The sequence below is a fragment of the Brevibacterium casei CIP 102111 genome (assembly GCF_900169275.1).
Lineage (GTDB): Bacteria > Actinomycetota > Actinomycetes > Actinomycetales > Brevibacteriaceae > Brevibacterium > Brevibacterium casei.
The window spans coordinates 114,843-840,401 of sequence record NZ_FXZC01000001.1 but is presented as its reverse complement, the minus strand read 5'-3'; the positions used below and the strand labels follow the sequence as shown (position 1 = coordinate 840,401).

Annotated in this window: 623 protein-coding genes, 6 tRNA genes, 3 pseudogenes and 1 riboswitch (1 of these 633 cut by a window edge); of the genes and pseudogenes, 258 read left to right on the top strand and 374 right to left on the bottom strand. The window is 68.7% G+C overall.

Annotation, left to right across the window (positions count from 1 at the left end):
* Positions 1-1,397, top strand: a pseudogene (locus tag BC102111_RS03675) (hypothetical protein); the annotation flags it as partial.
* Between the two features lie 65 nt (positions 1,398-1,462).
* Here the strand turns inward: BC102111_RS03675 and BC102111_RS03670 are convergent.
* On the bottom strand, positions 1,463-2,179 hold the full coding sequence (locus tag BC102111_RS03670) for an alpha/beta fold hydrolase (protein ID WP_180960565.1): 717 nt from the start codon (positions 2,177-2,179) through the stop codon (positions 1,463-1,465).
* Between the two features lie 168 nt (positions 2,180-2,347).
* Here BC102111_RS03670 and BC102111_RS03665 point away from each other — a divergent pair, with 168 nt between their 5' ends.
* Complete coding sequence (locus BC102111_RS03665) at positions 2,348-2,530, top strand: hypothetical protein (protein ID WP_063250689.1); 183 nt, start codon at positions 2,348-2,350, stop codon at positions 2,528-2,530.
* 6 nt (positions 2,531-2,536) lie between these two features.
* On the opposite strand, the gene BC102111_RS03660 is transcribed toward BC102111_RS03665, so the two are convergent.
* Positions 2,537-3,241, bottom strand: coding sequence for an aminoacyl-tRNA hydrolase (locus BC102111_RS03660; RefSeq protein ID WP_101623607.1), 705 nt, complete (start codon positions 3,239-3,241; stop codon positions 2,537-2,539).
* Positions 3,242-3,497: 256 nt separating this feature from the next.
* Here BC102111_RS03660 and BC102111_RS03655 point away from each other — a divergent pair, with 256 nt between their 5' ends.
* Positions 3,498-4,613: an alpha/beta hydrolase fold domain-containing protein gene (locus BC102111_RS03655; protein WP_101623606.1), complete on the top strand. Its 1,116-nt coding sequence runs from the start codon at positions 3,498-3,500 to the stop codon at positions 4,611-4,613.
* Positions 4,614-4,841: 228 nt separating this feature from the next.
* Positions 4,842-6,461: a DEAD/DEAH box helicase gene (locus tag BC102111_RS03650; RefSeq protein ID WP_101623605.1), complete on the top strand. Its 1,620-nt coding sequence runs from the start codon at positions 4,842-4,844 to the stop codon at positions 6,459-6,461.
* A gap of 64 nt (positions 6,462-6,525) precedes the next feature.
* Here the strand turns inward: BC102111_RS03650 and BC102111_RS03645 are convergent, their stop codons facing one another.
* Genes BC102111_RS03645 through BC102111_RS03625 form a run of 5 tightly spaced genes read right to left on the bottom strand, consistent with a single transcriptional unit; the run spans position 6,526 to position 12,721 of the window.
* The gene (locus BC102111_RS03645; RefSeq protein WP_101623604.1) at positions 6,526-8,238 is read right to left on the bottom strand and encodes an ABC transporter ATP-binding protein; all 1,713 of its coding nucleotides are present in this window, start codon (positions 8,236-8,238) and stop codon (positions 6,526-6,528) included.
* The gene (locus BC102111_RS03640; protein ID WP_197464205.1) at positions 8,238-9,146 is read right to left on the bottom strand and encodes an ABC transporter permease; all 909 of its coding nucleotides are present in this window, start codon (positions 9,144-9,146) and stop codon (positions 8,238-8,240) included. Before BC102111_RS03640 ends, BC102111_RS03645 begins: the two co-directional genes overlap by 1 nt.
* Positions 9,143-10,096 (bottom strand): ABC transporter permease, encoded by a 954-nt coding sequence (locus BC102111_RS03635; protein ID WP_101623603.1) that lies wholly within the window; start codon positions 10,094-10,096, stop codon positions 9,143-9,145. Before BC102111_RS03635 ends, BC102111_RS03640 begins: the two co-directional genes overlap by 4 nt.
* A gap of 1 nt (position 10,097) precedes the next feature.
* The gene (locus BC102111_RS03630; protein ID WP_101623602.1) at positions 10,098-11,645 is read right to left on the bottom strand and encodes an ABC transporter substrate-binding protein; all 1,548 of its coding nucleotides are present in this window, start codon (positions 11,643-11,645) and stop codon (positions 10,098-10,100) included.
* The gene (locus BC102111_RS03625; RefSeq protein WP_232252496.1) at positions 11,642-12,721 is read right to left on the bottom strand and encodes a TetR family transcriptional regulator; all 1,080 of its coding nucleotides are present in this window, start codon (positions 12,719-12,721) and stop codon (positions 11,642-11,644) included. Before BC102111_RS03625 ends, BC102111_RS03630 begins: the two co-directional genes overlap by 4 nt.
* 296 nt (positions 12,722-13,017) lie before the next feature.
* On the opposite strand from BC102111_RS03625, the gene BC102111_RS03620 reads away from it, so the two are divergent.
* Positions 13,018-14,202, top strand: coding sequence for a CDP-glycerol glycerophosphotransferase family protein (locus tag BC102111_RS03620; RefSeq protein ID WP_223289930.1), 1,185 nt, complete (start codon positions 13,018-13,020; stop codon positions 14,200-14,202).
* A 48-nt stretch (positions 14,203-14,250) separates the two neighbouring features.
* Here BC102111_RS03620 and BC102111_RS03615 read toward each other — a convergent pair whose 3' ends face one another.
* The 7 genes from BC102111_RS03615 to BC102111_RS03585 all read right to left on the bottom strand — a co-directional run bounded on the left by BC102111_RS03615 (position 14,251) and on the right by BC102111_RS03585 (position 24,152).
* Complete coding sequence (locus tag BC102111_RS03615) at positions 14,251-15,174, bottom strand: glycosyltransferase family 2 protein (protein WP_063248915.1); 924 nt, start codon at positions 15,172-15,174, stop codon at positions 14,251-14,253.
* Positions 15,171-16,001, bottom strand: coding sequence for a CDP-alcohol phosphatidyltransferase family protein (locus BC102111_RS03610; protein WP_232252497.1), 831 nt, complete (start codon positions 15,999-16,001; stop codon positions 15,171-15,173). Before BC102111_RS03610 ends, BC102111_RS03615 begins: the two co-directional genes overlap by 4 nt.
* Positions 16,002-16,144: 143 nt before the next feature.
* Positions 16,145-17,905, bottom strand: a complete 1,761-nt coding sequence (locus BC102111_RS03605; RefSeq protein ID WP_180960564.1) for a glycosyltransferase — start codon at positions 17,903-17,905, stop codon at positions 16,145-16,147.
* 111 nt (positions 17,906-18,016) lie between these two features.
* The gene (locus BC102111_RS03600) at positions 18,017-19,462 is read right to left on the bottom strand and encodes a glycosyltransferase family 2 protein (protein ID WP_101623598.1); all 1,446 of its coding nucleotides are present in this window, start codon (positions 19,460-19,462) and stop codon (positions 18,017-18,019) included.
* A gap of 121 nt (positions 19,463-19,583) precedes the next feature.
* A complete protein-coding gene (tagD, locus tag BC102111_RS03595) occupies positions 19,584-19,973 on the bottom strand; it encodes a glycerol-3-phosphate cytidylyltransferase (RefSeq protein ID WP_063248911.1) in 390 nt (129 codons plus the stop codon).
* A gap of 89 nt (positions 19,974-20,062) precedes the next feature.
* The gene (locus BC102111_RS03590; protein WP_146001390.1) at positions 20,063-22,705 is read right to left on the bottom strand and encodes a glycosyltransferase; all 2,643 of its coding nucleotides are present in this window, start codon (positions 22,703-22,705) and stop codon (positions 20,063-20,065) included.
* 202 nt (positions 22,706-22,907) lie between these two features.
* Positions 22,908-24,152 carry a CDP-glycerol glycerophosphotransferase family protein gene (locus tag BC102111_RS03585; protein WP_232252498.1) on the bottom strand — a complete coding sequence of 415 codons (1,245 nt, stop codon included), beginning with the start codon at positions 24,150-24,152 and terminating at the stop codon, positions 22,908-22,910.
* 139 nt (positions 24,153-24,291) lie between these two features.
* Between BC102111_RS03585 and BC102111_RS03580 the strand changes: the two genes are divergently transcribed.
* From BC102111_RS03580 to BC102111_RS03560, 5 genes are all read left to right on the top strand, one after another.
* Positions 24,292-25,296, top strand: a complete 1,005-nt coding sequence (locus tag BC102111_RS03580; protein WP_101623595.1) for a glycosyltransferase family 2 protein — start codon at positions 24,292-24,294, stop codon at positions 25,294-25,296.
* Between the two features lie 56 nt (positions 25,297-25,352).
* The gene (locus tag BC102111_RS03575) at positions 25,353-26,480 is read left to right on the top strand and encodes a magnesium and cobalt transport protein CorA (RefSeq protein WP_232252499.1); all 1,128 of its coding nucleotides are present in this window, start codon (positions 25,353-25,355) and stop codon (positions 26,478-26,480) included.
* 150 nt (positions 26,481-26,630) lie between these two features.
* Positions 26,631-27,299 carry an HdeD family acid-resistance protein gene (locus BC102111_RS03570; protein ID WP_101623594.1) on the top strand — a complete coding sequence of 223 codons (669 nt, stop codon included), beginning with the start codon at positions 26,631-26,633 and terminating at the stop codon, positions 27,297-27,299.
* A 13-nt stretch (positions 27,300-27,312) separates the two neighbouring features.
* On the top strand, positions 27,313-28,167 hold the full coding sequence (locus BC102111_RS03565; protein WP_101623593.1) for a glycerophosphodiester phosphodiesterase: 855 nt from the start codon (positions 27,313-27,315) through the stop codon (positions 28,165-28,167).
* Positions 28,168-28,252: 85 nt separating this feature from the next.
* A complete protein-coding gene (locus BC102111_RS03560) occupies positions 28,253-29,428 on the top strand; it encodes an MFS transporter (RefSeq protein ID WP_101623592.1) in 1,176 nt (391 codons plus the stop codon).
* Between the two features lie 24 nt (positions 29,429-29,452).
* Here BC102111_RS03560 and BC102111_RS03555 read toward each other — a convergent pair whose 3' ends face one another.
* Both BC102111_RS03555 and BC102111_RS03550 read right to left on the bottom strand, forming a co-directional pair.
* On the bottom strand, positions 29,453-29,812 hold the full coding sequence (locus BC102111_RS03555; protein ID WP_101623591.1) for a hypothetical protein: 360 nt from the start codon (positions 29,810-29,812) through the stop codon (positions 29,453-29,455).
* A 44-nt stretch (positions 29,813-29,856) separates the two neighbouring features.
* Positions 29,857-31,215 (bottom strand): DUF2252 domain-containing protein, encoded by a 1,359-nt coding sequence (locus BC102111_RS03550; protein ID WP_101623590.1) that lies wholly within the window; start codon positions 31,213-31,215, stop codon positions 29,857-29,859.
* Between the two features lie 381 nt (positions 31,216-31,596).
* Here BC102111_RS03550 and BC102111_RS03545 point away from each other — a divergent pair, with 381 nt between their 5' ends.
* Positions 31,597-32,649 (top strand): alcohol dehydrogenase catalytic domain-containing protein, encoded by a 1,053-nt coding sequence (locus tag BC102111_RS03545; RefSeq protein ID WP_101623589.1) that lies wholly within the window; start codon positions 31,597-31,599, stop codon positions 32,647-32,649.
* A gap of 116 nt (positions 32,650-32,765) precedes the next feature.
* On the opposite strand, the gene BC102111_RS03540 is transcribed toward BC102111_RS03545, so the two are convergent.
* Genes BC102111_RS03540 through BC102111_RS03530 form a run of 3 tightly spaced genes read right to left on the bottom strand, consistent with a single transcriptional unit; the run spans position 32,766 to position 35,489 of the window.
* Complete coding sequence (locus BC102111_RS03540) at positions 32,766-33,923, bottom strand: aminotransferase class V-fold PLP-dependent enzyme (protein WP_197907817.1); 1,158 nt, start codon at positions 33,921-33,923, stop codon at positions 32,766-32,768.
* A gap of 59 nt (positions 33,924-33,982) precedes the next feature.
* Positions 33,983-34,948, bottom strand: a complete 966-nt coding sequence (locus BC102111_RS03535; RefSeq protein ID WP_101623588.1) for a formate dehydrogenase accessory sulfurtransferase FdhD — start codon at positions 34,946-34,948, stop codon at positions 33,983-33,985.
* A 1-nt stretch (position 34,949) separates the two neighbouring features.
* Positions 34,950-35,489, bottom strand: a complete 540-nt coding sequence (locus BC102111_RS03530; RefSeq protein ID WP_101623587.1) for a MogA/MoaB family molybdenum cofactor biosynthesis protein — start codon at positions 35,487-35,489, stop codon at positions 34,950-34,952.
* Positions 35,490-35,691: 202 nt separating this feature from the next.
* On the opposite strand from BC102111_RS03530, the gene BC102111_RS03525 reads away from it, so the two are divergent.
* The 6 genes from BC102111_RS03525 (at position 35,692) to BC102111_RS03500 (ending at position 41,023) form a co-directional block, all read left to right on the top strand.
* Positions 35,692-36,186: a MarR family winged helix-turn-helix transcriptional regulator gene (locus BC102111_RS03525; RefSeq protein WP_146001389.1), complete on the top strand. Its 495-nt coding sequence runs from the start codon at positions 35,692-35,694 to the stop codon at positions 36,184-36,186.
* A 112-nt stretch (positions 36,187-36,298) separates the two neighbouring features.
* Entirely contained in the window at positions 36,299-37,486 is a 1,188-nt protein-coding gene (locus BC102111_RS03520; RefSeq protein WP_101623585.1) for an LLM class flavin-dependent oxidoreductase, read from the top strand.
* Positions 37,483-38,049, top strand: coding sequence for an NADPH-dependent FMN reductase (locus tag BC102111_RS03515; protein WP_101623584.1), 567 nt, complete (start codon positions 37,483-37,485; stop codon positions 38,047-38,049). The genes BC102111_RS03520 and BC102111_RS03515 overlap by 4 nt, the downstream gene beginning before the upstream one ends.
* Before the next feature lie 186 nt (positions 38,050-38,235).
* On the top strand, positions 38,236-38,709 hold the full coding sequence (locus tag BC102111_RS03510; RefSeq protein ID WP_009376360.1) for a DoxX family protein: 474 nt from the start codon (positions 38,236-38,238) through the stop codon (positions 38,707-38,709).
* 140 nt (positions 38,710-38,849) lie between these two features.
* The gene (locus tag BC102111_RS03505; protein WP_180960569.1) at positions 38,850-40,154 is read left to right on the top strand and encodes a calcium:cation antiporter; all 1,305 of its coding nucleotides are present in this window, start codon (positions 38,850-38,852) and stop codon (positions 40,152-40,154) included.
* 158 nt (positions 40,155-40,312) lie between these two features.
* Positions 40,313-41,023: a hypothetical protein gene (locus BC102111_RS03500; protein WP_101623583.1), complete on the top strand. Its 711-nt coding sequence runs from the start codon at positions 40,313-40,315 to the stop codon at positions 41,021-41,023.
* A gap of 71 nt (positions 41,024-41,094) precedes the next feature.
* Here the strand turns inward: BC102111_RS03500 and BC102111_RS03495 are convergent, their stop codons facing one another.
* The gene (locus BC102111_RS03495) at positions 41,095-41,886 is read right to left on the bottom strand and encodes a sulfite exporter TauE/SafE family protein (protein WP_101623582.1); all 792 of its coding nucleotides are present in this window, start codon (positions 41,884-41,886) and stop codon (positions 41,095-41,097) included.
* Between the two features lie 188 nt (positions 41,887-42,074).
* On the opposite strand from BC102111_RS03495, the gene BC102111_RS03490 reads away from it, so the two are divergent.
* Positions 42,075-43,079, top strand: coding sequence for an aldo/keto reductase family protein (locus tag BC102111_RS03490; protein ID WP_101623581.1), 1,005 nt, complete (start codon positions 42,075-42,077; stop codon positions 43,077-43,079).
* A gap of 204 nt (positions 43,080-43,283) precedes the next feature.
* On the opposite strand, the gene BC102111_RS03485 is transcribed toward BC102111_RS03490, so the two are convergent.
* A complete protein-coding gene (locus BC102111_RS03485; protein WP_146001388.1) occupies positions 43,284-43,757 on the bottom strand; it encodes a hypothetical protein in 474 nt (157 codons plus the stop codon).
* 218 nt (positions 43,758-43,975) lie between these two features.
* Positions 43,976-44,464, bottom strand: a complete 489-nt coding sequence (locus tag BC102111_RS03480; RefSeq protein WP_095376282.1) for an SRPBCC domain-containing protein — start codon at positions 44,462-44,464, stop codon at positions 43,976-43,978.
* A gap of 16 nt (positions 44,465-44,480) precedes the next feature.
* Here BC102111_RS03480 and BC102111_RS03475 point away from each other — a divergent pair, with 16 nt between their 5' ends.
* Positions 44,481-44,861: an ArsR/SmtB family transcription factor gene (locus BC102111_RS03475; RefSeq protein WP_009376377.1), complete on the top strand. Its 381-nt coding sequence runs from the start codon at positions 44,481-44,483 to the stop codon at positions 44,859-44,861.
* Between the two features lie 102 nt (positions 44,862-44,963).
* On the opposite strand, the gene BC102111_RS03470 is transcribed toward BC102111_RS03475, so the two are convergent.
* Positions 44,964-46,421 carry an MFS transporter gene (locus BC102111_RS03470; RefSeq protein ID WP_101623579.1) on the bottom strand — a complete coding sequence of 486 codons (1,458 nt, stop codon included), beginning with the start codon at positions 46,419-46,421 and terminating at the stop codon, positions 44,964-44,966.
* A gap of 182 nt (positions 46,422-46,603) precedes the next feature.
* Between BC102111_RS03470 and BC102111_RS03465 the strand changes: the two genes are divergently transcribed.
* Positions 46,604-47,155: a hypothetical protein gene (locus BC102111_RS03465; RefSeq protein ID WP_101623578.1), complete on the top strand. Its 552-nt coding sequence runs from the start codon at positions 46,604-46,606 to the stop codon at positions 47,153-47,155.
* Between the two features lie 102 nt (positions 47,156-47,257).
* Here BC102111_RS03465 and BC102111_RS03460 read toward each other — a convergent pair whose 3' ends face one another.
* The 5 genes from BC102111_RS03460 to BC102111_RS03440 all read right to left on the bottom strand — a co-directional run bounded on the left by BC102111_RS03460 (position 47,258) and on the right by BC102111_RS03440 (position 53,681).
* A complete protein-coding gene (locus BC102111_RS03460; protein WP_101623577.1) occupies positions 47,258-47,695 on the bottom strand; it encodes an NUDIX hydrolase in 438 nt (145 codons plus the stop codon).
* A gap of 132 nt (positions 47,696-47,827) precedes the next feature.
* Positions 47,828-48,439 (bottom strand): DNA-3-methyladenine glycosylase I, encoded by a 612-nt coding sequence (locus BC102111_RS03455; protein WP_009376382.1) that lies wholly within the window; start codon positions 48,437-48,439, stop codon positions 47,828-47,830.
* Positions 48,440-48,536: 97 nt separating this feature from the next.
* Positions 48,537-50,597, bottom strand: a complete 2,061-nt coding sequence (gene betT / locus BC102111_RS03450; protein ID WP_232252502.1) for a choline BCCT transporter BetT — start codon at positions 50,595-50,597, stop codon at positions 48,537-48,539.
* Positions 50,598-50,803: 206 nt separating this feature from the next.
* Positions 50,804-52,183 (bottom strand): short-chain fatty acid transporter, encoded by a 1,380-nt coding sequence (locus tag BC102111_RS03445; RefSeq protein WP_101623574.1) that lies wholly within the window; start codon positions 52,181-52,183, stop codon positions 50,804-50,806.
* 115 nt (positions 52,184-52,298) lie between these two features.
* Positions 52,299-53,681: an NAD-dependent succinate-semialdehyde dehydrogenase gene (locus BC102111_RS03440; RefSeq protein WP_101623573.1), complete on the bottom strand. Its 1,383-nt coding sequence runs from the start codon at positions 53,679-53,681 to the stop codon at positions 52,299-52,301.
* Positions 53,682-53,818: 137 nt separating this feature from the next.
* Between BC102111_RS03440 and BC102111_RS03435 the strand changes: the two genes are divergently transcribed.
* Positions 53,819-54,172: a nuclear transport factor 2 family protein gene (locus tag BC102111_RS03435; protein WP_101623572.1), complete on the top strand. Its 354-nt coding sequence runs from the start codon at positions 53,819-53,821 to the stop codon at positions 54,170-54,172.
* A 3-nt stretch (positions 54,173-54,175) separates the two neighbouring features.
* On the opposite strand, the gene BC102111_RS03430 is transcribed toward BC102111_RS03435, so the two are convergent.
* Positions 54,176-55,153: a 3-hydroxyacyl-CoA dehydrogenase NAD-binding domain-containing protein gene (locus tag BC102111_RS03430; RefSeq protein WP_101623571.1), complete on the bottom strand. Its 978-nt coding sequence runs from the start codon at positions 55,151-55,153 to the stop codon at positions 54,176-54,178.
* A 95-nt stretch (positions 55,154-55,248) separates the two neighbouring features.
* Between BC102111_RS03430 and BC102111_RS03425 the strand changes: the two genes are divergently transcribed.
* The gene (locus BC102111_RS03425) at positions 55,249-56,112 is read left to right on the top strand and encodes an oxygenase MpaB family protein (RefSeq protein WP_101623570.1); all 864 of its coding nucleotides are present in this window, start codon (positions 55,249-55,251) and stop codon (positions 56,110-56,112) included.
* 164 nt (positions 56,113-56,276) lie between these two features.
* Positions 56,277-57,572, top strand: a complete 1,296-nt coding sequence (chrA, locus tag BC102111_RS03420) for a chromate efflux transporter (RefSeq protein ID WP_101623569.1) — start codon at positions 56,277-56,279, stop codon at positions 57,570-57,572.
* A 54-nt stretch (positions 57,573-57,626) separates the two neighbouring features.
* On the opposite strand, the gene BC102111_RS03415 is transcribed toward chrA, so the two are convergent.
* From BC102111_RS03415 to BC102111_RS03390, 6 genes are all read right to left on the bottom strand, one after another.
* The gene (locus BC102111_RS03415) at positions 57,627-58,340 is read right to left on the bottom strand and encodes a YceI family protein (protein WP_095376272.1); all 714 of its coding nucleotides are present in this window, start codon (positions 58,338-58,340) and stop codon (positions 57,627-57,629) included.
* A 132-nt stretch (positions 58,341-58,472) separates the two neighbouring features.
* Complete coding sequence (locus BC102111_RS03410) at positions 58,473-60,110, bottom strand: long-chain-fatty-acid--CoA ligase (protein WP_101623568.1); 1,638 nt, start codon at positions 60,108-60,110, stop codon at positions 58,473-58,475.
* 62 nt (positions 60,111-60,172) lie between these two features.
* Positions 60,173-60,931 carry an enoyl-CoA hydratase-related protein gene (locus tag BC102111_RS03405; RefSeq protein ID WP_101623567.1) on the bottom strand — a complete coding sequence of 253 codons (759 nt, stop codon included), beginning with the start codon at positions 60,929-60,931 and terminating at the stop codon, positions 60,173-60,175.
* A 139-nt stretch (positions 60,932-61,070) separates the two neighbouring features.
* On the bottom strand, positions 61,071-61,643 hold the full coding sequence (locus BC102111_RS03400; protein WP_101623566.1) for a GNAT family N-acetyltransferase: 573 nt from the start codon (positions 61,641-61,643) through the stop codon (positions 61,071-61,073).
* Positions 61,636-62,889, bottom strand: a complete 1,254-nt coding sequence (locus BC102111_RS03395; protein ID WP_101623565.1) for a trans-sulfuration enzyme family protein — start codon at positions 62,887-62,889, stop codon at positions 61,636-61,638. The genes BC102111_RS03400 and BC102111_RS03395 overlap by 8 nt, the downstream gene beginning before the upstream one ends.
* A gap of 89 nt (positions 62,890-62,978) precedes the next feature.
* Positions 62,979-63,899 (bottom strand): LysR substrate-binding domain-containing protein, encoded by a 921-nt coding sequence (locus tag BC102111_RS03390; RefSeq protein WP_101623626.1) that lies wholly within the window; start codon positions 63,897-63,899, stop codon positions 62,979-62,981.
* Positions 63,900-63,985: 86 nt separating this feature from the next.
* Between BC102111_RS03390 and BC102111_RS03385 the strand changes: the two genes are divergently transcribed.
* Both BC102111_RS03385 and BC102111_RS03380 read left to right on the top strand, forming a co-directional pair.
* Positions 63,986-65,017 carry a YeiH family protein gene (locus tag BC102111_RS03385; RefSeq protein ID WP_101623564.1) on the top strand — a complete coding sequence of 344 codons (1,032 nt, stop codon included), beginning with the start codon at positions 63,986-63,988 and terminating at the stop codon, positions 65,015-65,017.
* A 137-nt stretch (positions 65,018-65,154) separates the two neighbouring features.
* Entirely contained in the window at positions 65,155-66,561 is a 1,407-nt protein-coding gene (locus BC102111_RS03380) for an SLC13 family permease (RefSeq protein ID WP_095376268.1), read from the top strand.
* 11 nt (positions 66,562-66,572) lie between these two features.
* On the opposite strand, the gene BC102111_RS03375 is transcribed toward BC102111_RS03380, so the two are convergent.
* Complete coding sequence (locus BC102111_RS03375; protein ID WP_009376398.1) at positions 66,573-67,160, bottom strand: GNAT family N-acetyltransferase; 588 nt, start codon at positions 67,158-67,160, stop codon at positions 66,573-66,575.
* A 123-nt stretch (positions 67,161-67,283) separates the two neighbouring features.
* Between BC102111_RS03375 and BC102111_RS03370 the strand changes: the two genes are divergently transcribed.
* Together BC102111_RS03370 and BC102111_RS03365 are read left to right on the top strand one after the other, a co-directional pair.
* Positions 67,284-67,604, top strand: coding sequence for a GNAT family N-acetyltransferase (locus BC102111_RS03370; protein WP_009376399.1), 321 nt, complete (start codon positions 67,284-67,286; stop codon positions 67,602-67,604).
* Positions 67,605-67,829: 225 nt separating this feature from the next.
* On the top strand, positions 67,830-69,287 hold the full coding sequence (locus BC102111_RS03365) for an NAD-dependent succinate-semialdehyde dehydrogenase (RefSeq protein WP_063248875.1): 1,458 nt from the start codon (positions 67,830-67,832) through the stop codon (positions 69,285-69,287).
* Between the two features lie 20 nt (positions 69,288-69,307).
* Here BC102111_RS03365 and BC102111_RS17705 read toward each other — a convergent pair whose 3' ends face one another.
* Positions 69,308-69,460 (bottom strand): hypothetical protein, encoded by a 153-nt coding sequence (locus tag BC102111_RS17705; protein ID WP_176472482.1) that lies wholly within the window; start codon positions 69,458-69,460, stop codon positions 69,308-69,310.
* Between the two features lie 24 nt (positions 69,461-69,484).
* Here BC102111_RS17705 and BC102111_RS03360 point away from each other — a divergent pair, with 24 nt between their 5' ends.
* Both BC102111_RS03360 and BC102111_RS03355 read left to right on the top strand, forming a co-directional pair.
* Complete coding sequence (locus BC102111_RS03360) at positions 69,485-70,099, top strand: putative immunity protein (protein WP_223289919.1); 615 nt, start codon at positions 69,485-69,487, stop codon at positions 70,097-70,099.
* Complete coding sequence (locus tag BC102111_RS03355; RefSeq protein WP_095376267.1) at positions 70,096-70,605, top strand: putative immunity protein; 510 nt, start codon at positions 70,096-70,098, stop codon at positions 70,603-70,605. Before BC102111_RS03360 ends, BC102111_RS03355 begins: the two co-directional genes overlap by 4 nt.
* A 6-nt stretch (positions 70,606-70,611) precedes the next feature.
* Here BC102111_RS03355 and BC102111_RS17515 read toward each other — a convergent pair whose 3' ends face one another.
* The 3 genes from BC102111_RS17515 to galU all read right to left on the bottom strand — a co-directional run bounded on the left by BC102111_RS17515 (position 70,612) and on the right by galU (position 74,241).
* Entirely contained in the window at positions 70,612-72,576 is a 1,965-nt protein-coding gene (locus BC102111_RS17515) for a hypothetical protein (RefSeq protein ID WP_146001387.1), read from the bottom strand.
* A gap of 74 nt (positions 72,577-72,650) precedes the next feature.
* Positions 72,651-73,289, bottom strand: a complete 639-nt coding sequence (locus BC102111_RS03345) for a GNAT family N-acetyltransferase (protein WP_176472487.1) — start codon at positions 73,287-73,289, stop codon at positions 72,651-72,653.
* 49 nt (positions 73,290-73,338) lie between these two features.
* The gene (gene galU, locus BC102111_RS03340; RefSeq protein ID WP_009376407.1) at positions 73,339-74,241 is read right to left on the bottom strand and encodes a UTP--glucose-1-phosphate uridylyltransferase GalU; all 903 of its coding nucleotides are present in this window, start codon (positions 74,239-74,241) and stop codon (positions 73,339-73,341) included.
* Here galU and BC102111_RS03335 point away from each other — a divergent pair.
* From BC102111_RS03335 to mscL, 4 genes are all read left to right on the top strand, one after another.
* Complete coding sequence (locus tag BC102111_RS03335) at positions 74,240-75,013, top strand: 5-formyltetrahydrofolate cyclo-ligase (protein WP_101623563.1); 774 nt, start codon at positions 74,240-74,242, stop codon at positions 75,011-75,013. The genes galU and BC102111_RS03335 overlap by 2 nt on opposite strands.
* 258 nt (positions 75,014-75,271) lie before the next feature.
* A complete protein-coding gene (locus BC102111_RS03330; protein ID WP_009376409.1) occupies positions 75,272-75,592 on the top strand; it encodes an FmdB family zinc ribbon protein in 321 nt (106 codons plus the stop codon).
* Positions 75,593-75,736: 144 nt separating this feature from the next.
* Complete coding sequence (locus BC102111_RS03325; protein WP_095376263.1) at positions 75,737-76,375, top strand: SAF domain-containing protein; 639 nt, start codon at positions 75,737-75,739, stop codon at positions 76,373-76,375.
* Positions 76,376-76,546: 171 nt separating this feature from the next.
* A complete protein-coding gene (gene mscL / locus BC102111_RS03320; RefSeq protein ID WP_009376411.1) occupies positions 76,547-77,011 on the top strand; it encodes a large conductance mechanosensitive channel protein MscL in 465 nt (154 codons plus the stop codon).
* Between the two features lie 111 nt (positions 77,012-77,122).
* Here mscL and BC102111_RS03315 read toward each other — a convergent pair whose 3' ends face one another.
* Complete coding sequence (locus BC102111_RS03315; RefSeq protein WP_101623562.1) at positions 77,123-77,455, bottom strand: hypothetical protein; 333 nt, start codon at positions 77,453-77,455, stop codon at positions 77,123-77,125.
* Between the two features lies 1 nt (position 77,456).
* Positions 77,457-82,655: a PDDEXK-like endonuclease domain-containing protein gene (locus BC102111_RS03310; protein ID WP_101623561.1), complete on the bottom strand. Its 5,199-nt coding sequence runs from the start codon at positions 82,653-82,655 to the stop codon at positions 77,457-77,459.
* Positions 82,656-82,762: 107 nt separating this feature from the next.
* Here BC102111_RS03310 and BC102111_RS03305 point away from each other — a divergent pair.
* Positions 82,763-82,838: transfer RNA gene (locus BC102111_RS03305), tRNA-Arg, on the top strand.
* 44 nt (positions 82,839-82,882) lie between these two features.
* Here the strand turns inward: BC102111_RS03305 and BC102111_RS03300 are convergent.
* The 7 genes from BC102111_RS03300 to pdxH all read right to left on the bottom strand — a co-directional run bounded on the left by BC102111_RS03300 (position 82,883) and on the right by pdxH (position 90,566).
* Complete coding sequence (locus BC102111_RS03300; protein WP_101623560.1) at positions 82,883-83,959, bottom strand: permease; 1,077 nt, start codon at positions 83,957-83,959, stop codon at positions 82,883-82,885.
* Positions 83,960-83,963: 4 nt separating this feature from the next.
* Complete coding sequence (locus tag BC102111_RS03295) at positions 83,964-85,028, bottom strand: universal stress protein (RefSeq protein ID WP_063248864.1); 1,065 nt, start codon at positions 85,026-85,028, stop codon at positions 83,964-83,966.
* Between the two features lie 178 nt (positions 85,029-85,206).
* Positions 85,207-85,707, bottom strand: a complete 501-nt coding sequence (locus BC102111_RS03290) for an HNH endonuclease (protein ID WP_009376416.1) — start codon at positions 85,705-85,707, stop codon at positions 85,207-85,209.
* A 481-nt stretch (positions 85,708-86,188) separates the two neighbouring features.
* Entirely contained in the window at positions 86,189-87,022 is an 834-nt protein-coding gene (locus tag BC102111_RS03285) for a C40 family peptidase (RefSeq protein WP_063248863.1), read from the bottom strand.
* A 368-nt stretch (positions 87,023-87,390) separates the two neighbouring features.
* Positions 87,391-88,077 (bottom strand): iron-dependent transcriptional repressor DtxR, encoded by a 687-nt coding sequence (locus tag BC102111_RS03280; protein WP_009376418.1) that lies wholly within the window; start codon positions 88,075-88,077, stop codon positions 87,391-87,393.
* Positions 88,078-88,222: 145 nt separating this feature from the next.
* A complete protein-coding gene (locus BC102111_RS03275; RefSeq protein WP_197907818.1) occupies positions 88,223-89,704 on the bottom strand; it encodes an aldehyde dehydrogenase family protein in 1,482 nt (493 codons plus the stop codon).
* Positions 89,705-89,894: 190 nt separating this feature from the next.
* Positions 89,895-90,566 carry a pyridoxamine 5'-phosphate oxidase gene (gene pdxH, locus BC102111_RS03270; protein ID WP_063248862.1) on the bottom strand — a complete coding sequence of 224 codons (672 nt, stop codon included), beginning with the start codon at positions 90,564-90,566 and terminating at the stop codon, positions 89,895-89,897.
* 197 nt (positions 90,567-90,763) lie between these two features.
* On the opposite strand from pdxH, the gene serC reads away from it, so the two are divergent.
* A complete protein-coding gene (serC, locus tag BC102111_RS03265; RefSeq protein ID WP_197464158.1) occupies positions 90,764-91,924 on the top strand; it encodes a phosphoserine transaminase in 1,161 nt (386 codons plus the stop codon).
* A 454-nt stretch (positions 91,925-92,378) separates the two neighbouring features.
* Here the strand turns inward: serC and BC102111_RS03260 are convergent, their stop codons facing one another.
* The 5 genes from BC102111_RS03260 to BC102111_RS03240 all read right to left on the bottom strand — a co-directional run bounded on the left by BC102111_RS03260 (position 92,379) and on the right by BC102111_RS03240 (position 96,391).
* Positions 92,379-92,876: a DUF456 domain-containing protein gene (locus tag BC102111_RS03260; protein ID WP_009376422.1), complete on the bottom strand. Its 498-nt coding sequence runs from the start codon at positions 92,874-92,876 to the stop codon at positions 92,379-92,381.
* 288 nt (positions 92,877-93,164) lie between these two features.
* On the bottom strand, positions 93,165-94,424 hold the full coding sequence (locus BC102111_RS03255; protein ID WP_095376259.1) for an MFS transporter: 1,260 nt from the start codon (positions 94,422-94,424) through the stop codon (positions 93,165-93,167).
* Positions 94,425-94,432: 8 nt separating this feature from the next.
* On the bottom strand, positions 94,433-95,356 hold the full coding sequence (locus BC102111_RS03250) for a DUF3027 domain-containing protein (protein ID WP_308297879.1): 924 nt from the start codon (positions 95,354-95,356) through the stop codon (positions 94,433-94,435).
* Complete coding sequence (locus BC102111_RS03245) at positions 95,356-95,736, bottom strand: cold-shock protein (protein ID WP_009376425.1); 381 nt, start codon at positions 95,734-95,736, stop codon at positions 95,356-95,358. The genes BC102111_RS03250 and BC102111_RS03245 overlap by 1 nt, the downstream gene beginning before the upstream one ends.
* A gap of 424 nt (positions 95,737-96,160) precedes the next feature.
* On the bottom strand, positions 96,161-96,391 hold the full coding sequence (locus BC102111_RS03240) for a hypothetical protein (protein WP_009376426.1): 231 nt from the start codon (positions 96,389-96,391) through the stop codon (positions 96,161-96,163).
* Between the two features lie 71 nt (positions 96,392-96,462).
* On the opposite strand from BC102111_RS03240, the gene BC102111_RS03235 reads away from it, so the two are divergent.
* On the top strand, positions 96,463-98,655 hold the full coding sequence (locus BC102111_RS03235; protein ID WP_101623558.1) for a helicase-associated domain-containing protein: 2,193 nt from the start codon (positions 96,463-96,465) through the stop codon (positions 98,653-98,655).
* A 32-nt stretch (positions 98,656-98,687) separates the two neighbouring features.
* Entirely contained in the window at positions 98,688-100,322 is a 1,635-nt protein-coding gene (locus BC102111_RS03230) for a DNA repair helicase XPB (protein ID WP_095376255.1), read from the top strand.
* A 57-nt stretch (positions 100,323-100,379) separates the two neighbouring features.
* Here the strand turns inward: BC102111_RS03230 and BC102111_RS03225 are convergent, their stop codons facing one another.
* Positions 100,380-102,059: an ABC-F family ATP-binding cassette domain-containing protein gene (locus BC102111_RS03225; protein ID WP_101623557.1), complete on the bottom strand. Its 1,680-nt coding sequence runs from the start codon at positions 102,057-102,059 to the stop codon at positions 100,380-100,382.
* Positions 102,060-102,123: 64 nt separating this feature from the next.
* Positions 102,124-103,083 carry an EamA family transporter gene (locus BC102111_RS03220; protein WP_205772101.1) on the bottom strand — a complete coding sequence of 320 codons (960 nt, stop codon included), beginning with the start codon at positions 103,081-103,083 and terminating at the stop codon, positions 102,124-102,126.
* 237 nt (positions 103,084-103,320) lie between these two features.
* Between BC102111_RS03220 and BC102111_RS03215 the strand changes: the two genes are divergently transcribed.
* The 9 genes from BC102111_RS03215 to pspAB all read left to right on the top strand — a co-directional run bounded on the left by BC102111_RS03215 (position 103,321) and on the right by pspAB (position 112,579).
* Complete coding sequence (locus tag BC102111_RS03215; protein ID WP_040341326.1) at positions 103,321-103,923, top strand: CGNR zinc finger domain-containing protein; 603 nt, start codon at positions 103,321-103,323, stop codon at positions 103,921-103,923.
* Between the two features lie 247 nt (positions 103,924-104,170).
* Positions 104,171-104,926 (top strand): response regulator transcription factor, encoded by a 756-nt coding sequence (locus BC102111_RS03210; RefSeq protein WP_101623555.1) that lies wholly within the window; start codon positions 104,171-104,173, stop codon positions 104,924-104,926.
* Between the two features lie 30 nt (positions 104,927-104,956).
* Positions 104,957-106,744, top strand: a complete 1,788-nt coding sequence (locus tag BC102111_RS03205) for a sensor histidine kinase (RefSeq protein ID WP_009376433.1) — start codon at positions 104,957-104,959, stop codon at positions 106,742-106,744.
* Positions 106,741-108,939, top strand: coding sequence for a trypsin-like peptidase domain-containing protein (locus BC102111_RS03200; RefSeq protein ID WP_101623554.1), 2,199 nt, complete (start codon positions 106,741-106,743; stop codon positions 108,937-108,939). Before BC102111_RS03205 ends, BC102111_RS03200 begins: the two co-directional genes overlap by 4 nt.
* Positions 108,940-109,229: 290 nt before the next feature.
* Positions 109,230-109,517 carry a WXG100 family type VII secretion target gene (locus tag BC102111_RS03195; protein WP_009376435.1) on the top strand — a complete coding sequence of 96 codons (288 nt, stop codon included), beginning with the start codon at positions 109,230-109,232 and terminating at the stop codon, positions 109,515-109,517.
* Between the two features lie 314 nt (positions 109,518-109,831).
* A complete protein-coding gene (locus tag BC102111_RS03190; protein ID WP_009376436.1) occupies positions 109,832-110,575 on the top strand; it encodes a PspA/IM30 family protein in 744 nt (247 codons plus the stop codon).
* A complete protein-coding gene (gene pspAA / locus BC102111_RS03185; protein WP_009376437.1) occupies positions 110,575-110,859 on the top strand; it encodes a PspA-associated protein PspAA in 285 nt (94 codons plus the stop codon). The genes BC102111_RS03190 and pspAA overlap by 1 nt, the downstream gene beginning before the upstream one ends.
* Positions 110,860-111,004: 145 nt before the next feature.
* On the top strand, positions 111,005-111,916 hold the full coding sequence (gene htpX / locus BC102111_RS03180) for a zinc metalloprotease HtpX (protein WP_101623553.1): 912 nt from the start codon (positions 111,005-111,007) through the stop codon (positions 111,914-111,916).
* Between the two features lie 66 nt (positions 111,917-111,982).
* On the top strand, positions 111,983-112,579 hold the full coding sequence (gene pspAB / locus BC102111_RS03175) for a PspA-associated protein PspAB (RefSeq protein WP_101623552.1): 597 nt from the start codon (positions 111,983-111,985) through the stop codon (positions 112,577-112,579).
* Positions 112,580-112,585: 6 nt separating this feature from the next.
* Here the strand turns inward: pspAB and BC102111_RS03170 are convergent, their stop codons facing one another.
* The 4 genes from BC102111_RS03170 to BC102111_RS03155 all read right to left on the bottom strand — a co-directional run bounded on the left by BC102111_RS03170 (position 112,586) and on the right by BC102111_RS03155 (position 115,225).
* Positions 112,586-113,224, bottom strand: coding sequence for a M23 family metallopeptidase (locus BC102111_RS03170; RefSeq protein WP_101623551.1), 639 nt, complete (start codon positions 113,222-113,224; stop codon positions 112,586-112,588).
* Between the two features lie 49 nt (positions 113,225-113,273).
* Positions 113,274-113,492 carry an RNA-binding S4 domain-containing protein gene (locus BC102111_RS03165; protein WP_009376441.1) on the bottom strand — a complete coding sequence of 73 codons (219 nt, stop codon included), beginning with the start codon at positions 113,490-113,492 and terminating at the stop codon, positions 113,274-113,276.
* The gene (locus BC102111_RS17700; protein WP_101623550.1) at positions 113,492-114,334 is read right to left on the bottom strand and encodes an OadG family protein; all 843 of its coding nucleotides are present in this window, start codon (positions 114,332-114,334) and stop codon (positions 113,492-113,494) included. Before BC102111_RS17700 ends, BC102111_RS03165 begins: the two co-directional genes overlap by 1 nt.
* A gap of 141 nt (positions 114,335-114,475) precedes the next feature.
* The gene (locus tag BC102111_RS03155) at positions 114,476-115,225 is read right to left on the bottom strand and encodes a sulfite exporter TauE/SafE family protein (RefSeq protein ID WP_101623549.1); all 750 of its coding nucleotides are present in this window, start codon (positions 115,223-115,225) and stop codon (positions 114,476-114,478) included.
* A gap of 112 nt (positions 115,226-115,337) precedes the next feature.
* On the opposite strand from BC102111_RS03155, the gene BC102111_RS03150 reads away from it, so the two are divergent.
* The gene (locus BC102111_RS03150) at positions 115,338-116,108 is read left to right on the top strand and encodes a DUF1707 SHOCT-like domain-containing protein (protein WP_009376444.1); all 771 of its coding nucleotides are present in this window, start codon (positions 115,338-115,340) and stop codon (positions 116,106-116,108) included.
* Positions 116,109-116,278: 170 nt separating this feature from the next.
* Here BC102111_RS03150 and groL read toward each other — a convergent pair whose 3' ends face one another.
* From groL to BC102111_RS03125, 5 genes are all read right to left on the bottom strand, one after another.
* Positions 116,279-117,916 carry a chaperonin GroEL gene (groL, locus tag BC102111_RS03145; RefSeq protein WP_009376445.1) on the bottom strand — a complete coding sequence of 546 codons (1,638 nt, stop codon included), beginning with the start codon at positions 117,914-117,916 and terminating at the stop codon, positions 116,279-116,281.
* Positions 117,917-118,519: 603 nt separating this feature from the next.
* Entirely contained in the window at positions 118,520-118,723 is a 204-nt protein-coding gene (locus BC102111_RS03140) for a cold-shock protein (RefSeq protein ID WP_009376446.1), read from the bottom strand.
* 278 nt (positions 118,724-119,001) lie between these two features.
* Positions 119,002-119,655 carry a LytR C-terminal domain-containing protein gene (locus tag BC102111_RS03135; protein ID WP_009376447.1) on the bottom strand — a complete coding sequence of 218 codons (654 nt, stop codon included), beginning with the start codon at positions 119,653-119,655 and terminating at the stop codon, positions 119,002-119,004.
* A gap of 2 nt (positions 119,656-119,657) precedes the next feature.
* Positions 119,658-119,924, bottom strand: coding sequence for a DUF3263 domain-containing protein (locus BC102111_RS03130; RefSeq protein ID WP_009376448.1), 267 nt, complete (start codon positions 119,922-119,924; stop codon positions 119,658-119,660).
* 349 nt (positions 119,925-120,273) lie between these two features.
* On the bottom strand, positions 120,274-121,740 hold the full coding sequence (locus tag BC102111_RS03125) for an aldehyde dehydrogenase family protein (RefSeq protein WP_009376449.1): 1,467 nt from the start codon (positions 121,738-121,740) through the stop codon (positions 120,274-120,276).
* A gap of 159 nt (positions 121,741-121,899) precedes the next feature.
* On the opposite strand from BC102111_RS03125, the gene BC102111_RS03120 reads away from it, so the two are divergent.
* On the top strand, positions 121,900-122,601 hold the full coding sequence (locus BC102111_RS03120) for a uracil-DNA glycosylase (RefSeq protein WP_095376308.1): 702 nt from the start codon (positions 121,900-121,902) through the stop codon (positions 122,599-122,601).
* 9 nt (positions 122,602-122,610) lie between these two features.
* Here the strand turns inward: BC102111_RS03120 and BC102111_RS03115 are convergent, their stop codons facing one another.
* Together BC102111_RS03115 and BC102111_RS03110 are read right to left on the bottom strand one after the other, a co-directional pair.
* Positions 122,611-124,407, bottom strand: a complete 1,797-nt coding sequence (locus BC102111_RS03115; RefSeq protein WP_223289915.1) for a threonine/serine exporter family protein — start codon at positions 124,405-124,407, stop codon at positions 122,611-122,613.
* Positions 124,404-125,675: an amidohydrolase gene (locus tag BC102111_RS03110; RefSeq protein ID WP_063248846.1), complete on the bottom strand. Its 1,272-nt coding sequence runs from the start codon at positions 125,673-125,675 to the stop codon at positions 124,404-124,406. Before BC102111_RS03110 ends, BC102111_RS03115 begins: the two co-directional genes overlap by 4 nt.
* Before the next feature lie 256 nt (positions 125,676-125,931).
* Between BC102111_RS03110 and BC102111_RS03105 the strand changes: the two genes are divergently transcribed.
* Both BC102111_RS03105 and BC102111_RS03100 read left to right on the top strand, forming a co-directional pair.
* On the top strand, positions 125,932-126,930 hold the full coding sequence (locus BC102111_RS03105; protein WP_063248845.1) for an SGNH/GDSL hydrolase family protein: 999 nt from the start codon (positions 125,932-125,934) through the stop codon (positions 126,928-126,930).
* Positions 126,923-127,717 (top strand): alpha/beta hydrolase, encoded by a 795-nt coding sequence (locus BC102111_RS03100; protein WP_063248844.1) that lies wholly within the window; start codon positions 126,923-126,925, stop codon positions 127,715-127,717. The genes BC102111_RS03105 and BC102111_RS03100 overlap by 8 nt, the downstream gene beginning before the upstream one ends.
* A gap of 81 nt (positions 127,718-127,798) precedes the next feature.
* Here the strand turns inward: BC102111_RS03100 and BC102111_RS03095 are convergent, their stop codons facing one another.
* The 3 genes from BC102111_RS03095 to BC102111_RS03085 form a co-directional block, all read right to left on the bottom strand.
* Positions 127,799-128,698 carry a tryptophan 2,3-dioxygenase gene (locus BC102111_RS03095; RefSeq protein ID WP_063248843.1) on the bottom strand — a complete coding sequence of 300 codons (900 nt, stop codon included), beginning with the start codon at positions 128,696-128,698 and terminating at the stop codon, positions 127,799-127,801.
* Between the two features lie 104 nt (positions 128,699-128,802).
* Positions 128,803-129,189 (bottom strand): hypothetical protein, encoded by a 387-nt coding sequence (locus BC102111_RS03090; protein WP_063248842.1) that lies wholly within the window; start codon positions 129,187-129,189, stop codon positions 128,803-128,805.
* The gene (locus BC102111_RS03085) at positions 129,186-130,298 is read right to left on the bottom strand and encodes a M4 family metallopeptidase (RefSeq protein WP_063248841.1); all 1,113 of its coding nucleotides are present in this window, start codon (positions 130,296-130,298) and stop codon (positions 129,186-129,188) included. The genes BC102111_RS03090 and BC102111_RS03085 overlap by 4 nt, the downstream gene beginning before the upstream one ends.
* A 127-nt stretch (positions 130,299-130,425) precedes the next feature.
* Between BC102111_RS03085 and BC102111_RS03080 the strand changes: the two genes are divergently transcribed.
* Entirely contained in the window at positions 130,426-131,937 is a 1,512-nt protein-coding gene (locus tag BC102111_RS03080; RefSeq protein WP_063248840.1) for an MFS transporter, read from the top strand.
* A gap of 38 nt (positions 131,938-131,975) precedes the next feature.
* On the opposite strand, the gene BC102111_RS03075 is transcribed toward BC102111_RS03080, so the two are convergent.
* The 3 genes from BC102111_RS03075 to BC102111_RS03065 form a co-directional block, all read right to left on the bottom strand.
* Positions 131,976-132,051 (bottom strand) — tRNA-Thr (locus BC102111_RS03075).
* Between the two features lie 340 nt (positions 132,052-132,391).
* A complete protein-coding gene (locus BC102111_RS03070) occupies positions 132,392-133,252 on the bottom strand; it encodes a DsbA family protein (RefSeq protein ID WP_063248839.1) in 861 nt (286 codons plus the stop codon).
* Between the two features lie 330 nt (positions 133,253-133,582).
* The gene (locus BC102111_RS03065; RefSeq protein WP_063248838.1) at positions 133,583-135,736 is read right to left on the bottom strand and encodes a serine/threonine-protein kinase; all 2,154 of its coding nucleotides are present in this window, start codon (positions 135,734-135,736) and stop codon (positions 133,583-133,585) included.
* Positions 135,737-135,801: 65 nt separating this feature from the next.
* Here BC102111_RS03065 and BC102111_RS03060 point away from each other — a divergent pair, with 65 nt between their 5' ends.
* Complete coding sequence (locus BC102111_RS03060; RefSeq protein WP_101623548.1) at positions 135,802-137,532, top strand: trehalose-6-phosphate synthase; 1,731 nt, start codon at positions 135,802-135,804, stop codon at positions 137,530-137,532.
* 83 nt (positions 137,533-137,615) lie between these two features.
* Positions 137,616-138,476 carry a trehalose-phosphatase gene (locus tag BC102111_RS03055; protein WP_180960563.1) on the top strand — a complete coding sequence of 287 codons (861 nt, stop codon included), beginning with the start codon at positions 137,616-137,618 and terminating at the stop codon, positions 138,474-138,476.
* 224 nt (positions 138,477-138,700) lie between these two features.
* On the opposite strand, the gene BC102111_RS03050 is transcribed toward BC102111_RS03055, so the two are convergent.
* Both BC102111_RS03050 and BC102111_RS03045 read right to left on the bottom strand, forming a co-directional pair.
* A complete protein-coding gene (locus BC102111_RS03050) occupies positions 138,701-139,750 on the bottom strand; it encodes a LacI family DNA-binding transcriptional regulator (protein WP_101623546.1) in 1,050 nt (349 codons plus the stop codon).
* On the bottom strand, positions 139,750-140,730 hold the full coding sequence (locus BC102111_RS03045; RefSeq protein ID WP_101623545.1) for a LacI family DNA-binding transcriptional regulator: 981 nt from the start codon (positions 140,728-140,730) through the stop codon (positions 139,750-139,752). The genes BC102111_RS03050 and BC102111_RS03045 overlap by 1 nt, the downstream gene beginning before the upstream one ends.
* A 301-nt stretch (positions 140,731-141,031) precedes the next feature.
* Here BC102111_RS03045 and BC102111_RS03040 point away from each other — a divergent pair, with 301 nt between their 5' ends.
* The 4 genes from BC102111_RS03040 to BC102111_RS03025 all read left to right on the top strand — a co-directional run bounded on the left by BC102111_RS03040 (position 141,032) and on the right by BC102111_RS03025 (position 145,818).
* Complete coding sequence (locus tag BC102111_RS03040) at positions 141,032-141,739, top strand: ABC transporter ATP-binding protein (RefSeq protein ID WP_223289914.1); 708 nt, start codon at positions 141,032-141,034, stop codon at positions 141,737-141,739.
* A 3-nt stretch (positions 141,740-141,742) separates the two neighbouring features.
* Entirely contained in the window at positions 141,743-143,032 is a 1,290-nt protein-coding gene (locus BC102111_RS03035; RefSeq protein WP_009376470.1) for a DUF4032 domain-containing protein, read from the top strand.
* A gap of 243 nt (positions 143,033-143,275) precedes the next feature.
* Positions 143,276-144,271: an SDR family NAD(P)-dependent oxidoreductase gene (locus tag BC102111_RS03030; RefSeq protein ID WP_373270472.1), complete on the top strand. Its 996-nt coding sequence runs from the start codon at positions 143,276-143,278 to the stop codon at positions 144,269-144,271.
* A 56-nt stretch (positions 144,272-144,327) separates the two neighbouring features.
* Complete coding sequence (locus BC102111_RS03025; RefSeq protein ID WP_101623543.1) at positions 144,328-145,818, top strand: amino acid permease; 1,491 nt, start codon at positions 144,328-144,330, stop codon at positions 145,816-145,818.
* Positions 145,819-145,920: 102 nt separating this feature from the next.
* Here the strand turns inward: BC102111_RS03025 and rlmB are convergent, their stop codons facing one another.
* A complete protein-coding gene (gene rlmB, locus BC102111_RS03020; protein ID WP_009376476.1) occupies positions 145,921-146,862 on the bottom strand; it encodes a 23S rRNA (guanosine(2251)-2'-O)-methyltransferase RlmB in 942 nt (313 codons plus the stop codon).
* Between the two features lie 62 nt (positions 146,863-146,924).
* Entirely contained in the window at positions 146,925-148,376 is a 1,452-nt protein-coding gene (gene cysS, locus BC102111_RS03015) for a cysteine--tRNA ligase (RefSeq protein WP_101623542.1), read from the bottom strand.
* 285 nt (positions 148,377-148,661) lie between these two features.
* Here cysS and BC102111_RS03010 point away from each other — a divergent pair, with 285 nt between their 5' ends.
* From BC102111_RS03010 to BC102111_RS02975, 8 genes are all read left to right on the top strand, one after another.
* Positions 148,662-150,248 carry a sodium-dependent transporter gene (locus tag BC102111_RS03010; RefSeq protein ID WP_063248830.1) on the top strand — a complete coding sequence of 529 codons (1,587 nt, stop codon included), beginning with the start codon at positions 148,662-148,664 and terminating at the stop codon, positions 150,246-150,248.
* Positions 150,248-150,358 carry a methionine/alanine import family NSS transporter small subunit gene (locus BC102111_RS03005; RefSeq protein WP_009376483.1) on the top strand — a complete coding sequence of 37 codons (111 nt, stop codon included), beginning with the start codon at positions 150,248-150,250 and terminating at the stop codon, positions 150,356-150,358. The genes BC102111_RS03010 and BC102111_RS03005 overlap by 1 nt, the downstream gene beginning before the upstream one ends.
* Positions 150,359-150,675: 317 nt before the next feature.
* Positions 150,676-151,767, top strand: a complete 1,092-nt coding sequence (locus BC102111_RS03000) for an S-(hydroxymethyl)mycothiol dehydrogenase (protein WP_063248829.1) — start codon at positions 150,676-150,678, stop codon at positions 151,765-151,767.
* A complete protein-coding gene (locus tag BC102111_RS02995; RefSeq protein ID WP_063248828.1) occupies positions 151,767-152,438 on the top strand; it encodes an MBL fold metallo-hydrolase in 672 nt (223 codons plus the stop codon). The genes BC102111_RS03000 and BC102111_RS02995 overlap by 1 nt, the downstream gene beginning before the upstream one ends.
* 140 nt (positions 152,439-152,578) lie before the next feature.
* Entirely contained in the window at positions 152,579-152,944 is a 366-nt protein-coding gene (locus BC102111_RS02990) for a VOC family protein (RefSeq protein WP_009380501.1), read from the top strand.
* Positions 152,945-153,136: 192 nt separating this feature from the next.
* Positions 153,137-154,534, top strand: a complete 1,398-nt coding sequence (locus tag BC102111_RS02985; RefSeq protein ID WP_009380500.1) for an amino acid permease — start codon at positions 153,137-153,139, stop codon at positions 154,532-154,534.
* Between the two features lie 108 nt (positions 154,535-154,642).
* Positions 154,643-155,134: a hypothetical protein gene (locus tag BC102111_RS02980; RefSeq protein ID WP_101623541.1), complete on the top strand. Its 492-nt coding sequence runs from the start codon at positions 154,643-154,645 to the stop codon at positions 155,132-155,134.
* The gene (locus BC102111_RS02975; protein ID WP_101623540.1) at positions 155,115-155,420 is read left to right on the top strand and encodes a transcriptional regulator; all 306 of its coding nucleotides are present in this window, start codon (positions 155,115-155,117) and stop codon (positions 155,418-155,420) included. The genes BC102111_RS02980 and BC102111_RS02975 overlap by 20 nt, the downstream gene beginning before the upstream one ends.
* Before the next feature lies 1 nt (position 155,421).
* On the opposite strand, the gene BC102111_RS02970 is transcribed toward BC102111_RS02975, so the two are convergent.
* From BC102111_RS02970 to BC102111_RS02955, 4 genes are all read right to left on the bottom strand, one after another.
* Positions 155,422-156,540, bottom strand: coding sequence for a hypothetical protein (locus BC102111_RS02970; RefSeq protein ID WP_101623539.1), 1,119 nt, complete (start codon positions 156,538-156,540; stop codon positions 155,422-155,424).
* Positions 156,537-157,016, bottom strand: a complete 480-nt coding sequence (ispF, locus tag BC102111_RS02965) for a 2-C-methyl-D-erythritol 2,4-cyclodiphosphate synthase (protein WP_101623538.1) — start codon at positions 157,014-157,016, stop codon at positions 156,537-156,539. The genes BC102111_RS02970 and ispF overlap by 4 nt, the downstream gene beginning before the upstream one ends.
* Positions 157,017-157,099: 83 nt before the next feature.
* Positions 157,100-157,858 (bottom strand): IspD/TarI family cytidylyltransferase, encoded by a 759-nt coding sequence (locus BC102111_RS02960; protein WP_257957699.1) that lies wholly within the window; start codon positions 157,856-157,858, stop codon positions 157,100-157,102.
* Between the two features lie 11 nt (positions 157,859-157,869).
* Positions 157,870-158,352: a CarD family transcriptional regulator gene (locus BC102111_RS02955; protein ID WP_009380496.1), complete on the bottom strand. Its 483-nt coding sequence runs from the start codon at positions 158,350-158,352 to the stop codon at positions 157,870-157,872.
* 227 nt (positions 158,353-158,579) lie between these two features.
* Between BC102111_RS02955 and BC102111_RS02950 the strand changes: the two genes are divergently transcribed.
* Positions 158,580-159,203 carry a hypothetical protein gene (locus BC102111_RS02950; RefSeq protein WP_101623537.1) on the top strand — a complete coding sequence of 208 codons (624 nt, stop codon included), beginning with the start codon at positions 158,580-158,582 and terminating at the stop codon, positions 159,201-159,203.
* 59 nt (positions 159,204-159,262) lie between these two features.
* Here the strand turns inward: BC102111_RS02950 and BC102111_RS02945 are convergent, their stop codons facing one another.
* Entirely contained in the window at positions 159,263-159,943 is a 681-nt protein-coding gene (locus BC102111_RS02945) for a response regulator (protein ID WP_009380494.1), read from the bottom strand.
* Positions 159,940-161,271 (bottom strand): sensor histidine kinase, encoded by a 1,332-nt coding sequence (locus BC102111_RS02940; protein ID WP_223289913.1) that lies wholly within the window; start codon positions 161,269-161,271, stop codon positions 159,940-159,942. Before BC102111_RS02940 ends, BC102111_RS02945 begins: the two co-directional genes overlap by 4 nt.
* Positions 161,272-161,511: 240 nt before the next feature.
* Between BC102111_RS02940 and phoU the strand changes: the two genes are divergently transcribed.
* Positions 161,512-162,174 carry a phosphate signaling complex protein PhoU gene (gene phoU / locus BC102111_RS02935; RefSeq protein ID WP_009380492.1) on the top strand — a complete coding sequence of 221 codons (663 nt, stop codon included), beginning with the start codon at positions 161,512-161,514 and terminating at the stop codon, positions 162,172-162,174.
* Between the two features lie 196 nt (positions 162,175-162,370).
* On the opposite strand, the gene BC102111_RS02930 is transcribed toward phoU, so the two are convergent.
* The gene (locus BC102111_RS02930; RefSeq protein ID WP_101623535.1) at positions 162,371-163,387 is read right to left on the bottom strand and encodes an EamA family transporter; all 1,017 of its coding nucleotides are present in this window, start codon (positions 163,385-163,387) and stop codon (positions 162,371-162,373) included.
* Positions 163,388-163,458: 71 nt separating this feature from the next.
* Here BC102111_RS02930 and BC102111_RS02925 point away from each other — a divergent pair, with 71 nt between their 5' ends.
* Positions 163,459-164,376, top strand: coding sequence for a LysR family transcriptional regulator (locus BC102111_RS02925; protein ID WP_101623534.1), 918 nt, complete (start codon positions 163,459-163,461; stop codon positions 164,374-164,376).
* 12 nt (positions 164,377-164,388) lie between these two features.
* Here BC102111_RS02925 and BC102111_RS02920 read toward each other — a convergent pair whose 3' ends face one another.
* The gene (locus BC102111_RS02920; RefSeq protein ID WP_009380489.1) at positions 164,389-165,132 is read right to left on the bottom strand and encodes a phosphoglyceromutase; all 744 of its coding nucleotides are present in this window, start codon (positions 165,130-165,132) and stop codon (positions 164,389-164,391) included.
* 166 nt (positions 165,133-165,298) lie between these two features.
* On the opposite strand from BC102111_RS02920, the gene BC102111_RS02915 reads away from it, so the two are divergent.
* Complete coding sequence (locus tag BC102111_RS02915; protein WP_063250052.1) at positions 165,299-166,324, top strand: bile acid:sodium symporter family protein; 1,026 nt, start codon at positions 165,299-165,301, stop codon at positions 166,322-166,324.
* Positions 166,325-166,572: 248 nt separating this feature from the next.
* On the opposite strand, the gene BC102111_RS02905 is transcribed toward BC102111_RS02915, so the two are convergent.
* From BC102111_RS02905 to BC102111_RS02875, 7 genes are read right to left on the bottom strand one after another with little or no spacing between them, the layout of a single operon-like run.
* Positions 166,573-166,959: an iron chaperone gene (locus BC102111_RS02905; RefSeq protein WP_223289912.1), complete on the bottom strand. Its 387-nt coding sequence runs from the start codon at positions 166,957-166,959 to the stop codon at positions 166,573-166,575.
* Positions 166,956-167,561, bottom strand: a complete 606-nt coding sequence (locus tag BC102111_RS02900; RefSeq protein ID WP_101623533.1) for a YbjN domain-containing protein — start codon at positions 167,559-167,561, stop codon at positions 166,956-166,958. The genes BC102111_RS02905 and BC102111_RS02900 overlap by 4 nt, the downstream gene beginning before the upstream one ends.
* Positions 167,561-168,988 (bottom strand): glycosyltransferase, encoded by a 1,428-nt coding sequence (locus BC102111_RS02895; RefSeq protein ID WP_232252504.1) that lies wholly within the window; start codon positions 168,986-168,988, stop codon positions 167,561-167,563. Before BC102111_RS02895 ends, BC102111_RS02900 begins: the two co-directional genes overlap by 1 nt.
* Before the next feature lie 9 nt (positions 168,989-168,997).
* On the bottom strand, positions 168,998-169,825 hold the full coding sequence (locus tag BC102111_RS02890; RefSeq protein WP_101623532.1) for an alpha/beta fold hydrolase: 828 nt from the start codon (positions 169,823-169,825) through the stop codon (positions 168,998-169,000).
* A 7-nt stretch (positions 169,826-169,832) separates the two neighbouring features.
* Positions 169,833-170,144 (bottom strand): DUF2516 family protein, encoded by a 312-nt coding sequence (locus BC102111_RS02885; RefSeq protein ID WP_009380482.1) that lies wholly within the window; start codon positions 170,142-170,144, stop codon positions 169,833-169,835.
* A gap of 45 nt (positions 170,145-170,189) precedes the next feature.
* Entirely contained in the window at positions 170,190-170,597 is a 408-nt protein-coding gene (locus BC102111_RS02880; protein ID WP_101623531.1) for an AzlD domain-containing protein, read from the bottom strand.
* Complete coding sequence (locus tag BC102111_RS02875; protein ID WP_101623624.1) at positions 170,594-171,505, bottom strand: AzlC family ABC transporter permease; 912 nt, start codon at positions 171,503-171,505, stop codon at positions 170,594-170,596. Before BC102111_RS02875 ends, BC102111_RS02880 begins: the two co-directional genes overlap by 4 nt.
* A gap of 99 nt (positions 171,506-171,604) precedes the next feature.
* On the opposite strand from BC102111_RS02875, the gene BC102111_RS02870 reads away from it, so the two are divergent.
* Entirely contained in the window at positions 171,605-172,321 is a 717-nt protein-coding gene (locus BC102111_RS02870) for a helix-turn-helix domain-containing protein (protein ID WP_101623530.1), read from the top strand.
* Between the two features lie 92 nt (positions 172,322-172,413).
* Here the strand turns inward: BC102111_RS02870 and BC102111_RS02865 are convergent, their stop codons facing one another.
* Entirely contained in the window at positions 172,414-173,556 is a 1,143-nt protein-coding gene (locus tag BC102111_RS02865) for an FUSC family protein (protein WP_009380477.1), read from the bottom strand.
* Between the two features lie 85 nt (positions 173,557-173,641).
* Between BC102111_RS02865 and pepN the strand changes: the two genes are divergently transcribed.
* Both pepN and BC102111_RS02855 read left to right on the top strand, forming a co-directional pair.
* Positions 173,642-176,560 (top strand): aminopeptidase N, encoded by a 2,919-nt coding sequence (pepN, locus tag BC102111_RS02860; protein WP_101623529.1) that lies wholly within the window; start codon positions 173,642-173,644, stop codon positions 176,558-176,560.
* A 147-nt stretch (positions 176,561-176,707) separates the two neighbouring features.
* Positions 176,708-177,511 (top strand): aminoglycoside 6-adenylyltransferase, encoded by an 804-nt coding sequence (locus tag BC102111_RS02855; RefSeq protein ID WP_063250044.1) that lies wholly within the window; start codon positions 176,708-176,710, stop codon positions 177,509-177,511.
* A gap of 352 nt (positions 177,512-177,863) precedes the next feature.
* Here the strand turns inward: BC102111_RS02855 and BC102111_RS02850 are convergent, their stop codons facing one another.
* The 24 genes from BC102111_RS02850 to BC102111_RS02735 all read right to left on the bottom strand — a co-directional run bounded on the left by BC102111_RS02850 (position 177,864) and on the right by BC102111_RS02735 (position 207,280).
* The gene (locus BC102111_RS02850) at positions 177,864-178,880 is read right to left on the bottom strand and encodes a C40 family peptidase (protein WP_063250043.1); all 1,017 of its coding nucleotides are present in this window, start codon (positions 178,878-178,880) and stop codon (positions 177,864-177,866) included.
* Between the two features lie 256 nt (positions 178,881-179,136).
* A complete protein-coding gene (locus BC102111_RS02845) occupies positions 179,137-180,210 on the bottom strand; it encodes an LLM class flavin-dependent oxidoreductase (protein WP_101623528.1) in 1,074 nt (357 codons plus the stop codon).
* Positions 180,211-180,314: 104 nt separating this feature from the next.
* Positions 180,315-182,855: an HNH endonuclease signature motif containing protein gene (locus tag BC102111_RS02840; RefSeq protein WP_180960562.1), complete on the bottom strand. Its 2,541-nt coding sequence runs from the start codon at positions 182,853-182,855 to the stop codon at positions 180,315-180,317.
* A 1,200-nt stretch (positions 182,856-184,055) separates the two neighbouring features.
* Positions 184,056-184,445, bottom strand: a complete 390-nt coding sequence (locus BC102111_RS02835; RefSeq protein ID WP_063250040.1) for a universal stress protein — start codon at positions 184,443-184,445, stop codon at positions 184,056-184,058.
* 193 nt (positions 184,446-184,638) lie between these two features.
* Positions 184,639-186,069 (bottom strand): APC family permease, encoded by a 1,431-nt coding sequence (locus tag BC102111_RS02830; RefSeq protein WP_095376223.1) that lies wholly within the window; start codon positions 186,067-186,069, stop codon positions 184,639-184,641.
* 383 nt (positions 186,070-186,452) lie between these two features.
* Entirely contained in the window at positions 186,453-187,514 is a 1,062-nt protein-coding gene (locus BC102111_RS02825) for a dipeptidase (RefSeq protein WP_101623526.1), read from the bottom strand.
* A 177-nt stretch (positions 187,515-187,691) separates the two neighbouring features.
* Positions 187,692-188,603, bottom strand: coding sequence for a serine hydrolase (locus tag BC102111_RS02820; RefSeq protein WP_101623623.1), 912 nt, complete (start codon positions 188,601-188,603; stop codon positions 187,692-187,694).
* A gap of 118 nt (positions 188,604-188,721) precedes the next feature.
* Positions 188,722-189,837 (bottom strand): S66 peptidase family protein, encoded by a 1,116-nt coding sequence (locus BC102111_RS02815; protein WP_101623525.1) that lies wholly within the window; start codon positions 189,835-189,837, stop codon positions 188,722-188,724.
* Complete coding sequence (locus BC102111_RS17865) at positions 189,834-190,106, bottom strand: hypothetical protein (protein ID WP_101623524.1); 273 nt, start codon at positions 190,104-190,106, stop codon at positions 189,834-189,836. The genes BC102111_RS02815 and BC102111_RS17865 overlap by 4 nt, the downstream gene beginning before the upstream one ends.
* 174 nt (positions 190,107-190,280) lie before the next feature.
* Positions 190,281-191,351 (bottom strand): ABC transporter ATP-binding protein, encoded by a 1,071-nt coding sequence (locus tag BC102111_RS02805; protein WP_101623523.1) that lies wholly within the window; start codon positions 191,349-191,351, stop codon positions 190,281-190,283.
* A gap of 12 nt (positions 191,352-191,363) precedes the next feature.
* Positions 191,364-193,091: a glycoside hydrolase family 13 protein gene (locus tag BC102111_RS02800; RefSeq protein ID WP_101623522.1), complete on the bottom strand. Its 1,728-nt coding sequence runs from the start codon at positions 193,089-193,091 to the stop codon at positions 191,364-191,366.
* A gap of 129 nt (positions 193,092-193,220) precedes the next feature.
* Positions 193,221-194,132: a carbohydrate ABC transporter permease gene (locus BC102111_RS02795; protein ID WP_101623521.1), complete on the bottom strand. Its 912-nt coding sequence runs from the start codon at positions 194,130-194,132 to the stop codon at positions 193,221-193,223.
* On the bottom strand, positions 194,132-195,037 hold the full coding sequence (locus tag BC102111_RS02790) for a carbohydrate ABC transporter permease (protein ID WP_101623520.1): 906 nt from the start codon (positions 195,035-195,037) through the stop codon (positions 194,132-194,134). Before BC102111_RS02790 ends, BC102111_RS02795 begins: the two co-directional genes overlap by 1 nt.
* 25 nt (positions 195,038-195,062) lie before the next feature.
* Entirely contained in the window at positions 195,063-196,313 is a 1,251-nt protein-coding gene (locus BC102111_RS02785) for an ABC transporter substrate-binding protein (protein ID WP_232252505.1), read from the bottom strand.
* 195 nt (positions 196,314-196,508) lie between these two features.
* On the bottom strand, positions 196,509-197,717 hold the full coding sequence (locus BC102111_RS02780) for an ROK family transcriptional regulator (protein WP_101623518.1): 1,209 nt from the start codon (positions 197,715-197,717) through the stop codon (positions 196,509-196,511).
* 100 nt (positions 197,718-197,817) lie between these two features.
* On the bottom strand, positions 197,818-199,281 hold the full coding sequence (locus BC102111_RS02775) for a type III PLP-dependent enzyme domain-containing protein (protein ID WP_101623517.1): 1,464 nt from the start codon (positions 199,279-199,281) through the stop codon (positions 197,818-197,820).
* Positions 199,282-199,364: 83 nt separating this feature from the next.
* The gene (locus BC102111_RS02770; RefSeq protein ID WP_146001384.1) at positions 199,365-199,754 is read right to left on the bottom strand and encodes a hypothetical protein; all 390 of its coding nucleotides are present in this window, start codon (positions 199,752-199,754) and stop codon (positions 199,365-199,367) included.
* Positions 199,738-200,001, bottom strand: coding sequence for a hypothetical protein (locus tag BC102111_RS02765; RefSeq protein ID WP_101623515.1), 264 nt, complete (start codon positions 199,999-200,001; stop codon positions 199,738-199,740). Before BC102111_RS02765 ends, BC102111_RS02770 begins: the two co-directional genes overlap by 17 nt.
* 226 nt (positions 200,002-200,227) lie before the next feature.
* A complete protein-coding gene (locus tag BC102111_RS02760) occupies positions 200,228-200,932 on the bottom strand; it encodes a response regulator transcription factor (RefSeq protein WP_101623514.1) in 705 nt (234 codons plus the stop codon).
* Entirely contained in the window at positions 200,929-202,383 is a 1,455-nt protein-coding gene (locus tag BC102111_RS02755; RefSeq protein ID WP_101623513.1) for a sensor histidine kinase, read from the bottom strand. Before BC102111_RS02755 ends, BC102111_RS02760 begins: the two co-directional genes overlap by 4 nt.
* Positions 202,384-202,784: 401 nt before the next feature.
* On the bottom strand, positions 202,785-204,149 hold the full coding sequence (gabT, locus tag BC102111_RS02750) for a 4-aminobutyrate--2-oxoglutarate transaminase (protein ID WP_180960561.1): 1,365 nt from the start codon (positions 204,147-204,149) through the stop codon (positions 202,785-202,787).
* Positions 204,150-204,380: 231 nt separating this feature from the next.
* Positions 204,381-205,628 (bottom strand): CAF17-like 4Fe-4S cluster assembly/insertion protein YgfZ, encoded by a 1,248-nt coding sequence (gene ygfZ / locus BC102111_RS02745; protein ID WP_101623511.1) that lies wholly within the window; start codon positions 205,626-205,628, stop codon positions 204,381-204,383.
* Position 205,629: 1 nt separating this feature from the next.
* Entirely contained in the window at positions 205,630-206,229 is a 600-nt protein-coding gene (locus tag BC102111_RS02740) for a nitrobindin family protein (protein WP_063250714.1), read from the bottom strand.
* Positions 206,230-206,476: 247 nt separating this feature from the next.
* Positions 206,477-207,280, bottom strand: a complete 804-nt coding sequence (locus BC102111_RS02735; protein WP_063250716.1) for a hypothetical protein — start codon at positions 207,278-207,280, stop codon at positions 206,477-206,479.
* Positions 207,281-207,439: 159 nt separating this feature from the next.
* Here BC102111_RS02735 and BC102111_RS02730 point away from each other — a divergent pair, with 159 nt between their 5' ends.
* The 9 genes from BC102111_RS02730 to BC102111_RS02690 all read left to right on the top strand — a co-directional run bounded on the left by BC102111_RS02730 (position 207,440) and on the right by BC102111_RS02690 (position 217,715).
* Positions 207,440-208,336, top strand: coding sequence for a winged helix-turn-helix domain-containing protein (locus BC102111_RS02730; RefSeq protein ID WP_308297878.1), 897 nt, complete (start codon positions 207,440-207,442; stop codon positions 208,334-208,336).
* Positions 208,333-209,346: a mycothiol synthase gene (gene mshD / locus BC102111_RS02725; protein ID WP_101623510.1), complete on the top strand. Its 1,014-nt coding sequence runs from the start codon at positions 208,333-208,335 to the stop codon at positions 209,344-209,346. Before BC102111_RS02730 ends, mshD begins: the two co-directional genes overlap by 4 nt.
* A gap of 3 nt (positions 209,347-209,349) precedes the next feature.
* Positions 209,350-211,494 (top strand): RNA degradosome polyphosphate kinase, encoded by a 2,145-nt coding sequence (locus BC102111_RS02720; RefSeq protein ID WP_095376210.1) that lies wholly within the window; start codon positions 209,350-209,352, stop codon positions 211,492-211,494.
* Positions 211,491-212,465 (top strand): NUDIX hydrolase, encoded by a 975-nt coding sequence (locus tag BC102111_RS02715; RefSeq protein WP_063250721.1) that lies wholly within the window; start codon positions 211,491-211,493, stop codon positions 212,463-212,465. The genes BC102111_RS02720 and BC102111_RS02715 overlap by 4 nt, the downstream gene beginning before the upstream one ends.
* Before the next feature lie 198 nt (positions 212,466-212,663).
* A complete protein-coding gene (gene pstS, locus BC102111_RS02710) occupies positions 212,664-213,767 on the top strand; it encodes a phosphate ABC transporter substrate-binding protein PstS (RefSeq protein WP_095376302.1) in 1,104 nt (367 codons plus the stop codon).
* A gap of 230 nt (positions 213,768-213,997) precedes the next feature.
* Positions 213,998-214,888 carry a phosphate ABC transporter permease subunit PstC gene (pstC, locus tag BC102111_RS02705; protein WP_063250738.1) on the top strand — a complete coding sequence of 297 codons (891 nt, stop codon included), beginning with the start codon at positions 213,998-214,000 and terminating at the stop codon, positions 214,886-214,888.
* 2 nt (positions 214,889-214,890) lie between these two features.
* Complete coding sequence (gene pstA / locus BC102111_RS02700; protein WP_373270473.1) at positions 214,891-216,030, top strand: phosphate ABC transporter permease PstA; 1,140 nt, start codon at positions 214,891-214,893, stop codon at positions 216,028-216,030.
* Between the two features lie 81 nt (positions 216,031-216,111).
* Entirely contained in the window at positions 216,112-216,891 is a 780-nt protein-coding gene (pstB, locus tag BC102111_RS02695) for a phosphate ABC transporter ATP-binding protein PstB (protein WP_063250724.1), read from the top strand.
* Positions 216,892-217,262: 371 nt separating this feature from the next.
* Complete coding sequence (locus BC102111_RS02690; RefSeq protein ID WP_095376208.1) at positions 217,263-217,715, top strand: DUF4383 domain-containing protein; 453 nt, start codon at positions 217,263-217,265, stop codon at positions 217,713-217,715.
* 200 nt (positions 217,716-217,915) lie between these two features.
* Here BC102111_RS02690 and BC102111_RS02685 read toward each other — a convergent pair whose 3' ends face one another.
* From BC102111_RS02685 to BC102111_RS02640, 10 genes are all read right to left on the bottom strand, one after another.
* On the bottom strand, positions 217,916-218,929 hold the full coding sequence (locus BC102111_RS02685; protein ID WP_095376207.1) for an inorganic phosphate transporter: 1,014 nt from the start codon (positions 218,927-218,929) through the stop codon (positions 217,916-217,918).
* A 3-nt stretch (positions 218,930-218,932) separates the two neighbouring features.
* A complete protein-coding gene (locus tag BC102111_RS02680; protein WP_095376206.1) occupies positions 218,933-219,553 on the bottom strand; it encodes a DUF47 family protein in 621 nt (206 codons plus the stop codon).
* 390 nt (positions 219,554-219,943) lie between these two features.
* Positions 219,944-220,531 (bottom strand): hypothetical protein, encoded by a 588-nt coding sequence (locus BC102111_RS02675; protein ID WP_095376205.1) that lies wholly within the window; start codon positions 220,529-220,531, stop codon positions 219,944-219,946.
* An 80-nt stretch (positions 220,532-220,611) separates the two neighbouring features.
* Positions 220,612-221,634: an Ldh family oxidoreductase gene (locus BC102111_RS02670; RefSeq protein WP_180960560.1), complete on the bottom strand. Its 1,023-nt coding sequence runs from the start codon at positions 221,632-221,634 to the stop codon at positions 220,612-220,614.
* Between the two features lie 2 nt (positions 221,635-221,636).
* Positions 221,637-222,407, bottom strand: coding sequence for a GntR family transcriptional regulator (locus tag BC102111_RS02665; RefSeq protein WP_101623509.1), 771 nt, complete (start codon positions 222,405-222,407; stop codon positions 221,637-221,639).
* Positions 222,408-222,480: 73 nt separating this feature from the next.
* The gene (locus BC102111_RS02660; RefSeq protein ID WP_101623508.1) at positions 222,481-223,635 is read right to left on the bottom strand and encodes a fumarylacetoacetate hydrolase family protein; all 1,155 of its coding nucleotides are present in this window, start codon (positions 223,633-223,635) and stop codon (positions 222,481-222,483) included.
* Positions 223,632-225,002, bottom strand: a complete 1,371-nt coding sequence (locus BC102111_RS02655; RefSeq protein ID WP_101623507.1) for an enolase C-terminal domain-like protein — start codon at positions 225,000-225,002, stop codon at positions 223,632-223,634. Before BC102111_RS02655 ends, BC102111_RS02660 begins: the two co-directional genes overlap by 4 nt.
* A 34-nt stretch (positions 225,003-225,036) precedes the next feature.
* Positions 225,037-226,320: a TRAP transporter large permease gene (locus BC102111_RS02650; RefSeq protein WP_101623506.1), complete on the bottom strand. Its 1,284-nt coding sequence runs from the start codon at positions 226,318-226,320 to the stop codon at positions 225,037-225,039.
* Between the two features lies 1 nt (position 226,321).
* On the bottom strand, positions 226,322-226,915 hold the full coding sequence (locus BC102111_RS02645; protein WP_101623505.1) for a TRAP transporter small permease: 594 nt from the start codon (positions 226,913-226,915) through the stop codon (positions 226,322-226,324).
* Positions 226,915-227,964, bottom strand: coding sequence for a DctP family TRAP transporter solute-binding subunit (locus tag BC102111_RS02640; RefSeq protein ID WP_101623504.1), 1,050 nt, complete (start codon positions 227,962-227,964; stop codon positions 226,915-226,917). Before BC102111_RS02640 ends, BC102111_RS02645 begins: the two co-directional genes overlap by 1 nt.
* Before the next feature lie 263 nt (positions 227,965-228,227).
* Between BC102111_RS02640 and BC102111_RS02635 the strand changes: the two genes are divergently transcribed.
* The gene (locus BC102111_RS02635; RefSeq protein WP_232252506.1) at positions 228,228-229,163 is read left to right on the top strand and encodes a hypothetical protein; all 936 of its coding nucleotides are present in this window, start codon (positions 228,228-228,230) and stop codon (positions 229,161-229,163) included.
* A gap of 189 nt (positions 229,164-229,352) precedes the next feature.
* A tRNA-Lys gene (locus tag BC102111_RS02630) sits at positions 229,353-229,428 on the top strand.
* Between the two features lie 14 nt (positions 229,429-229,442).
* On the opposite strand, the gene BC102111_RS02625 is transcribed toward BC102111_RS02630, so the two are convergent.
* The gene (locus BC102111_RS02625; protein WP_101623502.1) at positions 229,443-230,495 is read right to left on the bottom strand and encodes a GmrSD restriction endonuclease domain-containing protein; all 1,053 of its coding nucleotides are present in this window, start codon (positions 230,493-230,495) and stop codon (positions 229,443-229,445) included.
* Between the two features lie 78 nt (positions 230,496-230,573).
* Complete coding sequence (locus tag BC102111_RS02620) at positions 230,574-231,371, bottom strand: PaaX family transcriptional regulator (protein WP_101623501.1); 798 nt, start codon at positions 231,369-231,371, stop codon at positions 230,574-230,576.
* 183 nt (positions 231,372-231,554) lie between these two features.
* Here BC102111_RS02620 and BC102111_RS02615 point away from each other — a divergent pair, with 183 nt between their 5' ends.
* From BC102111_RS02615 to BC102111_RS02590, 6 genes are all read left to right on the top strand, one after another.
* A complete protein-coding gene (locus BC102111_RS02615; RefSeq protein ID WP_232252507.1) occupies positions 231,555-232,982 on the top strand; it encodes an MFS transporter in 1,428 nt (475 codons plus the stop codon).
* Positions 232,979-234,547 (top strand): acyl-CoA synthetase, encoded by a 1,569-nt coding sequence (locus BC102111_RS02610; protein ID WP_197907819.1) that lies wholly within the window; start codon positions 232,979-232,981, stop codon positions 234,545-234,547. Before BC102111_RS02615 ends, BC102111_RS02610 begins: the two co-directional genes overlap by 4 nt.
* Positions 234,544-235,356: a crotonase/enoyl-CoA hydratase family protein gene (locus BC102111_RS02605; RefSeq protein ID WP_095376318.1), complete on the top strand. Its 813-nt coding sequence runs from the start codon at positions 234,544-234,546 to the stop codon at positions 235,354-235,356. Before BC102111_RS02610 ends, BC102111_RS02605 begins: the two co-directional genes overlap by 4 nt.
* An 11-nt stretch (positions 235,357-235,367) precedes the next feature.
* Positions 235,368-237,392: an acetoacetate--CoA ligase gene (locus BC102111_RS02600; protein WP_095376319.1), complete on the top strand. Its 2,025-nt coding sequence runs from the start codon at positions 235,368-235,370 to the stop codon at positions 237,390-237,392.
* A complete protein-coding gene (locus BC102111_RS02595; protein ID WP_095376320.1) occupies positions 237,389-238,375 on the top strand; it encodes a 3-hydroxyacyl-CoA dehydrogenase NAD-binding domain-containing protein in 987 nt (328 codons plus the stop codon). The genes BC102111_RS02600 and BC102111_RS02595 overlap by 4 nt, the downstream gene beginning before the upstream one ends.
* An 85-nt stretch (positions 238,376-238,460) precedes the next feature.
* Positions 238,461-239,348 carry an amidohydrolase family protein gene (locus BC102111_RS02590; protein WP_095376321.1) on the top strand — a complete coding sequence of 296 codons (888 nt, stop codon included), beginning with the start codon at positions 238,461-238,463 and terminating at the stop codon, positions 239,346-239,348.
* Here the strand turns inward: BC102111_RS02590 and BC102111_RS02585 are convergent.
* The 4 genes from BC102111_RS02585 to BC102111_RS02570 form a co-directional block, all read right to left on the bottom strand.
* A complete protein-coding gene (locus BC102111_RS02585; protein ID WP_095376322.1) occupies positions 239,341-239,958 on the bottom strand; it encodes a PadR family transcriptional regulator in 618 nt (205 codons plus the stop codon). The two genes, BC102111_RS02590 and BC102111_RS02585, sit on opposite strands and share 8 nt — an antisense overlap.
* A 139-nt stretch (positions 239,959-240,097) precedes the next feature.
* Positions 240,098-241,501 carry a vanillate/3-O-methylgallate O-demethylase gene (gene ligM / locus BC102111_RS02580; RefSeq protein ID WP_095376323.1) on the bottom strand — a complete coding sequence of 468 codons (1,404 nt, stop codon included), beginning with the start codon at positions 241,499-241,501 and terminating at the stop codon, positions 240,098-240,100.
* A gap of 104 nt (positions 241,502-241,605) precedes the next feature.
* Complete coding sequence (gene purU, locus BC102111_RS02575; protein WP_095376324.1) at positions 241,606-242,481, bottom strand: formyltetrahydrofolate deformylase; 876 nt, start codon at positions 242,479-242,481, stop codon at positions 241,606-241,608.
* A gap of 2 nt (positions 242,482-242,483) precedes the next feature.
* Entirely contained in the window at positions 242,484-243,335 is an 852-nt protein-coding gene (locus tag BC102111_RS02570) for a methylenetetrahydrofolate reductase (protein ID WP_095376325.1), read from the bottom strand.
* Positions 243,336-243,583: 248 nt separating this feature from the next.
* On the opposite strand from BC102111_RS02570, the gene BC102111_RS02565 reads away from it, so the two are divergent.
* Positions 243,584-244,885 (top strand): MFS transporter, encoded by a 1,302-nt coding sequence (locus BC102111_RS02565; RefSeq protein ID WP_232252508.1) that lies wholly within the window; start codon positions 243,584-243,586, stop codon positions 244,883-244,885.
* Between the two features lie 34 nt (positions 244,886-244,919).
* On the opposite strand, the gene ptsP is transcribed toward BC102111_RS02565, so the two are convergent.
* From ptsP to BC102111_RS02505, 12 genes are all read right to left on the bottom strand, one after another.
* A complete protein-coding gene (gene ptsP / locus BC102111_RS02560) occupies positions 244,920-246,641 on the bottom strand; it encodes a phosphoenolpyruvate--protein phosphotransferase (RefSeq protein WP_101623499.1) in 1,722 nt (573 codons plus the stop codon).
* Entirely contained in the window at positions 246,638-246,907 is a 270-nt protein-coding gene (locus tag BC102111_RS02555; RefSeq protein WP_095376328.1) for an HPr family phosphocarrier protein, read from the bottom strand. Before BC102111_RS02555 ends, ptsP begins: the two co-directional genes overlap by 4 nt.
* A 68-nt stretch (positions 246,908-246,975) precedes the next feature.
* The gene (locus BC102111_RS02550) at positions 246,976-249,183 is read right to left on the bottom strand and encodes a PTS fructose transporter subunit IIABC (protein ID WP_101623498.1); all 2,208 of its coding nucleotides are present in this window, start codon (positions 249,181-249,183) and stop codon (positions 246,976-246,978) included.
* Positions 249,184-249,213: 30 nt separating this feature from the next.
* Positions 249,214-250,161, bottom strand: a complete 948-nt coding sequence (gene pfkB / locus BC102111_RS02545; RefSeq protein WP_101623497.1) for a 1-phosphofructokinase — start codon at positions 250,159-250,161, stop codon at positions 249,214-249,216.
* Positions 250,158-250,919 (bottom strand): DeoR/GlpR family DNA-binding transcription regulator, encoded by a 762-nt coding sequence (locus BC102111_RS02540; RefSeq protein ID WP_009380978.1) that lies wholly within the window; start codon positions 250,917-250,919, stop codon positions 250,158-250,160. The genes pfkB and BC102111_RS02540 overlap by 4 nt, the downstream gene beginning before the upstream one ends.
* Positions 250,920-251,151: 232 nt before the next feature.
* Positions 251,152-251,406: a PspC domain-containing protein gene (locus tag BC102111_RS02535; protein ID WP_101623496.1), complete on the bottom strand. Its 255-nt coding sequence runs from the start codon at positions 251,404-251,406 to the stop codon at positions 251,152-251,154.
* Positions 251,407-251,605: 199 nt separating this feature from the next.
* Entirely contained in the window at positions 251,606-253,363 is a 1,758-nt protein-coding gene (locus BC102111_RS02530; RefSeq protein ID WP_101623495.1) for a glycosyltransferase family protein, read from the bottom strand.
* 142 nt (positions 253,364-253,505) lie between these two features.
* Positions 253,506-254,582, bottom strand: a complete 1,077-nt coding sequence (locus BC102111_RS02525; protein WP_101623494.1) for an N-acetylglucosamine kinase — start codon at positions 254,580-254,582, stop codon at positions 253,506-253,508.
* A complete protein-coding gene (gene murQ / locus BC102111_RS02520; protein ID WP_101623493.1) occupies positions 254,582-255,601 on the bottom strand; it encodes an N-acetylmuramic acid 6-phosphate etherase in 1,020 nt (339 codons plus the stop codon). Before murQ ends, BC102111_RS02525 begins: the two co-directional genes overlap by 1 nt.
* Complete coding sequence (locus BC102111_RS02515; RefSeq protein WP_101623492.1) at positions 255,598-257,103, bottom strand: sodium:solute symporter; 1,506 nt, start codon at positions 257,101-257,103, stop codon at positions 255,598-255,600. Before BC102111_RS02515 ends, murQ begins: the two co-directional genes overlap by 4 nt.
* Positions 257,104-257,146: 43 nt before the next feature.
* Complete coding sequence (locus tag BC102111_RS02510; protein WP_232252509.1) at positions 257,147-258,349, bottom strand: anhydro-N-acetylmuramic acid kinase; 1,203 nt, start codon at positions 258,347-258,349, stop codon at positions 257,147-257,149.
* A gap of 14 nt (positions 258,350-258,363) precedes the next feature.
* Entirely contained in the window at positions 258,364-259,173 is an 810-nt protein-coding gene (locus tag BC102111_RS02505) for a GntR family transcriptional regulator (RefSeq protein ID WP_101623490.1), read from the bottom strand.
* Between the two features lie 412 nt (positions 259,174-259,585).
* Here BC102111_RS02505 and BC102111_RS02495 point away from each other — a divergent pair, with 412 nt between their 5' ends.
* The 3 genes from BC102111_RS02495 (at position 259,586) to mgrA (ending at position 261,715) form a co-directional block, all read left to right on the top strand.
* On the top strand, positions 259,586-260,131 hold the full coding sequence (locus BC102111_RS02495) for a CGNR zinc finger domain-containing protein (RefSeq protein WP_101623488.1): 546 nt from the start codon (positions 259,586-259,588) through the stop codon (positions 260,129-260,131).
* Positions 260,132-260,311: 180 nt separating this feature from the next.
* The gene (locus BC102111_RS02490; protein WP_063251030.1) at positions 260,312-260,629 is read left to right on the top strand and encodes a 4a-hydroxytetrahydrobiopterin dehydratase; all 318 of its coding nucleotides are present in this window, start codon (positions 260,312-260,314) and stop codon (positions 260,627-260,629) included.
* Between the two features lie 45 nt (positions 260,630-260,674).
* Positions 260,675-261,715 carry an L-glyceraldehyde 3-phosphate reductase gene (mgrA, locus tag BC102111_RS02485; RefSeq protein ID WP_101623487.1) on the top strand — a complete coding sequence of 347 codons (1,041 nt, stop codon included), beginning with the start codon at positions 260,675-260,677 and terminating at the stop codon, positions 261,713-261,715.
* A 21-nt stretch (positions 261,716-261,736) separates the two neighbouring features.
* On the opposite strand, the gene BC102111_RS17695 is transcribed toward mgrA, so the two are convergent.
* The 8 genes from BC102111_RS17695 to BC102111_RS02445 form a co-directional block, all read right to left on the bottom strand.
* The gene (locus BC102111_RS17695; protein WP_180960559.1) at positions 261,737-264,265 is read right to left on the bottom strand and encodes a protein kinase family protein; all 2,529 of its coding nucleotides are present in this window, start codon (positions 264,263-264,265) and stop codon (positions 261,737-261,739) included.
* Complete coding sequence (locus BC102111_RS02475) at positions 264,262-266,184, bottom strand: ABC transporter ATP-binding protein (RefSeq protein WP_101623486.1); 1,923 nt, start codon at positions 266,182-266,184, stop codon at positions 264,262-264,264. The genes BC102111_RS17695 and BC102111_RS02475 overlap by 4 nt, the downstream gene beginning before the upstream one ends.
* Positions 266,181-267,335, bottom strand: coding sequence for a glycosyltransferase family 4 protein (locus BC102111_RS02470; RefSeq protein WP_101623485.1), 1,155 nt, complete (start codon positions 267,333-267,335; stop codon positions 266,181-266,183). The genes BC102111_RS02475 and BC102111_RS02470 overlap by 4 nt, the downstream gene beginning before the upstream one ends.
* Positions 267,332-268,621, bottom strand: a complete 1,290-nt coding sequence (locus BC102111_RS02465; RefSeq protein WP_101623484.1) for a glycosyltransferase family 4 protein — start codon at positions 268,619-268,621, stop codon at positions 267,332-267,334. Before BC102111_RS02465 ends, BC102111_RS02470 begins: the two co-directional genes overlap by 4 nt.
* A complete protein-coding gene (locus tag BC102111_RS02460) occupies positions 268,611-269,846 on the bottom strand; it encodes a glycosyltransferase family protein (RefSeq protein ID WP_101623483.1) in 1,236 nt (411 codons plus the stop codon). The genes BC102111_RS02465 and BC102111_RS02460 overlap by 11 nt, the downstream gene beginning before the upstream one ends.
* A gap of 177 nt (positions 269,847-270,023) precedes the next feature.
* Complete coding sequence (locus tag BC102111_RS02455) at positions 270,024-270,683, bottom strand: response regulator transcription factor (RefSeq protein WP_101623482.1); 660 nt, start codon at positions 270,681-270,683, stop codon at positions 270,024-270,026.
* Complete coding sequence (locus BC102111_RS02450; RefSeq protein ID WP_232252510.1) at positions 270,680-272,236, bottom strand: sensor histidine kinase; 1,557 nt, start codon at positions 272,234-272,236, stop codon at positions 270,680-270,682. The genes BC102111_RS02455 and BC102111_RS02450 overlap by 4 nt, the downstream gene beginning before the upstream one ends.
* Entirely contained in the window at positions 272,163-272,600 is a 438-nt protein-coding gene (locus BC102111_RS02445) for a hypothetical protein (protein ID WP_146001383.1), read from the bottom strand. The genes BC102111_RS02450 and BC102111_RS02445 overlap by 74 nt, the downstream gene beginning before the upstream one ends.
* Positions 272,601-272,732: 132 nt before the next feature.
* On the opposite strand from BC102111_RS02445, the gene BC102111_RS02440 reads away from it, so the two are divergent.
* On the top strand, positions 272,733-273,506 hold the full coding sequence (locus tag BC102111_RS02440) for a DedA family protein (RefSeq protein WP_101623479.1): 774 nt from the start codon (positions 272,733-272,735) through the stop codon (positions 273,504-273,506).
* Between the two features lie 12 nt (positions 273,507-273,518).
* Here the strand turns inward: BC102111_RS02440 and BC102111_RS02435 are convergent, their stop codons facing one another.
* Positions 273,519-274,373, bottom strand: coding sequence for a DUF8548 family protein (locus tag BC102111_RS02435; protein WP_101623478.1), 855 nt, complete (start codon positions 274,371-274,373; stop codon positions 273,519-273,521).
* Between the two features lie 221 nt (positions 274,374-274,594).
* Here BC102111_RS02435 and BC102111_RS02430 point away from each other — a divergent pair, with 221 nt between their 5' ends.
* Positions 274,595-274,912 (top strand): hypothetical protein, encoded by a 318-nt coding sequence (locus BC102111_RS02430; RefSeq protein ID WP_009381012.1) that lies wholly within the window; start codon positions 274,595-274,597, stop codon positions 274,910-274,912.
* Positions 274,913-275,076: 164 nt separating this feature from the next.
* On the opposite strand, the gene gap is transcribed toward BC102111_RS02430, so the two are convergent.
* The 4 genes from gap to BC102111_RS02410 all read right to left on the bottom strand — a co-directional run bounded on the left by gap (position 275,077) and on the right by BC102111_RS02410 (position 280,710).
* On the bottom strand, positions 275,077-276,072 hold the full coding sequence (gap, locus tag BC102111_RS02425; RefSeq protein ID WP_095376344.1) for a type I glyceraldehyde-3-phosphate dehydrogenase: 996 nt from the start codon (positions 276,070-276,072) through the stop codon (positions 275,077-275,079).
* 165 nt (positions 276,073-276,237) lie between these two features.
* Positions 276,238-277,266, bottom strand: a complete 1,029-nt coding sequence (locus BC102111_RS02420) for a GlxA family transcriptional regulator (protein ID WP_095376345.1) — start codon at positions 277,264-277,266, stop codon at positions 276,238-276,240.
* Between the two features lie 170 nt (positions 277,267-277,436).
* Entirely contained in the window at positions 277,437-279,272 is a 1,836-nt protein-coding gene (locus BC102111_RS02415) for a serine hydrolase domain-containing protein (protein WP_232252511.1), read from the bottom strand.
* 226 nt (positions 279,273-279,498) lie between these two features.
* Positions 279,499-280,710, bottom strand: a complete 1,212-nt coding sequence (locus tag BC102111_RS02410; RefSeq protein ID WP_095376347.1) for a cation:proton antiporter — start codon at positions 280,708-280,710, stop codon at positions 279,499-279,501.
* Between the two features lie 184 nt (positions 280,711-280,894).
* Here BC102111_RS02410 and BC102111_RS02405 point away from each other — a divergent pair, with 184 nt between their 5' ends.
* Positions 280,895-281,491, top strand: a complete 597-nt coding sequence (locus BC102111_RS02405) for an SRPBCC family protein (protein WP_095376348.1) — start codon at positions 280,895-280,897, stop codon at positions 281,489-281,491.
* Between the two features lie 88 nt (positions 281,492-281,579).
* A complete protein-coding gene (locus BC102111_RS02400) occupies positions 281,580-282,215 on the top strand; it encodes a DJ-1/PfpI family protein (protein ID WP_095376349.1) in 636 nt (211 codons plus the stop codon).
* A gap of 124 nt (positions 282,216-282,339) precedes the next feature.
* Here the strand turns inward: BC102111_RS02400 and BC102111_RS02395 are convergent, their stop codons facing one another.
* The 8 genes from BC102111_RS02395 to BC102111_RS02360 form a co-directional block, all read right to left on the bottom strand.
* Complete coding sequence (locus BC102111_RS02395; RefSeq protein ID WP_095376350.1) at positions 282,340-282,960, bottom strand: response regulator; 621 nt, start codon at positions 282,958-282,960, stop codon at positions 282,340-282,342.
* Positions 282,957-284,150 carry a sensor histidine kinase gene (locus BC102111_RS02390; protein ID WP_232252512.1) on the bottom strand — a complete coding sequence of 398 codons (1,194 nt, stop codon included), beginning with the start codon at positions 284,148-284,150 and terminating at the stop codon, positions 282,957-282,959. Before BC102111_RS02390 ends, BC102111_RS02395 begins: the two co-directional genes overlap by 4 nt.
* A 128-nt stretch (positions 284,151-284,278) precedes the next feature.
* Positions 284,279-286,570 carry an MMPL family transporter gene (locus tag BC102111_RS02385; RefSeq protein WP_095376352.1) on the bottom strand — a complete coding sequence of 764 codons (2,292 nt, stop codon included), beginning with the start codon at positions 286,568-286,570 and terminating at the stop codon, positions 284,279-284,281.
* A 160-nt stretch (positions 286,571-286,730) separates the two neighbouring features.
* On the bottom strand, positions 286,731-287,297 hold the full coding sequence (locus BC102111_RS02380) for an isochorismatase family protein (RefSeq protein WP_095376353.1): 567 nt from the start codon (positions 287,295-287,297) through the stop codon (positions 286,731-286,733).
* A 190-nt stretch (positions 287,298-287,487) separates the two neighbouring features.
* Positions 287,488-288,123, bottom strand: coding sequence for a GrpB family protein (locus BC102111_RS02375; protein ID WP_095376354.1), 636 nt, complete (start codon positions 288,121-288,123; stop codon positions 287,488-287,490).
* A complete protein-coding gene (locus BC102111_RS02370) occupies positions 288,120-288,989 on the bottom strand; it encodes a siderophore-interacting protein (RefSeq protein WP_095376355.1) in 870 nt (289 codons plus the stop codon). The genes BC102111_RS02375 and BC102111_RS02370 overlap by 4 nt, the downstream gene beginning before the upstream one ends.
* 200 nt (positions 288,990-289,189) lie before the next feature.
* Positions 289,190-289,696 carry a DoxX family protein gene (locus tag BC102111_RS02365; protein ID WP_009381036.1) on the bottom strand — a complete coding sequence of 169 codons (507 nt, stop codon included), beginning with the start codon at positions 289,694-289,696 and terminating at the stop codon, positions 289,190-289,192.
* Between the two features lie 152 nt (positions 289,697-289,848).
* Entirely contained in the window at positions 289,849-290,916 is a 1,068-nt protein-coding gene (locus BC102111_RS02360) for a CPBP family intramembrane glutamic endopeptidase (protein ID WP_095376356.1), read from the bottom strand.
* A gap of 185 nt (positions 290,917-291,101) precedes the next feature.
* Here BC102111_RS02360 and BC102111_RS02355 point away from each other — a divergent pair, with 185 nt between their 5' ends.
* Together BC102111_RS02355 and argG are read left to right on the top strand one after the other, a co-directional pair.
* Positions 291,102-292,631: an APC family permease gene (locus tag BC102111_RS02355; RefSeq protein WP_095376357.1), complete on the top strand. Its 1,530-nt coding sequence runs from the start codon at positions 291,102-291,104 to the stop codon at positions 292,629-292,631.
* 353 nt (positions 292,632-292,984) lie between these two features.
* The gene (argG, locus tag BC102111_RS02350; RefSeq protein ID WP_009381039.1) at positions 292,985-294,406 is read left to right on the top strand and encodes an argininosuccinate synthase; all 1,422 of its coding nucleotides are present in this window, start codon (positions 292,985-292,987) and stop codon (positions 294,404-294,406) included.
* Positions 294,407-294,723: 317 nt separating this feature from the next.
* Here argG and BC102111_RS02345 read toward each other — a convergent pair whose 3' ends face one another.
* The 3 genes from BC102111_RS02345 to BC102111_RS02335 form a co-directional block, all read right to left on the bottom strand.
* The gene (locus tag BC102111_RS02345) at positions 294,724-295,059 is read right to left on the bottom strand and encodes a HepT-like ribonuclease domain-containing protein (RefSeq protein ID WP_095376358.1); all 336 of its coding nucleotides are present in this window, start codon (positions 295,057-295,059) and stop codon (positions 294,724-294,726) included.
* Positions 295,056-295,385, bottom strand: coding sequence for a nucleotidyltransferase family protein (locus BC102111_RS02340; RefSeq protein WP_197907820.1), 330 nt, complete (start codon positions 295,383-295,385; stop codon positions 295,056-295,058). The genes BC102111_RS02345 and BC102111_RS02340 overlap by 4 nt, the downstream gene beginning before the upstream one ends.
* 398 nt (positions 295,386-295,783) lie before the next feature.
* Entirely contained in the window at positions 295,784-296,479 is a 696-nt protein-coding gene (locus tag BC102111_RS02335) for an alpha/beta hydrolase (RefSeq protein WP_095376360.1), read from the bottom strand.
* A 259-nt stretch (positions 296,480-296,738) separates the two neighbouring features.
* Here BC102111_RS02335 and BC102111_RS02330 point away from each other — a divergent pair, with 259 nt between their 5' ends.
* The 12 genes from BC102111_RS02330 to BC102111_RS02275 all read left to right on the top strand — a co-directional run bounded on the left by BC102111_RS02330 (position 296,739) and on the right by BC102111_RS02275 (position 309,952).
* Entirely contained in the window at positions 296,739-297,923 is a 1,185-nt protein-coding gene (locus BC102111_RS02330) for a Gfo/Idh/MocA family protein (RefSeq protein ID WP_095376361.1), read from the top strand.
* Positions 297,920-298,912: a sugar phosphate isomerase/epimerase family protein gene (locus tag BC102111_RS02325; protein ID WP_095376362.1), complete on the top strand. Its 993-nt coding sequence runs from the start codon at positions 297,920-297,922 to the stop codon at positions 298,910-298,912. Before BC102111_RS02330 ends, BC102111_RS02325 begins: the two co-directional genes overlap by 4 nt.
* Before the next feature lie 40 nt (positions 298,913-298,952).
* Entirely contained in the window at positions 298,953-299,720 is a 768-nt protein-coding gene (locus BC102111_RS02320) for a GntR family transcriptional regulator (protein WP_009381048.1), read from the top strand.
* Between the two features lie 323 nt (positions 299,721-300,043).
* Positions 300,044-301,192 (top strand): 5-dehydro-2-deoxygluconokinase, encoded by a 1,149-nt coding sequence (gene iolC / locus BC102111_RS02315; protein ID WP_095376363.1) that lies wholly within the window; start codon positions 300,044-300,046, stop codon positions 301,190-301,192.
* Positions 301,192-302,103 carry a Cgl0159 family (beta/alpha)8-fold protein gene (locus BC102111_RS02310; protein ID WP_095376364.1) on the top strand — a complete coding sequence of 304 codons (912 nt, stop codon included), beginning with the start codon at positions 301,192-301,194 and terminating at the stop codon, positions 302,101-302,103. Before iolC ends, BC102111_RS02310 begins: the two co-directional genes overlap by 1 nt.
* Positions 302,100-303,077 carry a 5-deoxy-glucuronate isomerase gene (gene iolB / locus BC102111_RS02305; protein WP_232252513.1) on the top strand — a complete coding sequence of 326 codons (978 nt, stop codon included), beginning with the start codon at positions 302,100-302,102 and terminating at the stop codon, positions 303,075-303,077. Before BC102111_RS02310 ends, iolB begins: the two co-directional genes overlap by 4 nt.
* Positions 303,074-304,975, top strand: a complete 1,902-nt coding sequence (iolD, locus tag BC102111_RS02300) for a 3D-(3,5/4)-trihydroxycyclohexane-1,2-dione acylhydrolase (decyclizing) (protein ID WP_101623477.1) — start codon at positions 303,074-303,076, stop codon at positions 304,973-304,975. Before iolB ends, iolD begins: the two co-directional genes overlap by 4 nt.
* A gap of 62 nt (positions 304,976-305,037) precedes the next feature.
* On the top strand, positions 305,038-305,967 hold the full coding sequence (locus BC102111_RS02295; RefSeq protein ID WP_009381064.1) for a sugar phosphate isomerase/epimerase family protein: 930 nt from the start codon (positions 305,038-305,040) through the stop codon (positions 305,965-305,967).
* A 61-nt stretch (positions 305,968-306,028) separates the two neighbouring features.
* The gene (locus tag BC102111_RS02290) at positions 306,029-307,045 is read left to right on the top strand and encodes a Gfo/Idh/MocA family protein (RefSeq protein WP_095376366.1); all 1,017 of its coding nucleotides are present in this window, start codon (positions 306,029-306,031) and stop codon (positions 307,043-307,045) included.
* 10 nt (positions 307,046-307,055) lie between these two features.
* Entirely contained in the window at positions 307,056-307,940 is an 885-nt protein-coding gene (locus tag BC102111_RS02285) for a sugar phosphate isomerase/epimerase family protein (RefSeq protein ID WP_095376367.1), read from the top strand.
* A 179-nt stretch (positions 307,941-308,119) separates the two neighbouring features.
* Positions 308,120-309,535, top strand: coding sequence for a sugar porter family MFS transporter (locus BC102111_RS02280; RefSeq protein ID WP_009381069.1), 1,416 nt, complete (start codon positions 308,120-308,122; stop codon positions 309,533-309,535).
* A 57-nt stretch (positions 309,536-309,592) separates the two neighbouring features.
* Complete coding sequence (locus tag BC102111_RS02275) at positions 309,593-309,952, top strand: universal stress protein (protein ID WP_095376368.1); 360 nt, start codon at positions 309,593-309,595, stop codon at positions 309,950-309,952.
* A gap of 132 nt (positions 309,953-310,084) precedes the next feature.
* Here the strand turns inward: BC102111_RS02275 and BC102111_RS02270 are convergent.
* Positions 310,085-310,157, bottom strand: a tRNA-Arg gene (locus tag BC102111_RS02270).
* Positions 310,158-310,273: 116 nt separating this feature from the next.
* The gene (locus BC102111_RS17690; RefSeq protein ID WP_180960558.1) at positions 310,274-310,420 is read right to left on the bottom strand and encodes a hypothetical protein; all 147 of its coding nucleotides are present in this window, start codon (positions 310,418-310,420) and stop codon (positions 310,274-310,276) included.
* Positions 310,421-310,585: 165 nt separating this feature from the next.
* Here BC102111_RS17690 and BC102111_RS02265 point away from each other — a divergent pair, with 165 nt between their 5' ends.
* Positions 310,586-312,418, top strand: a complete 1,833-nt coding sequence (locus BC102111_RS02265) for a phosphoenolpyruvate carboxykinase (GTP) (protein ID WP_095376369.1) — start codon at positions 310,586-310,588, stop codon at positions 312,416-312,418.
* A 638-nt stretch (positions 312,419-313,056) separates the two neighbouring features.
* Here the strand turns inward: BC102111_RS02265 and BC102111_RS02260 are convergent.
* From BC102111_RS02260 to BC102111_RS02245, 4 genes are all read right to left on the bottom strand, one after another.
* Positions 313,057-313,290: a hypothetical protein gene (locus BC102111_RS02260; RefSeq protein WP_009381072.1), complete on the bottom strand. Its 234-nt coding sequence runs from the start codon at positions 313,288-313,290 to the stop codon at positions 313,057-313,059.
* A complete protein-coding gene (locus BC102111_RS02255; RefSeq protein ID WP_095376370.1) occupies positions 313,287-314,732 on the bottom strand; it encodes an inorganic phosphate transporter in 1,446 nt (481 codons plus the stop codon). Before BC102111_RS02255 ends, BC102111_RS02260 begins: the two co-directional genes overlap by 4 nt.
* Positions 314,733-314,970: 238 nt before the next feature.
* A complete protein-coding gene (locus BC102111_RS02250) occupies positions 314,971-316,419 on the bottom strand; it encodes an aspartate aminotransferase family protein (protein WP_197907821.1) in 1,449 nt (482 codons plus the stop codon).
* 78 nt (positions 316,420-316,497) lie between these two features.
* Positions 316,498-317,982 (bottom strand): CoA-acylating methylmalonate-semialdehyde dehydrogenase, encoded by a 1,485-nt coding sequence (locus tag BC102111_RS02245; protein ID WP_095376371.1) that lies wholly within the window; start codon positions 317,980-317,982, stop codon positions 316,498-316,500.
* Positions 317,983-318,097: 115 nt separating this feature from the next.
* Here BC102111_RS02245 and BC102111_RS02240 point away from each other — a divergent pair, with 115 nt between their 5' ends.
* Positions 318,098-319,705: a PucR family transcriptional regulator gene (locus BC102111_RS02240; RefSeq protein WP_101623476.1), complete on the top strand. Its 1,608-nt coding sequence runs from the start codon at positions 318,098-318,100 to the stop codon at positions 319,703-319,705.
* Between the two features lie 41 nt (positions 319,706-319,746).
* Here the strand turns inward: BC102111_RS02240 and BC102111_RS02235 are convergent, their stop codons facing one another.
* Together BC102111_RS02235 and BC102111_RS02230 are read right to left on the bottom strand one after the other, a co-directional pair.
* Positions 319,747-320,340, bottom strand: coding sequence for a short chain dehydrogenase (locus tag BC102111_RS02235; protein WP_095376373.1), 594 nt, complete (start codon positions 320,338-320,340; stop codon positions 319,747-319,749).
* A 321-nt stretch (positions 320,341-320,661) separates the two neighbouring features.
* Positions 320,662-320,750: transfer RNA gene (locus tag BC102111_RS02230), tRNA-Ser, on the bottom strand.
* 736 nt (positions 320,751-321,486) lie between these two features.
* Here BC102111_RS02230 and BC102111_RS02225 point away from each other — a divergent pair.
* Both BC102111_RS02225 and BC102111_RS02220 read left to right on the top strand, forming a co-directional pair.
* Entirely contained in the window at positions 321,487-323,451 is a 1,965-nt protein-coding gene (locus tag BC102111_RS02225) for an LCP family glycopolymer transferase (RefSeq protein ID WP_101623475.1), read from the top strand.
* Positions 323,448-325,802, top strand: coding sequence for an FAD/NAD(P)-binding protein (locus BC102111_RS02220; RefSeq protein ID WP_101623474.1), 2,355 nt, complete (start codon positions 323,448-323,450; stop codon positions 325,800-325,802). Before BC102111_RS02225 ends, BC102111_RS02220 begins: the two co-directional genes overlap by 4 nt.
* 147 nt (positions 325,803-325,949) lie before the next feature.
* On the opposite strand, the gene BC102111_RS02215 is transcribed toward BC102111_RS02220, so the two are convergent.
* Positions 325,950-328,436 carry a YhgE/Pip family protein gene (locus BC102111_RS02215; protein ID WP_101623473.1) on the bottom strand — a complete coding sequence of 829 codons (2,487 nt, stop codon included), beginning with the start codon at positions 328,434-328,436 and terminating at the stop codon, positions 325,950-325,952.
* The gene (locus BC102111_RS02210; protein WP_101623472.1) at positions 328,433-331,372 is read right to left on the bottom strand and encodes an MMPL family transporter; all 2,940 of its coding nucleotides are present in this window, start codon (positions 331,370-331,372) and stop codon (positions 328,433-328,435) included. The genes BC102111_RS02215 and BC102111_RS02210 overlap by 4 nt, the downstream gene beginning before the upstream one ends.
* Positions 331,373-331,543: 171 nt before the next feature.
* Here BC102111_RS02210 and BC102111_RS02205 point away from each other — a divergent pair, with 171 nt between their 5' ends.
* Both BC102111_RS02205 and BC102111_RS02200 read left to right on the top strand, forming a co-directional pair.
* On the top strand, positions 331,544-332,203 hold the full coding sequence (locus BC102111_RS02205) for a TetR/AcrR family transcriptional regulator (RefSeq protein ID WP_101623471.1): 660 nt from the start codon (positions 331,544-331,546) through the stop codon (positions 332,201-332,203).
* 24 nt (positions 332,204-332,227) lie between these two features.
* The gene (locus BC102111_RS02200) at positions 332,228-333,262 is read left to right on the top strand and encodes a hypothetical protein (protein WP_101623470.1); all 1,035 of its coding nucleotides are present in this window, start codon (positions 332,228-332,230) and stop codon (positions 333,260-333,262) included.
* Here BC102111_RS02200 and BC102111_RS02195 read toward each other — a convergent pair.
* Complete coding sequence (locus tag BC102111_RS02195) at positions 333,259-334,395, bottom strand: C45 family autoproteolytic acyltransferase/hydrolase (protein WP_101623469.1); 1,137 nt, start codon at positions 334,393-334,395, stop codon at positions 333,259-333,261. The two genes, BC102111_RS02200 and BC102111_RS02195, sit on opposite strands and share 4 nt — an antisense overlap.
* Positions 334,392-335,519 (bottom strand): MBL fold metallo-hydrolase, encoded by a 1,128-nt coding sequence (locus BC102111_RS02190; protein WP_101623468.1) that lies wholly within the window; start codon positions 335,517-335,519, stop codon positions 334,392-334,394. The genes BC102111_RS02195 and BC102111_RS02190 overlap by 4 nt, the downstream gene beginning before the upstream one ends.
* Positions 335,520-335,809: 290 nt before the next feature.
* Here BC102111_RS02190 and BC102111_RS02185 point away from each other — a divergent pair, with 290 nt between their 5' ends.
* On the top strand, positions 335,810-337,213 hold the full coding sequence (locus BC102111_RS02185) for an APC family permease (RefSeq protein ID WP_101623467.1): 1,404 nt from the start codon (positions 335,810-335,812) through the stop codon (positions 337,211-337,213).
* 534 nt (positions 337,214-337,747) lie between these two features.
* Here the strand turns inward: BC102111_RS02185 and BC102111_RS02180 are convergent.
* Positions 337,748-337,835, bottom strand: a tRNA-Ser gene (locus BC102111_RS02180).
* 103 nt (positions 337,836-337,938) lie between these two features.
* A complete protein-coding gene (locus tag BC102111_RS02175) occupies positions 337,939-341,436 on the bottom strand; it encodes a maltokinase N-terminal cap-like domain-containing protein (protein ID WP_101623466.1) in 3,498 nt (1,165 codons plus the stop codon).
* A 285-nt stretch (positions 341,437-341,721) separates the two neighbouring features.
* On the opposite strand from BC102111_RS02175, the gene ilvA reads away from it, so the two are divergent.
* A complete protein-coding gene (gene ilvA / locus BC102111_RS02170) occupies positions 341,722-343,008 on the top strand; it encodes a threonine ammonia-lyase IlvA (RefSeq protein ID WP_223289898.1) in 1,287 nt (428 codons plus the stop codon).
* Positions 343,009-343,079: 71 nt separating this feature from the next.
* On the opposite strand, the gene BC102111_RS02165 is transcribed toward ilvA, so the two are convergent.
* Positions 343,080-344,273: an epoxide hydrolase family protein gene (locus BC102111_RS02165; RefSeq protein ID WP_101623465.1), complete on the bottom strand. Its 1,194-nt coding sequence runs from the start codon at positions 344,271-344,273 to the stop codon at positions 343,080-343,082.
* Between the two features lie 145 nt (positions 344,274-344,418).
* Here BC102111_RS02165 and BC102111_RS02160 point away from each other — a divergent pair, with 145 nt between their 5' ends.
* From BC102111_RS02160 to BC102111_RS02140, 5 genes are all read left to right on the top strand, one after another.
* The gene (locus BC102111_RS02160; RefSeq protein WP_101623464.1) at positions 344,419-345,030 is read left to right on the top strand and encodes a CGNR zinc finger domain-containing protein; all 612 of its coding nucleotides are present in this window, start codon (positions 344,419-344,421) and stop codon (positions 345,028-345,030) included.
* A gap of 79 nt (positions 345,031-345,109) precedes the next feature.
* Entirely contained in the window at positions 345,110-346,186 is a 1,077-nt protein-coding gene (locus BC102111_RS02155; protein WP_101623463.1) for an NAD(P)H-quinone oxidoreductase, read from the top strand.
* Positions 346,183-346,947, top strand: a complete 765-nt coding sequence (locus BC102111_RS02150) for a proteasome activator (protein ID WP_101623462.1) — start codon at positions 346,183-346,185, stop codon at positions 346,945-346,947. The genes BC102111_RS02155 and BC102111_RS02150 overlap by 4 nt, the downstream gene beginning before the upstream one ends.
* On the top strand, positions 346,944-347,519 hold the full coding sequence (locus BC102111_RS02145; RefSeq protein WP_101623461.1) for a hypothetical protein: 576 nt from the start codon (positions 346,944-346,946) through the stop codon (positions 347,517-347,519). The genes BC102111_RS02150 and BC102111_RS02145 overlap by 4 nt, the downstream gene beginning before the upstream one ends.
* Positions 347,516-348,349, top strand: a complete 834-nt coding sequence (locus BC102111_RS02140; RefSeq protein WP_009381115.1) for a Cof-type HAD-IIB family hydrolase — start codon at positions 347,516-347,518, stop codon at positions 348,347-348,349. Before BC102111_RS02145 ends, BC102111_RS02140 begins: the two co-directional genes overlap by 4 nt.
* 18 nt (positions 348,350-348,367) lie before the next feature.
* Here the strand turns inward: BC102111_RS02140 and BC102111_RS02135 are convergent, their stop codons facing one another.
* Complete coding sequence (locus BC102111_RS02135) at positions 348,368-349,216, bottom strand: HAD family hydrolase (protein WP_101623460.1); 849 nt, start codon at positions 349,214-349,216, stop codon at positions 348,368-348,370.
* 32 nt (positions 349,217-349,248) lie between these two features.
* Positions 349,249-350,529, bottom strand: a complete 1,281-nt coding sequence (gene serS, locus BC102111_RS02130) for a serine--tRNA ligase (protein ID WP_040342538.1) — start codon at positions 350,527-350,529, stop codon at positions 349,249-349,251.
* Positions 350,530-350,612: 83 nt separating this feature from the next.
* On the opposite strand from serS, the gene BC102111_RS02125 reads away from it, so the two are divergent.
* The 3 genes from BC102111_RS02125 to BC102111_RS02115 all read left to right on the top strand — a co-directional run bounded on the left by BC102111_RS02125 (position 350,613) and on the right by BC102111_RS02115 (position 355,516).
* Positions 350,613-351,728, top strand: coding sequence for a diacylglycerol/lipid kinase family protein (locus BC102111_RS02125; RefSeq protein WP_101623459.1), 1,116 nt, complete (start codon positions 350,613-350,615; stop codon positions 351,726-351,728).
* 235 nt (positions 351,729-351,963) lie between these two features.
* Complete coding sequence (locus BC102111_RS17685) at positions 351,964-353,850, top strand: hypothetical protein (RefSeq protein WP_009381294.1); 1,887 nt, start codon at positions 351,964-351,966, stop codon at positions 353,848-353,850.
* A gap of 211 nt (positions 353,851-354,061) precedes the next feature.
* On the top strand, positions 354,062-355,516 hold the full coding sequence (locus BC102111_RS02115; RefSeq protein WP_101623458.1) for a hypothetical protein: 1,455 nt from the start codon (positions 354,062-354,064) through the stop codon (positions 355,514-355,516).
* A 132-nt stretch (positions 355,517-355,648) separates the two neighbouring features.
* Here the strand turns inward: BC102111_RS02115 and BC102111_RS02110 are convergent, their stop codons facing one another.
* Together BC102111_RS02110 and BC102111_RS02105 are read right to left on the bottom strand one after the other, a co-directional pair.
* Positions 355,649-356,581, bottom strand: a complete 933-nt coding sequence (locus BC102111_RS02110) for a diacylglycerol/lipid kinase family protein (protein WP_009381297.1) — start codon at positions 356,579-356,581, stop codon at positions 355,649-355,651.
* Positions 356,582-356,685: 104 nt separating this feature from the next.
* A complete protein-coding gene (locus tag BC102111_RS02105) occupies positions 356,686-357,558 on the bottom strand; it encodes a DUF1206 domain-containing protein (RefSeq protein WP_009381298.1) in 873 nt (290 codons plus the stop codon).
* A 423-nt stretch (positions 357,559-357,981) separates the two neighbouring features.
* Between BC102111_RS02105 and BC102111_RS02100 the strand changes: the two genes are divergently transcribed.
* Positions 357,982-359,139, top strand: coding sequence for a hypothetical protein (locus BC102111_RS02100; RefSeq protein ID WP_146001382.1), 1,158 nt, complete (start codon positions 357,982-357,984; stop codon positions 359,137-359,139).
* A gap of 397 nt (positions 359,140-359,536) precedes the next feature.
* On the opposite strand, the gene BC102111_RS02095 is transcribed toward BC102111_RS02100, so the two are convergent.
* The 12 genes from BC102111_RS02095 to dnaK form a co-directional block, all read right to left on the bottom strand.
* Positions 359,537-360,574 (bottom strand): HoxN/HupN/NixA family nickel/cobalt transporter, encoded by a 1,038-nt coding sequence (locus tag BC102111_RS02095; RefSeq protein WP_101623456.1) that lies wholly within the window; start codon positions 360,572-360,574, stop codon positions 359,537-359,539.
* Positions 360,571-361,416 (bottom strand): urease accessory protein UreD, encoded by an 846-nt coding sequence (locus BC102111_RS02090; RefSeq protein ID WP_101623455.1) that lies wholly within the window; start codon positions 361,414-361,416, stop codon positions 360,571-360,573. Before BC102111_RS02090 ends, BC102111_RS02095 begins: the two co-directional genes overlap by 4 nt.
* On the bottom strand, positions 361,413-362,270 hold the full coding sequence (gene ureG / locus BC102111_RS02085; protein ID WP_101623454.1) for an urease accessory protein UreG: 858 nt from the start codon (positions 362,268-362,270) through the stop codon (positions 361,413-361,415). Before ureG ends, BC102111_RS02090 begins: the two co-directional genes overlap by 4 nt.
* Positions 362,263-363,000 carry an urease accessory UreF family protein gene (locus tag BC102111_RS02080; RefSeq protein ID WP_227007364.1) on the bottom strand — a complete coding sequence of 246 codons (738 nt, stop codon included), beginning with the start codon at positions 362,998-363,000 and terminating at the stop codon, positions 362,263-362,265. Before BC102111_RS02080 ends, ureG begins: the two co-directional genes overlap by 8 nt.
* A gap of 11 nt (positions 363,001-363,011) precedes the next feature.
* Positions 363,012-364,715 carry an urease subunit alpha gene (locus BC102111_RS02075; RefSeq protein ID WP_063250861.1) on the bottom strand — a complete coding sequence of 568 codons (1,704 nt, stop codon included), beginning with the start codon at positions 364,713-364,715 and terminating at the stop codon, positions 363,012-363,014.
* Positions 364,715-365,116 (bottom strand): urease subunit beta, encoded by a 402-nt coding sequence (ureB, locus tag BC102111_RS02070; RefSeq protein WP_063250860.1) that lies wholly within the window; start codon positions 365,114-365,116, stop codon positions 364,715-364,717. The genes BC102111_RS02075 and ureB overlap by 1 nt, the downstream gene beginning before the upstream one ends.
* An 11-nt stretch (positions 365,117-365,127) precedes the next feature.
* On the bottom strand, positions 365,128-365,430 hold the full coding sequence (locus BC102111_RS02065; RefSeq protein WP_009381307.1) for an urease subunit gamma: 303 nt from the start codon (positions 365,428-365,430) through the stop codon (positions 365,128-365,130).
* Positions 365,430-367,100 (bottom strand): purine-cytosine permease family protein, encoded by a 1,671-nt coding sequence (locus BC102111_RS02060; RefSeq protein WP_101623452.1) that lies wholly within the window; start codon positions 367,098-367,100, stop codon positions 365,430-365,432. The genes BC102111_RS02065 and BC102111_RS02060 overlap by 1 nt, the downstream gene beginning before the upstream one ends.
* 481 nt (positions 367,101-367,581) lie before the next feature.
* Positions 367,582-368,031: a heat shock protein transcriptional repressor HspR gene (locus tag BC102111_RS02055; RefSeq protein ID WP_009381310.1), complete on the bottom strand. Its 450-nt coding sequence runs from the start codon at positions 368,029-368,031 to the stop codon at positions 367,582-367,584.
* A gap of 14 nt (positions 368,032-368,045) precedes the next feature.
* A complete protein-coding gene (locus BC102111_RS02050) occupies positions 368,046-369,095 on the bottom strand; it encodes a DnaJ C-terminal domain-containing protein (protein ID WP_009381311.1) in 1,050 nt (349 codons plus the stop codon).
* Positions 369,096-369,309: 214 nt separating this feature from the next.
* On the bottom strand, positions 369,310-369,981 hold the full coding sequence (locus BC102111_RS02045) for a nucleotide exchange factor GrpE (protein ID WP_009381312.1): 672 nt from the start codon (positions 369,979-369,981) through the stop codon (positions 369,310-369,312).
* The gene (dnaK, locus tag BC102111_RS02040) at positions 369,981-371,855 is read right to left on the bottom strand and encodes a molecular chaperone DnaK (protein ID WP_101623451.1); all 1,875 of its coding nucleotides are present in this window, start codon (positions 371,853-371,855) and stop codon (positions 369,981-369,983) included. Before dnaK ends, BC102111_RS02045 begins: the two co-directional genes overlap by 1 nt.
* An 832-nt stretch (positions 371,856-372,687) precedes the next feature.
* Here dnaK and BC102111_RS02035 point away from each other — a divergent pair.
* Positions 372,688-373,683: an HNH endonuclease gene (locus BC102111_RS02035; protein WP_009381314.1), complete on the top strand. Its 996-nt coding sequence runs from the start codon at positions 372,688-372,690 to the stop codon at positions 373,681-373,683.
* Positions 373,684-373,831: 148 nt separating this feature from the next.
* Here BC102111_RS02035 and BC102111_RS02030 read toward each other — a convergent pair whose 3' ends face one another.
* Complete coding sequence (locus BC102111_RS02030; protein WP_009378930.1) at positions 373,832-374,293, bottom strand: universal stress protein; 462 nt, start codon at positions 374,291-374,293, stop codon at positions 373,832-373,834.
* Positions 374,294-374,302: 9 nt separating this feature from the next.
* A pseudogene (locus BC102111_RS18180) lies at positions 374,303-375,725 on the bottom strand (CitMHS family transporter).
* Between BC102111_RS18180 and BC102111_RS18175 the strand changes: the two are divergent.
* The 3 genes from BC102111_RS18175 to BC102111_RS02015 all read left to right on the top strand — a co-directional run bounded on the left by BC102111_RS18175 (position 375,607) and on the right by BC102111_RS02015 (position 378,497).
* The gene (locus tag BC102111_RS18175; protein ID WP_373270474.1) at positions 375,607-375,882 is read left to right on the top strand and encodes a hypothetical protein; all 276 of its coding nucleotides are present in this window, start codon (positions 375,607-375,609) and stop codon (positions 375,880-375,882) included. The pseudogene BC102111_RS18180 and the gene BC102111_RS18175 sit on opposite strands and share 119 nt — an antisense overlap.
* Positions 375,883-375,952: 70 nt before the next feature.
* Complete coding sequence (locus tag BC102111_RS02020) at positions 375,953-377,836, top strand: ATP-binding protein (protein WP_095375471.1); 1,884 nt, start codon at positions 375,953-375,955, stop codon at positions 377,834-377,836.
* A 4-nt stretch (positions 377,837-377,840) separates the two neighbouring features.
* Positions 377,841-378,497, top strand: coding sequence for a response regulator (locus BC102111_RS02015; RefSeq protein ID WP_009378928.1), 657 nt, complete (start codon positions 377,841-377,843; stop codon positions 378,495-378,497).
* Between the two features lie 148 nt (positions 378,498-378,645).
* On the opposite strand, the gene BC102111_RS02010 is transcribed toward BC102111_RS02015, so the two are convergent.
* Complete coding sequence (locus BC102111_RS02010) at positions 378,646-379,914, bottom strand: alpha-hydroxy acid oxidase (protein ID WP_009378927.1); 1,269 nt, start codon at positions 379,912-379,914, stop codon at positions 378,646-378,648.
* Between the two features lie 248 nt (positions 379,915-380,162).
* On the opposite strand from BC102111_RS02010, the gene BC102111_RS02005 reads away from it, so the two are divergent.
* On the top strand, positions 380,163-380,951 hold the full coding sequence (locus tag BC102111_RS02005) for a FadR/GntR family transcriptional regulator (RefSeq protein WP_009378926.1): 789 nt from the start codon (positions 380,163-380,165) through the stop codon (positions 380,949-380,951).
* Between the two features lie 54 nt (positions 380,952-381,005).
* On the opposite strand, the gene BC102111_RS02000 is transcribed toward BC102111_RS02005, so the two are convergent.
* A complete protein-coding gene (locus BC102111_RS02000; RefSeq protein ID WP_009378925.1) occupies positions 381,006-384,665 on the bottom strand; it encodes an efflux RND transporter permease subunit in 3,660 nt (1,219 codons plus the stop codon).
* Positions 384,666-385,072: 407 nt separating this feature from the next.
* Positions 385,073-385,672, bottom strand: a complete 600-nt coding sequence (gene mobA, locus BC102111_RS01995) for a molybdenum cofactor guanylyltransferase (RefSeq protein ID WP_009378921.1) — start codon at positions 385,670-385,672, stop codon at positions 385,073-385,075.
* A 280-nt stretch (positions 385,673-385,952) separates the two neighbouring features.
* On the opposite strand from mobA, the gene BC102111_RS01990 reads away from it, so the two are divergent.
* From BC102111_RS01990 to BC102111_RS01980, 3 genes are all read left to right on the top strand, one after another.
* The gene (locus tag BC102111_RS01990; protein WP_009378920.1) at positions 385,953-387,677 is read left to right on the top strand and encodes an amidase; all 1,725 of its coding nucleotides are present in this window, start codon (positions 385,953-385,955) and stop codon (positions 387,675-387,677) included.
* A gap of 268 nt (positions 387,678-387,945) precedes the next feature.
* Complete coding sequence (locus BC102111_RS01985; protein ID WP_009378919.1) at positions 387,946-388,719, top strand: isocitrate lyase/PEP mutase family protein; 774 nt, start codon at positions 387,946-387,948, stop codon at positions 388,717-388,719.
* Between the two features lie 86 nt (positions 388,720-388,805).
* Positions 388,806-389,573: a VOC family protein gene (locus tag BC102111_RS01980; protein WP_009378918.1), complete on the top strand. Its 768-nt coding sequence runs from the start codon at positions 388,806-388,808 to the stop codon at positions 389,571-389,573.
* Between the two features lie 64 nt (positions 389,574-389,637).
* On the opposite strand, the gene BC102111_RS01975 is transcribed toward BC102111_RS01980, so the two are convergent.
* Both BC102111_RS01975 and BC102111_RS01970 read right to left on the bottom strand, forming a co-directional pair.
* Positions 389,638-391,743: a RecQ family ATP-dependent DNA helicase gene (locus BC102111_RS01975; protein WP_009378915.1), complete on the bottom strand. Its 2,106-nt coding sequence runs from the start codon at positions 391,741-391,743 to the stop codon at positions 389,638-389,640.
* An 88-nt stretch (positions 391,744-391,831) separates the two neighbouring features.
* Complete coding sequence (locus tag BC102111_RS01970; RefSeq protein WP_095375484.1) at positions 391,832-392,305, bottom strand: hypothetical protein; 474 nt, start codon at positions 392,303-392,305, stop codon at positions 391,832-391,834.
* 129 nt (positions 392,306-392,434) lie between these two features.
* Here BC102111_RS01970 and BC102111_RS01965 point away from each other — a divergent pair, with 129 nt between their 5' ends.
* Entirely contained in the window at positions 392,435-393,016 is a 582-nt protein-coding gene (locus tag BC102111_RS01965; RefSeq protein ID WP_101623450.1) for a TetR/AcrR family transcriptional regulator, read from the top strand.
* A gap of 117 nt (positions 393,017-393,133) precedes the next feature.
* Here the strand turns inward: BC102111_RS01965 and BC102111_RS01960 are convergent, their stop codons facing one another.
* Complete coding sequence (locus tag BC102111_RS01960; protein ID WP_009378909.1) at positions 393,134-394,054, bottom strand: ArgP/LysG family DNA-binding transcriptional regulator; 921 nt, start codon at positions 394,052-394,054, stop codon at positions 393,134-393,136.
* Positions 394,055-394,123: 69 nt separating this feature from the next.
* Here BC102111_RS01960 and BC102111_RS01955 point away from each other — a divergent pair, with 69 nt between their 5' ends.
* Entirely contained in the window at positions 394,124-394,723 is a 600-nt protein-coding gene (locus BC102111_RS01955) for a LysE/ArgO family amino acid transporter (protein WP_063249677.1), read from the top strand.
* Positions 394,724-394,904: 181 nt separating this feature from the next.
* Positions 394,905-395,627, top strand: a complete 723-nt coding sequence (locus tag BC102111_RS01950) for an AAA family ATPase (RefSeq protein WP_232252514.1) — start codon at positions 394,905-394,907, stop codon at positions 395,625-395,627.
* Positions 395,628-395,683: 56 nt separating this feature from the next.
* Here the strand turns inward: BC102111_RS01950 and BC102111_RS01945 are convergent, their stop codons facing one another.
* The 5 genes from BC102111_RS01945 to BC102111_RS01925 form a co-directional block, all read right to left on the bottom strand.
* On the bottom strand, positions 395,684-397,861 hold the full coding sequence (locus BC102111_RS01945; protein WP_095375467.1) for a YhgE/Pip domain-containing protein: 2,178 nt from the start codon (positions 397,859-397,861) through the stop codon (positions 395,684-395,686).
* 72 nt (positions 397,862-397,933) lie between these two features.
* Positions 397,934-398,764 (bottom strand): ATP-binding cassette domain-containing protein, encoded by an 831-nt coding sequence (locus tag BC102111_RS01940; RefSeq protein ID WP_095375466.1) that lies wholly within the window; start codon positions 398,762-398,764, stop codon positions 397,934-397,936.
* Between the two features lie 818 nt (positions 398,765-399,582).
* On the bottom strand, positions 399,583-400,119 hold the full coding sequence (locus tag BC102111_RS01935; RefSeq protein WP_081591021.1) for a DUF805 domain-containing protein: 537 nt from the start codon (positions 400,117-400,119) through the stop codon (positions 399,583-399,585).
* Positions 400,120-400,359: 240 nt separating this feature from the next.
* Positions 400,360-401,658 (bottom strand): MFS transporter, encoded by a 1,299-nt coding sequence (locus BC102111_RS01930; protein ID WP_095375465.1) that lies wholly within the window; start codon positions 401,656-401,658, stop codon positions 400,360-400,362.
* Positions 401,659-401,753: 95 nt separating this feature from the next.
* On the bottom strand, positions 401,754-402,347 hold the full coding sequence (locus BC102111_RS01925) for a MarR family winged helix-turn-helix transcriptional regulator (RefSeq protein WP_009378895.1): 594 nt from the start codon (positions 402,345-402,347) through the stop codon (positions 401,754-401,756).
* Positions 402,348-402,533: 186 nt separating this feature from the next.
* Positions 402,534-402,662, top strand: a riboswitch (FMN riboswitch).
* A gap of 100 nt (positions 402,663-402,762) precedes the next feature.
* Between BC102111_RS01925 and ribD the strand changes: the two genes are divergently transcribed.
* The 4 genes from ribD (at position 402,763) to ribH (ending at position 406,512) form a co-directional block, all read left to right on the top strand.
* The gene (gene ribD, locus BC102111_RS01920) at positions 402,763-403,794 is read left to right on the top strand and encodes a bifunctional diaminohydroxyphosphoribosylaminopyrimidine deaminase/5-amino-6-(5-phosphoribosylamino)uracil reductase RibD (RefSeq protein ID WP_227007139.1); all 1,032 of its coding nucleotides are present in this window, start codon (positions 402,763-402,765) and stop codon (positions 403,792-403,794) included.
* Positions 403,791-404,513, top strand: coding sequence for a riboflavin synthase (locus BC102111_RS01915; protein ID WP_164672054.1), 723 nt, complete (start codon positions 403,791-403,793; stop codon positions 404,511-404,513). Before ribD ends, BC102111_RS01915 begins: the two co-directional genes overlap by 4 nt.
* A complete protein-coding gene (ribA, locus tag BC102111_RS01910; RefSeq protein ID WP_095375463.1) occupies positions 404,506-405,903 on the top strand; it encodes a GTP cyclohydrolase II in 1,398 nt (465 codons plus the stop codon). The genes BC102111_RS01915 and ribA overlap by 8 nt, the downstream gene beginning before the upstream one ends.
* A gap of 138 nt (positions 405,904-406,041) precedes the next feature.
* Entirely contained in the window at positions 406,042-406,512 is a 471-nt protein-coding gene (gene ribH / locus BC102111_RS01905) for a 6,7-dimethyl-8-ribityllumazine synthase (RefSeq protein ID WP_095375462.1), read from the top strand.
* Between the two features lie 335 nt (positions 406,513-406,847).
* On the opposite strand, the gene poxB is transcribed toward ribH, so the two are convergent.
* The 13 genes from poxB to BC102111_RS01840 all read right to left on the bottom strand — a co-directional run bounded on the left by poxB (position 406,848) and on the right by BC102111_RS01840 (position 424,639).
* The gene (poxB, locus tag BC102111_RS01900; protein WP_095375461.1) at positions 406,848-408,563 is read right to left on the bottom strand and encodes a ubiquinone-dependent pyruvate dehydrogenase; all 1,716 of its coding nucleotides are present in this window, start codon (positions 408,561-408,563) and stop codon (positions 406,848-406,850) included.
* A 272-nt stretch (positions 408,564-408,835) separates the two neighbouring features.
* Positions 408,836-410,227 carry an MFS transporter gene (locus BC102111_RS01895; RefSeq protein ID WP_040341892.1) on the bottom strand — a complete coding sequence of 464 codons (1,392 nt, stop codon included), beginning with the start codon at positions 410,225-410,227 and terminating at the stop codon, positions 408,836-408,838.
* A gap of 95 nt (positions 410,228-410,322) precedes the next feature.
* On the bottom strand, positions 410,323-411,492 hold the full coding sequence (locus tag BC102111_RS01890) for a Gfo/Idh/MocA family protein (protein WP_232252515.1): 1,170 nt from the start codon (positions 411,490-411,492) through the stop codon (positions 410,323-410,325).
* Positions 411,489-412,745 carry an ABC transporter ATP-binding protein gene (locus tag BC102111_RS01885; RefSeq protein ID WP_223289895.1) on the bottom strand — a complete coding sequence of 419 codons (1,257 nt, stop codon included), beginning with the start codon at positions 412,743-412,745 and terminating at the stop codon, positions 411,489-411,491. Before BC102111_RS01885 ends, BC102111_RS01890 begins: the two co-directional genes overlap by 4 nt.
* Positions 412,742-413,731 (bottom strand): ABC transporter ATP-binding protein, encoded by a 990-nt coding sequence (locus BC102111_RS01880; RefSeq protein WP_009378876.1) that lies wholly within the window; start codon positions 413,729-413,731, stop codon positions 412,742-412,744. The genes BC102111_RS01885 and BC102111_RS01880 overlap by 4 nt, the downstream gene beginning before the upstream one ends.
* Positions 413,728-414,624 (bottom strand): ABC transporter permease, encoded by an 897-nt coding sequence (locus BC102111_RS01875; protein ID WP_095375459.1) that lies wholly within the window; start codon positions 414,622-414,624, stop codon positions 413,728-413,730. Before BC102111_RS01875 ends, BC102111_RS01880 begins: the two co-directional genes overlap by 4 nt.
* Positions 414,621-415,547, bottom strand: a complete 927-nt coding sequence (locus tag BC102111_RS01870; protein ID WP_197907822.1) for an ABC transporter permease — start codon at positions 415,545-415,547, stop codon at positions 414,621-414,623. Before BC102111_RS01870 ends, BC102111_RS01875 begins: the two co-directional genes overlap by 4 nt.
* The gene (locus BC102111_RS01865; protein ID WP_257957698.1) at positions 415,544-416,677 is read right to left on the bottom strand and encodes an ROK family transcriptional regulator; all 1,134 of its coding nucleotides are present in this window, start codon (positions 416,675-416,677) and stop codon (positions 415,544-415,546) included. Before BC102111_RS01865 ends, BC102111_RS01870 begins: the two co-directional genes overlap by 4 nt.
* A gap of 55 nt (positions 416,678-416,732) precedes the next feature.
* Positions 416,733-418,319 carry a peptide ABC transporter substrate-binding protein gene (locus BC102111_RS01860; RefSeq protein ID WP_101623447.1) on the bottom strand — a complete coding sequence of 529 codons (1,587 nt, stop codon included), beginning with the start codon at positions 418,317-418,319 and terminating at the stop codon, positions 416,733-416,735.
* Positions 418,320-418,535: 216 nt separating this feature from the next.
* Positions 418,536-421,937 (bottom strand): ATP-binding protein, encoded by a 3,402-nt coding sequence (locus tag BC102111_RS01855; protein ID WP_009378871.1) that lies wholly within the window; start codon positions 421,935-421,937, stop codon positions 418,536-418,538.
* Positions 421,934-422,674: a DUF4194 domain-containing protein gene (locus tag BC102111_RS01850; protein WP_009378870.1), complete on the bottom strand. Its 741-nt coding sequence runs from the start codon at positions 422,672-422,674 to the stop codon at positions 421,934-421,936. Before BC102111_RS01850 ends, BC102111_RS01855 begins: the two co-directional genes overlap by 4 nt.
* Complete coding sequence (locus tag BC102111_RS01845) at positions 422,671-424,134, bottom strand: DUF3375 domain-containing protein (protein WP_009378868.1); 1,464 nt, start codon at positions 424,132-424,134, stop codon at positions 422,671-422,673. The genes BC102111_RS01850 and BC102111_RS01845 overlap by 4 nt, the downstream gene beginning before the upstream one ends.
* 67 nt (positions 424,135-424,201) lie before the next feature.
* Positions 424,202-424,639, bottom strand: a complete 438-nt coding sequence (locus BC102111_RS01840; RefSeq protein WP_009378865.1) for an MmcQ/YjbR family DNA-binding protein — start codon at positions 424,637-424,639, stop codon at positions 424,202-424,204.
* Between the two features lie 70 nt (positions 424,640-424,709).
* Between BC102111_RS01840 and BC102111_RS01835 the strand changes: the two genes are divergently transcribed.
* On the top strand, positions 424,710-425,705 hold the full coding sequence (locus BC102111_RS01835; protein WP_009378864.1) for an asparaginase domain-containing protein: 996 nt from the start codon (positions 424,710-424,712) through the stop codon (positions 425,703-425,705).
* Between the two features lie 6 nt (positions 425,706-425,711).
* Here the strand turns inward: BC102111_RS01835 and BC102111_RS01830 are convergent, their stop codons facing one another.
* The 4 genes from BC102111_RS01830 to BC102111_RS01815 all read right to left on the bottom strand — a co-directional run bounded on the left by BC102111_RS01830 (position 425,712) and on the right by BC102111_RS01815 (position 428,427).
* Positions 425,712-426,050 carry a HepT-like ribonuclease domain-containing protein gene (locus BC102111_RS01830; protein WP_009378863.1) on the bottom strand — a complete coding sequence of 113 codons (339 nt, stop codon included), beginning with the start codon at positions 426,048-426,050 and terminating at the stop codon, positions 425,712-425,714.
* Entirely contained in the window at positions 426,040-426,345 is a 306-nt protein-coding gene (locus tag BC102111_RS01825) for a nucleotidyltransferase family protein (RefSeq protein WP_040341888.1), read from the bottom strand. The genes BC102111_RS01830 and BC102111_RS01825 overlap by 11 nt, the downstream gene beginning before the upstream one ends.
* 156 nt (positions 426,346-426,501) lie before the next feature.
* Positions 426,502-427,530 carry an NADPH-dependent curcumin/dihydrocurcumin reductase gene (gene curA / locus BC102111_RS01820; RefSeq protein WP_101623446.1) on the bottom strand — a complete coding sequence of 343 codons (1,029 nt, stop codon included), beginning with the start codon at positions 427,528-427,530 and terminating at the stop codon, positions 426,502-426,504.
* Between the two features lie 12 nt (positions 427,531-427,542).
* Positions 427,543-428,427, bottom strand: a complete 885-nt coding sequence (locus BC102111_RS01815; protein WP_063249665.1) for a ribonuclease FAU-1 family protein — start codon at positions 428,425-428,427, stop codon at positions 427,543-427,545.
* A gap of 93 nt (positions 428,428-428,520) precedes the next feature.
* On the opposite strand from BC102111_RS01815, the gene BC102111_RS01810 reads away from it, so the two are divergent.
* Positions 428,521-429,453 carry an amidohydrolase family protein gene (locus BC102111_RS01810; protein WP_063249664.1) on the top strand — a complete coding sequence of 311 codons (933 nt, stop codon included), beginning with the start codon at positions 428,521-428,523 and terminating at the stop codon, positions 429,451-429,453.
* A 29-nt stretch (positions 429,454-429,482) separates the two neighbouring features.
* On the opposite strand, the gene BC102111_RS01805 is transcribed toward BC102111_RS01810, so the two are convergent.
* Positions 429,483-430,028 carry a DUF421 domain-containing protein gene (locus BC102111_RS01805; protein ID WP_063249663.1) on the bottom strand — a complete coding sequence of 182 codons (546 nt, stop codon included), beginning with the start codon at positions 430,026-430,028 and terminating at the stop codon, positions 429,483-429,485.
* Between the two features lie 163 nt (positions 430,029-430,191).
* On the opposite strand from BC102111_RS01805, the gene BC102111_RS01800 reads away from it, so the two are divergent.
* Positions 430,192-431,133, top strand: a complete 942-nt coding sequence (locus tag BC102111_RS01800) for a capsular polysaccharide synthesis protein (protein ID WP_063249661.1) — start codon at positions 430,192-430,194, stop codon at positions 431,131-431,133.
* Positions 431,134-431,139: 6 nt separating this feature from the next.
* Here the strand turns inward: BC102111_RS01800 and BC102111_RS01795 are convergent, their stop codons facing one another.
* The 5 genes from BC102111_RS01795 to BC102111_RS01775 all read right to left on the bottom strand — a co-directional run bounded on the left by BC102111_RS01795 (position 431,140) and on the right by BC102111_RS01775 (position 437,483).
* Entirely contained in the window at positions 431,140-431,928 is a 789-nt protein-coding gene (locus BC102111_RS01795; RefSeq protein WP_101623445.1) for an SDR family oxidoreductase, read from the bottom strand.
* A gap of 98 nt (positions 431,929-432,026) precedes the next feature.
* The gene (locus BC102111_RS01790; RefSeq protein ID WP_101623444.1) at positions 432,027-433,022 is read right to left on the bottom strand and encodes a DUF4097 family beta strand repeat-containing protein; all 996 of its coding nucleotides are present in this window, start codon (positions 433,020-433,022) and stop codon (positions 432,027-432,029) included.
* A gap of 1 nt (position 433,023) precedes the next feature.
* A complete protein-coding gene (locus BC102111_RS01785) occupies positions 433,024-433,668 on the bottom strand; it encodes a response regulator transcription factor (protein ID WP_009378844.1) in 645 nt (214 codons plus the stop codon).
* The gene (locus tag BC102111_RS01780) at positions 433,656-435,755 is read right to left on the bottom strand and encodes a sensor histidine kinase (protein ID WP_101623443.1); all 2,100 of its coding nucleotides are present in this window, start codon (positions 435,753-435,755) and stop codon (positions 433,656-433,658) included. Before BC102111_RS01780 ends, BC102111_RS01785 begins: the two co-directional genes overlap by 13 nt.
* A gap of 450 nt (positions 435,756-436,205) precedes the next feature.
* Positions 436,206-437,483, bottom strand: coding sequence for a trans-sulfuration enzyme family protein (locus BC102111_RS01775; RefSeq protein WP_101623442.1), 1,278 nt, complete (start codon positions 437,481-437,483; stop codon positions 436,206-436,208).
* Between the two features lie 280 nt (positions 437,484-437,763).
* Here BC102111_RS01775 and BC102111_RS01770 point away from each other — a divergent pair, with 280 nt between their 5' ends.
* Positions 437,764-438,141 (top strand): ArsR/SmtB family transcription factor, encoded by a 378-nt coding sequence (locus BC102111_RS01770; protein WP_101623441.1) that lies wholly within the window; start codon positions 437,764-437,766, stop codon positions 438,139-438,141.
* The gene (locus BC102111_RS17680; protein WP_180960568.1) at positions 438,138-438,656 is read left to right on the top strand and encodes an SRPBCC domain-containing protein; all 519 of its coding nucleotides are present in this window, start codon (positions 438,138-438,140) and stop codon (positions 438,654-438,656) included. Before BC102111_RS01770 ends, BC102111_RS17680 begins: the two co-directional genes overlap by 4 nt.
* Positions 438,657-438,932: 276 nt before the next feature.
* On the opposite strand, the pseudogene BC102111_RS17955 reads toward BC102111_RS17680, so the two are convergent.
* Positions 438,933-440,042: pseudogene (locus tag BC102111_RS17955) on the bottom strand (acyltransferase family protein); the annotation flags it as partial.
* A gap of 246 nt (positions 440,043-440,288) precedes the next feature.
* On the opposite strand from BC102111_RS17955, the gene BC102111_RS01760 reads away from it, so the two are divergent.
* Positions 440,289-441,320, top strand: a complete 1,032-nt coding sequence (locus tag BC102111_RS01760; protein ID WP_095375443.1) for a nitronate monooxygenase — start codon at positions 440,289-440,291, stop codon at positions 441,318-441,320.
* Positions 441,321-441,437: 117 nt separating this feature from the next.
* On the opposite strand, the gene BC102111_RS01755 is transcribed toward BC102111_RS01760, so the two are convergent.
* Positions 441,438-442,115 carry a response regulator gene (locus BC102111_RS01755; RefSeq protein WP_095375442.1) on the bottom strand — a complete coding sequence of 226 codons (678 nt, stop codon included), beginning with the start codon at positions 442,113-442,115 and terminating at the stop codon, positions 441,438-441,440.
* A gap of 193 nt (positions 442,116-442,308) precedes the next feature.
* On the opposite strand from BC102111_RS01755, the gene BC102111_RS01750 reads away from it, so the two are divergent.
* From BC102111_RS01750 to BC102111_RS01730, 5 genes are all read left to right on the top strand, one after another.
* Positions 442,309-443,184 carry a sensor domain-containing protein gene (locus tag BC102111_RS01750; RefSeq protein ID WP_101623439.1) on the top strand — a complete coding sequence of 292 codons (876 nt, stop codon included), beginning with the start codon at positions 442,309-442,311 and terminating at the stop codon, positions 443,182-443,184.
* A complete protein-coding gene (locus tag BC102111_RS01745; protein WP_095375440.1) occupies positions 443,184-444,545 on the top strand; it encodes a sensor histidine kinase in 1,362 nt (453 codons plus the stop codon). Before BC102111_RS01750 ends, BC102111_RS01745 begins: the two co-directional genes overlap by 1 nt.
* Before the next feature lie 177 nt (positions 444,546-444,722).
* Positions 444,723-446,099: a serine hydroxymethyltransferase gene (gene glyA, locus BC102111_RS01740; RefSeq protein ID WP_095375439.1), complete on the top strand. Its 1,377-nt coding sequence runs from the start codon at positions 444,723-444,725 to the stop codon at positions 446,097-446,099.
* Positions 446,100-446,219: 120 nt separating this feature from the next.
* Positions 446,220-447,677 carry a sensor histidine kinase gene (locus BC102111_RS01735; protein WP_095375438.1) on the top strand — a complete coding sequence of 486 codons (1,458 nt, stop codon included), beginning with the start codon at positions 446,220-446,222 and terminating at the stop codon, positions 447,675-447,677.
* The gene (locus tag BC102111_RS01730) at positions 447,674-448,339 is read left to right on the top strand and encodes a response regulator (RefSeq protein ID WP_095375437.1); all 666 of its coding nucleotides are present in this window, start codon (positions 447,674-447,676) and stop codon (positions 448,337-448,339) included. Before BC102111_RS01735 ends, BC102111_RS01730 begins: the two co-directional genes overlap by 4 nt.
* A gap of 78 nt (positions 448,340-448,417) precedes the next feature.
* On the opposite strand, the gene BC102111_RS01725 is transcribed toward BC102111_RS01730, so the two are convergent.
* Both BC102111_RS01725 and BC102111_RS01720 read right to left on the bottom strand, forming a co-directional pair.
* On the bottom strand, positions 448,418-449,179 hold the full coding sequence (locus tag BC102111_RS01725; protein WP_095375436.1) for a 3-hydroxyacyl-CoA dehydrogenase: 762 nt from the start codon (positions 449,177-449,179) through the stop codon (positions 448,418-448,420).
* Between the two features lie 258 nt (positions 449,180-449,437).
* The gene (locus BC102111_RS01720; RefSeq protein ID WP_095375435.1) at positions 449,438-450,013 is read right to left on the bottom strand and encodes an NADPH-dependent FMN reductase; all 576 of its coding nucleotides are present in this window, start codon (positions 450,011-450,013) and stop codon (positions 449,438-449,440) included.
* Positions 450,014-450,381: 368 nt separating this feature from the next.
* Between BC102111_RS01720 and BC102111_RS01715 the strand changes: the two genes are divergently transcribed.
* Positions 450,382-451,041, top strand: coding sequence for a TetR/AcrR family transcriptional regulator (locus BC102111_RS01715; protein WP_009378823.1), 660 nt, complete (start codon positions 450,382-450,384; stop codon positions 451,039-451,041).
* A 105-nt stretch (positions 451,042-451,146) separates the two neighbouring features.
* Here the strand turns inward: BC102111_RS01715 and BC102111_RS01710 are convergent, their stop codons facing one another.
* From BC102111_RS01710 to BC102111_RS01695, 4 genes are all read right to left on the bottom strand, one after another.
* Positions 451,147-453,021, bottom strand: a complete 1,875-nt coding sequence (locus BC102111_RS01710) for a dipeptide ABC transporter ATP-binding protein (RefSeq protein WP_095375434.1) — start codon at positions 453,019-453,021, stop codon at positions 451,147-451,149.
* On the bottom strand, positions 453,018-454,064 hold the full coding sequence (locus BC102111_RS01705) for an ABC transporter permease (RefSeq protein WP_009378819.1): 1,047 nt from the start codon (positions 454,062-454,064) through the stop codon (positions 453,018-453,020). The genes BC102111_RS01710 and BC102111_RS01705 overlap by 4 nt, the downstream gene beginning before the upstream one ends.
* Positions 454,064-455,149 (bottom strand): ABC transporter permease, encoded by a 1,086-nt coding sequence (locus BC102111_RS01700; RefSeq protein WP_095375433.1) that lies wholly within the window; start codon positions 455,147-455,149, stop codon positions 454,064-454,066. Before BC102111_RS01700 ends, BC102111_RS01705 begins: the two co-directional genes overlap by 1 nt.
* A 147-nt stretch (positions 455,150-455,296) precedes the next feature.
* Positions 455,297-456,931, bottom strand: a complete 1,635-nt coding sequence (locus BC102111_RS01695) for an ABC transporter substrate-binding protein (protein ID WP_063249646.1) — start codon at positions 456,929-456,931, stop codon at positions 455,297-455,299.
* 309 nt (positions 456,932-457,240) lie between these two features.
* On the opposite strand from BC102111_RS01695, the gene BC102111_RS01690 reads away from it, so the two are divergent.
* The gene (locus tag BC102111_RS01690; RefSeq protein ID WP_009378813.1) at positions 457,241-458,779 is read left to right on the top strand and encodes an alanine/glycine:cation symporter family protein; all 1,539 of its coding nucleotides are present in this window, start codon (positions 457,241-457,243) and stop codon (positions 458,777-458,779) included.
* A gap of 425 nt (positions 458,780-459,204) precedes the next feature.
* Here the strand turns inward: BC102111_RS01690 and fbaA are convergent, their stop codons facing one another.
* Positions 459,205-460,227, bottom strand: a complete 1,023-nt coding sequence (gene fbaA, locus BC102111_RS01685) for a class II fructose-bisphosphate aldolase (RefSeq protein WP_009378811.1) — start codon at positions 460,225-460,227, stop codon at positions 459,205-459,207.
* Positions 460,228-460,593: 366 nt separating this feature from the next.
* A complete protein-coding gene (locus tag BC102111_RS01680) occupies positions 460,594-462,588 on the bottom strand; it encodes a BCCT family transporter (protein ID WP_095375426.1) in 1,995 nt (664 codons plus the stop codon).
* Positions 462,589-462,799: 211 nt separating this feature from the next.
* Here BC102111_RS01680 and BC102111_RS01675 point away from each other — a divergent pair, with 211 nt between their 5' ends.
* Positions 462,800-464,029 (top strand): MFS transporter, encoded by a 1,230-nt coding sequence (locus tag BC102111_RS01675; RefSeq protein WP_009378808.1) that lies wholly within the window; start codon positions 462,800-462,802, stop codon positions 464,027-464,029.
* A 98-nt stretch (positions 464,030-464,127) separates the two neighbouring features.
* On the opposite strand, the gene BC102111_RS01670 is transcribed toward BC102111_RS01675, so the two are convergent.
* Entirely contained in the window at positions 464,128-464,616 is a 489-nt protein-coding gene (locus BC102111_RS01670; RefSeq protein WP_095375425.1) for an SRPBCC family protein, read from the bottom strand.
* Between the two features lie 77 nt (positions 464,617-464,693).
* Entirely contained in the window at positions 464,694-465,035 is a 342-nt protein-coding gene (locus BC102111_RS01665) for an ArsR/SmtB family transcription factor (protein ID WP_095375424.1), read from the bottom strand.
* Positions 465,036-465,159: 124 nt separating this feature from the next.
* Between BC102111_RS01665 and BC102111_RS01660 the strand changes: the two genes are divergently transcribed.
* The 3 genes from BC102111_RS01660 to BC102111_RS01650 are packed head-to-tail and all read left to right on the top strand — an operon-like array spanning position 465,160 to position 468,451.
* The gene (locus tag BC102111_RS01660; protein ID WP_095375423.1) at positions 465,160-465,816 is read left to right on the top strand and encodes a TetR/AcrR family transcriptional regulator; all 657 of its coding nucleotides are present in this window, start codon (positions 465,160-465,162) and stop codon (positions 465,814-465,816) included.
* Positions 465,813-466,748 carry an ABC transporter ATP-binding protein gene (locus BC102111_RS01655; RefSeq protein WP_095375422.1) on the top strand — a complete coding sequence of 312 codons (936 nt, stop codon included), beginning with the start codon at positions 465,813-465,815 and terminating at the stop codon, positions 466,746-466,748. The genes BC102111_RS01660 and BC102111_RS01655 overlap by 4 nt, the downstream gene beginning before the upstream one ends.
* Entirely contained in the window at positions 466,745-468,451 is a 1,707-nt protein-coding gene (locus BC102111_RS01650; RefSeq protein WP_101623438.1) for an ABC transporter permease, read from the top strand. The genes BC102111_RS01655 and BC102111_RS01650 overlap by 4 nt, the downstream gene beginning before the upstream one ends.
* A 1-nt stretch (position 468,452) precedes the next feature.
* Here BC102111_RS01650 and BC102111_RS01645 read toward each other — a convergent pair whose 3' ends face one another.
* Positions 468,453-470,720: a helix-turn-helix domain-containing protein gene (locus BC102111_RS01645; protein ID WP_146001381.1), complete on the bottom strand. Its 2,268-nt coding sequence runs from the start codon at positions 470,718-470,720 to the stop codon at positions 468,453-468,455.
* 288 nt (positions 470,721-471,008) lie between these two features.
* On the opposite strand from BC102111_RS01645, the gene BC102111_RS01640 reads away from it, so the two are divergent.
* Together BC102111_RS01640 and BC102111_RS01635 are read left to right on the top strand one after the other, a co-directional pair.
* Complete coding sequence (locus BC102111_RS01640) at positions 471,009-472,211, top strand: lipid II:glycine glycyltransferase FemX (RefSeq protein WP_101623436.1); 1,203 nt, start codon at positions 471,009-471,011, stop codon at positions 472,209-472,211.
* 26 nt (positions 472,212-472,237) lie between these two features.
* Positions 472,238-473,542: a lipopolysaccharide biosynthesis protein gene (locus BC102111_RS01635; RefSeq protein ID WP_101623435.1), complete on the top strand. Its 1,305-nt coding sequence runs from the start codon at positions 472,238-472,240 to the stop codon at positions 473,540-473,542.
* 18 nt (positions 473,543-473,560) lie between these two features.
* Here BC102111_RS01635 and BC102111_RS01630 read toward each other — a convergent pair whose 3' ends face one another.
* The 12 genes from BC102111_RS01630 to BC102111_RS01575 form a co-directional block, all read right to left on the bottom strand.
* Positions 473,561-474,655 (bottom strand): EpsG family protein, encoded by a 1,095-nt coding sequence (locus BC102111_RS01630; protein WP_101623434.1) that lies wholly within the window; start codon positions 474,653-474,655, stop codon positions 473,561-473,563.
* A 3-nt stretch (positions 474,656-474,658) separates the two neighbouring features.
* Positions 474,659-475,261 (bottom strand): arsenate reductase/protein-tyrosine-phosphatase family protein, encoded by a 603-nt coding sequence (locus BC102111_RS01625; protein ID WP_180960557.1) that lies wholly within the window; start codon positions 475,259-475,261, stop codon positions 474,659-474,661.
* Positions 475,258-476,265 (bottom strand): glycosyltransferase family 2 protein, encoded by a 1,008-nt coding sequence (locus tag BC102111_RS01620; protein ID WP_101623433.1) that lies wholly within the window; start codon positions 476,263-476,265, stop codon positions 475,258-475,260. The genes BC102111_RS01625 and BC102111_RS01620 overlap by 4 nt, the downstream gene beginning before the upstream one ends.
* Complete coding sequence (locus BC102111_RS01615) at positions 476,262-477,329, bottom strand: glycosyltransferase (protein WP_101623432.1); 1,068 nt, start codon at positions 477,327-477,329, stop codon at positions 476,262-476,264. The genes BC102111_RS01620 and BC102111_RS01615 overlap by 4 nt, the downstream gene beginning before the upstream one ends.
* A complete protein-coding gene (locus tag BC102111_RS01610) occupies positions 477,326-478,915 on the bottom strand; it encodes a polysaccharide biosynthesis tyrosine autokinase (RefSeq protein ID WP_101623431.1) in 1,590 nt (529 codons plus the stop codon). The genes BC102111_RS01615 and BC102111_RS01610 overlap by 4 nt, the downstream gene beginning before the upstream one ends.
* A gap of 136 nt (positions 478,916-479,051) precedes the next feature.
* Positions 479,052-480,236: a DegT/DnrJ/EryC1/StrS family aminotransferase gene (locus BC102111_RS01605; protein WP_101623430.1), complete on the bottom strand. Its 1,185-nt coding sequence runs from the start codon at positions 480,234-480,236 to the stop codon at positions 479,052-479,054.
* Entirely contained in the window at positions 480,233-481,270 is a 1,038-nt protein-coding gene (locus BC102111_RS18125; protein ID WP_095375411.1) for a sugar transferase, read from the bottom strand. The genes BC102111_RS01605 and BC102111_RS18125 overlap by 4 nt, the downstream gene beginning before the upstream one ends.
* Before the next feature lies 1 nt (position 481,271).
* Positions 481,272-482,420, bottom strand: coding sequence for a GNAT family N-acetyltransferase (locus BC102111_RS01595; RefSeq protein WP_095375410.1), 1,149 nt, complete (start codon positions 482,418-482,420; stop codon positions 481,272-481,274).
* 69 nt (positions 482,421-482,489) lie between these two features.
* The gene (locus BC102111_RS01590) at positions 482,490-484,484 is read right to left on the bottom strand and encodes a nucleoside-diphosphate sugar epimerase/dehydratase (RefSeq protein ID WP_101623429.1); all 1,995 of its coding nucleotides are present in this window, start codon (positions 484,482-484,484) and stop codon (positions 482,490-482,492) included.
* Positions 484,485-484,699: 215 nt separating this feature from the next.
* A complete protein-coding gene (locus BC102111_RS01585; RefSeq protein ID WP_146001380.1) occupies positions 484,700-487,450 on the bottom strand; it encodes a helix-turn-helix domain-containing protein in 2,751 nt (916 codons plus the stop codon).
* 235 nt (positions 487,451-487,685) lie between these two features.
* Positions 487,686-490,244, bottom strand: a complete 2,559-nt coding sequence (locus tag BC102111_RS01580; protein ID WP_101623427.1) for a helix-turn-helix transcriptional regulator — start codon at positions 490,242-490,244, stop codon at positions 487,686-487,688.
* Entirely contained in the window at positions 490,237-492,762 is a 2,526-nt protein-coding gene (locus BC102111_RS01575; protein WP_095375406.1) for a LuxR C-terminal-related transcriptional regulator, read from the bottom strand. Before BC102111_RS01575 ends, BC102111_RS01580 begins: the two co-directional genes overlap by 8 nt.
* 305 nt (positions 492,763-493,067) lie before the next feature.
* Here BC102111_RS01575 and BC102111_RS01570 point away from each other — a divergent pair, with 305 nt between their 5' ends.
* Entirely contained in the window at positions 493,068-494,261 is a 1,194-nt protein-coding gene (locus BC102111_RS01570) for an acyl-CoA dehydrogenase family protein (protein ID WP_095375405.1), read from the top strand.
* A 24-nt stretch (positions 494,262-494,285) separates the two neighbouring features.
* Positions 494,286-495,431: an acyl-CoA dehydrogenase family protein gene (locus BC102111_RS01565; RefSeq protein ID WP_101623426.1), complete on the top strand. Its 1,146-nt coding sequence runs from the start codon at positions 494,286-494,288 to the stop codon at positions 495,429-495,431.
* Between the two features lie 366 nt (positions 495,432-495,797).
* Here BC102111_RS01565 and BC102111_RS01560 read toward each other — a convergent pair whose 3' ends face one another.
* The 7 genes from BC102111_RS01560 to BC102111_RS01530 all read right to left on the bottom strand — a co-directional run bounded on the left by BC102111_RS01560 (position 495,798) and on the right by BC102111_RS01530 (position 501,635).
* Positions 495,798-496,433: a TrmH family RNA methyltransferase gene (locus BC102111_RS01560; protein WP_101623425.1), complete on the bottom strand. Its 636-nt coding sequence runs from the start codon at positions 496,431-496,433 to the stop codon at positions 495,798-495,800.
* Entirely contained in the window at positions 496,430-498,202 is a 1,773-nt protein-coding gene (locus BC102111_RS01555; RefSeq protein WP_101623424.1) for an ABC transporter permease, read from the bottom strand. Before BC102111_RS01555 ends, BC102111_RS01560 begins: the two co-directional genes overlap by 4 nt.
* Positions 498,202-499,074: an ABC transporter ATP-binding protein gene (locus tag BC102111_RS01550; protein WP_101623423.1), complete on the bottom strand. Its 873-nt coding sequence runs from the start codon at positions 499,072-499,074 to the stop codon at positions 498,202-498,204. The genes BC102111_RS01555 and BC102111_RS01550 overlap by 1 nt, the downstream gene beginning before the upstream one ends.
* A gap of 153 nt (positions 499,075-499,227) precedes the next feature.
* The gene (gene pyrE / locus BC102111_RS01545) at positions 499,228-499,797 is read right to left on the bottom strand and encodes an orotate phosphoribosyltransferase (RefSeq protein WP_095375400.1); all 570 of its coding nucleotides are present in this window, start codon (positions 499,795-499,797) and stop codon (positions 499,228-499,230) included.
* Between the two features lie 89 nt (positions 499,798-499,886).
* The gene (locus BC102111_RS01540) at positions 499,887-500,606 is read right to left on the bottom strand and encodes a hypothetical protein (RefSeq protein WP_063249606.1); all 720 of its coding nucleotides are present in this window, start codon (positions 500,604-500,606) and stop codon (positions 499,887-499,889) included.
* Positions 500,596-501,075, bottom strand: coding sequence for an Asp23/Gls24 family envelope stress response protein (locus BC102111_RS01535; protein WP_232252516.1), 480 nt, complete (start codon positions 501,073-501,075; stop codon positions 500,596-500,598). Before BC102111_RS01535 ends, BC102111_RS01540 begins: the two co-directional genes overlap by 11 nt.
* The gene (locus tag BC102111_RS01530; RefSeq protein ID WP_009378766.1) at positions 501,072-501,635 is read right to left on the bottom strand and encodes an RNA polymerase sigma factor; all 564 of its coding nucleotides are present in this window, start codon (positions 501,633-501,635) and stop codon (positions 501,072-501,074) included. Before BC102111_RS01530 ends, BC102111_RS01535 begins: the two co-directional genes overlap by 4 nt.
* Before the next feature lie 209 nt (positions 501,636-501,844).
* On the opposite strand from BC102111_RS01530, the gene BC102111_RS01525 reads away from it, so the two are divergent.
* The 5 genes from BC102111_RS01525 to BC102111_RS01505 all read left to right on the top strand — a co-directional run bounded on the left by BC102111_RS01525 (position 501,845) and on the right by BC102111_RS01505 (position 504,120).
* Positions 501,845-502,327 (top strand): Asp23/Gls24 family envelope stress response protein, encoded by a 483-nt coding sequence (locus BC102111_RS01525; protein WP_009378764.1) that lies wholly within the window; start codon positions 501,845-501,847, stop codon positions 502,325-502,327.
* A 77-nt stretch (positions 502,328-502,404) separates the two neighbouring features.
* A complete protein-coding gene (locus BC102111_RS01520; RefSeq protein WP_009378762.1) occupies positions 502,405-502,587 on the top strand; it encodes a DUF2273 domain-containing protein in 183 nt (60 codons plus the stop codon).
* A gap of 5 nt (positions 502,588-502,592) precedes the next feature.
* Positions 502,593-502,961, top strand: coding sequence for an Asp23/Gls24 family envelope stress response protein (locus tag BC102111_RS01515; protein ID WP_100227478.1), 369 nt, complete (start codon positions 502,593-502,595; stop codon positions 502,959-502,961).
* Positions 502,958-503,524, top strand: a complete 567-nt coding sequence (locus tag BC102111_RS01510; RefSeq protein WP_063249604.1) for a DUF6286 domain-containing protein — start codon at positions 502,958-502,960, stop codon at positions 503,522-503,524. Before BC102111_RS01515 ends, BC102111_RS01510 begins: the two co-directional genes overlap by 4 nt.
* On the top strand, positions 503,524-504,120 hold the full coding sequence (locus BC102111_RS01505) for an alkaline shock response membrane anchor protein AmaP (RefSeq protein WP_009378756.1): 597 nt from the start codon (positions 503,524-503,526) through the stop codon (positions 504,118-504,120). Before BC102111_RS01510 ends, BC102111_RS01505 begins: the two co-directional genes overlap by 1 nt.
* A 199-nt stretch (positions 504,121-504,319) precedes the next feature.
* On the opposite strand, the gene BC102111_RS01500 is transcribed toward BC102111_RS01505, so the two are convergent.
* The 3 genes from BC102111_RS01500 to BC102111_RS01490 form a co-directional block, all read right to left on the bottom strand.
* Complete coding sequence (locus BC102111_RS01500; protein ID WP_063249603.1) at positions 504,320-505,270, bottom strand: alpha/beta fold hydrolase; 951 nt, start codon at positions 505,268-505,270, stop codon at positions 504,320-504,322.
* Between the two features lie 629 nt (positions 505,271-505,899).
* Positions 505,900-506,775, bottom strand: coding sequence for an SDR family NAD(P)-dependent oxidoreductase (locus BC102111_RS01495; RefSeq protein WP_009378752.1), 876 nt, complete (start codon positions 506,773-506,775; stop codon positions 505,900-505,902).
* Positions 506,772-507,596, bottom strand: a complete 825-nt coding sequence (locus BC102111_RS01490; RefSeq protein ID WP_063249602.1) for a thioesterase family protein — start codon at positions 507,594-507,596, stop codon at positions 506,772-506,774. The genes BC102111_RS01495 and BC102111_RS01490 overlap by 4 nt, the downstream gene beginning before the upstream one ends.
* A gap of 51 nt (positions 507,597-507,647) precedes the next feature.
* On the opposite strand from BC102111_RS01490, the gene BC102111_RS01485 reads away from it, so the two are divergent.
* The 6 genes from BC102111_RS01485 to BC102111_RS01460 all read left to right on the top strand — a co-directional run bounded on the left by BC102111_RS01485 (position 507,648) and on the right by BC102111_RS01460 (position 513,856).
* Positions 507,648-508,433, top strand: a complete 786-nt coding sequence (locus tag BC102111_RS01485; protein WP_009378748.1) for an exodeoxyribonuclease III — start codon at positions 507,648-507,650, stop codon at positions 508,431-508,433.
* Positions 508,434-508,525: 92 nt separating this feature from the next.
* The gene (locus tag BC102111_RS01480) at positions 508,526-509,437 is read left to right on the top strand and encodes a GTP pyrophosphokinase (protein ID WP_063249692.1); all 912 of its coding nucleotides are present in this window, start codon (positions 508,526-508,528) and stop codon (positions 509,435-509,437) included.
* Between the two features lie 93 nt (positions 509,438-509,530).
* Positions 509,531-510,403 (top strand): DUF5926 family protein, encoded by an 873-nt coding sequence (locus tag BC102111_RS01475; protein ID WP_063249600.1) that lies wholly within the window; start codon positions 509,531-509,533, stop codon positions 510,401-510,403.
* A gap of 63 nt (positions 510,404-510,466) precedes the next feature.
* Positions 510,467-511,207 carry a glycosyltransferase family 2 protein gene (locus BC102111_RS01470; protein WP_063249599.1) on the top strand — a complete coding sequence of 247 codons (741 nt, stop codon included), beginning with the start codon at positions 510,467-510,469 and terminating at the stop codon, positions 511,205-511,207.
* Positions 511,204-512,139, top strand: coding sequence for a prephenate dehydratase (gene pheA / locus BC102111_RS01465; protein ID WP_063249598.1), 936 nt, complete (start codon positions 511,204-511,206; stop codon positions 512,137-512,139). The genes BC102111_RS01470 and pheA overlap by 4 nt, the downstream gene beginning before the upstream one ends.
* A gap of 28 nt (positions 512,140-512,167) precedes the next feature.
* A complete protein-coding gene (locus BC102111_RS01460; protein ID WP_063249596.1) occupies positions 512,168-513,856 on the top strand; it encodes an FAD-binding dehydrogenase in 1,689 nt (562 codons plus the stop codon).
* Positions 513,857-513,921: 65 nt separating this feature from the next.
* Here BC102111_RS01460 and BC102111_RS01455 read toward each other — a convergent pair whose 3' ends face one another.
* The gene (locus BC102111_RS01455) at positions 513,922-514,923 is read right to left on the bottom strand and encodes an NAD-dependent epimerase/dehydratase family protein (protein WP_231882208.1); all 1,002 of its coding nucleotides are present in this window, start codon (positions 514,921-514,923) and stop codon (positions 513,922-513,924) included.
* A 614-nt stretch (positions 514,924-515,537) separates the two neighbouring features.
* Here BC102111_RS01455 and clpB point away from each other — a divergent pair.
* A complete protein-coding gene (clpB, locus tag BC102111_RS01445) occupies positions 515,538-518,144 on the top strand; it encodes an ATP-dependent chaperone ClpB (RefSeq protein WP_009378729.1) in 2,607 nt (868 codons plus the stop codon).
* Between the two features lie 293 nt (positions 518,145-518,437).
* Here the strand turns inward: clpB and BC102111_RS01440 are convergent, their stop codons facing one another.
* The 3 genes from BC102111_RS01440 to BC102111_RS01430 form a co-directional block, all read right to left on the bottom strand.
* Entirely contained in the window at positions 518,438-519,655 is a 1,218-nt protein-coding gene (locus tag BC102111_RS01440) for an HTTM domain-containing protein (RefSeq protein ID WP_231882206.1), read from the bottom strand.
* Positions 519,645-520,418 (bottom strand): DUF5819 family protein, encoded by a 774-nt coding sequence (locus tag BC102111_RS01435; RefSeq protein WP_063249591.1) that lies wholly within the window; start codon positions 520,416-520,418, stop codon positions 519,645-519,647. The genes BC102111_RS01440 and BC102111_RS01435 overlap by 11 nt, the downstream gene beginning before the upstream one ends.
* A 145-nt stretch (positions 520,419-520,563) precedes the next feature.
* Positions 520,564-521,751, bottom strand: a complete 1,188-nt coding sequence (locus tag BC102111_RS01430) for a CaiB/BaiF CoA transferase family protein (protein ID WP_009378725.1) — start codon at positions 521,749-521,751, stop codon at positions 520,564-520,566.
* Positions 521,752-521,985: 234 nt separating this feature from the next.
* On the opposite strand from BC102111_RS01430, the gene BC102111_RS01425 reads away from it, so the two are divergent.
* Both BC102111_RS01425 and BC102111_RS17675 read left to right on the top strand, forming a co-directional pair.
* Positions 521,986-523,005 (top strand): agmatine deiminase family protein, encoded by a 1,020-nt coding sequence (locus BC102111_RS01425; RefSeq protein WP_009378724.1) that lies wholly within the window; start codon positions 521,986-521,988, stop codon positions 523,003-523,005.
* A gap of 254 nt (positions 523,006-523,259) precedes the next feature.
* Positions 523,260-523,949, top strand: coding sequence for a hypothetical protein (locus BC102111_RS17675; protein WP_009378722.1), 690 nt, complete (start codon positions 523,260-523,262; stop codon positions 523,947-523,949).
* Positions 523,950-524,082: 133 nt separating this feature from the next.
* On the opposite strand, the gene cls is transcribed toward BC102111_RS17675, so the two are convergent.
* Positions 524,083-525,570 carry a cardiolipin synthase gene (gene cls / locus BC102111_RS01415; protein WP_009378721.1) on the bottom strand — a complete coding sequence of 496 codons (1,488 nt, stop codon included), beginning with the start codon at positions 525,568-525,570 and terminating at the stop codon, positions 524,083-524,085.
* 254 nt (positions 525,571-525,824) lie between these two features.
* Here cls and BC102111_RS01410 point away from each other — a divergent pair, with 254 nt between their 5' ends.
* Complete coding sequence (locus tag BC102111_RS01410) at positions 525,825-526,451, top strand: NUDIX hydrolase (RefSeq protein ID WP_101623422.1); 627 nt, start codon at positions 525,825-525,827, stop codon at positions 526,449-526,451.
* Positions 526,452-526,460: 9 nt separating this feature from the next.
* Here the strand turns inward: BC102111_RS01410 and BC102111_RS01405 are convergent, their stop codons facing one another.
* From BC102111_RS01405 to BC102111_RS01395, 3 genes are all read right to left on the bottom strand, one after another.
* Positions 526,461-527,264 carry an enoyl-CoA hydratase-related protein gene (locus BC102111_RS01405; protein WP_101623421.1) on the bottom strand — a complete coding sequence of 268 codons (804 nt, stop codon included), beginning with the start codon at positions 527,262-527,264 and terminating at the stop codon, positions 526,461-526,463.
* A 15-nt stretch (positions 527,265-527,279) separates the two neighbouring features.
* Positions 527,280-528,497 carry an MFS transporter gene (locus tag BC102111_RS01400; protein ID WP_101623420.1) on the bottom strand — a complete coding sequence of 406 codons (1,218 nt, stop codon included), beginning with the start codon at positions 528,495-528,497 and terminating at the stop codon, positions 527,280-527,282.
* Between the two features lie 233 nt (positions 528,498-528,730).
* Complete coding sequence (locus BC102111_RS01395) at positions 528,731-530,794, bottom strand: HNH endonuclease signature motif containing protein (protein ID WP_101623419.1); 2,064 nt, start codon at positions 530,792-530,794, stop codon at positions 528,731-528,733.
* A 467-nt stretch (positions 530,795-531,261) separates the two neighbouring features.
* Here BC102111_RS01395 and BC102111_RS01390 point away from each other — a divergent pair, with 467 nt between their 5' ends.
* Positions 531,262-532,848, top strand: a complete 1,587-nt coding sequence (locus BC102111_RS01390; protein WP_009378712.1) for an FMN-binding glutamate synthase family protein — start codon at positions 531,262-531,264, stop codon at positions 532,846-532,848.
* Positions 532,849-533,759: 911 nt separating this feature from the next.
* Here the strand turns inward: BC102111_RS01390 and BC102111_RS01385 are convergent.
* Together BC102111_RS01385 and BC102111_RS01380 are read right to left on the bottom strand one after the other, a co-directional pair.
* Entirely contained in the window at positions 533,760-534,692 is a 933-nt protein-coding gene (locus tag BC102111_RS01385; RefSeq protein ID WP_009378709.1) for a MurR/RpiR family transcriptional regulator, read from the bottom strand.
* A gap of 126 nt (positions 534,693-534,818) precedes the next feature.
* Entirely contained in the window at positions 534,819-535,622 is an 804-nt protein-coding gene (locus tag BC102111_RS01380) for a 3-oxoacyl-ACP reductase (protein WP_197907823.1), read from the bottom strand.
* A 144-nt stretch (positions 535,623-535,766) separates the two neighbouring features.
* On the opposite strand from BC102111_RS01380, the gene BC102111_RS01375 reads away from it, so the two are divergent.
* From BC102111_RS01375 to BC102111_RS01355, 5 genes are all read left to right on the top strand, one after another.
* The gene (locus BC102111_RS01375; protein ID WP_101623418.1) at positions 535,767-536,768 is read left to right on the top strand and encodes a hypothetical protein; all 1,002 of its coding nucleotides are present in this window, start codon (positions 535,767-535,769) and stop codon (positions 536,766-536,768) included.
* 246 nt (positions 536,769-537,014) lie between these two features.
* The gene (locus BC102111_RS01370) at positions 537,015-538,043 is read left to right on the top strand and encodes a 3-oxoacyl-ACP synthase III (protein WP_063249582.1); all 1,029 of its coding nucleotides are present in this window, start codon (positions 537,015-537,017) and stop codon (positions 538,041-538,043) included.
* An 8-nt stretch (positions 538,044-538,051) separates the two neighbouring features.
* Entirely contained in the window at positions 538,052-540,790 is a 2,739-nt protein-coding gene (locus tag BC102111_RS01365) for an alpha/beta fold hydrolase (protein WP_101623417.1), read from the top strand.
* A gap of 70 nt (positions 540,791-540,860) precedes the next feature.
* The gene (locus BC102111_RS01360) at positions 540,861-541,829 is read left to right on the top strand and encodes an NAD-dependent epimerase/dehydratase family protein (protein WP_101623619.1); all 969 of its coding nucleotides are present in this window, start codon (positions 540,861-540,863) and stop codon (positions 541,827-541,829) included.
* Between the two features lie 93 nt (positions 541,830-541,922).
* Positions 541,923-542,483, top strand: coding sequence for a P-loop nucleotide/nucleoside kinase family protein (locus BC102111_RS01355; RefSeq protein WP_101623416.1), 561 nt, complete (start codon positions 541,923-541,925; stop codon positions 542,481-542,483).
* 184 nt (positions 542,484-542,667) lie between these two features.
* Here BC102111_RS01355 and BC102111_RS01350 read toward each other — a convergent pair whose 3' ends face one another.
* The gene (locus BC102111_RS01350) at positions 542,668-543,588 is read right to left on the bottom strand and encodes a pro-sigmaK processing inhibitor BofA family protein (RefSeq protein WP_101623415.1); all 921 of its coding nucleotides are present in this window, start codon (positions 543,586-543,588) and stop codon (positions 542,668-542,670) included.
* Between the two features lie 103 nt (positions 543,589-543,691).
* On the opposite strand from BC102111_RS01350, the gene BC102111_RS01345 reads away from it, so the two are divergent.
* A complete protein-coding gene (locus tag BC102111_RS01345) occupies positions 543,692-545,614 on the top strand; it encodes an acetate--CoA ligase (RefSeq protein WP_101623414.1) in 1,923 nt (640 codons plus the stop codon).
* Positions 545,615-545,756: 142 nt separating this feature from the next.
* Here BC102111_RS01345 and BC102111_RS01340 read toward each other — a convergent pair whose 3' ends face one another.
* Entirely contained in the window at positions 545,757-546,869 is a 1,113-nt protein-coding gene (locus tag BC102111_RS01340; protein WP_101623413.1) for a hypothetical protein, read from the bottom strand.
* Positions 546,870-546,954: 85 nt separating this feature from the next.
* On the opposite strand from BC102111_RS01340, the gene BC102111_RS17945 reads away from it, so the two are divergent.
* Complete coding sequence (locus BC102111_RS17945; RefSeq protein ID WP_232252517.1) at positions 546,955-547,593, top strand: MarR family winged helix-turn-helix transcriptional regulator; 639 nt, start codon at positions 546,955-546,957, stop codon at positions 547,591-547,593.
* Between the two features lie 31 nt (positions 547,594-547,624).
* On the opposite strand, the gene BC102111_RS01330 is transcribed toward BC102111_RS17945, so the two are convergent.
* From BC102111_RS01330 to BC102111_RS01315, 4 genes are all read right to left on the bottom strand, one after another.
* Positions 547,625-548,116: an SRPBCC family protein gene (locus BC102111_RS01330; protein ID WP_101623412.1), complete on the bottom strand. Its 492-nt coding sequence runs from the start codon at positions 548,114-548,116 to the stop codon at positions 547,625-547,627.
* A 95-nt stretch (positions 548,117-548,211) separates the two neighbouring features.
* On the bottom strand, positions 548,212-549,681 hold the full coding sequence (locus BC102111_RS01325; RefSeq protein WP_101623411.1) for an LssY C-terminal domain-containing protein: 1,470 nt from the start codon (positions 549,679-549,681) through the stop codon (positions 548,212-548,214).
* 9 nt (positions 549,682-549,690) lie between these two features.
* Positions 549,691-550,872: a MerR family transcriptional regulator gene (locus BC102111_RS01320; RefSeq protein WP_232252518.1), complete on the bottom strand. Its 1,182-nt coding sequence runs from the start codon at positions 550,870-550,872 to the stop codon at positions 549,691-549,693.
* A 260-nt stretch (positions 550,873-551,132) separates the two neighbouring features.
* Positions 551,133-551,840, bottom strand: coding sequence for a HEAT repeat domain-containing protein (locus tag BC102111_RS01315; RefSeq protein ID WP_051995552.1), 708 nt, complete (start codon positions 551,838-551,840; stop codon positions 551,133-551,135).
* Between the two features lie 220 nt (positions 551,841-552,060).
* On the opposite strand from BC102111_RS01315, the gene BC102111_RS01310 reads away from it, so the two are divergent.
* Complete coding sequence (locus BC102111_RS01310; protein ID WP_101623409.1) at positions 552,061-552,687, top strand: GyrI-like domain-containing protein; 627 nt, start codon at positions 552,061-552,063, stop codon at positions 552,685-552,687.
* A 9-nt stretch (positions 552,688-552,696) separates the two neighbouring features.
* On the opposite strand, the gene BC102111_RS01305 is transcribed toward BC102111_RS01310, so the two are convergent.
* On the bottom strand, positions 552,697-552,912 hold the full coding sequence (locus BC102111_RS01305; RefSeq protein ID WP_101623408.1) for a hypothetical protein: 216 nt from the start codon (positions 552,910-552,912) through the stop codon (positions 552,697-552,699).
* Positions 552,913-553,080: 168 nt separating this feature from the next.
* Between BC102111_RS01305 and BC102111_RS01300 the strand changes: the two genes are divergently transcribed.
* The 3 genes from BC102111_RS01300 (at position 553,081) to BC102111_RS01290 (ending at position 555,089) form a co-directional block, all read left to right on the top strand.
* On the top strand, positions 553,081-553,668 hold the full coding sequence (locus tag BC102111_RS01300; RefSeq protein ID WP_205772259.1) for a transglycosylase SLT domain-containing protein: 588 nt from the start codon (positions 553,081-553,083) through the stop codon (positions 553,666-553,668).
* 19 nt (positions 553,669-553,687) lie between these two features.
* Complete coding sequence (locus tag BC102111_RS01295) at positions 553,688-554,668, top strand: ABC transporter substrate-binding protein (protein WP_167560636.1); 981 nt, start codon at positions 553,688-553,690, stop codon at positions 554,666-554,668.
* Positions 554,669-554,729: 61 nt separating this feature from the next.
* The gene (locus BC102111_RS01290) at positions 554,730-555,089 is read left to right on the top strand and encodes an ArsR/SmtB family transcription factor (protein WP_009378672.1); all 360 of its coding nucleotides are present in this window, start codon (positions 554,730-554,732) and stop codon (positions 555,087-555,089) included.
* 122 nt (positions 555,090-555,211) lie between these two features.
* On the opposite strand, the gene BC102111_RS01285 is transcribed toward BC102111_RS01290, so the two are convergent.
* Complete coding sequence (locus BC102111_RS01285; protein WP_101623406.1) at positions 555,212-556,420, bottom strand: pyridoxal phosphate-dependent aminotransferase; 1,209 nt, start codon at positions 556,418-556,420, stop codon at positions 555,212-555,214.
* Between the two features lie 177 nt (positions 556,421-556,597).
* Between BC102111_RS01285 and BC102111_RS17940 the strand changes: the two genes are divergently transcribed.
* Positions 556,598-557,023 carry a cupin domain-containing protein gene (locus BC102111_RS17940; RefSeq protein WP_101623617.1) on the top strand — a complete coding sequence of 142 codons (426 nt, stop codon included), beginning with the start codon at positions 556,598-556,600 and terminating at the stop codon, positions 557,021-557,023.
* A gap of 156 nt (positions 557,024-557,179) precedes the next feature.
* Here BC102111_RS17940 and BC102111_RS01275 read toward each other — a convergent pair whose 3' ends face one another.
* Positions 557,180-558,658, bottom strand: a complete 1,479-nt coding sequence (locus BC102111_RS01275) for a glutamate-cysteine ligase family protein (RefSeq protein WP_040341873.1) — start codon at positions 558,656-558,658, stop codon at positions 557,180-557,182.
* Between the two features lie 137 nt (positions 558,659-558,795).
* On the opposite strand from BC102111_RS01275, the gene BC102111_RS01270 reads away from it, so the two are divergent.
* Entirely contained in the window at positions 558,796-559,968 is a 1,173-nt protein-coding gene (locus tag BC102111_RS01270) for a M20 family metallopeptidase (RefSeq protein ID WP_179952592.1), read from the top strand.
* Positions 559,969-560,022: 54 nt separating this feature from the next.
* Here BC102111_RS01270 and BC102111_RS01265 read toward each other — a convergent pair whose 3' ends face one another.
* The gene (locus tag BC102111_RS01265) at positions 560,023-560,967 is read right to left on the bottom strand and encodes an FkbM family methyltransferase (RefSeq protein WP_101623405.1); all 945 of its coding nucleotides are present in this window, start codon (positions 560,965-560,967) and stop codon (positions 560,023-560,025) included.
* Positions 560,968-561,102: 135 nt separating this feature from the next.
* Between BC102111_RS01265 and menC the strand changes: the two genes are divergently transcribed.
* Complete coding sequence (gene menC / locus BC102111_RS01260; protein WP_101623404.1) at positions 561,103-562,227, top strand: o-succinylbenzoate synthase; 1,125 nt, start codon at positions 561,103-561,105, stop codon at positions 562,225-562,227.
* 28 nt (positions 562,228-562,255) lie between these two features.
* Here the strand turns inward: menC and BC102111_RS01255 are convergent, their stop codons facing one another.
* Positions 562,256-563,836: an SLC13 family permease gene (locus BC102111_RS01255; RefSeq protein WP_197464178.1), complete on the bottom strand. Its 1,581-nt coding sequence runs from the start codon at positions 563,834-563,836 to the stop codon at positions 562,256-562,258.
* Positions 563,837-563,975: 139 nt separating this feature from the next.
* On the opposite strand from BC102111_RS01255, the gene BC102111_RS01250 reads away from it, so the two are divergent.
* The gene (locus BC102111_RS01250) at positions 563,976-564,878 is read left to right on the top strand and encodes a LysR family transcriptional regulator (RefSeq protein WP_101623403.1); all 903 of its coding nucleotides are present in this window, start codon (positions 563,976-563,978) and stop codon (positions 564,876-564,878) included.
* Between the two features lie 223 nt (positions 564,879-565,101).
* Positions 565,102-566,220, top strand: a complete 1,119-nt coding sequence (locus BC102111_RS01245) for a tartrate dehydrogenase (protein WP_101623402.1) — start codon at positions 565,102-565,104, stop codon at positions 566,218-566,220.
* A 93-nt stretch (positions 566,221-566,313) separates the two neighbouring features.
* On the opposite strand, the gene BC102111_RS01240 is transcribed toward BC102111_RS01245, so the two are convergent.
* The 4 genes from BC102111_RS01240 to BC102111_RS18120 form a co-directional block, all read right to left on the bottom strand.
* Positions 566,314-567,222, bottom strand: a complete 909-nt coding sequence (locus BC102111_RS01240; RefSeq protein ID WP_101623401.1) for a cation diffusion facilitator family transporter — start codon at positions 567,220-567,222, stop codon at positions 566,314-566,316.
* Positions 567,223-567,485: 263 nt separating this feature from the next.
* A complete protein-coding gene (locus BC102111_RS01235; RefSeq protein ID WP_101623400.1) occupies positions 567,486-569,396 on the bottom strand; it encodes a flotillin family protein in 1,911 nt (636 codons plus the stop codon).
* A gap of 186 nt (positions 569,397-569,582) precedes the next feature.
* A complete protein-coding gene (locus BC102111_RS01230) occupies positions 569,583-570,035 on the bottom strand; it encodes a DUF3817 domain-containing protein (protein ID WP_009378643.1) in 453 nt (150 codons plus the stop codon).
* Between the two features lie 144 nt (positions 570,036-570,179).
* The gene (locus BC102111_RS18120) at positions 570,180-572,201 is read right to left on the bottom strand and encodes a M28 family peptidase (RefSeq protein ID WP_101623399.1); all 2,022 of its coding nucleotides are present in this window, start codon (positions 572,199-572,201) and stop codon (positions 570,180-570,182) included.
* Positions 572,202-572,548: 347 nt separating this feature from the next.
* Here BC102111_RS18120 and BC102111_RS01220 point away from each other — a divergent pair, with 347 nt between their 5' ends.
* Entirely contained in the window at positions 572,549-573,655 is a 1,107-nt protein-coding gene (locus BC102111_RS01220; protein ID WP_009378641.1) for a VIT1/CCC1 transporter family protein, read from the top strand.
* A gap of 61 nt (positions 573,656-573,716) precedes the next feature.
* Entirely contained in the window at positions 573,717-574,592 is an 876-nt protein-coding gene (locus tag BC102111_RS01215; protein WP_009378639.1) for an aminodeoxychorismate lyase, read from the top strand.
* Here BC102111_RS01215 and BC102111_RS01210 read toward each other — a convergent pair.
* Positions 574,576-574,827, bottom strand: coding sequence for a hypothetical protein (locus BC102111_RS01210; protein WP_009378637.1), 252 nt, complete (start codon positions 574,825-574,827; stop codon positions 574,576-574,578). The two genes, BC102111_RS01215 and BC102111_RS01210, sit on opposite strands and share 17 nt — an antisense overlap.
* 158 nt (positions 574,828-574,985) lie before the next feature.
* Between BC102111_RS01210 and BC102111_RS01205 the strand changes: the two genes are divergently transcribed.
* Positions 574,986-575,285 (top strand): DUF4235 domain-containing protein, encoded by a 300-nt coding sequence (locus tag BC102111_RS01205; RefSeq protein ID WP_009378635.1) that lies wholly within the window; start codon positions 574,986-574,988, stop codon positions 575,283-575,285.
* Positions 575,286-575,414: 129 nt separating this feature from the next.
* Here the strand turns inward: BC102111_RS01205 and aroD are convergent, their stop codons facing one another.
* Positions 575,415-576,239, bottom strand: coding sequence for a type I 3-dehydroquinate dehydratase (gene aroD, locus BC102111_RS01200; RefSeq protein ID WP_009378629.1), 825 nt, complete (start codon positions 576,237-576,239; stop codon positions 575,415-575,417).
* Positions 576,240-576,609: 370 nt separating this feature from the next.
* Between aroD and BC102111_RS01195 the strand changes: the two genes are divergently transcribed.
* The 4 genes from BC102111_RS01195 (at position 576,610) to BC102111_RS01180 (ending at position 580,461) form a co-directional block, all read left to right on the top strand.
* Complete coding sequence (locus tag BC102111_RS01195) at positions 576,610-577,902, top strand: quaternary amine ABC transporter ATP-binding protein (RefSeq protein ID WP_101623398.1); 1,293 nt, start codon at positions 576,610-576,612, stop codon at positions 577,900-577,902.
* Positions 577,902-578,846, top strand: coding sequence for an ABC transporter permease (locus BC102111_RS01190; RefSeq protein WP_009376513.1), 945 nt, complete (start codon positions 577,902-577,904; stop codon positions 578,844-578,846). Before BC102111_RS01195 ends, BC102111_RS01190 begins: the two co-directional genes overlap by 1 nt.
* Positions 578,847-578,886: 40 nt before the next feature.
* Entirely contained in the window at positions 578,887-579,792 is a 906-nt protein-coding gene (locus tag BC102111_RS01185) for a glycine betaine ABC transporter substrate-binding protein (protein ID WP_009376515.1), read from the top strand.
* A gap of 114 nt (positions 579,793-579,906) precedes the next feature.
* Entirely contained in the window at positions 579,907-580,461 is a 555-nt protein-coding gene (locus BC102111_RS01180; protein ID WP_009376517.1) for a methylated-DNA--[protein]-cysteine S-methyltransferase, read from the top strand.
* A 17-nt stretch (positions 580,462-580,478) separates the two neighbouring features.
* Here the strand turns inward: BC102111_RS01180 and BC102111_RS01175 are convergent, their stop codons facing one another.
* The 3 genes from BC102111_RS01175 to BC102111_RS01160 all read right to left on the bottom strand — a co-directional run bounded on the left by BC102111_RS01175 (position 580,479) and on the right by BC102111_RS01160 (position 583,407).
* The gene (locus BC102111_RS01175; protein WP_009376519.1) at positions 580,479-581,828 is read right to left on the bottom strand and encodes a Dyp-type peroxidase; all 1,350 of its coding nucleotides are present in this window, start codon (positions 581,826-581,828) and stop codon (positions 580,479-580,481) included.
* 28 nt (positions 581,829-581,856) lie between these two features.
* A complete protein-coding gene (locus BC102111_RS01170; protein WP_009376521.1) occupies positions 581,857-582,465 on the bottom strand; it encodes a copper chaperone PCu(A)C in 609 nt (202 codons plus the stop codon).
* Between the two features lie 288 nt (positions 582,466-582,753).
* Complete coding sequence (locus BC102111_RS01160) at positions 582,754-583,407, bottom strand: hypothetical protein (protein ID WP_009376523.1); 654 nt, start codon at positions 583,405-583,407, stop codon at positions 582,754-582,756.
* Positions 583,408-583,907: 500 nt separating this feature from the next.
* On the opposite strand from BC102111_RS01160, the gene BC102111_RS01155 reads away from it, so the two are divergent.
* A complete protein-coding gene (locus BC102111_RS01155) occupies positions 583,908-584,840 on the top strand; it encodes a putative endonuclease domain-containing protein (RefSeq protein WP_131248270.1) in 933 nt (310 codons plus the stop codon).
* 116 nt (positions 584,841-584,956) lie between these two features.
* Here the strand turns inward: BC102111_RS01155 and BC102111_RS01150 are convergent, their stop codons facing one another.
* From BC102111_RS01150 to BC102111_RS01120, 7 genes are read right to left on the bottom strand one after another with little or no spacing between them, the layout of a single operon-like run.
* Positions 584,957-585,427, bottom strand: a complete 471-nt coding sequence (locus BC102111_RS01150) for a cysteine hydrolase family protein (protein ID WP_063249556.1) — start codon at positions 585,425-585,427, stop codon at positions 584,957-584,959.
* Between the two features lie 52 nt (positions 585,428-585,479).
* Positions 585,480-586,682, bottom strand: a complete 1,203-nt coding sequence (locus BC102111_RS01145; RefSeq protein WP_095375350.1) for an N-acetylglucosamine-6-phosphate deacetylase — start codon at positions 586,680-586,682, stop codon at positions 585,480-585,482.
* A complete protein-coding gene (locus tag BC102111_RS01140; protein ID WP_063249554.1) occupies positions 586,679-587,479 on the bottom strand; it encodes a DeoR/GlpR family DNA-binding transcription regulator in 801 nt (266 codons plus the stop codon). Before BC102111_RS01140 ends, BC102111_RS01145 begins: the two co-directional genes overlap by 4 nt.
* A gap of 46 nt (positions 587,480-587,525) precedes the next feature.
* The gene (locus BC102111_RS01135) at positions 587,526-588,491 is read right to left on the bottom strand and encodes a class II fructose-bisphosphate aldolase (protein WP_095375349.1); all 966 of its coding nucleotides are present in this window, start codon (positions 588,489-588,491) and stop codon (positions 587,526-587,528) included.
* Positions 588,488-589,624, bottom strand: coding sequence for a 1-phosphofructokinase family hexose kinase (locus tag BC102111_RS01130; protein ID WP_095375348.1), 1,137 nt, complete (start codon positions 589,622-589,624; stop codon positions 588,488-588,490). Before BC102111_RS01130 ends, BC102111_RS01135 begins: the two co-directional genes overlap by 4 nt.
* Entirely contained in the window at positions 589,621-590,565 is a 945-nt protein-coding gene (locus BC102111_RS01125; RefSeq protein WP_095375347.1) for an ROK family protein, read from the bottom strand. The genes BC102111_RS01130 and BC102111_RS01125 overlap by 4 nt, the downstream gene beginning before the upstream one ends.
* Complete coding sequence (locus BC102111_RS01120; RefSeq protein ID WP_095375346.1) at positions 590,562-591,491, bottom strand: SIS domain-containing protein; 930 nt, start codon at positions 591,489-591,491, stop codon at positions 590,562-590,564. Before BC102111_RS01120 ends, BC102111_RS01125 begins: the two co-directional genes overlap by 4 nt.
* Positions 591,492-591,541: 50 nt before the next feature.
* On the opposite strand from BC102111_RS01120, the gene BC102111_RS01115 reads away from it, so the two are divergent.
* Positions 591,542-593,008, top strand: a complete 1,467-nt coding sequence (locus BC102111_RS01115; RefSeq protein WP_306460264.1) for a sugar porter family MFS transporter — start codon at positions 591,542-591,544, stop codon at positions 593,006-593,008.
* A 329-nt stretch (positions 593,009-593,337) separates the two neighbouring features.
* Here the strand turns inward: BC102111_RS01115 and BC102111_RS01110 are convergent, their stop codons facing one another.
* The 11 genes from BC102111_RS01110 to dcd form a co-directional block, all read right to left on the bottom strand.
* Positions 593,338-594,021, bottom strand: a complete 684-nt coding sequence (locus tag BC102111_RS01110; RefSeq protein WP_009376542.1) for a hypothetical protein — start codon at positions 594,019-594,021, stop codon at positions 593,338-593,340.
* A 5-nt stretch (positions 594,022-594,026) separates the two neighbouring features.
* The gene (locus tag BC102111_RS01105) at positions 594,027-595,802 is read right to left on the bottom strand and encodes an ATP-binding protein (protein WP_009376544.1); all 1,776 of its coding nucleotides are present in this window, start codon (positions 595,800-595,802) and stop codon (positions 594,027-594,029) included.
* Complete coding sequence (locus BC102111_RS01100; RefSeq protein ID WP_101623397.1) at positions 595,799-596,551, bottom strand: response regulator transcription factor; 753 nt, start codon at positions 596,549-596,551, stop codon at positions 595,799-595,801. The genes BC102111_RS01105 and BC102111_RS01100 overlap by 4 nt, the downstream gene beginning before the upstream one ends.
* On the bottom strand, positions 596,541-596,936 hold the full coding sequence (mnhG, locus tag BC102111_RS01095) for a monovalent cation/H(+) antiporter subunit G (RefSeq protein WP_009376548.1): 396 nt from the start codon (positions 596,934-596,936) through the stop codon (positions 596,541-596,543). Before mnhG ends, BC102111_RS01100 begins: the two co-directional genes overlap by 11 nt.
* Complete coding sequence (locus BC102111_RS01090) at positions 596,926-597,513, bottom strand: MrpF/PhaF family protein (protein ID WP_009376550.1); 588 nt, start codon at positions 597,511-597,513, stop codon at positions 596,926-596,928. Before BC102111_RS01090 ends, mnhG begins: the two co-directional genes overlap by 11 nt.
* Complete coding sequence (locus tag BC102111_RS01085) at positions 597,510-598,112, bottom strand: Na+/H+ antiporter subunit E (RefSeq protein ID WP_009376552.1); 603 nt, start codon at positions 598,110-598,112, stop codon at positions 597,510-597,512. Before BC102111_RS01085 ends, BC102111_RS01090 begins: the two co-directional genes overlap by 4 nt.
* Positions 598,112-599,692, bottom strand: coding sequence for a Na+/H+ antiporter subunit D (locus BC102111_RS01080; protein WP_063249545.1), 1,581 nt, complete (start codon positions 599,690-599,692; stop codon positions 598,112-598,114). Before BC102111_RS01080 ends, BC102111_RS01085 begins: the two co-directional genes overlap by 1 nt.
* Positions 599,689-600,288: a Na(+)/H(+) antiporter subunit C gene (locus tag BC102111_RS01075; protein ID WP_095375342.1), complete on the bottom strand. Its 600-nt coding sequence runs from the start codon at positions 600,286-600,288 to the stop codon at positions 599,689-599,691. The genes BC102111_RS01080 and BC102111_RS01075 overlap by 4 nt, the downstream gene beginning before the upstream one ends.
* Entirely contained in the window at positions 600,285-603,344 is a 3,060-nt protein-coding gene (locus tag BC102111_RS01070) for a Na+/H+ antiporter subunit A (protein WP_095375341.1), read from the bottom strand. The genes BC102111_RS01075 and BC102111_RS01070 overlap by 4 nt, the downstream gene beginning before the upstream one ends.
* Positions 603,345-603,504: 160 nt before the next feature.
* Entirely contained in the window at positions 603,505-604,512 is a 1,008-nt protein-coding gene (locus BC102111_RS01065) for a hypothetical protein (protein ID WP_009376564.1), read from the bottom strand.
* Positions 604,509-605,087 (bottom strand): dCTP deaminase, encoded by a 579-nt coding sequence (gene dcd, locus BC102111_RS01060; RefSeq protein ID WP_095375340.1) that lies wholly within the window; start codon positions 605,085-605,087, stop codon positions 604,509-604,511. Before dcd ends, BC102111_RS01065 begins: the two co-directional genes overlap by 4 nt.
* 299 nt (positions 605,088-605,386) lie before the next feature.
* On the opposite strand from dcd, the gene BC102111_RS01055 reads away from it, so the two are divergent.
* From BC102111_RS01055 to BC102111_RS01045, 3 genes are all read left to right on the top strand, one after another.
* Complete coding sequence (locus BC102111_RS01055) at positions 605,387-606,862, top strand: LPXTG cell wall anchor domain-containing protein (RefSeq protein WP_146001379.1); 1,476 nt, start codon at positions 605,387-605,389, stop codon at positions 606,860-606,862.
* Between the two features lie 7 nt (positions 606,863-606,869).
* Positions 606,870-607,925 carry an ABC transporter gene (locus BC102111_RS01050; RefSeq protein WP_095375338.1) on the top strand — a complete coding sequence of 352 codons (1,056 nt, stop codon included), beginning with the start codon at positions 606,870-606,872 and terminating at the stop codon, positions 607,923-607,925.
* A 179-nt stretch (positions 607,926-608,104) separates the two neighbouring features.
* Positions 608,105-609,064 (top strand): hypothetical protein, encoded by a 960-nt coding sequence (locus BC102111_RS01045; protein WP_063249537.1) that lies wholly within the window; start codon positions 608,105-608,107, stop codon positions 609,062-609,064.
* Between the two features lie 363 nt (positions 609,065-609,427).
* Here BC102111_RS01045 and BC102111_RS01040 read toward each other — a convergent pair whose 3' ends face one another.
* From BC102111_RS01040 to mmsB, 3 genes are all read right to left on the bottom strand, one after another.
* Positions 609,428-611,428, bottom strand: a complete 2,001-nt coding sequence (locus BC102111_RS01040; protein WP_095375337.1) for an NHL domain-containing thioredoxin family protein — start codon at positions 611,426-611,428, stop codon at positions 609,428-609,430.
* Positions 611,429-611,489: 61 nt separating this feature from the next.
* Positions 611,490-612,221, bottom strand: a complete 732-nt coding sequence (locus BC102111_RS01035) for a YggS family pyridoxal phosphate-dependent enzyme (protein WP_095375476.1) — start codon at positions 612,219-612,221, stop codon at positions 611,490-611,492.
* 140 nt (positions 612,222-612,361) lie between these two features.
* Positions 612,362-613,417 carry a 3-hydroxyisobutyrate dehydrogenase gene (mmsB, locus tag BC102111_RS01030; protein ID WP_494337611.1) on the bottom strand — a complete coding sequence of 352 codons (1,056 nt, stop codon included), beginning with the start codon at positions 613,415-613,417 and terminating at the stop codon, positions 612,362-612,364.
* On the opposite strand from mmsB, the gene BC102111_RS01025 reads away from it, so the two are divergent.
* Positions 613,406-614,269, top strand: coding sequence for a LysR family transcriptional regulator (locus tag BC102111_RS01025; RefSeq protein WP_095375335.1), 864 nt, complete (start codon positions 613,406-613,408; stop codon positions 614,267-614,269). The genes mmsB and BC102111_RS01025 overlap by 12 nt on opposite strands.
* A gap of 30 nt (positions 614,270-614,299) precedes the next feature.
* Here BC102111_RS01025 and BC102111_RS01020 read toward each other — a convergent pair whose 3' ends face one another.
* From BC102111_RS01020 to rpmB, 7 genes are all read right to left on the bottom strand, one after another.
* On the bottom strand, positions 614,300-615,049 hold the full coding sequence (locus BC102111_RS01020; protein WP_101623394.1) for a 3-hydroxybutyrate dehydrogenase: 750 nt from the start codon (positions 615,047-615,049) through the stop codon (positions 614,300-614,302).
* 83 nt (positions 615,050-615,132) lie between these two features.
* Positions 615,133-616,488, bottom strand: a complete 1,356-nt coding sequence (locus BC102111_RS01015; protein WP_009376586.1) for an MFS transporter — start codon at positions 616,486-616,488, stop codon at positions 615,133-615,135.
* Between the two features lie 306 nt (positions 616,489-616,794).
* Entirely contained in the window at positions 616,795-618,852 is a 2,058-nt protein-coding gene (locus BC102111_RS01010) for a bifunctional copper resistance protein CopD/cytochrome c oxidase assembly protein (RefSeq protein ID WP_101623393.1), read from the bottom strand.
* A gap of 218 nt (positions 618,853-619,070) precedes the next feature.
* Entirely contained in the window at positions 619,071-619,358 is a 288-nt protein-coding gene (locus BC102111_RS01005) for an HU family DNA-binding protein (RefSeq protein WP_009376591.1), read from the bottom strand.
* A gap of 68 nt (positions 619,359-619,426) precedes the next feature.
* The gene (rpsN, locus tag BC102111_RS01000; RefSeq protein WP_009376593.1) at positions 619,427-619,732 is read right to left on the bottom strand and encodes a 30S ribosomal protein S14; all 306 of its coding nucleotides are present in this window, start codon (positions 619,730-619,732) and stop codon (positions 619,427-619,429) included.
* Positions 619,733-619,738: 6 nt separating this feature from the next.
* The gene (gene rpmG / locus BC102111_RS00995; RefSeq protein ID WP_009376595.1) at positions 619,739-619,906 is read right to left on the bottom strand and encodes a 50S ribosomal protein L33; all 168 of its coding nucleotides are present in this window, start codon (positions 619,904-619,906) and stop codon (positions 619,739-619,741) included.
* On the bottom strand, positions 619,906-620,142 hold the full coding sequence (rpmB, locus tag BC102111_RS00990) for a 50S ribosomal protein L28 (RefSeq protein ID WP_063249531.1): 237 nt from the start codon (positions 620,140-620,142) through the stop codon (positions 619,906-619,908). Before rpmB ends, rpmG begins: the two co-directional genes overlap by 1 nt.
* 673 nt (positions 620,143-620,815) lie before the next feature.
* On the opposite strand from rpmB, the gene BC102111_RS00985 reads away from it, so the two are divergent.
* Positions 620,816-621,844 (top strand): protein kinase, encoded by a 1,029-nt coding sequence (locus BC102111_RS00985; RefSeq protein ID WP_101623392.1) that lies wholly within the window; start codon positions 620,816-620,818, stop codon positions 621,842-621,844.
* A gap of 275 nt (positions 621,845-622,119) precedes the next feature.
* Positions 622,120-622,500, top strand: coding sequence for a hypothetical protein (locus tag BC102111_RS00980; protein WP_146001378.1), 381 nt, complete (start codon positions 622,120-622,122; stop codon positions 622,498-622,500).
* Between the two features lie 310 nt (positions 622,501-622,810).
* Here the strand turns inward: BC102111_RS00980 and BC102111_RS00975 are convergent, their stop codons facing one another.
* From BC102111_RS00975 to BC102111_RS00950, 6 genes are all read right to left on the bottom strand, one after another.
* Entirely contained in the window at positions 622,811-624,250 is a 1,440-nt protein-coding gene (locus BC102111_RS00975; RefSeq protein ID WP_095375334.1) for a dihydrolipoamide acetyltransferase family protein, read from the bottom strand.
* A 17-nt stretch (positions 624,251-624,267) separates the two neighbouring features.
* Complete coding sequence (locus BC102111_RS00970; protein WP_009376603.1) at positions 624,268-625,242, bottom strand: alpha-ketoacid dehydrogenase subunit beta; 975 nt, start codon at positions 625,240-625,242, stop codon at positions 624,268-624,270.
* The gene (gene pdhA, locus BC102111_RS00965; protein ID WP_223290001.1) at positions 625,242-626,336 is read right to left on the bottom strand and encodes a pyruvate dehydrogenase (acetyl-transferring) E1 component subunit alpha; all 1,095 of its coding nucleotides are present in this window, start codon (positions 626,334-626,336) and stop codon (positions 625,242-625,244) included. The genes BC102111_RS00970 and pdhA overlap by 1 nt, the downstream gene beginning before the upstream one ends.
* Before the next feature lie 401 nt (positions 626,337-626,737).
* Positions 626,738-628,255 carry an alpha/beta hydrolase gene (locus BC102111_RS00960; RefSeq protein ID WP_101623390.1) on the bottom strand — a complete coding sequence of 506 codons (1,518 nt, stop codon included), beginning with the start codon at positions 628,253-628,255 and terminating at the stop codon, positions 626,738-626,740.
* Positions 628,252-629,073, bottom strand: coding sequence for a hypothetical protein (locus BC102111_RS00955; protein ID WP_101623389.1), 822 nt, complete (start codon positions 629,071-629,073; stop codon positions 628,252-628,254). Before BC102111_RS00955 ends, BC102111_RS00960 begins: the two co-directional genes overlap by 4 nt.
* Entirely contained in the window at positions 629,070-629,315 is a 246-nt protein-coding gene (locus BC102111_RS00950) for a hypothetical protein (RefSeq protein WP_009376610.1), read from the bottom strand. The genes BC102111_RS00955 and BC102111_RS00950 overlap by 4 nt, the downstream gene beginning before the upstream one ends.
* Positions 629,316-629,497: 182 nt before the next feature.
* On the opposite strand from BC102111_RS00950, the gene purB reads away from it, so the two are divergent.
* Positions 629,498-630,931 carry an adenylosuccinate lyase gene (gene purB, locus BC102111_RS00945; protein WP_101623388.1) on the top strand — a complete coding sequence of 478 codons (1,434 nt, stop codon included), beginning with the start codon at positions 629,498-629,500 and terminating at the stop codon, positions 630,929-630,931.
* Between the two features lie 73 nt (positions 630,932-631,004).
* Here the strand turns inward: purB and BC102111_RS00940 are convergent, their stop codons facing one another.
* From BC102111_RS00940 to BC102111_RS00925, 4 genes are all read right to left on the bottom strand, one after another.
* Positions 631,005-631,772, bottom strand: a complete 768-nt coding sequence (locus tag BC102111_RS00940; protein WP_063249515.1) for a maleylpyruvate isomerase family mycothiol-dependent enzyme — start codon at positions 631,770-631,772, stop codon at positions 631,005-631,007.
* A gap of 3 nt (positions 631,773-631,775) precedes the next feature.
* Positions 631,776-632,612: a fumarylacetoacetate hydrolase family protein gene (locus BC102111_RS00935; protein ID WP_063249513.1), complete on the bottom strand. Its 837-nt coding sequence runs from the start codon at positions 632,610-632,612 to the stop codon at positions 631,776-631,778.
* Positions 632,609-633,712: a cupin domain-containing protein gene (locus tag BC102111_RS00930; RefSeq protein ID WP_009376614.1), complete on the bottom strand. Its 1,104-nt coding sequence runs from the start codon at positions 633,710-633,712 to the stop codon at positions 632,609-632,611. The genes BC102111_RS00935 and BC102111_RS00930 overlap by 4 nt, the downstream gene beginning before the upstream one ends.
* 219 nt (positions 633,713-633,931) lie before the next feature.
* Positions 633,932-634,735 (bottom strand): IclR family transcriptional regulator, encoded by an 804-nt coding sequence (locus BC102111_RS00925; protein WP_063249511.1) that lies wholly within the window; start codon positions 634,733-634,735, stop codon positions 633,932-633,934.
* Between the two features lie 84 nt (positions 634,736-634,819).
* On the opposite strand from BC102111_RS00925, the gene BC102111_RS00920 reads away from it, so the two are divergent.
* A complete protein-coding gene (locus tag BC102111_RS00920; protein WP_009376616.1) occupies positions 634,820-636,130 on the top strand; it encodes an MFS transporter in 1,311 nt (436 codons plus the stop codon).
* A 107-nt stretch (positions 636,131-636,237) separates the two neighbouring features.
* On the opposite strand, the gene BC102111_RS00915 is transcribed toward BC102111_RS00920, so the two are convergent.
* The 5 genes from BC102111_RS00915 to BC102111_RS00890 all read right to left on the bottom strand — a co-directional run bounded on the left by BC102111_RS00915 (position 636,238) and on the right by BC102111_RS00890 (position 643,584).
* Positions 636,238-637,605 (bottom strand): MFS transporter, encoded by a 1,368-nt coding sequence (locus BC102111_RS00915; protein WP_009376617.1) that lies wholly within the window; start codon positions 637,603-637,605, stop codon positions 636,238-636,240.
* Positions 637,606-637,963: 358 nt separating this feature from the next.
* Positions 637,964-638,938: a class A beta-lactamase gene (gene bla / locus BC102111_RS00905; protein WP_009376618.1), complete on the bottom strand. Its 975-nt coding sequence runs from the start codon at positions 638,936-638,938 to the stop codon at positions 637,964-637,966.
* A gap of 118 nt (positions 638,939-639,056) precedes the next feature.
* On the bottom strand, positions 639,057-639,395 hold the full coding sequence (locus BC102111_RS00900; RefSeq protein ID WP_009376619.1) for a hypothetical protein: 339 nt from the start codon (positions 639,393-639,395) through the stop codon (positions 639,057-639,059).
* Positions 639,392-641,668 carry a transglycosylase domain-containing protein gene (locus BC102111_RS00895; protein WP_009376620.1) on the bottom strand — a complete coding sequence of 759 codons (2,277 nt, stop codon included), beginning with the start codon at positions 641,666-641,668 and terminating at the stop codon, positions 639,392-639,394. The genes BC102111_RS00900 and BC102111_RS00895 overlap by 4 nt, the downstream gene beginning before the upstream one ends.
* Positions 641,665-643,584: a penicillin-binding transpeptidase domain-containing protein gene (locus tag BC102111_RS00890; protein ID WP_063249507.1), complete on the bottom strand. Its 1,920-nt coding sequence runs from the start codon at positions 643,582-643,584 to the stop codon at positions 641,665-641,667. The genes BC102111_RS00895 and BC102111_RS00890 overlap by 4 nt, the downstream gene beginning before the upstream one ends.
* Before the next feature lie 94 nt (positions 643,585-643,678).
* Between BC102111_RS00890 and BC102111_RS00885 the strand changes: the two genes are divergently transcribed.
* Both BC102111_RS00885 and BC102111_RS00880 read left to right on the top strand, forming a co-directional pair.
* On the top strand, positions 643,679-644,665 hold the full coding sequence (locus BC102111_RS00885) for a LysR family transcriptional regulator (protein ID WP_009376622.1): 987 nt from the start codon (positions 643,679-643,681) through the stop codon (positions 644,663-644,665).
* A complete protein-coding gene (locus tag BC102111_RS00880; protein ID WP_009376623.1) occupies positions 644,662-645,549 on the top strand; it encodes a serine hydrolase in 888 nt (295 codons plus the stop codon). Before BC102111_RS00885 ends, BC102111_RS00880 begins: the two co-directional genes overlap by 4 nt.
* 37 nt (positions 645,550-645,586) lie before the next feature.
* Here BC102111_RS00880 and BC102111_RS00875 read toward each other — a convergent pair whose 3' ends face one another.
* From BC102111_RS00875 to BC102111_RS17925, 3 genes are all read right to left on the bottom strand, one after another.
* On the bottom strand, positions 645,587-646,318 hold the full coding sequence (locus tag BC102111_RS00875; RefSeq protein WP_009376624.1) for a response regulator: 732 nt from the start codon (positions 646,316-646,318) through the stop codon (positions 645,587-645,589).
* Positions 646,319-646,403: 85 nt separating this feature from the next.
* A complete protein-coding gene (locus BC102111_RS17930; protein ID WP_009376625.1) occupies positions 646,404-648,431 on the bottom strand; it encodes a sensor histidine kinase in 2,028 nt (675 codons plus the stop codon).
* 146 nt (positions 648,432-648,577) lie between these two features.
* Positions 648,578-650,437, bottom strand: a complete 1,860-nt coding sequence (locus BC102111_RS17925; RefSeq protein ID WP_009376626.1) for an MOSC domain-containing protein — start codon at positions 650,435-650,437, stop codon at positions 648,578-648,580.
* A 105-nt stretch (positions 650,438-650,542) separates the two neighbouring features.
* Between BC102111_RS17925 and BC102111_RS00855 the strand changes: the two genes are divergently transcribed.
* From BC102111_RS00855 to BC102111_RS00845, 3 genes are all read left to right on the top strand, one after another.
* Entirely contained in the window at positions 650,543-650,833 is a 291-nt protein-coding gene (locus BC102111_RS00855) for a metal-sensitive transcriptional regulator (protein WP_009376627.1), read from the top strand.
* Between the two features lie 124 nt (positions 650,834-650,957).
* Entirely contained in the window at positions 650,958-651,170 is a 213-nt protein-coding gene (locus BC102111_RS00850; protein WP_009376628.1) for a heavy-metal-associated domain-containing protein, read from the top strand.
* Positions 651,170-653,512 (top strand): heavy metal translocating P-type ATPase, encoded by a 2,343-nt coding sequence (locus tag BC102111_RS00845; RefSeq protein WP_009376629.1) that lies wholly within the window; start codon positions 651,170-651,172, stop codon positions 653,510-653,512. Before BC102111_RS00850 ends, BC102111_RS00845 begins: the two co-directional genes overlap by 1 nt.
* 237 nt (positions 653,513-653,749) lie before the next feature.
* Here the strand turns inward: BC102111_RS00845 and BC102111_RS00840 are convergent, their stop codons facing one another.
* The gene (locus tag BC102111_RS00840; protein ID WP_009376630.1) at positions 653,750-654,400 is read right to left on the bottom strand and encodes a MerR family transcriptional regulator; all 651 of its coding nucleotides are present in this window, start codon (positions 654,398-654,400) and stop codon (positions 653,750-653,752) included.
* Positions 654,401-654,569: 169 nt separating this feature from the next.
* Here BC102111_RS00840 and BC102111_RS00835 point away from each other — a divergent pair, with 169 nt between their 5' ends.
* Positions 654,570-655,622 carry a hypothetical protein gene (locus BC102111_RS00835; RefSeq protein WP_009376631.1) on the top strand — a complete coding sequence of 351 codons (1,053 nt, stop codon included), beginning with the start codon at positions 654,570-654,572 and terminating at the stop codon, positions 655,620-655,622.
* A 50-nt stretch (positions 655,623-655,672) separates the two neighbouring features.
* Here the strand turns inward: BC102111_RS00835 and BC102111_RS00830 are convergent, their stop codons facing one another.
* On the bottom strand, positions 655,673-655,936 hold the full coding sequence (locus tag BC102111_RS00830; RefSeq protein ID WP_009376632.1) for a hypothetical protein: 264 nt from the start codon (positions 655,934-655,936) through the stop codon (positions 655,673-655,675).
* A gap of 148 nt (positions 655,937-656,084) precedes the next feature.
* On the opposite strand from BC102111_RS00830, the gene BC102111_RS00825 reads away from it, so the two are divergent.
* From BC102111_RS00825 to BC102111_RS00810, 4 genes are all read left to right on the top strand, one after another.
* Complete coding sequence (locus tag BC102111_RS00825; protein WP_223290002.1) at positions 656,085-656,732, top strand: hypothetical protein; 648 nt, start codon at positions 656,085-656,087, stop codon at positions 656,730-656,732.
* Entirely contained in the window at positions 656,732-657,673 is a 942-nt protein-coding gene (locus BC102111_RS00820) for a response regulator transcription factor (RefSeq protein ID WP_009376634.1), read from the top strand. The genes BC102111_RS00825 and BC102111_RS00820 overlap by 1 nt, the downstream gene beginning before the upstream one ends.
* A gap of 3 nt (positions 657,674-657,676) precedes the next feature.
* Positions 657,677-658,954 carry a sensor histidine kinase gene (locus BC102111_RS00815; RefSeq protein ID WP_009376635.1) on the top strand — a complete coding sequence of 426 codons (1,278 nt, stop codon included), beginning with the start codon at positions 657,677-657,679 and terminating at the stop codon, positions 658,952-658,954.
* 239 nt (positions 658,955-659,193) lie between these two features.
* The gene (locus tag BC102111_RS00810; RefSeq protein WP_231882199.1) at positions 659,194-660,090 is read left to right on the top strand and encodes a M15 family metallopeptidase; all 897 of its coding nucleotides are present in this window, start codon (positions 659,194-659,196) and stop codon (positions 660,088-660,090) included.
* Here BC102111_RS00810 and BC102111_RS00805 read toward each other — a convergent pair.
* Entirely contained in the window at positions 660,077-660,739 is a 663-nt protein-coding gene (locus BC102111_RS00805; protein ID WP_009376637.1) for a DUF1990 domain-containing protein, read from the bottom strand. The genes BC102111_RS00810 and BC102111_RS00805 overlap by 14 nt on opposite strands.
* Positions 660,740-660,913: 174 nt before the next feature.
* Between BC102111_RS00805 and BC102111_RS00800 the strand changes: the two genes are divergently transcribed.
* Entirely contained in the window at positions 660,914-661,366 is a 453-nt protein-coding gene (locus tag BC102111_RS00800) for a MaoC family dehydratase (RefSeq protein ID WP_009376638.1), read from the top strand.
* 4 nt (positions 661,367-661,370) lie between these two features.
* Here BC102111_RS00800 and BC102111_RS00795 read toward each other — a convergent pair whose 3' ends face one another.
* Positions 661,371-662,339: an alpha/beta hydrolase gene (locus BC102111_RS00795; protein ID WP_009376639.1), complete on the bottom strand. Its 969-nt coding sequence runs from the start codon at positions 662,337-662,339 to the stop codon at positions 661,371-661,373.
* A 149-nt stretch (positions 662,340-662,488) separates the two neighbouring features.
* Between BC102111_RS00795 and BC102111_RS00790 the strand changes: the two genes are divergently transcribed.
* Positions 662,489-663,322 (top strand): helix-turn-helix domain-containing protein, encoded by an 834-nt coding sequence (locus BC102111_RS00790; protein WP_009376640.1) that lies wholly within the window; start codon positions 662,489-662,491, stop codon positions 663,320-663,322.
* A gap of 12 nt (positions 663,323-663,334) precedes the next feature.
* Here the strand turns inward: BC102111_RS00790 and otsB are convergent, their stop codons facing one another.
* Together otsB and BC102111_RS00780 are read right to left on the bottom strand one after the other, a co-directional pair.
* Positions 663,335-665,974: a trehalose-phosphatase gene (otsB, locus tag BC102111_RS00785; protein WP_101623387.1), complete on the bottom strand. Its 2,640-nt coding sequence runs from the start codon at positions 665,972-665,974 to the stop codon at positions 663,335-663,337.
* A gap of 60 nt (positions 665,975-666,034) precedes the next feature.
* Positions 666,035-666,700, bottom strand: a complete 666-nt coding sequence (locus BC102111_RS00780; protein WP_101623386.1) for a hypothetical protein — start codon at positions 666,698-666,700, stop codon at positions 666,035-666,037.
* 93 nt (positions 666,701-666,793) lie between these two features.
* On the opposite strand from BC102111_RS00780, the gene BC102111_RS00775 reads away from it, so the two are divergent.
* Together BC102111_RS00775 and BC102111_RS00770 are read left to right on the top strand one after the other, a co-directional pair.
* Positions 666,794-667,438, top strand: coding sequence for an ArsR/SmtB family transcription factor (locus tag BC102111_RS00775; protein WP_223290003.1), 645 nt, complete (start codon positions 666,794-666,796; stop codon positions 667,436-667,438).
* A 25-nt stretch (positions 667,439-667,463) separates the two neighbouring features.
* Positions 667,464-668,312, top strand: coding sequence for a M23 family metallopeptidase (locus BC102111_RS00770; RefSeq protein ID WP_101623385.1), 849 nt, complete (start codon positions 667,464-667,466; stop codon positions 668,310-668,312).
* Positions 668,313-668,344: 32 nt separating this feature from the next.
* Here the strand turns inward: BC102111_RS00770 and BC102111_RS00765 are convergent, their stop codons facing one another.
* Complete coding sequence (locus BC102111_RS00765) at positions 668,345-668,770, bottom strand: Rieske (2Fe-2S) protein (RefSeq protein ID WP_101623384.1); 426 nt, start codon at positions 668,768-668,770, stop codon at positions 668,345-668,347.
* Positions 668,771-668,872: 102 nt separating this feature from the next.
* Here BC102111_RS00765 and recQ point away from each other — a divergent pair, with 102 nt between their 5' ends.
* Positions 668,873-670,705 (top strand): DNA helicase RecQ, encoded by a 1,833-nt coding sequence (gene recQ / locus BC102111_RS00760; protein ID WP_101623383.1) that lies wholly within the window; start codon positions 668,873-668,875, stop codon positions 670,703-670,705.
* A 57-nt stretch (positions 670,706-670,762) separates the two neighbouring features.
* On the opposite strand, the gene BC102111_RS00755 is transcribed toward recQ, so the two are convergent.
* Entirely contained in the window at positions 670,763-671,194 is a 432-nt protein-coding gene (locus BC102111_RS00755) for a VOC family protein (RefSeq protein ID WP_095375323.1), read from the bottom strand.
* 178 nt (positions 671,195-671,372) lie between these two features.
* Entirely contained in the window at positions 671,373-671,858 is a 486-nt protein-coding gene (locus BC102111_RS00750) for an Lrp/AsnC family transcriptional regulator (protein ID WP_101623382.1), read from the bottom strand.
* A gap of 70 nt (positions 671,859-671,928) precedes the next feature.
* On the opposite strand from BC102111_RS00750, the gene kynU reads away from it, so the two are divergent.
* Positions 671,929-673,203, top strand: coding sequence for a kynureninase (gene kynU, locus BC102111_RS00745; protein WP_101623381.1), 1,275 nt, complete (start codon positions 671,929-671,931; stop codon positions 673,201-673,203).
* 149 nt (positions 673,204-673,352) lie between these two features.
* Here kynU and BC102111_RS00740 read toward each other — a convergent pair whose 3' ends face one another.
* A complete protein-coding gene (locus BC102111_RS00740; RefSeq protein ID WP_232252519.1) occupies positions 673,353-674,090 on the bottom strand; it encodes an MOSC N-terminal beta barrel domain-containing protein in 738 nt (245 codons plus the stop codon).
* A 125-nt stretch (positions 674,091-674,215) separates the two neighbouring features.
* Here BC102111_RS00740 and BC102111_RS00735 point away from each other — a divergent pair, with 125 nt between their 5' ends.
* The 3 genes from BC102111_RS00735 (at position 674,216) to BC102111_RS00725 (ending at position 676,028) form a co-directional block, all read left to right on the top strand.
* Complete coding sequence (locus BC102111_RS00735; RefSeq protein ID WP_009376654.1) at positions 674,216-674,581, top strand: hypothetical protein; 366 nt, start codon at positions 674,216-674,218, stop codon at positions 674,579-674,581.
* Between the two features lie 209 nt (positions 674,582-674,790).
* Positions 674,791-675,396: a cysteine hydrolase family protein gene (locus tag BC102111_RS00730; protein ID WP_095375475.1), complete on the top strand. Its 606-nt coding sequence runs from the start codon at positions 674,791-674,793 to the stop codon at positions 675,394-675,396.
* A 209-nt stretch (positions 675,397-675,605) separates the two neighbouring features.
* A complete protein-coding gene (locus BC102111_RS00725) occupies positions 675,606-676,028 on the top strand; it encodes an OsmC family protein (protein WP_095375319.1) in 423 nt (140 codons plus the stop codon).
* A gap of 98 nt (positions 676,029-676,126) precedes the next feature.
* Here BC102111_RS00725 and BC102111_RS00720 read toward each other — a convergent pair whose 3' ends face one another.
* Positions 676,127-676,978 (bottom strand): polyphosphate kinase 2 family protein, encoded by an 852-nt coding sequence (locus BC102111_RS00720; RefSeq protein ID WP_095375318.1) that lies wholly within the window; start codon positions 676,976-676,978, stop codon positions 676,127-676,129.
* 148 nt (positions 676,979-677,126) lie between these two features.
* Between BC102111_RS00720 and BC102111_RS00715 the strand changes: the two genes are divergently transcribed.
* On the top strand, positions 677,127-677,819 hold the full coding sequence (locus BC102111_RS00715; RefSeq protein WP_101623379.1) for a GOLPH3/VPS74 family protein: 693 nt from the start codon (positions 677,127-677,129) through the stop codon (positions 677,817-677,819).
* Between the two features lie 13 nt (positions 677,820-677,832).
* Here BC102111_RS00715 and BC102111_RS00710 read toward each other — a convergent pair whose 3' ends face one another.
* Positions 677,833-678,522 (bottom strand): trimeric intracellular cation channel family protein, encoded by a 690-nt coding sequence (locus BC102111_RS00710; RefSeq protein ID WP_009376659.1) that lies wholly within the window; start codon positions 678,520-678,522, stop codon positions 677,833-677,835.
* 137 nt (positions 678,523-678,659) lie between these two features.
* Between BC102111_RS00710 and BC102111_RS00705 the strand changes: the two genes are divergently transcribed.
* Positions 678,660-679,544 (top strand): alpha/beta hydrolase, encoded by an 885-nt coding sequence (locus BC102111_RS00705; RefSeq protein WP_095375316.1) that lies wholly within the window; start codon positions 678,660-678,662, stop codon positions 679,542-679,544.
* A 66-nt stretch (positions 679,545-679,610) separates the two neighbouring features.
* On the opposite strand, the gene BC102111_RS00700 is transcribed toward BC102111_RS00705, so the two are convergent.
* The gene (locus BC102111_RS00700) at positions 679,611-680,114 is read right to left on the bottom strand and encodes an OsmC family protein (protein ID WP_095375315.1); all 504 of its coding nucleotides are present in this window, start codon (positions 680,112-680,114) and stop codon (positions 679,611-679,613) included.
* 164 nt (positions 680,115-680,278) lie between these two features.
* Here BC102111_RS00700 and BC102111_RS00695 point away from each other — a divergent pair, with 164 nt between their 5' ends.
* The 4 genes from BC102111_RS00695 to BC102111_RS00680 all read left to right on the top strand — a co-directional run bounded on the left by BC102111_RS00695 (position 680,279) and on the right by BC102111_RS00680 (position 684,530).
* Entirely contained in the window at positions 680,279-681,925 is a 1,647-nt protein-coding gene (locus tag BC102111_RS00695) for a molybdopterin-dependent oxidoreductase (protein WP_095375314.1), read from the top strand.
* Positions 681,926-682,065: 140 nt separating this feature from the next.
* Positions 682,066-682,731: a fasciclin domain-containing protein gene (locus tag BC102111_RS00690; RefSeq protein WP_063249477.1), complete on the top strand. Its 666-nt coding sequence runs from the start codon at positions 682,066-682,068 to the stop codon at positions 682,729-682,731.
* A gap of 240 nt (positions 682,732-682,971) precedes the next feature.
* Positions 682,972-683,586, top strand: coding sequence for a sigma-70 family RNA polymerase sigma factor (locus BC102111_RS00685; RefSeq protein ID WP_095375313.1), 615 nt, complete (start codon positions 682,972-682,974; stop codon positions 683,584-683,586).
* Complete coding sequence (locus BC102111_RS00680) at positions 683,583-684,530, top strand: anti-sigma factor (RefSeq protein WP_095375312.1); 948 nt, start codon at positions 683,583-683,585, stop codon at positions 684,528-684,530. Before BC102111_RS00685 ends, BC102111_RS00680 begins: the two co-directional genes overlap by 4 nt.
* On the opposite strand, the gene BC102111_RS00675 is transcribed toward BC102111_RS00680, so the two are convergent.
* On the bottom strand, positions 684,531-685,298 hold the full coding sequence (locus tag BC102111_RS00675) for a hypothetical protein (protein ID WP_101623377.1): 768 nt from the start codon (positions 685,296-685,298) through the stop codon (positions 684,531-684,533).
* Positions 685,299-685,392: 94 nt separating this feature from the next.
* Between BC102111_RS00675 and BC102111_RS00670 the strand changes: the two genes are divergently transcribed.
* The 7 genes from BC102111_RS00670 to BC102111_RS00640 all read left to right on the top strand — a co-directional run bounded on the left by BC102111_RS00670 (position 685,393) and on the right by BC102111_RS00640 (position 691,599).
* On the top strand, positions 685,393-685,827 hold the full coding sequence (locus BC102111_RS00670) for a hypothetical protein (RefSeq protein WP_101623376.1): 435 nt from the start codon (positions 685,393-685,395) through the stop codon (positions 685,825-685,827).
* A 143-nt stretch (positions 685,828-685,970) separates the two neighbouring features.
* Positions 685,971-687,398: a sensor histidine kinase gene (locus BC102111_RS00665; protein ID WP_101623375.1), complete on the top strand. Its 1,428-nt coding sequence runs from the start codon at positions 685,971-685,973 to the stop codon at positions 687,396-687,398.
* Positions 687,395-688,057: a response regulator gene (locus BC102111_RS00660; RefSeq protein WP_101623374.1), complete on the top strand. Its 663-nt coding sequence runs from the start codon at positions 687,395-687,397 to the stop codon at positions 688,055-688,057. The genes BC102111_RS00665 and BC102111_RS00660 overlap by 4 nt, the downstream gene beginning before the upstream one ends.
* 201 nt (positions 688,058-688,258) lie before the next feature.
* Positions 688,259-688,936, top strand: coding sequence for a TetR/AcrR family transcriptional regulator (locus tag BC102111_RS00655; RefSeq protein ID WP_146001377.1), 678 nt, complete (start codon positions 688,259-688,261; stop codon positions 688,934-688,936).
* Between the two features lie 34 nt (positions 688,937-688,970).
* Entirely contained in the window at positions 688,971-689,858 is an 888-nt protein-coding gene (locus BC102111_RS00650; protein ID WP_101623372.1) for an ABC transporter ATP-binding protein, read from the top strand.
* Entirely contained in the window at positions 689,855-690,979 is a 1,125-nt protein-coding gene (locus BC102111_RS00645) for an ABC transporter permease (RefSeq protein ID WP_101623371.1), read from the top strand. The genes BC102111_RS00650 and BC102111_RS00645 overlap by 4 nt, the downstream gene beginning before the upstream one ends.
* 44 nt (positions 690,980-691,023) lie before the next feature.
* A complete protein-coding gene (locus tag BC102111_RS00640) occupies positions 691,024-691,599 on the top strand; it encodes a GNAT family N-acetyltransferase (RefSeq protein ID WP_009376670.1) in 576 nt (191 codons plus the stop codon).
* A 73-nt stretch (positions 691,600-691,672) separates the two neighbouring features.
* On the opposite strand, the gene BC102111_RS00635 is transcribed toward BC102111_RS00640, so the two are convergent.
* From BC102111_RS00635 to BC102111_RS00625, 3 genes are read right to left on the bottom strand one after another with little or no spacing between them, the layout of a single operon-like run.
* Entirely contained in the window at positions 691,673-692,407 is a 735-nt protein-coding gene (locus BC102111_RS00635; RefSeq protein WP_101623370.1) for an ABC transporter permease, read from the bottom strand.
* Positions 692,404-693,189 (bottom strand): ABC transporter ATP-binding protein, encoded by a 786-nt coding sequence (locus BC102111_RS00630; protein ID WP_101623369.1) that lies wholly within the window; start codon positions 693,187-693,189, stop codon positions 692,404-692,406. Before BC102111_RS00630 ends, BC102111_RS00635 begins: the two co-directional genes overlap by 4 nt.
* Positions 693,190-693,232: 43 nt before the next feature.
* Positions 693,233-693,853 carry a TetR/AcrR family transcriptional regulator gene (locus BC102111_RS00625; protein WP_180960555.1) on the bottom strand — a complete coding sequence of 207 codons (621 nt, stop codon included), beginning with the start codon at positions 693,851-693,853 and terminating at the stop codon, positions 693,233-693,235.
* 226 nt (positions 693,854-694,079) lie between these two features.
* Here BC102111_RS00625 and BC102111_RS00620 point away from each other — a divergent pair, with 226 nt between their 5' ends.
* The 4 genes from BC102111_RS00620 to BC102111_RS00605 all read left to right on the top strand — a co-directional run bounded on the left by BC102111_RS00620 (position 694,080) and on the right by BC102111_RS00605 (position 698,051).
* Positions 694,080-695,345 carry a pyridoxal phosphate-dependent aminotransferase gene (locus tag BC102111_RS00620; RefSeq protein WP_009376685.1) on the top strand — a complete coding sequence of 422 codons (1,266 nt, stop codon included), beginning with the start codon at positions 694,080-694,082 and terminating at the stop codon, positions 695,343-695,345.
* 125 nt (positions 695,346-695,470) lie between these two features.
* Positions 695,471-696,208 carry a GH25 family lysozyme gene (locus BC102111_RS00615; protein ID WP_101623367.1) on the top strand — a complete coding sequence of 246 codons (738 nt, stop codon included), beginning with the start codon at positions 695,471-695,473 and terminating at the stop codon, positions 696,206-696,208.
* Between the two features lie 342 nt (positions 696,209-696,550).
* Positions 696,551-697,447, top strand: a complete 897-nt coding sequence (locus tag BC102111_RS00610; RefSeq protein WP_009376689.1) for a sulfite exporter TauE/SafE family protein — start codon at positions 696,551-696,553, stop codon at positions 697,445-697,447.
* A 145-nt stretch (positions 697,448-697,592) separates the two neighbouring features.
* Positions 697,593-698,051: an RrF2 family transcriptional regulator gene (locus BC102111_RS00605; protein ID WP_040341421.1), complete on the top strand. Its 459-nt coding sequence runs from the start codon at positions 697,593-697,595 to the stop codon at positions 698,049-698,051.
* Positions 698,052-698,146: 95 nt separating this feature from the next.
* Here the strand turns inward: BC102111_RS00605 and BC102111_RS00600 are convergent, their stop codons facing one another.
* Entirely contained in the window at positions 698,147-699,136 is a 990-nt protein-coding gene (locus BC102111_RS00600) for a LysR family transcriptional regulator (RefSeq protein WP_101623366.1), read from the bottom strand.
* A gap of 90 nt (positions 699,137-699,226) precedes the next feature.
* Here BC102111_RS00600 and BC102111_RS00595 point away from each other — a divergent pair, with 90 nt between their 5' ends.
* Both BC102111_RS00595 and BC102111_RS00590 read left to right on the top strand, forming a co-directional pair.
* Complete coding sequence (locus tag BC102111_RS00595; protein WP_101623365.1) at positions 699,227-700,813, top strand: aminotransferase class I/II-fold pyridoxal phosphate-dependent enzyme; 1,587 nt, start codon at positions 699,227-699,229, stop codon at positions 700,811-700,813.
* A gap of 405 nt (positions 700,814-701,218) precedes the next feature.
* Complete coding sequence (locus BC102111_RS00590) at positions 701,219-702,727, top strand: MFS transporter (protein ID WP_081590970.1); 1,509 nt, start codon at positions 701,219-701,221, stop codon at positions 702,725-702,727.
* Positions 702,728-702,807: 80 nt separating this feature from the next.
* On the opposite strand, the gene BC102111_RS17920 is transcribed toward BC102111_RS00590, so the two are convergent.
* The gene (locus BC102111_RS17920) at positions 702,808-703,638 is read right to left on the bottom strand and encodes a GntR family transcriptional regulator (RefSeq protein WP_232252520.1); all 831 of its coding nucleotides are present in this window, start codon (positions 703,636-703,638) and stop codon (positions 702,808-702,810) included.
* Positions 703,639-703,873: 235 nt separating this feature from the next.
* Here BC102111_RS17920 and BC102111_RS00575 point away from each other — a divergent pair, with 235 nt between their 5' ends.
* Together BC102111_RS00575 and BC102111_RS00570 are read left to right on the top strand one after the other, a co-directional pair.
* Positions 703,874-705,997, top strand: a complete 2,124-nt coding sequence (locus BC102111_RS00575; protein ID WP_101623364.1) for an oxidoreductase — start codon at positions 703,874-703,876, stop codon at positions 705,995-705,997.
* Positions 705,998-706,028: 31 nt separating this feature from the next.
* Complete coding sequence (locus BC102111_RS00570; protein ID WP_101623363.1) at positions 706,029-707,021, top strand: proline racemase family protein; 993 nt, start codon at positions 706,029-706,031, stop codon at positions 707,019-707,021.
* Between the two features lie 9 nt (positions 707,022-707,030).
* Here BC102111_RS00570 and BC102111_RS00565 read toward each other — a convergent pair whose 3' ends face one another.
* Positions 707,031-708,263 carry an FAD-binding oxidoreductase gene (locus BC102111_RS00565; protein ID WP_232252521.1) on the bottom strand — a complete coding sequence of 411 codons (1,233 nt, stop codon included), beginning with the start codon at positions 708,261-708,263 and terminating at the stop codon, positions 707,031-707,033.
* Between the two features lie 80 nt (positions 708,264-708,343).
* Complete coding sequence (locus BC102111_RS00560; protein WP_180960554.1) at positions 708,344-709,678, bottom strand: aromatic ring-hydroxylating oxygenase subunit alpha; 1,335 nt, start codon at positions 709,676-709,678, stop codon at positions 708,344-708,346.
* A gap of 191 nt (positions 709,679-709,869) precedes the next feature.
* On the opposite strand from BC102111_RS00560, the gene BC102111_RS00555 reads away from it, so the two are divergent.
* Entirely contained in the window at positions 709,870-710,790 is a 921-nt protein-coding gene (locus BC102111_RS00555) for a LysR family transcriptional regulator (protein ID WP_101623362.1), read from the top strand.
* A 173-nt stretch (positions 710,791-710,963) separates the two neighbouring features.
* On the top strand, positions 710,964-711,905 hold the full coding sequence (locus BC102111_RS00550) for an ornithine cyclodeaminase family protein (RefSeq protein ID WP_101623361.1): 942 nt from the start codon (positions 710,964-710,966) through the stop codon (positions 711,903-711,905).
* Positions 711,906-711,912: 7 nt separating this feature from the next.
* Here BC102111_RS00550 and BC102111_RS00545 read toward each other — a convergent pair whose 3' ends face one another.
* The 3 genes from BC102111_RS00545 to BC102111_RS00535 all read right to left on the bottom strand — a co-directional run bounded on the left by BC102111_RS00545 (position 711,913) and on the right by BC102111_RS00535 (position 714,674).
* Positions 711,913-712,587 (bottom strand): DUF6226 family protein, encoded by a 675-nt coding sequence (locus tag BC102111_RS00545; protein WP_009376710.1) that lies wholly within the window; start codon positions 712,585-712,587, stop codon positions 711,913-711,915.
* A 303-nt stretch (positions 712,588-712,890) separates the two neighbouring features.
* Complete coding sequence (locus tag BC102111_RS00540) at positions 712,891-713,580, bottom strand: hypothetical protein (RefSeq protein ID WP_101623360.1); 690 nt, start codon at positions 713,578-713,580, stop codon at positions 712,891-712,893.
* Between the two features lie 629 nt (positions 713,581-714,209).
* The gene (locus BC102111_RS00535; protein WP_146001376.1) at positions 714,210-714,674 is read right to left on the bottom strand and encodes a hypothetical protein; all 465 of its coding nucleotides are present in this window, start codon (positions 714,672-714,674) and stop codon (positions 714,210-714,212) included.
* Between the two features lie 646 nt (positions 714,675-715,320).
* On the opposite strand from BC102111_RS00535, the gene BC102111_RS00530 reads away from it, so the two are divergent.
* Both BC102111_RS00530 and BC102111_RS00525 read left to right on the top strand, forming a co-directional pair.
* Positions 715,321-718,134: a hypothetical protein gene (locus BC102111_RS00530; RefSeq protein ID WP_101623358.1), complete on the top strand. Its 2,814-nt coding sequence runs from the start codon at positions 715,321-715,323 to the stop codon at positions 718,132-718,134.
* A gap of 254 nt (positions 718,135-718,388) precedes the next feature.
* The gene (locus BC102111_RS00525; protein ID WP_101623357.1) at positions 718,389-719,375 is read left to right on the top strand and encodes a siderophore-interacting protein; all 987 of its coding nucleotides are present in this window, start codon (positions 718,389-718,391) and stop codon (positions 719,373-719,375) included.
* Positions 719,376-719,566: 191 nt separating this feature from the next.
* Here the strand turns inward: BC102111_RS00525 and BC102111_RS00520 are convergent, their stop codons facing one another.
* Positions 719,567-721,966, bottom strand: coding sequence for an HNH endonuclease signature motif containing protein (locus BC102111_RS00520; RefSeq protein ID WP_101623356.1), 2,400 nt, complete (start codon positions 721,964-721,966; stop codon positions 719,567-719,569).
* A 503-nt stretch (positions 721,967-722,469) separates the two neighbouring features.
* Between BC102111_RS00520 and BC102111_RS00515 the strand changes: the two genes are divergently transcribed.
* Entirely contained in the window at positions 722,470-723,630 is a 1,161-nt protein-coding gene (locus tag BC102111_RS00515) for a DUF2332 domain-containing protein (RefSeq protein ID WP_232252523.1), read from the top strand.
* Positions 723,631-723,882: 252 nt separating this feature from the next.
* On the opposite strand, the gene BC102111_RS00510 is transcribed toward BC102111_RS00515, so the two are convergent.
* Complete coding sequence (locus tag BC102111_RS00510; RefSeq protein WP_009376740.1) at positions 723,883-724,302, bottom strand: VOC family protein; 420 nt, start codon at positions 724,300-724,302, stop codon at positions 723,883-723,885.
* A gap of 167 nt (positions 724,303-724,469) precedes the next feature.
* A protein-coding gene (locus tag BC102111_RS00505) for a PucR family transcriptional regulator (RefSeq protein WP_101623354.1) crosses the window boundary here: on the bottom strand, positions 724,470-725,559 show its 3' portion. Its footprint extends 68 nt past the window's final position; the window shows 1,090 of its 1,158 coding nt (coding positions 69-1,158); the start codon falls outside the window, past its right edge — the gene reads right to left on this strand; it ends in the stop codon at positions 724,470-724,472.

Below are 725,559 nucleotides of genomic sequence, written 5' to 3'. Positions count from 1 at the left end.
CCGCCTCAACCGCCGACTCATCCACCCAGGCCTCCGTGGAAGCAGCAGCCAACGCCGACGCCTCCACGGATCCCGACGCAGCGGCGGACCCGGACGCGGCAGCCGACCCTGACTCAGCCGCGGACCCGGATGCTTCGACAGACCCGGATGCCTCCACCGATCCCGACGCCTCGGCGGACCCGGACGCGGCAACCGACCCTGACTCAGCCGCGGACCCGGATGCCTCGACAGACCCGGATGCCTCCACCGATCCCGATGGCGCAGTCAACGTCAACGCCGCCGCTTCCGCCTCGGCATCGGCCACCGCCGATGACAACGGCGACCCCGCCGCACAAGCCGCGGCACAAGCCGCAGCCGACGAAGACGCGAACACCACCGCCTCGGCGGCAGCCAACGAGAACGCCGAAGCAGCAGCCGAGTCCGCAGCGACGGAAGACGCCACCACCGACACCACCGCCGATGCGACAACGGATGCGAACTCAGCGGCCAAGGGAGCAGCCAAGGCAGCAGCCAACGCCGACGGCACGGACTCGACGAACGCCGATCAATCAGCAGCAGCGAACGCCGACGCCTCCTCAGCAGCCGAAGCCGCCTCAACCGCCGACTCATCCACCCAGGCCTCCGTGGAAGCAGCAGCCAACGCCGACGCCTCCACGGATCCCGACGCAGCGGCGGACCCGGACGCGGCAGCCGACCCTGACTCAGCCGCGGACCCCGACGCCGCAACGGATCCCGATGCGACGGCAGACCCCGATGCGGCAGCAGGAGACGACGTGAATGCCGCTGCAACCGCCTCCGCCTCGGCGAGCGCAGACGACGACGGCGATCCTGCAGCCCAGGCAGCCGCTCAGGCTGCCGCCGAAGAGGACGCAACGACCACAGCGTCCGCCGCGGCTGACGAGAATGCCGAAGCAGCAGCGGAGTCCGCGGCGAGCGAGGACGCCTCCTCGGAGGCCTCTGCCGACGCCGCTTCGGGTCCCAACGCCTCATCGCAGGCAGCTGCCCAGTCGGCGACGAAGGCTGACAGCAACGACGACACGAACGCCTCGGCAACGGCGGCCGCTGATGCCGACCCGGCAGCCGCCGCCTCGGTGACGGCAACGGCCGACTCCGCGACGAAGGCATCGGCAGAAGCCGCCTCGGACTCTGACGGGTCGTCACGCATCGGAGGGGCGTCCAGTGCCGCCGCCGACGGCTCGTCGAGTGCAGGCGGATCGACCTCCGCATCGTCCACCTCTACGAATGCGAGCTCGACCGCCTCGGGCGGTGGAGATCTGCCACGGACCGGTGCTGACGGGACACTCGCGCTGACCGGACTTGCCGGGCTGCTCGTCGCCGCCGGCACCGCGATCACTCTGAGTGTGAGACGCCGGCGGCTCTCAGCGCACCAAGGCTGAGTGCGGCTCGACACCGAACAGCACCGTCGCCGGCAAGGGCACATTCCTCCCCGGCGACGGCGCTGTCATGCTCGTGCGAAAGCGTCGGCCAGTTCGTCCGGTCGGGTGAATAGAGACTCATGACTGCCCGGCACCGGAACCGGCTCGACCCCGAGCCGCTCGGCGAAACGGGGCCAGCCGTACTCTCCTTCCGGCAGTCCGATGTCCTCGGCGCCGAGCAGATAGGACACATCGATTCCGAGTTTGGTCGGCATCACAGAGTCAACGGGAGTCGTGAAGTACTGCATCGGCTGGGAAACCAGCAGACTGTGGATCATCGTCTGAACGGACTCGTCGGCGTCCTGCATGAACGCGGCCTTCCATACCTCGAGCGGGAGCATCACGGAGTTGTCACCCGATTGGGCAGCCAGCCCCTCGAACAGCTCACGATAGTGCGGCGGAACCTCGTCCATGAGCGACCGGCCGGCGGCCGGAACGAAAGCACTCCAGTAGACGAGCCTGTGGAGCCGCTCGGCGATCCGCGGTGCCGCACCGGTGATGACATACCCGCCCCAGCTGTGACCGATGAGCGTGACATCGCGGAGGTCGTTCTCCTCGATCACCGTGACAATATGGTCGATCACATCATCGAGCCCGTATCTCTGCGGCTCATCCCCGTCATGCAGCCCGGGCAGCGTCGGCGCATAGACCGTATGCCCGGCTTGCCGCAGATGCTGTGCGACCGGCCGCCAAGCCCATCCTCCGTGCCAAGCACCGGATACGAGAACGAATGTCTTCAGCATGGCAAACTCCCTTGGTTGCACTTGCAGATGGTGACTCGATGTTACCGTACAGTCATATTCGTAAACAAGAAGCCGCGCAGCGCAGAAGCCCCGACCACCTCGGCCGATGATCCTTGAGAGTCACGTCACACAGAGGTACCGTCGGACTAACCCAGAGGAGGCAGCGCCATGAGCGGAGTCAACGAGGACCACTACCAGCCGTCGACCCACCCGGGCGACATCATCGAAGTCATGGACGAGGAGACCGGCGAGATGGTCAAACGCCGGATCATTCTCGACGAGTTCGGGAACGGCACGAAGACGAGGCCGCTCGAAGAGGGCGAAGAGGACGAGCTCCCCGAGAGCACCTGATCTCCGTCACCACCAGGCGCGGACGGTCTCCGTCGGTCCGTCCACCTCGGTGAAGCCTGCGTCGATGACGCTCACGGTCCTGCTTGCCGTGCGCCAATCGGCCTCACTCGGAGTGACGACGCGGAGACTGAAGTCGGCGTCTCGCCATCGGTCTCGCTGCTCCGGCGACATCTGCTCGAAGGCGAGTTGGGCCCCGTGGGCGACCTGAGCGGCGGCCTTGCCCGTCGTCAGAGTGACCAGCGGGGAGAGTTCGATCGTCACGACAGCCTCGGCGGCGGGCACGGATGTCTCTCCCTCATCGGGGAACTCCGTGCCCCCGACCTGCAGCTTCGACAGCTGCGGCGGCAGCGGGGAGACCGGCCCGGGCGGAAAGACCGACGCCTCTGCCGGCGCATAGTCTTCGGTCCCACCGAAGCTCACGGTCACGCTGCCAAGGGCACGCGCATCCTCGAGCTTCTTCCCGTCGCCGCGGCGCACGACCTTGCGGATCGCCCCGTCGCGCCAGTATGCGACGGCGTCGCTCCACTCCCCGCCTGGCTGTGAGCGCGGATCGTCGAGGAACGTGACCACAGCCCTTGCCGTGGCCTCAAGCACGTCGATGTGGCGAGACAGACCCGTCTTCGACTTGCGGACCACGATCGGCAACGACCACGGGACTTCATGATCGGTCTCGTGTCGGCGCATCTGTTCGATCCGCGTCTGCTCTGACATCTGCGTCCTCCGTCCCCCGCCGGCTCCCCGGCCTTGGCACATTCGTCGACGCGAGCGCGTGTGCCTTCGCGTGCCCTTGTCGATCACTCACTTCGACTATGACAACGTCGCCGGCCACCGCTTATTCCCACCGAGACCGGTTGCGGGCGCGGGCCGCCGGGGAGATCGCCCGGACCGCGCACTCGGGGGGTCCGCAACCCCGCGAGTAGGCTGGACGGTGCACGTCCGCGCGTTCAGAGATCCGGGGAGGGACACGATGACTCACGATGCGACCTCCCCTTCTCCGCAGGGGTCGACCATGCCGCGGGACATCCGCGAGGCGCTGTCGACGCAGATGCGGGAAGTGCTCCGGGTCCAGGATGCTCGCGCCGCCGAATGCCGGAAGGCCGCCGACGACGTCGTCACCGCCCGCATGGGACGGGAGGCTGTCCCCGACGATTCCAGGGATGCCCTGGCGCCGACGGAGTTCGCCGCTGCCCGAGCCGAGTACCGCGCCGAACGCGCCTTCTGGAATGAGGACGGACCGACGATGGCGCAGACCCTCGACGCGAACATCAGGGTCGGCGACGTCGAGGTACGCGTGCGCATCCACCGACCCTCAGACGACTCGACGCTCCCGGGCGTCGTCTTCCTCCACGGAGGAGGTTTCTCCCTCGGCGACCTCGATACCCACGACCGGATCGCACGGGTGATCGCCGTCGCCTCGGGAGCCGCCGTCATCGCCGTCGACTACTCGCTCTCTCCGGAGGCGATCTTCCCGCAGGCGCTGCTCGAATGCGCCGCCGTCATCGACCGCCTCGTCGCCCATGGCGGCACGTGGGGCATCGACGGCAGCCGGTTGGCCGTCGCCGGCGATTCCGCCGGGGCGATGCTCGCCCTCGGAGCGGCCCTCCTCCTGCGCGACGAACCCGAACGCATCCAGCACACACCCGAACGCGTCGGCGTCGAGAAGGCGTTCACCTCCATCAGGGCGCTCCTCCTCTTCTACGGCGGTCACGGTCTCACCGACTCCGAGAGCAGGCGACTCTTCGGCGGCGCATGGGACGGGATGACCCCGGAGGCTCTCGCGTCGATCGCCACTCTGCACTACTCGTCCCCCGCAGACGCAGAGAGCCCCTACGTCAACCACCTCGGCGCTGATCTCCGCGGCCTTCCCCCGACCTTCATCGCCGCCGCCGGACTCGACCCTCTGCGCGACGACAGTCGCGCCCTCGCGGCTCTCCTGCGGCGGGCGGGCACCGAGGTCGAATACATCGAGTACCCGCAGGTCCTCCACTCCTTCCTCCACTTCGGCAGGATGCTCGACGAGGCGAACGCCGCTCTCGAGGCGGCCTCGACGTTCGCTGCATCACACCTCGGTCGGGTGGACTGACGCCGACAGGCTCAGGGGTGTATCGTTGGAGGCCTTGCGATCTCCGCTCTGCGGAATCCCTGCGTCGACAGGACCTCTCGACTCTGCACACGCTCTCACCGGCTGCGGCACACGACATTCCTCTCGGCGAACCAGAACGCGGTCCCGCGTTCGGACACCCTGCCGGGAAGTTCCGCTCCCTCCGCACACGCGGATGCCGAATGCCCCGGCGCGTCGAAAGGCCACGCCATCACTGCGTCCACGACCACTTCCGCCCGTTCGTTCTCCGACCTCGGCGTCCCCACCGTTCTCGTCGATCAGCTCTCGGCCGACGGCAAGACCGCAGCGTTCCCCATCCAGCAGGACACGCTCGGTGACACCCTCGCCGGACGCGATGTGCTCGGCCGCGGGAAGACAGGCTCGGGCAAGACCCTCGCCTTCTCCATCCCCATGGTCGCCAGGCTCGCCGAGACGCAGCCGTCACGACCAGCCAGGGGCCGCGCCCCGCGCGGTCTGATCCTCGCTCCTACCCGTGAGCTCGCCACGCAGATCGCAGCGGTACTCGATCCGCTCGCCAAGGCGTGCGGGCTGACGACCACGACGATATTCGGCGGGGTCAAGCAGAAGCGGCAGGAGACCGCGCTGGCGGCCGGAGTCGACATCGTCGTCGCCTGCCCCGGGCGGCTCGAAGATCTCCTCCAGCAGGGCATCGTCTCCCTCGACTGCATTGAGGTCACCGTTCTCGATGAGGCCGACCACATGGCCGACATGGGCTTCCTGCCCGGCGTCACCCGACTGCTCGCGAAGACCCCGGTCGAGGGTCAGCGGATGTTCTTCTCCGCGACCCTCGACAACGACGTGGACAAGCTCGTACGACGGTTCCTCCACAACCAGGTGCTCCATTCGGTCGACGATCCGACCTCACACGTCGACGCGATGACCCACCATCTGTTCGAAGTCACCGCCGAGGACAAGAGCGAGCTCGTCCACCGGCTGGCCTCTGGATCCGGTCGCCGGATCCTCTTCACCCGCACCAAGCATCGCGCCAAGAGGCTGGCCCGGCTGCTGACGAAGCAGGGTATTCCGGCCGTCGACATGCACGGCAACCTGTCCCAGTCGGCCCGGGAACGCAACCTCGCCGCGTTCGCCGAGGGCGACGTCAAGGTCCTCGTCGCAACCGACGTGGCCGCCCGCGGGGTCCACGTCGATGCCGTCGAACTCGTCGTCCACGTCGACCCGCCCACCGAGCACAAGGCCTACCTCCACCGCTCGGGTCGCACCGCGCGCGCCGGCAGCGCCGGTGATGTCGTCACCATCATGACGCCCGAGGAGCGCAAGGACACCCTGGCGTTGCTGCGCAAGGCGAAGATCTCGGTCAAGCCACAGAAGGTCACCGCCGACTCCGCTCAGGTGAGCCCGCTCGTCGGCGAGGTCGCCCCGTTCGTCGAGCCCCAGGAGGGCCAGCCGGAGAAGGTGCGGGGAACGGAGGCCGCACCTGCCGGCCAGGCTCCATCGCACAAGCGCTCCGCGCGTCGCCGCCGCGGTCGCCGCGGTACCGGCGGACAGACTGGTCCGAAGTCCGGCGCGCCGACTTCAGAGAACACCGCGTCGACGACGCGCAGCTCCCGATCCGGTGAGTCCCGTACCGGACGCGCCCACAACGGCACGAAGGGTCAGGGACGCACCTCTGACAGGTCCCGGTCCCGGTCTCGCGCGGACCAGACGCGAGGGAGTCAGTCCCGCGCCGCGGCCTCGTCCCAGGGCGGGACGCAGCGGAGTTCGGATGCGCGTGGGACCACCGCGGAGACCCGTCGCCGCAACCGCTCACGCGCCGGCGGCTCCCAGCAGGTCTACTCGACGAGCAGCTGAGGCGGCACGGCCGGATCCTCGGCCCTACCGCCTGACCCCGCGGCCACCGGTGAGCCGCCCGTCCTCAGAACGTCGGCACGTCGGCGATGAGGGACTTCGTGTACTCGTGCTGCGGGTTCTCGAGCACGGCGTCCGCGGACCCGTAGTCGACGATGACGCCCTTGTTGAGGACGGCGAGGTTGTCGGCGATGTGACGCGAGAGCGCGATGTTGTGCGTGACGAAGAGCATCGCGAGCTGCCGTTCGGCCCGCAGGGTGCGCAGCAGCCCGATGATCGACGCTTGGACACTGACATCGAGCGCCGAGGTGATCTCATCGCAGACGAGCACCGACGGTGCGTTGACGAGCGCTCTGGCGATCGCCGCCCTCTGCCGTTCCCCACCGGAGAGATCACCAGGACGCCGGTGGTAGAACGACCGCCCCAGGCGCACCGAGTCGAGCGCCTCCTCGACGATGGCCTTCCTGCTCGCAGCCGTGCCCTCGCCGCTCATCTCGAGGGGAACGGTGAGCGACTGTCCGATCGACCGCCGCGGGTTGAGTGAGGAGAACGGGGACTGGAAGACGTACTGGATGCCGATGCGCTGATCGTTCGTCCGCTTCCTCGTCGACTTCGCCAGTTCGACGCCGCGCAGCCGCACGGCCCCCGAGTAGTCGTCGTTGAGTCCGGCCACACATCGGGACAGCGTCGTCTTGCCCGACCCCGACTCCCCGAGCAGCATCGTGCACTCCCCCGGTTCGAGGACGAGGTTGATGCCGTCGAGGATCTGCGCCTTCCCGTAGGCAAGCGCCACGTCCGAGACCTCGAGCAGGGGTGCCTCCGTGAGGAGAGTCGTCGCGTCTTCGGGCCGCGAAGCCGTGGAATCGGAAGTCGCGACAGTCTCCTCGGACTCCGACACCGCGGTCCCAGACGGCTCTCCGATCGTCTTGTCACCGGCGAGGTCGGGCACGGCGGCGATGAGCATCTTCGTGTAGTCGTGCTGCGGCCGGGAGAGCACCTGTGCCGCCGGTCCCTCTTCGACGAGGTCGCCGCGGAGCATGACGGCCACCCGATCGGAGATGTCCTTGATGACAGCGAGGTCGTGGGTGATGTAGAGGCCGGCGACGTCGTTGGCCACAGTCATCTGGCGGATGGTGTCGAGGACGACGGCCTGGGTGGAGACGTCGAGACCGGTCGTCGGCTCGTCGAGGATGAGGACATCGGGGTACATGGCGAAGGCCATGGCGATGCCGATGCGCTGCTGCTGACCGCCGGAGAGCTGGTGCGGCCACCGGCTCTGGTAGGCCTTGTCGCCGGGCAGTCCCACATCGACGAGGACCTGGGAGATCCGGGCCTCCCGCTCGGCGGCGGAGGAGCCGAAGCCGTGGATGTCGAGGACCTCGCGGATCTGGTCCCCCACGCGCATCGCCGGATTGAGCGAGAGGGCAGGGTCCTGCGGGATGTAGGCGATCCGGGACCCGCGCAGGGAGCGCACGGCCACCTCGTCGAGGTCGAGGACCTCCACGGCGGTGTCGTCACCGCGCGGCCACAGACTCACCGACCCCGAACCGTACTTGAGTCCTGAACGGAAGTGACCCATGCAGGCGAGACCGGCCGTCGTCTTCCCCGAACCTGACTCCCCGACGAGGCCGAGGATCTCTCCCCGGGCGAGGGCGAAGCTCACCCCGTGGAGGATCTCCTCCCCGGCGACCGTGTCGATCCTGAGGTCGGAGACCCGCAGGACGATGTTCTCGTTCGGCAATGATTCGTCGGGGGCGACTACGTCATTGGTCGTCGTCATCATTCCTCCACTGTGGTCGAGGCGGTGGCTCGGGCGAAGGAGTCCGCGAGCAGGTTGGTGCCGATGGTCAGCAGCGCGATCGCGATGACCGGCAGGAGCACGCCCCACGGCTGGATGCTCAGGGCGATGCGGTTCTCGTTGATCATCAGACCCCAGTCGGCAGCGGGCGGCTGGAGGCCGAGTCCGAGGAAGGACAGCGAGGCGATCGCACCGATCGAATAGGTCAGTCGCAGTCCGGCTTCGACGCTCAGCGGTCCGGTGATGTTCGGCAGCAGCTCGCGGACAAGGAGCTTCGTTCGCGGCATCGCGTACATCTCCGCGGCGAGGATGTAGTCCTCGTTGATGACGCCCAGGGTGGCCGATCGCGCCACGCGCGCGATGCGCGGGGCGTGGGTGATGCCGATGACGGTGATGAGCACCCACCCCTGCGGACCGAGCACCGTGATCGCCAGCAGCGCGAACACGAGCTGCGGGATGGCGAGGAGCACGTCGTTGAGGCGCATGATGATCGCATCGAAGCGCCCGCCGACGTACGCGGCGAGCATCCCCACGGCAGCGCCGAGGACCATGCCCAGCGCGGTGGCGAGGACGGAGTAGATGATGAGCGTGAAGCCGCCGGCGAGGAACCGGGAGAGCACGCTGCGGCCGAGGTTGTCGGTGCCGAAGATCCCGTAGGCAGAGAACGGCTTGCCGACGAACTCGGTGGCCGTCGACCCGGTCGCCCACGGCAGGAGCAGGGGGCCGCAGAAGGCGAAGAGGACGACGATCGCGGTGAGCGTCAGCCCGATCCGTCCCTGCTTCTGCGCGAGCACGCGGCGGAAGAACGGGACGTAGGTCGTCTGTGATTCCTTGGGGACCTCCGCGGCTTCGATGGCCGAGGACTTCATGTCGTCGAGGCTGCTGCTCATGCTGCGCTCCTCAGTTTCGGGTTGGTGAGGATGCCGACGATGTCGGCAGCCAGGTTGACCACGACGTAGACGGCGGCGACGAGCATCGAGATCGCCTGGACGACCTGGACGTCGCGGTAGGTGACGGCGTCGATGAGCGCCTGGCCGATGCCGGGGTAGCGGAAGAGGAACTCGACGACCACGACGCCTCCGGCCAGCCACGCGAGTTGGATCGCGATGACCTGGGCGACGGGACCGAGCGCGTGCGGCAGGGCGTGGCGGAGGATGACGCGGCGCTCGGGGACGCCTTTGAGGCGGGCCATCTCGACGAAGCCGGAATCGAGGACTTCGATCATCGTCGCCCGCATCATCCTCACGATGTAGGGAGTGACGACGAGGACGAGGGTGGCCGTGGGGAGGACGAGCTGAGCCGGGATCGTCCACACCGGTTGGCCCGGCGGGGCCAGGGTGACGGCGGGAAGGATCTGGAACACCGAGGTGGCGAAGATCGCGATGAGGCCGATGCCGATGACGAACTCCGGCATCGCCGCGAGCACGAGGCTGATCCCGGTCAGGGCCTGGTCACGGCGGGTGCCGCGATGCAGCGCCGAGTAGACGCCGAGTCCGATGCCCAGCGGCACGGAGATGATGGCGGCCAGGGCCATGAGGATGAAGGAGTTGCCGATGCGCTCCCCGAGGAGTTCGGACACCGGACCGCCCGTAGCGGTCGAGGTGCCGAAGTCGCCGACGAAGAGCCCGCCGAGCCATTCGAGGTAGCGCTGCCAGGGCGGCAGGTTGAGTCCGAGCTGTTCGTTGAGCGCTGCGATGCGTTCGGGGGTGGCCTGCTGGCCGAGGATGGCCCGGGCGGCGTCTCCGGGCAGCAGGAGGGTCGCGCCGAAGACGATGAGGGAGACGGCGAGGAGGATGAAGGCGGAGAAGATCAGCCTGCGGATGATGACTTGGGCGAACATGTCACACCTTTCCGATCCAGACGCGGTCGAAGCGCCACCCGCCCAGCGGCCGGCCGGTCGCGTTGGGTCGCAGGCCGCCGACGTACTTCTGGTATGCGTCGACCTGGTTGGCGAAGCCCCAGATGATGTAGCCGCCGTCGTCGTAGAGCATCTTCTGGAGTTCGTGTTCGAGGTCCCTCCGGTCGGCGGCCTTGGGGATGACACGGGCCCGGTCGAAGACCTCGTTGAACTTGGGGTCGTTCCAATGCGTCTCGTTGAAGGGGGACTCCTCGAGAGCGCTGGCGATGACCTGCGGCATGAAGTCACGGGTGTACCAGAAGTCCTGTGCGAAATCCCATTGGAGGTACTCGTCGCCGAAGAACGTCGTCGAATCAACCCGGCGGATGTCGACCCTGATTCCGGCGGCGGCGGCCTGCTGCGCGAAGACCTGGGCGGATTCGACAGCACCGGACTGGATCGGGGCGGTGACGAGTTCGACGTCGAGGCCGTCGGGGAATCCGGCTTCGGCGAGGAGCTGCTTGGCTTTCGGGATGTCCTGGGTCCGCTGCGGGAAGTCGGGGTAGTTCTCGCTCAGCGGACCGAACATGTCGTTGCCCAGCGTCCCGTACCCGGAGAGGACCTGTTCGATCATCTGCTCGCGATCGACGGCCAGGCGGAATGCCTGCCGCACCTTGGGGTCGTCGAACGGCGGACGGTCGACGCGCATCGTGAACGGCAGCCACATGCCGGTCTCGGAGTTGAGGATGCTCATCCGCTCATCGGCGTTGATCACCTCGACGAGTGCGAGCGGGATCTGGGCGATGGCGTCGACCTGGCTGGAGAGCAGCGCGTTGATGAGCGCATCGGTGTCGTTGAAGTTGAGCAGTTCGACACGCTCGAGGTAGGTGTCGTCGTAGCCGTACCAGTATTCGTTGGCGACGAGCACCGACGAGAGCCCCGGGGTGAACGTTTCGAGTTTGAAGGGTCCCGAGCATACCGGGTTCGCCGGGTCGTAGCCGCGCGGGACGATGGCAGCGGTGTACTCGGCGACGGCGTCGTTGAAGAGCCCGTTGGGCTCGGAGAGTCGGAACTCCACTGTGCGGTCTCCGGTGGGGACGACCTCGTCGAGCATCGTGAAGTTCGCTGCCGCTGTCTTGGGATCGTCGGGGTCGGTGATCCGTTCGAACGAGAACTTCACATCGTCACCGGTGATGTCGCTGCCGTCGGAGAACTTCAGCCCCTCCCTGAGGGTGCAGGTCCAGACCGTGGCATCGGCGTTGGAGGTGAAGGACTCGGCGAGAAGCGGGACCACCTGTGCCTCGTCGTCCCAGCCGTAGAGGGCGTTGTAGAGATTGACGGCACGCGCGACGTCGCCGCTGTTGACCGGGATGTGTCCGTCCACGGTATCGGCGGCATTGCCCCCGGTCACGCCCACCCGCAGGGTGCCTCCGCGGACGGGGTCACCGGCGCTGATCGCGCCGACGGCTCCCCCGCCGCACGCACTGAGCCCCGCGAGCGCTGTCAGGGACAGGCCGGCGCCGAGTGCTTGTCTTCGGTTCGGTGTGCTCATGTGCCTTCTTCCTGTGACGCTGCGTCCCGGGACGGACGACTTGGGGGCTGAGGCGCGGTGGCCTCGGGGGATGGGGGTGACTCGGGGGCGAGGATGTGTGCTGCGAGGAACGATTCGATCATGAGCCGGGCATCGTCGTCGCTGATCGTCATCTGCCGGGCGCTGCGGGCGATGCCTAGACCGTCGATGAACGTGCTCAGGCTCTTGACCATGAGATCCGTGTTGCCGGCTCGCATCTGCCCGGTCCGCTGACCGGCGACGATGACGCCGGTGACGAGCTCGAGCCATTCGCCGTAGACGGCGGTGAGATTGAGGCGAGAGCGCTCGTCGACGACCGCGCGGGCCCAGCTCTGGATCCAGATCGACCAGACGCGACGCACCGTGGGGTCGACACCGGCATGGACGCGGGCGAAGCGACGGAGCACCTCGACGGGATCATCGGGCTCGAGAAGGTCCCGGGCGGTGGCGATGATCTCGAGGGAGTACCGCAGCGCCGCCTCGAGCAACTGGGTCTTCGTGCGGAAGTGGTAGTTGATGGCGGAGACGGAGAGGCCGCTCGCCTCTGCGATGTCGTGGACCCGCACGGATTCGATGCCGCGGTCGGCGTAGAGCTCCCACGCGACCTCAACGATGCGCCGCCGGTTGCGTGTCCCTTTCGACATCCACGTCTCGTCGGCGTCGTCGCCAACCGCTGTGGGTCCGATGCCGACATTCGCCGGCGACGCATGATCGCGTGCCCCTGCCGACAAGGTCGGCTCGGATCCGCTCCCGACCGGGGTGACCGAATCGGCGGGCACCGAGGTGATCGTTCGCCGAGGCGGTCCCTCCCCCTGTCCGCGGGTGAGCCAGTCGGTGGTGACGTCGGTGATCTCGGCGATCCGTGTGATCTCCTCGACGCGGAACTTCCGTGTGCCTGCCAGCGATTTCGAGAGCTTGCTCGGTTCGAGTCCGATGCTGCGGGCGACTTCGCTGTGGTTGATCCCCGCCCGGCGGATCGCAGCGCGCACACGTGTTCCGAGTCCGGCCTGATCGCCGTCCGCTGCCTCTTTGCCGCCGAGCATTCCCCCAGTCTGCACGCGTGTTGCGATTTTGGCAAGAGTTACTAGGACACAATACAGTTTCGGTCTGTGTCGATCGGATCTCTGTCCCTCCGCACTCTTGCCGTACGCCATTCGGCAGATCTTCACAGCACATTGGTTTTGACTGGGCGTGATTCGGTGACACGATTTAGACCGTCAGTTCCGAAAACCGATCTTGTCGCTGAAAGTGGTTCCCTACAGTGTTCAACCCCCTCCGTACCGCAGCGTTGGCCACAGTTCGATCATCTGCCTGGAAGAAGACCAGCCAATGGATCCGAGGAACCGAGCGCTGGGTGCGGCTCGAGGAGGAGTACAACGGCGACTACGTCAAAGCTGAGGTCGTCGTCTACTTCGGTGACGCGAAGTCGAAGTTCTATCAGCTGAGTCAGTGGATCCCTGTCCTCGAAGAGCTCCATCGCACGCACAGGGTCGTCATCGTGCTCAGACGCCCATCGACCCTGCTCGCCGCGCGAGAGGTGACGCGACTTCCGCTCGTGCTCAAGCGCCGCTTCGACCCTCTGCACACCTTCTATCACGCCAACAGCTTCAAGCTCGCCCTCTACGTGAACAATGGAATGACGAACTTCCAGTCCTTGGGATTCGCGCCGATGGTCCATGTCCATGTCAACCACGGCGAGTCGGACAAGCTGAGCATGGTGTCGAACCAGGCTAAGTCCTACGACCGAGTGTTCGTCGCCGGAGACGCAGCCGTCGAACGACACCGGAGGGCGCTTCTGGACTTCGACGAGAAGGCGTTGGTCAAAGTCGGTCGTCCTCAGCTCGACATCGCCCGAGAGGCGGAACTCGAGCGGTCGTCGGCGCGCACGATCATGTACGCCCCCACGTGGGAAGGTGAGAACGACTCGAACAACTACACGTCGGTCGATCTCTACGGCCCTTCCATCGTCGAGGCCGCCTTGGCCCTGCCCGACACACGCGTCATCTACAAGCCCCACCCGCGAGTCGAGACGTCGAAGGATCCGAACATGCAGGCGGCGGACTCACGCATCAGAGAGCTGCTGGACTCAGCCAACGAGTCGATCCACGACCACTCGCTCCAGCACCAGATCCTCATGCAAGGGGACATCCTCGGGATGTTCGACGCGGTCGACCTGCTGGTCACGGACATCTCAAGCGTGGGATTGGATTTCCTCTATATGCATCCCGAGAAGCCCTTGGTCCTCACCGACCGGCGGGACGACCGAGAGCAGCTGCATGACGACGCGCCGATCAGTCGGGCAACACCGATCATCGACGGCGACTCCGTCAAGGACGCCCAGAACATCTTCGGTCAGGCGATGAACCAGGATGAGGCGGCCGGTGCTCGGACGGATCTCCGCACCTTCTACTTCGGGGCAGGCGAGAGGGGCACATCGACGAAGCTGTTCACCGCGGCAGTGTCCGAACTCATCGCACAGCGGTCGGCGGATCTTACGGGCTTCAGAGACTCAGGCTCGAACGCCGAATCAAGCGAGTGAGAGCGGCCCCGGAGTCCCTGCCCGGGCCACTGAAATCCGGCGAGCGGATCAGACGACCGGGGGGCGCCCGTGACGCGCCATTCTCAGCACGCCGCGACCCGAAAGCTTCTTGTGCCGTTCGTTCTCACTCCACGGATCGAGCTTCCACCCGTCACGCCACCCTTCGAACCACGGTCGCAGCTGATCGGGCTTGCTCGCCCACTTCAGGCACTGCATGAGCGTCCACGACCCGACGTACATCCAGTTGAACGGCCACGGCAGATTGCGTCTGGCCAACCAGACGCGGTTGCGGGCATTCATGTAGAAGTACTCGTCGTGGCGGCTAGGATCCATCACAGGGTGGGCGACAGCGAGGTCGCCCATGTACCACACCGAATATCCGGCGTCCCAGACGCGCCACGCAAGCTCGATGCCTTCGTGGGCGTACCAGAACGTCGACGGCCACCCTCCGCACTCGTCGAATGCCTTGCGCTGCATGCACACGGCGCCTTCCCACACGGAGAAGACGTTCGAGGAATGGTCGGCCTCGCCCTTCTTCAGGCGGGGAATCCACCGCTTGGGAGAGGCCGGGCCGCCTGGCTCCTCGACACGCGGCTGAACGAGGCCGATCTTCGGTTTCGTGCGCATGAGCTGTGCCATGCGCATGAGGGTCGTGTCGTCGGGCAGCCACGCGTCGTCGTCGAGGAAGAAGAGGAACTCACCCTTGACATGCGGCACACCGGCGTTGCGTCCGGCGGGAATGCCGAGGTTCTCCGGCAGTCCCAAGCGCTTGACTGCCGGAGGTATGCCTTCGGGATCCCAGCCGTTTCCCACGCAGACGATGTCGAGTTCGACTCCCTTCTGTGCGAGGAGCGAGTCGAAGCCGCGGTTGAGCTCTTCGAGCCGCTTGCCCTGAGTGAGCACGACGACGCCGAAGGTGTACTTCCGGTTCGCTTCGAACCGCTGTACGAGGATGCGATTGGGCTCGGTCATGACAGCCTCTTCGACGCCATGATCGACATGAAGTGACCGATGACTGAGAGCAGGCAAAGGGGGACGAGGACGAGGACGAGCCACCGTTCGCCGCTCAACGGTGCCGCGCCGAGCGGGACGATGATCGCCGTGACGATGCTCGAGACGAGGGCCAGCAGTGAGAGTTCGACCGAATGGTAGATGCGGTGGAACGGGACGAATCGTGCCGCGCGCTTGAGCTTGGCGGTGAAACCGGGGTTGAGTGCGGTCGCCGCCTGCGAATCTGCGAGCTTGTCCAATCCGCTGAAGGCGCGGGAGACGTGGACCATGTCGTTGAGGGCTTTGTTGAGCAGGACGAGGGAGGCGAGCATCGATCCGGCGAGCAGGTACGGGTACGTGCCGCCGGGATCGGTCTGGAGGTTCGACCATTCGCCGACGGCCCGCGCGCCGAGTGCGAACGCGACGAGGCCCTCAGTCGTGTAGTGGCCGACCTTGTCGAGGAAGACGCCCTTGGCGCCGCTCGTTCCCCGCCACCGGGCGACCTCGCCGTCGCAGCAGTCGATGTACATCTGCACCTGGGAGAAGAAGACCGCGAGCACCGCACCCCATACCCCGGGGATGAGCAGGGAGGCAGCGATGCACCATCCCGCGAGGATCATCATCCCGGTGACCCCGTTGGCGCTGATCCGGGTCCTCACCAGGAGCATCGTGAAGTAGATGGAGAAGTGGCGGAGGTAGAGCTGAGCGGTCCAATGCTCGGCGTTCTTCCGTGTCCGGACCTCGACAGGCTGGGCTTTCGCCCGCAATTCGGACAGCGTCGGGTACCGAGTCTGCTTCTCCGCGCTCACGCCCGACCTACCTTTTGACTGCATCCGTCCACGACAATTCACGTCAAGTTTACCGACTGTCCAACCGGCTCGCTACTTACGTGGCAGGAGCCGGAGCCCGCATTCTCTCGCGAGGACGCCGAGGTGAGCCGACCGGCAATCGTTCAATCGACCTTGAGGCTGAGATTGCCCTTCACCGTGCGATACGAAATCAGTCTTCCGAGCGCGGCCTCGTCCTTGTCACCGGCCCATGCGATGCGGTGACGCTCGATTCCGTGCCGTCCCGTCGTCTGCAGCCACACGTCGAGAATGGCATCCGATGGGAGAACGGCGAGCTCCTCGCCCGTGAAGGTCGCCGTTCCTGCCCCATCGACGGCCGAGGCGAAAGCGTAGTATCCGTCTCGAGTGCGCATCGCGATCACATCCTCGTTGCTCGCGCGTTCCCTCCGCCCGGACACGGTGATCGCGATTCCGCCGTCCGGCAGCGGGAGTGCAGTTCCACGTTCGGGAGTCGTCCTGCGCGGCGGATGGATCTTCGTGGTGGTCGAAAGCGTCGAGAAGAGCTGCGACCAGCGTTCGGTGACGCGTTCGTCGCTGAAGGTTCGGGCTTTCTCGACGGCCGCTTCGCGCAGGCGCCCCATCGCCTCGGCATCGCAACCGAGGAGCTCGGTGATCGCCGCGGTCATCTCCCGCGGGTCGCGGACGAGGAAGCCGTTCTCGCCGGAATCGATGATGTCGGATGGGCCGTATCTGATGTCGTAGGCGATGGGGACGCATCCTCGTGCCATGGCCTCGATGAGCACGACACCCATGCCCTCGAAGGAACTGGTGAGCAGGATGAACGAATAGTCGTTGAGCTGGTCGGCGGCACCATCGACGTGGCCTCGGAACGACACTCTTCTTGCCAGGACTTCACTCGCGTCGACCAGGCGTTCGAGTTCGGTGCGCTTCTCCCCATCGCCGAGGATGTCAAGGGTCAGTTCGGGACCGACTTCCCTCACCGCGCTCAGGGCATGATCGACCTGCTTCTGGCCGGTGAGTCGGGCGACGACAGCCCCGCGGTTCTGCTCCCGGCCGTCTCGGACGTCTGCGTCACCAGCGCTGACTGCCGTCGAGTTCGGGATGACGACAAGAGTCGGCGAATCACCGAAGGCCCGGACGAAATCCGCCTTCTGCTTCTCCGTGAGGAAGATGATGAAGTCGTAGTCGAACCAGTGGTTGAGGATCCCCAGACGGGATTTGGTGAAAGGTCCGTTAGGGGATGCTGACCGCGCGTTGAGGTGCGAGTTGTGGAGCACCTGGCCGATGCGGATGTGATCGCGACGGTAGTGAAAGAGGAAGGTCGCGATGTACTTCGACTCGTTGATGAGCACGGCGTCGTCGGATCCGATCGCGGCGTCGAGCCATGCGAAGTAGAAGTCCCGGGCCCGGGAGAACTCTGAGACGTAGCGCCCGTCGGGATCGATGATCACGAGTCGCCGCTTCTCGCCTGTACGGTCATCGATGACGCAGACGGACCCGTCGGCGCGCAGGTGATCGACTCGCACGACCTGACCGCTCGAGTCGAGGTATTCGACGTAGCGCGGGCATGACCGTGTCTCCAAGGATTCCATTGCTGCGGGTACGCCCGCGCCTGTGGCGGTGCCGCCGAAGGTCTGCAACTGCCGGTGATCGAAGGCGGCCACCTCCGACCAAGCGTTGCGCAGTTCCATGCCATCGATGAGTTCACCTGACTCGCGCAGGCGCGCACGAGCCTCGTTGACGTCGAGGCGATAGTCGAGGGTGAGCACGTCGACTGACATCCCCAGTCGAGTGACGAAGTTCCTCGAACGACGCAGCATGACCTTCGTCAATCCGCCGAACTCGTCGGGAATCGACCACGTGAGGTCGTATACGCGATCGACGCTCCCGCGGCCCTGCGTCACGGACGGTCGGATTCTCCTGAGCAGTCGGTCGAAGATCATGAGTGGAGTTCCTTGCTTGGTGTTGTCGAGGTTCGGTTCGAAGAGCGGTGGGGCGAGCTCGTCGGTGTCACTTCATCGTCTGCGACCGAGGACCTGTCCGACCAGAGCTTTCGCTCCCGTTCGCACGTGGAGGTTCATTCCGCCGTATTTCGTCGGTGAAGACTCGATCGATACACCCCAATGCCGGCGTCGGACCCGAGCGGATTCAGCGAGTCCGATACGGATGAACCCAGTTGTCCTTCCCTCATCGTCTGTTGCGCGAGCGTAGAGCTTCACCGTCCCCTGCGAGAGAAGCGCCTTGACCGGGATGGTCACCCGGAATCCGGTGACGGCGTTGGCTGCTCGATCGACGTCCCCACCTCCAGCCCGCTCATCGGTGAGCTCTGCGCCGAAGAGAGCGAGTTCCTCGCCGTCCTTGCGCACCTGGATGTCGAGCCCGGTGATCTCACGTGTCGCCAGCACTGCGGCCGCCGTGCCCTCGACCACCACTGCGAAACCTCTGACCTGTACTCGATCGACCACATTCAGAACCGCCCTTGAACGGTTGCCTCTGCGGGCGACTGCTTCCACGAGCGCAGGAATGCCTGAGGCCAGGCTCCACACACGCGCCCGATTGAGCGGGCTGTAGAACTCGAAGAGCCTCTCGGGAAGACAGAATTCCCTCACCAGACGGGTTGATTCGGCGATCCACGCGAGACGGACTTCAACACGTCGCGTATGGAAGGTGTCGTTGAATCGGTTGAGGGTCACTCTGCGGAAGAAGTCCGCCACCGCTTCCCGCCGAAGCGCGTCCTCCCAGGGACCCGATTCCAGGGGTCTGAGGCTTTCGCGGATGCCTTCGGCGTGCAGCCGCGGTTCGGTTCTCGATTGGCTGATGTGACCGCCGCCGTGGTCGCAGACGAAGTAATACGTCCGGTCGGAGAGAATGGAGACTTTGCCAGCCAGCGCATAGGCGCGGAAGCAGAATTGAGCATCTTCGAGCCTGATCCTCTCCGCAGGGAACGTCAGGTCGTTCGCGACGAGGAAGGAACGGCGGAAGAGCTTGAAGCAGAAGTTTGAGCGAACGAGTCGGCGGATATCGCCAACCTCCTGCGTATCGGCGAAGACATCGTCATGCGTGTGGCGTCCTCCTCGTCCTTCGAGTCTGACGAGTACGACATCGCTGAGCTTCTCGTCGGCGTAGGCCACAGCGTTGCCCAGACAGTCGCCGTTGAGCCGGTCGTCGACATCGTGGAAGAACACATAGTCGCCGCGTGCCGCGGCCAATCCGGTATTCCGCGGTGCACCGGCCCAGCCGGAGTTCTCCTGACGGATGACGCGGACGCCGCGGTACTCTGCAGCCAGTTCGTCCAACACGGTCGGGGTCTCGTCGGTCGAACCGTCGTCGACGACGATGACCTCGACATCGCCGTCTTCACACGTCTGCGCTGCGGCTGATGCGACCGCAGTCCGAACGTGCTGCGGGCTGTTGAAGACAGGGATGACGATGGATAGACGCACCGGGCTCTTCTCTGTCATCGTGTGGCTCACTCAGCCGTCCCTCTTTCTTCTCCACGGGGACATGCCCGCAGTTGGTGGTGGAAGTTCAGCCGTAGGCGGCTGGGCGCAGGTGATCTGTGCGATCCTGCAGATCGCAGCGTCAGGACTTGCCGAGTTCGGATTTGATCCGCGTGGTCGAGATCTCGGGGGTGCGCGGAAGGTAGACGACGTCGACCTTGTCCTTGAGGAAGTCGAACTCCCCTTCCCAGTCGTCGCCCATGACGAAGGTGTCGATGTGATACTTCTCGACATCGGTGACCTTCTGCTCCCAGTTGTCTTCGGGGATGACGAGGTCGACGTAGCGGATGGCCTCGAGCATGCGCTTGCGCTCTTCGAAGGTGAAGTAGGACTTCTTACCCTTGCCCTCGTTGAACTCGTCGCTCGAGAGGGCGACGACGAGGTAGTCGCCTTGCTCCTTGCACCGCTGCAGCAGCCGGATGTGACCATAATGGAGCAGGTCGAACGTGCCATAGGTGATGACTCGGCGCATACGGAAACGGTCCCTACTGATCGGAGGGGGCTCGGACAGTCCGTCGAGCCCTGGAAGCTTCAAGAGTTCACCGGTATTTTACCAGCCGGTTACCCGGCCATAGAATCGGCAGACTCCTTGCCCTTCTCGCCTTCAGACGGACCCATGGCGAAGACGGCCGCCTCGAATTCGCCGATCACTTCCGCGTTGTAGACATCGGGGTCGAATGCCGTCGGTGTGATCTCTCCCGCAAGGAATTTCTTCATGCCCTCGGCCAGCGCCGTCTCATCGCAGTCGACGATCAGTCCGCCGCTGCCGTCCATCGCACTTGCCGCAGAACCGAAACGCGTAGTGACGATGGGCAGCCCAAGCACTCGGGCTTCGAGGATGACGATCGGCTGACCTTCGTAGTCGCTTGAGAGGACGAAGCAGTCGCATCCGGACATCAGGGCGTAGGGGTTGCGCAGTCGACCGGTGAATTCGACGGAGCCGGCGACGCCGAGCGAGACGGCGAGTTCTCGGAGTTCGTCGCTCAGCGGCCCGTCTCCGATGATGACGAGGCGGGCGTCCGGCTCTTCAGCGCTGACTTCAGCGAATGCTCGGAGCAGCCGGGCCTGGTTCTTCTCCGGAGACAGGCGTCCGACAGTGACGAAGGTCTTGCCCTTCTGCGCTCCGAGGAGACCTCCGACAAGTGCTTGGCGGGAGGCCTCCGAGATCAGCTCGTCGAATGAGTAGTGTTTGCCGATCTCGGCGACGGCATCTGAGAGCGTACGCACGTCAATGGACAGTGCGTGGGGGTTCGTCGCGGTCGAGCGTCCTGCGCCATTGCGAACACGGTCGACATCGATGACATTGCGGGCGCTGATGAACCGCTCGGGTTCGGCGTACCTGCTGAGACTCTCCGCATTGATCTCGCGCAGGTCGGGCGATACCGAGACGAGTGCGTCATAGTCGTGGTAGAGCTTGAAGACACCGGTGAGGTTGTTGAAGTGGGGCCTGGCACCATCGACCTCACGCATCGCATCGGCTTCGAGGTCGTTGTGCAGCCAGACGGCTTTGCGGTCGGCTTCGGCGTGCGCCATGATCCTCGCCCAGTAGGACGAGTATCCGCTGAAGTCGACAGCCGCATCGAACCTCGCGTGGCCGAACAGGCGTCGCCATTCCCAACTCCACAGCGCGGTGTCGCGGTCGGCGGCGGCGAGATCTCCGACGGGCGTGGCATCGAACTCCTGCATGCTCCCCAGCAGGGGAAGCTGCAGGCTTCCCTGGTCGCGGATGACCTGGCGCACGTGGGGCGGAATCAGGGCCGCGTTGTCCAGGCGATCCTGTTGGCCGGACCGGTAGTAGAGCGCCGTGACATCGACTTTCTCGGGGTCGATCCGATTGAGCAGGTTGAGCACGGATGAGGTGATTCCGTTGGTGATCAGCCCGCCGAGGTAGAGCACGAGGGTGCGTCGCCCGTCCGCGAATCCCCGAATCACTCGGCCCTCAGATTCTCTGCCTCTGAACACGACGTCGAGGACGCGCGCGCTGGCGCTGCCGTCATCGCGGGGAGTCAGCTGCGCTGCGAGCTCGTCGAAGCGCGCGGCCTCCTCGGGAAATGCACTCGACAGGTCCACATCATCCTCGGCGAGACGGATCGCCTGGTCGAGGAGTTCGTCAATGCTCTCGGAGACCGGTCCCGGAAGCTCATCGGGTCGCAGGTAGGTGCCGCGTTCGGCGGCATACTTCCCCGCGTCGGGGAGGTGGAAGAGGACCGGCCGCCCGGTACCGAGGAAGTCGATGAAGATGCTCGAGTAGTCCGAGACGAGGATGTCGGTGATCGCGAGGACGTCGTTGGCGGGAACATCGTTGGGAACGAGGAAGTCTGCGAGCTCCGGATCATCGACGAGCTGATCGACGATCACCTGGTGGGCTTTGAGCAGAACGATCCATCTCTCGTCCTCGAGTGCGCTGCGCAGGGCCATGACCGTGGCTTTGAGACGCCCTGCATCGGACTGCGGATTGTAGAAGGAGCCGCCTCGCCATGTCGGCGCATAGCAGATCACCTTCTTGCCGTGGGTGGAGATTCCGCGGTCGCCCAGCACTGCCCGGGCTCGATCGCCCGCGCCCGGGCCGATCATCTTGTCGGTGCGCGGATAGCCTTCCTCGATGATCGCCCCGCGGAACACATTGTTGAGCTTGTATGCGCCGAGGTACATCGTCTCGGTCATGAAGGAGTTCTGCGACAGAAGATAGTCAGCGGACATGAAGTTGCGCAGGACGTTGCGGGCCCCGTCTGCACCGTTCTCGATGTCGTAGCCCATCTTCTTCAGCGGGGTCCCGTGCCACACGTTGAGATAGATCTGTTCGGGGCGCTTGATGAACTCAGCAGGGAACGTCGCATTGTTGACGAGATACTGGCTCGTCTCGAGTGCGGTGAAGTAGTCCCGGGACCGGTGTCGGACGAAAGACACCCGTGGATGTGCGGAGAACTCCGAGCGGAAGGGCGATTCCCATGCGGTGTCGTTGAGAACCCAGATGTGCTGGTAATCCTCGTAGTCGGCTGTTGCGATCATCGTGCGGAACAGCGCTTCGGGATTGCAGAGCGCACCGTTGCCGGAGAACGACTCCCACACCACCGTCTTCTCGTGCACCTTGCTGGTGAGCGCCTTGGTGAACGATCGAGAGCTGATGGCTGCGGCCAGTGATCGTCTGTTGCGTCTGTACTGCTTCGACCACGACACCCGTTCCTTGCGAAGATAGGCTGCCATCGCCGGTGGCAGTGCATCGAGCAGGAGTCGCTTGCCGGTCGAACGGACATTCACGCGTGTGGACCTTCTTCGCTCTCGAGCTGCCGCCGCTTCCGCAACACAGCACCGCGCCCAGCTCCGCACCGAGCGCACATCTCGTCATCCCGACGATCCTATCCGAGGTTCGCAGGGTGCTGCACCGCAGCGCGCACCCGCCGATCGCTCAGCCGATACCGAGCACGTCGCGACGCGACTCGATCACCTGTCGGGCCGCCCCGATGAACCGCTCGATCTGAGTTCCGGGGCTCGTATCGCCGAGGTAGTGAGCGCTCAACGTTCTCGAATCCCGATCAGTGGCCTCGGCAAGCCGGTCGACGAGAGGAACACCGCCTCCCGAAGCCCAATTCACTGTCCTGTCGATGAGACCGTTGTCCAGCACCTCGGCCCGCGGGTCGGTCGGAGCGATCATCACCAGCGGCTTCTCGGTGGCGAGCCAGTCGAACGCCACAGACGACATCTCGGCGACGGCGACGTCGGCAACGTCGAGCTGCCACGAGACGTCGGAACTCGTATCGACGAACCCACGGGGGTGGGCATCGACCCGCCCGCGCACTGACTCAAGGGCACGGGCGAATTCACTGCGGAGCAGACCGGTGCGCGGATGTGTCCGAAGGATCACTCGGTAGCCCGCGTCGAGGAGCTCGGAGACCACCTGAACCCCGGTCGTCGCCATAGTTCCGTAGCTCATGCTCGGCGAATCACCCTCCCACGTCGGGGCGTAGAGGACCGTCAATCCGGCAGGCGCCTCGGCGGCGAACCTCTGCCACGCCACCGGGACGCTGAATGCACGGTCGAGCTGGGGGCGACCGACATCGATGAGAGCGTCGGAGTCGATCCCGTGCAGGGTCGAGGTGATGCGATCGCGCGCTGCCTGACCTGCGGTGAAGACATAGTCATAGGCTTTGAGCTGGTTGGAGATCATCGAGATCTTCTCGCTCTCTCCATGGCTGAGATGCACGTGCGCCGGGGAAGGGAACCGCAGTGCCTGGAAGTTCGTCGTCGCCTGATTGACGTAGAACACTGCGCGCAGGCTCGGTGGGGAGAAGAATGCTTCGAGACCCGCAGTGAGGCGGGAGAAGCGAACAGGCAGGTCGGTGCGCGAGGCGATGTGCTTGGCGACGCGGGCATCCCGGGTGAGGATCCCGAAAGGGGCATCGCCAGCTCCCTGACGCACGAGAGAATCACGCAGCTGCTCGAAGGGCCACAGCCATTGTTCGAGTTGGTACATCGAATGGACATCCGAGGAGAAGTATGCGGCAGCGACGAAGGCGTCGTCGGCATTCGGCCGGAACCCGACGGGAAGCCGGGACTCCTCGTACCGGCTGCTGATGAGATCGCGTCCGATCCGTGCAGTTCTGGAGACGACCTGCCACTTGCGCCGCATCGAAGGTGTGGAGAGCGAAGGCATGAAGCCCATTGTGCCTGGACAACCCGAGAATGGTGATCAGGCAGGTCGGAGATGATGGGCACCGGGCTCGCCGCCGGTATAGTTGTCCATCAGCTCCTCGCCACCAGATACGCGAACTCAGAACTCGGAGTGATTGCCCATGACGTTGTTCTCACGCACTCCCGACGTCACAATCGGCATCCCCGCTTACAACGCAGAGAAGTATCTCCCGACGTGCCTGCAGAGCATCGCGGACCAGACTGCCGACCGCAGGCGGATTGAGACCATCGTCGTCGACGACGGGTCCACGGACGGCACCGCTGAAATGGCCGAACGTCTCCTCAAGGACCTTCGACTCCGCGGCAGCGTGGTGACGAGACCCAATTCGGGCACTCCTGCAGAACCCCGCAATGCAGTCCTCGATCAGGCCAAGGGGAAGTGGACGTACTTCGTCGACGTCGACGACTTCCTTGGCCCCGAGGCGATCGAGTCGATGACCGAGCTCGGCAGGGAGGGGCGAGCCGATGTCGTCGTCGGAAAGTACGTCGGCGTCAACCGGGGCGTGCCCAAGGTGATGTTCCGCGAGACGCTGAGTCAGACGGACGCGCGCAGAACGCCGCTCATCGACTCACTCAACGTCCTCAAGATGTACCGCACTGAGTTCGCCCGCGACCTCGGCTACCGGTTCAATCCGAGGCTGCGCATGGCCGAGGATCATCCGTTCGCTCTGTCCGCCTATGCGCGTACCGAGCGCGTTGCCGTGCAGGCCGATGTCGACTGCTATCACTGGGTCAGGCACAAGACGGAAGCCGGTTCTCAGGCACATCTGACAGGCCATGTGCTGCCGGTCGACGATTTCTATGCCTACATGTTCGAGTCCTTCGCCGTGCTTGCCCGCGCCATGGACGAGGGACTCCCCCTTGCGGGCTATCTGCGTGATCGGTACTGGCACCGACTGCTGTCGTTCGATCTTCCGACGGAGATGCGGCGCAACCGCGGACCGGAGGACAGAGATCGGTCGATCGCCACCGCCCGTCGTCTCATGCTCGCTGAACGGGTGCGGGACTCGTCGGCGGAACTCAATCTCAAATCGAAGGCGATGCTCAGGGCCTTGGAACTCGGCGACCGCGAGATGGTGGAGAACGTCGGTCAGCTCCTGAAATGACGGGCAGCGCGCGGCGTCAAGTAGTTTGGGGTGTGAGCCCAACCAAGGAGATCCCGATGGCACCGTCGCGCCGCCTTCCCACTTCCCCGATCAGTCGCCTGCCCCGCCCCGCCGCAAAGCAGCGACCGACTCCGGCCTCACCGGCACCGGTTCTGCTCAGCCGTCAGATCGTCGACAGCGAGCCGCAGACGGTGACAGTGTCCTCGACCTTCGCCGAGGCGCTTGCGAGCTGTGCGGCCGAGGGCTCGTCCCAGCCCGGGACGATCACGCAGGTCATCGTCCCGCATTCGACTCCCGAACTGCTGGCGGAGATCGCCACCACCTGGGAACTTCACCCCCTCCTCGTCGAGGACCTCTTCCACGCCGACCAACGACCGAAGGTCGAACGCTACGGTGATGTGCTCTTCGTCGTCCTCAAGTCCGCCCTCTACCTCGACGCCGAGGAGGAAGTGGACTTCAGCGAGTTCCACCTCCTCATGAAGGGCGAGGACCTCGTCATCATCTGCCAGGACGGTCGCTTCATCGACGGCCAGCCCATCCCCGCAGACACCGATGAGCTCGTCGCTCACTTCTCCAAGGTCGACTTCATCGGGAAATCCGATCGCAGACTGCTCTCGCTCGGCCCCGAAGCTCTCGTCTACCGCCTCCTCGACAGCGTCGTCGACGGCTACTTCCCCGTCATCGACGGTCTCCAGAACGACAAGGACGGCATCGAACGGCAGGTCTTCAGCGGAGACCCGGCAGCGGCCGAGCGCATCTATCGACTCAGCCAGGAGGTCATCGACGTCCTCCACGCGACGACACATCTCAACAGGCTCACACAGGCGCTGAGCAACGGGGCGACGAAGTACGACATCCCCGAGGAGCTGCGGGCGTACCTCAACGACGTCACCGACCACCTCACCAGGGTCCTCGCCGAGGCGGGTGAACTGCGCGAGTCCCTGTCCCAGATCCTCAACGTCAATGCGACGCTGGTCGCGCAGAGGCAGAACGAGGACATGAAGAAGATCTCCGGGTGGGCCGCGATCCTCTTCGCCCCCTCGCTCATCGGTGCGGTCTACGGGATGAACTTCGACAACATGCCCGAACTCCATTGGGCCTTCGGCTATCCGATGGCACTCCTCCTCATGATCGGCTTGAGCGTCACCCTCTACACCGTCTTCCGCAAGAAGAAATGGATGTGACCACGCCCCCGCGACCGTGACGTTCTGCTGAATCATCCGCTTGGAAAGCTGACGCTTCCGGTGCAGAACACCTCAATGATCCTTGCAATGGGCTCCTGCAGGGATGACAATGGACTCCCCTCAGCACTTCCCCGACCCCTAGGAGCGGTGATGACCACCTCCCCGAACAGCCCCGAATCCTCCGATTACCCGAGTTCGGACTCGACACCCGGTACCGGTCCGGCCACCAGCAGACCTGATCCGACGGACTCCGCCCGTTCGCTCCTCACCGATCTCGGGCGCGGAGTGTTCTGGGTCGTGCTCCTGCGCGGCATCCTCGCGATCCTCTTCGGACTCCTCATCTTCCTCGCCCCCGAGGCGGTCGCCGTCGTCGTCGGCATCTGGATCGGAGCGTGGCTCGTCGTCGACGGCATCCTCACGATCGTCAACGCGAACACGGCCCGCAAGCGGGGTCTGTCGTGGGGGTGGGAGCTCGTCGCCGGAATCGTCTACATCATCGCCGGCATCGCGATCTTCATCGCCCCGCTCACGTTCGCCATAGCCTCCGGGATCGTCATCCTCTGGCTGATGGCCTTCGGCATGCTCGTGCGCGGCATCTTCACGCTCGCGTCCAAGGCGTTCCGAGGCTGGTCGAAGCTCCTCGGGGTGCTCGACATCATCTTCGCCATCATCGTCATGATCGTCGTCTTCACCTCACCCGCTTCGGCGGTCACCGCCCTGCTGTGGATCATCGGCGTCTACGTCATCGTCTTCGGCATCTTCCTCATCGTCATGGCGTTCACGGCCCGTTCGCAGGCCAAGCGCGCAATGAACGGCTGAGGCGCACCATCGCATGACAGGAATCGTGAGTCCGAAAGACCTCCGTCGCACGCAGAGAACCTTTGCCGCAGCAGCCGTTTGCCTGATCGGTGCCATCGCCACCGGATGCGCTCCCTCACCGGCATCGTCATCCGACTCGTCGCCGACGGGTGAATTCGCGGTGCCATCGAGTGTCTCGTCTCTGTCATATCCGGTGACGATCTCTCACCGAGGCGGGGCGCTCGTCTACCCGGAAGAATCCATGGAAGGGTTCACCGCCTCGGCGAGGGATGGCTTCCTTCCCGAGATGGACATCCAGTTCCTGCGCGACGGCACCCCCGTCCTCATCCACGACGACACCGCCGACCGCACATTGGACGGTGCGACCGGAGACATCCGCGACCTCTCCCGCGAGGAGTGGGATTCCGTAACGATCACCAGTCCGACCGGTGGGCCGCCAGCGCAGACCGTGACGCTCGAGGAGCTCCTCGACGAGCTCGGAGGAGAGGTCGTCCTCGTTCCCGAGATCAAACCGGGTGCAACCTCGGCGGAAGTCGACGATGTCCTCGACCAATTCGATGAGCGCGAGCTTCAGGATTCGCTCATCGTCCAATCCTTCGACTTCGAAGCGGCCGCGACGGTGGCCGAGCGCGGCTACACTTCGCTCTTCCTCTTCGGAGGCGAACTTCCTGAGGAGTCTCCCGCCCAGATCGTCGAGGCCGGCATCGACTGGGTCGGGCCCAACCGTGATCTGCCTGCTGAGGACGTTGCAGCCCTGACCCGAGTCGGACTCAAAGTGGCACCGTACGGCTTGAAGACCGCCGAGGATGTCGCGGTCTTGCCCGATGGAGTCTCCGGATGGTTCACCGACGACCCATGGGACGACTGAGCTCAAGTTGGGTCTGACTGTGCACGTACCTGAGCCGAACGACGACCTGACGTCCTAGCGTCGCTCGCGAGTACAGTGAGGACTCGTGAGCGACGCCGACACCCCCACTGCCCCGACCCGCCCACCGTTGGCGGTCTCCCTCGCAGCGTTCGTCAGCAGCTTCGATCGGTTCGCAGTCAGTCCGCTCCTCGTGCTCGTGGCCACCGACCTGGATGTTCCGCTCGCCCAGGCTCTGGGCATCGCCAGCGCCTATTTCCTCGCCTACGGGGTGAGCCAACCCCTGTGGGGCATGATCTCCGACCGGGTGGGCCGGATTCGACTCATGCGCTGGGCGCTCATCGCCGCAGCGATCGTCGGCGTCGTCGCGGCGCTGGCCCCGACGCTGACTGTCCTCATCGTCGCCCGCACCCTCGGCGGCGCGTTCTACGGGGCCATCGTCCCGACCTCGCTCACCTACGTCGGCGACACCGTCGATGAGGAGCATCGACAGCCGGCGCTTGCCGACCTCATGGCCGCCATCGCCGTCGGCACCGCCCTGGCCACGGCGCTGGCGGGCATCATCGCCGACGTCATCGACTGGCGGGCCGTCTTCGCGATCCCCTCAGCACTCGCGGTGCTCTCGGTCATCGGCCTCACCCGTGTGCCCGAATCCCACCGCGAGGAGCGCACCGGCGTCATCCAGACCATCCGCACTGCTCTCGGCGACCGCTGGGTGCTCGTCGTCATCGCGCTCGTCTTCGTCGAAGGGGCGGCCGTCCTCGGCGTCCTCACGGTGCTCGCGCCCGCACTGCAATCGCTCGGCGTCGGCGCCGCCGTCGCGGGGCTGGCCACCGCCGCCTACGGCGTCGGAGTCATCGTCACCTCCCGCTTGGTCGGACCCCTGTCGCGGCGACTGCCGATGCCCGGTCTCATGGCCATCGGCGGGTCGGCCACCGTCATCGCGTTCGCACTGCTCACCCTCCAGCTCTCGATCGCCACGGTGATCATCGCCGCTTTCCTCCTCGGCGCGACGTGGTCCTTCCTCCACTCCTCGCTGCAGACATGGTCGACCTCGGTGCGTCCGCAGGTGCGCGGCACCGTCGTTTCGCTCTTCGCCGGCTTCCTCTTCGCCGGCAGTGCGCTCGGCGCGTGGGCGGGAGGGGTCCTCGGCGATCACGGCGAATGGACTCTCCTCTTCGCGATCACCGCGGTTCTCGCCTTCGTCCTCACCGTCGCAGTCGTCCTCAGCCGCTGTGCCTACGAATGGCCCCGTCGGGTCTGACGGGCACCGAGCCGCAATCCTCCCTCACCACGGATTGGCCAGCTGCCACTGTCGACGCCAATAGCTGTCACCGGCGTAATGCGACCTGTTCGGCCGGCACCCGCGGAGGCTGGCGTTGGCCGCCAGCCACGCCCGCACGGACGCTGAGACCTCATCCATCCGCCCGATCCACTCGTCGAGTTCGAGAAGAAGAGTCGCCCCGTCCTCAGCGGTGAGCAGGCACGAATAGCGGGGCAGACCGCGCGTGTTCTGCGAATGCGTGTACGTCACCGCATCGCACCCGGTCGTGAGGTAGAAGCGGATGTACTCCCCCGACACCGCCGAGCACAGGGTCTTGAAGTCCTGATACGTCGTCAGCCACTTCGGCGCCCGATATTCGTTCATACGTTCTATTATGCGCCGAGGCGGCCGGAAGTCCCAGCGCCGGATCAGCCGTCGAGTGCCCCAGGATCCCCAAGGAGGGGGTACTCCCCGCTCTTCGCCGCCTCGACGAGGAGTCCGTGGTCCGCGGTGACCACCTCGGCGTACTTCTCCGCCCACACAGCCACGGCGGTCGCGAAGGTGTCCGACGTCCCGAGATACTCGGCGATGAGCCGAGCTCCCGGTGACTGCGAATGCGCCCGGGCAAGGACCTCGCCGCACAGTCGGGAGTATGCCTCGAGCTGCGGGGCAGTGAGCGCGGCCAGATCGTAGCTGCCCTTCATATCGCGGAACTGGCGCCAGTAGTAGCCGCTGCCCCGGAATGTCGTCCACCCGAGGAACGGGTCGGAGACCGACTGGAGGACGAGCTGGGCTCGGACGACCCGTTCGCCCTCCGAGGTGATCCTCTGCCCCTCGGGGTGATCGGAGAACTTCGGCTGACCGCCGAACGCCGAGACGACCGACTCCTGCGCCTCCTTGACCTGGAGCAGCAGCGGTTCACCGTCGGGCCCGGTGACGAGGACGAGGAAGCAGCGCGTGCCGACGCTGCCGACCCCGACGACGCGCAGCACCGAATCCGCCACCTCGAACTGCTCGAGGAGCACCGCGACGTCGGTGCGCGCGGTCCTCCGATACTCGGCGAAGAGCTTCTCGACATCGATCGACGGGTCATCGAGATGACGGGTCAGCGGCGGCTGGTCGACGATGCGCAGCCCCAAATCCGAGGACTCCGTGGCGAATTTCTTCAGCGCCTTCTCACCCGTGCGGCTGCGCGCCTTCTTCATCGCCTTCTTCGTCGCTGTGTGGTGATGCTCGCCGCTGATCGCCGCCAGCAGCGTGTCCGAGTCGACGATCGAATAGAAGCGATCGAGCGCAGTCACGGCCATCTGGGCACCCATTCGATACTGGTAGCCCTTGACTGCGGCGAATGCCGCTGTGCGCCCCGCCTCCTCACCGAGGCCGTGGACCTGCGCACTGAGGAACGCCGAGGCGGCCAGTCGCTTGACATCCCATTCGAACGGCGCGAACTCGGCTTCGTCGAAGTCGTTGAGGTCGAAGATGAGGGAGCGCTCCTTCGAGGCGAAGAAGCCGAAGTTGCCCACGTGCGCGTCCCCGCTGGAGAGGACGACGGGGCCGGTCGTCATCCCGGCGGCGAGGTCGACGGCCATCTGCGCGGCCGCACCTCGGTAGTAGCTGAACGGCGATTCGGCGAGCCGCTGGGTTCTGATGCCGAGCAGGTCAGGCAGCCGCGACTCGTTCTGCCGGCAGATCACCCCGACCGGATCACGATCGGGCGGCAGATCGAGTTCGGCGTGACTCGAGCGCGGTGTCGCTTCCCGCAGAGACCGGCCATCGGCCACGTCCATCTCATCCACCTCGTTCGCTCGGCGCGGAGTTCGTCGCCCCATCGTAATGCCCGTCACCGTCCCCTGGATCGTCCCGTAGGCAACGATTTCGCCGAGGCGGTCGGACCCGACAGCGCTGCGTGACCGACCCCACGGTGCTGCGTGACCGACCCGACAAGCCCGCCCGGCAACGCCTTCGGCCGATCGCGGCACAGCCGCCTTTCGCCGTGCAGCCCGCGCAGACGGCGGGCCGTGGGGAACGATTCCGCCGCATTCGGCGGTTGTCGCAGCACGCCTCCGACGAGGATCGTTGAAGACAGCACACCCCGGGATTCCGCACCATACCCGGAGAGACTCCCCGCACACCCCAGAGACCGCACACCCAGAGAAAGAGGAACACCCATGAAGGCAGTCCGACTCCACGGCAGAGAGGACCTGCGCATCGACGACGTCGCCGAGCCGACGGTCGGTCCCGGTGAGATCATGCTCAAGAACGCGTATGTCGGCATCTGCGGCAGCGATGTCCACCTGTACTTCGCGCCCGAAGCCCTTCCCATCGACGTCTTCAGTCCGCATCCCGTCACCGGTGCGCACCTGCCCCAGACCCTCGGCCATGAGTTCTCCGGGACGGTCGTCGAGGTCGGAGAGGGCGTCACCGGCGTCGAGGTCGGTGACCGCGGGGCGGTCTTCCCCATCGCCTACAGCTGCGGTGAGTGCGTCGCGTGCCGCAAGGGCCGTCCGACGAGCTGCCGTCTCATGGCTTCGACCGGGGCGAACGCCGACGGCGGCGGGATGGCGGAGTTCGTGACGGTGGGCGCCTCCCAGTTCCACCGGGTGCCCGAGACCGTCGATCTGAGGACCGCCTCCCTCGTCGAACCGATGACGGTGGCCTGGCACGGCGTCGACCGCAGCCGCGCCCAGGCCGGCGAGACCGCGCTCATCGCCGGCGCAGGACCGATCGGCATCGGCGCCTGGTACGCCTTCCGCGCCCACGGCGTCACCGACATCCTCGTGTCCGAGCCGAGTGCGGACCGCAGGGCGAAGATCGCAGCGCTCGGAGCCGAGGTCATCGACCCGACGACCGAGGACCTCGGAGCCGCGATCGCGGAGCGCACCGACGGCGACGGCGTCGACATCGTCTACGACGCGGCCGGTGTGCCGGCGGCCCTGTCCTCGGGCCTGGACAACCTTGCGCCCGGCGGGCGCGTGGTCCTCCAGTCCCCGCACGAGCGAGGGTTCGAGATCCAGCCCTCGGCGATGATGATGGGTGAGTTCGAACTCATCGGCTCAGTCGGCTACACGCCTGCGGACTTCGACGGAGTCATCGCCCGGATGGCAGCCGGTGAGTACGACACGACCGGCTGGACCGAGGAGATGGACCTCGATGACGCCGTCGAGGCGATCCACCGCCTCCATGCGGGCAGCGGAACGAAGATCGCCCTCCGCGTGAGCTGAGCCTTCCGCACGAGCTGAGTGTTCCGCATCGGCTGATCACCCACGGTGCGAGCCGCCTCCCGCCTCACTCGTGCACGGCCCTCACCCGTTCACGGCCCTCATCCGCGCATGGTCCTTCACCCCCTCACGGCCTCCACCGCGGTCGCGACGTCGGCCTCGGTGGTGTAGAGGTGGAAGGCGAAGCGCGCCCGAGAGGCCACGATCGAGAACCGGACCCCGGCCGCCCGTAGCCGCGCGAGCGCATCATCCGGCAGATCGACGGCGACGATGGCCGAGTCCGACTCGACCATGCCGATCCCCGTGCGGAAGGCGTTCGCGAGCCCCACGTCGTGCTCGTGGATGGTCTCGACCCCGACCGCGAGAAGCGTCTCGAGAGCGGGAGCCGTCCCCACCCAGCTGTGCCAGGCCGGAGAGATGTCGAAGGCGCGGGCATCCTCGGCCAGTCGCAGCGGCATCCCGTACACCGCGTCGCCCTCTCCGGCGAACCACCCGGCAGCGAGCGGCTTGAGCCGCGCCGCATACTCCTCATGCCTGGCCCGCAGCTCGGGGTGAACGGCGAGGAACGCCGTGCCCCGCGGTGCGCACAGCCACTTGTAGGCGGCGGCGACGAGGACGTCGGCCCCGGAGGCGTCGAGGGGCAGCCAGCCTGCGGCCTGCGTCGCATCGACGATGACGATCGCCCCGACTTCCCGGGCCCGGCGCGTGATCGCGGCGAGGTCGGCGACCTCACCCGTCGACGACTGGGCTGCCGAGACGCTGATGAGATCTGTGTCCGCGGTGATCGCCTCGGCGAGGCGGGACAACGGAGCCGTGCGCACCTCGACCCCGCGGTCGGCGTGGACGGCGAAGGGGAAGATCCCCGAGGTGAACTCGATGTCGGGGACGAGGACCTGCGCCCCGTCGGGAAGCGCCTGAGCGACGGGAGCGAGCAGCTGCGAGACGGCGGCACCCGTCGCGACCTCGCCGGGTCGAGCGTGGACGAGGGCGGCGAAGAGCTCCCGCGACCGCTCGACCGTGGCGATCCAGGTGCGCCACGGCGTCGTCCCCCGCCGCCACGCGTCGAGGGAGTCCTGGAGATCATCCCAGGCTCGCCGAGGCGGGGGTCCGTAGGAGGTCGTGTCGAGGTAACCGGGGTCGACGTCCCACAGCCGCTGCGCCTCGGCGAGGGTCAGCGTTCCCGCCTTCGGCAGCTGCCCGGGTGCCGTCTCCGGCGGCTGCCCGGCTCGCTCCTCCCGAGGCGAGGCGGCCGCCGCGTCATCGTCCACGATGCCCATGTCTGCGAACCTAGCACCCGGCACGGACGCCGGACCAGACCCGCAGGCGCCGCCCCTGCTCAGGCGATGCGTTCGGGGTGGGAGTAGACGTTGAAGCGGCCGCCGCGGTTGAAGCCGATGACGGTGACGCCGCTCGTGCGCCCGTAGTCGACGGCGAGCGCCGAGGGGGCGCTGACGGCCGACATCATCGGGATGCCGGCCATCGCCGACTTCTGGACGAGTTCGAACGACGCCCGGGCCGAGACCTGGAGGACGGTGCGGGCAAGCGGCAGCCCCCGCTCGGCCATCGCCCAGCCGATGACCTTGTCGACGGCGTTGTGGCGTCCGACGTCCTCACGGGTGACGAGGAGCTCGGGTTCGGCGTCGGGATCGTCGCCGACGGCGAAGAGGGCGGCGGCGTGGACTCCCCCGGTCTTCTCGAACACGGCCTGCCCCTCGCGGAGGCGGTCGGGCAGTTCTCCCACGCGCGCCGGGGTGAGCAGTGGTGGGAAGACGATGTCGCCGTCCTCATCGAGGTGCGGGGAGTCGCTCGGGACCGCGATGCCGCCACCGCGTTCCGCAGGGTCCGCGCCGGTTCCGTCCGCCGGCTCCGCTCCCCCGGCGCCGAGGAGCGGGATGAGCGGGTACGCCGAGGGCTTCGTCACCGCGTCGATGGCCGCGGTCCCGCAGATCCCGCACGATGATGAGGTGTAGACGGAACGGGCGGGAGCGGCCGCCGCGTTCCACACCCCGGGTCGAAGCCGGACACCGGCGACGTTGTAATTCCGCGAACCGTCGGGGGCGAGGCCGGTCGAGAAGTCGATCTCCGCGATGTCGGCCATCGAGGTGATCACCCCCTCGGAGAGGAGGTAACCGGAGACGAGTTCGACGTCGTTGCCGGGGGTGCGCATCGTCACGGAGAACTGCTCACCGTCGAGGTTGACCTCGAGCGGCTCCTCCCCGGCCAGCGAATCAGGTCCGACCTTGATCTCACCGGTCGCGTCGAAGCGGTGGACGCGGGCCCGGACGGCCTTGCGCTGCTGCATCTCAGACCCTCGGCCCGTGGTCGGTCGTGTCCTCGACCGAGGTCTGGATGTGCTCGAGGAGATCGTCGATGACGGTGATCCCGTCACGCACCCCGCCCTTGGACCCGGGGAAGTTGATGACGAAGGACCGTCCTCTCACCCCGGCGACACCTCTGCTCATCACCGCCGACGACGTCGATTCGAGCCCCTTGCGCCACATCGCGTAGATGAGTCCCGGCGACTGCCGCTCGAGGAGTTCGGCGGTGAACTCCGGGGTCCGATCGTCGGGCGCCAGCCCGGTGCCCCCGGAGGTGACGACGATGCGGGGGCGGGCCGCCTCGGCGGGGGTGAGAAGAAGCTCCCGCAGCGCCTCACCGACGGGTTCGCCGTCACGGACGACGATCGGGTCGGGGCAGTCGTATCCGCGCCCCCGCAGCCAGTCGACGAGGATCGGGCCGGTCGTGTCCGCCGCCTCACCGCGCGCCGCCGAGGTGGACGCGATGATCACGGCCGCCGATCGGCCTTCGCCGAGGCGGTCGACGGTCGGCTCTGTGGTGGTCATCCTCGCACTCCCTGCTCCCGACGCTCATGGATTCCGCGCCCATTGTCCCATGTCGGGCGGACATCGACAGGGTGGGCGCCGACGGCGCTGCCGGCGCCCTGTCGGGATGATGAGTGCGGCGCCCCGTCAGTACAGTGGCTGATCAGTACAGTGAGAGGCAGCGCTGGGGCAGAAGGGCCCGACGCGAGGACCGGGAGGGATGATGGACGATCTGACGCTGAGCACGCTCACCTGGCTGCGCATGGTGAGATTCGTCCAGAACAGCAACCAGATCTCGAACGACCACCTGCGCGGCTACGGGCTGACGATCGCCCAGTTCGAGGCACTGGCGAACATCCGCGCCTACCAGCCCATCACGCAGTCCGACCTCGCCGAGCGCCTCACGGTCAGCGGCGGCGGGATCTCGCGGATGCTCTCCCGGCTCGAGCGCGAGGGACTGATCTCGCGCCGACAGGACTGGAAGACGAAGTACATCTCGCTCACCGACACGGGTCGCGCAGTCCTCGAAGAGGCCTTCCCGAGCCAGCTCGCGCTCCAGTCGTCGATGTTCGACGACGTCCTCAGCGAGGACGAGCGGATCGACCTCCACGCGCTGATGAAGAAGCTCTACGAACGCAGCGTCGAGCGCCGCAGTCGTTCTGCCGACGGGACGTCGGCCGGTGACGACGGGAACGGGGACTCCGCCGACAGGGGTTGATTCCGCGGGGACTGCTCGACATCCGACGGGGACCGGCACCATCGGGAATATTTTCCCTCGGTTATCAGTTGCCATGACAAACGAGAATGTCATCGGCACCCAAGGAGACACCGTGACCGAGTCCAGGAACCTCATGAACGAGCTGAACTTCGACCCCAGCCATGGCCTGCAGTTCGGCATGTACACCCTCGGCGACCATCTGCCGAACCCCACCGACGGCTCTCGCATCAGCGCAGGCGAGCGCATCCGCGAATTCGTCGCGTATGCCAAGGCCGCAGAGGAGGCCGGCTTCGACTTCTTCAGCGTCGGCGAGAGCCACCAGCGGTACTTCGCCTCCCAGGCCCACGCTGTCATCCTCGGAGCCATCGCCGAGGCGACGGAGTCCATCCGGATCGGCAGCACCTCGACGATCCTCTCCACCTCCGATCCCGTCCGCGTCTTCGAGAACTTCGCAACGATCGACCATCTCTCCCAGGGCCGGGCCGAACTCGTCGCCGGTCGCGCCTCGCGCGTGGGTCTCTTCGAGCTGCTCGGCTACGACCTGCGCGACTACGAGGAGCTCTTCGAGGAGAAGTTCGACCTGCTCCTCCAGATCGCCCGGGAGGAGCAGGTGACGTGGAACGGGCAGTTCCGCGCCCCGCTTGCCGACGCCGAGGTGATCCCCCGTCCCGCCCAGGAGACCTTCCCGATCTGGCGGGCCGTCGGCGGCGCGCCGACGAGCGCGATCAAAGCCGGCCTCGCTGGCGTGCCCATGGTCATGGCCCACCTCGGCGGAACCGCCTCGGTGTTCAGGACGACAGTCGACGCCTACCGGGATGCCGCCCGACATGCCGGTCACGACCCAGCCACCCTGCCGATCGCCACCGCCGGGTTCCTCTACACCGCGCCGACGACGCAGGACGCGCTGCGGGAGCTCTACCCGCACATCAACGAGGGAATGAAGCGTGTCAACGGGCAGGGCATGCCCAAGCAGCTCTTCGCCCAGGCCGCCGACCCGCACAGCATCGTCAACATCGGCAGCCCGCAGGAGATCGTCGAGAAGATCCTCCACCAGCACGAGGTCTTCGGCCATCAGCGCTACCTCGGCCAGATCGACTTCGGCGGCATCCCGTTCGACCGCGTGATGCGGCAGATCGAGACGATCGGCTCGGAGATCATCCCCGCCGTGAAGAAGTACACCGCGGAACCCGCCTCCGCCCGCACTGCCGATTCCTCGGCGTTCGACCAGATCGGCGCCGAAACCGATGAGACGGGCCATGACCGCGACTCGGCCGACACGGACGGGGAGCTCGTGCGATGAGGATCGTCGTCCTCTCCGGCTCGAACGTCGGGACGAAGACCCGTACGGTCATGGAGTACGTCACCCAGGCCGTTATGGCGCAGGATCCGGATGCGGAGACCACGCTCATCGACCTCGCCGAGGCGGACATGGACTTCGCCGACGGCCGGAACTTCACCGAGTACACCGGTGACACCGGCCGCATCGCGCGGACGATCATGGACGCCGACGCGATCCTCATCGGCACCCCGATCTTCCAGGCCTCGATCCCGGCGTCGCTGAAGAACGTCTTCGACCTCCTCCCGGTGAACGCGTTCCGCGACAAGGTGACAGGCATGGTCGCGACCGCGGGCTCGCCGAAGCACTTCCTCATCCCCCAGCAGCAGCTCGTGCCGATCCTCTCGTACATGAAGGCGCAGGTCGTCCAGCCCTACGTGTTCGTCGAGGAGCGGGACCTCCACCGGAACCAGATCGTCAGCGACGATGTGCTCCAGCGCCTCGACCGCCTCGTCGAGGACACCCTCACCCTCACGCGCACGTACACGGCGATGCGCGAGGAGCGGGAGGCCGCGTACGGGTTCTGATGCTCGGGGCCGACACCGCTGACGGCGTCGGCCCCGGCCAGGTCCATAGGCTGCCGTGTCAAGGATTTCCGGGGTGCGGAATCCGGGGCAGAACTCACAATCTGCTGCCGAGTTCCGCACAGGCCTCTGCCAAAAACGATGAATAGGGTTCTGATTGTCATTTCAATCAAACCTGGAGGTCACCCCGTGTACGCCACGACCGGACTCCCGACCATCGCCCGCGACGTCATTGCTCTCATTGCCCGCATCGGACTCGGAACAATCCTCATCGCCCACGGCTGGCAGAAGTTCAACGAGTGGACCATCGCCGGCACCGCCGATTCGTTCGCGCAGATGGGCGTTCCCCTGCCCGAACTCGCCGCCCCGTTCGCAACCTTCGTCGAGCTCATCGGCGGTGCCCTGCTCATCCTCGGCGCCTTCACCCCGATCGTCGGAGCGCTCATCGCCGTCAACCTCCTCGGGGCGCTCGTCATCGTCCACTTCGTGCCGGTGCCCTTCGTCGACCAGGGCGGCTGGGAGCTCGTCGCCGCCCTCTCGGCCGGCGCCCTGCTCATCGCGGCCATGGGGCCGGGTCGCTTCAGCGTCGACCGCTTCGTCTTCCGCTCGAAGTCAGCCCGCGGCAAGCGCGCCGACCGGGTCGGTTCGCCCGCCGCGGCGTAGGAGTTCTCGGACCTGAGGCCCTGAGCGGCGGCACTGCCGCTGCTCAGGGCCTTTGCTATATTGGATGTGCCGTGGCGAGCGGGACGACCCGATCGCTGACCGCCGTGATGAGGACGACCTCGCAGAACTGGATGACCATCATGTCCGCGACGCTGCGCAGCATCGTCACTCCCACCGCTATCGTCCGTCTCGTCCTCGGCTGGGGCACCGTCGCCGCCCTCCCGTTCCTCGCCGAGGCGCTCGCCCCGCCAGCCCCGGCCCCCGTACTCGTCTCCGCCCTCGTCGTCATCGTCGGCGTGATCCTCACCTGCGCCTTCGGCGTCGTCCACGAGGCCGAGCACCTCGCCCGCCGCCTCGGCGACCCCTACGGTTCCCTCGTCCTCACGCTCTCGATCGTCCTCATCGAGGTCATCCTCATCGCAGCCGTCCTGCTCGGTCCCGGCGATCATGCGACGATCGCGCGCGATTCCGTCATGGCCGTGTCGATGATCATCCTCGGGGCCGTCGTCGGGCTCTGCCTCCTCATCGGCGGCCTGCGCCACGGGGACCTCGCGCACAACCGGACGGGGACATCGACGTACCTCGGACTCATCGTCGTCCTCTCCGCGCTTGCGTTCGCGCTGCCGACGGTCATCGGGGAGAACGGCAGCTACCTGCCGTGGCAGGAGATCCCGATCATCGTCCTCACCCTCGGCCTCTACGCGTTCTTCCTCACCCGGCAGATGGGGGCACAGGCCGACGACTTCCGTGAGGTCGATCCCCGCCTCGCCGAGGCGGCCGCCCGTTCGACCGAACTCACCGATGCCATCGCTCCCGCGCACTCCGTCGTGGGGGGTGCCGGCGCCGTGGAATCCGACGCGACACCATCCGACGACATCGTCGCAGCCGAGCCGGCGGCCACCCCTGCAGCTCATCCGAACGGCGTCGCCCCACCGCTTCCAGCCGACACTCCAACGGTCCGCCCGGGCATCGTCGCGACCCTCTCGTCCCACCGGGTCGAGATCCTCGCGCGCCTCGGCCTCCTCGTCGTCACGGTGCTGCCGATCGTCCTCCTCTCCCATGACATGGCGTCGCTGCTCGATGACGGGCTCGGCCGCCTCGGCGCCCCGACGGCACTGTCGGGCATCGTCATCGCGATGATCGTCTTCCTCCCCGAGACGATCACCGCGATCCGCGCCGCCTGGCAGGGCGAGGTCCAGCGGGTGAGCAACCTCTGCCACGGGGCCCTCGTCTCCACGGTGGGGCTGACGATCCCCGTCGTCCTCGTCATCGGGATGCTCACCGGTCAGCAGATCGTCCTCGCCGAGACTCCGACCAACCTTCTGCTCCTGTCCGTCATCATCGTGCTCTCGGTGACGACGTTCGCCGCGAAGAGGGTCACCGCCGTCCACGGCGCAGCCCTCCTCGTCGTCTTCGCCGTCTACGGGATCACGGTGTTCGCGTAGACGAGGCTTTAGCAGGCAAGGTCCGCGTCAACGAGGCTTGCGCAAGCGAGGTCCGCCTCGTCGGCAGCCCGCTCGTGTCAGGAGCCGAACCGGTCTGCGCGTGTCAGGGGTTCGTGGCATGGTGGATTGACATCTGTCGCCGCGAGAGGAGGTCGTCGATGCGCCACGATGCCGAACGGGAGCGCACCCATGCGCTCCTCGACTCCGCTCCCGTGCCCGGACACTGGGACGAGGTGCTCGCCGACCTGCGCGCCTCTCCCCTGACCTCCTTGTCGGATGCCGACATCCTCGCCGAGGCGACCGGCCTCCTCATCGTCGCCCCCACCGCCGAGGTGGTCGAGGCCTGCTTCGGAGACGTCCTCGCCGCTTTCGAGGAGCCCGTAGGCACTACCGATGGCGGTGACGGTTCTGGCGACGCGGCCGCGGGCCCGTCGGCCTTCACCCGCGTCGTCACTCCCGACTCATTTGTTCCCTCAGACGTCCCCGCGGGGACGTGGGTCTTCCTTCCTCACCGCAGCGACGGATGGGAGGAAATCGAAGCCGCCTCGGCGAAGGTGCACCGTGCGCTCGTCGAGGAGAACGCCGGCCGCGACCGGGAGGCGACGATCACCGTCATCGAGTACGGGGTCAACCTGTGGCTGTGGGCCGAGCCGCCGTCTCACGGCGGGGACCCGGTCTGCCACGCCGGCGAGCTCATCAGCTGGGAGAGCGCGTGGGCGCTCGACGAGCGCAACCCTGTGCACCCGCCGCAGAACACAGCCCCACCCTCGGCGAGCAGTGCCGCCGGGAGGTCCGACCGAGCCTACGCGCGGCCTCCGATCTTCTTCGGCCTGCCCCGGGTGCTCCACGATCGGCGCAGGGCCGGCTGAGGACCTCTCGAAGCTCCGCGCGGCTCGAGAATGCGCTGACCGTGCCACCCGCGATCGCACCCTCCGCCCCCTCACGCGATCGCGACGACCGTCCCGGCGACGACGAGGAGGATGAGGTAGCCCCACGCGTGGACGAGGTCGGGGATCCGTGGCACACGCCTGCGCAGAAGCACGATGATCGGAATCGCCCCGAGGAGGAGAGCGGCCGCCGATCGCACGTCGACGGACCCGAGGAAGCCGGGCGCCTCGACCTGCCCGTGCGCGGTGAGCGTGATGATCACCGCCGGGGTCATGATGATGAGCGTGAGCGGGTTCGCCAGGGTCGTCGCCACCGTCATCGTCGCTCCCGAGCGCCGCATCACCGGCACGGTCATCACACTGCCTCCCACCCCGAGGAACGAGGCGAGCCCGCCGATCGGCACACCCCACACCGGTGAGATGCCGCGACCGCCCTCACCCGCCTCGGCGTCGGTCCCGGGTCTCCTCCGGAAGAATCCCGGGCGCAGCACGATGTCGACGGCCGTGACGGCGACGTAGACGACGAAGCCCCACTTAAGGAGTATCTCGGGGGCGTACCGCGCTGCGAGTGCGCCGAGTCCCCCACCGAGCGCGAGGAGACCGAAGAGACACCCCCTGCCGGTCAGGTGCGCCAGCGTCTCCCGCCTCGTCGAGACGGTGGCGACGAGGGCGCCGACGAGCATGACGAGCGCCGAGGTGGCCGCGGCCACGCGCGCGGTGTCGGCACCGAGGTCGGCGTCGACGACGGTGATGATCGGCACGGTGACGAACCCGCCGCCGAAGCCGAAGAGCACGGTCGTCAGGCCGACGAGCACCCCGACGAGCACGAGCACCGCGAAGTCCATCACCCCATCACACCGCACGCGCGCCCGGCGGACAAGGCCTGTGCCACGACCGTCGCTCTCGAGGGGACCTCTCCCCGGCGAGCGGACCAGCCCGGAGCGGTCCCCTCACACCGGAGCGGTCCCCTCGAGGTGCTGCCGAAGTCGACCGGACCACAGGGGGTCTTGACTCCCGGTCGTAGGCTGAGGGTATGGAGTTCAGATATCTCGGCAACAGCGGTTTCAAGATCTCGGAGATCACCTACGGCAACTGGCTCACCCATGGTTCCCAGGTCGAGAACGACATCGCGACCAAGTGCGTCCACGCCGCGCTCGACGCCGGCATCTCGACCTTCGACACCGCCGACGTCTACGCGAACACGGCGGCCGAGCAGGTCCTCGGCGACGCGCTGGCCGGCCAGCGTCGCGAGTCGCTCGAGATCTTCACGAAGGTCTACTTCCCCACCGGCCCTAAGGGCCACAACGACACCGGCCTGTCCCGCAAGCACATCATGGAGTCGATCGACGGATCGCTCACCAGGCTCGGCACCGACTATGTCGACCTCTACCAGGCCCACCGGTACGACTACGAGACGCCGCTCGAGGAGACGATGCAGGCCTTCGCCGACATCGTCCGGGCGGGCAAGGCGCTCTACATCGGAGTGAGCGAATGGAACGCCGATCAGCTGCGGGCCGCGCACTATCTGGCCCGCGACCTGGGGATCCAGCTCATCTCGAACCAGCCGCAGTACAACATGCTCTGGCGGGTCATCGAGGAGCGGGTGGTGCCGACGTCGAAGGAGCTCGGCATCTCCCAGATCGTGTGGTCGCCGATCGCGCAGGGCGTGCTCACCGGCAAGTACAAGGTCGGGCAGCCGGCCCCGGCGGGCTCTAGGGCGACCGATGAGAAGGGCGGGGCCGACATGATCTCCCGCTACATGAACGACGAGACGCTCACCGCGGTCGCGAAGCTCGAGCCGATCGCCGCGGATCTCGGACTGACGATGGGGCAGCTCGCGATCGCGTGGGTGCTCGCCAACGACAACGTCGCCACGGCGCTGGTCGGGGCGTCACGTCCCGAGCAGGTGGAGTCGAATGCGGCCGCCGCCGGGGTCAGGCTTGACGCCGAGGTGCTCGCCCGCATCGACGAGGCGCTCGGCGATCTTCCCGAGACCGATCCCGCGAAGACCCAGTCCCCGCCCACCCGCATCGTCTGAGGACGGTCCGTTCCCCGCCGAGGCTGCTCTGCCGGGCCGTCGGGCCGTCGGCGATCGGGTGCGGTCGGCGCAGACAGGGCGGCTGTGCGGGGCACCGTGTGCTCCCTCGAGAGTGTCCTCGCGGTGGATCCGAGTCGAAGAACGGCCGTTTCTCGAACCGGATCCTCCTCGCTGAGGTGCGTCAGCCGGTCGTGGGGTGAGCAGTCAGAGCGGCAAGCCCGTGAGCAGGTCGACCTCCGGCTGCTTCGGCGTCACCGGTTCGACGATGAGCGACGTCGCACACGCGGTGAGGATACCGGCTGGCAGGCCGATCGCGAGCGCGAAGAGCAGGGTCGCCCACTCATACGCGCCGATGTAGTCACCGGGACCCTGGATGATCATTCCGAGGATGTTCAGGGCGACGAGCACGGAGACGAGACCGAGGCCGAAGCAGAAGAGCACCGCGCCGACTCGACTGCGCAGCCGAGGGGCCGCCAGACGCACTGCGAACTCCGCCGGGACGCCCATGACGAGACCGAGCACTCCCCCGAATGCGGTCACCGCGGCGATCATGACGATCTGACCCGGGTCGAACCCGAGGAGGACGAGCGCGACGATGAGACCGGTCGCGGCACCGATGCCCACCGTGAGAAGGATGAACCTCCAGAACGGGAGCCGCTTACGGAATACCGAAGTCATACCGACACTCTCTCACGGCCACAGCCGGGCTCCCGAGCCCTCGAGTCAGCGCCCCGAGGTGGATCCGGTTCGAAGAACGGCCAGATCTCGAATCGTATCCTCCTCGCGGAGCCGCGCCCCACGCACTACAGGCTCGCGGAGCCGCGCCACCGGCACTGCAGGCTCGCCGACTGTGCGCACCCGCGCCCTGGGCAGGCACATCGCCTGAGCCGACCGGCCTACTTGTAGAAGCCCTCGCGAAGGTTGATGCCGTACTCGACCCACGCCTTGAGCGCGGCGAGCATGCCGGTCCAGCCCATCGAGTTGCCGAAGGCGCCCTCGGCTCCCCCGACGGTCGTCTTCCACGCCTGCTCGGTGATCGTCACCAGGGTCCGGGTCCCGTCGTCGACGGGAGTGAACTCGAAGGTCGTCTCCGTCTTCGGCGCGGTCGTGTGCCCGTTGCCCTCCCACACAATGACGATCCGCTCATCGGGCACGGCCTCGATGACGTCGACGGGGAAGCGGCCCGGAAAGTCCGCGAAGTCCCAGCTCACCTCGGCTCCCGTCTCGAGGCGCCCGCGGGCGCCGCCCGTCGTGAAGTACTTCGAGAGCTGCTCGGGATCGGCGACGGCCTCATAGGTCTCGTGCGGCGTCTTCGAGATGTACCCGGTGACGGTGAAGGAGAGCTCCTCCAGCTGCGCGCTCTTGTCGTTCTGCTCATCGTTCATGTGATATTTTTATCACATGTCGGGTGAGAAGGGAACAGGTGCGCAGTCGGAAGGTTACGGCTCGGACGCCGATGCCCGCGACGACGCCGTGTTCAAGGCGCTCGCGAACGCCACCCGCCGCCGCATCCTCGACCTCCTCCGAGCAGAGCCGATGACGACAGGCGCCGTCGCCGAGGCCTTCCCCGAACTCGACCGCACCACCGTGCTCCAGCACATCCGCGTCCTCGAACGCGCCGAACTGCTCACCGGCCGCAGGGTCGGCAAGACGCGCGTGCTCGCGCTCGCGCCGCTGCCGATCAAGCGCATCCACGATCGGTGGATCGGCGACTACGCACGGGCGGCCGTCGACATGCTCGCGATGCTCGACGACGAGGGGACCGCGACCAGCCCCGACTGAGACTGCCCGGCTCGGTCGAGCACGGCGGTCATGCTCGGGGTCGCTCAACTGATCGGTCGGGCATCGCCGTCCTCGCACGCTGGCCGATCGCAGCACCCGCGGTCAGCGGCTCGTTCGACGGTTCGCCGCGAGCCACGAGACGAGACCGGCGAGGACGAGCACTCCCGTGCACAGCAGGAACGTCGCCGTGTCCCCGAGGTAGGTGAACCCGAGTCCCCCGGTGACGCCGGCGATGCCGAGGCCGATGTCGAAGCTCATGTTCCATGCGACGCTCGCCCGCCCCGGTGTCCGGGCGGTGATGAAGGCCATGACGAGGCTCGCCGACTGCAGGGTGCCGAGCCCGAGGCCGACGATCGCCATCGCGATCCCGAGCACGACTCCCGCCCCGCTGACCGCGGTGACGGTGAGCCCGATGGCGGCCATCCCGACGCCGAGGAGGCTCAGGCCCAGCGGTGAGCGCGCATCGGCGACGGCGCCGGCGGCGAACCTGCCGATGACCGAGCACACCTGCATGATGAGGATGTAGATCGCAGGATGGGCGACGTCGCGGCCGGGCCCGAACCCGACGATGAGGCCGAAGGTGATCATGCCGACGAGGAACGGGGCGAGCATGATGAGGAGACGCAGCGCCCCGCGCTCGCGCGACGACGTCGACGAGCCGACGGCCTCCGCGCTGCCGACGGCCTCCGCGCTGCCGACGGCCTCCGCGCTGCCGGTTGCCTCCGCGCTGCCGGTTGCCTCCGCGCTGCCGGTTGCCTCCGCGCTGCCGGTTGCCTCCGCGCTGCCGGTTGCCTCGGCGTCCCGGGCCGCCTCCGCAAGCGCGGCCGCGTCGGGCTCGGTGCCCTCGGCGCGCGGCACCGCCCCGGGGCCCGACGAACTGCCACCGCGGCGACGATCATCGTGCGGTTCGTCGCCGCCCGGACCCTCTCCGCCCCGATCGACCTCGTCACCGGGCACCGCCTCGGCGGGTGGGGAGGGGTGAGTGCGCCCGGGCAGGAACCGCACGAGCGTCGGCACCGCAAGCAGAAGCGTCCCGCACGCGATGAGCCGGAACGACCACTCGGGGACGACGCCGATGAGCCACAGCCCGACCGGTGCCCCGATGGCCGCGGCGAGCGAGGTCACCCCGCCGAAGATCCCCAGCGCCCGACCGAGCCTGTCCGCCGACACGGTCCCCGGCACCGCGGCATTGGCGAGGACGACGAAGAGCCCGAAGCCCATGCCCCCGCTGATCCCGGCGAGGACGAGACTGAGCAGAGGAGGACCGACGACGAGCCCGAGCACCTGACCGAGCAGCTGCAGACCGAGGGCGACGAGGAGGGCCGCCCGCATCCCGAGGCGCTCCCCCAGCCTCGGGGCGAACGGCTGGACGGCGATGACGCCGACCATCATCGTTGTCAGCACCGCCCCGCCGGTGACGGTCGAGAGGCCGTCGGCAACGCCGATCGAGACCATCGTCGAATAGCTGAGGAAGAACCCGGAGAATCCGAACATCGCCGACCACACCAACCCCAGCAGCGCGGGGGTCAGGGTGCGAGCGTCATCGGATCGGAGTGCCATAGTCGGACCTTACCGCCCATCCTCGCCGAAGCGGCCCCACGTCTCACATCGCCCGAGGTCAAGTGCCCTTCCGCGCATGCTCAGAGGCCTCCCGCCCGTGGTCAGGAGCGCTCCCGTTCGGGGCCGATCCCGGATCCGCTGCCGTTCACCGAGGGGCCCTCGACTTTCTGTAGAATCGCGGCATGACCTCGTCGCAGCATCCCGAGAACGCGCCCTCCGGCCTCATCGACACAGGTTTCGTCCTCCGCTTCGAACCGCTCTACGAACTCTCCGACCTCGAAGCCGAGATCTTCGACGACATCGCCCCGAAGGTCGTGCGCAGGGAGGGCTACAAGCGCAAGAACTTCCTCAAGGTCGTCGAATGGAAGGCCGTGGCCGTGCTGCCGACCGCCCAAGAGCTCTCCGGCGACGACATCGACTATGTCACCGGGGTCGCCCTCGACGACGACACCCCGAACCATCTGCGCCTGCCCTTCCTCAAGGTCCTGCCCGGGGTCGGCAATCCCCTCGCCAGCGCCCTGCTCACGGTCTTCGACCCGAAGAAGTACTCGATCCTCGACTCCCGCGCCGTCGGGGTCCTCCACGACCACGGTCTCCTCGAGACCCCCAACCCGAGCAGGGTCGACTACACGGCTTACCGGAAGCTCATGAAGTCCCTCGCCAAGGGGGCGAACTGTGCCCCGCTCGACCTCTACCGGGCTCTCATCGCCTACTCCCGCCAGCCGCAGGGCTGATACGAGCGCAGGACTGACACGGCTGGCCGACGGCACGGGCCAGCGCACGATTCGAGGCGCGGCCGGTCGGCGGCACGGAACACTGCAGGGCCCGAGGCGCGCTCAGAGGACGCCCTGCTCGGCCAGCGCCGGGACGACGCGATCACGAGTGAGCGGGGCGAACTGCCGCTCGGCGGTGTCGGCGGGCATCGGGTCGTAGGGGAACCAGCCTGCCGCGGCGATCTCCGCCTGATGGCTGATCTCGTCGATGCTCAGCCCAACCGGAAGACCCTCGTAGCGGAACACATCGCCGATGACCCGGTGATCGGCTTCGTTCGCAGCCGCTGCGGTGAACGTGCCCACGGGGATGAGCCTCTCCGGGTCGAGCTCGAGTCCGAGTTCTTCGGCGATCTCCCGGATGATCGTCGCCTCAGGGCTCTCGCCGGTCTCGGGCTTGCCGCCGGGCAGCATGAACGACGTGGTACCGGTCTTGCGCACCATGAGGATCTCGGGTCGTTCAGGGTGGGTGAGAACGAGGGCGCTGACGCGGATGTCCTTCATCGGTTCCTTTCGGGCTCAGGTGGTGCGGGCTTCGTCGCGGGGTTCGGCACGGTCGCGGGCGGGCGGGGTTTCGGCACGGCCGCGAGCTGGCCGGGTTCGGGCAGGGTCGCGGGCGACCCGAGCGCAGGATTGTCAGTTCGGCCAGACCCCGGAGGCACCTCGGCGGTGGGAGCCGATGAGGTGCGTGTCCACCATACCGATGGCCTCCATGAGGGCGTACATCGTCGTCGGTCCGACGAAGCGGAATCCCCGCTTCTTCAGCGCCTTCGACAGGGCCACGGACTCCGGTGCGGTGGTCGGCACCTCGGCGATCGTCGCCGGCCGGGGAGTGTCCTCGGGCTGGAAGCCCCAGATGAAGTCGACGATCCCGCCGTCGGCGCGCAGGTCGACGATCGCCCGCGCATTGCCGATGCACGCCTCGATCTTCCCGCGGTGGCGGATGATGCCGGGGTCAGCGAGCAATGCCTCAACCTCGGTCTCGCCGAAGCCGGCGACCGCCTCGGCGTCGAAGCCTGCGAACACCTCACGGAAACGCTCACGTTTGCGCAGAATCGTCAGCCATGAGAGCCCCGCCTGGAAGCCCTCGAGGCTGAGCCGTTCGAAGAGCCCGGACTCGTCGCGCACCGGCAGACCCCATTCGGTGTCGTAGTACGTCAGCAGCAGCGGATCGCCGTAGGCCCACGGGGTGCGGGCGAGGCCGTCCTCGCCGACGACGGGACCGCCACGAGTCGCAGTGCCGTCCACAGCAGTGTCATCCACAGTCGCGCCTCCGCCGGAGGCCGCGCCTTCGCCGTCAGTCGTCGGGGTCGCCGAACGCTCCGCCATCCTCAGTCCAGTCCCCTCAGTCCGTTCCGCCGGTGATGTTCTCCTGCATCTGGAGGAACTCGACATGGCGTTCGTACTTGTCGAGGACGTCGTCGATGAGCTGGTCCTTCGTGTAGCCCATGATGTCGTAGCCCTGACCGGCACCGCCGTCGAGGTAGACCTCCATCCGGTAGTAGTCCTCGGTTCCGCGGGGCACCCGACCGCCGAACGAAGGCACGCTGACCTTGTGCGGCCACACCTGGTAGCGGAACGGGTACTGCCCCTCACCGTCGACTTCGAGTTCGACGAGGTCGCCCTCGTCGTCGAAGCGTCCCTCGTTGTCGACGCGACCGCAGCGGGCGGAGATTCCCCGCTCCCGCATCTCGGCCGCGATCTCGCCGAGGGTGGGGATGAGCACGGTCTGCTCGTAGTCGCGGACCTTGCTGCCGCTGGGGAACGCGAGGACGCGGGAGAGCTGCTTCTTCCACGTCTCGTGTCCGCGGGTCGACCGGCGGGCGAGCGAACCGGAGAGGCTCTGCTCGACGCTGTCGACGCGGTTGCCCTCGACCCGCAGCGCCTTGTAGAGGCCGATCATGACGAGGATGATGACGAAGGCGAACGGCAGGCCCATGATCACCGTCGCGCTCTGCAGGGCGCCGATGCCGCCGACGATGAGCATCGCGACGGTGAGCGCGCCGGTGAGCACGGCCCAGAAGATCCGCAGACTCGCCCGCCCGTCGTCCTGCGGGGTGGGCAGGAACGAGGAAAGGTTGGCCATGACGAGGGCAGCGGAGTCCGCCGAGGTGACGTAGAAGAGCAGCGCCGTCATCGTCGCGAGCGCAGCGATGACGATGAACGCCGGATACTGGGCGAGGAGTTCGTAGAAGCCGCCCTCCGGGTTGAGCATCGTCTGCTCCCCGAACTCGCGGTTGCCGCCGCGGATGATGTCGAGAGCAGAGTTCCCGTAGATCGAGATCCACATGAAGATGTAGATGAACGGGATCGTCAGGGTGCCGATGACGAACTGACGGATCGTGCGTCCGCGCGAGATGCGGGCGAGGAAGAGGCCGACGAACGATGCCCAGGCGATCCACCAGGCCCAGAAGAACAGGGTCCAGTCGGTCATCCATGTTCCCGTGTCCTCGAAGGCGAAGGTCTGCCCGACCATGTTCGGGAAGAGGCGGACGAAGTCGGCGACATTGAGGACGAAGGCATTGAGGAGGAACTTCGTATTCCCGGCCACGAGCACCCAGATGCTCAGCGCGATCGCGGCGAAGACGTTGAGCAGCGAGAGGAACTTGATGCCCTTGTCGACGCCGGAGACCGCCGAGAGTGTCGCGACGCCGACACCGACGACGACGATGGCGACCTGCGCGGCGGTGCTCACGGGCAGACCGAAGATGACGTTCAGGCCGACGTTGACCATGACGACGCCGATGCCGAGCGAGGTCGCCACGCCGAAGATCGTCCCGAGGAGGGCGGCGAAGTCGACGGTGTCGCCGAGGGCGCCCTGGACGCGCTTGCCGAAGATCGGGGCGAGCGCCGAGCGGATCGCCAGGGGCATGTTCATCCGGTAGGCGAAGTACGCGAGGGCGATGCCCATGAGTGCGTAGAGCCCCCAACCGCTGAGCCCGTAGTGGAAGAGCGTCCACACCGTGGCCTCACGGGCCGCATCGACGGTCTCGGGTTCCGTGCTCGGCGGCTGGAGGTACTGGGTGACGGGTTCGGCGACGGCGAAGAACATGAGGTCGGTGCTGATGCCGGCGGCGAAGAGCATCGCCGCCCACGGCAGCAGGCCGAACTCCGGCTTCGAGTGTTCGGGGCCGAGCTTCGTCGAGCCGTAGCGGGAGGCGGCGAGGTAGATGACGAAGACGAGGACGACGGCGACGAGGAGGACGTAGAACCAGCCGAACCAGTCCGAGGTCCACCCGACGACGGCACCGAGGACCGCCTGCGCGTTGGCCGGGGCGAAGAACGCCCAGACGGTGATGGCCAGGGTGCCGACCGCCGCCGAGATGAAGACGCGCTTGTTCACGGGCGGCAGCCGCTTCGCCCTGCCCTTCGCGTCGTCCGTGGATTGCTGCGTCTGTGCTGACATCTGCTCGCTCCCTCGTCCGGCGCTGGAGCGCCCCGACATGTCGTTGATCTCAGTGCTCTGGCCCATCGAAGCACCCTGACCGGGCGCTGGGGTGGGAACCGCCTGCGTCTTCGTGGGCAACCAACGATGCAGGCTACCATATCGTAGTTTTCAGTAGCCCTCCCTGCCGTGACGCGCCTGAGTCCGCTCGGAGCCGCAGCGGAGTCTCAGAGAGAGACGAGGAGGAGGGCGAGCGCCATGACGACTCCCGACCCGAGGAACGTGATGAATGTGTAGCCGAGGATGTCGCGCATCTTCAGCCCGGCGATCGCGAGCACCGGCAGCGCCCAGAACGGCTGGAGCATGTTCGTCCACTGGTCGCCGTAGGACACGGCCATGATCGCGATCGACGGATCGACGCCGAGCTGGTTGGCCGCGTCGAGCATGATCGGGCCCTGGACGGCGAACTGCCCCCCGCCGGAGGGGACGAAGAAGTTGACGAGCCCGGCCGAGAGCAGGGCGAGGACGCCGAAGGAGACGGGGGTGGCGATCGAGACGAATGCATCGGAGAAGACGGCGATGAGTCCGGTTCCGCTCATGATGCCGAGGATGCCGGCGTAGAGCGGGAACTGGAGGAGGATCTCTCCGACGTTCGAGGCCGCGTTCTTCGTCAGGTGGATGAGTTCGAAGGGGTTCTTCACCAGCAGGAGGATGAGCGCGAGGAACGACCAGTTGACGATGTCGAGAGTGAGTCCGCCGCCCTGGGCGAAGTGGACGACGAGATAGGCGACGAGGGCGAGTCCGAGGACGAGGGTGAGGATCCGGGAGGCATCGATCCGGTCGGCGGGTGTGACCACCTCCTCGGCGAAGGAGGTTCGGGTCGTCGGATCGACGGCCTCGGGCATCTCGTAGACCGTGGCCCCGCCCTTGGGGGCGATGAGGTAGAAGAGGATGCTGCAGACGATGAGGACGCCGAGGATGGCGAGCAGGTTCCACGTGGAGAAGATCGTCTCGGTCACCGGCACGATCTGCCCGCCGAGGGATTCGGCGAGGAACGAGTCGGGGGTGGCTGCGGTGAGCGGACCCGACCCGGAGTAGCCCATGTGCCAGACGACCATTCCCGAGTAGCCGGCGGCGACGAGGAGGGGGAAGTGGACTCTGATCCCGCGCTGCCGAGCCTGCACGGCGACCTCGCGGGCGAGCAGCGCACCGACGACGAGTCCGAGGCCCCACGTGATGAGGCTGGCGATCGCGGCGACGAGGAAGACGAAGACGTAGGCGAACGCCGGACTGCCGGGCACCTGGGCGAGACGGGCGAGGATCGCCTGGACGGGTCCGGTGTTCGCGAGGATGTGGCCGAGGAGGAGGATGAGGCACATCTGGGTCATGAACTCGAGCAGACCGGACAGACCCACACCCCAGCTGGTGACGACCTCGAGCGGGCTCGCCCCAGTGAGGACGAAGGCGAGGACGGCGACGATGAGGGTGAGGACGATGGCGAAGGTGAGAGCCGAGGGGATCCACCGTTCGAGGAACCGGTTGATCGGGCGCATCACCCCGGAGGAGGCTTCGGCGTTGATCTGCGATGACGGAGTGGGGGCCGGCATGGGAACCTCCTGCTGGGAAAGTGCTGTGCGTCACATCAGGATACAGTGAGGGCGCCGTCCGCGGTTGCGGACGACGCCCCCTTGTGGCCGGGTCTGAGTGGCCGGATGCCGCTGGTCAGCTGTCCTTCTGGAAGACGAGCTGCTTGTTGACGAACTCGTCCATCGCCAGGGGGCCGAGCTCACGGCCGACGCCGGAGCGCTTGACGCCGCCGAAGGGCAGGTATTCGCGGGATCCCTCGGGCGAGTTGATGAAGACCATGCCGGAGTCGATCTGCGCCCCGACCCGCTCGGCGCGCTCGACGTCGCCGGAGAAGACCGCGGCGCCGAGGCCGAACGGGGTGTCGTTGGCGAGCTCGACCGCCTCCTCCTCGCTGCCGACCCGGTAGACGATGACGGCGGGACCGAAGAGCTCCTCGTAGTAGCCGCGCATGCCCTTCTCGACGTCGGCGAGGACGACGGGTTCGACGTAGGCTCCACCCCCGTCGTACTTCTTCCCGCCGGCGAGCAGGGTCGCGCCCTGGCTGACGGTGTCCTGGACCTGCTCGATGAATCTGTCGGCGGCGGCGACCGAGGACAGCGGGGACAGGCGCGAGCCCTCCTCCCCGGGCACCTCCGGGGTGGCCTTCTTCGCCGCCTCGGTGATCGAGGTGAGGAACTCGTCGTAGACGTCGTCCATGACGATCATCCGCTTCGGCGAGTTGCAGGCCTGGCCCGTGTTGCCCATGCGCGTGTTGAAGAACGTCTTCGCGCTCTTCGCGACATCGGCGGTGTCGAGGAGGATGTAGGGGTCGGAGCCGCCGAGTTCGAGGACGACCTTCTTGAGGTTCTTCCCCGCCTCGGCGGCCACCGCGGCACCGGCCCTCTCCGACCCGGTCAGGGACACACCTTGGTTGCGGGGGTCGGGGAGGATGATGTCGGCGACCTGCTCGTTGCTCGCGTAGATGTTGATGTACGCGCCCTCGGGCAGACCCGCCTCACGGAAGATCTCCTCCATGATCTGCGCCGAGCGCGGACACTGCGGGGCGTGCTTGAGGAGGATCGTGTTCCCGAGCGCGAGGTTCGGGGCGGCGAAGCGGGCGACCTGGTAGTAGGGGAAGTTCCACGGCATGATGCCGAGCAGGGAGCCCACGGGCTTGCGCCGGATCCACGCGGTTCCATCCTCGGGTCCGCGCAGCGGTTCGTCGGCCATGAACGCCTCGGCGTTGTCGGCGAAGTACCGGTAGATGTTCGAGCTCAGGGCCACCTCGCCCTTGCCCTCGGGCACCGCCTTGCCCATCTCGAGCTTGATCACCTCGGCGAGCTCCTCGGCCCGTTCGGCGTAGATGTCGGCGACCCGGGTGAGCAGTGCGGCACGCTCGGCGACCGGGGTCCGGCTCCACTCCGCGAACGCCGTCGACGACCGGTCGAGGGCGGCGAGGATCTCCGCATCGGAGGCGGTGGGGAACTCTTCGACGACCTCACCGGTCGCCGGGTCGGTCACACGGTAGATGGTGGACATGACTCTCCTCGTCTCTGCTGTCAGCCTGTTCTCCTCTCACGCTATGGCCGATCCCCTGCCGCGGCAATTCCCGCACCCTCCCAATTCCCTGACCCTTCCGCTCTTCCCACCCGGCGCGCGACTGCTAGGTTGTGGTCATGACTGCAGTGAGAGAACTCGTCGAGCGCTACTACACGACTGTCGACGCCGGCGATCCCGTCGCCACCGCGGCGCTCTTCGCCGCCGATGCCAGCTACGACCGCCCCGGCTATCCGACGATGGTCGGCCAGGCGATCACGGACTTCTACCTCGGGGAGCGGGTCATCGAATCCGGGGCCCACGAGCTCGGCGAGATCCTCGTCGAAGGCGCGCATGCCGCCAGTCGCGGGGTCTTCGCCGGGCGCCTCAAGGACGGATCGGAGACCCGGGTCGGGTTCGCCGACTTCTTCCGCTTCGACGAGCAGGGGCTCATCAGCGAACGGACGACGTACTTCTACCAGGCCGCCGTCTGAGGCTCACTCCTCCTGGCCGCGCGCAGTGAGCACGGCGCGTTGGATGCGGTCGCGTTCGGCCGCGTCCTCTGTGCTCGGGCTCGTCCCGTAGGCGTCCTCGACCTGCCCGAACACCTCCTCCAGCGCCTCGTCCCCGAGCTCGAGCGGCAACGGGTCGAGACCGGTGAGGGAGGGACCGATGTGGGCCATGAATCCGCGGATCCCCGCCTCTCCCCCGCCGAGGTGCATGCCAGCGAACTGCCCCACCGCCGCCCACCGCAGCCCGAGTGAGTTTCGCATCACCGCATCGAGTTCGCCCGCCGTGACGACCCCGTTCTCGACGAGGGCGATCGCCTCCTTCATCAGCGCAGCCTGCAGACGGTTGCCGACGAAGCCCGGCACCTCGCGGCGCAGCACCACCGGCTCCCGCCCGCAGCTGCGGTAGAACCCGACGGTACGGGCGACCGTGTCCGCGCTCGTGGTCGGCGCGGGAACGACCTCGACGAGCGGCATGAGGTGGGGCGGGTTGAAGGGGTGGCCGACGATGACCCGGGCGGCCGCCTCGGCGGGGAGATCCGCTGCGAGGTGCGAGGCGGGGATCGTCGACGACGAGGTCGCGAGCACCGTCGTCGACGGTGCCGCCTCGGCGAGGCGGGCGAAGAGCCGGGGCTTCTCCTCCGGGTCCTCGGGTCCGGACTCCTGGACGAATCCCGCCGAGGCGACCGCCGCCTCGAGCGAATCCGCGGCCTCGACGGAGCCGGTCCGTCGCCGCTCGGCGGCGATGCCCGACCCGACGAGGTCGGGGTCATCGGGGCCGGCGTCGGCGGCTTCGGCGCGGGCATCGGTCGCGACCTCGGCACGGACGCCGGCCACCACCTCGGCGAGGTCGCCCCGCGGATCCCACACGGTGACGTCGTACCCGGAGACAGCGAAGAGGCGGGCGAAGGAGCGGCCGATGGTGCCGGCCCCGATGACGGCGACGGAGGGCTGAGGATCAGTCATGGGATCAGGCTATACCTGCCCACGGGCCTGCGGCGGGGACGAAAAATCGCCTCGCCGGCGGCTGTGACCGGGACGTTCGGTGGCACAATGTCACCATGACAGCGCGCGCAGGACTGAGAACGGTCGACTCGGAGATCATCGCCCTCGCCGAGGACGAGTCCACGGCCGCCGCCGAGGCCGCAGGCGTCGTCGTCCGGGAGCTGCACACAGCGGCCGAAGCCGCCGAGGCCTCCCTCCTCCTCGACGAGGTGTGGAACGTCGACAAGACGGGCACGAACATCCTCGAACCCGGCCTCATCGTCGCCTTCGCCCACGCCGGCAACTACGTCTCCGCCGCGTACAGCGCCGATGACCCCGACGAGATGATCGGGGTGACGATCGGGTTCTTCGGACAGCCGTTGGGCACGGTCATGCACTCCCACATCGCCGGGGTCCGCCACGAGCACGTCGGCCACGGCGCGGGGTCGGCGATGAAGCTCCACCAGCGCCTGTGGTGCCTGCGCCTGGGCATCACGGAGATGACGTGGACCTTCGATCCGCTCATCGCCCGCAACGCCTACTTCAACTTCCAGCGCCTCGGTGTGAGCATGGTCGAATACCTCGAGGACTTCTACGGGCAGATGCGCGACGGCCTCAACGAAGGTCAGGCGAGCGACCGGATGATGGTCTCATGGCCGCTCGACCGCCCCGCGAGGGTGCCCGCCGTCGCCGCCGACACCGCGTTCGCGTGCCTGCGCGCCGGCGAGTCCGGCGAACCGCTCGTCTCCGAGGTCCCGCGGGAGGCCGCCGTCGTCTCCCTCGACTTCCCCTCGGACATCGAGAGCCTCCGCCGCCATGACGCCGAGCTCGCCGCCCGCTGGCGTCTTGCCCTGCGCGAATCGCTCACCGCGCTCATCGCCGACGGCTGGGTCGTCGACACGTGCCTCAAAGGCGGGACGTACCTCCTCCACCACCCGTGAGAGCCGGGGCGTCGGTGCGGCAGCACCGCCCGTGACGTCGCAGCGTCCGTGACGCCGCACCCGTGAGCCCGACGTCCGTGACGCCCGCCTGCGCGTTCACCTCCGCGACACCTTCGCGCACTTGACTGGGGCGCAGTCAGTTCACCGGAGGACGAGGAGCGTGGATGAGCGACCGAGAGGCGAGCAGGCGTCACCCGGGCACCGTCGGCGAGGTCTTCCGTGTCTTCCTCCGCCTCGGGCTGACCTCCTTCGGCGGGCCCGTCGCCCACCTCGGGTACTTCCGTGAGGCGTTCGTCGCCCGCCGGAAATGGCTCGACGACGATGCCTACGCCGATCTCGTCGCCCTCTGCCAGTTCCTCCCCGGACCCGCCTCGAGCCAGGTGGGCATGGCCATCGGTCTGCAGCGCGCCGGCTACGGGGGTCTGCTCGCCGCCTGGTTCGCCTTCACCATGCCCTCGGCCGTGCTCCTCGTCGCCTTCGCCTACGGCTTCGACGCGCTCGGGGATGCGCTCGGCACCGGCTGGCTCGCCGGGGTCAAGGCTGCCGCCGTCGCCATCGTCGCCGGCGCAGTGCTCGGCATGGCGAAGTCGCTCACCCCCGATGCCCGGCGCGCGACGATCGCCGGGCTGGCAGCGATCATCGTCCTCCTCATCCCGTCACCGGCGATCCAGCTCCTCGCGATCGCCGTCGGCGCAGCGCTCGGGCTCGCATGGGTGCGCACCCCGGACACTGCGGGTCCGGCGTCGCAGCCCTCCCCCGCCGAGGCGGACGCTGCCGGGGCCTCGTCTGCCGACTCCTCGTCCTCCGCTGCCACCGCCGACGCCGCCCCCACCGGGTTCCGGGTCCCGGTCTCCCGCCGCGCCGGGGCTGCGGCGCTCACCGTCTGCGCCGCGCTCCTTCTCGTCCTTCCCGCACTCTCCGCCCTCACCGGTGATCCGGCAGTGCGCTTGGCCGAGATCTTCTCGCGGGCGGGAGCGCTCGTCTTCGGCGGCGGGCACGTCGTCCTCCCCCTCCTCGAGACCGAGACGGTGCGGACCGGACTCGTCGACCACGACACGTTCCTCGCCGGCTACGGTGCCGCTCAGGCCGTTCCCGGCCCGCTCTTCACCTTCGCCGCGTTCCTCGGAGCCTCGACGACCTCGGGTCCCTCGGGCATCCTCGGGGCGAGCATCGCCCTCATCGCGATCTTCCTGCCTGCGGCGCTGCTGACGATCGGTGCACTCCCCTTCTGGCAGCGTCTCCACTCCTCGGTCCACGCCAGGCGGGCCCTCCTCGGGGTCAACGCCGCCGTCGTCGGTCTCCTCGGGGCCGCACTCTTCGATCCCGTCTTCATCGAGGGCGTGACCTCACCGGCGACCCTGGCGATCGCGATCGCCGCGTTCATCGCGCTCACCCGCTGGAACGTGCCCGCATGGGCGGTCGTCCTCACCGCCGCCCTCATCGGGTGGATCGCCCTGTGAGCCCCAGCCTCTGCAGTGCGGTTCCCGGCCGCCTCACCGCCGCACCCGGGCTGCTCAGACTCGGCTGAGGTCGAGGGCGAACTCGACGACGCCTGCATCCTCGACGGAGACGAATCCGAGGTCGGGAGCGGTGACACCGTGGTCCTGCCAGGTGACGTCGATCGCCCCGACCACGCGCAGGCCGGCATCAGTGCGGGTCACGGTGCCCTGGGCGGTCGTCTCCCGGCTCTGTCCATTGATGTCGAGGGTTCCGGGGATCTCGATCTCCGCAGTTCCGGAGTCGGCGAGCGCGGTGAGGTCGACCGCCTCGGCGACGGTGAAGGTCGCCTCCGGATTCGCCGAGGTGTCGATCGCCCGGGAGGTGAAGTAGCCGTCCCGGCGGGAGCTGTCGGTGGTCACGGTGCGCAGGTCGACGGTGACCGTGCCCGCAGTGAGCTCGGAGCCGTCGATCGTCACCTCTCCGGTGACGTCGTCGGTGCGCCCGACGACGGTGACGTCCTCACCGTTGAGGACCTCGTCGACGCGGTAGCCGGCCTCCGAGCCCTCGCCGATCGACCACTGTCCGGCGATCGCGTCGGCCGAGCCCGAGGACTGCCCGGGGGTGGTCGCCTCGGCGACGTCCTCGCTGAGGAACTCCTCGGGTGCGGCGGCATTCTGCGAGGAGACGTACATCCGTGTGGCGACGATCGCGGCGACGGTCGCGAGGACGGCGGCGATCGCGATGATCCACACGAGCGGGCGGGCGAAGAACGGGCGGGAATTCGTCATGAGTCGATGGTACAAAGTTCAACTACACCTGCGGAACCCTTTCCGTCCTGCCGAATCCCTGGACAGTCCCCGTCCGAATGCGGAGAATCCCTGAGGATGACTCCTCAGGGATTCTCCGCCTGCGGAGCGCGCCTACGCCTCGGCGCCCTCCCATTCCTTCCGGAGCAGCTTCTTGTCCAGCTTGCCCACCGAGGTGCGCGGGAGCTCGTCGGTGACGATGATCTCGTCGGGCAGCTGCCACTTCGCGAACCGGTCGCCGAGGACCTCGACGATCTTCTCCCGGGTCACCTCGGCGCCGTCTTCGGCGACGACGTAGGCGACGGGGCGCTCCTGCCACTTCTCGTCGGGGACGCCGATGACGGCGGCCTCCTTGACGCTCGTGCAGTCGAGGATCGCGTTCTCCATGTCGATCGAGGAGATCCACTCGCCGCCGGACTTGATGACGTCCTTGAGGCGGTCGGTGAGCTTGAGGTAGCCGTTGGGGTAGATGACCCCGACGTCGCCCGAACGCCACCAGCCGTCGAGGAACCGCTCGGAGTTGTCCGGCAGCTGGAAGTAGGACTCGGTGACCCACGGCCCGCGCATGAGGACCTCGCCCATCGACTTCCCGTCACGCGGCAGCTCCTCTCCGGTGGGGTCGACGACCTTGACCTCGACGCCGATGATCGGCAGCCCCTGGAAGCGCTTGAAGTCCCAGCGCTCCTCTTCGTCCATGTCGAGTCCCGGTTTGATGTGCCAGTTCGTCGTCGCAAGCGGCGTCGTCTCGGTGGCGCCGTAGCCGTGGATGACATCGGCCCCGGTGATCTCCTTGAACCCGCGCATCATCGACAGCGGCGGCTCGGAGGAGCCGGAGACGAGGCGGACGCCTGAGAGGTCCGGCGGCTGCGGCATGTCCTTCATCATCGCGAGCATCGGGGCGAAGATCGCCGGCGCGCCGTTGGCCAGCGTCACCTTCTCCTCGATGAAGGCCCGCGCGATCGCCCCGAACTCCTCGGCGGCGAACTTGCCCGGCAGGACGAGCTTCGCCCCAGCGGCGACGGCGTTCTGCGGGAAGCCCCACGAGAGGACGTGGAACATCGGGGTGATCGGCATGACCGTGTCGGAGAACGTCGCTCCCAGGGCCGCGAGGCCGCCGATCGTGTGGAGGTAGATCGACCGGTGCGAGTAGTACACGCCCTTGGGTCGCCCGGTCGTGCCGGTCGTGTAGCCGGCGTACGCGGCGGTCTTCTCATCGACGACGGGCCAGTCGTAGGTCTCGGGCTTGTCCTTGATGAGGTCCTCGTAGAAGACGACGTTGTCCAGACTCGTCTCGATCTCGCTCGCGGGCTTGTCGGTCATGACGACCCAGCCCTTGACGTCGAGCTTCGGGGCGAGCTTCTCCGCCACGGGCAGGAGGGTCTCGTCGACGAAGATCCAATCGGACTTCGAGTGGCTGACGACGTAGGCGAGGTCCTCGGGTGCGAGGCGGAGGTTGAGCTGGAGCATCGTCGCGGCCAGGCCGGGGACGGCGAAGTAGAGTTCGAAGTGGCGGCGGGAGTTCCAGTCGAGGACGCCGACCATGGAGCCGGCACCGACGCCGAGTTCGCTCAGGCCGTGGGCGAGTTGGGCCATGCGCCGGAATTCCTCGGCGTAGTCCGACCGTCCCCACGAGCCGTCGGAACGGCGGTAGACGACTTCCTGTTCGCCGAAGACCGTGGCGGCATGGCGGATCATCGAAGTGGTGTTGAGCTGGTAGCTGTCGCCGAGGGTCGACGGGATGCCAGTGAGCATGAGACTCCTTTGTTCGTTCACTCGTGGGTCGATTCGGGTAGGGGCGGTGGGGGTCGAGCGGGCTATTCGCCGACGAACCTCGGGGTGCGTTTCTCGATGAAGGCCGACACCCCCTCGGCGAAGTCGCGGGTGCCGCGCAGGTAGGTCTGGTCGGCGGATTCGCGGGCGAAGGCGTCGTCGAGGGCGGTCAGACTCGCCTGGTTGATCGCCGCCTTCGAGCGGGAGAAGGCGAGCGGCGCACCCTGCGCCCACTGGCCGGCGAGCTCCTGGGCGCGGTCGAGCTGGGTGCCTGCGGGGACGACCTCGCTCGCCAGTCCCCAGTCGAGGGCCTCAGGCGCCCACACCTTCTGCGCGGTCAGCGCCATCTTCATCGCCCGATGCCGGCCCGCCGAGGCGGCGACGAGGGCCGTCGCCCCACCGTCGGGCATGAGGCCGATCTTCGCGAAGGCGAGCATGAGGTAGGACTCCTCGCTCATGATGACGTAGTCGCACGCGAGCGCGAGCGAGCAGCCGATTCCGGCGGCCGGGCCCGAGACCGCGGCGATCGTGGGGACGCTGACGTCGATGAGCGAGCGGATGATCGCGTTCGCATCGTCGAGGTCGAGGCTGACGTCGTCCGTGCCGGACTGGAGGTCCGCGCCCGAGCTGAACGCCCGGTCGCTGCCGGTGAGCACGATGGCCCTGGCCGATCCCGCCGCCTCGGCGACGGCGTCGCGCAGGGCGAGGAACGTCTCGCCGGTGAGCGCGTTGAGGGATTCGGGACGGTTGAACGCGATGGTCGCGACACCCTCGCTGTGATCGACGAGGACACTCGGAGGCACGGCGGCTCCTTCTGCTGCAGACGACGGATTCCCTGCTCTCAGCTTAACGCACGTTAAGTTGATCTGGGTCACACTCCGATCACTCCTGCTCCGTCGGCCGGGCAGTTCGGGTGAAGTCGTGCGGGAAACGGTGTCCGCGCTACCGCAGGGTCGCCGCCAGCTGCGCGGGCGTGAGCTCCCGATCGGCGAAGACGAGTCGCACGGCCGCGGGATCGGGGTTGCCGGCGTCCGGAGCGCGGTGTCGGAGCCGCAGGCCGACCTTCTCGGCGACCCTGGCCGAGGCCATGTTGTGCTCGAGGAGGTAGGCAACGACCGGAAGCTCGGGGTCGACCTCCCGCGCGCGGTCGATGGCCAGCAGCGAGACGGCTGTGGCCAGCCCCCTCCCCTGCACGTCGGGGGAGAACCGGTAGCCGAGGTTCCAGAAGGAGTCGGGTCCTGTCGGCTCCGCCTCTGTGCCCCCGCGCAGGCTGCACCCGCAGAAGCCGACGATCGGACCCGACGCCCTCTCACGGACCATCCACATCTCGAGGCCGTCGCGCTCCCACCGACGGATGCGCCGCCCCAGGGTCGCCGCGGCGTCCGCGCGTCGGGTCACCCGTCCGGACGGGAAGTGCGTCCACACCCGCGGGTCACGCTCGATCGCGAAGATCTCGTCGACGTCGGCGAGGGTCGGCCGGTCGAGCACGAAGTCCGCGGTGATGATCTCAGGCATTGGCCTGTGCATCCCGGTGGGACGACGATTCCGCCCCGGTCCCAGGGCTCGCGACCTTGGTGCCGGTCGCCGCTGTGATCGCGGCATCGAGGTCGGCCCAGAGGTCGTCGACATGCTCGATGCCGACGCTGAGCCGGAGCAGGCCCTCGGGCACCGTCTCCGGCTCCGAGGCGTGCCGACGCCTGCGTTCGATGAGCGATTCGACGCCGCCCAGGGAGGTCGCGGGCGTCCACAGGCGCACCGCCTCGGCGATGGCGGTCGCGGTCTGCGCGGAGTCGACGGTGAAGGCGACGATCGCCCCGAACCCGGACATCTGCGCGGCCGCGCGGGCATGGCCGGGATCGGTCGGCAGCCCGGGGTAGCGGACCTCGAGGACACCAACGCGCTCGCTCAGCCGCTCGGCGATGGTCTGCGCGTTGGCCTGCGCGCGGTCGAGTCGGACGGAGAGCGTGCGCATTCCGCGCAGGGCGAGCCACACCTCGAAGGGACCCGCGATCGCTCCGCGCATCGCCCGCTCGGCAAGCAGCGTCTCCCGCAGGCCAGGGTCGCCCACGAGCACCGCGCCGAGGACGACATCCGAATGCCCGGCGAGGTACTTCGTCACCGAATGGACGACGATGTCGGCGCCGAGGTCGAGCGGGGTCTGCAGGAGGGGTGTCGCGAAGGTGTTGTCGCAGGCCGTCAGGACACCCCGCTGCCGCGCTGCGGCGATGAGCGCGGGAACGTCGGCGACTTCGAGCATCGGGTTCGTCGGCGATTCGATCCACAGCATCGCCGAGGCGGCCGCCGGGTCGGTCGCGGTCGTGGGGTCGGTCGCGGTTGCTGTGTCGAGGGCGGCGATGACGGCCTCGGTGTCGGCGATGTCGACGCTGAGGACGGTGAACCCGCAGCGTGCGGCGAGTTCGTCGGCGGACTGGAGGGAGCCCTGGTAGGCGTGGCGGGGGATGATGAGCGTGCCGCCTGCCGGGACGAGGCTGAGGACGGCGGCGATCGCCGCCAGTCCCGAGCCGAAGACGAGTCCCGGCACCGGGGCGTGCTCGAGTTCGGCCAGCGCCTCCTCGAACGGGGTCCATGCCGGGGTGTCGAGGCGCCCGTATCCGAAGGGGGCCTCGCCCATCCCCGTGGTGCCGATGAACGTCGAGGAGAGTTCGACGGGCGGGTTGACCGAAGCGCCGGGCACCCGCGGCGGGCGCGCGGCTTCGACGAGGACGGTCTCCGGGGAGTAGGCGGGCTCACGAGTCGTCATGTGCCCAATATAGGACGTGGAGCGCTCGGTGAGTCTGCACGTCTCGGACTGTCGGCAACGGCGCTCGACCCGAAGCGGCGGCGGGCCCGTCACCTCACCTGCGCGCTCGTCATGTGGTCGAGCAGGGCCCGCGCCCCGTGTGAGAGCCGGCGTTTCGGCGACCACAGGGCGTGGAGCCTGCGATCGAGGTCGATCGACTCGGCGACCGGCAGCGGCACGAGCCGTGCGGAGCGGAAGTCGTCGCGCAGGGCGAGTTCGGAGAGGACGACCGGGGCGACACCGGTGGCGGCGGCGACCCGCAGCGCCGAGTTCGACCCGTACTCCCCCGCGACCGAGACGCCCCCGAACTCCGCGAGTGCGGTGTCGACGGCCTCCCGAGTCCCCGACCCCACCTCACGGACGAGCAGCGGCGTCGCGGCGAGCGCCTCGGCGGTGATCGGCTCCGTCCACGAGGCGGCGAACGACGGGGCGGCGGCGATCATCAGCCGGTCCCGGCCGATGACTGCGGTGGGGAATCCGCTCGGCAGGGACACCGATTCGACGAGTCCGAGATCGCAGCGCTGTGCCCGGACCTCGGCGACGACGGTCGAGGAGTTCTCGACGCCGAGCCCGACGTCGACGTCCGGATGCGCCGAGGTGAAGGTCGCGAGGTACCCCGGCAGCAGGTATTCGGCGACCGTGAGGGAGGCGCACACGCGCACCGTGCCCGCCCTGGCGTCCCGGATCGCCTGGGTGCCCGCCGTGAGGGCACGGTAGGCGTCGACGACCTGGGCTGCCCACTCCGCGACGGCCTGCCCCTCAGCGGTGAGGGAGGTCCCGCGCGGAGAACGTCGCAGCAGCGGGACGCCGAGATCGCGTTCGAGGTTGCGCAGGCTCCGGGAGGCGTTGGGCTGGGCGAGTCCGACCGCCTCGGCGGCCTGCCCGATCGACCCCGCTCCCCCGCTCAGGGCGACGAGGAGGCCGAGGGCCCGCAGCTCCGGCCACCGGTGCATGTCCGAGACATCGCGCATGAGCACATCATGTCATATCAGACTCATATGGACTGCGCGGTTTTCGCCGACTACCGCGGCCCTCGCCGAGGCGGAAGACTGGAGGCATGCACCGCATCCTCCCCCTCCTGCCCGGTCTCGGACTTGCCGCGCTCGCCGCCGCGATCGCCTGGCCCCTCTCAGCCCTCGCCCCCGTCGTCTCCCCGCTGCTCGTCGCGATCGTGCTCGGCATCGTCCTCGGCAATGCCGTTCCGACCCTTCCGGCGGCGTTCCGGCCGGGACTCGACTTCGCCGCGAAGCCGCTCCTGCGTCTGGGCATCGTCGCCCTCGGCGCGCAGGTCGTCCTCGGCGACATCCTCGACCTTGGCTGGCCGGTCCTCGTCCTCGCCGCCGTGGTCGTCGCCGTCGGCATCGCCACGAGCGTGCTCCTGGCACGCGTCACCCGGGTCGACGGCGACCTCGCCCTCCTCATCGGGTGCGGGTTCGGCATCTGCGGGGCCGCGGCCGTGGCCGGGATCGAATCGACGATGCGGGCGAAGAAGGAGGACGTCGCCGCCGCGATCGGCCTCGTCGTCCTCTTCGGCACAGCGATGATCGCTGTGGTCCCGCTGATCAGCGGCGGTCTCGGCCTCGACGAGGCGACCGCAGGCATGTGGGCGGGCGCCTCGACCCACGAGGTCGCCCAGGTCGTCGCGATCGGCGGCATCATCGGACCGGCCGCGCTCGAGGTCGCGGTCCTCGTCAAGCTCGCCCGCGTCATCATGCTCGCCCCGACCGTCGCGATCCTCGAACTCGTGATGCGCCGTTCCGAGGCGAGGGTGCGCACTGCCTCCGCCGAGGCTGGGGATGAGAGCGCCGTTCCCGCGCCGGCCGGACAGCGTCCCCCGATCGTCCCCCTCTTCGTCATCGGGTTCCTCCTCATGGCCGGGCTGCGCACGGTCGGGCTCCTGCCCGAGATGGCCGTGACCGAGCTGGGCATCGTCCAGACCGTGTGCCTGTCGATGGCGATGTTCGCGCTCGGTCGGGGTGTGCAGTGGCGCGCGCTGCGGAGCCTCGGCGGTGGGCCGATCGCCTTGGCGACGATGACGACGATCGTCGTCGCCCTCGTCTCCCTCGGCGGTGCCCTGCTCCTGACGTGAGCGGGTCATCGCACGGTGCGGTGCCGACAATCGGGAAGTCGCCCTCCCCCGCCATGGTGCTCCCGGGCCATGTCCGCACCGGCTGGTAGTCTCTCACCGATCGCACTCAGAGTCTGCTCAGCTACCTCAAGGACGACATGCTTGCCCAGCTCATCGCATTAGGTGTCTTCATCGCCCTCTTCGCCGTCGGGGCCGTCCGCGGGGTGCACATCGGCGTGCTCATGCTCGTCGGCGCGGCCGGGACCGGTCTCCTGCTCACCGACATGACCGTCGAGGACATCATCGCCGGGTTCCCGCTGTCGATCATGGTCCTCCTCGCCGGTGTCACCTACTTCTTCGCCATTGCGCAGGAGAACGGCACTGTCGACAGGATCATCGATTGGGCGCTCGAGAAGGTCGGTTCCTCCGCGGTGCTTCTGCCGCTCGTCTTCTTCGTCATCACCGCGGGCATCGCCTCGATGGGTGCGCCGCTGGCCGGTCTCGTGATGATGCCCGTGGGCATGCAGGTCGCCCGGAAGTACGGGGTCGACTTTGCGCTCATGGGTCTGGCGATCTGCTTCGCGATCGGTGCCGGCGGCTTCGCCCCGACCAGCCTCTACGGCATCGTCACCTACAGCACCGCCGACGACGCCGGCATCGGCCTCTCCCCGTTCCTCCTCTTCGGCATCGCCGTCATCGTCTATCTGCTCATGCTCACCGTCGCCTACCTCATGTTCGGCAGGCGGCTGTTCGCCGGGCGGAAGACGGCCGCGGTCTCCTCCCGCGGGGGCGGCGCGGCGGACTCGAGCAGCACCGCCGCCTCGGCAGCGGCTGAGCCGAGGATCTCCCGCGGCGGCGCCTCGGCGACGAAGGTCGCCTTCGGAGAGGACGACGAGGACGAGGCCCTCTTCAATGCCGGCGCTGCCTCGGCGGACTCCGGTACGAGGCCGTTCACCGGGGTGCAGATCCTCACCGTCGTGCTCATGGTCGGCCTCATCGGCTCCGTCGTCGTGCTTGCCGCCCTCGGTCAGGAGCCCGACATCGGCCTGCTCTGCTTCCTCTTCGGAGCGATCCTCGCTCTCGTCGATCCCGCGACGGGCAAGGCCGCGCTCCCGAAGATCGACTGGTCGACGGTCCTCCTCGTCGGCGGCATCATCACCTTCGTCGGCGTGCTCCAGGAGATGGGGGCCGTCGACCTCCTCGGGGACGGAGCGAAGGCGATCGGGTCCCCGCTTCTCGCTGCCTTCGTCCTCTGCGTCGTCGGGGGTCTCGTCTCGGCGTTCGCCTCGACGACGGGCATCCTCGCCGCGCTCGTCCCCCTCGCCCTGCCGCTCATCGAGGCCGGCGGCGTTCCCGGGTGGGCGCTCATCGCCGCGCTCGGCATCTGCTCGGCCGTCGTCGACGTCTCCCCGTTCTCGACACTCGGTGCCACTGTCGTCGCGACTGCCCCAGGTGAGGAGAAGCCGCGGCTCACCCGCATCCTCGTCAAGTTCGGGATGTCGATGGTCATCATCGGACCGATCGTCCTCGTCGGCGGGCTCGTTCTCCCGGCGATGCTCTTCTGAGCGTCCGGCCCTCAGGCGAGCTGTTTGACGAGGGTGACGAACTCGAGGTCGTCGACCATCGGCACGCCGAAGCGCTCGTCGCCGTAGGGGAAGGGCTCGGTCTCCCCGGTGCGTTCGTAGCCGCGCCGTTCGTAGTAGGCGATGAGCTCGGAGCGCTTGCTGATCACACTCATCGACAGCGCGCGGGCACCCCAGCGTTCGACCACCCACGCCTCGGCGAGGTTGATGAGCGCCGAGCCCACCCCCTGCCCCTGGCCGAGGGGCGAGACGGCGAGGACGCCGAGGTAGGCGACGGAGTCAACGGGTTCACGCAGGTAGACGCTTGCGACGGCGGGACCGTCGACGGAGCGGACGAGGATCATCGTCGACTCCGCCTCGGCGAGCATCTCCCTGGCCATCGCCGCATCGAGACGCTGCCCGCTGAGCAGGTCCGCCTCGGTCGTCCACCCCTTCTTCGAGTCCTCCCCGCGGTACGCGGAGGCGACGAGTGCGACGTAGTCGTCGATGTCGGTCTCGGTGAGCACGCTGACGACGTAGCCGGATTCCTGGAGGATGAGCTCGTGGGCGTCGACGAGCGTGGCCGGGGGCTGCGAGGTCATATGGGCGGCTCCTAGGGACGGCGGCAGGATCGGTGCCTGCCGCAGACTTCAACACTCCTTCCAAGATTAGTGGGTAGGCTCGGACTCGAGCACAGCGACCTCACCCTGCGGACAGGAGCAGCCATGGACATCGACATCGACGGTCAGACCTACACCCTCGCCGAGGATCCCGAGCAGAACCGCTTCACCGTCTCCCACGACGGGAGGGTCATCGGGCTCATCGATTACGTCGACACCGCTGACGGCGCCGGCGACGTCCCCACCGCGCGGACCTTCACCCACACCGAGGTCTCCCCCGAGTACGGCGGCCGGGGGATCGCCGCGAAGCTCGTGCGCTTCGCCCTCGAGACCACCACCGAGGCGGGTCTGCGGTTCCGCACGACCTGCTCGTACGTCATGGGATTCCTCGAGAAGAACCACGAATTCGACGAGTACGTCGCCTGAGGTCAGCGTTCTCACCGCCTCACCCGCCGCACCGCCGGCCGGGCGGGCTCACACCTAAGCCCTCTTCGTACGGATACCGTCCGCTCGGACGGTTCGGACGACGATGACCACTCGGAAGGGCGCTCTCACAGTGCGAAATCCGCATCGTCTGCGGCCGCACGGCCCCTTACACTGAACCTGGCGCTAGCTCAGCCGCCTCGACACGACAACCAAGGAGGATCAGCCGTGGACATCACGCCGATCATCGACAAGCTCAACACCGGACTGTTCATCAACGGGCAGTGGCGTGATGCCGAGGGCGGGAAGACCATCGATGTCATCAACCCCGCGACCGGTGACGTCATCACCACCGTCGCCGACGGCTCCGCCGCCGATGCGGAAGCCGCGATCAAGGCCGCCGGCGACGCGCAGGCCGATTGGGCGGCCACCGCCCCGCGCGACCGCGCCGAGATCCTGCGCCGCGCCTTCGAGCTCCTCATCGAACGCTCCGACGACATCGCGGCCGTGATGACCGCTGAGATGGGCAAGCCCTTCGCCGAGTCCAAGGGAGAGGTCGCCTACGGCGCCGAGTTCTTCCGCTGGTTCTCCGAGGAGGCCGTGCGCATCAGCGGCGACTACACCCTGTCCACCGACGGCAAGAACCGCCTGATGATCTCGCGTGAGCCCGTCGGCCCGTGTGTGCTCATCACCCCGTGGAACTTCCCGCTGGCGATGGGCACCCGCAAGATCGGCCCGGCGATCGCCGCCGGCTGCACGATGGTCTTCAAGCCCGCGAAGCTCACCCCGCTCACCTCGCTCATGCTCGTCGACGTCCTCAAGGAGGCCGGTCTGCCCGACGGCGTCCTCAACGTCGTCACCTCGGAGTCGGCGCGTCGGGTCGTCACCCCGTGGATGGAGTCGGGCATCGCCCGCAAGGTCACCTTCACCGGGTCGACCGAGGTCGGCGTCAACCTCCTCAAGCAGGCCGCCGACAACGTCATGAAGTCCTCGATGGAGCTCGGCGGCAACGCCCCGTTCGTCGTCTGCGAGGACGCCGACATCGACAAGGCCGTCGAGGGCGCGGTGCTCGCGAAGATGCGCAACGGCGGCGAGGCGTGCACCGCCGCGAACCGGCTCTTCGTCCACTCTTCGATCGCCGATGAGTTCTCCCAGAAGCTCGCCGAGCGCATCGGCTCGATGAAGGTCGGCAACGGCCTCCACGACGGCACCGAGGTCGGCCCGCTCGTCGACCAGGAGTCGCTCGACAAGGTCGCAGCCCTCGTCGACGATGCCGTGTCGGGTGGTGCCACCGTGCTCACCGGCGGCGGGAAGATCGACGGCCCCGGGTTCTTCTTCGACCCGACCGTCATCACGAACGTCCCCGCCGGATCCGAGATCCGCACCACGGAGATCTTCGGTCCCGTCGCCCCGATCGTCACCTTCGACACCGACGAGGAGGCCATTGCGCTGGCGAACGAGACCGAGTACGGCCTTGCCGGCTACCTCTTCAGCGAGAACATCAACCGGGCGCTCAGCCTCGCCGAGAAGCTCGAAGTCGGGATGATCGGCCTCAACACCGGTCTCGTCTCGAACCCGGCCGCTCCCTTCGGCGGCGTGAAGATGTCGGGTCTCGGCCGTGAGGGCGGACGCGTCGGCATCGACGAGTACCTCGAGCTCAAGTACGTGGCCACGCCCCGCAGCTGAGGCCGTGAGCTCGGTCGACATCAGCCGGTCGCTCCCACCTGATCGATCCGGCTGAGCGAGACCTCGCCGAGGCGGTCGGCACCCGTGAGGGTGTCGGCCGCCTTTCGCGTCCCCGGGGTGCCGTCCTCGGGTGCTGCTGCGCCCGCCGAGGTGGTGGGCCGTTGACCTCCCACGGGGAGCGCCTAGACTCAAGAACTGTGAGCACTGCGAGGACCCGCGACGTCGACCTCTCGATGGACGAGATCCGAGCGGTCACGGCGTTCGCCGCTGCTTCCGCCGACGAGGTGCTGCCCCTGTTCGAGTCCGAGCGCCCGACCGATTCCCGTCCCCGTGACGCCCTGGCTGCAGCACACGAGTTCGCCCGGGGACTCCCCCGCTCGCGGCTCCAGCGCATCAGCGCACCGGCCGCCCACCGCGCGGCGAAGGAGGCCGACAGCGCCGTGGCCTTCCACGCGGCGATGGCCGCGGGCGATGCCGCCGCTTCGGCCTACCTCCATCCGCTGGCCGACGCGGTCCAGGTCAAGCACATCCTCCGCGCGAGCGCCCACACGATCCGTGCGCTCGAACTCTCCGCGTCCGGGCCGGCCGCATCCGGACCCACCGCGAATACGGCGGCGCATGGCCGCCGCGCGCACGACCGGCTCATCGAGGAAATCGCGGCAAGCGCCCCGCCCACCGTGGTCGCCGTGCTCTGCCGCTACCCCCGACTCGAGGCGGGCGGCAATCCGCTGGCCCAAACCCTTGCCGAGGTGGACGCGGTCCTGCGTGACGAAGCAGGCACAGCGCCCGACGCCGCCGAGGGGCGACGATGATCCTCTCGACCGACCGCGATCCCCGGATGATCACGATCCGCCGAGGCGGCACCCTCACCGACGAGCACCACCAGCTTCTCGCGCTGTGGGCCGCCGAGTGCGCCGAACACGTGCTGCCCCTCTTCACCGCCGTCGCACCGGACGACCCGCGACCGGCTGAGGCCGTCGCTGCCGCGCGGGCATGGGCGCGCGGCGAGATGCCGATGATGGCCGCGCGCGCCCTCGGCGGTCATGCGATGGGAGCGGCGCGGCCCCTGACCGGTGCCCCGCGCTTCGCGGCTTACGCAGCGGGACAGGCCGCATGCGTCGGGCACGTCGCCGAACACGACCTCGGTGCCGCAGCCTATGCGATCAAGGCGGCGGCCGCCGCCCGACCCGACGACTCCGACGCCGGGCGCAGGGAACGCGCATGGCAGCGGAAGCTGCTGCCCGATCCGGTGCGTGCCCTCGTCCTCGACGATCAGCGGCGACGCAGCAGCATCTGCTGGAACGTCTTCTCCGACTGAGGCCGCTCAGGCGCGGCGGCGGGCGAGGACGTCGTTGACGGCGTCGAGTGCCGGGGCCCGATCGGCGCGGATCGCCTTGCGGCCGTGCTCGAGCGGGCTGTCGTCGCGGGCGGAGTCGGAGAGTTCGGCCCGGTAGCCGAGCTCCTCGGCGAACTGCGCAGCGATGTCCTCACGGCTGCGGGCCTCGGTCTCGTACGAGCTCGCGTCGGCGGCCTTCGGTGTCGGGACGGCGTGGTCGGCTTCGGCGGCGTCGACGTAGCTCGGGACCGGCAGCGGGGTCGGCGACCAGCCGTCGCGGGTCCGCAGCCGCTGCTGGAAGGGGTCGCTGACGCGGGGGGCACCCGTCGTCGAGGAGTCCTCGGTGCGCGACGCGGCCTGCGGAACGGTGTCGGCGAGGTCGGCGGCGACCGCGTTCGCCGAGGTGTCAGCAGAGGTGGCGGACTCGACGTCCGCATCGGTCGTCGCAGGGGACGTCGACTTCGTCGCCTCGGACGTCGCCGTCTGTGCGGTCGACTGAGCCTCCGCGGTCGCCGGAGCGGTCTCCGCGGTCGTCTTCTCGTCGATGACGGGGATCGGCCCGGTGAGGAGGACCTGCCGGGTCGTGTGGCCGGCGGCCGCCTCGTTGCGGATGCGTACGACGGGGATCTCGCCGGTCACGGCTTCCTCGCGGGCGTACTTCGCCGTCGCGCTGCGCTGCTGGAGAGCCCGCTCCCGAGCCGCCTTTGCGGCTGCAGTCGAGTTCGCTTCAGCCGACCGCCCAGCGTCAGGCTTCTCGGTGGCAGGCCTTGCGGCGTCAGGCCGCGCAGCGGCGGTCGACTTCGCGGCGGTTCTCGTCGCAGTGCGCTGGGCGTGGGAGGCGGCCTTCGACGCCGCAGACTTCGGTGCCGCGGAGCTCCGCTCGGTCGCCGACTCCTGTGTCGTCGCCGTCGGGGCCGACGGACGGGCGAGCGACTTCGCAGCGCCCGCCCCCGAGTCGGAGAGGTCCTGCGACCCTCTCGTGGGAACAGGCTCTGCGGTCACAGCACCGTGGTCCGCGATCCGGCGGAGGCGCTTCTTCAGCTCGCGCTTGCGGAGGTTGAGCGTGCGGACGATGAAGAGGGAGACCACGGCGAGCCCGGCGAAGACGCCGATGAGAGCGGGGTGGACGACGGAGAGGAGCGCGAGCACCCCGGTGACGAGGACGCCGAGCACCGACCCGAGGAACGTGAGCGCGAACCCGCGGACCAGGGTTCCGATCGAACGCAGGGACTCACGCAACGGGGCGGCACTCTCGGTCATCGTCGGATCCTCATCGGGTCGGGAAGTGGGGGCGGTTGTCGGGGAGTGCACCTCGCCGAGGCGGTCGCGGGGCGCGCTCGGATGTGCGGGTCGGCCGGTGGACACCGCCTGCTGCCGACCGGCTCCGAGGCGGCCCGCCGCATCGACCCCGGCAGGGGACGATCCGCGCTGGGCGGAGGGATCACCGGTCTGCGCGAACACGGCGTGCACGGCCGGGTGGAGGGCTCGGACGTTGCCGCCGACCACCTCGGCGGGAGCGTGAACGCCTCCACCGGCGGGATCATGGTCGCCGACGAGGAAAGCCGCGCGGGTCTCTCCCACGGCCACGGGCAGCGGGGCGACGGCGGACTCGGGCTGGGACTCCGCGGTCGCCTCGGCGGTTTCGTCGGCCTCCCCGTCGATGACGGAGAGCTCAGGGCTGACTGCGGAGAGGCGGAGGCTCGGGGCCTGACCGGAGGCGGTCCGGTCGGCGCTCGGCACGGTGGGCTCAGTTCCCTCGGTGCGGAAGACGGTGACCCGCTCGCCGAGGTCACGGCAGGGGTTCTGGGATTCGGACCGGACGACCTCGGCGTCGGCGGGGAGCCGGTCGAGGTCGGCGCGGGAGAGTTCGGTGGCGGACCGGCGGATCATCGAGGGCACGACGACGACGAAGGCCACGACGATGGCGATGACGACGATGATGCTGGTGTCCACACTCCAGAGCCTAGAGGTCACGATTGGACAACAGCGTGAACGGCAGTGGTGTGTCGGTCAATCCGACATGAAGTTCACACGGTGGGGTGACGGTCCCCGTCGAAGCCGCCGATCCCCGGCCGTCCCCCGAGGCTGTGACGGTAGGCGGAGAGGATGCCGTGGGGAACGTCCTCGACGGTGAGCGCGAACGTCCGGTGATCGCTCCACCGGCCGTCGATGTGCATGTAGTTCCTCCGCAGGCCTTCATCGCGGAAGCCGAGCTTCTCGACCACGCGCAGGCTCGCGGTGTTCTCGGGACGGATGTTGATCTCGATCCGGTGGAGTCCGAGGGTGAAGAGGCAGTGGTCGGTCGCCATCGCCACCGCCAGCGGCGTGATGCCGCGCCCGGCCACCCGGGCGTCGATCCAGTACCCGATCTGCCCGCTGAGGATCGACCCCCAGGTGATGCCGGAGACCGTGAGCTGACCACGGAACTCACCGTCGACCTCGATCGCGAAGGGCACTGTCTGTCCGCGTCTGGCCTGTTTGTCGTACATCCGCACCATGGCGCGGAAGCTCGGGGTCGCCTGCTCGGGCATCGGCAGGGTCGCGTCCCACGGTCGCAGCCAGTCCCGGTTGCGACCCCGGACCTCCCGCCACGCGGATTCGTCGCCGCGTCGCAGGGGTCGCAGGGTCACTCCCGCGGTGGCGTCGCGCAGTTCGATCGGCCACATCGGCCCGCTGCCGATCACCGGCACCTCCCCAGGTCAGGAACCCCGGAGGTCAGTCGAGTTCGGACACGTACTCTTTGAGCCATCCCTTGAGATCCTCGCCGAGGTCGTCGCGCGAGCACGCGATCTGCACGACGGCCTTGAGATAGTCGAGCTTGTCGCCCGTGTCGTAGCGGTCGCCGCTGAAGACGACGCCGTAGACGCCGTGGCTGGACTCGTCCTCGGCGAGCGTCTGGAGAGCGTCGGTGAGCTGGATCTCGTTGCCGCGGCCGGGTGCGGTCGTCTCGAGGACGTCGAAGATCTCCGGTGCGAGCACATACCGTCCGATGATCGCGAGGTTCGACGGCGCCTCCTCCTGGGAGGGCTTCTCGACGAGTCCGGTGATCCTCACGACGCCGTCCTCACTCGTCTCCTCGACCGCTGCGCAGCCGTAGAGGTGGATGGACTCGGGCGGGACCTCCATGAGCGCCACGACGCTGCCGCCGGTGGCCTCGGTGACGTCGATCATCTTCGGCAGGATCGGGCTGCGTTCGTCGATGAGGTCATCGCCGAGGAGGACGGCGAAGGGTTCGTCGCCGACGTGCTGGCGGCCCTTGAGCACCGCATGGCCGAGCCCCTTCGGGTCGCCCTGGCGGACGTAGTGGATGTCGGCGAGCTCCGAGGAATGGCGCACTGCAGCGAGCTTCTTGTCGTCGCCCTTCTTCGCCAGCGCCGCCTCGAGGCCGTCGACGCGGTCGAAGTGGTCCTCGAGCGGGCGCTTGTTGCGTCCGGTGATCATGAGGATGTCCTGCAGGCCCGCCGACACGGCCTCTTCGACGACGTACTGGATGGCGGGTTTGTCGACGACCGGAAGCATCTCCTTCGGCGTCGCCTTGGTCGCGGGGAGGAATCGAGTTCCCAGGCCGGCTACGGGGATCACGGCCTTGCGAACTGTGCTGCGAGATTGATCGTTCATGACCTTCATCATAGTCATGACCGTGTCACCGGCTACGCTGAAGGGCGTGGATCGAGAGTCGTCGAAGGCGCAGCTGCGTGCCCGCATCCGGGCACAGCGGTCGGCCCGCTCACGCGTCGGCGCCGTCTCGCCCCCTCCCGCCGAGGCGACCGCGGCCTCCCGCACCCCGGCCCGTGCCGCACTCGCCTGGCTGGCCGAGATCTGGCCGAGCCACGACCTCACCGGGCGCGTCGTCGTCGCCTACGCAGCGCTTCCCGGCGAACCGGACGTCGATGCGGTCGTCGACGGGATCCGGGCCCGCGGAGCCCGTGTCTTCCTCCCCGTCGTCACGCGCGTCGGCCGTGCCCTCGAGTTCGGTGAGGTGACCGGGCCGATGTCCGACCTCACCCCGCACGGCAGGTGGGGCATCCGCGAACCGCAGGCCTCACTGTCCGCGAGCGCACTCATCGCCGAGGCGGCCCCCGACCTCCTCCTCGTCCCCGCCCTCGGGTTCGGTGCCGGTGGGGCCAGGCTGGGCAACGGCGGCGGCTTCTACGACCGCACCTTCGGCCCGTTCGGAGAGGTGCCGCTGGGACGCCGCTGCGACGCCGCGGTCCCGTCTGCGGCGGGCAAACCGGCAACAGGCGGCCGGGACCCGGACGATCAGGGAGCGGGTCCGCGCGTGGTCGGGGTGTGCTTCGCCGAGGAGGTCGACCTGTCCGGGCTCGCTGTCGAACCCTGGGATCTGCGCATCCCCGAGGCGATCACCGAAGACGGTCTGCGTCGGCTCTGAGACCACCCGCACAGGTGACTGTGCCGGCTCCTGCACGTGACCGGCCCGGGCTCCTGCACGGACTTCTGCACGCGGCCCGTGCGGAGAAATAAAGACCCACTCATCCGTGTTCACCTGTGGAAGAACAGTGCAAGACCCTCGGGACCCCGGCAGCACCGCTTGCGCACCGCAGGTCCATCTCGGCGCCGGCAGCACCGCGAGACCGCGGGGCGGTGCGGGCCTGTGCACTATACTCTTCACGTTGAGGAAAGGTTCTCTATGCCCGTCTATTCGTACGCATGCAAGAGCTGCGGCCACAAGTTCGACGTCCACCAGGACTTCAGCGACGACTCGCTGACGGTCTGCCCGGAGTGCCAGGGCCAGCTGAAGAAGGTCTTCGGCACCGTCGGCATCAGCTTCAAGGGGTCGGGCTTCTATGCCACCGACTCCCGCAAGAGCACCTCGAGCTCAGTGGCACCCGCATCGTCGAAGGACTCCTCCTCGTCCGACTCGTCGCAGTCGAAGGATTCTTCGTCGTCGAGCCCCTCGGCGACGAGTTCGTCATCGACGGCCAAAGCCGGAGCGTCGACCGCGAGCTGACTCCCGAGCGCACTCGACTCGTGCGCACCGGCCTGGGGAGGCAAGCCCCACTTGTGCTCGACTCCCCTGTGGACGCGCAGACGCTGTCCACAGGGGATCTCCCATCTCTGGCCGACCGCGGTCTCCCACGCGCATCCTGAGGGCATGAAGCTCATCGACCGTCTTTCGGCCGGAATCGCAGGAAGCCGACTCGCTGCACGCACCTCCCGGGTGAGTCCGTGCCGGATCCTCGCCGCGGTGTGCATCGCCCTCGCCTGCGCGCTCCTGGCATGGCTGCTCACCCCGGACCAGGGGGACACACCGATCGTCGTCGCCGCTGACGATCTCGCCCCCGGAGCCGAGATCACGCGCGGCGACCTCACCGTCGTCGACTATCCCCGACAGTTCGTTCCGGAGAAGACGTTCAGCGCCGTCGACGAGGCCCTCGGCCGGCGCACATCGGCGGGGATCTCGAAGGGCACGCCGGTCACCCGCGCCGCCGTGCTCGACGAGCAGGCCTTGCCGGAGGGAAGCACCGATCTCATCATGCCCGTGCGCCTCGCCGACGACGCGTCGGCGGGCCTGCTCGCTCCCGGACAGAGGATCAGGCTCTTCAGCTCGCTGCCGGAAGGTGGATCCGAGGTCGTCGTCGAGGAGGTGACCATCGCACGAATCATCGAGAAAGGCGACAGCATCACAAATGAATCAGGGCAACTTGTCTCAGTAATGCTCTCCTCCGACGATGCTGGAAGGATAGCGGAATTCGCGGGACTGCCGATCAGCTTCGCGATCCTGCCGCAATGATCGCGCATTCGCCGTGATCACCGCGATCTTTCCAGCCCCCTTGTCGCGAAAGCACGCCCTGCGGATTTCGCATGTCAATGGTGTTGAGATGTGAAGATGGTGTGTACTATGTAACCGTCATTGCACAATCAGAATCGCATTACTGCTCACACCACTAAAAGGGTGCCGCTAATGCTCAAGGGTTTCAGGGACTTCATTCTCCAGGGGAATGTCGTCGAATTGGCGACCGCTGTGATCATCGGCAGCGCGTTCACTGCCATCGTCACGGCGTTCTCGGACAAGATCATCAACCCCCTCATCGCTGCCGTCGGCGGCGCCGAAGGCCCCGCTCTCGCGTTCCGCATCAAGCCGAACGTGCCGGAGACGACCATCGACATCGGTGCGGTCATCACCGCAGCGATCAACTTCCTCATCGTCGCAGCGATCGTCTACTTCATCATCATCGTCCCGATGAACAAGCTCAACGAGCTGCGCAAGCGCGGAGTGCCCGAGTCCGAGGTGCCCCCGACCGCTGAGGACCTCCTCGGCGACATCCGCGAGATCCTGCGCAACCAGGCCGCGGCCAACGCCGGTCCCGCCGGCGGCAACCCGGGCCAGGGCGGCTACATCGACCCGAACGAGCCCCCGCGCCACTGATCAGCCTGTGCCGGGCAGCCACCGCGCTGCTTCGCACTTGAAGGCCCGCTCCCCCGTCAGGGGAAGCGGGCCTTCGTCGTGTGGTCCCCGGTCACCGCGGACTGCACACAGTCACCAGTGGGGAGGCTTCTGCGAGCGGTAGTGCTCGGCGCTGAAGCCCGACGCATCCGACTCGGCCTCATTGCGCAGGGTGGCGCGGTACCGACGCAGCGCCCGTTCGAGGCGCTCCTGCTTCTCACGGTCATCGGCAGCGGTCGCCCGTCGGCGGGTCTCGCTCGGCTCGTTCGTTGCGGCGGACGTCGTCGGGCCGTCAGTGGGCGACGGTGACTCGGCTGCCGGAGACTCGGACGACGGACCCGTCCTCGGCGAATCGTGTGCGGAGGACTCGTCTGAGTCGGGTTCGCCGGCCCCGTCGCTGTGCGACCCTGATCCTCGAGCACTCATCTCAGGACTGTTCGTCGGTGTTCTCCGCCGACTCTGAGCGCTTCCCCTCGGTGCGCTCATCCGTCTGTGCGCGACTCCCGTCGGCGCCCTCTGTCGACCGTGAGCGCGTTTCGTCCGCTGCCGAGCGCGTCTGCCCGGCGTCCGCGCGGCGCTCGGCAGTCTCGGTTCGCGTCTCACGCTCGCTCGAACCCGGCCGTGCACCGGATTCGCCGGTGACCGACTTCGACGCCGACGAGGACTCGGCCTCACCGTTTCCCGGGGAATCGCCCTGACCGCGTCCTTCGGCATCGTCGATGAGGCCGGCGTCGCGCAGCGACTCGGCGCGGATCTGATCGGTGTCGAAGGTCGGGATGACCTCGCCCTCGACGGGACCGCGCGCATCGGCGGCAGGGATGAACACCTCGGCGCCGGTGACCTTCTTCGCCTGCGCATGGCGCTGGCGGTACCGGTCGACGGCGGCCTGGAGCTGAGTCTCCCCTCGCGGGGTGCTGCTCTTCTGCGCGAGCGCGGTGCGCAGGAGCTCCTTGATCTCCCCGTCGCCGCGGACGACGGCATCGGACTGGATCCAGTCGATCATCGCGTCGAGGCCCTCATCGGAGTACTTGTGCATCGGCAGTCCCGGCACCAGCTTGGGACGGCTGCCGGTGCGTCCGACGACGACTGAGGCGGCCCGGGCGGCATTGAGGATGGCCTGCGGGCTCATCGTCTCGACGGTGGACTTCCACGCGTCGAAGATCTTCTCCGTCTCGGCCTGCGGGTCGACGAAGGCGTCGGTCGACCACACGCGCATGAACTTCCACCCTCGGCGTTCGAGCTGCTCGGGAACGACGCGGTCACGCTGGCGCAGGCTGCGGATCGACGCGTAGTCGGGGCCGTCGCCGGAGACGGCGATGATCATCCCGTGCTCGTCCTCGGCGGAGTTCGCCACCGCGAGGTCGATGCCGTTGTAGTGCTCATGGGCGACGACGCCGAGCTGGAGGAGACGGTCGCCGATGTCGTTGAACAGCGGGTCGTAGACCTCACCGTGCGGGCCCGGCTGCCGGACGCCGCCGCCTGCGATCTCCTCGAACAGGCGCGGCAGCAGCTGTGCTCCCCCGCTGAGCTTCGCCCGGTCGAAGTCCTCGGACTCGATGCTCGAGACCACGGTGAGGCGCTTGCGGGCGCGGGTGACGACGGCTGCGAGGATGCGGTCGCCCTCGGGTCCCGACAGCGGCCCGAAGTCGTTGATGACCCGGCCGTGGACGGTGCGGCCGTAGCCGAGGGAGAAGATCACGGCGTCCCGCGACATCCCCTGCACGCGTTCGGCGTCGGTGACGACGAAGGGCTCCTTCGCGGGATCGTTGAAGAACGCCGCGACATAGGGCAGGTCCTTCATCGCCCGCGAGATCGCCGTGGCGATGCGCTGAGCGTGGTGCGGGGTGAGTGCGACGACGGCCAGGGACTCCCGCGACCGGGTCCGCGCGTGCTTGAGCACGAGTTCGACGACCCGCTTGACCTCGGCGTCAGGGCTCTCCACCCGACCGGTGCCGATGTCGGTGGGCCCGCGGCCCTCGGCGACGTAGGAGAACTCGAGTCCCGTCCCCTCGCCGGTGTGCGCGGTCGGCAGCGTCGAGATCGTCGAATCGTAGAAGTGCCGGTTGGCGAGGTCGATGAGTCCGACCGGGGAGAGCCGGTACGAGTTCGACAGGCGCATCCGCGGGAGGAACTCGCCGAGGCGGTCCTGCACCGAGTCCGGATGCTCACCCTCATCGGGCCCCCACCGGTCGACGGCGACCGAGAACGGCCGCGGGCCGAGCAGTCGGGAGTCGCCGAGCGAGATGACCTGACGGGCACGGGTGATGCCGGGCACGACGTCGGCGATCGAGAGCCGCCCGCCGTCGGCGATGACGACGGCGTCGAAGAGCGGAAGCGCGGCGAACAGCTCCGGCACCGTGTACGGACTGGCCATCCACACCGGCGCGAGCGTCGTGAGCAGGTCGGGAGCCTTCGTCGACATCCGCTGGACGGAGGTGTGCGGTGAGAGCAGCTCCTGCTTGATGACGCCGGCGGCGATCGGGTCGGCGTCGATGCCGCGCTTCCACGCCTGCGCATGGTTGTAGCGCAGTCGTCCGGCACCGGCGGCGACGAACGCGCGGTCGTTCTCGCGGAAGCCCTCGGCCACCGCGTGGAGGGCGGCGCCGTCATGGCGGCCGATCTTCGGATCCTCACCGGCCATCGACTGGAGCACCGACGCCCAGTAGGCGAGGTCGAACTCCGGTCCGACGAGGTGGTTCTCGACCTTGCGGCGGCGCAGGTCGGTCATGAGGTCGGAGAGTCCTTCGGCGGCGAGCTCGCGCTGGAGACGGGACCGCTCGGGCAGGTCGGCGAGGTTCTCCGAATCCCCGCCCATCGCCTCGGTCCTCGCCTGGAGCTCCTCGATGAGCATCGCTCCGAGGTCGCCGCCGTCGGGCGTCGACTCGAGGACCGGGGAGAGCTTGGCGACGTCGGCCTCGACGCTCTGGAGGATCTCGTCGGCCTCGAGGACGCCTCGCGGGATCTGGGGACGCCCGTCGTGTCCGGCGAGGTCGCGGAGGATGACGCGCTGGGAACGGACGTCGATGAGCGCGGAGTGGAGGTCGGCGACGTCGGCTCCGGGCCGGAGGAACTCCTGCGCCGACTTCTTCAGCCGCTTGCGCTGGAGCATGCCCATCTCCACGCCGAGCTCGGCCCGGTACTCGGAGCTGCCGGTCGCCGCGATGAGGTCATCGAGGCGGTGGTCGTAGACGTCGGGGGCGAAGCTGTCGAGCGTGGTGCGCACACGCAGGAGCACCTTGATCGCCCGCGACCAGTCGTCGAGGTTGCGCCGGGGGTTGAGCTTCGCCTTCGCGAGCACCGGCTCGACGGCGGTGACGAGGTCGGGCAGGGTGCGGCCGAGGCGTTCGGCGACGGTGCGCGCGGCTTCGGCCTCGTCGACGGATTTGAGGTCGGCGCCGAACCACACGGTGTCCTCGACGTCGAGGGTGAAGGCCCCGAGGGCTGCGAGTTCGCCGAGCTTGCCGCGCAGGGCGCGGCGGCGGTCGTCGCTGGCCTCGAGGATGTCGCCGCCGAAGCGCACTCCGGTCTGTGGGGAGTCATCGCCGGAGGTGAGCTCCGCGAGGTGCTGCATCGTCTCGTAGACGGAGACGTCCCACGGCTGGCGTCGGCGGTGGAGCGAGGAGACGTGGTCGGCCAGCATCGCCCGCTGGTCGTTGAGCTCGCCGAGCAGCCCGGCGAGGTCCGGGCGTTCGGCCCGTTCGGCTGATCCGATGAGATCGATGAGCTGGCGTTTGATGTGCTCGGAACCATCGCGGGTGTCGACGGCGAAGTCGGCCAGCCCCACCTCGGCGAGGCGAGCGGAGAAGTCATCGAGCGCGTCCGAGGTCTGGGCGAGGAAGAGCACGCTCTTGCCGGTGTGCGCAAGCGTCGTCGCGACGGCGACGGCGACCTGGGTGGCGCCGGTCCCCGGTGGGGTGTCGACGACGACCGAGCGTCCGGACACGGCGGCATCGACGACGGCCTGCTGGTCGCCGTCGACGTCGATGACGAGGAACTCCTCCTGCGGCTTGCGGTCCGGAAGCGGCGTCACCGGTTCCTTGAGTGCCGCCGGGACGAAGTCCTCGTCGGCAGCGGCCTCGCGTGCCTGCGTCACCGCTGGATCCTCGGTGCGCTCGGCCCCGGTGCCCGACTTCGCCGAGGCAGTCCCACCGTCAACCGGGTGTGCCGTATCCGCTGTCGTGCCGTCGGCTGTGCGCGCCGTGTCCGCTCTCGTGCCGTCGACCGGGCGAGTCCGGTCTGCCGCAGCCGCGCCTTCAGTCGCCGTGCCGTCAGTCGCCGCGCTGTCGGCCGGTGCATCGTCCGAGACCGGGCCGCTGGCCGCCGCGTCGACGTTCGTCGAGCTGCTGGCCGCCGCGTCGACCTTCGTCGAGCTGCTCGCTGCTGTGCCGTCGGTCGCGGAGGCGGACCCAGTCGCTGAATCGGTCCCCGTCGCTGAATCGGACCCAGTCGCTGAGTCGGTCCCCGTCGCCGGGGCACCGTCGGTTGCCGATGCGTCATCGTCTGCCGAGGTGATCGGCACCGTCGGCTCGCTGAGTTCGTCCTCGTCGGTGGCAGCGCTCGCGCTCTCGGAGCCGGTGGTCCTGCGGGCATCCGGCGGTGCCGTCGTCTCACCGGAGCTGGTCTTCTCACCAGCTTCATCCTTCGCGCCAGCGTCGGACTTGGTGCCCGTCGTGGTCTGAGCGCCGGTCTTCTCACGAGAATCGGCTTTCGTCCCGGAGCCCTCATCCTGGCCGGACTTCTCCGTCGGTTCCACGACGCCAGTGGGCTTCTCCGCGGAAGCGGGCTGCTTCACGCCGTCGCGTGATTCGCGGCGCGTCGCCTCATCCCCGTCGCGGGCACTCTCAGCCTTCTCCCCTGAGGCACGAGGCGTGCGGCAGGGCACGGTCGATCCGCCGCCGAACTGCCGGCCGACACCGTCGTCGCCGGCGAGCGCACGGAGGATCGGATGCTGGGTGGGCAGGTAGTCCCCGGTGAACGAGCTCGCGATGTTCGCGAACGTCGAGACGATGAAACGGTGGTTGATGCGCAGTCCCGGCACGGCCTGCGCGAGGTCGCGGAGACGGTCGAGGGCGGGTCCCGGGTCGAAGCCGTGGGGGCCGCCGGTGGCGTCGACCCATTCGTCGACGGGCACCTCGAGGTCGTACGCCTCGGCGAGGTGCCGGACGAGGGCCGGGTTGATGGTGATCTCGTTGCCGAGGACGATCTCGTAGTCCTCGACGCGCGAACCGCGTGGAACGAGGGTGATGTGGCGCAGGACGACGGGAGCGTTGAACTTGAACTTCGAGTCCTTCTCCGTCCACGACGCGAAGCCGATCGCGAGGTGGGCGGTGCGGATGCCGCGTTCGTTGTCGAGCTGCTCGGCCTTCGACCGGATCGAGCGCGCACGGCGACGCGCGTCGGCGAGGATCTCGTGGTCGCGGATCAGGCTCGACAGGCGCGTGGGGCGACCGGCGAGCAGTTGGGCGAGCCCGGACGGGTGGGCTCCGGAGAGGTCGATGCTGCCATCGCGAGAGTCCCGGAAATGGAGCATGGTGTCGCGACCGCCGAGGTGGGCGGCCTGCTCTTTCCACTCGGCGAACGCGCCCCCGAGCTCTGGGTACTGATCGTCAACAACGGAATCTGGCACAGTTCGACCCTAACGAGAAACTTCCCATAACAGGTGCTGGCACACCGTGGAACGTCGAGGTTTCTTCTACGCTACACTGGGTGATCGTGGTTGACGACAGCCACATCGCCCCCGTAGCTCAGGGGATAGAGCACCGCTCTCCTAAAGCGGGTGTCGCGCGTTCGAATCGCGCCGGGGGCGCCACCATCCGACAGCCGTACGGGACCCCTCCCCGCTCGAGCAGACGCTCACGTCAGCGCAAGGACGATGAGCCCGGCGAGCACCGATCCGATGATCACTGCGATCCCCATCGCCGCGGTCGCCTTCCAGCCCATCGCTTTACCGACCATGACCATCGACGGGATCGACAGCGCGGGCAGGGCGATGAGCAGAGCACCGGTCGTGCCCGCTCCGACACCGGCGGCGAGGAGCGTGACGATGATGGGGATCTCTCCCCCGGTCGGGATGACGAGGAGGGCACCCACGCAGGCTGCGACGACGATCGCCAGCGCCCCGAGCTGCGCGTCGAGGCCGTAGAGGCCGGTCAGCCAAGGACTGACGAGTCCGATGACGAAGACGAGTGCGAGGTGCTCGGGGACGAGGATGAGCGCGAACCGTGGCAGCGACCTAAGGTAGCGCCGAGGCAGATCCCCGAGTCGCACCGGTCCGTCCGGTTCCGGTGCGGGAGCGTCCGTGACGCGCCCTGAGAGCCATGCCCCGATGAGCGCACTCGCCCCGACGGTGATAAGCAGGCCGACGACGATGCGGGTGCCGAGGTACTGCCACGGCAGAACGAGTGCGAGGAAGATGAGCACCGCCGGGTTGAGCAGCGGGTTGCCGACCCAGTACGCCAGAGCCGCGCTGCGGGTGACCCCGCTGCCGCGAAGGCCGGCGGCGACCGGTGCCGCACAGCACGTGCACATCATCGACGGCAGCGACAGGGTCGCCCCGACGAGGGACTGCGTGGTCGGATGTCGCCGGTTCATCACCCGCAGCAGCCAGTCGCGCGGCACGAGCGCGTCGACGGCAGCGGCGACGAGGAGGGCGACGAGAAGCGCCTTCCACACGGCGAGGACGTACGCGAGCGTGAAGTCCCATGCCCCGGACAGCGACATCGTATCCCCGGCGACGGCGAAGAGCGGTGCCCCGTCCCAGATCGACGTCTCCGTCAGCGTCTGCGTCTTGTCCCAGTAGGGCAGCCATTTCGACCAGGTGAGGCCGACGCCGAGGAGGAGGATGAGGATGCCGAGTCCGACCCAGTCGCTCGGGCCCAGGCGTCGTGTCCGCGGAGCCCGAGCCGGCGCCCGCTGTGTCGTCGATGCCACCGATTCAGAGTCCCGGTTCGGGGATCTCTCCGTCCTCACGGCGCTTGTCGGGGTCGCGGGAGACGCGGACGACCATCGTCGGGCACTGCGAGTACGGCAGGACGGACTGCGAGGTCGAGCCGAGGAGGAGTCCGGCGAAGCCGCCGCGGCCCCGGGACCCGATGACGAGGACCTCAGCGGTGTCCGAGGCGCGCACGAGCACCTCGGCGGGCTGGCCGTCGAAGAGCGTCCACGTGACGTCGAGGTCGGGGAACTCGGTCTGTACCCGCTGTTTGGCGACGACGAGCTTGTCCGCGCCCTCGTTGATGAGGCGTTCGAGATCAGCGGTGCTCGGCAGCCATTCGGGGCCGATCACCGTCGTCGTGATGACTGCGACGATGTGCAGCGGCGAGCCGCGGCGCACCGCGAGCCGTGCCGCCTTCCACAGCGCCGGGGACTCGGCGCCGAGGGAGTCGACTCCGACGACGACCTTGCCGTCGAAGCGCAGGCCTTCGATGGCCTCGGCTTCGGGATCGGTCTGCTCGACCTCGAAGCCGTCCTGCCGGATCGGCCGCGAGGACGTGGGGTGGGCGGGTTTCTCCGTCTCCGCCTGCCACGACGCGGGGACGACGACCGTCGGGCAGGCCGAGTGGGCGGGCAGGGCGCTCGAGACGGTGCCGAGGAGGCGTCCGGCGAAGCCGCCGCGACCGCGGGAGCCGACGACGGCGAGGCACGACGTCTTCGACTCCTCGATGAGGACGCCGGCGGCATCGCCGACCTCGATGACGGCCTCGACAGGCACACCGGCGGCTTTGACCTCGGCGGCGGCCTCCTTGAGGATCGTCGTCACCGAGGCACGGATCGCCGAGTCGTCGATGGGGACATAGGAGACGTCGATCGCGGCAGCGGCGACGCTGGGAATGGTGTACGCCCCGACGAGTCGGATCGGCATGCCCAGCGAACGCGCTTCCTGGATGGCCCAGTGGAGCGCATTCCTGCTCGGGGGTGACCCGTCGATGCCGACGACCACCGCTTCGGGCTCACCGGCAGGCGACGACGCGGCATCGTGACTGCGGTCCTGCTCTGACATCGCACGCTCCTCATGTCGCAGCGAATTTCTCTGAGTCCACCCTAGATCACAAAGCCGTGCGAACGACGCCCGATGTCACATCGTTATCCGATTCCGGCCACACTGCGGACAGCATCCTCACCGGTGAGACGCCTACAGGCCCGAGCGCCGCAACCACCATACGGGGTCGCTGCAGGCCTCAGGCGGCGTGGTTCATCTCGAGGAAGGGCCGCCACTGCTCGACGGGCTTGTCGATCCCGCGCATCCAGAACTGTCCCAGCCGAGGCTCCTGAGGTCGGAACCCGAGCTTCCAGCCGATCTCGGACAGGGTGCGGTCGCCCTTGCGGTTGTTGCAGTCACGGCAGCACGCCACGAGGTTCTCCCACGTGTTGCCGCCGCCGCGGGAGCGGGGGACGACGTGGTCGACGGTGCTCGCGGGCCGGGTGCAGTACGCGCAGCGGTGGTTGTCACGGCGCAGGACGCCGCGCCGGGACAGGGACACCCTGCGGTCACGCGGGGGTCTGACGTAGCGGGTGAGGAGGATGACCGAAGGCTGGTCGAGGCTCACGTGCTGCGATCTCACCGGCGCGTCCTCCGCTGCCAGCACTGTGGCCTTGCCCGTGAGCACGAGCACGACCGCTCTCGTGAACGGCACGACCGACAGCGGTTCGTATCCGGCGTTGAGCACGAGAGTCTTCATATCCCGCCCCCTCTTCTGCTCGGCGATGGGAACCCGAGGAGTGTGTCTGACCCGCCCGCTGTGGCCTGTGCCGGGAGGGCACCGCGCCCAGGGAACGCAAAAGGCGTCGTGCACCAGCACAACGCCTTGGAATCGGACACAGACACAGATATGTACTCCGCACCAGAACCTGGAGCGGTCGTCCGGAATATTCGACTATGTCCCATCGGATTTCCCATCGCTTACGGAACTCAATCTTCTCAAGGGTAACCCCGATTGCCGCTGTGACCGAATTCATACCACGCACGACACGAAGACTTCCTCGGCCGTTCACCTCGCGACCCGAGATCAGCGCTCCGTCACAGTCTCTCCCGCTCGCACCGGCCACCGTGAGCGGCGCACCGCCCACCCCGTCCACCGATTACCGCGCCCGGGAATGCAAGAACTCCCCGCCGCACTCGAGGACCGTCGAGTGCAGCGGGGAGTTCTCCTGCAGAGGTGATCAGAGGACGCGGATGAACTTCGCGCCGCCGTCGATCATCCAGTCGATGCTGCGGTAGCTGGTGTCGACGCGGGGGTTGCCGGCGTCGTACATCATGCCGTTGCCGGCGTAGATGCCGATGTGTCCCGGCTTCCAGATGAGGTCGCCCGGCTTGGCCTCGGACTTGGAGACCGTGGTGCCGGCCTGACCCTGCGCACCCGAGGTGCGGGGCAGGTTGACGCCGACCTTGGCGTAGACGAAGGAGGTGTAGCCGGAGCAGTCCCAGCCGCTGGGCGAGGTGCCGCCGGAGACGTAGGGGGTGCCGACGTACTGCTTGGCGATGGCGAGGACCTGCTCGGCCTTCGAGCCGTCGGGGATCTTGACGTCGCTCGAACCGGAGTCCTTCGACTCACCCTTGTCGCTCTTCGACTTCGACTTGGAATCAGACGAGTCCGAGGACGACGCGGAGGAGGAGTTGTCGTTCGAGGGGGCGGCGGAGCGCTCGGGCTTCGGCTCCGGCTTGGGGGCCGGCTTCGCGGTGACGGTCTGGACGTCGACGCTGAACGACGAGTCGTCCTTCTTGTCCTTGGACTGGCCGTCGGCGACGACGGTGGCGGCCTGGTTCTCGAACTCGGCGACCTGGGTCTTCGACTCGGCGGAGACAGCGACGTTGTCGTCTCCTGCCTGACCGGCTGCCGGGAGGACGGCTGCGGTGAGCAGTCCACCGCTGGCGGCGACGACGGCCGCGCGGCGTCCGAAGACGGCGGAGTTCTGGTTGAGGAGTTCGGTCAGTTCGGTCAGCGGAGTCTTGACCTTGGTCTCTGCGGCGCGGCGGCCATGGTGCTTACTTGCCACGTTTTCCTCTCGTCACCTATCGGATCGCTCCGACCGCCACTCTCGGTCCTTGGGTGCCTTTCGCATCGGGCGTGGCGTGCGGTTCCCGCTGCGAAGCCGCCGCTTTCGCGGACGACCTCAACAACTGTAACCAATCGGTGATCAATTGTCACGTTTCTGTCACAACCAGGGTGGGGAAACCCCGCGGTTTTCCATAGACGCCCAGGTGAGAGAGGTGAATGAGATTCATGTCTCCGTAACCTTCGCTGTTACGAAACCGGGTTCGGAGAGTCGGTCAGGACTCTCCGAACCCGGTTCGGTCAAGGTTTCGTTACACAGCTTCCGTCGCCCGGCTGACGGAACCCGTCGCGCTCAGCCGCGGGCCCTGGTCACCGCTTGTGGGCGAAGACGTGCGAGGCCGTCTCGACGGGCAGGTCGAGGACATCCTCGGCGCCGGGGACCTGGACGGTGATGTACTCGCCGTTGCGGGTGATCTCGACGTCGGTGCCGGGCATGACGCCGGCGACCTGGAACTGCTGGAGGAGGTGGATGTCGACCTGCAGGGGTTCGGCCAGCCAGGCGATCGTCAGGCTCGTCGCTCCGTCCCGGGCGACGGCGGTGGCGAGGTCGACGACCTCGGTGCCGGGGTTCGCCTCCGCCCCGATGACGTCGAGGCCGGGGATCGGGTTGCCGTACGGGCCGGAGCTCGTGTCGGGCAGCAGGGCGACGAGCTTGCGCTCGACCTGCTCGCTCATCACGTGCTCCCACCGGCAGGCCTCGTCGTGGACGAGCTCCCATTCGAGGCCGACGACGTCGGCGAGCAGACGCTCGGCCAGGCGGTGCTTGCGCATCACCTCGGTGGCGATGCGGCGGCCCTCGGGGGTGAGTTCGAGGTGGCGGTCGTTGCTCACGTGGAGCAGACCGTCGCGCTCCATCCGGGCCACGGTCTGGGAGACGGTCGGACCGGAGTGGTCCAGGCGCTCAGCGATCCGGGCGCGCAACGGGACGATCGACTGCTCTTCGAGCTCGATGATCGATTTGAGGTACATTTCGGTTGTATCGACGAGGTCGTTCACTTAAGACCAGCCACTCCACTCTTCGTCTTCAGGTCACGTAGGCGTTCTCACACTTCAGAGGTCTTGCGACCCTGCGTCGGCCGCGACAGCCCGCGGCCTCTGCGATCCTGACCGATTCTATCCCGGCAGGCCGCACCGGCGCGTCTCAGCCCGCGTTGACGTACGCCGTCTTCTGCACGGTGTAGAACTCACGCGCCGCCCGCGCCTGTTCCCGGGGTCCGTAACTCGAGCCCTTCCTGCCCCCGAACGAGACGTGGTAGTCGACTCCTGCGGTCGGTGCGTTGACCATCACCATGCCGGCTTGGGCGTAACGCTTGAAGTGCGTCGAATATTTCAGCGAGGTCGTGTAGATGCCTGCGGAGAGGCCGAACGCGGTGTCGTTGGCCACGGCGAGGGCTTCGTCGTAGTCGGCGACCCGGATCACCGAGGCGACCGGACCGAAGACCTCCTCGACGTTGATCGTGTCGGCCGGCTTCGTGCCGGTCACGAGCGCCGGGGCGAGGAAGTAGCCGTCGGTCGCAGCCTCGACGCGGTCGCCGCCGGTGACCTCGCCGCCTTCGTCGCGGGCGATCCCGATGTAGCGCAGGTCCTGCTCGAGCTGCGTCTCGGAGACGACGGGTCCGATGTCGGTGCCCTCGGCGCGGGCGTCGCCGACGGTGAGGGCCGCCATCCGCTCCTTGAGGAGCGCGACGAACTCGTCGTGGACGTCGTCGGTGACGATGAGCCGGGATGAGGCTGTGCAGCGCTGGCCGGTGGAGAAGAACGCACCGTTGATCGCGGCGTCGGCGGCGGCTTCGAGGTCGGCGTCGCCGAGGACGACGAGGGGGTTCTTCCCGCCCATCTCCGCCTGCACGCGGATGCCGTGCTCGGAGGCCGCGGCGATGACTCCGCGCCCGACGGGCACGGATCCGGTGAAGGTGATGGCATCGACGTCCGCCGAGGTGGTGAGGACTTCGCCGACGACGCGGCCGGGTCCCATGACGAGGTTGATCACACCATCGGGCAGTCCCGCCTCGACGAGGATGTCGACGAGGGCCGCGGCGGACCCGGGGACGAGCTCGGCAGGCTTGAAGACGACGGTGTTGCCGTAGGCGAGAGCCGGCGCGATCTTCCACGCGGGGATCGCGATGGGGAAGTTCCACGGCGTGATGATTCCGACGACGCCGATGGGCTCATGGGTCATCTCCGCGGTGAGCCCCGGACGCACCGAGTCGATGATCTCTCCGGTGTTGCGGATCGTCTCTCCGGCGAAGAACTTGAAGATCTGTGAGGCGCGGAGGACCTCACCGCGGGATTCGCCGAGCTGTTTGCCCTCTTCGCGGGCGAGGAGGTCGGCGAGTTCGTCGGCGCGCTCGGCGATGAGGGAACCCGCCCGGTCGAGGATGCCGAAGCGCTGCTGGGCGGGGAAGTCGGCCCATTCGGGGGCCGCGGCGTTCGCTGCGGCTATCGCGTCGCGGACCGTCTGCTCGTCGGCGCGGGCGAAGCTGCCGATGACATCGGCCGGATCGGAGGGGTTGCGGTTGAGCGTGCGGTCGTCCGATCCGCGGCGCTTCCCGCCGATGAGATTGTCGACGAGGCTGTCCTCACCGCTGTCGGCGGCGGTTGCGCTCTGCTGTGGCTGGGTCATCGGGGCTCCTTCGCTGTGATGGGGCGGGTCCCGGGCGGAGCGCTCACGACGGTGCGAGCAGACCCTCGCCACTGCGGATCCTCTCCCTTCGACTCTAACCGGAGGGACCGACCCGAGGACAGGCGGGTCCGCCAGGCGGCTGGTGCCCCCACGCAAGGGCAGCCGGGCCGGTGGTCAGCGGAGGCGACAGTCAGGGGTAGAGGCGGACGAGGTCCCACGCCTCGACGGCAGCGAGGTCGGCAGGGTCGTGGCTGCCGTCGGCGGGTCGGAAGACCCACCGGTCGTGGAAGCGGTTGGGCTGTCCCTGCCAGAACTCGATCTCGAAGGGACGGATGCGGAACCCGCCCCAATGATCGGGCCTCGGGACATCACGGCCGGCCAGCTCCGCCTCGGCGCGGGAGTACTCGTCCTCCATCTGCTCCCGGCCGCTGACCGGCTGGGACTGCTTCGACACGCTCGCGGCGATCTGCGAGCCACGGGGGCGGACGGCGAAGTAGGCATCCGATTCGGCGGGGGCGACCTCCTCGGCGAGGCCCCGGATCCGGATCTGACGGTGCATGTCCTGCCAGGGGAAGCTCGCCGCGATCCGCGGATCGGTCCGCAGCTGTCGGCCCTTCGCGGAGTCGTAGTCGGTGAAGAAGACGAAGCCTCCGGCATCGATGCCTTTGAGGAGGACGATGCGCGCGACCGGACCCCACTCGTCGAGGGTGGACACGGTCATCGCATTGGGTTCGCGGACCTGGCCGGCAGCCTCGTCGTACCAGGTGCGGAACAGCTCGAGCGGGGAGACCTCCGGGCGGTCGAAGGTGGGCGAGAGGTACGAGGCCCTGGTCTGGGCCAGACGATCGACAGGCTCACTCATACCTCCACTCTACGGGGCGCGGCGAGCGGCTCTGCGGGGCACCGCAGGTCGGACATCGGGGCACCGCAGGTCGGACGGCGGGGCACGGCGTCGACGGGTGGAGGACCACCGCCATCGCCCGGCGACGTCGCAGGGCGCTCTCACGCATGGTGAGACGGCCGGCAGCTGCGCGGGGGCCTGCCCATAGAATGGCGAGCGTGACTGCTGCGAACCTGACGATCCCAGACGAACTCCTGCCCGCCGACGGCCGCTTCGGATCGGGCCCTGCCCGCATCCGCGCCGCCCAGATCGAGGCGCTCGACGCGGCCGCGGCGACTGTGCTCGGCACGAGCCACCGGCAGCCGCCGGTCAAGAGCCTCGTGGGACGCATCCGCACCGGGCTCGCCGAGCTCTTCGACCTCCCGGCCGGCTACGAGGTCGTCCTCGGCAACGGCGGGTCGACGACCTTCTGGGACGTCGCCGCCTTCGGTCTCGTGCGTGAGCGCGCGGCCCACGGCACCTTCGGCGAGTTCGGTCAGAAGTTCGCGAAGGCCACCGACACCGCTCCGCACCTGGACCGCTCGCTCATCCTCGCAGCGGAACCGGGCACCTCGGCGATCCCCTCCCCCGCCGCGCTTGAGGCGGCCGGTCTCGGCGACGGCGACGTCAGCGCCGATGTCTACGCCTGGCCGCACAATGAGACGTCGACCGGCGTGGCGACGACGATCGCCCGTCCCGAGGGCATCGACGAGGATGCGCTCGTCGTCATCGACGCGACCTCGGGCGCCGGCGGGATGCCCGTCGACATCGCCGAGACCGACGTCTACTACTTCGCTCCGCAGAAGAACATGGGCTCCGACGGCGGACTGTGGGTGGCGATCCTCTCCCCGAGGGCCGTCGCCCGGGCGCAGGAGATCAAGGACTCCGGCAGGTGGATCCCCGCCTCGCTCGACCTCGTCACCGCGATCGAGAACTCCCGCAAGGACCAGACGTACAACACCCCCGCGGTGGCGACGCTGCTCCTCCTCGCGGAGCAGATCGAGTGGATCAACGGCAACGGCGGCCTGGCGTGGGCGAGCGAACGCACCCGTGAGACCTCGGGATTCGTCTACGACTGGGCCGATGCCGCCGAGGTGGCCCGCCCGTTTGTCGCCGACCCCGCGGATCGCTCGTCCGTCGTCGCCACCGTCGACTTCGACGATTCGGTCGATGCCGCCCGTGTGGCCTCGGTGCTGCGTGCCAACGGCATCGTCGACGTCGAACCCTATCGGAAGCTCGGACGCAACCAGCTGCGGATCGCGACCTTCGTCTCCGTCGACCCGGCCGACGTCAAAGCGCTGCTGCGCTGCCTCGACTTCGTCATCGACGCCCTCGCCTGAGCCGTGGTGCTCTCACGGCGAGCCGGCGAGGCAGCACCGCGTTCGCCCCGCACCCTTACCCGCAGAACCACCCCATGCACCGCTCGGATTCGGCGCTGAGGGTATGACGTGCGGAGCCCGCTGGAGGATTCAGCGCTCAGGGTAGGACGCAGCGCTGGGGGTTCGACGCGACTCTGCGGGTGTGAGATCCGGCGGTCACGCGTGCGCCATTGCTCACCCCTCACCCATACCCACAAAACCTCCACGTGCACCGCTCGGATTCGGCGCTGAGGGTATGACGTGCGAAGCGCACTGGATGATTCAGCGCTAGGGGTATGACGTGATGCTCCGGGTAGGACGTGCTGTCCCGGGTATGACGTGATGCTCCGGGTGGGACGCATCGGTTCCGGTGGGCGTGCCTCAGCGTTTCAGGCGCTCGTGTGGACGGCTGTCAGACGAAGAAGCAGTCGGGCTGTCAGACGAAGAAGTGGAGGAGCACCCCGACGCCGAAGGCGATCGCGGCGAGCAGAGCGAGGATGAACTCGATCGCGGTGCCGATGCCGATCGCCTTGATCGACCCCCAGCTCGACGCCCACGCCGTCTTCGCATCATGGAGACGCCCGAGCTCGGAGAGGAAGAGCCCGAGGACGAAGCCGATCGGCAGCCCGAGCACGGGGATGACGAAGAAGCCGACGATGCCGAGCACCCCGCCGAGGACGACCGACCGATTCGGCACCTCCATCGCCTTGAGCTGACGGCCGGTGAGGACGAACGAGGCGCTCATACCGGCGATCACGAGCAGCGCGACGATCGCGAAGACGATCCACGCCGTCGGAGTGCCGATGACGAACGCCCAGATGAGAACGCCGATGCCGATGAGGATCGAGCCGGGCAGCACGGGCACGACGATGCCGATGCAGCCGACGAGGATGCCGAGGGCGACGAGCACCGAGGTGACGATCTCCGCATTCACCGGATGGTCCTTCCCTTCACGTGGTTCCGCACGATCTCAACTCACTCGAATTGTTGCGACTCGCCGGAGCTGTCTCAACTCAATCGAACCGTCTCAACACACTCGAACGGTCTCAGGGGACCGGTCTCATCTCCGATCCTATGCGACCGCACCCGCTCACCGCCGCGACCCGCATGGCACTCGCTCACTGCCGCGACCGGCATGGCGCCGCTCTCTGCCCCGACGCGCATGGCACCCGCTCGCCCCGCGGGGCCCCGGGCTGCCGTGAGACGACCGGGACCCCGATGCTCACGGATGCCCGTGGTAGCTGACGTGGAGCCGGATGCGGGACGTCGGGTCGAAGCTGAGCCGCAGGTTCTTCGCGACGACCATCCACACCAGCCCCACGGCGAACGCGAGCACCCCTGAGGCCGCACCGACGCCCATCGCCATCCGCGGACCGAAGGTGTCGGCGACCCAGCCGGCCAGCGGCGCTCCGATCGGGGTGCCGCCCATGACGACGGCGGCGTAGATCGCCATCACACGACCGCGGTAGGACGCCGGTGTCGTCGTCTGCACGTACGCGTTCGCCGAGGTCATCATCGTCAGCGAGGAGAAGCCGACGAGGATGAGGGCGAATGCGAAGAGGAAGTAGTCCGTGATCAGTGACGCGAGTCCGACCGAGAGGCCGAACCCGCCGGCGGCCCCGAAGATGAAGCGCAGCCGCGGCTTCTCCCGCTTCGCCGAGGCGAGGGCACCCGCCACCGAGCCGATCGCCATGACGGAGTTGAGGAGTCCGAAGCCGCTCGCATCCTTGTCGAATTCGATCCGCGCCATCGTCGCCGTGTAGATGTTGAAGTTGAAGCCGAAGGTCGCGACGATGAAGAGGACGACGAGGACGATCGTCACATCCGGCCGCGTGCGCAGATAGCGGAACCCGCCGAGGACTCCCCCACCGCCTCGGCGACCTGCCGGGTGCAGCCTGGCGCGGTCGAGGCGGATGAGCACGGTGAGGGTCGCGGCGAAGCCGAGCCCGCTGATGAGGAAGACGGGACCGGCGCCGACGAGGGCGGTGATGACACCGGCGACGGCCGGTCCGATCATCCGGGCACCGTTGAACGACGCCGAGTTGAGGCTCACCGCGTTCGGCAGCAGCCGCTCCCCGACGAGCTCGGAGACGAACGCCTGCCGGGCCGGGGTGTCGAGCGTGGCGAGGAGGCCGAGGACGAGCGCGAGCACGTAGACGTGCCAGAGCTCGATCGTGTCGGTGACGACGAGAACGAAGAGGAGCAGCCCCACGGCACCGAGCGCCGCCTGCGTGACCATGAGGAGCATCCGCTTCGAGAACCGGTCGGCGAGAGCGCCCGCGAACGGGAACATGATGAGCTGCGGGCCCATCTGCAGGGCCATCGTGATGCCGAGGGCGGAGGCGTTGTTGTTCGTGAGATACGTGAGGACGAGCCAGTCCTGCGCTGTCCTCTGCATCCACGTTCCGGTGTTAGAGATGAGCGCGCCGGCGAACCAGTGTCGGTAGTTCGGTTCGGCCAGAGACCGGAACGTGTGCGCCATCGAGTGCTTCAGCCCTCCTGGAGCTCGAGTTCGCCGCGGGCGTAGTCGTCGACGACCGCCTCGGCGGGGCTCGTGTCGGGACGTCTCACGTCCGTCTCCGAATGCGCCCCGCACCCGGAGTCGAGTTGGACCACGCGACCGTCGAAGGGCGACCATGCGTTCGCACAGACCCCGAAGCTCTCCCGCATCGAACCGGCGATCGGCATGAGGTAGCCGCAGCTGCCGCAGTGCGCAGAGGCGCGGGCGGCGAATTCGCCGTCGGCCCCCGCCTCGGAGTCCGCCCACCGCTGCGCAGCGGCGTTGAGTCCCTCGGGTGAGAGGACCCGTTCACGGCCGATGCCGAACTCGTAGTTGGCGATCTGGTCGATGTTCTCCGCCGAGTTGTCCTCGGTCTGCTGGTAGCCGGGCTGCAGGTTGGGGTCGTTGTCGAGCTTCGGCAGGGTGTCCCGGGGCGTGAGGTCCCCGGGTTCGAGCCGCTGATCCCACGGCACCCATTCGGGGGCGACGAGAGCGTCGGGACCCGGCAGCAGCGCCGTCTCGCAGACGGTGACCTTCTTCGACCGCGGAGCCCGGGCGAGGACGGCGACCCAGCGCCAGCCCCGGTAGCTCGGGTCCGTGCACACGAAGTGGTGGGTGACGAGCCTGGTGCCCTCGGCAGTGGCGCCGAGGTGCTCACCGATGACGGCACTGCCGGCCACCTCGGCGATGGCCGAGCGGGCGACGTCGATCGCCGCGGCCAGCTGTGCGTCGAGGACGACCGTGCGCGCAGGCTTCTGCGCAGGAGCGCTCGGCGCTCCGGCCCCAGAGGGTGCCGCGACCTCGGCCTCAGCCGTGCCCGAGCCAGCTGCCTCGGCGACATCCGACGCCGGCGCCGGCTCGGCGGCCGACTGCGACCGCAGATCGGTCAGCCACGTCGTGAAGAGAGAGGACATCATGACTCCAAATCGTCGGCGATCGCCCGCAGCAGCGAGGCGACCTTGTTCCCGTGGTCACGGTCGGGGTAGCGGCCGTGCTGCAGACCGTTGCCCAGGTCATCGAGGACCTTGATGACGTCTTCCACCATAACCGCCATGTCCTCGGTCGAGCGCCGCCGAGCCTTCGGGACCTTCGCCGGTGCCGTGAGCACCCGGGCCTTGAGGACCTGCGCACCGCGGCGGGAGTCGACGACGTCGTACTCGAGGCGGGTGCCCTTGGTGACGTCCGTGCCCTCGGGCAGGACGGAGGAGTGGAGGAAGGCCTGGGAGCCGTCTTCGGCGACGACGAAGCCGTAGCCCTTGTCGGCGTCGAACCATTTCACGCGTCCGGTTGGCATGGTGTCCTTTCGTACTGGTGCAGTCTGTCTGTCGTGCAGTGTGTCTGTCGTGCTCTGTGTCTGTGGTCTCCGGTTCCGGAGTCCTGTTCTCGTGCCGGGCGGACCCGACGATGGTCGTCGTGTGATCGTGTGTCGAGAGGGTTCCCATCTCGCCGAGGCGGTTCCCCGTCTTCCCGCCGATCCGGTCCTCGATCCGCGTCGTCCCCGTGGATCCTCGCCGAGGAGGTGCCGCCTTCTCCCCGCATCCCGGCCGGACGTCCGGCCCGGGATCGGATCCCTCCGACGTTCCGCGGTTCCCAGCGGCCCGCGTGCGGGCCCGGCGCCGGTTCCTGTGGGGCGCACTCAGTCGGCCCCGCGCGGGGGTCCGGCCGGCAGGGCGGGCGTCACCGAGAGTCGGTGCGGCCCCGGTCTCGGCGCGGTCCGCTCAGCTCGGACCCGCCGCGGTCTGCCGGCGTCGCAGCACCGCGCGGATCACAGCCGCGGCGGCGAGGGCGAAGGCGACCGGGAGGAGGATCATCGGCAGGTATGTCAGCAGATGCGAGGGGGTGTACCCCATCCACGCCTGACCCAGAACGCCGAGGAGTGCGGCGGCTCCGATGACGGCTGCTGCGACGGCCACGACGACGATGGCCGTGTCGACACGCTTGGCTGACAATGCTCGTCCCTCCCGAGGGAATGTGCTTTCCTGACCCCACCATCATACCCCTGGGGATACACTGAACGGCGATGTCAACGACCTTCAGCGCCTGGCTCGCCCACAGCTCCGATGCGGACTTCGAGTCCTTCGCCCGGAGCCGCCGGGACCTGCTCCAGCCCGAGTCGCCGACGATCGGGGCGCTGGCCGCGGCCGCGTCCTCGCGCATCGGGGTCTCCCGCGGCATCGAGGCGCTCACCGCGTCCGAGCTCGACCTCCTCATCGACCTCGCCACCGCGGCCCGCACGAGTCCCGACATCGACATCGGCTCCCTGACGCCCACCCCCGCCGAGGCGGAACTCACCCGCCTGCGCGACCTCGGTCTCGCGTGGCCGACGTCGACGCCGGGCACCTGGAGGATCCAGTCCGAGGCGATCACCCTGCTGCCGACGTCGGCGGCCGAAGCCGCCCGGCCCCGCCCGTGGCAGACCTCCACCGAGGCGGCGATCGATGAGTCTGAGACCGTGATCCCGCAGGCGCTCATCCACAACAGCGAACAGGCCGCCGTCGCCGAGGTGATCTCCTCCCTGCGCGGGCTCGTCGACGATCTCGACTCCGCACCGGTGTCCCGGCTGACCAGCGGCGGCATATCGAAGCGCGACGTCGGTCGGCTCGCCCGCAGCCTCGAGCTCGAGAGCACCCACACGATCACCCTGCTGCTCGCGGCGAAGGCGCTCGGACTCATCGGCGTCCTCGACGACCCGCTCGACCCGCAGTGGACGGCGAGCGACACCGCACGCGAGGTCCTCTCCGGCGACCGCGCCGATACGTGGGCGGCACTCGTCACCGCCTGGCTGCGCGAATCCCAGGAGGTCACCCAGCTCGTCGCCGGGGCGAGTGCGAACGAACGCCTCACCGTGCTCGCGACGCCGAAGAGGTCCCTGTTCAAGGGCTTCGCCCAATCCGTGCCGGCGATGCCGCTGCTGCGGTCCACGGTGCTCTCCGTCCTCCACGGCATCGGCCTCGGCTCCTCACGCTCGGCGGCCTGGATCCACCGGGAGGTGCTCCGCACCCATCCCCTCCTGCCCGCCCACGAGGCGGCGATCACCGAGGAGGTCCTGCGGACGACGGTCATGCTCGGTCTCGCGACGACCCCGCTCCAGCAGCCGAACCACTTCGGACCGAGCCGGTTCGGGTCGATGCTCGCCGCCGGCCTCGAGCAGGCGATGGCCGCTGAGGCCCGCCGTGACCCCTCCATCGCTCCCCTGGGTCTGAGCGTGGCCGCACTGGCGGTGCCCGCCGAGGTCACCGCCGAAGTCCGAGACGGTCTCGTCCCCGAGGTCGAGACCGTGCTCATCCAATCCGATCTCACGGCCGTGGCGACGGGACCCATCGACCCGCGAGTCCACCACATCCTCCGCCGCTTCGCCGTCGTCGAGGCCCGCGGTCAGGGCACCGTCTACCGGATCGATGCGGACACGGTCGAGGCGAGCATGCAGACGGGCATCGACTCAGCCGAGGTGCTCGCCCAGCTGCGGGAGATCAGCGCCGAGGAGCTGCCCTCGACGCTCGAGTTCCTTGTCACCAACACGGCGGCGAAGCTGCGCCGGGTCCGCGTCGCAGGCGCCCGCGCCGTCCTCGTCGTCGACGACCCCGTCGACCTCGACGTCATCCTCGCCGACCAGATCATGGTGCCCGCGAACCTCGAACGGCTGGCCCCGACCGTGGCGATCAGCCAGCTCGGTCCCGAACGCACCATGCACCTCCTCGAATCCGGGGACCACCATGCGCTCCTCCACTCCCCCACCGGTCCCGTGCGACGCCGCTCGGTGATCACGCAGACCGAACCCGAGGTGACGACGAGGAGGCGGGCCCGGGTGAGCGACGACCGCCTCGGCGAGTATCTGCGGATCCTCCGCTCTCCGGCGGGTGCCGCGAGCACACGCAGCGCCAGCGACGAACCGCTCGGACACCTCGACCGACTGCGGGAGGCTGCGGAGACGAAATCGCTCGTGACGATCCGGCTCGCCGATTCCCACGGGAACGAACAGGTGGTGCGGATGCAGCCGACGACGGTCAACGGCGGCAGGGTGCGCGGGACCGTGGTCACGACCGGCGCCGAGGCGTCCCTGTCGATCGCGCGCATCGTCAGCGTCGACCCGGTGCCGGACCCGGCAGCGCAGGCATCGGCGGACGGAGCCGACGGCACAGCCGGTACCGACGACACGGGCGGCCCCGACGACGCGGACGGGGCCGGGGAACAATCGGGACCGCGCGGGCGTTGACCACCTCGTTGTCACCTCGGCGAAGGAAGTGAATGAACGGACCCCTCATCGTCCAATCCGACCGGACCGTGCTCCTCGAATCTGGCCATCCCCTGGCCGTCGAGGCGGCCGTGGCGATCGCCCCGTTCGCGCAGCTCGCGCGCACCCCGGAGTACATCCACACGTACACGATCACCCCGCTGGGACTGTGGAACGCGCGCGCGAGCGGGCATGACGCGGAGTCGGTCGTCGACGTCCTCCTCGAGTTCGCGAAGTATCCGGTGCCCCACGAGCTGCTCGTCGACATCGTCGACATCATGGACCGGTTCGGGGTGCTCACGCTCATCGACCATCCCCTCCACGGGCTCACCCTGACGTCGACGGAGACCGAGCTGCTCGACCGGCTCGTCGGCCAGCCCGACCTCGTCGGCAAGTTCGGCAGGCGCCTCGATGCCGAATCCGTCCTCGTCCACCCCTCCGAGCGCGGGGAGCTCAAGCATGCGCTCCTCCAGCTCGGGCACCCGGTCTCCGACCATGCCGGCTACATCGACGGCGAAGCCCACGACATCGCGCTCAGCGACGACGCCCACGGCGGGCAGTGGCATCTGCGCGACTACCAGCGCGAGGCGATCGACCAGTCACTGGCCGGGGAGTCCGGGGTCGTCGTCCTCCCCTGCGGGGCGGGCAAGACCGTCGTCGGGGTCGCGACGATGTCGCGGGTGCAGACGACGACGCTCATCCTCGTGACGAACTCGGTCTCGGCGAAGCAGTGGAAGGATGAGATCCTCGCGCGCACCACCCTGACCGAGGACGAGATCGGCGAGTACTCGGGCTCGGTCAAGGAGATCCGGCCGATCACGATCGCCACCTATCAGGTGCTCACGACGCGGCGGAAGGGCTCGTATCTCCATCTCGAACTCCTAGACGCGAAAGACTGGGGGCTCGTCATCTATGACGAGGTCCACCTCCTGCCGGCCCCCATCTTCCGGCTCACCGCGTCCCTGCAGGCGAGGCGGAGGCTGGGACTGACGGCGACCCTCGTGCGCGAGGACGGCCGGGAGGACGAGGTGTTCTCCCTCATCGGGCCGAAGCAGTACGAGGTGCCGTGGAAGGAGCTCGAACGTCTCGGGTTCATCGCCACCGCCGCCTGCCATGAGGTCCGTGTGCGCCTCGACGGGGGCACCCGGACCGCGTACGCGCGCGCCGACGGGGAGGACCGGTACCGGTTGGCCGCGACCTCGGATGCGAAGCTGCCGATCGTCCGCAGCCTCGTCGCCGAGCACCCGGACGCGCAGATCCTCGTCATCGGCCAGTACCTCGACCAGCTCGAGGAGATCGGTGCGGAGCTCGACGCGCCCGTGCTCACCGGCCAGACCCCGGAGTCGCAGCGTCAGCAGCTCTTCCGCGACTTCCGCTCCGGCGCCATCCGCGTCCTCGTCGTCTCCAAGGTCGCGAACTTCTCCGTCGACCTGCCCGCCGCCTCGGTGGCGATCCAGGTCTCCGGGGCGTTCGGGTCACGGCAGGAGGAGGCGCAGAGGCTCGGCCGCATCCTCCGCCCGAAGGAGGATGCCGGCTCGGCGACGTTCTACACCGTCGTCGCCGCCGACACCGTCGACGAGCACTTCGCCGCCCAACGCCGCCGGTTCCTCACCGAGCAGGGCTACAGCTACGACATCGAAGTCCGCTAGCCCTCGCGCTGCGGTTTCACCCGGTGACGCGGGGATCTCACCCGCGGGCATGGGACCTCACCCGCGGGCGCGGACGACGCAGCCCTCATCCCAGACCGGCTCGCTCGACTCGTAGACCTCGCCGTCGGAGCCGAAGACGAGGAACCGGTCGAAGTCCCGAGCGAACCAGCGGTCGTGGGTGACGGCGAGCACCGTCCCGTCGAAGGCGGCGAGTGCATCCTGGAGCGCCTCGGCGGAGACGAGGTCGAGGTTGTCCGTCGGCTCGTCGAGGAGGAGCAGGGTGGCCCCGGCGAGTTCGAGGAGGAGGATCTGGAACCTCGCCTGCTGCCCGCCGGAGAGCGAGTCGAAGGTCTGCTCGGCCGCCCCGGCGAGCTCGTAGCGGGCGAGCGCCCGCGACGCGGGTTCACGCGGCAGACCGCTGCGGTGCTCATCGCCGCGGTGAAGGATCTCAAGCAGGCTGCGCCCACTCAGGTCGGGCCGGCCGTGCGTCTGCGCGAACCACCCCGGGCGCACCCTCGCACCGAGCCGCACCCGCCCCTCGTGGTCGACGGCGGGGATGTCGATGTCGCTGACCGGCCGGTGCTCGGCCTCGGGGTCGGTGCCGCCGGCGGCGAGAAGGCGGAGGAAGTGGGACTTCCCCGACCCGTTCGACCCGAGCACCGCGACCCGGTCCCCGTAGTGGACCTCGAGGTCGAAGGGCAGCATGAGGCCGGTGAGCTCAAGACCGTCGGCGACGATCGCGATCTTGCCGGTCCGTCCCCCGCCGAGGCGGATGCCGAGGTTCTGCTCGCGCGGGATCGCCTCGGGCGGCCCCGCGGTTTCGAAGCGCTCGAGCCGTGTCTGCGCGGCCCGGTACCGTGAGGTCATGTCCGAGTTGTAGGCGGCTTTCTGCTTGTACATCTGGACGAGGGCGCGCAGCTTCGCGTGCTCTTCGTCCCAGCGTCTGCGCAGCTCCTCGAGCCGTTCGAAGCGGGCGGCGCGCGCCTCGTGGTAGGTGCCGAACCCGCCGGGATGGATCCATGCGGAATTCCCTGCCGCGGAGAGTTCGAGCGTGATGATCTCCGTTGCCGCCTGTGCGAGCAGCTCCCTATCGTGGGAGACGAAGAGGACGCTCTTGTCGGTCTCCCGCAGCTGGGCCTCGAGCCACCGTTTGCCCGGCACGTCGAGGAAGTTGTCGGGCTCATCGAGGATGAGGACCTCGTCGGTTCCGCGCAGCAGCGCCTCGAGGACGAGCTTCTTCTGCTCCCCGCCCGACAGTGTCGAGACGGCGCGGTCGCGGCACTTCTCGAACGGGACCCCGAGCGCCGAGGTGGTGCACGTGTCCCAGAGGACCTCGGCGTCGTAGCCGCCGGCGTCCGCCCATTCGCTCAGGGCGTTCGCGTAGGCCATCTGCACCTCGGTGGTCTCTCCGTCGGGTCCGAGCAGCCGCTGCTCGGCCCGGCGGACGACGGCCGCCGCTGTGCGGATCCGCTTCGGCGCCAACTCCTCGAGCGCCTCGGCGACGGTGTCAGCGGTGATGAACTGGCGCATGAGACCGACGGATCCGGTCCGGGAGACCGACCCGGACTCCGGGACGAGCTCACCGGTGAGGATCCGCAGCAGCGTCGTCTTCCCCGCGCCGTTGGCACCGATGAGAGCGGCCTTCGCCCCGTCGCCGAGGCGGAAGTTCACTCCCGAGAGCAGGGGACGGCCGTCGGCCAGGGTGAACGAGACGTCGCTGACTTCGATGTGGCCCATGCCCTCAAGCTATCAGCTGCGGTCTCAGCCACCTTCCGGGCGCTGAGGTCGACGCGGAATCGCCTCACACCTCGGCGAAGGCCTCCGAGCGGGCGACGACCTCACGGCTGCGGACCCGGCGGGCCAGCCGGGATTCGCCCCATTTGATGAAGACGACGCCGCCGAGGATGAACACGCCGCCGAAGAGCTGGATCGGGGCGGGCATCTCGGCGAGGAGGAGCCACGCGACTGCGACGGAGAACGGGACCTCGATGAGGTTGACGAAGGCCCCGACGGTCGCGCCGATGTAGCGCAGGCCGAGGATGCCGGTGATGTAGGCCCCGGCGGTGAAGAGGACGATGAGCGCCATCGGCAGCACCCACGAGGCCTGGACGCCGCCGAAGTCGACGTCGTGGACCGTCGCACCCCAGGGCATGACGCCGATGAGGACGACGACGCCCATGACGAGGGCACCCACGCCCATACCGAGCCCGGTCAGCGCAACCGGCGGCACGGTGATCGTGTCCTTGGCCGAGACGAGGAAGTACGAGGCGAGGCAGACCGCGGCGGCGAGCGCCATGACGACTCCGAGGATGCTGATCGAGGCGCCGCGGAGGTTGAGGACGAGGAGGAGGCCGATCATCGAGATGACGACTCCGATGAACGTCACGGTCGCCGGGCGGGTGCGGGTGCGCGCCCAGATCCAGAAGACGATGAGCATCGGCGCGGTCATCTCGAGCAGCAGGGCGACGGCGACGGTGAGGTGCTCGACGGCGACGAAGTAGAAGCCCTGCACCCCGGCCATCGAGACGAGTCCGTAAATGAGGACGGTGCGCCAGCTGCTGCGCACCTCCGCCCAGCGTCCGCGCAGCGCGATGAGGCTGGGGACGAGGAGGAGCAGGGCGGCGCCGACGAGGCGGATGAGCACGACGGCTCCGGGCGTCCACCCGACCGCGTACATCGTCTTCGCGATCGGTCCCGAGACCGCGAAGAAGAACGCCGAGGCGAGAGTGAGGACGAACCCCAGAATCACTGTGCGACTCATTCCTGACCTCCTGAAGTGTGTGTTCGCCGAGGCGGCTGACCGTTCCGTCGCAACGGATCGTCAACTGCGACTGACCGTTCCGACGTGCCGGACTGTCCCGCCGTGACGGGCGTCACTGCGGGTCAGGGGCGCATTCAGCGGTGAGTGCGAGCCCCTGTGCTGCCAGTATTCCGCAGCCGAATGAAATGAGTCAAGTGCATTTTGCTCCTTACAGGCTGTGGCACAATGGTCACCATCATGACTTTTGCCTACGACATCCGCTCGAACCTCACGATGCTCGTCGACCTCCTCAACACAGCAGGGACCATCGCCGAGGCGGGCGATGAGCTGACGACGACGGCGAACCTCCACGACTTCGCCTCCCGACACGACTTCTCGGGACCGCTGCGGGCGACGAAGAGCGACGTCGAGGAGACCCGGCGACTGCGCGACCGGTTCGATGCCGCCTTTGCGGCCGGACTCGACCCAGAGGTCGACAGCGACCGCGAGGCGCTCGAAGAGCGCATCGTCGCCGAGGTCAACCTCACCCTGCGCGAGACCGACGCCCTGCCGCAGCTCGTCCGCCACGACGACTGGGACTGGCACCTCCACGCGGTCGGCTCGAGTGCGAGCCTCGCCGATCGGGTCGCCGCCGACGTCGCGCTCGTCCTCATCGACCTCATCCGCTCCGGCGACCTCGACCGGCTCGGCCGCTGCGCGGCCGAAGACTGCCGGGCCTACCTCGCCGACCTCAGCCGCAACCGCTCGAAGCGCTTCTGCGACACCGGCAACTGCGCGAACCGCACCCACGTCGCGGCCTTCCGTGCCAGGCAGAGCGACGCCGAGCACGCGAACGGCTGAGAACCCCGCCCGCCGGGATCTCACAGCAGGACTCGACGCGGGTGCGGAAGCGACGCTCGCGCGCCTCTTTCTGTGTCCGACTTGCGCGGAGGCTGAGATTCCCCGCAATTCAACCTCCCGTTCCTGAGAGCCTGAGAGCCGAATCGGACCCGAATCGACTTTCCTGGGAATTTTTCAGTGATCGAGGTCACATTCGCGTTCAGCTGACGTTCACTCGACTCTCAGGGTGGCTCTCCACACTGGACGCATGAGCACACAGAATGACACCGACATCGAAGCGACCCTCCTCGTTGTCGACGATGAGCCCAACATCCGCGAACTCCTCTCGACGAGCCTGCGCTTCGCCGGCTTCGACGTCGTCTCCGCCGCCAACGGAGCCGAGGCCCTGCGACTGGCCGAGCAGACCAACCCCGACCTCCTCGTCCTCGACGTCATGCTGCCCGACATGGACGGCTTCACCGTCACCCGGCGCCTGCGCCAGATCGGCATGAACGCTCCCGTCGTCTTCCTCACCGCCCGCGACGACACCTCGGACAAGATCACGGGGCTGACCGTCGGCGGTGACGACTACGTGACGAAGCCGTTCAGCCTCGAAGAGGTCGTCGCCCGCATCCGCGCGGTGCTCCGCCGCACCCGCAGCCTCGAGGAGGAGGAGAACGCCGTCATCGTGGCTGGCGATCTCGAACTCGACGACGACACCCATGAGGTGCGCCGTTCGGGAATCCTCATCGACCTCTCCCCCACCGAGTTCAAACTGCTGCGCTACCTCATGCTCAACGCCAACCGCGTGCTCTCGAAGTCGCAGATCCTCGATCACGTCTGGGAGTACGACTTCGGCGGCGACACGGGCATCGTCGAGTCCTACATCTCCTACCTCCGACGCAAGATCGATGTCACCCCGGAGACCGACGCCGCAGGACACCCTGTGGAAATGGAGTGGACGCCGATGATTCAGACCAAGCGCGGTGTCGGTTACATGCTGCGCACACCGGAATCCAAGTAGTCCCCCAAGCGCGGGCGCTAGATTACTCACGTGGCACAACAATCCCGTCCCTCCCGACCGAGCTTCTGGGAGGAGTGGTCTCTGACCACCAAACTCCTCGGCATCATGATGCTCCTCATGCTCCTCGTCCTCTCCGGGACGAGCGCGTGGGTGCTGGAGAACCTCCGCGACAGTCTCATCGAACGCACTGATGAACGTCTCATCAGCGCCTCGGAGACGCTGGCGAAGCAGGCGTACCAGGACGTGTTCCAGCCGGCGCAGCTGCAGTCGACGGAGGACGGCAAGGGCGGGACCTCGGCGCCGACGACGATCGACTCGGATTCGTGGCGCCAGCTCAAGGATCTGCTCCCGGGCGGGTTCTACGTCCAGTTCTTCGACACCAAGGGCAACCCGATCAGCGACCCGGTCGCCCCGTCGCCGAAGAACCACCCGATCCTTCCCAAGGTCACCGAGGCCGACGTCTACGAGAAGGCCGGTGAGCCGTTCACGGTCGCCGGAACGAACTCGCAGTGGCGGGCACGGGCGATGAAGGTGCAGAACACTCAGGTACTCGTGACGATCGCGGTCCCCTTCGATCGCGAGATCGACAACATCAACGAGCGCGCCCGGAACACGATGATCGGCATCGGCCTGCTCGCGCTCGCGATGGTCGCCGGCATCGGGTACTGGGCGATCAACAACACCTTCCGCCCGCTGCGTGACATCGAGAAGACCGCGTCCCGGATCGCCGGCGGCGATCTCAGCCAGCGCGTGCCGACCTTCCCCCGCAACACGGAGCTCGGCCGGCTCTCGGCAGCGCTCAACACCATGCTCGGACGGATCGAGGATTCGTTCGACGGCCAGACCCGCTCGGAGAAGCGGATCCGGCAGTTCGTCTCCGACGCCTCGCACGAGCTGCGCACCCCGCTCGTGACGATCCGCGGGTACGCCGAGCTCTACCGGCAGGGCGCGATCACGAAGCCTGAGGACATCGGCCAGGCCATGGAGCGGATGGAGTCGGAGGCGAAGCGGATGGGCGTGCTCGTCGACGACCTCGTCGTCCTTGCCCGCCTCGACGAGCAGCGACCGGCGGAGATCGGACCGATCGACCTGTTCAAGGTCGTCCGCGACGCCGCCGCCGACGCCGCAGCCCAGGCCCCGGACCGGGACATCAGCTTCATCGGACTCGACGGATCCGATGCGCAGCCGGTGCCGCTTATCCGCGGCTCGGAGTCGAAGATTCGCCAGGTCATCGTCAACCTCGCCGGCAACGCCGTGCGGCACACGCCCGAGCAGGCGGCGATCGAATTCGCCGTCGGCGTCGTCGGTCTGCCGGATGACGCTGAGCGCAGGTCCAACGGCGGCGGGGACGACTCGGGCAAGCCGGGGGCGAAGGAGAAGTCCCGTGAGCGCGGTTTCGTCACCGGTGGAGTCCGCATCTTCCGCCGAGGCGACTCGAGCGGTGCCGATGCGGCCGACGCGCAGGAACCGGCGGGGATCGTCCCCAACGTCACGGCCGCAGGAACCCTGGCCGTCGACGATTCCCTGCGGGGGTTCCCCAACGGTCGGGTCCGCTTCGAGGTCCGCGACCACGGCGAGGGCATCGATCCGGAGATGGTCCCGCGGATCTTCGAGCGGTTCTACCGCCTCGACGTCTCCCGCACCCGGGACACCGGCGGATCGGGGCTCGGTCTCTCGATCGTCAAGGCGATCGTCGAGAACCATCACGGAGTCATCTCCGTCCACGAAACGCCAGGGGGCGGCGCGACCTTCCGCGTCGACCTGCCGATACCAGAGAACGAAGACAGTGCTCCAGACGCGCGAAAGGACGAGCGATGAGCAGCAACGACGGTAACACTCCCCGGAACCGGGGCAGGCACGGAGACGACGACTACCGCACGTTCCCTCGTCGCTCCTCCGAGGTCCCCCGCACCTTCCCCAGCGATTCGGTTGCCGACCGGTCGGACTCGACCTCGCCGAGGCGGGACTCCTATCCGTCGGGACCCGACACGTCCCAGCCGGGCCAGGGCTCAGGCCAGCCGACCCAGGGCCAGTCGGGTCAGGGGTCGGGGTCGTCGAGCTCCGGCTACGGCCAGGGTTCCGGACAGGCGGGCCCTCGATCCGATGAGTCGACCCGCAGCTACCCGGCGACGACCGGTTTCGGCGCCTCGGGTGGAGACGACCGGACCCGCGTCCAGCCGACCTATGTTCAGAACCCTGTGGACGGCAACGGCCGGGGCAGCGGTGCCTCCACCGGTCAGGGCGGCACGTACGGATCGAATCAGGGTGGCACGCACAACCCGTCCAGCGGCTACGGTCAGACCGGCGGCCACGGTCAGTCGGGCAACACCAGCCAGTCGGGCTACGGTCAATCGCGCGGCTACGACTCGAGCGCGCAGGGCAGCGCCACCGGCGGACACCCCTCCCCCGGCACCCCGTCGGACTCCCAGGGCCGGTCGTCGAACGCACCGGGTCAGTCATCGATCGCCCCGGGTCAGTCGTCGAATGTTTCGGGCGGCGCAGCAGCTGCGGGCTTCGGTGCCGCCGCCGGCTACGCGGCCGGACACCAGGGCTCCGGCGCCACCGGTCAGCAGGACTCAGCCGCATACGGAGCGCCTGGTCCCCACGGCTCCCAGCCGGGATCGTCCAGCGGCTACCCCGGTGCCGGAGCCTCCGGTCAGCCGGGCGCCGCAGCCGGTCAGTACGGATCCACCGGCTCAGCCCAGTACGGATCCGCCGGCTCCGGTCAGTACGGATCATCGACCGGGTCCTACGGCTCGGGCGGCCAGTACGACACGAGTGGTCAGGGCCAGTACGGCGCCTCCGGGCAGAGCCAGTATGCCTCGGCGGGCGCCAGCCCCTACGCCACCGACTCCTACGGCTCCGGAGGTCAGGGTCCGTACGGAGGCGGTCAGCAGCCTCGGCGGGAGAAGCGCGGACCGGGGTGGGGCGCGACGATCGCCATCGCCCTCATCGCCGCCCTCCTCGGCGGGGGTGCGGCGTTCGGCGGCAGCTATGCGGTGAGCGCGATGCAGGAAGGCACCGAGTCGAGGAAGGTCGCCGAGCAGACGATCGAGACGCCGGACTGGACCGAGGTCGCGAAGTCCGCATCCGAAAGCGTCGTCTCGATCCAAGCCGCCGCGAACGGTCGCGTCGTCGCCCTCGGATCGGGCTCCCTCTACGACGATCAGGGCCACGTCATCACGAACAACCACGTCGTCGCCCCCTCGGACACTCCGGGCGGCGAGCTCACGGTGACGATGAAGAACGGTGCGACGATGAAGGCCGAGATCGTCGGCCGGGATCCCTCGACCGACATCGCGATCATCAAGCTCGACCAGGTTCCCGAAGGCGTCAAGCCGCTGCCGATCGGCGATTCGAAGGCGCTGAGCGTCGGCGATCCGGTGATGGCGCTCGGCAATCCGCTGGGACTCGCCGACTCGGTGACGACCGGCATCGTCTCGGCCCTCGACCGACCCGTGACCACGGAGAACATCGGCGATGACGCGTCCTCGCAGCAGAAGGAGCTGACGATCACCAACGCGATCCAGACGGACGCGGCGATCAATCCCGGCAACTCGGGCGGCCCGCTCGTCGACGGCAACGGCAACTTCATCGGCGTCAACTCCGCTGCGGCGTCGCTCGGCCAGGGTGAGGAAGGTCAGCAGTCGGGGTCGATCGGCATCGGCTTCGCCATCCCCGCCTCGCAGGCGGTGATGATCGCCGATCAGCTCATCGCCACCGGCAAGGCTCAGCACCCGTTCCTCGGCGTCCGGCTCACCGACGGACAGATCAACACCGGTGGGATCACCCGCGCCAGCGCCAAGGTGCAGGCCGTCGAGCCGGGTTCTCCTGCCGCCAAGGCAGGGTTCCAGGACGGTGACGACGTCATCGCAGTGGGCGACACGAAGGTGACGAGCGCGATCTCGCTCCAGGCCCTCGTCCGCGCACAGCCGGTGAACACCCCGGTCGAGTTCACCATCGTCCGCGGAGGTCAGGAGCAGAAGCTCTCGGTCTCGCTCATCCTCCAGTGAGGGCTCATCCTCCAGGGAGTGCTCATCCTCCCCTGAGGAGAGCGGCCAGGGTGTGAGTCGGGTGCTCGGGTGAGGCCGGGTACCGGGTGAGGCGGACGGGTGCGATCACCTGTGTGCCAGCGCCTGGGGACAGATCCGGCACTCATGTGCTGGAAGGGTGTGGACGGTCAGGGACCGTCCACACCCTTCGTCGTCCGCCTTGCCCGCGGTCGTGGATCAGGCAACGCTGGACCCTGCCCCCACGACCATCGCCTCTCGCGGTGGCGACCATCGCAGGAGAAGGAGAAGCCATGAGTTTCGAAGTCGACGCCGAGCGCGTCTCGTCCGCAGCCACCGCCACCGCCGCCTCGTCGCAGGCCCTCGTAACGGAGTCGAACACGATGCTGCGCAACCTGCTCACGCTGCAGGAGTGCTGGAAGGGCAGCGCGGCACAGAACTTCCAGGCGGTCATCAACCAGTGGGAGGGCGCGCAGAAGCAGCTCTTCGAGTCGCTCAACTCCATCCACGGTGCCCTCGGCACCGCGGCGGCCCAGTACTCGGAGGTGGAGGCGGCGAACTCGCGGCTCTTCGCTCCGTGAGTCAGCCCACCGATCGGTGCCGGCCCCGCCGAGCGACCCCGGCCGGATGCTCCTCGGCGCACCCGGTTGCGGTCGTCCCGGGGCCCGCCCGCCCACGCTTCCTGCGCACTCTCGAGCACCGTGGCCGGGGGCTGCGCCGGGCGCGACACGCGGACCGATCTGTCCCTGTTTCCTCGTCTGCATCTGGGAAACTATCAGCCTTTATGAGTAGGCTGAAGGCGATAAGTTCACGGCGATCGAGGCCGGGAGACTCCTGGATGGGAGGTTTCCGTTCCGCGCTCGCCGGATCAGGACCAGAGCAGGAGTCGACAACGGTGAGCATCTTCCAACGAATCGCGACGATCTTCGGAGCGAAGGCGAACAAGGCCCTCGACAAGGCCGAGAACCCCAACGAAACCCTCGACTACTCGTACCAGAAGCAGCTCGAACTGCTGCAGAAGGTGCGCCGCGGCGTTGCCGACGTCGCGACCAGCCGCAAGCGCCTCGAACTGCAGATCAACCAGCTCGAGCAGCAGCAGAACAAGCTCTCCGGCCAGGCGCAGAAGGCGATGGAGATCGGACGCGAGGACCTTGCGCGCGAAGCGCTCACCCGCAAGTCCGGGCTGAGCCAGCAGATCACCGATCTCCAGACCCAGCATGAGGGTCTCCAGGGCGAGGAGCAGAAGCTCACGCTGGCCTCCCAGCGCCTCCAGGCGAAGGTCGATGCGTTCCGCACGCGCAAGGAGACCATCAAGGCGACGTACACCGCCGCCGAGGCGCAGTCGAAGATCGGCGAGGCGTTCTCCGGCATCTCCGAAGAGCTCGGCGATGTCGGCCTCGCCGTGCAGCGCGCGGAGGACAAGACCGCGGCCCTGCAGGCCCGGGCCGGTGCCGTCGACGAGCTCATCGCCTCCGGCGCCCTCGATGACGTCACCGGGACGCGGAAGGACGACATCAGCGCCCAGCTCGATGCGCTCTCGAGCGAGAACGACGTCGAGATGGAGCTCGCCCGCATGCGCGAGTCTCTTCCGGCCGGCGAGAAGAAGGACCAGAAGTCGCTCGAAGGCGAGGGCCAGTGATGATCATCCGGATCATGGGCGAGGGTCAGTTCGACGTCGCCGACGTCGATCAGGCGCTTCTGCAGAAGTACGACAACCAGGTCGAGCACGCTGTCGAATCCGGTGACACGGAGGAGGCCCGCACCGCACTGCAGGAGCTCCACGACTACGTCGTCAGCCACGGCAAGCCCGTCTCCGACGACTTCCTCGGCACGAGCGACGTCGTCGTCCCCTTCGTCGACGCCACCCTCGAGGAGATCTCCGAGCTGCTCACCGGCGAGGGGTTCATCCCCGACCCTGCCTGAGTCCGGTCCGCCCGACCGCCGAGGCTGCAGTCCGGCTCTCCGCCCCGCAGCCGCCCGGTCCATCCGACCTCGACTCCACGATTTCCGGCCCGTCGCCTGATGCCAGGTGATGGGCCGGATGCGCACAACCCAGAGAGGACCCACGATGTCGAACCGCTTCGTCAAGGACAACGGACTCACCATGCGGATGGGGTGGACGATCTTCCTCAACGGGCTCATCTACGTCGTGCTCATCCTCGCTGTCTGGTGGATGCTCGGCGGAAGCACGACCGGTGTCATCATCGCCGTGCTCGTGAGCATCGGGGCGTTCTTCTTCCAGTGGTACTTCTCCGACTCGATCGCGATGAAGGCGATGGGCGCCAGAGAGGTCTCCCCCGAGGAGGCACCCGAGCTCCACACGATGATCGACCGGCTCACGCAGCTCTCGGATTCGACGAAGCCGCGGGTGGCCGTGTCCAACTCGGCCGTGCCCAACGCCTTCGCCACCGGGCGCTCCCCCAAACGCTCGGTCGTCTGCGTGACCCGAGGCCTGCTCGAGAAGCTCGACCGAGAGGAGGTCGAGGTCGTCCTCGCCCACGAGCTCTCCCACGTCGCCCACCGTGACGTCACCGTGATGACGGTCGCCGGGGTCACCGGCGTCGTCGCCGCCCTGATGATGCGCGCCGGGTACTACATGACCCTCGGCGGACGCCGCGACAACAACGGCGGCATCCCCATCCAGTTGCTCTTCATCCTCGTCGGCGCCGTCGTCTACGGTCTCTCGTTCCTCCTCATCCGCAGCCTCTCCCGCTACCGCGAGCTCGCGGCCGATCGGGCCGCGGCCCTCCTCACGGGTCGACCCTCGGTGCTGGCCTCGGCGCTGACGAAGCTGAGCGGGGACATGAACAGGATCCCGGAAAAGGACCTGCGCGAGACCGCCTCGGCGAACCATCTCGCCCTCATCCCCGCCGCACATGGCAGCTCCGGATTCGGGGAGCTCTTCTCCACCCACCCCTCGCTCGACAAGCGGCTCGCCCAGCTGGCGAAGATCTCCGCGCAGCTCTCGAAGCCGGAATGACCGACCGCGCCCGGCTCGGGCCGCTGTCGGCTCCGGGCACCACCACCGACACCCATTAGGAGACCCATGGGCTTCTTCGACGCCATCCTCGGCCGCTCCAAGCCGAAGCGCGCCAACCTCGACGACCTCTTCGCTCTGCCGCCTGCGGCACTCACCCTGCAGGCGGCCACCGGTTTCGTCCCCACCGGTGTCGGTGCGGTCGTGTTCCGCCAGGTCGAAGGTGCGGCCTTCGATTCCGCCGAGGCAGAGAGCGTCGCGCTCATCAGCTCCGACCCGGCCGCGAGCGTGCGGCAAACGAACGACGGCTTCGGCTACACCTGGCAGGTCGTCACCGATTCCGACGCCGAGGTGGTCAACCTCGTGACGAACCTCCACGCCGTCAACGCGGCGCTGGTCAACCAGGGCTTCGACACGATGCTCCTGTGCTCGACCGTGTACTTCGCGCACTCGGACGGCAGGCGGCTGGCGCTCGTCTACCAGTACAAGCGCGGCACGTTCTACCCCTTCGCGCCGACCGGTCCCCGGCAGCGGGACAACGCGCTCGAGATCCAGGTCAAGGGCATCCTCTCCGGTGAGCTGCCCTTCGAGGACGACATGTCGCGCTGGTCCCCGCTCTGGGACGCGCCCGGACTCGACGAGACTCCCCGCGCCCTCGAGGGCTGAGCATACTCACACGGAGATGATCTCGCCGCTTCGCGGCATTCCCCCGGCGAAGCTCATCGGCACCGGTTGCGCGTTGTCGAAGTCGAGCCGATCGACAGCCTGCACGTGCACATGGGGTTCGGTGCTGTTTCCGGAGTTGCCGACCCTGGCCACCGGCTCACCGGGGGTCACGGACTGCCTGGGCACCACCATGGCGCTGTGCTGCTGCAGGTGGCAGAGGACGACGAAGGCCGAGCCGAGGGCGATGACGATGTGATTGCCTGCCAGTTCCCGCCACCCGCCGGCCAACCTGGTGCGCTGGGAGGCTGCGTAGAGCAGCGAGGGGAATCCGCGATGGGTCCGGTGATCGGCGAGGCTGTCCTCGACGACGATGATCGCCCCGTGCGCCGGTGAGCAGAGCCTGCGACCGAAGCCGGGGAAGTGCTCAGGAACCTCCGTGCGCAACAGCGCGGCGACGGTGAAGGGAGCGGATCGCCCGCCCGCATCGACGGGGACGAAGTCGATCGCATGTGCGCTGCCGAAGAGCGTGGTGCCGTGGCTGGGCACACGGTCGGCAGGGCTGTTCTGGACCAGCCACCGACCCTGGAACGGGTAGACGCAGTCGATCGCCGCACCCGACCGGTCCGACGAGGACTCAGCAGGCACGGCGATCGACTCGCTGTGCTCAGTTCGGTGCGGACGGGACCGACATTCCTCAGTCCGTCTCTGCTCGGACCTCGAAGACCTCGCCGAGCGCCTCGACACGGTCACCGGGACGGATGGTCGCTCCTCGGCGGGTCTCGACCTCGCCGTTGACGAAGACGTCACCGGCGGCGATGAGATCCTTGGCCATCGCGCCGTGTTCGGCGACGCCGTGGAGTTTGAGGAGCTGGCCGAGCCTGATCGACTCGTCACGGATCGGAACGACGTCCATCAGAAGTCGAAGCCTCCGAAGTCGCCGAAGAGTCCTCCGCCGTCACCACCGTCGCCTCCGCCGAAGAATCCGCCGCCGTCACCACCGCCGACATCGCCGCCGCCGGCGTCTTCGCCGTCGGCACCCATGCCGTCCTGGTAGCCCTCGGCGTACGAGCCGTCCCAGCCGCCGCCCATGCCGCCGAAGAGCATGGCGCCCATGAGGACACCTGGCAGCAGGCCGGAGCCGGCGTAGGAGTTGAAGTAGCCGCGGTTGTACTCGGCGTAGGCCGGGCCGGCCTCCCAGTAGGCGCGACGCGTGTGACCGTCACCGGTGACGACCTTGCGGACCGCGGGTTCGGCGCCGACGGCGACGCGCTCGGCATCGGCGGCGCACACGGGGACCGGGCGCAGCTGACCGCCGGCGGGAGCCCAGTCGATGTCCTCGACCGAAGGTCCGTGCTGCGGGTTGAAGAAGCACGGCGGGCGCCTCACGGGAAGCGGCTTGCCCTCGACGCGGGCACGCACGCACTTCGCGGCGTAGCGGCCGTCTTCGAGCGCCTCGGTGACGTGACGGATGTCAGTGGGCTCCTCGACCTTCTCGAGGGTCTCCTTCGCCACATCGTAGGAATCGAGCGCCTGCTTGTAGTCCTGCGATCCGCCGGTGTCGAGTTCGACCCCGGACGTGAGGATGTCGAGTTCGGCGACCTCTTCGCCGAATTCGGTGACGTCCTCTTCCGCAGCTTTCTTCACCTGCGCGAGCTCCGCGGCGTGGAGCTCCTTCTGACGTTTCTTCTCCTTGCGGTGGCCGATGAAGAAGATGGCCCCGAGGACGATGAGTATGAACAGGAAAACTGTTCCCACGATCTCTGCCTCCCAGATGGACGGAACACTGCCCAGTATGCCCGATGAAACTGGCAAGCGACTGAGCCGCGCCCCTATGCGCCCTCAGTCCCAGCCGCCCTTTGCCTGCGCGTGCCCGTTCCGATTCCCCGCCGAGGCGGTTCACCCGAACAACCCCAGCCCCTTGGCCAGAGTCGCCGCTCCCCCACCGAAGGCGAGGACGATCATCGCGATCCTCGCCGTCGTCGGCGGCAGCCTCCGCGCCAGCAGATCCCCGCCGAGGAGGCCGGCGACGAGCACGATTCCGATCCCCACCCAGATCGTCGGGTCGAGCCGCGGCCAGGCCCCTTCGTCGAGGAGGGCCTTCGCGAGGATCGCCGACCCGGTGCCGACGACGAGGAACGGCTGCAGGGTCGCGGCGAACGGCCGCTGCTCCCACCGGGTGAGCACCGCATAGGCGCTCACCGCAGGTCCGCCGGCACCGGCGGCCGCCGACATCGTCCCGGAGACGAACCCCGAGGTGAACTGCGTCCCGAAGTTCGCAGGGATCGTCGCGCCGAAGCGGCCGATGATGAGGGAGACGGCGAGCGAGGTGATGATGAGCGCTCCGATGAGGATCTGCAGCGGCGCCGTCGGCAGTGCGGTCGTCAGGAGCGCTCCGGGCACGGTCCCGGCCACGGTGCCCACGGCCAGCTTCCAGAACACCGGCCACTCGACCTCGCGCCACGTCCGCGCGAAGACCGTGCCGCTGGCGATGATCCCGCAGAGGTTGACGAGGATGACGCCGGAGACCGGGTCGAGAAGGAGGACGAGGAACGGTCCGCTGACCAGCCCGAACCCCATCCCCGTCACCCGCTGTGAGAGTGCTCCGACGAAGACTGCGGCGAGGATGAGCACGACGACGGGTTCCACCAGAGAGAGTCTAGTGGCCGTTCAGGCCCCGTTCAGGGATGTCCGGGAGCGCGTCGGATTCGGCGCGAGATCCCAGGAACCGGGCCGCTCGTGCGGGGTTACAGTAAGAGGCATGGAAAGTCGTCCCCTCTGGTCCCGCTTCAGCGCAGACCCGCGCGCCTACGGCCAGGTCAGGGCTTCCGACGCCGATCGGGCCGTCGTCACCGACGTGCTCTCCGAGGCCTACGCCCTCGGGCAGATCGACGCCGGCGAGTTCGACGAGCGGATGGAGACGGCAGGACGCGTCAAGACTCTCGGCGAGATCCCCGACCTCGTCTCGGACCTCGTCGTCGCCGACGCTGAGGAGATCGACCCCGACCACCTCGACGAGGCTTCCCGCAAGCGAGCTCTCGCACAGCTCGACGACGAGCGGATCCCCATCACTCCGACCCAGATCCAAGCCGCCGCCGAGAAGTACTACCGTGACCGCGTCCGCCGCGCCCTGCTCGGCATGGTCGCCGGTCCTGTCGGTTTCACGCTCCTCATCTGGGCGGTCTCCTCGATCGCGACAGGCGCCTTCATCTTCTTCTGGCCGATCTTCATCATCCTTCCGACGTTCTTCGGCGCGGTCTCCCAGATCACCGGCAAAGACGAGATCATCCGTCGGCGGAAGAAGGAGCTGACGAAACGGGCCAGGGCTCACCTCGGCGATGAGGAGGCCAAACGTCAGCTCGAGGCGCCGCAGCGCGACGTCGAGGACGACGACGTGGCCTTCGGCCACGGACTCCAGCCCCCGCACCCTCCGATGCCGCCGTACGGGCCGGGCCAGATCGATCCCCGCGACGACGAGTTGCGCAGGCGGCGCGAGGAGCGCCGTCACCGCCGCGAGAACCCCTGGGACTGAGTTGCCCGCGGTCGGCACCCCACCGTCCGGCCACCTCGGCGAGAGTTCGTGAGACAGCCTCGGCGGGGGCCAGTGAGACCGCCTCGCGGAGACAGCGTCGCGGTGACAACGAGAAGAGCCGTGCCGGCGTCCCTGCGGACACCGGCACGGCTCGTCGAGCGCTGGGCTGATCAGAAGCCCATGCCGCCCATTCCGTCCATACCGGCAGCGGCTGCGTCAGCACCCGGTGCGGCCTTCTCGGGCTTGTCGGCGACGACCGACTCGGTGGTGAGGAACAGACCGGCGATCGACGCGGCGTTCTGCAGAGCCGAACGGGTCACCTTGACCGGGTCGTTGATGCCTGCGGCGAGCAGGTCCTCGTACTCACCGGTGGCGGCGTTGAGGCCCCAGCCCGGCTCGAGGTTCGCGACCTTGTCGGCGACGACACCGGCTTCGAGACCGGCGTTCGTGGCGATCTGCTTGAGCGGAGCCTCGATGCCGACCTTGACGATGTTGGCACCCGTGGCCTCGTCGCCGGTGAGCGAGAGGTCGTCGAAGGCGGCCTTGCCGGCCTGGATGAGGGCGACGCCGCCGCCGGCGACGATTCCCTCTTCCACAGCGGCCTTGGCGTTGCGCACGGCGTCTTCGATGCGGTGCTTCGTCTCCTTGAGCTCGACCTCGGTCGCGGCTCCGGCCTTGATGACGGCAACACCGCCGGCCAGCTTGGCCAGGCGCTCCTGCAGCTTCTCACGGTCGTAGTCGGAGTCCGAGTTCTCGATCTCGGCGCGGATCTGGGCCACGCGACCGGCGATCTCGTCGGCGTCTCCAGCACCTTCGATGATCGTCGTCTCGTCCTTCGTGACGACGACCTTGCGGGCGGTGCCGAGCAGGTCGAGGGTGACGTTGTCGAGCTTGAGCCCGACTTCCTCGGACACGACCTGGCCACCGGTGAGGATGGCGATGTCGGCGAGCTGGGCCTTGCGACGGTCACCGAAGCCCGGAGCCTTGACGGCCACGGACTTGAAGGTGCCGCGGATCTTGTTGAGCACGAGGACGGCGAGTGCTTCGCCCTCGACGTCTTCGGCGATGATCAGGAGCGGCTTGTTGGTCTGCTGGACCTTCTCGAGGACGGGCAGCAGATCCTTGACGTTCGAGATCTTCGAGTTGACGATGAGGATGTAGGGATCCTCGAGGACGGCTTCCTGGCGGTCGGTGTCGGTGACGAAGTAACCGGAGATGTAGCCCTTGTCGAAGCGCATGCCCTCGGTCAGTTCGAGCTCGAGTCCGAAGGTGTTGGACTCCTCGACGGTGACGACGCCTTCCTTGCCGACCTTGTCGATCGCCTCGGCGATGAGCTCACCGATCGCAGGGTCACCGGCGGAGATTCCGGCGGTGGCAGCGATCTGCTCCTTCGTCTCGATCTCGATGGCGTTGTCGAGCAGGACCTCGGTCACTGCGGCGACAGCCTTCTCGATTCCGCGCTTGAGGCTGAGCGGGTCAGCACCGGCCGCGACGTTGCGCAGACCCTCGCGGACGAGCGCCTGAGCGAGCACGGTGGCGGTGGTGGTGCCGTCGCCGGCGACGTCGTCAGTCTTCTTGGCGACTTCCTTGACGAGTTCGGCACCGATCTTCTCGTAGGGATCCTCGAGCTCGATCTCCTTGGCGATGGACACGCCGTCGTTGGTGATCGTGGGTGCGCCCCACTGCTTTTCGAGCACGACGTTGCGGCCGCGCGGTCCAAGCGTCACCTTGACCGCGTCCGCAAGCTGGTTGAGACCGGCTTCAAGTCCCCGACGAGCTTCTTCGTCGAATGCAATCATCTTTGCCATAGTGGCTTAGATCCTCCCTGATGGAGTGGACTGGGATCCCAGAGCAGTCGTCAGCGCCCGCGACGGCAGAGAGTGTGTCCGCATGTTCCATTCCACACGGGGACCACGCTCTCGAGACGACTGATGCGATCCCGTGGTTTTCACCACCACTAGATTTAGCACTCTCAGGGGGAGAGTGCAAACGAAATCCTCGCGAAACCAGGAATTCCGGGGAGTCTCTGAGGAACGATGACGAGAAGCGACCGACGGCAGGTCGACGCGAACGGTCAGGCCTGGGGCGGCGACCGTAGGCGACGGACGAGTCGCACCACCAGGGGGCGCGGTGAACGTCCGCCAGCAGTGCCCCACCGAACGACAGCGCGCGACCGGAGGACGGCGCCCCACCGACCGGCGTCGCCGCGACACCGCGGGGTGAGCCCCGCGCAAAATGCAGAGGCGCCGAGTCGTCATCGACTCGGCGCCTCGTGGCTCGATGTCCGCAGAGCCGACCGTCAGACGGCCATCGCAGCGGACCGATGACGCCGGCAGCGAAAACCGCGGCCCCGGGATCTGCGGAGATCGCGGGGCACGGTCGCGCACGGCTTCACGCCGGCGACATCAGACTCAGAGGAGGGTGACGGATTCCGCCTGGGGACCCTTCTGACCTTCTCCGACCTCGAACTCAACCTGCTGGCCCTCTTCGAGGGAGCGGTAGCCGTCCATCTGGATCGCGCTCCAGTGGACGAACACGTCCTGGCCGTCGCCTTCGAGGGTGATGAATCCGTAGCCCTTTTCGGCGTTGAACCACTTGACGGTGCCTTGTGCCATTACTTCTCCATAGAATGCAGTGTCATTTGAAATCCGCTTCCGACACAACGCAGTGCCGGAATCCGAACGCTAGTAAACCTCAACAGACCCCGCGATTTCTCTCATTGACCTCTGGAGATTGATCTCGGTGAAGCACGATCAGAACACAAGGTGCAGTGCTTGCCTAGCTGGTAAAACTCTACCCCAGGGCCGGGCGGGCCAGAGGTTCGCTCAACACTGTTATCAATTCGTTACATTTGATTTCAGCCGGCATTCATCCTGTGAATTCGCGTGAACTCTCAGCCCTCACCGAGGCCGGTGCCCTCAGACTGTCCGCCTTCGGATCCAGCACTGCCGGCGCCCGAGCCGGTCCCTTCGGATTCAGCACTTCCCGAACCCGAATCCGTGCCGCTCGACGACGGTCCGCGCTGGGCGATGTCCGAGCACACGACGACGGTGAGGTCGGCGGTGAAGTCGTCCGACTGCTCCGTGGCCTCGATGCCGAGGGCGTCGGCGACGAGCTTCGCCTGCGCGGCCGAACCCTTGTCCTTGTAGTAGACGACCGAGTCGCTGCGGGCAGTCGAGTAGTTGCCGACCTTGCCGATGGTCCAGCCCTTCTCCTCGACCGCGTCGGAGAACCTCTTCGCGACGCCGGAGACTCCCGAGCCATTGAGCACGTCGACCGTGAGCGAGGAGTCGACGACGCTGACTTCGCTCTCCGAGGGGCTCGGCGTCGCCGGCGCCGAGGTCTCCGGGGCGGGTTCGCCGACGGTCGTCTCGGGGTCGCGCATGGAGGAGGTGATGATGTTGATCGCCGCGACGACGAGGAGGACCGCGACGAGCGCGAGGACGATGACCAGCGTGATCGCCCCGAGGTTCGACGAGGCCGCGGAGTCCTGCCGATGGGCTCCACTGCGGCGGCCTGGCTCGATGGAGTCGAATTCGTCAGTCATGGCTACCTCGAGACGCGGGCCTGCGCACGTTCGCTCTGTCGCGTCGTGCGGATCCGGCGCAGCCGCTTGACGAGCATCGGATCGCTCGCGAGGGCCGCCGGATTGTCGAGCAGGGAGTTGAGTATCTGGAAGTAGCTCGTCGCCGACATGTCGAAGCGCTCGCGGATCGCGTGGTCCTTCGCACCGCCGTACTTCCACCAGCGCCGCTCGAATTCCAGAACGGACACCTCGAGCTCACTCAGTTCAGGGGTGCCCTCGTTCTGCGGCATAGACGGTGTGCTCCTTCGGGTGTGTACTCTGAAGCTTATGCTATCGCCAGAATGACACGGCTGTCATTCCCGCCGCGCCAGCTCGCCCCTCCGAGACCCGCAGGGGCGGCGGACTCGGCTCTGCACCGGGGATTCCCCCTCGCCGAGGCGACCGCCGGGTCCCGCCGGGCGTGACTGTCACCGTTGCGGAAGTCACAGTCGGTCCCGGCCTATGGATCCTGCACGGTCCGAGCGGGGCAGAGCACGACCCGCGCATAGCGGGGCTGTGCACGACCGGGGGCAGAGGCCGATGCCCCTGCCCCCAGTCGGGAGACCGTCGACCCGCAGCGGGTGCGCTGCGGCTCCTCCCTCAGCGGATGCGGATGTTGACCTGTTTGATCTGGGTGAAGCCCTCGAGCATGCCCTCGAGTGAGGCCTCACGTCCGAAGCCCGAGTTCTTCATGCCGCCGTAGGCCTGTCCTGCCAGCTGACCGCCGCCCTGGTTGACCTGGATCCACCCGGACTCGATCCGGTCGGCCATCGTCAGCGCCGAGTCGAGATCCTTCGTGAACACGTAGGCGGCGAGTCCGTACTCGTTCGTGTTCGCCATGCCGATGACCTCGTCGACGGTCTTCCAGGGGATGACCGAGAGGACGGGACCGAAGATCTCCTCCTGGCTCGTCTGCCAGTCGTTCTGGGCCTTCGAGAAGATCACCGGAGCATGGTAGAAGCCGGGTTCGCCGACATTGAGCTCACCGTGGCCGTCGTAGGCGATCTCGACGCCGTCCATCGACTTGCCCATCTCGATGTAGTCAGCGACCTGGTCGTACTGCTTCTCGTTGATGATCGCGCCGATGTCCGTCTCCTCGTCACGCGGATCGCCGACCTTCATCTTCTTCACCGCGGCGACGAGCTTGGCGAGGAACGAGTCGTAGATGTCCTCATGGAGGAAGAGGCGCGAGCCCATCGTGCACGACTGCCCCTGGCGGGCGAAGCGCGTCGAGAGGAGGACCTGCTCGACCGTGTCCTCATCGTCGGAGTCGGGGAAGATGATGTTCGGGCTCTTGCCCCCGAGCTCCATCGACGAGTGCGCCAGACGCCTGCCGGCCACCTCGGCGACGTGCCGACCGACGTTCGTCGACCCGGTGAACGAGAGCTTGTCGACATCGGGATGGACGTTGAGGGCCTCGCCGATGACCGAGCCCTTGCCGGTGACGACGTTGAGGACGCCCGGCGGAAGGATCCCGTCGAGGAGCTCGGCCATCTTGAGGATCGTCAGCGGAGCGTCCTCGGCCGACTTGAGGACGATCGTGTTGCCGGCGGCGAGCGCGGCAGGGGTCTTGAACGCCGCGATCATCAGCGGCGAGTTCCACGGGAGGATGCCGGCGACGACGCCCAGCGGCACCCGCTTCGTGTACTGGAGCTGCCTGTCTCCGGCCGGCAGGGTCGTGCCCTTGACCTCACCGGCGACGCCGCCCATGTAGCGGAAGAGATCGGCGAGGATGACGGTCTCGGGCCTCGCCTGCGTGCGGATCGCGTTGCCGGTGTCGAGCGCGGTGAGCTCTGCGAGCTCCTCCGAACCGGCTTCGAGCGCGTCGGCGCACTTGATGAGCAGCTTCTGCCGCTCCTTGAACGGCAGTCCTGCCCATTCGGGGAAGGCGGCGCGAGCGGCCTTGACCGCCCGGTCCGCGTCGGCCTCCTTGCCCTCGGGCACCGTGGCGATGACGACGTTGCGGTCGATCGGGGTGATGACGTCATGAGTCTCTCCGTCGAGGGCGTCGACCCATTCTCCGCCGATGTACATCTTCCAGGGTGTGGCGTCGGGAAATTCCGTCATTGGGGTGCTCTCACCTTCCAGGTTCTCCGATGAACTCGTTCTCCCGAGCATAGCCCCTGGCCCCTGCCGATCTGAACGCCGGAGGGCTGGGCGATCATGCACACCTCGTCTGCGCTCGGAGCACACGGCGGCCGACGCGTGCTCGATAGAATCACCGGCATGACCTCGAATGCGCAGCTGAGCACGATCATGTCCCCCGACTGGGCCGAGGCGCTCGCCGACTCCGAAGCCGACATCCACCTCATGGGCGACTTCCTCCGAGCGGAGAACGCCGCCGGACGCTCCTACCTGCCGGCGGGCGAGGCGGTCTTCCGCGCCTTCGCCGAGCCCCTGTCCGAGGTCAGGGTCCTCATCGTCGGCCAGGACCCCTACCCGACCCCGGGTCATCCGATCGGCCTCTCCTTCGCCGTCGACCCCGAGGTCAGGCCGCTGCCGCGGTCCCTGACGAACATCTACAAGGAGCTCGCCGACGACCTCGGGATCCCTCCCGCCGCCCACGGCGACCTGCGCGCGTGGTCCCGGCAGGGAGTCATGCTCCTCAACCGCGTCCTCACCGTCAGCCCCGGCTCCCCGGCCTCCCACCGCGGCAAGGGCTGGGAGGCGATCACCGAGCGGGCCATCCGGGCGCTGATCAGCCGTGACCGTCCCCTCGTCGCGATCCTCTGGGGTCGGGATGCGCGGAACCTCGCCCCGCTGCTCACCTCCGGCCCCGCCGAGGTGGCCATCATCGAATCCGCGCACCCCTCCCCGCTGTCCGCGTCGCGGGGCTTCTTCGGCTCGCGGCCGTTCTCACGGACGAACGAGCTGCTCGCGCAGAAGGGCATCGCCCCGATCGACTGGCAGCTGCCCGCCCAGGAGTGAACGCAGACCTCAGCCCTGCACGTCCTTCGGCGGTGCCTCCCCTGAGCGCACGGAATCGGCGACGGATTCCGCCTTGCGGCCCTTGAGCGGGCGGGCGAGGTAGCTGCCGAGGACCGCGCCGACGGCGAGTGCGGCATTGGCGAGGATCGCGGTGAAGAGCGCAGAGAGGCCCTCGGCGAAGGTCGTCGTCTCCGTCTCCGCGACGATCCGGTAGACCGCGGTGAAGATCGAGAGTCCCTGGAGCAGGGTGTAGATCGCAGGGATCGTCAGCACGATCGCCGGTGCTCCCAGCCGCAGTGCCAGGGGCCGGGCGAGGAAGCCTGCGACGGTGGCCGAGAGAAGGCTCGCGAGCACGTTGTCCATCCCGAGCAGGGACAGCGACATCATCGTGATGAATGAGGCGAGGCCGACGACCGCGGCGGGGAGGATGAACCGCCTCGAGGCCTGCATGCCCACGGCACCGGCCATCGCGACGACCGCTGCCGCACCGAGCGAGACGATCATCGCAACGACGTGGACACCGGAGCGGGGCACGAGGATCTCGATGGGATCCATGCCGAGCGCCTGCCCGCACGCGACGCCGAATGCCAGTCCGGAGACGATGCCCGCGAAGGAGAGGAACACCCCGACGAGCCGCCCGGCTGCGGTGAGCGGGAAGTTCGTCAGCGCATCCTGGACGGAGGAGTAGAGCGACTGCGTGGGCAGCAGAAGGACGATGGCCGCGGCGACGAGGTACTGCGGGGAGTCGATGAGCCCGAAGTTGCCCGCCGCCATCGCCACGAGAGTGCCGATCGCCGCCTGGAGCGCGGTGATGAAGAACGACGGCAGGCTCGTGCGGCCGATGAGCTTGCCGAGCTGGAAGATGAACACGGCCATCGCGATGCCGAGGACGATCGCGATCGGACCGCCGCCGAGGAGGAGGACGAGGGAGCCGACCATGAGCCCCCACGCACCGGTGACGAACCACTCTTTGAAGGGCCGACGCTGCGAGCGGATCGCATCGAGACGGCTCCGGGCGTCCATGAACCCGATGCGGCCGTCGACGAGGTCGGAGACGAGCTTGTGGACGGAGGCGAGCTTCGCGTAGTGGGTCGACTCCCCGCGGTTGACGCGCATCACCGTCATCAGCCGCCCGTCCGAGGTCGAGTAGTGGACGACGAGCGTGCTCGAGGTGAGGTCGACCTCGGCGGTGGAGAGTCCGCACGCCGTGCACGCGGCGATGACGGAGACCTCGATGTCGTTCGTGCCCGCACCCGCGCGCATCATGATCGCGGCGATATCGGCGGCGAGGTCGAGGATCATCCGCGCCTCGTCCTCGCTCGGTTCGCTCGCCTGCACGGGCGCCTGGTACGGGGTGCCCTTGAGGACGGTGATGATCGGCACCGGCTGGGTGTTCACCGAGGTGCCGGTGACGAGCCTGCCGACGGTGCGGCGGGCCACGCGCTGGGCGACCCGCTGGGAGGCGCCGAGGTGGTCGGTGCGCGGCTTGGCCTGCTTCTGCGTCCGGGCTCTGCCGTTGCCGGTGCGCTGGGGCTGGGACTGGAGTTCGGCCAGGCGCTGCGCTCGGGTGCGTTCGAGCAGTTCGCGCAGGGCCTGCGACCCGGCCTCGGACCTCTCCCGGCCCCGCACGGGACCGGTCTCAGCATCCTGGTCGCGGACCACCTCGGCGGGGGCCCGGTCGACGGGGATGTCAGCGGTCGTCGCATCCTCGGTCACCGCACCGTCGAGGGGGATGTCGGCGGTGGTCGCCTCGTCGGAGTCGATCCCGGCTCCGGTCACGGCGTCGTCTGGGGGCCTCTGGGTCACGGCTCGCTGATGAGAGTCGGACCGTACGGGTCGGCCACCTCGGCGGTGCCGGTCTCCTGGTCGAAGGAGTAGACCAGGCGTCCGTCGACGAAGACCTCCTCGGCGCGGGAGTCGAGGTCGAGCGGATCGCCGGACCAGATCGCGAGGTCGGCGTCCTTGCCGGGGGCGAGCGAGCCGAGCCGGTCGTCGAGGCCGAAGATCGCCGCCGGATTGATCGTCAGCGCCTCGAGCGCGACGACGGGATCGAGGCCCTCCTTGACGGCGAGCGAGGCCTCGTGGATGAGGAAGTTGATGGGGATGACCGGATGGTCGGTGGTCAGCGCGATCCGCACCCCCGCCTCGGCGAGCGCTGCGGCGGTGGCAAGGGTCCGGTCACGGAGTTCGACCTTCGACCGGCTCGTCATCAGGGGGCCGAGGATGACGTCGATGCCCTTCTCGGCGATGAAGTCGGCGATCTTGTGGCCTTCGGTGCCGTGGTTGATGACCAGCCGGTACCCGAACTCCTCGGACAGCCGGATCGCGGTGGCGATGTCGTCGGCCCGGTGGCAGTGCTGGTCCCATGCGAGGGTCCCGTCGAGCACCTCGGCGAGCGTCTCCTTGACGAGGTCGCGTTCGAAGGGGGTGCCCTCAGCCTCGGCGTGGTCGCGCTTGGCCCGGTAGTTCTGTGCCTCGACGAAGGCGTCGCGGATGATCTTCGCGGTGCCCATCCGGGTCGAAGGCGTGACCTTCTTGTCCCCGTAGACCCGCTTCGGGTTCTCCCCGAGCGCGGACTTGACCGAGAGGTCCTGCGTCACGAGCATCTCGTCGACGACCCGGCCCCAGGTCTTGACGAAGGCGGTGCGCCCGCCGATGGGGTTGCCCGATCCGGGTTTGATGAGCGCCGAGGTGACGCCTCCGCGCAGGGCATCCTTGAATCCCAGCTCGGCCGGGTCGATCCCGTCGAGGGCGCGCAGGCCCGCCCCGTTGGGGTCGGTCATCTCGTTCGTGTCGTCGCCCGACCAGCCTTCTCCGTCCTCATGCACGCCGAGGTGGCCGTGGGCTTCGATGAAGCCGGGGACCACCCAGCGGCCCGCGGCGTCGATGACCTCGGTGCCCTCGGGCACCTCGGTCTCCGGTCCGCCGACGGCGGCGATGCGGCCGTCGGCGAGGACGATCGTGCCCGACTCGATGGGTTCGGCACGCTCACCCTGCGCATCGGCGATCGGCAGGATCCTCGCATTGACAATGGCGACGTCGTGGCGTGCGGGGACGGGGACCGATCGATACATCGTGCTCCTTCAGATGCGTGTGCCGGGTGCTCTTCGCTCAAGGTGCGCGGCTGCTGTGCCGCGGTGTCGAGTCTACGCCACGGGGGTGCCCGTTCAAGGCTCTCACCACGCGGTCGAGGCACCTCTGGGGCATCTCCCGCCGACGACTCAGCGGGTGTGGCGCGCATGCACAGATCAGGCGGTCGGGCATGGGAGCGGCATGGGGACTGTGGGTATAGGTTGGAGAGAGCGGACGAACGATCAGAAGGAGCTGAGGATGCTCGAAACCATCACTTCCTACGTCGCGATCGGCGACTCCTTCAGCGAGGGCCTCATGGACCCCGACCCCGACGGCACCCCCGACCGATTCCGGGGGTGGACCGACCGGCTGGCCGAACTCCTTGTCGACTCTCCGGCCGGTGGACCCGAGCTCCTCTACGCGAACTTCGCGATCCGCGGCCGCCTCCTCCAGGGTGTCATCGACGAGCAGGTGCCGAAGGTCCTCGACCTCAAACCGGACCTCGTGAGCTTCTGTGCCGGCGGCAACGACTGCCTGCGCCCGCGCACCGACATCGACGGGCTGGCGAACCAGTTCGAGCGCGCCGTCATCGCGATGCGCGACGAGGGCATCGAGGTCGTCATGGCCAACGGCTTCGACACGGAGACGATGTCGCCGCTGCTGCGCGCGGTGCGTCCGCGCGTCGGCGTCTACAACGCGCACCTGTGGACGATCGCGCAGCGCCACGGTTGCCACATGGTCGACGTCTGGGGTCTGCGCCCCCTCTACGCCGAGGACATGTGGGCCGAGGACAAGATCCACCTCTCCCCTGACGGCCACGACCTCGTCGCCCGGCAGGCGCTCGCGACCCTCGAATCCGGTCATTCGCTGCCGACGACGGGCTTCGGGATGCCGCCGCGCACGACCCGGGCGATCCGCGACGTCGTCGTCGAGGAGTCGAAGTGGGCGCGCGAGCATCTCGCGCCGTGGGTGGGCAGGCGGCTGCGCGGCCAGTCCTCCGGCGACCTGCTCAGCCCCAAGGTCCCCGACCTCTCCCCGGTGCGGAAGATCGCGGTCGACGACGAGGTCGACGTCACCGCCGCCGCTCACGAGCCCGGGTTCTCCGGCGGGGACCCCTCTGACGGCGAGGGCTCCGGGTCCGCCGAGGCCGCCGGCGAACGGACAGGGGTCGACGTCGAGACCGCACAGCTGATCAGCGACGACGGCCGGTTGGCAGTCGACGGCAGGCGAATCGTCAAGGAGGACGAAGATGAGTGAGACACACGGATCGACCGAGGATGCGCGCAGCGAGGCACTCGACGCGCTCGGGCAGCGGCTCGGTGCTGAGCCGAACATCGTCCGCCACCCCTACGGGGACGATCCCGACCAGTTCGTCGAGGTCCACGGGGACCCGGCGACCGCCTCGGCGGTGGTGGTCTTCGTCCACGGCGGATACTTCCGCCCGAGCATCGACTTCGTCCACGCCAGGCCGCTCGCCCAGGCGCTCGCCGAGACCGGGGTGCTCTGCGTCCTCGTCGAGTACGGACGCATCGGCGGGCAGCCGCGCTGCCTCGACGACGTCACCGCGGCGATCAGCTTCGCCCTCGATTCGCTCGAGGCGTGGGGTGTGGCCGCCGAGGCGCGGGACCGGCCCGTCGTCGCGGGGCATTCCGCGGGAGGGTGCCTCGTGCTCGCATGGGCGAGCCACCTCGATGCGGACGGTCCTGACTTCCGGCTGCGTCCGCTCGCTCCGATCTCGGATCTGCTCCGGGAGGTCAATGACGGACTCGCCGACGGTGCCGTGCTCGACTACATGGGCGCGCCTCCGCAGGAGGACCTCGCCGCGTACCTGTGGGAGGACCCGCGGTCGCGGGCGGTGCTCATCCCCGAGCGCGCCGATGCCCACATCATCCACGGCGACGCCGACGGGATCGTCGACGTGTCGTTCTCGCAGAACTTCCCGGCACAGCTGACTGTTCTGCCCGGCGCCGATCACATGGACCTCGTCGAGCCGTCCTCGCCGTACTTCCCGCAGGTCGTCGAGCTCCTCTTCGCCGACCGCTGAGCACACGCCGCCGGACGATCCCAGCAACCCTCCGGGCGCTGAGCAACCCTGCACCGGGTTGCCGAGCGCCCGGACGGGTGCTCAGTGCTTCGGGGCCGTCCGCGTCCCGGGGCCGTTCTCGATGCCGGTGCGGATATCGAAGAGCTCAGGGAAGAACGTGAGGTCGAGGGCCTTCTGGAGGAATCCGACGCCGCTCGAGCCGCCGGTGCCGCGCTTCATGCCGATGATCCGCAGGACCGTGCGCATGTGGCGGTAGCGCCAGAACTGGAAGTTCTCCTCGAGGTCGACGAGCTCCTCACAGCTCTCGTACTCGAGCCAGTACTCCTCGGGGTTCTCGTAGATGATGCGGAAGGTCTCGAGCAGCTCCTCATCAAAGGTGTGCGAGACGGAGACGTCGCGGTCGAGGATGCGCTGCGGGACGGGCAGACCGCGGCGGGAGAGGAACCGGAGGAACTCGTCGTAGACGCTCGGCTCCTCGAGGTAGCGCCGCAGCTGCGCCTGTGCTTCGGGTTCGGCGTCGAAGACGGCGAGCATGCCCTTGTTCTTGTTGCCGAGGAGGAACTCGACGGCCCGATACTGCCAGGACTGGAAGCCGGAGGACTGACCGAGTTCGTCGCGGAAGCCGACGTACTCGCTCGGGGTGAGCGTCGCGAGCACCGACCACTGTTCGGTGAGGGTCTTCTGGATGTGCTTGACGCGGGCGATGCGCTTGAGCGCGAGCTGCAGCTGATCGGCGGCGATGAGGCGGCGGGCGTCGAGGAGTTCGTGGATGACGAGCTTGAACCACAGCTCGGTCGTCTGGTGCTGGATGATGAAGAGCAGCTCGTCATGGTGCTCGGGATCGCTCACCGGATGCTGCGAGGTGAGGAGCCGATCGAGGTCGAGGTACGACCCGTAGGTCATCTGCTCCCGCAGGTCGGTGTGGATCTCGTCTTCGAGGGCGCGCTCGTTCTTCTCGGCTGTCGACGTGTCATGAGTCATGGGACAAGGATGTCATGGCCGGTGCCCACCCCCTCGCCGAGGCGGTCGATCGCCGCCGAGGCGGGCGCTCGGTCTGAGCCTCCACCCCAGCCGGTACGGTCGGCTCAGTCGGCGCCGGGGCGGCGGCGTTCGGGTTCGGCGACGTCGCGGACGTGGTCGACGAGCTCCTTCCACTCCCCCGTGAGCTCCTTCTCCCCGAACCGGGCGTGCCCGAAGCGGCTCTCGATGAGGTAGACGTAGCGATCGGCCGAAGACACCGACCCGCCCGGAGCGGCGCCGGTTGCCGCCGCCTGCCCACCGGCACCCGATGCTCCAGCGTGCCCGTCGCCTCGGCTCGGCCACGGGAGGTCGGCGACGCGTTCGCCGAGCTCCTCACGGTGTTTGCTCGTGTCGATGTCGAGATCCCACACGAGGAGGAATCCGCCGATCCCTCCGCTGCGCTCGACGAGGAGGTGACCGAACTCCCGGTCACCGGATCCTGCGGTGCTCACCAGCTGCTCCCTCGGTTTCCCCGGGCTGCGGGCCCGGTGACGACGCCGACGGTCGTCCATCCTTCGACGACCGCGTCGTGGACGTCAGATCCCTCTCCGAACTGGTCGGCCGCCTCGGCGATGGTGAGATCTGCGAACTGCGCGAAGTCGGTCGTCGTCGTGATCTCGGATCCGGTGAGGACGCCGTACCAGACCTGCCCGACGGTCTCCCACGCGGGACCGCCGACGGTCGTCGCCGCGACCGCGAACGCGCGGTTGGGGATGCCGGAGTTGAGGTGGACGCCGCCGTTGTCGGATTCGGTGCGGACGAAGCCGTCCATGTGGTCCGGCTGCGGGTCCTTGCCGAGGACGTCGTCGTCGTACGCGGTGCCCGGGGCGATCATCGAGCGCAGGGCCTTGCCGGTGACCGCCTCGGTGAAGATTCCGGCGCCGATGAGCCAGGTCGCGTCCTCGGCGTTCTGCCCGGCGGAATGCTGTTCGGTCAGCGCCCCGAAGACGTCGGCGCAGTGCTCGTTGAGGGCGCCGGACTGGTCGAAGTACTCGAGGTCGGCGGTGTGGGTGATGACGCCGTGGCTGAGTTCGTGGCCGATGATCGACAGGGAGCCGGTGAAGCCTGTGAACACCTCACCGTCGCCGTCGCCGAAGACGAGGAGGCGACCGTCCCAGAAGGCGTTGTCGTAGTCCTGACCGTAGTGGACGCTCGCGAGCAGGGGTCCGCCCTGACCGTCGAGGGAGTTCCGGTCGAAGGCCTCGGCGAAGAGGGCATACGAGGCGCCGAGGCCGTCGTAGGCTTCGTTGACCGCGTCGTCGGCGACGGGTCCCTCGCCCTCGCTGCGGACGAGGACGCCGGGCAGGTCCTCCTTGTTCTGCGCGTCGTGGATCTGGCGGTTCGGACCCGTCGCCTCACCGGCCTGGGCGCTGCGGGTCCGGGCAGTCGCCGAGGAGTCGTCGGGTGCTGCGCGCAGGCCTTCGGCGCGCAGCTGACGCACTCGGGCGTCGGCTCTCAGGCCCGTGCGGGCGGCGTCGGCGGCGCGGGGGAACCTCTCGCCGCCGTTGTCGGCGAGGTTGCTGAGCAGGTACGGCGGGACCACTGTGTTCGCTGTTCTCATGTGACCACGCTCTCATCTTCGCCCGAGTGTTCGATGGGAGCGGCGTCACAGCGGTCGGAGAAGACGCCCGCACACCGCCCTGCGGACGCCTCGGTCGGCCCATGGGCACCCTCCATAGACTGGTGATGTGCTCAAACCCATCCTGTGGCCGGTGCTCATCCCCTCGCTGCTCTTCGCGGCGGGACTGGGAGCGATCCTGCCCGTCCTCGTCCTCGGTGCGCTCTCGCTCGGGGCGAGTTCGGCGTTCGCGGCCGCGACCGTCGGCATCATGGGCGCGGTCTCACTGCTCGCGACGGTGCCGGCGGGGATCCTCATCGACCGCCTCGGCGATCTTCGCGCCATGGTCGTCGCGACGGTCACCGCGATCGTCGTCCTCGCAGCGATCGTGGTCGCGTTCCTCTGGGACTCGGCGGGATCGATCGTCGTCTACACGATCGCACTCATGCTCTTCGCGCCGGTGTCCGATGTGTGGAACCTCGCCCGGCAGGCCGTCGTCGCCGAGGTGATGCCCTCTGCCCATCTGGCCAAGGCGATGACGGCGCTCGGCGGGAGCATGCGGGTGGGCAACCTCGTCGGGCCGATCATCGGTGCCGGACTCATGCTCGTCTTCCCGATATGGTCGGTCTTCGTCTTCGCCGGTGTCGCCGGGCTGCTCGCGATCCTCGTCCTCGCCCTGCCGATCGCACGGATCCCCGACTACGGTCAGACCTCGGGAGACGCGGCGACGGGAACGGCGTCGGCGCATTCGGACCACCGTGAGACTGCCCGAGGTCGAGCCGACGCGGCCGACGCCACCACCGTGACGACGGTCCCACGCGATTCCCAAGCCGCCTCCGACTCAGCGCAGCATCCGATCTCAGGTGACACTCACGCTCAGGGGGCGTCTGCAACTGCCGCACCACCTCGGCGAGCCCGCCTCGATGTGCGCTGGAACGCCGTCATCCTCGTCGGGATCTCGATCATCACGCTCACCGTGGCGCGGTCGGCACAGCCGGTCGTCATCCAGCTGTGGGGTGTCTCGATCGGACTGCACGAGTCGCAGATCTCGCTGCTCATCGCCTTCGGGGCGGGGCTCGAACTCGTCTTCATGTTCCTCGGTGCCTACATCAAGGACCATCTGGGCCGGGTCGCCACGCTCGTCGCCTGCCTGACGATCTTCGGGGCCGGGTTCATCGCGATGGTGACGATGCCCACCCTCGTGGGCATGATCGTCGCGGTCGGGATCATGGCCGTGGGCAACGGCCTCGGCGCGGGGGTCAACATGACGATCGGCGCGGACCTCTCGCCTGCCATCGGGCGGGCCCGGTTCCTCGGAATCTGGGCGATCTTCAACAACGGCGGCAAGCTCGCGGGCCCCTCGGTCATCGCCCTCGTCATCGCGATCGCCTCGCTGCAGTTCGGCGTCCTCTTCACCGGCCTCTTCGCGATCGCCGGTGCCGTCTGGGTGCTCGTGTGGGCGAAGAGGATCGGCCTCCCGGGGCGGAACGCGGGACAGGAGCGCCCGCCAGCCGGGGCGGAGCCTCAGGCCGCCGGGCGCGCCGGCCGGTCGAACGAGGCAGGGAGCCGACCCACCGACGAGGATCAGACCGGACAGTCCCCCTCCGAGTGGTCATCGGCCGACCACCCGAGCCGGAGATGACGATCGGGCCCGGCAGCAGACTGCCGGACCCGATTCGGTGGAGCCCCCTGTCAGACTCGAACTGACGACCTTCGCTTTACAAGAGCGGTGCTCTACCAACTGAGCTAAGGAGGCGCGGGCGCGGTTCTCCCGCGCTCAATGCCTACACGATAGTAGTCCATCGGGCACTCGGGCGACAAAAGCCGGAGCTCTGAGAGCGTCGGGCAACTCGGCCGCTTCGGCGGATGATGGCCAGGGCTCATTCGGGGTGATCCTGCGGATTCTCCGGTCACTGCCCCGAGGTCCGGAGGATTGACTGGTCACTCCGCCGAGGCGACCGGGCCGGGATTCACCCGCCGACCACGCCCCAGTGACCACCAAATCGCCCGTTGCGGTCGAAAAACCGAGGGGAATCAGCCAGATCGGCCAATTTCCCTCGGTTTTTCGACCGCAAACGGTGGGAGGGCTCAGAACCTCAGTTCTGAACCTCGCCGGTGGCCTTGAGGATCTCGATGGCCAGCGACTGCGGGTCACCGGTCTGCTCGGTCTGCTTGCCGTTGATGAGGACCCACGGGGTGGCGTCGACACCCGAATCGAGAGCCTCCTGGGTGGAGTTCGTGACGTACTTCTTGAAGGACTGGTCGGTCACGCAGCTCTCGACGGTCTGCTCCGGATCGGAGTTGAGCGCCTTCGACGTGTCGACGCCGGCGTCCGAGGCGACCTTGAGCAGCTCCTCGTCGGTGCGTCCGCTGGTGCCCTCCTCGGGCTGCTGAGCGAAGAGCGCCTCGAAGAGCGCTCCGGCCTTCTCCGGCTGGGAGTCGACGACGCATGCGGCGAGGTTGGCGGCGCGCGTCGAGTACTCGTTGCCGTTGGAGAAGCGGTCAAGGATGGCAATCGGCTTGTATTCGAGGACGATCGTGCCCTCTTCGACGAGCTTATTCAGCGTCGACGCGTTGGTCTCCTCGAACGCCCGGCACGCGGGGCACTGGAAGTCGATGAAGACGGTGACGGTGGCGGCATTCTCCTTGACACCGGCCTCGGCCGGCGTCGGCAGCGACGACTCCTCGCCCTCGGGCATGTTCATCGGCTGGACCACGGTTCCGCCCTTGGCGAGGCTGACGCCCCCGGCGACGTAGTTCGCCGGCGGGTTCGCGGGCCTGGCCGACTGGACGACGAGGAGGGTGACGATGACGGCCACCGCGACGACGACCACGCCGATCCCCGAGTAGAGGATGATCTTGGCGGTCTTCTCCTTCTTCGCCTGAGCTGCTGCGATCTGACGGGCATTCTCGCGTGCCCGATTCCGCTTCTCCGCCGCGGAGTTGTCTTTCGCCATGGTTCCTCACGTTGTCGATCGTCCGACTGGGGGGCGGTCCCGGTCGGCGCGAACCGACATCAGACCCGTCGGGCGGTGCTCCGCCCCGACGCTCCCACTGTACCGAAATCGCCTGTCACGCGACTCCCAGTGAAATTCAAGGTTCAATCATCGCAATCGTCGCCCATGCGCGGGGCTCGACCCCTTCCCCTGCGCGGGGCTCGACCCCCTCCCGTGCGCAGTGCTCAACCGCCTTCCACGGCCGGGTCCTCCGGTGCGATCATCCCCGCCGAGGCCACCCCTCGTTCCGTACGGCCCATGCCCTCCGTCCCGCAAACGCCGGGGAGACTCTCAGACAGGTCCCGGCAGCCACGCAAACGGGCTTTCGGGCAGAGGCCACCAGTTCATCGCGGCACCGGAGGTGATGACCATGATCGCGAGCACAATGAGTACGGCGATGACGCCGAGGGCGATGAGCCTGCCCAGGCCATTGCGGGTCGCCCCGGAGACGATGAGCCGCGAACCGTAGCGCAGGCTCGCAGCCCCCGGACCGACCCAGAGGACGAGGCCGCCGGCAGCCGCTGCCGCCCATACCGACCACTGCTCGGAGAGCTCGCCGGGGACGATGCCTGCGACGTCGAGCCTGGTGAGCACGAGCATCGCTACCCCCGCGATCGCGGGAAGGAGGAACGTCGCCACCGAGGTGAGCACGGATGCCAGCAGCGCTCCCGGCGCCGAGGCGACCGACCGCAGCGTTCCGCCGCCGTCCTCGCCACGCTCATAGCGGTAGCGCTGGACCTTGCGGTCGAGACGGGTGGCCGTGCGCGCGAGCACCGACCAGGCGAAGGAGAACGCGGTGATGACGAGCGGACTGAGCGGCATGATCACCGCCGCGAAGACGACGAGGGCGAAGACGACCCATCCGCCCGTGCGGATGGAGCGGTAGGTCAGCGGCGCCCACTGCTCGCCGGGCTGGATTCCTGGACCGCCGCCCTCATGCCCGACGGGGCCGATGCCGACGGGACCACGACCGGCATGTCCGCCCTGGCCCGACCACCCGCCTGCCGTGACATCGCCTGGCCCGTAGCCGCGGCTGCCGAGGTCGGCACCGGCGAGCGCCGAGCCCGGCGCGGCCTGGATGGCGCCGTTGGGATTGCGCACGGGACCCGCCGTGGCCTGGCGCATCGTCCCGCCGCGGGGGTCGAAGCCCGACTGGCCGGCCCCCGGATGGAGGGAGGTCGGGCGCATCGGCGCCTGCCCGGCGGACGGGCCCTGGGCGAAGCGCTGGCCCTGGGACGACTCCCCCGGGAACGGACGCTGCCCCGGATGCTGCTGTCCCGGCGCCGAGGAACCCGGCTGACCTGCGAAGTTCGTCGTCCCGGGAGACTGCGCCGGAGCGTACCCGCGGCCCGGCATCATGTCCTGACCGCCTCGCGGACCCGCAGCGGCATGGCCAGCAGCGGCCTGACCCGCAGCGGCATTCCCGCCGCCGGACATCCCCGCAGCCATCGCACCGCCGACGGCAGCCCCGCCCATGGCAGCTCCCCCGACCACGGCGCCCCCGTGCGGATCCTGTCCCGGATATCCCCCGCGCAGCACTCCCCGGCCATCGGCCGAGTCTCCGCCGCCGGGCGCCCCGGACCGCGATTCGTCGACGGCCGGCATGACGGCGGTGCGCTGGACCCCGGGGCCCGATCCGGAGCCGAGCTGCGGCATGCGCCCCGATTCGATGTCGACGAGCGCATCGAGGATCATCTGCCCGCTCGGGCGCCTCTCCGGCTTCGGGTCGAGGCAGGCCTTGAGCAGGGGGACGAAGTTGCGTGGGGTATCAGCGAGGTCGAACTTGCCGAGCGCCACTCGGCCGAGCACCGCTTCGAGCGGTCCCGCGCCGTAGGGGTTGCGGCCGGTCGCCGCGAACGCCATCGTCGCAGCCCAGCCCCACCAGTCGGTCTTCTCCGACGACGACTTGCCGTCGGCGATCTCCGGGGAGAGGTAGCCGGGCGTGCCCATGACCAGCCCCGTCGCGGTCACCCGCACCTCGTCGGCGACCTGGGCGATGCCGAAGTCGATGACCATCGGCTCCCCGTCCATGATCATGACGTTCGCCGGTTTGAGGTCGCGGTGGATGACACCGGAGTCATGGACGGCACCGAGAGCGTCGAGGAGGGCATGACCGAAATGGACGAGCTCGTCCTCGGCGAAGGGACCGTTGTCCCGGACGTCGTCGGAGAGCGTCTGACCGTCGACGAACTCGGTGATGATGAAGGGCTGCGCGGAGTCGAGCTCGGCGTCGAGCACCTCGGCGATGCGGGGATGGCGGATCCGCCGCAGCGTCCTCACCTCCCTGGCCAGACGCTTGCGCGCGGTCTCGTCGCTGGCGATGTGCGGGTGGAGGACCTTGACGGCGACAGGATTGTTGCCGCCGTCGACACCGAGGTAGACGACACCCATGCCGCCCGAGCCGAGCTCCTCGATGAGGCGGTAGCCTCCCAGATCCTGAACCATCACGGTCACAAGGGTAGTCGAGCGAGTAGAGTTCGTTCCAAGCAACGAGACTTGAGGAGGCGCAGATGAGCACCGTCGACGCCGCTGGATCCGAGACTGCGGAACCGTTCGGCGAGAGTGATTTCGTCGTCGTCGCGAACCGACTCCCCGTCGATCGCGACGCATCCGATCCCGATCGCGAATGGCGTACCTCACCTGGGGGTTTGGTCACCGCAGTCGCCCCGGTCATGAAAGCGCAGGAGGGGGCGTGGATCGGCTGGACGGGTGTCGCCGACGTCGACCTCGACCCCTTCACCATCGATGGGATGCATCTCATCCCGGTGACCCTGACAAATGAGGATGTCCTCAGGTACTACGAAGGGTTCTCCAACGCCACCCTGTGGCCGCTCTACCACGACGTCATCGCCCCGCCCGAGTACCACCGGACGTGGTGGGACGCGTATGTACGGGTGAATGAGCGCTTCGCGCAGAAGGTCGCCGAGGTGGCCGCCGAGTCCGCGACCGTGTGGGTCCACGACTACCAGCTCCAGCTCGTCCCGCAGCTCGTCCGCCGGATGCGCCCGGATCTGCGGATCGGCTTCTTCAACCACATCCCCTTCCCGCCGTTCGAACTCTTCGCGCAGCTGCCGTGGCGCGACGAGATCCTCCGCGGCCTCCTCGGCGCCGACCTCATCGGCTTCCAGCGCCCCGCGGACGCCGCGAACTTCCGTCGGGCCGTGCGCGGTCGGCTCGGCTTCACGACGAAGGGCTCGACGGTCACCGTCCCCGCCGACGGCGACCTTCCCGGTCACCTCGTGCGCGCCGAGGCGTTCCCCATCTCCATCGACACCCCCTACCTCGAAGAGCTCGCCGCCGACCCGAAGATCATCGAACGGGCCGCGCAGATCCGCGAGGAGGTCGGCAATCCCAAGGTGATCATGCTCGGCGTCGACCGGATGGACTACACGAAGGGCATCCGGCACCGGCTCAAGGCGTTCGGCGAGCTCCTCGCCGAAGGCAGACTCGACGTCGAGGACATCGTCCTCATCCAGATCGCCACCCCGTCCAGGGAGCGGCTCGAGCAGTACAAGCTCATCCGCCACGACGTCGAGCTCGCAGTGGGACGGATCAACGGCGAGCAGGCCGACATCGGCTCGATCGCCGTCCACTACCTCCACCACTCGTACCCGCGCGATGAGATGACGGCGTTCTTCATCGCCGCCGACGTCATGCTCGTCACCGCCCTGCGCGACGGGATGAACCTCGTGGCCAAGGAGTACGTCGCCTGCCGCCTCCACGACGACGGTGCGCTCGTCCTCTCGGAGTTCGCCGGAGCCGCCGAGCAGCTGGCCGGCGCGGTGCTCGTCAACCCGCACGACATCGGCAACCTCAAGGCCGGCATCCTCGAGGCCGTGAACATGGATCCGAAGACGCGCAGCCGGCGGATGCGGCAGATGCGCAAGAAAGTGCGGACCGACACCGTGAGCGCGTGGTCGAAGAAGTTCCTCGCCGAGCTCGATGCGATCCGCGACACCCCCGAGGCCGTCGTCCCCGACCGTCCCGCCCCGCAGGGCCGTCCCGCTGCCCAGCCGGCCGCCCCCGAACAGGCACCGTCGACTCCAGCCCAGGAGACGGCTCCAGCCCAGGACACGACTCCCGGCCAGGAGACGACTCCAGCGCCCGAATCGGCTCCGGTGCCCGAGCGCTCGCCGGTCGCCCCGGTGCCGTCTGCGACGCCCGCGGCCGCACCCTCGTCCTCCACGCCTGCGTCGACCGACGGCGCGCAGTCCACTCCCGACACCCGTTCAGCGACCTAGGAGCCGCCGTGACCTCGGACTCGACCTCGATGCCGCCTGCCGTTTCCGATTCCCTCACTCCTCCGCTCAGCGACCCCGCTGACGTGGATCTGCACCCCCTCGCCGAGGCGGACGACCTCCTCGTCGCCCTCGACTTCGACGGCGTGCTCGCCCCCTTGCAGGACGACCCCTCCCTCAGTCGGGTCCTGCCCGCCTCGGCGGAGGCGATCGCGAGGATCGCGACCCTGCCGAACACGCAGCTCGCGCTCGTCTCCGGACGGGACGTCGCGACCCTGCGCGGGCTCGCCGATCCTCCGGCCTCGGCGATGATCGTCGGCTCCCACGGGGCGGAGATCGACCTCGGCCCGGGGCAGGACGCCTCGGGGACGGAGTCCGCAGCGACCGCCTCGGGGACGGAGTCCGCGGCGACCGCCTCGGCGCCGGACCCGACCGAGGCGAACGCCGTGACGAACGACGAGGAAGAACTGCTCGCGGCGATCGATGACCACCTCGCCGAGCTGACGACGCTCAGCGACCGCGAGGGCTTCGACCTGCGGATCGAACGCAAACCCTACTCCCGCACCGTGCACACGCGAGGAATGGCACCCGGACTCGCCGCGTCCCTGCGCGAGCACGTCGTCTCGGTCCAGGCCGAACACGGCGGCATCCGCGTCATCGAGGGACACGACATCACCGAACTCGCCGTGAGCCAGGCGACGAAGGGCACCGGCATCCGGGCGCTGGTCGCCGAGGTGCACCCGACAGCGGCCCTCTACCTCGGCGACGACATCACCGACGAGGACGCCTTCGCCGAACTCGCGGAGATGCGGCCCGAGGTCACCGGGGTCGGCATCAAGGTCGGATCGGCACCGACGCAGGCCGAGCTGCGCATCGCCGACCCCGACGCCGTCGCGACCCTCCTCACCCGCCTCGCCGACGAGCGCGCGGAGTTCACTGCCTCCTGACGCGGACGCCGCCTGGGCAGGATTTGCTGGTCGCTCCGCCGAGGCCTGCAGGATTTGCTGGTCGCTCCGCCGAGGCCTGCAGGATTTGCTGGTCACTCCGCCGAGGTCGATCAGCTCGATTCGGCCCGCCAGCCTCGGCGCAGTGACCAGCAAATCGCAGGCGCACGGGCGACGACACCATGTGCGGGCAACTCCGCAGGGCATCGAGGTCCAGGCCCCGCGCCCTACCTCCGCTGCGGGGGCACGGCGCTGGCGCGGAGGACGAGGTCGGGAGTGACCGAGTAGTCGACCCGTCTCGCTCGCGTCGGGGCGGCGATCATCGCCTCCACTTCGTCGAGCGCGGAGGCCGCGACCGTCTCCCAGTCGTAGCTGACCTGGGAGAGCGGTGGGGCGATGACATCGGCGTCAGGCATATCGCCGACCGTGAGCAGCGAGAGGTCCCGGGGGACGTCGAGGCGAGCGCGCGCCGCGGCCTCGAGGATGCCGAAGGAGAGCGAGGGGGCGCACGCGATGACCGCGGTGCACCCGAGGTCGAGGAGCTCCTCGGCAGCCGCGACCCCTGCCATCGGTCCGCCCGCGGCCTCGACGACGGGGGCCTGATCGCGGGTCGCGGGAATGTGGAGGACGCTTGCCATCGACCGGCGGAACCCGGCGATCCGGGCGGCCGCGGCCGTGTCTCTGAGCACGGCGAGACCGATGCGCCGGTGCCCCAGGTGGACGAGATGCTGGACGGCGGTGGCGATGCCGTCGGAGGCGTCGAGGACGATGCGGGAGATCCCGTCGTCGTGGCGGGCGTTCGAGACGCGGATGAGCGGCAGCCCGCGCTCGGAGAGTCTGGCCGCGAGCGCCCCGGCCGCTCCCCCGCCGAGGACGATCGCTCCGGCGATCCGCGGACCCGAGGATTCGCCTCCGTGCTCGGCGACCGGGCCGAGCAGGGAATCGGCGATCGCCTCGGTGCGCTCGAGTTCGGCTTCGACGTGGACGACGGCGATGCCCTGGGCGAACATCCGGTTGGTGAGGATCTCGAAGAGGTTCGTGTACGGGTCGACGTTGCCGGCGGGGGCGGACGGGCGGACGAGGGCGATGAGGGGGATGCCGGACGGGTTCACCGCCGGGGTCTCGATGCCGAGGACGGAGAGCGCCTGGCGCACCTTCTCCGCCGAGGCGGCCGAGACCGCTCCCGGGTCCCGCAGCGCACGGGAGACCGTGGCCGTCGAGACCCCGGCGAGGTCGGCGATCTCGGCCAGGCGCACCTGCTTCGAGGAGGCGCCCATCACTGCCTCGCCGCCGCGGTCGAGCCCCTCGCGAAGAGGCGCGGGCGGAAGACCGGCGGGACGGTGGCAGGACCCCCGGGGGTGATCCGCAGGGTGCTCAGCGTGGCCTCGATGAGCGCCTGGGAGAGACCGTTGACGTCGATGCCGAGCACGGTCGCCGGCGGCCCGGTGAAGCGCATCGTCGGCGAGTCGCCGAAGCCGACGAGCGACATGTCCCGCGGCACCTGGAGGCGGCGGTTCCGCAGTCCGTGCAGCGCCCCGTGGAGCTGGAGCGCGGACTGGACGATGACGGCCGTGCACGTCGCGTCCTTGAGTTCGAGGATCGCCCGGGAGCCGCCCGAGAAGGACTTCGGGACCGGGGCGATCCAGTCCTCAAGCGGCAGTCCGTAGGACCGTGCGGGATGCTCGGCGAGGAAGCGCTGGATCAGCTGGGTCGCGAGCTCCCCGGTGTCGTTGCAGATGAGACCGATGCGACGGTGTCCGATCGCGCGCAGATGCTCGAACGCCGTCGTCATCCCCCCGCCGAGGTCGAGGCGGGCGGCGATGATGTCGCCGGTCCCGCCCTCGGCCAGGCTCGCCGACTGCTCGTCGACGCGGATGCACGGGATGGAGGTGTGCAGGGAGGTCAGAGTCGGGGTGACGAGCGCGACGGCACCCGCGGCGATCGCGATGTCGAGCGGCGCGGAGTCGGTCTCGACGGGCGGGCGGGTGATGAGCAGCCCCTGGTCCTGGAGGGCGGTGGCCACGCGGGTGCACACCTGCGTCTGCCAGTACTCGGGATTGCCGGGGGCTCCGACGGCGACGAGGCGGCGCGGAGACTCGGGCAGCAGGGTCGAGCGGGTGTAGCCGAGTTCGTCCATCGCGGTGAGCACGGCGGCCCGCGTCGTCTCGGCGACGGCTCCGCGGCGTCCGATCACCCGGGACACGGTCGCCAGGGACACACCTGCGCGTGCGGCGACCTCCTCGAGCGTGACCCTCATGGTCCCGAGTCTACTGATCGGCTCTGCTGGTCGGCTCTGTCGATCGGCTCCGCTGGTCGGCTCTGCTGGTCGGCCTCACTGGTCGGCCACCGTCGACGGATCCCGTCGACCGCCTCGGCGAGGTTCGACTCAGCCCGCGTTCAGGCCCGTGCACATGCGCTGTCACAGTGCTGAGAATCACTCTACGCTGTGTCGAAGTCCCTATCTCCGGGCGGCGGCGACCGCATAGGATGAAGGGGACTGAGCATCCCTGCAGGTCACCGACGACCTGCTGCTCACGGCCGACGGAGAAGGAGCTGACATGTCAACAGTGTCGTTGAATGGCCTCAGCCACGCGTACGAGAACACGGTGTCCCCTTCGGTCCATCCGTTCAATCTCTTCATCGACGACGGCGAGTTCCTCGTCCTCTACGGCCCCTCAGGATCGGGCAAGTCGACGATCCTGCGCATGCTCCACGGACTTGAGGCTCCGAGGTCGGGGACGATCCTCATCGACGGCGTCGACGTCACCCACGCCGCCGTCAACGACCGCGACGTCACGCTCGCGCTCGAGTCCTACGCCCTCTACCCGCACATGAGCGTGCGCGACAACCTCGGCTTCGCGCTGCGCATCGACGGTCTGCCCGCCGAGGAGATCGCCTCCCGAGTCGAGTCCGTGGCCGAGAAGATCGGACTGAGCTCGATCCTCGACTCCGTGCCCGGGGACCTCTCTCCCCTGCAGCGACAGACGATCGCGCTGGCCCGGGCGATCGTGCGCGAGCCCAAGGTCCTCATCATGGACGAACCCGTCGTCAACCTCGTGCCCGAGCACCAGGCCGACACCGTCCGCCTCATCAAGGACCTCCAGCAGGACTTCGGGCTCACCACCCTCTATGCGACGTCGAACCTCGAGGATGCGAAGATCCTCGCCGACCGCATCGCCTTCCTCGACCACGGCCGGCTCATCGGAGTCGAGGAGCCGGAGGTCGCCGAGGCGCTCGTCGCCTCGATCGCCGACACGGACAGCTGACCAGTGCCCGGCTCCGCAGGGGCCGAGACCACGACCTCGGGCCCCACGATCCACACCGTCGACCCCGCCGACCGGGCGATGTTGGCGCAGCTGCCGTGGGATCTTCCGCTCGCCGACTGGCCGACAGACCTCATGGGCGGACTCCCCCGCGGCATCTCCCGCCACATCGTGCGGTTCATCGAGAACGGCGACGAACTGCTCGCGATCAAGGAGACCGAGGACCGGCAGGCGCTGCGGGAGTTCGACATCCTCGGCGTGCTCGAGAACCTCGATGTCCCCTCCGTCGAACCCCGGGCCTACATCACGGGACGGCGCACCGCCGACGGGCAGGAGCTGCCGGGAGCGCTCGTGACCACGCACCTCGACTTCTCCCTGCCCTACCGAGCGCTCTTCTCGCGGGCACTGGCCGAGGACACGGCCGGCCGCCTCGTCGACGCCCTCGCCGTCCTGCTCGCCCGCCTCCACCTCGTCGGCTTCTACTGGGGGGACGTGTCCCTGTCGAACACGCTCTTCCGCCGTGACGCCGACGCCTATGCCGCCTACGTCGTCGATGCGGAGACCGGGGAGCTCCACGACTCCCTGTCGGACGGGCAGCGGGAGATGGACCTGCGGATCGCACGGACGAACATCGCCGGGGACTTCCTCGACCTCCAGGCCGCCGGCCTCGTCGAACCCGACGTCGACCCGCTCGCCGCCGGGGACCGCCTCTTCGAGGCCTACAACGGGCTGTGGGCCGAGCTCACCCGGGTCGAGGAGTTCTCCGTCAACGAACGCTGGCGCATCGACGAGCGCATCCGCCGGCTCAACGATCTCGGCTTCGACCTCGGCGAACTCACGGTCACGACCGACCTCGACGGGGTCAGCCTCCTCGTCGAGCCGAAGGTCGTCGAACCCAACCACCATTCGAGGCGCCTGCTGCGCCTGACGGGAATCGGGGCGAACGAGAACCAGGCCCGCGCGATGCTCAACGACCTCGACTCCTACCGGACGGCGCCCGGGTTCACCGGCGGCGCGCACGGCTCCGGTGAGATGCCGGTCGAGCTGAGCGAGGAGGAGGCAGCGAGGATCTGGCTCGACGAGGTCTACAAGCCGCTCATCGGCGGGATCCCCGAAAGCCTGATGAACAAGCTCGAACCCGGGCAGATCTTCTACGAGTTCGTCGAGCACCGCCGGGTCATGGCCCAGGCCAGGCAGCGCGACATCCCCCTGCGCGAGGCGATCGCCTACTTCATCATGGACGACCTCGCGAAGCTGCCCGACGAATCCCGGTACGTCCAGCCCCCGCCGAGGTGACGGCCGGGTCGCAGCGGTCCCGCCGGGTCGCGATGGACTGGCGTCCGCCCCTCGCCGAGGAGACGGCCGGGTCGGCGCGGGTGACAGCCGGGTCGCAGCGTCCACGACGTGGACATCGGTGGCCGGGGCCGCCTCGGCGGGCATAGCTTGGGCTCAACGCCCCACTTCCGGTGCTCGGATCTGCAACGATGCAGCGCGCACCCCGTTCTGCCCGGCCGCGTAAGCCGGGAGGAAGGACCTCCGATGACGCAGGACCCGACTGAGCCCACTCCGACGGCTGCCCCTGCGCCGCCCCCACCTCCCGCATCCGCTGCGACGACCGCGCCATCGGCCCCCTCTGCGCAGGCGGTGCCGACGAACGAGGGCAGCCTCTCGATCCCCTCCCTCTTCGATCTCACGGGGCGCACGGCCGTCGTCGTCGGTGCCGGGTCGGGGCTCGGGCAGGCCTCGGCGATCGGGCTCGCCGATGCCGGTGCCCACGTCATCGCAGCCGACCTCAATGCCGCCGGCGCTGAGGAGACCGTGCGCATCATCACCGAGCGCGCGCGGGGCGGAACGGGGTCGCATGCGGAACCGGAAGCGGGGGCCGAGTCGCGCTCGGGACAGGGGCCGGACTCGGACGTCGTCTCGAGCCCGGGCCCGGCGACGGCCGCGGTCGTCGACATCACCGACACGGACTCCGTCACCGCCCTCGTCAGCGCGTTCCCCGACGCGGAGATCCTCGTCGTCACGCCCGGGGCCAACGTCCGCAAGCGCCTGACCACGACGACCGACGACGAGTTCGACCGTGTCATCGACATCAACCTCAAGGGCACGTACCGGCTGATGCGCGGCTTCGGCGCCGAGATGGCCGAGCGCGGACGCGGATCGATCGTCACCTTCGCCTCGTTCCGGGCGATCACCGTCGAACCCGGACAGGGCATCTACGCCGCGGCCAAGGCCGGGGTCGTCCAACTGACGAAGACGCTCGCGAGCGAACTCGGCCCCGACGGGGTGCGCGTCAACGCGATCCTCCCCGGGCCCTTCGACACCCCGCTCACCCAGCAGATCAAGGCCGACGAGCAGTGGTGGGACGCGTACGCGGACAAGACCGCGCTCGGCCGTTGGGGCCGACTCCACGAGATCGCCGGACCGGTGCTCTTCCTCGCCTCCGACGCCTCGTCGTACGTGACGGGGACGTCGCAGCTCGTCGACGGCGGGTGGATGGCCCACGACGGACGGTTCACTCCGCGGGTCTGAGGCGGTACCGGGACCTCCGTGACGGAGGTCTCCCGGGCACATGTGACAATGGCTCAATGAGTTCTCCGCAGAGCACGCCTGCACCACCGTCGGGGCAGCGCCCAGGAATCGTCCGTCAGCTCGGACGCCGCAAGTCGATCACCAGCATGATCAAGGACACCGAGGACGCGAATTCGCAGGAGCTGCGGCGCACATTCGGAGTCTTCCAGCTCACCATGATCAGCGTCGGTGCGACCCTGGGAACGGGAATCCTCGTCATCCTCGGCGAGGCGGTGCCGATCGCCGGTCCCGGTGTGTGGATCGCGTTCATCCTCGCCGGCATCACGGCTCTGCTCTCGGCGGTGAGCTATGCGGAGATGGCGGGCATGGTGCCGGTGTCCGGGTCGAGCTACTCGTACACGTATGCGACCCTCGGTGAGGGTGTGGCCTGGGTCTGCGGCTGGTGCCTTGTCCTCGAGTACGCGGTCTCGGTCGCCGCTGTCGCCGTCGGTGCCGCGGACTACGTCAACGAGACGCTGCGGATCTTCGGCGTCGAACTGCCGCCGGCGCTCGCATCGGGTCCCGAGCAGCCGGGCGGGGTCATCAACCTCTCGGCTCTCATCGTCGTCGCTCTCGCGACGATCCTCCTCATGCGCGGGGCGAAGGAGTCCGGCGTCGTCAACACGATCATCGTCTTCGTCAAGATCGGCATCCTCGTCTTCTTCTCGATCGTCGCGTTCACCGCGTTCAAGGCCGGCAACTTCGAACCGCTCCTGCCGATGGGTGCCGCCGGAGTCACCGCGGCCGCCTCGATCGTCTTCTTCTCCTACATCGGCTTCGATGCCGCCTCGACCGCCGGCGAGGAGGCGAAGAACCCCAAGCGCGATCTGCCGCGGGCGATCATCCTCTCAATGGTCATCGTCACCTCGATGTACGTCCTCGTCGCCGTCACTGCGATCGGCGCTCGGGAGTGGGAGTGGTTCGGCCTCGAGACGACGACAGCCCCGCTCGTGCAGATCGTCCACGAGATCACGCAGTCGAACTTCGCGGTCTTCCTCTTCGCAGCGTCCTCGGTGCTCGCGATCTTCTCCGTCGTCATCACCGTCCTCTACGGCCAGTCGCGCATCCTGCTGACGATGTCGCGCGACGGCATGGTCCCGCGCTTCTTCGGCATCGTCTCCCCGCGCACGGGAACGCCGCTCATCGGCACGCTCGTGACCGGCACGCTCGTGGCGATCACTGCGGCCCTCATCCCCCTCGGCGAGCTCGCGAACGCGACGAGCATCGGCACGCTCTTCGCGTTCTGCCTCGTCAACGTCGCCGTCATCTACCTGCGGGTGACGAAGCCGGAACTCGAACGCTCCTTCAAGGCCCCTCTCGGGTACACGATCCCCGTCCTCGGGGCGCTCGCATGCGCATTCCTCATGCTCAACCTCGGCGGGGTCACCTGGGCGGTCTTCGGGATCTGGATGTTCGTCGGGTTCCTCATCTACTTCGGCTACAGCCGCCGCCACTCACGCGTGGGCACGATGAGTGACGCCGCCTACCGGGAGAGCCTCGACGCCTGAGCGCGCGGGCTCCCCTCCTCAGAGCCACCATCCCAGCCACCCTCCGGGCGCTGGGCAACCCCGCGCCGGGTTGCTCAGCGCCCGGACGGTGGCTGAGACCGCTCAGTCGCGGCGGGCGCGGGCGACCTCGTAGAGGCTGACGGCGGCGGCGATGCCGGCGTTGAGCGACTCGGTGGTCGCGGCGATCGGGATCGAGACGATCTGGTCGCACTTGTCGGCGATGAGGCGGGAGAGCCCTTTGCCCTCGGAGCCGACGACGATGCACAGCGGATCCCGGCTGAACGTGAGCTCGGGCAGGTCGACCTCGCCGTCCATGTCGAGTCCGACGACGAAGACGCCCTGCTTCTTGAGCTCGTCGATCGCGCGGGCGAGGTTGACGACCTGGGCGACCTTGATCCGCGAGGCGGCACCGGCCGAGGTCTTCCATGCGGCAGCCGTCATCGAGGCGGCACGGCGTTCGGGGATGATGACCCCGTGACCGCCGAAGGCCGCGACGGAGCGGACGATCGCGCCGAGGTTGCGCGGATCGGTCACCCCGTCGAGGGCGACGATGAGCGGGGTCTCGGCCCGTTCGGCGGCGAACTCGAGGAGGTCGCGGGGGTCGGCGTACTCGTACGGCGGGATCTGCAGAGCGATGCCCTGGTGGATCGCATCATCGGTGAGCCGGTCGAGATCGGCGCGACTGGCCTCGAGCATCGAGATGCCCCGCCCGGCAGCGAGCGAGATCGCCTCCTTGACCCGGTCGTCGGAGTCGATGCGGCTGGCGACGTAGAGCGCGGTTGCCGGCACGTCCTCGCGCAGGGCCTCGAGCACGGAGTTGCGCCCGGCGACCATGTTCGGCCCGAGCTCCTTCTTCTTCCGCTTCGCCTGCGCCGAGGCGTTCGCAGCCCGCTTGGCCTGCGCGGCCTTGTGCGCCTTGTGGTAGACCCGGTCCTCGGCCTTGGGGGTCGGGCCCTTGCCCTGGAGTCCGCGTCGGTTCTTGCCGCCGGATCCCTTCGGCGGCCCCTTCTTCTTCGACCCGCCGGAGCGTGGGTTCGATGCCATGTCAGTCCTCTTGGTTCGTCGGTGCCGTCCTGCCCGTCCCGGTCCGACCGGGACGAGCGTGATCAGCTGTTCTTGAGATGGTAGCGGTAGCCGTCGGCGGTGTCCTCGATCGCGATGCCCGCAGCGGAGAGTTCGTCGCGGATCGCATCGGCGGTCGCGAAGTCCTTCTCGGCCTTCGCCTCGATCCTCTTCTGCGCGAGTTCGGCCACGAGGGAATCGAGGGCGGCCGCGGCCGGGGCGTTCGCGTTCGCACCGCCCCACACCTCGGCGCTGGGGTTGACGCCGAGGATGTCGAGCATGAGCTCCACCTCGGCGACGATCCGGGCCAGACCCGGCTTGTCCGCACCGGAGTCGAGGAGCTTCGCCCCTTCTGTGACCCGGGCGAAGACGACGGAGAGCGCACGGGGCACGCCGAGGTCGTCGTCGAGGGCGAGCGCGAAATCCTCAGGCACGTCGACGCTCCGGTCGGCGTAGGCGGCCTCGACGTTCGGCAGCGCGGGAGCCTCGTCGCCGAGGGCCTGCCGGGCCCGGTCGAGGAAGTTCGAGAGCCGCTCGAGCGAGGCGGTCTGGCGCTCCATCGCCTCGGGTGAGTACTCGAGGACGGAGCGGTAGCTTGCGCTCGTGAGGAAGTACCGGACGGCGATGGGGCTGAACTGGGCGAAGAGGTCGGAGGCGAAGATCGAGTTGCCTAGTGACTTCGACATCTTGTCGCCGCCCACATTGAGCAGCCCGGAGTGCATCCACACGTTCGTGAACGCATCGCCGGCCGCACGGGACTGGGCGAGTTCGTTCTCGTGATGCGGGAAGCGCAGGTCGAGTCCGCCGCCGTGGATGTCGAAGTGGGGGCCCAAGTATTTCGTCGACATCGCCGAGCACTCGATGTGCCAGCCGGGTCGGCCGCGACCCCACGGGGACGGCCACGAGGCCGTCTCGGGTTCGCCGGGCTTGTGGGCCTTCCACAGCGCGAAGTCCCGGGGATCCTTCTTCCCTCGCATGTCCGAGTCCTCGGCCGGCTCCATGTCCTCGAGACGCTGGTTCGTCAGCTCCCCGTAGTCCGGCCATGAGGTCGTCGAGAAGTAGACGTCACCGCTGTCGTCGAGCGCAGGGTATGCGTGGCCGGCGTCGATGAGGCGCGCGATGAGCTCGTGCATCTCCGTGATGTGGCCGGTCGCGCGCGGCTCGTAGCTCGGCGGCATGATGTCGAGTGCATCGTAGGCGGCGGTGAAGGCCCGTTCATAGAGGAAGGCGTGGGCGAACCACGGCCTGCCCTCCTCAACGGACTTCGAGAGGATCTTGTCGTCGATGTCGGTGACGTTGCGGATGAGCGTGACACTGTAGCCGCGGTAGAGCAGCCAGCGGCGGAGCACGTCGAAGACCGACGCCGAACGCAGGTGCCCGATGTGCGGTTCGCCCTGCACGGTCGCCCCACAGACGTAGATCCCCACGTGGCCGTCGATGACGGGCCGCAGTTCGGAGGTCCGGCGGGTGGCGGTGTTGTACAGAGCGATAGTCACCCGCCCAAGTCTACCGGCCATCTCCGCCGAGGTGATCCTGGTCAGACGCCGGATTCCGCCGAGGTGGTGCCGCCGTCTCCCGCCGTCGTCACCGGGGTCGTCACCCCCGCGTCCGAGAGACATCGTCCTTGTCTCGACGACGGAGTTCGGATCGGTGCCGAATTGTGACCCACGACACGTGATGTGGGGCACTGTTCTCAAGCAACTCCCAGTAAGCTGGTGGGCAATCATCCGCGTGCATGCGGCACCGATGCCCATGAGGCGGCGTGAAAACGAAAGGTCATCATGTCAACCACCACATCCCAGAGGGAGGTCTTCGCCACCCGCGGCGCGTTCATCTTCGCAGCCATCGGTTCGGCAGTCGGCCTCGGCAACATCTGGCGCTTCCCGTATGTCACGTATGAGAACGGCGGCGGCGCCTTCATCATCCCCTACCTCGTCGCGCTGCTGACGGCGGGCATCCCGCTGCTCTTCTTCGACTACGCGATGGGCCATCGTGCGCGCGGATCCGCTCCGCTCTCCTTCCGCATGGCGACGAAGGTGGCCGAACCGATCGGCTGGTTCCAGACCGGTGTCGCCATCGTCATCGGCATCTACTACGCCGCGATCATCGGCTGGGCGGGCGCCTACATGATCTTCTCGCTCAACCAGGCGTGGGGCGACGATGCGGAGACCTACTTCTTCGGCAGCTTCCTCAAGATGGGCGACCCCGGGGTCTCCATGGAGTTCGTGCCGAGCATCCTCATCCTCGTCATCATCGTCTGGGTGATCACGCTCGGAGTGCTCCTCGGCGGCGTCCAGGCCGGCATCGCCCGCTTCTCGAAGATCTTCATCCCGCTGCTCATCATCCTCTTCCTCATCCTCGTCATCCGCGCGCTGTTCCTGCCCGGTGCGGCCGCGGGTCTCGATGCGCTCTTCACCCCGGACTTCGCGGCCCTGGCGGATCCGAAGGTGTGGATCGCGGCCTACGGTCAGATCTTCTTCTCGCTCTCGATCGCGTTCGGCATCATGATCACCTACGCGTCGTACCTCAAGCGGAAGACGAACCTCACCGGTTCGGGCCTCGTCGTCGCCTTCTCGAACTCCGGTTTCGAGATCCTCGCCGGCATCGGCGTCTTCGCCGCTCTCGGCTTCATGGCCTCGGCGTCGGGAGCAGCGGTCTCCGATGTCGCGACCAGCGGCATCGGCCTGGCGTTCGTCGCCTTCCCGACGCTCATCTCCGAGATGCCGGGAGGCAATCTCTTCGGCTTCGCGTTCTTCGCGTGCCTCGTCTTCGCGGGCCTGACCTCGCTCATCTCGATCGTCCAAGTGCCGATCCAGGCGCTTCGCGAGAAGTTCGGGGTCGGCAACAAGGCCTCGATCCTCCTCGTCGGCGGCGGCATGGCGATCATCTCGATCCTGCTCATGTCGACGGTCACCGCGCTCTACGTGCTCGACACGATGGACGCCTTCGCCAACAACATCGGAATCGTCGGTGCGGCCGTCGTCGGCCTCATCGTCGTCGGCTGGTTCGCGCGCAAGCTGCCCGCGCTCCGGGATCACCTCAACGCGATCTCGAGCTTCAAGGTGGGCTGGTTCTGGATGATCATCCTCGGCGGAGTCACCACCCTGGTGCTTCTCTACATGCTCATCACGCAGATCATCACCTATGCGACCGAAGGCTACGGCGAGTACCCGGCGCTGCTCATCGGCGTCTTCGGCTGGGGCATGATCGGACTGCTCATCGTCGCGGCGATCGTGCTCTCGCTCATCAAGTGGCCGAGGCGCACGATCGAGGAAGCCGATGAGGCGATCGCCGATTCCGTGGCCGAGGAGATCAAGCGTCCCGCCGGACGCCACTCGGCCGACGACACCATCCGAGGAGGGAACTGATGGGCACTTCAGCCATCGTCATGATGATCATCGCCATGGTCACCGTGTGGGGCGGGCTGGCAGCTGCGATCGTGCATCTGCGCAAGCACCCGGACACGGACGTCGACTGACCCTCGCGGTCACACGAGTCGAGCGGGGCGTCTCCTTCGGGAGGCGCCCCGCTTCGCTGTTCCCGGTGCCAACCCCGCCGAGGTGGTGGTGCGTCCGGAACCCCACCCCAACCTCGGCGAGGGCATCCAGGAACCCCATCCCCGCCTCGGCGAGGACATACCGGAACCGCGCCCCCGCCTCGGCGGGACGATCCGTGACAGATGCCGGACACGCTGGCTGAGGACTCGTCGCCTGGTTAGGGTGGACGTGTCCGAACTCTCTGTCGGCGCAGCGGAGCGACCCAGCTGACCTGCGCCGATCATCCCTAGGAGGCGCAATGCCACAGACCGTCAAGGGCGTCATCGCCCGGAGCAAGGGTGCGCCGGTCGAGCTCACCGACATCGTCATCCCCGACCCGGGACCGGGCGAGGTCGTCGTCGACGTCAAGTCCTGCGGCGTCTGCCACACGGACTTCCACTACCGCGAGGGCGGGATCTCCGATGACTTCCCGTTCCTCCTCGGCCACGAGTCGGCCGGCGTCGTCGCCGAGGTGGGCGAGGGCGTGACGAACGTCGAGGTCGGCGATTTCGTCATCCTCAACTGGCGCGCGGTCTGCGGCGAATGCCGGGCATGCAAGCGCGGCGAGCCGTGGTACTGCTTCAACACGCACAACGCCGAGCAGAAGATGACGCTCACCGACGGCACCGAGCTCACACCGGCGCTCGGCATCGGATCGTTCGCGGAGAAGACGCTCGTCGCCGCGGGACAGTGCACGAAGGTCGACGAGTCGGATCCGGCTGTCGTCGGACTCCTCGGCTGCGGGATCATGGCCGGCATCGGCTCGGCCATCAACACCGGTGAGGTCACGCGCGGGAAGTCCGTGGCCGTCATCGGCTGCGGCGGTGTGGGCTGTGCGGCCATCGCCGGGTCGCGCCTGGCCGGGGCCGGGACGATCATCGCCCTCGACATCGACGATGCGAAGCTCGAGTGGGCGAAGGACCTCGGCGCCACCGACACGATCAACACCCGCGGCATGAGCGAGGACGAGGTCGTCGCCGCGATCCAGGAGCGAACGAACGGCTTCGGCGCCGACGTCGTCATCGACGCGGTCGGCCGCCCGGAGACGTGGCGGCAGGCCTTCTACGGCCGCGACCTCGCCGGCACCGTCGTCCTCGTCGGCGTGCCGACTCCGGAGATGGAGCTGAGCGTGCCGCTGCTCGACGTCTTCGGTCGCGGTGGGAAGCTCAAGTCGTCGTGGTACGGCGACTGTCTGCCCGAGCGCGACTTCCCGATGCTCGTCGACCTCTACGAGCAGGGTCGCCTGCCGCTGGAGAAGTTCGTCACCGAGCGCATCGGCATCGGCGACGTCGAGGAGGCGTTTGAGAAGATGGGCGAAGGCAAGGTCCTGCGATCGGTGGTGGTGCTCTGATGGCTGCGATCGAGCATGTCGTCACGTCAGGAACGTTCTCCCTCGACGGCGGGACGTGGGACGTCGACAACAACGTGTGGATCGTCGGGGACGGCACCGAGGTCATCGTCATCGACCCCGCCCATGATGTCGATGCCATCGCCGAGGCGGTCGGATCGAGAGAGGTCAAGGCCGTTCTCCTCACCCATGGTCATGACGACCACGTCGGCGTCGTGCGCGAGTTCGCGCAACGGGTTGGCAATCCGCCCGTCTACCTCAATCCCGAGGACTACGTCCTCTGGGACATGACGTACGAGGACTACCGTCCCGAGGGGCAGATCGCCGACGGTGACACGTGGACCGTCGGAGGGGTGACCCTGCGGGCGCTGCACACCCCGGGCCACTCCCCCGGGTCGACGAGCTTCTTCATCGAGACCGGGCTGCCCATCCCCGCCTCGGCGGGCGCGGGCCATGCGGTCGGTCCCGTGCTCTTCTCCGGGGACACGCTCTTCAACGGCGGCCCCGGCGCCACGGGTCGTTCGCACTCGAGCTTCGAGACGATCATCGAATCGATCAGGGACCGACTCTTCACCCTGCCCGATCCCACCGTCGTCCTCACCGGCCACGGCGACTCGACATCGATCGAGGCGGAGAAGCCGTCGCTCGAGGAATGGATCAAGCGCGGGCACTGAGACGCAGCGATCGAGCGCCGAAGCCCGACGAGCGCCGCGATGCCGGAGACCCGGCGTCGCGGCGCTTCGTCGTCGATGCCGTCGACCGGATCGACCGCGCACCCCTGTACACCCGACGCCGATACGCGCACACTGAACCTATGGCCAAGACGAACAGAATCATCAGCGTCTCCGTCCCCGTCAGCGACCTCGACGAGGCAACCCGCTTCTACACCGAGGTCCTCGGGTGCTCGGTCAGCTACGACGGCGAGCCGATGCCCGGCAACCGCATCGTCGAGGTGGCCCCGCCCGGATCGGACGTCGCGATCGTCCTCATCCCCAAGGGCAGTGAGATCCCCGTCGCCGTCCGCCTCGAGACCTCGGACGCCGAGGAGGCGCACGAACGGATCTCGGCCGCCGGCGTGACGATCCACAACGACGAGGTGCTGCGGTGGCCCGGGGTGCCCCCGATGTTCTCATTCACCGACCCCGACGGCAACGGGCTCGTCTACCTCCAGGACGACTGACGGCCCCACCTCCGGTCGACCGTGGACGAACTGCCGCCTCGGAGGGGGTCAAACGGACGAATATCCTCCTCGACGGGGACCGACGGGACGACCATCCCATCCTCATGTTGAACCGACCACCCACTGAGATCGAGGTCACCCCATGGGCGTTAGACTGCTCTGGTGCCTGAACCACGAACATCGCAGTCGCCAGTGACCGCCGACTCCGCGAACGCCAGCCCCCAGCCCACTCCCGACGGCTCCGGCCTCAAGGCCGGGATGAAGCCGCGCCACCTCGTGATGATGAGCCTCGGCTCAGCGATCGGCGCCGGACTCTTCGTCGGATCGGGTGCCGGAGTGCAGGCCGCCGGGCCGGCCGTGCTCATCTCCTATGTCGTCGCCGGTCTCATCGTCATCTTCGTCATGCGGGCGCTCGGCGAACTCGTCGCCGCAGACCCCAACCCCGGCGCGTTCTCCCACTACGCCGGCAAGGCGATGGGACCGGCCGCGGCCTTCGCGGTCGGTGCCCTGTGGTGGGTGCAGCTGTGCCTCGTCGTCGCCGCCGAGGCGACCGCAGCCGCGCAGATCGCCGCGAGCTACATCCCTTCGGTCCCCCAGTGGGTGCTCGCGCTCATCATCATGATCGTCTTCACCGCGATCAACCTCACGACCTCGGGCAGCTTCGGTGAATTCGAGTTCTGGTTCTCGCTCATCAAGGTCGCCTTCGTCGCCCTCTTCGTCATCCTCGGCGTCGCGTACCTCGCCGGCTGGACCCCGGCGACCCCGCCCGCGGAGATCTTCACCGACGGCTTCATGCCGACCGGCATCCCCGGCGTCGCCGCCGGCCTCCTCGTCGTCGCCTTCGCCTTCGGCGGCATCGAGATCGTCGCCGTCGCCGCCGCTGAGACCTCCGACCCCAGCCGCTCGGTGAGCAAGGCGATCAAGACGATCGTCTGGCGCATCCTCTTCCTCTACATCGGCTCGGTGGCGATCATCGTCCTCGTCCTCGACTGGACCGACCCGCGCCTGGCCGAATCGCCGTTCGTCGCCGTCCTCGAAACCGCCGGCCTGCCGTTCATCGCCTCCCTGCTCGCCGGCGTCATCGTCATCGCCCTGCTCTCGTCGATGAACGCGAACATCTACGGCGCCTCCCGCATGGCGTTCTCGATGTCGCGCCGCTCGATGCTCCCTGCCGGCCTCGGCACGACGAACCGACGCGGCGTGCCCGTGGCCGCCGTCCTCGCGACCTCGGTCTTCGGCTTCATCGCCGTGGCACTCAACTACTTCTGGGCCGCCGAGGTGCTCGGAGTCCTCCTCAACATCGTCGGCTCGACGCTCATCGTCACCTGGGTCGTCACCCTGGTCTCTCAGCTCATCCTCCGCCGCCGCGCCGAGGCCGCCGGCACTCCCCTGCCGCTGAAGATGTGGCTGTTCCCGGGCCTGACCTACCTCACGCTCGCCGGCATCGCCGCCATCATCATCCTCGGCCTCACCGTCGAATCCGTGCGCTTCCAGATCATCGGCACCCTGATCTTCTCCGTCGCGCTCTACTTCATCGGCATGGCCGTCACCCGCCGTCAGAAGGCGAAGGGGATCGTCGCCGAGGTGTGACCCGCCGAGGTGGTCCCTGCCGGCCCCTGTCCCGCGCACTCCGCGCGGGGCGGGGGCTTCGCCTTTCTTCTGTTTCCATATCGGAAACTCTGAGGTAGAGTTTCCGATATGGAAACACGGAATGGAAGCGCCGCTCCCGATGCGGCCGAGGCACGGCTCGCACTGCAGGCAGCCGACCGCGAAATGCGCAGCACCCAGAAGCTGCGGATCCCCATGTGGCTGTTCGGAGCAAGCGGTGTCATCAACATCGGACTCGGGACCCTGACCCTGCTCAATCCGCACAACCCCACCGTCGAAATCATCGCCATGAGCGTCCTCACTGCACTCTCTTTGACAGTCTCCGTCCTCCTCCTCCGATACCTCTTCTTCCCGCCGGGGTACCGGAAGGTCACGGTCCGCTGGAAAGCCCTCGGGACTGCGTCAGCCATAGCGATCCTCGCGGTGGCAGTCGTCATCGTCCTGACAGTGACAACGGGCGAGGCAGGATTGCACATCTCTGCTGCTTGGCAGTTCGGAGCCGGCCTCTTCTGCCTTCTCCCCGTGCTCTTGGACGTCGCCGAGAAGCGCTGGCCGAAGCGCAATGGACGCCACGGTGCCTGACGCCGAGTTCAGTCCGCTCATTCATGCGCCGATCCGGCTCCGCATCTGCGCGATGCTGTCGAAAGCCGATGGGATCGAGTTCAGCGAGATCCAGTCGCGCCTAGGAGTCTCGAAGTCTGCGTTGAGCAAACATCTCACGCAGCTGCATGATGCCGGCTTCGTCGACGAGGAGTCCGTCGTCCGTCTCGGCCGCGCCAGACAGTGGCTGTCCCTCACACCCTCGGGCAGACAGGCGTACGAATCTCACCTGGCGGCACTGCAGGACATCATCGGCTCAGAGGGATAGTTCAGTACCTGTCCGCTTTCGTCCGCAGCTGCTCCACGATCTCAGTCAGCGCCGCATGCTCCGTGGCCCGTGCGATCCAGCCGTCGAGCATCGCAAGCGTCTGCCCCCCGTGCCGGGCGAAGTGCCGTCCCGCGTACTCGCGCATCGGAATCGGCGACGCCCGCTCGGCGAGCTCGAGGACGGCCCGCGCCACTGCGGGCAGAATCGGCACCGGCACACCGGTGACCGCGCGGACCGCCTCGGCGGCGGCGTCGCTCGGACGACGGAGATGAGTGAGGAGCTCATCCCATTCCCCGCCGTCGATGCTCAGTTCGGCGACGAAGGGCATGAAGACCGCGGGCGGCACGAGCAGCGCCTCGAGCGGCACAGGGAGGACGAGTGACCCGAGCGCACGGGTGAGACGACGCACGGTCTCGGCTGAGCCGGCGACGAAGAAGGCCGTTGCGCCCAGCGGCGTCCAGTACCGCACGGTGTGCGAGGTCGTGCGTTCGGAGAGGAATGCGGGACCGAAGACGACGACCTCGGCGCCGGGGAAGAGTGACCGGGCGACTTCGAGGTCCCCGTCGACCTGGCTCGTGATCGCCACCCACCGAGGAGCGACCGCACGGATCGCCGCCGCGACATCCTCATCGAGGTCGCCCGGCCGCGTCGTGAGCACGACGAGATCCCACGAGTCCTGGATGCGCCTGTCACGGGCCCTGCGGCTCCTGCCGCGCTGCCAGTGCCGTCGCGCCTCTGTGATGGAGACTCCCGCACCGCGGCGGGCCGTCGCCTCGCTGTCGGGATCGCCATCGTCGATCCTGCTGCCGCCGGGCCCCCGCCCTGCGCCGCCGTTGGCGACCCCATCGTTTCTCCCGGGCTTGAGCCGGAACCCTCCGGCCTCCTCGATGCCGGCCCAATCGGTGATCGTCACCCGTCGCGTCGATGCGGCGTCTAGGGCAGCGTCGACTCCCGACGCGCCATCGTGGGCGAGTTCGTCGAACCATCCGACGCGCAGCGGGTACACCGCCTGCGGTCGTTCCAGCGGCGTGCGCGTGACGACGACGGTCTCATGCCGGTCGCCGAACAGCGCGGCACCGGCGATACCGATCGCCCCGGCGCCCTGGAAGAGGATCCTCATGGCCGGTGAACCAGCGCATTCGCGATCGCCGCGACCCCGTCGCCGCGACCGGTCAGCCCGAGCCCGTCGGTCGTCGTCCCCGACACGGACACCTCCGCACCGACGGCCCGCGACAGCGCCTCCTGCGCCTCGGCCCGGCGGGTGCCGATCTTCGGCCGGTTTCCGATGACCTGGACGGAGATGTTGCCGATCGCGAATCCGGCTTCGCGGACGAGTCGGCCCGCCTCGGTGAGGAGTCTGACCCCGGACGCCCCGGCGAACTCCGGACGGTCGACGCCGAAATGCTCCCCGAGATCCCCGATCCCCGCCGCCGAAAAGAGCGCATCGCAGCACGCGTGCGCGGCGACGTCGGAATCCGAGTGCCCCTCGAGGCCTCGTTCGCCGGGCCAGAGCAGTCCAGCGACCCAGAGCTCGCGTGACGGGTCGTCGGAGAACGCGTGGACATCGACGCCGATCCCCGTGCGCGGAATGGTCATCGCCTCACCCTTCGTCTTCGCTTGGTCTGATTCGACGACGGAGCCCTGTCCGGACAGCTGTCGTCTACTGCCAGGGTAGTGGTTCAGCGGCCGCGTGTGCGGGCGATGTGCTCGGCGAGGACGAGGTCGAGGGGGTAGGTGATCTTCAGGGACTCCTCATCACCGGCGACGGCCACGACATCGACGCCGAGGCGCTCGACGAGCCCCGCATCGTCGGTGGCCTCACGAGCGTCCGCACCCTGAGTGCGCACCTCCTCACGGTAGGCATCGTGGGCCCTGCGGAGGATCTCGGCGGCGAACCCCTGCGGCGTCTGGACCCGCCGCAGACTCCCCCGGTCGAGGTCACCGCGCAGGACCTCGAAGTCGGCGTCTGCGGGGGCACCGTGGACCGCCTCCGCCCGCCGGACGGTGTCGATCATGGGCAGGACGGGGACGACCGCCTCGGCGCCGGAGGACACCGCATCGGCAACCCGACGGAAGACATCAGGCGGGGTGAGCGCCCGGGCGGCGTCGTGGACGAGGACGACGTCGTGCTCACCGGCGGCACGCAGTCCGGCGTCGACGGACTCGACGCGGTCGGCACCGCCGACGACGGCGACGATCTCGACGTCGGCTGCGCTGTCCGCCGCGTCGTCCGCATCAAGCCGCCCGCGGACCTCGTCGATCTCGGCGCGGGCGAGAAGCAGAAACTCCTCGGGAGCCGCGACCACGATGGTGGTGGCGACTCCCGAGGAGATGATGGCCTCAAGACTGTGGGCGAGCAGCGTGCGCCCGTCCACGGAGACGAAAGCCTTCGGTTCGGGATGACCCAAGCGCGTTCCCGACCCTGCGGCCGGGACGATGACGCAGGTGCTCAGGACGCGAGCACTTCGTCGAGGAGGGCTTCGGCTTCGGACTCCTCTTTCTTCTCGGCGAGGGCGAGCTCGGAGACGAGGATCTGCCGCGCCTTGGACAGCATGCGCTTCTCACCGGTGGAGAGTCCGCGGTCCTGCTCACGGCGCCAGAGGTCACGGACGACCTCGGCGACCTTGATGACGTCACCGGACTGGAGCTTCTCGAGGTTCGCCTTGTACCGGCGGGACCAGTTGGTCGGCTCTTCGACGAATTCCGCGCGGAGGACGGTGAAGACCTTCTCGACACCCTCTTCTCCGACGACGTCGCGGACACCCACGAGGTCGCAGTTCTCAGCGGGGACCTCGATCACGAGATCGCCGTGCGCGACCTGGAGCTTGAGATACAGTTTCTCCTCACCCTTGATGGTTCGTTGCCTGATTTCTTGGATTGTCGCTGCACCGTGATGTGGATAGACAACAGTGTCGCCGACCTGGAAACTCATATTCTCTTCAAACCCCTTTCGCGGAATCCCAGTTTACCATGAGGCGCGCCACAGAAATCGCCCAGGCAGCCGATTCTCCGTGCTAAGCTCAGCCTTTTTGCCCACTGTCCGCAGCGTGCTCGTCCGACAAGTGATCCTCCTCTCCGGGATCTCCCAGCCGGTTCTACGGAAGGTCAAAAACCGGGTAGTATACAGACGGATCTTGTATTGCCACTTCAAGGAGCACAATGAAACGGCACAACCGCGCGGCTCTCGCAGTTGCCGCAATCGCGCTCGTCCTCCCGGTCAGCGGGTGCGCCAGCCTGCTGTCGCCTCACCAGACCGCCGAGTACCAGTACAACGGCGGCGACGGAGCCTGGGGAACGGTCGGCGACGTCGAGGTGCGCGGTCTCCTGCTCATCATGGATGAGAGCGGCAAGGGCCCGGCCCAGCTGTTCTTCACGCTCGTCAACAAGGGCGATGCTCCTGCCGAGGTCTCCGTCGAGGTCTCCGGGAAGACCATCACCGAGACCGTCCCGGCCGGCGAGACCTTCGTCCAGGATCCGAAGAGCCCGGCGTCGTCGACGGACGAACCGGTCATCGTCGACAGCCTTCAGGCCAAGCCCGGCGACCTCGTCGACATCACCGTGGCCACCGGCGGCCAGGAGAAGACGATCCAGACCCAGGTCCTCTCCGATGTGCTCCCCTACTACGAGGAGTACGTCCCGACGCCGTCGCCGTCGGACATGCCGACCGACGAGCCCACCGGCAGCAGCGCCGGCGAGGAGACTTCCACGGGAAGCACGAGCACCGAGGGCGCGACCACCGAGAGCACCGCTCCTGCAGAGGGCACCGCGTCCGCCGACGGCTGACGCGCGCACAGCGAAGGGGCCGCTCACCACATGGTGAGCGGCCCCTTCGCTGTCTGCCCTCAGGCCTCGAACTTGTACCCGAGTCCGCGGACGGTCGTGAGCAGCTGCGGCTCCGAGGGGTTCTCCTCGACCTTCGCGCGCAGGCGCTTGACGTGGACGTCGAGGGTCTTCGTGTCCCCGACGTAGTCCTCGCCCCAGATCCGGTCGATGAGCTGACCGCGGGTCATCACGCGCCCGGAGTTGCGGACGAGGATCTCGAGGAGCTCGAACTCCTTGAGCGGCATCGACAGCTCTTCGCCGCGCACGGACACGACGTGGCGTTCGACGTCGATCCGGACCCCGCCGGCTTCGAGGATCGACTCGTCGAAGCTCTCGGCCTCGACGTTGCGGCGCAGCACCGCCCGGACCCGGGCAAGGAGCTCGCGCGAGGAGTACGGCTTCGTCACATAGTCGTCGGCGCCGAGCTCAAGCCCCACAACCTTGTCGATCTCCGAATCCTTGGCGGTGAGCATGATGATCGGCACGTTCGACTTCGCGCGCAGCTCACGGCACACCTCGGTGCCCGAGGCACCGGGGAGCATGAGGTCGAGGAGCACCAGGTCGGCACCATTGCGATCGAACTCCGCGAGAGCCTTGAGTCCGTCATCGGCAACAGTCACCTCGTACCCCTCCTTGCCGAGCAGGTACGACAGCGGATCCGAGAACGAATCCTCGTCCTCAACAAGCAGAATTCGAGTCACGTCGTGAGCTTCCTTTGTTCGCTTCCAGTGGGCAAAACCTGGGCAGTCCCATTCTCCTCCGCGCCCTCGGCGTTGTCATGCGCCGAGGCTGCCGCCGGGTCGGCGGCGACCCGGTCGTCCGCAGTCCCGGAGTCGTCCCCGGCCTGCGCGGAGTGTTCGAGGAGGACTCCCGCCGGCGCGGACGAGGTCGCCTCGGCGACGGTCTGCGTCCCGGCGAGCGGGAGGACGATCGTGAACGTCGAGCCCTTCCCGAGTCGGCTCCACACGCGCACCTCCCCGCCGTGGGTGGCGACGATGTGCTTGACGATGCTCAGGCCCAGGCCGGTGCCACCGGTGATCCGGGAGCGGGCGGGGTCGACGCGGTAGAAGCGCTCGAAGACCCGCTCCGTGTCCTGCCGGGAGAGCCCGATGCCCTGATCGGTCACCGAGATCTCGACGCGCTCGTCGACGAGCTCGACCCCGACGCCCACGCGCGTGCCGTCGGGAGAGTAGTTGATCGCGTTGTCAATGAGGTTGCGCACCGCGTTGACGAGGAGTTCGTAGTTGCCCTCGACGAGGAGGGACGACGGTGGGGCGACCTCGATGTGGATCCGCTTCGCCTCGGCTCGGGTGTGGGCACGGTCGGCGGCGTCCTCGACCACCTCGGCGGCGGAGATCTTCTCCGTCGTCGACGGAGCCGCATGGTCCTGGACCCGGGAGAGGTCGATGATCTCCTGGACGAGCTGGGTCAGGCGCTTCGACTCCCGCTGCATGCGTCCGCCGAAGCGCTCGACGGCGGCCGGGTCGTCGGAGAAGTCGGTGACCGCCTCGGCGAGGAGGGCCATCGCCCCGATCGGGGTCTTGAGCTCATGGGAGACGTTGGCGACGAAGTCCCGGCGCACGGCGTCGACGCGTTTGGACTCGGTCTGGTCGTCGCAGAGGACGAGGATGAACGCGGTGCCCAGCGGAGCGATGCGCGCGTGGAGGTAGCGGAGGACGGAGTCGGAGAGCTCGCGCTTCTGCTCGAGGTCGATCTCCTCGATGAGCCCGCGTGCGCGCACTCGTTCGACGACCTCGAGCATCTCCGGCGACGACAGGGAATGACCTCTGACCAGGCCGAACGTGTAGGCGGCGGGGGAGGCTTTGACGACGTCGTCACCGGCGTCGAGGACGATCGCAGCGGACGGGAGGACGGCGAGCACCTCGGCGATGCCCTCGGGCAGATCGTCTTCGGAATGCAGATCGGCAGCATCGCGGGAGCGTTCGCTGAAACGGAACGCGAGTATGCCCGCTATGCCGAGTCCCAGGCCGACGATGCCGGTCAGGACCGCTACAATCAAGAGATCCACGTGACCAAGCTTAGGCGCAGTCTGCTCGGCGGTCGCACCGGATTCACCCGCTGACAGGCCTTTTGGCGAGGAATTCACCGAACCGACAAGTCTCGTTCACACGGCGCTGGAAAGCTGGGGTCAGTGTGCCTGCCCGGATCCCCGAGCACGCGGCGATTCCGCCCGGGCCGCGGGCACGGCCGATCGACGAGAACTGCGCCACGCACTCTCACCTCGCACGAGATTAAGGAAACGCACTCAATGCGCGAAGTCTTCAGGAATGAGCTCGACGAACTGGCCACCCAGCTCGTCGACATGTCCACCAAGGTCCTCGACTCCATCCGCCTGGCCAACCAGGCCGTGCAGAACAACGATCTCGATCTCGCCGAACGGGTCATCGAGGCCGACGCGGACATCGACGCCATGCAGCACACTCTCGATCAGCAGGCCGCGGAGATCCTCGCCCTGCAGGCCCCCGTCGCCGCCGATCTGCGCGCCGTCATCGGCGCCCTGCGGATGAGCGCCTCGCTCGAGCGGATGGGCGACCTCGCCCGCCACATCGCCCAGCAGGTCCGCATCCGCTACCCCGAGTCCGCGATCCCGCAGCACTTCTCCGGCACCTTCGCACGCATGGGCGATGCGGCGGAGAAGATCGCCGAGGCGACCGTCAACCTCCTGTCGAACCCGGGACTGTCGATGGTGCCGACGATCAACGCGATCGACGAGGAGCTCGACGAGCTCCACCTCTCCGTCTTCGCAAAGCTCGCCGACGCTCCCGCGGAGGACCTCGCGCCGCGCCACATCGCCGACGTCACGCTCCTCTCCCGCTACTACGAGCGCTTCGGCGACCACGCCGTCTCCGTCTCGCAGAAGGTCGAGTACCTGCTCACCGGCAACTGGGAGCCCTACCTCTCCCGCAAGTGAGCGCAGGCTCGCAGTCGTGCACACCGTCCCGGTCAGGGGCGTGAGCGTCGGACTGCACCGCTGACAACGACGATCGCCGAGGTGGTTCATCCACCTCGGCGATCGTCATTCACCTCCCGGACGATCCCGACCGGAGTGACCCATTCCCGGGTGCGGCTGTCCAGGTCCGCCCGAGTCGAGGTCACTCCGGTCAGATTCACCGCGCGATCTCCTGCCCGTTCCGTCCTGAGGCCCCTGCTCCGAGTTCGCTCTCGGCGCCGGCACCTGCGGTCTCAGGGTGCTCGCGGGCCACGACCGTGCGATGCCGCGGCCGCTCGCCTCGGCGCAGGACCATACGCCCGATGCCCCGCGCGACCGTCCGCAGCGCCCCCGTGGTCACGGCGACTCCGAGGATGAGGAGGCCGCCGCCGATGAGCTCGGGCACCGTGGGACGATCCCCGAGGACGAGCCACGCGGCACCGACTCCCACGGGCGGGACGAGGAGCGTGAACGGGGCGACCTGCGAGGCGGGGAAGCGCGCGAGCAGGGAGTTCCAGATGGCATACCCGATGAGCGAGGCGACGCCAGCGGTGTAGACGACGGACGCGAGCACACCCCAGGTCGGGTGCAGGACGGCGCGAGCCACCTCGGCGGGCCCGTCGATGAGGAGGGAGAGCCCGAGCATCGGCACGGGGACGACGAGACCCGACCACACGGTCATCTGCAGTCCGCTGATCCCCGGCTTGACTCCGCGGGCGATGACATTGCCGATCGCCCACGACAGGGCGGCGGCGAGGCAGACGACGAAGGCGGCGACGGGTGTCGAGGCCTCGAGGCTGAGCCCGATGACCGCGAGCCCGGTGAGGCCGATGAGGATGCCGATGACCTGTCGGCGGGTCGGGGTCTCGCGCAGCGCGAGGGCGGCGACGACGACGGTGAAGGCGGCCTGGATCTGGAGGATGATCGAGGACAGGCCCACCGGCAGGCCGAGGAAGAGCGAGGTGTAGAGGAGGCCGAACTGTCCGGCGGACATGAAGACGCCGATGAGGAGGATGCGCCCGAGGCTGCCGCGGGGGAAGCGCACGAAGAGGATCGCCGGGATGACGACCATGGTGAACCGCGCGGCGACGAGGAGCAGGGGCGGCCAATCGCGGAGTCCGAAGTCGATGAAGACGAAGTTGACGCCCCAGAGGACGACGACGAGAAGCGCGAGGAGCTGGTGGACGGGTCGCATGACCTCAGGATCCCAGCGTGCTGATCAAATTTCCATTGAAAGTCCTTACGCGGACTCATTACAGTAATTTGATGATCGACATCGTCGCCCTGCGCACCCTCGTCGCCCTCGACGCGCTCGGCTCCGTCACGGCCACGGCCGACTCCCTCGGCTACACCCCGGCCGCGGTGAGCCATCAGCTCCAGAAGCTCTCGCGCTACCTCGGCGCCCCGGTCACCGAGCGCTCCGGACGCGGCATCTCCCTCACCCCCATGGGCCGTGAGCTCAGCAGCCGGGGTGCGCAGATCCTCCACGACCTCGAGGGCATCGAGGCCGAGGCGCGGGCGCGGTCGGGCGAACCGCGCGGGCGCATCACGGTCGGCGGGTTCTCCACCGGCATCCGCGGTCTCCTCGTGCCGGCGCTGCCGAGACTGCGGGAGGCGGCGCCCGAACTCACGGTGACGAACGTCGAGTCCGATCCCGATGAGCTCGTCGAGATGGTCTCAGCGGGGCGGATCGACGCCGCGCTCATCTTCGACTGGAACAGCTCGGTCCTCCGCCTGCCCTCGACCCTGGCCTCGGAGGTCATCGCCGTCGACCGGGCCGACATCGTCATGCACCGCGGCCACCATCTCGCCTCGCGCGCCGAGGTGACCCGCACCGACCTCGTCGGCGAGGTCTTCGTCTCCGCCCCGCGCGGGGCGGTGTGCCATCGGTGGCTCGTTGCGCTCTTCGAGGATCTCAGCTCGGAGCCGCGCGTCGAGTACTGGGCCGTCGAGTACGACACCCAGGTCGAGTTCTGCCGGTCGATGCGGGCGCTGGCTCTCGTCCCCCGACTCGGGAGGCCGCACCTGCCGACCGACGTCACCGCAGTGCCGCTCGACGATCCGACGATCGCCCGGTCGATCCACGTCGTGTGGCGCCGGTCGATGACGAACTCCCCGGCGATCGCCCTGCTCCGGGAGGAGCTCCAGGCGATCGCCGGGGAGTTCGAGACGGCGTGCGGCTGAAGCTGCCTGGCCTCAGCGGCCCTGGTTGGCGACCTTGCCGATCGCTTCCTTCGCGGCCTCGGGGTCGAGGTAGGTGCCGCCGGGGGTGACAGGCGTGAAGTCCTCGGTGAGCTCGTAGTGGAGCGGGATGCCGGTGGGGATGTTCAGCCCGGTGATGTCGGCGTCGGAGATCCCGTCGAGGTGCTTGACGAGCGCCCGCAGGGAGTTGCCGTGGGCGACGACGAGGACGGTGCGACCGTCGGCGAGCTCGGGCACGAGGACGTCGTACCAGTACGGCAGGAGACGGTCGATGACATCGGCAAGGCATTCGGTGCGCGGCACCGAGTCGCCGAGGTTGGCGTACCGCGGATCGTGGGCCTGCGAGAATTCGGAGGCATCGGAGAGCGCAGGGGGCGGGGTGTCGAAGGACCGACGCCACGTCATGAACTGCTCTTCGCCGAACTCGTCGCGGATCTCCTTCTTGTCCTTGCCCTGCAGCGCTCCGTAGTGGCGCTCGTTGAGGCGCCAGCTGCGGTGGGTGTCGAGCCAGGAGAGGTCGGCGGCCTCGAGTGCGAGGTTCGCCGTGAGGATCGCCCGCTTGAGGCGCGAGGTGTGGACGACGTCGGGGATGAGGTCGGCTTCGCGCAGCAGCTCGCCGGCGCGCTTGCCCTCGGCACGGCCCTTCTCGGTGAGGGTGACATCGACCCAGCCGGTGAAGAGGTTCTTCTGGTTCCATTCGCTTTCGCCGTGGCGCAGCAGGATGAGGTTATGCGTCATGGCCCCTATCTTCGCACGAGACCTCGCGCGGGTGCCCGCCGGTCCGCGGCCGGCTCCGCGCCCTCGACTTCCCGCCGGCGGTGGGACTCGCGACGGCCCGACTTGAGAGCGCTCAGAGTGCGGACATGGGTCTTGCATGACGGAACGCTGGGAGTAGTCTTCGAATATGTCCGATCGCACGCCAGCCCCCGACCCCCGTCCGTCCGCGAAGCCGCAGTCGACGGCCGAGCGCAGTTCGATCATCGCGGTGACCGCGCTGCCCGTCCTCGTCATCCTCGCCGGCATCGCGGGATTCCTCTCCCCGGACACGTTCACTCCGCTGGCCCCGACGATCACGTGGAGCCTCGGCGTGGTGATGTTCTTCATGGGACTCACCCTCACCCTCCCGGACTTCGCGAGGATCGCGAAGCGCCCGTGGGTCGTCGTCCTCGGCGTCGTCACCCAATACGTGGCGATGCCGCTGCTCGGCCTCCTCGTCGTCACCGTCTACAGTCTGCCGCCTGAGATCGCCGTCGGCGTCATCCTCGTCGGCTGCGCCCCCGGCGGCACCGCGTCGAACGTCGTCACGTACCTCGCGAAGGGCGACACCGCGCTGTCGGTGTCGATCACGACGCTCTCGACGCTGCTCGCTCCTGTCCTCACTCCCCTGCTCACGCTGTGGCTGGCCGGGTCGTACATGGACGTGCCGTTCTGGTCGATGTTCGTCTCGATCTGTCAGACGGTGCTCGTTCCGGTCATCGTCGGCGTCCTCGTCCGTCTCGTCGCCTCACGTCTCGTCGATCGGATCGCGCCCGTGCTGCCGTGGCTCGCCTCGATCGCGATCGCCTACATCGTCGCGATCGTCGTCGCCGGGTCGGCCGGATCGATCGCCTCGGCGGGCATCCTCGTCCTCCTCGCCGTGATCACGCACAACCTCCTCGGGCTCGGCGTCGGCTACGGTGTGGCCACGGCCTGCCGCCTCGACACCCCGACCCGCCGAGCGCTCGCGTTCGAGGTCGGACTGCAGAACTCGGGCCTGGCCTCGACGCTGGCGACGACGTACTTCTCCCCGCTGGCGGCGCTGCCCGGCGCGGTCTTCAGCGTGTGGCACAACGTCTCCGGTGCCGTCCTCGCCTCGATCTTCGCCCGCCTGCCCTACGGCAAGCCGCCCGCCGAGGCGACCGAGCAGTCCCGCACGCCCCAGTCGGCGTGAGCCGCCGTCCACGTCGACGCGCGGACTCCGAGCGCGACGAAGCACCCCGGTCGAGATTCGGCGAAATCGCCCCGCACACGATCGATATCGCCGGCCGGCGCTTCACGGTCAGGCGGGCGGTGCGCGCCGACCTCCCGGCGCTCGGTTGGCTCAGCTGACGACGGACAGGTCCCGGGCCGATGCGCACCGCTTCTACGAACGCCTCGGATACACCGCGAGTCATGAGGGACTCAAACTCGACCTCGGACTCACATCCACTTGACGCCGTCGACCTCGAATTCCCGAATGCGGTAGGCGATCATCTCCGCGAGGAGGGAGTCGGGGATCTCCTCGTCGTACGGCAGTCTGATCGACCCTTTGCCGGTGTCGAAGTCGGTGAGCCTGTCGGCGAAGGCGTCCTTCGTGCTCGGCGTGAAGACGACGTTCGCGTGCCGCTGGTACCCGGCGAACGCGAAGAGGATGGTGTCGAGGAAGTACGCCGGATTGCCCCACTTGAGGCCCTCGCCCGCGGTCGGGGCGTGTTCCCGGCTGAGGTCGCGCAGGTGACGGAGGAAGTCCTGCTGCTCGACCGAGTCGAAGGTCGCGATGTATTCGTCGACATTGCCCGGCCTGCTCAGATCCACTCGCTTGATCATCGTCGGTCCCCGTCGGTCGTCGGGTGCCCGGTCGGCGCAGCCTCTCCCCCGGGACCGTCGGGACTCGGCTCAGGCCGCTCGGGCCCGATCGCGCCGAGGAACTCATTGTCCGGGCTGTCGAGGACGTGTTCGAACGCCGCGAGGTTCCGGGTCGACTCACCGCGGCTCACCCGCCACGCCCACTCCTTCTTCATGCCCGTGAGGAATCCGAGAAGGAGGAGTTCGTTGAACGACTCGTCGGCGACGGTGAGGATCTCACCGAGGAGGGCGTCGAGGTCGTCGAGGAGGCGATCGACCGGAACCGTGGCCCGCAGATAGACGTCGCCGAGGTGGTCGATCCCGAACGCCGCCGCTCCGAGCTTCATGTTCTTCCGCAGCAGCCACCGGTTGAAGGCCTCGGCGTTCTCGTCCGGGTGCCGGATGACGAAGGCCGCGAGCTCCGCCGTCCGCGCGGAGACGACGATCGACACGGTCGTCTTGAGCTTCCGCTCTCCCGGCAGGACGACGGCGATCGACGTGTCGTCGAGGCTGTCGACGGCGACGTCGTTGGCCTCGGCCCAGTCCGTGATGCCCTGCATGAGCACGGCCGGCTCGACGCTCATCAGCGCCATCCTCCGCACACGCCCGGGGCCGTGAGGTCGCTCGCGTCGCGGGCGCCGCGGTCTCCGGCCATGCCCCGCGAAGCGGCTCCGATTCCCGAGCGGATCCGGGCAGAGTCCTCGCGTTCCCCGGCGACGGCGTCGAGGACGGCGGCGACGGTCCGGTTCCAGTCGAAACGCTGCGACCGGGCCGCCGCGTGGTCGGCGAGTTCGACCCGCAGCTCCGCGTCGCCGAGGAGCCTCTCCAGGGTGAGCGCCCAGTGCCGCGGGTTGTGGTCGGCGATGAGCAGTCCCGAATATCCGTTCTCGACGATCTCCGGCAGTCCGCCGACGGCCGCGGCGATCGACGGCAGACCGGAAGCGGCCGCCTCGGCGGCGACGAGCCCGAAGGACTCGCTGCGCGAGGGCACTAGGAGGACGTCCGCGGCACGGTAGTAGGTGACGAGTTCGGCCGCAGGCACGGGCGGCCTGACCTCGACGTTCGGTTCCGCGGCGATCGCCGCCGACAGCGTGGCGTGGAAGTCGGAGGGCGTGCTCCACTCGCGATCCGGAGCGGTCCGCCCGCGTCCGTCCGCACCGGCACGACCAGCGCCGCGGGTGCCCGGTCGCGCAGAGGGTTCGACCCATCCGGAGGCCGCGCCGAGGAGGATGCCCCGTGTCCGCGCGGAGAGCTCGGGGTTGTTCTCGTGAAGGCAGGCCAGGGCATCGACGACGACGTCGGTGCCCTTGATGAACTGCATCCGTCCGACGTAGAGGACGAGGTTCTCATCGGCCGCGAGTCCCAGTTCGGCGCGAGCGGCCCGCCGCGATCCGGGTGAGAAGAGGGCATGGTCGACGCCGGGCCGGGCGACGACGACGGAGGCAGGATCAGCACCGAGCTCGCCGATGAGGTCACGGCGCTCAGCCGGGGTGTTCGCAACGAGGAGGTCGACGCCGGCGGCGATGCGCTCCTCGGTGCGGAGTCGGCGCGGGGATTCCTCGGCGGTATCGGAGTCCCGGTTCTTCACGGCACCGATCGTGTGCATGCTCGCGATGATCGTCGGCCGCGGCCCACCCCGGGTGCGCACGGCACGCAGGGCCGCCTCGGCGGAGATCCAGTAGTGGGCCCACACGAGGTCTGCGGCGGTGAAGACGGGGTGGGCTGTGAGCAGGCGGGCGAAGTCGTCGAGCCTGCCCGCGAGCGCGTCCTTGCTGTCGGCGTCGACGTCGAGACGGTGGAGGCGGAGGTTGGGTGCGAGGGTGACCGAGCGCGCCTGCTCGTCGCCGGCGACGCCGAGGCCGTGCGGGTCGGCGGTGAAGACGTCGACCTCGTGTCCTGATGCGGCAAGGGCCCTGACCGTATGGGCGACGTAGACATTCATCCCGCCCGCATCGCCCTGCCCGGGCTGAGCCGCAGGCGAGGTGTGAAGTGAGAGGACGGAGATGCGCACGGAGTCAGTCTAGCCAAAGAAGTCGCCGAGGATCCGGCGGACCTCATGGCGACCCCGCCATAGGATCGATCCGGCCGGCAGCACCTCGAGGCGCGAATCGGGAATCGCGGCGGCGATCTCCTCGGCGATGAAGACGGGGTGGGCGGGGTCGTCCTCGTGGGTGAGGACGAGGACCTCGGCGGCGAAATCGCGCAGCCGCTCCGCCGCGGCGTCGAGGCCGCCGCCGAGGTACTGCCCGTCGACGGCGATCTCGAGCGCGAGCCCGAGCCCGTCGGACATGTCCGTGGTGATGAGGTTCTCGGCCTTCGTCCGGGTCCACGCTCGGGCGGGGAGGAGGTCGGCCACCTCGGCGGGTTCACGGGAGAGCATGAGGTCGGTGATGCCCTCGACGTCACCGGCGGCGACGAGCCCGCGGAGGGACTCGAGGTAGGCGGTGTGGGAACGGACCACCTCGGCGGGGAAACCGGCGAACGAGGCGGGGAGGACGAGGGCGACCTTCTCGAGGCCCTCGATCACGGGATGGCCGTCGCTGAGCAGGCGCAGGAGTCCGCCGGCGGACATCGAGACCCCGAGCGCCCGGGTCGCCGAGGTGGCGGTGAGGGCCTCGGCGAGCGCCTCGGCGATGAGGGCGTAGTCCCAGCCTGGGCCCGGTGAGGGGCGACCGCCGTGGCCGAAGAGGTGGAGGAAGTGCTTGGTGCCGGAGATGCCGGTGCCGAAGGGCCGGGTGTCGCGGATCGCGCCGGCGAAGCCGTGGCTGAAGAGGGTGTGCGGGTCGCCGGAGCCGAACGTCGCGATGTACCCGGTGTCAGCACCGGGGAAGTTGAGATCTTCGCTCATCCCCGGGTCAGCGGTTCCGATTCCTGGGGTCGATGGCCTTGATCTTCGGGCGCACGTCGGTGAGGTAGACGATCGCGCCGACGAGGGCGAGGAGGTTGAGGAAGATCATGCTCATGCCCAGCGGCGGGAGTGCGATGAGAGCGAGGGCGAGGCCGACAGCCAGCAGGATGACCCAGAACTTCTTCGACTGCTTGTCCACCGCGCGGTAGTTCTCATCCTTGTACCGCAGCGAGTCGATGAACGCCCAGAGTTGGACGATGAACGCCGCAACCGTGAGGGCGAGAAAGACCAGGCGCTGAAAGTCAGCAATGAGTTCCATGCCCTTAAGCCTAGCAATCGGGCCTGACACCGGCACCTGGGCAACTCACAGGATGCCCGTCCACCGGATCCCGGCGCACACCGCCATCGCGAGGATGACGCAGACGAGCATCGGCACACGCAGCACCGCGGCGAGAACGCCCGCCCCGACGCCGATGAGGCGCGCCGGATCGGCGAGCGCCTGACCGTCGAAGACCGCCGTCGTCGCGAAGACCGCCCCGATGAGCACGACGGTGGCCCTGTCCATCCAGGCCGAGACCCGCGAGGTCGGTTCGTCGGGATCGCTCGCCGAGGCGGCCGGGGCTTCGGTGCTCACCTCAGATCCCGTCGTCACCTGCGCTCCCCGTCGTCCGCGGACGGCGAGCGCGGCGCCCACCTTCACTCCGGCGAAGCGCATGACGTAGGTGCCGATGCTCAGCGCGGCGAGCGCGATGAGAAAGGTCGTCGGGTTCACTGCGCGTCCTCGCTCTCGTTCGGGGCAGTGCCGGGAGTGCGGGCCTCGCCGGGCACGGTCGCCGCACGGTCGGTCGTCCCCTGGGCGGCCGACACCCTACCCGCAGGTCCGTGGTCCGACACCGTGTTTTCCTGCTCCGACACCGAATGGTCCTGCTCCGACACCGCATGGCCCTGTGTCGAACGACCCGTCGCCGCCGAGCGCGCCCTCCTCTCGCGCACCACTCGCCGGATCAGCCAGCCGAGGGCGACGAAGGCGAAGACGGACAGCGAGGTCACGGCCCCGAGGCCGAGCGGGAGGATCGGCGTGAGGCAGACTGCGACAAGGATGCCGGCGAGTGTAAGGCAGAGCGTCGAACGGTTCCGCAGATCGCCGCGGATAAGGCAGAAGAGGATGATCGGAAACGCCGCGTCGAGACCGAGCATGTCGGCGTCGATGACGCTGCCGAGCCACTGCCCAACGACCGCACCCGAGGGCCACATGATCGCGATCGCCACTCCCATGAGGAGGAACGCGCGCCACCGCTGGCGGTCGTTCTCTCCCGTGCGGGCCACTGCCGTCGATTCGTCATTGATCCAGTGCGCGGCGATGAGGGCCCGCCAGTCCTGCGGGAAGAACGGACCGACGGCCATGCCGAACGCGAAGTTGCGGGAGTTGACGAGCAGCCCGGCGAGAACCGCGAGGATCGGCGCTCCACCGGCGGCGATGACTCCGACGAAGGTGAACTCGGCGGCACCGCCGAGGGCGAAGGCCGCGAGCATGAGCGTCTGCCACCACGCGAAGCCTGACACCTGCGAGATCGCACCGTACGAGAGCGCGACGGCGACGATCGTCACCGTGATGATGGCGACTGCCCGGTAGGTCGACGACGGCAGAATGCGCTCGATCGTGCGGAATGATGAACTCATGTTCACCATAGTGCACACCGCGAGAGAGGTTCGTCAACCGGAACGGCAGTGCGGAATAATGAACGACAGCTAAGATGATCGTATGAGCGGAGCAACGGCATGAGCGCGGCGGCAGACGACTCCCCCAGTCCCGAGACGAGAGACCCATCCGTCAAGGGCAACGTCGAGGACAGCAGCGTCGACCAGGGCAGCGTCGACCATCGCAGCGTCGACCAAGTCAGCGGAGATCACGAGAACCGCGTCCACGACAACAGCACCGCGACCGACTCGTCGACCCCGCGAGCCCAGGTCGCGGCCGCGGTCAAGCGCGAACGGCAGCGGGCCGGACTCTCCCTCTCCGAGGTCGCCCGCCGAGCCGGCATCGGCAAGTCGACGATGTCCGGACTCGAGGCGGGAACGGCCAACCCGAGCCTCGGGACGATGTGGGCCCTCGCCGCTGCTCTCGACATCCCGCTCTCACGGTTGCTCGATCCCCCACAGCTGGAGATCGCCCTCCACCACGTTCGCGACATGCCGAGCCTGCCCTCGACAACGGCGAACTATGTCGCCACCCTGCTCTCGGCGTCCCCGCCCACCGCACGCCGCGACATCTACTTCATCCAGGCCGAACCCGGTGAATCACGCAATTCCCATCCGCATCCGGCGGGCACGATCGAGCACGTCATCGTCGGTCGCGGGGCGGCACGGATCGAAGCGCTCGGCCAGTCGTTCGAGCTGGTCGCCGGTGACTACCTCGTCCACCCGGGCGATCAGCCGCATTCGTTCACAGCCCTCGAGCCCGGTACGAACTGCATCTTCGTCGTCGAGAGCCGCTGACCAGGCCCGCCGCCTGCCGCTGACCGGCCCCGCCGCTCGCCGCTGACCAGGACCGCCGCCTGCCGCTCGGCAGCCGCAGCCCAGCCGCAGCCCTATTCGACCGGCGGACCGTCGGCCTTGTCTTCAGCGAGCGAGGGCAGGCGTTCGTGCGCGGCGTCGTTCGTCAGGCCGGCCGCCTGGAGCAGGTCGGCGGCGACGGGCCGGAGGAGGAGGACGAGGGATTCGTCGTGGATGTCCCAGCTCTTCTCCGCCCTGGGATCGAGTTCGCCGGCGGCTTCGGACAGGGCCACCTCGGCGAGCGATCTGTCGGTTCCCCGGCGCAGCGCGATCTCGAGCTTCTTCGCTCCGTCGGCGAGGGATTCGACGTAGTCGGCGATGATCGGCTTCTCGACGCCGAGCTCGGTGATGCCGACGACGCGGCGGGCGATGACGCGGATCGTGCGCATCGCCCGATCGGAGTAGGTGTGGGCACGGGAGAGCCGGGTCACCTCGGCGGCATGACGGCGACCGCGCGCATTGATCTTCGCCGCCTCCTTCGACACCTGCAGCGACGAGCCCCACGAGTCGATGATGTCCTGGGTCTCGCGGGCTCGGGTGAGGGCGCGCATCGCGAGTTCGGTGTCGGCGTCGCGCAGGGCCTTCGACATCATCGTGAGCACAGCACTGACCTCGTCGAGGAGGTTCGCAGCGAGTGCGCGCGGAACCTTGCGGGCGTCGCGGGGAATGATGAGCGCGAGGACGATCGCGAAGAGCGAGCCGACGAGGGCGTCGAGCGTGCGCGGGAACGGCAGGGTCGTCGCGGTGGCGGGCACGACGACGACGTAGACGGACTGGACGGCGATCTGGGTGATGAAAATGCCGCCGGAGTTGAGCACCGTGCCGATGACGAGGCCGATGATGAGGGTGAGCGCGAGCTGCCAGATGCCGCTGCCATAGATGTTGACGAGCACCTCGCCGACGAGCACCCCGAAGGTCGCACCGATGCCGATCTCAAGCGAGCGGCGCAGGCGGCGATCGGCGACGGGTCCGATGCCGACGGCGGCGGCGACGGCGGCGAGGAACGGGTAGGGGTGGCCGAGGATGTAGACGCAGAACGCGTAGGCGGCGGTGGCCGCGATGGGGATCTGGATGAGCTGTCCGGAGTTCGCCCACACGCGCCTGAAGCCGAGGCGGAGGCGGTGGGCAACGATGTTGAACCCTCGCTTGATCAACCCGCTGACCTGGGTCTTCGCCATCCGATCCGGCCCCCTCTCGCGCTCGTTGTACTCAGATTACCGGAATTGTGACATGCTAAAGTCTGTGCGCCGAGGAGGCTGAAGAATGACGACGAACCTGACCCGAGACGAAGCGCAGAGCCGATCGCATCTGCTCAAGGTCAAGACTTACACCGTCCATATCGATGTGAGCAACGCCGAGTCCGATGCCGACACCTTCACCTCCCGCACCGTCGTCGAGTTCAAGGCTCGCTCCGATTCGCAGACCTTCATCGACATCATCGCCGACTCTGTCTCGCTCGTGCAGATCAACGGGGAGGACCTCTCCCCCGCCGAGGTGTTCGACGGTGCCCGTGTCACGTTCCCCGTCCGTGAGGGGAAGAACGCCCTGACGATCGAAGCCCAGACCCGGTATTCCACCTCGGGTGAGGGACTCCACCGGTTCACCGATCCCGCCGATGGCAAGGTCTACCTCTACTCGCAGTTCGAACCCACCGATGCCCGGCGGGTCTTCGCGAACTTCGACCAGCCCGACCTCAAGGCGAAGTTCGTCTTCAGCGTCACCGCCCCACAGTCGTTCCAGGTGCTGTCGAACCAGGTCGAGACGAGCCGGGAGACGGTGAGCGAGGACGGCAGCGCGGCCGTCACCCACTTCTTCGCACCGACGCTCAAGCAGTCGAGCTACATCACGTGCATCACCGCCGGCCCCTACGAGGGTGCGACGGACACGTGGACGGATCCGGTCACAGGCGAGACGGTCGACCTCGGCGTGTGGACGCGGGCGAGTCTCGTCGACCATCTCGACTCGGCCGACATCCTCGGGATCACGAAGGCGGGCCTCGACTTCTTCAGCGCCGAATTCGACTACCCCTACCCCTGGGGCAAGTACGATCAGATCTTCGTTCCCGAGTACAACCTCGGCGCGATGGAGAATCCGGGACTCGTCACCTTCACCGATTCCCTCATCTTCCGGGACAAGGTCACCGACGCGATGTACGAGTCGCGGGCCAACGTCATTCTTCACGAGATGGCTCACATGTGGTTCGGCGATCTGGTGACGATGAAGTGGTGGGACGATCTCTGGCTCAAGGAGTCCTTCGCCGACTACATGGGCGGCCTCGCGCTCGCCGAGGCGACGCGTTTCACCGACGGATGGGTGACGTTCGCGCTGCGCCGCAAGGCGTGGGCGTACATGCAGGACCTCTACCCGACCACGCACCCGATCGTCGCCGACATCCCTGACGTCGAGGCCGCGAAGCTCAACTTCGACGGCATCACGTACGCGAAGGGCGCCTCGGTGCTCAAGCAGCTCGTCGCGTACGTCGGTCGGGAGGCGTTCTTTGCGGGCTCCCGGCTCTACTTCAAGCGCTTCGCCTTCGGCAACACGGAACTCGCCGATTTCCTCGACTGCCTCGCCGAGGCGGCCCCCGACCGTGACATCGCCGGCTGGGCGGACGCGTGGCTGGGGACCTCGGGCGTCTCCGAGCTCTCGCTCGCGCTGACGACGAGCGCCGAGGACGACACCACCTCGGCGGGGACCGGGTCCCGGAACGAGTCGACTGCGAACACTGCCGGTCGGGCCGGGTCAGGTCCGCAGCACGACCCCCGGGCGAGCATCACCGGTGCGACGATCACCCAGTCGGATTCGGCTGAGGGCGCGCGTCTGCTGCGCCCGCACACTCTGGAGATCGCCACGCTCGGGCGGTCGGGGCGCGACATCGTTCCCATCGACAGCGTGAAGTTCGACTTCGACGGGGAGTCCGCCGAGGTGGAGCAGCTCGTCGGGCGCACGCGTGGTGAGATCGCGCTGCTCAACTACGCCGATCACGACTATGCACGGGTGCGTCTCGATGAGGCTTCGACGGAGGCGGCGATCACCTCGGTCTCGAGGATCGCCGACCCGCTCTCACGGGCCCTCGTGTGGTCGGCGCTCGACAATGCGGTGCGCGACGGGCTGCTGCCCGTGCAGCGGTACCTTACTGCTTATGCCCGCAGCCTCGGCAAGGAGAGCCATGCGGGGATCATGGCCGGCCTGAGCCAGACGGCGCTTCTCTGTCTCGATCAGTGGGTGGCGGAGCGGAACTTCGAGACCGCGATCTCGGGCCTCCTCGGTGCCGCGCTCGATGCGCTCGCGACGGCGAAGTCAGGGTCGGATGCGCAGCTGCATCTGGCCAATCTCGTGCTCTCGCTGACGTCGCGGACGGCGCGATGCATCGAGGACAGTCCGTCGATCGCGATGGGTCGAGCGTTTGCGACTCAGGTCCTCGCCGTGCCGATCGGCGAGGAGATCGAGAGCATGAGCCCCGAGATCGTCGACGAAGCGACTGCGGGCACGGGTGGTCGCAGCGGTCAGAACGACGGATCAGCGGCAGGCAGCGGGGGCGCTCCGGGAGACCGTAGCGCTTCGGGAGACGGGTCGACCGGGTCCGGATCGGGCGGGACTGCGTCCCATCCTGATCGGGACGGTGTCGCCGAGCATGCAGCGGCTTCCCTGCCGTTCCGTGGTCTCATCAATGACCATGCCCTGCGATGGAACGCGATGACCGCGCTCGTGTGCCTCGGGTGGGCGGATCAGACGGACATCGCGCGCGAGACCCACCTCGATCAGAGCTCCTCGGGACGACTGCGTGCCGAGACCGCCAATGCCGCCCTGCCTCTGCCGATCGTCAAGATGCGCGCATGGGAGACCGTCGTCACCGGGTCGCTGAGCAACGATGTGCTCTCGGCGATCATCTCCGGCTTCGTCGCTCCTTCGGCGCTGCCGATCACGGAGATGTACGTCGATGAGTACTTCGAGCGGCTTGCCGGGTTCTGGGCGGACACCTCGATCGAGATCGCCCGCCGTCTGGTGCTCGGCCTCTATCCGCGGTGGTCGGTCGACGAGGAGCGCGTCGTCGAGAAGACCGATGCGTGGCTCGCCGACCATCCTGATGCCCCTGCGGCGCTGCGGCGCCTGCTCATCGAGCGTCGTGACGATCTCGCTCGGGCGATCTACCTCAAGGCCCGCCAGACCTCGCGGCACTGAGTTCGCAGTCGGGCGGCCAGACCGACCCGAGGCGGTGATGCGCACCTCTCCTGCTCCGCGACGGCCGACGAGGGCCGCGACTCCGCCATCGATGGTTCCCCACGATGAAGAGGACTGCCCCTTAAACGGGAATGAGAGAATCGGGGGATGGATTACTCTCGTGCACGTGAATCCTTGGTCCGGTGGGCGCAGGGTCGCACCGACGTTCGGGCACTCGTACTGACGGGATCAGCCGCCGCTCAAGACGCCCACCCTCTCTCCGACCGGGATATCGAGGTGTTCACGACAGACATTGATGCGCTCTTGACAGACGAGTCATGGTGGAGCGACCTCGGCGATGTGCTCGTCGTCGAAAGGCTCAACGACGGTGACGGCAACCCCACACGCCTGATCTACTACGCGGGCGGCAAGATCGACTTCACCGTGCTTCCCGCAGATCGCCTAGCAGGTCGAAGCTACACTCGACCGTTCTGTGTACTCCTCGACAAGGACGACAGCGCTGCAACCGCCTCACTGGATGCGACCTCCACTGCGCCACCCACGCCCGCGGAGTTCGAGGAGTCGATGAACTGGGCGTGGGCGGCGGCTCTGATGCAGGCCAAAGCCATCGTGCGCGACGAGCCGTGGTCAGCGAAACTGCGCGACCAGGACCTGAAAGGCGAACTGCTGCGGATGATCGAATGGGATCACCTCGCCCGGCACGGTCCGGGACTCGACACCCGATACCTGGGCACACGGATGCGGCAGTGGATGGACACCGATGTCCAGCACGCGCTCGAACGCTGCTGGGGCAGTCTTGACGGTGACGACGCGACACGCGCACTTCTTGCGTCCACCGAGCTGTACCGCACCCTCGCCGAACGCACCGCGTCGTCGCTCGACCTCCCACACTTCGATCACGAGCGAGTCGACGATGAATTACACGCTATCCTCGGGCTCCGCACTCTTTGAACTGCGCGAGCTGAACAGCACGAGCACCCTCGTACCCCGCCGCACGTCGGACGACTGAGGGTCGCCGAAACCGACCACTAAGGATGCGACGGGCCGTGCGGTCGTGCGTCTGTGGAAGTGACCGGTCCTCTACCGGGAATGTCAGTGAGCCAGGCCTTCGCGCGGAGCGAAGGCCAGGTCCTTTCTCACTGCCGTAGCACCTCTCCGCGGGGAACCCACCGTGGCGATTTCGGTCAGCGGAGAACGTTCACGGTGGACCACCTCGGCGGCGGACAATCACCCCCCTCGAATGCCGGAAGCCGGCCGCAGGACGACTGCGACCGGCTTCAGCGTGGGAACGAACGGATAAGCATCACAGGATGCGGCGCGCTCCGGAGAACTCGTTGCCCTTGTCCCAGTCCTTCCAGTCGACCACGTAGACCGTCTTCGAGGCGTTCGGCGAGTGGATCATCTTCCCATCGCCGATGTACATACCCACGTGGTGGACGGTGCCCGAACTCGTCGAGAAGAAGAGCAGGTCGCCGGCTTTGAGGTCCTTCGCCGACACCTTCTTGCCGACCTTGGCCTGGTCGCCGGAGTCGCGCGGGATGTCGATGCCGTGCGCCCGGTAGACGGAGTAGGTGAAGCCGGAGCAGTCGAAGCCGTAGGCGGAGACGCCGGCCCACAGGTAGCGGAGGCCGTCGAACTGCTTGGCGGTCTTGACGAGGTCGTCGCCGGAGGGCTTCTTCGGCTTCTCACCGATGTCGAAGACGTTGACGTCGTCGACGTCGATCCACGCGGCTCCGCCGCCGGGCAGTGCGACACGGACGTCCTCGACGTCTTGGGCGATGAGGGGCAGTTCGACGTTGAAGCTCGGATCCGCGCCGACGTCCTTGGTGAACTCGATGCCCTCGAACTTGGCCTTCTCAGCGGTGACGACCGCGCGCGGCTGGTCCTTCTTCAGCTTGCCGAACCGGTCGTTCTCGACGAGCTGCTTGGTCGGCAGCCAGCCCGGGTAGCCCTTCTTGTTCTTCGGTGTGGACTGGTCGGTGACGGCGACCTTGGCCCAGTTGCCCTTGGTCTCGAGGACGGTGACCTCGGAACCGTAGACGGCCTGGGTCTCGGCCTTGCCGGTGAGGCCACGACGCACCTCGGTGCTCTTGAGGTTCTCGTTCCACTTGTCGAGGTCGACGGGCTTGCCCAGAGCGGGCTTGTCGACCTTGCGGGGCGCCTTCGAGTCCTTCCACAGCGTGGCGACGGTGACGTCGACGTAGGCCGTCTCGCCCTTCTCGATCTTTCCGTCTCTGATCGGCTCGAGTTCCTGGCCGGGAACGACCGCCGCAGCCAGGTTGGTCGACGCGTTGGCAGGAGCAGACTGGTTGCTCGACATGGCAGGAGCGCCGGCTCCGAACACAAGTCCGAGCCCGAGCGCCGCCGAAACAGCAATTCTCGTACGCATAGATTCTCTTTCGGTCTGCGAGCGAGACCAAGGGTCGCACCCGCGCGGGGGAAGCCGCCGAATGAGTTTCGCGACCCACGGAACCGACCGATGGCGATCGATCGCGTGAGCATCGAAACGATGTACGCGAACAATCCTACTGTCTGATCCGGACATTGTCTCGGGTCAGCGGGGATCGCCTCGGACGTCAGCGGAGGAACTCGTCGGCCAACAGGTCGATGGTCTGGATCCGCGCGGCATCGTGACGCAGCTCTTCGCCTTCCATCGCACCGGCGACCGGTTGGATCATCACCTCGTCGACTCCGAATCGGTCGGCGAGTTCCTCGAGCTGGCCCTTGGCCTGCTGAGGGTCCCCGATGATCCAGTTCTTCGAGAGCTCTTCGGCGACCATGCGCTCCTGGTCGGTCATGATCGAGCGGACGTCGTCACCGGCCAAGCGCAGCGGGCCCATCTGTCCGCCCGTGCGCAGCCGTGCCATCTGCAGCATGAAGGGCTCGGAGCGCAGTCGCGCCTCCTCCTCGGTGGGAGAGACGACGGCATTGACGGTGACGAAGGTGCGCGGTTCGTCCCCGTAGGCGCCGGGCGTGAAGTTGTCGCGGTAGATCTTCATCCCCGTCGTCGCACCGGCGGCGAAGTGATTGGCGAACACGTAAGGCATGCCGAGCTCAGCTGCCAGCCGAGCCGAATATCCCGACGAACCGAGCAGCCACGGCAGTGGCTGGGTCCCTTCGGTCGGGGCCGGAGTGGCCCGCAGCGTGTGCTCGCGTCCACCCTGAAGAGGAATGCGGACGCCTTCCGGTGCCATCAGGGAGAGGGTGTCGATGACGTGCTGAGGGAACTGTTCGACCGGGTCGATGGTCTGCCCCTGACGGTCGACCATCCGCCCCTCGCCGAGGTGGCCCCGCATGGCCGCCGATGTGATCGGATCCGTGCCCGGCGCGCGTCCGATTCCCAGATCGATCCGATCACCGTAGATCGCGGAGAGGAGGGCGAAGAGCTCGGCGACGGCGAGAGGCGCATGGTTGGGCAGCATCACTCCGCCCGAGCCGAGGCGGATGTTTTCGGTGCCCTGGCCGAGGTACATGAGTTCGGCACCGGGCATCGTCGAGGCGATCGACGGCATGTTGTGATGTTCCGCGACCCAGTAGCGGGTGTAGCCGAGTTCGTCAGCCCGGCGGACAAGTTCGTGAGACGCCGCGAAGGCATCGGACGTGGTCTGGCCGACGCGCACGGGGACCAGGTCGAGAAGAGAAAGCTCCATGCTCAAGGCAACAGGGTTCCGGGAGGGTTCATTCCATGAGCTGCGTCACTGCCGGGCGGATTCGACCTCGGGACGCACCTGTCCCCTCGACGTCCGGATCGGTCTCAACGGAAGAGCGTGTCGGCGATCTCGCCGGCGATGAACCTCGAATGGAGGATCGGTCTGCGTTCGGGATCGATGGTTGCAGGAGGCACCCAGGCCGGTCGCCCGTCTCTGAGCATGATCGTGTGCCAGTCGGATTTGTCGATGAGATGGTGGTGCGCACTGCAGGCCAGAGTGAGGTTGTTGATCTCGGTTCTGCCCTTCTCGGACCAGGGCACGATGTGGTGGGCGTCGCACCAGCCGGGCGGTGTCTCGCATCCGGGGAAGGTGCACCCTTGGTCTCTCGCGGCGAGGATCGTCAGTTGGTTCCGATTGGCGTACCGGTTCTCTGTCTGGACGCTCACCGTCCGACCCTTCTCGCTCATGAGGTGGAAGAACACTGCGCCGTTGAGGCCGTCGCGAACCGCCGCTGAAATAGGGAAGCTCTCAGCCGCTCCGGTCGTCGCCTGCCCGCATCCGGTGGCGATGTCCTCGGCCTTGGCCGTGACGACGAGAGCGAACGGAGCGCCCGCACCGACACGGCCCATTTCGATGCGTCCGATGATCGTCGAGAACCTCTCATAGATCCGGTTGCGCACGCTGGGCTGCTCAGAGGCCATGGGTACCGGCGTACCGTCCTCGCGGACGCCGTATCCGGCAGGAATCTCGTTGCCGTCAGCGTCGGTCGGCGCGGAACCGACCGGCGCAAGTTCGGGCGTCGGGTCGATCGCATCGTAGCGGTCACCGCGGAGCACGTCTTCGAAGAGACGGACGGCTTCGTCCACGACAGCATCGTCCTGCTGCCCCGCACCTGCCGTCAGGACATCATCAGTCTGCCCCGCTGCGCCGTGCACCAAGGCATCATCAGCATGCTTCGCCTGATCACATGCCGATGCGTCATCGCTCTGTGACGCGTCATCGCTCGCCGGCGAGTCTCCTGCCTCTGATGCGTCGTATCCAGTTCGCGATCCATCTTCGGTCTGCATCGCCTCGTCGGTCTGCATCGCTTCATCGGTCTGCATCGCTTCATCGGTCTGCATGCGGGAGGTGAGCAGGCCGTGCATGATGCCACCGGTCACCGAATCCAGGCGTCCCCTGAGGTCCCAAGTCCCATCCTTGCGCGCGCGGAGGTTGACACAGAAGTCCTCTCTCGGCGTCGACTCGTCGGGGAGCTCACCATCGGGGTCAAGCCATTTGAGGATCTCGTTGAAGAGGATTCGGATATCCCTGACGTGGACCAACGGAGCCTTCTCCACGAGGATCCGTTCCGCTTCGAGCTGCTGGTCATCGGTGGCCTTTCGCTTGAGCTCACCGAGGAAGCGGATGATGACCTCTGCCTGCACGGACGAGAGAGTCCCCGTGCGCAGCGCGTCGGCAACGATCGGATGCACGGGTTCGAGTGACTCACCGGCGACCGTGACTCTCCTGCCGAGCTGCTCGGCGAGATCGACCCGTCGAGACGCTTCTCGGGCGGAGACGCCGAGGCGATTCTTCACGAGATCACGGGTCGACTTCGCACCGTAGTCGCGCGGGGTGCCGACGCGTTCGAAGACTGAGAGCGTGACGACGGAGAGCGCCTCGGTGAGGCGGTTGAGCGTTTCGATTCCGTCAAGCATGGTGACAGCCTCGTCCGGGCCCATCGGCCGTTCGAAGGACTCGAGATCATTGACCAGGGTTCGGAGACTCTCGATGCTTCCCGTCATCTCCGGAGCCATTGCTGTCAGGTCTGACCACGCCGTCGCTGGGAGAAGCGGAGAGGCGTCTGCGGCGTCGCAGTCGGAATCGACGGGAATGTCGCTCGCCTCGGCGGTCACGGGCTCGGGACTCCCAGCGTCTCCACCCTCCCCGAGCGAAGCTGGCCCCGATGCCCTCTCAGGCGCCGAGGTCCCCTCGACATCCGAGGTCCCCTCCAGTCCCGCAGCGGCATCGGATGCTTCGTCATCCGTCGAGCGATCATGTCCGTATACGTTGGCTTCGCCGGGCCACCCCGCCTCGACCGGGTCGACGCCGCCCCACCCCTGCGTCCCGTATCCTCTGCTCGCCTGCTCGCGCGGGGTGAACCACGGTGGCTCGCTGGCGAACCCCATGCCCACCTCACCATCCGACGGGCCGGAGCCCAGACCTCCGAGGACACCGCGCTGCCGTTCGATGAGATCGTTCTGCTTGTGAGCGATGAACTCGCTCGACTTCCGGTTCTCCTCGGCAAACCACGCGCGATCCTCGTCGGTGATCCTGTAGTCGGGTTCGGAGGCCGGATCACCATCGTCTGCGACGTCACGCGCGGAGCACTCGTCATCGTCTCGTGTGGTGCACTTGCCGATGCCTCGCGAGGAGCTGTCGTCCGGGTCCGCAGGAGCGGACGGCGTCTCAACCAGGCCCGCCCATTCCGGGTCGGCGGCTGCCGCCGCGGCCCGTTTGGCCTGCTCTGCGCGTTCTCGTTCCTCGCGCTTCTGCCGCATCCATGCTTCCTGTTCGGCGTCGATCTCGGCCGCGCGTCGCCTCAACGCCTCCTGCGCCTCCTCATCGTCGGGCGCAGCCCTCCAGTTGAGCTTGGGTGTCGACACAGGTGCTGAATCGAGAGAAGCCGTCGGAGCCACAGGTGTCGAGCCGTCGGATGCGGAACCGTCTGACATGGGGCCGCTCGACATCGCGGGATCCTTCGCCGAGGCGATCTCCCCCTGACCGTCTCCCGCACCGGCAACCGGATGTTCCGACGGATCGAGACCCGAGTTCTCGAGCGCAGTCGGGCCGAGAGCTGATCCTGCGGGCGCCTCGGACTCGCCACCCGCAGCCTGGGACACGCACGGAGAAGCGGGCCGTGTGCGCCGGTCCTTCCGCTTGTCGCGTCTGCGATCTGGGGTGAGAGTCATGACCTCCGTGTCCGATCCCCGAGTACGTCCTTGTGTGATCCACACTACACCCGCACAGCAAATCTGTACAGATATTTGTTCGACTTTTTTAGAAATCTTTCTCTCGTTTGAATTCATTACATGAGCGATCAACGAAGGTCGACGCGGCAGGAGATATTCGGCTCCACAGACCGGAAGTGGGTTGTCGCTCGACGGCGGCGATACTGCCACCTGTGCACACACCTGTGCGCCGGGCCGAGCGGACCCCCGCCCGGTGGTGGCCCGGACATTCGGACATCGCCTCACGTCCTCTCTGCGCACTCATCGCAGTTGTGGCGACTCATCGTGTTGCCGGCTGGGATGACCCGCAAGCTCCACCGGGACGCAGGCACCGGCGAGCCGAGGGCCTTCGACCTCTCTGGGCGCGCAATGGTATGCGGTTACGTGGACAGCGATCCGCTCGATGGGTCGCGCGAGAGCGGACGCGCACGGAGTTGCGACCAATGACGATTTCATGAACCATGACGGCGCGCCTGGCCGGCCACGATCCCCGCCGAGGCCCCGGACCGTCCCGAACAGCCCGCTACGGCGATCGCTACGCCCCCGACCGTCCCACCGAGACCTCCGCGACATCCCGAAACGACCCACCACCGCAGCCGCGACACCCCGGACCATCCCGCCGAGGCGACAGCACCGCCCGGTCGAATACGGACCTCGAACTCGTTCAGGCCTGCGGCAATGGCCGATCGCCCCAACCGCTCACCGTCGGCGCGGCGCGCCCGCCTCGACGACGAATTGCCGGGACCGACTGGACCCACGGCACCGTCGGCGCGGCGCCAGCCCCGTCGCCGGTCCGCACCGCCGCCGACACACACTGCCTCAGCCGGCGCCCGGTCAGCGCCGCCTCAACCGATGTCAGTGTGCGGCTTTGACGCAGAGCACCGGGCTCTCCGCGTCGAGGATGACCTTCTGGATCGTCGACCCGAGGAGGAACTTGCCCACCGGGGTCCGCTTCCGGGTGCCGAGCACGATGAGGTCGGCCCCCACCTCGGCGGCGGTATCGAGGATCTGCTCAGCGGGATCGAGCTCACTCCCGGGAGTGAGCACCTCCCCCTTGACCCCCGCACGGGACAGCTGTTCGCGCACGGAACGGACCTCAGCCTCGGCGAGGCGGTGGGAATCCCTCCGCGGATGCGAGGCGTTGACGACGACGATGTCGCTGTCGCTCTTCTGCGCCTCCCTGATCCCGGTGTCGAGGGCCGCGTGGCCGGCCGGGGTGTTGACGTAGCCCACGATGATGGTCATCTGTTCACCTTCGCATTCTCATCTCGGTCGCCCGTTTCGTATGGGCGGGACTCTCTCACTCTCTGCACCTGGCTCGTGCGGGTGCGTTCGTCACCGGCCGGCCATACGGTGTCACCGGCCGGCCATACGGTGTCGCCGGCCGGCCATTCAGTGTCACCGGCCGGCCACGCGGTGTCACCGGCCGACCTTGCGGTCACGAGAGTTCCTCGGGGTGGCGGAAGCGGGTGCTCGACCCGCGCACCGACCGGTTCCACAGCCACGTCACGGCCCAGAGCACCACGCCGATGCCGATGAGCGCGATCGCGATCTGGTACTGGATGAGGTCGTCGAGGCGGGCCCACGGACCGACGAGGAACGCACACGTGAACACGCCGATCCACGGCAGCACGGTCGGCGTGCGGAAGTGCTTGTGGTCGACCGTCTGCCGGCGGAGGATGAGCACCGCGACGTTGACGACGGCGAAGACCGCGAGCAGCAGCAGCGAGGTGGTTCCGCCCAGGGACGCCGTGACGGATTCGGGCAGGATCGTCGTCACCGCGATGATGAGCGCGAACGCGATGAGCGTGGTGAAGATGATCGAGACCCAAGGGGAACGCCGGTTCCTCAGCACCTTCGCGAAGACCGGCGGCAGCACGTTCTGCTTCGCCATGCCGTAGAGGAGGCGGCTGGCCATGAGCATGTTGATGAGCGCGGAGTTCGCGACGGCGAACATCGTCATGAACGGGAAGATCGCATCGATCGGGACCCCCGGCGCACCGGCGCGGACGACGTCGAGCAGGGGCGTCTCACTCTCGGCGAGCTGGCCGATCGGCACCGCGGCGACCGCAACGATCGAGACGAGCACATAGATGATGCCGGTGATCGAGAGACCCGTGAGCATGATCTTCGGGAAGATCTGCGGATCCTTGGTCTCCTCGACCATGTTCACCGAGTCCTCGAAGCCGACCATCGAGAAGAAGGCGAGCGCCGTGGCACCCGTGATCGCGAGGAACACGCTCTTGTCATCGGCGGTCTCGAAGATGACGACGCGGGAGAAGTCCGCACTGCCCGAGCCGAGGGCGAAGAACCCGACGAGGATGACGAGGAGGAGACCGGTGAGCTCGACGAGGGTGAGGACGACGTTGAACCACACGCTCTCGGCGACCCCGCGGAGGTTGATCGCCGCGACGATGGCGAGGAATCCCAACGCGATCCACATGACCCCGCTGCCGGGAAGATCCCAGCCGAAGCCGGCGACCATGTTCGCGGCGAAGACGTTTGACGCCGTCGACGCCGAGGTGATGCCCGAGCTGAGCACGGCGAACGCGACGAGGAAGGTGATGAAGTGGATCCCGAACGCCTTGTGCGCGTAGAGCGCGGCCCCAGCCGCCCGCGGATACTTCGTCACGAGCTCCATGTACGAGCACGCGGTGATCATCGCGACCGCGAACGCAAGGATGACCGGTGCCCATCCGGCACCGCCGACCTGACCGGCGACCTTGCCCGTCAGCGCATAGACGCCGGTGCCGAGGATGTCGCCGACGATGAAGAGCAGGAGCAGCTTCGGGCCCATGACCCGTTTGAGGGTCTCCGGCTGCCCCTGACCTGTGGATCCCTCCACTGTCGTGTTCTCACTCTGACTCACGATTCCTCCGTACTCGATTCGACGACATTGTCCCAACCGCGGCCGTCCGCTCGGCGAACGGCTGCGCGATCGATCGCGCGGCCAGCATCATATCCCACCGTTCGACTCCTCGTCGGGCCATCGGTCGGCGCCTCCCGCCGAGGTGGTCCTCCGTCGGCGTGTGCGTCTCCCGCAGGGGCATGTCCCCATTCAACCCCAGATCAGTAAGGTTGTCGGCGTTCGGGGGCGATATATTCTCCGCCGTCTCGGCTAGGTTCGCCGACGCCACCTCGGGGAGGGCGGGGTCCGATGAGGGACTGCGACGGCCGGAGCCTCTGCGGTCAGTGGTCGGTCGTCGGTTCGGCGTGGTCTGAGGCCCGTCCTCGACGGGCAGGCCCAAGGGGTCAGCCCTCGCCGAGGAAGTCCACGTACGCGTCCTCGTGCGCCTCGAGCACCCGCATGACGTTGTCGAAACCGAGCTTGCGCAGATCGGACTCCGACCAGCCTCGGCGGGAGAGCTCGGCGAAGAGGTTCGGGTACTGGCCGGCGTCGCCGAGCCCGATCGGCAGCTCGTCGACGCCGCAGATGTCACCGCCGAGGCCGACGTGGTCGATGCCGATCCGCTCGCGCACGTAGTCGCAGTGGTCGGCGACGTCAGTCACGGTCACCTCGGGGGCGGTGCCCTTCTCCCCCGACTCCGACCAGTCCCAGCGGTCGCGGGAGAGGAACGAGGGCACGAACGTCATCATCGCCACTCCGCCGTTCGCGGGCAGCCGGTCGAGGACGTCGTCGGGGATGTTGCGCGGGTGCGGGTTGAGGGCATGGGCGCACGAATGGCTGAAGATCACGGGCAGGGTGGTCAGCTCGAGGGACTGGTGCATGACGCTCGGCGCGACGTGGGAGAGGTCGACGATCATGCCGATCCGGTTCATCTCGGCCACGACCTCACGCCCGAACGCACTCAGTCCGTCGTGCTGGGGCGCGTCGGTCGCCGAGTCCGCCCACGAATGCGTCGTCGACCAGGTCAGCGTCATATACCGGGCTCCGGCGCGGGCGTACGAGCGCAGCATGGCGAGGGACTCGTCGATCTGTTGGCCGCCCTCGACTCCCATGAGCGAGGCGACGCGTCCGGCGTCCCGGGCCGCGACCACCTCGGCGGCGGTGCGGGTGAACATCAGGCGTTCCGGGTAGGCGGCGACGAAGCGGCGGACCGCGTCGATCTGCTCCCAGGTCGCGACGACCGCCTCGGCGCCGGTGATGGACGAGTGGACGTACACCGACCAGAACTGAGCGGCGACATGTCCGTCGCGGAGCTGGTCCATCGTCGTGAACGGCGAGACCTGCGGGTCGTTGAGCCCCTCGACGCTGTAGTCGCGCTCCTCGCGCAGCCACCACGCGAGGTCGTTGTGGCCGTCGAAGACGTCGATGGCTGGTGGGGTTGTGTCGGGGGAGGTCGTGTCGGTCATGGGAGTCCTTTCGTGGGGTAGGAGTGTGTGGAAGTGTGTCGGGGCGGTCAACGGTCGATTCGGCGCTCGATCCACGCGGAGCCGGATTTCCGCGTCGCCCCGGACGCGGAAATCTTGCTGCGCGTGGATCGGCGCTGCGTGGAGGCCCGACGACTCCGGCGTCGCGTGGAGCGGGAGTCACAGGAATCGGTGGATCGCCTCCCCGGCCTCGCGCATGAGCGGCACGACCTCGACGACGCGGTCCGTGCCCTGCTCCCAGTTCGCGAACACCGCATAGGCGACCCGGCGCCGAGGTGTCATGACGATCCCCGCATCCGCGCGGATCGAGCTGTCCGTCCCTGTCTTGTTCCACACCCAGACGTCACGCTGATAGTTGTAGTGGGCGAGCGGATCGAGGTCGAACGCCGAGGCGACCATCGACGTGTCCGCGCCGGCTCCCAGCCAGCGGCGGAAGATCTCGTTCGTCGACTCGTCCCAGAACTCGTCACGCGCGTGTCGGGCCATGAAGTCACTGAGCTCGGAGGCCGTGCCCGTCGACAGCGTCCGCGGCGCCTTCGCCGGACGCGGCCAGCGGAGGAAATCGTGCAGCCCGGAACTCCGGTAGCCGAGCTTCTCGACCTGCGCAGCGACTCTGTCGAGACCGACCCTGCGGATGAGGACGTTCGTCGCGAAGTTATCGCTGAACGCGCCGATGAGGACGGCGACGTCGTAGACGCTCAGGCTGTCCTGCTCCATGAGGTACCAGATCCCGGATTCGTCGACGCGTTCCGAGGGACGACGCTGCAGCTGCTCACCGAGGTCGAGGGTCCCGTCGACCATCATCTGCAGGGTCGTGTGGAGGAGGAAGACCTTGCCCATGCTTGCGGTGTCGAACTCGTCGTCGGCGTTGTGCTCGAAGACCCGTTCGCCGGTGTCGACATCGAAGGCGAGGGCGCTGAAGCGCACCCCGGCCAGGCGGGTGAAGTCGATGGGTTCGGCAGTCGACCGGTCTGAGAGAACCGCGGTCTCGGAAGTGCTGCGTTCGATCGGAGCACCGCCGACAGGGGTGGTGCTTGCGTCATCGGCCTGTGCCCGGCGGTCGTTCGTCATCGTCGGCTCCTCGCTCTGTCTGTCTCCGCGGTCGTGTTCTCTTCCCTTCGCGTCCATGCCTGCTCTTCCCAGTGTGTCTGGGTGCTCACTGCCCTCGACCGGCACGGGTTCGTACTCCTCACCCGCACACCCACAGCCGGGGTCGCTCTCCGGCAGGCGCCTCAAGGCGCACGTCGACGCCGAGAGGAGTGCTCGGGGCATCGGGATCGTGCCCGAAGCCCAGTTCCGAGACGATCGGGATCCCGGCACCTCGGAGGAAGTCGAGCACGAGGTCCTCCAGCTCGGCGACCGGGGCACAGTCAATCCACGATCCGAGGACGACGGCATCCGCCGCGGCGAACCATCCCGCGCGCACGAGTTGGAGGAGGAGGTTGTCGAGCCGGTACAGCTCCTCGTCGACATCCTCGAGCATCGCGATCTGCGGCCCGCGCTCTGCGCGCCGCTCCCGCAGCTCTGAGAACTCGGGACTGCCGAGGCCCGCGGCGACGAGGCTGAGGTTGCCGCCGACGAGTCGCCCGATCGCGGTGCCCGGCACGAGCGTTCGCGCCCGGCTCACCGGGGGCGCAGGGTCCCGGGGCTCCGAGCGGCGTTCCTTCGTGTGGCGTCGGCGCTTTGAGGACGCGGAGTGTCGATCTCTGGGCTCCGAATCGACACTCAGCGTCCTGGATCTCCAACGTGAGTCGTCACTGGAGCGATCACCGTCCGGGAACCCGAGTTCGCGACCGCCCCAGGGCTCGAAGAGCCACGAGGCCACCTCGTCGGCGACGACGGCGGAGTCGCGGAACGGACTGTTCCCGGGCATGGGGCAGAAGAGGGTCGCGAGGCCGAGGTGGTGATCCCACGCCTGGTGGAGCGCGGTGACGTCGGAGGACCCGGCGAGCAGCTTCGGACGCCCGTCTGCGCGGAGCCTGTGCCTGCGCAGAAGATCGAAGTCGAGCCCGTCGATGAGCCGCATCGCTCCGTACCCGCCGCGCAGGGCGATGACCGCATCCGTGTTCGGGTCGCACCACGCGTCGACGAGGTCGGCACGGCGCTGAGCGTCGGTTCCGGCGAGGTAGCTCACCCGCGGGTGGCGGGCTCGGACATGCTCACCGGGGACGACGTTGAGACCCCAGGCTTCGAGTCGGGAGATCGCGCGCTGCAGCGAGTCCTCGTCCGCTGGTCCCGACGGTGCGATGAGACGCACGTTGTCGCCCGGGACCAGCGGCGCAGTGTCGAGGTACGGACTCCTCATGCGGCCTCGGCTCCCGCATGATCGGAAGGGCGCTGCCTAGCGACCTCAGGAGCGGCGACTCTCTGTACTGCGACGTGCGGCGCGGCGACCTCCGGCGCGGCGAGGAGCTCGCACATCCAGGCGGGGACTTCACGGGCGTAGACGAGGACTCCGTCCGCGGAGGCGGGGAGCTCTCGCGCAAAGACGACGAGTTTTCGCTCGGACGCATGCTGAGGGCCGGAGCGGACCAAATCGACGGGTCCGCGTTCGACGTTCTCTCCCTGCTCCATCACCGCCACCGTATCAGCGATGCTCCTAGCCAGCCCCGCGTCGTGGGCGAGAATGCACGCTCAACCGGAGCTTCCTATCGAGCGGCAGACAGCGAAGTGGCACCCCAGCGAAGACGGGCACCCCAGCGAAGACGGGCATCCAGCGAAGACACGCTCCTAGAGGAGGATGCGCTCCTAGAGTCTGATCCCCGTTTCCGCATCGAAGAGGTGGATCCTCTCGGGGTCCGGATGGGCACGGACGGTCTCGCCTTTACTGGGAGCACTCTCCGTGGGCACGCGGACGACGACCAACTCCGCCTCCGGCGCATCGACGAGCCGACCGTGGACGAACGTGTCCGCACCGAGCACCTCCACGAGTTCCACCCGCAGCCGCACGCCGTGCTCGCCCAGCCGAAGGTCCTCCGGCCGGATCCCCACCGTGATCGTGTTCCCGGAAGACGCTCTGAGCGCTGTCCTGGGAACCGGGATGATCGCATCACCGAAGACGGCCCCGGACTCCATCTTCTCCGCTTCCACGAGATTCATCGCAGGTGAGCCGATGAACCCTGCGACGAAGACATTCGCCGGTCGCGAGTACATCACGGACGGCGAGTCGACCTGCTGCAGGTGACCGTCCTTGAGGACCGCGATCCTGTCGCCCATCGTCAGCGCCTCCGTCTGGTCATGGGTGACGTAGACAGTGGTGACGCCGAGGCGCGACTGCAGCGACGCGATCTGCGAGCGCATCTGCACGCGCAGTTTCGCATCGAGGTTCGACAGCGGCTCATCCATGAGGAACACCCGCGGCTCTCGCACGATAGCCCGTCCCATCGCCACCCTCTGCCGCTGTCCGCCCGAGAGCGCCTTGGGCTTCCGGTCGAGGTACTCGCCGAGGTCGAGCAGCTCCGCGGCATCGCGGACGCGGGCTCGGCGCTGGGCCGCGGGGACACCGGCGATCTTCAGCGCGAAGCCCATGTTGTCGCCGACGCTCATGTGGGGATAGAGCGCGTAGTTCTGGAACACCATGGCGATGTCCCTCTCGTTGGGCGGGACGTCGGTGATGTCCCGGTCGCCGATGAGGATCCGCCCGTCGCTGACCTCTTCGAGGCCCGCGAGCATCCGCAGACTCGTCGACTTCCCACAGCCGGAGGGACCGACCAGGACGACGAACTCGCCGTCCTCGACGTGGAGGTCGAGTCCGTCGACCGCCGGCTTCCTGCCGGGCTGATAGACCCGGCTCGCACTGTCATAGGTCACTGTCGCCATGGTGATCGCCCTTCAAGCTCTCGTGTTCTTGCCGGTGTCCGAGGTCCGCAGCTCCTCGCCGGTTTCCGGTGTCCGCAGCCACACGGTGACAGCTCCGGGGAGCGTGCCGTCGCCGGGCAGCGCTTCGCTCGAGAGCAGAACCTCGCCGTCCGGGAGCGGCACCGGCTGCGCTCCGAAGTTCGTCACGCTGACCCAGCCGCCCGGCCGACGGAATCCGACGACCTGGTCACCGAGTTCGAGCCAGTCGAGCTGCTCGCTGCCCGTCAGCTCCCTGCGCAGTCGCAGCGCATGGCGGTAGAGCCACAGAGTCGAGGACGGATCGCTCTCCTCGCGTTCGACGGAATGATCGGCGAACCACCCCGGCTGGGGCAGATGCGGCGAGACGGATCCAAAGCCGAAGGCGGGGCCCTCGGACGTCCACGGCAGCGGCACTCTGCACCCGTCGCGACCGAGCTCGACTCCGCGGCTGCGGAAGAAGGTCGGGTCCTGTCGTGCGTCGTCGGCGATATCGGGCACCTCGTGCAGTCCCAGCTCCTCGCCCTGATAGAGGTAGGCCGAACCCGGAAGGGCGAGCTGCAGCAGCGTGGCCGCACGTGCCCTGCGCAGACCCAGAACGGCGTCGAGCTCGGGGGCGGTTCCTCCGGAGAGCAACCACTCCTTCCCCATGCGCTCGCTGTCCCCGGAGACCGGCAGACCGTAGCGAGTGGCATGGCGGACGACGTCGTGGTTGGAAAACACCCAGGTGGTCGACGATCCCGAAGCGGCCGCCAGTTCGAGGTTCGACGTGATCACGCTCCGGAACACCTGCGGGTCGAAATCCGCGCGCAGCAGATCGAAGCTGAACGCCTGACCCAGGCCGTCCTCACCGGCATAGCGAGCCCTCCTGCCGGGGTCCACCCACGCCTCGGCGACTCCGATCAGAGGCGGATCGTAGCTGCGGAAGAGCCGCCGCCATTCCGCATAGATGTCGTGGACGTCGTCTCGGTCCCAGAGCGGATGCTGTCCGTCGTGGGGCAGGGCGTCGAGTTCGGCCTGAGTCGGCAGAGGCGTCCCTTCCGGCGGGAGGTCCTTGGCCAGACCATGGGCGACGTCCACGCGGAAGCCGTCGACTCCGCGGTCCGCCCAGAATCGCAGGGTGTCGAGGAAGTCCGCGCGCACGTCCGGACTGTTCCAGTCGAGGTCGGGCTGCTCGGGGGCGAAGTTGTGAAGATACCACTGGCCGTCGCCCACAGGCTCCCACGCGGATCCCCCGAAGATCGACGTCCAGTCGGACGGGGGCAGCTCACCGTTCTCTCCGCGCCCGTCCCTGAAGAGGTAGCGGTCGCGCTCCGGGGAGCCTTTGCCTGCGGCGAGCGCCGCCCTGAACCATTCGTGCCTGTCGGAGGTGTGGTTGGGCACGATGTCGACGATGATGCGGATTCCTGCCTCATGCAGGGCCGCGGTGAGGGCATCGAAGTCGGCGAGCGTGCCGAGTCGCGGGTCGACATCGCGATAGTCATCGACGTCGTATCCGCCGTCTGCGAGCGCAGAGGGGTAGAACGGGCTGAGCCAGACCGCGTCGATGCCCAGGGCGCTGAGGTAGGGCACCTTCTCGATGATCCCGACGAGATCGCCGATGCCGTTCGCGTCGGAGTCGGCGAAGCTGCGCGGGTAGATCTGGTAGACGGCGGCCTGCCGCCACCAGTCGTTATCGGCGAGGAGCGCGGTCGGTCGCGCGTGCGATTCTGATGTCTGGAGCATGGTGGGATTCGTGTCCTTTTCGTACCGGAGACGGGGTCTGGGGTCAGGCTGCGATCGTGGAGGGCTCCTCGCTGGAGCATCCGGACGGGCCGCGCTCGGCAGGCGGCGGCCGGGGGCGACGAGTTCTGATCACTTCACAGCTCCCTGCGTCACCCCGGACATCACCCAGCGCTGGGTGAAGAGGTAGACGATGACCGCCGGTGCCATCGCCATGAGGTAGGAGGAGAAGGCGACGTGGTAGTTGTTGCTGAACTGGGTCTGGAAGATCGACTGCACGACCGGAAGGGTCTGCAGACTCGGGTCGGCGATGATGAGGGAGGGCATCATGAAGTCGTTCCACGATGCGAGGAACGAGAAGATGCCGACGGTCGCGCTCATCGGCGCCAGGAGCGGGAAGACGATCCGCCAGAAGACCTGAGCCGTCGACGCCCCGTCGAGGCGGGCACTCTCCTCGAGCTCCTCCGGCAGACCCCGCAGGAACGCCGTGTAGAGCATGACGGAGAACGACAGCTGGAACAGGATGTGGAGGATGGCCACTCCGAAGGGGTTCGCGAGGCCGACCATGCCGCTCAGCTTCACCTGGGACAGCGCGAGGACCGGGAAGGGCAGGAACATCGCGGCCAGCAGGTAGAAGAACGACCAGCGGAAGACTCGGCGGTGCCAGTTCCGCGAGATCGCATACGCCGCCATGGAACTCAGAAGGATGGTTCCCACCACGGTGACTGTCGTGACGAACACGGAGATGGCGAAGGCCCGCGGGAAGTTCGTCAGCGACCAGGCCTCGATGATGCCTTCGAGACTCGGCGGAGCCGGCAGCGCGAAGGCCTCTCCGTCGACCGCCTGGGATCCCGACTTCAGCGCCATGGAGACGGTGACATAGAGGGGCACCAGCACCGTCAGCGAACACGCAGCGAGCAGCAGGGTGAGACCGAACCCCCGACGACGCCGGCGTCGCGTTCCCGCCTTGGTGCGGTTCACGTCGAGGCTGAGCGGTCGGGTCGGAGCGCTGGACCCGGGGATCACAGTGGGGGTTGCGGACATCAGGAGCCGGCCTTTCCGCGGGTGAGCCGCAGTTGGATGAGGGCGATGCCGACGGCGATGAGGAAGAAGACCACCGAGTTCGCCATCTGGTAGGCGTAGTCGCCGTTGTCGAAGCCGCGGAAGATCATCATCGCCACAGACCGGGTGGAGGTGCCCGGCCCACCGTCGGTGAGGCCGACGATGACGTCGTAGGAGTTGAGGAAGTTCTTGAACCCGATGACCACGTTGATGGCGATGTATCCGGCCATCAGCGGAAGCGTGATCGAGCGCAGTCGCGACCACGATGTCGCGCCGTCCAGCGCCGCCGCCTCGTAGATCTCCGCGGGGATGGAGACGAGCCCGGCGATGTAGATGAGCATGGCTGAGGGCACCGCCTGCCAGGCCGTGACGATGACGATCGAGACCCATGCGAGGTCCGGGTCGGTGAGGATGCTCTCCTCGAGGAACCCGATCCCCCAGGCCGACGCTGCGGCCGGAACGGTGCGGGAGAAGAGGAAGTTGAACACGAATGCGATGATGATCCCCGACAGCACCATCGGCAGGACGAACACCGCCCGCAGCGCATTCTTGGCACGGATCCGCGAGGTCAGGCCGATCGCCAGGAGCAGGGCGATGACGTTGACGAGGACCACGCTGACCACTGCGATGCCGATCGTGAAGCCGTACGCACCGAGGATGGCGGGATCGCTGAAGAGCACGGCGTAGTTGGTGAAGCCGACGAAGTTCCACTCCCCGAAGCCGATCGAGTCGGTGAAGCTGAAGAAGATGCCCATCACCGCGGGAACGGTGAGCGCCAGGCTGAAGGCGACCACCGCGGGCAGCAGGAAGAGGAGGTGGACGGCATCGGGGCCGCGTCTGCGACGGCGCGCTGGGCGTCGGTCTTCGGTCCGGGTGTCTGTGGTCATCGTGGTCCTCATCGTTGGGATCGGTTCATGACCGGCGGGCCAGTCTGGCCCAGTCGTTGTCGAGGGTCGTGAGAACTCCTTCGAGATCAGCGCCGAGCACGAGGCCCTGCATGTAGTTCTCGAACGGGATCGTGCGGGGAATGGCTGTGGACACCCCCTGGTAGAAGTCACCGCGGTCGACGAACGGCTGCATCTCCACTAGCCGCTCATCGGTGACCGGCGGTGCATCGTCGCGCACGCCGAAGCCGAGGTTCTCCGCGTTGTACGCGTCCTGAACCGCGGGGTCGAGCAGGTAGGAGGCGAGCTCCCGTGCCCCGACCGGGTTCTGTGCGGCTTCGGGGATCCAGAGCGCGAGGTCGATGTTGACGCGCACCCTGAGGTCGTCCCTGTCTTCGGTCATCGGCAGCGGGAAGGTCCCGATGTCGAGGTCGGGATCGGTCTTGGCGATCTCGCCGAGCGCCCACGGACCGTGCAGATACATGGCACCCTCCCCTCGGGCGAAGGCGAGGTTGCCGTCGCCGTATCCCAGACTCGCCGCGTTCGGATTCGAGTAGGAAGCGAGCTCGAGCATCTTCGACAGCGGTTCGTAGAAGTCCTTGCTGAAGGACACCGGGGCGGTCGGGCCGAGGTCGTCGCCCTGTTCCCGCAGCTGTGCGAAGAACTCGGCGACGTTGAGCCCGCCGCCGAGGCTGTAGTCGGCGAGTCCCTGCGACACGGTCCACGCATCGGCGTAGGTGCTGATGAGCGGCGTTACGCCGGCGTCCTGGAACGTTCCGCACGCGTCGAGCAGCTCGCTCCACGTGCCAGGGACCTCGACGTCATGCCGGTCGAACAGTTCACGGTTGTAGAGGACTGAGGCCGCCATGAGGGAATAGGGGATGACGCTGGTTCGCCCGGGGTAGACGGGGTACTGATCGACGAGGTCCTGGACTCTCGGCGCCACGGCTGCCGCCTCGGGAAGGTCGGAGAGGTCCGAGAGCGCTCCGCGCTCCTGGAAGCGCGCCATCTCGAAGTTGTAGTTAAGACATCCGAGGTCGGGCGGCGCCCCGCGGGCGAAGCCCCCAGAGAGGTTGGACGCGGTGTCGTGGACGGCACGGGGACCGGTGCCATCGGCGTTGAAGACGCGGACGAGTTCGCGGAAATAGGGGATGGCCTCGGGCTTCGACTGGTAGAGCGTGACGTCCGACCGGATGGTCGAACCGTCGGAGCATCCACTCAGCGACAGCAGGGTGCCTGCTGCGGCGGTGGCGAGAAAGCCGCGTCGCGTTGCGCTCACACGCTGAGGATCGGCCGGTGATCGGGACACGTCGTTGTCTCCTGATGGTCAGATGCTTAGTGCTGTTTCTATAGCGCTTAAATATACCGCCTCAATTAATTAAATCAAGGGGTCTCACTTAACAATCAGGAGAACTCGGAACACGCAGCGGACGCTGAAAAGCAGGAGGTTCCCGAAGCAAGGGCCGTCCGGCACTCAGTCGGCGAGTCGTGCGCGCAGGGTCTCGCGGACGGCTTCGAGCGCGACGACGATGGCTCCCTCCACCACGGCGTCGGTGCCCAGCGCTGAGGGGATGATCCGCACCGGCATCGGCGCGTAGTCCCCCACCCGCTCCTCTGCCCGCCGCAGCAGGACCTCGTCTTCGAGCGCCGTGGCCCCACTGATGACCACCACCTGCGGGTTGAGCAGGCTCGACAGTGTCGCGACGACCCGTGCCAGTCGGTCGGACAGATCATCGACGAGGCGCAGCGCCGCCGGTCGGCCTTCCGCGGCCTGCGCGATGAGTTCGTGGGGGTCCAGGGGCAGCGGTGCGTCGTCGGACAGTTCGACATTCGCCTGCTCGGCCCATGTCCGGGCGAGCCGACCCAGCCCTTCGGTCGAGCGCACGCCCTCGACGTGCTCGAGGTAGACCATCTCGCCGGCTCCGCCGCGGGCGCCGGTGAGCAGGTGCCCTCCGTCGACGATGCCTGCGCCGAACCGCTCTCCGGCCAGGAGCACGACGAAGTCGCCGGCGGGATGGACAGTGCCGGCGTCGCGTTCGGCGATCGCCGCGAGGTTGGCGTCGTTGTGGACCGCGACCGCCCAATCGAGGTCGCGCAGCACTTCCTTGAGGTCGACTTCGACTTCACGCCAGAACGGGTCCTCCATCGCCATCGACCCCTCGGCGGCGATCGGCGCGGCGAATCCGAAGCAGACAGTCCGCACCTGCTCGTGGTCCGCCTCCGCCGCGGCAAGCGCCTCATCGATAGCGGCGCGCACCTGCACCGCGCGACTCCGGGACAAGTCGTCGGCGAAGCGGATGCGGGCTCCGCCCAGGCGGCGGCCGGTCACATCGGCCACGGCCACAGTCGCCGAATTCAGACCCGCGTCGACCCCGACGCAGAGGGCGTCGCGCGACCGCGGGAAGAATCGCTTGCCGGGACGGCCGGCGCCGCTTTGCCTGTCGGGCGGTCCCTGAACGATGAGGCCGCGCCGCTGCAGGTCGTCGCACTGGGCGAGCACCGTGGCTCGCGTGAGTCCGGTCTGGGAGATGAGCTCGTTCGTCGACAGTCCTTCGAGCGGGTCGCCGGCCCAGAGTCGGTCGAGCACGAGGCGTTCGTTCCACTCGCGCACGGTGTGCCGCGGCCCTTCTTCCGCCGCGGCGAACCGATGTCCGAGCGGCTGCCCTCTCTCCGTCGTCACCATCACCTCAGAGTAACCGGTCGCGAGACGATGGACGGCCGGGCGCCCGCCGATGTCGACCTCCGCCCGGCTGGGATCGCGCGGTGAAGGGGTGCCGAGCGGATCAGAGCGGCTCGATCTTCGGTTCTCCCGCCTCGGCGAGGATCTCCGCAATCGTCTGTCCGCGCCGGATGAGGAAGAAGTCGACCCTCTCGCCGAGGTTGTCCGACCCGAGGCCGCTCGCATCGGTCTCGGACGACGTCCGATACCCGTACACGGGCACCCGCGGAAGGAGGTTGTAGGAGAACGGATTCGAGAAGTAGTACGCCCCGGTGTCGGGGACGACGATGAGGTCGCCGGCGTCGAGCCGCGGCAGGAGGCGATCCTCGGCGAGGAGGTCGCCGGCGAAGCACGCCGGTCCGGCGACATCGGTGTGGACGAGTTCGGGCCCTTCGGCGTGACCGACGGACGTGGGCTTCGGCGTGCCGTCGGGCGCGAACGGGAGGATGCGCACGGGCCAGTCGGCGGGGGCATACGCGGTGCGGGTGGCCACCTGGACGCCCGCATGCGTGATGGCGATGCGCCGACCACCGGTCGTCTTCGCGTACTCGACGCGGGTGAGGATGCTGCCGGCCTTCGCCAGCAGCGAGCGACCGAACTCGGTGACGATGTCGAAGTCGAAGAGCTCGGGCACTCTCGCCTCGATCGCCGCACGGTAGTCCGCGAAGGTCGGGGTCACCTCGTCGCCGAAGAAATTCACCGGCAGACCGCCGCCGATGTCGATGCGCGTGACCTGTCGGGGGTCGGTGTCTCCGTGACGATCGCCCTCCCCGACGCTCTCGCCGGCATCCGCCGCGCGGGCATCCGCCGTGCCCGCGTTGATCTCGCGGGCGAGGTCGACGACCGCGGCGATCCCCTCAGCGGCCTGGTCGAGACCGATGCCCTGCGATCCCGAGTGGACATGGATCTGCGTCAGCCATGGACGGGCACGGTAGGCGTCGACGATCGCCTGACGTGCGCCGGGATCGGCGAGACCGATGCCGAACTTCGACGTCGATGTCGCCGTGCTCATCGCGCCGATCTCACCGATCCCCGACTGCGGATTGATGCGGATGCCGATGACCGACTCGGTGTCCGCGTCGACGAGACGGTCGAGGCGCTCGAGCTCCTCCCAGCTGTCGACGTTGATGGACACGCCCAGGCTGAGTGCGCGTCGAAGCTCGCTCTCCGTCTTCGCCGGCGAATCGAAGACGATCCGGTTCGGCGCGAACCCGGCGGTGAGCGCCGATTCGAGTTCTCCGGGGCTCGCCACCTCGCAGCCGGCACCGCTCTCGCCGTAGTACCGGAGCAGGGGGAGCAGGGGCACCGCCTTGCACGCCACCGCGTGGAGAACCTCCGTGTCGGTGTCGTACGCGGCCCTGAGCTCAGCGAACGCCTCGGCGACGTGGTCGAGGTCGATGAGTCCGAGCACCGGCTCACTGTCGGTGAGTGCGGGTACGGCGGCGGACTCGTGTGCGGCTGCGATGGCGGCGACTGCTCGTTCCCGACTCGCGGTGAGCTTCGTGCCTCTGCCTCGTCTCTCGTGCATTCCGTCCTTCGCGCTCGTACTGTCGTCGTTCGAGGAACCCGGTCCCGACAGGGTGCCGCTCCCCTCTCATCATGGCAGTTCCCTCACACATTGCGCAGTTGGACGGGCACGGACTTCCACCACCAGCCCGATCCGCGATGCCAGGTGCCGGTCTTCTGCAGGAAGCCCTCGACCTCGGTCCGCACGGCGTGACTCGGGTACTGGATCTCGAGGACGGCGCCCTGACAGCGTTCGACAACGAGGACCTCCGCGTCAGCGATCTCGGGAAACTCCGCGCGGACCTGCTCGACCGTCCGGACAGACGGCACGTCGGCGCAGCGGACCTTCGAGGGGACATTGTCGTAGACGACGTCCTGGAACTCGAACGACGACAGCACCCGACCGCACGCGAACGTGCCGATGACGACCGTGGCAGCCGCACCGGCGACGACGATGCCGATCCGCCTCAACACGGTCCTACGCGTGATGGTCACCCGCCTTCATCGATCGTTCCGCGGACATGCCGCTGTCAGTGCCGGGCGAAGCAGCAGGGTCCGTGACCGGCGGTTCGCCGGCGACCGGCACAGCTGTCGTCTCCCTCAGCCGGACGGTGAGCAGACGATTGACCTTGACGAGGACAATGAGTCCGACCACAAGGATCCCCAGCCCGAGCACCGTGACAGCGACATAGACCAGGGAGATGAGCAGACCCACGATTCCCATCGACACATCCAGGTTCATTCTCGCGACTCCTCGCCTCGGGCGGCCGTGCCGCTCGCTTCCGGGCACGCTCGGATCGCGGCCCGAGCATCCACTCTGCCGTGCACATGGGGTCCGTGTCATCGCACGAAAGGATGAGATCGCCGAGGTTTCCCCGCGCTTCCGTCTTCGGCTCGGACTCCCGCAGGGTCCTCCCGGTCACGATCCGGTGTGACCCCGGCTCAGGCCAGGAAGCAGGAACTCCGGCTCATTCCGGGGAGTGGAACTTGAACTGCACAGCGCGGATGACGACCTGCGCGAGGTTCTTCGCCCCGAGTTTGATCCGCAGGTTCCGGGCATGACTCTTGACCGTGTGGACGGTGACGAACTGTCGCGCCGCGATCTCCGAGTAGTCGAGTCCTTCGCAGATCTGGCGCAGGAGGGTGAGCTCCGCCTCGGTGAGTGCCGGAGCGTTGGCCGGGACGTCGGGAACGCTGTCGCCGCTGACGAGGATGTCCTCGGCGAGCGTTCGGAGCAGCTCGGGCGAGTCCCCCTCGAGGGCCGCCTCGGCGACGCGGATGAGCTCCGCATCGGAGGCGGACTTGCTCACGGCCGCGAGCGCACCGGCCTCGAGCGCTCGGGCGAGGCCGGGCCCGGGCGCCACCGTGGTGAGGAGGACGATCGTTGCCGAGGGGTCGAGCCCGATGATCTCCTGCGTCGCATCCACCCCGCTCATCCCCGGAGGCATGTTGACGTCCATGAGCACGAGGTCGGGCCGGTGCGCAGTGTAGGCCGCGACCGCCGCCTCACCGGAATGCTGCGGGTCGAGGACGTCGAACGACCCGGAGTCCCGGAGCGCAGCCGCAACCGCCCGCGTCGTCCATTTGTCGTCATCGACGATGAGCACCGAGGCGGCCGGTCGTTCCGTGGACGCCGCAGTCTGTGCGGCTCCGTTCCCGGCGGAGGCGTTCACGCCCTGCGGCCTTCGAGGCGACGGTGGGAGTGCCCGGCGTGCACCGTGGTTCCGGAGCCCGCCGGCCCGGCGGCACCGACCGGCCCCGCGTCACCGACCGTCACGGCATCGGCGGCAGTGCCTGCATGGCCGGCAGTCCCGGGAAGCGCCGCACCGGCCACAGAGGCGCTGTCGCCCTGCGCGGTCGGACTCAGCTCGCCGGGGGTCGCCTGCGACGCCGCGGCGAAGTCGTCCCTGACCGGCACCGCCTCGGTCGCGATCTCGGAGTCGATCTCCGTGGCGACGAGTTCGAGCGGGTGGGTGACGGTGACGACGACCCGGCCCTGCGGGTCCGCGCTCACGGTGCAGGATCCACCGACCGCCTCGGCGCGGGTGCTCAGGGACCGCGGCACCTCGGTGAGCGGGGCGTCGGCGGAGTTGACGCTCGTGTAGCGGACCACGACCCGTGTCGGCGTCGCCTGTTCGGCGGCGACGGCGATCGTCGAGGCTGTTCCCGGGGTCGCGTAGCGGATGACATTGGTGGCGAGTTCGAGGATGAAGCCGGTGAAGTGCGTGCCAACCGCGGGAGAGGCATGTTCGGGCAGGGCACCGACGGTCGTCGACAGCCGCACTCCCCCGGCGGCCGTGCCGTCCTCGATCGCGGAGACGAGCAGTCGGGCCTCGGCGCGGAGCCCAACGTGAGCGCTCTCGGGAGCGTCCGCGCGCAGGCGTGCGACGAGCTGCCGCAGGCGCTTCGTCGCCTCGGCGTTGACCAGAGCGAGTTCGGTGATCATCCGATCCGCGCCCGGCGCGTGGGGTGCCCGACCGAGGGTCCTGATGATCGCCGCCTCGGTGCACAGGGAGTGGGAGATCGTGTCGTGGGTGTCGCTCGTGAAGCGCATCCGCATCGTCTCGAGCGCTCGCGCGTTCTCGCGGGCCGCCTGCTCGCGGCGGGTGATCTCGCGCTGGATCCGGCGCTCGACGAACCCTGCGGCGACGCCGACGAGGCAGGTCGTCAGCCATCCGTAGCCGAGGTCGATGAGGCCGGGCACACCACCGTCGAGACCGTTCTGCGCCGTCGCCGCGACCTGGTACGCGAGGAGCGCGAGCGTCCCTGCACCGGCCGCCCACCAGCGCATATAGCTGAAGAGCACGGCCGTGGCGAGGATGAGCGCCTCGGTGGACATGTTCTCGAAGTCAGGGTACTGCCAGAGGAAGACCCCGCTGAGGGCCGCCGAGGCGACGACGACGCTCAAGGGAAGGAACGGCGCGACGACGATGAGCACGTAGGCGGCCGCGGTGAGAGCGACGTAGAGCGGTTCGTCGAGCTCGAAGGCGCCCGGCACGAAGGCCGTCAGCCCCATGACGAGAGCGAATGCGCGCAGCGGCAGGTCGACGAAGCGCGGACCGCGGAGGAACCGCCACACGGCGGAGCCTCGGCCCTCGGGTCTGTCCACGGTGGTCGCACGCATGACTACCGTTGTCCTCCATCCGCGCCGATTTCGCGCAGGGTTCAGCGATTCCGGGCCCCTGGTCCCGCCGACGGCCGTCCGGATCCGACGTCCCTGACCTTCCGGAATGCAGTGAGGAGGACTCCCGTCGCCGCGTCGGACCCGCCCGATCGCCGCCTTCGCGGGCAGCGCCCGTTCGTCGCCGCGTCGCATCCGCCCGACCGCCACCTTCGCGGGCAGCGCCCGTTCGTCGCCGCGTCGGACCCGCCCGATCGCCGCCTCCGCGGCCTCCGCGGGCAACTCCCGCCGAGGCAGATGACCCCACATGCGAACGCGAACGACCCTGCCCGCCCCGACCCGGAATCCGGGTGCGGTGGCGAACAGGGTCGTCGGTGGTGCGGGGTACGGCTGTGCCGGAGACCTCAGCCGAGGATCTCGGCGAGTCCCGCCTCGATGACGTCGAAGGCGTCGCCCAGCAGCTCATCGGAGATCGTCAGCGGCGGGAGGAAGCGGAGCACATTGCCGAAGGTGCCCGTCGTGAGGACGAGGACGCCGTTCTTCGCGCAGTACGCCGCGAGCTCCTTGACGAGCTCGGGGTTGGGCTCGATCGAGTCGCGCTTGACGAATTCAGCGGCCACCATGGCACCGCGGCCGCGGATGTCCCCGATCTCCGGGTAGGTGCTCTGGAGCTTGACGAGGCGATCGGTGATGAGCTCGCCGATCTCGGTCGCCCGCTCGAGCAGTCCGTCGTTCTCGTACGCTTCGATCGCGCCGAGGGCCGCCGCACACGCGGTCGGGTTGCCGCCGTAGGTGCCGCCGAGGCGACCCGGGCCGACCGAATCCATGATCTCCGCGCGACCGGTGACAGCCGAGAGGGGCAGACCGCCGGCGATGCCCTTCGCGGTGGTGATGAGATCGGGGACGATCTCCTCCCACTCCGAGGCGAACATCTTGCCGGTGCGGGCGAAGCCGGCCTGGACCTCGTCGGCGACGAAGACGATGCCGTTCTCGCGGGCGAAGTCGACAAGCGTGGGCAGGAAGCCCTCGGCGGGGACGATGAAGCCGCCCTCACCCTGGATCGGCTCGATGACGATCGCGGCGACGTTCTCGGCCCCGATCTGCTTCTCGATCATCGTGATGACGCGCGTGGCAGCGTCCTCACCGCTGACCTTCGTGCCCGCCGCGTCGTTGTCGCGGAAGGGGTAGGACATCGGTGCACGGTAGACCTCGCCGGCGAAGGGGCCGAAGCCCGCCTTGTACGGGTGGGCCTTCGCCGTCATCGCCATCGTCAGGTTCGTCCGGCCGTGGTACGCGTGGTCGAAGACGACGACGGCGTCCCGGCCGGTGTGGGCACGGGCGATCTTCACGGCGTTCTCGACCGCCTCGGCGCCCGAGTTGAGCAGGACGGTCCGCTTCTCGTGGTCACCGGGGGTGAGCCGGTTGAGCGCCTCGGCGACCTCGACGTAGCTCTCGTACGGATTGACCATGAAGCACGTGTGGGTGAAGGCCTCGAGCTGCTCGGTCGCGGCCTTGACGACGCGGGGGTTCGAGTTGCCTGCGGTGGTCACGGCGATGCCGGAGCCGAGGTCGACGAGCTGGTTGCCATCGACATCCTTGACGATGCCCCCGCCTGCGGCCACGATGTAGGCCGGCAGGCTCGATCCGACGCCGGTCGCGACGGCACTTGAGCGTCGCGCCTCGATCTCACGGGACTTCGGTCCCGGGATCTCGGTGACGATCTTGCGTTCCTGCGGCAGAGCTTCGCCGCCAATCTCCAAAGCTGTCATAACGGGAAGAATAGAGTGTGACGACGGTTCTTGTCATTCTCAGTCCGTCAGGTGGGCAGAACGCGCATTCAGGGCCGCCCAGAAGTACTGATTCCGTCGTCACTACGACGTCATTCTCAGCGTCATCCGGGAGTCCCGCCAGGTCCCCTGAGCACGCAGGACTCCCTTCGCCGAGGTGGCCGACCGTCCGATCGGGACGTTTCCCGCCGCGGACGCCCGGTCAGGCGGGTCTCAGCGGTGCTGATTCCGCATGTCGACGTCCCGGTTCCGTCCGGGCAGGGTCCGGTCGTGTCCGCGCTCGGGGGCGACGATGATCTCCTGCGCCCCCGCCACGGTTCCGCCCTCGCCGAGGTCGACGCTCAGCGGAGCGTCGGCGGCGACGGTGCGCTTGATGACGGCGAGCCCGATCGGGCCGAGTTCGAAGTGCTGAGCGACCGAGGTGAGGACGCCGACGGGACGGTCGGATCCGCGGACCGTGGAGAGCACCTCGGCGCCGGGATCGGGATGGATGTGCCCGGACCCGTCGAGGTGGACGAAGACGAGGCGCCGAGGCGGCTGACCGAGGTTGTGGACGCGGGCGACCGCCTCCTGACCGCGGTAGCAGCCCTTCGCGAGGTGGACCGAAGTGCGCAGCAGGTCGAGCTCGCCGACGAGGGACTTGTGGTCGATCTCATTGCGCCCCGGCCTCCACGCCGCGACCCGCAGGGCCTCCCACGCGTCGAAGCCGGCCATCCGGAAGTCGTTCGCCGAGGCTGCCCTCAGGTCCTCGCGGGAGACGATGCCGATGACGAACGGGGTCTCGAGGCCGGGGTGGTCGGTGCCGGCGACGCCCTGACCGAGGTCGACCTCGGCGTACGAGGCGGAGCCTGAGCCGATGTGCGGCCACGGATCGGACCAGAGCTGGGTGACGGGCAGGGATTCGGGCAGGACGCGGATCGCACCGATGGCCTGGAAGTCCTCGCTGACGTCGGCGATCTCGACGCGCATCATGAAGACCATACGGCGGAGGAAATCGAGGGTCTCGTCGGTGCGGAGGTCGCTGAGCGCCCAGAGCGCCTCACCGTCGTCGATGAGGCGCAGCCAGCCCTCGATGCGTCCGTTGGGGTCGAGGACGAGCGTCTCCGTCGAGACGCCGGGGGCCAGGGTGTCGATCTTCTGCGTCGTGATCGAGTTCAGCCACGTCAGCCGGTCCGCCCCGGTGAGGCGGAGCACGCGGACGTGGGGCAGGTCGACGATCGCCCCGCGTTCAGCGAGCGCGCGCTGCTCGCGCAGCGGTTCGCCATAGTGCATCGGGGTCTGCGCGAGGTCACCCGTCCCGAAGACCGCGGACGAACTCAGCGGTCGGGACAGGGACGACGGTCGCGGCGGGGCCGCCTCGGCGGGCGAGGATCCAGGGGTCCCCGGCGCACCCGCGGGAGAGCCCGGGGTCGCCTCGGCGCCGGTCGGGGCATCGGGGTCCGGTGCGGTGGTCCCGGTCATCTCAGCTGAGCTTCTTCAGCCTCGCCGAGGAGTGGGTGGCGAGTTCGTGGCCGAGGGCGGCCATGTCCCAAGCCCACATCAGCTCGCCGCCGACGAGCCCGTACATGCGGGTCGACGCCGTGTACTCCTTGGCGGTCTTCGTGCGGGCGACGACGTCGGTCGAGAGGTCGATGCGCGGTCCCTTGACGTAGCCGGCGTAGAGCTCCATGACGCCGTGGGGGTGGACGATCTCGGCTTCGATCTCGAAGGCGTCGTCGTTCGTCCGCAGGGTCTCGACCGCGGCGGCCGACCGGAAGCTGGGCTCCTCGGTGGGGATGAGCATGCCGGGGCCGACGTCACCGTCGTCTCGCTGGCGCACGAGCTGCCAGATGCCGGTCTCGAGGGTGAGCGTCTCGTCGAGTTCGCCGTCCTCGGTGAGCAGCCACGCGTGCGCGGTGTACTGGAGGTACGGGGTCCCGGGATGCGCGACGAAGTCGATGCGCTGGCCGAACTGCTTCTCCGGGGTGTCGGCGTACCCGACGACGCCCACACCCTCCCATGACCCGATGAGCCAGGAGAGGGGGACGAGTTCGGGATTGACCGATGCGTCGATCTCGATCATGGGAATCAGCGATTGACCACGATGAGGGACTTGACGACCTTGTACGCCACACCCAGGGCACCGAGTGCGGCCACGCCGACGAGGCCGGAGAAGACGATTTCGAGCAGAACGAGGTTTTCTTCCATGCCGTTCAGTCTACAGTCCGCGTCCGGACCTGCGGCAACCGCGCGGGAGGGTTGCTGAGAGAGACGGGTTGCTCAGAGAGCAGGTGCGCGCCCGCGCGGCTGCCGAGCGCCCGGAGGGTTGCTCAGAGGGCGATGCGCTCGAGGGCGTAGACGACGACGCCGCCGAGGGCGATGGGGGTTGCGCCGAGGGCGAGCTGGACCGCGAAGCTGCGGGCCTTCTCGACATTGCGCTTGAGTTCGATGTTCTGGGAGAGCTCGAGGTTCGCCGCCTGGTACTGGGCGTAGGCGATGAGACCGAGCATCCGGTCGACTCCGGCGACGAGGAGTCCCATGACCGCGCCGAGGATGAGCGCGATCGGCCACGTGAACCGCGAGTCGAGGATGAGCACCGACATGATGCCCGCGACGGCCGTCGCCATCGCGACCGCGAGCGGGGAGGTGTAGATCGCCGGCCACGGCAGTGCCGTCATGCACTGGGCGGCGATGATCGCGGCGAGGCCGACGACGATCGCCTCCTTGTCCCCGGGCACCGTCGCCGCCGCCACCCACGTGCTCGCCGAGAGCACGATGACGACACCGGCGACCTGCGCGGAGACGTTGGCCACGGCGTCCGAGGCACCGATGCCGCGGGTGAGGTTCTGGACGAAGGTCCACAGCAGGCCGAGCCCCGCGAGCACGGGCAGCCAGTCGAGGTAGGGTGCCGAATCGTCACGCCATGCGGCGAAGAGGCCGGCCAGGCCGAAGAGGGCGAGCATGATCGAGGTCGCCCGCGGCTGCGGGGAGTCGGTGAGGCGCGGCCACCCGTATGAGACGCCCAGGACGATGAGTCCGGTCGCGATCACGAAGAGCGTGTAGCCCCAGTACACCGACCCGCTCAGGGCGACGGCGAGGGCCAGCGCGACTGCTACTCGTATCCATCTGATCACCCATCTATCGTGCCTCATCGCCCCTGCCGGCGACGATTCGCGAAACGCCGCCCGGACATCCGCGATGCGCCCGGCCGTCGATTCGCCGAACACCGCCGATCCTGAGTCCCCGGCCTCGATATACTTTCCCTCAGGCCGCACACACGTCGATGAGGGGGCATGCAGAGCATGAGGATCCTGCACATCTGCCCCGCCGCCGCTCGGACCGCCCCGCTCGCCCCGCAGTCCCTCGAATACCTCGGCCACCAGGTCGAACGCATCACCGCCGAGGAGATTCCCGGTGCCGACGGGTCCGCCGACGTCGCCGTCGTCGACGCGTGCCTCGACCTCTCGCTCGCCCCGAGGGTCGGCACCGTCATCGCCGCCGCCGGCCTCAGCCTGCCGATCATCGTCGTGCTCAGCGAAGGCGGCCTGGCGACCGCCTCGGCGAAGTGGGACGTCACCGACATCATCCTCAGCTCAGCCGGCCCCGCCGAGGTGGAGGCGAGGCTCCGCGTCGCCCGTGACCGCTTCCGCGCCGCCGGCGACCCCGCCGGTGCTGCGCGCAGTCGAGGCGCGGCCCCGGCCACCCCTGGGCTGCTCCCGAGCGGTCGGAACGAGCACGGCGAGCCGATGGTCGTCGTCACCGGCGCCCTGCGCATCGACGAGACCTCGTTCACCGCCGACCTCGGCGGGCGTCCCCTCGACCTCACCTACCGCGAGTTCTCGCTGCTCAAGTTCTTCGCGATGCACCCGGAGCGGGTCTTCACCCGCGACGAGATCCTCCTCGGCGTGTGGGGCGATGACTACTACGGAGGCACCCGAACCGTCGACGTCCACGTCAGGCGCCTGCGGGCGAAGCTCGGCAAGGACCTCGAGAACGCGATCCACACGGTCCGCAACGTCGGCTACCGGTTCAGCCCCGACACCGCCGGTGAGGACGACGACGAGGAGAGCGACCCCGGCTCCTCCGCCGGCTCGAGCGACGCCGGCTCCCCCGCCGCCGGGTCGAGCGATGCCGCCCCGACCACAGGCACCCCATCCCGCCATCCCGACAGCGAGGAGATCAGCGCATGAGAATCGCCGCGTCCGGGGCCGTGACCGGCACCCCGATCGACACCCTCACCGAGGCGGAGCTGGACTTCCTCGACCGAGTGGCCGATGTCGACGGGGCGCCCGAGATCTCGGGAGGACTGCTCGCGATCGCCCGCGGTGAGGATGAGAGCCACGACGCCCAGACGGCTTCGAGCGTGTGGCGCGTCTACGCCGACGACGACTCGACTGACAGCCCGACCCTCATCGGCTTCGGCATCCGCGCCCTCCAGGGCGAGAGGCACGCCGCCGAGTTCCTCATCGACCCCGACCACCGCGGACACGGCTTCGGCGAGACGCTGCTGAAGACGATCCTCACCGAGCAGCCCGAGGCATGGTGCTGGTCGCACGGCGACTCCCCCGCCGCCCGCCGTCTCGCGCAGAAGCACGGCCTGGGCCGCGACCGCGTCCTCTATCAGATGCGCACCGACTCAGGCCTCACCCTCGCCGACCTCCCCGAGGCGACCGCGCCCAAGGGCGTGTCCCTGCGCTCGTTCGCCCCCGGTGACGAAGCGGGGTGGCTGCGGGTGAACAATGCCGCCTTCGACTGGCACCCCGAGCAGGGCAGCCAGACCCTGGACGACATCGACGCCATCGTCGGCGCCGACGGCTTCGACCCGGACAGCGTCATCCTCGCCGTCCGCGACGGCGAGACCCAGCAGCCGAACAGTGACGGCGAGAGCCTACAGCCGAACGGCGCCGGCGAGATCATCGGCTTCCACGAGACGAAGCTCACGGACCAGGGTGCCGGCGGCCGCCTCGGCGAGGTCTACGTCGTCGGAGTCGATCCCAGCGCCCACGCAGGGGGCGTGGGCAGGGCACTGACCGTCGAGGGGATGCGGCGGATGGTCGCGGCGGGCGCGACGGCGATCGAACTCTACGTCGAGTCGGACAACGCCGCGGCGCTAGGCTTGTACGAGCGACTGGGCTTCCACGTCGCGGTGGCGCACGTGTCCTACGCGCCGGCTTCCCCGACCCACAGCACTCAGGAGTGATCGATGTACGACGTCATCGCAGTCGGGCGTGAGCTCGACCTGCCCGATCCCGCCGACCGATTCCTCGACCGCGAGCTCAGCTGGCTCGCGTTCAACGAGCGCGTCCTCGACCTCGCCTCCGACCCGGAGATGCCGCTGCTCGAGCGGGTCCGCTTCCTCTCGATCTTCGCCTCCAACCTCGACGAGTTCTTCATGGTCCGCGTCGCCGGCCTCAAGCGCCGCATCAACACCGGTCTCGCCGTGCCGACCGTGACCGGCCGGATGCCGCTGCAGGTCATGCACGCCATCAGCGTCCGCGCGCACGAGCTCATGTCCCGCCACGCGGAGCTGCTCAAGACCGTCATCGGTCCCCAGCTCGACGCCGAGGCGATCACGAAGGTCTCGATGGACGACCTCACGAGCGGGGAGCGCGCCCGCGTCGACGAGTTCTTCACCGACCACGTCTTCCCCGTGCTCACCCCGCTCGCCGTCGACCCGGCCCACCCGTTCCCCTACATCTCCGGGCTCTCGCTCAACCTCGGCGTGCTCCTGCGCTACCCCGACTCGGGCAAGGAGCTCTTCGCCCGGGTCAAGGTGCCCCCGCGCCTGCCCCGGTTCTTCAACGTCGCCGAGGCGACCGACCGTCCCGCCGGTCGCGACGTCCCCGCCCGCTTCGTCGCACTCGAGGACATCATCGCCGCCCACCTCGACGCCCTCTTCGACGGCATGGAGGTCATCCACCACTCGACGTTCCGCGTCACCCGCAACGAAGACCTCGAAGTCGAGGAGGACGACGCGGAGAACCTCCTCAAAGCGCTCGAGAAGGAGCTGCTGCGCCGGCGCTTCGGCCCGGCCGTGCGCGTCGAGATCACCGAGGACATCCACCCCCGGGTCCGCGAGATGCTCAAGGACGAACTCGGCATCGACGAGTCCGAGATCTACCAGCTGCCGACGCCGCTCGACCTCTCCGGCATGGCCGACATCGCCGACGTGCCCCGCGACGACCTCCATTTCCCGAAGATGGTCCCGCAGATGAACAAGGACCTCTCGCTGCGGGAGTCGAGCGACCAGGTCGACGTGTTCGCCGCCGTCTCCAGCCGCGACATCCTCCTCCACCACCCCTACGACTCGTTCTCCACGAGCGTCCAGGCCTTCCTCGAGCAGGCGGCGAACGACAAGAACGTGCTCGCGATCAAGCAGACGCTCTACCGCACATCCGGGGACTCCCCGATCATCGACGCCCTCGTCGACGCCGCGCAGTCGGGCATCCAGGTCCTCGCCGTCGTCGAGATCAAGGCCCGCTTCGACGAGGAGGCCAACATCACGTGGGCGCGCAAGCTCGAACGCGCCGGCGTCCACGTCGTCTACGGCATCGTCGGGCTGAAAACCCATGCCAAACTCTCCCTCGTCGTTCGTCAGGAGGCCGAGGGACTCGCCCGCTACTGCCACGTCGGCACCGGCAACTACCACCCGAAGACCGCTCGCCTCTACGAGGACTTCGGGCTGCTGACGAAGGACAAGGCCGTCGCCGACGACCTCACGAAGCTGTTCAACCAGCTCTCCGGCTATGCCCCACGCGCCGAGTACTCGCGCCTTCTCGTCGCCCCCACCCGGGTGCGCGCGGGCCTCATCGAACTCATCGACAAGGAGATCGCGATCGCCGAGGCGGGCGGTGAGGGCTGCGTGCGGATCAAGGTCAACTCGATCGTCGACGAGGGCATCATCGACGCCCTCTACCGGGCCTCGCGCGCCGGGGTGAAGGTCGAGGTCTTCGTCCGCGGCATCTGCGCCCTGCGGCCGGGCATCCCCGGGCTGAGCGAGAACATCAAGGTCCGCTCGGTGCTCGGGCGCTTCCTCGAGCACTCGCGCGCGTTCGTCTTCGGCAACGCCGGCGACCCGATCGTCTACATCGGCTCGGCCGATATGATGCACCGCAACCTCGACCGCCGCGTCGAGACCCTCATCGAGCTCTCAGCGCCCAACCACAAGGCCGAGATCATCGAACTCTTCGACCTCGCGTTCGCCGACACCACCTCGGCGTTCGAGCTCTCCGGGGACGGAACGTGGACGCGGATGCTCCACGGACCCGACGGCGAGGATCTCACCGACTACCAGTCCGAGCTCATCCGCCGGCATCGGAAGCGGCGTCTGATCGGAGAGGACGCGTGAGTCCCTCGACGGTCGCATCCGCACAGGCGTCATCGCGGGTCACCGCCGACATCCTCGCCGCCGGCGCCGTGTGCTGGCGCAACGGGGCCGAGGGCATCGAAGTCGCCCTCATCCACCGTCCCCGCTACAACGACTGGTCGTGGCCCAAGGGCAAGGTCGAACCCGGGGAGACGCTGCCGGAGGCGGCGATCCGCGAGGTCAGGGAGGAGACGGGGTTCGACGTCCACCTCGGCGTGCCCCTGCCGACGGCCGAGTACATGGTCGGCGGCAAGAACCTCAAGAAGGTCTTCTACTGGTCCGCCGAGGTCAGGGGCGAGGCGACGTTCGCCCCGCACAACCCGCGGGAGGTCGACGAAGCCGTGTGGCTGCCGATCGCCGAGGCGCGGACGAAGCTGACCTCCTACGCCGACCGGGACCAGCTCGACGCGCTCGAGAAGTACGACGAGACCGATGCCCTGCGGGCGTGGCCGCTCATCCTCGTCCGCCACGGCAAGGCGTTCCCGCGGGCGAAGTGGTACGAGACGGAGCATGTGCGCCCGCTGCTGGCGCTGGGCACACGGCAGGCGATGGCACTCACCGGTCTGCTCGCGGCGTGGGAGGTCAAGAAGCTCGTCTCGAGCCCGTGGAAGCGGTGCGTGGCGACGCTGGCCCCGTTCTCCGCGGCCACCGGCAAGTCGATCAAGAAGGTCGCGGCACTGAGTGAGAAGGCGACGGCGGCAAACCCCGACAAGACCGCCCGCTGCATCGAGAAGCTCCTCGACAAGGGCAAGCCCACAGCGTTCTGCACGCACCGACCGGTCGTGCCGACCGTGCTCAAGGTCTTCGCCGCCCACGCCCCGAAGCGCATCGCCGAGAAGCTGCCGACCGAGGACCCCTACCTCAAACCCGGGGAGATCCTCGTCGCCTACGTGCGTCCGGGAACGATCGCCCGCATCGTCGAGGTCGAACGGTTCCGCCCCATCGACGCGTAGGCACACCCGCCTCGGCGTCGATCGTCTCACGGAACCCCCACCCCCTGTGATGGAGCACTCAGCGGTCTCCCAATCCTTCAGCATCCATTCACCTTCCATTCACTGAGCGAGACCCCAGCCTTTACACATCCTCCTTAGCGTGGAGGACGAACGATCGAGATCGCTCGAAAACGTGTGCTCAATCAGAAAGGCAACTTCGTGAAGCTGAAGCATCTTGCCCCCTCCGCTGCTCTCCTCGCAGTCGGCGCGCTCACCCTGTCGGCCTGCGGCGGAGCCTCCGCCACCGGCGAGGACGTCAGCGGCGGCGGTGAAAGCGACCTGCAGGGCACCCTCACCGGCATCGGCGCCTCCTCGCAGAAGGCCGCCATGGACGCCTGGACCGCGGACTTCACCTCGGCGAACTCCGGCGTGACCGTCAACTACTCGCCTGACGGTTCGGGTGCGGGACGCGAGCAGTTCCTCGCCGGCAACGCGCAGTTCGCCGGCTCGGACGCCTACCTCGACGACGAAGAGGCTGCGAAGGCCAAGGAGGTCTGCGGACCCGACGGCGCCTACGAGTTCCCCGTCTACATCTCCCCGATCGCCGTCGCGTTCAACGTCGAAGGCGTCGACTCGCTCAACCTCTCCCCGCAGACGATCGCCGGGATCTTCAAGGGCGAGATCACGAACTGGAACGACGAGAAGATCGCGGCCGACAACCCCGACGCCAAGCTTCCCGATCTCAAGATCACCGCCGTCCACCGCGCCGACGACTCGGGCACGACCGAGAACTTCACCGAGTACCTCAAGGCGACCGCTGGCGACGTCTGGGACGAGGAGCCGGACGGCAACTTCCCGAAGAACTACGGCGGCGAGGCCGCACAGGGCACCGACGGCGTCGTCCAGACCGTGACCGACACCAACGGTGCGATCGGCTACGCCGACGCCTCGGCCGTCGGCTCGCTCGGCACCGCCAAGGTCAAGGTCGGCGACGAGTTCGTCGAGCTCTCGCCTGAGGCCGCGACGAAGGTCCTCGACGCCTCGACCACGGTCGAGGGACGCGGCGAAGGCGACCTCGCCTTCGACCTCGCCCGCGACACCACCGAGTCGGGCGCCTACCCGATCGTCCTCGTCTCCTACCACATCGTGTGCTCGTCGTACTCCGACCAGAACACGGTCGACATGGTCAAGGCCTGGGAGAAGTACGTCGTCTCGGAGGAGGGCCAGGCCTCGGCTGCCGAATCGGCCGGTTCCGCCCCGATCTCCGAGGACCTGCGCTCGCAGATCAACACCGTCATCGATTCCATCAAGGTCTCCGGCTGAAGCTGACGCTTTGATCTGGAACACTGTACAGTCGAAGAGCGGCGTAGCTCGCGCTACGCCGCTCTTCGGTGCCCAGGATCCCCGCACCACGATCCCCACTCGTCACTTGAGGAGCACCAGTGCCGACCAGCACGCAAACCACTGAGACCGGCCCCGCCGGCGCACCTCAGCCGAGCGCTGAGGCCGCCCCGAGTCGGGCGCCGAAGGCGGTCGTCCGGCCCGGCGACCGGATCTTCTCCACCGCGACCCTTCTCGCAGGGATCCTCATCCTGCTCACGCTGGCCGGTGTCGCCCTCTTCCTCCTCGCCCAGTCGAGCGACACCATCGAGGCGCAGATCTCCGATCCGAGCTCGATCACCGGCGGCCGCGGCTTCTTCGCCTACGTCTGGCCGCTCATCATCGGCACGCTCGTCTCCTCGGCGATCGCCCTCGTCGTCGCCACCCCGTTCGCCCTCGGCATCGCCCTGTTCACGACGCACATGGCGCCGCGCAGGCTCGCCCCTGCGCTCGGATACGTCATCGACCTCCTCGCCGCGATCCCCTCCGTCGTCTACGGCCTCTGGGGCCTGACGCTGGCCGGCAACCTCACCGGCTTCTACCTGTGGCTCTCGAAGTGGTTCGGGTGGATCCCCATCTTCGCCCCGGACCCCGACGGCGGTGTCTCGAACACCGGCCGCACGCTGCTCACCGCTTCCCTCGTCCTCTCGATCATGATCCTGCCGATCATCACCTCGCTCACCCGCGAGGTCTTCCTCCAGACCCCGCGTCTGCAGGAAGAAGCGGCGCTCGCGCTCGGCGCGACCCGCTGGGAGATGATCCGCACCGCCGTCCTTCCCTTCGGCAAGTCGGGCATCGCCTCGGCGACCATGCTCGGCCTCGGCCGCGCCCTCGGTGAGACGATGGCGGTGGCCATGATCCTCTCCCCCGGTCTGCTCACCGCGTCCCTCGTCGTCAGCGGCAACCAGACCATCGCCTCTGAGATCGCGCAGAACTTCCCAGAGGCGGCCGGACTCCGGCTCTCCGAGCTCATCTCGATCGGCCTCGTCCTCTTCGTCATCACCCTGCTGGTGAACATGGCGGCGCGCGCAATTGTTGCCAAGACCTCGGTGAAGGGCAGTTGATGATGTTGACGACCTCTGACAATGCGACCACCAAGACCCGTACGCTGACCTCGAAGCAGCTGCCCAAGGCGACTCCGTGGATCATCGCCGTGGCCTCGATCCTCGTCGCCTTCGGCCTCACCTTCGTCTTCACCGGCGGCTTCTCGCTGGCGATCACCGCGATCCTCGCGGGCATCATCAACCTCGTCGCGGTGCTCGTCATCTCCGGCGCCTACGAGGGCCGACGCAAGGCCGTCGACCGGATCGCGACGACGATCGTCACCTCGACCTTCGTCCTCGCCTGCGTCCCGCTCATCTCGCTGCTGTGGCTGACCGTGTCCAAGGGCGGTGCGGCGATCAACATCGATCTCCTCACCCGCACGATGCTCGGCATGAAGGGCGTCCTCGACCAGCAGTACGTCGCGGGTGAGGCCTCCCTGGCCGGCGGCTTCTACCACGCGATCGTCGGCACCGTGCTCATCACGTTCGCCGCGTGTGCCATCTCGATCCCGATCGGCGTGCTCGCAGCGATCTACCTCGTCGAGTACGCCGGCAACAACAAGCTCGGCAAGGCGATCACCTTCCTCGTCGACGTCATGACGGGCATCCCGTCGATCGTCGCCGGTCTCTTCGCCTTCGCCCTGTTCTCGACGATCCTCGGGCTCGTCATGCCCGACGCGGTCGGCAGCGCGAAGACCGGCTTCACCGCGGCGGTCGCGCTCTCGGTGCTCATGATCCCCATCGTCGTGCGCAACACCGAGGAGATCCTCCGCCTCGTCCCGATGGATCTGCGCGAAGCCTCCTACGCCCTCGGCGTGCCGAAGTGGAAGACGATCGTCAAGATCGTCCTCCCGACCGCGATCTCCGGCATCCTCTCGGGTGTGACGATCGCGATCGCCCGCGTCATCGGCGAGACGGCGCCGATCATGGTCACCGCCGGCTTCGCGAAGACGCTCAACTGGAACCTCTTCTCCGGCTGGATGTCGACCCTGCCGACCTACATCTACGATTCGCAGCTGCGGCCGGTCTCTCCCGGTGAGGCAGCGCTGGCGAGCTCCGAGCGTGCGTGGGCCGCGGCCCTCGTCCTCGTCATCCTCGTCATGCTGCTCAACCTCCTGGCCCGCATCATCGCGAAGGTCCTCGCACCCAAGGCCGGACGATGATCCCCGCCTCCACCGCCTCGGCGGGGATCGCAGCCCCCTCCCAGCTACCGCACCTCTGACTCCGAAGGACAAGGACACACCATGTCAAAGCAGATCGACATCAAGGATCTCGACATCTTCTACGGCGACTTCCAGGCCGTCGACGGCGTCAACATGCACATCAAGCCGCGGTCGGTCACCGCGTTCATCGGTCCCTCCGGCTGCGGCAAGTCGACCGTGCTGCGCACGCTCAACCGCATGCACGAGGTCATCCCGGGCGCGAGCGTCCAGGGTGAGGTCCTCATGGACGGAGACAACATCTACGGCGCGGGCGTCGACCCGGTCAACGTCCGCCGCGACGTGGGCATGGTCTTCCAGCGGGCAAACCCGTTCCCGACCATGAGCATCAAGGAGAACGTGCTCGCCGGCGTGCGTCTGAACAACCGCCGCCTCCCGAAGTCCGAGGCCGACGACCTCGCCGAGCGCGCGCTCAAGGGCGCGAACCTCTGGAACGAGGTCAAGGACCGTCTCAACCTGCCCGGTTCGGGGCTCTCCGGCGGTCAGCAGCAGCGTCTGTGCATCGCCCGCGCGATCGCTGTCGAGCCCGAGGTCATCCTTATGGACGAGCCGTGTTCGGCACTCGACCCGATCTCGACGCTGGCGATCGAGGACCTCATCAACGACCTCAAGGACAAGTACACGGTCGTCATCGTCACGCACAACATGCAGCAGGCCGCCCGTGTGTCCGACAAGACCGCGTTCTTCAACATCGCCGGCACCGGCAAGCCGGGCAAGCTCATCGAGTTCGACGACACCTCGACGATCTTCTCCAACCCGACGAAGGAAGAGACCGAGAACTACATCTCCGGTCGCTTCGGGTGATCACCGGGCACACAGCGTAGGGGCGGTCCGCCGTCCCGAGCTGCGGCTCCACGTCTCGCGCAACGCCGGATCGGGCTTCGTGCCCGGTCCGGCGTTGCGCTTGCCTGCGTTCCTGCGAGCGCGCACCACGCACCCAGCGCTGCCCGTGCGCGCACCTGCGCCTCGAACTCCGTGCGCCTCGGGTCCCGGAGGAGGATCCGGTCCGAAATCCGGCCCAGGATCGAACCCGATCTTCCTCGGAAAGGCGACCGGCACCACCGGCGTGCACACTTCATCGGAAGTCCGACCCATCCGAACGGAGCCCGGCTCCGAATCCCCTCTGACAGACGAACCACGACAGACGAACCACGCCGAAGCAGAAAGGGATCGTCATGACCGCCTCCCACGCACACGCGACTGCACGCTCGACCCGCAGCGCCGTCCAGATCGTCGCCGGGATCTTCGGGGCCGTCTTCCTCCTCGTCGGGATCCTCGGGTTCGTTCCGGGAATCACGCAGAACTACGACACGCTGATGTTCGCCGGACACCACTCCGAGGCCGCTCTGCTCGGAATCTTCCAGGTCTCGGTGCTCCACAACATCGTCCACCTGCTCTTCGGCATCGTCGGACTCCTCGCCCTGCGCTCCCGTGCCCTCGCGAAGGGGTACCTCATCGTCGGCGGCATCGTCTACGCCGTGCTGTGGATCTACGGGCTCGTCATCCCCATGGACTCGATGGGCAACTTCGTCCCCCTCAACACCGCGGACAACTGGCTCCACTTCGTCCTGTCCGTGGCCATGATCGGTGCCGGCGTCGTCCTCGGCCGCAGAGCCAAGGTCGACTGACAGTCCCCTTCCCCGGCATCCCCAGCCTCGCCGAGGCGGCTCCCGGTTCCCCACAGAACGCCGGGTTCAGCCTCGGCGAGGTGGTGCTCGCAGAGAGCGCCGCTGCGCCGAGGGGACTCCTCCGGGGCGAGCGGACCAGCTAGAAATCGTCCCCTCGCCGCGCAGTGGTCCCCTCGAGGTTGAGGGGGCTCGCAGCTGCCTCAGGCCGCGACGGCGCGGACGACGAGGCCGATGCCCACGGCGAGCAGCGCCGCGGCGGGGATCGTCAGCAGCCAGCCGGCGACCATCGGGACGATGTACCGGGCCCGCGGGTAGCCCTTCCGGCCCGCGTACTGCGTGCCGAGGATCGCCGACCCGAGGACGAAGGTGAGCGACACGGGCACCCGCATGACGAGGGCGGCTGCGTACATGAGCACCGAGGCGGTGGCGTCGGCGATCGCGGTCTTGACCGGGTCGAGGCGTGCCATCCGCACCGACAGCGTGCGCACGACCCGCCATCCGCTCAGCCCGGTCCCGGCGGCCAGCGCCAGGGCGATGAGGATGCGCACCGGCCAGGAGATCTCGACGACGGCGAGTTCGCTGTGCTTGACCGTATCGACGGCGAGGATGGCGACCATGACGAGCGCCGCGGTCTTCTGCGCATCCTGGATGCCGTGGACGAGGGAGAGCGAGGCGGTGAGGACCGCGTCGACCATCCGCGCCCCGCGGAAGAGCGGCTTCGGCGGGGTCGAGGCGAAGAGCTTCGAGAAGAGGAGCGTCAGACCCCAGGCCAGGAGGAATCCGAGCACCGGCGAGATGAGCAGCGGCAGGATGACGGAGTCGAAGAACTCGGCGCTGTCGAGGGTGAACCCGAGGGTGAGGCCCGCCCCGAGGAGGCCGCCGATGAGGCAGTGCGTCGACGACACCGGCAGCGCGAGCCAGTACGTGAACAGGCTCCATGCCGTCGCGGAGACGAAGGCGATGATGATGCATGTGAGGATGACGTCTGTCGGCATGCCTGCGAACCTGATGATCTGGTTGGCCACGACGATCGCGATGCCCTCGCCGAGCAGGGCACCGATGAAGTTGAAGACGACGGCGAGTCCGAGCGCCCACTTCGGGCTGAGCGCGCGCCCGACCACGGCGTTGCCGATGGTCAGCGCCGCGTCATGGAACCCGTTCGATCCGGCGAAGAGCACCGCGGCGACGATGACTCCCGCCATGAGCAGCTCCACGGATCAGGATTCCTTGATCGCGATCGAGGCAACGACCTTGCCGAGTTCGGTGAAGCTGTGGGCGGCACGGACGAAGGCCTGGCCGAGCTGGGAGACCGCGGCCATGTACGTCAGTCCGCGCTTCGAGTTGGGCACCGCGTCGGACATCCGCCACTGGAGGGTCTCGACCTGGTGGGTGAGCCGGTTGATCGTGTCGACGTAGTCCCACTGGTCGACCTTGCCCGGCAGCTTCGAGACCATCCGCGCCGTGTGGTCGGTCTGGTTGGACAGGACCGCGAGCGTCTCGAGGACGCCGGAGGGCAGGGGGTCGAAGGCTTCGGAGGCGAGGACGTAGCCGACGCCGTGGAGGCGATGGCAGATGTCGCGCATGTGATGGCAGAGGAGGTAGAGGTCGTAGCGGTCGAAGGGGGTGATGTAGTTCTCCCGCAGGGCCCGCAGCACGGCTCCCATGTCCGCATCGGCGTGGTCGCCGATCTCACGCAGCCGGTCGGCGACCTGCCGGCGTTCGGTGAGTTCGATGCCCGAGAGTTCGGCGAGCACGAGATTGCACTGCCGCATCTGTCCGACGAGATCGGACATCCGCTCGTAGAACACGGTGTCCTGCGGTACCCGTCTGAGCCGCATGCGTTTCCTCCTGCCCGGGGCCCGGACACCGCCGGACGCATGTGCAATTCGCGCCGATATTCCTCTGTCGAGTGTGTGAACCGGACGCTGAACCGAGAGCGCCTCTCGGCGATAGGCCGCTCGAAGCGGCTGAGGTTGGAGCCCGGGGCTTCAGCGATCCAACGTCCGGTGGCCACGAGGGCCGTCTTCCACGATACCGCTTCCACACTGTGCGTCTACCCCGGTACGGCGAACTCCGGCTTGAAAAATCTCACAGCCGACGATCGTCCGCCCCGTGCGTCCACCCAACCCGGATCGGGGCCGGTGCCTTCGCCGAGGCGGGCGTGCGGTTCCTTGTCCTCCCTCGCCGAGGCGGGGTTCAGTGCCCGTGTTCCGCAGCGGTCGCGCGGGTCAGCTCAGACCTTCGTTGCGGTGGACCATCGCGGCGTCGCCGAGGTCCTTCGAGAGCTGCTGCAGGCGGGTGCGCGTGTCCTCGCTGTCGGCCCCGGCAGCGCAGATGCCGACGAAGGCGGCAGCCCGGAGCAGGGCGATGATGACGTCGCCGCGGAAGGCGCCGGCGAGGATCTCGTCGATCGCACGGGCCACCTCGTCGGGTCCGACCGGATTCTCGACCCCGGCCAGGATCTCGGTCACGCCGATGCCCTCGGTCGTGCGCCGTCGTCCGAGGTCGAAGAGGTCAGCGACCTCACGGGGTGAGGTGACGATCCACTCGCGCAGGGCGTAGAGGCGCCAGAGCGCGCCGGGCGCGGAGACGGCAGGGGCAGCCGACCACATCTCGGCGATGACCTCGAGGCCGATGTCGTCGGCGAGTTCGACGAAGCGCCTGGTCGCGGCTTCGTCACGGTTGCCGCGGGCGTCGCCGAGGAGGAGGGCCGCCGTGGCGTGCGAGGTCTCCGACCGGGTGACGGGGTCGGTCAGGCTGCTCACCGATTCGAGGTCGGCGAGCGGGACGGGGCGGTGGAACGGGCGCTCATTCATCGTGTGTGCAGTGTAGTCCTCGTGTCTGAACGCCGGTCAAGGGGTGCGCACTCCTCTCACCGAGTTTCACGCCCGGAGGCTCACTGCGGCCGAGGAAGCCCGAGGTCGTCGGCCACCCTCAGCAGCGCCTCGGCGGTCGAATCCTCGAGGTCGAGCGCGTCGGCGCTGCGCTCCTCGTTCGCGTACTCGATCTCCCCGGGCAGCCGCACCCCGTCCCCGGAGGCACCGATCGCGGTTCCCAGGGCGCTCACCTTCGCCTCGGCGGTGGTGCGGCCGTTGAAGGCGGCGGAGTCGAGGGCGATGAGCAGGTGCCCGTTGTTCATCTCCGAGGCGGGGTTGTCCCAGATGTCCTGGGTCTCGTACGCGAAGGTCGCCGAGCTCAGGCCCCCGGCGAAGGCTTCGAGGAGGACCGCGAGCCCGGAGCCCTTGTGCCCGCCGAAGGCGAGCAGCGACCCGGCGGCCGCGGCGTCCGCGTCGGTCGTCTCCCTGCCCTCGGCGTCGACGGCCCAGCCCGCAGGGATCGGCCTGCCGGCGTTGCGGGCGGCGATGACCTTGCCGAATGCCCCCGCCGAGGTGGCCATATCGAGGGTCATCGGGTCCTCACCGGCGCTCGGGGCGGTCATCGTCAGCGGGTTCGTGCCGATGACCTTCGCGCTGCCGCCGTGGACGGCGACGGTCGGACCCGTCGTCGAGGTGAGGACGGCGAAGAGTCCGGCGGCTGCGAGTTGATCGGTCCAGAACGCACCCGCCCCGTAATGACTCGAGTTCTCCACCGCGATCGCACTCACGCCGTGCATCCGTGTGCGGTCGAGTGACCAGTCGACGGCGGTCTGCATGACGACCTGCCCGAGTCCGCTGCCGCCGTCGAGCACCGCGGTCGCCCCGGTGTCCCGGACGAAGGCGAGCTCCGGTCTCGGGGCGATGCCGCCGGATTCGAGGGCACGGACGTAGAGCGGCAGGCGCAGCAGGCCGTGCGAGGCGATGCCGCGCTGGTCGGCTTGGACGAGGGAGCGGGCCGTGAGCGAGGCATCGGTGTCCGGGACACCGCACGAGGCCAGGGCGTCTGCGGCGAAGGTGCGGAGCGAGTCGACGGAGAGGCGCATGATCAGCTCGCCTCCTCGGAGTCGGTGCCCCGCGAGCGCCCGAGCACCGATGCGAAGGCGTCGGTGAAACCCCGGCCGGCGTCGCTCGGCCCTCCGTCGGACCCCGCCTCCCCGTCGGACCCCGCACCGCCCTCCGTGCTCGCGGAGAACCGGGTGAGTGCGTGGAGGATGTGCTCGCGCATCGCGGCCTCGGCGGCATCGGGATCGCACTCCGCGATCGCGCGGGCGATCTCGCCGTGCTCGTGCGAGGTGTCGATGCCGTGCGGATCGCCGGGGTAGAGGCGGAAGAGATGGAGGTGCGGTCGCATCTGCCGATACGCGTCGAGGAGGAACGTGTTGCCGGTCGCCTCGAGGATGCGGAGGTGGAAGCGCGAGTCGTGCTGGAACAGCTCCTGCTTCCAGTCGCTCCCGTCCGGGTCGGCGGCGAACGACTCGACTTCGGTGAGCAGCTCCCGCCCCGGGTTGGACGCCCGGTCGACGGCGACCATCCGCGCCGCCCACGGTTCGATGAGGAGGCGGACCTCGATCATCATCTCGAGGTCGCGTCGGGTGAGCAGCGGGGTCGTCGCATAGCCACGCGGCTGCCTGGTCCGGACGAGCTTGTCACCCTCGAGACGCTGCATCGCCTCCCGCACCGGGGTCTGGGACACCCCGAGCTCCCGGGCCATCCGGTCGATCGTGATCCTCTCCCCCGGCGGCACTGTGCCGTCGAGGATCATCGCCTTGATCCGCGCGTAGACGCTCGAGTCCGCGTCGGTGTCGCGTCCGGGCATTCCGTCTCCTCTCCGCCGGTCGGCCGCAGAACGGGTGCGGCCCCCGTCGATGCTCTCCACTGTGCCCACGAGACTACCGCTGTCCTGCCGCGAGGTCGCGGAAGAGCGCGCGGATGCCGTAGTCCCAGGTGGGCAGGTCCTCCGCCCGTCCGACCGTGTTCGCCAGCACGCCGAGGCTGTCGCTGGCGATCGTCACCCGGTCGCCGAGGTGGTGGGTGAACCCGAGGCCGGCCGTCCCCCGGTCCTCGGTCGGGGCGAAGAGGGTGCCCGTGAAGAGGACGAACCCGTCCGGATACTGGTGGTGGCGTCCGTGGGCGGCGGCGACGAGGTCCTCGAAGGGTCGGCTGAGCGCCCGCACCGAGTTGACCCCGCGCAGCTCATAGCCCGAATCCCCCGTGACCGTGAGCGCGAGGTCGAGCTCCCGGGCGGCGTCGAGGTCGAAGGTGTCGTCGAAGAGCCGGATGAGCGGGCCGATCGCCGTCGAGCGGTTGTTGTCCTTGGCCATGCCGAGCAACAGGGCGCTGCGGCCTTCGACGTCGCGGAGGTTGACGTCGTTGCCCATCGTCACCCCGCGGATCTCACCGTGGGAGTCGACGACGAGGACGAGTTCGGGTTCGGGGTTGCTCCATGCGGAGAACGCGGGGATCCCGACGGCGTCGCCGGTGCCCACGGCCGAGAGCACGGGTCCCTTCGTGAAGACCTCGGGGTCGGGGCCGATGCCGACCTCGAGGTACTGCGACCACCAGCCCTTGGCCAGCAGCGCCTCCTTGAGCCGGGCTGCCTGCTCGGAACCGGGGACGATGGCGGCGAGATCGGCGGTGACGGCGGAGGCGAGTTCGTCGCGCACGGCCTGGGCCCGTCCCGGGTCGCCGTCGCAGCGTTCCTCGATGAGGCGTTCGACCATCGAGCCGGCGAACGTCACCCCGCACGCTTTGATGACCTGGAGGTCGATCGGGGCCAGCAGCACCGGGGCGTCCTCCCCCGCATCGTCCTCGGGCAGGCGGATGTCCTCGACGCTCCACTCGGCGGGACGGGCGGCGGATTCGGCGAGCCGCCGAGGCAGGTCCGGGGTCTCGAGGATGCCTGAGATCGTGGGGTCGACAGCGGAGACGTCGCGGACCTCGTCACCAGTGATGAGGACGGGGATCGGGGCGGGTCTGCCCGGGACGGAGAGGCGACCGAGGAAGGTGCCGGTCGCCTCGGCGGGGAGGATTGCGCGGATGCTCATGCCGATGCTCCTTCCGTCGAGCCGGCAGGCTGTCGGTCCTCTGCACCGACGGCGGCACGCTCTCCGACGCGCTGCCATCCGGGTCCGTCGGGATAGGTCCATTCGGTCACGGACCCCTCGACCATGCGGGCGCTCGTGCCGGGTGCCGTGGGCGCGCGGTAGCGGCCGTCGACGACGACGGCAGGGTCGACGAAGTGCTCGTGGAGGTGGTCGACGTATTCGACGACGCGGTCGTCCGGCTGCCCGGCGACGCGGGCGGCGTCGAAGAGCGCGAGGTGCTGGACGAGTTCGCACAGTCCGACTCCGCCGGCGTGCGGGCAGACGGGGATGCCGAACTTCTTCGCGAGCAGGAGGATCGCGAGGTTCTCGTTGACCCCGGCCACGCGGGTCGAATCGAGTTGGAGGATGTCGATGGCCTCGGCCTGGAGGAGCTGTTTGACCATGATCCGGTTGTGCACGGCCTCGCCGGTGGCGACCTTGATCGGGGCGACGCCGCGGCGGATCTCCGCGTGGCCGAGGATCTCGTCGGTGCTCGTCGGCTCCTCGATCCAGTACGGGTCGAATTCGGCGAGTGCGTTGACCCAGTCGATGGCCTCGCCGGTCTCCCACTTCTGGTTGGCGTCGATGGCGATGCGGATGTCGGGGCCCACGGCCTCGCGGGCGAGCGCGAGGCGCCGCCGGTCGTCCTCGAGGCTGCCGCCGACCTTGAGCTTGATCTGCGTGAACCCTTCGGCGACGGCTTCCTTCGCCAGGCGCACGAGCTTCTCGTCGCTGTAGCCGAGCCACCCCGGTGAGGTCGTGTACGCGGGGACGCCGCTCGCCTCGATCTCGGCGATGCGCTCGGCGAGGCCGTCCTCTCCCGCGCGGAGCATCTCGAGTGCTTCCTCCTCGGTGAGGGCGTTGCGCAGGTGGGTGAAGTCGATGGCGGAGACGAGATCCTCGGCGGGCAGTTCCGCGAGGTGCCTCCACAGCGGCTTGCCCGCGCGCCGGGCGGCGAGATCCCACAGGGCGCCGAGGAGGCCGCCCGCGGCCATCTGCGTCACCCCCTTCTCGGGGCCGAGCCAGCGCAGCTGGGAGTCGTGGACGAGCAGCGCCGAGGCGGCGCCGAGGTCGGCGAGGAGATCGTCGAGCTCTCGGCCGATGAGCAGAGGAGCGTACGACTCCATCGCGGCGACGATGAGTTCATTGCCGCGTCCGGCGGTGAAGACGAGACCATGCCCCACCTCGGCGGCATCACCGTCCCCGGCATGGATGGCCACGTACGCGGCCGAGTAGTCGGGGTCGACGTTGACGGCGTCGGAGCCGTCGAGTTCGAGGGAGGTGGGGAAGCGGACGTCGGTGACGGTGATGTCGGTGATGAGGGGCACGAGCTTCTGCCTTTCCGGTGGGTGGATCGGGGACTCAGACCGCGTAGCCGAGGAGGGAGGGCAGCCACAGGCTGAGGAAGGGGACGACGGAGATGAGGAGGAGGGTGGCGAGCATCGGGACGAAGAACGGCAGGGTTCCCTTGATCACCGTCGTCACCGGATACTTCGTCACCGAGGAGAGGACGAAGAGGACGAGGCCCACGGGTGGGGTGAGCAGGCCGATGAGGAGGTTGAAGATGATCATGATGCCGAAGTGGACGGGGCTGAGTCCGAACACCTCGGCGACGGGGAGGAGGACGGGGACGAGGATGAGGATCGCCGAGGTGGGCTCGAGGACGCATCCGATGATGAGCAGGAGGAGGTTGACGAGGATGAGGAAGACGATGGGGCGGTCGGTGATGGACAGGAGCACCTCGGCGGCGAGCTGGGGTGCCTGTTCGCGGGCGAGGACCCAGCCGAAGAGGGCGGCGCCGGCGACGATGATGAGGATCCCGCCGGTCGTCTCGACGGCGGTGACGAGGGCGTGTTTGACCTTCGGCCACGTGAAGTTGCCGTAGACGATCGCGAGGATGCCGATGTAGGCCACGCCCACGGCGCTCGCCTCGGTGGGGGTGAAGATGCCGGAGAGGATGCCGCCGAGGATGACCACGGCGGCCCCGACCGGGGGCAGGGCGCGCAGACCGGACTTGAGGCGGGTGGCGCGGGAGGCCTTGGGCAGGCGGAGGTCCTCGCGGCCGCGGGTGAGGAACCAGCACATGATGCTGAGGAGGACGACGAGGAGGACTGCGGGGACGATGCCGGCGACGAAGAGCGCGCCGACGGAGACCCCCGCGGTCACGGCGTAGATGATCGCGGGAATCGAGGGCGGCATCATCGGCGCGATGAGGGAGGAGGCGCCGGTGACGCCGAGGGAGAAGCCGACGGGGTAGCCGCGGCGGATCATCGCGGGCACCTGGATGCGGCCCATCGCCGCGGCATCGGAGATCGCGGCGCCGGAGACCCAGGAGAAGCCGAAGCTCGTGAGGATGTTGACGTAGCCGAGCGAACCGCGGACGTGGCCGATCGCTGCGACGGCGGCGTCGTAGAGGCGGTCGGTGGCGCCGGAGATGTTCGCGAGGTTGCCGAGCAGGATGAACATCGGCACGGCGAGGATCGCGAAGTCGAAGACGCCGGAGGTCGCCTGCTGGACGGCGAGCGCGGGACTTGAGGACGGGTCGATGGCGATGTAGATGATCGAGGGGACGAGGAGGGCGATGCCGACGGGCACGCGCAGGGCGAGGAGGACGAGGAGGGCGGCCAGCATGAGGATGAGGGTCATGTCAGAGGCCTTCCATGTGGGCTGCGGTGTCAACGGTGTCGGGGTTCTCGTCCGGGTGCTTGGCGACCATGACGAATTCGATGATCGTGTGGATGAAGATGAGGATGAAGCCGATCGTCGCGGCGAGGTAGAGCAGGGCGGTCGGCAGTCCGGAGGCGGGCATGGCGATCGCTGCGACGATGTCGACCATCATGATCCCGGCGACGGCCATGAACGCCGAGACCGCGAGGACGACGAGGCGGGCGAAGGTGCCGATGGCCCGGGCGACTCTCCGGGGGACGACCGTGGCGATGAGGTCGACGGTGATGTGGGAGCGCCGAGAGGTGACGTAGGCGGCGGCGAGGAACGTCAGCCACACGAGGGTGAGGCGGGCGACCTCCTCGGTCCACGACAGGGGGCTGTCGAAGACGTAGCGGGTGATGACTTGGAGGAGGACGAGGGCGAAGACGCCGACCATGAGGAGGATGCCGATCGCGCGCTCGAGGCTGATCGCCCAACGATAGAGGGCGCTTCGCCGTTCGAAGGAGTCCTTGTCGAAGGCGAGCATCGCCTCGGCGTCGGCGATGGTGTCGCTGCCGGGAGTGTCGGGGTTCATCAGTTCTCCTCCCCCGCGTCAGAGCGAGCGTCTTCGAGGGACTTCTTCACCGCCAGGTACGTGTCACCCCAGGTGACGCGCTTGGGCAGCTCCTCGGCGACGAGGTCGCGGAAGGCCTGGATGTCGACGTCCTCGACGACGTTGATCTCCTCGGTCTCCTTCCAGTCGGCGAGAATCTCCTTCTCCTGCTTGAGGGTGCACTCCTCGACGCGAACGCGGGCGTCGTCGATCGCGGCGAGGAGGGTGTCGCGCTTGCTCGGGTCCATCGATTCGAGGAGGCGTTCGTTGCCGACGAGGTAGACGCCCTGGACGATGTGCTCGGTGATGCTGATGTAGTCCTGGACCTCGTAGAACTTCGCCGAGGCGATCGTCGGGATGGGGTTCTCCTGGGCGTCGATCGTGTTCTGCTGGAGGCCTAAGTAGACCTCGCTCAGAGCCATCGGGGTGGCCGTGGCCCCCATGATGGAAAGCGTCGTGAGGTAGAGGGGCGCGTCGGGGGTGCGGATCTTCAGGCCCCGGAGGTCATCCGGGGTGCGGACCGGCTTGTTCGCGGTGACCTGGCGGGCACCGTAGTAGAAGTTGCTCACGACCCGGAGGTCGGTCTCGGCGGCCATGTCGTCGAAGACTCCGGACATGATCTCGCCGGTCGTCGCGCCTTGGAGTTCGGCGGCGTCCTCGGCGAGGTAGGCTCCGTCGAGGACGGCGGCCTCGGGATGCCAGGCCCCGAGGAAGGACGGGCCGCTGTTGACGAAGTCGAGGGCGCCGGTGGCGACCTGTTCGACCATCTCGGCTTCGCTGCCGATCTGCGCTGCCGGGTAGACGAGGACGTTGAAGCCCTTGCCGGCGAGCTCCTCCTTCATCGGTTCGAGGCCGCACGAGTTGACGGGGTGGCTGGCTTCGTAGACGTTGCCGATCCGGATCGTCGTCGCGTCGGGATCGACCTCCTCGACGGCGGCACGATTGACGTCGACGGGCTGGAACATCGCGCAGCCGGTGAGCACGAGCGCGGAAGCCCCGGCGGTGATCATCGTGATCAAGCGCTTCTTCATGGATTCTCCTCAAGCCGTCCCACCTCGGTGTGGGACGTCACGACGGTGTGACAAGCTGATGGGTGGAGCACCCAGGTGCATGAATGTATAGCTTTTGGAGAAATCGTATAGGTTGAATGTGACCTGCACAACTCGCAGGTCTCGAGAATCGGTCAGCGAATGCTCGGCTGCTCCTACGAAAATCACAGCGTGCCCTACTAAAATGAACCCGGATCTGGGCCGACGATCGGCCCTGTGAAGACAGTGAACGAGGAGGAATTCCCGTGGCGAAGCAAACCATGGTGCAGAAGGGTCTCGACAGAGCGGCGAAGCTCGCCGTCAATGAGGACGGAACCCTCAATCCGCGTACCGAGTCCGTGCTCTCAAAGCTGCTGTCGGTGCAGCGGCCAGTGGCTCTCGCGTACGTGCGCTCGCTGCGCAGGCGGAATCCGGATGCGACGCCCGAGGAGCTCGTGGAAATCATCCGCAAGCACTACCGTGCCCTCACCACGACCGGCGGCGCGGCGGTCGGTGCGACCGCGGCAGTGCCCGGGCTCGGCACCATGGCAGCGCTCGGCTTCGCAACGGCGGAGACCGCGGGATTCCTCGAGGTGACGGCGCTCTTCGCCCAGTCGATCTCGGAGATCCACGGTCTGCCGGTCAACGATCCGGCTCGCGCGAATGCGCTGGTCCTCGGGCTCATGCTCGGCAAGGACGGGAAGAACCTCGTCCAGCGCTTCGGCAAGCAGCAGGTGGGAGCAGACGCCCTCCTCGGCGATTGGGGTGCGACGCTGACAAAGCAGCTGCCGGCACCGGTCGTCGACATGCTTCTGCGGAAGCTGCGGAAGACCTTCATCCGCAAGTTCGCCGCGCGGGCCGGCGGTTCCCTCTTCGGTCGTCTGCTGCCGTTCGGCATCGGCGCGGTCATCGGCGGTGTCGTCAACGCGAAGATGGCGAAGAAGGTCGCCGACGAGTCGAAGACCGCGTTCGGCGCCGCGCCGACGGTGTTCCCACTCGAGACCGATCCTCAGTTCGTCGCTGAGAAGAGCGACAACAAGCTGCTCGGAACGCTCAAGAGCCTCACCGGGCTGGGCAACAAGGGCAAGGACTCCGTCGACAGCGAAGTCGTCGACGGGGGAGTCGAGAAGGACGCCACGAAGTACGACGCGGACTCGGCCGTGACGGACTCGTCGAAGCGGTCGCGGGAGATCGGCCGCTGAGATGACGACGGCGACACATCGTCGCCGATGACGCGTCGAGAGGGCGCCCCGCGGATGTCGCGGGGCGCCCTCTCGGATTTGGTCGCAGGGCACCCCCTCGGGTTTGAGTGAAGGCCCGTTCTGGCCCTAGTATTGGGGAGTCTCCGACAGCCTCTTCTGGGCGCTTGCCCATGCCGATCTGTCGAGACCGGGCCTCTAGCTCAGTTGGTAGAGCAGCGGACTTTTAATCCGCGGGTCGTGGGTTCGATCCCCACGGGGCCCACCATTGAAGCAAGCGCCTTATTCACACCCGACGCCATCGCCGTCACGGTCGAGGTGGCGACCATAGCCGGGATCCCCGACTCGGACCGGCGCAGCGCCGGCAGCTCGCGCCGCCGTGCAGTTCTTGTAATACACCGATCCACCGGACGATTCGCGCTTCGGTTCCGGTTCGTCTGCTGGCTTCTCCGGAGCGGGTGCCGGCTTCTCGACAGGCTTCTTCGTCGGGGTCGATTCGACCTTGACGTTGTCACCGTCGCCTGCCGCCGGCCACGACACGTCCTCGGTGAACGCCGGCTCGTCCTCGCATGACTCGAGCACCCTCGTCATCGCGTCCCGTTCAGCCCTGACCACCCACAGACCGTACTTGTGCTTGACTGCAATCTGTCGTGAGACGTACTCACAGCGAAAGCTCTTCTGCGGAGGCAGCCACGTCGCCGCATCTCCGTCCCCCTTCTGACGATTGAGCGTCGAGCTCACCGCAAGGAGATTGAGCGGATCGTTGCCGAACTCCTCAAGCTCAGTCTCATCGAACCCCTGCGCTCCCGTCTGCCACGCATTCGACCGAGCGACGACATGATCGATGTCGATGTTGTTCGGGTCCCGATCGAAGGCATAGGTCTCACCGAGATACGGGTCGTCGAGCCGCCCCGCGATCACTGCGCACCCGTTCGACCCCTGCTTGAGTGTGATGTCCGTGAGGTCGCGCCTGAGCACATCATTCCTCGTGTCGCACCCGTTGTGGTCGACATCCGCTCTCCACCGGAACAGATCCGCGTCGTACCCGGTCTTCGGTGCCCGGCCTTTCGTCTCAAGGTCGGCCAGCATCGCCAGCGCAGTCCCTGGATCCGCCGCCGTCGTCGGCGCCGGCACCGCGGTCGTCGGCGTTGACTCCGGGCTTGCAGGTGCCGTCGTCGCCTGCCCTCCAGAGACGGTCTCTGCTGCAGTCTCCTCCGGAGTGCCGCCGACGACGACTGAGATGAACGCGGCGATGATGATGACGGCGATCGTGAGGCAGCCGCCTCCGCCGCAGCCGAGACCGACCTTCGCGCCGGTGGAGCGCTTTTCGGGCATGCAGATTTCCGTTCGAGAGAGGGGCCTCAGGAATGGTATCTGATCGTCACCACCGCTACGTCGCCCGGGTCCGGGCCGCTACCCCAGCCCGCCGGCGAAGAACTGGTCCAAGGCCGGCTCCTCGATCTCGCCCAGACGCTCGTTGAGCTCTCGGAAGAGCTGCCACTGGGCGAAACCCGGCCAATCGTCGGGCAAGAGATCCGGGGGCAGCTGCGGATCAGTGCGGGTGAGCGTCAGCCAGTCGAAGTGGAGCTCCACCCTGCGCACGAGCGCCTCAGTCGGTGACAGCCCTGAGACCGTGCACGCCCGCCACTTCTTCCCGAACACCTCATACTGGGTCGCCACCTCGTCGAGGTCGAACGCGTCGACGAGCATCGCATCTGTCGTCGGCGGCTGCAGCTCCCCATAGACGACGACCGGCGCGACCTCACACGCCTCCTCGCCGAGGATGTCCTCGACATCGACCTTGGCCGGAGCCACCCAGGTGCCGCCGTCGATGCGACCGAACCCCGCCCACGACAGCCGGGAGGAGAGCCTGTGCCGCAGGGCCCGCTTCGACTCAGGCACCTGAATGCGCACGAGCGTCCACCGCCCGTCCCAGTCCCGCGGCCGCTCACCGACGAACATCTTCCGCCCTCCGCCGAGGAGGATCTCCCGAGCCTGCTCACTCACGGTGTAGAACGTCTTCCGCCCGTCCTTGCGCCGAACGATGAATCCCTTCGCCGCATTGCGCTGGAGCACCGACCGTGCGGCCGCTTCGCCGACGCCCAGCTCCCCCATGACGAAGACGATCGACGTCCCGCTCAGGGGCGTTGGATCATCGGTCATGTGCAGACCGGCGAGCGCGAGGAAGAGCGACTGCGGATGAACGGACATGCCGCCACACTATCGCCTCGGCGGACCCCTTCCTCCCTTGGCACGAAACTATATTCTGCAAACTGTTGCAGTGTCGCCAGCCAGATGCATAGTATTCACAAGAGGCCGGCGACGTCATAGGATTGCCGCCTTTTCAGCCACAGAATCAGCGAGGATCCCATGGCTTCAAGAAAATCGCCCACCATGCTCAAGAGGGCCGCAGCGTCCGCGTACCTCGGCAGCGTCATCGAGTACTACGACTTCTTCCTCTACTCCGTCTGCGCCGCCCTCGTCTTCAAAGACGTCTTCTTCTCCAACCTCCCGCCGCTCGTCGGCACGCTCGCGAGCCTCGCGACGTTCGCCACCGGCTACCTGGCGCGCCCGCTCGGCGGCATCGTCTTCGGCCACTTCGGCGACAAGCTCGGCCGCAAACGCATGCTCGTCATCAGCATGTTCACCATCGGCATCGCCTCGACCCTGATCGGCGTCCTGCCCACCTACGACCAGGCCGGCATCGTCGCCCCGCTCCTGCTCATCCTCATCCGCGTCGTCCAGGGCATCGCCATCGGCGGCGAGTGGGGCGGGGCGACCCTCATGTCCGCCGAGCACTCGACGACCAACCGCGGCTTCTGGGCCAGCTTCACCAGCGCCGGTGCCCCCAGCGGACAACTCGTCTCCGCCGCCGTCGTCGCCGGCACCCTCTCGGTCATGGGCGTCGAGCAGTTCGTCGCCTGGGGCTGGCGCCTGCCGTTCCTCGCCTCGATCATCCTTCTCGTCGTCGGCGTCGTCGTCCGCGCCGCCGTCGACGAATCCCCTGAATTCCTCCGCGCCAAGGAACGCACACGCCCCACATCGATCCCGATCCTCGCCACCCTGCGCAAGCAGCCGGTCACCCTCCTCCTCTCGATCGGCGTCGGCCTCTCCGCGTTCATGTTCCAGGGTCTGCTCACCACGTACTCCGTGGCTTACGGCGTCCAGATCGGCGTCGACCAGCAGACCATCCTCAACGCCCTCACCTTCTCCTCCTTCTTCGCCATCTTCGGCATCATCCTCTGGTCGAGGCTCTCCGACGCCGTAGGCCGCCGCCCGCTCGTCATCTCCGGCGCCATCCTCATCGCAGCGTGGAGCTTCGCGCTCTTCCCGCTCATCGACACGAAGAACGGCGTCCTCATCACCATCGGCATGATCATCGGCCAAGGCGTCATCCACCCGATGATCTACGGCCCGCTCGCCGGCTTCTACACCGAGCTCTTCGACACCGAGCACCGCTACACCGGTGCCTCGCTCGGCTACCAGTTCGCCGGCCTCGGCGCAGGCATCTCCCCCGTCCTCTTCGCGGCGATCATGAACGCCAACGGCGGATCGACGACCCTGCCGCTCTCCTTCGTCATCGCCGCCGTGGCCGTCGTCAGCATCCTCTGTATCCTCCGCCTCGGCGAGACGAAGTCCCGGGTCCTCTCCGAGCAGGTCGCCGCCGACGCCGTCGTCGCAGACACCGCCCCGGCGAATCCCGCTGATCCGACGGTGTCCACCGCGCCGTCTGCACCGACCGCGTCCGCCGCACCGACAGTCCCACCTCAGTCGACGCCCGCCGACCCGTCCGCGCGCACCCCGGAAGGACAGAAGCCGTGACCGTCGTCCACCCCAGCCTCGCGAAACTCTCCGAACGCCAGGCCACCGACTACGGCGAGGCGACCGCGATTCGCTTCGCCGGCATCGACCACTCCTACGCGGACATGCATGAGCGCGCGCTCATTGCCGCCACCGACCTCCACGCGGCGGGCATCCGCCGAGGCGACCGGGTCGCCTACCTCGGACCCAACCACCCCGCCGCGGTCGTCACCCTGCTCGCGTGCTTCCGCCTCGGCGCGATCTTCATCCCCCTCAACTGGCGTCTGGCCCCGGCCGAACTCGACTTTCAGCTCGCCAACGCCGATGTCTCCCTCCTCCTCGTCGCCCCCGAACTCACCGACACCGCGGCAGCGCTCACGGTCGACGTCCCCACCGAGGCGGTGCGCTGGGACCCGGCCCCCGCCTCGGCGAAGGGACCGATCATCCCCGCCGCCGAGGTCGACGGCAGCGACCCCGCCCTCCTCCTCTTCACCTCCGGGACGACCGGGCGGCCGAAGGGCGCGGTGCTCACGCATGCGAATCTGCTGTGGAACTCCTTCAACCTCCTCCTCAACACCGACCTCACCGCCTCAGACGCCACACTCGTCGCCGCACCGCTCTTCCACGTCATCGGCCTCAACCAGCAGGTGCTCACAAGCTACCTGCGCGGGGCTCGGATCCTCCTCGAGGCGAAGTGGGATCCTGACCGGGCCTTCGACGCGATCGACGATGAGGGCCTGACGTGGATGGCAGGCGTGACGACGATGTTCGCCGACCTGCTCCACTCGCCGAGGTGGGAGACAACCGACCTGACATCGCTGCGGTTCGTCAACTCCGGCGGCGCCCCCATCCCCGTCGCCCTCATCCACGCCTTCCAGGACAGGGACATCCTCTTCTGCCAGGGCTACGGACTCACCGAGACCTCACCGGGGGCGACGTTTCTCCCGGGAGCCTTCGCCCTGGCCAAACCCGGGTCGGCCGGGCGTGCGGTCCCCTTCACCGAGGTGGCCATCCGCGACCTGTCGGGCAATCCTTGCGAGGCCGGGCAGACCGGGGAGATCGTCGTCCGAGGCCCCAACGTCATGACCGGCTACTGGGACAACCCCGCCGCCACCGAGGCCGCGTTCTCCCCCGGCGGCTGGTTCCACACCGGCGACATCGGCTACCTCGATACGGATGGGTTCCTCTTCATCGTCGACCGGCTCAAGGACATGTTCATCTCCGGAGGTGAGAACGTCTATCCCGCCGAGGTGGAGTCCGTCCTCTTCGAACACCCCGCCGTCGCCGAGACGGCGATCGTCGCCGCCGACGACGACCGCTGGGGCGAAGTCGGGCACGCCTTCGTCGTCGCTGCCGAGGCGCAGACCCCGGATCCGGAGGAGCTGCGCGAATTCCTGCTCGCCCGCCTCGCGAAGTACAAGGTCCCGAAATACTTCGACATCGTCGACTCCCTCCCGCGCACCGGTTCGGGCAAGGTTCACAAGGGGACCCTGCGCCGCACCGGGCCGCTCGGCGCCCACTCGAGCGCCACCGCCGAAACCACCACATGCCGAACCGCCCCTGCACCGACCAAGGACGCACCATGACCTCTGAGACCGCCCTTCCCACCCCCGCCTCGCCCCTCGACCTCGGCGAGACACTGACCTTCGAACGCGACGGTGCGATCGGCATCCTCACCCTCGACCGCGCAGCGAAGCGCAACGCCCTCGACGATGCGACGATCACCCGCCTCGGCGAGTTCTTCGCCGCTGTCCCCGAGGGCATCCGTGCGGTCGTCCTCACCACCGCCGGCGAGCACTTCTGCGCGGGACTCGACCTGTCTGAGATGACCGACCGCGACGCGGTCTCCGGCCTCCACCACTCCCGCCGCTGGCATGCGACGATGAACGCGATCGCCGAATCCGCGATCCCCGTCATCGCCGTCCTCCAGGGCGCTGTCATCGGCGGCGGCCTCGAACTCGCCAGCGCCGCGCACCTGCGGGTCGCCGAGGACTCCGCGTACTTCGCCCTGCCCGAGGGCAAACGGGGACTCTTCGTCGGCGGCGGCGCCTCGGTGCGGGTCCCCCGCCTCATCGGGCTCACCCGGGTCCAGGACATGATGCTCACCGGCCGGTCCTTCGACGCCGTCGACGCCGAGACGATCGGCCTCGTCAACTACCGGGTTCCCGCAGGCGCCGGAACGGCGAAGGCCCGTGAGCTCGCCGCCGCGATCGCCTCGAACTCCGAGGTGACGAACTACGCGATCACCCAGGCCCTGCCGCGCATCGTCGAATCCGGCCGCGACGAGGGCTACATGATGGAGTCGCTCATGGCCGCCGTCGCCCAGTCGAGCACCGAGGCGAAGGCCCTCATGCGCGACTTCCTCGATGGCACCGGCCCCAAAGTGAGAAAGTGAGAGGGCAGACGATGACGCGAATCATCCGCGAGGTCCCCGCCGACGCGACCGAGACCAGCCGGATCGGCGATTTCCTCCGCTTCGCCGGGCAGCGGCGCGGCACCGCGTTCACCGGATGGGACGATCTCCACGCATGGTCGACCACCGACATCGAGGACTTCTGGGAGACCGTCTGGGACTACTTCGGGGTGATCTCCCACAGCCCGTACGACACGGTGCTTCGCGAGCGGATCATGCCGCACGCGCAGTGGTTCCCCGGCGCCGCCCTCAACTATGCCGAGCACTCCCTCGGCACCCCTGAGCAGGCAGACGACATCGCCGTGACCGCGGTGTCCCAGACCCGGGAGGAGGTCACGCTCACCTTCGCACAGCTGCGCGCCGAAGTGGCCCGAGTCCGCTCCGGCCTCCTTGAGATGGGTGTGGGTCCCGGCGACCGGGTCGTCGGGTACCTGCCGAACCAGCCCGAAGCCCTCGTCGCCTTCCTCGCGACCGCGAGCATCGGGGCGATCTGGGCGAGCTGCGCCCCGGAGTTCGGCACCCAGTCCGTCATCGACCGCTTCGCCCAGATCGAACCCACCGTGCTCTTCGCGGTCCCCGGGTATCGATTCGGGGCGAAGCCGATCGACCGGAGAGCCGAGGTGGCCGAGATCGTCGCGGCACTGCCCACCCTCACTCACGTCGTCACCGTCGACTACGGCGACTTCGCCGTCGACGATGCGGCCCGCGAGCTCATCGCCGCCGACCGTGCAGCCGCGGCCCCCGACCGGCCGGTCGAGGCCGTCGACTACCGCGGGCTCGGTTCCGCCGCGGCGGAGCTCGAGTTCGGCCCGGTTCCCTTCGACCACCCGCTCGTCATCCTCTTCTCCTCGGGCACGACGGGCAAGCCGAAGGCGATCGTCCACTCCCACGGCGGGATCCTTCTCGAAACCCTGAAGAACCACGGTCTTCACTTCGACCTCGGCCCCGGCAGCACGTTCAGCTGGTTCTCGACGACGGCGTGGATGATGTGGAATGCGCTCGTGGGCGGGCTCGTCGTCGGGTCCGCGATCGTCATGATCGACGGCAACCCGAACTACCCGGATTCGAAGGAGCTGTGGCGGATCGCGGCACGGACGAAGGCCACACTCATGGGGATGGCACCCGGAGCGATCATGGCCGCCCGGAGGGAGGGCTTCACCCCGACCGAGGAGTTCGACCTCTCCGCCGTCGAACAGTTCGGGGCCGCCGGTGCCCCGCTGCCGGCCGAAGGCTACGAGTGGATCCAGGAGCTGTTCGGGCCGGATGTCCTCCTCAACGTCGGGTCCGGGGGCACCGATGTGTGCACGGGCATCCTCCAGGCGTCCCCGCTCACCCCCGTCTACTCCGGGCAGATGTCGGACACCTCGCTCGGCTTCGCCGCCACCGCCTTCGACGCCGACGGCAACGAGGTCCGCGATGAGCTCGGCGAACTCGTCATCACGCAGCCGGTCCCGTCGATGCCCGTGACCTTCTGGGGAGAGGACGGCGACGAACGCTGCCGTCAGGCGTACTTCGACACGTACCCCGGGGTGTGGCGACACGGCGACTGGGTGCTGTTCTCGAGCGGGGGCGGCGTCGTCGTCACAGGCCGTTCCGACGCCACCCTCAACCGCGGCGGGGTGCGGTTGGGCACCGCGGACTTCTACTCCGTCCTCGACACCACCCCCGGCGTCCGCGACTCACTCGTCATCCACCTCGAGGACCCCGACGGCGGAATGGGCGAACTCGTCCTCTTCGTCCAGACGGAGGACGGTGTCGACCTCACCGCCGAGGCGGCCGCCCGGATCCGCACGGAGCTGAAGTCCCGGCTCTCTCCGCGGCACATCCCCGACGAGATCGTCGCGGTCAGCCGCATCCCGTTGGGCAGGACGGGCAAGAAGCTCGAGGTCCCGGTCAAGCGCATCGTCCAGGGCGCGGCAGCGGAGTCCGTGGCGAGCGCAGGCTCCCTCCAGGACCCGCGCTCCCTCGAGGAGTACGTCGAGTACGCCCGCCGCCGCACGGAAGGAGTCTCGGCATGAGAGTCGCGATCATCGGCACCGGAGTCATCGGGGCGGCCTGGGCGGCAGGGTTCCTCACCGCCGGACACGAAGTCACCGCGTTCGATCCGGCGCCCGACGCCGAGGCGCGGCTGCGGGACCGGGTGACAGCGGCCCGGTCCGCTGGGGCGGCGACCGCCGGTGGGCCGCCTGCCGACGGCTCAGTCCCCGACGACACCGCAGCCCCACCGGACGGAGACACTCTCGCTGAGGCACTCGAGCGGCTCCGATTCGCCTCCTCGCTCGCCGAGGCGGTGGCCGAAGCCGACTTCGTCCAGGAGAACGGGCCCGAGCGCCTCGAGATCAAACGGGACCTGCTCGCCCAGATCGATGCTGCGACTCCCGCCTCGGCGCTCATCGCCTCCTCGACCTCCGGGTTCGCCCCCACGGAGATCGCAGCACAGGCGACGACCGCACCCGAGCGGATCGTCGTCGGTCACCCGTTCAACCCGGCCCACCTCATCCCCTTGGTCGAGGTCGTCGCACACCCGGAAGCCCCTGCAGAGATAGGGCAGCGAGCACTCGAGGTCTACCGGTCGATCGGGAAGAAGCCGATCCTCGTGCGCGCCGAACTGCCCGGTCACGTCGTCAACCGCCTCCAGGCAGCCCTGTGGCAGGAGGCGTACTCGCTCGTCGAACGCGGCGTCGTGTCCGTGTCCGACATCGACACGGCGATCTCGTACGGCCCCGGACTGCGCTGGGCGATCCTCGGCCCGCTTGCGATCCAGCACCTCTCGGGCGGGCCCGGCGGGATGCGCCACCTGCTCGACCATCTCGGGCCGCCGCAGGAGGTGTGGATGCACGATCTGCGGCAGGTCCACCTCGGCGAGGAGCTCAAGGACAAGCTCATCGCCGGAGTCGATGAGGAACTGGCCGGGCGCGACACCGAGGCGATGGCCCGAGACCGCGATGCGATGATCGGGGAGATCCTTGCTCTCCGCCAGCGCTACGAATCGCTGCCGTGACCGCCCCCGCCCCGGCAGCCATGACGACAGCAGCCCCCACATCTCCCGAGAGACCCCATACGACAGCTGAGAGACGAGGACAGCGATGAGATACGAACCCGCGATCGACACGGCCGCGATCACCGCGCTCGACGTGCACACCCACGTCGAAGCTGACGACCACGAGCACACGACGCTCGACGCCGAACTCCTCGACGCCTCGGCGGAGTACTTCCGGGCCCCGGTCCCCCGCACCCCCACCGTCGCCGATCTCGCCGCCTACTACCGGGAGCACAACATGGCAGCGGTGGTCTTCACCGTCGACGCGACGACGGCGCTCGGCGGGCATCCCCCGGTCTCGAGTCAGATGATCGCCGAGGAGGCTGCCAGGAACAACGATGTCCTCATCCCCTTCGGATCGGTCGATCCCCTCCGCCCCGCCGAGGCGCTCGCCCGCATCCGCGAGCTCGCCGTCGACTACGGGGTGCGTGGGATGAAGTTCCACCCGAGCCTGCAGGGCTTCAATCCCAGCGCTCGGGAGCACTATCCGCTGTGGGAGGCCTGCGCCGAACACGGACTCGTCACGCTCTTCCACACCGGACAGACCGGGATCGGAGCGGGCCTGCCCGGGGGGCGGGGCATCAGGCTGCGGTACTCGGACCCGATGCTCCTCGACGACGTCGCCGCCGACTTCCCCGAGCTGACGATGATCCTCGCCCACCCCTCGGTGCCGTGGGTCGACGCGTCGATCTCGATCGCCACGCACAAGGCGAACGTCTTCATCGACCTCTCCGGGTGGTCGCCGAAGTACTTCCCGCCGCAGCTGGTCCGCGCGATCGGGTCGATCCTCAAGGACAAGACCCTCTTCGGCTCCGACTTCCCGCTCATCACCCCCGAGCGGTGGATGAGCGACTTCGCCGCCCTCGACGTCAAGCCCGACGCCGTTCCGCTCATCCTCAAGGACAACGCGATCAGGGTGCTCGGCCTCAGGTAATCGGGGTCTGCGCCTCGTCGTCGGTGTCGGTGATTCCCAGCCGTTTGGCCAGAGCGAGGCCTTCCCTGGCCCAGCGGATCTCCCCGCGGGCGCGCGCGGCGAGCCCCTCGTACGAGTAGCGTTTGAAGGCGATCGTCGCCTCCCGCTTCTCGTCGGCCGTGACCTCGAGACGACGGTTGAGCATCGGGGAGGTGAGGGAGTCGATCTTCGCGATCTCGCCCTCCCAGGTGTCGAGCTCCTTCTGCCAGTGCTCGATGTGGCTGGTGAGGAACTCCTCGACCGCCTCGGCGTCGGCGGACTCCAGGTATGCGGCCCGCAGGTGGGCCGCATCCCGGATCCGCTGGTACTTCAGCGGGCTGTTCATCCAGTCGACGAATTCCTCATCACCGGAGTCGGTGACGTGGTAGACCTTGCGGGTGCCCGCAGTCCCGCGGGTCTGCTCCTCGGCGACGATGAGCCCCCGGTCGGCCATCTTCCGCAGCTCAGGGTAGATCTGGGAGTCGGGGGCGTGCCAGACGTAGCCGACGGACTGGGAGAAGAGCTTCTGCAGTTCGTAGCCCGAGGTCGGACCGATGCGCAGCACGGCGAGGATCGCGCTTCGCAGGCTCATGGGTGGTTCCTGTTCTGTGGTTCGGCTTCCGCTGACTGCCGATGACCGGGCGAGCATGACGGAAGGGCCCGGGCGGTGTGCCCGAGCCCTTCCAGACTATAGCTGCGACCGGCTACGACGGTGCCGGTGCGCCGGGGTCTCAGCTCTTCTGTCCGGTGCGCCATCCGCCGCGGTAGGTCTCGCGGGCGACCGTCGAGTACGGCACGGGGCTGACGACGGCCCGGACCTCGGTCTGCTCGTGCGGTTCGACCGAGGCCTTCTTCGTGCCTCCGTCGGGTTCGCCCCAGACGACGGTGAGCTCGGCGCCTTCGGGCACATCAGGGTTGACGGTGGCCAGGGAGAGGCCGCGACTCTCGTTCGCCGAGTACCCGGTGAACATCGAGAATCCGACGACGTTGCCGTCGGCGTCGACGACGGAGTCGTAGTTCGCCGAACCGTAATTCGCCAGCGGCAGGTCGAAGAACTTGTAGTGCGGCCCATCGACGTTGAGCAGCGAGGTCCACACCTTGCCGAGGTCCTCCGCGTTCCAGGCGAGGGTGACCTTGCGCCTCTGAGCGGCCGGGTCCATCTTCTCCAGGGCGTCTCGGCCGATGAAGTCGTGATCGAACTTGACGAAGCTGCCGTAGCCGAGCTCCCACGGGGTGAGGTAGTAGTCCTCGATGTTCTCCGAGACGAACGATCCCGCGAGCGTCCCGGTCGCTTCGTAGGAGTCGGCTCCGAGCCATTCGCGGAAGCCCCGCTCGGCCTCGCCGGTGTAGATCGCCGGCAGCGGGGAGGGGATCCATCCGGATTCGAGGGTGTTCGAGGGGTAGGCCCGAGACCCGACGGGCAGGAGTCCGAACTCGGCGCCCGCCTCGACGATGGCGTCGCGGATCTGGTCGTGGTCCTCATACGGGCCCCAGATCTCCAGGCCCGGTGCCCCGGCCATACCGTGGCGGAGGGTGCGCACCTGCTTGCCGGCGATCGTCATCGTCGACATGTTGAAGAACCCGAGCTTCTCGAGCGGTCCGCCGCCCAGCTTCTCGATGATCGACCACGCGTTCGGGCCTTGGATCTGGAACCGGTAGTAGCGGCGGGAGACCGCGTGACCGTAGGGCCGCGACGGGGAACGGCGATCGACCTCGATGTCGAGGTTGGGGTAGTCGCCGGACTCGGCGTGGTAGAGCAGCCAGTTCGACGCCGGGGCGCGACCGACGTAGACGTACTCCTCGTCGGCCTCGCGGAAGAGGATGCCGTCGCCGATGACGTGCCCCGAGGCGGTCGTCGGCACGTACTGCTTCGCCTTGTTCACCGCGAAGTTCGCGACCGAGTTGATTGCTGTGTCCGAGATCAGCCTGATGGCGTCGGACCCGCTCAAGAACACGTTGTCCATGTGGTGCGACTGGTCGTAGAGCACGGCGGTGTCCCGCCATGCCTGCTGCTCCTTGATCCAGTTCGTGAAGTCGGCGGGGACGACAGGGTAGATGTAGGAGCCGATCTGGGAGTTGCGCAGGAGCTCGACGGGATTGGTCCGGTCGATGATCTGCTGCAGGTTCTCGGTCATGGTGGTCAAACCTCTCTGTTCTCTTCCGGTGGGTGGTTTCGCTGTCTCCGGCGGGAACCGGATGCGGGGTCAGACTGGGGATGGTCGGGTTCTGCGAGGGATGATCAGGTGAAGACGATCGTCTGATTGCCGTGGCGGATGACGCGGTCCTCGGTGTGGAGGCGCACGGCCCGGGAGAGGACCTCGCGTTCGACGTAGGCGCCTTTGGCCTGCATGTCGGCGGCGGTCATCGTGTGGGTGACGCGGGTGACGTCCTGTTCGATGATCGGTCCTTCGTCGAGGTCCTTCGTCACGTAGTGAGCGGTCGCGCCGATGAGTTTGACTCCCCTCTCCTTGGCCTTGCGGTAGGGACCGGCGCCGATGAACGCCGGCAGGAACGAATGGTGGATGTTGATGATCGGCACCCCGACGTCCTCGATGAAGTCCTCGGAGAGAATCTGCATGTACCGGGCGAGGACGACGAGGTCGACGTTGCCGTCGAGGAGCTCGCGGATCCGCGCCTCGGCGGCGGACTTGTCCGGTCCCTGTGAGGGAACGTGGAAGTAGGGGATCCCGAACCGGCGGACATCCTCGGCGAGGTCGGTGTGGTTGGAGATGACGAGTGGGATCGTCACCGGCAGCTCCCCGCGCTGGTGCCGCCACAGGAGGTCGAGAAGGCAGTGGTCGGACTTCGAGGCGAGGATCGCCATGCGTTTGAGCTCGGAGCCCTCGACGAGGCGCCAGCTGATACCGTGCGGGCCGAGGGTTGCAGCGAGGTCCTCCTCGATCGCCGGGCGAGCGGCGGAGAGTCCCTCCCGGTGGAAGACGACGCGCTGGAAGAAGTCGCCGCCCTCAGGGTCGGTCGTGTACTGATCGAGGGAGACGATGTTGCCGCCGTTGCGGGCGATGAGCGCGGTGATGAGCGAGACGAGTCCCGGCTGATCGGGGCAGGTGACGATGAGCGTCGCGAAGTCGCGGCGGCTCTCGGCCAGAGCGTTCATCCTCACGCTCCCCGGGAGAAGTCGCGGATCCACTCGGCGGTCGCGCTCAGCCCGCCGAAGGTGTAGAAGTGGGTCTTCACGCCCCTTCCGTCTCCTGCGACCTGCGTGTCCGCGGCGAGTTCGGTGATGAAGCGGTCGGGTCCGGCGGTGCCGACGAGGTTGGCCAAGGAGAAGCCGTACTTCTTGATGATGCCGGCGCTCGTGCCGACGCCGAAGCGCTTCGCGTAGCCGATGAGCCGTTTGACGCCGGCCGGTCCCGGGGTGCCCACACGGATGTCGCCGGTGACACCGGCATCGCGGACCTCGGCGACCCATTCGCTGACGCGTTCGGCATCGAAGGCGAACTGGCTGATGACGACCTGGCTGAGGCCCTGCTCGGCCAGCGAGGCGGTCTTCGCTCGCAGATGCTCCCACAGGGTCGCGGTGTCGATGTCGGGGTGGCCTTCGGGGTAGCCGGCGACGCTGACCTCGCGGACCCCGTACTCCTGGAGGATGCCGGTGCGGATGATCGAGAGCGAGTCCGGGTAGGGCCCTTCGGGTGTCGCGGGATCGCCGCCGACGACGAAGACGCGTTCGGTGGCATTCACCTCGGCGAGGGCGGCGAGGAAGTCGCGCAGCGCCTGTTCCGAGGTGACGCGGCGGGCGGAGATGTGGGGAACCGGGGTGAAGCCGAGCTCGCCGACGGCCTTCGCCGCGGCCACCCGCATCGGCAGGTCCTCGTTGCCGAGGTAGGTGACGTTGATCCGCGTGCCCGGAGCGATCGCCGAGGCTGCCTCCTGAAGATTCCCGACGTCCTTGCCCGTCATCTCGAGAGAGAAGTCCTCGAGGAGGCGGACTGCCGTTGACTCGACCATCTGCGGTTCCTTCCATGAACACTGCTGTGGGCTCACCTCCAACGAAAGCAGAGATTTTTGCCTATGTCCATAGGTATTTGAGAATGTGCGATCTTTGCAGATCTATTGCCCAAGAATGACGCGCTTGGTAATGTTCACCCCACTGCAATTTGCCTATCTGTATAGCTATTTCGCAACGACGCGAGAGCACTTGCTCGCAGAATTCGGAGACCACCGTGGATCTACGTGAACGCATCGACACGTCCCGCATGTCGCCCTACCAGTGGCTGATCGTCGCCATCTGCACGTTCCTCAACGCCCTCGACGGCTATGACGTCCTCGCGATCGCCTTCTCCTCGAACCAGGTGAGTGAGGAATTCGGGCTCTCCGGCACGGCGCTGGGGCTGGTCATGAGTGCGGCTCTGCTCGGTATGGCCATCGGCGCGCTCATTCTCGGTCCGGTGGCCGACCGCATCGGGCGACGGAACATGACGCTCATCGCCCTCGTCGTCAACTGCGCAGGGCTCTTCCTCTCAGCCACTGCCAACTCGGCGACGGAGCTCGGCATCTGGAGAGTCGTCACGGGGCTCGGCATCGGCGGGATCCTCGTGGGGACGAACGTCATCTGCGCCGAATACGCCTCGCTCAAGCGGCGTGGCCTCGTCATCAGCATCTATACCGCAGGCTACGGGGTGGGTGCGGCCTTCGGCGGAATGATCATGGTCTCGCTCATCAGCAGCTTCGGCTGGCGCTCGGTCTTCGTCTTCGGCGGTGCGCTGACGATCGTCGCCATCATCCTCGTCCTCGCGCTCGTCCCCGAATCGGCGTCGTATCTCTACAATCGACAGCCGGCGAATGCGCAGCGTCGCCTCGACGCCATCGCCCGGCGTCTCGGCCACCCGGGGCCAGTCGTCATTGCGCCGGTGCCCGCGTCCGCGAAGGCCGACACCGGGATCCCCGCGCTGTTCAGCAGGCGCAACCGACGGGTGACGGTCGTCGTGTGGGCGACATTCTTCATCATCATGTTCGGCTTCTACTTCGTGAACTCGTGGACGCCGAGGCTGATGAACGAAACCGGCCTCGACGACACGATGTCGCTCATCGTCACCGTCGCGCTCACGCTCGGTGGGGCGATCGGGTCGGTGACCTTCGGGCTCTTCACCGGCCGCTGGTCGACTCGGGAAGTGCTCACCGCGTTCTCCGTGGTCGCCGCGATCCTCATGGCGATCTTCATCTTCACCGCTCAGTGGATCGCGCTCGTGCTCGTCGTCGGTGTGCTCGTCGGCATGTTCATCAACGGCTGCATCGCGGGCCTCTATGTGCTCACTCCGCAGTCGTACTCCTCGACGCTGCGCTCGACCGGATCGGGCTGGGGCATCGGCATCGGGCGGTTCGGGGCAATCATCGCGCCCACGGCGACCGGTGCGCTCCTCGACAATGGGTGGAGTCCGCAGGCGATCTACGTCCTCGTCGGGGCGATCATCCTCCTCGCCGCCGTCGTGCTCCTCGGCATGCGCGGGGTCGATGTCGAGGCGAACCGCCGACCGGTGCGCGCCGGAGTCGGCGTGTAGGGGGCGACGCCTGGTCGACCATCGCCCCCGACGGTCAGAGGAGATCGGCGAGCGCGGGCGCGACCGCTGCTCGCACAGCCTCGCGGGCGGCCTCGGGCGACTCGGCCTCAAGAGCTGCGTCGGCAAGAGCACGGCAATCAGCCTGAGAATGGGTGCGCAGAGCCAGTCGCACCGCACCGACCTTGCTCGGCGCCATCGAGAGGCTCGTGACCCCGAGCCCGACGAGGACGAGCGCGAGCAGCGGGTCACCGGCCGATTCGCCGCAGACGCCCAGCGGCCGGCCGGCCTGGCTGGCACCGGCAGCCGCCGCTGCGATCACGTCGAGGACCGCCGGCTGCCATGGGTCGAGCAGCTCGGAGAGCTCACCCTCCATCCGGTCCGCCGCCATCGTGTACTGGGCAAGGTCGTTGGTGCCGAGGCTGCCGAAGTCGACGGCCTCAAGCACCTGACGTGCCCGCAGCGCTGCGGCGGGGACCTCGATCATCACGCCGGCCGTCGCGAGCCCCGCGGCTCGGACCTGCTCGGCGAACCAGCGCGCCTCGGCAGCCGTGGACACCATCGGCGCCATCACCCGCACATCGGCTCCCGTCTCCGCCGAAGCCGCGCCGAGTGCCTGCAGCTGCGCATCGAGCACATCCGGCCTGGCCTGCGAGAGCCGCAGCCCGCGGCGACCGAGCGCCGGATTCTCCTCGGGCCCGAGATCCGCGAAGGCGAGCGGCTTGTCCGCCCCCGCGTCGAGAGTGCGCACGACGACGCGGCGACCGGAGAACGGAGCGAAGACCTTCCGGTAGATCTCCGTCTGCTCCTCCACCGTCGGGGCCGCGACGGCGGAGAGGAAGACGAACTCGGTGCGGAAGAGACCGACGCCCTCAACGTCCTCGGCACCGGCCAACTCTGCGTCCTCGACACCCCCGATGTTGGCGAGCAGGGCGACACGGTGACCGTCGGCGGTCTCCCCCGGTCCGGTCACCTCGGCGAGGGCTGCCGCGAGTCGTTCCCGACGCTCCCGCGCAGCCTCGACGGCCGCCGGGTCCGGTCGGACGACGACCTCCCCGCTGCCACCGTCGATCGAGACCGGGGTGCCCGCGGGGATCGTCGTCGCATCATGGACCTGCACGACGGCAGGGATGCCCATCTGCGCCGCAAGGATCGCGGTGTGACTGGTCAGCCCACCGTGCCGGGTGACGATCCCGAGCACGAGCGAGCGATCGAGCGTCGCCGTCTCGGCCGGTGCGAGGTCGTCGGCGGCGACGATGCTCGGTTCGATGAGGGTGGGCAGTCCGGGTGCCGGCTCACCGAGCACCTCGGCGATGGCCCGAGCACCGACGTCGCGCAGATCGGTGACGCGTTCGGCGAAGTACCCGCCGAGAGCCTCGAACCGGGCGGCGAACTCCTCGATCGCCTCGGCGATGGCCCGGGTCGGCCCGCTTCCCGCGTTGAGGCGCTTCGTCACCTCACGGTGGAGCGACCGATCCCGGGCGATCATCGCCGTCGCCTTGAGGATGTCGCGGGCCGTGGTCTCCGCGCTCAGCGCCTTCGCATCGAGCGTGTCGGCGACGTGCATGAAGCTCGCGATCGCCGTCTCCGAGGCGGCCGCGGGATCCTCCGCCGCCGGTTCGTCGGCGGGCGGTTCGACGGGAGCGGCCGCCTGGACGATCGGCCCGTACGCCGACCCGGGACTCACCCCGAGCCCGTGGAGGACCACAGCATCCGGATGTTCGGCACGAGCCTCGCCGAGGTGGCTGCCGGAGCTCATTGCGCGTCCATGTCCGTGGACAGGAGTTCGACGAGACGGTCGAGCACGACCTCGGCGTCGGCGCCCTCGGCGGTGAGGACGACCTCTTCGCCGTGCTTGGCACCGAGCGCCATGACACCGAGGATGCTCCCGGCGTCGACGGGCTCGTCGCCCGGACGGCTGATCTCGACGTCGACTCCGGATTCGGAGACGGCTTCGACGAAGAGCGAGGCCGGACGGGCGTGGAGGCCGACTGTTGAGGCGATGGTGACGGAACGGGTTGCCATGATCTCTCCTTGTGGATGGGGTCGGCGCGCTTCGCAGCGGACCGGTGGATGGGTGATGCGATGTCCTGTTATGCGGCGACCGGGGCCGGTGCCGGGGTGGTGTCCTCGGTCTTCGCCGTCCGCCTGCGCACTGCCAGGCCTTTGAGGAGGACGACGAGTGCGGCCGTGATGGCGACGCCGACGGCGAGCGCGAGGACGAAGAGCAGCGGCTGGCCGATGAGCGGAAGCACCCAGATGCCGCCGTGCGGGGCGAGCAGCGTCGAGCCGAAGAGCATGACGAGTCCGCCGGTCACCGACGACCCGATGGTCGAGGCGATGATGATCCGGATCGGGTCGGCGGCGGCGAACGGAATGGCGCCTTCGGAGATGAACGAGGCTCCGAGCAGCCAGGCCGCTTTGCCGTTCTCCCTCTCCGGCACCGAGAAGAGCTTCGGAGCGACCGTCGTCGCCAGGGCGAGCGCGAGCGGTGCGACCATGCCGGCCGCCATGACCGCGGCCATGATCTTCAGCTGCGGGGCATCCATGGCGGTGCCCGCCGCCGAGAGCCCGGCGGTGGCGAAGCCGTAGGCGACCTTGTTGACGGGACCGCCGAGGTCGAAGCCCATCATGGCGCCGAGGATGAGCCCGAGGATGAGCACACCGCCGCCGGTGAGGCTGCCGAGTCCCGCGTTGAGGCTGTCCATGAGCGCGACGATCGGGCGACCGAGCACGGTGATGAAGAGGCCCGCGGTGACGAGCGTCGAGAGGAGCGGGATGACGACGACCGGCATGACGCCGCGGACCCCCTTGTGAACCTTCCAGCTCGAGATCCATTTGGCGACGAACCCGGCGAGCAGACCGGTGACGATGCCGCCGAGGAACCCGGCATTCATCGTCACGGCGACGGAGCCGGCGACGATGCCCGGGACGAGGCCCGGCCGGTCGGCGATCGCGAAGGCGATGTATCCGGAGAGGATCGGCACGAGGAACCCGAAGGACGCAGCACCGATGACGTAGGCGAGCGCCGCCCATGAGGTGAGGCTGGTGAGGTCGAAGTTCTGGGCGATGTTGTACTGGTCGTCGCCGACGAGGCCGTACTTGACGATCTCGATCGCTCCGCTCTCACCGAGGGCGATCTGCGCGAGCATGAAGGACACGGCGATGAGGATGCCGCCGGCGGCGACGAACGGGATCATGTAGGACACACCGGTCATCAGCCACTGGCGCAGCCGGGTGCCGAAGCCGAGGTTCTGGGCAGATTCGTCCTCGGCGTGAGTCTCCGCGGCCGCCGCGGCGGTACGGTCGGATTCCTGCGGTCCGGCCACGGCGAGTTCTCTCGCCCGTTCGATGAGCTGGGGTGCCTCCGAGATCGCCTTCTTCACGCCGACGTCGACGGTCGGCTTCCCGGCGAACCGGGCCCGTTCCTTCACCTCGACGTCGTGGGCGAAGATGACGGCGTCCGCCGCGGCGATCTGCGCCGCGGTGAGCGGGGTCGATCCGGCTGAGCCCTGCGTCTCGACGATGATCTCGTGACCGGCGGCGCGGGCGGCGTTCTCGAGGGATTCGGCGGCCATGTACGTGTGGGCGATGCCGGTCGGGCACGAGGTCACACCGACGAACCGGAAGGCGCGGTCGGCCGACTCGGCGGACCTCGCTTCCGCGGACGGCGGATCCGTGGGCGACGGCTCCGTGGACGGCGATGAGGTGGGAACCGGGGCGGTCGCCTCGGCGGGGGTGTCGGCACCGTCCGTCGTCGGAGGTCCGGCAGCCGTCGCAGGTCCGGCAGCCGTCGTGGGTGCGGCCGACGCCGGGGCTGTCGGCGACGTGGCAGCCGTCGCGGACGCGTCATCGTCGAGGTGGACCTGCTCCTCGACGATGGCGACGACCTCCGCCGGGGTCGCGGCGTTGAGCAGCGCCTGTCGGAAGTCCTCCTTCATCAGAGCGCGGGCGAGCTGCGGGAGGACCTTCATGTGGGCGTCCCCGCCGTCGGCGGGGGCCGCGATGAGGAAGACGAGGCGGGCGGGACCGTCCTTGGCACCCCACGGGATGCCGTCGGTGGTCCGACCGAAGACGAGCGAGGGCTCGGTGATCGCGGCGCTGCGGGCGTGCGGGATCGCGATGCCTCCGGGCAGGCCGGTCGCGGTCTTCGCCTCGCGCTCCTCGACGTCGGCGACGAAGAGATCGAGGTCGGTGCAGCGGCCGGTGGCCACGAGGCATTCGGCGAGCCTCCGCGTCGCCGCGGGCCGGTCGGCGTCGCCGAGGTCGAGCAGCACCTGTTCGTCATTGATCAGTGGCATGGCGGTTCCTTTCGTGACCCGGTGCGCGAGTCAGTCGTCCAGTGGCAGGGCGAGCTCGGGCTCGCGGGTGATCGACAGCGGGATGTCGACGAGGTGGGCAGGGGTGGGCACGGCGGTGCCTTCGAGCCGCACGGCGGCCGCACCCCACACCACTCCCTGGCTGAGAGCGCTCGCGGCACCGGCACCCTGGTCGAGTCCGAGCAGCAGGCCGGCGAGCATACAGTCACCGGCTCCGACGGTGGAGACAGGGTCGGTGATGACCGCTGTCGCGTGGAGGGCCTCCTCGGCGGTGACGAGGACCGCACCGTCGCGGCCGAGGCTGACGGCGACGTTCTCGACGCCCGCTGCCACGAGCTCCCGTGCTGTGTCGATGACGGATCCGAGGGTGTCGAGACTGCGGCCGCAGAGTTCGGCGAGCTCGATGCGGTTGGGTTTGATGAGCGTCGGTGCGGCAGCGACGGCGGCCGCGAAGGGCGCCCCGGAGGTGTCGACGGCCACCCTGGCGCCGCGGGCCTGGGCCTCACGCACGAGTGAGGCGTAGAGGTCGGCGGGTGCTCCGGGCGGGAGGCTGCCGCAGCCGGCGATCCAGACACCGGGAGCGGCGTGCTCGAGTGTCGTCTCGAGCAGACTGTCGACGTCGGCGGCGGTGAGTGCGGGGCCGGCTTCGTTGAGCTTCGTCGTCGTCCCGCCGGGTTCGAGGACGCTGATGTTCATCCGCATGCTCTCAGCGATGGGGACGACCCTCGTGGGGGTGCCGTCCTCGGCGAGCAGCGTCTCGAACAGTGCGCCTTCGGGACCGCCCGAGGGCACGATGACGAGAGGGTCAGCACCCATCGCGGACAGCGCCCGACCGACGTTGACGCCTTTGCCGCCCGGGTCGACACGAGAGGCGCGCGCCCGCAGGACATGGCCGCGGCGCAGCGCGTCGACGGTGACGGCACGGTCGACACTGGGGTTCGGCGTGAGGGTGACGATCATACGGTCACGACCTCCGGTCCCGCGGCGCGCAGCTCTTCAGCACTCTGGTCGCCGAGGTCGGTGTCCGTGATGATGAGGTCGACTGCGTCGATGCCTGCGAAGCGATGGAGGTGGACCTGCGCGGCTTTGCTCGAGTCCGCGACGAGGATCGACGAACGGCATGCGTCGACCATGGCCCGCTTCGTTGCGGCCTCGGACTCGTCAGGCGTGGTGAGACCGCGGTCGACGTCGAACCCGTTGGTGCCGATGAACCCGACATCGATGGTGAGCTCGGACAGCGCCTCGGTGGTCCACCGTCCGACTGCGGCGCCGGTGAGCTCGCGCACCCGACCGCCGAGCTGGAGGAGTGTGATGCCCGGTTTCGCCGCGAGGGCCGCGCAGATCATCGGGCTGTTGGCGACGACGGTGAGGGCCAGTTCGTCGGGAAGGGCCTGGGCGATCGCAAGAGTGCTCGTGCCCGCGTCGAGGAGGACGCTGCCGCCGTCGGGGATCTCCTCGAGGGCGCGCAGTGCGAGGCGCCGCTTCTCCGCGGCGCGGTGGCCGATGCGCTCCTCGAGCGCCGGTTCGAGAGAGAGGGCCTCGGCCGGGATCGCTCCCCCGTGCATGCGCTTGAGCAGTCCGCGCCGCTCGAGAACCGTGAGGTCCCGCCGGATCGTCTCGGCTGTCACATTGAGCTGATCAGCGAGGGCGGTGACCTCGACTCGGCCGGCCGACCGGGCGGCGGCGAGGATGGTCTGTTGGCGTTCGGCGGCGTACACGGATTCATAATCTCACACATTCGGGCATAAACACAGCAAAACCAACATCTGTTTTTGGGAATGTGTCACGCAGATGTGCTGAGCAGGGGCAATGCCGACGAAGTGCGCCGCTCGGGCGCGGACGTCAGGAGGCCCCGCGTTCCCTCCCTGACAAGGGAGCGCGGAGCCTCGTCGCATGACCGGAACTGCCGGTCGCGGTCACGCGAGTTGTGGGGTCGTCAGGGGCAGGTGCCTACCGTTCGAGGCGGCCGCCGCCGAGGGCACGTTGGAGCGGGATGCTCCCGTCCTGCCATGGGGTGATCGCCCAGACGACGGCGTAGGCGCCGAGTCCGACGACGGGAAGGAGGAAGGAGAGGAGGACGAGGATCCTCACGAGCCAGACGTTGAGCCCCGTGACCTTCGCCAGTCCCCCGGCGATGCCGCCGACGATCCGGTCGGGTCCGCGGCGGAAGCCGATCTTGCGGATGGAGTCGAATATCGCGTTCATGTCTTCGACACTACGCCGCGCTCACGCCGCCCCACAGGGGTGAAGACCTGAGACTCGACTGAGGAAACCCATAATCTGCGAAGCACCGGGAGCGTGACGGCGGGGGCCGGCACCGGGATGTCGGCATCGGGATGCCGGCTTCGGGATATCGGCATCGGGACCCGGCCCCCGCCTCGGCGGGGGATCCCCGGCACCCGGACTACGCGGTCCGGCGCAGCTCCGCTCCGGAGACCTTCTCGGTGACGTCGAAGCGCTCCCGGTACCGGCCGGTGAGCAGGCACCACTGCGAATAGAGCGCGGTGCCGGAGTTGAAGACGAGCAAGGTGAGCGGGTAGAGCAGCCACTGCAGCCACATCGTCACGCTCCGCAGCGGCGGCACGTGGACCGGGCGCGGGGGCAGCAGGGCACGGAAGACGACGACGGAGACGATGAGCCCGATCATTCCCAGCTGTTGGACGAGACCGACGGTCATCGGCATCCGCTCGATGAACTCGGTCGCCTGACCGGTCTGCGTGGCGACGACGAAGGGGATCCACCCTCCGACGGCGATGATCACCGAGATCGTCGCGAGGCTGACGTGGCCTTCGAGCAGGGAGAGGAAGCGGAGGAATCCCGGCCAGAACGGGGATCTGGCATCCCCGGCGAACACCCGGACGCCGACGTAGGGGACGTCGCTCGCGCCGTACGACCAGCGGCTGAGCTGCTTGAACTGCGCGACCATCGTCTGCGCGAAGCTGCCGGCGAGCACGGCGTCCTGGTAGATCGGGACGTGGACGGGCACGACCCGATAGTCGCCGTCGAAGTGGAACCAGCTGCGCCAGTACTGGTGGCCGTCCTCGACGATCGTCCGCGTCGACCAGAACCCCATGTTGATGAGCGCCGGCAGCGGCTGGGAGTGCGAAGCGAAGTTGCGCAGCGCGAAGAGCCGCACCGTCGTCGTGAGGTTCCAGAAGCAGTTCGCGCTCGCGACCACCCGCGACGGCGCGGGCGCATCCCAGATGTTCGTGATGTAGAGGCTGATCGGCTGGAACGAGACCCTGGCCCGGTCCGGCGCGATCGCATACTCGTAGGCGACGCAGTCGAAGTACGACTCGTGCGGGATGTTGTCGCAGTCGAGGGTGGTGACGATGACCCGCTCCGGGTCGATGGCCTCCTCCCGCACCCAGGCGGCGAGCGCCCGCCCCGCGTGCGTGATGTTCGCGCCCTTGCCGGCGATCTCACCGGGGACGCCCGCGGGATGGGGGACGAGTTCGAACGCCCGGAACCGGTCACCGTAGACCGCGGCGAGGCGGCGGGCGGTCTCCGCCATCGCCGGGCCCCCGCGCTCCTCGTAGGCGAAGAAGACGACGATCTGTCCTGGCGAGGTCGAGGTGTGCAGAAGCGCCCGGATCGTTCCCGCGATGACCTCGAAGGGTTCGTTGTAGGCGGCCACGACGACGGCATGGATGAGCGTGGAGGGGCGCATCACCGAGGCGGGATCCGCACGCACCCGAGCGACCTCGGCGAGGTGGTCGGCGGCGCGGAACCCGCCGAGTGGGACCGGGAGCGGCGCACGCCCATCCATCGCCCGCTCGAGGTCGACGAGCCGGGCCCTCCAATCGACGCGGGCGGCCCGCCGGTAGCGGGCGAACCCGCGGGCGACGTCGACGGCCCCGCGCATCGCCCGGACGAAGGTGAGGCCGACGATGGTGAGGACGTAGACCGCGCCGAGCATCGCGTCGAGGAACGGGAGGACGAAGACGAGTGCGATCGCCGTATAGCTGATGAGCGCCGGCAGCGCCTCGAAGAAGCGGTACGCCCGGGTGCGCTCACCGGTCGGCAGTTCGATGTCCGCCGAGGCGGAGGTCCGGGTCCGAGGGGTCCGGACGAGAGCGGAGGGAAGACTGGGCCTGACGGGGAGATCGGTGCCGCGCATGAGGCGGTCGATCCCGGAGGTCGGTTCACCACTGATTCTCACAGTGTTGATCCTGCGGGGGGATTCTGACCTGGGGTTGATCCGCAGGTGCAGGCCAGGTGAACACTTGGAGACGGCAAGCCCGGTTGTCAGGGCATGCGACCTCGGCTCCTCCCCGCCGGTTCCGGAACCACCTCGGGGGTCCTCACACCCAGAGCACTTCGGCCTGGGCTCGCACCCGGCCGGCGGCGACATGGTCGGCGAGGACGAGCGCACCGTCGAGGGGACTGCCCGCCGCTTCGACGACGGCGGCGTCCGGGCACCGACGCTGCGCTTCGGCGCGGAAGGCCTCGAGCAGCGCCTCCCCCGCCTGGGTGAGCCCACCGGTCACCGCGACCCGCTGCGCCCCGGCGGCGGTCGCCGCGGCGACGGCGCTGCGGGCGGCCTCGCGTCCCGCCTCGGCGAGGAGATCGACCGCGACGGGATCGTCGAGGCGGGCCAACGTCGCGACGTCGGCGGCGAACTCGGCGAGCAGTCCCGCCCGGTCGCTGCGCGTGTAGAACGTCGCCGGCCACGAGCTCGGCTGCCCGAACCGCCCGGTGGCCGCCGCGAGCAGGGCGGCCCCGCGGACATCGACCTTGTCGTGGGCACGCAGAGCCGCCTCGAGGGCGAGCCGTCCCAGCCACGCCCCGCCCCCGCGGTCGCCGAAGAGGTGCCCCCAGCCGTCGACCCGCGACCACTGGGCAGTGAGCACGCCGTGGTCGTCGGCGCCGGGGTGGGCGATGGCGATCGCGCCCGTACCGAGCACCGCGATCGCCCCGCCCTGTCCCCGCAGCGCGCCGAGGTGGGCGGTGACGGCATCGATCGTCACCGCGGTCGGGGCGTCCGCTTCGGCGGCGATGACCTGCGCGAGCACCGCGGGATCATCGGTGAGGGAGGCGATCCCGGTCGCCCCGATCCCGATGCCGACGACGCGTGGGAACTGCTCCGGCCACGCCTGCCGCGCCGCCGCGACGAGGCGACGGATGACGACGGGAGCGCTGCTGCCCTCGGGTCCGATCTCGACGCGGGGCCCGGTGAGGGTGCCCAGGACAGTGTGTTCGCCGAGGCGGTCGGAGCGTGTCGTGTCCGCGTCCGCCGGGTGCGCCGCCGGATCGTCGGCGCTCTCCGGGGATGCGGCGGGGTCCGCGTCCCGGTCTGCGGCCGCGGCCAGCGCGACGCGGGAGCCGGTGCCGCCGACGTCGATGCCGAGGACGAGTTCGGCGGCCTGACAGTCGCGCATCAGTCGCTGCCTCCGGCCGCGGGGCCGTCGGCGGTCGGGGCCGAACCGCCGGTCTGACTCGGGCCGCCGGGCGGAGCCGATCCGCCGGTCGGGCCGGCCGCGGCGATCGCCGCCCGCACCGAACCGTCCTGGGTGCCCAGCAGCTCGGCGGCCACGGCGGGAGTCACCTCGGCGAAGGAGACGACCAACGCCGTCTTGAGGTCATCGCCGCATCGGGCGAGGAGGTCGCGGGCCGCTGCCTCGTCGAGGTCGGCGGCGTCGGTGAGGATGCGCACGGTGCGGTCGCGCAGCTTCGCGTTCGTCGCGACGACGGAGACCATGAGGTTCTCCCACGTGCGGCCGAGGGCGACCATGAGGGCGGTGGAGAAGCCGTTGAGAGCGAGCTTCTGCGCGGTGCCGGCCTTGAGCCGGGTCGACCCGGTGACGACCTCGGGGCCGGTGTCGAGGACGATGTGGGCGGCGGCCGCCTCGGCGACAGGGGCGTGCGGGTTGTTCGAGATGAGCACGGTGTGCGCGCCGTTCGCCCGGGCGGCCTCGAGGGCGCCGCGGACATAGGGAGTCGACCCGCTCGCAGCGATGCCGATCGCGACGTCCCGCTCCCCCAGCGCGGCACCCGCGGTGCGTCCGTCGGGCAGTGAGTCCTCGGCGTTCTCGACGGCGTTGACGAGGGCGGGCTCTCCTCCGGCGATGTGTCCGACGACGCGGCCGGGTTCGAGGTTGAACGTCGGCATGAGCTCGCTCGCGTCGAGCACCCCGAGCCGACCCGAGGTCCCCGCCCCGAAGTAGTGGACGGTCCCACCCGCGCGCATCCGCTCGGCGGCGGTGTCGACAAGGGCCGCGAGCTGCGGCAGGGCGGCTGCGACGGCGTCGATGACGACCTGGTCCTCGGTGTTGAGGAGGCGGAGGACGCCGAGGGCATCGAGGTCGTCGAGGCCCGCACTGCGGGGGTTGCGCTGTTCTGTCGGGGACAGCCGCGGCCGGGCGTCGGCTGACGGTGCGGGCTGGGACTGATCGGTCATGGACGGAGGCTTCCTTCCACCTCGGCGGGGGTGCGGGCAGGGACGGACGGGTGGCGCAGGGAGAGCAGCCCGCCGACGACGACCATGACGATGACGCCGAGGAGCGGGTACCACTGCCAGGCCACCCAGACCTCACCGGTGACGTACTTCTCCATGATGAAGAAGTACGCGTTGACGGCGATGGCGAGGACGAAGGCGATGTTCGCATCGACGGCGGTCGCGCGCTTGTTGACCATTCCGAAGACGAACGCGCCGAGGAGGCCGCCGTAGGTGATGCCGGCGATGCCGAGGGCGAGGATGACGATGTTGCCGGAGTCGGATTCGAAGACCGTGGCCGGGAGGATGAACGCGATCCCCCATGCGATCGTCGCCCAGCGACCGACCCTGAGGCCCTCTGCGTCGGTGAGCGGGGTCCGCCTGAACCGGGCCCAGACGTCGGTGACGGTCGAGGACGACAGGGCCGAGAGCGAGGACGACAGGGTCGACATCGCGGCGGCGAGGATGCCGGCGAGCAGCAGGCCGGAGATCCCCGGCGGCAGGCCCTCGATGATGAAGAGGGGGAAGATCTCGTCGTCGCGGGTGAGCCCGAGGTCGGCGGGCAGGGCCTGGTCGTAGTAGGCCCACAGGGCGAGTCCGACGGCGAGGAAGATCGCGAACTGGACGAAGACGACGAAGCCGGAGACGATGAGCGCCTTCTGCGCGTCGGCCTTCGTCCGGCACGACAGGAGCCGCTGGACGATGATCTGGTCGGAACCGTGGGAGGCCATCGCGAACACGGCGCCGCCGACGAACGAGGGGATGAACGATCCGGCCGCGTTGATCGGGTTGCCCTCGAAGACGAACATCTGCAGCTTTCCGGCGGCGGCCGCCTCGGCGAGCCATCCTCCGCCGACGCTCGCGGTGATGACGACGATCGCGAGGACACCGCCGAGGACGTAGAGGACCATCTGGGCGACGTCGACCCAGACGACGGCCTTGATCCCGCCGATGAACGTGTAGACGATCGTCACGAGCGCGAGGACGACGATGATGACGAAGTAGGACGTGTGGACGCCGAGGCCGTCGAGGATGACCTTGAGCGGGATCGCTGCGGCGAGGACGCGGATGCCGTCGGCGAGCAGGCGGGTGAAGAGGAACGTGATGCCCGCCGTGGTCTGCGTCGACTGGCCGAAGCGTTTGCCGAGGTAGGCATAGGCGGTGATCATCTCGCCGTCGTAGTAGCGGGGAAGCATGAGGAAGGCGACGATGATGCGCCCGACGATGTAGCCGAGCGCGAGCTGAAGGTAGGAGATGTCGCCGAGGTAGCTCATCACGGGGATGCCGATGACGGTGAGTGCGCTCGTCTCGGTCGCGACGACGGAGAGGCACACCGCCCACCAGGGCAGATCCCGTCCGCCGAGGAAGTAGTCCCTCAGTCCGCTCTGCTTCCCGCTCAGCTTGAGGCCGAGCCAGGCGGTGGCGACGAGGTAGGCGACGATCACCAGGAGGTCGATGATCTGCATGGTCGGTGCTCCTTCGGTGGGATTCGCGTCGGTGGGGGTCGGCTCAGGTGGGGTTCGCGTCGGGCGAGGGCGGGTCGTGCGGCGGCCCGCCGAGGATTCGCAGCCGGCGGGGCCGGCGCTCCAGGGGCGCGGGCAGCCGCAGGGGCCTCCACCCCGGGCTCAGCCGTCCGGCGATGGTCGGGCGGGCGGCGCCCGTGAGGCTCGGCTCGGTCGAGGGCAGGCCGTGCCAGCTCAGCCAGCCGATGAGCGCCATGAGCACGGCCTCCTTCGACCCCTCGGGCAGGCCGAGGGCCGCGTCCGTCGTCTCGAGGGTGACCGTCTCTCCGAGCTCGGCGCGCAGGGCACGCATGAGCGTCGGGTTCCGGGTCCCACCCCCGGAGGCGATGACCGCGGTGACGCCGTGGGGACGGACCGCCTCGGCGATGGTGCGGGCGGTGAGCGCGGTGACCGTGGCGATCGCGTCGACTTCGCTCAGCCGAGGATGGTCGACGAGGTATCGGTCGAGGTAAGCGGCATGGAAGTGCTCCTTGCCCGTCGACTTCGGGGCGGGCAGCCGGTAATAGGGTTCGCCGAGGAGGTCGCTCAGCAGTGCCGCGTCGACCCTTCCGCGGGCGGCGAGCTCCCCGTCGACGTCGCAGGACTGCGCACCGTCGGTGATCCGGCGGGCGAGGACGTCGATGAAGGCGTTCGCGGGACCCGTGTCGAAGGCGAACGGGTCTTGGTCCGGGGCGATGACGGTGACGTTGGCGATCCCGCCGAGGTTGAGCAGCGCGGTCGGAGTTTCCGCCTCGGTGAGCAGCATGGCGTCGAGGATCCCGACGAGCGGGGCTCCCTGCCCGCCGGCGGCGATGTCGCGGGAGCGGACGTCGGAGAGGACGGGGACGCCCAGGGTCTCGGCGATCCACGCGGGCTGGCCGAGTTGGAGAGTCGAGGTCACGCGGGCCTCGGCGATGTCGTGGCGCACGGTCTGGCCGTGGGAGACGACGAGGTCGGGGACGGCCCCGACGTTCGCGCACACCTGGGCGAGCGCCTCGGCGCTGAAGCGGCCGAGGCGACCGTCGACGTCGCTGACGAGGGAGAGCGGCAGCTCGACGGGTTCGAGGAGGCGGAGGATGTCGGTGCGCAGGGCAGGGTCGAAGGGCATCTCCTCGCCGGCGAGGAGGCGTACCCCGAGCTCGTCCGCGGACGGGTCGTGGACGAACTCGGCGAGGGCGACGTCGAGGGCGTCGGCCGAGGTTCCCGTCATCAGCCCGGCGATGATCATGCCCGGTCACCGCTTGCAGGGGTGGGGGTTGCGGGGCGGGCTGCGGCGCGGGCCTCGGCGGGCGTTGCGGGGCGGGCTGCGGGGCGACCTTCGGGGCTGGCCGGTCGGACGGGGACGGTGAGCTCGGTGCGGACCTTGTAGCGGTCACCGCGGTAGACCGAGCGGACGAACTCGAAAGGAACGTCGTCGGCGCTGCGCGAGATCCGCTCGAAGAGGAGCGCCGGAGCCTGCGGTGGAGCCGCGAGGTGGGCGGACTCGTCGGCGTCGAGGAGGGTCGGTTCGATCGTCTGCACGCTGTGGGCGAGCTCGATGCCGAAGCGGGTGCCCAGCAGCTCGTAGAACGAGCTGTCCTCGAGGTCATCGGCGGTGAGGCCGGGGACGCGGGCGGCGGGGATGTGGAGCTCCTCGAGGGCGATCGGCTCCGCGTCGGCGAGGCGGAGGCGGAGGATCGTCACGACCTCGTCGTCCTCGCCGAGGTGGAGCTTCCGGGCGATGTGCGCCCCGGCCGGGCCGCGGTCGAAGCCGAGGACGTGCGAGCCGGGAGCGAGTCCGCGGGCGAGCATGTCCTCGGTGAACGAGCTCGCGGCCAGCGGCTGGTCGAACTTCGGGCCGAGGGCGAAGACCCCCGCGCCGTGGCGCCGGCGCACGACGCCCTGGGCGACGAGTTCGTCGATCGCGCGGCGCAGAGTCATCCGGGAGATCCCGAGCTGCTCGGCGAGCTGGCGCTCCGGCGGGAACTGCTCCCCGGCGGCCATGCCCTCGAGGCGATCGAGGAGCTGGTCGCGGATCGAATGGAATTTCGTCACCTCCCCATTGAGGCACAGCTCACATCCGATTTCAAGACCACTGGTCTAATTCTTGCAGGTGGGGTTGCGGTCGGGTCGGCAACCGCTCGGCTTCGATCCGCAGGGCATGGATCGATCCGCAGCGTGTGGATCGCAACCGCGCGGATGGCCGACATGCGGATGCGACCCGCGCGGTCACCCGACCGAGCGCGAGAGGGCGGTCGGGACGCGGGCATCCTCGCCGAGGTGGTCGACCCGCCGGCGACCGCAGCGTGCACACCGGACGTAGGCGACCGTCCCCGTCGAGACCCGATGGCATGACTCCGTCAGCCAGCCGTGTTCGCAAGCGTCGGCGTCTCCGTTCGGGGACGGGTTCCGTGTGGTCGTCTGCTCTGTCCTGGCGTCCATGACTCCAGCCTGGTGTAATGGTCCTATGCAACTCAACCCTTACGGTGAGTACGCCGTTCTCCTCGCAGCCTCGCTGGCCAACGACTGGCCAGGCGACCGCGACGGAATCGAAGCACGGACTCGGGAATTCGGGATGACGATGGGATTCACGCCGACACCGACCGACCTCGGCGACACTCGCGCCGTCATCGACGAATGGCTGAGCGTCGTCGATGCCGAGAGCCCGGAAGCCCGCGCAGAGCTGCTCAACGCGATCATGGCGAGCGCGGCGGCATTCCCGCGGCTCGTCGACCATGACGACGAGGGCTGGCACCTGCACTACCGTGATGCCGATCAGTCGCTGGCCCACGTGCTGCGGGCCGTCATCTGCGTCGGCACCGCCCTCCACCTCACGACGCGCGGCATGCACCGTCTCGGCAGGTGTGCGGCGGGGCTGTCTCCGGGCGACCCGTGTGCGAACGTCGTCGTCGACGTCACGCGCGGCGGCCGTCAACGGTACTGCTCGGTCCGGTGCGCCAATCGCGATGCCGTGCGCCGCCACCGCGAGAGGAACGCCCGCCCGTCAGACTGAGGGCGGGGTTGCGACCGGGTCGGCAACCGCTCGGTTCCGATCCGCATGGCATGGATCGATCCGCAGCATATGGATCGCAACCGCGCGGATGGCCGGGATGCGGATGCGAACCGCGCGGCTGAGCGCACGCATTCGTCGCGAGGGGTTCCCGTGGGAGACGCCAGTTCCTAGCATGGTGACATGACTGAATACACGGGACAGACACTCACCGACGCCCTCGAGGCCGCGGGGCTGAGCGACTGGCACGGCGCCGACGAGTCCATCGTCGCCACCTACGCCACCGGAGACTTCGCCACCGGACTCGAGTTCGTCAACCGGGTCGGTGCCGCCGCCGAGGCGGCCAACCACCATCCGGACATCACGCTCACCTACCCGAGCGTCGAGATCACCCTGACGAGCCACGACACCGGTGCCGTGACCGACCGCGACCTCAAGCTCGCCGCACGGATCAGCAACTTCGCCGCGGAGGCAGGCATCACGGCTGATCAGCCGCAGTGACCTAAGCTGAACGAAGCCACCGTTCGCCTGCTGAGGGGAGACTCCGTGTACGCCGCTGCCGAGAACCGCTACGACTCGATGACCTACCGCAGGGTGGGCCGATCCGGTCTCGTCCTGCCGGCACTGTCGCTGGGCATGTGGCACAACTTCGGCGACGATGTCGCCTTCCAGACCCAGCGCGACTTGGTCCGCCGCGCCTTCGACCTCGGCATCACCCACTTCGACCTCGCGAACAACTACGGCCCGCCTGCCGGATCGGCCGAGATCAACTTCGGCCGGCAGCTGCGCGAGGACCTCGGCCCCTACCGCGATGAGCTCATCATCTCGACGAAGGCCGGCTGGGCCATGCACCCCGGCCCCTACGGCGGACCCGGCGGCAGCCGGAAGTACCTGCTCTCGAGCCTCGACGCGTCGCTCGCTCGCCTCGGCCTCGACTACGTCGACATCTTCTACTCCCACCGCCCGGACGCCTCGACTCCGCTCGAGGAGACCATCGGGGCCCTCGACACGGCCGTGCGCTCGGGCCGCGCCCTCTACGCCGGCATCTCCTCGTATTCGGCGGCCGACACCGCCCGCGCCGCCCAGATCGCCGACGACCTCGGCACCCCGCTGCTCATCCACCAGCCCTCGTACTCGATGCTCAACCGCTGGATCGAGGACGACGGTCTCCTCGACACCACCACCGAGCACGGGCTCGGCGTCATCGCGTTCTCTCCCCTCGCCCAGGGCCTGCTCACCGACAGATACCTCGGCGGAGTGCCCGAGGACTCACGGGCCGGCAAGGACACTCCGTCGTTCAAGGACGGGTTCCTCTCCGAGGACAACCTCGCCCGGATCCGCGGACTCGGTGAGATCGCCGCCGCCCGCGGTCAGTCGCTCGCCCAGATGGCGCTCGCCTGGGCGCTGCGCGATCCCAGGGTCTCCTCGCTCGTCATCGGCGCGAGCCGCGTCGACCAGCTCGAGAACAACGTCGCCGCCCTCAACTCTGCGCCGTTCACCGACGGCGAGCTCTCCGCGATCGACGACTTCGCCGTCGATTCGGGTGTCGACATCTGGGGAGACGCCCGTCGGAGCACGCAGAGCTGAGCCAGGCCCGTCCCCGCCCGATCAGTCCGCCGCGTCGAGGAGCGCTCCCGTCCGGCCCGACCACTGCGGTCGGAACGCGTAGACGCAGACGAGTCGGAGCAGCGCTGACCGTTCATAGAGCCGCACCCGTGCCAGGTCGCAACCGCTCGCCGAGGCGGCGTCCGCGATCGCCGTGAGCACGACGTCGGTCTGGTGCTGAGTCCAGATCCCCTGCTCGCGCCGCCAGCGGGCGTGCGCGCGGAGATTGCCGAGGTCGAGTTCCCGCTCCCCCGCGCACGCCGTGTCGACGTCGAGCAGTCCCGGCCCCGCCTCGGCGTCCCACATCAGCTGCTTGTCGTGGAGGTCGCGGTGGAGGGGACCCCAGGTCCCGGGCCCGCGAGCGTCGGAAACGGAGGAGACGTGGTCACCCGCTGAGGAGGAAACGGTCCCGGCGTTCGCGCGCAGCTCGCCGGTGACCGCGGCGAGGAGCGGATCGAGTCCGGCCGTGAGCGCGCCGAGGTGGTCGTCGGCCCGGTCGCGCCAGTCCTCGAGCACGCGGGCTTCGTCCGCCGCGGTGTGCTCCGGAGCATCCGGGGCGAAGGAGCCGTCGTCGGGCGCACTGCCGGCCCGAACCCACGCGTCGAGGCAGGCCGTCCAGGCGCGCGCCCAGTCCTCCCCGAGCCCGGCGGGATCATGGAGGTCGACCCCCGGCACTCGGGACAGGCGCACGGTCGAGTCGTCGGAGTCGAGGACCGTGGGGAGGGTGAACCCTGCGGCGAAGGCAGCTGCGCGGTCCTGACCGGCGAGGATGGCCGCAGCTCTGCCCTCGCGCACGCACTTGGCGAAGGTGCCGTCGGCGAGAGCGACGACGGCGCGGCGGCCGGGCCGATGCGAGACGAGCCGGGCCGCCCCTTCACGGAGGAGACGTGCGAGTCCCGGAAGCTCCGGATCGTGCCCTGCAGGGAGCATGGTCACCTGGTGCACCCCTGGGGGTGAGACCCCATCGAGGTATCCCGCGCGCAGCTCACCGTGAGCGTTCGCCTCGAAGGCGATCCGCCCCTTCTTCGCCGGCCACGCCCGCCGCACCCGTGCCTCTGCACCGTCGATGCGCACTGTCGACGGGATCTGACCGCCCGCGCCAGTGCCAGAGCTGGTATCGGAGCTGGAGTCGGCGTCGGTGCCCGCGCTAGTGCCGGAGTCGGCGTCGGCGGCATCGTCGGCGTCGGTGCCCGCGCTGGTGCCGGAGTCGGTGCCGGCGTCGGCGGCACCGTCGGCCTCGGCGTCAGCGTCAGCGAAAGTGGACCGGTGACTGCCGCGATCGGCTCCCGAATCGAGTGCCTTCTCTGCGAGCACGAGGTGCCGGTCGGTGTGCTCCCGCCAGTCGGCGCGGCACGATCGCCACGGTTCGATCGCGGTGACGAGCAGTGCCCAGGCCGTCCATGCCTCGAGTGCCCCGGCAGCGGTCGGACCCGCGACCCCGACCGAATCGGCGCGCACTGTGAAGCCGCCCGCGCGGTCGTACCCGCGGAGGAAGCCCGCTTCGAGGCCCGGGCCGTGTCCGTCCTCGCGGAGCCGGCACGCGGCGGTCCACCGGCCGAGGTCCATACCGGTCGGTCCGACCCCGGCCCGGTCGAGATCGATGATCCGCGGGTCGCCGTCGCCGACGAGCACCTGGTCAGGGCTGAGATCGCCGTGGATCGCCTGATTGTCGCGGAGTCCTCCCGCGGACTCGAGCCGCTCGCCGATCCGACGCGTGAGCTCGGCGACTCGTCCGTCCTCGCCGAGGAGACGCGACAATGCGCGCTCGGCGTCGGCGAGCATCGCGAGCGCCTCGGCACCGATCTCGGCATGGGTTACCTCCCCGGCACCGTGCGCATGGAGGCGGGCGATCGACTCTCCGACCGCCTCGGCGAGGGTGGGATCCGGATTCCCGTTGAGGTCCCCGGTGCCCCACCAGGGCGTGCGCACGGCGCTCTCCTGCTCGCCGAGGCGGTGGACGGGAAGGGTCGGCAGGCCCCATCTCAGCCACTGCTCGGATGCGGCGACCATGGCAGAGAGGGAACCGGTGCCGATCCGAACGAACTCGGCACCGCGGCCGGGAGCGCGCAGCAGCACCCGGCGGCCGGGGTTGCAGCCGACGACGGTGCACGCGTCGAGGTCGAGGGTCGTCGCAGCCTCGACGAGGGGCCGGGCGAGCTTCGGATCGGCGCGCACTCCCCCGCTGAGCAGGACGAACCCGGTGTCGCTCACCGCGTGGTCGAGCACGGTCTCCCCCACCCGCGCCGCACGCCGACGGAGGTTGGCGAGTTTGTCGGGATCGGTCATCACCGCGGTCCACCCCCACCCTCCGAGGTGGTCGACCCCGGGCCGCCGCCAGGCGACGATCGCGCTGCGGCCGGGTTTGATCCGGATCCGCACGGGTTCGACGGGGAAGCCGAGGTGCGCGCTCAGGACGTCGGGCGATCGGAGGTCCGCGAGGAAGGGCACGCCGAAGTCGGGGGTCGTTCCGGCGGCAGAACCGTTCGCCGTCGGAGCTGTCGCAATGGTCACGGTCGACTCGACTGCCGTCATCGGGCGGCTCCCATTCCCACGGCGGTGCGGGACGCGCCGTCTGCAGCCGCGCCGTCGGCAGCCGCGTCGACGGGGGCCGCCTCAGCGACGGGCTCCTGCGAGACCCCGCCGCTCTCGGTATCCTCGGCCTGATCGCGCATCCACTGGGCGACGCGGCTCGTCGGGTCGGCTGCGAGATCCTGGGGAGAGCCGTCTTCGACGATTCGCCCGTCCTCGAGCCACACGACCCGGTCAAGGCCTCTGACCATGGCGACGTCGTGGGTGATGACGATCCCGGTGCGGCCTTCGGTGAGCGCCCACAGGGACTCGGTGACCTGCGCTCGGGTGCGCGGGTCGAGCCCGGTGCTCGCCTCGTCGAAGACGACGACCGGGGCGGAGCGGACGAGGGCCCTGGCGATCGCCAGACGCTGCCTCTGCCCGCCGGAGAGCGTATCCCCGCGGTTGCCGAGCACGGTGTCGTAGCCCTCGGGAAGGGCACGGATGAACTCGTCGGCACGGGCGGCGCGGGCGGCGGCCTCCACCTCGGCGTCGGTGGCGTCGAGGCGGCCGTACCGGATGTTCTCCCGCACGGTCGCGGCGAAGAGGACGGACTCCTGGAGGAGGACGGAGACGCTGCCGCGCAGGGAGGCGCGGGTGACGTTGCCGGTGTCGTAGCCGTCGAGGTAGATGCGTCCCTCCTCGGGTTGGGCGAGGCGGAGCAGGTAGCTCGTCAGGGTCGATTTGCCTGCCCCCGAGGCACCGAGGATCCCGATCCTCTGACCCGCTGGGATGAGGAGGTCGAGACCGTCGAAGAGCGGTCGGCCGTGCCCGTCGCGGGAGCGGATGCCGTCGAAGACGACGTCGCCGCGCACCGGTCCCATCGCCACCGCCCCGGGACGGTCGGCGATCTCGATCGGCTCATCGAGGAGGTCGGCGATCCGCTCCCCCGACGCGGTGGCGCGGGCGATGCGTCCGGTGTACTTCGCCATGTCCCGCAGCGGCTTCATCGCGATCTTGAGGTAGAGGAGGAAGAGGACGAGGTCGCCGGGGGTCATCGCCCCGCGGAGCACCTGGTAGCTGCCGAAGGCGAGGACGAGGGCCTGGGAGATGCCGACGAGGACATCGGTCGAGCGTTCGAGGCCGGCGGCGAGGCGGCGGGCACGCACCCCGGCCCGCAGGGCCCGTTCGTTGCCGTCGGCGAAGTCGGCGGCGACGGTGCGTTCGAGTCCGTAGGCCTGGACGACGCGGATCGCCCCGAGCGCCTCGGCGGCGGACCCGACGAGGCGGCCCTCCCCCTTGCGGGTCGAGCGGGAGGCGGTCGTGATCTTCGGGGTCGAGACCCGGGAGAGCACACCGTAGACGACGGCGGTGGCGAGGACGATCGCGCTGAGCACGGGGTCGAGGACGACCATGACGACGAGGAGCACGGCGAGCGTGATGATGTTGCCGAGCAGCGGCAGTCCCGCGGTGACGGCGACCTCCTGGAGGCGGCCGATGTCACCGACGAGCCGCTGCGAGGTGTCGCCGATCGAGGCGCGCGAATGGTACTTCAGCGACAGCGCTTGGATGTGGTCGAAGACCCGGGTGCGCAGCTGGGTGGCGACCCGCGCGCCGACGAGGGCGAAGCAGATCGTCGAGGCGTAGTTGGTCACTGCCCGTCCGGCGACGATGACGGCGAGGCCGATCGCCGCGGCTGCGAGCGTCGTCGCGACCCCCGTCCCGAGGTCGAAGCTCGCGTCGATGTTCGCCCCGAGGGCCGCGGTGACGGCGTCGACGGCGATCTTGATCGGCCACGGTTCGAGGATGCGGAAGACGACGTCGGCGAGCAGGGCGAGGAGGCCGGCGATGATCAGCCACGTGTGGCGCCCGAGGTGCGGGGTGATGATCCGCAGCGTCCGTCGCAGGGCGCTCGGGGCGGGGCGGGTCGGGCTCGTCGTCATGCTGTCTCCAGGAGGACGGGGTCGAGGATGTCGCGGCACCGGCTCGTCCACGAGTGCCGGGCCAGCGCCCCGGCGCGGGCGGCCTCACCCATGCGGGTGCGCAGGGCGGGGTCGTCGATGAGCGATTGGAGCGCCTCGGTGAGGGCGGCGAGGTCGTCGGGTGGGACGAGGAGCCCGGTCCCGGTGCCGGTGATGAGGTCGGGCAGGGCCCCGACCGCCGAGGCGACGGTGGGCAGGCCCGCGGCCATGTACTCATAGACCTTGAGCGGGGAGAAGTAGTTCGGCCCGCCCGGGTAGGGGGCGGATGCGATGTCGAATCCGCGCAGGTGGGCGGGGACGTCGGCGGGGGCGACGGCCCCGTGGAAGGTCACCCGCTCCCCCAGGTCGAGGTCGTCGGCGAGGCGGACCAGCGCCTCGGCTTCGGGACCGTCGCCGACGATGTCGAGGTGGAAGGCCCCGCGCAGTCCGGCGGCCGCACGCAGCAGCCGGTCGGTGCCGTGCCACGGTTTGAGGGTGCCGACGAAGCCGATGTGCACAGGAGCATCGGGTGCCTGGTCGCCTGGGCCGCGCGTGCCGGGGACGATGCGGTCGGTGTTGACGCCGTTGGGTACGACGGCGACATCGTCGAGCCCCGGGTAGTCGCGGTGGACCCACTCGGCGACGGCCTCGCTCACGCACACGAGCCGTGCCGCCTGCCCGAAGCTCACGGCCGTGGCCCTGACGGCATGATCGTCGTGGACGAGTCCGCGGTGCGTGCGCTGCTCGTCGATGAGCGGGGCGTTGACTTCGAGGAGCAGCGGCACGCCGAGGCGCTCGCTGATCCTCGCTCCGGCCGTCGAGAAGAGGGAGTACCGCTCGTAGACGACGTCGATGCCTGCGTGCTCGCCGGCCACGAGGTCGGCGAGGAGGTCGGAGACCCGCAGGAGCGCGATCTCCCGGCTGCCGCGCTCGAGCCCTGCGGGCAGCTCGAGGCGGACGACGTCGAGGTCGGCGAGGTCGGCGGGCACGGCGTCATCGGTGCGGGTGCAGAACACGGTGACCTCGTGGCCGAGCGCGCGGAAGCTGCGGATGACCTCTTGGGCGTGGACGCTGGCACCCTTGGTGCCGAAGATCCCGATGCCGGGGTCGAGGAGGACGTAGGCGATTCTCATGAGGCGACCTCGAGTTCCTCGACCGGCTGGTCGACATCGTCAGCGGGCCGGTCGATGAGATCCGCGAGCGCCCGGGCCTGCCTCCGGGAGTCGTGAAGGTCGGCGACGCGGTCGCGCGCGGCATCGGTGATCCGGCGCAGGGTCTGCGGATCATGGGCGGTCAGGTCGATCACCTCGGCGACGGCGGAGGCGATGGCATTCGGGTCGGTGCCGTCGACGAGCCAGCCGGTCCGCCCGTCGATGACGATCTCGGGCACGGCGGTGACGCTGCCGGCCACGCAGGGGATGCCCGCGGCCATGCCCTCGAGGAGGACGGTGGGCAGACCGTCGACGTTGCCGTCGGAGCCGGGGACGAACGGCGCGACGAGGGCGGTGTGGTCATCGATCATCGCTGTGACCTCCCGCTGGGTCAGTGCCCCGTGCATCGTCACGGTGTCGGCGAGGCCGAGCTCGGTGATCTGCTCGTGCAGCTCCGCCTCGAGCGGGCCGGTGCCGACGAGGTCGAGTCGAACGTCCCGCCCGGACTCCAGGAGGAGTGCGAGGGCGGGGAGGAGGTGGGTGAAGCCCTTCTTCTCGACGAGGCGGCCGACGGCGAGCAGTCGCGCGACCCAGCCTGCGGGGCGGCCCGGTCGGTAGGGGAAGCGGTCGAGTTCGAGTCCGTTGCGCACGACGTGGATCCGCTCGGCGAGGACCGGTCCGAGGCGCCGGCGCAGATAGTCCCGGTTGAAGTCGCTGATCGCGACGACGTGGTCGGCGTCGGCGGTCTTCCGGGCGAGGTCGGCGGTGACGACGCTGTCGTGGAAGATGTCCTTCGCGTGCGTGGTGAACGAGTACGGGATCCCCGTGAGCAGGGATGCGGCGCGGGCCACGGTCGTCGCCACCGACGCGAAGTGCGCGTGGAGGTGGGTGACACCGTGCTCGCGGGCGAGCCGGGCGACGGCCAGCGACTGCGCGGCGTCGTCGTGGTCGAGTCCGACGAGGTCGCCGAGGTTCTCGGCCGTCCCGTCAGCGAGCACAGGGTCCGCTGTCGCCTCCTGCCACAGCTGCCAGAATCCGTGGGCGCTCGAGGGGCGGGGGACGTGGATGACCGGGGCCTGGACCCGGGCGAGCTCCGGGTGGAACCGAGCGTCGGTGCACGGGCGCAGGGAGAAGATGACGATGTCCTCCCCCGCCGCCTCGCGGGCGAGGATCTCGGAGACGATGAAGGTCTCGGAGAACCGGGGATACATCTTGAGGACATAGGCCCGCCGAGGCGGGACCTGGCTGGGGACGATCTCAGACGGCACAGCGGGCCTCCTCGGTGAGGGTGGTCGGGTGGGCGGGAGCGAACGGGAGGGTGCCTGCGGCCGAGAGGAGCTCGGCGGCGAGGACAGGGACCCGGCGCAGGCCGTCGCGGTCGATGTGATCGCGGGAGACCTCGGACCCAGCGTGGGAGCCGAACCAGTCGCGGAGGAACTCCGGGGTCGCCTCGGTCAGGGGTGCGGAGTCAAGGGCACCGGCGGCGGTCAGGGCTGCGGCGCGCCGCGGCTGCTCCTGGCGGTGGCCGACGCGGGGGATAACGAGGACAGGGGTCCGGGTCGCCATGACCTCGGCCATCGTGTTGTATCCGCCCATGCACACCAGAGCCTCGGCGCGGGCGATGAGGCCGGGCATGTCCGGGCTGTGCCGGACCACGGAGGTGCCGGCGGGGGCGAGGGCGGTGAGGCGGTCGACCTCGGCGGTCGCCATCTGCGGGCCGACGACGACGAGGTGGCGGTGGCCTGCGGGTGGGGCGGCGAGGATCGCACGCTCGGCGAGGGCGGCACCGTCGGAGCCCCCGCCGAGGCAGGTGAGAACGAAGGGTGCGGCATCCGTGAGTGCGGGATCGGCCGCGGGGACGGGCGTCGAGGGTTCGCGGCGGGCCAGCGAGAGATATCCGGTCATCCGGGTGAGGCGGGCCAGTTCGGCCGGCACTTCGCCGGTGGCGCGGGGGTCGTAGACCTCGGGATCGCCGTAGACCCACACCTCGTCGAACGCTCGGGCCACGGCGTCGGGGCCGCCCACACGGTCCCACTCGCCGGCGATGACCGACGGGTCGTCGAGGACCTCCCGGAGCCCGAGGACCGTGCGGGTCCCGTGGACGCGGCAGCGGTCGAGCGCCTCGGCGAGTTCGCCGTCGATGCCGAAGGGATGCCGGTCGACGATGAAGAGGTCGGGCTGCTGCTGGTCGAGGACGGCGGTGATCGCTGCGGATCGCAGGCTGCGCAGTCCCTCCATCGTCGAGGCGAGCGCGCGGGGAGCATATCCGCCGTTCGCGGGGGTGACTCCCGGCAGGATCATCCAATCCCATCCGGTCGGCAGGTCGAAGCGGGCGGCTTCGGGGCTGCCGGCGATGAGGAGGCCGCTCACCGGTCGACCGGTGAGTTCAGGCAGCTGCGCGGCGAGAGCGAAGGCGAGCGCCCGGTTGCGGCGGATGTGGCCCAGCCCCAGGGAGTCGTGGGAGAAGAGCGCGATACTCAGATTCTCTGTCATACCACTCAGCTTGGCCGCGAAGATTAAGCCCCAGGTAAGACGGGGATGAGAGAACTCTCATGTGCGCCCGACCCGACAGGATCGCTTGTTCGTGTTCGACCCCGGCTGCGCGCGGGTTGCCGTCGGCGGCGGGCGGTCGGCTGTCGGGGCCCGCACAGTCGGCGCGCCAGGTCGTGCTCAGTCGACGCGGTAGCCGAATCCGCGGACGGTCGTGACGAAGTCGCTGCCGAGTTTGCGGCGGAGGTAGCCGACATAGACGTCGACGACGTTGGATCCGGGGTCGAAGTCGAAACCCCAGACATGGGAGAGCAGCTGTTCGCGGGAGAGCACACTGCCGCGGTTCTTGAGCAGGATCTCGGCGAGGGAGAGCTCGCGCGCCGAGAGGTCGACGATGCGCTCATTGACCCAGACCTGACGTCCGAGCAGGTCGATGCGCACGTCGCCGCGGGTCAGCTCCGTCGTCGGAGACTCCTGGACGGTCTCCTTGAGCCGCAGCCGGATCCGCGCGAGCAGCTCACCGAAGCGGAAGGGCTTGATCATGTAGTCCACGGCGCCGGACTCGAGGGCGTAGATCGTGTCCTCGGCATTGTCGCGAGCGGTGAGGACGAGCACCGGCAGGGAGGGCCGCTGTTCGCGCAGCTGTTCGAGGACGCTGAAGCCGTCGAGGCCGGGCAGGCCGATGTCGAGGACGAGGAGGTCGAAGTCACCGGTGATCGCGAGATCGCGGCCGGTGATGCCGTCAGCGGCGATCTCCGTGGTGAACCCGGCGGCCCCGAGGCCCTTGGCGATGAAGGACGAGATCCGGTCCTCGTCCTCGACTACGAGAATGCTCTTCACTGGTGTCCTTTCGGCAGGATCATGCGGAACTGGGCGCCGACCTCGGTCGGGTCGAGGACGATGGTGCCGCCGTGGGCTTCGGCGATGGCACCGACGATCGAGAGTCCGAGTCCGAAGCCGCTGCCCTCGGTGGATCCGCGGGTGAAGCGGTCGAAGATGTCGGTCGCGATCTCCGGCGGGACTCCTGGGCCGTCGTCGCGCACCCACAGGTGGACGTGGGTCGCGTCCTCGGTGGCACCGAAGGTGATCGTCCCGCCCTCCTCGGTGTGGTTGACGGCGTTCGCGGCGAGCTGGAGCAGCGCCTGGGTGAGGCGTTGGCGGTCGGCACGGAGGACGAACGACTCGGGGACGTCGACCTGCCAGTCCCGCGACGCCAGCCCCGTCGCCTTCGCGAGGACATGGTGGAGCAGGGCCGGGATGTCGACGCTGCCGGGGCACACGAAGTCGGGGCGACGGGAGCGGGCGAGGACGAGGAGCTCTTCGACGAGGCGGGTCATCCGGTCTGTCTCGTCGAGGAGGAGCGCTCGGGTCTCGTCGACGTCGTCGATGTCGGCGGCGTTCATCGTCTCGAGGTGGCCGCTGAGGATGGTCAGCGGCGTGCGCAGCTCATGGCCGACGTCGTCGAGGAACTGCCGCTGCGTCGCGAACGAGGATTCGAGTCGGTCGAGCATCGCGTTGAAGGTGCGGCCGAGTTCGGCGATGTCGTCGCTGCCGCGGGTCTCGATCCGGCTGCTGAGATCACCGGCGGAGATCGACTGGGCGGTCTGTCGCAGTTCGGTGACCGGGGAGAGCAGACGACGGGCGAGCACGGAGGAGATACCGGAGATGATGAGGGTCGCGAGCAGGGCGACGACGACGTAGAGCTGCATGACCTGGGTGAGGTCGGCCCGGCTGTCCGATGCGTTGGTGACGACGACGAAGGCACCGCGCGCGTCCTCCTCTCCCGCCTCCCCGCCTTGGTCACTGCCTCGGTCCGCCTGCTGCTCCAGCGGGGTCGGCGACGCTGAGGTGGCGTCTCCAGGCGCCGAGGTGATGGCGGAGACGGGAAGCACGTAGCCGATGTACTCGTTGCCGTCGATCCGCAGCGAGAACTCACCTCCCTGGTCGGATTCGGCTTCGACGGCGTCTTCGAGCGAGCGCGAGCCGCGGATGAGGGTGTTCGGTTCTCCCTGGTAGAGGACGCGCCCGTCGCTGAGGAACGCGAAGAGCGCTTCGTGGGCGTCAGGCTGGTTCTGGGCGAGGAACTGCCCGAGCATCTGGTCGACCGAGGTGAAGGGCTGGCCGGTCTCCGGGTCGACGCCGGTCTGCGCGAAGGCGCGCATCTCGGCGATCTCCTGTGACATCGACGCGGACAGGCGGTTGGAGACGTTGTTCGACTCCACCGAGTAGAGGACGAGGCCGACGATCGTCAGAGCGAGCACGGAGAGGAGGGTGACCGCGATTGTCAGACGGTTCTCGACGGTGAGCCGGATGCGACGATCAGTCGTCGTCATCGTCACCGCCGTCATCGTCGTCATCATCGTCGCCGTCGTCGCCGGCGCCGTCGTCGTCATCGTCGCCGTCGGAGGGCACCTCCCGGGGCGGGTTCGGTGCCGGTTCGTAGGAGTGCTGGAGTTCGCCCCGTCCCTTCGCCGAGGCGTCACCCCCCGATCCGCTGCCGTCAGGTGTCTGCCCCCCGTCCCGAGAACCGCTGGAATCACCAGCGCTGCCGTCGGGGGCGCCGGAACCCTGCGCGGACCCCGTTCCGTTCGGATCGCCGGTTCCGTCCGTGACCGTGGCAGTGGGGGTGACCTTGACCGGGCTGAGGTCCGGGCGTTCGGGGTGGGACGTTCCGCGGACGAGGACGAAGGCCAGCACCGCGAGAATGACGACCAGCCCGGTCACCACCGCGCTGATCACTTTCGACTGTCGTCCCACACCTTCCACCCTGCCCAAGGCCGCGGTCGATGTCGAGCGATCGGCGATGAGAGTCTTCTTAAGCGGCGTCCACGCAGGCATGCGATACTGTGAACGCCCACCGCCGACGCAGCCGCAGGAGATCCCATCAGCGTGGAACGCCGCCCCGACGACGAACACGACCGCCGCGACGACTCCCTCCCCGACGACGATGCCCCCGCCGCGAACGGCGAGTCGACCGCCGCGGCAGCGAAGGAGAACCCCTGGGCGGCGCTCAAACCCTGGCAGGGGAAGGCGGCACCGCTCGACAAGCTGCTCCTCTTCGTCATCATCGGCGTCCCGATCATCTACCTCGCGCTTCTGCCGCTGCGCCCGTGGATGCTCGTCAACGCCCCGGTGCTCCAGGAATTCATCAACGGGGCGAAGACCGCCATCGTCGCCGCCGGCGCCTACGCCCGGGTCGGGGAGATCCCACTGTGGCTCGTCATCGTCGCCGGCTTCGTCGGCATGGTCAAACTCGACTGGGCGTTCTGGCTCGCCGGTCGGCGCTGGGCCGACGGTGTGCTCCGGCTCTTCGCCCAGGACGAACGGCAGCTCAAACGCATCGAGCGGCTCAAGGGCATTCCCAGCTGGGCGCTCTTCCTCATGACCGTCATCGCCCGCTGCCCCGGAATCCCGCAGACGCTCGTCTTCATCGTCGCCGGGTGGACGGGCATGCGCCTGCGCACCTTCCTCATCGCCGACTTCATCGGCAGCCTCATCTTCACGCTCATCTGGACGATGCTCGGCTATCAGCTCGGCCAAGCGGCCGTCGACGTCCTTGCAGTCATCGACAAATACGCCCTGTGGATCACCTTCGCCTTCATCATCGGCATCTTCGTCTACGCCTTCGTCAAGGAGAACCGCAAGGCGAAGGCCCAGGGGTAGCAGCGGCGGCCATCAGCCGGCTCGTGCGCTGAGCACCGGCTCCTCGTCGTCCTGACGGCCGATCCCGCCCGGCATGATCCTGCGATGGGCGGCCTGCCAGACGAGCCTGGCGAGATCCGCGGCATCGAGGCGGAGGACGGGTGCCGCCATGTCGATGAGGCCCCGGGCGACGTCCGGGGTCAGCGTCTCCGTGTCGCCTCTGCCCTCCCTCTCACCTCCAGCCTCGCCGCCGCCATGGTCACCGATCGGCTCGGCCACCACCTCGGCGTCGGCAACGGCTTCCACCGTGCGCGACCCATCGGCACCGTCGGCGCCGGCGCGGACGGTCTCACCGAGATACCGGAGGACGACCCGATCGGGCTCGAAATGATCGGAGCCGGCGAGGGAGAGGAGGTGGAAGTAGGTCACCGCCGAGTGCTGACTCGGCAGCGCCGTCCATCCCTCGGCGACCGGGTTCTCGCGGACGTCGGGCCCGATCGCCGAGAGCAGATCGGGCACGGTGTCGATGTCGAGATCGGCCATGAGCCGGGTCGCCCGGTCGACGACCTCGGCCTTGAGTGGGGCGCCGGGATGGGTGTTGGCGGGTTTGCGGTTGCAGGCGACGGTCTCCGCCCACGTCTTCGCGCCTCCGGCGGCCGCGATCGAATACCGCAGCGCTTTCGCCCCGTCCCGGTACCCGTGCCTCGACACGTATCGGTCGAGGACATTGGCGACGGCTGTGGGGTGGGAGCCGGTCGCGTAGATCGCATCGATGATGCACAGCGCGAGACTCTCGGGGTGGCTGATCGGGTGCGGGCGCTCCTCGTCCGCGACGAGGGCTCGGCAGCGGCGCACCAGCCGGTCGACTCCGTCGGTCGTGATCTCCATCGGTCTGACCTTTCGTCGTGCATCGCCTTCGCGATGCGGGTTCCCCGGCCTGGTGGCCGGGAGGGTGACGACGAGCGTAATCCTCGGCACTGACACGAGATGATCGGAGTGGATTCGAACGGCGATCGGCGAAAAACGCCGATGGCGTTCCGCAATCGTCGCCGAGAGGGAACTGACAGCGCGTCTTGGCACGTGCAACATCGGTCTGGCAGTGTTGAGCCATGAACAGCGAAGCGATGATCATCGACGGGCCCCTGGCCCGCGCGGCACGGATCCTCTGCCAGGTCTCGGCGGCCGATGTCGCCGCGCAGGCGGAGATCGACAAGGCCGACCTCAAGGACTACGAGAAGTGCCGCGACGACCTCACCTCGGAACAGGAGCGTCGACTCGTCCACGCTCTCGAGCACTACGGCGCCCACTTCATCCCCGACGGCGATGACGGCGGATACGGCGTGCGCCTGCGATTCAATCGGCTCAAGGTCCGCGCCGTCGAGCGCTGGGAGAACGAAGGCGGGACGACCGGCGCCGACGACGTCTGATTCCACGCAGGCGGCGTGTTCGGCACACCCCGAACACGCCGCCTGCGACCGGTGAATGCACTGCGGGGCGCCCCTCTCGATGAGGGACGCCCCGCAGTGCGATTCGAGCTCAGGCGCCGCTGAACTCAGAGGCTGAGCTCAGCCGCTGAACTCAGCCGCCGGCCTCAGCTGCGGCCGATGAGTTCGAGGTTGTCGACGACGCGGTTGGAGAAGCCCCACTCGTTGTCGTACCAGGCGACGACCTTGACGTTGCGGCCGTCGACGCGGGTGAGTTCGGCGTCGAAGATCGACGACGCGGGCTGCCCGACGATGTCGGAGGAGACCACGGGCTCCTCCTCGTAGTCGAGGATGCCGTTGAGCGGTCCGTCGGCGGCCTCGCGGTAGGCGGCGAGCACCTCGTCGCGGGTGACGTCGCGGGAGACCGTCGTGTTGAGCTCGACGATCGAGCCGACCGGAACCGGCACGCGCATCGCGTCGCCGCTGAGCTTGCCGTCGAGGCCCGGAAGCACGAGTCCGATGGCCTTCGCCGCGCCGGTCGAGGTCGGGATGATGTTCGCCGCCGCGGCGCGCGCCCGACGCGGATCCTTGTGCGGGCCGTCCTGGAGGTTCTGGTCGCCGGTGTAGGCGTGGACGGTGGTCATGAAGCCGTGCTCGATTCCGGCGAGGTCGTCGAGGACCTTCGCGAGCGGGGCGAGCGCGTTCGTCGTGCACGAGGCATTGGAGATGATCGTCGCCTCGGGGGTGTAGGCATCGGTGTTGACACCGTAGGCCAGGGTGACGTCCGCACCCTTCGAGGGGGCGCTGACGAGGACCTTCTTCGCTCCGGCGTCGATGTGTGCGCGGGCCTTGTCCGCCTTGGTGAAGCGGCCGGTGGACTCGAGGACGACGTCGATGTCGAGGTCGCCCCACGGCAGCTGGGCCGGGTCCTTCTCGGCGAAGACGCGGATCGAGTGGCCGTTGACGACGATGCTGTCGCCGGTGGCCTCGACGGTTCCGGGGAAGCGTCCGAGGGTGGTGTCGAACTTGAGGAGACGAGCGAGCTCCTCGACGTCACCGAGGTCGTTGATCGCGACGACGTCGATCTCGCTGTTGCGCTCGCTGAGCGCGCGCAGGGTGGCGCGACCGATGCGACCGAATCCGTTGATGGCGATGCGGGTCAATGTCTCTCCTTGGGAGGTCTGATAACCGGTACATCACCATGATCCCCAGCGCGACGACCCGACAACAGTGGCCAGCACGACAACCTGCGAAAGGTTCTCGCCAGTCTTATTGCCACAAAGCGAAAGTTTCCGGCCACACCTGCTCTCACCAGGAGAAGCTGTGTCTCAGCCCGAGAACGTGTGCCGGTACTCGTTCGGGGAGATTGAGAGGATGCGCTGGAAGTGCATCCGCAGGTTCGCCCCGGTGCCGAGCCCCACCTGGTCGGCGATCTGCTCGATCCCCAGGTCGGTGTTCTCCAGCAGCTCCCGGGCGAGGTCGACGCGGGCGCGGAGCACCCACTGCATCGGGGTGTACCCGGTGTCCTCGACGAAGCGCCGGGAGAATGTGCGCACCGAGACTCCGGCGTTCGCGGCGAGCTGGCCGAGGGTGAGCTCCTCCCCGATGTGCTGCAGCGCCCACTGCCGGGTGTCGGCGAAGACGTCGCCGAGGGGCTCGGGAACGCTGCGGGGCACATACTGTGCCTGCCCGGCACTCCGATAGGCGGCGGCGACGAGGCGGCGGGCGACCTGGTTGGACAGGCCCACGCCGTGGTCGCGCCGGATGAGATGGAGACAGAGGTCGATCGCCGAGGCGGCCCCCGCCGAGGTGAGCAGCTGACCTTCGTCGATGAAGAGGACGTTCTCGTCGACGTCGATCGTCGGATAGCGGCGGGCGAGCGCCTGCGCCGTCGACCAGTGGGTCGTCGCCCGACGGCCGTCGAGGAGACCCGTGCGCGCAAGGACGAAGGTGCCCGTCGACAATGCTGCGATCCGCGCGCCCCGCTCGAAGGCGGTGAGGAGTCCGCCGATGACAGCGGCCGGGGCCTCCCCTGCGACCGCCGAGGAGGCCCCGGGGATGAGAATCGTGTCGGCCTCGGCGAGCGCCTCGAGCCCGTGGTCGACGGCGAAGGAGAGTCCGTCGGCTCCGGTGACCGTTCCGGGTTCGACCCCGCACACGGTCACCGAGTAGGGCCAGCCACCGGCGGTCGTCGCCGTCCCGGGCACCTGGCCGACGCTGTTCGACTCGGCGCCGAAGACCTGCACCGGGACGCCGAGGTCGATCGCCGAGACCCCCGCGAGCGCGAGCACGGCCATGCGGTGAGGTTTCGGGCGCGGGGTGCGCCGTGCTGAGGGCAGCAGTGCGTCGGCAGTCATCGTGCCCTCCAGTCTAGGCACTCACCTGGGCCTGTCGGCGTAACCCCGGCAGGCGTCGGACCGGGAACCCCGGCGGGGGTCGGGCTGGGGGCCACGGCTCGCGCCGGGGCGAACTCGGTCTCCGTCGTCGCCGTGCGTTCGGCCGCGGTCGCCTTCGCCCGTGCGCGCAGTCAGTACGCGTAGCTGCCGGGGACGATTCCCGGCAGGGTTGCCACGCCGATTCCCCCGCCTGCGACGAGACCGCTGCCTACGGTCCCGGCGTGGAGTCCGACGGGTGCGGCGGCTCCCGACCCGGCCCCTGCCGGAGGGGTCGCCGCAGCCCCGGCGATGCCGGGAACACCGGCCGCCACGGTCCGCGCCTCGGCGGCACCGGTGAGCGGCCCGGGGGTCACCGCCTTCTCGGGCAGCGCCGATGGGGTCGGGGGGACCACCTCGGCGGGGACAGCCTCGGTGATGGCTTCGAACATCGCCAGGGTGCCGTGCTGGGCGGCCAGGGACACGGGTTCCGGATCGGAGGAGAGCTTGACGCCCACGGTCTGCGTGGCACGGTCGACGTAGAGCATCTGCCCGTGGATGCCGATGCCGATGACGACGTCCCGACTGGCCGAGGGCACCCAGAACTGGCTCCGGTACATCCCGCCGGGATACGACTGGCCGGAGGCGGATTCGGCGAAGACCTGCGCCGAGTCAGGACCGCCTGCGAAGATGTCGTCGACCCAGGCCTCGGAGACGACGCGGGTGCCGTCGGCGTTGACCCCGCCGCGGGCGATCATCTCGCCGAAGCGACCGAGGTCGCGCAGGGTTGTGCTGATGGCGCCGTCGGCGATCGAGCCGCCCCATCGGTCCTGACAGACCTGCGCCGCGTGGGCGGCACCGATGCGCGACCACACGAATTCGCTGGCGACGACAGCGAACGGGCGTCCGACGACGTTCTCGCACACCCAGGCGAGCACGTCGGTCTCACAGCTGCGGTAGACGAAGGAGGACCCGTGGTCGCGTTCGCTCGTCAGCCCGGTGAGGAAGTCCTTGATCCCGTGCGCCGAGGTGGGCGTCCGGGGTGCGAAGTCGACGGCTTCGAAGAGCCTGCGGATCTCCGAGCCGTCCTCGAGGTACTCCTCGGAGAACTTCACGCCCGAGCGCATATCGAGGAGGTCGCGGATCGTGGCCCCGGCATAGCCGCTCTTGCCGAGCGCGGGAACGTGGGTGGTGACGAGGTCGTCGACGCGGAGCAGTCCCGCATCGGCGAGCGCGCCGACGACGATCGAGACGATGGACTTGCTCACGGAGAAGAGCATGTGGCGGCGGGCCGGCTTCATCGGCCACGCGTACTCCTCGGCGATCGCGACCCCGCCGCGGGTGACGAGCCAGGCGTCGGTGAAGGTGTTGGCGAGGACGTCGCCGACGGTCGTCCAGCCTTCGTCGTCTGCCGCGGTCCACTTCTTCGCATCGATCGTCAGCGACCGGAAGTCGTTGTCCTGCGAGATGTACTCGCACACGGAGCCGATGCCGCGTGGGATTCCGGCGCTGGGGAAGATCTCCTCCATCCGGGTGAGCGCGAAGGCGAAGTACTCCGGCCACTTCCAGGAGTCGAGGTCGATGCTCTCGAGGATCGCCTCGGACGGGTCGACGATCGCCTCTTCGCTCGCCGAGGTGAGTTCGCCGACGTGGGGCAGCGGCCGCTTCCCGGGTCCGCCGGGTCCCGCCGCACCGGAACCGGAACCGGCCGCGTCATCGCCGGTGGGATCCTCGCCGAGGCGGTCCGTACCGTGCGAACGGTCCGGGCCGTCCGAGCCCTGCTCGCCGCGATCGCCGCTGCCTCCGCGGTCCGTGCCTTCGCCCGCCGAGGAGTCGGTGGCCTGCGTGCGCTCGGCATCGGACTTCTCGTCGCCGTCGATGCCCTTGGTGTTGCCCGACAGCGCCCCGATGCGTCGGGTGGCGGGGTTATGAGTCAGGCTGTGGAGCACCTTCTTCATATCCGCCATCTCTGCCTCCGTCTGTGGTCTCATGCACCGCCGAGCCTACCTCCCGGACATGGACGGCAACAGCCTCCGGAGCCTCAGATCGTGAATCCCACGGCCTCACCGACTGAGACGGAACGCTGTCACCAGGAAGGACGCGCGCGACAGTTACCTATCAGTTATTTAACTTACAACTATCCGACACGAGAAGTTCAGACCCGCGTCGCGGACGGTTCGCCGCAGCGCTCACGCGCCCTCACCCGTGTCTCCCCGTTCACCGCGTCTCGTCGAGGCTCGTCTCCGACGGCGCCCTGGTGGACCGGAGGACCGCGGCGAGAGCCGGGAAGACGAGGACGGTGCACGCGCCGGCGAGGACGAGGAGGGACCCGATGTCGGCGGTCAGCAGACCGGAGCTCTCAGCCAGGGAGGTCACGGCGACGATGATCGGCAGTCCCGTGGCCCCGTAGAGGCCCACCTGCGCCTGCTCTCGGAGGCCGCTGACGCCGGGGGTGATGCGGAGGAAGCGCTCGCCGAGCATGAGCGGCAGACCTCTGAGCAGCAGGATCGCTGTGAAGAACCAGAGGAGGGTGAGGGGCTGTTCGGCGACGGCGGCCAGGGCGATGCCCATCCCCGAGAAGACGAAGAAGACGGGGATGAAGAAGGAGAACCCCAGGGTCTGGAGGCCGACCTCGAGACGTTCGACCGCCTCGGCGGGGGCGATCCGCTTGACGAGCATGCCGGCCATGAACGCACCGAGGACGACGTCGAGGTCGAGGAGGGCGGAGAGGAACATCAGGGCGATGAGGACGAGCATGATCGTGCGCAGCACGAGTTGGGAGGTGCCGCTGGCGCCGTCGATCATCGCCCGATGCAGGGAGGGGATGCGGCTGCCGAGGTGGAGGGGGATGACGACGGTGAGAGCCATGATGACGACGAAGGCGACGAGGATGAGGGCGCTGAGGGAGAAGCTGCGTCCCGAGAGGAGGAGGGCCATGGCGAGCACGGGGCCGAGCTCGCCGACGGCGCCGTGGACCATCGTGCCCGCTCCCACGGGGGTGCGCAGGACCCCTGCGCTGGTGAGGATCGGCAGGAGCGTGCCCAGGGCAGTCGAGGTGAGGGCCAGGCCGATGGCCGCCCAGCCGAAGAATCCGAGATCACCGGCGAAGAGTGCGGAGAAGCCGACGGCGAGGGCGAAGCTCACAGCCCAGACCAGCCACGAGAGCCTGCCCTGCCGCGACTTCATCGCCTGCGGGTCGATCTCGAAGCCCGCGAGGAGGAAGAGGAGGCCGAGTCCGATCTCTGAGAGGAGGCCGAGGCTCTCTGACGGGTGGGCGAGTCCGAGCACGGAGGGACCGATGAGGAGACCGCCGAGGAGGAGCCACACCGTGTCGGGCACCCATCCGCGGGTGAGCCTGGCCAGCAGCGGCGAGACGCAGACGACGGCGACCATGAGGACCAGCGGTGCGAACTCTTCTGCGGTGTCCATAGCGCTCAGGGTACAAGCCGGATCGGGCTGCGGACCGTTCGCCGCGGAACGGTGACGCGAATGTGATCGGGTCGCCGTCCACCCCGTCAGGCTCTGCCGGCCGCCCCGGAAGGTCGGCTAGTCTCGTGGGCACAGGGTCCCGTGGCACGGGGACCCCTCCACCCGATGCGAGGAGTGACACACGATGCCCGTGATCCAGATCGACCCCGACCGCTCGGCCGACTGCCTCACGATCGGCTGGCGACTGCCGGCCGGCGCCGACGCTGTGTGGGCGCATCTGCAGGACGTCGACGCTCTCAGCGAGTGGCTCGGGCGACCGCTGACCTTCGACAGCCGCCTCGGCGGTGAGATCATCGTCGACCATGCCGACAGCTACCTGTGCCGGTCGGAGGTCCTCGCGATCGACGGCCACTCCGCAGAGCTGACGTGGTCGTTCCCGGACGAGCCGACGAGTCGAATCGCCGTCGCGGTCACCGCCGGCGATCTCGGTGGGGATCTCGGTGGGGAGGGCCCGTCGGCCGACGGCACGTCCGCCTCCGGAACGTCAGCCGACGGCACGTCCACCTCCGGGCGGTCAGCCGACGGCGGCGACGAAAAGGCCCCGAGCGTGCTCACTCTGCGTCACCTGGGCCTCGGCGACCTCATCGACTCCTACGCGACGGGCTGGCTCACCCACCTGAGCTTCTTCGAAGCGTCGCTGGCGGGCACGCCGCTGCCGTGGGAGCAGTTCTGGCCGCTGTGCGAGACCTTCGATCGGCTCCTCGACCGCACGGGTCGCTGAGCGACGAGGGCATTCGTCGGCGGATCCTGCGGGCCAGGGCACGCGACGTTGACGATCTCGTGTCACCACCGGGCTCTACGATGAGCCCATGAGTCCGTCACCGCGCACCGTGGGCATCGTCCTCTTCGAGGGCTTCGAACTCCTCGACGTCTTCGGTCCCGTCGAACTGCTCAGCGTCGTCCCCGACGGCTTCGCCATCACCTACCTCGCGGCGAGCCCGGGACCGGTCCGGAGCAGTCAGGGCGCCGAGGTGGTCGCCACCGACTCCCTGTCCGACTCCCTGGCATCGGGGTCGGTTCCCGACATCGTTCTCGTGCCCGGCGGAGGCGGAACGCGAGAACTCGTCGACGACCACGACTTCCTCGACCTCATCGCCGCGTGGGCGTCGCGGGCCCCCGTTGTCACCTCGGTGTGCACCGGTTCGGCGGTGCTCGCAGCGGCCGGGCTGCTCGAGGGGTACCGGGCGACGTCGAACAAGCGGGCCTTCGCTTGGGCATCGGCGCAGGGGACGGACGTCGAATGGGTGCCGCACGCCCGCTGGGTCGAGGACCGGGACCGGTGGACGTCGTCGGGCGTGGCGGCGGGCATGGACATGACTGCCGCGCTCATCGCCCGCCTGGTCGGTGAGGAGGCGGCGACCACTGCTGCCCGCACCGTCGAACTCGAGGTCCACAGCGATCCGGACTGGGATCCCTTCGCCGAGCACTACGGGCTCGGGATGTAGGCCATGGGGCGCGGCGGCATGACAGACCGTAGTTGGGACGAGGTGCGTGCCACCTGCGGGCGCAGCTTCGGCCGGGATGCCGCCACGGGCCGAACGCCCGAGCAACCTGCCCCCACGGACTGCGTCACACGAGACCGAGGTCCTCCGCGACCCGGATCGCCCGCGCTCGCGAATCGACGCCGAGCTTGGCGAAGACGTTGACAAGGTGACTCTTGACGGTCGCTTCGGTGACGAAGAGCTCCTGCGCGATCTGCGCATTCGAGGCCCCGGTGGCGAGCAGGGCGACGACCTCACGTTCCCGGCGGGTGAGCTGCGGACCGGGATTGCGCATCTGCGCGATCGCCTTCGCGCTGATCTCCGGCGGAAGGTAGGTCTCGCCCCGGGCCGCGCGCTCGATCGCCACGGAGATCTCCGCCGGTTCGATGTCCTTGAGGAGGTAGCCCGCCGCGCCGGCGCTCAAGGCTGCGACGATCTCCGCATCATGGTCGAAGGTCGTGAGGATGAGCACCGCGGGTGGCTTCGGCATGTTCCGCAGAGCCGTGGTCGTCGCGATCCCGTCCATGCCCTCACCCAGACGCAGGTCGCACACGACGACGTCAGGGCTCAGCCGCGCGGAGAGGGTGAGCGCCTCTTCCCCGCTGCCGGCTTCTCCGACGACCTCGATGTGCTCGGGAGCGTCGATGACCGCGCGAAGCCCGGCCCTGACCACAGGATGGTCGTCGACGAGGATGACCCTGATCGTCATCTGCGCCCTCCTCGCGGAAGCGTCGCCGAGATCGCGAAGCCCGCTCCCGGGGCGGTCTCGATGTCGAGCTCGCCCCCGAGTTCACGCATCCGCGAGGCGATGAAGTCGAGTCCGAACCCCGAGTCGGTCTTCCGCGTCCGAGTCTGTGGGTCGGCCAAGCCGACGCCGTCGTCGACGATGTCCATTCTGATCGAATCGCCGAGATCGCTCAGGCTCACACGCACGCGTGTGGCCTGCGCATGCTGACGGACGTTGGCGAGCGCCGACTGCGCGGTCCGCAGGAGGGCGACCTCCGCCTCGGCGGGCAGGGCCGGCCACGACTCATCGACGGTGAGGTCCGCCAGGATCGTCGTATCGGACTCGAGCCTGCTGAGCAGGCGGCCGATGGCCGCGGGCAGGGCGGCATCCTCGAGTTCGGCCGGGGCGAGTGCGGCGATGATCCGACGGACATCTCGCGAACCCTGGGCGGCGAGATCCTCGACCTGTCGCAGCACCTGCGCGGCATGGGCGTCTGTCGTGCGATCCGCCTCGGCGTGGGCGATGAGGCGGATCGAGGAGATCTCCTGGGCGACGGTGTCGTGGATGTCCCGAGACACCCGGGTCCGCTCCTCGATCTCTCCCGCATGACGCTGGGTGAGGGCGAGTTCGTCCTGGACGTCGAGGAGGCTGCGGTGGGCGGCCTCCAGCGACTGGAGCAGCTCCTCGCGTCGGCGTCCCTCCCGGAGGAGTTCGATGTATCCGCGGGAGAGCCCGAGGGCGAAGACCGCGCCGATGAGGGAGCCGATGACCGCGGGAGTGCTCACTCTTCCGTGGTGGATGAGCGGTGCCGCGACGGTCGCGAGGTAGGTCACGGCGGTGAAGACGACGGCGATGCGCAGGGAGAAGAGGTGACCGGCGAGCAGCCAGAGGAGGAACGCGACCCAGATGAATTCGGCGGAGACGACGAGCATGAGCAGCCAGATCGCGGCGAGGACGAGCAGCCACCATCGGGCGAGGTCGACCGAGCCGCTTCGGGCGGCCCGCACCGCGCCGAACCCGTACCAGGCGAGGAGGACGAGACTGACCGCAACCACTACGAGAACCGGGGCTCCCGCAGTGATCGCCCGGAGGCTCGAGATCACGGTGAGGACGACAGCGATCGCGTGCTGACCGATCTCCATCGTCCGCGCCGTCCACCTGTGTGAGCCCACTGCTCCTCCTTCTCCCCCACCGTCAGGATAGTCGTCGGGGCGGCCCGCCGCGGCGGCCGAACCTGCATCCGCAGGCGTCCGCGCGTCTTCTGCTGCGGCCGCGAACCGCCCCGGTTGGATCCCGACTGTCACCGGGCGTACCCGATCGGACCACCTGTGCGGGCGGAACCTTCCTCGGCTGCGGCGTCGGCACCGACCGCGAGGCCGACGTTCGCGCGCGATACCGGCTGGGCGGTGGTGCTGTCCTCGGCGCGGGTTCCCGTCCCCGCATCCGGCGCGAACTCGGTGATCGCCCGGTCCGGCCACCAGATCCGGGGACCGGCGAGCGCGATGATCGCGGGCACGATGACGGTGCGGACGAGGACCGTGTCGACGAGGACGCCGACACCGACGATGAGCCCGAGCTGGCCGAGCACCATGAGCGGGAGCATACCGAGGGCGGCGAAGACCCCGGCAAGGACGATGCCCGCACTCGTGATCACCCCGCCGGTGTGGGCGAGGGCTTCGATGATGCCCTGCCTCGACCCGTGGAGCGCCGACTCCTTCTTCGCCCGGTGGGAGAGGAAGATCGAATAGTCGATGCCGAGGGCGACGAGGAAGAGGAACGCGAGGATCGGCACCTGCGCGTCGATCGCCGCCTGCCCGAAGAGGACCCTGCTCAGCGCCGACCCGAGGCCGATCGCCGCCGCCGTCGAGGCGACATTGACGACGAGGAGGGTGAGGGCGACCAGCGGTGCCCGGAGGATCGCGAGGAGGACGAGGAAGCTGATGGCGAGGATGAGCGGAGCGATCGTCGCGAAGTCCCGGGCGTTGCCATCCCGAGCATCGAGCTCGGTCGCCGCGGCCCCTCCGACCTCGGCGTGCGCGCCGTCGACCGCGTGGACCTGAGAGCGGATCGTCTCGACGAGGGCGAGCCCCTCCGGGCTGTCGGGTTCGTACTCGCCGGTGACCATGATCTTCGCGATCCGGTTTCCCTCGACCGTCGCCTCGTCGACGGTCCCGGCACGGACGACCCCGTCGATGCCCGAGACCGCGTCGACGACCTCGTCGGCCTCGCCCGCGTCGGCGACGATCCAGATCGGCTGGGATTCCCCGGGCGGGAAGTGCTCGCCGAGGACGTCGAGTCCCTGGGCGGACTCCGACTGCACCCTGAACTTCTCCGACTGGTCGAGACCGACGGTCGTGCCGATGAAGCCGGCAGCCATGACCGCGAGGAGGGCGATGCCGACACTGAGGTGGATCCCCGGGCGGGCGACTACCCGGGTGGCGATGGCCCGCCAGAACGTCGGCGTGGTCGCACCCTGGACCGAGCCTCGGGAAGCGGCGGCACCGCGGTCGGCAGCGGCACCGTCGGCCGCCTCGGCGGGGTCGGCATCGTCGACGGGACGCGGGACGAAGGGCCAGAACACGCGCCTGCCGCAGATCGCGAGGACGGGTGGGAGGGCGAGGAGGACCGCGCCGGCGGCGATGACGAGGCCGGCGGCAGCGGTGATGCCGAGACCGCGGGTGCCGGGGATGACGGCGAGGACGAGGCTGAGCAGTGCGAGGACGACGGTGAGGTTCGAGGCGAGGATCGTCGTCACCGTGTGCCGCCATGCCGTGGCGAGTGCGAACCGATGATCCGGGTGCCGGGTGAGCTCCTCGCGGTAGCGGGAGATGAGGAGGAGGGCGTAGTTCGCGCCGGCCCCGAAGACGAGCACGCTGATGATGCCGGCGTCGAACTGCAGATCGAGGCCGTCGCCGATCGCCGCGGTCACGCGCCCGGCGAGTCCGTCGGCGGTGCCGATGACGATGAGCGGCAGCAGCCAGAGGATGGGCGAGCGGTAGGTGACGATGAGGAGGAGCGCGACGATGGCGATCGTGACGATGAGCAGGGTGAAGTCCGCGCCGTCGAAGGCTGAGGCGATGTCCGCGCCGATCGCCGGCCCACCGGTGACGAGCAGCTCCAGTCCCGTGTCCTCGAGCGCCTGCGCACCGGGATCCGCGGCGATCGTCCTCCGCAGCTCGCCGACCGTCTCGGCCGTCTCCGTGTTCGTCTGCCCGACGGTGATCGGCACCATGAGCAGGGCCGCCTCACCGTCGTCGCTGACGATCGGACCGCTGACCGCTTCACCGTCCTCGCCGAGGCGGGACCCCAGCTCGCCGAGCGCGTCCCGGTCCGCGGCGCTGAGCGTCGCGCCGCCGGGGCGGGAGGCGACGACCATGACCGACTGCTCGTTCGCGCCGGGGAACTGATCGAGGACCGCCTCGGCGCGCGCGGATTCCGAGTCCGGTGGGGCGGACTGCGTGGGACGGTCCTCACCGGCTCCGGAGAGGAGGCCGAAGAGGACGGTGACGAGGAGGACGAGGGCGGCGAGGACGAGCCAGGCGCCGCGTTTCGACACGAGGACCGTGCCGGTGCGAGTGAGCAGATTCTTCATGCCTCCAGCTCATCAGGGCAGGGGCACCGGGCACATCGCCTGTCGGTTGAGACTTCGTCTGCAACTTTCGATGGGGATATTCGCCGGGGAGACGAGGTGCTTCAGCCTGCTGAGATGCGTCCGAGGTGATGCCGGCCGCGGGGCGCCGACCGAGCCGAGGTCAGTCGATGACGGCGCCGGCGGACTTCATCTCGGTGAGCGCCTGAGCACTCGAATCGGCGCCGACGCCGGCGATGAGGTCGGTGAGGACGCGCACGCGAAGGCCCTCGCTGAGACCGTCGAGGACGGTGGCGCGCACGCAGTGGTCGGTGGCGATGCCGACGACGTCCACCTCGGCGACGTCGAGCCTCTGCAGGAGATCGCCGAGGCGGTCCCCCGTCTCCGTCGCCCCTTCGAACGCGGAGTAGGCGGGCACCCCCTGACCCTTGCGCACCGTGTGGGTGATCGGGCTCGTCGTCAGCAGCGGGTCGAAGGCCGCACCGTCGGTGTCGGCGACGCAGTGGACCGGCCACGAGTCGACGAAGTCGGGGTCCGCTGCGAAGTGCCCGCCATTGTCGTTCTCCCCGTCATGCCAGTCGGCGGACGCGATGATCGCGTCGTAGTCCCCGGCATGCTCGCCGAGGTAGTCGGAGATCCCGGTCGCGACGGCATCGCCGCCGGTCACCGCGAGCGCTCCGCCCTCGGTGAAGTCGTTCTGGACGTCCACGATGAGAAGTGCCTTCGCCATCCAACGAGCATAGTCGCTCCGGACCGACGATGGCAGGGGTCGTGGTCGGCAGCCTCGGCGGGGCGGGTCAGGGTCGGCAGCCTCGACAGAAACAGTCAGTGTTTGCAGCCTCGGCGGGGCGGGTCAGGGTCGGGCGACTCCTCGGCGTTCCGCGCTGCGACGCGGGCGCCCCGATCGGGACGGGGCAGCCTCAGATCCACCCGGCGGCGGCGAAGGCTCGCCGATAGATCTCGTGGATGACGGCCTGTTTGCGGACGTTGTATTCCATCACCGATTCCGCGTTCGCGTTCGACGCCGCTGCGGCGAGGCGTTTGGCTTCGGCGTAGCGTTCCCGATCCTCCGGGTTCGCCGTCAGCCAGTCGCGGAAGACTCGGTGTCGGGCGACCTCCGGGCAGTGGGCGCCGAAGACGTGGAGGTTGCTCAGGGGCAGTTGCTGGGTGCCGTCGGGGTCCTGGTGGCGGAAGGCCCGGTGCTCGTACCAGCCGGGTTCGCGGATGACGAGGTCGTAGCCCGCCTCGGCGAGCGCCGGCCGGTAGGCGTCCTCGTCACGGGGGTCGGCGACGACGAGGTCGATGTCGATGACGGGTTTCGCGACCAGACCCGGCACCGAGGTCGACCCGATGTGCTGGAGCGCGAGGACTCCCTTCCCGAGCGCACCTCTGATCGCGACGGCCAGCGCCTCGTACTGGGCGGCCCATGCCGGGTCGTGGTCGACGACGGCGATCTCGGCCCGGGGGCTGGGCTTGACCCACAGGTCGGGGTCGTCGATGTCGTTGAAGACGACGATGTCAGCGGGGTCGACGTTGGTCGGATCGGCGGCTGTCATTCCGTCGACTCACCGGACGGGACGTGAGCTGACCGTCTGTCTGACCAGTAGGCCTGGGAGAAGTGCCGCCGCCTGTCGAGCGGCAGCTCGCGGCGCAGGCCGTGGCGGACCGCAGAGACGAGCCCCCGCTCCCCCGCGACCCAGACGTAGAGACCTGCGGGGCCGAGTCCGAGGTCGCGCACATGGTCGATGAGCGCCTGACCGCGGGATCCGGTGCTGCGCACCCACGTCCAGGTCGCGTTCGCCCGCTGCCGCTGCGGGATGCCGTCCGTGTCACCGTCGTCCTCGATGATCGCCGTGGCCTCGACCTCATCGGGAATCCATGACAGCCATGAGTTCACCGCCGGCACGGTGCTGAGGTCGCCGAGGAGGATGAGGCGCTTCGTATCCCTCGGCAGATCGAGGCGGTCCGGGGTGACGCAGGCGTCGATCACCGTTCCCGGCTGCGCTGCCAGTGCCCACCGCGTCGCCGCGCCGAAGGCGGCCTCGCCCGCAGTGCGGTGGTGCGGGAGTACGAGGTCGAGGGCGAACGACCCGGATCGGATGTCGACGTCGACGAACGTGTAGTCGCGGCGGCTGACACGGCCGGATCCGCGTGCGGGACCCGGGTGGTCGGTGGTCGCAGCATCGCCGTTACCTGCCTTCGCGGACCCATCGCCGGCCCTGTCGTCGACACCGGCCGGAGACTCGGGAACCCACAGTCGCACCCACGCCGTGGGATAGACGTCGGTGAGATCGTGCAGGAGGTCGTCACCGGTGAAGTGGATGCGCCGGTAGCGATCGCTGAAGTCCTCGACTCGAGTGACGACGACCTCACGGTCGGTGCGGTGCCTCAGGCGCCTGATGCCGCTCGGCCAGGTGACCATGGTCAGCTCCTGTCGGCTCGGTTCGATCCGTTACAGACAAGGCTACTCCGCCCACCCTGTGCCGCGGGAGGCTTCGGGGGCTGATCACGGACGTTCGTCCGCCTCGGCGAGGTGACGCCTCGGCGAGGGGGAACGGGTCGGCGAGAGGGCAGGACCCGCGATCGCGACGGTACAGCGGTACCGGGACGACCCCGGCCCGATCAGCTGCGCTGGGCCTCGCGGACAGCGTCCTTGCCTTCGCGGAACCCGCGCTTCTCCGCCTTCCGGGCCGCCTTGTCCGCGGCCTTCGCAATGGCGTGGCGCGTGTCCTCGGTGCCGACGATGACGAGGAGTCCGCCGAGGGCGGCGAGGTTCTTCGCGAACTGCATCTTCTGCGCCGAGGCCTCCGGCTCCTCGTCCTCCCAGAACGCGTGGCCGGCAAGGGTCGTCGGGATGAGCGAACCGGCGAGGGCGAGCGCAGAGAGTCGCGGTTTGATGCCGAGCAGCAGGGTGGTTCCCGCGGCGAGCTGGATGCCGCCGTTGATCCGGACGAGGAGTTCGTCATCGTCGGGGAGCACCGGCACGTACTCCCGGATCTTCTCCAGCGTCGGCGCGGCCATCTGCACGCGCCCGCCGGGCTTGGTCAGCGCGCCGTAGCCGCCGATGATGAAGATCGGTGCGGTCGCCATGCGTCCCACGGTGCGCAGCAGCGATGATCCCAGTGCCATGAGCGTCTCCTTCGTCGGGTGGTTCGAGGTGTCCGCCGAGGTGGTGCCGACCGCCTCGGCGACGAGGTCGTTCGGGGCTTGAGCCTATAGGAAGGAATGACTGAGCTCAATGCTCTCGTGGGGAAATCTCGTAGGCGCGCCGACCTGCGGATTCATTCCTCGGCGGGTGCCGAGTTCCGACGAGGCGGCTTGACGTCGACCTCCGGCTGCCGCCGGAACTGCCCGGTGAGGACGAGGACGAGGACGACGACAGCGGAGACGAGCCACCCGGAGACGCCGAGGACGGTGACGAGAGCCATGTCCGGAGTCGGGGAGTCGGCGCTGAGGACGAGAGCGAGCAGCATCCCCGACGAGGCGTTGAGAGCGGCGTGGGCGAAGACGGCCGGCCACAGGGACCCGGTGCGCAGGCGCAGCCACCCGAAGAGGACGCTCAGGGCTATGCAGCCGCCGACCATGAAGGCGAGGCCCGTGAGGTCGGGACGGCCGAAGTTGTAGCCGAGGAGGATGAGCGGCGCGTGCCACAGCCCCCACACGAGACCGATGAGGAGCAACGCCGGCCATGTGCCCAGCGGCCGCAGCGAGGTGAGCAGCCATCCGCGCCAGCCGACCTCCTCTCCGAAGGCGAAGAGCGCGGTCGCCCCGGTGTTGACGACGACGATGACGAGGAAGACGGCCACCGCTGCGCCCAGGGGAAGCTCCTCGAGTCCCGGCAGTGCCTGCTGCTGGGCGGAGAATCCGGAGAGTCCGACGAGGTCGAGTCGCATCCAGCCGAACGCGCCGGCGAGGAGATAGGTCGCAAGGACGAGGAGGTAGGTGGCGAGTACCGCCAGGCCGGTCCCTCCGAGCACCCGTCCGACCGGATAGAGGGGCCAGAGGCCGAGGCGGCGGGGAACGCTCGCGAGCGGTTCGCGGGCCCGCCTTCGTTGGACGATGAGCGCTGCGATGGTGCCGAGAAGCGGAGTGAACATGAGCGCTTGGCCGGTGAGCTGGACGAACGTGAGGTCGCTCAGTCCCTTGCCCGAGAGCCACAGCGGCAGGCAGACGAGCCAGCCGAGACCGACGGTGACGACGAGGAACACGCCGACCTCGACCCACGGGACGCGGGTGGGCACGATCGGGGGCGCAGACTCCGCGGACGGGAGCGAGCCGGGCACCGCCTCGGCGGGGGTGGATTCCCCCGTGGGGACGGGACGCTCAGCGGCAGGGTCGGGGGCGCTCATCGGATCCTCCTCGCATCGTGACGTCTCGCTGACCTCTGCCTCCAATGTACGGCGGAGCGTCGGCGACGTCCTCCTCCGCGCGGATGACCGAGGCCTCCGACGCGCAGGCGAAGCCGCGCCCCTGGTCAGCTCCCCGGTCGGCTACGATGAGCGGGTCCCACAGTGATTCGCGCAAAGGTGCCGAAATGACAGAACAGTCCCCGCAGACCCCTCGCCCGCCGCAGTCCCCACGGTCGGGAGCCCACCTCTCCGACGGGGATCACCTCTCCGTCCTCGGCTACAGCGACTCCTTCGAGCGGTCGATGAGCGTGTGGGCGAACTTCGCGCTCGGGTTCACCTACCTCTCCCCGCTCGTCGGCGTCTACTCGCTGCTCGCGGTCGCCCTCGCGGCCGGCGGCCCACCGTCGATCTGGTGGATCGTCATCGTCGCCGCAGGTCAGATGCTCGTCGCCCTCGTCTTCGGCGAGGTCGTCTCCCAGTTCCCCATCGCCGGCGGGATCTACCCGTGGGCGAGGCGGCTGTGGGGCAAGCGGTACGCGTGGATGGCAGCGTGGGTCTACATCTGCGCGATGATCGTCACCATCACCTCGGTGGCGGAGTTCGGGGCGGGCTTCGTCGCGAGCCTCTTCGACTTCGAACTCACCCGCAACGTCACCCTCGTCCTCGCGCTCGCACTCCTCTTCCTCGCTCTGGCGATCAACTTCAGCGGCACGAAGTGGCTGGCCAGGATCGCGCGCATCGGCCTCTTCGCCGAGCTCATCGGCGTCATCGGGCTCGGCCTCTTCCTCCTCATCTTCGAGCGCAAGCATCCGTTCTCCGTGTTCTTCGATGCGATGGGCGTGGCCGGAGACGGCAGCTACCTCGCCGCGTTCATGGGCGCTGCCGTGGCCGGGCTCTTCCTCTTCTACGGGTTCGAGGCCTGCGGCGACGTCGCCGAGGAGGTCTCCAACCCCGCCCGGGGCATTCCCAAAGCGATGATCATGACGATCGTCGTCGGTGCGGTCTCCGCCCTCTTCTCCTTCGGCGGGTACGTCCTCGCGGCCCCCAACCTCGATGAGATCGTTGCAGGTGAGGTCGTCGACCCGATCCCCTCGATCCTCGAAGGCAGCCTCGGACCGGTCGGTGCGAAGCTCTTCCTCCTCATCGCGATCCTCGCGTTCATCTCGTGCGTGCTCAGCCTCCAGGCCGCCGCCTCGCGCCTGATCTTCAGCTTCGCCCGTGACGGCATGATGCCCGGCCATCGGTGGCTGTCCAAGGTCGCCGAGGGTACGAAGGTCCCCCGCAACGCGCTCATCGTCGCGTGCACCGCGCCCGCGCTCATCTGCGTGCTCATCTGGTTCAACGACGGCATCCTCGTCGCGGTCACCTCGTTCGCGATCCTCGGCATCTACTTAAGCTTCCAGATGGTCGTCCTCGCCTCCCTGCGCCAGCGCGTCAAGGGGTGGAAGCCGGCGGGTCCGTGGTCGCTGGGAGCGTGGGGAATCGTCGTCAACGTCCTCGCGCTCGCGTACGGGATCTTCGCGATGATCCTGCTCGCCCGGCCCGGCGAGTCCGGGGCGTTCTTCGCCGACTACGTCGTCCTCATCGGACTCGTCGTCGTCCTCGCCGTCGGCTTCCTCTACCTCTTCATCGCGCGCCCCGACCGGAAGTCGGATGCGCCGGAGGGTGATGCGATCGCCGTCGCCGAGGCGATCCGCGCCCACCGCCGCGACTGACGTTCCAGCCGGGCGGGGTGGCGGTGCGGGTTCGCGGGGCGGCGTTCGCGGCGCGGGTACGCGGCGTTCGCGGCGGGCGGCGCTTCGGCGGCGGGTGGCGCTTCGGCGGCGCAACCGCTCGGTTCTGATCCACACGGTACGGATCGATCCATGCCATGCGGATCGAAACCGAGCGGTTGTGCCGCCGTCGCAGGACCGGCCGGACACGGCACGGCGGGCCACCTCGGCGAACCACCCAGGCGGACCACCTCGGCGAACCACCCAGGCGGACCACCTCGGCGCCTCCACATAAAAATTCATTCCCCTGCATAACAATTCGACACAGGCGCCCCGGGACGGCTACAGTGAGGGGCATGTCGAAAGTTCTCTCCTCCCTGCCCATCGGTGAGCACGTCGGGATCGCCTTCTCCGGCGGTCTCGACACGTCCTGCGCGGTCGCGTGGATGCGTCACAAGGGCGCGATTCCGTGCACGTACACCGCGGACATCGGCCAGTACGACGAACCCGACCTCGAGGGCGTGACCGCTCGGGCCAAGGAGTACGGCGCCGAGATCGCGCGCTTCGTCGACGCCAAGCGCCTCCTCGTCGAAGAGGGCTTCGTCGCCCTCCAGTGCGGGGCGTTCAACGTCCGTTCGGGCGGGAAGACCTACTTCAACACGACCCCGCTGGGCCGGGCGGTGACGGGCACGATGCTCGTGCGCGCGATGAAGGAGGACGGCGTCGACATCTGGGGCGACGGATCGACCTACAAGGGCAACGACATCGAGCGCTTCTACCGCTACGGGCTCATGGCCAACCCGAAGCTGCGGATCTACAAGCCGTGGCTCGACTCGGCGTTCGTCGAGGAGCTCGGCGGTCGACAGGAGATGAGCGAATGGCTTGTCGCCCACGGCTACCCGTACCGCGATTCCGCGGAGAAGGCGTATTCCACGGATGCGAACATCTGGGGTGCGACGCATGAGGCGAAGAGCCTCGAGTTCCTCGACGCCGGTCTCGACATCGTCGAACCGATCATGGGCGTGCCCGCGTGGCGCGACGACGTCGAGGTCGAGACCGAGGAGGTCACCGTCCGCTTCGAGGCCGGCCGCCCGGTCGCGATCAACGGCGAGGTCTTCGACGATCCGGTGGCACTCGTCTACAAGGCCAACGAGATCGGCGGCCGGCACGGGCTCGGCGTCTCCGACCAGATCGAGAACCGGATCATCGAGGCGAAGTCCCGCGGCATCTACGAGGCCCCGGGCATGGCTCTGCTCCACATCACGTACGAGCGCCTCCTCAACGCCATCCACAACGAGGACACGATCGCCCTCTACCACGAAGAGGGACGCCGGCTGGGGCGGCGGATGTACGAGGGACGGTGGCTCGACCCGCAGTCGCTCATGCTCCGCGAATCCATGCAGCGGTGGGTCGCCTCGGCGATCACGGGCGAGGTGACGCTGCGCCTGCGCCGCGGTGACGACTACACGATCGTCAACACCGAGGGCCCCAACCTCTCCTACCACCCGGAGAAGCTGTCGATGGAGCGCGTCGGCGACGCCGCCTTCGGCCCGGAGGATCGGATCGGCCAGATGACGATGCGCAACCTCGACATCGCCGACTCCCGTGCCCGCCTCGAGCAGTATGCGGCGATGGGCATCGTCTCGGGCCCGACCTCGGAGCTCGTCGGATCGCTCGAGGCCGGTGGCGCCGAGGAGATCGCGAGCACCGACGTCGACGTCGACGCCGCGACCGACCGGTCGGGCCTCTCGGCCGCGTTCGACACCGGCACCGACTGAGGGCGCCGGCACAGAATCTGCGGTCCGCCGACCGTGGGCACGGACTGCGCCTGTGGTGGGAGGACCGTCGGCGTCGCCTGGCACCGGTGTTGCTGCCGGACGACGCTCACACGGAGGACCCCCTCGAATGGGTATCGGATTTCGAGGCGGGTCCTCCGCCTATCTGCTTGCCTGCGCCGATCGGTCGGGTGCGGGTGATCCCCTCCCGTGACCGCGCCGACTGTCCGGGCTCCCATCACGGGCGCTGTGCCCGCGAGGAAGATCGGAGTCGAAATCTCGGCGATCGTCGAACCCGGTCCTCCTCGCACGCACTGCCTTCAGCGCGCTCCGGAGGAGCGCAAAGCCGCAGCCAGCGCCGGCAGGTAGGTTTCGACGACGTCACGCACGACGTGGGCATCAATCCCGAAATACTGATGGACGAGTATGTTACTGAACCCGCGGATCGCCGGCCAGCCGATTTTCGGATGCGCCCCAGTGACCTCCGGCGGGAGGTGATTGGCAGCCTCACCGATGATCTGGAGATTGCGCTCGATGGCGTCCTCAGCCATCTCGGCCAGGGTGGCATCCTCGTCGTCGAGCGCTTCGACGTAACGTTGGCAACGGTCGACTGCGTCCAGTATGTCGGAGATCAGCTGATCAGGGCTGCGACTCACAGCGGTACAGCGTCCGCAAGGACCGAAGCCGACATGCCGCGCTTGAGCAGCTGCATGGGGAACACGTCAATATCGTCGCGGCCGAACAGTTCACGTGTCTCTTCCAGGAGTCCGGAAGCTCGCATGAGGAGATTCCCGTCAGCTGGGTCCATCTCGACAAGGATGTCAATGTCGCTTCCCGACCCTGCCGTCCCGCGTGCGACTGAGCCGAACAGACTCGGGTTGGTTGCCTTGTACTTCTCCAGGAGCGCAAAGAAGTCGTCGCGGCGCGCCTCCACGAGCTCGCGCAAGGCGAGCGTCTCGGGCGTCACTGCGGTCTCACTCACCCTTCCAGAGTAGCCGGGCCGCACTAGCCGTGGGAACGCCACTCGCTGCGACAATGTTCGCGCGCGGCACTCGCCGCGGCGCGTGGCACTCGCCGCGGTTGAGGGTACCCGCAACAGTGCTCCGCACCCGTGGCAGTTGCCCATACACTCAGCAGCGCCCCGCACCTTCGACGGCAAATCGCCCTGAGAGCAAAGCCCCGGAGGCGGATTCGGTTCGATATCGCATCGCGTTTCGAACCGGATCCGCCTCCGGGGCGCCGGGTAGATGGCCGCGCATGCATGGCCGCGCATGCACGGGCGCTGGGCGGACGACCGCCGGGTAGTCGGCCGCGCGGGTGGTCAGCCGCGCGTGGACCGGCGCCGGACGAACCGCCAGCCGCGCAGAGCGCCGCGTTGCGTCAGGCGGTGACGGCGGCTGCGGCCTCGTCGATGAGGTCGGCGACGGCCTTCGGCTGGGAGGCGAGGGAGGCGTGGCTCGCGTCGAGCTCGATCGTCTTCTGCGGCTGCATCCGTTCGGCCATCCGGCGCTCGTTGTCGGGTGCGATCATCCGGTCCTGCGTCGAGACCTGGTACCAGGTCGGCTTCGCCTTCCACGCCGGATCGGTGACCGGGTCCTCGAAGGTCGAGCCGAGCGGGGCCTTCTGCGTGACCGCCATGACGAGGGCCTGCTCGTCACCGAGGTCCTGGCAGAAGCTCTCGTGGAACTTGTCCTGCTTGACCCACAGGTAGCCGTCCGAGTCGGGCTCAAGGTTCGGAGCCGCCTCGGGAGGCATCTCCTGCGTGATCCCGCCCGGGCTCTCACCGGCGTCGGGCGCGAAGGCGGCGATGTAGACGAGGCCGAGGACATTGGGCTGATCGCCCATCTCGGTGATGACGGCTCCACCGTACGAGTGGCCGACGAGGATGACGGGGCCGTCGATCTGGGCGACCATCTTGCGGGTGCGCTCAGCATCGTCGGCGAGGGAGGTGAGGGGATTCTCCACAGCGTGGAGGTCGGTGTAGCCGCGCTTGCTCAGCTCGACGATGACGTCGGCCCAGTGGGCTGCACCTCCCCAGAATCCGTGGACCAGGACAACACTCGGCTTGTCTGACATCTGTACTCCTCGAATCAGCGGACGCCTCCCGTTCGGGGCGGCGTCCCATTCTCAGCGTGGGTGCAGGGCGGGTGCCCACCGTGAGCCTACAACGCCCCTTGAGCCTCCCACCGGGGAATTCCCTGTGAACGCACCGTCCGTCCGCGTCTCAATGCCCCCATTTTTCATGTCCGGACAAATTAAACTCGCAAACCTCTTTTGACCGGACAAATATCTCGCTAGTGTGGTGTATGCTCACCCCGTCTTCGAAGGAGAAGTCATGACCGAACGACTCGGCGTCGCCGTCATCGGAGCCGGCATGGCCGGTCGCGCCCATGCCGCCGCCTGGCGGGCCGCCCCGACCGTCGGCACCGGAACTCTGCCGACCATCGACCTCGTCTCGATCTGCGACGTCGTGCCGGACGCCGCTCGAACCACGGCCGAACGCTTCGGCTACTCCCGCTTCGACACCGATTGGCAGGACATCGCCGCCGCCGATGACATCGACATCGTCAGCGTCGTCGTCGCCAACTCGCTCCACAAGCCGATCGTCGAGGCGCTCCTCGGCGCCGGCAAGCACGTGCTGTGCGAGAAGCCGCTCACCGATACGATCCCCGAGGCGGACGCCATGATCGCCGCCGCTGAGAACGCGGATTCGATCGCCCGCCTCGGTTTCACCTTCCGCCGCACCCCGGGTCTTGCGGCGATCGCCGACCTCGTCGCGAACGGCACCCTCGGTCCCGTCCAGCACGTCGACGCCCACTACTGGACCGACTACGCGTGCTCGCCGACCGCGCCGATGAGCTGGCGGTACCAGGGAGGTGCCGGCACCGGGGCACTCGCCGACGTCGGCAGCCACCTCACCGACTCCGTCGAGTTCATCGCCGGTCCGATCACCGCGGTCTCGGGAGGGCGGTTCCACACCTCGATCGCCGAACGCCCGCTGCCGCTGGGCCACGTCACCGGCCATGACCATGTCGAGGTCAGCGACGAGTACGAGCCCGTGACCAACGACGACTACGCAGGCTTCGGCGTCGAGTTCGGCACCGGCTCGGGCACCCTCCAGGTCTCGCGCATCGCCGCCGGGCACCCGAACACCTTCGCCATCGAGGTCTTCTGCGAGAACGGCTCCGCCGGCTTCGACTTCCGCCGCCCCGGGGAGATCACGCTCGGTCGCACAAGCGGCGATCCCACCCGCGACGGGCTGACGACCGTCCAGCTCGGGCCGGCCCACCCGTACTTCGGCACCGGCGTGCCGATGGCCGCACCGGGCGTGGGCATCGGTCAGAACGACGGCTTCACCTTCCAGGCCCGGGCCTTCCTCGACGAGGTCGTCGGCCGCCCCGAATCCGAGTCCTATCCGCGGTGCGCGACCTTCGCCGACGGTCTCCACGCCCTGGCCGTGCGCGACGCCGTCATCGCTTCGGCCGCGAACGGCGGTGCCGCCGCGGAGGTCATCCGATGAAGCTCGGCGTCTACACAGCCATCCTCCACGACCGCGGACTGCCCGAGGCGCTCGCCGCGATCCGGGACCTCGGACTCGACGCGGCGGAGATCAACGTCGGCGGGTTCCTCCCTCCCGTGCACATGCCGAGGATCGATGACATCCTCACCTCCGATGCCGCCCGCGACGACTACCTCGAGACCTTCGCCGAAGCGGGGGTCGCCCTCGCGGGCCTCAACGCCAACGGCAATCCGCTCGACCCGAACCCGGAGATCGGTCCGCCCACGCTCGCCGACATCGAACGCGCCATCGACGTCGCCGCTCGCCTAGGCCAGACCCGGGTGGTGACGATGTCGGGACTGCCCGGCGCTCGCGCGGACTCCGTGACCCCGACGTGGATCGTCAACCCGTGGGAGTCCTCGCACCTCGACACGCTCGATGACCAGTGGGCCCGGGCCGTGCCCGTGTGGCGCGAACTCGACCGCCGGGCTGCCGACCGCGGCGTGATGATCGCGATCGAGATGCACCCGCACAACCTCGTCTTCAACCCCGCCACCCTCGAGCGCCTCATCGACGCCACCGGGGGTGAGAACATCGGCGCGGAGATGGACCCCTCCCACCTGTTCTGGCAGGGGATCGATCCGATCGCCGCGATCGACCACCTCGGCGATCGGGTCGTCCACGCCGCAGCCAAGGACGTGCGGATCAATCCGGCGGCGGCCGTCCACGGCATCCTCGACGACCGGCACACGCGCTTCACCGGGGACCGGATCACGCGGATCCGCGGGGGCGCGGCGATCAACCGATGGCCGGAGGGCTCGGCGTGGGACTTCGTCGCGCTCGGACGCGGACACGACCAGGACTTCTGGGATCGGTTCGTCGCGGCCCTCGCCGCCGTCGACCCCGACATGGCCGTCCACATCGAACACGAGGACGAGGCGCTGGGGCGGATCGAAGGACTCGAAACCGCCGCCGAGGTGCTGCTCACCGCCCGCGATCACGCCGGGTAAGCTCGAGGGCAGACCGAGACCGGAACGAAGCAGGGACCCCATGGCACGCGCACCCGAGACCGAGCTGAGCGAGGAGTTCTTCGGCACCCTCGACCGCTCCGCCGGGGCCGCGCCGCTCTACGTCCAGATCGCCCGCCGCCTCGAGGCCGCGATCACCGCCGGAGACATCGCCGCGGGCACCCGTCTGGAGAATGAGGTCTCGATGGCCGAGCGGCTCGGTCTCTCCCGACCGACGATCCGGCAGGCGATCCAGGACCTCGTCGACAAGGGGCTGCTCGTGCGTCGGCGCGGGGTCGGAACGCAGGTCCTCCAACGCCCCGTCGCCCGGGCCGTCGATCTCACGAGCCTCCACGAGGACCTGCAGAAGTCGGGCAACGCACCGGCGACGACCGTGCTCAGCCACCGCGTCGAGGCGGCGGACGCGGAATTCGCCGAGCGCCTCGGTGTGGCGGTGGGGTCCCCGACCCTCCACCTGCGCCGACTCCGGCTCATCGGCTCGACGCCGCTCGCGATCCTCCACAACGTCCTGCCCGAGCCGTTCGCCGATATCACCGCCGCCGAGCTCGTCACCGCCGGTCTCTATGAGACCCTGCGCGAGCGCGGGGTCGTCTTCTCCGTCGCCCATCAGACGATCGGCGCCCGCGCTGCCGCCGACGACGAGGCCGACCTCCTCGACATCACCCCAGGCGCCCCGCTGCTGACGATGCACCGGACCGCGCTCGACCATTCGGGCCAGATCATCGAATGGGGCGACCACTGCTACCGACCCGACCTCTACTCGTTCGAGACGACGCTCGTCTCCCGGTGAGGGGCGCCCCCGGTTGGTGGCGCGGCGCAGATCGTCTCGGGGCCGGCTGCGGGACGGGAGCGCTGAGCGGCAGGAGCGCTCGTGCTCGTTGCGAGCCGCTGCAACCGCGCGGTGTGGATCCGCACGCGGTGGTTCGATCCGTACCAGGTGGATCGTAACCGAGCGGCTGCCTCAAGACCGCTCCCGGGATGCGAGCACTCCCCAGAACCGCCCCCAAAAAAGGGGGTGACGCAGAGCACGATGAGTGATATTGTCATGACAAATAGTTTGTCCTGACAAATCGACCACACGGCACTGCAGCCGTACGGAGGGAACCGACGTCCATGACTCAGACACCTTCGCCGTCACCGCAGGCTCACCCGCGGAACGAGCAGGCTGACGCGCAGCCGGTTCACCCGCGGACCGGTACGGCTCACCCGCGAATCGAGCAGGCCGACGCGCAGACCGACCGGACTCCCGCTCCGACGACCCCGCGCACCACCCCGTTCGACCTTGTGAGCATCGGGCGCATCGGCGTCGACATCTATCCGCTCCAGGACGGCGTCGGCCTCGAGGACGTCGAGACCTTCGGCAAGTACCTCGGCGGTTCGGCCTCGAACGTCGCCGTCGCCGCTGCCCGCTACGGACTCGACTCCGCGATCGTCACCGCCGTCGGCGACGACCCCTTCGGCCGGTACCTCAGGGACGAGCTCACCCGCCTCGGCGTCGACAACCGCTTCGTCGCCACCGACCCCGAGCACAACACCCCGGTGACGTTCTGCGAGATCTTCCCGCCTGACGACTTCCCCCTCTACTTCTACCGCGACCCCATCGCCCCCGACCTCACGCTCACCGAGGCCGATCTCGATCTCAACGCGATCCGGTCCGCCCGGATCTTCTGGGCCACCGTCACGGGTCTGAGCGTCGAACCCAGCCGCTCGACCCACCATGCAGCCTGGGCGGCCCGCAGCCGCGCCGAGCACACGGTCCTCGACCTCGACTACCGTCCGATGTTCTGGACCGATCCCGCCACGGCCACCGCCGAGGTGTCCCGCGCCCTCGAGCACGTCTCCGTCGCCGTCGGCAACCGGGAGGAGTGCGAGATCGCCGTCGGCGAGACCGACCCCGACCGCGCCGCCGACGCCCTGCTCGAGCGCGGCATCGAACTCGCCATCGTCAAGCAGGGGCCCAAGGGGGTGCTGGCGAAGACCGCGGACGAACGCGTCGAGGTCCCGCCGTATCCCGTCGACGTCGTCAACGGCCTCGGCGCCGGCGACGGCTTCGGCGGCGCGCTGTGCTTCGGACTCCTCGAAGGCTGGGATCTCGAGTACCTGCTGCGCTTCGCCAACGTCGCCGGCGCCATCGTCGCCACCCGCCGGGAGTGCTCGACGGCGATGCCGACGACCGCCGAGGTGACCGCCGTCGTCGGCGCCCCCTCCCCCGCCGAGCCCCTGTCCTCGCCCACCCCCTCACTCGCACCCAAGGACGCCTGATGCCCGACTCCCCGCTCTCCCCCGCGGCGTTCGCCCGCCTCCGCGACGCGCGCTTCGACGACCCGGCAGCGATCTCCGCCGCGTGGTCCGCCCGCGCCCGCCGCCCGATCGGCGGTGCCGATTCGAAGCTCTTCATCGTCGCCGCCGACCACCCCGCCCGCGGAGCGAACGCCGTCGGCGACGACCGGTTGGCCATGGCCGACCGCGAGGACCTCCTCAACCGGCTCGCCACGGCGCTCTCCCGTCCCGGCGTCGACGGCGTCCTCGGCACTCCCGACGTCCTCGACGACCTCGCGTTCCTCGGCTGCCTCGAAGGCAAGCTCGCCGTCGGGTCGATGAACCGCGGCGGCCTCGCCGGCTCGGCTTTCGAGATCGACGACCGCTTCACCTGTCACACCGCCGCCGGCATGGCCCGCGACGGCATCGACCTCGCGAAGACCCTGCTGAGGATCAACCTCGGTGACCCGGCGACCGCCTCGGCGCTCGAAGCCAACGCCCGCGCCGTCAACGACTGTGCAGCCGAGGACATCCCGGTGATGATCGAACCCTTCCTCAACGAATGGGCCGACGACCGGGTCCGCAACATCCTCACCCCCGAAGCCGTCATCACCTCGATCGGAATCGCCCAGGGCCTCGGCACCTCCTCGGCGCACACGTGGCTGAAGATCCCCGTCGTCGACGATATGGACCGGGTGCTCGCGGCGACGACCCTGCCCACCCTCCTCCTCGGCGGCGAGCGCTCGGACGATCCCGAGGCGACGTTCCGCAGCTGGGAGGCCGCGCTCGCGCTGCCCGGGGTCCGCGGCCTCGTCATCGGCCGCTCCATCGTCTACCCCGCCGACGGCGACGTCGGCGCCGCCGTCGACCGGGCGGCCGCACTCGTCCACGGATCGGAGAGGACCTCGGCATGATCAACGACTGGCTCCACCGCCGGGGCACCCTGAGTTCGGGCGCCTGCGAATCCCTCGTCGATGCCTCCCTGCCCGGGTGGGCGCACACCGGCCTGCGGATCCTCGAGCTCGCCGAGGCGACCGTCGATCTCCCCGCCGAGGCGGTCGAACGGGTGCTCGTGCCCCTGTCCGGGCCGACATTCACCGTGAAGTACTCCGCGCCCGAGGGCATCGTCGGGGAGCAGAACCTCGCCGGTCGCCGCTCGGTCTTCCACGGTCCTGCCGACTGCCTCTACCTGCCCAGCGGCACCGCCACGACGGTCAGGGGCTCGGGACGCATCGCCGTGTGCGAAGCCCCGACCGAGGAGACCCGACCCGTCCAGTACCTGCCTGCGGCCGAGGTCCCTGTCGAACTGCGCGGGGCCGGGCGCTCGAGCCGGCAGGTCCACAACTTCGCGACCCCGGCGGGGCTCGACTGCGTGAAGATCATCGCGTGCGAGGTCATCACCCCGGCCGAGAACTGGTCGTCGTATCCGCCGCACAAGCACGACGAGGCGGTCGCGGGGACCGAGACCCGGCTCGAGGAGATCTACTACTTCGAATCCGCGGTCTCCCGCGGTCTGACCGCCCCGGCTGCGGCCGATCCGTTCGCGCTCTTCGCGACGTACTCCTCGGCGGCCGGTGAGATCGAGACCTCGGCGATCGTGCGCACCGGCGACATCGCCCTCGTCCCCTACGGGTACCACGGGCCGGTCGCCGCCGCCCCCGGCTACGACAACTACTACCTCAACGTCATGGCCGGCCCCGACACCGATCGGGCATGGCTCATCACCGATGATCCCGCCCACGGCTGGGTGCGCGAACAATGGGAGGGTGAGGAGTTCGACGCGCGGCTGCCCTACACCGCGGAGGACACGCGCGCGACAACGGAGCACACGCCCGGCGCCGCAGACGACGCACCCCGCACCACCGAGGATGGAGGAGAACGGCGATGACGACGATGACGGTCGCGCAGGCGCTGATGACGTTCCTGACCCGCCAGTACACGGTCGACGGCGACACCCGGGTACGCACGATCGCCGGGACCTTCGGGATCTTCGGCCACGGCAATGTCGCCGGCATCGGTCAGGCGCTGCGTCAGCTCCACCATGACGAGCCCGGGGCGATGCCCTACCACCAGGCGCGGAACGAACAGGCGATGGTCCACCAGTCCGTCGGCTACGCCCGGATGAACCGGAGACTTTCGACGTTCGCCTCGGCGGCCTCGGTCGGTCCGGGAGCGGCGAACATGCTCACCGGGGCGGCCTTGGCGACATCGAACCGGATGCCCGCGCTGCTTCTGCCCTCCGACACGTTCGCCACTCGCGTCGCCGACCCCGTCCTCCAGCAGCTCGAACACCCGCACGACACATCCCTGCAGGTCACCGACGCGTTCCGGCCGCTCTCCCGGTTCTTCGACCGCGTCGACCGCCCCGAGCAGCTGTTCTCGATCGCTCTGGCGGCGATGCGCGTGCTCACCGACCCCGCCGAGACCGGGGCGGTGACGATCGCCCTGCCCGAGGACGTCCAGGCCGAGACCATCGAAGTCCCCGGCGAGTTCCTCACCGAACGCGACTGGCACCTGCGCCGGCCCCTGCCGGAGACCGGTCCGCTCGAGCGGGCGGTCGCGGCGATCCGCGAGTCCCGGACCCCGCTCATCGTCGCCGGCGGCGGCGTCCTCTACTCCCACGCCGAGGACGAGCTGAGGGCCTTCGCCGAGGCGACCGGGATCCCCGTGGCCACGACCCAGGCCGGCGGCGGCGTCCTCGACTGGGACCACCCCCTCAATCTCGGCGGGATCGGAGCGACAGGGTCGACCGCGGCGAACCGGATCGCCGCCGACACCGACCTCGTCATCGGCATCGGCACCCGCTACAGCGACTTCACCACGGCAAGCCGGACCGTGTTCCAGAACCCGGAGGTCCGCTTCGTCAACCTCAACGTCGCCGCCTTCGATGCGTTCAAGCACGGCAGCCGCCTCCCTCTCGTCGCCGACGCGAGAGAGGGGATCCGGGGACTGCACGAGCACCTCGGCGAGTTCCGGGTGAGTGAGGACCTGAGCGCACGGGTCGACCGTGAGCGCACGGACTGGATCGCCGTCGTCGATGAGGCCACGGCCCCCACCGATGCCGCGCTGCCCGGTCAGGCCGAGGTCATCGGGGCGGTCAACACCGCCGCCGGTCCCCGCGACGTCGTCATCCAGGCTGCCGGTTCCCTGCCCGGCGACCTGCAGAAGCTCTGGCGCACAAACGATCCGCTCGGCTACCACGTCGAGTACGCGTTCTCGTGCATGGGCTACGAGATCGCCGGCGGGCTCGGCGTCCGCCGCGCGATCGACGCCGCCGGTGAGGATCGGGAGGCGATCGTCATGGTCGGCGACGGGTCCTACCTCATGCTCCACACGGAACTCGTCACCGCGGTCGCCGAAGGGCTCAAGCTCATCGTCGTCCTCATCCAGAACCACGGCTTCGCCTCGATCGGCCACCTCTCCGAGACCGTGGGCGCACCCCGGTTCGGCACGTGGTATCGGAAGTACGACGCCGAGGCGAGCGACTTCCGCACCGACGAGGTCCTCCCCGTCGATCTCGCCGCCAACGCCCGGTCGTACGGCATCGACGTCGTCGAGATCGACCCGGGACCGGATGCGAGCACGCGGCTGGCCGAGGCGGTCGCCGGAGCCAAGGAGCCGGAGACCTCGACGCTCATCCACATCCATTCCGATCCTCTCGTCTACGCCCCCGACGGCGAAGGCTGGTGGGATGTCCCCGTCGCCGAGGTCTCGACCATGGGCGACACCCAGGCCGCCCGCGACGAGTACGAGATCGCCGTCAAGAAGCAGAGGCCGCTGTTGTGAGCACTGCACTCGACACCAGCCCACAGGCCACCGCACCCGACCGCTCACGAAGGACACCCACCATGACCACCTCGACGGCGGCAACGCAGCCGCTGCGCATCGGCACCGCCCCCGACTCGTGGGGCGTGTGGTTCCCCGACCATCCCGGCCAGGTGCCCTGGCAGCGGTTCCTCGACGAGGTCGCCGAGGCCGGGTACACGTGGATCGAACTCGGACCCTACGGCTACCTTCCCACCGATCCCGCACAGCTTGGCGAGGAGCTCGGCAGCCGCGGCCTCAAACTCTCCGGCGGAACGGTCTTCACCGGCTTCCACAAGTCGGGCGACCAGTTCGCCCGGGCCTGGGAGCAGGTCGAACGCGTTGCGAAGCTCACTGCGGCCCTCGGCGGCGAGCACATCGTCGTCATCCCCGACCTGTGGCGCTCGGACGCCACCAGCGAAGTCCTCGAAGCCCGCACCCTCGACGCGGAGGGCTGGCAGCGTCTCGCCGCCGGCCACGACGCCCTCGGCAAGGCGCTCGAGGAGGAGTACGGCCTCCACCAGCAGTTCCATTCGCACGCCGACTCCCACGTCGGCACCCACTCCGAGGTCGAACGGTTCCTCGAACTCACCGACGAGCGCTTCACCAACCTCTGCCTCGACACCGGCCACTTCTCCTACTACGGCGGGGACAACCTGCGGCTCATCGAGGACCATCCCTCGCGGATCGGCTACCTCCATCTCAAGCAGGTCGATCCGGTGAGGATCTGGGACGTCCTCAAGTCCGATCAGCCCTTCGCCGAGGCGGTCGCCGAGGGAATCATGGTCGAACCGAACCAGGGGATCCCGCCGCTCGATCCGATCATCGAGGCCGTCGCCGCCCTCGACCCGAACACCTTCGCCATCGTCGAGCAGGACATGTTCGGCTGCAGCGTCGACGCCCCCTACCCCATCGCCGAGCGGACGCTGCAGACGATCCTCGCCTCGACCCCGTCCGCCGCCACCGACCACTGAGGACACGATCATGTCGACACCGACAGCCACCTCGGCGAGAGCACAATCGCAAGGAGCGAGCATGAACGCACAGGACTTCCGCATCGGCGTCGTCGGCGCCGGGATGATGGGCGCCGACCACATCCGGCGCATCACCCGCTCGATCAGCGGAGCGAACGTCTCGGCCGTCATCGAACCCGACACGGGCCGGGCCCAGGCGGCGCTCGGCGATGCTCCGGCCGCGCAGGCCTTCACCCAGGTCGAGGACGCTCTCTATGCGGGCGCCGTCGACGGTCTGCTCATCGCCACCCCCGGCTTCCTCCATGAGCCCGTGCTTCTGCCGGCGATCGAGGCCGGCATTCCGACGCTGTGCGAGAAGCCGCTCACCCCCGACCCCGAGTCCTCGATGCGCGTCCTCGAGGCCGAACAGGCAGGCGGGCGCAGGCTCATCCAGGTCGGGTTCATGCGCCGCTTCGACCCCGAATACCGGCAGCTGCGCGGTCTCGTCGAATCGGGTGAGACCGGGGATCTGCTCATGCTCCGGTGCGCCCACCGCAACGCGGTCGTCCCCGACTCCTACCAGCAGGAATCGCTCATCACCGACTCTGTCGTCCACGAGTTCGACATCGTCCCGTGGCTCGCCGGGTCCCCGATCAGATCCGTCGAGGTCAAGTTCGCCCGCCGCAATCCGCTCACGCCTCAGCGCCTGCGTGAACCGATCCTCGTGCTCATGGAACTCGAGAACGGGGTCCTCGTCGACCTCGAGATGAACGTCAGCGTCCAGTTCGGCTACCAGGTGTCCACCGAGGCGGTGTTCTCCTCCGGCATCGCCCGCATCGGCGAGCCCACCGGACTCCAGACCTGGCACGCGGGCCGCTTCTCGATGGGCGAGCACGCCGACTTCACCACCCGGTTCGCCACCGCCTACGATGCACAGGTCCAAGCCTGGGTCGACGCCTCCCGGGCGGGCACGACGACCGGTCCGTCAGCGTGGGACGGATACCGGGTCGCCGTCGCCTGCCAGGAGGGAGTCGCCTCGCTGGGCGGCGGCGGTCAGCGCACGATCGACGTTCCGCCGACCCCGGCGTTCTACGCGTGAGGAGCAGACGTTGAAGATCGCCTACGACCCGACCCCGCTCCACCACACGCACAGGCTGCTCGACTTCGCCGCAGCCACCGCCGACCTCGGGTTCGAGCACATGCAGCTCACCCCGCATCCGGACTTCGCGACGCACTTCCGGTACCCGAAGATGGACCGCGACCTCATCAAGCGCTTCGCCCGCAGCGTCGACGCCGCCGGCATCACCGTACCGGCGCTCCTGCCCGTGCAACGGATCGCGTGGCCCGATGAGGCGAAACGGCAGGCTGCGGTGAAGAACTTCGACCGCGTCATCGACATCGCCGTCGACCTCGGCGTGGGCACGATCAACACCGAGTTCAGCGGCCGCCCCGAATCCTTTGAGGACTCCGAGGAATCGTTCTACCGGTCGATGGACGAGCTGCTGCCCCGCGTCGAACGCGAGGGCCTCAGGCTCAACTTCGACCCCCACCCCGACGACTTCGTCGAGGACGGCCACGAGGCGTGGCGGGTGCTGCGCGGGCTCGATTCGGACGCCATCGGCTTCGTCTACGTCGCCCCGCACACCTTCCACTACGGCGACTGCCTTGACACGCTCGTCCCCGAACTCGGCGACCGCCTCCGCGCGGTCTACATCTCCGACGCCTACGACCACCGGGCCTCACACGGGCTGCGGTACATCGCGAACCCGCCGACCACCTCGGCGCGAGTGCACCAGCACCTCAAGGTGGGCGACGGGGACGTCGACTTCGACGCCCTCTTCGCGACCCTGGGGACGGCAGGGTTCCTCGACCGGGAGGATGCGCTCATCGTCTCGAACGTCTTCGGGGAGAACGAGAACAACGACTCCGTCAGCCGGTATCAGAAGCAGGCGATCGACGACCTCGTCGCCGGACATCGAGGTGACGCCGACTGACCACAACCGACAGGGTCGCCTGACACGTCGGCCACCGATCCGAACGAGCACAGGCTCACCCATCGCCTGAGGCTGGCGGACATCGCCCTACCCGACGTGCGCCCGCGCACATCCGAACCGCACCATTCACCGAGTCATTCAGCACCATTCACCGAGTCATTCAAAGGAGAGTGAACGCCATGAGCGGTCAACAGAAGTCACTCGTGGACCTGCCCCCTGACACCAAAGGTCCACACACCTCCCGGTTGGGGATCATCGCCGTCGTCGCCACCTTCGGCGGTCTGCTCTTCGGCTACGACACCGGCGTCGTCAACGGAGCCCTCGAGCCGCTCACCCAGGACTTCGGGCTCACCCCTCGCACCGAGGGGATCGTCGTCAGCTTCCTCACGATCGGGGCCGCTTTCGGCGCCGTCATCGGCGGGCGGCTCTCCGATGCCTTCGGCAGGCGGTCGAACATCCTCCTGCTCGCGACGTTCTTCATCGTCGGCACGCTTGCGTGCGCGCTCGCACCGAACTGGCAGTTCCTCGCCGGTGCCCGGTTCTTCCTCGGTCTCGCCGTCGGCGCTGCGTCGACGACAGTACCGGTCTACCTCGCCGAGCTCGCCCCGTTCGAACGGCGAGGCTCGCTGGTGACCCGCAACGAGGTGATGATCGTCGTCGGTCAGTTCGCGGCCTTCGTCATCAACGCGATCATCTTCAACATCTGGGGAGAGCACGAGGGCGTGTGGCGGTACATGCTCGCCGTCGCCGTGCTGCCGGCGATCGCTCTGCTCATCGGCATGCTCTTCCTCCCCGAGAGCCCGCGCTGGCTGATCTCGAAGCACCGTGACGACCAGGCGTTCGAGGTGCTCAAACAGGTCCGATCGACCGAACGCGCCGAGGCGGAGATGAAGGAGGTCGAGCTCCTCGCCGAGGAGGAGGAGAAGTCGAAGACGGGCGGACTGTCCGACCTCGCCTCGAAGTGGGTGCTGCGCCTCGTCATCATCGGCGTCGGCCTCGGCATCGCCCAGCAGCTCACCGGCATCAACTCGGTGATGTACTACGGCACTCAGCTGCTCACCGACGCCGGTTTCTCCGCCGACGCCGCAATCATCGCGAACACCTTCAACGGACTCTTCTCCGTCCTCGGCGTCACCGTCGGCATCATGCTCATCAACAAGCTGCCGCGGCGGGTCATGCTGCTCGGCGGGTTCACACTCACGAGCACGTTCCACCTCCTCATCGGCCTCTCCGCGGTGTTCCTCCCGGACGGGCAGTTCAAGGCGTACGCGATCCTCGTCTTCGTCGTCCTCTTCGTCTTCTCGATGCAGGGCACGCTCGGACCCCTCGTATGGCTCATGCTCGCCGAGATCTTCCCGCTGAAGATCCGCTCGTTCGCCATGGGCATCTGCGTCTTCGCCCTGTGGATGGCCAATGCCGCCGTGGCCCAGTTCTTCCCCAGCGTCGTCGCCGGCATGGGGATCGCGAACACCTTCTTCATGTTCGCCGGCCTCGGAGTCCTCGCCCTCATCTTCATCTACTTCATGGTCCCCGAAACCAGGAACAAGACCCTCGAGGACCTCGAGGAGGAGTTCCGCACGAAGTACGGTCGCTGAGGGTCCCGAGTATCCTCGATGACACATCCCAGCCCACCGAGCATCCAAGGAGTGACCATGGCCATCATGGTGGCAGTCCCCGACAACGCCTCAGCCGACGCAGCCGTCACGGCCGCGATCGGCGAAGCCCGGCATTTCGACACGAATCTCGTCGTCGTCCCGCTGGGCATCCAGTCCGATTTCGACACGACCGTGCTCGACGCCTCCGAAGTGCCGTACGAGCTCGTCGGCCGGCAGGGGCGCGGTGATCGCGATCCCGCCGAGGCCGTCCTCGACGAACTCGAGGAACGCGACGACATCGCGCGCCTCGTCATCGGCATGAAGCGCCGATCCCGGGTCGGCAAGGCCCTCATGGGCTCGGTGAGCCAGCGGCTGCTCCTCGACTCGCCGGTGCCGGTGCTCGCGGTCAAGGCCTGATCACTCGGCGTTCGGCCAGTGATGCGCCGGCCTCATCAGCGTCGGAGTCCGTGGCGAAGTCCTCGGGGCGGACGACGCGGACATGACGAAGGCCCCTCACCGGAATCTCTCCTGATGAGGGGCCTTTCGTAGTGCGCCACGAGGGATTCGAACCCCCAACCTTCTGATCCGTAGTCAGATGCTCTATCCGTTGAGCTAGTGGCGCATCGTCACCGGGCTCCCGCCCTGCAACTCGATCAACTATACACACGATGCCGATCCGACCTCAAATCTCCGACCAGTGCCCTTCGCCACAGTTTCTGGCGACTTCCGCCGCAGCACTCAGCGCTGACCGCAGGAATCCGCTCCGCCGGACGGCTGCCAAAGGGGACGCACGGGACGGTCGACCGCCTCGGCGAGGGAATCGATGATCCAGTTTTCAAGCAGATCATCGATCTGAAACTTCACGTCATACTTCTGCAAAAACACGGCACGTGATTGCCGAGAATAAGTCACAAGTGCCCTGGTTGTGTTCCAATGCACATCTTCGAGCGGCGATATTCGGTGATCTTCACCATTGCGCCCACCCTACCGTGGAGATGTACCGCCCTCCGACATCCGTCGCGAAACCCCCGATACACCAGGAGACCACTCATGACAGTCCTCGACCATGACGTCGTCGCTGACCAGCTGAAGAACGCCCCCACGAAGAACGAGAAGGTGCTTTCGTTCGTCAGCCGGATCGCCACCCTCACCACCCCCGACGAGATCGTGTGGATCGACGGCTCCGAGGGTCAGCGGGACCTCATCACGCAGCAGCTCGTCGATGCCGGGACGCTCGTGCGCCTCACCGGCACGAAGGACTCCTACTACGCCGCCTCGGATCCCGAGGACGTCGCCCGCGTCGAGGACCGCACCTACATCTGCTCGGTCGATGAGAAGGACGCCGGCGCGCTCAACAACTGGGTCGCCCCCGCGGAGATGAAGGAGACCCTCAACGGTCTCTTCGACGGCTCGATGCGCGGACGCACGATGTACGTCATCCCCTTCGTCATGGGCCTCGCCGAGGCGGATCAGCCGATGTTCGGCATCGAGGTCACCGACTCGCCCTACGTCGTGCTCTCGATGCTCATCATGGCTCGCTCGGGCAAGTACGCCCTCGACGCGATCGATGCGCAGGACGCGGACTTCGTCGAGTGCGTCCACTCGGTGGGCGCCCCGCTCGCTGAGGGCGAGGCCGATGTCGCCTGGCCGAACAACTCGACGAAGTACATCACCCACTTCCCCGAGGAGCGCTCGATCTGGTCGTTCGGCTCCGGCTACGGCGGCAACGCGCTGCTCGGCAAGAAGTGCTACGCACTGCGCATCGCCTCGGCGATCGCCCACGACGAGGGCTGGCTGGCCGAGCACATGCTCATCCTCAAGCTGACGAACCCGGAGGGCGAGGTCAAGTACATCGCCGCCGCGTTCCCCTCGGCCTGCGGCAAGACCAACCTCGCCATGATCGAGCCGACGATCCCCGGCTGGAAGGCCGAGACCCTCGGTGACGACATCGCGTGGATGCGCTTCGGCGAGGACGGCCAGCTCTACGCCGTCAACCCCGAGTTCGGTCTCTTCGGCGTCGCGCCGGGTACCGGCTACTCGACCAACCCGACCGCGATGCACGCGATCGAGGCCGGCGGCAACATCTTCACGAACGTCGCGCTCACCGACGACGGCGACGTGTGGTGGGAGGGCAAGACCGACGAGAAGCCCGCGCACCTCACCGACTGGCGGGGCAACGACTGGACTCCGGAGTCGGAGACCCCGGCCGCGCACCCGAACTCGCGCTTCTGCACCCCGATCGCCAACGTCCCGACGCTCGCCTCTGAATGGCAGAACCCCAACGGTGTGCCGATCTCGGCGATCCTCTTCGGCGGTCGCCGCAAGACGACGATGCCGCTGGTCACCGAGACCCGCGACTGGAACCACGGTGTGTTCATGGGCTCGGTGCTCTCCTCGGAGACCACTGCGGCAGCCACCGGCGCCGTCGGCGTTGTCCGTCGTGACCCGATGGCGATGCGTCCGTTCATCGGTTACAACGTCGGCGACTACCTCCAGCACTGGCTCAACATCGGCCAGACCGAGGGTGCGAAGCTGCCGAAGATCTTCTACGTCAACTGGTTCCGTCGCGATGACGACAACTCGTTCCTGTGGCCCGGCTTCTCCGAGAACTCGCGTGTCCTCAAGTGGGTCTTCGAGCGCGTCGCCGGCACCGCCGACGCTGTCGAGTCCCCGCTCGGCTTCACCCCGGCCGAAGGCGCACTCGACACCGAGGGCCTCGACTTCACCGCCGAGCAGCTGCGCAAGGCGCTCGCGATCAAGCCCGAGGAGTGGGAGACCGAGCTCGCCTCGATCGAAGAGTGGTACGCCGAGCTCGGCGATTCGGTTCCGGCCGAACTCCGCGCCGAGGTCGACAGCCTCCGCGAGCGCCTCAGCCTCGCCTGAAGTGCTGAGCTGCGTGAGTCGCTGAGCTCCGCGGCCGCCGGGAGCGGCGTGAACCGCTGAGCCTCACGGTGCCGCACTGACACCGACGATCCCCCGATCACCGCCGAGGTGGTCGGGGGATCGTCGTGTTCGACGTCGGTCGGGGGTGCCGGGCGGCCTCCCGCTGACCCTCCCCGGAGCGACAATTCATCCCGGTGCAAGGGGAGGAATCAGCGCTCCAGCGAGGGGGTGGCGCGCTCGAGGTTGTTGGTTCAGCTGCGGGTGCGAAGCGTCGCTTGGGGTGTGAATAGATGCCGGTGGTGGGATGAGGACGGCGCGGCGGCGCGGCGGCGCGGCGGCGCGGCACGGCGACACTGCACCATGCGTGCACCACTCCACGGAGCTGCAAATCCTACGCTTGAAAACGTAGGACATGGCGCTGCGGCGAAGGGGTGGCGCGCTCGAGGTTGTTCGTGCGACTGCCGGTGCGAAGCAGCGCCACGGGTGCGACGCCGCGCAACGGGTGCGGAGTGACGCTAAGGGTGCGGCGTGCGACTGCGGGTACGGGGCGTTCGAGCTGTGTCTCGGGAGGAGCTCAGGCCGAGCGCCCGCATGTCAGCGCCGACACGGCGACCCGGCGAAGTCCGCGGCGGGAGCGCTCAGGCGCCGTGGAGGACGGGGACGATGAGGTAGACCCCGAAGAGGACAAGCGCACCGCAGAGTGCGAAGACGGCCCAGTATCCGGCCTTGAGCAGCGGGTTGCCGTGGCCCTCGGCGACCTGATCGATGTGGACCGCGCGCATGCGCACCGCGGTCGAGAACAGTCCGATGACGACGAGCGACGAGAACCACGTCGCAATCGCCACGATGGCGAACGAGCTCCACTCGATCATTTGGCGCCTCCCTTGTCAGCATCGGAGTCTTGCCTCGATGCGTCGGCAGCCGACGTGCCTGTCGCCCGGACGTCCGTTGCGGAGCCAGCGCTCCTCGCCGTGCCGGCGACAGCCCCCTTCGAGACGGCATCGGTCGTCACAGCGCCGTTCACAGCGCCGTTCCCGTTGGCCGCCGCAGTGCGACGCGCCTGGGACTTCCGGCTCTTCTTCTCCGCATCCTTCTTCGTCTGCGCCTCGGTGCGGGCCTCACGACGCGCCTCGGCGCGCTTGCGGTTGCGATCCTGGCGCAGCTTGCGCTTGCGGCCGCGGATGTTGACGGCCTCGCCGACGGTGTCGAAGTTCGAGATCTCGGCAGTCTTGTCCTGGCGGGAGCTCAGGTAGATCCAGAGGACGGCGACGACGGCGACGGCGGTGTCGATAAGAACGCCGAACAGCCCCAGGTGGGCGACACCGGCCGCGGCCGCACCGACGATGCCCGCGGCCGGGATCGTCAGCAGCCAGCCCGAGGCGATGCGTCCGGCCGTCGACCACCGGACGTCGGCACCCTTGCGGCCGAGACCCGACCCGAGCACCGAACCGGAGGCGACCTGCGTCGTCGACAGGGCGAAGCCGAGGTGCGAGGAGGCGAGGATCGCCGCAGCGGTCGAGGTCTCGGCGGAGAGTCCCTGGGCGGGCTTGACGGTGGTGAGCTTCGTGCCGAGCGTGTCGATGATCCGCCATCCGCCGACGTAGGTGCCGAAGGCGATCGCGAAGGCACACGTGGCGATGACCCAGAACTGCGGGCCGGTGCCCTGCGCCTGGAGGTTCGCGGAGATGAGGACGAGGGTGATCACGCCCATCGTCTTCTGCGCATCGTTCGTGCCGTGGGCGAGCGCGACGAGCGAGGAGCTGAAGATCTGCCCGTACTTGAACGGCGCCCGGTGCGCGGTCTGTCCGTCGCCGTTGCGGCGGGTGATGTAGTACGCGAGACGCGTGCACAGGTAGGCGCTGATGCCGGCGATGAGCGGAGCGGCGATCGCCGGGATGACGACCTTGGAGAGGAAGACCCCGAAGTCGACCGAGTTCAGGCCCGCACCGACGATGGCCGCACCGATGAGGCCGCCGAAGAGCGCGTGCGAGGACGACGACGGCAGACCGAACCGCCACGTCGCCATGTTCCAGATGATCGCGCCGATGAGGCCGGCGAGGATGAAGTCCGGAGTGATCTGGACCCCGCCCTCGCCTTCGCGGATGATGCCCCCGGAGATCGTCTTCGCCACCTCGGTGGAGAGGAAGGCGCCGACGAGGTTGAGGATCGCGGCGAGGGTGACGGCGGCCTTCGGCTTGATCGCGCCCGTGGCGATCGGCGTGGCCATCGCGTTGGCCGTATCGTGAAAGCCGTTGGTGAAGTCGAAGAAGAGTGCCAGTGCGACGACGAGCACGACGACGAAGATGATTTCCACTCAGCGACCTTGGATGTAGACACAGCGGGGGACCGGGGATTGAACGCACTGCCAGGCAGCGGCCTCAAACACGTGTGAGTCTACAACGTGAGACGCCGAAGCTTCACACAGCCTTCAGACTGCAGTCACCCCATTCATCTTCCGTTCATCTCCGAACTGGGTCAATACCTGCAGCCGCAGGGACGATGTATCAGCTCTCACATCCCGCCGAGGCGGCCGCCGGGTCCCAGCGTCCGATTCAGTGCACGTATCCGTCGGCGACGGCCAGCGCCCGATCGAGGGCCTCGAGGCCGCGGCGGACATCGGCGTCGGGGGTGTTGAGCGGGGGCACGATGTGGATGCGGTTGAAGTTCGCGAACGGGAGCACACCACCCGCCTTGAGGGCGGCGATGACCGCGTTCATCTCCTCAGACGATCCGCCGTAGGCGGCGAGCGGCTCCTTCGTCTCCCGGTTCCGGACAAGCTCGACGGCCCAGAAGCAGCCCATCCCCCGGACGTCGCCGACGGAAGGGTGGCGCTCGGCGAGCTCGCGCAGGGCGGGACCGATCACCTCGGCGCCGAGGCGGTCGGCGTTCTCGACCATCCCCTCCTCACGCATCGCCCCGATCGTCGCCACCGCCGCCGCGCACGCGAGCGGGTGCCCGGAGTACGTCAGCCCGCCGGGGTAGGCACGGTCGCGGAAGGTCTCGTAGATCGCCTCCGAGATCGCGACCCCGCCGAGCGGGACGTAGCCGGAGTTCACGCCCTTGGCGAAGGTGAGGAGGTCGGGGGTGACGTCCCAACGATCGACGGCGAACCAGCGTCCCGTCCGGCCGAACCCGGCCATGACCTCGTCGGTGATGTAGACGATGCCGTAGCGCCGGGTCAGCTCCCGGACGCCCGCGAGGTAGCCGGCGGGCGGACCGTAGATGCCGGCGGTGCCGGGCACGGTCTCGAGGACGAGGGCAGCGATGTTCGCCGGGCCTTCGAGGACGATGAGGTCCTCGAGGTGGCGCAGCGCGCGCTCGGTCTCCTCCGCCTCGGTGGTCGAGCCGAAGTAGGAACGGTACTGGTAGGCGGGCATGAAGTGGACGACGCCCTCAGCCGAGTAGTCGTTGGGGAAGCGGCGCGGATCCCCGGTGACGTTGACGGCGAGCTGGGTGCCGCCGTGGTAGCTGCGGTAGGCGGAGAGGACCTTTGTCCGGCCCGTGTGCAGGCGCGCCATGCGGATCGCGTGCTCGTTCGCGTCCGCTCCCCCGTTGGTGAAGAACACGTGGTCGAGATCGCCGGGGGCGAGCTCGGCGATGAGGCGTGCGGCTTCCGAGCGGGCGTCATTGACGTGCTGGGGTGCGATCGTGCACAGCCGCCCGGCCTGCTCCTGGATGGCGGCGACGACGACGGGGTGCTGGTGGCCGATGTTCGTGTTCACCAGCTGCGAGGAGAAGTCGAGGAGCTTCCGACCCTCGCCGTCCCAGACATACGAGCCCTCGGCCGCGACGACGGTCATCGGGTCGAACGGCCCCTGCGCCTGCCACGAATGGAAGACGTGGGCTCGGTCGAGGTCGTGGGCGCGCCGTCCGGCCGCAAGCTGCTCGGCGGTGATTCGGTCGTCGGCGCGCCCGAGCCCGTCGGCGTCGGGGCGGTCCAGTGACGCCTCAGAAGTCGCGGGGTCCGTTGTGCGGGCAGCTGTGCCGATGGTCGTTGTCATCATTGTCCTTCGCCGAGGCGGTCCGGTCGTGACCGGACCGCCGATCGTTCGTGAGGTGGTCAGTAATTCGTGGACTGGTCAGTCGTGGGTCGGGAAGCCGAGGTTGAGGCCGCCGTGGCTGGGGTCGAGCCAGCGGGAGGTGACGACCTTGCCGCGGGTGAAGAAGTGCACGCCCTCCTCGCCGTACGCGTGGGTGTCGCCGAAGAGCGAGTTCTTCCACCCGCCGAACGAGTACCAGCCGACGGGGACGGGGATGGGCACGTTGACCCCGACCATGCCGACCTCGACCTCGCGTTCGAAGCGACGGGCGGCACCGCCGTCATTGGTGAAGATCGCAGTGCCGTTGCCGTACGGGTTGGCGTTGATGAGTTCGAGGCCCTCGTCGTAGCCGGGCACTCGGACGACAGAGAGGACTGGCCCGAAGATCTCGTCGGTGTAGATCGACATGTCCGGGCTGACGTGGTCGAAGAGCGTCGGATTGAGGAAGAACCCGTCAGCGGGGACATCGTCACGGCCGTCGAGGACGACGGTGGCCCCCGCCTCGGCGCCGGCATCGATATAGCCTGCGACCTTGTCACGGTGGGCGGCGGTGATGAGCGGCCCCATATCGGGTTCGGTTGCGCCGTCGCCGACGCGCAGGGTGCGGGTGCGTTCGGCGATCTTCGCCACGAGCTCATCGGCGATCTGCTCGACGGCGACGACGACGGAGATCGCCATGCACCGCTCCCCCGCGGCACCGTAGCCGGCGTTGACGGCGGCGTCCGCGGCGAGGTCGAGATCGGAGTCGGGGAGGACGAGCATGTGGTTCTTCGCCCCGCCGAGGGCCTGGACCCGCTTGCCGGTAGCGGTCCCGGTCTCGTAGACGTACTTCGCGATCGGGGTGGAGCCGACGAAGGACACCGAGGCGACGTCAGGGCTGGTGAGGATCGTGTCGACTGATTCCTTGTCGCCGTGGACGACGTTGAAGACACCGTCGGGCAGTCCGGCCTCCTGCCAGAGGGCGGCGAGCCAGTTCGCCGCGTTCGGGTCCTTCTCACTGGGCTTGAGGACGACGGTGTTGCCGGCGGCGATCGCGGCAGGGAAGAACCACATCGGGACCATCGCGGGGAAGTTGAAGGGCGAGATGATCGCTGAGACGCCGAGCGGCTGGCGCAGCGAGTGGACGTCGACGGTCGTCGAGACGTTCTCGGAGAAGCCGCCCTTGAGCAGGCCGGCGATGCCGCACGCGAACTCGACGACCTCCTGACCGCGGGCGATCTCGCCGAGAGCGTCGGAGAGGACCTTTCCGTGTTCGGCGGTGATGATCTCGGCGAGCTCCTGCTTGCGGGCGTTGAGCAGTTCGCGGAAGGCGAAGAGGATCGCCGTGCGCTTGGCCAGGGACGTGTCGCGCCAGCCGGGGAACGCCTCGGCGGCGGCCCGGATCGCGGCTTCCGTGGTGGCGGCATCGGCGAGCGCGACCTCCCCCGTGACCTCTCCGGTGGCGGGGTTCGTCACCTCGCCGAGGCGGGTGTCGGGTCCGGCGGGAACGGTCCGTCCGTTGATCCAGTGGGAGATGGCGGCCATGGGGTTTCCTTCTGCGTCGGTGACAGGGATGGTCTGCTCCCATCGTCGTCGCCCACCTGGCCGCGCGACAGTGTCAGAGTGTCAGTTAATACGGTCAGAGATTTACACTGTGTCTATGAACAATGAGAGGTCGGAGGCCACAGCGAGCCTGACCGTCGCCGGGGTACTCGACCTCGAGGAGATCCGCGGCGGTGCGCCCGAGATCGTCGCCGGGGAGGCCGGCCTCGACCGCGCGATCCGGTGGGTGCACATCGCCGATTCCGAACACGTCGAGCAGTTCCTCGAAGGCGGCGAACTCGTCCTCACGACCGCGCAGACCTTTCGCCGCTCCCCTGCCGCAATGGCGGTCTTCTTCGATCAGCTCGAGGCCGCCGGTGCCGTCGGCGTCGTCGTCGAGCTCGTCGACGACGCCGGGGCCCCGGATGAGCAGGCCGCCGAGGTGGTCCGCCGGGCAGCCGTCGGGCGCGACCTTCCCGTCGTCGTCCTCGCGCATCGGATCAAGTTCGTCCGCATCACCGAGGTCGCTCACCGCTCGCTGCTGGCCGAGCAGCTCGGGCGTCTCGAACGGGCACGGGAGATCCATGAGACCTACACGCAGCTCAGCCTCGAGCGGGCCGAGGTCGGTGTGATCGTCTCGCGCACCGCCGAGCTGCTCGGAGCCCCGGTCGTCCTCGAGGATGTCGCCCATCGGGTGCTTGCCCAGGCCGGTCCGGGAGCAGAGGCGCTCGTCGCCGACTGGGTCGCGCTCATCTCCGGGGCCGATGCGTATGTGCGGCGGGCGTGGCCGCAGATCCCGGTCGGCCTGCAGTCGAGGCGGTGGGGTCGTCTCGTCGTGCCGGGTCTGCCGGCCGGCACGGCCGATGTCGAGCAGATCATCGAACGGGCGGCACAGGCGCTCACGCTCACCCGCATGGCAGAGACCGACGAACGGGATCTGGTGCTCCAGGCCCAGGCGGGTTTCGTCCGCGAGCTCATGGATGTCGGCGCCGCAGATGAGGCGCAGGCGAGAACCCGGGCGCGCTCGCTCGGGTTCGATCCGCCTGGTGCTTCGCGGCTTGTGCCCGCAGTCATCCGCCTCGACCGGGATCCGAGCACGGATCCGACCCGGATCCAGCTGTGGGAGCGCGCCCTCGTCCAAGAGACGACTGCTGCTGCCGCCCGAGCCGGTGTCGCGACGCTGTCGACGGGACTGCAGTCGGGGTCGTTCGGACTCGTCCTCGCGCTGCCTGGGCGCGGTGATGAGTCGAAGATGCTGCGCCGCGTCTTCGACGGGATCGCCGATCTCGGGACGACGTGGGCGGTCGGGGTGGGGCGGAGCAGCTCGTCCCTGCTCACGGCGGTGTCGCGTCTCGAGTCAGCCGCCCAGGTCGCCGAGGTGGCCTCGACCCTCGATGTCCGCGAGCAGGTCTTCTACCGCGCCGGCGACGTGCGGCTGCGCGGACTGCTCGCGCTCCTCGGCGACGATCCCCGACTGCGCGGCTTCGCCGAAGGGGAGCTCGGACCGCTGCTCGAGTCGGCGGATGAGGAGATGCTCGACTTCCTCGAACTCGTCCTCACCCACGGCGGCAACAAGTCAGCGGTGGCTCGGGCCGGGTTCCTCTCCCGGCCCGCCCTCTACGCGAGGCTCGCGAAGCTTCAGGACCGACTCGGCGTCTCCCTCGACGACGCCGAGTCGAGGACCGCGCTCCACGTCGCCCTCCTGTGGTGGCGGATGAATCGGTGAGGAGCCGCACCGGATGAATCGGTGAGGCGTTCTGGCAGGGCTCAGACGGTCAGGGTGCGGCCGGTGACGTTGCCCTCAACGGCGCGCACGAACGCCGCGGCCACCTCCTCATCGGTCACGGGGATCATCCCGGCGAAGGCGTTGTGGAAGTGCGGCGAGTTCGCGAGCACATTGGGGCTGACGGCATTGATCCGGATCCCCCTCGGCAGCTCCGGGGCGGCGGCCATGACGAAGGACTCGAGTGCGCCGTTGGCCAGCGCGGCCGCTGCCGCGGTCGGCACCGATTCGCGACTGAGGACTCCGCTGGTCAGGGTGATCGACCCGCCGTCCCGAACACGGTCGAGTCCTTGGGTGACGAACTCGACCTGGCCGAGCACCTTCGAGGTCAGGGCCGAGAGGTAATCGTCGCGGGTGAGCTCGGTGACGGGCTTGAAGGGAACGGAGCCGGCGGCGACGACGATGGCATCGACCTCGCCGACCGTGTCGAGCAGTGCCTGGATCGACGCCGGATCGCTCGTGTCGACTTCTGGGTCCGTCGACCGTGAGGCGGAGATGACCTTGTGTCCGCGCGCTTCGAACTCGGCCACGGCCACCCGCCCGACATGACCGCCTGCTCCGACGACAAGAATTCTCATAGTGGGCACTCCTTCGCACCTTTGCTTCTCGTGCGGATCGCCGAGGACTCGGCGGTTCGCCCGGTCATCGCCTGCAAGGTCCGACCGGCACACACCACACTAGACTCCGGTACTGACATTCAGGGGATCCGCCGACTCCTCGGCTGTTTGTGGTCGAAGAACCGAGGATTCTGAGCCGTTTGAGCGTTTTTCCCTCGGTTATTCGACCACAACGGGGAGGCCAACAGACCTCGTGCACAGTCGACTCTCCGGCCGCAGCCGGGCACGCAGAAGCCCCTGCGATCCGCTCAGACAAACGGATCGCAGGGGCTTCTCACAACGCGGAGCCGGTGGGATTTGAACCCACGGTCCCCAGTTCAAGGGACTTCACCTTAGCAGGGTGACGCTTTCGGCCGCTCAGCCACGACTCCAGATTCTCGCCTCGGGGCGACACGCTCGGCGCATGCCCCGAAACCACAGTTGACACTGCGAAGACCAGCCTATGCGAAAGGAACCTCCCAGAGCAAAGTTCACTGCGGCAGAGTGGGCTTGATCATAGTCGCTGGTACGAGGATCGTCGCATTTGCTGATGTTAGGGCGGTTTCGCAGGCGCATATCCGCGCGAATTCCAGCATTCGTCAATGTAGGGGCGTAAAATCGACCTGATGTGACCCGTGGTTCGCGCTCCGATACGCCCCCAACGACGGACATTGCGGGAGACATCTGCGCCGAAGACGAGGCGTCAACGGCCCGACACGCGGCGCACGAGATGAGCAACGAGGAGTTAAGAACTTGCCAGAGTTTCCCCCTGACAAGAGAGGACCTCAGGGGAGCGACCCCGATTCTCCATCTGCAGGCCGCCGCCTCCGCGCGTCATCCCGCCCCCGCTTCCGCGGCGAGGCCGCCGCCAGCTCGACCGAGAACCACACCGATGCACCGCCGCAGTCCCCGCGCGGCGCCGACTCGACCCGCCGGGCCTCCGAACCGGCCCCACCGTCTGCCGCCCACCAGCCTCCGCGTCCGTCCGGCTCCGATTCCCGCGGGGACTACTCCCTCAACAGCTCTCGCCGAGGCGGCTCCACCTCCGATTCGTCCGATGAGCAGGCGCCCCGGTCCAAAGCCCCGACCCCGCGTCCCGTCGCCCCCCGGACCCGCCGTGAGGCGAGGATGCTCCGCGCGGCTGCCGCCGGCGGGGCGAGCGCTGCCGGCGTCGCCGCAGCCGCCGGCAACGTTGACCGCGGGCGCTCCTCCGCACCTGAGTCCCGAACCGCCTCGGCGCGGGCCGACGATTCCCGCGCAGATCAGGATCAGCGCTCCTCCCGGGACTCCGACTCCGGCCGTCGCCGCTCGCAGCGCGCTGCCGCGGCGGCGGCTCCGACAGCCGCAGCGGCAGCACCGGCAACCGCCGTCAGCGCCGGCTCCCCCGCCCCGGGCAACAGCTCCGGCTCCGGCAACAACGGCAACGGTGACGGTGACAAGCCCGCCTCCGGCGGTCCCGAGCGCGCCCGCCGTCATTCCTCCCGCCTCGGCGAGGCCTTCCCCAGCCTTGTCGGATGGACGTCGCTGAGCACCCTGCTTCCGGGCATCGGACTCCTGCGAACACGGTTCCGTCCGCTCGGCCTCATCGTCTTCGGCGGGTTCGTCCTCACGATCCTCTTCGTCATCGGCTACCTCCTCATCAAGGGACCCGTCCACGCGATCGGCACGATCATCGCGAGCCCCTCCCTGCTCAACTTCATCGCGTTCGCCGCCGTCGCCGTCGGTCTCATCTGGATCATCGTCGTCGTCCTCTCCTATCTCGGACTCCGGCGCGGCCATCGCTATCTGCCGTGGCAGAACCGCCTCTCCGGGGTGCTCATCGTCTCCCTCGTCCTCATCATCGGGATTCCGTTCGGCATCGGCTCCGTCTACGCCCGCGTCCAGAGCGACACGATTGCCAGCCTCTTCGGCGAGAGCACCGGAAAGACCGTCGACGCGCAGGAGCTGTGGAAGGACAAGCCCTACATCAACGTCTTCCTCATCGGCCGCGACAACGGTGACGACCGTCAGGGCACCCGCCCGGACACGATGCTCGTCGCCTCGATCGACACGAAGACCGGCAACGCTGCCCTCATCTCCGTGCCGCGCAACCTCGCGTTCCCGATCTTCCCCGAAGGCAGCCCCGAGGCTGAGGTCTGGCCCAACGGTTTCCGCCCCACCGGGGACTCCTCGGAGGACCTCATCAACGCCGTGTGGCAGTGGGGCGAGCAGAACCCCGACGCCGTCGGCGAAACGAACGGGCTCGAACCCGGCATGACGGCGACGATGGCCGCGGTCGAGGGCTCGCTCGGCCTCAATCTCGACTACTGGGCCTCGGTCGACATGGCCGGCTTCGAAGACGTCGTCGACGCCATCGGTGGGGTGAACATCGACGTCGAACGCCCCATCCCGATGGGCGGCGGCAAGTCGATGTCCGGCGTGCCGAACCGGGTCTTCGGCTGGATCGACCCGGGCCAGCAGAACCTCAAGGGCAAGAAGGCCCTCTGGTACGTCCGCTCCCGTGAGGGCAGCGACAACTACGACCGCATGTGCCGTCAGCAGCGGATGCTCAAGACGACGCTCGAGCAGATCGACCCGCAGGAGCTCGCCGCGGCCTACCCGAAGCTCGCCGGATCGGCGACGAAGAACATCGCGACCTCGATCCCCCAGAACGAGATCCCGGCCTTCATCGAACTCGCCGTGGCCATGCAGAAGGGCGACGTGACGACGGTCCAGATCAACAACGACGTCACGCCCACCTACAACCCCGACTTCGATGTCCTCCACAAGTGGATCCAGGGTGAGATCAAGGGTGCCTCCGACGGCGCCGAATCGCCGCGCCCGACGAACGACCCGTCGAAGACTGACGGAGCCACCGACTCCGGTGACTCTTCAGAGTCCTCGGAGTCCTCGGAGGACCAGGGCCAGCAGGACCACAGCCAGGACGTCGAGACCGGCACCGATGCCCCGAGCGGCGACGGCGCGGGAGCCTCGACCGATGACTCGGGTGTGCCCGGCGAACCCAACGCCGAGGGCAAGTGCTACCCGAAGGACTACCAGCCCGGTGACCCCTGGCCCGGCTACCCCGGCCCGGGCGCCGGAGACCAGGAGTGAGCGCCGACCACTCCGTCGCGATCATCGGGGTCGGCCCACGCGGGCTGAGCGTCCTCGAGCGACTCGTCGCCCTCGGTGCCCGCCGCTGGGATCCCGCGCGCGGACCGATCGTCATCCACCTCGTCGACCCGTACCCACCGGGTGCGGGCATCGTCTGGCGCACCGACCAGCCGACGAGCCTGCTCATGAACACGACGATCGGCGAGCAGACGATCTTCCCCGACGGCAGCTGCTCCTTCCTCGCCGAGGCGATCGATGCCGGTGATGCGGCCCGCCCCGACGACCGCACCCCCGGGTCCACCGACAGCTCCTCCGAAGAGTCCGCCCCCTCCACCGGGGCGGCGGTCCCCTCCCCCGAGGCGGCCGGCCGCTCTCCGTTCGGTCCGTCGATGGCCGAGTGGTACCGCGCATCCGGCGGCACCGAGCCCGTCGATTCGACGTTCCCCAGCCGCACCCTCTACGGGGAGTACCTCAGCGACGCCTACGCCCGGATCCGCGACTCCGCCCCCGATTTCATCGAGATCGTCGAACACCGCACCCGCGCCGAATCGGTCATCGACCTTCCCGCCGTCGACCTTCCCGGTGACCCCGCCGAGGCGGTTCCCCCTCAGCTCATCCGGTGCGAGGACGGAACGACGATCATCGCCGCAGCCGTCGTCCTCGCCGTCGGCCACATCCCCAGCACTCCGACCGAGGAGCGTGCCCGGCTCGCCGCCTTCGCCCAGCGCTCCGGCGGGATCTACATCCCCCAGAGCCTCCCGGCCGAGGCCCCGCTCGACGAGATCCCCGCCCACGCGCGCGTCCTCGTCCGGGGCATGGGGCTCAACTATTTCGACGTCCAGACGCTGCTGACGATCGAGCGCGGCGGCAGCTTCGTCGACGCCGGCACGTCGGACGGCGCCGGCACGTCGGACGCCGCCTCCTCCGCCGCCTCATCCGCCGCGGAGCCTGCCGCATGGTCCGATAACTCCGCGACCTCGACCGCCTCCGGGACCGTCCGCTACCTCCCGAGCGGGAAGGAACCCGCCCTCTTCCTCGGCTCCCGGCGCGGCATCCCCTACCGGAGCAAGCCGATCAGCCCTGAGCATCCGCGCTCGGCTTGGCCGCTGCGGTACTTCACGAAGGAGAATGTCGCCCTCCTCGCCGGCATCGACGATCTCGACGGCGAACGCCGGGCCGGGGCCCGCTTCAACGACCAGCTGTGGCCGCTCATCCTCGCCGACCTCCGCTTCGCCTACTACCGCACGCTCGCGCGCACGGATCCCGACGCGTTCGCCGACGATCCCGGGCGCCTGCGCGAAGCCATCGCCGAGGCGGTCTCCCGCCACCTCACCCGCCGCACCTGGCAGGAGACCCACCCGGAGGCCGAGTCGGCGAGCGACTCCTCCCGCCAGGGCCGTGTCACACGTGAGGCCTTCGCCTGGGCGGAGATCGAAGAGGAGCTCGTCCCCGATCCGGCTCACCGGATGTCGCTCCACGATCTCCTCGACCCGCTCGACGGGCTCGAGTTCTCAAGCCGCGAACCCGGCGAACCGGACTCCCTCCACGACTGGATGCTCGACTTCCTCCGCACCGACCTGCGCGACTCGCTCGCCGGCCCCGAGGGCAGCCCGGTCAAAGCGCTGTTCATGGTCCTCTGGCAGTCGAGGCTCCTCCTCAAAGAGCTCATCGCCGCCGGTCACATCGATCCGGTGAGCGTCGACATGGAGATCCGCGGCTGGTTCGAGGGCTTCGTGTCCGGGATCTGCGACGGTCCCCCGCCGAGGCGGATCGCCGAACTCATCGCCCTCGCCGAGGTGGGCGTCGTCCGCTTCATCGGCCCCGATATGCGCATCGGCGAGAACCCCGAGTACTCGGTGGAGACGGACCCGCAGAGTTCGACCGCACAGGATCCCGCGACATCGGAGGACCCAACGACATCGGTGGAGTCCGCAGCATCGGTGGGCTCCGGTGCTGACGACGATCCTCTCCCGCAGATCTTCGCGGTCACCTCGGCGAGGGTGGGAGGAACGATCACGGGAAGCGTCGTCATCGATGCCGCCTCCCCGACGAACTCCCTCGCTCTCGCCGCCGACGTCCTCATCCACGGGATGGTCGACCGCGGTCAGCTCACCCCGGCCCGCCTGACCTTGGACGACGGTCGCGAGAAGCGGCTGAGCGGTCTCGCGGTCACGGAGCGCCCCTACCGCACGATCGACGAGGAGGGTTCGGCCCATCCGCGTCGCTTCGCGCTGTCGATCCAGCTCTCCTCGGTCCAGTGGGGTCTTGCGATCGCGGCGAACCCCGACTCCGACGCGACGACTCTCGCGGACTCGCACGCCGCCGCCGAGGCGATCCTCGACCTCATCTGAGGCCCGCGCCGAGCACCGGCGCCCCCACCTCCGCTCGATCCACGCGCAGCCCGAAATCCGCGCCGCGGGCGACTCGGAATTCGCGCCAACTGTGGATCGAGCGGGTGCGGTGCCGGAGTGAGCAAGCAGGTGGCAACAGGCTCCGGCCTACGCCATGGCGAGGGCGGCCTCCGGCTTCGTCGTGCGCGCCCGCACGATCGCGAGCAGCGAGGCCACGAGGCCGATGACCGCCCACGCGAGCAGCCCACCGTACGCCGCGGCCAGTCCCGGGGTGCCCGCGGCGATCGCTGCGAACCCGTTCATCGCCGGGGTCAGCGGCAGCAACGGGGCGATGAACGTGAAGAACTCGGGCACCGCGCCGATCGTGCGACCGGCGACGGCGAGGACGACCGCGATCACCGAGAGGAATCTGCCCACTCCCCCAAGCCACGCGACGAGCGCGAAGTTGAGGATCATGAACACGATCGCGGAGACGAACGTGAGGACCGCGATGTCGAAGCCCTGGATGGCGTCGATGTCCATGACGGTGACCGCGAGGATCGCGAGCACGAGCGCCTGGACGAGCCCGACGGCGACGCCCGGCACCAGCCCGCGCAGCCACACGAGGATCGAGGACTGCGTCGACAGCAGCGTCGAGGACGGGATGGGCTTGAGCACGGTGTAGGTGACGAGTCCGCCGACCCAGAGGGCGAGCATGATGAGCAGGGCGATCGTCGATCCGGTGAGCAGGTTCGTCACCGAATCCGTGTCCGGTGCCTCGATGTTCGCCGAGGCGACCGTTGAGAGCGTGTCCCGTTCCGGGGCCGTGTACGAGGGCACCTCGTCGGCACCGTCCTGGACGCCGTCGGAGAACTCCCCGACGCCGTCGGAGTACTTCTCCGATCCGTCGGCGAGCTGGTCGAGTCCGCCCGCAAGGTCCTGCGATCCTGTCGCCGCCTGGGACACACCCGTCGTGTACTTCCCGACACCGCCGGCGAGCTGATCGGCACCCTCGGCGAGCTTCCCGGCACCGTCATCGAGCTTCCCGGCACCGTCAGCGGCCTCGGCGATGCCGTCGGTGAGCTTGGGCATCCCGTCGGCGAGCTGCTGGCTGCCGTCACTGAGGTCGGAGGCTCCGTCGGCGAGCTTGGCATTGCCGTCGGCGACCCCGGACGCCCCCTCGCGCAACCCCTTCGAGGCCTCGAGGAGCTTCGGCGCGTTGTCGGAGATGTCCTTCATCCCCTTCGCGAGGTCGCCGAGGCCCTTCTCGAGCCCCTCCGCGAACTCGCTCATCCCCGAGCTGAGTTCGGCGCTGCCGTCCTTGAGGGACGCCGCCCCGCCGAGGAGGGACTGCTTGTCGTCGGTCGAGCCGAGGCCGTCGACGGCTGAGCCCAGCCCACCCGAGGTGCCGTTGAGCAGCCCCTGTGCGTAGGCCTTCTCCATCCCGGCGCAGACCTCGTCGGGGGTGCCCGCCGGGCACAGCTGTGCCCGGATCTGGTCGGACTCGCCGCTCGAGATCATTCCCGCGCTGACAAGACCGTCGAGGCCCGGGTTCGACTGCGCCAGCTGGTCGGCACCGTCGGCGCGCTTCTGCAGCTCGTCTCGGTACGACCCCAGGCCGTCGGAGAGCCCGCCGGCTCCTTCCGCGACACCCTGGGCGCCCTTGTCGAGGTCCTTCGCCCCGTCGATGAGGTCGTCGAGGCCGCCCTCACCGGAGCCCGAGCCGCCGGCCCCCGACCCGGAGAGTCCCTTGATGATCTCGTCGATCGAGGTCGTGTACTCGTCGACGCCGTCGGAGAGGTCCCCCGCTCCCTTCGAGAGGTCGTCGGCCCCGGTCGAGAGCTCGTCGGCGCCGTCGGCGAGCTTCTGCGTGTTCTCCGGCAGGTCCTTCGTCTGCGTCTTCATCGTGTCGAGGCCGGTTGCGAGCCCCGAGGTGCCTTCGGCAAGATCGCCCGCGCCCTTCGCGAGGTCCCCGGCACCCTTGTTCAGCTCACCGCCCGATTCGTCGAGCTGGCCCATTCCGTCGGCAAGCTCTCCGGCGCCGTCGGCGGACTGCCGGGTGCCCGATGAGAGCTGCTGGGCTCCGTCGTCGAGTTCGCCCGCGGCATCGCCGAGCTTGCGCATCTGCGTGCCGATGTCGTTGAAGCCGAGGTAGATGTTGTCGAGGTAGTTCTCGGTCATCGTCGTGTTGAACGTCGTCCGAGCCACCTCGGCGACCGAACGGGAGATGAGCTGGTCGCTGGCAGGGGCGACCCCGGAGACGTCGACGTCGAGCTGGGTCTGCGTCGCCGACTTCGCATCCGAGACCGAGGTGACCGCCCGGGAGAACCCCTCGGGGATCGTCAGCCGCGCCGCGTACGTGCCATCGGCGAGACCCTTCTCCGCGCCCGCCTCGTCGGTGATGACCCAGTGGATGTTGTTCTCCTTCTCGCCGACGAGTCCGCTGGTCAGTTCACGGCCGATGGGCACGGTCTTCCCGTCGACCTCCGCGCCGTCGTCGTTGTTGACGATGGCCGCGTCGATCGTCTCGAGGCGGTCGCTGCTCTTCCACGTGGCAAGGATGAATCCGGCGGCCACGATGATGGGGATGAGCACGAGGCCTGCGAAGGACACCCACGTCACGGGCCTCTTCGAGTTCGCTCGCTCAAGTCTCATGACTGTACGCCTTCCCTGTTGAAGTCATCGGCGCGCACGCCGGGTCCATCGCCTCTCTCGCCGAGGCGGTCCTCGCCTGCCGTGGGGCTCCCGCCGAGGCGGTCGTGAGCATCGCCGTCGGCGGTCGCACCGACAGCGGTCGCCTCGCCGTCGGCCGTCGCACCGACAGCCGCGTCGTCGAGATCGAGGTGGAGGTAGTCCGCGTTCGGCGCGAGGATGCCCCGCACGTCCCCGTCGGGGAGGGCGAGGACGAGAGCCGTGCCGTCGGCGGTGAGCTCGGGCAGGGCGTCGGCGAGGTACCGTCCCTGACTGTGGGCGAGCGCCTCGGCGCCGTCGATGACGAGAAGATCCGGTGGATTCGCCCGCAGTCGGGCGATCTCCCCGGCTCCCGGTGCCGGTGTTCCCACCCCGCCGAGGTCGAAGAACGGCACCGTGCGCCTGACCTTGCCCGCGTGTTCGGGGAGGACAAGGGATCCGATCTTCAGTTCGCCTGCGCTCAGGGGCACCCGCCCGGTGAGCGCGAGGAGCAGCGCGGTCCGGTCGGTGCCGCTGACGACGAGCGTCTGCCCGGGCAGGAGTGCGAGGTCGACGTGGGAGAAGCCCCTGCCGCCGGCGCTCACCCCGAGACCGCGCCCGTAGATCCGGTAGGGCGAGTTCGGTTCGGGCCAGTCGCGCAGCGCCACCTCGTGGGCGAGCCCCTCCCCTTCGACGTCGAGGCGGGGAAGGATCCGGTCGAGCCATGACGGCAGCCACCACGCCTTGTCGCCGAGGAGCTGCATGATCGCGGGCACGAGCGACATCCGCACGAGGAACGCGTCGACGAAGATGCCTGCGGCGAGCGCCAGCGCGATCGATTTGATGATCGGCTCACCGGCGGGGACGAAGGCGGCGAAGACGGAGAACATGATGACGGCGGCGGCGGAGACGACGCGGGCCGAGGACATGAAGCCCGCCCGGATCGCCGCGGTCGCACTCGCCCCGTGGACGTAGGCCTCGCGCATCCCGGAGACGAGGAAGACCTCGTAGTCCATCGCGAGGCCGAAGAGGATGCCCATGAGGATGATCGGCAGGAAGCTGATGACCGGCCCGGTCTGGTCGATCCCGAGGGGGCCGGCGAGGAACCCCTCGTGGAAGACGAGGACGACCGAACCGAAGGAGGCGAAGACCGAGAGGAGGAACCCGCCTGTGGCCTTGAGCGGTACGGCGATCGAGCGGAAGACGATCGTGAGGAGGATGATCGAGAGGCCGACGACGAAGATGCCGAAGGGCACGAGCGCCTTGCCGAGCTGATCGGAGACGTCGATCTGGATGGCCGTGGCCCCGGTGACGGCGGTCTCGAAGCCGTAGTCGTCCTCGATCTGGGTGCTCAGGTCCCGGAGTCGGTTGACGGTGTCGAGGGTCGCCGGGTCGTCCGAGGCGGTCGTCGGGATGATCTGGAAGAGCGCGGAGGTCGCATCCCGGTTCGGGGTGGCGAGCACGACCTCGTCGACGCCGGGGACCGCGGCGATGCGCTCCTCGATGTCCTCGACGTCGCCGAGCGGGTCGTCGGAGGTGACGATCTGGCTCGTCATCACCAGCGGTCCGTTGAAGCCGGGGCCGAAGTGCTCCTCGATGAGGTCGTACGTCGTCCGCGCCGGGCTGCCCTCCTCCTGGCTGCCGGCGGTGGGCAGGGAGAGCTGGAGCTGGGAGGCGGGGATCGCGAAGAGGCTGAGGCCTCCGACGATGATGACGATCGTCACGATCGGCGCCTTCGTCACCAGGGACAGCCAGCCGGCGAAGAACCGGTCGGTGCGGGTGGCCGGATAGGGCTCGCCTGTCTCGGCGAGGACGGCGGGATCGGTGCGGGGATCGGGTCCCCCGGAGGCGGCGGCCGCCTCGGCGCGGGCCATGGCCTTCCGGTACCGGCGGGAGGGCTTCGGGGTGATCTTCCCCTTCGCGATGCCCAGCAGTGCGGGGACCATCGTCAGGGAGATCATCACGGCGATCGCCACGGCCCCCGAGGCCCCGATGCCCATGACGGTGAGGAACGGGATACCGGCCAGGGAGAGGCCGAGAAGGGCGATCATCACGGTGAGCCCGGCGAAGACGACGGCGGATCCGGCGGTCGCGGTCGCCCGTCCCGCTGCTTCCCGGGGTTCGAGACCCTCGGCGAGGAGCGAGCGGGCGCGGGAGACGATGAAGAGCGCGTAGTCGATGCCGACGGCGAGGCCGAGCATGAGGGCGAGCATGATCGACGAGGAGTTCACCGGTCCGAACGCCGTCGAGCCGACGACGAGGAGGACGGAGATGCCGACGCCGATGAGCGCGGTGATGAGGGGCATACCCGCGGCTCGGAACGAGCCGAGGGTGAGGAGGAGGACGATGAAGGCGATGACGACGCCGACGCCTTCGACCCAGGACACGTGCACCCCGGTGATCTGGAAGAGCTCACCGCCGGCCTCGACCTGGGCGCCGGGCAGGTCCGCGCGGATGGGGTCGAGGGCGGCCGTCAGGGCAGTCGAGGCGGTCTCCCCGCCGACCTCCTGGAGGGTCCCGTCGTATTGGACGGAGATCATCGCCGCTGACTTGTCCCCGCTGATCGCGCCCGTGACCATGTCGTCGAACGGTGAGGTCACAGCGTCGACGTGGGGCAGCTCGCCGAGGTCGTCGACGGCCTTCTCGATCGCGTCGCGGTAGGGCTGGTCCTCGACCGACTCCCCGTCGGCGGCGACGACGATGACCGACGCCGAGGTGCCGGCCGCTTCGGGGAAGGTCGCGCGCATCGCGTCGAGCGCGGTCTGCGCTTCGGAGCCGGGCAGGGTGAAGTCGTCGTCGAAGTCCTTGGCGAAGGCGGCGACTCCCGCGGCGACGAGTCCGAGGATGACGAGCCAGAGTGCGACGAAGCGCAGCGGCTGACGGAACGCTCTGTGGCCGAGAGCGTAGAGGAATGTCGACACGGGAACCTCGATACAAAAGTGTATTGGATACAGTCATGTATTCTTGTTGACACCTCCCGCTCAGCGCAAATCACTGTGAGAGAATCGTGTGATTTCCCATGGGATGCCCAGTTTCACGCGGCGTCCCCGACGGGAGGCATCCCCACCCAGAGAGACGAAGACAGACAGGCGATGAACACAGAGAACCTCAGCGACCGCAGGCGCCGCACCCGTTCCACCCTCGTCGAAGCGGGGGTCTCCGTGTTCGCGGTCAAGGGCATCGAGGGCGCATCGATCGAGGAGATCTGCGAAGCCGGCGGGCTCACCCGCGGTGCGTTCTACTCGAACTTCTCCAGTCGAGACGACCTCGTCCTCGCAACGATCGAGATCCGCACCGCCGAGACCCTCGACCGCCTCGATGCGACGATCCAGCGGTGGAAGGAGCAGCTCGACGACACCGACGCCGGAGAGATCAGGCCCCTGCTCACCCAGTTCATCGAGGAGATCTTCACCGAGAAGCTCCTCACCGCCGCCGATGCGATCGCCGAGCAGGAGATCACCCTCTACTGCCTGCGGGTGCCTGAGCTCTACGCGCGCTACCAGGAGCTCGACGCCCGTCGCCTCGAGAGGTTGGCCCGTCTCGTCCAGACGGCGATCGACAATGTCCACGCTGTGCCGACGGTGCCGCTCGACAGTCTGCTCACCATCCTCATCTCGCTCTTCACCCACCTCTCCCTCGAATCCGCGGCCGGTCGCGAACTCCACGAGACCGTCGACATCGACCCGAGCCTCATCGTCGAGGTGCTCCTCCGCTTCCTCGACTTCGACGGCCGGGAGTGCCCCCGCGCCTGAGACCCAGCGGCTAAGGTGGAGGGCGTGACTGAACTTCAGCGTGAATACACGGCCTTCATCAACAACATGGACGTCCGCCTCGGCGCGTTCGTCCTCGCGGACCTCCCCGAGTCCGTCGAGCAGGAGGACGGCACCCAGGCCCCGTTCCGCAAGGATCTCAGCCCCGAGTCCCTGCCCCTCATCGAGCACTTCGTGCTCTCCCGCTTCGCCACCCCCGACGAGGTGGTCTCCCCCGACAACCACCGGTTCGTCGAGGGACTCATCCGCTACCTCGGCGAGACGTACCTGCGCGCCGTGGGCGGGGCCTGGGACCACGACGAGACGACGGGCAACGGGATGCCGTTCATCCGCCCCGACAACGCGCAGGGCCAGCTCGAAGGCGAGCCGATCCCCCTCGTCGCCGTCGTCCTCACCGCCGTCGACCAGCGCACCGGCGGAATCTTCACCGCCGTCCTCGACCGCGCCCAGCAGGAGCTCGGGGACGCCAAGCGCCGCACGAGCACGGGCCTGTCGATCGGGATGCTCACGCGACAGAACTCCACCGAGGAGGAGGTCGAGTTCCTCTCCCGCTTCATCGGGACCATCGAGCCCGGCATCGCCGCGTGGACGAAGGAGCAGGCCGACCCGGAGTCGTGGGCGCTCGACCGCGACAGCCTTGTGCGCCTCGGCAAGCAGCTCGCCGTCCGCTACGACACCCGAGACGAGATGATGGCCGACGACGAAGTCGCCTTCGTCGCCGGAGCGATGCGCTTCATCGGCGAGACGATCCGGCGCATCGGGCTCGGCCAGTGGCGCTACGGCGCCGACCTCGAAGCCGACGATCCGCGCAGCAAGCAGCCCTACATCCGCTTCGTCATCGGCGACCAGAACCTCGACCTCGTTCCGTGGAAGCTCGCGCAGGCCGCCCTCGAGGACTCCGAGGCGATCGCGAAGGGCCTCGACACGGTCATCGAGATGCGCGAGGAGGAAGCCGCGGGGGCAAGTTCGTCGTCGGACGGCACGGACGCGCCTGCCGACAAGGACGCGCGAGCCGGCAAGGACGCGGCCTCGGAGCGCTAGAGCTGAAAGCGGCGGTTGCCGCGCAGTCCTTCGGCCGGTGACCCGGGTGCGAGATCGATCGTCTTCGCACCCGGGTCGATCTGCACCGTCGCCAGGGTCGCGGGTCGGTCGCCGTAGGGTGCGCCGGGCTCCGCGAGGCACGAGACAGGCGGCTCTCCTGGTCCCGTCGTGAGCAGGGCGACGAGGTCGGCGGTCGTCTCCGGGGCTGTGGTGTCCTCGATCTTCGCGGCGAGGTGGTCATACCGGGGCCGTGAGCTCGAATCCGCGCGCAGCTCAAGAGCTCCGGTCTGGAGCTCGGGGTGGAGGAAGTGGTTCGTGTGGATGAGCACGCCCTCGTCCGCGATGTCGCCCGCCGAGGCCGGGGCGTCGGCCGGCAGGGGATCGCCGGGTCGGAGTTCGCGCTTGGTCTCCCCTGCGATCTCGACTTGGACGGCCGCCTCGGCGGTGACGACGGTGATGACCGACGACGAGGAGGTCGGGGCCGAGCGGATCGTCTCGAGCGCCTCGGCGAGATCATGCGCCGTCGACAGCACCTGGGCGAGGACGGCGTGGACGGGCACTCCCCCGGGCCGGTCGCCTGCGTGCTTGAGGATGTTGAGGTGGACGCCGACGCCTACCTCGTTGAGGCCGATCTTGCCGAGCATCCCGTACTCGGCCATGCCGATATGGCGCAGCTGGCCGGGCACCGCCCCGACATCAGCAAGATGCCACAGGGTCGAGAAGTCGGCGAGCCAGTCCCATGTCTGAGCCGAGATCGTCGCCCCCGGGCGGGTCCGGCTCAGCGTCGAGCATTCGGTGGGCGCCGCCTTGGCCAGCGTCATGATCTCCGTGCGCGCGATGACCTGCATGATCTCGTTCGTCGTCCGCCCCGACCCTTCGGCGACGGCGGAGATCTCGGCCGCCTGGTCAGGGGCCCAGTCACCGAGGCGGGCGAAACTGTCGCCGGCAGCGGCCCGGACGTCCGCCTCGGCGATGCCGAGGAAGGAGAAGTAGCGCTGGTAGCCGGTGATCGCCGACCCGATGCCGGTGCGCAGGTCCCTGCCGCGCTGGAGTCCGCGCTGGACGTGGTCGCGGGCCCGGGTGACGAAGAGTTCGGGGCGGACGTTCGCGGCGGGGACGACCTCGGTGCTCATGGGCGCCCCTGTGGGACGAGGGTGTCGATGCCGACATCGAGGTCGAGGTAGTGCATGTGGGCGGCGGTCTCGGCGAGGGCGGCGAAGAGGTTGAAGTGGTGGAGTTCGTCGAAGCCGCGCGCCCAGTGCAGGCCCTGGGCGATCGAGTAGACGGAGTGGTCGTCGGTCTCGGTCATCCGGGCTTCGATCTCGGCGAGGCGCTGCCGGTGGTGGTCGACGAGTTCGCGGCTGCGCTCCTGCAGGCCTTGGAACCGGAATCCGTGGGCCGGGAGGACGGCGATGTCCGCGGGCAGGTCGCCGAGCTTCTCGAGCGAACCGAGGTAGTCGCCGAGGCTGTGGGTGATCGCCGCGGAGTCGAGGCCGATGTTCGGAGTGATCGTCGGCAGGACGTGGTCGCCGGAGAGGAGGAGCGCGTCCTCGCGGACGAAGGCCGTGTGACCGAAGGTGTGCCCGGGTGTCCACATCGCCGTGAGCCGCCCGGTCTCGAGCGGCAGGGTCGCACCGTCCTCGAGGGTGAGGATCGAGTCGGGCAGGTGCGCCATCTGCAGGGCGAAGGGGTCCCGTCGGGGCTTCTCGCCATCGCCGGCCGGGCGGTCGCTGTCGCTGGCCGGGCGGTCGCCGCCCTTGGCCGGCCTGCTCACCTGGAGGCTCTCGACCTCGTGCCACCGCTCTTCGGGCACCCCGTAGGCGCGGGCGATGTTGAGGTTGGGATCCGTGCCGGTGCCGAGGTCGACCGCCCGGGAGGCGAAGCGCTTGACCGCACGGAGGTCCTCGCTGTGGATGGCGAGCCACATCTCAGGGTTGGCCTTGAGGAGGGCGGGGACGAGTCCGATGTGGTCCCGGTGGTAGTGGGTGACGGCGATGCCGTGGATGTCGCTGACGGCGAAGCCGATCCCCGCCAGCGCCGAGGTGAGGGCTGCGAACTGGTCCCGTCCGTCCCAGCCCGGATCGATGAGGGCGACGCCGGCGCCGTCGGCGATCGCGTAGCAGTAGGTGAAGACGAGCGGATTGTTCGGGATGGGGACCGGAATCGCCCAGACCCCCTCGGCGACCTCTTCGACGGCGGGGAGGACGCGGTCCTTCCACGCGCGCGACTGCTGGGGGCTGAGCGTTTCGATCGGCATACGGCGGTGTCCCTCTCTCCTCATCGAGCCTCGGCGAGGTTCTCCATCCAACCTACTCCCCTGGCACGAAAACTGAAAGATCGTTCGACAATGAAAATTGATCTCTGCGCATACAAGCCCTCTGACAACGGATTTCGTTGATTTCCGGATCTCGACATCGAGGTTGCCGTCTCATTCCGCGTCAGAAGTTTCGCTTTCAGTTGCCGTGCTCTACCATCACCTATGGCGCAGGTCACTCCTGCGCACTGTCGGGCGACGCTTCGACGCAAGACTCATTGGGGAGGATTGATATGGCTGGTTCGGGATCGCTCAAACGGAACCTGGGGCTGTGGTCCATCGTCGGGCTCGGGCTCGGGTACATGACGCCGACGGTCGTCTTCGACACCTTCGGCATCGTCTCGGAGGGGACGAACGGAGCGGTGCCGGCGGCCTACCTCGTCGCTCTCGTCGTCATGGTCTTCACGGCCATCAGCTACGGGAAGATGGTGCGGATCTTCCCCACCGCCGGGTCGGCGTACACGTACACGCGGGAGACGATGACACCGGGGCTCGGCTTCCTCGTCGGCTGGACCTCGCTCATGGACTACCTGCTCCTGCCGATGGTCAACTGCCTCATCATCCGGCTCTACATGGAGTCGATGGTGCCCGATGCGCCGCCGTGGGTGTGGGTGGTCGCGTACACGGTCATCATGACCGGCATCGTCCTGTCCTCGATGCGGGGCACCGCGAACATCAACGCGATCCTGCTCGTCTTCTCCCTCGTCCTCATGGTCACGTACTGCGTGCTTGCGATCGCCCAGCTCAATGCCGGTGAGGGTGCGGGGACCGTGTTCAGCCCGGAGCCCTTCGTCCATGACGGCGTCGAGTTCAGCGCGGTGCTCACCGGAGCCACGGTCGTGTGCTTCTCCTTCATCGGCTTCGATGCGGTGACGATGTACACGAACGAGGCGAAGCACGTGAACATCATGCCCAAGGCGATCATGATCACCGTCATCGCCGGCGGGATGATCTTCCTCATCGCCTCGTACTTCACGCAGCTGCTCTACCCGGACAACTCGCAGTTCACGATCGTCGACGACCCGCTGCCGGAGATCGGCCTGCTCACGGGCGGCCCGTTCTTCCAGCTCTTCTTCGTTGCCGCCGCGTTCGCCGCGACCGTCGCCTCGGGCCTGGCCTCGCATGCCTCGGTCTCGCGCATGCTCCTCGTCATGGGCCGCAACGGCGTCCTGCCGCGGAAGGCCTTCGGCTACATCAACCCGCGCACCCACACGCCGGTGTTCAACATCGTCCTCGTCGGCGCGGTGTGCCTCTTCGCCATGTCGTTCAGCCTCGAGCTCATCTCGGCGTTCATCAACTTCGGTGCGCTCATCGCGTTCACGTTCGTCAACCTCACGGTCATCGCCCACTATGCGTTCCGCACTCGGCAGGTCGTCGATGTCCGGACGGCGTTCAAGTACGTCGTCATGCCCGGACTCGGTGCGATCCTCACCGGGGTGCTCTGGGTGAGCCTCCACGCGACCGCGCTCATCGGCGGTCTCGTCTGGCTGGCGATCGGCGTCATCTACCTCGCCGTGCTCACCCGCGGGTTCACGCGCACGGTGCGCAGCTTCGACGACCCGGAGGCCGACGCCGACATGTCGGAGCCGGAGGATGCGTCGTCGGCCGCTGTGGCAGCGGAGAAGGCAGCGGATTGAAGGCGCGGCTCACGTGATTCTCTGGTCGCTGCGCCGAGGCATGCGGTGCGATTTCGGCCCGTGCGCCTCGGCGCAGCGACCAGCAAAAGGCGCGACCTCGGTGGAGTGACCAGGAAATTCCTGGCACGAACGGTGTGGGACGCGTCGCGGAGGCGCAAGGCATCGTTGCCCTGCCTCGCGGGGTGGGGATACTGCGCCGGGTCGGCGCGGGGGTGCTGCCGAGTCGTTCTGCGGGGACAGAACGACGTGACCCCAGCACGGTATCAGCGCATCACCTCGGAGCGCCTCGCACGTAAGTATGAGATCGGGAAGGTTTCCCAGCACGTCGAGTGCGCTGCCTCTCATCGTCTCCGGAAGGGCGCCAGGTCAGGGCGCCTCTCATCGTCTCCGGAAGGGCGCCAGGTCAGGGCGCCTCTCATCGCCTGCGCAGTGGCATCTGGTCAGGGCGCCAGGTCAGGGCACCGGGTCAGGGCGCCGGGTCAGGAAACGGAAATGTGCTGCGGCATCGGTCGATGTCGCAGCACATTTCATCGGCGGAAGCGGTGGGATTCGAACCCACGGTACGGGGTTACCGCACAACGGTTTTCAAGACCGTCTCCTTCGGCCGCTCGGACACGCTTCCCTCGGTTCGACGCCCGTCGAACCCGGCCTGCCCAGCGCGAGCTGAGCCAGAACAGTTTCTCACAGTCCCGCGAGCAACTGCCAATCGCTCGGGCGGGCTGACCTCAGTGCTTGTTCCTGCCCTTCTTGTCCCTCTTCTCACCGGGAACCTCGCGTGCGGGCCCGCCGTCGTGCTTGTGCTGCTCGTGCGGACTGCGCCCGGTCGAATCCGCATCCGCCGAGGTGGCTCCCCGTGCCGCGAAGGTCGCCGGGACGCGGGAGGGGACGAAGTCCGCTTCCTCCTCGTCCTCGAATTCCTCGTCGTCAGCGACTGCCCGGGCACCCCGATCGGCGACCTTCGGGGCTCGCGCGTCGGCGACCTCCGGTGCCGGAGGTGCCGAGTCCGCGGGCACTTCGTCACCGGGCTCCTTGCCACCGGGGTCCGCTGCGTCGTCGCCGGGGACTGCCGGAGCGTCCGGCAGCGGCGCCGCGGCGACCTCGGGCGGCTCGGACGGCATCGGCGGCGCGTCGGGCATCGGCGTCGCGACGGGCCCCGGATCCTCCGCACGGAGCGGGGGCGCCTCGTCGGCGACCGACTCCGCCGAGCGGTCCGTGCCGCTGTCCGCAAGATCAGCGTCCCTCTCCGGGGAGAGCGCAGGGTCCGCCGCCTCGGTTGCATCATCAGGATCGTAGCCGTCTGCAGTGTCGTGATCGGAGAGTCCGTTCCCGGAGTCCTCACCGACCGCCGTCTCATCGCGGGCTTCGACATCGACTTCGGCGAGGTCGTGAACGCCGAGATCGACCTCGGGCACCCCGTCGTTGACCGCCTCGACCGTCTCTGTCGTCACCGCGTCGACGTAGGTGTCCTCGACGACCGCGCCGCCCGTGATCCTCACGTCACCGCGCGGCGAGTCGGCACCGCCGGTGCTCGTCGCCTCGCCGACGAAGAGGGTGCGCGTGACCGTCGTTCCCCTCGCCGAGGTGGTCGTGCCGTCCCGTCCGGACTCCCCCGAAACCGCGGCCGAGTCTGCGGCGGTCGGTCCGGTGGCCTTCGGTGCGGTCTCGGTGACGTCGTTCGGTGCTTCGACACTCGGTTCGACGAAGCCGCCGGCGTCGGGCACCATCTCGGCGATCTCGGCCTGGCGAGGTTCGACCGACTCGGTCGACACGGCATCGACCATGACGACCTGCGTGTCCCCGTCGGCGGTGACGTCTCCGGGTTCGTCACGGTCCGTGGTCTCGTAACCGTCACCGGGCTGCGCAACGGCGTCGCCGTCGGCAACCGCTGCGGCGGAGTCCTCAGCGCGGTTCTCCGTCTGCGCGGGTGCCGCACCGGCAGAGTCAGTTCCATCGGAGGAGTTCGCGTCTCTCTTTCGCGATCCATCGGTGGCATCGTCGACGGTGGCGGCGGACGAATCGGCACCGTCATCGCGCGGACGCTCGTCGTCGGCCGAGGACGCAACTGCCGCACCGGCGACTCCGGCCGCACCGACGACCCCGGCGGCGCCGGCGACGAATGCCGCACCGCCTGTCCTCGAATCGTCGACACCATCGGTCGGCCCAGCCGGGTCGTCTGCGGCATCGCTACGAGCACCATCATCGCTCTCCGGCGCTGAACCCAAACCGACCGAGTCCACGTCCGCCGGCTCAGCGCCGTCCGTCGACGCCGACTTCACAGTGTCAGAGCCAGACTTCGCGGTGCCCGCGTCCGACGTCGCAGAGTCCGAGTCCGTCGTCGCGGCACCCGAGCCCGACGAATCCGACTCGACGGTGCTCAACACTGACGGAGACCCACCAGCTTTGTCGGACGGCGCCGGCTCGTCGACGTCGGCGGCCTCTCGCTCCTCGGCGGAACCGCCGGTGGCATCGACCTCGCGCGATTCGTCGGAAGCCACGTCGGCGTCACCGTCGGCGCTCGGTTCTGAGGACGAACCAGCGTCCGCACCGGCATCGGTCGCGGGCACACTGAGCTCCGCCTCGGTGGGGTCATCGGTCGAGCGCGCCGGCCTGCCCTTGAGGATGAGGGTGAGCGTCGCAAGCGGCACGGACAGCCAGTTCGGGCGGTTGCGCAGCTCGGTGACGACCTCGACGAGGAGCCGGTCGATGAGCGCTGCCCGCAACACGGGATCGTTCAGCCCGATGCTCTCACCGCGTGCCCGCGAGTACCCGCTGAGCAGGGAGTTCTGCACCTGGGAGGCCCAGAGGTACTCGGGCGAATCATAGATGGCCCGCAGCGCGGCCGGGTCGTTGCCGAAGCCGTTGACGACGAGCCCGCCGTCCTCCGCATTGAGTGCCTCGGTGCGCTGGAGCCGCGCGAATCCGGCGGCGTAGTCGACGCTGCGCAGCAGGGCCACGAGGTCGATGGCGATCGGCTTCGGATCGGAGTTCGACGAGTCGGTGAACTTGACGACCTGGTAGCCCTCGCTCGGCGAGCTGACGACGTGGTCGAGGGTGAGCTCGCCGTGGATCTTCTGCAGCCGCCCGATCGAATCGAGCGAGCGCAGCCGGTTCCGGTGCTGCTTGAGCTCGGGAACGAGGGAGTCGAGGGCGAGCGGGGCCCGACCGAGCGCCCAGTCGATGCGCTCGATCCACTTGTCGACGAACTGCTTCGTCGGCTCACCGGCGCCCTCGACGATGCCGAACTCAGCGGCCATGTCGGAATGGAGTTCGCCGATCCGGCGCCCCATCTCCGCGGCATGCGCGTTGTACCCGCCGATCGACCCGGAATCGACGCCGACGACGATGTCGACGGCCTCCCGCCACGCCGGCTCAGCCTCGACGTCGGCCTGGGAGAGGAGCGCCATCGGCGCCTCCATCTCCGTGACCTCGAACATGTCGTACCAGCGGCCCGAGCTCCACCCGATGACTTCGGGAACGCTGCGCGATCCCGCCTCGGTGAGGAGGACGGGGATCGTCAGCGACGACGGCATCCCGTTCTCGAGCACTCGGAAGAAGCTCAGTTCCACCGGTTCGTACTCGTCGTGGATGATCACCGTCGACTTGTTCGCCCCGGAGTCGGCGACCTCGATCGGGCGGATCGGCACGTCGATCTCGTCCTTGACCTCCGACGACGACGGTGCGGTCGTCGGCTTCGGTGGCACCGCCTCGGCGCCGGATCCCTGAGGTTCAGACCCCACCGTCGCCGAGGCGGGGGCAGGGACCGTCTCCCGGGTCCGACCTCGGGTCGGCAGTTCGGAACGGTCACGGCTGTGGCGCAGTGACTCCGTGCTCAGCTGGCCGCCGTCGAAGACCTTGCGCTTGGTGATCGCGTCGGCGAGGAGGTTGACGAAGACGGGATCGGCGGCACCGTCGTAGACGAAGACACGGCCGAGCGCGAGGTCATCGACGGTGCCGATGAGCGCGTGGCGGAGGTGGAGGTCCTCGGCGCCGCGGAAGGACAGGGGGATGTTGAGGCGGCGCAGGGTCGGCCCGTCGCCGACGGAGATGACCGTGACGAGTCCCGAGAACCCACCGAGCTCCTCGGCGGTGAAGGTGAAGGCGCGGGCCACCGACATCGGGGTGATGTCGGGGTCGACTCCGAAGTCAGCAGCCAGCTTCGGGAACCACGACTGCCGGGGAATCCAGCGGGCTAGGAGCTGCTCGAGCTCACTGCTGATGGCCATGTCGCCTCCTTGAAGGGATTACGGGCATCTTCCATCCAATCATGATATTGCCGTCTCACCTCTGAGGGCGCACCCGAAACCGCCCAAGTCCCCATGTGCCCGGCGGGACTGCGTGGGCTTCAGCCGACCGGCCGGCGAGGGGTCGGCCGCCTCGGCGGGGCCGGTCGCAACACGTCGGCGGGGAAGGGCGCACCACCTCGGCGAGAAGGGGTCGCAGAGTGACCCGCGGGTCTGCGATGCGGGACAGTTTGCCGAATGGCAAGACGGAGGGCGCACAATGGTGATGTGTTGAGAACAGACGAATCACCCCAGCAGCAGACACTCGCGCACGAGGTCGAAGCGGCCGCTGCGCGAATCGCCGACTCCGTGATCACGTCTCCGCTCCAGATTTCGGAGCGGCTCTCCGCCGCGACCGGGGCCACGGTCTACCTCAAGCGCGAAGACCTCCAGCCGGTGCGCTCGTACAAGATCCGCGGCGCCTTCAACTTCATGCTCCAGCTCGACGAGGACGAACGAGCCCGCGGCGTCGTCTGCGCCTCGGCGGGCAACCATGCACAGGGCTTCGCGCTCGCGTGCAGGCAGCTCGAGATCCGGGGGACGATCTTCGTCCCCAAGACGACGCCGAAGCAGAAGGTCGAGCGCATCCGCCACTTCGGCGGGGAATGGGCGACGATCGAGATCTCCGGGTCGACCTATGACGACGCCTCGGCGCTCGCGCACAGGTTCGCCGACCGCAATGACGCCCTCCTCGTCTCCGCGTTCGACGACCGCCGCACGATCGCCGGGCAGGGCACCGTGGCCGTCGACATCGCAGGTCAGCTCGAGACGCACCCCGACGCCATCATCGTGCCCGTCGGGGGAGGCGGCGTCATCGCCGGGATCGCCGCCTACGCGGCCGAGCACATGCCGAACACGAAGATCATCGGCGCCGAACCCGCCGGTGCCGCCTCGATGATCGCCGCACTCAAGGCCGGGCACCCCGTCACCTTGGACAACATCGACCGGTTCGCCGACGGCACCGCCGTGAGACGCGCCGGCAACATCACCTACGAGATCGTCTCCGACCTCGGCGTCGACGTCCGGCCCGTGGCCGAAGGGGCCGTGGCCTCCGAGATGCTCCAGATGTATCAGGTCGACGGCATCATCGCCGAACCCTCCGGGGCGCTGGCCTCGGCCGCTGTCGGTGCTGCGGGGTCAGGCAGGCCGATCGTCGTCGAACCCGGGGCGACGGTCGTGTGCCTCGTCTCGGGCGGGAACAACGATTTCTCCCGCTACCCGGAGATCCTCGAGCGCTCGCTCGTCCACGAAGGCCTCAAGCACTACTTCATCGTCGACTTCCCGCAGGAGCCGGGAGCGCTGCGCCGTTTCCTCAATGAGATCCTCGGACCCGACGACGACATCGCGCTCTTCGAGTACGTCAAGCGCTCCGACCGGGAGACAGGACCGGCGTTCGTCGGCATCCAGCTCGGCGCCGCCGAGGATCTGCCCGGCCTCCTCGAGCGGATGGAGTCCTCGCAGATCGAGATCGAGCGCGTCCACCAGAACTCCCCGCTGTTCCGGCTCTTCGCGTAGGCAGGATCCGACTCGCGGCCGAGGGGCGAGGCGACCGCATCGTCAGCGCCCGGCAGCCCAGGCCCGCGACGTCAGCGCTCGGCCGCCAGCACCGCCGCGAGCCCTGCCCGGAGGTCGTCGACGAAGCGCTCCGGCATCTCGAGCGACGGGAAGTGACCGCCCCTGACCGGCTCGCGCCATCGCACGATCTGGCGGTACCGCTGTTCGGCCCACGGGCGCGGGCACTTCGAGGAGACGTCGACCGGGTACATCGTCATCGCCGCGGGCACGTCGACGCGCAGCTGCGGATCGAGCGAATCGTGGCTCTCGGCGTAGATCCGCGCCGCCGAGGCACCCGTCCGCGTCAGCCAGTAGAGAGTGACATTGTCGAGGACCCGGTCGCGCGGGATCGTCTCGAACGGACTGTCGTCGGTGTCCGACCACTCGGCGAACTTGTCGAGGATCCACGCGAGCAGGCCGACCGGTGAGTCGACGAGCCCGTAGCCGACCGTCTGCGGGCTTGTCGCCTGCGCCTTCGCATACCCCGCACGGGCGAGCCAGAAGTCGCGGTGGTCCTCGACCCAGCTCCGCTCGGCGTCGGTGAGGCCTTCGATGCTGAGCCCGGGCGGCGCCTCGGCGAACGTCGAGTGGATCCCGATGACGTGCTCGGGGAACCGGCCGCCGAGGATCGTTGTGACCACTCCGCCCCAGTCCCCGCCGTGGGCGAGGAAGCGATCGTAACCGAGGCGGGACATGAGCTCGACCCACGCCGAGGCGATCGCCTCCGTTCCCCACCCCGTCGCGGTCGGGCGATCGCTGAAGCCGAACCCCGGCAGCGAGGGCGCGACGACGTGGAAGGCCGGAGCGCCGCGGTCGCTGGGATCGGCGAGCGCGTCGATGATGTCGACGAACTCGGCGACGCTGCCCGGCCAGCCGTGGGTGATGACGAGCGGCACGGCATCGGACCGGGGAGAGCGACGGTGGAGGAAGTGGATGCCGAGCCCGTCGATGTCCGTGCGGAACTGGCCGATCTCGTCAAGGCGCGACTCGAAGCTGCGCCAGTCGTAGCCGTCCTGCCAGTACGCGACCAGCTCCGTGAAATCGGCGAGGGGAACGCCCTGCGCCCACCGGTCGGCGCCGGTGGCCGCCGGGTCGGTCGGCTCCCGTTCGGGCAGTCGGGTCGCCGCGAGTCGCGCGCGAAGGTCGTCTAGGTCGGCATCGGAGGCGTGCGCGGAGAAAGGGCGCACGTCGGCCGTACTCGGAGCAGTGGTGCAGTAGAGGGACATGAGACCTCCCGAACGTCACGGTCTGCCGCCGGATTCATCGGTGAACCAGCTAAGACGGTTCTATCATGGTGGCGGCGTCGGCACAACCGTCGACAATCATCTGCCGTCGCCGCGCCGACGGCCTCTCCCCAGTTAGGGTGTTCGCATGAGTGAGGGACGACTGGACTTCCGGCTCGGCGCCATTCTGGCGACGAGCTTCACCGGCACACTCTCGGAACGCCAGGGCGATTGGATCGAGCGCATCCCCACTCCCGACCGCCTGCTCGCGTGGCTCTCGATCTCCGGTCTCGACGTCGAGACGTGCACGGACGACGAACTCGACCTCGCCCGCGAGCTGCGGGAGGCCATCCACCTCGCCGCCACTGCCGCAGCACTCGGGGACCCGCTTCCCGCCTCGGCGCTGACGACGATCAACGACCGGAGCAGGGCCGGTCACGCTGCACCCGTGCTCCTGGGCAGCGGTGAGCGCGAGTGGGTGCTCGGACCCCCGGCCACGGTGGCCGACGCCTTGAGCGTCATCGCCGCCGATGCGATCTCCATCCTCTCCGGGGAGCGGGGCGGCAGGCTCGCACTCTGCGCGTCCCCCACGTGTCGGGCCGCCTTCTTCGACACGAGCCGCAGCCGCAGCCGCCGCTGGTGCGATATGAACACGTGCGGCAATCGGGAGAAGAAGGCACGGTTCAAGGCTCGTCATCGTCCCTCATCAGGCGCCGGCACCGCAGCATCAGGTGCCGACACCGCAGCCGGTCCGAGGTGAGGCGCCCACCCACGATTCGCTCATCGGATTCACTGCAGGTGCCCCTGTCGCTGTCCGCTCCACGGACTAGAGTGGTCTCATGCGCGCCATCACGATTCCCGCCCCGGGTGATCCCGAGGCCCTGAAGCTGACCGAAGTGCCCACTCCCGAGATCGCGCCCGACGAAGTCCTCGTCGCCGTCCACGCCGCCGGGGTGAATCGTGCCGACCTCCTCCAGCGCCAGGGCTTCTACAACCCGCCTCCCGGCGCCACCGACATCCCCGGGCTCGAGATCTCCGGGACGATCACCGCCCTCGGCGCCGAGGTGACCGGGTGGAACGTCGGCGACCGGGTGGCAGCCCTCCTCTCCGGCGGCGGTTACGCCGAGGAGGTCGCCGTCCCCGCGGCCCAGCTCCTGCCGGTGCCCGACACCTACGACCTCACCGCCGCGGCCGCCCTGCCCGAGGTGCTCGCCACCGTCTACTCGAACGTCGTCGGCCGCGGCCGCATCCGCATCGGCGAGTGGCTCCTCGTCCACGGCGGCGGATCCGGGATCGGCACCGCCGCGATCCAGGTCGCGAACCTCCTCGGCGTGAAGATCGTCGTCACCGTCGGTTCCGAGGAGAAGGCGGCGTTCTGCCGCGACCTCGGCGCCGACGCCGTCATCAACTACCGCACCGAGGACTTCGCCGAACGCGTCCACGAGATCTGCGTCCATCCCGACGGCACGACGGGGGCCGACGTCATCCTCGACATCATCGGAGCGAAGTACCTCGAGCGCAACATCCGCGCGCTGCGGACCGACGGCCGTCTCGTCATCATCGGTCTCCAGGGCGGGACGACCGCCGACCTCGACCTCAGCACCCTGCTCACGGGCCGGAAGACGATCACCGCGACGACCCTGCGCGCCCGCCCTGCCGAGCAGAAGGCCACGATCATCGCCGAGGTGGGCGACCAGCTCTGGCCGGCCGTGATCTCCGGGGACATCCGCCCGATCATCTTCGACACCGTCCCCCTCGCCGAGGCGGCCCGCGCCCACCGCATCCTCGAGGACGGTGCGAACATCGGCAAGGTCCTCCTCACGGTCGACGGCACCGCCGCCGGGGGCGCAGGGACCGCCGCAGCCACGGGCGGCCACGGGACCCAGCTACGAGGGGAAGAAGGAGTGCGACCATGACCGAGCGTCCGACGTCCGCTGAGAACGACCGGCCCGCCGAGGCGGTGCCACCGACCGAATCCCCCGCCGAGGCGGTGCAGCCGTCCCCGTCCCCTGCCGACCCTGCCGGCCCCGACGACGGGCAGTCGACAACGGCCACCCGACCGGCGGCCGACGCACCGGCAACCGCGGCCGAGGCGGGCGAAACGGCCCCGGTCGACCTCACCACAGCCCAGCCGGCATCGGGCGACGCGGTCCAGCCGCCGTCGCCCCAGCCCCCTGCCCCGGAGAGCGCCGAGGCGGGCGACCGTGCCGGAGCCGACGAGGACGATGAGGAACCCGACATCTCCTCGCCCGCGAAGGTCATGCGCATCGGCACGATGGTCAAGCAGCTCCTCGAAGAGGTCCGCGGCACCGAGCTCGACGAGAAGGGCCGCGAACGCCTCGCACAGATCCACCGTCAGGCGATCGACGACCTCGAGGACGGGATCTCCGCGGAGCTCGTCGCCGAGCTCGACCGCTTCGCCCGCCCCTTCGACTCGACCGACGGCCCGCCCTCGGCCTCCGAGCTGCGCGTCGCCCAGGCTCAGCTCGTCGGCTGGCTCGAAGGCCTCTTCCACGGCATCCAGACCGCGATCATGGCGCAGCAGGCCATGGCCCAGCAGGACGGCGGCGGACGCGGTCGGATTCCGGGGATCGTTCCTCCCGGCGCGGGCGGTCCCGGCACGGCTGCCGGACCCGAGTCCGAGGAGGACAGACGCAGAACCGGCAACTATCTGTGAAGAGGCTCCTCTCCTTCCACTCCCGCGGACCCGACAAGCGCTTCGGCACCGGGCTGTGGCGGCACAACCACGACCGCTTCCTCCGCGCCGTCGACCGCTACTACGCCACTGCCGTCGCGATCCACGAGGCCGCCCCCGGTGTGACCAGCGCAGACCAGGCCGACCCCTCTGCCACCGGCACCGACGAACCCGACCCCGCCGGGATCGGCACGGTCGATGCCGACCAGGCGGCCGCCTCGGCGAGGGAGCTCATCATGACCGGCACCCATCGGCTCAACGACCTGGCCACCCGGATCGATGAGCTCACCGAGCGACTCCACGCCCGCTGGCCGATTGAGGACCAGGTCGTGCCCGGGCACGTCCGGGTGGAGGTCGGGGACACCCCTGAGGTCCTCACGCGGGCGTCGGCGAAGGTCGCCGAGGCGGTGCTCGCCGCCTCGATGGTCCGCGCGGAGACCGCCCAGGGACCCGCTCTGTCCTCGGCCGCCGCCGCGACCGACCGCTACATCTCCGACGCCGCCGACCTCCTCGACCGCGCCCAGCGGACCATCGCCGAGGCGGAGAGCCGATGAGCGGGCACCGCCGACTGCCCGCCGACTTCGACCTCGGGCTCGTCGCCAGCGACATCGACGGGACGCTGCTGCTCGACTGGCAGCCGATCTCCGAGGCGACGATCGACGCGATCCACCGCTGCCAGCGCGAGGGCATCCCCTTCGTCCTCGTCACCGGCCGACCGATCCGCTGGCTTGCCCCGATCGCCGAACAGATCCCCGACCTCGGCCGGGTCGTGTGCCTCAACGGCGCCGTCGTCTACGACATCGCCTCCGAATCCGTCGTCGACGCCCACACCCTCGGCCACGCCGAGGTGGTCGAGATCGTCTCTGCGATCTCCGGCGAGCACCCCGAAGCGCACTTCGCCTTCGAGACCCTCACCGGGCTCTTCATCGACGACGGCTTCGCAACACGCTCTCCGCGGGACGCCACCGTCATCGGAGACATCGGTGAGATCGCCGACCGCGACGTCGTCAAGATCCTCGTCAGCCTCGGCACCGAGGACTCCGCCGCCCTCCACGATCTCCTCGGCCCGCTCGTCACCCGCTCATGCCACGCGACGTTCTCCGACCCCGTCAACGGCCTCGTCGAACTCGCACCCCGCGGAATCACCAAGGCGAAGACGCTCGAGTCGGTGTGCGACCACCTCGGCGTGGGGCAGGAGCAGGTGATGGCCTTCGGGGACATGCCCAACGACATCGAGATGCTCTCCTGGGCCGGGCACGGAGTGGCGATGGGCAACGCCCTCGACATCGTCAAGGAGTCCGCGGACGCCGTGACCGATGCGGTCGAGGACGACGGCGTCGCCCATTACCTCACGGCGATGCTCGACGCCCTCCCTGCCCGCTGACCTCTTCTCTCGGCAGCCCTACGGGCGGGTCTGGGTCGACCCCTCGGTGTCGAGCACAGCCGGATCGAGATCGAAGTGGTCGACGAGGGCGACCGCGAGGCCGTCGTCCTCGACGGGGTCGGTGACGACGCTCGCGAGGACCTTGAGCTCGTCCTTCGCTTGCCCCATGACGATCGCGTGGGCGGCCCACTCGATCATCTCGATGTCATTGAGTCCGTCGCCGGCAGCGACGGTGAGCGCATGGTCGATGCCGAGCTCGTCCTCGACGAGGGCGAGGCCGCTGGCCTTCGACACTCCGTCCGGGGCGATGTCGAGCCAGTTGCTCCATCCCACCGAGTAGCTCACCTCGTGGAGTCCGAGACGGTCGACCGCGGCGGCGAACTCCTCCGCAGTGCCGTTGACGTCGCGCATGACGATGCGGGTCGCCCGCTTCGTCAGCAGCTCGTCGAAGGGCACGATGTCGAGGGTGTCGGACTCGGCGAGCTCACCGGGCGGGAACGCCCCGGAGGCCCAGCGGTGGAGGTCAGGATCCTCGACGAGGAAGAGGGCACCCGGCAGGACCTCGCGCATCCGTTCGAGAGCCGCGCGGGGATCGAACGAGACGACGTTGTGCATCTCCCAGCCCAACGGCAGCGAGGGATCGAGCCTGACGACGACCGAGCCGTTCGAGCACACGACGTAGCCTTCGGTCAGGCCGAGGGCGTGGACGAGCTCGAGCGCACCCGGCAGGGCACGGCCGGTCGAGATGACCAGGTGGTGACCCGCCTCGGCGAGGTCGAGGAGCACCCGTCGCACCGTCTCCGACAGGGTGCCGTCGTAGTCGATGATCGTGCCGTCGACGTCGAGCGCGATGAGGTGTGCGGGCAATGGTTCTCCTTGACCGGCAGGTGCTGCGCTGCTCAGAATCGCGGACCCTCCGGTCCCTGAGCAGTCATTCCGCCGAGGTAGGGGCGCAGGGCTTCGGGGACCGTGACCGATCCGTCCGCCTGCTGATGGTTCTCGAGGATCGCCACGAGCCACCGGGTGTTCGCCATCGTGCCGTTGAGCGTGGCGACCGGACGCGTGGCACCGTCGTGGCGTTCGCGGATCTGCAGGCGCCGGGCCTGGAACGTCGTGCAGTTCGACGTCGAGGTGAGCTCGCGGTAGGTCTCCTGCGTCGGCACCCAGGCTTCGCAGTCGTACTTCCGTGCCGCGGAATCGCCGAGGTCGCCGGCGGCGACGTCGATGACCCGGTACGGCAGCTCGCACAGCTGGAGCATCTTCTCCTGCAGGGAGAGCATGCGCTCGTGCTCGGCCTCGGCGTCCTCGACCTCGACGTAGGAGAACATCTCGACCTTCTGGAACTGGTGGACGCGGATGATGCCGCGGGTGTCCTTGCCGTACGAGCCGGCCTCCCGGCGGTAGCACGAGGAGATGCCGGCGAAGCGCAGCGGACCGTCGGAGAGGTCGATGATCTCGTCCATGTAGTACCCGGCCAGCGGCACCTCGGAGGTGCCGACGAGGAAGAGGTCGTCGGCTTCGAGGCGGTAGACCTCATCGGCGTGCTCGCCAAGGAACCCGGTGCCGCGCATGACCTCGGGCTTGACGAGCGTCGGGGTGATCGTCGGGCTGAAGCCCGCCTCTTCGGCGACGTCGCGAGCGAGGTTGAGCAGCGCCATCTCGAGCTTCGCGCCGAAGCCGGTGAGGTAGTGGAACCGCGCGCCGGAGACCTTCGTGCCCCGGGCCGTGTCGATGGCCTTCAGCTCCTCGCCGAGGGCGAGGTGGTCGAGGGGTGCGAAGCCCTCCGCTGCGAAGTCCCGCGGCTGACCGACGGTCTTGAGCGTGACGAAGTTCTCCTCACCGCCGGAGGGGATGCCGTCGATGATGAGGTTGGGCAGCTTCGCCGCGAGGCTCTCGAAGGCGAACGAGGCCTCCTCCGACTCCGCCTGCAGGGCCTTGACCTTCGCCGACTTCTCCTTGCCCTCGGCGATGAGGGCAGGCTTCTCGTCCTTCGACGCCTTCGCGATCTGAGAGGAGAAGGCCTTCTGGTCGGCGCGAGCGTCCTCGAACGCCGTGATGGCCGCGCGCCTCGCGGAGTCCGCGGCGAGGACCTCGTCGACGAGCTCGACGGAGGCCCCGCGGGCCTTCTGCGACGCCTTGAACAGGTCCGGGTCTTCTCTGAGCAGCACTAGATCGATCACCGTCTCAGCTTAACGGGCGCGCAGTCATTTCGACATTTCGACCGTTCGGCCTCCACTCAGGTGCACCGGAGTAAATTTGTGCCATGACCCTTGACCTGGACCCCGCCATCCTGTGGCTGCTCATCCCAGGGTTCCTCGTCACCGTCGTCGCCGCCTATCTCCTCGGCGCCCGCAACGGCGGACGCCGGGTCCTGCGCCGCCTTCATCGCTTCTCGAACAACCATGCCCCTGCCGGCATGGAGGAAGTGCCGGCAGACCGCTACCGGGCAGCCCTCGTCATCAATCCGACGAAGGCCAATGCGAAGAACATCGCGGCGACGGCGAAGGCGATCTGCCGGTTCGAGGGGTGGGCTCCCCCGCTCATCTTCGAGACCACCCTCGAGGACGCCGGAGAAGGGGCCGCCAACGAGGCCCTCGAAGCCGGGGTCGACGTCGTCATCGCCGCCGGCGGGGACGGCACGATCCGCGCGGTCGCCTCGGCGCTCACCGGAACGGCGACACCCATGGGGATCATCCCGATGGGCACGGGGAATCTCCTCGCCCGCAACCTCGACCTCGTGCTCGACAAACCCGAATGGGCGATCCGGATCGCCCTGTGGGGCCGCAACCGCGACGTCGACGTCGGGGTGGCGCAGATCAGCAGGGGCGGGGACCGTCACGTGTTCATGGTCATGACCGGGCTCGGCTTCGACGCCGAGGTGATGGCCAAGACCACCGCGAACGCGAAGAGCAGGCTCGGCTGGCTTGCGTACCTCGAAGCCGGTTCGCGCACGCTGGTGGGGCGCCCGAGCCATGTCAAGATCACCTATGACGACGACTATCGGGTCTCGGCACGGGTGCGGTCCGTCATCGGCGGCAACTGCGGCAAGCTCCAGGGCGGGATCCAGCTGCTGCCCGAGGCGGTCATCGACGACGGCCTCCTCGACGTCCTCGTCGTCAGCCCGAAGAACCTCGGCCAATGGGTGGGTGTCGCCGCCTCGATCATCGGCCGCAAGACCCGCAACGGCCTGCACACCGACATCCGCAAGTGCCACAACGTCGTCATCGAATCCCGTGACGAACTCGAGGTCCAGCTCGACGGGGACCCCGCGGGCACGACGAAGTACCTCGCGATGGGGATCCTGCCGTCGGCGATCACCGTCAAGGTGCCGACGACCGATCAGCGCAAGGAGATCAGGGCCGAAGTCTGGCCCGTGTGAGGCGGGCCGACCGAGAAGTGAGGCGGGTCGGCGGGCGTTGCCGGCGGCGCGTCACCTGTGGGTCGACACTACCCGCCGGTAGGTCACGGGATGGTCGCGAACATGTGACGGCATTCACCAAAGTGTTACCGGAATGCCACTCGAACAAAAGTTACAAAAATAGTTCTGATAATTCCCTGTACCTAGGATGACTTCCAGATGTGCACCCCCTCACATATAGATAGAAGGCACTCCAATGAAGAAGATCATCCTCGCGCCGGCTGTCGCCCTCGCGTTCACCGGACTCGTCGCCGCACCGGTCGCCGCCGCCGAAACCCCTTCGACTCAGTCGGCTGAAGCCAAGGCCGCTGAGCAGGAGAAGGCGGAGAAGGAGAAGGCCGAGAAGGAAGCCGCCGCCAAGAAGGCCGCGGAGAAGAAGGAAGCCGAAGAGAAGGCCGAGGCCAAGAAGAAGGCCGACGCCAAGGCGGCTGCCAAGAAGAAGGCGGACGAGAAGGCTGCCGAGGAGAAGAAGGCCAAGGAGGCCGCGGAGGAGAAGGACGACGCGAAGAAGTCGGCTCCTGAACCGGCGAAGAAGGAGACCACTCCTCCGCCTGCGCCGACGCCGTCTTCCTCACCGTCGCCCTCGACCGAGCCCTCGGAGGAACCCACTGACGATCCCACCGAAGAGGCGCCCGAACAGCAGGCCGATCCTGTGCTCGTCGTCCCCCAGGGCGAGATCGCAGCCGAGGATCTTGCTGACCCCTCCAAGGGCGTCACCGTCACGGTCACAGGCCTCGAGACCGGTGATCTCCTCACCCCGCTCAACGGGCTCGCCGGTGACTCCGTCGAAGCCGCAGGCTCGACCGCGACGCTGAATCTCTTCTACGACGGCAACGCCGAAGACCTCGAGGACGGCCCGCTTCCATTCACGATCGACTACCAGGGCGCCGCCGGGATTGAGACGCTTTCGGGCACGGTCAACGTCAAGGCCGTCGATGACCAACCAGTCGAGCCGATCGAAGCAACCCTCACGGTCGACCCCAAGGAGATCACCGCCGAGGACCTCGCGAACGAGGAGAAGGGCGTCAAGGTCACCGTCTCCGGGGTCAAGGAAGGCGACACGATCACCGACGACCTGACCGAAAAGCCGAAGACCGCGACCAAGGACGGCGACTACACCTTCACGATCTACTACAAGGGCAACCCGGACAATCTCGATCCGGGCACAGTCCCGTTCACCGTGACGATCGAGCGCGAAGGCACCGAGTCGAAGGAACTCAAGGGCGAGATCACCGTGGTCGATGACGACGCCGTCGACCCGATCGACGCGTCCCTCACGGTCGACCCCAAGGAGATCACGGCCGAGGACCTCGCAAACAGGGACAAGGGCGTCAAGGTCACCGTCTCCGGCGTCAAGGAAGGCGACCAGATCACCGACTCCCTCACCGGCGAGACGAAGACCGCGACCGAGGACGGCGACTACACCTTCACGCTCTACTACAAGGGCAACCCCGACAATCTCGAGCCGGGCAAGGTTCCCTTCACCGTGACGATCGACCGCGAAGGCACCGAGTCGCAGGAGCTCAAGGGCGAGATCACCGTCATCGACGACAAGACCGAAGCTCCCGCCGAGGCGTCCCTGACGATCACTCCGAAGTCGATCGAGGCCGCTGACTTCATCAACGAGAAGAAGGGCGTCAAGCTCTCGGTCAAGGACTGCAAGCCCGGCTCGGATGTCCGGTTCATGGTCACCGCCGATGGCAACTCGCGAGTGACCGCCTACGACCGAACGGTCAAAGCCGACAAGGACGGCAAGGCCTGGGTCCGGGTCTTCGGAACCTCATCGAACGCCTCGGCGTATGTCGGCTCCTACTCGGTCACGGCGACCTGCGGCGATGACTCGCTCAAGGGATCGTTCAAGGTCACGGCCGGGTCCAACGCCGGCGGAGGCGACGGCGGCGGTGACAACGGCAGCGGTGCCGGGGGCAACGACGGCGGCAGCGGCAGCGGAAGCTACCTGCCCCGCACGGGTGTCGAACTCGACGGCCTCGCCGCAGGCGCACTCCTCCTGCTCGTCGGCGGTGCCGCGGTGACGATCACGATGCGCCGGAAGAAGGGCGACTTCTCTCCGTCGTACATCTGAAGCACTGATCCACCGGACGGGACAGGCAGAGCCTGAGGGAAGCCAGCCTGCACCGGAACGGCGGACGCGACACAAGGGCCGGGAGTTCGATCGAACTCCCGGCCCTCTCGCATGTCCGGAAAACGTGATCAGTCCGTGACAGAAACGGCTTATCCGCCCGGATATGCTTCTGTAGTTGTCTGACAATCCCCTGAGAGGACCGCCTCCTTCCATGCCCAAGAAACTTGCGCTCATCCCCGCGCTCGCCCTGGCGATCGCCGGACTCGGCGCGACGCCTGCTCTCGCCGACACCGCCGCCGCAGACAGCGCCTACTCCGCTCCCGCCGCAGCGGGCGTGGCCGCTGAGAACCCTGAGACCGCCGAGGCGACTGACGACGCCGCGGCAGCTGACGATGCAGCGTCCACCGATGACCCCGCTCCGGCCGAACCCGCTCCGGCAGAGGACCCGACTCCCTCGGAGGGATCGAGCTCGGGCGATGACGCCCCGGCAACCGAGACCCCGGACGCACCGTCACCGGCAGAGGACGAGACCCCTGCCGCCGATGCAACGACGGACGAGGCCGAAGAGGAGACCGCTCCCGCCTCGGCGCCGATCGAGGCCACCGTCACGGTCGACCCGAGCACCGTCGACATCTTCGACTTCTGGGAGGACGGAGTCACCATCACCGTCTCCGGGCTCGAGAAGGACGACGTCGTGACGAATTCGCTCACCGGCGAGACGAAGACGGCCAAGGGCTCCACGGTCGAATTCGAGTACTTCGATGATGCCGAGGAGATCGTTGAAGCACAGGTCGTCGACTTCGCCGTCACCGTCGAGCGTGCGGATCAGGAGCCGCAGGAGTTCCCGGGACGCTTCACGATCACCGAGGAGGACTACGAGGAATTCCAGGAAGGCGAGCTCTCGCTGGCCACCGATTCGATGAGCGTCTCGGAGTTCAAGAGGAAGGGCATCGCCTACTCGGGTAAGGGGTTCATCCCGGGCGAGACGGTGTTTGCCGTCGCCGCGAAGAACGGGACCGACGAGATCATCTACATCGATGACAGCGTCGAGGTCTCGCAGGACGGCGTCGTCTCCGGCGTCATCCGGGCGACCGAAACGAATGACATCGCACCTGGCGAGTACTTCCTCTTCGCCGACGGTGAACTGCAGTTCTCCATGGCTGAGTTCACGCTCACCGCCGATCAGGCTCAGGCCTCCCTGACCGTGTCCCCGAAGACGATCGACGCGAGCGACTTCGCGAACAAGGACAAAGGCGTGACCCTGACCGTCAGCGACTGCACACCGGGATCCGACGTCCGCTTCGTCGTCACCCCCAAGGGCAATTCGGACGTCACCGCGTTCGACCAGACACTCACCGCCGATGAGACCGGCACCGCCTCGGTGAACGTCTTCGGCACCTCCTCGCGGACCCAGGCCTACGTGGGCGACTACTCGGTGACGGCGACCTGCGGCGATGACACGCTCACGGGTGAGTTCTCCGTGACCTCCGGCGCGAACGCCGGCGGGACCACGGGAACCGGGAACGACAGCGGAAGCCAGCTGCCGCGCACGGGCGCCGACTTCGGTGGGCTCACCGGCGGACTCGCGCTCCTCCTCGTCGGCGGCGTCGCCGTGGCGATGACCATGCGTCGGGCGAAGGCCGGACAGGCTCCGACCGAGCTCTGATCGCTCCACTCCGACACACGACTGTGGCCCCGACTTCTGTCGGGGCCACAGTCACATCCGGGATCGGAGCCACCGCCTCGGCGAGGCCGGGACCGGCTCAAGGGACGATCGCCTCGGCGGGGGTGCGGTTGCTCAGCGCACCCGCAGGGCGGACGGGGCGATGCTCACCTCGATCCTCTCCGTCTCGCCGAGCTCGTCGCCGTCGACCTCGACGACCCGGGGCTTCTCAAGTTCGATGGTCAGCGAGGTCACGCGCTGATGGATCGCGGTGTCGCTGCTCTGGGCGGAGTCGTCCTTCGACATCATCCGGCGCAGACCGTTGTCCCAGACCATGTTCTTCATCGTGTCGAGCCAGCCGGTGACCCCGTCGGCCTTGAGGACGAGGACGTCGAGCTCGCCGTCGGCGGGATCCGCGTCGGGCAGCAGGGTGATGCCTCCCTGGAGGGTGCCGCAGTTGCCGACGATGAGGGTGTGTGCCGACTCGTCGTCGATCTGCTCGCCCGGGCGGGAGAGCTTGATCTCCATGACGTCGCTGGCAGAGACGGCGCGGCCGAGCGACTCGACGTAGGCGAGCCAGCCCGCCTTGTCCTTGAGGTCGTCGTTGGTCTCGGTGATCATGTGGGCGTCAATGCCGAAGCCGGCCATGACGACGAAGGGCTGGTGCTCGTTGCCGTCGGGGAGGGTGATCTCGACCCAGCCCATGTCGATGCTCTGCGGGGTGCCCGTGATCGCCCGGTCCATCGCGGCTTCCAGATCGTTGAGCGGCACCTCGAGATTGCGGGCGAGCAGGTTGCCGGTGCCCAGCGGCACGATGCCGAGGTCGACGTTCGCCCCGGTCTCGGCGAGGTGGCCGGCCACTGCACGGACGGTGCCGTCGCCGCCGGCGGCGATGACCACCTCGGCGCCATCGGCGATGGCCTGCTCCGCCGCTGACTTGCCGGGGTCGTCCTCCTCAGTCTCGTACCAGGAGACCGAGAGGTCTGGATCGTCCGGCAACGCCGCCACCAGGTCGTCCTTCTCAGTCTTCGCGGGATTCCAAACGATGCCGATCCGTCTTCCAGCCATTCCAGAACCTTCCCTCTCAGCGGTGCGTTGCAGGTCGTATCGTGCGGGCGTGCGGTGACCGAGGGCAGGACATGGTCAGTCCCGCTCTCGGAATCGCCGACGGCTCAATCCATCTTGTCATATCGCGCGCGAAGGAAGAGGAAGACGCCGTAGAGGACGAGCCCGACGCCCACACACAGCAGCAGGATGCTGCCGAAGGGCTGATCGCGCATCGCCTTGAGAGCCCCGTCGACACCGGTCGACTTCTCCGGGTCTCCGGCCACGCCGGAGACGATGACGAGGATGCCGACCGCGAGCAGGGTCGCGCCCTTGCCGAGGTAGCCGACCACGCCGGTCACCGTCAGCAGCTTGCCGACGCCGCGCGACCTCGGCGGGCGGACGTCGTCCTTCCACTTCCGACGGATGCCGTTGACGCAGAAGACGATGCCGATGATGGCGATGACGGCACCGATGAGGATGAGCAGGAGGATGCCGCCCGGCGCCTGCGCAAGCGTCGAGCTCGCCTGCGACGAGGACTGCCCGGAGTCCGAACCCTGTCCGAAGGCGAACTTTCCGAACAGCACGGCCACTGCCGCGTACGCGATGCCCTGGGCGATCGCGAGGACGAACTCCTTCCAGTTGCTCCGGCCGTCCTTGTCCCGCGGGTCGCTCGAGCCATGGCCGCGCAGCGACGCGGTGCCGAAGAAGGCGTTGATGAGGTTCCACAGTGCCAACAGCGCACAGCCGAGCATGCACAGCCACAGCAGAACCATGCCGAACGGCTGGGCGGCCATCTGCTGCATCGCGCCGGACTGCTCGGCCTCTCCCCCGCGCCCCAGCGCCAGTCCCACCGAGGTGGCTCCGAGGATGATGTGGACGAGTCCGTTGGCGACGAAGCCGACTCGGGCCGCGCGTTCGAACCACTTGCTGTCCGCGGCGCTGGTCGCCGCATCATCGGCCTTGTCAGCGGCCTTCTTGATCGTTGAGTCTCCAGTCATAGCACTCAGTTAAACACCGACGGCCTCGGAGTCAAGGGCTGTTGTCTCATAAGGCGTGTTGCAGTCTCAGAAGACGGGTCGCGGTAGACGGGTCGCGGAAGACGGGTCGCGCCGGGGTCGGGCTCCTTGCCGAAGCGGGATTGCTCGAAAAGGGCTGACCAAAACGTTCTAAACTATGTGCGTCGTGAATGTTTCATTACTGTTACTTTCGGAATCGCTCCACCCCCTCGTCCCCGAAGGAACACAATGAAGAAGCTCGCGCTCGCGCCTGTGGTGGCCCTCGCCATCACCGGCCTCGCCGCATCCCCGGTCATCGCCGCTCCGAGTGGAGGCGACGCGTTCGCTCGCACCGGAGTTTAGGCCCCCTCTGACGGCGGACAGCCTGCCGACAGCGGCGCCGACGCCCAGAAGCTTGCGGCGCAGGTGTCCGTGTCACCGCAGGAGATCTCGCAGACCGACCTCAACAACGAGGACAAGGGCGTTGTCGTCACGGTGACCGGCCTCGAAGCCGGTGACAAGGTCTCGGATTCGCTCACGGGAGACGCGGGCGAGGCCAAGGGCGACACCATGTCGTACAACATCTTCAGCGCGGCAAAGGACGCCTCCAAGATTCCGACCGGTACTGTCGACTTCACCGTCACGGTCAAGCGCGGCGAAGAGACCCAGGACATCGCCGCCTCGTTCACCGTCGTCGAGGATGAGACCGAAGAGCCGACCGCACCGGTCGTCGATCCCAAGGTCACGCTCGCGACCGACACGATCTCGGTCGCCGAGATCAGCACCGACGGTCTCAAGTTCTCCGGCGAGGGCTTCACCCCCGGCGGAACCGTGACGATCTCCGGCGGTCAGCTGCCAAACCAGGCGAAGGCCCAGTCCGGCACGCAGGCCGACGAGCCGCTCAAGGCTGACGAGAACGGCAAGATCACGGGCACCCTCGTCGCGCCCGAATCGGTGAAGCCCGGCAAGTACGCCGTCGTATTCACCGACGATGAGACCGGCGAGGCGACCGATCCCCACCAGTTCACCGTCACCGAGGACGCCACCGACGATCCGACCGAGGATCCGACGACGCCGGTGGCCGAGGCCAAGCTCATCGTCTCCCCGGAGTCGGTCACTCCGCAGGACTTCGTCAACGAGAAGAAGGGCGTCAAGCTCGCCGTCGAGAACTGCGAGCCCGGTGAGGACGTCCGCTTCCTCGTCAACCCCGAGGGCAACACGAACGTCACTGCGTTCGACCGGACCGTTAAGGCCGACGACGAGGGCAAGGCCGACGTCACCGTCTACGGCACCTCGAAGTCGAACCCGAACGCCTACACCGGCGACTACAGCGTCACCGTCACGTGCGGCGACGACAAGCTCACCGGCAAGTTCTCCGTCGAGGCCGACCCCAACGCCGGTGGCGGCGCCGGCGGCAACGACGATGGCGGCAATGGCAACGGCACCGGAGGTGGAGACCTCCCCCGCACCGGTATGGAGCTCGGCGGCCTCGCAGCCGGCGCTGCCCTCCTCCTCGTCGGTGGCGCAGTCGTCACCATGACGAAGCGTCGCCGGTCGGCCGCCCTCTCCCCCTCGGACATCTGAGCCGAGCAGAGATCGTCAGCTCAGCCGATCTCAGACGGACCGGCCACCCTTAGCCAGGCCGATCCGGTGATCGAACGGTTGAGCTGCTGACACAGACAGAGGCGTTCAGTCCGATTCCCTCAGGGTCTCGGACGGAACGCCTCTTGTCGTCTGCGAGGACGACGTGAGAAAGCCGCTCAAGCCCGCCGGAGGCGCAAATGAGTCGGTTCTCGCCCGATCGGTCGGTTCAGGAACAGACTCCTCGGGCGAAAACCGACTCAATCAGGTGGGCAGCGCGCGGACTCGGCTTGAAGCGACGCCACTGGACGCCCGGCGGCGCGGAGGACACCTGCGCTCACACGCTCCGGGCTCGGAAGTCGTCGCAGAGCACCTCGGTTCCGGTCCCGGTCCGCTCCGGTCACCCGTCTGTGCGCCTGCGGGCGACGACGAGCGCGACGACGGCGATGAGGGCGAAGACTCCGGTGGCGACGAACCCGAGGTACTCGGTGTTGAGCGTTGGCAAGGCGAACGTTGCCGTTTCCGCCCCCACCTCGGCGATGCCGGCGATGACGACGACCCCGGCGATGAGCACCGAGAGTCCGGTGACGATGAGGTTGTACCTCCGGAACCGCCCGCCGTCCCCGGCCGCCCACCGGTAGAGGCGCGCCATCATCACGCTGTCGCCGGTGTCGCAGGCGGCCATGCCCGCGGCGAAGAGCAGGGGCAGGGACAGCGCGAGCAGGGGTGAGGTGCTCGCCGCCGTGGTCCCTGCCGCGATCATCAGCCCGATCGTCGCCGCCGTGTCGAATCCGAGGCCGAAGAGCAACCCGACCGGATACATGCGCGTCGGACGGTCGACGGTGTCGATGAGGCGGGAGAAGATCATGGAGATCGGACCCCGACTCGCCGAGGCGGCTGCCCCTTCCGCTGCCGCGTCCCCTGGGCGGCGGCGCAGGAGACGGACGAACGCGATGAGGTTGACGATCCCGAAGATGCCGACGACGCAGGTCGCGAATGTCAGTCCCCACATGCCGAGGACCTCCCGCACCCCCGAATCCTCGCTCTCGACGAGGCTGCGGACGGCAGCGGCCCCGGCGGTGACGAAGGCGGCGGTGACGATGACGACGCTCGAGTGGCCGAGAGCGAACCAGAATCCGATTGCACCGCCGCGGAGTCTCGTGTGGTCGGCGACCGCAAGCCGGCGGGTGACGTTGTCGATGATGGCGATATGGTCGGCGTCGAAGGCGTGCCTGGCACCGAGGAGCACGGCAGTCGCCGCCAGACCCCACGCCGCCGCAGGACCGATCTCGCTCGTCGAGGCGAGCACGAGCCCGATTCCCGTGACCGCGAGCGCCGCGACGACAAGGGCGGGGACTCGGGCTCGGCGCGATCCTCTGTCGGCTGCTGCCTCATCCGTCCTGCTCGCCGAGGTGCTCTTCTCTGCTGTCGTGCTCATCGCTCCGTCCCTCTTTCCCTTGTCTTCACTGGACTGGTGTCGTCTGTCATCGCTGGGTCGGTGTGCTGGGCTGGTGTCATCTGTGGAACTCTGCGCCTGGAGACGGTCGAGTCGTCACCGTTCGTGGTCGCTTTCGTCCACGCCTTCCACACGGCGTCGACGTGCGCGTCGTGGGTGTGCGTCCCGCTTGCTCGCGCGATCGCTCCAGGACGCGCGAGGTGGAGGATTCGACCGTGCCCGTCCGTGTTGCCGCGTGCCTCCGTGTCGCTGCGCCGGCCGAAGAGCATCGCGGTGTCGAGCACCGAGGCAGTTCCCATCACTCCCGGTTCCGGCGAGCTCCCGTCGATGGCGAGCTCCTCGACGAAGTACGGTGCACCGGTCGTGTCTCGGACATCGGTGGTGCTGGTGATCGCCCCGCCGTCCTCACCCGATCGCCCGAGCACGAGCGTCTCGCGCAGGCACACCGTGGCGGCGGCCCCGAAGCGCACCTGGGTCGAGCGTCGCACGCGCGCTCCCGAGGCGACGACGAACGGAAACGTCTCCCAGACGAGGCTGGCACCCTCGGCGACGTCGATGTCGACGTCCCACCGGGAGTCGGCATCACGGCAGGGGTAGGCGACGGTGCCGCCGACGTCCTCGACGAGGAGGCTGCAGCCAGGACCGACCCGGATCCCGATGGACACGGCGTCTCCGCCGAGCAGGGCCGCTCCCCCGGCGACGATCGCGACATGCGCGCGCCCACCTGCCGCGCGGGAGACGAGCCGCGGCTGCATGAGACCCGGCGTGAGACGCAGCTGAGGCAGGTCGCGGCCGGCGACCTGCTCGACTGCGATGAGGGTCATCCCCGGGCGTCCGCGACCGCAGGCTCGGGCTGCTCCGACCGGGACTCCGGTGAGGCCGTCCCCGTCCCGGATGCCTCGGCGTGACTGTGTGCATGCTCGTGCTCGTCGTCCGCGTATGCGTGGTTGTGCTCCGCTTCAGCGTCGTCGTGGGAGTGGATGTATCCGCCGTCCTCATCGGCGTGGAAGTGCGGGGCCATCGGGCCCGGATCCTGCGGTTCATGGGCACCGGCCCGATGCTTCTCGAGCAGGTCGAGCAGCCACGTGCGCAGGCGTGCCACGGATTCCTCGTCGAGACGCGAGAGCCCGAGGACCGGCGCTCCCTCCCGTGCCGCCTCGGCGTCGGAGACCATCTGCTCGACATCGACACCGACGTAGGGGGCGAGGTCGGTCTTGTTGACGACGAGGAGGTCGGCGCGACCGATGCCCGGTCCTCCCTTCCGGGCGACGTCACCGCCCCCGGCGACGTCGAGGACGAAGATCTGGGCGTCGATGAGCGCCGGGGAGAACGTCGCGGTGAGGTTGTCGCCGCCGGATTCGACGAGGACGAGGTCGAGAGGATCGAAGTCGGCTTCCAACTCCTCGACACCGGCGAGGTTGGCGGTGACGTCATCGCGGATCGCGGTGTGCGGGCACGCGCCGGTCTCGATCGCGCGGATCCGCTCGGGTTCGAGAACCCCGGCGGCCCGGAGCAGGCGGGCGTCCTCGTCGGTGTAGATGTCGTTGGTGATGACGCCGATGCGGATCTCGGCGGCGAGCGCGCGGCAGATCATCGCGATGAGCGAACTCTTGCCGGTGCCGACGGGCCCGGCGACGCCCAGGCGCAGGGACCGGTGTGGGGTGGGGAACTCAGGCACGGAACAGCCTCCTCGGAAGTGCGGACTGGACCTCTGCCCAGTCCTCGATGAGCGGTGCCCCGGCAGCGGGGATCGCTGCCGGGACGGTGAGCGTCGCCAGGTCGGCGACGAAGCACTCGATGGCGGTGCACGCCCCGAGCACCCAACCGGTGGCCCGGATCGGGTCCATCGGTTCGAGTTTGAGAGTCGCAGCGGCGACGGTCTGCGCGTCGTCGTAGGCGACGATACGCACGAGGTCGGCCGCCGACACCTCGGCGACGGCGGCGATGGCACCGAGCACAAGGGGACGCGGACACCCTCGGCGGGGCAGCACGCCAGCCAGCTGCGGCCACAGGACGACGGCGACGCGGCGCAGCCCGGCCCCGAGCACCTCGGCGATCTCCCGCAGTGCGGGACTGGGGGTGCGGGCCGCCCATTCCTCGGTGATGGACTCGAGTGCCTGGGCGAGGTCGGGGTGCTCGTCGGAGAGGCCCGGCCGACCGTCGGTGGCGGCGCTGCGGACTGCGTGGCGGGTGACGACGGCGGTGCCGGCTTCGACGCGGACGACCGTGCGCATTCGGGCGCGCATGTACGCCGGCACCTCGGCGGGGGTGAGGTCCTGCCGCAGCCCGGCTTCGACGCTGTTCGAACTCACGTGGGCACCGGCCGGCAGGCGGGCGTCGGCGAGAAGCATCATGAGGGTCGCCGAGGCGGCACCAGGCACCGCAGTCCCGCCGCAACCACCGTTCATCGATCCCTCCATCAGAACATCTGGTAGAGCTGGGTGAGCGGAAGGGCGGTCGCCGGTGCCGCGGTGACGAGTTCGCCGTCGATGGCGATCGCGAACGTGTCCGGGTCGATGTCGATGGCCGGGCGGACGTCGTTGTTGCGCATGTCCTTCTTCCCGATCTCCCGTGTCGGCCGGACGGCGACGAGCCGACGCCGGAGCCCGAGCCGCTCGCGCAATCCGTCCTCGACCGCCGCGGGAGCGACGAACGACACCGAGGTCTGCGCCCCGATCGCATCGCCGAAGGCCGGGCGCATGAGCACCGGCTGTGGGGTCGGGATCGAGGCGTTCGGATCGCCGAGGCCCGCCCACGCGATCGTCCCACCCTTGATGACGAGGTCGGGTCGCACGCCGAAGAACCGCGGATCCCACAGGGTGAGGTCGGCCATCTTCCCCGCTTCGATCGACCCGATGTACTCATCGACGCCGTGGGCGATGGCCGGATTGATCGTGTACTTCGCGACATAGCGGCGGGCGCGTTCGTTGTCGGCCGGCAGGGATTCGCCGAGGCGGCCCCGACGGTGCTTCATCGTGTGGGCGACCTGCCACGTGCGGGTGATGACCTCCCCGATCCGGCCCATCGCCTGCGCGTCCGAGGACGTGATCGACAGGGCGCCCATGTCGTGGAGGATGTCCTCGGCGGCGATCGTCGTCGCGCGGATCCGGGATTCGGCGAACGCGAGGTCCTCGGGCACGCTCGGGTTGAGGTGGTGGCAGACCATGAGCATGTCGAGATGCTCGGCGACGGTGTTGACGGTGTGCGGCAGCGTCGGGTTGGTCGATCCGGGGATGATGTTCTCGAGTGCCGCGATGGAGAGGATGTCCGGGGCGTGTCCGCCGCCGGCGCCTTCGACGTGGAAGGCGTGGATGCTGCGCCCGGCGATCGCGGAGATCGTCGATTCGACGAATCCGGATTCGTTGAGCGAATCCGAGTGGAGGGCCACCTGGAGTCCGTGGGTGTCGGCGGCGCGCAGGGCCGCGTCGATCGCCGCCGGGGTGGCACCCCAGTCCTCGTGGATCTTGTAGCCGGCCGCCCCGCCGAGTGCCTGTTCGGCGAGCGCTTCCGCCGAGATCGTGTTCCCCTTGCCGAGCAGCAGCACGTTGACCGGCAGGGCGTCGAGGGCCTGCAGCATCCTGCCCAGGTGCCACGCCCCGGGGGTGACCGTCGTCGCCTTGCTCCCCTCGGACGGTCCTGTACCGCCCCCGACGACGGTGGTGATGCCGGTCGCGAGCGCCTCGTGGATCTGCGAGGGCGAGAGGAGGTGAACGTGGGAGTCGATGCCCCCGGCGGTGAGGATGCGGCCCTCGCCGGAGATGACGTCGGTCGAGGCGCCGATCTCCAATTCGGGGTCGACGCCGTCGGCGATGTCGCTGTTGCCGGCCCGACCGAGTGCCGTGATCCTGCCGTCGCGGATCCCGACGTCGGCGCGGATGACACCCCACCAGTCGAGGACGATGACGTTCGTGATGACGGTGTCCGGCGCGCCCTCGGCCCGGCTCGTCGTGCCCTGGAGCATCGATTCGCGGATCGACTTCCCGCCGCCGAAGACCGCTTCGTCCCCGCCGAAGGTCCGGTCCTCCTCGATCTCGATCCACAGGTCGGTGTCGCCGAGGCGGACCTGATCCCCGGTCGTGGGACCGAAGAGCGCGGCGTAGCGCTGGGCTGAGATCTCGACCATCAGCCCTCCCCCGCCTCGGCGCCGGATTCCCCCGCGTCGGGGGACGAACCCTCGTCACTTCGCGCCGCCTCGGCGGCGGCTGCCTCCTCTCGGATCTGCAGGCCGGGGACACGCTTGCGCCCGCCGAGGCGGACGATCGCCACGGTCCGCGAGGCCCCCGGTTCGAACCTCACCGACGTCCCCGCGGGGACGTCGAGACGGAACCCGGTCGCGCCTCGGCGATCGAAGGACAGGGCGTCGTTGACGTCGGGCAGGTGGATGTGCGATCCGATCTGCACGGGCCGGTCGCCGGTGTTCTCGATGGTCACGGTGCCGGTGTCGGGGGCGCTGCGCCGGTTGAGCACGCGGATGCCCTCGCGCACCCGTACGGCCCCGGGCCCGTGGTCTCTCGTCCCTGTCATGGGTGGTCCTGTCAGTCGATGGGGTTGTGGATGGTGACGAGCTTGCGCCCGTCGGGGAAGGTTGCCTCGACCTGGACGTCGTGGAGCATGGGCGGCACATCGTCCATGACGTCGCCCCTGGTGAGCACCTCGCGCCCGGTGACCATGAGCTCCTCGACGTTCGCCCCCTCGCGGGCGCGCTCGATGACCCACGTGCTCAGCAGCGCGATGGCCTCGGGGTGGTTGAGGGGCACTCCCCGTGCAAGCCGGTCACGGGCGATCATCCCGGCCACCGACAGCAGCAGCTTCTCCGTGTCGCCCGGAGTGAAGTGCATCAGCGCTCCCGCACGGGGTCGGCCGGCAGGACGTGTTCGCCGAGGCGATCGGTCGACAGTGCCAGGGAGCTGAGGTAGAGGGTTTCGCCGTTGGGTCCGCGCTTCGCCGAGGCGATCATGTCCGGACGCTCGAACTCCATCTCCGTGACGTGGCACCACAGGGTGGCGTCGGTGGGGTTGCCGTGCTCGTCGAGCAAGGGCACGTCGATGCCGTCGTCGCGGCGGCGCAGATAGTACCGGCCACGGGTGAGGATCGCCATGAGCGGGGTCGCGACGATCGCGATGCCGACGGCGAAGAGCGGCGAGAACGGCTGGACGGCGGACCCGAAGGCCCCGAAATAGATCGCGATCGACACTCCTCCGGAGAGGAGCAGCGAGACGACTCCGACGGGATTCCAGTCGTAGAGCATCCCACGACGGAACTCCGGTGTCTTCGGGGAGAGTCCGAGGACGTACTTGTTGATCGCGATGTCGGCGGCGACGACGCAGATCCACGACATCGCGAGGTTGGCGTAGAAGCTGAGGATCGCGTTGAGGAAGTCGAACATGTTCAGCTCCATGAGCGCGAGCGCGAAGAGGAGGTTGACGACGAGGAACGTGATCCGCCCCGGGTAGCGCTTGGTGATCCGCGTGTACGCGTTCGTCCACGCCAGCGAGCCGGAGTAGGCGTTGGTGACGTTGATCTTCACCTGCGAGATGACGACGAGGACGACGGCGAGCAGGAGCGCGAGCCACTGCGGCATCATCTGCTCGTAGGTGGCGAGCAGCTGCTGGACGGGTTCGGTCGCGAAGCTCGTCGCTCCGGGGACGTTGACGATGAGGTAGACGGCGAGGAACATGCCGATGATCTGCTTCGTCGCCCCGAAGATCACCCAGCCGGGACCGGCGAGGATGACCGCGGTCCACCAGCTGCGACGGTTGGCCGGGGTGCGGGGCGGCATGAAGCGCAGGTAGTCGATCTGCTCGGCGATCTGGGCGATGAGGGAGAGGCAGACGCCGGCGGCGAGCATCGCCGAGGCGAAGTTCGCGCTCTCCCCGCTCTCTCCCTGGTAGGCGAAGAACGAGCTCACGGAGTCGGGCTGGAAGGCGATGAGGTAGCCGACGGGCACGACCATGAGGACGAGCCACAGCGGCGTCGTCGAGACCTGGAGCCGGGCGAGGGCCTTCATGCCGAAGATGACGAGCGGGAAGATGATGACCGTGGAGAGGAGGTAGCCGATCGGGCGCGGTATCCCGAGGCCGAGGTAGAGTCCCTGCGCCATGATCGAGCCCTCGAGGGCGAAGAAGATGAAGGTGAAGGTCGCGAAGATGATGTTCGTGATGACCGAGCCGTAGTAGCCGAATCCGGCCCCGCGAGTGATGAGGTCGAGGTCGAGGTTGTAGCGGGCGGCGTAGAACGCGAGCGGCCACCCGGTGAGGAAGATGATGATCGCCGCGGTGAGGATGCCGAGGATCCCATTGGCCGTGCCGTGGGCGAGCCCGATGCTCGCGCCGATCGAGAAGTCCGCGAGGTAGGCGATCCCGCCGAGCGCACTCGTCGCGACGACGGCCGGCGCCCAAGTCCGGTAGGAGCGCGGGGCGAAGCGCAGCGTGTAGTCCTCGAGGCTCTCCCGCGCCGCGGTCTTCGCCTCGCTGCTGCCCGGCGGCGGTGTCGCCGATGTCTCTTTCATGGTGGCCCTCTCAGTCGCGCCCGATCCCAACATCGCCCATCCTGGCAGGCGATTGTTTCGGTGCGTGTCGACTGAGTTTCGTCCATGTTTCGAGACCAAAGTTTCATCTCGCGGACAGGTCCGCGCAGTGACCAGTGGTGGCTGTGAGAGCAGCCGCGGACATCGGCTGCGCTCAGGGGCTTCCTGCGGGCGGAGCCACAGGAACCGAGCGCCACTCCGACCCGCGCACACGCAAATGAGTCGGTTCTCGCTCGATCGGTCGGTTCAGGAACAGACTCATCGGGCGAAAACCGACTCAAACCAGCCGGCAGCGCGCGGATGCGGCTCGAAGCGACGCCACTGGTCGCCCGACGCCGCGGAGGAACACCCCGGGTATAAGAAAAGGGGCGGCCTCAGCCACCCCTGTTCGCTCACGCTCGGCGCCGCGCTGTCACGTCGGCGCTCACGCCGTGCTACCAGGCGCCGCGTCGCCGCCGGGCGCTCACACCCTCCGGGCGCGGAAGTCGTCGTAGAGCACCACGGCTCCGGTCCCGGACTCCGGCGACACCTTCGGCCGCCGGCCACGGGCGATCGAGACGACGTCGCCCCTCGACCCGGCGGCGAACACGCGGGCATCCCGCTCGCGTGCCTCCGCCTGGGCGAGGGCCTCCTCCTCGAGCTCCTGGTTCCGGCTCCGGAGGGCGTCGATCTGGTTCTGCATCTCCATGATCTTCTTGATCCCCACGAGGTTGACGCCCTCGTCCTGGGAGAGATGCTGGATCAGGCGCAGCTTGGCGATGTCCCGCCCCGAGTAGCGGCGGCCCTTGCCGGCCGTCCGCTGCGGGGTGACGAGGCCCATCCGGTCATACTGCCGCAGGGTCTGCGGGTGCATGCCCGCGAGTTCCGCTGCCACGGAGATGACATAGAGCGCCGCACTCTGAGAGAACTGCATTGTGCCCCGCCGCCTCAGCTCGCCTTGGCCCGATCGAGCAGGCCGGCTCGCGGATCCTCGGACTCGGTCGCCGCCTTGTAGGCCTCGACCGCTTCCTTGGCCTCCTTCGAGAGGTTCTTCGGGGCGACGATCTCAACGGTTACGAGCAGGTCGCCCGTGCCCTTCTTCGTCTGCACGCCCTTGCCACGCACGCGCAGGGTCCGACCCGAGGGCGTGCCCGCGGGGATCTTCACCTTGACGGGCTGACCGCCGAGCGTGGGCACCTTGACCTCCGCACCGAGGGCCGCTTCGTCGAAGCTCACCGGCAGGTCCATCCGCAAGTTGTCGCCGTCGCGGGTGAACACCGGGTGCGGCTTGACGTGGACCGTGAGGATGACGTCGCCGGGCTCTCCGCCGTTCGGGCTCGCCTTGCCCTTGCCGGCCAGACGGATCTTCTGCCCGTCCTTGACCCCGATCGGGGTGCGCACGGTCAGCGGCTTCCCGTTCGGCATCTTCAGCTTGACCGAGGCACCGTTGGCAGCCTCGGTGAAGCTGAGATTGGTCGAGGACTTGATGTCACCGCCCTTGACCGGGGGCGAGTAGCCGCCGCCGAAGCCGCTGTCACCGTAGCCGCCGTAGGAGGCACCGCCGCCGAAGCCGTTGAGCAGATCGGCGAGATCGGGCGGAACGTCGCCGTATCCGCCGCCGAACCCTCCGCCGCCGGGCGAGTAGGTCGTGCGTGTGCGCGTGCGCCCGCCGCCTCCGAAGAGGTCGGAGAAGACATCGTCGAACCCGCCTCCGCCGCCGGCACCACCGGCACCGGCGCTGAACCTGGCGCCGCTGCCCATCGCGCGGACCTGGTCGTACTGTTCGCGCGACTCCTTGTTCGACAGCACCTGGTGGGCCTGTCCGATCTCCTTGAACTTCGCCTCCGCCTCGGCGTCCCCCGGATTCGCGTCCGGATGGTACTTCCGCGCGAGCTTGCGGTAGGCCTTCTTGATCTCGGAGTCCGTCGCGTCCTTGGAGACGCCGAGGGTCTTGTAGAAGTCCTTCTCGAACCAGTCATTCTGCGGTCCGGTACTCATCTGGCACCTCCCTTCTTCCTTGTCCTGTTCGTCGTGCCGCTGCCACCTGGCCTCGGCTCTGTCATCGTTTCCCTCATCTGTCCGCTCACAATCCGCAGCCCCCGGACAACGTCTGCGTCCCGGAGACTCCGGACCGTCGCCGAGGCGGTTCCTTCGTCCCAGCGTCCGCTCACGGACGCTGGGAGGCGGTCCCACCTCGGCGGGGTCGGGATCCTCAGTCCTCCGGCTGCTGCACGCCGACGCGGGCCGCGCGGATGATGCGATCACCCATGCGGTACCCCGGCTGCATGACCATGAAGACCGTCGGCACCTCGACGTCGTCCGACGGCTGCTGCATGAGGGCCTCATGCAGCCGCGGATCGAACTCGTCGCCGACGGCGCCGTACTGTTCGACGCCGACCTTGGCCAGCGCGTCGAGCAGCTTGTTCACGTGGGCCTCGAAGGGCCCGGAGACGTCGCCGTTCTCCTGCGCCAGCCGCACCTCGTCGAGGACGGGGACCAAGGCCTCGACGACCTTGATCGTCCCGCCCGCTGCCGCCCGCTCGCGTTCGCGGTCGGCACGCATCCGGTAGGCGGCGTACTCCGCGTTGATCCGCTTGAGATCGGCGAGGTGGGCGGCGGCCTCGGACCCGGGAGCGGGCTCGGCCCCACCCGGCTCGGCGGCCGCCTCGGTGTCGTTCAGGCTCGAGGCATCGGCGGGGATATCGACCCCGAGGTCGCTGGCATCGGCCAACACTTCCTCGGTGTCCTGTCCCTCCCCGGCCCCCGAGGCCGACTCGGCGTCGGCCTCGGGACGGAGTTCACCGGTGTCCGGATCGACCCGGCGCTTGTCATGGAAGGTGAAGCGTGGCTCCTCGGACGACGGATCGTTGCCCTCGGTGGTCATTACTTCTTCTCCTCGTCCTCATCATCCACGACCTCGGCGTCGACGACATCGTCGTCAGCGCCCGTTCCGGCATCGGAGCCGCCCTGGTCGGAGGCTCCGCCGGCAGCACCGGCGCCGGCTTCCTGCTGTGCGTAGATCGCCTCACCGATCTTCTGCTGCTTCTCGGTGAGCGTGTCGAACGCCTTCTTCACCGCGTCGTCGTCTTCGCCCTTGAGAGCTTCCTTGACGGCGTCGACGTCGGACTGGATCTCCGACTTGACGTCCTCAGGCAGCTTGTCGGCGTTGTCGTCGAGCAGCTTCTGGGTCTGGTAGGCGAGGTTCTCCGCGTTGTTGCGGACGTCAGCGGCCTCACGGCGCTTCTTGTCCTCTTCCGCGTGCTCCTCGGCCTCACGGACCATGCGCTCGATGTCCTCCTTGGGAAGGGCCGAGCCGCCGGTGATCGTCATCGACTGCTCCTTGCCGGTTCCCTTGTCGGTGGCCGAGACGTGGACGATGCCGTTGGCGTCGATGTCGAACGCGACCTCGATCTGCGGGACTCCGCGCGGCGCCGGCGCGATGCCGGTGAGCTCGAAGGTGCCGAGGTTCTTGTTGTCGCGAGTGAACTCGCGCTCACCCTGGAACACCTGGATCGACACCGAGGGCTGGTTGTCCTCAGCCGTGGTGAACGTCTCCGAGCGCTTGGTCGGGATCGGGGTGTTGCGTTCGATGAGCTTCGTCATCACGCCGCCCTTGGTCTCGAGACCGAGCGAGAGCGGGGTGACGTCGATGAGGAGGACGTCCTTGCGTTCGCCCATGAGCACACCGGCCTGGACGGCGGCGCCGATCGCGACGACCTCATCGGGGTTGACGCCCTTGTTGGGCTCCTTGCCTCCGGTGAGCTCGGTGACGACCTGGGTGACACCGGGCATACGGGTCGAACCACCGACGAGGACGACGTGGTCGATGTCCTTGACGGACACGCCGGCGTCCTTCATCACCGCGTGGAACGGGGCCTTCGTGCGCTCGAGGAGGTCCTTGGTGAGGTCCTCGAACTTCGCCCGGGTGAGGGTCTCGTCGAGGTGGATCGGACCGTTCTCGCTCATCGAGAGGTACTGGAGGGAGATGTTGGTGCTCGTCGCGGACGAGAGCTCCTTCTTCGCCTGCTCAGCGGCCTCCTTGAGACGCTGCATCGCCGTCGAGTCCTTGGTCAGGTCGACGCCGTAGTTGTTCTTGACCTGCTCGACCAGCCAATCGACGATCCGCTGATCCCAGTCGTCACCGCCGAGGCGGTTGTCGCCGGAGGTCGCACGGACCTGAATGGTCGAGAAGCCGTCATCGTCCTTGCCGACTTCGAGCAGCGAGACGTCGAACGTACCGCCGCCGAGGTCGAAGACGAGGATTAGCTCGTCTTCCTTGCCGCGCTCGAGGCCGTAGGCCAGAGCGGCGGCGGTGGGCTCGTTGATGATGCGCAGGACGTTGAGGCCGGCGATCTCACCGGCGTCCTTCGTGGCCTGACGCTCAGCGTCGTTGAAGTAGGCCGGGACGGTGATGACCGCGTCGGTGACCTTCTCCTGGAGGTATTCCTCAGCGTCGCGCTTGAGCTTCTGCAGGATGCGCGCGGAGACCTCGGGAGCGGTGAGCTTCTTGCCGCCGATCTCGGTGTCCCAGTCGGTGCCCATGTGGCGCTTGACGGACGCCACGGTGTTCTTCACGTTGGTGACGGCCTGGCGCTTGGCGATCTCGCCGACCAGGGAGTCTCCGTTCTTGTTGACTGCGACGACGGACGGGGTCGTGCGACCGCCTTCCATGTTCGCGATGACCTTGGGGTCACCGCCCTCGAGGACGGCGACGACGGAGTTCGTGGTTCCGAGGTCGATTCCAACTGCACGTGCCATATCGTTTCTCCTTAACTCTCAGAGTCGGCTCGGGCTGAATGCGTGCGGTCGTCCTCGGAAGCCGTTCCGGGAGCTGCCTCCCGGTGTCGCCTCGTCGGACCGCCGTCCGCATTGAGTCTGATGGACTCAAGTATTCTCTTCGCGGCTGAGATCGTCAATCCCCGCCTGTAAAAGTTGCGTACACTAGACTCAACTTTCTAGAGCGACGGGTTATTCCGCATCTGGAGAATTTTTTTCGAGGAGTTCTTCCGAGGCACCGTTGCGGCACAAAGACGCTCGAGCTATGCCTTCGAGCGCGAACGCACCTAGTAGGATACGAACCTGCGCCCACTCAGAGGTGATTTCCCAACTGTCGGCGTCGCCCCCAAGTCACAGTTCGCCGACTTCCGAACCTGCACTCGCTCAAGGGAAGCCACCGGAAATCGAAGATGCTCGTCTGCAAGAGCTGCCTTAGGAATCGCCTGCGGCCACCCGCGAATTCATTAGCAAGCAGTGCCACTCCAGCATTGCAACGAACGAGCACGGTGCCGCTTGGCGGCTGACCGCTTTGAAGATCGGGTCGACTCATACACCCACTCTCTTGGCCAAGTTCGCCAGCTCCTCTCGACCGTCACGACGCAAGTCGGTTCAACAGCGAGTCATTGCGCGCTCGGCCCAAATCGCAGACTGAGAGCAAGCCGTCTTCGGAGAACTCAGCACTCTGCTCAGTTCATACCTACGCGTCAGGGGTAATGACTACACTTCTAATGTGAACGGGCAGCGCAAACGTTGACGAGTCGACAACGATTCCTGAGCAGCCCCTCGACCAAGCCGCAAAGGAGCTCGTCTAGTTATGCCAGTCATCATTGTTCTTGTCGCACTGATCGTGGCGGTTTTCCTTGTGGTCCAGTTCTGGCCACTTGCGCTTGCTATTGCGATCATCTGGGCAGGCGCGGTTATCATCCCCAAGGTCGTGCGCAACATTCGCAAGAATAGGTACTTTGCCAGCGAGGAGTTTCAAGCCCACAAGCAGGCGTTGTCATCATTCGTAGCAGAGCACAACGCGGTCTCGAACTATACGTCCGAGATCCGTCAGCAAGGGTCGTTCGATCTAGGCGTGTCTGGCACAGGCCGCCACGCACATTTGGCAACATTTGAGAACACAAGTCACCATAACTACCGTCGCGACAGAAACATCGCCGACTATCAATCGGGTCACGTCCACAACTGTTCGCTGCAGGTTGTGCGCAATGCCAGCGGGGACCCGATCAAGTATCTGATGAAGTACTTCGAAGTGTCTGTCGACGAAGAGAGCCTGGAGGACGCAGAACGGCTCGGGAACGATATATCTCGCCTGGAGTCGGCTATTGAGAATCTGCGCATGCGCGAGGCGAGCATTCGCAGGTCGATCAATCCGCCAGATTTCATCCTCAAGTACTTCGCAGATGAATTCAATGCGCAGATGGGAGTCGAGGTCTCACCCGTGACCGTCCCGTACCCGGTCTATGCGTTTGAGTACGTCAGCGCTGGTGGAAACAGTTCACAGCGCACTACGATCACGCTCAATTCGGAAACAGTTGACGCCCTGATTGAACGCATCGACGAAAAGCTCAAGTTCAAGAAGAGCGCTGCCGGTCAGAGAGCGCTGATGACGGCAAGTCTCCGAAGCTTCATCAAGCGTCGAGACAACCATACATGTCGCTATTGTTCAGTCTCGCTCGCAGCAGAGCCCCACCTTTTGCTCGAAGTAGACCATATCAAGCCGATCTCCAAAGGTGGGCTCTCGGAGATTGAGAACCTGCAAACTCTGTGCTGGCGGTGCAACCGGTCGAAATCAAACAAATACTAGTTCTGGCCCAGCACGGTTGTACTCATTGCGCAGACGCTCGCTAAGCGTCTCGAAACAACCAAGCTCGCTAACATCCAACTCCCTCGTTTGTCAGTTACTGAGCACAAGGAAGACTTTAGAATTCAGAGTTTGGGAGCCAACCGCTCCCCTACTTGACGACGACCACCGGGCAGCTCGCCTCGAGGATGACGCGCTGGACGCTCGAGCCGAGCAGCAGCTTCATCACCGCCGAGCGCCGCCGGGTGGAGATGACGATGAGCTCGGCCGTCCACCCCTCGGCGAGGTCGATGACCTGGGAGGCGACGTCCGCCTCGGCGCGCAGGACCTCGAACTCGACGCCCGCGGAGCTGAGGGCGTCGACGAGCTCGGTGATCTGGGCGGGATCATTGTCGAGCGGGCCCGCGGGACTGTCGGAGGAGAAGACGACGACCCGCAGCGCCGCCTTCTCGAACCGGGCCATGCGCAGCGCGGTGTCGAGAACGGTCTCCGGCGCATCGAGACGCAGCGCGAGGACGACGGTGCGCTCCGCCTCGGCGATGCCGGCCGAGGCCGCCACCTGCAGGGACGGGACAGGACGACGGTCACGGGGAGTCGAGTAGAGATCGGTCATGACGGCCCCTTATCCGATGGCGATGACGCCGATGAGCACACCGACGGCGAGCATGACGAGCGAGACGAGCAGCGCCCGCCACAGCACCTTCTTGTGATGGTCGCCCAAGTCGACGCCGGCGAGAGAGACGAGGAGGAGGATCGCGGGCACCAGCGGCGACTGCATGTGCACGGGCTGACCGGTGATCGACGCCCGGGCCATGTCGGCGGCCGAGATCCCGTAGTGCGCGGCGGTCTCGGCGAGGACCGGGAGGATCCCGAAGTAGAACGCGTCGTTGCTCATGAAGAACGTCATCGGGATCGAGAGCAGACCGGTGATGACAGCCATGTACGGTCCCATCGAGGACGGGATGACGTCGACGAGCCATGCGGCCATCGCATCGACCATCCCGGTGCCGCTCATGATGCCCGTGAGCACGCCGGCGGCCATGACCATGGCGACGACGGCGATGATCGCCGAGGCGTGGGAGGCGAGCTCGGCCTGCTGGTCCTTGATCTTCGGGAAGTTGACCATGAGCGCGATGACCATGGCGATCATGAACAGGTACGGCAGCGGCAGGACGTCGAGGACGAGCATGACCATGACGGCGAGCGTGAGCGAGAGGTTGAACCAGAACAGCTTCGGCCGCAGCGTCGGACGGTTGGGGGTCGAGTGCGGTGTCCGTGAGGGAGCTCGCCGAGGCGGCTTCCGTGTCCTCGTCGGCACCGTCGTCGGGTCCGCCGACGGAGGTCTTCGCTCCGGTGCCGGTGGTGCCCGAGCCGGTGCCAGTGCCGCCCGTGGCGCCGGTGCCGGTCGGACCTGCCACGGCACCCGCCCCGGAGGATGAGCGCGCCACGGCGCCGACGAGTTCGCGCTTGCGGCCGAAGCCCTTCGTGCGGTCCTCGACCCAGGTCACGCCGTTCTTCGCCAGCCGGCGACGCTCGGAGAGTCCGAGGAAGTACGCGAAGACGAAGCAGACGAGCAGCCCGGCGGCGAGCGCAGGAACCATGGGGGCGAAGATCTCGTTCGCATCGATCTGCAGCGCCGAGGAGGCCCTGGCCGTCGGCCCGCCCCACGGGACGATGTTGAGGGTGCCGTTGATGAGGCCGGCCACACAGGTGAGGACGACCGGGGACATCTCGAGGCGCTGGTAGATCGGCAGCATCGCGGCGGTGACGACGATGAACGTCGTCGACCCGTCGCCGTCGAGGGAGACGGCACCGGTGAGCAGCGCGGTGCCGAGGACGACCTTGACCGGGTCGTTGCCGGCGATGCGGAGGATGAACTCGACGAGCCTGTCGAAGAGTCCGACGTCGATCATGATGCCGAAGTAGATGATGGCGAAGAGCAGCAGGGCAGCCGTCGACGACATCGAGGCGATGGCGTCCATGACCATCTCGCCGATGCCGAGGCCGGCACCGGCGAAGAGACCGAAGATGGTCGGGACGATGATGAGTGCCAGGATCGGCGAGAGTCGCTTGGTCATGATCAGCGTCATGAAGACGACGATCATCGCGAATCCGAGGATGACGAGCACGGACTTCTCCTTCGAAGGCGTTTGTGATGCGGGATACACGCTAGACCCGAGGCGATCATCGCCGCGCGCTTAAGTGCACTGATCGCGTTCTGCCTGTTCTGCCACTTTTGCTCATTCTGCTCAGTGGTGGCTAATGTGGAGAGGTGTCCCGCTCATCTCGAGCCTTCTCCCGCCGTGTCCTGGTCAGCCAGCTCGCGGTCATCGTGGCGACCTTGGCCCTGGTCACAGGCGTGTTCGCGTGGATGGCGGCGCGCGCGGTGACCGATGTCAGCGAGACCGAGGCGCTCGCGACCGCCCGGGCACTCGCCTCGGCGCCGGAGGTGCGGGAGGGATCGACCCGGGCCTCGGAGGCCCGCGACCCGATGCCGGCGAAGGAGATCACCGATTCGCTGCGCGCGATCACCCGGGAGCTGCGCGACCGCTCGGGCATCCAGTTCGCCGTCATCACCGACGACCGCGGGATCCGGCTCACCCACCCAAACCCCGACCTCATCGGCAAGCCGGTCTCGACCTCGCCCGACGAGGCGCTCGCGGGCCGTGAATCCGTCACCCAGGAGGTCGGCACGCTCGGGAGCACGGTCCGGGCGAAGGTCCCCATCTACTCGTCCACCGGCGACGGCACGGTCGTCGGCGAGGTGTCGGTCGGCATCCACACCTCGGTGCTCAACGCCGACCTCCGCCGCGAATTCGCAGCCCTCGGCTCCGTCTCCGTCCTCGCCCTCGGCATCGGGGTCCTCGCGTCGATCACCCTCGGGCGGCGCCTGCGCCGGGAGACCCTCGGCGTCGGTCCCGAGGAGCTCGCCGAGATGGCCCGCGACCAGGGGGCGGTGCTGCGCGGACTCGACGACGGCGTCCTCGGCTTCGACTCCGACGGGGAGCTCACCCTGAGCAACGCCGCCGCCCGGGACCTCCTCGCCGAGGCGGCCGACGACACCGGCACGGACAGCTCGGACACGGACTCCCCAGGCGACGCAGCCGCTCCCCCACAGGACGGTGCCGATGTCCGCGAGGACATCGTCGACTCCCGCGAGGGCGTCGTCGACGACCTGCCGGTGTCGATCCGGACGATGATGGCCGATGCCCCCGAGCACGGTGCCCTGCGCCGGCGGATCACTGTCGGAGACAAGATCCTGCTCGCCACAGCGGTGCGCGTGCGCCGGGACGGCGTCTCCGTCGGCGGCGTCGTCACGCTGCGCGACGAGACGACGATGCTCACCATGGCCCGACAGCTCGAATCCGTCACTGCGATGGCCGATGCCCTGCGCGCCCAGCGCCATGAGTTCGCCAACCGTCTCCACACCGTGCTCGGCCTCGTCGACACCGGCGCGACCGATGAGGCGAGCAGCTACCTCGAGTCGATCCTCGGCACCGGCCCCCTGGCCGCCCCCGTCGAAGGCCTCGACCCGATCACCGACCCGTACCTCCGTGCGGTCCTCGAGGCGAAGGGCACCACCGCCGCCGAGGCGGGTGTGACCCTGCGGGTCGCCCCCGACTCCCTCGTGATCGGCAGGGTCACCGACCCCGAGGACGTCACGCTCGTCCTCGGCAACCTCATCGACAATGCCGTGCGCGCCGTCGTCCGCCGCCGCACCTCGGGCGAGGAGGCCGCCGCACGCCCGCCCGTCTCCGACCTCGTCGAGGTCGAACTCCTCGGTGCCGACGGGGAGCTCCACGGGCTCGTCACCGACACCGGATCGGGCATCGATCCGGCCGACGCCGAGAGGATCTTCGACGAGGGCGTGAGCGGCGATGCGCAGACCACAGGTGCCGGCGAACGCGCAGATGGCGGGGACCGGTCAGACGACGGCGCCGGACCGATCCACGGGCTCGGTCTCGGACTCGCCCTGTGCCGCCGGGTCGCGAACCGTCACGACGGTCGGGTGTGGCTCGTCGACGGACACGACCCTCACCTCGGCGGGGCGAGCTTCGGCATGCGCCTGCCCGGGGTGCTCATCGAGGACGACGAGAAACCGCCGCGCACAGACGACACGACCGTGCCGCGCGCCGACGAGACAGAGAAGGAGTGAGCTGATGATCGATGTGCTCGTGCTCGACGACGACTTCTACGTGGGCAGGATCCACGCGCAGTATGTCAATGACGTTCCCGGCTTCCGGGCGCTCGATCCGGTCCAGGATCTGCGCACCGCGCGGACCGTGCTCGCCGAGCAGGACGTCGACCTGCTGCTGGCCGACTACGTCCTGCCCGAGGGCACGGGCGTCGAGCTCATTCGCGAGACCGAGGTCGATGCCGCCGTGCTCTCCGCCGTCGCCGATCCGCAGACCGTCCGCTCGGCGCTGCGCGCGGGCGCCCTGACCTACATCGTCAAACCCTTCTCCGCCGAGCACCTCCAGTCCTTCCTACGCCGCTACGCCCGGTATCGCCGCTACTGGGAGCGCGACCGGGTGCAGCAGGCCGATCTCGACCGCCTCCTGCGGACCCTCCACGACGCCTCGTCCTCCGGCACGGGGTCGGCGTCGGGCACACGGTCGTCGACGACGAGCAGGATCCTCGATGCGCTCGAGGCCGCGAAGCAGCCGATGACGGCGGTGGAGATCGCCGAGGCGGTCGGGGCCTCCCGCGCGACCGCACAGCGGCATCTCGCGAAGCTCGCCGAGTCCCGGGCGGTCACTGTCACCCTCCAGTACGGGAGCACGGGCCGCCCCGAACATCTCTACCAGACGGGGTGACCGCCTCGGCGAGGCCGGGGTCAGCGCCCGTGCCCGACACGGCGCCCCGGTCGGACGACGTCGGCGAGGAGGATCCGGTGCGACATCGACGCCGATCTCGCACCGGATCCTCCTCGCTGGGTCGCTGAGCGGGGACAGCGCCCCGGCCTCAGCCGAGTTCGCGCTGCACGTCGTCGACGGCGGCCCGGTCCGCGCGGGAGAAGCGCGAGAGCTGGGTGACGTGGCTCGGTTCGAGTTCGGCGACCGTCGAGACCTGGAGGAGCTTCATCGTCCGTTCGATCTGCTCGCGGAGGATCGCGATCGTCCGGTCGACGCCGGCGCGGCCGCCGGCCATGAGTCCGTAGAGGTAGGCGCGGCCGATGAGCGTGAAGTCCGCGCCGAGGGCGAGGGAGGCGACGATGTCGGCACCGTTGCGGATGCCGGTGTCGATGATGATCTCGACGTCGTCACCGACCTCACGGGCCACCTCTGGGAGGAGTTCGAAGGGCACGGGTGCCCGGTCGAGCTGTCGACCGCCGTGGTTGGACAGGACGATGGCGTCGACGCCGAGGTCGGCCAGCCGCTTCGCATCGGCGACGGTCTGGACGCCCTTGACGGCGAACTTCCCGGGCCACATCCCGCGGATCGTCGCGAGGTCGTCGAAGTCGATCGTCGGATCCATCGCCGAGTCGATGAGCTCGCCGACGGTGCCCCCGGTCTCGGACAGAGAGGCGAACTCGAGCTTCTCGGTCGTGAGGAAGTCCCACCACCACCAGGGCCGCGGGAGTGCGTTGAGGACGGTCTTCGGGGTGAGCTGCGGGGGGATCGAGAAGCCGTTGCGGACGTCGCGCAGCCGGGCCCCGCCGACCGGTGTGTCGACGGTGAAGAAGAGGGAGTCGAATCCGGCCTGCGCGGCGCGTTCGACGAGTCCGTAGGAGATCTCGCGCTGGCGCATGACGTAGAGCTGGAACCAGTTGCGTCCATACGGGTTGGCTGCCCGCACGTCCTCGATCGAGGTCGTGCCGAGCGTCGAGAGCGTGAAGGGGATGCCCGCCTCGCCGGCGGCCGAGGCGCCGGCGATCTCCCCCTCGGTCTGCATGAGCCGGGTGAAGCCGGTGGGGGCGATGCCGAACGGCATGGCCGAGCTGCCGCCGAGGATCTGCGTCGTCGTGTCGACGTGGGAGACGTCGCCCAGGATCGAGGGGTGGAATTCGATGTCCTCGAACGCCTGCACCGAGCGGTCCATCGAGATCTCGCCCTCGGCCGCGCCGTCGGTGTAGTCGAAGGCCGCGGCGGGCGTGCGCCGCTTCGCGATCCTGCGCAGGTCCTCGATCGTCAGCGCCGCGTCGAGGCGGCGCTTCTTCGGGTCGAGTTCGAGCTTCTTGAACTTCATCAGCTCGAAGATCTCCGCGGGCTTGGGGATCTGCCGTTTGACCATGGATGGGACTCCTTCGTTCTGCGAGGTGCCGTGCTCGGGGATGCGCCGGGCGCTGAGAGGGCCGCCGGTCTGACGTATGACATTCATGAGGTCAGACCATTAATCTGAGCATAGGACCGAATGCGGAAGACCGTCAAGGGTGCACGGGTTGCTGTGGTACTGCCGTCGCGAGATGTCGGGCGACGGCGAGCAGGCAGCGAGCGACAAGCGACCGGCGGACAGGCGGCGAGCGCCGAGGAGGGAACGGGATGAGCGAGAAGGCAGCCGGCGGCACGGCAGGTGCGGCGGCCGAGGCCGCGGCGGCGACCCAGAGCCCGGAGTGGAGGCCGGTGACGAGGCCGAGCACCCACGAGCTCGTCATCGACGCGATCGAGGAGCAGATCATGGCCGGTTCGCTCGCCGTCGGCGATCCCCTGCCCGCCGAACGCGAACTCGCCGCCAGCCTCAAGGTCAGCCGGGCGAGCGTGCGCGAGGCGCTGCGGGTGCTCGAGAGCCTCGGCGTCATCCGCTCGAGCGGCGGTTCGGGACGGGGAGCCGGGACATTCATCGCCTCCCTGCCGCGCGAGGCACTCACCCGCTTCCTCCGCCTCCACGTCGCGCTGACGAACTTCAGCGTCGACGAGGTCATCGAGACGCGCATCCAGCTCGAGCGCTCGAGCGCGGCGCTGGCCTCGGCGCAGGCGAGCGATGACGACCTCGCTCGCCTTCACGCGACCCTGGCGATCATGGACACCCCCGGCATCAGTCTCGAGGTGTTCAACGACGCCGACACCGACTTCCACGTCGCCATCGCCCAGGCGACGGGCAACCAGCTCTTCTCCGACCTCACCGGGGCGATCCGCAGCTCACTGCGCCGCCCGATCCTCGCAGCCTTCCGCGCCGTCGACGACCCGGCCGAGCTCATGGCCACCCTGCAGGCCCAGCACCACGCGATCCGCGATGCGATCGCCGCCGGGGACGCCGGCCGCGCCGCGCAGCTGACGGAGGAGCACATCCTCACCGCCGCGCAGGCGCTGCCGACACTCACCGACGGCTGACAGGACGGGACCGCCCAGGACCGCCTCGGCGGGAGCCCGAGCCGGGCTGGTCTGTCACTCCCCCGCGTGCCGGCCGACCACCTCGGCGGTCTCCTCCTCGATCCGCGCCTGTTCGGCCTCCTGCTTCCGGGCGGCCTTCTCGGTTCGACGCGCGGCACCCCGCTCCTTGCGCCGTTCGACGAGGAGGTAGAGCGCGGGGACGAGGATGAGGGTGAGCACCGTCGACGAGGTGAGCCCGCCGATGACGACGACGGCCAGCGGCTGCGAGATGAAGACCCCGCCCCCGGTGAGCCCGAGCGACATCGGGATGAGCGCGAACACGGTCGCCGCCGCCGTCATGAGGATCGGGCGCAGGCGCAGTCGGGTGCCGTGGACGATCGCGTCCTCGAGGCCCATGCCGTGGTCGCGCAGCTTGTTGATGAGGTCGATGAGGACGATCGCGTTCGTCACCACGATGCCGATGAGCATGAGCAGGCCGATGAGCGAGGGGATGCCCAACGGAATGCCCGTGGCGAGGAGAAGGAGCACGGCACCGGTCGCGGCGAAGGGGATCGACACGAGCAGGATGAGCGGTTGGACGAAGCTGCGGAACGTCGCGATCATGACGAGGAAGACGAGGACGATCGCCACGAGCATCGCCCATCCGAGCTGGGCGAAGGACTCGGCCTGTTCGGCGCTGGCACCGCCGACGTCGAAACTCACCCCGGCCGGCAGATCCATCGTCGTCGTCAGCTGCTGGGCGGCCGCGTTGACCGCGTCGAGCTGACCCTCGGCCGGAGTCGCGAAGACCGTGACCTGACGGTTGCCGTCGGCGCGGGTGATCGTCGCCGGCGTCGTCGTCTCCCTGACCTCGGCGACCTCGTCGACGGTGATGGGATCGCCCTTGATGTCGGTGATCGCCTCCTGCTCGTCGGCCAGCCGCTCGTCCTCGGCCTGGGACTGACGCTGCTCGGCCTGACCGTCGATGAGGTCGTCGATGGCCTGATTGGCCTCGCGCAGACCCTTCTCCGCCGCCTCGACGCCCTCACGGGCCTGGTCGATCTGGTCCTGGCGCATCTCACCCGGGCTCTTCGGCGCGGGCGGGTTCTCGACGTCGCGCAGCGCCTGCCTGGCCTCCTCGAGCTGGTCGGCGGCGGTGTCGCGGGCCTCGCGGGCGGCGTCGAGCTGTTCGGCCGCATCGTCCTCGGCCCTGCGCTGGGCGCGCTCGGCCCGAGCGTCGGTCTCCTCCTTGATCCGGTCGGTTGCGTCCTCCTGCGCGTTCTTCGTCTGCACCTCGGTCACGGGCAGTTCGAGCGCACGGATCTCATCGGGTGAGGCGTCGGGGTTCGTCGGCGCGATGAAGATGTCGCGCTCCTCCCCCTCGAGGGTGATTGTGCCCGCCTCGGTGCCGTGGAGAGCGGCGGCGATCGCCTGACCGAGTTCGGCCTGGCTGTAGCCGTAGTCCGCGGCCTTCTGCCGGTCGACGTCGACCTGGATGATCGGCTGGTCGGAGGCGAGGTCGTTGCGGGCGGTCGCCACCCCCGTCGACTCGGCCATCGACGCCGTCACGGCATCCGCGGCCTTGCGCAGGGCGCCGAGGTCGGAGCCCGAGAGCGTGATCTCGACGTCCTCGTTCGCGCCGCCGCCGGCGCCTTGGACCTCGATTTCGCCGGCGTCGTCACCGAGGCCCTCGAGCTGACTGCGGATCCGGGTGATCGCGGCCTGGCCGTCGGAGTCCTCGGCGAGGGTGACGTTGAAGCTGTTCTCGGCCCCCGATTCGGGTCCGTTGACCGTCGACGAGTACGTCTCGACGTCGCCGTCGGCACCGAGGACCTCTTCGACCCGCTTCGCTGCCGCATCGCTGGCCTCGAGGGAGGCACCGGCTGGCAGGGTCTGGGTGACGAAGAGCGAGTTCTGTCCCGCGGAGCCGAGCAGGTCGGTCTTGAGGAAGCTCGCGAGCATCATCGTGACGATGAAGACGACGACGGAGAAGGCGATGGTGCGCCACGGGTGGCGGAGGGCGGCGAGGATCGCGGGCAGTCCGCGCTGCTGGAGACGGTCGATGCGGTCCGAGGCCTCCCCTTCGCCGGGCACGGGACGCGGGGCGGGCACGACCGTGGCGGCGGGGAGGAGCTCCTTGCCCTTCTCGGCGCGCTTGGCGTTCTTCCTCTCGATCTTCGCCTGCCGGCGCTCGGCCCGGCGCTGCGACTTCGCCTCCTGGCGTGCGACCCACGCCTCGTAGCGCTCGTCGGCGGCGGCCTGCCGCTTCGGCGACAGCGGCTTGGGGCTGCGCCGCAGCACCCAGTAGCTGAACACGGGCACGATCGTCAGGGCGACGAGCAGCGAGGCGAGGAGGGCAAGGGTGACGGTGACGGAGAACGGGCGGAAGAGCTGCCCGGCGATGCCGTCGACGAAGGCGATGGGGAGGAAGACGGCGACCGTCGTCAGCGTCGAGGCGGTGATCGCTCCGGCGACCTGCCGGACGGAGGCGACGATGTCCGGGATCGTCAGCTCCGTGGTGCCCTGACGGCGGCGGATGTTCTCGATGACGACGATGGAGTCGTCGACGACGCGGCCGACGGCGATCGTCAGCGCGCCGAGGGTGAGGATGTTAAGGGTGTAGTCGCCGACCATGAGGCCGATCATCGCGATGAGCAGCGACATCGGGATCGAGATCGCGGCGACGACGGTCGAGCGGAACGAGCCGAGGAACGCGAGGATGACGAGGACGGCGAAGAGGAGGCCGAGGCCGCCTTCGACGGAGAGGTCCTTGATCGACTTCTCGATCTCCGGTGCCTGGTCGAAGATCGTCGTGAACTCGACGTCGTCGCCGAGCGTCGACTGCGAGGCGGCGAGGACCTCGGCCACCCGGTTCGAGACCTCGACGACGTTGTCGTCCTGGCCCTTGACGACGGACACGGTCACCGAGTCCTTGCCTCCGGCGCGCGAGAGCGAGGTCTTCTCGACCGCGTCGAGGGAGACGTCGGCGACGTCCTTCAACAGGACAGTGCCGTCGGCGGTGCGGATCGGGGTGTTCTCGATCTGCTCGACAGCGTCGACGGGCGTGCCCACCTCGACGGCCATCGCGGTCTCCCCCTGCGCGCTCTGCCCGGCGGGCACGACGGTGCCCGCCCCCTTGAGCTCGTCGGGCACGGAGGCGGTGACGACGCCCTTGTCGTTGACGTCGTCGGGGCGGAAGGCGATGTTCACCCGCTGCTCGGTCTGTCCGGAGACGTCGACGCTCGCCACGCCCTCAATGGCCTGGAGTTCGGGGACGAGGTCGGTCTCGAGGCGGTCGCCGAGGGTGGCGGGGTCCCCGCCGGAGACGGCGAACATGACGACGGGGAAGTCGTCGATCTGCTGGGAGAGGACCTCCACCTCGGCGTCGGCCGGCAGATTCGCCTTCGCCCCGTCGACGGCGGACCGGACGGAGTCGGCCATCTTCTCCGAGTCCTTGCCGAACGGCCACGTCACGGAGGCCGACATCATCCCCGCCGAGGTGGTCGTCTGCACCGATTCGAGATCGCCGACGGAATCGAGGGCCGTCTCCAGCGGCTTCGTCACTGTCTCCTCGACGACCTCGGGTGAGGCGCCGGGGATCGTCGCCTGCACCGTCGTGCCCGGGAGGTCGACCGACGGCATCGTCTCCTGGTTGAGCGAGGTCGTCGCCACGACGCCGAAGACGGCGATGACGAGGGTGAGCAGTCCGACGATGAGACGGTTCTTCAGACTCATCCTGGTCAGCTGGGACACGGGTTCCTCCGGTTTTCGGGCGCAGGGTGGCGCCGATGGGCTGCGGTGCGGGCGATCGGGGACGACGCGGTCGGGTGCGAGGCGACCGGACGAGGCGACCGGTGCGCAGGTCGAGGGCGGCGTTCGTCGGACGAACGAGTTCAGTCTCTCAGGCTCGGCAGGCGTGGCGCGTCCCCCGAAAGTTGTCATTCGCCTCCCCCTCATGGGGGATGCTCCTCCGGGGAGAGATCCCTTCATGGGAGATGTCGGCGTAGTCTCAGGTGGTGCTCACGGTTCGATCCTAGGGGCGCGCGGTCGGGACCACAGGGGTGTTTTCCCCCGTCTTCGACCTGCGGAAATGCTCCTCCGGCGAGGGGCGACCGGATGGCCGGCCGCCGGGTGGGGGCCGATCAGTCTCCGTCGAATCGAGACCGGACCCGGGCGAGCTCGTCGGCGGTGTCGAAGTCGAGCACGACGCCCGGGTCGACGTCGATGACGATCGGTTCACCCTCGGCGAAGAGGAGCTTCACCGCCTTGTCCGTCGGATCGCCGATCTCCTTGAGGCGCGAGCGCAGCAATCGGCTCGGCCATGCCGCGCAGAGGAACTGAGCCTTGCCGCGGTCGTCGGTGCCGGTCACGGGACGTCCGGTCCGGGCGCACTCCTCGATGAGGTCGGCGATGTGGTTCGCGGTGACCATCGGCATATCGCCGGCGATGACGAGGGTGATGTCGGCGCGCTCGGCTGCCGAGGAAGCATCGGCGACGGCGATCCCCGCCAGCGGCCCGGCGAACTCCGGCCGTTCCCGCACGATCGCAACGGTCTCCGCCTCCTCGGCGTCGAGTCCATCGGCACGTCCGGCCACAACCACCTCGGCGAGGGGATCCGCGTCGCGGACGGTCGCCAGGATGCGGGAGATGACAGTCCGGCCGGCGAGCTCGACCCCGGGTTTGTGCACTCCGGCGAAGCGGCTCGAGCGACCTCCGGTGAGGATGATGGCGCGCAGAGACATAGTGCGATCCTACGTCCCGGCCCGTTCGGGGGTCCTGATCCGTTCGGCGGTCCCGATCCGCCCGACGTCGTTCTGACAGGTTCTCTTGCAGCCTCGGGATCAGTGGCGACGGAAATCGTAGGCCCGCCTCGGCGTGCGTGGGCGATACTGGTGGGGCACCCATCGCCCGCACGTGTGGCGGCCGCTGCCCGCACCTTAGGCGGCCGCTGCCCACCCATTCGGGCGGTCACCGTCCCACCCACCGGGCGGTCACCGTCCCACCCACCGAAGGAGCACGAGAATGACGAAGTTCGACGTGGTCGAGGCCTCCATCGCGACCCTGCGCGAGGCGCTCGAGTCCGGGGAGACCACCTCGGCGGACCTGGTCGACGCCTACCTCGAGCGGATCGCCGCGTACGACGGACCCGACACCGAGACCAAGCTCAACTCCGTCATCGTCGCCAACCCCGAGGCCCGCGCCGAGGCGGTCGCCTCCGACGAGCGGCGCGCCCGCGGGGAGACGCTCGGCCCCCTCGACGGGATCCCGTACACGGCCAAGGACAGCTACATGGTCACCGGGCTCACGGTCGCCTCGGGCTCCCCGGCCTTCGCCGATCTCATCGCCCAGAAGGATGCGTTCACGATCGAGCGGCTGCGCGCGGGCGGGGCGATCTGCCTCGGCCTGACGAACATGCCGCCCATGGCCAACGGCGGCATGCAGCGCGGACTCTACGGCCGCGCCGAGAGCCCCTACAACGCCGACTGGCTGACCAGCGCCTTCGCCTCGGGGTCGTCGAACGGGTCGGGGACGGCGACGACGGCGAGCTTCGGGGCGTTCGGCCTCGGGGAGGAGACCTGGTCCTCGGGTCGGGCGCCGGCCTCGCACAACGCGCTCATCGCCTACACGCCGTCGCGCGGGGTGATCTCGGTGCGCGGGAACTGGCCGCTCGTGCCGACGATGGACGTCGTCGTCCCCCACACCCGCACGATGGCCGACCTCGCCGAAGTCCTCGACGTCATCGTCGCCGACGACGAGCAGACCCGCGGGGACTTCTGGCGGGTGCAGCCGTGGGTGGAGATCCCCGCGGCCTCCGCGGTCCGCCCCGACTCGTATGCCTCGCTGCTGCCCACCGACCGCGCAGCCGCGGAGTCGACGCTTCACGGCAAGCGCCTCGGCGTGCCGACAATGTACATCAACGCCGACCCTGAGGCCGGGACGAACCCGGACGGCGGCATCGGCGGACCCACGGGTGAGCGCGTCGTCACCCGCGATTCGGTCATCGCCCTGTGGGAGGCGGCACGGCGTGACCTCGAGGCCGCCGGCGCCGAGGTCGTCGAGACCGACTTCCCCGTCGTGAGCAACTACGAGGGCGACCGCCCCGGGGCCCCGACGATCGCAACCCGCGGCCTGGTGAGCCCCGAGTACCTGCAGCGGGAGATCGTCGACCTCTCCGCATGGGCGTGGGACGACTTCCTCGGAGCCAACGGGGACCCGAACCTCAGCTCGCTCGCCGAGGTGGACGGGGCCCTCATCTTCCCCCACCCCGAGGGTGCGCTGCCCGACCGCTACACCGGCTTCGACGACGACATCGCCGAATACCCGGCACAGGTGCGGGAGCACCCGTATGCCGCGATGACGGACATCCCGCACCTCGAGGAGGGTGTCCACGGCCTCGAACTCAGCCGGCGGGTCGACCTCGAGGCGTGGATGGATGAGAACGGCCTCGACGCAGTGATCTTCCCCGCGATGGCCGACGTCGGACCCGCCGACATGGACGTCGACGAGGACTCCGCCGACCTCGGCTGGCGCAACGGCACGTGGGTGGCCAACGGCAACCTCGTGCCCAGGCATCTCGGGATCCCGTCGGTGACGGTGCCGATGGGCACGATGGCCGACACCGGCATCCCCGTCGGGCTGACGATCGCGGGCCGCGGCTGGGACGACTCGGCGCTCATCGCCCTCGCCGCCGCCTTCGAGGCCACCGGCGACCGCCGCGAGGTCCCCCCGCGCACCCCGCGTCTCTGACCACCCACGGGCACTGGTCACTTCAGGCAGATCTTCGGGCCGGAACCCTGTCCAGAGTGACCAGCACCCGCCGCGAGGAGGCGGGCGCCCTGCTGCCCCCGTTGCCCTCGACTTGAGGACCCGGAGTGTCGATTATGCGCGCGAAGATCGACACTGCGGGTCCTCAAGTCGCGGGGTCTTCCCTCCCACCTCGGGTGATTCTGAATTCTTCGGGTGAATGGGTGATAGTGCTGGCGCGTTCAGGGCAAGTGGTGCAACAGTGGGGACCATGACAGACCTCTCTGTGCTCGCGGACCGCGCCGCCGCCCTTCTCGACGCCCACCACCAGGCGAAACCCGTCGTCCTGCCCACCGTGTGGGACGCCTGGTCGGCGAACGCCATGGTCGACGCCGGGTTCACCGCCCTGACCGTCGGCTCCCACCCACTCGCCGACTCCCTCGGCTTGGCGGACGGGGAGAACATGCGCCTCGAGGACGCGCTCGCAGGGATCGCCCGGATCACCGCCTCCGTCGACGTCCCCGTCAGCGCCGACCTCGAATCCGGCTATGACACGCCTGCACCCGATCTCATCGCCGGTCTCCTCGAGGCCGGTGCCGTCGGCGTCAACATCGAGGACACCGTCCACAGCGCCGGTCGTCTCCGCACCGCCGAGGAGCATGCCGAGTACATCGGCGACCTCCGCCGGGCCGCCGACGCCCAGCGCGTCCACGTCGTCATCAACGCCCGCACCGACGTCTTCAAGTCCCCAGAGGGATTCGACGACCCCACCGCCGAGGTGATCCGTCGCCTCCAGCTGTGCGCCGAGGCGGGTGCGGACTCCGTCTACCCCGTCGCGATGCCCGACACCGAGACCCTCAAGCGCGTCGTCGCCGAGGTGCCCCTACCGCTCAACGTCACCGCGAAGCCGGTCGACGGGGCGATTCCCGACGGACTCGGTCTCGCCCAGCTCACCGAGATCGGCGTCAAGCGCGTGTCCTTCGGCCCGCTGCTCCAGGCGGCCCTGCGCCCGCAGTTCGCCGAGGTCACGCGGGCCTGGCACTGATCCCCCACCTCGGCGACGGTGATCCGTCGCCACCCCAGAACGCACCGCCCCTTCAACCACCCGCAGCACCACAACGAGGAGATGCTATGCCTGAGAATGCACGCGAAGGTCAGCCCTGTTGGATCGACTACGTCTGTCAGGACTTCGACGGGATGAAGCGCTTCTATGAGGAGCTCTTCGGCTGGGAGATCGTCGACCAGGGTCCTGACTTCGGTCACTACCATATTGCCCGCAAGGACGGAGTCGACGTCGCCGGGTTCATGCGCGCGATGAACATGGACGGCACCCCGGAGCCGTCGATGCCGACCGCATGGTCGACGTATCTCAACACGAAGAACATTGACCACACCTTCAAGAAGGCCGTCAACGACGGCGCACACGAGGTCGTCGGGCCGATGGCGGTCGGACCGCTCGGGCAGATGGCCGTCGTCGTCGACCCCACGGGGGCACCGATCGGCATGTGGCAGGCGGATGAGTTCACCGGCTTCGAGACTCCGCTCGTTCCTGGTACGCCCGTGTGGTTCGAACTCATGACGACGAACTACGACGCCGCCTGCGAGTTCTACGTCGACGCCTTCGACTTCGAACTCATCGAGATGGAGGGCCAGGACATCAAGTACGCGACGAACGGCGGCAACGAGAAGGCAGTCGCCGGCATCTGCGACGCCAGCCAGTGGGTCTCGAACTCGTACTGGCGCACGTACTTCAACGTCGCCGACGTCGATGCCGCGACGGCGAAGATCGTCGAACTCGGCGGCAAGGTGCTCGACGGGCCCGAGGATTCGGAGTTCGGCCGCATCGCGACCGTCGCCGATCCCGAGGGCGCGACGTTCCAGCTGCACCAGGACCTCTGAGCGAGAAGCCCACAGCACTGGGCTCAGCGCACGCCACAGAGGGCTCAGTGCGCGGTGCTCCCGTTCACCCTCGCATCGCCAGGGCGAACGGGAGCACCGCGGCAGCACCGGCCAGTCGCAGCTGACGGGCGGCGATCGCCATCGTCCACCGGGAGACGATCTCGTCGTCGACGAGGAGGACCGCCTTGCCGGCGACCGCCTCGGCGACCTCAGGGGGAACGACGAACGCGTCATGGAGGTCTTTGACGCGGAAGGCACTGTTGACGTCGGGAGTGCCGTGGTCGTGGACCTGGAGCAGCTCACCGCCGTCGATCAGCCGTCCCGCCGAGGCGAGGTTCGCCGCGAGTGAGCGCACCGTGACCGGGCGCCGCGCGCTCGGGATCGACACGACGACCTCGGGGCGGACCGCCCAGTCCCATTCGCCGAGCACCTGCAGGCACCACTTCCCGATCTGCGACGGAACCTCGGCATCGGGAGCATCGGGGGCGAGGAACTCCCGCAGCACCTGCCCCTGGCCGAGATCGCTCAGGCGCGCGATGACGCGTCCCTCCTCGGCGAGCTCGTCGGCGGGAATCCGGCCCTTGAGGGAGACCCCGATGTTCGCCATCCCCGACGGCCACGTGCTCCGCGCTTCGATCGGCAGCCCGATCCGGTGGAGCGTCCCGGCCGCGTCCTGGCGGCTGGCTTCCGTGATCTCCGTCGACCACCACACCCCGGCGCAGTTGTCGCAGCGTCCGCACGGGCGCGGATCCGGGTCGTCGAGCTGGCGGATGAGGAACTCCATCCGACAGGCACCGGTCGACTCGTAGTCGAGCATCGCCTGCGCCTCGGCGCCGCGCACCTCGGCGACCTTCTCGTAGCGCTCCTGGTCATAGGTCCAGCCTCGGCCGGTGGAGACGTACCCGCCGCGGACCTTCTCGACGGCGTCCTCGACCTCGAGGGTCTTGAGCAGCAGCTGCAGTCGGGTCCGCTTCGTCCCCACGAGCGTCTCCAAGCGGGCGACGGACAGGGGGCCGTCCGCCTCGGCGAGGGCGGTGAGGACGGCGTTCGCATCGGACTGGCTCGGCATCGACGCGGTCGCGAAGTACTCCCAGATCTCCGTGTCCTCGGCCCCGGGCAGGAGGAGGACGTCGGCGGATTCGGTGGCGCGACCGGCGCGACCGACCTGCTGGTAGTAGGCGACGGCCGAGGAGGGCGCGCCGACATGGACGACGAATCCGAGGTCGGGTTTGTCGAATCCCATCCCCAGCGCCGAGGTGGCGATGAGCGCCTTGAGCCGGTTGTCCTTGAGCATCTGCTCGAGTTCGGCCCGCTCCTCTGCGTCCGTCCGCCCCGTGTAGGCGCGCACTTCGTGGCCTTGGTCGCGCAGGATCCGGGTGATGTCCTCGGCCGCGGAGACCGTGAGCGTGTAGACGATGCCCGATCCGGTGAAGTCGCCGAGGTGGGAGGCCAGCCACGCGATCCGCGCGCTGGGGTCGAGGCCGGGTTGGACGCCGAGGCGCAGGGAGTCGCGGGCGAGCTCCCCGCGGACGACGGTCGTGTCGTCACCGAGCTGTTCGGCGACGTCGGTGACGACGCGGGAGTTCGCCGTCGCCGTCGTCGCGAGCACAGGGGTGTCCCCGGGGAGCTCTGAGAGGATGTGGCCGATCCGTCGATAGTCGGGGCGGAAGTCGTGCCCCCAGTCGGAGATGCAGTGGGCTTCGTCGACGACGATGAGGCCGAGGAAGCGCATGAGCTGGGGCAGCACCTCGTCGCGGAACTGCGGGTTGTTCAGCCGTTCCGGGGAGATGAGGAGGACGTCGAGGCTGCCGGCGCGCAGTTCGTCGAGGACGTCGTCCCATTCGGTGACGTTCGAGGAATTCAGCGTCGCCGCCCGGACCCCGGCCCGCTCGGCGGCGGCGATCTGGTCGCGCATGAGGGCGAGCAGCGGGGAGATGATGAGACTCGGACCCCCGCCGGCGGCACGGAGGAGGCGGGTGGCGACGAAGTAGACGGCGGACTTGCCCCAGCCGGTGCGTTGGACGACGAGGACGCGCCTGCGGCCGACGACGAGGTCGCGGATCGCCTCGAGCTGACCGTCGCGGAACTCGGCGTTCGGGTTGCCCGTGAGTTCGGCGAGCACGGTCCGTGCGTCGGCGTCGAAGTCGGTGAGCAGGCTGTTCTCCGTCATGCGCCCAGTCTAGGCGGGGGCACTGACACGGCCCCCGCCTCGGCGCTTCCGGGCCGGGAACGCCGGACTTCGGGCGACGGGGGGACTCTCACCGGAGGGCGACGTTGACTCCGAGGGTGGCGAGGACTCCGAAGAGCACGCCCCAGAGGATGATCGAGATGATCTGCCAGACGGCGACGGTGTTGCGATTCGCTCCGAAGCTCACCATCGCCATCGACGTGATCTGCGAGGGCAGGACCGTCTGTCCGAGGAGGGAGACCCCGGGGACGCCGAACCTGTCGAACATCCGCTTGAGGCGCTGTCGCCTCGGCGAGGTCTCCTTCTCCCTGTTCTTCGTCGCCTTGTCGCGAAGGGCTCCGGCACCGTAGACGAACGCGAGCATCGAGATGACGTTGCCGATGACGGCGACGAGGATCGCGACGACCGGACCCAGTCCGATCGCGACCCCGATGACGGAACCGAAGTACGACTCGACGAACGGGATCGCCGAGACGATCATCACCCCCAGCCACTGCAGCCAGTCGGGGAACGAGTCGGCGAAGCTCTGGATGTTCTCGATCATGGTGAAGCTCCCATCTGTGCGGTTCCGCATCTGCGGCGCGGTCGGTCGAATCGTCCGTAGTACGCTGTACTAGTACACTGTACTATACATAGGATGAGCGGAGCGACGACGCCGTGGAGAGGAGAGCCGATGTCCCGACGCGATGAGATCATCGAGGCGGCGATCCGCCTCGCGGAGTCCGCTCCGCCCGGCGAGGCGAAACTGAGCGTGCGCGCGATCGCCAAGGAGGCGGGCATCGGAGCCTCGACCCTGCGGCACTACTTCCCCACCCAGAACGCCCTCTACCAGGAGGTCGCACGGCGCTCGATGCAGACGGTCGTCCAGGACTTCGCGATCGCCGACTCGAGCATCGATCCCGCCGAGCGCCTCTACGAGGTCTGCGCGCAGTTCCTCATCAACGACGAACTCAGGGACATCCAGCTCGAGACGTGGTTCAAGATGCACCTCAACGCGCTCGGGCCCGATCCCCGCGAGGGGTCGCACGGCCTGCTCGAGCATGCCCACGAGATCACCTACGACAGCCTTCACCGCTGGCTGGGCATCCTCGCCGACGAAGGGCACATCGACCCCGCCGAGGTGGCCCCGAGTGCGACGCTACTCTTCACCGCCATCGACGGCATGGCCCTGCACTCGATCATCACGCCCGAACGCATGACCGTCGAGACCGTCCATGACACCGTCAGGTGGACGATCGCCAAGATCCTCGACTGACGCTGTCCCCCGCCGAGGCGGGGCGGCCGTCGGCCGGTCATGCGTGGTCCACGATTGGTCGGATGCGGTTCCCCGCCGAGGCGACCGACCCCGCAACACATGTGGGGCGGCCCTCCCTCACCGCATGTGCGCGGCGGCCCTCGTGAGCGCCTCGGTGAGGCGGGAGAGCTTGTCCGAGGCGAGCTTCCAGTGGTGCCAGTAGAGGGGGACGTCGACGCTCGGATCCGCAGTGATCGGGACGAGTTCGGCGTCGATGTCGGCAAGCTGGAGGACGGGGATCATCCCCCAGCCGACGCCGGCGACGACGGCGGTCGCGAATTCGGTCGAGCTCGGCACGACCGACATCGGCGGCACCTGCCTGATGCCGTTGCGTTTGAGGAAGGCGAGCTGGAGGTCGTCGTCCCTGCCGAAGTTGACCATGGGCAGGGACGCGAGGTCCACCTCGGCGAAGGGACCTGACGACCCCTCGCGCTGCGTCCAGCCGTGCCTGTCGAGGAGTGCGGGAGCGGCGACGGCGACGTAGCGCATCGCGCCGAGTCGCTGGACGCGCGTGCCGTACGTGCGCGCCCCGGTCGAGGCGATCGCGCCGAGCACCTCACCGGAGGTGAGCAGCGGCATGACCTTGTCCTGGTCGGCGACATCGAGGCGGATGACGACATCGTCCCAGGCGGCCACCTCGGCGAAGACAGGACGGAACCACGTCGCCAGGGAATCGGCGTTGAGCCCGATCCGCAGCACTGTCGGCTCGCGCAGGACGCCGGGCGCCCGCGGGTCGGCGTCGGCGGCGATCCCGTGGAGGCGGTCCATGGCCTCGGATTCGAGGAGCTCGACCTGGCGGGCGTACCGGAGGACCGCGGTGCCCGCCTCGGTGACGGTGATGGGATTCGTCCGCCGGATGAGGACCTGGCCGAGGCGGGACTCGAGGGCCCGGATGCGCTGACTCGCCGCCGAGGGAGTGATCCGAAGGACGAATGCGGCCCCTTCGACGGTGCCTTCGTCGACGGCGGCGGCGAGGGCGCGGACATGCTCGATGTTCATGAAGCTATTCTGCATCAAGTGCAGATAAACTTGCTTTTCTTCACATGGAGAGCGTCCTAGTCTGGCATCATGCTCACCCATCTCCTCACCGGTCTCCTCGCGGGCTGGTCGCTCATCATCGCAGTCGGGCCGCAGAATGCGCTCGTGCTCCGACAGGGGATCCGGCGCGAGCACCTCGGCGCCGTGCTCACGATCTGCATCGTCGCCGACATCCTCCTCATCGGCGCCGGCGCGGTGGGGATCGGGGCGATCGTCCTCCTCGCCCCCTGGGCGCTCGAGGTCCTCCGGTGGCTCGGGGTCGCGTACCTGCTGTGGTTCGCGTTCACGAGCCTGCGCTCGGCGCGGAAGGCCGGTGGGCTCAAGGCCGATGCCGAGGCGCGGAGTCTGCGCGGAGTCATCGCCACGACGCTCGCGCTGACGTTCCTCAACCCCGGCGTCTACCTCGACACCGTCGTCATGCTCGGCAATCTCGCCAACCAGCAGGGTCCCGGCGGGGTGCTGCCGTTCACTCTGGGCGCGATGCTCGGGTCGGTGACGTGGTTCCTCGGCATCGGGCTCGGCGCTCGGTCGGCCTCGACCCACCTCGCCCGTCCCCGGGTGTGGCAGGTCCTCGACGTCGTCATCGCCGTCGTCCTCGTCATCCTCGCCGTGCGGCTCGCACTCGGGTAGGGGCGGGACCCCCGCCGAGGTGGGATGGGCGGCGCGGGGTCGCTCCCGAGGTGGATCCGGTGCGAATCGGCGTCGCTTTTCGAACCGGATCCGCCTCCGGAAGACACCTGCCGCTTTGCCAGCCGGGTGCCGAGGCGCCGAGGCGGGGGCCGTGTCAGTCCTCGACGCTAACCTCGGTGTCATGGATCCCCGAGTCGGTCTCCCCCTGCGGTCGGTCGCCGCCCATGCCCACTCCCCGCCGGATCTGCCGGCCTGGTTGTCAGCCATTCCCGCGGTGCGCGATCTGCTTGGCGGCTTCGAGTTCGAGGCGACGACGATCCTCGTCGGCGAGAACGGTTCGGGGAAGTCGACGATCATCGAGGCGATCGCGACGGCACTCGACCTCCCGCACGGCGGCGGCACCGCATGGGAGGTGCGGGAGCACGCCGAAGAGGCTCCAGAGCTCACCGAGCACCTGCAGATCGTCAAGGGCGCGACGACCAATCGCACCGGGTTCTTCCTCCGGGCTGAGACGATGCACGAGAGCATGGCCCACCTCATGGAAATCGGCGCGACGCGCGGATACGCGATGGCGCGTCGGTCTCACGGAGAGATGTTCGTCGACCTGCTCACAGGCAGATTCACTGAATTCGGCCTGTGGATCCTCGACGAGCCCGAGAGCGCACTCTCCTTCACAGCGTCGCTCACCCTCCTGCAGCTCATCCGCGAGCGCGAACGCGCCGGGTTGCAAACGGTCATGGCGACGCACTCCCCCGTGCTCGCGAGCGCCGAGGGGGCCCGCGTCGTCGAGCTCGGCGAGTGGGGAATCCGGGACTCGACGTGGGACGACCTCGACGTGGTCGACCATTGGCGGCGATTCCTCGACGACCCGCGGCGCTACACCCGATACTTCGACGAGGAGTGAGGTGTCACGGAACCGGGTGAGGCTGAGCCTGGCGACGGTTCCGCGCCGCCATGCGCCTAGAGCGAGAGGCTCGGGTGGAGCTGCGTGAGCGTCACCATGCGCTTGCGGCTGCACACGAGCACGGTCGCGAGCAGACAGATCACCGTCATGAGCAGCAGCACTCCAGCCGCCTGCACGGCGATGAACAGGTCGCCGCCGGCGATGAGCGTGCGCAGACCGGTCACCGCGTACGTCATCGGCAGGAACGGCGAGATGATCTGGAAGATCTCCGGCGCGGTCTGCACCGGATAGGTGCCTCCTGCCGAGGCGATCTGGATCATCAGCAGGACAAGCGCGATGAGCCTGCCGACGCCTCCGAGTGCGGCCACGCACAGCTGATGGACCGAGTGGAAGCATGCGGCGACGAGGATGGAGAAGACCAGGGTCCCCAGCCACGCGCCGGCGGAGAAGTCGAGGGCGAACCAGAGCACACCGTAGAGCACCGCGACCTGGGCGATGCCGAAGAGCAGTCCCGGCACGTATCCCGCCCACGCGATCCGGTTCGACTTCGCCGTCGAGGCGAGCGCACGGTAAGGGATGGCGTTGAGCACCATATAGGTGATCATGCCGCCGATCCACAGTGCCAGCGAGATGAAGAAGGCGGCAAGTCCTTCCCCGTAGGTGCTCACGGCGTTGTTCTTCACCTTCTCCGCGTCGACGGGGACGGCGACGACGTCGGAGCGCTTCTCCCGATCGTCCTTGTCATACGTCGGGATCTGCTTGACGCCCTCGGCGAGTTTGTCGGAGAGCTCACCCGAGCCCTCGTCGAGCTTGCCCGCGCCCTCATCGAGGTCAGTGGCCCCCTTGGCCAGCTGCGATGAGCCGTCCTTGAGCTGGCCGACGCCGTCCTTCGCCTTCGCCGTGCCGTCCTTGAGGGCGACGGCACCGTCATGGAGGTCGCCTGCGCCCTTCGCGAGGTCGTTCGCGCCCTTGTCGAGCTTGACCAGTCCTGAGTGGAGGTCGTTCGCCCCGTCGGCGACCTGCTGGGCGCCGTCGTCGAGCTGACCGATCTTCTTGTCGGCCTCGCGGATCTTGTCCATGACATCGTCGACGGCGTTCTTGACCGGCTTCTCGAGTCCCCGCGCTTCGTCGGCGGCCTTCGAGGCCCGCTCATGCGCCGAGTCGAGGTCGTCACCGAGGGCACCGACCTCCTCGGCGAGCTTCTCGACGTTCGGGTCGTCCGGGTAGTCCCTCTGCAGCTGTTCGATCCGATCGTCGACGCTGCCGCTGACCTTCGAGTGCGCGGAGTCGAGGTCCTCTTCGGCCTGGTCGAGCTTCGGCCGTGCGCTCTCGGTGAGGTCATCGGCCTTCTTCTTCAGGCTCTCGGCCTTGTCGGTCGCGCCATCGGCGACGTCGCGCAGCTGCCCGGTGCCCTCGGCGACCTGACCGGCTCCCTTCGCGAGCTTCTTCGCACCGGATTCGGCATCGCCGGTGCCCTTCGCGAGCGTGTCCGCGCCGGTCGCGAGGTCACCGCTGCCCTTGGCGAGCTTCCCTGCCCCGTCGTCGAGGTCGCCGATGCCCTTCTGCAGATCCCCGACGCCCTTGTCGAGGTCGTGGGCGCCCTTTGCGAGCTTGCCCGATCCGTCATGGAGTTCGACGGCACCGTCGTGGAGGTCGGAGGCGCCGTCGGCTGCCTTCTGAATCGACGAGTGGATGTCATTGAAGCCGACGTAGACCTGGGAGACGTACTCCGAGGTCGTCGTCTCGTTGAGACCCGCCTTGATCTCGGCGAGCACGGTGCCGGAGAGCTGACCGACGATGAAGCTGTGCGCATCGTCGGTGCGCAGCTCGAGCCCCGCCTGCTCCGGATCGTCGCCGCCGGTGGAGACGAGGCGCTTGGAGAAGTTCGAGGGGATCTCGAGGATCGCGAAGTACTTGCCCTCGGCGAGGCCGTCCTTGGCCTCCTGCGCGGACGTCTCCTGCCAGTCGAAGCCGCCCTCGCCTTTCGGGGTGATCTTGTCGACGAGTTCGTCGCCGGCATTGAGCCGCTCGCCATCGGAGTTCGGCTTCTCGGCGCCGGTGTCCTCGTTGACCACGGCCGCCTGCAGGCGGTCGAGGTGGTTGGTGGGGTCCCAGTTCGAGGCGAGGTAGAGGCCGCCGTAGATCGCGGGGATGACGGCGACGACGATCATCGCCAGGCGCGTGATCGTGTGTCGTTTGAACCGTGTGAGCTCGAGCCATGGAAGAGAGAACATCGAAGAATCACCTTCAAGAGAATCCGTGTGCCGTCGGTGCTTCGCGGATCCGAGTCCGCGACGGCGGAGGTGCTAAGGGGTCAGGTTGAGTTCGGTCACCGAGGTGGGGTGCACCTCGGTCGAGAGCTGGTCGAAGGCGAGGTCGATCTCCGCGGAGTCCTCGCAGGTGACGATGAGCGTGAGCGGCTTCTCGGGGTCGCGTTTGCGGCGCAGCTCCTGGTAGATGAGGAGAGCCGCCCACGCCCGGGCACGATCCTCGCGCTCGCGCAGGAAGTCGATGTTGTCAACGACGATCACCGGGGCCTGCGCCAGGGAGGCGAGTCCGAACTCGAGGAGGAACTTCTGGAGCTCGCTGAGCTCGGAGACGAACGTGTCGCCGTCGTCGTCGACGAGGAAGTCCGCGCTCTTGGCGTCGCTGGAGGTGAACGTGTCGGCGGGGAGGCGGCCGATCACCTCGGTGGCGGAGTCGAAGGTCTCCTTGATGAGGTCGATGACCTCTCGCAGGGACTTCTTCGACACCCACGGCTTGTACCAGGGCTGGAGCATGATGAGGCGCTCGGCGATGTGCTGGGCGACGGTGAAGTCGTTCTCGAGATCGGTCAGGCCGGCGACGTGGCCGATCGAGACCTTCCCGCGCACGGCTCTCGCCTGCTTGCGGATGTCGAGGTCGAAGACGAAGCCCTCGCCCTCGTCGACGCGCATCCGTCCGGCGATCGAAAGGAGCAGCGAGGTCTTGCCCGAGCCGGCCGCACCGCGGATGATCGCGAGCGACCCGGGTGGGACGACGAGGTCGATGTCGGAGAAGACGGGTCCGCGCTTGCCCGACATCCCCCAGTCGTGCAGGCGCACGGCCGCAGTGCCGGTGTCCGTCTCCTCGGCGAGCGTGTGCGAATCGCTCTGCATGTCTGTGCTCCCTCACCTCTCCGCGGGCGCTGGTCCGACTCCCCTGCCGCACCGCCGGTCCATGGTGCGGCTCTGCCGTCGTGGTCGGTCTCTTCTGCGGTCGGCCGCTGCTGTTGCGGCCTGGCTCCGTTGTGGCTGGTCACTTGCTCGCGGCCACCCGGACGGGCGGCCGACTGTCGCGAACGCTCGGATCCGCGTCCCGCCGTTCCGGCCTCCGCCCCCAGTGCTCCGCGGATGCCGTTCCGGTCATCTGCACATTACGGCAAACATGGGGCCTTGACGCGGCTGCGGCTCGAAATCGTCAAGTTACTCATAGGTAACTATACGACGCGAGTCTGAGAATCGACCCGGAATCGACGCAGATGTCTCCAATCCCACATTGCCGCCTCGACACTCGCACCGCCGCCTCCGCACAGACGCCGCACGCAGCCAGTGAGGCGGCCTCTCCGTCGGCGCGGAAACGCATCCCACACCCGCAGCGCTTCGTCGCACCGGTGCCAGCGGAGGACGTGACGCTGCGGGGGTGGCGTGCGAAGCGGCAAGGATGATTCGGCGCTACCGGTGCGTCGTGACGCGAAGGGTGCGGCGTGCCGCGAACGGCGCACGATGACGCGAGGGGCGTGGCGCGGCTCGAACGGCTTGCCGTGGTCCAAAGGTCGTGACGCGAGGGGTCCGATGGCAGGCCGCCGGTGCTTCGTGAGACGAGCCGCCACCGCACCCGGGGCAGACGACAGACGACCGGCCTCCGCGGAAGTCTCCGCGGAGGCCGGTCGTCGCCGCGCAGTCAGCGACGGATCGCGACTGCGTCAGCCGGTGGCTCAGACGTCGAAGCGACGACCCTCCGGCTTCGAGGGCATAAGCATGAGGGCGAGCACGATGAGGCCGCCGACGCCGGGGATGAAGCTGAGGAACCAGAACGGTCCGGCGAGGTTCGCATCGTGGAGTCGGCGCCAGCTGATGGCCAGCGTCGGCACGATGAGGGCGAGCATGACGATGATCATGAGGATGCCGCCGATGAGTGCGAGCGTCGCGCCACCGGCCGAGGGCTCCGCGGTCGGCGTGCCGTAGGGCGAGTACGACGACGATGCCGCCGTGGCCGTCACCATCGAGATGCCGATGACGTAGAGGACGGTCGGCACGAGCATGAGGAGCGCCGTGAAGAGGTAGGCGAACCAGTACTCGCTGCGGGACGCGCGTCCGGAGAAGACGGAGAACTTCTTGAAGAAGCGGCGCACGGCCTGGCCGAAGGTCGCACCGTAGAGGGGACGGGAGAGGTCATCGGGGCTCTTGGCGCCGTCGAGGTCCGAGCTCAGAGGGCTTCCGGAACCGTATGCGCTGTTCGCGTCGTAAGTCATGATGGCTTCCTGGTTGAGGGGTGGGCCGCACGGTTCGGGATCGATCCGCGCGGTCTCTGCGAACACCATTCTTGCACCTGACACTCAGGATGAGCACAAGGAAGTGTTCCGAATCTGCCACAGCAGACCACCGCCGTCGTCGGCCGCAGACGGATTCGGCCCCCGAGAGTCTCCTCTCGAGAGCCGAAGTCCCAGGTCAGACCGTGAACGCGGGAGCGCGCCCCGTCCGCCGACGCAGGTTCAGGCATCGCCTCCGGTGAGAGCGTAAGCCTCGTCGACCGGTGATTCCTCGAGGTGTCCGTCGATGCGCCTCAGCGCCTTCCATCCGAAGGCGATGACGAGGATCGCCAGCACCACGGAGGCGGCACCGAAGAGGTAAGGCGCTCCGGCCCCGATGCTCTCCGAGACCGTGCCTGCCACGATCGGCGCCATCGCTCCGCCGATGAATCGCACGCCCGAATACGCACCTGATGCGACCGGTCGCGGCAGCTCGCTGACCTCCATCGCCGATTCCGTGAACACGGTGTTGAGGAGGCCGAGCACGAGGCCGGCGGCGACGACGCAGATGATGAGCCCGACGAACGAGGTCACGAGGAAGCACATGGCGACCAGTAGCGCCGCCATGACGACGAGCACCATGATGAGAGTCGCGCGCCGCTTGAAGTGCCGGGTGAGCACCGGTGCGCCGAACACCGAGGTGATCGCGAGGCAGATTCCCCAGCCGAAGAAGACGTAGCCGAGTCCCATCGCTCCGAAGTTCTCGACGCCCATCCGCTCAGCCGCCGCCTCGACCGGGAAGGGGCTGTAGGCGAGGAGGATGAAGAACGCGAAGTTGTAGAGCAGAGACGAGATCGCGATGACGAGGATCCCGGGATGGGCAAGGGCGCGGAACGTGGCGCTGAGATGAACCGGTGCCGCATCGTCCTTGATCGCCGACCCCTCCGACTTCGGGTTCGGCAGGAGCACGATGATCGCGATGAGTCCGATGGCCATGAGCGCCGTGGTGCCGAAGAACGGGCCGCGCCATGAGATGCCGCCGAGCAGGCCGCCGATGAGCGGACCGGTCGCGATCCCCAGTCCGAGAGCCGCCTCGTAGAGGATGATCGCCTTGTCCGCGCCGCCGGCGGCTGCGCCGACGACAGCCGCCAGAGCCGTCGACAGGAACAGGGCGTTGCCGAGTCCCCATCCGGCCCGGAAGCCGATGATCTGGTCGACGCTGCCGGAGAGGCCGGCGAGTGCCGAGAACGCGATGATGAGCACGAGCCCGATGATGAGAGTGGTCTTCGTCCCGATGCGGGAGGAGGCGAAGCTCGTGAAGAACATGACCCCGCCGGTGATGAGCAGGTAGCTCGTGAACAGCAGCATCGACTGCGCCGGCGTCGCGTTGAGCTCACGGGAGATCGCGGGGAGGATCGGGTCGACGAGCCCGATGCCCATGAAGGCGATGACGCAGGCGAAGATCACCGCCCACACCGCCTTCGGCTGCCGCAGTATCGACGCCGTCTCGCTGTCCTGCTTGGTTTCGTTCGTCGCGCTCATCGTTTCGCCCGTTCGTCCTTTCGTTCGGTGTTCGCTGTCTGGTCGATGGAGGATCGGGGAGCCGTCCGCCCGTCCGCCTGCACGTGCGTGCGGCGTCATTCGTGGGACTCCCCCGCCGAGGCGGCTCTGGAGTCCGGGTCCCCCGCCGAGGCGGTTCCCGGGTCCGGATTCCCCGCCGAGGCGCTACCCGGGTCCGGTCCGACAGGGTCGTCGGCCTCACCCCCGCCGTCGGCCTCGGCGGAGTCGTCGGTGCCCACGGGGTGCTCGTTGCGGAGGTAGTCGCCGACGAGTTCGAGGGCCCGATAGACGCTCATGCGCTCCTCGGCGGTGAGCGACTCGAAGTAGGGGACCATCTGATCGGTCATGATCTGACGGTTCGTCGCCAGGCGTGTCCGTCCCGCCTCGGTGAGCGAGAACTGAGACGCCCGCCTGTCCGTGTCACTCGCCTCACGCACGACGAGCCCTTCGCTCTCCAACCGTCCGAGGAGCTTCGTCGCGGCCGGCTGCGAGGACAGGTAGCCCTGCGCGAAGTGACCGACCCGCACGGGCTGATACTGCTCGACGACGGCGAGGGCTCGCAGGGTGACGAGCTCGCTCTCGTTGCCGATGAGCCGTCGGAACGCCCTGGTCAGCCGCGAGGAGACGACGACCAGTCCGCGGACGATCTTCTCCGGATCCACATCTTCCATAACTCGTTTATATACCTTGGTTATGTAACTATGCAACCGCGTACCACGCACGGTCCCGGCTCGCCCCCTCTCCCCGCACCCACCTCACCGCGCCTGCCACCTCACCCCGCACCCACCTCGGCGGGGGCGTCGGCCACATGACGGACATCACAGACGTCGCGAGCCCCGGCGTGCTAGCCTGATCGCAACATGTTCCGGGGACGGTGAAATTCCGTGCCGGCGGTGACAGTCCGCGACCCGAGCGCAGCAGTGCGATCGGCCGACTCGGTGGAATTCCGAGACCGACAGTAAAAGTCTGGATGGGAGGAACAGGACGACCGCGGTCGTCGTGTCCGTGCGTGAGAGCGCTCGAGACCGACACCCGTGATCGGCGACCACGCTCCTCCCTCCCGGCCAAGGCTCGGGAGGTTTTCTTATGGGCGCACCGCCCACCGATGACGCGGCGATGGCCGCTGCGCTCACGGCCGCACGCGACGGCCGCCGTGGAGCCAATCCCCTCGTGGGAGCGACCATCCGCGCAGCCGACGGACGAACGGTGACCGGTCGCCACCTCGGCGCGGGGACCGCTCACGCCGAGGTCGACGCGATCGCCGCCGCCCGGGGCGCGGGCCTCGATCTCACGACGTCGACGCTCTTCGTCACCCTCGAACCCTGCTCGCACACGGGCCGGACCGGACCGTGCACGGAGGCGATCCGCGACGCCGGGATCCCCGAGGTCGTCTTCGCCCTCCCCGACACGACGGAGGTCGGTGGCGGCGGGCAGATCCTCGCCGAGGCGGGGGTCCGGGTCCGCTCGGGACTGCGAGCCGAGGAATCGGCTGAGCTCAACGCCCGCTGGCACCGCGCCACCGCCGAGCGCCGTCCCTTCGTCACGGCGAAGATCGCGCAGAGCCTCGACGGGAAGGTCGCGGCCGCGGACCGGACGAGTCAGTGGATCACCTCGGCGGCCTCGCGCATCCATGCCCACAGTCTGCGCGGCGAGGTCGACGCGATCCTCATTGGCACCGGCACGGTCAGCGATGACGATCCGCGCCTGAGCGCGCGCGGTGAGGACGGGGAGCTCCTCGACTCCCAACCCGTGCCCGTCGTCCTCGGCTTCAGCGACCTGCCCGCAGGCTCGACGCTGGCAGCCAATCCCGCGACCGTGCACCTGCGCACCCACGACGTCGCCGCTGCCCTGCGCGAGCTCCACGACCGCGGTGTCCGCCACCTCCTCGTCGAGGGCGGGCCGCGTGTGCTCGGAGCCTTCTTCGCCGCCGACGCCGTCGACGAGGTGCTCTGCTATCAGGCTCCCGTCCTCCTCGGTCCCGGCCTGCCGAGCATCGCCGGCCTCGACATCGCGACCCTCGCCGAGGCGGTCGGCCTCGTCCCCGACGACACCGACATCCCCGCGGTCGCCCGGCTCGGCCCCGACGTCCTCCTCCACTTCACGACGGGAGGCCGATGAGCCTCCTCGCCCCCATCACCATCGACCCACCTCACGCACAGGAGGCATCAGTGTTCACCGGAATCATCGAAGGACTCGGCACCGTCGTTGACGTGGCGCGCCACGAGGACTCGGCCGTCCTCACGATCGACGCCGGCGACGTCGTCGCCGACCTCGGCCCCGGCGGATCGCTCGCCGTCGACGGCGTCTGCCTCACCTCGATCGTCGAGGACGAGAACGGCACGGCCGCCGAGACCGGCCGCTTCGTCGCCGAGGTCATGGGTGAGACCCTGCGGCTGACCGGCCTCGGCGCCCTGACCCCCGGTGACCCCGTCAACCTCGAACGGTGCACCGTCGCCGGCGGTCGCCTCGACGGCCATGTCGTCCAAGGCCACGTCGACGGCCTCGGTGAGGTCATCGCGCGCACCGACCACGCGGAGTGGACGACCCTGCGGATCGGGATCCCCGCCCGGCTCGCCCCGTTCACCGCGGTCAAGGGCTCGATCGCCCTCAACGGCGTCTCCCTCACCCTCACCGCCGTCTCGGAGCCCAGCCTCGCCGAGGCGTGGGTCGAGGTCGGCCTCATCCCCGCGACGCTCACACACACGACCTTCGGCGGCATCCGCACTGGCGACCCCGTCAACGTCGAGGTCGACGTCATCGCCAAGTACACCGCCCGGCTGCTTTCGTTCGCCCCGGCGACAGCACCCACCACCGACCGAGGAGTCGATCATGACTGAGACCTCACCGACCACCGCTGCGGCTCAGGCCGCAGGGCCATCGCCGCGCACCGGGAGCGTGCGAAACACCGGGGGCGCTCCGGGCGCAGGCGGCGCTCCGGGCGCCGGACTCCTCGACACGATCCCCGAGGCGGTCGCCGCGATCGCAGCGGGCCGTCCGATCGTCGTCGTCGACGATGAGGACAGGGAGAACGAAGGCGACCTCATCATCGCCGCCGAGTTCGCCGACTCAGCGACGATGGGCTTCATCGTCCGCCACAGCTCGGGCGTCGTCTGCGCACCGATGACCGCTGCCCGCGCCGAGGCGCTGCGCCTGCCGCCCATGGTCACCGACAACGAGGATCCCAAGGGCACGGCCTACACGATCAGCTGCGACGCCGTCGGCGTGACCACCGGCATCAGCGCCGAGGAGCGGGCGCTCACCGGGCGAGTGCTCGCCGCCGCCGACCCGGACCCGGAGACGATCTCCCGCCCCGGTCACGTGTTCCCTCTCATCGCGAAGGACGGCGGTGTGCGCGAACGTCCCGGCCACACCGAGGCCGGAGTCGAGTTCGCGCGTCTCGCCGGCGCCCGCCCGGTGTCGATGATCGCCGAGGTCGTCCACGACGACGGGGCGATGATGCGCTTCGACGCCCTGCGGAAGTTCGCGACCGAGAACGGGCTCGTCATGGTCTCGATCGAACAGCTCATCGACCACCTCGGCGAGGTCGAGGCGAAGGAGAGCGATGGCGCGGCGGACGATCTTCCGCTCGCGGACGCCGCCCTCACCGGGGCCCCGGCCATGCTGCGGCCCGCGGAGATGCTCGCCGCAGACGCGTCCGACGAGGTGCCGCTGCCGACGAGGTACGGCAGCTTCACGGCCCGCGCGTTCACCGTCGACGGTCAGGACCACCTCGGCGTGTACACGGAGCTGGGCGACGATCAGGCTCCCCTTGTGCGGGTCCATTCGGAGTGCATGACCGGGGACGTCTTCGGTTCGCACCGCTGCGACTGCGGGGAGCAGCTCGATCTGGCGATGCGCACGATCGCTGAAGAGGGCGGCGCCGTCGTCTATCTCACCGGACACGAGGGGCGCGGGATCGGGCTGAGCAACAAGATCCGCGCGTACGCGCTCCAGGACTCCGGCCTCGACACCGTCGATGCGAACCTGCGCCTGGGCCTCAGCGACGACGCCCGCGACTACCGGGCGGCGGCAGCGATCCTCACCGCGATGGGCCTGACACGGATCCGCCTGCTCACGAACAATCCGACGAAGACCCAGGCGCTCGAGGCGCTCGGGATCACCGTCGAGGAGGTTGTGCCGCTCGAGATCCCAGCACGGCCAGAGAACGCGAAGTACCTCGCGACGAAGCAGACGCGGATGCACCACACCCTGCATCTGGCCGGCTGAACGCGACCGCCCGGGCTGCCCCGCACCGCGCGGGGCAGGCGGGCGGACGCGACCGGCAGGCGGACGCTTCCGGCTGAACCTCCCGACCATCACACGCACACCCACACTCACACTCACACTCACAGAGGAGACTCACCCATGGCGCACTCCGGCGCACCCGACATCACCGTGACCGCAGGTGACTTCACCGTCGCGATCATCGCCGCCTCCTGGCACACCGAGGTCATGGACGGCCTCATCGCAGGTGCCGAGCGCGCTGCTGCCGACGCCGGCGCGCAGACGACGCTCATCCGCGTGCCCGGCAGCTTCGAACTCGCGGTCGCCGCGGCCCGGGTCGCGAAGCACTTCGATGCCGTCGTCGCGCTCGGCGTCGTCATCCGCGGGGGCACACCCCACTTCGACTATGTGTGCTCGGCCGCCACCGACGGCCTCAACCGCGTCGCCCTCGACTCCGGCAAGCCTGTCGGGTTCGGCGTGCTCACCTGCGACAACGATGAGCAGGCCCGCGACCGCGCAGGACTCCCGGGCTCACGCGAAGACAAGGGCCACGAGGCGATGACCGCGGCCCTGGCGACCGCCTCGGCGCTGAAGGACTATCCGGTGAGCTGAGGGCCCGCGCGGCGAGGGGCCGTCCGCGCCGCGGCGAGGCGGCGAGGGGCGGCGAGGCGGCGAGGGGAACAGACAGAGTCGAGGACGCTCAGTGTCGATTCGTGCCGCAGAAATCGACACTCAGCGTCCTCGACTCGCGGGCTCGCGGGCGCTCCGCACCTGGAGCGCCACCCGCACACAGGTGACTCTCCTCCGCGACGGCAACGCCCCCACGAACGTGCTGCCCGACCGAGTTATGGACGCCCGGTGTCGATTTGTGCCGCAGAAATCGACACTCAGCGTCCTCGACTCGCGGGCTCGCGGGCGCTCCGCACCCAGGCCACGCTCGCCCCTGCTCAGAACAGCTGGCGGACGTTGGTCCTCGCGAGGTCGATGAGCTCGTCGCCCTTGCCCGAGAGCACGGTGCGGATCGCGTAGAGCGCGAAGCCCTTGGCCTGCTCGACGGTGATCGACGGCGGCATCGAGAGCTCCTGGCGCTCGGTGGTGACGTCGAGGACCGCGGGCCCGTCGTGGTTGAGGAACTCGGTGACGACCGCTGGCAGGTCCTTCGACTTCTCGACGCGGTAGCCCTTGATGCCGACCGCCTCGGCGATCGTCGCGAAGTTCGGGTTCTCGAGGTCGGTGCCGAAGGTGACGAACCCGGCGGCCTTCATCTCGAGTTCGACGAAGTTGAGCGAGGAGTTGTTGTAGACGACGACCTTGACGGGCAGGTCGTTCTGGGTGAGTGTGATGAGTTCGCCGAGCAGCATCGCGAGCCCACCGTCGCCGGCGAGCGCGATGACCTGACGGCCCGGATAGGCGGCCTGCGCTCCGACGCTCTGGGACAGGGCGTTGGCCATCGACCCGTGGCTGAAGGAGCCGATGAGGCGGCGCCTGCCGTTCATCGTCAGGTACCGCGCCGCCCATACGACTGGTGAGCCGACATCGGGGATGAAGACCGCGTCGTCGGTGGCCGCCTCATCGATGAGCTTCGTCAGGTACTGCGGGTGGATGGTCCGCTTCGACGGGGTCGCGAGCTCATCGAGCTCCTTGCGGGTCTTCGCGTAGTGCTTCGTCGCGGTCTTGAGGAACGAGCTGCTGCGTCCGGTCCGGATGAGCGGGAGCAGGGCGTTGACCGTATCGGCGACGGTGCCGGTCAGCGCGATGTCGACCTTCGTCCGCTTGCCGATCTGGGATCCGCGCACATCGACCTGGATGACGGTCGCCTCGTCGGGATAGAACTGCTGATAGGGCAGGTCGGTGCCGAGCATGAGGAGGGTGTCGCACGATTTCAGCGCATGGTAGCCCGAGGAGAACCCGAGCAGGCCGGTCATGCCGACGTCGAAGGGGTTGTCGTACTCGACGAACTCCTTGCCCCGCATCGAATGGACGATCGGAGCCTGAAGGGCGTCGGCGATAGCGATGAGTTCGGGATGGGCGCCCTCGGTGCCGGCACCGGCGAGGATCGTCACCTTCCTGCTGCTGTTCAGCGCTGCCGCGGCGTCCTCGATGAGGGTCTCAGCCGGGATGACGCGGGAGGGATAGAAGGAGATCTCCTCCGCCTCGGCGTCGATGTCGGCGAGACCGACGTCGCCGGGGATGACGAGCACGGCCACGCCGCGCTTCTCGATCGCCTCGCGCATCGCGATGCGCAGGAGGCGGGGCATCTGCGAGGGGTGGGCGACGTGCTCGGCGTAGACGCTGCACTCCCGGAAGATCTCCGTCGGGTGGGTCTCCTGGAAGTAGTTCGACCCGATCTCCTCGCTGGGGATGTGCGCGGCGATCGCGAGCACTGGCACCCGGGAGCGCTGGGCGTCGTAGAGGCCGTTGATGAGGTGGAGGTTGCCGGGTCCGCAGCTGCCGGCGCACACGGCGAGCTCGCCGGTCAGCGCCGCTTCACCGCTGGCAGCGAATGCCGCGCCCTCTTCGTGGCGGACGTGGACCCATTCGAGTTCGGGGTTGACCCGCAGGGCGTCGGTGAATCCGTTGAGCGAGTCCCCGGGGATCCCATAGACTCGCTTGACCCCGCTCGCGACGAGCGTGTCGACGATGTTCCTGGCGACGGTGGGCATGGTGCTCCTTCGGTTGGGACACGGCCACCGGAGCCCTGGTCTGCGCCCCGGTGTGAGGCATGGACTGCTGGTGCCAGTCTAGACCTCGCTCTGCGGCAGGGAGAGTTCCGTCGGTCACACCGCGCCAGCGGCAAGGTTTATTGCCACCGCTGTGCTGGGTTCGAGGTGTGAGAGAGGGGCCGCCGCGGCGAGGTGGGAATGCGTGCCCGCCGAGGTGGGGCTGACTCCCCCGTTCCGCCGAGGCCGTCAGGGGCGTTATCCCGCCGAGGCTGTCAGGCGCTCATCGTGTGCGCCTCGCGCTCGGCGATCGACTGCTTCTCGTCCCGGTTGATGATCGCGAGGAACACGACCGCGATGAGGCAGAGCGCGATGAGGAGCGCGAAGGTGAGGTTCCATCCGAAGTGATGGACGACGAGTCCCACCCCGCTCGAGGCCATCGTCGCCCCGAGGACGTACCCGAAGAGTCCGGTGAACCCGGCCGCCGTTCCGGCGACGTGCCGCGGGGAGAGGTCGAGGGCCTGGAGTCCGATGAGCATGACCGGGCCGTAGATGAGGCCGCCGATGACCGTCACCGTCGCCAATGGGATCCACAGGGGTGCATCGGCAGGGGCCAGCCAGTACACTGCGGTCGCGGCGGCGACTGCGAGCATGAACACGATGCCCGTGATCGAGCGGTTGCCGCGGAAGACCCTGTCGGAGAGCCACCCGCAGAGGATCGTGCCGACGATGCCCGCGAGTTCGAACAGCGAGAAGCCGGCGATGCCTCCGGTGAGGCTGGCATTGCGAACTTCGGAGAGATAGACCGGCGTCCAGGTGAGGATGCCGTAGCGCAGCGCGTAGACACAGACGTTGGCCAGGGCGAGGAGGACCATCGTCCGGTTGCGCAGCACGTACTTCTCGATCGTCTGCCACGTGCTCAGGGATTCGCGCTCCTCGGCGTCGGCCTCGACCTTCGCCGGGTCGTCCCGGTACTCCTCGATCGGCGGCAGGCCCTGCGATTCCGGGGTGTCGCGGATCATGAGGAAGGCGAAGAGCGCGACGACGAGGGCGACGAGCGCCGGCAGCCAGAACACAGAACGCCAGTCGTCGCCGGTGAGCTGGAGCCCGAGAGCGGCGAGGACGCCGACGAAGAATCCGCCGACGTTGTGGGCGACATTCCAGATCGAGGTCTTGATGCCGCGCTCGCTCGTGGAGAACCAGTGCACGAGGACGCGCCCGCTGGGAGGCCACCCCATGCCCTGCACCCAGCCGTTGACGAACATGACGATCGCGAACACCGCGATCGATGACGACAGCCAGGGCACCCAGGCGATGAGGAGGTTCGCCACCGCCGAGAGAGCGAGGCCGATCGGGAGGAAGAGGCGGGCATTGGAGCGGTCGGAGACGATCGCGGAGAAGAACTTCGAGAACCCGTAGGCGATGAGCGCGGCATTGGCGATGATCCCCAGCCCGACGGAGTTCATCCGGCCCTCGTCGATGAGCAGGCTGCCCACCAGCGGCACGTTGTTGCGGATGAGGTAGAAGCCCGCATAGCCGACGAAGATCCCCATGAACACCTGCGCCCGGAGGCGAGGATAGCGGCGGGCGACCTCGTTCTCAGAAAGCCGCGGTGCCGGGCTCGGCGCCGCCAGCCACCCCAGACCAGATCCCAGTCGCGCGCCCACGGATTCCCCTTCTATTCATGAACAAGACACCTCATGTTCACAGGAAGTTCAGAGGAATTCAAACGCGGCTCGACGGGCCCTCGCCGAGGCGGTGCTCAGACCTGCCCGCGCGCGAAGTAGTCGGCGACCTCGGGGTCGAGAGGCGGAACGGGCAGCGCCGATCCGCCCTTTCGCAGGGAAGCGGTCGCCTGACAGCCGACGGCGACGGCTTCCCGGGCCGCCACGGGTGAGGTCTCCGTGGGTCCGCCCTCGCGGGCGAAGCGGAGGAACTCGGCGATGAGGAGCGGGTCCGCGCCCCCGTGCCCGCCGTCGCCGCCGGAGACGACGACCGTCTCGTCCGGGGGTGCCGAGCCGTAGTGCCGACGGTCCCAGATGCCGATTTCGTCGCCGTCACCGTCGCCGAAGTTCTCGATCCGGCCGCGGGTGCCGATGACCGTGTAGTTGCGCCAGTAGTCGGGAGTGAAGTGACACTGTTCGTAGCTCGCCAGCGCCCCGCTGCGCAGGGTCATGTTCACCTGCGAGATGTCCTCGACGTCGATGGTCTCGTTGAGCCCTGTCTGCTCCTGCGGGGGCCAGGTGCCGAGGTCGAACCAGTCCCCCATCCGCTTGTCGGAGTTGTCGGCGCGATCGCCGACGTCCCCGTAGACCGTGAGCGCGCCCATCGCCGCCGTGACACGGGTGTACGAACCGGCCAGCCAGTGGATGACGTCGATGTCGTGGGCGCCCTTCTGCAGGAGCAGTCCCGTCGACTTCCGCCTGTCCGCGTGCCAGTCCTTGAAGTAGTAGTCGCCGCCGTGGCCGACGAAATGGCGGCACCACACCGCTTTGACCTCGCCGATCCGTCCGGAGTCGATGATGTCCTTCATCGTCCGCATCGCCGGCATGTGCCGCATGTTGTGGCCGACGTAGAGGCGCGCGCGGTTCCTCGCGGCGGCGGTGAGGATCGCGTCGGCGTCCTCGATCGTCGTCGCCAGCGGCTTCTCGCAGAAGGTCGGGATCCCCGCCTCGAGGCAGGCGATCGCGACCGGAGCGTGCGCGTGATCGGGGGTGAGGACGAGGACGGCGTCGAGTCCGGCGGAGAGGACGTCGCCGAGGTCGTCGGTGATCGCAGCCGTGGGGATCCGGTCTGCGGCGTCTCTGCGACCGCGTTCGCTGATGTCACAGATGATCGTCACCTCGTGTCCGTCCGCGGGCGAGTGCGCGTAGCGCCACAGTCCCGCTCGCAGCCCGAATCCGACGATGCCGATCTTCATGGTGGAGCTCATTCTGGGGTGTCCTTCTTCGTGGTCGGGGAGAGCGCTGCGGGCACCTCGGAGGCGAAGTGGCACATCGCCGTGTGAGAGGCGGGGCGGTCGCCGTCCGCGGCGTGCGGGCGGTCACTGTCCGCAGCGGCGGCGCTGTCTGCGGCGTGCGGGCGCGCACTGTCCGCCGCGTCTGTGGGGGCAGCGGCTGGTTCCCCTGCGGGTCGGGCATCGCCCCCGTGCAAAGAAGCGATGGTCACCGGCTCCGGGACGGATGTCGCACAGATCTCGGCGGCCATCCAGCACCGGGTGCGGAACCGGCAGCCGGTCGGCGGGTCGATCGGCGAGGGCGGATCGCCGCTGAGGACGATGTGCTCGCGCTCGATGCCGGTGGGCGTCCGCAGCTCCGGGGCCGCTGAGAGCAGCGCCCCGGTGTAGGGGTGCGCGGTGCGCGTGTAGACCTCTTCTGTGGGACCGCTTTCGGCGATCCGGCCGAGGTACATGGTGATGACCCGATCGGACATGTGCTCGACGATCTGCAGGTCGTGGGCGATGAAGAGGTAGCTCATCCCGAACTCCTCCTGGAGATCGGCGAGAAGGTTGACGATCTGGGCCCGCACGGAGACATCGAGCGCGGACACCGCTTCGTCGCAGACGAGCAGGCGGGGTTCGAGTGCGATCCCCCGAGCGATGCCGATGCGCTGCTGCTGCCCGCCCGAGAACTGGTGCGGCAGCCGGTCGGCGTGGTCGGGGTTGAGGCCGACGAGTTCGAGCAGCTCCCCGACCTTGGCCCGTCGCTTCCCCGGCGGCAGCAGGTCGCGGTGGATCTCGAAGGGTTCGCCGACGATCTTCGCGACGCTCTTGCGCGGGTCGAGCGAGCTCGAGGGGTCCTGGAAGATGAGCTGGATGTTGCGACGCATCTCCTTCCACGCCGACTTGGACAGCCCTGTGACGTCCTCACCCGAGAAGAGCACCTGACCCTCGCTCGGCGACTCGAGACCGGAGACGATGCGGGCGAGCGTCGACTTGCCGCAGCCGGATTCGCCGATGACGCCGAGGGTCTCCGCGTCTCCGATGGTCAGGCTGACATCGTCGAGGGCGCTGACGATCCGGTGCCGCCCGATCGGCAGAGGGCGTTTGAGCTTGTACGTCCGGGAGACGTGGCGCAGCTCGATCAGCGGCGTGGACCCGGCCGGCTCGGCCACCGAGCCGCCCAGCACCTCCCGAGTGCGCGCCGACGGGCCCAGCGCAGGGGAGGTCAGTGAAGTCGTCGTCACAGGGAAGCCACCCTCTCGCTCAGCCAGCATGCGCTGGTTCTGTCAGGTCCGGTCGGCAGGCGCTGGGGAAGCTGTGCGCACTTCTCCGTCGCGAACTCGCATCGCGGGGCGAAGGCGCACCCGCCGGGCAGGTTGAGCAGGTCCGGCGGCGCACCCGGGATCGCAGGGATCCTCTCCCCCTTGACCACCTCGGCGCCCATCGACCGGGCGAGACCCCTGGTGTACGGATGCGCCGGGGAGGCGAGCACCTCGGCGGTGGGACCCGATTCGACGACCCGCCCACCGTACATGACGATGAGATCGTCGGTGACCTCGCGCACGACGTTGATGTCGTGGGTGATGAGGACGAGGCTCATGCTCCGCGCCTCCTGCTGCTCGCGGAGCAGGTCGAGGATCTGCGCCTGGACGGTGACGTCGAGCGCCGTCGTCGGCTCGTCGGCGATGAGGACGTCGGGGTCGAGGGCGAGCGCCATGGCGATGACGATGCGCTGGCGCATCCCGCCGGAGAACTGGTGGGGGAAGTCCCTTGCCCTGGCCTCGGGGTCGGGGATGCGCACACGGCGCATCATCTCAACCGCCGCGGCCTTCGCCGCCGACCGGCCCATGCCGCGGTGGACGCGGTAGAGCTCCGCGATCTGCCGACCGACCGGATGGACCGGGTTGAGCGCGGAGAGCGCATCCTGGAAGACCATGCTCAGCGACGAGCCGATGATCCGGCGTCGGCGCCGCTCCGGCATCCCGATGAGCTCCTCCTCGCCGAGGCGGACGGACCCGGAGCGGATCCGCGCGGGTGGAGTGGGCAACAGTCCCATGACCGCCGAGGCGGTCACCGACTTCCCCGACCCTGACTCGCCGAGGATGCCGAGCGCTCTGCCCGAGGGGACGCGGAAATCGACGGAGTCGACCGCACGCACGGTGCCGCGGGGAGTCGCGAACTCGACGACGAGGTCGGTGACGGTGAGGTCGGGAGACGGTGTGCCGGTCATCGGTTCGCTCCGTTCGGGTCGAGCTCGTCGCGCAGAGCCTCGCCGAAGAGGACGAAGGCGAGCACGGTCACGGACAGGAACACGGCGGGGAAGATGAGGAGATGGGGCACCGTGGAGACGTACTCGCGGGCGACGGAGAGCTGAAGGCCCCACGACACCGACGGCGGGGTGAGTCCGATGCCGATGAACGTCAGCCCCGCCTCGGCGCCGATGGCCCCGCCGATCCCCAGCGTCTGGAGGACGAGGAGCGGGGTGAGCGAGTTGGGGACGATGTGGGAGAAGATCAGCCGCGAGTCGCTGCTGCCGAGGACCCGGGTGGCCTGGACGAACTCACGGTCCCTGATCGCAAGGACCGAGGAGCGCATGAACCGCACTCCGCCGGGCCACGCGAAGAGAGCGAGGGCGAAGGCGACGGTGAGGATGGATCGTTCGGGGAAGAGCTGGAGGATGACGATCGCGGCGAGGATGAAGGGCAGGCCGAAGGCGATGTCGCAGACGCGGGAGATGATCGCGTCGACCCAGCCGCCATAGAATCCGGCGATCGCGCCGAGGATCGCTGAGATGACGAACGAGGCGATCGAGACGAGGAGGCCGACGACGATCGAGGCCCGCGCGCCGTAGATGACGTTGGTGTAGTAGTCGCACCCCTGCGGGTCGTAGCCGAACCAGTGATCGCTGCTCGGCGGCAGGTTGCTGTTGAGGATGTCGCAGCCCTCGAGCGGTCCGGGTCCGAAGCCGGTGAAGAGCTGCGGGACGGCGGCCATGACGATCATGACGAGCACGAGGCTCGCGGAGAGGATGAGGCGCGGGCGTCGGAGCAGGGAACGGAGGCGGTGGCGCTTGGGCGGGGTCTGGGTCGAGACCGGGGCGGACTCGGTCAGCTGCTGGGTCATACTCTCACCCTCGGATCGATGATGCCGTACATGAGGTCGACGAGGAGGTTGAAGACGAGGTAGGCGATGACGAGGAATGTCGCGATGCCGACGACGACCGTGCCCTCCTTGTTGTTGATGGCGTCGACCATGAGCTGGCCGATGCCGGGGATGTTGAAGATCGCTTCGATGATCACCGTGCCCCCGAGCATTCCGGCGAGGCTGAGACCGAGATACGTCGAGACGGGGATCATCGTGTTGCGCAGGGCGTGGCCCCAGATCTGGCGCTGCGGGCTCAGCCCCTTCGCCATGGCCGTGCGCATGTAGCCGGCGCGCAGGACCTCGACGAGGCTGGTGCGGGTGAGCCGGGCGAGGCCCGCGGAGGCTTCGACGGCCATGACGAGGGCCGGGAGGATGAACGCCATCGGCCAGCCGGCTCCGATGCCCGCTGGGTCGACCCAGTTGAGCTTGACCCCGAAGAGGGTCTGCGCGCCGAGGGCGACGACGAAGCCGGGAACGCCGATGAAGAAGACCGTGAAGAAGAGCGCGAAGTGGTCAGCGGGACGGTTGTATTTGAGCCCCGAGTAGATCCCGATGAGCAGTCCGATCACGAGCTTGAGCGCCCACGCTGTGAGGCCGAGCTGCAGAGTCACCGGCAGGCGCTCGGCGATGAGACCGGCGACGGGACGACCGAAGAGATCGATGCCGAGGTCGCCGCGCAGCAGACCGAGCATGTACTGCCCGTACTGGACGAGGAACGGGTCGTTGAGGTGGTAGGCCTCGCGGATCTGCTGGACCGTCGCCGCGGGCAGTGGGCGCGACCCGGTGACGGCGGCGATCGGGTCGCCGGGCATCGCGAAGGTGAGAGCGTAGATGATGAAGGTCGCGCCGATGACCACGGGGATCATCTGGAGCACGCGACGGATCGTGTAGGCGACCATCATGCCCCCAGACGCGCGTCACCGCTCACGTGGGCGAGCGGATCCTCGAGGACCTTTGCCACCATCGAACTCGCCGCGTAGTGCGTAAGACTCATGAGGTGGCCATTGGAGACGACGACCCGCTCGGAGGCGGCCTCCCCGAGGACGGACTCCCGACCGACTCCGGTGCGGATCTCCTCGAAGTGGTCGGCCACCTCGGCGGGGGAACCGGCGATGACGAGCCGACCGGGGTCGTCGAGGTCGAAGAGCGCGGCCGCCGTGCAGCTGATGGCGCGGTTGCGTTCGCTCAGCAGCGCCGAGGCGGTGGCATCCCCGGTGTCCGCGAGCCTGACGAGGAGGTCGAGGTAGGAGATGTCGGTCAGTCCTGCCGTGTGTGCCTGCCGGACGAGGGCATCGTCGCTGGCGGCGGCCGCGAAGCAGCCGGTGCGACCGCACTCGCAGACCACGGTGGATCCGGGCACCGTGAGGTGGGAGATGATTCCGGCCCGTCGGCTCGCGCCGTGGCGGATGGCTCCCTGCCGCACGCTGATGCAGCCGACGTCCGAGGCGACGACGAGGAGGAGGAAGTCGTCGGTGACCCGACCGACACCGTAGAGCAGCTCCCACTGGGCGGCGGCGCGGACATTGTGATCGAAGACGATCGGCCCGCTGAGCGCGGCACGGAACGGTGAGATCGCATCGAGATCGCGCCACCCGGCGCTCGGGTGGTCGAGGACGACGCCTTCTCCCACGTCGACCTGCCCGCCGGTCGCGATCCCGGTGCCGAGCAGTTCACCCGGTTCCCTGTCGGCGGTGAGTCGCTCGGCCGCCGTGACGACCTTCGCGATCGCTTCAGGACCGGGAAGGTCTCCGTGCGGCACGAGTTCGGAGACCTTCTCCGTGCCGTCGAGACCCATGATCGTCAGACCCGTGACCTGCGGGCCGAGATGGATGCCGAGCACCGCACGGCGGTCCGGATCGACTGCCAAGGGCACCCGCGGACGCCCCATGCTGCCGGACTTCGACACCAGTCCTCGGAGGAATCCGTGGTCGATGAGTTCACCGGTGAGATTCGTGACCGTTGGAGCGGAGAGTCCGACGCTCTTCGCCACTTCCGATCGGGAGAGCCCGGGATTGTGGAGGAGGTGGCGCAGGATGAGTCCTGTGTTGCGCTGTTTGAGGCCGATGAGCGGCTACCTCGTCTCGTGATCAGCAGGCATAGCCGGCCCGGTAGAACTGGATGTCGCCCTGGACTTCGTTCGTCGCCGCGCCCGGCGAGCGCAGCCCGTAGTCCTTGGGGATGAAGAGGGGCACGGCCGGCATGTCCTCGAGGATGAGCGCCTCCGCCTGTGTGAACAGCTCGTTGCGCTTGGCCTCGTCCTGCTCGCCCCTGGCCTGTTCGAGGAGCTCATCGACCTTCGGATTCCTGTACTGGGTCGCCTGGTTGCCGTCACCGCCGGTCTGGTACTGGCTGAGGAACTGGTCGGGGCTCTTGTACGTCCACCCCCACAGACCGTAGACGGCACCTTCGAGCTTGCCGGTGTTGCGCTTCTCCGAGAGCTCAGTGGGCAGAACCGGGTCGAGCTTGACCTCGATGCCGAGGTTGTCCTGGATCTGACGGGCGATCGCCTGGATGAGCTGGTCGCTTCCACCGCTGGCATAGGAGATCTGCAGGGTGCCGGTGAATCCTGACTTCTCGAGCAGCTGCTTGGCCTTCGCAGGGTCGAAGGTGCACGATTCGCAGGCACCCTCCTGATAGGCCTCGAGGCTCGGCGACAGCAGCGAATCCGAGGGCATCCCCTGCCCTTTGAGCAGTGCGTCGACGGTCTTCTTGCGGTCGATCGACAGAGACACGGCCTTGCGGAAGTCGGGGTTCCTCAGCTCCTCGATGTATTCGGGGAACTGCAGGGAATCCTGTTTGCTTCCGGTCTGCACCTCGTAGATCGCGTCCTCGCCGACGTCGGTCTTCGCCTTCTCGACGATCTGCGGGGTGGAGTTGCGCATCATGTCGAGGTTGCCCGCCGTGAAGTCCGTGTAGGCGGCGTCGATGCCGGTGTAGATCTTCGCGACGAGGGACTCCGCTCCTCCGGAGAAGGCCTCTCCACCGGGGAACTCCTTCCACTTCTCAAGGTCGACCTGGACCCCGTGATCCCATGACGTGAACTTGTAGGGACCGTTGCCGATCGGGTTCTTCTCGTACTCTTCAGGGTTGTCGAACGCGGCCTGCGGCAGCGGACAGAGCGGGTTGGTCGACAGAAGCATCGGGAAGTCGGCGTTGGGGGCGTTGAGCGTGACTTCGATCGTCTTGTCGTCGGGAGCTCTCACTCCTGAGAGCTCCTTCGTCTTCGGTTCTCCCTCGGCGGGATTGAGATCGGAGTAGCCCTCGAAGGTGGTGAAGGAGCCGTTGCCCTGCCAGGCGTTCGGGCCGTAGGCGGTCTTGTTCCACGCATCGACGAACGAAGCGGACGTCACCGGGGTGCCGTCCTGGAAGGTCCACCCGTCCTTGAGCTTGATCGTCCAGTTCTTCGCATCCTTGGATTCGACGGACTCGGCGACGAGCGGTTCGTACTCCTGGTTCTCGACATTCATCTCCATGAGGTTCGCGCACAATGCCATGCCGATCTGCGAGCCCGGTTCCTTCTGGGGCAGAATCGATTTCGGCTCGGAGGTGTTGAACGACAGGCTTCCATCGCCCTCCGGGGTCGAGGATGAGGAGCCCGAGGAGCAGCCGGAGGCGAGGAGGACCGCCGAGGCGGCCAGGGCGGAAAGGGTGAGCAGGTGACGCTTCGTCTTCATTGACGTGTCCTTCGTTCCGTTCGTCGGTGAACTGCGGAGGTCGGACCGGGCGGTTCCGGTCAGCGTGATGGTGAGTACGGGGAATTCCAGGTATCCCGACTCCCCTGTGGCGGCTGTCACAGCCGCATGGTTAGTTAGTTTATCTATTGAAAAAACAAAGTCAACAGGCGCGGCGGGGAAAGATCGGTTCGCTGGCGGTGACGGTGAGCGGGCCGGTCAGGTCACCGGCGTCTCGGCTCGCGCACCTTCACCGTGGCTGCCGTCGCCGGTCTCCCACACCATCGTCGAGGCCAGGGTCTTCTGCCGGCTCGGGTTCTCGATCGAGGTCGCAGCACCGACGTAGGGTTCGATCGTCTGGAGCAGCTTCTGCGGGGTCGCGAGCACCATGTGGAAGCCGAATTCGAGGAAGACGTCGAGCGCCATCCGCGTGTACCGGGCATCGGCCTTGTCGAAGGCCTCGTCGAGGATGATCGTGCCGTACTTCGAGATCGCCTCGTCGGGGTCGGCGAGCTGGTAGCGCAGGGCGGCGGCGAGGCAGAAGATGACGAGCTTCTGCTGCTGTCCGCCGGACATCGCCGCTCCCGAGTCGTAAGTCGCGTGCGCGCGGCCGTGGTCGTCGATCTCCTCGGCGAGGAAGCTCACGTGCAGTCGGGTGTCGAGGCACTGGGTCCGCCATACCCGATCGACGTGCTCGCTCGAGGCGAAGCGGCGCATCACCTCGGCGAGGGTCGCGTACCTCTCTTCCGCAGTCTCGCTGTCGTCTTCGTTCCAGCCGCCGCCGACGATCCGGCGGAGGTCGGCGATGAAGGCGTTGACGGTCTCGCTGCGGCGGGTCTTGACCTTGAGCCGGAGGTAGCGGCCTTCGTCGAATCGGGAGCGCAGGAGGGAGGAGTTGATCGGGGCGACCCGGTCCTCGATCTCGTGCGAGGCGGCGTAGATCTCGTTGAGGAGCTCCCCGATGAGGTCGCGGGAGCGCTCGCGCAGGAGGTCGCGAAACCGGTTCTCGTGGTCGGGCAGACCGTGGGCTTCGATCTCGTCGAGCATGACGAGGTAGTCGTGGCGGTCAGCGACCTCGGCCGTGAGCTGGACGGCCACCGACGGCCAGGCCGCCTTGAACTCCGCGGCCAACCGGGTCACGGCCTGACCGGCCTCGCTCGCCGCCGCCTGCGCGCGGTCCTTCTCTGCCTGCAGGGTCTGGGACACCTGCTGGCCCGCCTCGGCGAGGGTCTCCCGGCCGATGCTGCCCTCGACCTTCCCGAAGCGGGCATCGAGGGCGTCGGCGAGGGCGGGGTCGACCTCGAGGATGCGGCCGGCGTCGATGTCCTCGGTGAGGCGGTCGATGTCGGCACGCAGGTCGCTGATCTGCTCGTTCGCCCGCCGCAGCGCATAGTCGGCGTCACGGGTCTGCGCCTCGGCGGACTCTTTGGCCGCACGGGCCCGACGTTCGGCGCCGATCGCCTGCTGGAGGTCGCCGTCGGCGGCCTCGAGGTCGCTCAGCTGCTTCTCGAGCGCCGTGATCGCCGCCTCGGCGCCGGCAGTGTCGATGTCACGCCACGACTGTTCGCGGATGCCGGCGAGGATGCCCTTGCGGCGGTTGGCCAGGGCGGTCTCCGCGGTCGCGGCGCGGACGATCTCCTCGGCTGCAGCCAGCTCCGTCTGCGCGTCGCGGAGGGAGTCGATGAGCGCGTCGAGCTTGGCGTCCCGGTTGCCGAGCACCCAGTTGCTGCGGTCGTCGATGCGGCGCCGGTCGTCCTTCTCGTATCGGGTGCGTGAGGACTTGATCTGACCGGCCAGGGTGACGGCGCGGGCGTAGTCGTCGAGGTCGTCCGGACGGTCGACGCAGGCGACGTCGAAGCGTTCGGACAGGGCCGAGCGGACCCATTCGCCGAATCCCGATTCGGCGACGTCGATCTTGTTGACCAGGGACTTCTCGCTGCTCGCGGGTCGCGGCTTGGGAGCCTTGGCCGGGATCTCCTCGAAGACGAGACGTCCCCTGACCCGGTGGGCGTCGACCCAGGAGCGGACGGCGCCGAGGTTCTCCTGCCGGACGAGGACGGTGAGCGCGAAGGGTCGGAGCACGCGTTCGATCGCTCCCGTCCACTGCGCGTGGGCGGGGTCGACTTCGATGAGCTCGGCGGCGAACGGCAGCGCCTTCTCGCTCAGGCCGGTGCCCTCGGCGAGTTCGCGGCGGATCTCGAGGAGGCTGCCGGGCACGGTCGACCCGGACTTCCGCAGCGAGTCGATCTCGGCCTCGAGGTCCCTGACCCGACGGCGTGCCGTCGAGAAGCGGTCGTGATCGGCGTGGCTGGGTCCGCTCTCGGAGTCGTCGTCGAGGGCGGCGGCGATCTGCTCCTGGAGTGCGGCGAACTCGGCCGCCGAGGTGGGTGCGTGGTCGATGCCCGCCTGTTCGAGTCGGCGTTCGAGGCCGGCCCAGCGGTCGGCGACGGCGCGCCGTTCGGTCTCGGCGGTGGCGATGCGCTGCTGGAGGTGCTCGGCTTCGGCGCCGCCGAGTTCGAGGGTGGCCCGGCGGGCGAGGTCGTAGTCGTCGACGGCGGTGTCGTAGTCGCGTTTGGCGCGATCGGCGGCAACCTCGAGTTCGACGAGGTCGCGGCTGCGGGCGCTCAGCTCGGTGCGCAGGACGTCGAGCTCGCGGCGCTTCTGGAACGGCAGGAGGGCGTCGTTGAGGGCGACGGCCTGGGCTTCGGCCTCGTGGGCCGAGTCGTAGCGTGTCGCGGCGTCGCGCAGCTGGAGGAGGTGGTCGCGTTGGCGACGGAGTTCGACGACGTGGTCGTGGGCGTCCTTGAGGTCACCGAATTCGCTCACCGCCGTGTCGGCGAGGGCGAAGGTGTTGGGGACCTCGAGCATGTGGTCGCGGAAGAGTCGGTCGAGGCTGTCGAGGCTCTTCGCCGACTGCGTCTTGTGGAGCAGCTGGAGGGCGGCATCGCTGGCCATGCCGAAGACCTTGCGCATCCGGGCGTAGAACTTCGCGTGCATGCCGTTCGAGGTGATGACCGCCTCGGGGTGATCGGCCTTGAGTCTGCGGGTCTCGAGTCCGGTGCGCGCGTACTGCTGGAGGTCGGCGAGGTCGAGGCCGGCGCGTTCGAGCAGGCACACGTCGGCGAGGTCGGCCGCGGTCGTGCTCGATCCCTTGAGGAAGAAGAGCCGGGCCAGGGTGAGCGGACGGTCGGAGCCGTTGTCGTAGCGCAGCACGATGCCGCTCCACGTGGCACGGGGCCGCAGGTACTTGCTCACCACTCGGTCCTCGTCGGAGTCCGCGGTCCGCGTCCAGGCCCCGCGGACGTAGCTGACGAGGCTGCGCTGGTCGACGCGGCTGCCGGCGGTCTGGGCGGCGACGTTGAAGCGCAGCCACTTGTCGGGGGTGAGGACGGCGGCGATGCCGTCGAGGAGGGAGGACTTCCCGGAGCCGGAGGGTCCAGTGATGAGATGGCCGCGGTGGGAGACGGGGATCCGGTGGATGTCGGAGTCGAAGGTGCCCCAGTTCGCGATCTGGATCTCCGAGAGCCGCCACTGGCTGCCGACGTCGGGCCGGTGCGCCCCGCGGGCGCGGGCCTGGTCGGCGATGAGGGCGGCGTCGAGCGGGAAGAGGGCCTCGGTCATGCGTCGACCTTTCCGTGGGCGACATTCGTGGCGGGGTCGCCGGTGCCTGCGTTCCGGGTGTCAGCGACCGCCTCGGCGGGGTCATCGGTATCTGTGTCGGCGGTGCCGGCCTCCCCGGTGCCGGCGATGCGTTCGTAGACGTCGATGAGCTCGCGGACGCGGTCCTCGTCGATGAGGAACCTCACCATCGGCGAGATCTCGAAGCGGTCGTCGCCGACCTTGTGGAGGACGCGCAGGCGGTTGCTCATCCGTCCCCACGCGCCGTTGAGGTTGCGCTGGAAGGTCGACTCGTCGCCGGTGCGGTAGATCGCGAGGCGCTCGTAGACCTCGTCGCGGTCGACGATGACCCGGCGTTCTCCGGGGGCGGCGAGGAGGAGCTGGCGCAGGACGAGGAGCATCGCGGTGTCGAGGAAGGTCAGGCGTTCGCTGCGCACGGCGGCCGGGACGTCGAGTTCGTCGGTGACGACCTTGCGGGTGAAGGCGAACTCGTCGACCTTGTCGATGACAAGGTCGAGGAAGAGCTCGTGGAGGCGGGAACGGACGAGGGCCTCGTCGGTGACGAGGGCGGACCACAGCTGCGGGCTCTGCGTGCCCGAGACGTAGGGGCCCTTGAGGAGTTCGAGGAGGACTCGGCGGGTGTTCTCACCGAGCGTTCCCGTGTCCCCGGTCCACAGTCCGTCGGGGCTGTCGGTCGCCTGCCGGTCGGCGTCGAGGCGGGTGTCGGGGGTGTCTGTCATAGTCGGATGCCTTCGGTGAAACGGTGGCGGCGGATGATGGCGTGGCGGTCGACGCCGTCGACGCCGGACCAGGTGATCCTCTCCCTGGCCTCGGGATCGACGGTGCCGTAGGTGCTCGCGAGCGAGAGAAGGCCGACGACGCTGGCCAGGCCCTGCGTGGCCGGGTAGGTCTCGAGCACCTCGGCGACGGTGACCGAGTCGGTCCCGGCGATGGCGCGGTTGATGTTGTCGGTGAGCTCGGCGAAGTCGATCTCGGACTCGCGGGCGATGGCGATGAGCTCGGCGAAGTCGACGTCGGCCTCCCCCGCCTCGGCGAGTTCGTCTCCGGCGTCGAACTCGGCGGGATCGTGGAGGATGACCTCGCCGAGGCTGCCGAGGGGAACGCTCGAGAGCTCGAGTTCGACGCCGACGTCGTCGTAGGGCCGCCGCACGGCGGCGACCGGGGCGGCGGTGGCGAGCGCGTCCTGGAGGAGGGAGCGCATGACGCGGTCGCGTTGGAATTCGTGGGAGTGGACGTAGCGACGCAGGCCGCGGGCGAATTCGGTGAGGATGTCGGAGACCTCGCGGGAGCCGTCCTTCATCTGCCGCATCAGGGTGCGCAGGGACCGGCGGGTCTCGGGGGTGAGGGCTGCGGAGAAGTCGCGGTCGAGGATCGCTGCGATGTCCTCGTCGAAGGCCGCTGCCTGCTCGGGGTCGCGGACGAGGGCGGAGAATGCGGCGAACGTCCGACCTTCGTCGGAGGATTCGATGAGGTCGACGCCGCGGAAGACCTCGTCGAGGACCTTCGACTGGGAGTCCTCGGCGGAGAGGATCGAGAGCCGCAGGTCCTGGTTGAGCTCTTCGAACCGGGCGCGCACGCGCGCGAAGTCGGCGGGCATGCCCTGGGCCTGCTGGAGGATGTCGGCGACGCGCTCGTTGGCGCGGCGCCGGTCGAGCACGATCGAGCGGGGGTCGCCGCGGCGGACGCGGGCGATCTCGGCGTCGATGCGGTCGCGTTCGGCGTGGAGCGCGGCGAGTCGGCGGGCGCTGTCGGGGTCGGTGTCGATCGCGAGCTGCCGCACCGCCTGGGCGAGGCTGACCAGCCGGGATTCGGTCGCCGTCTGCGGTGGGGTGCGCAGCTGTTCGAGCATCCGGATCGCATCGAAGCCCGCGGCGGAGAGCTCGTAGGTCTCCCCGCGCGCCGAGGTGGCCGGCCGCCGCACGAGGATGCCCGCGCGCCGCCAGTCGTCGCAGTAGGCCTTCGCGGTGCGGGTGCCGAGCGGGAAGTGGTCGCGCAGATCCTCGAGGTCGGAGTCGATGCTCTCATGGAGGTCCTCGGTGATCATACGCGTGCCCGGCCGGCCGAGGTGGGCATCGAGGGTCACTGCCATCACGGGAAGGTGGTCGGCCCGGAGCATGCGCAGAGTCTCATCGGACTCGAGCAGTCGCTTGTAGGCGAGTGCGGAACTCAGGGCAGACATGACCTCCATTGTCCGGGCCGCCGCGAATGCACGCCAATCCGGGGTCCCAGATCACAGGTCCCACATCTCAGTCCTGGTTTCGCCCTCCGAAGGTCATCGGATCGACCGGGCGGTCCCTGACCGGCAGCTTCGCCACCACCAGGCAATAGGACTCGAGGACGAGGTCGTGGAGAAGGTCGGCGTCGAAGTTCGACTCCGTCTCGCCCTGTTCGCTGGTCTCGCCCTGTTCGCCGGGATCGCCTCGTCCGGCGACGGTGATCCAATGCTTCTTGCTCATGTGGTATCCGGGTGCGATCTCCGCATAGGCGTCACGGAGGACCTCACCGTCGAGAGGGTCGATCTTGAGATTGATGCTCGGCACGCCCCGCAGCTCGTACTGCATCATGAACATCTTCCCCCGCACCTTGTATACGGCGTACTCGGGTCCGAACGGGTGGTCGACGACGACGGACGGGTACTGCATCGCCTGCTCGTGGGCGAGCCTGAGCACGGTGTCCGGATCCATGTGTGGATGCTAACAGCGGGGACTGACACAGCATCCCGATCTCCTCCGTCACCTCGCTAGACTCGGGGTCATGCCTGATACGCCACTCCATCTGCTCGTCGCCGCGCTCGGCGGAACCATCGCCTCGACCGCCGACGGCAGCGGTGGGGTCGCTCCGGCGCTCAGCGGAGCCGAGATCGCCGCAGCCGCTGGTCTCGACCGGATCTGGCCTGACCTCCAGGCCGACTTCACCCAGGTCGCCCAGGTCTCGAGTGCGAACGTCACCCTCGACATGCTCCACGATGTCGTCGACCTCGCGCGGCGGACCGACGCGGACGGCATCGTGCTCACCCAGGGCACGGACACCCTCGAGGAGTCGGCCTTCGCGCTCTCACTGCTCAATGACTCGGGCACGCCGATCGCCGTGACCGGAGCGATGCGCAATCCGACGCTGCCCGGCGCCGACGGCCCCGCCAACGTCCGCGCCGCCGCGCTCACCGCGCTCTCGCCGTCGGCTCGGCACCTGCCGGCCACCCTCGTCTTCAACGACGAGATCCACGATCCGCATCATGTCCGCAAGGCGCACGTGTCCTCGACGGCGGCCTTCTCCTCGGGTCCGGTGCTCGGCGCCATCGGGTGGATCAGTGAGGACGTCGTCCGTCTCCCCCACGCGCCGCACCCTCGCACGGCGGCCTCGCCGTTCGCAGGACTCCCCCGACCCGACGCGTTCGCGGCGGTCGCCCTCGCCGAGGTGGGACTGGGGGAACCGGCGGAGACGTTCGACCGCCTCGGTGAGGCAGGCTTCGCCGGCCTCGTCCTCGCCGGAGTCGGCGGCGGACACGTCCCCGAGGATCTTGTGCCCGCGGTCCTCCGCCTCGGCGAGCAGATGCCGGTCATCCTCGCCTCCCGACCTGGGTCGGGAGCGAGCCTGACCCGCACGTACGGTTACGTCGGCGGGGAGATCGGCCTGCTCGAGGGCGGGCTCATCCCGGCCGGGATCCTCGATGCGAGGAAGGCGCGGATCGCGCTGACCCTCGCGCTGAGTTACGGCCTCGACCCCGCCGAGGTGTTCGCCCGCTTCCGGTGAGACGGTTCAGTCGGAGAGCAGAGCCGCAATCGTCGACCTGAGCTGCGGAACGCGATCGTTGACGGCTGACCAAACGATCGCATAGTCGATCTCACCGTACTGATGAGCGATGACGTTTCTCATAGCGATGATCCGGTGGATGTCTGCGATCAATGCAGCCGTTTCGGGATCTGCACTGCGCACCCGATTGAGCGCCTCACCCAGCACTTCGAGCTGCCGCTCGACCGCAGACCGGATGAGCAGACTGTGCGTGAACTCGCTTTCATCGACGCCATCGACAAAACTGCCGATGGCATCGATCGCTTCGCGGGCATCCCACAGCCAGGCAGAGGTTTCACGCCGCATAGAGTTCCTGCGCGCCGCTCAGGGCTGATTCGCGGAAGTAGGGATTCTTCAGTGCTCGGCCGACCACCAGCTCCACCTCCCGGTCGAAGAGAGCTGAGAGATCTTCGAGCAGACCGAAATAATCATCGAACATGCTGTCACGCCCAGGAACGAAATCCACGATGAAGTCGAGGTCGCTCGACTCTGGATCGAACCGGTCGGAGACTGCGGAGCCGAAGACGCGCAATCGCTCGACTCCGCGAGCTGCGCAGATCCGCGCAATCGCGGCTTCGTCGAATCTGATTGCCGGTTCCATAGTCTCAGTCTCCCATTCGCGGCCGAACGAGTACACACCTCGATATCTCCGGCCGAATCCGGGCTCCCAACACAATGTCCACGCCGTTCGTCGAGATCGCAGCAGACAACCCGCCCCGTGTCCGGGACGGCTCCATAGCCGTCCCGGACCCCGTGACTAACGCTGGCTCTGCTCGCCGACGGCGACGACCATCTTCCCGAAGTTCCCGCCGGTGAGGAGTTCGTTGAAGTACTCCGGTGCACGATCGAGACCTGTGCGGATGTCCTCGCGGTAGCGAATCTTTCCTTCCTGGATCCACGAGCGCATGTCGGACAGGAACTGCTCGCCCAGGCGGTCGACGAACTCGCTCTGGATGAAGCCGCGCACCGTGAGCGACTGCCGCAGGATCGTCGACATGAGCAGTCCCGTGCGGTCGGGTCCGGGCGGCAGTTCGGTGAGGTTGTAGCTCGAGACGAGACCACACACGGGCACACGGGCGAACGTGTTGAGCAGCGGCAGGACCGCTTCGAAGACCTTACCGCCGACGTTCTCGAAGTAGACGTCGATGCCTTCGGGAACCGCCTCGGCGAGCTCCTGCCTGAAGTTCGGGGAGCGGTGGTCGAGGGCGACGTCGAACCCGAGCTCCTTGAGGTGGGCGACCTTGTCCGGCCCACCGGCGATGCCGACGGCCCGCGCCCCGACGATCTTCGCGATCTGCCCGACGACCGAGCCGACCGGACCGGTCGCCGCGGCGACGACGACGGTCTCACCCGGCTTGGGCATGCCGATCTCGAGCAGCCCTGCGTACGCGGTGAACCCCGGCATCCCGAGCACACCGAGCGCCGTGCTCACGGGCGCGATCTCCGGGTCGAGGCGGCGCAGCTGCGAGGCGTCCTCGATCGAGTACTCCTGCCACCCGCCGTAGCCGAGGACGATGTCACCGGGAGAGAACTCCGGAGATCGCGACTCGACGACCTCGGACACCGTCGCTCCGACCATCACCTCGCCGATCTCCGTCGGCCGCGCGTAGGACTTCGCGTCCGACATCCTCCCCCGCATGTACGGATCGAGGGAGAGGTAGAGGGTGCGCAGGAGAACCTGCCCCTCACCCGGGGATTCGACGGGGACCTCGTCGTGGAGGAAGTTCTCAGCCGTCGGCATCCCCACGGGACGCGAGTTGAGGCGGATACGGTGATTCGTGGCCATAGCGATGTCCTCTCAGCGGTGGTCCGGTCTTACGTAACAACCCGCGGGAATGCGTCGATGTTCCCGCTGACCTGGAGAAATTGTGTCCGCCGAGGTGGTCGGGCCGAGCCGCGGCTTCTCCCCCGTTCCGGACCGCGGCTTCTCCCCCGGTTCGAACCCGGCGAGGTCGCGGGCGACGCCGGCCCACCGGGGATCGAACGCCCATCGGTGGTCCTCGAGCCGGTCAAGGACGAGGCTGCCGTTGCCGCGGACGATGTCCGACCATTCGGGCGGCCAGTAGCCGTACTGCGCGGCCGCGGCGATCTCGTGGACGTCCTTGAAGACGGCTCCGCGCGCATTGAGACGGCCACCGGGGAGGTGCAGCGGCTCCTCGGCGACGGGGAAGGTGATGTCGAGGATGAGATCGCTGGTGAACACCGCCTCGGCGGTGCGCAGGTGGGTGCTCTCGAGGTTGATGTACCACTCGATCCGGACGGGATCGGCGGACGGGTCGGCCGCCTCGGCGGGTTTGACGAGCACCCACACGGAGAACGGGACGTTCGGCGGGGCGAGCTTGAGGACCCCGTGCCCCTGCCAGCGGGTGGGCACCATGGTCCGGCGGGGTGCCTCGGCGGGTGGGCGGAAGCGGACGTCGAGGGGGACGTCGTGGGCGTTGAAGCCCTCCCATCCGACGATCCGGGTGTCGGTGACCTCGGTGCCCCCGGGCATCCACAGAGCCGCGCCGTCGGGTCCGTCCTCGATGACCCGCATCGGCCGGAGCACCTCGATATGGTCGCGATCGAAGTCGAAGCGCCTGTACGTCCAGGTCACGGCCTGACCCGGCGTCCAGAACGGGGGCTGACCGAGAGACCGCGCCTGCGACGGGACGGCGAGCGCGAACGGGTCGGTGTACTCCATTCCCGCAGTCTAAGGCGGGTGTTTGGACGCAGCCTGTGGGACGGATCCGCGTCGCTGCCCGGCTGTGTCCGTACCGGGACGTAGGGTGGGACCATGATCGCTCCTCCCCGCACCGATGCGGAGATCCCGGGGTATGTCGAGGCGCTCGATCTGCCGGGGCTGGCCGACATCCATGTCCATTTCCTCCCGCAGAATGTGCTCGACAAGGTCTGGTCCTACTTCGACGACGCCGAGGCGCATTACGGTCGACCGTGGCCGATCCACTACCGTCACGACACCGACACCCGGCTGCGGATCCTCCGCGACTGGGGCCTCCACCGGATCCCGGCACTCACCTACCCCCACCGACCGGGTATGGCCGCGTGGCTCAACGACTGGAACAGGGAGTTCGCCGCAGCCCACCCGGACGTCGTCCACTGCGGAACGCTCTACGCCGAACCGGAGTCCGCCGAGTACGTGCCCGCAGCCCTCGAGGCCGGGGCACGGCTGTTCAAGGTCCACGTGCAGGTCGGCGGCTTCGCTCCTGATGACCGTGTCCTCGATCCCGCGTGGGCGGCGCTGTCGGAGGCGCAGGTGCCGATCGTCATCCACGCCGGTTCGAAGCCGCTGCCCGGCGAGTTCACCGGCCCCGAGGCGGTGGCACGGGTGCTCGAACGCTTTCCCGCCCTCAACTTCGTCATCGCCCACATGGGCATGCCCGAGTACGACGCGTTCGCCGATCTCGCCGAGGCCCACAGCGGGGTCCACCTCGATACGACGATGTACGTCTCCGGGTTCTTCAACCACCCCGCCGAGGTGGCCCCCGCCTTCCGTGAGCGACTCCTGGCGCTCCAGGACAAGGTCGTCCTCGGCTCGGACTTCCCGAACATCCCCTACCCGTACGCCGATCAGCTCTCGGGGCTCGCCGGCCTCGACCTCGGCGACGACTGGATGCGCGCGGTGCTCTGGGAGAACGGGGCCAGGCTGCTCGGGCTCGAGGAGGACGAGGAGGTGGTCGCTGGCGACGACGCGAGAACTGAAGAGTGAGCCTGGTCAGACGGGCTGGTGTCGTCGTCTCAGCCGATGTCCGATCGGGGGATGCGCTCCGCCCCGACGACACCATCGAGCAGCGCCGGGTCGATCGGCCTGCCGCGCTTGATCACACTGATCTGGCCGGTGGGTTCGAGGATGACGCACGCGACCTCGGAGAGCTCTCGGATGCCTGCCATCCGCAGCTTCGAGACCACTTCGACGCGATCGACATGGGCGCGGGCCATGTTGTCGGTGAGAAACTCCTCTCCCGCCATGAGGACGATCGCGGGACTGTTGACGATGCCCTCGATGCGGGCGCTCCGCCGCGCCTGCCCGGTCACCGCCTGGAGGATGAGCAGCGTCCCGACGGCGAGGACACCGGCGACGAGAGTGGGGGTGTCGCCGAGGATCGCCCGTCCCACGACGGCTCCGAGGGCGATGATCGCGGCCAGGTCGAAGCTCGAGAGACTCGCCAGGGCGCGTTGCCCGAAGAGACGGACGACGATGATGATGCCGAAGTAGAAGACGACGCAGGAGACGACGACGCGCAGGGCGTCGACACCGTCGAGTCCGTATTCGTGCCATTCCATGCAGGCCACCTCCCGACCGCATCCTACTCGGCGGGAGGCGGAGATCCCGCGCCCCTCACCCGCCGATTCCGGCTGGAGACGCCTCTCCTGCTCTAGGGTGAGAAGAGAGCAGACCGGACAACAGCCCTTGTCGGCCACGGTCGATGTGCGGAAGCAGGATGGTATGAGACTGACGAAGGACCCGACGCCCGAGAAGGTGCTGGCGGGGCTGCAGGCGCAGATCGAGCGCTCCTCGCAGTTCGCCTCGACGATCGATCCGGTGGCGGCTCTGCAGACCTACGAGCGCCTCATCCGACTGCTCCAGCCGCGCCTGCCAGAACTGCGCCGCAGTGTCGGACTGCCCGCCGACCCGCCGATCTTCGCAGCCGCCCGCGCTCGCACCTCCGCACGGCGTCGGTACCGCGGAATGCCGGTGCCCTCCGACCGTGTGTTCACCTACTGGAACACTCCGATCGACACGGCCCCACCGCTCGTCCAGGCGTGCCTGGCGAACATCAGGGAATCGTATCCCGCGCTGCGTGTGCTCGACGGAGAATCGGTCCGTGAACTCATCGACGTTCCCGACCGGATCGCTGCGGTCCTCGAGGACTCGCGCCCGGCCCACTTCTCCGACTACGTCCGCACCCGCATTCTCGAAGAGCATGGAGGCGTCTGGTTCGACGCCACGGCATGGGTCGGACACAACTTCGACGATGACCTGCAGCGCCGCTATCTCCGTGCGGGAACGATCTTCCCCCGGTGGACGAAGCTGTCCATCGCGAACTGGTTCATCGCCTCGCAGAAGGAGTCGGTTCTGCTGGGCCTGCAGAGGCGCGCTCTCGATGAGTGGTGGACCCACTTCGACGACCTGCCCGACTACTTCCTCTACCACCGGATCTTCGAAGTCCTCCAGGTGCTCGTGCCCGAAGCCCGCGGCCAGTGGAACGCAGCACCGGTGCTCTCGGCCACCTCGGCGCATCTGCTCCAGCTGGCGATGATGCAGCCCTGGCGACCGGGTACGCTCACCGACATCGCCGCCGTCGCACCTCTGCAGAAGCTCAGCTACAAGTACGGCACTGTTCCCGACGGCTCTGTCCTCGGGCACCTCATCGGTCCGTACGTCTGAATCACCTCACCGGGTGCGAAGCCATTCGTCGACTGTGACGGTCGAGAGCCTCGGCGACTCGGGGATGAGGCCGTCGTCCGCCGTCGGTCCGGGAATCGGCACGGGCACGACCTTGCGGGCCCGCGTCCGTCCCCGACGCCTCACGCCGGAGCCCTGGGTCCGTTCTCCGGTGCGGCCCGCCTCCGCTTCGGCGACGACTCGGGCGATCGCGGCGAGGTCGCTGATCTCGGGGCCGGCGACCTCGACGGTGCCGCGCTCTCCGGCTTCGATCGCCTCTGCCATCATCCGGGCTGCTTCGTCGGCGGCGAGGGCGCGCACCCGCATCTTCGGGGCGAAGACGACCGGGCCGACGGACACCGATGCCGTCGCGGCGAGTTCGTACCATTGGGTCGAGCGGAACATGAGGAGCTGGTCGGCGGGCACGAGCCTGCGGTAGACCCGCTCCTGCATGTTCTTGCCCTGGTAGTAGCCGAAGAGTGCGGATCCGGCGACCGCGGGTTTGAAGGCGATCGACAGGCATACCATCGCCGCACCGGGATTCTCCGCCGCGGCCAACGCGATCGAGCGCGCACTGCGGGAGAAGAAGTCGAGCGCCCGGTGCCGGTTGTTCGTCAGGAGGTTGACGCAGTCGACGAGGACATCGCTGCCGACCGCCGCCTCTGTGACCCCGTCGCCGGTGTACGTGTCGACGCCGATCCCGCGGTGGGCGGCGATCACGGAATGCCCCATCGCCCGCAGCCGGGTGACGAGTCGGCTGCCGAAGGTTCCCGTAGCTCCGTAGACCGTGACCTGCATTGTCTTCCCTTCGGTGGCCCGGCGAGCAGGGCGCGGCGGATGTCGCACCGTGCGCTGCGGTCGTCGAGCCGAAAACGGTGGCCCGCCGCGCCGCTCAGTCAGTTCTGGTCGATCGTGATCGCGCCCGTGTCCGCGGTGACGGAGACAGGGATGACCGCTTTGCCTTCGGCGTCCTTCGGATCCTTCGACGCGTCGTACTTCTCGAGGTCCTTCGCGAGGTCGACGCTGCCCTGGTTCGATGTCGCGTTGATCCGGTAGAAGAGGTCCTTGACCTCGGCACCGTCATCGGCGGAACCGTCACGCCCGTCGTCGGGGCCGGCCGCCTCGGCGCTCATATGCTCTTTGACGAGGTCGAGGCGGGGCAGACGGAGATCGATCTTGCCTTCGTCGGCCTTGACCGTGATTCCCGAGGTCGGGACCATCTCATTGGAGAAGTCGAGGTCGATCGACCCCGTCGAGGTCGTCGCGTCGACGCGGTCGCGGACCTTGAGGTCGGTGCCTTCGAGGGTGCCGACGTCGGACTTCGCCTCGATCGATCCGAAGCTGCCCTTGAACCGGGTCTGACCCCAGTCGGTCGTCGTCTGCACCTTCTCGAAGTCGCCCTCGAGCGAGACCGACCCGGCGTCGGTGTCGGCCTTGACGTCATTGAACTCCCCCCGGACGTCGACTTCGCCGAGGCCGCCGGCGAACGTGAGGTTGGTGTCCTTCGACGTCGCCTTGGGGATGGCGACGTCGATGCGGGCGTTCTCGAAGACCTTCCTGTCGTCGACGGTGACCACCGATTCGCCGTTGGTCTCCTCGACACGCAGTTTCGGGACGTCATCGCGCGGACCCACCCCGGTCATCGTCACCGTCGCCGTGTCCGCATCGGTCGTCCTCACCGTGATCGAGGCTCCCGTGTCGAGGGAGAAGCGGACGTCTCTCGCCGAGGCGGCCAGCTGCTCACTCGACTCGACCTTCGTGTAGTCGAGCCGGGAGGCACCGTGGGCGACGCTGATCGCGATCGGAATGAGCAGGACGATCGCTGCGGCGATGACGAGGACGGCGCGCAGTCCGGTGCGGGCCGACTGGTTGACGAGGACGGTGGCAGGCATTCTATGCTCCGAGGAATGTGAGGACTGCGAGGACACGACGGTTGTCCGAGGTGTCCGCCGTGAGTCCGAACTTGGTGAAGATCGAGCTGATGTGCTTCTCGACGGCTCCGGCGCTGAGGAAGAGGGTGCCGGCGATCGCGGCGTTCGACTTGCCCTCGGCCATGAGCTGGAGGACCTCGAGCTCACGGGGGCTGAGCGTTGAGAGCCCGTCGGTCTTGCGGGTGCGCACGAGGATCTGGGAGACGACCTCGGGGTCGAGGACGGTGCCGCCCTTGGCGACCTCGTCGACGGCGGAGAGGAAGTCCTCGACATCGGCGACGCGGTCCTTGAGCAGGTAGCCGAACCCGCCGGTGTTCTCGGCGATGAGTTCGGAGGCGTACTGCTCCTCGACGTACTGGCTGAAGACGAGGACCTTGACGTCCGGGTTCTGCTTGCGGATGAGGACCGCGGCGCGGATGCCCTCGTCGGTGAACGTCGGCGGCATGCGCACGTCGATGACGGCGAGGTCTGGGGGCATCGTATTCACGGTCGCCAGCAGCTCATTGGCATCGGGCACGGCCGCGATGACCTCATGTCCGGCGTCGACGAGGAGTCGTTCGAGTCCGGCCCTGAGGATGGCTGAGTCTTCGGCGATCACGATGCGCATGGCACCTCCACAACGATGGTAGTCGGCCCACCTGCGGGGCTGGTCAGGTTCAGTGTCCCACGGGCGGCCTCGACCCGGTCGACGAGACCGGCGATGCCGGTGTGCCGACCCGACCGGTCGATCCGGGCCCCGCCGTGACCGTTGTCGGTGACGACGATCTCGACTCCCGCCTCGGTGGGGGCGATGACGACCTTGGCCTGGGTGGCACCGGAGTGCTTGGCGATGTTCGTCAGGCACTCGGCGACGACGAAGTAGGCGACGGCTTCGGCTTCGCGTTCGATCCGACCGCCGAGGCGGACGTCGACCTCGACGGGGATCGGTGAGCGGCCGGCGAGCGCGGAGACCGCAGCGTCGAGACCGCGGTCGGTGAGAACGGCGGGATGGATTCCGCGGGCGAGCTGGCGGAGTTCGTTGACGATGCCCTTCGCCTCGGCGTGGGCTTCGGCGACGAGCTCTTTGGCACGTTCCGGGTCGGAGTCGATCTTCGACTTCGCCAGGCCCAGGGTCATCGTCAGGGCGACGAGGCGGGGCTGGGCGCCGTCGTGGAGGTCGCGTTCGATGCGCAGACGCTCAGCGGCGGCCGCATCGATCCCGGCCATGCGGGCGCGGTCGAGCTCGGAGACCTCGGCCTGGAGGGCGGCGGTGCGGGCCGGCGGCAGAAGGCTGCGGTCGAGCGCACGGTCGAGGTACGGGGCGAACCAGAGGATGGCGAGCGAGCTGGCGAGGATGATGAGCGAGCCGATCGCAACGCCGACCCGGCCGAGGCCGCTCTCACCGCCGCCGAAGAAGAGGCCGGGGATCCCGTCGGGGTTGATCGCCGAGAAGACTCCGAGGATGCCGCCGCAGATGCCGGTGATCGTGCCGCCGACGACGGCGAGGCCGAGGAGCATCTTGACGTAGTGGTGGGCGGTCGAGCGCCAGAACGAGCCCGAGGACACGAGCAGCCACCGGTTGTGGAGGAAGCGGGCGAACCCGGATTCGCGGGTGCTGCGCGGGACCGTCGGCACCGGGATTCTGTCGTCGTAGACGAGTTCGGCGCGGTAGCGTTCGAAGACGTTGGCGACCTGCTGGACGAGCACCCAGAGGATGAGCGCGAGGACGCCGAGGCCGAGGGCGAAGATGCCGCCGATGCCGGTGATGAGGAGGCCGACGGGGATCCACGCCCAGAGGATGGCCATGACCGCGGAGAGGAAGAGGTTCGCGACGCCGACAACGCCGACCGGCCGCTTCGGCCAGTCGATCGGGCCCTCCGGAGGGATGTCGGTGACATCGGTACGGGTCAGCGGCATGGGTCCGGTGACCGGGACCATGACGAGGTCGTTCGGTCGGGGCTTCTTCCGCCGAGGCGGTCGCGGCGGTTGGAGCCGGACCTGCCCCGGGTGCGGGCCGGGGAAGGGGGCCGCGTAGGGTCCGGGGTCCGAGGCGCGGCGGGGTCCGCGGTTGGGGCCGGAATGGGGCCCGCGCTGGCCCGGATGCTCACCGCGCGGGGCGTTGTCGTACTGCGTGAACCGCGACCCAGGCCGGCCGGCGTCAGGACGCGCGTGCTCGACGCGCGGAGGCATCGGCCGGGCGGGCATCGGATGTGTCGGCATCGGCTGTGCGGGTTCGACAGGGTGGTGCCCTGCGCTGATGTAGGTCTGCGCGGGCGTCCCGTAGACCTGGGTGGGTTCAGCGCCAGAGGCGAGGTCGGCTGAGTCGGTCCCTGCCGCACTGCCGGCGCCCATGGTTTCGCCGGTGCTGACATCGTTGCCGAGGCCGGCGCTGCCGCCGAACACCTGGGTCTGCGGATACTGAGCAGTCGGCCCGGTGCCATCGACGGAGGATCGCGACGGACCGTAGGCCTGAGTGTGAGGGTACTCCCGAGTCGGTGACTCAGCGCTGTCCGCGGAACCGTCGGCCGCCTCGGCGGGGTGGGTCCAACCGGGCCGCGGGGTGGTGAAGGGAACCTCGAGGTCGAGCGGGGTGGTGCGGAACTGCCCGGCTTCGGTGGCCTGTGGCGCACTGTCGCCGTGGGGGTGCTGAGCTTCTGCAGGCGTGGAGCCGGTCGACTCCGGTTCCTGCGGATGCTCGGGGGTCTTTTCACTCATACCGAATACGCTACGCGGGCGGGTGTCCGGGCGACAGCACGTTGACCGCCGCGACCGAGTCGGGTTTTCCCCCGGGCTGGAGCGCTTCCGCTCCTTGGGCCTTCGTTCCGCGCCACCCCTTACGGCGTCTCCTGGGCGAAATGGGCAGAGAATCGACGCGATTTCCTGTCCAGATCGACCTGAAGTCGAGCGCGTTCAGGCCGCCTCACACTCTCCACTCCGAATGACCCCTGGAACATCACGCCCTCCCTGGAGCGCCACTTCGCCGCCGGAGCGTCACACACAACCCTGAGCAATTCACCTCATCCATCGAGCGCCATGTCCTACGTGTGCAGACGTAGGACGTGACGCTCGTGGTGTGGGGTGCGTGGGGCCGGCGTCAGGGCACCGGCGCTCGCGATGGTGAGCCGGGCGCGGACGGCATTGCGGCGCAGACTCTCCGGCGGGCGGCTAGACGATCTGGAGTGCGGGGGCCGGAGCTGTCTTCGCCTGCGCTTTCGACCGGCTGGCGGCGTCTTCGCCAGACGCCGCGAACGCGTTCGTCTTGGCCAGCGCCGCGTCGAGGTCGGCGAGGATGTCCTCGATGTCCTCGATGCCCACCGACAGGCGGATGAAGCGGCCGGAGACGCTGAGCTCGCAGTCGGCGACGGCGAGATGCGTCATCGTCGCCGGGTGGTCGATGAGGGACTCGACCCCGCCGAGCGACTCGGCAAGGGTGATGAGCTCGGTGCTCTGCACGAGCTTGAGCGCCCGCTCCTCGGTGTCGGTGGAGAAGGAGACCACTCCCCCGAACCCGCTCATCTGTTTCTTCGCGATCTCGTGGCCCGGGTGTGAGGGCAGTCCTGGGTAGAACACCTCGGCGATCTCCGGTCGGTTCTCGAGCCATTCGGCCACGGCCTGCGCGTTCGCGCAGTGCGCGGCCATGCGCACGGGCAGGGTCTTGATTCCGCGCCTGGTCAGCCACGCGTCGAAGGGGGAGATCCCCAGCCCCACGGATGCGAAGTGGCTGGTGAGACGGTCGATCACCTCGGCGGCGCGGGGACAGGTCTGCCCGTCACCGGCGAGCACGGCCCCGCCGATGACATCGGAATGGCCGTTGATGAACTTCGTCGTCGAATGGATGACGAGGTCGGCGCCGAGCTCGATCGGACGCTGCAGGTACGGGGTCGCGAACGTCGAATCGACGGCGAGGAGAGCATTGTGGGCGTGGGCGATGCGCGCGGTCTCGACGATGTCGATGACGTCGAGGCCGGGGTTGCTCGGGGTCTCGGCCCAGACGATCGCGGTGCGGTCGGTGATCGCCGTTTCCAGCGCCTCGGCGTCGGTGAGGTCGACGGTGCGGATGACGACGCCCCAGCGCTCGTACTCATTCTTGAGCAGCCGATACGTTCCGCCGTAGACGTCGCGGGGGATGATGATCTCGTCGCCGGGACCGAGCAGAGCGGAGAACACGGCGACCTCGGCCGACGTTCCCGAGTTCACGGCCGCCGCGTACGCCGCCCCTTCGAGGTTGCACAGCACCTCTTCGAGGTCGCTGCGGTTCGGGGTGCCCGTGCGCGCGTAGTCGAAGCCGGCCCGGGGCACGCCCGGGACGTCCATCTCGAAGGTCGAGGTCTGGAAGATCGGGGCGACGACGGAACCGGTGTGCGATTCCGGGGCGGCGCCGGCGTGCACCGAGCGGGTCGAGACTCCGCTGCGGTCTGTCGAGCTGCGGTCGAGTGAGCTCACGGCAGATCCTTCCTCTCTGATGACCTTCGACGCGGCTGCCGAAGTCCCACCAGTCTGTGTCGACGACGGTGCGCGAGGAGCCGACCGCGTCCCGTGAGGTCACCGAGCGTCATGTGTGCGACTTCTCCCGTCACGAACCGTCATACGGGTTCCGCTTCACACCGCGGAGCGACAGCGAGCCGAGGATCGGGAGGTCAGCGAATCCGCCTCACCGAGGCGGTGCGCCCACTCGTGGACCCAGCCCTTCCCATTCCCTGCGCGCCGTGCAATACTTAGCCACATGGTTAATCATTCGGAGGAACTCGACGAGGTGTTCACCGCACTCGCCGATCCCACCCGACGCGCCGTCGTCGCCAGACTCGGCCACGGCCCGGCGAGCATCAGCGAACTCGCCGAACCACTGAGCATGTCGATGCCGTCGTTCCTCAAACATGTCCGCACCCTCGAATCGTGCGGGCTCATCACGACCCGCAAGACCGGGCGGGTACGCACCTGTGTGCTCAACGAGAACCGACTCGCCGTCGTCGACCGATGGCTGGAGACCCAGAGACGCAGCTGGGAGGCCGCCACCGACCGACTCGACGCCTTCGTCACCGGTGCCTCGACACCGGCACCCTCCGCCCCGACCGCTCACCCACACCCCAAGGAGACGCCATGACCTCGACCCCTGACTTCGGCCTCGGGCCCGACACCGACTTCGACACCGGCATCGACCCCGACCGCGACCTCATGATCGAACGCATCATCCGCGCCCCGCGCCAGGCCGTCTGGTCCGCGTGGACCGACCCGGCGCAGCTCGTCCAGTGGTGGATCCCCTCCCCGCTCGTCCTCCGCGTCGACGCGCTCGACCTCCGCCCCGGCGGGGCGTTCGTCACCCGAATGAGCGAGGACGGACAGACCTTCACCCCGCACGTCGACGCGATCTACCTCCGCATCGAGGAGGACACCCGCCTCGTCTTCACCAATGCCGTCGACAGCACCTGGCATCCCGCGCAGCCCGCCCCCGTGACGATGACGACGGAGATCGTCCTCGGCGACAGCGAGTTCGGCACCGACTACCGTGCCATCGTCCGCCACAGCAGCCCCGAGCAGCAGGCCCTCCATGAGGAACTCGGGTTCTTCGAAGGATGGGGCACCGTCACCGAGGCGCTCGCCCGTCTCGTCGAACGCTGATTCCGGCTGCCGCTCGCCCAGCCCCGCTGCGAGCAGGAGCGAGAGGACCAGCGCCGCGCCCGAGACGAGCGTCCAGACCAGCGGCGCGATGCCGACGAGGAGCGGGACGGCGACGCCGAGGACGGCGAGACCGACGGCGGCGCATGCCCTGTTGCGCTCGCTTGCCGCAACAGGGGCCCACCGTCCGCGCGCCAGTCCCACGACGGCTCGTCCCCACCGTGCCGATCGCTGCTCACCGGGCGCCTCGACCTTCGCCATGCCGGTCGCGAGGAGGACACCGCCGGCGACGACGGCGAGCACCCACACCGGGCGGGTCGCCCACCACCACGGCGACCCGATCTCCGGGAGGACGAGGGTGCTCAGCCACGTCCCGAACCCCGCAGCATCGCCGGCCAGGGTGCCCGCGAGCGCCCCGAGAAGACCGATGATGCCGATCGCCACGGTCATGTGCCAGAGGTAGACGTGCATTCCGAACCGGTTGCCCCACGCGATGACCCGCTCCCACACGGCCACACCGGTGACCGCTGCCGCGAGCCGGTCGTGGACGAGCCGGAGCACGCACATCTGCGCGACGCCGAGGAGGACGAGCGCCCCGGTCGGCGGATTGAGGTTGACGAGCATGTCAGGGCTGTAGATCCCCTCGACGACGAGCCACACGAGCAGGGCGAGCACAGCGATGAGGACCCCGACGACCCGTCCCACATGGATGGGTCGCCCGCGCAGGTCCGCGTAGACGAAGCCGAGCTGCTGGACGAGCGGCCAGACGAAGAGGAGATTGAGATAACCGAACCCGGTCATTCCCGTGAGGGCGACGAGAGCGTCGACCGCGGCCACGGCACCGGCGAGCGCGAGGAGGGACCGCCTCGGCGAGCGATCGTGGAATCGCACGGCGAGCGGGACGAGGGACGTGAGGCCGACGTAGACGGCGAGGAACCACAGGGGCTGGCCGATGCGGCGGCTCGCCTCGGCGAGGAGTCCCTCGGGGAGGCCGAACTCGGAGGCGACGGCGAGCGCCGCGCCCGCGCCGAGGACGAGCACGGTCACCGGTGCGACGAGGCGGCGGAGGCGAACGCGCAGGTAGTCGGCCCAGGTGCCGCCCCGAGCAGCGGTGCGGCGCCACTGCTGGAGGGCGGCGAATCCGCCGATGAGGAAGAAGAGGGGCATGATCTGGAAGCCCCACGAAGCGATCGCGAATCCGGTCGTGCCGGTGAGCGCGACGGTCGGCACGACCTCACCGCCGGGGCCGAGCACGGCCGAGCTCATCATCGCGTGGAGGACGACCACGACGACGAGGCAGGCAAAGCGGACGAGGTCGAGGGCGCGGTCGCGACCGGTCGACCCTGAGGCGACAGCGGCATCGGACGGTGGGACGAGTGTGAGGGACATGGTGACTCCGTTTCCCGGATCGGCCGGCGCTCCGGCGAGTGGGTGGGCGGCTGGGTCGGCGGGGGCGGTTCCGCCGACGCAGTCGATTGCGACGGAACCGAACGTAGGGAGCCGCTCGGCTCGGCCGCATCACCTCTGGGTCCCGTTCTCCCTGCACTCACCCGGTACCACGGAGTGACTCGCCTATTCCCGAACCCGTACCCGGTGCGAGAATGGCGGCATCACCCGACGTCAGGAGCCGACACCATGACCATCGCCTTCGAGACAACGCAGCTGCCGATCATCGGCGCCCCTATGGCCGGCGGGACGACGACCCCCGAACTCAGCGCGGCCGTCGCCGCTGCGGGCGGTTTCCCCTTCGTCGCCGGCGGCTACCTCACCGCCGAGGCGCTCGCCCCGCTCGTCGAGCGCATGCGCGAGACCTCCGAGACCTTCGGGGTCAACCTCTTCGCCCCGAACCCGGTGCCGCTCGACCGCGCCGCGTTCGACCGCTTCGCCACCGCCCTCGAACCGCTCGCCGCCGAGCACGGGGTCACCCTCGAGACCGAGCCCGTCGACGACGATGACCACTATGACGCGAAGGTCGACTGGCTCGTCGCCCATCCCGTGCCCTTGGTCTCGATGACGTTCAACCTCCCCACCGCCGAGGTGGTCGACCGCCTCCATGCCGTCGGCACCCAGGTCGTTGCCACCGTGACGACGGTCGACGAAGCGCGCGAGGCCGCTGCCCGTGGCGTCGACGCCCTCATCGTCCAGGGTCCGCGTGCGGGCGGGCATTCGGGCACCGCGGATCCGACGCGCGAGATCGAGGACCGGCCGACCGCTGACCTCGTCCGGGAGATCCTCGCCGAGGTGGACCTGCCCATCGCTGCCGGCGGCGGAGTCGACGGGGTTGCGGCGGTCGAAGAGCTCCTCGACGCCGGGGCGAGCTCGGTCGTCGTCGGAACCCTGCTCCTCCTCGCCGACGAGGCGGGCACCTCGGCGCCGCACCGGGCAGCGATCCAGGATGCGGAGAAGTACTCGGAGACGCAGCTGACCAGGGCGTTCACGGGTCGTCCGGCTCGTGCGCTCGTCAACGACTTCGTCCGCGAGTACGACCCACTCGCCCTCGACGCCTACCCTGCCCTCCACCACCTGACGAAGGGCCTGCGCGCCGAGGCGAAGGCATCCGGCGACCCTAACCTCCTCCACCTCTGGGCGGGCACCGGCTATCGGTGGGCCGTGCCGGGTTCGGCGGAGACGATCGTCAAACAGCTCGGATCCCGCTTCGCCCGGTAGACGCTGCGCGCGCCTCCGTAGCGGCCGAGTCGAGGACCCTCAGTGCCGATTCCGGGCTCACCGATCGACACCGAGGGTCCAAAAGTCGAGCGTCCGGGGCGCAGCGGAACGCACCCCTCACCCGCCGGCGACGACGAGCCCGGATTCGTAGGCGGCGACGACGATCTGCGCCCGGTCGCGCAGACCGAGCTTCGCGAGGATCCGGGAGACGTGGGTCTTCACGGTCTGCTCGGCGAGGAAGAGCTCCGCTGCCACCTCGGCGTTGGTACTGCCCTTGGCCACCAGGGTCATGACGTCGATCTCGCGGTCGGTGAGCTGCCCGAGCACCGCGGTGTCCGTCTCGACCTTCGGACCGCTCACGTACTCGGCGATGAGGCGGCGGGTGACCGACGGCGCGAGCAGCGACTCCCCGGCGGCGACGACGCGGACGGCGGCGATGAGGTCCTCGGCGGTCGCGTCCTTGAGGAGGAACCCGCTGGCCCCGGCCCGCAGCGCCGAGAACACGTACTCATCGGCATCGAACGTCGTGAGCATGATGACCTTGGGGTGCTCGCCGGGCATCGCGAACACCGCGCGCGTCGCATCGAGCCCGTTGAGCTGAGGCATGCGGATGTCCATGAGGATGACGTCCGGGTGGGTGCGACGCACGAGGTCGACGACCTGCGACCCGTCCGCAGCGCTGCCGACGACGCTCATATCCGCCTGGGCATCGAGGAGCGCACCGAACCCCTGGCGGACCATGGCCTGGTCGTCGACGATCGCGACGCGGACGGGGGTGGGCGCTGATTCCGGCATGCCCTCACGCTACCCGACCCTCCCGCCGTGGACCCCCGGATCCCGGCCCTTCCGCGACCCGACGTCCCGATCTCACCCTCAGGTGCGACCTCGGCGAGGGCAGGTTCACCCCTCGGTATGATGCGCACCCCGCCGCCCGGCCCCTACCGTGCCCCTTGTCAGCGCAATCCCCCCCCCCGCACGAGGAGCCCCCATGCTTCCGACCTCCGCACTCGCGCCCCAGGCCACGTACCCTGAAGGTGTGCCCACCGTGCCGAACCTCCCGCCGACCGCCGCGCCCCGCCGCTCCGGGTGGTCGCGGCTGTGGTCGAACCTCGGCCGCGACAGCCGCCTCATCCTCCCCGGCCTCTTCATCTCCCTCGCCGCGTTCATCGTCCTCATCCCGCTCTTCGCGCTGGCCGTCGGCACCGCCGTGATCTGGGTCGGCGTGCTCCTCCTCCCCGTCGTCCTCCTCGCCGCCTCCGGCTTCGCCGACCTCTCCCGTGCCCGGGCCCGGCAGTGGGGCGCCCCCATCGCCGAGGTGACCCGCCGCCCCCGCGGCCGTGGCCACTCCGGGTGGCTGGGCATCGCCGCCGACAGCAGGCGATGGGTCGATCTCCTCTTCGAAGCGGTCTTCGCCCTGCCCGTGCGGATCCTCACCTTCTCCGTCGCCGTCACGTGGTTCGTCAGCGGGCTCGGCGCTCTCACGTACTTCGTCTGGGGCCGCTTCCTCCCGCCGGACGGTTCGGGCCTCGTCGACCTCATCGTCGCCGCCTGGAACCAGGCACCGATCGTCTCCTACGGATTCTCCGCCGAGGCGACCTTCCAGTTCGCAGCCGGACTCGTCCTTCTCGTCACGTTCCCCTTCGTCCTCCATGCCCTCGCCCTCCTCGAGATCGGCGCGGTGACCGCAGGGCTGAGCCCGACCGGGGCTGTTGCGGGGACCCCGGCCGTGCCCGCGGTGCACGGCGCTGCGGGACCGGCGGCGGCCCGGGCGACGGAATCGACGGACAGTCCGACGTCGGGTCCGGCGTTCAACCCTGCCGTGCTCCCCGGGGCCGCAGCGGGAAAAGCGCAGCCGGTGACGTGATGGCCACGCTCACCGGAAATCAGGAACTCACTTCCTCGGAGAAGCTCACCGGCGCGAACGGGTGGTACTGGCTGACAACGGTCTTTGCCGGAGTCGTCCTCCTCGCCATCGGCTGGCCGGTCTACGCTGCCGGCTACGGTGTGTGGGTCATCATCGCGATGCTCGTGGCACTCGGGCAGGCGGCGGCCCCGGTTCTCGCGGTCCGCTTCCCCACGGCGGCGATCGTTCTCAGCGCCGTGTCGTCGGTCGGCGGCATCCTCGCGACGGCGGCGACGACCGGGCTCGTGTGGCCGTGGGCGGTGACGGCGATCCTCTCGCTCGCGTTCACCCACGCCGTCATCGGACTGCGGCAGAGCTGGCAGCACCTCGTCATCCTCTGGGCGGTCAGCACCGCGATCGGGGCGAGCGCCCTCGTCCTCCCGCACGCAGGCGGGCTGCCGGGGGCGTTGGCGAACGTCATCACGACCGCGTCGATCGCTGCCGGTGTCGGAGGCGTCGCCGTGCTCGGACGGCTGTGGCTCACGGGGCTGAATGACCTCGCCGCCGAGCGTCGGCTCGGCGCCGAGGAGGCCGCCAAACGCTCCGAGCTCGAGGACCGCAACCGCATCGCCCAGGAACTCCACGACGTCGTCGCCCACAGCATGTCCGTCATCAGTGTGCAGGCGACGACGGCGCGGTACCGACTGCCCGACCTCGACGACCGCAGCCTCGAGGAGTTCGACTCGATCGCCGGCTCGGCCCGGCAGGCGCTGTCGGAGATGCGCGGTCTGCTCACGATCCTCCGCGGCGGCCGGGACGCCGACATCGCCCCGCAGCCGACGGTCGAGGACATCCCCGGTCTCGTCGCGGCGACGAGGGGAACGGGCGCTGAGGTCGCCCTCGACTTCGGACTCGCCGAGGCGGCCGTGGCCCCGACGACCGGCCTGACGGCGTTCCGTGTCGTCCAGGAGGGACTGTCGAATGCGCTGCGCCACGCGCCGGGCGCGCCGGTGCGGGTGCAGGTCGGGCCGGGGCCGGGACATTCGGCGGGCTCGCCGAGCGGATCGGCGCACGGGCCGGGTCGTTCTCCGGGCCAGGGCGGGCTCGTCGTCTCAGTTGTCAACGGTGCGCTGCCGGAGACTGCGCCCGGGCCGGCCGCCGGCGGACCAGGATCCGCGACGGGCGGAAACTCCGACTGGTCAGGACCGGTCGCGGACGGACGTCCCGAGGGCGCAGCATCGACGGCACGGCTCGGCCACCTCGGTGCCGGGCTCGGTCTCAAGGGGATGCGCGAACGCGTCGAAGGCCTTGGGGGAACCCTCGCTGTCGGGCCGACACCTGAGGGCGGTTTCGCCGCCACTGCGGTCCTACCCCTCGCCTGACGCGGTCCCGATCAGCCCCCGATCGTTCGATTTCTCGCACAGATACGTTATCGGGACTCTCAGCGATCGGCCGGTCCCAGCGTGCGCCGCGGTCATTAGGATCGATCTCGACGCCGCAGCGTTGCGGCGGAACACGCGACCACCGGCGCCGGACCACACAGACGAAGGAGTCCCACCGTGCACCAGACGACCCGCCCCTGGATCCCTGCCGAGAGCCGAACGCGCGTCGAGGAGATCGCGGACGACCGCCTCGGCGAGGGTGGCACCACCCCGATGTCGACGGTGGTTGGGACGATCGAGGAGCTCATGACGGCCTCCGAGCACCTCCACGACGAGGAGGCGTTCAACCTCAATCCCGCGTCGAACGTCCTCAACCCCAGGGCGGCGGCACTGCTCGCGGGAGGGTCGGCGTCGCGGACCTCGCTCGGGTACGCGGGGGCGAAGTACGAGATGGGGCTCGAGCACATCGAGCAGGTCGAAGTCATCACCGCCGAGCTCGCCGCCCGCCTCTTCCACGCCGACTTCGCCGAGGTGCGGGTGCCCAGCGGGGCGATGGCGAACCTCTACGCGTTCATGGCGACCTCCTCACCAGGCGAGACGATCATCGCGTCACCGGCGACGATCGGCGGACACGTCACCCATCACGCCGCCGGGGCTGCGGGACTCTACGGCCTGACCACGGTCGGGGCTCCCGTCGACGTCGCCCACTACACGTACGACGTCGACGCGCTGGCAGCCCTCGCCCGCGAGGTGCGGCCGTCGCTCATCACGATCGGCGGTTCGCTCAACCTCTTCGAGCACCCGGTCGCGACGATCCGGGAGATCGCCGACGAGGTCGGTGCCCGGGTCCTCTTCGACGCCGCGCACCTGTGCGGGATGATCGCCGGCGGCCAGTGGGCGAATCCCCTCGACGAAGGCGCGCACCTCATGTCGATGAGCACGTACAAGAGCCTCGGCGGACCGACCCACGGCCTCCTGCTCAGCAACGATGCGGAGCTGTCCGAACGCATCGATGCCATCGCCTTCCCCGGCATGACCGCGAACTTCGATGCCGCGGCCGTCGCGGCCCTCGGCGTCACCCTCGCCGACTGGATCGAGACCGGTGCCGACTACGCCTCGCAGATGCGGGCGTGCGCAAGTGCCCTGGCCGACGCCCTCGCCGAGGCTGGAGCCGTCCCCTTCCAGTGCGAACGCGGGTTCACCGACTCCCACCAGTTCGCCCTGCTGGCCGCACCGTTCGGCGGCGGCACCCGGGGAGCGCGGGTGCTCGAGAAGGCCGGCATCCTCACCTCGGGCATCGGCCTGCCCGTCCCCGAGGTGCCAGGTGACCAGAACGGCATCCGCCTCGGCACCCCGGAGATCGTCCGGCGCGGCATGACGGTATCCGATATGCCGCGGCTGGCCGGATACATCGCCCGAGCCCTCGACACCGCTCGAACCCCCGCAGATCCCGGATCGATCTCAGACACCCCCGCCGAGGTGGTGCTCCGGGAAATCGCCGACGACGTCGCCGCGTGGCGGAAGGACTTCACCGGAGTCCGCTTCACGGCGTGAGCGGCTCTGCCCGCGGGGTGCTCGCCGCCCGGGTCCGCGGCCGGCAGGCTCCCCGACGTCAGCCCGCTTTCATCCTTTCGGCCGACGCCGCCGAGGTGAACGCCCGGGTATCGTCGAAGAGTGCCCCTGACCAATCGCCGCAATCGCGTCTTCCGCGCCATCCTCTGGACGGCGATCTCCGCAGCGCTTGGGGTCGCGATCCTCTTCATCATCGTCGGGGCGCTGTGGCCCGACCCGGATCTGGACCCGAACGAAACGGCGGTCTGGTCCGGTGAGTTGTCAGTCCACGTCTATTTCGGGATCGTCGCTCTGCTGTGCCTGCCTGTCGTCCTCTACCTCGACGGCCGCACGATTCCCCGCTCCGCACTGCGACCCAAGGTCCTTGCCGGTGAGAAGCTGCGCGAGTTCCTCACCGACAGTGGGCGCGGCGGCGAGGCCTTCCTCGATCGGGACGGATCCGTCGAAACCCTGCAGAGACACACTGGCGGGTGGGTTCCGATCACCCTCGGTCTGATCGGAATCTTCCTCGGAACGATCGCAAGTCTCGGAGCGGTGGCTGCGATGGTTCTCGCTGTCACGCTGTGCTCACGACGCAGCTGGGCCCTCTGCATCTCTGCGCTCGTCGTCGCCATGATCGCTCAGTTCGTCGCGTACCTCCTCACCCCCGAAAGTGCCGGCAGCTTCGAGCTCCCGGTCTTCCTTTCCAGCACGGTGCTCTTCTCCATCCTCGTCGTCATCGGCGTCATCCGAGGGGCCCGCGAACAGGGCCTCATCGACACCGCCGCGCAGACCCTGCTGCGCGGACAGGCACGGCAGGACCGCGCGATCGCCGAGGTGCGCCGCGGCATAGCCCGCGACATGCACGATTCGCTCTCGCACCATCTCAGCGTCATCGCGATGTACGCCGGTGCCCTGTCCGTGCGCGAGGACCTCGACCCCGACTCCGTGCGCGAGAGTGCGCGCCTCATCGCCGGCAGCGCCCGCCGGTCGGGCGTCGAACTCCGCGAAGTGCTGACGATGCTCCGCGGAGACGACCAGGGCACCGTCGTCGACCCCGACCTCGACCGCCTCGTCCGCACCCGCTCGGACACCGTCACCCTCGACTACCAGCCACCGCTGTCGGCAGCCGCACTGCAGGATCTCGGGGCTCTCGAGCGGACGACGATCTACCGCTTCGTCCAGGAGGCGATCACGAACGCCGTCAAGCACGCCCCCGGCGAACGCCTGCGGATCACCGTCGCCGCAGATGAGAACCCCGAGACGCTTGTCCTCACGGCGAGCAACCCGCGCCGAGCAGCCGCGGCGGAGGCCGGAGCAGCGAAACCGTCATCACCCGTGACCGGGTCCGGGCTGGGTCTGCTCGGTCTGCGCGAGAGGATGGAGGCGATGGGTGGGACTCTGACCGTGAGCAGAGGAGACGACTTCGTCCTCCGCGCGACACTCCCAGCAACGGGGCTTGCTACTCCCGCCGAGGTCGAACCATCGGCGCAGCCTGCCGTCGGCCCGTCCGGCACTCCTACGCATACCCAGACCCCCGAGGACGCACCCACAGAACCGACCGGCGAGGAGCGCCCGTGACGATCAGGATCATCATCGCCGACGACGAGTCGCTCATGCGCTCGGGCCTGCGCCTCCTCCTCGGCGCCGCACCGGACATCGACATCGTCGCCGAGGCGACGAACGGCGAAGAGGCCATCGCCCTGGCCAGGGAGTTCACCCCCGATCTCATCCTCATGGACCTGCGGATGCCCGTCATGGACGGCCTCGAGGCCACGCGCACGCTCCTCGCGCAGGCAACACATCCCGAGGTCCTCGTCCTCACCGCCTTCGGCACCGACGACTTCGTGCTCCGAGCGCTGAGTGCCGGCGCGGCCGGCTACCTCCTCAAGGACACTCCGCCCGACGAACTCATCCACGCCGTCCGCGCGGCCGCCGGCGGCACTCGGGCGCTCTCCCCCGGTGTCATCGACTCCCTGCTCGACCGCTCGGGATCCTCCGCCTCGACGGGAGGCCTTACCTGGGGAGACAGCGGTGAACGGCGTCCGGATCCCCTTGCCGTGCTCACCGCCAGGGAGCGTGAGATCGCCGAGGCGGTCGCCCAGGGGATGACGAATGCGCAGGTGGCCAGGTCGCTCTTCGTCTCCACGGCGACGGTGAAGACGCATCTGGCCCGCATCTTCGACAAGCTCGAGGTGAGCACCCGGGTGCAGCTCGCCCTCCTCGTCAACGAATCACGCTGACCGGGCGCAGATGCGCCGAGGCCGCCCCACGGTGCGTGGAACGGCCTCGCGCTGCTCGGTGCCGTGAGTCGGCTCAGCTCACTTCGGAGCCATGCGGATCGCGCCGTCGAGGCGGATCGTCTCTCCGTTGAGCATGGGGTTCTCCACGATCGACTCGACGAGCTGCGCGTACTCGGCGGGCTTGCCCAGCCGGGCGGGATGGGGCACGGACTTGCCGAGGGATTCCTGCGCCTCGGCGGGCAGGCCTGCCATCATCGGGGTCTCGAAGATGCCGGGGGCGATCGTCACGACGCGGATGAGGGAGGCGGCGAGCTCACGGGCCATGGGCAGGGTGACCGCGGCGACGGCACCCTTCGACGCGGAGTAGGCGATCTGGCCGATCTGCCCGTCGAAGGCCGCGACCGAGGCGGTGTTGACGATGACGCCGCGCTCCTCGCCGACAGGCTCCTCCTGCTGCATCGCGGCGGCGGCGAGACGGCAGACGTTGATCGTGCCGACGACGTTGATGGCCATGACCTTGGAGAACGCCTCGAGGGGCAGCGGGCCCTTCTTCGACACGAGCTTGCCCGGGGTCGCGACGCCCGCGCAGTTGACGACGACGCGCAGCGATCCGAGTCCGGTCGCCGTGTCGACGGCCGCCTGGACCTGCGCCTCATCGGTGACGTCGGCTGCGACGAAGTGGGCACGGTCGCCGAGTTCGTTCGCGACCTGCTCCCCCACCTCGGCGTTGAGGTCGACCATGACGACCTGGGCACCGGCGGCGAGCAGGCGTTCGGTGGTGGCGCGGCCGAGCCCGGAGGCTCCGCCGGTGACGAGGGCGACGGTGTCGGTGAGTTCCATGGGTGTCCTTCGCTGCGAGGGGCGGCGCCCAGGCGAAACCGCACCTGAGCGATCGTTCACTGGCTCGACTGTATCCCAGCGGTGTCGCCCAGGTCACGGTGGGGTGGGCGCATGGGCCCCGGCCAGGCCGGGAAGACGGCGCAGCCCGCCTGCCGGGAGGGCAGACGGGCTGCGGGTTGTGGTCGACGACCGCCGTCACGCTGACGGAACTCGGCGCTCGACCGTGGTCGGCCGCCTCGGCGAGGGTGCCGATCGATCTCAGACGGTGAGCGACTGGCGTGCCTCGCGCACGCCCTTGAGGGCACCGCCCCACGCGACGAGGTCGTCGACCATCGAGGCGAACGGCGCCGCGGAGACCTCGGTCGGGGCGAAGGTGCCGTCGGCGACGTCGGTGAAGATGCTGAAGGAGGCCTGGTCGCGGACGACGGCGACCTTGTAGTTCGCGAGGATGTGGCGCAGGTGCTCAGCGGCGCGCACACCCTTGTCGGCGCCGTAGTTGACGATGCCGGCGACCTTGTGGTTGAACTCGGTGGCGACGAAGTCGAGGGCGTTCTTCAGGGAACCGGAGATCGAGTGGTTGTACTCGGGAGTGACGAAGATGAAGGCGTCGAACTCGTCGAGCTTCGAACCCCAGGCCTTGGTGTGGGCGTTCTCGTAGCGCTTCGCACCGGCCGGGATGACCTCATCGAGGAGCGGGAGGTCGAAGGCGCCGAAGTCGACGACCTCGGCGGTCACGTCGTCGCGACCGGCGAGCTGGTCGCTGACCCACTGGACGACCTGCGGGTTGAGGGCTCCGGGACGGGTGGTTCCGGGGATGATGGCGATTGTGAGCATGGACGTCCTTCGCTGTCGGGTCGGTGGTGCGCGGCTGAGCCGGACCGACCGGGAGAAGGGCCGATGGTCGGCCCCTATTCGATCGGCGTGCCGCACTCGGGCGGCACATCCATGCCCAACGTCGTTGAAATTTGCATCATTCCGCGACCAGGGTGTGAGCCTCGTCACTGCGCGGCTGGTGGCGGGGTACGGGTAAGGCGGAGTGCGGTCGGGTGCCGAGCGCAGTTGGGAGCAGGGTGCGGCCGCGGGCGGGTTGCGCCATGCCGCGGATTGCCCGCGGACAACCGCGGAAGGCAGGTCGATCTGCGGTATTGTCGAGAGGCACATGAAAGATTGTTCGATCGTCGATGATTAAGGAGCGAGGACCCGTGAGAGCAACGAACGGCCGCAACAACATCCTCCGCTCGGCTCGCGACACGTTCGCCACGAAGGGCTTCGACGGAGCATCGATCCGCGACATCGCGCAGGCGGCCGGGCTGAGCCTCTCCGCCCTCTACTACTACTTCCCGTCCAAGCAGGAAGCCCTCTACGAGCTCGTCCACACCGCGTACACGTGGTACATCGACCACTCACGTGCCGTCGTCGCCGAGGTTGGCGACGATCCCGTCGACCAGCTCGCCGTCTCGGTCCGCTACCTCTCCCGCTACCGGATGGCCAACGTCTCCGTCTCCACCGTGCTTCTGCGCGACACCGAGCGCCTCGACGGGGAGAACGCCGCCCGGATCAAGACCCTGCAGCGCGAGGCGCGGGCGGTGCTCGGTGACATCATCGAGGCGGGCATCGCCTCAGGCCAGTTCCGCGTCAGCCACGCCCAGCTCGCGACCCGGGCGATCCTCTCGATCTGCAATTCGCTCTCGATCTGGTTCCGCCCCGGCGGCGGCCTCGAGTCCGACCAGATCGAACGCGAATTCACGCTCTACGCGATGCGCATCGTCGGCATCGACGCCGATGAGGCCGAACTCGACCGCCTCCTCGCCCTGCCCGTCAACGAGGCGGGCATGCTCGACTTCATCGCCGAGAGCAAGTAGCGGCAGGCAGCAACCCTCCGGTTCGCGCGTTTCCACCGCGGCACCCCTCCGGACGTTCGGCCACCCCGCGCAGGGTGGCCGAACGCGCGAAGGACTGCCGGACGCCTACGCCCCCGCCGCGGCCCGCAGCTGCCGGGCGGCTTCGCGCCGCTGCGCCTGCTCGACCGGGTCGGGCACCGGCAGGGAGGCGATGAGCCGCTTCGTGTAGTCGTTGCTCGGTGACCCGAGCACCTGCTCGCCCGTGCCCTCCTCGAGCAGCCTGCCGTGGTAGAGCACGCCGATGCGATCCGAGAGCATGTCGACGACCGCGAGGTCGTGGCTGATGAACAGTGCCGCGAAGTCGAAGCGGTTCTGCAGCTCGACGAAGAGCTCGAGCACCTTCGCCTGCACGGACACGTCGAGCGCCGATGTCGGCTCGTCGGCGATGAGCAGCTCGGGATCGAGCGCGAGACCGCGCGCGAGCGAGGCCCGCTGCCGCTGACCGCCCGAAAGCTCGTGCGGGTAGCGCCCGGCATAGTCCGCCGGCAGCTGCACCGAATCGAGGAGTTCGAGCACCCTGGCCCCGCGATCGCGCACGCTCAACTCCGACCGGTGGATCGCGAACGGCTCCGCGATGCACTCGCCGATCGTCAGATGCGGGTTGAACGAGGCCGCCGGGTCCTGGAAGACGAACCCGATGCGCTTGCGGATCGACCGGAACGACCGCTCCCTGAACCCGACCATCTCATGCCCGAGCACCGAAAGGCTGCCTCCGCTCGCCCTGGTCAGACCCGCGATCGCGCGCCCGATCGTCGTCTTGCCCGATCCCGATTCGCCGACGAGCCCGTAGACCTCGCCCGCGCGGATCTCGAAGCTCACCGACTTCACCGCGTGGAAGTCCGGCCGTCCCAGCCCGCCCGGATAGACGATGTCGAGTCCGTTTGCGACGACGACGGAATCCCTCGCCGAGGCGGCCGTCCGTTCCGGTTCCCCCGCCGAGGCGGTCGCGACCGATTCCGTTCCCGCCGCCCGAGCCGTGTCCCGGTCGACCGCAGGGCCCGGTTCCCGGTCGACCGCGGTGGCCCGGTCGGCGGCCGCGGCGGCCTTGCGGCTGCCGACGACGGTCGAGCCGAGCTTCGGCACGGCCGCGAGCAGGTCGCGGGTGTACTGCTCCTTGGGGTCGCTGAAGAGCGTCTTCACGGGCGAGACCTCGATGAGGTCACCGCGGTACATCACGGCCACGCGGTCGGCGAGGTCGGCGACGACGCCCATGTTGTGGGTGATGAGGACGATCGCTGTGCCCGTCTCATCGCGCAGCTCGCGGAGCAGGTCGAGGATCTCGGCCTGGACCGTGACGTCGAGAGCCGTGGTCGGCTCGTCGGCGACGATGAGCTTGGCACCGAGGGCGAGCGCCATCGCGATGACGATGCGCTGCTTCTGTCCGCCTGAGAACTGGTGCGGATAGTAGTCGAAGCGGTGCTCGGCGTCGGGGATGCCCACCTGCTCCATCGCCGCGACGACCTTCGCCTTGAGCTCGGCCCGGCTCGCCTTTCGGTGGTGGGCGCGCAGTCCCTCGGCGATCTGCCATCCGACCGTGAAGACGGGGTTGAGTGCCGTCGACGGCTCCTGGAAGACCATCGCGACATCGGATCCGCGCATCTCTCGCAGCTCCTCGGCGCTGACGGCGAGCACATCGCTGCCCGAGAGCACGACGGCCCCCGACCGCTGCGCGGTCTCCGGGAGGAGGCCGAGGATGGACCGCGCGGTGACCGTCTTGCCTGAACCGGACTCTCCGACGATCGCGAGCACTTCGCCCGGGCGCACTGCCAGGGACACGTCCTTGACCGCGTGGACGTCGCCGGCGTCGGTGGAGAAGGTGACGTCGAGGTGGTCGACGTCGAGGATAGGCTGTCCGCCGTCGACGGTGCGGGCGCTTCCGGGCGTCTCGATCGCGCCGTCAGCGCCGTCGAGGGTCTTCATCATCCTGTCGCTGCCGCTCATGCGCGAGCCTCCGCCTTCCTGTCGCGGGCGCCGGCGGCGCCGGCCTTCGTCTTCGCCTTCCTGCGCACGCGCAGACGCGGATCGTTGAGGTCGTTCATCGACTCCCCGACGAGCGTGATCCCGAGGACGGTGAGCACGATCGCCAGACCCGGGAACACCGAGGTCCACCACACACCGCTGGTGACGTCCGGCAGGGCCTTGTTGAGGTCGTAGCCCCATTCCGCCGCCGAGGTGGGTTCGATGCCGAATCCGAGGAACCCGAGCCCGGCGAGGGTGAGGATCGCCTCGGAGGAGTTGAGTGTGAAGATGAGCGGCAGCGTCCGTGTCGCATTGCGGAAGATGTGCTTGCCGATGATCCGGGTCTTCGACGCGCCGAGGACGATCGCCGATTCGACGAACGGCTCGGCTTTGAGCCGCAGCGTCTCCGCGCGGACGACGCGGAAGTACTGCGGGATGAAGACGACGGTGATTGACAGCGCCGCCGCGGCGATGCCGCCCCACGCGCTCGACTGCCCGCCGGATATCGCGATCGCCATGACGAGGGCGAGCAGCAGGGTCGGGAATGCGTAGACGGCGTCGGCGATGACGACGAGGATCCGGTCGAGCCACCCGCCGAGGTACCCGGAGATCAGCCCCAGGATGACCCCGGCGAAGAGCGAGGCGGCGACGGCGACGACGATGACGGCGACCGCGGTCTGGGCACCCCAGACGACCCGGGAGAAGACATCGTAGCCGCCGACGGTCGTGCCCCAGATGTGCTCAGGACTCGGCGGCTGGGTGGCCCCGAAGTTCCCTTCCGCAGTGCCGAGCTGGTTGAAGCCGTAGGGGGCGATGAGAGGCGCGAAGATCGCGCAGATGAGGACGATCCCGCAGAGCACGAGACCGGTGATGAGCATGCCCCGCTGCAGTCCGACGGACTGCCGCAGGTGGGAGACGATGGGCAGACGGGTCCACCACGACTTCTTCGCCTTCTCGTCGAGGACGACGGCGGGGACACCGGAACCGGGGGCCGCCTCGGCGAACTTCTCTGTGTTCTCAGACATCAGTACCTCACTCGGGGGTCGATGAAGGCGGCGATGACGTCGACGATGAAGTTCGTGAACGCCACGATGACGGCGAGCATGACGACGATGCCCTGGACGGCGACGAAGTCGCGGGCCGTGAGGTACTCGGCGAGCTTGAAGCCGATGCCCTTCCATTCGAACGTCGTCTCGGTGAGCACGGCGCCGGCGAGCATGAGCGCGATCTGCATGCCCATGACCGTGACGATCGGAATGAGTGCGGGCCGGTAGGCGTGCTTGGTGACCAGGCGGAACTCGGAGATGCCGCGGGAGCGTCCGGAGTCGATGTACTGCTGGCCGAGGGTGCCGATGAGGTTCGTGCGCACGAGGCGGAGGAAGACGCCGGCGGTGAGGATGCCGAGGGCGAGCGCAGGCAGCACAGCGTGGGCGAGGACGTCGCCGAGGACTTCGAAGTTGCCGATCCGCAGCGCATCGATGATGTAGAAGCCGGTCGGTCCGACGACTCCGGACATGATGTACTCGGTCTCCGTCGTGCCGCGACCGGCCACCGGCAGGATCGGGAAGTAGACGCCGAAGATGAGCTTGAGGATCATGCCGGCGAAGAACACGGGGGTGGCATAGCCGAGGATCGCGAGGATGCGCAGCGCGGCGTCGGGGGCCTTGTCCCGCTTGTAGGCGGCGAGCATGCCGAGCGGAATGCCGATGATGAAGGCGACGATGAGCGCGTAGAAGACGAGTTCGACGGTGGCCGCACCGTAGGTGAGGAGGATCTCGGTGACCGGGCGGCCGTCGGAGATCGTCGTCCCGAAATCCCCGCGGAGCAGGTTGCCCATGTACTCGAAGTACTGGACGAGGATGGGGCGATCGTAGCCGGCGGCGGCGACGCGTTCGGCCAGCTGGTCCCGGGTGAGGCGGCCGCCGAGGGCCGCGGTGATCGGGTCGCCGGTGATCCGCATGAGGAAGAACACCAGGGTGGTGAGGATGAAGATCGTCGGAATGATGAGTAGGAAGCGGATGAGGACGTAGCGTCCCAGTCCGGTCCCGGAGGACTTCTTCACCGCTGCGGTCGGTTCGGCCGCCTCGGGTTGGCTGATGGCTGCAGACATGGTTCCTTTGGGATTCGTCTTTCGGTGCGGACGCGCCACGAGGTGCAGGTGGGTCACACCTGCACCTCGGGGACGGTCAGCCGGCTGATCGTCGCTGCTCGGTCCCGTGCCGCCTGCCGGCGGCCACGGGTCGGAGCGTCGGAGTGCTCACTTGCTCAGCAGAGCCAAGCGGAACTGGAAGGCGGGATCGAGGGTGTCCTCGACGCCCTTGACGTCCTTGCCGGAGACAGCGATCTGGTTGCCCTGGAGCAACGGCAGCGTCGGCAGCTCCTCGGCGAGCTGGTTCTGGATGTCCTCGATCGCCTTGGCGCGTTCGCCCTTGTCGGCGATCGACGCCTGATCGGTGAGCTCCTTGTTGATCTCCTCGTTGCGGTAGTGGTTGGCGAGGAAGCTCGGGGTCTCATCCGTGTCGTAGAAGAACGGCACGAGGTAGTTGTCGGCATCCGAGTAGTCGGGGAACCACCCGAGCTGGTACATCGGATAGACGTCGGCCGTGCGGTCCTCTGAGTACTGGACCCATTCCGTCGACTGGAGGTTGACCTTGAACAGGCCGGTCTTGTCGAGCTGATCCTTGATCAGGGCGTACTCGTCGCCCGAGGAGGGACCGTAGTGGTCGGGGTTGTACTGGAGGTTGAGTTCGACCGGGGTTGTCACGCCGGCGTCCTCGAGCGTCTTCTTCGCCTTCTCGACGTCCGCGCCGCCCTTGCCGTCGCCGTAGGCGGACTTGAGCGATTCGTTCGCGCCCGGCAGTCCTTCGGGGACGTAGGAGTAGAGCGGGGTGTAGGTGTCCTTGTAGACCTGGCTGGCCACGGCCTGACGGTCGATCGAGTCGGCCATCGCCTGGCGCACGGCCAGCGCCTTCTTCTCGTCGGTGTCGTCGGTCTTCTTACCGAAGGGCATCGTGTCCATGTTGTAGACGATGTAGCGGATCTCGCCGCCGGGTCCCTTGTGGACGGTGAGGTCGTCGTTCTTGCCGAGATCCTCGATGTCGGTGGCAGACAGCGAGCGCCACGCGACGTCGATCGTGCCCTTCTCGACGTCGAGCTTCATGTTGTTCGCGTCCGAGTAGTACTTCATCTGCACGGTGTCGGTCTTCGCCGGCTCGAGGTAGCCCTGATAGTCCGGGTACGCCTTGTACGTGATGAGCTCGTTGAACTTGAAGCCGTCGATGACGTAAGGGCCTGAGAAGGCCTTGCCGTCGACGATCTCCTGGTCAGGGGTGAGCTCGGTGGGCGAGAAGACGTCCTCGTCGACGATCGGTCCTGCCGCCGAGGCGAGGACGCCCGGCCAGGTCTGGTCGTTGTCGCGCTTGAGGTTGAAGACGACGGTCTTGTCGTCGGGGGTCTCGACCGATTCGAGTCCGCCGAGGAGGGACGACGGTCCGTTGGGGTCCTGGATCTTGATCTGCCGGTCGAAGGAGAACTTCACATCCGAGGAGGTGAGTTCGTTGCCGTTGGCGAACTTGAGGCCGTCCTTGAGCTTGACCTCGTACTTCTTCGGATCCGTGAAGTCCGCCGACTCCGCGATCGACGGGTTGAGCTCGGCGGTGCCGGGCTTGTAGGCGAGGAGGAACGGGTAGACCTGCTGCTCGACGAGAGAGGTGCCGTTGTCATACGCTCCGGCCGGGTCGAGGACGGTGACCTTGTCCGTCGTGCCCACCGTGAGGACGCCGCCGTCCTCGCCGCCGCCTCCACCGCCGGTGGTCGAGGTCGAGCATGCCGAGAGAAGCAGGGCGCCGGCCGCAGCGATGGCAGCGACCTTGATGCCGGTTCGACGTTTCATTGTGATCCTGTTCTGTCACATGTGCTCTCCGTGTCGTCTTTGCTCGGAGAGATCCGCGTCACATCATACGGATTCCGTCCCAGATAGTGAACCAACGGCCTCGCGGAGAGGGATACTGAGACCGTTTCGCAACCAAGAGTTTCCCGGATTGTCGGGCCTCACCGGCCAATTTGCGTCCCAGCTCACAATGGGCTTCACTTATGAGGTGGCTCACAGCGAAGCCACAACCTTCTTTCGAAGTGAGCGCTTCGAGTCGGGAGCCCGACTCGCGCAGCCAGCACCAACGCACGCATCAACGATTGGAAGAACGTGTCCGCAGTCATCGAATGGATCAACGGGATCATCTGGTCCTCGTGGCTTGTCTACCTCTGCCTCGGCGCAGGCGTGTACTTCACGATCCGCTCCCGCGCCGTCCAGATCCGCAAGGTCAAGACCATCTTCACCCAGATGTTCCGCGGCAAGAGCTCCGAGGACGGCGTCTCCTCGTTCCAGGCTCTCTCGATGTCGCTGGCCGGACGCGTCGGCGTCGGCAACATCGCCGGTGTGGCGACCGCGATCGGCTTCGGCGGACCCGGTGCCGTCGTGTGGATGTGGATCTCCGCCCTCCTCGGCGCTTCGACCTCCTACGTCGAGTCGACCCTGGGCCAGACCTACAAGGAGAAGGACCCGAAGACCGGTGAGTACCGCGGCGGTCCCGCCTTCTACCTCGAGAAGGCCTACGAGCTGACGCGCTTCGGCAAGTTCTTCAAGGTCTACGGCTTCGTCTTCGCCGCCGTCACCGTCCTCGCGATGTCCTTCCTCCTTCCGGGCGTCCAGTCGCGCGCCATCGGCGGCGCCGTGACCAACGCGTGGAACCTGCCGACCTGGGTCACGGCGCTTGCCCTCGTCGTCATCATGGCCTTCATCGTCATCGGCGGCGTCAAGCGCATCGCGCACTTCGCGTCGCTGGCCGTGCCGTTCATGGCCGTCATCTACATCCTCGCGGCCATCGCGGTGACCTTCATCAACGCCGACCAGATCGTGCCGGTCCTCCAGCTCATCTTCACCTCCGCCTTGGGCATCGACTCGGCTCCCGATGCGGCCTTCGGCGGCATCATCGGCCTCGCCGTCCAGTGGGGCGTCCAGCGCGGCATCTACTCGAACGAGGCCGGTCAGGGCACCGGTCCCCACGCCGCTGCCGCCGCCGAGGTGTCGCACCCGACCAAGCAGGGCCTCGTCCAGGCCGGCTCGGTCTACATCGACACGCTCTTCGTCTGCTCGGCCACGGCCTTCATGATCCTCTCGACCGGCATGTACCGGGTGCTCAGCCCCGAGGGCGAGATCATCGGCTCCGGTCGCGGGCAGCTCGTCGAAGCCCTCGAGACCACCCCGGGCGAGGGCTGGCCGCAGTCGGGTCTCGACACGATGCTTCCGGGCATCGGGGCGAGCTTCATCGCGGTCTCGATCTTCCTCTTCGCGCTCACGACGATCGTCGCGTACTACTACATGGCGGAGACGAACCTCGTCTACCTGCTCGGCAAGCTGAAGAACCCGGTCTTCCTCACGATCGGCACCCGCGCTCTGCAGGTGCTCATCCTCATCGCCGTCGCCATCGGCGTGATGAACGACAACCCCAGCGATGCGTGGGCGCTCGGCGACATCGGCGTCGGCGCCATGGCATGGCTGAACATCGTCGGCATCCTCATCCTCCAGCAGCCGGCGTTCAAACTGCTGCGCGACTTCGAGCGTCAGCAGAAGCTCGGACTCGATCCCGAGTTCGACCCCCAGGCCGTCGGCATCAAGAATGCGACGTTCTGGGAGGAGCGCTGGGCGAAGATGAAGGCCGGCGAGCACGTGCCGCAGGGCTGATGCACACCGTGCCGGGCGGTCGAGGCGACGATCCTCGGCCGCCCGGCACGGGCTGACGTGCCCCACAGAGCCAGCGAGGTCCGGGACAACGGCGTCCCGGACCTCGCGTCGTCTCCGCGGGCGTGGGTGTCACCCTGGTCGCACCACGCGGACGCAGCCGGTCACGCGAGCTCCGGTGGGCGACGTCCGGGCTGTGAGGCGAGTTGAGGACGCGCAGTGTCGATCTGCGAGGCAGGAATTGACACTGCGCGTCCTCGCCTCGACAGCCACCGAACTCCCGCGGGCACATCGCCGCGACCACCCACGCGAGAGCGTCCGAACGCCGACAGGCCCCGCACTGCTCATCTGCAGTGCGGGGCCCGTCCGTGTGTCGATCACACCGGCGCAGCCTGGAGCTCACACGGTGACCACCAGGAGCGGAGTGCTCACTTCACGCTCGTGCCCGCCGAACCGAGGTTCTCGCACGCCTCGACGACGCGTGCGGCCATGCCCGCCTCGGCGGCCTTGCCGTAGGAGCGCGGGTCGTACTCCTTCTTGTTGCCGACCTCGCCGTCGACCTTGAGCACGCCGTCGTAGTGACGGAACATGTGGTCGGCGACGGGGCGGGTGAACGCGTACTGGGTGTCGGTGTCGACATTCATCTTCACGACGCCGTGGCGGACCGCCTCGGCGATCTCCTCGGCGCTCGATCCCGAACCGCCGTGGAAGACGAGGTCGAAGGGCTTGTCCTTGCCGACCTCCTTGCCGACGGCCGCCTGGATCTCGCCGAGCAGCTCGGGACGGAGCTTGACGTTGCCGGGCTTGTAGACGCCGTGGACGTTGCCGAAGGTCAGCGCCGTGAGGTAGCGGCCCTTCTCCCCGGTGCCGAGCGCACGGACGGTCGCGAGTCCGTCCTCGACGGTCGTGTAGAGCTGCTCGTTGATCTCGTTCTCGACGCCGTCCTCCTCGCCGCCGACGACGCCGACCTCGATCTCGAGGATCGCGTGCGCGGCGGCTGCGAGCTCGAGGAGCTCCTCGGCGAGGACGAGGTTCTCATCGAGCGGCACGGCCGAACCGTCCCACATGTGCGACTGGAAGTAGGGTTCGCCGCCGGACTTCACGCGCTCGGTCGAGGCGGCGAGGAGCGGCTTGACCCAGGCCTCGACGGCGTCCTTGGGGGCGTGGTCGGTGTGGAGGGCGATGTTGACGTCGTAACTCTTGGCCACCTCGGTGGCGAAGGCGGAGAACGCGATCGCCCCGCGCACCCGGTCCTTGATCGTCGGGCCGGAGATGTACTCGGCGCCACCCGTCGAGAGCTGGACGATGCCGTCCGACCCCGCCTCGGCGAATCCGCGGATCGCGGCGTTGATCGTCTGCGAGGACGTGCAGTTGATCGCCGGGTAGGCGAAGCCCTGGGACTTCGCCCGGTCGATCATCTCGGCATACACGTCAGGGCTGGCAATGGGCATCTGGGCTCCTTGGTCGTAGCGATCGCGGTCAGGTGCCTCCAGCCTACTCGGTCACTCCCGCCGCGGTCACGACACGACCGCCCATCCCGTGCCTGGCCTTCCCCGGCTCTTCCCCGCCGAGGCGGTCGGCCCGACCAGCCGGGCCTTCCCGAGGAGGATCCGATTCGAAATCGGCGTCAGTATCGGACGGGATCCTCCTCGGGAACGGGGTCGCCGGCAGCGAGAGCGGGGTGCCGCCCCCGGGCGACCAGCCGGCACCGTCCGACCACCGACGCCCGCACCGCCGCCCGCAGACGCCGACACCGTCCGGCCACAGACTGACGGCCCCGTGACGAACCACGGGGCCGTCGTTGCTGCCGGAGCCGGCTACCTGTCCTTGCGGGAGTCGGAATCCTTGCGGGGGTTGAGCTTCCAGGCGGCGTCGCGAAGGCCCTTGCCCTCCTTGCCGTCCCGGCGCGCGGCGGCATCGCGGCCCGATCGACCATCGCGGCCTGCCCCGCCGTCGCGTCCTTCCCGAGCGGCCTTGTCGCGCTGGCGTTCGATGAGACCGCGGCTGCGCGTGATCTGGTAGTCGATGCGCTCGTCGACGATGTCGCCGAGGTACTGGTCGAAGTCATCGGCGAGGTGCTCGCCCACGGCCCGGTAAGCGGCGGCGCGCTCGATCGCAGCCGTGCGCTTCGCCTCCTTGCCGAACGCCTTGAGCGTCGAGACGCAGACGAGGATGAGCACGATACTGAACGGCAGCGCCGTGATGAGCGAGCCCGCCTGGAGGGCCGTGAGCCCACCGGCGGTGAGCAGCGCGATCGCGAGCGCGCCCTCGAGCAGAGCCCAAAGCACACGCGACCAGATCGGCGGATTCGGGTGACCACCCGAGGCGAGCATGTCGACGACGAGCGAACCCGAGTCCGAGGACGTGATGAAGAAGATCGCCACGAGGATGATCGCGATGACCGAGAGCACCGAACCGAGCGGCAGTCCGCCGAGGACGTCGAAGAGGACACGCTCGGCGACGACGCCCTCCTCGGGATCGACGAGGTCGCCCGCGCCGAAGAGCTGCCGGTAGATGCCGGCACCGCCCATGACGGAGAACCAGAAGAACCCGACGAGCGAGGGCACGAGGAGGACACCGGCGATGAACTCACGGACCGTGCGGCCACGCGAGATGCGGGCGATGAAGACGCCGACGAACGGTGCCCACGAGATCCACCAGCCCCAGTAGAAGAGGGTCCACGAGGCGTTCCATGCAGCGCCCTCCTCACCGGTGTAGGCGCCGATGTCGAAGGTCATGCCGAGCACATTGGCGAGGTAGACGCCGAGGGACTCGACGAAGTTCTGGAAGAGGAAGAGCGTGGGTCCGAGCACGAGCACGGTGACGAGCAGGAGGCCCGCCAGCGAGAGGTTGATGTTCGAGAGCCACTTGATGCCCGCGCCCACACCCGAGACCACAGAGAACGTGGCGAGCAGGGTGATGATGACGATGAGGATGACGAGGAAGAAGTTGTCGTACTCGCCGACGAGCCCGATGTGGGCGAGTCCCGCGGAGATCTGCTGCACGCCGAGGCCGAGCGAGGTGGCGATGCCGAAGACCGTGCCGAAGATCGCGATGATGTCGATGAGGTCGCCGGCCCAGCCCTTGACGTAGCGGCCGAGCAGGGGTTCGAGCGCCCAGCGGATGGACAGCGGACGGCCGCGCCGATGGATCGCGTAGGCGAGCGCCATGCCGAGCACCGCGTAGAGCGCCCACGGGTGCAGTCCCCAGTGGACGAAGGTCTGGGCCATGCCCAGCTGCGCGTTCTCGACCTCGCCGCCGGGCCAGCCGGGCTTGCCTCCGGTGGTGGCGAAGGTGAGCGGTTCGGCGACTCCGTAGAAGACGAGGCCGATGCCCATGCCCGCGGCGAAGAGCATCGCGAACCAGGAGAGGATGCCGAACTCGGGTTCGTCCTCGTCCTTGCCGAGCTTGATCTTGCCGTACTTGGACACGCCGACGACGATCGCGAAGGCGACGAAGGCTCCGACGACGAGCATGTAGTACCAGCCGAGGTCGGCGACGATCCACGACTGGATGCCGAGGATGGTCTCACCGGCACCGGTCGGGAAGACGATCGAGAGCACGGCGACGGCGACGATGACGATGAGCGCGGGCCAGAACACGCGCGGCGCGATCATCCCCTTGCCGATATTCACGCCCTGTCGGCGCAGCTTCTCCGTGATCGCCTCGTCCGAGTCGTCCTCGCCGATGTGGAGCTTGTCGGGCAGGTGGAGTCTGACGGGATCGGGTGCGCCGAAGAGGTAGTGGTTCTGCTCGTCGTCACCCGGCGGAGTGCCCGCCGAATCTGTCGTGTCCGCCTGGGAATCAGTCATGGAGTCCTTCGTATCGGGTGCCTCTGAACGACTTACCACCTTGCCGTAATCCTGGGCAAACATCAACCGAATTCCCATGTGGCGGACATGAACCGACCGCTCGGTTCAGTACAGTGACGACATGCGCGCACACCCGAGATCCCCGTCCAGCTCACGCCGAAGCGTCTTCAGCTGGGCCCTGTGGGATTGGGGTTCGGCGTCGTTCAATGCCGTGATCATCACATTCGTCTTCACCCCCTATCTGACGAAGGCCGTGGCCTCGAGCGAGGAGGCCGGATCGACTGCGCTCGGGTGGTCGATGGCCGCCGCAGGCCTCGTCATCGCCCTCGTCGCCCCCGCCGTCGGCACCCGCGCCGATGCCGGGGGGCGCCACAAACTCTGGCTCGGCGTCCACACCGCGATCGTCGTCGCGACGATGTTCGGCCTCTTCTTCGTCCGCGACTCCCCCGCCTACCTGTGGCTGGGTCTCCTCCTCATCGCCGTGGGCAGCGTCTTCTTCGAGTTCGCCGAGGTGGCCTACAACGGCATCATGGTCCGCATCAGCACCCCGGAGAACGTCGGGAAGGTCTCCGGATTCGGCTGGGGCATGGGGTACGCGGGCGGACTCGTCCTCCTCGTCCTCCTCCTCGTCCTCGTCATCCAACCCGAGGTCGGACTCTTCGGCGCCACCGACGAGGGCGGGCTGCGCTACCGCGTCGTCGCCGCCCTCTCCGCGGCCTGGTTCGCGATCTTTGCGATCCCCGTCCTCATCACAGCACCCGGGGCGAAGGTCACGGGCACCTCGGCGGGGCACCCTGTCCGGGCGTTCATCGCCGACTACGCCTCCCTCGTCCGCCGCCTCGTGCGGATGTGGCGGACCGAGCATCAGACGCTGCGGTTCTTCATCGCCTCCGCGGTCTTCCGCGACGGGCTCGCCGCGATCTTCGCCTTCGCCGGGGTGCTCGCGGCCGGCAGCTACGGCTTCTCCGCCTCCGAGATCATCGTCCTCGGGGTCGCCGCCAACGTCGCTGCCGGGGCCGGTGCGATGATCGCCGGGTTCCTCGACGACCGGTTCGGTCCCAAACCCGTCATCATCGCAGGCCTCATCGTCATCATCGCAGGCGGCGTCCCCATCCTCTTCTCCGCCGAGGCCGGCGTGTTCTGGGTCTGCGCCCTCGTCCTCAGCTTCTGCGTCGGACCGGTGCAGTCCTCGTCGCGGTCGTTCCTCGCCCGCATCACCCCACCCGAGCGCGCGGGTGAGAACTTCGGCCTCTACGCGACGACCGGCCGGGCCGTGAGCTTCCTCGGCCCGGCCATGTTCGCCCTCTCGATCTCGATCCTCGGCTACCAGCGCGCGGGTACGCTCGGCATCATCGTCGTCCTCGTGCTCGGACTCCTCCTCATCATCCCCGCCCAGCCGGACGCCCCGCAGAGGTCGATGGCGGCGATGAGGGAGGACTGACCCCGCCGAGGCGGATCGCCGTGTCCGTGATCCGCTGACCGGGCGCGGGGATCGCTGACCGGGCGCGGCACCGGCTGAAGGGGCGCGGTGCCCGCTGGTCAGTCGCGGGCGAGGAGGTCGTCGATCTGGCCGATCGCCTCCGTCGCGCCTTCGACCACGCCCATCTCGAGCACCGTGCGCAGGCCCTCGACGCTGTCGAAGACCGAGGTGTAGACCGCTTTCGTCCCGTCTCCGTCAGGGGTGAAGGTGTAGGTGTTCGTGCTGCCGGGCAGGGTCTCGTCGATCGTGAACGAGTCGTCGGCGAACCAGTCGGTGAACTCGAAGCCGTGGGGTGCGTCGACGGCCGTGACCTCCCACAGCCCGTAGTACCTCTCCCCTTCAGGACTCGTCATGTAGTAGGTGACGCGACCTCCGGGTGTCAGCTCGTGGTCGACGACGGTGGCGGGATAGGTCGGCGGTCCCCACACCCGCTCGAGCTGACGGGGATCGGCATAGACGTCCCAGACTCTCTCGGGCGGGGCCGCGAAGCGGGCGACCATCGTCAGGGTCCTCGTGTCCTCGTCGTGGCTGGTCTCTGTCACGGGCATGGCGTCTCCTCTTTCCTGCGACCGTCGCGGTCGCCTCGGCACCGACCCGGGCCGGGTCTGTGTGTCGTGCCCGAACCTCACACATCCTCGGCGAGGAGGGCGTCGATGCGCTCGACGCGGCCCCGCCATTGGACCTCGAGTTCGCCGAGGAGGTCGCGCACGGTCCGGATCGCCCCGACGTCGGCACGGGTCACCTGCGACCTGCCCACGCGTTCCTTGGTCACCAGTCCCGCGCGTTCGAGCACGGCGACGTGCTTCTGGACCGCGGCGAAGCTCATGTCGTAGGACGACGCGAGCTCGGACACCGACAGCCCCTCGACCGCGACCCGGCGCACGATGTCGCGCCTGGTCCGGTCCGCCAGCGCCTGGAAGACCGCATCGGTGCGATCGTCGATGAGGGCGTCGGCGGAGGCTGTCATGGCCTCATCCTACAACCGAATGGTTGTACGTCAAGACCCCGGCCGGGAGCGCGAGGAATCCGCCTGAGCAGGATTCACCGCGACTCTGTTGACAGCACGATTGAACATGCGTTTAATATTAAACATGCGTTCAACCAGCCCGCAGAAGGAGCCCGGCCGCTCCCCCAATTCGTCTCCCGAGACCGCGCAGAGGATCCTCGACGCCGCCGTCGGAGAGTTCGCCGCCCACGGGTTCGCGAAGACGACGGTGCGCGCGATCGCCGCGGCCGCCGGCGTCTCCCCCGGACTCGTCATCCACCACTTCGGGTCGAAGGAGGGACTGCGCACCGCGTGCGACGACCACGTCTTCGCGCTCATCACCGAGAAGAAGGCCGAGAACGCGAAGTACGCGGTGATGGCCATGCAGATGATGTTCGACGACCCGGTGATGACGACCGCCGTCGAATACCTCCTCAAATCGCTCCTCGACCCCAGTCCCCACGGCCAGCGCTACTTCGACCACTACGTCGACCTCGTCGAGTCCTATCTCGCCGACGGCTTCGCCGGCTACAGCTTCCGACGCAGCGACGACCCGCACGGCCAGGCGGCCACCCTCGCCGTCATGGCGCTCGCCCCGGCGATGCTCGCACAGCGCCTCGAGTCCAACCTCGGCACCGGGGACATCGCCGAGACGATGACCCGCATCGCCCCGCACCTGCTCGACCTCTACCAGAACGGCGTCCTCGACTCCGTTCCCGACCAGACCCCTGACACTCCGACCAAGGGAGATGACACACCATGACGATGACGACGACGACCGCGCGCGACCGCTCACCGGGCACCTCCTCGGCGGCCATCGAACTCGACCACGTGGTCAAGAGCTACGGACGCGTGCGCGCCCTCGACGGCCTCGACCTCACCGTCGACCGAGGCGAGGTCCACGGCTTCCTCGGCCCCAACGGCGCCGGGAAGTCGACGACGATCCGGATCCTCCTCGGAATCCTCCGCCACGACCGCGGACGGGTCCGCCTCCTCGGCGAGGACCCGTGGTCGCAGGCCGTGTCGCTGCATCGGCGGCTCGCCTACGTTCCCGGCGATGTCGAACTCTGGCCGGGTCTGACCGGCGGGGAGGCGATCGACCTCTTCTCGCGGCTGCGCGGCGGGGTCGACGAGCGCCGGCGCGACGAGCTCATCGAGCGCTTCGACCTCGATCCCAGGAAGAAGGGGCGGACGTATTCGAAGGGCAACCGGCAGAAGGTCGCGCTCATCTCCGCGCTCGCCTCGAACGTCGAGCTGCTCCTCCTCGACGAGCCCACGGCGGGTCTCGACCCGCTCATGGAGGCCGTCTTCCAGGAGTGCATCCGGGAGGCGAAGGAGCAGGGGCGCACCGTGCTCCTCTCGAGCCACATCCTCGCCCAGGTCGAGGCGCTCGCCGACCGGGTCTCGATCATCCGGGCGGGCAGGATCGTCGAGAGCGGTGCGCTCGCCGACCTCCGGCACCTCTCGCGCACGACGGTGACCGTGCAGGTCGTCAAGGACATCCCCGAGCTGACGAGGATGTCCGGCGTCCACGACCTCGTCCGCGAGGGACGCCGGCTGCACTTCAGCGCCGACACCGCGCAGCTGCCCGGCATCATGCGGGCGCTCGGCGACCACGACATCGAGTCGCTCACGGCCACCCCGCCGACGCTCGAGCAGCTGCTGCTGCGCCACTACGGAACGGAGGAGTCATGACCACCACTCGTCTGCTCGCCGCCGACGACCCTCGTGCGGGCCAACGCGCGCCTGCGCACCGCGACCATCCGGCCCACCGTGCCGAGTCGGGCTCGAACCTCTCGGGCCTGGGCACGATGCTGCGCTTCATGCTCCGTCGCGACCGCCTCCGCCTTCCCCTGTGGGTGCTCGGTCTCACCGTGATGACCGCGTACTTCGCCAATGCCATCGCCGTCGTCCTCGAGGGATCGTCCCTCGAGTCGATGATGGTCTTCGCGCAGAACCCCGTTATGGGCATCATCACCGGCCCCGGCTACGGCTTCGACGACATCACGGTGCCGCGGTTCGTCGTCGGCATGTACGGCGTCTTCCTCATGCTCGGCGCGGCCCTCATGGGGATCCTCACGATCTCCCGTCACACCCGCAGCGAAGAGCAGACGGGACGTGCCGAGCTCATCCGCGCCAACGTCACCGGACGGCACACGCAGCTCATCGCCGCCCTCGTCCTCGCCGTGCTCATGAGCGCTCTGACGAGCCTCGGCATGGCCGTGGCGTTCTACTTCTCGCAGGCCGAGCCGCGCCCGTTCTCCTCGGCGCTGCTCTTCGGCGTCAGCGTCGGCTCCGTCGGCGTCGTCTTCGCCGGTGTCGCGGCAGTGACCGCGCAGCTCTCCGCGTTCGCCCGGGCCAGCTCGGGGATCGCCGGGGCCGTCCTCGCCGCGTTCTTCATCGTCCGCGGCCTCGGCGACATGTCCGCCGTCCAGGACGGGGACCTCGACTGGCTCTCGTGGCTGTCCCCGCTCGGCTGGGCACAGCAGACCGCGCCATTCACCCTCGACCGGTGGTGGCCGCTGTGGCTGAGCGCAGGGTTCTTCGTCCTCCTCGTCGCCCTCGCGCTCACCCTCCAGTCGCGGCGCGACCTCGCCGCCGGCATCCTTCCCGATCGCCTCGGGCGGTCGGAGGCCTCGACGGCGCTGAGCTCGCCGTTCGCCCTCGCCCTGCGTCTGCAGCGCTCGAGCCTCATCTGGTGGTCGGTGGGCATCCTCATCATGGGCGTCGTCTTCGGCTCGTTCACTTCGCCGATGGCCGAGGGCGCCGAGGGCATGCCGCCGGAGATCCTCGCGATCATGGGCGGGGCCGACGGCATCGTCGACGGCTACCTCGGGTACATGGCGCTCTACTTCACGATCATCGTCGCCGTCTTCGCGATCCTCTCCGCCTCCGGGCTGCGCAGCGAGGAGCAGGCCTACCGCACCGAGCCCGTGCTCGCGACCGCGGTCAGCCGTCCCGGCTGGATGCTCGCGTGGGCGGCGGTGACCTTCCTCGGCGCGCTGCTGCTCATGGGCCTCGCCGGCCTCGGTGAGGGTGTCGGGGCCGCGGCCTCGACCGGTGACTGGGACCTCCTCTGGCCATCGTTCGTCGGCCATGTCGCACAGACCCCGGCCGTGTGGGTGCTCGCAGGGATCGTCTTCGCCCTCTACGGCATCATCCCGCGGCTGCAGGGCGTCGTGTGGGTCGTCTTCGCCCTCGGTGCCGTGCTCGCTCTCTTCGGCGGGATGCTCGACCTCGACGAGGCGATCCTCGACCTCTCGCTGTTCGTCCACATCGGCCAGTACCCCTCGGTCGATCTCGAACCGCTCGCGATGGCCTGGCTCACCGTGGCCGCCGTCGTCCTCACGGTCATCGGGGCGGCGGGCTTCCGCCGCCGCAGCCTCATCACGGCGTAGCTCAGCTCGGGGTGACGAACCCGAGTGAGCTCGCCCGGGCGACGACCTCGGCGCGACTCGAGACCCCGAACTTCCGGTAGAGGGCGGAGAGGCGGTTCTTCACCGTTCCCGGCACCTGATGGAGCTCGGTCGAGATCTCGGCGATCGTCAGCCCGGACGCGAGCAGGGTGAGCAGCCGCGTCTCGGGGTCGCTCAGCTGCGGCATCGACGTCTCGCTCACGGTGATCGTCCCGACCTCCCGCAGCCGTGCGAAGAGGGCGTGACGGGTCGCGAAGTCGCCGGAGAAGGTCTCGAGCGCCCCGTCCCACGCCGGGTCCTCGGCGCTGAGGTCGAGCAGCCTCATCCGGTCCTGCCACGGCAGCAGCGCCAGGGGCAGCAGAGAACTCACCCACGCGGAGAGTCCGATGGCCGTGCGCAGCTCAGCCACCGCCTCGGCGTCACGCCCCAGCCTGCTCAGCGCTGCCGCCTTGATCGCGGCGAGCTCGGCACGACCGGAGGGGGTGAGCATCCGGTGGTAGAACCAAGTGTCGGCGAGCGCGATCGCGTTCTCGACGCGACCGGCGACGAGTTCGACGCGCACGCTCTGGACCACCCTGATCGCGGAGTCCGACGACATCTGGTCGAGTTCGAGCTCCGCCCATCGCAGCTGGCCGAGGGCGATGAAGATGAGGCTGCGGCTGGCACAGAGCAGGTCCCTCTCCGTCGCCGAGGGGATCGGGAAGTCTCCGTGGGACTCGACGTCGTCGTTGGCGAAGAGCAGCGCCGACTCCGTCGTCGCCGCGAGCACGGCAAGCATCCGCCCGAGCACGGGAACGACGGCGTGCAGCCCCCAGTCCTGCGGGCTCGCTGCGAGATCGTCGATGTTCCTCCGGGCGCGCTCGAGGTCGAGGCGGTCGAGGGCACGCACCGCAGCGGCCGCGCTCCACGCCGGATGGACCATGTCGTCGACGAGCGTCGGAGCCTGTCCGGCGAGCCGGGTGAGGAGCCGGTCCGCGCGTTCGTGGTCGGCGCCCGTGGCCGCGGCGAGCGCCGACCACGCGAGAGCCGCCGGCAGAAGGAAGTCCCCGTCGACGTGCCGGGCGCCGGCCTGGTCCTCGACCTCGTGGAGGATCGCCAGCGCCTTCGACAGCCGACTGTCGTGGACGGCGCTGATCGCCGTGAGCAGGCGGATGGTCAGCTGTGCGCGCTTCGCGCCCGGGCGCACCCGGGCGGAGAGTCCGAGATCGACGGCCTCGGCATGCCGCCCGGCCGCCGCGAGCTCGGTGATCGCCCGGATCGTCTCGAACGGCGTCGCCGCCGCAGCGCCGCCCCGGGCGGAGTCCGGCGGCCCCTCCCCCGGCGAGCCCCCATCATCTGCTCCGGGCACCTGCGGAGCCGACCCAGCGGCGACGAAGAGCTCACGCATCCGCCCCTGCCTGGTCTCGGCGGTGACGGCGTCGCGCAGCTCCTCCTCCCCGATGGCCCCGCCGGGGCGGTCGCCGACTCCCCCGCCGAGGCGGCTGAGGACGTCCTCGGTCAGCCGCGAGAGGAGGCCGAGCTCGGGTTCCGCACGGAGCGCCTCGGCGGGCATCCCGGCGAAGGCCGTGGACGCGGAGGCGGGGGTGAGGAGGAACATCGGCAGCCCGATCGATTCCGAGAGGCGGACGAGTTCGTGCCAGAGCCCCGCCCGGCGGGCGAGGGTGAGGACGTCGGAGAGGATCGCCGGTTCGATCGCCTCGGTGCCCTCGAGGTGGTCGTTGAGCACGGTCACGAGCCGGCTGATGAGGCCGGCCTCCTCGGCGGGATCGAGCGCGCGGCGGAAGGATGCGGCGAGCAGCGGCGGCACGCGGAGGTACCGCCTGCCGTCGGACTCCCCGTCGGCGGCGATGACGCCGGCCATGCGCAGGCGCATGAGCACCCCCTCGGCGTCCCAGAGCTCGGGCTCGACGCTCGCGGGAGCGGAGGAGAGCGCGAGCAGCGCGGTCTGCTCCGTGAAGGAGCCCAGGTGCGCGAGCACCGTGGCGACCCAGACATCGGCCGTGCTCAGATCGAGCGCCGGCGCGGGAGCCAGGGCGGCGACGTAGTCGGCGAAGCTGCGCGAGCTGAGGTCGACCGCGAAGTCCGCGTTCGCCGCCGCCAGGGCCGCGGTGCGCCCGAGGACGAGGTCGCCGCCGCTGGCGGAGAGGAGCGCGGCGGCGAAGGCCTCGTCGTCGAGCCCGAGGGCGGCGGCGAAGTCCGCAGTCGTCCGGTCGGACCCTTCGTCCTGACCGGAGTCGGCAATCGCGTCCATCTTCTCCAGACCTCCACCTCGGCGGGGCGAACCTGCGTCGCGCACATCGACGTACATCACGGTCCCTCTCTCCGATCCACAGCGCGGACGAGGGCCTGCGTCCCCCCGTCTCGGCTTCGGACCGATCCTTCGCCGGTCCGGAAGCAGTGGAATCATTCTGGGGCAGGCACGCGTGCGCGCAGCGCCGATCCGCGGCAGCCTGCGGGAAGCCGTCAGGGTTGTGCGGGTCGGCGAAAGGGAGGGTCGGAGGCGTAGAGCGGGCTCGCCCCCGACCGTACGCTGAGGACCATGCACACCGTTCGCACGATCCGCCCGGACGAGTTCCGCCGATTCCTCGATCGCTCAGACGGCGCCAGCTACCAGCAGACCTCCGAATGGAGTCGAGTCCGCAGCGGCGACTGGGAGCACGACATCGTCGGCTGGTTCGACACCGGGAGGGAACCGGTCGCCGCCGCGGTGATCCGGTACCGCCGGCTGCCCGGGATCGACCTGCGCTTCGCCTACATCCCGCAGGGGCCGCTCCTCGACTGGTCCGCGCCCGATGCCGTCGACCGGCTCTCGGCGCTCGAAGCGCATCTGCGTGCGCGGCGCGTCTTCGGCCTGCGCATCTCCCCCGCCCTCACCCTGCGGCGGTGGGACGCCGAGACCGTCAGGGCCGGCCTCGCCGACCCGGGCACCACCCGGTTCTCCCAGCTGCCTCCCGACGACGTCTCCCAGACCGCACTCGATCTCGCGTCTGCGCTGCGGGACGGCGGGTGGAGGGAGCTCATCGGCGACGCCGAGGCGGACGCCAGCCAGCCGCACCTGAACTTCCACCTCCGCCTCGAGGGTCTCACCGAGGAGGCCGTGCAGGCGAAGATGACGAAGGCCTGGCGGAAGAACATCCGCCGCTCGGCGCGGGAGGGGGTGGAGGTGACGCCGGGGGGACGCGACGACCTCGCCGACGTCCACCGCCTCTTCGTCGAAACGGCCGAGCGGAACGGGTTCTCACCGCAGCCGCGCAGCCACATCGATGCCATCTGGGAGTCGATGAGCCGGGACTTCCCCGGCAGCTTCGCCCTCGACATCGCCCGCCACGAGGGGACTGCGATCGCCGCGAACGCCACGGCCCGCATCGGCCGGAGGGTCCAGGGCGTCCTCGCCGCGACGAGCGCGGCGAAGCCGGAGACCCGCGCATCGAACGCCGCCTACTGGACGATCATCCGTCGTGCCCTTGCCGACGGGGCCGAGCTGCTCGACCTCGGCGGGGTCGAGGACACCCTCGACGAGGCCGATCACGCCTCCGGCCTCATCCGCTTCAAAGCCGGCATGGGCGCGGACGCCCACGAAAGCCTCGGCGTCTGGGACCGCCCTCTGCAGCCGCTCGTCTATGGTGCCTTCGTCCGCCTGCTGCCTCTGCGGGCCCGCCTGCAGGCGCGCCCGCTCGCACGTGCACTGCGGTCTCCCGCAATCCCCCGGCCCGGGGAATCAGCGCCCGCGGCTCTGCCGTGAGCGCGACCGACGAGGGAACCTCTGCCATGCCGAAAGCCTCACTCCTGCTCGTCACCGTCGGCAACGTCGCGAGCGCAGCGGCCCAGTGGTACCTCGTCTGGCTCTTCGCCCGGCAGGACGGCGCTGTGGCGGTCGGACAGTACTCGACGCTCATCGCCGCCCTGACCCCGGTCTTCATCCTCTCCCAACTGGGCCTGCGCAACCTCTTCCTCACCCTGCGACGACACGTCAGGTGGCGCACCTACCTCGGGGTGCGGATGTGCACCGCGTTCATCGCCACGATCGTCGGCGTCATCGTGCTCCTCGTCCTCGGCGTCGGGGGAGGCTGGGCGATGGCGGCGGCAGTGCTCGCGATCAAAGTCTGCGACACAGTCGCGGACCTCTTCTTCGCCCGCCTGCAGAGGGCGGAGCGGCTCGTGACCTTCGGGCTTCTCCTCATCGGCGGGGCGCTCGCCTCTGCCGCTGTCGTCACCGTCGTCATGAGCACGTCCGGATCTGTGGTCGCCTCCCTGTGGGGCGTGGCGGCGACAGCCGCAGTCGTCACTGCCGCGACGGTGCGCCTCGGACTGTCCTCACCGGCACCACGGTCGACAGCCGCGCATGAGCACGCTGACCCCGCCGACCCCGGGCAGACCGCGGGAACGAGGCTCCTCGCCGACACCCGCGCCCTCCTCTACGCGGGACTGCCGCTGTCACTGATGCAGGGGATCTATGCGCTCACGTCCTACACGCCCTTGGCCGTCGTCGCACTCTTCGGCACCGCTGCAGACGTCGGACGGTACGCCTCCGCCGCGTACCTCGTGGTCTTCGCCAACCTCGTGGGCGCGTCGCTCGAGACGGTGATGCTGCCTGCCTATCGGCGGCATGTCGACGAATGCCGCACCCCGTCCCTGCTGCGGACTGCGCTGATCCGGGGGCTGACCATCATGGCGGTCCTCTCACCGCTCATCGTCCTTGCCCTGTTCGTTGGCAACCCGCTGCTGACCTTCGTCTACGGCGAGGACTTCGCACTGTCGGTGCCTGCCGTCGGCATGCTCTCACTCGCGGCAGTCATCACTGTGCCCACCTATCTGCTGTCTGCGACGCTGCTTGTGCTCAACCGCTATTGGGCGACGACAGCGGTGGGCGCGGCGTCCGTGGCGGTCGCCCTCGGCAGCGGGTGGGCCGCAGGTGCACTCGGGGCCGCAGCCGTCGACGCCGGGTGCTTCGCCCTCCTCTGCGGAACCCTGAGCCGCTATGCGGGTGAGCTGATCCTGGCGGCGCTTCCTGCGGGCTCGGCGAAGACTGTGTCCGTGGAGGTCCGGCGCTCTTCTGTTGCCGACAGTCACTGAGCCCGCCACCGAGCAGGGTCAGCGCGGGACCAGCACGTCGAACGAACCGAAGTACAGCGCCCACAGGACGAATCCGACGAGCAGGCCCACCCGCAGCACCGCTCCGGCGCGACGCTCGTACCGCAGGAACGGAAGCGCCACGAGAACGGGGACGAGCATCCACGAGTAGGCCGCAAGGCGATCACTGAAGAAGACGAACCCCATGACGAGGAAGTACCCGTTGAGGAGGATGAACGCGTTGAGGAGCTTCGGATACCAGTCGGGCAGGGAGGAGAATCGCTTGTGCGCCGCGTACGCGACGAACAGCGGGCCGACGCTGAAGAGCCAGAAGTTCAGCCGATTGGTGCCACCGGCGTAGGTCGAGGCGAGGTCGGGGTTGGCGTAGACCTCGACCTGTTCGATGCTGGAGCCGAGAGGTCCGGCCAGGCGCGCGTTGAATCCGGTGAGATAGCTCAGCGACAGGAGCGCCCAGACTCCGAGGAGGATGTCGGTGCGCAGGCGCACCAGTCTGACGACGAGGATGATGATCGCCGCAGGGATCGCCGACCAGTGGAAGAGCACCCCGGCACCCAGAGCAAGGACGACCCAGACGACCCTCGCGCTGCGCAGGACGAGTGCCAGGGCGAGGAAGAGGAACGAGATGGACAGGCCCTGGCGGAGGAGGAAGCTCGAATAGTCCATGAAGAAGCCGAAGCAGAACGTCACCCAGAGGACCACCGCCGTCTGCCAGCCTGAGCCGAGCACGATCCAGAGGACTGCGGCGAGCATCGTCGCACAGAACGCCGCGGTGACGAGGAAGTAGACGTCGGCATCGTGGGTGAAGCGGCCGATGATCCAATTGAACAGAAGGTAGGCCGGTTCCCTTCCGTCGGTCATCGTGCTGGAGAAGACCTCTCGGGGTCCGGCGAAGCTCAGCCCCTCGAACTCGATGGCGTAGCGGGTCTTGTCGACGACGTCGTAGTTCGCTGGGGCCGCAGCGAGGACGATGATCGTGGCCAGTGAGGCGATCGGGAACACGGCATTGCTCCAGTGCCGGAACTTCGACGCCTCGCCGACGACGCAGAATCCGACGACCCACAGAGTGACGAGTGCGAACCACGAGAGGAGGAACATCGCTCACGTTCCGATCCGGCCGAGTCGGCGTTCCCACTCGATGAGGGTGGTGATCGCGGGCAGCATCTCATCGAGCATGGTCTGGTGGACGGCCTCGGAGCGGCCGATGGGATCGACGACGTCGTCATCGCCCCCGTCTCCGGGAGCCCGCCGACGGTACCGCTGGGCGAGTGCGGCGACGGAATGCCAGCGCTCGGTCGGTGAGGATCCGTCCTCGGGCGGCACAAGGGGAAGGATGCGGGCGAACTCCCGCAGCGTGAATGTGCGCCTGAGCGCACCGGGCATCATCTGCACGACCCTCGCCCTCTGGGCCCGCTCCATCGTGAGGACGAGGTCGGCGTCGCGGAGGTGCCGCGGTGCGAGCCGGTCGGCCAGGAACCCCTCGAGGGTGAAACCATGGCGGTCGGCGATCCCGGCGATCTCAGGGGTCACCGTGTCATCGGCCATCGCGTTCGTCCCCGCGCTCGAGACCGCGAACTGCAGCGGAGCGATCTCGTCGAGACCCCGCTGGAGGAAGTTCTCCGCCAACGGCGATCGGCAGATGTTGCCCGTGCACACGACGAGGATGCGGAACGGCGCGACGTCGATCTCCCACCGGCCGGTCATCGCAGGCCGCCCACGAGACCGGTGACGCGGTACATCGTCCGGTAGCCGAGGAGGTTGTAGGCGGAGCTGAGCAGGCGCCTGCCGGCTCCCAGTCCGCGAACCCTCACCGAGGGCACCTGCACCCGATACTCCTTGGCGACTGCCAGTCTCTGCGCGCGGGGGATCTCGCAGTCGGCTCGGTGGAGGTCGCGCATGCACGAGAAGACGTTCTTGGCCCTGATGAATTCGACGGCAGCGATGATCTCGGCCGAACCTGTGCTCCGCGCCCATTCCTCGAGTCGGCGACCGACCTCGGTGAGATCGGCGAACTTGTCGGGCAGATACCGGGTTGTGGCCGAACCTGCGCTCTCACGGCGGTACCAGTGGCCGAGGATCGGCACCGTGCGCACCACCTCGGCGCGGTCGATGCAGGCGAGGTTGAAGAGGAGGTCCTCGCCCATCCTGATGCCCTCGACGAAGCGGACGGCTCCCGCATCGACGACCGTGCGTCGGTAGGCCTTGTCCCAGACCGCGTTCGCACTCTCATCGGCGATCATCCTCGCCACCGTGCGCTGATCGAGGCGCACGTCGCTGCTCTCGGACAGACTCGCCCGAAGGCGGGATTCGGGGGCGCGGGACCCCGGCGCCGCACCGAGTGCCGGATCGTCGCTCGAGCCGAAGCACACGATGTCGGCGTCGTCGGCGCCGGCGCGGACGACGGCGTCGAAGAGCAGAGGGTCGACGAGCTGATCGTCGGCGTCGAGGAAGACGATCCACTCGCCTCCGGCTTCGTCGAGCCCGCGGTTGCGTGCCGCGGAGACTCCCCGGTTCCCCTGGTGCACGACGCGGATCCGCGGGTCCGCCTCGGCGAGCGCGTCGGCGAGCGCTCCCGAGGAATCGGTGGAGCCGTCATCGACGATGATGAGTTCGACGCCGCAGTAGCGCTGGTCGAGCACCGACGCCACCGTCGAGCGCAGATTCGACGCGCCGTTGTAGACGGGGACGATGACCGAGACCGTCGTCATCGCACACCCTGACTCGCGGTGCGTCGGTCGGTGAGCCCTTCGAGGAAGGAGCGCACCGCGTCGCCGGTGAGCCGGTAGTCGAGGCGTGTCCGGTCGAAGACGAGCGGTGTCGTCATCCGCCCCGAGACCCAGTCGGAGCGGATCGCCGCGGCGAGCCCGGCGACGTCGCCGTCGGTCGCGAGCACGGCTTCGGGGACGTCCCGGACGCCTTTGACATCGAAGGCGTAGGGGCGTCGGCCCACGGCGACGGCCTCGAGCATGACCCGCGGCAGACCTTCCCACGCCGAGGTGTGGAGCAGGCCGTGGCTGCGAGTGAGCGCATCGACGACGGAGTCGGGCCCGTCCGCCGTGACCTGTCCGCTGAGTCCGAGCCGGCGGATCCGCTCGGCGACGGCCGACCGCAGCGGGCCGTCTCCGACCATGCGCAGGCGGACATCGACGCCCAGCGACTCCAGCGCGAGGACGACGTCGAGGGCGCGGTTCGGTCGCTTCCGCTCGCTGAACTCACCGATCCACACGAGTTCGAGGCGATCGTCGTCGCCCAAGCGCTGCTGCGGATCGCCGGCCCGGTACCTCTCGAGGTCGAGGCCGACGCCCGAAGGCAGCCGCAGCAGCCGCTGCGGGTCGAACCGCTGTCCGAACCAGGCATGGTCGTCGGAGTTGATGGCGATGACCCCGTCGGTGCGGCGCAGCAGGGTCTGCTCCACCTGTTGCCACACTCGGTCGCTCAGTGCGGTGCCGCTGTTCCAGTGCAGACCGTGGCAGAAGTAGACGACGGGGACCGGGAGTCGCGCGGTGCGCACCAGCGCCGAGGCCGTGGCGGAGTTGGTCACGACGACGTCGAGGCGCTGACTCCGAGCCCACCTGCGCAGTCCCGCCCACGCCGCCACGGCGCCGGGGCCCGGTCGTCGCCCGAGACCGGCGATGACGACGCCGGTCCCGTCCGCCGTCGGTGTGCCCGCGGCGACGGACACGGAGTGTCCTGCGGCGATCCAGGTGTCGATGATCTCGGTGAAGAACGAGTCGACCATGTGCCCGACGCTCGCGAGCAGGCCGATCCTCACGGCAGCCTTCTTCCCTGCGCCAGACTCTCGCGCCTCGTCAGGGCATCGGAGCGGCCGAACCGTCCGGGTTCGGTCGCGTCCTCGGGAAGCGGCCAGACGGTCGGGACGGTGGGGTCCGAGCCGCGTCGATCGGCAGGTCCCTCCGCAGCGTCGGCGGAGTCGGTGCCGCCCGGCTCCTCGGAGGCCTCGGGCACCCGAGGGTCGCTGCCGCGACGGTGCCGGGGCGGAATCTCCTGTGACCGGCTCGAGTAGCGCTGGTAGTAGCCGCTCACCTCGGTGCCCGATCGCGGCACCCGGTTGAGCACGATGTTGACGGGGACGTCGAGCACTTCGAGGCTGCGCAGGGCCTCCTGCAGATCGCTCAGCCTCACCTCGCCGACGCTGGCGACGAGGAGCACCCGCCCGACGTGCTTGGACAGTGAGAGGGAATCGGCGACCGGCAGGAGCGGGGGACCGTCGAGGACGACGAAGTCGAACTCTCCGTTGAGCCGGGTGATGAGGGTGCCCATGGCGCGGGAGTCGAGGAGCTCGGCGGGGTTGGGCGGCATCATGCCGGCGGTGAGGACGTAGAGCTCGTCCTGCCCCCACGGCTGGAGGAGCTCGGAGACGTCGGCCGATCCGAGCAGCGCGGTGGTCAGTCCCGCCGAGTTCTCGAGGCCGAGTTTGTCGGCCACCGTGGGCTGTCGGAGATCGACGTCGACGAGGGCGACCCTGCTTCCGGCCTGGGCGAGTGCGATGGCGAGATTGACGCTCGTCGACGACTTGCCCTCCTGCGCCTTCGCCGAGGTGACGAGCACCGCGGAGTTCGTGTCGTCGACCTGGGCGAACCCGAGGTTGGTCCGCAGTCGACGGAACGCCTCGCCGCGGGTGCTGTCGAGACCGAGATCGGTGAGCAGAGGATGGTCGTCGATCCGGGGATCGGTCGGGACCGCTGCGAGCACCGGCGCCGAGGTGATCGGGTCGAGGTCCTCCTTCGTCCGCAGCCGTCCGTCGAGGTTCGACCGCAGCAGTGCGAGACCGAGCCCGATGGCGAGGCCGACGGGCAGCCCGAGTCCGATGCACATCCACAGCGGCAGGCCGTCGGGCTGTCCTGCGGGCACCGCGGGATTGGAGACCCGCAGCTGGATCTGCCCTGTCGCGTCATCGCCCTGGTTCTCGACATCGTCGATGACGGTGACGAGGCTCTGCGCCACGGCGTCGGAGAGGTCAGCGGCCGCCTGCGGGGTGGCCGCGGTCGCCTCGACGGTGATGAGCACCGTGCGCGGATCGCTGTACGCCGACACCTGGGAGCCGAGCTCCTCCGGGGTGACGTCGAGGCCGAGGCGGTCGATGACCGGTTCGAGCACGGGACGCGAGCCCGCCATGTCGACGTAGGTCTGGATCCGCTCGAGGATGAAGTTCGACGCCATCTGCATCTGGTACGGGTCGCCGGAGGTCGAGACGGAGGCGAACATCTCCGTCTGCGAGGTGTAGGTCGTCGGTCTGAGCAGGGCGTAGGCGAGCCCGGCCGCTCCGCCGAGGAGGGTCGCGATGATGATGAGGGCGATGTTGCGCCTCATGATGCGGAGGAATTCCTTGAGTCTCATGTCTCGTTCCACTCGGGTCGGCGTCTGCGGATGGGGATCGCAGCGCGGGTGGGGCGCGATGACCGCCCTGATCCCAGGCTAGGCAGATGAGGTCGGGCGGCGCCCCCGTCCGGCCGTGAGGGTACGGGCTGCCGCATCACGGGTGCGGCCCTCCGCAGAGGACCTCGTCGATGACGGAGAGGACCCGGTCGAGCTGGTTCGGACTCAGTGCTGAGCCGCTGGGCAGGGTGAGACCGGTCGCGTAGAGGGTCTCCGCCGTCTCCCCGCCGTGCATGGGGCAGCCGTCGAACACGGGCTGCAGGTGCATCGGCTTCCACAGCGGACGGGTCTCGATGTCCTGGTCGGCCAGATGCTTCCCCAACTCGTCGGCGCTGAAGCCGGTCATCTCTTCGTCGATGAGGACGGCGGTCAGCCACGCGTTGTCCGGGTGCGGATTGTCCGCGCCGAAGAGCTCGACTCCCTCGCAGCCGGCGAAGAGTTCGACGTACGCGGCCCGGTTCGCGTGCCGGCGGGCGATCATCGCTTCGAGGCGGGTGAGCTGGGCTCTGCCGATCGCGGCGAGGAGGTTGCTCAGGCGGTAGTTGAACCCGATCTCCGTATGTTCGTAGTGGGCCACCGGCTGCCTCGCCTGGGCGGAGAGATAGGACGCATAGGCGGCGAGGTCGCCGTCGTCGGTGAGCAGCGCTCCCCCGCCCGAGGTCGTCATGATCTTGTTGCCGTTGAACGACACTGCGGCCGCCTGTCCCATGCTCGCCGTTGCGCGACCTGAGTGGAGGGACCCCAGGGATTCGGCGGCGTCGACGAGGACGGGGACACCGAACTCCGCGGCGATCGGCAGTATCCGGTCGTAGTCGGCGGGTCGTCCGAGCAGGTCGAAGGGAACGACGGCTGCCGGCAGACGTCCCTGCTCGGCGGCGGTCCGGAGGGCGTCGTGGAGCAGGGACGGATCCATGTTCCCGTCGGCCCGGCAGTCGATGAATTCCGGTTCCGCCCCGCAGTAGGTGATCGCATTCGCCGTCGCCGCGAACGTCATCGTCGAAGTCACCACACGGTCGCCCGGGCGGACCCCGAGTCCGAGGAGACCGAGGTGCAGGGCTGCCGTTCCCGAAGCGAGCCCCACCGCATGCCGGACTCCGACCGCGGCGGCGAGCTCTGTCTCGAAGGCGGTGAGATCAGGTCCCGTGGGGGCGATCCAGCCGCTGCGGAATGCGCTGAGCAGGTACTCCTCCTCGAGTGCACCCACGTCGGGGGTCGACAGCGGGACCCGCCCGATCTCCGGTGCCCGGGTCTCAGTGGTCGATTCGGCATCCGAGATCGTCATGACGCCATCCTCAGTTCGGTGGTCGGGCGGTCCTCGGACCGCAGGGAACAGCAGAGGTACTCCTCACCCGGGCGGACGGTCCCGGCCGTCGGCAGCGGCACGGTGCCGAGGGAACCGGTGACGGGTCGGAACCCGGAGGCGAGGTAGAGATGGGGCGCGCCCGCTGCCGTCGAGGCAGGGCAGAAGGCGTAGTCGGCATCGGCGGCACGCACCCTGTTGAGCAGCAGCCGCATGACCTCACGGCACAGCGACTCGTGCTCGTCGGCGTCGAACGCCGGGTTGGTCGGATGCGGGAGGAAGCGGATGATCCGCGCCGACTCACCGGTTCCGACCATCTCGCACAGCCCCACGCGCTCGCCGTTCCGGGTCCGCGCCATCCACTGGGTGAGCTCCCGCGTGCGCGCGATCTGCTCGAACTCGACGAGATCGGAGCGCATGCTGCCCCCAAAGCTGATCATCGTCGCACTGCCGGGATGGCTGACTCCTTCGCGGCGGAAGACCGTGAGCACGGTGCGCAGCAGGATCCGCAGGTCGGTGCGCAGGCTCATCGTCTCGACGTACTCGACGTCGAGGTCGAACCTCTCATCCCAGGACAGTGCGTTGCGGCCGCTGACCTGGGCGAGCCCGCTCAGGCCGCCGCGGACGGCGTGCCGTCGCAGCTGCTCGGGTGTGTAGAGCGGGAGGTACTCGGTGGTGAGGGGGCGAGGGCCGATGAGGCTCATGTCCCCGACGAGGATGTTCCACAGACTCGGCAGCTCGTCGAGGCTCGTCGCCCGGATGAAGCGACCGAGAGCGGTGAGTCGGGCCGAATCGCTCGTCCATCCGCGTTCCGGATCGAACGGTCGCATGCTGCGGAACTTCTTCAGGCGGAAGATCCGGTTGCCCTGGGTCACCCTCTCCTGGGTGAAGATCACCGGCGCGCCGTGGGCGACGAGGACGAGACCGGCGACGACGGCGATGACCGGGGCGAGCGCGAGGAGCCCGAAGCCCGCGCCGGCGACGTCGATCGCGCGTTTGAGGCGGGGATAGGCCATCTCAGGACCTCGCCTCTGCGGCCTGCCTGACCACAGGCTGCGACTCCGTCGATGTGCTCGGCACGCTCAGCGCCTCGGCACCGCGCCGGTAGGCGGGGAAGAAGTCGCTCGTCTCGTCGAAGTCGAGCCCGTTGTCCGCGAGCCGGCGGCGGTGGGCCGAGAGCAGCTCCTCGTAGCGGCCGGGTGAGAGGATGCGTTCGCCGGTGAAGTAGTCGAAGGCGCCATCGAGGGCGAAGCCGCGCTTGTACCGCTCGAGGCTGTCCTCGGCGGTGACGCCGCCGCCGAGGACGTAGCGACGTCGGCCCTGCGACCGCAGCCACTTCATCGACTCCACCTTGACGAGGTCGTTGGGCCGCACCCCGAAGGCCGCCGCCTCGGTGCCGCCGAGGAAGTAGTAGCCGTCCTCGCTGCCGAAGAGGAGGAGGTCGGCGGAGACGAGGCGCCCCTCATACTGGGCATAGACGTAGGCGAACTGGCCCGGCAGCGCTGCGTGGATCCCCTCGAAGAACGGGCGTTCGAAGCGGTACCAGTCGGCGCTGTCGCGCCTCTCCATGGTCTCGGTGTAGATCCGCACGAAGTCGTCGACGAACTCGCCCTCGGTGTCGATGACCGGGGTGACGCCCTCGCGCAGGGCCCGGCGGACGTTGCTGCGGACCTTCGGGGCGACCTTCTGACCGAGGTCGTCGGCGGGGACGCTGAGGTCGCGGACGTAGTTCGTCTGGCGCCGGCGGGTCGTACCCTGGTAGGGCAGCATCGTCTCGGTGAAGAGGGTGAGGCGTGAGAACTCGCTGACGACGGAATTCTCCTCCGCCCAGAGATCGAACATGCGCCAGAACTGCGCGGAGGCCGCGTCGACGTCGGCGATGCCCCAGTGCAGCGGGCCCCCGTATCCGTAGGGGGAGATGATGTCGAACATCCGATCGCCGCCCGTGAGCCTCGCATCGATCTCGCGGAGGAAGAAGGGGTAGAGGACGTGGCCCTCCCCCACCGTCATGACCGCGGCGGTGAGCGCTCCCTCCCCGGCGCGCAGCAGGGAGCAGACGTCCGGGTGGGCGAAGGGGTGCCGCTCCGCCGAGGCGGACCAGAGTCCGATCCACTCCTCCCGGTCCGCAGCCGCCTCGGCGCAGAGGACCTTCCACTGAGCATTCATGCCGACTCCTCCGTCGTCTCGATCGCGCACCTTCCGGTGCCTGTTCCGTGCATGGTTCTCCGCTTCGGCTCAGACGGCATTGGGTTCTCCGACGAACCGTCGGCGGACGGATTCGAGCAGCTCCCGCGGCTCCTCGGCCGCGGTCTCGGGACCGTCGGGCCGGGTGCTCTCCGCAGCGGTGTCCGCCGGGGCCGTGCCCGTGCGCGCGAGCGCAACCGGCTCGGCGTGCGAGGTCGGCTCCGTCCCGGTCGGGCGGTCGAGCCCGTTCGTGCAGGTCTGCGCGCAGAAGAGATCGATGACCTGCCGTGATGCCGACTGTCCCGGGAGGATCCGATGATCGAGCGCAGGGGCCTCGACGCGGCTGATCCGCTCATGGACCCGCACCACCGCGCCTTCGTAGTCGCCGAAGAGCTCCTCATCGAGCTTCTCGCCCTCGCGCAGTCCGGTGTAGATGATGTCGGCCGAGCGATCGGACATCGCCACGAGGCTGCGGGCGATGTCGTCGATGCGCACGGGCTCGCCCATGTCGAGGACCATGATGGTCCCGTCCTCCCCGATCGCCGCGGCCTGGAGGACGAGCTGGCAGGCCTCGGGAATGGTCATGAAGAACCGGCGCACCTCGGGATCGGTCACGGTCACGGGACCGCCTCGGCGGATCTGCTCCTGGAACGCATGGAGGACGGACCCACGGGAGCCGAGGACGTTGCCGAACCGCACGGACAGGTAGGTTCCGGACGACCGGGCGGCGAAGCCGCTGACCAGCTGCTCGGCCACGCGCTTGCTGCGGCCGAGTTCGCTCGTCGGCGCCGCCGCCTTGTCCGTGGAGATGTTGACGAAGGTCTCGACCCCGACGGCGGCCGCGGCCTCGAGGACGTTGAGCGTCCCGTGGACGTTCGTCTTCCACGCCTCCTGGGGGAACCTCTGGAGCATCGGCAGGTGCTTGAGGGCCGCAGCGTGGAAGACGATCTGCGGACGCGTCGCGGCGAAGATCCGATCGAGGGCCTCGCGGTCGCGGATATCGGCGAGCACGGTGTCGGGCGAGGTGAGCAGTGCCGATCCGAAGAGAGTGAGCTCGACGCCGTGGAGCGCCGACTCGTCGCGGTCGAGGAGGATGAGGGCCTCGGGTCCCAGCGAGGACAGCTGCCGGCACAGTTCGCTGCCGATCGAGCCGCCGGCACCGGTGACGAGGACCCGCCGTCCGGCGATCGTCTCTGCGATCTCGGTGAGGTCGGTGTGGATGGGGCTGCGTCCGATGAGGTCCTCGACCCGGAGGTCGCGGATGTCGGCGATCTGCACCCGACGATCGACGAGTTCGGCCAAAGGCGGGATGGTGCGCAGCCAGCGCCCGGTCATCTGCAGGCTGTTCCGGCACGCATGGAGGAAACCCGCATCGGAATCGGCGATCGCGACGATGACGCCGGAGACGTTGAGCCAGTCGACCACCTCGGCGATGTCGTCGCTCGTGCCCCGCACCCGCACCCCGTGGATGCTCAGGTGCCGTTTGCGCGGATCGTCGTCGATGAGGCCGACGGGCAGGTACGCGCCCCGCGGGTCCGAGAGCATCTGTCGGATGAGGGATTCTGCGGCGTCGCCGGCGCCGACGACGAGCACCCGCTCCCCCTGCCGGGGGCGCGTCGCGAACTGGTGCAGCCAGCGGATGACGTAGCGGGTGCCCGACATGAGGATGAGGGCGGCGAAGACGAGGAGGAGGACGAACGGGGCGTCAGCGACCGTGACCACCATGAGCACGCACGCGACCGCGAGGCAGACGAGGACGAGTCCGCCGAACTCGGAGAAGCTGCCGTAGTGGTAGCGGCGTCGATAGAGGCCGAGGCTGAGACCGAGGAGCAGCTGCAGGGCCAGGGCCACGGCGAGGACCACTCCGATCGTCGGTCCGCTGATCCACTCGAAGCCGAGGACGAGCCAGGCCAGACCACCGGCGAGGAGCCACGCTGATGTGTCGAAGCCGATCTGCAGCCACGTCTTGTTCTCCCAGATCGCCATCGCCAGGCGTGACGACCGACTGCCCGCCGGAGCGGACTCGGGGTGTGCCGATGCTGTCATTGCGAACTCCAATGCACTGTGGGGACTTGCGGTGCGCTCGTGCCCTCGGGCGGCGGTTCCGCTGCGGATGGTCGGTGTCGACCCCGGGAGAATCGGGCCGGTCGGGGGATTCGCGATCGCCACCACGCTATTGCGGTGTCCGGGCGGCGGACCCGATGCGGGAGCCGATCTGCGGGCATCCGCGCGGGCTGTGCGGACTGCCGCCAGACGTCCCCTCAGACGGCGGCGAGCCTCGGATTGCCGGCCAGCAGGGAGACGAGTTCGGTCCGCGACCCCACTCCGAGCTTGCGGTAGGCGGCGGTGAGACGGAGCTCGACGGTGCGCAGGGAGACGAAGACCCGACGGGCGATGTCCTTGTTCTTCAGACCTGCCCTGACGAGCTCGACGACTTTGAGCTCCTCCTCGCTGAGCTCGGCGAGCTGCGGGAGCGCCGGCGCTGCCGCAGGCGGCGGAGCGGGCGGCCCTGAGGATGCCACGCCGCGTTCGACACCGAGCTCGGTGAGGATCGCCTCGGCGGCGAGGAACTGCTCCCGGGCACGGGATTCGGACCCGAGCTGCTGGAGACGCCGGCCGAAGGCGGAATGGGTGAGCGCCTTCTCGTAGAGGGAGTCCTGAGCCCCCCACGACCTCAGCGCGAGGTTGAAGAGCTCATTGCCCCTGTCCCCTGACGCGAGGAGGGCCTCGCCGCGGCGCAGGGCGAGTTCCGCCCAGCGTGAGGGACAGCGTTCGACCCGCTTGCGCAGCTGCTGGACGAGGAGTGCGGCGTGTTCTCTGCGTCCGATCTCGACGAGGGCTTCGATGAGGTCCGCTTCGTGTCGGCGGACGTTGGGATTGACCTCGTTCGCCGAGAGCTCGTCACACCGCCGCAGGTGACGAACCGCCTCGGCCGGGCAGCCCATCCGCAGGAGGCAGGAGCCCTGCAGGGCGTTGAGCTCAGCGAGCAGGCGACGGTTCTCCGACGTCGTCGCCAGGGCGGCGAGCTGCGCTTCGACGGGTTCGGCGTCGCATGCGGCTCCGTGCATGAGCAGGGTCCAGGCGCGGAGGACGAGGACCCGGTCGGGCCGGACCTCGGGCAGGGTGACGCTGTCGGCGGCCACGGCGCGGATGAGCTCGTCGGCGAGGCGGAGGCGACCCGCCCGCACGGCGGTCTCGGCATGCAGGCAGCTCGCCTGCAGGCGCCAGATCGTGCCGTCCCCGCTGCTGCGGCGGAGGAGGGAGAGCGCGGCCTGTGCCGAGTCGAAGTGCTCGGTGAGCATGAGTCCGGAGGCCACCGCGAGCACGAACTCGGGGTCGAGGTCCTCGCCGTCATGGTCGCGCAGCGCCGTGAAGCTCTGCAGCGCCGACCGGTCCTGCCCGCGGGCGCTCTCGAGCCTGATCGTCGCCGCCTCGAGCAGCCGGCGTCCGTCCTCGTCGAGGTGGTCCTCGGCCCCGCGCGCCTCGCGGAGCAGCTCTTCGGCCTCCGCGTACTCTCCGCGCTCGCAGCGGCACATGCTCAGGGTGAGTTGGAGGAGGGCCACATCGGCCGGTGCCTCCGCGCGCTCCCGCTTGGACCAGGTGTTGATGAGGTGGGAGGGCAGGGTCTGGCGCTGGACGAAGGCGATCCGGATGCCCAGGGTGCGAGCGCGCACCGCGAGCGCGGGGTGCCCCGACTGTCCGGCGATGCGCACATAGCGGGACGCGAAGACGAACTCGCCGCGCTCGTAGAGCTGCCGGGCGATGTCGATGAGCGCGGGGGCCAAGGACTCATCGTCGGTGCTCACCCGCATCGCCCGCTCGACGAACTCGATTCCGGCGGCGATCGATCCCTCGGCGATGAGCGTCCTGCCGTCGTCGATGAGCGCCCGCGCCGTCTGCTCGGTCGGCCGCGCGAAGGAGGCATGCCAGTGTTCGAGACGGGAATCGACGCCCGCGGAGTCCGCGGCGAGCTGCTCGTGGCCGGCGATGCGCTCACTCGACCCCATCGACTGGTGGGCCCAGGCTCGGACGAGGTGGTGGGTGATGCGCAGGTGCGGTCCGCGCCGCTCGATGACGTCTCGGCTCTCAAGGTCGTCGACGATCTCCCACAGACCCGGGATCCTCGCGCTGAGAGGCCCCCAGAGCGCGGTCGGCGCCAGGGACAGCAGTCTGAGCAGGGTGAGGGTCTGCGGGTCGGGATCTCCGAGGATCTCGCGGAGGATCGACTCCCCGGTCTCGCCGAGGCGCACGGGGATGGTCAGAGGGCCGTCTCCGAGCCGCTCCCTGCGGTTCATCTCCGCGACGATGCTCCTCAGCGCGTGCGGTCGTCCGCAGGCGGTGGCTGCCGCCAGCTGCGCCGCCTCGGCGGAGAGCCGACCGTCGCAGCGCATCCGGGCTTCGGCGACGAGCTCAGCGCGGGTGAGTTCGCGCAGTTCCACGGTGGGCACGAGCGAGAGGGGTCCGTCCTCGGGAAGGGTGTTCGCGGAGACGGCGAAGCTCACGCATCCGGACTGCGCGTGTCTGAGGATCTGGCCGAGGACGGCCTGGGACGGACCGTCCATCCGGTCGGCTCCGGCGATGACGATGAGCGCGCCGTCGGGGATTCCGGCATCGCGCAGCGCTGACTGTGCGGCGTCGGCGACGGTCTGGCTGCGGTCGCGGGCCAGGTCGGCGACCGAGGTGCGGCTGTCGATCGCCCCGAGCGAGGTGAGGAGGATGTCGATGCCCGAGCAGTCCGTGCCCGGCTCCGAGTGGCTGAAGCGGACTCGGCGGACCGGTCCCGGCCATTCGGCCTCGACCTCTCTGAGCAGGGAGGACTTGCCGAGGCCCGTGCGACCGACGACCGCGGCGGCGCGATGGCGCTCCATAAGCGTCCGCAGCCGCTCGAGTTCGCGCGGACGGCTCGATCGTGCTGTGCGCGGGTCCGCCTCGTCGGGTCGGATCCGCTGCGGTGGGGATGTCGTCAGGGGATGGGGGGTCTGGGGATTCTGGGGATATGCGGGGATGTGCATGCCCCCCATCTTCGTGATCCGCACCACCGGTCACCAGGTGGTCATTACGGGATAATTCCCTGCAGATACTCGAATGCGCCCGCCGGCTCCCGAAAGGTCACTACTCGATCACTCACCGATGACGATTGCGTGACCCCCGGTGACTACTCGAATTCCCTGCGTGTCGTTTCCCTCTACTCGATCGCGCTGACTCGAGGGGTCCGCTGATCTGCGATTCCCTCGCCCGGCCCGTCCCTCAGGCCGGCCGCTCTGCGCGCAGGCGACTGAGCGCCTCAGCCACCTCCGACCGGGAGGTGATGCCGAGCTTGCGGTACATCCGGTAGGTGTGGCCCTCGACGGTGCGCACCGCAACACCGAGCTCCTCGGCGATCTCCGCGTTCGAGTGGCCCGCGACGATGAGCCGCGAGATCTGACGCTCTCGATTCGTCAGCTCGACGGCCTGCTCCTGCGCACGCTGGGTATGCGTCGGAGGCTCGGCCCGCCAGGACTCGGCGATGTCGCGACAGCGCTCCGCGAGATCGGGCCCGATCGCATCGAGATCGTCGGCGACCGTCATGAGCGCCTCGGGTTCCTCATCGCGCAGGGCGGCTCCGAGGGCTCCGAACCGCCGCCGGTCCCTCTCCCCCGCGACGGCGGCGAGGGAGAGGATCGCCTCGGCGTCGTAGAGGCCGAAATGGCGCAGCAGCTCGAGTCTCAGCCGCATCGCCAAGGCGATCTCGTGGTCGGCCTCCGCCTCGGCGAGCACTCCGTCAAGGGCGTCGAGGTAGGACTGCTCTCCCGTGAGCACGGCGCGCGCGACGAGCCGCAGTCCCCGTGCCCGACCGCCCTCGAGGTAGACGTTGGCCACCGGCAGACGGACGAAGCGCGCATCGAAGTCGTCGGCCGCCTCGGCGTTGCCGCTCATCATCGCTGAATACTCGGCCTGGGCGAGGGCGAAGGCCATGAACTGCTGCTGGTTCCAGTACTCGAAGGCTTCGACCGCGGCGGCCGCGCGCCCGGCGGACTCGGCCCACCGCCCCTCCTGACCGAGGATGCGGGCGAGCAGGAGGTCGCGCGGCCCGCTCGAGGCGGCGAGGAACGCGAGGTCCTGACTGCGCACCTCACCCAACCCGAGCTTGACCTCCTCCCGCCTGCCGGCCTGGAGCATCGCCCAGGTGCGGAAGCAGTCGAGCATGATCAGCGGCGTACCGACCGTCGTCATCGTCGACTCGGTCTCCTCGAGGAGGGCGAGCACATCCTCTCCGCGGCCGCGTTCGAGTTCCTTCGAGGCGAAGGCGATGGCGATGCTCGCCCGCAGGGTCTCCGACACCCCCTCGGCCGAGAGCCAGCGCGCATCGACGACGTCATCGCCGGACAGACGCGCCCAGGTGAGCCGGCTCACCCGTTCGAGGGTGACGCGAGCGAGGTCGATCTGCGCCAGGACGTCGCCGTCCCCGTCCGCTGCGTCTTCGATGCGGTCGAGAGCGGTGAGGAAGTCGTCGACGGACAGCGAAGGGGACTCGCGTCCGACGTCGCGGAAGATCCACACGATGAACGCCTCGAGGACGAGGAACGGAGCCTGCGCGCTGCGGACGGCCTTCGCGAGGATGTCGAGGCCGACGGGGACGAGGTTGACATCGCAGTAGAGGCGACCGAGGTCGAAGAGCTCCTGTGAGTCCATCGCCTCGAACGGCACCCCGCGGAGGATCCGCAGCGCCCGGTGCCATTCGCCGAGGACGATCGCGAGCCGAGCCGCCTCGATCGAGTCCCGCAGAGAGATCCTCGCCCCGCAGCTCAGACCCCAATCGGCGCGGAGCATCCGCGACCGCTGGGACGGAGCGCCCGGAGCGGATTCGACGAGTTCGAACATCCGCCTGCTGCGTCCGACGGGCACGGTCACCCGGATCGTCTCCGTCGAATGGGATTCGAGGGCGACGTAGACGGGCGACCCCCGGGACTCGAGCCCGATGACTCCGGCGGCGACGAGGTCGTCGGCGGCCTCCCCGTATCCCGCGCCGAGCATGAGCCCGACCTCGACCTCCCCGGCGAGGACGACGAGTTCGAGGGCGCTCCGCTGCTCCTCGCTGTAGCGCGCCAGGTGATAGGAGATGACGTCGCGGACCCGCTCATCGTAGGCGATGTCGAGCCCGTCGAGCAGCCACACCCCGTGCCGCAGGCGGAACCGGTCCCACTGCCTGGCGTAGCGGAGCAGTTCGAGGACCCGCACCGGAACCCCCGTGGTGAGGAACATCGTCGCATCGATGACGCCCCGGGACACGACCCCGCCGAGGTGGTGCTCGAGCATCGCCGTGACATCGTCCTCGTGGAGGGGGCCGAGGAGGACGTGGCGGAGCAGGCCGTCGGCGACGAGCTCCCGGAAGTGCGGGGAGCGGCCGTCGAGGCCCGGCTGCACGGTCACAGCGATGCGGATCTCTCCGTCCGTGGCGAGCTGGCTGAGGACGCTGACGCTGGCGTCGTCGAGGTGGTGGGCGTCGTCGACGAAGACGACGGGTGCCTCCTCACCGGCCGTGAGCAGGGTGACGACGCGGTTGAGCAGCGTCACCTCATCGTCGGCGAGGTCGACGGCGAGGCCGAAGGCACCGAACGGGCTCTCGGCGAGCACCCGGTCACCGCGCACCCAGAGATCTCTGCCGCCGCGTTCGGCGTGGACGGTCTCGATGAGGCTCGTCTTCCCCACCCCGGTGTCGCCCTCGACGACGACGCCCGCCGCGCCCGGGCCGACCAGGGCCGCAGAGATCTCGGCGAGCTCGCCGTCGCGACCGAAGCAGTCCCGGCGATCTCCCGCCTCAGACATGGACCCTGCCCCACGTGGAGACGAGTTCGCGCAGCTCACGCCGGTTGGCCACCTGCAGCCGACGGTAGATCCGACTGAGGTGCCATTCGATGGTGCGCGCGGAGAGATGATGGAGCTCACCGAGTTCATGGCTGCTCGATCCGGCCATGACGCCGTCGACGAGCCTGCGCTCGAAGTCGGAGAGGACGGTGTGGAATCGCGATCCCATCGCACCCGAGCGCGCTGTGCGCGTGCTGTTGCCGACGAGGATCCGTGCCTCCCTCACGGCCGCGCGGTCGCCGACCTCAACGGCCCGCTTCTGCGCGAGCTTCGCGAAGTCCGAGGCGGTGAGGTGCGAGCCGAATTCGAGGGACGCGCGCGCCGCCTCGATGAGCGCATCGGCGTCCCCGACGAGGACACCCTCGGCGACGGTCCGTGCGAGACGGCCGAGGGCGCCGTCGATCTCGCCGCCCAGAGCGGCGAGACTGCGGCCTGCCGAGTCCTCACCGAGGCGGGCGGCCTCGATGAAGGCGACGGCGGCCATCGCCACCGCCCCACGCTCGGCGGTCGTCGTGCCGAGAGCGTGGAGGCGGACGGCCGCCTCGGCGGGATGGGCGAGGGCGAGGGCCTGCAGATCGAAGAAGCGCGCTTCGACCTCCGCCCACCACGAGTAGCGGTCCGCACGCTCCTCGTCCGGTGTCGCGCCGGGCAGTCGCTGCGGATCGGACGACCTCCCGAGCAGCGCATCCGCGTAGCGCTTCGCGGCCCGGCCCACACCGGTGAGATCGATGAGATCGGTCTCCTGGACCGACTCGAGGACGCTCTGCAGGGTCGATTGGGCCCGGGCGGGGTGACCGGTGCGCAGGTCGACCAGGGCCCCGGCGAGTGCGAACATCCGGTCCCCCGAGCGGGCCTCGCGCACCGACCGGCGCGCCCCTGCCCAGTCGCCGGACACGTAGCGGGAGACGAAGATCTGCGGGGCGGCATCCTCGAGTTCGTAGCTGGTCAGACCGGGGAGCGAGAACATCAGTTCGGCTTGGTCGATGCACCGGATCCCCTCCTCCACCCTGCCCTCGAGGACGAGGACCAGGCCGAGGATCGCACAGGCGCGCAGCCGATGCCGATTGAGGCACTCATGGTCGTGGAAGACCTCCGACGCCAGGCGGCGGGCCTCGTCGAGCCGGCCTCCCCGCAGCGCGAACCGGGCCCGGGTGACGTCGACCCGGCCCGTGTCGGCCCGTGCGCTCAGGCGGTCGCGCACCCATGCGACGCGCAGCTCGTCGGGCGCGGCGGGGTCGGTGAGACGGTAGTCCATGCACAGGAGGCGGGAGAGGTACTGGGGGTCATCGTCCTCGTCGACGCGGGCGAGCAGGCGGTCGAAGGTCCGTTCCGCCTCGGCGATCCTGCCCTGCCCCTTCTCCGCCCGCACGAGCTCGAGGACGACACGGTCGGTCTCCCAGCCGGAGGCGAGGATGAGGTCTGCGGCATCGGAGTAGCGCCCGGCGGCGTTGGCATCGCCGACGGCCGCGAAGATCCGGTCCTCGGGCTGGGCGACTCCGAGGGAGAGTCCCCAGCTGAGGTAGCCGAAGAGGGCTCTGCCCCGCAGGTCGTCGAGGTCGATGACGTCGGCGAGGAGTCGGAACAGCCGGAGGCTGTGGGAGGGCATGACATGGGCTTTGAGGGTCTCGGCGATGACCGGTTCGGCGAGATGCACTCCGGCCCCGGGCCCGCGCTCCATGACGACGAGGCCGATGTCGGCCAAGGTGTCGATCTCGGCCGGCGAGCAGAGGAGGGCGAGGCTGTCGTAGGGAACCTCGCCGACCATGGCGACGACCTCGAGGACCGGCCGGAGAGCGTCGGGCACGTTCCACAGGATGCGTTCGTGCGCACTCGACTGGTCGAGGCCGAAGATCACCTGGTTGAGCAGGCGGGGATTGCCGCCGGTGTCGCGCAGGAGTTCGGCCGCCGAGCGGTTCGTGGTCCCCGCCGCGTCGACGAGCGCGGCGATCGCGCTCTCATCGAGACCGGTGAGATCGATGCGCACGAGCGATCCGCCCAGCCACAGCTTCGCGAGGAGATCGACCGGCGGCCGGATGGATTCGGCACCGGCGACGAGGCGGATGCGACGCGCATCGGCAAGCCGGCAGAGAACGGCCAGCGACGTCGTGTCGATGAGGTTGCTGTTGTCGAGCTGGACGATGGGGACGGTGCCCTCGCTCGCCTCGGCGAAGGCACGCGCGAGGGTCGACAGCGCGGCCCCGGGAGCGATCTCGCGCTGCGCACCGGCCTGGGAGAGGAGGATTTCGAGGACGCCGAGCTCGCGGTCGCGCAGCAGCTCGGAACCGCGCAGGCGGTGCACCGTGGTGTCGGACTCGAGGTGGTCGAGTGCCCGATTCATCACGGTGGTGCGTCCGATGCCCGCGGCACCGACGACGAGGCACCCGCAGAGGTCGGGGTCGGCGAGTGCATGGCGCACTGCCGAGACCTCATCTGCGTAGCCGAAAGCACGACCCTGCGGGGTGGGGACCGTAACCGACATGTGCGCTTCTTTCGGTGTCGCCGCAGCGCAGCCCGCGGATCGCGCGGACAGCACACGGCTGTCTGCCTCGCGGATGCTCGAGAGGATCCTCCGGGGACGGCACTCGGAGGTTCTGACGCGCAGGCCGTCGGGAGGGGACCACTGACCACCGCGAAGCTGGGGATGTGGGGACACTGTAACCGCATATTCCGCTCCTCGCAATCGACCCTGTCCACCTGTCGACCACCTCGGCGAGCTACTTGTGGGTCACTTCACGCGAACGTAGTATGGACACAAACTTACTGAACGATCTATCAGGAGCACTCATGGACACCCTTCTGAGCGCAGAGGAGCGCGATTTCGCGCAGCAGATGCGGCAGTTCTACCGCACGGAGATCCCCGAGGAGCTCCGCTTCAAGGTCGCCACCGGCCAGGAGCTGAGCAAGGAGGACATGGTCACCTCCCAGCGGATCCTCAATGCCAACGGGTACGCGGTGCCCAACTGGCCCGTCGAGTGGGGCGGGCAGGACTGGACCCCGGTCCAGCGCCACATCTGGCTCGAGGAGATGCAGCTGGCCAGTGTCCCCTCGCCGCTGCCGTTCAACGTCTCGATGGTCGGCCCCGTCATCGCGACCTTCGGCTCGCAGGAGCTCAAGGAGCGTTTCCTCCCGGCCACGGCGAACCTCGACATCTGGTGGTCGCAGGGCTTCTCCGAGCCCAACGCCGGATCCGACCTCGCCTCCCTGACCACCTCGGCGGTGCGATCGGGGGATCACTACATCGTCAACGGACAGAAGACGTGGACGACGCTGGGCCAGTACGGTGACTGGATCTTCATGCTCGTGCGCACGGATGCGAACGTGAAGAAGCAGGCGGGCATCTCGTTCCTCCTCATCGACATGAAGTCCCCGGGCGTGACGGTGCGCCCGATCCAGCTCATCGACGGCGGCCACGAGGTCAACGAGGTCTTCTTCGACAACGTCGAGGTGCCTGTGGGCAACCTCGTCGGCGAGGAGAACAAGGGCTGGACGTACGCGAAGTTCCTCCTCGGCAACGAACGCACAGGGATCGCGCGGATCGGCGCTTCGAAGGTCAACCTCGCCCGTGCCAAGGCCTACGCCGCGGTGACGAAGACGGCCACCGGCACCCTCCTCGACGACCCTCTGTTCTCAGCGCGCCTGACACGGCTCGAAGCCGAACTCACCGCGCTCGAGATGACACAGCTGCGGATCCTCTCGACGCAGGCGGCAGGATCGGACAAGCCGGATCCGCGCTCCTCGGTGCTCAAGCTCAAGGGCTCCCAGCTGCAGGAGGACATCAGCGAGATCCTCGTCGACGTGCTCGGCCCGCAGGGACTCGACTTCGTCACCGACCGGGTCCAGGGTGAGGGACTGAGCGACCTCCCGCTCGGAGCCGTCGACGCCCTGCCCGCATACTTCAACACCCGCAAGGTCACCATCTACGGCGGTTCGTCAGAGGTGCAGCGTGGAATCATCTCGAAGGCTCTGCTCGGGCTCTGAGCCCGACGAAGGAAGTGGACAACCATGGATCTTGAACTCAACGACATCCAGCAGGAGCTCGCCAGCACCCTCGGCAAGTACCTGCGCACCGAATACGATGCGGCGGCCCGCGAGGCGATCCTCACCAGCGACGAGGGCATCTCGCGTGAGAAGTGGCAGCAGTTCGCGGAGATGGGCCTGACCGGCCTCGCCGTGCCCGAGGCCTACGGCGGCGCGGAGATGACCTTCGCCGAGGTGGCCGTCGTCCTCGAGGCGTTCGGCCGCTCGCTCGTGCTCGAGCCCTTCGTCGCGACCGCCGTCCTCGGCACCAACGCGCTCCTGCTCGCCGGCAGCGAGGAGCAGAAGCAGGCGATCCTGCCCGGCGTGTGCGAGGGCGAGACCTTCCTCGCCGTCGCCGCCCTCGAACCCGGGCAGCGCTACGCGCTCGCGCAGCCGCAGACCACGGCGACGGCCTCGGGTGACGGCGTGAGCCTGACCGGCGAGAAGAACGGTGTGCTCGGCGGCGATGTCGCCGACCACTTCATCGTCACCGCGGTCGAGAACGGCGAGCTCGGCCTCTACCTCGTCGCCGCCGACGCGCAGGGTCTCACGCGCGTCGCCCACCGGCAGGCCGACGGACTCGGCAGCGCGAGTGTGCGCTTCGAGGCGACGCCGGCTCAGCGCCTGAACGCCGGGGATGCCCACACCGTGCTCACCGAGGTCTTCGACATCGCCAACGCCGCGCTCATGGCCGAGGCCGTCGGCGCGATGGAGGCGTCACTGACGATGACGGCCGAGTACCTCAAGACCCGTGAGCAGTTCGGGGCGCCGATCGGGGCCAACCAGGCCCTCCAGCATCGCGCCGCGGACCTCTACGCGGATCTCGAGTACGCCCGCAGCATGGCGCTCTTCGCCCGCCTCGCCGTCACCGCGGAGGCCGAGGGCGCGGAGAAGGACCGGCACCGCGACGTCATCGCCGCGAAGATCATCATCGACTCGACCGCACGCCACATCAGCCAGGAGTCGATCCAGATGCACGGCGGCATCGGGATGACGATGGAGTACCCGATCGGGCACTATGCCAAGCGCCTCACGGTGATCTCGAAGACCTTCGATGATGCGGACTCGCTCACCGCGGAGCTCGCCTCGATCGGCGGACTCATCGAACCCCACGCCGCCGACCTGTCCTAAGGTGTGGGGCCGCACCTGAGGGACGCGGCCGCCCGCTGAGCCGGCGCACTCGGTGAGTACGAGCGAGCAGTGGACGCTCAGTGTCGATTCTGAGCTTGCGAATCGACACTGAGCGTCCTTTACTGCGTGCTGAGGTCAGGCGGGCGGCAAGGTCCGCGTGCCAGCACTGCGTGCCTCCAGCACGTCGCCGCCAGCACCGCGCCACCAGCGCACCAGCACCGCGTCGCCAGCACTGCGTGCCGCCAGCGCACCGGCACCGCGTCACCAGGGGCGTGCCGCCGGCGCACCGGCACCGCGCCGCCAACGCACCAGCACCGCGCGCCGCCAGCACCCCCATCTCGCGGGGGTGCACCAGTCCCCGCCGCGCTACCCGACCGGCTGGTCGAAGACGTGGCGGCGGATCCACGCGTGCATCGTGATCGCCGCGGCCGCTGCGGCATTCATCGACCGCGTCGAGCCGTACTGGGCGATCGAGAGCACCGCCGAACTCGCGCGGTGCGCCTCCTCGCTCAGACCCGGCCCCTCCTGGCCGAAGAGCAGCAGGCACCGCTGGGGCAGTTCGAAGGTCTCGAGCGGCACCGAGTCCGGGAAGTTGTCGATGCCGATGAGCGGCATGTCGTTGTCGGCACACCACACGAGCAGGTCGTCGACGCGCGGGTGGTGGATGACGTGCTGGTACCTGTCCGTGACCATCGCCCCGCGCCGGTTCCAGCGCCGCCGCCCGACGATGTGCACGGCGGCGGCGTTGAACGCGTTCGCCGTGCGCACGACCGAACCGATGTTGAGGTCGTGCTGCCAGTTCTCGACCCCGACGTGGAACCCGTGCCGCACCGTGTCGAGATCGGCGACGATCGCATCGTGGCGCCAGTAGCGGTACCTGTCGACGACGTTTCGCCGATCCCCGTCGCGCAGCAGCTCCGGATCGTACTCCTCACCGACAGGCCAGGGGCCGGTCCACGGACCGACCCCCACCTGCTGCTGCGCATCCGGACCCTCGGTCACCTCGCGTCGGAGTCCTTCCCGGAATCCTTCGTGACACCCGTGGTCTTCGTCGCGCGGGCACCCTTCGCCGAGGCGGTCGTGCCCTTCGCGGACTTCGCGGTGGCCGTCTCCGTCGTCGTGACCTCCTCGGTCTCCGATACGGTCACCGTCTCGTCGGCGTCGTCGGAGACCGCGTCGTCGGAGTCCTCGTCGACGGGTTCGTCGTCTGTCGTCTCCGAGGCCGCCTTCGCCGAGGAGGTCGACGCCTTCTCGTCCGTGTCCGCCTCGGAGTCAGCGGCGGCGACCTTCTTCGCGCGCTTGCTCATCGTCACCGTCTTGCCTCCGCGGCCTCCGCCGGAGAGGACCGAACGGACGTAGGCTCCGCCGGCGACCGCGTGGACGATGAGAGCGAGGACCGCGGCGATGGCGGCGGCGACGAGGCCCTCCCACCACTCGGGCTGGGCGGAGAGGAAGCGGCCCGCGATGCCCAGCGGTGAGGTGAACGGGGTCCAGGCGAGCACCCGGCCGACCGTTCCGCTCGCGCCGACGATGACCGGTGCCATCGCGCCGGCGACGACGAGGACGCCGATGATCGTCACGGCGATCCTCCGTGCCCGTTCACCGGTGAGGGTCGAGGCCCACACGAGGAGGGCGAAGACCGCCCACGCGGTGAAGAACAGAGTCAGGGCGAACCAGCCGAGTCCGGGCAGCATCGCGAAGGCGATCGACGTCTTGCCCGAGATCGAGAGTCCGAGCTCGAGGACGACGGCCGCAACGAGGAGGTGGATGACGACGAGCGTGAGCATGCCCGTGATCCGGCCCGAGGCGGCTGCGCGCGGCGGAATCGTCGCCGCGATGATCTCGGTGATCCGGTTCCGCTTCTCCAGACGCAGGTTCTGATAGAGCGCAGTGCCGAGCGTGCCGATGACGAGGAGGGAGAAGACGACCATGCCCCACAGCAGCGGAGTGGCGATGTCCTCGGCGACGGCCGGGGTCTGCAGGAGGGTCGCCTCGGTCTGCGGAGCGAGCTTCTCGAGCAGCGCGGTCGGCTGCCTGTCGAGGGCGATGATCGTCGGCTGCGCCTGACCCGTCGGATCCTGGATGAACGCCGCGTCGACCTTCCCGTCGCGGACGAGCTTCTCCGCCGCCTGCGCGTCGGGAGCATCGGTGATCTTCACCCCGAGCTGCTGTTCGTACATCGCCGCCTGCTCGCCGACGCCGACCATGGCCATGCTCGGCGTGCCCGACCCGACCTGGGCCTCACGGACGATGCCGGAGACGATCACGGCGAGGATGCCGAGGATGACGACGGCGACGGGGACGAGGAAGAACGGCGAGCGCATGACGGTCGAGCTCTCGCGGTTGGACACCAGCCACGATGCCTGACGCCGGCCGACGTCGACGAACTCGGAGACAAGCCCGGTCTCGGGCAGGTCCTCCGGGTTCGGCCGGTCCTCCGCGAGTTCGAAGGGCACCTCATCGAGGCCGGCTGTCGGATCCGCCTCGGTGTCGGCCGTCTTCTTGGAGGCAGCCGACGTCGAGGCCGCCGAGGTGGAGGCGCCCGACTTGGCAGCCGACGACTTGGAGGCAGCCGACTTCGACGTCGAGGTCGTCGACTCGGAGTCAGCCGCCTCGGTGCCGGTCGCGCCCATGTCGAGATCGTCGAGGCTCTTGGGAGCCGTTCCCTTCGACGTCGTCGGCGCAGCGCCCGCGGAGTTCCCCTCCGTCGAGGAGGCCTTCGCCTTGTCCTTGCTGTTCTCCGCGTCCTGCGCGTCGTCCTTGCGTGCCATCACAGGGCCTCCTTGTACTGCTCGGCCAACGTCGGGCGGATGCGTTCGAAGCTCTCGACTCGCTCGAGCCTCGCCACGGTCGCGGCGGCCGAGCCGGGATCGTTCGCGCGGAAGGTGATGACGGTGTCGATGACCTCGATCTCGGTGATCCCCGACCGTCCTGACAGGGACTTCGCCGCCGCTTCGGCGTCGGCGAGGGCGACACGGTAGCGGTGTTCGCCGAGGAGGTCGTCGACGCTGCCTGACGCGGTGACCTTGCCCTGGCTGAGCGCGACGATGTCATCGGCGTGCCTCTCCGCCGCCTCCCAGTCGTCGGTGGCGAGGATGACGGGGACTCCCGAGGACGCGTGGGCCCGCAGCAGGGACATGACGAGTTCGGTCGACTTCGCGTCGAGGCCGGCGAACGCGTCGTCGATGACGACGACGTCGGGATCGGCGGCGAGTGTGGCGGCGATGTCGACGCGGGCGATCTCCGCGCCGCTGAGGTTCTTCAGCGGCGCGTAGCCGCGGTCGGCGAGTTCGAGGCGGGAGAGCAGGGTGAGTGCGTTGCGCTCGGCCGCGCCCAGGGTGATCCCGTGGAGGCGGGCGAGGTAGACGATCTGGTCGATGACCCGCATGTTCGGGTAGCCGCCGCGCTCACCGGGCAGGTAGCCGAAGTTCTGTCGGTCGCCGTATTCGAGTTCGTGGCCCTCGAGTTCGACGGTTCCCTCATCGGGGCTAATGAGACCCATGATCACACGCACGAGTTCGGTGCGTCCCGCCGATCGGGTGCCGACGACGGCGGTGATCCGACCTGCCTCGGCGGTGAAGCTCACCTCGTCCAGATATGTTCGCTTCCCCTTGCGGAGGGAGACCTCGTTGAGTGTGAGCACACGTCATCCTTACGTTCGTCCGTAGGCGGCCGCGCGGAACCGCGGCCCCGTGAGAGTTTCTCATCTATCGTGGTGAATCGCCCAGGGCGATTCAAACCGGGGCAGGGATTTCGACGGAATTGACAGTCGAGTCCCAGCTCATGATCGCCCTCGTCACTCGAGGCCGAGGTCCTTCGTCGACAGCGCCGTGAGGTAGGGGATCCCCGCTTCGGCTTCGACCTTCTCCTTCGCGCCCGTGTCACGGTCCATGACCACGGCCACGGCGACCACCTCGGCGCCGGCTTCCCGCAGCGCCTCGACGGCGGTGAGGACGGAACCGCCCGTCGTCGAGGTGTCCTCGACGGCGATGACGCGCCTGCCGGCGACATCGGGACCTTCGACGCGGCGGGACATGCCGTGCTTCTTCGCCTCTTTGCGGACGACGAACGCGTCGACGGGAGTGCCGCGCAGCACCGAGCGGTGCATGACCGCGGTGCCGACGGGATCGGCGCCCATCGTCAGACCGCCGATCGCATCGATGCCCTCGAGCAGCCCTTCGGCCTCGAGGAGGTCGAGGAGGACGTCGCCGATGAGCGGAGCCGACCGGTGGTCGAGCGTGACCCGGCGCAGGTCGAGGTAGTAGTCGGCCTCCCGGCCGGAGGAGAGGGTGACTCGGCCGCGGACCACGGCGAGTTCGTCGATGAGGTCGAGCAGCTGTCGGCGGGTGTCTGCGGGGTCGGTCATGACCCCAGTCTACGTGGCCCTCCGGTCCGGCCCTGACCCCGCCGAGGCGGGTCGACCCTGCCGCGGCGACATCCGCCTCGGCGCGCGACTCAGTGCGAGTCGTCGCGGCTGATCACCCTGAGGTCGACCTCGACGGGCTCGCCGACCTCGCGGTCGACGACCGAGAAGATCTCGTCGACGATCGCGGCGACCGAGCGCGAATCGTCGAAGTGGGCGTCGATGCGCACTCGGTAGCCGTCGGAGGACTCGGTGAGGTCGATGCCCATGGGTTCACCGCCGGTGCGCCGCAGCACCCGCGCAGTGGCGCTGGCGACGAGATCCTTCATGCCCGGTGCGAGTGAGGCCACTCCCCCGATGCCGGCGATCTCGTTCGCGAGTTGCTGCGCAGTGCGCGTGAGCGGGCCGCCCTCCGTTGGATCCGCGTCGCCGTCGCTCCCGGCCGCTGCGACGTCGGTGGAAGAGTCGGTGCCGGCAGGCAGCTCGGGTTCGCCAGCAGGGTCGGTCCCGGCGGGAAGCTCCGGCTCAGGTGCCGCGTCGGCCCCGGCGGGAAGCGCCGGCTCCGCGCCGGTGCGTCCGGCGCTGCTGCCGGTGCCGACCCGGCGGTCGTCCCCGCCGGGTTTGGGCGAGGTCGCAGTCCTCGGCACGTCAACCGGGCTGGTGTCGCCGGTGCGCCCGGCCGCGGTCGGTGCGTGACCCGGCAACGGCGCTGAGGGCGTGTCCGGATGCGACTCGGGCGGGTGCGGGGCAACGATGGGGTCCTCGTGCCGAACCTCGAGCGGAGTCGGCGTCTCATGCGGGTCATTCGACATAGGCATCCTCGACTTCGATATCGATCCGTGCTGCCGGCACTCCGAGCTCGCGTACGAGCGCCTCGGAGACGGCCGTCCTGATGAGATCCGCGGCGGCGACGAAGCGGACGTCCGCGCGCATGGTCACGGTCAGTCGCACCTCGGCGGCGCTGCCTGCCGGTTCCCCGGACGGGGCGATGCCGACGCTGCGGGAGCGGATCCCGTCGACCGAGTCGACGGCATCGCGGACGATCGTCCGCACCGCCGCCGAGGCGATCGAGTACTCGTGCCCCGCATCCGTGCGCAGCTTCGTCGACGGACCCCGGTAGAGGTCGTTGCGGACGAGCTGGAGGATCCGTTCGCGGATCCCGGCGGTCTGCTCGGGGTCGGGGACGTAGTGGCCCATGTAGTCGTCGATGACGTCGCGCAGCTCGGCGTCGAGGTCGGGAGCGGCGCGCTCGTCCTCGGCCCGCCTGCGATCATCACTCATGTCCATCCCTTCATCCCTTCGACGATGGCGGCTCGGGCCCGATGGATCCGGCCGCGCACACTGCCTTCGGTGATGCCCAAGGTGTCGGCCACCTCAGCGTAGCTGAGCCCTTCCATCTGATGGAGGACCCACGTGATGCGCTGCTCGGTGGACAGCGTCGAGAACACCTCGGCGAAGCGCTCGAGCGCGCTGCGGGCCTCGACCCGCTTCTCCACCGAGGCCCGATCGTCGGCGTGGACGCCCATGTCCTCGGGGTCGACCGGATCGGCGGGCCGGGAGACCCGCTTGCGCAGGACGTCGGTGCACCGGTTCGACGCCATCCGATAGACCCACGTGCCGAATGCCTCGGGGGAAGCGAGCGCATTGAGGGACTTCCACGCCTGCACGAGCGTGTCCTGGACGACGTCCTCGGCGTCCTGCCTGTCCCCGAGTGTGCGCATCGCGAAGCGCAGCAGTCTGACCTCGTACCGGTCGACGAGGGCGGCGAAGGCGTCGACATCGCCTTCACGGGCCCGCACGACGAGGGTCACGACGTCGAATCGATCATCACCTCTTGCCATGTCTCAGATCATAGGCGAGCCTCCGACCTGGGAACATGCCTTGCCGGATATTCGGAGGAAAGTTCACCGAATCGAGACTCCGCGGCCGCCGGTGCGCGCACAGGTTTCGGGCGATGCGGAGAAATTCTTGCGATTCGTGCGTGAGGATTCGCCACCGGCTGCGTCTGTACCTATGTCAGCACCTCCGACACGAAAAGGAATGAACAATCATGCCTGAGACCAACGCTCCCTCCACCACCAAGACCGCTGGTTCGACCGCTTCGGCCGGCGCCGACGTCAACAGCCCCCTGGTCACCGACAAGGGCAACACGACCATCGCTGAGAACGTCGTCGCCAAGCTCGCCGGCATCGCGGCGCGCGAGGTCCCCGGCGTCTTCGGTATGGGCAACGCCGCTCGTCGCGCCTTCGACACCCTCACCGACCGGATCCCCGGCTCGCAGACGAACGTCTCGGGCGGAGTCTCCGTGGAGAAGGGCGAGAAGCAGACCGCGATCGATCTCACGATCGTCGTCGAGTACGGCACCTCGATCGTCGACGTCGCCGAGGCGATCCGTCGCAACGTCATCCGCGCCGTCGAGCAGGGCACCGGACTCCAGGTCGTCGAGGTCAACATCGACGTCACCGACGTCCACCTCCCCGACGAGGACAACGACGATCAGAAGAAGTCGGACGATCAGAACAACCTCTCCTGACACACCCACCCCTCGCTGACGCCCCCGAGGCGAGCACTCGCCTCGGGGAGCGCAGCGACAGCCCCGGAAGGACAGCCATGTCGAAAACTTACGTAGGACTGCTTGTCGGACTCACCCTCGGCATCGTCGCGTACTTCGGAGGATTCGTCGCATTCCTCGTCGTCGCGATCTGCGGTGGGCTCGGCCTCACCATCGGTCTCGTCCTCGACGGTCGACTCGACCTCGGAGCCCTGAGCTCGCGTTCGACGACGCGGAGGTGATCGGCGTGGCTGCATCACGCGGTAGCCTCACGATCGCGGACAGAGTCGTCGAGAAGACGGCCTCCGAGATCCTCAAGGGCATCCCCGGAGTCGGCGGCACCACCTCGGGCTTCCTCGGCATCGGCGGCAATGACAGCCTCGACGCCCGTCCGAGCGTGTCGGTGACCCTCTCCGGCCGCAGCTGCGTCCTCGACGTCCGGCTCGGCCTCCGCTATCCGCTCCCGATCTCCCAGACGACCGAATCGGTGCGTGAGACCCTGCGCACCGAAGTCGAATCGCTCACGGGGGTCGCTGTCCGCCAGGTCGACATCGACGTGACCTGGCTCCGGCCCGAAGGTACGGGCCGCTCAGCCGAAGTGAGGAGTCTGGCATGAGTGCACAGCTTCTGCGCGCCCGCCCCGCGCGGGTCGTGCCATCCGTCATCGTCGCCGTGGTCCTTCTGCTCATCGCAGTGGCCCTGGGGTGGGCGGGCATCGCCGCGATCGCGCAGGCGAACTCCGCGGACGCCTCTCTGGAGACGGTTCTGCCCGGCATCGCCGGCGCCGAATCTCTCCAGTGGGCCACCCCCGCGGTGATCGCTGCGGGCATCGTGCTCGGCCTCATCGGCCTGGTGCTCGTCATCCTCGCGATCTCGCCGGGAGCCCGCCGCATCCTCGGCCTGCAGGCCCCTGCAGCCGAGCACGTCGAGCGCCTCGAGGTCGCCATGCCGACGTCGGCGCTCTCCGACCTCGCCGCCTCGGCTGCGGATGCCGTCGACGGGGTCGCCCGGGTGCGCGCCTCATCGAACACCCGCTCGTCGATCGTCACGTTCACCACCCCGGTGCGTGACACCGCCGAGATCCGCAGCGAGGTCGCCGATTCGGTCTCGCGTCGGCTGAGCTCGATCGATTTCGTCCGGCAACCGAGCGTGCGCGTGCACGCGGTCAGGAGGCAGTGATGCGACGCATGGCAGCAGGCGCGAACCGGACCGGTCTGTTCATCATCGGACTCATCCTCCTCCTCGGCGGAGCGTTCGTCGCCCTCTTCGGGCTCGGGCTCCTGGCCGGCATCCTGCCCGGCCTCGATCCTTCGGCGAGTCTCGCCCCGATCGCGGACAAGTTCGCGCTCCCGTTCTCAGCGATCGTCGCCGTCGTCATCGCGGTGGTGCTCGCGATCATCGGAATCTGGTGGCTGTCGTTGCAGATCCCGCGCAAGGACGCGGCGAAGCCGCTGCGCCTCCAGCAGGACGCTCGCACCGGCATCACCTCGGTGACAGCGGCAGTCGTCGCCGAGGCGGTCTCCGACGACCTCGAGGCCACCGACGGCGTCGAGGACTCCCAGGTCATCCTCCGCGGCACCGCGAAGCGACCGGAGCTCATCGTGCACGTCGACGTCGACGAACGCGCGGACATCGATGCCGTCGTCGCCGACATCGCCCACCGGGTCGCCGGCAATGCCAGCCGAGCGCTCGGAGTGCCGATCGCGGCGATGGGACTCGAGATCGGCATCGCCCGGTCGTCGAATCGGAAGCAGCGCGAGGTCACCCTCGCATAGGCCGCCGAACGATGACATGACGGAGCGGCGCCCCCTCAGCGGAGGGGGCGCCGCTCCGTCGTCGTGCGTCACTGCCGCGAGGACGGTCCGATCCGGCTCCGCCCGGCACCGTCCGGGGCACTCAGCCCACGGCCGCGCGGTCGAGTCCCCACGCCTCGGCGCCGGGCTGCGCTCGAACACGCGCGTGGACGGCTGAACCTCAGGGCAGCGGCCGCGCCGCGGTGACCTCGTCGAAGAACTCGATGACGACGGCGAAGACCTCGTCGCGGACGTCGGGTTCGTTGTGGACTTCGTGCCGGACCCCTGCCCACAGCCGAGTCGTCACGGCCGGATGGCCCGCCGCGACGAGATCGTCGGCGACGCTGCGGACACCCTCTCCCCAGTCGCCGACGGGATCCTCCTCCCCGGCGATGAGGAGCACCGGCACCTCGTGGGGGACGCGGGAGGCCCAGCCGGCTCCGTCGACCCGCTCGTAGAGTGCGGCGAAGGAGGCGGCGAAGCCCGCGGTGACGGGACGCTGCCCGAGGTTGAGCGGATCGGAGACGTAGTCGGCGAGGACGGCGGGCGATCCCGAGACCCAGTCGATCGGCGTCGCGTCGGAGCCGTACCGTCGGTTGAGGGGACCGAGCATGAGCGCGAGCGCGCCCGAGTCGACGGCGCCGGCGCCCTCGTCGTGGATCTGTGCGAGAGCGTGATCGCGGCCCTCTGCGATTCCGAGCATCCCGGCCGGGGTGCCGCAGAGCACCGCCCCGGCCACGTCGCCGCAGCACTCGGCGAGGTAGGCCCGCATGATCATCGACCCCCAGCTGTGGCCGAAGACGAGGAAGGGCACGTCGGGGACGATGGCCCGCGCCCGGAGGGCGAGTTCGGCCTCGTCGGAGACGAAGACCCCGGGGTCGGCACCACCGGAGTCACCCCAGGAGTCATTGGCCACCGCTGTGGTGCCGTGCCCGAGATGGTCGTCGAGCGCGACCGCGTAGCCGGCGTCGAGGAGCGCCGAGACGAGCGGCAGGTAACGACGCGCATGTTCGCCGAACCCGTGGACGATCTGGACGAGTCCCCGCGGCCTCTCCGCCACCGGCGTGTGCACCCAGGCGCGCACGTCGTCGCGGCCGTTGCTCGAGGGGAACGTGAGATCGAAGACGGCCATAGGGGTGCCTCTCAGTCGGCGCGATGCGGATGCGTGATCAAACTCACACCAGCCTACCGGCGAGATTGCGCAGATCGGGTGCTTCGACGGCACTTTTCGCGAGTGCCGGACCCGCACCGCCGAGGTGGCATCGAAGACCTCTCGACCACCCTCCTGCGGTCGGATCGGCGACCGTCTCGACGGTCTACCGATCCGGCGCGTCAATGACTGTCGTGGTGACTTCGGATGACGGAGATGATGACCGGGGAATGACTGCCGGCATCGATCGGAAAGCGCGCAATCCCTGATCAATACTGATCAGAAGGGCCTCCGACTGAACAGTGTTCGGCACCGCATGTCACCAGAATGAGCGAATGATGGTGAATGACAAAGACCCCGGGGCGCGTAATCGCGTCATCCCGGGGTCCTCGCAGCACTCCCCTCGAGTACCCGGACGCATCCCCATACGTCCGTTATGTCCACCCGATCCCCACCGGGCGGACATCACAATTCCACCACACCTTCCGCACAGTTGTAAAGGTTGATCTCACACTTATTTGCTCTCATTGAATGAGAGAATCAGTGTTTCGTCAGCGAGAACCCGCAGATGAGAGGGCTGGTCGAGATCATTCAAGCCTCAACTTCCCTCGTTATTCAGGGCCGAAAAACTTCTCGGATGTCGATACCGTCAGGCCCTGCCCGTCTTCGCTCTCCCCTCCCCTGTCGCGTCCGTGCTGCCGGTCGAAGGCGAAGCCCGCAGAGCCGCGGCGGATGAGCCCCCGCGGAAGGAAGCGGGCGAGCCCCGCTGCCAGCCGGTACTGCGCCCCAGGGACCGAGACGACCCTGCCGCGTCGGGCATCGCGCAGGGATGTGCGCACGACGTCATCGACGCTCAGCCAGATCCACCCCGGTCCCGGTCGGCGTGCGCCGAGGCGTTCGTGGAACTCCGTGTGGACGAATCCGGGCAGCACCGCAGTGACCGTCACCGGGGTGTCACGCAGCTCCCCGGCGAGCGCCTCGGTGAAGACGAGACTCGACGCCTTCGACGCGGCGTACTGGCCCATCGTCGTCAGCGCGGCAAGGGAGGAGACGGTGATGATGCCTCCGCGTCCGCGTTCGCGCATCCCGGCCGCTGCGGCCAGGGAGAGGTCGCGCACGGCTGCCTGGAGCACGGTGTCGAGGGCCGCGACGTCTGCGGGATCCGAGTCGAGGAGTCCCTCAAGCAGTCCGTAGCCCGCGTTGTTGATCAGCACATCGATGCGCCGGGTCCCGATGAGGTCGACGAGGCGGCCGATGTCCTCAGGATTCGAGAGGTCGGCGGGGACCACCTCGGCGCGGATGCCGAACTCGGACTCCGCCTCCCCGGCGACCTGCCGCAGACGCTCAGCACTGCGGGCGACGAGGACGAGATCGAAGCCGTCGGCGGCGAGCGCACGGGCGTAGCCGCGGCCGAGGCCGGCGCTCGCCCCGGTGACGAGCGCCCGGGGTCGGGATCGGCTCGCCCCGGTGACGAGCGCCGTGGTCATCGCGCGCCCTGGCCCATCCGCACGGTCAGCGACTGGGCGGCGGTGCCGATCGGCCCGTCGACGTCGCTGAGCACGCTCGCCGTCTCCCCCACCCCGGTCGGCCCGAAGGCGACCCGGGTCTCGAGGCCGACCCAGCCGGGTGTCGGAGTGCGGATGAGGTGGATGGTGAGGTCGACGTTGGGGAAGAAGGTCGTGCGCGGGTCGACGCGCACGGCGAGCCCGTTGGCGGTGTCGACGTACTTGACGAGCGCCGCGGCCGGCGGGTCGACCTCACCGTCGACGAGCGGGAGGTCGGAGGTGATCCAGCTGCGGGCGCGCCCGGGACGCGCGTCATCGGCCTGCCGTCCCCGCAGAGAGGCGATGTAGCCGCCGCCCCACCGCTCGCTCAGCCCCTGCTCGGGCATGTCCTCCGGAGCGGGCAGCGGGGTCCATTCGTCGCCTGCCACCGCCGAGGTGTCGCTTCCGAGCAGCCGCCACACCCGCGCCCGGATGCTCACCCTCTCACCGTGGCGCATCGTCGCCTCGACGAGTTCGATGGTCCGCCCGGGGCGGACGACGTCGACGTCGACGGTGAACTCTCCGGAGTGGATGACGCCGAGGACGTCGAAGCTCACCCGCGAGACGATTTTGTCACTCGGCAGGCGGCGTTCCACCTCGGCGAGGACGAGCCCGGAGGCGGGAGCGAGATGCTGCTCGCCCGGCTGCCAGGCACCCTGACTGTGCAGGGTCGAGGCGAACCGGTCCTCCCCGAGGCGGACGTAGTAGGAGTCGGGCACGGTCGCACCGTCGTGGCCGAGGTGCTGGTTGGAGGCATCAGGCATGCCGTCAGACTATCGGGTGCCTGACGAGCGAACACCGTCTAGGGTGGAGGGGTGAGAATCGCAACGTGGAACGTCAACTCGATCCGTGCCCGTGCCGAGCGGATCGGCGCGTGGCTCGACCGCTCCGACGCCGATGTGCTCGCGATCCAGGAGCTCAAGTGCCGGGACGACCAGTTCCCCCGGGAGGTCTTCGACTCCCGCGGCTACGAGGTCGCCTTCCATGGACTCAACCAGTGGAACGGGGTCGCGATCGCCTCCCGAGTCGGCCTCGAGGACCCGCAGATCGGCTTCGCCGGCATGCCCGCCTACAACGACGCCGACGAGGCGCGGGCGATCTCTGCCACGTGTGGAGGGGTCCGGGTCCATTCCCTCTACGTCCCCAACGGCCGTGAGCTCGGCCATCCCCACCTCGACTACAAGCTCGAGTGGTACCGGGCGCTGACCTCGGTCGTCGCCGATCGACTCGCCGCGGACCCGGAGGAGAAGCTCGTCCTCTGCGGTGACTTCAACGTCGCCCCGCTCGACGAGGACGTCTGGGACATGGCCGCCTTCGAAGGCGCCACCCACGTCTCCCCACCGGAGCGGCAGGCCTTCTCCGACCTCCTCGGCGCCGGCCTGACCGAGGTCACCCGCCAATTCACCCCCGGCCCCGGCGTCTACACGTACTGGGACTACCAGCAGCTGCGCTTCCCGAAGAAGCAGGGCATGCGCATCGACTTCGAACTCGCCTCGCAGGCGCTCGCCGCCACAGCCTCGGCGGCGATGATCGACCGCGAGGAGCGCAAGGGCAAGGGAGCCTCCGACCACGCCCCGGTCATCGTCGACTTCGACCTCTGAGCGACCGGGCACAGCTTCGGACCAAAGCCGACGAAAGCATGGACATCGCCCCTCTCATCTGGTGAAGTTGGAGCAGGAGGAAGGTGACGACGATGTCAGCAACAGTCCGTGAGCTTGTCGGAGAGGCCTACGAGCGGCGTGAGTCCACGTGGAGGGCAGCGCTCGAGACGGTCGAGGATTGGGTCGACGCGGCACGGGCGAGATCACCCCAGCTCACCGAGGACCGGATGCAGGTGGTTCCGGGCCGGATCAAGGACCCCCTGCGCACGGGCGAGAAGCTGCGGCGCAAGCTCGCCGATGCCAACGATGAGATCCATGAGGCCGTCGAGGTCGAGAACCAGGTCATCGACGTCGTCGGGGCCCGCGCCGTGTGCCGCACGGAACGCGAGCAGTCGGTCCTCTGGGACATCCTCACCGACCCGAACGACGATTCCGCGCTCACCATCGCCGAGGTGCGCGACTACTCCGCGCACCCGAAGCCGTCCGGCTACCGCGGCCGCCACCTCATCGTCGAAGTCCCCTTCGACTCCGAACCCTCCGTCCTCGTCGAACTCCAGATCCGCACGATCCTCCAGGACGCGTGGTGCGTGCTCTCCGAGGAGCACCTGTTCAAACCCGGCCAGGTTCTCACTTCGGACTCGCAGCAGGAGCGGCTCTCCCTCGTCCTCGCCGGCCTCTTCGCTCAGGCGGACTCCGTGGCCGGATTCATCGCCGACGACGTCGGGGCCTCCCTCGGTCTCGGCAACTCCGCACCGCCGCGGACGATGACCGACCCCGCCGAGGAGGATCCCTCGATCGAGGTGACGATCCGCGAGCTCAACCACTCCTACGTCCTCGCCGCCGACGAGGTGGGCCGCCACGGCATCATCCGCTTCGAGACGCTCGGCCTCACCCCCGACAACCCCGACCGCGCGGGACTGCCCTCGCCTGGGGACACCCTGCGGGTGCGGATGGACGAGTCCCACTCGACCCGGTACTTCATCCCCGTCTCCGGGGAGGGCTGAGCCGCCACCTCGGCGAGGGCTGAGCCACCGCCTCGGCGAGGTCCGGATCGGCGTGCACGGTGCGGTCGTGGGCACCGACTAGACTTGCGTCCCATGGGAAAGAAGTCGAAGCGCTCCAAGGAAGACCTCATCGCCAAGCGGCTGGCCCGCGCTCAGGCCACGGCGTTCGTCGCCCGCCCCTTCGAGGGGCTGCCGTTCGAAGCCGACCTCATCTGCCTCCGCGAGCTCGTCCCCGCCGCCACCGCGCAGGTGCGCCTGAGCGAGGAGTACGGCGGCCACGAAGTGACGATCGCCTCCCTGCTACCTGCCGCATGGCAGGCCTGGCACCGGGAGGACGGCGCGCTCTACGCCGGCATGCAGGTCCCCGTGTCCTCGACCGATGCCTCCCGCGACGTGGCCCGCGGCATCCTCGCCGCCGCCGAGGCGGCCCCCGGCACGACGATCGAGGCGACGACCGAACCCGGTGAGGGTCCGAAGCTCCAGGACATCCTCGACACCGACCACCCGTTCTCCGTCCGCGTCCTCGAGACCTTCGAGTACTGGGACCTGCCCGGCGACGACGACGAGGTGGCCGCCGCCCTCGAACAGGCGAACGATTCGATCACCCCGACCGAGAAGCTCGCCTCCGTTGACTCCGCGTACTGGACGGAGATGTCGGGCCGCACCTACGTGCGCTGGGCCCGCAGCGAAGGTGAGGACGCCGTCGTCGACGCTCTCGCCAGGCTCGCTGCCGAGGGCGGCAACGACCTCGGCGGTCCCGGCACCTTCCTCGGCTACTTCCGCGCGCACGGGATCATCATCCCCGTCTGGGAGCTCGAGTTCGGCACGCAGGCCGATGACGTCGAGGAGCCGATCGCGGAATTCGCCGCCCGCCTCGACGCAGCGCTGAGCTCCGAGGAGCCGCTGAGCACGGAGGCCCGCCGGCTCCGCTCGGGCATCGTCGCCCGCCAGCTCACCATCCACTGACCGCCGCCCGCCTGCAGCCCGGGGCCACCGCCTCGGCGAGGGGATGAAGGAGAGGAACCGTCCTTGCCCGAGCACCAGACACCGAGCGGAATCGCCGCCGTCATCCCCGCCATGGACGAGGCGGAGCGGATCGCAGCGACCGTCGCGAGCACGAAGCTCATCCCCGGCGTCGACATCGTCATGGTCGTCGACGACGGATCGAGCGATGACACCGGCACCGTCGCCCGGCGGGCCGGCGCCGAAGTCGTCACCCACCGGAAGAACAAGGGCAAGGCCGCGGCGATGATGACCGGGGCGTTCGCGATCCGCAATCGCGAGATCTCCGAGGCCGCTCCCGGGCAGCCCCCGCAGCACCGCGCTCTGCTCTTCATCGACGGCGACCTCGAGGACTCCGCGGTCAACACCGCACCGCTCGCGGCCCCCGTGCTCGCCGGCGAGGCCGATATGACGATCGCGATCCTCCCCGCCCAGAAGCGCAAGGGCGGGGGCTTCGGCTTCGTCGTCGGGCTCGCGAAGAAGGGCATCGCCGAACTCTCAGGATTCGAGGCGACCCAGCCGCTCTCGGGCATGCGGTGCCTGAGCCGGGAGGCCTTCGATGCGGCCCTGCCGTTCGCCGCCGGTTGGGGGGTGGAGACGGCGATGACGATCGACGTCGTCAACGCGGGCCTGCGCGTCGAGGAGGTCGAATGCGACCTCCACCACCGGGTCACCGGCCGCGACCTCAAGGCTCAGCTCCACCGCGCAGCCCAGTACCGCGACGTCGCCCGGGCCCTGCTGGCGCGTCGACTGAAGGGCCGGAAGTGAGGTACGCGTACCTCGGCCCCGAAGCGACGTTCACCGAGGCGGCGCTGCTGCGCTACCTCGACGCCCACGACCTGCGGGAGCAGGCGACGACCCAGCCGATGCGCGGTGCCGCGGCCGCCCTCGACGCCGTCCTCGACGGCGACTGCCTCGCCGCGGTCGTCCCGATCGAGAACTCCGTCGAGGGCGGGGTGCCGGCGACGATCGATGCGCTCACCGAGCACGGCGACCTCCAGATCATCGCCGAGGTCGTCGTGCCCGTCCGCTTCGTCCTCGCCGTGCGTCCGGGCACCGCCGCCTCGGCGATCACCTCGTTCGGCACCCACCCGCACGGGGAGGCCCAGGTGCGCGGCTACATGGCCGAGCACTACCCCGACGCCGTCTACATCCCGACGTCGTCGACGGCCGCCGCCGCCCGCGACCTCGCGGGCGACGCCGCCGACCACGTCGCCGCGGTGTGTCCGGCGCTCGCTGCCGAACGCTACGGCCTCGAGGTCATCGCCACCGACATCGGGGACCGCCAGGACGCGGTCACCCGCTTCGTCGTCGTCACCCTGCCCGGTCGGATCCCCGCGCAGACCGGGGCGGACAAGACGACACTGGTGGCGGCCCTGCGCTCCGACCGGCCCGGTGCCCTCCTCGAACTCCTCGAGCAGTTCTCGACCCGCGGGATCACGATGTCGCGGATCGAGTCACGCCCCACCGGTGACCGGCTCGGCCTCTACCAGTTCTCCATCGACCTCCTCGGCCACATCAGGGAGGCCAGGGTCTCCGACGCCCTCGTCGGGGTCCACCGGGTCGCGATGAGCGTGAAGTTCCTCGGCAGCTACCCGAGTGCCGACGCCACCCGTCCGATCATCGATCCGACGACGACGGACTCCGCGTTCGCCGAGGCGACCGCGTGGCTGACCGGAGTCCTCGACCGCGACGACTGATCCCACCCCTGCGACGAAGGAGTCGACGATGGACACCGCCCCTGCCGGCACCGGCACGCCCCCTGCCCCCGACGCGATCATCGTCGGGGCGGGACTGGCCGGCCTCGTCGCCGCCTTTGAGCTCACCCGTGCGGGCAGGAGCGTCCTCATCGTCGACCAGGAGAACCGGGCCTGCCTCGGCGGGCAGGCGTTCTGGTCCCTCGGCGGGCTCTTCCTCGTCGACTCCCCCGAACAGCGTCGCCTGGGAGTGCGGGACTCCCTCGACCTCGCCCGCTCCGACTGGGCCGCCTCGGCGGGGTTCGACCGGGAGGAGGACCGCTGGCCGCGGAAGTGGGCCGATGCCTACCTCGACTTCGCAGCCGGGGAGAAGCGGGACTACCTCCACGGCCTCGGGCTGCGGCTGACCCCGATCGTCGGGTGGGCCGAACGCGGCGGCACAGACCCCACCGACCACGGGAACTCCGTGCCCCGCTTCCACCTCACGTGGGGCACCGGTCCCGAGGTCGTGCGGATCTTCCGGGAGCCCGTCGAAGCCGCCGAGGCGGCCGGCCGGGTCGACTTCCGCTTCCGTCACCGGGTCGATGAGCTGCTCACCGACGACCGCGGCGTCGTCGGCGTGCGCGGACGGGTGCTCGCACCGAGCCCGACGGCGCGCGGGATCGCCTCGAACCGGGAGGAGGTCGACGACTTCGAGTTCCGTGCCCCGGCCGTCATCGTCACCAGCGGCGGGATCGGGCACAGCTTCGAGACGATGCGCAGGTTCTGGCCGACCGAGCGCCTCGGCCCGTTCCCCGACCGGATGCTCGCGGGCGTGCCCGCCCATGTCGACGGGCGGATGCTCGGCATCGCCGAGGCGGCGGGGGCGAGTCTGATCAACCGGGACCGGATCTGGGCGTACACCGAGGGCATCGAGAACTGGAACCCGATCTGGCCGGGCCACGGGATCCGCATCATCCCCGGCCCCTCCTCGCTGTGGTTCGACGCCGCCGGGCAGCGTCTGCCCGCCCCGAACTACCCGGGATTCGACACGAACCGGACGATGGCCGCGATCCTGAGCACCAGGCACGACTACTCGTGGTTCGTCCTCAACGCCTCGATCATCCGCAAGGAGTTCGCGCTCTCGGGCTCCGAGCAGAACCCCGACCTCACGCTCAAGGACATCCGGGTCACCCTCGACCGCGTGCGCTCCTCCGATGCTCCCGCCCCCGTCGAGGCGTTCACCCGGTTCGGGTCCGACTTCGTCGTCGCCGAGACCACCGAGGAGCTCGTCGCGGGGATGAATGCCCGCTCCCGGGGCCCGGTCATCGACCACGATGACCTCGTCGCGCAGATCGCAGCCCGGGACCGGGAGATCGGGGACGCCGACCCCCGGGATCCGCAGGTGCAGGCGATCCACCGGGCCCGGCGCTACCTCGGCGATCGGATCGTGCGGGTCCAGCGCCCGCATGCGATCCTCGACCCCGCGCACGGACCGCTCATCGCCGTCCGGTTGGGAATCCTCTCGCGCAAGACCCTCGGAGGGCTCGAGACGGACCTCGACGCCCAGGTCCTCGACTCCGGCGGTGAGCCGATCCCGGGTCTCTTCGCCGCCGGTGAGGTCGCCGGGTTCGGCGGCGGCGGAATGCACGGGTACAACGCGCTCGAGGGGACGTTCCTCGGCGGGTGCATCTTCTCGGGACTCCGCGCCGGTCGTGCCGTGGCCGCACGGCCGCGGTAGGGCTTCGGCGGCCTCAGGCTGGATGACAGTGTGCGGCTCAGGCGGCGGGGCCGGGAGGCGTCGGCTCAGGCGGCGGGGCCGGGGTTCTCCGCGTCGGGAGCGGTCGCCTCGGCGCCCGAGACGGGTCCGGCGGGGCGCTGGAGGCGCGACGGGGTGAGGTACTGGGTCGTCGAGATCCCGAGCACCCGCTGCTGGCGGGTGAGGTTGTACGTGCGGTCGTGCTGGAGGTATTCGACGAGGAACAGCCGGGCGCTGTCTCCGCGCCGGAACAGCGACTTCACCTTGAGTCCCACCTTCGCGGCCACGAGCGCCTTGTCCTTGGCGATCGCCTCGATGACGACGGGGTCGTAGCCCATGCGGGCGAAATGTGTGGCCACCGCGTCCTTGAGGCGGTAGGGGATCGGGTCGCCGATGTTGAACGGCCCCGAGGCCTTGGGCACGTCGAGACACGCGAGTGCGGCCCGGACGAGGTTGTCGATCGCCGTCAGGGTCATTTTCTGCCGACCGCCGCCGGGCAGGGTGAGGACCCCTTTGCGTGCGAAGCAGCGCAGGCTGGGCATGAACATCGTCTCGTTCGGGCCGTAGACGGCGGCGGGGCGGAGGATCGCGGCGTCGGGACGGATGCGGGTGACCAGCTGCTCGGCGAGCACATGGGTCTTCGCGTAGTCGTCGTGGTACTCGCTCGGGTCCTTCGGACCCGCTTCCTCCCAGAGGTCGGTGTGCGGGGCCGTCGGTGAGTAGACGGTCGTCGAGGACAGGTGAACGATCCTCGCGTCCTCGAAGGCGTCGAGGACGTTGCGGGTGCCGGTGACACGCACGTCGTAGAAGTCGTCGTAGGCTGCGGTGACGTCGTGGATGCCGGCACAGTGGAAGACGGCGGTGACCTTCTTCGCCAGAGAGCGGATCGGGGCCGGCGCCTCCTGCCGGATGTCCCATTCGTGGAAGTTCACGCCCGGGATCTGCGGATCCCGTCGGCACAGGGCGTAGACCGGTTCATCACGGGTCGCCAGGGCACGGGCGATGGCACCGCCGATGAAGCCGCTCGCCCCGGTCACCACTATCGCCACGGCCGCTCCTCGCTCTTTCCCGCTCTCACCGATCCCGGGTGCGCGCATCCCCCTGCGGCATGTCGAGCATGGCCGGATCGGCATCGGTCAGGGGGAGTCCGCTGCACACGGAACACTGCCTTGCCTAAGGCAACTGTAACCGACCACACGGACTCGGCCGCGTCGGGCCCGCAGAAATCGTTCCCCACAAGACCTCATCGTGAGAATACAATTGCCTCAGCTGTAACCGCCCTTGTCCCCAGTCGCCTGGAATCAGGAGCCGCCGATGACGCCGCCGCACACGACCATCGGCCACGGGGCTGCGACGAAGGCCGCCGGGATCCACGCGCGGCCCGGACCACCGCGCCGGCACCCTCTCTCCCCCTCCGCCCTCACCGCCCAGCCGGACGTTGCCTTCACCGCCCGGCCGGGCCCCGCCATCACCGCCCAACCTGGCGCCGCCATCTCCGCCCGGGCGGACCCCGCGACCATCCACCGCCTCGGCGTCGAGGCGGTGGTGCAACCCTGATCTCGGCGACAATTCCCCCTCGAAAACCAAAGTTGAGTGGAATAGACTCAACTTTTGAGGTGTTGGAACGAAGAGAAGTCACACACACCAGTTGAAGGAGATGCGCATGGACGCACAGATGACGACCAAGTCACGAGAGGCGCTGCAGGCGGCGGTCAACGACGTCGTCGCGCGCCACAACAACCAGATCGAACCGGCCCACCTCGTCGCGGCGCTGCTCGAGCAGCCGGATTCCCTCGCCTCGAACCTGCTGGCCAAGGTCGGTGCCGACCGCCAGTCTGTTCTCACCGCCGTCGACGCCGTGATCGGCGGATTCCCCACAGTCAGCGGTCAGTCCGTCTCGCAGCCGAGCCTCTCGCGCGCCGGCCTCGAGATGATGAACCTCGCCCAGGAGGAGATGACGGCGCTCGGCGACCAGTACGTCTCCACCGAGCACCTCCTGCTCGCGGCAGCCGCGATGCACGACGGCTCGGGCGATGCCCTGCGCAGCAACGGCGCGAGCCGCGATGCGCTGCTCGCCGCCCTGCCGGAGCTGCGCGGCGGCAAGAAGGTCACCTCGGAGAACCCCGAGGACACGATGCAGTCGCTCGAGAAGTTCGGCATCGACCTCACCGCAGCCGCCCGCGAAGGCAAGCTCGACCCGGTCATCGGCCGTGACAAGGAGGTGCGCCGGGTCATCCAGGTGCTCTCGCGCCGGACGAAGAACAACCCCGTCCTCATCGGCGAGCCCGGCGTCGGCAAGACCGCCGTCGTCGAGGGCCTCGCCCAGCGCATCGTCGCCGGCGACGTGCCCGAGTCCCTGCGGGACAAGACGCTCATCAGCCTCGACCTCTCGGCCATGGTGGCCGGAGCGAAGTACCGCGGTGAGTTCGAGGAGCGCCTCAAGGCGGTCCTCGAGGAGATCAAGAACGCCGACGGCCAGATCATCACGTTCATCGACGAGCTCCACACGATCGTCGGGGCCGGAGCCGGCGGGGACTCCTCGATGGATGCCGGCAACATGCTCAAGCCGATGCTCGCCCGCGGCGAGCTGCGGCTCATCGGCGCGACCACGCTCGATGAGTACCGCGAGAACATCGAGAAGGACCCGGCGCTCGAACGCCGCTTCCAGCAGGTGTTCGTCGGCGAACCGAGCGTCGAAGACACCATCGCGATCCTCCGCGGACTCAAGGAGCGCTACGAAGCGCACCACAAGGTCTCGATCAACGACGGCGCCCTCGTCGCCGCAGCCGGCCTGTCGAACCGGTACATCACCGGCAGGCAGCTGCCGGACAAGGCGATCGACCTCGTCGACGAAGCGGCATCACGGCTGCGCATGGAGATCGACTCGGCTCCGGCGGAGATCGACGAGCTGCGCCGTGCCGTCGACCGCCTGAAGATGGAGGAGATGGCCCTGTCGAAGGAGACCGACTCCGCCTCCCAGGAGCGGCTGAGCAACCTGCGCGCCGACCTCGCGGACAAAGAGGAGAACCTCCGCGGCCTCGAGGCGACGTGGGAGTCCCAGCGGGCCGGCCTCAACCGGGTCGGCGAGCTGAAGACGAAGCTCGACGAACTGCGCTCGCAGGCAGAGAAGGCCCAGCGCGACACGGACCTCGAGACGGCGTCGCGTCTGCTCTACGGGGAGATCCCCGCGGTGCAGAAGGAGATCGCCGAGGCCGAGGCCGAGGAGGCAGAGGCCGACGCCGGCCAGACCAGCGATCCGATGGTCAGCGACAAGGTCACGGCCAACGACATCGCCGAGGTGGTGGCGTCGTGGACGGGCATCCCCGCCGGACGCCTCATGCAGGGCGAGGTCGAGAAGCTGCTCGGGGCGGAGAACGAGCTCGGCAAGCGCCTCATCGGGCAGAAGGATGCCGTTGCCGCGGTCTCCGATGCGATCCGCCGCTCCCGGGCCGGGGTCTCCGATCCCGACCGGCCGACCGGGTCGTTCCTCTTCCTCGGACCGACCGGCGTCGGCAAGACGGAGCTTGCGAAATCACTCGCGGACTTCCTCTTCGACGACGAGAAGGCCCTCATCCGCATCGACATGAGCGAGTACGGGGAGAAGCACACGGTCTCCCGCCTCGTCGGTGCTCCCCCGGGATACGTCGGCTACGACGAGGGCGGTCAGCTCACCGAGGCGGTGCGTCGGCGTCCGTACTCCGTCGTCCTCCTCGACGAGGTGGAGAAGGCGCATCCGAGCGTCTTCGACATCCTCCTCCAGGTCCTCGACGACGGTCGTCTCACGGATGGTCAGGGCCGCACGGTCGACTTCCGGAACACGATCCTCATCCTCACCTCGAACCTCGGTTCCCAGTTCCTCGTCGATCAGGCGATGACGGCGCAGGAGCAGAAGGATGCGGTCATGGACGTCGTCGCCTCGGCGTTCAAGCCCGAGTTCCTCAACCGGCTCGACGACATCGTGCTCTTCGACGCGCTGAGCAACGACGAGCTCACCTCGATCGTCGACCTGCAGATCAAGAGCATGGACAAGCGCCTCGCGGATCGTCGGATCACCCTCGACGTGACCCAGGAGGCCAAGGACTGGCTCGCGCTCGAAGGCTACGATCCGGCCTACGGTGCGAGGCCTCTGCGCCGTCTCGTCCAGCGCGAGATCGGGGACAAGCTGGCGCGGAAGATGCTTGCCGGCGACATCCAGGACGGGGACACGGTCCTCGTCACGATGCCCGAGCACGCCGACACGACGGGTCTGGAGCTCCAGGCCAAGCAGTGAGGCATCCGGGCTGAGCGGCCGACTGCTCATCAAGCCGACTGCTCATCCGGCAGACTGCTCATCCGAAGGAGGGGCGACCATCATGGTCGCCCCTCCTTCAGTGTGTCCGGGGACGTGAGCGGCTCGGGTGAGTGCGTGTCGAGGGCCGGCAGGTGGGGCGAGCACGAGCCCGACCGAGACGGGTGCCTCGTGAGACGCGTGCCTGCCTGCGGCGGGTGCCTCCCCGAGGCGGATCCGGTGCGAAATCCGGCCTGCATTCGCACCGGATCCTCCTCCGGGAGCGCCGTGGCCGGTCAGTCGGTGGCGCGATCGGCCTTCGAAGCGGCGTCGGGCCGCGGCGCCTCGGGAACCTGATCCCGACTCGTCCCAGCGCTGTCGGCACCGCCCGTCCCCGCACCGCCGGCACCGCCCGCACCGTCGGCGGCCCCACTGCCGACCCCAGCACGAGCACCAGCCCCAGCACCGACCCCGGCGGAAACGGACTCGCGTGCGGCACCGTCGGCTTGCGCGGCACCTCCGCGGGTCGAGGACCACCAGCGGCGGAGGAATGCGCTGAATCGTTCGAAGCTGCGATCTTTGATGAAGATCGCGTCGACGGCGATCATCGTCAGAGAGAACCACGGCAGGCCCATGAGCAGCGCGATGCCGAGGTGGAAGGAGAGGATGCCGACGAGCGCGATCGCCCGCGTCCACCGGTTGAAGAGCATGAACGGGAACGCGCTCTGGAAGAGGATCGACCCCCACGAGATGACGACGACTCCCGGCCCCCATGCGGTGACGAGGTCGGAGAGCACGGGCCAGGTGCCGAACTGCTGGGTCTGGAGCGGATTGTAGACGGCGAAGCCGTGCTGCCATGCGGTGCCGCCCGCCTTGTAGAGGGCACCGGACATGTAGATCGCGCACACCTGGAAGGCGAGGACGACGATCGCGAGGTTGTTGGCCATGATGAGGTACCACGGTCCGTCCTCGGGTCCGAGGTCGGTCCCGTGCCTCCGGCGCCTGCGCGCATCGAGCGACCAGCGCCTGGTCGTGTCGGCGAAGAGGAGGGCGATGAGGAACATCCGGTACGCGTTGTCGCCCTGGTCGCCGGCGCTGTCGTTGAGTTCGATGAAGCTCACCCAGAGGATGAGGTAGAACGGCAGGATGATGCGCGTGCGCCACCCGAGGATGACGGTGACGGCGAGGATCGCCAGCCCGATGATCATCGCCGTGTAGAGCGGCGGGTTCGTCACCGCCCGGTGGAAGAGGGAGAAGAGCCAGATGTTCGGGAAGTCGCTCTTCGGCTGGGCGATCTCCCCGTTCCACGCCGCTCCGACTCCGAAGGCGTAGTTGCGGGCCGCGAAGTTCGTCAGCAGCAGCCCGAGCCCCGTGATCCCCATGAGGATGCGGGTGACCGCGAGCCCGTAGGTCGCGTGGTAGCGGCCGGTGAGCAGCTCCTCGAGGCGGTTCCAGCCGCGTCCGAGTGCCGCGACGACCCGCGCGGAGACCGTCATGTCCTTCTCACTGCTCACTGACGCACCTCACTGTGTCCGAGGCGCAGAAGTACTGCGCGAACTCCTCGTTCGACTGGTTCTCGGCGAACGACAGGGCCCTCCAGCCGACGGGCACCGGCTGGATCGCGGGTCGCTCTGCGTCCTTGTCGTTGCGTTTGGCGAAGGGCACGACATTCTGCCGGGCGGCCTGGTACTGCACCCGCTGGACGTCCTCTCCCCAGACGGCGAGCGCGACTTGTGTCGCGTACCGGGTGGCGACCTCTTCGTCCTCGAGGTAGCTCGAGACCGCACCGTCGGGGTCGTCGTACTCCGACAGCTTGGCCTCGAGACGATCGACGGAGTCGTCGCCCTTGAAGTAGTCGAGCGCGACGATCGACTTGTGGTCGTCGCTGAGCTCCTCCCACGACCCCTTGAGGTCCGAGGCCACCCCGATCGCGAGACCGGCCGAGCGCGGAGGGAAGAGCTTGTACGTCGAATGGTCGAGTTCGACATCGGTGGCGCGGACCCAGTCGGTCGTCTCCTCGCCGCCGTCGGGGGTGGAGACGACGGCACGGACATCGAAGTAGTAGTCGCCGTTGATCGGCTCGGGGGCGAAGACGCTCCACGACTGCCCCCACATCGGGATCATGTACTTCGAGAGGAGGTCCCCGGGGATGACCTCGCGCAGGGCCGAGGACGGAGCGATCCAGAGGAAGGTGGCGAACAGGTGGAATCCGGTCAGCGCCATGGCGATGACCATGATCGTCCGCTTGAGCGCGGGATGAGTCTTCTTCTCGTCCATCTCAGTTCCGGGTCGTCGGCAACAGGTTCGGTTGTGCGATCGCCGTCCGGGCGCGACTCTGCGCCCTCCGATTCAGGAATCGCACAGACTCCAGGCTACTCGAGTTCGCCCGATACGCACCGGCCGATCACCGTGGAAGGACGGCTCAGCCGCGCAGCCACTCCTTGACGAGATCGGTGCTCTGCCCCAGCGTCGGCGGGGCGAGATCGTAGCTCGGCGGGGTCTGCGAGAGCCGGATCGGGTTGGCCACGGTGGGGATGACCCGCTCCCCCGCCCCCGCGTCGGCGACGGGGTCGAGGCCGAGCCGGGCGGCCAACTCGACGCCCTGAGCGATCGTGTTGATCGGCGCGCACGGCAGCCCGGCCGCCGTCAGCGTCTCGAACCACTCCTGGTTCGTGCGCTCCGCGAGTGCTGAGACGAGGAGGGGCTCGAGTTCGCTGCGGTTCTCGTTGCGGTTCGCGGCCCGGGCGAAGCGGTCGTCGGCGGCCCATTCGGGGTGGCCGAGCACCTCGGCGAGGCGGGCGAACTGGGCGTCGTTGCCGATCGCGATGATGATCTGGCCCTGCTTCGTCGGCATCGGCTGGTACGGGTAGAGGCTGGGATGGGCGTTGCCCATCGCCCGCGGGGTGACCCCGCCGGCGACGTAGGCCGAGGTCTGGTTCGCCAGACCCGAGAGCGCCGAGGAGAGCAGGTTCGTCTCGACGAGCTGGCCCTGCCCCGTGTTCTGCCGGTGGACGAGGGCGGCGAGGATCCCGACGGTCGTGTGCAGTCCGGTGAACACGTCGACGATCGCGACACCGGCTTTGACCGGGCCCGATTCCTCGGTGCCGGTGACGCTCATGAAACCTGAGAGCCCTTGGATGAGCAGGTCGTAGCCGGGCTGCGGGTTGTCCCGGCCGAAGCCGGTGACCGAGGCGTAGACGACGCCCGGGTTCTCCGCGCTCACCGTCTCGTAGTCGAGGCCGTACTTCGCCAGCCCTCCGGCCTTGAAGTTCTCGACGAGGACGTCGGCCCGCCGAGCGAGCTCCTGGGCGAGCGCGAGGTCCTCGGGATCCTTGAAGTCGAGGACGACGGAGTGCTTGTTCCGGTTCGCCGTGAGGAAGTACGTCGCATCCTCCCCTCGCCGAGGCGGTGCCCAGTGCCGGGTGTCGTCGCCAGTCCTGCCCTCGACCTTGACGACCGTGGCGCCGAGGTCGGCGAGCATCATCGTCGCGTACGGTCCGGCCAGCACGCGGGAGAAGTCGGCGACGAGGACCCCGGACAGAGGTCCGGTCCCGCTCCGCGCGAAGAGCTCCTCGGCGCCCTCTGTGCTCCCGTGATCCTCGGCGTCCACCTGTGACTCCCTTCGGTGCGGGAGGCAGCGGACCTCGCTGCCCGCTGCGGCCCGCACGTCCATCGTGTGATCTCTCTGACGTCCTGCCTCCCCCGACTATACGGAAGGTCGCGGCCTTCCTGCGGTGCGGAATCCGTTGCCCCGGCGCGCCCGCGGCTCGTTACACTCAGGAGCACGACCAGCACCGGTCCCCGCCGCTCTGCGGGGATCCCAGCACCACCGAAGGGGCAGACGATGACGTTCCACATGCCGGCGGAGACCGCCGCCCACGACCGCATCTGGATGGCGTTCCCGTCCTCCGGCTACGCCTTGGGCGCCTCGGAGGAGGACGCCGAGGCGGCGCGGAGCACGTGGGCGGCCGTGGCGAAGGCGGCCAGCGAGTTCACCCCGGTCACCGTCGTCGTCTCCCCGGACCAGGTCGACCACGCCCGCCGCCACCTCGGCGAGGGCATCGACATCGTCACCGCCCAACTCGACGATGCGTGGATGCGCGACATCGGTCCGACCTTCGTCGTCGACGACGAGGGCCGGCTCGCCGCCGTCGACTGGGTGTTCAACGGCTGGGGCGGACAGGACTGGGCGAAGTGGGACAACGATGAGCACATCGGCCGCTTCGTCGCCGAGCAGGTCGACGTTCCCGTCGTCTCCTCGACGCTGCGCAACGAGGGCGGCGGGATCCACGTCGACGGGCAGGGCACGGTGCTCGCCACCCGCAGCGTCCAGCTCGATCCGGGCCGCAACCCCGGCCTCACCGAGGCCGACGTCGAAGCCGAGTTCGCTCGCACGATCGGGGCGAAGAAGGTCATCTGGCTCGAGCGCGGCCTCCACCGGGACAATCAGACCTTCGGAACCCGCGGGCATGTCGACATCGTCGCGACGATGCCGAGCCCCGGCGTCGTCCTCGTCCACGACCAGCGCAATCCCGAGCATCCCGACCATGCGCTCAGCGAAGAGGTCAAGGCCCTGTTCGCGAACGAGACGACCGCCGATGGGCGGCCCTTCGAAGTCGTCCCGATCCCGGCGCCGGAGATCCTCAAGGACGACGAGGGCTGGGTCGACTACTCCTACGTCAACCACCTCGTCACGAACGGCGGGGTCATCGCGTGCACGTTCGACGACCCGATGGACGCCGAGGCGAAGGCGATCCTCGAGACCGTCTACCCCGGTCGCACCGTCGTCGGCGTCGACGCCCGCGAGCTCTACGCCCGCGGCGGTGGGATCCACTGCATCACTCAGCAGCAGCCGAGCCTCTGAGTAGCCGGAGGGCTGAGGACCCGGCAGACTGAGAACCCGGACGTTCGCGCCGTCCGGGCGGTTCGGTGCCGAGTCTGAGGCGGGCCAGACACGTCCGTGCGGCACCGAGATTCCGATCAGGTGACTTGCCGACGGCGAATTCGTCGGGAGGTGTCGTCGAACATCACCGTTCGCCCAGAATCTCGGTATAGGGTGGTGTCCCAGGACACATTCCGTCCCTCACAGCAGTCGACGCAGCAGAGGAGAGCACGACCATGAAGAAGCGATTGATTCTCCTGGCCGGATTGGGAGTCGGGTACATCCTCGGCTCACGCACCGGCCGTCAGAGCTACGAGAAGCTCAAGGCACAGCTGCAGGAGCTGTGGACCGACCCGAAGGTCCAGGAGACCGTGGAGAAGGCCAACCAGTCGATCCGCGAGAAGGCTCCTGCTGTCGCCGATGCCGTCCAGACGGCCACCGACAAGGTCACCGCCGCCGCGCAGGAGCTCGACGGCGACGAGGATGCGAACGCCACGCAGGGCACCGGGCCGCGGTCGACCGGGTCCGGGCCGGCCTCGACCGGGTCCGCGACGGGTTCCGGTTCGACCGGTTCTGCGACGAGCGCGGGACCGAACCGGTCAGCAGCAGGCTCGACCGGTGCGGCAGCGTCGCGTTCGACGACGGGTCCCGGTTCGACCGGTTCGACGGCGGGTCCCGGTTCGACCAGTTCGACGACGGGCCCCGGTTCGACCGGTTCTAAGACGGGTCCCGGTTCGACCGGTTCTAAGACGGGTCCCGGTTCGACCGCGGGCTCGGGACCGGCGACCGGCGCATCGCGGGCAGGGACACCCACGCCCACCCCGGGCCCCAAGCCGACTCCGACGCCGAAGCGGGCCGAGGACGTCATCACCGACCCCTCACGGTCGATCGAGGACGAAGGGCCGGCCGCCTCGGCGAATCGCTGAGTCCCCACCGCCGCTGACAGCGCCCGCCTCCGAACGGGGCGGGCGCTGTCGTCGTCCAGGGGCTGTGCCGGCCGCAGGACCGACCGCACCGCATTCGGTGAGGACCCGCTCCTCGGTGAGTGTCCGCCGACCCTCAGAGCAGGGAGCTCGTCAGCCGCGCGACGTTCTCCGCGTACTTGCGTCGCAGGGGCCGCCTGCTCCATTCCTCGGCATCGAGTTCGACGGAGTTCGGGGCGTACTCCTCGGCCTCGAGCGCGTACATCCGGGACGTGAACTCCCGATCGACGATGAACATCGTCACCTCGAGGTTCATCGCGAACGACCGCTCGTCCATGTTCGAGGACCCGACGATCGAGACGTCGTCGTCGATGAGGAGGAACTTCGAATGGAGCACCGTCGGGGCGTGGTACATGAAGATCCGCACCCCCGCGCGCACGAGCTCCTCGTAGTACGACTGCTGTGCGCGGTGCGTGAGCCAGTGGTCGCTCGTCTCCCCGACGTAGAGGCGGACGTCGACGCCTGAGCGCGACTCGGTCGTCAGCGCATGGAGGAGCGATTCGTCGGGCACGAAATACGGGGAGCAGACGACGACGGTGCGGTTGGCGTTGTAGATGAGGTGGTTGAACAGCCGCAGGTTGTTCTCGTCGTCGAAGCCCGGCCCCGACGGCACCACCTGGGCGAGCGCTCCCCCGCGCTGAGGCGCCCGCAGCTCGAGCCGGGCCGCCTCCTCGAAGAGCTCGTCCGTCTCCGAGTACCAGTCGGTGGTGAACACCGCATCGAGCTCGTCGACGACGGGACCCGTGCACTCGAGCATGAGGTCCTTCCACTGGAAGCCCTTGCGGAGGTTGCGGGCCTTGTTGTACGAGCGGTCGATGATGTTCTGCGACCCGGTGAAGGCGACGGTGCCGTCGACGACGAGGATCTTGCGGTGATTGCGGAGGTCAGGGCGCTGGTATTCGCCCCTCCACGGGCGGATGGGCAGGGCGCGGCGCCACGGGATCCCCGAGGAGTCGAGACGTTTGACGAGTTCCGAGTACCCGGGATAGCCGATCGACCCGAGGTGGTCGATGAGGATCCGCACCCGCACCCCGCGCGCGTGGGCGGCGAGCAGCGATTCGAAGAGCCGCCTCGTCGTGTCGTCGATGGCGACGATGTAGAACTCGAAGTGGACGAACGAGCGCGCGGCATCGACAGCATCGGCCATCGCATCCATGCACTCGTGGTTGTCCGTGTGGAGCTCGAACGCGTTCCCGTGCGTCATCGGCAGCGCGCCGAGGTCGAAGTTGAGCAGGGCGGAGGTGAGGAGGGGTTCGGAGAGGTGGCCGTGGTCGCCGATGATCGCCTGGTCGTTCGTCTCCTCGCGGATGATGTCGTTGACGAGCGCCTGCTTGTCCCGCCTGCGCTTGGGCAGCTTCGACGAGCCGAGGAGGAGGAAGACGAGGAGACCGATGTAGGGGATGAAGAAGATCGCGAGCAGCCAGCCCAGAGCCACAGACGGTCGGCGGTTGTGCGGCAGCCACCCGAGCGCGACGAGGCGGATGACCAGATCGACCAGGATCAGGGTGATGATCAGCCAGCCCGGCCAGCCCTGATCGATCGCGAAGAGGGGATAGATCTCCACGCCGCTCGCTTTCGTCCCTCCGGCCCTCCGCGGGTGTCGGAGCCGGGATACCGCTGTTCGTCCTCATCGTATCGCGCCCGGCCACACCCGGTGTCGGGCCCCGCCGGGTCCGTCGGCGCGGGAGGATCCGCCGCCGAGGCGGTGCCCAACATGTCCGCCCTGCACCTTCGCCGTGGCGGTGCCCCTCGCACCCTCGCCGAGGCGGTTCCGCGATAATGGGGAAACCCGTCCGACCGCTGTGCGAAGGTGTCCTCATGAGCTTCGATCCGACCGCCGTCCCCATCCGCCCCGCCGTGAGCGTGATCATGGTCCGCGACGGCGACTCCGGGCTCGAGGCCTTCGTCCAGCACCGGGTGACGACGATGGACTTCGCCGCCGGCGTCGTCGTCTTCCCCGGCGGGCGCGTCGACCCCATCGACCGGCAGGGGGCTGAGAGCATCGAGGTCGACGATCCCGACCTCCACCTCGAGGCGTGGAGTGATTCGACGATCGCCGAGGCGGCCGACGGCTGGCGGGTCCTCCTCGCCACCGCTGTGCGCGAGGTCGCCGAGGAGACCGGCGCCGTGCTCGACCCGGCACTGCTGCGGCCGTGGGCGAACTGGGTGACCCCGCTCGGGCAGCCCAAGCGCTTCGACACCTACTTCTACGTCGTCTCCGCCGACGCCGCTCCGCGCCACCTCACAACGGAGGCGCATCGGAGCGAGTGGCTGCCCGTCGCGGCGATCCTCGCCTCAGCTGAGGCGGGAGAGCTCGAGCTCATGCGCCCCACCTTCGTTCTGCTCCGCGAGCTCGCCCAGCTCGGTTCCGTCGAGGCAGTGACCGCAGGGCCTCGGAGCATCGAGGTCGTCCGCCCCGAGCATCCGGGGCACAGCGACGACTGAGACCGGCGCTCAGCCTCGTGCGGCGCGCAGCTGCGCGAGTCGGGCCTCGACGACCTGGCGCTGCTCGTCGGAGCCGAGGAGTTCGGAGAGCGCCTCCTGCTCGGCGTCGAGTCCGACCTCGAGAGGTGCTGCGTAGGAGAGGTCGACGAGGCGCTTCGACCACACGAGCGAGGCGCGGGACTTCCCGGCGATGTCGGCGGCGAGGTCGAGAGCGCGGGCGACGGGGTCGTCGGCGAGCTCCTCGACGAGTCCGATCCGCTGCGCTTCGACTCCGCCGATCGCCTCACCGGTGACGATGAGCTTCTTCGCCATGCCCGGTCCGACGAAGCGCGGCAGCAGCTGGGTGCCGCCCATGTCGGGGATGATGCCCCACTTGATCTCCATGAGTGAGAACTGCGAATCGGGGCTCGCCACCCTGATGTCGGCTCCGAGCGCGATCTGCATGCCGCCGCCGAGGGCGGGACCGAGGACCGCGGCGATGACGGGGACCTCGACGAGCGACCACACGTGCACGGCCTTCTGGGCGAGCGCGCGGGCCGCGCCGAGCCGGTCCCCGACGTCGACGACGCCGGCACCCGCCTCGGCGATCCGAGCCATCTCGGTGAGATCGAGGCCCGCGCTGAAGGCCCGCCCCCGACCGGAGAGGACGACGGCCCTGACCTCGGGATCCGCAGAGAGCCCGAGACCGACCTCGACGAGGTCCTCGAACACCTCCCGGGTGAGCGAATTGAGCTTCTCGGCACGGTCGATCTCGACGTGGGCGACGCCGTCCCTGCTCGTGCAGACGACGGTGCCGTGGGCGGTCTGGGGCATCGGTGCTCCTCGCGTTCAGTGGCGTTTCCTGAACCCTATAACGACGATGACTGCCACGAGCGAGGTCACGCACATGCCCACGACACCCGGCCACGCGAAGTCGGTGAAGAGGACGGCCGACAGCCATGCTCCGAGGCTCGTGCCGAGGTAGTAGACGGTGAGGTAGATGGCGGCCGAGCGCGTCGTATCGACCCCGGGTCGGGCGGCGCTGGCTGCCGCCGAGGCGCCGGTGTGGCCGAGGAAGAATCCGCCGGTGAGCAGCGACATGCCGAGGACGATGACGGGCAGGGAGTCGACGAGGGTGAGGCCTGCGCCGACGATCGCAGTGACCATGCCGACGAGGGTGAGCCGGGTGCGGGTGAAGCGCTGAGCGAGACGACCGTAGTACGTCGTGACGACGGTGCCGACGAGGTAGATGAGGAAGAAGAGAGCGACCGCGCCCTCGCTCAGGTGCCAGGGCTCACGCTGCAGGCGGGAGCCGAGCATGGTGAACGATCCCCCGAAGACGATCATGCAGAGGAAGCCGGTGAGGTAGATCCGCCAGAGTCCGTTCCCGAGCGGGATCGGGGAGCGCCGAGGCGGCCGGGCCCCATCATCGGCGCCGGGAACGGTTGCGGCTGCCGGGTCGGGGACGGCGTGCTGGCGCGCTGGCGCTGTGAGGTCGCGGCGCAGCAGCCACACGACGATGAGGCCGAGGACGAGCGAGACGGCGGCGGTGAAGGCGAGCCCGCCGTGCCAGCCGAGGACTTCGGCGGCGAGGCCCGTGAGGAGGCGGGAGCTCAGACCGCCGATCGTGTTGCCGGCGATGTAGACCCCGATCGCCCCGGGCAGCACGGCCGGAGGTAGGCGCAGCGAGAGGTAGGCCATCGCGGTGGCCGGGACCGAGGCGATCGCCACCCCCTGGAGGAAGCGAACGGCGATGAGGAGCTCGGGATTCGGCATGAACGGCAGGACGAGGGCGAGCGCGGCGGCGAGGATGACGCCGCCGGCGATCTGCCGCGCATGCCCGATGCGGGAGGCGAGCAGGGAGAACGGGATGAGGAAGCAGGCCATGGCGACGTTCGTCGCTGAGACGGTGAGGCTCGCGGTGGGGGCGTCGATCCCGTAGGCCTCGCGGATCGCGGGGATGAGCCCCTGCGTCTCGTAGAGGACGAGGAACACCGCGACACCGGCGAGGAAGACGGCGACGACGGTGCGCCGGTCGCTCGTCGGATTCGGCTCCCCAGTGCTCATGCTCGTCACGCTATGCCCGCACCGGTGCCGAGCTCAAACCGTTCCGTGCCTCGAACAGCGCTCCTTGCTCTGTCGTGGCGACCGGCAGCGGGGATGCTCGGTCATGGTGTTGGGGACACCCGGCCGTGGTGGTCCGCCCCAGTGGTCGGCCCCGCAGACAGTCGGCCCCGCAGACAGTCGGCCCCAGCAGTCGGCGCTCGTCACGTTCAGGGGGGGCGAAGACCGTGTCGGGTTCACGTGTCGAAGAGCGTGTCGATGATCTGCTTGGCGATGAATCTCGCGTGAAGGATGGGTTGTCGCGCCGGGTCGATCGACGCAGGTGGCACCCACGCCGGTCGTCCATCGGTGAGCATGATCGCGTGCCAGTCGGATTTGTCGATGAGGTGGTGGTGGGCGCCGCATGCGAGCGTGAGGTTGTTGATGTCTGTGCGACCCTCCTCCGCCCACGGGACGATGTGGTGCACTTCGCACCACCCCGGTGGGGAGTCGCATCCGGGGAACGAACACCCCTGATCACGGGCGGTGATGATCGCCGTCTGCTTCTCGTCGGCGAAGCGCTTCTCGGTGGCGACCTGCACGGTCGTCGCCTGATCACTCATGAGGTGGAAGAAGACTCGTCCATTGAGTCCCGACGCGGTGAGTTCCTCGATGGGCACGGGGTTCTCGGTTCCCGTCCGACCCGAACCGGTGTTCGCGGCGAGGTCTTCGGCCTTGGCCGTCACAACGAGGGAGTACCGTGCGCCCGACGTGGGTCGGGTCATCTCGATCTTGCCGATCAGAGTGGCGAAGCGTTCGTAGATCCACCGGCGCACGGTCGGCTGGGCCTCAAGGGTGCTGATCTGGGTGCCGTCCTCACGGACTCCGTAGGCACCGGACGTCTCGCCCTCACAGGGCCGTCCGCTTCCGTCCAATGCGGCACCGCTGCCGTCCTGCGCGAACATCGGGGCATCATGGCGCTGCCCCGAGAGCACCGCGTCGAGTACCGCGAAGGCGTCGTCGTCGACGTCGCTGCCCGTACCGCAGTCGCCAGCGACCCCGCCTCCAAGTCCAGCACTGTCGGCATTGCCAGCGCTCGATGAGTATGGCCTGCCAGGGCTCGATGAGTCTGGCCCCACCGAGGTCGATGCGGCAGCGCCACCTCTGCGGCACGATTCGATCCTCGAGGTGAGAAGACCGTTGAGGAGTCCTCCGGTGATCGGGTCGAGACGGCCGGTCAGATCCCAGTCACCGTTGCGTCGGGCCCTGAGGTGGACCGAATAGTCCGCTCGGTCCCGCGACTGCGACGGCTCCTGTCCGTCGGGGTCGATGATGTCGAGCATCCGCTGGAAGATCTCCCTGATGTCCGAGACGCGGACCCTTCTCGCCTCGCTGACGAGTTTCGCCTCGGTCTCCTCGCGCAGTTCGGCACTCACCCATGTCGGCAGACGCTTCATGCACTCGGCGATGACCGAGGCCTGTCCTTCGGAGAGGGTGCCGTCGTGCAGTCCGCTCGCGGCCGCCGGGTTGAGGGGCGGCATCGCCTGGCCGGTGATGTCGACACGGCCGCCGAAGTTCCGTGCGAGTTCGGTGCGACGGTTCGCTTCCGCCCCTGTCAGACCGAGCCGGTTCTGGATGAGGGACTTCGTCGTCTTCGCCCCGAAGTCGGTGGGCGTTCCGACGCGTTCGAAGACGGCCAGGGTCACTGCGAACAGCGACCTGTTGACCCGGTCGAGGGCTTCGAGGGCGTCGGTGAGCATCACGGCCTCCTCCGGGCCCATGGGCCGTTCGAAGGACCGCAGCTCATCGTTGAGCGTGGTCAGACCCGTGATCCCGTCGAGCACCTCTGGCGCGAACCGCGAGAGCGCCGACCATTCCTCGTCGCTGAGCATCGAATGTCGGCTCAGCCGACGAGTGTCCGGCATCATCGCCTCCGGCGAAGGTGTGTCCGCAGCCAGCGCTGACGTCACGTCTCCGTCGTGCGGGCGGTGGCCGGGAGTCTCCTCGGCAGACCCCGCCTGCCCGACACTCTCGTCCGCATGGGGATCGAACGGCACATCGCCGTCACGTTCCGGCTCATCACAATCCGATACACCGGGCCCGCCGGGGATCTCGTCGAATCGGTCGGCGAGGCTGTGGCCGGTGAGATCGAACCCGGCATCGCGGAGCTGGTCGAACAGCGACGACTGACCGCTCGCGCTGCCGCGATGCGCATTCTTCGCCGAATTTCCGCCCACACCCTTCGCCGGCTTCCCGCCGCGGCGCGATCCAGCGGAACGACTGTCGTCGCCGGGGTGCTGCCTGTCCGGGGTGAGCGTCATGACTCCTGATCCGCCTGCCAACGTCTGTGTTGTTGCCTCCGAGTCTACTCCTTGAGTGTGACGCAGGCAATAGTCTGTTCCCAATTTATTCGATATTTTTTGTCCGATGAATTCATTCACTCAGCGATTCCTGATCACGGTCGCCCGCCTCGGCGTCTCCCCCGGTCACAGCCCCTACCGGCCACACGGCCGGCCGTCCCTCATCCGTTCGACAGCGCACGGACTGCCGCAGAGCCGGCCCCGCTGACACTCTTCCCCTTCCTCGCCTCACCGCCGGCCCGTCGGGGGCCGTGAATTCCCCGAGTCCACGGGAACTCAGGGCGACCTTTCCTGAAATCACCGCCTCGGCGGTCTAGGCTCGGATGCGGACACATCAGCGGTACCCGGTCGGACGGCCGTCGTCACCGACGACGAACCGAGCGGTCCGCGGGACCGACAAGTTTCGAAGCACAGCCGAAGGAGACGCAATGGCAGGTCAGCTTCCCATAGTCCGCCTGGTCACCGGAGAGACGACAGGACAGCGGGTGGCCCGCGTCGCCGCTGCCGCCTCGGCGATCGGGCTCGGTGCCCTCGCAGCATGGGACCTGACGCAGAAGAAGCACGCGATCCTGCGCAACTACCCGATCGCCGGACACGCACGCTTCCTCCTCGAATCCATCCGTCCCGAGATCCAGCAGTACTTCATCGAACGGAACTGGGACGGCCGCCCCTTCAACCGCGACACCCGGACGACGATCTACGAGCGGTCGAAGGGCATCCACTCCGAGCACGCCTTCGGCACCGAGCGCGACGTCGCCCGCACCGGGTACGAAGCGCTCATGCACACGAACGCGCCGATCCCCAACTCCCCGGCACCGCCGCGGATCCGGGTGGGCGGAAAGGACTGCACCCAGCCGTATGAGATCTCCCTGCTCAACGTCTCGGCGATGAGCTTCGGATCGCTCAGCGACAACGCCGTGCGTGCGCTCAACAAGGGCGCGGCGATGGGCGGCTTCGCGCAGGACACGGGCGAGGGGTCGATCTCTCCGTACCACCGCGAGTTCGGCGGCGACCTCATCTGGGAGCTCGGCACCGGGTACTTCGGTGCCCGCACCCCGGACGGCGACTTCGACCCCGACAAGTTCGCGGCCAAGGCGCAGGACCCGCAGGTGAAGATGGTCTCGCTCAAGCTCTCCCAGGGGGCGAAGCCCGGCATCGGCGGCGTGCTCCCGGGGGCGAAGGTGACCGAGGAGATCGCGACGATCCGCGACGTGCCCGTGGGCCAGGACTGCATCAGTCCCCCGAATCATCGCGTCTTCTCCACCCCGATCGAGCTTCTCGAATTCATCGCGAAGATGCGCGATCTCTCGGGCGGCAAGCCTGCCGGCTTCAAGCTCTGCGTCGGCTCGCGCACCGAATTCCTCGGGATCTGCAAAGCGATGATCGAAACCGGGATCACCCCGGACTTCATCATCGTCGACGGCTCCGAGGGCGGCACGGGAGCGGCTCCGCTCGAGTTCGAGGACCATGTCGGCCTTCCGCTCACGCAGGGGCTGATGATCGTCCACAACGCGCTCGTCGGTGCGGGGCTGCGCAGCGAGATCAAGGTGGGTGCCTCGGGGAAGATCGCGAGCGGCTCCGACATCGTCAAGCGCCTCATCCAGGGCGCGGACTTCACGAACTCAGCGCGGGCGATGATGATGGCAGTCGGATGCATCCAGGCGCAGACGTGCCACACCGGCAAGTGCCCGGTCGGCGTTGCGACGCAGGACGCCCGGCGGGCGCGGGCGATCTACGTCCCGGACAAGGCCGAGCGCGTGCGCAACTACCATGACGGCACGGTCGCCGAGGCGACCCGCCTCATGGCGTCGATGGGGGCCGCCCATCCCAGCGAACTCGAACCGACGATGCTGCGCCGCAACCTCTCCCCATCCGAATCGTGGTCGTACGCGCGCCTCTACGACTGGCTCGAACCCGGCGAACTCCTCCGCGATACGCCGCCCGAGGACTGGGCGGCGGACTGGGCCGCCGCACGCGCCGACACGTTCCGCATCTCGCGCGGACACAGTCGCTGACCATGGCGCACTCGGTGCCCGTCTCTTCGGCGCGGGCGGAGCGCTTCCTCGCCTCGACCGACGCGGGCTGAAACGGCAACGGCGCCTGACAATCGCCCTTTGTTCCTCGCCGCTCACCTGCGGTGATGAGAATTCATCCGGTAAGCCCCGAAAAAATCCCAAAACTGGGGTTACATTCGGTCGTCCATGCCATAGTCTGGAATGAAAATTCCATACTCACAAGCGACTGTCGCCGACGTCTCGGACGCGGTCACCTTCGTGATCGCAGGCCTGTGCCACCGTCGTCGATGCGCTGATCCTTGGTTGCCCCTCACTGCCGGGATCGGCTTCGGAGTCCTGTGAGACTCCCATCGCCGGCCAGTCCGATCGCCGTTGCCCGCAGCGTTGACCCTCGCGTTGCCGGAATCCCCCGACAGGCGGAGCGTTCCCTCGACAGGGAGCGCTCCCCTGCCCGACAGTTCGTCTTGTGGCAGCATTCCCGAGAACGGATCCCCATGCACCGCACCCATCCCGGAAACGACGCTCTCCGAACAAGTGTCGAGAGCCGCCGACGGACGACGATGTCAACCGTCCCCGCCCTCACTCACCAGACTCAGTATCGCGATCCCCGGCTCACCGTCGGAGTCACCGATGGATGAGAAGGGAAAACGAATCGTGTCCCCCATCGATGCGACCGGCGCGGGAGCCTCCGGGCCCGCAGGTCCGCACACCGGCATCCGTTCCGCCCAGGACGGAACATCGCCGTTCCTCCCCCAGACCTCGCCGCCGCGACATCCGACCGGCGGCTCCGTTGGCTCCGGTGACGGCCCTCCGAGTTGGGTCGTCGCAGCCACCGGATTCCCCACCGTGCCGTTCCGGCACCGGCACCACCCCGGTCCGCGGCGCTGAGCCGCCTGCAAGGCGCCGCCTGATCACAGGCGGTCGATGTTGCCCCGCAGCCGCAGTCGCACCGGGTCGATGCGAGCGAGCCGGTCCACACTCTCCTGCCCGAGCTCAGCGGCGACGAGTTCGCACACCGCTTCGACGAGAGCGAGCATCGGCGCGAGGGTGTCGGCGGGTCCTGACGCTCTGACATCGGCGGTGAGCACGTGATCGGCGAGCGCCGCCGCAGGTGAGAGCCAGAGGTCGGTGAAGACCACCGTCGTCAGTCCCATCTCCTTTCCGATCCTCACCACCTCGGCGATCATCGGCTCATAGCGGCGGACATCGAAGACGACGAGGAGGTCTCCTCGTCGGAGGTCGACGAGTTCGGTCGCGGCCAACAGCGGACTCGACGACAGCCTGGTGACACCGGGCCTCAAGGGCGCGAGCTGCGCGTGGAAGATGTCGGCGACGTACCCTGTGTAGGAGGCGCCGACGAGGGCCATGGTCCGCTTCGGCTGAGCGAAGAGTGTGACGGCGCGATCGAATTCGTCGCCGATGACGGAGTCGAAGGTCTCATCGATCCCCGCGTGATACCCGCGCCTGGCGGCCTCGAAGACAGGTTCGTCATCCGCCCTGCTGACCTCGGCCTGGGAGAGGTTCGACTCCTCGCGTTCGCGCATCTCGACTTTGAGCGCGTCCTGGAGCCCCCGATACCCGTCGAAGCCCAACGTCCGGGCGAAGCGCACCACCGAGGGCGCACTCACGCCGGCCGAGTACGCGAGGTCGGCGATCGGTTCGAGCCCGGCAAGCGGATAGGAGGCGAGCAGCGCGCGGGCGATCTTCTTCTCTGCGGGGGTGAGCTCAGGCATCACCGTGCGCAGCGTGACCGCGAGACTCGACGTGCCGGTCGACTCGCGTGTCGGGGCTCTCCGGTCCGCGGCGCCTCCCCCGTCGGAGGCCTGTCCGCGCCCGTCCACCATCGCTCCGCCTCCCGGGTGCCGCCATTGGGTCTGGTCCTGTCGCCGCAATGACACGATCTGCCCAGGTCACCGCGAATGATATCGCTCCAGCATAACGATTCCCGCCGTCGCGGGCACCGCCGCCGCTCACCGCATGACGTAGCCGTTGTCGACGATGAGGTTCTGTCCGGTCACCGCGCGCGAGTCCGGGGAGGCGAAGAAGATCACCGCCGAGGCGAACTCCTCCGGGGTCGTCACATGCCCGAGCGCCGAGGCCGCAGCGACCTCATCGAAGACGTCCTCAGGGGTGGCCGCCGATGCGTCGGTCGTGCGCAGAAGGCCGCCGGAGACCATGTTGACGCGCACACCTGCGGGCCCGAGGTCACGGGCGAAGGTCCGGGTCAGCGAGAGCAGAGCGGCCTTGGCGGCGGTGTAGTCGTGATAGGGGACGACGGGATGCTGGACGAGGTTGGTGCCGATGTTGATCACGCGCCCGGACCCGATCTCCCGGAAGCCGTGCATAGCCGCCTGAATCGTGTTCATCGCCGCCCCGACGGTCCCCCGGAACTGTTCCGAGAGGTCGTCGTAGTCGATCTCATCGGCGGGCTGACGCTCCTCGCCGTTGAAGGAGTAGTCGAGCAGCGCACTGTTGACGACTGTCGAGACGGGCATGCCGAACTCCTCCTGCGCCGTCTCGAACATCGCGTCGACCGCTCGATCATCGGTGACGTCGGCCTCGACTGCCGCCGCGCGACCACCACGGGCCCGGATGGCCTCGGCGAGCTCCTCTGCCGCGTCGGCCGAGTACCGGTAGTTGATGACGAGTCCTGATCCGGCGTGGGCGAAGGCCTTGGCGATCGCCGCGCCGAGCCCGCGGCCGGCGCCCGTGACGAGGACGAGCTGCTGGTCGAGCGGCATGGCCGCGGTGGTGAAGGCTTGGGCGTTGCTCATCGGGATTCTCCTTCGAATGCCGGGCGCTGGGATCCCTCTCAGCTTACCCATGCCGACGGGGTCGAGCGGCGATGGTCGGCGGGCCGGTGAGGGTGCCAATAGAATAGACAAGATCACTGTTGTCCATTCGGCAAGGAAGTCCCTATGAGCGAGATCGGCGCCAATATCTCCATCGGAGTCCTCGCGGCCATCGTCGTCATCCTCATCTACCTGCTGGCGGCCAAGGTCGGGAAGTGGCAGCCCGCCCCGGAGCACCGCGGACCAGGAGGCCAGGGATACGGACAGCCGGGCTACCCCGAGCAGGGCAGCCCGCGAGGCTACGGCCAGCCGCCGCGCCGTCGGGACGTCCGCGGCTACAGCGCCGACGAAGCCGAGACCCGGGTGATGCCGACCGCAGACGCCGACGAGAAGGCCACGACGGCCGAACTCGCCCAGAACATCGGCTACTCGGGGCAGATGATCGCCCAGAACCGGCGCGCGGCCACCTCCTCGTCGGGCGACACGCTCGCGGTGTTCACCTACATCCTCGGTGCCGCGCTCCTCGCCGCGATCGCCTTCGTCTTCTTCAACAACCTGCTCCTGCCGGCCACCGTCGGTGCCCTCGTCGGGGCGATCGTCTGCGTCGCGCTGGCAGCAACGTACACGATCAAGTCCCTGGACTTCTGGCCGGACAATTCGACGATCACGATCATCAACCTCGGCGTGGCCCTTGCTGCCGCCCTCGTCATGTACATCGGCGCCTCCCGGACCGAACGCGACCGGATGACGCTCAACTCGATCATGGACTCCTTCGACCCGCTGCCGATGAGCGAAGGGTTCTCGGGATTCGCCGCGGCCGTCGGCGACCGCGTCGTGAGGTTCTTCACCGACTACGGCTTCCTCGGCTTCGTCTTCCTCCTCTTCATGGCCGTCGGCTGCATCATCGTCGTCACCCTCGCCGCGAAGTCCCTCATCGACGTCATGGACTGGCGGATCTTCGCCCAGTTCGGCCGCAATGTCACCGACCGTCCGATGGCGTATTCGCGGGCCGAACGGTTCCAGGCTTCGAAAGTCTCGCACACCGTGACCTCGATCGTCCTCGCCGGCATCGCCGTGCTCTGCGCGACCGGGCTCGCCTACGACGGATTCACATGGTTCACCCGCTGACCCCAGCACACGCGACCGGGGTCCCGGCACACGCGCCCAGGGTCCCGGCACACGCACCCGGTGGCGAGGTCGGCCGCACCTGCTCCCGCGATCTCGGTCCCCCGGGTTCCCGGCGCTGAGAACGATCTCAGCAACCGCGCGCTAGGATAGTCCCCGGACTTCCTCCGCCCGACAGCGCCCACCCCGCGCGGGAAGGCGGCCAAGGCAGACGTCGACGAACGACCCGAAAAGGGATGAGAACCTCAATTGGCGAACGGCAACGCAACTTTCCGGCACTCGAACGTGGCGCTTCTCGGTCTGGCCGAGATCGTCGCCCCGAATGAAGTGACCTCCCACGAATTCGACGAGCGCCTCGCCGATACCCTCACAACCCTCGGCCTGCCCACGGGTCTCCTCCAGCGCGTGGCCGGTGTCGAGTCCCGCCGCAACTGGGACCAGCCGAGCGACTTCGTCGCCGGTGCCGTCGCCGCCGGCGGCAAGGCGCTGGCCGAGGCTGGAGTCGAACCGTCGGCGATCGGCCTCATGGTCAACACCTCGGTGACCCGCGAGCACCTCGAGCCGTCCGTGGCCGTCGGCGTCCACGCCGGGATCGGGCTGGGCCCGCAGGCGATGAACTTCGACATCGCCAACGCGTGCCTCGGGTTCGTCAACGGCATGACCCTGGCCGCGAACATGATCGACGCCGGCCAGATCGACTACGCTCTCGTCGTCGCCGGCGAGGACGCCTCCCGCGTGCAGGAGGCGACCCTGCGCCGCCTCACCCGCTCCGGCATCACCCGTGAGGAGTACCTCAACGAGTTCGCCTCCCTCACCCTCGGCTCCGGAGCCTCCGCCGCCGTCCTCGGACCCGCGGACAGGCACCCGGAGGGCCACCGCATCCTCGGCGGGATCACCCGGGCGGCCACGCAGCACCATGAGCTGTGCGTCGGTGACCACAACGGGATGTTCACCGACACCAAGGGCCTGCTGGCCGGAGGGATGGAGCTCGTCGTCGCCGCATGGGAGGAGGCGCACGAGAACGGCTGGGACTGGCGGAACATGGACCGCTACGTCATGCACCAGGTCTCCGACGTCCACACGAACTCGATCACCCGCGCCGCCGGCCTCGACCCGGAACGGATCCCCGTGACCTACCCGGAGCTCGGCAATGTCGGTCCTGCGTCCCTGCCGATCACGCTCAGCCGGGAGGTCGAGACGCTCCAGCGCGGAGACCGGATCCTCTGCATGGGCGTGGGATCGGGGCTCAACACCGCCATGACCGAGATCGAGTGGTAGAGGAATCCATGAGGCACCCTGCACGGCCGGCAACGACTCCCCCGACGCTGCCCGAGTGGGATCCCGCGTGGTCCCGGATCGTCACGGCGCAGACCGCTGACGGCCCCCACGACTTCCACGTCCTCGACACGCTTGCGTCCCTGCAGGCCGAGGGCATCGAACCCGAGGGCACGATCCTCGCCCTCCACGGCAATCCGACATGGTCGTACCTGTGGCGTCGGCTCGCCGCTGTCAGCCTCGCCTCCGCCGCCGACGGGGGACGTGCGTGGCGGATCATCGCCCCCGACCAGCTCGACATGGGCTTCTCCGAACGGCTGCCGCACGATGGTCTGCCGACCCCTCACGGCGCCGAGGTGCGTCGGATCTCCCAGCGCATCGCCGACTTCGACGCCGTCGTCACTCCTCTCCTCGCCGAGGCGGGGACAGGCCATCCCGTCGTCACCCTCGGCCATGATTGGGGCGGGGTCCTCTCGCTCGGCTGGGCGGCGCGGAACCGCGACCGTGTCGACGCCGCGATCAGCCTCAACACAGCAGTCCACCAGCCGGAGGACGCACCGATCCCCGCTCCGCTGCGGGCGACCCTGGCAGGTCCGATGCTGCCGACGGCGACCGTGCTCACCGACGGGTTCCTCCGGGTGACGCTGCGCCTCGGCGACCTCTCCCCCGAGGTCCGCGCCGGCTTCCGCGCCCCGTACGAGTCCGCGGCCCAGCGGCATGGGATCGGCGGCTTCGTCGCCGACATCCCCGTCGACGAACGGCACCCCTCCTACGACGAGCTCCAGCGCATCGGTGCCGACATCGCCGCCTTCGACCGTCCGGCGCTGCTCATCTGGGGGCCGAAGGACCCGGTCTTCCTCGAACGCTACCTGCGTGATCTGCGCGGGCGCCTGCCGCACGCCGATATCCACCGCTTCGAACTCGGCTCCCATCTCGTCGGCGAGGACTGGGACGTGCCCGGCACCGTCCTCGAATGGCTCGACGCGGAGTTCCCGACGACCACTGCCGTCGCGGACAATGAGGCGAGCGCCGCGGACAATGGGGCGAGCACCGCCCCCGGGTCGACCGCCTCGGCGCCGGTCGGCACATCCGCAGCCACAACCCGCCCGGTCACCGCGATCCTCGACGCCCGCCGCGACGACGAGGCGATCGCCTCGGTCGACTTCTCGAAGGACCCTGCCCAGCAGATCTCCTGGCGCCACCTCTGGCACGTCACCACCGCGATCGCCCACGGCCTGCGCGACCTCGGCGTGCAGCCCGGCGACCGGGTCTCGATGCTCGTCCCGCCCGGCAACAACCTCACCGCCGCCCTCTACGCGTGCCTGAAGATCGGCGCGGTCGCCGTCGTCGCCGATGCCGGCCTCGGTCCGGCGGGGATGACCCGGGCGGTCACCTCGGCGGATCCGCAGTGGATCATCGGCGAGCTGCCCGGTCTCGGGCTCGCCCGCGCGTTCGGCTGGCCGGGACGCCGGATCTCGGTCTCCCCGCTCGGGACGGTCCAGCGGAGGGTCTTCGGCACCGAGACGAGCCTCACCGAACTCTCCCGCACCCCGATCTTCGGGGACCTGCCCACCCCCGGGCCCGACGCCGATGCCGCGGTCCTCTTCACCTCCGGGTCGACGGGTCCGGCGAAGGGCGTGCGGTACACGCACGGGGACATCGCAGCCCTCGCCGAGGTGCTCACCCGGGTCTTCGACGTCCGCGAGGGCACCGGGCTCGTCGCCGGCTTCCCGCCCTTCGCCCTGCTCGGACCCGCCATCGGGGCCACCTCGGTGACCCCGGACATGTCCGTGACGAAGCCGAAGACGCTCACGGCCACGGCCATCGCCGACGCGATCATCGCCGGCAACGCGACGATGGTCTTCGCCTCACCCGCCGCGTACCGGAATGTCGCCCGAACCGCCGGTGAGCTCGACGATGCCCAGCGGGCGGCGTGCGCGGGCGTCGACCTCGTCCTCTCCGCCGGGGCGCCGGTGCCGCTTGAGCTCATGGAGTCGATCGCCGAGGTGTTCCCGAATGCGTCGATCCACTCGCCGTACGGGATGACCGAGGGCCTCCTCCTCACCGACATCGACGCGGCCGGGGTGGCTGCGGCCGAGGCCGGGTCCGACCTCGGCGTGTGCGTGGGCACCCCGATCGACGGAGTGACGCTGGCGCTCGCGCCGATCGACGAGTCGGGGTTCGCCTCCGACGATCTGCTCACGGGCGCCCAGGCGCAGGGCCGCCTCGGCGAGTTCGTCGTCAGTGCCGCGCATCTGCGCTCGGGGTACGACAATCTCTGGCGCACGACCGCGCACGCGGGGCGGGACCGCCTCGGCGGGAAGGACTGGCACCGGACGAACGACATCGGGCACATCGACGATGCGGGCCGGGTCTGGCTCGAGGGCCGCCTCCAGCACGTCATCACGACACCGCAGGGACCGGTCGGTCCTGGCGGACTCGAGGCCCTCATCGACACGGACGGTCAGGTCACCCGCAGTGCCGTCGTCGGTGTCGGTCCGATCGGGACGGAGGCGCTCGTCGCCGTCCTCGACGCCGAGGGCACGGACCTGCGTCCCGGGCTCGCTCCGCTCGAGCTCACCGCACGGCTGCGCGAACTCGTCGCCGGGACGGGGGCCGATCTCGCCGCCGTCCTCGTCGCTCCGAGCTTCCCGACCGACATCCGCCACAACTCGAAGATCGACCGGACCCGGCTCGCGCAGTGGGCGGAGCGGGTGCTCGCGGGTGAAGGCGTGCCCCGGCGCGTCTGAGGCTCAGCCGCCGGACGTCGCCCGACACCCGATCCCGAACCGTCCTCCCGAACCGACTGAGGAGACCACCATGCAGATCACCGTCACCGGCGCCTCGGGCCTGCTCGGGTCCTCCGTCGCTCGCGCGCTCGTCGCCGACGGTCATGCCGTGACCACCCTGCAGCGGCGTCCGTCCGGAGTCGACGGCGCCCGGGACGTCCTCGGGTCGGTGACCGATCCGGCGGCCGTCGCCGAGGCGGTCGCGGGCGCCGAGGCGATCGTCCACCTCGCGGCGAAGGTCTCGATGATGGGCGACCCAGCCGAGTTCGAGGCCGTCAACATCGGGGGCACGGCCACACTCGTCGAAGCCGCTCGCGCCGCCGGGGTCCCCCGGCTCGTCCACATCTCCTCGCCGTCGGTCGCCCACACGGGTGACTCGATCGTCGGCGACGGTGCGGGTCCGGCATCGCCGGAGCACGCCCGCGGTGAGTACGCGCGGACGAAGGCCGCCGGTGAGCTCATCGCGCTCGAGGCCGACTCCCCCGACTTCCGCGTCCTTGTCCTCCGCCCCCACCTCATGTGGGGACCGGGCGACACACAGCTGACGGAGCGGGTCATCGACCGCGCGAGAACGGGCCGGATGCCTGTTCTCGGTTCGGGGGCAGCACTCGTCGACACGCTCTTCGTCGACAACGCCGTCGAGGCGATCGTCGCGGCCGTCGCCGCCGTCGATGAGCACCACGGGGAGGCACTCGTCGTCACGAACGGCCAGCCGCGTCCGATCGGCGAGCTCATGTCGCGGATCGCGATCGCCGGTGGGGCCGCGGAGCCGACGCTGCGGATTCCGGTCGGACCGGCTCTGGCCGCAGGGTCCGTCGTCGAGCGGGTGTGGGCCCTCGGAGAGCACGACGACGAGCCGCCGCTGACACGCTTCCTCGCCGAGCAGCTCTCGACCGCGCACTGGTTCGACCAGCGCAGGACGCAGGAGGTGCTCTCATGGCGCCCACGCATCAGCATCGAAGAGGGGCTGACAATCCTCGCGGAGCACTACGCGGGCTGAGCTCCGCTCTCGCGCACGCTGCGGTCCGGTGCGACGGCCGTGCCCTCCCGCACAGTGCGGCAGTTGCTCAGGTTGTTGCCGCACAATGGGCCCATGACCGCGACACGGTCGTCTCCGGTCGTCCTGCTCGCAGGCGTCCCCGGGGCCGGCAAGACCGAAACCCTCAAGGAGATCCGGAGTCACGCCCCGTGGCTGCGGATCTCGGACCCGGAGTCGGTCCGTGATGTCGTGCGCCGGGCGCTGCCGTGGCTGCCCTACCCGGTGGCGCGGCCCTTCGTCCACACCATCGCCCACTTCGCGGCCCTGTTCCGTCTCCTCCGCCGAGGTGACCGCCCCCTCATCGTCCATGACCCGGGGACCCGCCGGTGGAGTCGGCGGCTGCTGCTGTGGCTTGCGCATCTGCGCGGGCACCCCGCCGAGGCGGTCTTCATCGACGTCGACCGCGATGACGCTCTGGCCGGTCAGGAGCGTCGCGGGCGGATCGTGCGCGGACCGGCCTTCGACCGGCACTGGCGGCGGTGGACTCAGCTGCGCTCACGCATGGTCGCCGGTGAGCAGCCGGGACCGGGCGAGAGGTGGGCCCGGATCGTCCTCACCACCCGCGACCGGGCCGTCGACGATGTGCTCGCCCTCATCGACCACGCCCCGCACTAGCGCCCGCGATTCTCTGGTCACTCCGCCGTGGCCCCCGCGATTCTCTGGTCACTCCACCGCGGTGCGGGTGCCCGAATCGGCTCAGCCGCCTCGGCGGAGTGACCAGTCAATCAGTAGGAGACTCGGTGCGGTGACCAGGGAATCAGGTTGGGACGACCACGGTCCTCACCGCAGCGAGCGCACCTCACCGTGACGAGCGCGTGTCTCCATCGGTGCCTCCGTCGGAGGCTGCCTCCGAGGCGGACGAAGCATTCCTCTCATCGTCGAGCACGTCGACAGACATGCCGGGCTGACCGACCGGCGGGGACTCGAGGGAGGAGCCCTGCGCCGAATCGTCCCGGTTGTCGTCGGTGACCGCGCTGTCCTCCCGCTCGCGTTCGCGCTCGGCGGCCTCCCGCGCGTGATCGGGTTCGATGTCGTCGACCGTCTCGGCGTCGGCCTCGGCGCGCTCCGCCTCTTTCGCCTCGGCCGCCCGCTTCACCGCGGTGTCCGGGGCCTGCTCGGTGCCGGACCGATCGGCGGGACCAGCGTCATCGCCGACCTCACCGAGCCGTGCTTCGGGCACCGGTGGCGCTGCGGTGCCCGGGGTCTCGGAAGCCGTTCGGCTCGGATCCGATGCTGTGCTTGATCGATCAGGCCCGGCGCTCGGCTTCTCGTCGTCACCGGAGGTCACGCTCTCCGCGTTCGACTCCTCGGCCCCGGCGGGCGGTGCGTCCGAAGCCCCGGCGGCGGAAGAGGTCTCCGCGGCGTCCGAAGCCCCGGAGGCGGAGGTCGCCGCGTCGTCCGAAGCCCCGCTCGAGGACGGGGCCCCCGCGGACTCGGACGAGCTGTCGTCCCTGACTCCCGCCTCGGCGGCGAGGCGGGCGCGTCGATCCGCACGGGCCTGCGCGCGTTCCTCGTCGCTCATCCTCGGTGCTCCCGGGATGCCTTCGCGCTGGCTGGGACGCACGGTCTCCCAGATGAGGAGGATGATGACCATCGTGATGCCGACGATGCCACCCATGGACAGTGAGTTCCACGGTCTCGGCAGTGAGAAGATGCCGGTGAAGGCGTTGACGACGAAGAGGGCGACGATACCGACGATGAGAGCGATCAGATAGCGCATCCTCCCATTGTGCCCGTCGATGGGAGCGAATACCGGGAGCCGGAGGTAACGGTTGGGCACCCCCACCTCGGCGAAGCAATGTGCCATGCGTCACAATGGGACCATGAATGCGATCTCCCGCCCCACCTACGACGATGTCATCGCAGAGATCTCCGCCTACCCCGGCGAGTACTGGCTCGAGCAGGCCAGGACGCTCATCGACTGGGTGAAGGAGCCGACGAGGGCCGTCGACGACTCCACCGCACCGATCTACCGGTGGTTCCCCGACGGCGAACTCAACGTCTGCTTCAACGCCCTCGACCGTCACGTCGCAGCCGGCCGCGGCGACCAGGCCGCCCTCATCTACGACTCCCCCGTCACGGACACCGTCCGCACGATCACCTACGCGGAGCTCCTCGACGAGGTCTCGCGCTTCGCCCGTGCCCTGTCCGACCGCGGCGTGGGCAAAGGCGACCGCGTCGTCATCTACCTGCCGATGATCCCGGAGGCGGCCGTCGCGATGCTCGCGTGCGCGCGGATCGGGGCCATCCACTCCGTCGTCTTCGGCGGCTTCGCCCCCGCCGAACTCGCCGTGCGCATCGACGACACCGCTCCGAAGGCCGTGATCTCCACCTCGGCGGGGGTCGAACGCGGACGGATCCTCGAGTACAAGCCGATGCTCGACGAGGCGATCGACCTGGCGGAGTCGAAGCCCGAGTTCACCGTCATCGTCCAACGCGACGAGCACCGGTGCGAGCTCGGCGAAACCGACCTCGACTACGCCGAGCTCCTCGCCGCCACCCCCGAGGGCATCGACCCGGTGACGGTGAAGTCGACCGATGAGCTCTACGTCCTCTACACCTCGGGCACGACGGGCAAGCCCAAGGGCATCGTCCGCGACTCCGGCGGATACGCCGTGGCTCTGGCCTACTCGATGCCGCACATCTTCGGCCTCGAGCCCGGGGACACGATGTTCACGGCCTCCGACGTCGGCTGGGTCGTCGGGCACTCCTACATCGTCTACGGGCCGCTGCTGGCCGGTGTCACCTCGGTCCTCTTCGAGGGCAAGCCGATCGGCACCCCGGATGCGGGCACGTTCTTCCGGATCATCGAGGACCACGGCGTCAACGTCCACTTCACAGCGCCGACCGCGATGCGCGTCATCCGCAAGGAGGATCCGGACGGCGCGCTCATCGGCAAGTACGACCTGTCCTCGCTGCGGGCCTCGTTCCTCGCCGGGGAGCGCCTCGACCCCGACACGTACGAGTGGACAACCCGGATCCTCGCCGAGGCGACCGGCCGCGACATCCCCGTCGTCGACAACTGGTGGCAGACCGAGACCGGCTGGCCGATCGCGGCCAACCCGCTCGGCCTCACGCGCTTCCCCCTCAAGGCGGGATCCCCGACGAAGCCGGTGCCCGGCTACGACATCGAGATCGTCGACCCCGGCGGCGCCCCGGTTCCCGCCGGCCAGGAGGGTCTCATCGTCATGAAGCTGCCGCTGCCGCCGGGGACGATGGCGACCGTGTGGGGCGATGACTCCCGTTTCGTCTCCTCGTATCTCTCGGCCTTCGACGGCTACTACCTCACCGGCGACTCCGGCTACCTCGACGAGGACGGATACGTCTACGTCATGGGACGCACCGACGACGTCATCAATGTCGCCGGTCACCGGCTCTCAACCGGAGTGATGGAGGCGGTCATCGCCTCCCATCCGGCCGTCACCGAGGCGGCCGTCATCGGCGTCCATGACGAGACGAAGGGTCAGAGCCCGCGTGCCCTCGTCGTGCTCGGGGACTCCGCCGAGGCGGTCGATCCCGACGAGATCGCCGCAGAGCTCGTGGCGATGGTGCGGAAGGAGATCGGTCCGGTCGCCGCGTTCAGACAGGTCGACATCGTTTCGGCGCTGCCGAAGACGCGTTCGGGGAAGATCCTGCGCAAGACGATGCGCGAGATCGCCGACGGCGCCGAGAACCCGGCCGTGCCGTCGACGATCGAGGACCGGTCTGTGCTCGACGCCCTCGAGGACGTGCTCCGGCGCGGGTGAGGACCTGGCGGCCGGGTGACAATGAGCCCGCCGGGCGACAATGAGCCCGCCGGGTGACTCCCAGCGGGCTCCTGGGCGGACGCTCGTCGGGCCGGGCGCGGCGGCAGGCCTCCGTCGATCTCCCACCGCCGCGTGATCCCCGTCAGTCCCGGGACTTCCTGCCCTGCTCGAACCCGGCGGCGAAACCGCGCTCGTAGGCCTCCTCGCGTCCCCGAGCGCCGGAGTCGGAGCCGCGCATCCATTGGGCGAAGAACTCACGCGGGTCGGGGTCGAAACCGCTGCGCGGATCGAATCCCCACCGGCCGCGCCGGCCGCGGCCCCGAGGCCCGAAGCCGTCGCACGACCCGTAGCCTTCGCGCGACTCCCGGTCGCCGCGGCGGCCGAAACGGCCGTCCGTGTCGCGCTCCCCGCCTCGGCGGGACCAGCCGCGTCCGTGCCCGAACGCGGTGCGCGGATCGAAGTCGTCATCGTCGGCTGAGACGTGATCGCGGTGCTCGCCGTCACGGTCTCCCGGGTATGCGCGCGGTTCGGACCCGTGGGGACCGAAGCGGCCAGGACCGAAGCCGCGGTCACGCCCGAATCGGCGCATCCGCTCCTTGAACGCGCGGCGGCTCTCCTCGTCGCCTCCGAGGGCGTCGATGAGCTTCGTCAGCGTGGCGTTGACGGATTCGATCTCCTCCTCGGTGAGGATGTCGTCGATCTTCGCGCTCACTCGATCCCGCAGCTCCCGCATGCGGTTGCGCAGCTCCTCGTCGGACGCCCGGTCGGTGGGGTCCTCATCGGTCCACGCGCCGTCGTCGACGACCTCGTCGTCATTGCGACGGCCGTACCCGCGCAGATCACGCGGGTCGATGCCCGCGTCGTCGAGAGCCCCGAAGAACTCCCTGCGCAGCGACCGACCGGCCTGCCTGAGCAGGTGGGCCAGGTGCGGGGCATCGTCGCTGACTTCGTGGTCGAGCGGCCGGTCCTCGTGGTCGAGCGGCCGGTCCTCGTGGTCGAGCGGCCGGTCCTCTGACGTCGCCTCCCCGTCGGAGGGAATCGGATCCGCACCGTCCTCCGGCGCGGACGAGCGGCCGAATCGGACGGATCCATCGGTCGCCTCTGCTCCGTCGTCGGCTCCCTCGCGTCCGCCGTCACCGGCGGTCGCCGATGACGAGCCCTCGGGTGTCGCGGGCGACGAGGTGTCACTCGTGTCGTCATGGAGGTCGTCGCGGCGGTCGTCATGGTCATTCTCGTTGTGGTCGTGGGTGGTCATGTCATCTCCTTTAGTTGTCATCTGACATGTATATGCATACTGACATGCACCCTGAAACATGTCAACAGACATGTAAAATCGAGGCATGACGACAGACAGCTCCACGGAGAAGATCGCCGAGGCGCTCACCCGCCTCCAATGGCGACGGGGCTTCCGCGGTCTCCCCGGCCACGGACGACACGGCGACCACGGCGGGGGCCCGAATCCGTTCGGCGGCCCCAATCCCTTCAGCGGGGACGGCCCCTTGTCAGGTCTCTTCGGCGAAGGAGGCCCGTTCGGCAAGGACGGCCCCTTCGGCGGGGACCGCGCCTCCGGTCGCGACGGAGACCACGGCCACCCAGGCCGCGACGAGTGGCGCGAATGGTCGCGCCGCCTCGGCGGCCGCCTCGGGGGACGTGCACAGCTGCGCCTCCTCATCGCCCTCGCCCAGGTCGGGCACGCGATCGGAGTGAGCGCCCTCGGGGAGGCGATCGGCGTCGATCAGCCGCGCGCGTCGCGTCTCGTCTCCCAGGGAGTGGAGCTCGACCTCCTGAGGCGCGAAGCCGATCCCGATGATGCGCGTCGCACGCTCATCGCCCTCACCGAGAAGGGGCGGGCGATCGCCGACCGCTTCCTCGGCGCGCAGAGGGAGAGCGTCGATGTCGCGCTCGACTCGTTCACCGACAAGGAGCGCGAGATGCTCGCCGACCTCCTCACCCGCCTCGCCGACGCCTGGCCGAGGTGAGAGACCCCGACGGGGCGTTGAGCTCTCGGGTTCAGCCTTCGGCGAGAGCCTTGAGACGCTCCATCGATGCGAGCAGCGTCTCCACGGTCGTCGACTGGGCCCGCGGAAGGCGTTTGGGATCGCGCAACCGCGTCCAATCGTAGGTCTGGCGCACGAGCACAGATTCGTCCCCGGCGGCCTCGATCTCCCAGATCCACGTGTGCCCGAGCGGAGGCTCACCGACCTCCGAGGGCATCCACGCGATGCGGCGGCCCTCGACGAAGTCGACGACGTGGTTCTCGCGCTCGACGCCCTTCGTCAGCGTCGTCACGAACGATCCGCCCGCCTCGGTGACCCGTTGGCCCGAGGCAGCGGACCCAAGGTTGTCGTTTCCGTCCCACTCCGGCTGCCTGGCCGGGTCGGCGATGAGTTCGAAGACCTCGGCACCAGGTGCGTCGACGGTGATCTCGGCGCTGACGACCTTGAGTGCGGGGTCGATCGCATCGAAGACCGCTGCATCGTCGGATCGGTTGGGGTCGGTCATCTCGGTTCCTTTCGGCCGGCGGCGCGGAATCTGCGCCCTGCCGTCAGACTACCCCGACCCCCGCCGAGGCGGTCCGGGCGTCGGCTCCAGAGCGCTCAGTCCTCGATGGCTCGGTCCTGGCGATCGGCGCGGGCGGCCGCGGTGCTGAATCGGGTGAAGAGCCTCGAGGAGTCGCTCGAGAGCGAGAGGAGCACGCCGACCTGAAGGGCGACGGTGATGAGCGAGTACATGTTCGTCGCGATGCTCCGATCCCCTGTGAGGTAGTTCGTGAACGAGATGACGACGGAGATCGTCGAGAGGGTGAGGATCCACAGTCTGGCCCGGTTGCTGCCGCGGAAGACCGAGATGGAGGCGATCACCTGGATGACGCCGATGATGAGGCTCAGTCCGACGAGGACGCCGGCGACGATCCGGGTGACGACCTCGGTCTCGGACGCTGTCACCTCGACGCCGACTCCGGCGACATCCGCCCGCAGGCGATCCCAGTCGAGGAGGATGCTGAGCACGTCGGTGGCCTGGAAGATGAGGAGGACGAGCACTAGGCCCGCGCCGATGAGCGTCTGCAGGGGTCGCCTGCTCCACAGGGTGCGGGCAAGGGCCGAGACCGAGTGGGCGTCCTGGTCGATCTGCGTGGCGTCGAGGGCGAGGTCGAGCCGTTCGGGGTAGTCCTCGGCATCGGTGGTCACCCTGCCGATGTCGACGATCGGCAGGTCACCGTCGGTGATGATCGCGTCGCCGCCGCCGTTGCGCGAGTGGTAGCCGGTCGAGAAGTCCCTGACGACGTCGACGCTGATCTCAGGGTCCGCCTCGGTGACGGTCCTGACGATGTAGTCGCGTTCGATGTCGGTGTTCTCCTCGATCTTGTGGGTGACCTGGAGGGTGAAGAGGGAGAGTCCGACGCTCTTGTCGTAGGTTCCTGCGGCGAGCCAGTCGGCCTGCAGTCCGCCCGGCAGCAGCCAACCCGACGGGCACTTCCAGAAGCGGACGTGATGGCGCTGCCCCGGATCGCCGTCGACTTCCTGCTGGTAGGCGAAGTCCTGCCGCCGACCGAAGAGCATGAGCGGGGAGACCGGCGCCTCGGGGTAGCTCGACCTCGCCACGGTCGACCGGATGATCCCCCACGTCGATGCCGCCGTGATGTCGTCGGCGAGCGTCCACCCTGCCGCCTTCATCGCGTGATGGATCTGCGCCTCCTCGCCCCGCCACGCGAGGTTGACCGGATCGCCGAGGAGTCCGTCTGAGGTCCGGGTCCGGCCGATGAAGTAGTTGGGGACGTAGATCTGGGAGAGGATGCGGTGCAGGCGCGGCAGCGCGAGGTAGGAGACGACCGCCCAGAGCACGAGCAGGGTGAGGACCTGCCACCACCCGAGGGAGAAGCCCTTGAGGAGGATGAGGAGGGCGAGGAAGAGGGAGGCGACGCCGCCGAAGAGGAAGAAGAAGTAGTCGAGGATGCCGGTGACGGTGAAGTGGTGTCGGCGGAACACGAAGGACTGCCGGCGGCGGTTGGGTCCGCGCTCGGGGGCCTGGCCGGGAGGGGGATCCGCGGAGTGGGCCTGGGGATTCATGGGTCAAGTCTAGCGATGTCGGCCGGTCTCGGCGCTGGTCCTTCTCCGTCGCCGCAGGGCCGCCTTCGCGGTCTCCGCGATCTCCTGCTCCGCATCATGGGTGAGTCCGGTGAGCAGGGCCTCGGCCTGAGGGTCCGGGATCTCGATGAGCACCTGGAGGACCCGGAAGCGCACATGGGCATCGGACGAACGCAGGCGCTCCCGCAGCGCAGCCATGATCGAGGCGCCGACGGAATCGCCGGTCGGTTCGCCAGTGTCCTCGCCGGTCGCCGCCCCTGCCCCGTCGACGACCGGAACCTCCACGCCGTCGACCGGAACCTCCACCTCGTCGCGGGACGGCGCATTCGCACCTCCTGCCGGGGGCACCTCTGCGAAGTAGCTGGCGAGCGCCTCGGCTGCGTCGATGTCCTTCTCATCGCTCATCGCGACCTCGAGGAGGATGGGCACCGCGACCGGATCCCGCATGTCCCCGAGCGCGAGCGCGGCGACCGTCCTCACCTCTAGGTCATCGTCGTCCAGCGCCTCCTGCATGGGAACCGCCACCGCAGTCGCGACCGCGACGTCATCCGCCGAGGCGGTCCTGCGGATCTCGTCGAGCGCGCGGATCGCGTTGCGCCTGACGGCGGGTTCGGCGGAGCGGAGTCCCGTGGAGAGCGGCACGACGGCGTCGGTGCCGACCTGGGCGAGCGCCCACCGCATCGCGCCGGCCGCATTCGGCACGGCTTCGTCGAGCACGGCGCGGGAGAGCGACTCGACGGGCACGCCGCCGTCGACGCCGCTGCCGAGAGCGGCCTTGTGGCGCTGGATGACGTCACGCGACTCGAGGGAGCGCATGAGGTCGATCGCCCCGAGCAGGCTCTCCCCGTCGGTGTAGCCCAGTCGCCGGATCTCCTCGAGGCGGTCGAGCAGTCTCCGCTCGGTCTCGATCCGCTCGTGTGCAGCCGCGATGAGGTCGGTGACGAGCGCCGAGGCGTCGAATCCCGGTTCGGCGAGGAGGCGGCCGACCTCGGGCAGAGACAGGCCCAGCCTGCGCAGACCTTCGATGTGGAAGATCCGGCCGATGTCGCTCGGCGAGTACTCGCGGTACCCGTTCGACCCCCGGGCACTCGGGGTGACGAGGCCCAGAGTCTCATAGTGGCGCAGCATGCGCGCGCTCACACCCGATCTGCGGGAGACCTCTCCGATGCGCATCGCCACCTCGCTCTCCGCGCAGAATCCCGGTCCGCGGCTCCGGTGTCCGCCCCGGCTCACGCGGACGTCGCCACTCTCTCGGTCGTCGCGCTATGGTCTCGCGAGAGCACACAGCACTCTACTCGCTGGGCCACGACGGTCAGAGTCCTGTGCCCGACGGTTCGGAGGAAGGAGTCCGAGGCATCGGCCATGCGCCACGGTGGTCGAGCTTGCCCCTCTCGACCACCACACGCATCCGACCGACCCTTCCCAAAACCGGTTCAGGCCGATGCCTCGGACCCCAGTGCGACCACCCGCTTGGCCTCGTCCATGGCGTGGGCGAAGCCGGCGTCGGGGTCATGGAACATCGCCACTGTCGCCAGAGCGTGTGTCCGCACTGTTTCTTCCTCTGCCCCCACCCTGCCATCGACCACTGACACGACTTCGTCGCCGAGGGCGACGAGTGCCCGGCTGAGGCTCTTCTGCATCTCGACGTCACCTCGCCCCAGCTGCGTGACCAGGGACGATGCAAGATCTCGGTGTCGGTCTCCCGGCACCAGACGAACCGCGGCCCTCCACGCACTGCGGGCCGCCTCGGCGTCGGCATGGGCGATGAACCGCAGACCCGACACGGACGGGTCGAGGGCGACCCAGCCACGCGGATCCCCGATCTTCGACAGCGAATGCAGGGCCTGGCTCTGGGCCTGAACGGAATCGGACTCGAGCTCGGCGAGGAGGCGGGGCACGACGAGGTCGGCAGGCAATCGGGTGAGCGCCCAGGTGAGCATGTCGCGGACGAAGAAGTCCGGTTCCGTCCGGCTGCGTTCGATGAGGACGTCGAGGTGGTCGGGGTCGGCGTGCGTTCCGATCGTCATCGCGGCCTGCAGTCGCTGCTGCGCACTGCCCAGCCGCAGAGCGCGGGCCACATCCTGTACTCCTGTCTCAAGCGATGCTCCCGCACGTCCGTCCTGCGGATGGTTCTCTGTCATGGCTTCCGCCTCCTTCACCTCCCAGTGAAGACCTTGACAGCGTGTCAAGGTCAAGGACGGCGGGGGAACTCGGCTCCGAGTCGGTCTACACTCGGACTCAGCGGCACCCCGTCGCCCGAGCGGACACCGTGGACCCCCGCGGACACCGTGAACCCGCGGGGACACAGAACAGGCGACCCGCTCCCCCGAATCGAGCAGGACACGGCTGAGGAGAGAACCCGTGGACAAGATCGATCTCAAGAAGACCCTGCCCGGCTACCGAGCGAAACGGGGGACGTTCGCGACGGTCGACGTTCCACCGATGAACTACCTCATGATCGACGGCCATGGCGATCCCAACACCTCGCCGGAGTTCACCTCGGCGGTCGCATCGCTCTATCCGCTCGCCTTCACGCTGAAGTTCCTCAGCAAACGGGAAATCGAGCGCGACTACGTCGTCCCGCCCCTCGAAGGCCTGTGGTGGGCCGAGGACATGAGCTCCTTCACGACGGCCCGGAACAAGGCCGACTGGGACTTCACCCTCATGCTCGCCGTCCCCGAGTGGCTCGACGGAACCCACGTCACCCGGGCCGCCGAGGCGGTCGCCGCCAAAGCCGATCCCCCGCGTCTCGGTGACGTCCGGTTCGAGACCCTGGTCGAGGGAACCGTCATCCAGACCCTCCACATCGGACCCTTCGACGCCGAGGCCGAGGTGCTCGCGCACATGCACGAGTCCGTCATCCCCGAATCGGGATACGTCTGGACGGGGCGCCACCACGAGATCTACCTCAGCGACTCCCGCCGGACGGCACCGGAGAGGATGCGGACGATCCTCCGGCAGCCGGTGGAGCCGGTACAGCCTCGGTGAGGCGCGGGCTCAGTCTCCGTACGTCCATCCTCCGGTCACCGCGCTCGGCGAAGGCTGCACCGTCTGCACCGATGCCGGAGGGTTGCTCACCTCGGCGCCGGAGTTCACCCCCGTGGACACGACGACGACAAAGAACACGACGGCGACGACGATGAGCATGACGAGGAACGCGACCCCAGCGACGAGGAGGCGGGCAAGCGGAGTGAGACGACGACCGTAGGGCATGTCCAGAGCCTACGGCGAGAACTCCGACTCCGGCGCCGCTGCCGCGTGGCAGTTCGGCAACACCGGGTGCCCGGTCAGCCCGGCTCCCACCGCGCCGTGATCGTTCTGTGACAAAAAGCATGGCGTGGTCACATTGACCCTTAAGTTTGTTGCATTATCGTTATATTCATGCCTCGACAGACACGACACCGCAGGGGACCCCGGTCCGTGCTCGTCGGTGCCCTGATCGGTCTCGGGGCAGCGGTCGCAGCACTGGCGATCGGTGCGGTCGTCATCCTCAATTCGCCCGTGTCCTTCGGCTCGACGACGATCAGGCAGATGCAGATGGCCTCGGTGAACCAGCTCAACCAGCAGCAGATCGACAACGCCCGCCTCATCATCGCCGTCGGACGCGGCGGCGGATTCGACGACGAAGCGATCCGGATCGCGCTCATGACCGCGCTCCAGGAGTCCTCGCTGCGCAACATCTCCCACGGCGACCGGGATTCCGTCGGCCTGTTCCAGCAGCGCCCCTCGCAGGGATGGGGCGATCCGTCCGAACTCACCGACCCGGTGTTCGCGACGAAGTCCTTCTACGGCATCAATCCCGAGATCGAGAATCCCGGGCTCAACCAGATCGAGAACTGGGATTCGATGACTCCGACGGAAGCCGCTCAGGCCGTGCAGCGTTCGGCGTATCCGAACGCGTACGGGCAGTGGGAGTCGCTCGCCGACGATCTCATCGGCAGTCAGGACGACGTGGAAGCGCTCCACTGACAGGCGCTACACTTCCCTGGTGAAGTTCACCAGCCCCCTCCCCATCACTGCCCTTTCAGCCGCCGCGGTCATCGGACTCGGCGGCTGCTCCGTGCTCCCGTCCTCCGCCGGAGCGCCCGACGGTCCCTTCCCGCAGACGATCGACTCGCCCTACGGGACGACGACGATCGAGGACGCACCGACGAAGATCGCGGTGGCCAGTCCGACCGACCTCGACATCGCGCTCGCGCTCGGTGCCGAACCGGTCATCGCCCCGGCAACCGGCGGCGATGACGAGTTCAGCCCGTGGGTGCAGTCCGCGCTCGAGGACTCAGGCGCCGAGGCGCCGCAGACCTACGACGGCACCGACGGCCCTGACATCGCCGCGATCACGCAGGCCGAGCCCGATGTCATCCTCGCCACCGGCCTCGAGGACGCGGGCGACCACTTCGACGACCTCTCCGAGATCGCGCCCGTCGTCGCCGCGGCACCCGACGCGACCTGGACGGACCGGACGGCAGCGGTGGCCACCGCCCTCGACACAGCCGACAAGGCCAAGCAGGTCGTCGGCGACATCACCACCGAGGCCGAGGACATCGCCGGTCGGCATCTCGAGTTCGAGGACACGACGTACACGGTCGCCGATGTGCAGAAATCGTCGATCGACTACCTCTCCTATGACGGCAGCGACGACAGCTTCTTCAGCGGACTCGGTCTCCTGCCCGCCTCGGCGGCATCGTCGTACTCGGCGGAGGAGCACTCGGTGAAGAAGGCGAAGGTCGACGACCTCGACGCCGATGTCCTCCTCATCCACTTCCCGGACACGGGCAAGGGGCTGCTCGACGAGTCCGACCTCGCCGACCCGTTCTACCGCGAGGTCAAGGTCATCCGCGGCAAGCACTACGCCGTCCTCAGCGACGACGAGTTCGCGGCCCTGACGAACCTCTCACCGCTGAGCTATCCGTGGCTGCTCGACGAGCTCCCCGACGCCATCGGCAAGGCCGAGCAGGGCGAGGCCTGAGCCCGACGTGTCGGTCCGGACGATTTGCCGAGCGCGAAGCCTGTTCCGGTAATCTCTATCCATGGCTGACTCTCCAGAATCCGTCCCGGTCAACGCCGCCGTCGAACAGCTGCTGCGCAATCCCGAGGACAATCTCGACGCCATCTCCGAGACAGCCGACCTCTTCAAGGCCCTCGCGACCCCGTCGCGGCTGAAGATGCTCCTCGTCCTCGCCCACGGCGAGGCGACGGTCACGCACATCGTCGATTCGACCGGGCTGTCCCAGCCGCTCGTGTCCCAGCATCTGAAGTTCCTCCGCGGTCTCCACCTCGTCGGGGTCAACCGGATCGGCCGGGAAGCGTACTACTCGCTCAAGGACGACCACGTCGCCCACATCATCCTCGACGCGCTCGCGCACACCGTCGAGGGACACGAGCACTGACGCGCTGACCCGGCGCACCAGTGATCCCACCCGGGGCGCTGACCCGGCGAACCAGTGATCCCACCTGGGGCGAGCGCCGCGCGCACGCCCGCCTTCCCGAATTTCCCGCGGCGGCGGAGACGTCACTTCATGTACTCGAGCACCCGGTCGAGCGCCTCGGCGGTGCGATCCGCTCCCACGGCCAGGGACAGTCGCACCGAGCGCCAGCCGTCCACGGAATCGAAGTCGTCACCGGGGGCGAAGGCGACTCCGGTCGCCTCGAGGAGGTCCTCGCACCACTGCGTGGCCGTGGCGAACCGGCCGCCCGAGCGCTCGAGGATGTCATCGATGCGCGCATACATGTAGAACGCACCGTCGGGCGGGGCCATGTCGGTGAACCCGAGCTCCGCGGTCGCGTCGAGGACGTGGTCACGGGCGTGGGCGAAGGACGCGACGTTCGCCTCGCATTCGGCGTAGGACTCCGGGTCGAACGCGGCGACCGCGGCGTACTGGGCGGGCACGGGCGCGCAGAGGGCGAGGTTGCCGGTGACGTTGCGGGCGGCCGTCGTCAGCCGCTCGGGCAGGATCGCCCACCCCAGCCGCCACCCCGTCATCGCCCAGTACTTCGAGAACGACGAGATGACGATGGCTTCGTCGTCGTGGGCGAGCGCTGTCTCCCCGCGGGTGCCGATGTAGCTGATGCCGTGGTAGATCTCGTCCGAGATGACCTGCACCCCGTGGTCGCGGCACCAGGAGATGAGCTCGCCGAGGTGGTCGGCCCCGATCATCGTCCCCGTCGGATTCGCCGGGGATGCGAGCATGAGGCCCTTGAGCGGGGCCTCGGCGTGCGCCTGCTCGAGGAGGTCGATCGTCGGTTGGAAGCCGTGCTCGGCCCCGCAGTCGAGTTCGACGATGTCGGCGCCGAGGGCGGCGAGGATGTTCTTGTACGCGCCGTACCCGGGTCGGGCGACGGCCACTCGGTCGCCGACGTCGAAGCAGGTGAGGAACACCGTCTGGAAGGCACCCGAGGAACCGGTGGTGACCTGGATGCGGTCGATGGGGATGTCGACGCCGTACCAGTCGCGGTAGTGGGAGGCGATCGCCTCACGGAGTTCGGGGATGCCGAAGACCGCGGAGTAGCCGAGATTGGTCCCGTCGGTGAGGATCTCGGCGGCGCGACGCTTGACCGGAGACGGCGCACCCTGGGTCGGTTCGCCCAGGCACATCGCGATCGCGTCCCGACCGGCCCGCTGCATCGCCTGGACCTTGCCGACGATGTTCATCGCCGCGAACGGGCGGACGAGACCCGCCCGGTCGGAGACGTGCAGGCTGCGGGTGTCGTCGACGGTCATCGTCGGCTCCCTTCCTCGAGTGGCGGTTGAGCTCTCGGCGTGCCCGCAGTCGTAGTCAGCGGGTTTCGCATAGTGCACATGCTAGCTGTCGTGTGCCGGAGGGGCTTAGGGTGAGGGCGGATGGGCACGACCCTCCGCACACGACGACACGACTTCGACGGCGAAGGAGCAGGGACGATGAGCACGGAGAGCACAGGAGCGGAGACGAGCCGTGCGGTCGGGGGCGTCGGCGGCGCGGGCGGTGATGCGGGTGTTGGCGCCGGCGACACCGGGGCTGGCAGTGGCGCGGGCGACACCGGGGCTGGTAGTGGTGCCGGCGACACCGGGGCGACCGGCGAGGTGCAGCTCGACAACGGGATCTTCCGAGTGACGCGGTGGACGATCGAACCCGGCGGTGTCATCCCCATGCACCGGCACAAGCACGAGTACGTCGTCGTCCCTATGGTCACCGACACCATGCACGTGCGGAACTCCGACGGCACAGAACTCACCGCCGAACTCCAGGCAGGGGTCTCCTACACCCGTCCCGCCGGGTCGGAGCACGAGGTCTCGAACCCCGACGGCGAGGATGCCGTCATCTTCGTCGAGGTCGAGCGGCTGTAGGGGCTTACGGCGCAGGGGTGTGCGGTCATCGACCGGCGCTGACGCGCGTGTCGAGGACGCGCAGTGTCGATTCGGCACGCGGAAATCGACACTGCGCGTCCTCAAGTCGGTTGGGCACCGGCGGCGCGTGCCAGCCCACGCACGCCATCCGCCCACTCAGGCAGGGACGTCCCACGTGTGGACAGGGCGGCCGCTCGCCTGGTTCTCGAGGTAGGCATCCATCATTGCTTTGAGCCCCTCACGGCGCTCCGGCGAGTCCGGTCGGCTTCCCGGGGCGAGGTGGTCGAGCATGCGCAGCTGCCACGTCGCACCGTTCGCCCTGCCCGAGGCCCGGCCCTCGATGATCGACATGTACTCCTCGATGACGTCCTTGTCGATGTTGAGCCGTCGCAGTCCGCGCCGGGCCTGCGGGATGAGGACGTCGATGACGAGGTCGGAGACGGCGATGTGCCCGATCTTCGGCCACGTCACCCGGGCCCTGATCCCGTCCTTCGCACACGCGAAGAAGTTCTCCTCCGCCTCGGCGAAGGACATCCGGGACCACACGGGACGGTTCTCGCCGACGAGGAACTCGGCGAGCCCGTAGTAGAAGGCGGCGTCGGCGACCATGTCGACGGGCGTTGGGCCCGCCGGCAGCAGCCGGTTCTCGACCCGGATGTGCGCGCCGTTGTCACCGGCATCGTAGATCGGCCGGTTCCAGCGCCACACGGTGCCGTTGTGGAGATTGAGCTCGAAGAGCTTCGGGGCGTCGGCGTCGCTGAACTCGACGAAGTCCTTGATCTCGGGCAGCAGGGGCGGGAAGTAGCGGACGTTCTCCTCGAAGAGGTCGAAGACGCTCGTGATCCACCGCTCCCCGAACCACACGCGCGGGCGCACGCCCTGCGTGACGAGTTCGGGTGTGCGGGTGTCGATCGACTGGGTGAAGACCGGGATCCGCGACTCGTGCCAGAGCTTGTGGCCGACGAAGAGCGGCGAGTTCGCGCTCACCGCGACCTGGGCGGCGGCGATCGCCTGGGAGGCGTTCCACGCCTCGGCGAACTTGTTCGGCGCGACCTGGAGGTGAAGCTGCATCGACGTGCACGAGGACTCGGGGGCGATGTCGGCGAATTCCTGCCGGTAGGTCTCGCGACCGTCGAGTTCGATCTTGACGAACTCACCGCGGGCGTCGATGACCGAATTGGACAGAGCCTCGTAGCGGTTCTCCTCCGTCATCCACGGGTCCTCTTTGAGGAACTGCGTCGTCAGCGTCGGAAGAGTGCCGATCGAGGCGACTCTGAGCCCCTTGTCGGCAGCGGCCCTCTGAGCCTTCGCGAGCCGATCGGCGACCCCGGCTTCGAGGGTCTTGAGTCCGCGGCCGGCGACCTGGAGGACGGGATGGTTGAGTTCGAGATTGAACCCGCCGATCTCGGACTGGTACTCGTCGTCGAGGTCGCCGAGGACGTCCTTGTTGCGCAGGCTCGGCTGGTTGTCCTCGTCGATGAGGTTGAGTTCGAGCTCGAGCCCGATCGTGCCGGCCGACTTGAACTCGGCATGCCGGAGGTAGGTGTCGAAGAGCTCGAGATTCTCCGCGAGCTTCTCGCGGTACAAGGTCCGCTCTTCCGGTGTGTACCGTTTCGAACTCACTGCCTCACCCATGCCTCAAGCAAACCACACACGACGGGAGTTATGAGGGGCCAGGTCCCGACTTTCTCACAGCCGACCTTTCCCCCACGCGTCCATGGCGATGCGGACGCAAGCGGTGCCCCGCACGCGCGAGCCGTAGAATCGGCGACATGTCGACCTCTGTGAATTCGCCCACTCAGCCCTCTGACCTCGTCCGCGACTCCGAGGAGCGCCTCCCGGCGATGCTCGCCGACCTCGCTCGCGTCATCGGCGTCGAGACGCCGTCCTCGGACAAGGCCGCCGTCGCCCGCGGGGCGAGCGACTTCGCCGACCTCCTCCGTGAGCGCCTCGGCGCCGAGGCGGAGCTGCTCACCGTCGACGGCGTCACCCATGTGCGCCTGCGCTTCGGAGACGGGCCGCCGCGCGTCGTCCTCCTCAATCATCAGGACACGGTGTGGCCCCACGGGACGATCGAACGCCTCCCCTTCTCGACCGAGAACGGGGTGGTCCGCGGTCCCGGCAGCTTCGACATGCTCACCGGGGCGATCATGAGCGTCCACGCGGTCGCAATCCTCGCCGACCGCCTCGGCGAGGGCGGGCTGGAAGGACTGTCGATCCTCATCACCGGTGATGAGGAGGTCGGGTCCGTGAGCTCCTCCGATCTCATCCGCGCCGAGGCGGCCGAGGCGAATGCCGTCTTCGTCATGGAGGCGAGCGCCGACGGTGCGCTCAAACTCGAACGCAAGGGAACCGGGATCTACACCCTCGTCTTCCGGGGCCGGGCATCCCATGCCGGGCTCGAACCCGAGAAGGGCGTCAACGCGGGCATGGCGCTCGCGCTCACCCTGCCGCTCGTTGCCGGCCTCTCCGACGCCGAAGCCGGAACGACGGTCGTGCCGACGACGATCACCGCCGGCACGACCTCGAACACCGTCCCCGCCGAGGCGCGCGTAAGTGTCGATGTCCGTGCCCGGACCGCGGCCGAACTCGAGCGCGTCGACTCGGCGATCCGCGCCCTCGCCGCCGAACCGACGCTCGAGGGGTCGACGACCGAGGTCATCGGCGGCATCAACCGCCCGCCGTTCGAACCCGAGGCGTCGGCGGCACTCTTCGACCGAGCAACCGTGCTCGCCTCCGAGCTCGGAATCGCCGCCCCGCTCGGGGTCGCGGTGGGCGGCGCCTCGGACGGGAACTTCACTGCCGGCGACGGGATCCCCACACTCGACGGCCTCGGCGCGGTCGGTGACGGTGCGCACGCCGAACACGAGCACGCGGTCATCGCCGAGATCGCTCCGCGCACCGCTCTGCTCGCAGCACTCATCGCCGATCAGCTGGCGAAGTAGGCGACCCGCGCGCCTCATGAGCGCCGCTGGTCGCTCGTGTGCGCCGGCGGGATCTCACTCCACCGGGAATCCCTCGGCCCGCAGGTCGGCGGGCGACTTCGTCGTCAGCAGCCAGTCGCGGAGGAGGGAATCGGGCACGATGCGTCGCCGGTGGATGAGACGGTCGCTGCCGACGAGATAGAAGCGGTAGCCGAACTCGTCGAGGACGGCCATGAGTTCGGCCGGCTTCGCCCGGTCCTCGAGGACCTCGCAGAGGATGTCCGGGTGCAGCACCGCGAGGAAGTCACGGCCGTATCTGAGGACGTCGTTCTCCGCGCCTTCGACGTCGATCTTCATCGTCACCCGGGTCGTCCCCTCGGGCAGCTGCGGCAGGAGTTCGTCGAGAGAGGTGAAGCGCACGTCGACGCCGTCGGCGAAGTCCATGCTCGCGGCGTAGAACGACGGCAGCGCCGAACCGCCGTCGCCCGTGGGCACCTGCATCGTCGTCCCCGGCCGGCCGACGCCGGTGGGGTGGACCGTCACCCGGTTCCGCAGGCGGTTGCGCGCGACGTTCTTCTCGAGGCCTGCGACGACAGCGGGAATGATCTCGAAGGAGTGCGCGACCGTGGTCGGGTTGGCGGCGAGGACCGCCATCGTGAACACCCCGGTGTAGGCGCCGATGTCGACGAACACCTCGGCGTCCCTGCTCAGCTCAACCATGAGGTCGAGGGCGAACGCGTCCTCAGGTTCGGTGCGCCGACCCTTGCCCCAGTAGAACTCCTTGGCGATCTCGCAGCGGAAGGGATCGACGAGGACGAAGTCGCCTCCCCCGGCACGACCGGCCACCTCGGTGAGGCCGATCGGGGCGGGCAGACGACCGACCTTGATGCCCCGGACGCGGGGCGCGACGGCGCGCATGAGCGGGTGGAGGAAGGGCTGCGCGAGCGCGGCCTTGATGGGGAGTTTGAGCCCGAACCACTTCTGCTTGCGGGCGGTGAGGCTTCGCAGGTAGTCGTTCATCGTGGGCCCCTTCGGTCGCGTGGCCTCTTCGGCCCACCGTACCAATGACCGGGACCGCTGACTACCGATCACGTGCGGGGCCCTAAGCTGGTGATCAGGTTCAACCGTCCCCACTGCGAAACAGGAGCTCGGCCGATGAAGCTCGTCTCGATCACCCTCCACCAGGTGTCCATTCCCCTCGTCACCCCGTTCGAGACCTCGTTCATGCGGGAGACCGAGAAGGACTGCTACCTCGTCGAGGCGACGTTCGACACGGATCGAGGAGAGGTCACCGGGTGGGGCGAATCGGTGGCGATGATCTCCCCGCTCTACTCCTCCGAGTATGTGGCCGCCGGCATCGACGTCACCCGCCGCTGGCTCGCTCCGATCCTCTTCGGCGTCGACGATCTCACCGCCGAGACCGTCGGCTGGCATCTGCGCCATGTCGTCGGCCACCCGATGGCGAAGTCCGCGCTCGAGATGGCCGTCATCGACGCGCAGCTCCAGCTCAACGGCCAGTCATTCAAGTCCTATCTCGGCGGGGTCGTCGATTCCGTGCCCTCGGGTGTGTCCGTGGGCATCCAGGACACCGTCGAGGAGACCGTCAGGGTCATCGGGGACTACCTCGAAGAGGGGTATGCCCGGATCAAGCTGAAGATCAAGCCGGGCAAGGACATCGCCCCGGTCGCCGCCGTGCGTGAGGCCTTCGGGGACGACTTCGGCTTCCAGGTCGACGCGAACGCCGCCTACACCCTCGTCGACGCCTCCCACCTGCGCCGGCTCGACGACTACGGTCTCCTCCTCATCGAACAGCCCCTCGGTGAAGCCGACATCCGTCAGCACGCGGAGCTCGCGAAGCTCATGGAGACCCCGATGTGCTTGGATGAGTCGATCGTCTCCGCCGAGGCGGCCGCCGACGCGATCGCCCTCGGCGCCGCGGCCGTCATCAACATCAAGCCCGGCCGGGTGGGCGGCTACATCGAGGCGAAGCGGATCCACGACCTCTCCGCGGCCAACGGCGTGGCCGTCTGGCACGGTGGAATGGTCGAGACCGGTCTCGGCCGCGCGGCCAACGCCGCCCTGGCCTCCCTCCCCGGCTTCACCCTCCCTGGCGACATCTCCGGGTCGAACCGCTTCTTCCACGAGGACATCACCGAGGAGATCGTCATGCACGACGGTCGCGTCGACGTCCCCGACACGGTCGGCTTCGGTGTGACGATCGACCCGGCGAAGCTCGAGAAGTTCCGCACCGAATCGATCGACATCCGCCCGGAGGGGTGAGGGACGGGCACGCCCGCCGCTGGGGCGCCTACTGTCCGAGCCCGACGACGCTGATCATGATCGGGGCAAGGACGATGATGAGGATCGCACCGGCGATGTCGAAGGTGAAGCCGGTCCTGATCATCGTCGTGATCGGCACGGCCCCGGTGCCGTAGACGATCGCGTTCTGCGGTGTCGAGACCGGAAGCATGAACCCGAACGAGGCGGCGAAGGTCGCGGCCATCGCCGGCACGAACGGGTCGATGCCCGCGGCCTGGCACAGCGGGATGACGATCGGCACGATGACGGCGGCGGCTGCGGTGTTCGAGGTCGTCTCCGAGATGAGGATCGCGAGGATGACGGAGACGATGGTGATGGTGAGCATGCTCGTCACCCCCAGAGTGTCCGCGAAGCCGGTGCCGATGGTCTCGGCCAGTCCCGTGTCGGCGAGGAGCGAACCGAAGATGATGCCGCAGCCGAAGAGGATGATCGTGCCCCAGTCGATCTTCGCCGCCTGACTCCACGTCAGGGTCGGTTCGCGCCGCTTCCAGTCGACGGGGAGGATGAAGAGCAGGGAGGCTCCGATGACCGCGACGATGCCCTCGTCGAGGCGGGAGTCGAGGAATTCGTAGACCGCTGAGTCGGTGCCGGCGAAGAGTGCGGCGAACGCGGGCAGCAGCCAGAGCAGGACCGTGAGGCCGAAGGCGAAGAGGGTGTTCTTCTCCGCCCGGGAGACCGGACCGAGCTCGGCCAGCTCCTTCTTCACGTACTCCTCGACGCCTTCGATCTTCCGGATCTCCGGCTTGTTGAGAAGGAGGAGGACGATGGCGAGGACGATGAACATCGCCACGCAGATCGGCAGGGCGACCGCCATCCACTGCCCGAAGGAGATCTTCTCCCCCGTGGCCTCCTCGATGAGGCCGCGGCCGATGAGGTTCGGAGGCGACCCGACTGGGGTGAGCAGACCGCCGACGCTCGCGCCGTAGGCGAGCATGAGCAGCAGGGCGGCCCCCACGCGCAGCCGCAGCGGATCGAAGTCGGGCTTGACGATGCCGCGGGACTGGAGGAGTTCGGCGATGACAGCGAGGATGCCGAGTGCTGTGGGCATGAGCATCGCGACCGTCGCCGTGTTCGACACGAACGCGGAGAGCACACAGGTGATGAGGCCGAAGGCGATGATCACCCGGTACACGGACTTCCCGACGCCCGGCAGCGAGAGGACACTGAGCGCGAGACGCTGCGCGATGCCGTGTTGGAGCATCGCCTGGGCGAGGATGAAGGCGCCGATGAACGTGAAGATCGTCGACGAGCCGAAGGGACCGACCGCATCGGCGGCGGGAACGATCCCGAGCACGACGACGACCCCGACGCCGAGCAGACCACCGATGGGAATCGGCACCGGTTCGGTGATCCAGAGGACGATGACGCCGAGAAGGACGGCGGCGAGCATGTGCTGCTGATACGTGAGGTCGAGGGGAAGGAGCGCGAAGACGATGGCGATCGCCGGAGCGAGGATGAAACCTGACGTCATCCGGGCCCGCTCGAACCTCTCCTCCCGGGGAGAGAGCTTCTGCTCACTGAGGCTGCGGAAGGTCTTGCCGCCCAGCAGCGCGTCGCGCACATCGGTCATGGGAGTCGACGGGCCGCCATCGCCCCGTGCCTGCGAGATATCCACCGTCATCGGTCCTTTCATCGCTTTCGAACCAGCGTGACCGAGCCCCGCGGATTAGTCCAAGGCCTGTTTGCGATGAGACCAATAGCATATGCCTATGGATATCCGCCAGCTGCGCCAGTTCCTCGCCGTCGTCGACACCGGAAGCTTCACGAAGGCCGCGGAAGCGATGCTCGTCGCCCAGCCCTCCCTGTCCCAGACGATCAGGGGGCTCGAACGCGAGCTCGGCGTCTCGCTCTTCAACCGCATCGGACGCACGGTGAGTCTGAGTGAAGCCGGACGCGAGTTCGAAGGTCCCGCCCGGCTCGCCGTCCGCGACCTCGACGCCGCGAAGGCACACATCGACCGTCTCCGCGGGCTCCAGTCCGGCCGGATCGAGATCGCGGCGATGCCGTCGCCGAGCATCGAACCGCTCACCGCGCTCATGGCGTCATTCGCCACCTCTCACCCGCAGATCGCCTTCGCAGTCGACGGCACCTTCACCGTCGATGAGACGATCGATGCCGTCCGCCACGGCCGCGTGGAGATCGGCTTCCCCGGCAGTCGCGGTCCGCTGCGTCTCACCGACCTCGACGTCCTCCCGGTCTCCGCCCAACCCCTCAGGCTCGCCCGCAGACGTGAGCCCGGCGCACCCCGGGACACCCCGGTCGATCCGCGGACCCTGACAGGGACCCGCTTCGTCGTCTCCCACTCCGGGTCGCTCATGCGCGCCTACGTCGATGAACTCATCGCCGACGGCGTCGGCATCGAGATCACCGCCGAGGTGGCCCACCGCACCTCGATCATCCCGCTCGTCCGAGCCTGCATCGGCACAGCCGTCCTCCCCTCCGCCTGGCAGGCGTTCGCCGGGGCCGACGTCGAACTCGTCCCCCTCCTCGGCGCACCGTCGCTGCACGTCTCCGCGATCTCCCGCCCCGAGGGCCTCACCCCGGCCGCGGCCGCGTTCCTCACAGCGACCGCGAAGGTCGCCGCCTCCGCCGGGACGACGCAGCCGACGTGAATCGCGGCCGGACGGTGCGCACACCGTTGGCCCGGTCCGCGCCCCGCGGGCCCGGACCCGCCCCTGACGGTCGGCGCTGACGTCGGACCGCCTCGGCGGGGTCGAAGGCAGACGGTCGACTCATAGGCAGAGCCAATGGATACGATCGCGAACGGGTCTTGGACTTATGCGCCGTCTCCGCGCTCAATGGAAGGAGCCCGACCGCACCCGAACGAGGACAGCCATGACCGACACCCAGACATTCTCCATCGCCTCCATCCCCGGTGACGGCATCGGCGGCGAGGTCGTCGCCGCGGGACTGCGCGTCCTCGACACCGTCGCGAAGCTCTCCGATGGGGACATCGCCTTCGATGTCACCGAGTACCCGTGGAGTTCGGCCTACTACCTCGAGCACGGCACCTACATCCCCGAGGGCGGGCTCGAGGATCTGCGGAAGCACGATGCGATCTACTTCGGGGCGGTCGGCTCGGCTGATGTCCCCGACCACACGAGCCTGTGGGGACTGCGCCTGGCCATCACGCAGCCCTTCGACCAGTGGGCGAACATCCGCCCGGTCACCTTCCTCCCGGGCGTCGAGTCGCCGTTGCGCAAGGCCGACGACGCCGACCTCGACTGGATCGTCGTGCGCGAGAACAGCGAAGGCGAATACGCGGGCATGGGCGGACGCAACCTCAGCGGCCGCGGCCCCGGCAACGAGGTCGCGCTGCAGACGAGCCTCCATACCGAGAAGGGCACCGAGCGGATCATCCGCTTCGCCTTCGACCTCGCCCGCACGCGAGCAGTGAAGAAGGTCTCGTCGGTGACGAAGTCGAACGCCCAGCAGTACGGCATGGTCCTCTGGGACGAGGTCTTCGCGCGCGTCGCCGCCGACTATCCCGATGTCGAGACCGAGAGCGTCCTCGTCGACGCGATGAGCGCGAAGTTCGTCCTCCACCCCGAGCAGCTCTCCGTCGTCGTCGCCTCCAACCTCCATGCCGACATCCTCTCCGATCTCGGCTCCGCCCTCGCCGGCAGCCTCGGCCTGGCCGCGAGCGCGAACCTCAACCCCGAGAAGCGCTTCCCATCGATGTTCGAACCCGTGCACGGGTCGGCCCCCGACATCGCCGGCCTGGGGGTGTCCAATCCGATCGGCGCGATCTCGTCGGCAGCGCTCATGCTCGACGACTTCGGCCTGCATCAGGAGGCCGACGAGGTCCGGTGCGCCATCGAGAACGTCACTGGCGCGGGCATCCTTCCCCGCGACCTCGGGGGCGAGTCGAACACGATCGAGATGACGGAGGCGATCGTCGCCCAGCTCGAAGCCCTCCACGCCGAGGCGGCCGTGCCCGAACCCTCACACTGAGAGTCCGCCCGGAGGGGTGAGGGAGAGATGACGCCCGCCGTCGCGTTACATTTCGCGGCGGCGGGCGTCGTCTTCGGACCCCGGCGGCACCCCTCAGCTGTGGGTCTGCTTCTCCACGGCGGCGTCCTTCGCGCGATCGAACTGGAACGTCGAGTGCTCGATGGAGATGTTGAAGTGCTTCGCCACGCAGTCCTGGAGGTCGGCGAGGATCTTCGGAGCGTGCCCGTCGTAGAAGCACTCGTCGGCGAGCACGACGTGCGCAGTGAGCACCGGAAGGTTCGAGTCGATCCGCGTGACGTGGAGGTCGTGGACCTCTTCGACGTGGTCGACGTCCTCGATGTGCTTCCTGACATCGTCGAGATCGAGCTGCTTGGGGGCGGACTCGAGCAGGATCGACCCGGTCTCACGGAGGATCGCGAAGGCGCGCGGAACGATGATCGCGGCGATGAAGAGGGCCGCGACGGCATCGGCCCGCGTCCAGTCGAAGAGCCAGATCGAGACCGCGGCGACGATGACGCCGACCGAGCCGAGCGCATCGGCGATGACCTCGAGGAACGCCGCCCTGAGGTTGAGCGAGGAGTTCTTCGAGGAGGTGAGGATGAGGATCGAGACGACGTTGCCGGCCAGACCGACGACACCGAAGATGAGCAGTTCGGGTCCCGGCACCTCCGGCGGCGCGAAGAACCGGCGCACACCCTCGATGAGGCTGTAGATGCCGAGGCCGAGGAGCAGCGTCGCCTGCGCTCCGGCGGCGAGCACCTCGGCGCGCTTGAAGCCCCAGGTCTTCTGCCCCTTCGGCGGCCGGGCCACCAGCGTCGCCGCGAAGAGCGCGATGCCGAGCCCGATGAGGTCGACGGAGTTGTGCCCGGTGTCGACGAGGAGCGCGAGCGACCCCGTCCAGATCGAGCCGAAGACCTGGAAGGCGAAGATCACCAGGACGATGCAGAACACGACGGCCAGGCGCTTGCGCGACCCGGTCTCGTGTGAGTGGTCGTGTGACATGAGGACTCCTTTCGAAGTCACATTAACATATGCGTATGTATTTATAAATTGCGAAGCGCTGTCCGCTGTGTGCCGCTCATCACCCTGGGCTCACGGCCCCGACCGCGTCCGGGAGGCCAGTTCGCCTCCTGCCCCACGCCATGCCCGAAGCACAGAGCGCCCCCGAGGCGGATCCGGTTCGATAATCGCGTGATCGTCGAACCGGATGCTCCTCGGGGGCGCATGGCTGGGGCCGAATCGGCCGGACTGCGGCAGGCCGCCAGCTACTCGCCGCCGGGCTCGTCGTCGGAGTCATCGTCCGTCCCCGAGGGGCCGGACTCGGAACGGTCGGTGCCGCCAGCACCGGCCCCGCCGGTCGAACCCGGGCCGCTCGTGCCAGTGCCAGGGCCTCCGGCTCCCGACGCTCCGGCTCCTCCGGCACCTCCGCCGTCGCGGCGGCGCAGCGCCTCGTCGATGTAGGCCTGGACGTCGATGCCGGTGGCACGCTTGACCTCGTCGCCGATGTGCTGGATGTCGATTCCGCCGTCCGCGTCGAGGAAGTCAGCCGGGTCGAAGCCCGCCCACTGACCGCCGTCGCGCTGACCACCGTCGCGCCGGCCGCCGCGCGGACGGCGGCCACCGGGCGCACTGCCGCGGCGACCGCTGCGATCGGCACCCCCACCTCGGCGGGGGCCGGCTGCACCATCGTCGTCAGCCAGCCGGCCCTCGATCACCTGACCGCCGGACCCTGAATCCGAACCGGATCCTCCGCCGGGCCCCGAACCGGACCCGCCGTCGGACCCCGCACCCGGGCCCGAACCGGCTCCGTCATCCCCGTCGCCCCCGTCGGGGTTCTGCGCCCGATCGACGAGGTCGGTGAGGTCGATGCCGGTCGTGCCGCGCACGACCTCGAGGACCTGCGCGAGGTTGTTCGACACGGAGTTCGCGAGCTTCGACTCGCCGTCGGTCGAGACGATCGAGAGGTCCTTGATGTTCGAGTACGGAGCGACGAGCTCGCCGGCGATGTCGGGAAGCACCTCGAGGACCTTCGAGAGGACGGCCGCGTCGTTGAACTTCTTGTACGCCTCGGCCTGGGCTTCGAGTGCCCGCGCCTCGGCCTCACCGCGCGCCTTGATCGCATCGGCCTCGGCCTGGCCTTCGAGGCGGATCGCCTCCGCTTCCTTCGACCGGCGGTGGAGTTCGGCCGCCGCCTCGGCGCGGCCCTGGGCCTCGATCTCGTAGGCCCGGGCGTCGGCCGCGGCCTGCTGCCGGTAGCGTTCGGCGTCGGCGGGCCTGCGGACCTCGGCGTCGAGCTGCTCGGCACGCAGCTCCGCGGCTTCCTTCGCGACGACGCGGTCGCGTTCGAGCAGCTTCTGCTTCTCGGCCGCGGCCGCGAGGGGGCCGGCGTTGTCGGCCGTCGCCTGCCGCTGATCGGCCTCCTCCTTCAGGGCGGCACGGCGGAGAGCGAGCTGCTGCTGCTGTTCGGCGATCGCCTGGTCGGTCAGCGCCTGCTGCTTCTGCGTCTCCTCGTTCTGCTGCGCCTCCTCGACGGCGGCGGCACGGGAGGCGTTCGCCTCGGCGATGGCGGCGTTCTTCGCGACCTCGGCGGCCTGCGGACGACCCCAGTCGCGCAGGTAGCTGCCCTCGTCCTCGACCGCGGAGATCTGGAAGGTGTCGATGACGAGACCCTGGTTGTTCATCGAGTGCGCGGACTCCTCCTGCACCTGAGCGGCGAAGGAGGCGCGGTCCTGGATGATCTGCTCGACGGTGAGCGTGCCGACGACCGCGCGCAGGGTGCCCGAGAGGATCTCCTTCGAGTAGTGGTCGATCTGATCCTGCTGGTCGAGGAAGCGCTGTGCGGCCTTGCGCACGTCATCGTCGGTGCCCCCGACCTTGACCTGAGCGACACCGCGCAGCTTGAGGGCGATGCCGTTCTTCGAGATGCCGTCGATCTCGACGGAGATCTGCCGCGAGGACAGGGAGAGGATGAACGCCTTCTGCACGATCGGATAGACGACAGCGCGCCCGCCGATGATGATCCGCCCCGACCCCGACGCTCCCGAGGCGTTGCGACCGGTGATGATGAGCGCCTCGGACGGGGAGGCGATCTTGTACGACCGGAGGATGACGACGAGTGCGATGAGCACGATGACGATGATGGCGCCGATGCCGACGACGCCGAGCATGAGGTCCATGAGCGGGCCTTCCGTTCCTCGTAAGGGATGCGATGAGGGCGGCCCGGTCGGCCGCCCCATGCTCACCACCCTATCGGAGGGGCTCAGTGTTGCCCAGGGTCATCCTTCCGATGATCCCAGGTGAGAGCCTCGCCGAGGCGGGGCTCAGTGTCCGCGATGCTCAGTGAGCGCGGGGCTCGGTCCGGCTCACTTCCCGGGAGGTCCGACGACGAGGAGACCGGCGAAGACGACGATGACGACGACGAGGCCGATGCCCGCTGCCAGCCCCGGGGAGCGGATCGCCCACGCGCACAGCTTCTCCAGTGGTCCGCGGGGTGCGCGCCCCTCACGTCCGAGACCCCACCCGCCGTCGAGCGCGCCCGCCCGGTTCGAGGCGATCTCGAACGGGATCGTCGCGAACGGGATGACGGCCGAGACGAGCCCCATGAGGAGACGGCCGATGCCCCACTTCTGCGAGACGCCGACGAGGATGACGACGACGACGAAGCAGAGGAAGACGAACCCGTGGATCCCGCCTCCGATGCGCACGCCGACCTCGGTGGTCTTCGTGACGTATTTGAGGAACATGCCGAAGAGGAGGAGCGCCCACGTGATGGCTTCGGCCACGGCGAAGAAATTGAAGAGCTTCTTGGGAGTCACGGGAACCCATTGTGCCGGGCGAAGCTGAATGCGTCCTGCAGGAGAGGCGATTCTGTGGGCATGAACACCTCGGTCAGCGCCGCAGACACGAACACGCGGGCCGGCGAACTTGTCCAGTCACCGGCCCGCGTGGCTTCGGGGTTGTTACTGCAGGCTGCCGGCCCTGCGGCGGCGGGCTCCCATGGTCATGACCACACCGAGCACGATGAGCGCTGCGGCAGAGGCGACGAGCGGGAGGGCTTCGGAACCGGTCCGCGGCAGGTCTCCCCCGCCTCCGGCACCCGGATCGTCCGCTCCGGCGGCGACGACCTCGAACGAGCCGGTGAGCGCGTCTCCGCCCTCACACTCGACCGAGACATCGTAGCTGCCGACGTACTGGGCCGACTGCGACGCGTCGAGACCGCGGACGCCGAAGTTCGCGATGCTCTCGGCACTGACGGTCGCCGTCTGCTCGAACTTCTCGATCTTCCCGTTCTTCGGGGTCACGGTCATGGTCGCCGTGGTCTCGGGCGTGCACCCGGCCGCGGTGACGGCGACTCCCCTGTCGGAGACGAAGTCGTTCTCGTCGATCGTCGTCGGGTCGATCGTCAGCTTCCGCTCGACCGGATCGTCCGTGGGCGACTCGGTCGGCGTCTGCGTCGGGGTCTCGGTGGGCGTCTCGGTCGGGGTCTCCGTCGGCGTCGGCGACGGCGCATCGGTGAGATCGTAGGCGAGCGCGTGCACCGAGTACGCGATCGCAGGAGCGAAGATGTCGATGGACTCCTTGCTCATGTTCTCGATCGTGTCACTGGGCTGGTGGTAGTTCGTGTCGTGCTTGGCACCGACGGTGCCGCCGAACATCTCAGCCTCTTCGGCCGTCTTCGTTCCGTCCGCTCCGGAGAACAGACCCGAGGCGGGAATCCCCGCGTCGATGAACGCCTGGTAGTCCGAGCGACCGGAGAAGTCCGTGCCGACGTTGGGCTGGTCGACGGTCTCGAAGTAGTCGGTGAAGACCTTCTCGAGCTCAGCGGACCCTGCGGGCACGTTGATGTCGTCGGGGATCGGAACATCCGACCCGTCGGAGTCGAGGGTGCCGACGATGTAGTTGTCCGAGCCGATCATGTCGAAGTTCATGTACGCCTTGACCTTGGCGAGTTCGCTCGCGCTCAGGCTCTCGACGTACCTCTCGGATCCGACGAGACCGACCTCCTCAGCGCCCCACCATGCGAAGCGCACCGCGTTGTCGACCTCGGTCGGCTGCTTCGCGAGCGCTTCGGCGCTGGCGAGCAGGGCCGCGGAACCCGAGCCGTTGTCGTTCGCGGCTGGGCCCTCCGGCACACCGTCGAGGTGGGCGCCGAACATCTGGACGTTGTCCTTGTCGCCCGCCTTCGTCTCGGCGATGACGTTCCACGTCGTCACCGTCTTGTACTCGGTCTCGAGCGTGAAGTCCGTCGACGGGGCCTCGCCGTCACCGGCGGCCTGGATCGCCTCGAGCAGTCCGTTGCCGAGGTTGTAGGTCGTGCCCACGGTCGGTGCACCGTTCTCGATGCGCGCGCCGAGGGTGGCGTTGAGCTCCTCGTCGGGTGCGTCCTTGGTGTTGTTGTAGATGATGACGGCGGCTGCCCCCGCGTCGGTCGCGGCCTGCGCCTTTTCCCCGAAGGTGCAGGAACCGCGGGCGACGAGGACGACGGCACCCTCGGCGGTGTCGTCGTAGTCGGTGGCCGCGCAGCCGAGCTGGCCCCCGGCCAGGTCGGAGTAGTCGTCGTCGGTGGGCAGCACGAGCGGCACGTCGGTCAGCGGTGCCTCGGTGCCCTCGGTGTAGCTGGCAGGGTTGACGGCGATGTCCTCACCGTCGACGCTGACCGCGACCTCACCGTAGGTCTGATCCTCGATGTCGAAGGCCTGGCGCGTGACGTCGTAGGCGCCGGTGGCCTCGAGCGTCTGCTCGACGTACTCCACCGCCTCCTCGTAGCCGGGCGTGCCCAGGGCGCGGAAGCCCGAGTCCTTGTTCGCCACGGAGATGTCGGAGATGTTCTGGAGGTGATCCATCACGGCGTCGCCGGTGACGCCCATGTCGGTGTGCTCTGTCGGTCCCGCGGTGCCGGCGGCCGTCGCCGGCGCCATGCCTCCCAGGACCAGTCCCGCTGCTGCGGTGACGGCCAGAGAGGCTCTGATGCGTAACTTCATGGAGTTCCTTTCGCTCCTCAGGTGCCACGCGAATCCGTCCCCTCGAATGGGCCGTCGATCGTGCACGACCCTGCACTCCGGTCCGTGCGCAGGCCTGCGCCCGACTGCGGAGTCCGCAGCGGCGCGGCGCGCTTGGTGCTGGGAGGATCTGACTCTTGCGTTCCGCCGAGCGATCCGCCGCTTGGTAACGAATCACAAACTTCTATAACGAAACGGTGACACAATTCACATAGTTCATCAACTTAGCCGATCAGGGACGCGCTGAGGTCACGAATAGGTAACAAACAATAGTTAAGCAATTGCGCAAGTATTGAAATCATGACCGCATCCCCCGTAGAATCCGACCAGTGAGTAACCAGCAGTCCTCGGCCCCAGCGCCCTCGGAGTCACCCGATCGCCGAACCATCCGCCGGTGGCAGCGCTACCTCGCGAACGAGCGCCTCGAAGAGCGCGTCTACCGTGACCTCGCTGCCCGACGCACCGGTGAGGACCGCGAGATCCTCCTCGCCCTCGCCACCGCCGAGTCCCGGCATCAGCAGCATTGGATCAGCCTCCTCGGCGAGCACGCCGAGAAGAAGCGCACCCCCGACCTCGTCACGCTCAGCCTCGCGTTCTTCGGCCGCCTCTTCGGATCCGTCTTCATCCTCGCCCTCGCCCAGCAGTCGGAGACGAGCTCGCCGTATCAGAACGAGGTCGCCGCCTCCCCGGAGATGGCCGCCGACGAGCGGATCCACGCCGAGGTGGTCCGAGCCCTGGCCGCCCGATCCCGCGCCCGACTGTCCGGCAACTTCCGCGCCGCCGTGTTCGGCGCCAACGACGGACTCGTCTCCAACCTCGCCCTCGTCCTCGGCGTCGGGGCAGCAGGGGTGTCGAACACCGTCATCCTCCTCACCGGCATCTCCGGGCTCCTCGCCGGCGCCCTGTCGATGGGGGCCGGCGAGTACATCTCCGTCCGCTCCCAGCGCGAGCTCCTCGACGCCTCGACCCCGGACCCCGAGTCGCGGCATGCGCTGGCCGACCTCAACATCGACGCGAACGAGCTCGCTCTCGTCTTCCGTGCCCGCGGGATGGATCCGGCCGAGGCCGAGGCCCAGGCGCACCGAACGATCGCCGAGGCGAAGTCGACGCAGGCTCCGCAGCTGCCGAGCCTCGACGCGGGAGTCGACCGCGACGAGCTCGGCACGGGCATCGGCGCGGCGATCTCGAGCTTCTGCTTCTTCTCCTCCGGCGCGCTCATCCCCATCCTTCCCTACATCTTCGGCATGTCCGGACTGCCTGCCGTGTTCCTCTCCGCCGGCCTCGTCGGCATCGCCCTCCTCTTCACCGGCGGCACAGTCGGCCTGCTCTCCGGCAAGGCGCCCGGTCCGCGCGCGCTGCGGCAGATGGCGATCGGCTTCGGTGCGGCCGCCGTCACGTACGGTCTCGGTCTCCTCTTCGGCATCAGCACTGCCTGAGAACATCCTCACCTGCCGGGAAGGTCTCCCGCAGGCGGGGCGGCGACCGTAGACTGTGGGCATGACCGAAGTCCTCGTCCTCATCGATCCCGGCGCGTCGACGATCAGGTCGGCTCCGCTGAACTCGCCCCAGCTGCCGGTGACGGATCTCGCGGCCCACCGAGGGGATGGGATCTTCGAGACCGTCCTCGTCCGCGTCGACCCGGCCACGCGCGAGCCCACCGTCGTCTCCCGCGAACGGCACTTCGCCCGCTTCCACTCCTCCGCCTCGGCGCTCGAACTTCCCGAACCCGATCGCCGGCTGTGGCGCCAGGCCGTCGACACCGTCGTCGCCGAGACGATCAAGGCGAACCCCGGGGTCACCGAGTTCGCCGTGCGCTACTCCCTCTCACGGGGCACCGACGCCCCGCGCGGCTGGGCGTTCTCCCTGCCCATCGAGGACAGCATCGTCACCGCCCGCGCCGAGGGCGTGCGCGCAGTGAGCATCGACCGAGGCTTCCCCGCCTATCTCGGGCGGACCTCCCCGTGGCTGCTCCTCGGCGCGAAGACCCTGTCCTACGCCGTCAACCAGGCGGCGCTGCGCTATGCGCGGGCCCAGGGCGTCGACGAGGTCGTCTTCGTCTCCCACGACGGCATCGTCCTCGAGGGACCGACGTCGAACATCGTCATCCGCCGAGGCGACCACCTCCTCACCCCGGACCCGACCGCCGGTCTGCTCGCCGGCACGACGCAGCGTCTGCTCTTCGACCATGCCGGCCGGCTCGAGCTGCGGGCGGACTTCGCCGATCTCAGCCTCGACGACGTCCACGCCGCCGACGGCGCGTGGCTCGTGTCCTCGGTCCGCACGGCGGTGACGCTGCGTGAGCTCGACGGCAGGGAGCTCAACCGGGACGAGGCTCTGACCAGGGAGTTCCAGAGGATCATCGCCGCCGGGTGAGACCCCCGGACTGGACCGACCCGCGGGTCCCGGGCGGACGCTCACGATCGTCGTCGACGCGTGGGACCGTGGCGGCGAGGATGAGCCCGAGGATCGAGGCACCGCAGCCGGTGAGCCAGAGCACCCAGAAGGCGGGAGCGAGGTCGGGGACGAGACCGAGGACGAATCCGGCCCCGCCGAGCACGAAGAGGCTCGTGACGACGACGTTCTTCCGTCTGCTCAGCACTGTGTCCACCTCTCGACTGCCGTGCCTCCACGCTACGGGGGCGAGCACGCCCGGCACATCCCACGAAAGTATGAAATCGACCCGCCTGCGATAGTGTGGTCACCGAGGATCCCTCGCCACCGCGCGGGGTCTCTCGACCCCCGAACTTCGGACGAAAGGACACGGGCATGGGAAAGCTCGCTTGGCAGATCATCGGCGTCGGAGCCCCCATCGCGGCGGCATTCGCAGCCCGCAAGGTGCTCACGTTCGCCTGGGAGAAGTCGACGCACCGCCCCGCACCGTCGAATCCGGTCGATGAGGAGATCACGATGTCCGAGGCTCTCGCCTGGACGGTCGTCTCCGGTGTCGGCGTGGCCGTCGCCCAGCTCATCGTCCAGCGCCTGGCGGCGAACACCGTGCGCAACAACTTCGGCGACGAGGCGCTGCCGAAGAAGTTCCGCAAGCAGATCGCCGAGGGCGTCGACTGACCCTCACCGACACCGGATGTGCGAACGGCCCCGGATGCCGACCAGTGAGTCGGCATCCGGGGCCGTTCGCATCGGCGTCCCGATCGCCGGCAGGCATGTCGACCGGACCTGCTCCGCTCTGACGAGGTTTCAGGCGCAGAGAGCGTCGAGCATCGCTGCGAGTTCCGCCGCATCGATCTGCCCGGGTGCCGAGGCCTGCCCCATCTGGGCGAAGGTCGCGCAGCTGCCGAAGTCCCCTCCGAGGATGCGGCTGGTCCGGCCCAGCCGTCCCATGGAGATTCCGATGACGGGGCAGTCGAGCCGGGCCTCGGATTCGGCCGTGGCCCGCAGGAGGTCGGCGACATCGGCCGGAGACTGCGGCATCATCGCGATCTTCGCGACGTCGGCACCGGCCTCGCGCATCGCCGCCAGTGTCGTCCGCATCTCGGGGACGCTGTCCGTGGCGGTGAAGTTGTGCTGCGAGGCGACGACCGCGGCCCCCTGCGCATGGACGGCGTCGATGAGGTCCGGCGCACCCGACCGGGCGATCTCGACGTCGACCGCCGCCGTCCCGAGAGCGCCGAGGCGGCGCACCACCTCGGCGTAGTCCGCTTCGCTGATGTCGGCCTCCCCTCCCTCGAAACCGGAGCGCAGGGTGACGAGCACGGGCGGCCCCGCCGAGGTCACGTGCGGGGCGAGGGCGCGGACCGCCTCGGCGACGGCATCCGCATCGACCCGGGCAGGACCCGCATCCGTCGCCTCCGCGGCCTGCCCGAGCGCGACGACGAGCGGATCGATGCGCCATTCGATGACGTCGACGATGCCGCTCGCGGCGATGTCGGCACAGGCGGCGGACAGGGAACTGGGATCAGTCTGCTGGACGGGAACGATGATCGCCGGTCGTCCCGGATCGCGCTGTGCCGGGGTCGGCAAGCGCCCGGAGGAGGCGGCGGAGAGGAACGGCAGCGGCTTCACGCCTCCACCATAGAGGGTCGACGAGCTCGCCCGCTGAACATTCCGCACAACGTCCGCGATAACCGAACTCACAAGTCAGTGAATGCGGGGAAATGCGCGGAATAGGTGTCAGGAAACCTCGACCGACGCTGTGAATGTAACGATCAAATAACACACCGACTTGCATCGTCCCTGGTGAGATAGCCTGTCAAACACAACACTCCGGATATCAGGAATAAAGTTTCCGCTGAAATGCATGGAGAATTCTATAATGATCGAGAGAATTCCGTGAGCGGTGAGGCCCACGTGATCGACCTGGTCATCGCCTCACCGCGCGACAGGGTGGCGCCTCTCGTGGCTGCGGAGCATCTGGACTGCAAGGAGGAAGCGCGTGAGCGTCGTCAGAGCGTCACATGTCTACAAGGTCTTCGGCAAACGGCAGAACGAAGTCGTCAAGCGCCTCGAACAGGGCGCCGATCGGGATGAGCTGACCAAGCTCGGCACTGCCGCGGTCATCGACGCGAGCTTCGAAGTCGAACCGGGTGAGATCTTCGTCGTCATGGGACTCTCGGGGTCAGGGAAGTCGACGCTCATCCGCACTCTCAACGGTCTCTGGTCGACGACGTCGGGTTCGGTCGAGGTCCTCGGCACCGACATCGCCAAGGCCGACGCCGGAACCCTGCGCAGAGTCCGCAGCGAGCACATCTCGATGGTGTTCCAGCACTTCGCGCTCCTCCCCCACCGCACCGTCCGCGAGAACGCGGCCTATGCGCTCGAACTCCGCGGGGTGCCGAAGGCCCAACGCCTGGAGAAGGCCGACTACTGGCTCAACGCCGTCGGCCTCAAGGGCTGGGGCGACAAGGTCCCCGGTCAGCTCTCCGGCGGCATGCAGCAGCGCGTCGGTCTGGCCCGGGCGTTCACGGCGGAGACGGACATCCTCCTCATGGATGAGGCGTTCTCCGCGCTCGATCCCCTCATCCGCCGTGAGATGCAGGAGCTCCTCGTCGAACTCCAGTCCAAGTTCAAGAAGACGATCATCTTCATCACCCACGACCTCAACGAGGCGATGTTCATGGGCGACCGCATCGCTGTCATGCGCAACGGTCGGATCGTGCAGATCGGCACTCCCGAGGACATCCTCACCGACCCGGCGAATGACTACGTCGCCCAGTTCGTCCAGGACGTCGACCGGGCCCGCGTGCTCACCGCGAGCAATGTCATGGAGAAGCCGCGTCAGGTCATCTCCGATCAGAGCGGCCCGAGGGTCGCGCTGCGGACGATGCGCGACGGGTACTCCTCGGCCGTCTACGTCACCGATCGCGACCGCCGCTTCCTCGGCGTCGTCACCGACCGCGACGCCGTCGACCGGATCCGCGCCGGGGCAAGGACGCTCGAGGGCATCATCGCGCCTCCGGCGCAGGTCGCTTCCCCGGACGATGTGCTCATCGACCTCTTCATCCCGTCGGCGGAGTCGCCGCTGCCGCTGCCCGTCGTCGACGACCAGGGGCTCCTCGTCGGCGTGATCCCCCGTGCCACGCTCCTCGCCGCGCTCGGCCACCAGTCCGGGGACGGAGAGGTGCGGCCACCGGCACCACCGCTGGCCGCGAGCGAGATCGACGAGGTGCTCGCCGACGAACCCGCCCCCGTGGGCACCGAGGACGCCGTGAAGAGAGAGGCCCTGTGATGGAGGACATCAGAATTCCGGTCGGTGAATGGGCGGATGTCGCCTTCGACTGGCTCAAGGACAATCTCGCCTGGCTCTTCGACTTCATCACCCTTGTCGTCCGCTTCCTCGTCGACACCCTCACCGAGGTGCTCGTCGATCTCCATCCGCTCGTCATCATCCTCATCCTCGCGTTCTTCGGACTGCTCGTGAGGTCGTGGCAGTTCGCCGTCGGCACCCTCATCACGCTGTTCTTCATCATGACGATGGACCAGTGGGTCTCCGCGATGCAGACGCTCGCCCTCGTCGTCCTCGCCGCGCTCGTCGCGATCATCATCGCGATCCCCGTCGGCATCCTCGCGGCTCGAAACGACACGGTCTCGGCGATCGTCAAACCGATCCTCGACTTCATGCAGACGATGCCGGCCTTCGTCTACCTCATCCCGGCCGTGACCTTCTTCAGCATCGGCGTCGTCCCGGGTCTCGTCTCCACGGTGATCTTCGCCCTGCCCCCGGGCGTCCGCTTCACCGAGCTCGGCATCCGCGGTGTGGACTCCGAGACCGTCGAAGCCGGATACGCGTTCGGTGCCACGCCTCGCCAGATCCTTCGCGGCGTCCAGCTGCCCCTGGCCACCCCGACGATCATGGCCGGCATCAACCAGGTCATCATGCTCGCCCTGGCGATGGCCGTCATCGCCGGCATCGTCGGCGCCGACGGGCTCGGCAAGAACGTCGTCGAAGCCGTCGCCACACAGAACCTGCCGCTGGGCATCGAGGCCGGGCTCGGCGTCGTCATCCTCGCCATCTACCTCGACCGCGTGACGGCGGCGCTGGGATCGGCGAAGGACTACCCGAACTCCCTCCTCGGCATGCTCAAGCGTCGCCGGAACACCTCGGCGGAGAGCCGGCAGATCGCACAACCGCGGGAGGTCGACGTCGTCGAGATCGACCGAGTCCAGAGCTGAAGACCATCCGACCATCACCCCGAGAAGTAAGGAAACCACGATGAAGAAGCGTTTCGTCACGAAGATCGCCGCCGTCGGTGCTGCCCTGGCGCTGGCTCTGTCCGGCTGCTCCCAGGAGGCCAGCAAGGACAACGCCTCCGGCGGAGGCGACAAGGGCACCATCACCCTCGGATTCATCCCATCCTGGACGGATGGCCTGAGCACCGCCTACCTGCTGGAGAACCAGCTGACCAAGCTCGGCTACGACGTCAAGATGGAGACGATCACCGAGGCCGCGATCCTCTACTCGGGTCTCGCCAACGGCGACGTCGACATCTACCCCTCGGCGTGGCCGGAGGTCACCCACAAGCAGTACATGGACGAGTACGGCGACAAGCTCGAGGACCTCGGCGCCTACTACGACAACGCGAAGCTGACCATTGCGGTGCCCTCGTACTCGAACATCAACTCGATCGAGGACCTCAAGGGCAAGGCGAGCGAATTCGACGGCAAGATCATCGGCATCGAGCCCGGCGCGGGTCTCACCGCGCAGACGAAGGACAAGATGATGCCCGAGTACGGTCTCGACGGCGAGTACGAGCTCGTCACCTCGTCGACTGCGACGATGCTCACCGAGCTGAAGAACAAGATCGACAAGAAGGAAGAGGTCGTCGTCACCCTGTGGCGTCCGTTCTGGGCGAACAGCGCCTACGACGTCAAGGACCTCGAGGACCCGAAGGGCGCGATGGGAGAGCCCGAAGCGCTCCACTTCCTCGGCACCAAGGGCTTCTCCGAGAAGAACCCGGAGGCTGCCGAGTACATCAAGGGCATCAAGCTCGATGACAAGCAGTACGGTTCGCTCGAGGACATGGTCGTCAACAAGTACGGCGAGGGCAAGGAGGCCGAGGCCGTGGCCCAGTGGATCAAGGACAACCCGGACGCCTACTCCACGGAGATCAGCGAATGACCGCTGAGACCATCCTCGGCTGACCTGTCAGCCACCGGTCATAGACTGGGCCCGTCGGCTCGCACCGCGAGGCGACGGGCCCAGTCGTCTCCTCACTCAGACTCAGGCGGACCGATGACACAGAGCAGACCGGAGACCGGACTCCACCGCGCGTCCCTCGCCTCCCCGGTCGGCACGTTGCTGCTCTCGAGCACGGGCACGGCGATCGTCCGGGTCGAATGGGTCGACGACAGCGACCTCGGTGCCGCGCAGACCGCAGCAGGCGACACGTCCGACGGCTCGGGAGCGGACCGCGATCCGCTCCTTGCCGAAGCCCTCGGCCAGGCGGGGGCCTACTTCGACGGCCGCCTCGGCGAGTTCGATCTGCCGCTGGGACTCGACGGACTCTCCGCCTCAGCGACGACGGTCCTCACCGTCCTCGCGGACACGGTGCCGTTCGGGGACACGATCACCTACGGTGAGCTCGCCGCCCGGACCGGAACCGCGATCCCGGCCCGGGCGATCGGCACCATCATGGGCCTCAACCCGCTGCCGCTGCTCATCCCCTGCCATCGGGTCGTCGCGGGCGACGGTCTCGGCGGCTATTCGGGTGGGCGCCGCGGCGAGGGCCTCGAGACCAAGCGACGGCTGCTCGAGATGGAGGGAGCGCTGCCGAACCCGCTCTTCTGAGCGGGCCGGCGGCGCGCTCACCCCTCGAACAGCGCCTGGCCGACGTATTCGCCTTCCCGGACGCCGCGCGGGATCGCCCACACCGTCGACGCGATGGGCACCGTCCAGATGTTGAGCAGGTCCACCTCGGCGAGGCGGCGCTGGATCGGCAGGAACTGCCGCTCGATGTCGGCCTGGAAGGACGCGAACATCAGGCCGGTCTCCCCGCCCGCACCGGTCTCGTAGTTGTACGGGCGGCGGTGGATCTGCACCTCGGGACCGAGCCCGTCGCGTGAGCGAGCGATGTGCGAGGCCGACGAGATCTTCGTCAGACCCCGCTTGTCGACGGCCTTGAAATCCGGATCGGTGAACTCGGTCCCGCCCGAGAGCGGAGCCCCCGAGCCGACCGTGCGCCCGATCGCGAACTCCCGTCCCGGCCGGTCGGCCTCGTCCCACGTCTCGAGGTTCATCGCGATGTCCCGCAGCACCAGGGTCGTGCCGCCCTGCAGCCAGTCGGGCAGATGCGCGCCGAGATCGCTCGGCGGCTCACCACGGGAGGAGAACACCGGGTTCTCCCGACCGCTCGCCTTCCCCCACACGAGGCGGGTGAAGTCCTCGGTGCCGGGAGTCGGACTCGCGGTGCCGTCGAGCTGGCCGAAGAGGTTGCGCTGCGTCTTCCCCTCGCCCTTCGTTCCGTACGACCGACGGAATCCCGTGCGCTGCCACGCCACCTCGGCGAACGAACGCGAGTCCTTCCAGATCATTCGACGGGCGTGCGCGACCGCGATCGGGTCGTCACCGCAGATCTGCACGAGCAGATCGCCCTTCGACCGCTGCGGGTCGAGACGGTCGATCGAGAACTTCTCGAGCGGAGCCAGCCACTCGGGAACGGCCCCGGCACCCTTCGTCGCGACGAGACCCCGACCGAAGCCGAAGGTCACCGTCAGGCCCGCAGGGTCGTTCGCGAGCTCGGGTTCGGAATCCGCCAACGGCGCCGTTCCCTGGGTGAGCGCCGCGGCATCCGCGGTGAGCAGACGCAGCCAGCGGACCACCTCGGCGGCGGTCGACCCCGGTTTGAGCTGGAAGGAGAGGAACTCCCCGTGGGCCTGCGGCATCGTCTCGACCCCGGCCTGGTGCTCACCGAAGTAGGGCACGGTGACGATCCCGTTGGCACCCTGGGTGTCGCGCTGCGGCTGAGCGTCCTCCTTCGCATCGGCCTGACGGCCGATCGCGAAGCCGGCGAGGGATCCGACGGCACCGGCGCCGCCGGCGACGGCCGCCGACGCGATGAGGCGTCGGCGGCTGAAGCCGGAGCGGGCGGTGGGCGCCTGGGCGTCGGCGTCCCCGCCCGACCGCGGCTCGGCGGCCGGGTCGGAGCTGGGAGTCACCTCTGGTTCATGGTCCGGCGAGCGGGGGTCACTTGTCACCGGACATGTCCATACCGCTCATGTCGCCCATGCCGTCCTTCTCGGACTTCTCGCCGTCCTTGCCGGCCTCGGCCTCGCCGGGGGCATAGGTCTCCTGCGCGCCCGAGTAGTCCTTGGCGATCGCCTTGACGGGGATGGTCTCGTCATCGGCGGTGACGAGCTGGACGTCGATCTCCTCGCCGGCCTTGATCGGCTGCTTGAGATCCATGACCATGATGTGGTTGCCGCCGGGCTCGAGGACGAAGGAGCCGCCTGCGGGGATGACGAATCCGCCCTTCTTCTCGCGCATGGTCATCGTGCCGGTGCCGTCGTCGACGGTCTCGTGGAGCTGGACCATGCCGGCGCCGTCGTACTTCGCGGCGACGAGGTTGATGTCCTTGTCGGTGGTGTTCTCCAGGGTTCCGAAGATACCGGTCATGCCCTCCTCAGCGGTCTTGACCCAGGCATCGCCGAGGGTCAGGGACGCCGAGGCGGCCTGTGAGGTGCTCGCGGCCTCCGGCTCGCTCGTGTCGTTCTGTCCGCACGCGCTGAGACCGAGGACGAGGGCGGCGGAAATGGCCGCGGCGGGGAGGACGGAGGTGATGATGTTCTTACGCATGAGTCTGCACTTTCTGAGTCTGTCTTTCGGTGGCACTCGACGCGGTCTGCTGCGGTCGTCCGATGAGCCTGTGCGCACATCGGAGGGTCATGGCCGACGACGGCGGGGCCGGGAACGGCGCGGCCGACGCTGGCACATCCGTCCGTGGTCAGGTGCCGTCCGCCTCGGCGAGGCAGAGGACGGCTGCACGGGTGGAAGACCGCAGGGACCGGGCGGCGAATGCCGATGGTGCCGGGCAGCACGACGTCGACGGCATGGGGCCGCGACGGACTGCCGGTGGGTGAGGTGTCAGACGAGTGCGGGAGGTCCGCGGCGATAGTTCGGGCCGATGACCGCGGTCGCGATCGTGGCGGGAAGCGCGCAGACCTCGAGGACGACGCGGGTGTCCGCGGCCGCGAGCGTGCGACGGGCGAGCACGAGGGCGCGCATCGCGAGTCGGACGGGGCCGACCGCGAGCTGGAGGATGCTGAAGACGAGGTCCTCGCCGCGCTTGAGGATGAAGGCGGTGATGACGATGGCGACGAGGTGGGCGATGACCATGGGCACGCCCGCGCCGTTGGAGTGATCCATCGTCTGGCTCATCGCAGCGGCCTGGCTGAGGTCGAGCGACCCAGCCGGCTGGCTCATCATCGCGTGCTCGCTCGCCGACATCCCGGCCATCTGCGGCGAGCCCGCGGACTGGCCGGCGGCGTGGCTCATCGACCCGAACCACCCCATCGAGACGTGCATGAGGATCTGTCCGAGGCCGATGATCGCCATGAGCGAGAGGTGGCCGAGACGGCGTCCGGCGAGAATCATCGCTGCCCAGAGGACGAAGACGAAGACGAAGCCGGTGCCGAGGACGGAGAAGTCTCCGCCCGCGCCGACGTGCATGAGCTGGGCGAGGAGCGTGGTGATGAGTGCGGCGAAGAGAGCACGAACGGACTTGTGCCAGCCGGTCATGCCACCTCCTCACTTCAGGACTCGCTCAGGCTTTCCGGACCTTCTACTCAGTGTAGAACCGGGGCGTGCGGCGTGCCAGTCGGCGACAGCGCACCGTCGGCCCCGAAGAAGTGTACCGACCGGAGGTGAACGCCGGGAACCGCGCAGCGGACAGTGCGTGGGCAGGTGGCGGGGTGGTCGCGACCGGGTGGCGGGCAGGACGGCAGCCTCCACTCGTGTGCACCCCCTCCACAGGCTGTCTTCTGCTTGTGGTCGAAGAACCGAGGGAAATCGGCCGAAATGCCCGATTATCCACGGTTCTTCGACCACAACTGAGGCGGGCATCGACGCAGGTGAACCGGCATTGCTGAGGTCTGCTGCGGTGGTCGGCCTGTGTCGGCGGCCGACTCGTCTGCGCAGATGCTCGACTCGGGCGCACCGGCGCTGTGGACGACGGTTCCTGTCCACAGGTGCGTCTCCGGACCTTTCCGTCCTCGCCTCGGACGGTCACCATCGGCGGCATGCAGGGACACTTCGAGAGACGCAGGACACAGAGGCTCTACCGCAGTCGCGACGCAGCGGACAACGGCGTGACGGAATGGGGCCTGCGGAACACCGAGATCGCGCCGCGGATCATCCACGGGATCCGAGTCGCCCCGGGCGAGTTCGATGTCCGCCGGGTTCCTCAATGGGCTGATACAGAATGGGAGACCACCAGCGAATCACTCAGGGCCCTCCAGCTCATCCACCCGGAGATCGCTGCCAGCCACGCATCCGCTGCCCGCCTCTTCGGTCTGCCGCTGCCCCGCCGACTCGGAGACCAGTTGCTTCACGTCGCCACCGCGGACAGGGACCAGCGGATCCGCCGCCCCGGCGTCGTCCTCCACCGGACGAACGACTTCGCCGCAGCGACCCTCCTCGGACACCGGATCATCACTCCACCGGTCCTGTTCCTTCAGCTGGCGACGATCCTCACGCGGGATGAGCTCGTCCAAGCCGGAGACGCGATGATCGGCTCATGGCACGGCCCGCCGCTGTGCACGGCAGACGACATCGCCGCGCACTTCGCGTCCCGCAGCGTGGTCCGCGCGGGGAGGACCGCCTCTGCCGCGCTCGAGCTCATCCGGCCGGGCGTGGACTCTCCGCAGGAGACCGACCTGCGCCTGTGGGCGATCTCGGTCGGGCTGCCCGAGCCGGAGATACACCCTGCTGTGTGGTGCCGCGAGCTGGGGAGGGATATCCATCCCGACCTCGGGTACGAACGGGCGCGCCTCGGCCTCGAGTACGAGGGAGACCACCATCGCACCGATAAGCACCAGTGGGACGACGACATCCAACGGGTCAACGCTCTGGCCGCGGAGGGTTGGTTGATCATCAGGGTGAATTCGCGGACGAATCGTGCCCGCCTCGAGCGCAGCATCCGCGAACATCTCGCCGCAAGGGGCGTGCTCTGAGCTGAGGGCGCAGCTGCGGTCGAAGAACCGTGGAGAATCGCGCATTTCGGCCGATTTCCCTCGGTTCTTCGACCACTTTCGGAAGAAGCGACCAGGGAATCCCAGCCGTCGCGCGATCACATGCGCAGCCAGGTGTCCTCGGTGCGCTTGACCATCGCGCCCGCCGCCTCGGCGTCCGCCGCCCAGGTCACGGGGTTGCCGTCGGCGTCGACGACGGAGTCGGAGAGGACGATGACGTCGAAGTTGCAGACCAGGGCCGCCATCGCCGAGGCCCACACCGCGCCGGGCGAGTCGTCGACGCCGGCGATGACGATGCGGTCGACGGCCATGTCGTGGAGGCCGGCGGCGAGGTCGTCGACGCCTTCGAAGATGTCGGGGTTGTCCGAGCGGAGCACGAGGTCCTCCTCGTCGGGCCCGAAGACGCTGATCTCCGCATCCTCGCGGTCGGTGAGCTCGTCCTTCGTCGAGGCGAAGATGAGCACCCCGCCGACCGCGCGCGTGCGCCCGACGATGCCGCCGAGGGTCTCGATCGCCTGGTCCGAGGTGAAGCCGGTGTCGTCCGTGTCGATGAGGAGCAGAGCATCCATGCGCACCATCCTCCCACGAGATGCCCAAGCGGGAGCATCGGGGCCGCCTCGCTCAGTCCCCGAGCCACACCCTCTGCAGTCGCATGTCGGCGTCGAGGAGGACGCAGTCGGCGAGCTGGCCGACCCGGAGCAGGCTGTGGACCTCGGGATCGACGAGGCCGAGCGCCCGCAGCGGCACGAGGCTCGCGGCCTGGACGGCGGCGATGGGACTCATCCCCACCTCGGCGACGGCCCGGCGCAGTGCCTCGTCCATGGTCAGCGTCGACCCGGCGATCGACCCGACCGACCCGTCGGCGTGCCGGACCCGCGCGACCGAGTCCCTCACCCGCACCGGCAGCGACCCGAGGAGGTAGTCGCCGTCGCCCATGCCGGTCGCCGCCATCGCATCGGTGATGAGCGCGACCCGGCCGGGGGCGAGCTCGGTGATCATCCGCGCCGCCGGTGCCTGGACATGGGTGCCGTCGTTGATGAGTTCGAGCGTGACGTGCGGGGCGTCGAGGGCGGCGAGGATCGGGCCCGGCGCCCGGTGGTGGATGCCGGGCATCCCGTTGAAGACGTGCGTGAGGATGCTCGCCCCGGCGTCGAAGGCGCGTGCCGTCTCGTCGTATCCGGCGGCCGTGTGTCCGACGGCGACCTTCACCCCCGCCGAGGCGAACCGACCGATCGCGTCGAGCGCGCCGGGCAGTTCGGGGGCGAGGGTGACCTGGAGGAGCTCACCGTCGGCGGCCTCGAGGATCCGGTCGACCGCCTCGGCGGTGGGAGGGGTGAGCACCTCGGGTGCGTGGGCACCCTTGAAATCCGGGGAGAGGAACGGACCCTCCGCGTGGAGGCCGAGGATGTCGGGCCGGCCGCGTGCGGCCCGGGCACCGGCGGCGAGCGCCGCAGCCAGCGGGTCGATCCTGTCGGAGACGAAGGAGAGGGTGAGCGCCCGGGTGCCGTGGGCGCGGTGGACGGCGAGGATCTCGCCGAGGTGGTCCGGCCCGTCCTCGACGTTGTGTCCCCCCGCGCCGTGGACGTGCATGTCGACGAACGCGGGTGCGAGGTGGGCGCCGGCGGCGTCGACGACCTCCGTGTGCGGGCCTGTGAGACTCTGCCAGTGTGCTCCCCGCCCGCGGGCGAGGACGGTGCCGCCGGCGACCGCGAGCCACGTGTCGGCGAAGTCCGTCGAATACGTCGCCGGGTCGCTGTCGAGGATGACGGCGTCGTGGACGATCGCCTCGGCCGGAGTCGGCATGGTCTCGGGGACCGCACTCATCGCCGCTCTCCGTCCGGCCGGGTGGGGGCGAGGTCGACGGCGTAGCCGGCAGCCGTGAGCTCCCGCAGCTCATCCTCGCCGAGGCTGTCGTCGGTGATGATCTCCTCGAACACCTCGGTCCCGCCCACCGAGGCGAAGGACCGGCGGCCGCACTTCGAGGAGTCCGCGACGACGATGGCCCGCTCCGCGCGCTGCGCCATGAGCCGGTTGACGTACGCTTCGTCCTCGTTCGCCGTCGTCCCCCCGGCGGTCGCCGAGAACGCGTGGACGCCGATGAACGCGAGGTCGATCCAGATGCCGCGGAGCACCGCGTCGACGAATGAGCCGACGAGTTCGAAGCTCGAGGCGTTGATGACCCCACCGCAGACGATGACCTTGATCCCCGGATGGACGGCGAGCTTGTGGGCGATGTCGACGGCGTTGGTGACGATCGTGAGGTCGTGGAGGAGGTCGTCGCGCTGGCTGAGGGCGTCGGCGACCATGAACGTCGTCGTCCCGCCGGAGAGTCCGATGACCGATCCGGGAGTGATCCGGGAGACCGCGGCCCGGGCGATCGCGGCCTTCGCCTCGGTCGCAGCGGCCTCCTTGTAGCGCAGGGAGAGGTCGTAGTCGACGTTCCGCCTGCTCGCACCGCCGTGGGTGCGCTCGAGGAGGCGCCGCTGCTCGAGGAGGTCGAGGTCGCGGCGCACGGTGGCCAGTGACACCCCGAGCTCCTCGCTCAGCGCTTCGACTCCGACGGTGCTGTCCCGGTCGAGGCGCGCGAGGATGCGGTCGAGGCGGTCTTCACGGGGGCTCATAGTGCCACCCTCGGGCCTCGTGCACGGGTTTGGCAAACGTCGGTGCTCACGCCTCGGACTCCTGCGTGCGAGCGGCGGTGCGTGCGCCGTCTGCGGGCGCGGCAGACTCCCGCGCGGCGCGCGCGGCAGACTCCTGCGCGGCGGGCGCGTCGGTCTCCCGCGCGGCAGGCGCGTCGGTCTCCCCGGCGAAGAGGGCGAGGAGGCGGGCCACCTCGGCGGCGAACGCTTCCCGGGCCGGGGCGAGGTACTTCCGCGAATCGACGAGGTCGGGGTGCTCGACGAGGGTCTCGCGCACCGCGGCGGTGAAGACGGCGTTGAGGTGCGTGGAGACGTTGATCTTGCGCATCCCGGCGGCGATGCCGCGGCGGATCTCAGCGTCGGCGACGCCCGAGGAGCCGTGGAGGACGAGCGGGACGGGCACGACGCCGGCGAGGCGGACGATGAGGTCGAGGTCGAGTCGGCTCGTGCGCTCGCGCATCGCGTGCGAGCTGCCGACGGCGACGGCGAGTGCATCGACGCCGGTGAGAGCCGCGAACTCGACGGCTTCCGCGGGGTCGGTGCGGACGCCGGGAGCATGCGCCCCGTCCTTGCCGCCGATCTCCCCGAGCTCGGCTTCGACCGCGATGCCGCGGTCGTGGGCGCTGCGGACCACCTCGGCGGTCGTCTGGCAGTTGACGTCGTAGGCGAGGTGGGCGCCGTCGTACATCACGGAGTCGAAGCCGAGCTCGATCGCCTCCGTGACGAGTCCGACGTCCGTCGCATGATCGAGGTGGACGGCGACGGGCACGGTCGCGGACGCGGCGATCGCCTGCGTGGCCCGCGCGATCGGGGCGAGTCCACCGTGGTAGCGCACGCAGTTCTCGGAGATCTGCATGATCACGGGACGCCCGGCCGCCTCGGCGCCGGTCGCGATCGCCTCCGCGGACTCGAGGTGGATGACGTTGAACGCCCCCACCGCGGTGCCCGCCTCGGCCGCCTCGGCGAGCAGGGCGTTCATCGATGCCGTCGTCATGGTCTGTCTCCGCTTCGCTTCGTCGTGGCGTCCTCGGTGAGGACGCGGGCGCGCAGGTCGCGCCAGTTCTCGGGGATCTGCCCGGCTTGGGGCATGAGCACGGCTGCCGCTGAGACCGCGACCGCGCGGGTGAGGATGTCCCTGACCTCATCCTCGCCGAGGCGGCCGGCCGTTCCCGTGCGCGAGCGCGGGGCGGACCCGGCGGCCGGGTCTGCCGGGATCGCCTCGGGCGCCTGCCCGGTCGGACCCTCGACCGGCTCGGTCGGCGGACGTTCACTGCGGGCCCACGCGAGGGCGGCGACCGCGGCGTCGCCGGCACCGGTCGGATTGCCGTGGAGGGTCTCATCGAGGCGGGCGCGCAACCGCGGACCCTGGTCGTCGATGAGGACCATGCCCGCGGCGCCGAGCGAGAGGAGGACGTGTCCTGCCCCGGCGTCGACGAGGCGCCCGGCATCCGCGAGGAGGTCCCCGGGCGCGTTTGCACGGTCGGGCCTGCCGTCGCGGGCGAACAGCGCCGCGATCTCGTCGTCGTTCGGTTTGACCCAGTCGGCGCCGGCCCGCACGGCGGCGAGCAGTGCGGGACCCGAGGTGTCGACGACGACCTCGACGCCGGCGGCATGGGCTGAGGCGATGAGTCCGGGCACGAGATCGTCGGGGCAGTCCGGCGGCGTCGACCCCGAGATGACGAGGACGCGGAGCCCCTGTTCTGTGAGGCGCGCGCGGACGCCAGCCCGCACCGCCTCCCACACCTCACCGGTGTGCGGGCGCCCCGACTCGTTGACCAGGGTCGCCCGACCCGAATCCTCGACGACGGCGATGCTGCGCCGCAGGGGCGCCGAGGTGGGGGTGAGGTCCCAGGTGAGAACGCTCGAGTGACCCGCCTCGCCGGACGCCTCCTCCGGCCAGTGCTCGCGCGCGACCGGACCGAGGGCGACGACGGGGACGCCGAGGGCGGCGAGCACCCGGGCGACGTTGACGCCCTTGCCTCCGAGCACCTCGGCGGCGGGAGCGACACGGTGGGACCGCCCCAGCGTGAGTTCGCCGACGTCGACGGTGAGGTCGAGGGCGGGGCTGAGGGTGAGGACGGCGACGACGGGCGCGTCGGTGTCCGCACGGGCGGTGCCGACCGTCATCGGTGCCTCGTGAGCAGTCCGGCGCCGATGAGCCCGGCGACGGGACCGAGGCTCGCGCGGCGGATGCGCGGGGCCCGGTGGAAGTCGAGTCGGGAGCGCAGGGCGGAGTCGACCCCGTCGAGGAGTTCGTCGGCGCTGCTCAGCCCTCCCCCGAAGACGATCGCCTCGGGGGCGACGACGGCGACGAGCTGGGCGCACATCGCTCCGAGGGCATCGACCGCCTCGGCGAACACGGCGGCGGCGATCCGGTCGCCCTCATGCATGGCGGCGAGCACATCGAGCGAGCCGGACACGGCGGTTCCGCTGCGGGTCGAGTACCGGCGGGCGATCGCGGCGGCCGAAGCGATGTGTTCGATGGGTCCGCGGAACGGACCCTCGGCCGTATCGACGCTCACCTCGGAGAAGCCGACCTCTCCCGCATAGCCGCCGGCGGAGATGAGGCGGCCCTCGACCATGACCGCGGCGGCGATGCCGGTCCCGATCGTCACCATCGCGGCGTTCTCGGGCATCCCCTCGGCGAGCGCGAACTCGGCCCGCCCGGCCGAGCGGACGTCGTGGGAGACCGCGACCGGCACGCCGAGGCGGTCGGTGAGGACCTGAGAGAACGCGACGTTGCGCCATCCGAGGTTCGCCGAGAACACCCCGGTCCCCGTCGCCTCGTCGACGATGCCGGGCAGGACCACCGCCGCCTCGGCGACCCGATGCTCCGGCTGCGTGCGTGCGAACTCGGCGTGGAGGTCGGCGACGAGGTCGACGATCTCGCGGGCGGCGGAATCCGTGCACTCCGGGGTCGGAGCGGTCACCGCCTCGACGAGGCGGCCGTCGGCATCGAAGAGCGCCGCCTTCATCCCCGTCCCGCCGACGTCGACGGCGAGCGCGATCGGACCGGGTCCGAGGCTGCGGCCGTCGGCGACGCGGAGGATCTCGGCCCGCGTGGTCATGAGTCGAGGATGACCGAGCGGGTGAGCGAGCGCGGGTGGTCGGGGTCGACGCCGAGGCGCCTGGCCTTGGTCAGGGCGAGCGCGTGGAGGCGGGCGAGCTCGGCCAGCGGGTCGCGGTCGGAGGAGACGAAGCGGGCGCCCGTCGCCTCGACCTGGTCCTTGAGACCGTCCGGTGCCTCGCCGTACTGCCAGGTCACGCGGCCGGGTGCGGCGATCGCGATGGGTCCGTGGCGGTACTCCATCGACGAGTACGACTCGGTCCAGGTCTGCGCGGACTCGCGCAGCTTGAGTGCGGCCTCATTGGCCAGGCCCCAGGTCCAGCCCATGCCGAGGAAGCTGTACTGCTCGGCATCGATGAGCGCGTCGTCGAGGATCGCGGGATCGAACTCCGTGAAGTCCTCCGAGATCCCCTCGAGCACGGCCCGCGCATCGGAGACCGCAGTGCCGAGCGCCTCGGCGCCGCCGGCCCACGAGCGCAGGAGGGCGATCGTCGACGTGCAGAACCGGGTCTGGACGACGGAGCGCTCATCGGCGAAGTCGAGGGCGACGACGTCGTTCGAGCGCTCACCGATCGGGGAGTCTGCGCCGCCGACGATCGCGGTGACGGGAACCGATCCGCGGAGGCGCTCGAGCGCATCGACGACCTCCGTCGTCGTCCCCGAGCGGGAGATCGCGACGACGCGGTCGTAGCTGCGGTCGAACGGGTACTCGCTCGCGGTGAAGGCGTCGGTCTCGCCCTGCCCCGCGGTCTCGCGGAGATTCGCGTAGATCTGCGAGGCGAACCACGACGATCCGCATCCGATGACGGCGACCCGCTCACCGTCCGCCGGCACTGCGGCCTCGGGGACGGAGAGGGAGAGCGTGCGCTCCCACGTCTCCGGCTGACTGCGGAGCTCCTCCGCCATGAATTCTCCGGCAATCGACATTGCGCACTCCCTTGATCGTTTTCTGATTCAATCAATCACTATCATGACACATTACGCGACATCTGGGTAGTTTTCGTGTACGGTCAGAGAAGGAAAACTCGCAAAGGAGCAGTCACGTGGCATTTCTCACCGACCTGCGGCAGGCACCGCGGCTCGTCACCATCGTCGCATTCGCCGCCGTCGCCCTCGGCATCACGTACGGGTACGACATCTCGAACATCGCCGGCGCCCTCCTCTTCATCGAGGGCGATCTCGGGCTGAATACGGCCGAGCTCGGCGGACTCGCCACCGCGGTCGTCATCGGGCAGATCGTCGGCGCGATCATCGGCGGTCCGCTGTCGAACGCGATCGGGCGCAAGAAGTCGATGTTCCTCATCGCCGGCGGCTACATCGTCTTCTCGATCATCTCCGGCATCGCCCCCGGCTACCTCTCGCTGCTCATCGCCCGGCTCTTCCTCGGCGTGGCCATCGGCATCGCCCTGGCCGTCGTCCCCGTCTTCATCGCCGAGTCCTCCCCGACGAAGGTCCGCGGCGGCCTCCTCGTCGCCTACCAGGTGACGACGGTCATCGGCATCATCGCCGGCTACCTCGTGTGCTGGGGCCTCGCGCTCATCGAGTCGTGGCGGCTCATGCTCGGCCTCGCGGCCGTGCCTGCCGCGATCGTCCTCATCCTCCTCTTCCGCGTCCGTGAGACGCCGCACTGGCTCATGCTCAAGGGACGCGACGCCGAGGCGGCCGCCGCCCTCCGCGAATTCGACCCCGATCGCGATGTCGACCGGGACCTCGGCCTCATCCGCGACGAGCTCAACCAGGAGAGCGGTCGGCTCGTCGACATGTTCCGCGGCCACCTGCTCAGGGCGACGCTCTTCGTCATCGGGCTCGGCTTCTTCATCCAGATCACCGGCATCAACGCGACGATCTACTACGCCCCCTCGATCTTCGAGTCGATGGGTTTCAGCGGCTATGGTGCGCTCCTCGGCCTGCCGGCCGTCGTCCAGACCTTCGCGCTCATCGCCGTCATCGTCTCGATGTTCATCGTCGACCGCCTCGGGCGGCGTCCCGTCCTCCTCACGGGCATCGGGATCATGATCGTCTCGACCCTCGTCCTCGTCCTCGTCTTCAGCCTCGGCGGCGAGGCCGGCAGCACGACCGGGGGCACGGTCTTCGGCGTCATCGGCATCATCGCCTTCACGATGGGCTACACCTTCGGCTTCGGTTCCCTCGTCTGGGTCTACGCGGGTGAGACGTTCCCGGCGAAGTACCGGGCGCTGGGCGCCTCGCTCATGCTCACCGCTGACCTCGTGGCCAATGCGATCGTCGCCCAGTTCTTCCCCGGCCTCCTCGAGCTCATCGGCGGCGCGGGAGTCTTCCTCGTCTTCGGCGGTCTCGCGGTGCTCGCGTTCCTCTTCGTCCTCCGCTTCGCTCCTGAGACCAAGGGCCGCGACCTCTCGGAGATCTCTGCCTACTGGGCCAACGGCGCGAAGTGGCCGACGGAGATGCGGACCGCGACGAAGTAGGGCTCAGCCACCCAGGCTGCCGTCACGGACTCAGCTCGGTGCCGAGCCACCTGGTTGCGGTCGCAGTCGCTGCTCACCCGGGTTGCGGCCGCTGTCGCTGCTCACCCGGGTTGCGGTCGCAGTCGCTGCTCACCCAGCCCGGTTGCGGTCGCAGATTGAGGCGAAACGGCCGAATTCGGCCCAAATTCCTCGGTTCATCGACCACAACCGGGGGTGGGTGAAGTGGCCAGCGCGCGTGGATGTGGTGGCCAGCGCGCGTGGGCGTGGTGTCCAGAGCCGGCGTGCGGGCCGTAGCGAGGCTCCCGCCCGCGAGGCGACTCACTGGCGGGTCACTTGAAGGTCGGGGAGGGCACCGGAACTCCGTCGATCTGGATCGTCGGCATCATCTGCTTGAAGTCCTCGGCCGCGGCCTCGTTGCTCTGGAGGGCGCGCATCTCGACGGCGACGTCGACGAGGCGGCCGTTGGTCTGGTAGCCGATCCGCGCCCCGTACATGGCGGTGGGCTGCTGGTTGATCGCGAAGATCTCGCTCTCTCCGAGCACGCCCTGGAACGTCCAGTAGTAACCGGAGGCGATGCTGCCGGTGCGCTCGGCGGTCACCGTCGAGCCCTGCTCGGAGAACGAGTACTGCTTCTTCGCGTCGATGACGGCCTTAGGCGAATCGTCGAAGGCCTCGTTGCACGAGACGATGATCGTGTCGCTGTCGGTGAGCGAGGTGCCCCGGCTGAAGACGACGAAGGCCGGAGTGCTGCTGCCTTCGTACCAGTCGGAGCCGAGGGCGAAGCTGACGTCGACGGGACAGTCCGCGCCGAGGTTGAGCCGCTTGGTCTCCATCCCCTCGGGAATCGTCGGCCCCGTCGGCACTGTCGTCGGATCCTCGCCGGCCTCCCGTTCGACGGCGACGCGGATCGGACCCGATTCGCGCTCTGCCGTGCGGATCTGGAGAACCGAGCAGCCGCTGAGCAGCAGGGTCGCGGCCGTGCTGCCGGCGACGACCGCCCGTGGCCACGACACCCGAGTCACTGCGAATCGCCTCGCGCCCTCAGCTCACGCCGGGTCGGGAACTCCCGCTCCTCACCGGTGCGCCGGCCGTCCTCGCCCTGCGCGCCGGATTCGTCTGCGGTCCGGGGCGGATGCCCGGTGCCGCCCTGTGGAGTCGGCCTGCTTCCCACCGGGTCGGGGTTGCCCGCCTGCCCCTGCGGCGCACCGGACTGACGGTACTGGGCGGGTCGGTTGGGCTGGCCGAACTGCGCTGGCTGGCCCTGGTGCGCGGGAGAGCCGTGACGGTCTCCCGGGTCACCCGGCTGCCGGCCCGGCTGACTGCCGACGGGCGCCTGCCCCTGCGGGGCGCCGTAACCCGGACCGGCAGGCCGCGCGCCCGCACTCTGCTGGGGGCCGGGGAACTGCTGCGGAGCGCCGCCCGGATAGGGTCGACCTCCGGGCTGACTGCCGAACGACTGCTGAGGCCCGGCCTGGCCGACACCGCGATTATCGGGGCCGGGGTTCGCATAGCCGACAGGCTGAGGCCCCGATCCGGGGTGCCCGACAGGCTGGGGTCCAGAGTTCGGCTGGCCGATGTGCTGCGGGCCCGAGTTCGGCTGCTGCGACCCGCCCTGCTGGTCGGGCCGCGGGCCGCGCACCGGTTTGAACTGCGAATGCTGACCCGAATCGGTCGGGAAGCCGGCACCGACGGACTCGCCGGTCGACCGGTCGATGAGCGTCCCGTCGACGCGTTCGAGGCGGCGTTTCGACGTCCGCCTCGGCGTGCCGAGGATGCGGCCCTTGAGTTCGTCCTCGCTCGGCTGTCGCGGTGGAAGGAACCCGGGGGCATGGCGCATATCCGGATTCTGCACGGGCTGCACGGGATGCGATCCCGCGGCTGCGCGCTCTCCGCCCTCGGCCATCGGCGGCGCACCGACGGGCGCGGCGTCGGCAAGGACGGGCAGGACCATGCGCACGGACGTGCCCACGCCCTCCTGGCTGAAGAGCTGCACGGAACCGCCGTGCCGGGCGACGATCGAGCGGACGAGCGAGAGACCCATGCCGGATCCGGCGACCGCACGCACCCGGGAGCCGCGGGAGAGCTCGTCCCACACCTGGTCCTGCTCGGAGATCGGGATGCCGCTGCCGGTGTCGGCGACCTCGACGACGACCCAGCGGTGATTGTCGATGATCTGCTCGTTCGCCCGGAGTTCGACGACCTCAGCCTGCGAGGAGTACTTGAGAGCGTTGCCGAGAAGGTTGAGGATCGCCGTGAGGAGGAGGTCCTCCTCACCGGCGACGTCGGGCAGTCGCCACGGGGCCCGGGCGACGGTCGCGACGATCATCCGGTCCTCGGCCCCGGGCGCGGTCGAGGCATCCTCGACGGCCTGGTGGATGAGCCGGTCGAGGTCGACACGGGAATACTCGATGATTCGGGTCTCGACGTCGGCGAGCTTGCGCAGATCGGCGAGGAGTCGGGCGACTCGGCGGGAGGAGAGGTCGACCTGCTTGGCCGCGGGTTCGACCTCGGCGATCGACCCGCCCTGCCTGGCGACCTCGCGGATCGTCGCCGCCGAGGTCCGCAGGGCCGTGAGCGGGTTCTTCAGCTCGTGGTCGAGGCGGATGAGCATGCGGTTGCGCTTGGCCATCGAATCCTCGGCCGCGGCCGTCTCGATCGATTCGCGCAGCTGCGCCTCACGCTTGCGCAGTCGCCGCCACCCGAAGAAGACGAGCGCAGCGATGCCTGTGAGGACGAGGAGGAGCAGGAGGAGGAACAGCCAGATCTGGACCTCGATGACCAGGAAGTTCGTCATACCCGTCGCATCCCCTCTTCACCGTGGACCTCTCCGACGAACCGATAGCCGCGTCCCTGCACCGTCGCGATCCACCGCGGCTCCGCGGCATCCTCGCCGAGTACCCGGCGCAGTTCGGCCACCCGTGAGTCGACGGCACGGGTGCCCACGGCCTCCTCGAATCCCCAGAGGACCTCGAGCAGGCGCGCCCGATCGATGAGCTCGTCCTGGTGGACCATGAGGTATTCGAGCAGGGTGAAGCCCTTCGGGGTGATGACGAGTTCGCGCTGGCCCAGCCACGCCCGCCTGTCCACGCGGTCGACGCGCAGACCGAAGCTCGAGACGAGCACGGGCGCCGTCGCGAGCGGCGGACCCTCGGTGCGGGTGCGCCGCAGCACCGCCCGGATCCGGGCGACGAGCTCATGCGGATCGAAGGGCTTGTTGAGGTAGTCGTCGGCGCCCTCCTCGAGCGCCATCGCCCGCTCCACCGCCTCACCGACCTGGGTGAGCAGGAGCACGGGCACCCAGTTCTCGTCCTGGCGCAGCTGCCGCAGCACCTGTCGCCCGTCGGCACCGGGCATGAGCACGTCGAGGACGCAGACATCGGGACTGTGCCGGCGGATCTCGTCGAGGGCGAGGAGACCGTCACCGGCTGCGAGCACCCGGAACCCCGAGCGCTGGAGGAACGGGACCACTGCACCGAGGACATCGGGTTCGTCATCGGCCACGAGGACCAGTGGTTGGTGTTCACGCTGACTGTCAGCCGTCATTCTCGTCCGTTCCGAACTCGCGTCGCCGTTCTCTGGCGACCTCCCGCGCTTCTGCCCGATCCACTGCCTCGGCCAGCTCGTCTCGATACAGCATAGATCGACGCAGGTGCTTGGTGCGATATCCCGCACGGCCGACCATGTGCGTGGCAACGGGAATCGTCACGAGCTGGAAGGAGACGATGATCGCCAGGGTCGTCACCGTCGCCCACGTCGGGAAGTGGATGGCGATGGCGATCGCCACGAGGATGAGGCCGAGCACCTGGGGCTTCGCGCTCGCGTGCATGCGCGAGAGCAGATCGCCGAACCGGAGCAGACCGACGGCAGCGGCCAGGGAGAGCACGCCGCTGGCGAGGACGAGGACCGCGGAGATGATGTCAAGGACCATCGTGGCCCCCCTTCGGTCCGTCATCGGCGTCGTCGGGGCCGGGGTCGGGCCCGGACCCCAGTCCCTCCTCGGCCGAACCGGGAGAGTTCGCGGCCGCGTCGGCGCCCATCTCGTCCTCGGCGAGCGGGACGACGGGTTCGTCGCGCACGGTGACCTCGACAGGGCCGTCGGGGACGTTCGAGATGCCGCGGGCGACATCGTCGGGCCAGGTCGACGAGTCGGCCTGCGGGGCCTCGTCGCGACCGACGTGCCAGTCGGAGGCGGAGAAGTCGCTCAGGGCCCCCACCTCGGCGCCGGGGGTCATCGAATCGGACTTCGAGACGTATCGGGACACGCTCACGGAGCCGACGAAGCCGAGCATCGCCAAGACGATGAGCACGGGCAGGAGGTCGGTGCGACCGGTCAGGGCCATGAAGCCGCCGAGGCCGCACATGAGCGAGGCGAGGATGACGTCGGTGGCGATCATGCGGTCGAGGATCGACGGTCCCCGGATGACGCGGTAGAGGGCGAGGAACACCGAGGCGGCGAAGAGGACCGCGGCGGTGACGACGATGATGTGGAGGATCGTCTCGGTCATCGCCGGCCTCCCCGGTCGTCGGTGGGCGTCGGGTGGTCGAGCGGATCCGGATCGACCTTGAGGGCTGCGAGGTCACGGGTCGAGCCCAGCGCCCGGATGAGCAGCTCCTCGATGTGGTAGACCTGGCGCTTCGCGGCGCGGATCTTCTCCTCGGTGTCGGCGTCGAGGACGTGGAGGTAGAGGCGACCGCGGGCCCGGTCGCTGTCGACGATGATCGAACCGGGGATGAGGCTCGCGGTGTCGGCGACGAGCGTCATCATCAGGTCCGACCGGGTCCGCAGATCGCACGCGATGACCGAGCCCGCGCCGACGGCCTTGGGCCGGAAGGAGAACCACGCGACCTCGATCGAGGCGATGACCATCGAGACGACGAACCAGCCGGCGAAGACGAGGGCATGGACGACGTTGAAGCGACCCGAGAGGACGACCGGGGGCAGGTAGAACACCCGCGTGACGAGGAAGGCGAGGATGATGCCGGTGACCACGCTGAGGACGGTGAGCGAGTCCCACAGCATCACCCAGAGGAGGACGAGGAAGAAGACGAGGACGAGCTGCTGGATGACCCGGCGGCCCTTGGGTGGGGACGTGCGCGGACTCATCAGCCCTCACCTCCGAGGACCTCGTTGACGTAGTTGATCGGGTTCTGCAGGTTCTCCGCCGCCCGCTCCGAGAGGTCCCACAGGGGTCCGGCGGCGATCGTGAGGATGAGGGAGACGACGACGATCGCCGAGGTGGCGGCGAACATCGGTCCCGGCACGCCGATGCGCGAGCGCCAGGTCCGTCCCTCCAGCAGGGTGCGCTTGCGTTCGGCGAACTCCTCGACGAGCTCCTCGTTGGGGTCCTCCGCGTCCGCGGGGTCGCGCCAGAACGCCAGGTTGAAGGTGCGGCCGATGACGTAGAGGGTGAGCAGGCTCGTGAGGGTGCCGGCGATGATGAGGACGGTGGCAAGCCAGCTGTGATCCTCGAACCCGGCCTCGAAGAGCGCGACCTTGCCGATGAAGCCGGAGAACGGCGGGATCCCGGAGAGGTTGAGAGCCGGGATGAAGAAGACGATCGTCAGCGCCGGCGAGAGCACCATGAGTCCGCCCAGCGACCGTGTCGACGTCGATCCGCCGCGCATCTCGACGAGGCCGATGGCGAGGAACAGCGCGGTCTGGACGATGATGTGGTGGACCGTGTAGTAGATGCCGGCCGCGAGCCCGAACGCCGTGCCGAGGGCGACGCCGAAGAGCATGTAGCCGATGTGGGAGACGAGCGTGAAGGAGACGATGCGCTTGATCTCCGACTGTGCGATCGCGCCGAGGATGCCGACGATCATCGTCAGGCCCGCCGCAACGAGCAGGGGCACCCGCAGGGACGAATCCGAGAAGAGCAGGGTCTCGGTGCGGATGATCGCGTAGATGCCGACCTTCGTCAGCAGGCCCGCGAACACAGCGGTGACCGGGGCGGGGGCCGTCGGATAGGAGTCGGGCAGCCAGAACGAGAGCGGGAAGATCGCGGCCTTGATCCCGAAGCCGATGAGGAGGAGGACGTGGAGGATCATCTGCACATCGGGCGGCAGCTGGTCGAGTCGCTCGGCCAGCTGGGCCATGTTCACCGTGCCCGTCGCGGCGTAGATGACGCCGATCGCGGTGAGGAAGATGACCGAGGACACGAGTGAGACGACGACGTAGGTGACTCCCGCGCGGATCCGCTCGGCCGTCGCTCCCAGGGTGAGGAGGACGTACGAGGCGAGGAGGAGCATCTCGAAGCCGACGTAGAGGTTGAAGAGGTCGCCGGCGAGGAACGCGTTCGCGACACCTGCGCAGAGGATGAGGTAGCTCGGGTTGAACACGGAGATCGGGGTCTCGTCCGAATAGTCGGAGGCGTCCTGGCTGAGCGCGTAGATGAGCACGGCCAGGGTGACGAGACAGGACACGACGAGCATGAGCGTCGAGAGCCGGTCGGCGACCAGGACGATGCCCGCCGGCGCCTCCCACCCGGCGATCGCGACGACCTGCGGACCCTCCTGGTCGACGCCGACGAGGAGGACGACGGCGATGACCATGACCGCTGAGAGCGTGAGCAGCGAGACGAGGTTCTGCGAACGCGAATGCTTCGACAGCACCAGGGCGAGGCCGGCGCCGATGAGCGGCAGCAGCACCGGCATCGGGATGAGGACGGCGAGGAGTTCGGTCATCGTCGCTCCCCCTTCCCGTCGTCGTCGCTGTCCTCGTCATCGGTGCCGTGCCCGTCGCTCTCCGCAGCGGGCCGGTCGGTCTCCGCGGCTTCGGCGTCAGCGGCTTCGGCCTCGGCTTCGCGTTGGGCGGGGGTCCCATCGTCGTCGAGGTCGATGGCCCCGCGGATCGGGCTCTCGGCCTCGTCGCCGAACTCCGTGTCGTCGTAGTCGGTGCTCGCCTCGGCTTCCGAGTCGATCATCTTCGTGATCGCGACCTGGAGGTCGGCGGCGTCGTCCTGGAGGGAGTCGGCGCGCACGAGACGCCACGACCGGTAGATCATCGCGAGCAGGAACGCGGTGACGGCGAAGGTGATGACGATGGCCGTGAGGACGAGCGCCTGCGGCAGCGGGTCCGACATGCCCTCCGTCGAAAGGTTCTTCCCGTCGGTCAGCGGCGGTCGGCCGCGACCAGCGGTGAGGACGATGAGGAGGTTGACGGCATTGCCGAGCAGGATGAAGCCGAGGAGGACGCGGGTGAGCGAGCGCTCGAGCATGAGGTAGACGCCGCATGCGAAGAGGACGCCCATCGCGAGCACCATGATGAAGGGCAGACTCACAGCCGTCCCCCTTCCGCTCCGTTGTCGACCTCGAGGTGGTTGACGCGGTTGAGGATCTTCGACACGGCCTTGTGTTCGGCCTCCGCGCCGAAGTTCTCCGCCAGCCCGAGCGAGGTGTTGAGCCGGTCGGTGAGGAGCAGTTCGTCGCGCTCCTGGTGGAGGTCCACCTCGGCGCCGAGTGAGCGGAGGATGTCGAGCATGAGGCCGACGACGATGAGGTAGACGCCGATGTCGAAGAACGTCGGGGTGCCGAACTTGAGCTCCCCGAGGAGCGGCAGGTTCGCTTCGACGAAGACGGACTTGAAGACGGTGTCGCCCCAGAACCATCCGCCGACCGCGGTGAGCACGGAGAGGATGAGTCCGGTGCCGAGCAGACCCGAGGGCGTGAACCGCGCCGCCTCGGCGAGTTCGAACTTGCCTCCCGCGAGGTAGCGGACGACGAGGGCGAGACCGGCGACGAGACCGCCGGCGAAACCGCCGCCGGGGGTGTTGTGCCCAGTGAAGAGGAGGTAGACGGAGAAGACGAGGACGGCATGGAAGATGAGGCGGGCGGTGACCTCGAGGATGATCGAGCGGTTGCGCGGGGCCAGCGTGCGTCCGGCGATGAGCCACGAGGCGCGCCGCGTCTCGAGGTCCTCGTGATCGGTGCCGTCGATGACGCTGCCGGGGCGCGGCGCCACCTCGTCGGGCACGGGCTGGAAGCGGAGCCGGCCGCGCCGGTCCATGCCCTCGCGACCCGCGGAGAAGCGGCCGAGGTGGCCCTCGCGGCCGCGGACGAAGATGAGTCCGGCGACTCCGGTGCCGGCGGCGACGAGGACGGAGATCTCACCGAAGGTGTCCCAGACGCGGATGTCGACGAGGGTGACGTTGACGACGTTCTGGCCGTGCCCGATCTCGTAGGCGAGCTGTGCGAAGTCGACGGAGGCCGGTTCGGTCATCCGCACCCCTGCGGCGATGAGGACGACGATCATCATCGTCACGCCCACGGCTGCGCCGATGATCGCGCGCCATGCGGGGGTGAACCGGCCGGTGCTCTGACCGATCCGGGCGGGCAGGCGGCGGAGGACGAGGACGAAGACGACGATCGTGATGGTCTCGACGAGCACCTGGGTGAGCGCGAGGTCGGGGGCGCCCATGAACGCGAAGAACGCGACCATCGCGTAGCCGGAGATGCCGGTGACGACGACGGCGGTGAAGCGCTTCTTCGCTCGGGTGGCGGCGATCGCGACGACGATGAGGACGCCGGCGACGATGAAGTCGAGCGGAGTGTCGAAGAGCGTGAACCGGATCTGCCATGTGTCGTTGGAGATGACGGCGAGGCCGACCCCGGCGACGAGGACGAGGTAGATGACGCTCTGGTAGAAGGGCAGCGATCCGCGCTGGGTGCGGGAGGTCACCCAGAGGGCGAGGATCTCCATGCCGCTGATGAGGCGCCGGTAGAGGTCGTGGAAGTCGAAGCCGGCCGGCAGGGTCGCCTGGACCCGGGCGAAGCGGTCGCGGAACACGAAGAGGAGGAGACCTGCGGCGATGGTGACCGCGGAGAGCCCGAGCGCAGGTTCGAAGCCGTGCCACATCGCCAGGTAGTACTCGCCGTCGGCCGGGTCGGTCGCCGGCAGGGACGCACTCCAGGCTTCGACGTAGGTGTCGACGATCATCGCGAAGGGACCGAGGGCGAGCGTGAGGATCGTGAGGATGATCGGAGACACGACGAGCGTGACGTTCTCCTCCCGGCGGGCGATGTCGTCGACGCCGGGCTTCGTCCCGAACGCGCCCCAGACGAACCGGGCCGAGTAGGCGACGGTGAGCACCGAGCCGATCATGATCCCGACGAGGGCGATGATCGAGGTCTTCGTGCCGGCGTCGAGCAGGGTCGAGTACACCGCTTCCTTCGCGACGAAGCCGAAGGTCGGGGGCAGACCCGCCATCGATGCCGCCGAGACCGTCGCACACACGGCGACGACGGGGAAGGCGCGCCAGCCGCCGGAGAGCTTCGTGAGGTCACGGGTGCCGGCTCGGTGGTCGATGATGCCCACACAGAGGAAGAGGCAGGCCTTGAAGAGCGCGTGGGAGACGAGGAGGGCGAGCGCGGCCTTGGTGATGTCCGGTGTGCCGAACGAGGAGACCACCGTGAGGAAGCCGAGCTGGGAGACGGTGCCGAAGGCGAGGAGGAGCTTGAGGTCGGTCTGGCGCAGGGCCTGCCACGCGCCGATGAACATCGTCAGCAGGCCCGCGGTGAGGAGGATCTCCGTCCAGCCGGGAAGCGTGTGGAAGCCGGGTGCGAGCCGGAGGACGAGGTAGATGCCGGCTTTGACCATCGCCGCGGCATGGAGGTAGGCGCTCACCGGGGTCGGAGCGGCCATGGCACCGGGCAGCCAGAAGTGGAACGGCAGCAGGGCCGACTTCGAGATCGCTCCGACGAGGAGGAGGACGACGGCGGTGACGACGAGGGGTCCGGTGTCGAGGCCGAGTTCGGCGCGCTCGACGAGGACGGAGATGCGTCCGGTGCCGGTGGTGACGATGAGGAGGACCATCCCGACGAACATCGCCAGACCGCCGGCGGTGGTGACGATGAGCGCCTGCAGCGCCGCCTGCCGGGAGCGGCGGCGGGACTGGCTGTGGCCGATGAGGAGGTACGAGAAGATCGTCGTGCCCTCCCAGAAGACGAAGAGCATGAGGAGCTCGTCGGCGACGACGAGTCCGTACATCATCCCCGCGAACGCCATGAAGACGGCGGCGAAGCGGGCGAGGCCGGGTTCGTCGGCGGGGAAGTAGCGCGAGCAGTAGACGAGGACGAGCGTGCCGACCCCGGTGACGATGAGGCTCATGATCCACGAGAGGACGTCGAGGCGGAAGACGCCCTCGAGGTCGAGCGCGGGCAGCCAGTCGAGCGTCTCGGTGAGCGGGGCTCCCCCGGGCCCGAAGATCGCCGAGGCGGTCGTCAGGGTGTAGACGAGGCCGGCGAGCGGGACGAGGGCCAGCAGCAGGAAGGCGTTGCGGCCGAGCAGTCGGACGAGCGGGTAGGCAATGACAGCAGCCCCGAAAAAGGCTCCTGTCATGGCTATCACCGGCGGACACCTCCGTCATTTTCCGTTGTGTGGCGATCGAGACCTGCTCAACAGTATTTTCGCATGGAAAGTGGTCGTTCTCCCAATCAACGGACCGGCGCGGAGCACCCGAGACGGACCGTCACACGACGATGCCGCCTGCCGTGCCCGATCAGGCCCGCAGCTGCGCCGATGTGACAAGGAACCCGTTCTCATCGAGGCCGATGCCGTCGCTCCGGGAGAGCAGCTCGGCGCCGATCCGATCGACGAGGGCGGCCACCTCGGCGCGCATCTGCCGGAAGCGGCGATCATGGCCTGGGCGGTAGCGGACCTCTTCGGCGTCCATCCAGTGGACGTGGTACTCGATCTGCGGCAGCTCGGTGCTCGCCCGCACGATCGGGGGCACCCATTCGGCCTCGGTCACGCGGATCTCGATCGCCCCGGCCGCCTCGTCGATCTCGCCGAGCGGGATGAGGAGGGAGTAGCCGTCGAGGACGACGGGTGCGGAGGAGTCGAAGAGAGGATCGTCGAGCGAGGTCTGCGCGAGGACCGCGGCATCGGGGGTCGGCAGCTCCTGCTGGAAGGCATGCGGGGCGTGGGTGCGCACGAGCGAGAGGGCGACATCGGGGTCGAGCCAGTACGGGGAGTAGAGGTAGAGATCGACCTTCGCCTCGGGGTCGGGCACGAGCACGCGGGTGCCCATCCCGTCCTCGTCGGCGAGGCGGATGGCCAGATGCAGGCGCGAGGCGATGGAGATGAGGAGGCTGAGCGCGCGCTCCTCCTCACGGTCGGGAAGGCCCGCGGGAAACGCCTCATGGAGTCCGTCCGCGTCCTCGAACCATTCCGGCGGCGGCGCGGGCTCCCGGTCGCGCGGAGTGTCGAGGACGACGGCGCGACGGGACCACTCGGGGATCTCGAGCGCGGCGACCGTCGCCTCGTCGAGGTCGACCCCGGCACTGAGCCGCGAATGGCGGGAGAGGCGGACCTGATCGTTCTCGTTCAGGCGCGGCGGCACGTCGGGGAGCCTGTTGTGGACGAGGGCGAGGACGTCAGAGACCTCGATCTCGGCGTCGAGGAGGAGGAGGTGGCGTCCGCGCAGGTCCGCGGCGAGTCCCTCGACGGCGGGGGCGCCGCCGCCGGACTGCTCCCGCTGCCTCCTCAGCTCCCGCCGGGTGATCACATGGCCCTCCGGAAGAAGTTCGCGTGCGACCGTGAGGCCGTGGGGCCGCGCTGACCCTGGTACCGGCTGCCTGTGGCCTCGGAGCCGTAGGGGACCTCGGCGGCGGAGCTGAGCCGGAAGAAGCAGAGCTGGCCGATCTTCATCCCCGGCCACAGCGTGATCGGCAGCGTCGCGACGTTCGAGAGCTCGAGGGTGACATGACCGGTGAATCCCGGGTCGATGAACCCTGCCGTCGAATGCGTGAGCAGACCGAGGCGGCCGAGCGAGGACTTCCCCTCGAGCCTGGCCGCGACGTCGTCGGGCAGGGTGACGAGCTCATGGGTCGAGGCGAGGACGAACTCCCCGGGGTGGAGGACGAAGGGCTCTTCCGGGTCGACCTCGACGAAGCGGGTGAGCTCGGGCTGTTCGAGCGAGGGATCGATGACCGCGTACTTGTGGTTGTCGAAGAGCCGGAAGTAGCGGTCGAGGCAGACGTCGACGCTCGCAGGCTGGATGAGCGAGAGGTCACAGGGGTCCAGCGCGATGCGACCGGATTCGAGTTCGGCGCGGATGTCGCGGTCGGAAAGGAGAGTCACACCCCTGATGGTAGTCGGATCGGACCCCGGCGCGCAGTCACGACGGGGGCAGCGAGGCGGAGAACCACCTCGGCGAGGCAGGAGTCGGGTGCGACACGCCGTTACTTTGTCACGAATTGATAACGATCCTGCGATAAATCCTTGAATTGCCTCCGTGTGTCTCGCCATGCGCCTGAGTGAATGCTTTAGAGTGGGGTGCTGTACGAACCCGCGCACGATGGTGCCTTCCTCTTCTCAGCCAGGGAATGCCGGGAGTTCCATCGCCTTTTGTGGGTTGACATCAACCGAAAGGCATTACTGTGAAGACCTCGCGTCTTGTGCTTGCCCCCGCAGTAGCCGTTGCACTGACCGGTCTCGCCGGCGCTCCCGCGTTCGCGTCGACCGCGTCTCCTACGGTGCCCCAGGGCCCGCTCTGCGCCTATGACGGTGCCGGGTCCCAGAGCGACTCCAACGTCCCCGACAGCGACACCCCGCAGGCCACTGTGTCCGCGGCGCAGGTCAGTCGGGAAGAGATCGTGGACAAGAAGGAGGGCATCGGGTTCTCCGGCACCGGATTCACCGCCGATGAGAAGGCGACCGTGACGGTCGTCGGCACCGACGGCACGGAGTACACCCCGGAGACGAAGCTCACCGTCGATGAGAACGGGAAGGTCAACGGGACCTACTTCTTCTCGACCACCGAAGGCGCTCAGGTGCCGCTCGGGACGTACACGCTCTACCTCACCGACCTCAAGTCCGAGAAGGACTCCTCGAAGGTGACCTTCGAGGTCGTCGCGAAGGACTCGGACAAGGACGATTCGGGCGCCGGCAGCTCGTGCGAGCGTCCGACCGCCCCGGCTCCCACGGACACCGCCTCGCCGGACCCGTCCGAGACCGGAACGCCGACGGAGACCGCGAAGCCGACCGAGACGGCGAAGCCCACCCCGTCGGAGACGAAGACGGAGTCCCCGTCGACGACCGCGCCGGCTCCGACCGAGACCGCGAAGCCGACGGAGACCGCGAAGCCCACCGACTCGCCGAAGCCCACCCCGTCTGAGACGAAGACGGAGACCCCGACGCAGACGCCGAGCAAGACTGCGGATCCGACGCCGTCGGAGACCGGTCAGCCCTCGCCGACGCAGACGGGCCCCGCTCCCACCGACACGCCGTCCGAGACCGGAGAGCCGTCCAAGACGGCTGAGCCGTCGGAGACCGGCACGCCCTCGGAGAAGTCGACCGACTCGGCCGACGAGGGGGCGAAGGACGACAAGCAGCCGGCCGCGGCACCGCAGGCCCTCATCATCGACCCCACGGAGATCACCTCCGAGGACTTCCTCAACAAGGGCGTCACGCTCGGCGTCACCGGCGCTCAGCCCGGTGAGAAGATCACCATCGTCGTCGATCATGCCCAGGGCAAGGTCGACCGCTACACGATGTCGAAGGAAGCCGACTCCGAGGGCAAGGCGACCTTCGGCGTCCAGGCTAAGGTCAAGGCCGTGCTCGGCACGTACAACGTCCGCGTCCAGGCCGAGAGCTTCGACAAGCCGCAGGGCGGAAGCTTCACCGTCGTCACCAACGGCACCGATGTGTCCGAGAACGGCAGCGGCTCCGGCAGCGGCAGCGGAAACGGCTCCGGCAGCGGTTCCGGCAGCGGCGCCTCGAACGACCTGCCCCGCACCGGTGCCGAGATGACCGGACTCGCGCTCGGCGCGGGACTCCTCGTCGTCGGCGCGGCAGCCGTCGTCATCACCCGTCGACGCGCCGACGCGGCCGCCGACGATCCTGCGGAGTTCTGACGATCCGTTGAGCCGCGAACTGTCCCTGGCGGGGCTGCACCTCGGAGGGCGCCCGATCGACCTCGGTCGTCTCCGAGCGGGGACGGTTCTCGGACTCATGGGCAGCCCGGACAGCACCACTGAGGTGGTGCTGTCCGCGGCCGCCCAGCCCGGCGTCGCACCACCCCCACAGCTCCCGACCGGATTCCGGTCGGGACGTCTGCGTGTGCGCAGGTGGGTGACGTCGTATCTGCGCGCCGCCGATGCCGATCCCGGGGAGGCGGCATCAGCGGCGGCGCTGAGCGAATTCGGACTCGAGACCTCGGTGCTGCGGACCCGCATCGGCGACCTCGATGCCGCGACCCGCGCCAAGCTCGTCCTCGCCCTCGCCTGGTCGACCGGCCGCGAATGGCTGACCTTCATCGACCCCTTCGCCGAGGTGCCCGGCCACATCCGCACCGGTCTGCGCGCCCGGCTCGCCGACCTCGCCGCCGCGCAGGGACGCGGAATCGTGCTCTCCTCGACGACGCTGACGGACTTCATCATCGCCGAGGCGGGCGTCGCGAACATCGAGAAGGGCGAACTCGTCGCCCTCGGTCCGCTCGCGACCGTCGTCTCGGAACCGCGCGGCTCCCTGCCCGCTGAACTCACCGGAGTGAACATCTGGTCGGGCCTCGCCCGCAAGGGGTGGCTGTCGATCGGCCACTCGGCCGTCCGCGCCCGGACCGAACTCGACGGCAAGGTCTTCGTCACCCTGCCGTGGCGGGCAGCCCTCGTCTCACTCGACGAACACGACCCTGCCTTCACCTCGTCGGCGGTCTTCGAAGCGATCGTCGTCGGACTCCGGGACCGCGGGTCGGCGATCCAGGCGAAGCTCTCTCCCGTCGATACGGAGATGGGGCTCGCCCTCGATGTCGACCTCGCCGATCTCACCGATCTCGGGGGCACGGATGGCACGGCCTACGGGGTCCTCCACCCCGGCCTCGGCGAGTCCCTCACCGAGCTGCGCGCCAACGTCAGGGTGGGCACCCACGTCTTCGTCGACGTCGACACCTCACAGCTGCGGGCCTACTCCGTCGAATGAGGCGGACCGGACCCGCATCCGCGAGATGAGCAGACCCGCTCCTGCGCGATGAAGGGGGCCGGGCCCGGTACGTGACGGCGGCAGGCTCGCTGTCCACTAAACTGGATTCGACATCCCCACCCGGAGACAGCGGAGCCGCCCGCCGACCGGGACATCCCCCGAGCCGATGAGGAGAGGCCATGCGAACGTCGCGCACCCTTCTCATCTCCGCTCTCGTCGTCATCGTGCTCACCGTCGCCTCGGTGCCTCTGCTCAACGTCACCGTCTACACCCCGGCGCGCACCGTCGAGGCGTACATGTCAGCGATCGAGCAGGGCAACGCCGAGCGTGCCTTCTCCTACCTCTCCTCCCCCACTCCCGGCTCGACGCTGGCGCTGAGCCAGGACGTGCTCTCCGCGGCCCCCGACCTGCCCCGCGAAGCCTCCGCTGAGACCGTCTCGACCGACGGCGACCGGGCGAAGGTCCGCCTCTCCTACGTCCTCTCCTCACAGACCCACAGTGTCGACCTCGACCTCGTCCGGCTGCCGGCCGCCGCGGGGCTCTTCGACCGCTGGGCGATCGAGCAGAAGGCCTGGCCGACCCTCGACCTCGACGTCTCCGGGTCCTCGACGGCGACGGTCAACGGATTCAGCGTCTCCGCCGGGGAGGTTCCCGTGCTGTTCCCGGCGACCTACCTCGTCGGCTTCGACGCGACGTTCCTCAAGTCGAAGTCCGAGCGCGCCGAGGTCACCGCCCCCGGGGACTCGCCGAAGATCTCCCTGGCGCCGCAGCCGACCGCGAAGCTCGAGCAGGCCGTCGCCGAGCAGGTCGACGAGCACCTGCGCAACTGCGTCAAGGCGAAGACCCTCATGCCCTCGGGGTGCGTATTCGGCTACGAGACCGACAACGAGATCCTCGGGGATGTCGAATGGTCGATCGTGCGGGAACCCAAGGTCAGTCTCACTTCCTCGGGCGGCGACCTCGAGCTCACCCCTGCCACCGCCGAGGTGCGGATCAAGGGCCGCTATCGTGACATCGTCACCGCCGACGAACGGGACCTCGACGAGACGCTCTCGTTCGTCCTCGGCGGATCCGTCGTCGTCCGCTCCTCGCAGGTGCGCGTCGAACCGCGCCGCCTCGGCGAAGTCTCGATCATGTGAGCAGCCCGGTGCGGGCCGAGTGGCCCTGCCCAGCCGTTTGTGGGTGTGCCCACCCGTTTGTGGTCGAGAAACCGAGGGAAATCGAGCGATCGGGCCCATTTTCCACCGGTTTTCGACCGCAACCGGCGGTGGCGGAGCGAGGAAGGGCGCCGGACGCCGGGTCTCAAGCGCCGCGACAGTGCGCGACCTTGCGACGCTTCCCACCCGTTTGTGGTCGAGAAATCGAGGAAAATCGAGCGATCGGGCCCATTTTCCACCGGTTTTCGACCGCAACTAGCGGTGGCGGTGCCAGGACGGCGGTCTCCGGCGCAGTGCGAGCACCGAACCGCCGGCTCTCAGTGCCTCGGGAGCACTGGCCGGGTCTCAGGCGCCGCGGAGGTCGAGGTCGAGCACTGAGGGACCCGCCTCGGTGAGTTCGACCGGAATGCCCCAGTCCTGCTGGTAGAGGTGGCAGGCGGCGTGGAGCGGGATCTCTCCTCCCGGTTCGCCGTCGCACGCGGCGGCGCGCGCGGTGACGTGGAGGACTCCCGAGGTCGCCTCGGGGTCGATGACGATGTCGCGGCTCAGCCCCTCGGCCCCGCCGCCACCAGAGACGATGAGTTCGGGCGGAGTCGAGGACACCTGCAAGTAGGTCGGGTCACCCCAGCGATCGTCGAGCTTCTGACCTGCGGGAACGGTGAAGCTCACGCTGATGGCCACAGGTCCGGCGGCAAGCTCCGTCGACGGGCGGTGGCTCGTCTGCGCACCCTCGTCGACGCGTTGGGCGTCCTTCGGCAGGGTCACCCGGGTGAGCGAGTGGTTCGCCGATTCGACGACGAGGAGCTCTGCGGTGCCGCTGCCCGCTCCCGTCCCGCCGGCCGTGTCCCCGCTCGCAGCACCCGCTTCGACGACGAGGATGTCCGAGGGTTCGCGCAGCCCGCGGGCGAGCGTCGAGACCTCGTTCGTCGTGAAGTCGTACCGGCGGATCGCACCGTTGTACGTGTCGGCGATCGCGAGCGACCCGTCGGGCAGGGTGCGCACTCCGAGCGGATGCTGGAGCCGTGCCTCGGCGGCGGGCCCGTCACGGAAGCCGAAGTCGAAGAGACCGGTGCCCACGAGCGTCGTCGCCTCTCCTGAGGCCGGATCGAGGCGGCGGATCGCCGAGGTCTCGGAGTCGGCGACGATGACGCTGCCGTCGGGGTGGAGGTCGAGGCCCGAGGACTGTGCGAACCACGCGGACACCGCGTCCCCGTTGACGAGCCCCTCGTTCATCGTGCCGGACAGCAGGCGGATGTTTCCGGTGACGGGGTCGAACGACCAGATCGTGTGGTTACCGGCCATCGCCACGACCACCTCGCCGGTGGCGGGGACGAAGAGGACGTCCCACGGGGAGGAGAGCTTGACGTCGAGGGCGGGGCCCGAATAGCGGCCGAGCGCGCCGTGGGTGCCGCGGACGTTGTCGATGGCCCCGACCATGTGCTGCTCGCCGGTGCCGGCGATCGTTCTCACGGTCTCCGTCTCGAGGTCGATGCCGCGCAGGACGTGGTTGACGGTGTCGGCGACGATGAGCTGGTAGCCGGCACGCGCGGCGACGTCCTCGGGGAGGACGGTGATGCCGCCGGGTTCGCTGAACTGTGCGGTGGCGAAGTCGCCGTCGGTGAGTCCCCGCTCCCCCGTGCCGATGCGTCGGAGCACGGTCTGTCCGTCGGCAGAGTACTCGACGAGGCTGTGGTGGCCGGAGTCGGCGACGAGGAGGCTGCCCGAGGGCAGGACCGTCACCTTGCCGGGATAGAAGAGTTCGGTCTCCGGTGCCGGCGGGGGCACGTAGGGGCCGTCTCCGGAGTGGAGGGTGCCCTTCGCCGAGTGTTCGGCGATGAGGCCTTCGATGATCTCCCCGAGGCCGGCGCCGTGGCCTTCCCCGGACAGGGTCGCGACGAGGTAGCCCTCGGGATCGATGACGGCCAGCGTCGGCCATGCCCGCGCCGTGTACGCCTGCCACGTGACGAGGTCGGGGTCGTCGAGGACGAGGTGTTCGACCTGGTAGCGCTCGACCGCCTGGTCGACGGCCTCGACGGTGCGTTCGAACTCGAACTTCGGCGAGTGGACGCCGATGATGACGAGTTCGCCTGCGTACTTCTCCTCGAGCGGCCGCAGCTCGTCGAGGACGTGGAGGCAGTTGATGCAGCAGAACGTCCAGAAGTCGAGGAGGACGACCTTGCCGCGGAGGTCGGCGAGGGTGAGCTCCTTGCCGCCGGAGTTCATCCACCGGCGGCCGATGAGCTCGGGGGCGCGGACCTTGGGTTCGCGCGTGCGGGTCGGGGCGGTCGCCTCGGCGGTGGTGTCGTTCGCGGCGGTGGCCGCGGAACTCTGCGGACTGGCGTTCATCTCTCCATCGTCTCAGATCCGCAGGCGTGGCGGCAGGGCGGCTGTCATCGTGGGACACATGCTACGGGGTGGGGCGGGCACCGAAGACGCTCGAGCCGATGCGCACCATCGTCGCGCCTTCGGCGATCGCGAGTTCGAAGTCGTTGCTCATCCCCATCGACAGCTCGGTGGCTTCGGCGGGCAGGGCACCCGTCGCGATGAGCCGGTCGCGGAGCTCGCGGAGGTCTGAGTAGCTCGGGCGGATCTCCTCGGGCGTCTGGCCGGGCAGGCCGATGGTCATCAGGCCACGCAGGCGCAGGCGATCGAGGTCGCGCACTGCTGCCACGAGCGCCTCGGCGTCCTCGGGTGCGACCCCGGACTTCGAGTCCTCGCGGGACGTGTTGACCTGGACGAAGACGTCGACGGTGGAGTCGAGGACGCCGAGGCGGTTGTCGATCCTCTCCGCGAGCGCGAGGCTGTCGACGGACTGGATGCACTGGGCGTGGCGCAGCGTGTGGTTGACCTTGTTCTTCTGCAGGGGACCGATGAGGTGCGATTCGTGCGGAAGGTCGGCGAGGTCGTCGGCCTTGGCGACGAGCTCCTGCACCTTGTTCTCGCCGATGAGTGAGAAGCCGTGCTCGATGGCCACACGGATCCGCTCCGCCGGCTGCGTCTTCGTCGCGAGCAGGATCCGCACGTCCTCGGCGGACCGGCCCGAGGCCTTGGCGGCGGCTGCCGTGCGTTCGGCCACCTCGTCGAGGCGGGTGCGGATCGCGGCGGACTCTTCTGCGGTGAGGGGCTCGGTCGAACTCATGCTCCCAGTCTCGCATGCGCCGATGCCGGGCAGGATCTCTGCGCTCCTCGGGAGAGGCATCTGCGCCCGCTCACCGGAGAGCGGGCGCAGCATGGCCCCGGTCAGTGGGCGCAGAATCGTCGGATCACGGCGCCGGTCGCTCAGGGCTTTGTCGGCAGGCCCTGCGCCTCGGGGTCGATGTTCTTGATGATCGCCGTCGTGTCGAGTCCCTCGAGGCCTTCGTCGACGAGCTTCTGCAGCTGCGCGTAGACGAGGGTGGCCGCGGGCAGGTCGACGCCCTGGGTCTCGGCACCGGCGAGCGCGAGCCCGACGTCCTTGTGCATGAGAGACGTGGCGAAGCCGGGCTTGAAGTCGTTGTTCGACGCCGAGGTCTCGGTCACCCCGGGCACCGGATACCAGGTGCGCAGGGGCCACGAGTCGCCGGAGGAGACCTTCGCGATGTCGTAGAACGCCTTAGGGTCGAGACCGAAGCGCTGCGCGAGCACCGCGCCTTCGACGACGCCTTCGAGGCTGATCGCGAGCATCATGTTGTTGACGATCTTCGCGGCCTGACCCGCGGCGTCGCCGCCGGCGTGGAAGATGTTGCCGGCCATCGGCTCGATGAAGGGCTTCGCCTCGGCGACGTCCGCATCGGACCCGCCGAGCATGAAGGTGAGCGTGCCCGCCTGTGCACCGGTGACACCGCCGGAGACGGGACCGTCGACGAAGCGGAAGCCGGCGGCCTTCGCCTCGGCGTGCAGGGCCCGGGCGGAGTCGAAGTCGATCGTCGAGGAGTCGACGAGGAGGGTCGCGGGGTCGGCGGTGGCGAGGACACCGTCGGGGGTGAGGTAGACGGCGCGGGCATGCTCGCCCTTGGGCAGCATCGTGAAGACGATATCGGCACCGGCGACCGCCTCGGCGATCGAACCCACCGGGGTGACACCATCCTCCGCCGCCGCGGTCACGGCCTCCGGGACCACGTCGAAGCCCTTGACCGTGTGGCCGGCCTTGACCAGGTTCGCCGTCATCGGTCGGCCCATGTTCCCCAGGCCGATCCATCCAATCGTCGCCATCGCATGCCTCCTCGCATCGAGATCTCGTGTGTTCCCCTTCACATTACGCCAGCCCTGCCCGTGCCGGCCGTCGGCGACGATCACCTCTTCCGCACCGGTTGTGTGCGTGCACGCAGATAGACTGGGCGGACTATGGCCGCTCATGCACCTCAGCAGATCTCGCCGGAGGATCTCCTCACCCTCCTCGCCGTGGCGCGTCTGGGGAAGTTCACGGCCGCCGCGCACAGTCTCGGACTCAATCACACGACCGTGTCGCGGCGCATCGCTGCCTTGGAGAAGGCCTACGGTCAGCGCGTTCTCGTCGCCTCCCCGGACGGATGGGAGCTGAGCACCGCGGGTCGGCAGCTGCTGCCGATCGCCGAGGACATCGAGGCGGCGCTGGGGAGGATCGACGCACGCGAGTCCTCGGCGCTCTCGGGCACGATCCGCATCGCCTGCCCGCAGGCCTTCGCTCTCGAGTACGCGGTGCCGGCGCTGACGGAGCTGCAGATCGGCCATCCGGGCCTGCAGATCGAGCTCATCACCGCGACCCAGCGGGCCCGCCAATACCGTTCCGGCGTCGACATCGAGGTCGTCGTCGGTCGACCCGACGCCCCGCGCAGCGTCGCCAAGCGCATCCGCGACTACCGGCTCCAGCTCTACGCCTCGCAGGAGTATCTGCGCACGCACCCGGTTCCGGTCACGCTCGACGACCTCGCCGAGCACAGGATCGTCTACTACATCGAGAACGCACTCCAGGTCGACGACCTCGACGACGCCTCGAGCGAAATCCCGGCCGGCAGGGGCTTCTTCCGCTCGACCTCGGTCCACGCCCACGTCCTCGCCACAGCGAACGGGGTGGGCATCGGCATCCTGCCCGACTTCCTCGCCCGGGACAGCAGCCGCCTGGTCCAGGTGCTGCCCGAGCTCTTCTCCAAGCGCGTGTCCTATTGGGCCTCGGTCCGGCACGAGTCCCTGCGCAATGCCGCCGTCCGCAGCATCCTCGAGGTGCTCTGACCCGCGCGGCGCTCTCCCCGCTATCCCCGCTCAGGCGGCGGTCCAACCCCCGTCGATGCTGTGCGCGGTGCCCGTGACGACCGCCGCGGCGTCGGAGGCGAGGAAGAGCGCGAGCGCAGCGATGTCCTCGGGCTCCGCGAGGCGGGGTACGGCCGAGTGGCCGAGGAAGACCTTCTCGAGCACCTCGTCCTCACTGATCCCGTTCGTCACCGCCTGATCCGCGATCTGCCCCTTGACCAGGGGCGTGAGCACATATCCCGGGTTGATCGCATTGCACGTCACCCCGCGCGGACCGGCCTCGAGCGCCGTCGTCTTCGTCAGACCCATGAGTCCGTGCTTGGCCGCGACGTACGCGGACTTGTTCGCCGAGGCGCGCAGTCCGTGGACGGAGGAGACGTTGATGACCCTCCCCCAGCCCCGCTCGTACATCCCCGGCAGCGCAGCCTTCGTGAGCACGAACGGCGCCTCGAGCATGATCGTCATGATCAGCTGCCATTCCTCCAGCGGGAACTCCGGGATCGGGTGGATCCGTTGGATCCCGGCATTGTTGACGAGGATGTCGACCTCGAGGTCGATCCCGTCGAGCGCCGAGGTGTCGGCGAGGTTGACGGCCCACGCCTCCCCGCCGATCGCCTCGGCGACTGCCCCCGCCGCCTCCGCGTCGACGTCGGCGACGACGACGGTCGCACCCGCCTCGGCGAAGGACTCGCACATCGCCTTGCCCAGGCCCGAGGCCCCGCCGGTGACGAGGGCCCTCCTGCCGGTGAGATCAACTGCCATTTCCCGTCCCTTCTCTGCTGTGCCTGACCACGGACGCCGCACCACCGCGGCGGATGAGCCACGTCGATGCGGCGACGACCCGATCAGTGCGTGACTACCCCGCGGCGCACCTTGTCGGCGTGGTCGAGGGAGTGGAGGTCGATGCCCTTCGTCTCGCGGGTGAAGATGAGCGCGACGAGCGAGATGAGAGCGGCCACGGCGAGGTAGATCGCGATCGGCACCGAGGAGCCGAACTCGTCGAGCAGCGCGGTCGCGATGATCGGCGCGAACGATCCGGCGACGATCGCCGTGACCTGGTATCCCGTGGACACACCCGAGTTGCGCATCCGGGTCGGGAACATCTCCGCCATGATCGCCGGCTGCCCCGCGTACATGAAGCCGTGGAAGACGAGTCCGAGGAGGAGGGCGAGGAAGATCAGTCCGGGGTTGCCCGTGTCGTACATCGGGAAGGCGAAGAAGCCCCACGAGGCGGTGAGGATGATGCCGATCGCGTAGGGCGGCTTGCGTCCGATCCGGTCCCCGAGGGCACCGATCATCGGCACGAGCAGCGCATGGATGGCGTGCGCGCCGAGGAGGAGGCCGAGGATCTCGCTCGCCTCGATGCCGACGGCGACCGCGAGGTAGGTGATCGAGAAGGTGACGACGAGGTAGTAGTGGATGTTCTCGACCAGCCGCAGACCCATGGCGGTGAAGACCTCACGCGGGTAGCGCTTGAAGACGGCCTTGACGCCGTAGTCGACGCCCTCCTCGATCTCCTCAGCCTGGATCTTCTCGAAGATCGGGGCGTCGGAGACTCGGGTGCGGATGTAGTAGCCGATGAGGACGATGACCGCCGAGAGCCAGAACGCGATCCTCCAGCCCCACGAGAGGAACGCCTCCTCGGACAGGGTGGCAGTGAGGACGAAGAGGACACCGGTGGCGAGCAGGTTGCCCAGCGGCACGCCCGACTGCGGCCACGAGGACCAGAAACCGCGTTCCTTGTCCGGGGAGTGCTCGGCGACGAGGAGCACCGCGCCGCCCCATTCGCCGCCGACGGCGAAGCCCTGGACGATGCGGAGGAGGACGAGGAGGATCGGAGCGAGGTAGCCGATCTGACCGAACGTCGGCAGGCAGCCCATGAGGAACGTCGCCGCCCCGACGAGGATGATGGAGAGCTGGAGGAGCTTCTTGCGTCCGAACTTGTCACCGTAGTGGCCGAAGACGATGCCGCCGATGGGGCGGGCGATGAAGCCGACAGCGTAGGTCGCGAAACCGAGGAGGATCGGCGTCAGCGGGTTGTCCGACGGCGGGAACAGGATGTGGTTGAACACCAGCGTCGCCGCTGACCCGTAGAGGAAGAACTCGTACCATTCGACGACGGTGCCCGCCATCGAGGCGGCGACGACCTTGCGCAGCTGCGTTCGGATCGTCTTCCTCTCCGCATTGCTCTGTGCACTCATGACTCTCCTTGATTTCCACGATCCGCTTCATCGTTGACAGGTCGGATCGTTCCGCTGGGGCAGCGTAGGCGGCGATCCCGCGATGTCAGGGGACTCGACGATGAGGCCCCTCCCGCGGCTGACCGCGCCCACATCCACCCGATGGGTGAATGGTGCTCAAGAAACAGTGTGCGCCATCACATCGGCGAATGGGATACGTGAGGGCGGGAATTCGGGAATTCGACGTGCACATTCCCGCACATCAGGTGTGCGTGAGACGGGTTCGCCGAGACGGTCGGGTGGGTCAGCCTCGGCGGGGGACCGGGGTCAGCCTCGGCGGGGACCGGCGTTCGCGTCGCGTTCGGCGATCTGCGTGAGCATGTCGTTGTAGGCGCGCAGCTCGGCGTCGCCGGTGCGGGCCTCCCGGCGGTCGACCCGCTTGGCCTCCCGGTCGGACGACTTCGACCACTGGAAGGCGACCATGATCGCAAGGAACAGCGTCGGGATCTCGCCGATGCCCCAGGCGATCGCGCCGCCCCGCTGCTGGTCCTCGATCGCGGAGTATCCCCAGTCGGTGCCCATGTTGCCGAACCAGTCGCCTTCGATGAGCACCTCGGAGCTGAGCAGGGAGATGCCGAAGAAGGCGTGGAAGGCCATCGTGATGAGGAGCATGAGCAGGCGCAGCGGGTAGGGGAACCGCTTGACGCCGGGGTCGATGCCGATGAGGGCCTGGGTGAAGAGGTAGCCGGCGGCGAGGAAGTGGACGATCATGAGCTCGTGGCCGAGATGCCACTCGAGGGCGTACTTCATCAGCCCCGCGTAGTAGAAGACGACGAGTGAGCCGGCGAAGTTGACCGAGGCGACGACCGGGTTGGCGAAGAAGCGCATGTAGGGGGTGTGGACGAGCCAGAGCACCCATTCGCGGATGCCGCGGGAGCCATCGGTGCGCGCGGTCGTCGCCCGCATGAGCAGGGTGATCGGGGCGCCGAGGACCATCGGGATGGGCACGACCATGACGAGGAGCATGTGCTGGATCATGTGCGCCGAGAACGACACCTCGCCGTAGACCTGGACGCCGCCCGAGGTGACGTAGACGAGGCCGATCATTCCGAGCACCCAGCTGACGAGGCGGAAGACCGACCAGGTGTCGCCTCGGCGACGGAGCTGGAGGTACCCGGCGACGTACGCGATCGTCAGCCCCACGGCGACGACGACCCACAGCGGGTCGACCGACCACTCGGAGAAGAAGCGGGCGAAGTTCGGTGCGGGGGGCAGGGGCTCTCCGGTGAGGATCTCCGAGGGCGTCGGGTTGCCCACCGGCTCCTGCGGGACGGGCGGTTGGGAGCGGGAGAGGGCGACGGCCAGGCCCATCGTCGCTCCGAAGATGACGAACTCGACGAGGATGAGGCGCCAGAACTCGCCCGTCACGGAGGCGACCTTGCCGAGCCGGGCGATGACGAACCGGCGGTGCCAGAAGCCGACGAGCCCGAGGAGGATCGTCGCGAAGGTCTTCGCGATGATCACCTGGCCGTATGGGGTCATGAGATCCGCGAGGTCCTCGACGCGCAGCATCGAGTTGACGACGCCGGAGAAGGCGACGACGACGAACGCGAAGAGCGCGATCGACGAGTAGCGGGCGATGAACGTCCCCAGCTCGGGCGACTTGGCGAGGCGGGAGCCGAGCAGGGCGATGACGAAGAGACCGCCGAGCCACAGGGCGACGCCGAAGAGGTGGAGTCCGATGCTGTTGACGGCCTGCGTGTGGCCCGACGCCTGGGCGGAGTGGCCCATGAGGGCGAGGGGGATCATCACGCCGAGCGAGAGGACGCCGGCGAAGGCGAGGCCGAGGTAGGACCGGGAGCCGAAGCACAGCGTCGAGGCGACGGCGATGAGGACGACGATGAGGGCCCAGTACTGGCCGAAGGCGATCTGGGTGAGGAAGACGCCGAGCTGGTTCGAGAAGTTGAGGTAGGCCTGCGCACCGACGGTGGAGACGAAGGTGAAGAGGAGGACGGCGACTGCGGAGATCGTCCACGCCACAGAGGCGACCTCGGCGACTTTGAGCGACTTCTCCCACAGCGCGTCGAGCGGCGGCTGTTCGTCCTGCTGCGCCTTCCTGCCCCGGATCCGCCCCTGCGTGCGGGGCAGGATGAGGAGCGCGAAGAGGAGTGCGCCGACGGTGAGGCTCATCGCGAGGTTGAAGACGAACTTCGCGGCCGGCAGTCCGAAGCGGACGACGGCTCCCGGGTCGTTGATGACGGTCGGCTCGGAGGCTCCCGTGTAGAGCATCGCGACGAGTCCGACAGCTGCGCCGAGGAGTGCGACGAGCGGGATCGCTGCGCGAGCGGTGAATCGGATGATCGGCTCGTTGTCGTGAGAGGTCACAGAGGTCCGCCTGCCGATTCGTGCATGGAACCAGGATATCGTCCCGGGGTCGGCGGCGGCGAACTCACAACCGCCGAGGTGGTGCAGATCTCCTGAGGATCACCCCGCTGTGCGGGGCGGACACGATTCCGGTCAGCCGCCTCGGCGTGGGAATCGCCCGGGGAAAGCAGATGGCCCGGACCGATCGGTCCGGGCCATCCTGCGCTTGAGCGCGAAGGTCACTTCGGGGTGCCAGCGGCAGCCTTGAGCTTCGAACCAGCGGACAGCTTCACGGAGTAGCCGGCCTTGATCTCGATCTCTTCACCGGTCTGCGGGTTGCGACCCTTGCGAGCGGCACGCTCGGTGCGCTCGACGGAGAGCCAGCCGGGGATGGTGAGCTTCTCGCCCTTGCCGACGACGTCGGAGAAGACATCGAAGACACCATCGAGAACATCCGAGACCTGCTTCTGGGTCAGGCCGGACTTCTCGGCAACTTCTGCAACGAGCTCACTGCGGTTCTTAGCCATAAAAGTGTCCTCCTTAGGACAAGTCGGTCAGTTACCGGTCCGTTTTCCGATAACGAACTCCCTCGAGATTACCAGCTCGACTTCGTGATGCCGGGCAACTCGCCGTCGTGCGCCATTTCGCGGAAGCGGACGCGCGAGAGTCCGAACTTGCGCAGGTAGCCGCGGGGGCGGCCGTCGACCTGGTCGCGATTGCGCACACGCACCGGCGAGGCATCGCGAGGAAGCTTCTGCAGGCCGAGGCGTGCTTCCTCACGCTGCTCGTCCGTGCTGTCGGGGTGGGTGAGCTGACGCTTGAGGGCGGCGCGGCGCTCCGCATAGCGTTCAACGATGACGCGACGCTGCTTGTCGCGGGCGATCTTGGACTTCTTGGCCATGTGCGCTCAGCGCTCCTCTCGGAAATCGACGTGCTTGCGGATGACGGGATCGTACTTCTTGAGCACGATGCGATCCGGGTTGTTGCGGCGGTTCTTGCGGGTCACGTAGGTGTACCCGGTGCCTGCAGTCGACTTGAGCTTGATGATCGGACGAACGTCTTGGGTCTTCGCCATCAGAGCTTCACTCCCTTGGCAATGAGTTCGGCGACGACGGCGTCGATCCCGCGGACGTCGATGACCTTGATGCCCTTGGCGGACACATTGAGGGTGACGTTGCGGCGCAGCGACGGGACGTAGTAGCGCTTCGTCTGAATATTCGGGTTGAAGCGGCGCTTCGTGCGGCGCTTCGAGTGGGACACATTGTGTCCGAAACCGGGAACGGCCCCGGTGACTTGGCAGGTTGCTGCCATGACTCTCCTCCAGTTCACAAGTTACCGACTCTCGAGACAAGCTCATTCGCTTGCGCCGATGTCGGAAGACATCAACAAATTCACGCGATGCTGCTGTGGCGGGCACGATCCGACCCAGGCGCGGACCTGCGTCCGGTCGAAAGGCGGATGTGCACCCGTGCACGCGGCGTTCGCAATGGAAATTGTGTACGCCGAAACAGGCATGCCCGTTCGGGCGAGATGTCTCACCAGCGCTGAAGCCGTAGCCTGTGAGAGATGGCCGAAGCTGGAGTGCAGCGGTGGGTGAGCACCATGTCGGTCGCGGCGGATCAGTCGGGGACCGGGCCGTCACGACACAACAGACAACCAGTTTAGTGAGACCCAGGCCTTCTGGGCAAATTCACACCCTCCGAAGTCACCCGGGACACCGCGCGAGCCGCCGCTCGCCCGAAAAGTCTGTGTTTCAACTACCTCCCGGTAGGAGTATCGCCCGGATCCGCGCGGATCGCGGCATGTCGAGCATCCACTCCCCTTGCCAGACGCCCCTCTGCACGTCCGCACTCAGGGTCGGGCCGCCTCGGCGATCACTGCAGATGTAAGGGGTACGGGGGCTTCGGGGCCGTGTTGAAGACCCATGGAACTCGTGTCAAGGTAAGAAGATGATTGCCACCACATCTGGCACTCTGGAGGACAGATGAGCGACGTTCCACCGAGGCCGCGCATCCGTCCCGCGACCAGCGATGACTGGGTTCCGACCGATCGATCCGGCCGGGGCGCCCAGGCTCAGCCGCAGGGACAGGATCAGGACCCGAACCCGGCCGAGGCCGAGTTCGACCGTTCGACGTACTACGAGTACATCGAACGCCACACCGGCGACTTCCCCGTCTCGCAGACCCGCCGCAGCAACGTCTTCGCTCCGGCCGGCAGCTCACCGTTCCAGGACCACATCAACGCGCGCGCGCCCGAACACGCCCGCGGTGGCGGTCGCGGAGGACCTCGCCGCACCGGTGAGGCCCGCAACCCGAACAGCGGCGGGTTCCCCGCCCAGCCCGGTTATGCCGGCGGCTCCTCCGGGCGCGGCACGGATTCGGGCGGCTTCGCAGCGGTGCCCGGCTACGGCGGTCCCGACTCCGGTCAGACGCAGTCCGTGCGCCCGCGCAGAAGCACCGGCCTCAAGGTCGTCGTCGTCATCCTCGCCATCGTCATGGTCCTCGCGCTCGTCGGCTTCTTCGGCATCCGGTGGCTCGCTCCGGAGACCGGGACCGTGCCCGCCGATGTCAGCGGCGAGCCGACCTCTCAGGCACTGTCGCCGAGCGACGAACTCGTCCAGCCCTCTGCTTCGCCCGAGGAGGAGCTCGACGGCTTCGTCGAGTCGGGTGCCGAGAAGGCCGCCGCCCTCGAAGGTCAGTGGGTGACGCAGGTGAGCGCGAAGCAGGTCGGCACCGAAGCCGACGGGAAGACGTGGTCGGCGCAGGACATCCTCGACGAATTCAAGGCGAACCAGGTCAAGTACCCGGGTGCGATCCTCCTCGACAGCAGTGAGTGGAAGGCGTACAAGACCGGCGGCTACTGGGTCACCGTCATCGATACGCCGTACAAGGACTCCGGCCCGGCGCTCGAGCAGTGCCGCTCATGGGGTCTCGACCGCGACCACTGCCTCGCCAAGCGGCTCGTCAAGGACGGCGAGTACTCCGAGAAGAACAGCGCCTACCTCGACAAGTAGGGTGCCCACGGCACCCGAGGCGCCGAATCGCCCTCGAAGCAGCAGAACGCACCTCGGGCGATACGTCCTCCCGGCAGCTTCGCGCAACGCCCCCGCAGCCTCTTCTCCTACGCGTGCAAGGGTAGGAGAAGAGGCTGCGGGGGCGTCATACTTTTCGACGGAACTCGTCGACACGCGCTATGCCCCGGCTGCGTCTATGCTGGGGGCATCTCGATCACGCGGACGTGGAGTTGAGAATGCGGCGTACACGGAGCTCCGCCCCGGCGCGGAGGCACATGAGATTCGGCCTCTGCGGTTGGTTCGCCCTGTCGCTGATCGGCACTGTCGTGGTGCTACTGCCTGACCAAGGTGCGCGAGTGCTGTCGCTGAGCAACGACCACGGGCCATCAGCGTCGGACTCGATCGGGGTCATCGTCCTGCTCGTCGGTTGGCTGTGCCTGCTCGTCCCGCTTCTTCGGGCACGACGACTCGTTCCGAAACCGCGTCTCGTCCTCATGGCATTCTGCGCCGGCCTCGTCGTCACCGCGTGGTCAGTGCTGCTCGACGCAGGACTCTGGTGGATTCTGGGCGTGACGCTGGCAGCCGGTGTGCAGGTGGCGGCCGCATCCGCTGTGGCGTGGCCACGACAGTCTGAGTTTGAGCGCGCCGCCGGGTGAACAGTGCTGCCAGCTTGTTCCACAGACCAGCAGAGCGTGAGTCCTGTTGTGTCCCGAGACGGCTCTCGAAGCAATTCCCACCCGGGGCGCCGCATCTCCCCTTGAGCGATACGTCCTCCCGGCAGCTTCGCGCAACGCCCTCGCAGCCTCTTGTCCTACGCGTGCAAGGGTAGGACAAGAGGCTGCGGGGGCGTTATCGCTGCTGGGGCGTTGTGGCGTCGGAGCTTGCGTACCGGTCACCCGACGACTTCTCACCCGAGCGGGACACCCCTACCGAGCGGGACACACCTACCGAACGAGGCGCGCGACCTCACGCGAGGAGGACGCTCGGATCCTCGAGGCCGCGGCCGACGTCGGCGAGGAACTTCGAGATGATCTCGCCGTCGACGACGCGATGGTCGGCGCTCACCGACAGGGTCGTGATCTCGCGCGGAACGATCTCGTCGTCGACCACCCACGGCTTCTTCCGCACCTGCCCGAAGGCGAGGATCGCGGCCTCACCAGGGTTGATGATCGGGGTGCCGGCGTCGACGCCGAACACGCCGACGTTGGTGATGGTGATCGTCCCACCCGTCTGGTCCGCCGGAGGCGTCTTGCCCGACCGGGCCAGGGCCGTGAGGTCCTGGATGCCCTGTGCGAGCTGCGTCAGACCCATCGCGTGCGCATTCTTGATGTTCGGCACGATGAGTCCGCGCGGAGTCGCAGCGGCGATCCCGAGGTTGACGTACTTCTTGACGACGATGTCATCGCCCTCGAGGGCCGAGTTGATCCGCGGGTTGCGTCCCACCGCCCACGCGACGGCCTTCGCGACGATGAGCAGCGGAGAAACACGCACATCCTCGCCGAGCACCTTCGACGCCTTGAGCCGACGGACGAACGCCATCGTCTCGGTGACGTCGACGTCGAGGAACTCCGTGACATGGGGCATCGTGAACGCGGAGTCGACCATGGCCTTGGCCATCATCTTCGTCACGCCCTTGAACGGGATCCGCTCCTCGAGTTCGCCGGTATCGACACTCGCCGAGGCGGTCGCCCCTGAGACTGCAGGTGCGGCCGAGCCGTCGGCGGCCGCCTGGACGTCGGCGCGAGTGACCTCGCCGCGGGAGCCGGTCGCAGTGACCGTGGCGAGATCGATGCCCAAGTCCTTCGCGAGTTTGCGCACCGGCGGCTTGGCCAGGGGCTTTGCTCCCGTGGGGGCCACACCCGCCGAGGCGGTCGGCGCCTCCGCGGCCGGCTGCGCTTCCGCACCCGACTGCGCTCCCGCACCCGACTGCGCTGCCGGAGCCTCCGCAGCCGAACCGGCGGCAGTGCCGCCGGTCGCCGACGCACCGGAGCCGCCGGTCGCCGGCGCACCCTTGCGGGGGCGACGCTTCGACGAGGCAGCCTTCGCGCCGTAGCCGACGAGCGTGGCACCGCCTTCGTCGTCGGTCGTCACCGCGCCTTCGGAGGCAGGCGCCTGCGTCTCGGCGTGGGGCGCGGACATCGTCTCGGCCGCCTCGGCGCCGGAGTCATCGGCACCTCCGAAGCGGATGATCGGGGTGCCGACCTCGACGGTCTGACCCTCCTCGACGAGGAGGGCGCCGACGGTCCCGGCCTGAGGGCTGGGCAGCTCGACGAGTGACTTCGCGGTCTCGATCTCGACGAGGATCTGATTGACCGTCACCTCATCGCCCGGGGACACCTTCCAGGAGACGATGTCCGCCTCGGTGAGGCCTTCGCCGACGTCGGGAAGGGGGAATTCGAATGCCATTCTTGCTCTCCTTCTCGTCAGTAGGCCAGGGCCCGGTCGACACCGTCGAAGATGCGATCGAGGTCGGGCAGGTAGTGCTCTTCCATCCGCGAGCCCGGATAGGGGGTGTGGTACCCGCCGACCCGGATGACCGGGGCCTCGAGGTTGAAGAAGCAGCGTTCCGAGATGCGGGCGGCGATCTCCGATCCCAGACCGAGGAACGTCGGCGCCTCATGGGTGACGACGAGGCGACCGGTCTTGACCACGGAGCGCTCGATCGTCGAGAGGTCGAGCGGGTTGAGGCTGCGCAGGTCGATGAGTTCGACGCTCTTGCCCTCTTCCGCGGCCGCCGCGACGACGTCGAGGGCCGTGGGCACGAGCGGGCCGTAGGTCACCAGCGTGACGTCGGTGCCCTCGCTGAGCACCCGCGCCTCGAGCATCCCGAGATCATGACGAGTGGTGTCGACGTCCCCGCGCTGCCAGTAGCGGCGCTTGGGCTCGAAGAACATCACCGGATCGTCGCTCTTGATCGCCTCCTGGATCATCCAGTACGCGTCATTGGCCGTCGACGGGCTGATGAGCTTGAGGCCGGCGTGGTGGGCGAAGACGGCCTCCGGGCTCTCCGAGTGGTGCTCGGGAGAGCCGATCCCACCGCCGTAGGGCACGCGGATGACCATCGGGATGCGCTCGTTGCCGAGCGTGCGGTTGTAGAGCTTGGCGACCTGCGTGACGATCTGGTCGTAGGCGGGGAAGATGAACGCGTCGAACTGGATCTCGACGACGGGCCGGTAGCCGCGGATCGCCATGCCGATCGACGTGCCGACGATCCCGGATTCGGCCAGCGGCGCATCGATGACCCGCTGCGGACCGAAATCCTTCTGCAGGCCCTCGGTGACGCGGAAGACGCCGCCGAGCTTTCCGATGTCCTCACCAATGAGGACGACCTTCGGGTCGTCCTCCATGGCCTTCCGCAGACCGGCTGTGATCGCCTTGGAAAGGGGAAGTTTCTCCATCAGGCCTCACCTGCATCGGCGAATGAGGACTGGTATGCGAGGAATTCCGCACGCTCCTCATCGACCAGCGAGTGAGGCTCGGAGGTGACATTGGCGAACATCTCGACCGGATCCGGGTCCTCCATGGTCACGCAGTTGTGGCGGATGCGCGCGGCCAGGGTGTCGGCTTCGGCGTCGACCTCGGCGAAGAAGTCCTCACCCGTGTCCGTGTGGTTCTCGAGGTAGGCGCGCAGACGCGTGATCGGGTCGCGGTCCTCCCAGATCTCCTCTTCGGCGCGGTCACGGTACTTCGTCGGATCGTCAGCCGTGGTGTGGGCACCACGACGGTAGGTGAAGGCCTCGATGAGCATCGGACCGTTGCCGGCGCGCACGGAGTCGAGGCTCGCACGGGCCACGGAGTACATCGCGATGATGTCGTTGCCGTCGACGCGGATGCCGGGCACCCCGAAGCCCTCGCCGCGCTTGTACAGCGGGGCCGCGCTCTGGACACGGGTGGGCTCGGAGATCGCCCACTGGTTGTTCTGGCAGAAGAAGAGCACAGGGGCGTGGAAGGCCCCGGCGAAGTTGAGCGCCTCGGACACGTCGCCCTCGGAGGTCGCGCCGTCACCGAAGCAGGCGATGGCGACGGTGTCGCGGTCGAGGTCGCCGGTGCCGACGTCGCCGTCCATGTTGACACCCATCGCATACCCGGCGGCATGAAGAGTCTGGGAGCCGATGATGATCGTGTACGTGTGGAAGCGGTGCTCCTGCGGATCCCAACCGCCGTGGTTCTGACCTCGGAAGATGCCGAGGAGGGTCTCCGGTTCGACGCCGCGGGTGTAGGCGAGGCCGTGTTCGCGGTAGGTGGGGAAGACGAAGTCCTGCGGACGCGCTGCGCGCCCCATGCCGATCTGAGCGGCCTCCTGGCCGAACATCGGCGCCCAGAGGCCGAGCTGTCCCTGCCGCTGCAGTGCGGCTCCCTCCGCATCGACGCGGCGGACGAGAACCATGTCCCGATAGAACCCGCGCAGATCCTCATCGGTGAGCTCTGCGGCGAACGCGTCGTACTCTCCGGACTGGACGCGGTTGCCGTCCTCCGTGAGCATCTGAATCATGCGAGGCTCCGTGGGCTGACTGTGGGCAGTCCCGGATCCCACTGAAATGTTCGAGGTCATTCCAGTACTCCTTTGTTCGTGGTCCGACCCACCGGAGGTGACCAGTGGCGGACCGGGTGCTGCGGGCGGGGCCTCTGGTGGGAGGACTCACCCTCGAGTGATGCGATTCACAGGTATGTCAACGATACCGAATCGCCTCAGCCGGTGCCACTGGACCGGTGTGTCGAGCGCGCTGTGCGGAAGCGGCGTCCGCACCGACTCCGAAGATCATCGGTCGTGGTCAGCCTAGGGGTGTGACCTCGTGCTGTGCGTCACTCGCCAAAGGTTCGCGGTGACGTTTGTCGATCCTCGCCGAGGTGGTTGGGAGTCCGACCACCGCATGTCCGAGCACCCCGATCCGTTCAGCTGCGCCTGCGTCGTCCCTGGTAGTCCCGGGTCTCGGTGATGCGCCCGGAGAAGAACTGCGCGTTCCTCGCCGTGAATCCCCTGAGTGCCGGGTGACCGGCGGCGACCATGAGGCCGATCGAGGCGGAGTAGGCGGCCGAGGAGTGTGCGGCGCCCGCGGAGTCGAACATGTCGTCGAGCTCCTTGTCGCTGCGGTCGGCGAGGTTCGGTGCCCGCCGCAGCGCGTCAGGATCGTAGTCGACGGTGATGGTCGACCAGCGGTCCCGGACCGGGTTCTCGTTGCCGTCGAGATCGGGAACGAGGTCCTGTTCGTGTTCGATCGAGAGGACGTCGATGCCCTCATCGATGGGGAAGTCGGACACGGGCGCCCCGACGGTGACGAGCGCGGTGACGTTGACGTCGGCGAGGAACGCGGGATCGGCGGCCAGCGACCCGGCCGTGATGCCGCCCTGGGAGTATCCGACGAGCATCACCTCGGCGTCGTCTGGGATCCCGGCGTCGGCGATCGCCCGCCGGACCATCTCGCGCATCACCGTGTCGTTGCCGGCCATGCCCTCGACGTTCGTCGTCAGGTCGGTCGTGTTCTCCCCCGGGACCGGTGACCAGTCCGTGGTCGCCGGAACGTAGACGATGTAGCGCGTGGTTCCGTCGGGAGAGCGCACCTCTTCGATGCGCACCTGGCCCGAGTCGACTCCGCGATGCTGGGCGGCTTCGCGGTCGTAGAGCTCGGCGACGTCGGCCGGGGGTCTGGTGTGGGGTTGCGTCAGTCCCTGCGCCTTCCACACCTCAACCTCGGACGGGGTGAGCAGACCGACGAGGTTCGCGGCCGCAAGCACCCACGCGGTCATCGACCCCGAGTCGTGGGGCCACAGCGTCGTGTCCGAGTCGACGGCGAGCAGTCCCGGCGGCAGCCCGAGGAAGCCTACGACCATCCCCGGCAGCACGTGCTCGATGACGGCACCGGTGGCGTCGGAGTTCTCGAACACGAGGGCGACGAAGTCCTCGGTGATGTCGGCTTTGGCCTGGCCGAGGTCGATGCCGAAGTGCCGCTCGACCACGTCGTCGAGTCCCGTGGCGTCGATGATCTGCCATCCTGCGACGGCGGGGACGCCGACGGCGATGGCGGCGGGGATGATGACGGGCAGGCTGATGGCGATGAGCCTGCCGGTGGCATATCCGAGGCCGTCGAGGAGTCCCCCGAAGACCTCGCTCACTCCTTTCTCTGCCTCGCGGTAGGCGAGCGCTGCGGTGCGGATCGCGAGCACCGTCGCTTCGAGTTCGGCGAGCACGAGCGCGAGCTGCTGGTGATAGCGGACCTGGGCGGCGTCGAGGTTGAGGGCGGTGAGCGGCGCCGGCACCTGCGTGAGCAGGGTGCCGAGGTCGAAGTCGCCGACCGTGCCGTCGGCCGAGAGCTCCCCGATCCGCGCGCCGAGGCGGTCGAGGTCGGTGCCGCTGATCTCGATCCGATCGCCGACCGTGATCCCGCCCCCGCCACGGGTCGTCGTTCCGATCATGGGGAGCCCACCTCGGCGAAGCGCAGACGCGTGAGCATCGAGGCGACGACCATCCGCACCGCACCATCGGGCATCTCCTCCGTGCGCGCGACCGTCATCCCGTTCTCCCCTCGCTCGAGGAGCGGTCGTGACCATCTCCCCGCCTGTCGGTGGAGGAACTCCATCCCTGCGCGGGCAGGCTGCCCGTCGGCACTGCTTCCGAGGCAGGTGAGGGTGAGGACGCAGTCGCCGGCCACGAGGTCGGAGAGGTCCTCGCACACGGACGCCACCTCACCCGGTTCGAGGCGGCGGAGGAACTCGTACCCGGCGAAGTCGGCGTTGTCTGCTCCGCGCAGGGCGAGCATCGCGAGGCAGGAGTCGGCGGCGATGGCGATCTCGAGGTGGACGGCGCTGTTCTCGGCACCGACGACGAGCGCCATCCGGGTGCGGGCGAGGTCGAGTTCGGCGGCGAACCCTGCCAGCCACGCCGAGAGGACGTCGAGGTCTCGCGGGCGCACGACCTCGGCGGGGAGTTCCTCGCGGACTGCGGCCGACGGTGCGGTCAGGGTGATCCCCGCCGAGGCGGCCGCCCGGGCGACGGCGGCCCGTGACGGCGGGTGCCCGCCGAGCTCCGGCGGGTGGCCATCCCCGTCCGGGACGGCAGACCCCGGCGGCCGGGTCGCACACCGCCTTGAAGGGGTCGGCCCGACGGAAGGGTCTCTGTCGGTCTGGGGCAGGAGATCGCTCGGCCACAGGCGGCGCAGCCGGTCAGGCAGGCGGAGGATGCGTCCGAGGTCGACGGTGATCCACCGGGAGTCGAGCACGCCGTGGCCGTTCACAGCTGGATCCTCCCGCCCACGGAGACGACCTGGAGGTGGAGATCGTACGCTTCGGAGAGGTCGTCGGCGCGATCGGCGAGGAGACCGATCGCCTCCGCACACGAACCGAGACGTTCGATGAGGAGACGGCCCGCCGGTGAGTCCCACCCGTCGATCCGCCGGGTCGCGTTCGCGAGCACCCGCAGCTCGTTCGCCCGCTGCCGCCAGCCGTCGCGGCTGGCGGCGAGTTCGTCGGTGATCATCCCGGTCTCCTCTCGTCATCGCCCCCACGCTAGGAATCCGGCCGACCGAGACCAAGGGGGGCGAATCGGCCTGTGGACACGGCCTGAGCGTCCACAGCCGCCTGACACGCGAGTCCCCTGCCCGTCCACAGGCGAGTGAGCGCGAGTCCGCCTGTGGCGGCGGGTCGTGAGAAAATGAGGGCATGCCGACCGTTTCACTTGCTGAAGTCTCACCCGCCATCGCCCTCGGACCGCTCGACGGTCGCTACCGCAAGGACACCGCTGACCTCGTCGATCACCTCTCGGAGGCCGCGCTCAACCGCAACCGCATCCGCGTCGAGGTCGAATGGTTCATCCACCTCGCGCGGAACTCGGTGATCCCGGGCGTCCGCACTCTCACCGAGTCAGAGGTCACGGCGCTGCGGAAGTTCGCCGCGGGCTTCGACGCTGAGACGATTGCGACGCTCGCCGCTCACGAAGCGGTCACGGTCCACGACGTCAAGGCCGTCGAATACACAATCAAGGACGCACTAGTCGAGATCGGCGCCGACGACCTCAGCGAGCTCGTCCACTTCTGCTGCACGTCCGAGGACATCAACAACCTCTCGTGGGCGCTCGGCATCAAGGAGGCCACCGAACAGGTGTGGCTGCCGCGGGCGAAGGCCCTCATCGACGCCCTCGCCGACACCGCCGCCGACCTCGGCGGCGTCCCCATGCTCGCCCACACCCACGGGCAGCCGGCGACGCCGACGACGATGGGCAAGGAGCTCGCGGTCTTCGTCCACCGCCTGCGCCGCCAGTACGAGCGGATCGCCGCGACCGAATTCCTCGGCAAGATCAACGGTGCGACCGGCACGTACTCCGCGCACATGGCCGCGGTGCCCGGCGCGGACTGGCCGCAGATCGCCCGCACCTTCGTCGAGGGCAGCCTGGGCCTGACGTTCAACCCGCTGACCACGCAGATCGAGTCGCACGACTGGGATGCCGAGCTCTTCGCCGACATCTCCCGGTTCAATCGGATCGCCCACAACCTTGCGACCGACATGTGGACGTACATCTCGATGAACTACTTCAAGCAGATCCCCGTCGCGGGCGCCACGGGATCATCGACGATGCCCCACAAGGTCAACCCGATCCGCTTCGAGAACGCCGAGGCGAACCTCGAGCTCTCCTCCGCCCTTCTCGATTCGCTCGCCTCGACGCTGGTGACCTCCCGGATGCAGCGGGACCTCACCGATTCGACGTCCCAGCGCAACATCGGCGTCGCCTACGGGCATTCGGTGCTCGCGCTGGGCAACCTCGTCAAGGGACTCGGGCAGCTCGCGATCAACGAGGACGCCCTAGCCGCCGACCTCGATGGGAACTGGGAGGTCCTCGGCGAGGCGATCCAGTCGGTCATGCGCGCGGCCGGCCTGCAGGGCGTGGCCGGGATGGAGAACCCGTACGAGAAGCTCAAGGAGCTCACCCGCGGCAAGCGCATCCACCAGGCCGACCTTCAGGAGTTCGTCGCGGGCCTCGGCCTGCCTGAGGAGGAGACCCGGCGCCTGAGGGCCCTCACCCCGGCGAGCTACATCGGGCTGGCCGAGCAGCTCGCCCGCGACGAGGTCGCCGCCTGGAACGCAGCCGCGAAGGGCTGAGCCCTTCGACCATGAGCGGTCCCGGAGCCGAGCAGTCCCGGGACCGCTCGGCTCCGGGAGTGCCCCGGGTCGGCTAGATCCACCTCGGCGCGGTCACCGGCTCACCCGTCGAGGTCCGCACGCCTGCATCGCCCCGGCCCGAGGCCCAGCGGACCAGGTCGGGCAGCGATCCGCTGACGACCGTTCCGTCCCGGTCACCCGCGTCCGCCGGGTCCCCGTCCGCAACGCCGGCCCCGCCGAGGCGGTCGTCCGTCCCCTCGACGGCGACGACGATCCCCGCATCGGTTCCCCGCGCCCGCCACGCCCCGGTGATGTCGGAGAGCAACCGGGTGAGGACGGGTGCGGGGATGTCGCTCATCCGTGCCCCGTTGTCCAGATCGATCGCGTGGAGCCACACCTCGCGGGTGCGCATCCACACGGTCTCCCGGGCGGGCACCTCCCGGCCCTGCGCGGTGCGCACGATCGCCTCCCACGCCTCGTCGGGGCTGTCGCGCCATTCGACGTCGAGGCTGATCGCCGCGTGCTCGATGAGGTGGCGCAGGGCGCGCACCGGCAGGGTCGACCCGAAGTCGATCTCGGCGTCACGGGCCGTAGGCGACTCGTACATCGGCGTCTCGACGCCGGTGTTCGCCCACTGCACGAGGCGGGTGAGCGCCCGAGCGTTGTACCCGACGTGGGCGATGAGGTGGCGCCTGGACCAGCCGGGCAGAAGACTCGGTTCGTCGAACTCGGCGTCGGAGAGCTCACCGAGCTTGCGGGCGAAGAACGCCGTCCCCCGCCGCACCGTGAGCAGTTCGGCCAGGAGTGCGGGGTCGGTGGTGAGATCGTGCCGGGCGACCATGGCTTACCCGGCGTCGACGATGCGGTTGGAGATCGTCCCGATCCCGTCGATCGACACGCTCACCTCGTCGCCCGGCTGCAGGTAGACCTGCGGGTCGCGGGCACGGCCGACGCCGCCGGGGGTGCCGGTGAGGATGATGTCTCCGGGGTCGAGGGTGATCATCGTCGAGATGTAGGAGACGAGGTGGGCCGGGGTGAAGAGGAGGTCGACGATGGCATGCTGCTGCATCACCTCGCCGTTGACCGTGGTGGTGAGCACCGCCTCGGCGGGGTCGAAGTCATCACCGGTCGCGAGTACGGGTCCGAGCGGGGTCGAGTCCTCCCACATCTTGCCCTGAAGCCATTCCTTCGTCCGGAACTGCCAGCCGCGCATCGAGATGTCGTTGGCGATCGTGTACCCGGCGATCGCCTCGGCGGCTTCGGCCTCATCGGCCCGGCGGACCTGCCTGCCGATGACGACGACGAGTTCACCCTCCCAGTCGAGCTCCGGATCCTCGGGCGCGAACGGCACGTCGTCGTGCGGGCCGGTCAGCGTCTCGGCGAACTTCGCGAAGAGGGTCGGGTACGCGGGCAGGTCACGGCCCATCTCGAGGATGTGGCTGCGGTAGTTGAGCCCCACGCACACGATCTTGCCGGGGCGGGTGATGAGCTGGAGCTCCTCGGCCTCGCTCACGGGCACGGTCGCCGACGGGGAGGCGATCGCCTCGGCGACGGTGCGCTGCCAGTACTCGTCGGCGAGCAGGGCCCCGACGTCGGAGAAGTCCTCGACGACGACGTAGTCGTCGCCGTCCTCCACTGCGGCACGGGATCCGGACGGGGTGGCGATGGTGGCAAGTCTCACTGCTGTTCTCCTTCGACGTGGGTGCGGGCGAAATTCAGGGTTTCGATGATCGGGCGGTCGTTGAATGCGAAGAGGTCGAGGCCGGTCTCGGTCTCGATGCTCACCGCCGACCACGAGGGCATGACGACGAGATCGCCTGTGACGACGTCGAAGACGCGGTCGTCGACGAGGATGCGCCCGGAGCCTTCGAAGACCTGCATGACCTCGGAGCCGACGCGCCTGGTCACCGGTGTCGTCGTGCCTGCGCGAAGACGATGGAATTCGGCGCGGATCGTCGGCATGACGTCTCCGCCGGTGGTCGGGTTGACGTAGCGGATCGCCGCATGCCCCTGACCGACGGTGGCGGGGAAGCCTTCGTCCTCGAGGCGCAGCTGCTCGGTGAGGGCGCGGTCCGTGTGCTCCCAGCGGTAGGCCCCGATCGGGGAGCTCACGGTGTTCGACAGGCCCGAGAGCGGACGGAGCCCGGGGTGCCCCCAGAGCCTCTCCGAGCGGGAGATGTCCGGGGTCGACTCGTCGGTGACGCGGTCGATGCCGAACTCGAAGAACGAGGTGTCGGCGTAGTGGACGAAGGGGATGTCGAGGCCGTCGATCCACGCCATCGGCTGGTCGGTCTCATTGTGGTGACCGTGGAAGTTCCAGCCCGGGGTGAGCAGGAAGTCCCCGCGCGACATCCGGACCGGATCGCCGTTGACGACCGTCCACACGCCCTCGCCTTCGACGACGAAGCGGAAGGCGTTCTGCGAGTGCCGGTGCTCGGGAGCGACCTCATGCCCGCCGAGGTATTGGATCGCCGCCCACAGCGTCGGGGTCGCGAACGGCGCCCCGCCGAGGCCGGGGTTGGCCAGGGCGATCGCCCGCCGTTCCCCGCCGCGACCGACGGGCACGAGGTCGCCGGCACGTTCGGCCAGGGGGAGCAGGGTCGACCACTGCCACTGGTGGGCGACCGCCGCCGAGGCGGGGACCTGTGGCATGAGCTCGTCGAGCTGGGTCCACAGCGGGATCATGTTCTCCTCCGCCATGGTCGTATACATCGCCTCGAGCTCTCGCTCCTCCTCGGGAGTCGGGTCGGGGTTCACCATCGTCGGTGCAGGGCGCGTCATCGGGGCCTCCTCGGACCAGTGCGTTGAATCTGCGCCGAGGCTACTCCTCGGTGGGCGAGGTCACAGCATGAATTCCGCTGGACGGAATCGGTCGATGGCGCAGGCACGCGCCCTCGCCGATCGCTGGTCGTTCCGGACAGGTTGACGGCGTCGGAAGCTGTCCATGGTGACCAGGAACGATCGCTCCGCCGAGGTGGGGGCGGGCACGGCGCGGGCGGCTCAGTCGGCCGGGGGTGGGCTCTCCGGCACGAGCTCGAGTCCGGCGAGGTCCGCGCAGGCGCGCCGCACGAGGTCGATCGAGCGCTCCGAGGTCAGCGCCGTCGTGCGCACCGCCGGCGCGCTCAGAGCCACAGCGTCGCGCGGAGGCAGTCCGCTGCTGTGCGGAACCGCGATGCCGACAGCGCTGATGTCGGACTCCGTCTGCCGCAGATTGAGCGCGAAGCCCTGAGCTCGCACCTCGTCCATCTCGGCCAGGAGGCGCTCGAGGTCGCTGCCGGCGAGGCGCTCACCGGGCGAGCGCCCGCCGGCATAGAGGGCGCGGATCGACACGTCGTCGAGAGCGGCGAGCAGAGCTTTGCCCCCTGAGGTCAGCCGCGCCGGGAGGACGGTGCCGGTGCGCTCCCCCACCCGCAGACGCTGGCGGGATTCGACGGTCGTGAGGAAGACGACGCTCACTCCGCGACGGCGCAGGAGGGAGACGGTCTCTCCGGTGTCGGCGCTGAGCTGGGCGAGGATCTCGAGGACCGGGCCGGGCACCGACTGTGTGCCCTGGGTCTCCGCGACGCCGAGGGCGGGTCCGGGCCGGTACTGCCTGGCGGGCCCGCGGGTGACGAATCCCCGGTAGAGCAGCGTTGAGAGCAGGCGGTGCGCACTCGAAGGCGCCACCCCGAGGTACGCGGCGACGTCCTGGACGCGCACGCCCTCCTGCGGGTGGCGGCGGAGGAGGTCGATGAGCAGCAGGGCATTGTCGACGGACTCGATGGCATGGTCAGGACGTTTGACGATGCTGAAATGCTGCGGCATGACCCCCACGGTAGCCTGTCCTCCGGATTCCGCAGAGCAGAATATACTCGTGATCGGCTTCACACCCTCCCTACGGTGTCCCCCATGACCGAGACCACCTCCTCACAGGCCCCGGCGCGCAGCGAAGCGCGCCGCTGGGCGGCAGTCGTCATCTGCTGGCTGCTCATCGTCATGGACGGCTACGACCTCATCGTCTACGGTGCCGTCCAGAACTCCCTCATCGAGACCACCGACTGGGGACTCACCCCCGCCTCGGCGGGCACCCTCGGCTCGCTCGCGTTCCTCGGGATGATGATCGGCGCCGTCGTCGCCGGCCGTCTCGCCGATGCGATCGGGCGCCGCCGGACCATCCTGCTCTGCGTCATCGTCTTCGGCGTGGCCACGGTCGCCTGCGCCCTGGCACCGAACCCCGGCGTCTTCGGGGCGCTGCGCCTCATCGCCGGCCTCGGCCTCGGCGGACTCGTGCCCTCGGCGAACGCGCTCACCGCCGAGCTCGTTCCCCCACGCTGGCGCGGCTCGATGGCGACCCTGATGATGTCCGGGGTGCCGATCGGCGGAACGATCGCCGCGCTCACCGGACTCTGGCTCATCCCCGCCTTCGGGTGGCCGGCGATGTTCTGGATCACCGCGGTCTCCTTCATCCTTCTCGCCGTCGCCTGGAAGGTGCTGCCGGAGACGGGTGCGCCCCGTGCCGCGTCCGGCAGCGACCCGGGGCAGGCGGACGTTGAGGCCGGAGACCGCGCAGCGCCGCGGACCGGCTTCTCCACGATCCTGTCCACGCCGTGGCTGAGCTTCTCGATCCTCTTCGCACTCACGACCCTCTTCACCCTCTTCGCGTGGTACGGCCTCGGCACGCAGCTGCCGAAGATCATGCGCGACTCCGGCGCCGATCTCGGACCCGCCCTGGCCTTCACGATCGCCCTCAACCTCGGCGCGGTCGTCGGCTCGGTGCTCACGGCATGGGCGGGCGACCGGTTCGGAATCCTGCCGACGGCGACGGTCGCCGCGGCGGTCGCCGGCATCGCCCTCGTCGCGCTCATGAGCGGGACGACCGCGACGCTCGCGATCTACGTCGCCCTCGTCCTCGCGGGCATCGGCACCCACGGCACGCAGTCGCTCATCGTCGGCGCCATCGCCTCGCACTACCCGGCACACCTGCGCGGCACAGCCCTGGGCTGGGCACTCGGCGTCGGGCGCATCGGTGCGGTGCTCGCTCCGCAGGTCTCGGGCATCCTCCTCGGAATCAACGGGGTCGACCCGTCGATGAGCTTCCTCCTCTTCGGAGGGGCGGCACTGGCCTCGGCCCTTGTCCTCGCCACCCTCACGGTTCTCAGTCGCCGCCGGCGGCGGGCCGTCGACGGCGAACAGGCCGCCACGGAACCGGTCGCGCCCTGAGAGTACGCACCACACCTCGCGCGGACCGCCTTCGCGAGGAGGATCCGGTTCGACATGGGGCTCGATGTCGAACCGGATCCTCCTGCCGGAGGCCGCCCCAGAGGCCTCTACGCGGGCACGAGGTGGCGGTCCTCATCGATCTCTGCGAGCGACTTCTTCGCCATGCTGCGAGCGAGGAAGAGCACAGGGACGCCGGCGACGACGACGATGACCGTCGCATAGATCGCCGGTGCCAGGGTGAGACCGGTCGAGGACATCAGCCACGTGGCGACAAGCGGTGAGAGTCCGCCGAAGAGGACGGTGGCGACGTTGTAGCCGATGGCCATGCCCGAGAAGCGGCTCGTGCCGGTGAACTGCTCGGGGATCATCGCCGCGGCCACAGCGCTCCACCCGGCGGCGGGGATCGCGAGGAATGCGGCGCCGCCGATCGCGATCGACGCCGAGTCGTTGCTCAGGAGCACATAGGCGGGGATCGTCGTGAAGATGAAGACGACCATGAGGCCGGCGAGGGAGGCCTTCCGCCCGAACCGGTCAGAGGCGAGCCCGAAGAACGGCGTGACGACGATGGCGACGACTGCGGCCACGGTGCCCAGCGCCAGCGAACCCGAGTTCGGGACCTGGGCGACCTCTTCGACGTAGGTGGGCACATAGGTGATGTTGAGGAAGTAGCTCACCGACCCGATCGAGGAGATGAGGAAGGCGACGATGATCGCCCGGGGCTGTTCGAGGATCGCGGTGATGAGCGGCGAGCGCTTGAGGACGACATCGGTCTTCTCCGCCTTCTGCAGGCGCTTGAACGTGTCGGTCTCGACCATCATCCGACGCAGCGGAACCATGAGCGCGGCGAGGACGGCACCGAGGACGAAGAGCACCCTCCACCCCCACGACTCCATCGCCTCGGTCGAGAGCGTATTGGCCAGCAGGGCGCCCGAACCGACGGCGAGCAGGGCGCCGACCTCGCTGTTCGCCGCAGCCCAGCTCGCAGCGAGTCCGCGCTTGCCCGGCTTCGCCGACTCCATGAGGAAGACCATGATCCCCGTGTACTCGGCACCGACGGAGAACCCGGAGAGGCAGCGGAAGAAGACGAGGCCGACCCCGGCCCAGATCCCGATCGTGTTGTAGTCGGGCATGATCGCGATGCCGAGCATGGACACGGCCATGAGCACCGCGGAGACGACGAGTGCGTGCTTGCGTCCGACCCGATCGCCGAGGTGGCCGAAGACCATGGCCCCGAGCGGCCGGAAGAGGAATCCGGCGGCGCCGACGCCGAGGGTGAGCAGCAGCGAATCGGCCTGCCCGCCGAAGAACTCCTTCGTCAGCGTCGTCGCGACGTAGAAGAAGATCGAGAAGTCATACCATTCGACGACGGTGCCGAAGGCGGCGACGAGCATCGAGCGGCGGCGTCCCCTCTCCTTCTCGGCAGAGCCTGCCCCTGCCTGGGTGCGGGGGCGTGATTCGGGTTCGAACTCGGACATCGTCGGTTCCGTTCGCTCGCAGTGAAGGGGGCCGTCAGGGGCCTCTCAGGTGATCCGCGCTTGAGACTATCAGCTGACCCGGACACACGGGAGGCTTCAGCCGAAATTCATCGTGTCCTCCCTGGTCACACGAGTACAGACAGACGCACGCTATCAAGTCTCCCTGTCCGGCCGCCTTGACTCGCCTCCCATCGCCCCGGGAAGGGAGCCGACGGCGGACGAATCCCTGCGACCCCGCACCTGAGACGAGGGCGTCCGCCGTCGACAGCGGCTCATCGTCGGCGGCCGCGGCTCTCACCTCGATGGGGAACGAGATCCGCAGCCCGCGGCGGAGGCCGGCGCCGCACTGCCCGCCGACTCAGCGGATCTGCTCGACCGCGATGGCCGCTGCGCCGGAGATCAGACGGTCGTCGGCCTCGGCGTCCTTCTCGTCCTTCGATGAGAGGACGGAGATGATGATGGGACCGCCGTCGCCGGGCCAGACGATCCCGAGGTCGGCGCGCGAACCGTAGTATCCGGTGCCCGATTTGTCCCCGACCGTCCATTCCTCGGGCAGCTCCGCTCGGATCAGCGTGTCCCCGGTCTGCGTGGCCTTCATCCAGTCGGTCAGGGTCGTCGCCTCGTCGTCCTCGAGCGCTCCGCCGAAGACGTATTCGCGGAGGTTGCCCGCCGAGGCGCGCGGTGTGGTGGTGTCGCGGGGATCCCCGGGCTTCGCCTCGTTGAGTCCCGGTTCGGTGCGCGAGACCGTGGTTCCGGTGTCGCCGAGATCGTTCAGGCGTTCGTCGAGGGCTGCGGGCCCGCCGAGTTCGGCGAAGATGAGGTTCGCAGCACCGTTGTCGCTCTGGGTCATCGCGGCCTCGCAGAGCTCGGCGAGCGTCATCGTGCCTCCGACCTTCGTCTCGGTCACCGGCGAGTGGCTGACGATGTCGTCCTCGGAGATCGACACCCTCTTCGACAGTCCGTCAGTCCCCACCTCATCGAGCAGCGCCGCCGAGGCCATGGCCTTGATCGTCGACGCGTACGCGAACCTCTCATCGCCGCGCCAGGCGAGCTCTCGACCCGTGTCGAGGTCGACGGCGTAGACGCCGACCCTGGCATCGAAGTCGTCTTCGAGCTGGGTGAAGGCGGAGTCGGCTTCGGCTGGGTCCGCCGCAGTCGGATCCCCTGTATCCGTGGGCGTCACCGATGTGGAGGATGCAGTCGGATCGGCCCCGTCCGCCGAGGTGGCCGCCCCGCCCTCCTGGCAGCCGGCGACGAGGATGAGGCCGCTCGTGCAGGCCAGCGCGGCCGCAGCCCGCAGCATCCGGGTTCGCGGTGTCAGTGATTTCGTCATCTCTCTCCTATCCGAGTAAGTCCCCTCTGCGTACGCTTCCCGAGCCTGTGCGCGCCTCGGCCGAGCACTCGGGGCAGGCACGTGATTGGGCCACCCCTGTCGACTTCTCCCCCGGTTCTCAGAACGCGCCGGCGAGGACGCCGATGCCGACAACGATGTAGGTGAGAACGACGGGGACCGCCGCGATGATGAGCGGCACGGGCCGGCCCCATCGATACCCTGCCCACGCCCACAGTCCGATGTCGACGATGAGGAGGCCTGCGACGCCGAGGTAGGACAGCGTGGTCACCCAGTCCGTCTGCGGCTCCCCCGAGCAGTGGACGATGCAGCCCGAGTAGGCGATGAGACCGAGGAAGGCGAGCATCGCGATGGGGAACGCGAACACGGCGAGGGCAGCGATCCCGAACCCGACAGCCCCACCGACCGAGCGCGGACGACCCTTGGCATCGACAGTCATCTCCCTCCCAGCCCCGCCTCGGCACCGTCGCGTTTCGCCGGATCATCCGGCTTCCCAGCATCGTCCGCCTCCGACGGTCCGTCGCCCGACCGGCCGGGCTCGCTCCCGCCGTCGGCACCGCGGGAGACCTCGCTACCGCCGTCGGGTCCCCGAGCATTCCGACCCGCGCTCTCGCCTCCGCCGTCGGGCCGCGGGAAGCCGCCGGTCTCCGCGCGCGGACCCGCGTAGCGCATGAACTCCTGCCATGTCGGCCCCGATACAGTCTGACCATAGACGATGCGCGGCATCGACCCGCGTGAGTTCCGCCGCCAGTCGCGCATGCCCTCGGGGTCGCCCGTCCACACAGCCGTCGACAGGCCGCGGGTGAACCCGACGAGCCAGCTCGCTCCGACCTCGAAGTTCGTCGTCCCCGTCTTCGCCGCAGCCGGTGTGCCGATGCGCAGCCTCGTCGTCGTCCCGCCCTCGAAGGTCTGACTGAGCGCGTACGCGACGGTGTCGGCGATCGTCGGGTCGATCACCTCGGCGCACCCCGCGTTCCCATCACCACCGGCACCGCGGATCTCCTCGCCCTCGGAGTCGGTGACGGTGACGATCGCCTGCGGTGCGCACCGCGTCCCGTGGTTGGCGAACGCCGTGTACGCCGAGGCCATCGTCAGCGGTGAGACGGAGACCGTCCCGAGGATCGACGACGGGTAGAGGACCTGTTCGGTCCCGTTCTCCAATGTCGCCGCAGAGAGCTTCTCCCCGGTTCCCAGACGCACGCCGAGGCTCGTCGCCGTATCCCGGATCTCACACATGTTCAGCTGCGAGGCCATGTCCGCGTACGCCTTGTTCACCGACTTCTTCGTCGCCTCGAGCACGGTCATCCTGCCGTCCGCGCCGCCGGAGTCCCCGGCGTTGCGCGGGTTGTAGCCGCCGGCGGCATAGTTGCGACCGTCGCATCCCTGCGTCGAGAACCCCGTGTAGTCGGTCCCCGACCCGTTGACGGTGTCGCCGAGGCTGCGGCCGTCGGCCAGCCAGGCTGCGAGCACGAACGGCTTCCACGTCGAACCCGGCTGGAAGCCCGTGCCCCCGCCGAAGGGACTGTCGACGGCGTAGTTGACCGAGGTGCGTCCCCGCTTCTCCTCCTCGCCGAGGCTGTACTCCGTGTTCTGGGTCATCGCCCGGATCTCTCCGGTGGCGACATCGACGCTGACGAGAGCCTGCACCGCCCCGGAGGAGTCCCCGACGGGAAGCCGGTCCCGCACCGCTTCCACGGCCTTCTTCTGCAGGGCCGAGTCGATGGAGGTGCGGATCGTCAGACCGCCTCGGCGCAGGGTCTCCTTCCGCTCTTCGGGGGTGGCACCGAAGCGTTCGTCGGTGAGGACGCCGCTCTCGACGTAGGTGCAGAAGTAGGCGAGGTCACCGGCGGAGGCGCAGCCGTTGGGAGTGACGTTCGGCTTGAGGTCGAGTCCGGACTCCGCCGCCTCCTTCTGCTCGTCGGCGGTGATGTACCCGTATTCGGCCATCTTCTCAAGCACGAGGTTGCGGCGTTCGATGACCGCCTCGGGGTTCTTCTGCGGGTTGTACTCATACGGGTTGCGCACGATCCCGGCGAGCGTCGCCGCCTGCGCGATCGACAGCTCGGCGGCGTCGACGCCCCAGTACTGCCGGGCGGCGGCCTGGACGCCGTAGACGTTGGGCGATCCCGAGTAGCTGGCGATGTTGAGGTAGCGGTTCAGGATCTCGTCCTTCGTGAACGTCTTCTCCACTGTGATCGCGAGCCGCATCTCCCGCAGCTTGCGCGCCATGCCGCTCACCCCGGAGCGGTCCCTGGCCCGGTCGATGCCCTGCTCGTCCCCATCGGCCTGGCTGGCATTGATGAGGACGTTCTTCACGTACTGCTGGGTGAGCGTCGATCCGCCGTGGAGGGACCCGGTGAGGAGGTTCTTCGCGACGGCCCGGGCCACACCTTCGACGTCGACAGGACCGTGCTCGTAGAAGCGGCGGTCCTCGATCGCGAGCGTCGCATCCCGCATCGGCTGCGAGATCCTCTCGAGCGGCACCTCGTCCCGGTTCTGCCACGAGAAGGTCGCGATCGTCGTCCCATTCTTCGTCAGCAGCGTCGACGGTTGGGCGAGTGGGCGGTCGTCGAGCTCGGCGGGCAGGGAGTCGAAGAGGTCCATTCCCGCACCGAGGGCGGCGGCGGAGGATCCGGCGACGGGGCTGGCGAGTCCGGCGGCGACGATCCCGGCGCACACGGACAGGGCGAGGAATCTCAGCAGATGTCTCATGAGTTCAGCTCCGTGAAGAATCGGTCGGCGACGGGCACGGCCGCCTCGGCGCCGAATCCCCCGTCCTCGACGAGGACGGCGACGGCGAGGTCCCCCTGGAACCCGGCGAACCACGAATGGGTGCGCGGGGGCACCGCGGTGCCGTATTCGGCGGTCCCCGTCTTCCCGTAGACCGGGTCACCGGGGACGTCGGCGAGCGCCGAGGCGGTGCCGTCGGTCACCGTCGCCCGCATCATCTCCTTGACCTCGGCCAGCCCCTTCGGATCGGGGGCGGGCACCTCGCCGGTGCGGTCCCGGCGGTCGGGGAGGACGAGGAGGGGTCGGACCGTGGACCCCTTGGCCACGGTCGCGGTCATCGTCGCGACGGCCAATGGTGTGGCGAGCACCTTGCCCTGGCCGATCATCGCCGCCGCGTGCTCGACGGGGTCGTCGGCCTCGGGCACCGAGGCCATGTAGGAGTCTGTGCCGATGTCGATCTGGCCCATGCCCATGCTCAACGCGGTCTCACTCAGGGCTGCCGCGGTGACGTCGGGGGCCGAGTTGACGAAGGCCGTGTTGCACGATTGGGCGAAGCTCTCTGAGAAGTCGACTTCGCCGAGCACGTGGTCCTCGGCGTTCTTGAACCGCTTGCCGTTGACGCTCGTCGTCTTCGGGCAGTCGAGGGCGGTGCCGGGGGTGATCCCGGAGTCGACCATCGCCGCCCCGGAGACGATCTTGAACACGGACCCGGGCGGGTACTGGCCGGTCAGGGCCCGGTCCCACGCGGCCCCGGTGGGGTCGAAGTTCGCCACGGCGAGGACATGGCCGTCGCTCGGGCGGATCGCGACGATCGCGCTCGGCTTCGTCGCCGTGGCCGCCGCTTCCTCGGCGGCGGTCTGGACGGCGACGTCGAGCGTCGTCGTCACGTCCTCCCCGGAAGTCCCGTCGACCGTGTACAGCGTCGCCGGACCCTCACCGGATCCCGGACCCTCACCGGATCCGCCGCCCGCAGCACCCGAAGCAGCATCCTCGGCAAGGATCCGCAGCCCGGGGCCCGGCCGCAGCGTGCCGTCGTAGAGCATCTGGATTCCGCTGCGCCCGACGTAGGAGTCAGAGGTGAGGCTCTCGGGTTCGGCGGCGATCTCGTCGGGTTCGGCGCGTCCGGCCGAGCCGAGCGTCGCCGCGGCGAATCCCTTCGTCCGCGCGAGCGGCTGCGTGCGGGAGCGGAAGACGGTGCCCGGCAGCTTAAGGATCGCGCCCTTGACGAGCTCGTAGTCGTCCTTGCGCAGGGTGATGACGGGGACGAACGCGTCCGGGTCGGCCTTCTCGACGCGTTCGGCGAGCTCCTTCGGATCGATGTCGAGCGACTTCTCCAGCTGCGCGAGTGTCGCCTTCTCATCCGTGAGCCTGCTCGGCTGGAGGCCGACGTCGATGACCTCGCCCTCGGCCACGAGGACGGCGTCGTCAGCACCGAGGATCCGCCCGCGCTCACCGGCCGTGCGTTCGGCCGTGAGGATCTCACCGTCACCGAGGTCGGGGTGGACGAGGCGGGGCTCGAACTCGGCCGTCCACAGTGCCCCGGACCGCCGGAGGGAGACGTCGACGGAGTAGGACCAGTCACCCGCCGCCGAGGCGAACTCCCAGTCCCAGCGCAGCGTCGCCGTCGCGGTGCCGCCGGCCGAGTCGACGCCGTCGACGGTGACACGGCGTGTGCCCTGTCCCGCCTCGGCGAGGTCCGTGACGATCCCGGCGAGGTCGTCCCCGTCGTCCGGGTTCGTCCATGCCTGTGAGCGCAGCTGACCGGAGGTGAGGTCGGCGGCGATCTGCCTCGCGGCGATCGAGGGGAGGACGGGGAGGGTGCGCAGCGCGAGAACGCCGACTCCGACGAGCACGAGCACGACGACGACACCGATGATCCTTCGTGTCAGGGGCTTCATGGTGCTATCGTTGGCACCCATCCTGAGCATGTCCAATATCACATGGAGTTCGCATCATGCTGATTCTGATATACACCCAGGTGGAGACCGGTCGGTGAACCTCCTCAAGAGCCTCGAGATGTTCCGTGCCGTCGCCGAGCACGAGAGCTTCACGCGGGCTGCCGACGAACTCTCGCTCGCACAGCCGCCGATCTCCCGTGGGGTCGCCGACCTCGAGAGGCACCTCGGGGTGCGCCTCTTCGACCGCAGCCGTCGCCGCATCCGACTCACCGCCGCCGGCAGGGCGGTGCTGCCCGACATCCTCGAGATACTGCGCCGCATCGACGGCCTCGCCGAGGTGGCGGGTCGTCGCGAGGAGGGCACCCTCATCGGCGTCCACGGGCGCCTCGACCCCGCGGTCCTCGTCTCGGCGACGAAGGAGCTGCGCCTCGGCGGGGCCGTGCCGCGGTTCGTCCCCGCCGAATCGGCGGCCCTCGACGATCTCATCGAGTCCGGGGAGATCGACGCGGGACTCGACGTCCGCGGGCTCGGCTCTCCCCTGCCGACGCAGCGTCGACGGCAGTCCAGTGACCTCGTCGTCGACCTCGTCGCCGCCTCGACCCGATTCACAGGGTCCGAGGGAGCGATGAGCGCCGCCGACCTGCGCGGGATGCCGCCTGGCATGGGTTTCGGACGGGCCTCGGAGCGGGAGACGATCATGATCCTCCCCGAGGATGCCGGCCTCCTCCACGATTCGGGTCTGCTCACCCCGCTCGTCGCTCGCGGCATCCACCTCGGCCAGTTCGTCGTCGCCGACACCGAATTCGACGCCGTCACCCATGTCTTCGCCCACGGCTCGGTGCTCCTGTGCCCGGCGATGACCGCGCGCACCCACTCCCTGCCCTACCGCGGTCTGCGCGACGTCGACCTCGCCCGCCGGGTCGAGGTCGTCGGCTCCGGCAGCCTCGATCTCCTCGACGCGATGGAGTCGCCGCTCATCCTCACGGCGATCGCCCGGATCCTCGGGGCCCGCTCCCATGAGACCCGCAGCGTCGCTCACCAGGGCCGCTATGCGGATGAAAGGCTGTTCGGACCGTCATGAGCGAAACCGTCATCGACGAGATCAACGGGGTGTGGACGAGCCTCGGCGCGCAGGGGTTCCTCTTCGCCGAGGACCTCGAGACCCACCGTTCGGTCGGCATCCGGGAGTCCGCGCGCATCCCGCTCGCCTCGGTCGGCAAGGTCGCGATCGTCGCAGGCCTCCTCGATGCCGCCGCCGACGGCGTCCTCGACCTCACGCGGCGCGTCGTCGTCGACCCGACGACCGCGACTCCGGGCGGGACGGGGATCTCCGGACTGCACGATCCCGTCGAGATGAGCCTGCGCGACCTCGCCGCGATGGCATTGTCGGTCAGCGACAATGCCGCCGCGGACACGCTCTTCGCCCTCGTCGGGCCCGAGAGGATCACCGCTCTGCTCCACCGCTTCGGTATCCGCTCGTTCGACGTCGTCGCCCCGATGTCCCACCTCTACGATGTCCTCGCCGAGGTGGCCGGCGGCGACGAGGCCCGTGCCCTGGCCGTCGCCGTCGCCGATGCCCGCTCGGGTCGCGTGCCCCAGCTGCCGGATTCGGCGTTCAACACCGGCACCGTGCGTGCCACCGCGCGCCTCTTCGAGCTCATCCACACAGGCCGTCTGCTCGGGGCCGAGGACTCCGCGGTGCTGCGCGACCTCCTGCGCAGGCAGATCTTCCGGCACCGGATTGCCGCGGGCTTCCCCATGGATGCGGTCAGCTACTACGGGAAGACCGGGACGTTCCTCAACTTCCGGCACGAGGCAGGGGTCATCGTCGACAGCGACGGCACGGCGTATTCGATCGCGATCTTCACCCGCTCGACGATCGCGACGTTCTCCCAGCCCGAACTCGACGCCTCGATCGGCTACTGCGCCCGGCTCGCGATCGAGCACCTGCGCTCGCTCCGGTGAGCGAAACTAATCTCCGGAGCCCGGGAGCCAGGGCCCCTCACTCCTCGTCGACGACGGTGTATTCGAGGACGGGACGCCCCGCGGACCCATAGCGGGGACGGCGATCGAGGAGGCCGGCGTCGGCCATGGCCTCGAGGTAGCGGCGGGCGGTCACCCGCGAGACACCGAGACTCTCGGCCACCTCGGCGGCGGACTGACCGGGGGTCTGCGTGAGCACCCCTCTCACCTCGTCCTGGACACCGTCAGGGACTCCCTTCGGAGTCGCGGTGACGGTGTGCGTGCGCAGGGCGGCGATCGCGGTGTCGACCTCGTTCTGGGTCACCTCGCCCTCCGGGCAGTCGGCCCCGAGGCGGAACCGGTACGACGAGTACGCTTCGAGCTTCGACTTGAAGACGGGGAACGTGAAGGGCTTGATGATGTACTGCGCGACGCCGTAGGAGAGGGCCTCCTGGACGATCTGCATGTCCCGGGCCGCGGTCACGGCGATGATGTCGACATCGACCCGCTGACCGCGGATGGCACGGCAGACCTGGAGTCCGTGGCCGTCGGGGAGGTTCATGTCGAGGAGGACGAGGTCGATCCCGTCGGGGTCGAGGCCGAGGATCTTGCCCGTGAGCGCCGCCATCGCCTGGGTGGCGTTCTTCGCGACCCCGGCGACGTGGTAGCCCTCGAGGCGCTCGATGTACTTTGCGTGAGCACGGGCGGCGACGGCCTCGTCCTCGACGACGAGCACACCGATGCTCGCATCAGGCTGGGTGGTCTCGGGCATGCCGTCAGTCTAATCTCCGCACCGCGCCTGCGGGCTGGGCACGTGTTCCAGGCTCGACACATGCCGTGAGCCGCCGGGTCCTGCCTCAGCCGCGGTCGGGCAGCCACACGGTGAGGACGGCACCGGTGAAGTCGTCGCCGTCCTCACCGCGGCCCTGGACGTCGATGGCCCCGCCGAGGCGGCGGATGGCCTGGATGACGAGCGAGAGTCCGACCCCTCGGGTGCCCGTCTGCCTGCGTCCGTGCCCGCTGTCGGTGGTCACCCCGTCGTGCTTCGTCGACCAGCCGCGTTCGAAGATCGCGTCGAGGTCCTCCTCGGCGATGCCGGGACCGTCGTCGCTGACCTCGATCGTGAATCCTGCCGCTCCCCCCGCGCCGCTGAGGTGGACGTGGACCCGCTTGTTCTCCGGGAGGACGTCCTGCCTGCTCAGCGCGTCGAAGGCGTTGTCGACGAGGTTGCCGAGGATCGTCGCGAGATCCCGGTCGTCCCCGCCGAGGCGGCTCGTGAGTCCCGCGGTGTCGACCGTCATCTCGATGCCCGCCTCGGCGGCCTGGGCGACCTTGGACAGGAGCAGGGCCGAGAGCACGGGATGGTCGAAGCTCATGTGACCATCGCCGGTGACCCAGCTGAGGTCGTCGAGGTCCTTGGCCGCGAAGTCGATGGCCTCGTCGACGTGACCGGTCTCGAGGAGGGAGATGACCATGTGGAGGCGGTTGGCGTACTCATGGGTCTGAGCGCGCAGCGAATCGGAGAACGAGCGGACGGAGACGAGTTCGCCGGTGAGCTCCGCAAGCTCGGTGTGGTCGCGCATCGTCACGACCCACGTGTCCGCACCCTCCTCGGTGGGCTGCTGGTTGACGACGAGGACACGCTCGTCGGTGTAGTGGATCTCGTCGCGCGCCCACCGGCCCGAGGAGAGGAGTTCGGAGAGGGCTTCGGGCAGGGCGAGCTCGGCGAGCGGGATCCCGCCCTCCGGGGTCGTCGCCGCCACCGCATCGGGCGGGGCGGAATCGCCGCCGAGGTGCGGGGACTTCTCTCCGTCCCCGGCGCCGACGTGCGCGTCCTCGCCGAGGCGCTGCTCGGCACTGCCGACGCTCTGCTCGTCCCCACCACGGATCTGCTCGTCGCCTCCGGCACCGACCGCCGCCGGCGCCGGCTCCCGCTTCGACCCCGTGCTCGGGAGACCGAGCAGCTCCCTGGCCTGGGCGTTGATGAGGACGATGCCCATCGACCGGTCGATGAGGATGAGTCCTTCGGAGACGGCTTTGAGCACGGAGGAGTAGAACTCGATCATGCTCCGCAGCTCGTTCGCACCGTAGTCCCCGGTGACCCTGCGCAGACCGCGGGACGTCACCCATGAGGCGCCGATGCCGAGGAGAAGCGTGGCGATGGCGATGCCGATGAGCCATTTGCTCTGCGCGAGGAAGCCCGCACGCACGGAGTCAGCGGAGTTGCCGACGACGACCGCCCCGACGACTGTGCCCGGGCCGACCTCGTCGAGGCCGAGCTGCTGGGCGAAGACCGGGGTGACGACGTACATCGTGCCTCCGCCCTCACCCCCGTCGTCGACGAAGCGGACATCCGACCGGCCGCTGAGCACCCGGGTCGTATTCACCGAGGCGGCGAGCTGGTCGAGCGAGTCGACGGGGATGTCGCCGGAGGAGGCGGTGACGAGGTTCTCCGCAAGGCCCGCCCGCCGGTTCGCGGACCCGAGCGAGGGCGGAGTGCGCAGATAGTCGATGGGCACGACGGCGGCGATGTCGAAGTCGTATTCGCTGACGACAGTGCGCAGCATCGTCTGCAGCTTCTCGTGCGAGGAGGGGGCGAGGAATTCGTCGCGCGCGTTCGTCTCGTCGGCCTCGACGACGCCGAGGGACAGCGAGATGGTGTCCGCGGCGGACCGCAGCAGGTCCTGTTCGCGCTTGGTGTTGAGCTGCGAGAGCTGGAGGTAGAGCAGGCTCGTCGTGAGCACCATGATGCCGATGAGCATGACCGAGTTCGCGAACATGATCCGCCCGGCCACGCCGTAGCGGACCCGGCGGCTCAGCCGGACGACGGGCCCGACGAGCGCGCGGGAGAGCGCCGGGCGGGGGGTCGTCGCAGCCTCGGTCATGGCCCCATTGTGTCACCCGGACCCGCCGAGGCGGTCGGGCGCGGGCCGTCGTCGTCCCGCCTCAGCCGATCAGGCAGGGGCGCGGCGGGCGCGGGACGAGACCGCGACTCAGCGGGCGCGACTGCGGGCCGGCCCGAGGCTAAGCCTCAGAGGGCGAGGCTGATCGGTCCGGCGGGCACCGCCGAGCATGCGAGGACGTGATCGGCAGGAACGCGCGCTGCCGGTTCGACGGGGTAGAGGACGGTGCCGGAGGCGAGCGCGATCGAACACGTTCCGCACGATCCGCCGCGGCACGAGCTCTCCGCGTGGACCCCGCGCGACTCGAGCGCGTCGAGGAGGGTGCCCTGCGCGGGCTCCCAGAGGAAGCTCGTGCCGGATTCGGCGAGCGTGACCTCGGCGGGTTCGCAGTCGGCGATCGCCTCGCTCATCCCCGTGTGCGGGGAGGCGAAGGTCTCCTGGTGGACGCCGGGAACCCCGGCTTCCTCGGCCGCGGCGAGCACGGCCCGGGTGAAGTCGGCGGGCCCGCACACCATGACGTTGTCGCAGCCGCTCAGGGTCGCGACGAGATCGTCGTGGCCCGGCCTGCCGTCGACGGCGGTGTCGCGGTGCTCGGCCTCGACGGGCAGGCCCGTGCCCTCGGCTCGGTCGACGAGCCGGTTCCACAGGCACGCCGTGCGCTGATCCCGGTCGATGTGGAGCAGCCTGAGCCGCTCGGCTGCCGGCACGGCTCTGCCGAGCGTCTCCTGTGCGGCAGCCCCGTCCGCAGACCCCGGCCCGACCCCGGCCGCGGAGTCGCCGCCGACACCGAGCGCAGCGCCGACGGTCATGGGTTCACGGGCGACCTCGCGGAGCAGCCCGAGGCTCGGGGTGATCCCGATGCCCGCGGTGACGAGCGCGGTCGTGCCGCCGAAGACCCGATCCGCTGTCATCGTCCCATGCGGTCCTGACGCGAGCACGCGCTCGCCGGGCGGCAGGCTCGCGACCGCACGCGATCCCTTCCCCTGGGTGCGCACGGCGATGGAGACGACGTCGTCGGTCACGTCGGTGATCGTGTACGTCCGCCAGAACGGCGCCCCGAGCTCGAGGTGGACGCGCAGGTTCGTCCCCGGTTCGTCGAAGTCGCGGATCCACCCGAGTTCGTCGCGCAGGGAGATCTCCACCGTGTCGTTGCAGATCTGCCGGGAACTGACGACCGTGAGGAAGCGCGGGGTCCGCGCGGTGGGGACGAGATCGCGCGGGGCCTCGCCTTCGACGACGATCTCATCGCCGGCAGTGATCGTCCCTGACTCGAGGATCCGTCCGTAGACCCCGCAGTGGAGGTGCCCGCACGCCGAGGCGAGGATGCGGGGGACGTTGACGTCGACCTCGGTGGTCACGGGGTTGACGGTCGTCGCCGGGCAGCGCTCGATCGCCTGGCTGATCGCCAGCCGGACGCCGCCGATGCGCACGATCCGACCGATGAGCCCGAACTCGGCGAAGGGATCAAGCCCCTCGACGAAGATGTTGCCGCGGAACCGCAGCGGGTCGAGGTCGCCAGTGCCGAGCGCGGCCCGTCCTTCCTCGGTGGCGCCGAGGGCCTCAACGGTGGCGGGGTTGATGAGGGAGATCCCCGATTCGCGGGAGTCGAACATCCCCTGCCCGGCGACGACGATCCCGCGCGGATGAGAACCCTGCGGGGGTATATGCGAGGAGAGGAACTCCGCCGAGGCGGCCCGTGACTCGTCATCGTCCGCGCAGAAGGTCGTCGACCCTCCCGCCGGCGCGGTCAGCGTGATCGCAGAATCGGGAGCCGTGCTCACTTGCCATTTCTGCAGGTCAGGGTAGTTCTTGAGGACGGTGAAAGCGGAATAGCGCTGCCACTGGTCGGCGGGGACGTTGAGGCTTCCGTTCGTGAAGGCGGCGACGCGGTCACCGCGGATGCCGCGACCTGAGTCGACGACCGCCTCGGCGATCTCCTCTGCAGGGAACCCCTTGACGGGGAAGCGGAACAGTCTGGATGCACGCATGCCCCGATTCTACGAGCACCGCCGCCGCGGGGATGCGAGAATGAGACCAACGGCACACGGGCCACCGGGGTTGCCAGATACCCTATGGGGGTATATAGTCCTGTCATGACTGAGCAACATGGATACACCCCGCAGAAAGACGCTCTGGCTCGCCGGATGAAGCGGATCGAAGGACAGGTCCGCGGGATCGCGAAGATGATCGATGACGACAAGTACTGCATCGACATCCTCACCCAGGTCTCGGCCGCCACGGCTGCGCTGCATGCGGTCTCCATCAATCTCCTCGAGGAGCACATCGCTCACTGCGTCGTCGACGCCTCCGCCGCCGGCGAGGACGAAGCGCGCAAGAAGATCGAGGAGGCTTCAGCCGCCATCGCCAGGCTCATCAAGAGCTGACCTGATCTCCAGGGCGCCGGCCCCCTTCCCGGACCGATGCCCCCGACGATCGCGCATCTCTGACGAGTCATCGCGACCTCGCCGACCGACCGGTCGGCGAGCACGTGCGAGGAAAGCAGGAGACATGACCACCACCACCATCACCGTGTCAGGCATGACGTGCGGCCACTGCGTCGCGTCCGTCAAGGAGGAGATCGGGGCGCTGCCCGGAGTCTCCGACGTCGCGGTCGATCTCAACGCCGGCGGGGACTCCCCGGTGACGATCACCTCGGCGAACGACCTCGACGATGCGGACCTGCGCGCCGCCGTCGACGAAGCGGGCTACGAGGTCAAGTGATGTCGCGCGAGGTTGATCTCGACATCACGGGAATGACCTGCGCATCGTGCTCGGCTCGGATCGAGAAGAAGCTCTCGCGTCTCGACGGGGTGAGCGCCGAGGTGAACCTGCCGCTGAATACGGCCCATGTCGTCATCGACTCAGGTCTCAGTGATGATGACATCACCGCGGCCGTCGCGAAGGCCGGGTACGGGGCGACGGTGCGGCAGGCCGCCTCGGCGGGGCCGGAGATCGTCGACTACGATCCCCGGCACCTGCGCCCGCGCTTCATCGGTTCGCTCGTCCTGTCCGTGCCGATCATCGCCATCTCGATGGTGATGAGCTGGCACTTCCCCGGCTGGCAGTGGGTCGTGGGCGCTCTCGCCCTGCCCGTCGTCACGTGGGGCGCCTGGCCCTTCCACTCGGCGGCGTTCAAAGCCGCCAGGGGACGCTCGACGACGATGGACACGCTGGTGAGCGTCGGCATCATCGTCGCCAGCGGCTACTCCTACGCCACACTCATCCGCGCCGTCGTCGACGGCTACGGCTGGCAGATCCCCGGCGACTACCACGTGTGGTTCGAGGCGGCTGCGGCGATCACCGTCTTCCTCCTCATCGGCAAGCTCACCGAGGACCGGGCGAAGAACCGGGCGACGGCGGCTCTGCGCGAGCTGCTCGACCTCGGGGCGAAGTCGGCGACCGTGCTCTGGGAGACTGGGGCTGGGGCCGGCGGTTCGGTGTCCGGGTCGCCGGTCGGGACCGGTGCGCTCTCCGGCTCGCGGGTCGAGGTCGAGGTGCCGATCGACGAGCTGGCGGTCGGCGACGTCTTCCTCGTCCGGCCGGGTGAGAAGATCGCCACCGACGGAGTCATCGTCGCCGGTCATTCGGCCGTCGACGAGGCGATGCTCACGGGCGAATCCGCGCCCGTCGAGGTCGGCGTCGGCGACACCGTCACCGGGGCGACGATCAACACCGCGGGCGTCCTCGAGGTCCGCGCCGAACGCGTCGGGGCCGACACGACCTTGGCAGCGATGGCCGATCTCGTCAGCCGCGCGCAGCTGGGCAAACCCGCCGTGCAGCGCCTGGCCGACCGGATCTCCGCGGTGTTCGTTCCGATCGTCTTCGTCATCAGCGCCCTCACCCTGCTCACGTGGGGTGTGGTCACCGGTGACTGGGCGATGGGCCTGCACGCCGCGCTCACTGTGCTCATCATCGCGTGCCCGTGTGCGCTCGGACTCGCGACTCCGACGGCTCTCGCCGTGTCCTCAGGTCGCGGCTCCCAGCTGGGCATCCTCGTTTCGGGGCCCGAGGCGCTCGAGTCGACGAGGTCGATCGACACGGTCGTCCTCGACAAGACGGGCACCCTGACCACGGGCGTGATGTCGCTGACCGGAACGCAGCTGAGCCCGGACGACTTCGCGCTCCTTGCGCGCCTCGAGCACGGCAGCGAGCACCCCGTGGCCCGGGCGATCGTCGACGCCGAAGCCGCGCGCAATGCGGGGAGCACGGTCGGAGGCTCTGTCACCGGCGGCACCGCCGGCGGCTCGCCCGATACCAACGGCGCGGGTGAACGCACCGCACTGCGGACCACGGACGCGGGGACCGCCTCGGCGGGGGTGGAACGGTCGAGGGAAGGGGTCGAGGACTTCGCCGCCATCCCCGGCGGTGGGCTCGAAGCTCGCATCGACGGCTCCGCGGTCCTCGCGGGTCGACCCGATCTGCTCCGCGACCGCGGGATCACCGTCGACATCGACCCCGCCGAGGTGCCGGCCGGAGCGACGGTCGTCGCCCTGGCCGTCGACGGGCAGTTCCGCGGGCTCACCTTCGTCGCGGACGAGATCAGGGACGGGGCCGCCTCGGCGATCGCCGAACTCCATGACCTCGGACTCTCCACGGTGCTGCTCACCGGGGACAACGCCTCGGCCGCCGAGGCGGTCGCGCAGGCCGTGGGGATCACCGAGGTCCGCGCCGACGTCCGTCCCGAGGGCAAGATCGCCGTCGTCAACGAGCTCCAGGAGAAGGGCCGGTCGGTCGCGATGGTCGGCGACGGCATCAACGATGCCGCGGCGCTGGCCGGGGCCGACCTCGGCATCGCGATGGGCTCGGGCACGGATGCGGCGATGGCGGCCTCGGACATCACGATGGTGCGCTCGGACCCGCGGCAGATCCCGCAGGCGATCCGCCTCTCGCGGAAGACGCTCGGGCTCATCAAGGGCAACCTGTTCTGGGCCTTCGCCTACAACACCGCGGCGATCCCGGTGGCCGCGGCAGGGCTGCTCAGCCCGATGATCGCGGGTGCTGCGATGGCGTTCTCCTCGGTCTTCGTCGTCCTCAACAGCCTCCGGCTGTTGCGGTTCAGGTAGCCCGGCGGCTGCTGCGGTTCAGGCCGCACGGCGGCGCCTCCGGTTCAGGCAGCACGGCCGCAGTCGCTGTGACCGGCGCTCCCCGGCCACGGCGACTGCGCGAACGGCGCTCACGGCACGGTCCGTGGGCGCCGCTCGCGTCTGTGTCCGCGGGCGCAGGCGGTTCGTGAGCGCTGCCGGCGGTGCGACCGCGCCGCCGGCGGAGCCCGTGCTCAGTCTGAGCGCGCACCCCCGCCCTCACTGCTCAGCGTCGTCGCCCTCGCCGGGCCAGAACCTCCGCCGCGCCCGGTCGGAGTGGGCGAGCCTGCGGAGGCTGCCGATGAAGATCTCGCCGAGCACGGTGCCGAGAACCGCCTTCTCGACGATCGCCGCTGCGGAATCGGTGGTTGCCACGCTGGCCATATCGGCATCGGCGATCCGGTCGGCCGCCTCGGCGTAGACGTCGAGATGACCGAGGAGGTCGGCGTGACCGGTGTCGAGCATGGTCTCCACGGCCGTGATGAGGGCGTCCCTGGCCGGTTCGTCCTCGGCGAGGTTCCAGCCGCGCGCGGCGACGAGGTCGTCGACGACCCTCGCGGCCCGCGCGCGGTTCTCGCTCGGCGCATCGTCGGATCGGGCGTTGATCCCGAGCATCGCCTGGCCGAGCACGACGGGCACCTCCGGGGTCGGGGAGTCGAGTTCCGTGAGAACCGTGCGCGCCGTGGCGATCGACATCCCGCCTATGGTCACCATGGCTCGGATGAGGCGCACGCGATGGAGGTGGTCGTCCCCGTAGCCGCCCGGGTCATCAGCGGTCGGCTGCGCGCGCGGCACGAGCCCTTCGCGGATGTAGTACTTGATCCGCGGAATGGGCACGCCGCTGCGAGCACTGAGCTCGGAGATCCGCATCGCCGTCCATCGCCTCCTCGTCGTCGCCGGTGCCGCAGCCGTCGTCGAAGGCGCAGCACCTGTCACCGTCGTCGCGGCCTTCACCTCGTCGCGGCCTTTGCCGCCCTCGTCGCAGGCCCCTGGTCACTGACCTCTTGCGCAGGCCTCGCAGATAGCCTACTATCCATGTATGGATAGCGGACTATCTGCCAATGGCGGCAAGAGGTCACCGGAGCGGACGTCGACCGGGACGTCGCCGGAGCACCGGCGCGGGGACCACCTCGGCGAACCACGGCGAGGAACCCTCGTCACCGCACTTCTGCGCCTCCACCGGCCCCTGCTCGTCGCGGCGGCGTTCTCCGCGGTCGTCGCGGTCGTCGCGACGATCGGCTATTTCGTCGATGACCGCACGCTTGTCGGCGTTCCGATCTGGCACAAAGCGGCGAAGTTCGGCGTCTCGATCACCATCTACACCCTGACGATCGCGTGGATGCTCACCTTCCTGCCCTCGCGCAGCCGCTTCGCTCGCGTGATCGGCACGATCATCGCGTTCGGCATCACCGTCGAACTCGTCCTCATCGTCCTCCAGATCATCCGTGGTCAGATGAGCCACTTCAATGTCGGCACCGTCTTCGACGCCGCCGTCTACTACGGCATGGGCGGTTTCATCGTCGCAGTGTGGATCGCGAACCTCATCCTCGGCATCGTGCTCGCCGTCCGCCGCCTCCCCGACCGCGGCATCGCCGCCGGGATCCGCTGGGGGACGGCCATCGGGCTCATCGGAATGGCCATCGCCTTCCTCATGACCATCGGCGAGTTCGAGATCGTCGACATGGACGCCGCCGAGGCGCAGGGGCTCGCCGGTGCGCACAGCGTCGGCGCCGTCGACGGGGGTCCGACGATGCCGATCACCGGCTGGAACACTCAAGCCGGCGACATCCGCGTCCCCCACTTCGTCGGTCTCCACGCCCTGCAGATCATCCCCGCCTTCGCCCTCGGCCTCGTGCTCCTCGGGCGGAAGTGGCCCAGGCTGCACCCCGAGAGCACCCGGGTGGGGCTCGTGAGGATCTTCGCACTCTTCTACTTCGGCATCGTCGCCGTCACCGCGGCCCAGGCGATCAGCGGTCAGTCGATCCTCGAGACGGACCTCCGGACCCTCGGAGTCGTCGCCGTGCTCGTCGTGGCCGCGGGCCTCGGCTCATGGGCCGTTCTCGCCCGGACCAGGCAGGGCACCTCGACGTGATACGCAGGGCCCTGCTCGAGGCAGCGCCCGCCTACCTGAGGCCAGGGTGCCTACTTGAGGACAGGGTAGGACTGGTCGTCGTTCTGAGTGTCGTTGCGCATCACCCAGTTGAGCACCGACGCGAGGGCAGTGACGAGGACGAACGCGACACCAGCGTAGATGAACGAGAAGCCGAAGGCACCGGAGTCCTGCCACGCGCGGGTGACGATCATCGAGAGGATGAGGACGGCGACGCCGCAGACCAGCCCGACTTTGAGCGCGTCCTTGTAGGACACGGTGCTGGAGGACTTCTTCGCGGATTTCGACGCTGCCATACCCCCAGGGTACCGACTCGAGCTGGGAGTCGTCGCATCCGCACCTCTCCCCCGCCTCTCCCGGCATCCGCCCGATCGGCCAAGACTCCTTGACCCCGGCGAATCACCCCAGGTGGACGCGCACGCCCGAACACGCGAAAATGTCATCGTGCCCATCCCCACACCTGTGCGCTCGCGGGCTGCCACGTCGGCAGCAGGCGTCCTGACCAGAGTCGGTCCGAGGACGCTGCTTGCGTGCGTGTGCGCCCTCGTCCTCCTCACGGTCGCCGGTTGCGGCCCGGACCGGGGACTGCGGATCGAGCCCGCGAGCACAGCCTCCCCGACACTGCTCAACCAGTCCAACGAGGACGCCGGCCCTCCGGACAAGCCCTTCTCGCTCGAGACGATCCGCACAGCGATCGAGGACGCTTCCGGTGTCGCCGTGACCGGTCGCGCGGCGGAGACCGCCGAGGTCGTCGGCGAATGCAAGGACTGCCTGAAGTTCGGTGCCCCATTCACCCGTGGCGAGGAGAAGTTCCAGGTCGTCACCGTCGCCAACCCGCAGCAGCGCAGTGAGGACATCGCCGGTGTCGTCGTCAGCGAGAAGGACGGTGCCCCCCGCCTCGAGCTCATCGCCACCGGCAACCAGCTCACGCTCAGCCCCGGGAAGAACGGGACCCTCGTCGTCCAGGAGGCGATGTATGCCGACGGCGACGAAGACTGCTGCCCTTCTGGCTGGTCGGTGCAGGTATTCCGTCTCCATGACGGTAGGTTTGAACCGGGTCAACGCTTCACGCGACTGAATGGAGAGTCGTAATGCATATCGTGCTGGTCGAGGATGACGAGGTCATCCGGGAGACGACGCAGATCGGACTCGAGCAGTTCGACTACACCGTCTCCGCCTTCGCCGACGGCCGCGAAGGCTACGAGTTCGTCGCCGCGCACGGCGCCGACGTGCTCCTCCTCGACCTCATGCTCCCGACGATGAACGGGGCCTCGATCTGCCGGGCCATCCGGGAGCGCTCGTCGATCCCGATCATCATCATCTCCGCCCGCTCGGAGGCCATCGACATCGTCCAGGCCCTCGAGGCCGGCGCCGACGACTACCTCACCAAGCCCTTCGACATGCAGGTCCTCAACGCCCGCATCCGCGCCGTCGTCCGCCGCTTCATCACCACCGGCACCGACCGCCTCGGCTACTCGCCGACCACCGACATCGTCGACGAACACGAGACCGTCATCGGCCCCGGCGGAGTCATCACCGGCGACGGGATCCCCGAAGTGCTCGGTCCCAGCCCCGGCATGGACTCCCGTGACCGCACCCGCAGCGCCCTCGCCGACGACGACACCTACCTCGGTGCCGGCGGGAAGTTCACGTCGGCGGCGGGCACGGATGTCACCGTCCCTCCGCGGCCCGCATCGTCTCCGCCCTCGGCCGCCGAGGCGGGGCAGTCGACCAATGAGCTCGGACCCTTCCGCACGCGGCTGGGGTCCCTCGTCCTCGACACCGGACGACTGACTGTCGAGGTCGACGGTGAGGAGGTCCACCTCACCCCGACCGAGCTGCGCGTCCTCCTCCTGCTCACCGAGCAGCCCGAACACGTCTACTCGCGGGAGAAGATCGCGTTCACCGTGTGGGGCTACGAATGGGCCGGCGACTCGCGCGTCGTCGACGTCCACATCCAGCGCCTGCGGAAGAAGATCGGGGCGAACATGATCGAGACCGTTCGCGGCTTCGGGTACCGCTTCGCCGGCTGAGCCATGTCCCTGCGCTGGAAGATCTCCCTTCTCATCGTCGCGTCCGTGATCATCGCGGTGCTCTCGTGCAGCATCATCCTCCGGCAGTCCGCAGCCCGGGCCGAGGACGACCGGATGCGCTCGACGGTGACCGACCAGCTCGCCAACGCTGTCAACATCTTCTCCGAGACCGGGGTGCTCACCCTCAATGCGCGCATCGACGACCCGCAGCTGCCCGACGAGGCCCGCGCGCAGGCGCTCAAGGGCCAGAGCGTGACGATCCGCTCCGAGGTCGACGGGGAGGAGATCGTCTGGGCGGCCGCACCGATCGAGGTCGGCACGTACACCGAGGTGATCTCCGTGCGCGCCTCGACCGCCGACAGCCGTGAGCTCATCGGCCGCATCGACCAGGCCCTGCTCGTCGGGATGATCGGATCGGCCCTCGTCGTCGGCGGCGTCGGGTCGATCGTCGCCGGACGGATCTCTCGCCGACTCACCCTGGGCGCACAGGCGGCGCGGAAGATCGCCGCCGGGGACACGTCGATCCGCATCGCCGACGTCGTCGACGAATCGGATCAGGAGGTGTGGGCATTCGCCTCGGCGGTCGACACTGCGGTGACGAGGCTGAGCGAGCGCATCGACTCCGAGCAGCGGTTCACCGCCGACCTCGCCCACGAGATGCGCACCCCGCTCACCGGCCTCGTCAACGCGGCGAGCCTGCTCACTGAGGATTCGCGTCCCGCCGAACTCGTCAAGGACCGGGTGCAGCGGATGCAGGTCCTCGTCGAGGACCTCCTCGAGGTCTCCCGCCTCGACGCCGGCCGGGCGAACCCGGAGTTCACCCGCGTCGACATCGACCAGGCGATCCGGTCCCTGCTCGGGACGATGACCGCGTCGGGAGCGCTCGCCGGACATGAGGTCGGCACCGACTTCGGTGCGCAGGGCGCCAAACTCGTCACCGACGTCCGCCGCTTCGAGCGCATCATCTCCAATCTCCTCGTCAACGCGATCAAGCACGGCGCCGACCCCATCCACCTGACGACGAGCCCCACCTCGATCGTCGTCACCGACTCCGGCAGCGGATACCCCGCCGACATCGTCGAGACCGGCCCGACCCGTTTCGTCTCCGCCGGCGGCGGCGGGATGGGGCTCGGTCTCGTCATCGCCCAAGGTCAGGCACGCCTCCTCGGCATCCGTCTGATCTTCAGCAACGCGCCAGCCGGGGGTGCGCGCACCGAGGTGATCTTCCCCGACGAGGAGGCCCAGGACATCGCCCTGCGCCAGCAGCTCGGAGTGGAGTAGGTCCCTTCACCGATGTGACAGAGCGTTACTCGACCGTTACACTCTTGTGATATTGAGTGTCGCGGCCGTCGGGGAGATCCGGCGGTCGAATCGTGAGAGCAACGTGGAGCAGTATGACGGGTGAGGCAACGACCGCGGGACAGGTGCGGCGGCGAGATCTTCGCAGGCAGCAGGCACACACCCCGACAGTCGCACCCCACCCCAGTGACCTCGACACCGCACCGATCTCCACCTCGGCAGTGACCGCCGCATCCGCGTCGACCGCACCGCTCTCCCCCCGCCGCGCCGCCATGGCGGCAGAGGCCCGCGCAGCCGCCGGATCACCGCGGCGCGCAGCGATGGCCAAGGAGGCCCGCGAGTCCGGCTCGGCGTTCACGGCACAGTCCGGCCGTCGCGGATCCGACGGCGCTCTGCTCCGCTCGGTGCGCCGCAAGCGCGCGACGACGGTCACCACCCTCTCCGGCCTCTCGGTCGCCGGCGCCGCCGTCGCCACGGTGATGTTCGCGACCGCCGGAAACGGCAGCGAAGTCACAGTCGACACCAGCGCCGGATCCGAACCTCGTCAGATCAACGCCGAATCCGTCAACGCCGACATCCCCGCCGCCGACGAGAACTCGTCGATCGAAGTCGGTGCCCCGAGTGCGAAGCAGCAGGGGGCCAAGGCCGCCAGCCGCTCGATCGCGAAGAGCGCCCTGCCCGGCTGCGATGCAGAGACCGAGTTCGGTTCGGGTGCGAGCAACGGTCAGCTGCCCGATGAGTGGCTGTGCGACCTCGGCAAGGGCGGTCACAAGCTCCGCGCCGACGCCGCGGTGTCGTTCGCGGAGATGAATGCCGCGTACAAGAAGGAGACGGGCAAGGAGATTCCGATCACGGACTCCTACCGCAGCCTCGAAGGCCAGGTCTCGGTCGCCGGCCGCAAGCCCGGCCTCTCCGCCCGTCCCGGCACGTCGATGCACGGCTGGGGGATCGCCCTCGACCTCGGCGGCGGCACCGAATCGAAGACCGGCCCATGGGACTGGCTGGTGAAGAACGCCGGGAAGTTCGGCTGGGAGAACCCGGACTGGGCGAAGTCGTCGAAGTACGAGCCCTGGCACTGGGAGTACGTCCCCGCCCGGGACCAGATCAAGGGCAAGTGACCCCGGTCTGAGATGAGCCTCCGCGCGGCACCCTGCCGTCGGTGCCCAGGAGGCGGATCCGGTGCGAAATCCGGCTCACTTTCGACTCGGATCCTCCTCGGGGGAGTGGTCGCCTCGCGAGCCCGTTCGCGTTACCCCGCAGGGCGCGCGAGTACCGTCGCCGGTAGACCCTCTGCGCGAGGCGGACGACCGGCTCGCCGAGGCGCCAGATGCCCAGCCCCGCCCGCGACACGGAGCGGAGGACGAGGAACACGCGGTCGTCGGGACGGTGGACGAGGAGGAACGACTCCTCCCCGGTGATCGGATGCCCCGGCTTCGTGCCGTAGGTGAACCCGCGGAGATCCTCGGTCTCGACGACCTCGAGCACCCGGGAGGGTTCGGGCAGTCGGAACGGGCCGAGCCGCACGCGGATCGTCGGCTCCTGGCCGGCCTCGACCCGGCGCCCGGCCGGCTCGATGTCGAAGCCGCTGCGGGTCTTCACCTTCCACTGGAGGAGGTCCTCGGCGCAGGCCTCGAACGTCGTCCGACCCCGCCCGACGAAGTACGCGGCCTCGAAGCAGCGGTAGCCGTCGGGACGGTCGAGCCACCTCGGCGAATGGGGACGGGTGAGGAGCGGATTCTGCGGACAGGTCAGAGGAACCGGGGTCATAGGAACACCGTAGCCAACGCCTCCGATTCGGCAGTAGAGTGCACAGTGACGGCATTCGACGATCGAATGTCCGATAAGGACATCACGCGGCTGCCCAGACACTCCGACAGCCCGCGCACGATGACACGCCCCGCAGAGAACAGCCCGCGCACCCACAGGATCGAAGGAGAACCCATGCGCACCCTCACCGGCATCGACGAGATCGAATCAGCCGTCGGCACGGAGCTCGGCTCCTCGCAGTGGCTGACCGTCGACCAGGCGGCGATCACCGCGTTCGCCGACGCCACCGACGACCATCAGTGGATCCACCTCGATGAGGAGCGGGCCGCGGCGGGTCCGTTCGGGGCGACGATCGCCCACGGGTTCTACACGCTCTCGCTGCTGCCGAAGTTCTCCTCGGAGATCTTCGCCATCGACGGGGTGTCGATGAAGATCAACTACGGGCTCAACAGGGTCCGCTTCCCGCAGCCGGTCCGCGTCGGCTCGCGCCTGCGCGACACCGCCACGCTCACCGATGTCACCCGCGGGCCCAAGGGCACGCAGGTGATCATCAGTCACGTCATCGAGATCGAGGGAGAGGACCGCCCGGCGTGCATCGCCGAGATGGTCAGCCTCCTCGTCGAGTGAGGCCTCAGAGCGTCCGAGCGAAGAACGGGATGACCGACTCGAGCGCCTTCCCGGCCCCGTCGCCCTGGTCGTAGAGGTCGTAGTGGGAGGCACCGGGGATTTCGACGAGTTCCTTGTCCTCCGATGCGGCCTTCTCGATGATCGTGTGGCCGTCGCGCCACGCGCCGAAGGCCCCCTGCTTGCCCTCGTCGCCGATGACGACGAGGAGCGGCTGGTCGAGGAGCACTTCGGCGAGGTCGAAGGCATCCCAGCCGAGCGCCGACGATCCGTGCGCGCCTTCGAAGCTCACGGCACCGCCCTCGGCCCGGCCCCGGTTGGTGCGGTAGTAGTCGAAGGCTTCGATGATGTCGATGTCTCCGGTCTCCTGTGCCGCCTCGGCGGTCTCGGGGAGGAACCCGTTGACGAGGCTCTCGGCGCCTCGGGCCTCCGCGGTGCGCTGATCTCCGATGCCGCGCAGTGCCGCGAGCGGGCCACCGCTGAGTTCGGACATCTCCCGCTGGAGACGGCCGAAGTTCGCTCCGGTGATCGACACGGCGGCCTTGAACCGCTTCTCGGTCTTCGCCGCCGCCCATGTGTAGCCGCCTCCGCCGCAGATCCCGAGGACGCCGATCCGTTCGGCGTCGACGTAGGGAAGGGTGACGGCGTAGTCGACGACGCGGCTGAAGTCCTCGACGCGCTGAGCGGGATCCTCGAGGAAGCGCGGCAGCCCGCCGCTGGCCCCTTGAAAGCTCGCGTCGAAGGCGATGACGACGTATCCGGCATCGGCGAGGGCCGGAGCATAGACGTTGCCCGACGTCTGCTCCTTGCAGCTGCCGATGGGGTGAGCGGCGACGATCGTCGGATAGGTGCGCGTCTCGTCGAAGTCGGTCGGGAAGTGGATGTCGGCGGCGATGTCCCAGTACATGTCGGGATTGCGGAACGTCACGTGCTCGACGTTCGTGAGTTCGGTGCGCTTGATGGTGCCTGTGGACACGGGTCCTCCTCGTGGTCGGTGGGACGATCCTGTGCGTCGTCCTCGTGCTTCCATCCTTCGCGGGTTCCCGCGCCCCAACCAGAACAGGACTGTTCCTGGGAAGGATCCCTCCCAGGAACACCGCCCGCGCACCGGGCTATCGTGAGGGCATGGCCTCCTCACCCCAGCTCGCCGCGCTCGGCGAGTTCTTCCGCGTCCGCCGAGGCGAAGTCTCGCCAGGGTCGGTGCCCAGCCACGTCGTCGGATCGACGGGCATCAGGCGGGTGCCCGGTCTGCGCCGCGAGGAGGTCGCCCAGCTCGTCGCGGTCAGCCCCGACTACTACACCCGGGTCGAACAGGGCCGACTCGCCCCGTCCGACCAGGTCTTCGCCGCCCTCTGCCGAGTGCTGTCCCTGACGTCCGAGCAGACCGCCTACGCCGAGGACCTCCTCGCTCATGCTCGCGGGCACCACTCCCCCGCACCGGGTCGCGAAGCCGCGAACGGCCGCCTCCAGCTGCTCCTCGACCAGCTGAGAGACCTGCCCGCGATCGTCCTCGGCGCACGGATGGACATCCTCGCCTGGAACCCGGCGGCAGCGGCTCTGCTCATGGACTTCTCCCAACTGCCGCCGCACGAGCGCAACTACGTCTCGATGACGTTCACGGTCCCGCAGATCCGAGACCTCTACGAGGACTGGGACACGGTGGCGCGCACGTGCGTGGGCATCCTCCGCCGTGAGGCCGCGGACAACCCCGACGACCCCGAACTCGCCTCGCTCGTCGGTCGGCTCTCGATCGCCGATGCGGACTTCCGCCGCTGGTGGGCCGAGCATCGCGTGGCCGAGCAGGATTTCGGGGACAAGGTGCTCAACCACCCCCGCGCAGGGCGGATCCGCCTCCAGTGGGACTCGTTCACCTACGCCGGGTCGACCGGGCAGCAGCTCATCCTCTGGTCCGCCGAGGCGGGCACCCCGGACGCCGCGGCGCTCGCCGACCTCGTCTGAGCGACGACCCCCTCAGCTCTGGCGGTGGGCGTCGAGCATCTGCGCGACCCGGATGTAGCCGAGGTGGGAGTACGCCTGCGGGTGGTTGCCCAGATGCATCTCCGCGACGGGGTCGTACTCCTCGGGCAGCAGCCCCGTGGGTCCGAGGAGATTGTCGAGCTGGCGGAACAGATCCCACGCGTCGTCGATGCGCCCGACCTTGATGAACGCCTCGATGAGCCACGTCGTGCAGATGTGGAACCCGCCCTCGAGTCCCGGCAGACCGTCCTCGTAGCGGTAGCGGAAGACCGTCGGGCCCACCCGCAGCTCCCGTTCGATGGCGTCGACGGTCGCGATGAACCGCGGGTCGTCGGGTTCGAGCAGACCGCTGAGCCCGACGAACAGGCACGCGGAGTCGAGATCGGTCTCACCGTAGGCGACGGTGAACGCACCGATCTCCTCGTTGTAGCCGTGCGTGAGGATGTCGCTCTTGATCTCCTCCCGCAGCTGGCGCCACGCGCCGGGGGGCTGCCTGTCGAAGCGCTCGGCGATCCGCAGCGCCCGATCGACGGTGACCCAGCACATCACCCGCGTGTAGACGTTGTGCTTCGGCGGCCGCCTGGCCTCCCAGATGCCGTGGTCGGCTTCGAACCACCGCTTGCTCACTGCTTCGACCATCTGGGTCGTCAGCTTCCAGTACGCCTCCGGCAGCTCGCCGAGGTGCTCGGTGAGTTCGTCGAGGAGCTCGGTGATCGGTCCGAAGACGTCGAGCTGGACCTGATGCTCGGCGGCGTTGCCCACCCGTACCGGCCGGGAGCCGGCGTACCCGGGCAGGTGCGCGAGCACCGCCTCGGTGGTCAGCGCGGATCCGTCGACGGCGTAGAGCGGGTGGAGCTGTTCCGGGGCGACGGTGTGGTCGAGGATCCCGGTCAGCCAGGAGAGGAAGCCCTCCGCCTCGGCGGGGGAGCCGAGCGCGAGCAGGGCACGGGCCGTCATCGACCCGTCGCGCAGCCACGTGTAGCGGTAGTCCCAGTTCCTCACACCGCCGATGCCTTCGGGCAGGGAGGTCGTCGGGGCGGCGAGGATGCCGCCGGTGGGTTCGTGGCAGAGCGCGCGCAGGGTGATCGCCGAACGGATGACCTCTTCCCGGTGGTGGCTCGGGATCGACAGCGTCGACGTCCAGTTCGTCCAGAACCGCAGCGCCTGATCGCGCACCCGCTCCTCACCGCCCTCGGCGATGTAGCGGGCATCGCCGGTGCCGCTGCCGCATGCGAGGACGAGGACGACGGTTCCGCCGGGGAACTCCGAGGGCACCACCGTCGCCTCGGCAGTCTGGGACTGTCCGGACTCGACGATGTCGAAGTCGACACCGGGGGCGATGAGCATGATCGGCTCGGCGGTGCCGAGCACCCGGACGCCGTCACGAACCGGGGCGAGTCGAGTGGGCACGGTCGCATAGTCGAGGCGCGGGGCGAAGCGGATGCGGGCGGGGGCGTCGCCGGTGAGGACGCGGACGACGATGGTGTCGTCGCTGGCCCCGTCGACGGGAGCGAGGTAGTCGATGCAGCTCAGGCCCGGCCACCGGGTCTCGAGCAGGGTCGAATGCGTGAGGTAGCGCTGGGTGAGCGGGGCGACGCCGGAGGCGGCGTCGACGGCGAAGTAGCCGGCAGCAGCGGTGCCGAGGATCTCGGAGAACATCGAGGCCGAATGCGGCAGCGGGTGCGGCATCCAGCAGATGCTTCCGTGCGGGTCGACGAGCGCCGTCGACTGTCCGTTGCCGAGCAGGCTGTGGCGGTCGATGGGGGTGGCCTCACGGCCGAAGAGCCAGGACTTGCGCAGTTCGTAGATCGCGGCGAGGACGACCGAGACCGCATTCGGGTCGGGGAGGCGGAAGTCCGCATGCGTCTCGTCGTCACCGACCTTGATCCCGAGATCGAGGTCGCCGAGCGTCTCCATCGCACCCTCGTCGGAGCGGTCGTCGCCGATGAAGACGACGACGTCGGCGCCGGTGCGCGCCCGCAGGTTCGCGAGTGCCTCGGCCTTCGACGAGGGCACCACGGAGAGGTCGACGACCTGCTTGCCCCGGGTCGGGAAGATCGCGTGGTCTTCGACGAGGGCGGCGATCCCGTCCTCGACCCGTGCCCGCGTCTCGTCGTCGAGTCCGCGCAGGTGGACGGCCGCTCCCGCGGTCTTGTGCTCGATCACCTCGGCGGGCAGGGCATCGACGAGATCACGGCGGAATGCCTCGAGCGTCGTCCGCTGGCTCGGATCGAGTGCCCGGTGGACGTCGACGTCGGTCTCCCCGCCGTGGGAGCCGAAGAGGTGGACCTCGCGCGGCAGCCGCGACATCGCCGCGAGGTCGCGCAGGCTGCGCCCGGAGATCACCCCCGCCGAGGTGGACGGCAGCAGGGCGAGCGCGCGCAGGGAGTCGACCGAGCTCTCGAGGGGGTACGCCTCTGCCGGGTTGTCGACGATCGGGGCGATCGTCCCGTCGTAATCGGTGGCGATGAGCAGCGACGGCGAGCGCGAGACCTCGAAGAGGCGCCGGAAGAGGGCGTCGGGCAGTGCGCGGCTGGCTTCCGCGAGATCGCCGAGGAGGCCCGACGAGGAGACGGACGCGGAGATCGGAGTCAGCGGGGACACATCGTTGTAATCGTGTTCGACGGTGCTCATCTCACCTCGGGTATCGGTCGGAGGTCGGGTGGCGGTCGGTGGTGCCGGCTAGTGGCTCGCTCACACGTCGTCGGCGGCGGTCTCGCCGGACGTCTCGGCCTTCTCGCCGGACTCCTCGGTCCGGCGGGCCTGTCTGACTCTGCTCATGCGCGAGTACCCGCCGATGATGAAGATCACGCCGGCGATGAGCGCCGCGGCACCGGTGAAGCCGACGATGTCGAGCGCCTGCAACGTGTCCCCGGCGAGGAGGATGATGCCCAGGAGGATGTGGACGGCGGCGGAGATGAGGAAGTCGGTGGCCATCGGGTGGTGGACGAGCTTGCGGTAGTTCCACAGCTCGATGAGTCCGTGGAGGATCGCCCAGATGCTCAGGGCCGCGCGCAGCTCGGCGGGGGTGTCGGCGATGGCGAGGAAGACGATGGCCGGCACCGTGACGATGGCCTGGCCGAAGACGGCGGTGCGCACCGACAGGGGCGAGCGCAGCGCCTGGTAGACGAGCACGAGGGCGAGGAGACCGAGGTAGACCATGCAGAGGAGGTCGACGATGCCGACGCCAAGGGACAGCTGCATCGGATTCTCGGCATCGCGCGGCCAGAACACCGTGGCGAAGCCGAAGAGGACGCCGAGGATTCCCCGGACGATCATCGGCGCGCCCATGACTCCCGCGTCGGTGAGGTTCTCGTCCGCCGACAGCGTGGGTTCGGTGCGCGATTCTTCAGTACTCATCACTGCACCAGTCTAGGACCGACCTCCGGCCGAGTCCCAGTCCTCCATCATTCTTCTCTTTACGTAATTACGTAATCCGCGTATGGTCGAAGCATGGATGTGAGAGCAGACGGCACCGCTGTCGCGCGTGACGCGGGACCGGAGGACTCGCTCGAGGAGCGCCTTGCCCGGCTCGAGGATCGGGTCGCCGAGCTCGAGGACTCCGCCGGCTCGGTGACCGCAAGCACTCCCGCCGAGGCGGGCGTCGGATCCGCGGCGACCCCACCCTCGGCTGGACGGGCGTCGACAGCGGGCACCGCCCCGGGCCGGTCCTCGGCAGGTGTCCCCGACGCGGAAACGTTCTGGGCGCTCAACGGCCTCGTCGAGCGTCTCGGCGCCGCAGGCGGGGTCGTCTACACCGGCCATGTCACGCCGCCCGGCACCGAGTCCCCCGTGTCGTGGCAGATGGGACTGACCGCCGAGGCCTTCACCGACTTCGACTTCGCCGAGGCGGCCCCGGCGCTCACCGCGTTCAGCCACCCCGTGCGCCTCGCCCTCCTCCAGGCCGTCTACGAGGGGACGACGACCGTCGCCGAACTCAGCGCCGACGACCGCTTCGGCACCACCGGGCAGATCTATCACCATCTCAAGGCGCTCGCCTCGGCGGGCTGGCTCGAGAACATCCCGCGCGGACACTGGCGGGTTCCCGCGCAGAAGGTCGTCCCCTTACTCACCCTCATCCTCATCGGCACCCACTGAGAGAACGCAACGACGGGAGTCTGCCATGTCACGCCTCTTCGGACCCGCCATCGCCGTGGGGACACTGATCATCGTCGGCACGGTCTTCCTCGGCCTGGGACTGGGCCCGCTGTATCTCATCGGCGTCGGTGCGCTCCTGTTCGGACTGGTGGGGCAATTCTTGAGCGGCCAGCGTCAGCGTCCCCGAGGGGAGCGCGAGAGCCTGCAGGTCGCGGCACCCGTGTCCGGGTCCTGGCGAGCGCTCAACTCACCGGCGACGAAAGTGCCCTCGCACACCCACAGTCTCGCGCAGACCTACGCCATCGACGTCACCCATGAACCGCGCGCAGCCGCTTCGCCGAATGAGGCCGAGTCTCGACCGGACGCCGCCTCTCGGACACTGGACTGGATCTGGCCCCCGATGCGACGGCCGCAGGGCTTCCCGTCCTACGGGCAGCCTGTGCTCGCCCCGTTCGCCGGGGTGGTCGTCGCGGCCCACGGCAGAAGCCGCGATCACCTCACACGCCTCTCCCCCTTCGGGCTGGCCTACCTGCTCATCGAAGGCTTCATCCGCAGCCTCGGCGCCCCGCGGCACCTCTTGGGCAATCACGTCCTCATCCGCGCCGACTCCGGGGAGACGGTTGTCGCAGTGCTCGCGCACCTGCGCCGCGGATCACTGCAGGTCTCGGTCGGTGACAGGGTCGTCGCCGGTCAGTCGGTCGCTGAATGCGGCAACTCGGGGAACTCCTCGGACCCTCATGTGCACTTCCAGATCATGGACGGCGAGGACATCATGAGCGCGCGGGGCGTGCCGTTCACCTGGGAGTACAGCACCGAGGAGGGTGTGTCACGGCAGAGCGTCCCCGCCGACGGACAGCTCTTCACCCCGAAGTAGGACAGGCCGCAGCCGATTCGCCAGGAGATCCCTTACTTCCCGGAGATCGTGAGATCGCCGCCGGACTCGGACACCTCGTACTTCGGCAACGGCTCGGTCGCGGGGCCCGCGAGGACCTCCCCGGTCGTCGTCGAGAACTGGGACGAGTGGCACGGGCACGTGATCTTGTCCTCGGTCACCGTGCGCACCTGGCAGCCCTGGTGCGTGCACACGGAGGAGAAGGCGTAGAACTCGCCCTCCTTCGGCTGGGTGACGACATAGGTCTCGTCGACGACCGTGCCCGATCCGACGGGAACGTCACCCGACGGGATCGTCGCCCCGCCGGCGGTGGGTTCGGAGGAGCCGTTGCCCGACTTCGTCGATCCGGAGTCCGCATCATCGGTGCCGCACGCTGAGATGAGCCCGACGGTGCCGACGGCTCCCGCCGAGGTGATGATCGTGCGCCTGCTCGCTTCCACTGTGCTCTCCTCATCTCGGTTCACGGGTGCCCGTCCAGCTTAGCGCGGCACCTCACCAGCACCTGTGCGATCGTGTCAGTCCCCTCGACTAGGCTGGTCGGCATGACCGCCGCAGCCACCGCCTCCGCCCTCGACGTCCTCCACGATGTCTTCGGCTACGCGGAGTTCCGCGGACAGCAGGCGGGGATCGTCGACCGCCTCGTCTCCGGCGGGGACGCCGTCGTCCTCATGCCCACCGGCGGCGGCAAGTCGCTGTGCTATCAGATCCCCAGCCTCGTGCGCGAGGGCACCGGCGTCGTCATCTCCCCGCTCATTGCGCTCATGGCCGATCAGGTCGCAGCTTTGGAGAACCTCGGCGTCCGCGCCGCCTACCTCAACTCGACCCTCGACTTCGACGAGGCCCAGGACGTCGAACGCCGCCTCCTCGACGGCGAGCTCGACCTCCTCTACCTTGCCCCCGAACGCCTCCTGCTGCCGCGGACGATGCAGCTGCTCGAGCGTGCGCACGTCTCGCTCTTCGCGATCGACGAGGCGCACTGCGTCTCCCAGTGGGGTCACGACTTCCGCAGCGACTACCTCGGCCTCGGGGTGCTCGCCGAACGGTTCCCCGCCGTTCCCCGCATCGCGCTGACGGCGACGGCGACCCCGGCAACCCACGCCGAGCTCACCGAGCGCCTCCACCTTGAGAACGCCGAGCACTTCGTCGCGAGCTTCGACCGGCCGAACATCACCTACCGCATCGAACCGAAGTCCTCGGCCCGCTCGCAGCTGCTCAACTTCATCACCACCGAACACCCCGGGGACTCGGGAATCGTCTACTGCCTCTCCCGGCGCGGAGTCGAACAGGTCGCCGAGGCGCTCGCAGCCCGCGGCATCCCTGCCCTGCCCTACCACGCGGGCCTGCCCGCCGAGGTGCGCGCCGAGCACCAGGCCCGCTTCCTCCGCGAGGACGGCCTCGTCATGGTCGCGACGATCGCCTTCGGCATGGGCATCGACAAACCCGATGTCCGCTTCGTCGCCCACCTCGACCTGCCCCGCAGCGTCGAGGGCTACTACCAGGAGACCGGACGTGCAGGCCGCGACGGACTGCCCGCTGACGCGTGGATGGTCTACGGCCTCGGCGATGTCGTCTCCCAGCGCCGTCTCATCGAATCGGGTGAGGGCGACCAGGCCCACAAGCGCCGGGCGATGTCCCACCTCGACGCGATGCTCGCCCTCTGCGAAACCGTCGACTGCCGTCGTGTCCAGCTCCTGCGTTACTTCGACGAGGAGTCGACCCCGTGCGGGAACTGCGACACGTGCCTGACCCCGCCGGCGACGTGGGATGCGACCGTGGCCGTGCAGAAGCTGCTCTCGACCGTCATCCGCCTCGACCGCGAACGCGGCCAGCGCTTCGGCTCCGGCCAGGTCATCGACGTGCTGCGCGGCAGCGACAACGACCGCTCCCGCGCCTCGAACCACGACCAGCTCAGTGTCTGGGGCGTCGGCGCCGACATGAGCGAAGGCGACTGGAAGGCCGTCATCCGCCAGAGCCTCGCCCGCGGCCTCCTCGAATCCCACGGCGACTACGGCGTCCTCGTCCTCGGCCCGGCCGCCGATCCTGTGCTCCGTGGTGAGGCCGAGGTCTCGATGCGCATCGACCCCGTCAAGCGATCCGGCGGTTCGCGCTCAGGGGCGAAGCGCCGAGGCGGCGACATCACGCTCGACACCGCGGACTCCGCGCTGTTCGAGGCCCTGCGCGCATGGCGGGCCGAGCAGGCCAAGGAGCAGTCTGTGCCCGCGTACGTCGTCTTCCCCGACGCGACGATCTACGGCATCGTCGAGGCGAAGCCACGGACCGTCGCCGAGCTCGGCCAGGTCAGCGGCGTCGGGCTGAAGAAGCTCGACCGCTACGGTCCGGCCGTGCTCGAGGTCATCGCCGCCCACCTCGGCTGACGCGTCGCCCGAGCGCCTCCGCCCGGGCGAGCGCCCGCCGTCGGACTGGCCTGCCGCCTATCCTTCGGTCTCGGTGAAGGCCTCGGGTCCCGCCTCGGCGGCGGCTGGGTCCATCCACATGAACTCGATGATGTTCCCGTCGGGATCGGTCATGCTGATCGCGTACATGAACCCGTGGTCCTGCGGTGGGCGGTTCTCGCCTCCCCCGGATTCGAGGACCGCTGTGCGCATCGCGTCGACGTCCTCGCGGGAGGGGCGGCTGAGCGCCGTCATCGCCTGCGCGCTCGCATGCGGGTCGATGATCGGCTTGTCGGTGAAGGACTGCAGATAGTCCTTCGTGAGGATCATGAAGAAGATCGAGTCCTCCCACCTCACGCAGGCGGCGTTCGCGTCGGTGAATTCGGGGACGATCGTCGCGCCGAGCGCTGAGTAGAACGCCTTCGAGCGTTCGAGGTCGAGAGTGGGGAGGTTGACGAAGATCTCGGTCATGTCTGCTCCTTCGCAGAGGGTGCGGGTCACCCGCGGTGGGCTGGGTCTTCGCTGGGGCGCGGGTCTTCATTGAGTCTGGGTCCTCCGAGGATTCCCCTGCTCATCCTCGCCTGCCCTGGTCAGACCGTCAATGCCTCGGCGCCTGCCGTCGAAACCGCACTTCCCCGCGGAAGCGCACTCACCCGCGGTGGTGGCCGAAGACGAGGCTCGTCTGCGTGTGGGCGATCGCCTGATCGGCGAGGTGCTCATCGATGAAGGCGTGGAGGCCGAGGGGGTGGGTCGTGGCGATGTGGACGAGGAGGTCACGCTCGCCCGAGACCTGGAAGACCTCGAGCGTCTCGGGCACCGCGAGGAGCCGATCGATGACCGCGGCCATCGAAGCGCGCCCCACGGGCGTCATCCGCACCGAGATCATGCCGAAGACGTGGAGTCCGAGCGCCTCGAGGTCGATATCGGCATGGAAGCCCCTGATCACCCCGCGCCGACGCAGCGCACTCACCCGCCCCGAGCATGTCGACGGGGCGATGCCGACACGCTCGGCGAGCTCCCGGTTCGAGATCCGGGCATCGGCACTGAGCTCACGGAGGATCGCGAGGTCCACCTCGGCGAGGGAATCGGACTCCGGTGTGCGATGATCGGCGATGAGATCCGAACGTTTGCTCATCTGCGCGCTCCATTTCCGTGGATCGTTCACTTCGTCCCCGATCATCCCGCACTTCCGGCACGATGGGAACATGACCGAACTCACCGTTCTCGACCGGGCCGCCTGTCAGCGCCGCGATGCCGACGATCCTCTGCGCGGATTCCGCGACGACTTCATCATCCCCACGGACACGATCTACCTCGACGGGAACTCGCTCGGCGCCCGCCCCAAGGGCGCTGCCGAACGCGCCGCCGCGGTCATCGAGGACGAATGGGGCGAGGGCCTCATCCGCTCGTGGAACACCGCCGGGTGGTTCGAGCTGCCCGCTGCGCTCGGCGAGAAGGTCTCCGGCCTCGTCGGCGGCGGCGACGGGAGCACCGTGGTCACGGACACGACGTCGATCAACCTCTTCAAGGCCGCCTCGGCGGCGCTGCGGATCCAGGCCGAGGACAGGCCCGAGCGCCGCGTCATCCTCACCCAGCGGGAGAACTTCCCCTCCGACATCTACATGCTCCAGGGCCTGGCCGAGCAGCTCGACGACGGGTACGAGGTCCGCCTCGTCGACGACGCCGAGGTGACCGCTGGCTTCCCGACGACGATGACCGACGAGGTCGCCCTCGTCGTCCTCACCCATGTCAACTACCGCACCGGCCGCCTCTTCGACATGCGCTCGACGACCGAGGCGATCCACGCCGGCGGGGCGCTGGCGATCTGGGACCTCTGCCATTCCGCGGGTGCCCTGCCCATCGACCTCGCCGGGGACGGTGCGGACATGGCGGTCGGCTGCACGTACAAGTTCCTCAACGGCGGGCCGGGATCCCCGGCCTTCATCTGGGTGGCCGAGGAGCATCGGAACCGCTTCGCCCAGCCGCTGTCGGGGTGGTGGTCCCATGCGAAGCCGTTCGAGATGAGCCCCGGCTACGCTCCCGCCGACGGCATCCGCCGCTTCCTCACCGGCACGCAGGGCATCGTCTCGATGTCGGTCGCCGAGGTGGGGCTCGACGTCGCCGCGCGCGCGGACATGGGTGCGGTGCGGGCGAAGTCGCTCGAACTCAGCGACCTCTTCATCGAGCTCGTCGAGACGCGCCTGTCCCACCACCCGGTCGAGATCGTCACCCCGCGCGAGCACGAGCACCGAGGCTCACAGGTCTCGATCGCCCACGAGGAGGGGTTCGCGATCATGAGCGCCCTCATCGCCCGCGGCATCATCGGCGACTACCGGGAGCCCTCGATACTCCGCTTCGGCCTCACCCCGCTCTACCTCGGCTTCGCCGACGTCTGGGACACCGTCGAGGCGCTGCGCGACATCCTCGACAATCGCCTCTGGGACACCCCCGAGTTCAAGGTCCGCGGCGCCGTCACGTAGGCCGCGAGCAACCCTCGGGGGCGCGAGCGTCGAGTCTCGGCAAACCTCCGGACGCTGAGCAACCCTCCGGACGCGAGCGTCGAATGTCAGCACCCCCGGGCACTGAGCAATCTGGCACCGGGGTGCCGAACGCCGAAGGGCGCTGAGATTCAGACCACCTCGGCGTAGACGCCGAAGAACGGTTCACCCGCCCGGTTCGTCGCCCTCGTCGCGGCGAGCGTCGTGAGCAGACTGCCGGTGCGCTCGCCGGTGGTCGGATCGAGGTCGATGACCGCGCAGCGCGGGACCGGTCCGCCGATGCGCAACCGCAGTCCGTCGACGGTCCCGCGCACGGTCATCACCCGTCCCAGCCACGTCTCCTCGACGAACGGCTCGTCCGTGTCGACGAGCAGTGTCGCCCGGAAGCGGTGGAAGAGATCGGTCACCGCCGCACCCCCTGCCACCTCAGCGAGGGAGGCGGTGGCGACGATCGTCAGCGGCTGGCCGAAGACGACGCCGCCGCGCGGGGCCTCGGCCAGGCGCACCGGCCGCCCCAGATGCGTCGAGAACAGTTCATCGTGGTCGCCGTCGGTGAACGTCAGGTCGACCGCCCGACCCCAGTAGTCGCAGGTGAGCGTCTCACCGGTGGGCTCAGGAACCGCAGTCACCGCACTGCCGTCGGGGAGCACCGTCTCCAGCGCCTCACCCTGCATCCGCGCGACGACGGCGAGCAGCGAAGGATTCTGCACGGTCCGCAGCACGCGCCGGGTGCGCATGTCGACGAGGCAGAAACGCCGATCACCGAGCGGACCCGCCGCATCGAACCGGGCCTTCGGCTGCACGAGGTGCCGTGTGCCCTTGATCGGCGAGAAGCCGACGGCACGGACGTCGAGAACGTCGTCGTCCACCTCGGCGCCCCCTCCCATTCCACCCTTCGAACATCTGCGTCCCACACTAGGTGATGATCCGCGCCCGCACCGCGCCGCCACTAGGCTGATGAGCAGCCGTGCACCGACCACCAAGGAGCTTGCACATGCCGAAGATCACCATCGGCCTCGGAATCATCCTCATCCTTTTGGGCGTCATCGGATGGCTCGCCACCGGTATGGCGAGCTGGACCGCGCTCATCCCCGCGATCCTCGGTCTCATCATCGCGATCTGCGGGTGGATCGGGATCCGCCGCCCGAAGATCGGCATCCACATCGCCCTCGTCGTCGCCCTCCTCGGCGTCTTCGGCACGTTCATGAACGTCCTCAAGCTCGGCGATCTCTTCGCCGGCACCGCCGAGCGTCCGGCCGCCGTCATCATCAGCACGGTGACGTTCGTCCTGCTCATCATCTACATCATCCTCGGCATCCGCTCGTTCATCGCCGCCCGCAGGAACCCGACCGCCGCCTGAGTCCCGACCGTCCGGTCAACCGGACGCCAGCAGGTCGTCCGGCATCTTTGCATCCCGACCGCCTCGCCGCACCCCCGCGCCGAGGCGGTCGTCTGCGTTCCGGTGCGATCCGCCCGTCCGTCGTGCCCCGGCACGGCCTATCGTCGTGTCACGGGCGGACGCTAGCCTGTGAGTGACCGTGCATGTGCACGACGATCAAGGAGGATCGCATGTCGAACAACACCCCCGCCGCCGCACCGAACACCGCTGCCCCGTCCGCCGCTCTGCCCGCCGAGAGACCGAATTCCGCGCTCGTCGTCATCGACGCCCAGAACGGGGTCATGTCCGCAGCATGGAATGCCGCCGAGGTGGTCGGGACGATCGCCGCCCTCGTCGAGCGTGCCCGGGAGTCCGGCACCGAGGTCGTCTGGGTCCGCCACAGCTCCGACGAGCTTCCCCTCGGCTCCGACCAATGGCAGATCGTCGAGGAGCTCACCCCTGCCGAGGGAGAGGCGATCGTCGAGAAGACCCATGCGAGCAGCTATGAGGACACCGACTTCGAGGAGGTGCTCGCGGCCCGGGGCATCGGCCACCTCGTCGTCACCGGAGCCCAGTCGGACTGCTGCGTGCGCTCGACGATCCACGGCGGGTTCGCACGCGGCTACGACGTCACCCTCGTCTCCGATGCCCACACCACCGAGGACCTCACCGAATGGGGTGCACCGCCGCCCCAGGACGTCGTCTCTCACACCAACCTCTTCTGGACCTTCGAATCCGGTCCCGGACGACAGGCGCGTGTGCAGGAGTCCGCGGAGGTCGACTTCGGGGTTCGGTGACTGAACCGGATCAGACTGAGCTGGATCTGACTGAACCGGTCCATCGGCGCGTGCGCCCCAGCGACGCTGCAGCGTTACGGCACGGGTCGAGCTGCACTGGCCGCACGCCACGGCGCGGGCCTCTCGCTCCGTCTGCGCCACGACGCCTGCGCCGACGCCCGTAAGCCAGCGCCGCGCCCGGGTGACGGCCTTTCTGCGATCATGGATCCATGAGCGAAGACCCGCGCAGCATCGAACTGACCCGCATCGCAGAGAACCACTACCGTGCGACCGCTCCGAACGGCGCGAGCATCGAATTCGGCCGTGGCGAGGGTCTGATGACGCCCGTCGAACTCCTGCTCGCCGCCGTCGCCGGCTGTTCGTCGATCGACGTCGACACCGTGACGAGCCGGCGGACGGAGCCGACGCGCTTCGACGTGCGGGCGAGCGCGGACAAGGTCGTCGAGGACGGCGCGAACCGGCTCGAGAACGTCCACCTCGACTTCGACCTCGCGTTCCCCGACGACGAGGCCGGCCGCAGGGCCGATGCCCAGATCGAGAAGCTCGTCGCCCTCTCCCACGACAAGTACTGCACGGTCTCGCGCACCATCGAGCATCCGACGCCCGTCGATGTGAGGATCCACCGCGACTGACACCGCCGATGGCCGATCGGCCCCGCAGGGATGCTCACACGCGAGGCCCGCCGCTTCCGCTGAGGTTCCGCACTGGTTCGCCGCCCGGACGGGCAGGCTCAGCTCGCGAGCAGCCGCTTCTTCTCCACCTCGATGTCATAGTCGGCCGGCGGCCACTGCGGATCGATCGCTGAGAGCGCGTCGATGAGGAGGCGCTGGACGGCGAGGCGCGCGTACCACTTCCGGTTCGCAGGTACGACATACCAGGGAGCGATGGCCGTCGAGGTCCGTTCGAAGACGTCCTGGTAGGCCTCCATGTACGCAGGCCAGAGCAGGCGCTCGTCGACGTCGCCGGGGTTGTACTTCCAGTGCTTGTCCGGCCGGTCGAGGCGTTCGAGGAGGCGGTCGCGCTGCTCCTCGGGCGAGATGTGGAGCATGACCTTGATGATGACGACGCCCGCCTCGGCGAGTTCGGCCTCGAAGGCGTTGATCGCGTCGTAGCGGCGTTCGATCTCCGCCGGATCGGCGAGGCTGCGAACCTTGCCGATGAGCACGTCCTCGTAGTGGGAGCGGTCGAAGACGCCGATCATCCCCGGACGGGGCACCCGCTTGCGGATCCGCCAGAGGAAGTCGTGGGCGAGCTCCTCCTCGGTGGGCTTCTTGAACGCGGCGAGTTCGACGCCCTGCGGGTCGACGGATCCGACGACGTGGCGGACGATCCCGCCCTTGCCCGCCGTGTCCATCGCCTGAAGGACGAGGAGGACGGCGGGCCCTGAGTCCTTGTCATGGTGCGCCGCGAAGAGACGCTCCTGCAGATCGTCGAGGTTCGGGGCGGCCGCGGCGAGATCCCGCTGACCGCTCTTCTTCTCACCCTCGTAGCCGGGTGTCGACTCCGGATCGACATCGCCGAGGCGGAATCCCTCTCCGACGCGCAACAGTGGGCCGGGGTCCTGCGTCCAATGGCTGCTCATGCGAACATCTTCGCAGGTGGGTGACCCAGCGTCCACACCGACATCGAGCACCCCGCGGTGACCGCCCTGCCCGCCGCGACTCTGGGCAAGGCGCCCTCCCATCCCCTACCCTTGAACCAACCTTCACAACGGCGGGAGGAGTGTGCCCATGGACGACGATCTGCTCATCGTCGAAGAGCTCATGCTCCTCCTGCTCGCCGACGACGGCACCGCGATCGCCGGAGCCAATGTCCTCCACTGCCTTCTGCCTGCAGCGATCTTCGTCGAACTCGCCCTCACCGCGCGCCTCGACGTCCACTCCCACCGCCGTTCCGGCGGCACCCTCATCCATGCCCGGCGCACAAGCCCGGATCCGGCGATCGATCCGCTGCTCGCCGAGGCACTGCGGGCGATGGGCACGCGGGAGCATTCGGCGTACGGGCTCGTCTCCGCCCTCGGGATCGACGTCCGACAGCCCGTCCTCGACCGCCTCGCCCGCCGCGGACTCATCATCCGGGAGACGAGGAAGATCCTCGGCGTGCTCCCGGTGACCCGATGGCCTGCCGCCGACTCCCGCGCCGAGGCGCCGCTGCGCGACCGCATCACCGCCGTCCTCGACGGTGATGCCGACCCCGACGCGCGAACGGCGGGGATCATCGCGCTCGTCTCCGCCTCCCAGGTCTACGTCCAGCTGCAGCCGCGGATGCCGTGGACTGCGGGGGTGGCCAAGCGCCTGCGTGCGATCGAAACGGGAGAGGTCACCGCTCCCGGCACGACACCGGAGTCGAGGGAGATCACCGAGGAGCTCGCGAAGGCCGTGCGCGCCCTGACCTCCTCGGCCACCTCGGCGCCGATCCTCTGACTGAGGTACCCCCTCAGTCCGGGCGACGGAACACCGAGGGCAGCCGTTTCCGTCGGGACCGCCCCTCCTTCGCGCGGAACGACCACTGCCGCATCGGCTGCGGCACCCGCCACTGCAGCTTCCACGCGAGCATCCGGAACCCGAAGGCGAGCGCGGCGATGAGCACCGCGGTGACGCCGCCGAGGACGCCCGTGCGGTCGGCGATGATCGTCAGACCCGACCCGAAGAGGGCGGGGATGAGGTAGAGGTCGGTGCCGCTGAAGATCGCCGGGTCCTCGTTCGCGACGACGTCACGCAGCAGTCCGCCGCCGCACGCGGTGAGCGCCCCCATGAGCAGTGCCACCGGTGCCGCTGACCCAGCGTCGAGCGCGATCGCGGTGCCCGTGAGGCTGAAGAGGCCCATCCCCATGGCATCGAAGACGATGATCCAGATCCGCGCCCGCAGGGTGTGTCGCCCGAGCAGGTAGACGATGAGCGTCGCGAGCAGCGGCGGCGCGAAGTAGACGGGGTGGGCGATCGCGTTGGGCACACGGTCGAGGAGGATGTCGCGGATGATGCCGCCGCCGATGCCGGCGAGCATCCCGAGGACGAGCCCGCCGGTGATGTCGAATCCGCGCCGGGCGGCGAGCAGCACACCGGAGATCGCGAACACGAACGTGCCCATGAGGTCGAGCACGAGCAGGACGATCGCGACGAATGACACACCGACTCCTTGATCCGGGCCGCAGCCACTCGCGGCGCTCCCGCCACCACTGTAGTGCGGCTGAAGAGAACCCGGCGGCGTGACCCCCATGCCCACGGTGACCCTCGCATCCTCGGCGGCGACGCTAGGCTGGCCCCATGACCGAGCACACAACGCCGTCCGGTGAGCCCACCGTCGTCCTCATCCACGGAGCGTTCGCGAACTCGCTGACCTTCGCCCCGCTCCAGGCGGCGCTGGCCGGCCACGGCGTCCGTTCGGCGGCGCTCGACCTGCCGGGTCACGGCTTCGCCGCGTCCGTTCCCGCCGGCTACCAGTCACCGCAGGATCTCTCCGCCCTCGCCACCTCACCGAGTGCGATGGCCGGAGTGAGCCTGGACGATGCCGTTGAGAGCCTCGCCGAGGCGCTGGTGAGCTTCCGGAGGTCCGGACCCGTCATCGTCCTCGCCCACAGCCGCGGCGGTGTCGCGCTCACCGCGCTCGCCAACGCCCACCCGGACCTTGTCGACCATCTCGTCTATGTCTCGGCGTGGGCTCCCGTCGACCTCGAGGCCGCCACGTACAACGGAGAGCCGGAGATGGCGGGGGTCGACTCCACGGTCCTCGCGTCCCTGCTCGTCGGGAATCCGGCCGAGCTCGGGGCGCTGCGCTGCAACTTCCGCGCCGCCGCCGGCGAGCAGCTGGCCGCGCTCAAAAACCTCTTCGCCGCCGACCGCAGCGACGACGAGTTCCTCACCTTCCTCAGCACCTTCCAGACCGATGAGGGACTCGACGCGGGCGGTGCCGACGATCGGGCGCAGGCGGGCACGTGGGGGACGATCCCACGGACGTACGTCCGCCTCGGCGAGGATCGGTCGATCCCTCCGGCGATGCAGGACCGCCTCATCGCCGAGGGCGACGCGCTCACCCCCGACAACCCCTACCGGGTACGGACCCTGCCGACCTCGCATCTGGGGTGGCTCATCGACCCCGCCGAGGCGGCAGCGCAGATCGCGGACATCGTCGCCGAGGTGCGGGCCGGGTGATCACGCCGACATCGGCCGAGTGAGCGCGCTCAGCGCAGCCGACCCGAGCCGAGGCGGCGAGAGCGCTCAGCTGAGCAGGAAGTTGTCGGGGTTCTTGTAGGCCTCGATCTCGACGCTCGGGGTGCCCATCCCCTTGAGCAGCTTCGAGATCGGGCAGCGGGCGTGGGCGCGGGCCGCGTACTTCTCCGCGTCCGCATCCGAGACCCCATCGATCGAGACGTACGCGCGGGGGACGAAGTAGTAGCCACCGGACTTGTCCCGGTGGAGGTCGACCTCGCAGCGGACCCGGGAGAGGGCCTCGAGGTCGTTGACGGCGAGGACCACTTTGAGGGTCTCGCCGAGGCAGGTGCTCCACGCCATCGCGAGGAACTGCTCCGGATTGCTGCCGAGCTCCGTGTGGGAGGTGGGCGCTGTGGCCAGGGTCGGGCCGTCCTCGACCCTCACCTCTCCCGAGGTGCCGCCGAGGTTCTCCACCTTCGCGGTGTAGATGGGAGCGTTGGCGCCTTTGGGTGCGTCGTCCGAGTCTTCGCGGCGTGCCTGCGGCTCGGCGTATCCGGGGTTCTCAGTCATTGATCCATGTTACGACGGCGAAGAGACACGCGGCTGAACGTTTCGTGAAATGGAGACGCCCGTCCGGCCCCACCCGCGGACCATCCCGGCTGATCCGACACCCGCTCGGCTGATCCGACGCCCGTCCGGCTCATCCGCAGCCCGCCCGGCTCCGAACTCCTCGCATGAGACCACTTCTGCGCTCGGTCCGCTGGCTGCCCGTCCTCCTCGGCGCCGCCGCGACCCTCGTCCTCTTCGGCCTCGCCGACCTCATCGCCCGGCTCATCGGCCCGAACTCCGCGCCGCTGCTCGCTCTCGGTCAGGCGATCATCCCGCTCACCCCGACGAGCATCATCAAACCGGTCATCGCGATCTTCGGCGACAACGACAAGCTCGTCCTCGTCGCCACGGTCGGACTCGGCGCACTCGTGCTCGGCGGCCTCATCGGCTGGTTCGGGTCAGTGCGACCGCGGGCGGCCCTCGCCGCCTTCACCCTCGCCGGGCTCGTCCCCGCGGTCGTCGTGCTCACCGCACCCGGTGCGCGCCTCCTCGACCTCATACCCACTCTCCTCGGACTCGCGGTCGGGCTCGTCGTCCTCGGAGTCGGACTGCGGATGGAGGATCGGTCCCCCGCCGCCGGTGACGCTGCCCCGACCCCCGCCGAGGCGGTCGTCCCGCCCCGGGTCACCGACGACACCGCCCCGAGCGCTCCCCCACCCGTCACCCGGCTCCTCACCCGCAGCCCATCACGGCAGCGGCCGACCTCGCGCCGCCGCTTCCTCGCCCTCACCGGCACGGCGGCGGTGATCGGCGCGATCGGCGTCGCCGCAGGGCAGTCGCTTGTCACCTTGACGCGGGAGGCCGGTGCCGCCGCGGCGAACTTCGTCCTCCCCCGCGCCGCGCGGAGGGCACGGCCGATCCCACCCGAGGCCAGCCTCGGCGTCGGGGGGATCGAACCATTCATCACCGACCAGAAGGACTTCTACCGCATCGACACCGTGCTCGCCCCGCCGACGATCGATCCTCGCACCTGGTCCCTGCGGATCCACGGAATGGTCGAGAACGAGGTGACGCTCACGATGGACGAGCTCCTCGCGCTTCCGCTCGAAGAGCAGCACACGACGCTCACCTGCGTCTCTAACCCGGTGGGAGGGGATCTCGTCGGGACGGCGACGTGGCTCGGCTACCCCGTTCGCGAACTCCTCCGCCGGGCACGGCCGCAGCCGGGAGCGGACATGGTCCTCTCGAAGTCCGACGACGGCTTCTCGGCCTCGACCCCGCTCGAGGCGATGCTCGATGATCGCGACGCCCTCCTCGCAGTCGGAATGAACGGGCAGCCGCTCACGCCCGTGCACGGCTTCCCCGCCCGGCTCGTCGTCGCCGGACTCTACGGCTTCGTCTCAGCGACGAAGTGGGTGACCGAACTCGAGGTCACCCGCTTCGATCGGGCGGAGGCGTACTGGACGCAGAGAGGGTGGGACGCGAAGGCACCGATCCTCGTCGCCTCGCGCATCGACGTCCCCCGCCCCCTCGCCCGGGTCGCCGCAGGCACCGTCGTCGCCGGCGGTTCGGCGTGGGCGCAGACGCGCGGGATCGAGCGGGTCGAGGTTCGCCTCGACGACGGCGACTGGACGGAGGCCGAGCTCGGCGCCGACGTCAGCGACGACACGTGGCGGCAGTGGCGGGCGGAGTTCCCCGACGTCGGTGCGGGCACGCACGCGATCACGGTCCGCGCCGTCGACGGTGAGGGCACGGTGCAGACGGCCGAGCGGCGGGAGTCGATCCCGAACTCCGCGACCGGTCATCACCGGATCCAGTTCACCGTCGAATGAGAACTGAGATCAGCGAAAGAGATTTCTTCCTCAACCACCCATCCAGAACCCGCCCGGCTGCGAACCCCGGGTACACAGCAGGACACACAAGCGCTGTGTCGACCAGAGAACCGCACCACAGTGAAACAAGGAGAAGAACGATGAAGACACTTCGCACCCGCACTGCCACACTCCTCTCGGCCGGCGCGATCGGTATCCTCGCACTTTCGGGCTGCTCGGGCACCGGCAGCGGCTCGGAGGGCGGCGGCTCGGAGACCGAGTCGAGCGAGTCCGCGGAGACCTCCGCGCCGGCCTCGGAGGAGGCGATGGCCGACTCCGAGCTCGTCGGATCCGGCTGCGCCGCCTACGCCGAGCAGAACCCCGATGGGGCCGGCTCCGTCGAGGGCATGGCTCAGGACCCGGTGGCCACCGCCGCGTCGAACAACCCGATGCTCTCGACGCTCACCGACGCCGTCTCGGGCAAGCTCAACCCGGACGTCAACCTCGTCGACACGCTCAACGGCGACGAATTCACCGTCATCGCCCCGGTCAACGACGCCTTCGAGAAGATCCCCAAGGACGACCTCGATGCGCTCGCCGGCAACGCCGACGAACTGACGAAGGTGCTCACCTACCACGTCATCCCCGGCCAGCTCTCGCCGGACGAGGTCGTCGGTGAGCAGGAGACCGTCGAGGGTTCGAAGGTCAAGATCGGCGGCAGCGGCGACGACCTCACGTTCGATGACGCCAAGCTCGTCTGCGGCGGTGTGAAGACGGCGAATGCGACCGTCTACATGGTCGACAGCGTGCTCATGCCTCCGAAGTGAGACACGCCTGCGCCTTCCCCGCAAGGCGCGCACAGGCCTCCCAATTGAGGGATGGGAGGAGTCGCCGGGGGCCGCGACCCCAGTGGTCCGGCCTCCGGCGGCATCGGCCTTTCCCTCACCGGATGCGGGCCCTCCGGGTCCCGTTCCGAGGCGCAGCTTCCCCACCCGCAGCCGGTGTCTTCGCCCCGCACTCCCGGGATGTCGCCCCGCCACCTCAGGCGGAGATGACATGATGGGAACATGACTTCCCATGACCCTGGCGCGCAGGGAGACGCACCGCCTGGTCAGAGCATCGACTCGACCCCGGCGTCGGATCCCTGCGGTCGACTCCTCGTCGAGGTGGCCGCCGGCGACCGCGAGGCCTTCGAGGAGCTCTTCGTCTCCCAGTCCCCCGTCCTCATGGCAGTGATCATGCGGATCGTGATGAGCCGCTCGCTCGCCGAGGAGGTCCTCCAGGAGTGCTTCGCCGAGGTGTGGGCAAGGGCCCGCAGCTTCGATCCCGGCCGCGGCACCGGCCGGGCGTGGCTCGTGACGATGTGCCGCCGCCGCGCGATCGACTGCGTGCGCAGCGTGCAGGCCTCCCGTGACCGGGACGTCGCCGACGGCCTGCGCCAGGCCGCCACCGTCGATGAGGAGGTAGAACAGACAGTCATCAGCAAAGCAGAGTCGGATCGCACAGTCTCAGCCCTCAAGCTTCTGCCCGACGACCAATCGACGCCGATCGTCATGGCGTTCTATCAGGGGAAGACCCACGCTCAGATCTCAGAGGAGCTCGGAGTCCCCCTGGGCACGATCAAATCGAGGATCAGAGACGGAATGAAGAAGCTGCGAAGAGACTTGGAGGCGAGCCGATGAACGCAGATCGTGACTATCTGGCCGCCGGATTGGCCCTGGGTGGGCTGAGCGAGAGCGAACTCGCCGAGGCGCGCGCCCTCGCCGACACCGACGCCGACTTCCGCGCCGAGGTCGACGCGTACACCGACACCGCCGCCCTCATGGCGATGTCCGACGAGCCCCAGACCGTGAGCGAGGAGACCCGCTCGGCGATCCTCTCCCTGCCCGATACCGTGGCACAGGAGGACAGTGCTGCCGATGCGGCTCCCGCCGAGGCGGCCGACCGTTTGCCGGCACCGCTGCGCGAGGTCACCCGACCAAACGAGACGGGTCAGATGGAATCCGCACCGACCGGGCCCGCCGCGGCGGGCAACGGGTCCGCGGCCCCGCCCTCGGCCCGAACCGGATCCACAGGCGCTGCGTCCACCGACGCTGCATCCGCGGGGTCACCCGCCTCGCCCCGAGACGACCAGCCCGTCGACCTCGCCGAGCGACGCCGCCGACGGGCATGGCTTCCGTGGGCGGCCGCAGCGGCCGCGGTGGCCCTTGTCATCGCGGGCTTCGGCATCAACGCGTGGCAGACCCAGCAGCGTCAGTACGCACTCCAGGAGCGCCTCGAGCACACGCAGAAGCAGCTCGATGAGACGACGCGGCTGATGACGGCACCCGACCTCAAGACGTCGACGGCAGAGCTGCCCGACGGCGGCTCGGTCACCGTGGTCTCCTCGGAGGCCGAGCAGGTCATCCGCGTGTCCGCGAGCAATGTCGACGTCCCGAGCGGTTCGGACCTGCAGATGTGGGTCATCGACGCCGACGGCCCAGAGAGCGCGGGCCTGATGTCCGGTGCCGGCGCGCAGATCGACGATCGCACGTTCACCGCGGGCAGCCAGTTCGGCATCACGGTCGAGCCCTCCGGCGGGTCGCCGCAGCCGACGAGCGATCCCATCGTCGCCGTCGAGCTGTAGTCAGCCCGCGAGCTCGGCGAGGTCCATCGTTGCGCCCGGGCGTTCCCGGAACGCACCCCTGACCAGGGAAGACAGTCCTTCTATGTAAGTTGAGCGCATCCGCGCTTCATCGCGCCCGGAGACGATCCTCGCCACCGCGCTGCGGGCGAGCAGGAGGGCCGCCTCTGCGATCACGGCGGTACCCGCAGGTGACACGGCCGCGAGTCCCCAGGCCCGCGCGACCCTCTCGTAGACCGCACGCACTCTGGCGGAGTCCTCGGAGTCGATCCGGTCGAGCACCTCGGCGAGTTCCGGTGTCGGGGCATCGAGGGCCACCGCCTGGAAGCGGACGAAGGCGCGCCAGCGATCTGAGCCGAGGAGGATGTCGAGCTCTTCGTCGGCGGCGAGTGCGATGAAGCGGGCCGCGCTCTCCACCCGCGAAGGATCAGTGGACCGCGCATCGGACTCCGATGTACCCGACGCCTGTGCCGAGGATTCCCCGTCGCCGTCCTCCGGTTCGACGACCTCACGGGCGAGCGCGAGAGCGCGATCGGCGCCGAGGGTAGCCATCGCATGTCCAGCGAGGCACTGCTCGAGGGCGAACGCACTGAACGCCGACCTCCCCGACCAGATCCGGTAGGCCGAGGCGCGGGAGACCCCGGCGCTCTCAAGGATGGTCTCCATAGGGATCTCCGGCCACACGGCGATGCCGTGGTGGGCGACGAAGTCGACGACCGCCTCGGCGACGAGGGATCGCGTTTCCTCGGTGGTCCGGTGCGTTCGCGGCATGGGAACCCCTTGACTTGAGACATGATGTCTCTTTAGCCTAGCAGTACGAGTTGAGACATGACATCTCAGCACTCTCGGGACTCTGGAGGACATCATGATCCGCACCCGCACCGCCGCCCTCATCGGCGGACTTGCCAGCGCCGCATCCATTGTCGCCACCGGCGCCTCGGCGGGACAGGTGGGCCCGGCGCTCGCAGGAGCATACGCCTATCCGAACGCCTCAGGCATCGGCCTCGACGAGGCGGTATCGATGACACTGACCTATCTCTTCGTCCTGGCCGGCACCGGGCTGATCGTCGCCTTCGCATATCTCCTCATCCACCCCTTGGCGCGGTCCCGTGTCGGATGGTGGATCGCACTGGGGTTGAGCGCCCTCGGTCTTGCGGTCGCGGCCTACAACGCCGTACAGGTGGAGATCCCCCCGATCGTCAAAGTCGTGTTCTTCCTGCCGCCGCTAGCCGGAATCGCCTGGCTCGCGATCTCACGGCAGGGGATTCGGGCGGAGGACCGAGTGCGCACCGGTGACTGAGCAGGCGCTCAGCGGAAACGCGCAGTCTCGACCGCACCTGGCCGTGTCCACCGCGCGGGTCCGCAACAGGCTCCACCACGCGGCGGAGGCCAATCCGCACAGAGGCGGATGTCTCCGGGGTCGGCACTGCCTAAGCTGGAGGCATGGCAGATCCGATCACCCTCGAAGAGCGGCGACCGCGCGTCGGGGACTGGTACCTCGTCGCAGCCCTCGCCATCGGCTCATCGGTCTTCGCCGCGCTCTACGATGCCGGCGGCTTCTGGCCCTTCGAGGTCCCACTCTGGGTGGCCTGCACGGCATCGGTCGCCGTCGCCCTGCCCCTGCCGTGGCGCCGACTCCACCCGAGTGTCACCGCGTGGCTGATCTCGGCGATCTACGTCACCGCCCAATTCCTCGGGGCGATGGAGCCCGGTGTCTCCCAGATCGCCCTCTTCATGGGCACGTATGCGATCGGAGCGTGGCAGAGCGACCGCCGCTCGGCGTTCCTCTCCCGCCTCCTGCTCTGCGTGGCGATCTTCGCCTCCCTCATCGTCGGTGCGGTCATCGAGCTCTCGAACCTCGGCAGCCTCACCGTCCTCCAGTACGCCGCGAACTCCGGCATCACCGTCCTCATCAACATCATCTTCTTCGGCGGCGCCTGGCTGTTCGGCGACCGGGCGTGGAATCAGCGTCTCCTCCTCGCCGAGCTCAGACGCGCCAACGACGAGGTCCGCCGCCAGGGCCGACAGCTCGCCGATCAGGCGCTCGACCTCGAGCGCGTCCGCATCGCCCGCGAACTCCACGATGGGGTCGCCCACCACATCGCCGGGGTGAGCATCCACGCGGCCGCCGCCCGCCGCAGCCTCGAGAAGTACCCCGCGCGGGCGAAGGAATCCCTGGCGGTCATCGAATCGTCGACCCGGGAGACCGTCGAGGAGCTGCGCACCCTCGTCCACACCCTCCGCGACTCCGGCAGTCCGAGAGCCCCGACGACCGACGGCGCAGGCAATCCCGGTCTCGGCGACCTTCCTGAGCTCTTCGACAACGCGCGTCGGAACGGGCAGCGCCTCGAGTTCCGGACCCTCGGCGAGCCCCGTCCACTCACCCCGATCATGGAGCTCTCCGTCTATCGCGTGATCCAGGAGTCCCTGACGAACTGTCATCGCTACGCGGGGGCCGACGCCGAGGTGGAGGTGCGCCTGCGCTACTGCGATGCGGAACTCGAGGTCGAGGTCAGCGATGCACGTCGGCGCACCGCGTCCACCGGCCACCTCCCGGAGACCGATGCCGACGCCACCGTCTCCCACCCCGCTCCCGGCCAGGAGACGGGCTCTGCCGCCTCGGTCGGCACAGGGCTCGGCATCATCGGGATGCGAGAACGCATGAGCGCCCTCGGCGGCACCCTCGAGGCCGGCCCGAAGTCACGCGGGGGCTGGCTCGTCCGGGCCCGCCTGCCCTACCCCCTCCGGAGCGGGAACCGCTCCGGGACGGTCGACGCGACCGACACCCCTGACCCCTACGGGGACCCCGCTGTCGATGCCGCCTCGGCGGCGACCCCCGACGAACTCGCCCCAGCGGAGGTCAGCCCATGATCCGAGTCCTCCTCGTCGACGACCAGTCGATGGTCCGCACCGGCTTCCGCACGATCCTCGAGTCCGAGGACGACATCGTGGTCGTCGGTGAGGCCGAGAACGGGCAGGAGGCCGTCGATCGGGCCCTCGAACTCTCCCCCGACGTCATCTGCATGGACGTGCAGATGCCGGTCATGGACGGGCTCGCCGCGACCGCGGAGATCGTCCGTCGGGGCGCCGCCGGCGCCGTGCTCATGCTCACGACCTTCGACCGCGACGACTTCCTCTTCGACGCCCTCGCGGCGGGAGCGAGCGGATTCCTCCTCAAGACCGCGGAGGCCGAACAGCTCATCGACGCCGTGGCCGCGCTCGCCGGCGGGGACGGTCTCCTCTCACCCGAGGTCACCCGCCGGGTCATCGAACGCTCCGTGAGCACTCCGGCGGCGAGCGCCGCCCCGGCGCCCGAGCTCAACTCTCTCACCGACCGCGAACACGAGGTGCTCCGCCTGCTCGCGACGGGTCTGAGCAACGCCGAGATCGCCGGGCAGCTCTTCCTCGGGGAGGCGACGGTGAAGACGCACGTGTCGAATGTGCTCGCGAAGCTCGGCATCCGCGACCGCACGCACGCGGTCATCTGGGCGTATGAGCACGGGGTCGTGAGAGTCGGCGAAGGCCGCTGAGGGTCCGGGGCTGCCGGTGCGAGCGCACCGGCAGCCCCTGATGACGAGGCTGAGAACGCCGAGGCGCCTCTGGGGATGGCCGTCATCGGATACTCCTCGGGGAGTGCACGCGGAGTCGGACTCCACTTGCATTACGTATCGTAACGCAATGTAAGATGGTCTTCAACGTCCCTGGTGCCGGGAGTCCCGGCTGCAGTCGACGTGAGCGACCCGACCCGAAGAAGGATTGTCGACATCATCATCCAGAGGCTCTCCGGTCGCCCTCGAGACGATTCGATCGACTCCTCGATCCTCGACGCGGCGGCACGGATCATCATCGACGACGGCTACTCGGCGGCGACGATCGCGGCGATCGTCAAAGCGGCCGGAACGAGCAAACCCGCCTTCTACCGTCGCTTCGACAGCGTCGCCGACCTCGTCCCGGCGCTCGTCGAACGGCGCCATCAGCTCAGCGTCCCCGCCGACACCGGGTCGCTGACCGGCGATCTCTGTGCCTTCCAGACCGCACAGGCCGAGATCTTCAACGACCCGTTCGTCCGGGCGGCGATGCCGGGCTGGCTTGCGCACATGCAGGAGTCCCCGGAGACCTCGGGACCGTTCGTCGAGGGCTTCCTCCCGCAGCGGATGGCTGTGCTCGAGGCGATCCTCGCCCGGGCGGAGGAGCGCGGAGACGCGGTGCGCTCCGGCCTCGACATGGACACCCTCATGGAGGCGTGCGTCGGCCCCTTCCTCATGCGCTCCCTCATCCCGGGTGCACCACTGCTCGACGACGCCGACGTCGATCGCACCGTCGCTCTCGCCTGCCTGCTCATCGACCAGGCGAGCGCCGCAGCCTCGGCTCCCCCGGCCAGCGGAGTCCGATCTCGTCCGCACGACTGAGCCGCAGACGGCCGCTCGGCCGTAGCGTGGGAGCATGATCACTCTCGAGGGAATCTCCCGCAGCTTCGGTGCCACGCAGGTGCTCCACGACCTGAGCTTCTCGATCGGCGCGGGCCGGATGACCGGCTTCGTCGGATCGAACGGTTCGGGGAAGACGACGACGATGCGCATCCTCCTCGGCGTCCTCGCCGCAGACAGCGGACGGATCACCGTCGACGGCACCGACATCACCCCTGCCGATCGGAGCGCGATCGGCTACATGCCCGAAGAGCGCGGGCTCTACCCGAAGATGCCGATCATCGATCAGCTCGTCTACCTCGCCCGCTTCCACGGGCTCAGCCGCCACGACGCCAAGCGCCGCGGACTCGACCTCCTCGAGCGCCTCGACCTCAAGGGCGAGCCGAGCGACACCCTCGAATCGGTCAGCCTCGGCAACCAGCAGAAGGTCCAGATCGCCGCCGCGCTCATCCACAGCCCGCGCGCCCTCGTCCTCGACGAGCCCTTCTCCGGCCTCGACCCCGCCGCCGTCGAACGCACTCTCCAGGTGCTCTCGGACTTCGCCGCCACCGGCGCCCCGGTCCTCTTCTCGAGCCATCAGCTCGACCTCGTCGAACGCCTCGTCGACGACCTCGTCATCATCGGTGACGGCCGGCTCATCGCGACGGGCACGGCCGATGAGCTGCGCCGCTCCCGCAGCCTGCCCGAGTGGACGCTCGAGGCCGACGCCGACCTCGCGTGGGTCCGTGAGGTCCCCGAGGTCGACGTCACCGAGTTCGACGGCTCGTGGGTGCGCTTCACCGCCCCGGATGCCGATGCCGCCGAGGCGGTCCTGCGCCGGGCGCTGTCCGTGTCCTCGGTGAGGTCGTTCGCTCCGCACTCCGTTCCACTCAACCGTCTCTTCCAGGAGGTCACGCAGCCATGAGCACCATCACCGCAACGGACCGGACTGCACCGACCCGGCCCACCCGGGCGAGCTTCACCACGGCCATCGGCCTCGTCATCGAACGCGAGATCATGGTGCGAGTGAAGTCGAAGGCGTTCATGATCTCGACCCTGCTCTCGATCGTCCTCTTCGGCGCCGCCGTCGCCGCATCGGGGGCGCTGCCCTCTCTGTTCGCCTCGACGGACAAGGTGGCGGTGACCTCGGCGGAGACCGTGGCCGGGATCGAGGGCATCGAACCGGTCGAGGTCGCCGGCGTCGAGGAGGCGAAGGAGCTCGTGCGCACCGAGGCGGTCGCCGCGGCCGTCGTCGACTCACCGGACTCGCCGACCGGCACCACCGTCATCGCCCTGCGGTCGGCTCCGGAATCGCTGGCCGGGGCGCTCAGCCTCACCCCGGACGTCGAGATCCTCGACCCCGACGCCCCGGATCCGACGCTGACGAAGTTCATCGGACTCGGCCTCGGGCTCATCTTCCTCAGCTCCGCTATGACCTTCGGGATGACGATCGCGTCCTCCGTCGTCGAGGAGAAGCAGTCGCGGATCGTCGAGATCCTCCTCGCGTCCGCCTCGGCGAAGGTGCTCATGTTCGGCAAGGTCATCGCGTGTTCGATCCTCGCGTTCGCGCAGATCGCGCTCACCGCGGTCGCCGTCCTCGTCGGGGCCGCGATCAGCGGCAACGATCTCGTCCTCGGCCGCCTCGCCGCCCCGATCGCGTGGTTCATCCCGCTCTTCGTCGTCGGCTTCGTCATGATCGCCGCCCTCTACGCTGCGGCCGCCTCGATGGTCTCCCGGTCGGAGGACCTCGGGTCGACGAGTTCCCCGCTCATGATGCTCATCCTCCTGCCGTACATGGCCGTCGTCCTCTTCGCCGACAACGAGGCGGTCATGGCCGTGCTCAGCTACATTCCGTTCTCCGCCGCCGTCGCCGTGCCGATGCGGGTGTTCATGGGCACGACCGAGTGGTGGGAGCCGGTCGTCTCGCTCGCGATCCTCGGTCTCACGACCGTCCTCGCCCTGCTGCTCGCGACCCGCATCTTCGAGGGCTCGATCCTCCGCTCGGGTCCGCGCGTGACGTGGAGGCAGGCCCTGCGTCCTGCGTGACCCGCACCTTGACCGCGGGGTCCCGGCGTGGTTCGGTAGACGCTATGAGCGAGCCGGCACTGACGCTGCACACCGATCGGCTGCGACTGCGCACCTACCAGCCCTCCGACGCCGAGGCGCTGCTGCCGATCTACTCTCGCGAGGACGTCTCGCGGTTCCTCCTCGGCGACCCGTGGACCGCCGAGGCGGCGCGCACCGAGGTCGGCAAGCGGCTGCAGCGCACGGGGCTGAGTGGGGAGGCGAAGGCGCTCGCCCTCGTCATCGAGACCGATGACGACAACGACGCGATCGCCGGGTCGCGGGTCATCGGCGACATCGGGATCTGGCTCGACGGCACTGATCCGACGAAGGCGGAGATCGGCTGGGTGCTCGACCCTGCCGCGAGCGGTCACGGCTTCGCCTCGGAGGCCGCGATCGCCGTGCTCAACATGGCCTTCGACGACTGTGAGCTGCGTCGGGTCGTCGCGCAGATGGACGCCCGGAACACCGCCTCGGCGAAGCTGGCCGAGCGGATCGGGATGAAGCGGGAGGCGCATCTGCGTCAGGACTGGTGGTCGAAGGGCGAGTGGACGGACACCCTCGTCTTCGCCATGCTCGCCAGCGACCGCGTCACCGCGTGAACACAGCCCGACCCGATCGCACCACCTCGCCCAGCGCATCAGCGAGGCGATGACGACGCACCGCGCACGGCTCCTACGGGGTGCGCCTGCGCAGGGTGAGCGACCCGACGACGATCGCCCCGACGATCCAGCAGCCGATGAAAAGGATCCGCAGCCACACCCAGCTTGCGTCCTCGTCCCCGGTCGCCACCGCCGTGAGCGCGTCGATCGCGTGGGAGAGCGGCAGCCAGTCGCCGATCACCTCGAGCACGTCCGGCAACCGGTCACGCGGGAGGAAGATCCCGCCGAGGAGGATCTGCGGGAAGACGAGGACCGGCATGAACTGGACGACCTGGAATTCGGTGCGGGCGAACGCACTCGCGAGCAGCCCGAGTGCGGTCCCGAGCAGGGCGTCGGCGATCGCGACGACGAAGAGGAGGCCGAGCGAGCCGTCGATCGTCAGACCGCACACCCCCACCGCGAAGGCGACGGCGATCGCCGTCTGGACGATCGCGAGGAGACCGAAGGCGAGTGTGTAGCCGAGGATGAAGTCGCCCTTGCCCAGCGGCATCGACAGCAGGCGCTCGAGGGTGCCGCTGCGCCGCTCACGCAGGGTGCTGATGCTCGTGACGAGGAACATGACGATGAACGGGAAGAGCGCGAGCATCGCCGGCCCGATCGTCTCGAATACATCGGTCTCGTCGAAGATCCACGCGACGAGCCCGATGAGCAGGCTCGGCACGACGAGGAGGAGGGCGATCGTGCGGGGATCGTGGCGGATCTGGGCGAGCACGCGACCCGTCGTCGCCAGCGTGCGCTGCGGGGTCATCGCCGACCTCCCCTCGGCCGGGTGGGGCGCCTCTCGCCGAGGAGGCGGTGGCCCTGACCTCGGTCATCGCTGCGGTCGCGTTCGATGATCCGGAGGAAGGCGTCCTCCGCCGTCGCCGACCCGGTCTCGCGGAGGAGACTCTGCGGAGACGAGTCGGCGATGACACGGCCGTCGCGCATGAGGAGGAGCCGGTCGCAGCGCGTGGCCTCGTCCATGACATGGCTCGAGACGAGGATCGTCGCCCCGTCGTCGACGAGCCCCCGGAAGATGTCCCAGAGTTCGGCGCGCAGCACGGGGTCGAGGCCGACCGTCGGCTCATCGAGGACGAGCAGCTCGGGGGTGCCGAGCATCGCCGCCGCGAGCGACACCCGGTTCGCCTGACCGCCTGAGAGCGTCCGGGCGAGCTGGCGAGCCTGCGCGCTGAGCCCGGTGCGCTCGATCACTCGGGCGACGTCGGTCGCGGGAGCCCCGACGACGCGGGCGAAGTAGCGAAGGTTCTGCTCGACGGTGAGGTCGTCGTAGATGCTCGCCTGCTGGGTCATGTAGCCGACCCGGTGGCGCAGTGCGGACGATCCCGCGCGCCGTCCGAGCACGCTGACCTCGCCGCCGCGGATGGTCTGCACCCCGACGATCGCCCGCATGAGCGTCGTCTTCCCGCTGCCGCTCGGGCCGAGGAGTCCGACGATCTCCCCACCGGGCACGCTGAGATCGAGGCGGTCGAGGACCGTCGTCCTCCCGCGCCGGACCGTGAGGTCCCGGATCTCGATCGAATTATTCACCATATGATGAATTACACGCCCGATGCGCGCTCACGTCAAGGGTCGGTCAGCCGCCACGACCGTCGATGTGCCCCTGCAGAGCCGGACCGACCCGGGCGATCACCTCGTTCAGCGGCGCCGAGGCGAGCGGTTCGAGGACGACGACGTGCCGGACGATGAGCGCCCCCGCCATCTGGGCGAGGACGAGGGAGGCCCGCAGATCCGCCTCGGTCGCCTCGACGCCCTCGGCCGCAAGCCTGCCGGCGATCTGACTGCCGAGCTCGCGAACGAGGAACTGCCTGACCAGACCGCCTGCGGCCGAACCCCCGATCGCCGATTTGAGCAGGGTGATGCCGACGGGCTTGACCCGCGGATCCTCCCACGCCGTGAGCACCGTCGTCGCGATCGCATCGCCGAGGCGGTCGAGCGGGGCGTCGAGCGCGCGGCGGACGATTCTGTCGGGGCGCACGGGAAGCCTGACCGCCTCGGCGAAGAGGGCGGCCTTCGAGTCGAAGTAGTGGTGGATGAGGGCGGGGTCGACGCCGGCCCGGCGGGCGATCCCCCGCATCGAGGCGGCGTCGTAGCCGCGCTCGGAGAACTCGGCGGCGGCCGCCTCGGCGATCGCCTGGCGCGCGTCACCGCCGGACGACTTCGGCGGACGACCGCGGCGGCGCTGGTTCGGGGGCACAGACCTCAGCTTAGTCGGGCGCGATCGGCTGGGCACTGTGCACGGAGGGAGGAGACCGCGCCGGCACCGGCATCGCACGCTGGTCCGGACGCCGCTGCGGCGCAAAGGTCTGCACAACGGTCCGCCGAGGCGGTCAAAGGTGTTCGAAACGCGCCTCTGCCGGGTCGGAACCACCCAGGGTCGGGCAATAGCGTGGGAGAGGCAGCACTCTCAGGGAAAGGCTCACATGTTCAGGCAGTCGTCGAAGCTGGCCAACGTCCTCTATGACATCCGGGGACCCGTCCTCGAGGAGGCGGAGGCGATGGAGGCAGCGGGACACACGATCCTCAAGCTCAACATCGGCAATCCGGCACCCTTCGGCTTCGAAGCCCCCGAGGCGATCGTCCAGGACATGGTCGGGCACCTGCCCCACGCACAGGGCTACTCCGAGTCCCGGGGCATCCTCTCCGGTCGCCGCGCGGTCGTCCAGCACTACGAGTCGAAGGGGATCACGAACCTCGATACGCGTGAGGTCTTCCTCGGCAACGGGGTGAGCGAGCTCATCACCCTCTCCCTGCAGGCACTGTGCAATCCCGGCGACGAGATCCTCGTCCCCAGTCCCGATTACCCGCTGTGGACCGCCTCGGTGGCGCTGTCCGGAGGCACCCCGAAGCACTATCTCTGCGATGACGAGAACGGCTGGCTGCCCGACCTCGAGGACCTCGAGTCGAAGATCACCGACCACACCCGCGGCATCGTCGTCATCAACCCGAACAACCCGACCGGCGCCGTCTACCCGCGCGAGACGCTCGCCGCGATCGTTGACATCGCCCGCCGACACGACCTCATCGTCTTCGCCGACGAGATCTACGAGAAGATCACCTACAACGGCGTCGAGATGGTCAACCTGGCGACCCTGACCGGCGACGACGTGCTGTGTCTGACGTATTCGGGCCTGTCGAAGGCCTACCGGATCGCCGGCTACCGGGCCGGCTGGCTCGCGATCACCGGACCGCTGTCGGAGGCGAAGAGCTACATCGAGGGGATCACCCTGCTCGCGAACATGCGGATGTGCGCGAACGTCCCGGCTCAGCACGCGATCCAGGCTGCTCTCGGCGGTCGCCAGTCCATCGAGGACCTCGTCCTGCCGACCGGTCGCCTCGGCGAGCAGATGGCCGTCGCCCATGCCGGGCTCAACGCGATCGACGGCGTGAGCGCGCAGCAGGCCGATGGGGCGCTCTACCTCTTCGCGAAGCTCGATACCGAGAGGTTCGGGATCACCGACGACGAGCAGTTCGCGCTCGACCTCCTGCGCGAACAGAAGATCCTCATCTCCCACGGCACCGCGTTCAACTGGTCGCGCCCCGATCACTTCCGGCTCGTCACACTGCCCTCGGTCGACGTGCTCGAGGAGTCGATCGGACGCCTCGGCGAATTCCTCTCCGGTTACCACCAGGTCGCGCCGACGACGTGCGAGCTTCCCGTCGTCCGTGATGTCGAGGGCGCGGCCTGAGCTCGTGCAGCTTCCGGCGGCTGACGTCGGGGGCCTGAGATCTGGGGCTGAGCGGCCCGACGTCGGCGGCCTGGAACCCGAGCCCGAGTTCCAGGGCCGGCCGGGACCGCCGCTAACCTGGGGTGATGGGCGCACACCACTCCTCACGACGGCGGCGCGGCAGGCGTTCGCGCAGGCCGCTGATCGTCACCGCGATCGTCCTCGTCGCTGTCGTCGGCATCGGTGCCGCCTGGTGGTTCGCCTACGTGCCGAACGGCAGGCCGGCACTCCAGGCGGGCGAGGTGCTCGCGATCGACGTCTCCAACCATCAGGGCGCCATCGACTGGCCAGCCGTCGCCGGTGACGACGTCGGGGCCGCGATGATCAAGGCGACCGAGGGCAACGACTACGTCGACCCCCGCTTCACCGAGAACTGGGCGGGTGCAGGCGAGGCCGGGATCCGTCGCGGCGCCTACCACTTCTTCACCCTGTGCTCGCCGGGCGCCGAACAGGCCGAGAACTTCCTCTCAGCAGCCCCGCCCGACGCGGATGCGCTCGCCCCGGCGATCGATCTCGAGCTCATCGGCACGTGCGAGAGGCGACCGTCCCAGGCCGAGGTCGATGCCGAGCTCACCGACTTCCGCCGCACCGTCGAGGAGGCGTGGGGTCGGCCCCTGCTCGTCTACGCGAGGGGGTCCTTCACCTCCGAGTATTCGATCGGCGCGCTGGCCGAGCGCCCGCAGTGGGTGACGAACTTCTTCGTCCGGCCGGCCGACGACAGCTGGACGATGTGGCAGGTCCACTACTTCGCGAAGATCGACGGCATCGAGGGGCAGGTCGACCTCGACGTCCTCCGCCTCGGCGCCATCCCCGGCTCAGAGTAGGCGGACGGAGCGCGCTCCGGCACGCGCACTCCACCCTCGCCATCAAATCTGTATCGCCTCCACCACGACGACATCGTGTCCATCACGACGACACAGTTGAGCAATCTGGGCTCCCCACCCACTGATCCCGCGCCACCCAACCGACGATTTCCGCCGCCAGCCCTTCAGCAGACAAGCCCAGCGCGGCCCGAGACACCGCGACCATCCGCCGAATCACCGCCACTCTCCGCCTCGCCGCGTCACAGAAGTTCATAGTGTAGTAATCCACTCAACTTAGTGGCTATTGTGTGGGGGTACCGCAGAACTGCTCAACAATCCTCACGCAACGGAAAGGCGGCCTCCATGCGGCAGCTCATCGTCTTAGGCATCGTCGGGCTCATCGCCCAGCTCATCGACGGCTCCCTCGGCATGGCGTACGGTGTGACGTCGACGACCCTGCTGCTGGCCACGGGCATCGCCCCGGCGACCGCCTCGGCGGCGGTGCACTTCTCCGAGATCGGCACCTCCCTCGTCTCCGGCATCTCACACCACAAGTTCGGCAACGTCGACTGGCGCACCGTCCTCATCCTCGCCGTTCCCGGATTCATCGGCGCCTTCGCCGGTGCGACGTTCCTCGCCGGCCTCAATGGCGATGCGGCGACGCCGTGGATCTCGGGCCTCCTGCTCGCCCTGGGCATCTACGTGATCTGGCGCTTCCTCGCCCTCGGCGGGGCGAGGCCGACGTTCAAAGCGCGTCCGGGGAAGACCCTCCTCGTCCCCATCGGCCTCGTCGGCGGCGCCCTCGACGCGATCGGCGGCGGGGGCTGGGGTCCCGTCGGCACGACGACGCTGCTCTCCTCCGGTCGTCTCGAACCGCGCAAGGTCGTCGGCTCGATCGACACGAGCGAGTTCGTCGTCGCCGTCGGCGGCTCGCTCGGCTTCCTCTTCGCCCTCGGCTCACAGGGCATCGAGTGGTCGATCGCCGGGGCCCTCCTCGTCGGCGGCATCATCGCTGCCCCCTTCGCCGCGTGGCTGGTGAAGATCCTCCCCGCGAAGGTGCTCGCGATCGCCGCGGGCGGCATCATCATCCTCACCAACGCACGGACGATCGCACTGGCTCTCGGCGCCTCGACCCCGGTGCTCACGACGATCCTCATCGGGCTCGCGCTCGTCTGGGTCTCGCTCCTCGTCCATGTCGTCCGCCTCGAGCGGAAGTCGCGACGCGAGGAGGCGGCCGAACCGGTCGCGGCCGACGCATGAGCCGCTGAGCCGTCCACGGCACCGCGGAACGACCACGGTCGGGCCGCGGTGCCGCCGTACGATGACAGTCCCGCCGCACGACGACGGCGCCGCTGCACCTTCACGGTCCCGCAGTGCGAGGACAGTGCCGCTGTACGATGACGGCATGCGGGTCACCACGAAATCCGACTACGCGCTGCGCGCGCTCATCGAGATCGCCGCCAGCGGCGACGGCGACCCCATCAGCGCCGACGAACTCGGCCGCCGCCAGGACATCCCGAAGGGATTCCTCCAGGCCATCCTCGCCGACCTCCGCCGGGCAGGCATCCTCGTGTCCGTGCGCGGGAAGTCCGGAGGGTGGCGGTTCGCGGACTCCGCCGCCGAGGTGACCGCAGCCGATGTCATCCGCGCCGTCGACGGCCCCCTCGTCTCCATCTACGGCCAACGCCCCGAGGCCGTCGAGTACGATGCCGCCGCCGAGGCGCTCCAGCAGGTCTGGGTCGCCGCCCGCTATGCGCTGCGTGACGTCCTCGAGAAGGTGACGATCGCCGACCTCGCGGCGAAGACCCTGCCTCCGGAGATCGCCGACAAGGCCGCGATCGAAGACGCCTGGCAACCGCACTGAGCGCTCACCGCCCGAAACACAGAACCCGCGCCGCCGGAAAACACCGCGCCCTCACCGCCAGGTGCAGGATTCTCACTGCTGGATTCGGTGTGTCCTCACCGCCAGACCGCGGTGACCGTGCGGACGTCGGCGTCCACCTCGGCGAGGGCGGCGGAATGGGCGGCGGCGATCGGATCGTGGCGCGCGGGTCGGCGGCTCGGACCGAGCACCCGGGCACGGGAGACGAGGAGGACGTCGCGGCGGGCGGCTGTGAGCGGCATCGGCACCACGTCGATCTCGGGATCGCTCGGCAGTGACGACTCAGGGATCATCGCGACGGCGAGTCCGGCGGCGATCATCCGGTTGATCGCCGCGTAGTCGTCCATCCGCATGCCCACCCGGGGTTCGAATCCCGCGGCGAGGCACAGCGCCCGGATGACCTCGTCGATCGCGTCGCCCGGGTCGATGCTGAAGGCCCACGACTGCGTGACGAGGGCGGCGAAGTCCGGCATCCCGTGGGCATCGACGGGGATGGGACCGACGGACGCGGGCACGCAGAGGAAGAGCCGTTCGGAGTAGAGGTGCTCGGCAGTGAGGCTCGGCGGGATCCACACTTTGTCGACGTCGGTCGAGACGAGGAGCGCGAGGTCGAGGTCCCCGGCTTCGAGGCGGGAGACGAGCTTCGCGTGCTCGTCCATCGTCACGTCGAGCGCCGCCCCGAGCCCCGGAGAGTCCTGGTGCCAGCGCGGCCGCTTCTGCAGCTCGTGGTGGAGTTTGGGGATGACGCGGGCGCCGACGGTCGGAACGGCTCCGATCTTCACCGGCACCGCCTGGGAGTCGCGCCACAGGCCGACCTCGTCGATGAGGCGGTCGCAGAGTCCGAGGATCTCGACGCCGCGGGTGACGACGAGGGCGCCGACAGTCGTCGGGTGCGATCCGCGCGGGGTGCGATCGACGAGCGTGGCCCCGAGCGATCGTTCGAGGTTGCCGAGGTGATGGTTGACCGTGGGCTGGCTCCAGCCGAGCGCTGAGGCCGCTGCGGCGACCGACCCGGAGTCGGCGACGGCGCGCAGCGCCACGAGACCCCGAGTATCGAGGACTTCCATTGGTCTACCCCCATGATCTCTATAGTGGCTATAGAGTACGGGAGGAAACTTGGTATTCTCCTCAGACTCCTCGCTCCTTACATTGGAGACATGACCGTGCACCAGGACTCCCCCATGCCCGCAACCGCCCGCGCGCACACGCGCGCGCCCTACGCCGACGCCCTCGCGACGGCGGCGGGCCGCGATTCGCTCTTCCTCTCGACTCCGGGGCACGGCGGCAATCGGGAAGGGATCTCCGCAGGTCAGGCCGATTTCTTCGGCGAGCACACGCTCGCCCTCGACATCCCCCCACTCTTCGACGGCATCGACCTCGGCGTCGACACCCCCAAGGACGAAGCGCTGCAGCTGGCGGCCGAAGCCTGGGGGGCCAGGCGGACCTGGTTCCTCACCAACGGCTCCTCCCAGGGCAACCGGATGGCGGCCCTGGCCATCGGCACCCTCGGCACCGGAGTCATCACCCAGCGCAGCGCCCACTCGAGCTTCATCGACGGCATCGTGTTGGCCGGACTCAACCCCCGCTTCGTGTCCCCCAGCGTCGATGAGGTCAACGGCATCGCCCACGGCGTCACCCCCGACGCCCTGCGCCACGCCATCCGCATGCACCCGGAGAAGGTCACCGCGGTCTACCTCGTCACCCCGAGCTACTTCGGTGCCGTCGCCGACGTCGCGGCACTCGCCGAGGTGGCCCATGAGGCCGGCGCGATGCTCGTCGTCGACGCGGCCTGGGGCGCCCACTTCGGCTTCCACCCCGACCTGCCGGCCTCCCCGGTGACGCTCGGGGCCGACATGGTCATCATGAGCACCCACAAACTCGCGGGCTCCTTCACCCAGTCCGCTCTCCTCCACCTCGGCGACACCGAATACGCCGATCGCCTCGAGCCGGCACTCGCCCGCGCCTTCATGATGACGGCCTCGACGAGCGAGAACGCCCACCTCATGGCGTCGATCGACATCGCCCGCCGGGAGCTCGTCAACGCCGAGGACGCGATCACCGACTCGCTCGAGAACATCCGGCACATGCGCGCCCAGGTCGAGGGGACGGGGCGCTACCGCCTGCTCTCCGGCGACTTCCTCAGTCATCCCGACGTCGTCGACATCGACCCGTTCCGCCTGCCCATCGACATCACCGCCACCGGCCTCGACGGGCACACGATCCGCAAGCGCCTGGCAGAGGACTACGGCATCTTCGCCGAGATGGCCACGGCCACCACCCTCGTCGCGCTCATCGGACTCGGCAAGTCCCCCGACATCACCCCGCTGCTCACCGCCCTCGACGAACTCCGGGACGAGCACGCGGCGACGGTCGACGCCGCCGCGGACGACGAGGCAGCAGTCGGCACGGCAGCAGTCGAGGACGCTGTCGAGGACACCCCCGTCGAGATCCCGCCGCTGCCGAGCGCCGGTGATCTGGTCATGCTCCCCCGTGAGGCGTTCTTCGCCGAGTCCGAGGTCGTCCCCGCCGCCGAGGCGGCCGGCCGGATCAGCGTGAGCTCGCTCGCGGCGTACCCGCCCGGGATTCCGAACGTCCTTCCCGGTGAGGAGATCACCGAGGAGACAGTCGCCTTCCTCCAGGCCGTCGCCGCGAGCCCGTCCGGCCACGTCCGCGGCAGCGTCGATCCCGGACTCGAGTCCTTCCGCGTCGTCCGCGATCCCCACGCAGGAGACTCTCCGCTCTGATCTGAGCATCGCCTCGAGGGCGTGCGGATCCCGTCTCGATGGGGTCCGCACGCTTTTCTTCTGAGGCAGGAACTCCGGTCCCGGACGAATCGGAGCACCACCTCGGCGGGGAACGCACACCCACCTCGGCGGGGGTCGTGATGATCACATCTGCCGAGGTGACGAACACGGCCGAGGTCGATGATCGGCAGGGTCGTCTCTGCCTTGTCACACAAGGGCTCCTGCACCCTCGAACCGCCCCGAGTACGGTCGCATCGCGCACCAGGGAAACAATCTTTCTTGCGTGATCCGGTTCACTCCGACTGTTGACATGGTTTGCACACCGCGCAATGATGTTCTGCATTGTCTTTTTGCCGCCCAGCATGTGAGCGGCGATTGCACTGCTGTCAACGTGAGGATTCGCAGATGACCACCGGCCACTCGGAACCGTCCAGGGAAGGCCGAAAGCCCTTCCGCATCAAGCGGAGGAAGAAGCGTTTGGATGCCGATGACTGCATCGTCGTCGAACCGAAGTCCATCCGCACCGCGATCGGCGGGACCACCGTCGGCAACTTCATGGAATGGTTCGACTTCGGCGTCTACGGCTACCTCGCCGTGACGATGACGACCGTGTTCACCGAGGGCATGGACAAGCAGATGGGTCTGCTCGTCACCCTGCTCGGCTTCGCGGTCTCGTTCCTCGTCCGCCCGCTCGGCGGCATGGTGCTCGGACCCCTCGGCGACAAGATCGGCCGGCAGAAGGTCCTCTTCTTCACGATGGCGACGATGGCCACCGCCACCGCTCTCATCGGCATGCTCCCCACGGCCGCCCAGGTCGGACTGTGGGTGATCATCCCCCTCTACATCCTCAAGATGATCCAGGGCTTCTCGACCGGCGGCGAGTACGCCGGTGCGACGACCTACGTCTCCGAGTTCGCTCCCGACAAGTCGCGCGGCTACTGGGCGTCGTGGCTCGACGTCGGCTCGTACCTCGGCTTCGCAGCCGGTGCGGGCACCGTCGCCATCACCTCGGTGGTGACGACGAGCATCTGGGGCGAGAACGCGATGGTCGACGGCGGCTGGAGGATCCCGTTCCTCGTCGCGATCCCGCTCGGCGTCGTCGCGATCTGGTTCCGGATGAAGATTCCCGAGACCCCCGGCTTCGAAGCGGCCCAGCACGAGGGCCTCGTGACGAAGGACAACGACGACCCCTACGCCCGCCACGGGCTCATCGGCGTCATCCGTCACTTCTGGAAGGAGATCCTCATCGGCATCGCGATCGTCGCGGGATCGCAGACGATCGGCTACGCCCTCACGAGCTTCATGCCGACCTACCTCGAGGAGACGGTCAAGGTCTCGAACATCCAGGCAGCCGTCGTGACGATCCCCGTGCTCGTCCTCATGTCGGCGAGCCTGCCGCTCATCGGACGTCTCTCGGACAGGCTCGGGCGGAAGTTCGTCTTCGGCCTCGCCGCCGGGCTGACGATCGTCCTCATCGTCCCCGCCTTCGCGGTCATGCAGATCGGTGAGATGTGGGCGGTGACGATCGCCCTCTTCATGGTCGCCGTCCCCGCGGCGTTCTACATCGCCTGCCTCGCCTCGACGCTGCCGGCGCTCTTCCCCACCGCCTCGCGCTACGGGGGCATGGGACTGACCTTCAACCTCGGCGTCTCCCTGTTCGGCGGCACGACTCCGCTGTTCAGCCAGGCGCTCATCGACCTCACCGGCAACTCGTACATGCCTGCCTTCTACATCATGTTCTTCTCGGTGATCGCGTTCGTCGCCGTGTGCTTCATGAAGGAGTCGGCGCACCGGCCCCTCCTCGGGTCGTTCCCGACCGTGAGCTCGCACGAGGAGGCCGTCGAGCTCGAGAAGACCCAGGACGACAACCCCGACATCGACCCGGAGACGATGCCGATCGGCGCCGGGAGGTAAGCGCTCGCCCTTCCCGTTCTCGCCCCTCGACGCCCGCGCTTGGCCGCCCGCGTCGAGGGGCGCCGGTCGTCTCGGGCGGCTCAGGCCTCCGTGCGCCGGAAGAAGTAGAGGTTGCGGGTGACGAGCTCGGCCACCTCATCATCGGCCCCGGTTTCGATGAGGTCAACGATGTCGATGAGCTCCTTCGCCGAGGTGACCGCGATGTCCTCGACCGCGACCCCTCCGACCGGCGCCTGCCCGCCGATGCGCGACTGATCGCGCAGGCGCAGGCTGATCTCCGCGGCCCGGGATCCGAGGCCGAAGGCGAGCAGGGACTCATGGAACCGGCGGTCGTGGGTGTAGAAGCCGACGATGTCCCCGGCCTCGGCAGCGGCCACGGTGGCCTCGGCGTGCTCGCGCAGCTGCCGCATCCGGTCGCCGATGTCGGGGTGGGCTGTGTCGGGGTGGGCTGTGTCGGGGTGGGCTGTGTCGGGGTGGGCTGTGTCGGGATCGGCGGCCTCCCCTGCGGGTCCGGTCCCGGCGATCTCCGGGTCGCCGGCCTCCGGAGTCCCGGCGATCTCCGGGTCGCCGGCGTCCGGAGTCCCGCCGTCGGAGCCCGCACTTCTCAACTGCCGGCAGAGTTCGCGGACGGCGGGGACGGCGAGGAGCACACGGATGCGGATGATCTCCTCGAGGTCGGCCTCGGTGACCGGGACGAGCCGGAACCCGCGGTTGGGCACGGCCTCGACGGTGCCTTCGGTGACCAGGGCCATCATCGCTTCGCGCACCGGACTGAGTGAGATGCCCAGCTGCTTTGCGAGTCCCGCGGCGGAGTAGATCCGCTCCTCGTCGAGCTCTCCGGTGGCGATCGCGTCGCGGATGATCGCCAGCGCGTGCTCGCGCAGCGACGGTGGTGCCGCTGGTCGATCCATGCTCATCCTCCTCGCTCACCTGTCGCGATCTGCTCGCCGGAGTTCCGGCCGAACTCTCCCGCACAAACCTGCACGCTGAACTCCCGCGCGATCTGCTCGTCCGACTCCCGCACAAACTTCGCAGAGCTATTGACAGCATAGCCCGGAGAATCGACGATGGAAGCAGGGTAGTCGGTAATCGATTACCTATTCCGCTCGTTCCCGGAAGGGAACCCGTTCCTGCGATGGAGGAGGAATGGACGACCCGCTGCTCCAGCCGTACGACCTCGGCGGACTCACTCTGCGCAACCGCATCGTCTCGACCTCGCACGAGCCGGCCTACACCGAACTCGGCATGCCCAAGGACCGGTACCGCCTCTACCACCGGGAGAAGGCGCGCGGCGGCGTCGGCCTGACGATGATCGGCGGATCCGCGATCGTCTCGCGCGACTCTCCTGCGGCCTTCGGCAACATCGACCTCTCGACCGACGAGGTGACCCCGTGGCTCGCCGCCATCGCCGAGGACTGTCATGCCGAGGGAGCGGCGGTGATGATCCAGGCGACGCACCTGGGCATGCGTTCGTCGAACTTCACCGGCGACTGGCTGCCGCTCGTCTCCCCCTCGCGCACTCGTGAGGCCGCGCACCGGTCGTTCACGAAGGCGCTCGAGGACTTCGACATGGATCGTATCGTCGCCGACTTCGCCGCCGCGGCCGCTCGGGTCGCCGACGCCGGCTTCGACGGCATCGAGATCATGCATGCCGGTCATCTCCTTGATGCGTTCCTCGCGCCCTGGCTCAACGAGCGCACCGACGACTGCAACGGCGGGCTCGCCGATCTCACGCGCTTCCCCCTCCGGATCATCGACGCCGTCAGGGAGGCCGTGCCCGACGGGTTCCTCGTCGGCATCAGGATGGCCGTCGACGAGCGCCGCGACGACGGGATGCGCGAAGACCGCGCAACCGATGTGCTCGAGGTCTACGCCGCCCACGGCATCGACTTCCTCAACCTCAACGTCGGCACGATCGGCTCCGACAGGGTGCTCGCCGAGGCGATCCCGGGCATGGGCACCCCTTCGGCCCCGTGGCTCGAGACTTGTCGGAGGATCCGGAAGGCGATCGAGATCCCCGTCCTCCATGCCGCGCGCATCGCCGACGTGCCGACCGCCCGGTGGGCGATTGAGGACGGCTGTCTCGATCTCGTCGGGATGACGCGGGCGCAACTGGCCGACCCCCATCTCGTCCGTAAGATCGCCGAGCACCGTGAGGACGACATCCGTCCCTGCGTGGGCGCGAACATGTGCCTCGACAGCATCTACACCTCCGGTTCGGCGACGTGCATCCACAATCCTGCGAGCGGCCGGGAGGCCGATCTCCCGCAGGAGGTCCCGAAGGATTCCGTCGCCGAGGTCAAGCACGTCGTCATCGTCGGGGCCGGCCCCGCAGGTCTCGAGGCCGCCCGCGTCGCCGCGGTCCGCGGGCACCGGGTCACCGTCCTCGAGGCCGACTCCGCGCCCGGCGGTCAGGTCCGCATCGCCGCCCGCTCCGAGCGCCGCCGGGACCTCATCGGGATCGTCGACTGGCGCGTCCAGCAGTGCGCCAAACACGGTGTGGATCTGCGTCTCAACGCCTTCGCCGACGCCGAGGCGGTGCTCGCCCTCGATCCCGACGTCGTCATCGTCGCCACCGGGGGGATCCCCGACACCGGACCTCCGCTCGGCGGGACCCAGCCGTTCGACGTCTGGGACGTCATGGACGATCATCTGCGCGCGAAGTCCCGGGTGCTCGTCTTCGACGACCACGGAGCCTATCCCGCCCTCGATGCCGTCGAACGCCTCGCCCGCGGCGGACAGGAGGTCGTCTACGTCAGTCCCGAGCGGACCATCGGCATCGACGTCGGCTCGATGAACTCCCCCGCCTACCTGCGGGCATTCTCCGAATTCGGCGTCGACGTCCGCCTCGGCGAGCGCCTCGTCGCGGCAACGCCCGAGGGGACGCGGGTCCGGGCAGGACTGCGCAACGAGTACTCCGATCTCGAGTCCGCGGTCGAGGCGGATGCCGTCGTCGTCGATCACGGGACGGTGCCCAACGACGACGTCTACCTCGAGCTGCGCGAGCGCTCACACAACCGGGGCGAGATCGACCTCGACGCCTGGGTGCACGGGCGCCCGCAGCCCGGGACCGGGCCATCGTCTCGTCCCACCACGGCTGACGAATCCGCCGACCCTGCCGACGCTGCCGAGCAGCCCGGTCCCGCCAGGCGTGCCGAGCCCGCCGAGGCTGCTGGGTCCTTCGCGCTCTTCCGGATCGGAGACGCCGTCGCCTCCCGCAACATCCATGCTGCGGTGCTCGAGGGCCTGCGGGTCGGGATGGGACTGTGACGCAGTGTCAGGGAAAGGGAGACCCACAGTGATGATAAAGACGGTCGACTACCACACGGCCGGGGAGCCGTTCCGGATCGTCGCGGACCCACCGATCGACATCGCCGGGTCCACCGTCGCCGACCGGCGGGCATACGCGATCGGCAGCGCAGAGGTCGACGGACTGCGTCGGCTGCTCTGCTTCGAACCGCGCGGGCATGCCGACATGTACGGCGGGTTCCTCGTCCCGCCTGATGATGACGGCGCGGACCTCGGCGTCCTCTTCTGGCACAAGGACGGGTTCTCCACCGCGTGCGGTCACGGGACGATGGCGCTCGGTGTCTGGGCGGTCGAGTCCGGGCTCATCCGCCCCGCCGAGGCGGGTCCCACCGAGGTCGTCATCGACGTCCCCTCGGGCAGGGTGAGGGCGAGCGTGCACACTGACGCCGAGGGCGCCGTGACCGCCGTCGACTTCGTCAATGTGCCCAGCCGCCTCGTCGCCTCAGGAGTCACGGTGGAGACGAGCCGGGGTCCCGTCGAGGTCGATCTCGCATGGGGCGGGGCGCTCTACGCCTGTGTCGAGGACAGCGGAATCGACGTCACTCCCGACCGCCTCGGCGAGCTCATCGCCTTCGGACGGGAGGTGAAGGCGGGACTGCGCGGACATCCGCTGACCGTCCACCCGGATGACGAGCGGCTGAGCGGGGTGTACGGGACGATCGTCGTCGACCGGCTCGGCACCACCTCAGCCGGCGAGCTCCACCAGCGCAATGTCACGATCTTCGCCGACGGGCAGGTCGATCGGTCCCCGTGTGGGTCGGGCACAGCGGCAAGGGTCGCCGCCCTCCATGCGACCGGCGAGCTCGGTGACGGGCAGCGGCTCGTCCACGAGTCGATCGTCGGCACGCGCTTCACCGCGCGGGTCCTCGACGTCACCGATGACGGCGTCGTCCCCGTCGTCACCGGCACGGCGCACCAAGTCGCTGAGTCGAGCTTCACCGTCGACCCGAAGGATGACCTCGTCCCGGGCTTCGTCCTGCGGTGAGCGGCCTGCTCACCGGTCGATGACGAGGTCACTCAGCGGCGTCGAACAGCAGGGAAGGAACTTCCCGGCGGCGATCTCCTTCGGACGGATGCCGCCCTCATGGCTCATCTCGACCTCTCCGGAGAGGAGGTCGGACTTGCACGTCCCGCACATGCCCGACTCGCATGACGAGGGGACGGTCAGTCCTGCGGCGAGCGCGGCATCGAGCACGGTCGTCTCGGCGTCGCAGTCGACGGACAGGCCGCTCGCGGCGAACTCGACGGTGAAGGGTAGTCCCGCGGAGACTGTCGCGCCTACACCCTCCGTCGCCGGGGTTCTGCGGCGAGCGAGCCGCTGCGCGGGAGTCGTCGCGAAGGCGAACGTCTCCTCGTGCACTCGGCTCACCCCCGCCTCGGCGAGCAGGGAACGGACGGTGTCCATGAATCCGCTGGGCCCGCAGACGAAGGCCTCCCGTTCGGTGAGGTCGGTGACCGACTCGAGGACGTCCCGGCGGATCCGACCGCGCGGACCGCTCCAGACCTCGGTCGCGGAGTCGCGGGAGCACATCGTGATGACGGTGATCCCGGGGACCTCGGCCAACTGGTCGAGTTCGGTGCGGAAGACGATGTCGTCGGGGGTCGAGGCGCTGTGGAGGAGGACGATGTCGATCGTCTCGGGAGGATTGCGGGCGAGCAGCGCACGGACCATCGACATGATCGGGGTGATCCCCGACCCCGCGGAGACGAAGAGGTGGCGGCGGGCGGGATGGAAGCTCGTGCTGAAGAGGCCGTACGGCCCGTCGACATGGAGTCGGTCGCCGACCCGGAGCCGGTCGTGGAGGTAGGCCGAGACCGGACCCGCCTGTCGTTTGACGGTGATCGTCAGCGTGTTCGTGCCGAACGGCGCCGAGGAGATCGAGTAGCAGCGGTCGAGTCCGAGCTCGGGCACGTGCACCGTGAGGTACTGGCCGGGTTCGAAGTCGGCCCTGTTCAGCCACGGTGTCCACAGCTCAATCGTGATGACGTCGTGGGTGTTCGCGGTGATGGCTGTGCAGACGGCGAGACCGGTGATCCCCTCGTCCGTGTCGCGGAACTCGTCAGCGTCGCGGAGCTCGCCCGTGTCGCGGAGTCCGTCCGTGCCGCGGAGTCGGGCAGCGGGGGTCGATGCTGGCGTCGCGCCGGCCCTCCCGTCGCCTGCCGGCGACGTCGCTGCCGGCGAAGTCGCTGCCGCCACAGCCAACCCGACCGCCCGAGCGTCTCCCACGATCTCCCGTCCCGGCACTCGGAACCTCGACCTGCTCGGCGTTTCCGGTGCGACGAGCGGGAACGGCGACCTCACGTACCTCATCGCCCGCACACCCTCTCTCTGTGGGCCTTCAGCCGTTCGATGTACCACGTGCAGAACTCGTCGAGATGCGCCTCGGTGGGGGCATAGGGCCCCGGCAGGTACGCCGGCGACGACACCCCCAGCTGACCGCGTTCGCAGAAGGCGGCGTCCTGCTCGTTCGTCTTCATCCACACCGTCGTGAGGTTCTCCAGGTCGTAGTCGACGCCCTCCTCCGCCTCGGCGTCGACGAGCCACGTCGTGCGCACGAGCGTTCTGTCAGCGGCGAGGGGGACGAGGCTGAAGGTGACGATGTGGTCGGCCATCGCGTGGAACCACATGTTCGGTTGGACATGGAGTGAGGCCCGGCCCAGGGAGAAGGTGTCGAGGTCGCCGAGCAGTCTCGCCGAGGCGGCCGACCCGTCCATGGTGTACGACTCGCCGTGTCCGTCGAGGGCGGCGCGTTCGATCCTGAACCCGGTCGGGCGGCCGCTGAGCTCCTCGACGAGGGCAAAGGGAAGTCCGTTGCGGTCGCAGTCGTCGTGGAGTCGCCGTTCGGCATCGAGGAAGCGCTGATAGGCCGGTTGCAGCCGGGGTGGGATCTCCTCGGGGGCGTACCCGTAGGTGGGGAAGAACGTGCAGGTGAGCTCCGGATGCCCGGCCTCGCAGTGGTAGCACTCGCGGTTGTTCTCCATGACGAGCTTCCAGTTCGAGTCCTCGATGAGGTCGACCTGTGCTGCGACCTTCGCTCCGGCGATGTCATGCGGGGCGATGTACGGCGCGATGACGTCGGCCACCTCGTCGATGTCGTCCGGCTCGGGTCCGAGGCAGACGAAGATGAGCCCGGCGATGGTGCGCACGCTCACCGAGCGCAGGGAGAAGCAGGCGGGATCGAAGCCCGGTCCCTGTGCTCCCGCGGAGATGAGCTCACCGCGGGGCGTGTAGGTCCACTGGTGGTAGCTGCAGACGATGTTGCCCACCGATCCGGCGAGGTCGCTCAGCAGTCTCGTCCCGCGATGGCGGCAGACGTTGTGGTGGGCACGGATCTCGCCGTCGTCATCGCGGATGACGATGACCGAGTACGTGCCGATGTCGATGGTGACGAAGTCGCCGGGTTCGGGCACCTCGGCGACGGAGCCGACGAAGATCCACGTCGAGGCGAAGATCGCCTCGACATCGCGGGCGAAGAAGTCGGGACTGGTGTAGAACGGGGCCTCGAGCGAGTACCCGGGTCGGCGCTCGTCGATGAGCTCATCGAGCCCGCGTGGATCCGTTCCGGGGACGACCGTCCTGTCGGGATCGAGCCCGCGTGCCCGCGTTCGGGGATCGACGGTGCTGTCGGGGAGCAGGGTCATCGGTTCCACCACCTTGTCGCGTCGGGGTCATCGGCGCCGGCGACCGAGCACCCCGGGCAGCGACCGCCTCGCAGCGGCTGTCGCGGCGCGGACCCAGCGCCGGAGGGACTTCGCCGTTCCCTCTCAGTCTCCGCCCCCACCTCGGCGAAAGGAAGCGAATCATTTTGTCCGCGATCATGCAAGAATATTGCATGATCGATCGTCGTCTCCACGTCCTCCGCGTGCTCGCCGAGGTCGGCACCGTCACCGCCGCCGCGGAGCGGCTCGGGTACACGCCGTCGGCAGTGTCGCACCAGCTGCGGACCCTGTCGAAGGACCTCGGGGTGACCGTGCTCGAGCAGCGCGGGCGGATGCTCGCACTCACCCCGGCGGGGCAGATGCTCCTCGACCGCACGCAGGAGCTGTTCACCCGGTGGGAGGAGATCCGCGGCGAGCTCGCATCGATCGGTCCCGCCACGGGCACGCGGACGCTGCGCCTGTGCGGGTTCTCGACGGCGGCGGCGAGCCTGCTCCCGCTCACTGCCGACCGGGTGATGGGCGCGCATCCGGACTGCACCGTGCGGATCAACGAGGCGGACCCGCAGGAGTGCTTCGACCTCCTCGTCGCCGACCAGGCCGACATCGCCGTCGTCGTCGCCACCGATCCGCTGCCGCCGCGCAGCGACACCCGCTTCGAGCAGTCGGCGCTCTTCAGTGACCGTCTCGACCTCCTCGTCCCCAGCCGCCACCGTCTCGCCGGTCGGGAGTCGGTCGCGCTCGGTGAGGCGGCGGAGGAACGGTGGATCCTTGACCGGCCCGGCACGCCCTACCACCGGCTCGTCCGTACGGCATGCGCGGCCGCAGGGTTCTTCCCCGAGGTCGCCCACGAGTCCCACGAATGGGAGACCGGTGCGGCGCTCGTGTCCGCCGGACTCGGCGTCGCGCTCGCTCCCCGGCTCGCTCACCTGCCCGAAGGCTACGACGTCGTCCGGGTCCCCCTCCGAGGCGACCCGGTCCCCTCCCGAAAGATCCTCACCGGGGTCCGCAGCGGTTCGGCCGATCAACCGCTCATCGCCGAGGCACTGACAATCCTCGCCGAGGCGGCCGCCGCTGCCGCCCGACGCGCGGTGTGAGGGGCGACCCCTTCCACCCGCCGGGGTCGCCTTCGCCACGCTGACCCTCCACCCCAGCCGACCCTCCATCGCGGCTGACGCCGCTTCCTCCCGGCGGAATCCGTTCGGAATTGTGGGCGCGATCACATAGTGTGGCAGGACAGCCGTGGCACCCGCACCAGTGAGGAGAACCCATGGACGACGTGAGCTATCTCGACGCCGAAGCCGTGTTCGCGGCCCTCTCCCCCGCCGAGGCGGTCTCCGCTCTCCGCGAGACGCTGGCCGGGGGATTCGATCCCAGTGACGACATCCCCCGGACCGTCACCGACATCAGCGCCGGAAACATGATCTTCATGCCCTCGGAGTTCGGACAGTGGGTCGGGGTCAAACTCGTCGGAGTCTCGACGGACAACGCCGAACGCGGGCTGCCCCGCATCCTCGGCCAGTACCTCATGTACGAGGCCTCCACGCTGCGCCTGCGCACGGTCATCGACGGCGCGGCACTGACGACCCTGCGCACTCCCGCCGTGTCCGTCGCCGCAGTCCTGCCCGCGCTCTCGCGCTTCCCCGACCCGGTGAAGGTCGTCATCTTCGGCGCCGGGCCCCAGGGGATCGGTCATGCCGACACGATCAGGGCGGAGCTCGACGTCGCCGAGGCGGTCTTCGTCGTCCGCTCCCCCGACCGGGTCGGCGACGAGGCGCGAGATCGTGGACGGGTACTCGCGGCAGGGTCGGAGGAAGCGAACGAGGCCCTGCGCGACGCCGACATCGTCGTCGCCGCGACCACCGCGCGCACGCCGCTCTTCGACGCCGATCTCGTCCGCCCCGGTGCCGTGGTGCTTGCGTGCGGCTCGCATGATCCGCACGCACGGGAGCTGCCGGCGGAGCTGTTCGCTCGCTCAGAGGTCGTCGTCGAGGACCTCGACACCGCCCTGCGCGAAGCCGGGGACGTCGTCCTCGCGATCACCGATGGTGCCCTCGACGCGGACACGATCGTGACGATGAAGCAGGTGAGCACGGGCGAGGTCACGCTTGACGCGGACCGCACGCTGATCTTCAAGGGGTCGGGGATGTCGTGGGAGGACCTCGCCGTCGCGGCGAAGCTCGTCGAGACCGTCGACCGCGGCGATCGGTGAGCTGCGGTCAGGCCCATTCCTGCATGGGCCGGGGCGTCCAATCGGGGAACCACGGTCGTGACCGATGTCTGGCCTGGCGGTGGGTAATCTCCCCGGAGAATTCTCCGGCGGCATCGAACGAGGTGCGGTAGCCGGAGTACCGGCCCCCTGACTGCGCTTCGATCGAACCGTCGACGACGGAGAAGATGAGGCTGTCGAGCTGCTGGAGGAGGACGTCGGAACCGTAGTCGCAGAAGTCACAGCCGCAGTCGGGCACGCGGGCGAGAGACACGGCCGGATCGCCGAGGGCGACGACGACGTTGGCGACGCGGTCGATTCCGTCGTCGTCGGCGACGAAGTCGTTGAATCCGATGACGAGCTCGGGGTTGCCCTCGACGTCACTTGTGAGGATCGCGCTGCGGTCGGCCACGGAGAGGAAGGGGTCGTCGCTGGCCCAATCGACCGGGTGGTCGGCGACGCGGATGCCGCGTCGGGCGAGCACATTGATCCACGCCCGCGCGCGTGCGTGGACGATGGCGAATTTCTCATGATCGGTCACGTCCGACCAGCCGTCGGGGGCCGGTCCTCCGCCCCACTCGAACTCGGGGTCGAGGTGGGGGTCCTCCCACCTCGGCGTGCGCGACCCGGTGGCGCGGAAGTCCTCCTCGACCTCACGGAACAGCGCGGCAGCCCTCTCTGACACCGGAAGAGTCGCAATAGCGGGATTCCACCGCTGGTCAGAGGGGTCTTCGTAAGATCGGGCAAGGTTGCTTCGCAGCTCCTGCCACCAGAAAGTCATGGTTCGATCTTAGACTGCTCGTTCCGCCGCGGAGTCAACACTTCGTCACAGCGGGTCACTGCCTGGTCACCAATCATCGAACGTCACTCCTCTGCGATGTCCTCACGGCGTTCGAGCACGTCGGCGGGGCCGTCGGGCCGCGCCGCGCAGCCGTCATAGGTGCAGGTGTGCTTGCCGTCGCATCAGGTCCGTTCGTCGCCGACACCGTCAGTCCTGCAGTCGGGTCGTTCCCTCGTATCCCCCTGAGGTGTTGAGCTGCTTGGCGTAGCAGTGGTCGGGCCCCAGACCGTTCGAGGAGCACCAGGCGAGTGCGTCCTCGGGGTCGCTGTAGCCGATGCCGACGACGGTCACCCAGAAATCGTCCTCTTTGAAGCTCGAGAAATCACCCGACCACACCAGTTGTACCCGGGGATACTCGTTGCGGAATTCCTCGTATTCGGCGAGGATGTCCGCTTCCTTCCACGTCTTTCCCTCGGCTTCGAGGCCGACTCGCTTCGAACTCAGCTGGGGAACCCATTTGCCATTGAGGTCCTTGACCACAGAGGGGCGGTCGCGGTCGACGATCTGGTCGAGCGCCTCCTTCGGGTCATCGGGGAGTTCGGGTGATGACTCTGCGGTCGGCGTGGTCTCCGCACTCGGCCCGCCGGACGGCGACGGCGAGGCCGAGCCGGACGGGGAGCTGGCGACTGTCGTCTCACCCGAGTCGTCCTGGGTGAAGAACATCGCCGCGCCCCACCCGATGGCACCGGCGACCACGACTGCGAGAACGATGAAGAGTCCGATGACGCCCCTGCGACGGCGTCGATCGGTCGTCGGCGCCGCAGACCGTCCCGGGCCTGCGGCAGCGAACCCGGCCCCTTGCTGGTGGGGCCCCATCTCCTGCTGCTGGGATCGCATCCCTTGTTGGTAGGGCCCCACTCCCGGCTGATGGGGCTCCATTCCCTGCTGGTGGGGTCCCGCCTCCGGCTGACGAGGAGGTATGCCGGGGCGCTCGGACGCCGGACGCGCGGGCTCGTGTCCCGGACGCTCCTGCTCCCCACCGAGACGCTCGGCTCCGTTCGGGTGCCGCGCCGACGCCGGCTGCTGAGCGGCGATGAAGGGCGAGGCCTCGTTCGGGCGGCCCCATCCCGTCTCCGCTGGGGGACCCCATGCTCCAGGGGCGCCGGCACCCGCGCTGCCCTGACGAGCAGCCTCGGCGCCGTCGGCGGGACCTCGGTCCCAGCCGTCATCGGACCCCGATCCCCAACCGGTCTCCGCGGCAGGCCCCCACGCGTCCGCATCACCGGGCCGCGGGCCACGGCCGGGCTGAGGTCCTCCGCTCGCATCATCGCGCGGCCACCCATCGTTCTGGCCACGCCCGCCTCGGGAAGGGTTGTCGCTCATCGGCAGCTCCAGATCGGTCGTCGGACACAGAATTCTGAGAAAAACTCCCTCTGCTGTTTCCAGCCTAATATAGGATGCCACTACAGATGGATATGTCGTTGCGAATGACTGATCACGTCCCCATCAGCCCAGCGCAGCAGGCATCATTGGCGGCAATGAGGTCGGCGACGCACTCGGGCCTGAGCAGTCGAAGGATTCCCCATGAGCACATCGTCCCAGAACCCCGAAGAGCGGTCCCCCGACAGGTCCCAGAACCCCGAAGAGCGGTCCCCCGACAGGTCCCAGAACCCCGAAGAGCGGTCCCCCGACAGGTCCCAGAACCCCGAAGAGCGGTCCCCCGACAGTTCGAAGCGCAGCCCCGAGGAGGGCTCCGCGACACCGTCGAAGCCCGCGAAGCCGTCGGAAGCTCCTAAGCCATCGGAAGCCGCGAGGCCGTCGGGGACCACGAAGCCGTCAGAAACTGCGAAGCCGTCGGCTGCCGGGAAGCCCTCAGCGGCACCGAAGAAGCCCTCCGCCGAGCCCGCCCGCAGCAGCACCCGTCCCGGCAGTTCGGCGTCCGGCAGATCTGGTCCCGGCAGCTCGACGCTCGGCGGCTCTGATCCCAGCAACTCTGATCCCGGCAACTCTGATCCCGGCACCTCTGACACCAGCAGCTCCAATCCCAACAGCTCCGCTTCCAGCGGCACCGATGCGGAAGACACCGTCACAGCCGTGCCAGCAGTGGACAGTCGCGAATCACCTTCTCAGAGCGCACCGGGTTCGGACACGAGGGCACCGGGCTCAGGTTCGGACACGAGTGCGCCGACCGAGCAGTTCCCGCGCTTCTCCCCGGAAGCCGCTGCCCAGCAGAACTCCTTGTACTCGCCGGAAGGTTCGCCCTCCCCAAAGCAGGGGACCCCGCACTCCCCGGAAGGATCCGGGTCCCGGCAGCCACAGGGCGAATCCACGCACGGTGCCCCTCCTCAGGGAACTCCGAATCCCCCGTCGACGCCGCCGTGGCAGGGGGCGGGGTCGCAGCATCCGCCCCAGGGGCCCGCTCACCAGGGAGCATCACCGTACCAGGATGCGCCGTACCAGGGTGCCGCCTCGCAGGGTGCGCCACACCCCCAGCAGGGCACGCCGTACCAGGGTTCACCGGATCCCCAGCAGGGGGCGACCCCGCAGGGCATTCCCTATCCCACATCGAGCGCGGGACACTCGCCGCGGGCGGCGACATACCTGGCACCGCTTGCCCGCGGAGCCACGTGGAAGGCGGTGCTCATTCCTCCGGGGATCGCCCTGGCCGCCGGCATCCTCGTGTCGATCATCCTCACGGTCGTTGTCATGTCGACCGCCGAGGTCGATTCGGCCTCCCAGACCATGGGCGCGGACACCGACAAGATCGGCTACGCCCTTCCATTCGTCCTCATGGCTCTGGCCCTGTTCGGTTCGGCCGCGTTCCGCTTCGACCTGCAGATCGAGGACTTCGCCTCCGCGAACGGCGCGCTCCACCTCTCCGGCGCCCCCCTGCTCGTCACGCTCGTCGTCCTCGGGACCCTGTGGTGGTTCACCCGGTGGAGCGAGCGTCGCCAGCCGTCTCCCAACCGCGGGTCGACGTGGATCCAGATCGGAATCTCCGCGCTGGCGTTCACCATCGTGCTCTTCCTGCTCCAGCTCATCTTCGCGGCACGGTTCGCGCTCATGGAAGGCGGCGGTGCCGCGCAGTTCGAGTTCTCGGCGGTGACTGCGCGCTCGTTCTTCGTCCCTCTGCTCGTCATCGCCGCGGTGAGCGCGTGGGGCCGAGTCGCCGGCCACTTCAAGGGCACAGAGGCGATCGGTGCCCCGTTCCTCCGCTGGGCGGTTCCGCCTCTGCTCGTCGCATGGGTCCATCTCGTCGTCATGGTCGCCGTGATGTCGATCGTGGCGATCTTCGTCCTGCCCTTCGGTCTCGACGTCCCCGGCCAGGTGGTTCCGCTCGTCTTCATCACGATGGGTCTCATCCTCACTCTGCTCGTCCACCTCGGCGGGGTGACGTTCTCGATGCAGGGTGGCTTCGGTTCGGGATCGGGTGGCTTCTCGGACTCGGGAACGTTCTCCGAGTCGCTGACGATCTTCAGCGACGAGGCTCCCGGGCAGCTGTGGTTGGGTCTGCTCGCCGTCGTCGTCGCGGTCCTCGCCGCAACGCTCGTCGCCACGGTGACGCGGCAGCCGCGGTGGACGGTGCAGGGTCAGGATCCGAATCAGTGGCATTCTGCGTGGAGGATCCCGCTCGCCTTCGCCGCGGTGTGGGGGGTCCTCTCGCTGACGGCGATCCCGATGCGGGCCTCCGTGCGCGGATCGGCCGGAGCGACGGACGTCTTCGGGTCGATGGCTGCCGGACAGGCCGCACTGAGCGCCTTGGCGTGGTCGTTCCTCGTCTTCGCAGTCTGGGGCGGCCTCATCGAGGTGCTCTCGCGCACGCTCGGGCCGCGCCTGGCGCTGACGATGCCTGCGGTGACGCGGTTCCTCGCCGGTCGGGCGACGCACCCGCACTGGGGTCGCGAACTCGGCATGAGCGCTCCGGAGTATCCGCTCATCCATCGCAGCGCGGTCTCCGGCACGCGATCGGGCCAGACACCGCCTCCGCCGCCGCAGACTCCGTTCGGCCCGGCCGGTCCGCAGTCGGGAGCACCGCAGGATTCGAGCGGCAATCCGATTTCGCAGTCAGCACCCGGCTCGGCGTCACAACCTGCTTCCGGGACGACGTCTCAGTCCGCCTTCGATTCGGCCCTCCACGCAGCCTCCGGCTCGACTGCACAGTCCGCCTCCGGGGCTGCGGATCCATCCGTCTCGGGATCAGCGGCGCAGTCCGCCCCAGACTTCGCCGGACCCTCATCTTCGTGGAGCGCAGACCCATCGCCGAGTCAGACCGGCACGGGATCCACGCGCGCGTGGTCGGAGGCGGGCACCTATTCCGGGGCAGCGTCGGCACCAGCGCAGTCTGCGTACGACGGGCGATCCCCCGGCGCGTCGGGAGGTCCGGCCAAGCCGTTCGACCGGAAGAAGGCCACCGTCGTCGGCGTCATCAGCGGAGTCTCGGTCCTCGTCATCGTCGCCGCGCTCATCGTCGTCACCCAGGTCAACGGTCGGATGTTCGGCCCGGAAGCGGCTGTGGAGAAGTACCTCGACCGACTGGCCGACGGAGACGCCGAAGGGGCGCTGTCGATCGCGGATGTCGATGTGCCGGCGGAGCAGAGGCAGCTGCTCACCAACGACGTCCTCGGCGCCGCCAAGGCCCTGCCCACGGACATCACCGTCGCCGATGCTGACGTCTCCGATGACCAGGCCACGGTGTCGGCGACCTTCGACCTGGGAGGAAGCAAGAGCACGACCGACTTCTCCCTGGTCAAGTCGGGTAAGACTGCTCTGTTCTTCGACGATTGGAAGCTGCAGTCGCCTGAGCTGTCCTACCTCGCGGTGGAGACTCCCGGGCTGACGACGGTCAAAGTCAACGGCATCGATGTCGACACAGACGGCAGTCAGCTGGCGCTGCCGGCGTTCCCGGCGCTCTACGAAGTCGGGCTCGCCGAGCAGACAGAGCTCATCTCCGCCGACCCCATCGAGGCACGGACGTTCTTCGCCGGCAGCGTCGACGATGCGGACATGGAGGGCGTCGAACCGGCGCTCCTCGCAGCGCAGCCGACCGATGCGTTCCGCAGCGAGGTCGACAAGCAGGTGAAGACCCTCATCGACAGCTGCGCGCAGAAGACCGTCGCTCAGCCCGACGGGTGCCCGTTCGGCTCGTTCAGCGCCGAGAGCTACGACGCGACGAACATCAAGTGGTCCATCTCCTCGTATCCCACGGTCACCGTGGCGGACAGCTCGTCGGATCCGTACTACGACCTGGGAGAGACGACCGGCCCCAACGGCGGTCCTGCCTGGGCCGTCACCTCGGTGACCGAGGGAGAGGCGTTCGTCACCGGCAACTATGATTCGTTCTTCGATGATGACGGCACGTTCGATGACACGGTGACGTTCTCCGTGGACGGGACGGCTGAGATCGTCGACGGGAAGGTCGTCATCACCATCAACGACGGCTACGGATACTGAGAGGCCGGGGAGTTCGCGGGCCGGGCCGGTGCGCAACACGACCCGGCTCGCATCGGTCCGGTGCGCCGTCTCTTCGCGCGCCCGACCTGACTCGGAGAGTCGGTGCTCGCACCCGGCCGCCGTCGGGACGTCGGTTGAATCACATCGGCGATCAGACAGTGTGGAAAGGCTACCCTTATCTGTAGACTCGACGTGAACGAACGTCCATCGTCGCCGCGGGGTCTCGACTCACCGCGGGGGCCAGAGGAGAACCCGTGTCACGAGCATCCATCAACGCCTTCGAAGCCACCGTCATCGGCATCGAGGATCTCAGTCCCGCCTTCCGTCGCATCACGTTCGGAGGCCCCGGACTCGCTGACTTCGGCGTCACCGACCATCCGCGCGACCTGAGGATCAAGCTCGTCATTCCCCCAGGCGGCACGACCGCTCCCGCTTTCGACCTTGTGGGGTTCTTCAGCGAGCAGGCACAGGCCGGGACCTCGTGGTACCAGGCGTGGCTGCAGCTCGACGAGGCGCTGCGCGGGTGCATGCGCACGTACACGGTCCGCGAGTGGCGCGACGAGGTCCGTGAGCTCGTCGTCGACATGGTCCTTCACACGGACGAGGCAGGACATTCGGGTCCGGCCGCGAGCTGGGCCGAGACCGCAGAGATCGGTCACCGCCTTCACATCATCGGACCGTCGCGCGATCACGACGGCGATTACGGCGGGATCGAGTTCCGATCCGGCGACGCCGATCAGCTCCTCCTCGCCGGAGATGAGACCGCCGTGCCGGCCATCGCCTCGATCCTCGAATCACTGGTCGGGGGCAGCGTACGTGGGAAGGCGGTCATCGAGGTCCCCAGCCCTGCCGATGTCCTCGATCTCACCCTCCCCGACGGATTCGAGATCGAATGGCTCCCCCGTGGTGATGCCGAGTTCGGCGCCAAACTCGAGCCCGCAGTCCGGGCGGCGGTGAAAGCGGAGAGAAGGGTCCTCGCCGAGGTGGGAGGATCAGGCGCGGGCGTCGAACTCCCGGACGTCGACATCGATTCCGAGATCCTCTGGGACGTTCCCTCCCAGCTCTCGCAGGCTGCCCAGAGCAGTTCGAGCGACAGCACGGCCCGGCCGTTCTACGCGTGGATCGCCGGTGAGGCGGGACCGGTCAAACGCCTGCGTCGGTATCTTGTCCAGGAGGTCGGCGTCGATCGCAAACAGGTGGCGTTCATGGGCTATTGGCGTCAGGGCAAGGCCGAAGGCTGAGCACGATCAGTGGACTTACAGCGCAGCGGTGCAGTGCGGGACGATGGTGTGACTGGCCCTGCACGCATAGTTCAGGTCATGTCGGCCATGAAGGTTGCGAAGAAACAGTTCGACACTGACCGGGCACTCCGCTTGTAGGCAAGGTCGTGCCCACACTCCCCTACGGACAGGGTTGTGCCCTCTCACCCGATCTAGCCCGGACAGTCACCCTCAACGCTCTGGTTCTCGTCAGAACTGTCGGGGTGGTCGTCGAAGAGGGACGCGATGATCTCCTCGGCCAGGAACCGCGGATGCAACAGTGGTCGTCGGGCAGGATCCACCGACGCCGGTGGTCTCCACGCCGGACGCCCATCCAGAAGCATGAGCATCTCCCAGTCGGAGCGATCCAACAGGTGATGGTGGGCACTGCAGGCCAGAGCCAGATTGTTGATCGTCGTCTTCCCACCCCTGGCCCAGGGCACCACATGGTTGGCCTCGCACCACCCCGGGGGCGCATCACACCCGGGGAACGTACACCCCTTGTCACGGGCGGTGATGACCGCGACCTGTTTCTTGTTCGCGAACCGTTTCTCCGTCATCACCTGCATCGTGTGCGCGGTCTCACTCATGAGGTGGAAGAACACGTCCCCGTTGAGCCCGTTGGTTACGAGTTCGTGGATCGGGATCGGGGTCTCGACCCCGGTCGTGCCTTCCCCAGTCCGATGAGCGAGGTCCTCAGCGGTCGCGGTCACCACGAGAGCGTAAGGCGACCCGGTGCCGGCCTGGTCCATGCTGATCCGAGAGATCAGGGTCGCGAAGCGTTCATAGATCCACGCCCGCGCCGAAGGCCGCTGCCCGGTGAGGTCGACCGGGGTGCCGTCCTCACGCACCCCGACCCCGACCGGGAAACCGGCAGCCGCACTGTCGGTGGCACCGACGCCGGCAGCAGTGCTGTCCGTACCGCGACCCGTCTCGTCACCGTCATCTCCCGAACCGACCGCCCAATCCGGGGGTGCCTGCGGGATCGGCAGGGGCGCATCGTGGAGGTCCCCGTGGAGGACCTGATCGACAATCTCGAAGAGCGCATCCTGGTCGGCGGCAGTGTCATTGCTGCCGCTCGGAGTTGCAGGGTGTCCCAGCGATGTGCCACCGGCGTCTTCGCTGTCGACTCCCGTATCACCCGTGGTCCCTGAGTTGTGGCCGTTGGCATCGGTATCCGGGGTGGCTGAGTGGATGCGGGAGGTGAGCAACCCGTTCAATGCCGCCCCGGACACCGGGTCGAGCAGTCCCCCGAGCACCCAGTCCCCGTTGCGCTTGGGCCGGACCGTCACCGAGTAGTCCGTACGCGGGGTCTCCTCACAAGGTTTAGCCCCGTCGGGATCAATATAGGCAAGCATCCGATCGAAGATGCCCCGCAGATCCTTCACCCGCACCTGGGGTGCATAGTCGACGAGGCGTTTCTCCACATCCGCCCGCTGCTCGGCTGACACCCAGCCGGGCAGGTCATCAAGGCAGTCATCGATGGCTTTCGCCTGCCCTGCCGAAAGCACCCCGGCATGGAGGCCTTCGGCGACTTCCGGGCACAACGGTTGCAGGGCTTGTCCGGTGGTATCGACCCTGCCCCCGAGGTTCTTCGCCAACTCGGTACGCCGGTTCGCTTCGGTCGGGGTGAGGTTGAGCCGGTCCCGGATGAGGGCTTTCGTGTCCTTGGCACCTGTGTCAGTTGGTGTTCCGACACGTTCGTAGACCGACAGGGCCAGGGTGGAGAGGGCCTCGGTGATCCGGGACAGGGCCTCGGTGCCATCGATGAGCAGGAGAGCCTCATCCGGGCCCATGGGTCGGTCGAAGAAGCGCAACCCGGTGCTGAAGTCCATGAGGGTGGTGATGCTGGTCGTGACTTCCGGAGCGAACCCCGACAGGTCCGCCCACGCGGTGTCAGTGAGCAGAGGGTGGCGACTCACCCACCCAGGAGCATCAGCCGTCTCGACGGTGCCTGTGCCGACAGTCTCCGAGGTGTCCGTGGTGGGGGTGCCGACGGGAACCGACGTTGTGGAGTCATCAGGAGACTGCGGGATCGACGAGCCGGAAGCGAAGGGCCCCGGGGTGTTGGTTGAGTTCGCGGGAGTCGACGGCACCGACTGTGACTGGCCATTGCGGGCGGTCGCGGGCAGGTCGCCGGGATGGGCGGTGTCGTCTGGGATCGGGTGTTCGGGGTCCTGTGAGGGAGCATCGCCGGGCCACTCGTCCGCCTCTTCTCCGCCGTTGTCTCGGCGAGGTCCGAAGAGGTCGATATCGGAGTCATCGATGGTGGAGAAGTAGTCGAATGCGGGGTCCTCGGGGACCGGGGCGTTGGTGGTGACGGGGTCGAGGGCGTCGAAGTCGTCGGCGAGGGGGTGGCCGGTGAGGTCGAATCCAGCCTGAGCGAGTTGGTCGCGCAGTGACTGGAGTTCCTCGCTGATCGCCTCGTCACGTGGACCATCAGCCGCGGGTGTCCTGCGGGAGTTCGTCGACGTCTCATCGGGCCCGGGCGCATTCTGCGAGGGAGTCGGAGCGTGGCGCTTCGGCTTCTTCGGGGTGCGGTCCGGGGTGAGAGTCATGGCCTCCTGGTCCATTCATCAACGTCGGTGTTAATGCTCCTAGTATACACCTATTTCGGTGTTGCCAATGGTTTTCTTTGTTTTTTGTTCGACTATTTGACTACTGTTCTATGTTCTTCGAATCCAGCGTCAACTCTTCTTGTTCTCAAGTGTGCTGGGTGTGTGATGGTCTGTGCTTGTGATCAGGGGCGGTCCTCTCATCGCGACCGTTGGTGGCCTCGTCGTGGCGCCTGCGCAGGCACATCGAGGGTCTGACAGCGGAGGGGTCGGCTCGGCCTGGTTGTGGGTGATCCTACGAGCAGGTGCTGACGCTGGGGCACGGCGCGGCCGCCGCGCAGTCCCGAGGCACACCTGCGCAGTCCCGAAGCACACCTGCGCAGTCCCGAAGCACACCGGTGCAGTCCCGAGGCACACCCGCACCGAACCGCCCCGGCCGACACCGCTCGGTCTACGATGAGGAGACGATCGAGCCGCACCGGCGGTGACTTCGGCCGGAAGGGGACGACTGCATGCGACCGATGACCGATCTCGACACCGAGACTCTGCGCGAGTACTACCGGAACTTCGCCGGCGTCGAGGCGGCCGGCACCTCCCCGATCTACGTCGACTGGGCGAGCGGTGTCGCCGAGGACGAGGCGATCCTCCGCCTCCTTCTCGACCTTCCCCGGCCCAAACGCCAGGCGAATCTGCTCTTCGGAGCGGCCAGACACCTCGGCGCCGGTGAAGGCGACTACGCGCAGCTGCGCACGTGGCTGCTCGAGCACTGGGACGAGACCCGCTCGCTCATGCTCGCCCGCTCGACGCAGACGAACGAGGCCGGTCGGTGCGCCGTCCTGCTGCCGGCGTTGGCGCAGATCAACGGGCCTATCTCGCTCACCGAAGTCGGCGCCTCGGCGGGGCTGTGCCTCTATCCCGATCGCTACAGCTACACATATCGGACCGTCGCCGTCCCCGGGGAGAACGTCTCGATCGGCGACGGGGAGTCAGGTGCTGGAGGGGCAGGCACAGGAGGGTCCGGAGCCGGAGAGTCCGGCGCCAAGGAGTCGGACTCAGCGGAGCATGGCACAGGAGAGCCCGGCACCGTCCACCTCGACCCCGCCGACGGCCCGAGCACCGTCGATCTCGAGTGCACGCTCACCGGCACAGCGCCGCCGACTCGCCTCCCCGGGGTCGTCTGGCGCGCGGGGATCGACCTCAACCCTCTCGACGTCACCGACCCCGAGGACCGCGCATGGCTGCGCTCGCTCATCTGGCCCGAGCACACCGTCCGCCGCGACCGCCTCGACGCCGCTGCCGCCATCGCCGCCGCCGACCCGCCGAGGTTGGTCACCGGTGATCTCGTCGCCGGCGTGGAATCGCTCATCGCCGAGGCCCCGGCCGACTCACAGGTCGTCGTGTTCCACAGCGCTGTCCTCGCCTATGTCGACCCACCACACCGAGCCGCCTTCGCCGACCTCATGCGCTCCCGCGACGACGTCGTCTGGGTGAGCAACGAGGGCGAGCGCGTGCTGCCCGAGATCGGCGACCAGCTGCGTGACCTCGGCATCGAGAGAGCCGGCGGCCGCTTCGTCCTCGCCGTCGACGGAATCGCAACCGCCCTCACCGGACCCCACGGGCAGAGCTACGAGAGCCTGCAGAGCTGCGAGGGCCTGAGGACACCACTGCCCCAGGCACCATAGGCATTCCGTGAAACCAGAGCACTTCGGCAACCACGGCATCCGTCGAACGCGGACTGTCCGCCGGACCGTCCAGCGAACTGTCCGTCGAACCGTCCGGCGAACCCTCCAGCGGACCCTCCGGCACACCCCAATCCGAACAGCCCCACCCTGATCCAAGTCCACCCCGACCCGGCTCCACCAGGACCCAGCCCCGTCCCGAACAGCCCCACCCCGACCCAACTCCACCCCGACCCAGCCCGGGCCGATTCAGGCTCACTGCGGAGCAGGCTCCTGGGTCGTATCGATCATCCACGGCACTCCGAACTGGTCGATGCACGCCCCAAATCCCGCCGACCAGAATGTCGGCGCGAACGGCATCTGCACCTCACCGCCCTCGGCGAGGACGTCGAAGATCCGCTTCGCCACCTCCGGATCGGGAGCGGCATAGAAGAGGGCGACCCCGGTCATCGCGTCCCCTGTGCCCGTCGGATCGTCGGCGCCCATGATCCGCGAATCACCGAGGTCGAGCTCGGCGTGCATGACCGAATCCTCGGGTGCGCCGGGCATCCGCGCCTCGGGAGGCGCGTCCTTGGCGAGCGCGATCGTGAGATCACCGCCGAGGATGTCGCGGTAGCGTTCGAACGCGGCGGCGCACTGGCCGCCGCTGATGAAGACGTGGGGACTGACCGGCATGGCTTCTCACCTCATGACGTGGACGGATAGACCGCACGACCGGCTCCGTTGCCGGTCGTCGTGACTCAAGTATGCCCCGACCGTCCCGCCGGGGACAGACGTTCCCGCCGGCGACAGCGATTCCCGCACCGCGTCCCCACCGCGCCCACCTCGTCGACGACAGAGGCTCACGCCCACGCGACGACGAGGCGGGCCGCCTCGGCGGGGATCGTCGGATCGACCCCGGTCACCTCGGCGAATCGCCGCAGACGGTTGGCGACGGTGTTGCGATGGCAGTAGAGCTCGGCCGCCGTCCGCCCGATGCTCCCGGTCTCGAGGTACGCCCCGACCGCCTCGACGAGGCGCTCCCGCTCCGCCGTCCCGCACGCGGCGAGGGCCTCGTCGATGTCGCCGCCGACGGTCTTTCCCGTCGCATTGAGAGCCTGCGCCGCGAGCCTGGCCCACCCCCGACTCCACGTCATCGCTCCCGTCTCACCTGGGGTGATGGCCTGCGCGAGATCCCTGGCGGTGAGCGCGAGGCGACGCAGGGACGCGATCCCGGCAGCCGTGACCAACCCGACCCTCGCCTCGGCGAGGCGGGCGTCGATCCCCGTCCGCCGCACCCCTGCCGCGGATGCGAAGGCGATGAGGACCCCGCCGAGGTGGTGGGTGAACATCGTCCCGCCCGTGCTCTCGTGTGCGGAGACGAGGACGCGCAGGTCCGGGGTGTCCTCCTCGCGTGAGGCGGCGACGATGAGCTCCTCGGTCGGATCGATCCCCAGCGCCGAGGCGATCGTGGCCAACCGCTCGTCCGTGGGGTTCACATCCTGGAAGAGCGAGGCGATGTAGCCCTGGCGGACGGATGACTCCTCGGCGCGCATCCGCTGCAGCTCGGCCGTGTAGGCCCGCTGGACCTGGAGGACGTACTCGTCGACGGTGCTGAGCACGTCACCTGTGTGGCGGATGACGAGTTCGGCGTCGTCCCGGGTGGCGACGCGGGTGAGCGCCTCCCAGAGCACGGTGAAGTCGTGGCGGATCGCCGTCATCAGCGCCTCGAGCGGGATGCCCGCCCGGGCGCGGGAGACGCCGACCTCGGTCGAGACGGCAACGGCCCCGTCGAAGCCGCCGGCGCGCAGACCGTCGATGAGGGTGGTGAACGAGTTCCTGCCGGTGCGGCGCAGTTCGGAGACGGGGATCGGCGCGGGGTCGTAGCCTGGGACGGTGACGACGCGGTCCATGAAGGACTCGGTGAGCTCGTCGAGGTCGAGGGCGTCGAGG

What these genes read in the sequence shown, in the direction of transcription:
- BC102111_RS03670 (WP_180960565.1), bottom strand. Translation starts at nt 2,179, where the DNA reads ATGCTGAAGACATTCGTTCTCGTATCCGGTGCTTGGCACGGAGGATGG.
- BC102111_RS03665 (WP_063250689.1), top strand. Translation starts at nt 2,348, where the DNA reads ATGAGCGGAGTCAACGAGGACCACTACCAGCCGTCGACCCACCCGGGC.
- BC102111_RS03660 (WP_101623607.1), bottom strand. Translation starts at nt 3,241, where the DNA reads ATGTCAGAGCAGACGCGGATCGAACAGATGCGCCGACACGAGACCGAT.
- BC102111_RS03655 (WP_101623606.1), top strand. Translation starts at nt 3,498, where the DNA reads ATGACTCACGATGCGACCTCCCCTTCTCCGCAGGGGTCGACCATGCCG.
- BC102111_RS03645 (WP_101623604.1), bottom strand. Translation starts at nt 8,238, where the DNA reads ATGACGACGACCAATGACGTAGTCGCCCCCGACGAATCATTGCCGAAC.
- BC102111_RS03640 (WP_197464205.1), bottom strand. Translation starts at nt 9,146, where the DNA reads ATGAGCAGCAGCCTCGACGACATGAAGTCCTCGGCCATCGAAGCCGCG.
- BC102111_RS03635 (WP_101623603.1), bottom strand. Translation starts at nt 10,096, where the DNA reads ATGTTCGCCCAAGTCATCATCCGCAGGCTGATCTTCTCCGCCTTCATC.
- BC102111_RS03630 (WP_101623602.1), bottom strand. Translation starts at nt 11,645, where the DNA reads ATGAGCACACCGAACCGAAGACAAGCACTCGGCGCCGGCCTGTCCCTG.
- BC102111_RS03615 (WP_063248915.1), bottom strand. Translation starts at nt 15,174, where the DNA reads ATGACCGAGCCCAATCGCATCCTCGTACAGCGGTTCGAAGCGAACCGG.
- BC102111_RS03600 (WP_101623598.1), bottom strand. Translation starts at nt 19,462, where the DNA reads ATGACAGAGAAGAGCCCGGTGCGTCTATCCATCGTCATCCCTGTCTTC.
- tagD (WP_063248911.1), bottom strand. Translation starts at nt 19,973, where the DNA reads ATGCGCCGAGTCATCACCTATGGCACGTTCGACCTGCTCCATTATGGT.
- BC102111_RS03590 (WP_146001390.1), bottom strand. Translation starts at nt 22,705, where the DNA reads ATGGCAGCCTATCTTCGCAAGGAACGGGTGTCGTGGTCGAAGCAGTAC.
- BC102111_RS03585 (WP_232252498.1), bottom strand. Translation starts at nt 24,152, where the DNA reads ATGCCTTCGCTCTCCACACCTTCGATGCGGCGCAAGTGGCAGGTCGTC.
- BC102111_RS03580 (WP_101623595.1), top strand. Translation starts at nt 24,292, where the DNA reads ATGACGTTGTTCTCACGCACTCCCGACGTCACAATCGGCATCCCCGCT.
- BC102111_RS03575 (WP_232252499.1), top strand. Translation starts at nt 25,353, where the DNA reads ATGGCACCGTCGCGCCGCCTTCCCACTTCCCCGATCAGTCGCCTGCCC.
- BC102111_RS03570 (WP_101623594.1), top strand. Translation starts at nt 26,631, where the DNA reads ATGACCACCTCCCCGAACAGCCCCGAATCCTCCGATTACCCGAGTTCG.
- BC102111_RS03565 (WP_101623593.1), top strand. Translation starts at nt 27,313, where the DNA reads ATGACAGGAATCGTGAGTCCGAAAGACCTCCGTCGCACGCAGAGAACC.
- BC102111_RS03555 (WP_101623591.1), bottom strand. Translation starts at nt 29,812, where the DNA reads ATGAACGAATATCGGGCGCCGAAGTGGCTGACGACGTATCAGGACTTC.
- BC102111_RS03550 (WP_101623590.1), bottom strand. Translation starts at nt 31,215, where the DNA reads ATGGACGTGGCCGATGGCCGGTCTCTGCGGGAAGCGACACCGCGCTCG.
- BC102111_RS03545 (WP_101623589.1), top strand. Translation starts at nt 31,597, where the DNA reads ATGAAGGCAGTCCGACTCCACGGCAGAGAGGACCTGCGCATCGACGAC.
- BC102111_RS03540 (WP_197907817.1), bottom strand. Translation starts at nt 33,923, where the DNA reads ATGGGCATCGTGGACGATGACGCGGCGGCCGCCTCGCCTCGGGAGGAG.
- BC102111_RS03535 (WP_101623588.1), bottom strand. Translation starts at nt 34,948, where the DNA reads ATGCAGCAGCGCAAGGCCGTCCGGGCCCGCGTCCACCGCTTCGACGCG.
- BC102111_RS03530 (WP_101623587.1), bottom strand. Translation starts at nt 35,489, where the DNA reads ATGACCACCACAGAGCCGACCGTCGACCGCCTCGGCGAAGGCCGATCG.
- BC102111_RS03525 (WP_146001389.1), top strand. Translation starts at nt 35,692, where the DNA reads ATGGACGATCTGACGCTGAGCACGCTCACCTGGCTGCGCATGGTGAGA.
- BC102111_RS03515 (WP_101623584.1), top strand. Translation starts at nt 37,483, where the DNA reads ATGAGGATCGTCGTCCTCTCCGGCTCGAACGTCGGGACGAAGACCCGT.
- BC102111_RS03505 (WP_180960569.1), top strand. Translation starts at nt 38,850, where the DNA reads ATGTCCGCGACGCTGCGCAGCATCGTCACTCCCACCGCTATCGTCCGT.
- BC102111_RS03500 (WP_101623583.1), top strand. Translation starts at nt 40,313, where the DNA reads ATGCGCCACGATGCCGAACGGGAGCGCACCCATGCGCTCCTCGACTCC.
- BC102111_RS03495 (WP_101623582.1), bottom strand. Translation starts at nt 41,886, where the DNA reads ATGGACTTCGCGGTGCTCGTGCTCGTCGGGGTGCTCGTCGGCCTGACG.
- BC102111_RS03490 (WP_101623581.1), top strand. Translation starts at nt 42,075, where the DNA reads ATGGAGTTCAGATATCTCGGCAACAGCGGTTTCAAGATCTCGGAGATC.
- BC102111_RS03485 (WP_146001388.1), bottom strand. Translation starts at nt 43,757, where the DNA reads ATGACTTCGGTATTCCGTAAGCGGCTCCCGTTCTGGAGGTTCATCCTT.
- BC102111_RS03480 (WP_095376282.1), bottom strand. Translation starts at nt 44,464, where the DNA reads ATGAACGATGAGCAGAACGACAAGAGCGCGCAGCTGGAGGAGCTCTCC.
- BC102111_RS03475 (WP_009376377.1), top strand. Translation starts at nt 44,481, where the DNA reads ATGTCGGGTGAGAAGGGAACAGGTGCGCAGTCGGAAGGTTACGGCTCG.
- BC102111_RS03470 (WP_101623579.1), bottom strand. Translation starts at nt 46,421, where the DNA reads ATGGCACTCCGATCCGATGACGCTCGCACCCTGACCCCCGCGCTGCTG.
- BC102111_RS03465 (WP_101623578.1), top strand. Translation starts at nt 46,604, where the DNA reads ATGACCTCGTCGCAGCATCCCGAGAACGCGCCCTCCGGCCTCATCGAC.
- BC102111_RS03460 (WP_101623577.1), bottom strand. Translation starts at nt 47,695, where the DNA reads ATGAAGGACATCCGCGTCAGCGCCCTCGTTCTCACCCACCCTGAACGA.
- betT (WP_232252502.1), bottom strand. Translation starts at nt 50,597, where the DNA reads ATGTCAGCACAGACGCAGCAATCCACGGACGACGCGAAGGGCAGGGCG.
- BC102111_RS03445 (WP_101623574.1), bottom strand. Translation starts at nt 52,183, where the DNA reads ATGCCGGCCCCCACTCCGTCATCGCAGATCAACGCCGAAGCCTCCTCC.
- BC102111_RS03440 (WP_101623573.1), bottom strand. Translation starts at nt 53,681, where the DNA reads ATGTCCACCATCTACCGTGTGACCGACCCGGCGACCGGTGAGGTCGTC.
- BC102111_RS03435 (WP_101623572.1), top strand. Translation starts at nt 53,819, where the DNA reads ATGACTGCAGTGAGAGAACTCGTCGAGCGCTACTACACGACTGTCGAC.
- BC102111_RS03430 (WP_101623571.1), bottom strand. Translation starts at nt 55,153, where the DNA reads ATGACTGATCCTCAGCCCTCCGTCGCCGTCATCGGGGCCGGCACCATC.
- BC102111_RS03425 (WP_101623570.1), top strand. Translation starts at nt 55,249, where the DNA reads ATGACAGCGCGCGCAGGACTGAGAACGGTCGACTCGGAGATCATCGCC.
- chrA (WP_101623569.1), top strand. Translation starts at nt 56,277, where the DNA reads ATGAGCGACCGAGAGGCGAGCAGGCGTCACCCGGGCACCGTCGGCGAG.
- BC102111_RS03415 (WP_095376272.1), bottom strand. Translation starts at nt 58,340, where the DNA reads ATGACGAATTCCCGCCCGTTCTTCGCCCGCCCGCTCGTGTGGATCATC.
- BC102111_RS03410 (WP_101623568.1), bottom strand. Translation starts at nt 60,110, where the DNA reads ATGCTCACTGGCATCCCGTCGACCCTCGGCGACAGCTACCAGCTCAAC.
- BC102111_RS03400 (WP_101623566.1), bottom strand. Translation starts at nt 61,643, where the DNA reads ATGCCTGAGATCATCACCGCGGACTTCGTGCTCGACCGGCCGACCCTC.
- BC102111_RS03395 (WP_101623565.1), bottom strand. Translation starts at nt 62,889, where the DNA reads ATGACGACTCGTGAGCCCGCCTACTCCCCGGAGACCGTCCTCGTCGAA.
- BC102111_RS03390 (WP_101623626.1), bottom strand. Translation starts at nt 63,899, where the DNA reads ATGCGCGATGTCTCGGACATGCACCGGTGGCCGGAGCTGCGGGCCCTC.
- BC102111_RS03385 (WP_101623564.1), top strand. Translation starts at nt 63,986, where the DNA reads ATGCACCGCATCCTCCCCCTCCTGCCCGGTCTCGGACTTGCCGCGCTC.
- BC102111_RS03380 (WP_095376268.1), top strand. Translation starts at nt 65,155, where the DNA reads ATGCTTGCCCAGCTCATCGCATTAGGTGTCTTCATCGCCCTCTTCGCC.
- BC102111_RS03375 (WP_009376398.1), bottom strand. Translation starts at nt 67,160, where the DNA reads ATGACCTCGCAGCCCCCGGCCACGCTCGTCGACGCCCACGAGCTCATC.
- BC102111_RS03370 (WP_009376399.1), top strand. Translation starts at nt 67,284, where the DNA reads ATGGACATCGACATCGACGGTCAGACCTACACCCTCGCCGAGGATCCC.
- BC102111_RS03355 (WP_095376267.1), top strand. Translation starts at nt 70,096, where the DNA reads ATGATCCTCTCGACCGACCGCGATCCCCGGATGATCACGATCCGCCGA.
- BC102111_RS03345 (WP_176472487.1), bottom strand. Translation starts at nt 73,289, where the DNA reads ATGTGGCCGATCGAACTGCGCGACGCCACCGCGGGAGTGACCCTGCGA.
- BC102111_RS03335 (WP_101623563.1), top strand. Translation starts at nt 74,240, where the DNA reads ATGACCTTCATCATAGTCATGACCGTGTCACCGGCTACGCTGAAGGGC.
- galU (WP_009376407.1), bottom strand. Translation starts at nt 74,241, where the DNA reads ATGAACGATCAATCTCGCAGCACAGTTCGCAAGGCCGTGATCCCCGTA.
- BC102111_RS03330 (WP_009376409.1), top strand. Translation starts at nt 75,272, where the DNA reads ATGCCCGTCTATTCGTACGCATGCAAGAGCTGCGGCCACAAGTTCGAC.
- BC102111_RS03325 (WP_095376263.1), top strand. Translation starts at nt 75,737, where the DNA reads ATGAAGCTCATCGACCGTCTTTCGGCCGGAATCGCAGGAAGCCGACTC.
- mscL (WP_009376411.1), top strand. Translation starts at nt 76,547, where the DNA reads ATGCTCAAGGGTTTCAGGGACTTCATTCTCCAGGGGAATGTCGTCGAA.
- BC102111_RS03315 (WP_101623562.1), bottom strand. Translation starts at nt 77,455, where the DNA reads ATGAGTGCTCGAGGATCAGGGTCGCACAGCGACGGGGCCGGCGAACCC.
- BC102111_RS03295 (WP_063248864.1), bottom strand. Translation starts at nt 85,028, where the DNA reads ATGTCAGAGCAGGACCGCAGTCACGATGCCGCGTCGTCGCCTGCCGGT.
- BC102111_RS03290 (WP_009376416.1), bottom strand. Translation starts at nt 85,707, where the DNA reads ATGAAGACTCTCGTGCTCAACGCCGGATACGAACCGCTGTCGGTCGTG.
- BC102111_RS03275 (WP_197907818.1), bottom strand. Translation starts at nt 89,704, where the DNA reads ATGACCCAGCCACAGCAGAGCGCAACCGCCGCCGACAGCGGTGAGGAC.
- pdxH (WP_063248862.1), bottom strand. Translation starts at nt 90,566, where the DNA reads ATGAGTGAGCCTGTCGATCGTCTGGCCCAGACCAGGGCCTCGTACCTC.
- BC102111_RS03255 (WP_095376259.1), bottom strand. Translation starts at nt 94,424, where the DNA reads ATGGCGCACACGTTCCGGTCTCTGGCCGAACCGAACTACCGACACTGG.
- BC102111_RS03250 (WP_308297879.1), bottom strand. Translation starts at nt 95,356, where the DNA reads ATGTCCTCTCTCTTCACGACGTGGCTGACCGATCTGCGGTCGCAGTCG.
- BC102111_RS03245 (WP_009376425.1), bottom strand. Translation starts at nt 95,736, where the DNA reads ATGCCAACCGGACGCGTGAAATGGTTCGACGCCGACAAGGGCTACGGC.
- BC102111_RS03235 (WP_101623558.1), top strand. Translation starts at nt 96,463, where the DNA reads ATGTCAACGACCTTCAGCGCCTGGCTCGCCCACAGCTCCGATGCGGAC.
- BC102111_RS03230 (WP_095376255.1), top strand. Translation starts at nt 98,688, where the DNA reads ATGAACGGACCCCTCATCGTCCAATCCGACCGGACCGTGCTCCTCGAA.
- BC102111_RS03225 (WP_101623557.1), bottom strand. Translation starts at nt 102,059, where the DNA reads ATGGGCCACATCGAAGTCAGCGACGTCTCGTTCACCCTGGCCGACGGC.
- BC102111_RS03220 (WP_205772101.1), bottom strand. Translation starts at nt 103,083, where the DNA reads ATGAGTCGCACAGTGATTCTGGGGTTCGTCCTCACTCTCGCCTCGGCG.
- BC102111_RS03215 (WP_040341326.1), top strand. Translation starts at nt 103,321, where the DNA reads ATGACTTTTGCCTACGACATCCGCTCGAACCTCACGATGCTCGTCGAC.
- BC102111_RS03210 (WP_101623555.1), top strand. Translation starts at nt 104,171, where the DNA reads ATGAGCACACAGAATGACACCGACATCGAAGCGACCCTCCTCGTTGTC.
- BC102111_RS03200 (WP_101623554.1), top strand. Translation starts at nt 106,741, where the DNA reads ATGAGCAGCAACGACGGTAACACTCCCCGGAACCGGGGCAGGCACGGA.
- BC102111_RS03195 (WP_009376435.1), top strand. Translation starts at nt 109,230, where the DNA reads ATGAGTTTCGAAGTCGACGCCGAGCGCGTCTCGTCCGCAGCCACCGCC.
- pspAA (WP_009376437.1), top strand. Translation starts at nt 110,575, where the DNA reads ATGATCATCCGGATCATGGGCGAGGGTCAGTTCGACGTCGCCGACGTC.
- htpX (WP_101623553.1), top strand. Translation starts at nt 111,005, where the DNA reads ATGTCGAACCGCTTCGTCAAGGACAACGGACTCACCATGCGGATGGGG.
- pspAB (WP_101623552.1), top strand. Translation starts at nt 111,983, where the DNA reads ATGGGCTTCTTCGACGCCATCCTCGGCCGCTCCAAGCCGAAGCGCGCC.
- BC102111_RS03165 (WP_009376441.1), bottom strand. Translation starts at nt 113,492, where the DNA reads ATGGACGTCGTTCCGATCCGTGACGAGTCGATCAGGCTCGGCCAGCTC.
- BC102111_RS03150 (WP_009376444.1), top strand. Translation starts at nt 115,338, where the DNA reads ATGGAAAGTCGTCCCCTCTGGTCCCGCTTCAGCGCAGACCCGCGCGCC.
- groL (WP_009376445.1), bottom strand. Translation starts at nt 117,916, where the DNA reads ATGGCAAAGATGATTGCATTCGACGAAGAAGCTCGTCGGGGACTTGAA.
- BC102111_RS03140 (WP_009376446.1), bottom strand. Translation starts at nt 118,723, where the DNA reads ATGGCACAAGGCACCGTCAAGTGGTTCAACGCCGAAAAGGGCTACGGA.
- BC102111_RS03135 (WP_009376447.1), bottom strand. Translation starts at nt 119,655, where the DNA reads ATGACTGACGAATTCGACTCCATCGAGCCAGGCCGCCGCAGTGGAGCC.
- BC102111_RS03130 (WP_009376448.1), bottom strand. Translation starts at nt 119,924, where the DNA reads ATGCCGCAGAACGAGGGCACCCCTGAACTGAGTGAGCTCGAGGTGTCC.
- BC102111_RS03125 (WP_009376449.1), bottom strand. Translation starts at nt 121,740, where the DNA reads ATGACGGAATTTCCCGACGCCACACCCTGGAAGATGTACATCGGCGGA.
- BC102111_RS03120 (WP_095376308.1), top strand. Translation starts at nt 121,900, where the DNA reads ATGACCTCGAATGCGCAGCTGAGCACGATCATGTCCCCCGACTGGGCC.
- BC102111_RS03110 (WP_063248846.1), bottom strand. Translation starts at nt 125,675, where the DNA reads ATGTATCGATCGGTCCCCGTCCCCGCACGCCACGACGTCGCCATTGTC.
- BC102111_RS03105 (WP_063248845.1), top strand. Translation starts at nt 125,932, where the DNA reads ATGCTCGAAACCATCACTTCCTACGTCGCGATCGGCGACTCCTTCAGC.
- BC102111_RS03100 (WP_063248844.1), top strand. Translation starts at nt 126,923, where the DNA reads ATGAGTGAGACACACGGATCGACCGAGGATGCGCGCAGCGAGGCACTC.
- BC102111_RS03095 (WP_063248843.1), bottom strand. Translation starts at nt 128,698, where the DNA reads ATGACTCATGACACGTCGACAGCCGAGAAGAACGAGCGCGCCCTCGAA.
- BC102111_RS03085 (WP_063248841.1), bottom strand. Translation starts at nt 130,298, where the DNA reads ATGAGAACAGCGAACACAGTGGTCCCGCCGTACCTGCTCAGCAACCTC.
- BC102111_RS03070 (WP_063248839.1), bottom strand. Translation starts at nt 133,252, where the DNA reads ATGGCGAAAGACAACTCCGCGGCGGAGAAGCGGAATCGGGCACGCGAG.
- BC102111_RS03065 (WP_063248838.1), bottom strand. Translation starts at nt 135,736, where the DNA reads ATGGTTCAGGATCTGGGAGGCTACCGCCTCATCGAGGAGCTCGGCTCG.
- BC102111_RS03060 (WP_101623548.1), top strand. Translation starts at nt 135,802, where the DNA reads ATGAGCACCGTCGACGCCGCTGGATCCGAGACTGCGGAACCGTTCGGC.
- BC102111_RS03050 (WP_101623546.1), bottom strand. Translation starts at nt 139,750, where the DNA reads ATGGGCGCCTCCTCGAAGCAGGTGCGCCTGGCCGAGATCGCCGACCTC.
- BC102111_RS03045 (WP_101623545.1), bottom strand. Translation starts at nt 140,730, where the DNA reads ATGAGGGTCACGCTCGAGGAGGTCGCCGCACGCGCAGGTGTGTCCCTG.
- BC102111_RS03040 (WP_223289914.1), top strand. Translation starts at nt 141,032, where the DNA reads ATGTCAACAGTGTCGTTGAATGGCCTCAGCCACGCGTACGAGAACACG.
- BC102111_RS03030 (WP_373270472.1), top strand. Translation starts at nt 143,276, where the DNA reads ATGACGCAGGACCCGACTGAGCCCACTCCGACGGCTGCCCCTGCGCCG.
- BC102111_RS03025 (WP_101623543.1), top strand. Translation starts at nt 144,328, where the DNA reads ATGAGTTCTCCGCAGAGCACGCCTGCACCACCGTCGGGGCAGCGCCCA.
- rlmB (WP_009376476.1), bottom strand. Translation starts at nt 146,862, where the DNA reads ATGGCATCGAACCCACGCTCCGGCGGGTCGAAGAAGAAGGGGCCGCCG.
- BC102111_RS03010 (WP_063248830.1), top strand. Translation starts at nt 148,662, where the DNA reads ATGTCAACCACCACATCCCAGAGGGAGGTCTTCGCCACCCGCGGCGCG.
- BC102111_RS03005 (WP_009376483.1), top strand. Translation starts at nt 150,248, where the DNA reads ATGGGCACTTCAGCCATCGTCATGATGATCATCGCCATGGTCACCGTG.
- BC102111_RS03000 (WP_063248829.1), top strand. Translation starts at nt 150,676, where the DNA reads ATGCCACAGACCGTCAAGGGCGTCATCGCCCGGAGCAAGGGTGCGCCG.
- BC102111_RS02995 (WP_063248828.1), top strand. Translation starts at nt 151,767, where the DNA reads ATGGCTGCGATCGAGCATGTCGTCACGTCAGGAACGTTCTCCCTCGAC.
- BC102111_RS02990 (WP_009380501.1), top strand. Translation starts at nt 152,579, where the DNA reads ATGGCCAAGACGAACAGAATCATCAGCGTCTCCGTCCCCGTCAGCGAC.
- BC102111_RS02980 (WP_101623541.1), top strand. Translation starts at nt 154,643, where the DNA reads ATGGAAACACGGAATGGAAGCGCCGCTCCCGATGCGGCCGAGGCACGG.
- BC102111_RS02975 (WP_101623540.1), top strand. Translation starts at nt 155,115, where the DNA reads ATGGACGCCACGGTGCCTGACGCCGAGTTCAGTCCGCTCATTCATGCG.
- BC102111_RS02970 (WP_101623539.1), bottom strand. Translation starts at nt 156,540, where the DNA reads ATGAGGATCCTCTTCCAGGGCGCCGGGGCGATCGGTATCGCCGGTGCC.
- ispF (WP_101623538.1), bottom strand. Translation starts at nt 157,016, where the DNA reads ATGACCATTCCGCGCACGGGGATCGGCGTCGATGTCCACGCGTTCTCC.
- BC102111_RS02955 (WP_009380496.1), bottom strand. Translation starts at nt 158,352, where the DNA reads ATGAGTTTCCAGGTCGGCGACACTGTTGTCTATCCACATCACGGTGCA.
- BC102111_RS02950 (WP_101623537.1), top strand. Translation starts at nt 158,580, where the DNA reads ATGAAACGGCACAACCGCGCGGCTCTCGCAGTTGCCGCAATCGCGCTC.
- phoU (WP_009380492.1), top strand. Translation starts at nt 161,512, where the DNA reads ATGCGCGAAGTCTTCAGGAATGAGCTCGACGAACTGGCCACCCAGCTC.
- BC102111_RS02930 (WP_101623535.1), bottom strand. Translation starts at nt 163,387, where the DNA reads ATGCGACCCGTCCACCAGCTCCTCGCGCTTCTCGTCGTCGTCCTCTGG.
- BC102111_RS02925 (WP_101623534.1), top strand. Translation starts at nt 163,459, where the DNA reads ATGATCGACATCGTCGCCCTGCGCACCCTCGTCGCCCTCGACGCGCTC.
- BC102111_RS02920 (WP_009380489.1), bottom strand. Translation starts at nt 165,132, where the DNA reads ATGACGCATAACCTCATCCTGCTGCGCCACGGCGAAAGCGAATGGAAC.
- BC102111_RS02915 (WP_063250052.1), top strand. Translation starts at nt 165,299, where the DNA reads ATGTCCGATCGCACGCCAGCCCCCGACCCCCGTCCGTCCGCGAAGCCG.
- BC102111_RS02905 (WP_223289912.1), bottom strand. Translation starts at nt 166,959, where the DNA reads ATGATCAAGCGAGTGGATCTGAGCAGGCCGGGCAATGTCGACGAATAC.
- BC102111_RS02900 (WP_101623533.1), bottom strand. Translation starts at nt 167,561, where the DNA reads ATGAGCGTCGAGCCGGCCGTGCTCATGCAGGGCATCACGGACTGGGCC.
- BC102111_RS02890 (WP_101623532.1), bottom strand. Translation starts at nt 169,825, where the DNA reads ATGAGCGAAGATCTCAACTTCCCCGGTGCTGACACCGGGTACATCGCG.
- BC102111_RS02885 (WP_009380482.1), bottom strand. Translation starts at nt 170,144, where the DNA reads ATGGAACTCATTGCTGACTTTCAGCGCCTGGTCTTTCTCGCCCTCACG.
- BC102111_RS02875 (WP_101623624.1), bottom strand. Translation starts at nt 171,505, where the DNA reads ATGAGTTCATCATTCCGCACGATCGAGCGCATTCTGCCGTCGTCGACC.
- BC102111_RS02870 (WP_101623530.1), top strand. Translation starts at nt 171,605, where the DNA reads ATGAGCGCGGCGGCAGACGACTCCCCCAGTCCCGAGACGAGAGACCCA.
- BC102111_RS02865 (WP_009380477.1), bottom strand. Translation starts at nt 173,556, where the DNA reads ATGGCGAAGACCCAGGTCAGCGGGTTGATCAAGCGAGGGTTCAACATC.
- pepN (WP_101623529.1), top strand. Translation starts at nt 173,642, where the DNA reads ATGACGACGAACCTGACCCGAGACGAAGCGCAGAGCCGATCGCATCTG.
- BC102111_RS02855 (WP_063250044.1), top strand. Translation starts at nt 176,708, where the DNA reads ATGGATTACTCTCGTGCACGTGAATCCTTGGTCCGGTGGGCGCAGGGT.
- BC102111_RS02850 (WP_063250043.1), bottom strand. Translation starts at nt 178,880, where the DNA reads ATGTCGAGCAACCAGTCTGCTCCTGCCAACGCGTCGACCAACCTGGCT.
- BC102111_RS02845 (WP_101623528.1), bottom strand. Translation starts at nt 180,210, where the DNA reads ATGGAGCTTTCTCTTCTCGACCTGGTCCCCGTGCGCGTCGGCCAGACC.
- BC102111_RS02835 (WP_063250040.1), bottom strand. Translation starts at nt 184,445, where the DNA reads ATGACCATCATCGTGGGCTACGTCAACACCCCGGCCGGCCACGCGGCC.
- BC102111_RS02825 (WP_101623526.1), bottom strand. Translation starts at nt 187,514, where the DNA reads ATGACCGACACGACCTCCCCCGACACAACCCCACCAGCCATCGACGTC.
- BC102111_RS02820 (WP_101623623.1), bottom strand. Translation starts at nt 188,603, where the DNA reads ATGACGAACGACCGCCGGGCACAGGCCGATGACGCAAGCACCACCCCT.
- BC102111_RS02815 (WP_101623525.1), bottom strand. Translation starts at nt 189,837, where the DNA reads ATGAGGAGTCCGTACCTCGACACTGCGCCGCTGGTCCCGGGCGACAAC.
- BC102111_RS17865 (WP_101623524.1), bottom strand. Translation starts at nt 190,106, where the DNA reads ATGGAGCAGGGAGAGAACGTCGAACGCGGACCCGTCGATTTGGTCCGC.
- BC102111_RS02805 (WP_101623523.1), bottom strand. Translation starts at nt 191,351, where the DNA reads ATGGCGACAGTGACCTATGACAGTGCGAGCCGGGTCTATCAGCCCGGC.
- BC102111_RS02800 (WP_101623522.1), bottom strand. Translation starts at nt 193,091, where the DNA reads ATGCTCCAGACATCAGAATCGCACGCGCGACCGACCGCGCTCCTCGCC.
- BC102111_RS02795 (WP_101623521.1), bottom strand. Translation starts at nt 194,132, where the DNA reads ATGTCCGCAACCCCCACTGTGATCCCCGGGTCCAGCGCTCCGACCCGA.
- BC102111_RS02790 (WP_101623520.1), bottom strand. Translation starts at nt 195,037, where the DNA reads ATGACCACAGACACCCGGACCGAAGACCGACGCCCAGCGCGCCGTCGC.
- BC102111_RS02780 (WP_101623518.1), bottom strand. Translation starts at nt 197,717, where the DNA reads ATGGTGACGACGGAGAGAGGGCAGCCGCTCGGACATCGGTTCGCCGCG.
- BC102111_RS02775 (WP_101623517.1), bottom strand. Translation starts at nt 199,281, where the DNA reads ATGCACGAGAGACGAGGCAGAGGCACGAAGCTCACCGCGAGTCGGGAA.
- BC102111_RS02765 (WP_101623515.1), bottom strand. Translation starts at nt 200,001, where the DNA reads ATGAACCTGGATGTGTCGATGGGAATCGTGGGTCTGCTCATCTCCCTG.
- BC102111_RS02755 (WP_101623513.1), bottom strand. Translation starts at nt 202,383, where the DNA reads ATGCGTGCGACCACCGTGGACAGACCCGAGGGCCGAGGCTCCGCCGTG.
- gabT (WP_180960561.1), bottom strand. Translation starts at nt 204,149, where the DNA reads ATGACAGCTTTGGAGATTGGCGGCGAAGCTCTGCCGCAGGAACGCAAG.
- ygfZ (WP_101623511.1), bottom strand. Translation starts at nt 205,628, where the DNA reads ATGACCGGGACCACCGCACCGGACCCCGATGCCCCGACCGGCGCCGAG.
- BC102111_RS02740 (WP_063250714.1), bottom strand. Translation starts at nt 206,229, where the DNA reads ATGATCGAGATCGACGCATCGGTCAATCCCGAACTCGTCCCCCTCTCC.
- BC102111_RS02730 (WP_308297878.1), top strand. Translation starts at nt 207,440, where the DNA reads ATGCAGAGCATGAGGATCCTGCACATCTGCCCCGCCGCCGCTCGGACC.
- mshD (WP_101623510.1), top strand. Translation starts at nt 208,333, where the DNA reads ATGAGAATCGCCGCGTCCGGGGCCGTGACCGGCACCCCGATCGACACC.
- BC102111_RS02720 (WP_095376210.1), top strand. Translation starts at nt 209,350, where the DNA reads ATGTACGACGTCATCGCAGTCGGGCGTGAGCTCGACCTGCCCGATCCC.
- pstA (WP_373270473.1), top strand. Translation starts at nt 214,891, where the DNA reads ATGTTGACGACCTCTGACAATGCGACCACCAAGACCCGTACGCTGACC.
- pstB (WP_063250724.1), top strand. Translation starts at nt 216,112, where the DNA reads ATGTCAAAGCAGATCGACATCAAGGATCTCGACATCTTCTACGGCGAC.
- BC102111_RS02690 (WP_095376208.1), top strand. Translation starts at nt 217,263, where the DNA reads ATGACCGCCTCCCACGCACACGCGACTGCACGCTCGACCCGCAGCGCC.
- BC102111_RS02680 (WP_095376206.1), bottom strand. Translation starts at nt 219,553, where the DNA reads ATGCGGCTCAGACGGGTACCGCAGGACACCGTGTTCTACGAGCGGATG.
- BC102111_RS02675 (WP_095376205.1), bottom strand. Translation starts at nt 220,531, where the DNA reads ATGAATGAGCGCCCGTTCCACCGCCCCGTCCCGCTCGCCGACCTCGAA.
- BC102111_RS02670 (WP_180960560.1), bottom strand. Translation starts at nt 221,634, where the DNA reads ATGCGCCTCTCCGTCGACTCGCTCCGCACCTTCGCCGCAGACGCCCTG.
- BC102111_RS02665 (WP_101623509.1), bottom strand. Translation starts at nt 222,407, where the DNA reads ATGCCCGGACGCGACACCGACGCGGACTCGAGCGTCTACGCGCGGATC.
- BC102111_RS02660 (WP_101623508.1), bottom strand. Translation starts at nt 223,635, where the DNA reads ATGAGCATCCGCGCAATCCTCCCCGCCGAGGCGACCGGCACCTTCCTC.
- BC102111_RS02650 (WP_101623506.1), bottom strand. Translation starts at nt 226,320, where the DNA reads ATGACCCTCATCCTCATGCTGGCCGCCCTCCTCGTCCTCCTCGCCCTG.
- BC102111_RS02645 (WP_101623505.1), bottom strand. Translation starts at nt 226,915, where the DNA reads ATGAACCCCGACACTCCCGGCAGCGACACCATCGCCGACGCCGAGGCG.
- BC102111_RS02640 (WP_101623504.1), bottom strand. Translation starts at nt 227,964, where the DNA reads ATGAAGAAGCGCTTGATCACGATGATCACCGCCGGGGCTTCCGCGCTC.
- BC102111_RS02625 (WP_101623502.1), bottom strand. Translation starts at nt 230,495, where the DNA reads ATGCCCGAAAAGCGCTCCACCGGCGCGAAGGTCGGTCTCGGCTGCGGC.
- BC102111_RS02620 (WP_101623501.1), bottom strand. Translation starts at nt 231,371, where the DNA reads ATGTCCGTTCATCCGCAGTCGCTCTTCCTCGCGCTCGCCGGTCTGCAC.
- BC102111_RS02615 (WP_232252507.1), top strand. Translation starts at nt 231,555, where the DNA reads ATGCTCAAGAGGGCCGCAGCGTCCGCGTACCTCGGCAGCGTCATCGAG.
- BC102111_RS02605 (WP_095376318.1), top strand. Translation starts at nt 234,544, where the DNA reads ATGACCTCTGAGACCGCCCTTCCCACCCCCGCCTCGCCCCTCGACCTC.
- BC102111_RS02600 (WP_095376319.1), top strand. Translation starts at nt 235,368, where the DNA reads ATGACGCGAATCATCCGCGAGGTCCCCGCCGACGCGACCGAGACCAGC.
- BC102111_RS02595 (WP_095376320.1), top strand. Translation starts at nt 237,389, where the DNA reads ATGAGAGTCGCGATCATCGGCACCGGAGTCATCGGGGCGGCCTGGGCG.
- BC102111_RS02590 (WP_095376321.1), top strand. Translation starts at nt 238,461, where the DNA reads ATGAGATACGAACCCGCGATCGACACGGCCGCGATCACCGCGCTCGAC.
- BC102111_RS02585 (WP_095376322.1), bottom strand. Translation starts at nt 239,958, where the DNA reads ATGAGCCTGCGAAGCGCGATCCTCGCCGTGCTGCGCATCGGTCCGACC.
- ligM (WP_095376323.1), bottom strand. Translation starts at nt 241,501, where the DNA reads ATGACCGAGAACCTGCAGCAGATCATCGACCGGACCAATCCCGTCGAG.
- purU (WP_095376324.1), bottom strand. Translation starts at nt 242,481, where the DNA reads ATGAACGCTCTGGCCGAGAGCCGCCGCGACTTCGCGACGCTCATCGTC.
- BC102111_RS02570 (WP_095376325.1), bottom strand. Translation starts at nt 243,335, where the DNA reads ATGGTCGAGTCAACGGCAGTCCGCCTCCTCGAGGACTTCTCTCTCGAG.
- BC102111_RS02565 (WP_232252508.1), top strand. Translation starts at nt 243,584, where the DNA reads ATGTCGCCCTACCAGTGGCTGATCGTCGCCATCTGCACGTTCCTCAAC.
- ptsP (WP_101623499.1), bottom strand. Translation starts at nt 246,641, where the DNA reads ATGAGCTCCGGCAGCCACCTCGGCGAGGCTCGTGCCGAACATCCGGAT.
- BC102111_RS02555 (WP_095376328.1), bottom strand. Translation starts at nt 246,907, where the DNA reads ATGGCAACCCGTTCCGTCACCATCGCCTCAACAGTCGGCCTCCACGCC.
- BC102111_RS02550 (WP_101623498.1), bottom strand. Translation starts at nt 249,183, where the DNA reads ATGCCACTGATCAATGACGAACAGGTGCTGCTCGACCTCGGCGACGCC.
- pfkB (WP_101623497.1), bottom strand. Translation starts at nt 250,161, where the DNA reads ATGATCGTCACCCTCACGCCGAACCCCAGTGTCGACCGTGCCGTCACC.
- BC102111_RS02535 (WP_101623496.1), bottom strand. Translation starts at nt 251,406, where the DNA reads ATGAACGCGATATTCGACTCCATCCGCAAGATCGGCTTCCGCCGCGGA.
- BC102111_RS02525 (WP_101623494.1), bottom strand. Translation starts at nt 254,582, where the DNA reads ATGCGCGACTGTCAGGCCGCCGAACTCGTCCTCGGCATCGACGTCGGC.
- murQ (WP_101623493.1), bottom strand. Translation starts at nt 255,601, where the DNA reads ATGACCGATCAGTCCCAGCCCGCACCGTCAGCCGACGCCCGGCCGCGG.
- BC102111_RS02515 (WP_101623492.1), bottom strand. Translation starts at nt 257,103, where the DNA reads ATGCAGATCATCGACCTCCTGGTGATCGTCGCCTACCTCGTCGCCACC.
- BC102111_RS02510 (WP_232252509.1), bottom strand. Translation starts at nt 258,349, where the DNA reads ATGACGGGAACCTCGGCCGACGCCCTCGACGTCGCCCTCGCCGAGTTC.
- BC102111_RS02495 (WP_101623488.1), top strand. Translation starts at nt 259,586, where the DNA reads ATGCAACTCAACCCTTACGGTGAGTACGCCGTTCTCCTCGCAGCCTCG.
- BC102111_RS02490 (WP_063251030.1), top strand. Translation starts at nt 260,312, where the DNA reads ATGACTGAATACACGGGACAGACACTCACCGACGCCCTCGAGGCCGCG.
- BC102111_RS17695 (WP_180960559.1), bottom strand. Translation starts at nt 264,265, where the DNA reads ATGACGGCAGTCGAGTCGACCGTGACCATTGCGACAGCTCCGACGGCG.
- BC102111_RS02475 (WP_101623486.1), bottom strand. Translation starts at nt 266,184, where the DNA reads ATGACGACGAGCCCGACCCGCCCCGCCCCGAGCGCCCTGCGACGGACG.
- BC102111_RS02470 (WP_101623485.1), bottom strand. Translation starts at nt 267,335, where the DNA reads ATGAGAATCGCCTACGTCCTCCTCGACCCCGGCATCGGGATCTTCGGC.
- BC102111_RS02460 (WP_101623483.1), bottom strand. Translation starts at nt 269,846, where the DNA reads ATGACAGAGAATCTGAGTATCGCGCTCTTCTCCCACGACTCCCTGGGG.
- BC102111_RS02450 (WP_232252510.1), bottom strand. Translation starts at nt 272,236, where the DNA reads ATGACGACGACGGCGCCGGCGACGACGGCGACGATGATGACGACGATG.
- BC102111_RS02435 (WP_101623478.1), bottom strand. Translation starts at nt 274,373, where the DNA reads ATGGAGATCACGACCGACGGAGTCGACCGGCTGGTGCGCCGCTGCCGA.
- BC102111_RS02430 (WP_009381012.1), top strand. Translation starts at nt 274,595, where the DNA reads ATGAACAGCGAAGCGATGATCATCGACGGGCCCCTGGCCCGCGCGGCA.
- BC102111_RS02420 (WP_095376345.1), bottom strand. Translation starts at nt 277,266, where the DNA reads ATGACTGCCGACGCACTGCTGCCCTCAGCACGGCGCACCCCGCGCCCG.
- BC102111_RS02415 (WP_232252511.1), bottom strand. Translation starts at nt 279,272, where the DNA reads ATGAGACCACAGACGGAGGCAGAGATGGCGGATATGAAGAAGGTGCTC.
- BC102111_RS02410 (WP_095376347.1), bottom strand. Translation starts at nt 280,710, where the DNA reads ATGGACACCGCAGAAGAGTTCGCACCGCTGGTCCTCATGGTCGCCGTC.
- BC102111_RS02405 (WP_095376348.1), top strand. Translation starts at nt 280,895, where the DNA reads ATGCCCGTGATCCAGATCGACCCCGACCGCTCGGCCGACTGCCTCACG.
- BC102111_RS02400 (WP_095376349.1), top strand. Translation starts at nt 281,580, where the DNA reads ATGAGTCCGTCACCGCGCACCGTGGGCATCGTCCTCTTCGAGGGCTTC.
- BC102111_RS02395 (WP_095376350.1), bottom strand. Translation starts at nt 282,960, where the DNA reads ATGACGATCAGGGTCATCCTCGTCGACGACCATCCTGTGGTCAGGGCC.
- BC102111_RS02385 (WP_095376352.1), bottom strand. Translation starts at nt 286,570, where the DNA reads ATGAAGAATCTGCTCACTCGCACCGGCACGGTCCTCGTGTCGAAACGC.
- BC102111_RS02380 (WP_095376353.1), bottom strand. Translation starts at nt 287,297, where the DNA reads ATGGCGAAGGCACTTCTCATCGTGGACGTCCAGAACGACTTCACCGAG.
- BC102111_RS02375 (WP_095376354.1), bottom strand. Translation starts at nt 288,123, where the DNA reads ATGACAGCCGCCGATCCGACCAACGTCGACCCCGCTGACATCGTCGTC.
- BC102111_RS02370 (WP_095376355.1), bottom strand. Translation starts at nt 288,989, where the DNA reads ATGGTCACCTGGCCGAGCGGCATCAGGCGCCTGAGGCACCGCACCGAC.
- BC102111_RS02365 (WP_009381036.1), bottom strand. Translation starts at nt 289,696, where the DNA reads ATGGCACTGGGATCATCGCTGCTGCGCACCGTGGGACGCATGGCGACC.
- BC102111_RS02360 (WP_095376356.1), bottom strand. Translation starts at nt 290,916, where the DNA reads ATGAGCGCCCCCGACCCTGCCGCTGAGCGTCCCGTCCCCACGGGGGAA.
- BC102111_RS02355 (WP_095376357.1), top strand. Translation starts at nt 291,102, where the DNA reads ATGACAGAACAGTCCCCGCAGACCCCTCGCCCGCCGCAGTCCCCACGG.
- argG (WP_009381039.1), top strand. Translation starts at nt 292,985, where the DNA reads ATGTCGAAAGTTCTCTCCTCCCTGCCCATCGGTGAGCACGTCGGGATC.
- BC102111_RS02335 (WP_095376360.1), bottom strand. Translation starts at nt 296,479, where the DNA reads ATGTCAGACAAGCCGAGTGTTGTCCTGGTCCACGGATTCTGGGGAGGT.
- BC102111_RS02330 (WP_095376361.1), top strand. Translation starts at nt 296,739, where the DNA reads ATGACCGAACGACTCGGCGTCGCCGTCATCGGAGCCGGCATGGCCGGT.
- BC102111_RS02325 (WP_095376362.1), top strand. Translation starts at nt 297,920, where the DNA reads ATGAAGCTCGGCGTCTACACAGCCATCCTCCACGACCGCGGACTGCCC.
- BC102111_RS02320 (WP_009381048.1), top strand. Translation starts at nt 298,953, where the DNA reads ATGGCACGCGCACCCGAGACCGAGCTGAGCGAGGAGTTCTTCGGCACC.
- iolC (WP_095376363.1), top strand. Translation starts at nt 300,044, where the DNA reads ATGACTCAGACACCTTCGCCGTCACCGCAGGCTCACCCGCGGAACGAG.
- BC102111_RS02310 (WP_095376364.1), top strand. Translation starts at nt 301,192, where the DNA reads ATGCCCGACTCCCCGCTCTCCCCCGCGGCGTTCGCCCGCCTCCGCGAC.
- iolB (WP_232252513.1), top strand. Translation starts at nt 302,100, where the DNA reads ATGATCAACGACTGGCTCCACCGCCGGGGCACCCTGAGTTCGGGCGCC.
- iolD (WP_101623477.1), top strand. Translation starts at nt 303,074, where the DNA reads ATGACGACGATGACGGTCGCGCAGGCGCTGATGACGTTCCTGACCCGC.
- BC102111_RS02295 (WP_009381064.1), top strand. Translation starts at nt 305,038, where the DNA reads ATGACCACCTCGACGGCGGCAACGCAGCCGCTGCGCATCGGCACCGCC.
- BC102111_RS02290 (WP_095376366.1), top strand. Translation starts at nt 306,029, where the DNA reads ATGAACGCACAGGACTTCCGCATCGGCGTCGTCGGCGCCGGGATGATG.
- BC102111_RS02280 (WP_009381069.1), top strand. Translation starts at nt 308,120, where the DNA reads ATGAGCGGTCAACAGAAGTCACTCGTGGACCTGCCCCCTGACACCAAA.
- BC102111_RS02275 (WP_095376368.1), top strand. Translation starts at nt 309,593, where the DNA reads ATGGCCATCATGGTGGCAGTCCCCGACAACGCCTCAGCCGACGCAGCC.
- BC102111_RS02265 (WP_095376369.1), top strand. Translation starts at nt 310,586, where the DNA reads ATGACAGTCCTCGACCATGACGTCGTCGCTGACCAGCTGAAGAACGCC.
- BC102111_RS02260 (WP_009381072.1), bottom strand. Translation starts at nt 313,290, where the DNA reads ATGATCGAGTGGAGCTCGTTCGCCATCGTGGCGATTGCGACGTGGTTC.
- BC102111_RS02250 (WP_197907821.1), bottom strand. Translation starts at nt 316,419, where the DNA reads ATGACAACGACCATCGGCACAGCTGCCCGCACAACGGACCCCGCGACT.
- BC102111_RS02245 (WP_095376371.1), bottom strand. Translation starts at nt 317,982, where the DNA reads ATGGCCGCCATCTCCCACTGGATCAACGGACGGACCGTTCCCGCCGGA.
- BC102111_RS02240 (WP_101623476.1), top strand. Translation starts at nt 318,098, where the DNA reads ATGAACAATGAGAGGTCGGAGGCCACAGCGAGCCTGACCGTCGCCGGG.
- BC102111_RS02235 (WP_095376373.1), bottom strand. Translation starts at nt 320,340, where the DNA reads ATGAGAATTCTTGTCGTCGGAGCAGGCGGTCATGTCGGGCGGGTGGCC.
- BC102111_RS02225 (WP_101623475.1), top strand. Translation starts at nt 321,487, where the DNA reads ATGCTCCGCGCGGCTGCCGCCGGCGGGGCGAGCGCTGCCGGCGTCGCC.
- BC102111_RS02215 (WP_101623473.1), bottom strand. Translation starts at nt 328,436, where the DNA reads ATGAGACTTGAGCGAGCGAACTCGAAGAGGCCCGTGACGTGGGTGTCC.
- BC102111_RS02205 (WP_101623471.1), top strand. Translation starts at nt 331,544, where the DNA reads ATGAACACAGAGAACCTCAGCGACCGCAGGCGCCGCACCCGTTCCACC.
- BC102111_RS02195 (WP_101623469.1), bottom strand. Translation starts at nt 334,395, where the DNA reads ATGAGCACCGAGGTCGTCCCCGCCGCGAACGTCCGCCCCGAACTCTTC.
- BC102111_RS02190 (WP_101623468.1), bottom strand. Translation starts at nt 335,519, where the DNA reads ATGCCGATCGAAACGCTCAGCCCCCAGCAGTCGCGCGCGTGGAAGGAC.
- BC102111_RS02185 (WP_101623467.1), top strand. Translation starts at nt 335,810, where the DNA reads ATGGCTGGTTCGGGATCGCTCAAACGGAACCTGGGGCTGTGGTCCATC.
- BC102111_RS02175 (WP_101623466.1), bottom strand. Translation starts at nt 341,436, where the DNA reads ATGGCCATCAGCAGTGAGCTCGAGCAGCTCCTAGCCCGCTGGATTCCC.
- BC102111_RS02165 (WP_101623465.1), bottom strand. Translation starts at nt 344,273, where the DNA reads ATGTCCCTCTACTGCACCACTGCTCCGAGTACGGCCGACGTGCGCCCT.
- BC102111_RS02160 (WP_101623464.1), top strand. Translation starts at nt 344,419, where the DNA reads ATGAGTGAGGGACGACTGGACTTCCGGCTCGGCGCCATTCTGGCGACG.
- BC102111_RS02155 (WP_101623463.1), top strand. Translation starts at nt 345,110, where the DNA reads ATGCGCGCCATCACGATTCCCGCCCCGGGTGATCCCGAGGCCCTGAAG.
- BC102111_RS02150 (WP_101623462.1), top strand. Translation starts at nt 346,183, where the DNA reads ATGACCGAGCGTCCGACGTCCGCTGAGAACGACCGGCCCGCCGAGGCG.
- BC102111_RS02140 (WP_009381115.1), top strand. Translation starts at nt 347,516, where the DNA reads ATGAGCGGGCACCGCCGACTGCCCGCCGACTTCGACCTCGGGCTCGTC.
- BC102111_RS02125 (WP_101623459.1), top strand. Translation starts at nt 350,613, where the DNA reads ATGACCCTTGACCTGGACCCCGCCATCCTGTGGCTGCTCATCCCAGGG.
- BC102111_RS17685 (WP_009381294.1), top strand. Translation starts at nt 351,964, where the DNA reads ATGAAGAAGATCATCCTCGCGCCGGCTGTCGCCCTCGCGTTCACCGGA.
- BC102111_RS02115 (WP_101623458.1), top strand. Translation starts at nt 354,062, where the DNA reads ATGCCCAAGAAACTTGCGCTCATCCCCGCGCTCGCCCTGGCGATCGCC.
- BC102111_RS02110 (WP_009381297.1), bottom strand. Translation starts at nt 356,581, where the DNA reads ATGGCTGGAAGACGGATCGGCATCGTTTGGAATCCCGCGAAGACTGAG.
- BC102111_RS02105 (WP_009381298.1), bottom strand. Translation starts at nt 357,558, where the DNA reads ATGACTGGAGACTCAACGATCAAGAAGGCCGCTGACAAGGCCGATGAT.
- BC102111_RS02095 (WP_101623456.1), bottom strand. Translation starts at nt 360,574, where the DNA reads ATGAGCACGACAGCAGAGAAGAGCACCTCGGCGAGCAGGACGGATGAG.
- BC102111_RS02090 (WP_101623455.1), bottom strand. Translation starts at nt 361,416, where the DNA reads ATGACCCTCATCGCAGTCGAGCAGGTCGCCGGCCGCGACCTGCCTCAG.
- BC102111_RS02080 (WP_227007364.1), bottom strand. Translation starts at nt 363,000, where the DNA reads ATGAACGGTGGTTGCGGCGGGACTGCGGTGCCTGGTGCCGCCTCGGCG.
- BC102111_RS02075 (WP_063250861.1), bottom strand. Translation starts at nt 364,715, where the DNA reads ATGGTCGAGATCTCAGCCCAGCGCTACGCCGCGCTCTTCGGTCCCACG.
- ureB (WP_063250860.1), bottom strand. Translation starts at nt 365,116, where the DNA reads ATGACAGGGACGAGAGACCACGGGCCCGGGGCCGTACGGGTGCGCGAG.
- BC102111_RS02065 (WP_009381307.1), bottom strand. Translation starts at nt 365,430, where the DNA reads ATGCACTTCACTCCGGGCGACACGGAGAAGCTGCTGCTGTCGGTGGCC.
- BC102111_RS02060 (WP_101623452.1), bottom strand. Translation starts at nt 367,100, where the DNA reads ATGAAAGAGACATCGGCGACACCGCCGCCGGGCAGCAGCGAGGCGAAG.
- BC102111_RS02055 (WP_009381310.1), bottom strand. Translation starts at nt 368,031, where the DNA reads ATGCAGTTCTCTCAGAGTGCGGCGCTCTATGTCATCTCCGTGGCAGCG.
- BC102111_RS02050 (WP_009381311.1), bottom strand. Translation starts at nt 369,095, where the DNA reads ATGAGTACCGGACCGCAGAATGACTGGTTCGAGAAGGACTTCTACAAG.
- BC102111_RS02045 (WP_009381312.1), bottom strand. Translation starts at nt 369,981, where the DNA reads ATGACCACCGAGGGCAACGATCCGTCGTCCGAGGAGCCACGCTTCACC.
- dnaK (WP_101623451.1), bottom strand. Translation starts at nt 371,855, where the DNA reads ATGGCACGTGCAGTTGGAATCGACCTCGGAACCACGAACTCCGTCGTC.
- BC102111_RS02035 (WP_009381314.1), top strand. Translation starts at nt 372,688, where the DNA reads ATGCCAGTCATCATTGTTCTTGTCGCACTGATCGTGGCGGTTTTCCTT.
- BC102111_RS02030 (WP_009378930.1), bottom strand. Translation starts at nt 374,293, where the DNA reads ATGACCGATCTCTACTCGACTCCCCGTGACCGTCGTCCTGTCCCGTCC.
- BC102111_RS18175 (WP_373270474.1), top strand. Translation starts at nt 375,607, where the DNA reads ATGATGGCGAAGAGCAGCAGGGCAGCCGTCGACGACATCGAGGCGATG.
- BC102111_RS02015 (WP_009378928.1), top strand. Translation starts at nt 377,841, where the DNA reads ATGATCGATGTGCTCGTGCTCGACGACGACTTCTACGTGGGCAGGATC.
- BC102111_RS02010 (WP_009378927.1), bottom strand. Translation starts at nt 379,914, where the DNA reads ATGGTCAAACGGCAGATCCCCAAGCCCGCGGAGATCTTCGAGCTGATG.
- BC102111_RS02005 (WP_009378926.1), top strand. Translation starts at nt 380,163, where the DNA reads ATGAGCGAGAAGGCAGCCGGCGGCACGGCAGGTGCGGCGGCCGAGGCC.
- BC102111_RS02000 (WP_009378925.1), bottom strand. Translation starts at nt 384,665, where the DNA reads ATGAGTCTGAAGAACCGTCTCATCGTCGGACTGCTCACCCTCGTCATC.
- mobA (WP_009378921.1), bottom strand. Translation starts at nt 385,672, where the DNA reads ATGTCTCTGCGCGCCATCATCCTCACCGGAGGTCGCTCGAGCCGCTTC.
- BC102111_RS01990 (WP_009378920.1), top strand. Translation starts at nt 385,953, where the DNA reads ATGACGAAGTTCGACGTGGTCGAGGCCTCCATCGCGACCCTGCGCGAG.
- BC102111_RS01985 (WP_009378919.1), top strand. Translation starts at nt 387,946, where the DNA reads ATGACAGACCTCTCTGTGCTCGCGGACCGCGCCGCCGCCCTTCTCGAC.
- BC102111_RS01980 (WP_009378918.1), top strand. Translation starts at nt 388,806, where the DNA reads ATGCCTGAGAATGCACGCGAAGGTCAGCCCTGTTGGATCGACTACGTC.
- BC102111_RS01975 (WP_009378915.1), bottom strand. Translation starts at nt 391,743, where the DNA reads ATGACGGAGAACAGCCTGCTCACCGACTTCGACGCCGACGCACGGACC.
- BC102111_RS01970 (WP_095375484.1), bottom strand. Translation starts at nt 392,305, where the DNA reads ATGATCGAGAACATCCAGAGCTTCGCCGACTCGTTCCCCGACTGGCTG.
- BC102111_RS01965 (WP_101623450.1), top strand. Translation starts at nt 392,435, where the DNA reads ATGTCCCGACGCGATGAGATCATCGAGGCGGCGATCCGCCTCGCGGAG.
- BC102111_RS01960 (WP_009378909.1), bottom strand. Translation starts at nt 394,054, where the DNA reads ATGAACATCGAGCATGTCCGCGCCCTCGCCGCCGCCGTCGACGAAGGC.
- BC102111_RS01955 (WP_063249677.1), top strand. Translation starts at nt 394,124, where the DNA reads ATGCTCACCCATCTCCTCACCGGTCTCCTCGCGGGCTGGTCGCTCATC.
- BC102111_RS01950 (WP_232252514.1), top strand. Translation starts at nt 394,905, where the DNA reads ATGGATCCCCGAGTCGGTCTCCCCCTGCGGTCGGTCGCCGCCCATGCC.
- BC102111_RS01945 (WP_095375467.1), bottom strand. Translation starts at nt 397,861, where the DNA reads ATGTTCTCTCTTCCATGGCTCGAGCTCACACGGTTCAAACGACACACG.
- BC102111_RS01940 (WP_095375466.1), bottom strand. Translation starts at nt 398,764, where the DNA reads ATGCAGAGCGATTCGCACACGCTCGCCGAGGAGACGGACACCGGCACT.
- BC102111_RS01935 (WP_081591021.1), bottom strand. Translation starts at nt 400,119, where the DNA reads ATGACTTACGACGCGAACAGCGCATACGGTTCCGGAAGCCCTCTGAGC.
- BC102111_RS01930 (WP_095375465.1), bottom strand. Translation starts at nt 401,658, where the DNA reads ATGAGCGCGACGAACGAAACCAAGCAGGACAGCGAGACGGCGTCGATA.
- BC102111_RS01925 (WP_009378895.1), bottom strand. Translation starts at nt 402,347, where the DNA reads ATGGAAGATGTGGATCCGGAGAAGATCGTCCGCGGACTGGTCGTCGTC.
- ribD (WP_227007139.1), top strand. Translation starts at nt 402,763, where the DNA reads ATGGGCGCACCGCCCACCGATGACGCGGCGATGGCCGCTGCGCTCACG.
- BC102111_RS01915 (WP_164672054.1), top strand. Translation starts at nt 403,791, where the DNA reads ATGAGCCTCCTCGCCCCCATCACCATCGACCCACCTCACGCACAGGAG.
- ribA (WP_095375463.1), top strand. Translation starts at nt 404,506, where the DNA reads ATGACTGAGACCTCACCGACCACCGCTGCGGCTCAGGCCGCAGGGCCA.
- ribH (WP_095375462.1), top strand. Translation starts at nt 406,042, where the DNA reads ATGGCGCACTCCGGCGCACCCGACATCACCGTGACCGCAGGTGACTTC.
- poxB (WP_095375461.1), bottom strand. Translation starts at nt 408,563, where the DNA reads ATGCCCACCGTCGCCAGGAACATCGTCGACACGCTCGTCGCGAGCGGG.
- BC102111_RS01890 (WP_232252515.1), bottom strand. Translation starts at nt 411,492, where the DNA reads ATGAGCTCCACCATGAAGATCGGCATCGTCGGATTCGGGCTGCGAGCG.
- BC102111_RS01880 (WP_009378876.1), bottom strand. Translation starts at nt 413,731, where the DNA reads ATGACCGGCACACCGTCTCCCGACCTCACCGTCACCGACCTCGTCGTC.
- BC102111_RS01875 (WP_095375459.1), bottom strand. Translation starts at nt 414,624, where the DNA reads ATGACCCAGCAGCTGACCGAGTCCGCCCCGGTCTCGACCCAGACCCCG.
- BC102111_RS01870 (WP_197907822.1), bottom strand. Translation starts at nt 415,547, where the DNA reads ATGATGGTCGCCTACACGATCCGTCGCGTGCTCCAGATGATCCCCGTG.
- BC102111_RS01860 (WP_101623447.1), bottom strand. Translation starts at nt 418,319, where the DNA reads ATGAAGACGAAGCGTCACCTGCTCACCCTTTCCGCCCTGGCCGCCTCG.
- BC102111_RS01855 (WP_009378871.1), bottom strand. Translation starts at nt 421,937, where the DNA reads ATGACCGAGGCCCTCTTCCCGCTCGACGCCGCCCTCATCGCCGACCAG.
- BC102111_RS01850 (WP_009378870.1), bottom strand. Translation starts at nt 422,674, where the DNA reads ATGACAGACACCCCCGACACCCGCCTCGACGCCGACCGGCAGGCGACC.
- BC102111_RS01845 (WP_009378868.1), bottom strand. Translation starts at nt 424,134, where the DNA reads ATGTCTGCCCTGAGTTCCGCACTCGCCTACAAGCGACTGCTCGAGTCC.
- BC102111_RS01840 (WP_009378865.1), bottom strand. Translation starts at nt 424,639, where the DNA reads ATGGATCCGGACACCGTGCTCAGGCTCGCCCACGAGCAGGCGATGCAG.
- BC102111_RS01835 (WP_009378864.1), top strand. Translation starts at nt 424,710, where the DNA reads ATGCCTGATACGCCACTCCATCTGCTCGTCGCCGCGCTCGGCGGAACC.
- BC102111_RS01830 (WP_009378863.1), bottom strand. Translation starts at nt 426,050, where the DNA reads ATGCGGCGTGAAACCTCTGCCTGGCTGTGGGATGCCCGCGAAGCGATC.
- BC102111_RS01825 (WP_040341888.1), bottom strand. Translation starts at nt 426,345, where the DNA reads ATGGAACCGGCAATCAGATTCGACGAAGCCGCGATTGCGCGGATCTGC.
- curA (WP_101623446.1), bottom strand. Translation starts at nt 427,530, where the DNA reads ATGGCCACGAATCACCGTATCCGCCTCAACTCGCGTCCCGTGGGGATG.
- BC102111_RS01815 (WP_063249665.1), bottom strand. Translation starts at nt 428,427, where the DNA reads ATGGAGTACACCGACCCGTTCGCGCTCGCCGTCCCGTCGCAGGCGCGG.
- BC102111_RS01810 (WP_063249664.1), top strand. Translation starts at nt 428,521, where the DNA reads ATGATCGCTCCTCCCCGCACCGATGCGGAGATCCCGGGGTATGTCGAG.
- BC102111_RS01805 (WP_063249663.1), bottom strand. Translation starts at nt 430,028, where the DNA reads ATGGAATGGCACGAATACGGACTCGACGGTGTCGACGCCCTGCGCGTC.
- BC102111_RS01800 (WP_063249661.1), top strand. Translation starts at nt 430,192, where the DNA reads ATGAGACTGACGAAGGACCCGACGCCCGAGAAGGTGCTGGCGGGGCTG.
- BC102111_RS01795 (WP_101623445.1), bottom strand. Translation starts at nt 431,928, where the DNA reads ATGCAGGTCACGGTCTACGGAGCTACGGGAACCTTCGGCAGCCGACTC.
- BC102111_RS01790 (WP_101623444.1), bottom strand. Translation starts at nt 433,022, where the DNA reads ATGCCTGCCACCGTCCTCGTCAACCAGTCGGCCCGCACCGGACTGCGC.
- BC102111_RS01785 (WP_009378844.1), bottom strand. Translation starts at nt 433,668, where the DNA reads ATGCGCATCGTGATCGCCGAAGACTCAGCCATCCTCAGGGCCGGACTC.
- BC102111_RS01780 (WP_101623443.1), bottom strand. Translation starts at nt 435,755, where the DNA reads ATGAGTGAAAAGACCCCCGAGCATCCGCAGGAACCGGAGTCGACCGGC.
- BC102111_RS01770 (WP_101623441.1), top strand. Translation starts at nt 437,764, where the DNA reads ATGGTTAATCATTCGGAGGAACTCGACGAGGTGTTCACCGCACTCGCC.
- BC102111_RS17680 (WP_180960568.1), top strand. Translation starts at nt 438,138, where the DNA reads ATGACCTCGACCCCTGACTTCGGCCTCGGGCCCGACACCGACTTCGAC.
- BC102111_RS01760 (WP_095375443.1), top strand. Translation starts at nt 440,289, where the DNA reads ATGACCATCGCCTTCGAGACAACGCAGCTGCCGATCATCGGCGCCCCT.
- BC102111_RS01755 (WP_095375442.1), bottom strand. Translation starts at nt 442,115, where the DNA reads ATGCCGGAATCAGCGCCCACCCCCGTCCGCGTCGCGATCGTCGACGAC.
- BC102111_RS01750 (WP_101623439.1), top strand. Translation starts at nt 442,309, where the DNA reads ATGCTTCCGACCTCCGCACTCGCGCCCCAGGCCACGTACCCTGAAGGT.
- BC102111_RS01745 (WP_095375440.1), top strand. Translation starts at nt 443,184, where the DNA reads ATGGCCACGCTCACCGGAAATCAGGAACTCACTTCCTCGGAGAAGCTC.
- BC102111_RS01725 (WP_095375436.1), bottom strand. Translation starts at nt 449,179, where the DNA reads ATGGAACTCACCGACACCGTCGCCCTCGTCACCGGCGGAGCCTCCGGG.
- BC102111_RS01720 (WP_095375435.1), bottom strand. Translation starts at nt 450,013, where the DNA reads ATGCTCACAATCGCCATCATCCCCGGAACCACCCGTCCCGGAGCCCTC.
- BC102111_RS01710 (WP_095375434.1), bottom strand. Translation starts at nt 453,021, where the DNA reads ATGAGCGGCAGCGACAGGATGATGAAGACCCTCGACGGCGCTGACGGC.
- BC102111_RS01705 (WP_009378819.1), bottom strand. Translation starts at nt 454,064, where the DNA reads ATGTCTGAGAACACAGAGAAGTTCGCCGAGGCGGCCCCCGGTTCCGGT.
- BC102111_RS01700 (WP_095375433.1), bottom strand. Translation starts at nt 455,149, where the DNA reads ATGTCTGCAGCCATCAGCCAACCCGAGGCGGCCGAACCGACCGCAGCG.
- BC102111_RS01695 (WP_063249646.1), bottom strand. Translation starts at nt 456,931, where the DNA reads ATGAAACGTCGAACCGGCATCAAGGTCGCTGCCATCGCTGCGGCCGGC.
- fbaA (WP_009378811.1), bottom strand. Translation starts at nt 460,227, where the DNA reads ATGCCCATTGCCAGCCCTGACGTGTATGCCGAGATGATCGACCGGGCG.
- BC102111_RS01680 (WP_095375426.1), bottom strand. Translation starts at nt 462,588, where the DNA reads ATGACTGATTCCCAGGCGGACACGACAGATTCGGCGGGCACTCCGCCG.
- BC102111_RS01670 (WP_095375425.1), bottom strand. Translation starts at nt 464,616, where the DNA reads ATGCCCGTGACAGAGACCAGCCACGACGAGGACACGAGGACCCTGACG.
- BC102111_RS01665 (WP_095375424.1), bottom strand. Translation starts at nt 465,035, where the DNA reads ATGACAGCCTCCGCCGACGCCCTCATCGACGATCGCACCGATGCGGTC.
- BC102111_RS01660 (WP_095375423.1), top strand. Translation starts at nt 465,160, where the DNA reads ATGCGTTCAACCAGCCCGCAGAAGGAGCCCGGCCGCTCCCCCAATTCG.
- BC102111_RS01655 (WP_095375422.1), top strand. Translation starts at nt 465,813, where the DNA reads ATGACGATGACGACGACGACCGCGCGCGACCGCTCACCGGGCACCTCC.
- BC102111_RS01650 (WP_101623438.1), top strand. Translation starts at nt 466,745, where the DNA reads ATGACCACCACTCGTCTGCTCGCCGCCGACGACCCTCGTGCGGGCCAA.
- BC102111_RS01645 (WP_146001381.1), bottom strand. Translation starts at nt 470,720, where the DNA reads ATGGACGCGATTGCCGACTCCGGTCAGGACGAAGGGTCCGACCGGACG.
- BC102111_RS01640 (WP_101623436.1), top strand. Translation starts at nt 471,009, where the DNA reads ATGCACACCGTTCGCACGATCCGCCCGGACGAGTTCCGCCGATTCCTC.
- BC102111_RS01635 (WP_101623435.1), top strand. Translation starts at nt 472,238, where the DNA reads ATGCCGAAAGCCTCACTCCTGCTCGTCACCGTCGGCAACGTCGCGAGC.
- BC102111_RS01630 (WP_101623434.1), bottom strand. Translation starts at nt 474,655, where the DNA reads ATGTTCCTCCTCTCGTGGTTCGCACTCGTCACTCTGTGGGTCGTCGGA.
- BC102111_RS01625 (WP_180960557.1), bottom strand. Translation starts at nt 475,261, where the DNA reads ATGACCGGCCGGTGGGAGATCGACGTCGCGCCGTTCCGCATCCTCGTC.
- BC102111_RS01620 (WP_101623433.1), bottom strand. Translation starts at nt 476,265, where the DNA reads ATGACGACGGTCTCGGTCATCGTCCCCGTCTACAACGGCGCGTCGAAT.
- BC102111_RS01610 (WP_101623431.1), bottom strand. Translation starts at nt 478,915, where the DNA reads ATGAGACTCAAGGAATTCCTCCGCATCATGAGGCGCAACATCGCCCTC.
- BC102111_RS01605 (WP_101623430.1), bottom strand. Translation starts at nt 480,236, where the DNA reads ATGACGATCTCGGATGCCGAATCGACCACTGAGACCCGGGCACCGGAG.
- BC102111_RS18125 (WP_095375411.1), bottom strand. Translation starts at nt 481,270, where the DNA reads ATGGCCTATCCCCGCCTCAAACGCGCGATCGACGTCGCCGGCGCGGGC.
- BC102111_RS01595 (WP_095375410.1), bottom strand. Translation starts at nt 482,420, where the DNA reads ATGAATGCTCAGTGGAAGGTCCTCTGCGCCGAGGCGGCTGCGGACCGG.
- BC102111_RS01590 (WP_101623429.1), bottom strand. Translation starts at nt 484,484, where the DNA reads ATGACAGCATCGGCACACCCCGAGTCCGCTCCGGCGGGCAGTCGGTCG.
- BC102111_RS01585 (WP_146001380.1), bottom strand. Translation starts at nt 487,450, where the DNA reads ATGCACATCCCCGCATATCCCCAGAATCCCCAGACCCCCCATCCCCTG.
- BC102111_RS01580 (WP_101623427.1), bottom strand. Translation starts at nt 490,244, where the DNA reads ATGTCTGAGGCGGGAGATCGCCGGGACTGCTTCGGTCGCGACGGCGAG.
- BC102111_RS01575 (WP_095375406.1), bottom strand. Translation starts at nt 492,762, where the DNA reads ATGTCGGTTACGGTCCCCACCCCGCAGGGTCGTGCTTTCGGCTACGCA.
- BC102111_RS01570 (WP_095375405.1), top strand. Translation starts at nt 493,068, where the DNA reads ATGGACACCCTTCTGAGCGCAGAGGAGCGCGATTTCGCGCAGCAGATG.
- BC102111_RS01565 (WP_101623426.1), top strand. Translation starts at nt 494,286, where the DNA reads ATGGATCTTGAACTCAACGACATCCAGCAGGAGCTCGCCAGCACCCTC.
- BC102111_RS01555 (WP_101623424.1), bottom strand. Translation starts at nt 498,202, where the DNA reads ATGGCACGCAAGGACGACGCGCAGGACGCGGAGAACAGCAAGGACAAG.
- pyrE (WP_095375400.1), bottom strand. Translation starts at nt 499,797, where the DNA reads ATGACCGACCCCGCAGACACCCGCCGACAGCTGCTCGACCTCATCGAC.
- BC102111_RS01540 (WP_063249606.1), bottom strand. Translation starts at nt 500,606, where the DNA reads ATGTCGAATGACCCGCATGAGACGCCGACTCCGCTCGAGGTTCGGCAC.
- BC102111_RS01535 (WP_232252516.1), bottom strand. Translation starts at nt 501,075, where the DNA reads ATGAGTGATGATCGCAGGCGGGCCGAGGACGAGCGCGCCGCTCCCGAC.
- BC102111_RS01530 (WP_009378766.1), bottom strand. Translation starts at nt 501,635, where the DNA reads ATGGCAAGAGGTGATGATCGATTCGACGTCGTGACCCTCGTCGTGCGG.
- BC102111_RS01525 (WP_009378764.1), top strand. Translation starts at nt 501,845, where the DNA reads ATGCCTGAGACCAACGCTCCCTCCACCACCAAGACCGCTGGTTCGACC.
- BC102111_RS01520 (WP_009378762.1), top strand. Translation starts at nt 502,405, where the DNA reads ATGTCGAAAACTTACGTAGGACTGCTTGTCGGACTCACCCTCGGCATC.
- BC102111_RS01510 (WP_063249604.1), top strand. Translation starts at nt 502,958, where the DNA reads ATGAGTGCACAGCTTCTGCGCGCCCGCCCCGCGCGGGTCGTGCCATCC.
- BC102111_RS01505 (WP_009378756.1), top strand. Translation starts at nt 503,524, where the DNA reads ATGCGACGCATGGCAGCAGGCGCGAACCGGACCGGTCTGTTCATCATC.
- BC102111_RS01500 (WP_063249603.1), bottom strand. Translation starts at nt 505,270, where the DNA reads ATGGCCGTCTTCGATCTCACGTTCCCCTCGAGCAACGGCCGCGACGAC.
- BC102111_RS01495 (WP_009378752.1), bottom strand. Translation starts at nt 506,775, where the DNA reads ATGACCACGGCGCTCGTCACCGGGGCGAGCCGATCCCGACCCCGGGCG.
- BC102111_RS01490 (WP_063249602.1), bottom strand. Translation starts at nt 507,596, where the DNA reads ATGCCTGATGCCTCCAACCAGCACCTCGGCCACGACGGTGCGACCGTG.
- BC102111_RS01480 (WP_063249692.1), top strand. Translation starts at nt 508,526, where the DNA reads ATGTCAGCAACAGTCCGTGAGCTTGTCGGAGAGGCCTACGAGCGGCGT.
- BC102111_RS01475 (WP_063249600.1), top strand. Translation starts at nt 509,531, where the DNA reads ATGGGAAAGAAGTCGAAGCGCTCCAAGGAAGACCTCATCGCCAAGCGG.
- BC102111_RS01460 (WP_063249596.1), top strand. Translation starts at nt 512,168, where the DNA reads ATGGACACCGCCCCTGCCGGCACCGGCACGCCCCCTGCCCCCGACGCG.
- clpB (WP_009378729.1), top strand. Translation starts at nt 515,538, where the DNA reads ATGGACGCACAGATGACGACCAAGTCACGAGAGGCGCTGCAGGCGGCG.
- BC102111_RS01435 (WP_063249591.1), bottom strand. Translation starts at nt 520,418, where the DNA reads ATGGACGAGAAGAAGACTCATCCCGCGCTCAAGCGGACGATCATGGTC.
- BC102111_RS01425 (WP_009378724.1), top strand. Translation starts at nt 521,986, where the DNA reads ATGACGTTCCACATGCCGGCGGAGACCGCCGCCCACGACCGCATCTGG.
- BC102111_RS17675 (WP_009378722.1), top strand. Translation starts at nt 523,260, where the DNA reads ATGAAGAAGCGATTGATTCTCCTGGCCGGATTGGGAGTCGGGTACATC.
- BC102111_RS01410 (WP_101623422.1), top strand. Translation starts at nt 525,825, where the DNA reads ATGAGCTTCGATCCGACCGCCGTCCCCATCCGCCCCGCCGTGAGCGTG.
- BC102111_RS01405 (WP_101623421.1), bottom strand. Translation starts at nt 527,264, where the DNA reads ATGCCCCAGACCGCCCACGGCACCGTCGTCTGCACGAGCAGGGACGGC.
- BC102111_RS01400 (WP_101623420.1), bottom strand. Translation starts at nt 528,497, where the DNA reads ATGAGCACTGGGGAGCCGAATCCGACGAGCGACCGGCGCACCGTCGTC.
- BC102111_RS01395 (WP_101623419.1), bottom strand. Translation starts at nt 530,794, where the DNA reads ATGACGCTCACCCCGGACAGGCAGCACCCCGGCGACGACAGTCGTTCC.
- BC102111_RS01390 (WP_009378712.1), top strand. Translation starts at nt 531,262, where the DNA reads ATGGCAGGTCAGCTTCCCATAGTCCGCCTGGTCACCGGAGAGACGACA.
- BC102111_RS01385 (WP_009378709.1), bottom strand. Translation starts at nt 534,692, where the DNA reads ATGGTGGACGGGCGCGGACAGGCCTCCGACGGGGGAGGCGCCGCGGAC.
- BC102111_RS01380 (WP_197907823.1), bottom strand. Translation starts at nt 535,622, where the DNA reads ATGAGCAACGCCCAAGCCTTCACCACCGCGGCCATGCCGCTCGACCAG.
- BC102111_RS01375 (WP_101623418.1), top strand. Translation starts at nt 535,767, where the DNA reads ATGAGCGAGATCGGCGCCAATATCTCCATCGGAGTCCTCGCGGCCATC.
- BC102111_RS01365 (WP_101623417.1), top strand. Translation starts at nt 538,052, where the DNA reads ATGAGGCACCCTGCACGGCCGGCAACGACTCCCCCGACGCTGCCCGAG.
- BC102111_RS01360 (WP_101623619.1), top strand. Translation starts at nt 540,861, where the DNA reads ATGCAGATCACCGTCACCGGCGCCTCGGGCCTGCTCGGGTCCTCCGTC.
- BC102111_RS01355 (WP_101623416.1), top strand. Translation starts at nt 541,923, where the DNA reads ATGACCGCGACACGGTCGTCTCCGGTCGTCCTGCTCGCAGGCGTCCCC.
- BC102111_RS01350 (WP_101623415.1), bottom strand. Translation starts at nt 543,588, where the DNA reads ATGCGCTATCTGATCGCTCTCATCGTCGGTATCGTCGCCCTCTTCGTC.
- BC102111_RS01345 (WP_101623414.1), top strand. Translation starts at nt 543,692, where the DNA reads ATGAATGCGATCTCCCGCCCCACCTACGACGATGTCATCGCAGAGATC.
- BC102111_RS01340 (WP_101623413.1), bottom strand. Translation starts at nt 546,869, where the DNA reads ATGACCACCCACGACCACAACGAGAATGACCATGACGACCGCCGCGAC.
- BC102111_RS17945 (WP_232252517.1), top strand. Translation starts at nt 546,955, where the DNA reads ATGACGACAGACAGCTCCACGGAGAAGATCGCCGAGGCGCTCACCCGC.
- BC102111_RS01330 (WP_101623412.1), bottom strand. Translation starts at nt 548,116, where the DNA reads ATGACCGACCCCAACCGATCCGACGATGCAGCGGTCTTCGATGCGATC.
- BC102111_RS01325 (WP_101623411.1), bottom strand. Translation starts at nt 549,681, where the DNA reads ATGAATCCCCAGGCCCACTCCGCGGATCCCCCTCCCGGCCAGGCCCCC.
- BC102111_RS01320 (WP_232252518.1), bottom strand. Translation starts at nt 550,872, where the DNA reads ATGCGCATCGGAGAGGTCTCCCGCAGATCGGGTGTGAGCGCGCGCATG.
- BC102111_RS01315 (WP_051995552.1), bottom strand. Translation starts at nt 551,840, where the DNA reads ATGACAGAGAACCATCCGCAGGACGGACGTGCGGGAGCATCGCTTGAG.
- BC102111_RS01305 (WP_101623408.1), bottom strand. Translation starts at nt 552,912, where the DNA reads ATGCCCTACGGTCGTCGTCTCACTCCGCTTGCCCGCCTCCTCGTCGCT.
- BC102111_RS01300 (WP_205772259.1), top strand. Translation starts at nt 553,081, where the DNA reads ATGCCTCGACAGACACGACACCGCAGGGGACCCCGGTCCGTGCTCGTC.
- BC102111_RS01290 (WP_009378672.1), top strand. Translation starts at nt 554,730, where the DNA reads ATGGCTGACTCTCCAGAATCCGTCCCGGTCAACGCCGCCGTCGAACAG.
- BC102111_RS01285 (WP_101623406.1), bottom strand. Translation starts at nt 556,420, where the DNA reads ATGACCGTCGACGACACCCGCAGCCTGCACGTCTCCGACCGGGCGGGT.
- BC102111_RS17940 (WP_101623617.1), top strand. Translation starts at nt 556,598, where the DNA reads ATGAGCACGGAGAGCACAGGAGCGGAGACGAGCCGTGCGGTCGGGGGC.
- BC102111_RS01275 (WP_040341873.1), bottom strand. Translation starts at nt 558,658, where the DNA reads ATGGGTGAGGCAGTGAGTTCGAAACGGTACACACCGGAAGAGCGGACC.
- BC102111_RS01270 (WP_179952592.1), top strand. Translation starts at nt 558,796, where the DNA reads ATGTCGACCTCTGTGAATTCGCCCACTCAGCCCTCTGACCTCGTCCGC.
- BC102111_RS01265 (WP_101623405.1), bottom strand. Translation starts at nt 560,967, where the DNA reads ATGAACGACTACCTGCGAAGCCTCACCGCCCGCAAGCAGAAGTGGTTC.
- menC (WP_101623404.1), top strand. Translation starts at nt 561,103, where the DNA reads ATGAAGCTCGTCTCGATCACCCTCCACCAGGTGTCCATTCCCCTCGTC.
- BC102111_RS01255 (WP_197464178.1), bottom strand. Translation starts at nt 563,836, where the DNA reads ATGACCGATGTGCGCGACGCGCTGCTGGGCGGCAAGACCTTCCGCAGC.
- BC102111_RS01250 (WP_101623403.1), top strand. Translation starts at nt 563,976, where the DNA reads ATGGATATCCGCCAGCTGCGCCAGTTCCTCGCCGTCGTCGACACCGGA.
- BC102111_RS01245 (WP_101623402.1), top strand. Translation starts at nt 565,102, where the DNA reads ATGACCGACACCCAGACATTCTCCATCGCCTCCATCCCCGGTGACGGC.
- BC102111_RS01240 (WP_101623401.1), bottom strand. Translation starts at nt 567,222, where the DNA reads ATGTCACACGACCACTCACACGAGACCGGGTCGCGCAAGCGCCTGGCC.
- BC102111_RS01235 (WP_101623400.1), bottom strand. Translation starts at nt 569,396, where the DNA reads ATGGACCTCATGCTCGGCGTCGTCGGCATCGGCGCCATCATCGTCATC.
- BC102111_RS18120 (WP_101623399.1), bottom strand. Translation starts at nt 572,201, where the DNA reads ATGAAGTTACGCATCAGAGCCTCTCTGGCCGTCACCGCAGCAGCGGGA.
- BC102111_RS01215 (WP_009378639.1), top strand. Translation starts at nt 573,717, where the DNA reads ATGACCGAAGTCCTCGTCCTCATCGATCCCGGCGCGTCGACGATCAGG.
- BC102111_RS01205 (WP_009378635.1), top strand. Translation starts at nt 574,986, where the DNA reads ATGGGAAAGCTCGCTTGGCAGATCATCGGCGTCGGAGCCCCCATCGCG.
- BC102111_RS01190 (WP_009376513.1), top strand. Translation starts at nt 577,902, where the DNA reads ATGGAGGACATCAGAATTCCGGTCGGTGAATGGGCGGATGTCGCCTTC.
- BC102111_RS01185 (WP_009376515.1), top strand. Translation starts at nt 578,887, where the DNA reads ATGAAGAAGCGTTTCGTCACGAAGATCGCCGCCGTCGGTGCTGCCCTG.
- BC102111_RS01180 (WP_009376517.1), top strand. Translation starts at nt 579,907, where the DNA reads ATGACACAGAGCAGACCGGAGACCGGACTCCACCGCGCGTCCCTCGCC.
- BC102111_RS01170 (WP_009376521.1), bottom strand. Translation starts at nt 582,465, where the DNA reads ATGCGTAAGAACATCATCACCTCCGTCCTCCCCGCCGCGGCCATTTCC.
- BC102111_RS01160 (WP_009376523.1), bottom strand. Translation starts at nt 583,407, where the DNA reads ATGACCGGCTGGCACAAGTCCGTTCGTGCTCTCTTCGCCGCACTCATC.
- BC102111_RS01155 (WP_131248270.1), top strand. Translation starts at nt 583,908, where the DNA reads ATGCAGGGACACTTCGAGAGACGCAGGACACAGAGGCTCTACCGCAGT.
- BC102111_RS01150 (WP_063249556.1), bottom strand. Translation starts at nt 585,427, where the DNA reads ATGGATGCTCTGCTCCTCATCGACACGGACGACACCGGCTTCACCTCG.
- BC102111_RS01145 (WP_095375350.1), bottom strand. Translation starts at nt 586,682, where the DNA reads ATGAGTGCGGTCCCCGAGACCATGCCGACTCCGGCCGAGGCGATCGTC.
- BC102111_RS01140 (WP_063249554.1), bottom strand. Translation starts at nt 587,479, where the DNA reads ATGAGCCCCCGTGAAGACCGCCTCGACCGCATCCTCGCGCGCCTCGAC.
- BC102111_RS01135 (WP_095375349.1), bottom strand. Translation starts at nt 588,491, where the DNA reads ATGACGACGGCATCGATGAACGCCCTGCTCGCCGAGGCGGCCGAGGCG.
- BC102111_RS01130 (WP_095375348.1), bottom strand. Translation starts at nt 589,624, where the DNA reads ATGACGGTCGGCACCGCCCGTGCGGACACCGACGCGCCCGTCGTCGCC.
- BC102111_RS01125 (WP_095375347.1), bottom strand. Translation starts at nt 590,565, where the DNA reads ATGACCACGCGGGCCGAGATCCTCCGCGTCGCCGACGGCCGCAGCCTC.
- BC102111_RS01120 (WP_095375346.1), bottom strand. Translation starts at nt 591,491, where the DNA reads ATGTCGATTGCCGGAGAATTCATGGCGGAGGAGCTCCGCAGTCAGCCG.
- BC102111_RS01105 (WP_009376544.1), bottom strand. Translation starts at nt 595,802, where the DNA reads ATGACGAACTTCCTGGTCATCGAGGTCCAGATCTGGCTGTTCCTCCTC.
- BC102111_RS01100 (WP_101623397.1), bottom strand. Translation starts at nt 596,551, where the DNA reads ATGACGGCTGACAGTCAGCGTGAACACCAACCACTGGTCCTCGTGGCC.
- mnhG (WP_009376548.1), bottom strand. Translation starts at nt 596,936, where the DNA reads ATGGTCCTTGACATCATCTCCGCGGTCCTCGTCCTCGCCAGCGGCGTG.
- BC102111_RS01090 (WP_009376550.1), bottom strand. Translation starts at nt 597,513, where the DNA reads ATGACCGAGACGATCCTCCACATCATCGTCGTCACCGCCGCGGTCCTC.
- BC102111_RS01085 (WP_009376552.1), bottom strand. Translation starts at nt 598,112, where the DNA reads ATGAGTCCGCGCACGTCCCCACCCAAGGGCCGCCGGGTCATCCAGCAG.
- BC102111_RS01080 (WP_063249545.1), bottom strand. Translation starts at nt 599,692, where the DNA reads ATGACCGAACTCCTCGCCGTCCTCATCCCGATGCCGGTGCTGCTGCCG.
- BC102111_RS01070 (WP_095375341.1), bottom strand. Translation starts at nt 603,344, where the DNA reads ATGACAGGAGCCTTTTTCGGGGCTGCTGTCATTGCCTACCCGCTCGTC.
- BC102111_RS01045 (WP_063249537.1), top strand. Translation starts at nt 608,105, where the DNA reads ATGCGAACGTCGCGCACCCTTCTCATCTCCGCTCTCGTCGTCATCGTG.
- BC102111_RS01040 (WP_095375337.1), bottom strand. Translation starts at nt 611,428, where the DNA reads ATGAACGCCAGTCCGCAGAGTTCCGCGGCCACCGCCGCGAACGACACC.
- BC102111_RS01035 (WP_095375476.1), bottom strand. Translation starts at nt 612,221, where the DNA reads ATGAGTTCGACCGAGCCCCTCACCGCAGAAGAGTCCGCCGCGATCCGC.
- BC102111_RS01025 (WP_095375335.1), top strand. Translation starts at nt 613,406, where the DNA reads ATGGCCGCTCATGCACCTCAGCAGATCTCGCCGGAGGATCTCCTCACC.
- mmsB (WP_494337611.1), bottom strand. Translation starts at nt 613,417, where the DNA reads ATGAGCGGCCATAGTCCGCCCAGTCTATCTGCGTGCACGCACACAACC.
- BC102111_RS01020 (WP_101623394.1), bottom strand. Translation starts at nt 615,049, where the DNA reads ATGGCAGTTGATCTCACCGGCAGGAGGGCCCTCGTCACCGGCGGGGCC.
- BC102111_RS01015 (WP_009376586.1), bottom strand. Translation starts at nt 616,488, where the DNA reads ATGAGTGCACAGAGCAATGCGGAGAGGAAGACGATCCGAACGCAGCTG.
- BC102111_RS01005 (WP_009376591.1), bottom strand. Translation starts at nt 619,358, where the DNA reads ATGGCTAAGAACCGCAGTGAGCTCGTTGCAGAAGTTGCCGAGAAGTCC.
- rpsN (WP_009376593.1), bottom strand. Translation starts at nt 619,732, where the DNA reads ATGGCCAAGAAGTCCAAGATCGCCCGCGACAAGCAGCGTCGCGTCATC.
- rpmG (WP_009376595.1), bottom strand. Translation starts at nt 619,906, where the DNA reads ATGGCGAAGACCCAAGACGTTCGTCCGATCATCAAGCTCAAGTCGACT.
- rpmB (WP_063249531.1), bottom strand. Translation starts at nt 620,142, where the DNA reads ATGGCAGCAACCTGCCAAGTCACCGGGGCCGTTCCCGGTTTCGGACAC.
- BC102111_RS00985 (WP_101623392.1), top strand. Translation starts at nt 620,816, where the DNA reads ATGAGCGACGTTCCACCGAGGCCGCGCATCCGTCCCGCGACCAGCGAT.
- BC102111_RS00980 (WP_146001378.1), top strand. Translation starts at nt 622,120, where the DNA reads ATGAGATTCGGCCTCTGCGGTTGGTTCGCCCTGTCGCTGATCGGCACT.
- BC102111_RS00975 (WP_095375334.1), bottom strand. Translation starts at nt 624,250, where the DNA reads ATGGCATTCGAATTCCCCCTTCCCGACGTCGGCGAAGGCCTCACCGAG.
- BC102111_RS00970 (WP_009376603.1), bottom strand. Translation starts at nt 625,242, where the DNA reads ATGGAGAAACTTCCCCTTTCCAAGGCGATCACAGCCGGTCTGCGGAAG.
- pdhA (WP_223290001.1), bottom strand. Translation starts at nt 626,336, where the DNA reads ATGATTCAGATGCTCACGGAGGACGGCAACCGCGTCCAGTCCGGAGAG.
- BC102111_RS00960 (WP_101623390.1), bottom strand. Translation starts at nt 628,255, where the DNA reads ATGATCGGAACGACGACCCGTGGCGGGGGCGGGATCACGGTCGGCGAT.
- BC102111_RS00950 (WP_009376610.1), bottom strand. Translation starts at nt 629,315, where the DNA reads ATGATCACCGACGAACTCGCCGCCAGCCGCGACGGCTGGCGGCAGCGG.
- purB (WP_101623388.1), top strand. Translation starts at nt 629,498, where the DNA reads ATGCCGACCGTTTCACTTGCTGAAGTCTCACCCGCCATCGCCCTCGGA.
- BC102111_RS00940 (WP_063249515.1), bottom strand. Translation starts at nt 631,772, where the DNA reads ATGGTCGCCCGGCACGATCTCACCACCGACCCCGCACTCCTGGCCGAA.
- BC102111_RS00930 (WP_009376614.1), bottom strand. Translation starts at nt 633,712, where the DNA reads ATGACGCGCCCTGCACCGACGATGGTGAACCCCGACCCGACTCCCGAG.
- BC102111_RS00925 (WP_063249511.1), bottom strand. Translation starts at nt 634,735, where the DNA reads ATGCCGCAGCATTTCAGCATCGTCAAACGTCCTGACCATGCCATCGAG.
- BC102111_RS00920 (WP_009376616.1), top strand. Translation starts at nt 634,820, where the DNA reads ATGACCGAGACCACCTCCTCACAGGCCCCGGCGCGCAGCGAAGCGCGC.
- BC102111_RS00915 (WP_009376617.1), bottom strand. Translation starts at nt 637,605, where the DNA reads ATGTCCGAGTTCGAACCCGAATCACGCCCCCGCACCCAGGCAGGGGCA.
- bla (WP_009376618.1), bottom strand. Translation starts at nt 638,938, where the DNA reads ATGACGAAATCACTGACACCGCGAACCCGGATGCTGCGGGCTGCGGCC.
- BC102111_RS00900 (WP_009376619.1), bottom strand. Translation starts at nt 639,395, where the DNA reads ATGACTGTCGATGCCAAGGGTCGTCCGCGCTCGGTCGGTGGGGCTGTC.
- BC102111_RS00895 (WP_009376620.1), bottom strand. Translation starts at nt 641,668, where the DNA reads ATGAGACATCTGCTGAGATTCCTCGCCCTGTCCGTGTGCGCCGGGATC.
- BC102111_RS00890 (WP_063249507.1), bottom strand. Translation starts at nt 643,584, where the DNA reads ATGAAGCCCCTGACACGAAGGATCATCGGTGTCGTCGTCGTGCTCGTG.
- BC102111_RS00880 (WP_009376623.1), top strand. Translation starts at nt 644,662, where the DNA reads ATGAGCGAAACCGTCATCGACGAGATCAACGGGGTGTGGACGAGCCTC.
- BC102111_RS00875 (WP_009376624.1), bottom strand. Translation starts at nt 646,318, where the DNA reads ATGCCCGAGACCACCCAGCCTGATGCGAGCATCGGTGTGCTCGTCGTC.
- BC102111_RS17930 (WP_009376625.1), bottom strand. Translation starts at nt 648,431, where the DNA reads ATGACCGAGGCTGCGACGACCCCCCGCCCGGCGCTCTCCCGCGCGCTC.
- BC102111_RS17925 (WP_009376626.1), bottom strand. Translation starts at nt 650,437, where the DNA reads ATGCGTGCATCCAGACTGTTCCGCTTCCCCGTCAAGGGGTTCCCTGCA.
- BC102111_RS00855 (WP_009376627.1), top strand. Translation starts at nt 650,543, where the DNA reads ATGACTGAGCAACATGGATACACCCCGCAGAAAGACGCTCTGGCTCGC.
- BC102111_RS00850 (WP_009376628.1), top strand. Translation starts at nt 650,958, where the DNA reads ATGACCACCACCACCATCACCGTGTCAGGCATGACGTGCGGCCACTGC.
- BC102111_RS00845 (WP_009376629.1), top strand. Translation starts at nt 651,170, where the DNA reads ATGTCGCGCGAGGTTGATCTCGACATCACGGGAATGACCTGCGCATCG.
- BC102111_RS00840 (WP_009376630.1), bottom strand. Translation starts at nt 654,400, where the DNA reads ATGCGGATCTCCGAGCTCAGTGCTCGCAGCGGCGTGCCCATTCCGCGG.
- BC102111_RS00835 (WP_009376631.1), top strand. Translation starts at nt 654,570, where the DNA reads ATGGATAGCGGACTATCTGCCAATGGCGGCAAGAGGTCACCGGAGCGG.
- BC102111_RS00830 (WP_009376632.1), bottom strand. Translation starts at nt 655,936, where the DNA reads ATGGCAGCGTCGAAATCCGCGAAGAAGTCCTCCAGCACCGTGTCCTAC.
- BC102111_RS00820 (WP_009376634.1), top strand. Translation starts at nt 656,732, where the DNA reads ATGCATATCGTGCTGGTCGAGGATGACGAGGTCATCCGGGAGACGACG.
- BC102111_RS00815 (WP_009376635.1), top strand. Translation starts at nt 657,677, where the DNA reads ATGTCCCTGCGCTGGAAGATCTCCCTTCTCATCGTCGCGTCCGTGATC.
- BC102111_RS00805 (WP_009376637.1), bottom strand. Translation starts at nt 660,739, where the DNA reads ATGACCCCGGTTCCTCTGACCTGTCCGCAGAATCCGCTCCTCACCCGT.
- BC102111_RS00800 (WP_009376638.1), top strand. Translation starts at nt 660,914, where the DNA reads ATGCGCACCCTCACCGGCATCGACGAGATCGAATCAGCCGTCGGCACG.
- BC102111_RS00790 (WP_009376640.1), top strand. Translation starts at nt 662,489, where the DNA reads ATGGCCTCCTCACCCCAGCTCGCCGCGCTCGGCGAGTTCTTCCGCGTC.
- otsB (WP_101623387.1), bottom strand. Translation starts at nt 665,974, where the DNA reads ATGAGCACCGTCGAACACGATTACAACGATGTGTCCCCGCTGACTCCG.
- BC102111_RS00780 (WP_101623386.1), bottom strand. Translation starts at nt 666,700, where the DNA reads ATGAGTACTGAAGAATCGCGCACCGAACCCACGCTGTCGGCGGACGAG.
- BC102111_RS00775 (WP_223290003.1), top strand. Translation starts at nt 666,794, where the DNA reads ATGGATGTGAGAGCAGACGGCACCGCTGTCGCGCGTGACGCGGGACCG.
- BC102111_RS00770 (WP_101623385.1), top strand. Translation starts at nt 667,464, where the DNA reads ATGTCACGCCTCTTCGGACCCGCCATCGCCGTGGGGACACTGATCATC.
- recQ (WP_101623383.1), top strand. Translation starts at nt 668,873, where the DNA reads ATGACCGCCGCAGCCACCGCCTCCGCCCTCGACGTCCTCCACGATGTC.
- BC102111_RS00755 (WP_095375323.1), bottom strand. Translation starts at nt 671,194, where the DNA reads ATGACCGAGATCTTCGTCAACCTCCCCACTCTCGACCTCGAACGCTCG.
- BC102111_RS00750 (WP_101623382.1), bottom strand. Translation starts at nt 671,858, where the DNA reads ATGAGCAAACGTTCGGATCTCATCGCCGATCATCGCACACCGGAGTCC.
- kynU (WP_101623381.1), top strand. Translation starts at nt 671,929, where the DNA reads ATGACCGAACTCACCGTTCTCGACCGGGCCGCCTGTCAGCGCCGCGAT.
- BC102111_RS00735 (WP_009376654.1), top strand. Translation starts at nt 674,216, where the DNA reads ATGCCGAAGATCACCATCGGCCTCGGAATCATCCTCATCCTTTTGGGC.
- BC102111_RS00730 (WP_095375475.1), top strand. Translation starts at nt 674,791, where the DNA reads ATGTCGAACAACACCCCCGCCGCCGCACCGAACACCGCTGCCCCGTCC.
- BC102111_RS00725 (WP_095375319.1), top strand. Translation starts at nt 675,606, where the DNA reads ATGAGCGAAGACCCGCGCAGCATCGAACTGACCCGCATCGCAGAGAAC.
- BC102111_RS00720 (WP_095375318.1), bottom strand. Translation starts at nt 676,978, where the DNA reads ATGAGCAGCCATTGGACGCAGGACCCCGGCCCACTGTTGCGCGTCGGA.
- BC102111_RS00715 (WP_101623379.1), top strand. Translation starts at nt 677,127, where the DNA reads ATGGACGACGATCTGCTCATCGTCGAAGAGCTCATGCTCCTCCTGCTC.
- BC102111_RS00705 (WP_095375316.1), top strand. Translation starts at nt 678,660, where the DNA reads ATGACCGAGCACACAACGCCGTCCGGTGAGCCCACCGTCGTCCTCATC.
- BC102111_RS00700 (WP_095375315.1), bottom strand. Translation starts at nt 680,114, where the DNA reads ATGACTGAGAACCCCGGATACGCCGAGCCGCAGGCACGCCGCGAAGAC.
- BC102111_RS00695 (WP_095375314.1), top strand. Translation starts at nt 680,279, where the DNA reads ATGAGACCACTTCTGCGCTCGGTCCGCTGGCTGCCCGTCCTCCTCGGC.
- BC102111_RS00690 (WP_063249477.1), top strand. Translation starts at nt 682,066, where the DNA reads ATGAAGACACTTCGCACCCGCACTGCCACACTCCTCTCGGCCGGCGCG.
- BC102111_RS00685 (WP_095375313.1), top strand. Translation starts at nt 682,972, where the DNA reads ATGACTTCCCATGACCCTGGCGCGCAGGGAGACGCACCGCCTGGTCAG.
- BC102111_RS00680 (WP_095375312.1), top strand. Translation starts at nt 683,583, where the DNA reads ATGAACGCAGATCGTGACTATCTGGCCGCCGGATTGGCCCTGGGTGGG.
- BC102111_RS00675 (WP_101623377.1), bottom strand. Translation starts at nt 685,298, where the DNA reads ATGCCGCGAACGCACCGGACCACCGAGGAAACGCGATCCCTCGTCGCC.
- BC102111_RS00670 (WP_101623376.1), top strand. Translation starts at nt 685,393, where the DNA reads ATGATCCGCACCCGCACCGCCGCCCTCATCGGCGGACTTGCCAGCGCC.
- BC102111_RS00665 (WP_101623375.1), top strand. Translation starts at nt 685,971, where the DNA reads ATGGCAGATCCGATCACCCTCGAAGAGCGGCGACCGCGCGTCGGGGAC.
- BC102111_RS00660 (WP_101623374.1), top strand. Translation starts at nt 687,395, where the DNA reads ATGATCCGAGTCCTCCTCGTCGACGACCAGTCGATGGTCCGCACCGGC.
- BC102111_RS00650 (WP_101623372.1), top strand. Translation starts at nt 688,971, where the DNA reads ATGATCACTCTCGAGGGAATCTCCCGCAGCTTCGGTGCCACGCAGGTG.
- BC102111_RS00645 (WP_101623371.1), top strand. Translation starts at nt 689,855, where the DNA reads ATGAGCACCATCACCGCAACGGACCGGACTGCACCGACCCGGCCCACC.
- BC102111_RS00640 (WP_009376670.1), top strand. Translation starts at nt 691,024, where the DNA reads ATGAGCGAGCCGGCACTGACGCTGCACACCGATCGGCTGCGACTGCGC.
- BC102111_RS00635 (WP_101623370.1), bottom strand. Translation starts at nt 692,407, where the DNA reads ATGACCCCGCAGCGCACGCTGGCGACGACGGGTCGCGTGCTCGCCCAG.
- BC102111_RS00630 (WP_101623369.1), bottom strand. Translation starts at nt 693,189, where the DNA reads ATGGTGAATAATTCGATCGAGATCCGGGACCTCACGGTCCGGCGCGGG.
- BC102111_RS00620 (WP_009376685.1), top strand. Translation starts at nt 694,080, where the DNA reads ATGTTCAGGCAGTCGTCGAAGCTGGCCAACGTCCTCTATGACATCCGG.
- BC102111_RS00615 (WP_101623367.1), top strand. Translation starts at nt 695,471, where the DNA reads ATGGGCGCACACCACTCCTCACGACGGCGGCGCGGCAGGCGTTCGCGC.
- BC102111_RS00610 (WP_009376689.1), top strand. Translation starts at nt 696,551, where the DNA reads ATGCGGCAGCTCATCGTCTTAGGCATCGTCGGGCTCATCGCCCAGCTC.
- BC102111_RS00605 (WP_040341421.1), top strand. Translation starts at nt 697,593, where the DNA reads ATGCGGGTCACCACGAAATCCGACTACGCGCTGCGCGCGCTCATCGAG.
- BC102111_RS00600 (WP_101623366.1), bottom strand. Translation starts at nt 699,136, where the DNA reads ATGGAAGTCCTCGATACTCGGGGTCTCGTGGCGCTGCGCGCCGTCGCC.
- BC102111_RS00595 (WP_101623365.1), top strand. Translation starts at nt 699,227, where the DNA reads ATGACCGTGCACCAGGACTCCCCCATGCCCGCAACCGCCCGCGCGCAC.
- BC102111_RS00590 (WP_081590970.1), top strand. Translation starts at nt 701,219, where the DNA reads ATGACCACCGGCCACTCGGAACCGTCCAGGGAAGGCCGAAAGCCCTTC.
- BC102111_RS17920 (WP_232252520.1), bottom strand. Translation starts at nt 703,638, where the DNA reads ATGGATCGACCAGCGGCACCACCGTCGCTGCGCGAGCACGCGCTGGCG.
- BC102111_RS00575 (WP_101623364.1), top strand. Translation starts at nt 703,874, where the DNA reads ATGGACGACCCGCTGCTCCAGCCGTACGACCTCGGCGGACTCACTCTG.
- BC102111_RS00570 (WP_101623363.1), top strand. Translation starts at nt 706,029, where the DNA reads ATGATAAAGACGGTCGACTACCACACGGCCGGGGAGCCGTTCCGGATC.
- BC102111_RS00560 (WP_180960554.1), bottom strand. Translation starts at nt 709,678, where the DNA reads ATGACCCTGCTCCCCGACAGCACCGTCGATCCCCGAACGCGGGCACGC.
- BC102111_RS00555 (WP_101623362.1), top strand. Translation starts at nt 709,870, where the DNA reads ATGATCGATCGTCGTCTCCACGTCCTCCGCGTGCTCGCCGAGGTCGGC.
- BC102111_RS00550 (WP_101623361.1), top strand. Translation starts at nt 710,964, where the DNA reads ATGGACGACGTGAGCTATCTCGACGCCGAAGCCGTGTTCGCGGCCCTC.
- BC102111_RS00540 (WP_101623360.1), bottom strand. Translation starts at nt 713,580, where the DNA reads ATGCGATCCCAGCAGCAGGAGATGGGGCCCCACCAGCAAGGGGCCGGG.
- BC102111_RS00520 (WP_101623356.1), bottom strand. Translation starts at nt 721,966, where the DNA reads ATGGACCAGGAGGCCATGACTCTCACCCCGGACCGCACCCCGAAGAAG.
- BC102111_RS00515 (WP_232252523.1), top strand. Translation starts at nt 722,470, where the DNA reads ATGACCGATCTCGACACCGAGACTCTGCGCGAGTACTACCGGAACTTC.
- BC102111_RS00510 (WP_009376740.1), bottom strand. Translation starts at nt 724,302, where the DNA reads ATGCCGGTCAGTCCCCACGTCTTCATCAGCGGCGGCCAGTGCGCCGCC.